The following is a 922,746-nucleotide window of genomic DNA, read 5'->3' on the forward strand; positions in this document are numbered from 1 at the left end:
CGAGCGCAAAGCCGCCGGGTTGCCCACGCCTCCCGCGGGTGGTTACCCGCTTTTTATCGAGCAGTGGTGGCAAAGAGCGGTTATCAATCAGCATGAAGAAGATGGTGTATGGTGGTTGGGGCATGCCACTCTTCTGTTACGTCTGCAGGGGCGTTTTCTGCTGACTGACCCGGTATTTTCCCGTCGGGCTTCTCCCGTTCGTTTTGCTGGTCCGCGGCGGCGTACCCCACTAGCGCTGACGACAGCCGATATCCCACGGCTTGATGCCATTCTCATTTCTCATAATCACTACGATCACCTGGATAAGAGCACGCTACGATTGCTGCTGCGACGTTTTCCGGATGTCCACTTCTTTGTCCCTTTAGGGTTAGGGCAGTGGGTGCGTCGGTTGGGAGCAAGGAATATTTCTGAACTGGACTGGTGGCAGGAATCTCTGTTTGAGGATTTGTCCTTTACCGCCGTCCCTGCACAGCACTGGAGCATGCGCACCTTTTGGGATCGCAATCGCTCTTTATGGTGCGGCTGGGTCATCGCCTCTGATTCACTGCAGTTCTGGTTTCCAGGGGATACGGGATACACTCCAGAGTTACTGCAGATCCCGCAACGCCAGGGGCCGCTGGATGCGGTAGCTTTACCAGCAGGGGCTTACGCGCCGCGCTGGTTTATGTCAAATAACCATATGGATCCTCAAAGCGCTGTGTCGCTATGGCAACAACTGGGTATGCCGCTGGCATTTCCTGTCCACTGGGGTGTATTTGAACTGGCGGATGAATCGCTCGATCAACCGGTTAAAGAGTTGCAGACTTTATTAAGCGAAACGGCAGGGATAAATGATAACTTCAGGATCCTGAAAATTGGTCAGTATTTACCTCTGGCTAATTCTGAAGCTTCGCTTAAAAAAATGTGAGCCATTATAAAATGACATTGTTTTATTTTTGTCGAAACGTTTTCATTGCTTATTTATGAGGCATTGTCATCATAATTTCATTATTTTGGTGCAGGCATAAGCTTATTTGCACAACAACTATGCAGTAGTAAACCCATGGGATAGTTTACCCTCTGATCAATATTGTTTAAGAATCTTCCTGGGTGAGTGGAAGGGCATAACTATGCGAAAAAAGTTCTAACGATATACGCTATATGTCTCGCTTTTTATGCCGCTGCGTGGACGAATGGAACTTATTGAGCTATGGTAAAAAATAGTCGGAATATGCTGCAGATTCCTCGCTTCAAATCGTCTGCTATAACGTTCATTTTTTTGCATAAAAGTGCATCGGTAACGTTAATAACCACAGGATTTGTGCGACGGATCGAGACATGTTTAAAAATGGCTTGCCTTAAATTACGTATTGTGTGATAACACGTTTTGGGTCAAACGAGGTACAGTTCTGTTTATGTGTGGCATTTTCAGTAAAGAAGTCCTGAGTAAACACGTTTCGTTGAATACAGCTTCTCTGCCGAACCTTATATTAGTGCCTCAAGCAGTAATGTCTCAGTTTTCTCAGTCAAAATGCCTGCGGGCGAAGTATATACATTAAGGAATTTTGCAAATGGCAAAGATTAAAGGTCAAGTTAAGTGGTTCAACGAGTCTAAAGGTTTTGGTTTCATTACTCCTGCTGACGGCAGCAAAGATGTGTTCGTACACTTCTCTGCAATCCAAGGTAATGGTTTCAAAACTCTGGCCGAAGGTCAGAACGTTGAGTTTGAAATTCAGGACGGTCAGAAAGGTCCGGCTGCAGTTAACGTAACTGCTATCTGATTTCGACACCTCTGAGCTTGAAGCGCCTTGTGCGCATCAATGTCAGCATAAAGCCTCGCCATCGTGCGGGGCTTTTTACTTTCCCCGGTATAGCAAATAGCGGTACACTTCCGCCTTTTAGAAATCCCCCCCGGAGTTTGTATGCCTTTCAGTTGCCCGCTCTGCCACATGCCCCTCAGTCGTAGCGACAAATCGTTTGGTTGTCTTTCAGGTCATCAGTTTGATATTGCGAAAGAGGGTTATGTGAATCTGTTGCCGGTGCAGCATAAACGTTCCCGCGATCCGGGCGACAGTGCGGAGATGATGCAGGCACGGCGTGCTTTTCTTGATGCCGGGCACTATCAACCGTTGCAAGAGGCTATTGGCAAGCTGTTGAGCAAAACGATAACCACGGGCGCAGAGGCTGTTCTCGACATTGGCTGCGGGGAAGGGTACTACACGCAAGCATTTGCGCAAATTGCCCAAGAGCCAGGCGCGCAGACCTTTGGTCTTGATGTGTCGAAAGCTGCCATACGTGCCGCAGCGAAACGCTATCCGCAGGTCATGTTTTGTGTCGCTTCCAGCCACCGCCTGCCGTTCGACGATAACAGCTTTAATGCGGTGGTGCGTATCTACGCGCCCTGCAAAGCGCAGGAACTGGCTCGGGTGATTAAACCTGGCGGTGTGGTGATAACAGCCGCACCAGGTCCGCGGCATTTATTGGAACTTAAAGGGCTTATTTATGATGACGTTCAGTTGCATGCTGAGAATTCGGGCGAAATCGACGGTTTTACCGTGACTGAGCAGCAATCCATGGCGTATGAAATGATATTAACGGGACCAGAAGCGGTCGCGTTATTGCAGATGACGCCCTTTGCGTGGCGCGCGAAACCCGAAGTATGGGAAAAATTAGCGGCAACCGAACGTTTTCACTGCCAGACGGATTTTAGCATTCACTGCTTAAGGCGGGCAGACTAACCGGCAAAGTGGCTCCACAGGATCTCCGTGCCGATGCCAATCAGCACAATTCCCCCAAGGATTTCGGCGCGCTTGCCAAGCAGCGGGCCGATAAAACGGCCAACCATCATGCCCAGTGTCGACATTATCAGCGTGGTGCAGCCGATGGCCAGCGCAGTCATGAGAATATTGACCTGCAGGAAGGCGAGCCCAACGCCAACCGCCATTGCGTCCAGGCTTGTGGCAATGGCGGTGGTGACTAATAACCAGAAACCGTGGCGGGTTGGAGTTTCGCAGCAATCTTCTTCATTGCCACGCAGCCCTTCCACGATCATTCGCCCGCCGAGGAACACTAATAATACAAATGCGACCCAGTGGTTCCACTCGAGGACAAACTGTGTCGTTAGCATGCCCAAGCTCCAGCCAATCAATGGCGTCAGCGTTTCAATCACACCAAAGATGAGGCCGGTACGCAGGGCTTCGCTGAATTTGGGTTTATGTAGGGTTGCTCCCTTGCCGATAGATGCGGCAAAAGCATCCATAGACATGCCAAAAGCGAGAAGTAGGGTGGCGGATAAGTTCATAAGAGCGTCCTGACCGGGAGTTCCATATAACACACCACTGCCCCCAGTAAACAGCAGTCGGTGTGTCAATGGTCTCGCCTGACTGATCAGATTCAGTCCGTACGCGCCACGTTTTGCAACGAGTATGTTGACACGTACATTTCCGGGTGGTGGAAATCGGCTACTCCCCAACGACGGACGCACATTAACATATTTTGAGAATATAAAACAACAACAGAAAAATATAATCCCGTTTACCAGTTGATAACGATTAGCATTAAGATTTATGCGTGAAAATAACGTTAATAAATATAAGTACTTTTAGTCTGCAATATAGCAAAGGCTATAAATTCGTTTATTTTTTACACGAAAATATAGACAAGGCTAGGTTGTAACTCGTTAATTTTTAACAAGAATTTTATATATTCTTTCAAGATCGTCGATATTCCGTACACGTACCAGTAATCGCCGTTGTTCTAATTGCATAACCAGCACACCATCTTCGGATAAATTCATCTCTTTAATGCGGTTATATTCGATCCATACGTTACCAAAGAAAAACCCCTGCTTTTTAAAGATGATTTTCGGGGCGCGGATCCAGAAAAGATAAATTCCGAGCAGTACCAGCGCAAATAATAACCACAGACTTAATGTCGGACCGGCGTTGACCGCATTGTTATAAATGAGGATGACCAGCAGACCGATAAAGATCGCACCATCGGTGCGGCTTCTGCGTAACAGGGGCACACTCAACAGCGTTTCGCCATTGCGGCGGGGCATAATAAACTCATCATACAAAGCAAAAGCCAGCAGGGCGGCAACAGTCAGCAGCAACACGACGTCCGTCATCGTCATTCTTCCTCCGGTAAATAAAAAGGGGGCAACAAAGCCCCCGGTCACAACAGCAGAAATTACAGACCCAGCAGGCCGATGGCGTAGCCCACGATGCCAATGACAAAGAAGCCAACGATGATCCACAGCGGGTTAACTTTCTTACGCAGCAGCCACATACAGGCAAAGGTCAGCAGCAGCGGCACCAGGCCCGGCATTAACTGGTCAAGGATGGTTTGGACCGTCGTAACAGTGGTTTTACCGGTCTGGTCAGTGATCTCCGACACGACCAGCGGAATGTTCACATGCGTCCACTTATTGACCAGCGCCCCCATGACAAACAAGCCGAGGATAGAGGCTCCCTCTGTTAGTTTCTGCAGGAAACCGCCGCCCATATCTTTAACAATGTCGATACCTTTACGGTAACCGTATGCCACGCCGTAATAGCGTGTGGCCAGGCGAACAATGTTAAACAGGAAGAAGAACAGCAGCGGCCCAAGCAGACTACCGCTCATGGCGATCCCGGCGCCCAGTGCTGCAAATACCGGGCGTACAGTTCCCCAAAAAATCGGATCGCCCACCCCGGCGAGCGGCCCCATCAGACCCACTTTGATGCCGTTAATCGCACCGTCATCGATCTCTGCGCCGTTAGCGCGTTGTTCTTCCATCGCCAGGGTTACGCCCAGTACCGGCGCGGCAACATAAGGATGGGTGTTAAAGAACTCTAGGTGGCGTTTGATTGCCTGCCGGCGCGCTTCGTTGTTCTCCGGATAAAGACGTTTTATCGCCGGTACCATAGAGAAACAAAAACCAAGCGCCTGCATACGTTCAAAGTTCCATGAACCCTGGAACAGGTTAGAACGGAGGAACACACCGCGAATATCGCCTGGAGTGAGTTTTTTCTCAGTCGTTTTAGTCATATCAACCATGTCGCTCACCTGTTAATCCAGTTCGTTGTCGAGATCGTTAGAGGTAGCCGCCGGAGCTGAGCCACCAGCAGAGCGGTTATATTTCGGGCTAAGCTGAATATAGAGGATAGCCATCACCGCACCGATAACACCCAGCGAGACGAGGTTAAAGTTGGTGAAGGCAGCGGTTACAAAGCCGAGGTAGAAGAACGGCATCAAGTAACCTGCACGCATCATATTGATGACCATTGCATACCCGACAACCACAATCATGCCGCCCGCGATATTCAGACCGCTGGTAACCACTTCCGGAATGGCGTTCAGCATGCTTTGTACTTCGCTGGTGCCGACAGAGATAGCCACAATCACCGCCGGAATGGCAATACGCATGGCTTGCAGGAACAGAGAAGAAACGTGGATCCATGACAGCGCGGTCAGGTTACCGCTTTCCGCTGCCTTGTCCGCCGCATGCTGAAAGCCGACGGTGATGGTACGTACGATAATGGTCAGCACCTGGCCTGCCGCCGCCAGTGGAATAGCAAGGGCGATACCCGCGCCAATGCTCTGATGGCCGCCTATAACCAGGATTGTCGAGATAATAGACGCCAGTGCGGCATCCGGAGCAACGGCCGCACCGATGTTCATCCAGCCCAGCGCGATCATTTCCAGAGTACCGCCGATGATGATACCGGTTTTCATATCACCCAGAACGATACCCACCAGCGTACATGCCACCAACGGACGGTGGAACTGGAACTCGTCAAGTATCGACTCCATACCGGCAATACAAGCGACGACGAACACCAGCACAATCTGAAGAGTGGTAATCTCCATTGTACTTCTCCTATAGCTAAATCAGACGTAAGTGTGAAAACTGAGTCAATCAGATCGTCGCGGTTATTTCGCCACTTTGCTGATCAAATCCATCATTTTCAGTTTCGGATCGTTTGAAACTTTACGGACTTCAAGCTCAATACCGCGTTCGTTAAGTTGCTTGAATGCGGCGATATCTTTCTCGTCCACCGAAACGGCATTGTTCACCTGGGTTTTACCCTGCCGGTAGGCCATGCCACCGATGTTAACGGAGGTCAGTTTTACCCCGTCTTCAACAATGCGCAGCACATCGGTGGGATTGGTGAACAACAACATTACGCGCTCACCCGCATATTTCGGGTTGTTGTAGACACGGACCATTTTCGCCACATCAACCACATGCGCGGTTACGCCTGGAGGGGCAACCTGGGTCAATAAGGTTTTACGCACGTTGTCTGCGGCCACTTCATCGCTCACCACAATAATGCGGGTCACGTTCGTCTCTTTGGTCCAGCGGGTCGCCACCTGGCCGTGGATCAGGCGATCGTCGATACGTGCAAGGCCAATAACCATATAATCTTTTGGCCCCATAGGTTTGGCGGGTGCCGCGGGTTTTGCCGCAGCAGGTGCCGGGGCGGGAGCCGGTTTTTCCACGGGTTGTGCTTTCAGAGCTTTCACACCTTCACGGCCTGTTTCCACCGCCAGTGCAACCAGTTCATCGAAGGTTGGGTTGTCATCCCTGGCCATCAGTGTTTCCACCAGCATCGGGATATTAACGCCGGCAATCACCTCGTAATGCTCTTTATCGACGACAATGCGGCTGGCGGCGTTAAACGGGCTGCCACCCCATGTATCAACGAGAAATAGCACGCCTTTGCTGGTTTCCAGTTTTGCCAGCTGTGCGTTGTATTTTTCGATTAACGTTTCCGCATTTTCTCCGGGAACGAAATCAATCCAACCGACGTTTTCCTGCTCGCCCAGCAGCATCTCGGCGGTTTTGAGCAGCTGTTCCGCAGCCCAACCATGTGTGCCTAATACAATAGCAATGGTCACTTGCTACCTCCTTCTTCTTGTCGTAAACACATCGTGCTGGATGTATTGAGAACCTGTCCCGTAGACGGAATCGATTCAGATAAGGGTTAACGAGTACACCTATGACTTCCGTGAATTATTTTAGAGAGCGAAAAAATAATTTATGTGATGAAGATCCTCAATTTAGGTTTACTTTCTGTGAAATTTCGAAGCGCAAAATATCCACACAAACTGCAAAGTCTGGTAAATCTTTGCAAAATGTAAAGTCCCTCTGATATGTTTATCCTCCGTTTAATAAGTCAGGAGTATAGGGCATTAGCCCACAGTATGGACCGTCACCGACGTCAGTTCACCTTCAGGCCTTTCTGTGCCGCGCAATCCGGCGTTTTCCGCCACTTTCCAAATACGTTTGATGTCATCACGCCCGTGCTTAACCGCACGCCGTTTCGCTATTCCTTAAGCAGGAGCTTTGTATGGAATTCCTGATGGATCCCTCTATCTGGGCGGGATTGTTGACACTGGTAGTACTGGAAATCGTTCTTGGTATTGATAACCTGGTTTTTATCGCCATCCTTGCCGACAAACTACCGCCCAAACAGCGTGATAAAGCACGCCTGATTGGCCTGTCGCTGGCGCTGGTGATGCGGCTGGGGCTGTTATCGCTTATCTCATGGATGGTGACGCTCACAAAGCCGCTGTTTTCCATGTGGGATTTCACTTTCTCCGGCCGCGATTTGATCATGCTGTTCGGTGGTGTGTTCCTGCTGTTTAAAGCGACAACAGAACTGCATGAACGGCTGGAAAACCGCGATCATGACAGCGGCCAGGGCAAAGGCTACGCCAGCTTCTGGGTCGTGGTGGTGCAAATCGTTATTCTTGACGCCGTGTTTTCGCTCGATGCGGTGATCACCGCTGTCGGTATGGTAAACCACCTCCCGGTGATGATGGCCGCCGTCGTCATTGCGATGGCGGTGATGTTGCTGGCCTCCAAACCGTTAACGCGCTTCGTCAATCAGCATCCGACGGTAGTTGTGCTCTGTTTGAGCTTCCTGCTGATGATTGGCCTGAGTCTGGTCGCAGAAGGGTTTGGCTTCCATATTCCGAAAGGCTATCTGTACGCGGCTATCGGTTTCTCCATTGTGATTGAGTTCTTTAACCAGGTTGCCCGCCGCAACTTCATTCGCAACCAGTCGCGTCTGCCTCTGCGAGCCCGTACCGCCGATGCCATTCTGCGTTTAATGGGCGGTCGTCGCCAGGCTAATCCGCAAAATGAAGCCGACAGCCAGGCGCCGGTACCGGTACCGGAAGGTGCCTTCGCCGAAGAAGAGCGGTATATGATTAACGGCGTACTGACGCTGGCCTCCCGCTCGCTGCGCAGCATTATGACCCCGCGCGGTGAGATTAGCTGGGTGGATGCGAACCTGAGCGTTGATCAAATTCGCCAGCAACTGCTTTCGTCGCCGCACAGTCTTTTCCCGGTGTGCCGTGGTGAGTTAGATGAAGTGATTGGCATTGTGCGGGCGAAGGAGATCCTGGTTGCGCTGGAAGAGGGGGGCGATGTCGCCGCCATCGCCGCCGCGACCCCGGCAATCGTAGTACCGGAAACGCTGGATCCGATTAAATTGCTGGCGGTACTGCGCCGCGCCCGTGGGAGCTTCGTCATTGTTACGAACGAATTCGGTATGGTGCAGGGGCTGGTTACGCCGCTGGATGTGCTGGAAGCCATCGCCGGTGAGTTCCCGGATGCCGATGAAACCCCGGAAATCGTGGCCGATGGCGATGGCTGGCTGGTAAAAGGCACGACCGATCTGCATGCGCTGCAACACACGCTGGGTCTGGATAATTTGGTGAATGACGACGAAGATATTGCCACCGTAGCCGGCCTGGTGATCTCCGCCAAAGGGCAGATCCCTCAGCCGGGCGAGACGCTGGAGATGGCGCCGCTGCATATCACCGTGCTTGAAGCCAACGACTACCGTGTTGATTTGGTGCGTGTTGTTAAAGAGCGGCCAATCCACGACGAAGAAGAGTAATCCTTACCCTGGCATGAGCGGCACGATCTGGCCGTTAGGCTGCGCTGGCGGGGTGTTATTCCCCGCCAGCCACGTCGGGAAATCGCCTATCGGCATCGGTTTCGCAAATAAAAAGCCCTGTAAATGATGGACTTCCTGCTGGCGCAAATACTGCGCCTGCTGCGGTTGTTCCACGCCTTCCGCCACCAGTTCGATGTGCAGACGTTGCCCAAGGGCGATAATCATATCGGTCACGGTCGAATTCACCGCATCTGTACCAATCGCTGCAGTATAGGATTTATCAATTTTGAGCACGTCGGGGTTCAGCTTCTCCAGCCACGCGAGGGAACTGTTGCCCGTACCAAAATCATCAATCGCAATTTTCGTCCCTTTTCGGTGCAATTCGCGCACCATACGTGAGTCCACATCCTGCAGGGCATCACGCTCGGTTAGCTCAATGACCAGTTGCTGGTGTGGGCTTTTGCTATACCACAGCTGATTCAAATCTTTGAGCAGTTCGCCATGACGCAAATGGCTCGGCGCCACGTTAATACCGATGTGAAAATTCGGGCTGTCCGGGAACAGCACCAGTTGCCGCTGTGTTTCAATAATGACGTAGCGGGTAAGAGGGGCGATAAGGTGATGATCTTCGGCAATGGGGATAAACACTTCCGGAGAAATCCATCCCTGGCGCGGGTTATGCCAGCGTAACAGGATCTCCACACCGGTACACTGCAGGGTTCTGGCATTGACCAGCGGCTGGCAAAACAGTTCGAACTCATGGGCAGCAAGCCCGAGATTGATTTCCCTAGAAAAGCTCATGCGGCTGGCTGTTGCGAACCAGGCAATAAACCCGGTCAATAAGCCGATCATTATCGCCAGTGGCAATTGCGTAGGCAGTTGCCGGAGCGCCAGCTCACTCGCGCCAGGGCCACTAATGTTAACGGCAAACGGAAATATTGCAGACGATTGCTGATAGGTTTTCTCATCCTGCTGTGACGGCAAGGCGACTGTCACGCCAACATCCGGCACCAGATACCGCTCGCCAACGCGCAAAATGACCCGCGTGATGAGCGGTGCCTGCGGTTCAAACATCAGGCTGCTCAGCAGACCGATATTAATCGCTTCCATCACACCGCTTTGCCCGTCGTTGCTGACCGGATACCAGATAATCATTAACGGTGTGCCTTTTAGTAATGACCGGTCGGTCGTTAACATCATCACTGGCTTATCGTGGGGAAGATCGGGCTGAAGCTGATGCACCGGAATACTGCGGTAACCAAAAATACTGGAACAATAAAGAATGCCTTCCTTAACCAGCGCGATGGCGCGCACCGTTTGCAGGCTGGCCGCCTCTTTACGCAGTTTGGGGTGGGCATCTGCACAGGACGTACCCGCCAGCGTGACCAACTGTTCAGCGGTGGTCGTAAGCGGTTGCAGTAATTTCTCAAGGGATTGTACAGCGTGCTGGGTAAACGCAAGCATCTGCTGCTGGTTTGCGTTGCGCTCCGAAATAAAGCGAAACGAGAGGGTGGCTATCAACGCGACAAAGGCAATGACCACGCAGAAAATGGCGCGTTTTCGTCGATAGCCCTGGATGATCCTTTGCGCTGTTTGCATGCCATGATCGCCTGTCGAAACGCTGGCGTAAGTTCCTTGCCAGAACAGACAAAGTGTAGTGGGGAAATCAATAACCGACGAGAATAGCGGAGATATAGAGTGGAATCGTCGGCCCTGAGGCAATAAAAAACGCCGTTCGACTGAACGGCGTTGGGCAAGCCAGTGGTTAATCGCACTGCACTTTGATCGCCAGTCCGCCGCGGGATGTTTCGCGGTATTTGGCGTTCATATCTTTCCCGGTTTCATACATCGTTTCGATAACCTTATCGAGTGACACACGCGGTGCACTGGTGCGACGCATTGCCATGCGCGAGGCATTAATCGCCTTCACCGATGCGATGGCGTTACGCTCAATGCAGGGAACCTGCACCTGGCCGGCAACCGGGTCGCAGGTCAGTCCGAGGTTATGTTCCATACCAATCTCTGCGGCAACGCACACCTGCTCCGGGCTGGCACCCAGTAATTCGGCCAGACCTGCCGCGGCCATAGAGCAGGCTACGCCGACTTCGCCCTGGCAGCCGACTTCAGCACCGGAAATGGACGCATTCATCTTGTACAAGGCCCCAATTGCGCCGGCAGCAAGGAAATAACGGATATAAATATCCGGGCTGACCGATTCAATAAAGTGATCGTAATAGGCCAGTACGGCCGGGACGATGCCACAGGCGCCATTGGTCGGTGCTGTCACTACGCGCCCGCCAGCGGCGTTCTCTTCATTCACGGCAAGCGCGAACATATTAACCCAGTCGATGACGTTCATCGGATCGTTGGACAGCTTATCGCTCGCTACCAGCATCCGACGCAGTGCAGACGCACGTCTCGGCACACGCAGTGGACCCGGCAGAACCCCTTCGGTATTCATCCCGCGATCGATGCAGGCGCGCATGGTCGCCCAGACGTGACCAAAATAGTCTTCAATCTCTTTTTTCGAGTGCAGCGCCAGCTCGTTCTGCATCACCATGCCGGAAAGCGATAGCCCGGTTTCTTTGCAGTAATCCAGCATTTGCGTGGCGGAGTTAAAGGGGTAGGGCACGCTGACCGAATCCAGCGTCGATTTACCGAAATTCTCTTCATCAACGATAAAGCCGCCGCCGATAGAGTAGTAGGTTTTGCTGTACGTCACCTGCTCGCCGCGCCAGGCGGAGATGCGCATCCCATTTTCATGCAGCGACAGGTTATCGCTGTGAAAGCGCATGCCATCATCCTGCGGGAAGTCGACTTCATGGCGGCCCTGCGCCAGCAGTAAACGCCCCCGGGTTTGCACGTCGCGAATAAAACCGGGAATGGAATCAATATCGACCGTGGCCGGTTCGTTACCCGCCAGCCCCATAATAATGGCGATATCGGTATGGTGGCCTTTCCCGGTAAGGGACAGTGAGCCGTAAACATCCACCGCAATACGCGTGGTGTCTTCCAGCAATCCTTTTTCGACCAGATCATCGACGAACTGCTTACCGGCCTTCATCGGGCCAACAGTGTGGGAAGATGAGGGACCAATCCCCACCTTGAACATGTCGAATATACTAATCACATTAACACTCCTGACAGGGTTACCGGGTTTCCAGTAACGATGTAATAACTGCGCATAGTGTAAGAGGGAAGGTTGCCGTCAGCTTAACTATTCACATGAATTAAACTAATGCGTAACCCTGATTAAACTAATAAAGCGAAGTCGCTCGCAATCTGTCAAAAAGGTGCGTTGTGTAAAGTATAGTCTATGGCAGGCGGCCGATCTGTAACGCCAGTGAGCGGATAATACCCGCCGTCATGCCCCAAACAAAATAATGCTGATACCACGATAACCATACCCGATGTGCATTGCCGTGGCGGTGCACATCCAGCGGGTGATAACGCCCCAAGCGCAGCGCTTCTGCCAGCGGCATTTCAAACACGGCCGCCACTTCATCTTCGCTGGCGCGCCACGGCAAATCTGGCGGGATCACCCCAACAACAGGGGTAACCTGAAAACCAGTCACACTGTCCACCGGTGGCAATACGCCGATTACTTCCACCGCGTCTGGCGGAATAGCGACCTCTTCGTGCGCTTCGCGTAGCGCAGCAGCAATGAGCGAGGCATCGGTACTGTCGACCGCACCGCCGGGAAAGGCGACCTGCCCGGCATGTTTGCGCAATAACGGCGAGCGCTGGGTGAGCAGCAGACCAGGCTGCTCGCGGCGCACCACCGGCACCAGTACGGCCGCCTGGCGTGCGTTGAGGGTGGGCGGATTCAGTTGCGGGCGCAAAAGCTGAAAGCGTGATAAAAAATCGTCCAGAGTTAAAGCCGGTTGTTCCACTCGTCATTTCTCCAGTTGCCGCAGGATACGATTAACCTTATCAAAAGTTTCCTGATATTCCGCCTCTTCCTCACTATCGGCGACGATGCCGCCCCCTGCGGAGCAGTATATTTGCCCCTTGCAGGCGGTCAGCGTGCGAATGGTGATACTGGTGTCCATATTGCCGCAAACGCTGAGATAGCCGATGCTGCCGCACCAGGCATTACGCCGCTGCGGCTCCAGAGCGTCAATGATCTCCATGGCCCGCACTTTGGGCGCGCCGGTAATGGAACCGCCAGGAAATGCGGCACGCAGTAAATCCGTGGCGCGGCGACCGGCGGGCAGGGTCGCGGTCACGGTACTGACCAGATGGTGCACCGCCGGAAACGGTTCAACAACAAACAGTTCCGGTACGCGTACCGTTCCGGGTAAGGCTACCCGACCTATGTCATTGCGCATTAAATCGACAATCATGAGATTTTCCGCGCGATCTTTGGGCGACGTGGCCAGTTTCTGCGCCTGCTGCGCATCCGCCTGCGGATCGGCAAGGCGTGGCAGCGTACCTTTAATAGGCCGTGTCTCGATATGTTCCCCATTAAGACGAATAAAGCGTTCCGGCGACAGGCTGAGGATCGCCCCCTCCGGCAACCGCAGGAAGGCGCTAAACGGGGCGCGATTTTCGCGATTCAGCCGGGTAAAAGCCAGCCATTCATCGCCGTGATAACGGGCCTGAAAGCGTTGGGCAAGATTGACCTGGTAGCAGTCACCGCTGTGCAGCCAGGCCTGCACCTGACGAAACTTTTCACCGTACTGCGCCCGGCTCATATTGGCCCGCCAGGGTGATGTTAAGCAAAACGGTTCCCGCTGCGGCGCACATTGCGCTTGTAACCACGCCAGCCGCGCATGTACATCGCCATGGCTGAGAAGCGTCACGCGCTGGCGCTGGTGATCTACAATCAGTGCCCAGTCATAAATCCCCACCGCCATATCGGGTAAGTCAATATCGCGCAGGGCATGATTGGGAAGTTTCTCAAAACGGCGGCCCAGATCGTAGCCAAAGAGCCCAAGCGCGCCGCCCTGAAACGGCAAATCTGCATCAGGCTGCGCCTGCAGACCACACTCATCAAGCGCGTGTTGTACCCATTGTAGCGGATCGTCATACCGTGTGCGGCCGTCATCGCAGCGGGTGGCCTCGCTGTAAGTAGTGAGGGTTTTTAGCGGATCGGCTACCAGAATATCAAAGCGATTATGCGGGTGATCGGCATGGCCCGAATGTAACAGCATGGCCCAGGGTAGCGGGCTGAGCGGGGCAAAATAGTATTCTGCGGCGTCCTGACGCCACGGTAAGGAAATAACGGCGGGGGATAACGTCTTCATGGGCCCTCATGTGCGTCTTCGACTGGCGAATCGCGCAGACGCATGGAATAATTAGCGCCAACAATTTAGCAGGAGTTAATGATGTTTGCAGGTTTACCTTCGCTCAGTCACGAGCAGCAACAAAAAGCGGTCGAGCGTATTCAGGAGCTGATGGCAGGCGGTATGAGTAGCGGACAGGCCATTGCTCAGGTAGCGGAAGAGCTGCGCGCCACGCATACCGGCGAGCGGATCGTGGCGCGCTTTGAAGATGAAGAAGACGAGTAATTACACCGCCGCGATAATTTTGATTTCGACTTTATAACGCGGGTTCATTAACGTCGCCTGCACCGTGCAACGCACGGGTGCATGGCCAGCCACTACCCACTCATCCCAGGCTTTATTCATTGCGGCAAAGTCAGTGCTGTCTGCCAGAAAGAGGGTGGCGTCAAGAATACGTGATTTATCGCTGCCCTGTTTCTCCAGCACTGCGTCGATTTGCGCCAGTGTGTTCACCGTTTGCGCATAGGCATCGGCATCCAGATTTTCAGGTACGCCAGTGTAATAGAGGGTCTGATTATGAATGACCACATCAGACCAGCGTGCTTCCGCATCGATTCGCACAATCGTCATACTCATTTCCTTTTGATTCTTTTCACAGGCTGGCAAGAGTGCCACATAAACCCGGCTGGCGTAAATCCGCTCACCCTGACATAATCACTGGCGATTTAACCAGGGGGTAGTGTGACCGACGATTTTGCAACAGACGGCAAGCTTGCCGAGGCGATACCGGGATTTAAACCGCGCGAACCGCAGCGCCAGATGGCGCACGCCATCACCGAAGCGATTAACGACACCCGGCCGCTGGTGGTCGAAGCGGGGACCGGTACCGGCAAAACCTACGCCTACCTCGCGCCTGCGTTACGTGCCGGAAAGAAAGTGATTATTTCGACCGGCTCCAAAGCCCTGCAGGATCAGCTCTACAGTCGCGATCTGCCTACCGTGGCGAAAGCCCTGGCTTTCACCGGGCGCACTGCGTTATTAAAAGGGCGCTCCAACTATTTATGCATCGAGCGGCTGGAACAACAAGCGCTGGCGGGCGGCGATCTGCCGGTGCAAACGCTGAGCGATGTGATCCTGCTACGCTCCTGGTCCAATCAAACCACCGACGGTGATATCAGTACCTGCGTTAGCGTGGCGGAAGATTCACAGGCCTGGCCGCTGGTCACCAGTACTAATGACAACTGTCTGGGCAGTGATTGCCCGATGTACAAAGATTGTTTCGTGGTGAAAGCGCGTAAAAAAGCGATGGACGCCGATGTGGTGGTCGTTAACCACCATCTGTTTCTTGCGGATATGGTGGTGAAAGAGAGTGGCTTTGGTGAGCTTATCCCGGAAGCCGAAGTGATGATTTTTGACGAAGCCCACCAGCTTCCGGATATTGCCAGCCAGTATTTCGGCCAGTCGCTCTCCAGTCGACAGTTGCAGGATCTGGCGAAAGATTTCACCATCGCCTATCGCACCGAATTGCGCGATACCGCGCAACTGCAAAAATGCGCCGATCGGCTGGCACAAAGCGCACAAGATTTTCGTCTGCAACTCGGCGAACCGGGGTATCGCGGCAACCTGCGCGAACTGCTGGCGGACGCTAACATTCAGCGCGCGTTGCTGCTGCTCGATGATGCACTCGAACTCTGCTACGACGTGGCGAAACTGTCGCTCGGCCGTTCAGCGTTACTGGACGCTGCCTTTGAGCGTGCCACGCTCTATCGTGCCCGGTTAAAGCGCCTGAAAGAAATCAATCAGCCGGGTTACAGTTACTGGTATGAATGCACATCCCGCCACTTCACGCTGGCCCTGACACCGCTGACAGTAGCGGATAAATTCACCGAAGTGATGGCACAAAAAAAAGGCACCTGGATCTTCACCTCGGCGACGCTGTCGGTGAATGACGATCTGCACCACTTCACCGCCCGTCTGGGTATTGATGATGCGCAGTCGCTGCTGCTACCCAGCCCGTTTGATTATCAACGCCAGGCACTGTTATGCGTGCCGCGTAATTTGCCGCAAACCAACCAACCCGGCGCGGCGCGCCAACTGGCGGCGATGCTACGACCAATCATTGAAGCTAACAACGGTCGCTGCTTTATGCTGTGCACCTCCCACGCCATGATGCGCGATCTTGCCGGGGAGTTCCGGGCGACCATGACTTTGCCGGTACTGTTGCAGGGAGAAACCAGCAAAGGGCAACTGTTGCAGCAGTTTGTTAACGCGGGCAATGCGCTACTGGTCGCCACCAGCAGTTTTTGGGAAGGGGTGGATGTGCGCGGCGATGCGCTATCCCTGGTGATCATTGATAAGCTACCTTTTACCTCGCCCGACGATCCACTGCTAAAAGCGCGCATGGAAGACTGCCGTTTACGCGGCGGCGATCCCTTTGATGAAGTGCAACTTCCCGATGCCGTGATCACCCTCAAGCAGGGCGTCGGGCGTCTGATCCGCGACATTGACGATCGTGGCGTGCTGGTCATTTGCGATAACCGTCTGGTCATGCGTCCTTACGGGGCGGTGTTTTTATCCAGCTTACCGCCCGCGCCCCGCACACGGGATATTCGTCGCGCGGTGCAATTCCTCGCCTCACCACCGGCGCAGTAATTTGCTGCAGACTGTGGTAAGATGCGCGCCATTTTGTTGAAAGTGGACTGCTATACCCATGCGAATTCTGGCTATTGATACCGCCACCGAAGCCTGCTCTGTTGCTCTGTGGAATGATGGTACGACCTTCGCTCACTTCGAACTTTGCCCCCGCGAACACACACAACGCATCCTGCCGCTGGTCAAGGATGTCCTTCTTGATGCCGACCTGTCGCTGACGCAGCTGGATGCGCTGGCGTTTGGCCGTGGGCCGGGAAGCTTTACCGGCGTGCGGATTGGTATTGGCATTGCGCAGGGGCTGGCGCTGGGCGCTGAACTGCCGATGATTGGCGTGTCAACGCTGGCCACGATGGCACAGGGCGCATGGCGTAAAACGGGTGCAACCCGTGTGCTGGCGGCCATTGATGCGCGTATGGGCGAAGTCTACTGGGCGGAATACCAGCGCGATGATCAGGGCATCTGGCAGGGCGAAGAAACCGAAGCCGTTTTGAAGCCGGAGGCGGTGATTGCCCGCCTGCAGCAGCTTGACGGGGAGTGGGCGATGGTGGGCACCGGTTGGACTGCCTGGCCGGAGATGAGCCAGACTGCCGCGCCTACGTTAACCAACGGCGAAACTGAACTTCCCGCTGCGGAGGATATGTTACCGATTGCGCAGCAGTTATTTGCACAGCAGCGCACGGTGGCGGTTGAACACGCCGAACCGGTTTATTTGCGTAACGAAGTGGCGTGGAAGAAACTTCCTGGCCGGGAATGAATCTCAGTAGTACAAACTGAGTGAGGATTCGCATCATGGCGGTTCAAAGAAAAAGTATGCACTGGTTGTTTGCTGTTCTGACGACGGCGGTGTTAAGTGGCTGTGTTTCAGTGCCTGACGCGATTAAAGGAACCAGTCCGCAACCGCAAGATGATCTTGTGCGGGTGATGAATGCGCCAGCGCTGTACGTTGGCCAGGAAGCGCGTTTTGGTGGCAAAGTGGTGGATATCCAGAATCAGCAGGGGAAAACCCGTCTGGAGATTGCCGCTGTGCCGCTTGATAGCGGCGCCCGCCCGGTGCTGGGCGAAGCGTCTGTCGGCCGGATTTATGCCGATGTCAACGGTTTCCTCGACCCGGTCGACTTCCGCAACCAATTGGTGACCGTGGTTGGGCCAATTACCGGTACCGTCGACGGGAAAGTAGGGAATGCGCCCTATAAATTTATGACCATGCAGGCGACAGGTTACAAACGCTGGCGTCTTACTCAACAGGTGATGTTGCCGCCGCAACCGATGGATCCCTGGTTTTGGGGACCTGGGCCGCGTCCGCTGCACCCGGGTTTCGGGGGATGGGGATGGTACCCACCGGAGCCGGCCCGTGTTGAGACTGTCGTGACTGAGTAACAGGTATTATCAACGGAAAGAGACAGCGGCCTGGCCGCTGTTTTCGTCTGTAGCAGTTCATAAGAAAAATAATTAGTGACGGGCTTCGCAACCTTCGGTTCGCTTAATTAATAAACTGGTACGCTGAGTTAATATTATGTTAACGGCTTGTTTATTAACTGGGGTTGTGATGACCAAAAATACTCATTTCAGAGGTGATGCATTGAAGAAGGTTTGGCTTAACCGTTATCCTGCAGACGTTCCTGCGGAGATCAACCCTGACCGTTATCAATCCCTGGTTGAATTATTCGAACACTCCACAGCCCGCTATGCCGATCAGCCTGCGTTTATTAACATGGGCGAGGTGATGACCTACCGTAAGCTGGAAGAGCGTAGCCGGGCCTTTGCCGCGTACCTTCAGCAGGGGCTGGGGCTGCAAAAGGGCGACCGTGTTGCGTTAATGATGCCGAACCTGCTGCAATACCCTGTCGCGCTGTTTGGTATTTTGCGAGCCGGGATGATCGTGGTGAATGTGAACCCGCTCTACACTCCTCGCGAACTGGAACATCAACTGAATGACAGCGGTGCTGCGGCTATTGTTATTGTTTCCAACTTCGCTCATACCCTGGAAAAAGTGGTCGAAAAAACCCAGGTGCGCCACGTTATTCTGACGCGCATGGGCGATCAGCTCTCGTCTGCTAAGGGCACACTGGTTAACTTCGTCGTTAAGTATGTAAAACGCCTTGTGCCGAAATACCACCTGCCGGACGCCATTTCCTTCCGTCGTGCACTGCAAAGCGGCTACCGCATGCAGTACGTGAAACCTGAACTGACCCCTGAGGATTTGGCTTTCCTGCAATATACTGGCGGCACCACGGGTGTGGCGAAAGGGGCGATGTTAACCCACCGCAATATGCTGGCGAACCTTGAGCAAGTGAACGCCACATACGGGCCCTTGCTGCACCGGGGCAAAGAGCTGGTGGTTACCGCGCTTCCGCTTTATCACATTTTTGCCCTGACCATGAACTGCCTGCTGTTTATTGAGCTGGGCGGGCAAAACCTGCTGATCACCAACCCGCGCGATATCCCGGGATTGGTGAAAGAGCTGGCAAAATATCCTTTTACCTCGATGACAGGGGTCAACACCCTGTTCAACGCGCTGCTTAATAACGAAGAGTTTCGTCAACTCGATTTCTCTTCGCTACACCTGTCAGCAGGTGGCGGTATGCCTGTTCAACAAGCGGTAGCCGAGCGCTGGGTCAAACTGACGGGCCAGTATCTGCTGGAGGGCTACGGGCTGACGGAGTGTTCGCCGCTGGTCAGCGTTAACCCGCACGATATTGATTATCACAGCGGCAGTATTGGTCTGCCGGTGCCGTCTACAGAAGCGAAGCTGGTGGATGATGAAGGTAACGAAGTTCCCCCAGGTGAGCCGGGCGAATTGTGCGTGAAAGGGCCGCAGGTGATGCTGGGCTACTGGCAGCGCCCGGATGCGACCGATGAGATCCTGCGCGACGGCTGGCTCTATACCGGTGACATCGCGGTAATGGATGATGAAGGTTTTCTGCGCATTGTCGATCGTAAAAAAGACATGATTCTGGTTTCCGGTTTCAACGTTTATCCCAATGAAATTGAAGATGTGGTCATGCAGCATAGCGGCGTGCGCGAAGTGGCCGCCGTTGGCGTGCCATCGGAAAACAGCGGCGAAGCGGTGAAAATTTTCGTGGTGAAAAAGGATGAAAGCCTCACTGAAGAGGCGCTGATCTCCTTCTGCCGCCGCCAGTTGACCGGCTACAAAGTACCGAAACAGGTGGAATTTAGAAGCGAGTTACCAAAATCGAACGTGGGTAAAATTTTACGGCGAGAATTGCGTGACGAAGCCCGTAGCAAAGTGGACAATAAACCCTGAGCTATGCATTAATCGCCCGAACGCCGGTTAATCCGGCGTTTTTTATGGGCGCAAACTAAAGAGATAATGATTTGAATTACCAGATGATCACCACCAACGATGCGTTGGCAGCGTTATGTGAAGCGGCCAGCACGTTTCCGGCCATTGCCCTGGATACCGAATTTGTCCGCACCCGTACCTATTACCCGCAGCTGGGGCTGCTTCAGATGTATGACGGCGAGCGTGTGGCGCTGATCGATCCTTTGTCTGTGACCGACTGGGCACCGTTTCGCGATCTGCTAATTAACCCCCAGGTGACCAAATATCTGCACGCTGGCAGTGAAGATCTGGAAGTGTTTCTCAATGCGTTCGGCGTACAACCCCAGCCGATGATCGATACCCAAATCCTGGCCGCCTTTTGCGGTCGTCCACTTTCCTGGGGGTTTGCCGCGATGGTGGAAGAGTTTACCGGTCTGGTCATCGATAAAAGTGAATCGCGCACTGACTGGCTGGCGCGCCCGCTAACCGAGCGCCAGTGCGATTATGCGGCGGCGGACGTGTGGTATCTGTTGCCGATTGCCAACAAATTACTGGCGGAAACTGAACAGGCAGGCCGGCTGGATGCTGCGCTCGATGAGTGTCGCCTGATGATGCAGCGTCGCCAGGAAGTGCTGGCCCCGCAAGAAGCATGGCGCGAGATCTCTAATGCCTGGCAGTTGCGTACCCGCCAGCTCGCCTGCCTGCAATTGCTTGCCGACTGGCGTTTGCGTAAAGCCCGCGAACGCGACCTGGCGGTGAACTTCGTGGTGCGGGAAGAGAACCTGTGGGCGGTGGCGCGATACATGCCTTCCAGCATGGGTGAACTGGACAGCATTGGTTTGTCGGGAAGCGAGATCCGCTTCCACGGAAAAACGCTGCTGGCGTTGGTTGCTCAGGCGCAGGCGTTGCCGGAAGAGGCTTTGCCAGAACCGCTGCTTAACCTGATGGATATGCCGGGCTATCGGAAGGTATTTAAAGCGATCAAAGCGCTGGTTCAGACTATGGGTGAGAAGCAGAACGTCAGTGTCGAGTTGCTGGCATCGCGTCGGCAAATCAACCAGCTGCTTAACTGGCACTGGAAATTAAAACCGCAGTCGGCTTTACCTGAATTAATAAGCGGCTGGCGCGGCGAAATGATGGCTGATGAACTGAAAAAATTACTGGCGGAATATCCGCGCTAATAACTGTAAATAATTACAGGGGTTAGCGAGGAATAAACAAAAAAGGCAGAACGGAGTCTGCCTTTTTTAATGCCAGCGTCAGAGACGAATTATTTCGTTTCTTCCGCTTCCGGTAAGGTGACGTTAAGTTCCAGAATGGAAATATCATCGCCTTTTTGTTCTAACTGAACCGTCACCATTTCCGGATCGATCTGCACGTATTTACAAATCACCTCCAGAATATCCCGCTTTAACTGCGGCAAATAATGAGGTTCAGCGTCACTGCGGCGGCGTTCTGCAACAATAATTTGCAGACGTTCTTTAGCAATGCTGGCGGTGTTCTTTTTTCTGGAGAGAAAAAAGTCGAGTAATGCCATAACTTATCCTCCGAACAGGCGTTTGAGGAAACCTTTCTTCTCTTCTTCAATGAAGCGGAAAGGACGATCTTCTCCCAGCAGACGTTCCACGGTATCGGCATAGGCTTTGCCTGCATCAGCGTTAGTATCCAGAATCACCGGCTCACCCTGGTTCGATGCGCGCAACACGGATTGGTCTTCCGGGATGACGCCAACCAGTTTGATACGCAGAATTTCCAGCACATCTTCCATGCTCAGCATATCGCCACGGTTAACGCGGCCCGGGTTATAACGGGTGAGCAACAGGTGCTCTTTAATCGGTTCTTCACCCTTTTCTGCGCGACGCGACTTCGACGCCAGAATACCAAGAATGCGGTCAGAGTCACGCACCGACGACACTTCCGGGTTAGTGGTGATAATCGCTTCGTCAGCGAAATAAAGCGCCATCAGCGCGCCGGTTTCAATGCCGGCAGGGGAGTCGCAAACAATAAAATCGAAGTCCATTTTTTTAAGATCTTCGAGCACTTTATCTACCCCTTCACGGGTAAGCGCATCTTTATCGCGGGTCTGCGACGCTGGGAGAATATAGAGGTTTTCAGTGCGTTTATCTTTGATCAACGCCTGGTTAAGCGTCGCATCGCCCTGGATAACGTTGACGAAATCATAAACCACGCGGCGTTCGCAACCCATAATCAGATCCAGGTTGCGTAGCCCAATATCAAAATCGATAACAACGGTTTTTTTGCCCTTTTGGGCTAAACCAGTAGCGATGGCCGCGCTGGAGGTGGTCTTGCCAACGCCCCCTTTACCCGAAGTAACAACAATAATGCGTGCCATAGGAGTTCCTTGTTAAAAGGGCTTAATTTAAGGGTTGAATTGTCAAAGCGTTGTCGGCTAACCGCAAACGTGCCGCTTTGCCATAAAATTCGGCCGGGATTTGATCGCTCAGCCAGTATTCTCCCGCAATGGAGACCAGCTCCGGCGTGAGATGAGTACAGAAAATTTGTGCTTCACGGTCGCCGCTGGCCCCCGCCAGCGCACGGCCACGCATCATGCCGTAGACATGAATATTGCCATCGGCGATAAGCTCTGCGCCAGCGCTGACATGGCTGGTGACGATCAAATCACTGTTTGGCGCATAAATCCGCTGGCCAGAACGAACCGGCGCATCAATTAAACGTGTTTTTATGGCCGGAGCGGCAACGGGAGCGGGTTCAGGATCCGCCGCTTTCCGTGGCAGTTGTTCTTTGCCTTCCATCAGTATGGGCAGACCGGCGCGTTCAATTTCTGCTTTCAGTTCAACATCTTTGCATCCGCTGATGCCGACAACGCGCAACCCGGTTTCGCTAATGGTCTGCTGAAGTCGTGGCCAGTTAACAGAGCCTTCGAGTGCGGAGACGTTGATGACCACTGGAGCGTGCTGCAAAAAAGCAGGAGCCTGAGCAATTTTGTCTTTTAACGCCTGACGAATAACCTCGGGTTTTGCATCATGCAAGTGAACCACTGATAAGGTAAAACTACTGCCTTTTAGCTCGATGGGCGTGTTTGACATCCTGACCTTACTCATTTTGCTATTATCACCCGCATCTGGAGTGATATTCCGAAGACTATCAGGCATGTTATAGTCAGTATTATATTCAGGCAAGTAACCACCCGTTAATTCCGAGTAATTAAGTATGTTTTGTGCGATCTACCGAAGTACCCGACGTGATCAGACTTATCTGTATGTCGAAAAAAGAGACGATTTTTCCCGCGTGCCAGAAGCATTAATGCAAAGTTTCGGTCAGCCGCAGTTAGCGATGCTTTTACCCCTTGATGGGCGTAAAAAACTGGCGGGTGCCGATCTTGATAAAGTGAAAGAAGCATTGTTGAGTCAGGGCTATTATTTACAGTTACCACCGCCGCAGGAAAATTTATTGAAGGAACATCTTGCCGGTCTTGGAAAACAATAAATATGTGCATGATGACGGCGGATTTTCCGCCGTTTTTTTATTATCGTCTGCGTCAACGCCCGTTACATGCTGGTATTTGACAAATCCTCGGGCGGCGCGGATAGTCATTTTTCGCTCATGTTCAATGTGTTACCGGAGGTAAAATACATGTATCAGCATCATAACTGGCAGGGCGCTCTGCTGGATTACCCGGTGAGTAAAGTGGTATGCGTTGGTAGCAACTACGCGAAACATATCAAAGAAATGGGGAGCGCTACCCCGGAAGAGCCGGTTTTGTTTATCAAACCCGAAACAGCGCTTTGCGATATTCGCCAGCCGCTGGCATTGCCGCAAGATTTTGGCTCGGTGCATCATGAAGTTGAACTGGCGGTGCTGATCGGCGCGACCTTACGTCAGGCAACCGAAGAACATGTGAAGAAAGCAATTGCCGGTTACGGCGTGGCACTCGATCTGACGCTGCGCGATCTGCAGGGTAAAATGAAGAAGGCAGGGCAGCCGTGGGAAAAAGCCAAAGGTTTTGATAACTCCTGCCCGATTTCTGGTTTTATCCCGGTCACCGAGTTCAGTCACGATCCGCAAAATACGACGCTGACGCTCAAGGTCAATGGCGAAATCCGTCAGCAGGGCACCACAGCAGACATGATCCATAAAATTGTGCCGTTGATTGCATATATGAGCCGTTACTTCACGCTGAAAGCTGGCGATGTGATCCTCACCGGTACGCCAGAAGGCGTTGGCCCCCTGCATAGCGGCGATGAACTGGACGTGAGCCTTAACGATCACGCGTTGACGACTCGCGTACTCTGACGTTGTTTGCCGCCTGAATCGGGCGGCAAAACTTGCATCCGCATGCCAGACTGGTTATAAGGTGCACCCTGGTTTTCAATGGCGGATTTCTTAATGAACGACACGCCTTTCTGGCAAAGCAAAACTCTCGAGCAAATGACAGACGCGGAGTGGGAATCACTGTGCGATGGCTGCGGCCAGTGCTGCCTGCATAAATTGATGGATGAAGATACCGACGAGATCTACTTCACCAACGTTGCCTGCCGCCAGTTGAATATCAAAACCTGCCAGTGCCGTAATTATGAGCGCCGTTTTGAGTACGAGCCGGACTGCATCAAGCTGACCCGCGAAAACCTTCCCACCTTTGAGTGGCTGCCGCCAAGCTGCGCTTATCGTCTGCTGGCGGAAGGCAAAGCGTTGCCAGTGTGGCATCCTTTGCGCACCGGCTCCAAAGCAGCGATGCACGCCGAACGCATCTCGGTGCGTCATATTGCGGTGAAAGAGTCAGAAGTGCAGGACTGGCAGGCCCATATCCTCAACAAACCCGATTGGGCAGACTAACCGTTACGGGCGCAAAAACAGATTGATGATAACCGTCCCCAGCAACATCCAGCAGGGCACCGAGAAATAGACGGTGCTTTTTTGCTCCCGGCTACTCTTCATAATCAGTAAGGCAATAAACGAACCAATCAGCACAGCAAGGGCGAGAGAGGTCAGCAGAGGGCTGTAGGTAAGACTGCGCAGGGTAGCATAGAGCAGAAGGGCGGAAACCACGCTAAATAAACGGATTTTCCGTGTAAATACCGCCACGCCGGTTAGCCAATAGATCATAGCAACTGTTCCTGTCACGCTTTTCCTCCTTGCAAAGTGTTCATGCCCGCCAACACCCTACCTGTAGCACACGCCTGAATCAACCGATACGCGCCGTCTGGCTTATTGAGGATAAAAAAACGCCCCCGAAGGAGCGTTCTGTTAGCGACCGAAAAGATCGCGCTTTTTCGGTTTGAAGGGCTGGGCTATCAGCACCAGCAGCGCAACGACAAGGTAGGCCACAAAAATGCCCAGCAACCACTGCGGCATTTCCAGTGACAGGAACGCCCACTGGCGCTGTGCGCAATCGCCGGAGGCAACAAACACCTGCGGCAGCCATTTGTCCAGCGGCAGCCAGCCCGGAAAACGAGCGGCAAAATCGCAGGTCATAAACGGAGAAGGGTGTAACTGGATTTGGGTATGCTCCCAGGCCAGTTGGATCCCGCGTACCGCGCTGTAGATCCAGATAGCCAGCGCCACAAAACGCAGCGGTGTTTTTGGCGCAATCGCGCCGACAATGCCCGCGCCCATCACGCCAAACAGCGCGCTGCGTTCGTAAATACAGAGCACGCAAGGTTTCAGCAGCATGACGTGCTGGAACCAGAGCGCAACCATTTCAAGTGCAAACGCCGTAAGCGCCATTAACAACCAGGCGCCGCGTCCACGTGAGCACTGGTTCAGGTATCGCAACATAATCATTTCCCGGGGATATGCGTAGAAAAGGCAGTGTAAACGAAATCAATGTTCTGACCACTAGCCGCTATCAAAATAATACGTAATCGAATGTTTATCATGCGAAAAGTCAAACCAGACCGCGAAACGCTGCAATATCAGACAAAAAATACCGTGCCCGTCCAGAAAGTCACTTTCACTCGAAAGCCTTATAGCTGCTAAGCTTAAGCGTTGCTAAATAGTCAAAATGGTGCACCGATCCCCTTTTTTCTTGTTTTTGTCCGCTATCTGCCCTTAACGGGGTCTGGTATGATGAGTCATCTTTGCAAATGCTGTGTAATGGAAATCTCACTATGGTCATTAAGGCGCAGAGCCCGGCGGGTTTCGCGGAAGAGTACATTATTGAAAGTATCTGGAATAACCGTTTCCCTCCGGGATCGATCCTTCCGGCTGAACGCGAACTCTCTGAACTGATTGGCGTCACTCGTACCACATTGCGTGAAGTTCTACAGCGTCTGGCCCGTGATGGCTGGCTGACGATCCAGCATGGCAAGCCGACCAAAGTGAACAACTTCTGGGAAACCTCCGGTCTGAACATTCTGGAAACCCTGGCGCGTCTGGATCACGAAAGTGTTCCGCAACTGATCGACAACCTGTTGTCCGTGCGCACCAACATTTCCACCATTTTTATTCGCACGGCGTTTCGCCAGCATCCTGATGAAGCGCTGAAAGTGTTAGCCAGTGCGCGCGAAGTGGAAGATCACGCAGACGCCTTTGCCGATCTGGATTACAACATTTTCCGTGGGCTGGCGTTTGCCTCCGGCAACCCGATTTACGGGCTGATCCTGAACGGCATGAAAGGGCTGTATACGCGTATTGGACGGCATTACTTCTCCAGCCCGGAAGCCAGAAGCCTGGCGCTGGGTTTTTACCACAAGCTGGCAGACGTGTGTGAACAGGCGCAGCACGATCAGGTTTATGACGTGGTGCGACACTACGGCCGTGACAGTGGTGAGATTTGGCATCGCATGCAAAAAACGATGCCAGGCGACCTGGCGCTACAAAGCCGATAAGCAAAAACCCCTCTGTGACAGAGGGGTTTTTCGTTACAGCGTGTTGGTGCGCGCTGGGCAGCGTTCCAACAGTTCCACACTTCCATCTTCGTTTTGTTGTTCCAGCAACACATCAAACCCCCACAAACGGTGCACGTGCTTCAGCACTTCCCGGCGGCCTTTGTCCAGCGGCGCACGGTTATGCGGAATGTAACGCAGCGTCAGCGAACGGTCGCCGCGCAGATCCACATTCCACACCTGAATGTTCGGTTCAAGATTGCTCAGATTGTACTGTGAAGACAGTTTGTTGCGGATCTCCCGGTAACCCTCTTCATTATGAATGGCGGCAATTTCCAGGTAGTTATTGCGGTCGTCATCCAGCACGGTAAAGAAGCGGAAATCACGCATGATCTTCGGTGACATAAACTGGCTGATGAAGCTCTCATCTTTGAAGTCGCGCATAGCAAAATGCAGCGTCTCCAGCCAGTCAGAACCGGCAATATCGGGGAACCAGTAGCGGTCTTCATCCGTGGGTGACTGGCAGATACGCTTAATATCCTGAAACATGGCAAAGCCGAGCGCGTAGGGGTTAATACCGCTGTACCATGGGCTGTTATAAGGCGGCTGGAACACCACATTCGTGTGACTGTGCAGGAACTCCAGCATAAAGCGGTCGGTTACTTTCCCTTCGTCATACAGGTGGTTGAGAATGGTGTAATGCCAGAACGTCGCCCAGCCTTCGTTCATCACCTGGGTCTGCTTCTGCGGATAGAAATACTGACTGACCTTGCGCACAATGCGCAGGATCTCGCGCTGCCACGACTCCAGCAACGGGGCATTTTTTTCCATAAAGTAGAGCAGGTTCTCTTGTGGCTCTGCCGGATAGCGACGCGCCTGGGCCACTGCCACTTCTTCATCGCGTTTTGGCAGGGTTCGCCACAGCATATTCACCTGGCTTTGCAGATACTCTTCACGGCTTTTCTGCCGCGCTTTCTCCTCCTGGAGCGAGATTTTCTGCGGGCGTTTGTAGCGATCCACGCCGTAATTCATCAGCGCATGGCAGGAATCGAGCAGTTTTTCCACTTCATCCACGCCGTAGCGCTCTTCACAATCGGTGATGTATTTACGAGCGAAAATCAGATAATCGACAATCGAGCTGGCATCGGTCCAGCTGCGAAACAGGTAGTTATTTTTGAAGAAAGAGTTATGCCCGTAACAGGCATGAGCCATGACCAGCGCTTGCATGGTAATGGTGTTTTCTTCCATTAGATAAGCAATACAAGGATTGGAGTTAATCACTATCTCGTACGCCAGCCCTTGTTGGCCGTGTTTGTACAGGCGCTCGGTTTCGATAAATTTCTTACCAAACGACCAGTGAGGGTAGTTGATAGGCATACCGACGCTGGAGTAGGCATCCATCATCTGCTCTGAGGTGATCACTTCGATTTGATGCGGATAGGTATCCAGCCGATAGAGTTTTGCCACCCGGTCGATTTCCGCCAGGTAGACATCCAGCAGATCAAACGTCCAGTCGGGTCCATCGCTCAGACGAATAGAATCCTTATTCATTGAGTCAATCGTAGCCATTAGCGCGCCCTCGTTGTTAACGACACTCTCTCAATGGAGCGTCTCATTTCAAGCATAGAACACCCAATAAAATCTGTAGCCAGGCCATAAGATTTTCTTCACGATTTTCCGATCTCATCACGGGGTGAAAAGCGCATTAAGCAGATTTTTATTCTGCGGTTAAATGGCGTTCAGCAGGAGATGCTAAATAGTGGCAGCCCTTGTCAGGTGGTAAGGCTGTGAGGCATGTCACCATAAAAAAGGCGTATGTTGAATAATATTTTCATCTGGGTTATCAATTTGTAATCAGATGATTGTGCTTTACTCATGGGAGAGGGATATGCAAGTTGTTGTATTAGGAAGCGGTGTGGTGGGCGTAACCAGCGCCTGGTATTTGCGTCAGGCAGGTCACGACGTGACGGTAATCGATCGGCAGTCCGGCCCGGCGCAAGAAACCAGTGCTGCCAATGCGGGCCAGATCTCGCCCGGCTATGCCGCCCCCTGGGCTGCACCCGGTGTTCCCTTGAAAGCCATCAAATGGATGTTTCAGCGTCACGCTCCGCTTGCTATTCGCCTGGATGGCACCTCATCCCAGCTTAAATGGATGATGCAGATGCTGCGTAACTGCGACACCCGCCATTACATGGAAAACAAAAGCCGCATGGTGCGTCTGGCAGAATACAGCCGTGACTGCCTCAAATTGCTACGTGAAACCACCGGCATCCAGTACGAAGGACGGCAGGGCGGGACGCTACAGTTGTTTCGCACCGCTGAACAATTTGAGAACGCGACCCGTGATATTGCCGTGCTGGAAGATGCCGGTGTGCCGTATCAGTTGCTGGAAGCCGCGCGGCTGGCAGAAGTCGAGCCTGCACTGGGCGAGGTCGCCGGCAAGCTGACCGGCGGGCTGCGTCTGCCGAACGATGAAACCGGTGACTGCCAGCTGTTCACCCAGCATCTGGCGCAGATGGCAGAGCAGGCCGGCGTGGTCTTTCGCTATAACACGCCGGTGGATCGCCTGTTGTATGAAGGTGAAAAAATCTACGGCGTGAAATGTGGCGATGAGGTGATCAAAGCAGATGCTTATGTCATGGCGTTTGGATCCTGGTCAACCGGCCTGCTGAAGGGCATTGTCGATATTCCTGTCTACCCGCTTAAAGGCTACTCGCTGACCATCCCCATCGCTGAGGAAGATGGCGCACCCGTATCGACGATCCTCGACGAGACTTACAAAATCGCCATTACCCGTTTTGACCAGCGCATTCGTGTGGGCGGGATGGCGGAAATTGTTGGCTACAATACTGAGCTGTTACAGCCGCGCCGCGAAACGCTGGAAATGGTGGTGCGTGACTTGTTCCCACGCGGCGGCTTTGTGGAGCAGGCGACATTCTGGACCGGCCTGCGTCCCATGACGCCAGATGGCACACCGGTGGTCGGTCGCACGCCGTTTAAAAACCTGTGGCTTAACACCGGCCATGGCACCCTCGGCTGGACGATGGCCTGCGGTTCCGGGCAGTTACTGAGCGATTTACTGTCAGGCAACACACCGGCCATACCGTCAGATGATTTGAGTGTTGCCCGCTACTTACCCGGTTTTACCCCGGCGCGTGCCCGGCACTTACATGGCGCCCATAACTGATAACCATAAGGAACACTGATGTCTCGTCCTGTTCTGGCGACCCTGGATCTGCAGGCGCTCAGGAATAACCTGCACGTGGTGCGTCGTGCCGCACCTACCTCGAAAGTGTGGTCGGTAGTCAAAGCCAACGCTTACGGTCATGGCATTGACCGTATCTGGCAGGCACTCAGCAGTACCGACGGCTTTGCGATGCTCAATCTGGAAGAAGCGATATTGCTGCGGGAACGCGGCTGGAAAGGGCCGATTCTGATGCTGGAAGGGTTCTTTCATGCCGATGAGTTGCCGCTGTTCGACAAATATCGCCTGACCACCAGCCTGCACAGCAACTGGCAGATTAAGGCGCTGCAAAACGCCCGGTTGCAAGCACCGCTGGATCTGTACCTGAAAATCAACAGTGGCATGAATCGTCTTGGCTTTCTGCCGGAGCGCGTCCACGGCGTATGGCAGCAGTTGCGCAGCCTGGCTAATGTCGGTGAGATTACGCTTATGTCGCATTTCGCCCAGGCAGAACATCCGGAGGGGATCCGCGCACCCATGGCGCGTATTGTGCAGGCGGCAGAAGGCATCGATGCGCCACGTTCACTGTCTAACTCTGCAGCCACCTTGTGGCACCCGGAAGCCCATTATGACTGGGTACGACCTGGCATTGTGTTATATGGCGCGTCGCCTTCGGGCGCGTGGCAGGATGTGGCAACCAGCGGTATCCGTCCGGTGATGACCCTCAGTAGCGAGATCATTGCCGTGCAGACCTTAAAAAGCGGCGACGCGGTGGGGTATGGATCCCGCTACCGTGCAGAGCGGGAACAACGCATTGGGGTGGTGGCCTGCGGCTATGCCGACGGTTATCCCCGTATTGCCCCCTCGGGTACGCCAGTGCTGGTGGACGGTGTACGGACAACGCTTGTCGGCGCAGTCTCGATGGACATGCTGACGGTCGATTTAACCCCCTGCCCACAGGCCGGCATCGGTACGCCGGTCGAGCTGTGGGGCAAAGAGATCAAAATTGATGAAGTGGCTGCCGCAGCCGGTACGGTGGGTTATGAACTGCTTTGCGCCGTGGCACCGCGTGTGCCTGTTGTGACAGTGTAACTTGATTATCGAGGCGGTTATTCCGCCTCGTCTTCTGCGACCCGAACGCCGACTTTAAGGACCGTATTATCGGCTTTCTCTGCCACCGTCCAAATCATACCGGCAAACTCGACCTGGTCGCCCACGACCGGCGCAGCCCCCAGCAGTTGCTGAACGATATCGCCAAGCGTCTGTTGCTTGTCGCGGTATTCCAGCCCCTCTTCCAGGCCGTAAATCAGCGCCACATCTGCAAATTTCGCATCCGCTTCAAGAATAAAATCGCCGAAGAAACGTTGATCCAGCGCCACTGGCGGCGACTGGCTGAACAGCTTGCCCAGTGCAGGGAGATCGCTTTCCCGGCCAATGACACACAGCACGTCGCCTTCTCGCAGGCGTGTGCTGCCGGTCGGGTGCAATAGCACATTATCGCGGAACAGGGCGGCAATTCGCGTCTCTTCCGGCATATGCAGGTCGCGCAGCGCCGCGCCCACGCACCATTTATCGGCGCTCAGCTGGTAAACAAACTGCTCCCAGGGGTTATTGGGATGAATATCCAGCCCAACGCGTGACACCGGCCAGCCGACAGGCGGTACCACCACTTTGGCTTTTTTGGCTGCCCACGACAGCGATGTGCCCTGGAAAAGCAACGAAATCAGCACCACGAAGAAGGCAACGTTGAAGAATAAACGGGCATGATCCAGTCCGGCCATCATCGGAAAAGTGGCGAGGATAATCGGTACCGCGCCGCGCAATCCCACCCAACTGATAAACACACGCTCACGCAGATTAAAACCGCGAAACGGCAGCAGGCTGGCGAACACCGACAGCGGGCGGGCAACAAAAATCATCCATGCCGAGAGAATAAGGGCAGAAATAGCAATCGGCCACAGATCTGACGGCGTCACCAGCAGTCCCAGAACAAGGAACATGGCGATTTGCGCCAGCCAGGCAAGGCCGTCGAAGTTCTGCAAAATACCAAAGCGGTTGCGAATGGGGCGGTTGCCGAGCACAAAACCACACAGGTATACCGCCAGGATCCCGCTACCGTGCAGGGCGGTAGTCAGCGCAAATACCAGGATACCGCCGCTTAATGCCAACAGTGGGTAGAGGCCAGCAGGGAGAGCGATGCGGTTAATCATCTGTTGCAGCAAATAGCCGCCCACGCCACCGAGCAAAATGCCAAGACCGAACTCGCGCACAATATGCACGAGGAACATCAGATCGACATCGGCACGGTGCTTTTGAATCATCTCAATGAGCGTGATGGTCAGGAAGACCGCCATGGGATCATTACTGCCGGATTCAATCTCCAGCGTGGCGCCAACACGCTCATTCAGCCCTTTACCACCAAGCAGGGAGAACACCGCTGCCGCATCGGTTGAGCCGACAATCGCGCCAATCAGCAGCCCTTCCATGATGTTCAGCTTAAACAGCCAGGCGGCCATCATACCGGTCAGGCCGGATGTCACCAGCACGCCGACGGTGGCCAGCGATAAGGCCGGGCCGAGCGCCACACGAAATGAACTGGCGCGGGTGCGCATGCCGCCATCAAGCAAAATGATAGCCAGCGCGAGGTTACTGACCATATAAGCAAAGGGATAATTATCGAACGGAATGCCGCCGATGCCGTCTACGCCGGCCAGCATACCAATCGCCAGGAAGATGACCAGAATCGGAATACCAAGGCGTGATGAAAAGGAACTCAATAAAATACTGCAGGTTACAAGGACTGAACCCAAAATAAACAGACTGATTATCGCCTCAGCGTCCAATGTGTTGCTTCTCCTTATGCCGTCATGACAAATCACCAACCCGACTGCATAACGCAACCTGAGTCATTCAACGCATTTATCATAACGGCAGCAATAGCATTTTAATAAGGGCATAAAGCGCTTTTTTTATACCGACATCACCGGATGACCCGACAGTGTCAATTGAGAGATATCAGCATGTTGCAAAACAGCATGCGCGCCTAATGGCAAGGTGACGGTTTGTTGCTCGTGACCAAACGCCAGCCCGGCGATCACCGGGATGGACAATCGCGCGCGCAGCGAGTCCACCATTGTTGTAAGAGTGTAGCCCGCATCATACTCATTCGGCTGCGAATGGGTAAAACTGCCGAGCACCAGCGCCCGTTGCCGCGCCAGGATCCCGGCGTGCAACAATTGCAGCAGCATGCGCTCCACGCGGTAGGGGTGTTCGTTAATGTCTTCTACCACCAGAATGCCGTTCTCGATGTTTGGCAGCCAGGGGGTGCCAATCAGCGAAGTCAGCATCGCGAGGTTGCCACCCCATAAGGTCCCCTCGACCCGGCAACCCGGGCCTTCACCGTTCCACTCAATGGTGAAGACCTCATTGCGCAGCGCGCGCCAGAAATGTTCAACAGTAAAGGGATCCTGCGGGGTGGCTCCAAAATTTCCCGCCAGCATCGGCCCGCTAAAGGTGATCACCTTCCCGGTAGCCAGCAAGCCCAGTTGAATAACCGTGAAATCGCTGTGACCGCAAATCAACAGTGGCTGGCTGCTCTGACGTGCGGCTATCGCCTGCCAGTTAACGGCATCCAGCAAACGGCTGGCGCCATAGCCACCACGCACTGGCATAACAATCAGGTTCTCTCCTGGCAGTTGCGCCAGGGCATTGAGATCGGCAAGGCGTTCTGCGTCACTGCCAGCAAACCGCTCGCAGCGGCGGGCGATGACCTGCTGATTACGAACGTGGTGCCCCTGCTGTTCAAGCTGTGTAACGGCGTTGGCGGCCGCCTGCTGATTAATGCAATAACCGGAAGGGGCGATCAGGTGGAAGGTGGACATGGCATTTCCTTGCTGACATCTATAACGAAACAGTTATCATGCCGCTTACCTGTGTCGTTGTCATCCGCAGTGATGTACACCTGAATAAGGATGGTTTGCGTGAAATTAAGATGGTTTGCTTTTCTCGTGGTATTGCTGGCCGGCTGTAGCTCAAAACAGGACTACCGTCAGCCGGACTGGAACCCCGAAATACCGGTAAAACGTGCAATGCAGTGGATGCCGATCACTGAAAAAGCCGGAGCGGCATGGGGCGTCAGCCCACGTTTGCTGACGGCGATGATTGCGGTCGAATCCGGCGGAAACCCTAATCTGGTGAGTAAATCAAATGCTGTGGGTCTGATGCAATTAAAAGCCTCGACTGCCGGGCGTGAAGTCTACCGCCATATGGGCTGGAGCGGGCAACCCTCCACCAGCGAATTAAAAAACCCGGAACGCAATATTTCGATGGGTGCGGCTTATCTGAGTATCCTGGAGCATGGGGCTCTGGCGGGGATCCGTGATGAAAAAGTGATGCAGTACGCGCTGGTGATTTCCTACGTGAATGGCGCAGGCGCGCTGTTGCGCACCTTTTCTTCCGACAGGGGAGAAGCCATTGAGGAAATTAATGATTTAAGCGCTGACGCCTTCTTAAAGCATGTGGTGGATAAACACCCCGCACCGCAGGCGCCGCGCTATATCTGGAAAGTACAAAAAGCGATGGATGCGATGTAATTAGCGCACCCGGCTGGCGCGTTCGCGCGCCTCGCGCTCCAGGGCAAAGATAATGCGCTGGAGCTCGCGCTCCACACCTGGGCTAACATTTAAGAAACGAAAACTGAGGCGCGGCGTACTTATTGTTTCGTTTTTGCCGTCCACGACTTTGCGCTCGCCAATCGCAATTAACTGCGCATCAAAATAGAACTGCCCCCACGACGCCATATCCAGCTCAACCTTGGTAAAGCGCATGCCCGGCTCAAGCGAATCCGGCACTTCACCATCCAGCAGCGCACCCATGCCGCCCAGCGACAGATCGTATAAACGGAAACGGATCTCTGATTTATCCGGCATTAACGCCTTGCAGAAGTAAGCCGGATGCAGCGGGGCAATAATACGGAAATATTCACGACGCTGGATAAACCACAACGTCTCAGGCAGCGCGCTAATAAATGCAGGCAAAGCCTGATAATCACCTGCATAAAGTTTGGGAACCGTAAATTCGACTTTAGCACCCTGCGTTTCAGCGGTAATGGTCACTTTCGCCGCACGCTGTACCGCATTGTTCTCGTAATCCTGACTACCAAAATCCATGATCAACTCTTCCGGGCTCGCGTCCAGGATCTTACTGATGAATTGACCACCGCCCCAGGTGATGCAGACGGGAACCTGGTTTTTTTGTAAATCGCGCAATACGCCGAGCACGGCCAGCGGATTTTGTTTCAGGAACTGCTCACTGTAATTGCTCACGCCGAATGGCTCCTTGATGACTGACACACCGTCGTTGATATATCGGCATTTCTGCGGAGAACTTAATACAAACCGACACAATTTTTTTACGGGAAAGTTTGCCTTAAGTCCGTGAGACGGAAATGCTTTTGCCGTTGATAACTATAATGTAGTCAACGCTTCGCTAATTTGGGCGAAGTGGGTAAACAAGACAAGTAAAAGGAGTGAATAAATATGGGCATTCTTGCGTGGATTTTATTTGGCCTGATTGCCGGGGTGATTGCCAAATTCATCATGCCAGGTCGGGATGGCGGCGGTTTTATTCTGACGTGTGTCTTGGGGATTGTCGGCGCAGTCGTCGGCGGCTGGCTTGCCACGCACCTGGGCTATGGTGGAGACATCACCGGGTTCAATGTGCACAGCTTTATCGTTGCCGTTATCGGCGCCATTGTGGTGCTGGCGGTGTTTCGATTGCTTCGCCGATAACGCTGGCATTGGGTAGGGGTGAGGCAGGGAGTCACCTGCCATAAACACCAAAAAGGCCGCAACCTGCGTTGCGGCCTTTTTTATCACTTCGTGGCCGCTGCGGGCTGCTCGCCAGCTTGCGCCGCAGGTTGCGCAGAAGGCGTCGAAGGCGTGGCTTGCTGCACCGTGGGTTTTGCTGACTGCCCCGGTTGTGTTTGCGGTACGCTGTCACACGGTTTCTCTTTCGGGCAAATCAAATCAAGCATCTTCAGCGTAACGCCGTTAGTCCAGCCAAACCCATCTTGCAATGGGTACTCGCCGCCGCCGCCGCCCGTACCGGTCGTGCTGACGTCATATTTCTCGACCAGCTTTTTCTCGCGGTCGTAGGTGTGCTGCACATTGGTCAGGAACCGCCAGCTTACGTCCATCGCCAGCTTCTGATGATCGTAATTTTGCAGACCGGAAGTTGCGATCCACTGTAATGGTGCCCAGCCGTTTGGAGCATCCCACTGCTGGCCGCTGTTAACGGTGGTGGTAGTGATCCCGCCCGGTTTCAGCAATCGGGCCTGGGTTGCCGCTGCCACTTTATCTGCCCGGTCTTTCGCTGCAGCGTTAACGAACAACGGGTAGAGCGCTGCGGCGGTGAGCGGGTTACGGACCTTTTTGGTCTTCAGGTCGTAATCGGCATACCAGCCCTCTTTGTCGTTCCACAGATTGGCTTCGATAGCTTTTTGTCTGGCGTTCGCCAGCGCTTCATACTGGCTGGCTTTGGCCGCGTCGCCAGAAACCTGGTATGCCCGCGCCAGTACTTTTTCCATCTTGAACATCAGCGCATTGAGGTCAACCGGCACAATAGAGGTTGTGCGAATGGTCCCGAGTTGATTCGGGTCGTCCATCCAGCGCGAACTGAAATCCCAGCCAGACGCAGCGGCAGAGCGTAAATCACGATAAATATCGGTAGCAGGGCGGTTCGGGTTGTTTTTCGCCGTGGTGACATCATCAAGCCATGACTCCGGGCGCGGTGTGTCACGGTCATCCCAATAGCGGTTCAGAACCGAGCCGTCGGTCAGCTTAACCACGCGCTTATTGGCCTGGCCAGGCTGTAAGCTCTCCGCGCCATCCATCCAGTAGCGGTACTCTTTTTCCATTTGTGGTAGCCAGGTTTTCAGTGCCTCATCGCCCTCGTGTGTCGCCAGCAATTCCACCATCAGGGCGAAGAAGGGGGGTTGAGAACGGCTGAGGTAGTAACTGCGGTTGCCGTTAGGAATATGCCCCCAGTTATCAATCTCATGCGCGAAATTGGTCACCATATCGTCAATTTTGTCCCAGTGACCGCTTTCCGCCAGCCCCAACATCGTGAAGTAGCTGTCCCAGTAATAGACTTCGCGGAAACGCCCGCCCGGTACAACATACGGTTTCGGTAGTGGCAGCAGCGAATCCCACTTGCCGGCACTGTCGGTGGTGCGGGTCAACACCGGCCACAAACCGTCGATATGTTCACGCAAGTTTTGCCCTTCGGGGGGGACATATTCTTCGCCTGCTTTCGGCAGGGTAAAGTTAACATCCACAAAGTGACGCAAGTCGAAGCTGCGCTGATTACGCTGCATACGGTAATCCGCAAGGATCATCAGTGGGTCGCCTTTCGGAACGGCGTCGGCAAACGTTTTTTGATCCGGAAACAGTTTTGCGTTTTGTACATCGCTAAACAGCGGGCCAAACAGAATATCCGGCGGCTGCGGCGTATTTTGCGCTTGTGCATCTGCGGCTATCGCCTGCGGTACCACCGCAAGAAATGCCCCGGCAAAAGCGAGTTGAAGTGCAAGGAACAACGTGCGCGGTTGGCGCAGTACAGGTCTTGTCATCGATGATTCTCCTTAACGGTACAGCGGTGCCGCTGTAATCAACCTTGTTGAAAACCTTAGTCGAATCTCAGACAGATAGCGTGCTGTGTTTGGCATTTTGCGTGCTTCCAGACGATTTACCCGCCTGGGTACGGGCAAAACGCGGTGAAGTAAATCATGTGCGGCGATATTTCCGGCAATATATGCCGCAATAACGATCTTTCACCACCAAATACGCGGGTAGAATTGTTGCAGGTCAAATGCATTTATTGCGCGACAGTACCGGATATATGTTACAGGTCAATTTGCTGAATGGTTTCGTTTAATGTGCCTGTATTTGGATGTAGTAATACTAAACAATTCGCGCAAAGAAGGGGCAATAGTTGAAATCAAAACTCTTAACAGCGCGGGACAGTAACGGAGGGAACTATCCGCCACAGGTAATATCATTTTTTTTACTTAAAAATATTTCAAAAAATATCCAAATAAAAAGCGTAATATAACCAGAAAGTCGTTTTTCCATGCTGTTAGTCGGGATATTGCACTACCAGATATTGTAGTATTTTCTGCAATAAAGATTCATTTAGGAATAATCCTATCTCGAAATTACAAGGATGTGCTAGCGCAAAATAATCAGTTTTATCTATTAATATTCAAATGGTTACAAAGCAACCCGGCAGGTTTGATGAACCTTTGCTCAGGCAAGATTAATTCTCTTCAACTAAAGTGAAATTGTTTCTTGAGAATAATCCTATTTTTCTATAAAACGAAATAATACTATTTCAAGAGGTCGGATTTCATATTGAATAGAATCATCTGATCTGTAAAATCATGTCACGATAGTCAATGAAACGTAATATTATTGCAGCCTTGTTTGTAACAAGACTCGTGCGGTAGCTATGCCTTTTATTCATTATCAGAGCGCTTTCAGGATAAGGATAAGGGTGATTCGGAGCCATCCGGATATGCCTTTCCTAAACGCTCCTGTTCACCACAGTAATATATTTGCAATGGAAAAAAATCTATGAACATGCGAATGGTATTGGCTCTTGTTTTTGTCTGCAGCGTCTCAGCGTGTAAAGCACCGCCGAAACCGGCGCCAACCGACGACACCATCGTCACCAGCGAAGTTAACGGTGTTACCCTTACTCACCGCTATGCGGTTCACCCGCCAAAAGAGTTTGAACCGGTTAAACAGGATTATCGTGCGCTTTACCCTGCGTCGCTGATGAGTACGCCGGACTTCGGCGGCAAAGTGATCCGTCAGCTGACTGCGGGTAAAACCTACGTTGTGCTGGGACAGGTGGAACACTTCTGGCTGGCGCTGGCCGATGAAGGTCAGGAAGAGCTGATCGGTTATGTACCGATGCGCGCCGTGGTGAAAAGCGAGCTTTACGACGAGACGCTGCGTAAAGACAAAAAACGCCGCATTGTCCCGAAAAAACAAACTTGCGTCTCTGTCGATGGCAGCAGCAAGGCCTGCAAAAACGCGAACTCTGGAACCTGGATCATCGATTAATCCAGCTGTGACGAGCGCCAAGCGATGAATAATAACTCTGTATTTCGCCAGATTTACCTGGTGTTTTTCTTTATGCTGGCCACCCTGGCCAGCGGTTGTGGATCTTCTTCACACAGCGATCCTACCAGCTATAACCTTCAATTCCGGGCTCATCCGCAAATCAATGAGTCCGCTCCTCTTAAAGTCAGGGTGTTGCTGTTGAAATCGGATGCGACCTTTATGTCCGCCGATTTCTGGTCGCTGCAAAACAACGCGGATAGTGTACTTGGCGCCAACCTGCTTAACAGTGATGAATTTTTTCTGATGCCCGGTCAGCTCTCGAAAACGCTGAGCGGTAAAACCTCGCCGGAAGCGCGCTACATCGGCGTGATGGCCGAGTATCAGGCACTGGACGGCAAAAAATGGCGGATGTCCTTACCTCTTCCGGTACCGGGAGAGAGTCGCTTCTACGAATTCTGGAAATCGTCGTCGGATGAGCTGGAAGCCAATATCTTCCTCGACATCAATGGAATCCGTGTCGTTTCCAAATAGCGCCAGCCTTAACAGGAAAACAGTATGAACAAAGCAGAAAAGGTCGTGTGGACCGAAGGTATGTTTCTGCGTCCTCATCACTTTCAGCGTGCGGAAAGCTACTTGCAACACCACATTCGCGAGTGGGGGACACTGCAGCGCCCGTACCTTTGGGGCTACCTTGATATCGAACTGGATGACGCGATGCTGCGTCAGGGCTGTATTGCACTGAGCTACGCCAGCGGTCTGCTGCCGGACGGCACCTTCTTCTCATTCAATGATGCCCGCCAGGCGCCCACACCGCTGGCAATCCCTGACAACGTCAGTAACGAACGCGTGGTGCTTGCCCTGCCGGCTCGCCGTGGCGGACGCGAAGAGGTGATCTTCAGCGAAGAAAGAGATTCGCTGGCGCGTTATGTCACCTGGGAAAGCGAAGTGGATGACGACAACGCCATGTCCGTTGGCCCTGCCGCTGTACAGTTTGGGCGTTTGCGCCTGAAGCTGATGCTGGAAAAAGATCTCAGCGCGGAGTGGACGGCTATCGGTGTGGCGCATGTCCTGGAAAAGCGCAACGACAATCAGGTTCGCCTGGATAGCCGTTACATACCGCCGATGCTGAACGCAGTCAACGACACCGCGTTGTATACGATGGTGAATGACTTACAGAGCCTGTTAACGCAACGCAGCCAGCAAATTGGGCAGCGTCTGCGCCAGCCTGGTCGTTTTAATACCTCCGAAATGGTCGAATTCGCGCTGCTGGCGCTGATTAACCACCATGTGGGGCAAATCGCGCACCTGAAATCATTGCCCTCTATCCACCCGGAAGAGTTGTGGCGAAGCTGGCTGGCATTCGCCACCGAGCTGACGACATGGACAGCGGCCCGTTCGCCGGAGGAGGGGTTGCCCGTCTACGACCATGACGATCTCGCTGGTTGCTTCAATAAATTGCAATTGATGCTGCGTCAGGGATTGTCGCTGGTGATGGAAGAGCATGCTATTCAGTTGCCACTGACCGAACGCACGCACGGCCTGAATATCGCCACGCTGCCGACCACGACCATGGCGCGGGAGTTTGGTTTTGTACTGGCAGTCAAAGCCAGTGTACCGGGCGAAATCCTGCAAACACATTTCCCGGCGCAAATGAAAGTGGCACCCGTAACCAAAATCCGCGATTTGGTTCAGCTTCAACTGCCAGGAATGAAATTACGCACCATGCCGGTTGCACCGCCGCAAATCCCCTGGCATGCCGGTTACAACTATTTCGAGCTGGAAAAAGGCGGCGAGCTCTGGAACGAAATGGAGAAATCAGGGGCTTTCGCACTGCATCTGGCGGGCGAATTCCCGGGTCTTGATATGGAGTTTTGGGCCATCCGTAGCCCGACTGAATAATACAGCGAGCACACAATATGCAGGAACAACAAGCCTCCGGCAGTGATGCCGCCCTGGCAGGAGCAAGCGGTAACAACCCGCTGGTTGCAGCGGCCAATCCGCTGCTCAATGCGATACCGCAAATTCGCCATTCGGTTTCTCATGATGATCAAACGGGTCTGCGTCAACATTTGATTGATGAGATCCGCCGTTTTGAAGTGCGCTGCCAGCAGTCTGGTCTGGCTTACGAGGTGATCGTTGGCGCGCGCTACTGTTTATGCACCGCGCTGGATGAAGCGGCTGCGCTGACTCCCTGGGGAAGTCGCGGCGTGTGGTCCGGCAGCGGTCTTCTGGTGACGTTCCATAACGAAACCTGGGGTGGCGAAAAGTTCTTCCAGCTGCTGGCGCGCTTGTCGCAAAACCCGCGCGAGCACATTGCGCTGCTGGAACTGATCAACTTCTGCCTGTTACTGGGTTTTGAAGGGCGTTACCGGGTAATGGATAACGGCCGTACCCAGTTAGAAACCATTAAACAACGTCTGTGGCAGATGATCCGGGGCGTGCGCGGTAACTATCCGCCGCCGCTGTCGCCGCATCCGGAAGATCAGCCAGTCATGCGTAAACTCTGGCGACCGGTGATCCCATTATGGGCCTGTGCCGGACTGGCAGGCTTCCTGGCCTGCCTGTTCTACATCGTGCTCAACTGGCGTCTGGGTGACAACACCAGCCCTGTGCTGGCAAAAATCTACCAGACGACATTACCGGAATCCTCGGTGACCCAGCCTGTGCAGAGTCTGCCGCCAGTGCTTAACTTGCGTGCTTTCCTGCGGCCTGAGATTCAGGCCGGGCTGGTGTCGGTGCGCGATGAAGCGGATCGCAGCGTAGTGACCCTGAAAGGGGATGGGCTGTTTGCTTCCGCCTCCACGGTTGCCCGCGACAGCTACGAACCGGTCATTGACCGGGTCGCGCAGGCGATGAATAACGTCAGCGGTAAGGTGCTCGTGGTGGGCTATAGCGATAACGTGCCGATCCGCAGCGCGCGATTTGCTTCTAACTATGAGCTCTCGCTGGAGCGTGCCCGCTCGGTACAGTCGCTGCTGCAAAAACATCTTTCGCGCCCGGAAAGGGTCAAAGCCGAAGGGCGAGGGGAGATGGATCCCATCGCGCCGAACAATACGGCGGAAAACCGCGCCCGTAACCGTCGCGTCGAAATTACTTTGCTGGTTTCGCCGGAAAATACGGCGGCCGAGCTGAACGGACTGCCGCAAGGAAACTAAGGATGAATATGTTGCTTTCATTGCTGACCAACCGCATTTTGTGGGGTTTCCTTGGTGTAACCGGGCTGGCAGCCGTTATCTGGATGATTGGCCCGCTGCTGTCGGTAGTGGATTCCCGCCCGCTGGAGTCAGAGCAAAACCGCATGATCACCATTGCGGTGATGTACCTGATCTGGGTCCACAGCCACATTGTGCCGCGCCTGTATAACGCGTGGCTCAACCGCAAGCTGATGGACAACCTGAAAAGCGAAGAGGCGAAAGATCCGACCGAACGTAAACGGCTGACCAGCGATGATCAGGTGTTAAACGATCGCTTCGAAGAAGCGGCGCAGGTGCTGAAAAAAGCCCATTTCAATCAGCCGGGTCAGCGTGGCCAGTGGTCGCAGCGTTTCAGTACCCAGTACCTTTACCAGTTGCCATGGTATGTGATCATTGGTGCGCCGGGCTCTGGTAAAACGACTGCGCTGGTCAACTCCGGTCTGCAATTCCCGCTGGCCGACAGGTTTGGTAAAACGGCGCTGCGTGGCATTGGCGGTACGCGAAACTGTGACTGGTGGTTTACCAACGAAGCCGTGTTACTGGATACCGCAGGCCGTTACACGACGCAAGAGAGTGAACAGGCGCAGGATGCCAGCGAATGGCTGAAGTTTCTGGGTCTGTTGCAAAAATACCGTCGCCGCCAGCCGATCAACGGCGTGATCGTGACGGTGAGCATTGCCGATCTGCTGACCCAGTCCGCAGAAGCGTCTCGCGAGCAGGCGCTTAACTTACGTCAGCGTTTGACCGAACTGCACGAACAACTGGGTATTCGATTCCCGGTGTATGTGCTGGTCACCAAGGCGGACTTGTTAAAAGGCTTCCGTGCATACTTCGCCGGGTTTGACAAAGCGCAGCGTGATCAAATCTGGGGATTCACCTTCCCGTGGGAAAAGGCCAGGCTGGCAGACTTCGATCTGCAGGGCAGCTTCCTGCAGGAATTTGCCCTGCTGCAACAGCGTCTCGATGCGGCGCTGCCAGACACACTGCTGCGTGAAAGTGATGCGCAGGCGCGTGCGGAGTGCTTCCTGTTCCCGCAGGAGTTTGCCGCCATTCGTCCATTGCTGGCCGAGTACCTGAACACCATTTTTGCCCGATCAAACTTCGAAACCGAATTCTCACCGCGTGGCATCTATTTCGCCAGCGGTACGCAGGAAGGCTTGCCGTTTGACCGGGTAATGGGTGAACTCAACCGTGCCCTGTCACTGCCGCAAGGGAAATCCAGTGATAACTGGGACGCCGTCAGCAAAGATGAACCGGTGCCGGGCGGGAAAGGGCAGAGTTTCTTTATTAAGCATCTGCTGCAAAATGTCATTTTCCAGGAAGCGGGCATTGCCGGGCAAAACCGCTGGTGGGAACTGCGCAGCCGGGCGGTGATTTGGTCCGGGTATGCAGCGTTGCTGGCGCTGCTGGTGATCCTCAGCGCATTGTGGTTTACCAGCTACGGCAATAACAAAGCCTATCTGGATGAGGTACAGGCGAAAGTTCCGGCGCTGGATCAGGAGATCAAAGCCCTGCGCAACCGCCAACAGGGCGACCTGTTTGCACTGTTGCCGCTGCTGAATGGCCTGTCGGCGTTACCGCAAAGCGAAGAGTTTGACATCAACCACCCGCCTGTTACCCGCCGGATGGGGCTGTATCGCGGTAATGATGTTGCAGATGCCTCGCAGACCCTGTACCAAAAAGCCTTACAACAGATGTTGTTGCCGGAAGTGGCGATGCGTATTACCACCTGGTTACGTAATGACAATGGCAGCGATGTGGAATACAGCTACGAAGCGCTGAAAGCCTACCAGATGCTCTATCAGCCGAAGCATTATGACGGCAAGTTCCTGCATTCCTGGGTCATGCTGAACCTGGAACGTAATCTGCCGCAGAATGTTACCAAAGCGCAGATTAACCAGCTGGAGTGGCACCTGCGCCAGTTGCTGGAGCCGCAAATTCAGTCTTCGCCGTACGCCAAAGATGAAGCGTTAATTGCCCGTGAACAGGCGCTGATTAACCAACAACCGCTCTCTACCCGGGTATATGGTCGGCTAAAGCGCCTACTGGAGCGGGATGACAACCTCAAACCGGTGTCGCTGGCCTCCCTCGGCGGCCCGCAGAGTGAACTGGTATTCTCCCGTAAAAGTGGCAAACCGGTCGGTGAGGGGCAGCCGGGACTGTATACCCCGGATGGTTACTGGAACGTGTTCAATGCGCAAATCGCGCCGGTCACGGCGTCGCTGCACGAAGATGATGCCTGGGTTCTGGGATCTACCACGCAACCGGAAGACAAACAGCAGACCGATAATGCCGTGCGTCAACTGTATGCACGCGATTTCATCACCCTGTGGGACAGCTTCTTAAGCGATATTCAGCTCAACAACAGTGCGGATCTGAACCAGCGCATTAACACCGCGCGTCTGCTCTCTGGCAACAACTCGCCGCTGCGCCGACTGGTCATGAACTTAAGTCAGCAACTCAAACTGACGCGTGATGAGCCAGCCGACGGCAAAGACGAGGCACAAAAAAGCAGTAATCGCGGCACGCAAATGTTGGAAACATTGTTCAGCAACCGCGACGGCGCTGCCGCCACCACCAATGCGGCCGCAAGCCAGACGCCAGAACAGCGCGTAACAGAACACTTTATGCCCATCATCGAACTGGCGCAGCCGCTGGAAAAAGGCGGCAAGACCATCGTGTTTGATGATTTTCTCAAACAGGTCGATGAGTTGTACCGCTATCTGACCGCGGTGCAGGATGCCGCCAACAGCGGAATGCAACCGCCGGGTGGCGAAGCCATCAGCCGTTTGCAAGCCAGCGCCGGGCGTTTGCCGGGGGGTCTGCAAACCATGTTCAGCAATATGGCGGTCGGCGCAAGCAGTGATACCCAACGCCGGGACCTGGAAAATGTGCGCAAGCGCATTAGCGTCGAAGTCGGCAGTTTCTGCCGACAGGCCATTGCCGGACGTTACCCGCTGGTGCGTTCTGCCAGCACCGAAGTGACACCGGACGATCTGGCCCGTATGTTCGCGCCGGGTACTGGCCTGATGGATGTTTTCTTCCGTGACAATCTGACCAATAAAGTCGATACCACGCAGTCGACCTGGCGCTTTATGCCGGGCATTGATGGCAAAACGTTGCCGGGCAGTGAAGGGCTGTTGGTACCGTTCCAGCAGGCGCAATCAATCCGCGACGCGTTCTTTGCCAACGGCAGCGCGACACCGTCGTTTCGCACAACGGTGCGTACCGTGCGCATGGATAACACTATCCTTAATATGACGCTGGATGTGGATGGGCAGTTATTGCGTTACAGCCACGGCCCGCAGGCGGTGCAGGTGGTGAGCTGGCCAGGAACCGGCGGCACCAACCAGGTGCGTATGCAACTTGGGCTGACCAATGGCACGACGGCTACACTGGTAACCAACGGGGCCTGGGCGTTAAATCGCTTCTTTGATAAAGCGCGTGTCAGTCCTGGCAGCAGCAGTCTGAGCCGCCAGGCGACATTCACGGTTGACGGGCATCAGGTGACGCTGGAGTTTGCGCCGAACAGTATTCGCAACCCGTTCCAGCTCCCCCGTTTCGCATGTCCTTGAACTGCAAAGGAACGCCAATGACTACGACTACTGCAATTAGTTGGTATGGAAAACTGCCCACTGCCGGTGACTTTTTACAGCGTCGCTTTCCGGACGCCCTGCAACGTCAGTGGTCTCACTGGTTTCAGGTGGGGCTGATGAGCTGGCAAACTGAGGATCAGCGTGCCAGTGACAGGCAGTTCAGCAATGCGCCGATCTGGAATTTTGTTGTCCCGCCGATGCTTGGAGGGCAGCAAGTGCAAATGGGCTGCTTATTACCCGGTCGTGACAGCGTCGGACGGCAATATCCGGTCTGCGCGCTGATGGCGATTAACCCGCTGGAGTGGACACCGCGCCATCTGGCGCAGGCGGGCGACTGGTACCAGCATCTTGGCCGCACGCTGTTGCATGCGGTGCGTAATGGCTACTCGCCGGAACAGCTGGACCAGGCACTATTGTCGATCCCGCCGGTGCAACTGCTGGAGCCGGAAACACGTTCAGAAATTCTGGATGTGATTGGTTATGAAGGTGACGGCGAAACGACCATTGGCTGGCGACAGGCCGCCGAGTGTTTTGATCCGCTGCGCCAGATCAGTTTCTGGTGGACCAACCGCAGTGACGGCTACCCGCTTTACACGCATGTGCATAGCGGGAATTTTACCGGTCAGTTATTCACGCTGCTGTTCGACCCGGCAGGCGGCGCAAGACCGGGTCGCCACGGACTTTATCCACCGATGTTTGAAGAGTAAGCAGGTAGCGGATGACGATTGAATCTTTACTGGCTCCGGTCACGGCGGAGCAGCCATGCGGCGAAAACCTGGAATACGATGCTGATTTTCTGGCAATGGAACAGGCGAGCCAGGGAAAAGCCGAACAGCAGTTTGGCAGCACCATTATTCCGGCAGAGCCGGCCGACTGGAACCGCGTAGAAAGCCTGGCGACCAACCTGCTGGAACGCACCAAGGACATTCGCGTAATGCTGGCGTTAACCCACGCGTGGACACGCCGCCGCGGGCTGGAAGGCTATGCAGACGGTCTGTTATTGCTGGGTCAGGCGCTGGCGCTGTACTGGGATCAACTGTGGCCATCGCTGAATGATGGCGGTGAGTTTGATCCGTTTTACCGCATTAACGCGCTGGCGGCGCTGAGTGATAAATCGGCACTCACCACCACGCTGCGCCAGTGCACACTGCTGCGCAGCAACGGTGATGAACTGAACCTCCGCGATGCGCAGGCCTTGCTGGACGGCAGCAAAACCGACTGTGCGGGTTATCCCGGCGGGCGGGTACGCCTGATTGACGAACTGACGCGCGGTGGCCAGCCCGGCATTGCTGCGGTCGGTCAAATTGAAGAGCGGCTGAAGACGATCCGTACATGGCTTCTGGAACAACTTGGCGAAAGCGGGGTACCGGAAATGGAACAGCTCCTGAAAACTGTCGGCACCATTACCGGTGCCAGCCGCGCCAGCCACGCCGACGCACCGCAGGAAACGGCAACGCAACCGCAGCCGACAACCAGCGCGCCCCAGCCAGTGGCCACGCCGCTGCCTGCCAGCGCTGACTGGCGCAGTGCGCAGGTGACGACCCGGGCGGACGCGCAACTGATGCTGGAAAAAGTGAAGCAATATTTCACCCAGCATGAGCCGAGCCATCCCGCACCGCTCATGATTGACCGCGTTCAGCGGCTGATCGAACTGGACTTTATGGAGATTATTCGCGATCTGGCGCCCGATGGCGTAAATCAACTGCAAAACATCTTTGGGCGTCAGGATTGACGCGAACCGAGTTATGACGGCAGGCGTCTTGCCTGGCCTCAAACCTTCACCGCGCATATTCGATGGAGAACATCATGGCAATAAGTAACAGTGGTCAGAAATTTATCGCACGTAACCGTGCGCCGCGCGTACAGATTGAATACGACGTGGAAGTCTATGGCGCGGAGCGCAAAATCCAGCTGCCGTTTGTGATGGGTGTAATGGCAGATCTGGTCGGCAAGCCGGTGGAAAATTTACCTTCTATTGAGGATCGTAAATTCCTTGAGATTGACGTCGACAACTTTGATGAACGCATGAAAGCGCTGAAACCGCGCGTTGCGTTCAACGTCGACAATACCCTGACCGGGGAAGGCCGCCTGAATGTCGATCTTACTTTCGATAGCATGGACGACTTCCTGCCAGATGCCGTGGCCCGCAAAGTTGAACCCCTCAATAAACTGCTGGAAGCGCGCACGCAGCTTTCTAACCTGCTGACCTATATGGACGGCAAAAACGGCGCTGAAGAGCTGATTGCCAAAGTGTTGCAGGATCCAACACTGCTGAAATCGCTCAGCCAGTTACCGAACAGTGAAGACAGTGCGCAAGGTAAAGAGGAGTAAACCATGAGCAATCCTTCTCAACTGCAAGAACAGCAGCAGGGCGCACAGGCCTTTAGCCAGGATGAATTTAGCGCGCTGCTGAGTAAAGAATTCCGCCCAAAAACCGATCAGGCACGTTCTGCGGTGGAAAGCGCGGTCAAAACCCTGGCGCAGCAGGCGCTGGAAAATACCGTCACCTTTTCTAACGACACGTACCGCACTATTCAGAATCTGATTGCCGGTATTGATGAAAAGCTGTCACAGCAGATCAACCAGATTATTCACCATGAAGACTTCCAGAAACTGGAAAGCGCCTGGCGTGGCCTGAGCCACCTGGTGAACAATACTGAAACTGACGAGATGCTGAAAATCCGCTTTATGAGCATCACCAAGCAGGAACTGGGTCGTAACCTGAAACGCTATAAAGGCGTGGGCTGGGATCAAAGTCCGCTGTTCAAGAAAATCTACGAAGAAGAATATGGCCAGTTCGGTGGTGAACCGTTTGGCTGCCTGGTGGGCGATTACTACTTCGACCACAGCCCGCAGGATGTTGAACTGCTGGGTGAAATGGCGCGTATCGGTGCGGCGGCACACTGCCCGTTCATTACCGGTACTGCCCCGAGCGTAATGCAGATGGAGTCCTGGCAAGAGCTGGCCAACCCACGCGACCTGACCAAAATTTTCCAGAACACCGAATACGCGGCATGGCGTTCGCTGCGTGAATCGGAAGATGCCCGCTATCTGGGACTGGTGATGCCACGCTTCCTCTCGCGCTTACCTTACGGCATTCGCACTAACCCGGTTGACAGCTTCGACTTTGAAGAAGAAACCGATGGTGCAAACCACAACAACTATTCGTGGGCAAATGCCGCCTATGCGATGGCGACCAACATCAACCGCTCCTTTAAAGAGTACGGCTGGTGTACGTCGATTCGCGGTGTGGAATCCGGTGGTGCGGTAGAAAACCTGCCGTGTCACACCTTCCCGAGCGATGACGGCGGCGTGGACATGAAATGTCCGACCGAGATTGCCATCAGCGATCGTCGTGAAGCGGAACTGGCGAAAAACGGCTTTATGCCGCTGATCCACCGCAAAAACTCCGACTTTGCCGCCTTTATTGGCGCGCAGTCGCTGCAAAAACCAACGGAATACCATGATGCCGATGCCACTGCTAACGCGCGTCTGGCGTCCCGTCTGCCGTATCTGTTCGCCTGCTGCCGCTTTGCGCATTACCTGAAGTGCATCGTTCGCGACAAAATCGGTTCTTTCCGTGAGCGTGACGAAATGGAACGCTGGCTGAACGACTGGGTCATGAACTATGTCGATGGCGATCCGGCGAACTCCTCCCAGGAAACTAAAGCCCGTAAACCGCTGGCGGCGGCAGAAGTGCAGGTACAGGAGATCGAAGATAATCCGGGTTACTACGCGGCCAAATTCTTCCTGCGTCCGCACTATCAGCTGGAAGGGCTGACCGTGTCACTGCGTCTGGTGTCCAAACTGCCTTCGCTGAAGACCAAAGAGGCGTAATCACGCCAGGTCGCAGACCGTCAACGTCTGCGACCTGCGTTATTTTCAGTAACAAAGGGAAAGGTGATGAAAATAAGCCGTGTGTTAGCGGGCAGTCTGTTGGTGGTATCGACCCTGGTTGCCGGGCAAACAAAAGTTTACGAATATCCGCGCGCAGAGTCGTTGCCCGAAGACGACACAGCCGTGTTCCAGCGCGATCCGGCATTGTTAAGCAGCCAGGATCTGCATATGAGCGGCGAGCGCTTTTTGAATGCCTGGACCTCAAAAACCAACGAACGTGAACGCATCAAAGCCGATCTTTATCTGCAAGGTGTCCTGGATACCACGGAAGGAACGGTGTGGTGTGGCTACAACCGCTTAAAAACCACCAGCATCCATGAAGTGGTGTACAGCTATTTCAGCCATCTTTCGCCGCAGCGCCTGCAACAGACGCGCGCCACGGTATTAATTCTCGAAGCGATGACGCAGCAGGGTACGGGTCATTGCCCGCGCAATAAGCCCTAGCACAGACATAACGATTTTGGCCCGTCAAACTCATCTACCAGAAGGAAAGTGATAATGAGCAACAGACCATCATTTGTCGCCGCTTGGGGCGCCGCTGCACAAATCTACGATCCTCAGGATCCGTTAAGCAAAGTGAAAAATACCATTGGCGGCAAAGTGCGCACCAATTTTGAAATTCCGGAAAGCGAAGGCGGCTGGGTAAACAGTTGCGCAGTACGCATGAGTTATGTGCTCAATTATACCGGGTACCCGGTTCCCCGTATCAATGGGCTGACCGTGTCGGGCGCGGATAAAAAATGGTATTTCTTTCGCGTTCAGGACGTTATTGACTGGCTGACCCGACAGTGGGGAAAACCGGATTTAATTGTTAGTTATCCTTCGCTGCCGGTAGAAAAACTGCAAAATAAAAAAGGTATTATTTTATTTTCGGTGAAGGGATGGAGTGATGCCGCAGGCCACGCCACCTTCTGGAATGGATTAACCTGCTCCGACCATTGCTACTTTAATGCGCCGGACACGAATTACACGACAACCAAAGCCAGTTTTTGGGAGTTACCATGAGACACGTATATTTCGGTGCGCTGCTGATGTGCTGCAGTTCATTAGCCAGTGCGGCGACGGATTCGATGGCTTTTGTCAAAGAGATGCCTTACCGGCAGGTGGTCAAAGATATGGTGCTGGCGCGCTGTATCGCCCAGGTTTCGGAGCCAAATTCCGCCTATTCGCTGGATGCAGCGCGCAGCGCAAATGCGCTCAGGGAATGGGTGCCATTTGATATTGAAAATGGCAATGAAAAAATTAATGCATTAATCAACAAATTCAAGAATATTCCCAATCAGTTCCACACAGAGAGCGCGCAAAATGTGAAGGGCGTAACCCTCAATTGCCTGCGTCTGTATCACAGCGCGGAACTCGATACGTTAGCAAAAGACGTTTTAGTGAAAGATCCTGATCACACCTGGAATCAGGATAATGCGAATCCGTAATTAAGACTGGTAATGACGGAATGAATTCTTTCCCTCATCCGAGGGGATGAGTATTTCTGAATGGATATATTATCTATCCGGAAATAATAGAGGCAGAGGTAAAATATGGACGGTTTTATTCGGCCCCATGCTTACCCGTTTGCCATATAAGCGCTTTTTCGAAAGCAATATTTATCATTAACGAAGAGTAAATATTATGGCTATTGATATGTTTCTGAAGGTCGATGGAGTTACGGGTGAATCTAAAGATTCAAACCACACCGGCTGGACTGATATCACATCTTTTTCCTGGGGTGCTTCTCAACCGGGAAACATGAGCGTTGGCGGTGGCGGCGGTGCCGGTAAAGTCAATTTCAACGACCTGCATGTTAACGCACTCATTGATAAATCCACGACGGCAATCCTGAAACACTGCGCAAGCGGTAAACACCTGACCAAAGTTGAACTGTCCGTGTGCAAAGCAGGCGGCCAGCAGGTTGAATATGCGCGCATCACGCTGGAAGACGTGCTGGTGACTTCTGTTCAGTACACCGGTGCTGACAACGGCGACACCGTAGGCGTGACCTATGCATTCCAGGCTGCGAAAGTGAAACAGCAGTACTGGGAGCAGTCTTCTTCCGGCGGTAAAGGTGCTGAAACCAGCGCTGGCTGGAACATCAAAGAAAACAAAGAAGCGTAAGCACGTATGGCGATCCCGCAAGGGATCGCTACTCTTTTTGGGATCGGCTATGGCTAACTATCTTATTTCTGTAAAACGCCTCTGGGAAACCAATAACTCCACCATTTCGACGTACGAAATCTCTGGCAGCACCATTAAAGGTTATTTTTTGGAGCGTCCCGGACCGGACACCACGGCTTCAGGCCAGCTAAAACGGATACCAGAAGGTTCTTACCGCCTGAAATGGCACAACTCGAACATTTCAACCGTGCAGGCGCACAACCCGGTACCACTGCTCTACAATGCGGATGTACCGCAATCGCGTTATATTCTGATCCACAACGGCAACTACCCTTACAACACAGAGGGATGCCTGCTGATCGGCAGCTCCAAAGGTACCGATTTTGTCGGGGGCAGCGTGCCAAAACTCACTGAGTTAAAAACATTTCTGACCGAGCAAGGGATTGAGAACTTTACGCTGATGATCACCTCCTGCTATGTCACCTGTAACAACCAGAACGGTTAAGGCTATGCTAAAACGAATCATTATGCTGATGCTGTGCGCGGCTTGCGCATTACCGGCGATGGCCGCTCAGACCCTGAAAAATGGCGTATTGCAGGCCTACTGGTTGCCGGTATGGAATAACGAAGGGACGAAAAGCACCGCTGAATTAAAGTACCGCTACTTCGTGCTTACCCCCGCCGGCAAGGTGGATAAAGTCATTAATGTCACCTTTGCCGATAATGACGCCATCGTTAAACGTGCGTTTTCTCAGTTACCGCCTTCCTTTATGAAATATTCGGAAGGGCATGCAGAGCAGGCCGGTCAGCTCACTATCGACGGGTTGAAGGCGCAACCGGAGTGCGATCGCCATCTCTACAGCGCAAAAGCGGTGAAATTTACCCCGACTGCGGGGCAGGCACCGGTAAAAAACCTCGAAACAGCGGCCGGGTGCGAAGCCTATCCATGGGCGGTGACCTATACACTGAAAACGGGCCTTGCCGATCAACATTTCAAGCAACAGCCCGAGGCAACGGCAAAAGATTTACAGCCCGTTTTGCCGGAGCAACCTCTGATTAAAATTGAAACTGTCGACGGTGACTGGATCCGCGCCGCCGTCCTGGATCAAAGCAAAAGTGACCTTATCGGCGAACCGCAGGGTTACCTGCGTTTAGAGACATTACAGCCAGTCAACTGAGTCACGACGTGACATCTGAAGAATTACCGGTCGAGGAAAAACACAAAAAATGCCCGGATGCGCAAACACCTTCACACAGCAAATTACGCCGCTGACCCTGGTCGCGGCACTTTTCACCACCTTGATGACAAACGCCGTTGCCGCGACACCCGCCGAAGGGATTCAGGGGCAGTGGCGTATTGTTAGCGTCAACACCGATCAGCGCGCCACGACCTATCCCGTCATTAAATATAATGATCCACGGTTAGTAGGGCGTGTGCTGAGTTTCAGCCAGGATGCCATTCGTGGCGACACGGGCGAGGACATGGAATGCCTGCAACCCTCATACACTGCGCAGCCAGAAATGACACTGAATGCGGCCATCCAGCAGACCTCCGGCGAACATAATGACGAACCCGTTACTCCAGTGGCTGAAGATTATGAGCTGAAGATCCCTGGTGGACAAAAAATCACGCCACTGCTGGTCAGCTGTAAACAGGGCATGTTCGGAGAGGATGGCGTGGTGATGAAAAACTGGATTGCGTACGTCTCCCCCGACCGGTTGATTACAAATGGGTCAGAAAACGGTTATTTAATGTTGCAACGGGTAAAACCGGGTGAAAAAACCGCGCCGAGTTTTTCATGTAACGCTAAGCTAAGCACCGTTGAAAAAACCATTTGCGACAGTGATGAACTCTCCGCCTGGGATCGCAGCGTGACCGACGCCTGGCAAACCTGGTTGCTTGAGCAAAAAGAGGTCCAGCCGGAAGATAAAACATCCATTGGTGCCATGAAAACGGCGCAGCGCAACTGGCTGGCGAAACGTAATCAGTGCCAGAGCGATACCGACTGCCTGAAGAAAGTGATGCGCGCGCGCGTCTCTGAGATCATGGAAAAGGTTTATTAGCCGGTCGGGAAAGTAAGAACAGGTTTTGACCCGGCGCAAACGTGCCGGGTTACGCCGCCACCGTTAATGCTTGTTGTTGTCAAACGCAGCCGCTTTTGCCAAAACGGCGCCGTTTGAGTGCACATAACTCCAGCAGGAATACGCGATGCGATTCACAATTATTACCAGTAAACCCGGTCATCAGCCGCCGCAAAGCCGCTGCGACTTTTACCCTCCGGGCGGCACCATTGGCCGCGGCACTGATAACAATCTGGTGTTGCCGGATAATGACCGTTCTATTTCACGCCTGCAGGCTATTGTTCATATCGCCGGAAATGGCGAATGCCGTGTCACTAACCGTGGCAATGTCACGCGTGTGGTATTGAACGATATTCCCCTGGAGCGTGGTCGTCAGGTTGAACTCCAGGATGGCGACATTCTGGGCATCGACGAATACCGCATTGAAGTTACCGACCTGATTCAGGATACGCAGCCCGTAAGCCGTATGGCGGCCAGCATGCAGGCGGAGCTGTTCCCGCCGCCGGTACAGCAGGCAAAACCAGCGCCTGCCGCGCCTGCGCAGAACAAAGCGGGTGATAACGCCCCTGCGTCGGTGCCGACCGAAATCTGGGACAGCCTGATGCAGGAGTTTTCCATCTCTGACAGCATCTCCAGCAGCCGTGCGAAGCAGGCCGAGCCGCAGAATCTGAACCCGTTTGCCGCCCCGAAAGAGCCGGAGCGTAATCCGGAAGATCCGCTCGCTCTGCTGAACAACAATGAGCCGCTGGTGAGCCCGAAATCACTGGCGTCCGATCAACTGTTCAATGACGAGCAGTTGTTTAAAAACGACAGCATCTTTAATGACGCTACGCCGTCGACGCTGGTACCGCCCGTGGAGCCCGCAAAGCCATCCTACGCACCTGCGCCGGAGCAGGATGAACTGGATCCACTGGCATTGTTTGGTGGCAGCGGCGGAGCGGTGTCTCAAACACGCAGCGATGATCCGCTGGGCCTGCTGAGTGGTGCGGTACCGCTGGCTAATGCGGATGAAATCGGCCAGGCCAAACAGCCTGCGCAGCCCATTATTACCGATCCGACTACGGTGGAAGCTCCGCAGCCGCCGCAGCAGCCGATCATTACGGAACTGACGACCGAAGCGCTGACCGGAACGCCGTTGTTTGCAGAAGAGGAACCTGTCGCTGCGCCGGAAGAGCCGCAGGATTATGCCGGCATTACCTTGCCGACGCCGCAGGCGGTGCAGCGCAGTGCTGCGCAGACGCCGAAAGGGCGTCTGCGCATTGACCCGGTACAAAGCAACATGGCGCAAAGCCCCAGCAGCGGTGACAGTGGTGATGTGCTGAAAGGTGAATTGCTGGACGCGTTGCTCGAAGGGATGGGGCTGGGCGATATGCAGCCGGTGCCGCAGTTTGATAAAGAGAATATGCGTCAGTTTGGCCAGATGTTGAGCATGTTCTCGCAGGGTACGGTGGCGTTGCTCTCTTCACGCTCGATCCTGAAACGTGGCGTCAAAGCAGACATGACCATGGTGCTGGACGATGCCAACAACCCGTTCAAATTGCTGCCCTCGGGCAAAACCGTGTTGATGCAGATGTTCGGCAACCGTATGCCGGGCTTTATGCCGCCGAAAAAATCCGTCCGCGATGCGCTGATCGACTTGCAGGCGCACCAACTGGGGATGATCTCCGGCATTCGCGCCATTATTGCCGCCATGTTGCAGTCGTTTAACCCCGAGCAACTGGAAGAAGACGCCAGACGCGACGGTGCCATTGCACGGCTTGGCATGCTGTCGAACCGTAAAGCGGCGCTGTGGGATTACTTTGTGCGGACCTATTCGCAAACCGCCGGTGAGATTGATGATGACTTCCATACCCTGTTCGGGGAAGCGTTCCTTCACGCTTATGATATGGAGGTTAACCAGTACAAAGACTCACAAAGCGGATCGGAAGAATGAATATCAGCACCGCCTCCATATCCAGACAAGGTGAGCGTGCCAGCAATCAGGATCAGACCGGTGAAACGATTGGTGAGCGTGCCGCCTGCTTTGTGGTTTGCGACGGCATCGCCGGCTTGCCGGGCGGTGACGTGGCGGCTGCACTGGCGCGTAATGCCATCATCACGCAATTCGATGGCGACGAGCATTTGAATGCGCAGTACATTCGCCGCTACATCAACGAGGCGAACCGCGCCATCCGCGAAGAACAAAAAGCGGTGCAGGATTATCACCGCATGGGCACCACCATGGTCAGCCTGTTTATCGACAGGGATTACAAACTGGCCTACTGGGCGCATGCGGGCGATAGCCGCCTGTACCTGTTCCGTCGCGGCTGGTTGTATCATGTCACCACCGATCACAGCCTGGTTCAGCAGATGAAAGATGCGGGCCACCAGACGGAAGGCATCAACGGCAACTTGCTCTATTTTGCGCTCGGTCTTGGTGAAGATGAGCGTGAGCCAAGCTACAGCGACGTGGTGCCGATCGAAGATGGCGATGCCTTTCTGTTGTGTACCGACGGTTTCTGGCACGGTGTAACCGAAGAGCAGATGCAGCAATCCCTGCATATGGTCAATACGCCAGATGAATGGCTGACCTTAATGAATCAACTCCTGCTGAAAAACGGTGTCGGGGCGCAGACCCAGCAGGATAACTATAGCGCCGTAGCGGTGTGGATGGGCACGCCTCAGGAGACGACGCTATTGCATTCGCTCTCTGAGGCGGCGCAGTTTTTCCCTCTTCGTGATTGATACAGCTTACAAGGACTTTTATGAAACTTTGGCTACCGGGTCTGGCGCTGCTTGCCGTATGTGGCAGCGTCCATGCAGAAAATTTCCGCATCGCGCAATCGCCGTCACAAAAACTGGATGTCTGGATCGACAACATCGCGGATAACACGCCAAAAAGCTGGTGCGCCCGTGAACTGCCGCTGCGTATTGTTGCCAACGGCGACAAAAAACCGTCCGTACTGAACAACTTCTTACCGCGTCTCGGCACGCTGCTGGAAAACCAGTGCGGCACCCTGACGCAGGTGCGCTGGAAGCTGACCGATGCGCAGGGCGCAACGCTGGCGGAAGGGACGGCAGACAAAGCGAAAGAGTGGGCCGTGGTCGTCACGCCTGGCGCAACGTCATCCACGAATACTTCGACGACACTGACTCCGCCGGCCGGCCGTGCTGAAGATCTCTCCCCGCTGGCTAACCGCGCGCCATGGCAAGAGTTCACTTTGCAGGATGGTTGCCATTTACGCACCTTCTGGCAGGGCGACGCCAACGCACCCGCGCTGTTTATTCCGGCCAAAGAAGACGGTAAATGCGAAAAAGGCGGCTGGCTTAACGGGCGCAGCGATGTGACACAACTGAGTAATGGCGTGGAAAAGAAAACCACCATGACCTTTGTGCACGGTTTCCCGGTGAGCGGCCTGAGTGAAAGCGCCGATGCCGACCGTCTGCTGATCACCACCGTGAACAATGAGCGCATGGTCGTCAGCGAAGGCACCCTGGCGCAAAGCTGGATGATCCTGCCTTATGTGCAAAGCTTGAATGGCTGGAAAGCCAACGGTACGGTGGCGGTAGAAATCTCCCGTGATGTTGCCAGTGATGAAACCCGTCTGCGCGCGCGCATTGATGAAGTCCGTAAAGTGTGGGCGCCGTGGTTCGAGCCGGGTACCCGCCTCAATATTCTGCTGATTGATTCGCTGCATCCGCAGCTGCGCGACCCGGCGGTCGGGAAGTACAGAACCCTGAACTAAGGAGCGGCGATGAACACTCTGATGCAACAACTGGCCGGCGAATCGCTGCAGGAGAGTCTGGCGAAGCTGGAAAGCCGTATCCGTAGCCAGCCGGGCGACGCTGACTTACGGGCGGCCTTTGCGCAAATGCTGTGCCTCGACGCTAACTGGTCGCGGGCACTGGCGCAGCTAAAGAGCTGGGCCGCGCTTAAGCCGCAGGCACAGCCGACCGTCACGCTACTTGAGCAGGCGATCAATGGCGAGCGCCAGCGTGAAGAGGTGCTGGCGGGGCGCGCGCGTCCGGTCACGCCGGAGCAGCAGTGGCCGTGGCTGGCAGGAATGATTGCCTCGCTCGATCCGCACGCCAGCGAACCCGGTGCGCAGCGCGACGCCGCGCTGGCAGAGGCGGAAGCAAACCCCGGGCAACTGACCACGCAGGATGGGCAAACGCTGGCTTTTGACTGGCTAATGGATGGCGACAGCCGGTTTGGCCCGGTCTGCGAGGCGATTGTCAACGGCCGCTATTTCTGGCTACCGTTCAGTGCGATTTCCGCTATGCAGTTCCAGCCACCCGCCAGCGTCACTGACCTGGTCTGGCGCCACACGCTGGTGCGTTTGCAGGATGGCAGCGAGCAAGTGTGCCAGATCCCGGCCCGCTATCCGGTGGATCACGGCACGGATGATCGCTTTAAACTCAGTCGCGTCACCGAATGGCAGACCCTGCCGGGCGATCTGCCGCACTACCTCGGTATGGGGCAAAAAGTGTGGCTTAACGACAGTGTTGAGTTCCCGGTGCTGGATCTGGCAACGGTCAGTTTTACTGCGGAAGCCGCGCATGAGTAATTCTGCTCAGGATCAGGATAGCGATCTGCTGCGCAGCGGCTGGCGTTCGCGCCGTGGCAAAGAGACTGTCGGCGCGCGCGATAAGATGCAGCCGTCGCTGTTAGATCGTCTGACGGATGATGCGCCCGATAAAGTGCAGGAGCCGGTGAACAGCAACCTGATTTCGCATTCGGCGTTGCGCCGCCACGTGCTGCGCGATCTGCAATGGCTGTTTAACACCATCAATAATGAAGCACAGCAGGATCTCAGCGGATTCGATGAAGTTCGCCGCTCGGTGGTTAATTTTGGTGTCTCGCCGCTGGCGGGAAAACGGATGTCTGATATCGAGTGGCAGGACATTCAGCGCAAACTTACCGACGCGATTTTGCACTTTGAACCGCGCATTCTGCCGCAGGGGCTGCAGGTGCGCTGTGTTTCCGACACCCAGTCGCTGGATCTGCATAACGTATTGTCCATTGAGATCAAAGGCCGCCTCTGGTGTGTGCCTTATCCGCTGGAGTTCCTGTTTCGTACCGATGTGGATCTGGAAAACGGGCATTTCGAGTTGAAAGACGCGGGGTAACGATGGAAAGCAAATTACTGGAGTACTACAACCGCGAACTGGCCTGGCTGCGCGAAATGGGGCAGGAGTTCGCCGGACGTTACCCGAAAGTGGCGGGTCGTCTTGGCATGCGCGGAATGGATGTTGCCGATCCCTACGTTGAACGGTTGATGGAAGGTTTTGCTTTTCTGACCTCCCGCGTGCAACTGAAAATGGATGCCGAGTTTCCACGCTTCTCTCAGCGTTTGCTGGAAATGGTGGCCCCAAATTACCTGGCCCCCACACCTTCAATGGCGATTGCGGAACTGCAGCCGGACAGCGCAAAAGGGGATTTGAGTAAAGGGTTTGTGGTGCCGCGCGGCACCATGATGGACAGCCAGGTGATGAAAAAGAACGGCGTCACCTGCAGCTACACCACCGCCCACGATGTAACGTTACTGCCGCTGACCATTTCGCAGGTAGAGCTTGGCGGCGTACCCGCCGATCTACCGCTGGCACAGGTAGGAATGAGCCAGCGTGGCGCACAGAGTGCACTGCGTATACGCGTCAGTTGCGATGGCCCAGTGAACCTCAGCCATCTTGATTTTGACCGCCTGGAACTGTTCCTTAGCGGGCCCGATATGCAGGCGCTGAAGTTGCTGGAACTGTTGATGGGTCACCAGGTTGGGATCCTGTGTCAGGCGAACGGGCAAAAAACGCCTCCGCTGGTGCTGGCGGACGATGCGCTGCGCCAGGAAGGTTTCAGCCCGGATCAGGCGTTGTTACCGGATGATTTACGCAACTTTGATGGTTACCGCCTGTTGCAGGAGTACTTTGCTTTCCCGTCGCGTTTTCTCTTTATCAGCCTGCAAGGACTACGCCCGATGCTGGCGCAAAGCGGCGAAGCCAGTGCTTTCGATATTGTCATTTTACTCGACAAAGCGGATGGCCAACTGGAGCGGGTGGTCGATAAAAACCACCTGGCGTTGCACTGCACGCCAGTGGTTAACCTGTTCCCGAAGGTGGCAGAACGGCAGAAACTCAGCGACAACCAGCATGAATATCACCTTGTGGTGGATAACATCCGCCCGTTGGATTATGAAATCTATGCGGTGAACAAAATTCACGCCAGCGTGGATGGTCAGCGTGACGAACAAACCTTTCGCCCGTTCTGGAGCAGCTGGAGCCAGGATAATGGCAACTATGGTGCCTATTTTTCTCTGCGCCGGGAGCAGCGTTCGCTGTCTGAGCGGGCGCAGCGCTACGGTACCCGCACTGGCTACATTGGTTCAGAAGTCTTTGCCTCGCTGGTGGATGAACAGCATGCGCCGTGGCGCGACGACCTACGCTACATCACGGCTGAAGTGCTATGTACCAGCCGCGATCTGCCGCTGATGCTGCAACAGGACATCGGCCATTTTGTGATGCCGGATTCGCTGCCAGTCAAATCGCTGCAGTTGCGTAAAGGTCCGACGCCGCCACGCCCGGCGCTGGCAGAAGGGCTGAGCACCTGGCGGCTGATCAGCCAGTTGCAAATGAACTATCTCAGCCTGATGGATGGTGAAGAGGGCGCGGGTGCTGCGGCTTTACGTCAGTTACTGGGGTTATATACCCGGCTGGCAGAAGCACCTGTCGCGCGGCAGATTGAAGGTGTGCGGCACTGTGTACTGGAGCCGGTACACCGCCGCGTTCCGGAACCGGGGCCGATTGTCTTTGCTCGCGGCATTGGTATTACGCTGACGGTCGATGAACAGGCGTTTTCCGGTTTTAGCCCGTATCTGTTTGGCAGCGTGCTGGAGCGGGTGTTCGCCCGGCTGGTCGGCATGAACAGCTTTACCGAATTTACGCTAAAAAGTCAGCAGCGCGGTGAAGTTGGCTACTGGCCGCCGCGTATGGGCAAAAGGGCGCTGATATGACAGAAACCGTCACCCATTTACCGGCCATCAGCCGGGCGAATGCGCTGCCGGAGGCGTTCTGGCAAAACGTGATGGCGACACCGTGGCGTTACGACCTGTTCACGTTGCTACGCCGGGTCGACGCACAGGGTGGCGAGCGTTATCCGCTCGGGCGCGCGCCGTTACCCCGTTTCGAATCTCTGCGCATTGGTCAGAAACCGTCGCTCGGTTTTGCACCGTCAACGCTGGCGGGGGTCAGCAAACGCCAGGATTCACCGCTGTATGACGTCTCAATCCTCAGTTTTGGTCTGTTTGGCCCGAATGGCCCGCTACCGATCCACCTGACCGAATATGCCAGCGAACGGATCGATCACCACCAGGATAACAGTCTGAGCGCGTTTGCCGACGTGTTTCATCACCGCCTGTCGTTGCTGTTTTATCGCGCCTGGGCCGATGCGCAGCCAACGGTGTCGCTCGACAGGCAGGACAATAAACGCTTTGAGCAGTACATTGCCTCGCTGGTGGGCATGGGGCAGCCCGGGCAGCTGGAAAAAGGCAGCCTCAGCGCCCATGCGCGCTTTGCGGTTGCCGGGCACCTGACCCGAAACGGGCGGGATCCGGAAGGGCTGGAGAAGATCCTGCGCAGCTACTTTAATGTGCCGGTACGTATTGTGGAAAACGTGCCGCAGTGGATGCCGCTCAGCGAACGCGAACGCGCCCGCCTGCAGGGGGGACGCCACGCGCCGCGGCTTGGCCAGTCGGCTTTTCTTGGTGAAGCGGTGCGCGATGTCTGTCATAAATTTCGCATTGAAATTGGCCCGTTGCCGGCAGAAACCTACAGCCGTTTTATGCCAGGGGAAAAGTATGTCACAGCCTTGCGCGACTGGGTTCGCCAGTATCTTGGCATTGAATACCAGTGGGCAGTAAAAGTGATTTTGCGCAGCGAAGATGTCGCGGGCGCAGCGCTGGGCGGCTCAGGTCGCCTGGGGTACAGCGCGTGGCTCGGTACGCAACCGCAGCCGCAAGCGCGTGGAGATTTGGTTTTCAGCCCGGAGGGGTAACCTTCGTCATCTGACTTATGCACAGCTTTCAGCGTGTTGTATTGCCACCCACCCGGCGGCAGCGCGAAGAGCGGCGTGCAAACTAACTATGAATAATGGATGAACTCATGTCAGAAATCAGCCGCGCCGTCCTGTTCGGCAAACTTGATACGTTGTTATTTACCTCGCTGGAAAGCGCCACCGCATTTTGCAAACTGCGTGGCAACCCGTATGTCGAACTGGTTCACTGGCTGCACCAACTGATGCAGCAGTCCGATGGCGACCTGCAACAGGTGATCCGTCACTTTTCACTCGACGAGCAGGCGTTAACCCGCGACATCGTCACCGCACTTGATAAACTGCCGCGTGGCGCCAGTTCCGTGTCTGATTTGTCGGAACATATTGATACCGCCGTAGAACGCGCCTGGGTATACGGCTCGCTGAAATATGGCGTTAACCGCATTCGCGGTGGCCATTTACTGGTCGGGATCCTGAAAACGTACAGTCTGGCAAATGTGCTCAAAGGCATTTCGTCGCAGTTTGAACGCGTTAGCGCCGATGCGCTGCTTGACCATTTCGACGCGATTTTTGCTGACAGCAAAGAGGCGCAGCAGTCCGTTGCCACTCTGGATGCCAACCCAGGTGCCGCACCGCAACAGCAGGGGACGCTGGCCCAGTACGGACAGGATCTCACCGCCCGCGCCCGCGACGGGAAAATTGATCCGGTGGTTGGACGTGACGAAGAGATCCGCCAGATGGTCGATATCCTGATGCGTCGTCGCCAGAACAACCCGTTACTGACCGGTGAGGCGGGGGTGGGTAAAACAGCGGTGGTGGAAGGCCTGGCGCTGCGCATTGCCGCAGTCGATGTGCCAGAGCCACTGGAAAATGTTCAACTTTGGCTGCTGGATATTGGCATGCTGCAGGCAGGCGCGGGCATGAAAGGCGAATTTGAAGCACGCCTGCAAGCCCTCATCAATGAAGTGCAGTCCAGCCCGACGCCGATAATTCTGTTTATCGATGAAATTCACACGCTGATCGGCGCGGGCGGCCAGCAGGGAACGGGTGATGCCGCTAACCTGTTGAAACCGGCGCTGGCGCGTGGTCAACTGCGCACCATTGGTGCCACCACCTGGGCGGAATATAAAAAATACATTGAGAAAGATCCGGCGCTGACCCGCCGCTTCCAGACGGTGCAGGTCATGGAGCCGGATGAAGAGAAAGCTGTATTGATGCTGCGCAGCACGGTGTCGGCGCTTGAAAAACACCATCGCGTACTGTTGCTGGACGAAGCCGTCGTTGCTGCTGTGAAACTGTCGCACCGATATATTCCGGCGCGCCAGTTACCGGACAAAGCCGTGGCACTGCTGGATACTGCCTGTGCGCGTGTGGCGGTCAGCCAGAGTTCGCCACCGCCGCAGCTGGAAGATTGCCTGCACCGTATTGCCGGGCTCGAGGTTGAGATTGAAATCGCCAACCGCGAGGCGAAAATGGCGGCAGGCGACAGCGAGCGCGTCGTGAAGCTGCAGGCGGAACTCACCGCTGTGGGTGTACAGCGTGACGAACTGACTCAACGCTGGGAACAGGAACAGGCGCTGGTGGATGCGATTATCGATCTGCGTGCGCAACTGCACAACGCACCGGAAGAGGCGCTGGCGGGCCTGCGTGAAACGCTGTCACAACAGCAGAGCGCCCTGCGCGCATTGCAGGGCGATGCGCCGTTGCTGTTTACTTCGGTAGATGCCAATGTGGTGGCGGCCGTGGTTTCGGACTGGACGGGCATCCCGCTTGGGCGAATGGTGAAAAACGAGATCGACGCGGTGCTGAAACTGGCCGATACGCTGAACGAACGCGTGATCGGTCAGCGCCATGGCCTGGAGCTGATTGCCAAACGCGTACGTACCTCGCGCGCCCGCCTTGACGATCCGAACAAACCGGTCGGCGTGTTTATGCTGTGCGGCCCATCCGGTGTAGGTAAAACCGAAACCGCGCTGGCGCTGGCGGAGTCGCTCTACGGCGGCGAGCAGAACGTCATCACGATTAACATGAGCGAGTTCCAGGAAGCGCATACCGTGTCGACGCTCAAAGGTGCGCCTCCGGGATACGTAGGTTACGGCGAAGGTGGGGTGTTAACCGAAGCCGTCCGCCGCCGTCCGTACAGCGTGGTGCTGCTCGATGAAATCGAAAAAGCGCACCCGGATGTGCATGAGATTTTCTTCCAGGTCTTTGATAAAGGCTGGATGGAAGATGGTGAAGGCCGCCATATTGATTTCCGCAATACCATTATTATTCTGACGTCAAATGTGGGAACTGAACTTATCACCGCAATGTGCGCCGATCCGGAACTGATGCCAGAGCCCGATGCGTTGCGCGATGCGCTGCGCCCGCCGTTGTTGCAGGTGTTCCCGCCTGCGCTGCTCGGTCGTCTGCTGGTGGTGCCGTACTATCCGCTGAGCGATGAGATGCTGGCGTTGATTGTGCGCCTGCAACTGAAACGTATTCAGCGGCGGCTGCAAGATAACCACGGTATTGTGTCGGAGATTGATGACAGCGTGGTTGAACAGATTGTTCAGCGCTGTACCGAAGTTGAATCGGGCGGCCGTATGGTGGACGCCATCCTTACTAACACTCTGCTGCCGCTGATGAGTCAGCTATTACTCGATGCCAGCGCCCGCGACGAGCAATATAAGCGTTTGCGTGTCACGTTCGAGCAGGGTGAGTTTCACTGTCAGTTTGCGGCGTAAAGCCATTATCAAGAGAGTTTTCCACTATGACGGATCACGATAACAACCGGAGTGTACCGAACGCGCTGCCACCGGGATATCGCTTCAACGAATTTGAAATTAAAGAAGTGATTGGTGGCGGTGGTTTTGGCATCGTCTATCGCGCCTGGGATCACCAGCTTGAGCGAACCATTGCGATTAAAGAGTTTATGCCGTCTTCGCTGGCAGTCCGTAACGATGACATGACGCTGGTGTTACGCAGTGAACGCTTCAGCAAAGCGTTTACCGCCGGGTTAAACAGCTTTATTCAGGAAGCGCGTCTGCTGGCACGTTTTAACCACCCGAATCTGCTGCATGTGCTGCGTTTTTGGGTGCAGAACGACACCGCCTATATGGGCACCGTGTTCTACAGCGGGACGACGTTGTCGCGTTTGCGTGAAAAGAATCCCACGCTGATTAATGAAACCTGGATCCGCCGCATGCTGCCAATGCTGCTTGGGGCAATCAAAACCATCCATGACGAAGGATATCTGCACCGCGATATCTCGCTGGATAATATCCAGATTCAGGACAACGGCTTGCCTGTGCTGCTGGACTTTGGCTCCGCGCGCCGCAGCATTGGCTCGATTTCCGACGAAACGGAAACCATGCTGCGCCCAGGCTATGCGCCTATCGAGCAGTACACCGATGACAACGAAAGCGAGCAGGGTGCATGGACCGACATTTACGCTCTGGGCGCGGTGCTGCATACGCTGATCATTGGCTCACCGCCGCCGGTCAGTGTTGTGCGCAGCATTCAGGATACCTATGTGCCGCTGACCCAGCGTAATTTACCGGGGTATTCGCCGTCATTGTTGCAGGCTGTGGATCGTGCGCTGGCTTTAAAAATGGAAGATCGCCCGCAAACGATTGATGAGTTTGCCGCATTGATTGAGATGCCGGTCGCCGGGCTCGACGATGTGCTGAATGTGAAACAGCCTGGCACCATGTTGGTTCCGGTAGAAGAGACGGAAGAAAAACCAGCGGTACAAGGCTGGCAGCGTTATAAAGTGCCAGGCCTGGTGGCTGCCGGGGTACTGGTTGGGTTAATTGCGGGTGGCGCACTGTTTAGCAGTGGCAAATCAGATGACAACAACCCGGCGCAAACGGCCAGCACCGGTCAGGAGCAGTCGCCTGTACGCCAGCCGGAGCAGCAGCCCCCTCAGGATAACACCGCCAGCAACACATCGGCCTCTACGCCGCCTGCGCAAGCACAGACCCCAGCCCAGGCCACAACGCCGGTTGCCTCGCAGGAAGCGATCGCCCAGGTGTTTGTGCGCATGAATGATGGCGAGAAGATGACGTTGAATGGTGAATCGCAGTCGATCTCACCTGCCACGAATGGTTTTGCCTCGCTTAAGCTGCAACCGGGTCATTATGAACTGGTGTTGCAGGGCAACGGGCAGACCCGCATTCAGAACTTCTCTATCGCCAAAGCGGGTACCTGGCTTATCAACCCGCAACCGAAGTAGTTATTGTCCCCCGGGCATTATCCTGCCCGGTCACCGTAAAGGGGAACGTCGTTCCCCTCTGCGCGCCATCCCGACATTGCTGCAATGCGCAATGGCTTCTTATGCCAATAATAACGATTGCACAGACCGACATATTTAAAAGACAGCGCTATGAATTTATTAACACACAGCAATAATGGTGGCAGTGAATTTACGTTCGTCGTGTCTCGCGCCAGTGCTCACGCCGATGATAAAGTTCACACCATTGCGGCCAGAAAAACCCGCGAACTGGAAATGACATTAACCGATTTTCATCTCGAGTCTTCGCAAATGCTGGAAGTTGATGGCTATCCGGCAGTCGAACTTTTTTATCAGTACAAAAATGATAATCACGTGATATTCCAGCGTCAGACGTTAATTTTGGTAGAAGATCCAGCAACCGGAAAAAAGATGGTGAGTTATGTAGGCACCTGTCCGGGGGAATTCAGCGATTATCATCAGAGGCAATATCAAGAAATTATTCAGAGCATCAAATTCCACCGGGCGAAATAAAGTGTGGGCATGGGTGAAATATTAAATTGATGCTGAACCAGGCTAAATGGAATAAATATCATGCAGAACAGAATAACCGTAAAATTGCCGGTAGACGGCTTACTATTCTGGAAACTGACCGGGCGCGAGGCGCTGTCAGAGTCGTTCGCGCTGTCGCTGACGGTATTAGGCACCGATGCACGCGTCGACCGCAGCAAATTGCTGGGGCAATCCGTTACGGTGGCGATCCCGACGCAAAACATCGGCGGAACACGCTATATCAACGGCAAAGTCACACGTGTTGCGGTCAGCGCCGTCGAACTTTCGGGCACCCGTTATGCGGTGTATCAACTTACGGTAGAACCGGATTTGTGGCCGATGAAACGTGACCGCAACCTGCGTATCTTCCAGGGTCAGACTGTACCGCAGATTGTGAAAACGCTGCTGGGTGAATATCAGGTGAACCTGGAAGACAAGCTGGCGGGCAGTTACCGTGTGTGGGATTACTGCGTGCAGTATCAGGAATCCAGTTTCGATTTTATCAGCCGTTTGATGGAGCTGGAGGGGATCACTTACCACTTCCGTCACGAAGAAGATCGTCACGTAATGGTGCTAACGGACGCGGCAACAGAACTCAAACCGTTTAGCGGTTATGAAAGCATTCCGTACCATCAGACTCCATCCGGAGGCAGCACCAGCGAAGAGGGGATAAGCCAGTGGGCGCTGGAAGACAGCGTAACGCCGGGGATCTACAGCCTCGACGATTATGACTTTCGCAAGCCCAATGCATGGATGTTCCAGGCGCGGCAAAATCCTGCCTCACCGCAGCCGGGCAGCATTGATGTGTACGACTGGCCGGGGCGTTTTGTTGAACACGGCCACGGTGAATCTTATGCCCGCATTCGTCAGGAGCGCTGGCAGGTTGAGCACCAGCAGATTCAGGGAACAGCGACCGCCATTGGCGTGGCGCCGGGCAGCACGTTTGCGCTGTATAACGCACCGTTTTTCAGTGACAACGGCGAATACCTGACCACTGAAGCCAATTACTTCTTCGAGGAAAACCGCTACGCCAGCGGTAGCGACAGTGAAACGGAACACCGCATTGATTTTACGGTGATACCCGCATCGGTGGTGTATCGCCCGGCAGCGGTGACGGCATGGCCAAAAACGTACGGCCCGCAAACAGCGAAGGTGGTGGGGCCGGAAGGCGAAAGCATCTGGACCGATCGCTATGGCCGCATTAAGGTCAAATTCCACTGGGACAGGTTGGCGAAAGGTGACGATACCAGCTCATGCTGGGTACGCGTCTCAAGTGCCTGGGCCGGTCAGGGGTTTGGCGGCGTGCAGATCCCGCGCGTCGGCGATGAAGTGGTGATCGATTTTATCAACGGCGATCCGGACCGCCCGATGGTCACCGGCCGGGTGTATAACGAGTCCAGCATGCCGCCATGGTCACTGCCAGATGATGCCACGCGCATGGGCTTTATGACCCGCAGCAAGGATGGCAGCAAAGATAACGCCAGCTATTTATTCTTTGAAGACAGATTGGGTAGTGAAGCTGTTGAATTGCATTCCGAGAAGGATATGAAAGTCTCGGTGGAGAATGATAAAACCGTTAACGTCGATGGCAATCGCACTACGAAAATTCTGAAAGAACAAAGGGATGATGTTACTGGAGACGGCACGTTTTATTATCGAGCCAAACGCACCACAACGGTCGATCAGGCGGAAACCACGATCTTCAATAATGGCCAGACTGAAACCATCAAGAATGGAAGAACGCTGAATATTACCAGCGGTGGAGATGCTGTCAGCGTTAAAGGTGGTCGTGTCACCGAAATTGAAGGGACGGAATTGCACCATGTTACTGAGCTGATAACCGAAAAATATGACAGTGGTCAGATGACGACGATCGCATCCGGCGGACGAGCAGAAACAATTAATGGTGGTGTCACTATTGATGTAAATAGTGGTGACTGGACACAGAATGTCAAATCTGGCGAAATCACGATTAAATCACCAAAGAAAATTAAATTGATCAGCTCTGAAGCAATAACGCTGGAAGCGCCAGCTGCTAAGTTTGAACCGAAATTCCACAGCTCATCTGTAACCGCATTTAATGAAAGCGCGACGGGTGTGAGCTGTGCATTCACGGGATTATCTCTGGCGTTTGCGACAACCTCTGTCTCCTTCAATCCCGCGTCATTTAATATAACCGGTGTGAAGATGAGTAATAACCCTATTACCATCCTCTACGATAACGGTTTTAAAGCCCGAGTGGCCGGGGTGAAATGGGACAATACGAAAATGACTATTCAAGCTGCTATTGCATTTATGTTCATATGAAAAGGTTAAAAATGAATATATCGTACTTTACAACGTACCCTTTGCTTTTTATTTCCGCGATCGCCCTGATTTTCTTTATTTATGGCATTATTAAAGCCAGCACTAACGGGGTCAGGATCGATCCAGAGGATGCAATCGATACGCAAGGGGAAATAATCAGCATAAGAAGTACAAGCGGCGAAAATTCCGCATTTATCAATGTCGTCATCCAGGTAAAATTCACCACGCGTGATAATAAAACCATAACCAGTGAAGGTACATCTGTTATCGATGTTGTAAAAATCCCGGAATATCAGAAAGGCGCTATCGTTCCCCTGGTGTATTCAAAATCCGATCCAAAAAAGATCAAGTTCAAAATAAAGTCCCCTCTGGAACGACGATAGATTTAATATGCGATGGCTGCAGGAGTGTGACTAAAGTTTCTTTTTTTCTTAGGCGCGGGAAGATTAAACACACTTCCGCGCTGTGTTTACCCCTACTTTCTGCTCAAGAAATTATGTTCTCTAACGGGGGTGCAAAGTTAATTCAGTGGGTGTTGAATACTATTCCGAAAAAAATAGGTATAGTGTGTTGCTTTTTGCATAAACTTGAACATGATTTCTACGGAAGAGAGTTCAGTGAATTTTCCAGGTTGTCATTAATTGCATTACATTAGTAAACCTGTTACATACCCAGCGATTAGGGGTTTATTTCAATTAACTCTTCATAATGCGTGGTTGTTGTGGAAATAATTCACGATGTAATGCCGTTTTTTGGCTTTTTCTTTTTTATTTTCTTTTTTATTATCAGCGTAAGAGGTATCAAGGATAAAGGAGAAACTTTTACCTTGCTCAAAAACTGGGCTGCAATATCACATCCGCAAAAAAAAGGTGAAATGGCAATCGGCACGTTGCTCAACTGGAAGCAAACGTCCACCATGAATAATTTTGATTACTATTTTATTTTCACCTTTGAAGCAGAGATTGAAGGTAAGAAGAAAACCTATGATGCTGCTGCAGTTGTGAAAGTCGCAGACATCAGTAAATTAAAACAAGGCCTGCCTGTGACGTTTAAATACACCGGTAACCCGCCGGACAAGTTAGCGGTGCTCGATGTCGTATATAACCCACAATAAAATGAATACAGACCTGCCTCTTGATTTCAGTAACCAACGTTGACTGGTTACTGGCGGGTAAAGTCGAATTATGATTTCTGAGAAGATAAACTTGAAGAGCTACTGATATGCAATATCTCAAGTATTTGAACTACCTGTTGCCGGTGTTTGTCGCTTACATTTTCCTGTCAATCGCGCTGCGCAATTACAAAAATGGACGTATTGAAAAACAAATACGCAGTAACCCGGTATATGTGAATGCGACGATTACAGAGATTGTTCCCGATACACCATCTAAGCTTGGCGTTGTGAGCATCACACTGGATTATGAATTTAATGCGGAAAATGGGATGAAGTATCAAAATAAGCATGCGCGCACGGTGGTTAAAACCATGGACTTATATAACTATAAGGTCGGTACAACGGTGCCTGTCGTCTATCTGAAAACGGATCCCGCCCTTAACATACTCAATGTACAGAATGAGATGCTAAAATAATGCACTTGCATTTAGTAGGGATGGTTTGATGCAGAAGAACGTCACCAGGCCAGCTTATTCTCTTCGTTGGGCATTATTTATCTGAAATTATTGAGTCGTACTCCAGCTCAGAATATAAACGACAGTGATGTAAGGCAAAGGCATGTCAAACTCAACAATGTGGTCCATCGTGATTACGGCATTCGTTGTGGGATGGATGATTTATAGCATATTCAAAGCAGGGGCCGATGATGATAAATTCAGAGCAAAGGGAACCAAGGCCGAAGCTAAAATAATTAACAAAAAGAATATTGGCGTCTCGGGTACGGGTAATATGAAATTTAAGATGGAACTTGAGTTTCAAACAGAAAATGGCGTAATCAGAACGCATGCACGACGTTTTTTCACTCCGGAAGAGTTAATTAAAATAATGCGAAGAAACACAGTTCTTCTGTATTATTTACCTGAGGATCCCCAAAAAGTCTATTTAGTGCCAGGCGATATGGAATAAATTCTACGGTGCAGTTAAAGACTAACACAAAATCAGTCTGTCTGAATTCAATAAAAAGCCGCGCCTTGCCAGGGGTGAGTGACGGTTCGAAGGGTATTTAACGTGGCAATCGGTGAAAGTATTGGGGCAATCGTCAGCATTGCCGTTCCCTGTGCACTGATCTACTGGGTTTACCACACCGGTAAAGTGTATGACGATTTTAAAGCGAATGGGATTAAAACCGTTGCGGTTATTACCCACATTAAGCAACTTTCCAGTTCCGGGAGCGGCTCGCCAAAATGCGTTTTTACACTGGGCTTCACCACGCAGGATGGGGTTGAAATCACGACAATGCTGACCCAGGTGGTGGAAGTCGTAGCGTTAATGCGACTGGAGCGTGAGCGTAAAGTCGCCCTCTATTATAAAAAAACGGCTCCGCAAAAAGTCTGGCTGATTGTTAATGATGATACGCAGCAAGATTAACACCTGCGAGGAGGGGTAATGGCGCTTGAGGATTACTCGGCATATTTTATGTACGGTGGGATGGTTGTCACCGTGGCAGCAACGGCTATTTTCTGGTGGTTGGAAAAAAGAGAGGATAGTGAGGTCGCCGGTATCAAACACTGTCTGACCAGTGCTGCATGGCCTGGCGAAGTGTTTGATTCGTATATTGCGTCATGGCAGCAGACCAACGCGCGTTATGGCAATGCGTTTTTTTACGATATCTCTTTCTGCCTCGACGGGGAGGGAAAAATGTTTACGGCTAAAGCATTGGTTAACCCCGGCGAGATGCATTTGCTTAAAAAAGGTCTGGGGATCAGGGTCAAGAAAGGGAGCAAAAACCGTATTGCCGTGATAGCAATTATGTTCGCAGATGCGTAAGCCGTATCGCCTGTCGTGTCTGCAGAGATTTTATTTTTTATCGTTCAGGAATAACTGAAATGGAAACAGTGATGCTGAGCATCAGCATTTTCTTCAGTACTTTCATTTTGTTAGGGTTTATCACGCTTATCGTCGTGATACTGCGTAAAGATGCCAAAAAAGAGAAACTTAAAAACGAGATCCGCGAGCACGGGATTTTGACGCTGGCTACCATCAAACGCGCCTTTAGTCGCTCGGGTGGCAACTCAGGGTATATCAATGCCACGCTGGAACTGGTTTTTGAAACTGAAAAAGGCGAAAAAATCGCCTGTAAAGCGGATACGGTGATTGATGCGATCGCGATGCAGAAATATCAGGCGGGTGAGCAGATCCCATTGCGCTATTTACCAGCCGATCCGCATAAAAATATGCTTGATGTCCCCAGTACGTTTGACTTAATGAAGCGGCACTGATGGCGACGATTAATTATCGCCGCTTTGAAAATGCCAGTAGGCTGTTTAATGATGTAAAGGATTGCCCATTATGATGGAATTTATGGTGCTCGTCGTTGTGCTGATCGCTATCTATTTTTTTTGCAATATCTCCGTTAAGCGGCATGAAAAAATTATCCGCGATGGCAGACCGATTATGGCGACGATTAAAAGTATTCGCCCCGCCGGGAGTGACGGCTCAGGATATATGAATGTGGAATATGTCCTCAATGCTGAAGGTCGGATTCTTAAGAGAAAGGAATCGATTAATCCTCTCTATGCCCCGCAGCTTCAGCCGGGTATGACCATAAAAATCATGTATGTGGACGAGAAACATTATGTACTGATGTTTAATGAACAGGCGTGATAATCGCCCGTCCATATCACATCCGATGCCATGAACCGACCGCGCGGTCGGTAGCACGTTGAGTTGAGAAACTATGGAAATCGTTGCGTATGTTCTCGCAGCCCTCTGCCTGTTACTGGCGTATGTGCTGTTTTATTTTCTCCTGCGGAGTGTGAAAAGGCAGGGCGACGACTACCGGATGCAAAAAAACTGGCTGGGACTGGCCAGGTCCGGTGGCGCCACTGAAACGGTGCCGGGAAAATTACTGCACTGGAAAAAAACGGCCGCCATCAAAGGCAACGATCATTATTATATTTTGACCTTTACCGCCACGTTGTCGCGCCGACAAAAGCGTTATCGCGCCGCTGCCGTGCTTTCCACTACGGACGCGGCAACGCTCACTGTGGGGTTGCCTGTTGTCGTGAAATACAGTACACAGTCTCCGAAAAAGATGGCCGTTGTTGCCGTAAACACGTCCGTAGCGCCCGGTGACGATGGCAAACCACCTCAGGATAATCAATAAGCGAACGAGCAATGTCGACAGACCGCTGATCCCCGGTGGTCGGTAAAGTGCCTGCGCGTCCGGGCGCTGATGAGAGGGCATAATGGTTAATATTTCCGGGCTTCTGGTGTTATTGGTTGCGACGCTCCTTATTATCTCCCTGTGGGTGTACCGCAGGCGTACTGTCGCGCCAAAAGGGGAAGCCTTACTGATTGAGGAGTGTATTGCGCAAAGTAGCTGGCACGGACCATTGCGGGAAGCGCAGCTGGAATCGTGGCAGCAAACCGATGCAATGCATCAATCCGATCACTATTTTATTCTCACTTTTACCCTGGAAATTGCCCGACAGAAGCAACAAAAATCGGCGGCATTTATCATCAGAAGCGCCGATGTTGGGCTGTTAAAACGCGGAGTAACAGTGCTGGTGAAATACCAGGGATTACATGCTAAACGAATTGCAGTAGTAGAAGTCCTTTTTAATGAGAAATAACAGACGATGATAATGGAATACCTGCATTACCTTAAATACCTTGTTTATATCTTCCCGCTGGGGATTGTGTTGGCGATAGTCCAGTCCTCAATTCGCAATAAAAAAGAGGGGGCTCTCAAACAGATCATTGATACCGACCCGGTGTATATCGACGCGCGAGTCACCCGCATCGTACCCGGTACACCCACGGCGAATGGTATCGTTTGTGTCCAGATGGACTATGAATTTGTCGATGAAAAGGGGAGAAGCTTCGGCAATAAGAATGTCGAGGCGACGCTGAAAACCATGGAGTTGTATGACTACAACGTGGGTGCCAGTGTGCCAGTAAGCTACTGCCGTCACGATCCGGAAAAAAATAAACTGCTGTTGCCGACCATTCTTTCTGCGTAATGGCTCATGACGTCTTTTTCTGGTTCGCGTAGGTGAGCGTGCCGTTGACGCACCCGTCAAAAATAACTTTTCTGCAGGATGTTTATGTCGGTATGGATTGAGTACCCGTTGGTGATTGGCATTGCGCTGAGCGTACTGGCGCTGGTGCCGATGTGGTTAACGCTGAAGGGAGATAAAAAATCGCTGACCCGGATACGTGACTGGAAATTACGCGATTCATGGCAGGGTGAAACGATCACCACGCTGGCCGAAACATGGCAACGCACTGAGACAAAATTTGGCGACGACTATTTTTATGATTTTTTCTTCAGTGCCAGCCTTAATAATATTCATCAACAGTGGTGCGCCCGTGGAATAGTTGAGCCGGACCAAATCCACAAGCTTAAAAAAGGCATCACGATTACGGTGAAATACAGTACGGACAGGCCTCCCCGACTTGCTGTTACCCATATTCATTTCTCGTGATAATGCCGTGATGTCATATAAACGCGCATTACACTTCGTAAACTGCACACGCATAAGATTAATCTTCCTAAGGACGTAATATGAAGATTATTAAACCGCTGCGACTGAGCGTATTGAATCGACCGTTCCGTCTGCGGGGGCAAAACCATCTGGGCGTTTCGGTACTGGCGCTTGCCGATATGAGCGCTACGCCACAACTCCGACCCGAAATAGAACTGTGGCAACTGGCCGCCAGCGAACTGCAAACCAGCGGTGGTGTACTTGATATGGCCATGCCGAAAGCCCGGGCCGAGTTCCTGGCCACCGGTTACGCCTATACGCATCACCAGCAGGATAAAACCGCCTGTGCGGTACGCGTTGAGGTCGACAACCTGGGCAAGACCCTGGCGGTAACCGGCGATCGGTACTGGGCGGGATCGCGCCCGACGGCCGCGCAGCCCTTTGACGAAATGCGCCTTGACTGGAGCCGGGCTTACGGCGGGGAAGGTTATGAAGAAAACCCGCATGGCATTGGCGCGGTGGTAGAAAACCATAACGGTACGCAATACCGTCGCTTGCCCAATATCGAAGCGCTACAGGATCGCATTCTCTCACCGCGTGCAAAACCTGAGCCGGCCGGTTTCGGGCCGCTGGATCTGACGTGGCCGCGTCGCTTTCGTCGCATGGGCAAAAATTACGACGCGCACTGGTTACAACATGATTTCCCGGGTTTTGCGCCAGACATCGACTGGCGTGTGTTTAACGCAGCCAGCCCCGATCAGTGGTGGGAGGATCGCGATACTCTCCCGCCGCAGGCGGCATGGCGTATCTGGAATATGCACCCGCAAAAACACCTGCAGGAGGGGACACTACCCCCGTGGCAGGCGCGCTGCTTTATACAACGCCAGCGCGGCGATGAGATCCTGTTTGAAGAGATTGGATTGCGCGCCACCACGGTGTGGTTTTTTCCGCACATGGAACAGATGGTGCTGATCTGGCAGGGCAACCAGCGGATCAATGAAGATGATGCTGCCGACGTGTTGCAACTGATGCCGGCACTGGAGAAAACCGGCGCGACGCGTTCCGTTAACCACTACCGAAAAGTCCTGACCCAGCGGCTGGATAAAGAAAAAGGGGCCTTGTTTGCCTTTCGTGAAAAGGATCTGCTGCCGGAAGAGGTGATTGGACCCTGGATCGACAGCGAGGTGCAGGAAACGCCCAGCCCGATGCGGGAAAACCAGTACAACCGCGCCATGCAATTACGTGAACAGCATCGTGCCCGGCTTGAAGCACAGGGCCATGACGTCAGTGAAATGCTGGAGCCTTTCGAAGAACCGGCTATGCCGAAACTTGAAGATCTGCCTGAATTTATTGAGCAGATGGAGCGTAAAGCCGCTGAGATGCAGCAGCAGGCCGAGGTGCGTAAAGCCGAAATGGAGGCTCGCTATCCGGAAATCGCAGCGCAGGATAACCGACCCCGCGGCCCGGAGTCCATGTTGCGTATGCAGGAGTTACTGGCGCGTAATAACAGCCAGCTCAGCGACAAGAAACTGGCACAGAGCCGCGAAGCACTGCACAAACTCTACCTGATGTCGGTAGCGCAACAACCCCCCGCGATTAAACTGACCGGGGATATCGCGCTGATCATTCGCCAGCGGGCAGAACGCACCCTGGCCCAGGGCGGGGACTTCAGCGGCCTGGATCTCACCGGGGCAGACTTCTCTGGCCTGGATCTGCGTGGTGCGAATTTTCGCCATGCGTTGCTGGAGTGCGCCAGTTTGCGCGATTGTCAGCTCGATGGCGCGGACTTCACGCAGGCAATGCTGGCGCGCACGGATTTGACAGGGGCGTCACTACGCGATTGTTGTTTTAACAATGCCAGCCTGGCGCTTGCGCAATGCCATGAAACGGTCTTTTACGGCGCCACGTTTACCGAAACCGACATCACCGGGGCGTTATTTGAGGCTTGTGACTTCAGCCACGCCCATATGGTGGGCTTGTTATTACGTGAAACAGGATTCAGTGACTGCCGGTTCCACCACGCACAGCTTGATAATTGCGTGTTTATGGAGCTGACATTGCCGAAGCCGGACTTTAGCCATGCGCGGATGATAAAAAGCAGCTTTATTAAATGTGAACTGCAGAGCGCCAGCTTCGCGCAGGCGCACCTTGAGAGCTGCTCATGGGTGGAAAGCCAACTGTCGCAGGCAATATTTGCCGGCGCAACGCTGGTGACCTGTGCTGTCGCGTCTGGCGGGACGCTGGCCACTGCCGATTTTACCGGTGCGCACCTGAAGCAAAGTAACCTGCGCCAGGCGGTGCTAACGGGCGCGGCATTTACCCGCGCGCGGCTGGATAACAGCGATCTCAGCGAAGCGCAGTGCGAAGGTGCCGATTTTCGCGGTGCCACCCTGACCGGCAGCCTGTTTATGCGCACGGATTTTCGTCGCGTGCGTTTTAACGATGCCAACCTGATGGGCGCGATGATGCAAAAAAGTCGGCTTGAGGGTGCCGATCTGAGCGGCGTGAATCTGTTTCGCGCCGATCTGTCACAGTCGCTGACGGACACGCATACCCTTTTTCACGATGCCTATACCAAACGGGTAAAAACCCTGCCGAAGCGTGATGGAGAAGTGATATGAGCGCATTAACCGCGGCAGAGCTGCAACAGAAAATCAAAGGCGGCGAAGCGGTAGCAGAGGTCAACCTCGACGGTTGCGACCTGCGGGGCTGCGACCTTTCCGGCGGGATCTTTCAGGAGGTGTCGCTTCAGGGGGCAAATTTGCAGGCCGCAAACCTGACCGAAACTGTGTTCACCGAATGTATGTTAAACCGGGCCACGCTCTGCGAGGCGCAGTTGCAGGAAACGGTGTTTAACCAGTGTGAACTGCCGCAAGCCACGTTGCGCGGCACCACGCTGGTGCGCTGTGTGTTTAATGAATGCACGCTAAGCGGTAGCGACTTTTCGCACTGCACCTTTGATACCACACAATTTATGCGCAGCCCGCTGGGGAAAAGCCAGTTCAGCCACTCCCGCTTCGATCGCACTATGCTGTTTGAAACCCCGCTTGATGAGGCGCAACTCGACAACAGCCATTACTTGCTGACCACATTTTATGGCATCGATCTTCGGCAGACCGACTTGCGCGGTAGTCAGTTTGAACGGGCCGTTTTTTTTAATTGCGATCAGCGTGGGAAAAACTACGCGCAGCAGCAGTTTACCGGCTGCCAGTTTACCGACAGTCAGCTTGATGGTGCCGATTTTACCGGCGCGCAACTGACACAGTGCAATTTCAAAGGCGCATCGCTTAAACAGGCGCTGTTACGCAAGGTTAACGCCACCCAGGCGCTGTTTATGGAAGCCGACCTCAGCGGTGCGAACGCGCAGTCCAGCCTGTTTGATCAGGCGATATTTGTGGGAGCAACACTGCAGCAGGCCTCGTTTAAACAGAGCCGTTTTTTCCAGAGTGTTCTGCAGCGGGTGCGTGCAGAGCGGGCTGATTTCACGCTGTGCGATTTTACCTACGGTGACTTTTCCGGGGCCGATGTACGCGAAGCGGATTTTCGCGGTGCGGCGTTTTCCCGAACCCGTTTTCATCGTGCCCGCCAGGAGGGGGCGCGTTTTGCCGATCGCAAAGGCATCCTTGAGTACGACGAAGAGCTACTGGCGGCAGAAGCCTGGAGCGCAGAACGCCAAAGCCGAATTTATGGAGACAAAGCATGACCAAGATTAATCACCAACTGGCGCTGGCGGCGATGCCTGCTGGTCAATTCTCCGCCCGCGTCACCCACGGTTTTGAAGACGGCAGTCTGATGGTGGAATGTGAAGGGCGCGGCTGGCACTGTCGACGTGCAGTCAGCTGTGTTATCGCCCCACAGGCTGGCGACACCGTACTGATAAGCGGGGTGGATAACCAGATGTGGTTGTTGGCCGTGCTGGAGCGCGCTAACCCACAATGTGCGGAACTGAGCGTGCCGGGCGATCTGCATATTTGCAGCAGCGGAGCTTTAAGTCTGAGCAGTGAAGCGTTGAAAGTCAGCGCCAGCAAAGGCGACTGTCATATCAGCGATATGAATTACAGTGGCGATCGCGTCTCCGCCTGGGTCACGCTCTCGCGCGTGGTGGGTAAGCGGGCCGAGTCGGTCTGGCAGACGGTCACGCAAATCAGCCAGAGCCTGTTCCGCACTACGCGCCAGACTGAACAGGTGCGCGCAGGGCAACTGGATATAAAAGCCGAAGATTATCTGCGCATGCATGCACATAACACGGTGATCACCTCGAAGGCGATCACCAAAGTCGATTCTGAACAGATCCACATGGGGTGAGGGAGCATTATGTTTGCAAATTGTCAGTTAATGGGGGTGGATCTGGCGTTTCCGGATGTCTGCCTGACCCCGATGCCCGCGCCGACGCCGATTCCGTATCCGGACATTGCGCTGGGGCCAACCGCTATACCGAATGCGCTCAATATTCTGTTTATGGGGATGCCCGCGCACAATATGGCGACCGTGACGCCACTGACCAACGGCGATAACCCGGGCGTTGCGACCGGAGTGGCATCCGGTACGGTGATGGGGCCATCACGGCATCTGACCGGAGCGTTTACCGTGCTGCTGAAAGGCACGCCCGCCACCCGTTTAACCAGTGTCAGTCTGCAAAACTCCACCAACGCGATTGGTATGCGGATTGTGCCGAGCCAGTTCAAAGTGCTGATGCTGGCACCCTAGGTGGTTTTCAGAAAATATGATGAAGACCCAAAGCCTACTCACCGCGCTGGCGCTGGCGATGACTTCTGGCTATTGTTCGGCGCAGTCTCAACACCCTGATTCGCAACCGCTCTGGCAGTTTGCTGAACAGATAAAGGGCACTATTGGGGCTGCGCCTGATTCGCTCAATGCCATCATGAAAACGCCCGTCACCCGGATCAATCCCGACTTTGCCGACAGATTAACTGCCCGCGCGCTTACGCTACCGGGCGGGCCAGGCATCAATAATATCATTATTCGTACGGCTTACGGCAATCCGCAGCAGATTGCCATTGTGACGTTTGATGTGGAAAAAACCTGTATTGCGGTGGACGAGGCGAAACGCCAGTTCCCCGGCTTAAAACTGATGTGGGTGCCGCGCGGCGAATCGATCAACGAGACGTTTTCCTGGGTGGCGCCGATCGATAAAAAAGGCAACGCGATTGGCCTGGGTTTTTCGCAATCGGAGCCCTCCTGCCTGAAAAGTATCGCTATCCGCGACTTCTCCGACGAGATGTCTACCACAAATAGTAGCGTCAGGTAACGGCGCGAGTCGGGTACTATGGCAAAAAAATATTATCAAACAACGAGATGGCTAATTTTTCAGCAATCTCGGGTGTCGATAAGACGATAAGGATACAGGCGAATTATGCACGTTACGGGGCAAGGTAAACGGTGGTTACTCTCTGCGCTGGTGGTCAGCATGTTGCTGGGCTGCTGTGGCAGCGCGTCGGCGACGGTAGCGCTGAATCAATACGATAAACCACAAACAGTGGCAGGCATTGCCAACAATCAAGAGGTGCAAGCGCAACTGAAAAGCCTGCTCGGCAATGAATACGATGCCTTTATCCTTAACTATGATGTTTACGGCGAGCCCAAATACACCGCCGACGGCGGGTTAATGGTTGAAGGCTGGTTACAACACTTAGCACAGGAAAACGCCTCGGTTTTTATTCTCTATCCTGATGGTAAGCTTTTTGCAGCATGGATATCACCTGACAGCAACCAGCTTTACTACCGAACCAACAGTGCTGAGCAGGCCATCAATCGCGATATCCAGCAATGGGCCAGCCGCTTCGAGGATAAGATTTTGCTGGCAGCACCACAGCCAGCAGCGTTGGATTTTAGTGGGATGTGGCAAGGCGCAGATCAGGATGCTTCCACCTTCACCCTGAGGTTAACGCAGCAGGGCAACCAGCTCTCCGGCACCGTCTGTTTTATTACCCGGCAGGGCAACCGGATCGATTGCCCGGAGCAGGGCGACACGAATGTGCATGGCGAGATCGCCAATAACCGTGCGATGCTGACCTTTAATTCCACCTTTGGCGGTATGAATGGCAAGGCTGAGGTCGTGATAACAGGCGACAAGATGCAGTGGCGAATGACGCAGCCACCCGTTGGCGGTGAGTATTATGCGCCTGAAAGCTATACGCTGGTCAAAACGCCGGAACATAAAGGCGCATCAACCCGTTTGTTGAGCACCAATAAGTTCACTATTGCTATCCGTAATAACTGCGGTGAGTTTGCCGCGCCTTGCGATAGCGTGGACTATATTGGAACGCGTAACAGCGACCGCAGCCAGATCACGCTGAAAGGGAAAACACTATTGGGTAGCGTCGGTCAGGTCATTGGCGCAGAGTTCAATAATGGTAATGTCACCTACCGGGTAAATTATGCGCCGCCGCAGCTGGTGGTATTGCAGGGCGAGAAAATTCTGGTCAATCAACCGGCAAACTGGCTTAAATAATTCCTTATCTCAGTAACATACTTTCAACGGTGGCAGGTTATGACCAAAGGTTTTCTCGTTTCAGTCTCGCTGTTACTGGCCGTTTCAGGCATCGCGCAAGCGCAAGCTCCCCTGAGCGATCACGATTTTACTGTACAGCTGAATCAACAGACTGTTGCACTGGGCCAGGCGTGGAATGATGCGCTTAGCGCCTCTTTAGGGGAAACCACCTACGACGGTTTTGTTGGTGAAGTTCCGTTTGGCGACGCCAGTTACAAGTTTTACCGTCATAACTTTGATGGCTTCGACATCTATAGCGCCAACCTGTGGTGGGATGATCAGGGTAAAAGCGTCGACAGCTATATTATCGGGCAGATCACCCTGCACAGCCCGACGCTGCGCACCGCGCGCGGTGTAGGTCCTGGCAGCACAAAAGAGGCCATTATCAACAGCTATGGCCCCGGTGAAACCGATAACAGCGACGGAAGTGAATGGATCAGTTATTCGTTTAACAATAAGCATCTCGCTTTCTCGGTGGTGAGCGGGAAGGTCGATAGCATCAATATCAATTTTGATGATGATTAAGCGCTGAACAGCCAGTCATTGTCATCGCCTGGCGCTGTAGTCCGTTTTGATAAGGGATCACGTTATGTTAATGCTCTGCCCATTGCATAAAAAAGCGGAATGGACCCGCGTCTCGTGCAAAGTAAAAGCGCTGGCGCAACAGGGCTGCCCGCCAGGCGACTACCAGTTCTGCTACGTTACGGTGCTCGAAATGGATAATGGAGTGGCGACCCGGCAGCTCAGTTACCTTTTTGAAAAAGAGGATGTGATCGCGCTCGGGCTCACCTTTTCCCCTGAAGTGATCATTGTTGACCGCGACAAGACATTAAAACAACAAAACGACCGACAATTGAGCCTGAAGCTGCGGCAAAAACTGGTTACGCTGTGTGATGACTGCTTTTCACCGGTGCAGTTATATCTTAATGCGCAAGGCATATGTGCGCCGGAAGGGCGTAGCGTGGGCTGAAGATGAACACGCGCAGCTGGCAACAGGATCTCGACTACCTTGAAGCCTGGTTTACGCAGATGATCCGCGATCCGCAAAGCCTTGCGGCCATGCGTGCGCTGTTACAGGGATCGCGGGCGCATCAGACCGTCACCATCCGCGCCATTGACAGGCATTTCATGCACTACCGCCAGACGTTCAGGGACTTCTCAGCGCCTTCTGAATCGGAACAGAAAATGTGGCAGGAGTTTCTTAATTACTGGCAATAAAGTGGAAACCACCGTGCCGGCAGTGACGTACCATGGCGTTCGTCGACGGCATACTGTTAATTATTGGCATAAAAAACGGCGGGTTTCCCCGCCGTTTGTTTTTACTTAGCGCTGGTTACAACCTGCGCACTGTTTGTTCTGAATCTGCTGGAAGAAATCATTGCCTTTATCGTCCACCAGAATAAACGCCGGGAAATCTTCCACCTCAATCTTCCAGATCGCCTCCATTCCCAGTTCCGGGTACGCCACGCATTCAAGGCTCTTAATGCTCTGCTGCGCCAGTACAGCTGCCGGACCACCAATACTTCCCAGATAGAAGCCGCCATGTTTGGCGCAGGCATCGGTCACTTGCTGGCTGCGGTTGCCTTTTGCCAGCATGATCATGCTCGCGCCATGCGATTGCAGCAGATCCACATACGAATCCATGCGACCCGCGGTGGTGGGGCCGAGTGAACCCGAAGCATAGCCTTCCGGCGTTTTCGCCGGGCCTGCGTAGTAAATCGGGTGATCTTTAACGTACTGCGGCAGGGGTTCGCCGTTATCAATCAGCTCTTTCAGTTTCGCATGGGCGATATCGCGCGCCACAATAATGGTGCCATTCAGCGATACACGCGTCGAAACCGGGAAGGCGGAAAGCTGGGCGAGAATATCTTTCATTGGCTGATTGAGATTAATTTTCGCCACATTGCCTTCGCCCTGCTGGCGCAGCGCGTCCGGAATGTACTGCCCCGGATTGTGCTCCATCTTCTCGATCCAGATACCTTCACGGTTGATCTTCGCTTTGATGTTACGGTCGGCAGAGCACGAAACCCCCATGCCGATAGGGCAGGATGCACCGTGGCGTGGCAGGCGGATCACGCGGATATCATGGGCGAAATATTTCCCGCCAAATTGTGCGCCCAGCCCCAGGTTCTGGGCCTCTTGCATCAGTTCCTGTTCCAGCTTCACATCACGGAATGCCTGACCATGCTCGTTCCCTTCCGTCGGCAGACCATCGTAGTAACGGGTTGACGCCAGCTTCACGGTTTTCAGCGTGGATTCCGCTGAGGTGCCGCCGATGACGAAGGCGATGTGGTAAGGCGGGCAGGCTGCCGTACCGAGGGTGCGCATTTTTTCGACCAGGTAGTTTTTCAGTTTTGCCGGCGTGATAAGGGCTTTGGTTTCCTGATACAGATACGTCTTATTGGCGGAACCGCCGCCTTTCGCAATGCACAGGAATTTGTACTCGTCGCCATCCACACTATACAGATCGATCTGTGCGGGCAGATTGGTGCCGGTATTCACTTCTTTATACATATCCAGCGGCGCGTTCTGCGAGTAGCGCAGGTTATCTTCGATATAGGTGTTATACACCCCGCGCGCGAGTGCTGCTTCATCACCGCCGCCGGTCCACACGCGCTGACCTTTTTTCCCCATAATAATTGCGGTGCCGGTATCCTGGCAGGTCGGCAGCACGCCTTTGGCGGCGATTTCGGAGTTACGCAGGAATTGCAGCGCAACGTATTTATCGTTTTCGCTCGCTTCGGGGTCGTGCAGAATAGCGGCTACCTGCTGCTGGTGGGACGGACGCAGCATGAATGACGCATCGTGGAACGCTTGTTGCGCCAGCAGCGTCAGCGCTTCGGGTTCAACTTTCAGGACCGGCTGACCATCAAAATCGGTAAGCGAAACATGTTCGCGACTCAGTAGGTAATATTCCGTATTGTCTTTCGCCAGCGGGAACGGATCCTGATAAACAAAGGGTTTGTTCGACATAGCTCTCTACTCCATAAAATAAAACCGCCGGGAAAGCCCGACGGTTATGAATCAGAACATCATGGAAATCCACGGATAACCAATCAACAGCAGGGCAGCGAGGAAGATCGCGCCGAAGATGGTGCCCAGACGCCAGTAGTCTTTTGTTGGCAGATAGCCGCTACCGTAGTAAATGGGGCTTGGGCCAGTACCGTATGGGGTGATGATACCCATCACGCCGAGCGAGGTGCACAGCACCAGCACCACCACTTCCATATTGATGCCAGGAATGGTGGCGGCAATGGTCAGCATGGCTGGCAGCAGTGCCGTGGTGTGCGCGGTAGTACTGGCAAACAGGTAATGCAGCAGGTAGAACGCCAGCAGCAGAACGATAGTCGCCATCCCCGGAGAGATACCGCCCATCAACACGCCACCTTCTTTACCCAGCCAGGCGATAAAGCCAGTAGACGAGAGGCCATCGGCCAGCGCAACCAGGGTGGCGAACCAGACGAAGGTGTTCCAGGCCGGCTTGTTGCTGGTGATGTCATTCCAGGTCAGTACGCCGGTCCACAGCATCAGCACCACCACTAACAGCGCCGCGAGTGCAGGTTCGATAAAGTCGGCGGCAAAAATCCACATCAGCAGCGCGCAGCAGACAAACACCAGCAGCAGGATTTCGTTACGGGACATTTTGCCCAGTTTTTCCAGCTCACGACTCGCCCACAGCGGCACTTCATCATTCACCTTCACTTCCGGTGGGTAGAACCAGTAGGCCAGCAGCGGCATAGTCAGGATAAGCAGCACCCCCAGCGGCAGGAAGGCGATAAACCACGAACCCCACGAGATACTAATGCCCACCGTGCTTTTCACCAGCGCCAGCGCCAGCAGGTTCGGCGCGAGAGCGGAGAGAAACATGGAGCTGGTGATACAGGCAGCGGTGATCGCCACCCACATCAGATATGAGCCGATGCGGCGCGCGCTTGGATCGTTCGGTTTGGAACCATACAGCGGCGGCAGGTTGGCGATAATCGGGTAGATTGTCCCGCCGCTACGTGCGGTGTTAGACGGGGTGAACGGTGCCAGCAGCAGATCGGCGAAGGTAATCGCGTAGCCGAGCGTAAGGCTGCGGCGACCCAGATATTTCACCAGAATCAATGCCAGACGACGGCCAAACTGCGTTTTGTCGTAACCGGCGGCAAACATAAAGGCGCCAAAGATAAGCCAGACGGTTGAGTTACCGAAACCACTGACCGCCCATTTAAAAGACTGTCCGGCCATTTTGAATTTCGGGTCAGCCAGTTGTTCCGGGCTGAACAGCACCCACTGGCTGCACAGGGCGATGATCACCACCCCGGTCATCCCGATCACCGCGCCGGGTAACGGTTCGAAAATCAGACCCACAATAACGCCAACGAAGATGGCGAAGTAATGCCAGGCGTAAGGGGGCAAACCTTCAGGGACAGGAACAAATAGCAGGAGTACTGCCACCACGATCGGCAGTGCCATCATTAGCAGGCGGTTTTTATTTCCAGCCTTTGCACTGGCTGCGCTGGCAGACGGTGCGGTTGTTGTTTTCTCTTTCATAATGAGCATCTACAAGTAGTTAAAAATTCGTTGTCGTTGAGGAACAGTGGCTTCGGTTAATTTAGTTACAAAAGCTTTTTTTAGTTATTAAACGCCTGCTTTTTTATTCCGGGTGCGATTACTTAACGCCAATCTATACGCGTTAAATTAAAAAATCTTTGTATTTCTATATTGCTCTCACACGCAATAATACCTTTGATTGAGATCAAAAAAATGAAAAGGCGAGCGCTTTTTTTAATGCTTTTGATACCCACATAGAGTTATGGGGTTATCGGGTTAAAAAACCGCTAAATGTTAATTAATTGTACTGATAATAAATCTCATTAAAGTGACTGTTTAATTTATATTGTTGAAATTAATCGTTATTTTTAATAGTGAAAAGACGTTTCATTTATTGGTGTGGTAATCATGATGTTACGGGTAATTAATGGTGTGTGAATGCTTTATTTAAAAATGATAATACGCTGGAGGTAGCTGTGTTATGTGGGGTATTAAATAGTTTATTAACTAACGTAATTAATTTGGTAAGTAAAATTCTCGGTATATTAAATACATGACATAAGGATAAAGAAACATAACCAGAAATAATATCCGTCACCGAATTCTGAATTTTAATTTTAAGACTTTGGAGTTTTATTATGACCCGCAACGAACGCATTCTCAGCCCCTTTACATTACCGAATGGCGCAGAACTGAAAAATCGTTTGTTAATGGCGCCCATGACCACCTGCACCGGATATTTCGACGGTACGGTCACCAGTGAGCTGGTGGAGTATTATCGTGTCCGTGCCGGGAGTATTGGCGCCATTATTGTTGAGTGCTGTTTTGTCGACGATCTTGGTCTGGCATTTCCTGGCGCTATCGGCATTGATAATGATGAAAAAATTGCCGGACTGGCGAAAATTGCCGCGGCCATTAAAGCGGAAGGTTCAAAAGCGCTGCTGCAGATTTACCACGGCGGACGCATGGTAGAGCCGAAGCTGATTGGCGGTCGCACGCCGGTTGCTCCAAGCGCCATTGCCGCGCCACGCGAGGGTGCAGCGACCCCGGTTGCGTTGACCACGGCTGAAGTTGAAGCAATGGTGGTGAAATTCGGTGAGGCGGTTCGCCGCGCCATTCTGGCCGGTTTCGACGGTGTCGAAATTCACGGTGCCAACACCTACCTAATTCAACAATTTTTCTCGCCAAACTCTAACCAGCGTGACGACGAGTGGGGCGGCAGCCGCGACAACCGTGCGAAATTTCCGCTGGCAGTACTGGACATCACCCACAAAATGGCCCGCCAGTATGCCGATGACGCCTTTATTATTGGCTACCGTTTCTCTCCGGAGGAGCTGGAAGTCCCGGGTATCCGCTTTGACGACACCCTGTTCCTGCTGGAAAAACTGGCGGCGCGCGGTGTCGATTATCTGCACTTTTCTGTCGGGTCGGCACTGCGTTCCTCTATTAACGACACCTGCGATCCTACGCCACTGATCGATAAATATTGCGCTCTGCGCTCCGACACGCTGGCGCAGGTGCCGGTAATGGGCGTTGGCGGCGTAGTTAACGCCGAAGATGCTGAGCAGGGACTGGATCACGGCTACGATTTGATGGCCGTCGGGCGTGCCTGCATTGCCTATCCTGACTGGGCTGCGCGTATTGCCAGCGGTGAGAATCTGGAGCTGTTCATCGACAGCACGCAGCGTGAAGCGTTGAACATTCCTGAGCCGTTGTGGCGTTTTTCGCTGGTAGAAGCGATGATCCGCGATATGAGCATGGGCGCGGCGAAATTCAAACCCGGCGTGTACGTTGAAACGGTGCTGGATGATGTGAATGAACTGGTTTTCAACGTCAGCCTGGAAACCGACCGCATTGTCGATATTGAACTGGCCTCCAGCCCGGTGCAAACGGTGGAATTCACCAGCAGTTTTGAAGAGATCCGCGGCCGTATTCTTGACGCCAATACTCCACATGTTGATGCCATCTCCGGCGCGACCAGCCAGAGTGAAGCAGTGAAAAAAGCCGTGTCGAAGGCGATGATCAAATCCAGTAAAGCGCGGGTCGCGGAAGAGGGCGGCGCACCTTCTGGCCCGAAAAGCTATGACGTCGTGGTGGTAGGCAGCGGCGGCGCCGGGCTGGCGGCAGCGATTCAGGCGCATGACGAAGGTGCCAGCGTACTGATTGTGGAAAAAATGCCGACCATCGGCGGTAATACCATTAAAGCGTCTGCCGGGATGAACGCCGCAGAAACGCGCTTCCAGCGCGTGAAAGGGATTCAGGATAACAAGGAACTGTTTTATCAGGAAAGCCTGAAAGGCGGCGGCAACAAAAACAATCCGGCGCTGCTGCAACGCTTTGTTGAAAATGCGCCAGAAGCGATTGAGTGGCTTGCGTGTCGCGGCATTATGCTCAACGACATCACCACCACTGGCGGCATGAGCATTGACCGTACGCACCGCCCGCGTGACGGGTCGGCTGTGGGGGGCTACCTGATCAGCGGTCTGGTGCGCAACGTGACCAAACGCGGCATTGATGTGATGCTGGACACCTCCGTAAACGACATTCTGTTTAGCGAAGGGGAAGTGAGCGGCGTGCAACTGCTGACCGATGAGCAAGAGAGCATCACCGTGCAGACGACAAGTGTTATCGTCGCCACGGGCGGCTTTAGCGCCAACAGTGCGATGGTGGTTAAATATCGTCCTGATCTGGAAGGCTTTGTCACCACCAACCATAAAGGCGCGACCGGCAGCGGCATCGCCTTGCTGGAACGTATTGGTGCAGGCACCGTCGATATGGGGGAAATTCAGATCCACCCGACGGTTGAGCAGAATACCTCTTATCTGATTTCAGAATCGATTCGCGGTGGCGGTGCCATTCTGGTCAGCCAGCAGGGCAACCGTTTCTTCAACGAGATGTCGACCCGCGATAAAGTCTCCGCGGCGATCATCGCACTGCCAGAGCATTACGCCTACATCGTGTTTGATGAGCATGTTCGAGCCAAAAACAAAGCGGCCGACGAGTACATTGCCCGCGGGTTTGTGACCAGCGCCAGCTCACCGCGCGAACTGGCGGACAAACTCGGTATGGATATGCATGCGTTTCTTGCCACGCTGGAGCGTTATAACGGTTTTGTGGAAAAACAGCATGATGACGACTTCGGTCGTACCACCGCGCTACGTGCGCCGATCAACGAAGGCCCGTTCCACGCAATCCAGATTGCGCCTGGCGTGCACCACACCATGGGTGGGGTGACAATCAACACCCAGACCGAAGTGTTGAATACCGCCCGGCAGGTGATCCCCGGTGCCTATGCAGCAGGGGAAGTGGTGGGCGGGATCCATGGCGGTAACCGTATAGGGGGTAACGCCGTGGCCGATATCATCATCTTCGGTACCCTTGCCGGGCATCAGGCTGCGGTTCGCGCAAAACGCAGTTAACATCGTGCTACACTTCAGGCCTGCCATGTGCAGGCCTGAATGTTTACGCGCCGTCAGCCAGTCCGTAAGGAGAAACCGATGTCTGATAATCCTGTCTGGAGTTACTCTGCGGTTCTGATGGGGTCACCTGTCCTGCTAAAACTCTTTTCTCCCAATCCAGCCCTTGCTTCCCGCGTGTTTTCGTTAATCAAAAAATACGAAGATCTTTTTACCGTTAATCGCACACCCTCGCAGGTGATGGACATTAACCTCGCGGCCGGGCGTCATCCGGTTCATGTCAGCCGCCCGGTATATGAACTGATCAAATGTGCCAGGGACGCCAGCGTATGGCCAAATAGCACATTTAATCTGGCGATTGGTCCGCTGGTGAAACTGTGGCGCATCGGTTTTCAGGGTGACCGCGTGCCTGCCGCCAGTGATATTGCTGCACGTTTGCGTATTACCCGCCCACAAGACGTGGTGCTGGATGACGTCGCCGGCACCGTGTTTCTGGCGCAACCGGGAATGGAGATCGATCTTGGCGCGATTGCTAAAGGCTTTATTGCTGATCGCGTACGTAATGACCTTCACCAGCAAGGCGTGAGTGAAGCGTTGATCAATCTTGGCGGTAATGTACAGACACTCGGCACGCCACACGGCGCCTGGACAATCGGCGTGAAAAAACCGTTCGCCGGGGCAGACGCGCTGGTGGGAACGATCGATGTTGTGAACAAATCGGTGGTGACGTCCGGTACGTATGAGCGCTATTTTGAGCAGGACGGCAAACGCTGGCACCATATTCTCGATCCGCGCACCGGCTACCCGCTGGAGAATGAGCTGGACAGCGTGACCGTGATTTCCAGCGACTCGCTTGATGGCGATATCTGGACCACCCTGTTGTTCGGAATGGGCGTGGAGCAGGGGTGCGCTGCGCTTCGCCAGCGTGAGGACATTGACGCGATCTTCGTGACCAAAAACCGCGACATTATCCTCTCTTCGCAGCGGCAATTCCGCTTTACGCAAACGGACGACAGCTACCGGGTTACTGACTGTACTGCTTAAGCAGACTGTATTGCTCGGCAATCAACTGATAGCGATACACCGGGCGCCCCGTTGCACCGTAGTGAATGGTGGTATAAAGAATATTGATTTGCGCCAGCCAGATCAGGTACTTACGGCAGGATACGCGAGAGATATTTACCGCGCTGGCCAGTTCATCGGTAGAAAACTCAATGCCCGGATGGGCATCAATCCACTGACAAATGGTGCGCAGCGTTTGCGCGGTTAACCCTTTCGGCAGCTTACGCGTGTCGGCCACTTCCGGTGCGTTGCCATGCAGCAGGCGATCAACGTCGGATTGCTCGTAATAGGGCTGGGCATCCATCTGCTTGCGTTTCTCGCGCCAGGTGGTCAAGGCTTCTTCAAAGCGCGGGAACTGGAAGGGCTTAATCAGGTAATCAACCACGCCATAATACAGCGAGGTTTGAATGGTGTTGGCGTCGGCGGCTGAAGTGATCATTATCACGTCGATGGCACGCCCCGAGGCGCGAAGGATCGGCAGCAGATCAAGGCCGCTATCCTGTTGCATATAAACGTCCAGCAGGACTAAATCGATGGACAGCCGTGGATCGTTCACCATCTCCCCGGCCTGACGCAGCGTAGATGCCGTGCCGCAGCACTGGAAACCGGGTATCTGTGTCACATACATCCGGTTCAGTTCGGCTACCATGGCATCATCATCAACGATTAATACATTTATCACGCGGTCTTCCTTTCACTATCCCAGGGGAGATGGACAAAAAATTGGGTGAATACGCCGGGTTCTGACTCAACGGATAACGTGCCGCCAAGTTCGCTAAGTTGCTGGCTGGCAAGAAACAGCCCCACACCCCGGTTATCGCCTTTGGTTGAAAATCCTTTACGGAAAATCATCCCGATATGCTCCGGCTCAACGCCCGGCCCGTCATCGCTGACCTCGCCTATCAGCCAGCCATTCTGATAATGCAGTAACAGGCTGACTTCGCCTTCTGCCTGCTGGCTCATGGCATCGAGCGCGTTTTCAATTAAATTCCCCAGCACCGTGACCAGCACAGTCACCTGCCGGGCGTTAGGGTTCTCCGGGACCTGGCTTTCATCGGCCAGGGTCAGCGTAAACCCGCGTTCTTTCGCGCGGTTGATTTTTCCTAACAGGAAACCCGCCACCACCGGCGATTTAATACGGTGCTGGATCGCGCCGATATCAGTTTGGTAATTCTGCGCGGTTTGCAGCACGTAACCCTCGAGCTTGTCGTAGCTTTTCATATTCAGCAGGCCAAGGATCACATGCAATTTATTCATAAATTCATGGGAAGTGGTGCGCAGGGCGTCAACATAATTCACCATCCCGTCCAGACGTTGCAGCAACTGGCTAACTTCGGTTTTATCGCGGAAGGTGCTAATGGCACCAATTACCGCACCCTGACTGCGCACCGGTACGGTATTGCACAGCAGTAGCAAACCATTATGCCCCAGTTCCCGGTCCTGACGTGGCTGGCCCGTTTTCAGCACTTCAAGCAGTTCAGCCATCAACGGGCCGTGCCCGGTTTCACCGGCGGCATTATTGCCGAGCAACATCTGCCGCGCGGCGTGGTTGAGCAGCGTGACGCGACCATCGGCATCAATGGCGATCACCCCCTCTTTTAATGACTGTAACATCGCCTGGCGCTGCTTGAACTGGGCAGAGATTTCATACGGCTCCAGACCGAGTAAAATCCGCTTCAGCACGCGCACCAACTGCCAGGTGCCGAGGGTGCCAATCAGCGCGCTGCACAGCAGGATCCACATACCTGCCCAGCGGCTGCGACTGACTTGCTCGTCCACTTTGCTCAGCGAGATACCAACCGACACCACGCCAATTTGCTGATGGTTGTCATCATACACGGGGGTAAACACGCGTAATGCCGGCGCCAGCACGCCGCGGTTAACCGCCACATTTTCATTGCCTTTTAGCGCGGGCTCCAGATCGTTGCCAATAAAATGCTGACCAATAATCGCGGTATTGGGATGAGAATAACGAATGCCCTGCATATTGGTGACCACCGCAAACAGCAGATCGTTACGCGTTGCCACCGCCTGCGCCAGCGGTTGGATCACATTGCTGTTCGGGGGCAAACGCAGCCCACGCTTGACTTCGGGCGCATCGGCAAGCGTGCGGGCAACGGCCAGCGCCGTCTCTTTTACGCCGTCACGCGTGGCATTGCTGATCTGCCAGAACCACAAAGCAAAGGCCAGCAACAGTACTGAACCGGTGACACTGCAGACCATTAGCGTGACCCGTGTACTGAGTTTCATCGGTCGCTTACGGGGCTTCACGGCGGCGGACGCAAAATCGTTCATAACAAACCCGATTATTAACAACGAGGTATCTATTATCGCCGATAGGGGGCAAATCATAAAGCGATGTAAAAAGATGAAAACTTACAAAAGGTGCCGGGAAGCGTGACCCCATTCTCAGGTCCAACATATAAATAACCTTATAGTGAGTGTGGAACCATTGAGAAGGAGCACTCTATGAGCAGTAAGCCAAACGGTTCGACCCAGGATCGCCGCAACCCTGACACCCGCCATATCGATCGCCTCGCGACCGGGGACATGCTGGCGCTGATGAATCAACAAGATCGGGGCGTCTGCGAGGCCATTGCCGCCTGCCTGCCCGACATCACCCGACTGGTGGACAACGCGAGCGCAACGGCCAACCGTGGCGGGCGAGTGGTCTGTATTGGCGCCGGGGCTTCAGGGCTGGCCGCCGTACGATTTGCCAGCGGATTTGCGCAGGGCGCTACCCACCCGCTGGTCGCGATAATGGCCGGCGGCGACCAAGCGCGTAACGCAGAGCAAAACATGGCCGCGGGCAGTGAAGCGCGCGGTGTTAGCGATCTGCAAGGAATTCGCTTTACTGCGAACGATATGCTGGTGGCGCTCTCGGTCAGTGGAGAAACGCCGTGGATCTGCGGCGCGCTGCGTTATGCCATGTCGCTCGGGGCACGCGTGGCGCTGGTTTGCCGCAACCGTGGCAGCGCGGCCGCACGGCTGGCTGATATTGTGCTGGCCCCCGAGACAGGCGCGGAAGTGATCAGCGGTTTTGCTGAGCCAAAAGCAGAACTGGCACGCCAGCAGATCCTGAATATGCTCGGTACCGGACTGGCGGTGCGCACCGGCCGGGTGTACAGCAACCTGCGGGTCGATATCCAGCCAACAGACACCCATTGGGCTGAACGCCAAATCGCAGTCGTGATGGCCGCTGCGCAGTGCAGCCGCGAGCAGGCGAAACAGGCACTCTCTGCCAGCGACGGCGAGGGTCGCGCGGCGATTTTAATGCTGCTTTCCGGGTTGAGTGCCGGGCAGGCGAAGTTGTTACTGGCAGAAAACCATCACCATCTACGCATTGCGCTGCGCGAAGCCAATGTGCAGGCGGCAGCGTTATAATCTTCCTGCACCGCCCGTTCAGCCGTTGCGCTGACGGGCGGTTACATTCCTTTTCTTTTCCAATATGGCGAAATAAAGGGCGAAATTATTTCCCGCTTCGCAATAACAAGCTGTTTGATATTCTGGCAATTTAAAAGAAATTACAGATTAATTAATTCCACACAAAATAAAGAAGCTCTTTTTTTAATTAAAAAAAGCAACCACACTTTAATCGCAAGAATTGTCAAAATTGTGAATGATATTTTAAAAGAAGGTAAAAGTGCGTTAATATATGCCTTCTCGAATCACAGAATGCTATTTCATTTATCAAAATGCCTGCTATGAAAAAGACAACAACTTCGCTGACCGCGATCGCCATGCTGGTCGTTTCTGCGACCTCTGCGTATGCGGAAGAGACCCAAAAAACCGACTTTCTGCTGATTGGCGGCGGTATCATGAGCGCCTCTCTGGGCACCTGGCTGCAAGCGCTGCAACCAGAGTGGAAGCAGGTGATGGTCGAAAAACTAGACGGTGTCGCGCTGGAATCGTCGAACGGCTGGAATAATGCCGGTACCGGTCACTCAGCCAATATGGAACTGAACTATACGCCGGAACGCCCGGACGGTTCGATTGATGTGAGCAAAGCGCTGGAAATTAACGAACAGTTTATGATTTCCCGCCAGTTCTGGTCAGCCCAGGTGAAACGCGGTATTTTGAATAACCCGCATGCCTTTATTAATTCTACCCCGCATATGAGTTTTGTCTGGGGCGATAATGTGAATTATCTGGCCAAGCGTTATGCCGCATTGCAGCAAACAACCTTATTCCAGGGAATGAAATTCTCCACCGACCATCAGCAAATTAAACAATGGGCACCGCTGGTCATGGAAGGGCGCGATCCGCAGCAAAAAGTGGCCGCAACCTGGACCCCGGTCGGCACCGATGTTAACTACGGCGAAATCACCCGCCAGCTGGTCGGCAGCCTGAAAAAAAGCAACAACTTCTCACTGCAGACCTCTTCAGAAGTCACCGACTTTAAACGCAATGCTGATAACTCCTGGCATGTGACGATCAAAGACGTGAACAATGGCAACGAACACGCTATTGATGCCAAATATGTCTTTATTGGCGCGGGCGGCGGTGCGCTGAAACTGCTGCAAAAAACCGGTATCCCGGAAGCGGATAACTATGCCGGCTTCCCGGTTGGTGGCTCTTTCCTGATGACGGAAAACCCGGCCATCACCAGCCAGCACATGCAGAAAGTCTACGGTCAGGCTTCGGTAGGTGCACCGCCAATGTCCGTGCCGCACATTGATGCCCGTTTTATTGATGGTAAACGCGTGGTGCTGTTTGGGCCATTCGCCACCTTCTCGACGAAATTCCTTAAACAGGGCTCTTTCTTTGATCTGCTGAGCACCACCACCACCAGCAACTTCATGCCGATGACCCACGTTGGCCTGGATAACTTTGACCTGGTGAAATATCTGGTGAGCCAGGTCATGCTGAGTGATGATGACCGCTTCGAGGCGCTGAAAGAGTACTATCCGAATGCGCGTAAAGAGGACTGGAAACTGATTCAGGCCGGCCAGCGCGTGCAGATCATCAAAAAAGATGAAGAGAAGGGCGGCGTGCTGAAACTGGGTACCGAAGTCGTCGTCGATCAGCAGAAAACCATTTCAGCCTTGCTGGGTGCTTCGCCGGGCGCGTCCACCGCTGCACCAATTACGTTAAATGTGATCAAGAAAATGTTCCCTGAACAGTTCAAATCTGCCGAGTGGCAGAACAAGATCCATGAAATCGTACCGAGCTACGGCCAGGAGATGAATGGTAATGTGGCGCTGACGCAGCAGGTGTGGGATGACACCGCCGCCACGCTGCAGTTGACCAAACCGCCGGTCATTCAGATGAACGACCAGAACACCACCCCGCAAGCGAAGCCTGCGCAGGAACAACCTGCCTCCACGCCACAGCATGATATGGCGCTGTAAATAAAAAAAGCCTCTGGAAACAGGGGCTTTTTTATTATTGAGCGCAGTATAGTTTCCTCCGCAATTATTACGTTTTTTATTGTGTGGTTATTATTCAGCACACGCAGAAAATATATCGCTGGCAGAGGATTGCTCCCTGTTAGGAAAGACTCTATATTCAGTGTGGGTGCAATAAGAACTTTCCTGATTTGGCTGATCTAATAAATTGACCTGACAGATTTTTCTGCAAAGAAAATAATAAGCGTGCTTTCTTTCTATCTTCAGTAGCCAGGGTTAATCACGAATTTTTTGCGTTCTGGTGCATTTTGTATCAGGCATTTTTTATGCCTGAGCAGTTTGCCTGTGGGTGAAGAACCAATGCTCCTGCCGTCGTATAAAAAATAAAACTGTTAAACAGTTAATCATACTCTGGAGTAAAAATGATGACTCGCGCCTTTCCTGTCAAACCGCTGATGCTGGCGGTTTCCGCCGCCCTCGCGTCTATGTGTGCCGCTAACGCTTTTGCGACCAGCGGTTCTGTTACTGTCACCGGTACGGTGAGCGATTACACGGTAACTTCGTCGGAAAACTATGACGCCTTTGTGATCAGCAATACCGGTATCATCAATGGCAGCAGTACCGGTCTGAATACTTCGGGTACGCTGGGTACCTTGCAAAACAATAATACCATCACCGCGGGGTACTATGGCGTTCAGAACCAGGGCTCGATAACGATCCTCGACAATATCGGCACCATTAATAGTGACCGTGCGTATGGCATTCTTAATAATGGCACTATCGGCGTAATTAATAATACTGGTTTAATTCATGCCGGTTGGGGTTATTCGCTGGTGAACCAACAAGGCACCATCGGGGCGATAAATAACAGCGGTGTTATCAGTGCCGGAACCATTAACGGCTCGGCGATTATTAATAACGCGACCATGGGGCTGCTGACCAACTCCGGTACGGTGATTGGCAATATTGTTTCCTCTTCAGGTATGTCGATTGCCGGGGGGACTGGCGGGACGATCGGTACGCTGACCGGTTACACGCCTGGCACCACCCTGGCTACCGGGCTGATTAACATCTCCAGTGGCGATCTGAATTTTGTCTCCGGAGACTTGCTGCTCAACGACAACGTGACTTTAGCCTCCGGCACCCTCTACAACAGCGGTGCCGGGCTGTATGTGTCTAACCCCATTACCCTTTCCGGTAATTATGATCAGGCCGCCGCAGCTGCACTGAACATCAATGTGGCCAGCAGCGCGTTAACCACCGGCGATCTTACGTCTGATGCGGGCTATGGGCGCTTAAAAGTCAATGGTGCGGCTAATATCGCCTCGGGATCCTCGGTGAATCTGGTCAGCCAGGGCTATGCTTTCGCCAATGGACAGCGTTATGTGGTGGTTGATGCCACCGACGCGCTGAACACCAATTACAACGCGTCGGCCCTGAATTATTCCGCGACGTCATGGAACGGTGGGATCACCGGCACCAGCCAGACCGATACCACCACCGGCGATAAACTGCTGGTGCTGCAACTGGCACCCGCTGTCGTCAGTACACCGGGCGGCAATGGCACCACCACGCGCAACATCTTCGCCACCCTGCCGAATGCGAACACTGCACTGTTTGGTTTGCAGAATTACACCGGCGTGTCGGATGCGCGCCTGCTGAATCTCTATAACGCCTCGCTGGCGATTGGCTCCACGGCTGAAGCGAACAAAGCGGGCGAGCAGCTCTCGCCAACGCAGAATATCAGCGCCGGGGCAGCCGCCAGCTCCACCACCTTCGATATGTTGAATGTGATCGGCTCACGCATTACCTCGTTGCAGGTTGCGCGAGCGGGCGGGCAGAGCGGCCTCGCAACGGGCGACAATGCGCTGGATACAGCCGCATGGGGCCAGGTATTCAGCGGCTGGGCCAATCAGGGCACGACGTCTGAGATGTCCGGCTACCGCGCCGACTATACCGGTGTGGTGCTGGGTGCGGATCAGGCGATCACCGATGCATGGCGTCTGGGGGCGGCACTCAGCTACACCTCAACCAATGTGAAGGGCAAAAGCAACCTCAACGGCTCCAACTCCTATGTCAACTCATGGGGGCTGACCGCCTATGCCAACTACATTGCCGAGCGCTGGTACACCAGCCTGTATGCCACCGCCGTGACGCAGCAGTTCAACACGCAGCGTAAGATCGACTTTACCGGTTACACCGGAACAGCCAACGGTAAGTTTGATGGTCAGCAATATGCGCTGAAAGCGGAAGTGGGTTATCCGCTGGCGTTGACAGAGAGTGTCTCCCTGACGCCGCTGGCTAACCTGAGCTACAGCTTTATGCATCAGGAAGGCTACAAAGAGACGAACGGTAACGGTGCCGCGCTGGCCATTGACGCTGCTCACAGCGATGCGATCAAATCTGGTCTGGGGGCAAAACTGGATACCGTGGCCGCAACGCCGTGGGGCGATGTTTCGCCATATGTTCAAGTGCTGTGGTATCACCAGTACGATAACAAGCCAATGAACGTCTCGGCGAGCTACGCGGCAGCGGTAGATGAAACCCGCTTTACCAGCCAGGGCAGTACCCCGGAAAAAGACAGCGTGGATGCCAGCATTGGCGCGACGTTGATCCACTCCGATACCACCAGCGTCACAGCGTACTACGACATCACAGCGGCTCAGGATTACACTAACCAGTCAGTGAGCCTGCGCTTTAAGAAACTGTTTTGAGTCATCAAAAAAGGCGCACCACCGTGCGCCCTTTATGCAAAAAAGCCGCTACCTTTGGGTTGCGGCTTTTTTGTTGCCTGCCTGCGGCTCAGCCCGGCTGGCGCTTTTCCAGCCGCCGGTAAAGTGTGCTGCGCGAAATCCCCAGTTTTTTTGCCGCCAGACTCATATTCCCCTCGGCTTCAGCAATGGCGCTTTGTTCATCCATTGCCGGCACCGACACCTGCGCTTGCCGGGTAAGGGTGATTTCGCCAGGCAAATCCGCCAGCGTGATACAGTCGCCATCTTCTGCCAGCGCCATAAGCACACGTAACTGGCTTAACAACTGGCGCACATTGCCCGGCCAGGGGCGGTTCGCCAGCGTCTGGACCACCTCATCGCTCAGCGAAAGGTTGCGCTGTGCCGCCCCCATTTCGCGCCACAGTTGATGAATAAAATTCGCCACCTGCGGCCATTCGCGCAGTGGCGGAATGCGCAAATGATACTCCTGAATGCGGTACAGCAAATCTTCCCGAAAGGCGCCAGAGGCGACCCGCGCATGCAGATCCTGGTGCGTGGCGCAGATGAGGGCAAAATTGACGGGCCAGCTGCTGTTGGCACCAAGCGGCGTGACACTTTTCTCCTGCAATACCCGCAGCAAACGGGTTTGCAACGCCAGCGGCATATCGCCAATTTCATCAAGAAACAGCACACCACCGTCGGCTTCACGGCATTTGCCGATATACCCTTTCTGACTGGCGCCGGTAAAGGCGCCAGCAACATAACCAAACAGTTCAGATTCAATTAATTGTTCCGGCAATGCGGCACAGTTAATGGCGACAAAATTGCCATTTCGCCACTGGCTGCGGGCGTACAGCTCCCGTGCAAGATGCTCTTTCCCACTGCCGGTTTCACCGGTTACGCACAGCGCAATCCCGGCATTTACAATGCGCAACGCTTTCTCTTTTTCCGCCGACAGCGCGTCTTGTGGATGCGGCATGCCGCGCCCGCTGTAGCGTCTTTCTGGCACTGTCCGCCGGGCGTAATAGCGGCGGTTATCATCACCGATCTGCAGCGTGTTGCTGTTGCGCAGGTCAATGCCGGGAAACAGCGCGGCAAGTGTCATGGCACCAAAGTGACCGCAGGTGAGCGAAAAGGCATCCATCGCCAGTTTATTGGCGCCGAGCAGTGTGTTGTCTTCAAAAATCAGCAGCAGTTCCTGAGCGCTGCCGAGCACCGCCGGATCATGATGCAGGCTCAGCAGCCAGCGATCGGCACCGAGTGCACTGCGGGCCCAGGCATGCTCAATCTCACACACTGCCCGGCGGATCACTGCGGCTGCATCGCGGCGGGGGGCCTGCGCCGGGGTCGACATGTCGAGCACACCAGCGATTTGCCCGTCCGGCCGGAACACGGGCGAAGCGGAACAGAACAGCCCGGCATTCCGACTCAGATAGTGTTCGCCGCCGGAAACTTCACAGTGGCGCTGCAGCGCCAGCGCCGTGCCGATAGCGTTAGTGCCGCGTGCATGCTCCCCCCAAAGATTGCCGGGCGACAGCGCGAAACGCTGCGCTTTGTGCATGAAATCACTGTTACCGTGCGTCTCGAGAACCAGCCCGTTGGCGTCCGACATCACCATAATCGACGGATGTCGGGCCAGCTCCGTCCCGAGGCGCGTCAACAGCGGCGCAACCAGATGGCCGACCCAGCCATTCTCCGCCCGCGCATCTTTCAACAGTGAGGTGGCTACCCACGGTTGAGCGTCATCGTCGCGCGTCAGGCCATAGTTGAGGCTGCGTTGCCAGGAGTCTTCAAGTTGACAGGGCAACCCGGTGTGGGGCTGAGCAGGGGCTAAAGACGGTGCACGTTGCGGCATGTCACTCTCCGGCATGGGTGTGTTGCATTTATGTAGCACAATGGTGTCCCACATGTAGCGACATGCGACACATTTCCCATACCGCGTTCGCCGGATTGTGCGACATGGCTGGGCATGCATCTTTTTTACGTTGATTAACTGACTGATCGCTAAGTGTTAATGCTGAATTGTTGCCGGAGTGTTAGAACCTGGCATAAGAACTGCTTATATCCCGTTGTCCGCATCTGAGCGAGACGCCTCACCTATACCGCATAATAACAGAGGAACATCTTATGAAATACGCTCATCCAGGCCTTGATGGCGCTAAAGTCTCTTTCAAACAGCGTTATGGCAACTTTATTGGTGGTGAATTTGTCGATCCGGTAGAAGGGCGCTGGTTTACCAATACCTCGCCGGTGACCGGGCAGGTGATTGCTGAGTTCCCGCGTTCAGATGCGGCGGATATCGAAAAGGCTCTCGATGCAGCGCATGCTGCCGCCGACGCCTGGGGAAAAACAAGTGTGCAGGATCGCGCCAATGTGCTGCTGGCCATTGCCGACCGCATTGAAGCCAACCTGGAAATGTTGGCGTTAACCGAAACATGGGACAACGGTAAACCGATCCGCGAAACCCTGGGGGCCGATCTGCCGCTGGCGGTGGATCACTTCCGCTACTTCGCGGGATGCATTCGTGCGCAGGAGGGGACGGCGGCTGAGATCGACAGCAATACCGTTGCTTACCATATCTATGAACCGCTGGGCGTGGTCGGGCAGATTATTCCGTGGAACTTCCCGTTACTGATGGCGGCGTGGAAGCTCGCACCGGCGCTGGCAGCGGGTAACTGCGTCGTGCTGAAACCCGCAGAGCAGACCCCGCTTGGCATCTGCGTGCTGATGGAGCTGATTGGCGACCTGTTGCCAAAAGGCGTACTCAACGTGGTTCATGGCTTTGGGACCGAAGCGGGTGAGCCACTGGCGCGCAGCAAACGTATTGAAAAAATTGCTTTTACCGGTTCAACGCCAATCGGGCGGCACATTCTGTCGTGCGCAGCGGAGAATATCATCCCCAGCACGGTCGAGCTGGGGGGGAAATCGCCCAACATCTACTTCGAAGATGTGATGAATGGCGACGAGGGGTATATCGATAAAGCGGTAGAAGGCGTGGTGCTGGGCTTCTTCAACCAGGGTGAAGTCTGTACCTGTCCGTCACGCGTACTGGTGCAGGAGTCTATTTATCCGCAGTTTGTCGAGAAAGTCATTGCGCGGATGGCCAATATCCGCAAAGGCGATCCCTTTGATACCGACACGATGATTGGTGCCCAGGCCTCGCAGGAGCAGTACGACAAGATCCTCTCCTATATTGCTATCGCCCGCGATGAAGGCGGGGAAATCATTACCGGCGGATCGCATGTGGAACATGGCGATGGGCTGCAAAATGGTTTTTATATCCAGCCGACGCTGATCAAAGGCCATAACGGTATGCGCTGTTTCCAGGAAGAGATTTTTGGGCCAGTGCTGGGCATTACCACCTTTAAAGACGAAGCCGAAGCGCTGCGCATTGCTAACGATACCGAGTTTGGTCTGGGGGCCGGGTTGTGGACGCTGGACATTAACCGCGCCTGGCGGATGGGGCGCGCGATCAAAGCCGGGCGCGTCTGGACTAACTGTTACCACCTCTATCCGGCACATGCCGCGTTCGGTGGCTACAAAAACTCTGGCGTTGGCCGTGAAACGCACAAACTGGCACTGAGTCACTATCAGCAGATCAAAAACTTACTGGTGAGCTACAGCGGCGCACCGTTGGGTCTGTACTAATAAACCACAGTGGATGAGGTGAAGAAATGCAACTGAAAACCATGAAAGCGGCAGTGGTGAAAGCCTTCGGCGAACCCCTGGTCATTGAAGAAGTGATGGTGCCTGGCGTTGAGCCAGGCAAAATCCTCGTCAAAATCGAAGCCACCGGCGTCTGCCATACCGACTTGCATGCAGCAGAAGGCGACTGGCCGATCAAACCCAACCCGCCCTTTATTCCTGGCCATGAAGGTGTGGGCGTGGTGGTAGCGGTCGGGCAAAGGGTGACGCATGTCAAAGAGGGCGATCGCGTCGGGGTGCCATGGCTTTACTCTGCCTGCGGTCACTGCGAGCACTGCCTGGACGGGTGGGAAACACTCTGTCACGGTCAGCAAAACGCCGGCTACTCTGTGAACGGCACCTTCGCGCAATACTGCCTGGCGGACGCCAATTATGTGGGCATCCTGCCGGATAATGTCGACTTTCACAGCATTGCGCCGATCCTTTGTGCCGGGGTCACGGTCTACAAAGGGCTGAAGATGACCGAAGCCCGCGCCGGAGAATGGGTGGTGATTTCCGGCATTGGTGGACTGGGGCATCTGGCGATCCAGTACGCGGTGGCGATGGGTATGAACGTCGCCGCAGTCGATATCGACGACAGCAAGCTGGAGTTTGCCCGCAAGCTGGGAGCATCGGTGGTGGTCAATGCGCGTAATGAAGATCCCGGGACCCGCTTTCATGCAGAGTTTGGCGGTGCGCACGGCGTGCTGGTGACGGCGGTATCACCGAAGGCATTTGAACAGGCCACTACCATGATGCGTCGTGGTGGCACCATGGTGCTGAACGGGCTGCCACCGGGGAAATTCGACCTCTCAATCTTTGATATGGTTCTGGACGGCATTACCGTGCGCGGCTCGATTGTCGGCACGCGCAAGGATTTGCAGGAAGCGCTGGATTTTGCCGGGCGTAATAAAGTGCATGCAGAGATCGCCGTCGAACCGCTGGAGAATATCAACAGCATCTTTGACCGGATGCGTGCCGGGCAGATCACTGGCAGGATCGTGGTCGACATGTCGAAATAACCGCAACACGGGGCAGCGATGCCCCGTGATGTGTGTTAACGCAGGGAATCCGCAAAATCCGCCAGCTGCTGGTTAAAACGGGCTGGCTCTTCAAGAAACGGGGCGTGCCCCGAATTGGCAAACCACACCGCGCTGATACGAGGATTTACGTTTCTGGCCCGCGCCAGCGAAGCCTGCGGATTAACCAGCTGGTCATGCTTGCCGTAGATAAACTGCACCGGAATTGTTGCTTTTCCTAACCCCTTCTCAAGCGCTACCTGCATTAACGGCACGGCACGCTGCATCTCCCATGAGGCCATAGCGGCGCTGGCTTGCAGGCGGGCAAATGTCACCGCGTCGGGCTGCTGGTAAAAGCAGAGTCGCAGAAAGTCGCGCTCGCCATCAAGATGGGTCGCTAAGTCTGCCGAGGTCATCGCTGCATACACCTGTGCATGCGCCGGGATTTGCGCTGGCGTTAACTCCACCACGGCATCGACATACAGCGCCCCGGACAGGGACTTATCGCCAAAGCGTGCCAGATAGTGGCTGATCACTGCGCCGCCGAGCGACCAGCCCACCAGCAAGGGCTTTTTGGCATGGCTTGCGGTTATCACGGCAGCCACATCCTCCGCCCAGCGGCTTCCCTGGCGATACGCCTCCGTTTGTGTGGGTTTTGCCGACAGCCCATGGCCGCGTAAATCAAAACTGATTAACCGAAAGCGTTGTAAGGCAGGATCCTGGCGCTGTTTTTCCCAGTTCAGGTGGCTGCCTAATAAACCATGAATAAAGATAATCGGCTGGCCCTGTGGCGCACCGGACTCCTGTACGGCCAGGACCACACCGTCCGCTGAGGTCACGGTATACTTCCTGTCGCTGGCAAACAGCGTGGCGGAAAAGCATAACAACAACATGGCAAAACAACGGGCAGGGGATAACCGCATAAAATGTTCCTCCGGATGAATGTACGCCGCTATCCTCAACCCTGACACTGGTGTCAGAGTCAAGCTTTTTACCGGGAGGAAGAAAATGTTATCGATTGGCGAGGTCGCCCGAAAGACGGGCATTAGCGTGCGTTCAATCCGCCATTATGATCGCCAGGGGCTGCTATGCAGCACACGCGCCTGCAACGGGTATCGCTACTTTCCACCGCAGGTGATAGGCCAGGTGCGGCAAATTCAACAGTTAATCGCAACCGGTTTCAGCCTTGCTGAAATAGCTGCATTTCCGGCCTGCATGCGCAATGAAGAAGGGACCGCGTGGTGCCCGCAAACCCGCGCGTTGCAACGTCAACGGCTGGCGACGATTGAGGCGCAAATCGCCACCCTCGAACGCCGTCGCGCACAGCTTCTTGCCGCCCTTGCGGGCACTGAGTAAAAAACGACGCCCGGAGGCGTCGTCGCGTTGCGATGGGCGAGAGGTGTTACAGGCCGCGTCTGGCAATCACATTCGCCAGTTCGACCAGACGGTTGGAGAAACCCCACTCGTTATCGTACCAGGCGAGGATTTTTACCAGATTGCCGCCAATCACCAGTGTCGACAGACCATCGATAATGGACGAGCGCGGATCGCCCTGATAATCGCTGGATACCAGCGGCTCGTCGCTATACCCCAGAATCCCTTTTAATGGGCCAGCTTCTGCCGCTTCGCGGAACGCGGCATTCACTTCATCGACGGTGACATCGCGTTTTAACGTGACGGTGAGGTCAACAATGGACACCACCGGTACCGGTACGCGTAAGGAATAACCGGTGAGACGCCCGTCCAGTTCCGGGATCACTTTGCCGAGCGCTTTGGCCGCGCCGCTGGAATAAGGCACGATAGAGAGCGCCGCGGCACGTGCGCCACGCAGATCTTTTTCCGGCTGGTCGTGCAACGCCTGGCTGTTGGTGTAGGCGTGCGTGGTATTCATTAGCCCGTGCTCAATGCCAAAACGTTGGTGTAACACCTGTGCTGCAGGGGCCAGCCCGTTCGTGGTGCAGCTGCCGTTACTGACGACAAAGTGACGCTGCGGATCGTATTGCTGGTCGTTTACGCCCAGCACGATGGTCAAATCGTCATTTTTACCCGGCGCAGAAATAATGACGCGTTTCGCTCCGCCATGGGTGATGTGCACCGCGGCTTTTTCACGATCGGTAAAGAAGCCGGTCGCTTCAATCACGATCTCTACACCGACGTCGCGCCAGGGAATATTCGCCGGGTCACGCTCGCTAAACACACGCACCGGTTTGCCATCCACCAGAAGCTGACCTTCACCGGCTTCAACCGGCACCGGTAGCGTCCCTAACAGGGAATCGTGTTTGAGCAGGTGAGCAAGGGTTTTACTGTCTGTCAGGTCATTAATTGCCACGATCTGTACGTCGGCATTACCTAATGCTGCACGCAATACGTTACGTCCGATCCTGCCAAAACCATTTATTCCAACCTTCACCATGATTGACTCCTTCTTATGCGGTAACTGCATTCACTGTAGGCCGGAGGGGAAATGGCGTAAATGACAAAAAAGGATCACTTTAGGCCATATTGCGACAGTGGAAGCGCTGACGATATTCGCCGGGTGTCAGATGCAACTGGCGTTCAAAGGTGCGGCGTAAATTGATGCTGCTACCAAAGCCGGTGGCGGTGGCGATCCGTTCCAGTGTCTCGCGGGTCTGCTCAAGACGATGGCGGGCGGCAGCAAGGCGGGCTTCGGCGACATACCTTGCCGGAGAAACGCCGCATTCACGGGTAAAAACGCGGGTAAAGTTGCGCGGGCTCATTGCCACACGTTCCGCCAGTTTTTCCACGGACAACTCTGCCGCCAGGTTTGCCAGGATCCAGCTTTGCAGCTCGCTGATGGGACCCTCGTTTTCAGCCTGTTGCAACTGGTAGCGGCTGAACTGCAGCTGTCCGCCGGGGCGGCGCAGGTACATTACCAGGTCCTGCGCAACATCGCGGGCAAGGGTAAAACCGTAATCCTCTTCCACCAGCGCCAGCGTCAGATCGAACCCCGAACTGACGCCGCCCGAGGTCCAGACTGGCCCATCCTGTATATAGAGCGGGCCGCCTTCAACCTTCACCTGTGGAAATGCGCGTTGCAGGGTTTCCAGCAGCCGCCAGTGGCTGGTTGCCCGGCGGCCATTAAGCAGGCCGCTTTCCGCCAGCAGCATTGCGCCGCCGCAGATGGACGTCACCCGTCGGGCATGCGGCGCGGCAAGCTTCAGCCAGTCCACCACGGCGGTGCCTTCCTCTGCATCAATACCGCGCCCGGTAATCATGATGGTGTCGCGTGGCTCCCGCGGATCCAGATCGGGCAAACGATAGTCAGCCAGTAAATTTAAGCCGGACTGACCATGGATAACCTGGTGCGGTTGAGTGGTGGCGATGCTGATTTTATAGCGCGGCGCGGCACCCGCTTCAGTGTGCAGGCGGTTGGCCTGCATCAGGATGTCGGCAATACCGGCGGCTTCAAACAACATGCCGCCATCAGGAACGATAATCAGGAATGTTTTCATGGCCTGAAAAGTACGCTGATCACATAATAAGTCAACAGCGAGAGGTAATGTTTCGACAAAGACATACGTGACAACGTCACGTAAGAAAGCCTGCGCAGCACAATGAACAGTCACGCGTTGCCAGCCCCATTGCAGGCAAGGTAAAGGTTGCGTCCGTCCTGGCCAGCAACAGCACTTGCCAGAGGACACCGGGAGTGTGATAGATTTGCTCTGCTTTTTGAAAGAAGGGCCATCGTGAGGCCTTTGTCAGTCAGGACAGATCGGCGGCGGAAACAAGTTTGCCGTTGGCGTTGAGGCTCAGCTCATTCTGAAACGCCGTTTTTTTAGCAGCAGGCATGCTCGTTAGTCGCTACTCTATAGAAAGGATATCCATTTCATGTCAGCAGCGTACCGCGTGAGGAATGATCCATGGCTATAGCAAAAGCGTACAATTTAAAACAGGCTTATCAAATGATTAGCTCAGGAAAGCACAAAGAAGTTGAGCTTGCTTTTGATGTTGATGCCGATGCATTTTTTATGTTGTCGACGAATTACGGTATGACCGGGGCAAAAATTGCCCGCCACGACAATCATTTTGTCCTGCGGCTTGAGCAGGAAGCCTCTTCCGCTTCAGGCTAAAAGCAGGGCACCGCTGTGATTGCAGGCGGCACGATAAGAACATGGCCGCCTGACCTCTTTTTTGGCAATCCGTGCGCATGTCATCAGCTTTAAATAATTTTCCCTTTAAATAACCGCGAGCCCTGTCACGGACTCTGCTTCACCCGGCTGACGGCTTCCTGTGTTGTTACCCTTATTTTGGCGGCAGGATCTGCCGTCGTACCTGACTCGTTATCTGTCACTCGCTTCCCGGCACGCGCCGGGATTTTTTTCGCATGATGGCGCAGCGATAATCGCTTTAATGTGCCCTGACGAAAATTTCTGTTAATTAATACTGTAATCAAAGAGAGCCGTAAAAAAAGGAGAAAAATTAAAAAATGTCACCTAAGGTAGCCCATTAACAGGTTTGCGCAGGCAAACCGCTACCGAATATCTGACGTTGATGAGTAACAGGGGAGTGACAATGGTACTACCGCCTTATTCTTCATCTGTGCGCTGGCACGACTTTCGTATTGATACGCCAACATTTGAACTAACCCCGGTCGAAAAACCTGATATGTCGCCCTTTCTTTTTCATATGACCGGACGCAAAGCTATCGAATCTATTTTGTCACCAGAGGATAATTTTCTTTATTGTGAGGGATTTTTACGCGCTTCCATTCCCGAAGCGCAAAGTGAAGATCGTCATTATCAGGCTAAGGTGGTGTGTTTCTCAGAATCGCCTACGTTTGCGCTGGATTTTTTCCGTTATCGTAGTTACAGGCGCTGGAGCAGCGATCAGTTATATGGGATTGGTTTCGATAAAAGTGCTTTAGCGAAGTTAGGTGCCCGACCTTGTATCTATGCTGATGAAAAGCTCAAAAAAGACATCCTGTTTATCAAGCAGAAACTGGACAAGGCAGACATTACTGACGACGAGTTAGCGCAAAGGCTCACGTCGCTGGTGAGTGGCACTTATCCATTAATGATGCCGTTGCTTGAAGATACGGCGAAACAGGGGTTTATGTGGGAACGAGAATGGCGGTATGCAAACGAAGAGATGGGGGGGCTTGTTTTCCCCTATAGCGCTATCCGGGTTATCTGTTGCCCGGAAGATGAGGTTATTAACATCAAACGTATTCTGGGGCAAAGTGCTGAGACAATCGCTTTTATTCATTCCTGGCGCGAATATGATGAAGTGACGACTTATCTCCGGAACCGTAAAAAAGAGATGCATATTCCGCAATCGTGGCATCACAGTAATGAAAAAGAGTTTCTGGAATCCCTTGTCGAACAGTTAAATAACCATGAAAAGGTATTAAATAAAATCAGCGCGTTTAAAGGATTTATTGACACCATTGAAAGCAAAGAGTCGGCCACAAATGCAGCCTTGCAGGAATTACAAGAATCAATCCAGACGATGCAAGCGCAGGTCGATAAATTGAGAGAAAGACTGAAATAACGGCAATCGCCGAAGATAAGAATAAAAGCCCGGCAGAGGGTATTTTTTCTGCCGGGCCATCAAATTACAGCAGGTCGAAGCGGTCCAGATTCATCACTTTCGTCCAGGCTGCAACAAAGTCGTTAACGAATTTCTGACCGCCATCGTCGCTGGCATAGACTTCTGCCAGTGCACGCAGGATCGAGTTGGAGCCAAACACCAGATCGTTACGTGTGGCGGTATATTTCACTGCGCCACTCTTACGATCGCGGCCTTCAAACAGCTCTGCTTTTTCATCAGCCGCGCGCCAGGCGGTGCGCATATCCAGCAGATTAACGAAGAAATCGGTGCTCAATACGCCGGGTTTATCTGTAAAGACGCCGTGCTGGCTGCCATCATAGTTTGCCCCCAGCACCCGCAACCCACCGACCAGCGCCGTCATTTCTGGCGCGGTGAGCGTCAGTTGCTGCGCTTTATCAATCAGCAGTGTTTCGGTGGTAATACCGTCCCACACCCGACGGTAATTACGGAAGCCATCGGCTTGCGGCTCCATCAGACTGAACGACTCCACATCAGTCTGGTCCTGGCGTGCATCGACGCGACCCGGTGTGAACGGTACCGTGACCTGAATCCCGGCAGCAGCAGCGGCTTTCTCGATACCGACAACCCCGGCCAGTACAATGATATCCGCCAGCGACGCTTTGCCTGAAGTTTGCTGAATGCTCTGCAACGCCGGCAGCGCTTTGGCGGCAATAGCGTTCACCGGCCAGTCTTTCTGCGGTGCCAGCGCCAGCCGCGCGCCATTGGCGCCGCCACGTTTGTCACCACCACGGAAGGTCGAAGCAGAAGCCCAGGCAACAGACACCAGTTCACTGACCGACAGACCGGATTCGGCAATGGCGGCTTTCAGGCTGGCGATGTCTGCCCCGTTCGGCTGATGGACTGCCGCTGGCAGCGGATCCTGCCAAATCAGATCTTCTTTCGGCACTTCCGGCCCAATGTAGCGCGCTTTTGGCCCCATATCGCGGTGGGTCAGCTTGAACCATGCGCGGGCAAACGCCTCATTAAAGGCTTGTGGATCGTTCAGGAAACGGCGGGAAATCTTCTCGAAATCCGGGTCGAAACGCAGCGTCAGGTCGGTCACCAGCATGGTGGGTTTGCGTTTCTTCGACGGGTCGAAAGGATCGGGAATGATCTCTGGCGCATCTTCGGCGACAAACTGGATCGCGCCAGCCGGGCTGCGGGTTTGCACCCATTCATATTTGAACAGGTTTTCGAAGAAGTAGTTGCTCCACTGCGTTGGGGTTTGCGTCCAGACTACTTCCAGACCGGAGGTAATGGCATCTGCCCCCACGCCGCTACCGTAGTCGCTTGACCAGCCAAGTCCCTGCGCCTCCAGCGGGGCGGCTTCCGGTTCCGGGCCGACGTGGCTTGCCGGGGCGGCACCGTGCGTTTTACCCAGCGTATGGCCGCCTGCGATCAGCGCGACAATCTCTTCGTCATTCATCCCCATGTTGCCAAAGGTTGCGCGGATGGCATCCCCGGCTGAGGTAGGTTCGCCGCTGGCATTCGGGCCTTCCGGGTTGACATAAATCAGCCCCATTTCCGTTGCGCCAATTGCCGCCTGAGCGAGACTTTCCGGGTGGCGGTGCGCCAGCCACTCTTTTTCGTTACCCCAGTCGATGTCCAGATCCGGCTCCCAGACATCTTCACGGCCTGCGCCGAAACCAAAGGTACGGAATCCGGCATTTTCCAGCGCGACGTTACCGGCCAGAATGAACAGATCGCCCCACGAGATTTTTTGACCGTATTTCTGTTTAACCGGCCACAACAGGCGGCGGGCTTTATCCAGACTGACGTTGTCCGGCCAGGAGTTAAGCGGTGCAAAACGTTGCTGACCACGCCCGGAACCACCGCGGCCGTCTACCGTACGGTAGGTCCCGGCACTGTGCCAGGCCATGCGGATAAACAACCCGATATAGCTGCCCCAGTCCGCCGGCCACCACTCTTGTGAATCGGTTAACAGGGCGCGAATGTCGGCTTTCAGCGCCGGGTAGTCCAGTTTTTTGAACTCTTCGCGATAGTTGAATTTGTCACCGAGGGGATTAGAACGGTTGGAATGTTGGTTCAGCAAGTCCACGCGCAGTTGATTGGGCCACCAGTCCTGATTGGCGGTCACACGTTTAATGTTCTGCTTGTTTTGGTCATGAAAAGGGCATTTCTCTGCGGAGGCAGAGTGGGTTTTATCGTCTGACATGCTCATATCGGGCTCCATTTGCTGTATGTAGGCTCTACGATATACACCGCGACCTGTTAAAGGTATTTGAATGAATCTACAGATTTGATAGTTAATACCTTTCTACCGAAGCGCAATTTTCCCGGCAGAAAGGCGTATTTCAGACTACGCCTTTTTAAACATTAGCTATTCCTGCACGCTTGCCAGGGTTTTTTTCCTCTCTTTTCGCCGTTTTGTTGACGCTGGTATTGAAAATCCCGCTGCCGTAGACTCAGGCCGACATTCACAGGGAGATGACGATGGCAAAACGCACATTTGACTGGCGGGGACTTGAAGCCGCCGCGATAAACAGCATGGTTAACGCGGTACGCCAGGTTCATCAGCAGTATCCGGATGAGCAGATATACGCGGCCATGTTTCATGCCTTTTACGGTGATGGCGAGCAGATGAGCTGGCCTTGTATTGCCACGGGCACGGAAGAGAGCCTGGCGCAGCGCGTGGCGTACTATCAGCGCGAACTCGGCTACACCACGCCCGCAGAAGCGTTGAGTGAAGAGCTGCGCTGGTCCGGCGCGGATCTGCCACACTGCCAGGAGATCGATGAAGAGGGCGAGCGCTGGGCCGATGCCTGCCAGGCCTTCGCGGCGCAGGACGGCACATTTTCCGGCTGGGAAAACGTCTATAACCGCTTTTTGCACATATTCCCCAAAGCGGCCAAAAAAGCGCGTAAGCAATTGCTGGACGAGGGCATTGTCAGCAAGGCGTTTATTGCCATCGCCGCCGACGAGGCTGAAGAGCTTGTCCCGTTAAGCCTGACGAAAACGCAAATCGCGCGCCATTTTCCGCGCTTTGATGCCGAAGCCGTGGAAAGACAACGCATTGCCGGGTTGCCAGTTGACCAGCAGCTGGCGGAGCTGGTGCCGCAGGTGGTTGGCTCGGCGCCACGGGGCATACTGTATGGCGATTATGAAGCGTTGCTTAAACCCCTGGGCGAGGCAGCGGTTCCGCCACTTTGTGCGGTGATCCGTGGAGAGCAGCCGGGTGATAAGTGGAAAGCGAGCATGTTGCTGGCGGAGATCAACGTGTCGACAGACGAAGCCACTGCGGCGCTGTGCCTGTTGCTGGATGACCCGGCAGCGGACGAGAGCGACCGTCGCTGGGCAGCGGCGGCGCTGGCGCGTCTTGACCAGATGGCGTGCATTGCCGCGCGGGTTCCGGCATTGCCCCTGGATATTGCGGCGGGCGGGCTTGCCGGTCCGTATCGGGCATTTCGTGAAGATGGCCACTTCCGGCCGCTGGATTATCGCCCATTAGAACAGGTGCTGGAACAGTTTCCGCAGCTGGAACCGGCGCTGGCGCAAGAACTGGCACCGGGGCGCGGGTATTGCCGGATCACGGCCACGGAAGTTGCCGCGGCGCGTGCAGGGCTTGCATCCCGCTGGCGGGTGATCCGCGAGCATGCCGCTGCGGTGCTGGAGGCGTTTGAAGATAAACTCGGCTGATTTCGCGTGCATCGCGTTTGCCGTGGATGGGCTTTCATGCTAAAGCCCATCGGAGTCCATCAGCATCGCTATGCGCGCCCACCATAATCCGCACTTGTGTCTTTAAAATCATCAGGTTATAAAACGTTCTCACCACAACAAAGGATGCTGTGATGCCTGTTGCACCCTCGCTTTCTGTTGAACGCGCGCTGGCGCTGGTCAACCGCTGGTTTGATGAAGCCACCACCCGCCACGCGCCGGAGGGCGCTGATGATAATCCTCTGCGCGCAGCGGATTACGCCCTGATCCTGAACTGTGAAGCGCAGCGAGTGACGCTGGATAATGAGATCGGCCGTTTCAGAGACGACGACCAGGACGCCGAAGACTGGCTCGGAACGCTGACGCAGACGGAGGTCAACACCGTCTGGCTGCCCGCCATCACCGCGCTTATCCTGCTGCGTCTGCCGAAGGCCTTCAGTTACTACCGCTTCCGGGCGAAGGCGCGCTTCGCCACCGTCGATGGCCTGCTGGAAGCCACGCTGGTGAATGAGATACATCACGCCAAAATCGCGCAGCTTCGCCAGGCGATGGCGCGCTGGCAGAACGCGGTACTGGAGCAGGGGACTGCCGCCACCGATCCCACCTCGACCCTGTTTTATTGCAGCAACGCGCTGAATCCCGATCTCTACCCGCAACCGGATATCGCCATGTTGCTGCGCGGATGCGCGCTTATCGAACAACGCAACCGTGGCACACCGCAACAGGCGGAGCATCGCCACTGGATAGCGTTTCAGCTGAGCGAGTGGGTAGAAAAGCACTTTTTGCCGCACTATTTTACGGTTGAAAAATCTGGCTGGGGCGAGCGCACTTACCACCTGAAACCAGATGCGCCGACGCTTTGCGACAGCGACGACGGTACGCAGCCACTGGATCTGCTGCTCTATGTGGCCGTATTGATCCTGCGCTTTGAACCCAGTTACAGCAAACCGACCGGTTTACAGTATCTGGCGCTGGCGCAGCAATTGGGCAGCAAGAAAGCCGGGCGCTACCTGCGTGAAGGCAGCGGTGCGCTGGCCGAAACGGTGCTGCAGCGCCCGGAGGTCGTGTGCAGTGCGAACGATGTGCTGGCACACGTCACCATTGAAATCCGCGAGGAAAAGGCCGCCGCCTGGCAACATGCACTGGCGTTTATTGTACGTCTGCTGGAGCAGGGCTTCCCGCGTAATTACAAAATCAAACTCAAGTCGACAGCGAAAAACTACCTGCCGCTAAAAGGGCTGGCGCGGTCCGACACGCACCGTTTTTTTGCCAGTGCGCTGCAATATCCGCCGTTGTTTGCGCAACTGGAGGCTTATGCCCGTATCGCCATGCAGCAATATGAGGTGTATGCCGATGCGGAAGCGGAAAAAAGCTGCATGCCGGGCACATACGCCACGTTTGGTCTGGCCCTGAGTTGCGAGCGTTATTTCCCGCTGCTGTGCGACTATATGTCGCTGGTGGATGAGGAACACCAGTCTGTCCAGGATGCATTCTGTAAGGTGTTTATTGAGCGCTACGCCCTTAACGAAAAGACGCTGCCCGTGCTGGTCGCCTGCCTGCGCTGCGCGACAATGTCGCTAAAATTAAAGCTGCCACAGTTAGAGGATGATCAGATGTTACGCCTGCTGGTGGCGCAACTGTCGCCCCTACCGGGTTACACCGTTGAACATATTCTGTTTTTGCTGTGGGGCAGGCGGGAGAAGTTAAACAAACTGGCGGCGAAAGCCCGCGGTGAAAAACAGCAGCTGTACCGCGCATTGTGTGCAGCTGCCGACAAAGAAGAGGCAGCATGAGCTACATCGACAGTTACGATCATGAATGGATTGGCGAGTTAGGTTACCTGCCCATTTACCACCCGTTGCAGAACATTGAGGGGGAAGGGCGGGGCGCTTATGACTTCAGCGCCACGCCGGAGAACCTCGTTCTTGGTGGCGGTAGCGGCGAACATCCGGCCCTGGTCGTCCACCAGTTGCCTTCGCTGGCGGCGATTTTCCTCTACGACCAGTTAAGTGAGGAGGAAGAAGCCGCGCTGGGCGCGGAAGAAAAAGCGTTCGTTGAGGATCTCTGTTTTGCTGCGGAGCCGCTGGAGTTTTGCGGATGGCGTGTTGGCGATTTTGCCCGTTTGCAGGCGATGGCGGAAAGCCCGGCATTTATGCACCCGGTCACGGCGGAGGAAGAGGTCGAAAACTGGATCGAAAAATCCCTTGGCGAGCTGATCTGGTATGCATTGCCGGACCTTAACCCGCACCATCAGGCGTTACAGACTATTTTTCAGCACGTTCAAATCTATCCGTCAATGCGTAATGTCTCGACCGCGCCGCCGGGCTACCCACCCTGTGGCGGGCGTCTTATTGTGGAAGGAAAAGTCCGCTGGGGCCTCGGGCGCTGGGGCAACGTGTAGCAGACATCACCCTTCGTTCTGTTAAGGGGCACATCTGGCGCCAGGGGTTACAGGTCATTGTTGATTTTCATACCCCTGGCAAGCGTGTTCGCGGCAATCAGGTCATAGAATGCAGCGAAATCGGGCGTCAGTTTGTAGAGGTTGCCGCACTCATCTTGCTCCGGTATAGCAAATGCCTGGATGGCATCTTCAGCATGCAGATGGGTTCTGTCCCAGTAATAAACCCCGCGTCTGCCCGCGTCATTGACCAGGATATAGTAGTTTCCGCCAGGATCGTCACCAATGATGAATGCGTTGCGAATAAACGCAATCTCATCGAGAAATTCATCATTATGGTAGTGAAGATCATAATTTTCGTTCAGCGTATGGAGGCCAAATAACGCATCAAACGCAATGATGCCCTCATCAACACCCTGAAAATCTAACGCACAATAATCGGGACTCTTGACGACAAAACCATTTTGTTTTTTGAGAAATTCCTGGTAGTCATCCGGTAACGTGATGGCATATTTTGTTGTCAACGTCTGAACCTCTGTAACGGGCAGAGGTTTCCCACAAGAAACAGGCATGGTAACTCCTTGTTTTAATCGGTGTGAACACGGCCTGGCCCAAAAACCGACGATAAACTGACGGCACATATTATCGTAGTGAATATCGCAAGCCCAACGTTCACTGCACCTTTCACCCTGACAGCACCTTGTTACCTCTCCGCATAGCGCGGAAACTGGCGTGGAAAAAGCGTACGCCACGGCCGGGGCTGAACCTCTGTTTCAGATTAAATCCTTTATTAACAACGAATCGGGTGTTTATTGGCTGCCTGCACATGTTAAAAAACTGACAAAATGTGCGATCTTCTTGACACGTCATTGACAGTTAACTGCCTGGTCAGTAATTTCATTTGTAATTATTGACCAGGCAAATACCATGACCGACGCTACGGATATTTCTCCACCCAAACTGCATCTTGGTTTGCTGATCCACCTGGCCAACCAGTTTAAGGATCAGTTGATTAGCCACTATTTCTCCGCCACGGACATCACCGCTGCGCAGTTCAAGGTGCTGATCAGCATTTATAAAGGCTTTAACAGCCCGGTTGAGGTCAGCAAAAACCTGCTGATGGATGCCGGGGCAATGAGCCGCATGCTCGAGCGCATGGTGAAACGCGATTTGGTTGTGCGTAACACCAATCAGGACGACAAGCGCCAGGTCATCCTAGGACTGACCGACAAAGGGCGAGCGATCTGCGACCGTTTTCAGAATGAGGCGCTGGCCTCGATTCTGGGTTCGCTGACCGAACGCCTGACCGCCGACGAATCACGCCAGCTCGTCGAGCTTCTGATCAAAATGCTGCCGGATGAGGCCACTCGTCCACATCGCTAAGCTGTCCTGAATAAGGTTACGATAAAGATGCAAACTCCTTCTGACCAACCGGAACGTGCGCCGGGCAAACGTAAGCGCAATTTTGCCATTCTGTTTGTGCTGCTGCTGTTGATTGCCGCAGGCTGTGTTGCCTGGTATTTGTTATATGCCCGCTATTATCAAACCACCGATGACGCTTATGTAAACGCCAACCTGGTGACGCTAACACCGCAGATTTCCGGCACGGTTACCCAGGTGGCGGTCGATGAAGGCGACTATGTGCAAAAAGGCCAGCCACTGGTGCTGCTCGATCCCAGCGATACGCAGATCGCCCTGCAACAGGCGGAAGCGAATCTGGCGAGCACGGTGCGCCAGGTGCGTGGTCTCTACAGCACGGTGGATAATTATCGTGCGCAGGTCGCGGCCAAAAAGGTGGCGCTGGAAACCGCGCAAAGCGATTATGCGCGGCGACAGAAAATTGCCGCCAGCGGGGCCATTTCGACCGAAGACCTGGCGCACTACCGTGATGCGGTAACCAGCGCCAAAAGCGATCTGGCGGCGGTGCAGCAGGCATTAAGTACCAACCTGGCGATGGTGGACGATACCGTTATCGACAGCCACCCGGAGATCAAAAATGCGGTGGCCACGCTGCGCCAGCGCTACCTCGACAACGCCCGCAGCACCATCGTTGCGCCGGTGAGCGGTTATGTTGCTAAACGTGCGGTGCAACTGGGCATGCGCGTGGACTCTGGCACCACACTGCTGTCCATTGTACCGTTGGATCAGGTGTGGGTTGACGCCAACTTTAAAGAGAGCCAGATGGACGCCATGCGGCTGGGGCAGAGTGTCACGCTGACGGCGGATCTGTACGGCGATAAAGTCGAATATCAGGGCACGATCACCAGTCTGGGCATTGGCACCGGGAGTGCGTTTTCATTGCTGCCAGCGCAGAACGCCAGCGGTAACTGGATCAAAATCGTCCAGCGCCTGCCGGTCCGTATTACGCTCGATCCCCATGATATGGAGAAACATCCGCTGCGTGTCGGGCTGTCGATGTTCGCCCGCGTGGATATTCGCCATGCTGACGGCCACCTACTGCCGCAACAGAGCGTGCAGACGCCGCGCTTTACCACCGATGTTTACCAGAATGCACTGGCAAATGCGGATCAAGTGGTGGCGAAGATCCTTCATGACAACAGCCAGGTGGTAGCCTCCAGCGCCCGCTAAGAGAGTGGTTATGCAAGATAAGTCGGCGTTCGCGCCACCCAGTCTGCTGCTGGCGACCATTGCGTTGTCGCTGGCGACATTTATGCAGGTGCTGGATACCACTATCGCCAACGTGGCGCTGCCGACGATTGCCGGTAACCTGGGCGTCAGTTCGGATCAGGGCACCTGGGTCATTACCTCATTTGCGGTGTGCAATGCCATTGCGTTGCCGCTCACGGGGTGGTTTACCCGTCGTTTTGGTCAGTTGCGGTTGTTTGTCGGATCGGTGGCGCTGTTCACCCTGACCTCTTTCCTGTGCGGATTCGCCCACAGCATGACTGAGCTTATCATTTTCCGCGCTTTGCAGGGGTTCTTTGCCGGGCCCATGTTTCCGATGTGCCAGACCCTACTACTGGTCATATTCCCGACCAGCAAGCGCAGTATGGCCCTGGCATTGTTATCGATGGTCACCGTGGTGGCACCGATTGTCGGGCCGATTACCGGCGGCTGGATCACCGATAATTACTCCTGGCCGTGGATATTTTATATCAATGTGCCGATCGGTATTTTTGCGGCCATCGTGGTATGGACGCAATTACGCGCCCGCGAAGAAACCACGGTCTCCTCGCCTGTCGACTATGTTGGCATTGCCTTGCTGGTGCTGGGGGTAGGGCTGTTGCAGGTGGTGCTGGATAAAGGCAACGATCTCGACTGGTTTGCCGCCACGGAAATTATCGTCATGTCGGTGATATCCGCGATTGCGCTGGTGTCGTTTGTGATCTGGGAGCTGGGAGAACGCCACCCGATCGTAAACCTGCGGCTGTTTAAAGACCGCAATTTTGCCATCGGTACGCTAACGCTGACGCTCGGGTATGCGGCATTTTTCGCCATCAATATTATTCTGCCGCAGTGGCTGCAAACCCAGATGGGGTATACCGCCATTTGGGCCGGTATGGCCGCCGCCCCGATGGGGTTTTTACCGTTATTACTGACGCCCTTTATTGGTCGTTATGCCCACAAGGTGGATTTGCGTATCCTGGCGACGCTGTCGTTTCTGACGATGGGTGTCTCCTGTCTGATTCGCGCTCAGTTCAATACGAACGTCGACTTCCGTACCATTGCCGAAGTGCAGATGTTTATGGGCATTGGCGTGGCGTTTTTCTTTATGCCAATTACCACCATTGTGCTGTCGAACCTGCACGGGGCTGAGGTGGCGGAGGGATCCGGGCTGGCGACCTTTTTCCGCGTGCTTGGCGGGTCGTTTGCCTCCTCACTCACCACCTGGATCTGGTCACATCGCGAGATCTATCATCATGCGACACTGACGGAGAGCGTTTCGGTGTATAACCCGGCGGCGGTCAATTACCTGAGCCGCATGGGTGGAGCAACGCAGCAGCACCTGGCGGCGGTCGATAAAACCATTGAGCAACAAGCCTATATGATGTCGACCATTGATTATTTCTGGGTGCTGGGTTGGGGATTTATGGCGTTAATGGTGGTGATTTGGTTTGCCCGCCCGCCGTTTGTCCGCTCGGGGGCGCCTGGCGCGCCGTCAGCGGGACATTAATGATAAAGATGAGATAAGTTATGGCAGCAGGATCACCCGCCAGTGATGGCCGTTTATTGCAGCACCGTTCGTTTGTGGCGTTCTGGCTTGCACGCACCAGCTCCAGTTTCGGTTTTCAGATGTTATCGATCATTGTCGGCTGGCAGATTTACGCCCAGACACACAGCGCCTTCTGGCTCGGCATGATCGGTCTGGTACAGTTTATTCCCTCAGTGACGCTGGCATTACCCGCCGGGCATATTGCCGACCAGTTTGATCGCCGTCGCGTGGTGCTACTGGGGCAGATCTGTGAATGGGGGGCCATTGCGTTGCTAGCCTGGCTGACCTGGCAGGGCGATGCCGGCGTCAGCGTGATCCTGCTGCTGATTTTTGTCATCTCCTGCGCCAAAACGCTGGAATCACCGGCCATGGTGTCAATGCTGCCCGCGCTGGTGCCTGCGGCGCTGTTGCCCCGGGCTACGGCTGCCAGCGCCGTTTCGGGGCAGGCGGCGCAAATTGTCGGCCCGGCGCTGGGCGGCTTTCTTTACGCCACCGGCGCGGATGTGGTCTATACCGCTACCGCCGGGTTATATCTGGTTTCGCTGCTGCTGGTGATGACCCTGCGTTATGAACAGGCGCAGCCGAAGCGAACGCCCGCCACGCTCTCTTCACTGTTCGCTGGCGTCAGTTTTATCCGTCGTCGCCCGGATGTGCTGGGGGTCATTTCGCTGGATCTGTTTGCGGTACTGTTGGGCGGTGCGACGGCGCTGTTGCCCATATTTGCTCATGATGTGCTGCACACCGGCCCGCTGGGGTTGGGACTACTGCGCAGCGCGCCAGCGGTGGGGGCCCTGCTGGTGGGCTTCTGGTTAAGCCATCGTGCGCTAAACCGTCACGTTGGCATGATCATGTTTGTCAGTGTGGCAGGGTTTGGCGTGGCGACGCTGATTTTCGCCTTCTCAAGCTGGATGTGGCTGTCGTTGCTGGCGCTGTTCGCCCTCGGCGGTTGCGATATGGTGAGCATGGTGATCCGCGGTTCGCTGGTGCAGCTGGATACCCCAGATGAAATGCGCGGGCGGGTTAACGCCGTCAATTCGATCTTTATCAACACCTCAAACCAGCTGGGTGAGTTCGAGTCCGGAATGCTGGCCGCCTGGCTTGGCGCAGTGCCCGCAGCGGCTATTGGCGGCATCGGCACGCTGGTGGTGGTCGCGTTGTGGATGAAGTGGTTCCCCGGCTTGCGCCACCGTCAGCGGCTGGAAAGCAGTGCAGAGTAGGGGAAAAACAACCGGCGTGATTCAGGGCGCGTCGTGAATGGCGATGGCGAACCCTTGTTCCCGCCAGTGTGTGAGCTGTTGCGACTGGCTGCGCGTCAGGCTTTTGCCAGTCCAGGCAAAAAGATGTTGCCCGGGGAAAAACTCCGGGTGGGGCGCATCCAGCGGCTCTGCCAGCACATCAATGCGCCACCCCTGTTGCGTCAGACGCCAGGCTTCCAGCCACAGCCGGGTACGATCTTCATTATTCCAGGCCAGTAATAATGCCTCTTTTCCGGCGCTGCTTCGCGCCGCGGAACTGCATGAAACGGCGTAATCAATGAGGGCGCCATCCAGCAGGCTTAACATGGTTCGCGCGGTGTTGTGATCGCGATTCAGCCGCAGACGAACAGGCACAATAATATTATCGATCAGCACATTCGCGCGGTGCTTCGTGCCCAGCGCGGCAACAAGGTGACGCAATTTTGCCGGGCGAACCTCGCGCAGCACCGCAAGGATTTCCTCCTGCACGGCCGCCCAGGGATCGGCCGCCGCCTGCGGGTTATCGTCCAGCAACGCTTTCACTTTACTGACGGACACGCCGCTCTCAATCCAGCGTTTTATCGCTTCTATGCGCTGGATGTCCGTGTCATCAAACTGGCGATGGCCGCCGACGCTACGCTGCGGTTTTAACAGACCGTAACGTCGCTGCCAGGCGCGTAGCGTCACCGGGTTGATGCCGCATTTCTCGGCCACCTCGCCAATACTGTAAAGAGCCATGGCTTCCTCGTACTCTTCCTGCTGATAACTGTCTATCTTATAAAAATGGCGAAAGTTGTACAAACGGAGGAATTGTACAACTTGCAGATTGCAGTTTACTCGCGCTCGTCCTGCTTTTCAGGCCAGGCAACCGCTGCGACGCCAAGCGCGAGGGGTTTCGCGAACAGGTAGCCCTGAAACTGCGAAATACCGGCCGACTCCAGCCACATCCACTCTTCCGGCTTCTCGACCCCGACGGCGGATACGGCGATCTCCAGCGAGCGACAGCACTGAATAATGGCGAGGATCACCGCCTGCCGGGAGCCGCTTTTATGCACATCCCCAATAAGCGCCCGGTTAATTTTGATCCGGTCCGGCTGGAACTGCGTCAGCAGTAACAGTCCGGCATGCCCTGCGCCGAAATGATCAATCGCCACGCGAATGCCTGCGCCTTTCAACAGCTTGACCGCTTCGGTAAATTCACTCAAACGCGTGACGATCTCGCTTTCTGTAAATTCCACGATAATTTGCTCTGGCACCAGCCCGTTCGCATGGATCGCCTGCAGGATTACGTCCACCGCGTGGGGAATTTTCACCAGCGTCATCGGTAGCAGGTTGACGGAGAGGGTCTGCTGGCCCAGCGGGAGTGCCCCGGCCAGGGCGAAAGCCACTTTTTTACTGTGCAGATCGGCGGCATAACGCTCGTCATCGTCGCACCCGGCGAAGAACGCCTGCGCGTTACCGCCCTCAGGGGTGCGAAGCAGCGCCTCCAGCGACACAATTTGCCGCGCAAAGGGATCAATGATCGGTTGAAACGCGAAGTGGTATGGCAGGGTATTGGCGGCACTGTTCGCCGGAATGCGCACCGGCTCACCCTCCGGGATAAACGCCCAACTGTCAGCCTGCGGCAGTTCAAAATAGTGCTCTTTCGCCTCGTCCTCAACAAACGCCTGAAAGAACTGTAATGCCCGATCTTCATAAACGAGCTGATACCTGGAGGTGCCACGGTCCAGCACGGTTTGTAACAGCGCTTCCCGGTCGTGCTCCCGGAGATCAAACAGTTCCATACCGGTCTTACCAAACCGCCGCGACGGGGCGTAGTCGCGTAACAATTCGACCAGGTTGTTGTGGCGTAAATCCGCGCAAATGGCCTGATAAATCGCCATCACGCTCTCTTCCGGCCCTTCCAGTAACTGAAAAAAGTGCGTGCCATTAAAAAGCAGAATGCCGGTCACCCCTGCGTTGCCATTCTTTACATTGGCGGCGGCGACCATATCTTCAAGCATGGCATAGGAGATGCTGTCGCACTGATGACTACGATAGATAAGGGTAGTGAGCATACGCGCCCCGATAGTTGAATGAGCGGCCACAGTAGCAAATGTATACCGCCACGTCTTGCCTGATTTTGGGTCGAAAGTTTTACCGTGAATTGTACAGGTAAGGCGTTCCTGTGAAAGATATATCTTTCATGTAACGTATTGATAATAAAGTCTTAAGATAGATAATTTATTAGAGTGCTAATTATTTTGTACAATTTTAGTATGCAAAATTGCTAACTTTGTATAACTTTAATTCTACATTGACTGACCACTGAGCTTACAGGAGTAACAGATGCAACAGAACAGTTTAGTTCCGGGAACAGCAAACGCCATTAATCGCTACTTCAACCGTGCGACGCTGCCAGGTCAGCAAGAAATATTGGGGAAAATTACCGTAGAGATCCTTAAAGAGGGGCGCAATCTGAGCCGCAAAGCAATCTGTTCAAAATTGCTGGCCCGCCTGGAAATGGCCACAAGTCAGGAAGAAGAGAGCCACTATCATGCGCTGATTGGTCTGCTGTTTGATCGTTAATGTAAGCGCAACACTTGCGAGCTTTTAAGTGACCTCTGGTGGGAAACGTTAGCCTGGACGGCTGATACAGCATGAAGCCGGCCCCTCCAGCGGACTGCCAGAATATCTTCTGCGGTTCGGTTAAAAGCGGCAATCTGAGATGCAGTTATGACAAGTAGTGAAAGAGAGCAACTGACAGATGAACTCATAGGCGTGGCCGTGTTGTCGCTCCTCAATGAGAATGCGCCGATCAGCACGCTGGCATTGATAAGAAGGTTACAGGCGATGGAAGCCAGTGAACCGGATAGCCAGCGTCGAGAGACGCTGGGCAACATTATCGCCGAAATCAGCAGCGATAATTTTGCCGGGGCAGGCCATAAGCCTGCGAAACCGTCAACACCATGGGACGATGGGAACCGGGATAATGTCTATCATCTTTTCAGTCACCAACAACCGTCCGGCGGCAGTAAAAAACACTGACTGCAGCACGGGCATCCTTTTGAACAATGGTATCAATACATGAGCCAGATGATGCTTGAACAATATGTAGGGTATGCGGATTTGCCCGATAAGGCACTCGCCGAATATTTTCTTAATGCGGGTGAGTCGCTGGCGGAAGAGTCTGCCATATTAGGCGCTGTTATTCGTAATATCCTCGCTGACAGTAAGCATATTACGAATAAAGCCATCATCATTGGGCTGATAAAAATGTTGGAATCGACTGAGGATGTTGTGAAAAGCGACATCATTCGCAAAACACTGGAAATTGTAGTTCGCCATACCACGGATGACCTTTAACTTCCCGCTTGCTCATCTTCGCCACAGGTTTTCGCCCGTGGCGATTTTTTTGCCCTGAGTCTGCCGCGCTCGCGCAGAGCCGCACGGCTGAAAGGGGCAGGTCACTGGGTTTGCAATCGCGCGTAATTACACCCAGACTCCAGTATTACTGCATACGGCATCGCACAGGGTGGAGAGGTTACGTATTAAGCTGAAGCCACTGGTAAAGAAAATGGTTATTGGCGTGGTTGTGCTGGCAGCGGTGTTCTTCATCGGGCGGGTTTACCAGTCTGAGAAGGGGCCTCCTCTGCACCGCTGGCACACCTGGTCGGCGGATGAAATGCGCGCCAGCGAGATCGATAACGCAACTTTTGCCGATTATCAGGCACGTGAAGCGGCCATTTTCCGCGATATGCAACGCAACATCACAGATGCGCTAAGCAGTGAGGAGAAAACGGGCCTTAACCGCTTCTCGGCGCAAAGCCCGGTTTACCCGCAACGCTTTGACCCCGACTGGAACCGATCATTTATTCTGCTGCCGCAAGGCAAAGTGCGCGGTGCCGTGGTGCTGTTGCATGGCCTGACGGATTCCCCCTACAGCGTGCATTACCTGGCACAGGCGTATCAACAGCGGGGTTATGTCGCTGTGGTGCCGCGCCTGCCCGGGCATGGCACCGCGCCGGGTTCGCTTGCCACGGTCAAACGGCAGGCGTGGGTGGCGGCGACCCGTCTGGCAGTGCGTGAAGCCACGCGACGGGCAGGAGACAAGGTGCCATTGCACCTCGTCGGCTACTCCAATGGCGGGGCGCTGGCCTTAAAATATGCCCTCGATAGTCTGCAGGATCCGCGTCAGCCAAAGCCGCAGCAAATTGTGCTGTTATCGCCGATGATTGGCGTCACCGCCTATGCGCGCTTTGCCGGACTGGCGGGCTGGCCGTCGGCATTCCCGGCATTCGCCCGCACCGCCTGGCTGAATGTGGTGCCAGAGTTTAACCCCTGGAAGTACAACTCCTTTCCGGTGAATGCTGCGCGGCAATCCTGGTTACTGACCCAGGCGCTGCAACAGCAGATTCAGCAGGCGTCACGCAGTGGGCTGCTCGACAAGCTGGCCCCGGTACTCACCTTTCAGTCGGTAATGGATTCGACTGTCAGCACCCGTGCGGTGGTGGAGTCGCTGTATCGCTGGCTGCCAGCCAACGGCAGTGAACTGGTGGTGTTTGATATTAACCAGGCGGCGGATCTCGGCGTGTTGTTCCGCGCCTCGTCCTACTCGGCAGTGAATACGTTGCTGCCTGCGCCGCCGCGCCGGTACCGCACGGTGGTGATTGCAAACATGTCGCCCCATAGCGCGCAAACCGAGGCGCGCATTACCGAAGCCGGGGAGCAGACAGAGACGCGGCAGCCGTTAACTATCGCCTGGCCGCAGGACATGTACTCCCTGTCTCATGTCGCCGTGCCGTTCCCACCGGAGGATTCGTTATATGGCAGTGCGCCAGCGCAGAAAGAACGCTATGGCATCAGTTTGGGGGTTATTTCACCCCGCGGAGAGAGTTCGACGCTGGTTGTCGGGCTGGATACGTTGATGCGTGCAACGTCCAATCCCTTTTATCCGTGGATGATGGCGCAGGTAGAGGCGCGTATCGATAACGCGCACTGAAGCAGCCTGCCAGTTTATGCTGGCAGGCTGGAGCGGATTTTTAACGATTAAAACGTTTCCCATCCGGCATCTGACGGGCCGGATGCAGCCGCCAGGCGCGGTGTTTTCAGCCCGCTGACCCGTGCTGTAGGCGCATGCTGGGCTCCCGGCAGGCGGAACACATTCACCGTTTCCTGCAATTTGGTGGCCTGATCTTCCAGACTGCCTGCAGCAGCTGTCGACTCCTGTACCAGTGCGGCGTTCTGCTGGGTGGTGGTGTCCATTTCGCTCATCGCTTGCGCAATCTGCGAGATGCCACGGTTTTGTTCATCCGAGGCGGCGGCGATTTCCTGCATCAGATCTTTCACCTGCGTCACAGAGTGGACAATGCCGCTCATGGTTTCCCCGGCCAGATCAACCTGGCGGGTACCTTCCGCTACCTGAGAAACCGATTCCTGGATCAGCGTCTCGATCTCTTTTGCTGCCTGCGCACTGCGCTGGGCCAGCGAGCGGACTTCACCGGCGACGACGGCGAAACCACGCCCCTGATCGCCGGCACGGGCGGCTTCAACGGCGGCGTTAAGCGCCAGAATGTTGGTCTGGAAGGCAATGCCGTTAATCACCGAGGTAATATCGGCAATGCGGTGCGAGCTTTCACTGATCTCTTTCATCCGCGCTACTGCCGCGCCAACGACATTGCCACCTTTGCTGGCGCTGTCCGACGCGGCGATGGCCAGCACACTGGCCTGTTGGGCGTTCTGCGCGTTCTGTTTCACCGTCGAACTTAACTCTTCCATGCTGGCGGCGGTTTCAACGACCGCAGCGGACTGCTGCTCAGTACGGGCTGCCAGTTCGTTGTTGCCGACCGCAATCTGATTTGCTGCGGTGCTCACCGAATGGGACGCGGCGCGAACCATCACCAGCGCTTCGGACATCCGGCCTAACAGTGCGTTAAAGGCGTTCACCGCCGTGCCGATCTCATCCGCGCGTCCGGCTTCCAGCGTCTGGTTCAGGTCCAGATTTTCGCTGATATTCACCATGCCATCTTTCATCGCGTTCAGCCGTTTTTTGATGCCCAGCACGGTCAACAGACCAAAAATACCCAGTACAAAGGTGGCCGCAAGGGTAGCAATGGCCGAGATCATGATTGCGTTGCTGATCATGGTGCTGCTGGCCTTATTCGCCTCGTCGACCAGTTTGGTGTTATACGCTACCTGGTCCGCGAAGTCCTTAATCAGGGTATCGACGCTGGCGGCAATGACGCCGCCCGGGCGCATGGCGCCCACAATCGCGTTGCGATCGTTGCTGTCGGAGATAGCAAAATAGTGATCCATTACCGGGCGGAAGCTTTGCAAATCAGCCTGCGTCTTTTTCGACAATTCCAGGTCATGATCGTCAGACACAAGGTCGTTAAGATAATGCTGATGCATGGCCAGCAGTTCATCATAAGATTTCCCAACGTCCTGTTTAATGGTATCCATCTCGTTTTTATCTGTCGCCAGGCCATGCAAAAATAATTTGGCGCGCAGTTGCGTCAGTTTGATGGTTTCCTGATTCATCACATTAAGGCTGGGCAGGATATTTTCCTGAAAATATTCATTATTACTGCCAATTTTCGACAATGAAATCATTGAGATCACATTGGTCACGATCAGGCTAATAATCAACAGTGAAAACGTCAGTAATAAACGCCTGGTAATATTCATAAACACTCCCGGTAAATTCATTGCTATCAATCAAAACGTTAATAAAAAAATGCATGCGGGAGTCCTTCCACAAATACCTTGCCATCTCTGTCTGGCATTACAACGAGCAGAATTAACTCTCAGTGGTGCACCTGCCTGGTCGAAAGCTGTTGCAGAACCGTCAATTGCGCCACGGCTTCCTGCATGGCATCCATGCCGGAGGTCAGGGCGTGCAGGCTGCTTAAATGCTGAGCAATATTTTCACGCTCATGGGTGGTTTTCTGACTCATACTGGCGATAGTGTCGGCAGCGGAAATCGAGTGCTGCGCCATGTTATTCGCCGTTTCAACGGTGTTGTTCGCCACGTCGCGAATGCGCGAAATGGTGCTCACTGCCTGGTTAATATTTTCTGCGGTGGCATCGGCCTGCTCTTTAGACGAATGCGCCAGCCGGCGAACTTCGCTGGCGACGACCGCAAAACCTCGGCCCGCTTCACCGGCGCGCGCCGCTTCAACAGCGGCATTGAGCGCCAGCAGGTTAGTCTGAAACGCAATGTTGCTGATGCCGCTGGTGATTTCATTAATACCAACTGAAATTTTTTCCAGCGCGTCCAGACCTTCCACCAGCCGGCTTTGCGCCTGCTGGCTCTGCAGGGCGATGTCACTGATCGAGCGGATGCTGTTTTCCGCCAGCCCCAGCGTCTCATTCTGCGTTTGTGTAGCGGCTTCCAGCATCGGCAGGGCCGCCATTAACGGTGCCAGCTGTTGCTGGTAAGCCACCACGCGATTGATAACCCCCGTCTGGAAGTCATTTAACGCTTCCCAGCGGCGTAAGCCGCGTTGGGCATAGTGTCCGGCATAACTGGCGTACTCCACCGGGAAGTGGGCCATCGCTTTTACCCGGTGATTGAAAAAGACCAGCGCCGATAACGTTTGGTTGATGGGCACACCGAGAATTTCACCAAAACTGGAAAACCCGGCCGCCGGTAAGCCCTTAAAGAAGTGCGCATTATGCAGCTGCGATTCGCTGCCAAGGCGGCGCAAAATACAGTCATTCATCAGGATCGCGGCAGGTTTGCCAAGCTCAGCAATAAACGCTTTCCAGTCTTGCTGGGTCGCTTGTTTAAAATCGGTTTCTTCCAGCAGATAGAGCCGGTCGCCAAACTCAAGATCGCAGAAAAAGTGCACCCCTTGCGCGTCAATTTTAGCAATCGAGCGAATAAAGTACTCATCGCCGACTTTGACGCCAAAGGTTAAGCCTTTCAGCCCCTCTGTCAGGTGCTGCTCGTCACAACGCAGGTGCTGCGCCAGCGCGGCGGTAAAGGACTGCTGCTGGCCCTGCTCATTAAACACCGACGTTACGGTCCGGGCGACGGGATCGGCCTGCGCAATCAGCCAGCTTTTTTTCAGCGGCTTAAAGTTCTGGCTTTTGAACGGGGCGAATCCTTTTCCGCTGGCCATCTGGCAGAAAATAATCACGGCTTTGCCCTGTAAGACTTTGCCGCCCACGCTAATCCAGGTGCCGTCAAACGCCAGCTTGCCACCTGCCGAGCCGCCGATGGCGAGGCACGGGAAACGGCCGCTGTTATACCAGGCCTGCATCAGAAAGCCTTCGGAGGCAGAAAGACCGTCGCAATAAACCATTGCAAAGGTGCGATCGGATGAAAGGGGCATTCGCACCTGCAGGGCTTCTAACTCGCGCTGAATGGCCCGGATGCGATCGGTTGCCGTATGCGTCGTGTTGACGTGCAGGTCAACCACATGGACTTCATGCTTTGCAATCAGACTCTCGGGCAGCATTAACCAGCTGCCTTGTTGACCGGCACCGTCGCAGTAGGTGGTTTCCCGGCCGCTGCTACTGAGCGCACCGCTGGATGAGAGCGTCAACACGGTTAATTTTGGCGAGTTAAAGCGTTGCCAGGCCTGGCTGACCAGCGCATAGTCGGCATTCGGCGGCACAAACGTCATTAGAATGCCGGAAGCGCGATGACTCAAGCCCGCAGCGGATAATGAAGCGGGCAGTTGCTGGCAATCATAAATGCCATTTGCAGGGTGATGCCGGTTGCGCAGAGAACCGCCCGACAGATTTTTCATCGCCTTCAGTAAGGACATATTTTCACCTTAATTTTTATTAAGTTAACTGCTGGTTTTTGGGCAAAACATCCTGGTGAATTTATGTTACTTTTAAGCCGGTTCCGTGCGCGGGCATTTTTTTATTTAAAGGCGCAGGCTGTTTTTGTTATTCAACACAGGAGTGTTATCGCCCGCCTGCAGAAGAACTTTAATCTGCTAACGCCGGTTATTATTATGCTGCGCAGCGCCATGCCGCTAATTATCAGGTGAAAACGAAGCGGCCGCAGCGAAATAGAATTACAGGGTTAAAAAGAGTTTTAATATTGTGATCTTGTGCTAAGAAAATACTTAAGAAAACTTAAGCAAGGAACGTTATTTTATTTCAATAATAAAAACGGAGAGGGAAAAAGCGGCAGCCCGCGGGCTACCGCTTAACGTCAGGCAGAGATTTTTTTACGCACAAACAGGCTGTAGCTCAGTGCGCCAAGGCACAGCAAGCCTGCGCCCAGTAAAAAGACGTAGGTAAATTTTCCGGTGGCATCAAGGATAATGCCAGTCACAATCGGTGCCAGTGCCGCCCCCAGGAACCCGCCAAAGTTCTGGATAGCGCCCAGCGAGGCGACTTGATCCTTCGGCGCGATATCGCTGGCCAGTGTCCAGAGCGCACCTTGCGGCATTTGTGAAAAGAAATAGCCCATCGCCAGCAACGCAATCGCCAGCGGCGTGCTGTCGACAAAGGGAATCGGGGCCACAAAGCAGGCGGCCAGCGCGGCACCCAGCACAATCGGCACCTTGCGCGAGGTGATGGCGGGCAGGCCGCGACGCACCAGACGGTCAGACAACATGCCGCCCACCAGTACGCCAAGGATCCCGGCAAGGAACGGGATGGAGGCAATCCAGCCGGTCGCTTTGAGACTGAATCCCAACGATTTTTCCAGGTAGCCCGGCAGCCAGGTCAAATAAACCCAGATGGTAAACATAATTGAGAAGTTACCGATCACCATCGCCCAGGTCGCCGGGTAACGGAACAGCGCTCCCCAGCTGGTTTGCGCACTGGCCTGCGCCGGGGAGTTCTGACGCTGACCGGCATGCAGCAGCATCTCTTCACGCGCATCGGGATCGCGATAAAACTTCCACCATGCCACCAACAACGGCAGACCCAGCAGACCAATGGCGATAAACATGCCGCGCCAGCCAAAGGCGAGCAGCAGGATCGTCAGGATCGGCGGCGCGATAGCATTCGCAATTTGTGAGCCGGTATTAATGACGGCGGTAGGTAATCCACGTTCATTGTCGCCAAACCAGCGGTGGGTGATTTTGATACCGGAGGTGAAAAACGGCGACTCAGAAATGCCCAGCATCATACGCAGGCCATAGAAAAAGCTATAGCTGTTCACAAAGGCCGCCAGTACCGTAAAGCCGGACCATAAACAGAGCGCGGCAGAGAATATTCGCTTCGGGCCGAATTTATCGACCAGCCAGCCAGCCGGCAGATTCGCCAGCGCGTAAGGCCAGAGGAAAGCCGAAAGCAGCAGACCCATTTCGGTTTGCGAAAAACCAAACTCTGCGGCGATAGTGGTGTTGGCGATACTCAGGTTAGCGCGATCGAGATAGTTGACAATCGCTGCCAGTAACAGGATCAGGATGATCCCCCAGCGTAAACGCCCGACCACGCCAGTCTGGCCCGGTACGGCGATGTTGCCCGGTATAACGGAATCAGTGGCGCTTTTCATTGTGCGGCTCCTTGCTGAAACAGGCTGCAATGAATTTTGATGACTGCTTTACGCAGCCGCGAGGTGCCGTGCGTGTCGCAGCAAGGGCGGTGGATATCGTGCGGGAAAAAGAGGGCGAACATACCCGGCGTCAGCGAAATCATCGATTCGTTGACCGTGTGCTGGTAAAAGACGATGTCGTGTTCGTGGCGAGCTTCCACCACGCGGTGGCTGGCATGCGGGCGCGCCACGCCGATGGTTTCTTCCCCCGCCAGCAGGTACTGAACATCAACATACTCCCGATGGGATTCTGCCCGGCGCTGCGCTGCGGGTTCGGTCTCCATCTCCTGTAACAGGCAGAACATTTTATTGCCCGGTAAAATGTCATATTTTGCCGGTGCCAGCTGTGAAAAGTCGGTGCTGGCAATCCAACTGATGGCATGATCAATTATCGGATGGAAGGCAGACTTCTCTTTCGCCCAGTCTGAGCGATCGCAAACAATCATGAGTGTTTCCCCGTATCGTTATCGTTGGCGGGTGTAAGGTGCAGAGTGAGAGGGGAACAACCCCTCCCGCGCCGGGGTTAGTCGGCAATACGTTGTTGCCAGATCGCGGTGCCTTCACGGATTTGCTCCAGCAGCACGCTGAGCCCCCAGAATTTTTCCAGGACGTTGTCTTTGTTTACCCGGCAAAATTCGCTGGCGAAGGTGCCGAGATGCTGGTGGTAAATTTTGGCGTTTTTCGGGTAGCCCAGCGTTTCTGTTACCGCGCTCAAGGAGAGGAACAGCGACAGTTCCTGCGCTTTTTCCGGCTGGCTGGCACCATGGTGGTAAAGCCAGTGGTACAGCGCCGGGTGGAAGTTGGTAAAAACACCGCTAAAGCCTTTGGAACCGGCCTGCATTGCGGGCCAGGCAATGGCGGCATTAGCATTAATAACCTGCAGTGGTGTGCCCGCCGCCAGCGCCACGCGGCGTTGCACCGTAGGCAAGTCGCAACTGACATCTTTCAGTACCACAAAGCGCCCGCTGGTGGCGCAAAAACGGAACTCTTCATCGCTTAACAGACGGCGATACGGTGCCGGGCATTCATACAGGCCCAGCGGCAGTGACGGCGGTAGGGTGTCAAGCAGTGCTTGCAGTGTGCGGTAAAAGACCTCGCTGCCCTGCTGCTGCGGGTCAAGATGATTGGTCACCAGCACCAGCGCGTCGATCCCGGTTTGCGCCATGGCCAGTAGTTCTTCTTTTTGTTGCTGCAGATCATCACTGATATGCCCCGAGGCGATAACCGGCACACGGCCCGCCACTTTATTGACCACAAACTTTGCCAGTTCCACGCGTTCGTCGAGGGTCAGATACTGCATTTCACTGGACTGGCAAACGGCAAACAGCGCATCGACACCCTCTGTCAGATACCAGTTAATCAGCTTCTCAAGCCCCGGATAATCAATCTGATTGTCGGCGGTAAACGGGGTCAACATCACAGGCACGATGCCTTCGATCGGTTTCATTTTATTCTCCTGAGTGCGGCAGTCGCCGCGATAAAAGGGGGTTTAACGCTGCGACAAGCGGGCGGCAACCTGTTCACGATTGGGCATGTTCGCCGCACCTTCACGTTCGACGGCCAGCGAGGCGAAGGCGGAAGCATGCGTGGCTGCCTGCACGATGCTGTGGCCTGCCGCCAGGGCCGAGGCAAGCGCACCGTTAAAGGCATCGCCCGCGCCGGTTGTATCAACACTGACGGCAGGAAAGGCCGGAATATGCTGGAATTGCTGCTGGTCATACAGCAGCGCACCCTGCGCGCCCATGGTGATCACCACGCGGCGTGCGCCGAGACGGGCAATTTCTTGCGCGGCCTGCTTCGCGCTGGCAAGATCGACCACTTCAATGCCCGACAGCAGCGAGGCTTCTGTCTGGTTGGGGGTAATCAGGTCGAGGTAATCAAGACAGGCCAGCACATCCATTGAGAAAGGTGCCGGATTCATGATCACGCGCACCCCCATGCGATGGGCCAGCTTGATGGCGTTAAGCGTGGCGGAAAAATTATTCTCCAGTTGCACCAGCAGAACATCCGACTGCGCCAGTTCATCAGCCATTTCGGCGATTTCGCCATCGGTGAGGGTCTGATTTGCACCGGAATAAATGGCAATCATGTTCTCGCCATTCTCTTGCGAGACATAAATGATGGCGCTGCCGGTGGGTTCCGCTTCTGTTTGATAGAGCTTAAAAGAGTGAATGTCGGAGCCAGATAAGTGGTCGAAAGCGAACTGACTGAACTGGTCGGTACCGACTTTGGAAACAAAATGCACATTTGCCCCCGCCCGGCTTGCCGCCAGGGCCTGATTTGCGCCTTTACCGCCGGGGCCGAGCGCGCTGCTTAGCGCCAACAACGACTCGCCGCCTTTGGGAAAACGCGCTACCCTGGCCACGATATCGACATTAAATGATCCGAGAATACAAACCCTACCGCTCATGCTTTTTCCTTCTGCTTCAGTCCGACGCTGTGGGATGGTGTTTTCCAGTTTTCGCAATAACACTTCAAACTCATCCCCGGTTTCGCTGATCAGGCGCGCTTGCAGATTGCGACGAACCATGATGGCACCCCCGTGACAGCGCTGGATCAATCCCTGTTTCGCCAGCGCGTTCAGGTCGCTGCGAATGGTTTCCCGGGTTACCGCAAGCGTTCGCGCCAGTCCGTTCACCGTGACGCGCTCGTGCTGATCCAGCCAGCGAAGGATCTGTTGTCGTCGTTCCTGCAAAAACATAGAAATCTCCTGATTTGTTAAAAGAATACGGGTGTGATTGTTTGTAAGAATGTGACAGAAATCCTCTAAGGCAGGTCAAAACAAAAGGAAACAAAAAGGGACGCGACAAGAAGGGGATGGGAGCAGCGCGAGAGCGTGCCCCTGAGAGTGGGGGTTAACAGGACTTGCGAGTGGAAAAAATGCTGCTGAGAGGAGAAAGGTTTACTGTTCTTTTTTCCGGCGCAGCGTGAGTAACGGCATCACTGAAATACCGTGTAACAGCACGCTGACAGTCACCACAGTGATGGCGGTGTCGGTCAGCAGGTTGGCACCGCTCCCCTGCAGGCCATGCACCCAGGCGTAGGCAATGTAATTCAGACTACCGATACCGCGAATACCGAGCCAGCCAAGGCTAAGCCGGTGCAGTAACGAGGCCTGCGAGCGCCATGTCAGGATAAACACTGCCGCCGGGCGGATGACGATAAATAAAATAAACGCCAGCAGCAGAGCATGAAGATCCCAGTGCTGCGACAGGGTTACGCCAAGCACAATCACCAGCGCGGCCGCAAAAATGCGCTCGACCGTATCGCCGAAGGAGAGGGCATCGCCAATGACCAGCCCGACCGATTTTATGGGGTTATGCTCTTCCAGATCGTGGCGGGTATGGGGGTTGACCTGCATCTCCGCGGGCAGATCCGGATCTTGCTCTTCCCCGGCATGCCGCTTCTGCACGCTGACTTCGGCGCTGCGCAACCCGACCCCTGCGGCAAACGCGGCAAGAAAACCGGAAGCGCTTACCGCCATCGCCAGCGAAAAGCTCAGGCAGATCAGGGCCAGCGCAATAAAATCACTTGGAGCGACTTCGCCCTGGGCGTGGCGTGAACGGGTGGCCACCAGGCCAACTAACCGCCCGAGCAAAAAGCCGATCAGCAGCCCTCCCACCAGGGCCCACACCAGATCGACGCCCAGCCATTTGAGCCACTCTTCATGATGAATTGCACCGCCTGCGTGGTGCCACAGCAGCGCCAGCATCAGAAAGGGCAACGCCGTGCCATCATTCAGCCCCGCCTCGCTGGACAAGGCAATACGCAGTCTGTCGTCATCACGGGCGTCATTGATTGACACCAGGCTGGCCAGCACCGGATCGGTCGGGGCCAGAATCGCGGCAAGCGCCAGTGACAACGGCCACGACAGGTTAAGCAGAAAGTGCGCCGCGACCATCAATCCGGCGATAGTCAAAAGCATGCCGGGTAGCGCGAGTGTGACGCCCATGCGCCAGTATGAAGAGGTGAGCGGCAGGCGAATCTTCAGCCCGGTGATAAACAGCGATGCCGCCATAGCGATTTCGGTAATGCGGCTGGTTAAATGTGCATGAGCAACAAGATCAAGATGAATGATGTTAAACCCCCACGGGCCGCAGGCGATGCCCGTGAGTAAATAGAGGCCAAACACCGGTACCGGAATGCGGCTGATCCAGCCGTAAGAGAGCGACATCAGTAATAACAGGCAGCCCGTTGCCGCCGTCCACGCCAGATAACCCATAGATCTCCATGATTAAATACATGACACCTCAAAGGGTATAGCTGCTGCGCCGGAGATATTCCAGAAAACCAACAAGCGCAACGGTACTTTCTGCGAGAGTATGTGAAAGATATTTAACCTGCGAGCGTGTTTTCATTTTTTACTATTTTACTCTAACCTTTATTTCGCCAGGTAATAATAAATATGTCAGGAGAGGAAGCGTGCATAGCCTAAATAAAGGTGTGTGGAATAAAATTCAGATAACTGCCCAGGCAGAGCACAATAATATACTCCTTGAGTGTGATGTGGCAGCGCGAGAAATTCTTTGGTTCAGGAGGTAATGATGACGAACACATTTACATCTGGGGCGAGTGAGTTAGGCCGCGTATTGGTCGCAAAACAGTTGCAACTGGCGACAGCGGAGTCCTGCACCGGCGGGTTGATTGCTTCGCAACTGTGTGCGGCGGAAGATACACCGTCGTTCTATGGCAGCGGTTTTGTCACCTATACGGATGAGGCAAAAATCAACATGCTGGGTGTTAATGTCCAGACGCTCGCCGCCTGGACGGCCGTCAGCGAGCAGGTTGTTAAAGAGATGGCAGCAGGCGCAGCCGAGCGATCCGGGGCCAGCGTCAGCCTCTCAGTCAGCGGTTATGCCGGCCCTGATGGCGGTGAAGACGGTACGCCTGCCGGGACGGTCTGGTTTGCCTGGCAATTACCCGACGGAAATATTACTACCGAGAAGAAACATTTTTCCGGTGACAGCGAAACGGTTATTAAGCAGGCGGCAAGTTATGCGCTGAATAACCTCATTACGTTATTGGCTGAATAATGTGAATTATTTTCGTAATAAGATGTTTTACGATGAAATAGTTCTCTCAACGAGAGAGTAATCCACCGCGCTATTTTGTGCCGCCTGGTTATTTTTGCGTAAGGCGGACTATAGTGATTTATTTGAATATCAGGAGGTGAACATGTCGTATATCGATAAAGACGACCCACATGAAGCACCGGAATCAGGGGATAAAAAACCGGATCCGGTAAAAAAATAACCGTTTATCAAGGGCCACGTCTGTGGCCTTATTTGCTGCATCCCTGTTTCTGACCGCCAACGTTGCTGCGATGCGCCTTTAGTGCAGCGTGCTGAGGGCGCTGGCGTGGGTGTGGCAGGGCAGAGGAAACGTCATGAACAGACAAAAATGTACCGTTATCTACGACGGGCGGCCCCTCGTTGGCCCGGCGGATATTCCTTTAATCGACTTTCTTGATGCTTACCACATCACCCTGCCGCATGTTTGCTATCACACAGCCCTTTCTCCGCTGCAAACGTGCGACGTTTGCTGGGTCGAGCAGGAGGGGCAACTGGTTCGCGGCTGTGCGTTACGCAGCCGGGATGGCATGACCCTGAATAGCGTTAGCGACGACGCCCGCGCCGCGCGCGAAGAGGGGATGGATCGCCTGCTGGCAAAACATGAGTTGTACTGCACGGTCTGTGAACACAATACCGGGGACTGCACATTGCATAACACCATGGTCGACATGCATTTGCCTTTCCAGCGTTATGCCTTTCAGCGTAAGCCGTATGTAAAAGATGAATCGAACCCGTTCTACACCTACGATCCGGATCAATGCATTCTGTGTGGCCGTTGCGTGGAGGCCTGCCAGAATGTGGAAGTGAACGAGACGCTGAGTATTGATTACAGCCAGCCGCATCCGAGAGTGTTATGGGACGGTGGTGAACGTATTGCTGGCTCCAGTTGTGTCAGCTGTGGACACTGCGTGACGGTCTGCCCTTGCAATGCGCTGCTGGAGAAAACGATGCAGCCGGATGCCGGGCCGTTTACCTCAATGAAACCATCGCTGAAACGCCCACTGATCGAGGTGATAAAAACCCTGGAAAATGCCACGGGCGCGGAGGTGATCTCCGGCATTTCAGTGATCGACACCCATCTGCGCCAGCAGGAGATCCGGCGTACCAAGACGGTGTGCACCTATTGCGGTGTGGGCTGTAGCTTCGAAATGTGGACCCGCGACCGCCATTTGCTCAAGGTTCAGCCAGTAACCGATGCGCCGGTAAATGGCATCTCCACCTGCGTGAAGGGCAAATTTGCCTGGGATTTTATCAACAGCCCCGATCGGCTCACCACGCCATTGATCCGCGAAAATGATTGCTTCCGTCCTGCCAGTTGGGATGAGGCGCTTGAACTGGTTGCGCAGCGGTTACTCGCTATCCGCGATGCGTCGGGCCCCGACAGCATCGGCTTTATTGGCTCCAGCAAAGGCAGTAATGAAGAAGCCTACCTGACGCAAAAAATTGCCCGACTGATCATCGGCACCAACAGCGTGGATAACTCCTCGCGCTACTGCCAGAACCCGGCCACCGAAGGGCTGTTTCGCACGGTTGGCTACGGCGGCGATGCAGGCACCCTGCGTGATTTAGAGCAGGCGGAGCTGGTGGTGATAGTCGGCAGCAACACTGCTGAAAACCACCCGGTGATTGCTTCGCGCCTGAAAGCGGCAAAAAAACACCACGGCCAGAAACTGCTGGTGGTTGACCCTCGTCGTCATGAGATGGCCGGGCGGGCCGATCTGCATTTGCGTATCCATCCCGGTACGGATCTGGTCTGGGCCTCGGCTTTGTCGCGCTATATGTTTGACCACGGCTACGCCGACGAGGCTTTTCTCGCCGCGCGGGTGAACAATGTCGAGGCATATCGTCAATCGCTGGCCCCTTTTAGCCTGGCGTACGCGGCGCAAATGACCGGGCTGTCTGTTGCGGCGTTGCGTGAGTCGGCAGAGTTGATCGGCCAGGCGGGCAGCGTGTGTATCATGTGGGCGATGGGCATAACCCAGCACAGCCACGGTGCTGACACCAGCACCGCGCTCTCCAATCTCTTGTTGGTAACCGGGAATTATGGCCGGCCCGGCACTGGCGGCTACCCGATGCGCGGCCATAACAATGTGCAGGGGGCGAGCGACTTCGGTTGCCTGAAAAATTTCTATCCCGGCTATGAATCGGTCAGCGATCCGCAGATCCGCGAGAAGTGGGCCCGGGCCTGGGGCGTTGCGCCCGAAACGCTGTCGCTGGACGTCGGTGAAGACAATTTTATGATGGTAAAACTGGCCAGCCGCGGGAAGCTGCGCGCGATGTATGTGATTGGTGAAGAGACGGCATTTTCTGATGCCGACACCACCAACGTACATCAGGGCTTTAGCGAACTGGAGTTTCTGGTGGTGCAGGATCTCTTTTTTAGCCGCACCGCGCAGTTCGCCGATGTGATACTCCCTGGGTGCCCGAGCGTGGAAAAAGAGGGTACGTTTGTGAATACCGAACGGCGTATCCAGCGTTTTTACCCGGTGATGACGCCGCATGGCGACAGCCGCCCGGACTGGCTTATTCTCACCCAGCTTGCTGCGCGGATGGGCTATGACTGGGGATACCGCCATCCGGGGGAAATCATGGCCGAAGCGGCGAGCATTGCCGAGAGCTTTGCCGGTGTGAGCTATACCCGGCTGGAGGGGTGGAAGTCACAAATCTGGCCGGTCAAACCAGACGGCAGCAGCACGCCGTTGCTCTATACCGAAAGGTTTAAAAGCGCGGACGGGCGCGCCACCCTCTACCCCCTGCGCTGGCAGCCGCCGAGTGAAGAGGCCGACGCAGAGTATGACCTGTTGCTGAATAATGGCCGTATGCTGGAGCACTTTCAGTCCACTAATCAGAGCGGCAGAGGCGGGCGCACTCACAGCCTCTCGCCCGACTGGTATGTAGAAATCAGTCCTGAACTTGCCGCCGGGCGCAGCCTGAACACGGGCGACTGGGTTCGGCTCCGTTCACGGCGGGGATCCATTGAGATCCCGGTGGTGGTCACTGACCGGGTCGCGGGTAACGTGCTGTTCGTCTCGATTCACCAGGGGAAAGACGGTATTAACCAGCTGACGGGAGAGCACCACGATCCCGCGGTGAATACCCCGGCCTATAAAGAGCTAGCTATCCGGCTGGAGCCGCTCGCCCGGCCTGCACATCCTAATCCGTTACCTGAGCATAACTTCCGTCATGGCAAGCGTACCCCCATTACCCGCGTCCCTGTGGAGGCAAAATGGCATCGCGATGATTACCGTGAACCGCCAGCCCGTGAACCACATCCGGAGAGATTTTGATGGCAAAACCCCTTAATTATCAGCCGGAACCGGCAAAAATCGGGCCGGACGCCCATGAAGAGCTTGAGCGCTTAGTGCAAACCCTGCATCAGCATGGCGTGCTGCGTTTGCTTAACGATGTGGTTGCTGCCAATAACGAGGTGGCGCAAGTGCTGGTCAACGGGCTGCAGCGTCCGGGAACGTTGAACGTATTGCAGAACCTGTCGGTTATGTTGCTGGCACTCTCGTCTGTGCCGCCGGAACGCGTCGCGAAGCTGGCGTTTGGCCTGAGCGAACTGGTGCAGACGTTAACGGCTCCGCGCGTGCAAAGCGAGCAGAAAGCGCCTGGCGTCCATGGCGTGTGGAAAATGTTGCAGGATGACGACTTGTGGCAGGCGCTCCAGCCGCTGCTCGACGGGCTGAAAGCCTTCTCGCGACGGATAGAGGCACCGGACGAGAAACCCATCTCCACGTTTAGCGGTAAACCCAGCGATGCCTGACATCAGCCAGCACACCCTGTTGTGGCTGGCACGCACACAGTTCGCATTCACGATCGGGTTTCATATTGTGCTGGCTGCCTTCACCATTGGCCTGGCGCTATTTTTGCTGGTTCTGGAAGGGATGTGGTTATGGCGTCAACAGCCGGTCTGGCTGCAGCTCTGGCGCTACTGGAGCAAGATATTTGCCCTTAATGTCGCCGTGGGCGTGGTGACAGGCGTGGTGATGGAGTTCGCGTTTGGCACTAACTGGAGCGAGCTGGCGAGCCGGACGGGCGCGGTCCTTGGCCCGCTACTGTACATGGAAGTGCTGGTGGCCTTTTTCCTCGAAGCCGGCTTTATGGGCGTGATGCTCTTCGGCATGGGCAAAGTGCGCCCGTGGGTTCACCTGATGGCAACTGCGATTGTGGCGCTGGGATCGCTGTTCAGCGCCTTCTGGATCCTCGCTGCCAATTCATGGATGCAAACACCGGATGGTTACGCCATTGCCGCCGACGGGCGTTTCCACCCGGTTGACTGGTGGGCTGTTATCTTCAATCCCTCTTTTCCGTGGCGGATGGCGCACATGGTGGCTGCGGCGTTGCTGGGCACCGCGTGCCTGGTCGCGGCCTGCGGGGCGTGGCATCTGCTACGGGATGCCCGGCAGCCCGCCGCGCGGCGCATGTTTTCATTAGCGATGTGGACGCTGTTGATCGTTGCCCCGTTGCAAGGCGTACTCGGCGATCTGCATGGTGAAAATACCCGTGATTATCAGCCGATCAAACTCGCCGCCATAGAGGGGAGCTGGGATCCGCCGCCGCCTGGCGCAGGGGAGCCGTTACGCCTTTTTGCACTCCCGGACATGGAACAGCGTCGCAACCGGCTTGAAGTGGCGATCCCGCATATTAGCTCTCTCTATCTGCGGCATAACTTGCAAGGCACCATTCACAGCCTTAATCAATACCCGGCCGATCACCTGCCCTGGGTGCCGCTGGTATTCTGGTCGTTCCGCGTGATGGTCGGGCTGGGCTTACTGATGATCGCCGCCGGGGTGGCCGGGCTGGTGGCGCGCCTGCGTGGCCGGTTATGGTATGCCCGTGGCTTGCTCTGGCTGATGGTTGCCATGGCGCCCGCCGGGTTTGTCGCCATGCTGGCAGGGTGGCTGGTTACGGAAACCGGCCGTCAGCCGTGGACGGTGTATGGCCTGTTACGCACCGCGCACAGTCTCTCGCCGGTTGCGCCTGGACTGGTACTGGGATCGCTGGTGATGATCGTGGTGGTTTATAGCCTGTTGTTTGGGCTGGGTTTGTGGTTTTTACTGCATCTGTTAGCCCGCCCGCCAGCCGAGGGAGAGACAGGCGCCATGCCGGACGTGGCGGAACGGACCGGCGCAGGCGTTAAGGGGAATGGGATATGAGCGAATTTATGGGTCTGCCCGGGTTAGACGCGCTGTCGGCGGCAGCCCTGGCGTTGAGTCTGTGGATTTATATCATGCTCGATGGCTCGGACCTTGGTACCGGCATACTGTTTGGTTTGCAAGAGGATCAGGAGGCCCGCCACAAAATAACCCTGTCGTTGTTGCCAGTGTGGGATGGGAATGAAACCTGGCTGGTGCTGTCTGCGGGCGGATTGTTCGGGCTGTTCCCGCTGGCGTACGCCATCATACTCAGCGCGTTGTATGTGCCGATTTTTGCCATGCTGCTGGCACTGCTGGCGCGTGGGATGGCCATTGAGTATCGCCACCATGCGCCGCGAATTTTTGATCCGATGCTGGTCGGTGGTTCGTTGCTGGCGAGCCTGTCGCAAGGGGTGATCGTCGGGGCGTTGATTGAGGGGATCCCCAATGACGGGCAGCATTTTACCGGGCAGGGCTGGGAATGCTTCACCCCCTTTACCCTTTACTGCGCAGTGTCGCTGGTGGCCGGTTATTGCCTGTTGGGAGCGGGGTGGCTGAACTGGCGATTTACCGATGCGTTGCAACAGTGGGCACGGCGGATACTGCCGTGGTTACTCTTGCTGACGGTACTCCTTCTTGCCGGTCTGTTGCTCTGGACGGTGCACCAGCAGGACACCTGGCGCCATCATATTAGCGAACCCTGGCTGTGGCTCCCCTTGCTTAGCCTGGCATTGGTCGGGCTGGCCGGTGTGTGGCTGGGGCTGAGCCGACATTACGCCTTTTTGCCGCTGGCGGCGATCCTGCTGCTGGTGAGTTGCGCCTTTGCGGCGCTGGTCTTTACCCTGTTTCCGTTCATCGTGCCGGGCAATATTCTGATCCACCAGGCTGCTGCGCCGCCAGCCACGCAGCGCTTCTTGTTGATCAATTTTGCGCTGCTGGCTCCGATAACGCTGCTGTATAACAGCTGGGGCTTTCGCGTGTTCAGCGGCAAGATCCGCTAGTGCGCCGGACTTAACTGCTGCGCAGACCGGCCATCGACATCAATAATTTGATGGCAAAACTGGCGATAAACAGCGCCACCACACTGCCAGACCATAGCAGGACGAACCACATAATCCGTGGCAGGATCCGTTTTTGCCTCATCAGTGATACCCCTCACCATGCTGAATTTTCCCGCGGAACACGTAATAGCTCCAGAAGGTGTAAACCAGGATAACAGGAATGATCAGTAACGCGCCGACCAGCATAAAACCCTGGCTCTGCGGCGGGGACGCGGCCTGCCAGAGGGAGATATCCGGCGGAATAATGTTCGGCCAGATGCTGATACCCAGCCCGCTAAAGCCGAGGAAGATCAGCCCCAGCGTCAGGACAAACGGCAAAATGTGGTACTGCGGCTGGCGGAGCATGCGCCATAACGCGAGACTCAATACCACCACCAGTAACGGGACCGGCGCAAAGAACCAGATATTAGGCTGGCTAAACCACCGCGTGGCAATAGCGCCGTGGGTCAGCGGCGTCCACAGGCTGACGACCCCCATTGCCAGCAGCAGCGCCAGCAGCAGGGTTCTGGCGGTGACCCGCATTTTCTCTTGCAGCCGGCCTTCGCTTTTCATCACCAGCCAGCTGGCACCGAGCAGGGCATACGTCACCACCAGTCCTATCCCGCAAAAGAGATTAAACGGGGTCAGCCAGTCGAGCGCTCCGCCGCGGAAGGTGCGATCGCTGACCGGGAAACCATTGATCACCGCGCCGACCACCACCCCCTGAGTAAAGGTGGCGAGCAGGGAACCGGCCAGAAAAGCCTTGTCCCAAAATGGCTTGTGGTGCGGTGTGGCTTTAAAGCGAAACTCAAAGGCCACGCCGCGAAAGATGAGGCCTATCAGCATTAGCGTCAGTGGGATGGCCAGCGCATCGGTGATCACCGCATACGCCAGCGGAAAGGCACCAAACAACCCCGCACCACCGAGTACCAGCCAGGTTTCATTCCCATCCCAGACCGGGGCAACGCTATTGACCATAATGTCCCGTTCGTCGCCATCTTTCACCGCCGGGAACAGAATGCCAATGCCGAGATCAAAGCCATCCATCACGATATACATCAGCGTCGAGAAAACGATAATGACAAACCAGATAAGCGATAAATCGATACCCATTATTTGTGCTCCCCATGGGATAAACTTTCGCCTGCGGCTGATAACGGACGCGCGGGGCGACCATCGGTTGGCAGCTCATCCACCGGCTGCGGTCCTTTTTTGATCAGGCGGATCATGTAGCTATAGCCGACGCCAAACACCGAGCTGTACACCACAATGAAGGCCACTAAACTCAGGCTCATCTGCAGCGTGCTGTGATCGGCCACCGCGTCAATGGTGCGCAGCAACCCATAGACGACCCACGGTTGCCGGCCCACTTCGGTCGTGACCCAGCCTGCCAGAATTGCCACCAGCCCCGCCGGACCCATCCAGAGGGCAAAGTGGAGAAAAGGTCGTGAGTGATAAAGCCGGTGACGATACCGCAACCAAAGCGCCGCAATACCGAGCGCGATCATCAATACCCCCAGCCCCACCATCAGGCGGAACGACCAGAAAACAAGCGTTGAATTGGGGCGATCTTCTTTCGGGAAATCTTTCAGCGCCGGGACTTGCTCATGCAGCGAGTGGGTGAGGATCAGACTGCCAAGCGAAGGGATTTCCACGGCGAAACGTGTACGCTCCTGCTCCATATCGGGCAGGCCGAACAGCAACAACGGTGTCGCCTCGCCAGGTGGATTTTCCCAGTGGCCTTCAATCGCCGCGATCTTGGCCGGCTGATGTTTAAGCGTGTTCAGCCCATGCATATCGCCAATAAAGGCCTGAAAGGGCGCGACCACCAATGCCATCCACATTGCCATCGATAACATTTTGCGCACCGCAGGCGTGTCGTTTCCGCGCAACAAGTGCCAGGCGGCGGACGCGCCGACAAACAGGGCACTACTGAGAAAAGCCGCAATTGTCATGTGCAGCAAACGGTAAGGAAAAGAGGGATTAAAGATCACCGCCATCCAGTCGGTGGGCACCACCTGGCCATTAACCACCTCAAAACCTTGTGGCGTGTGCATCCAGCTGTTGGAGGCGAGGATCCAGAAGGTCGACATCAGCGTACCGAGTGCCACCATGCAGGTGGCGAAGAAGTGCAGGCCGGGGCCGACTTTGTGCCAGCCGAACAGCATCACACCCAGGAAACCCGCTTCGAGGAAGAAGGCGGTTAACACCTCGTACGTCAACAACGGCCCGGTAATGCTGCCAGCAAATTGTGAAAACCCACTCCAGTTAGTGCCAAACTGGTAGGCCATGACCAGGCCAGAAACCACGCCCATGCCGAAGTTAACGGCGAAAATCTTTAACCAGAAATGGTACAGCGCACGCCAGTCAGGGTTTTTAGTCTTGAGCCACAACCCTTCGAGCACCACCAGATAACTGGCAAGACCGATGGTAATGGCGGGGAAGATAATATGGAATGAGACCGTAAAGGCGAACTGCAGTCTTGCCAGATGAAAGGCATCTAATGCAAACATGATGGCAACCCTCTAAAAAAAACACCCCTGATCGCAGGGGTGAATAAAGACAGGCAATAATAACGAGGTGTTATTGCTCTTGTGGATCGCCGCTTCCCAGCTCGGCACCCGTCAGCGGGTCGATGGTGGGATCGGATTGCGTGCGTTGCGCCATCGCTTTTAGCAGGGCTTCCTGTTCCACGGTCAGCTTGACGGTCGCCAGACCATCGCCGCCATCAACCGCGGGTTGCGGATTGGCCACATATTCAAAGTGTTCATCGCTGTTCCAGCTACCGCGCGGATCGTCGCCTTCCGACATGTTGTAGTACACGTTAGTGTACTGCTCGACCGGTGGCAGTTTGCCCGGTGGGAAGTTATTGCGAATGGAGTAGAGCGCTTTCTCAAACGACAGTTGGTGTGCAGCTTCACGGGTCATCAGGAAGCTGAGCGCATCTTTCACACCCGGATCGTCCGTCACATTGATAAGACGTTCGTAAATGATTTTCGCTCGCGCTTCCGCTGCAATATTGGAACGTAAATCAGCGGTCACTTCACCAATAGTGTCAATATAAGCGGCAGTCCACGGTACGCCTGCGGAGTTCGTCAAAGCCGGGCCACCACCATACAGCAGCGAGGTGATGTGGCTATCGTTACCGTTTTCCGTTAACGAGCGATAGAGATCGGCTTCTTTTTCCGTCCCTTCCGCGAGGCGGCCTTTGGCCCCTTTGTTCAACATGCCGACCAGCGAGCCAATGATTTCCAGATGACTCAATTCTTCGGTGGCGATGTCCATCAGCATTTCCTTACGCCCGACATCTTCGTCGCCCAGTCCCTGGGTGAAGTAGCGGCACGCGGCCGCCAGTTCTCCTTGCGGACCGCCAAACTGCTCAAGTAACAGGTTGGCCAGCCCCGGATTGGGTTCGCTGACCCGCACCGTGTATTGAAGTTGCTTTACGTGTCGAAACATAAATCCTCCTGAAGTATCGTTATTTTTTTGCTTCGACGCCGTCGGCGGCATCACGGAGCAAGAATTGAACGGTGACATCCGGCAGGTGATTCAGCGCCCAGTCTGCCATTGCACGTTCTTCAGCGAGAATTTGTTTAAAAATATCAATGCTGGCGGTATCGCCTACTTTTTCCGCCGCCGCAATTAATGATGTGTAAGAAGCAATTTCGAATTGCTCAAAGACATAGCTACTAATAGAGCCTTTGACCACTTCGTCAGAGGCAAACATACCGCCGACGGATTGGCCCATCGCCGCCATTTTACTGGTAGTGTCTTTCAACAATGAACGGCTAATACCGTTACGGTCGATAATCTCTTCCAGCAGCTTAATTTGCGTCTGGGTTTCGGTTAAATGCTGTTCGAGTCTTGCGCGCAAATCAGGGTAATTGTCGATACGGCCACTCATTGCATTCAGCATGGATTCCGCTTGTTTTTCCATTGCATGTGCATCGCGTAACCAGTCGTGATAGTTCTCTTGTGGAGTCATACTTTATTCCTCTCATTGCCGCTATGCTTAATCGTTATGAAGTCTCGTATCGTCGTCTTTAAAATAAAATAAATTATTCGACTTCAGCTTTTTGATTAATGTTAGAGGTGGCAATCTTAGTCAGAAGATCGTCAGTGGTTTTTTCTTCTTTCAGCGTTTCAGCTAACAGCTGTTGTGCTTTTTTCAGCCCCAGCTGGCTGGCAAGGGTACACAACGTACCGTAAGAAGCGATTTCATAATGTTCAACTTTTTGCGCCGCCTCGATAAGCCCGGCGTCACGCACGGTGCCTTTTTCCGTGGCTTCAATCAATTCGTTGGCTTCTTCGATCAGGCCTTCCATTGCGTGGCATTTTGTCCGTTTCAGCTTCAGGCCAGATTCGGCTTCCATAATCTGATCGATGCGCTCAATTTGCCCCTGTGTTTCTTCATAGTGCTTTCTGAACGCGTCAGCGAGTTCATTACTTGAGGCTTCACGGGCCATTTTAGTCAGTGCGCGGGTTAATTGCTTCTCAGCACTGTAAATATCGGAAAGAGAATGGATAAATAAGTCGGTAAGGGAATTAATTTGCATAAAATATCACCTGTAAAAAAAGTGAAAATAATAGCGAGCCTCAAAAGGCTCGCCGTAAATACTTATGAGAAAGATGCTCAAAGCAGTATGGTGTTAATTAATCACCTGATTTGCGGCCGCCGCCATGGCTTTGCTGACCGCCTTTTTTACCGGCTTCGGATGCACGCTGCGGATCATTTTTAAAATTACCGCCGCTGTTTTGACCACCTTTACGACCTGCTTCGGATGCTTTCTCACGATCTTCTGCGAAATTACCAGAACCGCCACGATGTTCAGCCATGTTATTTCTCCAGTTTCGTTGTTAAAAGAAAACGACATTATTTGCATCTCATGTCGTCGGTGTTCGTATTAAAAGTTAGTAGGGATAATTTATTAGTCAAAGCGAAGCGGAAAAAATTTACCGGAAAGAAAAATAGCCGCTGGGTTGTGTGGAAAATAGTATCTTGCATTTAGGATATATCTTTTTAAATAAGTAGCTTACGGCGTTTTTAGGTGCAAATCAATTAATCACATATGTGATTACCGGTACCGAATGGGTTGTTTTTAAGCCGCAAACGGCGACGTTTTGAACAGCTTTTTCGAGGTATACCCCCAATGGGGCATAAATTTTGCTTATGATTTTAAGACAAATCTCAACTCAGGGGTTTGGGGGAAAAAGAATGAGCCGGAAAGGCAGGGGAACAGGCAAGAAAAAACCCTCAGGAACAGGAAATCCGTTCTGCTCCTGAGGGTATGCAAGTGCATATTCGTTACGTTCATTAGTCTGCTAATAATGATTAAAAAATCATTAAGAACATTCCTGGATAAACGCTATCTAACTGATTATTCCGGGGCATTGTCCTGTCCCTGTTGCGACGGCCACGCCCAGTTGCGTACTTCGGGCAGATCTTCGCCATATTCCCGCACATAGCGATGATGGGCGGCGATCTTCTCCGCCAGGGCATCCAGCACGCCGTCGGCTTTATTCTGTAACGCCGGGACGCGAAGAATCGCTTCCTGGGCCAGGTGAAAACGATCCAGTTCGTTCATAACCGTCATATCAAAGGGTGTAGTGGTGGTGCCTTCTTCCATAAACCCGCGCACGTGGAAGTTGTGATGGTTATTCCGGGAGTAAGTCAGGCGGTGGACCAGGCTCGGATAACCGTGGAAGGCAAAAATCACCGGCTTATCTGGCGTGAAAAGCGCATCAAACGCCTCGTCGCTAAGGCCATGGGGATGTTGCTGCTGGGTTTGCAGCGCCATCAAGTCCACGACATTTACCACCCTGACACGCAGATCCGGCAAAAAGTCGCGCAGCAGGCTCACGGCGGCGAGTGTTTCCATGGTGGGCACATCGCCCGCGCAGGCCATCACTACATCCGGCGTTTCACCTGGCTGTACCGTCCCGGCCCAGTGCCAAATCCCCATGCCCGCTGCGCAATGTTTTGCGGCCTCGTCGAGCGTCAGCCATTGCGGAGCCGGTTGCTTACCGGCAACCATCACGTTAATACGATCCCAGGTTTTCAGGCAGTGATCGGCCACGCAGAGCAGGGTATTGGCATCGGGCGGCAGATAGATGCGCACAATGTCGGATTTCTTGTTCGCGACATGATCGATAAAACCCGGGTCCTGATGGCTGTAACCGTTATGATCCTGACGCCAGACATGCGAGGAGAGCAGGTAGTTGAGCGAGGAAATCGGTGCGCGCCACGGCAGTTTGCGGGTAACTTTCAGCCATTTTGCATGCTGGTTAAACATCGAGTCGATAATATGAATAAATGCCTCATAACAGTTGAACAGGCCATGGCGCCCGGTCAGCAGATACCCTTCCAGCCAGCCCTCGCACTGATGTTCGCTCAGGATCTCCATAACGCGCCCGTCTGCTGCCAGTTGCTCGTCATAAGGTTTGCGCGGCGCCAGCCAGGTGCGGTTGGTGACTTCAAACACATGGCTCAGCCGGTTAGAGGCGGTTTCGTCCGGTCCAAACAGGCGAAAATTATCGGGGTTGCGCTGGAAGATCCCCGCCAGATACGCACCCAGCGCGGCGGTGGATTCAGACTGCACTTCGCCGGGGGACGTAACCTTGACCGCGTAGTGCTCCAGATCCGGGGTGATTAATGCCCGACGCAGACGCCCGCCGTTTGCCCACGGTGACGCGCCCATGCGTTTATCGCCCTGCGGTGCCAGCGCGCGCAACGCTGGTTTCAGCGTGCCCTGGTCATCAAACAGATCGTCCGGCTGGTAGCTGCGCATCCACTGCTCCAGAATCTGCCGGTGCTGTTCATCTTCCCGGCAGGATGAGACAGGTACCTGGTGCGAGCGCCAGAAACCCTCCACTTTTTTACCGTCGACGGTCTGCGGCCCGGTCCAGCCTTTTGGGCTGCGCAAAATGATCATGGGCCAGCGCGGCAATGTCCCGACCTGATCGCCACGGCGCGCTTGTTGCTGAAAGCGGTGGATGGCGTCGAGCGCTGTATCCAGTACTTCGGCCATCTGGCGATGCATGATTTCCGGCACGTGGCCGCTTATGAGCAGGGGTTCATAACCGTAACCGCGGAACAACTGGCGGAGATCCTCGTCGCTGCTGCGCCCGAGTAGGGTCGGGTTGGCAATTTTATAGCCATTTAAGTGCAGGATCGGCAGCACAGCGCCATCGCGCTGCGGGTTAAGGAACTTAATGCCGTGCCAGCTGGACGCCAGCGGGCCAGTCTCCGCCTCGCCGTCGCCAATGACGCAGGCGGCAATCAGCGTGGGGTTGTCAAACACCGCCCCGAAAGCATGAGACAGCGAATAGCCAAGTTCACCGCCTTCGTTAATGGAACCGGGCGTTTCTGGCGCAGCATGGCTGGGGATGCCGCCAGGAAAAGAGAACTGACGAAACAGCTTTTTCATGCCCTCGGCGTCCTGGCTAATTTGCGGGTAAATCTCGCTATAGCTTCCTTCAAGCCAGGTGTTGGCGACCATGCCAGGGCCGCCGTGGCCCGGCCCGCAGACATAGATCATGTCGAGATCGCGCTGGCGAATCGCCCGGTTGAGATGGGCATAAATAAAATTCAGTCCCGGCGTGGTTCCCCAGTGGCCCAGCAGACGGGGTTTGATATGTTCGGGCCGAAGCGGTTCACGCAGCAAGGGGTTATCCATCAGGTAAATTTGCCCGACGGAAAGATAATTCGCCGCCCGCCAGTAGCGATCGATCAGATGAAGCTCATGGTCAGCATACGTTGATGGTTGTGTCATGTTCTCCTCGCCTTCATAAAGTGCCTTGTCAGGGGAGGGACATTCCCTGACGGATAGGTATGTTTCTCCCTAAGCCTGGCATAGATGTAGCAAGGCTTCCGCGCGGTCATGCAACGGGGCGGCGCGAGCGAATTGGCCATTAAACGTGACAATGTTCACATCTCTGCCAGGATTAAAAGGCACATAAACACTGTCCAAAGGAGAACGTATGATAGAGCGAAGCCAAAAAGACACCTTAGCACCGCAGTATCCCACTCCTCCTTTCGTTTCTCAGCCGCAACCTGCGCCGGGGTTGGCCAGCAAAATGATCCCGGTGCCGGATCATGGCGAAACCAGCTACCGGGGTTCCGGCCGACTGGCTGGCCGCAAGGCGCTTATTACCGGGGGAGACTCGGGGATTGGGCGCGCTGTGGCCATTGCTTATGCCCGTGAAGGGGCGGATGTCGCCATTGGTTACTTACCGGAAGAAGAGTCAGATGCGGCGGAAGTGATCAAACTTATCGAAGCGGAAGGGCGCAAAGCTGTTGCGCTGCCGGGCGATATTCGATCCGAGGCGTTTTGTGAAAAGTTAGTCGAGGAGGCGGTGAGCCAGCTCGGCGGGCTGGATATCCTGGTCAATAACGCCGGGCGGCAGCAATATAACGAGTCGATCCTCACGCTGAGCACCGAAGATTTTGATGCGACGTTTAAAACTAACGTCTATGCCATGTTCTGGATCACCCGTGCGGCGGTGAAACATCTGCCGCCCGGAGCCAGCATTATTAATACCTCTTCGGTACAGGCCTACCAGCCCAGCCCGATCCTGCTGGACTACGCGCAGACCAAAGCCGCAATTGTCGCGTTCACAAAAGCGCTGGCGCAGCAGCTTGGCGAAAAAGGTATTCGCGTCAATGCGATCGCCCCTGGCCCGTTCTGGACGGTATTGCAGCCCAGCGGCGGCCAGCCCGACGAGAAAGTAAAACAGTTTGGGGCAAGTGCGCCACTTGGGCGGCCAGGGCAGCCCGTGGAAATTGCCCCGCTGTATGTCACTATGGCGTCGGCGGAAAACAGCTATGCCTCCGGTCAGGTCTGGTGCTCTGACGGTGGGACCGGTACCGTCTGATCCGGGAACACTGTGTGGCGGTTGTGGCTGAGAGCAACCGCCGTTATCACCGGGGCGCACAACAGTGCGCCCCGGTTTGTTTCATGGCTGCTATTGGTTACGCGCGGGTGTCGTCGGGACGGTATAACGCGGCATTAAACGCCGTGGCTTGCTCAATCATCCACGTGCGGAAGTTGGCAATTTTCGCCACGCTGTCGCAGCCGGGGCGATAAACAAGGTAATAGGCCAACGGACTGGGCAGCGACACGCCAGGACACAAGCGGATCAACCGGCCGCTTTTCAAATCGTCATCAACCATTATGCTGCGCGCCAGCGCAATGCCATGGCCTTCAACGGCAGCCTGCAGCACCGCCGCAGAGTTGTTAATGCGCAGACCGGGTTTACGCGCAATGGCCTGCACGTTAAAGCGGCGTAGCCACTGTTCCCAGGTAATAAAATCGTTATGACGTTCCATGGATAAGTCGTGGATCAGCGTCTGTTCCGTGACGCCGGTCAGGCAATTTATCGCCGGGTTCACGGCGACCAGCGACGGGGCGCAGACCGGGAAAACGTCTTCCGACATCAACAACTCAGCGGTTAAGCCTTCCCATTGCCCCAGACCATACCGGATGCCGACATCCATACCCTGTGCGGTGAAGTCCAGCAGCTTGAGACTGGTTTCGAGCCGGACATCAATATCCGGCCAGCGGTGCTGGAAATCCTCAATTCGGGGTAACAGCCACTTGGCGGCAAACGCCGGGCTGATGGTGACATTTAAAATGCCATTGGTCGCGCCTTCGCGTAGCAGTGTCATACCGACATTGAGGCTTTGAAACCCCATACGAATATCGGGTAATGCACGTTGGGCAGGTTCCGTCAGCACTAATGCGGCGCGGCGGTTATGACTGCGATGAAACAGGGGAAACCCCACCACGTCTTCCAGCGAACGTACCAACTGGCCTACGGCGGCGGGCGTGACGTTCAGCTCTTCCGCGGCCAGGGAAAAGCTTTGATGGCGGGCGCTGGCTTCGAAAGCACGCAGGGCATTGAGATGAATGGGTATCTTCATATCAGATAGAAAACCTTTCCTTAAAGCCAAGATTATCTCATTTGTTCATGAGGCTGAACATTAACATAATTCAGAAATGGCGAAGCACTCAAAACAAATTATTGAAATGCTTACGCCTGATGATGCATTTCAAACAAAAAGATTTTCTTTTTATTTGGGGTGGGGAGCCGCTGTTGATCCGCAGCTCCCGTTATTCACTGAACGCAGGAGTTAACCATGGCTTATTTGCAAATCACTCTGGACATTAGCGAGCAGAATCGTGCAGCAGCGGCAGCGGTATATCAAAAATATAAAGCCCCGTTCCTGGAAACCATTGATGGCGCGGTTTCAAAAGAGCTGCTGGTGCGCGCGCAAGATGTGCAGGTGCTGCACGGTTTTAACAGTGCAAAACAGGCGGAAGCCTACCTCGGTTCTCAGTTGTTCATCGCTGATGTGGTGGAAGCGCTGAAACCGTATCTCAACAGTGCGCCGGATGTGCGTATTTACGACGTCGTCTGATCTCATTCCTGAAAACGGGGGTAGTTGTGTATTTAAACTGGTCTGAATTGCGTAAAGCGTTACGCGCGGCGGTAGGCAGATTTGCTGGCCTGCAACCAGAGGTCATGAAGGGCATTGAGACGATGGAAAACGGCGCCGCTGCGTCCGGCCATCTGGATGCCAAAACCCGTGAACTGATTGCTCTCGCCGTGGCAATCACCACGCGCTGTGATGGTTGCCTGTCGGTGCATGCCGAAGCCGCAGCAAAACACGGCGCAACGCGCGAAGAGATCGCGGAAGCCCTGGGCGTTGCGATCACCCTCAATACCGGCGCGGCACTGGTTTATTCCACCCGTGCGCTGGACGCGTTTGACACCTTGCCGAAGTAAGCGCACCACCGCGGCCTGCTCTGGCGGCCGCGGCTCCTTTTCAGGACTCCTGCATGTTGATTAACCACGATTTTTCCCGGCGCGTTACCGTCACTCCTGAAGATCATGGCTGGGTGCCTTCTCCCCAGCGAGGGGTCGATCGGGTGATGCTTGATCGTATCGGCGGCGAACAGGCGCGGGCGACGAGTATTGTCCGTTATCTTCCCGATACGGCATTCCCTTTACATGCCCATCCTGGCGGTGAGGAGATTCTGGTACTGGCCGGGCAATTCTCCGAAGGAGAACGGCATTACCCCGCCGGATGGTACCTGCGCAACCCGCCGGGTTCCTGCCATCAACCTCACAGCACCAACGGCACACTGTTGTTCGTCAAACTGGGACAAATGCGCCGCCAGGAACGGGTGCAATTGCGTGTGAATACGCGTGACGCGGAAAACTGGTTCACGCGTGAGGGTATGCAAGTTTGCCCCCTGTTTAGCGATGCGCATGAGCGCGTCTGCCTGCTGCGGCTGAGCGTCGGTACGGTATTGGCAGAACCGGGATTACCGGGCGGAGCGGAAGTGCTGATCGTCGAAGGCAGTTTGATTGAAGGCAACAGTATTCACCCACAGGGTAGCTGGCTGCGGATCGCGCCACAGCAGCGGCTGGCTTTGATGGCCGGGTCGGACAACACGGTGCTGTATCTCAAAAAAGGGCATCTCGCCGCTGCGCCGCAGGAACCCTGCCTATGACGCCGCAGGTGACGATTATCGGTGCCGGGTTGAGCGGCTTATATGCTGCCTGTTTGTTAGAGCAGGCGGGTGTCAGTTATCAGGTACTGGAAGGGCGGGAGCGGATCGGCGGGCGGATACTGTCGGCTGGCGATGTGCAGGCCGATCTCGGTGCGACGTGGCTGTGGCCTGCTATCCAGCCCACGCTATTTCAGCTTCTTACCCGGCTGGATATCACCCTGATCGACCAGAATGAGACCGGCGAAATGCTCTACGAGCGCACCCCGGGTGCCGTGTCACGCTATCCGGGGTTTGTTTCGTCGCCTGCTGCGGTACGTGTGCGCGGCGGCATGTCGCACGTGATCAAAAAATTAGCGCAGCACATCCCGGCAACACGCATCGTGACGGGCGTTGAGGTGACGCATGTGGAGCAGCGCAACGGGCGGATCAGGATTGAGGGTAACGGCAACGACCACTCGACAAGCGTCATCGAGAGCGAACAGGTGTTATTGGCTCTGCCGCCCATGCTGGCCGCGAATATGACCTTTGCGCCGTCGCTGCCGTTCCCCCTGTTGCAGGCCTGGCGTAATACCGGCACCTGGATGGCGCCACATGCCAAGTATGTCGCCTGCTATGCCGAAGCTTTCTGGAAACGCAACGGGTTGTCGGGCGAGGCCAGAAGCAACGTCGGCCCAATGGTAGAGATGCATGATGTTTCCCAGCCTGATGGCACGCATGCTCTGTTTGGTTTTATCGGGCTGCCGTTCGATGCCCGTCAGGCGACAGGCGAGGCGCAGTTACTGAGTCTGTGTCGCGCGCAACTGGTTCGCTTATTTGGTGAAGAAGCCGCGACGCCCCGCGCAGAATACCTTAAAGACTGGGCGGCCGATCCCTTTACGGCCACCCGGCGCGATCTGGCGTTACAGGCAGGTCACACCGTGCCGCCGCCATCGCCTGCAGAAGGCGTATGGCGTAACACCATCACCGGGATAGCCAGCGAATGGTCATCCACGTTTCCGGGCTACCTGGCTGGCGCTATCGAAGCGGCTGAGGCGGGTGTCCGGCGGATAGTCAATCAGAGGTAAGCATGAACAACACCTATCAGGCAATGCAGGTTACACGTCCAGGACGGCTGGAACAGGTTGAAAGAACGCTGCCGGAACCGGCACCTGGCGAGGTGCTGATTAAAGTGGAAGCCTGCGGTATTTGCGGGGCGGACAGCGGCGTGATTGAGGGGCGGGAAAAGGGCGTTGACTACCCGCGCGTGCCCGGTCACGAAGTGGTCGGCACGATCTGTAAAATTGCTGACGCGCTGCCAGGCTGGCTGAAACCCGGTCAGCGGGTAGGCGTTGGGCGTTTAGGGGGGCACTGCCACGCCTGCGAGCAGTGCCGTCTGGGGCACTTTAACCTTTGCCAGAACCAGCCTGTGACCGGCAGTTCTCGTGACGGCGGCTACGCCGAATATATGCTGGCGCGCGCGACCGGGCTGGTGACCATTCCCGATGATCTCTCTTCTGTTGAGGCCGCGCCGCTGCTGTGCGCGGGGATCGCCACGTTTAATGCTTTAAAAAAATCCACGGCCCAGGCGGGCGATACCGTGGTTATCCAGGGCGTCGGCGGGCTGGGTCATCTGGCCCTGCAGTACGCCAGAAAGATGGGGTTTCGCGTCATTGCCGTCGGCAGAGGGGAAGACATTGCCGCAGAGGTGATGCGGCTTGGCGCGCATCATTATATTGATACCCATCATCATGATCCCGTTGCGGCCATCAAATCGCTTGGCGGCGCGCAGGTGATCCTTTCGACCCTCACCGACAGTGCTGCGGTTGCTGCGCTGTTACCGGCCCTGGTGCCGCAGGGGCAGTTGATGGTGGTCGGTGTGGGGCAGGAAAGCCTGGCGTTAACGCCGGGGCTGATGGTGGGCAGAGAATTGTCGGTCAGAGGGGCTATCACCGGTACGCCGAGAGAACTGGAAAAAGCGCTGGATTTCAGTTTGCTGGCCGATGTGCGGGCGATGATAGAAACGATGCCGCTCGCAAAGGCACAGGAGGCCTGGCAAAAAATGCGTTCCGGCGAGGCCAAATTCCGCATGGTGCTGACCATGGAAAAGGCATAACAACGCAGTAAGTGCAATAAGTGCAATAAGTGCAGTAAGTGCAGTAAGTGCAGTCAGAAATGCATAACTATAAATCGATAAAGGAAGACGTGATGACAATACGCGAATTATCTGCCCCGGCATTCTCTGCTGAGGTCATACAGGCCAGGGTACCGGTGCTCATTGATTTCTGGGCCCCCTGGTGCCAGCCTTGCCGCGCCGTGGCGCCCGTGATGGAGGCGCTGGCCGAAGAGTACGCCGGAAAACTGGCGGTGTTCAAAGTCAACGTAGACGAGCAGCCAGAGCTGGCCGCGCAGCATGGCATACGTTCGATACCCTTCTTTAAGGTGTTCGTGGAAGGAAAACCGGTGCTCGAGTTTGCCGGGGCCAGGCCGAAACATGATTTCGACGCCCTGCTGAGGAATCTTCTGAACTGAGATAACCCCACTTCGCCTGGCGAGCGTGACTCACAGCGCTCGCGTTTTTACCTATCCGGATATCGCCGTGGCGCTGGCTGCGGCGGTGCTATGGGCGTTACCCGCCAGCGGGTACCCATAACAAGGAGTGCATATGTTTACGTTAGATGCGTTTCATCTGGCAAGGATCCAGTTTGCCTTCACGGTGTCGTTTCACATTATATTCCCGGCGATCACCATCGGTCTGGCCAGCTACCTGGTAGTGCTGGAAGGCCTCTGGCTGAAAAGCCGCCAGACCGTCTATCTCGATCTCTGGCATTTCTGGTCCAAAATTTTTGCCGTCAACTTTGGGATGGGTGTCGTTTCCGGTCTGGTGATGGCCTACCAGTTCGGCACCAACTGGAGTGGTTTTTCGCAGTTTGCCGGGAGTATTACCGGCCCGTTATTGACCTATGAAGTGCTGACCGCCTTTTTCCTCGAAGCGGGGTTTTTAGGGGTCATGCTGTTTGGCCGAAACAAAGTTGGGCCGGGGCTGCACTTCTTTGCGACCTGCATGGTCGCCCTGGGCACATTAATGTCGACTTTCTGGATCCTTGCATCGAACAGCTGGATGCACACGCCGCAGGGTTACACGATAGAGCAGGGCGTGGTGGTTCCGCAGGACTGGCTGAAAATTGTCTTTAACCCCTCGTTCCCGTGGCGGCTGATACATATGACCACGGCGGCGTTCCTTGCCAGCGCGTTTTTTGTTGGTGCCTCTGGGGCGTGGCACCTGCTCAAAGGCAACGACACCCCCGCAATCCGCAAGATGTTTTCCATGGCGTTATGGATGGCATTAGTGGTTGCTCCGTTGCAGGCTTTTTTGGGCGATGGACACGGATTAAACACACTTGAACACCAGCCGGCAAAAATTGCCGCCATTGAGGGGCACTGGGAAAACCGACCCGGAGAAGCATCACCGTTGATCCTGTTTGGCATTCCCGATATGGCGGAAGAACGCACCAAATATGCCCTTGAAGTGCCGTATCTTGGCAGCCTGATCCTGACGCATAGCCTCAGTAAACCGATCCCGGCGCTGAAAAGTTTTGCGCCTGCCGACAGGCCGAATTCGCTTGTGGTGTTCTGGTCGTTTCGCATTATGGTTGCGCTCGGTCTGTTGATGATTGCACTGGGCGTGCTTAGCCTGTGGCTGCGTTACCGCAAGCGCCTTTTTTGCTCACGTTCCTTTCTGTGGTTTGCTCTGCTGATGGGGCCGTCCGGTTTAGTGGCGATCCTCGCTGGCTGGTTTACCACCGAGGTGGGGCGTCAGCCCTGGGTAGTATATGGCGTACAACGCACCCGGGAGGCGGTTTCGGCCCATGGCGATCTGCATATGAGCGTCAGTCTGCTGGCGTTTATCGGTGTTTATAGCGCCGTGTTTGGCGTGGGCTACCTGTATCTGATGCGATTGATTAAAACCGGACCGCTGCCCGGCGAGGGGCAGCATGCAGAGCAGGGCGGGCCAGGGCAGTTGCGCACCCCCGCGCGGCCGCTTTCTGCCGTCGATAATGGACAGGGAGGCGCGCAAAATGATTGATCTTTCGCTGATCTGGTTCGGTATTATCATTTTTTCCACACTGATGTACATCGTGATGGATGGCTTTGATTTGGGGATCGGGTTGCTGTTCCCGTTCAATAAAAATGCGGCGGAGCGCGATGTGATGATCAACACCGTGGCGCCGGTCTGGGACGGGAATGAAACCTGGCTGGTGATGGGCGGTGCCAGCCTGTATGGTGCGTTCCCGTTGGCCTATTCCGTGATAGCCGACGCGCTGGCTGCCCCACTGACCGTGATGCTGCTGGGGTTGATTTTTCGCGGTGTCGCGTTTGAATTCCGCTTTAAAGCCACTCCGGCGCATCGCCCATTCTGGGATAAGGCCTTTATTTTCGGCTCGCTGCTGGCAACGTTTACTCAGGGCGTGGTGGTTGGCGCGTTGATTAACGGGCTGCCGGTCAGTGGTCGGGAATATGCAGGCCCTGCGTTGATCTGGCTGGATCCCTTTGCGCTGTTTTGTGGGGCCGGGTTGCTGGTGGCTTACGCGCTGCTGGGAGCGAGCTGGCTGGTGATGAAAACAGACGGGGCGCTGCAAAAGAAAATGGCCCGGTTGACGATACCACTGGTCACGGTGTTGCTGATAGTGTTAGCGATCATCAGTTTGTGGACGCCGCTGGCGCATCCGGGCATTGCCCGGCGCTGGTTTAGCGCGCCGAACCTGTTCTGGTTCTTGCCCGTACCGGTACTGGTGTTGGCCTGCTACGTTGGCGTGATACGCGCCATTCGACGCAACGCGCACTATTCCCCCTTTATCTTGACGTTAATGCTTATTTTCTTAGGCTTTTCCGGGCTGGGGATCAGCATCTGGCCTTATATCATCCCGCCTTCGGTCACGCTTCATGAAGCGGCATCGGCGCAGATAAGTCAGGCGTTTATGTTGATTGGCTGCCTGCCGATTTTGCCGGTGATCCTCGGTTACACCTTCTGGAGCTATTACGTTTTTCGCGGCAAAGTACAGCCGGGTGAAGGCTATCATTAAGGAGTAAAAAGTATGCGTACGGAGAAGAACAATGCCTCGTTGCTGAAAGGCCTGGTGTGGCTGGTGATCATCTGGACGGCGAGTGTGGTGGCGCTGGGCATCGTCTCAATGTTGTTTCGGTTGTTGATGTCCGCCGCCGGCATGAAAGCCTGATAATAAAAAGCCTGAGCAAACGCTGCCCAGGCTTTTCATGAAAGAAAAACTTGCGCGATCGGGAAGTTTATCTGCTTTGTTGACGCGTGAGTTTCACCACATACTGCCCCTCAAAGATGTTCCTGGCTTGAACCTGCGCTCACCCTGCCGAAAAAACTATGCCAATTCCATTAACTATCAAACAGATCGAAATGCTGGTGAAAATCAGCGAAGGGAAGGGGCTGTCAGAAGCCGCACGCCTGCTTAATCTCTCACCTTCCGCTGTCAGCAAGGCGCTGGCGGTGATGGAGGAAAATCTTGGTGTTCCGCTTATCCAGCGCACCACCCGTACCTTTCAGCTGACCGATGCCGGGGAGTATTTTGTTTCCCGGGCGACGGAGCTGCTGAAAGAATTTGATGATATCGTGAATACCACCTGCGGTTATTTCAACCACCCGCACGGTGCGCTACGGATCACCTGTTCGGTGGCCTTCGGTTACGCCCACCTGGTAGATATCTTCAATGAATACCGTAAAAAGCATCATGACGTTGAATTGATCCTCGATCTGGACGACCACCTGACCAATCTGAATGAAAACAATGTCGATATTGCCCTGCGGATCACCGCCACGCCGCCGCAGAATTACGCGGCCAGAAAATTATCCAAAATCAGTTGGCTGTATTGCGCCGCACCCGGCTACCTGGCCCGCTGTGGAACGCCGACCAGACGCGCAGAACTGGTCAGCCATGACTGCCTGGTTTACCCGGGGTTGACACCGCCGCTGCGTATCACCGACATGACCATTGCGCACCCGCACTGTGATATCAAGCCGCGCACACCCGTACAGGCCAACAGCAGCCTGCTGTTATTAAAAGCGGCACTGTCCGGTCAGGGCATCGCCTGGTTGCCGTCTTATTTGATCAGCCAGCACCTGGAAAGCGGGGAACTGGTGGCATTGAAACTGGATGGGAAGTACGCCTACCCGACACACAGTTTGTACGCGCTGTATTTCCCCAGCAAATTTCGCAACCCCAAAGTGCGATCGTTTATTGATTTTCTGGTGGAGGAAAACCAGCCCTGGCATCGGTGGGAAAAAGCGATTGATGAATTGATTTAAAATATGCGCGCGATCACAGCAAATAAATTAACGCGGCGTCGCCCGATAATAAAAATCTTTTGCACAGATCACATTTAACGATAAATAAAAATTATATTTTGCGGCGCTTGTCATATTAATACCAAATACTTTACTTGTGAGTAAAAGTGGAAACAGTTTTCGCTAATATTCCTTCGCCATTGCCGGGGGGCTGTGTAAAGCTTTCTGCATTCAATCATTAATAACAACGCGGTTATTAGGTTGAATATAGCGGCAGCAACGTTGTCGAAGTATTGCGGTTAAAATAAAACAAGGTTGCAGAGTAGAGTTTCAAATAATACTCGGCCGGGTTGATTCTATTTTGTCGATTGGGGTCTCCTATGACAGTAGGAATAAATAACGAAGCAATAAATAAAAATAATATCCCCTTTACCCTGTACGATTTAGGGTGGGTGGTACTGTGTATCGGCGCAGCAATTGGTTCAGGCATCGTCTTTTTCCCTTTGCAGGTGGGTCTTAAAGGTGTCTGGGTATTTGCCCTGGCGGTACTTCTCGGCTATCCGGCCGTGTATTACATGCAGAAGCTGTTTATCGAAACCATGGCGCGTAGCGATGAACACGACTCCTATTTGAGCATCATCGCCAGCTATGTCGGCAACCGCTGGGGAGTCTTTCTCGGGGCGCTCTATTCCATCACTATGTTGAAATCGATGGTGGAGTACGCACTGGCGATCACCAATGATAGCGCGTCCTATCTGAAGACATTTGGCCTGACCACCCAGACGCTCTCTGAACACTGGTGGTGGCCGCTGTTGTTGATTGGCAGTCTCTCTTTGGTGGCGTCGAAAGGCGAAAAACTGCTGTTTAAAGTCTCTGGCAGCATGATTGCCGTGAAGCTGGTGATCATTGTGGCGATTGGCTTTGTGGTGGTGCCGTTCTGGGATCTGAACAACATCGGCGAATTGCCCTCGGTTGGACACCTGGTGGTGGGGACATTCCCGACACTACCATTTGCTATCTTCTCCATCATGTTCGTCGGGATTCTGAACCCCATGAACATTGCGTATAAAAAGCGTGAAGAGGATAAAGCGGTCGCGAAGTATAAGATTTTACGTGTACATAAAGTCGCGTATCTGATCCTTGTGGCGACAGTACTGCTGTTCGTGGTTTCTATTGTCCTTTCCATCAGCGAAGCCGATGCGCTGCGCGCCTACCAGGACAATATCTCAGCCCTTGCGCTGGCGGCGAAAGTCATTCCTGGCGCGGCAGTAAAATACATGAGCGTTATTCTTAACGTGTTTTCAATCGTGACCGCTTTCCTCGCGCTTTATCTGGCGGTGCATGAATCGTTTGTCGGGTTAATTAAAGTCACGCTCGATAAACTGTCCCCAACACGAGAAAGCAGCCCACGACGGGTTTCTGTCACGGCTTTTTTCATGGTAGTGCTGGTCTTGTGGTTAATCGTACTGACGAACTTCCCTATCCTGAAGGTATTTGTTTTTGGCGGCGTGACCTACGGTATTATTAGCTGTATTGTGCCGGGAGTTATTATTCTCAAAAATGACAAGTTTGTTGACCTTCGGGGGGCGTCAGTTTATTACGTGATATTAATTGGTATGCTGATGTGCATCGGGCCGTTTGTTATGCTGTTTTCCTGATAACGTGTGATGAATAAATGTCTGCGCTGTCTTTAGGTATATTAAGTGCGTTTTAAGGCGGCATTGTTAATTATTTTATGGGTCATCATTAATCAGATTCATGATGACCCATGCGCCACTTTTACGGTGCAGAAAATGATTATCAAAAACCCGGACATGTGATACTAAGACTGAGAGATAACAAACAAGGGTAGTGGAAGATGTCGCAGAATAAAATTGCCAAAAAAGTACAAAATCTCCAGTCATCGGCAATCCGGGAATTATTGAAACACAGCAAAATGGACGGGGTTATTTCGCTTGGCGGCGGAATTCCTAATCCGGACCTTTTCGATCGTGAAGGGTTACAGATAGCGATGGATCAGGTGCTCTCCAGCGCCTGGAAAGAGGCGTTTCAGTACGGTCTGAGCGAAGGCAGCCCTGAACTGCGTGCGGCAATTTGCCAGTTGCTGGCGGAGCGGGCGATCGTCTGTGATGTTGACGATGTGGTGGTGACTTCTGGCTCTCAGCAATCTCTGGATATTCTGGCGCGTGCGCTGATCGATCCGGGCGACATTGTGGTCGTTGAACGGCCAACTTATCTCGCGGCACTGCAGGTGCTGCAGTTAGCAGAAGCAGATTTGCGCTCCGTGGGTACCGATGGCGACGGCATGATCATTGATGAACTGGAGGCGATGGTGAAGACCACCCCGGTGAAAGCCGTTTATATCGTGCCGACTTTCGGTAACCCTGGTGGGGTGACGCTGGCGGAGCATCGGCGTAAGCAACTGGTGGAATTATCGCAGCGCTACGATTTCGTCATTATTGAAGACGATCCGTATGGCGAAATTAACTTCACCGACAAAACGTTCACGCCGCTGAAAGCCTGGGCGGCGGAAAGCGGTAACAGTGACAACGTGATTTATACCTCCACGTTTTCAAAAATTCTCGCACCGGGCGCGAGAGTTGGCTGGTTAGTGGTCCCGGGCTGGTTGAAACGGCAGGTGGTGAATCTTAAGCAGGCAACCGATCTTCATACCAGCTCGTTATCGCAGTCGCTGACTTACCACTATCTGAACAGTGGCCGGCTGGCAGGGCAGATTGCGCTGATCCGCGAGGCGTATAAACACAAATGCCAGACCCTGTGTGAGCAGCTGGAAAGCGCGCTGGGCGACCATCTGACTTTCCATAAGCCGATGGGCGGCATGTTTTTGTGGGCCAGATTTAATTATCCAATGGACACCACACAGTGGCTGAAAAAGACGCTGGCGAACGGCGTGGTGTACGTTCCGGGGGAGTTCTTTTACTGCAACGATCCCGATCATGCCACGCTGCGTATGTCTTACGTCAGCGTTACGGATGAGAACCTGAAAGAGGCGGTTTTGCGGTTGAAGGCCTCACTGAATTAGTTGTTCTCGTTAGCCAGTCGGGGGCGGGGACAAGGGCGAAAATACATAGGTACGCGTTGTAAGAAGAGGAAGTGTAATAATGTCTAATCATAGTTTTGATAACCTGGTGTCCCCGGAAACCTATCTCTGCCATGGTCCTTTTGATCCTGAGGTGTTTGGCGGGGTGGTTAACCCACCGGTTTATCATGCCTCAACGGTGATTTTTAAAAACTGCAAAGAGCTCAGTGAACGCCATCAGGCGCTGTTTGAAGATGCAGAAGATGAGGTCATGTATTATGGCCGTTTCGGTACGCCCATCACATTTGCGGTGCAAAAAGCACTGGCGGAGCTGGAGGGGGGCTATCGCGCGTTATTAGTGCCGACGGGGCTGGCCGCCTGCACCAGTGCGTTGCTGGCGCTGGTGAAAAGTGGTGACCATATTCTGGTCAGCGGCAGCGTTTACGGGCCAACGCGCGGCTTTGTCAACAATGTGCTGGCGAAGATGGGCGTTTCCGCCACCTTTTTTGATCCCAATATTGGCGCGGGCATTGTCGATCTCTTCCAGCCAAATACTACCGTGGTGTTTACTGAATCACCGGGGTCGCAAACCTTCGATATTCAGGACATTCCGGCCATCACTCAGGTTGCCCACGCGCACAATGCAAAAGTGATCCTGGATAATACCTGGGCGACTCCGCTGTTTTTCAAACCCTTCGATCACGGCGTGGATGTCTCTGTCCATGCGGCCACCAAGTACATCGTCGGCCACTCAGATGCGCAGATGGGGCTGATCACGGCGAATGAAGAGACATGGCAGGCGATCCGTCGTTTTGTCTATCTGTTCGGTTTGCATGCCGCGCCAGACGATGTTTACCTGGCGCAACGCGGTCTGCGGACGATGTCACTTCGCCTTGAGCGGCACCAGGCCTCAGCATTGAAAATTGCTCAATGGTTTGCGGAGCGCGATGAGGTAGAACAGGTTCTGCATCCTGCGTTGCCTTCCTGCCCTGGCCATGAGATCTGGAAACGCGACTTTACCGGCTCCAGCGGACTGTTTAGCGTGGTACTGAAGCCCGGTTATTCCAAAGCCTCTGTCGAGAAGTTTATCGATAGCTTGCAGTATTTCGGTATCGGCTTCTCCTGGGGCGGTTTTGAAAGCCTGGCGATCCCGTTTAACCCGCGCAAAGACCGCCCTGAATATCACTGGCCGTATGCCGGGGAAGCGTTCCGTTTGCAGATTGGTCTGGAAGATCCAGTCGATTTGGTCAACGATCTTGCTCAGGCGTTACGCCACCTGCAGGCGTAACGGCATTTTCCAACGCCAGCCCGCGCTGGCGTTGAGCGGTTTTGGTATAATCACGCGATGAATGAATGCCCTGAATAACGGATATCGCAATGGATATACCAATAGACCTCAAACATTTACATACCCTGCTCACATTGCGTAAAACAGGCAGTCTGACCCGCGCAGCCGTTGCGTTACAACTGACGCAGTCGGCGCTGTCGCATCAGATTAAACAGCTGGAAGATCACTACGGCGTGACATTGTTCGTGCGTAAGTCTTCACCGGTGCAGTTCACCCAGGCCGGTGAGCGGTTGTTGCAGCTGGCCGAGTCAGTGCTTGCTGCACTGGTGGACGCCGATCGCGAACTGTATCAATTCGCCAGCGGTAAACAGGGTATCTTGCGGGTCACGCTGGAGTGCCACACCTGTTATAGCTGGTTATTGCCGGTGATGGATGCGTTCCGCAATAAGTGGCAGGAGGTCGAAATAGATATATTGCCCGGCTTTCAGGCTGATCCGCTGGGGTTGCTGCTGCAAAAGCGCGCGGATGTTGCCATCGTCGATGAAACAGAACCGACGGAGTGCGTCAGTTTTAGCCCGCTGTTCAAATATGAAATGGTGGCTGTGTTGCCCAATAATCATCCGTTAACGCACAAGCCTTGGCTGGAGGCGGAAGATTTTCGCGATGAGGTGTTGATTACCTACGCCGTGCCGGAAGAGCGCATTGACCTGTGCCGTAAGGTGCTCAAACCCGCCGGGGTGCCGTTCCGGCGAAAAACCACCGAGCTGACGATGGGCATTGTGCAACAAGTGGCCAGTCAGCGCGGGATTGCGGCACTGCCTGTGTGGGCCGTGGCGGAGTACCTGGATAAAAAATACGTGACGGCAAAATCCATTACCCGGCAGAAATTAATGTCTGAAATCTGGCTCGCATCGCTGACCGATACCAAAGAGAAAGATTACGTGCGTGACTTTACCCATTTTATTAAACAGCGTTGCCTGCGCATGTTGCCAGATATCGAAATATCGTAAGCCAGCATCGGGAATAAAGGAGAGGGGTTTTATGCGAACCCCTTAAGGGGCCGCTTTGTCTGACGCGAGCCGGCACCTGATTATGTTCATGAATTACTGAAAGGAGAAAAAATGAAATCCATTATTAACACTGCCTCCGCCCCGGCGGCCATTGGCCCTTATTCTCAGGGCGTGTCTTATGGCGACCTGGTTTTTACCTCAGGGCAACTGCCGCTGGATCCGGTAACGATGGCCTTCCCGGAAGGGGGCATTAAAGCGCAGACACGCCAGTCGTTGCTGAATGTGAAGGCCGTGCTGGAACAGTCTGGCGCCTCACTGGAGAGCGTACTGAAAACGACCTGTTTCCTGGCAAAGATGGAGGATTTTGCCGCTTTTAACGAAGTCTATGCCGAGTTCTTTGGTGCCGAAGGCGCACCGGCGCGCTCCTGCATTCAGGCCGGTAAATTACCGAAAGAGGCGCTGGTCGAAATCGAAGCCGTGGCGGTAATCAAAAAATAATGCCAGGGGCAGAGCAGAGCTGCAGACAAGACGTTCATGTTGTTTCTGCTGCTGCCCTTTTATTCATACTCACTTGCCGGATTAGGGATGAACACGCTTCGCGACAGGCTAAGAATAATATTGATTCCCCCGGTGTTGCTGGTGGCTTTTTTGCTGGTTGATGTGTTCATTAGCTGGCCTGCCATTGTCGATGTCCGCCATTTACTTAGCGGTGCCCCCTTATCATGGCTGGCCATGGGGATGGGGACGTTGAGTCTTTCTGTGGTAATAGCCAGTCTGCGGCAACTGGTACGCCAGCAGACAACGTTCAATGCACTTCAGTCCGATAAAACACAAACCTTAATTACTGACGGCTGCTACGCCTTATCCCGTAACCCGGTTTACCTCGGTTTTGTGGGTCTACAACTCAGTGCTGCATTGCTGCTCAGCACGCTTTCAGGTGTGCTGATCACCCCGCTTCTGATGGCGCTGCTCACCGTGTTGCATATTCAGGTCGAAGAAGTGCAGATGCAGCGGATCTTCGGGCATGAATGGGCGACGTACTGCAACAAAACCCGGCGCTGGTTATAACGCTTTCATCGCTGCAAGCCGCGCGGCTGGCGCTTCGCTGCCATACGATATTCCTATCGTGATCGGGATCCGTGTACTACGTTCAGTACTGTTGCTGTGACGTGGAGAACCGATGAAACCTTTACTCAGTTTAGTGTTAACCAGCTTCGTTCTGACGGGGTGTGGCGCAAATAACACGCCACCAAAAACGCCGGTACCTGGCGCTCAGACATCAGGTCAACTGCGCACCCTGGAAACGGGCGCGCAAATCATTCAGTCCCGTCCGCCTGTAGAGGCGATAAGTGCCTACCTTGACGGCTTCCATTTTTACAGTGGTGACAAGAATGGCCAGATGGAAGCTCACCATTACGTTACGGTCCTGAATGAGGATGTGATGCAGGCGGTGATCTATGATGGCAACACCCGGGATGCACGTCTGATGGGGGTGGAGTACATCATCAGCGAACGGCTGTTCAAGACCTTGCCACCGGAAGAGAAAAAGCTCTGGCACAGCCATCAGTATGAAGTGAAATCCGGCAGCCTTGTGGCACCCGGTTTACCGGCGCTGGCAGAAAAAGCGCTGATGGGCAAAATAGTCAACACCTACGGTAAAACCTGGCATACCTGGCATACCGATCGCGATAAAACGCTTCCGCTGGGGATCCCGGCGTTAATGATGGGCTTTACCGGGGAGGGGCAGCTTGATCCGGCGCTGCTGGCCGATCGTGACCGTCGGCTCAATATCAATACGCCTGCCATTAAACGTGAACGCGACGATCTGGTGGCGCACCCGGTGATGGCTGGCGCAAATGCCTGGCAGCGCGGTGATGTGATCCAGCTTAAACGCGTTCAGGGTTCTGGCGAGCATGCGCACGGTGACACGACACACTTTGGCACCGCTGAGACAAACGCGTCAGCCAATCCATAACGCCGGAGAAAAGCATGAACGTTCACCATCTTAACTGCGGCTGTATGTGCCCCTTTGGCGGCGCATTATATGACGGGTTCAGTAAAGGGCTGCATGCGCACCTGGCGTGCCACTGCCTGCTGGTTGAAACGGCTCAGGATGGCCTGGTGCTGGTGGATACCGGTTTCGGGCGGGACGATATTGATCACCCGGCGCAGCGGCTGTCTGGGTTTTTTCGGGCGCTGAATAACATCCAGCGGCGTGAAGGTCTGACGGCGCTGGCGCAGATTCAGACACTGGGGTTCAGGGCGGAGGATGTACGGCATATTGTGCTGACGCACCTGGATTTTGACCATGCGGGTGGCCTGACTGACTTCCCTCATGCCCGGATCCATGTGATGCAAAAAGAACTCGATACCGCCCGTACGCGGCAGCGCTGGCTGGACCGGGAACGCTACCGCCCGGCGCAGTGGGGCGGCACTTCCGCCTGGGTGGGGTATCAAACGCAAGGGGAGCGCTGGTTTGGTTTTGATGCGGTGACAGCGCTGCAGGGATTGCCGCCGGAAATCTTGCTGGTGCCGCTGGCAGGCCATACGCTCGGCCATGCGGGTATTGCTATCCAGCAACCACAGGGCTGGCTGCTGCATGGCGGCGATGCCTGGTTTTACCGGGGCGAGATGCAACCGACTGCTCCACGTTGTACCCCAGGGCTGCGTTTTTACCAGTGGATGATGGCGATGGATAATGGCGCGCGGCGGCATAATCAACAGCGGCTGCGGGCGTTGGCACAAACGCATGCGCATGACATCACGCTCTTTTGCAGCCACGATTTGCATCAATTCCAGGCCCTTGCGGGGACGGCCGGGCATAAACACACTACTCAGGCATGAGAAGGGAAAGGTAATGAATGATCTGCCCTCTGCGGCGTGGGCGATTCGCGCCGCGTCAGACGCGGATTTTATGGCGCTGCAGGCTGTGGAACGAGCCGCTTTCGCGACACTGAAAGCCGCAGGGGCGGTGGCGGGGCAACCTGTTGCCAGTTCCAGTGGCGATCTGCTGCGGTATCAACAAGCGGGCCTGTTATTTGCTGCCTTCGATAATACCGGAACCCCGAGGGGTTTTGCCGGGGGCTACATCGCACAGGGCTGGCTGCATATCGCGGAGATGGATGTCCACCCTGACTGGCAGCGGCAGGGTATCGGGCGGCAGTTGCTGGAAACCCTGTTGCACGCCGGGCGCGAGAAGAGATGCTATGGCGCAACGCTGACCACCGATCGGCTGGCCGCGTTTAATGCTCCTTTTTATGCCTCCCTGGGTTTCATGCCCGTGAGCAAATCGGTACGGCCCGGTCATCTTGATGCGATCCTGGCGGCAGAAATAACCGGTGGGCTTGATCCAGCCCGTCGTGTCGCGATGGTCTCCCGTTACGCCTAAAAAATATACTGGATATTTAAACAGGTGATTGTATACTAATGCAGCAAGTTACCTGTATCTGTATTAGTAAGGGGGAGACCCATGTTGATTCCTTTTGACACCCTCAGCGCGCAAATGCCGCAAGCCATGATGAGCAGCCGCGACATTGCGAAAATGACCGGCATTGCGCATACCGAAGTGAAGCGCATTGTAAAAAGCCTCGAAACGGCGCAGCGTCTCTCGCAGCCGGTGACCACGCATCCGTATGAGCGCGAAGGTGAGACGCGGCAGGAGTTTTTACTGAATAAAAGGGACTCTCTGCTTACGGTGTCGCGTCTTTCACCTGGCTTTACCGTAGAAATGCTGGATCGCTGGCAGGAACGTGAGAGAAGCATTAGCTTGCCCGATTTCACCAACCCGGCAGCAGCAGCGCGCGCCTGGGCAGAACAGTATGAAAAACGCCAGCATGCCGAGGAGCAACTGGCGCTGACGGCGCCAAAAGCGGCCTTTTTTGATGACTTTGTCCGGGTGGACGAATCGCTGGGATTTCGTCAGCTCTGTAAAATGTTAAAGGCGAAAGAACCGGAGTTTCGCCAGTTTTTATTAGAGCGCAATATCATGCACCGGGTGAACGGCGCCCTGATGCCACAGCAATATCACATTGATGCTGGCTTATTTACTCTGCATGGCGGGGTGGCAGAAAACAGCCGTAGCTGGTCGCAGGCCCGCTTCACCGCGCGCGGCGTAAAATGGGTGGCCGACCTGTGGGCCAAACATCGTTCTTCACAGCCTGTCGAGATACCGCGTGTCGCCCGCACGGAACCTGCCGCACCGGAGCAGGGCTGGCTTTAAACCGCCCACTGTTATGGCGCGAAGCGGGGAACGTTTGGCGCGCCTGCACCTCACCTGCAAAAGAATCCACGCCGCGGCGTGGATTCTTGTTTTTATCAGCCTGGTGGTTTGCCGGGAAACACAAAAGCCACAGCCGTAATGCAGCGGCTGCCGGATCGATTACACGCGGTCGATTTTTTTATTTATGAGAATGTCCACTCACGTTACGTGTGGATTGCACTGGCAATGCTCTGGCGCAACAGGGATCTGCATTACAGCAAAGGTAAGCCGCTATCTCGTTTGCTGGCGTGATGTCGGCATTGCAGAAGAGCCAATGCTGCGGCGCCATGCGCCGGGTGCTACGCCAAACTGACGCTTGAAGCTGCGATTAAAAGACTGCTGCGAGTCAAAGCCCAGCGCCATCGCTACGTTTAAAATCGGTTCATTGCTGTGTGTCAGTCGCTCGACCGATTTTTGCAGCTTTTGCGCGCGAATATATTCGCCGAGTGTATAGCCAGTCTGTTCTTTGAATATCCGCTGAAGGTGCCATTTTGAATAGCCTGCTCGCCTGGAAACCGTGCCAATGTCGAGACGGCTGTCAAGGTTGTTATCAATCCAGGCGAGTAAATCGTGAATAAATGCGCCGTTGTTCATTTTGTTTCCCCCACGCAGATTAGTAAAAAGCATCTTTGTCTGTTGCATTTAAAAGTGGCGCGTTTTTGCGTTAATTGCAAGTTTTATTGTTGCATTTAAATCCTCACCGGGACGGTCGCTTCGGCCCCGATCAAATAGCACATAAAGTGTATTAATTATTCTTGCACTAAATTTAGCGCCTCCCTACAATCGCCGCGATAGTGTATTCGTAACTGTTACAGTTTTGTGGCGATGAACGACACAAATGGCCTTAAGCCAACCCGGACAAAGGAAGTGGCGCAGCGTCTCCCGCTGCGTCTTGCCCGGCGGCTACTCATCAGCGGAATAAAAATAATGAGCCTGCAAAAACCTTGGGTTAACTTTCATTTGCATGCGTTGGGAGCCATGTTGCTCTCCGTACTGCTTGTCGGGTGCGATAACGGTGTCGCGCAAAACGCCGTGCCACAAGCTCCGGCCGTCAGCGCCGCGGACGTAGTCGTCAAATCCATCAGTCAGTGGGATAGCTTTAACGGGCGGATTGAAGCAGTGGAAAGTGTTCAGTTACGTCCCCGCGTCTCCGGCTACATTGATAAAGTGAATTACACCGACGGGCAGGAAGTGAAAAAGGGCGAGGTGCTGTTCACTATTGATGACAGGACCTATCGCGCCGCGCTGGAACAGGCGCAGGCGACGCTGGCGAGAGCCAAAACGCAAGCCAGCCTGGCGCAAAGTGAGGCTAACCGTACCGATAAATTAATCCATACCAACCTGGTATCTCGTGAAGAATGGGAACAACGCCGTTCCGCTGCCATTCAGGCACAAGCCGACATTCGCGCCGCGCAGGCAGCCGTTGACGCCGCACAACTTAACCTGGATTTCACCAAAGTGACCGCGCCTATTGATGGTCGCGCCAGCCGCGCGTTGATCACCAGCGGTAATCTGGTCACAGCGGGTGACAGCGCCAGCGTGCTGACCACGGTGGTATCGCAGAAGACGGTTTACGTCTACTTTGACGTGGACGAGTCGACCTATCTTCACTATCAAAACCTCGCGCGCAGTGGACATGGGGCGTCCAGTAATCACCTGGCGCTACCGGTTGAGATTGGCCTTGTTGGCGAGGAGGGCTACCCTCATCAGGGCAAAGTGGATTTTCTTGATAATCAGTTAACGCCGAGTACCGGTACGATCCGTATGCGTGCGCTGTTAGATAACGCGCAGCGTCAGTTCACACCTGGGCTCTTTGCCCGCGTTCGTCTGCCGGGTAGCGCTGAATTTAAAGCCACGCTTATCGACGACAAAGCGGTGCTGACCGATCAGGATCGCAAATATGTTTATATCGTTGATAAAGACGGTAAAGCGCAGCGCCGCGATATTACTCCGGGGCGGCTGGCCGCCGGTTTACGCATCGTGCAGCAGGGGCTGAACCCTGGCGATAAAGTCATTGTTGATGGTTTACAAAAAGTGTTTATGCCGGGGATGCCGGTTAACGCGAAAACCGTTGCCATGACGGCCAGCACCGCTCTCAACTGATCCCTTACCTGAGAATCCGACACATGGACTTTTCCCGCTTTTTTATCGACAGGCCGATTTTTGCCGCAGTGCTGTCGATCCTGATTTTTATCACAGGGTTAATCGCCATTCCGCTGTTGCCGGTCAGCGAATACCCTGACGTTGTACCGCCAAGCGTGCAGGTGCGTGCGGAGTATCCTGGCGCCAACCCGAAAGTGATTGCGGAGACAGTGGCGACGCCGCTGGAAGAAGCGATCAACGGCGTTGAAAACATGATGTACATGAAATCCGTCGCCGGATCCGATGGCGTACTGGTGACGACCGTAACGTTCCGTCCGGGTACCGACCCCGATCAGGCGCAGGTTCAAGTGCAAAACCGGGTATCCCAGGCTGAAGCCCGCCTGCCGGAAGATGTGCGGCGTTTGGGCATCACCACCCAGAAACAATCGCCGACGCTGACGCTGGTGGTGCATCTGTTTTCGCCCAATGGTAAGTACGATTCACTGTATATGCGTAACTACGCCACGCTGAAAGTGAAAGACGAGCTGGCGCGATTGCCTGGCGTTGGCCAGATACAGATTTTCGGTTCGGGCGAATACGCGATGCGCGTCTGGCTGGATCCAAACAAGGTAGCGGCTCGCGGGCTGACGGCCTCGGATGTGGTGACGGCGATGCAGGAGCAAAACGTGCAGGTTTCCGCCGGGCAACTTGGCGCAGAGCCGTTGCCAAAAGAGAGCGATTTCCTGATCTCAATTAACGCCCAGGGGCGTCTGCACACGGAAGAAGAGTTTGGCAATATCATTCTGAAAACGGCTCAAGATGGCTCGCTGGTGCGCCTGCGCGACGTGGCGCGTATAGAAATGGGTTCTGGCAGTTATGCGTTGCGTTCCCAGCTTAATAATAAAGACGCGGTCGGGATTGGTATATTCCAGTCCCCAGGGGCGAACGCTATCGATTTGTCTAACGCGGTGCGCGCCAAAATGAACGAGCTCTCCACCCGTTTCCCGGAAGATATGAAGTGGGCAGCACCTTACGATCCGACCGTTTTTGTTCGCGATTCCATTCGTGCGGTCGTGCAAACGCTGCTGGAAGCGGTGGTGCTGGTCGTCCTGGTGGTGATTCTGTTTCTGCAAACCTGGCGCGCGTCGATTATTCCGCTGATCGCGGTGCCGGTGTCGGTCGTGGGAACGTTCAGTATTCTCTATCTGCTGGGCTTTTCGCTTAATACCCTGAGTTTGTTCGGGCTGGTGCTGGCTATCGGCATCGTCGTGGATGACGCCATCGTGGTGGTGGAAAACGTTGAGCGCAATATCGAAGAGGGGCTTGCTCCGCTTCAGGCAGCGCACCAGGCGATGCGTGAGGTTTCCGGGCCGATTATCGCGATTGCGCTGGTACTGTGTGCGGTGTTCGTGCCGATGGCGTTTCTCTCCGGGGTCACCGGTCAGTTTTATAAGCAGTTTGCGGTGACGATCGCGATTTCAACGGTGATCTCCGCCATCAACTCGCTGACGCTCTCTCCGGCGCTGGCAGCCATGCTATTAAAACCGCACGGCGCGCCGAAAGACTTCCCGACCAGGCTTATCGATCGTCTTTTCGGTTGGATCTTCCGTCCGTTTAACCGCTTTTTCCACCGAAGCTCGAACCGCTACCAGGGACTGGTTGGTAAAACGCTCGGCCGGCGTGGCGCGGTATTTGTTGTTTATTTGCTACTGCTGTGTGCCGCTGGCGTCATGTTCAAAGCCGTACCCGGCGGGTTTATTCCCACCCAGGACAAGCTCTACTTAATCGGCGGCGTGAAAATGCCGGAAGGTTCTTCGCTGGCACGCACCGATGCGGTGATCCGCAAAATGAGCGAAATCGGGATGAATACCGAAGGGGTGGATTATGCTGTCGCCTTTCCTGGGCTGAATGCGCTGCAGTTTACCAATACGCCGAATACGGGAACGGTCTTTTTTGGCCTGAAACCGTTCGATCAGCGTAAACATTCGGCGGCGGAAATTAACGCCGAGATCAACGCTAAAATCGCACAAATCCAGCAGGGCTTCGGTTTCTCCATTTTGCCACCGCCGATTTTAGGGCTGGGGCAGGGGTCGGGTTATTCGCTGTACATCCAGGATCGCGGCGGTCTGGGTTATGGCGCGCTGCAAAACGCGGTGAACACGATGTCTGGCGCGATTATGCAGACGCCGGGGATGCATTTCCCCATCTCAACCTACCAGGCTAACGTTCCGCAACTGGATGTGCAGGTCGATCGTGATAAGGCAAAAGCGCAGGGCGTGTCGCTGACCGATCTCTACGCAACGCTGCAAACCTACCTGGGATCGTCTTATGTGAACGATTTTAACCAGTTCGGACGCACCTGGCGGGTGATGGCGCAGGCCGACGGGCCGTTCCGCGACAGTGTGGAAGATATTGCTAATTTGCGCACCCGTAACAGCCAGGGGGAAATGGTGCCGATTGGCAGTATGGTGAATATCACCACCTCGTACGGGCCGGATCCGGTCATTCGTTACAACGGTTACCCGGCGGCGGACCTGATTGGCGATGCCGATCCACGCGTACTCTCTTCCTCTCAGGCGATGACCCAACTGGATGCGATGTCTAAGCAAATATTACCGAATGGGATGAATATTGAATGGACGGATCTGAGCTTCCAGCAAGCCACGCAAGGCAATACGGCGCTGATTGTTTTCCCGGTCGCGGTTCTGCTGGCCTTCCTGGTGCTTGCGGCGCTATATGAAAGCTGGACCCTGCCGCTGGCGGTGATCCTCATTGTTCCGATGACGATGCTGTCCGCTCTGTTTGGTGTTTGGCTCACTGGTGGCGATAACAACGTGTTTGTGCAGGTTGGCCTGGTCGTACTCATGGGGCTGGCCTGTAAAAACGCGATTCTTATTGTTGAGTTTGCCCGCGAGCTGGAAATGCAGGGGAAAGGGATCATGGAAGCGGCGCTGGAAGCGTGCCACCTGCGTTTACGCCCGATTGTTATGACCTCCATTGCCTTTATTGCCGGGACGATTCCATTGATCCTCGGCCACGGCGCGGGTGCAGAAGTGCGCGGCGTCACCGGGATCACGGTGTTTTCCGGTATGCTGGGTGTAACGCTATTTGGTTTGTTCCTGACACCGGTATTTTACGTTACGCTGCGTAAATTCGTTATGCGCGGTAAACCGGCAAGGGAAGTTTTGCCTGCGTAGCAGGTTGCAGATAATAAAAAACCGCCTTCATGTTAAGGCGGTTTTTTTAGCGTAAAAAAATGATTAATCGCTTTTTTTATCCGAAGTATCCATTTCAGGCACCGGATCGCACCCACTGGTATCCGCTTTTTTGACCTTTTCCAGCGCGCTGGCCACCGTATGGCGAGCTAATACCTCTAACGAAGCCTGCTCCGCTTCATCGGCGATAGATTTGAAATACCAGCAGGCGTTGGCGCTGACCACGCAGCGAGCCGGTATGTCGGGGCGCGACGCCCAGAGCTTTTTATCTTCTATCACGGAAACGTAGATATCTCGCAGCGTAATCTCGTCGGCAGGACGACCAAGGTGAATCGATCCGTTACGACCCAGCGTGGAAACGATAATGCCGTCACGCGTGAGCGGAACCATTAATTTGCGGATAAAGCTCGGATTTGCCTCCAGCCCGTAGGCCAGAATTGCACTTGTCGAACGTTCACCCAATTGCTCCGCCATCGCTACGCTGAGAACCATCTGCAAAGCTGTCGGGAAGCGGTAATCTAACATTTTATCGTCCTGGGTTGCGGTGAATCTTGTTCTTTTTGGCACCGCAGAGGTGAATAATCAGTGAGCAACAATATAACAAATACAGTGGTTTTTTTGAAGCCGCCTGCGAATGACCTGACACGTAAACAAGAGTTTCCGGCGAACGGCAGGGCATTGAAAAAGAGTAATCCGCGCTGCGTATTTTGTCCGGTTTAATTCCGTTGTCAGACTCACCGTGGATTGCGCGTTTACGCTGACTGTGAAACATGATGAAAACAAAAATCCACGCAAATGCGTGGATTTTGTAAGGTTTGTTGCACCGCAAGAGATTTAATGCAATCTCATGCGGGAACATGTCAGACGTTGAACAGGAAGTTCATCACATCGCCATCTTTGACGATGTAATCTTTCCCTTCGGCACGCATCTTGCCGGCTTCTTTCGCACCTTGCTCACCTTTGTAGGCAATGAAGTCTTCATAGGCGATTGTCTGGGCGCGGATAAAGCCTTTTTCAAAGTCGGTATGGATTTTGCCTGCTGCCTGCGGTGCAGTCGCCCCGACCGGGATAGTCCAGGCACGTACTTCTTTCACCCCTGCGGTGAAGTAAGTTTGCAGGTTCAGCAACTGATAGCCCGCGCGGATCACCCGGTTCAGCCCTGGCTCTTCCAGACCCAGCTCAGCCATAAACTCATCGCGGTCGGCATCGTCCAGTTCGGCAATATCAGATTCAACTGCGGCGCACACCGCAACCACCACGGAACCCTCTTTGGCGGCGATGTCACGCACGGTGTCCAGGTACGGGTTGTTTTCAAAACCATCTTCATTGACGTTAGCAATGTACATGGTGGGTTTCAGGGTCAGGAAACTCAGGTAGCGGATCGCTGCTTTGTCTTCTTCCGTCAAATTCAGAGAACGCAACATGCCAGCGTTTTCCAGATGCGGCAGACATTTTTCCAGCGCGGTCAGTTCAGCTTTGGCATCTTTATCACCGCCTTTGGCTTTTTTGGCGACACGGTGAATGGCACGCTCGCAGGTATCAAGGTCAGACAACGCCAGCTCGGTATTGATAACGTCAATGTCTTCCGCCGGATCAACTTTGTTGTTCACGTGAATGATGTTGTCATTTTCAAAACAGCGCACAACGTGGCCAATCGCTTCGGTTTCGCGGATGTTGGTCAGGAACTGATTACCCAGACCTTCACCTTTCGACGCGCCTTTTACCAGACCGGCGATGTCCACAAATTCCATGGTGGTCGGCAGAATACGCTGCGGCTTCACGATTTCCGCCAGCTTGTCCAGACGCGGATCGGGCATCGGTACGACACCGGTGTTCGGCTCAATAGTACAGAACGGGAAGTTAGCCGCTTCAATACCGGCTTTGGTGAGCGCATTGAACAGGGTGGATTTACCTACGTTGGGCAAGCCAACGATACCGCATTTGAATCCCATGATGTAATTACCTTAATCTCTTGATATTCAACCCGTTTTTGGAAACGGATTGCAGAAAAGTGAAAAACTTTGCCTATTATACACGTAACCTTCGTTACGCGCGGCAAAAATGCCACAGCCCCGGCTTATTGCGCCTTAAAGGCGTGCAGGCGGTTAGTCGCTTTGGTGAGGCCATCTTTCAACCAAATCTCCGTACAACGTGCCGCTTCGTCAACCGCATCATCGATCAGTTTCTGTTCAGCAGCCTGCGGTTTGCCTAATACAAAACCGACAACTTTATTTTTATCGCCCGGATGACCGATTCCAACGCGTAAACGGTGAAAGTTCGGGTTATTGCCCAGTTTGCTGATGATGTCTTTCAGGCCGTTGTGCCCGCCGTGACCACCGCCCAGTTTAAATTTTGCCACGCCCGGCGGCAGATCCAGCTCATCGTGCGCAACGAGGATTTCGTCCGGATTAATACGATAAAACGTCGCCATGGCCGCGACCGCTTTACCACTCAGGTTCATAAAGGTCGTTGGCACCAGCAGACGCACATCTTCCCCTGCCAGCGTGATACGCGAGGTGTAGCCAAAAAATTTCGGCTCGTCGCGCAGCGGGGCACGCGCGCGCTCCGCCAGTAAATCGACATACCACGCGCCCGCATTGTGACGGGTCGCGGCGTATTCAGCGCCGGGGTTCGCCAGCCCGACAATCAGTTTAATCGTCACTTTTTATTCCTGATCAGATCATTGTCCGGCGCGTAGTTTACGTTGTGCGACGCGCGAAAACAAAATTCTCACAGCGAAACGCGGGGAATGATAATAATTGCGCATCTGAACCATTCGAATTTCAATCAGTTCAGGGGCTTATTTGTAAATTTGTGTTAGTCGACGAGATGTAATTGTGATCCTACGCGCACCCGTTCAAACAGGGGTTGCCTATACTTTAACCACAAGGATTGGGGGGATCCCCATCCAACCCATCGTTCCGGAGGTGACATATGAAACGCAAAAACGCGTCGTTACTCGGTAATGCGCTTATGGGGTTGGGGCTGGTAGTCATGGTTGTCGGAGTGGGATACTCCATTTTAAACCAGTTGCCACAACTTAACCTGCCGCAAATTTTCGCCCATGGCGCGGTGCTGAGTATTTTCCTCGGTGCAGTGCTCTGGCTTGCAGGTGCCCGTGTCAGCGGGCATGAACAGGTGTGTGATAAGTACTGGTGGGTGCGCCACTACGACAAACGCTGCCGTCGCGACAGGCATACTCACAGCTAACCGCGTATGATTTCGATAACGGTTCCTTCGGGAGCCGTTTTTTTTGGCTTTTTTGTTGACCCTCACGTAACGTCAGGCTTCAGAGTCGGGTTCGTGTGAAGGAGAAGGCACCATTATGTTAATTCTGGTGGGTGAACTGGCGCGTCGGGCGGGTATCAGTGTCCGGACGCTGCATCATTATGAACAAATTGGACTGCTGCTGCCTTGCACACGAAGCGCCGCAGGCTACCGGTTATATAACCTTGACGACGTTAAGCGCCTGCAATTAATCCAGGCGCTGGCGAAAGCAGGGATGGGGCTTTCGGCAATTGGGGATTACCTGGCGAAGGAAACACGCCCGCTTGCGGTATTGCTTGATGAGCAAATCACCATGCTGAGCAGACAAATCCAGACCATCGCGACGTTGCGCGAACAATTAGTCGTGCTTCGCGAGTCTCTGGCCTGTGGCGTGGAGCCGGACCTGGAATCCTGGTTACGGACACTGGAGTTAATGCATATGTACGATCGTTGGTTTAGTCGCGAAGAGTTACAGACATTGCCGTTTGCCGCCTATGACGAGGAGCGTAACCGAATCTGGGCGCAGATGGTCAGTGAAGCACAGGCGCTTATGGCGCAGCATTGTCCACCGGATGATCCGCGGGCGATGGATCTGGCAGGGCGCTGGATGGATCGGCTGCAACAGGATACGGCCGGGAAACCGGAATTCCTTACGCGTCTGAATGAAATGCACAGCGTGGAGCCGCAAATGCGTGAACAGACCGGCATCACGACGGAGATGACGGATTTTATCACCCGCAGTTTTGCCGAAAGTAAACTGGCTGTCTGGCAACGTTATCTCTCACCGCAGGAGATGGCATTTACCCGCGCGCATTATTTTGATCGCATGATGGAGTGGCCGGCGCTGGTGGCAAAACTGCACGTTGCGCAGCGGGAGGGGGTGGATCCGCAGTCGGAGGAAGCGCAACGACTGGCAAACCACTGGCTGGAGCTGTTCGAGTCCTATGCCGGTACCGATCCGCAAACGCAGCAGAAATTCCGCAATGCCATGCAGCATGAGCCGCACCTCATGAAGGGAACATGGATGACGCCCGAGGTGCTGCACTGGTTACAACGGGCGATAGACGCGATGATGCGCCGCCGCCACGGCGCAGGGGATTCACAGATCTGCTAATGCCGCATCGCGGTTAGGGAAAAACGCCAGACGGCCAGGGATTGGCTGAATACCGGCGCGTGCCAGCGTGCGTAGCGGCTGGAACTCAAGATTACTGACGCGAAGTTCAGTGCCTTCCGGCAGTCTGCTCACAAAGCGGCGGAAGGCATCCAGCCCGCCAGCATCGAGCACCGGCACGGCATCCCATTTCAGTACCACAATGCGCTTGCCAACAATGCGTGACTCCAGATCGCTAAACACGCCTTCAGCAGCAGCAAAGAACAGCGGGCCAATCACGCGTAGCACCAGCACATCATCCGGCACCTCAACATTGACTACGGCCAGACGCGTCATGCGCGCAATACGTCGCATAAAGAGCAGCGAAGCCAGCACGATGCCGACGCTGATGGCGATCACCATGTCGAACAGCACCGTTAACGACATGCAAATCAGCATCACAATAATGTCGTCTTTTGGGGCGCGGCGCAGCAGGTCAATCACTTTGTGCGCTTCGCTCATGTTCCATGCCACCATTAACAGTAGCGCAGCCATCGCTGACAGCGGGAGCCACGAGAGCAGGGGAGCCAATACCAGCAATGCCATGATCACCAGTAACGCATGGATCACCGCCGAAATGGGCGAGGTGGCCCCTGCGCGCACGTTTGCCGCTGAGCGGGCAATTGCCGCCGTTGCAGTGATCCCGCCAAAGAACGGCGCCACAATGTTGCCCAGCCCCTGACCAATCAGCTCACTATTGGCTTTATGTTTGGTTCCGGTCATACCGTCCAGCACCACGGCGCAGAGCAGGGATTCAATCGCGCCCAGCATGGCCATTGAGAACGCAGCAGGCAACAGCGCGCGCAGCGAATCCCAGCTCAGCGTAAATGCTGAATTCGGCAAATTCCAGGGCAGGACCAGTTGCGGTAATAGCTGTGGAATGCCGTTACCCTGCGAGCCGTCTGCCAGCACATAGTGGAACTGAGAACCGATAGTGGCGACGTGTCCACCCAACACATTGACACATAACATAACTGCGCAACCGGCCAGCAGTGCCGGCAAATGGCCCGGCAGACGCAGCCGCAAACGGGGCCAGAAGATCAGCGTGCCGAGCGTTGTCACGCCAATAGCCGCATCGCCAGGATTGATTGTCGGTAAAGCCATGACCAGCGCGCCGACTTTTTGCAAATAGTGTTCAGGCACGTGCGTCAGTTGCAGACCGAAGAAATCCTTAATTTGCATTGTGCCGATGGTGATGCCAATCCCGGAGGTGAAGCCGAGCGTGACCGAAAGGGGAATGTATTCAATCAGGCGGCCAAAGCGCGCCAGCCCGAACAGGATCAGAAAAACCCCGGACATCAGCGTCGCGACCAGTAATCCGGCGAGCCCAAACTGTTGTGATACCGGGTAAAGGATCACCACAAACGCGGCAGTAGGGCCGGAAACGCTGTAGCGGGAACCGCCGCTCAGGGCGATAACAATCCCGGCAACCGCCGCTGTATAAAGGCCATATTGCGGTGCAACGCCGCTGCCAATGGCCAGGGCCATCGCCAGCGGAATGGCAATAATGCCGACGGTGATGCCGGCGATCAGATCCCGGCTAAAACGGGCAACGGTATATTTTTCTTTCCAGCAGGCATCAATGAGCGCGCGGAAAGGCATGACATGAGAGGAGAGCAGCTTGTTCACAATGGTATGTCATCCGTGAATGCGTCAGTCAGCTATTAATAAATCGTACAAATGAACTTGTGCAATAAAAAAACCCGCCGCAGCGGGTTTTTTTACAGGCATTGATTAATGCTCGAACATGGCGGAAATCGATTCTTCGTTGCTGATACGACGAATCGCTTCTGCCAGCATGCCAGAGAGCGTCAGCGTACGTACGTTCGGCAGCGCTTTGATCTCCTCGCTCAGCGGAATGGTGTCGCAGACAACCACTTCATCAATGACCGAGTTGCGCAGGTTGTTGACCGCATTGCCAGAGAAAATCGGGTGCGTTGCATACGCAAACACGCGTTTTGCACCGCGCTCTTTCAGCGCTTCTGCAGCTTTGCACAGGGTGCCGCCGGTATCGATCATATCGTCAACCAGTACGCAGTCACGGTTAGCCACATCACCGATGATATGCATCACCTGAGAGACGTTAGCGCGCGGACGACGTTTGTCGATGATGGCCATGTCGGTATCGTTCAGCAGCTTGGCGATCGCTCGGGCGCGAACCACGCCGCCGATGTCCGGAGAAACCACAATCGGGTTATCCAGGTTCAGCTGCAGCATATCTTCGAGCAGAATGGGGCTACCAAATACGTTATCAACCGGCACATCGAAGAAGCCCTGAATCTGTTCAGCATGCAGGTCAACGGTCAGTACGCGGTCAACACCGACGCTGGAGAGGAAATCAGCAACGACTTTTGCGGTAATCGGTACACGCGCAGAACGCACGCGGCGGTCCTGACGGGCATAGCCAAAGTAAGGAATGACCGCGGTGATACGACCTGCGGAAGCACGGCGCAGGGCATCAACCATAACAACCAGTTCCATCAGGTTGTCATTGGTGGGGGCACAAGTGGACTGGATGATGAAAATATCACCACCGCGTACATTTTCATTGATTTGTACGCTGACTTCGCCGTCGCTAAAGCGACCTACGGCGGCGTCGCCGAGAGAAGTGTACAGGCGGTTGGCAATACGTTGTGCTAGTTCCGGGGTAGCGTTACCAGCAAAAAGCTTCATATCAGGCACGAGAAGAACCTCAGGCATGCGTCCAGTGGTGGATAGAGTCGGCCAAAATGTGCGGTCAGGGCAGAAATCTATCCATGCGGTGTATTAAAGAGCGCGATGCAACGTCTGGAACAAGAGTGACGTTGTCACCGGAGCTCAGCTTGCCCGGCGATGGCTTGTGCTAGCGGCGAGAGGTTGACGCCTCGCGCGACAAAACCGTTTAGCCATTCCGGGGCTTGCTCAAGCACCTGACGAGCGGCGGATTCGGTGTCAAATTCGGAAAAGACACAGGCTCCTGTGCCAGTCAGGCGCGACGGCGCGTATTCTAACAGCCAGGAAAGCGCGGCATCAACCTCGCGAAAACGTTTTCTTGCGATAACCTCGCAATCGTTGCCAAATTCACATTTTAGTAACGTATCGATTGACCTTTTGGGTGAATTTCTCGGCAACTCAGGATCTTTGAAAATCAATGGCGTGGGAATGCTCACACCCGGATGCGCGACCAGATACCACTTTTCCGGCGGGTTCACTGGGGTTAATACTTCGCCCACGCCCTCGGCGAAAGCAGCATGGCCGCGCACGAACACTGGCACATCGGCACCGAGGGTTAAACCCAGAGCTGCCAGTTCGTCAACGCTGAGGCCACAGCGCCACAAATGGTTCAGTGCCACCAGCACAGTCGCGGCATCGGAAGAGCCACCGCCCAGCCCACCGCCCATTGGCAGGCGCTTATCGATGGCGATATCCGCGCCGCAACCCACCGCTAAACGCCCGGTTTCGCCAGCGCGCTGCATCAGTAGACGGGCGGCGCGAACGATCAGGTTCTCTTCCGCCGGCACGCCATCGACTGGCGTCAACAGATGGATTTCGCCATCGTTGCGCGGTTCGATGTGCAGGGTGTCGCCATAATCAAGAAACTGAAATAGGGTCTGTAAAGTGTGGTAACCGTCCGCACGCTGGCCGGTGATATACAAAAACAGATTGAGTTTCGCCGGAGCAGGCCAGGTGGTCATCATTTAACGATCCAGTTATCCATTTTCAGCTTAATGCGCTGGCTGCCGTCGCTCAGCTCCATATTGGCAGGCAGAGAGGGCTGCGTTTTGCTGTCGTAGCCGCTGTAAACCACTTTCCACTTTTTACCGCCCTGGCTGTAGTTCAGCTCACTCAAACGGTATTGATCGTCGAGTTTGTAGTCTGTTGCCTCGCCTGGCAGACCGAGGATCCACTGGCGCAGGCTATTTAATGGAATCGGCATCCCGGTCAGTTTACCGATCATCTCTTCGGCATCATCCGCTTTGTAATGCTGGCCTTTGTTATCCACCAGTTCGGCGGAGCCTGGCTGGGCATTGAGCTCCAGTTCTGTGCTGCCCAGCGGGTTTGTCAGCAGCAGACGGTAGCGATCCTGGCCGGTTTGCTGCCAGAAAAAGCGGGCATACACTTTTTGCTGATCGGAGAGATACGCAAACGCGCCGCGGGTCTGGTATTGGCTCAGTTCACGCACTTGCTGCTGGTGCTGGCGCCACTGCGGTGCGTCGGGGCTTTTACCCGGCCCTTTCGGGGCGGTGAGGGTACAGGCGGTGAGCACGAGGCTGGCCAGCGGCAGCAGACGGATAAGGCGGGAGGCAGGTAACGTCATAATGATGACAAATCCTTGAGATACGTTGCAGTAATTACCCCTAATGCTAGCGTCGCCGTGAAACAGCGTCTACGTTCAAGTTGTCTTAAATCATTAAATTACCAATTACTCCGAAAGGGGAGTCTCTCTTTTATTGACCACGCGCATCCTGTATGATGCCTGCAGTCTAACCTTATCAACGTTGGTACTATTCCCGCGCCCATGACCCTTTTAGCACTTGGCATCAACCACAAAACGGCTCCCGTTTCGTTGCGAGAACGCATTGCGTTTTCGCCGGAGTCGCTTGACCAGGCTCTGGAGAGCCTGCTGTCACAGCCGATGGTGCAAGGGGGAGTGGTCCTGTCGACATGCAACCGTACTGAACTCTATCTGAGCGTAGAAGAGCGCGATAATCTGCAAGAGGCGCTGGTGCGCTGGCTGTGCGATTATCACCATTTGCGTGAAGAAGAGGTGCGTCAGAGTTTGTACTGGCACCAGGATAATGACGCCGTCAGCCATTTAATGCGCGTGGCGAGTGGGCTTGATTCTCTGGTACTTGGCGAACCGCAAATTCTTGGCCAGGTGAAAAAGGCGTTTGCCGATTCCCAACGTGGGCACCACAACGCCAGCGATCTGGAGCGTATGTTCCAGAAGTCGTTCTCCGTGGCCAAACGCGTGCGTACTGAGACGGACATTGGCGCCAGCGCGGTTTCCGTTGCGTTCGCCGCGTGTACGCTTGCCCGGCAAATCTTTGAGTCTCTGGCTTCCGTCAATGTGCTGTTGGTCGGTGCAGGGGAGACCATCGAACTGGTGGCGCGCCATTTGCGTGAGCATAAAGTTCAGAAAATGATCATCGCCAACCGTACCCGTGAACGCGCACAGGTGCTGGCGGACGAAGTGGGCGCCGAAGTGATTTCGCTCAGCGAGATCGATGAACGCCTGAAAGACGCCGATATTGTCATCAGCTCTACTGCCAGTCCGTTGCCGATTATTGGCAAAGGTATGATGGAGCGGGCGATGAAAGCGCGCCGTAACCAGCCGATGTTATTGGTAGATATCGCCGTCCCGCGAGACGTCGAACCGGAAGTCGGCAAAGTCGCTAACGCCTACCTCTACAGCGTAGACGATTTGCAAAGTATTATTCAGCACAACCTGGCGCAGCGCAAAGCGGCTGCGGTGCAGGCAGAAACCATCGTCGCCCAGGAAACCAGTGAATTTATGGCCTGGCTGCGCGCGCAAAGCGCCAGCGAGACAATCCGTGAATACCGCAGCCAGTCCGAAGATGTTCGCGATGCGCTGACGGCAAAAGCGATCGCCGCGCTCGAGCAGGGCGGCGATCCGCAGGCAATTATGCAGGATCTGGCATGGAAACTGACCAATCGCCTGATCCACGCCCCAACCAAATCTCTTCAGCAGGCCGCCCGTGACGGGGATGATGAGCGCCTGCATATTCTGCGCAACAGCCTCGGGCTGGATTAGCACAACAATCTCTAATTACTAAGGTGCACTTACGCCTATGAAGCCTTCTATCGTTGCCAAACTGGAAGCCCTGCATGAGCGCCATGAAGAAGTTCAGGCGCTACTCGGTGATGCGCAAACCATTGCCGATCAGGATCGTTTCCGTGCGCTGTCGCGTGAGTACGCGCAGCTTAGCGATGTGTCACGCTGTTTTACTGACTGGCAACAGGTTCAGGAAGATATCGAAACCGCGCAGATGATGCTCGACGACCCGGAAATGCGCGATCTGGCGCAGGACGAGTTACTCGAGGCAAAACAGAAAAGCGAACAGCTTGAACAACAGTTGCAATTATTGTTGCTGCCAAAAGATCCGGATGATGAACGCAATGCGTTTGTGGAAGTTCGCGCCGGAACCGGGGGCGATGAAGCCGCGCTGTTTGCCGGTGATTTGTTCCGCATGTACAGCCGTTATGCAGAAGCCCGCCGCTGGCGTGTTGAGATCATGAGCGCTAACGAAGGCGAACATGGCGGTTACAAAGAGGTGATCGCTAAAATTAGCGGTGACGGGGTATATGGACGTCTGAAATTTGAGTCCGGCGGGCATCGCGTACAGCGTGTACCGGCCACCGAATCGCAGGGGCGTATTCATACCTCTGCCTGTACCGTCGCCGTGATGCCGGAGTTGCCAGAAGCGGAGCTGCCGGACATTAACCCGGCAGATTTACGTATTGATACGTTCCGTTCTTCCGGCGCGGGCGGTCAGCACGTTAACACCACCGATTCCGCTATCCGTATTACGCACCTGCCGACCGGGATTGTGGTGGAGTGTCAGGATGAACGTTCGCAACATAAAAACAAAGCGAAAGCCTTGTCGGTGTTGGGGGCACGTATTCACGCCGCAGAAACGGCCAAACGTAATCAGGCGGAAGCGTCTACGCGTCGCAACCTGCTGGGTAGTGGCGATCGCAGCGACCGCAACCGCACCTATAATTTCCCACAGGGTCGCGTGACCGATCACCGTATTAACGTGACACTCTATCGCCTGGATGAGGTGATGGAGGGCAAGCTGGATATGTTGATCGAACCTATTGTGCAGGAATATCAGGCCGACCAGCTGGCGGCGCTCTCTGAGCAGGAATAATGGATTATCAACAGTGGTTGCGTGAGGCGATAAGTCAGTTGCAGGCCAGCGAGAGCCCGCGTCGTGATGCGGAGATCCTGCTGGGTTTTGTGACCGGTAAAGCTCGCACCTATATTCTTGCCTTTGGTGAAACGCAGCTTACCGCCGGGCAGCAGCAACAGCTGAAGACGCTGCTTGCCCGACGCGTTCGTGGTGAGCCGGTCGCGCATTTGGTGGGTGTGCGTGAGTTCTGGTCGCTGCCGCTTTTTGTGTCGCCTGCCACCCTGATCCCCCGTCCGGATACCGAATGCCTCGTCGAACAGGCGTTGAGCCGTTTGCCTGCCGCGCCATGCCGCATTCTTGATCTCGGCACCGGTACAGGGGCCATTGCACTGGCGCTGGCCAGTGAAAGGCCTGACTGTGAGGTTGTTGCTGTTGATGTGGTGCCAGAGGCGGTGGCACTGGCGCAGCGCAATGCCGATAATCTGGGCTCGGGTAATATTACGATCCGCCAGAGCAGCTGGTTTAGCGCGCTATCCGGGGAAACGTTCTCGTTGATTGTCAGTAATCCGCCTTACATTGATGAGCAGGACCCTCATCTGACGCAAGGCGATGTGCGGTTCGAGCCGTTGAGCGCATTGGTGGCGGCTGACCATGGGCTGGCGGATCTGCAATGCATCATTGACGATGCGCCATCTCATTTGTTACCGGGCGGCTGGTTGCTGCTGGAGCATGGCTGGCAGCAAGGTGCTGCGGTGCGCGAGTTGTTTAACCAGCGTGGCTGGCAACAGGTGGAAACCTGCCGTGATTATGGCAACAATGAGCGCCTGACTCTTGGCCAGTGGCTGCGCGCGGAGTAAGCAGCAATGAGTGCCTTTAAGATCCTGATTACGTTACATTTGACGTCGGTGGCATTGACCATTAGCCTGTTTGCTTTACGTTACTGGTGGCGCTGGTCGGCCCATCCCCGGGCCCAGGCCCGCTGGGTGCGCATTGTGCCGCACTGTGTGGATACGGTGTTGCTGTTAAGTGGCGCAGGGTTGATGTGGGTGACGGGCTATTTGCCGTTTACTGCTAAAGGTGCATGGCTGACTGAAAAGCTGTTTGGCGTTATCATCTACATCGTTTTGGGTTTTATTGCGCTGGGGCGACATCGCCCGCGCAGCCAGCAAACGGGCTTTATTGCCTTTTTGCTGGGGCTGGTGGTGCTGTACATCATCATCAAACTCGCCGCCACAAAAGTACCGATACTGGGGTAAGACATGAGGTCGTTAGCCGATTTCGAATTTAATAAAGCGCCGTTATGCGACGGGATGATCCTTGTTTCCGAACTGATCCGCGATGATTTTCCTTCGCAGTATGTGCATGACGAACTGGAGCGTTTGCTCAGTCTGGCACGGGAAGAAATCAGCATGGCGAAGCCTCAGGACTGGCAGCTGGAAAAACTCGTCGAGCTGTTTTATGGCGAATGGGGTTTTAAAGATACACGCGGTGTTTACCGTCTGTCAGACGCGTTATGGCTGGACAAAGTTCTGGAAAATCGCCAGGGCAGCGCTGTCTCACTCGGTGCCATTTTGTTATGGGTCGCCGGGCGTCTCGATATCCCTCTGATGCCGGTGATCTTCCCGACGCAGCTAATCCTGCGGGCAGAGTGGCTCGATGGCGAAATGTGGCTCATTAACCCGTTTAACGGCGATACGCTGGATGAGCACACGCTGGAAGTGTGGCTGAAGGGCAATATCAGCCCGGTTGCCGAGCTGTTCAATGAAGATCTCGACGAAGCGGATAACGCCGAAGTGATCCGCAAGCTGCTGGATACGCTGAAGTCGGCCCTGATGGAAGAGCAGCAGATGGAGCTGGCGCTGCGAGCCAGTGAAGCGCTGTTGCAGTTCAATCCGGAAGATCCGTACGAGATCCGCGACCGTGGGTTGATTTATGCCCAGCTTGATTGCGACCATGTCGCGCTCAATGATTTAAGTTATTTCGTTGAGCAGTGCCCGGAGGATCCCATCAGCGAGATGATCCGCGCGCAAATCAACACAATTTCGCACAAACAAATTACCCTGCATTAAGCATGAGTTCCGATTCACACTCGATAAGGCGATTCTATGAAACAAAAAGTGGTTAGCATTGGCGACATTAAGGTTGCGAACGACCTGCCGTTTGTCCTGTTTGGCGGTATGAACGTGCTGGAATCCCGCGATTTGGCAATGCGCATTTGCGAACACTACGTCACCGTGACCCAGAAACTGGGCATCCCGTATGTGTTCAAAGCCTCTTTTGACAAAGCCAACCGCTCTTCCATCAAGTCCTACCGTGGGCCGGGCCTGGAAGAGGGGATGAAGATTTTTCAGGAGCTGAAACAGACTTTCGGTGTAAAAGTGATCACCGACGTACACGAAGCCTCGCAGGCACAGCCTGTTGCCGATGTGGTTGACGTGATCCAGTTGCCGGCTTTCCTTGCGCGCCAGACCGACCTGGTAGAAGCGATGGCCAAAACCGGGGCTGTCATTAACGTCAAAAAACCGCAATTTGTCAGCCCTGGCCAGATGGGCAACATCGTCGATAAATTCCATGAAGGCGGTAATGACAAAGTCATCCTCTGCGATCGTGGTGCCAACTTCGGTTATGACAACCTGGTCGTGGATATGCTTGGCTTCAGCGTAATGAAGAAAGTTTCCAACAATTCGCCGGTGATATTCGACGTTACGCACGCGCTGCAGTGCCGTGATCCGTTTGGTGCGGCTTCCGGTGGTCGTCGTGGGCAGGTGGCAGAACTGGCCCGCGCCGGAATGGCGACAGGTCTGGCAGGGCTGTTTATTGAAGCGCACCCGGATCCGGATAACGCAAAATGTGACGGTCCGTCCGCGCTGCCGCTGGCGAAACTGGAGCCGTTCCTGAAGCAGATCAAAGCGATTGACGATCTGGTGAAGAGTTTCGACGAACTCGATACAGAGTAAAACGAAAAACCCCGCACTGGCGGGGTTTTTTATTGCCGCCAACAGCCGTCAGGCAAAAATTGTCATCAGGTACGCAGCGAATAACGCCAGGTGCGCGGCGCCGTTAAGCACATTGGTGCGGCCAGTGGAAAAAGAGATCTGGCACAGCAATAGCGAGGTGACCATCACGATCATTTCAGGCGCACCCAGCGCAAAGATCAGATGATTTCCGGTGAACCACGCAATCAATGTAACGACCGGTACCGTTAGCGAGATGGTTGCCAGTACCGAGCCGAAAAAGAGATTCATCGCCCGCTGAACCTGGTTATTCAGCACCGCTTTCAGCGCGCCGAGGCCTTCAGGCGAGAGAATTAACAGCGCGACAAGGAAACCGGTGAAAGCGACCGGGGCATTCAGTTCACCCAGCAACGTTTCAAGAGGCTTTGCATTCATTTTGGTCACCGCAATAACGGCCACCAGGTGGATGATTAACCACACCGTATGCCAAAGATTCCCGTGCGCAGAGGGTTTACCGTGGTGCGGATCGTCGTCGTCGCTCTCATCTTCATGTTCATAAACAAACAAGCTTTGATGCGTTTTGGTCTGGATCAGCAAAAACACACCGTACATCGCTGCCGAAATCAGCGCGACCAGCAACGCCTGACCGGTAGTGAAATTGGCATCCGGCAACGCCATTGGAAAGACCAGCACAATGATAGCCAGCGGGAAGAGGGCAATCAGATACTGTTTAATACCGAACAGGTTCATATACTGGGTGGCAAACTTTCGCCCGCCAAGCAGTAATGAGAAGCCCACCAGGCCGCCGGTGACGATCATAATGATGGAATAGAGGGTATCGCGCATTAACGTCGGTGCCGCATCGCCCGTTGCCATCAGCGCGGAAATCAGGCTCACTTCGAGAATAACGACCGAGAGGCTCAGAATCAGTGAACCATAGGGTTCTCCAAGGCGGTGCGCGAGGACATCGGCATGGCGTACCACGCTAAACGCACTGGATAAAATACCGATAAGCGCCAGAATATTGATTCCGATTACCGCTGGCAGCGAATGCGAACTTCCCCAGAAGAGCAGCACCGCCAGCGCCAGCACCGGAAAAATAAGGGAGGTCTCCTTGTGGCGGGTTTTTACCGCCTCGTGTGTTGTTGTCATTGTGATTCTCCATCCACAGTGCGGGTTTTTGACATTATAGTTAACGCTGTACAGCACATTAAAATAGCAAAAATACGCAATTTCGTGGTGTTTTTTACTTAATTTTACCGCCATTTGTTCTTTTTAAATTAAGGTGTCTGAATTAAGGTGTTTTATTAAAATACTTTATAAATTACATATAGATATATTTTTCATTGCGACACAATTTATGCTGCGTTGGCGAAAACGGCATTCCTCGTTCAGACTTAGGGTTTTATCGCAAAAGGAGCCCTAAAATGCCGTATAAAAGCAAATCTGACCTGCCTGAGAGCGTGCAAAATGTGCTGCCTGCACATGCGCAGGAAATTTATAAAGAGGCGTTTAATAGCGCCTGGGATCAATATAAAGATAAAGAGGATCGTCGTGATGACGCCAGCCGCGAAGAGACTGCGCACCGGGTAGCCTGGGCGGCCGTGAAGCATGAGTACGAAAAAGGGGATGACGATAAGTGGCATAAAAAGAAATAGCCACGATTTGTGCTCTGTTCGATAGATTGTCGCTATTGCAAGCGGCCAGTGAATTGCATATGGTCGTAGTAAGCTGCGTTGAAACCAGCAGCATATGTCGGGAAGGCAGCAGTAAAGCAGTTGCAGGGAAGCATGCAGTGGCGGAGGTAAAAGATGTTAACGCGTGATTTCTTGCTCAAAGCCGATTGTAAAACGGCGTTTGGCGACATTGAGGAATCGCTATTATGGTCGGCAGAACAGCGGGCAGCATCGCTTGCTGCAACCCTTGCCTGTCGGCCTGATGACGGACCGGTATGGATTTTTGGCTACGGTTCGCTGATGTGGAACCCGGCGCTGGAGTTCGATGAATCCTGCACCGGGACGCTGGTAGGCTGGCATCGTGCATTTTGTTTGCGTTTAACCGCAGGGCGCGGTACGGCCTGTCAACCTGGGCGCATGCTGGCGCTGAAAGAGGGCGGACGCACGACCGGTGTGGCCTACCGTTTGCCGGATAACGCCCTGGAGCAGGAGCTCGGCCTGCTGTGGAAGCGTGAGATGATCACCGGCTGCTATATGCCCAGTTGGTGTAAGCTGGCGCTTGATGATGGCCGAATGGTGAATGCGTTGGTGTTTATTATGGATCCCCGTCATCCGTTGTATGAGTCGGATACCCGCGCGCAGGTGATTGCTCCACTGATAGCCGCCGCCAGTGGCCCGCTTGGCACCAACGCACAATATCTTTTTTCGCTGGAACAGGAACTGGTTAAGCTCGGCATGCATGACGACTGCCTGAATGAACTGGTGGGGAAAGTGCGGGGGTTACTGGAAGAAGAAAAACCAGGCCCGGATCTGCAACCTGGTTTCGCCTGCTAAACCACAGCCGTCACGCTGCAACGTAGCTGATTGAGTGCTCCAGCGACTGGCTGTGACTATCAATCAGCACATTCCAGATACCACTGTAAGGCACTGCAAGATAAGCGCTTGCCTTATTTTGTACACTTAAAATATCCGTCTGGGTTTGCGAAGAGCGGCCTTTCTCGCTCATCAGATGGATATGACAATTTTCAGAACAACGAACCACCACCGTATCGCCGCCAAACAGCTTCAAACTTGCCTTCACCAACGCCATTTTCAACCCCGTAGTCGTTAAACAACGCGCTCCATGCTGGAAAATCCCGTGCGTGATTTTGTTCACAATTCACTCATTGCATAACACCAAAGCGAGGGGGCCTGAATGCTGATTTTGATCAAAAAAAGGCGTAACGATTAAACAAAAATTACATTATTCGGCGTGATGATATGTCGGCGCGTTAAATAAAGCACAAAACGCACCGACATAAGATTAAATGCGGAAATGTCCGGCTGTTTCAGCAAGGTCGCCCGCTTGCGAGCGGAGCGCGCCAGCGGCGGCGGCAGACTGGATCACCAGTTCGGCGTTTTGTTGCACCATGCGGTCCAAATCGATTACAGCGTGATTGATCTCCTGAATCCCTTTCATCTGCTCGCTGGTGGCGACGGTGATTTCCCGCATGATCACTGACACGCTATCGATGCTGGATACAATATCAGTCATGCTTTCCCCGGCCAGCCGGACATAGCGTGAACCGGTTGCCACACTGTCGGTGGTGGTATCAATCAGCGTTTTAATCTCCTTCGCCGCCTGTGCGCTACGGCTGGCGAGATTACGTACTTCGCCGGCGACAACTGCGAATCCACGGCCTTGTTCCCCGGCACGTGCTGCTTCCACTGAGGCGTTCAACGCGAGGATATTGGTCTGGAAAGCAATGGCGTCAATCACGCTGGTAATATCACCGATTTTTGTGGAGGCCGCTTCAATTGACTGCATGGTATTGATGGCCTGATTCACCACCTGGCCTCCGCGCGACGCGGCTTGTGATGCAGCATGCGCCTGATCGTTGGCCTGCGATGCGGCGTCGGTCGACTGCGCGACCGAGGCAGTGATCTGCTCGACCGCACTCGCGGTTTCGCGCAGGCTGGAAGCAGCCTGTTCGGTACGCCCGGAGAGATCCTGGTTACCGGCGGCAATCTCCTGCGCCGCCTGTTGTACCGAATTGCTGGAATCGCGCAGCTTCGCCATTACAACAGACAGCTTGTCGCTGAAGGCGTTAAATGCCTGCGCAATTTGCGACACTTCATCGTTACCATTCACTGGCAGACGCTGGGAGAGATCATTTGTGCCGCTGCTAATGGCGTTCATGGCGTCTCGCACGGTCAACAGTCGCTTGAGCAGGGCCGAAACTATCCAGTGCATAAAGGCTCCGGTAATCAACAGCAGTATCACCAGCGTCAGCGCCGAAGCCTTTAACTGCGCGCGTAAGCCGGCGGTAGAGTCTGCACTGTCCAGCGCCACGACTAACAGCCAGTTGGTGCCTTTGACCTGGCTTGCCTGCAACACTTTCTGTTCATCGGCATAATTCCCTGTGACGGGTTTACCGCTACGCAAATCAGCGAAACTGACGCCGCTCACCGCATCGGTAAACGGTTTTTGCGTGAGTTTATCATTCGCCGCGGCAATGATTGTGCCATCGCTGGCCAGCAGCATGCCGCTGCTGTTTGGCGTCGGGCTGATACCTTTAACGTTGGCCACGACGCTGTCCATCGATACATCGCCCGCCACCACACCTTTCAACACCCCGTTCTCTTTCACCGGCACGGCAAACGTTACCACCAGGCTGCCAGTACTGGCGTCAACATAGGGGGCGGTCACGACAGGGGCGTCCGCTTTTACCACTTGCTGATACCAGGGGCGGATTGTCGGATCGTAGTCAGGCGGTACGCCGCCAGGATCGGAGAACTTCGCCGTTTTACTGGCGTAACCGACATAAACATTGATAAAACCGCCAGCGCGCGCGATCTGGGTAAAGACCGGCACCGGGTCGCTGGTCAGGGCCACACTTTGCAAAGAGGCGATCATGGTTGTTTTCGTGGCGATCCAGTCGGCAATGGCAATGCTGTGACTGGCGCTGGTACTGGAAAGGATATCTTGCTGAGTTTGCGTGTTATGTCGGCTGGTTACCTGATAATTAATGATGGTGTTAAGCAGCAAAGCGATAACGAGGCATCCCGCTGTCGCCGCCAGAATACGGGCTTTAATCGATCTGAACATTTTTATAGTACCTGCTGTGTTGTCTTAAAGGGCTATCGGCAACCCAGCAGGCAAACTTGATGACGTAAAGGCACCTATAAGAAAAAAATATTAAACTCGCCGCAATATTAGAAAGTTAATACTTTATCTGCCGCCAGCGTCCATTGGGCCAGTTCGATCAGTGTGCCAATTTCGACCCCTTCGATCAGCGGCAATGCGGTGATGCCTCGCCCATCCGTGCAGGTTTTGCACAACTTCACCGGGATCTGTTGCGCCGTTAAAATCTCCAGCATCTGCTGAATATTGTAACCTTCCGCCGGTTTCTGCCCGCGCAACCCGGCGGTCACGGCATCGGACATCAGAAACAGTTTCAAATCCAGTTCAGCGCTCTGCTCGCGCAGCGCAATGGCCAGCCGCAGGCTGTTAAACAAAGATTCACTACCGTAAGCGGCACCGTTAGCAATAATGACCAGTTTTTGCATTTTCACTCCCTCGACAGGTTTGCGCCGCAGAGTTGCCGCGCAGCAGGGGCTTATGCTACTGCGCCGCCGCCCCAGGGGAAAGGGCGGCGGCGCAAACAGGGAGGATTACTGACCAAAACGGCCAATTAATCCGGCAGCGGCAAGGGTGTGGCCTTTCAGCTTGCTGAAGAGCGCTTCCCGGGTGAGCCCGGCAGGCAGGTCAGGGGGGAGCGAGGTGGCAATCAGGGTGAAGGTATAGTGATGAGCCCCACTGCCTGGTGGCGGGCAGGGGCCATGCCAGCGGACATTACCCGGCGTATTTTTCCCGCCGGTATATCCTTTACCGTCGCGCAGATCATTTTGCGCAAAACCCGCCGCAGCAGGCGAAATATTATACGCGACCAGGTGCGTCACGCCGAGGCCGGAGGCACCTTCGGGATCGTGCACCACCAGGGCAAAACTCTGGGTATTGGCAGGCGGATGACTCCATATCAGCGCCGGCGACATATTCTCTCCGGTGCAGTTGGGATTGCTACTGGCGTTGCCGGCAAATTTTTTCTCCATCAGGGCATTGTCGGCAAACGCAGGGGACTGCAATACAAACAGTTCATTAGCAGTGGCCTGAACAGCGCAACTTAGCAATACACAGCATAACGCGGAACGAATGCTTTTTTTCATCGCGGCTCTCTAAAGACAAACAGTCTATTAACTGTAGTTGCGGCGCAGCGGGCGCGATCAGGATTTTCCTGAAAATGGCCGTATGGCTGCAAAGGGGGGCAAAAAAACGTTACCCTTTAAGAGTGTATAACCCGTGACGGGGGCGATCCTGATTAAAGTTGTTATGCGTAATGTTATCTGTTCCCCGCTTTGTTCCCTCCTTGTCGTTCTGCTGGCGGGAGGTTCTGTCAGTGCCCGACAGAGCAGCTTTGTTCAGCAGGCGGAAAACCCCTTCGACAATAACGGTGACGGTTTGCCGGATCTCGGTATGGCTCCGGAAAATGGCGCGCAGGAAAAACATTTTGCGGAGATGGCGAAAGCCTTTGGTGAAGCCAGTATGACAGATAACGGCCTGACCACGGGCGCGCAGGCGCGTCAGTTTGCCTTTGGCCAGATACGTGATGTCGTTAGCGATGAAGTAAACCAGCAGGTTGAATCCTGGCTCTCCCCGTGGGGAACCGCCAGCGTTGATTTTAAGGTCGATAATGACGGCGGCTTTAACGGCAGCCATGGCGACTGGTTTGTTCCTCTGCAGGATAATAATCGCTATCTCAGTTGGGGAATGCTGGGGCTGACTCAGCAGGATGCCGGGCTGGTCGGCAATGTCGGCGTGGGGCAGCGCTGGATCGCCGGGAACTGGTTACTGGGATATAACACCTTCTACGATAACCTGCTGGAAGATAACCTTGGCCGTGCCGGGCTTGGTGCGGAAGCCTGGGGCGAGTATCTGCGTTTTTCCGCCAACTACTACCAACCTGTTAATAGCTGGGAGTACCAGAGCGCGACGCTGCAGCAGCGAATGGCGCGCGGTTATGATGTGACGGCTCAGGCAAGATTACCGTTCTGGCAACAGCTCAACACCAGCGTCAGCCTTGAACAATATTTTGGCGACAGTGTGGATCTGTTTGACTCCGGTACCGGTTATCACAATCCGATGGCGGTAAAGCTGGGGGTACACTACACCCCGGTACCGCTGGTGACCCTGACGGCCGAGCATAAACAGGGCGAGAGTGGTGTCAGCCAGAATGACCTGGGGCTGAAATTAAATTACCGCTTTGGCGTGCCGCTGTGGAAACAACTCTCCGCCAGTGAAGTGGCGGAAAGCCGCTCGTTGCGGGGGAGTCGCTATGACAGCCCGACCCGCAACACGGTGCCGGTGTATGAGTATCGTCAGCGCAAAACGTTGTCGGTCTTTCTCGCTACGCCGCCGTGGGATCTGCAACCCGGGGAGACAGTGCAGCTTAAATTGCAGGTCAACAGCGTACACGGTATTCGAGCCATTAGCTGGCAAGGGGACACGCAGGCGCTTAGCCTGACGCCGCCTGCTAACGGCCGCAGCGTCGATGGCTGGACGCTGATCATGCCGCGCTGGGACAGCAGCCACGGAGCAAGCAACCGCTGGACGCTCACGGCGCTGGTGGAAGATGAGAAAGGCCAGAAGGTCACGTCCAATACAATTGAACTGAAACTGACGGAGCCGGTGATTGCTCCGACAGCCGACAACACGACGGGCTGGTCACTGCCAGGCCCGTAATGGTCAAAAAATACGTTCCTGATGTACCCAAACCGCCGCTTCGACACGTGATTTGAGCTTCATTTTCTTCAGCATATGTTTGACATGGACCTTGACCGTACTTTCGGTAATGTCCAGACGGCGGGCAATCATCTTGTTCGGTAACCCTTGAGCAATCAGTTTAAGGATGTCGCGCTCGCGCGGTGTTAGCTGGGTGATGTCGCGGTCCGTCGTGGCGCGGTTAGCGCGCAGGCTTGCGGCCAGCACTGGCGTTAATGCCTCGCTTAATACCATCTCACCGGCGGCGGCTTGCTGCAGCGCTTTGAGCAGATCTTCGGGCTCCATATCTTTCAGCAGGTAACCATCTGCGCCACGTTTTAGCGCGGTGACCACGTCTTCTTCATGGTTGGACACGCTGAACACCACAATGCGGCCGGAGAGGGTTTTTTCACGCAGTTTGTCCAGCGTTTCAAGACCGTTCATCCCGGGCATATTGAGATCCAGTAAAATCAGGTCCGGATCCAGTGATTCCGCCAGGTCAATGCCTTGCTCGCCGTTGCTGGCTTCGCCGACGACAGTGATATCGGGTGCCATGCTAATCAACTGTTTCACTCCGGTTCGCAGCATCGGATGGTCGTCGATCAGGAGGATGGTTGCCGGTTCCTGATTACTCATGGGTATCTCCTTGCAGGGATGAGAAAATAGTCTCGGGAATAAACGTCACGACCACCTCAGTACCGCCGGTTGCTATCGGCCGGACCTGACAGTCGCCACGCAGGCTTTGCGCGCGGTCACGCATAATAATCAACCCGTAATGGTTGGTTCGTTCAGCATTGACCGGGATCCCGCAGCCGTTGTCACTGATGCGTAATATTACCCGGTTTTCCTGCTGTTGCACGGCGACGCTGACCGCGGTGGCGCCGGCGTGTTTTAATGCATTGCTTAACGCCTCGCGGGCAATTTGCAGTAAATGAATGGCCTGATGCGAGGGCACCCGTCGCGGCGGTAGCTGATAATCAAGCCGCACCGGGAAACCAAAATGGTTGCTGTACTCCTGGCAACTGGATTCCAGCGCCGGGCGCAGCCCCGGCTCACTGAGCTGCAAGCGGAACGTGGTCAGCAATTCGCGCAGTTGCGCCCACGACGTATTCAGTTCATTACGAATTTGCCCCAACAATTGCTGACTGTTCGGCGGCAATTCGTCGCCCTGCATCTGCAAACAGCTGACCTGCATTTTCATACAGGAGAGCGACTGCGCGATCGAGTCATGAAGCTCGCGGGCAATGGTGGCGCGTTCTTCCATTACCATCAACTGCTGTTGCCGATCCTGGTGCCGGTCCAATGCCAGCGTAGCGGTAATCTGTTCCACCAGGGTATCCACCAGTTGCTGTTGATCGTGGCTCAGGTGGCGTCCCGACGGCAGCGTTGCCAGCAGTAAACCGTACTGCATATGGGCATCGGCCAGTCGCCATTTCAGCGTCGTGCCGCCGCCCGCAGGTGCAGCAGGGGCCCCGCGTGGGCATAAATGGCAGCCTTTGTCGTCGCAACTGGCGTCTGACTGGCAGGTAAATTCCTGATGATTATCCTCATCTTCCATATCATAAACCCGCAGTTCAATGTCATGCAGCAGGGTTAAATTCTGCAAGCCATTGAGCACCGGCGAGAGCCGTTCGCACAGCGGAATGCGTGAATGCAGACGATGGTTGGCTTGCCATAAAAAAGAGAGGATCTGATTTTTTTGCTCCAGCCCGGCGGTCTTTTCCTGTACCCGCTGCTCCAGGACGGCATAACTTTCCGCCAGCTCGGCGGACATGTTATTCAGTGCTTCGCCCAGCGTGGCCATCTCATTGCGCCCGCTAATGCTGGCACGTTGGGTAAAGTCGCGGTGGCTAACCGCCCGCGCCATCTGCAACAGCTGCTGCCACGGACGGAGTAAACGCGCCCGTAACCAGACGACGGCAAACAGCAGCAACAGCCCCATTAACACAGCCATCGCCCGGTGCAGTATCACCACATGTTCAATGCGCTGCTCGGTATTGTGGTCAAAGGCGGTGACCAGTTGATCAATACGACTGACAAAAACAGCAATGGTGCTGGCCACTTCCGCAGGTTGCTGCGCGCCTTTAATGGCCGGGATCACCTCGTTGTGCCAGTAGTTTTGCAACCCCGCGAGTTGCAGCAGTTGGCCGTCACGCGCGGCGGCTTTTGCCAGCTCAGGACTGAAGGCGGTTTGCTCCATTTCATCGATCAGGTAGTGCTCATCTTCGTGCAGCGGAATGGAGGACAGCAGGCGATAACTCTGCATGCGCAGCGAACCGGCTTTGTTGATTGCATGCGCACTGCCCTGAACGCCCTGCACCAGCCAGCCGGAAATAGCCATACCGGCCACGCCAATAGCGGTAGACAGCATCATGATTAACGCCAGTTGGTTAACCAGCGTAAGCGGTGTGAAAAGGCGTTTTAGCATAAGCGAATAAGGCTCCTGAGCCGCTAACGGTGCGGATGGCGTGTATTGTCAGCTATCGCCTGGGGTATACCCATACCCATAAAGAGTTACCCCTTTATTGCCAGTGAGTCGACGTTTGCAACAAGGAACGGAGTAGAGGGGGTCAGAACCGTGAAAAACCACACCTTTTTTATCACTATGCGCTACTCACTAATGAGCATGGCGATTTTTTGCCCGCTGAAAGGGCTGCTTTTCCTTTGATTTATATCAACTTAACTGCCGCTGTAAAAACTAAGGTGGCAGGCATCAAACCGATCAGCAGAGGTGTTTATGCAGCACTCATCCATCCCGGAGAAAAGTACGTCCACGCGAGTGATAACCGACTGGCGTCCTGAAGATCCGGCTTTTTGGCAACAACAGGGGCAGCGGACGGCCAGCCGTAACCTGTGGATTTCCGTACCTTGCCTGCTCCTGGCATTCTGTGTCTGGATGCTCTTTAGCGCGGTAGCCGTCAATCTCCCTAAAGTGGGTTTTCAGTTTACCACCGACCAGCTGTTTTTACTGACAGCCTTGCCATCCGTGTCGGGTGCGCTGTTACGTGTGCCGTACTCATTTATGGTACCGGTATTTGGTGGCCGTCGCTGGACGGCGTTCAGTACCGGGATCATGATTATTCCTTGCGTGTGGCTGGGGATTGCCGTTCAGGATCCCACCACCTCGTACAACACGTTTATTATTATCTCGCTGCTGTGCGGCTTTGCCGGCGCTAATTTTGCGTCCAGTATGGCGAATATCAGCTTCTTCTTCCCGAAACAGAAGCAGGGTGGAGCACTGGGCATTAACGGTGGCCTCGGTAACCTCGGCGTGAGCGTAATGCAACTGATCGCGCCGCTGGCCGTGTCGTTCTCGATTTTCGCCGCCTTTGGTGCGACTGGCACCGTGCAGCCGGATGGTTCAACACTGTACCTCGAAAACGCAGCCTGGATTTGGGTGCCGTTGCTGGTGGTATGCACCCTGGCGGCCTGGTTCGGCATGAATGAACTGGCGACATCTAAGGCCTCCTTGCGTGAGCAACTCCCGGTACTGAAGCGCTCGCACCTGTGGATCATGAGTTTCCTCTACCTGGCGACATTCGGTTCGTTTATCGGTTTTTCTGCTGGTTTTGCCATGTTGTCAAAAACCCAGTTCCCGGAGGTGCAAATTCTGCATTTCGCGTTCTTTGGCCCGCTGGTAGGCGCGCTGGCTCGTTCGGCGGGGGGGGCGATTTCTGACCGCCTTGGCGGTACGCGTGTCACGCTGGTGAACTTTGTGGTCATGGCAATCTTCAGTGCATTGCTGTTCCTGACACTGCCTTCAGGCGGTACCGGGGGGAATTTTACCGCTTTCTTCTGTGTCTTCCTGGTGCTGTTTATGACGGCGGGACTGGGCAGCGGCTCCACCTTCCAGATGATTTCGGTCACTTTCCGTAAAATGACCATGGAGCGCGTTCAACAAGCGGGTGGCACGGAAAAAGACGCCATGCGTGAAGCCGCAACAGAAACAGCTGCGGCACTGGGATTTATCTCGGCCATTGGCGCTATTGGCGGTTTCTTCATCCCGAAAGCTTTCGGCACTTCGCTGGCGTTGACCGGTTCTCCGGCGGGCGCAATGAAAGTGTTTCTCGTGTTCTATGTTGCCTGCGTGGTCATCACCTGGGCGATATACGGGCGTAAAAAACAATAATACGAAGTACTTGTTGATTATCCTTGCGCGGCGATGGCCGCGCTTTTTTAGCACCATTATTAGTTACAACATACTCTTGTTTTTTATACGGCGCACATCGTCGGCACCGGTGCGGTTTTTTATAACCCGTCATCTACCCCTTAATACCTCGCCCACCGGAAATGTGCAGATGGTTTCCTTATGTAATGAATAAAATTCTTATTTATCAATAATATAAAAAATAGAAAAGGCTAACCCTTTGGTAGTACCTCGCTATTTGGGCGCAGAAAGTACGCTGTAGCGGCTTGATCACCATCAATTCTCTTTGTCTTTGTGGGGGTTACCTTCACGGCAAATCCAGCAATGTCGATTTAGCAAGAGAGCCGAGCAGGCTCCAACAGGAGAACACCCGATGAGTAAATTCCTGGACCGGTTTCGCTACTTCAAACAGAAGGGCGAAACCTTTGCCGATGGGCACGGCCAGCTGTTAAACACCAACCGGGACTGGGAGGATGGATACCGCAGCCGCTGGCAGCACGACAAAATCGTACGCTCAACCCACGGCGTGAACTGTACCGGTTCATGTAGCTGGCAGATTTTCGTTAAAAACGGTCTTGTCACCTGGGAAACCCAGCAGACCGACTACCCGCGAACCCGCCCGGATATGCCAAACCATGAGCCACGCGGCTGCCCACGTGGCGCCAGTTACTCCTGGTATCTTTACAGCGCCAACCGCCTGAAATACCCCCTGATGCGCAAGCGCCTGATTAAACTGTGGCGTGAAGCAAAAGCGCAGCACAACGATCCAGTACTGGCCTGGGCTTCAATTATCGAAGACGCCGATAAAGCGAAAAGCTTTAAACAAGCGCGTGGTCGCGGCGGCTTTGTTCGCTCTTCCTGGCAGGAAGTGAATGAGTTGATTGCGGCGTCTAACGTCTACACCGTGAAAACTTACGGACCTGACCGTGTGGCAGGCTTCTCGCCAATTCCGGCCATGTCGATGGTTTCTTACGCCTCTGGCGCACGTTATCTGTCTCTGCTGGGCGGTACCTGTCTGAGCTTCTACGACTGGTATTGCGATTTACCGCCAGCGTCGCCGCAAACCTGGGGCGAACAGACTGACGTACCGGAATCTGCCGACTGGTACAACTCCAGCTATATCATCGCCTGGGGTTCAAACGTCCCGCAAACCCGTACGCCGGATGCGCACTTCTTTACCGAAGTTCGCTATAAAGGGACCAAAACCGTTGCCATTACCCCGGATTATGCCGAAATCGCCAAACTCTGCGACTTGTGGCTGGCACCGAAACAAGGGACCGATGCCGCAATGGGCCTGGCGATGGGCCATGTGATCCTGCGTGAATTCCATCTGGATAAACCGAGCCAGTACTTTACCGATTATGTGCGCCGTTACACCGACATGCCGATGCTGGTGATGCTCGAAGAGCGCGACGGTTATTATGCCGCGGGCCGTATGTTGCGTGCTGCTGATTTGGTCGACAGCCTGGGTCAACAAAACAATCCGGAATGGAAAACGGTGGCGCTCGACAACCAGGGCACTCTGGTTGCGCCGAATGGTTCCATTGGTTTCCGCTGGGGCGAGAAAGGCAAGTGGAACCTTGAGCAGCGCGACGGTGGTAATGGTGCGGACGTTGAGCTGGATCTAAGCCTGTTAGGTAAACACGACGAAGTCGCGCAGGTCGGCTTCCCTTACTTTGGTGGCGATAACACCGAGCATTTTGCCGGGGTCGAACTCGACAATGTCCTGATGCATAAACTGCCGGTAAAACGCCTGCAGCTTGCCGATGGCACAACCGCACTGGTGACCACCGTCTATGACCTGACCATGGCAAACTACGGCCTGGATCGTGGCCTCGGTGATGAAAACTGTGCCACCCGTTATGATGAAGTGAAAGCCTATACCCCGGCCTGGGCCGAGAAAGTTACGGGTGTGGCACAGTCGCAAATCGTCCGTATTGCGCGCGAGTTCGCCGACAACGCCGATAAAACACATGGTCGCTCAATGATCATCGTTGGTGCCGGCATGAACCACTGGTATCACCTCGATATGAACTATCGTGGGATCATCAACATGCTGATCTTCTGCGGCTGTGTTGGTCAGAGCGGTGGCGGCTGGGCGCACTATGTCGGCCAGGAAAAACTGCGTCCGCAGACCGGCTGGCAGCCGTTGGCGTTTGCTCTGGACTGGCAGCGTCCCGCACGGCATATGAACAGTACGTCGTATTTCTACAACCATTCCAGCCAGTGGCGTTACGAGACAGTCACCGCGCAGGAGTTCCTGTCGCCAATGGCGGACAAATCCCGCTACAGCGGCCATTTGATTGACTTTAACGTCCGCGCTGAACGTATGGGTTGGCTGCCGTCGGCGCCGCAGTTAGGCACCAACCCGCTGCGCATTGCCGCCGAAGCAGAAAAAGCAGGCATGACGCCGGTGGATTACACCGTTAAGTCCCTGAAAGAGGGCTCACTGCGCTTTGCGGCGGAGCAACCGGAAAACGGTAAAAACCACCCGCGTAACTTGTTTATCTGGCGTTCGAACTTGTTGGGTTCCTCCGGTAAAGGCCACGAATTCATGCTTAAGTACCTGCTCGGTACAGAACATGGCATTCAGGGGAAAGACCTGGGCAAACAGGGGGGCGTGAAGCCGGAAGAGGTGGAGTGGCATGACAACGGTCTTGACGGCAAGCTGGATCTGGTGGTGACGCTCGATTTCCGTCTCTCCAGTACCTGCCTCTACTCAGATATCGTGCTGCCAACCGCCACCTGGTATGAGAAAGACGACATGAATACCTCGGATATGCATCCGTTTATTCATCCACTTTCTGCCGCAGTCGACCCGGCATGGGAATCCAAAAGTGACTGGGAAATCTACAAAGGTATCGCGAAATCCTTCTCTGAACTGTGCGTTGGGCATTTGGGCAAAGAAACAGATGTGGTGACGCTGCCCATCCAGCACGACTCTGCTGCCGAACTGGCGCAGCCGCTGGATGTAAAAGACTGGAAAAGAGGTGAATGCGAGCTGATCCCAGGGAAAACCGCGCCGCACATTATTCCGGTTGAGCGTGATTATCCGGCCACTTACGAGCGGTTTACCTCTATCGGCCCGTTGATGGAGAAAATCGGCAATGGCGGTAAAGGCATCGCCTGGAATACCCAGAGCGAGATGGATCTGCTACGCAAGCTGAATTACACCAAGGCAGACGGCCCGGCAAAAGGCCAGCCGATGCTGAACAGTGCGATCGACGCGGCGGAAATGATCCTGACTCTGGCCCCGGAAACCAACGGCAATGTAGCGGTAAAAGCCTGGGCAGCACTCAGTGAATTTACAGGCCGTGACCACAGGCACCTGGCCACCAATAAAGAAGAAGAGAAGATCCGCTTCCGCGATATTCAGGCGCAGCCGCGCAAAATCATCTCCAGCCCGACCTGGTCAGGTCTTGAGGATGAACATGTCTCTTACAACGCCGGTTACACCAACGTGCATGAGCTGATCCCGTGGCGTACGCTCTCTGGCCGCCAGCAGTTGTATCAGGATCATCAGTGGATGCGTGATTTCGGTGAAAGCCTGCTGGTTTATCGTCCGCCGATCGATACCCGTTCGGTAAAAGAAGTACTGGGCGTGAAAGCGAATGGTTACCCGGAAAAAGCGCTCAACTTCCTGACGCCGCACCAGAAATGGGGTATTCACTCCACCTACAGCGACAACCTCCTGATGTTAACGCTGGGTCGCGGTGGGCCGGTGGTCTGGCTGAGCGAAGCCGATGCCAAAGAGATGGGTATTGCAGATAACGACTGGATCGAAGTGTTTAACACCAACGGTGCGCTGACAGCCCGTGCGGTGGTGAGCCAGCGTGTACCCTCCGGCATGACCATGATGTACCACGCGCAGGAACGTATTGTGAACCTGCCGGGATCAGAGATCACCGGGCAGCGTGGCGGGATCCATAACTCGGTGACCCGTATTACGCCAAAACCGACGCACATGATCGGTGGCTATGCCCAACTGGCGTATGGCTTTAACTATTACGGTACGGTCGGCTCCAACCGCGATGAGTTTGTGGTGGTACGTAAGATGAAGAACATTAACTGGTTGGATGGCGAAGGCAATGACCAGGTACAGGAGAGCGCAAAATGAAAATTCGTTCACAAGTCGGCATGGTGCTGAATCTCGATAAGTGCATCGGCTGTCATACCTGTTCAGTGACCTGTAAAAACGTCTGGACCAGCCGCGAGGGTATGGAGTACGCCTGGTTTAACAACGTTGAAACCAAACCGGGCACTGGCTTTCCTACCGACTGGGAAAACCAGGAAAAATGGAAAGGCGGCTGGATCCGTAAAATCAACGGCAAACTGCAACCGCGCATGGGTAACCGTGCGCTGCTGCTCGGCAAGATCTTCGCTAACCCGCATATGCCGGAAATTGACGATTACTACGAGCCGTTCGACTTTGATTACCAGAACCTGCATAACGCGCCGGAAAGCAAACATCAGCCGATTGCACGCCCGCGTTCACTGATTACCGGTCAGCGGATGAATAAAATCACCGCGGGCCCGAACTGGGAAGATGATTTAGGCGGCGAGTTTGAGAAGCTGAGCAAAGATCAGAACTTCGAAAACATGCAGAAGGCGATGTACGGCCAGTTTGAAAACACCTTCATGATGTATCTGCCGCGTTTGTGCGAACACTGCCTGAACCCGGCGTGCGTAGCGACCTGCCCGAGCGGGGCTATCTATAAACGTGAAGAAGACGGCATTGTGCTGATCGATCAGGATAAATGCCGTGGCTGGCGAATGTGCGTTACCGGTTGCCCGTACAAAAAAATCTACTTCAACTGGAAAAGCGGCAAATCCGAGAAGTGCATTTTCTGCTATCCGCGCATTGAAGCGGGCATGCCGACGGTCTGCGCAGAAACCTGCGTGGGGCGTATTCGCTACCTTGGCGTTCTGCTGTACGACGCAGATGCAATAGAAAACGCGGCCAGTACGGAAAACGAAAAAGATCTGTATCAGCGTCAACTGGATGTGTTCCTCGATCCAAATGATCCTGGCGTGATTGCCCAGGCGTTGAAAGATGGCGTACCGCAAAGTGTGATTGATGCGGCGCAGAAATCGCCGGTTTATAAAATGGCGATGGACTGGAAACTGGCTCTGCCGTTGCATCCGGAATACCGCACGTTACCGATGGTCTGGTACGTGCCGCCACTGTCCCCGATCCAGTCTGTTGCCGACGCCGGCGAACTGGGCAGCAACGGCATTCTGCCAGATGTAGAAAGTCTGCGTATTCCGGTGCAATACCTGGCGAACCTGCTGACAGCCGGTGACACCGCGCCGGTCCTGCTGGCGCTGAAGCGTATGCTGGCCATGCGTCACTTTAAACGTGCAGAAACCGTCGATGGTGTAGAAGACACGCGCGCACTGGAAGAGGTGGGGCTGACTAAAGCACAGGCGCAGGAAATGTACCGCTACCTGGCGATTGCCAACTACGAAGACCGTTTTGTGGTGCCATCCAGCCATCGTGAACTGGCGCGTGAAGCCTTCCCGGAGAAAAGCGGGTGTGGTTTTAGCTTCGGCGATGGATGCCACGGTTCAGACAACAAATTCAACCTGTTTAACAGCCGTCGTATCGATGCGGTTGATGTGACAGTAAAAACGGAGCCGCACCCATGATTGAACTGGTGGTTATTTCCCGTTTGCTGGAATACCCGGATGCTGCCCTGTGGCAGCATCAACAGGACCTGTTTGATGCCCTGGCCGCTGGCGAGAATCTGGCGAAAGCGGATGCGCAGTTACTGACAGTTTTTTTGCGCGATCTGACTGCGCAGGATCTGTTGGATGCGCAGGCCAGTTACAGCGAACTGTTCGACCGCGGTCGCGCCACCTCGCTGTTGCTGTTTGAGCACGTGCATGGCGAATCCCGCGATCGCGGCCAGGCGATGGTTGACCTGCTGGCGCAGTATGCGCGACACGGTTTACAGCTCGACAGCCGCGAGCTGCCGGATCACCTGCCGCTCTATCTGGAGTATCTGGCACAGTTGCCGCGTGCAGAAGCGATTGGCGGTTTGCAGGACATCGCGCCGATTCTGGCGCTGCTACAGGCGCGCTTGCAGCAGCGTGAAAGCCATTACGCCACGCTGTTCGACGTTCTGTTAACCCTGAGTAAAACCGCAGTTGATAACGCGCAAGTGGCGGAAAAAATTGCCGGGGAAGCGCGCGACGATACGCCGCAAGCGCTGGATGCCGTGTGGGAAGAGGAACAGGTGAAGTTCTTCGCGGAGCAGGGATGTGGTGATTCCGACATTACTGCGCATCAACGGCGATTTGCGGGCGCAGTTGCACCGCAATATCTGAATATCACAACAGGAGGAGAGCGCTAATGCACTTCCTTAATATGTTCTTCTTTGACATCTATCCGTATATTGCCGGGGCGATCTTCCTGGTTGGTAGCTGGCTGCGTTATGACTATGGGCAGTACAGCTGGCGCGCAGGCTCCAGCCAGATGCTGGATCGCAAAGGGATGAACCTCGCCTCCAACCTGTTCCATTTGGGCATCCTGGGCATCTTCGCCGGGCACTTTCTCGGTATGCTGACGCCGCACTGGATGTACGAGTCCTTTTTGCCGATCGAAGTGAAACAGAAGATGGCAATGATCGGTGGCGGGGCCAGCGGCGTGTTGTGCCTGGTCGGCGGCCTGTTGCTGCTGAAACGTCGTCTGTTCAATCCGCGTATCCGTGCGACGTCAACGGCTGCGGATATACTGATCATGGCGTTGCTGATGGTGCAGTGCACGCTCGGTCTGCTGACTATTCCGTTCTCTGCACAGCACATGGACGGCAGCGAAATGATGAAACTGGTTGGCTGGGCGCAATCAGTGGTGACGTTCCACGGCGGGGCGTCTGCGCATCTTGACGGCGTGGCCTTTATCTATCGTATGCACCTGGTGCTGGGCATGACGTTGTTTGTGCTGTTCCCGTTCTCCCGTCTGGTGCATATCTGGAGTGCGCCGGTTGAGTATTTAACTCGAAAATATCAAGTAGTTCGCGCGCGTCGCTAAGCGCGTCGTGAATAAAAATCCGGGAATGCAGACTGTTCCCGGATTTTTTTTATCCGTAAACTGTTCGCCCGAAGAAGAACAACAAGGAACAGTTTCATGGGGACACGTTCTGGGCGCACACCTGTTGCGGCACTCAACATCATTGCGACCGGCAGCGCGTTGCCGGCGACTTGTATCACCTCGGATTCTCTGGACTGCCAGCTGGGTAAACCGGCGGGCTATGTGCGTCAACGTTCCGGTATTGAGCACCGTTTTCATGCCCGGCCTGATGAAAGCCAGGCAGAACTGGCCGCGCAGGCATTGCACAATGCGCTGGCGGCACAGGCTATTTCCCCATCCTCCATTGATCTGCTGATCAGCGCCAGTGCCATTGGCATCCAGGCGTTGCCCTGTAGCGCGGCGCACATTCTTAAAGCCGCGGCGATGCCTGCCGGTACCGCCGGATTTGATGTCAACAGCAGTTGCGTCAGTTTTATTACTGCACTGGACGTAGCGGCGGGACTGCTGGCGACCGGCAGCTACCGACGCATTGCGATTGTTGCGGCTGATTTGGCGTCCAGAGGGATCGACTGGCAGCATGAGGAATCTTCGTTGATCTTTGGCGACGGCGCAGCCTGTGCCATTGTTGAGCGTGGCGATGGACATAGCGGGGTGCTGGCCAGCCTGACGGAAGTCTACCCGGAAGGGAGCGAACTGTGCGAGATCCGCGCCGGTGGAACCCGGCGTAACCCACGATCGGGCATGCATGACAGCGATTTTCTGTTTCATATGCAGGGGAAACCGCTGTTTCGCTTTGCTTCCGCGCGAATTGAAGGCTTTTTCACCCGTCTGCTGAACAAGAGCGGGTTGACGCTGGCTGACATAGCAACAGTGGTGCCGCATCAGGCCAGCCATCTGTCGCTGGAACATATGCGCAAGCGGCTGGCGGTGCCGGACAGGATATTAATTGATATTTATCGCCATCACGGCAACCAGGTCGCGGCGTCGATCCCGACCGCACTGCACCACGCCTTCAGCAGCGGAAAGGTGCGTTCTGGAGAGCCGGTGTTGTTGATAGGAACAGCGGCAGGGTTAACCCTGTCTGGTATGGTGTTGCTGCCGTGAGGGTGCTGGTCACGGGCGCAACCAGTGGGCTTGGCCGCAATGCGGCACAGTGGCTACTGGAGCAGGGGCATCAGGTGATAGCCACCGGGCGCAATCGCGAAGCGGGCGCGGTGTTGACCGCGTTGGGGGCGTCGTTTATGCCGCTGGATCTCGCGACCGCCAGTGTGGCGCAGTGCCTGCCATTAATGAAACACTGCGACGCGGTATGGCACTGCGCGGCCAAATCCTCGCCCTGGGGCAACCGTGCATCATTTTATCAGGCTAATGTGCGGGCAACCCAAACGCTTGCCGGGGCTGCGGGGCAGCTCGCTGTTCCGCGCTTTGTGCATATTTCGACGCCAGCAATCTACTTTGATTTTCGCCATCATTACGATGTGCCTGAAACTTACCTGGCACGCCAGTTTGCCAGCCATTACGCCCGTTCCAAATATGCTGCGGAGCTGGCAATTCAGGCCGCGGTTGCCAGCCACCCGCAAACAACATTTGTGATGCTGCGCCCGCGAGGCTTGTTTGGTCCGCACGATCAGGTCATTGTCCCGCGCCTGTTGCAGCAACTGCAACGAGATGGCGGTGTACTGCGTCTGCCGCGTGGTGGTGAAGCGCTGCTGGACTTAACCTTTGTGCACAATGTGGTGCATGCAATGACACTGGCGACGCAGAACCTCGCCGTGCGATCCGGGGATGTCTTTAATATTACCAATCACCAACCCCAGCGGCTGGCAGCGATGCTTGATGCCCTGTTTCATCAGCAGCTTGGCCTCAATTATCGGATTAAATCGGTGCCGTGGCCGCTGTTATCGCTGGTGGCTCACGGCATGTCGCTGGTCGGCGCTTGTCGCGGTAAAGAGCCACCGATCACCCGCTACAGTGCAGGAACGGTCTGCTTTGATATGACGCTGAGCGCCACCAAAGCAGAGCAGGTTCTCGGTTATCAACCGCAATTTTCGCTGGCAGACGGTATTGCCCTGACTGGAGAGTGGATAAGGACGAATGGCAAAAATCACCGGCTTTGAAGTGGGCTATTGCACGCATTTGGGCTGCATGGCGCTGAAAGGCGCAGGCTTTCGTGTCTGCAAGTTTCCCTCTCGCGCCTGGTTACTGGAAGTCGGCGAACGGTGCTGGCTTTGGGACACGGGGTATGCCTCATGGTTTGAGCAGTACAGCCGGGAAGGGGTGTTTAACGTCTATCGCCAGTTGACGCCGGTTTATTTCGACGAAAAGCAGTCGCTCGCGCAGCAACTGCTCGCGCAAGGGCTGGTGGGCCGCGATATCGACGGCATTATTTTGTCGCATTTTCATGCCGACCATGTCGCCGGGCTGCGGGATTTTCCGGGTGTGGCCAGCATCTGTTCCGGTGAAGGCTGGCAGCAGGTGAGAACGCTGCGTGGCTTTGCGGCGCTGCGTCAGGCTTTTATTCCGGGCTTGATCCCAGAAACATTTGAGTCAACGGTACAGTTTATTGAGCACTTCCCGACCCTGACACTGCCCGCTGCGCTGGCACCTTTCGGGCAGGGATACGCGCTGCCGGGTAGCGACGGGCAAATCATCCTTGTGCCGTTACCGGGTCATGCTGCGGGGCATATCGGCGCGTTTGTGTTGACCGATAATGGCTGGACATTGCTGGCGGCGGATGCGGCCTGGTCTCCCGTCAGTTACCAGACACTGCGCGGGCCTTCGCAGCTGGCAAACCTGGTGCTAAGCGATACGAGGGCGTATTACCACACGCTGACGCAGCTTAACCAGCTCTGGCAGCGGGGTGAGGTAGAGATCCTGTTGTGTCATGAGGGCGATATATGAATCTGGCTGGCTTGTTAGGGCGCTATTTTCTGATTCGCCGCCGCCGTTTTCTCTCCCGTGCCAGCCTGGAAGCCTGGCAGGCAAAAAGAATGGCGGCTTTTCGCCATCGGGTTCTGGTTAATAGCCCCTGGTTTAAACCCTGGCTTGATAAGCCGTTTACCGAATGGCCATTGATGGACAAAGCGCTGATGATGACCCACTTTGATGCGATGAACACAGCGGGGTTGCGGCGTGATGAACTGCTGGCCTGCGCGCTGGAAAGCGAACACAGCCGGGATTTTTCGCCAACCGTCGGCCGTTTCAGTGTCGGATTATCGTCAGGCACCTCGGGTCAGCGCGGTTTATTTGTCGTCAGCCCGCAAGAGCGTCAAATCTGGGCAGCCGGGGTGCTGGCGAAATCCCTCCCGGACGGATTATTCGCCCGCGAGCGGGTGGCACTCTTTTTACGTGCCGATAACCAGCTTTACCAGAGCGTAAATAGCCGCTGGCTGACGCTTGAGTTCTACGATCTGTTGCAGCCTTTCGCACAACAGATTGCCCGCCTGCAGCAGCAATCTCCGACGTTGATCGTGGCGCCGGCGCAGGTGCTGCGTGCCATTGCGCTGGCCGTCAGAGCGGGCGATCTGGCCCTGAAGGTGAAAAAAGTGATTTCTGTTGCCGAGGTCCTCGAACCGCAGGATCGCGCTTTGTTGCGAGACATTTTTTGCGAGGTGGGTGAAATCTATCAGGCGACGGAGGGCTTCCTGGCTGCGACCTGCGCCCATGGCACACTGCATCTCAATGAGGAATTTGTGCACATTGAACCGCAATGGATCGATGAACGCCGCTTTGTGCCGGTGATCACCGACTTCACCCGGCGTACTCAGCCCATCGTGCGATATCGTCTGGATGATGTACTCACTGTTCGGGATACCCCCTGTCCTTGCGGAAGTGTCACGCGGGCGATTGCACACATTGAAGGGCGGCATGATGATCAACTGCTGCTGTCTGATGAACGTGGGCGCTGGCGACCGGTCTTTGCCGATGCCTGTAGTCGCGTTCTGGCGCAGGCATTACCGCTGGAGGCGGATTATCGTCTTGTACAGACCGGAGCGGCACAGATCCACCTCACTGCAACCTGTGATGCCGGCGTGCTGGTTTCCTGCCGGGATGCACTCATCAACTGGATGGCAGGCGAGGGCGTCGCGACAGAAACATTGCGCTGGACGCTATCTGCTGGACCCATAGACGGTCTCTTTACCCATAAGCGGCGGCGCATTATCCGTCAGTGGAACGGGGTATGAAGATCCTTATCACGGGTGCGTCCGGCTTTATCGGCGGTCGGTTACTGTCTTATCTTGCGGATATTCCAAATGTGGCGGTACGCGGTGTGGGTCGCCGACCGCTGCCACACTCCCCGCACTACCGTGCGCTGGCACTGGAGCGGCTCGACGAACTGGATTTTAGCCCGCAGGTGGTTATCCATGCGGCGGGGCGGCCTTCCCCCTGGGGTACGGCGCAGGACTATTACCGCGACAACGTCGAAACCACGCAGCAGGTTATCGCTTTTTGTCGCCGTAAGGGGTTGCCGCGCCTGATTTTACTCTCCAGTGCTGCTGTGTATTATCGCTTTGCGCATCAGTATGCGCTGCGAGAAGACACCCCTGTCGGACCGCCATTCACCAGTGAATATGGACGCAGCAAATATCTGGCCGAGCAGGTGCTGGCGGATTATGTCGGTGAAAAAACGGTACTCCGGCCTTGCGGCATTTTCGGTGCTGGGGACACGCTACTCTTCCCACCGTTAATCGCTGCTGCACGTAAGCGGCAACTGGTGCGTTTGCGCGCTGAAAATATCCCGGCGCGGACGGATTTGCTGCATGTGGATGTGTTATGCGACTACGTGTGGCGTGCTGCTAATCATGCCCCTTTACAACCTTGTTATAACCTTACGGCCAATGCATCCGTAGAGATAGAAACCCTGCTCGATGAGGTATTAACGCAGATGGCGTTACCCTTACCCCAGCGGACAATGGGCGTTGCCACAGCATTGCGTTTTGCCGGAGCGATGGAGCGCTTGTGGCGCTGGCTGCCGCTGCGTGGCGCGCCCCCCATCACCCGTTTTGGCGTGGGTGTTTTTGGCTATTCCGCAACGCTGGATGTAACACGGATGCTGGCCGATTTTGGTCCGCCTGGACGTACGTTTTCTGCGACGCTGTCGGCGTTTCTGCACCAACAGGAGAGACAAAAATGATGCTGATAGCGCTAAGCTGGCTGGCTATCCTGCTGTTTAAACTGGTTTTTGCTCTCCGCGTAATGCGCGAGCAAGCCACTGCTGCACAGGGAGAACTGCGCCGTCTGACGGTGGCGCAACCGATCCTCAGCGGCGATCCGGCACTGGAGTCGGTACTGGAGTCTGCGCTGATGGCACTCAGCGGTGCGCAGTTTATCTGGCTGATTGACGAGGATGATGCCGAAGCTGCCGCCATCACGGCGCGGATTGTGCAACGTCATCCTCAGTGTGCTGTGCGCATTATTGTGACGGCTGCGCCGCCGCAAGGGATAAATCCAAAACTCTTCAAGCTTGAGCGTGCGCGCGCAGTGGCGCAAACGGAGATCTTTCTGGTGCTGGATGATGATGCGCTGCTCAGCGCACGCTCAGCCAGTAAGATGATCGGCGAACTGCGTGACAACAGTCTGGTGACGGCATTGCCCTGGTACCGGCCTGCACATAACCTGCCTTCGCGCCTGCTGGCGCAGTTCGTCAATGACAATTCGCCGCTGACTTACTTGCCGTTGGTGCCTTTCTGCGCACCGCTCACCCTTAATGGTATGTGCTATATGCTGCCGCTGGCCCTGTTGCAACGGATTGGCGGGTTTGCGCCTATCGAGCGCCATCTGACGGATGATCTGGCGCTGGCGACCCATCTTACCCGGCAAGGAGGAGAGATTATTCAGTCTGCGGCGACCGTGCGGGTACAGACCAGTATTATCGATGTTGGCCACTACAACCGGCAAATGCACCGCTGGTTTCTGTTCGCCACCCTGTTGCTCCGCGAGAAAAGCGTGGCGACGAGACTGGCGATTTTCCTGTTGCAGGGGCTGCATCCATTGCTAATGTGGGCAATGGTCATACTGGCACTGACTGGCCTGACGCCTGCGCTGGTGCTGGCGGCGGTCCTGCTAATACGCCACCTCGCTTTGCGTTGGATACAACGACAGGTTGCTGTAGAGATCACACCGCATCCGTTGTTGTCGCTACTTTCGGAATTGTTACAACCGCTTCATCTGTTACATGCCCTGTGCAATCGAACGATTACCTGGCGCACCCGCCGTTACCGGATCTACAGCAATGAGCGTTTCACCTCCCTATGAGCAGAGCGCGTTTACAGTACGTTTTTATTACGGGCAGGAGTCGTTGGGGAAACTGGGCGCTGAGTCCACAACAACAGGCCTTCATGCATGCGATCAGTGATGAGGCGCAGCATTGCGTTGCGCGTAACTTCCCCTGGTTGCCACAGCAGGAATCCTGGCGCCAGACGGGGATCGTGCGGGCCAGCGTCAGTAATATGCTGGAGTACCTGGCATCGCGGCACGCACGCTTTGCCCGCCGTTACCGTGAGGCGGCCTTAGAGATGCTGGCCGGTGCCGATCAGACCATAGTACTGGCGGGAAGTTGCGGACTGGAACTGTTTAATAATCTGCATTTACCTGCTGAAGTGATGCCGCGCATCGCGATTTTTGCATATGGCCCGGTCGCACGGCAGCGACCGGGGTGCCGCCATGTGTTAGTACAAGGGCGCACAGATTATATTTCACGTTGCTGGTTTCCCACGCCAGACAAACAGATAGAGAGTAGCCATATGCATTACCTGACTCAGCCGGAACTACCGGCGTTATGCCGTGCCTTTGTGGCCGATATTCACGTGCGGGGCCGCTAAATGGAACGTTTGCTGGCTTTGATCCCCCCGGGCGTAATCCATATCGATCTGTTGGCGCCGCCGTTTGCCGGACATTTACATCCGGTCCTGGCAATGGGCAGGGCGTTGTCGACACATTATCAGGTGCGCATTATTAGTACCGAAGGGGCCAGAACCCGTATTGAAGCCGCAGGGCTGACAGCGTTGCTGCTCCCCGGCGATTATGACTCTCCTTTGACCGCAGTGGTGAACCCGCGTTATGCCGTGAAGTCAAACCCGCAGCGCCTCTACCGGCAGTTTAAGCGGGTAGTGGGGTTGCTAAAAAACTTCGCCGATGAACTGACGGGCGTCTGGCAGCAACAGGGTAAACCGGATTTAGCGATTGCAGATTTCACCCTGCCGGTGGTGGGTGAAGTATGCCGTCGCCTTGCTGTCCCCTGGTGGACCAGCATGCCATCACCCTGCGTGATGGATACGCCTGATGGTGTACCAGCGTATTGCGGCGGGTTGCTACCGCCGGTCAATGCGTTACAGCGCTTTACGCAGACGTTACATCGTCACAAAGTGCGCGGATTTAAACGACTACTCTTCAGGCTGTTCCGCCAGACCATCCGCCAGACGGGAATTTCTTCCCTCTACCGGCAGGATGGCAGTGAAAATGCCTACTCGGCGGAGTGCATTCTGGCACTGGGGGAGGCGTGGTTCGAATTCCCGCGAAGCTGGCCTGCCGCAGTCAGGTTTATTGGCCCGGCGCTTTATACGCCACCGCTACCGACTGCTGCACCCCCCTTTGTTGCCGGAAAGCGTCATGTACTGGTGACATTAGGCACCCATCTGGACTGGCATAAAGAGGCTGTCGTGCAGGCCGTGCAGCAACTGGCACAGACGATGCCTGACTGGGTGTTCCACTTCACGGATGGCGATATGGCTGCGGGCGGTGTGACCGGGCAGAAAAACGTTGTACGCTTGCCGTGGGTCGATTATGACTGCTGGCTTGCGCATTATGATGCCGTTATCCACCATGGCGGCGCAGGCATTCTGTGGCACTGCCTGCAACGTGCGATCCCCTCGCTGGTTTACCCGGTGGATTATGACCAGTTTGATCATGCTGCACGTCTTCAGCATTGTGGGAAAGGCATCTGGCTACGGGGAGGCGTGCAGTCAATTGCCGGCGCGAAATCAGCATTGCAGAGGGTGGTGGAGCGGAAAGGGAAGTAAACTGGCCCGGAACGGATGGCAACGTTCACTCGCTGTCGCTCGGGTCGAACCTTAATCGAAGCTTCTCATCCTTCCCCGTTGGGTGAAGTCTGAAGATTCTGGGTTGATGAGTCAGTATCGGATTTTATGAAGTGATGGTGGTGGGGGAAGGATTACTCGTCGCTTCGCTCCTCGCCCTTCGGGCCGTTGCCTGCGGCAACGTTCACTCGCTGTCGCTCGGGTCGAACCTTAATCGAAGCTTCTCATCCTTCCCCGGTGGGTGAAGTCTGAAAATTCTGAGTTGATGAGTCAGCATGGGATTTTATGAAGTGATGGTGGTGGGGGAAGGATTACTCGTCGCTTCGCTCCTCGCCCTTCGGGCCGTTGCCTGCGGCAACGTTCACTCGATGTCGCTCGGGTCGAACCTTAATCGAAGCTTCTCATCCTTCCCCGTTGGGTGAAGTCTGAAGATTCTGAGTTGATGAGTCAGCATGGGATTTTATGAAGTGATGGTAGTGGGGGAAGGATTACTCGTCGCTTCGCTCCTCGCCCTTCGGGCCGTTGCCTGCGGCAACGTTCACTCGATGTCGCTCGGGTCGAACCTTAATCGAAGCTTCTCATCCTTCCCCGTTGGGTGAAGTCTGAAAATTCTGAGTTGATGAGTCAGCATGGGATTTTATGAAGTGATGGTGGTGGGGGAAGGATTCGAACCTTCGAAGTCGATGACGGCAGATTTACAGTCTGCTCCCTTTGGCCGCTCGGGAACCCCACCTGGGGCAATACATATTGTGATGAGAATGGTGGTGGGGGAAGGATTCGAACCTTCGAAGTCGATGACGGCAGATTTACAGTCTGCTCCCTTTGGCCGCTCGGGAACCCCACCACGGGGTAAAGCTAATATTACTGGCCTGCTCCCTTCTCGGGAAGCGCGGCGCATAATAACAAATGACGCGCCGCTGTAAAGCACTCAATAAATAAAAACGAATTACTTGTCTGCTTTTTGCACGTAATGCTGCAAAGGCAAGCAATTCAATTTATTACTGATTACAGAATAATCGTCCGGTTACCGTAAACAAATACCCGCTGTGCAAGCACCTGATACAGCGCGCGGCTCAACACGTTTTTCTCCACATCGCGCCCGGCACGCATCATGTCTTCCGCGGTGTAGGTGTGATCCACATGAATAACATCCTGCATAATGATCGGGCCTTCATCCAGATTGTCATTCACATAGTGAGCCGTTGCGCCAATGATCTTCACACCGCGCTCATAGGCCTGATGATAAGGACGCGCACCAATAAAGGCCGGCAGGAACGAATGGTGAATATTGATGATCTTATTCGGGAAGCGGGAGACAAATTCCGGTGTCAGCACTCGCATATATTTGGCCAGTACAACATAATCCGGCTGATGCGCTTCAATAGCCTGTACCATCAAACGATCATGTGCTTCACGCGTCAGGCCTTCATGACTTACCAGTTCAAACGGAATATCGAAACGCTCGACCAGCGAACGCAGCGTGTCGTGGTTGCCAATCACAGCCGCGATTTCGACATCCAGCCCGCCGTAGTTGGCTTTCATCAGCAAATCGCCAAGGCAGTGTGCCTCTTTGGTGACCAGAATAACCACGCGACGACGACCAGCAGGATTCAGCTCGCGAATCGATCCTTCCGGCAGCGCGCTGTCGAGATCCGCCAGCAGTGTGCCATCGTTAAAAATACCTTCCAGTTCGGTGCGCATGAAGAAACGACCGGTACGATGATCAACAAACTCATTGTTTTGCACGATGTTCAATTCATGCTTGTAACAAATGTTGGTGATACGGGCGATAAGCCCTTTTTGGTCAGGGCAGATAGTGCGCAGAACTTTACGTTGTAATGAATGCATTGCCGGGTAAATCCTGTTGATGATGTTTGCTATGCGTTGCTGTTTGCCTTACTGGCCGCAACACTTTTTAAATTTTTTACCTGATCCGCAAGGGCAGAGATCGTTACGACCGAGCTGCGGGCGCGTTCCATCGATATAGTACCACTTGCCGTTCTCCTTTAAGAAACGGGAACGTTCAATAATTGCGCCTGCTTGACCTTGTTCGCTAAACCGTGCCACAAAACTGACATAACCTTCATTACCCTTTTCGCCGTAAGCATGCTCAAATAGGGTCAGGCCGAGCCACGTTGTTTGCGGAAAATTAGCCTCAAGCTGGTGGCGAAAAGCTTCCGCTCCACAAGAAGGGTGCCAGGTGTTGATGAGATAATCTGCCTGATGTAACACGAAAGCGGTGTAGCGCGAACGCATAAGGTGGCTGGGTTCAGGAGGGAGCTGAGCGCCAGACAGATAAGGCTGGCAACATAGGCTATACTCCAGAGCGCTACCGCAAGGACAAGATTGAGACAAAATAGCATTCCTGGAACAAAAATAACGGCGCTGTTGCGCCAGGGTAGCAATATGTTAACTGAGCCGTAGCGCTGTGGCTACAGTAAGCCGGGGGAAGTGAAACACGCGTAATGAGAACAGTAAAGATTGGTCTGGCGCTCGGTTCCGGAGCGGCCAGAGGGTGGTCGCATATCGGCGTGATTAATGCGTTACAACGCGCAGGTATCGAAATTGACATTGTCGCGGGTTGTTCTATTGGCTCACTGGTCGGCGCGGCGTATGCCTGTGACCGATTGCCGGCACTGGAAAAATGGGTGCGTTCTTTTCGATACTGGGACGTGCTGCGTCTGATGGATGTTTCCTGGCAACGCGGTGGGTTATTGCGCGGTGAACGCGTGTTCAACCACTATCGTGCAGTGTTGCCGTATGCTGATTTTAGTCACTGCCAGAAGAAATTTGGCGCGGTCGCCACCAACCTGAGCACTGGGCGGGAGTTGTGGTTCACCGAAGGGGATTTGCACCACGCTGTGCGGGCCTCTTGCAGTATGCCAGGCTTGATGGCACCCGTCGCGCATAATGGGTACTGGCTGGTGGATGGCGCGGTCGTTAATCCTGTCCCTGTCTCGCTCACCCGCGCCCTGGGGGCGGATGTGGTGATTGCAGTCGATTTGCAGCATGATGCGCACCTTATGCAACAAGACCTGCTCTCGGTGAATCTGCCAAAAGGTGAGAGTGATACTGAGGGCCGTGCAGTGTTACGCTGGCATCAGCGCCTGCGTGAACGCCTCGGGCGGACGGCACCTAAACGTCCGGTCACGCCCACGGCTATGGAAATCATGAGTACGTCAATTCAGGTTCTCGAAAACCGCTTAAAACGCAACCGCATGGCAGGCGACCCGCCAGATATTCTGCTGCAGCCTATCTGTCCGCAAATCTCGACACTGGATTTTCATCGTGCCGATGCAGCGATTGCAGCCGGGCATTTGGCAGTCGAAAAAAAATTAGACGAGTTGTTACCACTGGCGCGACCCGTAGTGTGATGACGTATTTTCGTAGAGTTCAGCAAATTCTGACAGGCGAGTATCGACGAAGCATGCCACTATTGATCTATCGTCAGGCAGGGGAGATGACATGACGCAGCCGTTGGCCGGAAAACAGATATTGATAGTCGAAGACGAGCCCGTTTTCCGCTCGCTGCTGGACTCTTGGCTGTTATCACTTGGAGCCAGCACCTTGCTGGCGGAGGATGGTGTTGAAGCTCTGGCCCGTATGGGAGCCGTAACGCCTGATCTCATTATTTGTGATTTGGCCATGCCGCGCATGAACGGCCTGGCGTTAATTGAACATTTGCGCAATCGCGGAAATCAAACGCCGATTCTGGTCATCTCAGCAACCGAAAACATGGCGGATATTGCGAAAGCGTTGCGCCTGGGTGTGCAGGATGTGGTGCTTAAGCCGGTGAAAGATTTTCTCCGCTTAAAGGAAACGGTATTTGCCTGCCTTTATCCCAATATGTTTAATTCCCGTGTTGAAGAAGAAGAGCGCCTGTTCCAGGATTGGGATGCGCTGGTATGTAATCCACAGGCTGCAGCGAAACTCCTGCAGGAATTACAACCACCGGTTCAGCAGGTTATTTCGAATTGTCGGGTAAATTATCGCCAATTAGTCTCGGCTGACAGACCCGGCTTAGTTCTCGATATCGCGCCTATCTCCGGTCAGGATTTGGCTTTTTATTGCCTCGACGTTACCCGGGCGGGCAATAACGGTGTGTTAGCCGCATTGCTGCTACGTGCATTATTTAATGGGTTGTTACAAGAACAGTTAGCTCATCAACGGCAGCGCTTGCCGGAAATGGGCGCGTTGCTTAAGCAGGTCAATCAATTACTGCGTCAGGCCAATTTGCCCGGGCAGTTTCCTTTATTGGTGGGTTATTACCACAGTGAGCTTAAGAATTTGATATTAGTTTCAGCCGGTCTTAACGCAACATTAAACACTGGCGAACATCAAATTCAAATCAGTAATGGTGTTCCTCTCGGCACATTAGGCAATACTTATCTCAATCAATTAAGTCAGCGCTGTGACTCGTGGCAGTGCCAGGTGTGGGGCGCGGGCGGGCGGCTGCGCTTAATGTTGAGTGCGGAATGAGCGATTGAATCAGACTTTGTAGATTGCTTTACCTGTACGATAAAACGAGTGGTACTATCGCCGCAGATTATGCGTATTAATCCTAATTAGTTGTAAGCGCGTCCTTTTCAGACCTGGCCGTTGGGATGGTGCTGATATACTCAGACGCGAGTTAATTCATGAACATGTTCAAAGCATGAACAGTCCAGGAGATTTTCAATGGCTGCAATAAATTCGAAAGTGACTAAAGCAGTAATCCCGGTAGCGGGGTTGGGAACGAGGATGTTACCAGCGACCAAGGCAATTCCTAAAGAAATGTTGCCGCTGGTTGATAAGCCATTAATTCAGTATGTGGTGAATGAATGTATCGCGGCAGGTATCACTGAAATCGTTCTGGTTACCCATTCATCCAAAAACTCTATCGAAAACCATTTCGATACCAGCTTCGAGCTTGAAGCTATGCTGGAAAAACGCGTTAAGCGTCAGTTGCTGGAAGAAGTTCAGTCTATTTGTCCACCGCATGTGACGATCATGCAGGTGCGTCAGGGGCTGGCAAAAGGTCTTGGTCACGCTGTACTGTGTGCACATCCGGTGGTTGGGAATGAACCCGTAGCGGTGATCCTGCCGGACGTCATCCTTGATGAATACGAATCAGACCTGTCACAGGACAACCTGGCAGAGATGATTAAACGCTTCGATGAAACGGGCGCGAGCCAAATCATGGTCGAGCCGGTTGATGATGTGACCGCGTACGGTGTTGTTGACTGCAAAGGCGCTACGCTGAATCCGGGCGATAGCGTACCGATGGTTGGTGTTGTGGAGAAACCCAAGGCCAATGCTGCGCCGTCAAACCTGGCGGTGGTAGGGCGTTATGTCCTGAGTGCTGAAATCTGGCCTCTGCTGGCAAAAACCCCTCCGGGAGCAGGCGATGAAATTCAGCTGACCGATGCGATTGATATGCTGATCGAGAAAGAGACAGTTGAAGCCTACCACATGAAAGGCAAAAGCCATGACTGCGGTAATAAACTCGGCTATATGCGCGCTTTCGTAGAATACGGTATCCGCCACAATACGCTGGGTACAGAATTTAAAGCCTGGCTGGAAGAGACAGTAGGCGTCGGGAAAGCATAATTAATCCCTTTGCAGCAAAGGGAATTAAGCCGGAGAGAATAGCGCTGTTGCGCTGATTATCTCCGGCTTTTTTATTTCTAAACGTTGCGGTAAGAAACATAACACCGTCCCGCATGAACAGGCAGACGCCGCAAAACAATGGCATTTCAGACGAAGGCATAAACAATAAGCGTGACGGATTGAAATAACATTGCTGAATAGCAATATATTGTGAAGATATTGTGGAGTGCGTCAAAAAAAATCCCGCCAGCGGCGGGATTTTTCAAATCGCAGAAGAATTACTCGGCGAGAAGGAAATCTTCCAGTTTCTTGCCTTTTTCTTCGATAGCTTTTTTGATAACAGCCGGCGTGCGACCCTGACCTGTCCAGGTTCTTGATTCGCCGTTTTCATCAACGTAAGCATATTTAGCAGGGCGTGCAGCACGTTTAGCTTTCGTGCCGGTTTTAGCGGCTACCATGCTGTTCAGCAGTTCGTTCGGGTCAATACCGTCAGCAATCAGCATTTCACGATATTGTTGCAGTTTACGCGTACGCTCTTCAACTTCAGCTGCAGCAGCGCTTTCTTCCTCGCGGCGCTCATTTACCACAACTTCTAATTTTTCCAGCATTTCTTCGAGCGTTTCGAGAGTGCATTCTCTTGCCTGCGCACGAAGAGTACGGATGTTGTTCAGAATTTTAAGTGCTTCGCTCATTGTAGTAATCTCAAACTTATATTGGGGTGGTTTGTTGAGCTAATAATAGAGCGTTAATTTTGCCAGTGCAATAGCTGGTAATGTAAGGAATTCAAAAATCCCCCTTAATTAAGCCCGTTAAAAATAACGCTAACTAAAATTTTACTTGAAGAAACGCACAAAAAAGCACTTATAGCACTGGCTTCTATGTTGTTGTCGTCGTTTCTTTAGGTGTGAATTGTGATTAATCTTAACGGGTTTATAGTCGCGATGGATAAATATCGACCTTGTTTATTCCGTATAGTGAATGCACAAAGCAGATCAAATCATTAATAATTTCTGGATGATATGGTTTGTGAAACCCGATTTAAATCCTTGGTAAGATTATGAATTCGCTGGGCTGTTTCTCTGGCAGTAACAATAGCGCGGATTAACAATTGCTATATCTGTGAGCAAAGTAGCAGTAAGGGATTTAGTCTGACAAACGCTCTGCCATCCGGTTTGCCCGATAAAATATGGTACAATCGCCGCAAGTAATATCACACTTTGATTGGGGTTTTGCGCACGATGGCACAACTTTATTTCTACTATTCAGCGATGAATGCAGGGAAATCTACGGCTTTACTACAATCCTCTTACAATTACCAGGAAAGAGGTATGCGCACAGTGGTCTACACGGCGGAAATTGACGATCGTTTCGGCGCCGGAAAAGTAAGTTCCCGTATTGGATTATCCTCACCGGCGCGTTTGTTTAATCAACAATCCGCATTATTCGAGGAAATCAGCGCGGAACATAAGCGCGAAGCTGTCCATTGCGTGCTGGTTGATGAGTGTCAGTTTTTAACGCGTGAACAGGTTTATGCGTTATCAGAAGTTGTCGATCAGTTAGATATTCCGGTGCTGTGTTATGGGTTGCGTACCGATTTTCGCGGAGAATTATTCGTTGGCAGCCAGTATTTACTCGCATGGTCGGACAAACTGGTCGAGCTGAAAACCATTTGCTTCTGTGGACGTAAAGCCAGCATGGTACTGCGCCTGGATCAGAGCGGGCGGCCATATAATGAAGGCGAGCAGGTCGTGATTGGCGGCAATGAGCGTTATGTTTCGGTCTGCCGTAAGCATTATAAAGAAGCGCTTGTAGAGGGCTCTCTCACCGCGATTCAGGCGCGGGTCAGAGGTAAGTAAAAGCAACGCGTTAGTGTGTGTGGAAGGTGTTTTGCTCAAATAAAAAACCCGCCAGAGTCGGCGGGTTTTTTAATCAGGCTGAACAATTAAGCCGTTTTCTTCGCTTTCTTGTCAGCTTTTACTGGCGCTTCCACTTTAACAGCAGCAGCGGCAGGTTCACCTTCTTTGTACTCACGACCATAGAACGTATCCAGCAGGATCTGTTTCAATTCGGAGATCAGCGGATAACGTGGGTTGGCACCGGTACACTGGTCATCAAACGCATCTTCAGACAATTTGTCCACGTTGGCCAGGAAGTCAGCTTCCTGAACGCCCGCTTCACGAATTGACTTCGGAATACCCAGTTCAGCTTTAATGCTTTCCAGCCATGCCAGCAGTTTCTCGATTTTCGCTGCGGTACGGTCACCTGGGGCACTCAGACCGAGATGATCGGCAATTTCTGCGTAACGGCGGCGTGCCTGCGGACGGTCATACTGGCTGAACGCAGTCTGTTTGGTCGGGTTATCATTCGCGTTGTAGCGAATAACGTTACAGATCAGCAGGGCGTTGGCCAGACCGTGCGGAATATGGAACTGTGAACCCAGTTTGTGAGCCATTGAGTGACACACGCCGAGGAAGGCGTTAGCAAACGCAATACCGGCGATAGTAGCGGCACTGTGAACGCGTTCACGGGCAACCGGGTTTTTCGAACCTTCGTTGTAAGAAGCTGGCAGGTTTTCTTTCAACAGTTTCAGCGCCTGCAGCGCCTGACCATCAGAGAACTCAGAGGCCAGGACAGAAACATATGCTTCCAGCGCGTGGGTTACCGCATCCAGACCGCCGAAGGCGCAGAGGGATTTAGGCATATCCATGACCAGGTTGGCGTCAACAATCGCCATATCCGGAGTCAGCGCGTAGTCAGCCAGCGGGTATTTCTGCCCGGTCGCATCGTCAGTTACCACGGCGAACGGGGTAACTTCAGAACCGGTACCAGAGGTGGTGGTGATGGCGACCATTTTCGCTTTCACGCCCATTTTCGGGAACTTATAGATACGTTTACGGATATCCATAAAGCGCAGCGCCAGTTCTTCAAAATGAGTTTCTGGATGTTCGTACATCACCCACATGATTTTGGCTGCATCCATCGGGGAACCGCCACCGAGCGCGATGATCACGTCTGGTTTAAAGGAGTTCGCCAGTTCAGCGCCTTTACGAACGATAGTCAGCGTCGGGTCAGCTTCAACTTCGAAGAATACTTCTGTTTCCACGCCAGCGGCTTTCAGTACAGAGGTGATCTGGTCTGCATAGCCGTTGTTAAACAGGAAACGGTCAGTCACGATAAGCGCGCGTTTGTGACCATCGGTAATCACTTCATCCAGCGCGATTGGCAGTGAGCCACGGCGGAAGTAGATAGATTTCGGAAGTTTGTGCCACAACATGTTTTCAGCTCGCTTAGCAACGGTTTTTTTGTTGATCAGATGTTTCGGACCAACGTTTTCAGAGATGGAGTTACCACCCCAGGAACCACAACCCAGAGTCAGGGAAGGCGCGAGTTTGAAGTTATACAGGTCACCGATACCACCCTGAGATGCTGGGGTGTTAATCAGGATACGTGCCGTTTTCATCTTCTGGCCGAAGTGAGCAACACGTTCCGGTTGGTTATCCTGATCGGTGTACAGGCAGGATGTATGGCCGATACCGCCCATCGCTACCAGTTTTTCTGCTTTTTCTACCGCGTCTTCGAAATCTTTCGCACGGTACATTGCCAGCGTCGGGGAGAGTTTTTCGTGAGCAAAAGGTTCGCTTTCGTCGACGAGTTGCACTTCACCAATCAGGATCTTAGTAGTGACCGGAACAGTGAAGCCCGCCAGTTCAGCGATTTTATACGCCGGTTGACCTACGATAGCGGCATTCAGCGCGCCATTTTTCAGGATAATATCCTGTACGGCTTTCAGCTCTTTACCCTGCAGCAAATAGCCGCCATGGCTGGCAAAGCGTTCGCGTACAGCGTCATAGACGGAGTCAACAACCACAACGGACTGTTCAGATGCACAGATAACGCCGTTATCGAAGGTTTTTGACATCAGAACCGATGCAACGGCACGTTTGATATCGGCGGTTTCGTCGATAACCACAGGCGTGTTACCCGCACCAACACCAATTGCCGGTTTACCTGAGCTGTAAGCCGCTTTAACCATACCTGGACCGCCGGTGGCGAGGATCAGGTTAATATCCGGATGGTGCATCAGCGCGTTAGACAGCTCAACAGACGGTTGGTCAATCCAGCCGATCAGATCTTTCGGTGCGCCAGCAGCAATAGCCGCCTGCAGGACGATATCAGCCGCTTTGTTAGTTGCATCTTTCGCACGAGGATGTGGAGAGAAAATGATGGCGTTACGGGTCTTCAGGCTGATAAGAGATTTGAAGATAGCAGTAGAAGTAGGGTTAGTCGTCGGAACGATACCGCAGATGATGCCGATAGGTTCAGCGATAGTGATAGTACCAAACGTGTCATCTTCCGACAGCACACCGCACGTTTTCTCATCTTTATAGGCGTTGTAGATATACTCAGAAGCAAAATGGTTTTTGATCACTTTATCTTCTACGATACCCATACCGGATTCGGCAACGGCCATTTTAGCGAGGGGGATTCGAGCATCTGCGGCAGCCAGGGCGGCGGCACGGAAGATCTTATCTACTTGCTCTTGAGTAAAGTTGGCATATTCACGCTGGGCTTTCTTCACGCGTTCAACGAGTGCGTTAAGTTCAGCGACATTAGTAACAGCCATAATGCTCTCCTGATAATGTTAAACTCTTTTAGTAAACCAGCTGTCCAATAGGTGAGTATAGACAGACCGGCTGCAGGTTGCGTAAATCTCAGAAAAACAAATAATTAACGCCTGACCACATGCCACTGATTTACTGAAAGAGCCTCAACGCGGCTTCGCTTTTTTTACTTTCTTTAGGTGAACTCAGATTACCTGGTTATGAGTAGTCTTTGCGTGATCTACGTCAAGTTTTAGCGAAGCTGACTCCTTTCAGCAGTGCTATTTTTGGGCGTTTGTAGCATATGTTAATGGCATCTGACTAAACGCTCTCTAAGATTATCACAATTAGTACAATTGAATAACATGTTGTATTGGTGCCATTTTTATCTGGGGAGTGGTGAACAAACACGAGAAAACGCGTATCGTTTGCATGGATTATTTTGTCATCCCTCCTTCAAAGAAAGCAGGGCGGCGTTGCGGAGCATACTGTGGTTCATACAATGTTTGATTTTCCTACTTACTTTAAGTTTTTTATTGGTCTGTTTGCGCTGGTGAATCCGGTGGGTATCATTCCCGTCTTTATTAGTATGACCAGCTATCAAAGTGCGGGTGCGCGAAACAAAACTAACCTGACGGCAAATCTCTCGGTCGCTATCATCCTCTGGACATCGCTGTTTCTTGGCGATGCGATTTTGCAACTCTTCGGCATCTCTATTGATTCTTTCCGTATTGCTGGCGGGATCCTGGTGGTTACAATCGCTATGTCGATGATCAGCGGGAAATTAGGTGAAGACAAACAGAACAAACAGGAGCAGTCAGAAACGGCTATTCGCGAAAGCATTGGCGTCGTTCCTTTAGCCTTACCATTAATGGCCGGGCCAGGGGCGATCAGTTCAACGATTGTGTGGGGGACGCGTTATCACAAAGTGGAATACCTGCTGGGTTTTTCGATCGCGATTGCCCTGTTTGCGTTTTGCTCGTGGGGATTGTTTCGCATCGCTCCCTGGCTGGTGCGTTTGTTAGGCCAAACGGGTATTAACGTCATCACGCGTATTATGGGGTTGCTGTTAATGGCGTTAGGCATTGAGTTTATTGTTGCAGGGGTGAAATCGATCTTCCCCGGCTTGCTGAACTGATTCACCTTCTTTTAATAAGCCTGTTAGAGTAATCGAACTGTATTTATTTATATATCGACTTAATTAAGCCGGGCTAAAATCACTGTTAAACAAACAGCATAATCAGTAAAACATATGATTAATACGCAAAAGGTCATTTAGCATAATAATTTACACTAATTAAAAAAATGATTATTTATCATAGGGCTACATTTTCTCCTTCGTGGGGGTGAATAATTTGTGTTCAGTGCTGCCTGTTATTTTCTTCACATCATACTATTGGGCTTGCCGTAACATAATCGAAATGATATTAGTACTTTCAATCTTCTGGCAGTTGAATGTGCTAAAAAGTAGTCAATTGTTGATTTTTTGTGCAAAACTGCACGGTGTCGACAAAAACGCGTTACATGGTCGTAGTGCGCATCTATCTGATTGAAAATCATAGATAAAAAATTCACAGGGAGGCTGTGCAGACAGTTCTCCGCAGCTCATGCTGCGCTGCAAAAGAGAAATGGTTAACAAATTTGCAAAATGTATTGGCGGCAGCAGAAGGCATTTGTTATTTTCCGCCTTTATCTTAATGAGCCTTATAATTCGCAGAATATACAGTACAAATGAGAATCGTTTTCAAAAGCGGCGGTTCTCTCCAGCATGAAGACATGCCTCGACAGGGGAGGCGTGTAAAAGAATCGACGCAAGATTGCCGTTTGAGCGATCCGTAATAAAAAAGTCGGTGATAGCAGCAGTGAAAAAAGATGTCTGATAGCGCCAAAAGCTCCTGCGCTCTTCAGACCCCCATAGGGGATGAAACAGGCTGGCCTAAACGCCAGTAATTATAATGAGTGGAGTATCAACACAATGTCCATCATCACAAAAAAAAGTCTGGTCGCAGCAGGCGTTCTGGCTGCGCTAATTACCGGTAGCGCAGCAATGGCTGCTGATGTCCCAGCAGGTGTTCAGCTTGCGGAAAAGCAAACGCTGGTTCGCAACAACGGCTCTGAAGTTCAATCTCTTGACCCGCATAAAATCGAAGGTGTGCCGGAATCCAACATCAACCGCGATCTGTTTGAAGGTCTACTGATCTCTGATGTTGAAGGCCATCCGACTGCGGGTGTGGCAGAAAAGTGGGAAAACAAAGATTTCAAAGTCTGGACATTCCATCTGCGTAAAGATGCAAAATGGTCAGACGGCTCTCCGGTGACCGCCCAGGATTTCGTTTACAGCTGGCAGCGTCTTGCGGATCCGAAAACCGCCTCTCCGTATGCAAGTTATCTGCAATATGGGCATATCGCTAATATTGATGATGTTATCGCTGGCAAAAAACCAGTTACCGACCTGGGTGTGAAAGCCATTGATGACAATACTTTCGAAGTAACCCTGAGCGAACCGGTTCCTTATTTCTACAAATTGCTGGTTCACCCGTCCGTTTCTGCTGTACCTAAAGCCACCATCGAAAAATTCGGCGAAAAATGGACGCAGCCAGCAAATATCGTGACCAACGGTGCTTATAAACTGAAAGACTGGGTGGTTAACGAACGCATTGTGCTCGAACGTAATACCAATTATTGGGATAACAAAAAAACCGTTATCGACCAGGTTACTTACCTGCCAATCTCTTCTGAAGTAACAGATGTTAACCGCTACCGCAGCGGCGAAATCGACATGACCTATAACAACATGCCGATCGAACTGTTCCAGAAGCTGAAAAAAGAGATCCCGAAAGAAGTTCACGTTGACCCGTATCTGTGTACTTACTACTACGAAATCAACAACCAAAAAGCCCCGTTCACAGATGTTCGTGTGCGTACCGCACTGAAACTGGCGCTGGATCGTGACATCATCGTTAATAAAGTGAAAAACCAGGGTGACCTGCCGGCATACAGCTATACGCCGCCGTACACTGATGGTGCAAAACTCACTGAACCGGCATGGTTCAAAATGACGCAGGAACAACGTAACGCTGAAGCGAAAAAATTGCTGGCGGAAGCGGGCTACACCGCTGATAAACCGTTGTCCTTCAGCCTGTTGTATAACACGTCAGACCTGCACAAAAAACTGGCTATCGCTGTGGCTTCCATCTGGAAGAAAAACCTCGGCGCAGACGTGAAGCTGGAAAACCAGGAGTGGAAAACCTTCCTCGACACGCGTCATCAAGGCACCTTTGATGTGGCGCGTGCGGGCTGGTGTGCGGACTATAACGAGCCGACATCCTTCCTGAACACCATGCTCTCCGACAGCTCCAACAACACCGCGCATTACAAGAGCCCGGCGTTTGATAAGCTGATTGGCGATACGCTGAAAGTCACGGATGAATCGCAGCGCGCAGACCTTTATTCCAAAGCTGAACAGCAGTTGGATAAAGACTCGGCGATCGTTCCGGTTTACTACTATGTGAACGCCCGTCTGGTGAAACCGTGGGTCGGTGGTTACACCGGTAAAGACCCGATGGATAATATCTACGTTAAAAACTTATATATTATCAAGCATTAATGGCAATGAGTGGGGCCGGGTAATCTGGCCCCACAGTGTCTTATCTTTATCGCACCAGAACACATCGTATTCAGGCATTATGAACGCCGCCTGCAACAGAATGTGTAAAAGGCACAGGCCAGAAGGTACGGGCAATGTTGAAATTTATCCTACGTCGCTGTCTTGAAGCGATTCCAACTCTGTTTATTCTCATCACGATTTCGTTCTTTATGATGCGCCTTGCGCCGGGAAGTCCTTTTACCGGTGAACGCGCATTGTCGCCGGAGGTTATGGCGAATATTGAGGCGAAATACCATTTAAACGATCCGATCCTGACGCAGTATTTCAGCTATCTGAAACAACTCGCGCATTTCGATTTCGGGCCGTCCTTTAAATATAAAGACTACACGGTGAATGATCTGGTTGCTGCCAGCTTCCCTGTTTCCGCAAAGTTAGGCGCTGCCGCGTTCTTGCTGGCGGTGGTATTCGGTGTGGCCGCGGGGGTCATCGCCGCGTTGAAGCAGAATACCAAATGGGATTACACCGTGATGGGGCTGGCAATGACCGGCGTGGTTATACCGAGCTTTGTTGTTGCACCGTTATTGGTGATGATCTTCGCCATTATTCTGAAGTGGCTGCCTGCCGGCGGCTGGAATGGCGGGGCGCTGAAATTTATGATCCTGCCGATGGTGGCGCTGTCGCTGGCGTATATTGCCAGTATCGCCCGTATTACGCGTGGTTCGATGATTGAAGTGCTGCACTCAAACTTTATCCGTACTGCTCGTGCGAAAGGGCTGCCGATGCGCAGAATTATCCTTCGCCATGCGCTGAAACCCGCGTTACTGCCGGTGCTCTCCTATATGGGGCCTGCATTTGTCGGCATCATTACTGGTTCAATGGTTATCGAAACCATTTATGGTCTGCCGGGTATCGGCCAGCTGTTTGTGAACGGCGCCCTGAACCGCGACTATTCGCTGGTACTGAGCCTGACCATTCTGGTTGGCACCCTGACGATTATGTTTAACGCGATTGTTGACGTGCTGTATGCCGTCATCGATCCGAAAATCCGTTATTAACACTGGAGTACGCCATGATGTTAAGTAAGAAAAACAGCGAGGCGCTGGAAAACTTCAGTGAAAAACTGGAAGTCGAAGGTCGTAGCCTTTGGCAGGATGCGCGTCGCCGTTTTATGCATAACCGCGCAGCGGTCGCCAGTCTTTGCGTTCTGCTGTTGATTGCATTATTCGTTACGCTGGCGCCGATGGTGTCGCAGTTTACCTACTTCGACACGGACTGGGGCATGATGTCCAGCCAGCCGGATATGGAATCGGGCCACTACTTCGGTACCGACTCTTCCGGGCGTGACCTGTTGGTGCGTGTGGCGATTGGCGGGCGGATTTCGCTGATGGTTGGCATTGCCGCGGCACTGGTCGCAGTCATCGTCGGTACGCTGTATGGCTCGCTGTCGGGTTATCTTGGCGGGAAAACCGACTCGGTGATGATGCGCCTGCTGGAAATTCTCAACTCCTTCCCGTTTATGTTCTTTGTGATCCTGCTGGTAACCTTCTTTGGGCAAAATATTCTGTTGATTTTTGTGGCCATCGGGATGGTTTCCTGGCTGGATATGGCGCGTATTGTACGTGGCCAGACCCTGAGCCTGAAACGCAAAGAGTTTATTGAGGCGGCGCAGGTTGGCGGTGTCTCCACGGCTAATATTGTGGTGCGTCACATTGTCCCGAACGTTCTGGGCGTTGTGGTCGTGTATGCGTCCCTGTTGGTGCCGAGCATGATCCTGTTCGAATCCTTCCTGAGCTTCCTCGGCCTGGGCACCCAGGAGCCGTTGAGTAGCTGGGGGGCATTGTTGAGCGACGGTGCAAACTCTATGGAGGTTTCACCCTGGCTGCTGCTGTTCCCGGCGGGTTTCCTTGTTGTCACCCTGTTTTGTTTTAATTTTATCGGCGATGGCCTGCGTGATGCCCTCGACCCGAAAGATCGTTAAGGAGTGCTGTCATGAGCATTACTGAAACCGCATCTGCGTCGACGACGCGAATGCAATCGGGCACTCTGCTGGATGTGAAAGATCTGCGGGTGACTTTCCAGACCCCTGACGGTGACGTTACTGCGGTTAATGACCTGAACTTCTCGCTGCGTGCAGGTGAAACGCTGGGGATTGTTGGCGAATCCGGTTCTGGCAAGTCGCAGACTGCTTTTGCGTTGATGGGGCTCCTCGCCTCAAACGGTCGTATTGGCGGCTCCGCCACCTTTAACGGTAAAGAGATCCTCAACTTGCCTGAGCATGCGCTAAACAAATTGCGCGCTGAGCAAATCTCTATGATTTTTCAGGATCCGATGACCTCGCTGAACCCGTATATGCGTGTTGGTGAGCAGTTAATGGAAGTGCTCATGCTGCACAAAGGCATGAGTAAGGGCGAAGCGTTTGAAGAGTCGGTCAAAATGCTTGATGCAGTGAAAATGCCAGAAGCGCGGAAGCGCATGCGCATGTATCCGCACGAGTTTTCCGGCGGTATGCGCCAGCGCGTCATGATTGCGATGGCGCTACTGTGCCGGCCAAAACTGCTGATTGCCGACGAACCCACCACGGCGCTGGACGTGACAGTGCAGGCGCAGATCATGACGTTGTTGAATGAACTGAAACGCGAATTTAACACCGCCATTATTATGATCACCCATGACCTCGGTGTCGTGGCCGGCATCTGCGATAAAGTATTGGTGATGTACGCAGGCCGTACAATGGAATACGGCCATGCCCGCGATGTGTTTTATCAGCCGTCACACCCTTATTCCATTGGTTTGTTGAATGCCGTGCCACGTCTGGATGCGGAAGGCGAGTCTCTGCTGACCATTCCGGGCAACCCGCCGAACCTGCTGCGGCTGCCGAAAGGTTGCCCTTTCCAGCCGCGCTGCCCGCACGCGATGGATATCTGTAACAGTGCTCCACCGCTGGAGGAGTTTGCCCCGGGCCGTTTGCGCGCCTGCTTTAAGCCGGTGGAGGAGTTGGTATGAATGCCGTAACAGAAGAGAAAAGAGTCCTGCTGGAAATTGCCGATTTGAAAGTGCATTTTGACATCAAAGACGGCAAACAGTGGTTCTGGCAGCCGGGTAAAACGCTGAAAGCCGTGGATGGCGTAACATTGCGCCTGTACGAAGGCGAAACCCTTGGCGTGGTGGGAGAGTCTGGCTGCGGTAAATCGACCTTTGCCCGCGCGATCATCGGGCTGGTGAAAGCCACCGATGGGAAAGTCGCATGGCTGGGCAAAGATCTGTTGGGCATGAAACAGGATGAATGGCGTGCCGTGCGTAGCGATATCCAGATGATTTTCCAGGATCCGCTGGCATCGCTGAACCCGCGTATGACCATCGGCGAAATCATTGCTGAGCCATTGCGTACCTATCATCCTAAAATGCCGCGTCAGGAAGTGCGTGACCGCGTTAAAGCCATGATGATGAAAGTGGGCCTGCTGCCCAACCTGATCAACCGCTACCCGCATGAGTTTTCTGGCGGGCAATGCCAGCGCATCGGTATTGCACGTGCGCTGATCCTTGAGCCGAAGCTGATTATCTGTGATGAACCTGTCTCGGCGCTGGATGTTTCTATTCAGGCACAGGTGGTAAACCTGTTGCAAAAATTGCAGCGTGAAATGGGCTTGTCGCTAATCTTTATCGCTCACGATCTGGCTGTGGTAAAACACATTTCTGATCGCGTACTGGTGATGTATCTTGGTCATGCGGTGGAACTTGGCACCTATGATGAGGTGTATCAAAACCCGCTGCATCCCTATACCAAAGCATTGATGTCTGCGGTGCCAGTACCGGATCCGGATCTGGAAAAGAACAAAACCATCCAGTTGTTGGAAGGGGATTTGCCGTCGCCGATTAACCCGCCTTCCGGCTGTGTGTTTCGCACCCGTTGCCCGATTGCCGGGCCGGAATGCGCGCAGACCCGACCGGTGCTGGAAGGCAGTTTCCGTCATGCGGTATCCTGCCTGAAGGTTGACCCGCTTTAATCGCAGGATAAAAAAGGGCTGACAATTGTCAGCCCTTTTTTTACATCTGCCGCTTATTCGCGCCAGAGAATATGGCACAGCTTATGATCTTTCTCGCGACATAACAGAACCCGCGCAAAAATATCGTTAATTTCGCCGCCGTCCGTGTCCGCCAGGCCAATGACCACTTCAGCGAAGAAGTCCGGGTTCAGGTCGTAATCAACATGTTCCTGCCAGTCTTCGGCTGGATCAAACAGCTCCGCGCCGCCACGCTCTTCAAACTGTAAGTTGAACAGAATGACATCAGCCGGATCGAGATTGTCCACAGCCAGCTCGAGGAAGATGTCGTAAGCCTGTTCGAGCGTTTCGTCTTCGGTCAGGCGGTTATTCAGATCCATTTCCATGATTACCTCTTCACTTCAGATGGGCACGTTTTACAGCAACGGACTAAAGAAGTAAAACAGTCGTTCAGCGATCCGGTGCCAGAAAGGGCGTTTTACCCACAACCGCGCATCAAGCAGCCGCGAACGGGATATATAGTCATCCTGCACGGCCGCCAGATCGCCGCCGAAACCGGCATCATCAATAACCAGTGTGATTTCAAAATTCAACCACAGGCTGCGCATATCCAGGTTGACGGTGCCGACCAGGCTTAATTCACCATCAACCAGCACGCTTTTGGTGTGCAGCAAACCGCCTTCAAACTGATAAATCTTTACCCCAGCCGCTAACAGCTCGGTAAAAAAAGCCCGGCTGGCCCAGCCGACTAAAACAGAATCGTTTTTGCGCGGCAGGATAATACTCACGTCGACTCCCCGTTGCGCGGCGGTGCAAATAGCATGCAGCAAGTCATCACTCGGCACGAAATAGGGGGTGGTCATAATCAAATATTCACGCGACGCATAGACCGCAGTGAGCAACGCCTGATGAATCAAGTCTTCCGGGAAACCGGGCCCGGACGCGATGGTATGAATAGTGTGCCCGCTGGCTTCTTCGAAAGGCATCACATTGGCATCGGGCGGCGGCGGGAGAATACGTTTTCCGGTTTCGATTTCCCAGTCGCACGAATAAACAATGCCCATTGCTGTTGCAACGGGGCCTTCCATGCGTGCCATCAGATCGACCCACTGACCGACACCGGCGTCTTGTTTAAAGAAGCGTGGGTCGACCATATTCATGCTGCCGGTATAAGCAATATAGTTATCGATCAGCACGATTTTCCTGTGCTGGCGTAAGTCCATGCGCCGCAGAAATACACGCATGAGATTGACTTTCAGCGCCTCGACCACCTCAATACCGGCATTGCGCATCATCCCGACCCAGGGGCTACGGAAGAAAGCAACGCTGCCGGCAGAGTCCAGCAGCAAACGGCAGTGCACGCCGCGTCGCGCTGCCGCCATTAGGGATTCCGCCACTTGATCGGCCATTCCACCTGGATGCCAGATATAAAACACCATCTCGATATTGTGCCTCGCGAGCTGGATATCGCGAATGAGCGCCTGCATCACATCGTCTGAACTGGTCAGCAATTGCAGCTGGTTGCCTTTCACCCCGGCAATGCCCTGACGTCGCTCACACAGTTTAAATAGCGAAGAGGCGACACTGCTGTTCTCGTCGGCAAATATACGTTTAAAATTTTTCAGATCGTTAAGCCATTTCGCCGTTGAGGGCCACATGGCACGGGCGCGTTCCGCACGCCGTTTGCCGAGATGCAGTTCGCCAAGCGACAAATAGGCAATAATCCCCACCAGCGGCAGGATATAAATGATCAACAGCCATGCCATGGCAGACGTGACGGCGCGGCGTTTCATCAGAATGCGCAGCGTAACACCCGCAATCAGCAGCCAGTAGCCTAAGACAATCAGCCAGCTCATTACGGTGTAAAAGGTGGACATACACAAAATCCTTTTCAAAACGTCATTCAGTGAGTTTACGCATCAGGTTTCATCTGGCAAATAAAAACGCCGGAAAGCGCTGGTCTGGCGGAAGCGGCGGACTATAATGGCGTTTCTGTTTAGCATTGAGTCGTAAAAATGAAGCGTAGTCGTACGGAAGTGGGGCGCTGGCGTATGCTTCGGCAGATGAGCCGCCGAAAAGCACGCTGGCTGGAAGGTCAGTCGCGTCGCAATATGCGCATCCACGCTATCCGAAAATGCGGGTTAAACCGCCATCGTAATGTGTTGTTGTTTGCTATTTACGATATTTGATGACGTTGGGCACCGAATCTGGTGCCCTCTGTTATTTTTGGCGTGCCAGGTTTGCATGCCCGTGCCGCCATGTATACGCAAAGAATATGTTCTATGATGGACAGCCTGTAGCCAGGTCGGTTTTCGGATGCCAACTCTGGCTGGCGAGAAGAAAGTTTTACTCTGCGGATGGAGATAGATGAATAAAGAAGCGCTTATTTTTCTTGGGATTGCCATTGTTGTCGAAGTTATCGCCACTACGGCACTGAAGTCTTCAGACAGTTTTACCCGACTGATCCCAAGTGTGATCAGTATCGCCGGGTATTGTATTGCATTCTGGTGCCTGACCATTCCCATGCGCACCATCCCCACAGGCGTCATTTATGCAATCTGGTCCGGTGCGGGCATTGTGCTGATTGGTGTTGTCGGCTGGCTAGTGCACGGACAAAAACTCGACATACCAGCAATGATGGGGATGGGGCTAATTATTGCCGGAGTGGTGATCATAAATTTATTTTCTAAGACTGTCGGTCATTAAGGGCACCAAAAAGCAGTGGTTTACCGCTGCTTTTTAAATACATCTGTACATAACTATCCTTTATTTCCTCATACTTAAAATAAAAATAAAACTGTCACTATGAGTTATTAATGCACTGCGCATTGTCATGCTGGTAATAAAAAGGAAAGCATTTAAACTTTGCATTTTTATTCGCGATTTTCACTTGTAAAGATACGTCAGTGTGATCTTGATCAATATCCACTGTCAGTAACTCATTGAACATTGTCCTGCTAAATTAACACCTTATAAGTAGATGGGACTATTATGGCACTTAAGGACTATTTTGTAAGAACGGAACCTGCAAGACGTCGCTTTGGCGTGGCTTTTATTGTGGGTGTGGTCGCAGGGATATTATCTGCGTTTGTTAAGTGGGGTGCGGAAGTGCCTTTGCCACCGCGGACATTTTCTGGCGGCCGGGATGAGTTTAATCCACCTTATCTTTTTTTGCGCGATTATTTAGGTATTGATCCAACCCATACGGTTTATACGTTCTCAGAGCATATTATTAACCCGGTCATGGTAACCCATATTATTTTCTCTCTTGTCTTTGCCATCGGGTATTGCCTCGTTGCAGAAGTATTCCCGAAAGTAAAATTATGGCAGGGGATTTGGGCTGGGATCGTGGCAACTATTTGTGTGCACTGGATCTCTTTCCCGTTGTTAGGTCTGACGCCGGGTCTGGCTGATTTGCCCGTTGATGAATACGTTTCTGAACTGGTAGGGCATATTTTCTGGTTCTGGGCCATCGAGCTGATTCGTCGCGATTTGCGTAACCGCATTACCCATGAGCCCGATGCTGAAATTCCGCTGGGATCCACCAGCCGCTTTTGAACAAGGCCGCATAACAAAAGACCCGCACTGGCGGGTCTTTTTGCTTTAAAACACTTTCTTGAACGGTTTCACCGTCACGTTCTGGTAAACGGCCGCAGCAACATACGGATCGTCCTGCGCCCACGCTTGTGCGGCTTCCAGCGATTCAAACTCAGCAATGACCGTGGAGCCAGTAAAACCCGCCGCACCAGGATCGTTGCTGTCAACAGCAGGCATGGGGCCCGCCGTTAGCAGACGTCCTTCATCGTGTAACAGTTGCAGTCGCGCCAGGTGAGCAGGGCGTACAGAGAGGCGTTTTTCGAGCGAATCAGCAACATCTTCAGCAAAAATAACGTAAAGCACGGGCACAGCTCCTTACCAATCGGAAAGCCATAACGTTATGTGAAACACCGAATGACTGCAATGCAAAGATCTCCCCTGCAAATATCCATGTGTGAAATGCGGGTTTTTTATCCTTCCGGCAGACAAACTTACCCGGCGATGCGATGTCTAGTTGAATATGATTGCTATTTGCATTTAAAATCGGGGTCTGGTTTTTTAACTGACACGATTATGACTTCAATGACCCTTGATTTACCTCGCCGCTTTCCCTGGCCGACACTGTTGTCCGTGGGTATTCATGGCGCTGTCGTGGCGGGTCTGCTCTATACCTCGGTACATCAGGTTATTGAATTGCCCGCACCTGCGCAGCCTATTTCTGTGACCATGGTTGCACCGGCGGAACTTGAACCGCCGCAAGCCGCGCCCGCGCCGCAGCCAGAGCCGGTCGCAGAACCCGAGCCAGAACCAGAACCGGTTCCTGAACCGCCGAAAGAAGCGCCGGTAGTGATTGAAAAACCTAAACCAAAGCCGAAGCCCAAACCGAAGCCGGAGAAAAAAGTCAAACAGCCGAAGCGGGAAGCGAAACCCGCAGAGCCGCGTCCGGTATCGCCATTTGAAAATAATGCGCCCGCTCGTCCGGCGGCTACGCCTTCGCCTTCTGTGGCCAGCAAACCGGCCCCCTCTGTTCCTGCGGGGCCGCGTGCGTTGAGTCGTAACCAGCCGCAATACCCGGCGCGAGCTCAGGCGTTGCGCATTGAGGGCCGCGTGCGTGTTAAATTTGATGTGACGGCTGATGGACGCGTTGAAAATGTCGAAGTGCTTTCCGCGCAGCCCGCAAACATGTTTGAGCGAGAAGTAAAAGCGGCAATGCGTAAATGGCGCTACGAATCCGGCAAACCGGGGTCAGGATTGATTGTGAATATTGTCTTCCGTCTGAATGGCGGCGCGACAATGGAATAAAAAAAGCCTCCGTCAGGAGGCTTTTTTTTAAGGCAACTGCGGAAGCGGTCGCGGTTTTCCTTCATTGTCTACAGCGACATAAATAAACAGTGCCTCTGTCGCCTTATAACGCTGGCCAATCGGCTCTGAAGAGACTTTTTTAACCCACACTTCAACATTGATAGTTACGGACGTATTGCCGCGTTTGACACAGCGCGCATAGCAACACACTACATCGCCCACGGCGACCGGGCGCAGGAAAGTCATGCCATCCACCCGCACCGTCACCACGCGCCCATGCGCGATCTCTTTGGCCTGAATGGCACCGCCCATATCCATTTGTGACATTAACCAGCCGCCGAAGATGTCGCCATTGGCGTTGGTGTCTGCTGGCATTGCTAATGTGCGTAAGACAAGTTCTCCCTGCGGAGTGTCCTGAATCGTTGTCATTATTATCTCTTCTGTATTGAGGGATTTATGGCGGGATGCTACTACGAATTGACGGCAGAAAACACAGAAAAAGCCAGGCGCAGGGCCTGGCGTCAGGGGATCAGGATTTATCGTCCTGCGGTGGCATATGGCGGTAGATATAAACACCACTTAACAGCGTGAAAATCAGTGTCATAACCGTCAGGCCGAACACTTTAAAATCCACCCATGTATCGAAAGATAACCAGAAAGCGACATAGATATTGGCGAGGCCACAGGCAATAAAGAACAGCGCCCAGGCAATGTTTAGCCGCGACCAGACGGCATCCGGCAGGGTGAGCTCTTTGCCCAGCATGCGTTGGATCAGCGTCTTTTTCATCATCCACTGGCTGAACAGTAGCGCGCCGGCAAACAGACCGTAAATAACGGTCACTTTCCACTTAATAAACTCCACAGCCTGATATTTAATGGTCAAACCGCCGAATATGGCAACCAGTATAAAAGTGATCAGCGCGACTTTTTCCACTTTACGATAGCGGATCCAGCAGTAAATCAGCACGATGGCTGAGGCAACAATCAGTACTTTGGTGGCAGCAAAAATATCGTAGAGTTTGTACACCACGAAAAAGAGCGCCAGCGGAAGAAAATCAAGAAACTGCTTCATTCAACGATTCCATCATCAGAAATTGCCTGCCTTCGCAGGCAATCGGGGATTCACGCACGCATCAGCATATACAAGCGGAATAAATAAATGAGCAACGCGGCCGAGACGAGATTACTGACCGTGTTGGTGATAACCGCAGCCACTTCAGGGGCAATGCCTGAGGGGGTACGGATAAACACCAGCAGAACAGTGACCATGATCCAACCGATCACGGCAGGCGCGATGAGACGCATATTGGCCCAGCCGAGACGCATACTGTTGCGAACAGATGCAAAAACCCCTGTCTTATCCTGCACCAGCATCACCGGCGCGAACGCCAGTAAAATAGCCAGTACAATACCCGGTACCACGAAAAACACGCTGGCAAATTGCACCATAAATTTCGCCAGCAGGAACAGCAAAAACAATTTTGGCAGTACGGGAGCACTGGCGCCAATCGCGCGCAGGGCGCTAACGCGGTGCCCCGCTGAAACGAGCTGAAGCAGCAGCAATACACCACCGGCCAGAACAGCGTTACCAATCAGGCTCGCCAGTGTGGCAACACCGGAAAAACGCAGCATCACGCGCTGCTGTTCCGGCGTCATGTTTTGTGCCAGCTCCAGTAAATTGACGCTGTTGGCCAGGTTGTCGTCCTGAAATAAAACGGAGAGTTGATCTTCACTGGGCATAAACGCGTGCCCAAGACCAACCGTAATTAACGCAGCCAACAGCGAAATCAGTAAAAAAGTCACAAACTGATTACGTAAAAAATTTCCCGTGTCACGGTAAACGGATTTCGCCGTGATAGACATGCACTCTCCTTGAGTATTGCGGTGTTAAATATCAGGTAATTGTACCCTGAATACACCCTCAGTGGCAGCATCATGGCTTGTATGGAAAAGCATATCTTTGTAAAGAGGCGCTAATCCGTAGCGCGCCCGCGCACGGTCGCACGCTTCATTAGCGGCGCCGTTCTCACCAGACATGGCAAATTCCCGGCACGGGGAAGGACGCCCTTCATAAATGGTGCATCGCGCCGACTCACCAGGTGTTCCTTCCAGCGCGACGCAACGGCTCTGCTTTTGATTCGTTCCGCGCATGCAGCGCAAAAACGGGGTGAGCGGCTCAGTAAACTGTGCCGGGACAGGGCCGCCAGCGTCATCCGCTTCAGCCCAGTAAAAAGAAACACGAAAATACGCACAACAGGCTCCGCACGACATACACGGATTGAGTGAACTCATAACGCACCTGAATTTAATGACGCATCAACATATTGGCAGATGAATAAATTAGCCCCGGATTTACACCGGCACAAGATGGCTCCTCAGGATTTTTTTCATGGCTTCACCAGCGAGAAATTGATTTAAGTACAAAAGTTAAGTGGTGTGTCTGCGGGTAAAAATTATCTCAGATCAATGAATGTTAAATTATGAAGTTAAGTGTGATCTGCGTTGGATCACTTTGTACTCAGTTGTAGGTATATTCACGGCGCGTTAAAAACCTTAATCATGGAGTGGATATGAAGAAGTTAGCCGTGGCCGCATTGATCCTGAGTAGCATTTCCGGAGGCGCATACGCGCATGAAGCAGGCGAGTTTTTCATTCGTGCCGGTTCCGCCACCGTCCGACCGACGGAAGGCTCAGACAATGTGTTAGGAAGTCTTGGCAGTTTTAGTGTGAGCAATAATACTCAGCTTGGGATCACGATGAGCTGGATGGCTACAGACAATATCGGTGTGGAATTGCTGGCAGCTACGCCCTTTCGTCACCGCGTCGGTACCGGGCCGACTGGCGACATTGCAACCGTGCATCACCTGCCGCCGTCGCTGATGGCACAATGGTACTTTGGCGATGCTCAAAGTAAGCTCCGTCCGTACATTGGCGCTGGGATCAACTACACCACCTTTTTCGATGAAAAATTCAATGATAAGGGCAAAGAGGCCGGACTTTCTGACCTCAGTCTGAAGGATTCATGGGGGGTAGCGGGGCAGGCAGGGCTGGATTACTTAATCAACCGCGACTGGCTGATTAATATGTCGGTCTGGTATATGGACATCGACACGGATGTGCGTTTTAAAGCCAACGGTGAACAGCAGAGCGTACACACACGCCTCGATCCGTGGGTGTTTATGTTCTCGGCGGGCTACCGTTTTTAAGCCGGCATTTTACATACAGGGCTGGTCGCGCGGCCAGCCATTCTCCTAACCCTCAACATAGCGGCACGTCATATAAGCCCCCGCGACACACAGCGACAGCGGCACAAAAAAGCTGAAGTCCATACCTGTAAACTCCATCAACAGCACAATCGCGGTGAGCGGCATCTGCATGGATGACGCCAGAAATGCCGCGCCACCGGTCAGTGCAAATTCGCCGATGCTGCTGCCGGGGAAAAATGCGCCAACCAGTAAAAAGAGCAGCGCACCCAGCAACGCGCCGATGGCAAGCCCCGGAGTCAGCAGACCACCTTCCGCGCCACTGCGTAACACCATCCAGATACTGAAGACCTTCAGCCCAATCAGGATCGCGGCCAGCGGCAGTGTCACGTCGCCACCGAAGCTCAGTTGTACCGGCCCTCGGCCGTTACCTGGCAATTGAGGAAACCAGATCGACAGCAAACCGAGGCAGGTAAAAGCAACAAAACAAAACAGCGGCATCTGCCAGTTGCTTTTCACGCTGCCGCGCGCCTGGCGGCTCATACGCCGAAACAGGCTGGCGGCATAGCCGAACACTGGCCCGGCCAGGGCTGCCCAGACGATGAGCGAAACAGGTGCCGCTGGCGCAGAGAAAAGGTACTGTCGCTCGTTGCCCAGCACCAGCGAAGCAATAAAGGCGGCGACCGCTGACGTTATGATCGCGGCGATCACCGCATCCCAACGAAAGGTGACCAGCAGTACTTCAAGGGTAAAGATTGCGCCGGCCAGCGGTACGTTATACACCGCGGCCAGTCCCGCACCAGCACCGCAGGCAATGACCAGCTTGATGTCTGCCTCGCTCAGTCCGCAACGTCGGGCGATGCCGCCAGCAAACAGTGCGCCGACTTCGCGCGGTGCGCTTTCACGGCCGAGTGGGGAACCCATCGCCACTGTTACAACCTGTAGCATGGCATGGCACAGCGTCGTCGCGGCCGGCATAGGCTGACGGATATCGCACACGGCCGCGCTGACACTCAGACGTTTTTTGGCATAGCGCGCCAGCAACCACCATCCCCATCCCGCGATGATTCCGGCAATGGTGAGTGCGGCAACGCGGCGCAGCGCTGTGGCTTCACTCACGCCTTGCAGAAAAGGTGGGCCGCCAATCAGTGATCGCTGGCTGTAGCCGAATGCCAGATGTTGTATTTCATGCAGCATCAGGGCGATCAGCATGCCGGCCGTACCGGCAGCAATACCGGTCAGTAACAGGGCGGTCCAGCGGCTCTGGCAAAATGCACATAAGAGTTTACGCATCTGCTTCGTATCGTTTGTGAAAGGTCGTGGTTAGTATCCCACAGTAAATATGAACCTTTTAACAATACGTTATGCAGGGGGAGGGAAAATAAACAGAGCGCCGCCCGACATTCAGGCGGCGTGAGGATTAGCGCGGCAGAGTCGCGGCTTTCATCTGTTTGGCAAAGGCCTTGAGTTCAGCCAGCATTGCCGTCGGGTTAGCGAGATTCTTCTCGATAATTTTCACCGTTGCCGAGCCGGAAATCGCCCCGGCTGCGCCCGCGTTGATGGCGGCGGTAACCTGATCCGGCGCGGAAATACCAAAACCTTGCAGGGAAGGCGCGGCATGATACTCGGTCAATTTTTCCAGCAAGTGATGTAACGGCAGAGCGGCGCGGTTTTCCGCTCCGGTCACGCCAGCGCGGGAGAGCAGGTATGTGTAGCCGCGACCGTAGGAAGCAATCTGGCGTAGCAGGGCGTCATCGGCGTTCGGCGGGCAGATAAAAATGGGCGCAATATTGTGGCGCATTGCCGCCTGGCGAAATGGCGCTGACTCTTCAATAGGCACATCGGCCACCAGCACCGAATCCACACCCACTTTTGCGCACTGTGCGTAAAATTCATCAATGCCACGGCTGAAAACCAGGTTGGCATACATCAGCAGGCCAACAGGAATGGTGGGATGTTTCTGGCGGATCGCCGCCAGCATTTCAAAACACTGTGTTGGCGTCACGCCGGATGCAAATGCACGCAGGGTCGCACTCTGAATGGTAGGGCCATCTGCGAGCGGGTCGGAGAAGGGGATCCCCAGTTCCAGCGCATCGGCACCCGCTTCAATCAGCGTATCGATAATTTTCAGCGACTGCTCAGGCGACGGATCCCCCAGCGTCACGAAGGGAACAAACGCACCTTCTTTACGGGCATCCAGCTGTTTAAATAAGTTATCGTAGCGTTCCATCACATTTCCCCTCGCGCTTTCAAAATATCATGTACGGTGAAAATGTCTTTATCGCCGCGCCCCGAGAGATTAACCACCAGCAGTTGTTCTTTCTCAGGATTTTCGTGCATCATTTTCAGCGCATGGGCGAGGGCATGCGAGGACTCCAGCGCCGGAATAATCCCTTCATGGCGGCACAACGTTTTAAAGGCGTCCAGAGCTTCGTCATCGGTGATGGAGACGTAGTCTGCGCGGCCTGTGCTGTTGAGATAAGCATGCTGGGGCCCGACAGACGGGAAATCCAGCCCTGCGGAAATGGAGTAAGACTCTTCTATCTGGCCTTCCTCAGTTTGCATCATTGGCGACTTCATACCGAAGTAGATCCCGACGCGACCATGCTTCAGCGGTGCGCCGTGCTCCCCGGTTTCGATACCGTGACCCGCAGGTTCGACGCCGATCAGACCCACCGCGGTTTCATCAATAAAATCGGCAAACATACCAATGGCGTTAGAACCGCCGCCAACGCAGGCGATCACGGCATCGGGCAGACGTCCCTCTTTTTCGAGGATTTGCGCTTTCGTTTCTGCGCCAATCATGCGCTGGAATTCGCGCACGATGGTTGGGAATGGGTGCGGGCCAGCGGCGGTGCCGAGCATATAGTGTGCTGTTTCGTAGCTGCCAGACCAGTCGCGCAACGCCTCGTTACAGGCATCTTTAAGAGTGGCGGAACCGCTGTGTACCGGGATCACCTCGGCACCCATCAGACGCATACGGAAAACGTTTGGCGACTGACGTTCAACATCTTTTGCACCCATGTAGATCCGGCATTTCAGGCCCAGCAAGGCGCTTGCCAGTGCGGAAGCAACACCGTGCTGACCCGCACCGGTTTCGGCGATAATCTCAGTTTTGCCCATCCGTTTTGCCAGCAAGGCCTGTCCCAGCACCTGGTTTGTTTTATGCGCACCGCCGTGCAGCAAGTCTTCGCGTTTCAGGTACAGGGTAGTGCGGGTGCCCGCGGTAATGTTCTGGCATTTCGTCAGCGCCGTCGGGCGCCCGGCATAATTTTTCAGCAGATCGTTAAATTGTTGCTGGAATTCCGCATCGCTTTGCGCGCTGACAAAGGCCTCTTCCAGTTGGCGCAGTGCCGGCATCAGGATTTGCGGAACATACATCCCGCCAAACTCGCCAAAGTACGGGTTCAGTAGTGTTGTCATTGTCTCTTTCCTTAATAAGCGCGCAGTGTGCGGAAAACAGATGCCAGTTTTCTGGCATCTTTAATGCCCGGTTCCGACTCCACGCCTGAATTAAAATCAAGTCCGGCACAGCCGGCCTTCGCCGCCTGTACGCAATTATCTGCACTCAAACCGCCAGCCAGCAGCACATTGTCGAGCGACTCTCCCGCCAGTAATGTCCAGTCAAACTGTTTGCCGCTTCCGCCCTGGCCATTGTCGAAAACATATTTATCGACCTGCTGAAAATGACGCTGTGGCAGACGATCGCCGACGCTAAGCGCCTTCCAAATCTGCGTTTTGGTGGGAAGGGCCGTACGCAGCGCGTCGATATAAGCCTGGTCTTCATCACCGTGTAGCTGTACGGCGCTTAGCGAGAGGGCGCGTGCTTTAGCTGCCACATCACTTATGTCCGCATTGCGGAATACGCCGACATAGTGCAACGGCGCGCCCTGCATGACGGCCTGTGCTTGCGCTTCATCCACTGCGCGCGGCGAACTGGCGACAAAAATCAGCCCGCCGTAGATCGCGCCAGCCTGGTGAGCAGCCTGTGCATCTTCGGCACGCGTCAGTCCGCACACTTTATTTTCACCCAGCAAGACACGCTTCACTGCCGCATCCAGATCCTCATGGGCCATCAGTGCGGAGCCGATCAGGAAACCGTTGGCGAAGTGGCTTAATTCGCGCACCTGCGCGTAAGTATTGATGCCGGACTCACTGATCACCGTGACCCCGGCACCGAGGCGCGGTGCAAGCTCACGGGTACGGTTAAGATCGATTGAGAGGTCGCGCAAATCGCGGTTATTAATGCCAACCACCTTTGCTTCCAGTGCAATAGCGCGTTGCAGTTCCTCCTCGTTACTGACTTCTGTCAGTACGCCCATTTTGAGACTGTGGGCAACGGCGGCAAGCTGGCGATACTGATCATCATCCAGCACTGAGAGCATCAACAGGCAGGCATCTGCCTGGTAATAACGTGCCAGATAGATCTGGTAGGCATCAATAATAAAGTCTTTGCACAGAATCGGTTGCGGCGCGATGCTGCTGACAATCGGCAGGAAATCAAAACTGCCCTGAAAGTACTTCTCATCGGTCAGCACGGAGATCGCCGATGCATGATGTTGATAAACGCCGGCAATACGCGCCGGGTCGAAATCATCGCGGATCACCCCTTTAGACGGTGAGGCCTTTTTGCATTCCAGAATAAAAGCGGTTCGCGTACCCTGCAGCGCGTCGTAAAAACGGCGAGAACTCGGCACTACGTCATTCTGGAAACTGGCCAGTGGTTGCTCTGCTTTACGTGCAGCAACCCACAGGGCTTTGTCGGCGACGATTTTCGCTAAAACGGTTTGCATTTCTTATCCTCGAGCGGCAAGTGCAGTGACTTTGTCGTAGGCTGCTCCACTGTGCAGCACATCCAGTACTTTTTTCGCATTATTCTGCAAATCTTCCTCGCCGTGGAGACGCATTAACATCGCAACGTTCGCGGCCACGGCAGCCTCATGAGCGGCTTCACCTTTACCCTGCAGTAAGCGTGTCAGAATGTCACGGTTTTCTTCCGGCGTGCCGCCGGCCAGCTGATCCTGATGGTATGGCGTGAGGCCAAAATCGGCAGCCGTTAATTGGTAGCTTTTGATTTCGCCGCCGTTGAGTTCGGCAACGAGTGTTGGCGCATGCAATGAAACTTCATCCATCCCGCCACTATGCACCACCGCCGCACGCTGGTAACCGAGTACGCGCAGGGTTTCGGCAATCGGCAGCACCAGTTCCGGGCTGTAGACGCCAATCAGTGCCAGCGGGGGATGCGCCGGGTTAATCAGCGGTCCAAGTACGTTAAACAGCGTGCGGGTTTTTAACTGCTGACGTACGGGCATGGCGTGGCGAAAACCGGTGTGGTATTTCGGAGCGAACAGGAAGCATACACCGAGCTCATCCAACGCAGTCCGTGATTTATCAGCATTCATATCGAGGTTGATACCAAATGCTGCCAGTAAATCCGACGAGCCGGAACGGCTGGAGACGCTGCGATTGCCATGTTTGGCGACTTTGAGGCCGCATGCCGCCGCCACAAAGGCGCTGGCGGTAGAAATATTGATGCTGTTGCTGCCATCGCCGCCGGTACCGACGATATCGGCAAACGGGTATTCCGGACGCGGAAAGGGCGCGGCATTCTCAAGTAACGCCGTCGCGGCACCGGCAATCTCATTAGGGTGTTCACCGCGGATCTTCATACTCACCAGCGCCGCTGCCAGTTGCTCCGGTTTCAGCTCGCCGCGCACCACGGCGGAAAAAAGCTGGTGGCTCTCCTGCTGGCTCAGCGTTTGCGCCTGGTAGAGTTTTTCCAGGATCGGTTGCAGCGTATTGGTTTGCTCAAGTTTTTGCAGCGCCCAGGCCAGCGTCTGTTCCAGCAGACGCGCGCCTTGCGTGGTCAGAATGGATTCTGGATGGAACTGGAAACCGCAGACACGATCGGCGTCATGGCGGACGGCCATCACCATGCCATTGAAATGGGCATTGATGGTTAAACCGGCCGGGATATTGCTGCCCACCAGGGAGTGATAACGGGCCACCGGCAGCGGATTACTTAACCCGGCAAACATCGCCTGGCCATCATGTTCAATGCTGGAGGCTTTGCCGTGCAGGATCTCGCCAGCCTGGCCGACGTAACCGCCGTAGGCTTCGACAATTGCCTGGTGGCCGAGACAGATGCCAATGATGGGCAATTTGCCGCGCATACGCGTCAGCAGTTCTGGCATGCAGCCCGCTTCCGACGGTGCGCCAGGGCCGGGAGACAGCATCAGCACCGGGTTTTTCATGGTAGCCAGCCGGTCAATCAACGTTTGCGCAGGTACATGGTTACGGTAAATCACCACATTATGTCCACTTGCACGCAGCTGATCTGCCAGGTTATAGGTAAATGAGTCGATATTATCGAGCAGCAGAATGTCAGCCATCAGAACGTCTCCTGTGCATGATGAGCAGTGGCAATGGCGCGTAGTACCGCGCGGGCTTTATTACGGGTTTCGTCAGCTTCCGACTGCGGCACGGAATCCAGTACCACACCGGCACCAGCTTGCACGGTGGCAATGCCGTCTTCCACCCAGGCGGAGCGGATCACGATGCACGTGTCCAGATCACCGTGGGCAGTGAAATAACCCACTGCGCCACCATAACTGCCGCGGCGAGCGCCTTCCGCCTGAGCAATCAGCTGCATGGCACGCACTTTCGGCGCGCCGCTGAGGGTGCCCATGTTCATGCAGGCACGATAGGCATGCAGAACGTCCAAATCGTGTCGCAGTTCACCAACCACGCGGGAGACCAGGTGCATGACATACGAGTAGCGATCAACTTTCGTCAGGTCGGCAACGTAACGGCTGCCGGGGGTGCAAATACGCGCAAGATCGTTGCGCGCCAGATCCACCAACATCAGATGTTCAGACAGTTCTTTGTGGTCGGTACGCATATCCAGCTCAATACGGCTGTCGAGATCGCGATCCAGGGAACCATCCGGACGGCGACCGCGTGGACGCGTGCCGGCAATCGGGTAGATCTCAATTTGCCGGTTGCTGGCGTCGTATTTCAGCGAACTCTCCGGCGATGCGCCGAACAGGGTGAAATCATCATCCTGCATAAAAAACATGTACGGGCTGGGGTTGCTCTTTTTCAGCACGTCATACGCGGCAAGGGGTGACGGGCAGGGCAAGGTAAAGCGGCGGGAGGGTACAACCTGAAAAATCTCGCCAGCGCGGATCGCTTTCTGCATCTCGCGCACCACCGCGCCATACTCTTCGTCGCTCTGGTTTGTGTCGCAGCGCATATGTTCAACAGTCTCGACCGGCAAGGGTGGCGCATCCCTTTCCAGTTGCTGATGCAGAGCATCAATACGCTGCGCCAGTCGTGCTTTTTCGGTAGCGGAATCGCTAAACAGGCTGGCCTGAATCCGGGTTTGCTGTTTCTGATGGTCGATCACCAGTAACGTTTCGGCGAGGTAGAAGCAGTAATCCGGGCAGCGGCGATCATGCGTCAGGTCGGGCAGGTCTTCGAATCCGGCAACGAGGTCGTAGGCGAACAGTCCGCCAAAAAACATCGCTTCACGCTCATCTTGCGGAATGACCAGCAAATCCTGCAGCAGGCGGAAGGCATCAAAAACTGAAAGGGAACACAACCGGGCATCTTCATCCAGCAAACTACTGACCGGTGGAAAACGCAGTTCGCGGCTGTCTTCAGACACGGTGTTTTCCACTCCCGATGGCAGTGCATGGTCCAGTAACACCAGCAAGGCTGCACCATTCGTGCTGAGCGCCTTGATGGTGACAGTGTCACCCAGAGCAGTAATGCGCAACGCGCTGTCTACGAGCAACAAACTTTTTAGATCGTTCTTACTGTCAATATCGGCTGACTCCAGCAGCAACGTAGCCGGACGGTTATTACACAGTTGGTGGAAAAGCGCCGTTGGGTTACTTCGATAAACCGCATTGCTGGTCAGAAGTTCGAGTGCTGGTTTTTGCGTTTGCATAATCGCTCTCATTAAATTTGTTCAAAAAAAAGCCCGCTGGGTAAGCGGGCCTGGTATCGGTATGCTGAATGCGCACGTGATCTCACAGCCCGGTCAGGGAGTGCGCCACCAACGTTTTACAGAGAGATGTGCATTCATTATAGGATACCTTTCTGGTGTGAACTTGCGTACTAGTTAACTGGTTCACGCAAAGAAAGTCAACCCTCGAATTCAGAAAAAGTCACTCAGTGGGTATGATAGAGCTTAAACAGATGTTCTGATAAATTAGCGGAGCCGCTTTGAGCGACACGAATTACGCCATTATTTACGACCTTCACAGCCATACCACGGCGTCTGATGGTCTTCTTACCCCGGAAGAACTGGTACACCGCGCGGTTGAAATGCGCGTTGGCACGCTGGCGATCACCGATCACGATACCACCGATGCGATTCCGGCAGCGCAGGCAGAAATAGCGCGCGCCGGGTTGGCGCTGCAATTGATTTCCGGGGTGGAGATTTCCACTGTTTGGGAAAACCACGAAATCCACATTGTCGGATTGAACATTGATATTGCGCATACGCAGATGCGTGAATTTTTGCAGCAGCAGTCTGCGCGCCGTATGCAGCGCGCAGAGCTGATCGCCGGGCGTCTTGAAAAGGCGCATATCCCCGGTGCTTTAGAAGGCGCGCAACGCCTGGCGCAGGGCGCTTCGCTCACCCGCGGTCATTTTGCCCGTTTCCTTGTCGAGCAAGGCAAGGCCAATAATATGGCCGATGTGTTTAAAAAATATCTTGCGCGTGGGAAAACGGGATACGTTCCGCCGCAGTGGTGTACAATAGAACAAGCTATTGAAGTCATTCATCATTCTGGCGGAACGGCGGTGCTGGCCCATCCAGGTCGGTATAACCTGTCCGCTAAATGGCTGAAAAGACTGCTGGCGCATTTTGCTGAACGCGGCGGTGAGGCGATGGAAGTTGCCCAATGCCAGCAGGCTCCCAATGAACGTGCGCAGCTTGCCATTTATGCTCGTCAGTACGGCTTACTGGCGTCGCAAGGATCGGATTTCCATCAGCCCTGTCCGTGGATTGAACTGGGGCGCAAACTCTGGCTTCCGGCCGGGGTTGACGGCGTCTGGCATTGCTGGGAGAAGCCGCAGAACACCAGAGAGAGGGAAGTATGAGTCAGTTTTTTTATATTCATCCGGAAAACCCCCAGCCCCGTCTGATCAATCAGGCAGTGGATATTGTGCGCAAGGGCGGGGTGATCGTGTACCCCACCGACTCCGGTTATGCGCTGGGGTGCAAAATTGAAGACAAAGGGGCGATGGAACGTATTTGCCGCATTCGTCACCTGCCGGATGGTCATAATTTTACGTTAATGTGCCGCGACCTGTCGGAACTGTCGACCTATGCGTTCGTGGATAATGTGGCCTTCCGCTTGATTAAAAATAACACGCCCGGAAATTACACCTTCATTCTTAAAGGTACGAAGGAAGTCCCGCGGCGCTTATTGCAGGAAAAACGTAAAACCATTGGCTTACGTGTGCCCTCCAACCCGATTGCGCTGGCACTGCTGGAAGCCCTGAATGAGCCGATGTTGTCGACCTCGTTAATGTTGCCGGGCAGTGATTTTACCGAGTCCGATCCGGATGAAATTAAAGATCGTCTGGAAAAGCTGGTGGAGTTAATTATTCACGGTGGTTATCTTGGGCAGCAACCGACCACAGTGGTGGACTTAACTGACGATGCGCCGGTAGTGATCCGCGAAGGCGTCGGCGATGTTAAACCTTTCTTATAGCGGCGCAAGCCGTTGCGCTATGCGGTTATTTCGATGGCGACGATGCTGTGCTGCTAAAACCGTCAGACGTCTGAGTAGTCGAGCAGGATAACAAATTATCTACATCAACACGCCCATTCAGTTAATGGCTGTCATCTTAAGGTATGACAGTCATTAACCCATGCCTGATGCTTACCCTGCGTATCTTCTGCTATGTCCTTCGGTTCTGCCTGACTCCAGTCCAATTGATCTGGACTCTTCTGAGCCGTTGATAGATGGATTTTCATATTCCGCCGATGGTATCGGAGCGCGCGAACCATGCCGACGCTGACTACTATAAATCTTTTCGATGTAAGCAATAATATCATTACGGGCTTCTTCCCGCGTTCCGCAGATCTTTTTCTTTAACCGTTCACGCTTCCATCGGCGTGAAGTCATCCATGCAGGCCATGCACTTATCTGCCGGCCACTGGTGAGTGCCTCCGTGACAAAACCCACCGACCAGGTCAAATTCGGTACGCGTAATCGTACAAAACTTGTTGAATCATTTAGCCTAAAGTTAGTGTAGTATGTGCGCCCACGAATCATTGCGTGTAACAGCATGGGGACAAAATGTGTGCCATGCTGTATACCATGAATTATTTACACATCAGCGAGTTACGTTGATTTTTACTAACTCGTTGTTTTTGAAAGTATACCCAGACGCCTGTGAAGGCGACACCTGAAGGATGCTCTATGAGCGAAAAACTACAGAAAGTGCTGGCCCGGGCTGGCCACGGTTCCCGCCGTGAAATCGAAACTATTATCCAGGCCGGTCGCGTTAGCGTAGACGGCAAAATTGCGACGCTGGGCGACCGTGTTGACGTCACGCCAGGGCTGAAAATCCGTATCGATGGTCACCTCATTTCGGTAAAAGAGTCTGTAGAGCAGATTTGCCGTGTACTGGCATATTACAAACCCGAAGGCGAGCTTTGTACGCGTAACGATCCGGAAGGGCGTCCGACGGTGTTTGATCGCCTGCCGAAGCTGCGCGGCGCACGGTGGATAGCCGTTGGTCGTCTCGACGTCAATACTTGCGGTCTGCTGTTGTTCACCACCGATGGTGAACTGGCGAACCGTCTGATGCACCCGAGCCGTGAAGTTGAACGTGAGTATGCGGTGCGCGTGTTTGGCGAAGTGGATGACAATAAAATTCGTGAGCTTTCGCGCGGTGTGCAACTGGAAGATGGCCCTGCTGCTTTTAAAACCATCAAATTCAGCGGTGGTGAAGGCATCAACCAGTGGTACAACGTTACCCTGACCGAAGGGCGTAACCGCGAAGTGCGTCGCCTGTGGGAAGCAGTTGGCGTGCAGGTAAGCCGCCTGATCCGTGTACGCTATGGCGACATCCCGCTGCCGAAGGGGCTGCCCCGTGGTGGATGGACCGAACTGGATCTGGCACAGACGAACTACCTGCGTGAACTGGTCGGGCTTGAGGTTGAAACACAATCCAAAGTCGCGGTGGAAAAAGACCGCCGTCGCATGAAAGCGAACCAGATCCGCCGTGCGGTGAAACGCCACAGCCAGCCGACGGGTAATCGTCGGGCGGGTAGTACGCGCAATAAAAACGATTAATAGCAAAAAGGGGCGAAAGCCCCTTTTTTCATGTCCTGTTGCTATACACGAAGAATCAGTAATCGATACCGATCTGTGCTTTCACGCCAGCCTCAAATGCGTGCTTCACCGGGCGTAGTTCACTGACCGTATCGGCCAGATCCATAATATCCCGGTGGCAACCGCGACCGGTGATGATGACGGTCTGCATTGGCGGGCGATTGTTGAGCGCCGTCAGTACTGCTTCCAGCGGCAGATAATCGTAAGCCACCATGTAGGTCAGCTCATCCAGTACCACCATATCGAGTTGCGGATCGGCCAGCATACGCTCGGCATGTTGCCAAACTGCAAGGCATGCGGCGGTATCGCTTTCCCGGTTTTGCGTATCCCAGGTGAAGCCCGTAGCCATGACCTGAAACTCCACACCCAGCGGTTCAAGTAAGTTACGTTCGCCGTTCGGCCATGTGCCTTTAATAAACTGGATAACGCCGACTTTTTTATTATGCCCAACCGCACGTGTAGCAGTACCAAAGGCGGCGGTCGTTTTCCCTTTACCGTTGCCGGTAAAGACAATCACGATCCCGCGCTCGTCCTGAGCAGCAGCAACCCTGGCATCGACACGCTCTTTTACCCGTTGCTGACGTTGTTGATATCGTTCTTCGCTCATTGTGCGATCCCCGGTTTGCGTCCGGGCTGTGCATCGAAGCTCATGCCCGTTTTGCGGCGGCTGTCATCGCCCATCAGCCACAGATAGAGCGGCATAATATCGGCGGGTGTTTTCAATTTTTGTGGATCTTCGGTCGGGAAAGCACTGGCCCGCATGTTGGTACGCATGCCTCCTGGATTGATACAGTTCACTCGCAGGCTGTTCTGGTACTCATCAGCCAGCACTTGCATCATTCCTTCGGTGGCAAACTTCGATGCGGCATAAGCGCCCCAGTTCGCACGACCTTGTCGCCCAACACTGGAGGAGGTAAAGACCAGCGAACCGCTCTCTGCCCGGAGTAATAAAGGAAGAAGTGCCTGTGTCAGATAAAAAGTTGCATTGACATTTACCTGCATCACGGCATCCCAGGTTGCGGGAACTTGCTCGCTCATCGGGGCGACATCTCCCAACAACCCGGCATTATGCAACACCCCATCGAGGTGGGGGATTTCAGCGGCAATCGCGTCGGCAAGTTGCTGACACTCGTCTGGCGTACATGTCGCCAGGTCGAGGGTGAAACATCGCGCCGGCTTACCACCTTCGTGGTGAATGGTCTGCGCAACCTGCCGCAATTTCTCTTCATTTCTCCCCAGCAAAATCACGCTGGCGCCATAGCGGGCATAGGTTAGCGCCGCCTCTTTACCGATACCATCACTGGCACCGGTAACCAGAATAAATCGGTTGTTTAACAGATCGCGTTGTGGCTGATAGTGCACGCTGTCTCCTCAGGCCCGGGCCTGTTTTCACTTCACATGCTGGCTTTATGCCTTAAACAGAGCACTATTTCAATCGGCCACGCGGAGAGTTAGCCAGGCTTTGTGCCACAGAGTGTTAAAAAATTCAGTAACATGGCGTAAATGTTCCACGGGTGAGGCGAGACGCGCCAGCATCGCTCATGTAAACTGGTCCGATTGTTGAGCGGTGTAATTGAGGTGGGATACGTGGAATTACTCTCTGAATATGGTCTTTTTTTAGCCAAAATCGCAACCGTGGTGATCGCGATTGCGGTCGTCGCGGTGCTGATTGTTAACCTGACACAGCGCAAACGCCAGCGCGGCGAACTGCGCATCACGCGTCTGAGTGAACAATATAAAGAGATGCAGGAGGAGATGGCGGTATCCTTGCTGGATAGCCATCAACAAAAACAGTGGCATAAAGCTCAGAAGAAGAAACAAAAACTCGACGCCAGAGCGGCGAAGGCAAAAGCGAAAGCGGGTGAGCTGGAAGCCAACGGCAAAGCGCGTGTTTTTGTGCTCGATTTTAAAGGCAGTATGGACGCGGGTGAGGTGGGGTCTCTGCGCGAAGAGATCACCGCCGTACTGACTGTCGTGAAGCCACAGGATCAAGTGGTGTTGCGACTGGAGAGCCCAGGCGGCGTGGTGCATGGCTATGGACTGGCGGCGTCGCAATTGCAACGGCTGCGCGACAAACAGATCCCGTTAACCATTGCAGTCGATAAAGTTGCGGCGAGCGGAGGTTATATGATGGCGTGCGTAGCAGACAAAATTGTCGCTGCCCCTTTTGCTATTATCGGCTCGATTGGCGTCGTGGCGCAGATCCCCAACTTTAACCGTTTCCTCAAAAGCAAAGAGATTGATATTGAATTGCACACTGCCGGGCAGTTTAAGCGCACCTTAACGTTGCTGGGTGAGAACACGGAAGAAGGGCGGCAGAAATTCCGCGAGAGCCTCAATGAAACGCATGATCTGTTTAAAGATTTTGTCAGCAAAATGCGCCCGGAACTGGATATCGAGCAGGTGGCAACTGGCGAACACTGGTACGGTTCGCAGGCGCTGGACAAAGGCCTGATTGACGCTATCGGCACCAGCGACGAATTGTTGCTCGGGCTGATTGAAGAACATGAGGTGATTGGTATTCGTTACCAGCAGCGCAAAAAACTGATGGAGCGTTTTACCGGGAGTGCGGCAGAAAGCGTTGATCATTTGTTGATGCGCTGGTGGCAGCGGGGGCAGAAACCCTTGATGTAAGAAAAACGCGAGGCTCAGGCCTCGCGTTTTTTTTAATCAATAAGGTGGTATTTTTCAGAAAGCTCGTGCGCCAGGTATTTGAACATATTGAATACCGCTGTGCTTTTGGCCGTCGGCAAACCTTGCTCATCAAGAAAGTATTCACCGCTAAACACCAGAACGCCGTTACGCTGGGTAACATCAGTCGCTTTAATGCCCGAAAGCGTATCTTCATGTTCGCGGATCAGTTTATTGGCCAGTTCAAGCAGAGCCTGGCGTTCAATGGGCTGAGATGTACCTTGCATTTACTCCTCCTTAAAAATTCCGTAAGTCTACGCCGGGCACTGCTCAGGGGCAAATTTTCCCTGTTTTAGCAATGGGTTTGCTGCGCGGTTGTGCTGGCGCGATTTGATTTTGCATGCTAATAAAGTTGCGTAACAAATTTTATCAGGTACAGTGTGACGCTTTCGTCAATCTGGCAACAGAATTGCTTGACATTCGACCGTAACATCGTCGCGCACTATCGCCTCAAGGCCAAAAGCCTGCTAAGTCAGTAACCTGAACGCACTGTTTAACGCGCCTGGCTTGTAACATGGGGTTGATATCCATTGACGCCGCCGCAATATTTGGGGTTTGTCGCCGTGGAGAGTGAAGCAAAGTGCGACGTATTCCTGGAAGAATTTAATTAGGTAAGGTGAATATGGGTAAAGCTCTCGTTATCGTTGAGTCCCCGGCAAAAGCCAAAACGATCAATAAATATCTGGGTAATGACTACGTGGTGAAGTCCAGCGTAGGTCATATCCGTGATTTGCCGACCAGTGGATCAGCACCGAAAAAGAGCGCAGACTCAGCCTCCGCCAGGACGGCTAAGAAGCCCAAAAAGGATGAACGTGGCGCGCTTGTCAATCGCATGGGGATCGACCCATGGCACAACTGGGAGGCTCAATATGAAGTTCTTCCTGGTAAAGAAAAGGTGGTTTCCGAGCTGAAAGCGCTGGCGGAAAAAGCCGACCATATCTATCTCGCAACCGACCTTGACCGCGAAGGGGAAGCCATTGCCTGGCACCTGCGGGAAGTGATCGGGGGTGATGAAAAACGCTACAGCCGTGTGGTTTTTAACGAAATTACCAAGAATGCGATCCGTCAGGCGTTTGAAACGCCTGGAGAGCTGAATATCGATCGTGTTAATGCTCAGCAAGCGCGCCGGTTTATGGACCGTGTGGTGGGCTATATGGTTTCTCCGCTGCTGTGGAAGAAAATCGCACGTGGCTTGTCTGCCGGTCGTGTGCAGTCCGTGGCGGTGCGGTTGGTGGTCGAACGCGAACGCGAAATCAAAGCGTTTGTGCCGGAAGAGTTCTGGGAAATCGACGCCATTACGGCCACGCCTGGCGGCGACGCCCTGCCTTTGCAGGTCAGCCACGAGGGTGATAAAGCCTTCCGCCCGGTAAACCGCGAACAAACAATGGCCGCAGTGAGCCTGCTGGAAAAAGCACGCTACACCGTTCTGGAAAGAGAAGATAAACCAACCAGCAGTAAACCTGGCGCGCCGTTTATTACCTCCACGCTCCAGCAGGCGGCAAGTACCCGTCTCGGCTTTGGCGTGAAGAAAACCATGATGATGGCGCAGCGCCTGTATGAAGCTGGCTATATCACCTATATGCGTACCGACTCGACTAATCTGAGTCAGGATGCGGTGAGCATGGTGCGCAGCTATATCAGCGACAATTTCGGCAAGAAATATTTGCCGGAAAAAGCAAATCAGTACGCCAGTAAAGAGAACTCGCAGGAAGCGCACGAAGCTATTCGCCCTTCCGATGTGGCCGTATTGTCTGAATCGTTGAAAGACATGGAAAACGATGCGCAGAAGCTGTACCAGCTGATCTGGCGCCAGTTCGTAGCCTGCCAGATGACCCCGGCGCAATACGATTCCACCACACTGACTGTGGGCGCTGGGGATTTCCGTCTGAAAGCGCGTGGACGCATTTTGCGTTTCGACGGCTGGACTAAAGTGATGCCTGCGCTGCGTAAGGGGGACGAAGATCGTACGCTGCCAGCAGTCAATAAAGGTGATGAGCTGTCTCTGACGGAACTGACCCCGGCGCAGCACTTTACCAAACCGCCTGCACGTTTCAGTGAAGCTTCGCTGGTTAAAGAGCTTGAAAAGCGGGGTATTGGTCGCCCGTCTACCTATGCGTCGATCATTTCGACAATTCAGGACAGGGGTTATGTGCGCGTTGAGAACCGTCGGTTCTATGCGGAAAAAATGGGCGAGATCGTTACCGATCGCCTTGAAGAGAATTTCCGTGAACTGATGAATTATGACTTCACCGCGCAGATGGAAGACAGTCTCGACCGCGTGGCGAACCATGAAGCCGAATGGCGCAAAGTGCTGGATAGCTTCTTCGGTGATTTCTCGCGTCAGCTTGAACAGGCCGAGCAAGACCCGGAAACCGGCGGTATGCGTCCGAACCAGATGGTGCTGACCAGCATCGACTGCCCGACTTGCGGCCGCAAAATGGGTATTCGTACCGCCAGCACCGGCGTGTTCCTCGGGTGCTCCGGTTATGCGTTGCCGCCGAAAGAGCGCTGCAAGACCACCATTAACCTGGTGCCGGAAAACGAAGTGCTTAACGTGCTGGAAGGAGATGATGCCGAAACCAACGCGTTGCGCGCCAAACGTCGCTGCCAGAAATGTGGCACTGCGATGGACAGTTACCTGATCGATCCGAAACGTAAGTTGCATGTCTGCGGTAATAACCCGACCTGTGACGGCTACGAAATCGAAGAGGGTGAATTTCGCATTAAAGGTTATGACGGCCCGGTGGTGGAGTGCGAAAAATGTGGTTCTGAAATGCACCTGAAGATGGGGCGTTTCGGCAAGTACATGGCTTGTACTAACGACGAATGCAAAAATACACGCAAGATCCTGCGTAATGGCGAAGTGGCGCCGCCGAAAGAAGATCCGGTACCACTGCCTGAACTGCCGTGTGAAAAATCGGACGCCTATTTCGTGCTGCGCGATGGTGCCGCAGGGGTTTTCCTGGCTGCCAATACGTTCCCGAAATCACGCGAAACACGTGCGCCGCTGGTAGAAGAACTCTTCCGTTTCCGCGATCGCCTGCCAGAAAAATTGCGTTACCTGGCCGATGCACCGCAGCAGGATCCGGAAGGCAACAAGACCATTGTTCGCTTTAGCCGTAAAACGAAGCAGCAATATGTTGCTTCCGAAAAAGACGGGAAAGCCACGGGCTGGTCTGCCTTCTTTATTGACAATAAATGGACTGAAGCGAAAAAGTAAAAACTTCAGTACCTTAGCTTTTCAAGGCCGGTCATCCGGCCTTTTTTATTGCCTCGTTATTATTCTTTGTGCGCTGCTATACACAGAAGCTATAAATGATATAGTGGTTATAGCTTCCTGCTTTTTTATTATGAAATCGTCTTAAGCGATACTTCGTTTGCGTAATCCGGATGGTCTGTTATGAAACTACAGCAGCTTCGTTATATTGTTGAGGTGGTGAATCACAACCTCAATGTCTCTTCAACGGCCGAAGGGCTTTATACTTCTCAGCCTGGTATCAGTAAACAAGTGCGTATGCTGGAAGATGAACTGGGCATACAAATTTTTGCCCGCAGTGGCAAACATCTTACGCAGGTTACCCCCGCCGGGCAGGAAATTATCCGTATCGCGCGGGAAGTATTGTCGAAAGTCGATGCCATAAAATCTGTGGCCGGCGAACACACCTGGCCAGATAAAGGTTCACTGTACGTTGCGACCACCCATACGCAGGCCCGTTACGCGTTACCTAACGTGATAAAAGGCTTCATTGAGCGTTATCCGCGTGTCTCATTGCACATGCATCAGGGATCGCCAACGCAAATCGCCGAGGCGGTTTCCAAAGGAAACGCCGATTTTGCTATCGCCACCGAGGCCCTGCATTTGTACGACGATCTGGTGATGCTGCCATGCTATCACTGGAATCGTTCCATTGTAGTGACCCCCGATCACCCGCTGGCATCGAAGCAATCGGTCAGCATTGATGAACTGGCGCAGTACCCGCTTGTGACTTACACCTTTGGTTTTACCGGGCGCTCAGAGCTGGATACCGCTTTCAATCGTGCCGGTTTAACTCCGCGTATTGTCTTCACTGCGACAGACGCAGACGTCATTAAAACTTATGTAAGACTCGGGCTGGGAGTCGGGGTGATTGCCAGTATGGCGGTCGATCCGGTTTCCGATCCGGACCTGATCAAGCTGGATGCGCATGAGATTTTTAGCCACAGTACAACGAAAATCGGCTTCCGTCGCAGCACCTTCCTGCGTAGCTATATGTATGATTTTATTCAGCGCTTCGCACCACATTTAACCCGCGATGTGGTTGATGCAGCAGTAGCATTACGCTCAAATGAAGATATAGAAGCCATGTTTAAAGATATTAAATTACCTCAGAAATAATGACTAAGGGTATCTTTACGATTGAAAAGATACCCTTAAGTCTGCCTAAACCTAAATTAGAATTATCATCATCTAATTCCTTTCTCATCTCCATCAAGTGATTGAGCTCACATCTTCCCGCAGCCCTGTCGCTAATTTGTGACAAAAATAGAAACTAAATTGCCGTATCGCAAATTTCTCACTTCAATAATTTATTTCGGGTCAAAAGATTAAATATTTCTTTGGAAATGGTGAGTAAATTCACTGGATTTTCCACTAAAGTTCTTTTAGGATTTGTCTCAACCCATGATTAATTTTGCCGATTGTTGGTGTCCAAAATGATAAGTGATGTCGATTGTACGAGGTTAGCAATGCCATCAGGAAGTGAAGAGCCGCAAAGGGATCCTGAGCTCAAGCGTAAAGCCTGGCTGGCGGTATTTCTAGGCTCTGCCGCGTTTTGGGCAGTCGTTGCGTTATTGATCTGGAAATTCTGGGGGTAAAATGGCGATAGCGGGTCGATTTGAACCAGTAAAACCAGTATGTCAGCTTCGTGACACGCCACCGCAAGCGAAAAAACAACCTGTGACCACTATTCCGGCTTCCTGGAAGCTGACGCCGCAGCAACAAGCATTTATAGACGCCTTCACTGAAGACGACGTTAAAAAACAATAACTATTTCATCAGAATAAATGCGGTGAATTTTCGCATTATTCGTAGAAACGATCTTTTGTACTCATTGATTAATACACGGCATAAATGAATTGAGTAGTAACTCAGTTTTAATGAATAGATTTTCTGGTAATAGCGCTATGAATAATCATTGTGTAATGAAATATTGGTCGTGGATGGGGGCGTTTTCTGTTTCTGTCCTTTTCTGGGGACAACTTGTCTGGATGTTGCTTCAGTAATGAATTGAAAAACCTCGCTTCGGCGAGGTTTTTTTATTTCTGCTGTCCGCCAGTTTTCACCTGTTGTAGCAATTCGGGTTGTTATCAAATCGTTACGATATGTTTGTGTTATCTTTAATACAGACCCTGAAGACCATCAGGGTATCGCAATCTCTGTATTAAAAGGAGGAGCATATGTCGTCAACCCTACGCGAAGCCAGTAAGGACACGTTGCAGGCGCAGAACAAAACCTACCACTACTACAGTTTGCCGCTGGCCTCCAGGGAGCTGGGGGATATCGCACGGTTACCTAAGTCGCTCAAAGTCTTGCTGGAAAACCTGCTGCGCTGGCAGGATGGGAACTCCGTTACTGAAGAGGATATCCGTGCCCTTGCCGGTTGGCTGAAGACTGCCCATGCGGATCGTGAAATCGCTTACCGCCCGGCAAGGGTACTGATGCAGGATTTTACCGGTGTTCCCGCCGTAGTCGATTTAGCGGCCATGCGTGAAGCCGTTAAACGCCTTGGGGGGGATACAGCTAAAGTGAACCCTCTGTCGCCCGTCGACCTGGTGATTGACCATTCAGTCACCGTCGACCATTTTGGCGACGATGACGCGTTTGAGGAGAACGTTCGCCTCGAGATGGAGCGTAACCACGAGCGTTACGTCTTTTTGCGCTGGGGGCAGCAAGCTTTTAGCCGCTTCAGCGTTGTGCCACCGGGCACCGGGATTTGTCATCAGGTCAATCTTGAGTACCTTGGTAAAGCGGTGTGGAGTGAATTACAGGACAAAGAATGGGTCGCCTATCCGGATACGCTGGTCGGTACGGATTCCCACACAACCATGATCAATGGACTCGGTGTACTGGGCTGGGGTGTCGGCGGGATTGAGGCAGAAGCCGCTATGCTAGGCCAGCCTGTTTCTATGCTGATCCCTGATGTGGTCGGTTTTAAACTCACCGGCAAATTGCGTGAAGGGATCACGGCCACGGATCTGGTGCTTACCGTTACGCAAATGCTGCGTAAGCATGGCGTGGTGGGTAAGTTTGTCGAATTTTATGGCGATGGGCTGGACTCCTTACCGCTCGCCGATCGTGCCACTATTGCCAATATGGCTCCGGAGTATGGTGCGACCTGCGGCTTTTTCCCGATTGATGGCGTGACGCTTGAGTATATGCGTCTGAGCGGGCGCAGCGAAGAGCAGGTTGAACTGGTCGAGGCGTATGCAAAAGCGCAGGGTATGTGGCGAAACACCGGAGATGAACCGGTCTTCACCAGCACGCTCGAATTGAATATGAATGATGTTGAAGCCAGTCTCGCCGGGCCAAAACGCCCACAGGATCGCGTAGCGCTGAGCGACGTGCCGAAAGCATTTGCTGCCAGTTCAGAATTGGAACTGAACACCGCGCAAAAAGATCGTAAGCCTGTTGATTATGCGCTGAACGGGCACCAATACCAGCTCCCGGATGGCGCAGTGGCAATCGCCGCGATCACGTCATGCACCAACACCTCAAACCCGAGTGTATTAATGGCCGCCGGATTGTTGGCGAAAAAAGCCGTCACGCTCGGGTTGAAACGACAGCCGTGGGTTAAGGCCTCTCTGGCACCCGGCTCGAAAGTCGTTTCTGACTACCTGGCGCAGGCGAGACTGACCCCGTATCTTGATGAGTTAGGTTTCAACCTGGTCGGTTACGGTTGCACAACCTGTATCGGCAACTCAGGCCCGTTGCCGGAACCGATTGAACATGCTATCCGCGAAGGGGACCTCACCGTGGGGGCTGTGCTGTCGGGGAACCGTAACTTCGAGGGGCGCATACACCCGCTGGTGAAAACTAACTGGCTGGCGTCTCCGCCACTGGTGGTTGCCTATGCGCTGGCCGGCAATATGAATATTAACCTCGCGACTGATCCGCTGGGGCATGATCGCAAAGGCGACCCGGTCTATCTGAAAGATATCTGGCCGTCGAGTCAGGAGATTGCCCGCGCGGTTGAGCAGGTGTCGACGGACATGTTCCGTAAAGAGTATGCCGAGGTGTTTGAAGGCACGCCGGAGTGGAAGGCTATCGAGGTCGAACGCTCCGACACCTATGGCTGGCAGAATGATTCCACCTATATCCGCCTGTCACCTTTCTTTGACGATATGGCTGCGGAGCCGAAACCGGTGCAGGATATCCACGGTGCGCGGATCCTCGCTATGCTGGGCGACTCCGTTACTACGGACCATATTTCACCAGCAGGCAGCATAAAGGCAGACAGTCCGGCAGGACGTTATTTACAAAGTCATGGTGTTGAGCGCCGGGATTTTAACTCTTATGGTTCCCGACGCGGCAATCATGAGGTGATGATGCGCGGCACCTTTGCCAATATCCGTATTCGTAATGAAATGGTACCGGGTGTTGAAGGGGGCATGACTCGCCATTTGCCCGGCACTGAAGTCGTGTCGATTTACGATGCGGCGATGCGCTATCAACAGGAAGGAACCCCGCTGGCCGTTATAGCCGGGAAGGAGTATGGTTCTGGCTCCAGCCGTGACTGGGCAGCGAAAGGGCCCCGTTTGCTCGGGATTCGGGTGGTGATTGCCGAATCTTTTGAACGTATTCATCGCTCTAATCTGATTGGTATGGGGATTTTGCCGTTGGAGTTCCCGCAGGGTGTGACGCGCAAAACGTTGGGGTTGACCGGTGAGGAACGACTGGATATTGCAAATTTGCAAAATATCCAACCCGGTGGCGAATTAGCGGTGACCCTGACGCGGGCGGATGGCACACAAGAGGTGCTGAACTGCCGTTGCCGCATTGATACTTCTACGGAACTGACGTACTACCGTAATGACGGTATTTTGCATTACGTTATTCGCAATATGCTCAACTGAATAAAAAGGCCTGCAAACGCAGGCCTTTTTTTGTTCATCTGACCACTATTTCAGCAAATGTCCCATCTTCTCGGCTTTTGTGTCGAGATAGTGCTCATTATTCGGATTACGTCCCACAATCAACGGGACGCGTTCAACAATGTTAATTCCCGCCTCAGTGAGGATCTCAACTTTGCGCGGGTTATTGGTCAGCAGACGCACCTCGTCTACGCCCAACAATTTGAACATATCTGCACAGAGGGTAAAGTCACGCTCATCTGCGGCAAAACCGAGTTGATGGTTCGCTTCAACGGTGTCGTACCCCTGGTCCTGAAGCGCGTAGGCGCGAATTTTATTCAGCAGACCGATATTTCGGCCCTCCTGACGATGGTAAAGCAGCACGCCGCGTCCCTCTTCGGCAATCTGGTTAAGTGCTGCTTCGAGCTGGAAGCCGCAGTCACAACGCAAGCTAAAAAGCGCATCGCCAGTCAGGCATTCCGAGTGTACGCGCGCCAGCACGGGCAGTTGCCCGGAAATATCGCCAAAGACAAGGGCAACATGATCCTGCCCGGTTGCCAGTTCTTCAAAACCCACCATCAGGAAGTCGCCCCATGGGGTAGGCAGTTTGGCTTCTGCCACTCGTTTAAGCTGCATGTGAATCTCCAGATTATATTGGCGCACTGCGCACCTGTAGCCTGTTGGCCTTCTCTATAAACATATTTTGCCACAATGCCCGCAGCATCACCTAATTGAGACCAGCGTGTCATTGAAAAATCGCACAAATCTGTTGCTTTCTGCGGGAATGTTATTTTTCGGTTATGATTGTGCGCACAAAAGAAGGAGAGAACATGCTGTCAATTGCGAAACGAACTACGGCAGGCGCTGCAATTTTATTAATCATGCCGTTAGTTGTCTGGGTCTCTGGCTGGCAATGGGAGCCAGGCCCGTCACGCTGGTGGCTGCATTTTTTGTACTGGATCACAGAAACAGTCACTCAGCCGTGGGGGGTAATCACTCATGTCTTACTGTGCGGGTGGTTTCTTTGGTGCCTGCGTTTTCGCCTCAAACCCGCGGTGATGCTCTTCGCCATTCTGGGATGTGCCATTCTGTTAGGGCAGGGCGTGAAATCCTTTGTGAAAGATCGGGTCCAGGAGCCGCGTCCTTTTGTCATGTGGCTTGAAAAAACACACGATATTCAGGCCAGCGAGTTCTACACGTTAAAACGCAAAGCACGTGGAGATCTGGTAAAAGAGCAACTCTCCAGTCAGCATGATATTCCTCGGTTTTTGCGTAAACATTGGCAAAAAGAAACCGGTTTTGCCTTTCCGTCCGGCCACACCATGTTTGCCGCAAGTTGGGCGCTATTAGGCGTGGGATTGTTATGGCCGCGCAGACGAAACTGGACAATGGTAATTTTACTGGTGTGGGCAACAGGCGTCATGGGCAGCCGGTTATTACTGGGCATGCACTGGCCACGCGATTTGGTGGTCGCCACCCTGATCTCCTGGTTATTAGTGACCTTCGCCACCTGGCTGGCGCAGAAAGTGTGTGGCCCTCTGACTCCGCCCGTCGAGGAGGTGGAGGAAATTGTTGAGCGGGATCAAGAACCTTGATTTCTGCCGTTTTAACCCCAAATCAGAATTTAACGTCATGCATTTCCATTTCGCGCCGGGCGCTAAAATGGTAGCTTATAAGGCTGTGTACAGTCGGTTGCATATAATTTCATCGCTCGGATCCACATAACGGGACGTAATGTGAAATATTTACTCATTTTCTTACTGGTGTTAGCGATTTTTGTCGTGTCGATTACCCTTGGTGCGCAAAACGATCAGCAAGTGACCTTCAATTATCTCCTCGCGCAGGGTGAGTACCGTATCTCTACGCTGTTGGCCGTGCTTTTTGCCGCCGGGTTTGCGATTGGCTGGCTGATATGCGGTCTGTTCTGGTTGCGCGTGCGTGTTTCCCTTGTGCGTGCCGAGCGTAAAATCAAACGCCTTGAAAACCAGCTTGCACCTGTCACGACTGTTCCGGTGACGAGCAGTGCACCGGCGGCAAAGGAATAATCGTTTATGCTGGAGTTGTTGTTTCTGCTGTTACCTGTCGCGGCGGCCTATGGCTGGTATATGGGGCGCAGAAATGCTCAACAAACAAAGCAGGATGAGGCGAACCGGCTTTCACGTGAATACGTTGCCGGGGTTAACCTTTTACTGAGCAACCAGCAGGACAAAGCGGTAGACCTGTTCCTCGACATGCTGAAAGAGGACACCGGCACGGTCGAAGCGCATCTTACGCTCGGGAATCTGTTCCGCTCACGCGGCGAAGTTGACCGTGCGATCCGCATCCATCAAACCCTGATGGAAAGCGCCTCATTATCTTATGATCAGCGACTGCTGGCCGTGCAACAACTGGGTCGCGATTATATGGCGGCTGGCATGTACGACCGTGCCGAAGATATGTTCAATCAATTGGTTGATGAAACGGATTTTCGCGTCAGCGCGCTACAGCAACTGCTGCAAATTTATCAGGCTACCAGTGACTGGCAAAAAGCGATTGATGCTGCCGAGCGGTTGGTCAAACTTGGCAAAGATAAGCAACGCGGTGAAATCGCTCATTTCTACTGCGAACTGGCGCTCCAGCAGATGGGCAACGAAGATATGGACAGAGCCATGGCGCTGCTGAAGAAGGGCGCTGCCGCTGACCGTGACAGCCCGCGCGTCTCCATTATGATGGGGCGCGTGTTTATGGCGAATGGTGATTACTTTAAAGCGGCGGACAGCCTGCTTCGTGTCATCGACCAGGATAAAGAACTGGTTAGCGAAACGCTGGAGATGCTGCAAACCTGCTACCAGCAAATGGGCAAAATTGACCAGTGGGCAGAGTTCCTGCAGCGCTGCGTGGAAGAGAACACCGGCGCAAGCGCGGAATTGATGCTAGCGGAAATTAAAGAACGCCGCGACGGTCCAGATGCCGCCCAACTGTTTGTTACCCAACAACTGCAACGCCATCCGACAATGCGCGTGTTCCACAAACTGATGGATTACCATCTGAACGAAGCAGAAGAGGGGCGCGCCAAAGAAAGCCTGGGTGTTTTGCGTGAAATGGTCGGCGAGCAGATCCGCAGCAAACCGCGCTACCGCTGCCATAAATGCGGTTTTACCGCGTATACCATGTACTGGCACTGCCCATCCTGCCGCGCCTGGTCAACGGTCAAACCGATTCGCGGGCTGGACGGTCAGTGAATTTTTAAAAGCCTCTATTTTAGTTACAACATACTTATATATAAATTTTAAATCTAGCGGCAACCGTGCCAGTACATCGCTTAGCAGGGGAGAAATGGAGCCTGTTATTTCTGCGGATGGGCAGGTAGAATGCTCGCCGTTTATTCATTCTGCGCCTGAGCGGGTGCCTCATTTCAGAAGGTCTGATCATGACGTCTACTTCTTTATCGACTTTCCGCGCTGTTACTGCCTCTCCGGTTGTAGTGGCACTAGATTACGATAACCGAGACAAAGCCCTGGCGTTTGTCGACCGCATCGATCCCCGTGACTGCCGTCTGAAAGTCGGCAAAGAAATGTTCACGCTTTTTGGACCGCAACTGGTACGCGAGCTGCAGCAGCGTGGTTTTGATATTTTTCTCGATCTGAAATTCCACGATATCCCCAACACCACAGCACATGCCGTTAAGGCAGCAGCGGATCTTGGCGTGTGGATGGTTAACGTACATGCCTCTGGCGGTGCAAGGATGATGAGTGCGGCAAAAGAAGCACTGCAGCCGTTCGGTAAAGACGCGCCTCTGTTAATTGCCGTGACCGTGTTAACCAGTATGGAAGCCAGTGACTTACAGGATCTGGGTATTCAGGTTACCCCGGCGGAGCATGCAGAGCGTTTGGCGCGCCTGACGCAGCAATGTGGTCTGGATGGTGTCGTCTGTTCGGCACAGGAAGCGGTTCGCTTTAAGCGTGAGCTGGGGCAGGCGTTCAAACTGATTACGCCAGGTATCCGCCCGCAGGGCAGTGAAGCGGGCGATCAACGCCGTATCATGACACCTGAACAGGCGCTGGCCGCAGGCGTAGACTATATGGTAATTGGGCGCCCGGTCACCCATTCCGCCGATCCGGCGCAAACACTGAAAACGATCAATGCATCGCTTGGCAAGGGGGCATAATGGGTGATAACAACAGCCGGTTAGTTTACTCCACAGAAACCGGGCGCATTGACGAACCGAAAGTCCAGGTCACCCGCCCGCAAGGCGATGGCATTGTACGTATTTCCCGCCAGACCAGCGGACGCAAAGGGAAGGGTGTTTGTCTGATTTCGGGGATTGACGCAGATGATGAAACGCTGGTCAAACTGGCGGCGGAACTCAAGAAAAAATGCGGCTGCGGCGGTGCTGTAAAAGAGGGTGTCATTGAGATCCAGGGCGATAAACGTGATTTGCTTAAATCATTGCTGGAAGCCAAAGGGATGAAAGTGAAACTTGCTGGTGGTTGAAACAGAAAGGTCGTGGTGTTCACCACGGCCTTATCATTACACTGTAAACTCAGACCTGAAAAGAAAGTATATTTATTCTATTGTTGCCGTATTGCCCACCAATTACTTACCAACCTGGTGGCCGATGATCCCACCGACAGCCGCGCCGCCCAGCGTACCCAGCGTGCTACCGTCCGTCAGGACTGCGCCACCAAGTGCGCCCGCACCCGCACCAATGGCGGTGTTACGATCGCGTTTAGACCAGTGACCACAAGCGCTCAGAGACATTGCCAGGGTTACTGCCAGTACTGCAGCGGCCATTTTTTTGCTTGTTAACATCATCATACTTTCTCCTGAATAATCGATTCACGGAAAGATGTTCCCTTTAAGTATAGTCGCTGAGCGCTGTACTAAAGCAGTCCGTGAAACCTTGCTGCGCAGGTGTAATACAATCACGCGGGTGATAGTCACTTCCTGTTATATCGCTAATATTAATTTTACGCCGCGGTCCGTTACAAGACAGGTAAATAATCTTAATCAATGGGTCGGAAAACTCTCAGATGAGAGGGGGTTAGCCCGCAAACGCGGGCGCAGAAGTTAGTGAGGCATACCGGCAGGAACGATATCCACGATTAGCCCGGCTTGCTGCAGCTGCAGCTGCGCTTCTGCCGTGAGATGATTGTCGGTAATAACCCGCTGGAAGCGTTCAGCCGGGCCAAGCGAGTAGGGATGCATTGCGCCGAATTTCGAACTGTCGGTCAGTACAATGGCCTCGCTGCCTTTTTCCAGCACCGCATCTACCACATCGGTTCGCATCATATCCCGCCCTGTAAAGCCGGTTTCAGGCTGCCAGCCGTCAATGCCAATAAAAGCTTTACTGAAATGAACCTGTTGAATGTATTGGCGTGTTAATGGCCCAACCATGCTCTCGCTTTTTTTCTGATAGATACCGCCCAGCAGGATAACTTCCGCAGGAGAATCTTTCAGCAAATGGGCAATGTAGCTGCTTACCGTGATGATTGTGATATCGCGTTGCTCACCGAGTTTGCGCGCCAATAGCGCATTGCAGCTGCCGTTTTCAATAAATACCGTTTCGCCAGCAGAAACCAGGGACGCAGCAAAGTCGGCTAAATCCCGCTTCACGGTATAATTATTCATCATGCGCGTTTCGACATCATCGCTGTCCAACGGCACGGCGAAACCATGCGTACGGCGCAAATAGTTCTGTTTCTCCAGCGTGTTGAGATCCTGGCGAATTGTCACTTCTGAAACGCCGGTCATTCGCGCCAGTTCAGCGACGCTCATGCGGCCTTTATCAATGACCGTTTGCAAAATGAGTTGTTGTCGGGAATTCATAGCCACAAATTTCTAATTGTCGTCGAAAGGAAAATCGCCATGCGGGCGTCGCCGTCCTGACTGCCGTGTGATGGCGAAAAGTGCGCCATTCAAATTTCCCAGGGCGTTTTTGTTGCGCCAGGAGAAGCGGTTTGATTGGGATTGTCGAGATCTAACAGTTCCGCTTTCAGAATCTCCAGGTTACGGATGGCGGATTGGTAATCCCCGGCAACCAGGATATCCAGAACAGTGTCGATCCGGCCGGCAAGCTGTTTCACGTCAATATCTGCCATATCTTCACCTTAAAATCGAAAAATGAATAAATTCAATGATGCAGAAAAGAGTGTAAAAAGAGAAGGGTAAAAAACGAAATCTCAAAAACTTATAAGCACGCATTATATATTCATTAGGTGCTCCACAGTCATGTTTCACGGTGGATTAGGCTTGCTGTGCGCGCAATGCGCTATTTTCTTACCGGAGGATAAAGCAATGACTGTTATCAACCAAGCTACGTGCAAACTGTTTACCGATAATGAACGTTTTACGCAACTTTCTGGCTTTTATGAGGAGGAGCGCCGCACTGTATGGATGATGCTCCGTGCCCGGCCGCGGCCTTGTTTTAACCACGCATTAATTGAAGAGATCATGAATATCTCCTGGCTGGTCAGGCAGTCGGGATTTGCGGTGGATTTTTGGGTAACCGGCTCGTTGGTTCCCGGTATGTATAACACTGGCGGGGATTTGCAGTTCTTTGTCGAGTGTATTAAGAACGGGCGCCGCGAGGCGTTACGAGCGTATGCCCGCGCTTGTGTAGACTGCGTACATGCGGCTTCACGCGGTTTTGACACCGGCGCAATCTCACTAGCGATGGTAGAAGGCAGTGCATTAGGCGGCGGTTTTGAGGCGGCGCTGGCGCACCATTTTGTCCTGGCCCAGTGCGACGCGCGCCTCGGCTTTCCCGAAATTGCCTTTAATCTCTTTCCCGGCATGGGCGGCTACTCGTTGGTCGCCCGTCGTTCAGGCATGAAACTGGCGGAGGAGCTGATTTATAAAGGCGAGTCGCATGCCGCTGAATGGTATGAATCGCACGGTCTGGTGGATGTCTCGTTTGATGCCGGTCAGGGTTACATCGCCACGCGCACATTTATTGATACGCTGCAACCGCGTCTCAATGGTGTGCGCGCCATGCTGCGCGCGCGTCAGCGGGTACTGCAACTGCCGCGGAGCGAATTAATGGACATTACCGAAGACTGGGTGGATGCCGCATTCTGCCTGCAACCGAAAGATATTGCCTATATGGAGCGTCTGGTGCAGTTACAGAACCGGCATGTTGCCAGTACGCTCAGTAAAGCCAGTTAATGGGATCTGCGCGCCTGATAGCGCTTCAACCATCGCTCGAATGCGGCAGCGGGCATGGGTTTAGCAAATAGAAATCCCTGCCGTTCATTGACGCCGTTCTTGGTAAGAAAGGCGTCTTCTTTCGCATTCTCAACCCCTTCGGCAACAACCTGTAAGTTAAGCGCTTGCGCCACGGCAACAATGGCACGCACCAGCGATTGCGAAATGGCCTGTTTATGTACGTTACGGACAAAAGACTGATCAAGTTTAATGGCATCAAGCGGAAACCGTGCCAGCTGAGACAGGGAAGAGTAACCGGTGCCAAAATCATCAAGATGCACCTGCGCACCCAACGCGCTGAACTGCTTAATTACCGACAACGCCAGTTCTTCATTTTCTATCAGGCAGCTCTCTGTTAATTCGACGTCGATAGGGCAGTATTCAAAATGGAGATCGCTGAGCGCCTGCTTCAAATCACTAAAAATTGTCTGATCGGCTAACTGTCGGGCCGATACGTTAACGGCAACGCGCAGGTGAATTCCCTTATCGCGCCACTTCGCCACCTGTTGTACCACATCCAGCATCACCCTTCGTCCGAGCGGCACAATCAACCCGGACTCTTCGGCGTAGGAGATAAAGTCCAGCGGCGGGATCAACCCGCGCTCCGGTGACTGCCAGCGCACCAGCGCTTCCAGGCTGCGCACCTCGCCACGCCAGGTAATTTTCGGTTGGTAGTGAATAATCAGCTGATTTTTCTCAAGCGCTTTACGCAGGTTAGTATCCAGCCACAGGTACTCGAAGACACGCTGGTTCATTTCCGGCGAAAATACGCAGAATTTACCGCGTCCATTCTCTTTGGCCGTGTACATCGCCGTATCTGCATTGCGGATCACGCTTTCGCGATCGTTCCCATGCTGCGGTGCCAGTGAAATACCCAGAGAACAGCCGCTGTAGATCTCAATGAGGCCGATGCGAAAGGGCTGGCGCAATCGCGTCAGAATGCGTGAAGCCATAGCTTCCAGCAGGCTTTGGCTGGTATCGGTGGCCAGCACAATAAACTCGTCGCCGCCGAGTCTCGCCAGCACCTGGCCCTTATCCAGACAACTCAAAATGGCAAGCGACACCGCCTGCAAGAGTTGATCGCCAAACATATGCCCATAGGCATCGTTCACTTTTTTAAAATTATCCAGATCAAGGTAGACAATACCGACCTGAGTCTCTCCCCGTTGAGCAATGGCGTCGCTGATCAGTTCATTGATGGCATTGCGATTAGGCAGTCCGGTAACGGTATCGGTATTGGCCAGTACGCGTAAACGCTCCTGGGCATGGCGCTCATCGGTGATATCCGTACCGGAACAAATCAGGAAAATTTCGTTTTTACCACTGCCACTGTGGACAAATTTATTGCGAAACAGAAACAGCCGCTGCCCTTTGCGGGTTTTGACCCAGCGCTCGACTTCATACGGTGCGCCATTATGAAAAAAACCACTGATATTGCGTTTGGAGGCGACGGCTTCGCTACGGCTCATAAACAATTTAAAGACGTTCTGTCCAATCACGTCCTGCTCTTTCAAGCCGGTATACTCTTCGCTAAGGCGATTAAAACGCTGAATATTGCCGTGGCGATCGAGGATAACGATCACAGAGTTGGCTTCGGAGACGACCTGTTCGGCAAAGGAAAGCCCCTGAACCAGGTCACGGGCAACGGACTGGGTATCATGCCAGGCCGAAGCGCTACCCGCCCAGACTTTGCGGCTGACTTTATGACCGACCAGATGCACCATTACCTCTTCGCCGAACAGGTTCAGCGGCATAGTCAGACTTGATGTAATCACGGTCATTTCACGGATCAACGCCGCCTGCTCGGGACTTAGCGTCATCACCTGACTGATCTCAGAATCTTCGTTTGGAGAAAAGTGCAATGCGTTGCTGTCGGCAGTCAAACGCCAGAACGGGCTGTCGGACCCCAGATAACGAAACAGCAAATTGTTTTCCTGCTCGTCTTTCATGCTATCTCCCAGACCACCAAAACGCACATCGAGTACTCATTAGCGACGGAAAACGCCTGTATTACCGGGGCGTTGTCAGGCATGAACGTATTGTTCTTCTTGAAATAGTCGGCCAGCACGATCGCACTATGCAAAACAGCCGTTGTGCATAAATTGCAGAATTCTGCAGTAAACAACCAGTTGCCTGAATTGTTATTGTGGTCGCTTTTACAGGATTGTGTGAAGAAATGAGAAAAAAATGCGCGGGCTATCGCAATGTGGAAGGGGCTCCCTCCCGGGTGGGAAGGAGCTGACTTTACAAGCCGTTAAAGCGCAGGACGGGCAATCACGCTGCGGGTTTCCATACGGACTTCCGCAATGGTTACATCGATCACGTCGGTGACTTTGAACACCGTCTCGCCTTTGATCTGCACGGTGCCACTCTCCTGGCTGCAAACCAGTTCATCACGCACAGCGTGGATAAAGGGTGCCGGAATAAAAGCCACAGCACCATTATCAACCAGACGAACGCGCATACCACCACGGCTTACATCGATAATTTCCGCAGCAAAACGGGTATCGCTACCGGCTTTATCTTGCAGGAACCGGGCATACAGCCAGTCACCGACATCACGTTCAGCCATACGGTTAAGACGACGGCGCTCTGCCATTTGCACGGTGGTGTCATCCTGTGGGCGTTTCGGTGTTTCACCCTTGATGATCGCTTTCAGCAGACGGTGGTTAACCATGTCGCCATACTTACGGATGGGTGATGTCCAGGTCGCGTAAGCCTCCAGACCCAAACCAAAGTGCGGCCCCGGTTCGATGCTGATTTCAGCAAAAGACTGGAAGCGACGAATGCGGCTATCAAGGAAACCAGAGGGTTGCGCGTCAAGCTCGCGACGCAGCTTGCAGAAGCCTTCCAGCGTCAAGACTTCCTCTGCGTCGACATGCATACCGTGGGTTTTCAGCATTGCGGCCAGTTGTTCGCTGTTTGCAGGATCAAAGCCAAGATGCACGTTATAAATACCAAACCCGAGCTTGTCGCGCAGAACGCGGGCGGCACAAATATTGGCGGCAATCATCGACTCTTCGACAATGCGGTTAGCGATACGGCGCGGCTCGGCCACGATATCCAGCACTTCACCTTTGTCGCCGAGGACAAAGCGGTAATCCGGACGGTCTTTGAACACCAGCGCATGGGTCTGGCGCCACTGTGCGCGCAACTGACTGACACGGTGCAGCAAACGGATTTGCGCCGCGATGGTGTCATTTTCGGGTTGCCATTCGCCGCTGTTTTCCAGCCAGTCGGAGACGTTGTCGTACGCCAGTTTGGCTTTTGACTCGATGGTTGCCGCGAAAAATTCAATGTTGTCTTCAATCGCGCCGTTGTTATCCAGTGTCATGCGGCAAACCAGTGCGGGACGCACTTCGTTGGCACGCAGCGAGCAAAGGTCGTCAGACAATTCGCGCGGCAGCATCGGGATGTTAAAACCCGGCAGGTAGTTGGTGAAGGCGCGGATCCGCGCGGCATCATCAAGCTTGCTGCCTTCGGCGATCCAGGCTGTCGGATCGGCGATCGCTACTGTCAGTTGCAGTTTGCCTTCAGCGGTTTCGGCAACGTAGAGGGCATCGTCCATATCTTCAGTGCTGGCGCTATCGATCGTGACGAACGGCAGCGCTGTCATATCTTCGCGTTGCAGACCGTCATCGAGCATGGCAGTCGCCACGCCGTTCGGGGCTTCTTTTTCCAGATTGTGGCGCGCCAGGGTGACCCACCACGGTACAAAATGGTCGTCGGCGAAAGTAATAAATTGGGTCAGTTCGGCATAAAAACCGCGGTCGCCTTTCAGTGGATGACGACGCATTTCGGCAACAGCCCAGTCGCCTTCTTTGAAATCGTGCTCGACACCACGAGCAGCGCGGCAGGGAATGGCATCTTTCAGCAACGGGTGATCCGGCACGATGGAAAGACGATCGTCTTTCTTCTGCACTTTGCCGACAAAACGCGTCAGGAAAGGCTCGACCAGCTCTTCTGGCTCCGCACTTTCGCGCTCTTTCTCACTGTGGATGACGGCAATAATACGATCGCCATGCATCACTTTTTTCATTTGCGGCGGCGGAATGAAATAGCTTTTTTGCGCGTCGACTTCCAGAAAGCCGAAGCCTTTTTCAGTGCCTTTTACGACACCTTCCGCACGCGGCGTCTGAGAATGAAGTTGCTGTTTTAGCTGCGCAAGCAGCGGGTTGTCCTGGAGCATAGTTATCTATTTTCGTGGCCAAAAGAGCGGCTGACAGTTTTACGCGATTCTGCCTGTTGCAGCAAGCGCTGTTTCTGCAAAATCTGTCTGCGCCTGCAGCACTTCTGGTATGGAAGCTGCACGTTGTCCGTCACGGGTTACGCTTTCTCTACGAGTGCGATTTTCAACCGATTAAGCCACCCATGTAACGCACAACCGGTCAGCAAATTCACCGCCTCGCGTTGGCTAAAGCCCTGCTCAACCAATAACGAAAATTGCAGCGGACTGAACCTGTCCGGTGCACAGGTAAGCATGTACGCGGCCTGAATCAGCGTGCTTTCCGGCGTACTCCCGGCGATGATGCGCTGTGGTTCGCGCCCGCCGTCGACAAAAGCGGTCAAGGGTTCAGAAGGGCCCTGCCAGCGGCGGCACTGCTCAACAAAACAGCATACGCTCCCATTGATCCGCGCGGTATAGAGCGCCGACAGGCGCGCGAGATGCGGTTCCGGGTTGCTCCGGGCAATGCTTTCAACAATCTCGCCCAGTTCATTAAGTTGCAAATGTTCATGTGCCAGCACTGGCGCGAGCAGACGCAGTTCAGGCAAAGGCTGCCAGCGTGCGAGAGAGGCCATCTGCGGCGCATTGGCCGTGCGTAATTCCACACCGTCCATCGCTGGCAACCATTCCCCTTCGGGGTGGGCAAAAAGGTGCGCATCCGCTTCCTGTTGCGTCTCCATTCCCGGGATAAAGCGGACAGGCTGGCCGAGCAGAGCCTGCAACACCGCCACCACCCGCGCCTGGAAGGTGATAAAGCCGATAATTTGATTCATCGTCACGACGTCATACAGTGACAGCCCAACATCTTCGAGTTGCTGGCGCGAACGGGCGTCAATCACAGACGGAGAGGCGGCGAGCTGGCGTGCATACTGGGTGATTTGCGCCAGACGGTAGTTACTCTCCCGCGAGGAATCCGGACCAGGCAGTGGCGCGAGACGCGCAGCATAGTGGTTGCATAAACGCTGGATACCAAACACTTGCGCCACGGTAAGGGCAGTGCTGAGGCGGTCATAGGCGCTAAAGGTGCGCAAGCGATTCACGGCCACACGGGGCGGGAACAGTAACGCGTAAAGTTTACGTGCGGGCGTAACGAGGCTGTCGAGGTCGGCTAGCAGTTCATTGGGCAGGACCAGATCAAGCAGGAAGGGGTCGGTAACACTGGCTGCTTCGGGAACCAGCGGCAAAGCTTGTGTCCGGCTGGCGCTTGACTGGGTCTCATGATACCAGTGATTTTTGCCTTCAATCCGGCGTCGTTCCATGGTCGTTCCTTGGTCTGAATGTGGCGATCCGGATACGACGTCAGGTCTTTTGCGCCGGATCTTTTTTGCTGCTTAATCCTGGCGTAAGGGGCGGGAGGGATGAAAGATTGTTAGGTGATAATAAATATCAGAATGGCATATCAAGGCGAAACGCCCCTTCATGAGAAGGGGCGACGGGAATTATTTGATTTCCAGCTCGTTCATTGCGGCAATGTTGAAACCGCCGTCAACGTGTACCACTTCACCGGAGATACCGGCAGACAGGTCAGAACACAGGAACGCAGCAGAGTTGCCCACATCTTCAATGGTCACGGTACGACGAATCGGGGTAACTGCTTCGCAGTGCGCCAGCATTTTACGGAAATCTTTGATGCCGGAGGCAGCCAGGGTACGAATCGGACCGGCAGAAATACCGTTAACACGTACGCCTTCCGGGCCCATCGCATTCGCCATATAACGGACGTTGGCTTCAAGAGAGGCTTTGGCCAGACCCATAACGTTGTAGTTCGGGATCGCACGCTCAGCGCCGAGGTAGGAAAGGGTCAGCAGCGCAGAACCTGGATTCAGCATTTCGCGGCAGGCTTTTGCCATCGCAACGAAGCTGTAGGAGCTAATGTCGTGGGCGATTTTAAAGCCTTCACGGGTTACGGCGTTGACGTAGTCGCCATCCAACTGATCGCCCGGAGCGAAGCCGATAGAGTGCACGAAGCCGTCGAATTTCGGCCAGACTTTCGCCAGGTCAGTGAACAGGGCATCAATGCTTTCATCTTTAGCGACATCGCATTCCAGAACAATGCTGGAACCCAGCTGGGCGGCAAACTCTTCAACACGGCCTTTCAGCTTGTCGTTCTGGTAGGTGAATGCCAGCTCAGCGCCTTCGCGGTGCATAGCCTGTGCGATGCCGTAAGCGATAGACAGTTTGCTGGCAACGCCAGTTACCAGAATGCGCTTACCGGAAAGAAAACCCATAGCTTTAATCCTTATATTCATTGTTGTGGCGCTCGTCATTCTGTTGGGACGAGCGTCGTTAAAACGCGGCGATTCTATCATGAGTCGCCGGATGAGTTAATCCGACCACTGAAACTATTGAATCAACGGTCTTTTCGCCATGCATCGGCTGTTAATGCTTCACCAAAATGACCGGCAATTAAGCGTTTTGTTAAATCATGCAGCGGGGAAGCAAGCACATCGGCGGTACTGCCACGTTCAACCACGGAACCCTGATGCATGACCAGAACCTGATCGCTGATGTGTTTCATCATGCCAATGTGCTGGGTAACATAAATATAAGAGATACCCTGTTTTTCCTGTAATTCCAGCATCAGATTAATTAACTGCGAACGCATCGACATATCCAGCGACGCCAGCGCTTCATCGGCTATGATCACTTTAGGACGCAGGATCAGCGCCCGCGCCAGTCCGAGACGTTGCTTTTGGCCCGGCGCCATCATATGCGGGTAATAGCTAACGTGATCCGGCAGCAAACCGACCATGTGCAAGGTTTCCAGAATACGTTTGCGGCGTGCCTCCGGTTCCAGATCGGTATTCAGACGCAGCGGAAAATCCAGGATTTGTGAAATACGCTGGCGCGGATTAAGCGACGTCGTCGGATCCTGAAAAATCATGCGGATATGCTGGCTACGAAACGTGTAATCGCCGTAATGCAGCGGCTGATCATCAATCACCAGTTCCCCGGATGTTGGTTCCACCATTCCTGCCAGCATTTTGGCGAGCGTGGACTTACCAGAACCGTTTTCACCAATGATTGCCAGCGTCTGGCGCTCACGCAGGGTAAAACTTAATGGCTTGACGGCTTCCACGGTCTGGCGGCGGAACCAGCCGGTGCGGTAGCGGAATGTTTTACTGAGGTTACGCACCTCGAGCAGGGTTTCAACCATCTCACTCACTCTCCATATTCAGCGGGAAATGGCAGGCGTAAAGATGATTTCGCGCCCCAGCGAGCCGGGGTTTTTCAATGCATTTACGCTGAGCATAAGGGCAGCGCGGCCCCAGGCGACAGCCAATCGGTAACTGTTCAAGCAGCGGGATGGCACCCGGCATGGTATTCAGCCGGCTTTTATGCGGCATCGCACTGCCAAAATCCGGAATGGCGCGGATCAGCGCCTGGGTATACGGGTGGTGAGGCGTTGCAATCAACTCCTCACTGGGGGCGGTTTCGACCGTCTGGCCGCAATACATGACGTTGATACGGTCTGCCCATTTACTCAACATTTGCAGGTCATGACTGATCAACATAATGGTGGTGTTATTGTTCTGATTGAGCCGGGTAAGCAGACGGAAAATCTGCGCCTGGGTAGTCGGTTCCATGGCATTTGTCGGCTCATCAGCAATCAATAACCGCGGCTGGTTGGCCAGTGCAATGGCGATCATCACTTTCTGACACTCGCCTTCCGTCAGTTCGTAAGGGAAGCTGCGCATTGCATCTTTATGATCCTTGATACCCACACGGTGCAGCAACTCAATAGCGCGACGTTTGCGCCAGCCGAAGCGCTGTAGCAGGCTACCTTTCCATGTCCAGCTGGGGATATTTTGCATCAGCTGTTTACCCACGCGTTCGGACGGATCGAGACAGGACTGCGGCTCCTGGAAAATCATAGAGACGTTGTGGCCGAGCAGCTTTCGCCGTTCACGGGACGAGAGTCGCATTAAGTCGATATCGTCAAAGCGCATACGATCGGCGGTGACGCGCCAGTTCTCTTTGCTTACGCCACATATCGCTTTCGCAATCAGGCTTTTACCAGACCCGGATTCACCAACAAGACCGCGAATTTCGCCTTCCGCAAGGGTCAGGCTGACGCGATCGACCGCCTTCACCCAATTTTCACCGGTTTTGACTTCGATGGTGAGGTTACGGATATCAAGAAGTGGCATTATTCCACCCCCGCATTGATTGCGCGGCGAATACCGTCGCCCAGGATGTTAACCAGCAATACGCTTACCATAATAGCCGCACCCGGCAACATCACGGTCCAGGGCGCGACATAAATCAGTTCAAGCGCATCGCCAAGCATCGCTCCCCATTCCGGCGAGGGGAGTTGCGCGCCAAGATCCAAAAAGCCCAGCGCGGCAATATCCAGAATCGCCATTGACAGCGAACGGGTGATTTCCGTGATCATGCCGGAAGTGATATTGGGTAACACGGCAAACCATAGAATATTCATTGTGGAAGCACCATCAAGGCGCGCTGCCACTACGTACTCTTTCTCCAGTTCGTCATGCACCATGCTGTAGACCGAACGCACCATGCGCGGCAGGAGCGCCAGCCAGACGGCAAACATGGCATGCGAAAGGTGTGGGCCAGCAAACGCCACCACAATAATGGCCAGTAGCAGCGTCGGTAACGACAACAATGTATCCAGAATGTGGTTCAACACCGCAGAACGCAGGCCATGTGTCGCGCCGGCGAACACGCCAAGCACCAGCCCGCACAATGTTGCCGCCAGCGTAACAATAAATGCCCCCCCCACGGTGGGTGCGGCCCCGCTCAGTAAGCGACTCAGCACATCGCGCCCAAGATCGTCAGTCCCGAGGAAGAAAGAGACATCGCCATAACGCGACCAGGACGGCGGAAGCAACTGATAACCCAAAAATTGTTGATCGAGGCCGTAAGGCGCGAACCACTTACCGAATATGCACAGCAGCAGCAGGGCACTACAGCCATAAAGGCCGATCATTGCCGTGGTATCGCTGTAAAATTTGCGCCACACGGTGCGCAGCGCGCCAGGCGGGCGCTTTTCGCTGTAGACGCTATCGTAAGGCATACCATTCCTTATGTTTCAATGGGTTCGCCAGCGCACCCAGGATATCGGAAATCACGTTTACAATGATAACCAGCGAGCCAATCACCATCACGCCGGCAGAGATAGCCGCGTAGTCCTGCTGGCGAATGGCGTTAATCAGCCAGCGCCCCAGTCCCGGCCAGCTAAACACCATTTCAGTGATCATCGCCAGCGTCAGCATGGTAGAAAACTGTAAGCCCAATTTGGGGATCACCGGCGGCAGGGCGTTGTGCAGCACATGGCGCCGGAGGATCGTTAGCATGGACTGGCCGCGTGTCGCCGCCGCTTTGATATAGTTTTTTTCAATCACATCCATGGTGCTGATACGCATCAGGCGGATCACTTCCGTGGTTGGCGCGACCGCCAGCGTCACCACCGGCAACACCATATGTCGCAAGGCGCTGACGATCATCTCATCACGCCATGGCGAGTCTGAAAGCCAGGCATCAATAATAGCGAAACCGGTTACCGTTTTGACTTCGTAGAGTAAATCGAAGCGCCCGGAAACCGGCAGCCAGCCGAGGTTAAGCGAGAAAAAGAGCGTTAAGAGCAACGCCAGCCAGAATACCGGAATGGAAAAGCCGAGCAGAGCAATCGCGCTCACCAGCCGGTCCTGCCATTTGCTGCGCATCACGCCCGCCAGCATGCCTACCGGGATCCCCACCAGCAACGCAGAGCCAAAGGCAAGGATGCACAGTTCCATCGTTGCCGGAAACACTTCTTTAAGTTGCTGCGAAATGAGCTGACCATTAATGCTGGAAACACCGAAGTCCCAATGCAGCAAGCCGGTAAACCAGAACACCCAGGCATTCCACATGGTTGCGCCTTGAAGCGGCGCATGCGGTGTGAAGTAGCTAAGACTGAACCCGACAAAGGTCAGGAAAAACAGCGTCACCAACAGCAGCAACAAACGGCGCAGGGTAAAAATAATCATGGCGGCGAAACCTCTTGTTTTTCCCGCGAGACACCGGCGAAAGAGGCGCTGCCAAACGGACTCAGCACCAGCCCTTTAATATCGTACCGATAGGCCTGTAACCGTAACGAAGACGCCAGCGGAAGCACTGGCAATTCACGCGCAAGAATATTTTGTGCCTCGTCATAGGCATCAATGCGCGCCGCGAGTTGCTGTGACGACAGCGCTTTCTGCAGCACCTCGTCAAATTCGCGATGACACCAGTGTGCAAAATTGGTCTGCGAATCGATGGCGGCGCAGCTCAGCATCGGCCTGAAAAAGCTGTCCGGATCGTTACTGTCCGTTGCCCAGCCTGAAAGGGTCAAATCGTGATTCATATCCATCAGACGCGCCTCCTGGAAACGGCCTTCCACCGGCACAATGACCACTTTCACCCCGGCCTGGGCCATATCCGCCTGGATCAATTCAGCGGTTTTCAGCGGGCTGGGGTTCCACGCCTGGGAACTGGTCGGCACCCACAGGTGCAGCGTCATATTCTCCAGCCCCAGCGCTTTCAGGCGTTCACGTGCTTTGGCGGGGTCGTATTCGGTAATTTTGGCTTCATTATCGTAAGCCCACGATGCGCGCGGCAGGATCGACGCTGCCGTTTCCGCCGTTCCGTAATAAATGGACTGCATCAGCCGCTGGTTATTGATTGACAACGCAAGCGCGTGGCGCACTTCAGGATTATTCAAAGGGGGTTTATCAGTATTGAACGCCAGATAAGCAATGTTCATTCCCGGACGTAGCGTCAGACGCAGGCGCGGATCATCACGCAAAATAGTAAGCTGACTGGCAGCAGGCCATGCCAGCACATCACATTCTCCGGTTAACAATTTAGATAACCGCCCGGTGCCACCGGAACCCAGATCAACCACCACCTGTTGCATCAAAGGTTTACCGCGCCAGAATTTTTCGTGACGTTGTAACCGAATATATTGCCCGGCACGATACTCATCTAACTGATACGGGCCGGTGCCCACCGGCTGGCGATCAAGCAGCTCCTGATGATCTTCTTTTGCAAGCTGCGCGGCGTATTCAGCAGACATGACAGAGGCATAGTGGGTCGCCAGGTGCCACAAGAAAGAGGCATCCGGCCTTTTCAGACGGAATTCAACGGTACGGTTATCCAGCTTACGAACACTGTCAATCGCGTCGGCGAACTGCAAACTGTCGAAATAGGGGAAACTGCTACCGTTAACATTATGCCAGGGATTTTCGCGGTCGAAGATGCGCTGGAAAGTGAACACCACATCATCAGCATTTAGCGCACGGTGCGGGGTAAACCATGCTGTTTTCTGAAACGCGACACCGTCGCGCAGGCGAAATCGGTACGTGGCGCCGCTATCCAGCACTTCCCAGCTTTCGGCCAGTTCCGGCACCAGGCGGTAAGTATAGGGATCGACATCCAGCAGGCGATCGTAAAGTTGAGCCGCCAGCGTGTCGACAATCAGGCCGCTGCTCACTTTTTGTGGATTAAAGGTGCTTACCTGACCATTGACGCAATAGACAAAGCCGCTTTCGCGAATATCCGCCCACGGGGCAGATGGCGGCGTTGCCGCTTGCGCAAAGCCTGTTGCGAGGCTTGCGGTCAATAACAGGGAAGAGAAAACCAGACGCATGATTTCTTCACGATTTTAAATTAATGTGCAAAGTGTATCGCACTTACCCTGGCTTCGTAAAAATGTCTGCTGACGACTGCTGTTATTGTCGACGATTTCAGCTTATTTGGTGCTTTTTCAGCAGCGCCCGCAACTGGTGATAGGTCAGCCCGAGCAATTCTGCCGCGCGTTTCTGGTTAAATTTCCCCTGCTGCAGGCTGGTTTCCAGTAAGTTTTTTTCCTGATCGTTTTGGAATTTGCGCAAATCCAGCGGTAACTGAGGTCCGCCAGGCACAATTTCTATTGCCTGCGGCGCGTCTGGCTGCTCGCGGTGAAAGGGATCGATAATAATGCTGTCCAGTGGCGTTTCGCTGCTGCCATGCCGATAGACGGAGCGCTCAACCACGTTTTTCAGTTCGCGGATATTTCCCGGCCAGCGGTAATGCAGCAACGTGTCGCGGGCACGATCGGTAAAACCGGGGAACAGCGGAAGCGATAACTCGCGACACATCTGAATGGCAAAGTGATCCGCCATCAGCATGATATCGCTTTGGCGCTGGCGCAACGGCGGCAACAGCACCACATCGAACGCCAGACGGTCAAGCAGGTCGGCGCGGAATGTGCCTTCATGTACCATTTGCGGCAGGTCGGCGTTGGTTGCACACACCAGCCGGACGTTGACTTGCAGCGGCTGGCTGCCGCCCACGCGCTCCAGCTCGCCATATTCAATGACCCGCAATAACTTTTCCTGGACCAACATCGGGGCGGTGGCCAGCTCATCCAGAAATAAGGTACCGCCATCGGCTCGTTCAAAACGCCCAGGGTGGCGTTTCTGCGCCCCGGTAAATGCCCCGGCTTCATGTCCAAAGAGTTCAGAATCGAGCAGGTTTTCATTTAACGCCGCGCAATTCAGCGAGATAAAAGGCCCCTGCCAGCGGGAGGAGAGAAAATGCAGACGGTTAGCAATCAGCTCCTTACCGGTTCCGCGCTCGCCAATGATGAGTACGGGCTTGTCAATCGGCGCGAGACGCGACACCTGCTCCAGCACCTCGATAAAGCTGTTTGCTTCACCGAGTAAGTTATCCTTGTGTTCAGCCATGATGAAATTCGCCACTTGTTGGTGTTATTAACCACTCTAAACGAAAAGCGCACAGCGGTAAAATTATTCAATTCGTTAATAATCATAAAGATAAAAAGTTGGCACGAAGATTGTAATAGCTCAACAGCGTAACATTGTCAGGTAGCAGGGCTGAGCCCGATTACAGAAATAAAGAGGAACAGATTATGGGTATTTTTTCTCGTTTTGCCGATATCGTGAATGCCAACATCAACTCGCTGCTGGAAAAGGCCGAAGATCCGCAAAAACTGGTGCGTCTGATGATCCAGGAAATGGAAGACACCCTGGTCGAAGTGCGTTCGACGTCGGCGCGCGCGCTGGCGGAGAAAAAACAGCTTACTCGCCGTATTGAGCAGGCCACCGCACAGCAGAGCGAGTGGCAGGAAAAAGCAGAACTGGCGCTGCGTAAAGAGAAAGACGATTTGGCGCGTGCGGCGCTGATCGAGAAACAGAAAGTCACGACGCTTATTGACACGCTGGAGCAAGAAGTGACTCTGGTCGAAGAAAGCCTGACGCGGATGAAAAAAGAAATTGGCGAGCTGGAAAACAAACTCAGTGAAACGCGCGCCCGTCAGCAAGCCTTAACGCTGCGTCATCAGGCCGCCAGCTCTTCCCGTGATGTGCGTCGCCAGCTTGACAGCGGCAAGCTGGATGAAGCGATGGCGCGCTTTGAATCGTTTGAACGCCGTATCGATCAGATGGAAGCAGAAGCTGAAAGCCACGGTTTCGGTAAGCAGAAATCGCTGGATCAGCAGTTTGCTGAACTGCGCGCGGATGACGAAATCAGTGAGCAACTGGCGCAACTGAAAGCCAAAATGAAACAGGATAATCAATAATAAATCGCTGCGGCGTCAGAGGACGCCGCGCGTCATCCCTGTAAGGAGTACACATGAGCACGCTTTTTCTGGCTATACCGTTAACGCTTTTCATTCTGTTCATTTTGCCCGTCTGGTTGTGGCTGCATTACAACAACCGCACCTCGCGCGGGGAACTGAATCAGAACGAGCAGCAGCGGTTACTGCAATTATCAGAAGATGCAACACGGATGCGCGAACGTATTCAGGCACTGGAAGATATTCTGGATGCTGAGCACCCGAACTGGAGAGATCGCTAATGGCAAGCCTCGACCTTAACAAAAAATTATGGCGTATTCCCCAGCGCGGAAAAGTAGCCGGTGTCTGCGCCGGGATTGCACAATATCTTGATATTCAGGTCAAAATTGTGCGCATCCTGACCATTCTGGCTATGTGTTTTGGCCTGTTCTTTATTGTTGTAGCGGCGTATATCGTTTTGTATTTTGTGTTGGATCCGCTGCCGGACAATTACGTCGAAGGAGAAGAAACCCAAAGCACCAACCAGTTACTGGATGCGGTTGATGCGCAACTTTCGGCAGGTGAGGCGCGCCTGCGGCAGATGGAGCGTTACGTTACCTCTGACACCTTCTCACTGCGTAGCCGTTTTCGTCAGCTATAAGGAGTGAACCATGGCATCTCGCTGGCAACAAGCTCGTCGCAACGTCAAACCGGGTCTGAAAATTGCCGGAAAGCTGGTTGTACTTACCGCGTTGCGCTACGGCCCGGCGGGTGTTGCTGGCTGGGCCGTAAAATCGGTGGCCCGACGGCCGGTAAAACTGCTGCTGGCTTTTGCGCTGGAGCCGCTGCTCAAACGCGCAGCAAATAAATTTTCACGTCGTTTTATGCAAAACAGATGATCCTGCGGGATCATCTTGCCCTTCTGACTGGTTGATTAACAACAGCCTGCCCATATCTCATACACTATCAGCAACTGTTTTGACTTCAGGGCGACACACAATGGCGATGGATCGATTTAAAAGCGAACTCAACGCGCTGGTGAACCGTGGAATGGACCGGCATTTACGCCTCGCAGTAACCGGGCTGAGCCGCAGCGGTAAAACAGCGTTTATTACTGCGCTGGTAAACCAGCTGCTTAATCTTCATGCCGGGGCCCGTCTGCCGCTCCTTAGCGCGGTGCGGGAAGAGCGCCTGCTCGGCGTAAAACGTGTTCCGCAGCGCGATTTTGGCATTCCCCGTTTTACCTACGACGAAGGGCTGGCGCAGTTATACGGCACGCCGCCGGTCTGGCCGACACCCACGCGCGGGGTCAGCGAAATCCGTCTGGCACTGCGCTTCCGCTCCAATGATTCACTGCTTCGTCATTTCAAAGACACCTCTACGCTGTATCTGGAAATTGTCGATTATCCCGGCGAATGGCTGTTGGATCTACCGATGCTGGCGCAGGATTATCTGAGCTGGTCGCGACAAATGACCGGGTTACTACAGGGCCAGCGCCAGGCGTGGTCGCAGCAATGGCGTGAATTATGTGCGGGACTGGATCCATTGGCCCCAGCCGATGAAAACCGGCTGGCGGAGATTGCCGCCGCATGGACGGCGTATCTGCAGCAGTGCAAGCGTGAAGGGCTGCATTTTATTCAACCGGGGCGATTTGTGCTGCCCGGCGATATGGCAGGCGCGCCCGCGCTGCAATTCTTCCCGTGGCCGGATGTCGATAACACCGGAGAGGGGAAGCTGGCGCAGGCAGATAAACACACCAACGCCGGTATGTTGCGTGAGCGTTTCAACTACTACTGTGAGCATGTTGTTAAGGGTTTCTATAAACACCATTTTTTGAAGTTTGATCGCCAGATTGTCCTGGTCGATTGCCTGCAACCGCTCAACAGCGGGCCGCAAGCGTTTAACGATATGCGGCTGGCGTTGACGCAACTGATGCAGAGTTTTCATTACGGCCAGCGCACGCTATTTCGCCGCCTGTTTTCACCGGTTATCGACAAGTTGCTTTTTGCCGCCACCAAAGCCGATCACATTACGCTCGATCAGCACGCCAATATGGTGTCATTGCTGCAACAGCTTATTCAGGATGCCTGGCAAAACGCTGCGTTTGAAGGGATCAGTATGGACTGCCTGGGTCTGGCATCTGTGCAGGCAACACAAAGTGGGTTAATCGAGGTCAATGGTGAGAAGATCCCTGCGCTGCGGGGGCACCGATTAAGCGATGGTTCTCCGCTGACGGTTTATCCTGGTGAAGTCCCGGCCAGGTTGCCTGGGCTGGCCTTCTGGGATAAGCAAGGGTTTAACTTCGAAGCCTTTCGCCCGCAGGTAATGGACGTGGATAAACCGCTGCCACATATTCGTCTTGATGCGGCGCTGGAGTTTTTAATAGGAGACAAATTGCGATGAGCGAGCCGTTAAAACCGAGGATCGATTTCGCCGGGCCGCTGGAGGCAGAAAATACAGTACGGTTTAAAAACGCCCAAACCTTCAGCGGTGCACAGGCGGAAAATTTCGCACCGATGATGACCGATATAATGCCAGAGGAGGGACAGGCTGAAGCGTTGATCGAAGCGGCGCTGCGGCCAAAACGTAGCTTGTGGCGCAAAATGGTCAGTGCCGGTCTGGCACTATTCGGTATCACCGTGGTGGGTCAGGGTGTGCAGTGGACAATGAATGCCTGGCAGACCCAGGACTGGGTTGCGCTGGGCGGCTGTGCTGCGGGCGCGCTGATTATTGGTGCCGGAGTGGGTTCGGTCGCCAGTGAATGGCATCGGCTATGGCGCTTGCGCCAGCGTGCTGAGGAGCGGGAGGAAGCACGTGATTTGCTGCACAGCCACGGCGTGGGGAAAGGGCGTGCCTTCTGTGAAAAACTGGCCAGACAGGCGGGGATCGATCAGGCACATCCGGCACTGCAACGCTGGTATGCCGCTATCCACGAAACGCAAAACGATCGCGAAGTGGTGAGCCTGTATGCGCAACTTGTCCAGCCCGTGCTGGATGCTCAGGCGCGACGCGAAATTAACCGCTCGGCGGCGGAGTCGACGCTGATGATCGCCGTCAGCCCGCTGGCAATGGTCGATATGGCGTTTATTGCTTGGCGCAATCTGCGACTGATTAACCGCATCGCCACGCTGTATGGCATTGAGCTGGGGTATTACAGCCGTTTGCGCCTGTTCCGGCTGGTATTGCTGAATATTGCGTTCGCTGGCGCAAGTGAACTGGTGCGTGAAGTGGGTATGGACTGGATGTCGCAGGATCTTGCTGCACGCCTTTCTGCGAGAGCAGCACAAGGCATTGGCGCTGGCTTGCTGACCGCACGCCTGGGTATTAAGGCGATGGAGTTGTGCCGCCCGCTGCCCTGGCTGGAGGATGATAAACCCCGGCTGGGTGATTTTCGTCGTCAGCTTATTGGTCAGGTCAAAGAGACGCTGCAAAAACGCCGTACCGCATCCCCCACTGAGTAACAAACCGGCACTGCGCGCTTACCTTTACAGCGTAGTGCCGCTTTTTCCGCCAGGCTGTCAATATTTGTTGACAGACATCTTCCTGCCAACCACGAAGTGGCTTATTATCCCTTCATTACGTGAATGAATAAGGCTGAGTATTCCCATGCGTCTTGAAGTTTTTTGTGAGGACCGTCTTGGTCTGACGCGCGAACTGCTGGATCTGCTGGTGCTGCGCGGTATCGATTTACGCGGCATTGAAATTGACCCGGTCGGGCGAATCTACCTCAATTTTGCCGCTCTGCAATTTGATGCATTCAGCAGCCTGATGGCTGAAATCCGCCGTATACCCAGCGTCACCGACGTACGTACCGTGTTGTGGATGCCGTCTGAGCGTGAACACCGCGCACTCAGTGCATTGCTGGAAGCATTGCCTGAACCGGTTTTCTCGCTGGATATGAAAAGCAAAGTAGAACTGGCGAACCCGGCCAGTTGCCTGCTCTTTGCGCAGGACACCGATAAATTGCGCAATCATAACGCGGCGCAATTAATTGCCGGGTTCAATTTCCAGCGCTGGCTGGAGGGTAATCCGCAAAACTCGCATAACGAACATGTCGTTATTGGTGGGCAAAACTTCCTGATGGAGATCACGCCTGTTCATCTGGAGGGCGAAACGGGCGAGCCGGTGTTAATCGGCGCCGTTGTCATGCTCCGTTCAACCATCCGTATGGGGCGGCAGCTTCAGAATCTTAGTCAGCAGGATGTTGGCGCATTTAGCCAGATAGTTGCCGTGAGCCAGAAAATGCGTCAGGTTGTGGAACAGGCGCGCAAACTGGCGACCCTGACTGCGCCCTTGCTGATCACCGGCGATACCGGTACTGGTAAAGATTTACTGGCTCATGCCTGCCACCTTGCCAGCCCGCGCGCAAGCAAACCGTACCTGGCATTGAATTGTGCCTCCATTCCCGAAGAGTCGGTCGAAAGTGAGCTTTTTGGGCATGCACCAGAAGGTAAAAAAGGCTTTTTCGAGCAGGCAAACGGCGGTTCGGTACTGCTGGATGAGATTGGCGAAATGTCGCCGCGTATGCAGGTAAAATTGCTGCGTTTTCTTAACGATGGCACCTTCCGCCGCGTGGGTGAGGATCATGAAGTTCACGTCGATGTGCGGGTCATTTGCGCCACACAGCGCAATCTGGTGGAGCTGGTGCAAAAGGGGCTGTTCCGCGAAGATCTTTACTACCGGCTTAATGTGTTGACGTTAAATCTGCCGCCGTTGCGCGAGCGTCCTCAGGATATTATGCCGTTGACCGAACTGTTTGTGGCCCGCTTTGCCGATGAGCAGGGGGTGCCGCGCCCGAAACTCTCTCAGGATCTGTTACCGTTGCTGAGCCGTTACGGATGGCCCGGCAATGTGCGTCAGTTGAAAAACGCTATTTATCGCGCGTTAACCCAGCTGGAAGGTTATGAATTACGTGCGCAGGATATTCTGTTACCCGATTACGATGCCACCACTGCGCCGGTCGGCGAAGAGGCGATGGAAGGGTCGCTGGATGATATTACCAGCCGCTTTGAGCGCTCGGTACTGACCCAACTTTATCGCAGCTATCCCAGCACGCGTAAGCTGGCGAAACGTCTTGGCGTTTCACATACCGCGATTGCCAATAAGCTCCGCGAATATGGGTTGAGCCATAAGAAAAGTGAAGAATAAGAAAAGCCTCCGTATGGAGGCTTTTTCATATCGGCAATGCAATCCGCTGAGCGGCGCACAATTAGCCTTTCAGGGATTCCAGCGCGGCGGCGTAATCCGGTTCGTTGGTGATTTCATTCACGAGGTGGCTGAAAACCACGTTGTCATTCTCATCAATAACGACCACTGCGCGCGCAGCCAGACCTTTCAGCGCGCCTTCCGCAATACCCACGCCGTAATCGGCAAGGAATTCCGGGTTACGCAGCGTGGAGAGGGTGATCACATTGCCCAGGCCTTCAGCGCCGCAGAAGCGGGATTGTGCAAACGGCAGATCGGCAGAGATACACAGCACGACCGTATTGTTCATTTCGGTCGCCAGTTGGTTGAATTTGCGCACGGACGCGGCGCAGACGCCGGTGTCGATGCTCGGGAAAATGTTCAGTACTTTACGTTTGCCAGCAAACTGGGCCAGTGTGACGTCAGACAGATCTTTAGCCACCAGGGTAAAAGCTTTGGCTTTGCTACCAACCTGCGGAATGGCGCCTGCAACGGGAACCGGGTTGCCCTGGAAATGAACGAGTTGTGACATAGATATCTTCCTGTTTACAAATAGTTAACGTCGCCGCTAGTGTATGCCATCCGCAGAGATCACGGCAAACCAATTTTCGTATCTATACTGATTTACAGTGCGGCAGAGGAGTGAAGAATGCGAAACGTCAAAATTTACGAGGAAACCTGGCCGCTACATACGCCATTCGTGATTTCGCGCGGCTCCCGCGATGAAGCGCGGGTGGTGGTGGTTGAACTGGAAGAGGAGGGTATCAAGGCGGTTGGCGAGTGCACGCCCTATCCGCGATATGGCGAGAGCGAAGCCTCGGTGATGGCGCAAATTATGACGATCGTGCCACAGCTGGAAAACCATCTCAGCCGCGAAACGTTGCAAACGCTGCTCCCGCCTGGCGCAGCGCGTAATGCGGTTGATTGCGCCCTGTGGGATCTGGCCGCACGCAAAGCCAACACGTCGCTGACGCGCTATGCGGGTGTGACGTTGCCTGAAACCGTGACCACGGCGCAAACCGTCGTAATTGGCACACCGGAGCAGATGGCCGCCAGTGCGGCAGCGCTGAGTGAAAAAGGAGCGCGGCTGCTGAAAGTGAAACTGGATGACCATTTGATCAGCGAGCGACTGGTGGCGATACGGGCCGCTGCGCCGCACGCGACCCTGATTGTCGATGCCAATGAAGCCTGGCACAGCGAAGGGCTGGCGGCGCGCTGCCAGTTACTGGCGGATCTGGGCGTTGCCATGCTGGAGCAACCGCTGCCTGCAGGCGAGGATGATGCTCTTGCCAATTTTATCCATCCATTGCCGATTTGTGCCGATGAAAGCTGCCATACGCGGGAGAGCCTGAGCGCATTACACGGGCATTATGAAATGGTCAATATCAAACTGGATAAAACCGGCGGGCTTACCGAAGCCCTGGCGTTAGCCCGTGAGGCATCAGCGCAAGGCTTCGGTTTAATGCTGGGGTGTATGATTTGTACGTCTCGCGCCATCGCGTCCGCTTTACCGCTGGCGAATCAGGTTCGTTTTGCCGATCTTGATGGTCCCACCTGGCTGGCAGTGGATGTTGAGCCGGCATTACATTTCACCACCGGCGAGCTTCATCTGTGAGGATCCCAGTGCAGCAGGGAGGTCATTGCGTGCAGATAGCGCTCACTGGCCTCATCAGCGGAGATCGGCGGAAATTCCACGGTAATGCAGGGCAGGTCGATATCCCCACACCAACTGCCAAACGAGCCGGGTGTGTCATAACCCACGCTGGTGACTAGCGGCAGTGAAAATTGCTCCGCCAGCCATTGCCCAAGCGCACTTTCGCGCGGATCTTCCACACACGCCAGCGGATCATGAAAAGTCACCACCCACGCAGGGTGAACGCGATGAATCAGCTGGCATAACGCCTGCGTTTCTGGTTCTGAGCCGGGTTTCTCCCCAGTGAACAACACCACATCACGCGCATCTGCGGCGCTATTCCAGCGATACACCGTTTCACCGGCTTTCCAGTTCGCCGCAGGAAAGTTGCGGTTGAGGTCGACGCCGTTGGCGTTAGCCCGCAGGCCAAGCTGGCATCCATCGGGGTTGACCGCCAGTACGACATGATGGTGGCGCAATTCAGGTGCCAGCGTACGCAGCGCACAGGAGAGGGCGACGACGGAGGCATTCTCATCACCGTGCGTGCCGGCAATGATCAGCCCGCTTTCGCGCGTGGCGATCGGTGCCGGAAACCACAGCAGCGGCGCGCCTAAAAGGGAACGGCCATATTGTTCCTGACCCGCAGGAAAAGCACCGCGTTGCGGACGTGGACGTGTGGCAGGCATAAGCTTCCTTATTCTGTCGTGTGCGTATAACAAGTGTTGAGCATAAAGCGGGGCGGGGCAAATCATGCCATGTGCGTTAAATTATTGTCTATCTTCAATGTTTAGGTCCCCATTATTTGCATTCCACCGTGTTAAAACAAATAATTACCGCATATTCCGCCGGGAATGACACATCACAAGGGGATCTCATGACGCTTCGACTTTCTACGCTAAGCTGCACGCTGTGGCTGTGCGGTTTTTCTTCTGTTTCGCTGGCTGCGGATGTCCCTGCCGGTACGCAACTCGCGGCAAAGCAGGAACTGGTTCGCCATATCAAAGATGAGCCAGCAACACTGGATCCGGCAAAGGCTGTCGGATTGCCGGAAATTCAGGTGATCCGCGATCTGTATGAAGGGCTGGTCAATCAGAACGAGAAGGGTGAAATTGTTCCCGGTGTGGCAACGAAATGGCAAAGTAATGATAACCGGGTCTGGACGTTTACCCTGCGCGAAGAGGCGAAATGGTCCGATGGTACGCCTGTTACAGCACAAGATTTTGTGTATAGCTGGCAGCGTTTAGTTGATCCCAAAACCACGTCCCCTTTTGCCAGCTTTGCGGCGCTGGCCGGTATCAGCAATGCGAAAAACATCAGCGAAGGGAAAGCGGCACCAGACAAATTGGGTGTTAGCGCAGTGGATGCCCATACGCTGCGAGTGCAACTGGATAAACCCGTTCCCTGGTTTCCGAGCTTAGCCGCCAGTTTTGCCTTTTACCCGGTGCAGAAAGCAAATGTTGAAAGCGGCGCAGAGTGGACGCGGCCAGGCAAGCTTGTGGGTAATGGCGCGTATCAACTGGTCGATCGTGTTGTGAACGAAAAACTGGTTTTCGAGCCGAATAAACACTATTGGGATAATGCGAAGACGGTGATTCAGAAGGTCACCTTTGTGCCGATTAATCAGGAGTCGGCGGCGACCAAGCGTTATCTGGCGAACAATGTTGATATTACGGAATCTTTCCCGAAAAACCTCTATCAAAAACTGTTGAAGGATATTCCGGGGCAGGTCTATACCCCGCCACAGCTAGGTACCTATTATTATGCGTTTAACACCCAGAAAGGGCCGACCGCCGATCCACGTGTCCGCCTGGCACTGAGCATGACCATTGATCGGCGGATCATGGCGGAAAAAGTGCTGGGCACCGGTGAAAAACCGGCATGGCGCTTTACCCCGGATGTTACGGCAGGGTTTGAACCCCAGCCTTCGCAGTTAGAGCACATGAGCCAGGCGGAGTTGAACGCGCAGGCAAAAACGTTGTTGCAGGCGGCGGGTTATGGCCCGCAGCGACCGCTGAAACTGACGCTGCTCTATAACACGTCGGAAAACCATCAGAAAATAGCGATTGCGGTGGCCTCAATGTGGAAACAAAACCTGGGGGCCGATGTGAAATTACAGAATCAGGAGTGGAAAACCTATATCGACAGTCGTAACAGTGGCAATTTTGACGTGATCCGGGCGTCATGGGTCGGGGATTATAATGAGCCCTCAACTTTCCTGTCGGTATTAACCTCAACCAGCAGCAGCAATATTGCGCGGTTTAACGATGCGGCATATGACAAGGTGATGAACCAGGCGGCACTGGAAACCAGCGCCAAAGCGCGCAATGCAGATTATAACGAAGCAGAGCACATCATTGCGGAAAAAGCCCCGATAGCGCCGATTTACCAGTACAGTAACGGCCGTTTAATCAAACCCTGGCTGAAGGGGTATCCGATCAATAACCCTGAAGATGTGGCTTACACGCGAACCATGTATTTGCTGAAACATTGATAAAAAAATCCCCTTACATCACGGGAGGTAAGGGGAAACTCATTGATTACGGAATGGTTCCTGTCTTAGCAGGAGTACATTAATTTTACTTAAGGAATGTGAAGGCACAATGGAGGAAATAAGGAGACGAAGCGCGGGAGACGCGCTATCGGCGTGCCCTGGCCGAAAAAAAGCCCGCTTCATGAGCGGGCAAAAAATACTGGAAGCAATGTGAGCAATGTCGTACTGAATACTTGACTGATTCACTCAGGTATTCAGTGTTGAGAAAGATAATCTTTATCATTTAAATCTGCAACCCCTTTTTTATGTGGACGCTTATTTTTGCGGTCACACCCGGTCAAAAGGCGCGTGCTTTACGATTTTGGTCAAAAAACGAGCATTCGGCTGTGATATAATAATGTCGTTTTCATCACAAAAGAGGACGTTATGGAGAGTGAATTGAACCCCACCCAACTGGCGATTGAGTATCTTCGTCGTGACAAAAGTGCACTCACCCCGGCCGAGTATCTTAAAAAACTCAAACAACTCAGGCTGGAGTTCGAAGATTTACTGACGTTGTCGCATATTGAACTGAAAGAAGAGATTGATCTCGCCTGGCGTTTGGGTATCCACTAACGCGCGAAGCACAGAGAAACGATGCGCCCACCAGGGGCGCTTTTTTTTGCCTGCTTTCAGGCGGCCAGCACCTGATTGCGGCCATTATTCTTCGCGCGGTATAACGCTTCATCCACCCGTTTAAACAGTGCATCCAGACTTTCATTCTGCATATGGCGCGCCACGCCAATGCTGACGGTTATGCCTGGCAGGCCCGACATGCTGATGCTGGCAACAGCGAGACGTACACGTTCGGCAATCTCAAGCGCCGCCTCGAGCGTGGTGTGCGGCAACAGCAACAGAAATTCCTCACCACCCCAACGGAACACATAATCGCCACTTCGACTGCCTGACTCCAGCGTGCGAGCAAGTTCAATCAGAACCTCATCGCCGCGTTGATGGCCGAACCGATCGTTGATCTGTTTAAAGTGGTCGGTATCCACCAGCAACAAGCTGAAGTCCAGCGCGGTGGGTAAGATTTGTTCAGTCAGGTGGTAAAATTGTCGACGGTTTAACAAACCGGTGAGTGCATCGCGGTGCGCAGCGTACTCCAGTTCCTGTTCCAGCCGTTTTTGTTCAGTAATATCGTGAATAATGCACAGCATCAGGCGCTCGCCGTAGATTTCAATAGGGCCTGCGTAAGTCTGCACATGTCGTGTCGACCCATCGGCAAGACGATGTACAAAATTAAGTGGCTTATGCCCACCCGGCAGACGGGCAATCTCTGACATCACCGGAAGTATGCTGCGCCCGAGAGTATTAATCTCCCAGGTGTGTTTCTGGCACATCTCTTCACGGTCGTATCCATAAAATTGCAAAGCGGCGAGGTTGGCATCCACAATCTGCCCATCATGTACGGGATCGATGAGCAGCATCGGTGCGGAGGTAGTGTAAAAGAAGCGGGCGTAAAACCCTTGTTTACGCGGCTGATACCCTGCTGCACGCGCCAGTTTGGGCATCGGGGGAACAGTACGGTAGATACCTTCAAAGATCAAAACGTCGCCGACATCATCAAGCCTACGTAGCGAAGCCCGGCAGCTCAGCGGCGTTTCTTCATTCTTCGGGCCGATGCTCCAGACTTCAACCACTTCGTCCTGATTCTCTAAACCCGGAAGATACATCGAAAGGCTTCGTTGCGCATAAGCAGAATACGTACCGTTACGCATGTCGCCAAGACTACGGCCAGCGGATAATTTTTTTGCCTGTTTGTTGGCAAACAGCACGGTTTCGCTCTCGGGGACGATCACCCAGACCGGGGTGTCGAGAATATCCAGCGCCTGCAGGTGAAGTTTCAGCATCGCAACTCCCGTTATCGCACACGTTGCCAGCGCGCTGCTGACAGAAAATCGTGGCAATTGAATGGCTTCATTGCAACATAACCGAAAAGCGTACACTTATGCAGGCTTTTTTTGTGACACATCTGCACATTCGAGCGATAAGGCGAATGCGTTTTGGTGCAGGAGTGCAGAAACTTTTTCCACCGGGAGCGGGCGGGCAAACAGGAACCCCTGCATGAGCGCGCAGCCCATATTTGTTAGCAGTACATGCTGTTCCTGCGTTTCAATCCCTTCTGCGACGACATGCATATTCATGGAGTGGGCGATGTCGATGATAGTAGAGACAATTTTAACGTTACGGCTGTTGTCACGAATATCTTTGACAAAGCTTTTATCGATCTTCAGTTCGGTTGCAGGGAGTTTTTTTAACATCAGCATATTGGAATAACCCGTGCCAAAATCATCAATAGCAACCGTCATCCCCAACGCTGAAAACTGATTTAATAACTGCACGCTGCGATCAAGGTTTTTGAGCGCGGTATTTTCGGTGATCTCAAGCGTTAATTGGCGAGGGTCAATCTGATAACGCGTCAGTGCGTCCGTAATCTGATCGTAGAGATCATGCTGTTCGAACTGCGTCGGGGAGATATTAATGGCCAGTTTCAGATGCGAGAACCCCTGGCTGTTCCACTTGTGCAATTGCCGACAGGCAGCATCAATCACCCAGTGGCCCACCGAAATCATTAACCCTGTTTTTTCCAACAGCGGCAGAAACACGCCAGGTAGAAGGATCCCTTGTTGTGGATGACGCCAGCGCAACAGGGCTTCGAAACCACAAAGTGTGTGGCCGGGCGCTGTATATTGGGGTTGATACCAGAGTTCAAACTGGTCACGGGCCAGGGCCTGCGACAAGTCCTGTAAAAAGAGGGGAGCATGCGTGGTCTTTTGGATCATCAATGCGTGATAGACGGCCCAGCCGTTGCGTCCTTCCTGTTTGACACTGTACATCGCCGTGTCGGCTGCCAGTTTCAGTTCATGCGCCGTATCGCCGTGGAGCGGGAAAGAGCTTACCCCAGCGCTCAGCGAGACGTTAATGACATGGCTAAGCTCATAAAACGGATGCTGGATGGTCTTCACCAGCCGCCGCATCAACACATCGATCTCGGCCTCGTTGGTTTCGGGCACCAGCAACGTAAACTCATCGCCCCCGAGTCGAGCTAGCGTCATCTTTTCACTCAGGCAGGCGGAAAGCCGCCCGGCAACAGCAACCAGCAAACGATCGCCAATATGATGCCCCCAGGCATCGTTCACCAGTTTGAAGCGATCCAAATCCATATATATCAGCGCAAAGGTGGTTTGCTTCTCTTTCGCCTGATTGAGGCAAACGTCCAGGAGATTGTCGAATTGCACCCTGTTGGCCAGCCCGGTGAGCGCATCGTAATGCGCTTGTTTTTCCAGCTGCTGGTTAAGCTGGCGCAGGCTATCGGTCAGACGGGTGGTACGCAGTTGAGAGTCAATCATCGAGATAAACAGCATGATGCCGAAAATAACCAGCGTGGTGGTGGAAACCCACAATGACAGACCCAGTTCACCGACACCGTTGTGCATTAAATGCATGGCATCGCTGCGCACGATAATACCGGAGCCATCGTTGCTGAATTTGGCCGCGCTCATACCGGTGTAGTGCATCGCACAGATAGAAACGCCCATGATAAAGGCGGCAAATACGCGATTGATAAACACGCCATGATGATTTTTTCGCAGACTAAAAGCCAGCCATAACGCCACACCGGCACTGATGAAAGCAATCACAATGGACAGGATAATCCGGTTCAGGTCCCAGTAAATGGTAACAAATCCCATCATCGCCGCCATACCAAGATAATGCATAGAGACAACGCCCGTACTGAGTAGTAGCGTGGCAAGCAGTAGGCGTCGCCAGGGAAGGTGGTTGCCATTGACAGCAAGGTTGATCGATAGCGTGGAAGCCAGCAGCGCAATCATAAAAGCGAGCAGCATTAATTGCAGATCGTAATGCATAATCATCGGCATTTTCATCGCCAGCATACCGACGAAATGCATCGACCAGATCCCCATGCCGAGTGTTGCTCCGCCGGAAATGCGCCAGAAAAGGGCCACTTTTGGTTCAGAAGCGGTAACTTTTCCTGCGCTATCCAAAGCCACAAAAGAAGCAATGAAAGCCACTAAAAAAGAAATACCGATAAGAATTGGGTCCCACGAAACATAGAGCATCATGCAATCCACACAGGCAAAAGTTGTTAACTAATCCTGGCACTAATTTTAGCAGCTAACCTGATGAAATTAATGATTGAGCTGGTTTTATTATTGCAGGTGCGAATTAACTTAATCGGGAAATAACAATAATTATCGGCCGCAAAAACCATAACATTAAATAAAACGTACAAATTTATCTATTAAATTATAGCGTGTGAATAAACCAGAGGTTTTTATTATAATCTATATGATATATTTTATTCTCTGCTGGTGTTGATGTGGTGTTTTGTATTTCTCAACACCAAGATAAATTTATTATCCAGAATTTTATTCTGATATTTTATTTTTTGTTGTTATATAACATCAAAAACTAGGGCTTATCAGTTTAGTCGTGTAAACGTACAATGCTGATGCTATAAGGATCATATCCCTCCGTGGCGTTTTCGTTGGTGTCATTATGTTAAAGAATATTAGCGTTCGAACCTTTATTATTTCTTTCATGTTGGTTACGTTTATTATCATGGAAGGGTTAGTGATCTTTATCTCAAAAAATAGCGCACTTATTATTGCCCATAGCGTGATTTCACTCTCAGCGTTAGGGTTTCTCTGGTTATATATGACGCATTATTTAGTCACGCCGATTAACACTGTGAAAAAAAGTATCGAAGAGGTAACCTCCGGAAATCTCTCAATTACTATTCCGGAATTTGGTAATAACTGCGCCGGTCGCCTGATTCCTGGCATTAACAGCCTGGCTAATAGTATTGCGCATCTGGTTAAAGAAATCCGTTCCTCATCTGACTCTGCACTGGAACTGTCGGCCCAGCTTGCGGCACGAAGTGCCGATCTGTCAGTGAAAACTGAACAGCAGTCCGCGGCACTGGTGCAAACCGCCTCCAGTATGGAACAGATGGCATCGAGCACCAAAAATAACGCCGACAATACCCGGCTCGCCAGTACCCGTGCGAAAGATGCCTCCTCCTGTGCGATGAAGGGCGGGAATTTAATGGGGCAGGTGGCGAAGAATATGCAGTCCATCACTGACTGCGCCGATCAGATGACAGAAATCATCTCAATTATTGATGGCATTGCTTTCCAGACCAATATTCTGGCGCTCAACGCGGCGGTTGAAGCTGCGCGCGCAGGGGATCACGGCAAAGGATTCTCGGTGGTGGCGGGCGAAGTTCGTACACTGGCGCACCGCAGCGCCGAAGCAGCAAAAAACATTAAGACACTGATTGCTGTGACCACTAGTAACGTCACCCAGGGGGCGACGGTGGTCGGCGAGGCAGAGCAAAATATGCATGACATCGTATCCGGCGCGACGGTCGTCAGCAAACTGATGGATGAGATTGCCGTCACAACCCTTGAGCAGGAAAAAGGCATTTCGCAAATCACCCTGGCGCTGGCGGAGCTGGAACAAGTAACGCAGAGCAACGTAACGATGGTGGATGAGCTTGCCGGCTCGTCGGATACGCTGCAGCACCAGGTGGAGGAGTTGCAAAAACGCACCGGAAAATTCCGCATTGCAGGGGATACCGTCGCGAATCGTCCTGCGACGAATGCAGTCGCAGACAAACGCAGCGCACGGCTGGCAACCGCTCCGGCGCTGGGCAGCCAGGAGGGTTACTGGCACTCCTTCTGAATACAGGCCATTTCATACGGCCCGGGAAACCGGGCTTTTTGTTTTGTGCAAAAATTTGTTAATAAATTCAGCGTGATGATTGCTTAACGCCCCGGCATAGCTAGACTGACAACAATGACAGGCTGATTGTGGAGGGGCTGTGGAAGCGCTAACAGGAACGGATGTGAAAGTCCCGGATGCGGTCTTTGCATGGCTGCTGGATGGTAAAGGCGGCGTCAAACCGCTGGAAGACAGTGATGTGATCACGGCGCAAACGCCGTGCTGGGTGCATTTAAACTATACCAATGCGGAAAGTGCCCAGTGGCTGGCGTCGACACCGGTGTTGCCGAACACTGTGCGTAATGCCTTGTCGGGGGAAAGTTTGCGGCCCAGAGTGAGCCGGATGGGTGAGGGCACGCTGATCACGCTGCGCTGTATTAACGGCAGTACCGATGAACGGCCAGATCAACTGGTTGCTGTGCGCCTCTATATGGATGAGCGGATGATCGTTTCCACGCGTCAGCGCAAAGTGCTGGCGCTTGATGATGTGGTGAGCGAACTGGAAGAGGGTACAGGGCCGGTCGATTGTGGTGGCTGGCTGGTCGACGTTTGCGATGCATTGACCGATCACGCTAGTGAGTTTATTGAATCGTTACATGACCGGATTATCGATCTCGAAGATGACCTGCTCGATCAGCAAATTCCGCCGCGCGGAATTCTGGCTTTGCTGCGTAAACAATTGATCGTTATGCGCCGTTATATGGCGCCCCAGCGCGATGTGTTCGCCCGTCTCGCCAGTGAACGGTTACCATGGATGAGCGATGATCAGCGTCGCCGTATGAAAGATATCGCTGAACGGCTGGGACGCGGGCTGGATGAAATCGATGCCTGTATTGCCCGAACGGCAGTCATGACCGACGAGATCACCCAAGTGATGCAGGAATCTCTCGCACGTCGCACTTACACCATGTCGCTAATGGCGATGGTTTTTTTGCCCAGTACCTTTTTAACCGGTTTATTCGGCGTGAATCTGGGCGGGATCCCAGGCGGTGGATGGCACCTTGGCTTCTCGATTTTTTGCCTGATGTTGGTTGTGTTGATCGGTGGTGTTACCTGGTGGTTGCGGCGCAGTAACTGGCTGTAAAATTTAACGTTTTTAACAAAAAATGAACATAAAAACGCCATCTAACTTGCGCCAGGTCAATATATGACATACCTATTCAGGGCAATATTTCTCTCGCAGGTGAATGCAACGTCAAGCGATGGGCGTTGCGCTCCATATTGTCTTACTTCCTTTTTTGAATTACTGCATAGCACAATTGATTCGTACGACGCCGACTTAATGAGTCGGCTTTTTTTTGCCTCTGCGCCGTGAGCTTCTACCTTTAAGGTGTGTCTCATGATTATGGAGGTCAACATGTCCGCTCTCACTTTGTTCATTCCTGTCGATTCTTTACCCCCAGACCCGGTTCCGGTCGACCCGGTGCCTGTGCCCGATCCGATCCCCCGTCCGCAGCCATTGCCGGACCCGCCGCCGGATGAAGAACCGATTAAATTGTCGCGTTAGCCGGGCAGATCTGAGAGGATACGCGCCTGCTGAACGTCAGCCTTTTTATCGCGAGAAAATATTGTGACCGCTTTTACCACCTTGTCCGCTCTGCCCGCAGCCCAGATCGCTAACCTTAACGAACTGGGCTATCTCACCATGACGCCCGTACAGGCTGCCGCGCTGCCCGCTATTCTCGCCGGTAAGGATGTCCGCGTGCAGGCGAAAACCGGGAGCGGTAAAACGGCAGCGTTTGGCCTCGGTTTATTGCAGCACATTGACGCCAGCCGTTTTCAGACTCAGTCGCTGGTACTTTGTCCGACGCGTGAACTGGCCGATCAGGTTGCCAGTGAACTGCGCCGACTGGCCCGTTTTATGCCCAACATTAAGGTGCTGACATTATGTGGCGGGCAACCTTTCGGTGCACAGCGCGATTCGCTGCAACATGCTCCGCACATTATTGTCGCCACGCCGGGGCGTCTGCTGGATCATCTGCAAAAAAGCACGGTATCACTGGAGAACCTGCAAACGCTGGTGATGGATGAAGCCGATCGGATGCTGGACATGGGCTTTAGCGACGCCATTGACGAGGTGATCCGTTTTGCTCCCGCGTCACGGCAGACGCTGCTCTTTTCTGCCACCTGGCCAGAAGCCATTGCCGCTATAAGTGGTCGCGTACAGCGTGATCCGCAAACGATTGAGATCGACACCGTGGATGCGCTGCCTGCCGTCGACCAGCACTTTTTTGAAGTCTCGCGCGGCGGGAAAATCGCGCTGCTGCAAAAATTGCTGAGTGAACATCGTCCGGCTTCCTGCGTGGTGTTTTGCAATACCAAAAAAGATTGTCAGGACGTGTGCGATGCGCTGAACGCCGCCGGGCAGGATGCGCTGGCGCTGCATGGCGATCTGGAACAACGCGATCGCGACCAGACGCTGGTGCGTTTTGCAAATGGGAGTGCACGTGTGCTGGTCGCCACAGACGTTGCTGCGCGTGGGCTGGATATCAAATCGCTGGAGCTTGTTGTGAATTACGAGCTGGCATGGGATCCGGAAGTACACGTGCACCGTATTGGCCGTACAGCGCGCGCCGGCAACAGCGGCCTGGCTATCAGTCTGGTGGCACCAGAAGAAGCACAGCGCGCTAATATCCTGAGCGAAATGCTGCAACTGACGCTGAACTGGCTGTCCGCGCCCGCGAATGTCAAACTCATTGCGCTGGAAGCCGAAATGGCCACGCTGTGCATTGACGGCGGCAAAAAAGCGAAAATGCGACCGGGTGACGTGCTGGGCGCACTGACTGGCGAAATGGGGTTTAACGGCGAAGACATTGGTAAAATCACTGTCCACCCTGCGCATGTTTATGTGGCGGTTCGTCAGAATGTGGCGCGTCAGGTATGGAAGCAGTTACAGAACGGGAAAATTAAAGGCAAAGCTTGCCGCGTGCGTTTACTGAAATAGAAATAAGCCTCTCTGATGCATTATCAGAGAGGCGGGAATTTACTTCACTTCGACAACATTGAGACGCAGAGCATCCAGCGGCGTCTCATCCTCTTCTGGCTGCCAGCCAGCAGGTTGCAGCGGGATCTCTTCGCGATCAAACGCCAAATCACCGCCGTCGACCACTTCAGAGCCATGAGTGATGCCTTTAAAGTCAAACAGGTTAATATCGCTCAGATGCGACGGCACCACATTCTGCATGGCGCTGAACATGGTTTCAATACGGCCCGGATAGCGTTTATCCCAGTCGCGAAGCATGTCGGCAATGACCTGGCGTTGCAGGTTAGGTTGCGAGCCACACAAATTACACGGAATGATCGGGAAGCCTTTCGCTTCAGAAAAGCGCTCAATGTCTTTTTCACGGCAATAGGCCAGCGGGCGAATGACAATGTGCTTGCCATCGTCGCTCATCAGCTTTGGCGGCATGCCTTTCATTTTTCCGCCGTAGAACATATTCAGAAACAGCGTTTGCAGGATATCGTCGCGGTGATGACCGAGCGCGATTTTGGTCGCACCCAGTTCAGTCGCGGTGCGATAAAGGATCCCACGGCGTAAACGAGAGCACAGTGAGCAGGTTGTTTTGCCTTCCGGGATTTTCTCTTTAACGATGCCGTAAGTGTTTTCTTCCACAATCTTATATTCCACACCGAGCGAATCGAGATACTGCGGCAGAATATGTTCCGGGAAACCAGGTTGTTTCTGGTCGAGGTTAACGGCAACCAGCGAAAAATTCACCGGCGCACTCTGTTGCAGATTGCGCAGGATCTCCAGCATGGTATAGCTGTCTTTCCCGCCGGAGAGGCAGACCATAATGCGATCGCCTTCTTCAATCATATTGAAATCGGCAATCGCTTCGCCGACATTACGGCGCAGGCGCTTTTGCAGTTTGTTCAGGTTGTATTGTTCTTTTTTGCTAACTTCTTGATTTTGCGACATGAAAAAGGCTCAATTCAGGTTTTTAGCGCCAACCGGTACGGCACCGCTGGCAGACATACGCTATTAGGGCTGGATTGTAGCAATGATTTGCCCCGGAGGCAGGATTATATCGCGATTGCTGTCTGGCGAAATACCGACGGTTCTGCCCCATAGCGCTTGCTAAACTGTCGGCTGAAGCTGGCGACCGACGTATAACCCACGCGCGCAGCGATGGATTTAATCGGGATCCGTGTTGTCATGAGTAACTGTAACGCATCGGCAATACGCGCATCCGTAATCACGGCGCTGAGGGTGGTATTTTCTGCTGCCAGGCGTCGGCGCAGGGTCGCGCCACTGATATTAAGCCGTTCTTCAATCTCCCCGGTACACCAGTGATGTGCTGGATCGCGGCTCACCATTTTGCGAATGGTCATCGCCATGCCGGGTGGCTGAATGCGTAACAGGCTGTGATGCCCCATTTCGTATAACATGAGCAACACTTCGAGCATGGCATGGAGCGCCAGCGTCCGGTGACCGGCGCGCAGTGCGTCGGACCAGCGCGACAGTGGCGCAATGAACTGGCCGATTGGCTCTGAAACCATTTTTCCGGGATCGGCGGGCGGCAACACGCCAAGCAGCAACCTGGCAGCTTCGAGTTGCTCTTCAGCAAAAAGTACGCTTAACGCCACAAACTCACCGCTGTCGCCATCGGGTTCACATTCGATAGCGATACTGCGGGCGTTAGGCAGCACCAGCATTTCGCCGGGTGAGGCGTAAAATGCCTCACCCGCTTCACGACAGCGAAAATGGCCGCGCAAAGGAAAAGCGAGCGTTGCGCCTTCCACTTCAAATTGATTCACTTGCCAGGTCTGAGTGGCCTGCAGGCAACAACAGGGGAAAGCCTTCCCGGCGCGGATCAGTGACAGCAGTCCATCCAGTATTTCTTCGGTGGTGCTCGCGTTTTCCTGTACAGCAGAAATTGTCATTAATACCTTCTTGCAGGAGGCTTACATCGCGGCGGCTTACATCGCATAGTGCAGCGCATATCCGTTCCCGCGCCGGGTGATGCTGGCCGTTGACGGCAGGTTAAAGTGCATACCGCACACAGAGAGGTTATCAGCGGACACCCGATCGAGCAGAGCGAGACGTGTTTTCGCAGCCTGTGCAGGATCAAAATCGTATGAAACGGAAACCTCAGGATGCGTTATCTGAATATGCGGGAAATGGACGATATCTCCCCAGATAAGTAGAGACGCTCGCTCATTCCCCAGCAAAAAACCGCAATGGCCTGGCGTATGACCAAACAGGGGCACGGCCTGGATCCCCGGCAATATGTCCTCCTGCCGGAAGGTCACCAGTCTGTCGTCCCAGGTATTAAACGCATGGCAAGCAATACGACTTAAGCGTTTGAAGTGCTCTGTACCGCGGGTGTACACATTTTCATCACGCCAGAAGGCGAGTTCTTTTTCATGTACCCACAGTTGCTGCACATTCGCAAAAAGCGACTTTTGCGCGGCATCAGCAACGCCGCCAATATGGTCCGGGTGGGCGTGCGTCAGCAGAAGGGTATCAATTTGCAAGGGATCAATGCCTGCGGCTGCGAGTGCGTCCTGTAACTGACCGCTGGCACCGTCATTCGCACCAGTGCCGCTGTCGATCAAAATGGTGCGACCGGCGTACTCAACCACGCAAACGTTAATATTCATTCGCGGCAGACAAGAGACGCCATTATCTGCCAGCACGCTTTCGGCGCGGTGGGCGTCAATGCCATTCAGGTTCGAGAACGATCCTTCAAGATAGCCGTCACTGATGATGGTAACGCTCAGATTACCCAGTTGCTGGCGTTGAATGGCGGGGACCTGCCAGTGTGTGCTGTGTTTCATCCTGTTCCTTACTCTGTTTTCATAACATCCCATTGATCATGGAGACAGCGTAACGAAAACAGCCGCGCGGCGTTGCTCATCATGGTGCGTTTTGCGCTCATCTGACAGCGATTCAGGCGACTTTTCTTTCCGGGAATTTGTCTTTCACCACGCCATCATAAAAACGGCCTTTGGAGACAACGGTTAAAAAAACGGAAAAAATCCGCTCCGGAACGCCGTGATACTGATAAATGCTTCGGTCGTGAAAACGAATTTCCAGCACGCGGCTCAGCGTGTCGTAACCCACAGAAGCAATACGTGACGATGTAACGGGATGATGAAGCATGATGATCGCTCCTGATAAACGGCCGGAAGGAGGATTATCAGTCAGCTTACCGGCGCTGTCATGCGAAATACGTGCGTTAAAAAAGCCACCGTGGCTGACCGGTGGCTTTTTACGCAAGGCAATTACTCTGCCTGGCTTTTCTCCGCTTTTCCCGCCAGTTGGGCGAGGAAATCGTAGCGTTTTTGCAGATCCGCTGCGGCATCTTTCCACAGCTGTTCGGCCACATCCGGCTGCTGCGCATTCAGTCGGCGGAAGCGTTGCTCATTGAGCAGTGTCTCCGCCAGCGCATCAGACGGCGAACGAGAGTCCAGCGCCAGCGGAATTTTGCCTTCCTCTTCGCGACGCGGGTCGTAGCGGTACAGCGGCCAGAATCCGGTGGCGGTGAGCTGGCGCATCTGATCGTGGCTTAGCGCTAAATCGTAGCCGTGTTCTTCGCAGGGGCTGTAGGCAATGATCAGCGACGGTCCCGGGTACGCTTCCGCTTCCTGGATAGCCTTAACCGTCTGGTTAAGCTGCGCCCCCAGCGAAATTTGCGCCACATAGACATGCCCGTACATCATCATGCTGACGCCGAGATCTTTCCGCGCTTTACGTTTACCGTGCTCCCCAAACTTGGTCACTGCGCCCAGCGGGGTAGCTTTCGATGCCTGGCCGCCGGTATTTGAGTAGCACTGGGTATCGAGCACCAGAATATTGACGTTCTCTGTCAGGCTCATCACATGATCCAGACCGCCAAAACCGATATCGTACGCCCAGCCATCGCCACCAATCAGCCAGATCGATTTCTCGACCAGCGCATCGGCATCGGTCAGCAGTTGCTGCGCACCGTCCACTGTCGCCAGAGCCTGGCGTAACTGCGCAACCTGCTCACGGCGCGCTTCTGGGGTAGCATCCGCATGCAGCGCCTCAAGCAGCGATGCCGGAATGTGTTCAGCAAACGCATCCACCAGTCGCATAACGCGCAGGCGATGCTGATCCACACTGAGACGGAACCCTAAACCAAACTCAGCGTTATCTTCAAACAGTGAGTTCGCCCATGCCGGACCGCGGCCATTGCCATCTGTAGTATAAGGTGTGGAAGGGAGGTTACCGCCGTAGATCGACGAACACCCCGTCGCGTTCGCAATCATCATGCGGTCACCGTACAACTGCGTAAGCAGTTTAATGTAGGGTGTTTCGCCACAGCCGGAGCAAGCCCCGGAGTACTCAAACAAGGGCGTAATCAGTTGCGAGGTACGGATATCAATGCGCTCCAGCGCGCTGCGATCGATTTCCGGCAGCGAGAGGAAGAAATCATAATTCGTTTTCTCCTCCTCGACGTGCTCAAGGCGCGACATCATATTGATCGCCTTAATTTCCGGGTTCTGGCGATCTTTTGCCGGACACACTTCCACGCACAGATTACAGCCGGTGCAATCTTCCGGCGCGACCTGCAACACGTATTTTTGTCCGCGCATATCGCGGGATTTCACATCCAGCGAATGCAGACTGCCCGGCGCGCTTGCCATCGCGTCTGGCGATACCACTTTCGCGCGAATGGCTGAATGCGGGCAGGCAGCAACACAGTGATTACACTGGGTGCATAACGTCTCTTTCCAGATCGGGATTTCTTCGGCGATGTTGCGTTTTTCCCATCGGGTGGTGCCAACGGGCCACGTTCCATCTGGCGGTAGTGCAGAGACGGGCAGCGCATCGCCCAGCCCTGCTAACATGGCGGCCGTTACCGTCTTGACAAAATCCGGGGCGGCGTCGGCAACCACTGGCGGGCGATGCGCGCTGTTGGTATTTACCTCCGCCAGCGGAACGTTGAATAACGACTCTCGCGCGAGCGCGAGCGCCTGCCAGTTGCGCTCAACCAACTCCTGGCCTTTACTGCTGTAACTTTTGGCGATAGCACCTTGCAGCGCTACCAGCGCGCTCTCGCCGGGTAAGACCTGAGTAAGATGGAAGAACGCCATCTGCATTACGGTATTGATACGCGCGCCCAGCCCGCATTCACGGGCGATTTTCGCCGCGTTAATCACGTAGAAGCGGGCTTTTTTCTGGTTCAGCACCGCCTGGACTTCCTGTGGCAGGCGCGACCATACTTCATCGGCACTGTAAGGGGTGTTGAGGAGGAAGACGCCGCCAGGTTTCAGGCGTTCAGCCATTTGGTATTTGTCGATAAACTGCAACTGATGGCAGCCAACGAAATCCGCCTGAGATATCAGATAGGCCGAATTAATCGGCTGCTCGCTAACCCGTAAATGCGATACGGTCAGCCCCCCGGCTTTCTTCGAGTCATAGACAAAATAGCCCTGCGCGTACCACGGGGTTGCATTACCGATGATCTTGATGTTGTTCTTGGTTGCCGAGACGCTACCGTCGCTGCCCAGGCCGTAAAAGAGTGCTTCCAGTTTGGCGCGAGATGGCAGGGTGTTTTCCGGTAGCGGTAGCGAAAGATGGGTTACGTCATCGTAAATACCGACAGTAAAACGGGGCCTGGGTTTTTCAGCGCGTAATTCATTAAAGACCGCCAGCACGCATTCCGGGCCAAATTCTTTGGAAGACAACCCATAACGCCCACCAATCACTCGGGGCAAGGTTTCGCGTTTGCCATGATTAAACGCTTCCGCCAATGCAGTCATCACATCCAGATAGAGCGGTTCTGCCTGAGCGCCCGGCTCTTTGGTGCGATCCAGTACTGCAACAGTACGTGCGCTTTCCGGCAGTACCGAGAGCAGATGCGCCGCACTGAAGGGGCGGTAAAGACGGACTTTCAGCACACCGACTTTTTCGCCTCGCGTGAGTAATTCATCTACCACTTCTTCGCAGGTACCGATGGCGGAACCCATCAATACTATGACGCGATCCGCCTGCGGATGACCGTAATACTCGAACGGGCGGTATTGGCGCCCGGTAGCTGCGGCAAAATCGTTCATCGCCTGTTCAACGTGATCGTAAACGGCGTTGTACCACGGGTTAGTGGCTTCGCGGGACTGGAAGTAAGTATCCGGGTTGGCTGAGGTGCCCCGGATCACCGGGTGTTCCGGGTTAAGAGCCCGGGCGCGATGCGCGTCAATCTCCGGCTGCGGCAGTAGCTCGCGGATCGTGTCATCCGCCAGCGGCACAATTTTATTGATTTCATGTGAAGTGCGGAACCCATCAAAGAAATGAATAAAAGGTACCCGGCTTTTCAACGTCGCAATGTGCGATATCAGCGCAAAGTCCTGTGCTTCCTGCACACTGCTGGCGGCCAGCATGGCACAACCGGTCTGGCGCACCGCCATCACATCCGAATGGTCGCCAAAAATGGATAAGGCGTGCGTGGCCACCGTACGGGCAGCGACATGCAGAACAAACGGGGTCAATTGACCGGCCAGCTTGTACAGCGTTGGGATCATCAGCAGCAAGCCCTGCGATGAGGTAAAAGAAGTGGAGAGGGCGCCGGTCTGCAACGCGCCATGTACAGTAGCGATAGCACCGGCTTCGGACTGCATCTCCACCACGCGGGGAACATCACCCCAGACGTTTTTCAGGCCGTTGCCAGCCCAGGCGTCTGCCTGCTCCGCCATCGTCGAACTTGGGGTAATCGGGTATATGGCGATAACTTCACTGGTACGAAATGCCACTGAGGCAACCGCACCATTACCGTCAATCGTGATCATAGAAAACCCTTACATTGCTCAAAAGTAGAGACCCATAAGACTGCTACGAGCCTTGTAATTATCTCTCTATTTTAGCAAAGCGCCTGCGGAGCAATTTTCGCTTTTGTGTCCTCAGACATAACGGTAATCAATGAATTGCGATTTTCAGAGTGGGACTGGCGTCAGTAAAGCGCAAGAAAATGTTGCTGTGTCGCATAAAGAGGTGTTTCAGCTCTCGACGTATTGCGCTGCGCTGCCTATTATGCATGGGTTTCGCGTTATTTAGCGCTAGTGCCATTTAGGGTGAGGGGAAGAGGAATGCGAGCTGCTTTTTGGGTAGGATGTGCCGCGCTGATGTTATCAGCATGCAGTAATAATGAACCGGTTCAACAGGCCACTGCCGCGCACGTTGCGCCGGGGCTGAAAGCAGCGATGTCCAGCGGTGGACAGGCGAATTGCGCCATGATCGGCGGCTCCCTCTCCGTTGCCCGTCAGCTTGATGGTTCAATGATGGGCATGTGCGCTTTACCCAATGGCAAACGCTGTACCGAACAGTCGCTTGCCACCGGAAGTTGCGGCAGCTATTAAGCTTTTTTCGCGCGTTTGTAAACTAACGTCTGATCGGCGGTCGCCAGCGTCAGCTGATCGTCGGTAAGATCGACCTGCGCGCCGTTGCTCAGCATCGCATTAATGGTGTGATCCAGCGCGTTACGCTGCGGCTCGGCGCACAGCATCATCGTCATTCCCATATGTTTCACGGTCAACGCGCCGCCAGAAAGTTTGCCCTGGCCAGTAAAACCGTTACACATTTTTCCTGCAACGCGCAGGTCGCTATCAAAGCTGATTTCTGGCTGCTGCCCGGTTAACTGCAGTGCCTGTCCATTGACGCTTTCCAGCACAAAACGCTGGTTTTCCAGCTGCTCAGGTTTCAGGGTGTTGCTGCGTGAACTGACGCAACCGGCAAGTACAACGCTCAAGGCAACTAAAGTCACAATCTTTTTCATCTCTTCCTCTAAGGTCGATTCCATTAAAAACGGGGGGAGTTTATCAGGCGAGGCCTGGGTGTCATCGGGGATTATCTGAAACGCATTCCCCTCCGCAGAGGGGAATCAGGCTCAGACCAGCGCGTTCGCGCACGCGTCACCGTCGCGTAACTGACGCAGGTTTTCCAGCGTGGTTTCCGAAATACTGATCAACGCTTCAGCGGTTAAAAACGCCTGGTGACCGGTAAACAGCACGTTATGGCAGGCAGACAGGCGACGGAACACATCATCCTGAATCACATCGTTCGACTTGTCTTCAAAGAACAGATCGCGCTCATTTTCGTACACATCCATGCCCAACGCGCCGATTTTCTGTGTTTTCAACGCTTCAATGGCGGCTTGCGAATCGATCAGGCCGCCACGGCTGGTGTTGATGATCATCACACCATCTTTCATCTGCTCAAACGCGGAACGGTTCAGCAAATGGAAGTTTTCCGGCGTCAACGGGCAGTGCAGGGAGATAACGTCAGATTCTGAGAACAGCGTCTGCAGATCGACATACTCCACGCCCAGCTCCAGAGCCGCGGCACTTGGATAGGGATCGAAGGCCAATAAACGCATTCCGAACCCTTTTAAAATTCGCAGCGCCGCAACGCCAATTTTGCCGGTGCCAATCACCCCAGCGGTTTTACCGAACATAGTAAAGCCAGTCAGACCTTCGAGCGAGAAGTTGGCGTCACGGGTACGCTGATAGGCACGATGGATACGACGATTCAGCGCCATCATCATGCCAATGGCATGTTCGGCGACCGCTTCTGGCGAGTAGGCGGGAACGCGCACTACGCGCAATCCCAGCTCCTTCGCCGCATCCAAATCCACATTGTTAAACCCCGCACAGCGCAGGGCGATAAACTTCACGCCATGCTTTTTCAGCTCTTCGAGTACTGGGCGGCTACCGTCGTCATTAACAAAGATACACACGCCATCACAGCCATTGGCGGTTTTGGCGGTCCTCTCCGTCAGCAGAAAGTCGAAAAATTCAAGCTCGTAGCCATATTCTTTGTTAACATGCTGCAAATACTTCTTATCGTATTGCTTTGTGCTATACACCGCGAGTTTCATAAGACTTTCTCCAATGATTTTCTGCTCATATTATCACGCTTTAAAATTATTATGTAAACCTTCAAAGGTTATTGATAATCATGAACATGATGAATGTTTCCCAATCCAGTATACCTGCTGAACGGGCGTCATTATTAACGGAGATGTTTGAGCGAGCTTCGGGCGCCCCAGCAAATGAAGAATGCGATAAATACACTGATAATCCAGGGGATTTTCGATCCGTAACAGTACTGTTCACCCACATAACTGCCGAGGCTGAAACAGGTAAAAACGGTCGCGCCGACAAACCAGCCGCGGATCAATGAAGCTTTTGTAAACATAGTAAAAATCCATAAATAAGTGATACGCAGGCACTATCTGCCTGCATTACTGAAAATGCAACAATCCATCTATGATTAAGACTATGTGCGGCTTCAAAGGGCAGACTATACGTGCCACAATAACTGCCATAATCGGCTAAATCATAGGCATAATCAGGATATTAACTACCCATGAAGGGTACATACAAAGCCGCCATCGCACTGGTTTTACTGTTTATTTTGCTGCCGCTGACGCTGCTGCTGACCCTGGCGTACTGGGTACCTACCCTGGCAGGGATCTGGCTGCCGGCGGGCACGCGCATTGCGATGGAATCCAGCCCGCGCCTCACGCGGCATGGATTCATCATTCCGGATTTGCGCTATCTGGCGGGTGATTGCCAGCTGGCTGTGATGCAGGATGCGACGCTGACCCATCCCAGCCGCTGGCAGTTGCATATCGGCTCGCTGGACATCGATACCCTCTGCCTGAACAAACTGCCGTCCTCTGATGCCGACACTGCTGCGCCGCGTACACTCACGCAGTGGCAGGCGATGCTGCCTTACACCTGGCTGACGGTAGACCGCCTGACGTTTTCCCCCTGGCAAACCTGGGAGGGGAAATTACAACTGGCGCTTGCACCGCACCAGCAGACGCTGCACTACTCGGGCGATCGTGTGGAACTGACGGCGGGCCTGCAAGGCCAGGCGCTGACGGTCAGCCGTGTGGCATTGCGTCTGTTCGATGACCAGCCGCCGCTGACGCTGGGCGGCGAGTTCATGCTGCCAGAGATACCAGGCAACATACCGCTCAATGGGCATCTGCAAAGTACATTGACCTTGCCGCAGCAACCGGGCCTGGTCGATGTCGATGCCGAATGGCGGGATAACGAAGGGCAATTGGTGGTCATGGCGCGCGACGGCAGTGATCCGTTACTGGATCTGCCCTGGCAACTGACCCGGGGGCAACTCACTATTAGCGATGGTCGCTGGAACTGGCCTTATGAAGGCTTCCCTCTGAGCGGTCGCGTCGGGTTGAAAATCACCGACTGGCAGCAGGGGTTGGAGAACGCCTCGCTCAGTGGCAGGTTAAACGTCCTGACGCAGGGCGACGCGGGTAAAGCGAATGCTGTGCTCACTATTGGCCCAGGACGCCTCAGCATGGACAACAGTGCCATGCCGCTGCAATTGACGGGGGAAGCAAAGCAGGGCGATCTGGTTTTTTACGCGGTATTACCGGCACATCTCAGTGGTAGCCTTAACGATCCGCAACTGGCTTTTACCCCAGGCGCGCTGCTGCGTTCGCGCGGGCGGGTGATCGACTCACTCAATATTGATGAAGTCCGCTGGCCGCTGGCGGGCGTGCGGCTTACCCAGCGCGGTATTGACGGGCGCTTGCAGGCTATTCTTCGTGCCCATCAAAACGCAATGGGCGATTTCAGCCTGCATCTTGATGGTCAGGCGCAGGATTTTTTACCGGATGCGGGCAACTGGCGCTGGCGTTACTGGGGCGATGGTCACTTCACACCCATGAATGCGCGCTGGGACGTTGCCGGGCGAGGCGAATGGCAGGACAACGCCATTACACTGACGGAACTTTCCACCGGTTTCGATCAACTGCAATATGGCAGTATGCGCATGGACTCACCCCGGCTGGTGCTGGATGCGCCGGTACACTGGGTCCGCGACGATGACAGTCCTACTTTTACGGGCGCGCTCACACTGGACGCCGGGCAGACGACCTTTAGCGGCGGCAGCTCGTTACCGCCATCGACCCTCAAATTCAGCGTCAATGGCAGCGACCCAACGGTATTTCAGTTTAAAGGCAGTTTACGCGCCGACATTATAGGCCCGGTTCAGGTCAATGGTCGCTGGGATGGGGAGCGACTGCGGGGGCAGGCGTGGTGGCCGCGCCAGTCGCTTACCGTCTTTCAACCCCTGATCCCGACAGACTGGAAAATGAAGCTGCTTGAGGGGGCACTTAATGCACAGGTGGCGTTTTCAGCAGCAGCCGGGCAGGGGTTCGAGGCGGGCGGCCACGGCGTGCTGAAGGGCGGCAGCGTCTGGACACCGGATAACCAGATCAGCGGCGTCGATTTTGTGCTGCCGTTTCGCTATCGCGATGCAACATGGCAACTTGGCACGCGTCGGCCGGTATCGTTGCGTATCGGCGAAATTGCCAATCAGGTAACGGCCAAAAATATCACCGCAGATTTGCAAGGTGCCTGGCCGTGGAGCGAAGAAAATCCGCTGATTTTAAGCGATGTCAGCGTTGATGTGCTGGGCGGGAAAGTCACGTTGCAGCAATTGCGGATGCCGCAGCACGATCCCGCCCTGTTACGTATTCATCATATTTCCGCCAGCGAACTGATCAGCGCGGTCAACCCGAAGCAATTCGCCCTTTCCGGGCCGTTCGACGGCGCACTGCCGCTGTGGCTGGATAATCCTCAGTGGATTATTAAAGATGGCTGGTTGCATAACCCAGGCCCGATGACGCTGCGCATTGATAAGGATACTGCTGACGCAGTGGTGAAGGACAACATGGCCGCTGGCGCAGCCATTAACTGGCTACGCTATATGGAAATTTCCCGCTCATGGACAACGCTGGATTTGGATAATCTGGGCGTATTAAAAATGCAGGCGGCTATTCGCGGCACCAGTTTTGTGGATGGCAAGAGCAGTACCGTGAATTTGAACTATACCCATGAAGAGAACGTCTTCACGTTGTGGCGTAGTTTACGTTTTGGCGACAATTTGCAGTCATGGCTTGAGCAAAATGCGGCGCTACCGGATGCCCGCTGCGCCAAGGGCGAAGAGTGTGAGGATAATAAATGAAAACCCTGATAGCGGTGCCGGGCATGGTACTGACAACCTTGTTGGTGGGCTGCACGCCGCGCATCGAAGTGGCTGCGCCGAAAGAGCCGATCACCATCAATATGAACGTCAAGATCGAACATGAGATCCATATCAAAGTGGATAAAGACGTTGAAACCCTGCTGAAATCGCGCAGCGATCTGTTCTGAGGCCAACATGAAAAAGAGAGTCGTAATGGCACTGCTGGCGATGAGTCTGCTTAGCGCAACCGCTCAGGCGCTAACACTCGATGAAGCGCGCAGTCAGGGGCGCGTGGGCGAAACGTTAACCGGCTATGTCGCCGCCCTGAGTAAAGATAAAGAGACGCTAGCGCTGGTCGAGAGAATTAACAAAGCCCGTACCGACAGCTATCAGCAACTGGCGGATCGTAACAACATCGCGGTGGATGACGTGGCAAAAATGGCCGGGCAAAAACTGGTTGAACGGGCGAAACCGGGGGAATATGTGCAGGGCATCAACGGTAAATGGCTGAAGAAATAGCGAAGCGGGAAGGGAATATCCCTCCCACCAGACGGTGGGAGAGAAGAACTCAGGCTGCTACCAGGCTGTCGATAGCGGCTTTTGCGTCATTCTGCGCTTTGGTCGCCACTTCCGGACCGTAAGCAATGCCTTCAGCGAAGACGAAATTCACATCCGTGATGCCGATAAAACCGAGGAACAGTTTCAGGTACGGTGCCACCAGGTCAGATGGGGTATCTTTATGGATGCCGCCACGGCTGGACACGATCACCACACGTTTGCCTTTCACCAGACCTTCCGGGCCTGCTTCGGTGTAACGGAACGTGACGCCAGCGCGGGCAACCAGGTCAAAGTAATTCTTCAGTTGAGTGGGGATGTTGAAGTTGTACATCGGCGCGTTAATCACAATCACATCATGGGCTTGCAGTTCAGCGATCAGCGTGTCGGACAATGTCAGCGCTTCCTGTTGACGCGGGGTCAACGGCGCATCGCTCGGACGCAGAGCGCCAACGAGTTCACCATCCAGAACCGGAATTGGATCGGCAGCCAGGTCACGCACGGTGATCTGATCGGCGGGGTGTTTTGCCTGCCATTGTGCAACGAAATAATCTGCCAACTGACCAGATTGTGAATACCCTGCCAAAATACTGGATTTAAGCACTAATACTTTGCTCATTGGGTGGTTCCTTTGTTGTTTTGATGTGGGTCGCCCCGTTTCTTCATGACACTCTATTCACAAACCGCGCCGGTAGATAGCGCAATATATCGAATCCTATGTTCGAATTTCTTGAACAAGAAAAGCCATGTCGCGATGTGGTATTCTATCGCGATTAAGAACTTAAGACGTTTTCCGGCAGTGCGCTGCCCAGTAATGCTATGACAGAACAACATAAAGTAACGCTTACCGATCTCTATCAACAACTCGACACCCTGATGCTGCGTGACAGGCAACGTTTCGCCCGCCGGCTTCAGGGCAGCAAGAAAGTTAAAAATCCTGAATCTCAACAGGCGCTGCTGCTGCAGCTCAGCCAGGAGATCGCCGGGGCGGCTGAAAAAGTTCAGCTGCGTGAAGCGGCGCGTCCGGCCATTGATTACCCTGAAAACCTGCCCGTCAGCCAGAAGAAACAGGCGATACTCGACGCTGTGCGCGATCACCAGGTGGTGATTGTGGCGGGCGAAACGGGCTCCGGTAAAACCACGCAGTTGCCGAAAATCTGTATGGAACTGGGGCGCGGCATAAAAGGTGTGATTGGTCATACACAGCCGCGCCGTCTGGCGGCGCGCACAGTGGCGAATCGCATTGCCGAAGAGTTGAAAACCGAACCCGGCGGCTGCATCGGTTATAAAGTGCGTTTCAGCGACCACGTTAGCGATAACACCATGGTCAAACTGATGACCGACGGGATTTTGCTGGCGGAAATCCAGCAGGATCGGCTGCTGATGCAGTACGACACGATAATTATCGATGAAGCGCACGAACGCAGTCTGAACATTGATTTCCTGCTCGGTTACCTGCGCGAATTGCTGCCCAAACGCCCGGATCTGAAAGTGATCATCACCTCGGCGACTATCGATCCGCAGCGTTTTTCGCGCCATTTTAACAACGCGCCGATTATCGAAGTTTCCGGGCGAACCTATCCGGTTGACGTACGCTACCGCCCGATTGTGGAAGAGGCTGACGATACCGAACGCGATCAACTGCAGGCAATTTTTGATGCGGTTGATGAACTGGGGCGCGAGAGTGCGGGCGACATCCTGATTTTTATGAGCGGTGAGCGCGAAATCCGCGATACCGCCGATGCACTCAGTAAACGCGATTTGCGTCATACGGAAATTTTGCCGCTCTATGCGCGCCTCTCCAACAGCGAGCAGAACCGGGTTTTCCAGCCGCACAGCGGGCGGCGTATTGTGCTGGCAACCAACGTGGCGGAAACGTCGCTCACGGTACCGGGGATCAAATATGTCATCGACCCCGGCACGGCGCGTATCAGTCGGTACAGCTATCGCACCAAAGTGCAGCGTTTACCGATTGAGCCGGTTTCCCAGGCTTCTGCCAACCAGCGCAAGGGGCGCTGCGGCCGTGTATCTGAAGGGATCTGTATTCGCCTCTATTCCGAGGACGATTTCCTGTCGCGCCCCGAGTTCACCGATCCGGAAATTTTACGTACTAACCTCGCGTCGGTCATTTTGCAGATGACAGCACTGGGGCTGGGGGATATTGCTGCCTTCCCGTTTGTCGAAGCGCCGGATAAACGCAATATCCAGGATGGCGTGCGTCTGCTGGAAGAACTGGGTGCGATTACCACCGACGAGCAGCAAACTGCGTATAAACTGACGCCGCTGGGCCGTCAGTTGTCGCAATTACCGGTGGACCCGCGACTTGCGCGCATGGTGCTTGAAGCACAAAAACATGGCTGCGTGCGTGAGGCGATGATCATCACCTCCGCGCTGTCCATCCAGGATCCGCGTGAACGCCCGCTGGACAAAAAGCAGGCGTCAGATGAGAAACATCAGCGTTTCCACGATAAAGAATCGGACTTCCTGGCGTTTGTGAATTTATGGAACTACCTTGGCGAACAGCAAAAAGCGCTCTCATCAAATCAGTTCCGTCGTCAGTGCCGTGTGGATTATTTGAACTATCTGCGTGTGCGCGAATGGCAGGATATCTACACCCAACTGCGTCAGGTGGTGAAAGAGCTGGGTATTCCGGTCAATAGCGAACCTGCGGAATACCGCGAAATCCATATCGCATTGCTGACCGGTTTGCTGTCGCATATTGGCATGAAAGATGCCGATAAACAGGAGTTTACCGGCGCGCGAAATGCCCGTTTCGCCATCTTCCCCGGCTCCGGATTATTTAAAAAACCACCGAAGTGGACAATGGTCGCTGAACTGGTTGAAACCAGCCGCCTGTGGGGGCGGATCGCCGCGCGTATCGATCCTGAATGGGTCGAACCGGTGGCGCAGCACCTGATCAAACGCTCTTACAGTGAACCGCACTGGGAACGTGCGCAGGGTGCCGTTATGGCCACCGAAAAAGTGACCGTCTACGGGCTGCCAGTCGTCGCGGCGCGCAAGGTCAATTACAGTCAGAAAGACCCCGCATTATGCCGTGAGCTGTTTATTCGCCATGCGCTCGTTGAGGGTGACTGGCAGACGCGCCATACCTTTTTCCGCGACAATCTGAAGCTGCGCGCCGAAGTGGAAGAGCTGGAGCATAAATCGCGCCGACGCGACATTCTGGTCGATGACGAAACGCTGTTTGAGTTTTACGATCAGCGCATCAGCCATGAGGTGATCTCCGCACGTCATTTCGACAGCTGGTGGAAAAAAGCCAGTCGCGAAACGCCGGACTTGCTCAATTTTGAGAAGAGCATGCTGATCAAAGAAGGGGCAGAAGGTGTCAGCAAGCTGGACTACCCGAATTTCTGGCATCAGGGCAATCTCAAGCTGCGATTGAGTTATCAGTTCGAACCAGGCGGGGATGCGGACGGCGTTACGGTGCATATACCGCTACCGCTGCTCAACCAGGTTGATGAAAGCGGATTTGAGTGGCAAATCCCCGGGTTGCGCCGTGAGCTGGTTATCGCGCTGATCAAATCGCTTCCGAAGCCGGTTCGTCGCAACTTCGTTCCGGCGCCAAACTATGCCGAAGCCTTCCTTGGCCGGGTCACTCCGCTCGAACTGCCGCTGCTTGATGCTTTAGAGCGCGAACTGCGCCGCATGACAGGGGTAACGGTTGACCGCGATGACTGGCACTGGGATCAGGTACCGGAGCATCTGAAAATCGCCTTCCGCGTGGTTGATGATAAAAATAAAAAACTGCTGGAAGGGCGTTCACTCAGCGAACTGAAAGAGAGCCTGAAAGGCAAAGTGCAGGAAACGCTCTCCGCAGTGGCCGACGACGGAATAGAACAGAGCGGGCTGCATATCTGGAGTTTTGGCACCCTTGCCGAAAGTTATGAGCAAAAACGTGGCAACTATAAAGTTAAAGCCTGGCCGGCACTTGTAGACGAACGCGACAGCGTCGCGATCAAACTGTTTGATAACCCGCAAGAGCAGCAGCAGGCGATGTGGCGTGGGATCCGCCGTTTATTGTTGTTAAATATTCCTTCCCCAATCAAATACCTGCATGAGAAGTTGCCGAACAAAGCCAAGCTGGGGTTGTACTTTAACCCCTACGGCAAAGTGCTGGATCTTATTGATGACTGCATCTCCTGCGGTGTAGATAAACTGATTGACGACGCGGGCGGCCCGGTATGGACGGAAGCGCAGTTTGCGGCTCTTTACGAGAAAGTTCGTGCGGAATTAAACGAAACGGTGGTTGAAATAGCCAAACAGGTCGAGCAGATCCTGACGGCGGTGTTTAACATCAATAAACGGTTAAAAGGCCGCGTCGATATGACTATGGCGCTGGGATTGTCGGATATAAAAGCGCAGATGAACGGGCTGGTGTATCGCGGTTTTGTCACCGGTAATGGTTTCCGCCGCCTCGGGGATACGCTGCGTTATTTACAGGCCATTGAAAAACGTCTGGAAAAACTGGCCGTCGATCCGCACCGTGACAGGGCACAAATGTTAAAAGTGGAGCAGACGCAGCAGGCCTGGCAGCAGTGGCTGAATAAACTGCCACCCGCGCGGCGTGGCGATGAGGACGTCACCGCGATCCGCTGGATGATTGAAGAGTTGCGGGTCAGTTATTTTGCCCAGCAACTGGGTACGCCATACCCCATCTCCGACAAGCGTATTTTACAGGCGATGGAACAAATCAGCGCGTAATGCAACGTGGTCCGGCTGGCGCTCTCCGCACGGAGTGCCTGCCGCAGTGGTTTATATGGCCCGTAACCGGGCCATATAAACCGCTCAGCCATTCACCCAGGCCAGAGTAAAGCCGTCCCAGCCTTTGACACCCACCGTCTGCATAGCAGTGGCGGTCAGGCGCGGATCGGTGCCTGTCATCTCAATAAATTTTCGCACGCCCTGTACGCTGGCATCGGTCGTCGTCGGGTTTGTCACTTCACCGTTACGCACCACGTTATCGCCAATAATCAGGGTACCAGGGTGCGAATAATGCAGCGCCCATTTCAGGTAGTTAGGATTGTTGGGTTTATCCGCATCAATAAAAATCAGATCAAAGGGCGGACGGTCGCCCAGATTTTCCAGAGTTTGTAGCGCCGGGCCTTCTGCCACGGTCACCCGGTTCGCGACGCCAGCAAAGTGGAGGTTTTCACGAGCGATGGCGGCATGCAAAGGCTCTGATTCCAGCGTCAGCAGTTCACCGTCCGGCGGCAGCTCACGCGCCATCCATAGGGTGCTGTAACCGCCCAGCGTGCCAATTTCCAGAATGCGCTTCGCCCGCACCATGCGGACAAACAGCGCCAGCAACTGCCCCTGCGCGGGGGAGACATCAATATTGGGTAACCCCGCGCGCTGGTTGTTTGCCAGCACCTGCGACAGGGTGTCGTCTTCGGGGATCAACTGACTGACTAAGAATTCATCAACTGCAGACCATTTTTGTTGCATAGCACTCTCCTGGTTGAAAGATACATTACTTCAGTCCCGCCCAGCCCCCTCCCAGGGCACGATACAGATCCACTTGCGCAAGGAGCAGGTTATTTTTGACTTGCACTGCGTTCAGCTGCGTTGAGAACAGCGTTCTCTGGGCGTCCAGCACATCAAGATAAGAGGAGTAGCCGTTACGGTAACGGTTCTGCGCAATGCGCAGTGTCTCTTGTGCGACCTGTGTTTGCCCCTCAAGTTCCACCCATTGTTCGCCGAGGCGGGTAATAGCATCAAGACTGTCATTGACCTCTTTAAAACCATTGCGCACGGTTTTTTCATAGCTATACAACGCCTGATTGCGCTGTGACATGGCGACATCGACCTGCGCATTTAACGCCTGGCGATTAAGCAGCGGCGCAAGAATACTGCCGCCCACGCTCCATAACCGCAGGGGATTATCAAGCAGGCCAGAGAGCGTACGATCCTGTTCGCTGCCGGTCGCCGTCAGGTTGAGTGAAGGCAGTAATTTTGCCCGCGAGACAGCAAGCGAGGCATCGGCAGCGAATAACTGCCGCTGTGCCTGCACAATATCCGGACGCCGGTTGAGCAGAGAAGAGGGCAACTGTGCAGGCAGTTGCAGCGGCGTTAACGATGAAAATTCACCGCGCCGGAGAGCCTCAGGATTACTGCCCAGCAACAGGCTCAGCGCGTTCTCCTGCTGGCTGATTTGGTGTTGTAATACCGGGATTTGTGCCCGCGTTGCACGCAGTTCCGAATCCGATTGCATCCACTCCAGCCGTGAACTGTAGCCGCTTTCATACTGGCGACGGGCGAGTTGTAAAGCCTCTTCACGCGCTTTCAGTGTGGCTTGTGTCACCCGTAGTTGTTCATCCAATGACAGCAACGTGAGGTAACCACTGGCAACGTTGGTCGCCACAGTCAAATCGGCAGCCGCAGCGGCAGCTTGCTGTGCTGCCAGCGACGCACTGGCGGCCTCAGAGGCGCTACTGTTGGCTCCCCAAATATCCACATTCCAGTTGGCAGTCAGGCTGCCTTTGTACAGAGTGCTGTGCACTGGCAGGCCGGTCGCCGCAGATTGCGCACGGGCGCGAGTGCCGGAGAAACCGGCGTCCAGTTCGGGAAACAGTGCACTGTCGGTGGCATACACCCGCGCCTGGTACTCGTTAACACGTTCGCGGGCTATCAGCACATCGCTGTTATAACGCAATGCCTGATCAACATAGCGATTAAGCTGATTGTCATGAAAGTTACGCCACCAGGCACTGTCGGTTGCGCTAAGCGGGCCGGCAGCGCTGCGCCAGGCGGCCGGGATCTGTAATGAGGGCACTGCGCGTTGCACATCGGCAGACTGGCACGCTCCCAGCATTAACGGTAGCAGCGCCACCACGGCGCGAAGCCTCATTGCTCTGCCTCCGCCGTATCAATGTGGACCTGCACCGACATACCAGGGCGCAGCCGCGCCAGTTCTTCCGGTTTGCCTTCCACGTCAATACGCACCGGAATACGCTGAGCGATTTTCACAAAGTTGCCAGTAGCGTTATCCGGACTGACCGCGCTGAACTCTACGCCAGTAGCGGGGGAAATACTCTGTACGCGCCCGTTAAAAGCCTGATTATCAAGGGCATCGACGGTAAAACGCACCGGCTGGCCAATATGCACATTGTAGAGTTGTGTCTCTTTCAGGTTGGCGATCACCCAACGTTGCGACGGCACCAGAGAGGTTAAGTGCGTACCGGCGCTGACATACGCCCCCAGTCGAACGCTGATTTGCCCCAGTTGGCCGTCGCGCGGTGCGAGGATACGGGTGTTTTGCAGGTCGATTTGCGCAAGTTCCAACGCCGCACGGGCATTTTCGACATCTGCCTGCAACGAGGCACGGTTGACTATCGTCGTTTGCAGATCCTGGCGCGACATGTCCAGCGTGGCTTGTGCCTGGGCAATATTGGCGCTGTTTTGTGCTGCTGTTGCCAACGCAGCATCGCGCTCGCGCACAGAGAGTGAGCCGTCTGCGGCTAGCTCTTTGGCGCGTTTTAAATCTGCCTGTGATTTCAGGTTCTGCGCTTTGGCGCTGGCGAGCGCCGCCTCATTGCGGGCAATAACCGCCTCAGCGCTTTTACGTTGCTGCAAATTGTTCTCCAGTGCAGCCTGTTTCATGGCCAGCGTGGCCTGAGCCTGGTGGACGCGCTGGCGATAAATACGGTCATCAATTTGCATAATCAGATCGCCTTTTTTGACGCGGGCGAAATCCTGCAACGGCACCTCGGTGATGTAGCCATTCACCTGCGGACTGATAAACGTCGTTTGCCCGCGCACATAGGCATTATCAGTGAACTGGGTATGGCGGGTAAACGGCGGCAGATGCCAGGCGTAAAGGATCACCAGCACACCTACCAGCCCGATAGCAGCAGCGGTGAAAAGAGAGACGACACGCAAATTGCTGCGGGTATTTGCCTGCGCTTTGGCGGCATCCTGCTGACTCATAAACACTCCGGAAGTAATAACGACATTATTTGGTTCCTGTTGCCCGTCTCAATGCCAGACGTGCGGTGATGCGCAGGCGCAACAAGCGCCATGAAATCCAGATCAATGTGCCAGCGGCTACCGATGCCGTCAGCAGATAAGTATCGTTGTAGGCCAGAATATTCGCTTCCAGCGTTGACGCATTTTGCAGTTGGGTAATCGCCTGCGTGCTGAGCAGGGCGCTGTCGCTGATACTGCTCTGGTAAAGCTGGCTATAGAGTTGTAATCGTTCATTGACTAGCGGGTTTAAGGTGGTGAGTTGATCCGCCAGCAGACTGGAGTGGTATTTTTCCCGCCAGGTCTGGAAGGTGCCTAACATCGCCGATCCGAGCAGGCCGCCTATGTTCTGGCTCATGCCAAACAGCACGGAAAAACTGACCAGATTGCGCGGTTCTGCCACCACGCCGCCGATCCCTGCAAGCATGGCTGGCGCAATGAAAAAGGCGCTGGCGAAGCCCAGTAAGAACTGGCTGATCAGTAGCTGGTCCGGGCGGGTCAGGCTTGTAGAGTTGCTGTCCATCAGCGAAGCGACAATCATCAGCGCCAGAGAAGTCATAATCGGCCATGCCAGCCGCTGGGGTTTTATGGTCAGGCAACTGGCGACTATCCCACAAAGGATACCGGCGAGGATCGACCACGCCAAATCGGTCATTTGGTCGTTTTGCAGACCCACGTATTGCAGCCAACCAAAAACGCCGGTGTTCTGCTCCGCCAGCACAATGCGGATTAGCAACATAATCAAACCGAGCCGCACGATACTGCCGCTGGAGAGCCAGCGGGTGTTCAGTAGCGGGTTACTGCGATTGTGCTCAAACACCATCGCGGAGACAATCAGCACCACGGCCAGCGCGAGAGACCAACCAATCCAGGGCGCTTCGAACCACCAGTCCAGCCGCCCGAGCGACAAAACGGCACACAGCAGCGCCATACCGGGGGCGAGTAAAAAGAAGGTAATGAAATCCTTTTTCTCAAACACTTTTTTGCGATCGCCTGGCGGCAATTTCAGCGCCATCACACAGGCCAGCGAGATGAGCGCCAGTCCCAGTTCAAAGAAATAAAGTCCGCGCCATTCATCCAGTTGCAGCAGTTCCGTTGAAAAGAGGCGGGCTAATGGGATGGCAAGCGAAGAGCCAGTAATGCCGATCGTCAGTGCTTTTAAGCGGTGTTTTGCAGGCCAGGCCTGAATTTGGTAATAAATCCCCAGCGAACTGAGTGCGGCCGCGACCATGCCATGTGCGGCCCGCACAATCAGGGCGGAACTGAGATCGTTAATGAACAGGTGAAAGAAGGTCACCAGCACATAAAGCACAAGAAAACCTTCGGTGAAGGCGCGCAACCCATACTGCTGACGAAATTTGACCAACAGCAGGTTGATAGAGACGTTGGTCATCACATACACCGCGGGTAGCCAGGCAATTTCGGTTGACCACGCCGCGAAGGTGCCTTGCAGATTTTGCAGGTTTGCTGTCACCATCGCATTACCCAGCGCGCCGGTCATGCAGACCAACAAGCCGACAATGCCGTAGGCTATGCGTCTTGGCGTGCTGTGAAACGGCGTTGAGGGCGAGCCCAGCAGCATCGGTTTTTCATGCGCTGCCCACTCACGCGGTGCATACGGATCGCTTTTTGGCAGACGCATTACGTTTTCCGGACCCGAGTTAACAAGCGAGCCTGGTAACACAGGGCGAGGGGCGGGCAGACGTTATCAATGGGACAATAAATAAAAGTGCGATTATCCATGCGGGCTTTAATGTTCAAAGAGTGAATAGTTAGGGCGCTAAGGATTCTACTTGTGCCAGTCAACGCATTGCAAGCGCATAAGAAAATTATAGATTACGCACCGTCAGCAATCTGCTTAAGTGATAAGAAATATATTCCAAAAGAGGTGACAACGTCACAATGAACACGATTACTCTCGCCTTAACCGATCCCACCGACGCCGCCTCTCTGCAATTGCAGGATGCACTATCGGACTACTTACAAACCCTGACAGGCAGCAGCGGCAGAGCCTCTTTTGATGCCTGCACTTTGGGACCACGCGATTTCTTTTTACTGGCGCGGGATGCAGGCAACCAGCCTGTGGGCTGCGTGGCCCTGCGCGAGATAGCGTCCGGTATTGGAGAAATTAAACGTATGTATGCCCGCCCGGGAACGCAGGGCGTCGGCGCGCAATTACTTCGCGCACTGGAGGATGAAGCGCAGGTGCGCGGCTTTAAGCAATTGTGGCTGGAAACCCGCAAAATCAACCAACGGGCGGTGGATTTTTATTTGCGTAACGGTTACCAGATTCGTGAAAATTATGGGCGTTATGTGGGCAAGCCCGAAGCCATTTGTTTCGGAAAAATATTGCCGACACCGGTGTTTTCAGGGCGGGCGTTAACACAGTAAAATCAGGCTTCTCATTGGGTTACAAAACCTTACGCGAGCATCGCCAACGGGATTAGGAGTTATCCCCTGGTCATCACGCGTCAGCGCGGTAGGCTGTAAGCAGTCATACGAAGGAGGTACTGCGAATGATGACAACGTTTCCTGTTTTGCCCGAGCAGACCCTGGCGGCAGCAAATACGCTGGGGGAGTGGCTGGCGCAAAACGATTTTGTCGGCAAACCGACGCCGGTTCGTGCTGATGTGGTGATCCTCGCCGGTAACGCCGTGATCCCGACTATTGATGCGGCTTGTGCACTGGCGGCTGCGCAACAGACTCCGCTGTTGATCAGCGGCGGCGTCGGCCATTCCACAACATTCCTCTATTCGGCCATTGCCCGCCATCCGCGCTATAACAAGCTGAGCACCACTGGCAGAAGCGAAGCGGCGATTCTGGCGGATATCGCCCGTCAGTTCTGGCAAATTGATGACCAACAAATCCTGGTTGAAGACAAGTCGACCAACTGCGGAGAGAACGCACGTTTTAGCGTGGATATGCTGTTAACGCAGGGAATGAAACCGAAGACGGCAATGATCGTGCAGGACCCCACCATGCAGCGTCGCACCCTGGCAACCTTTGCCAGGGTAAGTCAGCATTGCGAAGCGGCACCACACTGGCTGAGCTGGCCGGGGTTCACGCCTCAGCTCATCAATACACCGGATGGGGTCACCTTTCAGCCGCGGCAGCGTGGGCTTTGGGCGGTGGAGCGTTATCTTTCGCTGATCCTCGGTGAAGTACCACGCTTACGCGATGACGTAAATGGCTACGGACCCAACGGGCGCGATTTCCTCGTCCATGTTGATTTCCCGGATGCGGTTGAGCAGGCGTGGCAGGTTTTAATGACTGATAACACCCTCACAGAAGCACTGGCCAGCCGTTCATTGTAACCCTGATGCCCGTTTGCGCAGGTGCTGGCGCAAACGGGCATTGCCCGCCCGTCTGATGTAACTTTTTTGTTTATTTTTAGCGTTACTTTTATGAGATCACTCACAAAAGCCGTCTTCGTGCCTGTGAAAGCACCGTTGTAGGGATAGATTTTTAACAGCTAATTCACTTGTTAAAAACAATGTCATTACAGGAGCGCGTCATGACAGCACCGGTACAACACCCTATGTTTATCGATGGTCAATTTGTTAGCTGGCAGGGTCATCAATGGCTTGATGTCGTCAACCCGGCGACGGAAGAGATCCTGGCCCGAATCCCCGACGGCAGCGCAGAAGAGGCACGCCAGGCCATTGAGGCCGCTGAGCGGGCGCAGCCCGCATGGGAAGCGCTTCCAGCCATTGAACGTGCCGGGTGGTTACGTAAAATCGCCGCTGGCATTCGAGAAAACGCGAGTAAAATCAGCGCATTAATCGTTGCCGAAGGCGGTAAAATTCAACAACTGGCAGACGTGGAAGTCGCGTTTACAGCGGATTACATCGACTACATGGCCGAGTGGGCTCGCCGCTACGAAGGCGAGATCCTGCAAAGCGACCGCCCAAATGAAAATATCTTTGTGTTTAAACGTGCGCTGGGCGTTACCACAGGCATTCTGCCGTGGAATTTCCCGTTTTTCCTGATTGCCCGCAAAATGGCTCCTGCCCTTATCACCGGCAACACGATTGTTATCAAGCCCAGTGAATTTACCCCCAGTAATGCCATTGCCTTCGCCAAAATCGTCCATCAGGTTGGGTTACCGAAAGGGGTATTTAACCTCGTTCTGGGCCGCGGCGAAACTGTTGGACAGGAGCTGGCAGGCAACCCGAAAGTGGCGATGGTCAGCATGACTGGCAGCGTCGGCGCAGGTGAAAAAATCATGGCCGCAGCGGCAAAAAACATCACCAAAGTGTGCCTGGAGCTGGGCGGTAAAGCCCCGGCAATTGTACTGGATGATGCCGATCTCGAGCTGGCGGTAAAAGCCATTGTCGACTCCAGAGTGATCAACAGCGGGCAGGTGTGTAACTGCGCCGAGCGTGTATATGTGCAACAAGGAATTTATGACCGCTTTGTTAACCGTCTGGGCGAGGCGATGAAGGCCGTGCAGTTTGGCGATCCGGCGCAGCGAAGTGATATTGCCATGGGGCCACTGATTAATGCCGCCGCGCTGGAGCGTGTGGAACAAAAAGTGTCGCGTGCGGTTGCCGAAGGTGCGCGGGTGGTCGTGGGCGGAAAACCGGTCGGTGGGAAAGGGTATTTTTACCCGCCAACACTGTTACTGGACGTGCGCCAGGAGATGGCGATTATGCACGAAGAAACGTTTGGTCCGGTATTGCCGGTTGTGGCTTTTGAAACCCTGGACGAGGCCCTGGCAATGGCCAATGACAGCGATTATGGCCTGACGTCATCCATTTATACCCGGGACCTGAATGCAGCGATGAAAGCCGTGCGTGGGCTGAAATTTGGCGAAACCTATATCAACCGCGAGAATTTCGAAGCTATGCAGGGGTTCCATGCAGGCTGGCGTAAGTCCGGGATTGGTGGTGCGGACGGGCGTCATGGCCTGAATGAATATCTGCAAACGCAGATGGTGTATTTACAGTCCTGATCACCGTGGCCCCCGCCTTGCGCGGGGGCGCGTGTCACACTTTTGTGGCTATCCACGCCATCATCAGTTCCGGCCAGACTGCTGCGGGCAGACCTAACGCATCGCGGATGCCAAAACCGTGAGCACCCTGTTCAAACAAATGCATTTCAACGGGCACGCCAAGGCGGCGCAGGGCAGAAAACATCACCAGACTGTTTTCGACTTTGACGGCCGGATCGTCCACTGCATGCAGTAAGAATGTTGGTGGGGTTTGTGCGTCAACGCGCTCTTCCGCCGAATAGTGGCGGATCTGTGCCTCGCTGGGAGTGTCGCCAATTAATTGCTGGCGCGACATGGGATGGTCAATCTCTTGGTGCATGGTGATCACCGGGTAAACAAGTGCCATGAATGCCGGGCGTGCGTCATACTCATCAATACTGTCCTGCGGGGAATAAACCGTTTCGTTATAGCGGGTGCCAAGACTGGCCGCCACATGCCCGCCAGCAGAAAATCCCATCACACCGATACGCGCCGGATCAATACGCCATTCCGCCGCGCGGGCGCGAAGCGTGCGCATTGCCCGCTGCACATCCGCCAGCGGCGCGTCGGCCCCTTCAGCGTGGCCATCGCCGGGCAGACGGTAGGTCATCACGAACAGGGTATAACCCTTGGCATTGAAACAGGAGGCCAGCGCACTACCTTCTTTATCCAGCACTACGCGGCGGTAGGAGCCGCCAGGCGTGACCAGCATACCTACCCCGTTGGGGTTTTGCGGGGCGTAAACGGTGATTTCCGGGGCGCGAACGCCTGTCACAGAACGATCAAATTTTGTCGGGCCGGTGTGGTTCTCTTCCAGCTGAAAACGCACCGGGCTAACCTGGGCGCCAGGCGCTTCACCCTGCGGCCAGACAGGGAAGGTGCTGGCGTGCTGAACGGCGACATCCATCAACGTTAGCAAATCTTCCCGACTCATATTTCTCACGCCATTACTCCTTTCATAAAAATTTGAGTTATAGCATAGGCGGATTGCGGGCCCGTTGTGTGACGCGCCGATCAAATCGTGCGCCATTCACGGGTGATCCTACCTGGATTAGTAGGGGGATGTACGAGAAAGTAGACGAGTAAAAGCAGGGCGTTTCCCAAGCCGGAGGCGAAGCGAGAATTCAGCGGATTGTAACGATAAGTGACTGAAAGTTTGAAGGGAAAGTTAATGAATTTTTAAGGAAAGCCAGGTATGTTGAGGGTCGGTCTATCCTGTCGGGGTTTTTACAATGCGTAGTCGCTATTCCGGGTTACAAATAGCCATTCACTGGCTGGTTTTCCTGCTGGTTGTTACGGCCTATTGCGCCATGGAGTTTCGTGGGTTTGCGCCACGAAGCTATCGCCCTTATTTTAATGTTGTCCACGTATCGTGCGGTATTTCTGTGCTGGTATTAATGGTGACACGCCTGCTGGTGCGGCTGAAAAGACCCGCGCCGCCGATTGTACCCAAACCCTCCCCAATGCTGACTGGCCTGTCGCATCTTGGTCATTTGATGATTTATCTGCTGTTTATCGCTTTGCCGATCATTGGTTTATTGATGATGTATAACCGGGGCGGCCCGTGGGTTGCCTTTGGCGTGGTCATGCCTCATGCAGCAGAAGCTAACTTCGACCTTGTCGATACGCTTAAGGGCTATCACGAGTTTCTGGCGAATCTGGGCTATTTCTTAATTGCCCTGCATGCAGCAGCAGCGCTGGCGCATCACTATGTGTTTAAAGACAATACACTGCTGCGCATGATGCCAAAAAAACGCGACCTGCAGTGATCCATTAACGGTATGAGCTGCCTTGTGGCCCCGCGATATCGCGGGGCTTTGTGTTTTCTGCGCGGCTAAAATGTGATCAGGTCTGGTTTTTACGGCGGAAAAGCAGGGCGGAAATCACATTTTACGCCATCTGTGCTGGGCTGAATTCGTACAAGCGGTGTAGATAGTATATCTATTATAGAAACACCAGCGAATGGAGAGGGGAAATGACACAGCCAGTACAGGAATCTCTCGACCGGATGGCAACGCAGGATCAGGCCGCCGGATCGCGTAAGTTACGCAAAGTGCTGCTCGCAACCGGGATCGGCCATTTTGTCGAATGGTTTGACTTTGGTCTGTACGGTACGCTTGCCGCCATTATCGGCCTGCAATTTTTCCAGGCGGGCAACCCCAGCGTGGCGTTGCTGTCGTCGTTTGCTGTTTTTGGCGCAGGCTTTGTGATGCGTCCGTTGGGCGGGCTGTTCTTCGGGTCGCTGGGCGACCGAAAAGGGCGGCAGAAAGTACTGGCGACGGTGATTTTACTGACCTCCGGCGCGACATTTGTGATGGGACTGCTACCGACGTATCACCAGATTGGTATTACCGCCACGGTATTACTGGTCATTACGCGCCTGGTACAAGGTTTTGCCGCCGGAGGGGAAAGCTCCGGGGCGACGACCTATCTGGCGGAATATGCACCTGTGGAGCGACGGGGTTATTTTACCTGCTGGATAGATAACTTTGGTTTTATGGCGTTTGTGGTCGGCTCCGGGCTGGTGTTTTTGCTCACCGCCACGCTCGGTGAGAGCGCCATGAATGACTGGGGCTGGCGTATTCCGTTTTTAATTGCCGGGCCGCTCGGCTGGGTGGGTTTATATCTGCGGCAGCACCTTGAGGATTCCCCGGAATTTATTGATGCCATGAAGAACGGGCAAACCGAAAAGGCGCCGTTACGTAAGGCCGTGACCACCGCCTGGGGCGCGCTATTATTCTGCGTCGGGTTTGTGGTAATCAAAGCGGTCGGGCACTGGATCCTGCAAACCTTTATGCCCAGTTATCTCGCCACTGAACTGCATTTTTCCAAATTAAATGCGTACGCCATTACCACGATCGGGCTGTTTTCGGTCGCGGTACTGGTGCCGTTTATGGGGTTATTATCTGACAAATACGGTCGAAAACCGCTCATGCTGGCCGGATGCGCCGGTTTCATCCTGCTGAGTTACCCGGCGATGATGGTGATGGCCAATGGCGATGTGACCTCTGCCGTACTGGCGATGGTGATGCTTGGCGCGTTTATCGCGGCCTTTGATGGCGCCTGCACCGCAGCAATGGCGGAGCTGTTCCCAACCAGCGTGCGCTATGGCGGGTTGTCGATAGCCTATAACTTCGCCGTGGCATTCTTTGGCGGCATTACCCCCTGGTTTTCGGTGTGGCTTATCACCAACACCGGCGACAAATTCTCTCCGGCGTATTATGTGATGGGGGCTGCACTGATCACCTTCCTGACGGTGTTGCGTGCCCGGGAAACCGCAGGTAAACCTCTCAAACGCTAAACGCAATGAATGGCCCGGTGGCTGGCTACCGGGCTGTGACACAGAGCGTGGCGTGATCCCACCAGGGATTGTGACTGACCTGCTGGTGTTGAATGCAAAACCCGGCATGGGTGATCTCATCACGCAATAACTCCAACGGCATCAGCGTGCGCCAGGGTTGGCCATCACGATAGAGCAGATGCTGTTGCGCGTCGTAATGTTGACGATCCTCTTCCTGTTGCGGCTCGCCGCACATGCTGCTTAACACGAAGCGGCCGCCGGGCTTAAGCAGACGCGCTATTTCGCGCCAGGCTTGCATACGCTGTTCGCCAATCAGGCAGTGCAGGCAACTGCCGTCGAAAATCAGGTCAAAGCCTGCTGCCAGACCCTCCAGCGAGCAAACATTGCCAGGCTGAAAATCCCCGCTCAGCCCCTGGCGGGCAAAATTCTCGCGTGCCCAGTCGATCGCCGTTGGGGAGATATCAACCCCTGTCACCCGGTAACCACGACGGGCAAACCACAGCGCGGCCATTGCCCCGTTACCACAACCCAACTCCAGGATATGACTGCCCGGCGCAGGGAGATGATCCGCGCTCGCCAGCGTGTCGAGAATAACGCTAAGTTTGCTCCAGGCGCGTAAATAGCCGCTGCCGGTCCAGGCCGGTTCGCCGCTGGCGCGTAATTGTTGGTAGATCTGATCGTAGGTTTCCATGGCTTTTCCTTAACCTAAAAACGTCACTTTACTGCAGCTTTTATTTCGTTGCGCGGAAAAAACGGTAATAATATTCGCAGGGTGATATTAACTCATGAAATCATTTTAATGCCGTACGGACACAGCTCAAATACACATTCTGGTTTTTCACAATTTCTTAAAGAAACATTATCATTGCCGGGGCAGGCTGTGCTTTTTTTAATGGTTCGCCACAGCGTCGGGAAATAGGGCAAGGCATGAATAAGGGTAAGCTTCCGCTCTTTTTCATCGATAACATGCCCCTCACGGGTAATGTGGAGTGTATCGTCAGGACGCAGAAAATAATCCCCTTTATACCACAGGATGATCTCCTGCTCAGCCGCGCTCCGCGCGACGGCAAAAGCGGTGCCGGTGGAAGGGGATACTAACATATCGGTTATATTCCAGCGCATACAATCTCCTTGCTCTGCACGCTTTTCCTTGTTTAGAAAAAGCTTAACAAATAAATAAAATTGCGCCTAAGCAAAATAATATAATTTAATTTTCATGGGTTAAGTGGCGATATATTTATAAAAATTTACTCTATAAATTGATATGCAACAAGTATGCGGAGATAATATACAGAGGAAAAAGTTGCCGTGTCGAATATATATCCTACATTCCAACCATATTAAACGCTTTACTGCCCGACAAACACGCCGGGCCTTGGTGACTAAGGGTTCTGACCCGTTTCCAGACGATTTCGGCCATTTCTTTTTGCAGCATATAATGCGCGATCTGCCTGATCAATTAACCGCTGGTAATCCGGATGGTAATCAAATTCTGCCAGACCGATGCTCACAGTGATGGCAAAGTGCTGTTCCGGCGAAGCCTCAATAGTCAATGCGGCAATTTTCTTCCTTAACGCTTCGAGGATTATTGTGGCCTGAACAAGGTCGGACTCGACCAGCAGCACCATAAACTCCTCACCACCATACCGGAACACATAATCGCTGCTGCGAAAATGATCATAAATGACTGCCGCCACGGTCTTGAGCGTACTATCCCCGGCGTGATGACCATAGTGGTCGTTGATTTTCTTAAAATGATCGATGTCCAGCATCGCCAGAATAAACGGCTTACGTACATTCAACGCCAGTGAGATTTCCCGGCGCATAATAGTAGGAATAAAGCGGCGATTAAGCAGTTGGGTCAGCGGATCTTTGCCATTCTCAAGCTGAACCAGCGCGTCAAACATGGAAGCCAGCAGACGATGGATCTGCCCGGCGAGTTGCCGTATGGCTTGCAGCACAGCCATGCGGGACGCCATCTCAGGCTGCGTTTCATTGGCCAGCGCCTGGGTAATATGCTGATCCGCCTGCTGGACCAGCGTATCCATATTGGCCAGCATGTGCGGGTTACCCAACAGATGTTTACCTTTATGCGCAAACCACATACCAAATTCCGATTTCGACAGGAAGATCAGATCGGCGGCCGGCAACCCGGTGGCGATGTTATAGATAAATTGGTTTTCCCAGGTCGTCAGCGCGGTGATTTGCCGTTCCCGCTCCACATTGACGTCATCGTATATCGATAACAGACGATACTGTTCCTGCGTTTGCATTGCGTTTTGATAGGTGGGCGAGTACGAAACAGTCATCGCTTCAATGGCTGTATCCATTGCCAGGCCGCTGAAACAGATGATCTCGCTAAGCAGTGGGGCGGGGAGGTGCTCTTTCCCCTGCAACAACGTATACAGCTCATTTTTTAGTTTCCGCGCGCCGCGTGCGACGAGATCAATTGGCAGGCCAATTCGCGCATGAACGATGCCAATTTCGCGCTGTTTTTCGAGCAACGGTTGCAAATCCTGCTGCGCACTGCCCAGCACACTCCGTAACCAGTGAAACATGCTGTGGCTGAGCCGGGTGTTCACCTGTTCAGTATTGAGGAACAATTCACTTTCGTGATGTGAAAGCATGTAGTCATAAAACGTGCTCACCAGATGGCGGATCTCGTCATCGGTTAGCGCATTGAGCGTCTCATGCGTCTGGGGCGATGTCTGGCGCAACAAGCACTGCCACTCGGCGAGCAGCAAAGCGAGACCACCGGTTCCAACCTGTTCCATGTAAATGCCAACCATTAATTTTGATGATGTTTTGCGACGATAGTACGAGCCGCCGGGGCAAGGTCAAGCAAAACAATACCCCGGCAAAAGATACGGTTTACAACCTATTGTAAGCACCTGTAGTATACCCCCCTATAGTATGCAGGAGGTCAAATGCCACATTCACCTGAAGATAAAAAGCGTGCGTTGACACGGGTACGTCGCATCCGTGGACAGGTCGATGCCCTGGAGCGCGCGTTGGAAAGCGGCGAGCCCTGCATCGCCATTTTGCAGCAAATTGCCGCCATCCGTGGTGCGGCCAATGGCCTGATGGGCGAGATGGTGGAAATCCACCTTAAAGATGAACTGGTCGCTGGCGATACCACTGCCGATCAACGCGCGGTGCGCATGGCGGAAGTCGGTCATCTTTTGCGCTCTTATCTAAAATAAGCATCAAAGTACTCACAAAAAAGGAACAGACTTATGAAATCACGTGCAGCTGTCGCGTTCGGCCCGGGTCAACCGCTTAAAATTGTCGAAATTGATGTCGCACCGCCGAAAAAAGGCGAGGTATTAGTGCGCATTACCCATACCGGTGTCTGCCATACCGACGCCTTTACACTGTCGGGCGACGATCCAGAAGGCGTGTTTCCGGCTGTGCTGGGTCATGAAGGCGGCGGCATTGTTGTGGAAGTGGGCGAGGGTGTCACCAGTTTGAAACCCGGCGACCATGTTATTCCCCTCTATACCGCAGAATGCGGCGAATGTAAGTTCTGTAAATCCGGCAAAACTAACCTTTGCCAGGCGGTACGTGCAACCCAGGGCAAAGGTCTGATGCCGGACGGCACCACCCGTTTCTCGTACAACGGCGAGCCGATTTTCCACTATATGGGCACCAGTACGTTCAGTGAATACACCGTCTGCGCTGAAATCTCTCTGGCAAAAGTGAACGAGAAAGCCCCGCTGGACAAAGTTTGCCTGCTGGGATGCGGCGTCACGACCGGTATCGGTGCGGTTCATAACACGGCAAAAGTTAAAGCGGGCGACACCGTGGCCATCTTCGGTCTTGGTGGCATTGGGCTGGCCGCTATTCAGGGTGCGGTGCAGGCAAAAGCCGGGCGCATTATCGCTATCGATACCAACCCGGATAAATTCACGCTGGCAAAAGAGATGGGCGCGACGGACTTTATTAACCCGAAAGATCATGCCCGCCCGATTCAGGACGTGATTGTCGAAATGACGGACGGCGGTGTGGACTTCAGCTTTGAGTGCATCGGTAACGTGAATGTGATGCGTGCGGCGCTGGAGTGCTGCCATAAAGGATGGGGTGAAAGTGTGATTATCGGTGTTGCGGGCGCAGGCCAGGAGATCAGCACCCGTCCATTCCAGCTGGTTACGGGGCGCGTCTGGCGCGGTTCTGCCTTCGGTGGTGTTAAAGGGCGTAGCCAGTTGCCGGGTATGGTCGAAGAGGCCATGGCGGGCAAAATCCGCCTTGATCCTTTTATCACGCACCGTATGCCGCTTGAGCAGATCAACGAAGCCTTCGATTTGATGCACGAAGGGAAATCTATCCGTACCGTTATCCATTTCGGCGATAACTAATCCTGCCTCACGCCAGCGGTGCAACCGCTGGCGCTACCAATCTCCAAAACTGTGACGGCTGTTGCGCTTTTTGCCATAAGAATAATCCAATTATTGCCGATGCCTATATATCATTCCTGTTGTACGTTTCAGACAAATATGAGAGTCGATAGCCATGGATAACAAAGCAGTGATGCAAAAAACACAAGGCATTGGATTTATGCACAATATTCGCCTGGTTCCCCTCTTTTCTTCTATTCTCGGCGGCATCTTAGTGTTATTTGCATTAAGTTCCGGTCTGGCCGGTTACTTCCTGATGCAAGCCGATCGCGACCAACAGGATGTTACGCAGGAAATCCAGGTGCGCATGGGGCTGTCTAACAGTTCTAACAACTTACGTATTGCCCGACTCAATTTGATCCACGCCGGTGCCGCCAGCCGCATCGCCGAAATGGATGATATGAAAAAGAACGTGGCGGATGCTGAAAAACGTATCAGTCAGTCGCAGGATAGCTTTAAACAATATATGGATCGCCCGGTAAAAACCCCGGCAGATCTGGCGCTGGATGAGGATTTAACCACTCGCTTTAATGCCTACATCGCGGGCATGAAACCCATGTTGAAATATGCCAAAAACGGCATGTTCGAAGCCATTATTAACCACGAGAGCGAGCAGGCACGTGTGCTCGACAATACTTACAACGAAGTGCTGCTGAAAGCGATTCAGATCCGTACTGAACGTGCCCAGCATTTAACCGAAGAAGCGCATAGCCGCACGCAGCTGGGGCTGATGTTTATGGCTGCAGCCTTTGCGTTTGCGCTGGTGCTCACGGTGATCACCTTTACCGTTCTGCGGAGTGTGGTGATTAACCCGCTGCAACGCGCTGCACAGCGTATTGCCCGTATCGCCTCTGGCGATTTAACCGTTCCGGATGAAGTGGCAGGCCGCAGCGAAATTGGTCGTCTGAGCAGCGATTTGCAAGCCATGCAGCACTCGCTGGTGACTACCGTTGCCACCGTTCGTCAGGGGGCGGAAGAGATCTATCGCGGAACCAGCGAAATCTCTGCCGGTAACACCGATCTCTCTTCCCGTACCGAGCAGCAGGCGGCAGCGATTGAAGAAACGGCTGCCAGCATGGAGCAACTGACCGCAACCGTGAAACAGAACGCCGATAACGCGCATCATGCCAGCAGCCTGGCGCGCGATGCGTCCGGTAAAGCCACCAAAGGCGGGCAGATTGTCTCCGGCGTGGTCCAGACCATGGGCAATATCACGTCCAGTTCCCGCAAAATTTCTGAAATCACTGCTGTGATCAACAGTATCGCGTTCCAGACCAACATCCTTGCGCTGAACGCCGCCGTGGAAGCGGCACGTGCCGGCGAGCAGGGGCGCGGCTTTGCCGTAGTGGCCAGTGAAGTGCGTACGCTGGCAAGCCGCAGTGCGCAGGCAGCGAAAGAGATCGAAGCGCTGATCAGCGAATCCGTTAGCCTGATTGAACGTGGTTCCGGCGAAGTGGTTTCCGCCGGTGAAACCATGGATGACATCGTGACCGCCGTGAAACGCGTGACCGATATTATGCTGGAAATTGCCGCTGCGTCTGACGAGCAGAGCAAAGGCATCACACAGGTCAGCCAGGCGATCACCGAAATGGATAACGTTACACAGCAGAACGCCTCCCTGGTGGAAGAAGCCAGCGCGGCAGCAGCATCGCTGGAAGAGCAGGCTGCGCGCCTGACGCAAGCGGTTGGCGCATTCCGCCTGACAGGTGCTACACCGCAACGCCAAAGCGCGTCAACGCCAACGCCAAAAGCCTTTAAACCGCAGCGACCAGCGCTGGCGGATGGCGAAAACTGGGAAACCTTCTGATAAAGAAAAAGGCCTGAATATTCAGGCCTTTTTTATGACACGCGTTAAGCGTAAAGCCGTTAACAACGGTTGTAGTTCAAGGTTTCGATGACGTTTTTATAGTTGTTATATATCTCTCTCACGTCCCATTCGTGCATCATGCGCGAGCCGTTTTTGCGCTGCGCTTCTTTTTCATAGGTACCGTCATTACTGCGTTGCAGCACAGTACGTGCCGCACCCAGATAATTGTTCGCAGCGCTCATGATGGTCGGGCAGCCCGTTTTGTTGAATTCGCGCACTTTGGCGTCATATCCCAGCGCCATGGCATTGAACTGATCGAGTGAGGTTTTAAACGCCTCGGTTTTATCACCCAGTGTGGTGTTCTCATCAATATTGTGTGCGGCTTCAACACTCTGTTTCAGGTAATAGATCATGCCCGCGTGATAATACTCGCGCGTGCCTTTCTCCGCTTTTTCGAAAGCAGCCTTCACGCGTGCGGTGTCCTGCGCTTTGATGCTTTGCAGGAACGCCTCGTGGGCTGTCACCAGGGCTTGCAGGCGAGCCTCAAAATCATTCTGGATCTCACGGCCGTGCGCGCCTTGATCGCTGGTATAGGTTTTGGCGTTGATGTAGCTCACCATATCGGTGTTGACTGCCTGAATTTTTTCGACCGCATCGCGGTAAGCGCGTGCCGGTTCATCCAGAACAGGCATGTCTGGTTTCATGGCGAGCGCTTTATCCAGGCTCTCTTTAACATTGATCAATCCCTGCGGGTTCGGGGCGTTGAAATAAAGGCGATCAATGCTTTTCTTACGAGCAAGCGCCGGTTTAACTTCTTCACGGAACTGCGCAAGTTGATCGGCGTAGGTGGTTGAAGACATATTCGCCGCTGCGATGTACTCATTGTATTTCAGCACTTCGGCCTGTTCAGCCTGTTCGGCAGAAACCTGTGACTCCTGCGCCTGGTCGCTCTTTTTATCATCGCAACCCATCAACGCAAACAAGCACGCCGCCACCGCTAGCGAGCGCACGATATTTTTCGTGAACATCCCATTCTCCTTGTCCAAAACATAACCATTAGCATCGTATTCTCACTGCACGCAGCGAGCGGCTGACAGGGTAGCACCAAAAAAAATCGCTTATGGACAAAGCCACCTGAATTGGTAGGGAGGTGGGGCGAGTGTAATGCAGAGGGAGAGCTAACCCGGCGGCCGCATGCTACCGGGCTGTTTTCAGTGTGTAAGCAGGTCAGATAAAACTGTCGTCATCACTGCCAAAGTCATTGTCATCGTAATTGTCCGTGCCGTTATCGCTCTGGTAGGGATCATCCTGGTCGAGGAAATGGCTGTCAGACACGTCATTAAATCCGCCATTTTGATCTGCGCCATACGGCACACCGCCTGTCGGCACCACGGGCTCCTCAATAATGTTAACGATTTCTTCCGGGCGAGAGTGGTGGAACATGCTGGTCAGCATGTCGGCCATTACCACACCGCCCGCAACACCTGCCGCAGTTTGCAATGCTCCGGCCATAAAACCGCCGCCGCGTGACGGAGCGGGTGCCGATGCCTGGCGTGCATAATCCTGAGGTGGCTGCTGTGCTGTATTCCAGCCATTATCCGTCTGCTGGGCCTGGCTTTTATTACCGCCAAACAGACCGCCCAGGAAGCTGCCGCCGCCGGAGGATTGCTTGTGTTTTTCGGCTGCGAGTTCGTTCTCCAGTTCCTGGACGCGACTCTGCATGCGTTTTAATGCGGCTTCCTGAATCAAAATTGACTGCGCCATATAGTAAGGCGCAGCAGGTTGCTGCTTAACAAATTCCGCAATTTGCCGTTCGGCGTCAGCATCGCGTTGACCGTGCTGCTGCTCAGTCTGTTTCAGGCGCTGAAAAAGCCCGTCGATAAGCTGCTGTTCTTCATATTGCATGGCGATAACCTTCAGGTTGCGCTAAGGAGACACTATGAGTTTATCAGCGCCGTAAGCCAGTGTCTGGCGAGTGAAATGTTTGTTTAAGATTGGTTGCAGCGTAGTGCAAAAAAAACCGACCTGGCGGGCCTGGCGCTAACAGCGGGTGACGGTTTACCCGCTAATCCCCGGGTGAATCTGTCACAGCCTTTCGCGTAATGGTTAAGGGGGAGAGCGCATTCAGTGAGAACGCCCGCAGGGCGCGGGCGCAAAGGTCATGCAATACGCCGGGTGTCGCGGGATTGCGATGGGGTAACTGTTACCGGGATGGATTTGGACGTCGGCGTACCGGTACCGTCACCAAACCGGGTGAGAGGAACCAGCGGGTTGGTTTCGGGGTAATAGGCCGCCAGATTACCGCGCGGAATGTTGTAAGCAACAAGGCGGAAATTCTCGACCCGACGTCGTACCCCATCGTCAGACGGCGTTTCGATATCTACGCGATCGCCGTCTTCTAACCCCAGGGCCTGAATATCGTCAGGGTGCATAAACAGCACATCGCGCTGCCCGTAAACCCCGCGATAACGATCGTCAAGCCCGTAAATCGTGGTGTTGTACTGATCGTGCGAACGCAGAGTCTGCAACACAAACGGTGCGTCTGTTTCCGCGCATACCGCCTGCGGCAGGGGCGCCGCGCTGAATTCCGCCTTTCCGGACGGCGTGTTAAAACGTCCTTCGGCGGCGGCGTTACCAAGCCAGAACCCTCCAGGCTCTTCGCAGCGTTGATTAAAATTCTGAAAACCCGGCAGAGTCGCGGCGATATGATCGCGGATCAGATTATAATCCTCTGCCAGCGCCAGCCAGTCGAGCTGCTTGTTGCCCAGCGTGGCGTGGGCGATACCGGCAACAATCGCCGTTTCTGAACGCTGCGTGACCGCAAGGGGTTTACCAATGCCCTCTGAGGCATGCACCATGCTAAAGGAGTCCTCAACCGTCACGAACTGACGACCGCTGGCCTGGATGTCTTCTTCAGTTCGCCCCAGCGTGGGCAAAATCAGTGACGCTTTGCCTGGCATCAAATGGCTGCGATTCAGTTTGGTACTGATGTAGACCGTTAACCCGCACCGACGTAATGCTTCGCAAGTCAGCGGCGTATCCGGCGCGGCGGCAGCGAGGTTGCCGCCCAGGGCAATCAGGACTTTCACTTCATCGCGCAGCATCGCCTGAATCGCCTGCACGGTATGGTGCCCGGGCTCGCGCGGCGGTTCAAAATTAAAGTGGCGGGCAAGGCTGTCGAGCAGGGATGCCGACGGTTTTTCATCGATCCCCATCGTGCGGTTGCCCTGTACATTACTGTGCCCGCGCACCGGGCATAACCCTGCACCCGGTTTTCCCAGGTGGCCGCCTAAGAGTTGCAGGTTAGTGATTTCACGCACCGTATCCAGCGAATGTTTATGCTGTGTAATGCCCATCGCCCAGGTGCAAATCACCCGTTCAGCCTCTTGCCAGATGGCAGCGGCCTCACGCAGTTGCTGCTGGCTTAAGCCGGACTGTTGTTCAATGATCTTCCAGTCGGTAGCATCAATTTGCGCAAACCATGCCGCAATGCCCTGGGTATGCTGAGCGATAAACGCGTCATCGAAAATTCCTGCCTCACCGGCAGCAAGACGCTGACGCTGGGTTTCCAGTAACGCTTTGGCAATGCCGCGCACGGCGGCCATATCACCGCCAAGGTTAGGTTGGTAATACGAGGAACTGATGGTACCTGCCAGCGGAGTAACTACCTCCAGCGGTTTTTGCGGATCGGCAAAACGTTCCAGTCCGCGTTCGCGCAGGGTATTAAACGTCACGATCCGCGCACCGCGATCTGCGGCATGGCGCAGGCTGTGTAACATACGCGGATGGTTGGTGCCGGGGTTTTGACCAAATACAAAAATGGCATCGGCTTTATCAAAATCGGCCAGGTGGATGGTGCCTTTGCCGACGCCGATGCTGCGTTTTAGCCCCGCGCCGCTGGCCTCATGGCACATATTCGAGCAATCCGGGAAGTTGTTGGTGCCTACCATACGGCCAAATAACTGGTAAAGATAAGAGGCTTCATTGCTGGCACGCCCGGAAGTATAGAGTTCCAGTTGGTTCGGATGGGCCATCGCCTGAATGTGCGCGCCGATCATCGCCAGCGCATCGTCCCAGGAGAGGGGTTCGTAGTGATCGGTTTGTGGGTTATAACGCAACGGCTCTGTCAGACGGCCCTGATACTCCAGAAAGTAGTCGCTCTGGCGGGTGAGCGCGCTGACGCTGTGTTGCGCAAAAAACGAGGCATCAATCTGCCGGCGCGTTGCTTCCCACGTCACGGCTTTTGCGCCGTTTTCGCAAAAACTGAAGGTGCTTTTGTTATCGTCTCCCCAGGCACAGCCCGGGCAATCGAAGCCGCGCGCTTTATTCATGCGCAACAGGTTACGCATATTTTTGAGGGCATTTTTGCTGTCAATGACGAAGCGAGTCGTCGCTTCAAGAGAGCCCAGTCCACCGGCAGCGGCGTGGTAGGGTTTGATCGCGGTTTTGAATTTCATCTGCTGTTCCGGCTGCGGGTTGTTACAGCTTTAGTCTATGTTGCGTAACAACAACCCTTTATCAACAACCTATTTTTATCACACAATTAACCGCGTGTTTACTTGTTGCGCAACAGAAAGCACAGAGCGCCACACCGGGATTAACCCGGCATGGTTTTACGGATCGCGCTGATCAGCGCAAGGGCTGCCGGGGGCAACAGAGAGTCGACACGGGTAATAATGCCGATTGGATCACCAATCCCTTGCTGCGGAACAGGTAACGCCACTAAGGTTCCGACGCGCAAATCGTCTTTCACAGCACCAGAGGGGACAAACCAAACATAGTCGTGATCGACAGTTAACTGGCGTGAAAGCGAGGCGGAAAGGGTTTCGAGACACCCTGACGGTAACCGACAGTTCTGGCTGGCAAGCAACTCTTCCGTGTTTTGGCGCGGGACGGTGCCTTCTGGCAGCACCACCACTGGCCACTCGAGTACCCGGCTCAGGGTCACGGTGCTGTGCAGGAGGGGGTGTCCCGGGCGCACGACCAGCTTTAACGACTCCAGAAACAACAGTTCATAGCTCAGTCCGCTCATCAGTTCCGGATCGGACATGCGTCCAATACCCAGATCCAGCTCGCCCGATTTCAGCCCGGCCAGTAACATCGGGTTATTCGCTGTGGCGACCTGGATGGTGAGGTCCGGCTGCTGTTTATGCAACTGGCCAATTACGCCAGGTAAAATACCCAACGCGGCCGTGGGGAGCGCACCGATGCGAATAATGTCGGTTTTTATCTCAAATTTTTGATTAAGCGACTGACCGGCAATATTCACCGCATCCAGCACGCGCACCGCATGAGTGAGAAATTGCTCGCCAACGACCGTTAACTGCGCGCCCATGCGACCACGCTCAAATAAGCGCTTGCCAGTCAGTTGTTCCAGCTCATTGAGCGTTTTCGACAGGGCAGGCTGGCTCAAATTCAGGGTTTCAGCCGCGCGCCCCAGCGTCCCTTGTTGAGCGACGGCAACGAATGTATGTAAATGGCGCAGACGAATGCGCTGTGAAAACAGACCGTTTTTTTCCATAAGATGATGTTAAAAACTGAGCGGAGCCGGTGACAAGTGAGTTTGTTTAATTTTGATAACTTGATAGCAAACTATTATTAACATCTAATCTCTTTGAGTTACAAACGGATTTTCTTCGCAATGTGACGTAACCAGCAGGTTGGTGTGGTTTTGTGCAAATTGCGTTTCATAATCTTTGGTTATGTTCGCCCCGCGCAAAACGTGCGCGTTTTCAGCCACGATCACACTTTGTAAATTTCCCGTCACGGGCCAGGGTTCTCTCTCTACACTCCAGAGAGAGAACCCTGGAGGAAGAATAATATGGCGTACAGCATCACGGCTGATGATATTCGGGAACAATTTTCACAGGCCATGTCGGCCATGTACCAGCAGGAAGTTCCGCAATACGGCACGTTACTGGAACTGGTCGCAGACGTAAACCTGGCCGTCCTGGAGAACAACCCCCGTTTACATGAACAACTGGCCAACGCCGACGAACTGAGCCGCCTGAATGTTGAGCGCCACGGCGCAATTCGGGTTGGCACTGCGGAAGAGCTGTCTACGTTGCGACGCATGTTCGCCATTATGGGGATGTTTCCGGTCAGCTATTACGATCTCTCGCAGGCGGGGGTTCCGGTACACTCCACGGCCTTCCGCCCGATTGAAGATGCGGCGCTGTCGCGTAATCCGTTTCGCATATTTACCTCGTTATTGCGCCTGGAATTAATAGACGACCCCGCGCTGCGCAACAAAGCGGCCGCGATCCTCGCAAAACGCGATATTTTTACCCCGGCTTGCCGTCAACTGATTGAACTGCATGAGCTTAACGGCGGATTTACGCCCGCGCAGGCGCAGGCGTTTGTTAATGAGGCGCTGGAGACGTTTCGCTGGCACCGCCATGCCACGGTGGATCAACAAACCTATCTGGCACTGCATAATGAGCACCGTCTGATTGCCGATGTGGTCTGTTTCCCTGGCTGCCATATCAACCACTTAACGCCGCGCACGCTGGATATTGACCGCGTGCAGGCGCTGATGCCGGAATACGGTATTGAACCGAAGATCCTGATAGAAGGGCCGCCGCGCCGCGATGTGCCGATCCTGCTACGCCAGACCAGCTTCAAAGCGCTGGATGAACCAGTCCTGTTCAGCGGGGAACAACAGGGTACGCATACCGCGCGTTTCGGTGAAATTGAACAACGAGGTGTGGCGCTGACAGAGAAAGGCCGTGCACTCTATGATCAACTGCTGGCCAATGCCGGAACAGGCAAAGACAATCTGGCGCATCAGTTGCATTTGCAAAATGTATTTAAAAATATGCCGGACAGCGAAATGCTGTTGCGCAAACAGGGGCTGGCATGGTTTCGCTACCGTCTTACCCCTACAGGAGAGGCACACCGCAAGGCGATCCGAGCGGGTGATGATCCGCAACCATTGATTGAACGAGGCTGGGTCGTTGCGCAGCCCATTACCTATGAGGACTTTTTGCCCGTGAGCGCTGCTGGTATTTTCCAGTCGAATCTCGGTAATGAAACCCAGGCGCGTAGCCACGGCAACGCCAGCCGGACAGCCTTTGAGGAGGCGCTCGGCTGCCCGGTGCTGAATGAGTTTACCCTCTACCAGGAAGCGGAAGAGCGCAGTAAACGCCGTTGCGGACTTCTGTAAAACAGGTACTCTGCCAGAAATCATTGTTCTGGATAATATTATGGAAAATCCTGCCGCCCCGTTGGTGCATACCCGTCAGGGAAGCGTGATGGGCAGTACCGAAGCCGACTTTTATGTCTGGCGCGGTATCCCTTTTGCCGCACCGCCTGTTGGTTCGCTGCGCTGGCAAGCGCCGCGCCCGGTCGAACCCTGGCAGGATGTGCGTATGGCGACGCAATTTTCTGCTGCCAGCTGGCAAAACAGCGAATATTGCCAACAAGTGGGCGGCGGCGATCCGGGGCAGTTTTCGGAAGATTGTCTTTATCTGAATGTCTGGGCGCCACGCGTACGTGAAAAAGCGTTGCCGGTGATGGTCTGGTTGCATGGCGGGGGCTTTACGATTGGATCGGGAGGCTTGCCACCTTATGACGGTAAGCAACTGGCGTCGCGCGGTGTGGTGCTGGTGACGGTCAATTATCGTCTCGGGCATCTGGGCTTTTTTGCCCATCCGGCACTGGAAGAAGAATCTGGCGAACGCCTCTATAACTTCGGCTTATTGGATCAAATCGCGGCGCTGCGCTGGGTTCAGCAGAACATTGCGCTGTTTGGCGGCGATGCGGCAAAGGTCACGCTATTTGGTGAGTCAGCGGGAGCACGCAGCGTGATGGCGCTGATGGCCTCACCGTTAGCAAACGGGCTGTTTCATAAAGGCATTATCCAGAGCAGTTACACGTTGCCGGATACGCCACGGGCGAGCGCGTTAGCCCGGGGAGAGGCGATTGCCGCGCACTTTGGTCTGCATAACGCCAGCGCCGCAGAATTACGCAACATTCCAGCAGATGCATTCTGGCCGTTGGCGGCGCCGCTTAAAATTGCCCCCGCGCCGATCGCCGGGGATAAGGTACTACCGGAGACCACGCTGGACGTATTTTTCGCCGGGCGTCAGCATCCGATGCCGGTCATTATTGGCTCCAATAGCGATGAAGCCAGCGTGATGGCGGAATTTGGGGTCGATCTTGCCGGCGAAATTGAAAAAATGCGACGTCAGCAGCGGCTTGGTCTTGGCATTATTCGTCTGCTTTACCCGGGCGTGCGTGGCGATGCCGAGCTGGGCAGGCAGGTGTGCCGCGATATGGCGTTTACGACCCTTGGGTTAGTGGTCATGCAGGCCCAGCAGCGAGTAGGGCAGCCCTGCTGGCGCTACTGGTTCGATTATGTGGCGCAGGCCGCGCACGGTACCTATATCAACGGTGCCTGGCATGGAAATGAGGTGCCGTACGTTTTCGATAATTTGCTGTTGTCGGAGCCCTCTTGCCATTATGTCAACGACGATGATCTCGCGTTTGCCGCACATATTGCCGATTACTGGGTAGCGTTTGCCCGCGCGGAGCCGCTGGTGGCGGTGCTGCCAGGGCCGATGCACTGGCGGGCGGCGGTACGCGGGCGCGATCGTTTATTACGCATTGGTCTGAATAAACATGCAGGATTTCGCCTCGTCAAGCGCTTTATGCGCGCCCGTCTGAGCTTCTTCCGCCGTGTAATGCGTCACCACGTTAAGTTGGATTAACCGCCAGCAGCCCCTGACGAAACGCCGCCAGTCCGGCGGCTTTGTGCCGCGACTCGCGCAGAACGAGACGGTAACTGGCCCCGGTTTTCACGCTTTCGTCGAACGGGCGTTGTAACCGGCCGGCGCGAATGTCTTCCGCCACCAGGGTCTCATCGGCGATCGCCAGTCCCAGCCCCTGAATAGCTGCCGTTATGGCCAAATCCATGGTGTCAAAGTGTTGATTTTTTCGCATGGCAGGCTGAAACGTCTGCTGTTTTGCCAGCCACAGTGACCAGTCCGTTTTATCACGTGTAGGGTGAAGCAGAGTCATATTATCCAGCGCCTGCGGCGGTATCAGCGTCGCACTCATCACCGGGGTTAACGCCTCGTCAAACAGCAGATCGCCCGCGCTTAACTGGGTGCCAAAGACGATAGCTGCATCATAGGGTTCCGTTTTGAAATTAACAGTGTGATCGGTGGTGGTAGTCAGTGCTATTTGCAACTCCGGGTAGTGCTGTTCAAGGTGCAACAGACGGGGAACCAGCCAGCGCATCGCGCAGGTCGGCGCTTTTAACCGCACCACGGTTTGCTGTGCCTGGGCCTGATCGGCCACCATTAACAAGTGCTCAAAAGCGCTATGCAGTTCCGGCAGCAGTGCGCTGCCCTGCGGGGACAGGCGCAACCCTCTTGCATGGCGTTCGAACAGCGGGAAGCCGAACCAGGTTTCCAGCGTGGCGATTTTGCGGCTCACCGCGCCCTGGGTCAGGCATAGCTCTTTGGCTGCGTGAGTCAGGTTCAAATGCCGGGCTGTGACCAGAAAGGCATCAATTGCGTTCAGCGGCAGGGAAAGGCGGGACATGGCAACTCCAGCTATGCAGTTTTGTCATGGCTATTATGACAACAATTCGCTTGTCCCCTCAATGGGGTTTTGGTTTGAATGGTTATGCACTAATAATGAGAAAGGATTAAGCATGACCCTGCACTCCCCGGTGAAAACCCGCTCAAAACTGCCTGATGTCGGCACCACGATTTTTACCGTGATTGGCCAGCTCTCCGGCCAACATAATGCGATCAACCTTTCTCAGGGCGCGCCCAATTTCCCCTGTGATCCGCAACTGGTCGCTGGCGTCACGCGCGCCATGCAGAACAATCATAATCAGTATGCCGCCATGACCGGTCTGTATTCGCTGAAGGAGCGCATCGCACAGAAGATAAGCGACCTCTACCACACTGATTATGACGTGGATAGCGAAATCCTGATCACCGCCAGCGCCAGCGAAGGCCTGTACTCGGCAATAGCGGGGCTGGTACATCCTGGCGATGAGGTCATTTACTTTGAACCGTCATTTGATAGCTATGCGCCGATTGTGCGTCTGCAGGGCGCAGTCCCTGTCGCCATGAAGCTGACGGTGCCGGATTTTGCAGTCAACTGGGATGAGGTGCGTGCGGCCATCACTCCGCGTACGCGGATGATCATCATTAATACCCCGCACAACCCGAGCGGACAGGTTTTTGCAGCCGACGATCTGCAACAACTGGCGGAGATTACGCGTCATACCGATATCGTGATCCTCTCCGACGAAGTGTACGAGCATGTGGTCTTCGATGGCGAACCACACCACGGCATGGCGACACACCCGCAACTGGCGGAGCGCAGTGTCATTATCTCGTCCTTTGGCAAGACCTACCATGTCACTGGCTGGCGCGTCGGCTACTGTGTCGCCCCGGCGGAATTGATGGATGAGATCTGCAAGGTTCACCAGTTCCTGATGTTCTCTGCTGATACCCCGATGCAGTATGCATTTGCCGACCATATGCGTGACCCGCAAAGCTGGTTGTCGCTGTCGGCGTTTTATCAGCGCAAGCGCGATCTGTTGCAATCGCTGTTGGCGGAGTCGCCATTCCGCTTGCTGCCCAGTGCAGGTTCGTTTTTCCTGCTGGCAGATTATCGCCATTTCAGCGATGAACAGGATAGCGAGATGGTGAAACGGCTGATTGTCGATTACGGCGTAGCCACTATTCCGCTGTCGGCTTTTTATACTGATGGTACTGATAACAAATTGATTCGCCTCTCATTTGCAAAAGATGAAGCGACGTTAAGGGCAGGCGCGCAGGCCCTGTGCCGCGTAAAACCACGCTAAAGGAGCATCGACAATGAAATTGAAAGCACTCTGTCTGGGGATGGGTTTGCTCTGCTCACTCTCTTCCTTTGCCGCCTCGGAACTGCGTTACGGCGTAGAAGCGGAATATCCGCCATTTGAGAGTCGCAATGCCGCAGGCGAACTGGAAGGGTTCGATATCGAACTGGGCAATGCCATCTGTAAAGCGGCACAGATTCAATGCAATTGGGTTGAAACCTCCTTCGATGCATTAATCCCAGGCCTGGTGGCGAAGAAATTCGACGCCATTAACTCGGCGATGAACATCACTGAACAGCGGCGTAAAAGCATCGATTTTACGCAACCGATTTACCGTATCCCCTCGCAACTGGTCGGTAAAAACGGTGACGGAATGCAGGCCACGGCAGAAGGGTTAAAAGGAAAAACTATCGGCGTATTGCAAGGATCTATTCAGGAAACTTACGCCAAAGAGCATTGGGAAAAGCACGGTGTCACGGTGGTGTCGTATAAAGATCAGAACATGGCATGGGGTGATTTGCTGAACGGCCGCATCGATGCCACTCTGGTGATGTCAGCGGCGGGGCAGGCAGGTTTCCTGAGTAAGCCGCAGGGTAAAGGGTTTGGTTTTATCGGCAAACCGGTATCGGACGATACCATCCTTGGCAGTGGTATCGGTTTTGGGCTGCGTAAAGGTGATGAAGCCACCAAAAAACAGCTTGATGCCGCCATAGATAAAGTACGCGCTGACGGCACCATCAAAAAACTGGCGGAGAAATACTTCCCCGGTATTGATGTGAGTGTCAGTGCACAATAATGCATCACCTTGCTGGCCCCAGCCGTTTGATGTCCGGCTGGGGCTTTTGTCATTTCGCATGAGTGGGGTTTGCATTACAGATCTTTACCCGCCTTTCAGGCTGCTCTTATCGACAGGAAATATTTCACATTTTGCTCAGATAATCAGCGCCCAACAATTGGATTCTCAATGAATTTTGTCTAGAGTGTGCGTTTATCAAAAACGCATTTGCCGCTGTTTCGCCTCACCGCGAAATGTCAATTTACGACCAGAAGGACGTGTTACCAGGCATGAACCGCAGACGATTTATTCAGGCATCCATGGCACTCGCAGCCACGTACGGTACCACCGGCGTGGCTTCACTCTTCTCCCGCGCGGCATTTGCGGCAGACTCCGACATTGCCGACGGGCAAAGCCGTCGCTTTGATTTCTCGGTGCTGCAATCCATGGCGCACGATCTCTCGGCGCAACCGTGGGGCGGCGCGCCGAAAGCATTGCCTGATACGCTGGCCACGCTGACGCCGCAGGCCTATAACAGCATCCAGTACGATGCCCGGCACTCACTGTGGAATAACGTTGAAGGTCGCCAGCTCGATGTGCAGTTCTTCCATGTCGGCATGGGTTTTCGCCGCCGCGTGCGTATGTTCTCGTTAGATCAGCAAACCCATCAGGCGCGCGAAATTCACTTCCGCCCGGAGCTGTTTAACTACCACGATGCGGGCGTTGACACCAAACAACTGGAAGGGCAGAGCGACCTGGGTTTTGCTGGCTTCCGTGCCTTCAAAGCGCCTGAGCTGGCGCGCCGCGACATAGTCTCCTTCCTCGGTGCGAGCTATTTCCGTGCGGTCGACAGCACCTTTCAGTACGGTCTTTCCGCGCGCGGCGTGGCAATTGACACATTCACAGATACGCCGGAAGAGTTCCCGGATTTCACCGCCTTCTGGTTTGAAACCGCGAAACCGGCAGACACCTCCTTCACGGTCTATGCGCTGCTCGACAGCCCGAGCATCACTGGCGCGTTTAAATTCGTGATCCACTGCGAAGCCAGTCAGGTGATCATGGAAGTCGAAAACAAACTGTACGCGCGCAAAGAGATTAAACAGCTCGGCATTGCGCCAATGACCAGTATGTTCAGCTGCGGCAATAACGAACGCCGCGTCTGTGACACCATCCACCCGCAGATCCATGATTCCGATCGTCTGGCGATGTGGCGCGGAAACGGCGAATGGGTTTGTCGACCGCTAAATAACCCGCAAAAACTGCAATTCAACGCTTTCCAGGATAACAACCCGAAAGGGTTTGGCCTGCTGCAACTCGACCGCGATTTTTCACACTATCAGGATGTCATGGGCTGGTATAACAAACGCCCGAGCCTGTGGGTTGAGCCGCGTAACAAATGGGGCAAAGGCGCAGTCTGCCTGATGGAAATCCCGACGACTGGCGAAACGCTGGATAACATTGTGTGCTTCTGGCAGCCGGAAAAACCGGTAAAAGCGGGGGATGAATTCTCCTTCGAATACCGTCTCTACTGGAGCGCAATGCCACCCGTGCGCTCACCGCTGGCCCGCGTTTACGCCACCCGCACCGGCATGGGGGGGTTCCCGGAAGGCTGGGCGCCAGGTGAACACTATCCGGAAAAATGGGCCCGTCGCTTTGCCATTGATTTCGTTGGCGGCGATTTGAAAGCTGCCGCGCCAAAAGGCATTGAACCGGTGATCACCTTATCCAGTGGCGAAGCGAAGCAGGTCGAAATCCTCTATGTTGAACCGTTCGACGGGTACCGCATTCTGTTCGACTGGTACCCAACCAGTGACGCCACCGATCCGGTCGATATGCGCCTGTTCCTGCGCTGCCAGGGTGATGCCATCAGCGAAACCTGGTTGTACCAGTATTTCCCGCCTGCGCCAGACAAACGTAACTACGTCGACGACCGTGTGATGCGCTAAACTTTTCATCTCCCCCGTATGGGGGAGATGTCTTTTTGGAGGAGCGATGGAAGATACTCAGATTCCCGTTAATGACCATATCGCCCTGCACGCGATTGACGATCGATTTGTGCACGATCTGTATCAACTGATCGTAAAAAACCGCGACTGGTTGCAACAGTTCCTCGACTGGCCACAGCATGTCACTTCTGTCGAAGACACCCGTAAAAGCGCGCAAAGCAATATGATCCTGCACCAGCGTGGCTATGCAAAAATGTTTGTCATTATGGTCGATGGACTGGTGTCTGGCGTGCTGTCGTTTAACGCAATTGAACCGCACAACAAAACGGCTTATATCGGTTACTGGCTGGACAAAGAAGTCTGCGGGCGCGGTATTTTATCGCAAGCGATGCAGGCAATGATGGATTTTTATGCCCGCCGGGGCGACGTGCGGCGGTTTGTGATTAAATGCCGTGTCGGGAATATTGCCAGCAACCGCGTGGCGGAACGCAATGGTTTTACCCTCGAAGGGCGCCTGAAACAGGCGGAATTCCTCAACGGTCACTATGACGATCAACACATCTGGGCGCGTATCGTCGATCACTCACAGTAAACCTACCAATGGCGTACGCGTAATATGCTGTGCGTCGTTAATGACTTTCGGCCCGCGCAACAAGATACATTCGCCGTTTAGCGCTTCAATGACGGCGTTATCGCCGATCTCAATCTGATGTTCGATCAGCACATTCCCAGTAATGCGGGCATGCCCCTGAATCACCACTTTTTCGTCCAGTTGCAGGGGGCCACCGCGCAAGCTGGCGTGCCCGCCCACTAATACATGGTGTTTGAGGATACAGTTTCCTTCGACCACGGCGTGTTCTGCCACTTGCGAACTGTAACGCAGCGTCGGGATCTCATCTTCCTCCGTGCCCGCGAGAATGCGGGCATGCCCGTAGACTTTGGCGCAGTCGCAAATCCAGACGTCATTCAGTGCATTGCCTTCGAGTAGCGCACAATCAAACACTTCTGCACGGTGCTCGATAAAGGCGTAATTAACAATGGCATCGCCGTAGATTTGCGCCTGATGGACAACACGGGAATGACTGACGGTGGCGCGGTCGTAAATTTGCAGAATTTGTTGATTGTCCGGGGTTAATCCTCGCGCGGCAACCAGCGTACTGTCGCTAAGAATACGCGCGTCGCCGCGCAGATGACACAAGCCGCGCACAGTGGAAGATTGTACCGTGACGTTGTCACTTAATTGCGCCGCATGGCTGATGTCACTGCCATCGACCCAGGCATTGTCGCGAATATGCACATCGTGGCAGATAACACACGGGCGGGTGATCCGGGCATTGTCACGCACCGTGCTCCCGGCAAAAACCATGCTGTTTTCATCGTAGATCCAGCAATTTCCTTGCTGACTCAGAACCGCTTCGCTGTCGACCCAACCACCTGCCGTGCCGGCCGTTACGTCGTTAAAATCGCGTTGTGCAAGGAGCTGCCGCAGCGCCACGGTATGTTTTTCCGAACCGATGTGATAACTGAAAACGCGCGGCTCATCACTGAGTCGATACTTATCCATGCTACATTTCCCCCGTCTGCCTGCATTAAACGTAGCACCTTTTAGGGCGCTGGCTATCCGGCGACGAAATCAATAAAATGCATGCCATATGCAACTTATAGCGCGACTGCGTAAAGGATCTCCATGAGTACCCGTTCTGACACTTATTTCACCGAAAAATACAGCATGACCGCCACCCATTCCGAAGTGGTAAACGCAATGAATTTCGTCAAGCCAGGTAAAACACTGGATCTTGGCTGCGGTAATGGTCGCAACAGTCTTTATCTGGCGAACAGAGGCTTTGACGTGACGGCGTGGGATAAAAACCCTAACAGTCTGAGCAATCTGCAAAGCATTCGTCAGGCAGAAGGGCTGGACAATTTGCACATTGACGCCGTCGATCTCAACACCCTGCGCTTTGATGGTGAATACGATTTTATTCTCTCTACCGTGGTGTTGATGTTCCTCGAGGCGCAAACCATTCCCGGCCTGATTGCCAATATGCAGCGTTGCACTAAACCCGGTGGTTATAACCTGATTGTCGCCGCGATGGATACCGCCGATTTCCCCTGTACAGTCGGTTTCCCGTTCGCTTTTAAAGAGGGCGAACTGAGTGAGTATTACGCTGACTGGGAACCACTGAAGTACAACGAAGACGTGGGCGAATTGCACCGTACTGATGCCAGCGGCAACCGCATCAAACTGCGTTTTGCCACCTTGCTGGCACGTAAACCGTTATAACCCTCGCTACCAGTGCGGGAGCTTTCTGCCCGCACACCCATTTTTCTACACTTATCACAATTCCGATTTTCTTTTTTTACTTTGTTTCCTTTGTTAACTATGTTGACCCGGTTCGCTATGGCATAAAAAGGAGACCTTAACGACATGAACACCATAACAAAAAGCATCATACTGGCGATGAGCAGCGCAATGGCGTTCTCAGCGTCCCTGGCTGCCAGCACGGCGACAGAGAGTGCGCAACTTGCAGGTAAGGTGCTGCCCATGCAGGAAAAACCTCGGGTATTTGTGCTGACAGACATCGGCAATGAGCCGGATGATCAGATGTCGCTGACGCGCTTTTTACTCTATTCCAACGAAATGAACGTGGAGGGGCTGGTCGCAACCACGTCCACCTGGCAGCGCGAAAAAGTCCACACCGATATGATTGATCTGGTGGTGGGGCATTATGGCGAGGTTCAGCCCAATTTACGCAAGCATGCCGCAGGCTTCCCTACGGTAAAACAACTGCAGGCAGTGGTTGCACCGGGTGTTGCACGTTATGGCATGGCCGCGACCGGCGCGGGAAAAAACACCGCAGGTTCCGATCTGCTGGTCAATGCCATTGAGAGAAGCACCGATCCCAGCCATCCGCTGTTTATCAATTTGTGGGGGGGAGCAAACACCCTGGCGCAGGCGTTACAGGATTTATCAGCGCGGCGTTCCGCTGCCGATGTGCAGGCATTAACACGCAACCTGGTGGTTTATTCCATTTCCGATCAGGACGATGCGGGTTTCTGGATCCGCGAGCACTACCCGGAGATCACGTATATTGTCGATCCATCGAGTCAGAATGCGCAAGATTACGGGCGTGCGGCCTGGACCGGTATCAGCGGCGATAAATACTACCGTAACGCACCCGGCGCGGATTTTACGACCGTGTCGCAGCACTGGCTGGATGAAAACATTCGCAGCAAAGGGCCGATGGGCAAAGGCTACCTGAAATATCTGTTTATTATGGAAGGGGATACGCCCGCGTTTCTTGGCCTGATCCGCAATGGTCTGAACAGCGAACGTAACCCTGGCTGGGGCGGTTGGGGCGGGCGTTACATTGTGCGCCAGCCGCAGCATGAACCCCATGTTATCTGGACCAGCGGCGGCGACTTCTACCCGGGGAATCCGAACGCGGCCGATACAGTAACCGGCGTCGACGGCAAACAGTACACCTCCAATCAGGCGACCATCTGGCGCTGGCGCGAGGCGTTTCAGCACGATTTCGCAGCACGTATGGAGTGGGGTATCAAAGATTTTGCCGCGGCAAACCACAATCCTCAGGTGGTGGTGAACGGCGAAGCGGGCCAGCAGGTGATTAACGTGACGGCGAAGATCGGCGATGTCATAACACTCGATGCCGCAGGGAGTAAAGATCCGGATGGCGACAAACTCAGCTACAACTGGTTCCTTTACCCGGAGGCTGGTTCCGCCAGTTCTCAGGCCGTAGCGCTGGACGAGGTACAAGGGCGTCGCGGTGAAGACAACCTGACAGTACCCGCAGTGCTGGCGCTGCAGGACGGGAAAAAACAGCGTGTGGAGATCAAGGCGCTGCGCGCGGGGACAGAACATTTGATCCTTGCGGTTACCGATAACGGCAAACCCTCATTAACATCTTATCGTCGCGTGATTGTTTCCGTAAAATAAGGGAGATATTCAGTCAGGCCGGGTGGTGTGTGACCACCCGGTACGGAGGCGAAACGGCGTGGACTACAAAAAGCAGATCCTTAATATCCTGCACAGCGGCATGGCATCGCGGGCAGAGATGACCCGACAACTGGGCGTGACAAAGGCCTGGATCACCAAACTTACCTCCCCGTTACTCGCCGAGCAGTGGATTGAGGAGCGTGAGATCAAAGATGTGTCCTTCGGCCGCCCCCAACAACTGCTGGCAGTGAAAGCGGGTCGCGCTTTTAGCATCAACATCATGCTGCGAAAAGGCAGTTTTCAGGGCACACTCAACGACTACAACACCCTTGTTGAACCACTGGCGATCCACCATACAACGCTGCCGGATATGATGACCCCCGACGTGCTGGTAACGGAACTGGCGCAAGGCATTGCCGTACTGTGTCAGCTTGCGCAACTGACCCCGTCGCAAATAGGGGTTGTGAGCGTGGCACTGCAAGGTGGGATCGAACATTACACGGGCGTAGTCCGTTACTGCCCGTTGTTTGCTGAAAACCAGGTCAACCTGATGGCGTTGATTGAGCAGCAGACCGGCATAACGACCCGCATTTATAACATTGCGCATTGCACAAACTATCTGCTCGCGAAACGCTGGCCAGGGCAGTCATGGGTGGCGTTTATGCCGGGTTTCGGCAGTCTTGGCTTTGGTTACTGTACCAACGGTATTCCGGGCCTGGGTGAAAATGGTTTTTATCCCGAGATTGTGCACCTGCCGTATGAGGGGGGAATTGAACCGGCGTTTAACGTTATCGAAAACGATAAAGCCGCCAGCATACAACGTACCGCACAGGCGCTCTATTTCGCGATTTGCTGTACAGCGCCGATCCACAATATCCGGCTGGTGATCGCCACGGGCGAATTATTTGAAGATTACGGTGACGAGGTATTGCCGCTGGCACAGCAGATGCTGACGAGTAACCCGAATCAGCATATTCGCGAGATTCGCATCCGGCACGACAAGGTCGGACACCACTATGGCGTCAAAGGGCTGGTGCAGCTCAGTTCAGACACCCTCACTGAGCTGCTGGCGTAAATGCATATGAGCGGTAACGGTAAAATTTAACGTAAGAAGGGAAAGGATGCGCGCCAGGGAAAAAATTAAGGTTACGACTTCTCACTCATCGTGATTGATTAAGAATACATGATCTAATACTGGCGACGATGATAGCCCATTCGACCCTTTTCGGGCAGGCCAACCTGAAAAATAGCCCACCGCCGTCTGGCTGATGAAGCGGCAATTTTTTGATCTCGCCATATTTTTTGCCCCTCCGCTTTCCCGCCCGCTTTGCTATAACTTAAAGGCAATTCTGCACTCACAGGGACAAGCCCATGCGTACTCATGCATTAGTTAGCGTTGCCGTTGTTTCCGGCCTGCTGGCGTTATCAGGCTGTGCGTCAAAAGTGACTCAACCGGAAAAATATTCCGGTTTTTTAAAAGACTACTCAGGATTACAGCAAACTACCTCAGCCAGCGGCAAACCAGTGCTGCGTTGGGTCGCGCCAGGGTTTGATCCCGCCAAATACGACAGCATTGTCTACCACCCGGTTACCTACTATCCGGTCGCAAAACCGACCAGCCAGGTGAATCAGCAGGTGCTGGATGGCGTCCTAAATTACACCAACAGTAAACTGAAAGCCGCCGCCGCGTCCCGTAAACCGCTGGTTACTTCGCCCGGGCAACATAGCCTGATCTTCCGCGGCGCGATCACCGGGGTGGATGCCAGCAAACAGGGACTGCAATTCTATGAAGTGGTACCGGTTGCCATGGTGGTAGCCGGTACGCAAATGGCGACCGGCCATCGCACCATGAATACGCACCTCTATTTCGAAGGGGAACTGATTGATGCCCAGACCAACGCGCCCGTGCTAAAAGTGGTGCGTAAAGGACAGGGTAAAGATGTAAACAATGAAAACGCGCCGGTGACCGTCGACTCCCTGAAACAGGTTATCGATGATATGGCCACCGACGCCAGCATGTTCGACATCAACAAGCGCTGACGTTACGTCGCGACCGACGCCCGCTCAGCCAGGTTTCCGGGCGGGCGAACATCACCAGATTGCCGGTGAGGATCAACAGCAACCCGGCAATTGCCTGCGCATGCCAGACATAGCCTTCATAAAAGGTCGAAATGGTGAGCGCAACCAGCGGGAACAGCAAGGTACTGTACGCCGCTTTGCTGGCGCCGATGCGCCCGACCAGCGTGAAATAAGCCCCAAAACCGATAACCGACCCGAAAAGGGCCAGGTAGACCAGTGCGCCGAGGTAGCTGGTTGTCCATTGTGGCGTAAAATCATCGCCACGCAGCAGGCCAATCGTCCCCATAATTGCCGTGCCGTACAGCATGGCCCAGCTATTGGTGGTGATGGTTTCCAGGCCTTTGCGCTGATGACGCAGGCTTATCATATTGCCAAACGAGAAGCCGAGTGTGCCCAGCGCCGACAAACCAATCCCCAACAGCAGGGTGCTGCTCCAGCCGCTGGCGACCAAATCCTGCCAGAACAGTGTGACTATCCCCAGCAGACCCAGCGCCGCCGCCACAAAGAAACGCGTCGGAGGTTTTTGACCAAAAAAAAGGAAGCTATTAATGGCGTTAAATAACACCGCCATGGAAAAGATCACCGACTCCAGCCCGGTATTAATCCAGGCGGCCGCGGTGTAAAAACACCAGAAGTTAAATCCGAACACACAACCGCCTTGCAGCAGGCAAAACAGATGGTCGCGGAGCGGCAGGGCTCGCAGTTTGCGAAGCGCTGTCAGCACCAGCATCATCGTGGCCGTCGCCAGTGCAAAGCGCCAGAAGATCGACACCGGCGCAGGCACCGGGCCTTGTTGCAAGAAAATGGCTATCCAGGTCGTTCCCCAAATCACCACCACCAAAGCGTACAATAATGCGTTCATGTTTATTCCCGACTGAAAACGTAAGCCGGCATCATCACACGACAGTGTCAACGCCGCTTGCACCCGTCTGCGGCGGACTTGCATATTCTTGCGCTTTTATTGCCGTAAGGCTGGCGTCCGCCTCCGGCTATTTATAGACTGTCAGTCTGGTTGATTTATGATAATTCTCGTGAATGTCTGACGGTTACGAAGCCTTCGAAAACCTGCGCAAACACAACGCCGTATTGCACAATTCGGTGTCGCTCAACTCTGGGATCCAGCTGGCCGCATGGTCAAATAAACGCGATCACATCACCCAATACTGCGATCATCACACCCTCAGTTTGTATGTTGCCGACGGCTATGAGAGTTACCATAAAACCGCTTATGGCTGGAAAAACGGCGGTGGCCCGGATCGTTTCTGCCTGATGCCGAAAGAGAGTGAGTCGGTGTGGGATATTCGTGATGACTTATCGTTTGTGCATCTTTACTGCACGGATGAACATCTCCGCGAAGTAGGCGAAAAAGTGTGGGACAGAAGCCCGGCAACGTTCAGTCTGGATGAGAAAACATTCTCGCAGGACGCCCGCATTACCACACTCTATCGTCAGTTTTTACTCGACTGCGACTGGCAACAGAATGCCAATCAACTGACGTTAAGCACCGCCTCAACGTTGTTGTTAACGCACCTGGTGCAGCACTACAGTAATGTGCAGTGGCAATTGCCGACCGTGACCGGCGGGCTGGCACCCGCCGCATTGCGCAATGTGCTGGACTATATCGACGCCCATTTATCTGCGCCATTGCTGTTGTCTGACCTGGCGGCGCAGGTGTCGCTCAGCGAATACCACTTTGCGCGGATGTTTCGCCAGTCCATGGGCTTTGCGCCGCATCAGTTTGTGATGCAGCGGCGGCTGGCGCGGGCCAAAGACTTGCTGATCAACAGCAGTCAGCCGCTAACCACCATTGCGCTGGCCTGTGGGTTTAGTACTGCCAGTCACTTCAGTAATCGCTTTAAAGCCGCCATGGGCCTCACGCCGTCGCAGTTACGTGCGGCGCGCCAGCGCTAATGCGCCGTAGCATACGCCGCCCACCACCAGGCCCCAAAACGCAGACCCAATCCCCCAAACGCTGATGCCGCTGGCCGTAACCAGAAAGGTAACAACAGCCGCATCGCGGTCGTTCGCGTGGTTCAGTGCCTGGTGCAGACTGCCGCTAATCGTACCCAGCAAGGCGAGGCCGGCCAGCATCTGGATCCAACTGACCGGCAGCGCCGCCAGCAAGGCAGTAATTGAGCCGCCAAAGACCCCGGCCAGTAAATAGAACCCACCTGCTGCTGCCGCAGCCAGCCAGCGCTTACTGGCATCCGGGTGTGCATCCGGACTCTGGCAAATGGCCGCGGTGATAGCGGCAATGCAGATCGAATAGACACCAAAGGGCGACAGCAGAAGCGCCAGCAACCCCGTTATAACCATCAGAGGCGAGACAGCCACCCGATACCCTGCAGCTTGCAGGGTGGCAACGCCGGGCGCATTTTGCGAGGCCATCGTGACCAGAAAAAAGGGAATACCGATGCTTACCAGTGTCGTCCAGCGAAATTCCGGGGAGATATAGGCGGGGACAACAGTAGAAAAGGTGAGGTTTGTTGTAACCAACTCACCCCGGAAAAAGGCAACCAGCACGCCAACAAATAATGTTGCAACAATAGCATAGCGCGGTGCCAGGGCTTTACAGACCAGCCAGGCCAGTAGCATACTGCCGCACAATGCGAAATGCCCCTGTAATGTGCTAAAGGCCTGTAAGCCAAAACGGAGTAAAATCCCTGCCAGCATGGCCGACGCCAGCGTAGGGGGGATAATTTTCATTAGCCGGGCAAACAGGCCAGTCAGGCCACACAGCATAATGAGCGCGTTGGCAAAGATAAAAACACCCACCGCCTCGTGCAGGGAAATGCCCTGCAAACTGGTGGCGAGCAGTGCAGCGCCGGGGGTTGACCAGGCGGTCAGTACCGGCATGCGATACCCGATGCTCAGCGCCAGCGTACTTACCCCCATTCCCAGACCTAACGCGGTCATCCAGCCCGCGATTTGCGTAGCGGTTGCGCCAGCCGCAGAGGCTGCCTGCCAGATAATCGCCGCCGAGCTGGCATAACCGACCAGCACGGCAACAAAACCCGCCAGTATGCTGGTCAGCGGGAGCGGGGGATGTAAAGGCAGAGTGGCGAGGCGCATGGGTATTCCTTGTGCGTTATAGCATCCGGATAATTTACCATTGTGCGCTATAGCGCACAAGCAGACAGGAGGAGTCATGGATCTCACGCTTTATCTGGCAACAACGCTCAAACGTTTACGCCAGGAACGCGGCTGGAGTCTTTCCCGGTTGGCAGAAGAGACGGGCGTATCAAAGGCGATGCTTGGGCAGATCGAGCGCAATGAATCCAGCCCGACGGTGGCAACGCTATGGAAAATTGCCACCGGTCTGAATGTGCCGTTTTCAAGCTTTATAGCCCCGCCAGAAGGGCAAAATCCGCAGGCCTACGACCCCGATCAGCAGGCTATGGTGATCACGCCCATTTTCCCGTGGGATGAACAGCTCCATTTCGACCATTTTTCGATCACACTCGCGCCTGGGGCGCTAAGTGAATCAACGCCGCACGAAAAAGGGGTGATTGAGCATGTGGTTGTCATCAGCGGTGCGCTGGACATGTGCATTAATGGCCAGTGGAAAACACTGCCAGCCGGGAGCGGCGCACGTTTTGCTGGCGATGAAGCCCACGCTTACCGCAACAGCACTTCGCAGACTGCGCATTTTCATTCGCTGATCCATTACCCGAAAGAAAAAGCCGCAAACAAAACGCCTGCGGCAAATAACAACGACGATTAACAACGTGACGAGGAATGTCCGTAACATGACTCTACCCCGGTGGCGAACAGAGCGGAAATAGCGATTTCAACATTGCATTTCCAGCAGGCGCAAATTCACGGCTCAGCAGGTGGTGAAACGCCCCGGTTGTGACTACAATAGCCGCCATTTTGCACATAATGGATAACGACGATTGTATGCGCCTGCACCCTCATCATCTTGAACTCTTAAGCCCGGCCCGCGATACCGCTATCGCCCGCGAGGCCATTCTTCACGGCGCTGACGCTGTTTATATTGGGGGCCCTGGCTTCGGCGCACGCCACAACGCCGGAAACAGCCTGCGCGACATCGCCGAACTGGTGCCGTTTGCCCATCGTTATGGCGCAAAAATCTTTATCACCCTGAATACCATTCTCCATGATGACGAACTGGAACCGGCGCAGCAGTTAATTGGTGACTTATATCAGGCCGGGGTAGACGCGCTGATCGTCCAGGATATGGGCGTACTTGAACTGGATATTCCTCCGATAGAGCTGCACGCCAGCACCCAGTGCGATATTCGCAGCGTAGAGAAAGCCAAATTTCTGTCTGACGTCGGCTTTAGCCAGATCGTACTGGCGCGTGAACTGAACCTGGAGCAGATCCGCGCGATCCACAGCGCGACCGATGCCACCATTGAGTTCTTTATTCACGGCGCGTTATGCGTAGCCTACTCAGGACAGTGCAATATTTCACATGCGCAGACCGGGCGCAGCGCCAACCGTGGCGACTGCTCGCAGGCCTGCCGTTTACCTTACACGCTGAAAGACGATCAAGGGCGGGTAGTGGCCTATGAAAAACATCTGCTGTCGATGAAAGATAATGATCAGACCGCCAATCTGGCGGCGCTGATCGACGCGGGTGTGCGCTCCTTCAAAATTGAGGGGCGTTACAAAGATATGAGCTACGTGAAAAACATCACCGCGCACTATCGTCAGATGCTGGATGCCATTATTGAAGATCGCGGCGATCTGGCGCGCGCCTCTGCGGGTCGCACCGAACACTTCTTTATTCCGTCTACGGACAAAACCTTCCACCGTGGCAGCACCGATTACTTCGTGAATGCGCGTAAAATTGATATTGGTGCGTTTGATTCGCCGAAATTTATCGGCCTGCCGGTAGGCGAAGTTCTGAAGGTGGCGAAAGATCACCTTGATGTTGAAGTGACCGAACCGCTGGCTAACGGTGATGGGCTGAATGTGATGATCAAGCGCGAAGTAGTGGGTTTCCGCGTTAATGTTGCTGAGAAAACCGGGGAAAACCGTTATCGCGTTTTCCCTAATGAGATGCCAGAGGCGCTGAAAACCGTGCGTCCGCATCATGCGCTTAACCGCAATCTCGACCACAACTGGCAGCAGGCGTTGCTGAAAACCTCCAGTGAACGCCGTATCGGCATTGATATCGAACTGGGCGGCTGGCAGGAACAACTGGTGTTGACCCTGACCAGTGAAGATGGCGTTAGCGTGACGCATACGCTTGAAGGTCAATTTGACGAAGCGAATAACCCCGAAAAAGCACTGGAAAACTTGAAAGAAGGGCTGAGCAAATTGGGGCAAACCCGTTATTACGCGCAGACCGTGCAGGTGAATTTGCCAGGCGCGCTGTTTGTGCCGAACAGCTTATTGAATCAACTGCGTCGTGAAGCCGTTGAATTGCTGGAAGAAGCCCGACTGGCAAACTACCAGCGCGGCAGCCGCAAAGCGGTGTCAACACCCGCGCCGGTTTACCCCGAAACGCACCTTTCATTCCTCGCCAATGTGTACAACCATAAAGCACGTGAATTTTATCACCGCTATGGTGTGCAATTGATCGACGCAGCGTTCGAAGCGCATGAAGAGAAGGGTGATGTCCCGGTGATGATCACTAAGCACTGTCTGCGTTTTGCTTTTAACCTGTGCCCTAAACAGGCAAAAGGCAATATCAAGAGCTGGCGTGCAACGCCCATGCAGTTGATCCACGGCGACGAAGTGCTGACACTGCGTTTTGACTGCCGTCCGTGCGAAATGCATGTGGTAGGGAAAATTAAACATCACATTCTGAAAATGCCATTATCCGGCAGCGTGGTGGCATCGATAAGCCCCGATGAGTTGCTGAAAACCCTGCCAAAACATAAAAGCGTGTAGAAATATTCGCCTCCCTTTAGCTGGGCTCTCAAACGCGAGAGTCCAGCGCCCGAACCATAAAACTTCTTTGAACAGCGCCTTGCATTGTGAAGCACGATTTTGCCTGCGTTGAAGACTATCGTTTAAGACCCATCGGTTTTTATACGCTCAAACCAGGTTGCTTACAGTGCAGAGATGATAAAGCCCAGGAATGATGCCGTATCGATATTACGTTGTGCATCTTTGCAATTTTACACATATGGATTAGCATATGTGTAATTGAACGCTATCGAGGCTAAAAATGCGACATCCGGTTCAGCTTTTTAAAACGCTCTCCGACGAAACTCGCCTGTCGATTGTAATGCTCCTCCGTGAAGCGGGGGAGCTTTGCGTCTGCGATCTGTGTGCTGCAACAGGAGAGTCACAGCCAAAAATCTCCAGACATATGGCCATCCTGCGCGATCATGCGCTAGTGACTGACCGCCGGGAGGGAAAATGGATCCACTACCGCCTGTCTCCGCATATTCCGGCCTGGGCAGCCAGCATCATCGATACCAGCTGGAACTGCCAACGAAAGGATGTCCGCGAAAAGTTAAACGCGGCGGCGGCAGGTAACTGTTAAAAAACAAAAACACATTCATAAATTCATATGTGATGAGGTAAAAGATGTTACTGGCTGGCGTTATTTTTTTGCTCACGCTGGTGCTGGTTATCTGGCAGCCGAAGGGATTAAGCATCGGCTGGAGCGCCATTATCGGCGCTGCACTGGCAATGACCAGTGGTGTGATCCACATCAGTGATATCCCTGTGGTCTGGAATATTGTGTGGAATGCCACGGCGACCTTTATTGCCGTCATTATTATCAGCCTGCTGCTGGATGAATCCGGCTTTTTTGAATGGGCAGCACTGCATGTTGCGCGCTGGGGTAAGGGCCGCGGTCGTCTTCTTTTTACCTGGATCGTTTTACTGGGCGCAATGGCGGCGGCTCTGTTCGCCAATGATGGCGCTGCACTCATTCTCACACCGATCGTGATAGCCATGTTGCTGGCTCTCGGATTCAGCAAACGCGCCACGCTGGCATTTGTTATGGCGGCAGGATTTATTGCAGATACCGCCAGCCTGCCGCTTATTGTCTCTAATCTGGTTAATATTGTTTCGGCTGATTTTTTCCGGCTTGGATTCACTGAATATGCCGCAGTGATGGTTCCGGTGGACGTCGCAGCAATTGGCGCAACATTGGTTATGCTGCATTTTTTCTTCCGGCAGGATATTCCGCCAGTGTATGACCTTGCGAAGCTGAGGGAGCCCTCGCAGGCTATTAAGGATCTCGCGACATTCCGTACTGGCTGGATTGTCCTGCTGCTGCTTCTGGCCGGCTTTTTCATTCTGGAACCGCTGGGGATTCCGGTCAGTGCGATCGCTGCAACCGGTGCGGTTATTCTTTTTGCGGTAGCAAAAAAGGGCCACGCCATCAATACCGGGAAAGTGCTTCGTGGCGCGCCATGGCAAATAGTCGTTTTCTCGCTGGGAATGTATCTGGTCGTCTATGGATTGCGAAATGCCGGGTTAACTGGTTACCTCACAGGGATCCTGAATATGCTGGCGGGTCAAGGGTTATGGGCGACAACGATGGGAACAGGGTTTATCACCGCTTTTCTCTCTTCCGTGATGAATAATATGCCAACGGTGCTGATTGGCGCGCTCTCTATTGATGGCAGTTCGGCAACCGGTGTAATAAAGGCGGCGATGGTTTACGCCAATGTTATTGGCTGCGATCTTGGGCCAAAAATCACACCTATTGGCAGCCTGGCAACACTGCTCTGGCTGCATGTTCTGTCGCAGAAGAATATGCGTGTCACCTGGGGATATTATTTTCGCACCGGGATCGTCATGACGTTGCCGGTGCTGTTTATCACGCTGGCTGCACTGGCGCTGCGGCTCTCCTTAAGTCAGTAACTGGATACCTTCATGAGCACTATTACGATTTACCACAACCCTTCTTGCGGCACATCGCGCAACACGCTGGCGTTGATTCGCAACAGTGGCATTGAGCCGACAGTGATCCTTTACCTTGAAACACCACCGACACGTGGCGAGCTGGTTACACTCATCGCGGATATGGGTATCACGGTGCGGGAATTGCTGCGCCAGAATGTTGAACCTTATACGCTGCTGGGGCTTGCTGACGACAGATTCACGGACGAGCAACTTATTGATTTTATGCTTCAGCATCCCATCCTGATTAACCGACCGGTCGTGGTCACGCCCCTTGGCACGCGCCTTTGCCGTCCTTCGGAAGTGGTTCTGAATATTCTGCCGGATGCGCAGAAAGGCCCTTTCACAAAAGAGGACGGAGAAAAAGTGATAGATGAAGCAGGGAAACGGATCAAATAACTGTTTTAAAAAGTCGAAGCGGGTAGAGAGAAGAATACGTGCCAGGGGCAAATCAGACACTGTGTAAGGCTGCACAGGTGTTTGTGAATTAACACTCGAGGGTATATCAGGGGATCGGTGCGCCGCTGGCGCTGCGCTTATCGGGCCGACACACAGGTAAGCCCGCTAAGCGCAACACCGTACAACTCAATTAACGATGATCATCCGGCAGTGGCGGTTTTTTCTCGTGGTGCTTAGGTGGTTTTGCCGGTTTGTGTTTCGGCGGCAGCGGTTTTTTCTCAACACGATGATGATCATCTTTCGGCGGCACGGGCGGGTGATCGGCCGCAAAGATCATTGAAGAAAAACTCACCGCCACAACGGCAGACAGCAGGGCAATCTTTTTCATATCACGTCCTTTTTCGCACTATTGCGTGGCGAGAATTTGACGACAAAAAAGTGAAGGGATTATGGAGCCGATGCCGTTCGGGATTATTCCTGGCGGTCGCTGACGGCAGGCGGCAGATAGCGCCAGTAAGGCGGCTGGCCGAAACTGTCGAGTAAGAAATCGATCACCGTGCGGGTATTCAGCGACGGATATTTGCCGCCAGGATAGAGCAAGTAAAGGGATTGCTCAGTTGCAGAATAACTGACGGTGTAGTCCGGCATTAAGGCCACCAGCTCCCCTCGATTGAGTAACTCACCCACCTGCCAGTCGGGATAGAGCAGGATCCCCGCATCATTTTGCGCCGCCTGTAACAACAACTCCGCATTATCCGAGACAATTTTCGCCTGGGGTGAAAACTGATGGTGTTTTTCTCCCTGGCGGAAACGCCAGCGCTGTAACCCGGTTTTACCCCGATACGCCAGCAACTTATGCTGCTGCAATGCGTCTGGCGTGGTGGGTTCCCCGTGGCGTTGCACATACGCTGGCGTCGCCACCAGGTGGCAGCGCTGTGTGGCAATCACTCTGCCGTGCAGTTCCGAATCTTTTAGCGAAGCAATGCGGATCAGCAGATCGGTAGCGTCAGCGAACGGATCGATATAGTCATCATTCAGATTCAGTTCGATATTCAGACGTGGATAACGCTCGCTCAGTTCACTGATCCGCGGCCCGATATGGCGCAAACCAAAGGAGATAGGGGCGTTAATGCGGATCCGCCCGCCTGGTTCATCACGGCGTTCACCGAGCCGTGTTTGCGCATCAGCAAGTTGGGCAAGCATGACGCGGAAGGTTTCGGCGTAGATCTGCCCGGCATCGGTGGCGATCACCGCGCGGGTATTGCGATACAGCAGTTGCGTCTCCAGCGCCTGTTCCAGTTGCTGCACCACGCGAGACAATGAAGAAACGGCCATCCCTTCGTTACGCGCCACTGCAGAGAGGTTTCCTTCACGTACAATTGCCAGAAAGAGATGCATTGAACGGGCGCTAATTTGACTCAGGTTATTCATCTTTGCGTAATCTGCAATAGTCCATAGCGCATTGTAGTGTTTTTCCGGGTAAATCACATCGCTAAGATACGTGAACCTTCACCCAGGAGAGCATTATGAATCACTCAGTTTTGGCCTTTGATGAGACTGTTCGTCAGCGTTTTTCCGCCCGCGCCTTTTTACCAACCCCCCTGACGGATGAGCAAATCCAGGCGGTTTTGCAGGATGCGCAACATTCTCCCTCGAACTGCAACACACAGCCGTGGCATGTGCATGTGGTTTCCGGTGAAACGAAAAACCGGCTGAGCAAGCTAATGACCACAAACGATCTTAACGGCGTGCAGACACCGGATTTCAGCTTCGCTTATGAAGATTTTCATGGCAATTACCTTGAGCGAGCCTACGAACAAGCACGACTGTACTACGACGCCATCGGCATTGCCCGGGACGATAAAGCGCGTCGTCAGGAGGCTTATCTGCGTAATTACCAGTTTTTTAATGCCCCACACGCCGCGTTTCTGTTTATGCCTTCATTTGGCGATAACATTCGCGTTGCGTCAGATATCGGCATGTATGCGCAAAGTTTTTTGCTGTCGCTGACGGCTCGCGGTTTTGCCGGCATTCCGCAAACCCTGCTGGGGTTCCACGCCGATATGATCCGCGCCGAACTGGGGGTTGCCGATGATTACCGTCTGCTGTTTGGTATTTCGTTTGGCTATGCCGATACCCGCGCACCGTCAGCGGCCACGCGTATGCCGCGTATTCCGGTCAGTGAAAGCGTGGTAATGCACAATTGAGTGAATCTGATGCCGGATAAAAACCCCGGCATCGTTTTAATTATGCGACTGCTTGTTGTTTCGCATCCGGGTTGTCGCGCTGTTCGAGCTTTGCAATCAGCCGGTCAGCCACATTGGCAGACCACGCGGCAATTGTCAGACTCGGCGCACCGCCAGGAGAGGCGGGCAGTGCCGCAGAATCGGCAACGTATAAGCCCGGATGATCAAACACTTCGCCATCGGCACCTACCACACCATCCCGGTTTGACGTGCCGAGACAGGCTCCTCCCATCGGATGGACGGTGACCGGATCCCGCGGTGCATAAATTTTCGTGTTGGTGCGGCTTTTAATGTTGGCGAGCTCATCATGAATATCTGCATAAATGCTGTTGTCATGCTGGTTGTAGCTGATGGTAAATTTTCCGTCTTTTGTGGTAACCCTGCCGTTACTGTCATCACCGCCAAAGGCAATAATGACCGACTGTTTGCGTAACCAGCGCTTTAAGAAGGACGGCATTGGCACTGCGTCTATGCCCTGGATACTGGCGCGCAGAACAATGACGCGATCGTTCGTCGAATCCTTCAGGCGAAAAGGTGAGGCGATAGGCATCCCTTGTGAAAGATCGGTGCTGCTGTTTTCTTTCCAGACACCGAAGAAATCGCCATTACCGCTAAATTTATGCCCAAGGCGTGGCATGCCCGCCAGCCCCTGTTCCGTGTCGCGGCTGCGTAGCAGTAATCGCAGGGTATTTAACGCACCCGCCGCCAGGATCACATGCTCCGCGTGTACCGACTCCACACGGCCACTGCGATGATCCCGGTAACGTACTTCATAGCGCATAGCGCTGTTCTGTTGCGGCTCAGTCTGATGGATAGACAGTGCTTCACATAGATCCTCCACGACGAGGCCTTGTTTTATCGCTGGCCATAAGAAGAGAAAATCAAGCGTTGTTTTTGCACCGGAAGGTGACCCCAGGAAGCTGTTATTTTTCATGTCGCACTCCCAACGCTCAACCCCGTTATGGTCGGTTATTTTTGTCGGTTTGCCGGGTTGTTCAGGTACCAGCATGCCAATCGCCGGGTCACCGAGAGGCGTGAGTAAGCCATCGTAATTCGCTTCTTCAAGGCGGTTAGGTGCGCGATCTGCTGCGGTCAACGGGCGGGCATTAAAAGCGCGAATGATCTCGTCGTAGTAGGGGGCCATCGATTGCTGGCTTATCTCCGGGTGGTGATTATCCCAGTAGTCAGCGGCGAGCGGCCGCTCGAGAAAACCGGCGTAAACATGGCTACCGCCGCCCACACTCGAAGAGCAGAGAATGTTAATGCCTTTTCCCGCATAAGCCTCAATGAAGCCCTTTTTATTCACGGTGAAGGTTTTTTTGAACAGGTGTGAGCCCACCGTACGAAGACCGTGGGTAAAAATCTTCGCGCCCTGAGGGAGCGGAACGAGATTTTTCAGGCCGAGAGAACGGTTTGGCACCGTATCGCGCCAGGGACCGCGCTCCAACATCAGAACATCGCGACCCGCAGCAGCCAGGCGTTTTGCAGCAATAGCGCCACCAAAACCGCTGCCAATAATCAGCACTTCAACTTGCTTTGCCATTGACCTACCTTTTGACTGATCCCACGGAAGAACAAATATATTGAAATCCAGATGGGAGGGTGAGAAGGACGGAGCGTCTAACGCAGTCAGCTCCGCTTACAGACGAGCACGGTGTGCGCTAACAACGACATAGTGCAGACGGGGCCTGCTGGTGAAGCTCTTCGAGCAATCGGTCGGCAACATGGGCTGCCCAGACAGCGATTGTCAGACTGGGTGGTCTGCCTGGAGAGGAGGGCAGCGCTGCGGCATCGGCGATATAGATTCCCGGGTTGTCAAAAACCTCGCCATTAGCGCCAATAACACCGTCCAGATTGGACGTTCCCAGACATGCTCCCCCCAAAGGCTGCACGGTAACCGGCGAAGAAGGGGACACTATTCGCGTCCCGGTCCGGGTTTGTATCTCACGGATTTCGTGTTCAATTTCCCGATACACGACGCTATCCGCTTTGTTGTAGGTAATATCGAGCTTTCCTCGTTTCATTGTTATCACGCCGTTATTGTTGTCTTTACCCAGCGCAACGATAAACGAATTCCTGCGAAGCCAATTTTTGAGCCGCGCCGGTAACGGCATCTCATCCATCCCCTGGATCGCGGCACGCAAAACCTGAACAGATCCGCTGTCAGAATTTTCCACCCTGAAGGGGCCGGTAAGCGGCAAGCCTTTTGAGAGATCGTGGGGGCTGTTCTCTTTCCAGAAGCCAAAATAGCCACCATTAGTGCCAAAGCCCAGACCCAGCCGCGGCATGCCTACAAGACCATTGATGGCGTTACGGCTGTTCATCAGCAGACGAACCGTGTTTAAGCAACCTGCCGCTAAAATAAGGTGCCTGGCCTGCACGACTTCATCCGTATTGCGATGATGATTGCGATAGCGAATTTCATAGCGCATATCTTCAGCCTGGTGGGGGCATAATTTATGAATGCCTGTCACTTCGCACATATCACGCACTGCCAGCCCCTTGCGCATCGCCGGCAAGATAACGGAAAAATCAAGCGTCGTTTTCGCACCGGAAGGGGAACCAAGGATACTGTTATTGAGATATTCACACTCCCGGCGTGCCACGCCGTACGCATCCACGACGTTGGCGGCGTGACCGGGGATTTGCGGAAGTAATATGCCGATAAAAGGATTTGCCAGTCCGTGGGTGGATAACACGCCTGCATAGTTCGTATGGTTAATATTATTGGGAATATTATCTTCAACCCTGACAGGCCGGGCCTGCAGAAGATCGATGATTTCGGCGTAATAGGAGTCCATTGACGCTTTACTAATTAAAGGGTGTCGATGTGCCCAATAATCAGGATCGGCAGGTTTTGCCAGCATAGCAGCATAAACATGGCTCCCTCCGCCAACGCTGGATGAGCAAATAACATGAATACCTTTGCCGCTATACGCTTCAATAAAGCCTTTTTTATTCAACCGGATCGGTTTTTTTAATCGATGTGATCCTATCGAGCGAAGCGCACAGGTGAATGCCTTTGTACCCTGTGGCAAAGGGGCCAGATTAGCCATTCCTGCAGAGCGATTGGGAACCGTGTCGCGCCAGGGCCCTCGCTCAAGCATCAGAACATCTCGACCGGCATCAGCCAGCCGTTTTGCGGCTATCGCACCGCCAAAACCACTGCCTATGACGACTGTTTCAACCTGCTTTTTCATAAAAATACCCTGGATATAAAGCATCAGATTTCACACATCTCTGCTGCGAGGCTGCCGCTAAAAAATGGGCGCAAACGTTATGAGGTTATTATTGTGTTAACTAGAAACTTATTATTTGTTGCGCAGCGATTGTCTGGAGTAAAAGCAGATGCAACAAGTTATATAATCTATCTGCAGCGTAAAGAATTTCTTTTTAAAACTTAAATGACCGATTTAATTTGGTTTTTTTAACGAAAAAACATCATGCTGACAATTTTTCACAATATAAGTGAATTCGCTTCATCGCATATTTTGCGAGAGATTCTCTCGGGTGCTGAAAACCAAATAATCATGACGCATGGCGATGATCAGATATCGCCATGCTTAGGAGAAATGAAAGGTAAACCTGCCGTCAGAACACGCGAGAAATATACACCACGATTACAGGCGCTTCATGGCGAAGATGCCCGCAAACATTGCCCCTGTCATGACAATAGCCACTAACAGATACATGACGGCATGAAAATTATGGGTCAGGCTCAATGTAAAGCCTATCATGACAGGGGATAAGGCGCCGAAGCCCACCGCCATTCCATTTAGTGCACCCGCCGCAGAAGAAATAGCTTCACCAGGCACCATGCCCTGTAACAGAGTAAAGACGCACGGGAGCTGCATGGATGATGCACCAATGCCGAACGAAATCATTATCGCGGCGAGGTAATTATTATCAATATTCACCCCACAGAAAATGGCAGTCGCGCATAGCAGGGCGGATATCAGCATTATCATCCCTTTCTTACCCGTGCGATCAACGGCGATTCCCGAAATGATTTTAAATAACAGACCAAAAATAAAAGGCAGTGAGGATACCCACCCGACATTTCCCCATGAGAACCCTCGCTCAGTATTTAAATAGGTAGGTAACCAGGTGACCACCCCCCAGGACAGCATTGAATTAGATGCAAATATAATGACTAACATCCAGAAATACGTATTGGTGAGGTAAATTTTTGTTCGGGCCAGCAGAGATGCTTTTTCTTTTACCTGCGGCGCTTTTCCTTCATCGGAATGATCCTCTTCAATGATTGCCAGTTCGCGTGCATTAATAAATTTGTTTTCCCGGGGAGTGTTGGAGGTAAAGAAATAGATCAATAACAGGGGAAGCAGGCTTAACGCAAAAGAGAAGTAAAAGGTATAACGCCAGGAGTATGCGGCAATGATCCACGTAAATATCGGCATCGCGATCGCCGGAGACAACGACTGGCCCAGAATCCAGGCCGTATTCGCTCTTCCTCGCTCTCTTGGTGGGAACCAGTTTTTAACGAACGTATTCTGCATCGGGTAATACAGCCCTTCGCCCACACCTAATAAAATGCGCGTGCCGATTAAAAAGCCAAAGAAGCTTGATATACCGCCCAGAATCAGCGAAACACTGATAATGAGATACGCGATGAGCATAGCTTTGCGGGGGCCAATAAAATCACCAATAGGGCTTAAAATAACGTTGGAGATGCCGTAAGTTATCAGGAACATGCTCATTAATAACCCGATGTAGACCGGTTTGCCGGCAAGTCCCATTTCGGTCAGAAAATGTGTATTTGCTGCAATTATCGATATGTTAACGCGGTCCAGATAAATCACGGAAAGGCTTAGGAACAGGATCGACAAAACAAAGAATCGCTGTTTTGTCGGCTTTTGTACTGACGAGGAAAAAGAGACGTTATCGGAAAGATCATAGTCATTATTCATGTTATTTTCCTTATTTTTCTGACGCGAAGAAAAAGACTTCTTTCATGTCAGAATGAATATAAAGAACAACCATCATTTTTATTTATTACCAAACCTGGCGTTAACGTTGGGCTTCCGTTAAAAACCAGTTACGCGCGAGCCTGTCCCAAAAAACGGCGCCTAACGCCAGATTGTTATCATTAAAATCATAGGCAGTACTGTGCAGTGCTTTGCCTGAACTTGCCGCATCGCTTTCGCCATTGCCAATCCAGCCGTAGGCACCCGGCACTTCCTGCAACATGAAACCAAAATCCTCTGCCGTCATCGCCGGGAGAACGTTGCTGTCCGCATTTGCATCACCCACCACGTCACGCATGATACGCGCCATAAAGCGGGCTTCTTTTGGGTGGTTAGTGGTGTTGGGATAACCTCCGCTATTGATCAACACTTCCGCCTGGGCGAAATGGGCTTCGGCAATATGGCGTGAAATGCGTTTAACCCCGTCCAGGAGGAACGTTTGCGATGCGCTGGTCAGGGTCCGGCAAGTACCATAAATTTTCGCTTCGGCAGGAATGATATTGGGCGACGTACCCGCTTCGATTTTGCCTATCGTAAGTACCACGGAGTCCAGCGGGTCAATACTGCGCGCCACTAAGCTCTGCAATTGCGAAACGATAGAGCAGGCAATGGGAACGGGATCAATCGTCGAATGTGGCAGGGCCGCATGCCCGCCTTTACCGCGCACGATGATTTCGAAGGTTACGCCGGAAGCCATAATCGGGCCGCTTCTTACACCCATTTTCCCTTGCGGCAGATCTGGCCAATTATGTAAGGCAAAAACAGCCTGGCAAGGGAAGTGCGTGAAAAGCCCCTCATCCATCATGATCCGTGCGCCAGCACCGCCTTCTTCACCCGGTTGAAAAATAAGGTGCACCGTACCGTCAAAATCACGGTCCTGAGAAAGGAGTTCTGCCGCGCCCAGCAGCATCGCAGTATGCCCGTCATGCCCGCAAGCGTGCATGCGCCCGGGGTGTTGACTTGCATAAGCAAGCTGATTCGTTTCTTGCATGGGAAGGGCATCAATGTCCGCCCGGATGCCCAACGCCGGGCCAGGATTTTCAGCGCTACGGTGACGCCCATAAAGTGTGGCCACGATGCCGGTGGTTGCCAGACCACGCTCGTGAGGAATATCTAATGCTGTCAGTCTGGCGGAAATTTTGTCTGCTGTGCGGTGCTCCTCGAATTTTAACTCCGGGTGCATATGAAGATCCCGGCGAAATTCGATGAGTTGTTTTACGTCCAGATTTATCGTTTTTTTATCGAACATAGGGTATGTCTCAATATTTTATTACGTTGTAGAGGTTAGGGTTCTGCCAATGCTTTCTCATTTATGCATTGTCAAATCTTTCAGTATTTCAATAACAAAGAGAGATTTCCCGGCTGTGTACAGAGCTTGAATTCTCTCGGGAGTAATGATAGAAATAGTGTGGTATGCCGTAAAATACCTTTTAAACATCTCACCCATACCGATGAGGTATAGCCATGGAATTGCGTCAGTTTCGCTATTTCACCGCCGTGGCAAAACTTGGCAGTATCAGCCATGCCGCACAGGAACTACACATTGCGCAGCCCGCGTTGACCCGCCAAATTCAACGGCTGGAAGAGGAGTTAGGGGTTTTATTGTTTGAGCGAACGGCTCGGGGAGTAAAACTTACCGATGCAGGCAACCAGTTTATAGTGGATGCAGCCAGGTTGCTTGATGACGCAGCCATGGCCAGAGAACGCGCAATTCGCGCATCGAGAGGGGAATGCGGCAATATTTCGCTCGCGCTTCCCGTTATACAAAACGCCGCGCCGTCTATTACCTCCCTGTTAAAAAAATACAGACAGCAAGCGCCGAATGTCGGCATTACGCTGCATCATCTTATTTCGGAGATACAACTGGCAAAAATAGCGGAAGGGCAACTGGACGCCGGTTTTCTGTTATTCCGCCCACAGGATGACCCTTTATTTGAAGGGATCCCCATATTTAAAGAAAAAATGTTATTAGCCTATCCCGCTGAGTGGACATGGCCGAATAATAAAAAACCACGCTGCCTGAAAGACCTGCAAGATCTGGACTTTATCTGGATACCGCGAACAGCCGCACCCGCATGGCATGACAGGCTAATACATTGTTTTTTTGATGCCGGGTTTACACCACGTTCAGTCATGCACGGCGTGGATGCGGTTTCCATGTTAACGTTAGTTGCCGCCGGCATGGGGTGTACCGTCGTTGCAGAAGGAACCCGCCATTTTGCTCCTCCCAGTGTGGCTTTCACCACACTGTCTGATTTAACAATTGAGCAAGAGTGGGAATTAGTGTGGCGTAAAGATCGCTGTTCTGCGGTATTAAAACGTCTGATCAGCATGATCTGAAACAGGGGCAAATTCATTTACTCGCCAATCCTGCATGAGTTTCGGCAGGTTGCTCTTGCCACTTTCGCCGTAAATCTTTGCTTACCTAAATATTCTTTAATTGGCTTGCAGAAATCATCTGTGCTCGTAATAACTATTGCGCACTCACGCTAACACCACCCAGGCTATCCATCATGCGCAACGTTATTCGTCCTCGTCTGCCACTCCGGTTGTTCACAGCGGCCTTACTGTTTATCTCTTTTGGTGGCCGCGCCGGAGTGGTAGCTGACCCACCGGCGCATCAACAAATCCCCGGGCTGATACGAGAACCACTGTGGCTGGCCGTCACCTTAGACAATGGCCAGCCAGCCTTACTGGACGCTTTTGTTACCCGCCCGGAGAGTGCTAAACCGTTGCCAGTTGCGCTAATCACGAATGGCACGGCGGGTACGGCAGAGTTTGACCGCTGGGAAATCAACCCCAATCGCTATGCAGCTACCGCGATCGCATTCGCCCGCCACGGTTATGCGGCTGTGGTCGTCCTGCGCCAGGGGTATGGTCACTCCAGCGGTGCCGCAGAATACACCGGGGGATCCTGCGCTCAGCCCAGGCATCAGCAAGCCGCAGAGCAGGATACCCGCAACATAGTTGCCGCACTGGACGCCGTACGTCATCAGCCCTGGGCTGCGCCTGATAACGCACTACTGGCGGGCATGTCTTCAGGCGGGTTCGCGGTAATCGCAGCGGGTGCGGTAAATCCGCCAGGCGTTAAAGCCGTCATTAATTTTGATGGCGGAAGAGGCGCCATCGACGGCAAATCACTCTGTGATAAAGCCGGATTATTAAAAACCTTTACCGCATTCGGCAAAACCACACAACTGCCCACGCTATGGCTGTATGCCAGCAACGACCATTCGTTTACGCCGGAGATGGGAAAAGCGATGTACGCCCGCTGGCAACAGGCGGGAGGCCGTGGCGAATTTGTGACCATGCCTGCATTTGGCAATGATGGGCATGTGTTTATGGACTCCGCACCGGAAAATTTCTGGTGGAACCGGGTCGCCCAATTTTTACAGGCGCAACATCTGCCTTACCTGGAGGTCGCCGGGCTTCCCGACCCCCAGCTTGAAGTACCTGCAGCGCTTAACGCTGCCGGGAAAAAGGCTTTTCGGGCTTATGAAAGCACCCAGCGCTATGAAAAAGCGTTTGCTGTTGATCAGCAGGGGGACTGGGGGGCTGCGTATTGGGCGCGAACCAGTCAGGAGGCCGCCTCAACCGCGCTGAATCTGTGCGCACAGCAGCAACCGCAGAGTGTTGCGGCCTGCAGACTGTATGCGGTCAACAATCACCGCGTTTCGCAGACCGAGTAAACCGGGACGGGCAGGCCATAACGGCTTTGCTGCGGGGCAGTTCACCACAGCAAATCAGCCCTCATCGCCTGGCGCGCTTCCTTTACGGGAGGCTAACGAGCCAGGAATGAAACGACGCGACGTTTGCCTTTTGACTGGCTAACGCCGCGCCGCCATCAGTGGGACTTAAACCCGGCTGCGGCCATCAAAAAACGAAACACCATACTCACTGCTGCCAGTGCCAGCACACTGCCGCCCCAAATGATCAACAGCCAGAACAAACGGTTTAATCGCGATTGCTTCATCAGTGATACCCCTCGCCATGTTGCACTTTGCCGCGAAACACGTAATAGCTCCAGAAGGTATAGACCAGAATGACAGGGATAATCAGTAGTGCGCCGACCAGCATAAAACCCTGGCTTTGCGGCGGTGCTGCTGCCTGCCAGAAGGTGATATCCGGCGGGATAATATGGGGCCAGATGCTGATGCCAAGACCGCTAAACCCCAAAAAGACAAGTCCGAGCGTCTGCACAAACGGCAGCGCATGATGCAGTGGATTGCGCAAACTTCGCCATAACCACAGGCTTAACCCCAGCACCAGTAGCGGGACCGGCAAGAAAAAGAACAGGTTCGGCAGCGTGAACCAGCGCGCCGCAATCGCGGGGTGCGCCAGCGGCGTCCACAGGCTGATCGCAGCTATAATCGCTAACAGCGCCAGCAACAATTTCTGCGCGGCTGCGCGCATGTTCCCTTGCAGCGGTTCTTCACTTTTCATCACCAGCCAGCTTGCGCCTAATAACGCATAGGCAATGACCAGCCCGACGCCGCAGAACAGGGTAAAAGGCGTTAGCCAGTCCAGGGGGCCGCCGCTGTAACTGCGACCGGTGACAGAAAACCCGTTAAGCACTGCGCCCACCACCACGCCCTGCGCAAAGGTGGCAAGCAGAGAACCGGCGATAAAGGCTTTATCCCAGAACGGGCGGTGCGCGGGGGTGGCTTTAAAGCGGAACTCAAACGCCACACCACGAAAAATCAGCCCAAGTAACATCAACGTCAGCGGGATCGTCAGGGCATCGACTATCACCGCATAGGCCAGCGGAAATGCGCCGAATAACCCTGCGCCGCCCAGCACCAGCCAGGTCTCATTGCCATCCCATACGGGTGCAACGCTATTGATCATCACATCCCGCGACTCGCCATCCTTTACCAGTGGAAAAAGGATGCCAATCCCCAAATCGAAACCGTCCATCACGATATACATCAAGGTGGCGAAAACGATAATGACAAACCAGATTAATGACAGATCGATACCCATTATTTTGTTTCTCCGTTCCACCGCTGCGGGCCGCGGGTGATAAGCCGCACCATATAGCTGTAGCCCACCCCGAAGACCGAACAGTAGACAACAAAGAACGCCAACAGGCTGATACTCATATGCAAATCACCGTGTGCCGAGACGGCATCAGCGGTGCGCAACAAACCGTGTACCACCCAGGGTTGGCGGCCCACTTCGGTTGTCACCCAGCCGGCAAGGATCGCGATCAGCCCGGCAGGCCCCATCCACAGCGCAAAATGCATTAACGGGCGTGACTGGTACAACCGATGCTTCAGGCGCAGCCACAACGCGGCAATGCCCAGGCCGATCATTAATATGCCAAGCGCCACCATAATGCGGAAAGACCAGAACACCAGCGGCGACCAGGGGCGATCTTCTTTCGCAAACGCTTTTAATGCCGGAACCTGTTTATTCAGGCTGTGGGTGAGAATGAGACTGCCCAGCGCCGGGATCGCCACCGCGTAACGGGTGCGTTCCTGCTGCATATCCGGCAGACCAAACAACAGCAGCGGGGTGGCTTCGCCGGGGTGATTTTCCCAGTGGCCTTCAATGGCGGCAATTTTGGCGGGTTGATGCTCCAGCGTGTTCAGCCCGTGCATATCACCGATCATTGCCTGCAGCGGTGCGACAATCAGCGCCATCCACATGGCCATTGAAAACATTTTGCGCATTGCGGAGGTATCATTGCCACGCAACAAATGCCAGGCGGCAGAGGCACCGACAAATAATGCGCTACTGAGAAAGGCAGCAACGGTCATATGCAGCAGACGGTACGGGAACGAAGGGTTAAAGATCACTGCCAGCCAGTCAACGGGCACCACCTGGCCATTTTCAATAACGAACCCTTGCGGGGTATGCATCCAGCTGTTGGACGCGAGGATCCAAAACGTCGACATCAGCGTGCCCAGCGCCACCATGCAGGTGGCAAAATAGTGCAAACCCGGCCCGACTTTGTTCCAGCCGAAGAGCATCACGCCCAGAAACCCCGCCTCGAGGAAAAACGCGGTCAGCACTTCATATGTCAACAACGGCCCGGTAATACTGCCCGCAAACTGCGAAAAACCGCTCCAGTTGGTGCCGAACTGATAAGCCATCACCAGCCCGGATACCACCCCCATACCAAAGTTAACGGCGAAGATTTTCGCCCAGAAGTGGTAGAGCGTGCGCCAGTCCGGGTTACGGGTTTTCAGCCATAGCCCCTCCAGCACCGCCAGAAAGCTGGCAAGCCCGATGGTGATCGCCGGAAAAATAATATGGAACGATACGGTGAAGGCGAACTGGATCCTCGCCAAATGAAACGCGTCTAAACCAAACATGTACTGCCTCACATCAAACGTTGTGGCGATTATGTTAATGAGTAGGCGCGCGCAGGGGCAGAAACAGATATGGGATATTTTTGCATAACAGATGTTTTTAATGGCCTAAAATACCTATGCTGATATAGCATGTGATGAGATTCTTTCTGCGTGAAAACTTATGAAAAAATACCAGCGCCTGGCGCAGCAAATCAGCGAACAAATTGATCTTGGGGTCTGGCGGCCGGGCGAAAAACTGCCGTCGCTGCGTGAGCAGGTCGCCAGCAGCGGGCTGAGTTTTATGACTGTCGGCCATGCTTATCAGTTGCTGGAGAGCCAGGGGCGTGTGATTGCCCGCCCGCAATCCGGTTACTTTGTGGCTCCCGCGCCGGGTGTATCGCCCGCGCCCGTGGCAAAAGTGACCCGTGACGAAGCCGTGGACATCAATACCTATATCTTTTCGGTGTTGCAGGCCAGTTGCGAAGCCTCCGTGCTGCCGTTTGGCTCGGCGTTCCCCGATCCGAAACTGTTCCCGATGCCGCAACTTAACCGCTCGCTGGCAAAAGTCAGCAAAAGCGCCATGGCAATGAGCGTGATTGAAAATCTGCCTCCGGGGAATAGCCAATTGCGCCATGCCATTGCGCGGCGCTATGCCCGTCAGGGTATGAATATCTCGCCGGACGAAATCGTCATCACGGCAGGCGCGCTGGAAGCACTGAACCTCAGTTTACAGGCGGTGACCGAACCGGGTGACTGGGTGATTATCGAAAGCCCCTGTTTTTATGGCGCGTTACAGGCGCTGGAGCGGCTAAAGTTAAAAGCGCTTTCTGTCCCGACGGATGTCAAAGAGGGGATCGATTTGGCGGCGCTGGCGCAGGCGTTGACGGAGTACCCCGTGAAAGCCTGCTGGCTGATGACCAACAGCCAGAATCCGCTGGGTTTTACCCTTAGCGCAGAGAAAAAAGCGCGGCTGGTTGCTCTGCTTACAGCACATAACGTCACGCTGATTGAAGATGACGTGTATAGCGAGCTCTACTACGGCCGCGAGCAGCCCTTGCCGGCCAAAGCCTGGGATACACAGGATATGACGCTGCACTGCTCATCGTTTTCGAAATGCCTGGTGGCCGGTTTTCGTGTTGGCTGGGTCGCGGCGGGTCGTCATGCCCGGCGCATTCAGCAATTGCAACTCATGAGCACGTTATCCACCAGTTCCCCTTTACAACTCGCGCTTGTCGATTACCTCTCAACCCACCATTACGATGCGCACTTGCGGCGGTTACGTCGCCAGTTGGCCGAACGCAAACACCTGGCGTGGCAGGCGTTACTGCGCCACTTGCCGCCAGAAGTCACCATTTACCGTAATGAAAGCGGGTATTTTTTATGGCTGGAGTTACCCACTCACCTTGATGCGGGCCTCCTGAGCCAGCATGCACTGGCACACCAGATCAGTATTGCACCGGGCAAAATGTTTTCGACCAGCGATAACTGGCGCGCCTTTTTCCGCTTTAATTGCGCGTGGGCGTGGGGCGACAAAGAGGAGCGGGCAGTCATTCGGTTAGGGGAATTGATCCGTGAAATGTTAAAATAGCTCACCTCCGCGGTGTATTATTTCCGGCCATAGCCTTTCTTTTTTTTAAATTAGTGATCACGCAAAGTTGTCGCGCGTGATCATTATTTTTCATATTCCCATTATGGGTATTCATAGGAAATGTGAATAGCAACACATCGGCACGCGCATTTGCTAACCCGTTGTCTATACTGTGGATTAGCGCTATCTCGCTTTTTTATAATTAACGTTATGCGGCGTCAGTCACAACCTGGTGAAATTTCTGCCGGGCGTCATTCTGCCCATCAGGCTGCCGTCTATTTTTAGTGAGGGAGATATATTTACGGCAAGGCTGCCGCACATTTTTCATTGCGACAGGAGCAGAATCAATGAGCAAGAAATTTGCCCGCAGCAGTCTGTGCGCGCTGGGTTTGACGGTGATGACCGTCCATGCCGCTGAGCCAACTGACGTCGGAAAAGGCGAAGGACGGCTGGATATCATTGCCTGGCCGGGGTATATCGAACGCGGCCAGACCGATAAACAGTACGACTGGGTCAGCCAGTTTGAAGCAGACACCGGTTGCGCTGTGAATGTTAAAACCGCGGCCACCTCCGACGAAATGGTCAGCCTGATGGCGAAAGGAGGTTACGATCTGGTCACCGCCTCCGGCGATGCGTCACTGCGTTTAATTATGGGTAAACGCGTCCAGCCGATTAATCCTGGCCTGATCCCTAACTGGAGCACCCTCGATCCGAAACTCGTCAAGGGCGAGTGGTTTAACGTTGATGGTAAAGTGTACGGTACGCCCTGGCAGTGGGGGCCCAATTTACTGATGTACAACACCAAAACCTTTCCCACGCCACCGGAGAGCTGGGGAGTGGTTTTTGTGCAACAAAATCTCCCCGATGGTAAAAGCAACAAAGGCCGCGTGCAGGCTTACGACGGGCCAATTTATATAGCGGATGCAGCCCTGTTCCTGAAGGCGACGCAACCGCAACTTGGCATCAATGATCCTTATCAACTCACAGAACCGCAGTACCAGGCGGTGCTGAAAGTGCTCCGCGATCAGCATTTGTTGATCCACCGTTACTGGCATGACACCACCGTACAGATGAGCGATTTCAAAAACGAAGGTGTTGTTGCCTCCAGCGCCTGGCCCTATCAGGCCAATGCCCTGAAAGGCGAAAATCAGCCGATCGCCACCGTGTTTCCGAAAGAGGGCGTGACCGGGTGGGCGGATACCACCATGTTACATGCGCAGGCTAAACACCCCAATTGCGCCTATAAGTGGATGAACTGGTCGCTGACGCCAAAAGTGCAGGGCGATGTATCGGCGTGGTTTGGTTCACTGCCGGTGGTGCCTCAAGGGTGTAAAGCCAGTCCGCTACTCGGTGAGGCCGGCTGTGAAACCAATGGTTATGGCTTCTTCGACAAAATCGCTTTCTGGAAAACGCCAGTCTCTGAGGGAGGCAAATATGTTCCCTATAGCCGCTGGACGCAGGATTACATCGCCATTATGGGCGGCCGTTAATCTGCCAGGAGCGAAACATGACTTATGCCGTCGAGTTTGACGCGGTTTCCCGTCTGTACGGCGATGTCCGGGCGGTAGATGGCGTCAGTATTGCTGTAAATGACGGGGAATTTTTCTCCATGCTGGGGCCATCCGGCTCCGGCAAAACCACCTGCCTGCGGCTGATTGCCGGTTTTGAGCAACTCAGCGGCGGCACGTTACGTATTTTTGGCCGTGAGGCCAGCGAACTCCCACCCTGGCAGCGCGACGTCAACACGGTCTTTCAGGATTACGCCCTGTTCCCACATATGTCTATTCTCGACAACGTTGCTTACGGCTTGATGGTAAAAGGCATGGACAAAAAGCAGCGCCACGCCAGAGCCCACGAGGCGCTGGAAAAAGTCGCACTGAGATTTGTGCACAGCCGTAAGCCATCGCAGCTTTCTGGCGGTCAACGCCAGCGGGTGGCGATTGCCCGCGCGCTGGTTAATGAACCGAGAGTACTTTTGCTTGATGAACCGCTGGGCGCACTCGATTTGAAACTGCGGGAACAGATGCAACTGGAGTTGAAAAAGCTGCAGCAGGAACTGGGCATCACCTTTATTTTTGTGACCCACGATCAGGGCGAAGCGCTGTCAATGTCCGACCGTGTGGCAGTATTCAACAACGGTAAAATAGAACAAATCGATACCCCACGTGAACTTTACCTGCGCCCGCACACGCCGTTTGTTGCCAGTTTTGTTGGCACATCCAATGTATTTGACGGCGAATTAAGCACGACCCTGTGCGGAATGAACGGTCTTTATTCGTTGCGACCGGAGCATATCCGTCTTAATTCTCCCGGCGAAATTGAAGTCAGCGCGGTAGTGCAAGCCGTGCAATACCAGGGGGCATCGACTCGCTTTGAACTGGCCCTGGCCAACGGTGCAAAATTACTGGTCACCCAGGCCAATCTGTCCGATGCAGTATTGCCCGATAATCTGGCACCAGGGCAACACGTGCGGGCGTGCTGGTCGCGGGATGCAATGGTGCCCTTGCAGGGCGAAGGGTAAAACACCGATGAGCATAAGCCGTATGACCCCGCGCCGCGCCGCACTGAGCGGTCTGTTCTGGCGTAAACCGCTGCTGGGCCTGTTATTGCTGTTGCTTGGCCCGTTGATGTGGTTTGGCATTATTTATCTGGGATCGTTACTGACGCTGTTGTGGCAGGGGTTTTATACCTTCGACGACTTTACCATGTCGGTCACAACGGATTTGACCCTGGCCAACCTGCGGGCGCTGTTTAACCCGGCGAATTACGACATCATTATCCGCACGCTGATGATGGCTATTACGGTTACGCTTGCCAGTGCGCTCCTTGCCTTTCCTATGGCGTGGTATATGGCGCGGTACAGTCGGGGAAAATGGAAAGCCTTCTTTTACATTGCGGTCATGCTACCCATGTGGGCGAGCTACATTGTCAAAGCCTACGCCTGGACATTATTGCTGGCGAAAGATGGGGTGGCACAGTGGTTTTTAAATCATCTTGGGCTTGCGCCGGCGCTTAGCGCTCTGCTGACACTGCCTGCTATTGGCGGGAATACACTCTCGACCTCCGGTTTTGGGCGCTTTCTGGTGTTCGTTTATATCTGGCTGCCGTTTATGATCCTGCCCATTCAGGCTGCTCTGGAACGACTGCCTCCATCGCTGCTGCAGGCTTCCGCCGATCTCGGTGCTCAGCCCCGCCAAACCTTCCGTTACGTGGTGCTGCCACTGGCTGTGCCGGGAGTCGCTGCCGGGTCGATATTTACCTTTTCGCTGACGCTGGGAGACTTCATCGTGCCGCAACTGGTGGGGCCGCCAGGCTATTTCATTGGCAATATGGTCTATTCCCAACAGGGTGCCATTGGCAATATGCCGATGGCGGCGGCATTTACATTAGTGCCGATCGTGTTAATTGCGATTTATCTGGCGTTAGTGAAACGTCTGGGAGCATTCGATGCACTCTGAACGCGCACCGCTGTTGCTCAAAGTGGCCGCCTGGGGCGGGGTTATATTTCTGCATTTCCCGCTTTTGATTATCGCCATCTATGCTTTCAATACTGAAGACGCCGCGTTCAGCTTTCCGCCGCAGGGCTTTACGCTGCGCTGGTTCAGCATCGCTGCGGCGCGTGGCGATATTCTTGATGCTGTGACACTGTCACTACAGATTGCCGCCCTGGCGACCATTATCGCCCTGATCCTTGGCACACTTGCTGCAATGGCTTTATGGCGCAGTGATTTTTTCGGCAAAAATGCGATATCGCTGTTACTGCTGTTGCCGATTGCGCTGCCAGGCATTATTACCGGGCTGGCGTTGCTCTCGGCGTTTAATACCGTTGGGCTGGAGCCCGGTTTTTTCACCATCGTCGTTGGGCATGCCACCTTTTGCGTGGTGGTGGTGTTTAACAACGTGATCGCGCGCTTCCGGCGGACGTCCTGGAGTCTGGTAGAAGCGTCGATGGATTTGGGCGCAGACGGCTGGCAAACCTTCCGCTATGTGGTGTTGCCAAATCTGGGATCTGCGCTACTGGCAGGGGGAATGCTGGCCTTTGCCCTGTCGTTTGACGAAATTATCGTCACCACCTTCACGGCGGGGCATGAGCGTACGCTGCCGCTGTGGTTGTTGAACCAGCTGGGACGCCCGAGAGATGTTCCGGTCACTAATGTGGTTGCACTGCTGGTGATGCTGGTCACCACCGTGCCGATTCTGGGTGCATGGTGGCTCACCCGAGAAACCGAAACTGGCCAATAAATGACAACGCTGAAAGGATAGAACTATGCAACATCAACTGTTTATCAATGGAGAACTGGTTAACGGCGAGGGCGAGAAACAAGCCGTTTACAACCCGGCCACCGGTGACGTGTTGCTGGAGATCGCCGAAGCCTCAACCGCACAGGTCGATGCAGCAGTGCAGGCGGCTGACGCGGCATTTGCCCTTTGGGGGCAAACGACGCCAAAAGCGCGGGCGGAGTGCCTGCTGAAACTGGCGCAGGTGATAGAAGACAATGCGCAAACGCTGGCGCATCTTGAGTCGTTGAACTGCGGTAAGCCGTTGCACTGCGTCATTAATGATGAAATCCCGGCGGTAGCGGATGTCTTTCGCTTCTTTGCCGGGGCGGCACGGTGCCTGAACGGGCTGGCAGCGGGGGAATATCTTGAAGGTCATACGTCGATGATCCGCCGCGATCCGGTGGGCGTAGTGGCCTCCATTGCGCCGTGGAACTACCCGCTCATGATGGCCGCCTGGAAACTGGCCCCAGCCCTGGCTGCCGGGAACTGTGTGGTGATTAAACCGTCCGAAATTACGCCGCTTACCGCCCTTAAACTGGCAGAACTGGCAAAGGACATATTCCCGGCAGGCGTGCTGAATGTGCTGTTTGGGCGCGGTAAAACGGTGGGCGATCCGCTGACCGGGCATCAAAAAGTGCGCATGGTGTCCCTCACCGGATCGATAGCGACCGGCGAGCACATCATTGCGCACACTGCTGCGTCCATCAAACGAACCCATATGGAACTGGGCGGCAAAGCGCCGGTCATTGTTTTCGATGATGCCGATCTGGAGGCGGTAGTAGAAGGTGTGCGCACCTTTGGTTTCTACAATGCGGGGCAGGATTGCACAGCCGCGTGCCGCATCTATGCACAAAAAGGAATTTACGCTGCGCTGGTCGAAAAACTGGGTGCCGCCGTTGCCAGTCTGAAAATGGGCGCACCCGACGACACCGAAACGGAGCTGGGGCCGCTGAGTTCCGCAGCGCACCTTGAGCGGGTCAGTAAAGCGGTGGAGGACGCAAAAGCATTGAGCCATATCCGTGTGGTCACGGGGGGCAACAAACGTGACGGCGCAGGGTATTACTACCAACCGACGTTGCTGGCAGGGGCAAAACAAGACGACGCCATTGTACAACGCGAAGTGTTTGGCCCGGTGGTCAGTGTGACCGAATTTGACGATGAAGAGCAGGTGCTGAACTGGGCGAATGACTCACAGTACGGTCTGGCGTCTTCCGTATGGACAAAAGACGTGGGCCGCGCACACCGACTCAGCGCCCGGTTACACTATGGCTGCACCTGGGTAAATACCCATTTCATGCTGGTCAGCGAAATGCCGCATGGCGGGCAAAAGCTGTCCGGGTATGGCAAAGATATGTCTTTATATGGACTGGAAGACTATACGGTTGTTCGTCATGTCATGATTAAGCATTAATTTCGTGCCGCCAGGGATGGCGACATTGCTCCGGAATATGAGCTATTTCTCATAGTTTATTATGTCGCAGTTGTCATTTCTCCTGAACTGGTTTAATAATAAGCGACCATCAGCGGAGTGGTAAAATATAACTCACTAAAAATACCGCATATAGACATTATCATTGCCCTGTCACAATAGTGTCATTGTTGCTATCGATAATGTCTCGCTTTTAAAAATATCAGGCTGGGGAAATAACATTATGAGTAAAATTGTGGTCGTGCTTGGGCCTGGCGGCGCGTCGGATTTTTTGACCGTCGATGACAGCGAAACCTCTGTGACGTGGGCGGTAGGAGGCGGGGCGTTGGGTAACACCTTGCCTATCGAAACCTACTTTTGTGAAGGTGAAGAGTTTTATTTTGCAAGACTTGAAACCAGGCCGCACGGCGAAATGCTCGCAGCATCTGTTAATTAAAATTAAGGGCTCTGTTGAGCCCTTAATTATTTAATAATTCGCAAACTTATCTTTTCAAAAACACTTCATTTTCTCGCGGCGCCCAGTCTTTTTCTGAAAAGTCATAGGTCGGTAGCGGTTCGTCTTTGATCCCTTGTGAGCGTAAAACAGCACGTACTTCTGCGGGCAGGTTCTCATCGCGGAATAATTCAGCGAGCACGAACATCACATCAAGGAAAGAGAGCTGTTTTATTTCAAAGGGTTTCCAGCCGGTACGTTTATGAATCAAATGATAGAGCGCTTCTTCGCCGGCGAGCGGAACAAAGCTGCTGGCATATTTTTCCCGGTGACGGGCCAACAGCGATTCAAGAATAAATATCTGCGCGGTACGCTGGCGAGCCGCGTGCGCCCGGGGACTGTCTGTCGTCACATCGGTGTGCGTTATGTCATTGTTTTCACGCACCCGAACTTCTATGGCTTGCCACAGATCGTCATATTTCTGCATAACCTTACCTTGTTTGTTCTGAAGAATGCCTTGCTGTTAGACAATAACAGAGATGCACGATCGCCGCCAAATTTCCCGGTGCTATTCTTCAATATTTCTTATATTTAAATCGGAACTTAAGTAAAATTTCCCTATAAAAGCAAAGCACTCTGATTATCTTATTTAAGCGAGAGTAAAAATCCGCAAAATAACGTGCGCGCTATCAAAGCTTATTGAGCAGATGAATAATAATGTGAGCGTTCATACCTTTGATGGATACTTATCATGAAAATGAATTCGTTGTTCTGCGGAATGATAGCTGCGATCAGTTTACTGCTGGCGGCAGAGGGGATGGCCAAAACAGCACCATTAACCGATGCGCAGATTAAAAAGGCCATTATTGCCGAGTCGATTTCTCAGTATCCAGGCACCTGCGCCTGCCCCTATAACCAGGCGCGTAATGGTAGCCATTGCGGTAAACGCAGCGCCTGGAGCAGAGCAGGAGGATATGCGCCGGTTTGTTATGACAACGAGGTCACCAAAGAGATGATGGATGCCTGGCGTGAACGCCAACGTTAACCGATGGGTGATAGAAGCCGGGCGGGTTGTTTTGCCCGGCATGCACTGTTGCGCATCAGTGAGTTAAATCAATAATTCCCAGAAACCCATAAGTTGCTTAAGTAATTAAACTTGATATACATCAACAAAAAGAGCATATTGCGCACGTTTTGTTACTTTTGGGTTCATATTTGCAATGACGCTTTATCAAAAAATGTTGGTATTTTATGGGGTCATGGCCTTGCTCTGCGCTTTGATCACCTGGTTTTTGTCTCACGATCGCAAGCGCATCCGTTTACTCTGCGCGTTTTTAATCGGTTCCACCTGGCCGATGAGCTTCCCGGTGGCGCTGCTGTTTTCCTTGTTCTGAAGCAAAGCGTGACGACGGAAACATAAAAACCACGAAAAAAGTGCAACATATTTAACGGATGTTTTACCTAAGGAAAGGAGACAGACGTTGGACCTCTATATCAAGTTACTGATCTTTTACGCGGTTATGTCCGTCATATCGGGTTTCATTACCTATTTCCTCACACAAGATACCCGCACATTCCGCATCCTCAGCGCCTTTCTGGTTGGCGCGACCTGGCCTGTCAGCTTCCCCGTTGCTTTACTTATTTCTTTGATCTAGCGCTACCCCTTGAGATACTGTATATAATTACAGTATTACGACATGGGAGAGTCACATGAACAGTTTTTATTCGCACCACGCGCAAGGGCAGGTTCGCTGGCAGGATTTACCAGGCAAAGGCGACCCTGTCGTGTTTATTCATGGTCTGGGTTGCGCCTCCTCTTATGAATATCCGCGCGTGGTGGCCGATCCGGCATTTGGCGGTCGACGCGCCATTTTGATTGACTTGCCAGGCTGTGGTTACAGCGAACGGCCCGCCAGTTTTTCTTACCGCACCAGCGATCAGGCCAGCGTGGTCGTTGAGCTGCTGGATCATCTCCAACTTACTGCGTTATGGCTGTATGGCCACAGCATGGGCGGCAGCATTGCTATCGAAGTGGCGGCGATGATCCCGGAGCGTGTTCGCGCGCTGGCAGTGTCAGAGCCGAATTTTTATCGCGGCGGCGGCGCATTCAGCCGCGAGATAGCGGCCCAGGCTGAAGCAGACTTTGTGACCTGCGGCTATGCGGTGATGCTGGCGAAAGAGAAAACGCCGTGGGCAGGTTCGCTACAAAGTGATGCACCATGGGCGGTGTGGCGCGGGGCAAAAAGTCTGGTGGATGGCATTGAACCGTCCTGGATGGCGCTGTTCACGCAGTTTCCACACCCCAGGACGTTAATCTTCGGTGCCTTATCGCTGCCGGATCAAGGCGCGCAGGACGTCTATGATCAGGGCATTGATGTGCGGATAACCCCCCAGGCCGGGCATTCCATGTCATGGGAACAACCCGCCGCATTAGCGCAGGCGCTGGCAGCATTTATTAGCGAACTGGAATGAAAATCCCGGCGCACTGGCGTGGCCGGGACTGTGGCGGCTCAGGGTAGCAGCGTTTTGAGTTTCTTTCGCGCCGCGGCAGGTACATCCAGCGGGTGAACATAACCGATGTTTTCTGTCGCACGGTGGTAAAGCGCTACGAGCCAGTCATAGACATAACGCGTGGCTGCATGCACCGGTTGTTCGCTTAATTTCGTTAACCGTGCGTCGTTAACCCCTGTTGCGCCAGTAGCAAAAATGGTGCTGCCTTTCTGCACACGGCTCGCCGGGCGCTGATCTTCAGGAATATCGGCATAACCCAGCCAGGCGACAAAGTTACCGATAGCCGCATATAGCTGCGCGGCACAGGCGGTATCGCGCTGCATTACTTTTTGCAGTTGTTCCGGCAGGTTAAGGCGGTAACTGCTGATAATGACGATTTCAGCCATCTGGCGTAAGGTGCCAGGAGAAACGCCCAGGCGAGCGGCGTTTTCATCATTGCGGCTCCACTGGCGAACATGGTTAACCCACAGCGCATGCGCCTGTTGCCCTACATCTTTGGCGACAGGCTGCTGTTCGCTACTTTCACTGCTGTCGGCAAACAAATCTATGGCTTCATTAAACAGGCCGCTGACTTTCTCCTCGCGCGGTTGCTGAACTTTCCACAGCGTATCGAACTGCTGCATATCCGGTTGCAGTCCTTCCAGCAATTCACCGTGGCGTGAAGCCTGGCCTTGTAGTTCGCGCACCACGGCTTCTGCCCGGGCGCGCTGAACAGTATTTTCTCTGACCGGTGCGGCAGCCCAGCTTTGCAACAGATCGCGCAACGTTTGCTGATGGCGTTCATGTAAGGCTTTTAACCGACTTTGTCGTAAACCCGGAGCCGTTGCCTGACCCAGCCACTCAAGCAAACGTTGCAGACTGCTCGCATCCAGCGCCTGTAAGGTGCCCCAGTGCTGCCCGGGTTTACCAACAAGTTGCTGAACGGCTTCATCAAGATTTTGCGCCTGGGTAAATCGCGCATCCTGCGGGGTAATGGCCCATACCAGCCCCGGTAATGCCGCTTCCTGTCCGGATTGTGTTTCGTTGACCCAGTTAAGCAATGCCCGCGCAGTAGTGGCAGTGGCGGAGCGTTCTGCGGTGGCGTTACAAATCATCAGCACATCCGGCTGTAAACGCTGGCGATAGCACTCCAGCAACCAGCGGCATTTACTGCGCCATAAGGGTTGCCCCGCTTCAGGACCTGGTGCAGGAATATCGAGAATGTCGACGCCAGCCAGCACGCTGTTTTCCACCGGCAGCACCAGTTCACGGGTAATCAGCGATAAAGTCGCGAGCGGCACACTGACCGCATTCTGCAGCTGATCGTTAAGCCAGGGATGCACCACCACTTCATCCTGAATCTCTTCGCTCCCCGGCCCGGCAGGGGTTAAGAACCCGTCCGTCGGCAGTGCAAAGTTATCCACCAGGACGCTCAGCGGCGCAGCCAGTTCGCTGGCATTGCCAGTCTGATGCAGGGTATGCGCCAGCCCCAGCCACTGCTGGGTCAGCTCCTGCTGTTCGCCCCATAGCAGCGACCAGGCGCTGGCACGGGCGCTGAGATCCAGCGATGGCAGCAGCGTGGCGAACTGATGCCATAACGCATCATCCATCTGCTGCGCCGACGAAGGCACCACCGAACGCCAGAAACGGGCTATTGCGCCGATCTCCTGTGAGGAAATGCCGGGCACGGCGTTGGGTTGACGCAGGCCGCGCCATTTGGCGACACGGCTGTCGATGACGGACTTGTCCACCGCGCGCAGTTCCGGCTGTTGTTGCGCATGGGCAATAAAGATCTGCACCAGTTCGGCTTCGCTGATAATGCGCAAGCGCAGCGGGAAACTCTCGTCCATTGCCGACACCGAATGGCTAAAGCGCAGCGCCATGCTGGTCAGTCCATGGCCCGGATTGACATGTGTAAAGTACTCCAGCGTCTTATCGCCGGGTCGCACATGCAAACGCCCGTTACCACTCCCACACAAGGCATTAAGCAGATGGGCTTTCGCGGCCTGAGAGTGACCGTACAGGCCAACAGTGCAGGGCGCGTCAGCCGCGTCGTTGAGCGCCGTTTCTTCCGCTGCAGCCGTGGTCAGGCGCGCCAGTAACGCATCGGCATCGTCGTCCAGCAGGGGCGATTGCAGGCGGTTTTCAGAGATCCACGCCATCAACGGCTGGGTGTTTTTTACGCTCGCACTCATTTCAGGTACACACTCCCGCTGTCGATCCAGTAATGGCTTCCGCTATGGCGGCGGTCGGCCAGCGTATTTAATTTAAAGGTTAACGCATCGGCGGCCACGGGTGTGCCATCCTGCAACCAGGCTTCACTGAGAGTAAAGGACTCCGGCCCGTGGTGTTTGTTACCGCCACTGAATTGCAGACGTACATTCAGGACACCATCGCCAGCAATCGCTTTGGCCAACTCTTGTGAGTTGATACTCAGCGTATAGAGTGGCGTGGCAGGCCAGCGGGCATTAGCCAGTTGGCGGAATCCCAGCGTCACATTGCCGCGCAGCGGGAAGTGCAGGCGCGCATCCAGTTTCGCGCCCGGTTTATCGAGGTCGATATCGTGATACCAGATATTTTCATCGCGCAGCGTATTAACCACGTTATCCAGCACCCCGAGATAGCGCACGGTGGAGTAAGCGCCAATATCCGCCGCCTTAAAGTTAAAGCGCGGCAGGCGCAGATCCAGCGCCAGGCTGCACAACATTGCCCCCACTGCGGCCGTCGATTTCGGGTTACCGATCTTGCCCTGCTGACTGAAGGGATACCACTCATGCACGCGGTATTTGTCCAGCCACACCATGCGGTTAACAGGCACGGGTTGCAGGTGGCGAATCAGTGCCTGCACGCCTGGCAGGCAGCCAGGCCGACCGGTGATCAGCAGCACATCGCAGCAATAATGGCTGATGGCTTCACACACGGCATGCAGCGGCGCGGTGAGCGTGAACTGCCCGGCCAGCATCGCCGCCTGGAGTTCAGAGAAATTGACCTGCAACGGCACTGCCAGCACATCGAACTCCGCCGAACCTGCCGGAAGCGCATGGTCGATCGCTTGCTTAAGGTAGTTCATCACATTGCGGGTCGGTTGCTGTTTCAGCAAATCGCCAAAGGTGGCATGCAAACCAGCCAGCGGATCGTTGATGTCGCTCTCTTCCCAGGCCGCCAGAATGGCATGCCCCACCGGCATAAACAGCTGCAGCGTGGTTTGTTGACGTAACACCGCCTGAGTATCAATACGCCCGGAATCCCCAAACAGCGACGCCATAATCGACGCCGCATCCGTGATGCCGGATTTCTGCATATGGGTCTGCAAGGCAGGTAACACGCAGCGCTGAATGACATCCAGCAGAATATCATCACCCGCGACTTTGAACCCTTCCCGGAACAGCAACTTAGGGGTGATCTTCACATTACTGCCGGTGCCGTCATCAAGCTGATAGTGCGTAATGGCCATATCGGTGGTGCCGCCGCCAATATCGACGGAGGCCACACGCAGCGAACGCCCTGGCACGACACCCGGAGCTTCGGTGCGGTCCGGGCGGGCGGTAGCGGCGAAGAAGGTTTCGGTTTGCCCGGCAAAACGGGAGATCGCTTCGTTATATAGCCACACCAGCTGGCCGCAGCTGGCTTCGTCCCACTCCATATGGATCTGTGGAACCGGCACTACACTTTTTTCCTGCTGTTTGCGGTTGGCAAAATCTTCATCCTGCGGATGCCAGCCCATCGCTTTCCATACCAGCGCGATGGCCTCGAACATACGACGACGGAAGATTTCGCGCTCCTGTTTCGGCATTGCCGAGGGCAGGGTCAGGATGATGGTGCGCAATTGGCGAGGCGAAGCCGGAAAGCCCAGACGCAGACGTGTGGCTACGCTGTTGATCTGCCCCAGCGCCTGTGCCAGCAATTCACACAGCATATGAGTCATCAGCGTACTGCGGCTGTACTGCGGTGAAAATACCGGCAGACGCTCATCCAGAGGCAGACTGTAAAGCGGCTGGCCTTCGTCATTCATCAGATTCATCAACGGGAAAGCTGTCGCCAGCGGTTCGCGCTGGGTTTTGCTGTTCATCTGGCTGAAGCGCCAGTCTTGCAATACCGGGGTTTCGTCCCACAAATAGCGACGCGGGCTGGAGATCCCGCTGTTACCTTCGGTGCCCAACCGCTGCATTGCCAGTTTGCGGGCTTCATCGCCAACGCGCACGATCGAAGGCCAGACAAAGGCGTCTTCACGGCCACTCTCAACGGAAAAATGCTGCTTACCAAAACGCGCTTCCGAGAACTCAAGACGGCTGGTGAAAAGCGGTTCATTAAGGAACTGCGGTTCGCTCAGAGAACGTACCTGTAACTCTGCCGTCTGACGCAGACCGTCATTAGCATCGCCGTGATCTTCAATGATCACGCCACACGTATGGGTATTACCAACATCAAGGATTAAGTCGACCGGGATCGCTGGCGTACTGAGCGTATGGGTGACGATTTTGACTTCCGGCACCTGCAACTGGGTACCGAGCAGGGTCATCAGGTTCAGCCAGTGCGCCTGGTATTCAAAGCTGCGTAACGCCTGATTGATATCGCGTTCGCTGCGGGTTTCATGCTGCGTTACATGTTGCAAAAAGGCTTCGCGCAACCAGCCGTCCACCCATGTCTGGTCAAGGAAATCTGCCACTTCATCATCGCGCCAGGCGAGCGAGAAACGGGTGCCATTAAGGATGTCGTTCTCCAGCGGGGCGAGTGCGCCCGGGGAGAGATCGTTGATCTGGCTGTCCAGCGCCAGCGCCACGCGGTGCGTGTTACCGGCACTGTCTGGCTCGCTCAGCTTGCGGATCTGCACACGTGCCCAGTTATCAGGGCCTTCAACAAAGGTGCGCGGCGGGTTAAAGCGCAAGAACGGGATCGGCAACCAGACGCCATCGAGCAGGGTCAGCGAATATTGCATGGCGTGCGTGCTTTCTGGCTTCACCACTTCTGGCTGGCTGCCGTCACGCGTGGGCAGGGTAAAACGCCCGTTGACCAGGTCAAAGTCGAGGCGCAGCAGGGGGCCGTTCGCAGTTTTACGCACAAAACGGCCGCTGTTTGCCGTATCCTGCGGCGTCAGGCCAAAATCAAGAAATTGCACGCCGCTGTTGGCAATCAGCGTCACGCTCTGTTTGTAGTCGCAAAGATTAACCAGCATAAACTCAGTCACCTGTTTTTCTGAACGTCACCGGAACGGTGGTTTTGGCGTCAAAACGTGCGTTACATTCCGCGACGTCGTTGCTGCTTGCTTTACAGGAAATTTCCGGCATCGGGTAACGGGAACCATCGCTGCAACGCGCGTTGCTGCGGCTCTTGATCATCAGCTCGCCGGTCTGATGCAAACCGGAATAAAGCTCTGCACGGCAGGTCACGTTTTTACCGTGAACAATACGTGCGGTGCCTTTGTTGTTCTGGATTTGAAAACGGACGGTTGGCGCTTTTCCGGTTTCTGGATCTTTCACATCCATCGCCACGCGCCAGTTGCCGTTGAGGAATTTAGTAGAGCCAATTTTCACTTCCAGCGCATCCATCACCAGCGCATCTTTCGGGATAGCGGCGATCACTACCGGCGCTTTTTCTTCTGGGGCTTCCGGCGCGTTAAGCTCTGCGGCAACCTCCGCCTGATGCAGAGGCAATTGTGCCGCCAGTACTGGCGCAGCCTGCATCGGTTTCGGCGCAATTTCTACAGGTGCAGGGGGCTGGACTGCCGTCACAGGGGCAGGGGTGTCACGTTGTTGGTTAAGCAGTAACGGCGCAGCCACCGCGACAGCCACGGCAGCAGCCACAGGCAACGCCCACAGACCATAGCGGCTGCGTTTTTTCGGTGCCACTGGCGCTGGCGCGGCAGGCGCAGGTTCAGGCGTTACAACAGGCTCAGCGGCCTGAACCGGCGGCACAACGGCAGGCTGCGGCGGCAGATTCACTGCGGGCGGTGGCGTCAGTAACGGTTCATCTGCATGACTGAAAGTGACCGTCGCAGCGGGTTCGACTTCCGGCTCCGGTTCAGGTTCTGGCAGCATCTCAATGATCGGCTCTGCGACTTCCGGCTCTTTTAAGCACTCCAGCACATTGTCACGGGCGTTTTCGTTCAGATTGACGAATCCCCAGAAGGTGATGACCGGTTTGCCATCAACCAGAAAGACGTGGTTTTCACCGGGGAACTGCAGCGCTTTTTCCAGCAACGAGCCAAACAGTTGTTGCGCGGTCTTTGGCGACTGCATGCATTTGCGGCTGAGGGCCGCAGCGCTGTCGAGGGTGTTTTCGAGGTAGCGAAATGCCTTAAAACGGGCCTCTTCGTCGGCGGCTTTCCAGGAAACCGCCCGCCCATCTACCGGCGAGTACCAGTCAACGCGATCGCCTTCATCATTAACCTGGGGAATTGCCAGGCAGTCTACCAGCGCTTGCTGCTTACGCAGACGCAGTGCTTCACGAATTTGCAAGGCCGAATCAAATACGGCCTGACCGCCGCCGCCAACGGCCTGGAAATCGTCCAGATCGCCGCTGCGCAAGAGAGTTTTTGCCACGTTTTCATCCCATAGACTTCTTCACGCGTCTACTGTACGCAATGTCGCAGCAAGTAAACGGCAGAAGAAAGCTCAAAACCATTGAATTCTCGACGCATTGATCGCATCGAATCGACTTGACGGCGCGAAAAACACTTAAGATAAATTTTAATTTTAATGATGGTGGATATTTCAGCAAAATCAACTGCTTTAGCATAACCTGAGCGCGATTCGTTATTTGCCTGTTTGCCCGGGCTGTGCTGAGATTAACGCTCCATATAAAAAAGAAGGTTCCTGATAATGTCTACAGGGAAAACACTGCTCGCCCTCGCGCTGAGCGCTTTGTTACCGGCAAGCGCCGCATGGGCGGCCTCTAACGACACCATCGTCTACTGTTCCGAAGCTTCTCCGGAGTCGTTCAATCCGCAGATAGCCAGCTCTGGCCCGACGTTTGTCGCCAGCTCCCAGGTTCTCTATAACCGCCTGATTAACTTCGACCCGGTGAAAAACACACCCATTCCGTCGCTCGCTACCGCGTGGAGTGTATCTGAGGATGGCAAAACCTGGACCTTTACCCTGCGCCAGGGCGTGAAGTTTAACAGCAACAAATATTTTAAACCGACGCGCGATTTTAATGCCGATGACGTGATCTTTTCTGTGATGCGGCAAAAAGATGCCAAACATCCTTATCATAATGTTTCACAAGGTAATTACGAGTACTTCACCGATGTCGGCCTTGATAAGCTGATCAAAGAAGTGAAAAAAATTGACGATTACCACGTTCAGTTTGTCCTGAATGAACCGAATGCCGCCTTCCTGGCTGATTGGGGAATGGATTTTGCTTCCATCCTTTCTGCGGAATATGCCGATGCAATGCTGAAAAAGGGGACGCCGGAAAATGTCGATACCTGGCCTGTCGGTACCGGGCCGTATGCTTTACAGCAATATAAAACCGATGCGCAAATCCGCTATATTGCTAACCCGAACTATTGGGACGGCGCAGTGCCAACGAAACATTTGATCTTTGCCATTACGCCAGATGTGCAGACCCGCCTGGCGAAACTGCAAACTAACGAGTGCCAAATCATTCCGGCTCCGGCCCCGGTGCAGTTTGCGCAGATCAAAAACAATAAAGATCTGGCGCTGCACTCTGTAGAGGCGTTGAACGTGGGTTATCTGGCATTTAATACGGAGAAAAAACCGTTCAATAATGTTCTCGTGCGTCAGGCGCTGAATTATGCGACCGATAAACAAGCCATAATCAATGCGGTTTTCCAGGGCTCTGGCAGCGTGGCCAGGTCACCGTTGCCGCCGAACATGCTCGGTTTTAATAAGGAATTAAAAGATTACAGCTACGATCCGGAAAAAGCCAAAGCGCTGTTGAAACAGGCCGGGCTTGAGCAAGGCTTTGAAGCAACGCTCTGGTCGATGCCGGTACAGCGCCCCTATAACCCGAACTCGCGCCGCATCGCCGAGATGATCCAGGCTGACTGGGCAAAAGTTGGGGTTAAGGCGAAGATCGTCTCTTACGAGTGGGGTGAATACCTTGCGGGAATGCGCAAGGGCGAGCATGACACGGCACTGTTTGGCTGGATGTCGGATAATGGCGATCCGGATAACTTCGCCGATGTGTTACTAGGCTGCAACAGCATTAAGACCGGTTCTAATGCGGCCCGCTGGTGTGACAAAGGCTATGACAATCTGGTGCAACAAGCAAAACGGAGCGCTGATCCGGCAACACGCGCGAAACTGTACGGTCAGGCACAGGAGATTTACTATCAGCAGGCACCGTGGATTGCGCTGGCGAACGGTAAAACGTTCTATGCCACCCGCAGCAATGTTAGCGGCTATAGCGTGAGCCTGATGGGTAGCGATTTTTCCAAAGCGAAACTGAATTAAAGGAGAAGGTATGTCACATCTGGATGAGGTTATTGCCCGTGTCGATACGGCCATTCAACAGAGTGTTATTGCCGATATGAATGCGCTGCTGGTTGAACTGAGCGACGACGCGGCGTTAAGCCGCGAAGATCGTTATGCCCAGCAACAGCGCCTGCGTCAGGCTATTGCCCATCACGGGCGTCAGCACAAAGAAGATATGGACGTGCGTCGCGAGCACCTGACCAAAGGTGGCGCCATCCTTTAATCAGAACTGGCGTCTGGCCACCAGCCAGGCGCCAACGACCAGCAGCACCGCGCCGCAAACCGGGCCGATAAGCGCTCGCAACGGAATGCCGTGGCTTCTCACCACATCCATGACCAGCCCGCCGATCAACTGGCTTGCCACTAACACTGCGATGGTGGTTGCTGCGCCGACATTCTGATAACCGCTGATGCTGGCAAAGACAAAGAACGAACCCAGCAGGCCGGGGATTAATGTCCACCATTTCACGCTGGCATAGAGCTCCTGAAACCCGCTCAAACCATATTTAATCAATAAGATACTGACAAACAGTACAATTCCGACCAGCGAATTAAGCAGCATGGCAATAAGGATGGTCGACGCCGATTGCGTAATACGGACCATCAGCATATTTTGCACCACCAGGCCAATCCCGGCGGCAATCAGAAAGGTGAGGGTCAGCGACTGATTCATGAGAGGACATCCGGATCGGTACGGTTATCGAGTTGCAGTTGCATAAAAGTCAGATCCAGCCAGCGGCCAAATTTGGTGCCCACCTGCGGCATTTGCCCGGTGATCACAAAACCCAGCTTGCTGTGCAGATGAATGGAACCCTGGTTTTGCGCCTCGATGCCGGCGACCATTACATGTTTGCCAATCTGTTTCGCCTCTGCAATTAGCCGCTGCATTAATGCCAGCCCCAGCCCTTTACCCTGATGTTCCGGGTGTACATAGACTGAGTGCTCAACGGTATGGCGAAAACCGTCGAAGGCGCGCCAGTCACCAAACGAGGCATAACCCGTGACCTGGCCGTTCTCTTCACTGACCAGCACCGGGTAACCGAGCAGCGTGCGGGCTTCGAACCAGGCAATACGGTTATCCACATCCACTGTCTGATCGTTCCAGATTGCCGCCGTGTTTAGCACGGCATGGTTATAAATCGCGGCAATGTCGCCACAATCCGCTTTCGTGGCATAACGAATATTCATGGTTGAACCCCAAATTTGTACACTATAGTATTACGTAATGAATACTATCTCAGACAATATAAATCAACGGATCAGTGCACGAATTCGCGTTGAACGGGAATCTCGCGGCTGGTCGCTCAGTGAACTGGCGGAGCGGGCAGGCGTATCACGAGCGATGATCCATAAAATCGAACGTGCGGAAAGCAGCCCGACAGCAACACTGCTTGCGCGCCTGTCCGGTGCCTTTGGCATCAGTATGTCGACACTGATTGCCCGTGCGGAAATGCAAGAAGGCAAATTGCTGCGTTATGCTGACCAGCCGGTGTGGCGCGATCCGCAAAGCCACTATTTACGTCGCCACGTTTCACCGCGCAGCGATTTGCCGATCGATCTGGTGCAAATTGAATTGCCCGCCGGCAGCGACATTCCGATGCCGGCGTCCTCGTATGCGCTGGCGCGCCAGCTGATTTGGTTGCAGGAAGGTGAACTGGTCTTTCTGGAGGGTGATACGCGCCACGAAATGAAAGCCGGGGATTGCCTGGAGCTGGGCCCGCCAAATGACTGCCGATTTATTAATAAAAGTACCGCCCCTTGCCGTTATTTGGTGGTGCGGCTTAACCATTCCAGCTCGTAATGTAAACGCGATCATGCCCGCCAGCGACTAGTATCAATAGTTAGTCTGATACGCAGAGGAGAGCATGATGAATCAACAATCCAATCGTAATCGTCGTTGGGTGCTGGCTTCCCGACCTCACGGCACGCCGGTCGCAGAAAATTTCCGCCTTGAAGAGAGTGACCTTGCCATCCCCGGAGAAGGCCAGTTGCTGCTGCGCACCGTGTTCCTGTCTTTAGATCCCTATATGCGTGGACGCATGAGCGACGCGCCCTCGTATTCTCCGCCAGTGCAAATTGGCGAAGTAATGTGTGGCGGCACGGTCAGCCGGGTGGTGAAATCGCTGCATCCTGATTTTGCCGAAGGTGACTGGGTACTCGGTTTTAGCGGCTGGCAGGATTACGAGATTTCTGACGGCGCAGGGCTGGTCAAACTGGGTACCGATCCGCAACACCCTTCATGGGCGCTGGGCATTCTTGGCATGCCGGGCTTCACTGCATTTATGGGGCTGCTGGACATTGGTCAACCGAAAGAGGGCGAAACGCTGGTGGTGGCCGCTGCAACCGGGCCGGTTGGCGCAACGGTTGGGCAAATTGGCAAAATCAAAGGTTGTCGCGTGGTCGGTGTCGCCGGTGGCAGCGAGAAATGTCGTCATGCTGTGGATGTGCTGGGCTTCGATGCCTGTATTGATCACCATGCGGACGATTTTGCCGATCAATTGAAGTCCGCCTGCCCACAGGGAATCGATATTTATTTTGAGAATGTGGGTGGCAAAGTATTTGATGCTGTGCTTCCTTTATTAAATACTGCGGCGAGAATTCCGCTTTGCGGCCTGGTGAGTGGTTATAATTCAACCGAACTTCCTGACGGGCCAGATCGTATTCCGCTATTAATGGCTACGCTGCTGAAAAAAAGAATTCGATTGCAAGGGTTTATTATTAACCAGGATTATGGTTATCGCATTAATGAATTCCAGCAGCAGATGGGCGAGTGGCTGTCCGCCGGAAAAATCCACTATCGTGAACAGGTTACTGAAGGACTGGAGAATGCACCAGACGCTTTCTTTGGCCTGTTAGCCGGTAAAAATTTCGGTAAAGTTGTGGTTCAAATCGGGCCCGAAAGCTAAGTAAACGATGGCGGTAAAAAACCGCCATTTTTAATTGTGCAAATTTTTGAAAAACGTCTTTAATTATACAAGCATAAGGAACGATGACCTTGTGAAGGCAGTTCCTGGTAGTTGTGCACAATAAATAACATTTGTTCTACTTTTACGCGACAATCCAATACCAGGCATGTGTTTATATAATATATTCTTTGCGGTTGAGATTACGGACACGCTACCAGGCTGAAAACAAATAAGAATTCATACAGGATACAAACATGCTTGATTTGGAAAAAGCGCAACGGACAAGCCTGACTATGCAAGTCGAGGCCAGTCTGAAAAATGCGCTTATCATTGGTGCGCTGAAACCCGGTGCCCGCCTGATCACCAAAGAAATCGCCGATCAATTAGGCACCAGCATTACCCCAGTACGTGAAGCGTTACTGCGCCTGGTCTCCGCAGGCGCACTTCACGCAACGCCTGCTCAGGCTTTCCTGGTTCCGGAAGTAAGTCTCGAACGTTATAACGAAATTAACCAAATACGCAAAAACCTTGAAGGTATGGCAGCACGCGCCGCCAGCCAGAATATGACCAAGGATAAAATCAGGGAGTTGCGTATTCTGGCCGAATCTTTTCATGAAGCGCTGAAAAGTGGTCATATCGAACAAACGTTGCAGGCCAACCGCGCGTTTCGCTTTAGCATTTATCAGCAGGCCGGTATGCCGACCCTGACGGCGTTAATTGAACAATTATGGGTGCGTATTGGTCCATGTTTTAATTACCTTTACCCCACGTCAGAGGATTTAACCCGCGGACACGATTACAGCGATTTGCTGGCCGCGCTGGAAGAGGGGGATGGTTTCGCCAGCGAAAGGGCGCTCTGGCGCGCCATTGATGAGGGCGCTACCATTATCAATAAACAATTCCACCGCTAAAAAACCATTCAGGCGAGTAATTTTTTAATCGCTAACATATGTGCTCCCCGGCAAAAATTTGCGAATGGGGAGCATCTGCGTCACGTTTTTCACTGATAAGACCCGCTTAACGCTGAAATACCGAATGTCCTTGCCGATAACATTTGTTAGCGCAGTCAGGCGCTAACATTTGGTATTCAGCAAGGAGTCCGGAATGTTTTTTAGCCAGAGGTTAAGCAATATAAAAATCAGTAGAAAGCTGTCCGTGGGGTTTGGTCTGGTCCTGTTTCTTGTCGCCATCGCCACCGTTCTCAGTGTGTTGCGTTTTAAAGAAATCCGCGATGTCTATGAAAAAACCAACCTGATGTACAACATCAATATTGAAGTCTTTCAGGCGAAAATTAACCGCCTGAAATATTTTTATGGTGATGACAAATCCGGTGAGGTGATGTCGAATTATGTCCGTCACGCGTCTGAATTAACCGCCAGCGCAGACAACCTGTCGTGGTCCGCCCAGGAAAAACAGATCATCAGGGATGTTGCCGGCCACCTTGATAACTTCCAAAACAGCATTGGTGAGATGAAGAAAGCCAGCGGTGATATTCGCGCCGTGCGTGATTCGCTCGATAAGCTCGCCGCCAGTGACCTCTCTTCACGCTACACTGCCCTTATTCGTACCCCGGCGGCCGACACAACGCTGATGACGCAGGTCTACGAACAACTTTTTGCCATTAGCGCCGTGCGTGATGCGGCGCTGGTTGTGCGTTACAGCCCGACAAAAGAAGCGCGCGATGCGCTGGATAGTCGTTTCACACAAACGCAAACCAGCGTGCAGGCGCTGGTCACTCAGTTGCCGGGAGAGCTGCAAGCGCCACTGCAAGCTTTATGGGGCGACACGGTCAAGTACCGCGATCTGAGTGTTAATTACTTTACCGCATGGCAGGCGCTGAAAGCCGCCGAAGACAAAGTCAAAGTGGGTGGCGACAATAGCAGCGCGTCGCTTAAACAGATCATTTCGCTGGTAAAAGCGCACAATGATGAGCTGGCGTATACCTCCAGTACCATTGCAGCAATGATTGGCATCATCGCCATTTTGATTGGCATCCTGGTATCGTGGTGGGTCATTCGTCAAATCACCCGGCCAATTGATCGCAACCTGGCGCTGGCTGAGCGGATCGCCAGCGGCGATCTCAGTTCGACAATTCGTGCGCAAAACACCGATGAACTCGGTCAGTTGACCGGGGCAATGGGGCGGATGAACGACACGCTGCGCGATATGATCTATGAAGTACGCAACAGCGTAACGCAGGTATCCCGTGCGGCTACCGAAATCGCCGAAGGCAATACCGATCTCTCTTCACGCACCGAACAGCAAGCCGCGGCTGTGGTAGAAACGGCTGCCAGCATGGAACAGTTAACCGCCACGGTGAAAAACAACGCCGATAACGCCCGCAATGCCCGTAGCCTGGCGGCGCAGGCCTCGAAGACCGCCAGCGAAGGCGGTAGCGTAATGCGAGAAGTTGTCGACACAATGGGTGATATTCACAGCAGTTCTAACAAAATTGCCGATATTACCGCAGTAATTAACAGCATCGCTTTCCAGACCAATATCCTGGCACTGAACGCCGCCGTAGAAGCCGCACGGGCAGGGGAGCAGGGGCGCGGTTTTGCCGTTGTCGCCAGCGAAGTGCGCAGCTTGTCGCAGCGCAGTTCGCAGGCGGCAAAAGATATTGAGCAGTTGATCAGCGAATCTGTCTCTCGCATCAATACTGGCAGTGAGCTGGTGGCGAAAGCCGGGGAAACCATGGATCAGGTGGTGCAGTCGGTCACCCGGGTAAACGACATCATGGGGGAAATCTCCTCTGCCTCGGAAGAGCAGAGCCGGGGTATTGAGCAGATTGCCCGCGCCGTTGGCGAACTGGACAGCACCACGCAGCAAAACGCCTCGCTGGTCAGCGAATCCTCTTCTGCTGCGGGTTCACTGGAAGAGCAGGCCCGCCTGCTAGAAGAACTGGTGGCAACTTTCCGTCTCGAACAAGGCAACGCAAAAGCGAAACCGGCCGCGCCAGCGGGCAAACCGCCGGTTAAACCGATGCCGAAAACGAAAAATGAAACAGCGACTCACGACGAGGGCTGGACGGCATTCTGATTCAGCGGGAAACTCATCAGCCTGGAAGCTTGCTTCCGGGCTTTTTATTCTTCGCAGGCTGCTGGCGTTATTCACACCCCGGCACTAACGGAGAATAAATAACGCGATGTAACCAGGCGGCGAATCATGATTAATTGTGCCTGAATGCTTCCATATATTTCGCAGGCAGGTTAGGATTTATCTGAACAAGCACTTCTTTTAACAGGGATTTTTATGAAAAAGTTTGCCGTTGCAATGGCGTTCGCCTTAATTCTGAGTGGCTGTGATAGCCAGCCCACCATTGATACCTCCAGTGAAGCCAGCATGAAAACCTCCATTCGGAAGGTCAGAGAGTCATTGCCTGAAGCGAAACGCGCAGCCTATGACGATGCGCTGCAAGTGATTGTGCTCAGCCGCCTGAACCTTAAAGATCTGATGCAGGCGGGTGCGAATCAGAATACCGCGCAACTGGAAGAAAAAATGAAAGGCGATCTCACCGGCAAGACAGGAGAAGAGATCATCGCCTATGCAGACAAAATCAGAAAAGAGCGCGCAGCACAGTAGGCTGCATGGCATCACCCGCCTTATGGCGGGTGATCACGACTTGATTACTTGAACTGCCAGGCCACAGAAAGACCCACGCCGTAATTACGCCCAGGGGCGGGTTCGTAGTAGCGCCCATTCGACTCATTCACAATCACCGAACCGACATACTGACGATCAAACACGTTGTCGACTCGCCCAAATACATCGACTAACCAGTTGCCATAACTAAATTTATAGCCTGTGTTCAGCCCGGTCACGGTATAAGAGGGCGCTTTAGCGGTGTTCTCGTCATCCGCCATAATGTCACTCATATAACGCACATCCGCGCCGGCGTACCACCCTTGTTCCGGGATCCAGCCGAGGGAAGCAAAGCCCATATTCCGGGCAATGCCCGGCATACGATTACCCTGGCAGTGGCTGTCGCTACACACCTCGCTGCGGTAGGTCGCATCCAGATATGTCCACGCCACTCTTGCCCGCCAGTTGCCGGCAAATTGCTGATCAAGCGATAACTCCGCGCCCTGCCGACGCGTTTTACCCGCGTTTTTATAAGTCGTGCGCCCCCCGCTGCTGGCATCCGTCACAATTTCATTATCAGTGTCGGTACGGAACAGGGCCGCCGTCAGAAGCCCATTACCTATACGGGTTTTATTGCCGATCTCTACCGTGTCATTGGTAGACGGTTTCAGCGCAAAATTGAGCCCACTTTGCCCGTCGGAACGGTACGACAGTTCATTGATGGTCGGCGTTTCAAAGCCCCGCCCGGCGGCAATATAGACATTCGACGCATCGGTCACGGCATATTTCAATGACCCGGCCGGCAACCATTTGTGGTAATTCGCTTCACCGCTGTCATCACCATTTTGCGCCGTAATATAGTGATCATTGGAATCAAACCATACCGAGCTATAGCGCACGCCCGCATCCAGCGTCAGCTTATCGGTTAACTGCCAGGACGTTTGCAGGTAGGGATCGAGGTTCCACATCAGGTTACGTTCATTGCGGCGCAAATTCCCTTCCTGGCCATACACCGGTGTTGAACCCTTCATCACAAAGTTTTCATACCCTTTGCGCTGCTCACTCATGTTTTCGTAGTTAAGCCCTCCGGTAAACGTCACCGGAATACCCAACTCGCCGCGATGCGTCCAGCGGGTATCAATCCCCTGATAATGGCGTGTCAGGTCGATCACCCCCCCCGCATGTTTGGCATTGAGCTGGGGCCCGCGGCGAATAGACTGATACTGGGTGGTTTCACGCTCTCCGGCGTACATCATTACGCTGAGATCGTCCTGCTCACTGAGCTGTCGCTCATAGCGCACACCCGCCTGCGTTTGTTTAATGGTTTTACGTGTGTCGTACTGTTCCGCACGGGGTGACTGACGCGGATTGTCCTGCCATTCGCTGCGGGTTAACCCTCCGGCATCGTTGGCCTTGATATCAACGCTGTTAAAAATCAGGCTCAGCTTACTGGCGTCATTAATGCGCACGCCCAGTTTAGCGTTGGCAAGGTTCTTGCGCGCACCGCTGCGATCGCGGTAGCCATGGGTGACAAATCGGGTGGTGGAAGCGGTGTAATCCACATCGCCTGCGTGCGTGCCATCCCCCATCGCGCCAGTGGCCTTCAGGCCATAACGCCAGCTGCCAAAACTTCCGTAATAGCTGCTGGCTTCCACTGTGCCAGGTTCGCGCCCGGTTTGCGTGGTGACATTTACCACACCGCCAGATGCATTGCCGTACAGCGCGGAGAAGGGGCCGCGTAACACCTCAATGCTTTCAACACTGTTCAGATCGATATTCGACGTCTGCCCCTGGCCATCCGGCATGGTGGCGGGAATGCCGTCCACATACATGCGGATACCCCGCACGCCATACGTGGAGCGCGAACCGAATCCACGGATCGAGAGCTGCAAATCCTGCGCATAGTTTTGCCGGTTTTGCACCTGTAACCCAGGCACACTCCCCAAAGATTCAGAAAGATTGACACGCGGTGTCGCCTGGCGAATATCGTCACCCTGCACCACGCTGACGGCGGCGGGGGTATCGAGCTCAGAAACTGTCGTCGGCGTCGCCGTCACGATCAGGGTTTGTTCATTGTCTGCGGCAAGCGCCAGTGTCGGTAAAATCACCGGGAGTAGCATCACGGGTAAGGTGAGGCGAGAGACGGAAATAATATTCATGAAGGAACCAGGTTAAAAAACGCACAAAATGGAACATAACGCGGATATGTTAAAGGTTATGTAAAGATATTGAAAACATTAAGGGCACATTACGTTAACACTGAGTGTAGCAAAGCGTGGCGCATCGGCTCCGGCACACATTTAATCCTCCACTTTGCAGTCATTAATGATTATTATTCTCACCATAACAACAAGCGAAGCTGGCGCTTCGTGCACTGGATGCATGTGAAAAATAAACAACGTGTTGAACAAAGGGAGTCGTCATGTCTTTACGTCATTTATGCTCGCCGCGCCTGCGGCATTCTCTGGTCCTCGGTTCACTGCTGCTGGCGGGGTCATTTACCACACATGCTGCCGAAGAGATGCTGCGCAAAGCGGTTGGCAAAGGCGCTTATGAAATGGCTTTCAGCCAGCAGGAAAATGCGCTCTGGCTTGCCACTGCGCAAAGCCGCAAAACCGACAAGGGTGGGGTAGTTTACCGTCTCGACCCGGCAACGCTGAACATCACCCAGGCCATTCATAGCGATCTGAAACCCTATGGCGCCACATTAAACAGCCGTACGCAAACGTTATGGTTCGGTAACACCACGAACGGCGCGATCACCGCCATCGACGCTAAAACGGGTGAGATAAAAGGGCGTGTCGTGCTGGATGCGCGCCAGCGTTCCGAAACAGTCAAACCGCTGAGCCCACGCGAACTGGTGGTTGATGAAAACACCAATACGGTTTACGTCACGGGCGTCGGTAAAGAGAGTGTCGTCTGGGTGGTCGACGGGGCGGCGATGAAGCTGAAAACCACCCTCACCAACACGGGCACTTACAGCACCGGGCTGGCCATCGATAGCGCTGCAAAACGCCTCTACACCACCAACGGTGACGGTGAGCTGATCACCATTGATACCGCGACGAACAACATTATCGATCGTAAAAAACTGCAGGATGACGGCAAAGAACATTTCTACCTTAATCTGAGCCTGGACACTGCGGGTCATCGCGCGTTTGTCACTGATTCAAAAGCAGCAGAAGTGCTGGTGGTCGATACGCGTAATGGTCAGGTTCTGGAAAAAATCAGCGCGCCAGAATCGCTGGCCGTGTTGTTTAACCCGGTCCGTAATGAACTCTACGTAACCCATCGTCAGGCAGGGAAAGTCAGCGTTATTGACGGAAAAACCTACAAGGTTGTGAAAACCTTCGACACGCCTACACACCCGAACAGCCTTGCGCTCTCGGCCGATGGCAAAACATTATTCGTCAGCGTGAAACAGGCCTCCTCACGTGAGAAAGAGGCCACCCAGCCGGATGACGTGATCCGCATTGCGCTGTAAAAACCTGTTCGTTTAAGCTCCCTGCGGGGAGCTTTTTTATTAAGGAATCGATAGCTATGTTGACGACGACGAACGCCTGCTGGCAAACGGGTTGCCCGGTGTTTATCACGTGGAAAATAGCTGGGGAAATGACGGGTTGATTGCCCCGGCAGTTACTGCCGCCTGGCAACGCTGGAAAGCGCAGGCATAAAAAAGGCCTGCGTAAAAGGCAGGCCAGTCACATTAAGCGCCCGTCGGCGCTTTTTTTATGGGCGCGAGGTTTTTTCAACCAGCGGCGCAGGCTGCTGCGCGTTCGGATCGACCGGCGCCGTGCTATGAATGGCCTGTACGCGGTTCCGTACCCCGTACCAGCCAGCAACCAGCAGAATCGCGATCAGCGGGATAGAGCCAATCGTGTAAGTGCCATTCGGGTAGTCGAATGCCATCAGCACCAGCACGCTCAATAAAAACAGCAGCGTCAGCCATGAGGTTACCGGCGCACCCGGCAGTTTGAAACTGACATCCGGCACGCGACCTTCTTTAATGGCTTTACGCAGACGCATCTGGCACACCACGATAAAGCCCCAGGAAGCGATAATCCCCAGTGAAGCCACGTTAAGCACAATCTCAAATACCTGCGACGGCACCAGATAGTTCAGGAACACGCCCACGACATAAACAGCGATAGTCACCAGAATGCCTGCATAAGGCACATGGTGGCGACTCATTCTCGACATGAATTTCGGCGCAGAACCGCCCATCGACATGGAGCGCAGAATACGCCCGGTGCTGTAAAGACCGGAGTTCAGGCTGGAGAGCGCAGCGGTCAGCACCACCATATTCATGATGTCACCAATATACGGCACACCCAGTTTGGAGAAGAACGTCACAAACGGACTTTGCCCCGCCTGGTAGGCGTTCCACGGCAGCAGCAGAACCAGCAGCACCACAGAGCCCACATAAAACAGGCCGATACGCCAGATAACGCTGTTAATCGCCTTGGGCACCATAGTCTGTGGATCTTTACACTCGCCCGCCGCTGTTCCTACCAGTTCGATAGACGCAAAGGCGAATACCACGCCCTGCACCAGAACCAGCGCAGGCAGCAAACCGTGCGGGAAGAAACCGCCATTATCGGTGATCAGATGGAAGCCGGTCGTGCCGCCGTCCAGCGGTTTGCCGGTACCAAGGAAAATGGTACCGACCACCAGGAACACCACGATCGCCAGCACCTTAACCAGTGCAAACCAGAACTCCATTTCGGCAAACCATTTCACACCGATCATGTTCATGGTACCGACAATCGCCAGCGCGCCGAGCGCGAAGACCCACTGAGGTACGTCGCCAAACGCCCCCCAATAATGCATATAAAGGGCTACGGCGGTGATATCGACTATCCCGGTCATGGCCCAGTTAACGAAGTACATCCAGCCTGCGACAAAAGCGGCTTTTTCGCCGAGGAATTCGCGGGCATAGGAGACAAAACTGCCGCTGGACGGACGGTGTAACACCAGTTCACCCAGCGCGCGGAGAATAAAGAAGGAGAAGATACCGCAGACCAGATAGACGATAGCCAGCGACGGCCCCGCCATCTGCAATCGGGCACCTGCGCCCAGGAATAAGCCGGTACCGATGGCGCCGCCAATGGCGATCATCTGTACTTGTCGATTCCCCATCGCCCGGTTGTAACCCTCTTCATGAGAGTTGAGCCAGCGTCGTTTTGCCGCGTGATGATCGGCAGCGTGGTTGTTGTCTGTTTTCATTGTTTACCTGTTCACCTGTCTGAACCTTGCTGAGTTCCTCAACCCACGGATTGGCTAACCAAACGATTGCCCCGTTGGGTAAACGCCCTGTCTTTCCAGTGATTCTTCGTGATGGATAAGACAAAACATGGCGCAGCATCGTAACCGCAATCGATTAATGACGCAAAACATACCCACCAGAAAGGGCGCGACTATTAGTGGAAATTGTGAGGTCACTGCAGTCGGGCAGTGTAACTAATTCAGAACGTCGAAAAATGCAACAGAAATAACCGTGAGCGACAGAACGAATTTTAACAAATCAGAACAGTCGTCCGCTTGATTGATAAGGGTTTGTAATGACCATAACCTCTCTGTGGGCTTACTTTGCAAGTTTTTTGCTTATTAAATGTAAATTAATTGTTTCACAGCAAATTCCTCGCGTCCTAATAATGAACGCCTGTTTACCAACACGGGTGTGCTGCATGTCTTACCGTCTGAGTCTGCTGGATAAAAGTCCCATCGCGGAACACGAAACCGCGCAAGATGCCCTTCACCGCACGCTGCAACTGGCGCAGCGGGCTGAAATCTGGGGTTATCACCGCTTCTGGATAGCCGAACACCACAACACTGCGCAACTGGCCAGCCCGTCGCCGGAACTGGTCATCGCCTGGATCCTTGGCCAAACCCGGCGCATTCGCGTTGGGTCCGGCGGCGTCATGCTGCAACACTACAGCCCCTACAAAGTGGCGGAAAATTTTAATCTGCTGGCGACCATTGCCCCGGGGCGTGTTGATCTCGGCGTTGGTAAAGCGCCTGGCGGTTTACCGCTGTCGACACGAGCATTGCAGCAAGGCCTGCGCAGCGAAGAGAAGGGCAGTTTTGCCGATCAACTCGCGCAACTGGATACCTGGCTAACACCTGGCAAAGATGACAGCGCGGAGGAGACGGTCCTGGCAACCCCATTGCCACCGCAGCCCGCAGAGCGATTTTTGCTCGGAGCCAGCCGCGAGAGCGCGGCGCTGGCGGCAAAACTGGACTGGGAGTTTGTTTTTGCGGCGCATCTGAATGGCGATCAGGCTCTTTTAGGTGACGTTGTCACGCAATGGCGACAACAAAGCCAGCGTGACACCCTGGTCGCAGTGCAGGTGATCGTCGCGGCTACCCAGGCGCAGGCCGACGCACTGGCACAGCAGGTGGAAATCTGGGGTGTGGAACTGGCAAACGGCCAGCGCGTCAGCGTAGCCAGTGAAGCACAGGGGCACGCCTTTGCCCGCCAGGCAGGTAGCCCGGCGGTACGTATTACCCGGCGTGAACCCTCGCTGATTGCCGGTACGCCGGAAAGCGTGCTGGCCGGGCTGGATGCCTTACATCAACGTTTTGCCATTGATGAATTCATTATCGATACGCCCATTGCCGAGGGTGTCGCACGGCTGACTTCGTTACGCCTGTTGGCCGAAGCCGTGACTCAGGCACAGGCCACACAGGAGGTTGCGGGATGAGTTTTGCCGAACAGCTGATCGACTGGCGACGTGAATTGCACCAGTACCCGGAACTCTCGCTGCAGGAGTTCGAAACCACCCGCCGCGTTCGTCACTGGCTGGAAAACGCCGGTTTGCGCCTGTTACCCCTTTCGCTGCCGACAGGCGTTGTGGCCGAAGTGGGTCGCGGCGAAAAAATCATCGCGCTGCGGGCGGATATCGATGCGCTGCCCATTCATGAGGTCACCGATGTGCCTTTCGCCTCGCGTCATCCCGGCGTCATGCATGCCTGCGGTCACGATATACACACCAGCGTCATGCTCGGTGCGGCGCTGTTGCTGAAAGAGAAAGAGCAGCATCTGGCAGGGCGGGTGCGCATCCTGTTCCAGCCCGCGGAGGAGAGCTTCGGCGGCGCGCAGCGTATGATTCAGGCGGGAGCACTGGACGGGGTGAGCGCTATTTTTGGCATGCACAACGAACCCGGATTGCCGGTCGGCGCGTTTGCCACCCGCAGCGGAGCGTTTTATGCCAACGTTGATCGTTTTGCGCTGAAGGTCACTGGAAAAGGCGCTCATGCGGCGCGTCCCCACGAAGGGAGTGACGCGATCCTGCTGGCCAGCCAGTTGGTGGTCGCGCTGCAAAGCATCGCCAGCCGCAATGTCAACACGCTGGAATCGGTGGTGCTTAGCGTCACGCGCATTCAGGGCGGCAATACCTGGAACGTACTGCCGGAACACGTCGAACTGGAAGGGACGCTACGCACGCACCAGCCTGCCGTGCGCGACCAGGTGAAACGCCGCGTAAATGAGATTGCTGCCGGGCTGGCGCAGGCCTTTGCAGCAGACATTGCAGTCACCTGGTATGAGGGGCCGTCAGCGCTGATTAACCCTGCGCGCTGGGCCACTTTTGCCCGCGAAGTCGCCGACGAGCAGGGTTATCGAACTGAAGAGGCCGATCTGCATATGGGCGGTGAGGATTTTGCCGTCTATTTGCAGCAGATCCCCGGCGCTTTTGTCAGTATCGGCAGTGACAGCCAGTACGGCTTGCACCATCCGGCCTTTGACCCTGACGAGAATTTACTTGAAGAGGCGGCGCACTATTTTGCGCGGCTCGCAGAAAAAGCGCTGCTTCAATCCTGATGTGAAATTTTTCTGCCTGGGGCGGTGGCCCCGGGCCACCTGTTGCCTGAAAACGAGGATCGATTATGTCTACCGCACGACAATTACGGCTTGGCACGATATTACATGGCGCCTCGGGAAATATGTCCGCATGGCGTCATCCGGCGGCTGTTGCCGATGCCAGTATTAACTTTGACTTTGTTCAGCAAACCGCGCGAATTGCCGAACAGGGAAAGCTGGACTTCTTATTTGTTGCCGACGGTCTTTATATTAATGAAAAGTCGATCCCGCATTTTTTAAATCGCTTTGAACCCATTACCGTCTTATCGGCACTGGCCAGCGTGACCCGTCATTTGGGACTGGTGGGCACACTGTCCACCTCATACAGCGAACCCTTTACTGTCGCGCGCCAGTTCGCCAGCCTCGATCACCTCAGCCAGGGCCGGGCAGGCTGGAACGTAGTGACATCGCCACTGGAAGGATCGGCCAAGAATTTTTCCCGAGCCCAACACCCGGATCATGCGCTGCGTTATCGCATTGCTGATGAATATCTTGAGGTGGTGAAAGGGTTATGGAATTCATGGGAAGAAGATGCATTTGTGCGTAATAAAGAGAGCGGGCAATTTTTTGACCCGGCAAAATTACACCCCCTTAATCATCACGGTGATTTTTTTCAGGTTGCCGGGCCATTAAATATTGGTCGTACACCGCAGGGTCGCCCCATTATTTTCCAGGCCGGGGCATCGGACGACGGTAAACAGTTGGCGGCACGCCATGCTGATGCCATTTTTACTCACCAGGATACGCTGGAAGAGGCGAAAAACTTTTATCGTGATGTCAAAACCCAACTGGAGAAATATGGCCGTGGCCATGATGAACTGCACATTTTCCAGGGCGTGAACGTCATTGTCGGCGACAGCGAAGAGGACGCAGAGCAGCAGTATCAGACCACTGCCGCGCTGGTGTCGATTAGCGATGCGCTTAACTACCTCGGTCGCTATTTCGAACATCACGACTTCAGCCAGTACCCGCTGGATGCGCCATTTCCGGATCTCGGTGACTTAGGGCAAAACAGTTTCCGTAGTACCACCGATGAAATTAAGCGCAATGCCCGCGAGCGCCGGCTGACATTGCGTCAGGTCGCCCTTGAGAGTGCTTCGCCGCGGCCACGTTTTTCCGGCACACCCCAACATGTCGCCGACGGTTTGCAGCAGTGGTTCGAGAACCATGCGGCGGACGGTTTTATCATCCAGGGCGGCACCCCGGATACCCTCCCACGCTTTGTTGAAAAAGTCGTTCCGCTGTTGCAGGCGCGCGGACTGTTTCGCAAGGAGTACCCCGGCACCACGCTACGCGAGAGCTTAGGTCTGCCGTTACCCGCCAATCCGTACTCCGCCCAATAAAAGAAGAGGGAACACGATGCAGAGAACGCCTTTGTTGCTGGCAGTCATGCTGGCACTGATACCGCAAGTCTGGGCCAACGAGGTCAACATTAATGGCACCGGCGTCAGTCTGGAAGCCAATAAACAGCCGATCACGACGCCGAAAAATGCCGATGCGATCGCGCAGTTGCCGAAGGATTATCATTTTGTGGTGCCCGGAAAGCTCACCGTCGCCGTGGCCGCGCTGAACTCCCCGCCGTTGACGGTTTTTGCCGATGACAACAAAACCCTGCTTGGCAGCGAGGTCGACATTGCCCGACTGGTTGCCAGCAGCCTGGGGCTGGAGCTGAACGTGGTACCCACCTCCTGGGAGGACTGGCCGCTTGGCGTGTCCTCCGGTAAATACGATGCCGCAATCAGCAATATCACCGTCACCAAAGAGCGCAAAGCGAAGTTTGATTTTGCCACTTACCGAAAAGATTCCCTCGGTTTCTACGTTAAGTCTTCAAGTCCGCTAAAAACGATCGACAAAGCGGAAGACATTGCCGGGCTGCGCATTATTGTGGGTTCCGGCACAAATCAGGAGGCGATTTTACTGGCATGGAATGCCGAAAACCTGAAAAAGGGCCTGCAGCCGTTTACTCCGGTCTACACCAAAGATGACGCGGCCCAAACCCTGGCGCTGCAATCTGGCCGCGCCGATGCCTATTTTGGCCCCAATGTGATTGGCGCATGGAAAGCCGCCCTGACTGGCAAAACCCGGCTTGTCGGCAGCGTCGACGGCGGCTGGCCAAAAGCGGCGCACATTGCCGTCACGCTGCGTAAAGGCAGTGGGCTGGCGCAGCCGGTGCAAACGGCACTCAACGGTGCGATCAAAAACGGTGATTACGACAGCGTGCTCAATCGCTGGGGCGAGGGGGTTGAACGTATCCCGACGTCAGAAATCAACCCGCCAGGACTGGGCGATTAAGGAGAAGGCCATGAGCGAAAAATTCCGTGATGTGTCCCCCGACGCGCCCGAATTACAGCCCATCCTCCAGGGCCTGTTCGCGGACTATGCCGCACGCTACGGTGACTATTTTTCTCGGCATGCCGAGGTCGAATTAACCGAGTGGTATTTAGCCCCGCAAGGGCTGTTTATTGTGCTGGAGCGTGACGGCGAAATTATCGCCACCGGCGCGTACAAGCCCTTCGATGACAAAACCGCTGAAATCAAACGTATCTGGACGCACCCCTCACTGCGCCAGCAGGGGCTGGCGGCGCGGATTGTCCGCGAACTTGAACGCCGTGCGCAACGGGCGGGGTACAGCCAGCTTTACCTGACGACCGGTTTTCGTCAGCCGGAAGCTGTGCGGCTCTACCTGAGCCAGGGGTATCAGCCGCAGTTTGATATCCACCGCGATCCGGAAGTGTTCAGCCAGCCGCCGTTTGATGGACGGCTGCGTTTTACCAAAGTGCTGACGGTCGACACCCTGAGTAAAACTGCCTGAGGAGTGAGCATGAAAACGACAGAAACGGTAAAAGTGGTGCCCGCACGCTACCCGCTACGGACGATTGGCGCGGTGGTCGCCCTGTTTGTGCTGGCGGCAATTGTGCAGTCGGTGGCCTTTAATCCGCGCTGGGAATGGGCGGTGTTTGCCCGCTGGTTTTTCGACCCGGTGATCCTCGAAGGACTGGGGCAAACCCTGTTGCTGACGTTGTTAGGCACCGTACTGAGTGTTTTCTTTGGCGGTCTGCTGGCACTGGCAAGGCTGTCATCATCCTGGCTACTCAGCAGCCTGGCCTGGGGGTATATCTGGTTGTTCCGCTCGCTGCCGCTCATTGTGGTGCTGATCATTTTATATAACTTTTCCTATCTGTATGACCGGCTGTCGTTGGGCATTCCGTTTACCGGCATCGAGTGGGCAAGCTATGAAACGATTAATGTGCTGGGGCAGTTTTCAACGGCGACTGTCGGGCTGACGCTGGTGCAAAGCGCCTATACCGCAGAGATCATTCGCGGGGGCTTTCTCGGCGTCGACCACGGTCAGTATGAAGCCGCCGCCGCGCTGGGGCTTCCGGCATGGCGTCGCACATTGCGCATTATTTTGCCCCAGGCGCTGCGCACCATTTTACCGTCCGGCTTTAACGAAATCATCAGTCTCGCCAAGGGCACGGCGATGGTTTACGTGCTGGCGATGCCGGAGCTGTTCTACACCATCCAGATGATCTACAACCGCACGCAGGAAGTGATCCCGCTGCTCATGGTAGGCGCAGTCTGGTACCTGGTGATCACGAGTGTGCTGTCTGCGATCCAGTTTCTGGTTGAGCGCTGGCTGGCGCGCAGCGAACGCCGTTCAGCCATTAACCCTTCGCGGGTGCGCATTTCTTCCCCGTCGCGTGTCACGCAAACTCAGGAGCCTGTGCATGCCAACCTCACTTAATGGTCATATTTCCATTACTGGCGTCAGTAAATACTTTGGCCGCCATAAAGCACTGGATGCGGTATCGCTGGAGATCCCACCGGGGTCAGTCACGGTGATCCTCGGCCCGTCAGGTTCGGGAAAATCCACGTTGCTGCGCACCATTAATCATCTGGACCGTGTCGATGAAGGGTTTATCCGCATTGATGGCGAGTACATCGGCTATCGGTTACAGGGCGACAAGCTGTATGAACTGAAAGAGAAGGAGATCCTGCGCCAGCGGGCCAATGTCGGTTTTGTCTTTCAGAATTTCAATCTCTTTCCGCATTTGACCGTGCTGGAAAACCTGATTGAGGCGCCCATCGCCCATAAAAAAATGCGGCGCAAAGAGGCGATTGAACAGGCCTGGCAACTGCTGGATGTGGTTGGCCTGCGTAATAAAGCCGATGCCTGGTCGCGACATCTCTCCGGGGGGCAACAGCAACGTATCGCCATCGCCCGCGCACTGTCGCTGCGCCCGCGGGTGATGTTATTTGATGAACCCACCTCGGCGCTGGATCCGGAACTGGTCGGCGAAGTACTGGATGTGATTAAAAAGTTGGCGCGGGCCGGCTCAACGCTGGTCGTGGTCACGCATGAGATCGGCTTTGCCCGAGAAGTGGCGGATCAGGTGGTGTTTATGGTCGACGGCAGGATCGTCGAGCAGGGCAGCAGTGACGCGGTTCTGAATAATCCGCAGCATCCGCGCACACGTCAGTTTTTATCTAAGGTCTTGTAAGGAGACATCATGAAACAGGGATTACTGGGGCTACTGCTGCTAAGTACCGGCTGTTTTGCTGCCGGGCAGATTGATTTGAAAGCCAATGAACACCCGCTGGCGGTGCAGCAAGATGCGGCGGCCATTGCCAAAATCCCACCGGGTTACCGTTTCGTAGAGCCGGGAACATTGACTGTGGCGATCTCAGCATTGAATTCCCCGCCGCTGGCGTTACTGGCCAGCGATAATCGCACACGCATTGGCAGCGATCCGGATATCGCTCACCTGTTAGCACAAAGCCTGGGGTTAAAACTGAAACTGGTTCCCACTGCCTGGGAGGACTGGCCGCTCGGCATTACCTCGGGGCGTTACGATGTCGCGCTGGTGAACATTGCGGTCACCGAAGCGCGTAAAGAGAAGTTTGATTTTGCCACTTACCGCGCAGACTCGCTGGCCTTTTCGGTCAAGTCCACCCGTCCTGTCGCAGCCATCCACAGCGCGCAGGATCTGGCGGGGAAAAAAGTGATAGTCGGCTCCGGTACGAATCAGGAACGTATTCTGCTGCGCTGGAATGAGGAGAACCGTGCCGCAGGGCGTCAACCTGCACAGCCGATTTACCTGACTGACGATGCCTCCGGCAACCTGTATATCCAGTCCGGGCGAGCCGATGTGGTGTTTGGCCCGCAATCGGTGGCAGCGTATAAAGCGGCGCTCAACGGGGCCACCAAAGTGGTTGGGTTAGGGCCGAAGAAAGCCTGGGTGGCGACCACCACCAAAAAAGGCAATGGCCTGGTTTATGCCTTACAAGCCGCGCTGAATGGTGCGATTGCCCGCGGCGAGTATCAGCAGGTGCTGGCGCGCTGGGGAGAGCAGGGGGAAGCGGTGACACAGTCGCAGGTGAATCCACCGGGGATCACCTACGACTAAACAAATAATGCGGTTTCGACGGGCGTGGCGTTACGAAACCGCGTTCCGCCTTGCCAGCGCCTGTGTGAGCAAAAAATGCGGGGTTACGGACGCAGGCCAAATTCACAGCTTGCCTGCGTCCAGGCGCGAGCCTGTTCACTCAAGGTGAACCCCAGACCATGGCGATCAGAAACATACATCCGGCCATCACGCAGTTCCAGCTGTTCATTAAACAGCGGGTTCAGCCATTCGAAGTGCTCCAGCCACGGCTCCAATGGATAGGCCGCCGACAAGTGCAAATGCACCTCCATGGCAAAATGTGGGGCCAGTTTACGGCCATGTTTCGCTGCCAGATCCATAATGTTGAGGAAGGGGGTTATGCCCCCTACGCGGGGGGCGTCAGGCTGGACGACGTCGCTTGCATTCCCCAGGATCAACTGTTCATGCTCCCGGAAACTGGTCAACATTTCGCCGGTTGCAATGGGCGTATCCAGCGCCGAGGCCAGTTGCGCATGGCCTTCAACGTCATAGGCATCCAGCGGCTCTTCAATCCAGACCAGGTTAAATTTCTCCATCTGGCGCCCCATGCGTATGGCGGTTTCGCGATCCCATTGCTGGTTTGCATCCACCATAAGCGGGAAGTTATCGCCCAGCGCTTCGCGCACCGCCGTCAGCCGGCGGATATCCTCTTTGGTGTCCGGTTGGCCGACTTTGAGTTTAATCCCGCCGATGCCGTTCTCACGCGAGATCACCACATTTTTGAGCACCTGATCGAGCGGGGTATGCAAGAAACCACCGGAGGTGTTGTAGCACTGAACGGAATCACGGTGTGACCCTAACAGTTTTGCCAGCGGTAACCCGGCGCGTTTGGCTTTCATATCCCACAGGGCAATATCGAAAGGGGAGATGGCCTGTACAGCCATGCCGCTTCGTCCGACGGACGCTCCCGCCCACAGCAGTTTGGTGTAAATCTTGTCGATATCGTTCGGATCTTCACCCAGCAGATTGTCGGCGATTTCTTTGGCATGGGCATAAATTCCCTGGCCCCCGGCACGTTTTGAGTAGCTGAAACCGATACCGTCAAATCCATCGCGGCTGCGGATTTCCGCAATAATAATCGCCACCTCTGTCAGTGGCTTCTGCCGCCCGGTCAGCACTTTTGCATCGCTGACCGGGGTAGCAAGCGGCAGGAAGGCGAGGGAGAGTTTCACCCATGCAATACGGTCACCGGTTTCGGCAGCGGTTTTTACCCCTGCGGTTTTTGCATAACTTACAGCATTGGAATTGGCACTGACACCCATCGTTGGCTCCTGATAGCAGAATAAATGATTGCGCTAACATTTGTAGGATCAGCGACAAATCCTGACCAGAGCTCTGCGCTAATTATGCACAGGCGATCACAAATATTGAGCATGCCGTGGGGTTAATTGTTATTGCTGTCACGTTATTAGCTTCAGGCAGCTAAAACAACAGCATAAATGATATCGCTAACATCAACAGGCAAAATATGGCGCTAACTCACTGATTTAGCGGCCAGAGAGGCAATGTCAGAAGAAAGGGGTATAATACAAACAGAGTGGCTACGAATATGAAAAGCCTGTTCAAACCTTGTGAGTGATCATGTCGAAATCATCCCGTCCTGTTCCGCCGCGTGCGCCAACACTCGAAGATGTCGCCCGGGCGGCGGGGCTCTCTTCAATGACTGTAAGTCGGGCGCTTAACACGCCGCAACAGGTGCGTCCCAAAACCGTGGAAAAGGTGCTCGCCGCCGTCAAAGCCACCGGTTATATCCCGAATGCATTAGCTGGCGGATTGGCCTCCCGCCGCAGCAGACTGATTGCCGTGGTGGTGCCGCAAATCAATAACAATATGTTTGTCGATACCATTCAGGCCATCAGCGATCAGCTGGCAGTTCGCGGTTACCATATGCTGTTATGCGTGGCCGGTTACACACAGCAGACAGAGGCTGAGCTGGTGGCGGCGCTCTTATCACGCCGTCCCGATGGCATTGTGCTGACCGGTATTCACCATTCGACCGACCTGAAAAAGGTGATCCTGAACGCCAGTATCCCGGTGGTAGAGATTTGGGATCTCACCCCCACGCCACTGGATATGCTGGTCGGGTTCTCCCATGAAAAAGTCGGCCAGGCCACAGCGGATTACGTATTGCGTAAAGGCTACCGCCGGCCGGGATTGTTATGGACGGTAGACAGACGTGCCGCGCAGCGTAAACAGGGCCTCTGCGAAACGCTGGCGCGCAACGGTCTTACTGAGCCGCAGACTGTTGATGTCGCACTCCCCGCGCGCTTTACCTCGGGTCGCGAAGGGCTGGCGCAATTACTTGCGCTGGGTGAGTTTGACGTGATTGTCTGCAGTTCAGACACCCTCGCGCAGGGAGCCATTATTGAAGCGCAGTCTCGCGGGTTGCGGGTGCCGCAGGATGTCGCAGTGATTGGTTTTGGCGATCTCGATTTTGCCGCCGGGAATCAACCCGCTATCACCACCGTCAGCGTTGACCGGCAAATTATTGGGCAGCGCGCGGCTACCATGCTGGCAGACCGTATAGAAGGGCTCAGTATCGACGACGAAATTGTCGATATCGGTTTTCATTTTATCGAAAGGGACTCGGCGTGAGAATTAATGTGATTGGCACCAGCGGCAGCGGTAAATCGACACTGGCGAAGCGTCTTGCCAGCCAGTTGAACGTGCCATATATCGAAATGGATCTGCTCTACTGGCGGCCCAACTGGCAGGGCACGCCAGACGACGAGCTGTACGCCCGGCTTGAAGCGCTACTGGCGCAGCCAGGCTGGGTACTGGATGGCAACTATAACCGCAGCCGCGACATTAAATGGCGCCATGTCGATATTGTGGTGTGGGTAGATTACGGGTTCTGGCGCACCTTGCGCCAGGTAACGCTAAGAGCCATTGACCGCGCCCGTAGTCGCCGGGAGCTGTGGCCAAATACCGGTAACCGGGAGAGCCTGCGTCGGGTTTTTTTCAGCCGGGAGTCAATTATCCTGTGGATGCTGAAAACCTGGCGCAAAAACCGCCAGCGCTATGCGCAGGACATGGCCGATCCACGTTATCAGCATCTGCGTTTCGTTCGCATTACCAGTCCGCAGCAGGCAGATGCCTTTCTTGCCTCCCTGACCTAAACTTAGGGTTCATCCTTACCCAGGAGTCCTTATGTTAACGGTTTATGGCGTCCCCGGCTGGGGATCGGCAATCAGTGAAGTAATGCTGACGCTGGCAAACATTCCGTATCGGTTTCGCAACGTCGACGGTTTTGATCAACCCGGCCCTCAGCGGGACGCACTGCTTAAACTCAACCCGCTGGGTCAGGTACCCACCTTGCAACTGGACGATGGCAGTGTCATGACGGAATCTGCAGCGGTGGCGCTGATGATCCTGGACACCCGTCCCGATCTTGCTCCCGCAGCTGGCACGCCGGAGCGCCAGCAGTTCTGGCGATTACTGGTCTGGCTGGTGGCAAACGTCTACCCGACATTTACTTATGCCGACTACCCGGAACGCTGGACGCCAGATGCACCTGACCAGTTACGCGAAAGCTGCATGAGTTATCGCAAGTCGCTGTATCTCTGGCTGGAAAGTCAGCTTCAGGCCGCGCCGTATGCCCTGGGTAAGGAAATCACACTGCTGGATATCTATCTCTGTGTCATGCGTACCTGGGGCCCACGTCACCAGTGGTTTCAGGAGAACACACCAAAGATCAGCGCCATTGCTGATGTGGTTTGCGCCTTGCCGGAACTGCAAAACGTGCTGCGCAGTAACGACATTATTGGATAAGTCGCGCCGGGCGGCTGTGTTACTGTAACGTCTCTTCACACAAGGAGTTGGCTATGCCGCACATTGATATCAAATGTTTTCCCCGCGACTTAAATGACGAACAAAAAACGGCTCTCGCAACGGAGATCACGGACGTGATCATACGCCATTTGAACAGTAAAGAGAGTTCGATCAGTGTCGCGCTCACCCCGGTAGCCCCGGAGGAGTGGCAAACCCAGGTCTGGGATACCGACATCGCTCCGCATATGGCGCAACTGATTAAGAAACCGGGCTACAGTATGTAACCCTCAGCACACGGACGACGCCGTTATGCATGTCATCGTCGCATACTGATATTTTCAATTAAATTGAAACACCGTTTTGTGGCGAAGCTCGATTTTCATTTAACGGGCAAATGATAAACAGGCATTTTCATTCTGGAGATGCCTATGAACCCGTTACCGACGCTTTTCGCCGTTGCCTTACTGTTTGCAAGCCACGCTCACGCCGCCCCGACCAGCTTTCCCGTCTGGCCTGGCGGAGAGGCACCCGGAGCTAAAAATAGCCCGGTCAGTTTTACCCTCCTTGAACGGAGTAAAGATCCTGCGGAACATGATCGCGCCGTAACCGGGATCCGCGCGCCGCAAATTACCGTTTACCGACCGCAACACGCAAATGGCATTGCATTGCTGGTCACGCCGGGTGGCTCTTACAAACGCGTAGTGCTGGATAAAGAGGGGAGCGATCTGGCGAAACCGTTCAACGATCGGGGCTACACACTGTTCGTGATGACTTATCGCATGCCGGAAGATGGCCATACAGAGGGGGCAAATGCGCCGCTGGCAGATGCACAACGCGCGCTGCGTACGCTGCGCGCTCGCGCTGCAGAGTGGCAGGTCAACCCGCGCAAAATCGGTGTAATGGGGTTCTCCGCGGGAGGGCATGTCGCCGCCAGTCTTGAAACGCGCTATGACGAAACTGTTTATCCCGCTCAGGATGCGATTGATCAACAAAGCGCACGGCCCGATTTCGTCATCCTTGGCTACCCGGTGATCTCTATGGACAAAACCATTGCGCATGCCGGATCACGCACTGCGCTGATTGGCGCGGCGCCGACCCCAGAACAGATCAGGCACTATTCACCCGAGCTGAATGTGACGGCACAAACGCCGCCGACCTTTTTATTGCATGCGGTCGACGATCCTTCGGTACCGGTAGAGAATTCGCTGGTGATGTTTAACGCGCTGCACGCGCACCAGGTACAGACCGAACTGCACCTGTTCAGTCAGGGACAGCACGGTTTTGGCATTCGCGGAGTGAAAGACAAGCCAGCCCGGCTCTGGCCGGAACTGGCGATGAACTGGATAGAAGCGCTAGCGGACTAACGCCCACATCTATGGGTTATTCACCTGCGGTCAGACGCCTGCCGCTGGTGACAAAGTTGCCGCCGCCGAGATGGTGCAGGGTGTTCAGGTTGTCATTGTCAAAATGCCAGCGCCCGTTAATAAACGCCCGCTCATCGGCGGCGGCCGACACCACTTCGCCAAACAGCGTATCGTATTTCTCCTGAGCGGCGGTGGGCGGCAACAAGCGACACTCCATCCAGGCAAGACATTTCTCTTCAATGACCGGCAACCCAAGCACCGGCCCGGCAAACGCAGGAATGCCATAACAGTTAAATTTATCTTCATCGCGCCCGGTAATGCTGCCAACCGCATAGCTCCAGTTAGCGGCAGCCACTCCCGGCACCACAATGCCAAACATACCGCTGCGCTCGATCAGTTCGCGCGACCAGGCGCTTTTATCCACAACGATAGCTATGCGGGGCGGGGAAAACTCCACCGGCATCGACCACGCCGCCGCCATCACATTGCGGCGGTCAATCTGATCATCGCGGCTGGTAATGAGCACAGTCGGCCCGTGATTCAGCAGACGACTGGCATGTTCCAATGCAACAGGACGAAAATGACTCATAGCGGCTCCTTCTTGTGAGGGTTATCCGGCGCTACGGGCAACCACAATTTGCCCGCGTCCTTGTTCTTTAGCGAGATAGAGCGCCAGATCCGCTGCCCGCACCAGGTTGTCGGCACGGGCATGACGCGGCCAGGTGGCCAGCCCAATCGAAACGGAAACCGGGCCAATATCATGGGACTCATAGATCATATGATGCCTGAGCACATTATTCAGCAGCCGTTCGGCGATCTCCCGCGCCTGCGCCTCCTGGGTATTTGGCAGCACCAGTAAAAACTCTTCACCACCGTAACGGAAGGCCAGACCTTTATCTTCCACCGTATCGGTGATCAAGCGCGCCAGCTCACGCAACACTTTATCGCCAGCCTCATGACCGTGCAGATCGTTCAGTTTCTTAAAGTAATCGACATCCACCATCAGGCAACTGAGCTGGGTACCGTCGATCATGGCCTGATCGAGCAGATTGCGCAGTGTTTCGTCCAGACTGTGACGGTTACGCAACCCGGTCAGTGAATCATAGGTTGCTTTTTCGGTCAGCGTATCGCGCAGGAACTGGTTAGCCAGCGCCAGCGCCAGCGTCTCCGCCAGCAGTTCCAGGTAGACATACGGCGGCTCTTTGTCCGGCGTGTAATTATCAAAGGTCAGCAGACCGATGCTCTTGTTCTGCGCATTGAGCGGTACGCAAATTGCCCGCGCAGCGATATCGGGCGAAATATGCTCGCAGGGCATATCCACGGGATCCAGCAGGGGGCTGTGCAATTGCCCGCGTTTCAGCGCCCAGCAGTGCTCCGGCGAAAAAGCGGGATCGTCGCCCGGCGGCAAGCCCCAGCGCGCCACACATTTCATGCGCGATTTGCGGCTGTCGAGAATATAAAGGCGGCCACCCATATCGGGAATAATTTTCGGCGCAAACCGACTCACCACTTTGATAATGGCAGTATGCGAGTCGCAACCCTGCAGACGCTGGGTCATTCGTGCCAGCAGAGTACGCGTCCCCCATTCGGCGTCGCGCTCTTGCTCAAGCCGCTGACGTGCCAGCCCGTTCTCGCGGAAAATACGGATGGCCTGCGCCATATCGCCAATCTCATCGACCTGCGCCAGGACCGGCGCCTCGACCGCATAATCCTGCGTCGCCAGCCGGTTAACCACGTCGCTAAGCGTGACCACCGGGCGCAAGATGCGGTGTTTGATAATAAACCCGAGCACGAAAAGAAACAGAATGGCCGTCAGGCCAACCATGATTTCTGACAGCGTACGCAACCGCAATGAGCGTTCGGTGGCATCCTTGATGGCTGCCTGCACCCGTTGATCCGAGAGACTGCGGAAATGGGCAAAGCGATATTCCGTTTCCGATAACCGCTCTTCATAACTGGCGCTGTACATGAGTTCCATAGCATCTGCATATTTGCCGGCTTCCACATCGGCAATGGCGATGCGCTGCTCATCTTCAAGCTGATCCAGCGTGGTAAGCCCGTCGCGCAGGATCAGAAGCTCAGCACTGGATGCGCCATTATCACGCAGCCCCACCAGGTGATTTTCCAGGTCGATGTCTTCCTGCTGGCGTGTTTTCCAGCTCTGAACGATCTCCGGTTGTTTCTTGATCACGGCCTCACGCGCTAACTCACTGAGCGCCCAGGCTTCACGTTCCAGATTGTCCGTCAGTTCATCAACCGTACGGCTATTCGCCACCGCAGCGCGTTCCGCGCGTTCTGCATTCGAGGCCAGAAATAACGCTACGCCGGAGCTGAGCGTTAAGACCACTGTGGCGACATAAGCAAAATTGGTAATTGTCGCAATACGCACGAGATTGCCTTTTTAGGGGGTGGGGGATTAATTGATATGAGTTTAGATTATGCCATATATATCAATGGCAATAATCACGTCATTTCTTCGTCACATTCGCTGCTTATAGTCAGCCGCAATCAAATCCCAAAGAGGATAGCATTATGTTTGCTCCCCTGACTTTTGTGCAGGTGGATGCGTCCTGTGGCCATCGCGTCACGGGTTTATCACGGCTTCCGCTTGCGGGAGGGTGCTAATGGACGCATTCACTGACATCCGCCTCGACGGTGTTTCTTACGCTTTTGGCGCCCATACCGTTCTCAATCATATCGATTTGCATATCCAGGCTGGCTCCATTGTGGCGCTGCTCGGACCATCCGGTTGCGGAAAAAGCACCTTGCTGCGCCTGCTGGCAGGGCTTGCTCAACCGGCTCAAGGGCAGATCTGGTTCGGCGATCGTCTGGTGGCGAAAACGGGCTGGTCACTGCCGCCGGAAGCCCGTGACATCGGCATGGTGTTTCAGGATTACGCCCTGTGGCCGCATATGAATGTGGCGCAAAACGTCGCCTTCCCGCTGAAAATGCGCAATGTACTCCGCCGCGAACGCGAACAGCGGGTGACGCAGGCGCTGGCAAGAGTAGGCCTCGCCGACTTTGCCCAACGGAAACCTGCCGATCTCTCAGGCGGCCAGCAACAGCGTGTTGCGCTGGCACGCGCCATTGTCGCAGAGCCTCGCGTGCTGTTGTTTGATGAGCCGCTTTCCAACCTCGACAGCGCATTACGCGAATCCTTATGTCATGAGATGGCGCAACTGCTGCGGCAAATCGGCACTACGGCAGTTTATGTGACGCACGATCGCCGCGAAGCCGAATGGCTGGCCGACCGTATTGTCCATCTCGCCACAGGCAGCGTCGAATCGGTACTCACAGTGACTTCATCCTCAGGGGAAATTGCATGAAAGCCTTACTGTCCGTCAAAAAAGGAGTCGTTTTAACCATGGTGCTGTCATCCATGATGATGTCCAGCGCGCATGCGCTGACCGTATACACCGCTGGCCCCGGTTCGCTGGCGAAAAGCCTTGCCAGCGGCTTTGAGCAGAAAACGGGCGTAAAGGTCAATATCTTCCAGGCCACCACTGGCAAAGTGATGGCACGTCTTGAGGCGGAGCAAGCCAACCCGCAGGCGGACATTCTGATCTCCGCCTCCTGGGATACCGCAGAAGATCTGCACCAGCGTGGCTGGCTGCTGCCATTTAACAGCGCCAATGCGGAAAACGTCCCGGCAACACTCAAAAGTGCCGACTACGTAGCGCAAGGCATTTCGGCGCTGGGGATCGTCTGGAATACCAAAAGTGGTACGCCGGAACCGAAAGAGTGGCAGGATCTCACCTCTGCCGATTTTAAAGACAAAGTGACCACGCCCGATCCTGCCCTCTCCGGCGCCTCGCTGGACTTACTGATTGGCCTGCAAAACGGCATGGGTGATAACGCCTGGCAGTTATTTGATGCGTTGAAAAAGAACGGCATGGTCGTCAGCGGCCCGAACGCACAAGCCGTAACGCCGGTAATGCAGGGAGCAAAAGCGGCGGTGTTTGGCGCAGTGGATTATGTGACTTACGGCAATATTGCGCAGGGTGAATCCCTGAAAGTGATCTTTCCGGCCAGCGGCACAGTGATTGCACCACGCCCAATGATGATCCTCAAAACGACGCAGCATGCGGCAGATGCCAACGCCTTTATTGACTACGTGCTGTCGCCGGAAGGGCAAAAAATGGTCGCCGACGCATGGCTGATGCCGGCCCGCACCGACGTTGAAGCCAAACGCCCGCTGTTTACCGAGCTGCACGTGCTGCCAACCCAGAGCAGCGGTACCAGCGAACGCGGTGAGGTACTCAAACGCTTCAATACGCTGTTCGCCCACTAATCCTTTCGACACAGGCGGGGGCGACCCCGCATTCAGGACATCCGCCGTGAACCAGAATGTGATTGCGCGGGTAACGATGGTGCTGCTGGTCATCCTGGTGGCGCTACCGTTGCTGTTTATTCTTTTGCAGGCTGTTTTTCCGCACTTTAGCGCTGGCGCGTTCAACGGTGCCTTTGCCTCTGTCGCGACGTTACTGGCAGAGCCGCAATTACCCGCCATGTTTAGCGGCACATTACAGATTGCTTTTGGCGTGGCGCTGCTCAGTGCGGTTATTGGCTTACCGGCTGGCGTCGCACGCGGTTTGTTTGATCTTCCCTGCCCAAAACTGTGGGATCTGCTGTTTTTGATCCCGTTTTTAACACCGCCATATATTGCCGCCTTATCATGGATGCTGGTACTGCAAACGCAGGGCTATTTGATGCAACTGACCGGGGTGAATTTAAACAACCTGCTGTTCAGCAAAAGCGGCATGGTGCTGGTCATGACGCTGAATATCTTTCCGGTGGTCTATTTTGCCGTCTCACGCAGCCTGCTCGCCAGCGGGCAGCGTCTCGCATGGGTAGCGCGCGTGCATGGTGCTACGCCCTGGCGGGCATTCCGTGAGATCACGTTGCCCTTGCTGTCTCCAGCGCTGGCGGCAGGCATGCTACTGGCGTTCACCCTTGCTGTAGAGGAGTACGGCGTGCCCGCAGCGTTGGGTTCACGCGCCGGTGTGATCATGCTCACCGTCGGCATTGAGGAGAAGCTGGCCGACTGGCCGATTGACTTGCCTGGCGCCTCGCTGTTGTCGGTGGTATTGATGGTGATTGCGCTCAGCGGCTGGTGGCTGCAACGCAGACTAACCGGTGAGAAAGACGTGACCAGCGTGTCCGGCAAACCAACAGAGCATATTGGCGCGCGGCTCGGGCTGGCGACGGTGCCGGTGGTGCTCATCATGGCGGCGATCGCTTTTCTCGCAGTGGTGGTGCCCGGTTTATCGATGGCGGTGACCGGTTTTAGTGCCACCTTGTCGGGCGGATTGTCGCTGGATAACCTGACGCTAAAACACATCACCGCACTGTTCGCGCAACGTGGAGACGCACTCCCGGCGCTCGGCACCAGTCTGTCACTGGCGCTGGCGGCAGCGCTGATCACCGGACTATTAGGGCTTTGCGCCGCCTGGCTGGTGGTGTTGCAGAAGATCAAGGGGCGCACGATCATCGATGCGCTGTCGCTGATGCCCGCTGCGTTACCGGGCGTGGTGGTTGGCGTAGGGTTGATCCTGCTGTGGAACCGCGCGTTCTGGCCGATCTCCCCCTACAACAGTTGGGCAATTTTATTACTCTCCTATTGTTGCCTGCTCCTGCCGTGGCCCGTGCGCTATATCGGTAGCGCCATGCGCCAGCTTGGGGGCAATCTTGAGCCTGCGGCGCGCGTTCACGGGGCGACCGCGTTCCAGGCGCTGCGTTTGATTGTGCTGCCGCTGATTTTCCCGGCGATGCTGGCAGCAATGTTAATGGTCTTTGCCATTGCCTCACGCGAGCTGGTTACCTCGCTGTTACTGGCTCCTGCAGGCACACAAACGGTTGCCGTGTTTATCTGGCGGCAGTTTGAACAAGGCTCGGTTGGGCAGGGGATGGCAATGGCAACCCTGACACTGATCACCGGGCTACTTTTAATGCTCACCGCGCTCGGGATTATGCAACGCAGCACGAAGCGATAATTCAGCGGCACAAATTTACCGGTACCGGGTAAAAAATGCGTTATAACCAAGGAACAACATTTGCAAGGAGCCGGTATGACCCCTTTCTTAACCGCTTATCTGGCCCGGATTGGCTGGAACTCGACGCCCGATGTATCGTTGGACACGCTGCGTGCGCTGCATTTGCATCACAATGGTGCCGTTCCGTTTGAAAATCTGGATGTGGTTTTACCTCGCGAGATTGAACTCAGTGAGGAGGCGATTTTCCAAAAACTGGTGGTTGCCCGTCGCGGCGGTTACTGTTTTGAGCAGAACGGCTTGTTTGAGCGAGCATTAAAAGCGATCGGTTTTGAGGTGCGCAGTTTGCTGGGCAGGGTGGTGTTATCAAACCCGTCGCAAATGCCGCCGCGTACCCACCGCCTGTTACTGGTTCAGCTTGACGGCGAACCGTGGATTGCGGATGTCGGGTTTGGCGGTCAGACGCTGACTGCGCCCATCCGTTTGCAAGCCGACAGTGAACAGGCCACGCCCCACGGACTGTACCGTTTGCAACGCGCGGGGGACGACTGGGTGCTGCAATTCCGCCACCACGAACGCTGGCAGTCAATGTATCAGTTTGAGATGGGGCAGCAATACCAGGCTGATTTTGTCATGGGCAATTTCCATTCGGCGCACTGGCCTGCATCGCACTTCCGTCATCATTTACTGATGTGCCGCCATCTGCCGGATGGCGTAAAACTGACGCTGACCAATTTTCACTTTACCCACTGGCGGCAGGGGCAGGTTCTGGAGGAGAAGGTGTTGCCCGACGTGGCGGCCTTGTACGAAACCTTACAAACGCGTTTTGGCCTTGGCGTGAACGATGCCAAGTACGGTTTTAGCCTGCAAGACCTTGAAACGGTGATGTCGAGGTTTGAATTGCACGGCGTGCAGGCTTAGCACAATGCCTGGGTAATCATCACGGCCAGATGCCGATTAAATGCCGCATCATCGACATCTGGCAGTCCCAGCATGCAAATTCCGTCCATCCCGCAAACGAAAGCAATCAGCCGCCAGGCGATCTCCTGAGCCGGGTCCTGCCGGGTAAACTCTCCCGCCGCATGGCCTTTGTCGATCAGTTCCACCACTTTGTCGTGCCACATTTCCAGCGTTATCAGGTAAGCGCCTTTGATTTCCGGATCTTTACTGGCCAGCAACAACGCTTCGCGCCACAGACGAACATAGGGTTCCAGGCCGCCTTCATCACTCCCCAGCATCGCATGTAACTGGTCGCGCCACGGAGCCGTGGCCGGTACCACTTCGACCTCCAGCAGGGCGTCAATCAGCCGGATAAACGCCTGCGCTTTCAGCGCACTGGCCGAGCTAAAGTGATGATGCACCTGGCCTGTCGCCACGCCGGCTTCGGTCGCAACGCGCCGCACCGTCATGGCGGAAAACCCCTCGGCCAGCGCGACCCGCATTGCCGCCAGCAGGATCACCTCCCGGCGATCGTCACGATGTAAATAAGCCATAACAATCTCAAGCCAAACAGAGAGGCAACGAGTGTAACAAAAAGCTGGACACACGTTCAACATTACGTAGGATCGCCATTCTGGACGCGTGTCCAGAATAGTTAAACGATGGAGAGAGTTATGTTTCGTCAGTGGTTAACGCTGGTCATCATTGTGCTGGTGTATATTCCGGTCGCCATCGATGCCACGGTGCTGCATGTCGCGGTCCCCACGCTCAGCGCGGCACTGAACACCAGCGGAAATGAACTGCTTTGGATCATTGATATCTACTCACTGGTCATGGCAGGCATGGTGTTGCCGATGGGCGCCCTGGGCGACAAAATCGGTTTCAAACGTTTGCTGCTGCTTGGTAGCGCGTTGTTTGCCATTGCCTCATTGCTGGCGGCGTTCGCCACCAGCGCCAGCTGGCTGATTGCAACCCGTTCGCTGCTGGCCGTGGGCGCGGCAATGATCGTTCCGGCAACCCTGGCGGGTATCCGCACCACCTTTGCCCACGCCGCGCAACGAAACACCGCGCTGGGCATTTGGGCGGCGGTCGGTTCCGGCGGTGCGGCTTTCGGGCCGCTGGTCGGTGGCATGCTGCTGGCGCATTTTTACTGGGGGTCGGTATTTCTGATCAACGTGCCGATCGTGCTACTGGTCATGGCCTTAACCGCACGCTACGTTCCACGCCAACAAGGCCTGGCGCAACAACCACTGCACCTGACGCAGGCGCTGGGGCTGATTGTCGCCATCCTGTTATTGGTCTGGAGCGCCAAAAGCGCGCTAAAAGGCAGCGTGCCGCTGTGGATCGTCGCCAGCACGTTGCTGACGGGCACGGCACTGCTGGTCAACTTTGTCCGTCTTCAGTTAGCAGCAGCCACGCCCATGATCGACATGCGTTTGTTTACCCATCGGGTCATTTTGAGCGGCGCGCTGATGGCGATCACTGCGATGGTCACCCTGGTCGGGTTTGAACTGCTGATGGCACAAGAGCTGCAATTCGTGCATGGTTTTACGCCCTTTGCCGCGGGTGTGTTTATGCTGCCGGTGATGCTGGCCAGCGGCTTTAGCGGCCCGATTGCCGGGGTGCTGGTGTCGAAAATGGGGTTGCGGATTGTCGCCACCGGCGGCATGGGATTGAGTGCCGTCAGCTTTCTGGGCCTTGCCGCCACGAACTTTGCCACCCAACCCTGGCAGGCCGGGCTATTAATGGCGCTGCTGGGTTTTAGCGCTGCCAGTGCCTTGCTGGCGTCTACCGCCGCGATCATGGCCGCTGCACCAAAAGAGAAAGCGGCTGCGGCGGGGGCGATTGAAGCCATGTCGTACGAACTGGGTGCAGGACTGGGTATTGCCGTTTTTGGTCTGATTTTAAGCCGCAGCTTTGCCGCATCTATCCAGCTTCCGCCGGGGTTAAGCCCGCAGGCGGCCGAACAGGCTTCTTCATCACCTGGCGAAGCCTTCCGGCTGGCGCAGGAGAGCGCACCGGAGCTGGCTCAGGGTATTATTGCGGCCGCTAAAACGGCGTTTATCGGCTCGCACAGCGTGGCGCTGAGCACGGCGGGCATGATACTGCTGATACTGGCGACGGGTATCTGGTTCAGTCTGGCGAAGGTCAAAGGGTGAATGTCGGCGCAGGGCAACCTGCGCCATGGGCTGAGTCACGCCCGCTGGCGGGTTGACCACCAGCAAAGCAGCGAACCGGCACAGACCATCAGCGCCCCTTGCCAGAAAGCAAACGACAGCGGGGCGCTTAACACGAATGCCGCCAGGGCCGAAGAGAGCACCGGCGTAAAATAGGACGCTGCCGCCAGCACCGTTACATTGCCATGCAAAATGCCGACATTCCACGCAGCGTATCCAAAGCCCAGCGCTATCCCGGTCATGCACAGTTTGATCACCACCGGCAGGGTAAATACCATTTCCGGCTGCGGGGTGAAGGCAAATTTAATCCACAGCGTGGCGGCAGTCAGCAATACAAACAGCGTAATGCCATTGGCGCCTTTGGCATATTTCGTCGTCACCGTACAGTAAATAGCCCAGATAAAGGCACCGGCGAAGGCGAGCGCATAACTGAGCGGGTTGGAGAGAATATTTTGTTGTATATCCGCAATGTTTAATCCTTTCTCGCCACCTAATACCCAGCACACACCAAGTAACGCCAGTAATAACCCAGGCACTACCCACAATGACGATTTCTGCCCATTAAATAATATTGCGCAGGCAATGGTCAGACTTGGCCATAAATAATTCACCATGCCGACTTCTATTGCCTGCTGGCGGCTGGCGGCAAACCCCAACGACAGGGCAAGGCACAGCTCATAACTGACAAATAACACACTGCCCGCGAGCAAGTAACCGCGCGGGAAATGGCGCACATTCGGTAAACCCACCGTCACAATGAGCAATAATCCACTAAGGGTATAAATCATTGCCGCGCCGCCGACGGGGCCAAGACCTTCACTCACGGCACGAATAAAGCCGACCATCGTGCTCCATAATAATACCGCCAGTAAACCAATTAGCGTTGCGCGTTTTTTATTCATTGCTGCTCGTATTGGGTTCGTCATAAAGTTGCCCTTATAACACAGTCGGTTACATGCGGGCGAATAAAGCCGCTTTTTGCCTACCTATAAAGGATCAATAAAAGTCGCCAGCCCGGACTATTAGGTATCAGCCCCCCGGCGTTATTGATTTACCGCAATTCATCCCCTCTGTGGAATGTTTAATTTCCCGGCCGAAGTTACTTAATAACGAGGAAAAACATGAACGTCAGTCGCAGACAATTTTTCCGTATCTGCGCGGGCGGTATGGCCGGAACCACCGTTGCCGCATTAGGGTTTGCCCCGAAAATGGCACTGGCTCAGGCGCGAAATTATAAATTACTGCGCGCCAAAGAGACTCGGAACTCCTGCACATACTGCTCCGTGGGCTGCGGACTCTTAATGTACAGCCTGGGCGATGGCGCAAAAAACGCCAAAGCAGCGATTTACCATATCGAAGGGGATGCGGATCATCCGGTCAGCCGCGGCGCGCTGTGCCCGAAAGGCGCGGGCCTGCTCGATTATGTCCACAGTGAAAACCGCCTGCGTTACCCGGAATACCGCGCGCCAGGTTCGGATAAATGGCAGCGCCTTAGCTGGGACGAGGCATTCAGCCGCATCGCCCGCCTGCTGAAGGACGATCGCGATGCGCACTTTGTCGAAACCAATGCGGCAGGGGTTCCCGTTAACCGCTGGCTCTCTACCGGCATGCTTTGCGCGTCGGCGGCCAGTAACGAAACCGGCATGCTGACGCAAAAATTTGTGCGCTCTCTCGGCATGCTGGCGGTGGATAACCAGGCGCGTGTCTGACACGGACCAACGGTAGCAAGTCTTGCTCCAACATTTGGTCGCGGTGCGATGACCAACCACTGGGTTGATATCAAAAACGCCAACGTGGTGATGGTGATGGGCGGCAACGCCGCTGAAGCCCACCCGGTCGGTTTCCGCTGGGCGATGGAAGCCAAAAATAACAATGACGCGACGCTGATTGTCGTCGATCCACGCTTTACGCGTACGGCATCGGTAGCCGATATCTATGCGCCAATACGTTCCGGGACGGATATTACTTTCCTCTCCGGCGTGCTGCGTTACCTGATCGAAAATAACCAGATCAACGCGGAATACGTCAAACACTACACCAACGCCAGCCTGCTGGTGCGGGACGACTTTACCTTTGAAGACGGCTTGTTCAGCGGCTACGATGCCCAAAAGCGCCAGTACGACAAATCGTCCTGGAACTACCAGTTTGATGAGAACGGTTATGCCAAACGTGATGAAACGTTAAGCGACCCGCGCTGTGTGTGGAATTTACTGAAACAGCATGTCGCGCGTTATACGCCACACACGGTGGAAAACATCTGCGGCACACCGCAGGCGGACTTCCTCAAGGTGTGCCAGGTACTGGCCTCGACCAGCGCCGCAGACCGCACAACCACATTCCTGTATGCCCTTGGCTGGACACAACACACCGTGGGTGCGCAGAACATCCGCACCATGGCAATGATCCAGCTGCTCCTTGGCAATATGGGCATGGCAGGTGGCGGGGTGAATGCATTGCGCGGCCACTCCAATATTCAGGGGCTGACCGATCTGGGGCTGCTGTCCACCAGTTTGCCGGGCTACCTGACGCTGCCGTCGGAAAAACAGACCAATCTGCAACAATACCTGGCGGCGAATACGCCGAAAGCGATGCTGCCAGACCAGGTGAACTACTGGAGCAACTATCCGAAGTTCTTTGTCAGCCTGATGAAGTCCTTCTATGGCGATGCCGCGCAGAAAGAGAACGACTGGGGCTTCGACTGGCTGCCGAAATGGGATCAGTCTTACGACGTCATCAAGTACTTCAATATGATGGACAAAGGGGACGTCAACGGTTATCTCTGCCAGGGCTTCAATCCGGTGGCCTCGTTCCCGGATAAGAACCGTGTGGTCAGCACCCTGAGCAAGCTTAAGTTTATGGTGGTGATCGATCCGTTAGTGACTGAAACCTCCACTTTCTGGCAGAACCACGGCGAGATGAATGATGTCGATCCCGCCACTATCGCCACTGAAGTGTTCCGCCTGCCGTCCACGTGTTTTGCCGAAGAAGAGGGATCTATTGCCAACTCCGGGCGCTGGTTGCAGTGGCACTGGAAAGGCCAGGATGCGCCAGGTGAGGCGCTGAACGATGGGGAGATCCTCGCCGGGATTTACCATCGCCTGCGCGAAATGTATCGCCAGGAGGGTGGCAAGGGTGCAGAGCCATTACTGAACATGTCGTGGAATTACAGCCAGCCACATAATCCGCATTCCGAAGAAGTGGCAAAAGAGAACAACGGTTATGCGCTGACCGACCTTTACGATGCAAATGGTCAGCTTCTGGCGAAAAAAGGGCAGCTGCTTAATAGCTTTGCACTGCTGCGCGACGATGGCACGACGGCCTCTTCATGCTGGATCTACAGCGGTAGCTGGACAGAGCAGGGCAATCAAATGGCCAACCGCGATAACGCCGATCCGTCTGGCCTTGGCAACACGCTGGGGTGGGCATGGGCCTGGCCGATGAACCGTCGAGTGCTCTACAACCGCGCCTCTGCCGACCCGCAGGGGAAACCCTGGGACGCCAGACGGATGCTGATCCAGTGGAATGGCACCCGGTGGAGTGGTAACGACATTCCGGACTTCAACACTGCGCCGCCGGGAAGCAATACCGGGCCGTTTATCATGCAGCAGGAGGGGCTGGGGCGTCTGTTTGCGCTCGATAAACTGGCCGAAGGGCCTTTCCCTGAGCACTACGAGCCGATGGAAACCCCGCTCGGCACCAACCCGCTGCACCCAAATGTGGTGTCCAGCCCGGTGGTGCGCCTGTACGCGGAAGATGCCAAACGGATGGGAAAAAAAGATCAGTTCCCGTATGTCGGCACGACCTACCGTCTGACGGAACATTTCCATACCTGGACCAAACACGCCCGTCTGAATGCCATTGCCCAACCGCAGCAATTTGTGGAGATCAGCGAAACGCTGGCGGCGGCCAAAGGTATCGCCAATGGCGATAGCGTGACGGTGAGCAGCAAGCGCGGGTTTATTCGCGCGGTGGCGGTAGTGACACGCCGTTTGCGCCCGTTGCAGGTACACGGTCAGCAGGTCGAAACCATCGGGATCCCGCTGCACTGGGGCTTTGAAGGCGTCGCGCAGAAGGGGTATATCGCCAATACCCTGACACCAAACGTGGGCGATGCGAACTCGCAAACGCCAGAATACAAAGCGTTTTTAGTCAATATAGAGAAGGCGTAAGGAGCGAGTATGGCTATGGAAACGCAGGACATTATTAAACGCTCCGCGACCCATCCGGTGACGCCACCGCCGGGCGTGCGCGATCATAAAGCAGAAGTCGCCAAACTGATCGATGTCTCCACCTGCGTGGGCTGCAAAGCCTGCCAGGTGGCGTGCTCCGAGTGGAACGATATCCGTGATGACGTTGGCCATTGTGTCGGGGTTTATGACAACCCCGCCGATCTGAGCGCCAAATCCTGGACGGTGATGCGTTTTAGCGAAACCGAGCAGAACGGCAGGCTGGAGTGGCTGATCCGCAAAGATGGCTGCATGCACTGCGCGGAGCCGGGCTGCCTGAAAGCATGCCCATCCGCCGGGGCGATTATTCAGTACGCGAACGGCATTGTCGATTTCCAGCAGGAGAACTGCATCGGCTGCGGCTATTGCATTGCCGGGTGCCCGTTTAACGTGCCGCGTCTCAATAAAGAGGACAACCGGGTCTATAAATGCACCCTCTGCGTCGATCGTGTAAGCGTTGGCCAGGAGCCGGCCTGTGTGAAAACCTGCCCGACTGGCGCCATTCACTTTGGCACCAGGGATGAAATGCTGGAACTGGGGCAACAACGGGTGGAAAAATTGAAAGCGCGCGGCTATCCCCATGCCGGGATCTACAACCCGCAGGGGGTGGGCGGTACACATGTGATGTATGTGCTGCACCATGCCGATCAGCCTCAGCTTTACCATAATTTGCCCCAGGATCCGCACATCGATACGGCGGTCGGGTTATGGAAAGGTGTCCTGAAACCGTTATCGGCGGCCGGTTTTATCGCCACCTTTGCCGGGCTGATTTATCACTACATTGGCATCGGGCCGAATAAAGAAGTGGACGATGACGAGGAGGATCATCATGAATAAGTCGAAAATGATTGTGCGCACCCAGTTTATTGACCGCGCCTGTCACTGGACGGTGGTGATCGGCTTTTTTCTCGTCGCACTATCGGGCATTTCATTTTTCTTTCCCACCTTGCAGTGGTTAACAGAAACCTTCGGCACGCCGCAAATGGGGCGTATTTTGCACCCGTTCTTTGGCGTCGCGGTGTTTGTCGCGCTGATGTTTATGTTCGTGCGCTTTGTTCACCACAACATCCCGGACAAAAAAGATCTGCCGTGGCTGAAAAACATTGTTGAAGTCTTGAAAGGCAATGAACATAAAGTTGCGAAAGTCGGTAAATATAACGCCGGTCAGAAGATGATGTTTTGGACCATTATGAGCATGATTTTTGTACTGATGGTGACCGGGGTGATTATCTGGCGTCCTTATTTCGCCGCCTATTTTCCGATTCAGGTCATTCGCTACAGCCTGCTGCTGCACGCGACCTCTGCCATTATCTTGATCCACGCCATTCTTATTCATATGTATATGGCGTTCTGGGTTAAAGGATCAATTAAAGGCATGGTGGAAGGTAAAGTCAGCCGTCGCTGGGCGCAGAAACATCACCCACGCTGGTACCGTGATGTTGAACGTCTGGAAGCCAAAAAAGAGAGCACCGAAGGGATAAAGTAACCTGATACCCGCTCCGAACCCCAGTTCGGAGCGGCTTGCCAAAATAGCCGCTCATAACACCCGGCAGCACCATGCAATGCTACTCCACATCAGATAAGGGGTTTGTTTAACAACGTCAGCCGGTAAACATGCGTTTGTCGCTCAATAAAACCGAATTTATGGTACAGCGCATGGGCCTCTTCACGCTCAGAGCGGGAGGTCAGGTCAATGTGGCGGGCGGCATAAATACAGGCGAAGGAGAGGGCGGAGCGTAACAGCGCGGTGGCAATACCCCGGCGACGGAATTCACGGCCAACAATCACATCTTCAATCATGCATTTTTTGCCCGATAACAAGGTCGCACAAACCAGCGTCAGCATTCCGGCCGGAATGCCTTCATCCCAGGCGACAAAGAGATGTACTGAATCAGCGGCAAAAATACGTTGAAAATCCTCGACCGTCAGCGTCGGCGCGCTGGGTGAAAGTTCGGCCAGCAAGCGGGTTAAATCGGCGGCCAGCGAGTCGGTAACGGATGACAGTCGTTCAACACGAAGCGTATGCATACAGGTCTGCTCAAAAGAGTTGGGAACAGTTTCAGCATAGCCTGGCGGCAGATCGTTGGCAGGGTTTCTTTCACGCTATTGAACGGTGCTGCGCCACGGCAACGTTTCCAATGAAGAATAAGCGCAACCTCTGGCGCACGTATGTAATAGCCGGTCTGAAATCATGGATTAATATGCCAGACGGGCGATTTCATCTGGTCTGCCTGGCGTGAATGGACAATAATGCCTGCCGCAATGTATTAACAAGTGGTCTGTGGTATGAAAAAAACGGTTTTTTCGTTGGCACTTGCGACCTTTGGTCTGGGTATGGCGGAGTTCGGTATTATGGGTGTGCTCACCGAACTCGCCAACAATGTCGGCATCTCTATTCCTTCTGCCGGGCATTTAATCTCCTTTTATGCTTTTGGCGTGGTGATTGGCGCGCCCATTATTGCGATCTTCTCGGGCCGTTTTTCGCTTAAGAAAACGCTGCTGTTTCTGGTGGCGCTCTGCGTAATTGGTAATGCGATGTTCACCTTCTCCACTTCCTACCCGATGCTGCTTGCCGCGCGTTTTATTTCTGGCTTCCCGCATGGGGCCATTTTTGGCGTGGGCGCGATAATTCTGTCTAAAATCGCGACGCCGGGTAAAGTCACCATCGCCGTAGCAGGCATGATCGCCGGAATGACGGTGGCCAACCTGGTGGGCATCCCGGTGGGTACCTGGCTGGGTCACGCTTTCAACTGGCGCTATACGTTCTGTCTCATCTCGCTGTTTGACGTGTTGGTGATGGTGTCGGTGCTGTTCTGGGTGCCCACGTTGTACGACACTGCGCCGACGCACCTTCGTGAACAGTTCCACTTCCTGCAAAAACCCGAACCCTGGCTGATTTTTGCCGCCACGATGTTAGGCAATGCCGGGGTATTCGCCTGGTTCAGCTATATCAAACCCTTTATGGTGAATGTTTCCGGTTTTTCAGAGGCCAGCATGACATGGGTGATGATGCTGATGGGGCTGGGGATGGTGCTGGGTAATATGTTCAGCGGCAAGCTGTCAGTGAACTTCAGCCCGCTGCGCATTGCCATTGTCACGGAAGTGATGGTGGTCCTGGCGATGCTGGCACTGTTTGTCGGCGGCGAACACAAGCTGGCCGCGCTGGGAATGGGCTTCCTCTGCTGCGCAGGCTTATTTGCCGTGTCTGCGCCGCTGCAAATTATGCTGCTGCAAAACGCCAAAGGCGGCGAAATGTTAGGAGCCGCTGGCGGTCAAATGGCCTTTAATCTGGGCAATGCGGTAGGGGCATGGTTCGGTGGGTTGATCATCGCTTTTGGTTTCACGTACAGCTATCTCACCTTACCGGCGGCATTACTGTCATCCGGCGCGATGGTGGCGTTATTGCTCTACGGGCAATCTAAAACAAAACGTCCGTTACAGGCGGTGACTGAATAACAATACCTGGCCGGGTAATGTTGCATTATCCGGCCAGGCGTTTATCGCAACCAGGGCGTGACAGATAAACCGACCAGCAGTCCCTCCGGGCTGAGCAGGCGGGTGATGCTCTGCCCCCATGGCTCAAGACGATTAGCGACCAGTAGCTGATAGCCTTTTTGCAACAGTACCTCGGTGGCGGTGGCAAGGTCGGCTACTTCAAACTCGATCCACCCTTGCGGCACCGGGTGTGTCGCGGGCCATTTTGCTGCGCCAAAGCAGGACTCCGCGGCCTGGTGCAAGGGCCACAGCGCAAAGTGCTTTGCGCCATCCAGCGCATCATGATCGGCGACCAGATAATCGCTGTTGCCTTCCATGGGTTTCAACGGCAGACCCAGCGCCTGCTGATAAAAATTCTGACTCTCATCAACGCTGTGCGGGATCGGCCCAAAGCCCGCAATAAACAGAACGTCAAGACCGGGGATCGTCGTTGCCATATGCTCCTCCATAACCGAAAAAGGGGGCCGCTGGCCCCCGTCCTGAATGCACTATCCGGTAATTAATGACGCAAATCAATCACCATACGGCCACGAATTTGGCCTTGTTCCATCTCTTTAAAAATAGCATTGATGTCTTCCAGCGGGCGCAGCGCCACTTTCGGCACCACTTTGCCCTCGGCGGCAAACTGGAAAGCTTCGGCCAGATCCATACGCGTACCGACCAGCGAGCCCACCACCTGAATACCATCCAGGACCAGGCGCGGAATATCGAGGCTCATGGCTTCTGGCGGCAGACCGACCGCCACCACACGCCCACCGGCACGCACAGCATCAACGGCAGAGTTAAACGCGGCTTTTGCTACCGCCGTTACCACCGCCGCATGCGCACCGCCGGTTTTTTCCTGCACCACTTTTGCCGCATCTTCCGTGCGCGAGTTAATCGTCAGATCCGCCCCCATACTGGCGGCAAGCTTCAGTTGCTCATCGTTCACGTCAATGGCGATCACTTTGGCGTTAAAAACGTTTTTGGCATATTGCAGCGCCAGGTTGCCCAGACCACCAAGACCATAAATAGCCACCCACTGACCCGGCTTTATCTGCGACACTTTCACCGCTTTATAGGTGGTGACGCCTGCACAGGTAATACTGCTGGCGGCTGCGGAATCCAGCCCATCCGGCACTTTCACAGCATAATCAGCGGTCACGATACACGCTTCTGCCATGCCACCATCGGCGGTATACCCGGCATTGATCACCTCGCGGCACAGGGTTTCATTACCGCTGTTACAGTATTCGCAATGGCCGCATCCCTGGAAAAACCACGCCACCGATGCGCGGTCGCCCACTTTTAACGACGTCACGCCGGGGGCAACTTCTGTCACAATGCCAATCCCTTCGTGACCGAGGATCACGCCGGTCTTATCGCCAAAATCACCGTTCTTCACATGCAGGTCGGTATGACAGACCCCGCAGCACTCCATTTTCAGCAGCGCTTCGCCATGTTTCAGCGGGCGTAATGTTCTTTCGGTAACTTCAACCTGGTGATCTTTTGTTACTACAGCAGCCTTCATAGCAATCTCCTTTAATATGAGGCAAAGAACTGAGAACCGGGTGTGGCGTCTGGCTTCATCCGTTATATACCACTTTAGAATTAATACTTTAGGATACTTTTTCAAGCCCAGGGCAACATTATGAAATAGTTTTTGTCTGCGGCTGCTAAATCAGGTAGGGGTAAAAATTGAGTAACCATAATGTTAATGTGGTTATAAACATCTGTACACAATTGTCATACTGTTGTCATCATCCATCGCCAGATTGTGGTTTTATCTCAACAAAAGAGTGATTAACAATGCATCTGGTGAATAAACTCCTCGCCGTCAGTATTCTTCTGTCGGCGTCTGTACAAGCAGACAACATCCTCGAATTTCCGCAGCCCGAAAATAACCCGGAAGAGTTCTACGCCGTCACCGAGATCCCGGCTGGTGGCATTATTAAATATGAAACTGATGCAAAAACCGGCTTTATTATTGCGGATCGTTTCCAGTCGATGCCGGTGGCGTACCCGGCGAACTACGGTTCGCTAACCCAGTCTCTGGCGGGCGATGGCGATCCCCTGGATGTGGTTTTCTACACCCGTGCGCCACTGGCACCGGGCACATTAATCAAACTGCGCCCCATTGGCGTGCTGAAAATGATTGATGGCGGAGAAACCGATGACAAAATTGTTGCCGTTCCGGCCAGTAAAATTGACCCGACATACGACGACATTAAAACCCTTGCCGACTTGCCAAAAATCGAGCAGCAACGCCTGGAAGCCTTCTTCCGTGTTTATAAGCAATTGCCGGATGGGCGTAAGAAAGTAGAATTGAACGGTTTTAATGACGCCGAAGCAGCAAAAAAAGAGATCAAAGCAGCCTGGGAAGCGTGGAAAGCGAAAAACCCACAACCGTAATATTTTGCCCGGCGTTGCCTGGCACCGGGCAATTTACAGAATAGTATTATTTTGCAGGTGGCAACATTTTCGCTTTAATAATATAGCGATGTTGGACACCAAACTTATTGGCATTATCCTGATAAGCATGCCCCTCTGGCAAATATATCAGTGATGAGATCCAAATCCGGTTATACAGTGGAAAAGTGACCTCTTTCTCAGACAAATATAACCCCATTTCAACGCCACGGTGGTCCGTGTCGAGATCAAAGTGCCATAACACCGGCTTCTCTTTTGCATATCCCATTGCAGGATCGGTTGAGGTCGACATAATAATCGGCGATGTGATTTCCTGGTCCACCTGTACACAGGTGACCGTCGTATGGCCGTTAGCGATAAAGCTATCCAGCCACGGATAACTCTCTGCAATAGTCAGCGAATCACCACGAAACAGTTCACTGGCCACGGCACGTTTATAGGTTGGCCACTCCTGTTCCATAACCGCCAGATCACGTTGAATCTCGAGTGCTTTAGCAACATCGATATTTTCTTCAATTACCCCCATATTTATCGCGATGGGGCGCCAGATTTTCACAAATTCTTCCATGTCGTTCACCGCAGCATAATGCGTATATTTGCTTTTTAGCAAGGCGATGCAAAAAGAAGAAAAATACTTATACAGTGGGCCTTGTTGTTTGAGAATAGCCGGATCTTCCTGAATAACCCATTTCTTTTTGACGGTAATTATTTTATTGCTGTCGTTATCTTTACACATAATTAACTCCTGAATGGCAGAGGTGAGATCATTAAATCGCGTTCGCCATAAAATATAACGCCAAAACTTTCAGAGGACAGGCAAAATAAAGGGTAACAAAACACTTTAAGACAAGGCAGAATAAATATCGGATGGACGACCTATGATAAAAGACAGACGCCCGAAAGCGCCTGTCTTTGGTTATTTCCGTATTGGGTTACAACAGTGAGTGAATATGGACAATTTCTTCACGCCACTGCGCCTGTAACCCCGGTTTCTGATGCTTTGGCTTACGTTGCAGGTCTTCCGCTAAACGCGTTTCCAGTTCAATAAGCCGCGCCAGCAGCAGATCGGCATCGTCGGTCACTGTCTCGCAGGTGCTGGCAGGCTGTGTGGCCTGTTGCCCAGCGGCAGGAATGCTCTCCCGCAGCCGTGCATACACGGCTTCAATGTCATGCCACTCCTGCAGTTCCCCGTGTTCAACCAGCCAGAAGCGGTTGCAGCTTTGGTTGATTAACTGCCGATCGTGGCTCACCAGCAACACTGCACCGCTGAACTGTTGCAGCGTTTGCGCCAGCGCCTCTTTGCCCGCCATATCCAGATGGTTGGTCGGTTCATCCAGCATCAGCAGGTTAAAACGCGCCAGCGAGAGGCCAACAAACAGCAGCCGAGAGCGCTCACCGCCGCTAAGGGTCGCTACCCGTTGCCCGTGCCGCGCCCACGCAAAACCGGCACTGATCAACGCCATTTTGCGATCGTCCGGTGCCGGGGCAAACGGCTCCAGCGCGTCGAACAGTGTGGCGTCGTCCGGCAGCTGGTGCAGCGTCTGGTCGTAATAGCCAGCCTGTAAACGCGGATGCAGCCGCAGGGCGTCGTCGCTTTGCTGTTGGCAGGCCTGCCAAATCAGGCGCAGCAATGAAGATTTCCCACACCCGTTTCGCCCGACCACAGCAACCCGATCGCCGCTTTTCAGGCGGGCAAGGGGAACCGTGAACAGGGGAGGCAACCCCACGGCAGGCGCAACGGCCAGTGCGTTCATTTCCAGCAAACGGTCCGCCACCAGTGCTTCACCGTGCAGGGCCAGTTTCCAGCGACTGCCGGCAGTCAGTTCGGTCTGATCCTCCTTCAGTCGCTCAACCTGTTTTTCCATCTGTTTGGCTTTACGCGCCAGGTCCTCGTTGTCGTACACACGCCCCCAGGTCGCCAGCCGTTTGGCACTGGCCGTGACCCGGTCGATCTCTTTTTGCTCAGCTTTATGGCGCAGCGCATCGCTCTCATCCCGCTCGGCCAGCGCATGACGCGCAGCGCTGCAAGGTAAGGCGAAGTGATGCAGGGTATGGTCGCGCAGGATCCAACTGCCGTTGGTGACGGCATCCAGCAGCGAGGCATCGTGCGATACCATCACAAAGCTCCCGGGCCAGCGCTGTAAGAACTGCTCCAGCCACAGCAGTGTGGGGAGATCGAGATGGTTACCCGGTTCATCCAGCAACAGCAGATCCGGTTCACGGATCAATGCCCGCGCCAGTAACAGCCGCGTATGTTGACCGCCGCTCAGCGTCGCCGCCGTCAGGGCAATTTCGTCGTCACGTAATCCCATACTGGCCAGCAACGCCTCGCCGCGCCAGTACTGACTCAGCCGTTCCGATGGCGGGATTTGCGCCATCACCGCCTCCAGCAACGTCATCGACAGCAGTTCAGCGGGCAGGTGTTGTTCAACGCGTGCCAACAAACAGTGGTGCGCCACCGTGACCGTACCGGAGAGTGGAGACAGCGAACCGTCCAGCACTTTTAGTAACGTACTTTTGCCACAGCCATTGTCGCCAATCAGCCCAAGGCGGTCGCCTTTACGCAGCGTGAAATTGAGATCGGAAAATAACGGCCCGAATGCCGTTTCAATACGGAGTGATTGTGCAGAAAGTAATGTGCTCATTGCTTACTCAAGAGTTACAGGCATGTTAATGCCTCGTCAAATCTCGCTGACGATAACCCGGTAAGCCCAAGGGAAGGGATGTATGTCTTCGCTCAAGCCGAAGTTATCGCAGCACGAAACCGATAACGCTTGAGCTGGCACGATCGCCAAAGGCATGTGAATAGTCGAACAATTCACAATACAGCATAGTTAACCTCCTTATATATTCAGTAAGTTTATAGGTGAAAGGAGTTTAGCGAGTAAATGAATGATTTGCCAGTGGAGCAGAACGGCGCACAGCGTAAAAAGTCGAGAAAACAGCCACCCAGGGATGGCTGTTGAAGAAGCCCCGCACGGTCAGACCTGGGTCATTCCGCCATCCACGCAAATCTCGGCGCCTGCAATGTAACTGCTCTCATCGCTCGCCAGAAAGAGTGCGGCGTTGGCAACTTCGTCGGGCTTACCCATTCGGTGCAGCGGAATATCACGGGTGATTGCGTCGCGAACCTCATCTGACACAGCAGCCATCATGTCGGTATCAATGGGGCCGGGAGCGACAACGTTGATACGGATACCGCGACCAGAAAGCTCGCGTGTCCAGGTCCGGGCAAATGAACGCAGCGCGGCTTTACTCGCACCGTACACACCGTATCCTGGCGTACCGATCGTATCCGCTATCGATCCGATAAGCACTACGCTTGCGCCGGGCTGCAACAACGGCAGTGCGGCCTGCAAAGCAAACACGGGCGAACGGACATTCAGGCCGAATGTCTGATCAAAATGCGTTTCGCTGAGGGTTTCTATTGTGGCGTATTCCGACATCCCGGCATTAATAACCAGCACATCAATGTGACCCGATTCTGCTTTGACAGTCGCCATAATACGGGCCAGTTCGCCTGGCTGGCTGACATCGGCGCGCAGTGGCTTTGCCGTGCCGGTAAGGGTGCGACTGGCAGTTTGTAACTCCTCGTCACGGCGAGAGGTAAACCAGGTTGTCGCGCCTTCTCGGGCGAAACGCTGGCTGATCGCCAGCCCAATGCCTTTTGCGCCGCCAAGCACCACGGCCACTTTATTGTCTAATCTGCTCATCTGTTCTCTCCGGTTAGGTGGAAAACAGATGATATAAATTTTATACTTAATATCAATTACGCACTTTGTTTATACCTGATATCGCGGAGTATATCGCTATGGTGAAAAATACCTGTAACAGCCTGATTGATGTGGGAAAAACCCGACCGGTACTGGAACACATCACCAATAAATGGTCGATCATGATCCTGACTGTCCTGTGCAGCGAACCTGCCCGTTTTAATGAAATCCGCCGTCGGCTGGATGGCATTACTCACAAGGCGCTGGCAGATGCGCTAAAGCGGCTGGAGCGCAACGGGCTGGTGCACCGTGAAGTGCTGCCCACGTCGCCGGTGGGCGTGGAGTACCGCATCACTCCCCTGGCACAAACGCTACAACAACCGTTTATGGCGCTGAATGATTGGGCACTGGAATATGGCCCGGCGCTGGAAAGGGCGCAGGCGGCTTACGATCTTGCTCATGCAAATGAGGAAAACGTCACGGATCCGGCTTAGCAAAGGGAAGAGACACGGGGACACCCGGAGCACGGCGGCTCCGGGTGAAAGCGAAAGGTTAGATCGAGGTACGGCGATAGCTGCGGTACTGCGGTTCCCAGAAGTTGTCATTAATGGCTTGTTGCAGCGCTTCGGCAGAGGTTTTTACCGCAATGCCTTGCTCCTGTGCCATTTTGCCTACCGCGAAGGCGATAGCGCGCGACACTTTCTGAATATCTTTCAGTTCCGGTAACACCAGACCTTCGCCATTGAGCAGCAGCGGAGAGTATTCCGCCAGGGTTTCACTGGCGGCCATCAGCATCTCATCAGTAATGCGCGACGCGCCTGCAGAGATGACGCCAAGGCCGATCCCAGGGAAGATATAGGCGTTATTGCACTGCGCAATCGGGTAAGTTTTCTCTTTCCACAATACCGGGGCAAACGGGCTGCCGGTCGCGACCAGCGCCATACCATCGGTCCAACTGATAATGTCCTGCGGCGTCGCTTCCACACGCGAGGTCGGGTTCGACAACGGCATCACAATCGGACGCGGGCAGTGTTTGTGCATCTCGCGGATGATCTCTTCCGTGAACAGACCCGCCTGACCAGAGACACCAATCAAAATGTCTGGTTTCACGTTACGCACGACATCCAGCAGGGAGAGGGCTTCGGTCTGCGTTCCGCTGTCCCAGTTTTGCAGGTTTTCGCGTTTCTGCACCAGTTTGCTCTGGAACGGCAGCAGGTTTGGCATCTCGTCTGTCAGCAGGCCAAAACGGTCAACCATGTAGACTTTCTGCCGCGCATCGGCTTCGCTGAGTCCTTCGCGCTGGGTCTGGGCGATAATCTGTTCGGCAATACCGCAGCCGGCGGAACCCGCCCCGAGGAAGACAATTTTCTGCTGGCTTAACTGGCTGCCTGCCGCACGGCTGGCGGCAATCAGCGTGCCCACCGTCACGGCCGCCGTTCCCTGAATATCATCATTGAACGAGCAGATTTCATTGCGGTAGCGGTTAAGCAGCGGCATGGCGTTTTTCTGCGCAAAATCTTCAAATTGCAGCAGCACGTCTGGCCAGCGCTGTTTCACCGCCTGAATAAATTCGTCAACAAACGCGTAGTAGTCGTCGCCGGTGATACGCGGGTGGCGCGAACCCATATACAACGGATCGTTGATTAACTGCTGGTTGTTGGTGCCGACGTCCAGCACCACGGGCAGCGTGTATGCCGGGCTGATCCCGCCGCAGGAGGTGTAAAGCGAAAGTTTACCGATGGGAATGCCCATCCCACCGATCCCCTGGTCGCCCAGGCCAAGAATGCGCTCGCCGTCTGTCACGACGATGACTTTGATATTGTGATTCGGGACGTTTTGCAGAATGTCGTCCATGCTGCCGCGGTTCTGCCACGAAATAAACACGCCGCGGGCGCGACGGTAAATATCCGAGAAACGTTCACACGCCCAGCCCACGGTGGGGGTGTAGATCACCGGCATCATCTCTTCGAGATGGTTATCCACCAGCCGGTAGAACAGAGTTTCATTGGTATCCTGAATGTTACGCAGGTAGATGTGCTTATCGATATCGGTTTTAAAACCCTGATATTGCAACCATGCCCGCTCTGCCTGCTCCTCAATGGTTTCAACCACTTCTGGCAACAGACCCAGCAGGTTAAAGCTGCTGCGCTCTTCCATGCTGAAGGCGCTGCCTTTGTTCAGCAGGGGGAACTCCAGCAACACGGGTCCGGCATAGGGGATATACAACGATCGGTTTTTATTATGTTTTGCATTCATCTTACAGCTCCTTTATCAACGATCACTCCGCGTGGGGTGGCTTCGCGGGTGGGGTACTGCGGCGGGCGCAAGTATAAAGCATCACTTCAGCAAATACTTCCTATTCGCAGTATTCGTTGATTGAATTTTTATCAAGGAGGGGATGAAACAAAACGCCACTCCGGGTGGAGTGGCGGGGAAGGATACCTTATTCAGCGCGGCGATGACGCCCGGAACGGTGGGCCACAACCGTTTCTTCCTGGTTGCCTTTGGTCACCACTTTGCGGGTATTCGACACTTTGTAATCCAGTCCCAGGATATGACGTGCCTGACGGTTCGATTTCATGCTTACTCCTTAATCCAGTTCAATGTTTCAAGGACAAGCCCGGTTAACTGCGCCGGGCGAAATTCAATCTCATCATTGCGCGGTATAAAAAACATACCGATTCATCATCCTCGGACATTGTGGCGCAAAGCGCAATCCCAACGCCGGCTTTTAAGAACAGTCTCGGTGATCTCGTTTACTTACAACAACAAACACAGGACGCTTCGGTAAAATCCGCCACCACCCAACTGACTCAGGGCGCCACGGCCAGCAAATGCGTAATGTCGCCACCCAGTCGCGTATTACGCAGCGGGCGCAGCGGGGCCAGGCGCTGTTCCACCGCGGCGCTACACGGGTAAAGCTGGCACCACCCCTCCAGCCAGGCCAGATTCGTCGGTTGCTGTAAAAAATTTCTTTCCTGCGCCACACCTGTGTGCTGCGTATAGCGGCTGTCATCGTCCAGCGACGCAAGAAGGGTATCGCCCAGCCGTTGTAAGGCACCGTGGTTTTCATCGATCACGTTTATGCCATTGGCCCGCGCAAAGAGGGCAATCATCACTAGCGGCTGAATAGCATAATTGTGGTACGAAAATGCCCGCTGACGACGGCGTAATTCGTTCGGCAACAATCCCCCGGCATCCACCTGCTGCATAGCGGTGCGATAAATTGCAAGCGACTGGTCAAACAGATCCTGGCGCTGCGTCGCTACCGCCGTCGCCATCAGCGCCCAGGCAGCCCAGTAACTGTGGTTATTGACCTGTTTCAGCGGCAAATCACGCCACTCTGCTGCCGTTAAATCGCCAAGCTGGCTTAACCAGGTGGTAATGGCTTTCTGCTCTGCCGGGTAGGCTGTCAGGGGTTTCGCCGGGGAAAATGCCAGTTGCAGCCAGGCCGAAGAGAAACTGGCCAGCGCCCATTTACGCATTGACTTTCCGGTATGATTTGCCGCTTCGCCGGTTAACGCTCCGGCGGTTGCCCATGTATTCAGCGCCCCGACGGCACAGGCGACATAACGCGGATCGCCACTGCGCGCCCAGGCGGTGACCTGTTTGCTGACGACACTTTCCATTTCAGTGATGGGTTTTGTCTGCTGACGAAAAGCAGCGTCTGCTTCGGGGTTAAGCGTGGCACGGGCGCTATCGGAGCCTTCATATTTGCTGTGAAAATCGAGCGTACCCGTAAACGGCGCAGGTACGGTCAGGCATTTCACTGTAGGGGCTGCCGTAACCGAATGGGCAGGCGGTTGCATAAAACCGGCGGGGGGGTGCAGATTGTCGGCGGCCTGCGCGGCCGTCGACAGAAGAAAGATCAGCACTGCTCTGAGAAAAACCATGCTTAGCCTTACATCCACGGGGAAGGGGAAACGACTATAGCATGGCGTCAGCGAAGATCAGCTACCACCAAAAACATGCACAGCACGATGCAGACGAGCTGCGCGCTCAGAGAGATCTTCCGCCGCGCTGGTCACGTGTTCCACCATCCCGGTGTTGTTATGTGTCATGACGCCAATGCGGGAAACCGACTGATTAATCAGCTCCAGCGCCTGCGTCTGTTCATGCGTCGCGGTGCCAATCTCTTTGATCATGGTCGACATGGTGATCACGCTGTCGATCATTGCCGTCAGGTGCGTTTCGGTCGTTGCGACCATCTCCACACCGTTTTTGACATTCGCGACGTTGTGTTCAATCAGCGACTGAATTTCACGCGCGGCGGAGGCAGAGTGTTGCGCCAGGTTACGCACTTCGGCGGCGACCACCGCAAAACCCCGACCTGATTCACCCGCACGTGCCGCTTCTACGGCGGCATTCAGCGCCAGAATATTGGTCTGAAAGGCGATACTGTCGATAACGCCAATAATGTCGACAATTTTACTGTTATCAGCGGAAACCGCCTGCATCATCGAGATGGTTTTCTTCATCACATCGCCGCTGTCCATCGCGCTGGCGCTGGTTTCATCAGCCCGGGCCATCGCTTCGGTGGCGGTTTCTGCTGTTTGCCGCACCGCACTGGCAATTTCTTCCACGGCGGACGCTGTCTGGTGAAGATCGGCAGACATCTCTTCAGTGCGTTGTCGCAACGCGTCTCCTTCGCTGGAGATCCGTCCGCTAATCGTGCGGATACCGTTAATCTGGGCTGAAACATCATCCACCAGCGAACTGAGATTAAGCCCGGACTGGTTAACCAGACGCATCAATAAACCAATCTCGTCCACACGGTTAAAATGGCGATAATCCGCCTTACGGCCGGACACCACTTTCTGCATTTGCGATAAAATTATTTTCAGCGGTCGCGATATTTGGCTCTGTAAAAAAACAGACAATAGCCCAAGAATAATAACTGAACCTCCGGCACGTTCTGCTGCATTAAAAGGAGCAAATTGCATCGCAACCAGTAAAGCGGCCGCTATTACCGCACCAAACTGGATGCGTTTTGAAACATTAATACGCTGAAAAAGTGATAAAAAAGAAAACAAACCGCGCCGCACTACCAGCCCTTTATAAAAACGATGGCTGTTGAGTTTATTCTCATTCACTCGCTGATAAAGAGCTTCACTGGCATCGATTTCAGCGCGCTGTGGAATATTTCGTACCGAGATATAACCGGTCAGTTGCCCCTGCTGATAAATAGGGGTTACGTTGGCGCGAACCCAGTAATGATCGCCATTCTGCCGGCGGTTTTTCACCATTCCTGTCCAGCTATCGCCTTGCTGGATGGTGAACCACATATCGCCAAATGCCGCAGGCGGCATATCCGGATGACGAATAATATTATGGGCTTCCCCCATTAACTGATCTTCAGCAAATCCGCTGGCATCAATAAAAGCGGTGTTGGCATACGTAATATGACTGTGTGTATTTGTTGTCGACAGTAACGTCATACCGTCGTTAAGCAAAAACTCTTTTTGTGTAACAGGAGTGTTGCACTTCATGAAAAACTCCACGATGGACCGCGTTCAATGAGTTTTGCTGACGCAGTAATAGAATATTATTTACCGGTCAGTTAATTTTTTTGTTTTTACCTGCGTATTCTCCACAAACTTATCGGCCACGGAAAGTAGCTACGTTAAATATTTTTTTAGTCATGCTTACGACTCAATTTTTAAATATTGTTATGATTTTGCGAAAGAAAAAAGAATTGAAATAATCATCCAGGCGATAAGTAAATCCTTAACACAAATTAAAAGGAGGGTGTGCGATAAAGTACAAAAAATACGCTTTCAAAAATAGAAACGTTAACATAGCGGGCTAAGGTATTTACAAAAGTATCGCAATTTTTTGGTACAAAAAAACACCGGTAATACAGCAGAGCTTAACTTTATACCGTTAAGCCGATAAAGTCATTGCAGGTAATGTGGTTATTGTTGGGAGCATGCTGACAGTGCGGCGGGCAGACCGCCGCACGAGGGTTAATGGCTGAGGATTTGATCAAGAAACTGGCGCGTGCGCGGGTGTTCGGGGTGGGTGAAGAACGTTTCCGGCGCAGCCGATTCCACAATGCGCCCGTCGGCCATCAGGATCACTTTATCGGCCACGGTACGGGCAAATCCCATCTCATGCGTAACCACAATCATCGTCATCCCGCTGTCGGCCAGGTCGAGCATCACGTCCAGCACTTCTTTGATCATCTCCGGATCCAGCGCCGAAGTGGGCTCATCAAACAGCATAATCTCTGGCTGCATGCACAGTGCGCGGGCAATTGCCACTCGCTGCTGCTGGCCGCCGGAGAGCTGGAGCGGAAACTTATGCGCCTGGTTAGCTATATGCACTTTCTCCAGGTAATGCATGGCCAGTTCCGTGGCCTGCGAGCGGGTCATCTTGCGCACCAGCGTCGGGCCAATCGTCAGGTTATCCAGCACGCTTAAATGCGGGAAAAGATTAAACTGCTGGAACAACATGCCAATGCTCAGACGAATGCGGCTGATATTGCGCACGTTATCGTTCATTTCGATACCGTTTACCAGAATCTGGCCTTTCTGGTGCGCTTCCAGGCGATTAATACAGCGGATAAGCGTCGATTTACCGGAACCGGACGGGCCGCAAATCACCACGCGCTCCCCTTTGTTCACACTGAGCGACACATCATCCAGCACCTGGAATTTGCCGTACCATTTACTGACCGACTTCATCTCAATAATCGCGTCGGGCGAGGGGGGTGTTACTTGCATCAGGCGACTCCTTCAGGGTTACGGCTGGCATCAATGCGTCCTTCTACCCACACCGCATAACGGGAAAGCATAAAGCCAAACAAAAGATACAGAGCGGAAATAAAGACATAGGATTCAATGTAATAACGACGCCACTGCGGATCCTGCATAACCGCGCTGGTGGCTGTCAGCACATCGAACAAGCCAATGATTATCACAAACGAGGTGTTTTTCATGGCCGCGATAATGTGGTTGGTAACCGCAGGCAGACAGATACGCAACGCCTGCGGCAAAATAATTTTGGTGGTCGTATGCCAGTACCCCAGGTTCAGTACCGCTGCCGCTTCATACTGCCCACGCGGGACCGACTGCAATCCCCCACGGATCACCTCCGCCTGGTAACAGGCAAAAAACAGCGCAATACCAATAACAATGCGCAGCAGTTTGTTCACTTCCATATCGGCCGGTAAAAACAGCGGGAAAACGTTCACCGCCACAAATAAAATGGTAATCAACGGCACGCCGCGCAGCCCCTCAATAAACACCACCGACAAACCGCGCAGGAAAGGCAGTGGCGAACGGCGGCCCAGCGCCAGCAGTACCGAAACGGGCATGCCGATGATCACCGTGCCAGAAAACAGCAGCAGCGTCAGCGGCAAACCGCCCCAGTCTGCGGAAGGAACCGCTTTCAGCCCTAACACGCCGCCGCTCATCAGCACTGACATCATCGCCAGTGACACCAGCCACAACGGCCACAGCAAACGGGAGTGCCAGCAGGCAGGCGCGAGCGAGAGGCCAATAGTGATAAACCACACCAGCATCGCCAGCGCCGGACGCCACTGCTCTTCATAGGGATACAGCCCGAACAGAATAGGGCGATATTTTTCGCCAATCACCGCCCAGCACGCGCCGGTCGCCGCACGGCACTGTTCAGCTGAACCGCTGAAACCCACCGCGTCGATCACGCCCCAGCGCAACAGCGAAGCGCCCACGGAGGCAATGACCATCGCCAGAATGAGCGTCAGCGCCGTCTGAGCAAGGCTGCTAAACAGATTACGCCGTAGCCAGAAAATCACAGTGTGTTGCATACCGGCTCCTTAGCGCTCTTTAATGGCAACATAGCGGTTAAACAGGTTCATTAGCAGCGACGTGGTGCCGCTAATGATCAAATAGACCACCATCATAATGGCAATCGCCTCCAGTGCCTGGCCGGTCTGGTTCATCAACGTATTGCTGATATTGGCCAGTTCCGGGTAGCCAACCACTACCGCGATCGAGCTGTTTTTCGCCAGGCTCACATACTGGCTGGCCAGCGGCGGTACCATGACCCGCATCGCCTGCGGAATAATAACGTGGCGCATCACATGCCAGGGAGAAAATGACAATGCCCGGGCCGCTTCCAGCTGACCTTTTGGTACCGACTGAATACCTGCGCGGACGATCTCAGCAATAAATGCCGACGAGTAAAGGGCAATACCCAGCAGCAGTGCCGTAAATTCCGGGCTGATGGTAAACCCCCCCTGGAAATTAAAACCGCGCAGCACCGGGCGGTTCAGTTCATGCGGCGCGCCTGTTAGCACCCAGACGAGCAGCGGCAGGGCAATCACTAACGCCCACCGCAGGCGGCCCGTCGGCACTTGTTTCCCGTGATGTTCGCGCCAGCGACGCGCAACGCGTGAAAGCAGCATACTCAGCACACAAGCCACCAGCAGGGCAAGCACTGTCCACATCCAGCCGCTGTGCGCCGCCGGCACAGTGAATGTCAGACCACGGTTGGTCAAGAAGCCCATTCCTGGCAGTACAATCGCCTGGCGCGGCGAAGGCAAATTGCGGATCACCACCGCCCAGAAAATAACCTGCAATATTACCGGCACGTTACGCAGCAGTTCCACATAGCCGACGCAGATTTTCATCAGGAGCCAGTTTTTCGATACCCGGCCAATACCAACCATAAAACCGAGCACCGTGGCCAGCAGAATGCCGCACCCGGTGACATACAACGTATTCAGTAATCCCACCGCCAGCGCCCTGGTGTAGCTGTCGCGCGGGGTGTAGTCGATAAGCGTTTCGCCAATGGCAAAGTGCGCGCTCTGCTGCAAAAAGCCAAACCCGGTGGCGATACGCTGGGCGCGCAGGTTCGCCACGACATTGCTATAGAGCCAGTAACTAAAACCGATCAGCAAGGCTGCCAGCAGTAACTGGTAGCACCAACTGCGCACGGTTTTACTGCCAAAAAAGGTGAAAAGGCGAAACGCGGTCGCAGGTCGTGGCGCGTCGGATGCAACGGCCAGCGCACCGGAGTTATCAGTCTGTTTCATCATTAAACATCAAGGTTATGACAGAAGTGGAGAAGGGCGCCCACGGTCATGCATGAGCGCCCCGGCGATTAACGGATCGGCAGGCCGTAAAGCAAACCACCTTTGGTCCACAGATTATTTAAATCGCGATCCAGCGGCTCGGCGCTTTGCGGGCCAAAATGGCGGTTATAGATATCGCCATAATTACCCACCTGTTTAACAATGTTGTACACCCACTTGTCATCCAGACCGAGTTTCTGACCAAAGCCGCCGCTCACGCCAAGCAGCCCCTGGACATCCGGATCGGTGGATTTCAGTTCGCTATCCACATTGCTCTGGTTAACGTTCATCTCTTCGGCATTGAAGGTAGCGTAAACAACCCACTTCACAATATCGAACCACTGGTCATCGCCTTTACGCACCGCCATTGCCAGCGGTTCTTTCGAATAAATCCCCGGCAGAATAATGTGATCTTCCGGTTTTTCCGCATCAAAAGTTTTGATGCCAGGCAGCGCCACTTTGTCACGCGCAATAACATCACAGCGCCCGGCGAGATAGGCCGCAACATACTCTTTGTTGTTCTCGATCACCACCGGGGTGTAGTGCAGGTGGCGTGAACCGAAGATCTGCGCCACGTTTTGCTCGGTACTGCTGCCGGGGGTAATACACACCGTGGCGCCGTCGAGATCTTCAACTTTTTTCACGCCGCTGTTGGCCCGCACCATAAAACCAGTACCCGTGTAAAAATTGGGCGGCGCAAAGTTCAGCCCCAGCGACACATCGCGGGTTAATGATGCCGTGATATTCCGTGACAGCACATCGACTTCGCCCGACTGAATGGCGGCAAAACGCTGCGCCGTCGACAGCGGCGTAAAGCGGACTTTAGACGCATCGCCGAAAACCGCTGCCGCGAGCGCACGGCAGAAATCGACATCCAGACCTTCCCAGTTGCCTTTGCTGTCAATTGAGGCGAAGCCGTGACGGGCAGGGTGCACACCGCAAACCAGTTCGCCGCGCGCTTTAATTTTCTTCAGCGTGTCGCCATTCGTGGCGGGGGCGTTTTCTGCCTGTGCGGGAAAAATAAAACTCCCCAGCGTCAGCAGCAACACTGACGCAGCTAGGTGGGTTTTCTTCAGCATGGCTATTCCTTTTTAAAGGGTTGCTATCAGGTTAATTAACTGTATTTATTGATTTTTCAATAACACGTCCGTTTGTTGAATAATGATCTTCGCCTGCGGTGCTTTTGGCAAAGATCGAATTCAGTAAAGCATATACAACAATGGACTAACGATTTATTTCAACCATCCTTCTATACCCTGCCACAAGAGTTGCGCGCTGAGCAGGATCATCGTTACACGAAACAGCACGCGGAACAGTTTTTCCGGTACGTTGTCCAGCACGCGCGTACCCAGCCATGTTCCCAGCGCACCGCTAATGATCATTGCCGCCAGCACAGGCAACCAGCTGGCCCAGGCAAACCCCATCAACCCGAAGGCGAGGATCTTCAGTCCGTGCTGTAACACCATGCAGGTGGCGTGCGTGGCGATAAGCGGCTGGCGCTTTAGCCCTTGCGAACTGATAAGCCCGGCGACCATCGGGCCGGTGGCGCCCACAATCATGGTGCCGAGACTGCTGAGGCCGCCGCCAATAATGAAGAAAGGGCGGCTTAACGGTTTCTGTTCGCCACGTTTGCGCAGCACTGACCAGAGAATAAAAAGCCCCAGCGCAATGCGGGCAATGCTGTCCGGGATCACCGCCGCCACCGGCGCACCGACTGCAATGCCGACCGCGCTACCGAGCAGGAACCACAGCACTAACGGCCAGACCACATGCACCCGCTGAATCAACGTCCGGCTAAGGTTGGAGCCAAGCTGCACCATCCCATGCACCGGCATCAGGCTGCTGACCGGCATGCCCAGCCCCATGATAGCCAGCAAAGCTGTGCCCCCGCCCAGCCCCATGGCCGCCGTCAGCGCCGAAGTCAGAAAACTGCAAAACACCATGACGCCCGCGAACAGCGGCGAAATTTCAGCAGGTATCCAGGTTATGTTCATGCTGGCATCCGTTAGCGATAATCATCCCGCAACAGACGCTGGTAAAGTGCCTGTGCATCCTCTCGAGACAGTACGCGGCTGGCGCAGTCGAGAAACTTCTGCTCTATCAAATTATCCGGCAACGGGATAGCCGGGCTGGAACCCCGCGCTCCCGCCACTCGCTGAGAAAACTGGCGACCGTCGGTGGTGGTCAGCGTCACGAACGCGCTATGGGTGATCTCTTCGTTGTGCTTTTCCAGCGTCACTTTACGCAGCAACGTCTGGGTTGCCGGATCGTCGAACCGCGCCGTATCAATAAAATCATCCAGTGTTAGCGTACCCGTCACAAAAGCCCGCGCCACGCAGTAATGCAGGCTGAACTTCCCGGCGAGCGGGTTCTGCGGCTGCGGAATATTAATATGTGGGTAACGGATCGGGTGCACTTTGATTTCAATATGTTCGATCTCTTCCGCACGCAGGCCGTGCTCCTCACGCAGCGCCAGAATGCCATCCAGCGGCGATAAAATAGCGTAGCAGCAAGGGAAGTATTTGTAGTTGTTGCTTTTCACGGTGTCGAGAATGAATGGCGTTGCGTCCCAGCGCTCGGTCAGCGGCAGGGGATCAACATTCGCCACGCCGTTGTAGACGTGAAAATAGCCCTGCTGATGTTCAAAAGCCGTTGGCCCGGCGCTGAACCCCTCTTTCGCCAGTTTAGTTGCCATCACCGCGCTGCGTGCCGCCTGACCCACCGCCAGCGCTTTGGTTTCGCTACCAAAATTGGATTTGATCCCTGACGCCAGCGAGGCGGTCATCGCCAGCGCGGTGGCCGTCTGTTCTTCATTCAGATCCAGCGCGACCGCACAGGCAGCAACCCCGGCAAAAACACCGACCGTAGTGGTAGGATGCCAGCCGTGACGATACTGGAACGGGCTAACCGCTTTGCCCATGCGTACTGCGGTTTCGTAGCCGGTAATATAGGCGCGCAGGAGCGCCTCGCCGTTCAGGTCCTGTTCATCGGCCAGCGCCAGTAAAGCGGGCAGAACCGCCACCGAAATATGCCCGTGCAGCCAGGAGTTGGAATCATCAAAATCGAGCAGGTGTGAAGACACGCCATTCAGCAGGGCGGCGTCCAGCGCGTTTAATGTCAGATCCGTACCAAAAACACGACTGTTGCCGCGCGCCGCAGACGGCACGATCACAGTGCGTAATTTGTGGGCACCGTCCTGAACACCGCCAGCCAGCGTAACGCCTAATGTATCAATAATCGCGGTACGCGCATGGCTGTATGCCGCCTGCGCGAACGCCTGCCGGGAGAACGCCAGCAAATTACCGGCGAGTTGTCGGGCAATGGTCATTAACATGTCCTGTAGCAAAAAGAATTAGTGATCGCCGGCAAGAAGCCCGGTAATACGCGCCAGCGAACCTGGGCGTTCGAAGTGGAAAGCGGCATCATAAAGTGCAGCGCTGCGCGCCGCGCCCAGAACTGGAATAGTGAGCGCATCGAATTTGTCGCGCAACTCCTGATCGCTGAGCGGATTTTGCGCATGGCCGCGATAGACGTCAGTCTGGGCGTGCAGCACTTCGCCATCGTCCAGCCAGACATCAATAAAGGCCGAACTGGCGGACTGACCGTCCACGGCCTCGACCTCAAGCAGCGGCAGCAGGGCGCGTGGTTGCGGATCGTCTACCGTCGCCTGGGTAAAATCGGTGTCCGTCAGGGCATAACCGCTTAAGGCGAGGGCGATACAGTGGGGAATGCTGAACTTACTTTCCAGCGGCGTGCGCGGCGAGAGGATCCCGGCATTGACCATGCCCATTGGGTGGACCTTCGCCGTAATGCGGGTAATCTTGCGCCCTTGCAGCAACGGGAAAAGCTTGCGGGCGGTTTCAATAGAGGCGTGCGTACCCCGGCAACTGGCATACAGCTTGTAGCCGTTGGTTAGCAGTTCCCAGCTTTCGCCAAAATCAAGCGGCGGCACTTCTGCACTGCCATCCTGGATGAAGATTTTTACCCAGCCGTCAGTCTCGTAAAAGTGGTGCGCGCCGACGAAGTTTTCCGCCGCCAATTGCGCAGCCATAATGCCGTCCATCGCCGCTTTGCCCGCGTGGAACGGTTTACCATGCGTACCGGAAGATTTTTGCAGGCCGCCCATCATGGTGGCAGCCGCGCCTAACGCGTTGCGAACCTGGGGTTCTGAGAGGCGCAAAACCGCAGCCGCAACTGCCGCTGCGCCCGCGCGTCCTACAACAGAAGTGGGGTGAAAGCCCCTTCTCTGCAGGTTGCGCCCGACGCCTGGCACCCAGCCGCCACCCAGTTTTGCCATCACTTCAAAACCGGTGACAAATGCCCGCAGCACGTGCTCTTCGTCGACCGGGTGTGCCTGCGCCATTGCCAGCGCAGTTGACCAGCACGGGCCGCCAGGATGGCCTGCGCCAGCTGGGTGGGTATCATCATAATCCGCAGCGTGTGCCATGGTGGCGTTAACCAGCGCAGCAAGGGCAGGGGTAGTGGTACCGGAAAGGAAAACCCGCGCATCGCCGCTGGCGTGCCAGGCTTTGGCTACCTGGCGCACGGCCTTAACGGCATCATCATTAACTGCGCCCAGCGCAACGCCGAGGAAGTCGATCAAAGCGCGTTTTGCTTCATGGCGGACGGCGGGGGGGACGTTGAGGTGATGAGCCTGGCTGATAAACTGGCTGAGCTGTTCTCCACGAATGTTATTAACTTCGCTATTTTTTGTCATCGTAAAACAAGCATTCCCTGGTGTTGGCTGACAACGTAAAGCCCTGGTGTTGGCTTATCAATAAAAAGCAAAAACGGTGTTTGTGTTTATATGAATTCATTTGTATACAATGAATATAAAATAAACATAGCAGCCCTGACGGAAACGTCAAAAGATGTTTTTCAGATAAGCTAAGAACAAAAAAAGCAAAGGCGTTACCTTTCCTGTGGCAAGATGGGCGACGGCAGGGTGCCAGCCTTAATAGGGTCATTCCATAGACAAACGGAGCTTAACGTGAAAACGACGGGTCGCGACACAGGCTTAACGCCTTTTGAAATTTTGCTTTCCGCCATTGAGGCCGGTGAACTGCAACCGGGCGAACGCCTGCAGGAAACCCGGCTGGCGGAACAGTTTGGTCTGAGCCGTACGCCGATCCGTGAAGCGCTTCACCGCCTGGAAACCCTCGGTCTTGCCGAACCCGGCCCGCAGCGGGGGCTGATAATTGCGCATATTAGCTATGAACGGCTGCGCCAGCTGTTTGATGTGCGCGAAGGTCTGGAGCGCTTAGCGATGGATCTTGCTGTCACCGCCGCTTCTGATGCAGAGCTTGCGCTGCTGGATGAAATGGTCCGCATGGAAGAAACGCTCACCGACAGTAAAGCGCTGCACGATCATAACCGCCTGTTTCACCGCCAGATTTATCGTGCCACGCACAACCCCTATCTCAATGAAATGTTAGACAATTTGCGTATTCACCTGTCGCTGTTGCGTAACACAACCTACGAGTTACCGGAACGCACCGCAGAAGCAAAACGTGAGCACCGGGCAATAGTCGACGCGCTGTTAAAACGCGATCGCGCAGCGGCGCAGGAGGTGGCGATTGAGCATATTCGCCACGGCTATCGCGCAAGGTTGACGATTTTAAGCCAGCGAGAACGCTAACATAATGACCTCTAATCGGCGGACGGGAATTTCACCCTGTCGCTAGAATAGCGGGATGGCATCATCTATGTAGATTTTGTGTGGGCATTCTGAGGGTAGCATTGCGTGTTAGCGACTTTGATTTACCGTAGCCGACTGAATCGAACACTCGATCCCTCTCAACTGGCTCAACTTGTCGAGCGAGCCAGCCTGCGCAATCAGCGATTGCAGGTGACGGGCATCTTACTGTTCGACGGCGAACATTTTTTGCAGGTTCTTGAAGGGCCGCTCGCTTCGGTTAACGACGTTTTTGAACGTATACATCATGATCACCGCCACGGCAATGTGGTCGAACTGCTTCGCGATTATGCGCCGCGCCGCCGTTTTGGCAACCGCGGGATGATGCTGTTTGATTTACGTGTCATCCAGCCTGCGACGGCACTGCGCGCTATCCTCAGGTTCGGTACGCTCAATTACCAGCTGGCCAGTAACGATCGGGTCTATAAATTTATTCGTAACTTTATTGCCTCGCAAAACAATAACGATCGGGTGCGTAATACCGCGCCAGAGCACTGGACATTCAGCCTCAAAACGCCGCCTTTTGCCAGCATCAACGCGCCCATCCAGGACAATCAACCCTGTCAGTTTGCCTTTCAGCCGATTATTGAGCCGCTGCGCGGCAATATCTCCTCGCTTGAAGCGCTGATCCGCGGCCCGAACGGCGGCAGTCCGCAGGAGTATTTCGCCACCATAGCGCCCGATAAGTTGCACGAGGCAGATCTGGCCTCGAAGGGCTGGGCGCTGGCGATGGCCAGCCGCATGGGGATTGGCAATCATAAAGTTGCGGTCAATCTTCTGCCGATGTCGCTGGTTAAAATTCCCGGCGCAGTGGATATCCTGCTGGGTCATATCACACGCAATAACCTTAGCCCCGGACAGATCATTGTTGAAGTCACAGAAGATGAAGTGATCTCCGGCTATGAGGAGTTCACCTGGGCCATTCGTCAGTTGCGTGCGGCGGGGATCGGCCTGGCGATTGATGACTTTGGTTCCGGCTTTGCCGGGTTATCGCTGCTGGCGAAATTCCAGCCGGATAAACTAAAAATTGACCGCACAATCGTGACCGATATCCACCTGCATGGCCCGAAACAGGCGATCGTCAAAGCCATAATCGACTGCTGCGCAGAGCTGCAAATTACCGTGGTGGCGGAAGGGGTCGAAAAAGTCGAAGAGTGGTGCTGGCTGGAGGCCGTCGGTATTGAGCGCTTCCAGGGCTTCCTGTTTGCCCGCCCTGTACTCAATGGCATTTCACCGATTAACTGGCCGCGCCGCATTACGCCGTGACCGGTTGTGTTCATTCCCCGGCCAGCCGGGGAGTCGCCTTTAAACATTCCTTTCAATCAGTTACCGCCTCAATCAGACCCATTTACAGGTTTATCCGGCCGATAGGTTCCCCATCTTCTATGCTTTACTGAATAACAGCGGATGTGATTCAGGAGAGAGAATGAAATTCAAGAAAAAGCTTGCGCGGGCATTGGCGCTTAACTCGTCTCTTGGGCGCAGTATCACTTTTTTTATGACCGGCCTGCTCATAGCGGGCGTTGTCACCTTTAGCTGGACACTGAGCCGCTCCTGGGAACGGGCAGTCCTGGATGCCGAACGCAGTGCCATTAACTTATCGGTTTCCCAGGCGCGGCAGGCGGAAGATACGATATTGCAGGCCGAACTGGTGCTGCGCGATGTTCGCCGTTCGCTGCCGGCAGAGGGTCTGACCGCGATTGATTTTAAACAGTTCGACCTTTATCTCGCCGAACTGAAAGATCGTCTGCCGCAGTTACACGGGCTGTTTATCTACGATCCGCAGGGCAATATGAAAGCCACTTCGTTTGGCAAAATCCCGGTGATCTCTAACAACAGCGACCGCGAATATTTCATTTATCATCGCCGCAATGGACACGGCGGCATTCATCTCGGGCATGTGATCCGCAGCCGTTCCACGGGCGATCTTATTATTCCGGTGTCGTTACGCATCAGCGACACCTCCGGCGCCTTTGCCGGTGTGCTGCTCGCTACGGTAAAAGTCGAGTATTTCCGCCATTTTTACAGCTTCTTTGAGTTGCAGAACCGCGATTTACTGGCCCTGCTGGACACCGACGGCACGGCGCTCTATGTGCGTCCTTACGGGGATGACATCATCAACCGCAACCTTTCCGCCAGCCCGTTATTCACCCGTGAACTGGCCAAAAAAGATCGCGGCAACGGCACCTGGGTTTCGGCTCTGGATCATGTTGAGCGCATATACGGTTTCGCCCGTCTTGAGCGTTATCCGCTGGTGGTGGCTGCCGGGTACGATAAACCTGCATTGTGGAACAGCTGGCTGCGCGACAGTCTGCCAGACATTGTCTTAAACGTGATGTTGCTGCTCGGTACGCTGCTGATGGGGGCAATAATTTTCCGCCAGGTGCGGCTGAATGTTCGCCATCAGACCGAACTCACTACCCTGCGGGATGAGCTGACCAGCATTAACCACACGCTGCAACTGATGGCGCTGGCCGACGGCCTGACCGGGCTGGCAAACCGCAGACAGTTTGATCTCTACTTATCGCAAAGCCTGAAAGCCTCGGCCCTGACGCAAAAACCTGTTTCGCTTATCATGATCGATATCGATTACTTTAAGCGTTACAACGACTTTTACGGCCATGTCGCCGGAGACAGTTGCCTGCGCATGGTGGGCGAAATCCTGCAACGGCTGAAGCTGCGCACGCATGATTTGATTGCCCGCTACGGTGGTGAGGAGTTCGCCATTATCATGCCGAACAGCAGCGCAGACGAAGCACTGGCGATTGCCCACGAGGCGGTCGCCCTGGTGCGCAATGCCAAAATCCCGCACTCGCAAACAGGTGCGCAGCATGCCATTGTCACCATCAGTGCGGGCTGTTACAGCCTGATCGCCGATGCCGACTTTGATGATGCCATCCGCCTGAAAGAGGGGGCAGATAAGGCGTTGTATCAGGCAAAAATTCAGGGGCGCGACCGTGCGCTGGCCGCAGCCGGGGAGTGATCGCCAAGCGATTTGGTGAGGTAATGGCGCTGCATGCCCATCCGGGGATAACCTTCGAGCGTCATTTGGAGCTGATAGCCCAGTTTTTGATAGAAAGGCAAAGCCTGAAAACTGAAAGTATCGACCAGCGCATGATGGCAGCCAAGCGCTGTTGCCTCGGCGGCGGCACGTTGCATCAGTTCCCGACCCAGCCCGCTGCCGCGCTGATCTTCATGCACCCACAAATAGTGAATGTTAAGCCATTCGCCCTCCTGGCGGGCAATCAGTCCGCCCTGCATGACACCGCAGTCATCATGAAAATAGACCGCCAGGTGCGCCCACTGACTGAGGTCGACAAACTGCTGGTTGTAACGCCGTAAACCCCTGAATAACGCCTGTTGATCCTGCTCCGTCACTTCGTATTTAACCGTTAGTTCCATTCTAATTTTCCTTTAGATAGCGTTTTCCACTCATCTTAGCCCGGATAACGCAGAGCTTCGACTACCTTTAAAGACGGTAATCTACCCGCAAGGAGAAATAACAGTGAGCATGAAAACCAGTGATTTCTTTGTGCAGCGTCTGAAAGAATGGGGCGTGACTCGCATTTATGGTTATCCGGGCGACGGTATCAACGGCGTGCTTGGCGCGCTGCAACGGGCCAGTAAATCTGGCGAGGGTATTGAATTTATTCAGGTGCGCCACGAGGAGATGGCCGCGTTTATGGCGGTAGGGCATGCCAAATTCACCGGCGAGCTGGGCGTCTGTTTATCGACGGGCGGCCCTGGTGCGACGCATCTGCTTACCGGACTGTATGACGCCAAAATGGATCATGTGCCGGTGCTGGCCATCGCCGGACAGGCAGAAACCACCGCGCGCGGCGCCAGTTATCAGCAAGAGATGAACCTTGATCGTGTCTTCGCCGATGTGGCCAATTTTGTGCAGGAGGCCGCCACACCAGCTCAGGTTCGACACCTGGTGGATCGCGGGGTGCGCGTGGCGATTGCGCAAAACGGCGTTGGGGTGGTTATTATCCCGAAAGATGTGCAGGACGAAGCGTGGCAACCGCCGGAGCATGTACACGGGTTTACCCACTCTGGCGTGGGTTATCAGCCTCCGCGCGTGATCCCGCACGATGCCGATCTCGCACGTGCTGCCGCCGTACTCAACGCCGGGAAAAAAGTCGCCATCCTGATAGGTGCAGGGGCACGAAACGCGGCCGTTGAAGTGGTGCAGGCGGCCAATACGCTGGGAGCAGGCGTCGCCAAAGCACTGCTGGGCAAAGATGTGCTGCCGGATGACGCCCCCTTTGTCACCGGCGCGATTGGCTTACTGGGGACCGAGCCGTCATGGAAGTTAATGCAGCAATGCGACACGCTGTTGGTCATCGGCAGTGGTTTCCCATGGACGGAGTTTCTCCCGCCGGAAGGCCAGGCGCGGGCCGTGCAGATTGATATCGATCCGGCGATGCTCGGTTTGCGTTACCCTTGTGAAGTGAATCTGCATGGCGATGCGGCAGAAACCCTGCGTGCTTTGCTGCCGCTGCTGGAGCACAAAACCGACCGTCACTGGCAGGAGGAGATTGCACGCCAGGTGCGCGACTGGTGGAAACAGATGGAACAACGCGCCATGGCACCTGCTAATCCGGTCAATCCGCAGCGCGTGGTGTGGGAAATGTCCCCCTTGTTGCCAGAGAACGCCATCGTCACGTCCGACTCCGGTTCCTGTGCCAACTGGTTTGCCCGTGATTACCGCGTGAAACAGGGGCAGCGGGCATCGCTCTCGGGCGGACTGGCCTGCATGGGGGCGGCGGTGCCTTATGCCATTGCCGCCAAATTTGCCGAGCCGGAGAAACCGGTGATAGCGCTGGTGGGGGATGGCGCCATGCAGATGAATAACATGGCTGAGTTGATCACGATCCAGAAATACTGGCAGCAGTGGCGCGATCCGCGGCTGATCGTCTGCGTCTTTAATAACCAGGATTTAAATCAGGTGACCTGGGAGCAACGCGTCATGGAAGGAGATCCGCGTTTTGAAGCCAGCCAGCAACTGCCGGATGTTCACTACGCCGAATTCGCCCGCTCACTGGGGCTGGAGGGGATTTTTGTAGATACCCCCGACGCGCTGGGGGATGCCTGGCGGCGGGCATTACAGGCCGACAGACCGGTGGTTCTGGAAGTGAAAACCGACCCGGAAGTGGCGCCATTGCCACCGCACATTACCTTCAAGCAGGCGAAGGCGTTTATGGCGGCGATGGCGAAAGGCGATCGCGGTGCCATGCAGGTGATTAGCGATACCGCCAGTCAGCTTTTTCATAAACCGAAGTAAAAAAAACCGGGCGTCTGTCGCCCGGTTCATTTCCCTCTGATGGCAAATCAGCGTTTTTGCAGGAACGCCAGCAGATCGTTGTTGAGCTGATCCTGATGGGTCACTGCAAAGCCGTGCGGGCCATTGTCATACACTTTCAACTCTGCGCCTTTAATCAGCTCTGCCGACAATTTGCCAGTCGCTTCAAACGGCACCACCTGATCGTTACTGCCATGAATGACCAGCGTCGGTACATCCACTTTTGCCACATCCTGGCGGAAGTCGGTTTCGGCAAAAGCAGTGACACAATCCAGCGTACCTTTCAGCGACGCCAGCAGGGCAATGTTTAGCGTTTGCGTCAGCACGCCCTCAGAGACTGTCTGCCCGGCATTGAGGCCGTAAAATGGCGTGGCGAAATCACTGATAAACTGCGCGCGATCTTTAAGCAGCCCGGCTTTAATGCCCTCGAACACACTCTGATCGACACCCTGTGGATGATCAGCCGTTTTGCCAAAAATGGGGGTCACCGCACCCAGCAGCACCAGGCCCGCAACGCGCGCGCTGCCATAGCGACCGATATAGCGGGTGACATCGCCGCCGCCCATAGAGAAGCCCACCAGCGTGACCTCCTGCAAATCCAGCGCGGTAATAAGATCGTTGATGTCAGAGGCAAACGTATCGTAATCATAACCGTTCCACGGCTGGTCAGAACGACCAAAACCACGGCGGTCAAAGGCAATAACGCGGTAGCCGCGCTCAGCCAGAAAATTCAGCTGACTGTCCCACATATCGCCATCCAGCGGCCAGCCATGGCTGAAAAGTACCGGTTTACCCGCACCCCAATCTTTGTAATAAATCTGAGTACCATCCTGCGTTTTAATCGTGCTCATCTGTTTACCTCATTGTGTAGTGGGTTATTGCCATAAACGGACTCAACACCAGGCGCTATCAGATACCGGATCGCCGGCGGCTGCTCGCCCTGGTGGAACGCCAGCACTCGCGTCTGGATTAACCGGTCATTAACCGTGTGACGCTCATGCTGGCGTAAATGCTCAATCCACGATCCCATCAGCCAGGTTTCAACAAACACCCCCGGCTGGCGGATATCTTCGTACACTGCCCAACCCATTGCCCCCGTACGGCGGCGTACACGGCGCATCTCCAGTACGGCCTGCATAAACGGTTGCGCATCCTGCGGCCTGACCTGATATTCACAGGTCACCAGCACCGGTCCGCGCTCATGGGCAATGGCAAACTCGGTGATGCCTTCCGGCGGGCCGACAATATCGAGATTCAGCGCGGCATCTTTTTCCAGCCGCCAACGTAAAACTGTAGCAGCCCCCAGCACCATGCCCAGCGTCGCCGCACAAAGCGACCATGAAATCCCGTAGGCTGATGCCAGTTTTCCCCACACCGCACTGCCGACGGTCATCGAGCCGAAGAACACCGTCAGGTAGACGGCCAGTGCACGGGCTTTCACCCAGCGAGCCGCGCTACGCTGCGCGCCAACGTTCAGGGTCGACAACACCGCAATCCAGGCAAAACCGGTAAAAAATTCAAACAGATTGAGTAACCAGAAGTGGCGAATAAATGCCAGCGCCAGCATGGTCACAGCAAACAGCAGACTGGCGGCCACCATCATCTGGTCGGCATTCAGCCGCTTGCGCAGTTTAGGCAGCATCACCGCGCCGCAAATGGCGCCCAGCCCGATGCAGGCCAGCATGATCCCGTAGCCGCCAGGCCCGAGGCCCAGTTCACGCCGCGCCACCAGCGGCAACATCGCCCAGCCGGCACTGCCGAACAGAAAGAACGCCACGGTACGCGCCAGTACGTTACGCAGCACCGGTGCGGCATGCACATAGCGTAGCCCGCCGCGGATCGCGGTAAAAAAGTGCTCTGGCGGCAGGCGCTGGAGCGTGGCGGGAGGCCGCCAGCGGTGCAGTACATAACCCACGCCCAGCACCGACAGGGCATTAAGCAGAAAAACCATCCACGGGCCGGCAAATGAAAGCAACAACCCGCCGAGCGCCGGGCCAATGGCGCGGCTGATATTAATGCCCAGCGAATTGAGGGCGATGGCCGGGCTGAGCTGCTGTTTATCCACCAGATCCGGCACGATTGCCTGAAAAGCCGGGGAGCTGAGCGCCGCCCCTGTGCTGAGCAGAAAAGTGGCCGTCAGCAATACCTCAGGCGTCACATGGCCGGTAAACGAAAGGAGCGCCAGACCGGCCGCCGCGCAGAAGGTCCAGATTTGCGAAAACAGCAGGATCTTGCGCCGCTCGACAATGTCTGCCAGTACGCCCGCGGGCAGCACAAACAGGAACATCGGCAGGCTACTGGCCGCCTGAACCAGGGCCACAGCCAGCGGATCGGCGCTCAGGGAGAGCATGGTCCAGTTGACACCGATATCGCTCATCCATGAGCCGATATTGGAAACCACCGTTGCTGTCCACAGCATACGAAAAACGCGTTGTTGCAGTGGTTGCCAGGCCGAAGCTGGTGGCGTATCGCCGTGCTGAGGTGACACTGTCACGGCTGCATGCAGTTCATTTTGCTGTGTCATGCCATCGCTCCTTTCGCTTTTGCGGGCAGGCTTACGCGCCAGCGGCCCGCTCCGGTTAACGCCAGGGTGGTGAAGATGATCAAGAGCAGCCAGCCGAATTGGCCGTCAGCTATCGACCAGTCGGCATGCACCACCAGCATGGCAACCAGCAACACCCCGATGATGGGCAGGCAAGCCAGCCGCGTCCCGATCCCGAGGAGAATAAACAGTGGGCAGATCACTTCGGCCAGGATCGCGGGTAGCAGACTCATCCACGGCCCCAGTCCAAAGGGATCTTCAATACGCATAAGCTCGGTGCTGAAGTGCAGCACTTTCGGCAGGCCGTGCACATACAGCAACAACAGACTGCCGCTCAGGCGTAGAAAAAACAGCCCCGCGTCGATACGGGGCGCAAAAGGGGAAGTTGATGTTTTCATGATGTCAGAACGCAAAGCAGCTACAGCCAAGAGCACCCCAGAACGCGTTCTCGTCTGAGACAGGCATTGCAGAACCGCGGGCAATGTCGTGCTGATGAACGTGTACCCCACATGGCCCGGAACAGTGGTGAACGCCTGCCGCCTGACCAACACGCGCAGCCTGCGGGGGAGCGCTGCGATAATGCCCCGGAACGGTGACCACTGGCGACCAATCGGGCAGCACCGGTATGGCAGGCGGTGCCAGCGGACCGAACGCGCCTGCGGCATAGACGATGTCGCCGTTTACCACGGTCAGCACAGACTCAATGCCTTTGATTTCCTCTTCCGGCACACGGAAGTAGTCTTTGCTCAGTACCGCCAGGTCCGCCAGTTGCCCCGCTTTGATCTGGCCTTTTTTCCCTTGTTCGCTGGAGAACCAGGCGCTGCCTTGCGTCCACAACAGCAGGGCGGTGTCGCGATCAAGCCGGGCCCGGTGATCATACATCTGCATGCCGCCCACGGTGCGGCCAGAAACCAGCCAGTAGAGCGCCGTCCACGGGTTATAGCTGGCGACTCGGGTGGCATCCGTTCCGAGACCGACGGGCAATCCGGCTTCCAGCATACGTGCTACTGGCGGTGTCTGTTGGGTCGCCTGCTGGCCGTAGCGTTCCGCGAAATACTCACCCTGGAAGGCCATACGGTGTTGAACTGCAATGCCGCCGCCAAGGGCTTTCACACGGTCAATATTGGCTTCGGTAATCGTCTCCGCATGGTCGAAGAACCAGTGCAGACCATTAAACGGGATGTCGCGGTTGACCTTCTCAAACACATCCAGCATCCGGCTGATGGACTCGTTATAGGTCGCATGGAGACGAAATGGCCAGCGGTGCTCCACCAGATGGCGCACCACACGCTCCAGCTCCGCTTCCATGCCGGGTGCCAGGTCCGGACGCGGCTCCAGAAAATCTTCGAAATCCGCTGCGGAGAAAACCAGCATTTCCCCTGCGCCATTGTGGCGGAAGAAGTCGCTACCCTGACCCGGCGTCAGCATATCGGTCCATTTTTCAAAGTCTTCCAGTTCATGACCGGGGCGTTGGGTAAACAGGTTATAAGCAATGCGGATAGTCATCTGTTTTTTGCCGTGAAGTTCCGCAATCACTTCGTAATCTTCCGGGTAGTTCTGGAAGCCGCCGCCCGCATCGATCGCGCTGGTCAGCCCAAGGCGGTTCAGCTCGCGCATAAACTGGCGGGTTGAGTTAACCTGCTGCTCCAGCGGGAGTTTGGGGCCTTTGGCCAGTGTGGCATACAGGATCATGGCATTCGGTCGGGCGATCAACATACCGGTCGGGTTACCCTTGCTGTCACGCTGGATTTCACCACCGGGCGGGTTTGGCGTATCGCGGGTATAGCCAACGGCTTTCAATGCGGCACGGTTGAGCAGGGCGCGATCGTACAAATGCAGGATGAAGACCGGGGTATCCGGTGCGGCATCGTTGATTTCGTCGAGAGTAGGCATGCGGCGCTCGGCAAACTGAAACTCCGTCCAGCCACCTACCACACGTACCCATTGTGGTGACGGGGTGCGCAGCGCCTGCTCTTTAAGCATACGCAGCGCATCGGCCAGCGAGGGCACGCCTTCCCAGCGCAGCTCGAGATTGTAATTCAGACCACCCCGGATCAGGTGGAGGTGAGAGTCGTTAAGACCCGGGATGGCGGTATGGCCTTGCAGGTCAACAATTTTCGTACGCTCGCCCTGATACGCCATCGCCTCGGCGGCGCTCCCCACTTTAACAAACTTGCCATCGCGAATGGCAACCGCATCCGCAAGGGGGTTTTCCCGGTCGACGGTGTGAAACTGGCCGTTAAGTAATATCAGTTCTGCGTGTGTGAGCGAATCCATAATTCCTCCAGTCTGGCGGCCCGCAATGGCCGGGTAAGCTTCTGGAGTGATTATGGCGAGTGTCGCAAAGCGCCGGATAGTTGTACCAAAGTATAGGTATACGAAAGGATAGTTATACCATCAGATAATAGTTTTGCCGCCGGGGGTTTCCTACGATGCAGACAACGATAGCGATGACCCGTCGTTTGCTGTCTGAACGTAGCGATCTTCACTTTAACCTCTATGGGTACTGATATGACAACCTCGAAGCTTGAAGTCCTGACCCCGGCTAACTGTCAGCTGATTTTTATCGATCATCAGCCGCAAATGGCATTTGGCGTCCAGTCTATTGACCGTCAGGTGCTGAAAAACAACACCGTCGCGCTGGCAAAAGCCGCCAGGGTTTTCTCTATTCCGACAATCATTACGACAGTGGAAACCGAAAGCTTCTCCGGCAACACCTATCCAGAGCTGCTGGATGTGTTCCCCGAGCAGGATATTCTGGAACGCACGTCAATGAACTCCTGGGACGATCAGAAAGTACGCGATGCGCTGGCGGCGAACGGTAAGCGCAAAGTCGTGGTTTCCGGCCTGTGGACAGAAGTGTGCAACAACAGCTTTGCACTCTGCGCCATGCTGGAAGGCGATTACGAAATTTACATGGTCGCGGATGCATCCGGCGGCACCTCAAAAGAGGCTCATGACTATGCCATGCAGCGCATGATCCAGGCGGGCGTGATCCCGGTAACCTGGCAACAGGTAATGCTGGAATGGCAGCGTGACTGGGCGCACCGCGACACCTACGATGCGGTAATGAACATTGTCAAAGAGCATTCCGGCGCTTACGGAATGGGAGTGGATTACGCCTATACCATGGTGCACAAAGCGCCTGCCCGCGCCAAAGCAGGGCATCGGACGCTGGCACCCGTTCCGGCACGTTAACCCGCCAGCCGATCGGTACTGCCGGTCGGCTTCTTTCATTTAATGGCAGGAGAAGACCATGCATACTGGACTGATTTCCCTCGCTGCAGGCATGCTGATTGGCGTGGTTTACGCGCTGCTGAAGGTACGCTCGCCCGCGCCGCCCGCCATTGCACTGGTTGGCCTGCTCGGTATGGTGCTCGGTGAGCAACTTGTCGCCACACTCCTCAGCCACGCCAGTGCAGGGTAACCCTATGAAATCCTGGATTGTCTCACTCCTTGTCGGTGTTCTGGCAGGGGGGATTTATGCTTTACTGGGTGTTCACTCTCCTGCGCCGCCGGGGATTGCGCTGCTGGGGCTGTTTGGCATGCTGCTGGGGGAACAACTCGTTCCGGCGCTCCGCAGGTTGCTTGCCCGCCAGCCGCTCACGCTGGCGTGGTTTCGCCATGAGTGTGTACCGAAAATCAGCGGTGCGCCGCAACCTGAACGCTCAGACACGCCGCCGCACTAGCGCTTCCTGCCGCCAGAGGATAACGAATGACGCTTTCACGGCGTATTGCCATTGTTGATGATGAACCGTCCGTGCGCAGCGGATTAAGCAACCTGCTGCAATCCGATGGCTACGCCACGCTGACGTTTGACTCTGCCGAGGCCTTTCTCAATGACGGTCTGGCACAACAGGAAGCGGTGCTGATCATTGCGGACATCAAACTCAAAGGGATGAGTGGCGCGGCATTGTTTGACGCGCTGCAACACCGACCCTCACCGCCGCCGGTGATCTTTATCTCTGGCCACGATGATGAAACCTGGCAACGGTACGCGGGGAAACCTGGCGCCGTTGCTTTTTTACGCAAACCTCTCGACATTGAGATCCTGCTTGCCCATATTGAGCGCGTACTGACGCAGCGTGAGGAAAAGCCATGAGCGGAACTGAGCAGCATCCGTTGTGGCCTCTTTCCGGCGAAGGTGAGGAGGGGCAGCCGGTTACGCTACAGGCAGATGCCAGCTATACGCCGCTGGCACAGGAAGGGTGCATTGTCTGGATGAATGTACGCCATCCCTGGACGCGCGATGCGTATATTCTGGCGACCGCCGTTAGCGACGATACGGAACCCCGCGCCAGCCAGCTGCTTAAAAACGAGTACGCGCTGCGCCCACATCTGGACAGCACCTGGGCGGTAAAGCCCGTCGCCAGCACGCAGTATCATGGGCGTTACGCGCTGGTTTATCCTGCCTTTCCTTTTCAGCCGCTGACCCGCATTACCGCTCAGCCGATGGCCTGTATTGCCAGTTGGCTTGATCTGGCCATTCACATTTGCGCGCCACTGCGCCAGATGCATCAACAGAATCTGATCCACGGCGACATTAAACCGGGCAATATCTTTCCTGGTGACACGCACTGCCGGCTCGGGGGCTTTGGTTTGTCATCCAGCACCGCTGGCGAGCTGGCGCAGACCTGGCTGCCATTATCCGGCGGCACGCTGGCGTATATGTCGCCTGAGCACACCACCCGCACACACCGTGCGGTAGACAGCCGCAGCGATCTCTATAGCCTCGGTATTGTCTTTTATGAATTGCTGACAGGCGTTCTGCCGTTCGATCTCCGTGAAGGCGGGCAGGCAGAGTGGACGTTGCACCATATCGCTTCGGAGCCATCGCCGCCGCATGCGGTACGGAAAGAGGTGCCGCCGATGTTGTCAGCCATCGTACTGAAGCTGTTGGCTAAATCGCCGGAAAAACGTTACCAGAGTATCGACGGACTGATTGCCGATCTGCGTCGTTGCCAGGCCACACTGACGCCAGAAGGCACGCTCGTTGATTTTACCCCGGGTTTGCAGGATCGCCCGGTAGCACTGCATTTTGCCGATACACTCTACCGCGCCCATCCACAGGCCAGCGAACTGGTCGCCGCGCTGGAAGAGGTCAATCAAAGCGGCAGGCCAATGCTGGTGACACTGAGTGGGCCATCAGGGATTGGCAAGTCATCGCTGATGGCCTCGGCGCTGAAAGTGTTTCAACAGCGATCCACACTGATTGCACTGGGCAAGGTCGAGCAGTCTTCGCAGGTGGTTCCGTTGGGGGTGCTGAGCGCGGCGTTCCGCTCCCTGGCGCTACACCTGCTGGGCTTACCGGCAGAAGAGGTGGCGCGCTGGAAATCACGCCTGAGCAGCGCGCTGGCAGGGTACGAGAATCTGGCCGTCGGCCTCGCACCGGAACTGGGACTGCTGATCGACAGCCAGCCCGCACTGTTTGTTGACACCTTTTCGCTGGATGCCCGTGCACGCTTCAACCATATGGTGCTGTGCCTGGTCAACGTCTTTGCCACGCCTGGCTGCCCGCTGGTGCTATTCATTGATAATCTGCACTGGCTTGATGACGCCAGTATGCAGTTACTGGAATACCTGCTGCGGTACAGCAGTGGACTGCCGCTGTTACTGGTGGTTTCCCACCGCGATTTGCCCTCACTGCAGGATGAGAAGTTTGCGGCCGCGTTAACCCGCCTGCGCGAAGCGGCCCGCCACACGGTAGAGTGCCTGCCGCAGCCGTTATCGACGAAAGCCGTCTCTCGCTGGCTGGCAGCGATCTTTCAGACACGGCCTGCGACGATTGGCGATCTGGCAAAACTGATCCACGAAAAAACCGGCGGTAACCCGCTGTTTGTCCATCAATTCTTCAAGCGCATCGTCGAAGACGGGCTGGTCAGCCACAACCACTATCAGGGGAAATGGCAGTACGATTTGCCGGCCATTCGCGCCCGGCATTACAGCGAGAACGTAATAAGCCTGGTGCTGCAGCAACTGCCGTCTATGCCGTCACAAACGCGAGCGCTACTCGGTACGCTCGCCTGCCTGGGCAATACCGGCGGGCTGGCGCTGATAAGCGAGGTTTCCGGTCTGTCTCCGGCGGCGATCCGCCTGAACCTGCACCCGGCGGTGGCGGTCCAACTGATCACGCTGAACGCAGAAGATTATGCTTTTCCTCATGAACGCATTCAGCAAGCCGCCGTCGCACTGCTGGAACCCGCTGAGCGCAGCCAGTTACACCTTACCACCGCCTGCCTGCTGGCCGGTTCTGCCCGGCAGGCAGCAGGCAATGAAGTGCTGTTCCGCGCCATTCACCATGTCACGGCAGCGAAGGACTGCATTCAGACGCCAGAACAACGGCGCATGTTCAGCGAGCTGAGTCAGGACGCGGCTCGGCGCGCCAAACATACCGGCGATTACCGTTCCGCGCTGGCCTATCTTCAGACAGCACGTCAGCTACGCAACGATGGCGATCCGCTTTTTGTGCTGGAACTGCAACAGGCAGAGTGCGAATTCTTGCTCGGGCATCTCGCGACAGCCCGAAGTCTGTGTGAGACGCTGCTGGCCTCGCCCGGAGGCTTAACCGAAAAGGCGCTGGCGGCGAATTTGCTGGCAGAAGTACATATCCGTCAGTCTCATTATCAACTGGCGCTGGAGACGACGCTCTGCTGGTTGTCTGTCTTCGGTATTCATCTCAATCGCTGGCCGGAGCGCGAAGAGTGCGATGACGCCAGGCAGCACATCCAGGCATTACTGGGCGACCACCCTATCAATCCGTTTATCACGTTGCCGTGTATGAACCACCGTGAAACCGGTGCGTTAATGAATTTGCTGGCCAGTGCCGCGCTTTATGCCAGTTTTATCTGCCCGAGACTGCACTTTTTGCTGATCTGCCAGATGCTGCAGCTGACGCTGGAGCGGGGGCTGACAGGTGCGTCTACCTCTGCGCTGGCCTGGTTTGGCGTGTTGATCGGCGAGCGTTACGGCGAGTACGAGTTGGGTTTTCAGTACGGCACGCTGGCACAGGAGTTGGTGGCGCGACACGGTTTGCACGACTATGCCGCCAAAACACTGATGCCGCTCGGCAGGATCAGCGTCTGGGTGCAACCGCTGTCACGCAGTGTTGAGTATGCGAAAAATTGTTTCACCGCCGCCGTCGCACATGGTGATCTGACCATTGCCTGTTTTGCCGCATTTCGCCAGGTGATCAACAGCCTCAGCCGGGGAGATCATCTTGACAGTGTGCTGGCCCTGATTGAACGCGGGCTGACATTTGTGCGCCAGACCCGATATCAGGACATGGACACGGTGCTTCTGTTACAACGTCACTTCGTTGAGTTCCTGCGCCAGCCATCGGACATCTTCAGCGGTGAATCGGTCCTGCCAGAGACGCTGCTGCCCGCCACGCCGCCCGCCACCATGTTGTTCTGGTACTGGCTGTATCGCGGCATGGCGCATTTTTTTGCCGGAGAATATACCCGCGCCGAACACTGCCTGCTTGAATCCGGCAAACATGCCTGGTCCGCGCCCGGCCATATCAATCTGCTTGATTATCATCTCTACAGTGCGCTGTCGATCGCCATGCAACTGACACCAGATACGTTCTCTGCCGGGCACCGCCAGAGGCTGAACACGCATTACAACAAAATTGCCCACTGGGCACGGGTAAACCCCGGTACCTTCAGTGATAAAGAGGCGCTGGTGTACGCAGAAATTGTGCGCCTCGATGGCATGAACAGCATTGCCCTGGCACAGTACGAGAAGGCGATTAAGCTCTCACGCGAGGGTGGCTTTAACCCCAGCAATGCGCTGTCTCATGAGCTGGCGGGGCGGTTTGCGCTGGCCTGCGGTTACCATACCGCGGCGGATGCCCATTTTCGCGGGGCAATAGCCGCCTGGGGACGCGCCGGTGCGCAGGCGAAAGTACGCCAGCTTGAGCAGGAACATCCGCATTTGTTTACCCCTGCGGAAAGCACGCCCTACGACACCATCGCTTTTGCGCAAAATGAAGAGATCCGCGATCTGCAAAGCATTATTAAAGCGTCGCGGGCATTGTCAGAAGAGATTAACCTGGCGCGGCTGATCCATATTCTGATGACCATGTTACTGGAGCGGGCGGGGGCACAGCGTGGGCTGCTAATCCGCGTTCTTGATGACAATACCCCGGAAATCGAAGCCAGCGCGCACACCAGCAATGAAGGTGTGCGGGTGCGGGTCATGAAAGAGATGCCGATGGCAACCGATCTGCCGTTGTCTGTACTGGCGGCGGTGATCCGCACCGGGCAGGAGATCCGCACCGGCAGGCCGGAAGAGTACAGCCCTTTTAGCCAGGATCCTTATTTGCTGACATCCGGCGCGGCGGTAATGTGCGTGCCCATGTTTAAGCAGGCGCGGCTGGTGGGGGTGCTCTATCTGGAAAACCGTCTAATGCCCGAGGTGTTTACAGCGGAGCATTCTCGCGTAGTGAACCTGCTGGGAGCACATGCCGCCGTCTCGCTGGAAACCGCACGGCTGTATGCGGAACTGCTGGAGGAGAACATCCAGCGCCGACGGGTAGAAAAGGAGCTACGCGCCAGCCAGACATCGCTGATGCTTGGCGAGCAGATCAGCCATACCGGCACCTGGCGTTGGGAAATGGAGCAGGATTTGATGCATGTCTCGGAGGAGTATGCGCGCATTCTCGGCCTGCCGGAGCAACAGAAACTGATTTCGATGGCGGAGTTCCTGACGTTTGTGCACCCGGATGATCACGCCCGTATCAGTGAGGTGATCACCCGCAGTGTGGCGGATGGACTGACGATGCAGGACGAGTTTCGCATTATCCGTACCGATGGCGAATGCCGCTATCTGCTCGGCATTGGCGATCCCGTACGCGTTGGCCAGGAGGTGGATGAGTATTTCGGCACCATTACCGATATTACCGCCCAGCGGCAGAGCGAAGATGCGGTTCGCGTGGCGCAGGCCGAACTGGCCCGGGTATCACGGGCAACAACGGTCGGGCAGTTGACTTCATCCATCGCCCATGAGATCAACCAGCCCCTGATGTCGATCGTCGCCAATGCCGGTGCCAGCCTGCGCTGGCTTAATCGCGAGCCGCTGCCCCTTGAAAATGTGCGTGCCGGGCTGACAGAAATCATCAGCGAAGGGCAACGGGCAGGCGAGGTGATCCGCAGCCTGCAGTCGCTGACGCGCAGGCAGCCCCCGGTGTTTGAAGCGGTCGATTTGCACTTCCTGCTGCGGCATATTCTGACCCTCTCCCGCAGCGAACTGGAGCGCCGGAACGTCACCGTGGAGTATCAACTCCATGCGCACAATAGCGTGGTTCACGGTGACAGCGTGCAGATCCAGCAGGTGTTACTCAATTTGGTGATGAACGCGGTGGAAGCGATGGCCGAGGTGGATTCACGCCCGCGTGTCCTGACCCTTTCCACCCTGAACCCACAGGCAGAAAGGGTAAGCTGCCAGATTGCTGATACCGGTAGCGGCCTGGATGCAGAAGTCCAGGCGCGGCTGTTCGAGTCGTTCTATACCACCAAAGCCCAGGGTATGGGAATGGGGCTGACAATCAGTCATGCGATCATTGAGCGGCATAAAGGCAGGCTCACGGCGCAGGCCAGAGAGCCTTTCGGGAGTGTGTTTGCCTTTGATTTGCCCGTTGCGGGCGTTTAACGACTGCGGGAGCGGCTAATTTGCAGTGTTCCCGCAGCGTGCACCAGATCGGCCAGCGAGCGGGCCTGCATTTTGTCCATTACCCGGCGGCGATGTACTTTGACGGTGATTTCACTCACACCGAGCTCGGCGGCAATTTGCTTGTTCAGCAGACCATTAATCGCCAGTTCAAACACTTCCTGTTCGCGGGGTGTCAGCGACTGGTGGCGCTGCCGGAGCGCAAAGTGTTCCTGCTGCTGCACAAACTCTTCCGCTGCGACAGTGAGCGCATCCGCCACCGCCGCCAGTAAACGCTCCGGCTCCACCGGTTTGGTCAAAAACTCCCGTGCGCCTGCTTTCATGGCCCGGACAGTCAACGGAATGGTGCCATAACCAGTAAGAAAAATGATCGGCAGCGTGCGCCCGCGATCTTTCAGCACGCCGGTGACATCAAAGCCGTCTATGCCCGGCATATTAAGGTCGAGGATCAAACAGGAGGGTGCCGACGGAACAGAGGCCTGCGGGTGCGAAAGAAACGCATCGGCATTGGGGAAATCAACGGACGGGTAACCTTCAGATTCCAGCAACCGGACAATCGATTGTCTGACGGCGTTATCATCATCGACAACATATACGATAGGTTCCATCATCAGCCTCGGAGTAGGTCGGGGTAGCGTGCACGTCCCCGTCAGATATGCGGATAATACTGATAACATAAAAATTAATAGGAAGAAACGTCCTCGATTTCCACATTAACTGTGTGATTTTCATCAAATTGCCACTAACGTGCCCGATGCCGGTTACGCATTTTTGACACGGCTTAACTTTCATATGGAATTTGCGTTAAAAAACCAAATGTTGCGTATATTTTAACCAGAAATTTCATAGTTGTTATATTGTAAACCATTGAAAGAGCATGCTGGTTGACAATATCCCCTAAAAAAATTCAGAACAATTGCAAAACAAAACGGTATGGTTGAGGGGAAAAAACCCCCATCAATAAGGAGCCTCAATGCACATCCGACGGGCCACAACTGAAGAAGCCGAAAGCCTCTGGCAGATCCGCAATGTCGCCATTCGCCACGGTTGCCAGGGGGTTTACGCACCGGAAGTGATTGCCGTATGGACGCCCGATACTATGCCGGAAGGCTATCGCAGCGAGGTGGCGCGTTTTCCGTTTTATGTGGCTGTCGACGCAAATAACCAGCCAGTCGCCAGTGGCTACCTTGATCTCGACGCCCGCAGCATCGAGGCGATTTTTACCCTGCCGCAGTGGGGTGGAAAAGGGCTGGCGACCCAAATCATCGCCGTGCTTAAAGAAGAAGCCCGCCAGCGCGATTTTACCCGTCTGACGCTTTCCGCCACACCCAATGCCTGCACCTTTTATCAAAAACGCGGTTTTACGGTGATTCAAGAGGCGTTTCACCGCTCGGCGATGGCGAAGAGCGATTTACGCTGTTTTGAGATGGTGTGCGAGTTATAAATAGCGTGCCCGCCTGACACATGCCAGGCGGGTTATTTTCAGGAGAATCACAATGTCGGAGATTAAAACGCTCACGACCACGGAAATTTACCGTAATCGATGGATGCGCCTGCGCGAAGATCGCATTTTGCGGGCAGACGGTAACGAAGGGGTCTATTCGGTTGTCGAGAAAGCGGATTTTGTGGTGATTATTGCCCTGCAGGATGGCGGCGTCTTTGTGGTGGAGCAATTCCGCTATCCCTTGCAGTTACGCACCATTGAGTTGCCACAGGGGGCATGGGAGTGCGCGCCAGATGAAGATCCGCGGCGTGTCGCCGCAGGAGAGTTAAAAGAAGAAACCGGGCTGGTGGCCGGGAAAATGACCCAGGTCGGCTATCAAAAACTGGCGCAAGGATACTCCAGCCAGGGTTATCACATTTTCCTTGCCGAAGAGCTGACTCACGAGCAACAGGATCTGGATTTGGAAGAGGTCGGACTGACGGCCCGTAAAATCCCTTGCGCCGAATTTGAAGCACTTATTCGCGACGGTAAAATCAGCGACGCCACCTCAGTCACCGCGTGGTTACTGGCAAAACTGAAGGGAATGATCCCCTGAGGCCTTTGCCAGTTTACCTCCCGGGTTCTGGTTTCGTTTTATGTCGCTCTTTAATAAAGAAGGCAAACGCCGGGGAGTAACCGCGCAGCACCCAGCGCGCCAGCGCTTTATTCTCGGCTTCGCTTTCATAAGGCCAGTAATCAAACACATACCCTTGTTCTTTCAGCAAATAGCGTAACTGAAAGAACGAGGTGATCTTGCGGTAGGGATCGTTTTTTGTCACCCGCACCAGGTTCCACATATCGTCCGGCACCTGCGCGGGCGTGCCATGCGACATAATCAGTTGCGGGATCGTCGGGGCGACCCCGGCTTTACGCAGATAACGCCAGAAATATTCCGACTCGCCGGAGACATCGACCAGCTTGCCGCCTCGCACGCGCGCATGGCCATATTGCTTCATGTAGTCGAGGGTTTTTTCCGTTTCCAGCCACACCAATTGCGACGTGTTGTCGACCATAACAGGCACGGTTTCCAGCACCCGAACAGGGCGATGCAGCCGCGTCCATTCAGCACCTTTTCCTGCCATATGCTGGGCAAAGCGCCTGTCAACAAACGTCGTGGAGCCGACGTAATAACAGCCATCTTCCAGTTCCAGTGCATAGAGGTAATATTTCTTGCGCCCCATTATTGTTCTTTCATAACCTGTATCAATGGCAATAAATGATATATTTTTTAACTTAACGTTTTAATTCAACGATGAAAACCCGACAACACACGAGGTGTATGTGACTCATCCTGCCGCCAGGGCGATCCTCTCGCTGTATCAACGCCACGCGGAGGCGTTTGCCCGCCAGCGTTCGCGTACACTTTTTGAAAAACCCTGGCTGGATAAATTCACCGCAATCATAGGCAACAGGGGCAGTATTCTTGATATCGGCTGCGGCAATGGCCAGCCCATCGCAGAATATTTTATTGCCCAGGGATTCACATTAACCGGTGTGGATGGTGCCAGCGCCATGCTGGCACGCGCTCGCGCCCGTTTTCCTCATCAACGCTGGTTACAACAGGATATGCGGCAACTGGCGTTAAACGACACCTTCGATGGCCTGATTGCCTGGGACAGTTTTTTCCATCTGTCGCAGCAGGATCAACGCGAGATGTTCGACATTTTTGCCCGCCACAGCCATGCCGGGAGCGCCTTGATGTTTACCAGCGGCCCCGCCGATGGCATTGCGATGGGCCAGTTTGAAGGTGAACCTTTGTTTCACGCCAGCCTGGCGCCAGAAGCGTACCGGTCACAGCTGACGGCCGCAGGTTTTGACGTTGTGGAGGCCGTACTGAACGATCCCGCGTGCGCTGGCCATTCCGTCTGGCTGGCTCAACGCACCCACTGAGCGGTGACAACAGGGATTTATTGCCCGCGCGACTGGCGGATACGACTGAGGCTGAAGAGGATCGCCAGCAGGGTGGTGGCCGCCGCCAGCCATAATCCGACGCTGACCGCGTGCGCCTCCTGTGCACGGGTAGCTGATTGCGTCGTCAGCGACAGGATCACGCCAATCAATGCCGTACCCAGCGACTGACCAAAGGTGCGCATAATCGCCAGCACTCCCGAAGCATAGCCGCTTTGTTCACGCGGCACATTGCCCAGCATTTCGCGGTTATTCGGGCTTTGAAAACACCCAAAACCAACGCCACAGAGCAGGCCGCGCAGCGTGATGTCCCACATTTGCGGGTGGTCAGGCATCTGCGCCAGCAAGCAAAGCCCAGCGGCAAACAGGCCTAAACCCACGGTAGAGATAATGGCGGGGGGGTAACGATCGGCCAGACGCCCGGCATGCGGCGCCACGAGAATAATGCCCACCGGCCAGGCCGTGAACAGCAGTGCGGCGGTGAACGCACTGTAACCATAAACGCTTTGGAACAGAAACGGCAGGGCGACAAAGGTCATGCCCTGGCTGACAAAGGAAGCCAGAGAAGTTAACGCCGCCAGCGTAAAACGCGCCGAGGCAAACAGCGTCAGCGGCAGCAGCGGGTGCGGCGCACGTTGTTGGCGACGAATAAAGGCCAGCGCACAGACGGCAGCGATCGCGCCGTACAGGGCCGCATGAAGCAACGGTTCCGGGCGTGCGAAGGCACTGGAAGTCATGATCACTGCTCCCAGCATCATGGCCGACAGCACCGCGCCGGGAATATCAAACTCTCCGCGTACAGCATTCGCCTGCCCCGGGATCACACGCAATGCCAGCAGCAGCGCAACCAGACCAAGCGGAATATTGATGGCAAACAACCACGGCCAGCTCAGCGTCGCCAGCAACGTGCCGGCAAGCACCGGCGAGAGTGCCGTCACCGAGGCAATCAACAACGCGTTGATTCCCAGAATGCGGCCTAATACCCGATGGGGAAATACAGAACGCAGGATCGCCGGCGCAATACTGAGCGTCGCTGCGCCGCCCACGCCTTGTAGCAAACGCATGGTGACCAGCATCGGTAACGAAACAGAGAGCGCGCAGCCCAGCGATGCCAGTGTAAAGAGGGCCAGCCCGGCCGCAAACAACGCGCGGAAACCGGTGCGGGCTGCCAGCGCCGCGAAGATAGCCAGCGTCATTGCCGCAGAGAGTAAGTAACCGTTGGCGACCCATACGGCGTCGCTCGCGCTGACCTGCAACGCATGCGCCATTTGCGGCAGTGCAATGTTAACCATCGAACCATCAAAAGCAGCCATAGTGGTGCTGATCATCACGGTGAGCATGGCCTGGGCGCGTTCGCGTCCGGGTAAGCCTTCATCGCCAGGCTCGTGGGTGAATAACGTCATGGTTTTCTCGCTGAGTGTAGAGAAGTGAAGTGTTGCGATAACTATAATTTCGCGCAAGATAAGGCGGAAGGCGCATCGATTGCATTTATACCCTGCAGCAAACGCCATCTCTCAATCGTCAGGCGAGAAACATAACCTTATGAACGAACCCGATCTTAATTTGCTGTTTGCCCTTGATGTGCTGCTGGCTGAACGCAGCGTTGCCGCCGCCGCTCGCCGGCTTGGCCTGAGCGCCTCGGCGATGAGCCGCACCCTGAGTCGCCTGCGTGAAACCACCGGCGATCCATTGTTAGTGCGGGCAGGGCGCAATATGGTGTTAACGCCCTGGGCCGAAGCGGTTCGTGCCCGCACGCAGAGTGCACTTTTTGAAGCGCGTTCGTTACTGCGCCCGACGCCGCCCAGTCTGGATATCACGACGCTGGAACAGCTGTTTACAATTCGCGCTAACGACGGCTTTGTAGCGGCATTTGGCCCGGCCCTGATTGCTGAAGCGGCCCGCATTGCGCCCGGCGTGCGGCTGTGCTTTTTGCCAAAGCCTGAAAAAACTGACAAACCGCTGCGCGAGGGCATTGTTGATCTTGAAATTGGCGTACTGGGGGAGATGGGGCCAGAGATTCGCCTGCAGGCACTGTTCCGCGATCGGTTTGTCGGCATTGTCAGAAACGGGCATCCACTGGCGCAGATTAAAACGGTCACGCCGCAAGACTATGTCGCTTACGATCATGTCGTGGCGTCGCGGCGTGGCTTGCTCAGCGGCCCGGTGGATGAAGGGCTGGCGGAAATGGGGTTAACACGCCGGATTGTTGCATCCGTGCCAGGATTCCCTGCGGCGCTCTCCGTGGCGCAATCTACAGATCTGGTGGCGTTGATCCCGGCCTCTTTTCTGGTTAACCAGCATGCCGCGAGCGCTTTTCACGTTTTTCAGTTGCCGGTAAAAACCCCCGGCATCACCGTATCGCAATTGTGGCACCCGCGCACCGAAGCCGATGTCGCGCAGCGCTGGTTGCGGCAGTTTGTACGTGATGTCTGCCACCGCCTGATGCCGCAATGAGAGACAGGGTTTAGCGTTTGCGCGTGACGGCGGGGCGGTGCTCTTTACGCCGTTCGGCGTTGATTTGCCTGCGCCAGAGATGGTTATGCAGGCAAAAAGCCATGGTGCGGTAAAACATCGCGGAATTAAGACACAGCACGCTACAGACACTAAAAATAAGCCCCAGTGCGGCAGTAACAAGGTGGGTATAATTAATTCCCGTTGCCGGAAGCCAGGAAATAACCGCCGCGATAAAGTTTACCACCGAGCCCAACGCGGTGAGCGTAGTAATAATGAGAAACACCTTAAACACCCTAATATAGCCTTTGGCCGTGAATAGCGTAGCGGCATAAGTGATAAGGATATACACCAGCGCCGCCGGTAAGATGCCGGTAAAAACTTTGTATTCCGGCCAGCCTTGCCAGGCGAATATCAGCGTCCATAACGGCACCTGCCACATCATATAACTGAACAGTGTAAATAGCGTGCTGCCAGAGAGCGGCAGAGCCATGGTCTGCAATCCTACTGGCCCCCCAGCGCGATCCAGTAACCTATCGCGCAGCGAATCCAGTTTATCGGTGTTGTCTGTCTGTTTTTGTTTGTCGACAATCATGCCGAGCACGAGGCTTTTTTTAATGTTTTTCATCGTCGCGTTCGCCGTTACGTCCTGTAAATAAGCAACAGTGTAATATCACAGACCGATAAAAGGGACCGCCTTCTTCCGATACTACCTGTTATGGGTACCTGAATTTCATTTTTTACCCGCGTTGCCATCTCGTTTTGTGGGCATCTGCAAAACGGGCCTCCGTTATGGGGAATTGCTTAAGAATAATCTGAATAGAAGACTTTTTTATTTTCCCAGACAGATACATTTATCACTGAAATAACGAGTGCGAGTATTATCAGCGCAACGGCTAAGTGAAGGTGTTTGTTACTTTTTTAAGGCATTGCGGAGCAAAAAATGGGACTTCCTGTATCAGGTCTGGCATCAACCTATTCAGACTATTTTGTGAATAAAATGACGGCAAGTGGTGATATTTACACACATGCAGGGTTTACCGCAGCGTTATTACCCCGCGAACGCTGGCGTGATGTGCCGCTGGGAACCAAACTCAAGCTGACCTATCAGGGGCGTGCCGTGATCGTCAAAGTAAACGATCGCGGTGCCGGTGATGGTTCAATGGCGCGTGTCCTTGATTTAAGCCGTGCGGCTTACGCTACGCTGACCGGGCTGCCGCTCAGTGCCATAACGGACAAAACGGCAGGGATCATCAACCTGCAATCCATTGTTATTGTGCCACCTAACTCTGCACTGGGGCCGGTATCAAAATGAATAAAAAGAACATGTTACGTTTAGCGGGCGCGTTAACTAGCCTGATTGTTTTTGCCAGCCCGGCAGCGGAGAAAGCCCCGGATGTGGTCAACCAACTGATGGCTTCACCGGTGCGTAATCTCAGCCAGGCAGACAACGACACCGACGGCGCTCAGCGTTGGGTTGCCTGGGAAGAGGGCACCATTGATGCCCGATCTTCACATCTTGCGCTGTATGAAAAAAACACTAACGGCAACATTCAGCCTGTATGGTCGACTGCATGGCCGGATGCCTGGGCACCGTCGCTGCTGATGTTGCAAGAGTGGCGCTGGCATGATCGCCCGTTGCTTGCCGTGACGTTGCAATTTGGCGCAGCGGCAGAACAGGTGGATATTTACGGTCTGGATGAGAAGCAGCGTCCGCAACGGCTGGCGGAAAAAACCGCCGCCACGATTGGCTGGAAAATTTCCGCTTCCGGGCAGCGTTTACTGGTGCTGTATGAGGCTAAACCGACGGTGTTGAAAGCAACATGTTATGGCTGGCAGGAGAACACACTGGCGGTGCAATCCTGCGATAAGTGAAATAAAGGGGAGGGTGCGTATGCGGCTGGCTTCTTACAATGTTGAGAACTTATTTGATCGTGCAAAAGCAATGAACCAGCAGGACTGGTCTGCCGGTAAGCCGATTCTGGAGAGATTCGCGGCTTTGAATGCCTTGCTCGGGGAGTTGACCTACACCGCCGAAATGAAGCAAAAAATGGTGGTGTTGATGAACGAACTGGGACTGCGTAAGTCCGACACCGGCCCCTTTGTTATTTTACGCCGCAATCGCGGCAAGCTTCTGACCCGTCCGCAAGACGGCAGCGACATCAGGATTATCGCAGACGGTCGCGCGGATTGGGTTGGTTCTCTGGAGCTACGATCCGCACCGGTTGATGAAGTCGCCATGCTATTAACGGCCCAGGTGATGATTGATCTGCAGGCGGATATTCTGGCAGTCGTCGAAGCAGAAAGCCGCCCGGCGCTGCAAGCCTTTAACAATGAAATCCTGCCAGCACGCAACGGAAAACCCTTCGAACATGTGATGGTCATTGATGGCAATGATGAGCGGGGCATTGATGTTGGGTTGATGACCGCCAGGGCATTTCCCATCGATACCATCCGCAGTCATGTGGACGACAAAGATCGGTCGGGCGCACTGATCTTTTCCCGTGACTGTCCGGAATTTGCCATCCCGCTGAAGAGCGGAGAAACCCTTCACATCCTGGTTAACCACCTAAAAAGCAAAGGCTTTGGGACGCAAAGTAGTTCTGATGCAAGGCGCAAAGCGCAAGCGGAACGGGTGAAAGCCATTTATCAGCAACGCAGCAAAGAAGGCGAGGCGCTGATCGCCATTATGGGCGATTTTAATGACACGCCAGACAGCACTACACTGGCTCCCTTGCTGAAAGACACCGATTTACAGGATATTTTTACCCATCCCGCATTTGATAATGGCGGCTACCCTGGAACCTGGGGCAGTTGCACTGCGAACAACAAGATTGACTATATTTTGCTCTCGCCAGCGTTATGGAAAAAGGTGAAGCAAGGCGGCGTCTTTCGTAAAGGGATGTGGCCCGGCGTGCGACCGGCCAAGTGGGAAACTTACCCGGAACTGAAAAAACCGGTTAATGCAGGGTCCGATCATGCCGCGGTGTGGGTGGAACTGGATCTCTGAATCAGCCGTCACCTAAAGATGGAATGTGTATGACGATTCACGTTTGTGTTCCTGATGATTATCAATGCGTTACAGTAAATCTTCCCTGCCTGCAAGACAGCGAAAATTACCATTTTTCGGTGCTGGACGACCTGAATCACGATCCCAGAGCAGCCCACTTACTCCCCACAGCGCAGGCGCTAATATTGATTCGTGAACGCACGCAAGTGAATGCGGCGTTCCTGCAGACCATGCCGCAACTCCGGTTAATCAGCCAGACGGGTAAAGTGGCGCGCAATATTGATATTGACGCCTGTACCCGCGCCGGGGTGGCGGTGGTTGAAGGCGTCGGGTCGCCGGTTGCACCTGCCGAATTAACCTGGTTGTTGATCATGGCGTCCCGCAGGAAGTTCATTGCTGCGGTGGAGGCCATGCGTGCGGGCCAGTGGCAGGCTGAGCTGGGGCGCTGCGTGCATAAACAATCCCTGGGTATTCTCGGTTACGGCAAAATCGGCAAGCTCATTGCTTCTTATGCGAAAGCATTCGGCATGCAGGTGCAGGTTTGGGGCAGTGAACGGGCACAGGAGGAGGCGAGGCAGGATGGTTTTGCCGTGCCCACGAGCCGCGAGTGCTTCTTTGCTACAAGTGACGTTGTCACTATTCATCAGCGTTTGGTCGCCGCCACAGAGGCGAATATTACGTTAGCGGACCTGTCACTGATGAAAACGGACGCGTTATTTGTCAATACCAGCCGGGCGGAACTGGTTGCGCCGGGAGCGCTATATAAAGCATTGCAGAGTGGCAGGCCTGGTTTTGCCGCGCTGGATGTCTTTGAGCAGGAGCCTGTTTACGATCCAGCGCATCCTTTATTACAGCTGCCGAATGTGTTGTGCACGCCACACCTGGGCTATGTGGAGCAGGAAAGCTACACGTTATATTTCGAAACGGCATTCCGCAATATTGAACGATTTTTTGCCGGCGACATGACACAGGTGATCAATCCCGCGGCGATTTGTCAATACCAGCCGGGCGGAACTGGTTGCGCCGGGAGCGCTATATAAAGCATTGCAGAGTGGCAGGCCTGGTTTTGCCGCGCTGGATGTCTTTGAGCAGGAGCCTGTTTACGATCCAGCGCATCCTTTATTACAGCTGCCGAATGTGTTGTGCACGCCACACCTGGGCTATGTGGAGCAGGAAAGCTACACGTTATATTTCGAAACGGCATTCCGCAATATTGAACGATTTTTTGCCGGCGACATGACACAGGTGATCAATCCCGCGGCGATTTGTCAATACCAGCCGGGCGGAACTGGTTGCGCCGGGAGCGCTATATAAAGCATTGCAGAGTGGCAGGCCTGGTTTTGCCGCGCTGGATGTCTTTGAGCAGGAGCCTGTTTACGATCCAGCGCATCCTTTATTACAGCTGCCGAATGTGTTGTGCACGCCACACCTGGGCTATGTGGAGCAGGAAAGCTACACGTTATATTTCGAAACGGCATTCCGCAATATTGAACGATTTTTTGCCGGCGACATGACACAGGTGATCAATCCCGCGGCGATTCATCAACACCAGTGAACCAGGGAGTAAGCGCGTTGAGCACCAGATTAAATTTACGGGATCGGCTGATGCAATGTGAGCAGCAGTTGCACCGGCTGGAAACACGTCGCCGGGACGACATACTCAGTAAAATATTGCACCGCGAGTTTTTTGAAATCGGCCGCTCAGGAAAACGCTATGACAGGCAGCAAGTGATCGACGCGCTCATCGCAGAAGATAATGACCAGTATATTCACAGCACAGATTTCGCATTGTCCGAGCTGAGTGCAACGAGCGTGTTGTTGACGTACCGAAGCTTCCGCGTCGACGAGCGAGGCGACATATTCAGTCAGACATGGCGGACATCCTTATGGGTGAAGAGTGATGACGATGTGTGGCAAATGCGGTTTCATCAAGGAACGCCAGTCGGGGCGTTAATCAACAGATTACTGCACATGGTGACCAGCAGATTGATGGCCACCGAACACCGGATTGTGCGTCAATCCACCTTAGTGCGCATAATGTATATTATGTTAAATGGCATATCTGAATGCGCAGTCTCTCTGTCTTTGCATGGCCTTGCTAGCCGATCCGCAGATTTCCCTGTCTCAGCACCCACCCCGTTCGGGTTAATACTGCCGCTTTCTTTACAGCTTTCTTGTGGGAAAGCCCTGCGATTTTATTGCGGCCCCGCAGCTCCGGGTCTGGCGAAATACGTTTGCAAAGGGTCGCTGTTTCCAGAGCCACGCCTGTTCAGAGAAGCCGGCGCCGTTCGATTGCCCCGACTATTCCGGTGCAAATCCATCTGTGACTCCGTGGCGATTAGCATGCGGCTATCGAGATTGCCAGCAAGAAGAGCCACGACACACTGGCTCGCAATGTTGATTTATCCTTGCACGAACTGACCCGGCCCCCTGCACTTTCACTGGGCATAAAAAAAGCCGACGGCATGAGCTGTCGGCTTTTGAACACCTTCGCGTGAATTACGCGTTCAGTAATTCCTGCGCACAGGCTTCGACGCTTGCCAGCAGGATCTTCACATCTTCAAGGTTTACCGTCGGGTTCAACAGCGTCAGCTTCAGACAGGTCACGCCGTCGGCTTCGGTCACGCCCACGTTCGCCGCGCCAGAAGCCAGCAACGCATCGCCAATCCGCTGGTTCAACAACGCAATTGCTGCAGTGTCTGCATTTCCTGGCTGGAAACGGAACAGCACACTGGCCAGTTGCGGTTGCATCACCAATTCCAGCTGCGGTTGTTGTTCAACAAACTGCGCCACCTGCCGGGCCAGCGTCACGCCATTATCGATGATTTCGGCGTACTGCTTTTTACCCAATGCTTCAAGACCCATCCACAATTTCAGGGCATCAAAACGACGCGTTGTTTGCAGTGACTTCGACACCAGATTTGGCACACCATGCTCTTCGTCAAAGTCAGAGTTCAGGTAGGCAGCCTGGTAACGCATCAGTTGGTAATGACGGGCATCTTTTAACAGGAATGCGCCGCAGCTAATGGTCTGGAAGAACTGCTTGTGGAAGTCCAGCGTCACGGAATCCGCCAGCTCAAGGCCGTTCAGATAGTGGCGATACTTCTCAGAGAGCAGCAGCGCACCGCCCCATGCTGCATCGACGTGCATCCAGATTTGCTGCTCCGCCGCCAGCGCCGCGATCTCCGCCAGGGGATCGATCGCGCCTGCGTCGGTAGTGCCTGCCGTCGCGACAATCGCCATCACGTGTTCGCCGTTGGCTTTCGCCTGCGCCAGTTTCTCACGCAGGTCGTTCAGATCCATACGCGAAACCGCATCGGTTTTCACCAGCGTAACCGACTGGTAGCCCAGCCCCATCAGCGCCATGTTCTTTTGCACTGAGAAATGGGCATTCTCAGAACACAGCACTTTGATTTTGCTGAGATTACCGGTCAGACCGTGCTGCTGAACCGAGTGACCCTGACGGGCAAAAAACGCATCGCGCGCCAGCATCAGGCCCATCAGGTTGCTCTGCGTACCGCCGCTGGTAAAGACACCGGCATCGCCCGCCTGATAACCAACCTGCTCGCGCAGCCATTCGATCAATTTGATCTCAATGATCGTTGCAGACGGACTTTGATCCCACGAATCCATGCTCTGGTTGGTAGCGTTGATCAACACTTCCGCCGCCTGACTGATCACCAGGCTCGGGCAATGCAGGTGAGCCACACATTGTGGATGGTGAACAGAAAGACTGTCTTTCAGGAAATATTCAACGGCACGCTCAATGGCGGCCTGGTTACCCAGGCCCTGCGCGGTGAATTCCAGCTGAATGCGCTCGCGCAGTTGCTCAACGGTCTTGCCCTGATACATTTCAGGTTGCTGCAACCATTGCACAACGGCTTTGGTGCTTTGCGCGATTGCATCCTGGTAGGCGGCAATACTTGGCGCTGATCCTGACAGAATCGGATTTAAATCAGACATGTCTACTCCGATTAAACAGGTTTAACGCCGGCAGCCAGCATCGCGCTTTCGAACTTGTCGAGGAAAATTTCCAGTTCGGCATTGCTGATCAGCAAGGATGGCAGCAGACGCAGCACACAACCGTTGCGACCACCGCGTTCCAGGATCAGACCCGCTTCAAAGCATTTTTTCTGCAACAGCGCAGAGAGTTCGCCATCCGCCGGGAAACAACCCATATGATCCTGCGCTTCATTCGGCTTAACGATTTCAATACCAATCATCAAACCAAGACCGCGTACGTGACCGATAACCGGGTAACGTTTTTGCAGTTCAGCCAGTTTCGCTTTCAGCCACTCGCCCTGTACGGCCACTTTGTCGGCAATACGATCGTCTTTCAGGATCTTCAGCGTGGTCAGGCCCGTCGCCATCGCCAACTGGTTGCCGCGGAAAGTCCCGGTGTGATGACCCGGTGCCCAGGCATCAAACTGCTTCTTAATGCCCAGTACTGCCAGCGGTAAACCACCGCCAACCGCTTTCGACATCACAATAATGTCTGGCTCAATCCCGGCGTGTTCAAAGGCAAACAGCTTACCGGTACGGGCAAAGCCGGCCTGCACTTCGTCGATGATCAGCAGAATGCCATGCTCCTGCGTCACTTTGCGGATGCGTTGCAGCCACTCTGCCGGCGCCGGGTTCACCCCGCCCTCACCCTGCACCGCTTCAAGAATAACAGCAGCCGGTTTACGAACGCCGCTTTCAACGTCGTTGATCAGGTTTTCGAAATAATAGGTTAATGCTTTAACGCCAGCTTCACCGCCAATACCCAGCGGGCAGCGGTACTGATGCGGGTACGGCATAAACTGCACTTCTGGCATCATGCCGTTAACAGCCTCTTTCGGCGACAGGTTGCCGGTCACGGAAAGCGCGCCATGCGTCATACCGTGATAACCGCCAGAGAAGCTGATTACCCCGGAGCGGCCGGTTACTTTTTTCGCCAGTTTCAGCGCGGCTTCAACGGCGTCGGCACCGGAAGGACCGGTAAATTGCAGGCAATACTCTTTGCCTTCACCCGGCAACAGCGACAGCAGATAAGCAGAAAACTCATCTTTTAACGGCGTGGTCAGATCGAGCGTATGTAACGGTAAGCCACTGGTAATGACACTTTGAATGCTTTGAAGCACTTCGGGATGGTTATGACCCAGCGCCAGCGTTCCGGCGCCTGCCAGGCAATCAAGATATTGATTATTTTCAACATCAGTGATCCAAACGCCCTGCGCTTTGGCGATCGCCAGCGGCAATTTGCGCGGATAACTCCTGACATTGGATTCAAACTCGGCTTGTCTTGCTAAGAAGGTTTCATTGCGTTGCGGTAATGAATTAGCGTTCAAAGTATCAATACGGACTTTATCCGTCATCATATCACTCCTACAACCGCGGATAGGTTTAACACCGGGTTGAATAAAGGTTTAAGGGGGTTATAAAAATCGCGGCTAATATATGTTGTTTTAGCAGCGGACTCAATATTTTATTTTTGCAGGCTTTTTTAGGTGTTTTCCCTTTAAAATCAAAAGGAAAAATATATTCCAGGCAATTTTCCGCGTTGCAGGAATTGTAACCATTTCTGTTACGCGCTTTGCAGTGAATGAATTGTAAACAACATCATGATTCGCATCATTTTTTATGTCGATGGTGTTTTAATTATGTGAATTTACAATCGGCTTAAGTCAAACCTAAAGGAATATATCGATCCGGCGGGTTAAATCACTTACTATGCCCGCGGAAAAATTCCCCGTAAGGCGCAACGGGTAAAAAAACGCTGCTCATGAGACAAGGAATCACAAAATTATAAACCACTAACGTGCATCACACCCGGTAACTTGTGAGAGGCAAGACAGGCTACCGACAACAGAAGCCAGCTTCTGGGTTGTAATCAGAAATGTTCGCGGGCGGACATTTCGTAAGGCGCAGGCCGCCGGATACGTGGAGATCCTCTCCCGCCGGGTACCTTCCCTTATGCCGAGAATGAAAATTTTCATGCCATCCCCTGATGGCGCCCTGATATGAGATTGTTATGACACGCATTTATTCCCCTATCGTCGTTGCCAAATTTGGCGGCACCAGTGTTGCTGATTTTGACGCGATGAGCCGTAGCGCCAACCTTATCCTTGCTGATAACGCTGTTCGTCTGGTTGTCCTGTCTGCCTCCGCTGGCGTCACGAATCTGTTAGTAGAACTCGCTTCAGGTCTGGAAAGTCGCGACCGACTGGACAAGATTGAAACCCTGCGCACCATCCAGTACAACATCATCTCTCGCCTGCAACAGCCTGCGGCGATTGGCGAAGAGATCGATCATCTGATCGACAACATCAGCCGCCTTGCAGAAACCGCATTTAATGCCCCGTCGACAGCGCTCAGCGATGCGCTGGTCAGCCACGGCGAACTGATGTCATCCCTGTTGTTTGTAGAAGTGCTGCGAGAACGCGGCGTAGAAACCGAATGGTTCGATGCCCGAAAAGTGATCCGCACTGACGATGGTTACGGTTGCGCACAACCCGAAATTCTCGCCATTGCGCAACTGGCGGAAAAACAGCTGCGCCCGCGCACCGACCATGCGTTGGTGATCACCCAGGGATTTATTGGCAGCGATGCAAAGGGGCATACCACCACGCTCGGTCGTGGCGGCAGCGATTACACCGCCTCCCTGCTCGGCGAAGCATTGCAGGCAGCGCGGGTTGATATCTGGACCGATGTGGCAGGTATTTTTACCACCGACCCACGGATCGTTCCACAGGCGCAGCGTATCGACAGGATCTCATTTTCAGAAGCCAGCGAAATGGCGACCTTTGGTGCCAAAGTGTTGCACCCGGCGACCTTACTGCCTGCCATGCGCCAGAATATCCCGGTGTTCGTCGGCTCCAGCAAAAATCCTGCGGCGGGCGGAACGCTGGTCTGTCGCGACGCCGATAACCCGCCGCTGTACCGCGCGCTGGCCGTTCGCCGTCATCAGACGCTGTTAAAATTACGCAGCCCGCATACCCAGCCTGCGCATGTTTTCCTGGCTGAAATGTTCACCATCCTGTCGCGCCACCATGTGGCGATGGATCTGGTGACCACCTCGGAAACCAGTATTGCCCTGATCCTCAACGCCACCAGCGCCACCTCAGGTGAAGCCGATACCTTAACCACCTCGCTGCTCACCGAATTATCTTCGCACTGCTGTGTCGAGGTAGAAACCGGGCTGGCACTGGTGACGCTGATCGGTAATACGCTCTCGCAGGCCTCCGGCGTGTGTCAGAGTGTCTTCTCTGAACTGGCGCAACACCCGGTGCGGATGATTTGCCATGGTGCATCTCATCACAATCTCTGCGTGCTGCTCCCCGCAGACGCGGCCGACAGCGCCGTCAAAACGTTGCATCACAGCCTGTTCGAATAACGGCGACTTCCGGGCGAGTGGTTTTACTGCTCGCCCGCACGGGCCAGCCGCGCTAAGCTGCCAGCGCAGAACGCATATTATTGGAGCCAACATGGCCGCTCATCACTCAAATGATCCCTTGCACGGCGTGACCCTCGAAATGCAAGTCAACGCGCTGGTTGCCCGTTATGGCTGGCAGGAACTGGGTAAACGCATCAATATCAATTGCTTTAAAAACGATCCAAGCGTTAAATCCAGTCTGAAGTTTTTGCGACGGACGCCCTGGGCGCGCGCCGAAGTCGAAGCGCTGTATCTTGACTCGCTGGCGGACCCGGCGCCGGCAAAAACGGATGACGCCACCTTTAACCCGTGGATCCATAGTCGCGCTATTAAGGACTAATACTCCGATGTCGCTACAAAAGTCAGGCGTGCTGATTGCCACTGCGCTTTTCCTCGCCAGTTGCACCTCCAGACCACCCCACTCGCTTGTGACGCCCCTGCCGCCGGTTGCCAAACAGCCGCTCCCCACGCAGGCGCAAAAAAGCCAGCAACCCGTGCGCGGCGTCTGGCTGACAACGGTTTCCCGTCTGGACTGGCCGCCGCTGGCTTCGGTCAATGGCTGCAGCGCTGCCGTGCGTATTAACCTGCAACAACAAGCACTCAAACAGAAGCTGGATAAACTGCAGGCACTCGGCATTAACACTGTCTTTTTCCAGGTCAAGCCGGACGGTACGGCGCTGTGGTCATCAAAAATTTTGCCGTGGTCAGATATGATGACAGGCAGGATTGGCGAAGATCCAGGCTACGATCCGCTGCAATTTATGCTTGATGAAGCCCACAAACGTGGCATGAAAGTGCATGCCTGGTTTAATCCTTACCGGGTTGCCGTCAACATCAAACCCTCCACGCTTGCGGAACTGAACCAGACATTGTCGCTGCATCCGGCCAGTGTGTATGTCCTGCACCGCGACTGGATCCGCACCGCGGGCGACAGGCTGGTGCTCGACCCGGGCATTCCTGAAGCACGGGATTGGATCACCAGTATCGTTGCTGAGGTGGTGTCGCGCTATCCGGTGGATGGCGTGCAATTCGATGATTACTTCTATACAGAAACGCCGGGATCAAAGCTGAACGACAACGATACGTTCCGCCAATATGGGCAGGGATTTGCCTCAAAAGCAGACTGGCGGCGTAACAATACCCAACAGTTGATTGAACAGGTGTCGCGGACAATTAAACAACTCAATCCGAACGTGGAATTTGGTGTCAGTCCGGCGGGGGTATGGCGTAACCGCTCTTTCGATCCCGCCGGTTCCGATACGCGCGGCGCAGCGGCATATGATGAATCCTATGCCGATACGCGCCGCTGGGTGCAAATGGGGTTGCTGGATTACATTGCGCCCCAATTGTACTGGCCTTTTTCGCGTGATGCCGCCCGTTACGATGTGCTGGCGAAGTGGTGGTCAGAGGTGGTCAAACCGACCAGAACCCGCCTCTATATTGGCGTGGCGTTGTATAAAGTGGGGGAACCCTCGACCAAAGAGCCTGACTGGACAGTACAGGGCGGCGTGCCTGAGCTGAAAAAACAACTCGATCTTAACGAGTCGGTACCGCAAATCAGCGGCACGATTCTGTTCCGTGAGGATTTCCTCAATCAGCCGCAAACACAGCAAGCCGTCAACTACCTCAAAAGCCGCTGGGGCGGTTAACGCGTATTAGCGGCAGTTAACCGCCCTCTTCGGCGGGTATTTCCACCGTTTGCGCCAGTTGTTGCTGCTGGCGCTGTTTTTCCACCGCCCGGGCAATGAGTGGGGCCATTTCATGCAGACCATCAAGCGTGAGCTTATTGCTTTGAAACATTGCCAGCCACTTCCTGCGCTGGCGGATCACGCGTTCGTCGTCACGTAAGTGGAGCCGTGTCAACGTAGCCTCGGCTATCTGCTTGTACTGCTCCGGAATGTTCGCAGGCACGGTCACCAACTGCAATGAAGGAAGCAGGATCTCAAACCAGCCGTCTTCAACAATAAACGGGTCGAGGATTGTCGTCGCTTTGTTTTTACTGCTGTTAATCCAGCCGGAGGAGAACCGATAGTTAGTCCATTCATAGGCCAGTGATTCGTTGTTATCCACCGAATCAAAATGATCGACCGTGCCCGCGGGTTCATACATCGCGCCGTAAGCGCATAAATCTTTCGACGCCGTTGCCAGCGCGCCTTTAAAGGGTGACCAGAAATCTTTCGGCCTGCGATTACCCTTAGGGCGGCTCGCCTTCGGATGATCCAGCAGCCACTGCGCACCTTTCTGGCGACATTTTTCGTCAAAATTGTCGGGTTCATCAAACGCTGAACGATCAATTTTTATCATGATGGGCGGCTCAGGTTCCGGGTACTTGTCTGGTTTCTACCAGCCAGCGGGGCCAAAAATCATCATGCCCGGCCAACACCCGTTTCAATGCCTTATTGATCGCCTCTTTCGAACGCAGACCTTCTGGCAGGGCATCCATGTCGCCACGCATTAAGGCCTCTGCAGCTTCAATCGCTTGCTCTGCTTCCACCGAGCGGGCCTGCTGCAGACCAAATACATCAGAAACCAGCCAGTTCGCCACATCTCCCTGTTTTGCCCATGCCTCTTCGCTGATTTTGGCTTCGTTATTTTCAAGTTTGATGTTGAATACTTTATCCAGACTCTCATCAAAAGTAGGTTCAACCGAAGCCAGCACCAACGGCGAGTGGGTAGCAACAATTAACTGCACCGCCACCTTTTTGCCGGTTAAGGCCTGCATAACTTCCAGTAATGCCGGTACCACGCGACGCTGCCATTGCGGGTGCAGATGGCACTCAATTTCGTCAATCAGGAAGATCACTTCTTTGGCTTTATTACGTCCGGTTCGTTCACTTGCCAGCAAATGCTCTTTCCATGTCCACACCAGCAGATAAGCCAGTGCAGCAATCCGGCGCATGCCGGCTGAGGCATTTAATAAGGCCACATCCTGACCGTAAGGCATACGCAGGGAAGGATACTCTTTAACATCAAACCCAAACCGCACCGGATCGCCCGGCGTTAACTGCTCGGTAGCGGAAGGCGAAAGCACGCTCAACACTTTGATCAGATCATTAAAAGCCGGATCGGAACGACTTTGCCACAGAACCCAGTCGCTGATCAGTCCATTGCAGTATGTCATGCCATCCGGCCCATTAAGCCCCTCCCACACTTGTTTGGGAGAGAAATCAAAAGAGCGGGCACGGGAGCTTGCCTCATCATCCTGCCAATAGTTACGGCTGGGATCCCACACGCTGAAGCTGCCATCAACGCCGGCATAAATCACCACGCCGGGGATCGCCGGTCGTCCCTTCTTAAGGGGCCATTGCCAGCTCTGATCTTCTTTACGGAAACTGATTTTTTCTTCAACGTGACCGGTGGTCGTTTTGCTGTAGCTGTAGGAGATAGTCGATTTTTTCACGCCAGGAAACGGAACAGCCTGGCTATTGCGAGCCCAGGTCCGTGTCAGAGAAGACCATGCAATATCGAGAAGAAAACTTTTACCCAGGCCATTATCGCCAGTGATGAAATTGAGCCGTGGCGAAAATTCCACTGGCCCAAACGTTGTCGCGGGGCCAACCCCGGTAAGCATAAGATGTTTTAACATTGCTCGCCTCCTCACGAAAACAAGATGTTATCACCTAATCGTCACGTTTTCTCATGCAAAACGTGAGACAGAGAGGCTAAGGCAGCCAATTTAAACTGAAATCAGCGGCAGCTTTGAACAGGCGTTTAACCCGCTCCAGTGTTTTTTCCAGCATGATGGCATAGCGCGGGCGGGGCTGCGGCATGGTGCAGGCGATATTTCGTTCCTGCGCAACGCGCCATGCCGCGATCCGCACCTGATAAACAAAATCATGCTGCGCCAGGTAGACCAGAGCCGCGGAACTTCGCGCACTCTCCTCCCCGCGCAACAACGTAACCAGATGCAGCCGTTTGCGATAATCGGTCTTATCTTTCAGTAGTGTGTTGAGATCGTCATCCGTCACCGTCAGGGCACCCTGTTCATTCGTCGGTGAGAGAATCATAAACAGAGCGCAACCGGCTGCGCAAATAGAGCACTGCTTTATGTTTACGTGATAACAGTGTCTGCACACTCACGCCGCTCTCCGCTGACAACGCTTTATAGCTGTACCCTTCCAGTTCCGTTTTCTCGAAAACCTCCCGTTGCTCCGGGGTCAGTTCCTCTAACGCTACGGCGACTTCCTCCCAAAGCAGGATTTTAAGGTACTCGTCCTCCGGGGTTTGCGGCGTACCAAACAGCGTTTCCGCCAGTTCATCCTCCGGGAAATCGCCCTCCTCATCGCTGGCAAATAAACCAGAAAACGGCAGTTCCTTTTTTTTACGCCCGCGATCGACAATTTCATTCCGCGCCGCGCGGAACAGCCAGGCAGCGATATTTTCCACCGGCTGTTCCACTTTCATTAACTGATAGGTCACTTCCTGCAGGATATCGTCGGCATCATCCCGCGCGGTACGCCGACGGATGAACGCATTCAGTCGCGATCGACAGGCGCCGATCGCTGACATCAACAACGACTCTGGCGCACCGGGTTTCGTTGCACTCATGGTTGATCCGTTGTTTTAGGCTCGCGCTCTCCTTCCTGCGGGCGCGGGGCATTCTCTTCCTGCCAGCCGTGCCAGCCACAGTGCCCGCGATGGCCATGCCGCCCAAAGCCTTCGCGGCGCGCGCGAACAAACTCTTCTCGCTGTTCAGGCGTCATTTGCATCCAGCGCTCATGCATCCGGCGGCGCATACCAAACATCCCGGGCCGGAATCCCAGACCGCCAAAAAGGATGCGGCACAGCACCAGTAAACCTAACGCCTGCCAGAAACCGATGCTTTTTACGCCCAGTATGGCCGGAAGCAATGCATTCCACAGCGACATTACCAGCAGGCCAAGTACGACCAGAAATACCAGGCCCATAATCACGGGTTTAACCATCCGGTGACCACCAAAACCGTGGCCGTGACGACCTTCGCGCATGTCAAACTCTCTCATCTTCATTTACCTCATAACAAAAAATGGCTTGTGATGAAGTAGACGAATGAGCAGCAGAAATATTGTCAAAAATGATAAAAAAATAATATGAACGCAGAAAATGCATTCATGAAGCACTTCCCGTCCCGCCCAGATATTTATCCAGCAAGTCGGCAGACCAGGCACTCAGCGTGAGAATATCCATACAACGTTCAGCAAAATCTTCAGCATTATTTATCTCACCACTACAGAGATCGTCGAACTCATCACGCGTGGCGTAAAGTCCATTAAGATATGCCGGATACTCCTCCATGAATACGCGCTCATCAATATCACCATTCACAAAATCTGCAACGTTGTTAATCAGGTCGGTAAACGGATCGGCTTCACGCTTAACAATTTTTGATTTAGCTGCCCGGTATCGTGCCAGCAGTTTATTCCAGAAATCGTGATTAAGACTGTTTTGCTCGGCTATTTTTACCCGCTCGGCATGCGACAACTCACCGGGAAGATAGGTTCTGGCACGGTTCAGGATAGAGGGGTTATTGCGTATTTTTTCACTGAAACGAAGCGGATAAGCCACCACTTTTTTGTCCAGTAATGCAGCCAGCGCTTTCCCGGTGGGTAACCGGCCAAAGGCGCCAAAGCAGGATTCAAGATGAATTTCCCGGATGCCTGCCAGCTTGATAGGCGGTTGTTCCCGTAGCGCCATCCCTTTGATCACTTCCGAAAGCTCATTAGCGTCCATATAGTTGACGTTAGACGCCGCGCCATGAAGTCTTATCGTTAATTTGGGCCCTTCGGCAAAGAAGCTCGCATCACGACCAAGTAGCGACGTCATTCGCAAATCGCTTAATGAAAGCTCGCCTGCCTGCACACCAAATTTGCTAAAGAGATCGTCCGGGAACTGGTTTGCCTTGACCAACGCATTCGTGCTTTTTAGTCGTGGATCCAACAACGTAGGGTTGACCATCATAAAGTTCCCCTCGCCAAGGCTGTACATCAGATGATGGGCGGAGAAGGACGTACTGCCTGGATCGCCGAAGATGACCATTTTGCCCTTTGGCAGGGCTGCGAGGTCTGCACTGTTACCCACATTTTCAGAGGCAATGAAGAATTGATTTACCGAACGCGTTATCTCTCCGCCCGTTTGTTGGGAGCTGAACTTCAAAAGAGGTGTTAAATGGGTTCTTAAGGCAATCATCTGCTCAGGGGCAAACTCACCGGATTTCCACAAAAGTTCAGTCGAGGCGTTTAACGCGCTGAGCGTATCCTCCGTTGATGCCATGGCCTGTTCCGCCAGTTCGAAGAGCGTTGCACTCTCGTCTCTGACAATCCCCCTGGGCTCAGCGGCAATAAGCTGTATATCCGCTGCGGTATCTCCGCCTCTGCGTCGAAAGGCGTTTTCCTTAAACTCGCCTAACTGCTCAGCGGTGATGATTTTCTTGCTGTCCCCCAGCGCGGGATCCAACACACTGTTTTTAACACCGGTAAACCGTCCATTTCCAATCCCCACCATAATATGAAAAGGCTGACTACCAGCGTCGGGAAGATGAGGATCAACGGTATTGAACAACAGCAGATCTCCTTGCCGCACTCGCAACAAGTTTTCACTGTTCTCAATAGGCTGTGTGCGGGAAAATAAACTTTGCATACTCACTCTGGTTGTGCCTGAACTGCGCTCACTAACCATCCTTTTAATACCCTTACGCAACTCTTCAGCGGGCCCACGACTCAGTAATTCAGCATTTTCCAGCACATCGACCGCGTAATCCCAGCTCACATCCGAAACAAATGTGTTGAACATGCCACGCCGGGCAGCAGCCCTAACCGCGTTAGGAAAACCCAGTCCCGGAGAAGAGACCGTTTTGCGCACCCCGGCTGCAGCTTCAGCCATATTGACACCAGGGTAATACCAGTTCGGTCGTAAAAGTACCCAGGCATTCGGGATCAGGGAGTTAGGCCCATAGTAAAAGTAATTGCTGTAGGGACCGAAATCTGTGACTGCAGAAGCCCGATCCTTGTAATCGCCGTATTTAATCAGGCTCCGACTGGTGAGGTTGGCATATTTTTGCGCCCACACTTCTTCCGGCAAAATAATTGGCCCATTAAGCTCGTGATATATACCGCCAAATTGAGCAGCCGTAAGATCGAAAACATAATCAGGTCCTCCTTCAACTTTTCTGGCAACAACAACGTAATGGTTTAACGGAGATTTATCGAAACCATTTATAAAAAACGCCATACCTCGATAGCGTATATTCTTAAATTTCTCTTTTATGAGAAATAATGCAACATAGGAAGAAACATATTCACATTTACCCTTAGGATGAGCGATGGATTGTGCAATTTCTCCTACCTCTTTGAGTTTTTCCAGCATATCATCCGCCTTAAACTCCGTGCCACCACTTAGATTTTCCAGTACCTTTTCTTCCTTCAATCCCCGCCTTATTTGCTGGATTTCCATCACTACATTGCTGTTTTCTTGTATGACTTTACCGCCTCCGCGCAGCCCGCCATACGCCTTGTTGATTTTCCATTCTCCCGTTTCAAAGGCCACCGGCTCACCGTAAGCGAAACGCCCTGGATTTTTGGGATCCATTGTACGCCAGGTATTCGCACTATCATCCCACCTCACTTGATAAACATCGCCATCAGCGGCGATATAATACTCTTTACGGCCCGACTCAAAACTGGAGGGGGAATAAACTTCGCCTCCGTTTAGCATCTGTTTTTGCATATCATCGAGTGAAACATCCGCACGGGCATACTTTTTATTAATCCCCCGAACCTGTGCCGCTGGTGTTGCATCGGGGATAAGCAAGCGAAGATTTTTTGATTTATTAAAATGATGAATGGTGAATGTTGAGATCTCTTTTATCGCCAGCGGATCAATAAGGTCGATCAGCGCCGTTATACTGATTTTTGTTATTTTAAGCGCGCTAAAAGCGGCATCTTTAGCGATTTCTTTTATTACATACAACTGTAATATCTTGCCGCTTAAACCGTTTTTTACCCCCTGTCGTAGTAACTCTGTTATTGACTTCATCCGATGAATTACTGTGGCTATTTGTATACCTGCACTCACCGCTACGAAAACCACCCCTACCACATCAATGAGAATGGAATTCAAATCCACTTCATATTCGGGATTGGTCATGGTGTGATAAATTTCATGATAAAAAGGCACCAATACAAAGGCAATTTTTTGCATCAATGATGGTGTGTAAAGTTCTTTGCGACGAGCCTCCGCAGAATTTTTTAATACATCACCAAGGCTGGTATTCAATAACGAAACCACATCATCATCGGGTTGGGTTGCGTTAAGATTTTCGTGATAGATAATGCCATAATTACTTTTTTCCAGAAACGGCGAGGGATAACTCAAACCACTGTCGGGGCTATAAAGCGTCGGTTTTATCAAATGTTCACTCACTGCTGCCCAACGGGCGTTAAAAATCCCCATCCCCATTCCGGCATGTTGTTTAAGAAAGGTATTTGAGTAAAGGTCAAGATATTCATCGAAGCTGAATTTTGCAGTGGGTTTCAGTTCAGAGATTTCTTTCAAAAAAACGTTACTCTGCATTTCTTTAGCGGTAAATATTTTGCTAAAAATCGCACCAGGAAAGAGCGAGAAAAAAATCCATCTGTCATCCTGAAGTTGAATAAAAAGTAATTCCCCCGGCATCCTGTCAGAATCAGTATCGGTGGTTTTCACTTCAAAACGTAGCCTTTTCTTTGTTCTCTTTAGCATGTCGGTAAGCGATAAACCGGAAAAGAGCAAGACATTCCTGGCAAGTTCACTGGCATCATAGGCACTGTATTTTTCTTTATAGACGGTGAACTGCTTATTGTAATCCGTCTGCTCAGCAAAATAGTCACTGCCTAACATATTCGAGAGCGAGGTATAGCCTTCAGGTATTTTATCCACCTGTGTCAAGGGATTAAGACGATAAACATCAGAATAATAATCATCCATTATTTTCGTGATATCCTGACCATGCAGATCGCTGACTTGTTTTTTATTCTTTAAAAGCCAATACAGAGAGGGAGCAAGAAAAGAAGCAATTTCTGCCCCCTCCTGTAATGAGAGGTTATTTTTATATATTTTATCTGCTTGTTCATTTACCCAAACAATATCAGCGTAATTATTAGCAAGCGTATGCTTCTCAACACCAATAAATGTTAAGCGATTCACCATTGAATGAAAGGCGCTTTGCTGCTCAGACATCCTGATGACCAGATCTCTGGCGATCCGTATCGTTTTCAGATCTTCCAGCTCTTTCTCAGTGTATGCTGCTCGCTCTTTTATAACAATACTCACCTCCTGAAGTGCCAGCGTCATAATTGCCTGTTCTGTCGCCAATGAGGTTTTGCTTTTATCGTCAGCACTGAGCAAATCATGACCTAGTGTTTTTTTTGCAAGCGAAAGGCCTTGATCATATATTTTATATTTTTCATTATGGAATAAAATTTTTTTATTATACTCAGAAATTTTACTATCGATATGCGCTGCAGTTTCATCAAGTTGTACTTTCTTTGATAATAATATTTTAAGTTTTTCCCGTACAGCATTGGCAAGTGATAACGTCACACTTCCGTCTGGGGGAATAAATTCATTATCGATGTCATGCATATGTTTTTTTAATTCATTAGAAGCATCAATAATTTCATTATTTAATGTTGAAATTTTTTTATCTATATTGTAACTGTCCAGGGTTTTCTTCTTATTGGCCACATCCTGCGACACCTGCCGGGAATGCCAGGCTGCGTAGATATCCGTTGCATCAATAAGTCCCGTTGAAAATGCATTATAGTAAGTATCCAGCAATGCATTATTCCACTCATTTTTAGACGTAACTGATGGTAGCGGTTCTACATAGCGCATTTGTTGTTGCATACGTGCTATTTTGCTTTTAAGCAATATCACCTCTTTTAGTTTTTCGTTATCGGGTTGGGTATACAGACGAAAAAACTCCTGGTCGATAATCTGCATAAGCAATTGCAACAACATATTCCAGCTAATAAAATCATGCCCGTCGAGTGCCTGAAAGAGTGCAAGACGTGTTTCTTTACCCAGAGTGGTATTGATCATTAATTTTTCGAGAAAATCGCTGATGGCAAGGGGCGTTTCGACCTGACTTTCCCCGGCATATTCCCAGACACCATTATAATTATGTACCACGACATTGGCTGGCTTGCCATTTTTCTTAACAGCAATCACACCAATATTGCCGCCAGACAAAACAAATGGCCACCAGGATTTATTCAAATAAATATAGAGATCGCCATTCGGCTGTCGGTATATTCCACCACTCCCCTCCAGGGATGGATTAAAATCTTTGCTTGTAATATCAATATCCCAGAGCCGGGCCTCTTCCAGTAACCATGCGGATGCGGTGGTATTCTTAGGGCGTTCCCGGGTTCCTTTTGTTGGAGTTTGATCCAGGTCCTCCCATAGCCCTCTGGCGCGATCTTTAAAAATGAAAATCTTTTTCGCTGTGCTGTCATTAGGCTTTTCATAAATCACCCCACTCCCGGCAGGCCCGGAGGACGAATCTGAGTTCTGGATGACTATCGGCCAAAAGTTGGTGGCAACGTAGATGCAGGTTTCGTTACCGGATGCGGTGTTGTAAATCCCTTTTTCTTTTGACGTTATAAAATCACCGAAGGCGGGCTGCCAGGCTTTGCTGGGGTCGAACTCTTTTTCAACACGCTCCTCGATCGCAGGCGAAACAACGGATGCGCCGGGCATGGGCATGGGTCGAAGCGTCGTCGCCATATCCCATTGTTCCTGGCTACGCCTGACATAAGCCCTACCTGCACCATAATTTATCGCCCCAATGTCGTCGCTGACGAAGGTAAATGGCCAGTATTGCCCGTGCAGGAAAATATACAATTTATCGTCCTGATAAATTTCACCCTCCTGGCCCGGCACCATCTGTGTGTACTGAAAGGCTTTATCCGCCTGCCAGGCTCCTGCCAGTTTTGTTAATTGCATGGAGGCTGAAGTTCGCGTAATTTTTTCTGTCGCCTCTGTCGCCTCTGTCGCCTCTGTCGCCTCTGTCGTCACGTCCGCCGTGGACGATTCACTCTCTGATGAATTCAGGAACCATTTCTGCGCTTCAGGCCTGAAAATAATCGATAGCGAGGCATTGCCTTCATCATATAAAGACGGTGTGGCATATAGCCGCGCAGTGATCCCCCGCGGGCTGTTGATATAAAGGTCAATATAACGGTAACTATCGGCAATAAATACATAACGCAGGCCGTTATATAAATACAATTTTTCATCACCGACTTCGGCTTTGTAATCAGCAACAAAACCCTCTGGCGTGCCTGGCGGTGGAAAGATTTCGCGGACTTTTTGTTCCAGCGCCGCATCAATCGCCGATGAGCGCGGTAACGGTGGCCAGCGTTGTTGTTTTTCCTGTTGAGGGGACAATACAGGCGCCTCATCGGCCAGTAACCTGCGTTGACCGGTTCGCGAAGAGAGTGCTGCCTTATCCGGCACAGGCATGTCGATAACGATCTGATCGTGTCTTTGTGCCAGCATGGTGCGCAGCGCCGTTAAGTCTTCTTCTGTCAGGCTCTCCTGTTCAGGGTTTCGCAATACCCACTGTAAATAAGCGGCGCTGGAAATCGCCCCCAATGCCGTCATACCTAGCGGTACAGCATATTGACGCCCCAGCCTTCCGGCGCGCTGCCAGCGCCCGCCCGTTGCCTCAGTCCGTTGCGGCTCGTCGATATCCAGTACGGTTTCTGCTGTCGTTCGGTTCAGTAACCGTGCGGCTGTTTCATGCGAAGGAGCTTCCGGCTCCGCAGGCGTAACCTCTTGCGGTGCAGCGTGATAAGCGGTGCGTGCGCCCTGGTGGTAACTTCGCCAGAACGCATATAACGTGCCCAGCCACCAGATCCCCAGTCCCACGCCCGTGGCAACTTTCGCCACCCGCTGCGTCTCCTCCGAGGCCAGCCAGTCCATATCATGCTCGCTCAAGCGAACAATACCGCCTGCCATCTCAGCCCCCCACCCCGGACTGCCCCCCGGCAGGCCAGCAGCAGGACGCAGATCAATGCGCCAGCGCCCGTCCTCACGAACAATACGTGGCGATCCCCCACTGGCATGCGTTTCACCGGGTTTTATCAGCCGCAATACACCGGGCACAGTATCAGGCTCCACGCGATACATACGTCCCTCATCGCGGATGAACCGTTCTCCGCCGCTAATATAGACATCACCCTCTACCTGCATGCCTTCATGGGACATCCCTGCACTGCTCCAGCTTTCCGGCAATCTGCGCGAGGTCAGCAACCTTGTCTGCGCTGCGCCAGCTACCCCTTGCAGCAGGGTCTCGCTGATCCATGTCTCAATATTTTGTTCCAGTTGTTGCCGTAACTGACGCAGAGCCGGGTGTTCGCTGGCCGCGAGAATATCGGCGACCGCCCCGCTCCATTCCAGCCACGAATGCCCTGTTGGCAGGGTGCGGTCGCCCAGTTCTTCGCGGATAGCCGGCAACAACGGCAATAATGGCAATAACGCAGAGAGTTGGCCGACACCCGGCCACACCCGCCATTCTGGCTCCGCCAGGCGCGCCTGCAAGTGCGCCACTTCCTGCTGCTGCAGGCGTACATCCGGCGTATCGAGGATTTTTTTCACCGACCAGACCAGCGTTAAATTAAGGTAGTTTTGATACCAGGCTTGCAGCTCGGGGTAGTGCTGCATACCGGAGAGAACCCAGCGCAGCGTGTCATCCGGGGTGGTGAGATCGCGCTGGAGCTGGAAAGCATGGATAGTATGAAGTGTGCGCATCGCTTCTGCTGCTGAGGGCGGCATCACTCCGGTCAGGTGGGCGACCAAATCCATCACCAGTACATTGCCCGATAAATCGTCCTGCACCACCTGCAAAAAATTGTGCAGCGTTTCTGCCCATGTGGGTGCCAGCAGGGTACGCTGATACCAGTGAACGCCCAGCCGCCACAGCGGCGCCAGCACCTGGCCGCCTGGCAACCAGCGCAATCCGGCGCCCAGGCCCTGACTTACCGCTTCTGACAACGCGCCGCGGCGAAAAAGACCACTCACCAGCTTACCTAACCGTTGGGACAGGGACTGTTCCGGATTGATAACCTGCAAAAACAGGGCAAACAGTTCGGCGGAAAGATCGCCGCTCAGCTGCGTGGTCAGGGATTTGAGGTAAGGCTCTAAACCTGCCTGCGCCATCAGTTGCCGCAAATCCGGGTTCTGTACCTGCCTGATCAGCCACTGAAGTTGTTCACCTGTTGCGCCCTGCACCGGAAACGTCCCGGCCTGCTGACTCAAATGCAGTGCGCTGGTCAGTGCCTGCCGATATCCTTCCGGCAAAAGGGGCAACACCGTGTCGTGAAATGCAGGCTGCATCAGTATCTGCTGTAGCCAGTTCAGTACCGCCGCCGGGGATGCCGGTTCGGGCCAGGCAGGAAAATTGCTGTCGTGCATAGGTGCGATCACCGCGCGGATCTGCGTTGCCAGCGCGCGCAAAGGTGCCAGCAATTCCGGGGCAAGTGCATCGCTGAGCGCCAGTGTTTGCGCCAGATACGCCTCAAAGCCCTGCGTACTCTCAGTGGAAAACAGACCATCCAGCGCGCCGACAATCAACCGCCCCTGACGCAATAAACCGTCTATGCTGTCACGCATCACCGCAGGCAAAAGCGCAGATATGGCAGAGGTGTTGACCAGATCGGTCAGCGACTGCATCACCTGACGGGCGCGTATTAACATAGAGATATCACTGTCTCCGGGCTGCGCGAGCAAGTCGGCCACCTGGCGCTGCGTCTGGCTGATAACGTCAATGGCGCTCTGCCATTCCGCGGGTAATAACGCCCGCTGGCGTAAAAGCAGTGCGGCAATGCGCGTCAATTTCTCGGTCACCGGTGCGTTGCTGGCGCTGATCTGCGAGGTGGATTCCCATAGCGTTTCCGCCATTTGCCAGTAGCCGGCTGCGCGAATAATGGTGGCGACATTGGCACGCAGTTGTGACACTAACGGGAGCGACTGCAGCAGGTCATGACCAAGAATGTCATGCAACAGGTGTAATCGTTGCGGTAAGGTGCCCTGACGCAGATGGTCTGCGTTTTGCAAAATGAATAACAAATCTTGCGCGGCTTTGCCTTCCACTTGCGGGAGAATATCGGCATAGCGCGTCAACAGATCCGTCAGCTCACGGCCCCCGAAAAGGGTAACGGCATCCTGATAAAAATCGGCAAAACGCAGAATAAACTGTGCACTTTCTCGCGCAGGCTCACGCACCGCCGCGGGTAACAGTGCATCATGATGCAGAACGCCTTCCGCTGTCTGGCGTAACAATGCATCCCAGGAGAGCGCCTGGGCATCGGTACGTAACAGATGTTGCCAAACCTCAGCCGCATCCGCGTAACCTTCAAACACGTTGCTGAAGGTATGGCTGGCGATATTTGCCGTCATCTGCCATAACATTCCCCGAAAGGCGCCCTGCATGTCCGGCACACTTTGGCGAACATCATGATTATCCGGCTGCCATTGTGTCTCAGCGGTATCATAAAGGTTTTCAGCCACATATTGCGTGGTGGCCGTTGCGGAAGAAATGACATATTCAGGCACAATCCCCCCTGTTTATTTGCATCACAGCGCCCGGCCATTTTTATGTGAGTATGCGCGACGTCACCGTAAATAAAATTGTCGGCAAAGAGGAAATCAGACTTTTCACAGCAGAAAGCTGAGCACCAGCGCAGCCGGCGTTCACAGTGGGTTGTTCAGTGCAAACGTTAATTAACAAAAATTTTTAGCAATATTTCTGCGTATTAAAACCCCGAATTGCCGGCAATATTATCGCTACGCAAAAAAGGATGATTTAATAAACAATCGTGGAAAATCACTTTATGTTAAATATTTATTTTCAAGGAGTTAAATCTTAATACGCTCAATTTTCAACAGTAAAAACCCAAACATGCATTTCACATATCCTATATACTCCAACCCGTTTTAAACGGTGTGTTTACCTTTCTCAGGAGTATGGTGATGAAAAAATCACCCTTAAATTTGCCCGCTGGCTATTTTGGCATTGTGCTTGGGATTATTGGGCTCGGTTTCGCCTGGCGCTTTGCCGCCACCATCTGGCCGGTTGGCGTGGTGCCCGCGACCACGCTTATTCTCCTCGCTATTGTGATTTGGGCAGTACTGATGGCCGCTTTTCTGATCCGTCTGCTGCGCCATCGCCACACCTTGCTGGAGGAGATCACTCACCCGCTCAAAAGCAGTTTTGTCAGTCTCGTCCCCGCCACCTCAATGTTAGTGGCAATCGGTATTGTCCCATGGTCTTATGCGCTGGCATTGGGGCTGTTCCTGGTGTCGGTTTGCGTGCAACTCACCTACGCGGCATGGCAAACGGCCGGGTTGTGGCGCGGCTCCCACCCAAAAGAAGCAACCACACCGGGCCTCTATTTGCCTACCGTTGCGAATAACTTTATTAGCGCCATGGCCTGCGGAGCACTGGGGTTTAATGATGTCGGAATGTTATTTCTCGGGGCCGGGATCTTTTCCTGGCTGAGCCTTGAGCCGACAATTTTGAGCCGGCTGCGCAATCTTGGCGAGATGCCGCCGGCGGTAAGAACCTCGCTCGGCATCCAGATGGCCCCTGCCTTTGTCGCCTGCAGTGCCTGGCTGAGCGTTAACGGCGGCGAGATCGATGTGTTTGCCAAATTGCTGTTTGGCTATGGCCTGCTGCAAATGCTGTTTACGATCAGGCTGATCCCCTGGTACAGCGCCCAACCGTTTAACCCCTCGTTCTGGAGTTTCTCTTTCGGCGTGGCTTCACTGGCATCGACCGCTATTAAGCTGGGACATGGCGCACCGGGCGGCGCGTTATACTGGATGTCATTCCCGCTCTTTATTGCTGCCAATCTGGTGATCGCGCTGTTGATGGTCAAAACCGCGCTGTTGCTGGTACAGGGAAAGTTAATCGTTCGCGCCTGAGGGGTTGAACACCCAGGGCGCAGACTATGCGCTCTGGTACTTTTTCACCAGCGTGGTGATATTGCGATCGCCCTCACGCGCCACACTGAAGCGATCGACGCTCTGCAAAATCAACATCAGCCCTCTGCCACTCTCAAGATCCAGCTCTTCATCGCTGCCGATTTTACGTTGCGCCTTATGCAGACTGGCGGCGGGAAACGCCAGGCCTGCGTCCATCAACTCCACCCGTACCCCCTGCTCCTCGCAATGGAAGTTCACGGTAAATGTTAGGCGGTGTTCAGCAGCCAGTGCATGGTGGATAACATTCGCTGCGGCCTCACACACGGCAAGATCGAGCGCAAAGCACCACGTCTCGTCGACCGGTAACAACGCCATATGATCCTGTAACCACGCCGCCAGCGGGCCAAGCGAGTCGGCAGATGCCGGGAGGGTAATTGAAGAGGGCATCACACTTATTTGCTCAGTTCGGCACGGGCCGCATCGCGGTCGGCGCAAATGCGAAAGACCCGATCCATGCGGGTCAGCGTAAACATATTGCGGATGCCCGGTTTCAACGCACACACAATCATTTCGCCTTTGCCATTCATCATTTTCAGTAGCGATACCAGCGTACCCAGGCAGCTACTGTCGATAAAATCGACCTGGGTAAAATCAATAATCAGCGCTTTGTGCTCGTTGGCCATCTCCTGTGACAAGATCTCCCTGAATGTTCCCGCCACGGAGGCATCGAGCCTTCTGACCACGGGCGTCATAATGTTCGCCTCAGGCAACCGTTCGATATCAATATTCATGCTACTCCCCTCTGCGCTCAATAATTAACAGTGACACATCATCCGTCATAGTGCGTTCCCCTTCACGGCCTTCGTTGCGCCACGCTGTCAGATGCTGACCAAAACGCGGCAGCAGATCTTCTACAGCGCACTCGCGTTGTTGTTGTAACCAGTTTTGCAGCCGGTTATCACCAAACTGCTCATCACCCGGCCCTTCGCACTCGGTAATGCCGTCGCTGAACAGGCACAAGCGCTCGTTTTCACGCAGCACAAACGCAGTATCCTCCCACTGCATATTTGCCAGCAGCCCCACCGGCGCGCCGCCGCTGCCGGTTTCGCGGATCGCGCCCTCGGGCGTAACAATAAACGGTGTCGGGTGTCCGGCCTGGCACAAGGTTCCAGAACCATCACGCGGATCAATAACCCCATACACCATAGTGAAATAGCTGACGATATCCGTTTCTTCATTGCAGAACCGGTCATTCAGTATGCTGACCACCCTGGCGGGCGAGGTGACGTTGCCCTGTTCGTCGAACAGGAAGCGCTCCACCACGCGGCCCTGCAAAAACTGGCGAGCCACAGCCAGCGATAACATGGCTGCGCTCACCCCGTGCCCGGCCACATCGACAAAATAGAAACCCAGATGATCGTCGAGCGGAAAAACATGAAAGATATCGCCGGAAACCCACGCCGACGGGAGAAACATCCAGTCGACAAAGTACCCCTGATAATGCAGCTGATGTGCAGGCAGAACCGACAACTGCAAACGCGCCGCAACCTGCATGTCCTGCTCTATCTGCGTCAGCGCCTCGCTGAGTCGCAAATTGTGCGCCGCCAGGCTGGCTTCCAGCGCCAGGATCCGCGCCCCGGCATGCAAGCGCGCGCGCAGTTCGCTCTGGTTCACTGGTTTACTGAGGAAGTCATCTACCCCGGCATCAAACCCTGCGGTAATGTCGTCAGCGCTTTCTCGCGCCGTCAGCAGGATCAGGTAAACATAGTGACCGTATTCAATGTCGCGGATCGCCCGGCACAGCGCCAGCCCATCCATCACCGGCATTTCCCAGTCGCTGATCACCATGCTGACGGGCGTATGCGTCATGATGGCAAGGGCATCTTCGCCATTCTCCGCTTCGCTCACCCGGTATCCCCACTGCGAAAGCAGGTTCACCAGTAAACGGCGGTAGACCAGCGAATCATCCACGATCAGTACGTGTTTTTGCTCCGGCATGATGGCTCCTAAAGCGGTAAAAACCAGATCACACTGACAGTCCCTTCACGGAATTTGGCGTTTCCGCCCCCGTGCCCCGGATATCGCGTCCCGGCATAGTTGCTGTACTGCACCGAAAACGAACCGGGTTTGTAGGTGGCATAACCAAAACTGTAGCTAAAGTCGCCATTCCACGGTTGCTGCTGACTGCTGTCCGGGAACCAGAATGCCGTAGCCCGGACGAAAAAATGCTGTTTCAGGGTGTAGCCACAGCCACCGAGCATGACATTTTTGTTTTCGCGCACGCTGTCGCTGTGCAGATCGTAATAACGCGGCACCCAGCTGTAGCCCAGCTGACAGGTGAGCGCATCGTCTTTATTGATCAGCAGCTTTTTCTCCAGCGGCGTCGGCAGCGAAAACTTATACGCCAGCGTTACCGCGCCCTGCTCAAAGTAGGTGTGGCGTTTATTACCCGTGGTCCAGATATGGTTATCGCCGTAGTTACCGTAAACCAGGCTAAACGTGTTGGGATGCCAGTCGTCATAGCCAAAGCTGTAACGAAAATCGGTGGTATAGCGGCTGGTGTCCCTCATCGGCAGCCGTGTGATCACATTGGCGAACCAGAAGCTGTACGGGGAGTATTGCAGGCTCAGATTGAGTGTCTGGTTATATTTCTTTTTCTGCGAAGCCGATTCTGAACTGTTCGGAATGGTGACGAGCTGCTGTTTCAGCCCCGAGTTAAAGCTCACTGTGCCGGTAAATTTTTTGTTGTTCCCGGCAAAGAGTCGCCCCCAACGGCTGTTCATCCCTCCTGCCGGGATCTGTTCCGCACTGTCATGCTGTGCAACATCACTGGGCTGATCTTTCCCCCAGGCCGGCGTCAGCAAGAGCACCATCGACGCCAGTAACACTTTTTCCCGCATTGCGTATTCCCTCAATTGGGTATCCAGCGCCCGGCGACATTATATTTTGCCATTAGCCATAACACCCCCAGTGCCGCTGCATGAATCAGGGTGTTGGTCAGCCATGCCTGGCGCCATAAATCGAAGGTGACAAACTGGCTGACGATCAGCACCACGTACACATGCAAAATAAAGGTATAAAGCGAGTGCTGGCCCAGCGGAATAAAGAACCACCCCGCAGCACGGTAAAGGGGCGTCCAGCAGCGGGTCAGCACCAGGTAGACGGTCACCATCAGGCTGATATCGTTCAGCACCCTCACCGGCCCAAGGCCATTTTTTGCCGCCCAGGTGTGATAGAAGGCATTAAAATGTTCCGGGGTGATCACCTGCAGCAAAAATACCGGCGGGATAAACGGGTTCGTGTGATTCTGCGCAACAAAGCCCAGCACCAGCGCCACGATCACCAGTGCCGCCACCAGGCATTTACCCGGCCCGGTGCGCGCCAGCGACAGCAACTCCTCTTTGTACCAGCCACAGCTCATGCCTATTACATAGATAAACTGCCAGGCCATTAACGGGAAGGCGAATTCAAACTCGGAGACCGTAACGCGCAGCGGCCAGATTTGCCACGCGCAATACACCGCCAGCGAGGCGGCAAGTAACCAAATAATTTTGCCCTTCATCAACAGGCCAAGAAACAGCGGGCTGAGCAACAGAAGGAAAATATATAGTCCGAGGATCTGCGTCTGATGTGGGCCAATCTGCAAAAAGAGCACGATATTAAACCATGTCTCACGAATTTGCGGGCTTGTGGGAAATAAAGACCATGCGTTACCAGAATAACGGTCGGTAAAATGCGTAACTTCAAAAGTGTTAATAAAATGGAGGTGTGACAGCAACAAAATTGAAAGTATGATGATGATATTAACCTGATATATTTTCCAGGCGCGTCGCCATAATCCCCATGAAATCGTCAATAACACCGCTTTCTGTAATCGGTTGCGGTTCAGCATGCCGATCATAAACCCGGAAAGAATCACAAAGCCTTCGGCCCCGGTGGTTAAGCCAAAACGCTCCCAGGTAAATATATTCAATACGGACATAATTTCCGTATGTGCGACCACCATCATCACCAGAGCCACCCCACGCATCATATCAATACGCAGATCGCGGCGGTCGACTGAGACATAGTGCCACGTTGTTTTTTCTCGGGTTTCTGGCACAACAGCAGGCGCAGACTGGCTTATCTCCATAGCGTAACGTTGCCCTGAAAAGCGTTGATGAGGTTTATATTTTAATAGCTTAGTTCAGCCCGTTCGGCAAAGAGAAAGGACGCTATAGCACTATAAAAATATATTCTTAAGCCATATGCAGCGTTTTTTCACCTTCACTTAAAGGAAAGTGTAGTCATTCTTGAAAGTTACAAGCGGGGTTCTACAATGACTTTAAAAGGTTTTTTTCGGCTATCAGAACTTCCCTGGCTTTATCTTTACAGCGCCTATTATTCGAATGTGAATAATTAACAGATCAGGATATCTGCCGTTATGGGTTTTTATTTTTCGAAATTTGAAGATCGTCGACCGCCGGAACCACTGACCACGCCACGCTGGGTGAAAATAACGTGGCAAATATTGGCTATTGCCGCGCTGGTACTCGGCGCAAACTATATTCGCTGGCGCTGGACAGAATCGCTGAATATGGATGCGTTATGGTATGCCATTCCGTTGATCGTTGCAGAAACACTGGCCTGGATTGGCACGGTGCTGTTTACCATCAATCTCTGGCAGGATAAAGACCCGCCGCAAAAAGCCCCGCCTGCTGATATTAACGACTGCCACCACGCGGAAGACGCCGTTGAGTCGAGGCCCGTGAAAGTCGACCTGTTTATTGCGACTTACTCCGAAGATGTGGAACTGGTCCGTTTGTCGATCCGCGATGCGCTGAAAATGGCTTATCCCTGCCCGCTGGATTACCGCATTCATGTGCTGGACGATGGACGGCGGCCCGAAATGAAAGCCGTCTGTGAGGAGGAAGGCGTTAACTACATCACCCGGCAAAACAATATGGGTTACAAAGCCGGAAACCTGCGTAATGGCCTGGAACAGACCGACGGCGACTTTGTGGTGATTTGCGATGCCGATACCCGTGTTTTTCCGACGCTGTTAAGCCACACACTGGGCTATTTTCGCGATCCGGATGTTGCCTGGGTGCAAACCCCGCAGTGGTTTTTCGATTTACCGGAAGGCGAACGCCTGCCGCGCTGGCTGGCAAGAAAAACCGGGAAAGCCGGTTTCGGGCTGGGCTGGGTGCTGGAAAAGGTCTGCGGCCCGGTGACCATCGGGCGTGATCCCTTTTTCAACGATCCGCGCATGTTTTACGATGTGATCCTGCGTCGTCGCAACTGGGCGAATGCGGCCTTTTGCTGCGGCGCCGCGTCTATTCATCGCCGCGAAGCCGTGATGCAGGCCGCGTTACGCAGCTATGTGTGGAATGTGGATGCCGAGATCGAACGCCATACCCGTGATATCCGTGACCCCGGCATGCGTGAAGCCCTGCAGGATGCGATGCGCCCACATGTGCTCTACGACACCGAGCTAACGCCGTATAAATTCCACGTATCTGAAGATATCTACACGTCGATTGTGCTGCACGGGGACGATGCGCGCCGCTGGCGTTCAGTGATGCATCCCCGTATTGAGTCCAAGATGTTATCGCCGCAGGATATGCTGACCTGGATGATCCAGCGGTTTAAGTATGCCGCCGGATCGCTGGATATTCTGTTCCATGACAACATCTTTTCCCGTCGCCGTTTTAAACTCTCACTGCCACAGACGCTGATGTATGCCACGACTTTCTGGTCCTATCTCGCCTGTGTCTGGAACACCGTCTTCCTGATCTCGCCAATCATTTACCTGTTTACCGGCATTCCGCCGGTGTCTGCGTGGTCAACGCCGTTTTACCTGCATTTTTTACCGTTTTTTATCGTCTCTGAGCTGGCGTTTATGTTTGGCACCTGGGGAATATCCGCCTGGGATGGACGGGCCTCTTACCTTGCTTTCTTCTCAATGAATTTGCGGGCGCTGGATACGGTGCTGCGTGGCGAGCAGATCAAGTTCCATGTCACGCCCAAGGAGCGGCAAACGGGTCGTTTTCTTTACCTGGTTAAACCGCAAATTGCCATTGTCGCGCTGACGCTGCTCGGCCTGCTGTGGGGCGGCATTCAGGTCGCGCGTGGACAGGTGGATGATCCCTCTGGCTATGTGATCAATATTTTCTGGGGCGGCGTGAACATCGCCGCCATGCTCCCGCTGATCCTCGCGGCCATGTGGACACCGCCTGATGAGGAGTCGCCGCAATGAAAATGCGCGATGCATTACTGAATGCCCGCAGCTATATCACCATCCTGCTCGGTTTTTTACTGGGCTTCGCCATTGTGGTGTGGGTAGAGCGCCAGATGCCGACCCGGGTGGAGAGCAGCACAGGGATGGTGCTGAGCAAAGCGTTTCCGCCGCTGCCCGCGCCACGGGAATTAACATTTAATGAAGCCGTCTGGGCGCGCGTCGCCTGGCAGTATTACGTGAATAACACCCAGCCTAATGGCCTGGCCAATGCGCGTGATGGTGAACCCTGGTTCAGTTTGTGGAGCACCGGCAGTTACCTTTTCGCCGCCATGGCTGCCCGGCAACTGGACATTATCACCGTTGATGAGTTTGACGAACGCGTGACCGCCGCGCTGTTCAGCCTCGGGCGATTACCGCTTAACCCGCAGGGCATCCCGGCCAGTTATTACCACGCAGATACGTTAAAAATCCTCGGGCACGCTGACAGCTCCGCCATCGGCATGGGCAGGTTGTTGATGGCACTGCAAAACCTGTTATGGCGCTACCCGCAGCACAGCGCTGAAATTCGCGATCTGTTCACCCTCTGGAACGCCAGCGCGCTGGTAACAAGCGGAGAAACCACGCGCGCCTCATTGCCGGTGCATCACTGGACGCTTGCCACCGACGAACCGCGAAACAGCTACGGTTACCGACTCTACGCCAGCAATACGCTGCGCCTGATTGGTGGCGAAGCGGGACTGGCGGTCACCAATCCCCCGGAAGGCCAGACGATGATCGATATCGACGGCATTATGGTTCCTGACGAAGGGTTACGCACCCCGTGGGGACGACAGCCGTCGCTCATCAGCCTGCCGTATCTGCTTACCGGGCTGGAGACGGGTTTTGATGCGCAAAGCGGTGAAATTGCCTGGCGCATTATGCAGATCCAGCAGCGTCGCAATAGCCTGCGCGTACGCAAACCGCCGATCAGTACCGATTACGCTGAACCCGCACCGGATTACGTGAACACTCTGCCGGACAGCCAGCCAGAGAACCGCCCCGGCAGCAGTACCGCGCCGCCGGAACAGAGCGCCATCACCTCCACGCGCTCAGCATTTGCCTGGTATGCCCTGTTTCGCAACCCGTGGAGTGAAGCCCTGCGTGAACAGGTGGTCACGCTTCAGGTTCCCGGTAAGGGATGGCAGCGCGGCCTCAACCTCAATAACAGTGTGAATAACGTAATCGATGCGGATACCAACGCCGTCGTTCTGGAGAGTCTTTCGTTTATCGCGCACGGGCAGATGCTGTGCCTTGGCTGTATGACTGGCCCTGTCCGCACAACCCCAGCAGGAGCAACACCATGAAGTTGAAATGTTTGACGCTTTTTCGCCGCTGGGCTGGCATTGTCGCGCTCTGGCTGGTGGTAACCGGCGCACAGGCCGCATCAGGATTGCCAGCATCTGACTATCCGGCTCGTCACGGGGATCTGACGAAACAGGAGATGCAGATCGCGAAAAACGCGTGGCAGTACTTTGTCGCCAACTATCAACCCACTACCGGGCTGGTGAATGCGGTGAACAAATACCCCTCCACTACAATGTGGGACAGCGCCTCTTATCTGGCGGCGCTGACGGCGGCGCGGGAACTGGGTATCATCGATAAAGCCGAATTTGATCGGCGGTTCATTAAGTTTCTTGCCACTCTCAATACCATTCAGTTATTCCGCAATGAGCTGCCAAACAAAGCCTATAACACCATTACGGCACAGAAAGTGGACTACCTGAACAAACCCGGCGAGATTGGCTACTCGGCGCTGGATATTGGCCGTATGCTGATGTGGCTGAAAATCATCAAAGAACGCTACCCGGAATATGGCAACGGCATTGATAACGTGGTGCTGCGCTGGGATTTCAGCCATGTGATTGACGGGTGCGGCACGCTGTATGGTTCCTACCTGGAAAACGGTCAGCCGAAATATGTGCAGGAAGGACGACTGGGTTACGAAGAATATGCCTCGGCAGGGTACCAGTTATGGGGGTTCAACACCTGCCAGGCCAGCCGCCCGCAACCCTATGACCTGGCAGATATTTACTGCGTGCTGGTGCCCTATGACTCACGCGACTCGCGCAAAACCTTCCAGCATAACTATGTAGTGACCGAATCCTACCTGCTGTACGGGCTGGAAATGGGTTTTGACAAAGCCAGCGACCACAGCAATGACAATAACTTCTCGCACCCGTGGATGAAAAACTTCGCCGACAGGGTCTATCAGGCGCAGGAGAACCGCTACACCATTACCGGTGTGCTCACCGCCCGCTCTGAGCATCAGCTCGATAAAGCCCCTTACTTTGTCTATGACACCGTATTCAGCGACGGCTTTAACTGGAACACCATTACCGATAAAGGCCAGTACGTACCGGAAACGTCTGCAGTCTCACTGAAAGCGGCGCTGGGAATGTGGGTGCTGTGGGACTCGCCCTACACCGATCGCCTGCTAAAAGCCATCGAGAACGCCAACGAAGAAGGCAAAGGCTACTACGAGGGGCTGTACGAAAACGGCAGCGGGCCAATTAAAGAGTTCACCGCCAATAATAACGGCATCATGCTGGAAGCCCTGATGTTTAAAAAACAGGGCAAACTGCTGCGCTTTAACACCGAAAACCCGAAAGACACCGCGTTTGCGCCATCGTTATGGGAGAAAAAGCTGGTCGATCTGTTTGAAGAGAACAACACCAAACGCAACCGCCCTTTCCTCGCTGCAACGCCCGGGGTGAAAAGCTGGTGTGAGCAGACCGGCACCGCGCTGCGTACCCCATCAAGTTGCCAGGCATGCCAGTGCGCATCCTGTAAAGAAGATGAGCCTGTGAAATTACCTGCGGTGGCGGCCTCATGCTTAAAACAGTAAGTCGCAAAGGGGGGGTTGCGCTGCTGTGCCTTTTCATCGCAGCGCTGACGCTGTTTGCGCTGTGGCGAAATGATGGCGCGGGCTGGCGCTGGCTAACCAAAGGTGGGTGGAACACCACTGCGCGTATTACGCCCCTGACGCCGCAGGAGCGTGAATGGGCGCAAGTTGCCTGGCGCTATTTCGTTAATAATACCCAGCCGCAAACCGGGCTGGTTAACGGCAGCGACACGCAGCCCCGTGCCACGCTATGGCAAATGGGCGATACGCTGATTGCCCTGCTGGCGGCACGGGAACTGGCGCTTATCGACGAGGAAACGTTCGATCACCGCCTGACGCAGATCCTCGGCACGCTGAACCGGCTGGCGCTCTCCGACACCCGCACGCCAGGCCGCCTCTACTCCACGCAGAATGCCACGCTGGTGGATTTTGCCGGCAATCCACAACGCAACGGCTGGTCAGCACGGGATATGGCGCGACTGCTGTTGGCGTTAAGACTGGTCAGCGAATGGGCGCCGCAGTATCAGGAGTATCTCGACAAGATTGTGCTGCGCTGGAATTTTTGCCCGGTGATCGATACGCACGGCGAACTGTGGTCCTCCTCCCTCCAGAATGGCGCCCCGGTGCTGCGCGAAGAGTTAAGACTGGGCGAAAGTGAATATGCGGCCAGCGCCTTTCGTTTGTGGGGCTTTGCGCCGGAAAAAGCGTTCGCACCGCCCTCGCGCAATGTCATTATTTACCGTCGCGCGCTGGCAGTCGACGCCCGCGACCCGCGCACCACCTGGCAACCTTCCACCCTCTCCACCCTGCCTTACATGCTGCCGGGGCTGGAGTTTGGCTGGCAACTGCCAGGGGTGGAGAGCGAGGTCCGCAATGCGATCCGTGATCGCGCCAGGCTGGTATGGCAAACCCAGCAAACCCGCTGGGAGCAGGAGAAAGTCCTCACTGCGCGCGCCGATTATGCCCTGACACAGGCCCCATGGCATGTTGAAGACACCGTTTGGGGCAACGGTTACGCCTGGAACACACTCGGCGCGGACGGCAAGTACTATCCACGGCTGGCGCAGGTTTCCACCAAAGCGGTGTTTGCTCTGTGGGTGCTGTGGGATGATCCCTTTACCGACGCCCTGATGCGGGTAACACAACGTGCGAACGATCCACAACACGGCTGGTACGAAGGCCGGGTCGAAGCCACTGGCGATGTTAACCGCACAGTGACCCTGTCCACCAACGCGATGATCCTCGAAACGCTGTTCTACAAGGCTCATGGCGGCCCACTGTTTCAACACGGGATTATCGAAAACGACAGCTACTTCACCCTGCGGGCAACCGATGTCTTCAACGCACCGGGACTCTGCTTACCCGGCGAACCCCGGATGGAGAAGAAAAAATGAAATTTTATCGCGATCTCTTTGAGGCCAGCCTGAGCCGGGTTTTCCCTCAGGATGATAAGAAGCCGTTTTTTAACGCCTTTTATCAGGCATTCGTCACCATGTCGCCGGAAACCGAGCGCCATTTCTTACTCGGCAACGCCGAACAGGGTCGCCAGCTCATCTTTAAAAGTTTTTTTGCCATGCTGGCCGTCGATGGCTCGCTATTTGTCCCCGATTTTCTGGAAAAACTGGCACGCGACCAAAGCGACAGCGGCTTGCACCTGCCGCCCCGCTTCTTTGCCCTCTGGCGGCAGGCCATGCTCGACACGGTACGGCAGCGCGACCCACAGTGCGATGAGGAGATCCTTACCGCCTGGGCAATGGCTATCGCCCCCGGGCTGGAGTATCTGCGACGGCAGGCGGAATTGCACTATCAGGCCGGGGCACAATCATGACCTCCGCCTCCCGGATCGACATCAACCTGCTCCCCGTCGCGGTGATGCTGTATGACGCCGACGAAAAACTGGTGGCATGGAATGAGAAAATCGCCGCGTTTTACCCGGCGATAGCGCCACATTTACGCTCCGGCACCACCCTGGAGGCGCTGGCGGGACACTTTATCGATAGCGCGTTCAATACTGAACCGGCGCGACGCCAGGCGCTGAAAGAGACGGTGCTCGGTAACTGCCGGCTCGACAATCACTACGAAGTCCGGGTCACCGGGGAGCAGCGACTGTTTGTTCAGCACCGCCGACTGCCCGATGGCGGCATTATCAGCCTGCACACGGATATTTCACACTTTGATATGGCGCAGCGCTCGCGCCAGGATCTGCACGCCGATTTTTTACTGGCTGCCGAATCCATTCATATTGGTATCTGGGACTGGCAGGTCTCACCGGATCTTTTACAAGTCAGCGACACGCTATTATCGCTGGTGGGCCAGCCACGTGAAAACTGGCAATACAGCGCCAGCAGCATGTTGCAACGGGTGCACCCCGACGATCGCCCCAGGCTAATGAAGGCCGTCCTGCGCTCACGGGCGCACCATTTCCCGGTGTTTGAGTGTGAAATCCGTATTCGCCATCCACAGGATGCGTGGCGCTGGATGCTGTTATCCGGCCAGGTGACGACCCTGAGTCTGAACGGTGCAATGGAACGGGTTATTGGCACCTTGCAGGACATTAACCGCCGCAAAGAAGCCGAACTGATAGCCATTGAAGCCGCGAATGCCGCTCGCCAGGCCAATGAGGCGAAAAGCGCGTTCCTGGCGAATATGAGCCATGAGATCCGCACGCCCATGAACGGCATACTGGGCATGACGCAACTCTGCCTTGAAACGCAACTCAATACCGAACAGCGCGAATACCTGACGCTGGTAATGAGTTCCGCCCAGGCTCTGCTGCACATCATTAATGACATTCTCGACTTTTCAAAAATTGAAGCCGGGAAAATCCTCCTCAATGACGAAGCGCTGGAGATCCGCCCTTTTATTCAGTCATTGATCCGCCCGCATATGCCTGCCGCCAGCGAGAAAGGGGTTGAACTGCTGGTCGATATTGCCCCCACGTTACCGGACGTCGTGCGGGTGGATAGCATCCGTTTGCGCCAGATCCTCACCAACCTGATCAGCAATGCGCTGAAATTTACTCACCAGGGTGAAGTGTTGCTTAGCATCGACCCCACAGACGCAGGCCGGAGCTGGCGTTTTCGGGTACGCGACAGCGGTATTGGTATTCCGCCGGAGAAACAAAAACTGATTTTCGAAGCCTTCAGCCAGGCAGACAGCTCCACCACGCGCCGTTACGGTGGAACCGGGCTGGGGCTGACCATCTCCTCCAGACTGGTGGCGATGATGGGCGGCAACCTGACCGTTAGCAGCACGCCGGGTGCCGGGAGCGAGTTTGCTTTCACTCTGCCGCTGGAAGGCTTACCTGAAAACGAGATGACGGCTACAGAAGCGCTGAAATTTCACGGGGAGCGGGTGTTAGTCGTTGATGACAACGGCACCAATCTGCGTTTGCTGGAGGCCAAGCTGACCAGCATGGGCCTGACGCCCGTTTGTATTAATAAACCGCTGGAAGCGCTGGCGCTGGCGGCGCAAAGCCCGCCTTTCCCGCTCATTCTGCTGGATGCGCAAATGCCGGATATGGATGGCATCTCGTTGGCGCTGGAGCTGTCAGTGCTACCCGAAGCCAGCCATAGCCGCATTATCATGCTCAGTTCGATGAACCGCCACTTCGACAGAAATATGCTCAAGCGTATTGGCATTTCTCACTACCTGCACAAGCCGGTGGATCACAGTGAGTTACACCAGGCCATCGCGTCGTTGCTGCACCCGGTCGTCTCCGTACCTGCTGCCCGCACGGTTATCGACACGCCTGCTTACCCCAGCGTGCCGCATCAGGCGCTGCGCATTTTGCTGGCGGAAGACAACCTGGTAAACCAGAAACTGGCGAACCGGTTGCTGGAACAGCTCGGCCACCATTGTCATATCGTCGATGACGGCAGCGCCGCGCTCGCCTGCTGGCATGAAAGCCACTGGGATATGATCCTGATGGATCTGCAAATGCCAGGCATGGACGGTGAAACCGCCATTCGCCTGCTGCGCGACGAGGAACACCAGCGCGGCTTAACACCGCAACGGGTCGTGGCGATGACCGCCCATGCCATGCAGGGTGACAAAGAGCGCTGCCTGGCGCTGGGTTTTGATGGCTATATCGCAAAACCCGTCACCCGCGACGCGCTGGCCGCCGAATTGAACCGCGTTGCCGGTGAGCCCCCAGCCCCGCCTGCGGATTTGATTGATGGGCTACCGGAGGAGACCGCGCTGTTACAGCAACTGGGCGGCGATCAGCAATTTATGAACGAACTGCTCACCATTTTTGGCAGCGGGCTGTTGAGTCTCTCGCAGTGTATTGAGCAGGCGGTCAGCAGCCGGGATCGCGAAGCCCTGCGCCGCGACGCGCATAAACTGCGGGGCGAAGCGATTGCGCTGGGGTTTACCCGCCTGAGTGAAGTGCTGCAGGAACTGGAAACGCAGGCGCAGAGTCTGGATGAACAGGCACTCGCCACTCTGTTAAGCCAGTTTCTACAGGAGCGCCAGCGTGCAGCCGGCTGGCTGCAACATCGGGAGGATATCTCATGAAAGGTTACGTTGTCACGTTGTTATTCGCCTTTTCGGCCCTTGCCGGGGCGACACCCACGCCGGTGAGCTGGTCACTGGCTGGCAACTGGCGGGTGCATGACGCCAACGATGGCACGTTTAATGGCGACACGGACCGCACCACCGACTGGCGCACGCTTGCCGTTCCGGCCAACTGGTACAGCGCCGGGTATGATCACCAGGGGGCAATGTGGTATCGCCATGAATTCACCCTGCCCGCGCTTGAAGCAGATACGCTGGCAACGCTGGTGTTTGATGGGGTGGATTATTACGCCGACGTTTCCCTGAATGGTCAGCACCTGACACGCCACGAAGGGTATTTCCAGCGCTTCGCGGTCGATGTTACGGACAGCGTGCGTCACCGTAACCATCTGGCTGTGCGCGTCGACAGCCCGTTTGAAGATCCGAAAACCCTCTGGCCTTTGCATAAGGCCCTGATAAAAGGTGTGCTTAACCAGCATGATACCCGGCCGGGCGGCGCATGGTCGCCACAGGGCCAGGATGCGAACTCTGGCGGCATCTGGGCACCGGTGCGCCTGCATCTGAGCCGGGGTGCGGTCATCGATGAAGTGATTTTGCGCCCGGACTGGCAAAACGGGCTGCAAAAACCGGCGTTACGTGCCGAAATCCGCTACCGGACAAAAAGCACCCGTCCCGCCACGCTGCGGCTGAAAGCCGATCCCGCGAATTTCTACGGGCAATCATACCAACTTGAACAGCCCGTGACGCTGGAAGCCAGTAATGGCAAAACCCAGAGCCTCACGGTCACGCTGCCCATGGACGGCGCCAGACTCTGGTGGCCGGCAAGCCTAGGTAAGGCAAATTTATACCAGGTGCGTGCCCGGCTGACCGACAACGAAGGCGTGATGGACAGTGCCACCCGCCGCACCGGGCTGCGCAAAGTGGATGAGCAGCCGGACAACAAGGGCTGGCTAATCAACGATAAGCGGCTGTTTATTAAAGGCACTAATTACATTGGCTCCCCATGGCTCAGCAGCATGACGGCCGAGAAATACCGCCGCGACCTGCGTCTGGTGCTGGCCATGAACGCGAATGCGATCCGCGTTCATGGCCATGTGGCGAACCGTGAACTCTACCAGGTCGCCGATGAGCTGGGACTGATGCTGTGGCAGGATGTGCCATTGCAATGGGGCTATGATGACAGCGCCGCCTTTACCGACAACGCGGTGCGGCAAACCCGCGAAATGGTAGAACAGTTCGGCAATGCGCCCTCCATTATTGTGTGGGGTGGGCATAACGAACCCCCGTGGAACTCACCGTGGATGGAGAAGCGTTTCCCCGACTGGCATAAGGGGTTGAATCGAACGCTGACGGAACGGGTAGCGGATACGCTTGCAGAAGACAATACGCGGATCGTTCATCGTTTTTCTGCGGTGGAAGAGCATTACTGGCAGGGCTGGTATTTTGGCGTCATGCGTGACCTGCTGGCACCGGCGAAAACCGGCATCATTACGGAATTCGGCGCGCAGGCGCTTCCGCAACTCGCCACGCTTGAAAAAATCATTCCACCTGCGTCACGCTGGCCCGCGACCACCGCGGCCGACGATCCCGGCTGGGTTATCTGGAAGTACCATAATTTTCAGCCTTTCCAGACGTTTAAGTTCGCCCATATCCCGCGCGGCAATACAATGGAAGAGTTTATTCACAATACTCAGCACTACCAGGCACAACTGGTGGCAATGGCGGCAGAGAGTTACCGTCGCCAGCGTTACCAGCCGGTCACCGCCTTGTTCCAGTTTATGTTTGTTGAAACCTGGCCTTCCATCAACTGGGGGGTAGTGGATTACCTGCGCCAGCCAAAAGAAGGCTACTACGCCCTGCAAAAGGCCTATCAGCCGTTGCTCCCCTCAATTGAACCTGTGAGCGCTGAGTGGCGAAGCGGGCAACCCGCGACCCTGCGCCTGTGGGCAATTAACGACACCGAAACCCCCTGCACCGACTGCACGCTGAAATGGCAGGTTACGCAGCAGGATCAGACGCTGGTGGCGGAGCAAAAGCAGCTTACCGTGGAGGCTGACAGTGGGGTAACGGTCGCCGAGGTGTCCGCCACGCCCCAGGGGACAGGAGACGTTGAAGTGACCTATCAGATTATCGACGCGCAAGGGAAAGTACGCGGAGAAAATACGTGGCAAACCCCGGTGGTCACCCCGCAACAGTGACAGGCAACGCGCCAGGCCACCAGGCCTGGCGCGCCTCCATTTACGGACGGCGGAACAGCGCGATGCTGCGCCCTTCCAGTTCAAAATCCTTCTCTTTGGTGATAACAATTCCGCGTTTTGCCGTATCGGCGGTGGTTAACTCCAGCACCCAGCCACCTTCGCCAAACTGCGGAATGCGGAAGGGAACGGTGCCTTCGAAGGGGTTAAACAACATCAGCACGTCGTGCCAGATGCCCGGTTCAGTTTGCAGGTCTGGCCGGCCAATATAGACGCCCAGTGTGGTGCCTTCATCCCACTGTTCCGGTAGCTGCTCGCCACCGCCCGCGTTGTACCAGCGGATCACCATGCCATCGCGCCAGTTTTCCCGGCGCAGCAGCGGTTGCGATGCGCGCAACGCAATCAACTGCCGGGTAAACGCCATCAACTGTTCACCCTGCCCTTGCAGCGCATCCCAGTTGATCCACGAGATCTCATTGTCCTGGCAGTAACCGTTGTTATTACCCTGCTGGCTACGGCCGAATTCATCTCCGGCCAGCAGCATCGGGCTACCGTGGGAAAAGAGCAGCGTGGCGAGGAAGTTACGTTTTTGCCGCTCGCGCACCGTATTGATGCCTTCATCGTCGGTGACGCCTTCAGCACCATAGTTGTAAGAGCGGTTGTCATTGTGACCGTCGTTATTGTCCTCGCCGTTGGCGTCGTTGTGTTTCTCGTTGTACGACACCAGGTCATTCAGTGTAAAACCGTCATGCGCGGTGATGAAGTTGACGCTCGCCCACGGGCGACGCCCGCGCTGATCGTATAAATCGCCGGAGCCGAGCAAACGGGCAGCAAAATCGGTCGAGACGTTATCGCCCTTCCAGTATTCCCGCAGCGTGTCACGGTATTTGTCGTTCCACTCCGCCCAGCCAGGCGGAAAACCGCCGACCTGATAACCGCCAGGGCCGATATCCCAGGGTTCACCAATCAGTTTCAGCTTCGACAGTACCGGATCCTGCGTCATTGCATCAAAAAAGCCGCCGCGCTGGTCGAACCCTTCCGGCTCGCGGCCAAGGATCGTACCCAGGTCGAAGCGAAAGCCGTCGACGTGCATGGATTCGGCCCAGTAACGCAGAGAATCCATCACCATTTGCAATACGCGCGGATGGGAGGTGTTGACGGTATTGCCCGTGCCGGTGTCATTGATGTAGTAGCGATGCTGATCCGGCAACGTGCGGTAGTACGAGAAATTATCGATGCCTTTAAACGACAGAGTTGGCCCCAGTTCATTGCCTTCCGCCGTGTGGTTGTAAACCACATCGAGGATCACCTCGATGCCGGCGTCATGATACGCCCGCACCATATCGCGGAAACCCTGAATACCCCGCGGCCCGTAATAACGTGTGGCCGGCGCAAAAAAGCCGAGCGTGTTATACCCCCAGAAATTGCGCAGGCCTTTGTCGAGCAGGTGCTGATCGTCCGGGAACCAGTGCACGGGCAACAGTTCCACCGAAGTGATGCCGAGGCTTTTGATGTAATTTACCGAAGCGGCGTGCCCCATCCCCTCAAATGTGCCGCGCAGTTCTGGCGGCACAGCAGGGTTAAGCTGGGTAAAGCCTTTTACATGGGTTTCGTAGAACACCGCGTGTGGCCAGGCGATGGCGGGCCGCCCTTGATCCTGCCAGTCAAAGGCCTGCGGATCGATGACCCGACACTTAGGGGTAAACGGCGCGCTGTCCTGCTCGTCAAAGGTCAAATCTTTATCTTCGTGCCCCAGATCGTAAGCATAATGCGCAGCATTCCACGCGATATCGCCCACAATCTCACGCGCATACGGGTCGAGCAGCAGTTTGTTTGGGTTAAAACGATGCCCATTTTCCGGATCAAATGGACCGTGCACCCGGTAGCCATAGAGTGCGCCAGGCTGCAGACCAGGCACATAGCCATGCCAGATCTCATGCGTATTTTCCGGCAGATCCAGGCGGGCTATCTCCTCTTTTCCGCTGGGATCGTACAAACAGAGTTCCACACGCTGCGCGTGCGCTGAAAAAAGCGCGAAATTAACACCCTCGCCATCGAAATTAGCGCCGAGTTGCTGCCCTTGCCCTGCCGTAATATAAAAGCGTTTACCGTCAGACATAGATTCCTCTTTATCGCCTGTAATGCTGTACCAGACATAACGATTGCGAATCGCACCCTTTTCTTTTAAGCACTTACCAGTACTGCGAAGGTAAAACCACCGACAGATCGCAGCCGGACGTTATCCGTTAAAAAAATCGTCTCATCGCTTAGTATGTCCCGGTAATGACGATTCGCCAGTTCGGCAGGTAAACCAATGTTTGCCCCCGTCAGGCTGCCCTGCAGTGCGCCGAACAGCAAACGTGGCGCCAGCACAATCAGCGCGTCCTGGTCGTCAACGCGGGCGAAGGCGATAATATTGTCTGACTGCTCGCCCGAGGCATGCAGCGGCACATACGCCCCACGGCGAAACAGCGACGGCAGGCGCTGGCGTAAATGCAGCAGTCGATAGATAAAAAACTGCTTTAGCTGCCCGCTCGACCAGCCTTCCTGCGACTGGGGTTCTGCCTGCTCATCCGCCATCAACAACTGCTCCAACCCGGCGTAATCCGGCATGAGGCGGTTGTCGGGATCAACCAGGCTGAAATTGAGCGCTTCACTCCCCTGGTAAATATCCGGCACGCCAGGCGCCGTTAATTTGATGACCGTTTGCGTCAGGCTGTTGACCAGCCCGGCGAGGATAAACGGCTGCAGGGATGTGACAAAATCCTGCAAAAATGCACTGTTGTCCGGCGACAACAAATGGCGCGTGTAGTCGAGCACCGCCTGCTCGTAGGCATCGTTGGTGTCGATCCAGTCGGTACGCTGTTTCGCTTCGCGCAGCGCTTTTTCTACAAAAGCCACAAAGCGCTCTTCCAGCGCCTGCAAGCCTGCGACATCATCAGCCTGCAACTCAACCGGCCAGACACCTGCCAGTGCCTGATAAATCATCCATGCCACCGCTGGCCGGGGCGCGGGGCCATCATTAAGCAGGACCACTTTCGACTGGTTCATCTGTTGCCAGCGCGCCACGGCCTCTGCCCAGCGTTCAGGTGCTTCGGTGAGCGTATAGAGTCGCGCCCTTGCATCTTCTCCACGCTTGGTGTCGTGGGTCGACGTGCCCGATAGCGCATCCGGCTGGTGTTCAAGCCGCTGTTTCATCTCGGCATGGAAACGGTTAAGCGAAAAGGTACGGGGCAACGGCTCCGCGCCCACCTCGTTAAGCGCCAGATCCATGTTCTGGCGGAAAAACAGCGTATCTTCGACCGATTTGGCCATCAGCGGCCCGGTCAGCTGTTGAAAACGCGTGCGAAAGCACGCCGCCTCACGCACCGCATTGTGTGCTATTTCACCCCGTAAAATGCGGGTAATAAAATCGAGCGCCTGCGCATCAGGGGCGTGCGGGCCGCGTTGAATGCTGGCGACCACCTTGCGCAGCAAGTCGTTGTCGGCGGCGGGCAGTCCCTGTTCAGTTCCATAGGTGCGATACACCGGAAAGGCGATCAGCAGCTCACGTAAGGCCTCATGCACCGCCTCATGCGGCGGCACCGGGATCTCGGTCAGGGCAATCGCCTGTGCCAGCGCCAGTAACGTGGTGAATTCACCGCGAAAATTGCGCTCCACCATCAGCAGCTTTGCCGCACGCAGTTCAGCGTGCATATCCACTTTTCGGCCCAGTTGCGCGTGCCAGGCATCGCGTAAGCGGTCAACGTTCTCATCGTCGACCAGCACATCGGACAGCGCAGCAATAAATTCATACCCGGTGGTGCCGGCCACCGGCCAGTCGGCAGGTATCTGTTCGCCTTTGCCGAGAATTTTTTCCACCGTCAGGTAGCAATCCGGGCCAACCTGCTGGCGCAGCCGCGTGAGATAGCCCTGCGGGTCGGCCAGCCCATCAATATGGTCTATACGTAAGCCATCTACCGCTCCGCTGTGGACCAGTTCAAGGATCAGCGCATGGGTATCTGCAAAAACGCGCTCATCCTCTACCCGTACCCCGACCAGCCCGGTGATTTCAAAAAAACGCCGGTACGAGAGCGCATTTGGGGCATCGCGCCAGCTCATCAGCCGCCAGGGTTGGCGATCGTGTAGGGCAGCCAGTTGCGCCTTGTCGTTCAGCCCCAGAATCGACTGCGCGTCACCCTGCCAGGTTCCTTCCGCCAGCGGATAAAAGTTGTCGTAGTAAGTGAGCGCAGGCTGGCCAGTCACCGGATCGGCCTGTACCGACAGTTCGCCGTTTTCCAGCACGGTAGCAAAATCATCGCCCAGAAACGGCAGAGTCAGACGCTGTGACCAGTCGATGTCGAAGTGGTGGGCATAAGCGCTTTTTTCGCCGTGGGCAATGACGTCGCGCCACCAGGCATTGTCCAGCGATGCAGCCATATGGTTCGGTACAATGTCCAGAATCAGCCCCAGCCCGGCGGCTTTTAAGGCCTGAACCATACGATCAAAACCTTCACGCCCGCCCAGCGTGGGATCGAGTTCATTGGCATCGGTCACATCGTAACCGTGCGTTGATCCGGGTGTCGCGGTGAATACTGGTGAGGCATAAAGATGGCTGATGCCCAACAATTTCAGATAGGGAACCAGCGCCGCCGCGCCATCAAAGGTCATGCCATTACGAAACTGTAAACGGTAAGTCGCGGTTGGCGTTTTCATTGTGCTTCTCCCTTTTCCAGACGTACCACAAACGCATTCGGCAGCAGCTCATGCTGTTTATCAGGCCAGGCCGCCAGCGTCTGGCCCGGCAGATCCGGCAGCGGTTGCGCCGTTTCGCCAATATTGAATGCCAGCGACAACGTGCCCTGCGGGAAGCGCCAGCGGACGGCCACATAGCCCGGCGCAGTCGCCAGCACGTCGCCGCTCTGCCCCTGCGCGCTGGCCAGCAGCGGCACCACATATTGTTGCCTCAGCGCCAGCCACTCACGGGTACGTGTTAGCCAGTCATGCCCTACGGGCTGGTGGAGTTTCTCCCAGTCCAGTTGCGAGCGGGTAAAGGTATCGAGGGCATTGGGATCGGGCACGGCTTCGTCGCTGTGCCCGGCATGCCCCTGAAACTCCTTCGCACGTCCTTCCCGCACTGCGCGGGCCAAATCGCCGTGAAAATCGGTAAAAAACAGGAAGGGGCGCGTCTCGCCATACTCTTCGCCCATAAACAGCAACGGAATGTGCGGCGAAAACAGCAACGCGGCGAGCAGAACGCGGGTCCGTGCCTCGCCCGCCAGCGTGATCAGCCTGTCGCCCTGCGCGCGGTTACCGGTCTGATCGTGGTTCTGGATAAAATCGACAAACGCCACTGGCGGCTGGTTACGGCTGTCGACGCCGCGGGATTTCCCGTTCGACGGGGCGACTTCGCCCTGGAAAGCAAAACCGCCGCTGAGCGCGCGAGCCAGCCAGACCTCGGGTTGATCGGCAAAATCCTGGTAATAGGCGTGGGTTTCGCCGGTTGCCATCACGTGAGCCGCATTATGCACATCATCGTTCCACTCGGCGGTAAACAACGGAACCGATCCGTCTGGCGCTCGCGGATGCAGGTCAATGATATTGCGGCAATCTTCGGTGGTCAGATGGACGGGACGATCGGTAATGTGCTGGCGAATGCGGCGGGCAATTTCCTCCAGCACTGGCGGTTGCGCGCTGTCCTGAATCTGGTCGATAGCGTCAAAGCGCAGGCCGTCAAGGTGGAACTCGGTAAGCCAGTAGAGCGGCGCTTCAACGATATACCGCCGTACCGCATCCACATCATAGGCAATGCCCGCTCCCCAGGGCGTATGCCGTTCGGGGTGGAAAAAGTCCGGTGACAGCGTCGGCAAATAGTTGCCTTCCGGCCCGAAGTGGTTGAGCACAATGTCCAGCACCACTGAAAGCCCGTAACCGTGTGCCGCATCGATAAAGGCTTTAAAATCATCCGGCGTGCCATAGGCCGAATGCGGCGCATAGAGTAAGACGCCGTCATAACCCCAGCCACGGTTGCCGCCAAACTGCGACACAGGCATCACTTCGATCATGGTAATGCCGAGTTCAGCGAGGTACGGCAGTTTCGCAATGGCAGAGCGAAATGTTCCCTGAGGCGTAAATGTGCCGATGTGCAGTTCGTAAATCACCGACGCTTCCCACGGACGGCCCTGCCAGTGGGCGTGTTGCCAGCGGTAATGTTCGGGATCAACCACCACAGAGGGGCCATTGACGTCGGAAGACTGCGCGCGGGACGCCGGATCGGCGATCGTTGTCCCGTCTTCAAGCATAAATTGATATTCCGTGCCTGCAGCGACATTATCGACAGTCAGATCAAACCAACCGTTTTCACTGCGCTGCATGGGATGTGTACCAGACGGTAACACCACGCTGACATGTTGTTGCCCACTGGCCCAGACCCGAAAACGTACGCTACCCCCGGCAACGTACTCCGCACCCCAGCTTTTACTGAATGATTTCGAGCCCATGCAATTACCTCTCCACGATGTCACGAAGAACAATCATAGACGATAATTCGCCAGGCCTAAGGCAAACAGCCCGATGGCATCGCGCACACCGGGCTGGATAAGGGTTATTACTGCTGTTTCTTTTCGGCGGCTTCGACGTCGCGATACCAGCGCGGGTGATGTTTCCTGGCCCAACGACGGCTCACTTTCCCTTCGATCATGCCGGTAATGGAGCCTTTTACCCAGAAGGCCATATACATATGTACCAGGATGGCCAGCATCAGTACGATGGCGGAAGTGGCATGCGCCAGCAGGCTCCAGCGAACGAGCCAGAGGGGGAAATTGTGGGCAAACAACGGCCGCCAGATGATCACCCCTGTCGCCAGCAGCACGGAAATCATGCTCATAATGGTCCAGAACATCATTTTTTGTCCGGCGTTATATTTCCCGACGTCCGCGACTTTATGCTCATTGCCCTTCAGCACCTCGACAATGCCTTTGATCCACGGCAGATCCTGGCGGTCGGGAATGTTGTGATGCACGAAGCGCACAAACATCACCATCAGGATAAGGAAGATCGCCACGCCGAAAAAGGGGTGCAGGATCCGCCCCATCTGCGGCGTGCCGAAGGTTTGCGTCAGCCACTGTAACGACGGGAAAAAGAGCGCCAGACCGGATAACGCCACCAGAAAGAAGCACATCACCACCGTCCAGTGGCATGCGCGATCGATAAATTTGGTGCGCAGGATCTTGCGGTTACTCATGATCGCTCTCCTCGTCGTCATCCGTCTCTTTATTCGGCCCAATGCCGATATAGTGGAACAGCAACCCGGCAAACGTGGCGACAAACCCTGCAGCAGAGAGCGGTTTCAGGATCCCTTTCCACAGGTTTACCGGCACATCTATCTTCGGATCGGCAGGCAGATTGTGGTACAGCGCTGGCTGGTCGGCATGGTGCAGCACATACATCACATGTGTGCCGCCGACGCCCTGCGGGTTGTAGAGTCCTGCCTGGCGGTAGCCACGCGCCTGTAACTGCGCCACGCGGGCTTCACCCCGTTCCAGCATTTCTGCTTTGGTACCAAAATGGATGGCGCCCGTCGGGCAAGTTTTTACACAGGCTGGCTCCTGACCTACGCTGACGCGATCAACGCACAGGGTGCATTTGTACACCCGGTTATCCTGCGGATTAAGACGCGGAATAGTAAACGGGCACCCGGCAATGCAGTAACCGCAGCCAATGCAGTGCTCTGACTGAAAGTCCACAATGCCGTTGGCGTACTGCACAATCGCGCCAGCGGAGGGGCAGGCTTTCAGGCAGCCGGGTTCCGCACAGTGCATACAGCCATCTTTGCGGATCAGCCACTCCAGCTTGTCGTAGTGCGTGGTTTCACTGAAACGCATCACCGTCCAGGATTTGGCACTCAGATCCAGCGGGTTGTCATAAACTCCGGCACAGTGGCCGACGTCATCGCGAATGTCGTTCCATTCGGAACAGGCCACCTGGCAGCCTTTACAGCCAATGCAGGTGGTCACGTCGATCAGTTTGGCGACCTCAGCACGGAAGTCACGCGCCTGCGGTGGCGGGGTCAGCCCGTTGGTGGCCGAGCGCTGGATAATGTCTTGTGATTGCATGGACATAACAGGGTTTCCTTACACCTTCTCGACATTGACTAAAAACGCTTTGTATTCCGGCGTTTGTGAGTTGGCATCGCCAACGGAGGGGGTCAGCGTGTTGGCGAGAAAGCCTTTGCGCGTCGCACCTTCAAACCCCCAGTGGCACGGAATGCCGATGGTATTCACCGGGTGTCCGTCGATGGTCAGCGTTTGCAGACGTTTAGTGACCACCGCTTTGGCTTTGATAAAACCGCGTTTGGACATCACTTTGACGGTATCGCCCGCCACAATGCCCTTCTCCTGCGCCAGGGCTTCGCCGATCTCAATAAACTGATCCGGCTGCGCAATGGCGTTTAAGCGGGCATGCTTTGTCCAGTGGCGGAATAGCTCAGTAATGGAGTACGTGGTCGCCACATAGGGGAAGGCATCCGCTTTGCCCATGTTTGCCATGTCATCAGGGAAAATGCGCGCCACCGGGCTGGAGATCACCGCCGGGTGCAGCGGGTTGGTCCCGATCGGCGACTCGATCGGTTCGTAGTGCTCCGGGAACGGGCCATCGTTCATTTTGTCGATTGAGAACAGACGCGCCACCCCTTCCGGGTTCATGATAAAAGGCCCGACCTGGCTGTCTGGCGCGGCCTGGCTGTAATCGGCGACGTCCATACCCGCCCAGCGCTGACCGTCCCAGTGCAACAGCGCACGTTTGCTGTCCCAGGGTTTACCTGACGGATCGGCAGAGGCGCGGTTGTAGAGGATGCGGCGGTTGGCAGGCCATGACCAGGCCCAGCCGGGCGTACACCCCAGTCCATACGGATCGCTGTTGTCGCGGTTCGCCATCTGATTGCCGCGCTCGGTCCAGCTTCCGCAGTAAACCCAGCAAAAGCTGCTGGTGGAGCCGTCATCGCGCAACTGTGCGAAGCTGCTGAGCTGCTCGCCTTTTTTGGCAATCAGCACGCCTTTGTCGTCGTAAAGATCGCGCAGCGCGCGGCCATTGGCTTCGCGGGCAATTTCTTCCGGGTGCGGATCGCGCGGGTCGTGATAATCCCAGCGCATATTGAGCAGCGGTGCCGGGTTTGCGCCGCCTTCTTGCTGGTATAGCTCACGCAGGCGCATAAACAGGCGACCGAGGATTTTGCCATCGTGTAATGCTTCACCTGGTGGTTCCGCCGCTGCCCAGTGCCACTGCAACCAGCGCCCGGAGTTGGCAATAGAGCCATCTTCTTCCGCAAAGCAGGATGACGGCAAACGGAACACTTCCGTCTGGATCTCCGCCGGGTTGACGTCGTTCATCTCACCGTGGTTCTGCCAGAAGTTGGAAGACTCCGTAACCAGCGGATCGATCACCACCATGTATTTCAGTTTTGCCAGTGCGCGGGAAGATTTGTTCTTATCCGGGAAGGCGGCCAGCGGGTTAAAACCCTGCACAATGTATCCATTGATCTTCCCTTCCAGCATCAGTTCCGCCTGGGTCATCACATCGTACAAACGGTCCCATTTCGGCAGCCAGTCATAGCCCCAATTGTTCTGCGCGGTGGCATTGTCGCCCCAAAAACTCTTCATCAAGCTGACAAAGAATTTCGGCGTATTCTGCCAGTAGTTAACCTCATTCACACCGAGTGAAGGCGGCGTGATTTGCGAGATATAGGTCTGGTAGTCGGGCTGTTTTTCCGACGGCAGCGGCATATAGCCGGGCAGATTGGTGGAGAGTAACCCGAGATCGGTATAGCCCTGAATATTGGAGTGGCCGCGCAAGGCATTGACCCCACCGCCCGCCATGCCGATGTTGCCCAGCAGGAGCTGGAGCATGCCTGCGGCGCGGATGATTTGCGCCCCGGCGGAGTGATGCGTCCAGCCCAGCGCATAGAGAATAGTGGCAGTGCGATCCGGTACACTGGTCGATGCCAGCAGGCGGCAAACATGGGTGAAATCTTTCACGCTGGTGCCGCACAAGCGGCTGACCATTTCTGGCGTGTAACGCGCCACGTGGGCTTTCAGCAGGTTCCACACACAGCGCGGGTGGCTGAGTGTCTCATCACGGAGCGCGTTACCCTGGGCATCCAGTTGGTAGAACCAGCTCGATTTGTCGTACTGACGTTTGGTTTTGTCGTAGCCGCTGAACAGCCCTTCATCAAAGGCGTAATCATCACGGATGATCAGGCTGGCATTGGTATAGTGACGCACATACTGGTGCTGGATTTGGTCATGCTCAATCAGATAGCGGATCGCACCCAGCAGGAATGCCGTGTCGGAGCCGGCACGGATCGGCGCATAGAAATCGGCCACCGCCGCGCTGCGGTTGAAGCGCGGGTCAACCACCACCACCGTGGCGTTATTTTTGGTTTGGGCTTCAACCACCCACTTAAAGCCCACCGGATGCGCTTCAGCCGCATTGCCGCCCATGATCAGCACTACGTTGGCGTTTTTAATATCCACCCAGTTGTTGGTCATCGCCCCGCGACCAAACGTCGGTGCCAGTGCGGAAACCGTCGGACCGTGGCATAACCGCGCCTGACAGTCGATAGCAACCATCCCCAGCGCGCGGGTGAATTTACCATCCAGAATGCCGGTTTCATTACTGGCCGCAGAGGAGCACAGCATCCCGGTGGTGGCCCAACGATTGACCGTTACGCCCTGTGCATTTTTTTCAATAAAATTGGCATCGCGGTCGGCTTTCATTAAGCGAGCAATACGTTCAATAGCATCGTCCCAGCTTATTCGTTGCCATTTATCCGATCCTGGCGCGCGATATTCCGGATACAGCAGACGATTCTCACTGTGAATATAATCGAGAACCCCTGCGCCTTTTGGACACAATGAACCCCGGCTGACAGGATGATCGGCATCGCCTTCAATATGGTAAATACTTTCGCGGACATTTTTGGCATTGTCGCCAAGACTGTACATCAGCATGCCGCAGCCCACTGAGCAGTAAGTACAGTTATTTCGCGTCTCTTTTGCTTTTAAAAGTTTGTATTGACGAGTTTCCGCTTGCGCGGAAAAAGATGATAAAAAACCGAGGGATGCGACAGTTGTTCCTGCCATACCGCCCGCACAGATGCGAAAAAACTGCCTCCGGCTGAGATCCATTTAACCTCCAGCTTAAACTTAAGACATGAAAAGGGACGGAGATTATAGGGATATTTTTATAACTTAACCATTATCCATTTATGGTTATTTTTGCGGGTAATTCTGGGCAGATTGTTATTTAACTAAAGTTAGCGGCAGAGGATCTTCTCTGCCGGTTTATTAATGAGTCGCGTTAAATATGGCGCTGCCAATACGGGCAATGGCGTCATTACTTTCGGCGAGGGTGGCGTGGGTATTCGTTATATAAATACTTACGATACGAGGACTCTTTTTCCCGGGCCAGACAATACTGATAATCGACCGCGAACCGTAATCCCCGGCACCGGTTTTATCGCCTATCACCCAGCCTGCGGGCAGCACTTTGCGCAACAGCGGGTTGGCCACTTTATCTTCACGCATCCATTGCACCAGTTGTGCGCGCGAAAGGGGTGTTAACACGTCTCCCAGCGCCAGTTTTTGCAACGTCTGGCTTACGGCGATCGGCGTGGTGGTATCGCGCATATCCCCTGGAATTGCGCTATTTAAAGTAGGCTCATTGCGGTCCAGCCGCGTGACACTGTCACCCAACTGCGCCATATAGCGGGTGAATGCTGCTGGCCCCCCTACCTTTTTCGCGACAAGATTGGCCGCGGTATTATCGCTTTCGCTAACGGCAGCGCGACATAATTGCTGCCAGCTCATGCTCGCTGGCGCAACATATTTGCTGGTCACCGGCGAGTAGGTCACCAGTTCGCTCTGGGTAAAGTGGGTGGTATCCTGCAGGGTCAGTTCGCCGTGATCGACTTTGCTGAGCAGCATCCCGCACAACAGCGCTTTATGGGTGCTGTTAAGCGGGAAACGCTCATTACCGCGATAACTCACCGTTTCGCCGCTGCCGGTATCTACCACGGCAATGCCAATACGTGCGTCGAGGCGCGCCTCTTGCAGGCGGGCAACCGCCGTCAGCGTCGCCGTATCAATATTGGCGGCACTGACCGGCAAGGTGCTCGCCAGGCACAGAGCACAGAATAATTTCTTCGGGAAAAACATAGGTATAATCCTTTATCAGGCTAACGACATCACAAATGGGCAGCATGGTTAACTCCGCAGTAGTGTACAGACGTTTCGGTGAACCGCTGATGACTTTGCAGTATGAGCATAGCGAACTGGGATCACTGGCAGCGGGCAATATTCGCGTAAAAATGCGGTTTGCTCCGGTCAATGCCTCGGATTTGATCCCGGTAACCGGGGCGTACCGTCACCGCATTACCCTGCCCGCCACCGCTGGTTATGAAGGGGTTGGCGTGGTAACTGAGGCGTCTGGCGACGCGGTAGCGTTATTGGGTCAGCGGGTATTGCCTTTGCGCGGCCAGGGCACCTGGCAGCAGTACGTCGATTGCCCGGCCGCGTTCGCCGTTGCGGTGCCGACGGATATTGATGATAGCCTCGCGGCCAGAGCCTGGATCAACCCGATGGCAGCGCTGCTGATGCTTCAGCACTTTCCGCCTGCGGGCAAACAGGTTGTTGTGACGGCTGCGGGCTCCGACTGTGCTGGTTTTCTGGCCCAGTGGGCCAGGCTTAGCGGCGCAACACGGGTTACCGGAATTTACCGCTCAGCCATACATGCCGACAGGCTGGCTGCCAACGGGATCACACCACTGGCCGATACCGCGACCGATGCCATAGAACAGACCGCCCGCGATGCAGAGGTGGTATATGACGCTACTGGCGGCGCGCTGGCGGCGTTACTGCTTAGCGCCATGCCGCGGCACGGGCAATTTGTCAGTTACGGGTTGCTTTCCGGGCAGCCGTTCATTCTCCGCCAGGGTCAGCCTGCCGTGCACTGGTTTCACATCCGTAATTACCTTGATACCCTGCCTGCCGCCGCCTGGCAGCAGGCATTTGGCACGATCTGGGCGCGCTTACGTCATAGCCCCTGCGCCGGTGTGTCGCTGTTTGGCCTGCCGCAGTGGCAGGATGCCGTGCGGTTCTACCAGACAGCGGGCAGAACCACCCGGCCCGTGTTGGCAATGGATTAAGACCGACAGGCGAAGCAGACCCGCACTTTAATGCGGTGATTCAATAAATTGCCCGGTTCGGAGATCGAGCCTGAAATCGCGCGCATCGTACGGTGGATCCCAGTCGCCCGAACCATAAACGATACCCTCTTTAATCCGGTGTACGCCTACACAATCGTAACCACACTGTGGCGATTTCCAGACGATGCCACGCTGCACGTTGATCAGGAAAACATACTCAAAGGTGGCAACGAGGAAATCATCCGTCAGCGTTTCAAGGTACTCCGGCACCGGGCAAAGTTGTGACACGTAATCCTGCAGAAACCAGGATGTGGTGCGCTGAGAAGCAATATCGAACAGGTGCACATGTTGCCCGCAAATGAAGGCCACCTTTCGGTCATTGCTCAGGGTATGGCTGAAACACTGAACCAACAGGAAACCTAACTCATCCACCCCTACATACACATGCAGTAACGCCTCCACGCGATTGCCGTTGCAGACCACCACCTTGCGCCGCAGTGCGCCACGCTCACCACAGGGGTTAACCTCAAGTACCACGAGTTCGTTGGCAGGCGGCCATTCGAGATCATCCCTGTTGATGTAATCCCCCGACACGTAGTCGGAATGATCGAGGATAAGAAACCAGGCGCGGTATGTCATAACGGCAATCTCCATGAGCAACTCTGCGGCAAGCATAGCGGTGAGTTCTGCCACAGACAATGACTGTCGTTTCAGTGCCACCGCAGACAGGTTTTGCCATACTGACAACATAAAAACGGAGGAACCATGCTGATTGCCCAACTGAGTGATATTCACGCCACAGCCGGTAATGATAACCTGCAGCGTTTGCGTCAGGCCGTTGACTGGCTTATCTCTCTGCAACCCGACATGGTTGTGCTGACGGGCGATCTCACCGATGACGGCTGGCATGAGGGTTACCTGGCGATCGCCACGGAGTTACGGCGCCTATCCTGCCCGACGCGGATCTTGCCGGGCAACGCCGACGACAAACAGGTGATGTGTGCCGCACTGCCTGACTTTGCGCACCGCCGGCCAACCGACGCGCTGCATTTTAGCGAGGTGGTGGCTGGCGTGCCGCTGATTGGCGTAGACGTTACCGTCTCCGGAGAGAGCGGCGGCGATATTCGCCCGCACCTCGCCTGGCTTGAAACCGCGCTCGCGGCTTACCCGCAACCGGCAGTGATCTTTTTGCATCAGCACCTTTTCACGAGCGGTATTACGCCGATCGACAGCGCCATCTGCCTGGGTGCAGAGGCCTTATTCCCCCTCTTCTCGCGGCTGGCGTTTCCGCCGCTGGCGCTGTGTAGTGGACATGTGCACCGCACTGCCAGCGCGGTGGTTGCCGGCGTTCCGGCATTGATTTGCGGATCAATTTGCCCGGCTAACCCGCTGCTGCTCGAGGATCGCCCTGTACCACCCGTGACCGATCCGGTCACCCTGATGATCCATGACGTATGCAACGGGGAACGTGTCAGCCATGTTGTCGCCCTGCAGGCTCAGGCCTCGCCTTCCCAGTAATCTACCCCTGGCCCGCGAAAATCCACCCGGCGAAAATCGTCCTGGCCCTCCGTGCGGGCGCGGGCGAGAAATTTGTTCGCATCCGGGTATTCGCAGATCTCCGGGCTTTCCATGGTACTGATCGAAATGTAACGCAGCGGGTGATCCGACGTATTAATGATCTGATGAGGCCAGTCTGTACCCGGCGGGATGCAAATCACATCCCCCTCCTTAATGGGCCGTTGTTCATCACCAATACGCAGCGTGCCAGTGCCATTGAGCACAATAAACATCTCTTCCTGGGCATGGTGCAAATGAAACGGACACCCGCGTTTGCCAGGCGGCAGCGTATCGACAGAGGCGCCCAGTTTACCGGCGGCCGTGCCTTTGGTGAGCGATCCCCATTGCGTTGTGTACAACGTTGGGCGCTCAAAGGTCTCCAGTGCTATTTCGTTGAAATTATGGATCACAAAGGGAGGCTGAGTTGTGTTGGTCATAAACGGTTCCTGTAAGCGGGTTCACCCTTCAGTATTGAAATGCCCTTATCGGCCTGTCAATTTTCTGCCCATTAGGGGATTGTCTGCGTGCAGCTGGCACCCGTAACGCAAACTATTCTGACGGGCTCGCCGTTATCAAACCTGCCTGGCTGTACATCTTTCGCTTTGCTGTCCTATCCTTGAACAATAAAAGTAAAATATTCTGCTGAGGTCACACGGTTCCGGTAGTCAGAGTGATACTGTTGCTTATATATTTGGAAAACTTATACAAAAGTACACGGGTGTGCGAGGTAGCGAATGTATTCTTTTGTGGCCAGACAGGCGATATTTGATAAGCAATTAAACACCGTCGGTTACGAACTCCTTTTCAGGGACAGTATGGATAACCGTTTTCCGGATGTTTCTGCTGAGCAGGCTACCACCCAGTTAATTGAGGAGCAGTTTCTCAGCGCCCCGGTCGGGCGCAAAAATGATAACAGCACCGTATATGTCAACTTCCCCTACCAATTATTAGTAGAAGGTCTGGCGGAAACGCTGCCGAAAAATCGCGTTGTCATTGAGATCCTTGAAAACGCAGAACCTGACCGCAAGCTGCTGGAAACCGTAAAACGCCTGCATAACCAAGGTTTTCGCGTGGCGCTGGATGATTTTACCCCCGGCAGCGACTGGGAAAAATTCATGCCTTATGTCGACGTGATTAAATTTGATATAAGGCAAACCTCGTCAGAGGAGATTGGGCTTTATATTCGCCAAAACCGCGACGCATTACGTCACACCATTTTTCTGGCGGAAAAAGTCGAAACCTACGAGGAGTTTGAAACCTATAAGAAATTAGGATTCAACCTTTTTCAGGGCTATTTTTTCAGCAAGCCGATTGTCACTAAGCGAAATAAACTGGTGCAAAACCGTGCATTCGCGCTGAAATTGATGCAGGAAGTTAACGTCGAATCGCCTAATTTAAATAAAATTGAAGATCTTTTAAAACGCGACGTTTCCCTTTCCTTCAAAATTATGCGTTACGCGCAGAATATTCTCTATAACACACGCGGTATCACCGGGTTTCGCAACCAGTCGTTGCGCGACATTGTGCTCTATCTCGGCATGGGCGAAATGCGCCGTTTTGTGCTCATGGCCTGTCTGACCTCCTTTGAGGAAGTGTCGAATACTGAAATTTATTATCTGAGCCTTATCCGGGCAAAATTCTGCGAACGCGTGGCGGCGCAAACCCTGAGCAGCAAAGTGGTGAATGACGCCTTTATGGTCGGGCTTTTCTCTCTGCTGGATGTGATCCTCGGCCTGCCGCTGGATGAGCTTCTGGAACAAATCACCGTTGCGCCGGATGTGGAAAAAGCGCTGCAGAGTGAGAGCGGTAAACTTTATCCGATCCTGCAGCTGGCGCGGCTCTATGAACTGCGGATGTGGGACGAGGCGAACAACGTGGCGGAAGGAATCGGTTTACCGCCCGCCGAGATTGGCGAATTGATGAATCAGGCCGCAAGATGGGCCGATGAGTTGCCGATTACCGTTTCTCGTTAATTCCGGTACGGGATATTTCTGGCGCAGGAATCCGCTTTTTCTGCGCCAGGACATTACATATTGAAACAATATTTCAATAGACTTAAATACATTTCCATTACATTCCAGCCTTTCTTTATCCCCTTAATTCAAATTGATTTTCTGCTATGTGCCGTTGCACATAATTCACGTCGTAATGTGATTAAGATCAGATAAAAACATCAATATTTTCCCAATTATTGCCGTTATTAATAATACCTTTCTTTGTATAGCGTAGGACTATGAAAAAAATAGCGCAGGCCACTGTTCTGACCAAATTGCTCGTCGGCTTCTCCATCCTGATTGTGATGATGTTGCTGTTGGGCGTAGTGTCAATTTATCAACTCAACTCCAGCAATCATCGTATTGATCAATTCCGTGAAAACCGCCTTCCCGGCGTGCGATACACCCTCGAAATGCGAGGTGTCTTGTCGGAGATGCGTTTGCAGCAGATCCAGTACATTACTTCCACGACGACCGAATCTCGCGAGCAACATCGCGGCGAATTACTGCAAAACCAGGCTATCTTCCTCAATGCACAGCAGCAGTACGCCAAAACCTCTGCCGATGCCCCCCAGGAGATGCGCGCGCTGTTTGCCACCGTGGTCGATAACTTCAAAAACTTTGTCGACGTGAACGCCAAAGTGATTGATGCCGTTAGCAGCGGAAATACCGACGAGGCTTCTAAAATCAGCGGTGCGGTGTCAGCAAAATACCGTACTCAGTTGATGAAAGATCTGGCAACGCTGGTGGATCTGGAACTGGCTTTAGGTGATAAAGCCAGCGCTGAATCGCAAGCGGACTATAACCAGTCGTTATACATGTTGACAGGTTTACTGCTGTTGGCTCTGATCGCCACCGGTATGATCGCCCTGTTTATTTCGCGTAATCTCTCCCGTCAGTTAGGCGGTGAACCGGCGTATGCCGTGTCGATCATGAAGGAGATTGCCGCCGGAAACCTGAGCGCGAATGTCGATCTCCGCGATAATGATAGCCAGAGCCTGCTGGCAACCATCAAGTTTATGAACAGCCAGCTGGCGGAAATTATCAACGGGATTATCAACGGCAGCGAATCCATTTCCCATGCTGCCAGCGAAATCGCCGAAGGCAACAATGATTTGTCGCAGCGCACAGAGGAGCAAGCGGCTTCGCTGGTGCAAACCTCGTCGAACATGCAGCAAATCACAGAAAATGTGAAGAGCAATGCCGAGAACGCGCGCAAAGCCAGCGACCTGGCTCGCCAGACATCGCAAACGGCAGTGAAAGGTGGCAAAGAAGTCCACGACATGCTGAAGCGTATGCATGAAATCTCGGACAGTTCGCAAAAAATCGTCGACATTATCTCCGTCATTGAAGGCATTGCATTCCAGACCAATATCCTCGCCCTTAACGCCGCAGTGGAAGCCGCGCGCGCCGGGGAACAGGGCAAAGGTTTTGCGGTGGTGGCAGGCGAAGTACGTAACCTTGCGCAGAAAAGTGCAGATGCGGCAAAAGAGATCAAGCAGTTGATTGAAGGGACGGTTGAGAAAATCACCGACGGTTCACGTTTTGCCGACACCGCCAGCCGTGCGATGGAAGACATTGTCACCTCGGTGAATAAGGTGACGGACATCGTGGCGGAAATCTCTGCTGCCTCCACCGAACAGCATCAGGGTATTAAGGAGATTAGCGTCGCTATTGATCAAATGGATCAGGTGACACAGCAGAACGCCACGCTGGTGGAGCAAGCGGCTGTCGCTGCCCAGTCCATGACTGAGCAGAGCGAAATCCTGCGCGATTCTGTGCGCTTCTTCCAGCTGGCGCGTTAACCCGCACGCTGCGCTGTCACACCCGCCCGGCTTGTTATGGGCTGGGTGTGGCAGCACGGCGCAAGCCTTTCACGAGGCCAGGATAACAGCTCGCCTGGCAATCACCGACCTGTTTACCTCGCTTGCGGCAGTGCGTACAGGGCCTGGCGTCGGTTTTTTACGGGCTTTTAGAGTGAAGATGAGTTACGCGCAGGCCGGCTGATGAGTGTGCTGAATGAGTGGACACAACCTTTTAAAGGGTTGTGCCTTTATTATCCGGGACATCGTCACATCCCGGATGTGTTTGCGGGCATTTATCAGCTTTATTCAACAAGCGCGCTGACTATTGCAGTTGGGCGCGTTCCAGACCATAAGCGCTGTCATACGTTCCCGGTGCAGTTTGCTGCAATAACATCACGCGGTTCCAGCTATTGATAATGGCAATCGCGAAGGTCAGTTCAGAGAGTTCAACCTCACTAAAATGTTCACGTACCTCACGGTAAAGCGTGTCTGTCACGCCGTGTTCCGACGGGCGTGTTAACGATTCGGTCAGTGCCAGCGCCGCACGCTCTTTGGCAGTAAACAGGGGGGATTCGCGCCACACGGCAAGATGATACAGGCGTAACTCGCGCTCACCGTGGATCCTGGCCTGTTTCACATGCATATCCAGGCAGAATGTGCAGCCATTAAGCTGTGAGGCGCGGATATCAACCAGATCTTTAATGCTGCTGTCGAGGCTGCTGTCGTGCGATGCCTGGCTGGCGTCGCTCAGGGATTTGATCAGTGCCGGAGCCAGTTGGAAAATATTGATGCGGTTGCTCATAGTTATTTACCTCGTTTATTGATTCGACAGCGGCTATATTACGTTCTTATGGCGTAGTAGAAAGACGCAAAAAGCAGGAATTTAGGTAGGACATGAAGCCGGGATATAAAGCGATTTATGAGCAATATCGCCACAGCATTAGCAGTGGTTTACTGAAACCCGGCGATAAAGTACCTTCGGTGAGGGTGTTAGCCACTGAACTGGGCGTGGCACGCAAAACGGTTGAAACAGCATGGGCGATCCTGGTGGGTGAAGGCTATCTGGTGAGCCAGGGCGCACGCGGTACGCGGGTCAATCCGGATCTGGTTATCGCCCGCGCAGCCCCTGCACCTTTGCCAGCGTCCGTTTCAGGCATAGCGCCAGGCGTAGCCGACAGTTTTGCCGATCGGGAGGGATTTCTCCGCCTCGGCATCCCCTCACTGGATGCTTTCCCCTATAAGAAATGGCTGCTGCTCTGCGGTAAAGCGGTACGCTCTATGTCTCCAGAAGAAATGATCAATCCGCCGCTGATGGGTTACGGCCCGCTGCGGGAAGCCATTGCCCAGTACCTGACGGTTTCACGCGGGGTGAATTGCTCAGCGGAACAGGTGTTTATTACCAGCGGATATAATAATAACCTGCGGCTGATCCTCAACACACTGGGCACAGCAGACGATAAAGTACTGTTTGAAGATCCCGGGTTTTATTTTGGCCAGCAAACACTGAAGCGTATTGCCCGCAACCTTCATTTTGTGCCGGTCGATGATCAGGGTGTGAATGTGGACTTTTTACAGCGCTATCACCGCGATGCACGTTTTCTTTTTGTGACACCGTCACATCAAAGCCCACTTGCCGTTACACTCACTTTGCCACGCAAGCAACAGTTGCTGGCGTGGGCACAGCGCCACCATAGCTGGATTATTGAAGATGATTATGACGGCGAATTTCATTACACCCGTAAAGTGTTACCGGCGCTGAAAAGCCTCGATACGCAGGATCGGGTCATTTATATGGGCACATTCAGCAAAACTGTGATGCCTGCGTTACGCATCAGTTACCTTGTGCTGCCCCGCGCAACGCTGGCGCAGTTTCGTGAAACGGGCGGGTTAACGGAAAGTGGCCAGCCCGTGCTGACGCAAAAAATCCTCACCGCATTTCTCAGTGAAGGCCATTTTTATAAGCATTTGAAAAGGATGCGACCGCTCTACTCTCAGCGCAGAGATATGATGCTGGCCGCGCTGGAGCAAGTTTACCCTCAGCTTTTTAGCATAGAAGTGAGCGATGGCGGGATGCACGTTATTGCTTTTTTGCGCACCAGTACTGAAGACGTGCGGCTGGCGCAAATATGGCAACGCCATCAGTTACAGGTGAGCGCGCTGTCACCCTGGTATAACCAGAATAGTAAGCGCTACGGATTAATTATGGGCTATACCAATGTGCGTTCGCGGGAAGAAGTTGTCGCCCTGTTACAGCGCCCGGCGCAGGAAACGCGGGCGCTGTTGAGCACGTAAATACGTTACGGCAAACTGCTGACCAGGGACAAATCCCACGCAGTAGCGAGAAGAGATAAGCTGACAACCAGGGTCACAACTAACGAAACCGTTTTATCTGACTTTTCCATCGCATGTCCCTCTGTATGGTGGGTATCGCCATTAGACAGGGTAAATCTTAATGATTCCTTACTCTCTCTTTGTCAGTTTAGGTCAGCTGGTAGTTTTTGCCTGGTGTCATTTTGTGCGGAAGGACGTCGGCATCATTCATTTGCAACAAATCAATCTCGATGGCATTGCAAATGGCATCCAGCGGCAGGTCGTTATCCTCCTCACCGAAGGGATCTTCCAGCTCTTCCGCCAGCGTGTCCAGCGAGATAAAGGTGTAGGAGATCAATACCGAGATAAACGGTGTCATGTAGTGCAAATCCACCACCAACGCGAACGGCAGCATAATGCAAAACAGGTAGACCGTGCGGTGCAGGATCAGCGAATACGCGAACGGCAACGGTGTGGTGAAAATGCGCTCACAACCGGAGAGCACCGCCGACATATCATGCAAACGCTGTGTAATGCTGTGAAACAGGATGTCCGACAGCGCGCCCTGCGCACGGCGTTCACCCAACCACTCTGCCATTAACAACAGAATGCGGTTCGCCGGAGAATGGGCATTCACCACGTTGTGAAGATCCTGTGGCGTAAGGTATTTCGCCAGGACGTCACCCTGCGGTTTTCGCCGCAGCGTCATTCTCAGACAGTGTGCAAACGCGATTTGCAGGCGGATAAAATGCGCCAGGCCCGCGTCATTTGGCAACGTTGTTTTTACTTCACGCAGTAATGACCGCGAGGCAATCATCAGCTGGCCCCATAACAAACGCGCTTCGCTGTAACGGGCAAAACAGGCGTTATTGCGAAAACCGAGAAAGATAGCGATTGCCACACCGAGAATACTGAACGGTGCCACCGTCAGTTTGATGCCCAGCGAGGTATACCAGGGCAACATCAGCACGACGGCAATCGACAGCAGAAAATTCATCAACAGTCGGGAAGCGATTTTGGGGAGCACTGAGCCGTGCCAGACGAAGAGACGAGAAAGCCAGTGTTGTTCAGGTCGGACAATCATTTTGCATCATAAGGAAATGGGAAACGGCACTATTAAACGTGATCGCAATCACGGTTGCAAGGTTGCTAATAAATTGTGACGGAAATATGCCCTACTAAACCGAGTACTGGCGCAGAGGTTACTGAAACCTGTTATACAACTATCTATAAGTATGTTGTAACTAACGCGCTACACCTTGTCTCTTAACCCTTTCCTGTTCGTGCTTGTACCCGCGTTCGGGGATAAAAAAACCCGGCCGTAGCCGGGTTTTATCGATGAAACGTATTCAGCTGGCTATCAGCACAGCGGTTTTACCGCCGCGCGCATACCCTGGCGCAGGATAGCATCCAGGTCGAGCGTCACCTGCTCCACCAGTCCGCTGACTTGTGTCAGATCCTGTTCCCAGTGTTCGCTGACCGAAAGCACGGATTTGACCAGTTCGCTGGTGCTGATTTGACGATCGCCATGCTGGCTCCACAGCAGTTGGAAACGTTCGATCCAGTGCGCGTCATCCTGCACCGGATAGGTTTCGCCGTTGCGCTCGCCGCGATAAAAAGCAATCAAGGCGGCCAGAGCAAATGTCAGGCGTGACGGCAGTTTACCGTGGTTCTGCTGGCCTGCCAGCAGTTGCGGCAGGATACGGGTGCGGAACTTGGTCATGCCATTCAGCGCAATAGAGAGCAGCTGGTGTTTGATGTACGGGTTGCGAAAACGCCCGGTTACAGCGCTGGCGAATGACTCCAGTTCATCGCGCGGCAGATCCAGCACCGGAATGATCTCTTCATAGATGGCTTTCTCAACAAACGCGCAAATTTCGCTGTCGTTCATCGCTTCGCCCACGGTGTCCAGCCCCGCCTGCCACGCCACCGGCACCAGCGCGGTGTGCGCACCATTAAGGATGGCAACCTTACGTTCTTTATAAGGCTTGATATCGTCAACAATCAGAACGTTCAGCGCCAGCTTGTCGAGACGCAGTTCAGAAGCCAGTGATTTAGGGCCCTGGATCACAAACAGATAGAAGTGTTCAGCGGTGTCGAGGAAGTTATCTTTATATCCCAGCTCCGCTTCCAGTTTTGCCACTTCATCACGCGGGTAGCCGGTCACGATGCGGTCGACCAGCGTGGAGCAGAAAGCGTTCGCCGTGTCGATCCACTGGATGAAATCATTGCCCAGCGCCCACTCTTGCGCGTAGCGCAGCACCAGTTCACGCAGGGCTTCGCCATTGTAATCAATCAGTTCACAAGGAATGATCACCCAGCCTTTATCGGCTGCGCCAGAGAAGTGGCTGAAGCGTTCATAAAGCAGGCGGGTCAGTTTTGCCGGGTAGCTGACGGCCGGGGCATCGGCAAATTTGTCGCCCGCATGGTAGCTGATACCCGCTTCAGTGGTGTTCGAGAACACAAAGCGGATGTCCGGATTGTGCGCCAGTTTCAGAAACTCATCATATTGCGTGTAAACACTGATTTCGCGGTTCACCGAGCGGATCACGCGGGCATCGCTAACGGCTTCGCCCTGCTCGTTCAGACCACGAATAATGGTGGTGTACAGACCATCCTGGGTACTGAGGGACGGCGGGAAATCACTCTGGATTGGCCTAACCACCACCACACCGGCGTTAAGGTCGGTGTGCTCGTTCAGCAGATCGATTTGCCAGTCGACAAAAGCGCGCAAAAAATTTCCTTCGCCGAACTGAATAATACGTTCAGGGTATTCAGCGCCGGGAAAATTGCGACGGTTTAATGTGTTCACAGTGGGTTCCTTTTTTGATTAGTCATACAACCTTTGAAGATTGGTGTAATAACTTACCAGACTTTTCGACCATGGAACCCTGTTTTGATCAAAATGAGACGTCTTATTGACCGCCGTTATATGAACTTGTAAAAAATTGTCGTAGCCGTCACATTTCCGTCCGGCATCAGGGCGTAACGCGGGATCTCCCCCACCCGTTGCCAGCCACATTGCGCATAGAAGTTTTCAGCCCCGCTACCGGTGGCAGTATCCAGCACCAGTACGCTTTTACCGTGGGCCCGGGCTTCCGTTTCCAGCGCATCCATTAGTTGTCGGGCCAGCCCCTGACGACGGGCTTTTTCATGGACTAAAAGCTTGGAGACATCGGCGCGATGCGGCTGGTTTTCTGGTTGTTCGAGCACCACCTGTACCGTGCCGACGATCCCGCCGGTATCATCTTCTGCCACCAGCACAATTCGCTCGCCACGCGCGACGCTGGCCGCCACGCCGGACCAGAATTGAAGGGATTTTTCACGCGATAAGGGATGCATAAAACTGACAGAAGCGCCGCCGGAAACACAATTTTCCAGCACCTCGCACAAGTTGTTGATGTGCAGAGAGAGACGATTGCCCGAAAGGGCATGGATATGATAAGTGGTCATTTTTCGTCCTTATAAAACAACCACTATCCAATTAACATAACGCTAACACAAGCTGCACGGTGATAGGGTTAACTTATACCCTGCGCGCACGATGACACTGCTGTTTCATGGCGTACATTTTCTCGTCCGCATCTTTCATCCATTCACGCAGTTCGCCCGAGCCATTATGGTCGAACTCGCTGATACCCCAGGAAAACGCCAGTTTCCAGGGCTTGCCGGAGGTCTGGTTCCATGCCGCAACCTGTTCGACCAGATGCTGCATGGCGATCCATGCGCCCTGCTCATCCGTATCGGAAAAGACAATCGCGAACTCGTCGCCGCCATAGCGCACACGCATATCCGCTTCACGCAGACTGGCGGTCATCACCGAGGCCATGGATTTCAGCGCTTCGTCACCTTCCGCATGTCCCCAGGTATCGTTGATCTCTTTAAAGTGATTGAGATCGATCCACGCCAGGGTGAGCGGCTCCGCCCGACGACGGGCGCCGGTGATAGCAAATTTTGCCAGGCTCTCAAAACCACGACGGTTAAATAACCCGGTCAGTTCGTCGGTGGTGGCTGCACTCATCACCGCAAATTCGTCCTCAACAATCAGGGCGAAATCTTTCAGGCTGTCCAGTTCGGTATCGCTAAAATCACGCGGCTGATTATCAATCAGGCAGAACGACCCGACGATCGCCCCGTCCGGTAAGCGCAAGGGATGCCCCGCGTAGAAACGGATGTTCGATTCACCCGTGACCAGCGGATTATCGGCGAATCGTTCATCACGCAGCGTATCCTGAATAATCATTGGCGAGGTGCAAAGGATCACATGACCGCAGAAGGAAATTTTTCGCGGTAGCGTGGTTTTGGGGTATCCGGCGCTGGATTTAAAATGCAGCGTGTCTTCGTCGACGAGCGTAATTAATGCGCCAGGCACATTAAACATGCGTTTTGCCAGGCGGGTTAAGCGGTCTAAACGGTCCGTGGCGCCACTCTCCAGAATTCCGGAATCGTGTAGCGAGGCAAGACGTTTTTCCTCATCGGCGGGAAAAGCAGGTGTATTCATAGGATGCCGTTCTCATCATTAACAGGCAGTGTTATGCAAGTATATGAAAAAATCTGTCATTCATCACTGCATATACAGCATAAAGTCTAGCCTATTCATCATGTTTATCAGTGTGAATAGATCTGGTTTTTCCCCCGCCGTTTAGCCTGATAAAGGGCATCGTCCGCCGCTTTCAACCAATCCGACACAGTCAGCATACCCGGCAACACGCTGGCGATGCCGATGCTAAGCGTACACTGAAAGACGTTTCCCGGTGTGATGCTCATTGCTGACACCGCATTCATGATCTGCATGGCCACAGCGTGGGCCTGTTCTGACGAGGTGTCCGGCATCAAAATAACAAACTCATCGCCGCCAAGCCGCGCAGGGGTGTCGGTTTTTCGGGTGGTGCTATGCAATATCCGCGAAACGGTTTCCAGTAATGCGTCGCCAACCTTATGACCAAAACGATCGTTCACCTCTTTGAAATTATCGATATCGATAAACATCAGCGACGCATAGCGCGGGGTGAGGCGTTGTTTCTCCAGTTCCTGCTGGATACGTTGTTCCAGAAGACGGCGATTGGCGATATCCAGCAACGGATCCATCATGGCTATTCGCCCGAGTTCCTGGCTTTTAAGGCGCAGTTTCGCAGCCATACTGTTGGTTAGCACACTGAGCGCCAGTATATAAATCGCGATCAACGGCAGCGTGGCGTACAGGGTACGTTCACTGACATGGAGATTAACGGGCAACCCGAGCGCCAGCCAGGAGAGCAGGAACATGATCAGCATGGTAAGGCCCGCTTTGCGCATCAGCGTGAAGCCGCCCGCCGACAGGCGATCCGACAGCAGAATCGTGGCGATCACCACCGATGGCAGCGGATTGATCGCCATCGACGCAATCCATACGCCGCCCGCTCCGGCGTCCATCACCAGGTTTTGCAGCTCCGTAATCAAGGGTGCTGGCGCGTGGCGGGCGCGTAAAAAAGCGATACCCGGCCAGAGAAAGGCATTAGCAGCAAGCAACCCCAGCATCCAGCGCGGACGCTGCAGTTCTTGCAGCACAGAAAGAATAGGGAAAAAACAGAGCAGCGTGCCGAGGATACGCATCATGAACATTCGCCGGACAAAACGCCTGCCCGGGATCCGCTCGTTTTCAGGTAAATTATCCGATCCAGTCATGCTGCGTTATCTTCCCGCTACGTACAGCCAGCCATAGTATTGGCCTTAAAAATCAGTAGCAAGCAATTTAATAACCCGGCAATACTGATTGCTTCTATCGTCAGCAGACCAGGTTACAACGCGCGCTTATCCTCCGGCAGAGTGCTGCGAGGCGGCGTCGGCAAAGACAATATTTTTGCTTGAAGTGGTGCAATTACGCCCCATTTTTTTCGAGCGGTAGAGGTTTTCATCGGCCTCGGCCAGCAGCTCGTTGAACATCTCCGTCAACGCCCAGGCTTCCGTTTTTCCGTTACTCAGGCCAATGCTGACTGTCAGGCGCAGCGTCTGGTGCCGCCATTTAAACGCATAACTTTCGACCGATTTGCGTACCGATTCCGCCAGCTTAAAGCCCTCTTCCGGATCGGCAGTGGTCGCCACCACGACGAATTCCTCACCGCCCATACGCGCCACGATGCCCCGTTCGCCCAGCACTTCAAGCACTTTTTGCGCGAAAGAGGTTAGCACTTTATCGCCGCATTCGTGGCCGTAGTTATCATTCACGCTTTTAAAATAATCGATATCCATCAGCATCACCGTGACATGCTTGTCGACAAAACGCTTGTTATCGTGATTCAGCGCTTCATACAAACCGGAACGGGAATAGACGCGGGTCAGAAAATCGAAATCAGCGCGCAGCGACACCTGGCGGATCAACCGGTTTATAGCCTCCACGCTGACAGAAACTATTACCGGGCAAATTGCCATGGTCGCAATGCCCAATCGGGCGGAAAACATATGCGGCATCTCGACCGGCGAGGCGAGGAAAATATTGATAGCCCCTTTGGCCACCAGCATGATTTCTACCCCTCCGGTCAGCATTGTCACCAGGCAGGTCAAGGGTAGTGGATAGCGGACCGCACACCAGATCAGCGCTGGCAATGGGAACGCAAGACTGCCCGCACCGCCAATCCCCACCGAAGCGAGAACCGAAACTCCGACTGCCAGCAGCGGAATGACCTGTTGCACTTTAAATGGCAATGGCGTGTGCAGGCGTGTCATGGTCAGCATAAACGGCAGGATCAACACCCCGGTGGAAAACTGCTCGCTGAACCAGTCCGCCACCAATAAGACGAATCCCTGACCATTAATGCCCACCGAACCCACTGCGCCAAAAAAGGCGCACAGCAGCGCTGCCAAAAAGCAATAACCAAAGAGTTTGAGTGCGTTTACCGGTTCCGGCGTTTTCAGCTTGTGGCTGTGCTCCCAGGTGATCAAATGCACCATGGTGACAATAAACACCATATTGGAAAAGTTGATGATCAGCGAAGCCATACCCCAGTGGGTGGTAATCGCATCGTAGAGCAACATCGCCGCATAGCTAATCAGGTAATAATGCCAGCGATGCAGGAACGCATGCCGGGCGAATACCCCCGCCATAACGGCATTGAGCGGCCAAAAAAGCGAAAGCTCTTCTACCAGACGCATCATGGCGCCCAGTATATAAAACAGCGTGGTCAGGATAAAAATCATCGCCGCATTATTCAACGGCGTGTCTTCCCGAAATGCGCGAAAAGGGGTTGTAAAAAAAGATCGCATTACATTTTAATCCATAGCACTAACACTGTAGTTTGGCCGACAAAACGCATGAATTTGCGTAAAGTTTAGCATGCTTACCCTTCAGGGAGCGGCGATGCGCAACCTGATTCAGCGGGGCGAATTCATTTGTACGACCAGCCAGTGGTAAATCACCTCAACAATATACTGTTGTTGAGTTTGTGTTAATGGATTTCCAGCAGGAATATGGTGCCACTTCGCCAGGCAGCCGCGGCAGCAGGTGGCGGTGGCATGCTGGGCAATAAAAACCGGGTGCCCGCGCATGGGGGTCTGTTTGCCATCGTTGTGCGGCTCGGCTGGCGCCAGACGCTGCGCGACAAAATCGGCAGCGTGGTCAGCAATCACCCCGGCACCTTTGTCCAGGCAGTACTGCCGCTCCTTCGGGCCAAGGCGAAAACGTGAACGAAATGTTGAGCGCGACAGGCGCGCAAACAGCGGCGCAAGATCCGTCATCAGTACACCGATCGCCCCAGTTTTTTCGTTAAGGTTTCCAGCGCCGCCACGCCCGCCAGCGAATTGCCTGCATCATCCAGTTCCGGGCTCCAGACGGCAATCGCCATCTCCTGCGGGACAATGGCTACAATGCCGCCGCCGACGCCAGACTTCGCCGGTAAGCCCACTCGCCAGGCGAACTCCCCGGCGTTCTGGTACATACCACTTGTGGCCATTAAGGCATTGATTTGCCGGGCCTGCATTGGCGAAACCATCGGCGTTTCAACATGCGCCGCATGGCCGCCATGAGCGAGAAAGAGGAAGGTTTGCGCCAGTTCGACGCAGCTCATTTTGAGGGCGCAGTAGTGAAAATAATTCTGCAAAACGGTGGCGACATCGTTATGAAAGTTACCGAAGGATTTCATTAACCAGGCAATCGCGGCATTACGGGCTGAGTGTTCAAATTCAGAGCGGGCGACCACCCCATCATAGGCAATGTCGCTGACGCCAGAAAGTTTACGCACAATCTCCAGCATGCGCTGGCGCGGCGCACTCAGGCGGCTTTGCAACATATCGCACACGACCAGCGCACCGGCGTTAATAAACGGGTTGCGCGGTTTGCCCTGCTCAATTTCCAGCTGTAATAAGGAGTTAAAAGGCTGACCGGAAGGATCCTTGCCGACCCGCTGCCAGATCTCGTCTTCGGCGTAGTGGTTCATGGCGACCACGAGGCTGAGCACTTTCGAGATGGACTGAATAGAGAAACGCTCATTCGCATCACCCGCCTGGAAATGCTCCCCCTTCACCGTACTGATGGCGATGCCAAGCTTGTTACCACTAACCGTCGCCAGCGCGGGAATATAATCGGCGACCTTGCCCTGCCCCAGAAGTGGACGCACCTCTGCCAGTACCGCATCCAGTACTTCATTTTCCATTGCCGTTGCCACACCAACCCCTTTGCCCACAGGCCAAAAATGGCCTGCGAGTATAACAGAGACGGCGATATTGCGTCAGGCAGGAAGGCGAAAACGCGCAACAGCCTGCATCAGTTGATGCGAGTCATGGTGCAGCCGCTCAGAGGCTTCAGTGGCCGTCGAAACCAGCTCGCCCGTCCGGCTGGCCACGCTGTTTAGCGCATGTAAACGGCGGGTCATCTGATGGATGCTTTCCCCCTGGCTGAGGGTAGCGGCAGAGATCTCATTCAGTACCGCGCTTAAGTGCCCTACCAGACCGGTCACGTGTTGCAGGTTATTCTCCAGTCGACTCACCGCCTGCGTACCGTCGTTAATCCCTTGTAATGAATGGTTAATCAGTTGCTGAATGGTTTGGGTGGAGTGGCTACTTTTACGCGCCAGCAGTCCGACCTCTTTCGCCACCACGGCGAAGCCACGGCCATGGTTGCCCGCATGTGCGGCTTCGATCGCCGCATTCAGCGCCAGTATATTGGTCTGGAAGGCCACGCCATCGATCATATCGACAATGTTACGCATCTCCGCCGAACGTTCGACGATTTCACGCATTGACTGGTTAACGGTGTCCATCATGCGATCGCCACCAGCAGCGACTTTCTGCGCTTCATCCGCCTGCTGGCGCGCCTGCTGGGCAAACCCGGTGCTGCCTTCCACGTACGACTCCAGCGTCGCGATATGTTCGGTAACATCGGTCAGCTCCTGCGCCTGTTTAGCCGACTGCTGGTAAAGAAGCTGGTTGCCTTGCGCCAGGTGTCCGATGGTACTGACCATTGAGGATGTCGCATCGCTGACCTCCATGACCAACTGTTGCAGCCCTTGTTGCATAGTGTGAATGCTCAGGCTGAGCTGACCGACTTCGCGATTAAAACGGGATACCGGCGGCAGCGGCGTACCGAGATCGCCCGCCGCAAGAATGTTGATGTGCGCAAGCAAACGGCGCAAAGGGATGATCACCCAACGTGACATGGCGAACCAGACCAGTACCGCAATCACCACCAGCAACAGTGGCACCAGCACAAAGACATGCTGGAGTTGCGCCAAGTTCGCCATCAGCGCCTGGCGTCCCTCTTCAGCCCGGCTTTCACTCGCCTGCTGAAAACGGGCGTAATTCTCGTTGAAGTCCGCCTGGAATGCCTGCGCCGGTACAGCGAAGAAGGCGTCGATCGACTGCGTCGAAGCCAGCCCATCTGCCTGCTCTTTCAGCGCGCCATAAAACAGTTGGTAGCTGTTGATCAGCGCCTCGTCTTTCGCTGGATTAAGCGCCAGCCACGCCAGCCAGGCTTTTTGCGACGCTGCCAGGGCGTTACGCGTCTCGTCCATCAGGCTATGCCAGCTCCCTTCGGAGCCCGTTTCTTTATCCTGCATAAAATAGACCCCTGCCCGGTTGAGCAAATCGCTGGCGGTGAGCAACGCGACGCGGGCTTCATCAACCCGAACCTGCTGCAAGTGCGCTCGCTGGTTAAGCTGTTCATTATATTGTGCGCTGCGTAACGAGGCGGAGAGGACGATCGAGGAGGTAATTTGTAAGGCTGAGAAAAGCCCGATGATGCAGAAGATACCGGCCAACAGACCAAATTGCCGGGGTGAGACGCGCCGAAGCATACGGCGAAAAATTTGCATTAAGTTCATGATATTCTTCTATAACCACAACGTTACCGCGAGTCTACAAAAGGATCATGACAGCCCCATGACAGCAGGGAGCAGCGCGCCCTGTCCGGGCGCGCTCGGGTTTATCGCCTATCTTTCCACACGGTTTGCACGTTACAGAATTCATGCAGCCCAAAGTGCGACAGTTCGCGGCCAAAACCGCTTTTCTTCACCCCACCAAAGGCAACGCGCGCATCGCTGGCGCTATAGCCGTTGATAAATACGCCGCCGCACTCCAGCCGTTGGGCAATATCCTCCGCCAGCGCATAATCGGCGGTGAAAAGGGTGGCAGAGAGGCCGAAATCACTGTCATTGGCTAACTGCAGCGCATGCTCCGCATCGCGCGCGGTGGTAATGGCCGCAACCGGGCCAAACAGCTCCTGGCGGAAGGCTGTCATCTCCGGCGTGACGCCCGTCAGCACCGTGGCCGGGTAGTAATTACCTGCGCCCGGCACTTTTTCGCCGCCCAGCGCCAGTGTCGCGCCCTGTTGAAGCGTGGCCTGCACCTGAGCATGCAGCTCATCGCGTAAATCGAAGCGCGCCATCGGTCCAAGATCGTTGTCTTCGTTGTCCGGCGCGCCCAGCTTCAGCGCAGCAGCCGCTGCAACGAACTTGTCAGTAAAAGCCTGTGCTACGCCGGCTTCCACAATAAAGCGTTTGGCGGCTGCGCAAACCTGCCCGGTGTTCTGGTAACGCCCGGCAACGGCCGCTTTCACTGCCAAATCAAGATCGGCATCGTTCAGCACGATGAACGGATCGGAACCGCCCAGTTCCAGCACGCATTTTTTCAGCGCCGCCCCGGCCTGTGCACCAATAGCAGCGCCAGCGCGCACGCTGCCTGTTACGGTGACGGCTGCAATTCGCGGATCGTTGATCGCCTGGCTAACACCTTCATTGGTGGCGTTCACCCAACCAAACACTCCCTGCGGGAAAGCGGCCTGGGTAAAGATGTCACTGATCAAAGCAGCACATCCGAGTACGTTCGGCGCGTGTTTCAGGAGATAACTGTTACCCGCCAGTAAAATCGGTACCGCGCCACGTAAAACCTGCCACAACGGGAAGTTCCACGGCATCACTGCAAGGATTGGCCCCAGCGGACGGTATTCAATGGTCGCCTGGTTGTTGGGAACGCGTGTCGGTTCGCTGCTCAGCATTGCCGGGCCGTGCTCGGCGTACCAGTCGCATAAATCTGCCGATTTGTTCACTTCCGCGCGGGCCTGCAGAATCGGTTTTCCCATCTCATCACTGATCATGCGGGCCATCTCTTCACCGCGTTCGCGCAGTACTGCCCCCAGATCGCGCAGTTTTTGCGCCCGGGTCGTCACGCTGAGCAAACGCCACTGGCGGTAGCCACGGGCAGCCATCTCCAGCGCCGAATCCACCGTTTCGCGGGTGGCCCACGGTGTCGCGCCGAGGGTTTCGCCGGTGGCCGGGTTGACAGAAATCGCATGGGTTGTCGGGGTCGCAGACATCGTAGTGCTCCTCAAAAGTGTTCAGGACTTGCATCAGAGTGCCGGAATTTGCTATTTCTTAAAACTGAATAATATTAATCTCACCATTCACAATTCGAGAATGAAATGGATTTAACCCAACTTGAAATGTTCAACGCCGTGGCGCAGACCGGCAGTATTACGCAGGCGGCGCAGAAAGTGCATCGCGTGCCGTCGAACCTGACAACCCGTATTCGCCAACTGGAGGCCGATCTCGGCGTCGATCTGTTTATCCGCGAAAATCAGCGCTTACGGCTCTCCCCGGCGGGACACCGCTTTTTGCGTTATAGCCAGCAAATCCTCGCGCTGGTGGATGAAGCGCGCATGGTGGTCGCAGGTGACGAACCGCAAGGGCTGTTTTCCCTTGGCGCGCTGGAGAGCACTGCGGCGGTGCGCATTCCGGCGGCGCTGGCGCGTTACAATCAACGTTACCCACGTATTCAGTTCGATCTCGCCACTGGCCCCTCCGGTACGATGATCGATGGCGTGATTGACGGGCGGCTCAGCGCAGCCTTCGTTGACGGCCCGATTATGCACCCCGGTCTGGAAGGGATCCCGGTGTACCGCGAAGAGATGATGATTGTCGCGCCACACGGGCATGAAGCGATTGAACGTGCCGCACAGGTGAATGGTGCCAGTATTTATGCCTTTCGCGCTAACTGCTCGTATCGCCGCCATTTCGAAAGCTGGTTTCATGCCGATCGCGCAACGCCGGGTAAAATTCATGAGATGGAGTCCTACCACGGCATGCTGGCCTGTGTGATTGCCGGGGCCGGACTGGCACTGATCCCGCGCAGTATGCTGGAAAGTATGCCCGGTCATCATCAGGTTGAAGCCTGGCCGCTGGCAGAGAACTGGCGCTGGCTGACCACCTGGCTGGTGTGGCGACGCGGCGCAAAAACACGCCACCTTGAGGCATTTATCGAACTGCTGGCCTGATGGCGGTTTACTGCATCGCTAAACGCAGATCGGCGACCAGGCTCTTTTCCATAAACAGGCTTAACGGATCGTCCTGGTACGGTGCAAAAGCCGGGCATGTCTGGTAGCCACAACGTTCATACAATTTGATCGCCGACAGTTGCCTGATGCCGGTTTCAAGGCGCAGCGTATGGCAAAAACGGTCATGCGCCGCCCGCTCCAGCGCCGCGATCAGCCTCTCGCCCAGTTGCTGCCCACGGTGAGCAGGGTCGATAAATACCCGTTTCATCTCTCCACTGCCGTCACTGTTCAGTACCACTGCGCCGCAGCCGACAGCCCCGCCGTCGCTGTGCATAATTTTACGCAGGATCAGGCTTGCCGGTGGCAACGCAGCCAGGTCAAGCAGGTGGTTGCTCTCTGCCGGATAAAGCGCGCTCTGGTAGCTGTCCAGCGCGGCAATCAGGGCAATGATCTCGGGTTGGTCAGCCGTGGCCTCAGCAATATGGTACATAGGGGCTCCTTATTGTTATCCTTTTGTTAAAGTAACCATGGGCAACCGTGCGCACGTCATACGATTTACCAATAGATCAGGCTCACCGTTGCGCTTACGTCAGCACAGGCGGTACCTTACGCGCAGAGCTCACCCTGATAACGGAATCTGCATGAATACCAAAGCCCGCAAAGTGATGATTATTGGCACGGGTAACGTGGGGGCCTCCGCCGCCTACGCCCTGCTCAACCAGACCATCTGCGAAGAGCTGATCCTCGTCGACCTCGACAAACAACGGGTTGAGGGTCATGCCCAGGATCTGGCAGATGCGGCTGCATACATGCCAGGCATGATGACTATTTCCACCCGCACTGTAGACAACTGTGCCGATGTCGATATCGCCGTGATCACCGTATCCGGCGGCCCATTGCAGGCGGGGCAGACCCGACTTGATGAGCTGACCAATACCGCACGCATTGTGAAAAATATCGTCCCTACGATGATGGCGAACGGTTTCAATGGGATCTTCCTGGTGGCGACCAACCCTTGCGACATTATCACCTGGCAGGTCTGGAAACTCTCCGGCCTGCCGCGTCAGCAGGTCATTGGTACGGGGGTCTGGCTGGACACCACCCGCTTACGCAGGGCGCTGGCGCAGTCTCTCGACATCGGCGCGCAGAGTATTGATGCGTTTATTCTTGGCGAGCACGGCGACACGCAGTTCCCGGTGTGGTCGCACTCTTCGGTGTACGGCTCACCCATCGCGGACGTTTATCAACGTAAAACCGGCCAGCGGCTGGATGTGGATGCGCTGGCCGATCAGGTGCGTCGCCACGGTTTTGAAATTTATGCCCGAAAAGGCTGTACCGAATATGGCATCGCCGGGACCATTGCCGAGATTTGCCGCAATATTTTTACCGGCAGCCACCGCGCGCTGGCAATCTCCTGCATTCTCGACGGGGAATATGGGGTAAATGAGGTGGCGATCGGGGTGCCAGCCGTGCTGGCACAAAACGGTGTGCAGCAGATTATTGAGTTACAACTGGCCAGTGACGAAGTGGCGAAATTTCACCACTCTGTCGGCGTGATTAAAGCGAATATTGCCCGTCTGCCCTGATTGCGCAGGGTTATGAACGTAAAAACACTCTTCCCATCAGATACAGCGTTGCCTGGCCGCCAATCAGCACGCGATCGCCCTGCCACTCACAGCGCAAATCGCCGCCGCGGGCGGAAACCTGCCGCGCCTGCATGCGCTGTTTACCCAACTTTTCGCCCCAGTACGGGATCAACATACTGTGCGCAGAGCCAGTGACGGGATCTTCAGCAACCGCTTCGCCAGGGCAAAAGAAACGGCTGACAAAGTCAATATCATTACCCGGCGCGGTGACACACACCATCTTGTCCAGCGGGATCATCCCGGTAATATCTGGCTGCAGCGCTTCCACCTGGGCCTGGTTTTCGAGCACCACCAGATAGTCACGCCCGACGCGCACTTCTTTCGCAGCGTCAATGCCCAGCGTGGTAAACAAGAGTTCAGGTGGGTTGCTCACGGCCTCCGTAGACCAGGCCGGGAAATCGAGCGTCAACCAGTCCCCATTACGGCTCACGCGCAATTCACCCACATAACGGGTGGTAAAGCGAATCTCGGTATGCGGGTAATCAAGATACTCAAAAATAATGTGTGCAGCGGCAAGGGTTGCATGACCGCAGAGATTAATTTCATCCAGGGTGGTGAACCAGCGCAATTCGAACCCGCTGTCGTTACGCACAAAAAACGCCGTTTCGGACTGATTGTGTTGCTGCGCCATACGCAGCAGAACCTCATCCGGTAGCCACTCCGTTAACGGGCAGACAGCAGCAGCATTGCCGCCAAAGGTATGGTCGCTGAACGCATCGACCATATAAAAATCAATCACCTCATTTTTCATTTTATTGCTGCCCCTGGTTTTATTGTCATCTTATTGGATAGCATGGCACCGGTGCCAACGTGCCAGCAGGTACGCTTGCTGCCAATCGCGCCGAGCGCCTGGCCTGCCACGTTCCGCTACGGCATTTATCCCGGTTGCTGCATTGTTGTTACATCCTTTCCTTCCGAATGTAACCAAAACGCATTCCGCAAAGCAATTTAAATTAAAGCAATAATTATCAGCATCAATAAGTTAAAACAGAGACAGGCATGTCGTGATCAACCTTGAGTTTTACGGTATTCACACCGCCTCAGCCTGCTGATGGCTTAGCAATAAATTCGATCGAAGGATACGGCCGTCAGCAAAATGGGGTGGTATTTCCTGTACAAATGAATGAAGGAAGAAACTCGCGTTTTCCTGCATTCAAAGTACAAATAAAAAACCCCATAACATCATGATTATAAATTATTTTTTATTTCATTAAAAAGTTACATTTATTGGCAATTTGCCCGTCAAAAATACAGTCCGAGGAATTAATATGGATGGTTATAGCTGCCTTTTATGGGTTCTTGCTGTTTTATGTCTATGGGGACTGTTTGGTTATCTTTGGTGCATATTTGTTGTAAAAGAAACTGATGAAGATGATAAATACGAGGAATGCCCATATGAATAAGCTTTTTGCAAAAACTTTGTTATCTTCGTTTCCAACACCAGCTGTATTTATGGTGTGAAGCAATGAATAGTCTTGGTTGATAGTACTTATGTTTAGCATGGATGCTCAATACCCGGCGAAGACATCCATTATAAATACTTAAAAAGTCTGTTTAACAATCGGTTGCAACCACACAAAGGCTTACTCCGCATCCTAAGAGACGACTATTTCCAATGCGAGACCGCAACACCATACGTACAAACGGCATTAACTTTCATCAAACACAGAATGCGATCCAGATCACAAAATGGTTGTATTTTCGCCAACAAAAGCATTAAGATCATTTCCTCTCCTTTTTCCAACCCATCCAAACACGTTTATGACTACGAATACGGTTTCACGAAAAGTTGCGTGGCTACGGGTAGTAACGCTTGCCGTTGCCGCTTTTATCTTTAACACCACCGAATTCGTGCCTGTCGGTTTACTGTCGGACATTGCTCAGAGTTTCGACATGGATACCCCGCAGGTCGGGATCATGCTGACCATTTACGCGTGGGTCGTCGCCCTGATGTCCCTGCCGTTTATGCTGCTGACCAGCCAGATCGAGCGTCGTAAGTTATTGATTGGGTTGTTCGTGCTCTTTATTGCCAGCCATGTGTTGTCATTTCTCGCCTGGAATTTTAACGTCCTCGTGATCAGCCGTATCGGCATCGCCTTTGCGCACGCCATTTTCTGGTCGATTACCGCCTCACTCGCCATTCGCCTGGCCCCGGCGGGGAAACGCGCACAGGCGCTGAGCCTGTTAGCCACCGGCACCGCCCTGGCGATGGTTTTAGGGCTGCCTATTGGCCGCGTAGTCGGGCAATACTTCGGCTGGCGCACCACTTTCTTTGCCATTGGTATGGGCGCACTGGTCACGCTGGTCTGCCTGGTGAAATTGCTGCCGCCGCTGCCCAGCGAACACTCCGGCTCGCTTAAAAGCCTGCCGCTGCTGATGCGTCGCCCGGCATTACTGTGCATCTATTTACTCACCGTGGTGGTGGTAACCGCCCACTACACCGCTTACAGCTATATTGAACCCTTTGTACAAAACGTCGCCGGTTTCAGCGCCAACTTCGCGACCGTCCTGCTGCTGCTGTTGGGCGGTGCCGGCATTATCGGCAGCGTACTGTTTGGCAAACTGGGCAATAAACATGCTTCCGGGCTGGTCAGTGGTGCCATCGCACTGCTGGTCGCCTCGCTGGTGTTGATGCTGCCCGCGTCCGGCAGCGAGACACATCTGGCGGTGCTGAGCATGTTCTGGGGTATCGCGATCATGGTCATTGGCCTTGGGATGCAGGTGAAAGTACTGGCGCTGGCACCGGATGCAACAGACGTTGCCATGTCACTGTTCTCCGGTATTTTCAATATCGGCATCGGTGCTGGCGCGCTGGTCGGAAACCAGGTCAGCCTGCACTGGTCAATGGATGTGATTGGCTATGCCGGTGCGCTGCCGGCGATGGCCGCGCTGGTATGGTCGGTGGTAATTTTCCGCCGCTGGCCAGTAAAACTGGAAGAGCAGACCAGCGCCGGACATCTGTAAACCCTCATTGTGACGGTGAAATAACCGAATCCATCACCGCGGTTTGCCAGTCAAACCACGGATTCCAGGTCAGGCGGGCGTGAATTTTATCCGCCTCGACCAGCCCCCAGTCGGAATACCACACCGTTTCTCCGGCCAGGCAACGTCTGGCGGCGGCTTCTGGCTGGCCATTCGCGCACAGCATCACACTTCCTTTACGGCCATACAGTGGGTTTTGCGGCGCGAACAGCACCGACATATGAGAAAACTGACTGATGCGTTCGTCCGGCAACGCGTCGGGCCTGACCAGAATGCGTCTGTCACCCTCTGCGCCTGCGGGCGGTTTACCGTACCAGATAACCCGGCTGGCGGGATGGGTAAAATGCCGGGCAAACTGGCCGAGGATCCAGCGGGTGTTCAGCACTGAATCATGCTCCGTCAGCACCATCAACGCCGGTTTGTCCCAGGTTTTCTGCGCCAGCCATTGCCGTGCGCGTGCTGACGTATGCCAGAACTGCGCATAACCGTTAATCGGTACCCGTAGATACCGCGTGGCGATCTGCTGCGGAAAAATGGCACCCGGCGGGCGCAGCCAGTCGCGGAATAACGCCACCGCTGGCGCCAGGAAGTCGTAACGGGTGCGGGATTTAAACGCCGGGGAAAACAGCAATAAGCCCTGCACGTTGTTAGGGTGCGCCATCGCGTAATCCAGCGCCAGATTGCCACCGGTTGAAAACCCACCCAACCACAATGCATCTACCTCTTTGCCGAGTATATCGGCTTGCTCCTGCACCACTTCACGCCACTGTTCCACGCTAACAGTAAGCAGATCAGCGGGCCGTGTACCGTGCCCGGGGAGCAGGACCGTACGCACCAGAAACCCCTGCTTCACCAGTTGCGGCGCAATATCAACAAACGAACCCGGCCCGTCACCCAAACCATGGATCAACAAAATGCCCCGCCGAGTTGGGGTTGCCGGTCGCCACTCTTGCGGTATGTTTAGCGCTAATTCGGCATTTTTATCCAGCGTCTGGAATGCGCGATGCGCGGCTACATACGCCCGCGTCTGCTGTTGATAGCGGGCAAACGTCTTTTGCCCCAGCGGCGGCGTATCCCCCGATCGTTGCTGGCACCCCACCAGCCAGCAGAGCGCCATAATGACAACGGCGAAACGCGTTCCCATCAGGCCCCTGCAGGAAAGGTGGTGATGATTTCCAGCACGCCGTTAATCATAAATTGCACGCCCATGCAGACCAGCAGAAACCCCATCAGCCGGGAGATCGCTTCAATGCCGCCCTTGCCCACCAGCCGCATAATGGCACCGGAACTGCGCAAGCTGGCCCAGAGGATGACGGCAACCGCGGCAAAGACCAGCGGCGGCGCAAGTGTTACTACCCAGTCCGGAAACTCAGCCCCATGACGGATGGTCGAGGCGGAACTGATGATCATGGCAATGGTGCCCGGCCCGGCCGTGCTCGGCATCGCCAACGGCACAAAAGCAATGTTTGCCCCTGGCTCCTCGTCCAGCTCTGCGGATTTGGTCTTCACTTCCGGCGACTCGTGCGGTTTTTGCGGCGGGAACAACATCCGAAAACCAATAAAAGCCACAATCAGCCCACCGGCTATACGCAGGCCAGGAATCGAAATGCCGAAGGTATTCATCACGAGCTGCCCGGCGTACCAGGCAACGATCATAATGGCAAAGACATACACGGCGGCCATTCGCGCTTGCTGATTACGCTGCGCGCTGTTCATGTTCCCCGCCAGCCCTAAAAACAGCGCCACGGTGGTTAACGGGTTCGCCAGCGGCAGCAAAACCACCAGACCGAGACCAATCGCTTTCAACAATTCCAGCATGGTGAACATCACTCCTTGTAAGGGCCAAAACCTCAGCAGTATAGCCGCAACGCAACGTGAAAAGCAGACCCGCGACATCATCACGTTACGGAAAAGTCTGTGCACTCAATTATTTACGCCAGTTATTTTTTAAAAAGATGAACCGTTTTAGCAAATAGTGGCATCGGCCAATTCATCGGGTTGACTTATATTTGCCTGAGCAATAATATCTGCCGTGACTAATCTACTTGCCGGGGCAACCATTGTGAAAAGCACGAATGATCTATTTAACGACATCATTCCTTTAGGCCGCTTGATCCACATGGTTAACCAAAAAAAAGATCGTTTACTGAACGACTATCTGTCGCCGCTGGATATCACCGCCACCCAATTTAAGGTGTTGTGCTCTATCCGCTGCCAGGTCTGCATCACCCCGGTGGAATTGAAGAAAGTACTTTCTGTCGATCTCGGCGCCCTGACTCGCATGCTGGACAGACTGGTATGCAAAGGCTGGATCGAGCGTAACCCGAACCCTAATGACAAGCGCGGCGTGCTGGTGCAGTTAACTGCCGAGGGCGCCGCGCTGTGTGAGCAATGTCATCAACTGCTCGGGCAGAACCTGCATCAGGAATTAACTAAAAACTTAACGGTAGAAGAAGTGGCAACGCTTGAGCATTTGCTTAAGAAGATCTTGCCGTAAAACAAAGAGGTATGACGATGTCCAGACGCAATACTGACGCTATTACTATTCATAGCATTTTGGACTGGATCGAGGATAACCTGGAGTCGCCGCTGTCGCTGGAAAAGGTGTCAGAACGTTCAGGCTATTCTAAGTGGCACCTGCAACGGATGTTTAAAAAAGAGACTGGTCATTCGCTGGGTCAATACATTCGCAGCCGCAAGCTGACGGAAATTGCACAAAAGCTCAAGGAGAGCAACGAACCGATCCTGTATCTGGCGGAACGTTATGGGTTTGAATCGCAACAAACCCTGACCCGCACGTTTAAGAACTATTTTGACGTGCCACCGCATAAGTTCCGGGTGACGGATATGCCTGCAGAATCCCGGTATTTACTGCCACTCAATCACTGTATTTGCTAATCGCCTGTTTTAAGACGTATCGAGGAAAGTATGAAACGTATTGCCTGTGCCGCCGTCACCCTGATGGTGCTGGTATCCGGCCAGAGTTATGCGGAGCAGTTCAGTCATCCGGCGCAACAAAATGCGCGCAATGTGATGATTTTACCCAGCGCCCAGCAAACCTCTCCGTATGACTTTAATCATATGGGCGCGGGAAGCGACAAATCCGACGAATTAGGCGTGCCTTACTACAATCAGCGCGGCTAATCGTGTAGCCCCGCTTCGTGCGGGGCTTTTTTATCCTGCCTGTACCGCCCGGCGCAGACGAAAACCGAAGACATTAATATACAGCCCTGCCATCACTAACACCGCCCCAATCAGTTGCAGCACAGAGAGCGTCTCACCAAGCAGTACCGCTGCACTGGCCATGCCAACCACCGGCACCAGAAGCGACAGCGGCGCGACACGCCAGGTTTCGTAACGCCCCAGCAGTGTGCCCCAAATACCGTAGCCAAGAATGGTGGCAATAAACGCCAGATACACCAGCGACAACAGCGTAGTGCCATCAATACTGACCAGACTTTGCAGGATCACCGCCGGGCCATCGAACACCAGAGAGGCCACCATAAACGGGACAACCGGCACCAGCGCACTCCAGACGACCAGCGACATCACCGCCGGCCGGGAGGTGTGTTGCATAATTTTCTTGTTGAAGATATTGCCGCAGGCCCAGCTAAAGGCGCCCGCCAGGGTGAGCATAAAGCCCAGAAGTGGCACATGCTGACCGCTCAGGCTGGCTTCAATCAGCACCAGCACGCCCACAATTGCCAGCGAAATACCGGCCAGCTGTTTTGCCTGTAAGCGCTCGCCAAACACCCCGGCACCCAGAATGATGGTGAAGAAGGCCTGCGCCTGTAGCACCAGCGATGCCAGCCCGGCAGGCATGCCGAATTTGATGGCGCAGAACAAAAACGCAAACTGCCCGAAACTGATCGTCAGACCGTAACCGAGCAGCAAACGCATCGGCACTTTGGGCCTGGCCACAAATAACAGGGCCGGAAAAGCCACCAGTACAAAGCGTAAACCGGCCAGCAGGAGTGGCGGCATGTTATGCAGACCCACTTTGATCACCACAAAATTGAGTCCCCACGCCACCACGACCAGCATCGCCAGCAGGACATCTTTACGCGACATGCTTCTCCCCTGTGTTGTTTAAAATTTTGTAAAAAATTTACGTTAACGCAAAAAAATGTACAGTGACAGATCATTAAATCAGGTAGGTCAGTTTGTGCATCTGACGACAAATCTGCGGGTGTACTTCGCACTTTATGCATGTTATTGCTGTATACATCACAAAAAACTATAACAACATGCATGTCGGGTACGTCAATGAGTCCAACGCAAACACGCTCCACCGCCGCCTTACTGGCATCATCACTTTTATTGACCATCGGTCGCGGCGCCACGCTGCCGTTTATGACCATTTACCTCAATCGGCAGTATGCGATGGCGGTGGATCAAATCGGCTATGCGATGACGCTCGCCTTAACAATCGGCGTACTGTTCAGCCTCGGCTTTGGCATGCTGGCAGACAAGTTCGATAAAAAGCGCTACATGCTGCTGGCCATCACCGCGTTTATTGCCGGTTTCGCTGCGATTCCGCTGGTGCATCACGCCTGGCTGGTAGTGCTCTTCTTTTCGCTGATCAACTGCGCCTACTCCGTCTTTTCAACCGTGCTGAAAGCCTATTTTGCGGACACCCTCACGCCGACAGCGAAAGCCAAAATCTTCTCGCTGAATTACACCTTTCTTAACATCGGCTGGACGGTGGGTCCGCCGATCGGCACCCTGCTGGTGATGCAGAGCATTAATCTGCCCTTCTGGCTGGCAGCGGTGTGCGCTGCGTTCCCGCTGGTGTTTATACAACTCTTTGTGCGTCGTGTGGCTGTGGGCGACAGCCTGGGCGGCCCGGTGGCGTGGAATCCGTCCGTATTGTTGAAAGACAGAGCCCTGGGCTGGTTTACTCTGTCGGGTTTTCTCGCCTCGTTCGTCGCAGGTTCGTTTGCTTCTTGCCTCTCCCAATATGTCATGGCAGTGGCAGACAGCACTTTTGCCGAGCGCGTGGTCGCCGTAGTGTTACCGGTCAACGCCGCCGTGGTCGTGACGCTGCAGTACGCCGTTGGCCGCAAACTGAATGCGACAAACCTGCGCCCGCTGATGGCTACCGGTACGGTCTGCTTTGTACTCGGTCTGGCCGGTTTTATGTGCTCTGGCAATAACTTATGGCTATGGGGCTTCTCGGCCGCTGTCTTTACGTTGGGTGAAGTTATCTACGCACCAGGCGAATATCTTTTGATCGATAACATCGCCCCGGCGGGGATGAAAGCCACCTACTTCTCGGCGCAGGCACTGGGCTGGCTCGGCGCCGCCATGAACCCCTTGCTGACCGGGATCATTCTGACGACCCTGCCAGCCTGGTCACTGTTTATCATCCTGATGGTCACCATTGTGCTGGCCTGGATGATGATGATCCGTGGCATGCAAATCCGCCCCTGGGGTGTCATGCAGCCGCAATAACAGCGTAACCCGGTAACGCGTGAGCGTACCGGGTTAACGTTACGCGGGGTAAGCCCCCGCAGGTTCGCGATGCCAGGATCGCTTCGCGCTCAGGCTTACCACACTTGTTCCGCAATCGAGGTTACAAGACGGATTTTCTCCCATTGCTGATCAGGTGTCAGGGTGTTGCCCTCTTCGGTTGAGGCAAAGCCACACTGCGGGCTGAGGCAAATCTGGTTGATGTCGACAAATTTTGCCGCTTCCTGAATACGCGCTTTGACCCCTTCCGGGTTTTCAAGCTCGCCGTTTTTAGTCGTGATAAGCCCCAGGACGACCTGCTGTTTACCCGGGCGGACAAAACGCAACGGCGCAAAATCACCGGAACGGTCATTGTCATATTCAAGGAAAAAGGCGTCGACGTTGACGCTGCCGAACAGCACTTCCGCCACCGGCTCGTAACCGCCTTCGGAGATCCAGGTGGAACGGAAGTTCCCGCGACAAACATGCAGACCGATGGTCAAATCCTCGGGTTTCCCTTCCAGCGCTTTGTTGATCACCCGGGCATAAATCCGTGCCAGTTCATCCGGATCGTCGCCACGTTCGCGGATCTGACGGCGCTGATCGTCCGAGCACAGATAAGCCCAGACGGTATCATCCAGTTGCAGGTACCGGCATCCCGCTGCATAAAAGGCGTGGATCGCATCGCGCCAGGTGGTAGCGAGATCGTCAAAGTAGGCATCCAGTTGCGGGTACACCGTGGCATCGATATCTTTACGCCCGCCACGGAAATGCAGCACGCTGGGGCTGGGAATGGTCATTTTCGGCTGCGCATTGCCGCTGATGCTTTTCAGGTAACGGAAATCATCCAGCATTGGGTGATCGCCAAAGGCCAGTTTTGCCGTGACCCGCACGCCGTGCGCCTTGGTTTGAACACCGTTAAACTGGATCCCTTTGTCGGCATCGTAACGTTCCACCCCCTGCAAACCATCGAAGAAGTCGAAATGCCACCATGCACGGCGAAACTCACCGTCGGTGACCACATGCAGACCGCAGGCACATTGCTGTTCAACCACCTGACGAATCGCATCATCCTCCACACGGCGCAGCTGTTGCGCGGTGATCTCCCCCTGCGCAAACTGCGTACGCGCCTGTTTAATAGCGTCCGGACGTAAAAAACTGCCGACTACGTCTGCGCGGAACGGGGCCTGATGTCGCTGCATATTACTCTCCTCGTGCGCCAGGGAAGATGGTTGCCCGGCGTGATAATTCATTATTTGAATATTTAGACTTCTGGATGGCTAAATGTCCAAATAACATGTCACACCGGGCGGGAAGCGGCAAACGAGAAAAATTCACGGGACATGAGGAAAATTCATCTTCCGTAACGGAAGATGAAAGTTCCGCGCTTAAGCAGACTCCATGCTGCTGCCGCGGGCAAAGGTGTAACCCTCATCTTCCCAGCCCGTGATGCCGCCAAGCATAATCTTCACCGGCAGCCCCATACGCGCCAGTTTCAGCGCCGCGCGATCGGCACCGTTGCAATGCGGCCCGGCACAGTAGACCACAAACAGGGTATCCGCCGGCCACTGCGCCATACGCTCCGGGGTCATCTGGCTGTGCGGCAAATGTAGCGCGCCCGGTACATGGCGGCGGGCGAACGCTTCCTCGCTCCCCACGACGTGCAATAACACGAAATCCTGTTCATGGTGCGTCAGGGCGTGGTGCACATCCGCGCAATCTGTCTCCATACTCAGGCGATGCATAAAATGGCTGGCGGCGTCTTCTGGCGAAGCCGCGGGGATCTCAGTTACATAGCTCATATAGTGCTTTCTCCTTGTTTGTGGTACCACTAATCTACCCATAACAGCACAACTTCACTGCCCCTCTTTATGCCAGATAACACCAGGAAAATGACAATTTCACGACAGGAACCGGTACGCCACCGGGTAGTAACGCTCGCCTATGACGGGCTGTGTACATTTGAATTTGGCGTCGCCGTGGAGATTTTTGGTCTGCCGCGTCCGGAGATGGGCGACAACTGGTACAGCTTTGCGGTAGCGGCGGTCGATGAGGGCGAACTGCAGGCCACCGGCGGCGTGCGGGTGGTGGCGGAAGGCGGGCTTGAGTTGCTTGCCGGGGCCGATACGATTGTCGTTCCCGGCTGGCGCGGCGCGCAAACGCCGGTACCGCCGCAATTGTGCGCCGCGCTGCTGGCGGCAAATCAGCGCGGTTGCCGCATTATTTCCATCTGTTCCGGCGTGTTTGTGCTGGCCGCAGCCGGGTTGCTGAACGGGCGAAAAGCCACCACCCACTGGCGCTATACCGCGCTGTTACGCGAACACTACCCGGCAATTGAGGTGCTGGAAGATGCCCTTTATTACGATGAAGGCACAGTGATGACTTCTGCCGGCAGCGCGGCGGGGATTGATCTTTGCCTGCATGTGGTGCGCGAGGATTACGGGATGGAGATAGCCAACCGCGTGGCGCAACGACTGGTAGTGCAGCCACACCGCGATGGTTCACAAACCCAGCAACTGACCCGCCCGGTCGCCCGCACACGCGAGAGCAAACAGCTGGGCCAACTGTTCGACTTTCTTCATCAGCAACTGGCGCAAAACCACACCGTTTCCTCGCTGGCACAGCGTGCCGGCATGAGTCCGCGCACCTTTTTGCGCCGTTTCCAGGATGCCACCGGCACCACGCCGCAGCGCTGGATTTTACAGGAGCGCTTGCAACGTGCGCAGGATCTACTGACCCGCTCACGTATGAGTATTGAACTGGTCGCCGGGCATAGCGGCTTTACCAACGCCGCCTCGTTCCGTCATCACTTTCGCCAGCATCATGGTATTTCCCCGGCGACTTATCGCAAAAAATTTACTGTCCCTGCGAAATAATTAACATTATTCAGCTTTTATTTAACTTCTACGGGTTATTATTGCTCCATCGCGAAATATTAATGTTTGAGAGGTCAGCAGTTAATAAAGATGGAGGTTTAGATATGATCGGAAATATGCATGTATTTATGGCAGTGCTGGGAATTATTTTGTTCTCTGGTTTCCTGGCTGCTTATTTTAGTCACAAATGGGATGACTGATGAACAGCGATACTCCCCCGCCGCGACGGCCTCTTATGCAAACACGTAAGAGGCCGTTTTTTCTTACCGCAACTGAATAAAAAAAACCGCCAGAAATCGGCGGTCAATGCTTGCATGGATAGATTTGTGTTTTGCTTTACGCGCTAACTCATACTGCGGGTTAACGGATCACTGAGCAATTTAGCATCGCCACCATCAACAAACATTAAACGAGCACCTCAACACGAACGCTATTTTTTCCCGCCATGGCCTTGTGTTCAGGGAGATCGTGAGATTTTTAGCGGGCGGGCGAAACGTTTTGCTATTGAAATTCCAGACGATATATCTTTCAGAATGAGCTTATTGTGATAACGTCATGGCTCCACTTAACAGACCGGAGGGGTTATCCCCAATATTAGATTTCAATGCCCGGTTTGCAGCAGCCAAAAGTTTTTATTCACAACGTTCTGCCCGGGTCAACAGCAACCACATGGTGCTATTTGTTCCGTTTGTGGGACGAGACTTACAATAAAATCCTGTATATCCGTGCCACGCAGGAGACGGTGGCCCAAAAAAGTCGTCTAGTGCGGGCCTCTCAGAGAGGCCCTTTTTACGTTTATATTTACGCGTTTTTGGCTTTACCTAAAGAGAAGCCACTGACTTTCGCAATATGCACACGCAATATTGTGCCTTTCACACTTGTCCAGCCCGCATTACCGGTCATCCATGACGGATCTTTAATATGTAAATAATTAAGTGGAATAACGTGGTCGTCTTCGACACGATAATCTTCGGCCAGATCGTCAAAGAAACGGGCAATAGAATTTGTCACTGTTTCATCGCCGGCAACAGACCGGATTGCGCGCGCCGTAAATAACGCATATTCATAACCAGAAACCAGTTCACCGGCCACTACCTGACCGTCGACGACCAGCGTGACCACCATGCCTGCGCCCAAATTCGCGCAGGACACCAGATGAGATAATGCGCTGTCCTGGGTACTGATAGTGGGGGTGACGACTTCTGGCACTTCAGGTTGATATTCCATGTACCTCTCCGCTTCTGGCAGTGAAAGCCGCCCGCAGGCGGCAGTAATCAGTAGAATTGACGAATGGCCTGCTCAGTTTCTTGTTGGGTGACCAGGTCTGAAAACCGGGCGACAAGGAACGTTTCGCCATCCAGTTCCCAGCTTTCAATCGGGATTTCGAGGAATGCACTTTGCTCATTTTTAAACGTGACCGACTTTGCATTGTCTTCCACGGTCACGTTTTCAACCTTACCACCGGCGCGAATTACCACTACATTTTTGCTCATGTCGGTTACCTCAGTTGCTCAAATAGCATTCGACAGTAACACAGTCATTCACTGAATGCCTGTGTCATGCCACGGAATGTTAAGCTCCAAAATTGGGTCTTTTAATTTGGCGTAATGAGGCGGATAACGCTATGGCGTAACTGTGAGGTAGCCCACACTTTAACAACTGAATAAGCTGAAAGAAGGGCTTACCGCAGTAAGGATAGCATGGTTTGCGGTACCTGATTGGCCTGCGCCAGCACTGAGCTACCAGCCTGCTGCAATATTTGCGCCCGCGACATCGTCGACACCTCCGTCCCGTAGTCCGAGTCCAGAATGCGGCTACGCGCCGACGAGAGATTGTTTGCGGCATGGGTTAAATTGCTGATCACCGACTCAAACCGATTCTGGTAAGCACCTAAAGCGCTACGCTGAGTATCGACTGCCTTGATCGCCTCGTCGAGCGCCGCCAGTGGCGTGCCGCTGGTCATACCGCCAGAAGAGACTGCGCCTTTTAACACGTCAAAACCTTCTGCTTTGGTGCTGCGGGCATTGCCGTTGATAAAATCCCCCGACACATCGCGAATATTGCCGGAACTGGCACCTAAGTTGTAACTGTCGCTACTGCCCATGCTGATGGTGATCGCTTCGCCATCATCGGTACCCACATGAAAACCGTAGCTGAAAGTACCGGAAGAGGTATCCAGTATTTTGATGCCGTTGAAATCCGTCTGCGTGGTCACGCGGTTGATCTCTGCCATGCGCTCGTTCACTTCTGCCTGGATAGAGTCAATATCGGAAGCTGAATTGGTGCTGTTTTGTGCCTGTAGCGTCAAATCACGAATACGCTGCAAGTTGTTATTGATTTCACTCAGCGCCCCTTCTGCGGTTTGCGCCAGCGAAATTGCGTCGTTCGCGTTTCGTGCGGCAACGCCCATGCCGTTGATATTTGAGGAGAAGCGGTTAGCGATGGCCTGCCCGGCGGCATCATCTTTCGCACTGTTAACACGCAACCCCGAGGATAAACGCTCAATCGAGGTACCCAACGCCGCTTGCGATTTACTGAGGTTATTCTGGTTTATCAATGAGAGTGTATTGGTATTGATAACAGCCATCGGAGTTCCCTACCCTGAATAATTATTTTCACAGCCAAATGAAATCAAATATTCAGGACTATCGGCGCAGAACAGGTGGCCTTTAAGGATATCCTTAAAACCCATGAATATTGGCAGGTAGGCGATCGTGACGGTAATGCGTGAATGCAGCCAGAGACCAGACCACAGAACAGGTCTCTGGCTGTACAGATTACGGTGATGCCGGGTGCCTCCCGGTGAGTCTGCTCCAGCCCGCAAACCCGCCTTACCCCAAAAAGGTCTGACTGGTAGCCCCTCCGCGCAGGGGGATTCATCACCACGCCTCACGGTATTGCGCCGACATGAAACAGGTCAATATCTCCCCACGTTATGTAACTTTTTAAAGTGTTTTGATACTTGTGCAAGCAGGTACAGGGCCTGTCAACAGGGCATGGCATCAGTTTCCCCACCAAATTCTGCCCTTGATCCGATCTGGCTATTGCATAACCATTCGCCCGCTAAACATTTTGAACGGCCTTTTCTCTTTTTTTATTGCTCACGGGTTATGTATGAACATTGATACGGATAACGATTGTCTGGGTTTTTCACCCGACCATCCGCTGGCGGAAAAATTTGATGTGCTCGCTTACCAGGACGGTCTTTTCAGTACGTTGCCGAAGGGATTTTTTCAAAACTGGCTGGGTGATGCGTCAGAAATCGGCCATATGCAAATCGGTAAATGCTCCGGTTTTGGTGTCGGTTCGATCGCAAAATACGACAGCAATGCGCAGGCATTGCGCGTGGGCCGGTTTGTTTCTGGCGGATTACGACTGCGGTTTATTCTTAACGGGCAGCATGAGACGCGTGCCATGTCCACGTCGATCATCTCTTTCCAGCATCCGGATTTGCAAAGCCCGGTCTTACCGCAATACGGTGATTCCGTCATCAAAAATGATGTCTGGATCGGTGATGAAGTGATGATGCTCGGCGGCGGAACCATTGAAGACGGCTGTATTGTCGGTGCCCGTTCGCTACTGCCACCAAACTTCACTTCCGAACCGTATGGCATTTACGTCGGTAGCCCGGCACGACTGGTGCGTTTTCGTTTTTCGGAAAAAGTGATCGAGGCTTTGCTGGATCTTGCCTGGTGGGATGCACCGAATCTGGTGAACTGGCTGAAAAGGGTCAACCGTTATTTTCTGGTTGATTTCACCCAGGATGAAGGCAAAACGCTGGCGTTACTCGCTGAAGTGAAAGAGATCAAACAAGCCTGGCTGCGTGCAGCCTGAGAGGAATACTACCGGGCACTGTGCCCGGTAGCTCAGGGTGAAATATTATTCGCTCAGGCCCCGATTTTTTAGCATCGGTTCGATCGCCGGATCGTGCCCGCGCCACTGGCGATAAAGATCGGCCAGATCGTCACTGTTACCTCGGGATAAAATCGCCTCGCGGAAACGCTGACCATTGGCTCGGCTTAAACCGCCCTGCTCAACAAACCATTGATAGCCATCGTCTGCCAGCATTTGCGTCCATAAATAGGCGTAATACCCGGCGGCATACCCCCCACCAAAGATGTGCGCGAAATAGCTGCTCCGGTAGCGCGGCGGCACCGCCGCCAGATCGAGTTTCTCTTTGCGAATCGCCTGTTGTTCAAAGCTGTCTACGTCTGTCACCGCCTCGCCATCAGCCAGACTATGCCAGTTCATATCCAGCAAAGCAGCGCTAAGTAACTCCGTCATCTCGTAGCCTTTGTTAAAGCGGGTTGCACGCAGCATTTTTTCGCGGAGCGCTTCCGGCATCGGCTCACCGGTTATGTGGTGTAACGCATAACGCGCAAAGACCTGCGGATGACTGGCCCAGTGCTCATTGATCTGCGAGGGAAACTCGACAAAGTCGCGTGGCGTATTGGTGCCGGAGAGCGAGGCATAACGCTGGCTGGCGAACAGACCATGCAGGGTGTGGCCAAACTCATGGAACAGGGTGATCACCTCATCCCAGGAGAGTAACGCGGCCTGACCGTCGGCAGGTTTCTGGTAATTACAGACGTTATAAATGACGGGCTGTGTCGCCAGCAGCGTGGATTGTTCAATAAAATTGCCCATCCATGCACCACCGCTTTTTGAGTCACGGGCATAAAAATCACCGTAAAACAGTGCCATGCCGCTACCATCTGCGTCTAAAATCTCCCATACGCGCACATCGGGATGATAAACCGGAATATCTTTACGCTCGCGAAAACGGATGCCAAACAACTCGCTGGCTGCCCAAAACACGCCTTCGGTCAGCACCGTATTGAGCGCGAAATAGGGTTTGATTTGCGACTCATCCAGCGCGTATTTCGCCAGCCGGACCTGCTCGGCGTAAAACGCCCAGTCCCATGCCTGTGCAGAGAAACCGCCCTGCTGATCGTTGATGACTTGCTGTATATCCGCCAGTTCGCGCTCGGCGCGGGCACGCGCGGCAGGGGCAATTCCGCGCATAAACGACAGTGCAGCCTGTGGCGTTTCCGCCATTTGGTCGGCAATTTTCCAGCTGGCGAAGTCAGCAAAGCCCAGTAATTTCGCTTGTTGCGCGCGTAACGCCGCCAGCCGTAACACCAGTTCACGGGTGTCGTTGGCGTCACCGCGTTGCGTACGCAGCCAACTGGCCGTGAACAGATTCTCCCGTGTTTGCCTGTCGCGCAGCGAGGCCAGCGCCGGTTGTTGCGTGGTATTGAGTAGCGACAATAACCAGCGGTTTTCCAGCCCTTTCGCCTTTGCTGCCTCCGCCGCGACAGCCAGTTCCTGTGCGCTTAATCCATCCAGTTGATGCGCGTAATCCACCACCAGACCGCCGGCTTTGTCTGCCGCCAGGAGGCGTTGGTTAAACTGGCTGGTCAGTGTTGCGGCTTCGGTATTCAGCGCTTTAAGCGTTGTTTTATCAGCCTCCGTGAGTAACGCGCCTGCCAGCACAAAACGCTGACGGGTCGTTTCGACCAGACGCAGCGACTCGCTATCCAGCCCCAGACTTTGGCGTTGCTGCCACACGGCATCGACCCGGGCAAACAGCGTGTCATCAAGGTAGATATCATTCGCCAGCCCGGCCAGCTCCGCCGAAAACGCCTCATCCAGCTGTTGCAAATAATCATTGGTATGAGCCGAGGTCATGGCAAAAAAGACATTACATACCTGATTGAGCAACTGCCCGCTACGTTCCAGCGCCAGCAGGGTGTTATCAAAACTCGCCGCTGCCGGATCCGCTGTAATCGCCGCAATTTCGCTGCGTTTTTGCTGCATTCCCTGGTCAAACGCCGGGCGATAGTGTTGCTGCTGGATTGCATCGAACTGCGGTGCCTGATAAGGCAGCGGGCTGGGGGTAAAAAATGGATTGGTAACCGACATATTTCGCTCCTGAATGCGGTGAGTTCCTTCAGAGTAGGCATCCCCTGCGCGCATCGCAATCATTAATCCCGTCTGCGCGCATCGCCGCTTTTTTTGCCACACTCTTTTCTGGATAACTTGCGTTACCGCTTATCGGCAGCGCATGCTATGGTACATCACCACAAAAAGCGTTGAGGAACAGTGAGATGATTATTCTGGTTACCGGAGCAACAGCGGGTTTTGGCGAGGGGATCACCCGCCGTTTTATTGAAAACGGCCACAAAGTCATTGCCACAGGACGCCGTCAGGAACGTTTGCAGGAGTTAAAAGACGAACTGGGCGACAACCTGTATACGGCACAACTTGATGTGCGTAACCGCGCGGCAATTGAGGCGTTAATCACTTCTCTGCCGGCTGAGTGGCGCGACATTGATGTACTGGTCAACAACGCCGGGCTGGCGCTGGGCATGGAACCGGCGCATAAGGCCAATATCGACGACTGGGAAACAATGATCGACACCAACAATAAAGGCCTCGTTTATATGACCCGTGCGGTGTTGCCTGGTATGGTCGAGCGTAAACGCGGCCATGTGATCAACATTGGTTCTACCGCCGGGAGCTGGCCGTATGCCGGCGGCAACGTTTACGGTGCCAGTAAAGCGTTTGTGCGCCAGTTCAGCCTGAACCTGCGTACTGATCTGAATGGCACGGGCGTACGCGTGACCAATATTGAGCCGGGCCTGGTGGGCGGCACAGAGTTCTCGAATGTGCGCTTTAAAGGTGACGATAACAAAGCGAGCAAGACTTACGAGAAAACCACCGCACTGACGCCGGAAGACGTTACCGAAGCGGTTTGGTGGGTGGCCACCTTACCGAAGCACGTCAATATCAACACGCTGGAAATGATGCCTGTCAGCCAGACGTATGCGGGGCTGAGCGTGCACCGCGAAGAGTAACCCCCCGCCCGGCCTGCGGGCCGGGGTATGGGATGTCGGTTAAATAAATGGTATGGTAGACAGGTTAACCCTTTAAAAAGTAAGAGCGAATGGCTGCTGAAACGCAACTCAATCCCACACAACCCGTCAATCAACAAATCTACCGCATCCTTCGGCGGGATATTGTGCATTGTCTGATCCCGCCAGGCACGCCGTTATCGGAAAAAGAGGTGTCGGTTCGCTTTGATGTCTCGCGTCAACCGGTCCGCGAAGCCTTTATTAAACTGGCGGAAAACGGCCTGATCCAGATCCGCCCGCAGCGCGGCAGCTACGTGAATAAAATTTCGATGACACAGGTCCGTAACGGGTGTTTTGTGCGCCAGGCGATTGAGTGTGCCGTTGCCCGCCGTGCAGCAACGCTTGTCACAGACAGCACCTGTTATCAGTTAGAGCAAAACCTGAATCAGCAGCGCACGGCTATCGAACGCAAGCAGTTAAACGATTTTTTTGAACTGGACGATAATTTCCACCATAAGCTGGCGCAAATTGCCGATTGTCAGCTCGCCTGGGACACCATCGAAAACATTAAAGCGACCATCGACCGTGTGCGCTATATGAGTCTCGACCATGTGTCACCGCCGGAAATGCTGCTGCGCCAGCACCTGGACATTTTCGCCGCGCTGGAAAAACGCGATGCCGATGCGGTTGATCGTGCCATGACACTGCATTTGCAAGAGATCAGCGAGTCGGTGATCACCATCCGCCAGGAAAATCGCGACTGGTTCACCGAAGAGTAATTCCCCCCTCTCCTTGTCCTGCGCCGCAGACGCATTTTTTTACCGTAAAAAAGTGTGATGTTGATCAAAAGCAAAAACTTCTCGTCTCAGAGGCGTATTGATAAACAGTCCGTCGCGGGGACGTCTTCTGCCCCGGATGATTTTGCGGATGTTAACAAGGAGAAACCACCATGATGACTTATGATCGTAACCGTAACCCTATTACTGTCGGCAGCCGTGTGATGATTAATGGCACAGGCCGGACCGGTAAAATCACTGCCATTCATGCAGAGGGATTAAATGCCGCCAAAGTGCGTCGCAGTAAAACGGTGGAAGTGGAAGGATGTGAAGGCCAGTTCGAACCGGTGGAACTGATCCGCCTGGGCCTGCACTAAATGGTGAGAATGCCGCCGCGGCGGCATTCATAACGATCACAGTGCCGCAGCGTATTGCGCCACCGTTGCTTTTGCCCCTTTCTCGAGCAGCGTCTGATACGCTTTTTGCACCTGAGCCACAAACACCGCATCTTTCGGCAGTTCATTGCCAAAAATCGCTTCGATGCCTAACAGCGCCTGCACGCGCGCTTCACCCTGCGCACTGCTGCTGACCGCAGCGTTGATGGTTGGCAGCAACGGATCGCTGACTTCAATAGCCTGCCCCTTCTCGTCCACGCCGCCCACGTAACGCATCCAGCCGGCGATACCTAACGCCAACAAGGAGAAGTCGTGCTGATGAACCCGATGCCAGCGCACTGAGTCCAGCATGCGCTGCGGCAGTTTCTGGCTACCGTCCATAGCGATTTGCCAGGTACGATGGCGCAGCGCAGTATTGCTGTAGCGGGCAATCAACAAGTCGGCGTAATGCGCCAGGTCGACGCCTTTCACTTGCAGAGTTGGTGCCTGCTCTTTCAGCATTAGCGCGTGGGCAGCGCGACGGTAATTCTCGTCTTCCATGCACTCATTAATGTGCTGATAACCGGCCAGATAGCCGAGATACGCGAGGAATGAGTGGCTGCCATTGAGCATGCGCAGTTTCATCTCTTCAAACGGGATCACATCGGCTACCAGTTCGGCACCCGCTTTTTCCCAGGCCGGACGACCAGCAACAAAATTGTCTTCGATCACCCACTGGCGGAACGGTTCACAGGCCACTCCCGCCGGATCGCGCACGCCCGTCAGTTGCGCGATCTTCTCCAGCGTTTCGGCTGTCACCGCAGGCACAATGCGATCCACCATTGTGGAGGGGAAGGTGACATTCGCTTCGATCCAGTCCGCCAGATCTGCATTCACCGCGCGGGCATAAGCGCAGACAACATTGCGCGTGATATGGCCATTTTCCGGCATGTTATCGCAAGACATCACTGTAAAGGCCGGCAGGCCCGCCGCCTTACGACGCGCCAGGGCTTCAACAATCACTCCCACGGCGGATTTCGGTTGCTGTGGGTTTTGCAAATCGGCAGCAATCAATGGGTTTTCCAGTACCAGTTTCCCCGTCGCCGGAGAGTGGCAGTAGCCCTTCTCGGTGATGGTCAGCGACACAATCGCTACTTGCGGCTCACACATCGCCGCCAGCACCGTCTCCAGACCATCGACCTGGGCATGAAGCGCTCGTTTCACCACACCCACAACGCGGGCAGTCCATGCATCGGCTGACATTTCCGCCACGGTGTAGAGGTTATCCTGCTGCTTCAAATCGGCGATTGGTTGCTCGCCACCGATCAGATTCACTTCACAGTAACCCCAATCACTGCCGTGCTCTGCCGCGAGAATATCGGCATACACGGACTGGTGCGCGCGGTGAAACGCGCCAAAACCCAGGTGCACAATCCGCGTCTGCAATGCGTCGCGGTGATAGTGAGGACGTGTTGCTTTCGCGTGTAGTAACTGATTTTCCATAGTTGCGACTCGTTAATAGATAAAGCGAAAATCCCTGTCCGCAGAAGGCTGGTAGCGGTGAACGCTCCGGCCTCCTGCTGACTACATGAACTAGAATGGTAGTAAGGTGAAAAAAATTATGTCGTTCACCATACCAATTGTTGGAAGCTAAACATTGATTTACGTTAACTTTTACCGAAGTGGTGTAATACAAAAAAAAAGTTATGTGACAGCATTATGGTTTAACGACCAGGTTGTAAACCAGAATACCGCTGCGCATCTGTCACAATCTGCGGCTCGGCCGCATCTTCCAGAATATTCAAATCACGGTCGCGCACTTCCGGCATCAATACGGCAGAGAGGAGACCAATCAGTGAGTAAACGATCAGCATCACCACAATCGGCCACCAGGAACCGGTCATATTACAGAAGATCCCCGCCAGTACTGGGCCAAAACCGACCGCCACCAGACCGCCCGCTTCTTTGGAGATAGCCATACGGGTAAAACGATTCCGTGAGCCAAACATCTCCGCCATGGTGATGTTTTCCAGGGCAAACAGCCCCAGCACAGCAAAGTTATGGATGACAATCATCGACAACATGATGACGCCAGGGCTGTAGCTCTTATCGACGATAATCGACATCATCGGGTACGCGAGAATAATCGCCGAAATGCACAGGCAGATATAAGGTAAACGGCGCCCGACCTTATCAGACAACCACCCCAGCAGCGGTATGGTGAGAAAACCGATGATGGAACTGATCATCAGCGCATCGGTGGGAATACGTTTTTCAAACAGCAGGGTCTGCACCAGGTAGCCCGCCAGAAAGGTCTGGATCAGGCCAGAGTTCCCTGCCTGTCCAAAACGTAACCCGGTCGCCAGCCAGAACGACTTACTGGTAAACATCGCGCCCAGCCCCGTTTCCGCAGGCTGCGTTTTGACCGGAGCGTGATCACCTTCATGCACTTGTTCAAATACAGGGCTTTCTTTCAGGTTCATACGCAGCCAGATTGCAAAGATCATCACGACTACGCTTGCGATAAACGGCACACGCCATCCCCAGGCCAGCAGTTCAGTACGATCCAGCGTGAAGAACATCACAGCCCAAATTGCCGTTGCGCTTAGGGTGCCGCAGTTGGTGCCCATTGCCACCAGTGAAGAGATCACCCCGCGTTTCCCTTTTGGTGCATACTCCGCAAGCATAGTACCCGCGCCGGAGATTTCCGCACCGGCCCCCAGTCCCTGAATAATGCGCAACGTGACCAGTAAAACCGGCGCGAGAATACCAATTTGTGCATAGGTCGGCAGCACCCCGATAAGCGTGGTGCAAATCCCCATCATCGTAATGGTGATAAACAGCACTTTTTTACGCCCAATCCGGTCGCCCATTTTACCGAAGATAAATGCCCCGATGATACGCGCTACATACCCGGCCCCGTAGGTACCCATTGCCAGAATCAGCGCCATTGCCGCCGACTGTTCCGGGAAAAAGATCTCATGAAACACCAGCGCCGCACCGAGTGAGTAGAGCTGGAAATCCATAAATTCCAGCGCCGTCCCCAACCAGCCGGACACCGCCGCTTTTACCAGATCCGAGGTCGTTCTTTCAGCTTTAACTTGTGTCATAATCGCAATCTCGAAAAAAAGGATATGCGTACCGCTTAACCGCATTGTTATTGTATTTAATTGAACGTTAACAAGACCTTACAGCACTTGCGTTGGTCTTTTTCGAACAGTTCAATCGCATCGGTGACATGTTGATAGTGAAATTTATGCGTCACTAACCGGGTGGGATCGATAAGCCCGCGTTCCATCCAGTCGATCACCACCGGGAACTTCCCGGCATTGAGGCGCGATGAAAAAATGGATAGCTCTTTGCCGGTAATGCCCTGCTGGACAATCTGGCTGGGATCGCTGGAGAATCCCATAATCACAATGCGCGCAGCAGGTGATGCCAGCGCAATCGCTTCCTGCAAAATCGACGGATGGCAGGCAGCATCCACAATCAGTGTTGGTTTGATCCCCTTCTCTGCCAGCGCCTCCTGTAAGGATTGCTTGCTATTGTTGATAACCCAGTCCGCACCGCTGTTGCGCGCCATAGCAAGACGTTCGTCAATACGGTCTGCGACAATGACCTGCTTTACCTTGTAAACGCCTTTTAACGCCTGCACAGTGGTCAGCCCCATCGGACCTGCGCCATAAATCAGCGCAATATCCTGTTCCATAGGGTTCACCTGTCCAGTGACGTTGGCCGCAATGGTAAAAGGCTCAATCATCACTGCGTTCTCGTCAGGAATGGTTTCCGGAATGAGCCATGCATTCGCCGCCGGGACAACCGCGTATTCACTGAACCCACCATCACGGTGTACGCCCAACACAACCAATGACGTACATACGTTTGGTTTACCAATCGAACACGGGTAGCAGTGGCCGCAGCTGATCACTGGATCAACCGACACGCGTTCACCCACTCGCTCCGGCGATACCCCCTCACCCACAGCATCAATCAGACCGAAAAATTCATGCCCGATAACGCGCGGATATTTTGCGAAGGGGTTATGCCCACGGTAGATATGGCTGTCAGAACCGCAGATTCCTGCCAGCTTCACATTGACGCGCACTTCTCCCGCTGCCGGTTGTGGTAACGGTCTGTCGGCGAGTACAAGTTGATTGGGTTGTTCTATCACCACACTTTTCATTTCGCGCTCCTCGGTTACCAGTTCCACAGGGTGCCATCTTCCAGTCTGGCGACGGGCAGATAAGCCGGATCGTAGGGGTATTTCGCCGCCTGTTTTTCATCAAACTCAATGCCCAGCCCAGGCTTGTCGCCGGGGTGCATATAGCCGTTGTCAAAACGCCAGTTATGCGGGAAGACTTCCAGCATTTGCCCGGAATAGCCCATATATTCCTGCACGCCAAAGTTTGGCACCCACAGATCGAAGTGCAGCGCGGCAGCATGACAAATTGGCGACAAATCAGACGGACCGTGCGATCCCGTGCGTACCTGGTAGAGTGAGGCAAAATCGGCAATACGGCGCATTCCCGTGATCCCGCCGGCATGGGTAATGGTGGTGCGGATATAGTCGATCAGTTGCTCTTCAATAAGCTGCTTGCAATCCCAGATGCTGTTAAACACCTCACCAACGGCAATTGGGGTGACGGTATGCTGGCGTATCAGACGGAAGCATTCCTGATTTTCCGCCGGGGTAGGATCTTCCATCCAGAACAGGCGGTACGCTTCAATACTTTTGCCAAAGCGCGCTGCTTCAATCGGCGTCAGGCGGTGGTGCATGTCGTGTAGCAGATGCTCATTAAAGCCAAATTTACTGCGCACGGCGTCAAACAGCTTCGGCGTAAAATCGAGGTATTTTTCGGTCGACCAGAGCTGCTCTTCCGGCCACTGGCCTTTGGTGGCTGGCTCGTAGGCCTGGCCTTTGCCCTTTGCCATTCCATAGGTGGTTTTCATCCCCGGCACACCGCACTGGACGCGAATCGCTTTGAAACCCATCTCTTTATGACGGGCGTAATCGTCCAGCACTTCGTCAATGGAATGGCCTGTAGTGTGGCAGTAGACCATTACCCCCTCGCGCGAGGCGCCGCCCAGTAACTGATAGAGCGGCATATTGGCCGCTTTGGCTTTGATATCCCATAACGCCATGTCGATAGCGGAAATTGCCGACATGGTCACCGGGCCGCGACGCCAGTACGCGCCTTTATAGAAAAATTGCCAGATATCCTCGATGCGGTGTGCATCGCGCCCAATCAGCTGCGGGCAGAGGTGATCTTTCAGATAGGACGCGACAGACAGTTCGCGGCCGTTAAGAGTGGCATCGCCCAGCCCGACAATGCCTTCATCCGTGGTGATTTTTAAGGTGACAAAATTGCGCCCAGGACAGGTAACAAAGACTTCAGCCCCTATGATTTTCATTCCGCGATTCCTTACATCGTTTAACGTGATGCCGGGAATTTACTCGCCTGAACTACTACCATACAAGTATATCGATCAAAAAAGCGGCGGGGGATCACAAAAAATCCGCCGCTATACGCGCCCCCATCCGGCAACAATGATTAACATACCGCACAAGGCTACCACCGCGCCGAGCCAGTCATACGCGCTCAACTTGACGCCATCTACCACGCGTAGCCAGAGTAGCGCCGTACAGACATAGACGCCGCCATAAGCAGCATATACCCGGCCGCTGGCAGCGGGGTGCAACGTCAGCAACCAGACAAACATCACCAGCGCCAGCGCTGCGGGTGCCAGCAGTAACGGGCTGGCACCGCGTTTTAGCCATAGCCAGGGGAGGAAGCAACCAAGGATTTCGCACAAGGCAGTGGCAAAGAAAAGAAGGGTCGTTTTGAGCATTTTCGGCACGTTTATTCAATCACGGTTGAACCATCATACATGATAATGCTCTGACTACTGTTCTCCCTGGCTATTCGCCATGGCCGGGATGGCTTAGAATAAACAGGTACGTCTTTTGTTTATCCCATATAAGGAAATCGCAATGACAACTCCACTTAGCAAACGCCTGTGCCTCACCGCAATGCTGACGCTGGGTGCCATCGTGTACACCACTTCTGCACTGGCTGAAACAAACCGTCTGGTGATTGAATCCGGCGATAACGCGCAAAGCCGCCAGAACGCCGCGATGGAAAAAGAGCAATGGAATGACACCCGCAGTCTGCGCCATAAGGTCAACAAACGCGCAGAAAAAGAGTGGGACAAAACCGACGTTGCATTCGATGCGCAAGATAACTGCCAGAAGAGCACTAACGTCAATGCTTACTGGGAACCCAATACCTTACGCTGCCTCGATCGCCGCACCGGTCGCCAAATCCAGTAACCTGTTTGGGCGCCTTCAGCGCCCGCTTCCCTCTTCGCAAAAGGATTGCCTGTGAGTGACAATCATCCTGTCCGCCTGCGCCCGCTTGAGCGCGAGGATCTGCGTTTCGTCCATCAGCTTGATAACAATGCCAGCGTGATGCGCTACTGGTTCGAAGAACCCTACGAAGCCTTCGTTGAGCTGTCGGATCTGTACGATAAACATATTCACGATCAGAGCGAACGCCGTTTTGTCGTTGAGAGTAACGGCGAAAAAGTCGGTTTGGTGGAACTGGTAGAGATCAATCACGTTCACCGCCGGGCAGAGTTTCAGATCATCATTTCACCCGAACATCAGGGGAAAGGGCTGGCGACCAAAGCGGCAAAACTGGCGATGGATTATGGCTTTACCGTGCTCAATCTCTACAAGCTTTATCTCATCGTCGATAAGGAAAATGAGAAAGCGATTCACATCTATCGCAAGCTGGGGTTTGAAGTGGAAGGCGAGTTAATTCACGAGTTCTTTATTAATGGCGAATATCGCAACACTATTCGCATGTGCCTGTTCCAGCACCAGTACCTGGCCGAACATAAAACCGGCGCGACATTGTTAAAACCCACCGCGCAGTAAGCGCGGTGGTTGCAGCATCAATAATATTCGATGGTATTTTTGATGCTGAATTTATGCTCCACAACAGGCGTAACACTCTCGTCACGTGTGACAAGGCTGCAGCTCACCGGGTTGTCGTGGCTGTCGTAGTCGCAGGTCTGTTTCACCTCGCCGAGCGGTTTATCATTCAGCGTGCTGACTGCGGTGTAATCCAGTTTTTTGCGTTTGTCTTTCGACGGCGTAGACGCCACCGTCAGGTGCGCATCTTTTGAGGTGGTGGATTTACCCAGCGGATAGCCTTCCTCGTCGTAGCGGTATTTCACTTCCATCTCTCTGCCGCGCGCCAGCACAATAAAACCGTTATCGTCGGTATCCCAGGTGACGCCAGCCGCCGGAAACTCCGCTAACTGACATTTGCCTTGCAAGCGCAGACGTTTTTCCTGCGATTCCGCATCAATATAATAATTGGCATCCAGCACCAGTGACACGCCGCTGTTATTCTCCACATCGTGCAGTTCCAGCTTATCGAAACAGCCCTCTTTCGACAGCGTGCCGGTGACGCGTTTAGCGACCTCGCCCTTTTCATTTAGCAACGTCTGGCTGAAATCTTTAACCGGGCCGCGCAGCGGATCAAAATCAAATTCATTGGAAAAGCTGGCCATTTCTGGCGTATACGAGACAGGTCCTTTAGCGTCGTCACACCCGGCAATCAGAGCCGCCAGTGCGATAACCAATAGCTGTTTTTTCAACGGGTTCACCACATTTTTCTTTTGTATTGCACTTATAGTAGCAAATCCTTTCTAAGATAGGGCAATCACATCGTGACTTACCGGTTTAATGCGCCCTCAATGCCATAAAGGAGTACCCTGCTCCGGCAATGCCAATCACCAGTAATATCAACGACGATAGCCGGGCAAAGCGGTAGCTTTGCGTGACGGGTAACCAGCGTTTGATGGCGATGATATAGAGCGATAACACGCTAAAATCAAGCAGGATCCACAGTGTCGAAAGAATCGTCACGCTGGCGATAAAATCGCGGGTTATGGCAATAAATTGCGGGAAAAAAGCGATAAAAAAAAGGATATCCTTCGGGTTTGCCATTCCGGTCATAAAACCCTGAAAAAAGCCTCCCTGTGCGTTACCTTTTCGCGGCTCTGCGGCGCCCTGGCGTAACGCCGTTAGCGAACTGGCGGTGATAAATAATGATCCGCCCAGAGCAACCATATTGAGTAAGAACGGTGAGAGCGAAACCGCGCCCGCGAGAACCATGATCGCCAGCGCAATCAGCACCAGCGAAGCAAGGTGCGTCCCCAGCGCGGTCAAAAAGGCACGGGCATAGCTGCCCCGTGCTGCCGTACCGCTAACCAGCAACACCACTGGCCCGGGTGTAAATAGCAGTGTTAAGACAGCGGCGATATACGCCCACAGCAGCAATACGTTGACTGGCGGCATCTTTCTCTCCTGGCGGTTTTGCGTTGAGTATCCGCCAAATTCAGTGGCTTGAAAAACGAGTAAAAGTGCCGTTATATGCGGCTTAAAACTCACAATTGACACCACAACATGAACCAGACCATGCCGCCGCTTTACGCCTTACGTGCATTTTCCGTAGCCGCTCAAATGAACTCCTTTAGTCAGGCCGCACTTTTTCTCAACGTCACGCCAGGCGCGATCAGTCGGCATATTCGCACACTTGAGGCGTGGTTTGAGTGCCGTCTGTTTGAGCGACACGGCCCTAAAATCCGCCTGACAGACGCGGGCCAGCAACTGGCTGCGCGCCTGCAGGAAGGGTTTATGCAGCTGGAAAACGCCTGCCAGACGCTGCGCCGCAACCACCGCCAGCTGCGGCTGAAAGCGCCCTCGACACTGACCATGCGCTGGCTTTTAAATCAGTTAGGCGAGTTTCGCGCTCATCACAGTACGCCAGTCATTGAGATCAGCAGCGTCTGGATGGATATAGACGTGGTGGATTTCCGTACAGAGCCTTTTGATTGCGCTATTTTGCTTGGCGATGGCCGGTTCGGCGAACACACCCAGAGTTTACGCTTGTTTGATGAGTACCTTATCCCGTTCTGCGCCCCGGCTTTGCTGGCCCCGGCGCAAAACAACCTGGCGCAATGCACGCTTATTCACCCATCGCGGGATCGGCGCGACTGGCGACGCTGGCTGGCTGGCACCGGGCAATTCCCCCACCTCAATCTCACGGAGGGCCTGCTCTTTGACACCCTCGAACAGGGGCTTCAGGCCGCGATCGGCGGTCACGGTGTGACCATTGGCGATGTGCTGTTAAGCCAGCAGGCCCTGGCGCAAAATCTGCTGGCGATCCCGTACCCTCAGGCAATCACAACCGGTGACAGCTACTGGCTGGTATGGCCGAAAGATTCGCCCCGCCTCAATAACATTGCTTTGCTTGGTGAGTTTCTGCTCGCGAGAACGCCGTCAACCCTGCCTGAGGGCATTGCCTGCGACGCCGCCTTCATCAGATGATTCAGAGATTTACCTTGTCACGGCGCCAGAGGTGCTAAGCTTAGGGCGGGCATTTAAAAGGAGATGAAGATGCAATATAAACGTTGGTTTTGTGCGTTACTGCTGGTGGGATCGCTTCCTGCTGTTGCTGCACCGGACTCCTGCGAGCGCGTCAAAACGGATATCCAGCAGCGCATCATTAATAACGGTGTCCCGGAATCGGGTTTCAGCCTGACGATTGTGCCGAATGACCAGGCCGATCAGACGGGCGCTCAGGTTGTCGGTCACTGCGCTAATGACAGTTATAAAATTCTTTATACCCGCACCAATGGCGCTGCCCCGCAGGGCGAACAGAGCGCCGGCTCGCAATAACGCTTTCCCCCTGAATATCAGGGGGATCTCCCTCGACTTGATCGTGATTAAGACTTTTCTACCCCCTGCTGGGTAGGATGACCCCATTATTAGCCTGCTTTTAATACCGCAGGTAATTTCTTTTATAAATAATAATGGAGTGAGCTATGTCTGAAAGCGAACACAGCGGCGGCATCAGCCGACGAACGCTGGTGAAGTCGACCGCCCTCGGGTCGCTGGCACTGGCAGCAGGAAGTTTTCATCTCCCTTTTGGTATGCGTTCCGCTGCCGCCGCCGTGCAACAAGCCATGCAGCCCGCAACGGACAAAGTGGTGTGGGGAGCCTGTTCGGTCAACTGTGGAAGCCGCTGCGCACTGCGGTTGCATGTGCGGGATGATGAAGTCTACTGGGTAGAAACCGACAACACCGGCGACGATCACTATGGCAACCACCAGGTGCGCGCCTGCCTGCGCGGGCGTTCTATTCGTCGGCGGATTAATCACCCCGATCGCCTGAATTACCCGATGAAACGCGTCGGTAAGCGCGGTGAAGGCAAGTTCGAGCGCATCAGTTGGGACGAAGCGCTGGACACCATTGCTAACAGCTTAAAAGGCGTGGTGCAGAAATACGGCAATGAGGCCGTGTACATTAATTATTCGTCCGGCATCGTCGGCGGCAACATCACCCGCTCCTCGCCTTCCGCCTCTATTATTGCCCGCCTGATGGCAATGTACGGCGGCTTCCTTGGGCAATATGGCACCTACAGCACGGCGCAGATCGCCTGCGCCATGCCTTACACGTACGGTTCCAACGAAGGCAATAGCACCTCAGATATTGAAAACACCAGGTTGGTGGTGATGTTCGGCAACAACCCGGCTGAAACCCGTATGAGCGGCGGTGGCATCACCTGGTTTCTTGAGCAAGCGCGGGAACGTTCGAATGCACGTATGGTGGTGATTGATCCGCGCTACACCGATACCGCCGCCGGGCGCGAAGATGAGTGGATACCGATCCGTCCCGGCACCGATGCCGCACTGGTGGCGGGAATGGCCTGGGTGTTGATCACGGAAAATCTTGTCGATCAACCGTTTCTTGATACCTATTGCGTCGGTTACGACGAGAAAACCCTGCCGGCAGACGCGCCGGCAAATGGCCATTACAAAGCATACATACTGGGCCAGGGCGATGACGGCGTCGCGAAAACACCGCAGTGGGCATCTCAAATAACCGGTATTCCGGCGGACAAAATCATTAAGCTGGCCCGTGAAATCGGCGCCAGCAAACCGGCTTATATTTGCCAGGGATGGGGGCCGCAACGGCAGGCGAATGGCGAATTGACCTCGCGCGCGATCGCCATGTTGCCTATCCTGACCGGTAACGTCGGAATTAATGGCGGCAACAGTGGCGCACGTGAGTCGACCTACACCATTACCATTGAACGCATGCCGATGCCGGAAAACCCGGTCAAAACGGCAATCTCCTGTTTCAGTTGGACTGACGCCATTGCCCGCGGCCCGGAAATGACCGCTACCCGCGACGGTGTACGCGGTAAAGATAAACTGGATGTGCCGATAAAATTTATCTGGAACTACGCCGGTAACACCCTTACTAATCAGCATGGGGATATCAACAAAACCCACGATATCCTGCAGGATGACAGTAAATGCGAAATGATAGTGGTCATTGAGAACTTTATGACCTCATCAGCTATGTATGCCGATATTCTGCTGCCCGATTTAATGACCGTTGAGCAGGAGGACATTATTCCCAATGATTACGCCGGTAATATGGGCTATCTGATTTTCCTGCAACCCGTCACCCGCGCTAAATTCGAGCGAAAACCCATCTACTGGATCACCAGTGAAATCGCCCGTCGTCTGGGGCCGGATATTTACCAGCGCTTTACTGAAGGCCGCACGCAGGAGGAGTGGCTGAAATATCTGTATGCCAAAATGGTTGCCAAAGATCCGCAGCTTCCCGCTTACGAGGCGCTGAAAGCGATGGGGATTTATAAGCGTAAAGATCCGAACGGTCACTTTGTTGCCTATAAAAAATTCCGCGATGATCCGCAGGCCAACCCATTGAAAACCCCCTCCGGTAAAATCGAGATCTACTCCAGTCGGCTGGCGCAGATTGCCAATACATGGGAGCTGGAAAAAGACGAAGTCATCAGCCCGTTACCGGTTTACGCCTCCACCTTCGAAGGCTGGGACTCCCCGGCGCGCAAACACTACCCGCTGCAACTCTTCGGCTTTCACTACAAAGCCCGCACGCACTCCAGCTACGGCAACATCGATGTTCTCAAAGAAGCCTGCCGCCAGGAGGTGTGGCTCAATCCGATTGATGCGCAACAGCGCGGTATTGCCAATGGCGATCTGGTGCGCGTGTTTAACGAACGCGGCGAAGTGCGTATTGCCGCCAAAGTCACGCCGCGCATTATGCCGGGCGTCAGCGCGATGGGCCAGGGCGCATGGCACCAGGCCAGCATGGACGGCGATCGCATCGACCACGGCGGCTGCGTGAATACGCTGACCACCCATCGCCCTTCGCCGCTGGCAAAAGGCAATCCGCAGCATACCAATCTGGTCGAGATCGAAAAGGTTTAAGGAGTAACCGATGACAACGCAGTATGGTTTTTTTATTGATTCTGCCCGCTGCACCGGTTGCAAAACCTGTGAGCTGGCCTGTAAGGATTACAAAGACTTAACGCCGGATGTCAGCTTTCGCCGGGTGTATGAATATGCGGGTGGTAACTGGCAGGAAGATAACGGAGTCTGGCAGCAAAATGTATTTGCGTATTACCTCTCAATCTCTTGCAACCATTGTGACGATCCCGCCTGTACCAAAGTCTGCCCGAGCGGCGCAATGCACAAACGCGAAGACGGTTTAGTGGTGGTAGATGAAGATGTCTGCATCGGGTGCCGTTATTGCCATATGGCCTGCCCGTATGGCGCACCGCAATATAACGCCGCCAAAGGCCATATGACCAAGTGCGACGGTTGCTACGACCGCGTCGCTAAGGGGCTTAAACCGATATGTGTTGAATCCTGCCCTTTACGTGCGCTCGACTTTGGCCCGATCGATACACTACGCAAACAGCACGGCGAGCTGGCGGCGATCGCGCCGTTCCCGGCTTCGCACTTTACCCGGCCAAATATCGTCATTAAACCCAACGCCAACAGCCGCCCAACCGGGGACACAACCGGTTATCTGGCCAACCCTCAGGAGGTATAAAATGGGAAACGGATGGCATGAATGGCCTCTGGTACTGTTTACCGTACTCGGTCAGTGCGTGGCAGGTGGGCTTATTGTAACCGGTCTTGGCTGGATGGCGGCAAAAGCGGATAACGTTGGGCAGATACGCATTGTCCGCAGCATGTTTTTGCTCTGGTTGTTGATGGGGATCGGTTTTCTTGCCTCAATGATGCACCTTGGCTCGCCGCTGCGGGCCTTTAACTCCCTGAACCGCATTGGCGCATCGGCGCTCAGTAATGAGATTGCCTCCGGATCGTTGTTTTTTGCCGTGGGCGGCATCTGGTGGTTATTGAGCTGGCTGGGAAAAATGCCTGCGCAATTAGGGCGCAGCTGGCTGATTATCAGCATGTTGCTGGGTGTGCTGTTTGTCTGGGCGATGACCCGGGTTTACCAGATTGACACGGTACCGACCTGGCACAACGGCTATACCACCGCCGGGTTCTTTCTGACGATGCTGGTGGGCGGGCCACTCCTGGCCGCGCTGCTGCTGCGCCTGTCGGGGGTGCGTTTTCCTGCCGCACAGTTTGCTGCTGTCAGCGTTGCCGCCCTTGTTGCCAGTTGTGTGCTGGTCATGCTGCAAAGCGGTCAACTCGGCACGATCCACAGTTCGGTGCAGCCGGCCGTTACGCTGGTTCCGGATTACAGCATGTTACAGGTATGGCGTTTTATCCTGCTGACGCTGGGCCTGGGCTGTTGGATCTGCCCGCTGACGCGGCGTAAACAACCGCGTGTACTCAGTCTGCTGGCTGGCATCATGCTGGTGGTTGCAGGAGAAGTTCTCGGCCGCGGCCTTTTTTACGGGCTGCACATGACCGTCGGCGTTGCCGTCGCGGGTTAAACGCAGGAGCCGGAGAAGGGCTTACGCCTTTTCCGGCCTGCAACAACATCAATGGGGATACCATGACAGAGACCTCCCGCGAATCGTTTATTTTCACCGCCCGGGTGCTCGGGGCGCTGTTTTACTATCCGCCGGATAGCGAACCGGCGACGCCGCTGATTGCGGTGTTTACCCAGGGGGCATGGGCGACGCAGTGGCCCCTGCCGTCACACGCACTTGCCCCGCTGATGGCGGGCTTTACCGCACACTTTGAAGAGCCGCTGGCCGCAAGCTGGCAGCGACTGCTGATTGGCCCGCTGGCGCTGCCCGCTCCGCCGTGGGGATCGGTATGGCTGGACAAAGAGAGCGTGCTGTTTGGCGACTCCACACTGGCGTTACGCCAGTGGATGCGGGACAACGATATTGCTTTTCAGCGTCAGCAGGACGAACCGGAAGACCACTTCGGCGCATTGCTACTCATGGCGGCCTGGCTTGCCGAACAAGGCAACACCCCGGCCTGTGACCAGTTACTGGCCTGGCATTTACTCCCGTGGTCAGGCCGCTTTCTTCATGTGTTTAGCGAAGAAGCCCGGCACCCCTTCTGGCACGCGCTTGGCCAGCTTGCGCAGCTGACGTTAGTGGACTGGCAGTCCCGTTTACTGGTCCCGGTCGCGCAAAAACCCCTCTTTCGTTAACGGCAATCCCGGTCAACCTGACCGGAATTGCCCTGCTATGGCGATACATTTGTGACGGCGTCACTTTTAATCTTCTCTTTTAAGACAATTCTTTACTTTATGTATACAGCCTTGACGCCATAAGGGTTGGTTCAAATTCACCGCGCCGCTTCGCTTACCGAAAATCAAACTGTTAACTGGAATCCTTCCCAGGCGCTTGCTATAGCTCAATGCACCCTGCCGAACATGGCATAACAACACGCAACCGTCCGTTGCAATAACGCATGCAAACAGGGAGACACACTGCAATGCAAACGTCCATGCTTACACGCGCCCTGCTCTTTATTGTCGGTATTGCCGTTATCCTGGCGCTACTGACCTGGGGTATCGGTCTGGAAACCATCAAAGCCCGCCAGGTTGATTTGGTCTATCTCGGGCAACAACATTTGATTCTGGTGTTCAGCTCCATGTTTTTTGCTCTGCTGGTCGGTATTCCCAGCGGTATCGCACTCAGCCGCCCCGCCATGCGTGGTGTGGCGGAATATGTGATGCAAATCTTTAACGTCGGTAACACGTTGCCACCGCTAGCAGTCCTGGCGCTGGCGATGGTGGTCATTGGCATTGGCGATACGCCTGCAATTATCGCGCTGTTCCTGGCCTCTCTGCTGCCGATTGTGCGTAACACCTATGCCGGGCTCTGTTCGGTTCCCGCCTCGCTGCTGGAAGCGGCAAATGGCATCGGCATGACCAAATGGCAGCGCCTGCGCCAGGTCGAACTGCCCAATGCATTGCCGGTGATCCTCTCCGGCGTGCGAATCGCGACCGCCATTAATGTGGGTACTGCGCCGCTGGCGTTTCTGATTGGCGCCAGCAGCTATGGTGAACTTATCTTCCCCGGCATTTACCTGAATGATTTCCCGACGCTGATTTTAGGCGCTGCCGCTACGGCCTTGTTTGCGCTGATCCTCGACAGTTTGCTGGCGGCGCTGGGGCGCTTCCTTAGCCCGCACACCGCCTGAGAATAAGAAAAAGGAATCGCTATGAAACGATTAACCCACCTGCTGGGCGCGCTGGCAGCGATGCTGATGTTTAGTGCCAGCGCCTGTGCCGCGCCGCTGATCCTGGCCACCAAAAGTTTTACCGAGCAGCATATTTTGTCGGCACTGACCGTGCAGTACCTGCAGAAAAAAGGCTTTCAGGTTCAGCCACAAACCAATATCGCGACGGTGATTTCCCGTAACGCGATGATCAATAAGCAGGTCGATATGACATGGGAGTACACCGGTACATCGCTGATCATTTTCAACCACATTAACAAACGTATGACGCCGCAGGAGTCTTACGAGACGGTAAAACGCCTGGATGCCAAACACGGTCTGGTGTGGCTGAACCCGGCAGACATGAACAACACTTACGCCTTCGCGATGCAGCGTAAACGCGCCGAGGCAGAGCATATCAACACCATGTCCGAAATGGTGGCGAAGATTGAACAGATCCGCAAAACCGACCCGAAGCACAACTGGCTGCTTGGCCTTGATCTGGAATTTTCCGGTCGCAGCGATGGGATGAAACCACTGCAGCAGGCCTATGCCATGGCGCTGGACCGCCCGCAAATCCGCCAGATGGATCCAGGGCTGGTGTATAACGCTATCCGTGACAGCTTTGTTGACGCCGGGCTGGTTTACACCACCGACGGGCGGGTTAAAGGCTTTGACCTGAAAGTACTGGAAGATGACAAAGGCTTCTTCCCCAGCTATGCGGTGACGCCGGTGGTGCGCCAGGACACGCTGGCGGCACATCCGGGGCTGGCCGATGCGCTTAACACCCTTTCCGGGATGTTAAACAACGAGGTGATTATGACGCTGAACGCCAAAGTCGATATTGATCATCAAACGCCGCAGCAGGTCGCCAGCGACTTCCTGCGTGAAAAAGGGTTGTTGTAAGGAGCGCCTATGGACACGATTCATTACATGATGGACAACGCGGGTTTTCTGGCCACGCTCACCTTTCAGCATCTTTGGCTGGTGTTGCTGGCGGTAGGAATGGCGATTGTTATCGGTGTACCGCTGGGCATTTTAATTGTGCGCCATAAGTGGCTCTCTGCCCCGGTACTGGGTCTGGCGACGCTGGTTTTAACCATTCCGTCGATTGCCCTGTTTGGCCTGATGATCCCTGTCTTTTCACTGATTGGTCAGGGCATTGGTGCCGTACCGGCGATAACTGCAGTATTCCTCTATTCGCTGCTGCCAATTGTGCGCAATACCCACACTGCGCTCACCAGTCTGCCGCCGGGCCTACAGGAAGCCGGTCGCGGTATTGGCATGACATTCTGGCAGCGTTTGCGTTGGGTCGAAATTCCCATGGCGCTGCCCGTGATTTTCGGCGGTATTCGTACCGCTGTGGTGATGAACATTGGAGTGATGGCGATCGCCGCCGTAATTGGCGCCGGTGGTCTTGGCCTGTTGTTACTAAATGGTATTGGCGGCAGTGACATTCGTATGTTGATTGCCGGGGCACTGATGATTTGTATTCTCGCCATTGTGCTCGACTGGTTATTGCACCGCTTACAAATTGTGCTGACGCCGAAGGGGATCCGCTAATGATTAAACTCGAAAATCTGACCAAACAATTTACCCAGAAAAACGGCCAGACGGTGAAGGCTGTTGACAACGTCAACCTGAATGTACCCGAAGGCGAAATGTGTGTTCTGCTGGGCCCTTCCGGCTGCGGTAAGACCACCACGCTTAAAATGATCAACCGCCTGATCGCGCCGAGCAGCGGCACTATTTTAATAAACGGTGAAGACACCAGTGCAATGGACACCGTCACCCTGCGTCGCAACATTGGTTACGTTATTCAGCAAATCGGCCTGTTCCCGAACATGACCATTGAAGAAAATATCACCGTGGTGCCGCGTATGCTGGGTTGGGATAAAGCCCGCTGCAAAAGCCGTGCGGAAGAGTTGATGGAGATGGTGGCGCTGGACGCTAAAAAATTCCTGCATCGCTATCCGCGGGAGATGTCTGGCGGCCAGCAACAGCGTATCGGCGTGATCCGTGCGCTGGCTGCGGATCCGCCGGTACTGCTGATGGATGAGCCCTTCGGCGCTGTCGACCCGATCAACCGCGAGGTGATCCAGAACCAGTTCCTCGATATGCAACGCAAGCTGAAAAAGACCGTTATGCTGGTCAGCCACGACATTGATGAAGCGCTAAAACTGGGCGACAGGATCGCCGTGTTCCGCCAGGGACGCATTATTCAGTGCGCCAGCCCGGACGAGCTGCTGGCAAAACCGGCCAATGAGTTTGTCGGCTCTTTTGTCGGCCAGGATCGTACCCTCAAACGCCTGTTGTTAGTGTCTGCAGGGGACGTTACCGATCAGCAACCGACTATCACGGTGCGTGAATCCACCTCCGCTGCTGAAGCGTTCGCCACCATGGATGATAATGACATTCGCGCTATCACCGTTGTGGATAATGCGGGTAAACCGCTGGGCTTTGTTAAGCGCCGTGAGGCACGTAATGCGGCCGGCCATTGTGCGGATCTGCTGCATCCGTTCCGCATTACCGGTAAGGCGGAAGATAACCTGCGTGTGGTGTTGTCCAAATTGTATGAAAGCAACACCAGCTGGATGCCCATCGTCGATGAAGAAGGCCGCTATAACGGGGAGATTTCGCAGGATTATATTGCGGATTACTTAAGCTCCGGGAAAACGCGCCGGGCGCTTAATATTCACAGCGATGCCTGATAAAAAAACCTCCGCAAGGAGGTTTTTTTTCATGCCAGCACGCGGTCAGCGACCAGCATTCCGGTCGCCATCTGCAGATTGATGTATTGCGCTAAATCACGCTGTTCCGGGCGCGGCAGGTACGGCAGTTCCCCCACCAGCGGCGCGGGCAGCTTTTTGCTCAGTACGCTGATAATTTCTGCATAGTGGGCCAGCCCAGGATTGATTCGGTTTGCAACCCAGCCAATCAGCGGCAACCCGTCGCTGGCTATCGCCTGCGCCGTCAGTAACGCGTGATTAAGACAGCCTTCCTGGATGCCCACTACCATCACCACCGCCATTTGTTCCTGTACCACCCACTCGGAAAGCGGACGCAGATCGTTCATCAGGCTACGCCAGCCGCCCGTCCCTTCCACGACAACATGGTCGACACGGTCGCATAAACTGGCCAGACCGTCAGATAACAAGGTGTAGTTAATGGGGCAACTGTGCGCGACGCTGCTCTCTTCTTCGCTTAAGGCTATCGGGTTCACCGCCTGATACGGTAATTCCAGCGAAGAGACACTTTGCAGCACCAGCGCGTCTTTGTTACGCAGCCCTTCCGGCGTCGCTTTGCTCCCTTTTGCCACGGGTTTATAACCCGCCACTGTTTTACCGCTGGCAGCCAGCGCCTGTAGTAGCGCGCGGGACGCCACTGTCTTGCCGACAGAAGTGTCTGTACCCGTTACAAAGAAACGCTTAAGCATGACGAACCCCACCGTTGTTCAACGAAAATATAAACCAGGAAAATAATTCAGGAGGGAAAGTCTAAGTTAACTGCATCTGGCCCGGCTTGAGATAGCGCAATTTTTACGACGACAGTGTAAAAATGTTACCCCTGCAACAAACGAATCAGCAAAGATCCGTTATACATCGCGTCTTTTACCAGCGCCGCACCGGCCATGGTGCCCTGATTGGTAAACTGGGTACTTTCGACACTGATGTGTTTGCTGTAGGCGGGCAGCGCCTGCTGGCGAATACAATCGGCAATGGCCGGGAAAAGGATCTCTGCCGCACTGCTAAGCGGTGAGCCAATCAATATTTTTTGCGGATTGAACAAATTGACCATGATGGCGAGAATACGACCAATGTTCGCGCCGACCCCGCTAATAATGTCTTTCGCCAGCAGATCCCCCTGCTGCGCCGCCTGGCATAACCATTCAACAGAGAGCGGTTTCTGATGCAGCATCGAACTCATCGACTGGCTCATCCGCCGTTGCGCCATTTCCAGCACGCTTTCTACGCTGGCGATGGTTTCCAGGCAACCGTGGTTGCCGCAGTAGCAACGCTTACCGTAAGGATCGACCTGCGTGTGTCCAATCTCCACCAGGCTGCTGCTCCCCGCATGCAGTAAGCGCCCGTCGGTAATCACCCCGGCGCCAACGTTATGGTCAATCACCACCTGGATAACATCCCGCGCACCGCGAGAAGCGCCAAACAGCGCTTCAGCCATGGTCCATGCGCTTATATCATGCTGAACATATACCGGCACGCCGGTGTGCTTCTCCAGCGCCTCGCCTAGCGGCATATCTTTTACGTCGTCATAAAACGGCATGCGATGAACAATGCCATTTTCAGTATCAATGATACCAGGCAGCGTAATAGCAATCGCTGTCAGCCTCTCCAGCTGGTTCTGATGACGGGTAAAAAAACGGTCGATATGGTCGATAATCCGCTCCAGCAACGGCAGTTCGGCGGCAAGCGGTAATTCCAGACGGTCTTCCACCACCAGTTTGCTGCTGAGATCGCGCAGGGAAAGGAAAATTTCGCCGCGACTGATGCGCAGCGAAAGATAGTGCCAGGCCTCGGTTTCCACCACCAGCCCAACCGCCGGACGCCCGCGGCTGCCTGGCTCCTGAATTTCCGTCTCCTGCACCAGGTGCGCTTCAAGCATTTCGCGAACGATTTTGGTAATACTGGCCGGCGCAAGCTGCGCGAGGCGTGACAGGTCGATGCGCGATACCGGGCCAAGCTGATCAATCAGGCGATATACCGCCCCTGCGTTGGTCTGCTTAATTTGATCAATATGCCCAGGCTGACTATCAGCAACCACCTCTGACTCCCTTATTTTCGCGCTTCGAAATAAACTGTTGGCTATGGTGAAGGAGTTACTGGTTGTCGTCAAATATTTACCCCGGCTTGTGATTTACAGCACATTTTGCAACGACTTATGCGCAAAATTCACTCGCCTGCTGCTGCCAGGAGCTGCGTCCTGAAACGCGCCGCCGCTGTTCCCTGCTCCCGATGTTTTGACCACACCAGCCACATTTCCGATACCGCATCCGGCTCTATGATCGGTACCCAGCGCATTTCGCTAAGCTGCACACGCCGGAAAGAGGCTGGCAAAATCGACACCCCCATGCCCGCAGCCACCAGCCCTATGATGGTCATTGCTTCCCCCACTTCCTGAGCAATGCGCGGCGACAACTGGTAACGCCGCATCAGACCAATAATATCGTCATACAGGCCGGTACCGACGTGTGGATCGAAAAAGACAAATGGCTCCCGCGCCAGTTCCACCAGCGATACCGCAGCCCTGGTGGCCAAAAGGTGATCGCGGGGGATCATCGCCAGCAACGGCTCGCGCAATATTACCTGCCAGGCCAGCGTCTCCGGCAAAGGTGTATTGCGCATTAGACCGAGATCCAGCGTGCCTTCGTTCAGCGGCGCAATCTGGGCGCGGGTATTGATTTCCCGTGTCTGTAAGTGCACATCAGGGTAGCGCTGGCGAAACGACGACAGCGTATCGGAAACGGCTTTGATAAACGGAGCCGAAGAGGTAAAGCCAATGCGCAGCTCGCCGGTTTCCCCCTGATGCAGGCGCGCCGCACGGGCTACGGCGTCATCCACCTGGCTTAATATTTGCCGACTGTCCGCCAGGAACTGGCTGCCCGCAGGGGTGAGCGAGACGCTGCGATTGGTTCGCGCCAGCAGACGCGCGCCCACCTGCTGTTCGAGGATCTGGATCTGCTGGCTCAGCGGCGGCTGCGAAATGTTCAGTCGTGCTGCCGCATGGCCGAAATGCAGCTCTTCAGCCACGGCAATAAAATAGCGCAGATGACGCAGTTCGATATTCATATGTATAAGGTCTTATTTGAGATTATTAATATATTAGACAGAATATTCCTCGTTTCATACCCTTAGCGTGTGGTAAGCCCGTCACCCAAATCACGGGAACAAACGTAAGGATCTCAAGTGAGTCGTACAACAACCGTTGACACCAGCCCGGCAAGTGGCGTCAATGAACCGTCCGTCGCTGCGCCGGGGCAATTTATTAAACGTGGTACTCCCCAATTTATGCGCGTTACGCTGGCCTTGTTCTCTGCCGGGCTGGCGACCTTCGCCCTGCTTTACTGCGTACAACCGATCCTGCCGGTGCTGTCTCAGGAATTCGGCATTTCTCCGGCCAGTAGCAGTATTTCCCTTTCCGTCTCTACTGCCATGCTGGCGGTTGGCCTGCTGTTTACTGGCCCACTGTCAGATGCCATTGGGCGCAAAAAAGTGATGGTGGCCGCCCTTCTGCTGGCGTCCTGCTGCACGTTATTGTCCACGATGATGACCAGTTGGCACGGCATCCTGGTGATGCGCGCGCTGCTGGGGTTGTCGTTGAGCGGCGTGGCGGCGGTCGGCATGACCTATTTAAGCGAAGAGATCCACCCCAGCTTTGTGGCCTTCTCGATGGGGTTGTACATCAGCGGAAACTCGATCGGCGGAATGAGTGGGCGTTTGATCAGCGGTGTTTTTACCGACTTTTTTAACTGGCGGATCGCGCTGGCAGCCATCGGGTGCTTCGCGCTGGCGTCTGCGCTGATGTTCTGGAAAATTTTACCGGAATCACGCCATTTCCGTCCTTCATCGCTGCGCCCCAAAACCTTGTTCATTAACTTCCGGCTACACTGGCGTGACAAAGGCCTGCCGCTGCTGTTTCTTGAAGGTTTTCTGTTGATGGGCTCGTTCGTCACCCTGTTTAACTACATTGGTTACCGGTTGATGCAGTCACCGTGGATGCTGAGCCAGGCGGTAGTCGGTTTGTTATCGATTGCCTACCTGACCGGGACCTGGAGTTCACCTAAAGCGGGCGCGCTGACCAGCCAGTATGGTCGTGGCCCGGTGATGATGGGTGCCAGCAGCGTTATGTTGCTGGGCCTGTTACTGACCCTGTTTGCCTCCTTGTGGTTAATTTTTGCCGGTATGTTGCTTTTTACCGCCGGGTTCTTTGCCGCGCACTCGGTCGCCAGCAGTTGGATTGGCCCGCGCGCACGTCGTGCCAAAGGTCAGGCATCGTCGTTGTATCTGTTCAGCTACTATCTGGGGTCCAGCGTGGCGGGGACGTTAGGCGGTGTGTTCTGGCACAACTATGGCTGGAATGGCGTCGGCGGATTTATTGCCGCCATGCTGGTGCTCGCCGTGTTCGTCGGCAGCCAGCTTCATGCGCGGCTGCGTTAAGGCAATAACCGTTTTACAACCCCGCTCTGGCGGGGTTTTTTATGTGCGCTGTGTCCGCCTGTATTAAAACAGGCTCAGGATCGATGCCGCACCCTGCAATTCCCGCACGGCATCAAGCGCCATCAGAGCAATCATTACCCATACAAACGGATTCATAATCGTGCTGTATATTGGTTATGTCGTTGAGATGTATCTATTATGGTACAAATTCCATGCTTTACGGATTAACTACCACTTTTAGGTGGTTATTCGTCGCAAAACAGAAAAATATGAGGCATAGATGGACAAGCAAAACTACCAGCAACTCACCCGCACCTTCCTGCGCCTGTCGCGCTTTTCGCATCTTGCTGCCATCGCCGGTTGGGACATGTTTGCCATGATGCCACCGGGCGGTAGCGCGGCGCGGGGTGAAGCGCTGGCGGAGTTAAGTGTCCTGCGCCACCAGATCCTGACCGATAAGAACGTGGCACAGTGGCTGCAGGCAGCGCAGCAAGAAAATCTCAACGACATCGAACAAGCCAACCTTCGGGAAATGCATCGTCATTATCAGGAAGCCGCGCTGCTGCCAGAAGCCCTGGTAGAAGCGCAGTCACTGGCCGGTAGTAAGTGCGAACACGCCTGGCGTACGCAACGACCCAATAACGACTGGGTGGGCTTTTCCGCCAATCTAAAAGAGGTTGTCAAACTCAGCCGCGAAGAGGCCCGGTTACGCGCCGACGCTAAAGGCTGCTCACCGTATGATGCCCTGCTTGATAAATACGAACCGGATATGACCAGCGCCCGGCTTGATGAACTGTTTGGCGACGTGAAGTCCTGGCTTCCGGACTTGCTGAACCAGGCGGTGGCAAAGCAGGCGCAACAGGCTCTGATTGCCCCGCAAGGGCCGTTCCCCATCGCCGATCAGCGCGAACTGGGCCTGCAGGCAATGCAGGTACTGGGGTTTGACTTTAACGGCGGGCGTCTGGATGTCAGCGCACACCCTTTCTGCGGCGGCGTACCGGAAGATGTGCGCATTACCACTCGCTACGATGAAAACGAACTGCTCAGCGCCCTGTTTGGCGTGGTGCATGAAACCGGGCACGCACGCTATGAACAGAACCTGCCGCGTAGCTGGCCGGGGCAGCCAATTGCGCTGGCGCGCTCCACGGCGATCCACGAATCGCAAAGCCTGTTTTTCGAGATGCAGCTGGGCCGCAGCGATGCCTTCCTGCGTCGCCTGCAGCCCGCTATTGTCGCGCGTTTCGGTATGCAACCTGCATTCGAAGAAGAGAATTTTATTGCATGGAATCAACGGGTTAAACCCGGTTACATCCGTGTCGATGCGGATGAAGTCAGTTACCCGGCGCATGTGATCCTGCGTTATGAGATTGAACGCGCCCTGATGGATGGCGATATTGAGGTGGAGGATATTCCGGCGCTGTGGAATGAAAAAATGCAGGCATGGCTTGGGCTTTCCACGGAAGGCAACTACCGCAACGGCTGCATGCAGGACATTCACTGGACCGACGGCGGCTTCGGCTACTTCCCGTCCTATACGCTGGGCGCAATGTACGCCGCGCAGCTTTTCCACGCCGCGCGCACCGCGCTTCCGGGTCTTGACGGGGCGATTGCAGCCGGTGATTTCAGCGCCTTGTTCGACTGGTTGCGCCAGAATATCTGGCAACACGGCAGCCGCTTCAGTACCGAACAGCTCATTAAAAATGCCACAGGTGAAGCGCTGAATAGCCACTATTTCCGCCAGCATCTTACCCGCCGTTATCTTTGATAATCCCGCGCCGGGACAGCCTTCCCGGCGCCCTTTTCCTCGTTGTACATTACGTTACACGCCGATACTAATCACTCACGGAACGCCTGATTTTTTAGGGATATAGTTCTTTCAACGGCCCCGCAGTGGGGTTGAATGATGAAACTAATTCGAGGATATCGGAATGAAAAAAGTATTAGCTCTGGTTGTTGCCGCTGCTATGGGTCTGTCTTCCGTTGCGTTCGCCGCTGACACGGCAACCTCTACTCAGGCTCCGGCTGCTGCTCCGGCTGCAACTACCGCTGCACCAACCACCACCACCAAAGCCGCACCAGCGAAAAAAGTGCATAAAAAACACAAAAAAGCCGTAGAGCAGAAAGCACAAGCAGCAAAAGCCAAGAAACATCACAAAAAAGCCGCCAAACCGGCTGTAGAGCAAAAAGCGCAGGCTGCTAAAGCCAAAAAACATCACAAAAAAGCCGCTAAACCTGCTGTAGAACAGAAAGCGCAGGCTGCTAAAAAACATGTTAAACACACTAAACATGTAAAACATACCGCTAAACCAGCTGCTCAACCGGCTGCATAAGACACCGCGTGACTGAGTCCGGCATCCGCTTACAGGGTGCTGTGACAAACCGGCGCTGAACCTTTGGGGGAAGCGCCGCTTTTCTCTGGAGGGCAATATGCTGCGACGTTATCGTTTTGAAGTTATTCTGGCGATGTTGATTATTTGCGCGCTTATCGCCGTCCGCTTTTACCTTTACTGATGTAGTTAGCTGATTTTGCTCCCACTTTGCTTGTGTCCCGTCTATATTTATTAATCTGGGCTTAAAGTTAATAATCATAATTACCCCACCAGAGTGTGATATGCGAAAAACCGTTGTGCTGTTGTTGGGACCGCTGCTGTTGTTTTCCGCTGTTGGACACGCTGACGAAGGCGATGATGACGCCGTAAGCAGCCACGATGTGCAAACGCTTTTTTTTGGTCATGATGATCGTGTGCGTGTCGCCAACCCCACCAAAGCGCCGTGGGATGCCATTGGTCAACTGGAAACCGCCAGCGGCAATTTGTGCACTGCCACCCTTATCTCTCCGCACCTGGCCTTAACCGCCGGGCATTGCCTGTTAACACCGCCGCGCGGAAAAGTCGATAAAGCCATCGCCCTGCGGTTTGTGTCGCAAAAAGGTGTCTGGCGTTATGAAATTCATGATATCGAAGGACGAGTCGATCCCTCTCTCGGTCACCGCCTGAAAGCCGACGGCGACGGCTGGATCGTTCCCTCTTCTGCCGCCTCGTGGGATTTTGGCCTGGTGGTGTTGCGAAATCCCCCCTCCGGTATCACGCCGCTACCGCTCTTTGCGGGCGATAAAGATGCGCTTACGGCGGCGCTAAAAGCCACCGACCGGAAAGTGACCCAGTCGGGTTATCCCGAAGATCATCTCGATTTACTCTACAGTCATCAGGATTGTGTAGTGACCGGCTGGGCGCAAAACAGTGTACTTTCGCACCAGTGCGATACCTTGCCGGGTGACAGTGGTTCCCCGTTAATGCTCAAAACCGACGCAGGCTGGCAGTTGATTGCCGTACAAAGCTCCGCGCCGGCGGCGAAAGATCGCTGGCGCGCCGATAACCGCGCCATTTCAGTGACGGGTTTTCGCGACAAACTGGAAGCGCTGGCAAAAGATGAGGAATAACTCAGCGTTGCCGCAGTAAAGGCAGTTGCAAAATTTCCTGCAGCGGCTTTGGCGCACTGTAATAGTAGCCTTGTAGCTGGTCGCACCCGGCCAGCCGCAGCAACTTCATCTGTTTCTCATTTTCCACCCCTTCGGCCACGACCTGCATTCCCAGCGCACTGGCAATACGGACCGTCCCTCCGACCAGCGCCGAAGCCTGCTCATCCTCTTCTACCAGCCCGGCCAGTGATTTGTCGATTTTGATGGTGTCGAAATTAAAACGCCGCAAATAACCAATGCTCGAATAACCGGTACCAAAATCATCCAGCGCCACCGCCGTCCCTAGCGCTTTCAAATTGGCAATGGCAGAACGTGCGCGCTCCGGGTTTTCCAGTACGTACGTTTCCGTGACTTCCAGTTGCAGCCGCTTAGCCGGAAACCGCGTAGTTTCCAGCACGCTGGCCACTTTATTTTCAAATTCCGGATCGCGAAACTGCGCCGGGGAGATATTGACCGACAGTTTCAGCGTGCTCAGGGGTTCCAGATCCTGGCATGCACGACGCAGCACAAACTGGCCCAGCGCGTAAATAAGACCGCTGGTTTCCGCTACCGGAATAAATTCATCGGGCCGCAACTCACCACCGGGTCGGTGCGGCCAGCGGGCCAGCGCTTCGACACCGATCATCGTCTGGCTGCGAGCATCCACAATCGGCTGATACCAGACATCAAACTCATCGCGCTCCAGCCCCTCGCGGATATCATTTTCAATTAATAGCTGCCGTTCACGGGCGCTGTTCAGTTCCGCGTCGTAATGTGTCATCCGCGCTTTACCGCTACTTTTGGAGTGGTACATCGCAATATCGGCACGCCGGAACAGTTCGGTACTTGAGCACTCCACCAGCGTACCGCTGGCAATACCGATACTGGCACCGATATGGATCGTGCGGCGGCCAATGCGCACCGGCATTTCCAGATAGTGCAATACCGCCTGCGCAAACTCTGCCGCTTTCTCCACCGACCAGGGCCCGCTAATGGTCATGGCGAACTCGTCACCGCCCATCCGCGCCAGCATGCCATCAGTGGGCACTTTCTCCCGCAGCGTCTGGGCGATAGTCGCAATCAATCGATCGCCAACGTCATGGCCATAGATGTCATTAATATCTTTAAAACCATCAAGATCGATAAACACCACGCTGATCAGTTCGCGATCGCCCTGCGCACTCAACTGCTCCAGATGCTCAATCAGCGCACGCCGGTTAGGTAAGCGGCTTAACCAGTCCGTCAGGGCAATTTTGCGGGCGATTTTTTCCCCTTTCGCCAGTTTGTACAATCCGGCGCAGCTCAACACGCTGAACAGCAAAATTAACGCAGAGCTAAAAAGCGCAATCTGGCGGATTTGCCCAGCGGCTGCGCGGGCAGCCTGTGCGCCGGGCAGCGCAGGTGTCCAGCTCAGGTAGCCCAGCAATTCGCCGGCAGAACCACGTAGCGGGATGCTGGCATCCGTTGCCACACCGGGGGAATAACTCAGGTTTTCAATCTTAAAGGTGGCGCCAAGGTCATGCAGGATCGTTGCATTCAGATGGCGGGTGATCACCAGGTAACGGCGCGTGCCATCACTCACATCAAGACGACCGACCGTAGGACGAATAAGCCCGATGCTGATAAATGCCACCCCTTCGCGGGTGCGGGTGATCCCGGCATAAACCTCTTTTCCCGCCTGAAGCGAAAACGCATGATCGCGGATTAACGCCGCCATACCGTCGCCAAAAAAAGCGAGATTACTTTCCGTAAAAGGCGCGCCGAGAAAAGCTCCCCAAATCACGCGGAAATGTTCATCCAGCACAAACGTGCCGTCATAGAGATTATTGACTTTAAAACCTTCGCCCCAGGTCTTATAAAACCACTGACTGTCTGGCTGAGGATGATAGGCTTCGCGCACCGCTTCATCCCAGATAGCATTATCAATCACCAGCGAGCGTGTGCGGTTAACCGCCGTCTGAACGGCTCCCTGCACTGCCAGCGAAGTGCGATGCTTGTCGATTTCATTGGTTTGGGTGCTGATCAGGTGTAACGAAAGATAAAGCAGTGCGACTACAGAAATAATCAGGCCAATCCCTGCCATAAAAATCATGATAAACAGGGTTCGGGCGGTAGGGATATTGCGCCAGCTTAACGGATTAAACATTCGCCGCCTCTCAATGGTGGCCCGCAAAAGCAATTAATAGATGTGATAATTATTTAAGCGTAATACAGCCGGTGAATTTCGCTGCCCATGATAACGAGCAGCGACCCCATCAGGCGAGTTTAATCAGTGTCATACCGACGATTAACAATAGCAAGCCCAGCCAGCCTTTATAATTGAGACGTTGACCAAAAAGAATCCATCCTGCCGCCAGCGTAGCAACAATACCGAAACCGCCCCACAGGGCATACGCCACGGCAAGATCGATCCCTTTAACCGCCTGTGACAAGGCGCTAAATGCTGCCAGGACGGCCGCCAGTGACACGAAACCATACCGTTTGTGGCGGAAACCATCAGAGAATTTTAAGAAAATATTCGCGATAATTTCCAGCGCAATTGCACTGGCCAGCCACAGACCGTGAACCCACTCAAACTGTGACATGTTTTCGCTCCTGCGACCGTGGTGGTTTACGCGTACCTGACTTGATCAAAACAATGCCAAGCACCAGCGTCGTCAGGCCTGCCACTTTCAACGAAGACAAGGGCTCATCGAACAGAAAAACACTGAAAACCGTGATCAGCACTATCCCGATGCCTTCCCATAACGCATAGGCCACGCCAAGGGCGATTTTTTTAACGGCAAATGCCAGCAAAATATAGGACAACGCAATCATCACCAGCATTAAAATAAAGCCGCCGTGTGTATCGCTCATACTCGCCCATTTCATCGACAATGTGCCGGTTATTTCGGCAGCAACCGCCAACGCCAATAAAATCCAATAAAACATTTTCTTTCTCCCGCTGAGAATAGAGTTCCTTGCGGTTTACCTGAAATGGAAAACCGGAAAAAATAACAATATCAGCCGCGCCAGTGCGTCAGCTCAGGAAGAAAGAAAACTATAGCGCCGAGCGCCAGTATTGTTCACCGGCAAGCAGGTAGCCGCAATCAGCAGGAAGGGAAAAAACAGAAGGGAATTTACTGAACAGAATGTCCATATAATTACAATTATCCGCAAATTGCTTCTCATCGTAGCGGATTAAAATTGTCTCCGGTAGTTAAACACCGCTTATTTCTATCACAAGCTAAGGTTTTACTCAAAGCCTTTGCAATTCTTTACGCCTCGTTTAGCGCACCAGATAAAATATCAGCCGGTGCGCCACCGTTTATTTAACCTCTTTTGCAGTACCGCCCTGCGCTTCCGCCAGCAAATTCCATGAGCAAATAAACAGCGCGGCAATCAGCGGACCCAGGACAAAGCCATTGATACCGAAAAATTGCAGCCCGCCGAGCGTCGTCAGCAGGATCAGGTAGTCCGGCATACGGGTATCTTTGCCCACCAGCAATGGCCGCAGGATATTGTCCGCCAGCCCAACCACTATCACAAAGTAGAGGGTCAGCATCGTTGCCGTCACGAGTTCACCGGTGGCATAAAGGAAAATGACTGCCGGGATCCAGACAATCGCGGTTCCCACCGCCGGAATCAGTGACAGGAAGGCCATTAGCGCCGCCCAGAGCAGGCTGCCATGAAAACCGGCAAACCAGAAACCCATGCCGCCGAGCGCCCCCTGAACAATCGCCACCACCAGCGTGCCTTTCACTGTAGCGCGCGCCACACCGGCAAACTTCAGGAACAGGCGACGTTTTACTTTTGCCGATAATGGGGTCGCTTCATAAATTTTGCGCACCAATAGCGCGCCATCTTTCAGCAGGAAAAACAGCAAATAGACCATTAAGCAGAAACTGATGGTGATGCCCAGCGTGCCCTTGCCAATCAACACCGCGCTGCCTGCCAGGTAGCGCCCGACGCTTAACGCCGCGCCGGAGAGTTTTTCGCGAATAGTCACGACAGAATCAAAATCATTTTCCCGCAGATAATTTCTCGCCCACGATGGCAAATGCGCAATGCCATCGCTCAATAATTGCGGCAAATTCGTTGAGTTATTTTGCAGTCGCTGATACAGGCCATTCATTTCAACCGCCAGCGACGATAACACCATCATCATGGGAATAAACACAATTACGCAGATTAACAACACGGTAATCAGTGAGGCGATACCGTTTCGCCCGTTCAGCATTGTCGTTAAACGCGTCCGCAATGGGTAAAAAATCAGCGCCAGAATGACCGCCCAAATAATCGCGGAGTAGTACGGTTGGATCAGGCTGAAAAAGGCCAGGCTGACCAGTAATAACAAAATGATAAAGAAGAAATTATTAATTTTAAGCGTCGTCATTCAGGCCATCCACTGGTTACATTACGTCCCAGTGTAGTGATTTCGTCATGGATTGTAAAAACAATGGCGGCAGCTACCTATTAGACAGAGCTTATGCGGCAGAATAATTTCGTAGCGGCGTCAGCCCCACCGTGGATAAACTGCCGTGTCCATGAATGGCACAGCGCCACATGCACCCCCGCTTTTTTACGGTTCGGCAAAGCAGGCACATGCGAGTCAACTCAGCACCACATTTTGCGACAACACCGTTTCAGGTGCCCGGGCGACGGGTGGGCCAGCAAGCAACATAGGAAAGCACGATCAGCGCGGAACGGGTCGGCGCCACAGCGGTACTGCGTGCCCGATATCGCTCTTCCTGTTGCCTACCCCCATATTGTTATATTGGTTAATCGTGGTATGTAGATTTAAATAAAAATTAACAATATTTAAATAGTTGTGCATCTTTTGTTGATTTTTTTTAGTTTTATTTTTGCTGAAGCGATCCACTCGAACGATTTACCGCTGCGCAGTCGGTTATAACCTCGTCCTGTTATTTGTCATACAAAACCACCAAAGTTTAAACACAGGACTTTATAATGCCCGAATTCCTCCTTTTTGCGCTGGGCCTCCTTCCGCTCATGCTAATGGTCTTTTTAATACTGAAAGTGAAAACCCCTATTCATTACGCCGTGCTGATCACGCTCGCCTTGACGTGCGGCCTGGCGATGGTGTTCTGGCATATGCCAGAGGAAACACTGCGCCCCGCCCTGACGTACGGCGCCCTGAAGGGTTTGTGGCCAATTGTGATTGTAATTTTGGGGGCGATTTACAGTTACAACGTGATGCAGGCGACACGCGCACTCGCTATTTTGCGCGATGTGCTTATTGGCATCAGTGATGATAAGCGGATCCAGGTACTGCTTATTTCCTGGTGTTTCGGCGGTTTTCTGGAAGCGGCAGCCGGTTATGGTACGGCCGTCGCTATACCTATCGGTATTCTGATCACCCTGGGTTTTCCGCCCCTCAAAGCGGCTGTCGCCTCGCTGGTTGCTAACACGGTTCCCACGGCTTTTGGCGCAGTGGGTATTCCCGTCACCATTCTGGCTGAACAGGTGCATTTGTCGGTTAACACGCTTGGCGGCACCATTATCATGCAACTCGCCGTGTTCAACATCCTGCTGCCGTTTGTGATCGTTTGCATCATTGGCGGCGGCTTGCGGGCGATTCGCGGTGTGTTTGGCATTACGCTCCTATGCGGGGTGGCAACCCTTCTCCCCCAGTACCTCGTGGCAGTTCATCTCGGCGCCGAATTGCCTGCCTTTGCCGGTAGTCTGGTGAGCCTGGTCGTGGTGGCGCTGGCTGGCCGTGCGCGCAACGGCAAAACCGATACTGAGTGGCGAGTCGAGAATAAAAACAAAACCGACGCGGCGCCACGTTCTGCGTGCGTGCTCCTACGCACCTGTTCCATTTATATTTTGATGTTTGTATTCATTCTGCTCTGCTCACCGCTTTTCCCTGGCATCAAATCTGCGGTGTCGCAGATTGCCTCCGTGCTGCACTTCCCGCTGGCAAACGGAGACACATTAACGCTGAAGGTGGAATGGCTTGCCACGCCAGGCGTACTGATCATCCTTGCCACCCTGATTGGCGGCTTTATCCAGGGGGCATCACCGCATGGCATGTTGCAGGTGTTTGTCGCGACCGTATACCAGTTGAAAAATTCGATCATCGCGATTATGGCCATCGTCGCGCTGGCAACCGTGATGGACGTCAGCGGGCTGATTTCCACCCTGGCCCAGTCGATGGTGCAACTGACTGGCGGGGCGTTTGTCTTTATCTCGCCCGTCATTGGCGCACTTGGCACGTTTGTCACCGGCAGCGATACCAATTCCAACGTCCTGTTCGGCAAGCTTCAAACCATGGCGGCGGAAAAGCTGCACATCGATCCAAACTGGCTCGCGGCGGCCAATACCGCCGGCGCAACAGGCGGGAAAATGATCTCTCCGCAAAGTATTGCCATTGCCGTTTCTGCCACACGTATGGAGGGGCAAGGCGGCACGATCATGACAGGCACCATGAAGTACTGTGCCGCTTATATCTTCATTCTTGGGCTGAAGGTTGGCCTTTTTTATTACTGGTTTATGGCTTAACGGCACCGCATCGCGGAACCGGGTCTATTTATAAAAGCAATGGAGCTCACAATGAACGTCAATTTCTATGTCACCTGTATTGGTGATGCGTTGAAATCGCGTATGGCGCGCGATTCGGTGTTATTGCTTGAACAGCTCGGCTGTCAGGTCGCTTTCCCTGAAAAACAGGGGTGTTGCGGCCAGCCCGCCATGAACAGCGGGTATATAAAAGAAGCGATTCCAGGCATGAAAAACCTCATCGCAGCGCTGGAGGAAAATGACGACCCGATTATTTCTCCCGCAGGCTCATGTACTTATGCCATTAAAAGCTACCCAGGCTACCTGGCCGAAGAGCCAGAGTGGGCGCGACGGGCCGAGAACGTGGCCGCCAGAATGCACGACCTGACCTCTTTTATTGTGAATAAACTTGGCGTTGTCGATGTGGGGGCCAGTCTGGCTGGCAAAGCCGTTTACCATCCTTCTTGTAGCCTCTCACGCAAATTAGGCGTTAAAGAAGAGCCGCTGACACTCCTCAATCATGTGAAAGGCCTTGAGCTGCTTCCCTTTACGGATCAGGAGACCTGCTGCGGGTTTGGCGGCACCTTCTCGGTAAAAATGGCTGAGATTTCGGGCGAAATGGTGAAAGAAAAAGTCGCCCATTTAATGGATGCGCAGCCGGAATACCTGATTGGCGCAGATGCCAGCTGCCTGCTGAATATTGGCGGACGTCTCCAGCGCGAAGGCCGGAATGTAAAAGTTATGCATATTGCCGAAGTACTGATGAGCCGCTAACCGGGAGAAGAGCATCATGTCTTTAAAAACCAGCAATACGGATTTTAAATCGCGGATCCGCCAGCAGTTAGACGATCCTATTATGCGTAAAGCGGTGGCTAATGCGCAGCAGCGGATTGGTATTAACCGCCAGCGGATGGTGGAGGAACTGGGAAACTGGGACGCATGGCGGGAGCGTGCCAGCCAGATCCGGGAACACGTTCTTGATAACCTCGACGCCTATTTGTATCAACTTTCCGAAAAAGTGACAGAAAATGGCGGCCATGTTTTTTTCGCGAAAACAAAAGAAGAGGCCACGCACTATATCTTATCGGTGGCGCAGTCCAAACAGGCGCGCAAAGTGGTGAAGTCAAAATCGATGGTCACGGAAGAGATTGGCATGAACGCGGTATTACAAGATGCCGGGATTCAGGTGATTGAAACCGATCTGGGCGAGTATATTCTGCAACTGGATCAGGATCCGCCCTCCCATATTGTTGTGCCTGCTATTCATAAAGATCGCCATCAGATCCGCCGCGTCCTGCACGAACACCTGGGTTACGATGGCCCTGAAACACCGGAAGCGATGACCCTGTTTATTCGTCAGAAGATCCGCCAGGAGTTTCTGAGCGCGGAAGTGGGCGTAACCGGTTGTAATTTTGCTGTTGCTGAAACGGGGTCGGTCTGCCTGGTAACCAACGAAGGTAATGCGCGGATGTGCACGACACTGCCGAAAACGCATATCGCCGTAATGGGTATGGAGCGTATTGCACCGACGTTTGAAGACGTCGATGTGCTTATTACCATGCTCGCCCGCAGCGCGGTTGGCGCACGCCTCACCGGTTATAACACATGGCTGACGGGGCCGCGCGAGGCCGATCAGGTGGATGGGCCGCAAGAGTTTCATCTGGTTATTGTTGATAATGGCCGCTCTGCAGTCCTCGGCTCCGATTTTCGCGATGTGTTGCGCTGTATCCGCTGCGGTGCCTGTATGAATACGTGCCCCGCCTACCGACATATCGGCGGACACGGCTACGGCTCTATCTATCCTGGACCCATTGGCGCGGTCATTTCGCCTTTACTCGGCGGGTATAAAGATTTCAAAGACCTGCCCTATGCCTGCTCGCTGTGCACTGCCTGCGACAGTGTCTGCCCGGTACGTATTCCCCTGTCTACATTAATCCTTCGCCATCGTCGTGTCATGGCAGAGGAAGGATTACCCCCTAAAGCAGAACAGCGCGCAATGAAAATGTTCACCTATGCCAACAGCCACCCCGGTTTATGGAAAGTCGGCATGATCGCCGGAGCGCAGGTGGCAAGCTGGTTTATTAAAGGCGGCAAAACACCGCTTCGGATCGGCGCGATCGGCGACTGGACGCAAGCGCGTGACTTGCCAGACGCAGATGGCGAAAGTTTTCGTCGCTGGTTCAAAAAACATCAGGCGCAGGGGAAGAAGAATGGATAATCGAATGGCATTTTTGACCACCATCAGCCAGGCACTGGGACGGGAAATACGTTACACACCGGAACAAGGAACGCCACCCGTGAACAACTTCGCGCAGACGCGTCTCACCGGGCTAAGCCTGCAGCAGCGCTGCGATCAATTTATCGAGGTGGCCTCGACGGTGATGCTGGCGCACTGTGAGTTGACCCGCGAGGAAAACGCAGGCGAAGCGGTGCTGAACTTATGCAAAAAATATGGCAGCCAGCCCGTGGTGGTCAGCGGCGATGAACGGCTGAAAGCATTGGGCATCACGCAGCGTCTTGAGGAAGTTTATGATGCGTTTATTTGGGATCCGGCCAAAGGTGAAGAGAACATCCGCAAGGCGGAACAAGCCAAAGTGGGGGTAGTCTTCGCTGAATATGGTTTAACCGAGTCCGGTGGCGTGGTGCTTTACTCGTCGCCTGAACGTGGTCGATCGCTGAGTCTGTTACCCGCCGCCTCTATTTTTGTCGTGCGAAAAAGCTGCATCCTTCCGCGCGTGGCGCAACTGGCGCAAGCGCTCCATCAAAAAGCACAGGCGGGCGAACGTATGCCTTCTTGTATCAACCTGATCGGCGGCCCCAGTTCAACAGCAGACATTGAACTGATCAAAGTGGTGGGCGTTCATGGTCCGGTAAATGCCGCGTATCTGATCATTGAAGATTGCTGATAGCTCAGGGCTGAGATGTAAACCGCACCCGGCAGCCCTCCTGTATGGAGGGCTTATGGCCTTGCGCGATAACCGGAAAAACCCGGCATATTTAGTGGACGGAAGCACCGGTTACAGGAAAGGGCACCCAGCGTGTAGCGCAAACCCTGGTCGCCGTGATTGCGTTTAGCCCAGCCTCGCCCGGCGGAACAGGTGAGACGCCGTCTGGCCCCGCGCTGATCTGCGCTGATTCGATGAGCCAGCGGGCAGCATTACTAAAATGCACACCGTTTAGCACAATCTGCACAGGGTGAAGTGCATCATAGCCCTTTACGATCAGTTGCCCGGTTTCGCCGGAAACATGACGCAGTGAGATATTGCGGTAGACGGGAATGGCGTGACCCACAGCGTGTGCGTCATATTGCGTATCAAAATCGACAGGCCGGCGATTTCCCCGCAGGCAAATATGTTCATAACGAATATCGCTGACCAGGCCGCCCCGACTGACGTCACTCTTAATGCGAAGCCCGGAAGTCGTGCCATCAAGCGTCAGATCGCGAACATAAATGTCGCTGACGCCGCCTACTGTCTCGCTACCGATAGACATTCCGTGCCCCCAGTAAAAGTGGTTATCCAGTAGCACTACGTGGCGGGTTGCCCCACCCGCGCCTGCTTTTATCGCCACATTGTCATCACCGGTTCTGATGAAGCTATGTGCGATAAGGATATTCTGTGACGAAATGGGATCTATGCCGTCCGTGTTACGGGCATCCGCCGGGGTGTCAATGCGCACACCCCAGAACGTCGCGTCGTTGACGTTTTTCAGGGTGACATGGAATCCGGGCGAATTACGCAGGGAAATCCCGTGAAAAACTATGGCAGAGGCATTATCGGCTTCAATCAGGCGAGGAACATTCTGTGCTCCCCCTTCTTGCTGCGCCCGACGTGCCAGCTGCCACCAGCTTTCGTTCTTCCCTTTCATCGGCTCGCCACCCTGCCCGTCAATTGTCCCTTCTCCGGTTATGCCCGCGCCGGATGTCGCGTTAAAAAGAATAAAGGGCCGGCAGCCATTCCCTTTATGGTCGAGTGTTCCACAGTGCCCGTTTTTGTCATAAACACGCGGGTCCGTATTGGCTGCCAGCACGGCCCCCCGCAACAGCCATAGCGTCACACCAGATTTCATGTTAAGCGGCCCGCTGGCGAAGCGCCCGGCCTGGAGTTGTACCGCCGCACCCTGCGGGCAGTGATCCACCGCCGACTGCAGCCGCTGGGTATCATCCTCTGTTGAGGAAGCAGCAATGGGAGCCAGTTTTGCACAGACACGTGTGGGCAACGCTGGCTCTGGCAGATCCAGACTCTCCCGGGCGGATACTGTCGCGCTGCCCGCAGATACCAGAACGACAATCATGCCGCTAAGAATGCTGTTCATATGAAAACGGCGTAAAAACATAATGCTCCTAATATAAAATGGTGGCGGTTTGGTCCTGATCCTCTGCTAACCCGGGAGGAAATGCATATTCTGCGGCGAATGCAGGTAACGCAACCAGGAGAAGAGAGAAAATGGATCGTCTCCAGTCCCTTTTGCGCATTAATACAGTGTTCCGGGTGGATTCATTTTCGCTGTTTTTTCACTATGGCTGGTGTTTATTTTGTATTAATCCTTTTCGGCTTATGTTTATTCGTTACTCGCTTATGTTGCCCAAAGCCGCCCGGACAATGCATCAAGGGAATTAACGGCGTGCTTAAAATCGTCGAAATCAAAATAAAACTGTTCAGATAATGGGGTATTCCTCAAGCCCGCAAGACAATTATTCAGGGAGTTTAGCCCTTTGTAGATCTGATAAAGGCAAAGCCTGGCATTGCTATCCAGACTGGCTTTGGTTAGCACGCGCAGATCCTGTTTAATGCCTGCCCGTAGAGCGGTCAGTTTGCTGTACAACAGAAGCAAAGCTTCGTACTCCTCGGGTTCAAGCATCAATACGTTCATCACCCCAACGGACGCTTTAAAATTACTCACGATAGAGACAATAAAATGATGCGCTTCAGATGCCATGACCACTCCGAAAATAACAATGACTACCGTTAATGGTTTGCTTTTACGTTATTGTTAACCGGAGGTAGTTAAATAAACAGTATTGAACATCGCAAAAATTAACACTGCGAATCACATCATTCTCGTTATTATCCCGCGAGGACGGATTTTGTTATAACACCTCGCACCTGTAATACCGTTTTAAAGCATCAACGTATTTTGTAGGGTGAATATTCACGTCTGCGCCACAGGCAGGCGGCCCTTGCGCATAACATGTGCGGTAGAGAAAACAGGGATGCGGCACAGACTCCGCCTTCCTTAAAATGAGGAATAACATCTCTGCATCTCCGGCTAACAGACGCCTACCCGGCACGCTGAATAACACGCAGGGTATCAAGAAGGTGGTCTTTTTCGGCTTCAGAAAGGTTGGGTGACGTCGTCATCTCAGCCAACAACACCCGTTCTGAATATGTGAATGCCCCGGACAGCAATCGCTGGCTGAGCGTGGTTAGCAGTTGCCTGTCCAGTTCATTAATACGTTGCCGGATCCCGGCCAGATCCCGGTAAGTGACCGCCTGATTGGCGTGCGGCGGCCAGTCGGCCAGGTAGCGATACTGTATTGTTTTCCCTGCCTCCATTAACGCGCTGATAAAGGGTTCCACCGATTGCGGCACCAGATTGGCCTCCTGCGCCGTCTTTCGCGCCTCCGCCAGTACTTTCTTCTCCCGTTCTAAATCTTCAACGGGTAGGCGATGCTTCGCTTTGTAAGCGGCCACCTCCCGCATTAAGTGCATCCTTTCGCTCAAGATCAATGAAAGCGCATTGATGTATCTGGAAGCCGGAGCCCCCGCAAACATGCTACCGGACATGCAGAGTGTTGAGATGAAAACCGTCATAACCCGCCCTCAATGTAAGGTGAAAAGATAATTTACCTGCGCAAATATAACTAATTTTTACTATATCGTTTCTGAATGTAAGATTCTGGTTATAAGGAGAGCCAGCGTTATGCAGCGCAGGGGTTTAACCCGGGCTGCCTGATGAGTCGCTTTGTCTGCACATACGCGATGCCTGCCGTCCTGGCTAAAAAAGCCGTTCCCGGGGGAGAACGGCAAACCACACATCACGGTCAAAACGACAACCTGTACTGTTCACTTTTCATTAATTACGTGACGTTATTATTTCATCAAAGCGGCTTAGCGTAAGGAAATGTAACCCCCTGATCTCAATACTTTTCATTGGTAGCCCGCGTAGTTGGCAGGATGCGGTCGTTTTTAAGCGCAGAAATAATTAAAAAAACGTAACAGGTCAGACCGGCTGAATGCACAGGTAGCATAAACACGTGGAATTACGCGTATAACGAATAAAAGATGCCTCGGTACCGGTGCGCCCGAAGCAAACAGACGACTTAACGCCAGGCCAGGCACAGCCAGTCAATTGATTGAACCCAATCGTTATTGCATCTTGCCAATAACTTTCACTGAATAAATTTTGTGCTGAACATTGAATCTGCAAGGCCTGAATAAAAAAGCACCACTCTTCATCAACCCGGTAATATATTTATTGCATAGAGGAATTATCTGAACTTTGGGTACGTACAAACTGTAACAATATAATCCAGGCACACTCCAGTAAGATTGCTATACCTATTATCAGGATGATTAAAAACAGAGGTAGTAAGGTACAAAAATGAAAGTAAAACTAACAGCCCGGTTGATGGCCAAATTACATTTATTTCTGGCATTGATCTGGACGGTACTGACAATTCCCACGCTATTATGGTGGAAAAACAGCATCCTCTGGGTATCGTTGATGAGTATATACGCGATTGTCATTTCACATTTGGCTGCATACAGTGCTGCACATGCGGAAAAAGCTGCCAGTAAGGCGCTTAATGAAAGCGGGGAAGCGAATAAGAAAATTGCGGCAACCAATAAAGAAGCGCCGGGTCAGTAACATCTTATCTGTCAGCCTCACCCGCACAACAAGGTGAGGCAAAACAAACCGGACACGTTCGGCCAACCCTTCTGTTTACACGGAGGAGAATGGTTAACGTTGACCACGGTGTTTTGATTACCGCATACCACTCGCTCAATGTTATTATCCGTGCGCTGCAATGCTTTACGAAAATCATCTCCTTTGTATTTGCCTGTCCTCTATTTCATTTTTCGGGCTTACTCTTCATCTGCACGAAGCATTTTGATTTCTTCGGCATGTCTTTGATTAAGATTGATCTGGCACTGGTAAATATACGGCCAGTAATCCCAGGCATCTTCGCCTATTTGCGATCCCACACCTAAACAGAAATTTTTACGATACACTTTCCATGAATTCTGCGACGCCAGGAAAAACTTACTGAAATCATCCCCAATCGTCCGTTGCGGATCATTGCTTCTGAATACGGGGCCCGTATTGTTTTCTTTTATTTGCCTGGCGGTGGCGGTAATCATCGCATCCATTTTTTTATTACTTTTATCACTTAATTCATGCAGGCACTCAGACGCTTTTCCCCTGTCAGAATAATCATGCCAACAGCGATCCCTTTCAGGCCCCGCTGTTATATCTGCTTTATCAGCAGCGTAGGTAACAGAAATGCCTGTCATGAAAATAACAGCACCGACTATATGTTTCATTGTAACAACCTGGTTTTTACGTTTTGAGTATTCATCATACCTGAGCAGCGCATCTTCCGGGATAGCGTTTCTTCATGCTCTTGCTTCAAGACCTGAGCGGGGAGAGTTAGCTCGGCGCTCAACATGCCACCACGCGCTTGCCTGGCGCTGGAAGCGATGAAATACGCGGGAAAACGCGGCGATGAGCGATCGAAGGGGATGTGCTTAGTGCAGGACGAAAATCACGGCTCTCAACCGCACAGGTATCCGTTTCAAGCCTGGTGTTGAAACCCAGTCATGTCTCCCCTCCAACAGGGCGCGTTGTCCGGCTATAATCGCAGATACAGTCCACCCATACGGAGACATCATGAGAACGGAATTACTGTCAATCGGCCTGCTGGCCGCTGCACTGCTCAGCGGTTGCGACGCGAATGCACAGAGCATTGAGTGGTACAAAACGCATGACAAGGAGCGCAACGCGAAAGTCGAAGAGTGTAAGAAAGCATCTAATCCGCGTGGCACCGAAGACTGCCGCAACGCCATTGATGCCAGCGTCCGTAGCGGCGCTTACACCCGGAGTCCCGCGAAAAGTTGGTAACCCTCTGATAAGCCGCCGACAGGCGGTTTTTTTACACCCTGTTGCGGGGATTCGACTCTCTTCGCTTTAGAACGGCACTGAAACGAGCTGACTCGCCGAAACGCCGTTCGCGCGCCGGCGATACCAGGCGAAATGCCCGAGCCGCGAGAACCACAGACCGAACGTTTCTTGCCGTGGCCGACGTTTTACCTGGCGACGAGGGGTTTAAAACGCGTGGCTATCGCAATCAATACGACGACGCCAGCGCTCATGATCAGCCACGCGTGAGTCAGCGAAGCTGCCTGATCGCGCACAATACCGGCAATTAATGGCATCAGCGCGGCGATCAGGTAGCCGCCCCCCTGCACTCTTGACAGTAACTTTCCGGCTTCAGCCGGCGTGCGTGCATGATCCAGCGTCACAATCAGCGATAGTGGGAACAGTGCGCCGATGCCGGTACCAAGCAGCAGCGTTGATAACACAGGTGTCGTTCCCGGCGAAAAGACGAGACACAACAATCCCGCCAGCAACACGAACAGAACGCTAACCAGCGGAACACGGCGGTCAGGAAAGCGCGATATCAACGCTGAGACGGCAAACCCTGCCACCACTTCGGTTAATGTTAACCAGGCCAGCATGTACCCACTGCTGCGGGCGGTCCATCCTGCCTGGATATAGAGAGGCGGCAGCCATGCTAACACCAGCGTGTAGGCTCCGGTTCCTACGCCAAAAAACAACAGCAGTAACCCCGTCCGGGATGAGGATAAATTCACCCCGGCGTACACGGTTTTTTCACGTTGATGATGCCTGGCCCAGGTTAACCAAAATATCAGGGCAAGAAGCGCTAACAGACCGGTGATGGCCAGCGCCGAGGTTAACCCGAACCATGAAAATAGCGGTTCAGCACTGGCGGCCGCCAGCGCAGCGCCAGCCATTATGCCGGTGCTAAACAGCGACATGCAGGTGCTGGCCGATTGCGTATACTCTTTTTTTATCAGGGCGGGCATTAACGCCTGGATCATGCCAATGCTCGCCCCGCCCGCTAACGCCGTGCTCATAAGCCCTGTCAGTGAGGTCGTAAAACCACGACAGACACAGGCGATAAGCAGAATAAAAAGCCCCAGCGTGATCCCCCGAACGGCGCCTGTTCTGGCCAGCAGCCAGGGGCCACCCAGCGCAACGAGCCCCATCATTGCGACAGGCAGTGTGGTTAACAGGCTGAATTCCGTGGCAGATAACCCCACATCACATTGTAAAACAGGGAATAATGGTCCGATGGAAGCCAGAATGGGGCGAAGATTCAGCCCGACCATAAATGCGATAAAGGCAAACATAAAAGGTGAGACTGCGATGCGTTTCAAGACCGGATCCTCTTAGGTGAGTGAGCGCTTGAGCAAAATTGCCGCAAGTATTTATCTTAACGTTAAGATAAATGCTCGCCTTGTGTAAGATGTACCGCACAACTCGATAAATTCCCCTTTTAAGGTGCGAAAATGAATGACCATATCGACTTCGTTGTCAGCCAGTGGGACAGCGCGATGCCCGAACTGGACGTCTCTTCAATGAAAATTTTTGGCCGGATGCTGAGAGTGATGAAACATCTCGGCAAAATGCGCGCTCAGGCTCTGGAGCCGTTCGGCTTTCGTGAGGGTGAATTTGACGTCCTTGCCACGCTGCGCCGTGCAGGTGCCCCTTATTGTCTTTCTCCAACACAGTTGTATAAATCGCTGCTGGTCACTTCCGGGGCAATGACCAATCGCCTTAATCACCTTGAAGAACAAGGGCTGATTGAGCGGATCCGTGATCCTGATGACAAACGCAGCACGCTGGTTGGCCTGACCATTAATGGGCAACAACGTATTGAACAAGCGCTGGTCGTTCACACCGCAACGCAAAATGCCATGCTGGCCGGGTTATCTGCCGGACAACGTGAGGAACTTGAAGTGTTGCTAAAGCATTTGCTGCTGGCACTTCCGGATTAAATGAGCGGGATATGGCGCGTTGCTGGCCGTATTTGCTGATGCGGTGGGACAAAATTGCGGGCTAAAGTATGAATAGCGAAGTGCGATCCGGCCACGAAATACGGGGCGATGCGAATCGTATCGGACACGGCCTCCTTACCTCCTTTTGCTAATGGTTCCCCCTGCCGCTTTCACTGATAACGACATGCCCCAGCACGGCAGATAGAGGAAAATAAAGAGGGCTATACCCGCCTTTTCAGGCAGGCATCCACCTTGCCCGAATTACAGAACCTCAACCACCTCAAACTCTTCAGCGACCAGTTCCATATCTTCAGAAAAACACCCTTCCTGGGTAAAAAATCGCTGATGTTCTCTGCGCCAGTACGCAAGGCTTAAATCTCCCTCACCTTCCTTGCGCGCGAACGCGTCGTTCACGTCACAAAAACGCACCAGCCGCATTGAAACTAATCGGATAACACATACCGGCACATCCTGACCATCAAGGATGATGTTATAACTCCCAATTTTGGGCGGCGATTCATCCTGCTGGTAAGACGTTAATGATCCACATGAGGCCGTTTTAATCCCTTTCAAAATCAGGTCTGCAAGCTCCGAGGCCAATTCGGGGCTGTCCCCTATTTGCCAGACATTCGCACCTGGATACTTCATTTTTAATTCGTCGACCGTACGCATCTTAAGCCCTTGCGAATCGCATTTTTAAAAGAAATCTTATATCTGGTTTGAGTGCAAATTGCCCGAACATTCACATCGCTACGTTCCCATTAATATCTCGCTTCAGGCGTCATAACTGTTATCACGCCGCAGTGAAGCGTAATCCTTGTAAACCGGGAGTAATATTGCCGCCAGAAGGGCAACAGGCGCTAATGAGCCCATCCAGGCTAATAAGCGTTTACGTAAACTCATCCGTTTCAGCGCTTTCAGTCTGGCTCTCGTCAACCGGGTGAAGGGCCTGGGTTATCGATTGTTCAACGCATTGTCGGGCATCTGTGCTGGCGAAAGCTCTGAACTGGGGGCCTCTTTTACGCGGGTTATGCGCCATCTTTCCTCGCTGGAAAATGCCGTGTGAACGGTATTGGCGGGCGCGATATTCATCCGGGAAAACCAGGCCTGCTTGCATTGTAAAGACTTAACGCTCGCGCACAGTTTCGGCCTGATTCACCCTCTTCTGTGCCGCGGCTGGAAAATGGCCGGGGGCAATCAAAGCGTCAGAGATGACGAAAAATGGCCGCGATTTTTTCTACGGCGTCTTCTATCTCCTCTTCGGTGTAGGCTGCAAATCCCATTAAAAACCCGGTGGATGTTGGGCTGTTCACATACAAGTCAGAAAGCCCAAGCATATCAATACCCGCACGACGAGCAGCAACAGCAATTGCTGTCTCTGATATTCCCGGCCTGAGGCGGCAAGCCATCTGCATGCCACCCGCTGGCGTTATACAGGTAACAAAATTTGCAAGGAGCCTGTCTACCAGGCTCGCCAGTTTGTCGCGACGAATAACGTAAACACTGCGCATCATCCGGACATATGAACCAAAATGTCCGTCCTCTAAAAATTTGGCCAGCGTCAGTTGGGTGATCGAGGCGGTATGACCATCCATTAATGTCCTGGCTATCGTCAGCGGTTCAACAAGTTCTTCAGGAACGATCATATAGGCAATACGTAGCCCCGGGAAAAGCGACTTCGTAAACGTCCCGATATAGATCGTCCGGTTGAAGGCATCCAGCCCCTGCAAACAGGCCATAGGTTTTCCTTCATAGTGAAATTCACTGTCATAGTCATCCTCAATGATCCATGCCTGGTGGCGGTTTGCCCAGTCGATGACCGCCAGCCGCCGCTCAAGGGACAGTGTGACGCCGGTAGGATACTGATGGGAAGGTGTAAGGTAGATAGCTTTTGTAGGTTCTGTCACTGCATCAAGAGATGCAATGCAGATGCCTTTATCATCAAGCGGAACCGGAATGTTTTTTAATCCGGCAGCTTTAAACGCTTTGCGCGCTCCTTGATAGGCAGGATCCTCCGTCACAATGCCATCTCCGCTGTCCATCAGAACGCTCGAACAGAGTGCGAGCGCCTGCTGGGAGCTAGTCAAAACGATGATACGTTCTGCCGTGGCATGCGCGCCGCGCTCCAGATTGACATATTCCGCGATCGCCCGCCGTAACCGCGCGATACCCTGTGGGGGACTCTGCTCCAGGGCATGGTGGCGATATTCTTTTAGCACCTGCCGTTGAAGACGGTCCCAGGTTTGAGTCGGAAATAACCGTGTTTCGGGGATCCCCGGGGCCAGGGGGCGAGGCAATGAAAATTCGCGTATACCGCCACTCTTATAAATCACCTGTCCACGCGCGCTGAGCTTTGGCTCGGGAACAACTGCCGCTGACTGACGTCGTCGGGAATGTGATTTTAACAACCGGGTACTGGCGGAAACGAAACTCCCTTTGCCCGTATGTCTTTCAATAAAGCCTTCGCTGTGTAAACGGATGTAGGCGGATTCAATGGTATCACGGGAAACATTGAGGGATTTAGCCAGGGCGCGTGAGGCCGGAAGGGCTTTACCGTTAGAGAGTGTTCCCTCCAGTATCAACGCCCGTATCGCTCTCTGGATCCTCTCATGCAGAGGTAATGATCCGTTAGCAGGATCAATCATCCATGCCTTTACCGTTTCGAGTTGTGCATGCCTGAACATCAGGATCTCCGTCATGACTCGTTTAGGCCCAGTCTATAACAGGAATGGTAAGGCAACAGCATAAATTGGTCTGCTTGATTTGCCAAAATTGGTGGGGCTAAACGTGCCATTCACCCTTTATAGTTTGTTCCGCAAGCATACGCGGCTATCTGAATGACAGAGGGTTTCTGGCTTTGGCAATAAAGGCCAGCTTATCGTTTCGTTTTTCAAAAATCGAAAATTAATAAGGGCATGAAATCCCCTCACGCGAATTCATCGCGAAATTGAATATCAACTCTTGAAGAGGTCATTATTATGAGTGAAGTGATTGTCACAATTGAAGCAGCCAGGGAAACCGACTACGAAGGCTGGTTACCTATGTGGAAAAATTATCAAATATTTTACAATGTGGATATTGCCGAATCGGTTACAAAACGGACCTGGCAGCGATTTTCCAGCCCAATCGAACCCGTCTTCTGTGCAGTAGCCAGAAAAAATGGGAGGCTGGTCGGCTTTGTTCATTACCTTTTTCACCGCTCCACCTGGGCTGAGAGTGATTACTGCTACCTTGAAGATTTGTATGTCTGCGAAGATAATCGGGGAAAACACGTTGGTAAACAACTCATTGAGCATGTTCAAAAAGAAGCCAGGAAACGCCATGCCTGCCATCTTTACTGGCATACCCATGAGGCCAACTATCGGGGACAAAGATTATATGACTGGGTGGCTAAAAAAAGCGGAATGATTGAATATCGGATGCAAGTAAAATAAGTCCCTTTAGCCAGCCTTACCCCCTTAAATATAACCTGGAAATACTTTATTTAAGGGGTTGTTAACCGCTGGCCAGAATAAGGCTACAGTGTGCGCAATCACCGTTCAGCACATGTTGACTGTGCCGACAAGAATGAAAAGTGAGTATGTAAAGACCTTAAACCGGTGTACCCGGCGCGTCAGCGCAGCATTTTCGAACCGGTGTTTCCGGTAAAATTTCTTTACCCGGCATGTCTTCTGCCAGCGTCTTCTTCATATGGGCGTTATCTTTGTTTGCGAAATGCCATACAGCCTCCTCAATAATACTCCCCGCTACAAATGAATTCTTATCAAATGAACAGTGTGCAAGTTTGATATCTTTTAGTAAGCAAATTATTATTGCGTAGCGATGTGAACGATGTAGGTCATTCCGAAAGGAAAGTAAGAATGGTATTTGGCTTACCCGTAAAAGATTATGTACTTTCATCGCGTTGTGAACATTCCTGAAGCTGGCCACAAATCATTAATTAGAAAAACAACAAAACATATTATCCCTTACTGCTGTTTTTATTTTTTTAAATAATCATTAACCATGCCTAACATTTACAGCAACTGCGGGTTTACAACAAACGGCCTCTTTGATGCATATTCATTCGTAAAATCACAGAAAAAGCCGCCTCTCACTCTGTTGCCGCTTTACAAAAAAACATTGTTTTTCAAAATTATAAAAATATCCGTGTCAAATTTAGCTTGTGCTACTTAATAAATTTGAGCAGTTGTATCTCTTTTCGTTAAAAAATTTGAAGAATTAAAACAGCAATTAAACTATCGATCACTTAATAAAGTTATTGATAGCCAAAAACTATCAATAACTTTAGTTTAAAAAGCTTTTAACGATCAATAACTAAGATTTAACGCAAGAATGCCGATATTACTCATTGATCTTCTTTAAACAGAAGATGCTTTTTTTATATATCAAACAAGGAAAGAAAATGGATAACCGCACAAATATTAAAAAGCTTAATGGCGTCAGCATCAGGAATAAGATAATGCTATCATTTGGCATATTGTTAGTATTGCTTATTATCATTACCGGAAACTCTCTTTTTCGGTTGAGTGAAGCCAGAGATAAAATTTCGCAGATCGTTACCGAAGATTACCCAACGACCGCGCTGGGTAACGATCTTATACGTGAAGTCAATAACTCCACGACGTTACTGCTCAGCGCTCTTCTTGAAAAGGATCCTGCAGAAAAAGCCAAACTAATAATAGATATTAACGAAAAATCGCGTCAGATAAGTTCACTTTACACACAACTGAGTAAAGAAGCAGACGATGAAGCCTCTCAGTCATTACTTAAGTCGGTCACTCAGGCACGAAGCGACTATATTAATTCGCGAGCCATTGTGATCAATAACCTGCAATCTGATCCGGATACAGCCAGTAGTGAATATAAACACACTACGCGGGATCAGCAAATGAAGTACATTGAAAAAATAAATCAATTCATTGCACTTCAGCGTAATGAAATGCAGAAGTCCTACACGGGTTTTCTGCATGATTACAGCATGAGTAAGGTGGTGGTGATTATTATTGGGTTGATCAGTCTGGCTTTCGGCTCGATTACGGCATTCCTTATTTCCAGGGCAATCGTTACTCCTATAAAGCACGCGGTAGATGCGGCGACACGGATTGCCGGGGGAGATCTGAGCTCTGAAATTAAGGTAACTTCTAAAGACGAAACCGGTCTGTTGACCAGTGCCATTCATCACATGCAGGAAGAATTAAAGAGAATTGTGATGGAGATACGCAGCGGCGCAGAGAACATTGCGACCGGCGCCTCGCAGATCATGGCCGGAACGCGCGATCTTTCTGCCCGCACGGAGGAGCAGGCAAGTTCAGTTGAGCAGACAGCCGCCTCAATGGAGCAAATCTCTTCGACGGTAAAAAACACCGGCGATAACACGGCAAACGCATCACAACTCTCTGAAAGAGCGAGCCACGTTGCCCGGGACAATGGCAAACTGATGACGTCACTGACGCAGGAAATTCAGAACATCAGCAGCTCGGCAGACAAAATGTCTGACATCATTAATCTTATTGATTCCATTGCGTTCCAGACCAATATCCTTGCGCTTAATGCCGCCGTAGAAGCCGCACGCGCAGGGGAACACGGCAAAGGGTTTGCGGTCGTCGCGCAGGAAGTTCGTAACCTTGCGCAAAAAACCGCTAACTCATCGAAAGATATCCGCACCCTGATTGAAAACTCAACTCAACAGAGCCTGCGTGGTCTGGAAATGGTTCGGCAGGTAAACGGTAAAATGGATGAAATGGTTCTGGATGTGGACAATGTGTCCGGCATTCTGAAGGAAATAGAACGCGCCAGTCTTGAACAAAGCGATGGCGTTCACCAAATTAATATTGCCATCGGTCAGATTGATACCGCCACCCAACAAAACGCAGCACTGGTTGAAGAGTCTGTTGCCGCGTCGGAAATGCTCAACGAGCAGGCAAGGGTAATGAAAGACCTGGTGAGTGTGTTCCGGGTTGCCGGTACAGCCAGCTAACGTCAATCATTAATGTTGATAACGTGATAATGCATGTCCGGTAAGGGTGAGGCTTTACCGGATATGCCAGACCGCGGCTGCAAATCCGCGCTACACTCAAGTCGCAAAAGATAATCACCGCGCGCTTAAGGAGAAAGGCATGTCAGTTAAGGATCTTGCCCGCATGGGCGCAGCCAGCGTAGAACGTCTTATGGACGAAACCGGGCATTCGGTCATCGAGAAAGGCCCTGTGGGTGAGGTGGAGTACGCTTTTTATCAACACGCAGCCCATGAACTTGCTCTGGCTGGCGTTACCGCACCTGAATTGTTGTCTGCCGATCCTCATATACGCAAGCTAAGACTGGAATACATTCCCCACCCGGTTGACCAGACTGCCGCAGCGGGAGATGACATCCTGCTTATGCTGGGGCGCCTGCATGATTATCCCGCCAGGCCAGAATGGCGTTACCATCCCCATTCCTGGTCCGCATGTGCACTTGAAAAATCGCTCGCGCTTCTGGCATTACCCCACCACGCCGCACAACAGCTCCGCCATTTCCAACGCTGTAGCAATGTATTGTTTTTTCAGACATGCCTGATTTCTGGTGACAGTAATGCCGGCAACTGGGGGAGAAGAGATAACGGCGATCTCGTTCTTTTCGACTGGGAAAGGTTCGGTACAGGAAGCCCGGCCATCGATCTCGCGCCCCTGATTAAGGGAATGGGGACGCAGCAGGCATTTATTGACCTCGCAGAGCGTTATCAGCGCCTCTCTTCCCGTTCCCCCTCAAAAACGTTGGCGAGAGACATAGCTATTGCCAAAGCATGGGTTGTTACGGAAGTGGTGATACTTCTTCATGAGCGGCAAAAAGCCGAACTGCCCTTCTATCTCGACTGGTACAGGAATCATCTTCCTGGCTGGTTAGAGAACAGCGTAAACCTGCTTTAAGTGACCGCTCATCTTATTACCCGCTATACCCCATCCTGGCCCGTTCGCCGTGCTCAGTCTGCCCCCGCCTTCATTGCACTCGTGGAGGCGTGCGTAATCAGTACATCCGCATATCGCCACCAGATGAACAGTGCAATAAGCGCAATAACGCTAAGCACCCCGAAGGCCGTGGCAAAAGAGTAATGCCCGGCAATTGCCCCTGTTAAGGCGGGACTCATGGACGCGCCGATGCCTTGCATCAGCATCACCACACTCTGCCCTGCATTGACGTGCCCGCTTCCGCGCAACAATTTCACAATAAAACCCGGCACCGCCACGCCCAATATCGCTGCGGCGAGCCCATCCAGTATTTGTACGGGTACCATCATTAACGGCGCATCTGTAGCTGCGGCCAGCGCTGCTCTCACAGGCATGATCAGCAGGGCCAGCATAATCAATCGCCAGTATCCGTATTTGTCGATTCTCAGCGCAACCCATAACGCGACCGGGATCATCACTGCCTGAGAAATGATCACGGTGGCGGCAGCATACAAACCGGGATTAATGGCTGCTGAGGTGGCAGCAACCCGCATGCTGAGCATGGGTAACAGGGCGGCATTGGCCAGATGAAACAGCAATAATGTGAATCCCGTGATAAGCAGGGGTGTATGTTTGGTAAGGATGGAGAAACCGGGCACCGCTTGAGCGGCCGGAGACTCCAGACCTCGCGCCCTGTTGTTATCGATATCCTTGTGGCGAATGGCCAACAACGCCCCCAGCGTCAGCAGCGTCGTACACCCCATCAATAAGAAAATGCCGCCAATTCCCCCATACCAGGCGATGCCGCCGGCGATCAGCGCCGTCAGGAAATTCCCGGCATGATTGAAGGCTTCATTTTTCCCCATCTGCGCACTAAACCCCTTTTGCCCTGTCAGACCCAGCGTAATCCCCGTGAGCAGCGGGCCGATAAACGCCGCACATATGCCACTTATAATTTGGGAGAACGCAGCTATGCCGCTGCGTTGGTTGAACCAGAGCAAAAGCGTACTCACGGTGATCATCACGCAGAGCAAAGCCAGCAGTCCGCGTTTGTTTTTTGCGGTGTCGGTGATAAAACCCGCCGGGAGTGTGGCCAGTAATCCCGCTACGCCACCGGCTGTCATTAATAGCCCCACTTCATCAGGTTGCCAGTGGCGCTGCGTCAGGAATATCCCCAAAAAAGGCCCCAGTCCGTCACGAACATCAGCAATAAAAAAACTGGTCAGGCATAGCGCACGCAATGAACGAAGAGACATAGTAAAGGCCTTCAACAGGTTAACGGACTCTGATAGCGACAACCTGCGTCCCATCAATTCCCCATACAGAACATCGTGAAGTATATTGATGCTCAATGAAAATGAGATGTCTTCCGAAAGCGCTGGCGCTGAGCACGCGAACGGGTAAGCTGTGTGCTCATTGACCTTACTGATTCCTGTCCTATGATCGTGACCACCACTTCCAGGCTTATTCTCCGCGCATTTAACGAAAAAGATGCGCTTCCACTGCTGGACTATCTCTCTTCACCGCGTACGCCTTGTTTCCAGGATGAGAAGTTAAATTCGTTCGCTGAAGCCAGGGCAGAAGCAATCAAACGATCGGGCGATAGCAGCCAGTTCGCCGTATGTCTTAAAGACAATGATCATTTAATTGGACATCTCTTTGCTGACAACAGGGATGAGCCTGACACAAATACCTGGTCAGTCGGCTGGCATTTTAATTCGCGGTATGAAGGTCAAGGGTTTGCGACAGAATCGGTTTCCGCGCTTTTTCACGTGTTGTTTACGCAGCAGAAAGCCCGGCGTTTGTATGCGTATGTGGAAGATTACAATCTCGCATCGCAAAAACTGTGTGAACGCCTGCATATGCGGCGTGAAGGCTGTTTCAAAGAGTTTGTTTCATTCGTCAACGAAGAGGGCATTGAACGCTTTGACGACACGTTCATTTATGCGTTGCTTCGCAAGGAGTGGAACGCCCGCTCTGGCGTGTGATAATAAGCCCAGCTATTTGTGCATGCACACATAGCTGGGCCACGACGTAGCCCTGACACGTTACCGTTAAGCCTGTTAAACAACAGGTTATTTCACGGTTAGCAGATCGGCATAGCGTGTGGTGTACCGTGGCGACAACATTTCACGCTTCATCTGCCACGGTTGCTGAATCCCCTGGCTGGCGAAATAAAGCGCCCCTCGCCCTTCTTTTGTATTCAGGTGGTCCAATACCGCCATTAACTTCTGGCTGTTTTCCCGCGGTGCGTTGTCGTCAAATAAATTAAGTTGCGCCACCCCCTGGCTGTAAAAGTCGCCAAGCATTACCCCGGCTTTCTGATACCGGTAGCCCTCTTTCCAGATAGCTTCCAGACAGCGCGTCGCCGCCGCGATGATATCCCTGCTGTCCTGGGTTGGCGTCAACAGCGTGACCGATGCACGATTACCATAATAGGGTTCGTTTAACGTGAACGGCGAGGTTTTGACAAATGCGGAAATAAACCGGCAGTACTGGTGCTCGCTGCGCAGCTTTTCCGCCGCCCGGGTAGCATAACTGCAGATAGCCTGACGCATTGCTTCGTAATTGCTGATGCGGTCACCGAAGGAACGAGAACAGATGATCTCCTGTTTGTCCGGCACAAACTCTTCCAGCTCAAAACACGGTTCGCCCCGTAACTCACGGACAGTCCTTTCCATAACGACATTAAAATGTTTTCTGATAAATCGGCTATCCGCCTCGGCCAACTGCAACGCGGTCTTGATACCCAAGCTTTCAAGGCGCTTCGTTATACGCCGACCTACCCCCCACACTTCGCTAACCGGTAGGAAGGCCATTAGTTTTCGCTGACGATCGACATTCGATAAGTCCACCACGCCCCCCGTCTGTTGTGGCCACTGCTTTGCGGCATAGTTTGCCAGTTTGGCCAGCGTCTTGGTTTGCGCAATGCCGACGCCGATCAGCAGGTGGGTACGCTGCAGTACCGCATTTCTAAGTTCGCGCCCGAATCCGGTCAAATCGCGGTAGTTCCGCATGCCTGTCAGATCGCAAAAAAGTTCATCGATAGAGTACAACTCGCAGCGAGGAGACAGCTCCTCAATCGTGGTCATCACCCGGTTGGACATGTCGGCATAGAGTTCATAGTTGCTACTGAAGCACACCACGCCGTAACGCCTGAACACCTCTTTTTGTTTGAAGTACGGCTCGCCCATTTTTACAAAGGGCTTTGCTTCCGCAGACCGCGAAATGACGCAACCGTCGTTATTGGACAACACAACTACCGGTCGCCCCTTCAGATCCGGGCGAAACACGGTTTCGCAGGAGGCATAAAAAGTGTTCACATCGCACAATGCATACATGATCAGCCTGCCGATTTTACGATGAACGTGACCACGCCAAAAATTTCGAGCTTGTCTTCGCTGCCGATCATAATCGGCTTATAGGCGGAATTTTCAGGCTTGAGCATAATACACGGCCGCAGTTGCAGGCGTTTAACGGTGAATTCACCCTCAACGGCAGCAATAACAATGTTGCCATGCTCTGGCTGGCGGGCGCTATCCACCACCAGTAAATCGCCGTCACCGATCCCGGCGTCAATCATTGAGTCACCGCTGGATTTTACGAAATAGGTGGCACTGGGGTGCCGGATCATAAATTCATTCAGGTCGATCCGTCGCTCAACATAGTCCTGAGCGGGGCTAGGGAAACCGCAGGGAACCCGATGACTGAACAGGGGGAGTGCCACTATCTTACGTAGTTCGGCTGGGGTGAAAATCCGCATTATGCTCACCATCAAAATATACTGTGTTTATATACAGTATTGTATATTGATAGCAAAGATCAAGCGGAAACGCACCGGCAATCTCCGTTACGCTTAGGGGTATGAAGGGGGGTTGAATCTGGACGTGCGCGCCGCCGACAATACTGTGCCGCCCCACTATTGTCGTGACGTGTGCGTCTGCATTAAAAATATACCAATAATTCGTAGGAAACTAATTACGGTAAGCTTATCAAAATATAGTTACTCCCCAATTTATGATCCCGATAATATTCTTCGCACCCCGTGTAGCCTGGATATTGTCTGGAAGCAAGGGCCGCATTATAAAAAAGGGGATGTTCGATCGTTTTTTAAGCGACCATGGAGTGCTACTTAATTTATATGGCGAATTTTCTTTGCGCGAAATAACGTGTCATTTATATCGATGCGGAGTTATTTGCGTAAACGGAGCAATACGTTATGCCCCACAGAACCGGGTGCCACACCGGGCGGAGCGATGAAGCGCTCCCGGCTATCTTCGGCCGGGAAAACCGACAGGCATAATATTCCCAGGCCGGGCAGCATTCAGCGGCTGCGCTTGGCGTGCCGTTCCCAGTTATCCAGCCGGGCCTGTTCCGATTTACGCAGCGCAACATAGCAGGCCCCGCTACCGCCGTGGTGCGGCAAGGCAGTGCAAAATGCCTGCACTTCGTCAAACTCAGTCAGCCAGCGCGCTAAATAACTGCGCACAATATTCGGGTGTGAATCATCCTCACGCCCTTTGCCATGAATAATCAATACATTACGCAACCCGTTAAGCCGGGCCTGATGCATAAAACTGAACAGCCGTTGCCGGCATTGCTCCACCGGCTGGCGCAGCAGATTCAGGTTGGCCTGCTGAGGGTATTTACCCTGGCGTAACTTGTCTAACACGCCGTGTTGGAGGCCGTCGCGCTTAAACTCAAGCGGCGTCGACAGCGGGACAATATCGAGATAGCCGGTGGTCAAAAAGTTGTCCAGCTGCAGCGTATCTACACGCTGTACTGCCCGTGTATTGCGACTCGGTTGCCAGTGAACGTCTGTACAACGCTTAAGGGGTTGAACATCTTCCATGGCGTCAAGGAACAGCGATTTTTCATCCGGGTTCATGGTGTTCGGCCTCCGTCGACTTCAGTGTGCTTACTATAGCTGGCGTGGCGTACGCTCACAATGCTCGGGGGCACTTCAGCGGGTGGGACGAAGGGCTTATAAATAGCCACTCCAGTCATATATAAAAACAACAAGGTTAGTAATGGCTTTCCCGGACTTAACTTAAATTAAATTTTTGGGTTATATGGATTTTAGTTAAATTAACGTGAAACCAATCACCAATTAATAGTGGAAATATGGCATCAGCCGTCTATAACTATATTTAATACGCAAGGATGAGACCGCGAGAAAATAACGACAGGAAGCGCTGCTGTGTGTACTGTAGAGCCTGACGGATGTCGGCAGGCTCTATTTTTTTCTTTGCTGAAAATAACCCAATATATCATCTATTCGATCATGCCATTCTGCGGATTATTATTGCAGCAAGGTTCTTATTGTCTTGTTAAAGCACGCCCTTTCGGGGTATGGCGAGCCCCCAACCGTCATGGTAGATTGTCGATCGTTTTTCGTTGAAAAGGATGCCTGATGCTGACGTTGCTCGAAGATAAAATCGCTACCCCGGTGGGCCCGTTGTGGGTGTTGTGCGATGAGAACTTTCGTTTGCGTGCGGTCGAGTGGGAAGAGCACAGCGATCGGATGGTTGAATTGCTGAACATTCATTACCGCAGCGGAGGATATCAGCGCGTCCCGTCGAGCAACCCCGGCGGCTTAAGCCAGAAACTGCGCGACTATTTTGCTGGCGATCTCGCTATTATTGATACCTTGCCTACCGCAACGGCTGGCACACCTTTTCAGCGTGAAGTCTGGCAGATGCTGCGTACCATCCCCTGCGGCCAGGTTATGCATTATGGTCAACTGGCGACTATTCTTGGGCGTGCCGGCGCGGCGCGGGCCGTGGGTGCCGCCAACGGCGCAAATCCGGTCAGTATTGTTGTGCCCTGCCACCGCGTTATTGGCCGCAATGGTACGTTGACAGGCTATGCCGGCGGCATGCAGCGTAAAGAGTGGTTGTTGCGGCATGAAGGCTATTTGTTATTGTGAGAAAAAACGCATATTTAGTGCCCTTTTCTCCGCACTCGTGAAGGAAAACCTTAGCGAAGTGATGGAATTTCAAAGAGATGATGCGAAGTCATCTCTTGCTGCTCGCCCCACCTGTTTCAATATTCGTGAATTGACGTTTTGCCAGGCTTACGTGCTCAATAAAAAGATGTTAAAATTGACCAATATCAATTACGGCGTTGAGCAGACCTATGATCCCGGAAAAGCGAATTATACGACGCATACAGTCTGGTGGATGTGCAATCCATTGTCAGGATTGCAGTATCAGCCAGCTTTGCATCCCGTTTACCCTCAATGAACACGAGCTGGATCAGCTTGATAACATCATTGAGCGTAAGAAGCCCATCCAGAAAGGTCAGACGCTGTTTAAAGCAGGGGATGAGCTGAAATCCCTGTACGCCATTCGCTCGGGTACCATCAAAAGTTACACCATCACCGAGCAGGGCGACGAGCAGATCACCGGTTTCCATCTGGCAGGTGATTTAGTCGGCTTCGACGCTATTGGCACGGGTCATCACCCGAGCTTCGCTCAGGCGCTGGAAACGTCAATGGTATGTGAAATTCCGTTTGAGACACTGGACGATCTCTCTGGCAAAATGCCCAATCTGCGTCAGCAGATGATGCGTCTGATGAGCGGCGAGATCAAAGGCGATCAGGATATGATCCTGCTGTTGTCGAAGAAAAATGCGGAAGAGCGTCTGGCGGCGTTTATCTACAATTTATCCCGCCGGTTCGCGCAGCGTGGTTTCTCTCCGCGTGAGTTCCGTCTGACCATGACCCGTGGCGACATCGGTAACTATCTTGGCCTGACGGTTGAAACCATTAGCCGTCTGCTGGGGCGTTTCCAGAAGAGCGGCATGCTGGCGGTAAAAGGGAAATATATCACCATCGAAAACAGCGAGACGCTGGCGCAACTGGCCGGCCATTCACGTAACGTCGCCTGAGTTTCATCCCCGCCTGACTCCCCTTCGCCGGGTCATTAAATTTTTTGTATTTATTGATCTGGCGGAAGGTTTTCCCTGTTTCATTCAGCACTTATGGGTTATCTTTTACGTTACAGACTGTGGTGACAGATGTAAGGAGACCCTGTATGGCTAAGTATCAGAATATGCTGGTCGCCATCGATCCTAATCAGGACGATCAGCCAGCGCTACGGCGTGCTGTGTATTTGCATCAACGGATTGGTGGCCGAATCAAAGCCTTTCTACCGATCTATGATTTCTCGTATGAGATGACCACCCTTCTGTCCCCGGATGAGCGCACTGCGATGCGTCAGGGCGTCATTAGCCAGCGAACCGCGTGGATCCGCGAGCAGGCAAAATATTACATTGATGCGGGCGTCCCCATCGATATCAAAGTGGTCTGGCACAACCGTCCCTTCGAAGCCATCATTCAGGAAGTCCTGGCGGGCGGCCATGATCTGCTGCTGAAGATGACCCACCAGCACGACAAACTGGAGTCGGTCATTTTTACCCCTACCGACTGGCATTTGCTGCGTAAATGTCCGTGCCCGGTGTGGATGGTCAAAGACCAGCCCTGGCCGGAAGGCGGCAAAGCCGTGGTGGCGGTTAACCTCGCCAGCGAAGAGCTTTACCACAATTCGCTGAACGAAAAACTGGTCAAAGAGACACTGCAACTGGCCGAACAGGTTAACCATACGGAAGTCCATCTGGTGGGCGCTTACCCGGTTACGCCTATCAATATCGCCATCGAGCTGCCTGAATTCGACCCCAGCGTCTACAACGATGCCATTCGGGGTCAGCACCTGCTGGCAATGAAAGCGCTGCGCCAGAAGTTCAGCATTGATGAAAAACACACCCATGTAGAGAAAGGGTTGCCGGAAGAAGTGATCCCGGATCTGGCTGAACACCTGCAGGCCGGGATTGTGGTGCTTGGCACCGTCGGGCGTACCGGTATTTCCGCTGCGTTTCTTGGCAATACCGCCGAACAGGTGATCGATCATTTACGTTGCGATTTGCTGGTGATCAAACCCGATGATTATCAGTCACCTGTCGAACTGGATGACGACGAAGACGACTAAAATGCAAAACCCGCCATCCGGCGGGTTTCTTTTTTCATGCTTCAGCGACTTTTTCATCTCCGGTAATCGCCAGCCCGCCCTGAATAACGACACCTGGCAGCGCCAGTTCGATCCCCTGCTCCGCCAGGCCTTCCATGATCCGGATATTAATCTCCTGCTGAATATCCATGTATTTGTTGTAATCCGCGGTACTGACAATATGCACCACTTCAAAATTCAACCGATCTGTACCAAACCCCTGAAAGTGCGCGCGGTCGAAACGCGTATCGCCCACCTCAGTAATAATGGTGCGGATCATCTCCCCCACCTGGCGCAGTTTCTCCGGCGGCGTGTTTAACGCCAGACCAAAAGTAAAAACAATGCGTCGGGTTTGCATACGTTTGTAGTTATGCAGGGTTTGTTGTAGCAGGATAGCGTTACCGCAGACGATCTGTTCGCCGCTGAGGCTACGAATACGGGTAGTTTTCAGCCCGATATGCTCAATGGTACCGGCGACGTCGTTAAAGACCACAAAATCGCCGATTTCAAAGGGCTTATCAAAGCCAATCGACAACGAAGCGAAGACGTCGCTCAGGATGGTTTGCACTGCCAGTGCAATAGCAATACCGCCCACGCCAAGGCTGGCGACCAGCGCGGTGATATTAACGCCAGCATTGGCGAGGATCGACAACAGCATCACCGTCCAGAGCATCATGCGCAGCAGCAGTCCGGCGATCACCATCGTTACCGGGTTTCTGCTGGCCCCGGGCGTATACATCAAATGACGCATCCATGACACCACCCCCTGATCCAGCCACAGCGCCATCTGGATCGCTAATACCAGAAACCAGGCGTGACCGAGCGTACTGAACAGACGATCGGGGAGCTCGACAAAGCGCAAACTAAACAGTAAAGCGGCAATGAAGAGCAGAAACTTACTGGTGCGGCTGAGCATATCCACCAGCACATGTTGCATTTTACCCACGCCGCGATGCCGTTCTCCCCAGCTTTGCGCGCCTTTCGTCAACATCGACAGTAAACGCTTAAACAGCCAGTAGACAATCAGCGTCACTATCACTACTGTCCCCAGCCCAATCCAGAATGAGGGCAACATCAGTAGTGAGATAAAGTCGAACCGTGGCAAAAACGTCATCCTTCCTCCGCTTTTAAAACATGGAGCAACAAGTATAGACACAACGGTTTGGTCAACGGCGGGCAAAAAAATACCGCTCCGGAGAGCGGTAGGGTCGGCTGTGGTAGTTACAGCGCTTTGAGGATGGCATCGACGCTGGCTTTGGCATCGCCAAACAGCATCTGCGTGTTCTCTTTGAAGAATAGCGGGTTCTGCACCCCGGCGTAACCGGTGTTCATAGAACGTTTGAAAACGATAACGTTCTGCGCTTTCCACACTTCCAGTACAGGCATACCGGCAATCGGGCTTTTCGGATCGTCCTGCGCGGCCGGGTTAACCGTATCGTTCGCACCAATGACCAGCACGGTGTCGGTGTCGGCAAAATCATCATTGATTTCGTCCATTTCCAGCACGATGTCATACGGCACTTTCGCTTCGGCCAGCAACACGTTCATATGCCCAGGCAGACGCCCGGCGACCGGGTGAATGCCGAAACGCACTTTCACGCCGCGCGCACGCAGTTTTTCAGTGATTTCCGCCACCGGATACTGCGCCTGCGCCACTGCCATGCCGTAACCTGGGGTGATGATCACCGAATGCGAATTTTTCAGCATTTCAGCGGTCTCTTCGGCGTTAATTTCACGGTGTTCGCCTACTTCGTCATCGCTGCCGGAAGAGGAACCATCGGTACCAAAACCACCGGCAATCACGCTGATAAAGGAGCGGTTCATCGCCTTACACATAATGTAAGAGAGAATTGCACCGGAAGAACCCACCAGCGCCCCGGTAACGATCAACAGATCGTTGCTGAGCATAAAGCCCGCCGCGGCGGCTGCCCAACCGGAATAGGAGTTCAGCATCGAGACGACAACAGGCATATCCGCCCCGCCGATCGACGCCACCAGGTGCCAGCCGAACACCAGCGCGATAATGGTCATCAGCAACAGCGCCAGCACCTGTACACCGACATGTTCGGTACGGACAAAAGCCAACAACAGCGCGAAAGAGACGACCAGCGCTGCCAGATTCAGCTTGTGACGATGGGGCAGCATCAGCGGTTTGGATGAAATTTTCCCGCGCAGTTTGCCAAACGCTACAATCGACCCGGTAAAGGTGACCGCACCAATAAAGATCCCGAGGAACACTTCCGTCAGGTGAATGTTCTCCAGAACCGGCGCGAGACCTGCCTCGTGATCCAGATAGCTGTTGAAACCTACCAGTACCGCCGCCAGGCCAACAAAGCTATGCAGTACCGCCACCAGCTCCGGCATTTCGGTCATTTCGACTTTTTTCGCCAGACGAATACCGATCGCACCGCCGATGATCATCGCCACCAGAATCCACGCAACGTTGCCGGTATCCGGGCCAAAAATGGTCGCCACCAGCGCAATCGCCATACCGGCGATACCAAAGTTATTACCCTGCTGGGAGGTTTCGTGCTTTGAAAGCCCCGCCAGGCTGAAAATAAACAGGATCGCGGCAACAATGTATGCAGCTGTAACTAATCCTCCAGACATCTGTTACCCCTTAGTTCTTCCGGAACATTTTCAGCATGCGCTGAGTGACGGTGAAACCACCAAAAATATTAATGCTGGCGATCAGCACCGCAATAAAGCTTAAGAAGCTGACCCAGCCGCCATGGCCTATCTGCAGCAGCGCGCCAACCACAATAATGCCGGAAATGGCGTTGGTGACTGACATCAACGGCGTATGCAGCGCATGGGAGACATTCCATACCACGTAATACCCGACAACACAGGCGAGTGCGAAAACAGTAAAGTGACCGAGGAACTCTTTTGGCGCGACATCCGCCAGCCAGCCAAACAGAATTATCGCCAGCGCCATCAGCGCATATTTGCGCCACGGCGAAACCGGTTTGGCTTCTTCTTTTGGCGCAGCCGCCGCTTTCGGCGCAGCCTGCGGTTGGGCAGAAACCTGAATCGGCGGTGCCGGCCAGGTGACTTCACCATCACGCACCACGGTCACGCCGCGCACAACTACGTCGTCAAAGTTGACCACTACGTTGCCATCTTTTTCAATGCAGAGCAGTTTCAGCAGGTTAACCAGGTTGGTGCCATATAGCTGTGAGGATTGGGTCGGCAGGCGTCCCGGCAGATCGGTATAGCCAATAATTTTGACGCCATTAGCCGTGGTGCTGATCTCATTCGGTACTGTGTATTCACAGTTACCGCCGTTTTGCGCAGCCAGATCGACAATCACGCTACCGGGTTTCATGGAATCGACCATTTCGCGAGTGATCAGCTTCGGTGCCGGTTTCCCCGGAATAAGCGCAGTCGTCACAATGATGTCGACATCTTTCGCCTGCGCGGCAAACAGTTCCATTTCCGCTTTGATAAAGGCTTCAGACATCACTTTCGCGTAACCATCGCCGCTGCCCGCCTCTTCCTCAAAATCCAGCTCGAGGAATTCCGCCCCCATACTTTGCACCTGCTCTTTAACCTCAGGACGAGTATCAAAAGCACGTACAATGGCGCCAAGGCTATTGGCGGCACCGATCGCGGCAAGACCTGCTACGCCCGCGCCGATCACCATTACTTTCGCCGGAGGTACTTTCCCGGCGGCAGTGATCTGCCCGGTAAAGAAACGACCAAACTCATGCGCAGCTTCAACAATGGCGCGATAGCCCGCAATGTTAGCCATTGAGCTGAGGGCATCCAGCGCCTGCGCGCGGGAGATACGCGGCACAGAGTCCATTGCCATCACGGTTACGTTACGCGCAGCCAGCTTCTCCATCAACGCCGGGTTCTGCGCAGGCCAGATAAAGCTAATCAGCGTTGTGCCGGGGTTAAGCAGTGCGATCTCATCTTCGTCGGGCGCGTTAACTTTTAGGATAACGTCTGAATGCCAGACATTGCTGCCGTCTACAATCGTCGCCCCGGACTGGGTGAACGCATCGTCATCGAAACTTGCCAGTTTGCCAGCGCCGCTTTCTACTGCGACAGTGAAACCCAATTTAAGCAATTGCTCGACCGTTTTCGGCGTCGCGGCAACGCGGGTTTCATTGGCCAACCGTTCTTTAGGTACACCAATACGCATAGTTTTCCCTTCCATCGGTTTTAGATGATGGTTTGTCAGTCCTCACCGGAACAACGTCGCACCTGTACACCAGTATTGCGGAATGTGTCCCGGAAAATAAAACAGTAACAAACTTTCTATAACCTACTGAAAATGACGCCTGTGATCCACAGCCGGAAAAAAGAATTTATGCTTTTATCCGCGAAAAGTAAGTTCAGGTAGGGGCTGGCAAGGTTATTTGCCTTTAATTCTTTATAACAGGCCGATATTCCGCTCAAGCGAAGCGACAAAACACGATTAATCTCCAGCAGGAATTGCTTTTTAACAATGTATTAACTTTAAAAAGTCATATGCTTTATCGCTTTTGCCGGTCAAGCGGCTTTTTTATCAACATATCACTTAAAGTTATCGTTATTACCCGCCCATAGCACACTCAGTGAAAAATGACGCAGACAGTTGCGCTGTTTAAATGCAATAATCGTCGGCGTTTTCTCAACAACAACACCAGTTTATGGTTTGCGCAAGGCGAAGGACTATTTTTATGAAGCTTAAGAACACCCTCCTGGCGTCAGCACTCCTCTCTGCGACAGCGCTGTCAGCCAACGCAGCGACAGAGTTAACCCCGGAGCAAGCGGCAGCGTTGAAACCCTACGATCGCGTCGTGGTTATTGGCCGTTTTAATGCCATTGGCGATGCCGTGGCTGCCATCTCCAAGCGCGCAGATCAAGAAGGCGCAGCATCGTTCTACGTTGTTGACTCTTCCGATGCCGGTAACAGCGGCAACCAGCGTGTCGTCGCCGATCTCTACAAAGCGAACGCCACCAAGGCGGATGCACCGCAATATCGCGTTATCAATGGCATCACCGAATTACCAAAAGACAAAGCCATTGAATTGCAACCTTACGATACCGTCACCGTGCAGGGTTTCTACCGTTCCCAGCCCGAAGTAAACGATGCCATCACCAAAGCGGCACAAGCGAAAGGCGCGGCCTCGTTCTATATCGTGCGCCAGTTCGACACCAACCAGGGCGGCAACCAGATGATCACCGCATTCATTTATAAAGCAGATGCGAAAAAACGTGTGATCCAGAGCGCCGATGCCATTCCGCGTGATTCCGACGCGGGCCGTGCTGCACTGGCGAAAGGCGGGGAAGAAGCAAAAAAAGTTGAAATCCCGGGCGTCGCCAGCGATGCCACACCAGGCCTGGGCGTAGGCCGTTTCTTCGAAACGCAATCGACCTCCGGCGGTCGTTATTCTGTCACGCTGCCTGACGGCACAAAAATTGAAGAGCTGAATAAAATCACCGCTGCACAGATGGTGCCGTTCGACAGCATCAAGTTCACTGGTAACTACAGCAGCATGACGGAAGTCTCCTACCAGGTTGCCAAACGCGCCGCTAAAAAAGGCGCCAAGTACTATCACATTACGCGTCAGTGGTCAGAGCGCGGCAACAATATGACCATCAGTGCCGATCTCTATAAATAATCTGCACGGATGAATCAGGCGGCTACGGCCGCCTTTTTTTGATCTTTTTTCTGCTTTTTAACAAAATTGTCGTCGCCCTCATTGCATGCCTTAGCGACTCTCCGTAAAATCCCGCGCCTTAGTGATATCCACCATATTTATGCGCCCCGGCAAAATAATTATTCTGGATTTGTTGCATTTTTGACAGGATAACAATGGAAAAGAAACTCGGCCTTAGCGCGTTAACGGCTCTCGTTTTGAGTTCAATGCTCGGCGCTGGCGTCTTCAGCCTGCCGCAAAACATGGCGGAAGTCGCCAGCCCTGCGGCATTGATCATTGGCTGGGCGATCACCGGCGCAGGGATTTTACTGCTGGCGTTCGCCATGCTGATCCTCACCCGTATTCGCCCGGATCTGGACGGCGGAATCTTCACCTATGCCCGCGCCGGTTTTGGCGAACTGGTCGGCTTCTGTTCCGCCTGGGGTTACTGGCTATGTGCCGTGATCGCCAACGTCTCCTACCTGGTGATTGTCTTTTCCGCACTGAGCTTTTTCACTGACACCCCGCAATTACGCCTGTTTGGTGATGGTAATACCTGGCAATCCATTGTCGGGGCCTCAGCGCTCCTGTGGATCGTTCACGCGCTGGTGCTGCGCGGGGTTCAAACGGCCGCGAGCATTAACCTTGCTGCAACGCTGGCAAAACTGGTGCCACTGGGTCTGTTTGTAGTACTGGCCGCGCTGGCGTTCAATATCGACAAATTCAATGTCGATTTTAGCGGTGTTTCGTTGGGCGTTCCGGTGTGGGAGCAAGTAAAAAACACGATGCTGATTACTCTGTGGGTGTTTATCGGTGTCGAAGGCGCGGTAGTCGTTTCTGCGCGCGCGCGCAACAAACGCGATGTGGGTCGCGCAACCATGCTGGCGGTACTGGCCGCGCTAACGGTTTACCTGCTGGTTACGCTATTGTCGATCGGCGTCGTCCCACGGGCGGAACTGGCGGGCATGCGTAACCCGTCGATGGCGGGCCTGCTGGTCAAATTGATGGGCAATTGGGGGGAAGTGATTATCGCAGCCGGTCTGATTGTATCCGTGTGCGGTGCGTACCTGAGCTGGACCATCATGGCAGCAGAAGTGCCTCTGCTGGCAGCAACCCATAAAGCGTTCCCACGCATTTTCGCCCGGCAGAATAAAAATAACGCGCCATCCGCTTCATTATGGCTGACCAACATCAGCGTGCAGGTTTCGCTGGTGTTAATCTGGCTGACGGGATCGGACTACAACACCCTGCTGACCATCGCTTCGGAGATGATCCTCGTCCCCTATTTCCTGGTCGGCGCTTATTTGTTGAAAATCGCCCAGCGCCCGTTGCATCAGGCCGTGGCCGTGGGTGCCTGCCTGTATGGTTTATGGCTGCTTTACGCTTCTGGCCCAATGCATTTGCTGCTGTCAGTGGTGCTATATGCCCCGGGGTTACTGGTATTTATGTATGCGCGTCGCACACATGAGATGCCAGAACTGCTCAAACGCCGGGAAAAGTTACTGATTATGCTGCTACTTATTGCCGCAGTTCCCGCGACGTGGATGTTAGTGAAATAAGATCAGTGCAGACGGCTCCAGCAGTAGATTAACAGCCAGGCGCTGAGGCTCCAGCAGAGCACCGCACAGCCCAGCGCCGGCCACACCCGCAAAAACCCCGTGAAGTACCACAGCGACAAAAGATAGATAAAATAGGGGATGATCGCCCACATGCCGAACACAATGGTAGTACGCAACGCCTCAATCCCTCTTTCGGTCGCCACAATGTAATGGGCTATCAAGGCAAAGGTGGGAAACAGCGGAATTAACCCGGCAATATAGTAATTTTTTGTCTTCGCCAGCAGCCCAATCAGTACCACCACCAGCGCACCGATCGCGGCTTTGATAAACAGTCCCATAATTTTACCTATAATACTTGAACAACAAAGACCTACAGCATAGCGGAACGCCTCTTGTTTAGAAAAGATTAATGGCAGCTTGCAGCAAGGCGGTGTATGTTGACGTTTTTGACCTATCCCGATGGCATATGAATAAAATCGTATTTGTAGAAGATGATCCGGAAGTAGGCGCCCTGATTGCAGCCTATCTGGGTAAACACGATATGGATGTCATTGTTGAACCCCGTGGCGACCGCGCGGAAGAGGTGATCGCCAGGGAGAATCCTGAACTGGTATTGCTGGACATTATGCTGCCAGGCAAAGATGGGATGACACTGTGCCGCGACTTGCGTAAACAGTGGAACGGCCCGATTGTCCTACTCACCTCGCTCGACAGCGATATGAATCATATCTTGTCGCTGGAGATGGGGGCCAATGACTATATTCTGAAGACCACCCCGCCAGCCGTATTGCTGGCGCGATTGCGCCTCCATTTACGTCAGCGCACCAGCACGCCGGCAGAACCCGCTGCTGCGCCGCTGAGACAGCACAATATTATTCGTTTTGGTACTCTTTCCATCGATCCGGTGAACCGCCAGGTGTTGCTGAGCGGCGAAGAAGTGGCGCTCTCGACGGCGGATTTCGATCTCCTGTGGGAACTTGCAACCCATGCCGGTCAAATTATGGATCGGGATGCACTGTTAAAGAATCTGCGCGGCGTCACCTACGATGGACTGGATCGCAGCGTCGATGTGGCGATTTCCCGCCTGCGTAAAAAACTGCTCGACAGCGCCACCGAGCCTTACCGAATCAAAACCGTGCGCAACAAAGGTTATCTGTTCGCCCCGCATGCGTGGGATAACTAAGGCCGCTTAACCAGGTAACATTATGAAAAAGCTGTTCGTCCAGTTTTACCTTCTGCTGTTCGTTTGCTTTATTGTGATGACCATGCTGGTGGGCCTGGTATATAAATTCACCGCTGAGCGGGCGGGCCGTCAGACGCTGGATGACCTGATGAAAAGCTCGCTGTATTTGATGCGCAGCGAGCTGCGCGAGATCCCGCCACACCAGTGGGCAAGCACGCTGAAAGAGCTGGACCTGAATCTGTCGTTTAATTTGCGCATTGAACCGATGAGCAAATTTACTCTCGACCCGCCGCATGCCCAGCGACTGCGCGAAGGCGACATTGTGGCGCTGGATGCCGAGTACACCTTTATCCAGCGGATCCCCCGCAGTCACTACGTTCTGGCCGTAGGTCCGGTGCCATATCTGTTTTTCCTGCATGAGATGCGGTTGCTGGATATGGCGCTGATGGCTTTTATTGCCATATCCCTCGCCTTTCCGGTATTTATCTGGATGCGACCACACTGGCAAGAGATGTTGCGGCTTGAGTCCGCCGCGCAGCGTTTTGGCGAAGGTCATCTTGAGGAGCGTATTCACTTTGATAGCGCCTCCAGCTTCGAACGGCTGGGCATCGCCTTTAACCAAATGGCCGATAATATCAATGCGTTAATCGCCAGCAAGAAGCAGCTTATCGATGGTATTGCGCACGAACTGCGAACCCCATTGGTGCGCTTGCGTTATCGTCTTGAAATGAGCGACAACCTCAGCGCGTCAGAACATGCGGCACTGAACCGTGATATCGGGCAACTGGAAGCCCTGATCGAAGAGTTACTGACCTATGCCCGTCTCGATCGTCCACAAACCGAACTGAAACTGACCAGCCCGGACCTGCCGGTCTGGCTACAAAGTTATATGGACGATGCCCGTAGTATGAATCCACAACATCAGTTGCAACTCACCTGCACGCCCGGTGACGATTATGGCGCGCTGGATATGCGGTTGATGGAGCGCGTCCTGGATAATCTGGTTAATAACGCCCTGCGTTATAGCCAGCAGACGATCAAAGTGACGCTGCAACGACAAGGGGCACAGGCCAGTCTCATGGTTGAAGACGATGGCCCAGGCATCGCACCGGAAGAGCGCGTGCGGGTGTTCGAGCCTTTTGTACGTCTCGATCCCAGCCGCGACCGCGCCACGGGCGGTTGTGGTCTGGGGCTGGCCATTGTTCACTCTATTGCCCAAGCCTTTGGCGGTGAAGTTATCTGTGCGCAGAGCGAAACGCTTGGCGGTGCGCAATTTACCTTCAACTGGCCCATCTACCACAACATTACCCTCCCCTGATAAGCACCTACAGCGCAGTGGCTCAACCCCTGCGCCTGTGCTATAACTTTATGAGTATGTTGTAACTAATGGAGTAAGCATGGCTGCTTTAGACCTGATTGAACGCCTGAACACCACGTTCCGGCAGATGGAACGGGAGTTAGCGGCGTTTAAAGCCCAACTGAGCGAATGTCGCTTAATGGCGGGTCGCGTGTTTACGCTGCCAGAAATCACCAAAGGCGCAGAGCACGCGCCGCTGTCGGTGATCCCGGTCAAACAGCATATTGGTAAAGAAGCTGCCGAGCTGGCGCTGCGCCATTACACCCATCTGTTCATTCAGCAACAATCAGAAAACCGCAGCAGTAAAGCGGCTGTGCGTTTACCGGGCGCAATTTGCTACCAGGCGGCACAATCCGCCATCACGGCACTGGAACAGCGCATCGATACCATTAATGCCCTCAAGCTCGCTTTTGAACGCATTGTTACTGTAGAGTCAGGCCTGCCACCCGCAGCACGTTTCGAGTGGGTACACCGCCATCTACCCGGTTTGATTACACTGAATGCTTACCGGGCGCTTACCGCCATTCGCTCCCCTGATACCCTGCGTTTTGGCTGGGCGAATAAGCACATTATTAAAAATCTCACCCGCGATGAGGTGCTGGCACAGCTGGAAAAGAGCATGAAATCGCCCCGCGCAGTCGCCGCCTGGACGCGCGAACAGTGGCTGGTGAAGATCGAGCAGGAATATAACGACATTGCCGCGTTGCCCCGACAGGCAAAACTGAAGATCAAACGGCCGGTAAAAGTCCAGCCTATTGCGCGGGTCTGGTACGCCGGGGAGCAAAAGCAGGTACAGTACGCCTGCCCGACCCCCCTGATTGTGTTGAATGCCGAAGAGAATGGGGCAGCGGTGCCGGATATTGGCGAACTGCTGGATTATAACGCCGACGCGGTGCAACACCGCTATAAACCGCAGGCACAACCGCTGACGCTGTTGATCCCGCGGTTGCACCTCTATTTAGCAGGTTAAGCAGGTTTCATACTGCCGACCATCGATTCCGGGCGAACCCAGCTGTCGAATTCGGCCTCCGTCAGATAGCCCAACGCCAGTGCCGACGCTTTTAGCGTCAGGCCGTCTTTGTGCGCTTTCTTGGCGATTTCCGCCGCTTTATCGTAGCCGATATGGGTATTCAACGCGGTAACCAACATCAGCGACTCATTAAGCAACTGCGCGATACGCTCCCGGTTTGGCTCAATGCCGACGGCACAATGCTCGTTAAAACTCTCCATACCGTCGGCCAGTAAACGCACCGATTGCAGGAAATTGTGGATCACCATCGGCCGGAATACGTTGAGTTCAAAGTTGCCAGACGCACCGCCAATGTTCACCGCCACATCATTGCCCAGCACCTGAGCACAGAGCATGGTCATCGCCTCACACTGTGTCGGGTTAACTTTACCCGGCATGATAGAACTGCCAGGTTCGTTTTCCGGAATGGCAATTTCGCCGATACCACAGCGCGGGCCGGAAGCCAGCCAGCGAACATCGTTGGCGATCTTCATCAGCGACGATGCCAGACCTTTCAGCGCACCGTGCATATGCACCAGTGCATCGCAGGTCGCCAGCGCTTCAAATTTATTCGGTGCGGTGATAAACGGCTGACCCGTGAAGTGCGCCAGCTCTTCAGCGACTCGCCGGGCATATTCCGGATGCGTATTTAGCCCGGTGCCCACAGCTGTCCCGCCCAGCGCCAGCTCGCCCAGGTGCGGCAGATTCAACTCAATGTGTTTCAGATTGTGCTCCAGCATCGCAACCCAGCCGGAGATCTCCTGGCCAAGGGTCAACGGCGTGGCATCCTGCAGGTGTGTGCGGCCGATTTTGACGATATCGGCAAAAGCGCTGGCTTTCTCACTGAGGGTATTCTTGAGCACCTGAAGTTGCGGGAGCAACTGCTCGCGCACCGCAATCACCGCAGCAACATGCATGGCGGTCGGAAACACATCATTTGAACTCTGGCTTTTGTTAACGTCATCGTTCGGATGGATTTTGCGCTCCATTCCGCGTACGCCGCCGAGGATCTCACTGGCGCGATTCGCCAGTACCTCGTTCATATTCATATTGCTCTGGGTGCCAGAGCCGGTCTGCCAGATAGCCAGCGGAAACTCGTCAGGGTGTTTTCCATCCAGCACTTCGTCCGCCGCGGCAATAATAGCGTTGGCTTTTTCGGCGGGCAGCAGCCCCAGATCCTGATTGACTTTCGCCGCCGCTCGCTTGGTTAGCGCCAGCGCGTGGATCAGCGAGACGGGCATTTTTTCCGTTGAAATACGGAAGTGCTCAAGCGACCGTTGGGTTTGCGCCCCCCACAGTTTATCTGCCGGGACGTCAATCGCGCCCATTGAATCTTTCTCACTGCGATGCGTTGTCATTACTTTCTCCTTGAGTACAAAGTGGTGTTGAGTGCCGACATTGCTCACTTGCAAACAAGTAAAAGTATTGATGCTTTTTATTATGTTGCTTAATGGTTCGTGCTTTAAAAAACCGCCCCGTAGGGCGGTAATGTTATTTCACGCAGCGGGCGCACTGCCCGGACTGGATCTGCTGGAAGAAGTCGTTACCTTTGTCATCCACCAGGATAAACGCCGGGAAATCTTCAACCTCGATTTTCCAGATGGCTTCCATACCCAGTTCCGGGTAGGCCACACACTCCAGACTTTTAATGCTGTTTTGCGCCAGGATCGCCGCCGGGCCGCCGATGCTGCCAAGATAGAAACCGCCATGTTTATGACAGGCGTCTGTTACCTGCTGGCTGCGGTTGCCTTTTGCCAGCATGATCATACTGCCGCCCTGCGACTGTAACTGATCCACGTAGGAGTCCATACGGCCTGCCGTCGTTGGCCCCAGTGAGCCAGAGGCATAGCCTTCAGGCGTTTTAGCCGGTCCGGCATAGTAAATTGGGTGATCTTTAACGTACTGCGGCAGCGGTTCGCCCTTATCCATCAGCTCTTTCAGCCTGGCGTGGGCAATGTCACGCGCCACGATAATGGTTCCGGTCAGCGACAAACGCGTGGAGACGGGATATTGCGTCAGTTGCGCAAGGATATCCGCCATCGGCCGGTTAAGATCCACCTTCACCGCCTCACCCTCGCCTGCCTGGCGCAGTGCCTGCGGAATGTATTTCCCCGGGTTCTGCTCCAGTTTTTCCAGCCAGATCCCCTCGCGGTTGATTTTCGCCTTAATATTGCGATCCGCTGAACAGGACACGCCCATGCCCACCGGGCAAGAAGCTCCGTGGCGCGGCAGGCGGATCACGCGAATATCATGCGCAAAGTATTTACCGCCAAACTGCGCGCCCAGGCCAAGGTTTTGCGCTTCCACCAGCAGTTCCTGCTCCAGTTGCACATCGCGGAAGGCCTGACCATGTTCATTACCTTCCGTTGGCAGCGCATCGTAATATTTGGTAGACGCCAGTTTCACCGTTTTCAGCGTCGCTTCCGCCGAGGTTCCGCCGATGACAAACGCAATATGGTACGGCGGGCAGGCTGCGGTACCGAGCGTGCGCATCTTCTCGACAAGATAGTTTTTCAGCTTCGCCGGGGTGATCAGCGCCTTGGTTTCCTGGTACAGGTAAGTTTTGTTGGCGGAACCGCCGCCTTTAGCGATGCACAGGAATTTATATTCTTCGCCATCGACACTGTAGAGGTCGATCTGCGCTGGCAGGTTGGTGCCAGTATTGACCTCTTTATACATGTCCAGCGCGGCGTTTTGCGAATAGCGCAGGTTGTCTTCGATATAGGTGTTATAGACGCCACGCGCCAGCGCTGCTTCATCGCCGCCACCCGTCCACACACGTTGCCCTTTCTTGCCCATAATGATGGCTGTGCCGGTATCCTGGCAGGTGGGCAAAATACCTTTTGCCGCGATTTCAGAGTTACGCAGGAATTGCAGCGCAACGTATTTGTCGTTTTCGCTGGCTTGTGGGTCATTCAGAATGTCTGCCACCTGCTGCTGGTGCGCCGGGCGCAGTAAAAAAGAGGCGTCATGAAAAGCATGCTGGGCCAGTAAGGTCAGCGCCTGCGGATCAACTTTTAGGATCTCCTGTCCGTCGAATTCCGCCACAGAAACATGGTCACGGCTGAGCAGATAATACTCGGTATCATCCTTTCCTAGCGGGAAAGGATCCTGATAATAAAAGGGTTTGTTCGACATTGTTCTCTCACTTACGGCACGATCTGGTTATTGTTCCGGCAGCGCTTCCTTCTGCCCTGTATCAAAGCGAGTCGACTTATCCTACACAATTTTTTAACAAAAACTGAGACTAATACGACTTTTTATCCCCGCTGGTTACATCGCCCCGCTTTATTGCTTTAATGGCGCGATAGTGTGTTCAATTGAAAGGGCTTGATAATGCAAAAACTCATCAACTCAGTGCAGAACTACGCCTGGGGAAGTAAAACTGCGTTAACGGATCTCTATGGGATCGCCAATCCGAATAACCTGCCGATGGCTGAGTTATGGATGGGCGCCCACCCGAAGAGCAGCTCAAAGGTGCAGGATACCAATGGCGAAACCCGCGCACTGCGCGAGGTGATCGACCAGGATAAGCAGAGCTTGCTGGGCGCGGCTGTGGCAGAACGCTTTGGTGAGCTGCCGTTCCTGTTCAAAGTTCTGTGTGCCGATCAGCCGCTGTCGATCCAGGTGCATCCTAATAAAAAAAACTCAGAGATTGGCTTCGCCAAAGAGAATGACGCGGACATCCCTCTGAACGCCGCAGAACGCAATTACAAGGATCCGAACCACAAACCGGAACTGGTATTCGCCCTGACTCCCTTCCTGGCGATGAATGCGTTTCGTGAATATGCCGACATTGTTTCGCTGTTGCAGCCGGTTGCCGGCGCGCACCCGGCCATTGCCCATTTTTTACAGGCTCCTGGCGCAGAGCGCCTGAGTGAACTGTTCGCCGCGCTACTGAATATGCAGGGCGACGAAAAGTCCCGCGCGCTGGCGGTACTGAAATCGGTGCTTGAGCAGCAACAAGGCGAGCCCTGGCAAACCATCCGTACGATTGCGGCCTTTTACCCGGATGACAGTGGCCTCTTCTCCCCGCTGTTGCTTAACGTAGTGAAACTGAATCCAGGCGAGGCAATGTTCCTGTTTGCCGAAACACCGCACGCTTACCTGCAAGGCGTGGCGCTGGAAGTGATGGCCAACTCTGATAACGTGCTGCGTGCGGGCCTGACGCCAAAATACATTGATATTCCAGAGCTGGTCGCCAACGTCAAATTTACCCCTAAACCGGCTGACACACTGCTGACCCAGCCGACACGTAACGGTGCAGAGCTGGATTTCCCTATCCCGGTGGATGATTTCGCGTTCGCCCTGCATGACCTTTCGGCGAGTGAAACTGCGCTGGCGCAACAGAGCGCAGCGATTGTCTTTTGCGTTGAGGGGGAAGCCGTGCTCAGTAAAGATAGCCAGCGTCTGGTGCTCAAACCTGGCGAATCGGCATTTATTGCCGCCAGCGAGTCACCGGTGGCCGCCAGCGGCACGGGCAGACTGGCGCGAGTGTTTAATAAGTGAGACTAAGTTACTGTATTTTTTAGCAAGGATTGCTAAGCTTGAGGTAACTTATTTCAACAGTCCAGGCGGCGTATACCGCCTGGTTTCATTTTTTATGGATAAACGCTATGAAAAAAACGCTGGTTGCCGCAGGAGTGATTGTTGCGCTGGGGGTCGTCTGGACCGCAGGCGCCTGGTATACAGGGAAACAACTGGAGGGGCGTCTTGCTGAGAGGGTCAGCGAGGCCAACGCGCAAATTAAGCACAACGCGCCGGAAGCCAACATCGAACTTTCCGCGCAGGATTATCATCGCGGCCTCTTTTCCAGCCAGTTTACCTTGCTGATCAAACCGGTTGCAGGTAGCGAGAACACCTGGTTAAAACCTGGTCAGTCCATTGTGTTGCAGGAAGTTGTCGATCACGGCCCCTTTCCGCTGACCCAGGTTAAGTCGTTTAACCTGACCCCGTCAATGGCCTCGGTGCATACGCAACTGGTCAATAACGACGTGACCAAACCGCTGTTCGATATCGCCAAAGGCGAATCTCCATTCATCGCAGATACGCGTATCAGCTATAACGGCGACACCCGTAGCGATATCAGCCTGCGCCCGCTGAATTCAGAAAAAGATGGCGAAAAAGTCTCCTTCAGCGGCGGCGAGTTCCGCCTGAATGTGGACAAAGACGGCAATGCTATTGGGCTGAGCGGTTCAGCTGAAAGCGGCCTTGTCGATGCCGTGAACGAATATGGCCAGAAAGTCCAGCTGTCGTTTAATAACCTGAAAACCGACGGTACCAGCGAAGTCGCCAGTTTCGAAGAGCGTGTTGGCAGCCAGAAACTGAGCGTGGATAAGCTCACTATCGCGATTGAGAATAAAGAGATGGCGGTGCTGGATGGAATGCATTTCACCGCCAAATCCGAGGTGGCGGCAGACAAAAAAACCATTAACAGCCAGCTGGATTACGACCTTAACAGCCTGAAAGTACAGGGGCAGGATCTGGGTAGCGGCAAACTGACACTGAAAGTCGGGCAAATTGATGGCCAGGCGTGGCACCAGTTCAGCCAGCAATATAATGCGCAGACCCGCGCGCTAATGGCGCAGCCGGAGGTGATGCAAAACCCGGAACTTTATCAGCAAAAAGCCACTGAAGCGTTTCTGAATGCCGTGCCGGTGCTGCTGAAAGGCGAGCCGGTGATCACTGTAGCCCCGTTGAGCTGGAAAAATGCCAAAGGGGAGACAACGTTCAACCTTTCGCTGTTCCTGAAAGATCCATCCACTGCGACCGGGACGCCGCAAACTCTGGCAGAGCAAATCGACCGGAATGTGAAGTCACTCGATAGCAAGCTGACCATTCCGGTAGATATGGCCACAGAATTTATGACGCAGGTGGCGAAACTGCAAGGTTATCAGCAAGAAGATGCCACAAAACTGGCCAACCAGCAGGTGAAAGGCCTGGCGGCAATGGGCCAGATGTTCCGTATCACTACGCTGGAAAATAACAACATTCTCACCAGCCTGCAGTATGCCAACGGTCAGGTCACACTGAACGGCGAGAAAATGCCGCTGGAGCAGTTTGTGGGTATGTTTGGTTTGCCGTCTCTGCAACAGCCGGATAGCAACACCCCACCCGTACCTGCCGTGCCGCAGCAATAATCATCCAGCCCCTCTTTGGAGGGGCTTTTTTTGTTTTGCACTCTTGTTGAAATCTTAAAAAGCGACGTGCGCTTAATTACGTGCGTTGCCTCGCAACAAAACCCGATAAAATCCTTACTCTCTGCGGTCCTGACTCTTATTACACATTTAAATTGAGGACGCGTTATGACAGGGAAAACTGCACAAAAGATCACCCTCTGGGCGTTTTTTCAGCAGCTTGGAAAAACATTTATGCTGCCGGTGGCGCTGCTCTCGTTCTGCGGGATCATGCTCGGCATCGGCAGTTCATTAAGCAGTCGCGACGTGATCACCCTGCTGCCGTTACTAGGCCACCCCATATTGCAGGCAGTCTTCATCTGGATGAGCAAAATCGGTTCCTTCGCCTTCAGCTTTTTACCGGTGATGTTTTGCATTGCCATTCCGCTGGGGCTGGCACGGGAAGAGAAAGGTGTCGCCGCGTTTTCAGGGTTCGTTGGCTATGCCGTGATGAATCTGGCGGTCAACTTCTGGCTGACCGCACAAGGCGTTTTGCCCACCAGCGATGCAGCGATCCTGAAAGCGTACAATGTGCAGACTGTGCTGGGTATCCCGTCGATTGATACCGGTATTCTTGGCGCGGTCATTGCCGGCGTGATTATCTGGCGTCTTCATGAACGTTTTCACGCTTTACGTCTGCCGGACGCGCTGGCCTTTTTCGGCGGCACCCGCTCTGTGCCGATCGTTACCAGCGTGGTGATGGGGCTGATTGGTCTGCTGATCCCGCTGGTATGGCCATGGTTTGCGCTGGGTATTAGCGGCCTTGGGCACCTTATCGATCGCGCCGGTGAGCTCGGCCCGATGATCTTTGGCACCGGCGAACGCCTGCTGCTCCCCTTCGGCCTGCAGCATATTCTGGTGGCGCTAATCCGCTTTACCGAAGCAGGCGGCACAATGGACGTGTGCGGACACACCGTTAACGGCGCGCTGACCATTTTCCAGGCTCAGTTAAGCTGCCCCGAAACAGAAGGCTTCTCGGAAACTGCGACACGATTTCTGTCGCAAGGCAAAATGCCAGCCTTCCTGGGAGGTCTACCCGGTGCGGCGCTGGCGATGTATCACTGTGCCAGGCCGGAAAACCGCCATAAGATTAAAGGGTTAATGATTTCAGGTGTTATCGCATGCGTGGTCGGCGGCACCACAGAACCTATTGAGTTTTTGTTTCTTTTTGTGGCTCCGGCGCTCTATTTAATCCATGCACTGCTCACCGGTTTGGGTTTCACCGTGATGGCAATGCTCGGCGTGACGATTGGCAATACCGACGGCAATGTGATCGACTTTATTGTTTTTGGCGTATTGCATGGATTGTCGACCAAATGGTACCTGGTACCGGTCGTCGCGGCACTGTGGTTTGCCGTTTACTACGCCCTGTTCCGTTTCGCCATTACCCGCTTTAATCTGCAGACTCCCGGGCGCGAGAGCGCCGCGGCCGACCCCGCGATAGCGGGAAATGTTGGCGCATCGGGGTATAATGCCCCGGCATTGCTGGCGGCACTCGGCGGTGCAGGGAATATCACCTCGCTGGATAACTGCATCACCCGTTTACGGCTGTCGGTTAATAAGATGGAACAGGTTAGCGCCGACGCCCTGAAGGCTAACGGCGCGATTGGCGTGATTAAGGTTAATCAGCACAACTTACAGGTGGTGATTGGCCCCCAGGTGCAGTCGGTGAAAGATGAAATGGCCTCGCTGATACGCGCATCAACGGCCGGAGGGGAATCCGGGCATGAGTGAAAAAAAATTCGATTTTTCGACAGTCATCGATCGCCATGGCACCTGGTGTACACAGTGGGACTTCGTCGCTGACCGTTTTGGTCGCGCCGATCTCCTGCCGTTTACCATCTCCGATATGGATTTTGCCACAGCGCCCTGCGTTATCACCGCTATGCAGCAACGCCTGGCGCATGGTGTATTAGGTTACAGTCGCTGGAAAAACGACGACTTTCTCGGCGCGATTGAACACTGGCTGGCAAGCCGTTTTCATACCGCCATTGACACCCAGGCCCTTGTTTATGGCCCTTCTGTCATCTGGATGATTGCCGAACTTATTCGCCAGTGGTCACATCCCGGCGATGCGGTAGTGGTGCACACCCCCGCTTACGATGCGTTTTATAAGACCCTTGCCAGCAACCAGCGTGAGTTACTGGCGGTGCCGTTAACGCCAGACGAGACGGGCTGGCAGTGCGATATGGCCCGTCTTGAAGCAGCGCTTGCGCGCCCACAGAGTAAAATCCTGTTGCTGTGTAGTCCGCACAATCCCACCGGTAAAGTCTGGACGGAGCAGGAGTTACACACGATGGCTACGCTGTGCGAGCGCCATAACGTGAAGGTGATCAGCGACGAAATCCATATGGATATGGTCTGGAGCACGCAGCCACACATCCCGTGGGCCAGGGTTGCACGCGGCCCGTGGGCGCTATTCTCTTCGGCATCAAAAAGTTTCAACATTCCAGGGCTGACCGGTGCATGGGGCCTGATTGACGACACGCCCTCCCGCGAGCGCTGGTTGAATGCGCTGAAAGACAGCAATGGCCTCTCTTCACCTGCGGTGCTCTCGATCGTCGCCCATATTGCAGCTTACCGTGAGGGGGCGGACTGGCTGGATGCGTTACGTGGTTATTTGCGGGCTAACCTCGCGTATGTCGCCAGTACCTTGAATGGCGCATTTCCGGCGTTGCGCTGGCAAATCCCGGCGTCGACCTATCTGGCATGGATCGATCTGCGTCCATTGATGATCGACGACACGGCACTCCACGTTGCGCTCATTGAGCAACAGAAGATCGCCATGATGCGCGGCGACACGTATGGCCCGGAAGGCCGGGGGTTTTTGCGGTTAAATGTCGGATGCCCGCGGCTAAAACTGGAACGTGGCGTACATGGATTGATTGCTGCCCTGCAGTCGCTGACCTGAAACCCGGCGTCAGCCATCTGCCTGCTCATGCGTGCATTATTATGAAAGGTGATCGGTAACAGAGGGGGTGTTATGATATGAAAGCAACTAAGATAACTTGCAACGTAATGATAAATTGCACATTTTATGATGGATTTTCATACGCTTCTCATTTCTGTTAAGCACCTGTTTCCTGCGGGCGAACTCATTAAAGCAGTGACCAATGTTAAAATTATTCACTAAATACACATCTGTTGGGGTATTAAACACGCTTCTCCATTGGGCGGTGTTTGCACTGTGCCTCTACGCATTCAATACCAATCAGGCTGTGGCTAATCTGTGTGGCTTTATCGTCGCGGTGAGTTTTAGTTTTTATGCCAATGCCCGGTTTACATTCAAGTCGTCTACAACCTTGCACAGATACGTTTTGTATGTCGGATTTATGGGAGCGTTAAGCTTACTCGTCGGCTACCTTGCCGATCGTCTGCGCCTTCCGCCAGCCGTTACACTGGTCTCTTTCTCAGCCATTAGTCTGATTTGTGGGTTTGTGTATTCAAAAGTGGTTGTATTCAGGGAGGACCAATGAAAATTTCGCTGGTCGTGCCGGTCTACAATGAAGAAGAAGCGATTCCACTGTTCTACCAACAGGTGCGTGAATATGTACCGCTGAGGCAGCACGACATCGAAATCGTCTTTATCAACGACGGAAGCAAAGACGCCACCGAATCAATAATTAATGCACTTGCTGTTGCAGATCCGCTGGTCGTATCGCAATCATTCACGCGCAATTTTGGCAAAGAACCGGCGCTCTTTGCCGGGCTGGAACATGCCACCGGTGATGCCATCATCCCTATTGATGTTGATTTGCAGGATCCTATTGAAGTCATCCCCCGTCTGATTGAGAAATGGCAGACGGGGGCCGATATGGTGCTGGCAAAACGCATCGATCGTTCGACTGACGGGCGGCTGAAACGCAAAACCGCCGAATGGTTTTATATGCTTCACAACCGGATTAGCCGCCCACGTATTGAAGATAATGTGGGAGATTTTCGCCTAATGTCGCGAGACGTTGTTGAAAATATTAAGCAGATGCCGGAACGCAATCTGTTTATGAAAGGTATTCTCTCCTGGGGGGGCGGCGACACGGAGGTGGTGGAGTACATTCGCGCGGAACGCATCGCCGGTCATACCAAGTTCAACGGCTGGAAACTCTGGAACCTTGCACTGGAGGGAATTACCAGCTTCTCGACACTCCCGCTACGTATGTGGACTTACATTGGTCTGTTTGTTGCGGGGTGTGCGTTTCTGTACGGTGCATGGATGATTATCAATACCCTGGCTTTCGGTAACCCGGTTCGGGGGTACCCCTCACTGCTGGTTTCTATTCTGTTTCTTGGCGGAGTGCAGTTAATTGGCATTGGTGTGTTAGGGGAATATATTGGGCGCATTTATACCGAAGTGAAAAAACGACCCCGATATATCTTAAAGAGCAAAAAAAAATAAAATCGCGGCAACGACCCGCCGGGCAGAACACAAACAGGAACAACATGAACAGAGCTCCACAAGCACGCGAAAAGATGATAACCCGACTGTTTTTTTTATTTCTCTTCATATGCGTTGCGCTCTTTTTTACCACTGTTCACCCGGTGACCATTATTTCGGGCGATGAATGGTATAATTTGTCCTTAAGCAGGCAAGCCTATCCGCAATGGCGCAGTTTTAATCCAATCAAAGTCGTTCCGGAGGTCGCCTTTCCCTTATTTTGTAATATGGCCTCTGCGGTGCTGATGCCGTTGGGTTTCTCGTTTCTTGAATCTATTACCTTTTTTACCGCCGTGCTGATTGCCGCGCTGGTAGTAATGTTTCTGTATCATCTGTATGCGCTTTTTCGGGAGAAAATGGACTTCAGCCACTTCATAAGTCTGTCGCTGACGTTTTTCTATTTCCTTTGTCTGTTTGGGCTGTTCAGAAAACTCAGCGATAATAACAGCCCCTATTTGTTGTGGGAGCAAAATTTAACATGTTACTATCATTATATAATGCCGGCACTACTCAATGGTGCGTTAACGTTATATTTACTACGTAAAGGCAGTGCGCTGGCTAATTTCAGAAATGAAAATCCGGCCAATGTCAGCCTGGTAATATTTGCTGCCTACCTGTGTATTTTTTCGAATATTTTCGCCAATATTTTTCTTGCTATTCTCTGTGGGGTAGTGCTGCTTTTTAGCTGCATTAAAAACAGAGGTAATCTTATTCTTTCCGTGCGTAATTATCCTCTTCATGCGCTGATCCTGGTGGCATGGCTGGCGTCGGCGATTTATGAAATGAACGGCGGCAGAGCCGAAATGATGGCCACATCCGGGCTGGATATTCATGGGGCGGCCACCTCATTGTTCTCGCTGTTTAAACTGGTTGAAGCCACGTTTTCCGCCGTTGTGCTGACCGGTTTAGTGACAGGCATCGTGTTATTTACCAAATGGGCGAAACATCCTTCAGCGCAAGAGTGCCGCTATGTTTATGTTGTCGCCTTGCTATGTGGCGCCATAACGCTTGTTGCCCTGCTGCTAATTTGTGCGAAGGCAGGTGCTTTTTACGCGCTTCGCCCCGCCGCCGTATGGGGACTTTTTATGTACCTGATCGTAGCGGCAAGTATTGCTTTTGGTTATTTAGTCAACGTGTATAAAGGGTTGCAATATATTGTTCCTGTCATCTTGTTATGCCTGCTCAATAAGACCACCGATCAGGACAAATCATTACGTGAATCCCACAATGGCAATCTGCCTTACGCGACAGCTAAAGACGTCAGCCAGTTTATGATTGATCAGGTTATCAGTGCAGATAAGGCCGGACGTAAGTCGATGACGCTGATTGTTCCTAAAGGTGATGATATTGATAACTGGCCTTTTCCGCTCACCCGGGGCAAAGAGATCGCGGAAACATTGAAATCTAACGGAGTGATTAAGAACGATATCGATATTACGGTACAGGCGGATCGAGCCGTCAACGAAAAATTCCATTTACCACCTGGGTTTTAATACTTCATGGCCACCGTTACGGTGGCTTTTTTTTGCGCCAGCGAGACGGGTAATTTACCCGCATTGTTTTGCTGGTCGTGAAAATTAACCGTGCTCTTTCCCTCCCCGAAAACGGTTGCGTTGATAATGCATACTGAAAAACAGACGTGAGGCAGCAATATATGTAATCACCCTGGCTGCTGATGTATAATAACGTGCACATTTCAAAAATAAGAGTGCGACCATGATTGATCCTAACCTGCCACTAACTGATATTCATCGTCATCTCGACGGCAACATCCGTGCCCAAACAATTCTGGATCTTGGCCGCCAGTTCAACTTATCTCTGCCAGCTGAGACTCTCGACACCCTGCGGCCGCATGTCCAGGTCACCTCTAACGAACCGGATTTGGTGAGTTTCCTTGCCAAACTTGACTGGGGTGTGAAAGTTCTGGGCTCGCTGGAGGCCTGCCGCCGCGTCGCGTATGAGAATATGCAGGATGCAGCGCAAAACGGTTTGCATTATGTCGAGCTGCGTTTTTCTCCGGGTTATATGGCAATGACCCATAACCTGCCGGTGGCAGGTGTAGTAGAGGCGGTGATTGCTGGCGTGCGCGAAGGCAGCCGCGATTTTGGAGTTGAGGTACGCCTGATTGGCATCATGAGTCGTACTTTTGGCGAAGCTGCCTGCTTGCAGGAGCTGGAAGCCCTGCTGGCTCATCGCGACGGCATCACTGCGCTGGATCTGGCGGGTGATGAGCTGGGTTTCCCCGGAAGTCTCTTCCTGTCGCACTTTAATCGCGCCCGCGATGCCGGCTGGCATATCACTGTCCATGCAGGTGAAGCGGCCGGGCCGGAGAGCATCTGGCAGGCGATCCGCGAGCTGGGTGCCGTGCGCATCGGGCATGGGGTGAAAGCCGTTGAAGATGCCGCGCTGATGGACTTCCTCGCCAGCCAGCGAATTGGCATTGAATCCTGTCTGACATCGAACATCCAAACCAGCACCGTCCCGTCACTGGCGCGTCATCCGCTGAAAACGTTCCTTGAGCATGGCATTCTGGCCAGCATCAATACAGACGATCCCGCCGTTCAGGGCGTGGAGATTGGTCATGAATATCAGGTCGCTGCTCCGGCAGCGGGATTAAGCCGCGAGCAGATCCGCCAGGCGCAGGTTAACGGTCTGGAGATGGCCTTCCTGAGCGCTGCAGAAAAACAGGCGCTGCGGGATAAGGTCGCAAACGCCTGAGAAAAACCGCTCACGTTGCGGCGTGAGCGGTCTGTTTTCAGGTCAGATTCAGCGTAGCGCGGTGTTTAGCCGATTCAATACCCAGCTCGATCAATTCCATAATCTGAATAGCCTGACTGGCCGGAACCGGATTATCACCGACGCCGTTCAGCGCATCGCGGATGGCGGCATAATAAGCCGGATAATTGCCCGGCAGCGTCAGCCAGTTCTCTTCTTTACGTTCTTCGCCATCAATTCGGGTTAATACCCCGTCACGCATATCATAGCCCCAGTCGGCCTGCGGCAGGCGCGCACCATTTTTCAGGCACTCCTCCTGTGGATCCAGACCATATTTCACATAGCTTCCACGCGTGCCATGCACGATATAGCGCGCAGATTCTGCCGCCGCCAGCATGGTACCGTGCAAGACCACGCGACGCTGTGGATAAGCCAGCACAGCATGGAAATAGTCCGTCGCCTGGGCACCCGGGCGCAACTGTGCCAGATCGACCGTCATTGAAACCGGTAAACCAAACAGATTTACTGCCTGATCGAGCAAATGCGGCGCCAAATCATACCAGATGCCGCTACCCGGCCCGCCCTGTTCGCGCCAGCGGTTACGCACCTGCGGGCGAAAACGGTCGAAATGCGATTCAAAGTAGGCCACTTCTCCTAACGCACCGTCGGCCAGTAAAGCTTTAACTGTCAAAAAGTCGCTGTCCCAGCGGCGATTGTGAAACACCGATAATACGCGGCCAAGGCTGCGCGCCAGCGCATCCAGTTCACGCGCCTGTGACAGTGTCACGGTAAAGGGTTTGTCTACCACCACGTGCTTTCCGGCTTCCAGCGCGGCTTTTGCCAGCGGGAAGTGTGTGTCGTTGGGGGTGGGAATGACAATTAAATCGATTTGCGGATCGTTGAACAGGTGTTTTGGTTCTGAAACGACCGGCACCGCCGGCCAGTCTGCTTTCACTTTGGCTTCATCACTGCTGGAAACCGCCGCCAGCTCCATTCCAGCGGTTCCGGCAATCAACGGCGCGTGAAATGTTTTACTGGCATAGCCATAACCAATTAATCCGACACGGATATTATCACTCATAGTGCGCCTCTCCTCTTTTGTCAGGCTATTTCACACTATCTGGCAGGCCAGGACAACCCGTTCGCACGTGGCCAGGTTAAGTGTATAAAGAGATGCCGTTTCGCCCTGGTTTAGCGCTTCGGAATCTGCTTAAATCCTCCATCAATGCCTTGCCGCGAGCGGGCGGCATCAGTAACATGCGTGGGCTAACATCAGGGAGTAGTAGAAGTATGGCCGCAATCGTCAATCGGATCATTGAATTAATGGGCTGGGTAGTGCTCGGGGTATCGACTATTCTGTTGGTTTTTGCCAGTCATATCGATAATTACCAGCCGCCAGAACAAACAGCCATTGCGCAGAAAAAATAATCGGCTTAATGTCGCCGCTGCGTAAAACGGGGCGTGCAGATGTTTATTGCCAGTCGTGGGGAAGATCGTTAATCTTTTACCGGGGCGCTGTTCTGGCGTCTGGTTTTATTCGCAAAGAAAACTCTTAATTTAATGGCAGGGCGTTAAGCAGCTATTTACGTGCTGTTAAGAATGTTTATTATTCGAACGAATTACACATGCGCATAATCCTGCCTCTTTCAATATATGGATAACCCTCAATATGACCGTCCAGGACTATTTATTAAAATTTCGCAAAATCAGTTCGCTTGAAAGTCTGGAAAAATTATTTGATCACCTCAACTACACGCTGAGCGATAACGACGAGATCATTAACATGTACCGCGCTGCAGATCATCGTCGTGCTGAGCTGGTCTCCGGCGGCCGCTTATTTGACATTGGGTGCGTTCCAAAGTCGGTATGGCATTACGTGCAGTAACGCTACTGGCAATCAGCGTGTAATGCTTTATACTCAGCGACCGGCAAAATGACCAGTAGCTGTAACGCCTTCAGTGAGGAAAAAGCATGACAACAACATCCGCAGAACGCATTGGAGGCTGGTTACTTGCGCCTCTGGCCTGGCTGTTGGTCGTGCTCTTCAGTTCCACACTGGCATTATTGATGTATGCCACGGCACTGCTCACGCCGCAAACTTTCACGCTACTCGGCGCACAGCCGCTAAGTACGCAACTGCTGTGGTTCGCCTCATTCGCGTTTGCTATCGCTATCTGGTTTTACACCCTTTGGCTGGCCATAGCCTTTTTTAAACGCCGTCGCAGCGTGCCAAAGCATTATATTATCTGGTTGTTGATCTCCGTTTTGCTTGCAGTCAAAGCGTTCGCTTTTTCACCGGTTTCCGATGAACTGGCCCTGCGCCAGTTGCTGTTTCCGCTGCTTGCCGCTGCCGTAATGGTGCCCTACTTCAAGCGCTCGACCCGCGTTCAGAAGACCTTTATTAACCCGTAATAACCTTACAGTTATCCTGTTGTCGCCCGGTGCTGTTTGGCCGATAATAGGCGGCTTTTTTTATTTCAGGCCACATAATGACAGACTATCTGCTGCTATTTATCGGAACGGTACTGGTCAATAACTTCGTCCTGGTGAAGTTTCTTGGCTTGTGTCCGTTTATGGGCGTTTCCAAAAAACTGGAAAGCGCAATGGGTATGGGACTGGCGACCACGTTTGTGATGACGCTGGCCTCTATCTGCGCCTGGCTCATCGATACCTGGGTACTGATCCCGCTGGATTTGGTCTACCTGCGCACGCTGGCATTTATTCTGATTATCGCGGTAGTGGTGCAGTTCACGGAAATGGTGGTGCGCAAGACCAGTCCGGCGTTGTATCGCCTGCTGGGCATCTTCCTGCCGCTGATCACCACTAACTGTGCGGTGCTGGGTGTGGCCCTGCTCAACATCAATCTTGGGCACAATTTCATGCAATCCGCATTGTATGGCTTTGCCGCCGCAGTTGGCTTCTCTTTGGTGATGGTGCTGTTCGCCGCGATCCGCGAACGTCTGGCTGTTGCCGATGTACCCGCGCCATTTCGCGGTAATGCGATTGCTTTAATTACTGCGGGTTTAATGTCTCTGGCCTTTATGGGCTTTAGTGGTCTGGTGAAACTGTAATGAGCGCAATTTCGATTGCCGTTGCCGCCCTGAGCGTGCTCGGGTTGCTGTTCGGCCTCATTCTCGGTTATGCCTCCCGCCGTTTTGCGGTGGAAGACGATCCGGTTGTTGAAAAAATTGATGAACTTTTACCGCAAAGCCAGTGTGGGCAGTGCGGCTACCCCGGCTGTCGGCCTTACGCTGAAGCGGTAGGCATTCAGGGTGAAAAAATTAACCGCTGCGCGCCGGGCGGAGAAGCCGTAATGCTGAAGATCGCCACCCTGCTCAATGTCGATCCCCAACCGATTGACGGCGATGCCGATGCGCAAGAGCCGGTACGCATGCTGGCGATTATTGATGAAGATAATTGCATCGGCTGCACCAAATGCATCCAGGCCTGCCCGGTCGACGCGATTGTTGGCGCGACGCGCGCCATGCATACCGTAATGAGCGATCTTTGCACCGGCTGTAATCTTTGCGTAGATCCATGCCCGACGCAGTGTATCGAATTGCGCCCGGTGGAAACGACCACCCAAAGCTGGAAATGGGATTTGCAGACCATTCCTGTGCGCATAATTCCTGTGGAACACCATGCTTAAGTTATTTTCCGCTTTCCGAAAAGAGAAACTGTGGGATTTTCACGGTGGCATTCACCCGCCGGAAATGAAGACCCAGTCCAACGGCACGCCGCTGCGGCAGATACCGCTGGCGCACCGCTTTGTTATTCCGCTGAAACAACATATCGGCGCTGAAGGGGAACTGTGCGTTAAAGTTGGCGACAACGTATTGCGCGGTCAGCCGCTGACGCGTGGTCGTGGGCGTATGCTGCCTGTCCATGCGCCGACCTCGGGCCGGGTTGTGGCCATTGCTCCGCACTCAACCGCCCATCCTTCGGCACTGCCGGAAATGAGCGTCATTCTTGAAGCAGACGGCGAAGATCGCTGGATCGACCGTGATGGCTGGCAGGATTACCGCTCGCACAGTCGTGAAGAGTTGATCACACGAATTCACCAGTTTGGCGTCGCCGGGCTGGGCGGCGCCGGTTTCCCTACCGGCAACAAGCTACAGGGCGGCGGTGACAAGATCACCACGCTTATCATCAACGCCGCGGAGTGCGAACCGTACATTACCGCCGACGATCGTTTAATGCAGGATTGCGCCGCACAGATTATGGAGGGGGTGCGGATTCTGGCGCACATTCTTCAGCCGCGTCAGGTCATGATCGGCATTGAGGATAATAAACCTCAAGCGATTTCGATGATGCGGGCGGTGCTGGCAGGCTCACATGATATTCAGCTGAAAGTGATCCCGACTAAATACCCTTCCGGCGGCGCGAAGCAGTTAACGCAGATCCTGACCGGTAAACAGGTGCCGCACGGCGGACGCTCTTCCGACATCGGTATTTTGATGCAAAACGTCGGTACCGCTTATGCCGTTAAGCGTGCAGTGATCGACGGCGAGCCGCTGACTGAACGTGTCGTCACCCTGACCGGCGAAGCCGTGACCCGGCCCGGTAACGTCTGGGCGCGCCTGGGCACACCGGTACGCCACCTGCTCGACAATGCCGGTTTCTCTCCTTCTGCTGAACAATTAGTCATTATGGGCGGCCCGCTGATGGGCTTTACCCTGCCGTGGCTGGATGTTCCTGTCATAAAGATCACCAACTGCCTGCTGGCACCCTCTGCCAGTGAAATGGGAGAGCCGCAGGAAGAGAAAGGCTGTATTCGCTGTAGCGCCTGTGCCGACGCCTGCCCGGCGGATTTGTTACCCCAGCAGTTGTACTGGTTCAGCAAAGGCCAGCAGCACGATAAAGCGACAGCGCATAATCTTTCCGACTGTATTGAGTGTGGTGCCTGCGCCTGGGTATGCCCGAGTAATATTCCCCTGGTGCAATATTTCCGCCAGGAAAAGGCGGAGATTTACGCCATCGCAGAGGAAGAAAAACGGACTGCCGAAGCTAAAGCACGCTTTGAAGCCCGCCAGGCGCGACTCGAGCGTGACAAGCTTGCCCGCCAGGAGCGTCATAAACAAGCGGCGGTGCAACCCGGCGCGAAAGACCAGCAGGCCATAGATGCCGCGCTTGCCCGTGTGAGGGAAAAACAGACCCGTGCCGCGCAGTCCGTCGTCATTCAGGCAGGCGCGCAGCCCGACAACAGCGAAGTGATTGCTGCCCGCGAAGCACGTAAAGCACAGGCACGCGCTCGTCAGGCGGAGAAAGCACAAAACGCAGCACAATCCGACGCAGCCACGACCAGCGACAGCAATGATCCACGCAAAGCCGCCGTTGAGGCTGCCATTGCCCGCGCCAAAGCGCGCAAACTGACACAGACAGATGCCGCCGCGCCGCAGCCGGACGCGGTTGAGCCGGACACCGTCGACGCGCCTGTCGACCCGCGCAAAGCCGCCGTCGAGGCTGCCATTGCCCGCGCCAAAGCGCGCAAACTGGCACAGGCAGATGCTGCCGCGCCGCAGCCGGACGCGGTTGAGCCGGACACCGTCGACGCGCCTGTCGACCCGCGCAAAGCCGCTGTCGAGGCTGCCATTGCCCGCGCCAAAGCGCGCAAACTGGCACAGGCAGATGCTGCCGCGCCGCAGCCGGACGCGGTTGAGCCGGACACCGTCGACACACCTGTCGACCCGCGCAAAGCCGCAGTCGAGGCTGCCATTGCCCGCGCCAAAGCGCGCAAACTGGCACAGGCAGATGCTGCCGCGCCGCGGCCGGACGCGGTTGAGCCGGACACCATCGACACACCTGTCGACCCGCGCAAAGCCGCCGTCGAGGCTGCCATTGTCCGCGCCAAAGCGCGCAAATTAGCACAGGAGCAGGCGCGAGACACATCGCCTGCCCCGGAAGCCGCCAATGACGACCCGCGCAAAGCCGCCGTCGCCGCTGCCATCGCCAGGGTTCAGGCTAAAAAAGCCGCGCAGCAAGCCGTAAACGAGGATTAAATGGTTTTCAGAATCGCAAGCTCCCCTTATACCCATAACCAGCGCCAGACCTCGCGTATTATGTTGTTGGTCACGCTGGCTACATTGCCGGGTATTGCCGCACAGTGTTGGTTTTTTGGCTGGGGTACGCTGGTACAGATCGTCCTCGCCATTGCCAGCGCTCTGGTCGCCGAAGCGCTGGTGCTGAAATTACGTAAGCAACGTGTGCGGCCGATCCTCGCCGATAACGCTGCACTGCTCACCGGGTTGTTGCTGGCGATCAGCATTCCTTCTTTCGCTCCGTGGTGGATGATCATACTCGGGACGGTATTTGCGGTGATCATTGCCAAGCAACTGTATGGCGGTCTGGGCCATAACCCTTTCAACCCGGCAATGATTGGCTATGTGGTGCTGCTGATCTCATTCCCGGTACAGATGACGAGTTGGTTGCCGCCTTATGAGATTGCCCGTACGGTGCCAGGTTTTATTGATGCGTTACAGGTGATTTTCACCGGACATAGCGCAACAGGCGCGACCATGGACACCCTGCGTATGGGGATTGACGGTGTCAGCCAGGCAACGCCACTCGATACCTTTAAAACATCGCTGCATGCCGGTCATTCCGTTGAGCAAATTCTGCAGTCTGCTATTTATCATGGCGCGCTGGCCGGGGTGGGCTGGCAGTGGGTAAACCTGGGTTACCTGGCTGGCGGTCTGTTCCTGCTGTGGCAGAAAACGATCCGCTGGCATATTCCGGTCAGTTTCCTGCTGACGCTGGCGATTTGCGCGACCCTCGGCTGGATCTTTGCCCCGGAATCGCTGGCGGCCCCGCAGTTGCATCTGCTTTCTGGCGCCACCATGCTCGGTGCGTTCTTTATTTTGACCGATCCGGTCACCGCCTCGACCACCAATAAAGGTCGCCTGATTTTCGGCGCGCTGGCAGGCGTGTTGGTATGGCTGATCCGCAGTTTTGGCGGCTACCCGGACGGTGTTGCTTTTGCCGTCCTGCTGGCGAACATTACCGTGCCGCTGATTGATTACTACACACGTCCCCGCGTGTACGGGCATCGTTAAGGAGTGGCCATGTTAAAGACAATGCGTAAACATGGTGTGACGCTGGCCCTGTTCGCTGCGGGCTCCACCGGGCTGACGGCGGCTATCGATCAACTGACCAAAACCACTATTGCCGAACAGGCGGCAATCCAGCAGAAAGCCCTTTTCGACCAGGTTATCCCGGGTGATAGCTATAATAACGCGCTGCAGCGGAGTTGTTTCGTGGTCAGCGATCCGGCGCTGGGTAAAGGCCCGCACCGGGTGTGGATCGCGAAAAAAGATGACCAGCCCGTGGCGGCGATCGTTGAATCCACCGCACCAGACGGCTATTCCGGCGCCATTCAATTGCTGGTCGGTGTGGATTTTAGCGGTACCGTGCTCGGCGTACGCGTAACGGAACATCACGAAACTCCGGGCCTCGGCGATAAAATTGAACTGCGCGTGACTGACTGGATCACCCATTTCACGGGCAAAAAAATTGACGGTGCGAATGACAGTCATTTTGCCGTGAAAAAAGATGGGGGCGATTTTGACCAGTTTACCGGTGCGACTATCACCCCTCGTGCGGTGGTCAATGCAGTCAAACGTACCGGACTGTATGCCACGACGCTGCCCGAGCAGCTATCCCGTTTACCGGTGTGTGGAGAGTAGCCATGAGCGAAGTGAAAGAGGTTATCGTCCAGGGGTTGTGGAAAAATAACTCCGCGCTGGTTCAGCTTTTGGGAATGTGCCCACTGCTGGCGGTTACTTCCACGGCAACCAATGCCCTTGGTCTGGGGCTGGCGACCACGCTGGTATTAACCCTGACCAACCTGTTTATCTCTACATTGCGGCGCTGGACGCCGGATGAAATCCGTATTCCTGTCTACGTGATGATCATCGCCTCGGTGGTCAGCGCGGTCCAGATGCTGATTAACGCCTATGCATTTGGCCTTTATCAGTCGCTGGGGATCTTTATTCCGCTGATCGTAACCAACTGTATTGTTGTCGGGCGCGCAGAGGCGTTTGCCGCTAAAAAAGGTCCGGCGCTGTCGGCACTGGATGGTTTTTCTATTGGTATGGGAGCCACCAGCGCAATGTTTGTGCTGGGTTCGCTGCGTGAAATCCTCGGCAATGGCACGCTGTTTGACGGCGCAGACGGTCTGCTGGGCGGCTGGGCGAAAATCCTGCGTATTGAAGTATTTCATACGGATTCTCCTTTCCTGCTGGCAATGCTGCCTCCTGGTGCGTTTATCGGCCTCGGAATGATGCTGGCGGTTAAATATCTGATTGACCAGCGTATGAAAAAACGACGTGAAGCGGCAACCCTTGCCAGCGAAGGCCCGCAGGCATCCCCAGAGAAGGCATAATGAATAAAGAGAAACGGCTGGAAATTTTATCCCGTTTGCGGGACAACAATCCCCACCCGACCACCGAACTGAATTTTAGCTCGCCGTTTGAACTGCTGATTGCAGTTCTGCTTTCGGCTCAGGCGACTGATGTCAGTGTTAATAAAGCCACCGCATTGCTTTACCCGGTAGCCAATACGCCAAAAGCCATGCTCGAGTTGGGCGTCGAAGGTGTGAAGCAATACATCAAAACCATTGGCCTGTTTAATAGCAAAGCGGAAAATGTCATCAAGACCTGCCGTATTCTGCTGGAACAGCACGGCGGCGAGGTGCCGGAAGATCGGGCAGCGCTGGAAGCATTACCGGGCGTCGGGCGTAAAACGGCAAACGTGGTGCTGAATACCGCTTTTGGCTGGCCCACTATCGCGGTCGATACGCATATTTTTCGCGTCGCCAACCGCACCCGTTTCGCACCGGGGAAAAATGTAGAGCAGGTGGAAGAGAAGCTGCTGAAAGTCGTGCCGGCGGAGTTTAAAGTTGACTGTCACCACTGGCTGATCCTGCACGGGCGATACACCTGCATCGCCCGTAAACCGCGCTGCGGTTCCTGTATTATCGAAGATCTGTGCGAATACGATAGCAAAGTCGATATCTGACACGCTTCAGAAGGGGCGCAGGATCGCCAGTAGGATAATCACCCCCACCGCCACAATGATAAGCGTAGTCGCTTTGCCGACCATAGCGGTGCCTTTCGCCGCTTCACCTGCAACCCTTCGGCGCAGTGTGGCGGAGAGAAAACCATGCAGCCCAGACAACAACACCACCACCAACGCTTTTAACAGCAGCCAGCCATGCGGCCACTGGCCGTGCGCCAGTACCATGATGATGCCCGCCGCCCACAACAGTAACATTGCGGGCGTAGTGATTCTTCGGCTCCAGCGCCGCACCTCCACCAGCAACCCGTCGGTGAGCGAAGGATCTTTCTGCACCGCACTCCAGCCAGCGACCACTGCCATCACAAACATACCGCCAATCCAGATAATCGCCGCAATAATATGCAACGCGTTGAGCCAGGGGTGAAAATTCATCGGTTAACTCCGTAAAAAAGGATTCAGGAAAGTCTGACAGCCGGACCGCCTGATGTCATGAACAATGCGCGGCTTTTCCACAAAAATTATCTCCTTATTGATCTTTTAAAGCATTCCGTTGCGGCAATACCTGCTGAACGCACTGATTTTCTAGAATTTCAGCACGTGACGATTCTCACATCTTTGAAAGTTTCTTTCTGAGGGCGATGATTCGGCTAAACACACCTCACCTGCAGATAATCTGCCGCTTATGCGTAATTAATAAGTTAAAACCTTTTTTTATACGAAAAAAATCCTACTAGCCTGTGAGAATGATGACATTGCTAATGCGTTGTTAAAAAAGTGTGTTTTATACAGCTCTCAACCTCGGCAGTACAAACTTTACCCACCCCTTGTCGAGACATATGACCAGATATCTTTCACAAACCAGCCCAATACACTACTTCATAGGCAAAACAGCAGAACATATACCTTAATAACCCTAATCACTGGGTTTGAGTAGTGAAAAAAACCATGATTATTGCAATGGTGAAATTTAACTCTGAATAACAATTGAATTCACCGAGGAATGTAACGACACGGATCTATGTAACAGAATATTTCAAAGGGCTTGCCTGAACGGCCAGGATAGTGAACATTACCCGCCGTTTCCCCTCCCAATATAACTATAAGCGTGATGAACTCTGGTCATTACGCGCCGAACACCCCCGTTAATATGGGATGTAAAAAAAGAGGTATATGTGTCGACTGCAAACAAACCAACCGAAAGCGTGAGTTTAAACGCTTTTAAACAACCGAAAGCGTTCTATCTCATTTTCTCCATTGAGCTCTGGGAGCGTTTCGGTTACTACGGCCTGCAAGGGATCATGGCCGTTTACCTGGTTAAACAACTGGGTATGTCAGAAGCGGACTCTATCACTCTGTTCTCCTCTTTCAGTGCGCTGGTGTACGGTCTCGTCGCCATCGGCGGCTGGCTGGGCGATAAAGTACTGGGTACCAAACGCGTGATTATGCTGGGCGCAATCGTACTGGCGGTGGGTTATGCGCTGGTTGCCTGGTCCGGTCATGATGCAGGTATCGTATACATGGGTATGGCGGCTATCGCCGTGGGTAATGGCCTGTTTAAAGCCAACCCGTCTTCCCTGCTCTCTACGTGTTACGAGAAAAATGACCCGCGTCTCGATGGCGCATTCACCATGTATTACATGGCTGTTAACGTTGGCTCCTTCTTCTCCATGCTGGCGACACCGTGGCTGGCTGCACGCTTTGGCTGGAGCACCGCTTTCGGTCTGAGCGTTGTTGGTTTGCTGATTACCATCGTTAACTTTGCATTCTGTAAACGTTGGGTTAAAAACTACGGTTCTAAACCGGACTTCGCACCGGTGCGTGTTGGCTACCTGCTGGCGACTATCGTCGGGATCGTTGTCCTGGTCGCGATTGCAACCTGGTTGCTGCATAACCAGGGCATCGCACGTATGGTTCTCGGCGTCGTAGCGTTGTGCATCATCTGCATTTTTGCAAAAGAGACGTTTGCACTTAAAGGCGCGGCACGTCGCAAAATGATTGTTGCCTTTATTCTGATGCTGCAGGCGATTGTCTTCTTCGTACTGTATAGCCAGATGCCGACCTCGCTGAACTTCTTCGCCATTCGCAACGTAGAGCACACGCTGTTCGGTATTGCGTTTGAACCTGAGCAGTATCAGGCGCTGAACCCGTTCTGGATCATTATTGGTAGCCCGATTCTCGCCGCTATCTATAACAAAATGGGCGATACGCTGCCAATGCCGCACAAATTCGCCATCGGTATGGTGCTGTGCTCCGGTGCGTTCCTGATCCTGCCGCTGGGCGCGAAGTTCGCCTCTGAGGCCGGTATTGTTTCCGTTAACTGGCTGATCGCAAGTTATGGTCTGCAGAGTATCGGTGAGCTGATGATTTCGGGGCTGGGGCTGGCCATGGTGGCACAACTGGTGCCGCAGCGCCTGATGGGCTTTATTATGGGTAGCTGGTTCCTGACCACTGCAGGAGCGAACATCATCGCGGGTTATGTGGCAAACCAGATGGCAATCCCGGAAAACGTCACCGATCCGCTGATGTCGCTGAATATTTATGGCAGCGTCTTCCTCCAGATTGGTATCGTCACTGCCGTGATCGCAGTGCTGATGATTCTGGCGGCACCGAAACTTAACCGTATGACGCAGAGCGACGACAGCGCTGCGAAAGCAACGGAAACCGCCGCTGCTTAAGACCTGCGGGGAAGACGACAGAGAAAGCCGATAACGCACGTTATCGGCTTTTTTTTTATGCCTGGGCGTAATAACCTATGCCGGAATTCAGCCATAAGGAAAAAACAATGAAACTGTTTTACAAGCCCGGCGCCTGCTCTCTTGCTTCCCATATCACCCTGCGTGAAGCCGGAAACGAGATCTCCCTGACCAGCGTAGATTTAATGAAAAAACGCCTGGAAAACGGTGAAGACTTTTTTGCTATCAATCCCAAAGGCCAGGTTCCTGCACTGCAACTGGATGACAATACGCTGCTCACCGAGGGTGTGGCGATCATGCAATACGTTGCTGATAACGCACCACAAAGCCAGTTGCTGGCGCCGACAGGCACGCTGCCGCGTTACAAGACGCTGGAGTGGCTGAACTTCATCGCGACTGAACTGCATAAAGGTTTTACGCCGCTGTTCCGCCCGGATACACCGGAAGAGTACAAACCTACCGTACGTGCGCTGCTGGCGAAGAAACTGCAGTATGTCAACGAGGCGTTGGGCAATACAGCGTGGATAAGTGGTGAACATTTCACCATCGCGGATGCCTATCTGTTTACCGTCCTGCGTTGGGCGCGCGCGGTAAAACTGGATATGACCGGCCTTGTGAACATTGATGCGTTTATGGCGCGTGCTGCGGCTCGCCCTGCGGTGGCTGCAGCCATGGCAGCAGAAGGGATTGCCTGAGCAAGGCTCCCGGTTCCCGATATGCATGCCGGTGACACAACGTTACCCGGCATGCAAAGCGGTTTTACGCTATGGCGGGGATCTCCCCGCCATTTTTATAACTGCGTGGCGCTAAACAGATGCTCCGGCTGCGCAATGCGGTCCTGCGCCGCCACCACCTGCAGTTCATATTCCTGCATCGCCTGGGTGGTTTTCATTATTTCGTACACCGCTGCAGTGACATGCTCCAGCGCCTCGCGCACGCTGGCTCCCTGCAACAATTTCACTAACAGTAGCCCGCTGGTCACATCGCCGACCCCAACAGGCTGACGCGCGCCAAAATCCACCAGCGGCCGGCTAATATGCCAGGCCTCGTGCGGCGTTACCAGCAACATTTCAAACCTATCCACGCTCAGCCCGGCACGGGCGAGATGCTTCACAAGCACAATTTGCGGCCCCTGCGCAATTAACTCGCGTGCCGCCTGCACAGCTTCTGCTACGGTATTCACCGCATGCTCGCAGAGGATCTCCAGTTCAATCAGATTTGGCGCGATAATATCGCTGGCGGGTAATGCGTGGCGCACATGAAATTCGGCGACGCCCGGCGCCACGATACAGCCCTTTTCAGGGTGGCCCATTACCGGATCGCAAAAGTATTTCGCCTGCGGATTCGCTGCTTTCACCTGTCGCACAATGCCAAGGATATGCTCGCCCTGCTCCGCCGATCCCAGATATCCGCTCAGCACGGCATCGCAATGCTGAAGCTGGTCGATGGCGGCGATACCCTGCACAATCTCCGTTAAATGGGCTGGCGGCATCACGCTGCCGGTCCACTTGCCATATTGCGTATGATTAGAAAACTGCACGGTATTCAATGGCCAGACATTGGCGCCCAGACGGCGCATCGGAAATTCGGCAGCACTGTTCCCCGCATGTCCGAAAACCACATGCGATTGAATGGCGAGGATATTCTTCATGTTGAGAGCCTTGCAAGATAGGGCAATAAAAGAAGGGAGTGATTTCTCACTCCCCTGGAAAGGCAACAGATTACTTCCAGCAAATCAGGCAGTAATTCTTTTTACCGCGACGCAACAGCGTGTAACGACCAAACAGGCGATCGCTGTCGGCAAAGAAATACTCCGGATCGGACTGTTTTTCACCGTTAATGGTCACCGCATTAGAGGCAATGGTTTTACGTGCCTGGCCACGCGACGGCTGCAGCTCAGAATCTACCAGCGCCTGCATCAGATCCGCGCCTTTTTCCATTTCTACCATCGGCACGCCATCCTGCGCCAGCTGTTCAAAGTCAGCCTCGCTCAGCGCGCTCAGCGTACCGTTAAACAGGCTTTCAGTAATGCGTTTCGCCGCAATCAGCCCCTCTTCGCCATGCACCAGACGAGTGACCTGCTCCGCCAGCACATACTGCGCGCGCGGCGCTTTACCGCTGTTCTTGTCCTCTTCTTCCAGCGCATTAATTTCTGCGATGTCCATAAAGGTAAAGAATTTCAGGAAACGGTAGACATCTGCATCTGCGGTGTTGATCCAGAACTGGTAAAACTTATACGGACTGGTTTTCTTCGGATCCAGCCAGACCGCGCCGCCTTCGGTTTTACCAAATTTAGTGCCATCGGCTTTGGTGATCAGCGGAACCGTCAGACCAAACACCTGATTCTGGTGCAGACGACGGGTCAAATCGATACCGGAGGTAATGTTGCCCCACTGATCAGAACCACCAATCTGCAACGCCACGCCGTGCAGTTCGTTCAGGCAGGCAAAGTCATAACCCTGCAGCAGATTGTAGGAAAACTCAGTGAACGAGATGCCGACATCATCGCGGTTCAGACGCTGTTTCACGGCTTCTTTGTTAATCATCTGGTTAACAGAGAAGTGCTTACCGATATCGCGCAGGAAGGTCAGCACATTCATGTTGCCGAACCAGTCATAGTTGTTTGCAGCAATCGCTGAATTATCGCCACAATCGAAATCAAGGAATGGCGCAACCTGCTTACGGATTTTATCCACCCACTCCTGCACGGTGTCTTCGGTATTCAGTTTACGCTCGGTGGCTTTAAAACTCGGGTCGCCGATCAACCCGGTTGCGCCACCCACCAGCGCGACCGGCTTATGGCCCGCCTGCTGAAAGCGTTTCAGGCATAACAATGGAACAAGATGCCCCAAATGCAAGCTGTCAGCGGTGGGATCGAAGCCGCAATAGAGCGCGATCGGGCCCTGCGCCAGTCGCTCTGCTAACGCTTCCTCATCCGTCACCTGGGCCACAAGGCCCCGCTCTTGCAATTGTTTAATCAAGTTACTGCTAGCCATCAAATTCTCCATGTATAAAACGGACTGCACCTATGCCGGTACACGACTTTTCGCCAGATGCGAAAGGATACTTCATGGGGGGCAGATAGAATAAAGCGCCGGCACACGGAGTGCCAGCGCTTAACGCAACATTTTTCAGTGATTACGGGGCAAGACGGTCAATTTTCCACGCGTCATTTTCGCGCTGGTATAAAAAACGATCATGCAGACGGTTTGCGCCCCCCTGCCAGAACTCCATCTGCTCAATACTGATACGGTAACCGCCCCAGAAACTTGGCAGGGGGATCTCGCCTTGCTGGAATTTTTGCTTCAGTTCGAGAAACTTACTTTCCAGAATGCCGCGCGCAGAAATGCGGCTGGACTGTTTTGACACCCAGGCACCAATCTGGCTGTCGCGCGGGCGGCTGTGGAAGTATTTCATTACCTCCAGCGTCGACAGACGCTCTGCCTTACCGGTGACCATCACCTGGCGCTCAAGAATATGCCACGGGAAGAGCAAACTGACGGACGGATTGTGTTCGATATGGTGCGCCTTACGGCTGCCAAGATTGGTGTAGAACACAAGGCCTTTTTCATCATAATGCTTGAGCAACACAATACGCTGGTAGGGCTGGCCGTGCTCATCCACCGTCGCGACCACCATGGCCGTTGGGTCAACCAGTTTTGCTTCGCAAGCCTGGCCCAGCCAGTGTTCAAAGAGTTTCAGCGGTTCAGCGGGGAGGTCGCCGCGGCGCAGGCCACCTTTGGTGTATTCACGGCGCAGATGCGCGATTTGCTGCAATTGATCGTTATCAGACATGGCGTTAGCGAGTGTAGTCATCAGGTAGGGCTATTATGCGCCCCCCTGTGAAAATCTCAACGCTGCGGATTTTGTAACTGGCAGTTATTCAGCACGATACGGTCACGTTTATAGACCGTCGCGGTATCCCCTTTCGACCAGAAGACATACACGCCGTCAGTGTAACGAGCGCCAGATGCGGATAAGCCTTGCTGGAGGTTGAGTAACTTGTCATCCCAGACAAAGCTGACTTGCTGGCGCGAATTATTGCGTTTCACGGTAAGCGGCTTTTCATCACACTGGTACGCAAGCGTATCGGTTTGCATCCGTTCAACAAACTGATGGTAATAACTGCATCCGGCAAGCAGCGCGGGCAGGCAGACGATCAACAATTTTTTCATGTGGTATTCCCGGGACTGTCCTGGTCATGGAGGGCAAACAGCCCTCCCTAAGCATGGTCAGTCTAACGGTGTGCCAGCAAGGTGAAATTAAGTTAACTCTGATTCTGGCGCGGGTTGGCGGGGAAAATCGCCCCCAGCACCGAGGGGGCAGACGCGCCGGTGACCGAAGGTAGATTTCCCGGTAGCCCTGCCAGCGTGCGCCATGCCAGCCAGGCAAAGGCCAGTGCTTCCATATCATCGCCGCTGATACCCGCATCGTCGGTCGTGCCGACCTCAATCCCCGGTAACAGCCCCGCCAGACGCGCCATTACCAGCGGGTTGCGACTACCGCCACCGCATACCAGTAACCGCTCACAGCCACCACTCAGCAGTACCTGCTCCGAAATGGTGATGGCCGTCAGTTCGGCCAGCGTCGCCTGCACATCGCTTCCGTTCAGTGCCGGGAAGCTTGTCAAATGACGCTCCAGCCAGCCGTAATTAAAATATTCACGGCCTGTGCTCTTGGGCGCGGGGGTTGAAAAATAGGGATCGCTCAGCATATTTTGCAGCAATGGCAACACCACTTTGCCTTCGCTCGCCCACTGGGCATCTTTATCGTACGGCTTACCTTTTTGCCGCCAGATCCAGGCATCCATCAGCATATTACCTGGCCCGGTGTCATATCCGCGCACCGGCTGGCCTGGGATCAGCAATGAAAGATTCGCAATGCCGCCAATATTCAGCACCATGCGGCGTTCGACCGGATGCGCCAGTAGCGCATGATGAAACGCAGGTACTAACGGCGCGCCCTGACCACCAAGCGCCATATCGCGCCGACGAAAATCCCCCACCACGGTCACGCCAGTGCGGGCAGCGATCTGGTTGTTATCGCCAATTTGCAGGGTGTGAGGCGCAATGCCGACAGGTTCATGCCACACGGTCTGCCCGTGGCAGCCGATGGCGACAATGTCTTCCGGGCGCAGGTGTTCTTTGTCCATCAGAGCCAGCACCGCATCGGCAAATAATTTGCCCAGTTGGGTGTCCAGCCTCCCCAGTTGCGAAAGCGTGAGTTGCTGGCCCTGGCAGATGCTGAGGATCGCCTCTTTTAACGGCAGCGGAATAGGAAATGTCAGGCTGGCCTGCTGGGCGACCATCGTTTCGTCAATTGCCGCGAGTACGACATCAATACCGTCCAGACTGGTTCCCGACATCAATCCAATGTAGCGACCCGATTTCATACGCCTTCCTTTAATGCGTGGCAGAGGGTTAACACTCCACCACAAAGTGTAGGTTAACGCCATTACGTACAAACACTTTTTAACAATCCAGTCGCTTTTCGCTAAGTGAAATTCATCTGACCAGCGCTTATAATCGCTTCGTTTAAAACCGGTTAAAGTCCCTTTGATTACTCTTTTTGCTGGGATTTGGCAGAAGATATGACCTGGCCTTGTTAAAATGCCATATAATTTAACCATGACGGATGCTCATACGAGCGTTACATGGTGAACAGGAGATTCATAAATGATGTTACGTGCACTGGCAGTTTCGCTGATTGGTTTTACTTTGGCAGGCTGCGTGAACAACGATACGCTTTCTGGTGATGTTTATTCTGCATCCGAAGCCAAACAAGTGCAAAATGTCACTTACGGCACCATTGTGAACACACGTCCGGTACAGATTCAGGGTGGCGATGAGAATAATGTCATCGGCGCGCTTGGCGGTGCTGTCCTGGGTGGCTTCCTCGGTAACACGGTTGGCGGCGGTACAGGTCGTTCTCTGGCGACGGCAGCCGGTGCTGTGGCAGGTGGCGTAGCGGGTCAGTCGGTACAGGGTTCGCTGAACAAAACACAGGGTGTTGAACTGGAAATCCGTAAAGACGACGGCAACACCATTATGGTGGTACAGAAACAGGGCAATACCCGTTTCGCCGCAGGTCAGCGCGTTGTGCTGGCAAGCAATGGCCGTCAGGTAACCGTTTCCCCGCGCTAAGCCCGGTGGTCACATGGTTTCATTTGTCCTCTCAGGGGCATAAAAAAGCCTTGCGAATGCAAGGCTTTTTACTGTTAATCACGCGACTGTAGCTCATGAATATTTTGCTCCAGCCGGGCAATCATCTTAATTAATAGATCGAGTTCTTCAGCAGAGATCCCGGAGAGAATTTCCCCCCGCGTTTTGCGAATAACCGTTTCCATCTCTTCGATGATAGGTGACGCTTTTTCTGTCAATTTGATCCGCTTAGCCCGGCGGTCGTTGGCACAGGTCTGGCGGGAAATGAGCCCCTTATCTTCCAGTTGGTCCAGCGTACGCACCAGCGAAGGCTGTTCAATGCCAATCGCTTTTGCCAGTTGAATTTGCGACTGATCGGGAGGCAGCTGGTGAATATTGTGCAGCGTTACCCAGTGAGTCTGCGTTAATTCCAGAGGTTTCAGGCGATGGTCAATCAAAGCGCGCCAGACGCGCACTAAGCGTGCCAGATCAGAACCTAATGGCGATTCCAATTTCATCTCCTTATAATTAGCTTGCTAAGTTATTATACTCATTTTAAAATAGTTTGCAGTATTTATATTGCTAAAACAAATGTATTGCAGCACTCGTCAGGGCAATTGCAGCGCGTTACACCGTTATTATGGTGTAATTTTCGCGCTTTTATGACTGTCTCTCCTGTCCCGGCGATGTGCGTGACGGCACAGGACACCTACGCGTGAAGTTAACTTCCAGTTCCCCGGTTCTCCCCCTGCAGGACCTGATTTTCGGCGCATCGGTTTACTTTCCTCCCTTATTTAAAGCGGTGATGCTGGGCTTTTTACTGTGGCTTATTGCCCACCGCGCCCTGCGTGACTGGATCTATGCCGGCGACATCTGGCACCCCATCCTGATGGATCTTTCTCTGTTTGTTATTGCGCTGAGCCTCGCCCTCGGCTTGTTGATTGTGTGGTCATGATGAATCTGAAATCGCTGAAATATTTTTCCACGTTACTGGTGCTGGCAGTGGCAATTGTCGCCGCAGGGTGGATGTGGAACTATTACATGCAATCGCCCTGGACGCGCGACGGCAAAGTCCGCGCCGAGCAGGTCAGTATTACTCCGCAGGTTTCCGGCAGTATCCGCGAGCTTCATATCACCGATAACCAGTGGGTAAAAGCTGGCGACATACTGTTTCGCATTGACGACACCCCCTACCACATTGCTGTCCTTAACGCCGAAGCTCAGTTGGCCAAAACGCAGACCAAACTGGCAAAAGCCAATAACGAAGCCAACCGCCGTCGTCATCTTTCGCAAAACTACATCTCCGCGGAAGATCTCGATACTGCCAATATTAGTGTAAAAGCGGCACAAGCGAGTGTCGCTGCCGCCGGGGCCCAACTGGCACAGGCAAAATGGCAGTTAACACAAACAGACGTCAAAGCGCCTGTCGATGGCTGGGTCACAAACCTCACCGCGCGCAAAGGGAACTACGCAACCGCCGGGCAACCTATTTTTGCACTGGTGGATGGTCATTCGTTTTATGTGATGGGCTATTTCGAAGAGACCAAACTGCGCCATATTCATCCTGGCGCGACGGCGAAAATTGTTCTCTACAGCGGCAACGTAACGTTACAGGGTCACGTTTCCAGTATTGGTCGTGCCATTTATGATCAGAGCATAGAAACAGACAGCGGACTGGTACCGGATATCAAACCTAACGTACCGTGGGTGCGCCTGGCGCAACGCGTGCCCGTGCGGATCCAGCTCGACAGTGTGCCGCAGGATGTCACCCTGGTTTCCGGCACCACCTGCACCGTAGCCATCGGCGGTCGGTGATGATCTCGCCGCTCTCGCTCTGGAACAAACTGCCGTGGGTGAAAGCCAGCGCCGGTCAGTGGCGATATGCATTGCGCAACGGCATCGCCATGTGTCTGGCGCTGACGGTGGCGTATTATCTTGATCTCGACGAGCCTTACTGGGCGCTGACCTCCGCCGCTGTGGTCAGTTTCCCTACTGTGGGTGGCGTCATCAGTAAAAGCCTTGGGCGTATTGCGGGTAGTCTGCTGGGGGCCTGCGCCGCGCTGATCATTGCCGGGCAGACGCTGAACGATCCATGGCTGTTTCTGTTTATGATGTCCGGCTGGATTGCATTGTGTACCTGGGCCTGCGCCCAGTTCAGCAATAATGTCGCCTATGCCTGCCAGCTGGCCGGTTACACTGCGGCGATCATTGCCTTTACAATGGTGAATGTCACCGATATCACCGAATTGTGGGATATTGCCCAGGCGCGGGTATGCGAGGTAATACTTGGCATCGTGTGCGGCGGCATGATGATGATGATCCTGCCCGGCACCGCCGATGGCCCGGCGCTGCTTACCGCGCTGAAAAAGATGCACGCACGCTTGCTGGAACACGCCAGCCTGCTCTGGCAACCCGAAACAACTGATGCTATCCGCAGCGCCCATGAAAGTGTGATTGGCCAGATCCTGACGACAAATTTACTGCGCATTCAGGCTTTCTGGAGTCATTACCGCTTCCGGCGGCAAAATACGCTGTTGACCTGGTTGCTGCATCAGCAATTACGCATGACCAGCGTGATCTCCAGCCTGCGCAGAATGCTGCTGAACTGGCCCGATGCCCCGGCGAATCTGCGCCCGGTTCTTGAGCAGTTACTGGCTGCGCTGGCGCATCCGCATACCGATGCGCTAACTGTGGCGCGGATCATTGCCCCCCTCGCGCCAAAAGAGACTGACGATTACCGCCATCGGGCTTTCTGGCAGCGTTTACGTTATTTTTGTCGTTTGTATCTGGTCAGCAGCCGCTGGCTGTTACGAGTGGAGAATGTCACGCCGATCAGCGCTTATACGGTGCCCCGCAGTCCGGGTTTAATGCGCTATACCGACCACGCTGAGGCGCTCTGGAGCGGGCTGCGCACCTTCTGTGCACTCAGTCTGGTTGGTGCATGGAGCATTACCACGCAGTGGGAAAGCGGCCCGGCGGCACTGACACTGGCGGCAATTAGCTGTGTGCTTTACTCGGTTTCACCAGCGCCATTCAACTCATTGACGCTACTGCTGCGCACCTTAACGCTGCTGTCGCTGTTCAGCTTTGTGGTGAAGTTTGGGCTGATGGTGCAAATCAACGAGCTCGCTTCGTTTTTGCTGTTTCTGTTCCCGTTACTGACCACACTGCAGTTGCTGAAACTGCAAATGCCGAAACTGGCCGGACTGTGGGGGCAGTTGATTGTGTTTATGGGCTCGTTTATCGCTGTAACTAATCCGCCGGTGTATGACTTTGCCGATTTCTTAAATGACAACCTGGCGAAGATCCTCGGTGTGGCACTGGCCTGGCTGGCCTTCGCCGTCCTGCGTCCTGGGTCAGACGCGCGAAAAAGTCGCCGTCATATTCGCGCATTGCGCCGCAGTTTTGTCGATCAACTTAGCCGCATACCGCAACTGAGCGAACATGCGTTTGAATCGGTGGTCTACCATCACATCAGTCAACTCAGTAACAGCAAAGATGCCCTGGCGCGCCGCTGGCTGTTGCGCTGGGGCGTCGTATTATTGAACTGTTCACATGTGGTCTGGCAACTGCGTGAATGGGAGATCCGTTCCGATCCTTTATCAAAAGTGCGTGATATTTGCATCGCCTTACTGCGTGATGTGATGAGTGAACGTGGCGTTCAGCAACGAACGCTTACCGCCACGCTGGCAGAACTGCAGCAGATTTGTACGACGCTGGGTAAACACCATCAACCCGCTGCTCGCGAGCTGGCCTCCGTTGTCTGGCGCCTGTATTGCGCACTGTCGCAACTGGAACAGGCACCACCGGCTGGCACGCTTACTTGATAACGCCACAGGCGTAACGCGCGCCACCGCCGCCCAACGGTTTCGGTTGATCGGACATATTATCGCCGCCAACATGCACCATCAGCGCTTTATCTTTCACGTCGCTAAGTTTTTTCAACCGTGGCGCGACCACCGCTTCCGTAGCTTTACCGTCGTTATTCACCACTAGCACGGGTAAATCGCCCAAATGCCCGTCCCCTTCAGGACCAGCATGTTTACCGCTATGTTGAGGATCAAGATGGCCGCCTGCCGCTTCCGCCGCCGACGCTTTGCCCTCTTTCATTGCTGGTTCGCAACTGCCTTTGGCATGCACGTGAAAACCATGTTCGCCCGGCGGCAGGGCTTTCAAATCGGGAGTGAACTCCAGGCCCTTATCGGTTTCGCTGATTTTTACGCTGCCGATCGATTGCCCTATTCCCTGAGCGGTAACGAGATGCATATCCACTTCTTCACTGGCTGCCTGCGCGCCGGCACAGACTAACAACCCCAGTATTGCCAGACTAAAACGCTTCATATGACCTCCTTAGAATTACTTTTACCCTGTAAGTCTAAACCAGGGTAAAAGATTTCACCGGAAAGTCGCCTGTGCGGCTTTATGGAACGTCATAACCCAGCGCCGCTTTACGAATGCGGAACCACTGCTGGCGGGTCATTTGCAACTGTTCTGCCCCTAATGCTGCCCGTACACGTTCGATTTTACCCGAGCCAATGATCGGCAACGGTTGCGACGGCAGACGCATTACCCAGGCATATACCACCTGCTCGATGTTATCCGCATTCAGTTCCTGCGCCACGGCCCTCAGTTCTTCGCGTAGCGGCTGGTATTCCACGTCATTAAATAAACGGCCACCGCCAAGGCAGGACCAGGCCATCGGGCGCACGCGCAGCTGTTGCAACTGATCGAGCGTACCGTCCAGCAGCAGCGGTTGATACAACGGGGAAATTTCCACCTGGTTAGTGGCAAGTGTAAATGGCAAGCGGGATTGCAGCAGCGCAAATTGCGCCGGGGTGAAATTAGAAACGCCGAAGTGGCGCACCTTACCACTCTGGTGCAGGTTGAGGAATGCCTCAGCCACTTCATCCGCATCCATTAACGGATCCGGGCGGTGGATCAACAACAGGTCCAGATAGTCAGTCGACAGATTGCTGAGCGATTGCTCTGCGCTGTGAATAATATGAGAGCGATCGGTAATGTAATGACCAATGGCATGTTCAGCTTTAGCGGTAGTGGCAATACCGCATTTGCTGACGATCTCCATCTTCGCGCGCAACTGCGGCACCAGCTTCAACGCCTCGCCAAATGCGGCTTCACACTGATATCCGCCATAAATATCGGCATGATCAACAGTTGTCACACCCAGTTCAAGATGAGATTCAATAAACCCGACCAGCTCCCGGGCAGACATTTTCCATTCCAGTAAACGCCAGTAACCCATAACAAAGCGGGAGAACTCCGGACCTTGCGGCGCAAGGGCAATACGTTGAACCATAACGATTTCCTCGAAGGTAATTTCCTTCGATTATACGCAATTACGGCGTCAAAACAGTGAAGGCTGCTGAGGTTCTTCGGGAGGAAGTGATTTCGCGGCGCGCATTTTGCGCAGCCAACGCTGGCGACACAGACGCAGAACCTCCTGCTTTTGCGTGTCGCTCATGTGCTGCCAGTTGAAACGTTCATCCCGGCTCCGCATACAGCCGCGGCAAAAGCCCTTATCATCGGACTGGCAAATTCCCCGGCACGGGCTCTGGATAGGGAAAAACTCCAGTTGTTCTGGCACTGTCCTCTCCTGCAATGCAAGCGTCTACTTCTATTGAAGACTGCCAGGTCATAACGCGCAACCCCTAAAGCGCATTGTTTGCCAATTGCAACAGACCGATTGGTCTAGTACAGTAATCTGATGACCAGACATACCGAACACGACACACGCGAACATTTACTGGCGACCGGCGAGCGGCTTTGCATGCATCGCGGGTTTACCGGTATGGGCCTGAGCGAATTACTGAAAACAGCCGAAGTACCGAAAGGCTCTTTCTATCACTATTTTCGCTCGAAAGAGGCCTTCGGCGTGGCATTGCTTGAGCGTCATTACGCCGGGTATCACCAGCGACTGGCCAATCACTTTGCCAGTGGCGCAGGAAATTACCGTGACAGAGTGTTGGCCTACTACCAGGAAACGCTCAATCAGTTTTGTCAGCAGGGCATCATTAGCGGTTGTCTGACGGTGAAACTCTCTGCTGAAGTGTGCGATTTGTCGGAAGATATGCGTGCAGCAATGGACAAAGGCGCCAGCGGTGTCATCGCCCTCCTCGCAGATGCGATTGAAAAAGGACGGCGCGAGCAAAGTCTGTCTTTCGCTGGCGATGCGTTCACCCAGGCGCAGGTGTTGTATGCGCTGTGGCTCGGAGCTAATTTGCAGGCAAAAATTTCGCGCAGCGCCCTTCCGCTGGAAAGCGCGCTGGCGCATGTGCAATCCATCATTACCACGTCTGAATAATTCAGGCGTTTTTATTTCTTTTACCACTAGTCGACCGGTCTATTCAGGAGTTGTTATGTCGAGTAAATTATTTACGCCGCTGAAAGTGGGCGCAATTACCGTACCAAACCGTGTTCTGATGGCGCCGCTGACGCGCTTGCGCAGTATTGAGCCGGGCGATATCCCGACGCCATTGATGGCGGAGTACTACCGCCAGCGCGCCAGTTCCGGTCTGATTATCAGTGAAGCCACGCAGATTTCCGCGCAGGCAAAAGGTTATGCCGGTGCGCCAGGGCTGCACAGCCCGGAACAAATCGCCGCATGGAAAAAAATCACCGACGCAGTACATGGTGATGACGGTCGTATTGCTGTACAACTGTGGCACACCGGTCGTATCTCTCATAACAGCCTGCAACCCGGTGGCGCAGCGCCAGTAGCCCCTTCCGCCATCAGCGCAGGTACCCGTACCTCACTACGTGATGCCAACGGCAATGCCATTCGTGAAGATACCTCCATGCCACGCGCGCTGGAAACCCACGAAATTCCGGGCATCGTTGACGATTTCCGCCAGGCCGTTGCCAATGCGCGCGAAGCCGGTTTCGATCTGGTCGAACTGCACTCCGCCCACGGCTACCTGCTGCACCAGTTCCTGTCGCCTTCCGCTAACCACCGTACCGATCAGTACGGCGGCAGCGTCGAAAACCGTGCCCGTCTGGTGCTGGAAGTGGTCGATGCCGTGAGCAAAGAGTGGAGCGCCGACCGTATTGGTATTCGTGTTTCTCCGATTGGCTCGTTCCAGAACACCGACAACGGCCCGAATGAAGAAGCTGACGCGTTGTATCTGATTGAAGAGCTGGGCAAACGTGGCATCGCCTATCTGCATATGTCCGAGCCGGATTGGGCAGGCGGCCAGCCTTACACCGAAGCCTTCCGCCAGAAAGTACGTGAACGCTTCCATGGACCGATTATCGGCGCAGGTGCTTATACCCCGGAAAAAGCGGAAGATCTGATTGAAAAAGGCTTAATTGATGCCGTCGCCTTTGGCCGCGCCTATATTGCTAATCCGGATCTGGTAAAACGCCTGCAGTTGAAAGCCGAGCTGAACCCACAATTCCCGGAAACCTTTTACGGTGGTGGCGCCGAGGGCTATACGGACTACCCAACGTTGTGATCCTCTGATTGTTGATTGATAGCGGCGGCTTCCCGCCGCTATACTAAAACAGTGTTTCTGACCGCAAGGTTAAACCATTTATAAAAGAGGACATTATGCGCTTACTTCACACCATGCTGCGCGTTGGCGACCTGCAACGCTCCATCGATTTCTATACCAACGTGCTGGGAATGCAACTGCTGCGCACCAGTGAAAACCCGGAGTATAAGTACTCTCTGGCGTTTGTGGGCTATGGCCCGGAAACCGACGAAGCGGTGATTGAGCTGACCTACAACTGGGGCGTAGAAAGCTATGACCTGGGCACCGCTTACGGTCACATTGCCTTGAGTGTGCCAAATGCGGCAGAAGCCTGCGAAGCGATCCGTAAAAATGGCGGCAACGTTACGCGTGAAGCGGGCCCGGTTAAAGGCGGCACCACCGTTATTGCCTTTGTCGAAGATCCTGACGGCTACAAAATTGAGCTGATTGAAGAGAAAGACGCAGGCCACGGTCTGGGTAACTGATCCTTTCGGGCGCTCTTCGCGCCCGCTGTTTTACATCCCTTCGTAAAATTTGCCATAATGCGCTGCCATTTTTCCGTCTCAAGAGATCCTGATGTCCGATAACGCTCAACTTGCTGGTCTGTGCGACCGTTTTCGCGGTTTTTATCCTGTCGTGATTGATGTCGAAACCGCAGGGTTTAACGCCAAAACCGACGCGCTGCTGGAAGTCGCCGCCATTACCCTGAAAATGGATGAAAACGGCTGGCTGATGCCAGACACTACGCTGCACTTTCACGTTGAGCCATTTGAAGGAGCAAACTTGCAGCCGGAAGCGCTGGCCTTCAACGGTATCGATCCGACCAATCCGCTGCGTGGCGCGGTGAGTGAATACGATGCGCTTCATGCCATATTCAAAATGGTACGCAAGGGCATCAAAGATCAGGGCTGCAATCGTGCCATCATGGTGGCGCATAATGCTACGTTCGATCACAGTTTTATGATGGCCGCCGCAGAACGCGCCTCGCTGAAGCGCAACCCGTTTCACCCCTTTGTCACTTTCGATACCGCGTCACTGAGCGGCCTCGCCCTCGGACAAACGGTGTTATCAAAAGCCTGTACCGCTGCAGGCATTGCTTTCGATGCCACACAGGCACATTCCGCCTTGTACGATACTGAGCAAACCGCCCTGCTTTTCTGCGAAATCGTTAACCGCTGGAAGCGCCTTGGTGGCTGGCCGCTTCCGCCTGCCGAACCACAGGCATAAAAACCCATCTCGCCAGATGACTGGCTTTGATTATCTTGTTTCTGGCAGGCCTCGGTGCCTGCCGGAAGATACGCCCACCCCGACTCCAGCGCACAATACCCCCCGTCGCAGGCTGTTTTGGTTTCTCGCGCTCGTTTGTCTCTTCTCCTGCATTGTAAAAAACATCCTTCATCAGCGCATTTTTTGATTACCGGCGATAACTATTTTTTACCGTGATGGCTGAACGCATCACATATGCTTAACTTTATAAAATATCGTTATAACAACAAAAAACTCATAAACATGCTGAATTGGCTAAGAATACATAAGATGTAATAAAAAGAACTTTTATCTGTAAATTATTATTTTATTAGATTTGAAAACCACAAAATTAAAAATAACACAATTAATATGTATGGAAAATCACAAATGAAAGCTTAATTATCCCATTTACCCTTCCAGCATAAAATTTGCGTCAGTGCAGCCGATGATCCTTTTGCGTACCTGAATGATGTCCTATGCATGGGTTAATGATTAGCAAAGCAAATGCGTTACGCAGCAACATCCTGTTAACACATCTTCACAGAGGTACCCATTTGGAGATTCTTTAAATTAAGGTGAACTGATGCACATGTTAAAAATTTTCGCTTTTGCGATTTGCGCGCCACTGGCTTATTCAGCCATGGCAGAACCTCAACCTCCAATGTTTAACTGGGATCACGTTACTGCGGGTGTGAACCTGGGCTCACTGGGTGGAAAAACCAGCGAAAGGGCATATTCCCCGGCACAAGGGGGACGTAAAGTCAGCCAACTGGACTGGCGTTATAGCAACGCGGCGGTGATTCAGGGCTCGCTGGAATGGAGTGCCATGCCGTGGTTTTCGCTTGGCACCTCAGGCTGGACCACCTTCACCCGCAAAGAAGGGCGGATGGATGACTATGACTGGCAAAGCGCCTCTCAAAATGGCTGGACAGATCATAGCTCACACCCGAATACGCATCTTAATTTTTCCAACCAGTTCGATATTCACGCGACCGGCTGGATTTTCAAATACCCTGAATGGCGCATGGGTGTCATGGCAGGGTACCAGGAGAGCCGCTTTAGCTTTAACAGCCGTGGCGGGAGTTATAGCTACAATAACGGCGCTAATACCGGCACCTTTGCGCCAAATGTGATGAGTATCGGCTATAAACAGCGTTTCAGCGTACCGTATATCGGTGTTACCGGTCAGTACCGTTACCGGGATTTTGAAATCGGCGGCACATTTAAATACAGCGCATGGGCGCGGGTTACAGGAAACGATGAGCATTACCTGAGGACCCTGACCTTTACCGATAAGAGCAGCGGCCAAGATTACTTTTCGCTGGCAGCCAATGTCGGTTATTACGTCTCGGAAAATGTCAAAGTTTATGTCGAAGGGACCTGGAATCGTGCAACCAATAAAAAGACCAACGTTAACGTCAATAACTACCGCAGTGGCGTTTCGACAGACTACAGAGACGCTGGCGGCATAGAAAATTACAACTTTCTCACCACAGCGGGAGTGAAATACACCTTCTGATGTAAAGATGCTGCTATAGGAGTCGGTGTTGATTACATCAAAGAAGATATATCCAGCGCCTTAAAACAGGGTCTGCCCTTCAGTGAGATTTAATTCCGGCACGTTAACTTAGGGTCAAAACCCATCGAGGACCGCGTCCGCAGGCTGTGGTTTTCTTCTGCAGTAAAAAAGGGTTCATGCACAAACATGAACCCTTTGACGTTTATGGAATATCAGGCGAGCCTTATTCCGCTGACGGCTGGTCTTTATGTTTTGCTGCAGTCTCTTGAATCAGGGGAACCAGTTCGCCACGCTGGTACATCTCAATGATGATGTCACAGCCGCCAATCAATTCGCCTTCCACCCACAGTTGCGGGAAGGTCGGCCAGTTAGCATATTTCGGCAGTTCAAAACGGATATCCGGATTTTGCAAAATATCCACATAGGCGAAACGTTCGCCACAGGCAGTAAGCGCCTGTACAGCCTGCGCGGAGAAGCCACAGCTTGGCAGCTTCGGAGAACCTTTCATGTACAGCAGAATCGGGTTTTCAGCGATTTGACGTTCGATTTTTTCAATAGTCGTGCTCATTGTCTTACTTCCTTCAACATCTTCGGCAGATACAAACATTGTAACGGCTCATGCCTCTAACAGAAAATAACAATTTGTTAGCGTTTTACGTACTGCTTTCTAAATGTTTCATCTAAACGATGAATGTGCACAATTCGGATTGCGCCTGTTGCTTAACTCTTACTCACGATCGAAACGTTTTGCCGCTTTTTTTTGCGCTTGTTAACGAAACGAAGCTATAGATGCAAAAACACTATTAACTTTTGGGCTTTTTATGGATTAGAATCGACGGGTTTTGAAAATCATATGCATGCATGTTTAATGCCTGCTCTAACAGGGGATTGCTCAGTGGCGCGGATACCTAAGGCTTCAGTCACGCTCTGTGCTTTGTTGTTCACTACGCTTTCTTTCACGCCATTAGCCAGCGCTTCTGAACAAGCGCGAGCGTCGGCCGTGCAAAAATCGCATCTGGTGAAAGCATCCGAACGTAAGAAAAAAAGCACTTCACAAAAGACCACAAAGAAAAACAGTCGCAATGCAGTAACAAAAACAACCACTAAAAAAACCACGGAGACCAAAAAGTCTTCAGTAAAGAAAGTCACCACCAGCAGCAAAGCCAGCCAACTCTCTTCGCGTCGTAGCAAGCCCAGCCAGGTTAAAACCGCAACCGTCACCTGGACGGAAAAATGTACGCCGCGCAAAGGCCACAAGCCACACTGTATAAAAGTCAAAAGCAGCAAACCGGCAACCATTGCTGATGCGCACAAAGTTCGCATCCAGAAAGCGCAAAAAACGGCGATGTCTAAACTGATGAATCAGATTGGCAAACCGTATCACTGGGGTGGCACCTCACCGAACACCGGGTTTGATTGCAGTGGTCTGGTCTACTACGCCTATAAGGATCTGGTGAAATTCCGTATTCCACGTACCGCCAATGAAATGTATCACCTGCGTGATGCCTCGCCCGTGAACGTGGCTGAACTGGAAAGCGGCGACCTGGTATTCTTCCGCACACAAGGGCGCGGGACTGCCGATCATGTCGGCGTATACGTAGGCAACGGCAAATTCATTCAGTCGCCTCGCAGCGGCCAGGATATTCAGGTGACGTCCCTGAGTGAAGATTACTGGCAGCGTCACTATGTCGGCGCACGTCGCGTTGTCACGCCGAAAACCATCCGCTAATTTCATCACCTGCCGCGCAGGCGGCAGGTAACTCTCTCTTTTGCCAGCGCTTTCTATTTGCTACTCTATCCATACACTCAGTAGGGCTATTGAGTGTATTAAAATAATGAAGGAGAGCAGCAATGTCGTTCGAATTACCTGCATTACCGTATGCAAAAGACGCCCTGGCGCCACATATTTCGGCCGAAACACTCGAATACCACTATGGTAAGCACCATCAGGCCTATGTCACAAACCTTAACAACCTGATCAAAGGCACCGCGTTTGAAGGCCAGACGCTGGAAGCGATCATCAAAAACAGCGAAGGCGGCGTGTTCAATAACGCAGCGCAGGTCTGGAACCATACTTTTTACTGGCACTGCCTGGCCCCTCATGCAGGTGGTGAGCCAACTGGCGAACTGGCCGCTGCCATTGAGACATCCTTCGGCAGCGTGGCCGACTTTAAGGCGCAGTTTACTGAAGCAGCAGTGAAAAACTTTGGCGCAGGCTGGACCTGGCTGGTGAAGAAAGCGGATGGCGGACTGGCGATTGTATCGACCTCGAATGCCGGTACACCGCTCACTACCAATGCCACGCCGCTGTTAACGGTGGATGTCTGGGAACATGCTTATTACATTGACTACCGTAACGCCCGTCCGAACTATCTGGAACACTTCTGGGCGTTGGTAAACTGGGAGTTTGTGGCAAAAAATTTCGCCGCCTGAGATGACAGGAGGGGAAATCTCCCCTCCTGCTTAATCACTCTAGCGCAGTACAGACACGCTCCGCTTGCGAACGACGGGTAAACAGCACCAGCAGCAGTCCCAGCCCGGCGATGATCGCCCCCATCACCGGCACAAAGGCGTAACCCAGACCACCCGAAATCACCGCACCGCCGGCGGCGGCACCCAGCGCATTACCGAGATTAAATGCCCCAATATTGACAGAGGACGATAAGCCAGGTGCCTCATGCGCGACACGCATCACGCGCATCTGCAGCGGTGGCACCACAGCAAAGGTCGCCGCACCCCAGATCACCATACTGATAGCCGCACCTGCCTGACTTTGCGCCAGCAACGGGATCGCCAGCATAATAGCTATCAGTAGCACCAGAAAACCTTTCAGCGTAGCGGTTACAGAACGATCCGCCAGCTTACCGCCCAAATAATTACCAATCGAGAAGCCGACACCGATTAATACCAGCATGGCGGTAACAAAGACCGGCGTTGCGTCAGTGATGGTGTGCAGCACCGGCGCAATATAGGTATAAAGCGTGAACATCGCACCGGCGCCCAACACCGTCGTGAGCAGTGCCGATAAGACTTGCGGACGCAGCAACACGGCCAGCTCTTTACGCACATCGGGGCGCTCGCCCGCGCCACCTTTCGGCAGCGAGAAAAACAGGCTCAGCATCGCTATCACGCCCAGGCCTGCGGTAGCTAAAAACGACATCCGCCAGCCGATGGTTTCGCCCATCCAGGTGGCTGCAGGCACGCCGCCAATATTGGCAATGGTTAGCCCCATAAACATGGTGGCCACGGCGCTGGCCTGTTTCTCTTTCACCACCACACTGGCTGCGACCACCGAGCCAAGACCAAAAAAGGCACCGTGGTTAAGACTGGTAACAATACGCGCCAGCATCAACGTGGCGTAATCCGGTGCGATTGCTGAAAGCACATTACCGAGCGTAAAAATCGCCATTAAAAAGATCAGCGCGTTACGTCTGCCGCGATGTGAAAGTAGCAGTGTCATTAACGGCGCACCGACCATCACACCGACGGCATATGCGCTAATCAACATCCCCGCCGCCGGAATAGAAACATCAACGCCGCGGGCAATCACTGGCAGTAACCCCATCGGGGAGAACTCAGTGGTGCCAATGCCGAAGGCGCCAATCGCCAGGGCAAGCAAAGGAAAATTCACTTTCATAGATAGACTCCGGAAACACCGTGTCGGTGGATGACACTGTTGTAGAAGCCAAAAGTATGACAGTAATCACAAAAAACAGCAGTTAGCAAAATGACAAAAGATTATTGCGGGTTTGATAACAATGGGCAGAAAAGCGGGCAAAACGGAGGGAGAAAAAGCCTCTCCCTCGCGCGGGATCAATGCAGAGCTGCGGTCAGAGCGCCGAAAACAATCAGGCTCAGAACGATAATGGTGGTGAACAGTGAATACTTCAGGTCGGTGCTCATCAATTTTCTCCGTTTTAATTTCCACACAAAAAGTGCGTTAGCGCATTTTTGCACAAATAATCATAAAAATCTTGCAGGAATTCGTGAGACGAATGTTTTATCTCTTCCCCTTTTGCTCAAGATCAGACAAAATTCGACGCTAAATTTATTAGCGTACCGGCCATTGACTCCCCTCCTGACGTCCAGTGTCTTTTTCCCGGCGTACCGCATTCCCTTTCGCGGGTACAGGGTGATTGAAGGCAAACGTTTACCTTATGTATTATCAGGAGCTTAAGATATGGTCTGGAGTGACATCTGATGGCAACGATCAAAGACGTAGCGAAGCGAGCAAACGTTTCCACCACAACTGTATCACACGTAATTAACAAAACCCGTTTCGTCGCCGAAGAGACGCGCAATGCTGTGTGGGCGGCGATCAAAGAGTTGCACTATTCACCCAGCGCCGTCGCGCGCAGCCTGAAGGTGAATCACACCAAATCGATCGGTTTGCTGGCAACCAGTAGCGAAGCGGCGTATTTCGCTGAAATCATTGAAGCTGTCGAGAAAAAGTGTTTTCAGAAAGGGTATACCCTGATTCTCGGCAACGCCTGGAATGACCTTGAAAAACAACGCGCTTATCTGTCCATGATGGCGCAAAAACGCGTCGATGGTTTGTTAGTGATGTGTTCGGAATATCCGGAGTCGCTGCTCAGCATGCTGGAAGAGTACCGCCATATTCCGATGGTGGTGATGGACTGGGGCGAAGCCAAAGCTGACTTTACTGACTCGGTGATTGATAACGCCTTTGAAGGCGGCTATATGGCTGGTCGTTATCTGGTGGAGCGTGGGCATCGTGACATTGGCGTTATTCCCGGGCCGCTGGAGCGCAACACCGGCGCTGGGCGTCTGGCAGGCTTTATGAAAGCCATGACCGAAGCCATGATCACCGTGCCGGAAAGCTGGATTGTGCAGGGTGACTTTGAGCCGGAGTCCGGTTATCGCGCTATGCAGCAGATCCTGTCGCAGGCGCACCGTCCGACAGCCGTCTTCTGTGGGGGCGATATTATGGCCATGGGCGCGCTCTGTGCCGCCGATGAAATGGGCTTGCGCGTACCGCAGGATATTTCGCTCATTGGCTACGACAATGTGCGCAACTCCCGTTTCTTTACGCCGTCACTGACCACTATCCATCAGCCGAAAGACTCGCTGGGAGAAACGGCGTTTACCATGCTGCTGGATCGCATCGTTAACAAACGTGAAGAATCGCAATCCATTGAAGTCCATCCGCGCCTGATTGAGCGCCGTTCGGTTGCTGACGGCCCGTTCCGCGACTACCGTCGTTAATACTTTTCGGTGGGAGCCTTCACTCCGGCTCCCGCAACCATTCCCGGTTCAGTGTTTCACTGTCGCCCAAATAGTCCAGCAACCAGTTTAGCGCTGGCGAGGCTTCGTTTTGTTGCCATGTCAGGCAACAGGCTGCATCCGGGAAGGGATTTTCAAGTTCCAGCGCTACCCAGTCTCCGCTTTCCAGCCATGGCCGGGCAAAATGCGACGGGACCATTCCCACACATACCCCTGCCGACAGACACGCTTCCGACGAGGCCCAATCCGGTACCAGCACCCTCTTCTGGTTATCCAGCAGCCAGGTGATCCGCTTTGGCAGAGAACGGGAAGTATCTTCCTGGATCAATGAAGGCCAGTTGCGCAACGTTTCATCACTCAACGGGCTGTCGAGGCTCGCCAGCGGGTGACGGCTGGAAACAACGCACTTCCAGCTCAACATACCCATATCGCGGAACGCATAGCGCCCGCCCACCGGGATCGCCTGAGTGGCACCAATAGCCAGTTCAACTCGCCCGTCGGCCAGCGCATCCCAGACGCCGTTAAATACTTCCTGGTAGACCTGCAATTCCACATCGTCGAAGTGACGATAAAAATCGACGATCAATTGCCGGGTTCGGGCGGGCCTGACGATATTATCGACGGCAATCGCCAGTTTCCCACGCCAGCCATTGGCAATCTGTTGACACCGCTGACGTGTGACCTGCATTTTTTTGATAACAGAGCGCCCTTCCTTCAAAAACCAGACGCCTGCAGGTGTTAATTCCACGTCACGGTGGCGACGCTCGAAGAGCGGAACCGCCAGCCACTCCTCCAGCTGGCGCACGGTATAGCTCACCGCAGAAGGCACACGATGCAACTCCTGCGCTGCGCCGCTAAAACTGCCATTCCGTGCGACAGCATCAACCACTTCAAGAGAATATTCAGACCACATAATCTGCCTGCAAAAAAATTGAAATCACCACGCAAATATTAGCGTTTCACAAGCAGCAATGCACTCCTTACACTCGACTCCCCTGAACACCTGCACAAGAGATAAAATATCACCATGCAACCTGGCAAAGGATTTTTAGTCTGGCTCGCGGGCTTAAGCGTACTGGGCTTTTTAGCCACCGATATGTACCTGCCCGCTTTCAGCGCGATACAGCAAGATTTACAAACCTCCTCCGCGGTGGTCAGCGCCACGCTCAGTTTGTTTCTCGCTGGCTTCGCTGTCGCGCAGCTGATTTGGGGGCCGTTATCGGATCGGTATGGTCGCAAACCTGTCCTGTTAAGCGGGCTGGCTATTTTCGCCATCGGCTGCCTGGGCACTCTATGGGTGCGGGATGCCACATTATTGCTGGTCCTGCGTTTTGTACAGGCTGTCGGCGTGTGTGCCGCTACGGTAAGCTGGCAGGCTCTGGTAACGGATCACTATCCGTCACATCGCGTGAACCGTATCTTCGCGACCATTATGCCGCTGGTCGGGCTGACACCGGCACTGGCACCGTTGCTGGGTGCCTGGATCCTCGCGCATCTCTCCTGGCAGGCCATTTTCGCCACGCTGCTGATGATTACCTTACTGTTGATGATCCCGGCGTTACGGCTTAAACCCTCAACAAAAGCAGCCGCGCATGACGCGCAGCCGCTGACTTTTATGGATCTGCTCCGCGCCAGAGATTATCGCGGTAACGTGATTATCTATGCTGCCTGCTCGGCCAGCTTCTTCGCCTGGTTGACCGGTTCGCCGTTTATTCTGCACGACATGGGTTATGGCCCCGCGGTGATCGGCCTGAGCTATGTGCCGCAGACGATTGCTTTTCTGATTGGCGGTTACGGCTGCCGCGCCGCCCTGCAAAAATGGCAGGGAGAGCAGTTATTACCGTGGTTGTTGAGCGGGTTCGCGCTGAGTGTAATGGCAACCTGGGCCGTGGGCTTTATGCCTGGCGTGTCACTCACCGCGCTGCTGATCCCCTTCTGTTTCATGGCAATGGCAAACGGCGCTATCTATCCCATTGTTGTGGCCCAGGCGCTACGCCCTTTCCCGCAGGCCACCGGCCGTGCCGCAGCATTGCAAAATACGCTGCAACTGGGGTTATGTTTCCTCGCCAGTCTGATGGTTTCCTGGCTGATTGCGACACCGCTGCTGACCACCACCAGCGTAATGCTATCAATGGTGGTGCTGGCAACGGTTGGTTATCGCCTGCAACGTGCCCAACACCGTGACGCCACTGCAACAGATACCGTCACCACCTCGCGGTAAACATCGCATAGTCGCGCCAGCGACTATGCTTAAGTCACTGATTAGCATGCTAACAGTTTTCTGTTGAATCACCTGATATTGAAGCCTATACTAAATTTCGCTGTTCTATAAATACGATAAATATTATCAATTAACGGGCGTTGGATAGCGCCCGTTGTGCCATGGAAGACCATTCTGGCAAGGGTCGTCTCCCTTCCTCTGTTCTACGTCGGATATCAGCCTCACGGCGAAAACCGTGAGATTTCTCACAAGCCCGAAAAAGCGTCTACGCTGTTTGAAGGTTCTGATCACTGATGAGTGATGGAGAAGTTATGAGTTCATCGTGTATAGAAGAAGTTAGCGTACGGGATGATAATTGGTTCCGTATAGCAAACGAACTACTGAGCCGCGCAGGTATTCAGATTAACGGTCCTGCGGCGTCGGATATTCAGGTGAAAAATCCTGATTTTTTTAAACGCGTATTACAAGAGGGTTCGCTCGGACTCGGCGAAAGTTATATGGACGGCTGGTGGGACTGCGACCGTCTGGATATCTTCTTTACCAAAGTGCTCCGCGCTGGCCTCGAAAAACAACTCCCGCACCACTTAAAAGATACACTCCGCATTGCCGGAGCAAGATTATTTAATCTGCAAAGTAAAAAACGGGCCTGGATTGTCGGTAAAGAGCATTACGATCTTGGTAATGATCTGTTTACCCGCATGCTGGATCCACAGATGCAATACTCTTGCGCCTACTGGAAAGAGGCCAAAACGCTGGACGACGCACAACGGGCTAAGCTGACGCTTTGCTGTGAAAAGCTGCAGTTAAAACCGGGTATGCGCGTGCTGGATATTGGTTGTGGCTGGGGTGGTCTGGCGCAATTTATGGCGCAAAATTATGGTGTCAGCGTGGTGGGCGTGACCATTTCTGCTGAGCAGCAAAAACTGGCGCGGCAGCGTTGCGAAGGGCTGGATGTGGATATTCGCCTGCAGGATTACCGCGATTTGCATGACCAGTTCGACCGCATTGTCTCGGTCGGCATGTTTGAACACGTTGGGCCGAAAAATTACGCCACGTACTTCAGGGTGGTTGACCGTAACCTGAAACCGGAAGGGCTGTTTTTACTGCACTCCATCGGTTCAAATCAGACTGACCATAATGTTGACCCGTGGATCAACCGCTACATTTTCCCTAACGGCTGCCTGCCTTCAGTGCGCCAGATAGCCGAAGCCAGCGAACCCCATTTCGTGCTGGAAGACTGGCATAATTTTGGCGCCGATTATGATCGTACACTGATGGCATGGTATGAGCGTTTTCTTGCCGCCTGGCCGGAAATCGCCGACAACTACTCCGAACGTTTTAAACGTATGTTCAGTTACTACCTGAACGCCTGCGCGGGCGCTTTCCGTGCACGGGATATTCAGCTTTGGCAGGTTGTTTTTAGCCGGGGTGTGGAAAACGGGTTGCGCGTCGCGCGCTAACGCATGTCGCAGAGGACCAGAGGCCGCCCTGTTTCCAGTGCGGCCTCTGTTATTTTGCCCGTCAGGATCACTCTTCGTTGATCACCACAACAGCGGCTTCTTTCGCGGCCAGCACACGTTCTACCGTATCCACGACCGCCTGCGTTTGCGGATCGATCTCAATATTCACGCGATGACCCAGTTTCTTCGCCCCAAGCGTAGTGCGCTGTAATGTTTCCGGAATCAAATGAACGCAGAAACGCGTGGGCGTGACTTCACCCACCGTCAGGCTGATACCGTCAATGCCGATAAAGCCTTTATAAAGAATGTATTTCATCAGTGCAGGATCCTGCACCTTGAACCAAATCTGCCGGTTATTTTCGGAGGTGAGGATTTTGACGATTTCAGCGGTGGTCATAATATGGCCGGACATTAAATGCCCGCCGATTTCGTCGCTAAATTTGGCGGCGCGTTCAACATTGACCGTATCCCCGATCTCTAATTCACCGAGGTTAGTAATCCGCAGTGTTTCTTTCACCAAATCAAAACTGATATGGCTACCGTTGATCGCCGTGACCGTCAGGCAACAGCCATTATTGGCGATCGACGCACCGGTTTCGATGCCCTCCAGCATATACTCAGGGAGTTCAACAACGTGGGTGCGGAAATTGGGTTTATCATCAATAGACACCAGTTTTGCCGTGCCCTGTACAATACCAGTAAACATACCTACCACTCCTGTTACCATTCATACGGCGTGACCGTTTTCTTTACGCACAATAACAGGTGAAAATTGCCCTTGCCAGTCACAATCCCGGGGGCACCCGTTTTCCCTGACAGATGATGATAAGTTGTGCAAATCAGCGCCCGATAAGAAATAATTTTGTTCTATGGTTAACGTGGCAAAAAAAGCACATAGCAGGTACTATTTGAGCACATGCCACATTTATTACGCTGTGGCATCGTTTAGCACAAGGATAAAACTCCTTCCTGATTAGCTGTTCCATTCTCTCTAATAACTACAAAACAATATAAAAGGTGTTCACGTGCAGAAGTATGTTGCAGAAGCGCGTCAATTGCTGGCCCTCGCATTGCCAGTTATTTTCGCGCAGGTAGCCCAGACAGCGATGGGCTTCGTTGATACGGTGATGGCCGGGGGTTACAGCGCCACAGATATGGCGGCTGTGGCCATCGGAACCTCTATCTGGTTTCCCGCGATTCTATTTGGCCATGGGTTGTTGCTGGCCATGACCCCGGTCATTGCCCAACTTAACGGTTCGGGTCGTCGCGATCGCATTGCGCACCAGGTCGGGCAAGGTTTCTGGCTGGCAGGTTTTGTCTCATTACTGATCATGATTGTGCTGTGGAATGCCGGGCATATCATTCATGCGATGCAGAACATTGACCCGTTACTGGCCGAAAAAGCGGTACGTTTTTTACGTGCGCTGATGTGGGGCGCGCCGGGTTACCTCTTTTTCCAGGTCATGCGTAACCAGTGCGAAGGCCTTGCCCGTACCAAACCCGGCATGGTAATGGGATTTCTTGGGTTACTGGTCAATATTCCGGTGAACTATATCTTTATTTATGGCCATTTTGGCATGCCGGAGCTGGGCGGTGTGGGTTGCGGTGTAGCGACCGCCTCCGTCTACTGGGTGATGTTTATTGGTATGCGGTTGTATGTAAAACGCGCCCCTGCAATGCGGGATATTCAAAAAATGCAGCGTTTTGCCAAACCCGATGCCGGGGCGCTGAAGCGCCTGACGCAACTGGGGTTGCCTATCGCACTGGCGCTTTTTTTCGAGGTCACGTTATTTGCCGTTGTGGCCCTGCTGGTTTCGCCACTCGGTATTATTGATGTTGCCGGTCACCAGATTGCGCTCAACTTTAGTTCACTGATGTTTGTACTGCCGATGTCGCTGGCGGCTGCGGTGACAATCCGCGTGGGCTTTCGTCTTGGGCAGGGTTCGACACTCGATGCCAAAACGTCAGCCCATACCGGGTTGATTGTCGGTGTCTGTATGGCAGCGCTCACAGCGATTTTTACCGTGCTGATGCGCGAGCACATTGCCCTGCTCTACAACAAAAATCCGGAGGTGGTCGCGCTGGCATCACATCTGATGTTATTAGCGGCGATTTATCAGATCTCAGATTCTGTTCAGGTGATCGGCAGCGGTATCCTGCGTGGTTATAAAGACACACGCTCAATCTTCTATATCACCTTTATTGCCTACTGGGTGCTGGGATTGCCCGCAGGTTACACGCTGGCATTGACGGATGTGCTGGTCGACAGGATGGGCCCGGCGGGGTTCTGGACAGGCTTTATTATTGGCCTGACATCGGCTGCAATTATGATGATGCTGCGCATGCGTTTCCTGCAACGCCAGCCTTCGGCGACAATTTTGCAGCGCGCTGCGCATTAAAATGGCGGTAGCCGCCCGCTGGCGGCTACTTTCACGACGTTTTGTTCAGTTGTTCCGCAATCGGGTGAATTCAGGAAGAAAATTGCCATTTTCTGCTTGCCACTTCCCTGACCTGCCGCTAATATTCGTCCCCGTTGTCAACCGCAACACTGCGTTCATAGCTCAGTTGGTTAGAGCACCACCTTGACATGGTGGGGGTCGTTGGTTCGAGTCCAATTGAACGCACCATCCTTCTTCAGTGCGTCCGTAGCTCAGTTGGTTAGAGCACCACCTTGACATGGTGGGGGTCGGTGGTTCGAGTCCACTCGGACGCACCATTCTTAGTAAATCTCAGTTTCTTTCCCGGTTTTTCATCTCAGCATAAATACCACTGCCGCACCTTAGCGACAGTAATCATGCAACCTTTCCGTATTCGCTGAAAAAACAGGCATAAAAAAACCGCACCTTTCGGCGCGGCTTTTCGTTTTACAGTCTGGCTATCAGAAACCGACTTTCAGCGTGATTTGACCGCCGTAGCCCCCGGTGCCCGCATCGTTGATGCTCCGGGTATAGCCTGCGCGCACTCCGAGGGTAACGTTGTCGCGGATCTGGCCGTCGATGCCGACATCCAGTGCTGCCGCTGCCCCGTCCTGATCCGGATTAAATGCGACCTCACTGCCTGCTACGCCTGGCGCGTTGACGTTCAGCGTGCCCTTCGAATCAAAGGTCTGGATAAAGGATGGACGCACCCACCAGCTTACCGGTACGGGTTTGCCAGTCTCTTTCAGCGTCGCGTTGTTACCCAGACGCAGACCGGCACGTACTTGCTGGCTGTGACCGTCGCCAAACTGCACGTTTGCTACGTCATCATTACCATCTTTCAGGTTTACTCCGCGATACTGGTACTGCACCTGCGGTTCCAGCATCAGACCGCCGCCAATCTCAAACGGCAGACCGGTTTCGAAGGAGCCAACGTAGCCCCAGCCGTGGGTTTTGAGGCCGTCGCCGTCGCGCGGGTTGGTATCGAAGTTGTGGCGTGTACCCTGGGCCACCACATCCATCCACCAGCCACTCTCATGCACACCGTTGAGATAGAGGCCACCGCTGTAAGCATCGTCGCGTACCGTACCGGCTTTCGACTTGTTGTTACGCTGCACGTCGACGGCAGAAAGTCCCGCCGCACCGTATACGCCAACGCTCCACTCCATGGTAGAAGCCGATCCCTGCCACAGATCGCTCCCGATTTGCAGGAAGGTATAGCCGCCTTTACTGTCTGGTGTGTTGCCGCTGCGCAGATCGTTGCTGCCGTGATCGTGGCTCATCTGGCCGGCCTGGAAACGGGCCCACATGTTGCTACCACTTTCGGCTGCGGTACGTGCCGCATAGCGACGGGCATCCAGTGAACCGAGCAGCGCACTGTCGTAGTCCATGGCCTGAGCATAGACGGAGTTATAGAGATACATCGCCGAACGGTAGTTCTGCGGACCGTTCTCATTGCTGCCGGCGTCAGCAGTCGTCAGATACCAGCTCTGGTCGGCACTGCCCTGTTGCAGGGTGTAGTTATATGCACCTGCCTGCAGGCTGCCGCTAAGACTGAAGGCATCATCGGTAGTGGTCGCGCCGTTGATGGCATTCACCACCTGAATACCGTTTCCGGTAGTACGTGCCCCCAGACCGCCCTGACTACGGATGGCAATCTGTGTATTACCGGTAGCTGTGCCGCCGTCCAGCACCAGGCTGTCACTCACTGCGGTATTGCCGTTAAACAGCGTGTTCAGGGTAATGGTGCCACCATTGCCTACCAGATTGGTGACCGTCAGGGTTTTCGGAACGAAGGTCCCGGTCGGTGCCTGGAAATCAATCGAACCGCCCAGCGTCAGGTTATCGAGCAGGGAATTAGCGGTCATCAGCCAGTTTGATCCGGCATCAATGGTCAGATCTGTCGGGTCAATCATCCCGGTCAGCGAGGTGCCGTTGGTCAGCTGTAGTGAGGTGCCGCTCTGGGCGATGATGTCAGTCACGGCATCCAGCCCGCTGAATACCAGGGTGCCGCTCTGCAGGTAGGTACCGCCAGATTGTTCAAGCACACCGCTCAGGGTCAGGGTGTTATCACCCTCTTTATAGAGCGTACCGTTACCGATAATGGCCGCGTTAACGGTATTGTCGCTGGTATCCGTGGTGATATGCAGTTCGCCGCTGTTGTTAACGTTACCGGCAAGCGTTGCGCCGTCGTTGACCTGGGTTACGCCGGTCAGCATACCGCCCTCGGCAACGCTCAGTGTACCGTTCTCGCTTACCACGGTGTTGTTGGCACTGCCATCTGCAGCAACCAATAGCAGGCCGCCACTTTCCAGCAGTACGTTTTCCGCAACACTATTGGCAATGGAGAAACTGCCAAGCGCGTTGGTGCCGGTGAGCGTGGTGTCAGTGCCCGCCATCAGCGCTGCGCCGCTATTAAGGTTGATATTGGTGACCGTTGCGCCATCTTCCAGCGCCAGTATGCCGCCGCTTTCAATCGCTGTCAGATCCGCCACGCCCCCGGCGCGAACGAACTGGGCGCCGCCTTTGCTAACCGTAGTAGCAATAGCCGTGCCGCCGAAAGTGACGCTTTGGGTGCCATTTTCGCTGACGGTTGACGAGGCAACGGTGCCGCCCTGATTGACCACCTGATCGCCCACTACCCTGTTGTCGATAACGATCGCGCCATCATTAACGTTCTGGATCCCGCCCTCACGGATGAGGGTGGAGATGACCGTCCCGCCACTGCTTACGTTCTGGGTGCCGCCATCGTTAATGGTGGTGCTGATGGAGGTCCCACCGTTAAGCACATTCTGGATCCCGCCGGCCTGGATGACAGCAAGCACCGATGAACCTCCGCTGTAAATATTCTGGATGCCGCGCTCGTAGATCGCGGTGCGAGTTGCGGTCCCGCCCCGGTAGATATTCTGCACACCGTTCGCGGAAAGGTCGGTATCAACCGCACTGCCGCGAACATTCTGCTGGCTGGAGTTGATCATCGAGGTTTTCACTGCCGTTGCACCCGCCGCGATATTCTGCACCGCAAAATTATCCATCAGGGTGTTTTCCGCACGCCCACCGCTGTACAGGTTCTGAATACTGTTGCGGTTACGGGTATCGGTCACTACGGCACCGTCGTAAATCCCCTGCACCGCACCGTCGCTGAGCACGGTAGAGGTCGCTGAACCCCCGTCATAGATACGCTGTTCTGCATTGGTGATTTCCGACCCGGTGGTCGTGCCGAAGACCTCCTGAATGCCACCATCAATCACCACAGAGACTTCAGCATTGGCGTTTTTGTTAATCACCTGACGTCCGCCGTTTTTCACGATGCTGACAATCGACGTTCCATCAACCACTTGCAAGCCGCCATCGACAAAGGTGAAGTCAGTGACGCCGCCGGAGGCAACGTTTTGTCTGCCACCAGTGGAGATGGTCCCACCGTAGGTGTAACCGCCCGAGTTAACGTTCTGCACACCTCCCTTCTCGACGCGTGTTTCATAGGCCTGCCCGCCGCTGCCGATATTCTGCGTACCGCCCAGCAGGCGCGCAGCAAAGGATTTTGCGCCGTTATTGATGTGCTGCTCACCGCCGTTCAACACGGTGGAGATCGCCACTGCGGCGTTGCTGAGGATCTGCGTTCCGCCAGCGTTAATGACGCTCTGGCGTGACCAGCCGTACGGGTCAACGATTTGCAGGCCACCGTTATTAATCACCGCGTCGAACGATTGCCCGTCGACTCGCTGTACGCCACCGCTGTTAATCAGCGTGCCGCTGGCCTGACCGCTCTTGGTTACCAGTTGTACCCCGCCGTCGCTGATGCTGGTGCCAGACGCAGCGCCTTCTACCAGTTGGGTACCACCGCCAAACACCGTGCCGTCAGACGCCGCACCGCCGGCGGAAACGTGCTGCACCCCACCGTTATTCACGATCGAGCCCGCTGCGAGGCCGCCGTAGTTGACGAGTTGCAGACCGCCGTCATTCACCACTGAGGAAATGGCCGTGCCGTCTACGCTCTGTACGCCACCGCTGTTGATATGGGTTTCGGTGGTTTTACCGCTCGCGGTCACCAACTGCATACCACCATTATTCAGACTGGCACCGGAGGCAGTACCTTCTACCACCTGCTTGCCGCCACCGAAGATGGTGCCGTCAGATGCCGCGCCGCCGAGGCTGATGTGCTGCAGACCGCCGCTGTTCACTGTGGTGCCTGCCGCCAGGCCACCTTGATTCACCAGTTGGGTGCCACCGTTGCGCACCACCGCCGACGTCGCGTTGCCATCGACGCTCTGCACACCGCCGCTGTTGATCAGGGTGCCGGTCGCTTTCCCGCTGGTGGTAACGATTTGATAGGCGCCATCATTCAGGCTGGTACCCGCCGCCGTGCCCGCCACCACCTGTTTTCCGCCGCCGAAGATGGTGCCCCCAGCCGCCGCAGCGCCGAGATTGATGTGCTGCAGGCCGCCGCTGTTGACCGTGGTATCTGTCGCCAGGCCACCTTTATTCACTAGTTGGGTGCCGCCGTTGCGTACCACCGATGAGGTGGCATCGCCATCCACGCTCTGAACACCGCCGCTGTTGATGATGGTGTTGGTGGTTTTGCCGGTAGCCTGCACAATCTGCAGACCGCCATCGCTGATGCTGGTTCCGGACGCGGTTCCTGCTACCAGTTGTTTACCGCCACCGAAGATGGTGCCATCAGAGGCCGCGCCGCCAAGGTTGATGTGCTGCAAACCACCGCTGTTGATGATGGAGCCAGCGGCCAGCCCACCGCTGTTCACCAGTTGCACGCCGCCGTTATTCACGACAGCAGAGGTTGCCGAACCATCCACACGCTGCAGACCACCGCTGTTGATAAGCGCCCCTGTAGCAAGACCGCCCACCTGGACGTGCTGAATGCCGCCGTCGCCGATGACCGTGTCGCCCGCCAGCCCGGCTACCAGTTGCGTTCCGCCCAGCAGCGTCGTTTTGGAAGCCGCACCGTTGGCACGCACAATCTGTACGCCATCTTTATCGACGCGAGTGTTGTTCGCATGACCGCCGCTGCGGATCAACTGTTTGCCACCGGTATAGACGACAGTGCCATTAGCCGTGCCGTCAACATCCTGGAAACCGCCGTCATAGATTTTGCTGTCCGTCGTTTTCCCGGTAACGTGAACCTGCTGCACACCGCCTGAGTCCACACGGGTGTTGGAAGCCGTACCCTCAACAATCTGGGTGCCGCCATACAGCAGCGCATCTGAGGCTGCGCCACCTTCGTTGATGTGCTGCAGACCACCGGCGTTAACCAGCGAGCCCGCGGCAAGCGCGCCGGAGTGGATCAGTTGAACACCGCTATCATTGACCACGGCGGAGATCGCCGTGCCGTCTACCGCCTGCGTGCCGCCGCTGTTGATAATAGTATCGGTGGCTTTACCGGTAGCCTGGACAAGCTGGTAAGCGCCGTCGTTGATGCTGGTACCGGAGGCCGTGCCGGCAACAACTTGCCGACCGCCGCCAAACACCGTGGTGTCGGACGCGGCGCCGCCTTCATTGATGTGCTGCAGACCGCCGCTGTTAACGGTAGCGTTATCTGCCAGCCCACCACGGTTCACCAGTTGGGTGCCGCCGTCATAAATAACCGATGAGGTGGCTGTACCGTCCACGCGCTGCAGGCCGCCATCGTTGATCAGCGACCCGGTGGCGCTGCCGCCCACCTGCACGTGTTGTACGCCGCCTGCACCGATAATGGTGTCTGCCGCCACGCCCGCCAGTTGCTGAATACCGCCCAACAGCGTGGTGAAAGCGGTTGACCCGCCTGAGAGCACATTTTGAATACCACCGCTGTTGATCACCGCGCTGGTGGCGGCACCGCCGCTGCGGACTTTTTGCAGACCACCGTCATTCACTTCTGCTGAGAACGAGACGCCATCGACATCTTGTTCGCCGCCAGCGTTAACTACCGCATCACTGCTCATGCCACTGGCGTGAATCTGTTGCAGCCCGCCGTTATTGATGACGGTGCCAGAGGCTGCGCCTTCCACCAGTTGTGTGCCGCCGAGCAAAATGGCATCGGATGCCGCACCGCCTTCGCTAATATGCTGCAGCCCACCGGTGTTCACCACGCCGCCTGTCGCCAGTCCGCCGCGATTAATCTGCTGTGTACCGCCAGTATTGACGATTGAGGAGATGGCCTGGCCGTCTACAGTTTGCGTGCCACGATTGTTGATGATGGTACCGGTCGATTTACCAGTTTGCTGCACCAGCTGCGCACCGCCATCGTTGACGCTGGTGCCGGATGCGGTCCCCGCGACCACCTGGGTGCCGCCGCCAAACACTACGCCGTCGGAGGCTGCCCCGCCCTGATTGATATGCTGAACCCCACCGCTGTTCACGGCGGTGCCCGCCGCCAGCGCGCCGCTATGCACCAGTTGGGTACCGCCGCTGTTGACAACTGCGGAGATAGCGGTGCCGTCTACGGTCTGCGTACCGCGGTTGTTGATGATAGTGCCGGTCGCTTTGCCGGTTTGCTGAACCAGCTGTGCGCCACCGTCGTTGAGGTGAGCACCGGATACCGTGCCGGCCACGACTTGCCTGCCGCCGCCAAAGATGGCGGTGTCGGCAGCGGAACCGCCGACGTTAACGTGCTGGACACCGCCGCTGTTGACCGTTGCGTCCTGAGAAAAACCACCACTGTTGATGAGCTGAATGCCGCCAGCGTTAATGACGCCCTGCGCTGAACTGCCGTTAACGGCTTGCACGCCGCCATTGTTAATAATCGTCTGGCTTGCCACCCCGCTCTGCAGCACCGTTTGCACACCGCCAGCACCGACAACGGTGCCATTAGCCATACCGGCGACCGCCTGCTTGCCGCCGCTGTTAAGCTGCGAACCCGTTGCTGTCCCGTCTACTTCAACAATTTGAGTCCCGTCAGTGACAACGGTCCCGGTCGTCTGGCCGTTCTGACGCACAATCTGCGAGCCGCCATTCTGAACGCGGGTATCCACCGTCTGGCCACCCGCCACTATCTGGATGCCGCGGTTGCCGATAGTGTGGTTGGTAGTTAACCCACCGGTGCGTACGTTCTGTACGCCCTCCTGTACTACCTCATCCCGAGTCGATCCGGTGACATCCTCGGTGAACGCCATCGCCCCGCTGCTAGCAAACATGCCGCCCACCGCCGCTGCGATTAACACCGCGCCGCTTGCACGCTTGCCTTTCGCCCGGGTCAGTTCTGAAACCACCACAAACGCCCGCTGAACGTCATTCCACACCAGCCGGTAACTGCAGTTAAGACTCTTCTTCATTTAAATGTCCTCGAAACCCGTCTCTCATCCGTCAGGCGGCGTGTTGATCGGGGTCTGCCAATGCTGTTGTTTTGATGCCAAAGGGATTGCTTTGCAGGGCAATCAGCCGACGAAGATGGCCGATGACCTGCTTGCCAGTGATAAAACGAGTGCATTCGTACTGGCGTTCCGTGCCTTTGTGGCGCGGACACCAGAAATAGTCCTGATGATCAAAATTAAGCCGCACGTCATCCCAGCAGCCGTTGCAGACATGCGTGTTGATGACGCGCCAGGGTGTATGAAATTCGCTGTTCGGCAGGCTGAATCCACTGATTAGCACCACCGGAATACGACAGCCCCACGCAAGCCAGGAGAGACCACTGCCGAGGCCGATAAAAAATTCGGCGTGCTCCAGCAGCGCTACGCGGTCAGCGAGGGGCAGATCGCCGGTGAAATCTTCGGCGCCGTGGGGGATTTTGTTCCAAATGTAACCGCGGCCTACCACGCGCTCTTTGTCGATACACAACACGCGGTAACCCTGCTCTTTGAGATAGTCGATCACTTCATGCCAGCCGCTGCCGTTGTTCCAGAATTTGGCCTGACTGGTGGACTGAGTCGCAATGCAGACGTAGGGTTCGGCGATACGACGTGGGCTGCGCTGGCGCAGATCCGGAACAATTTCCGTAGGGTCGACGCCGAGAATATGCCCGGCACTGCGGTGCAGACCAACGGCTCGAAAATCAAATGGCTGTTTGTTGAGATCGCCATGAAAAAACAGCCCGACGCGCCAACTGGCATAGGGCGGCTCGCTCACGCCCGGCCCGGCCTGCCAGGCTTCAGGGGTAAAGCAATTGAGCTGCGGATAGACAGGCTTAAAAAGATCGACGATGGGCTGTGCCATGGTGCAATCAACGTTGCACTGGTATGTCTGTCGAAAGCGTTCGGCGTAGGGTAGCCAGCCAATGAGGTCACCCAGCGTACCGCAGGGAAATGAAACCAGTACCTTTTTGCCGCGCATGTCCAGAACGTGATCCAGCACGGGTTCCGACTGAACACCGTCCCAGACCCGCAGACGAAACCGCACGTAATACTTTTTTGTGCTGATCACCCAGCCCTGCGCGACATCGTCGGAAAACAGAATATTTCCCGTTTCTTCATCGCTTATTTCTACCCGCCAGTTGCCGGGCGGCAACAGTAACCGGGCGCCGTCATTAAAATCATACAGGATACCCATTGGCCCCTGCTGAGTAGGAATTTCTGGCGGTGAAATAAAAGCATATCCATGACCAACCACTGCGGAAGTCGTCATCGCCTAACCTTAATCATGAGTAAACGCATTAAATAAGGCTGGTAGTAAATAATAAGCGGGCACCAGCCGACCTCCGGATGCAATAATCCGGAGTGAATGTCTTTATAAATTTATTGAGTCTCGTTAAGAGTCGATTAATGGTAGTAATAAGGAGATTTATTGCAAATTCTTTCTAAAGCTTAAGATCTCTATATATCAATAACTTAGTTTTTGAACATTTTTAAGCCCGATCTCAATAACATCGAAAAAACAACCACTTACCACTCATCAAAAGCAAGAAATTTAGGATTATCCTTAAAGCAAATTTAGTGCGAAAAAGTGACAATCACTGGAAATATGAAATATATCCTCGCCTCTCTGGATGGCATTATGAAGATATATCCGCCTCGCTAAGATCAGAATGTAGAGCAAAACAAAATCGCCTCATCTGTTATTTTACAAGCAAGCCGAAGCGCTCTCTTTTATTTAATTCAGGACTGACAACCTTCATATAAAATAACAAACGGAACAATCCGATTGATTATTTTTAAGTCACCATAAAAGCGAGAATATATAAACCCGGCTGTAGCCGAAAATAACGTTGCCTCAAACGTTGCCTAAAAAGGGGGAAAACTGATATCAACGCAATGGCCAGGCCCTATGCCGTCTCGCTCACGCAACGGTTGCGCAATTTTGTGATAACGGTTACACAACAAAAGGAGGATGACGATAATTTCGTATTTTGAAACAGCGTTTTTAATTCCTTTCTGTCTACGTGGACGCTATAATGCCGCCATCCTAATTTGAATGGATTCAGCTGATTGAACTGTAAAACAAATAACTCACATCAATTTTTCCCCGATCTGGCTGAATCTCAGGCACACATTACTCTGCACGCTTTTTTGATGTCACCTATCCTTAGTCTGTGGCATCGCTCTTTTCGCAACACAGGTTTGACTCCGGAGCCGTGCGCTACCCGGAGCGTGATTTCCATATCCTTCTCAACTCAAACTTAAAGACCAGAACTGTCATGAAAAAGACCAAAATTGTTTGCACCATCGGTCCAAAAACCGAATCCGAAGAGATGCTGGCGAAGATGCTAGACGCGGGCATGAACGTCATGCGTTTGAACTTCTCTCACGGTGATTATGCTGAGCACGGCCAGCGCATCCAGAATCTGCGCAACGTGATGAGCAAAACCGGGAAAAAAGCGGCAATCCTGCTGGACACCAAAGGCCCTGAAATCCGCACCATTAAACTGGAAGGCGGCAATGATGTTTCTCTGAAAGCCGGCCAGACCTTCACCTTCACCACCGACAAATCTGTCGTCGGCAACGCCGATACCGTCGCCGTCACCTATGAAGGCTTCACCAGCGACCTGAGCGTCGGCAACACCGTACTGGTTGACGATGGTCTGATCGGTATGGAAGTGACTGCCATAGAAGGCAACAAAGTTATCTGTAAAGTGCTGAACAACGGCGATCTTGGCGAAAACAAAGGCGTAAACCTGCCTGGCGTTTCCATCGCCCTGCCAGCGCTGGCTGAAAAAGACAAACAAGATTTGATTTTCGGCTGCGAACAAGGCGTTGACTTCGTTGCAGCATCCTTTATTCGTAAACGTTCCGACGTAGTCGAAATTCGCGAACACCTGAAAGCACACGGTGGCGAGCACATTCAGATCATCTCCAAAATTGAAAACCAGGAAGGCCTGAACAACTTCGACGAAATTCTCGAAGCCTCCGACGGCATCATGGTTGCCCGTGGCGATCTGGGTGTTGAAATCCCGGTTGAAGAAGTAATCTTCGCCCAGAAGATGATGATCGAAAAATGTATCCGCGCGCGCAAAGTGGTGATCACTGCTACCCAGATGCTGGACTCAATGATCAAAAACCCGCGTCCGACCCGCGCAGAAGCTGGCGACGTGGCGAACGCCATCCTTGACGGTACCGATGCCGTGATGCTGTCTGGTGAGTCTGCAAAAGGTAAATATCCGCTGGAAGCCGTTTCTATCATGGCGACCATCTGCGAACGCACCGACCGCGTGATGACCAGCCGTCTGGACTTCAACAACGACAGCCGTAAACTGCGCATCACCGAAGCGGTGTGCCGTGGCGCGGTTGAAACGGCTGAAAAACTGGAAGCACCGCTGATTGTCGTTGCAACCCAGGGCGGTAAATCTGCACGTGCCGTGCGCAAATACTTCCCGGATGCCACCATTCTGGCCCTGACCACTAACGAAGTGACCGCACGTCAGTTAGTGCTGAGCAAAGGCGTTGTCGCGCAGCTGGTGAAAGAGATCTCCTCTACCGATGATTTCTACCGTCTGGGTAAAGAGGTAGCGCTGGAAAGCGGTCTGGCAGCCAAAGGCGACGTGGTCGTTATGGTTTCCGGCGCGCTGGTTCCGAGCGGTACCACCAACACGGCGTCTGTCCACGTTCTGTAATAAAACCGGACATTCATCGTTGATAAAAAAAGCGCCCTTGTGGCGCTTTTTTTATATTCTGAATACCGCCATAAATAAAAAAGCAAATAGGCTTTCACTATTTAATCGCGACATTATCTAAGATGAATCCGATGAGATTGTGCTGTTTTAACAGACGTTTTTTAACTTTTTTCTAAAAGTCGGTGCTTCTTTGAGCGAACGATCAAATTTAAGTGGATTCCCATCAAAAAAATATTCTCAACCTAAAAAACTTTGTGTAATACTTGTAACGCTACATGGAGATTAACTCAATCTAGAGGGTATTAATAATGAATCGTACTAAACTGGTACTGGGCGCGGTAATCCTGGGTTCTACTCTGCTGGCTGGTTGCTCCAGCAACGCTAAAATCGATCAGCTGTCTTCTGACGTTCAGACTCTGAACGCTAAAGTTGACCAGCTGAGCAACGACGTGAACGCAATCCGTTCCGACGTTCAGGCTGCTAAAGACGACGCAGCTCGCGCTAACCAGCGTCTGGACAACCAGGCTCATTCTTACCGTAAGTAAGAGTACCTGTGATGAAATGGCGCACATTGTGCGCCATTTTTTTTGCCTGCTATTTACCCGCCCCGTTGTGTCCCCGTCTGCTGATCTGTTGCCGTATCTGTTGCCATTTTATCGTCGCTGTTTTGCGCTGAAACTACGCTCTCCGTCACTGACGCGGATTTCCCTGCCGGAATGGCCACCGGGTAACCGGCACGACGATTCAGCGCTTTAGTAACCCACTGCCTGTCGCCGCCGGACTGATCGATCAATGTCGCCAGCGTGGCGGAAATCGCGATAGGCGAACGTTGCGTGTCCTCTTCAACGGTTTGCGACAACGGACGATGCACTTCAATATAGTGCCGGCCATCCGGTTCGACTGCATATTTCACCGGTTCATTGATAATAGCGACCCGCGTACCCGCTGCAACCTGCGCAAAAAGCGCCTGAATATCTGGTGCGCTCATACGGATACAGCCAGAACTGACGCGCAATCCTACGCTATCCTGCGCATTGGTGCCGTGGATAAGATATTCACCCTGCCCCATCCCCAGGCGCAGCGCAAAGCGCCCCAGCGGGTTATTCGGCCCTGCTGGCACCACGGGCGGGAGTTCAATGCCCCGCTCCAGTGAGCGTGCCCGAATGCCCGCGGTGGGTGTCCAGGTCGGATTGGGGATTTTCTGGCTAATGCGGGTCACCGAAACCGGCGTTTCCAGCCCCTGTTGACCAATACCGATAGGATAGACCTGCACACTGTTTTTACCCGGCGGGAAGTAGTAAAGCCGCAGCTCTGCGAGGTTCACCACAATCCCCTCGCGCGGCGTATCCGGCAACAGCAATTGCGAAGGAATGGTAACGACCGTACCCGGGCGCGGCACGGGCGCGATAGTGTCGTTGGCTTCCAGAATCAACATCGCGGCCGTATCAAAGTGCCGGGCAATGGCCTGTAAATTTTTATCGCTGGCTTGCACGGTGTACGTCTGGTTCTGACCAAGGAGACGGCTGCTATCCGCTGGCAATGAGTACTCCGCCGCACAGGCCAGTTGGGTTGCGCTAACCGCGCCGAAAAAGCACAGAGAAAGAAGAGAGACGCGTTTCATGTGTAGTTCCTGTATTCACTGGCAAGCCACCAGAATGCTGAAAGCCCATGCGAGGTGAATATCACCTCGCATCACAGGATGGAAGCTGTTTTTAGAGTTTAGCTAATGTTTGCAGCTTTGTTGCGGATAGCGCGGATCATGGCTTCAAGCCCTTGCGAGCGGGAGGGGGTGAGATGTTGCGTTAACGACATCTGTTCAAACCATGGGCGTACATCAAACGCGACAATATCCTGCGCAGTCATCTGCTGATACAGCACAAAGACAATCGCAATAAGTCCTTTGACTATCGCGGCATCACTATCACCGGCCAGTTCAATGACCCCGGCCTCGTTGCGATGCATGACAATCCACACCTGGCTCTGGCAACCCTGAATAAGGTTCTGAGAGTTATGATCTTCGTCGCTTAAGGCCGGCAGTCGCTGACCGAGTTCAATAATATAAAGATACTTTCCTTCCCAGTTGGCACAACGGCCAAAATTGCGCAGCAATTTCTCTTTATCCGGTAATACCGCCATGTTCGCCTCTTAAGTTAGCCCAGTAACTGATGAATACGTTTCAGGCCTGCTACCAGACGATCCACCTCTTCTTCCGTATTGTACATAACGAGTGACGCACGGCACATGGCGGGCACATTGTAGAATGCCATCAGCGGCATGGCGCAGTGATGCCCGGTACGCACCGCAATGCCGTAATTATCCAGGAAGCTGCCAACGTCGTAAGCGTGGTGCTTACCCAAATTAAAAGCAATGACTCCCTGGCGTTGTGCCGGGCCATACAGCGTGAGATCCGGCACATCCGCCAGCGATGTTAAGGCATAGTGCATTAACGTTTGCTCATACTCACCAATCGCGTCTAGCCCCAGCGCCGTTACATAATCAAGGGCCGCCCCCAGTCCGATGATCCCGCCAGTATTGGGCGTGCCTGCTTCAAAACGCCATGGTGCTTTTGCCCAGGTCGTGCCTTCGGTCAGGCTAACTGTGGCGATCATGGCGCCGCCGCCTTCCCACGGTGGCATATCATTGAGGATCGCCTCTTTGACATACAGCACACCAATGCCCGTTGGGCCATAGAGCTTATGACCCGAAAAGACATAAAAATCACAATCCAGCGCCTGTACATCGACAGGATGATGCATTACCGCCTGCGCGCCATCCACCAGCACTTTCGCCCCGAACTGATGCGCAGCGGCAATGATCTCCGCCACCGGGTTTTCGGTACCGAGCACGTTAGACACATGCGTAACCGCCAGTAAGCGGGTGCGCTCGTCAAGCAATGTCGGCAGCACTTCCAGTTGTAATGTGCCATCCTGGTTCAGCGGGAGCACGCGTAACTGCGCGCCCACCCGCTCACACAGCATTTGCCATGGCACAATATTGGCGTGGTGCTCCATCGCGGTAATGATGATGTTATCCCCCGCGCGAACCTGGCTGTTCCCCCAGCTGTTCGCTACCAGGTTGATGCCCTCAGTCGTGCCACGCACAAACACCAGTTCTTCCGGCAAGCGGGCATTGAGAAATGCCGCCGCCTGCACACGAATATTCTCCATACGCTGTGTGGCTTCAGCGCTCAGGGTGTGAATGCCGCGGTGGACTGCCGCATAGCCGTGGCGGAAAAACTCCGCTTCCGCGTCAATGACCTGATTCGGTTTTTGCGCGCTGGCGGCACTGTCAAGATACGCCAGCGGCAATCCGTTCACTTCACGCTGCAGCACCGGGAAATCGGCACGCACGTTGTTAACGGGAAAACTCATGCTACGCCCCCTGCAAGGCGCTGGCTGATACGCGCCAGCACCTGTTGTTTCAGCGCTTCGTCGCGGATAGCTTCTGTCAGCTCTGCGGCAAAGGCATGGATAATCATTTGCTGCGCCGCCTGCTGATCAATACCGCGCGAGCGCAGGTAAAACATCTGCTCATCGTCAATTCGGCCAATGGTGGCACCGTGGCTGCATTTCACGTCGTCGGCGTAAATTTCCAGTTGTGGCTTGGTGTCCACTTCCGCCAGACGCCCAAGCAGCAAGTTGTTGTTGGTCATCTGCCCATCGGTTTTAATGGCGTGCTGTGCCACATTTATCAGGCCGTTAAACACTGCCCGGCCTTTATCGCTGACAATGGTTTTATGTAACTGGCGGCTGTTACAGTAGCCTTTGTTGTGCTCCAGCCAGGTGCGGGTGTCGCAGACTTCCGTTTTCACCGGCATTGCCAGGCTATTGATATTGAGTTGCGTGTTTTCGCCATTCAGTTGCGTACTGGTGTTATGGCGCAACACCGCGCCCCCCAGCAGAAAACTGTGGCTCTCTGCAGAACCGTCATCCGTCAGCCAGATATCGTTGTGCGCAAAGTGGTAACTCACCGGGTTTTCAAACGCCAGTTTGACGTGGTGCAAGTGCGCATTGGCCGCAACGTTCATTGTCAGGCGCGAACCGGTAAAATGCGGCTGCGCGTTGAGGCTGACATAGTGCTCATAGATTGTCGCCTCCGCACCCTGCGCCAGTTCCAGATGGTGGCGATAGTGCGCGGTGTTCATCTCCTCACCCGCCACGCCCTGAGTGATATGCATTAAGAGCAACGGCTTAGAAGGCCGTTGATCACGTGCCACCTTAATCCAGGTCACGCCCTGCGCCAGGCTTTCCGTTAAATGCAGGAACACTTCTGGCTGTACCGGTGCAGGCAAATTCTGCCGCGCATCCACAAACGACACGTCGAAACCGGAACCAGCAGTATCATCACTTAAGGCGGCGTTAAACTCACCATCGATAAACACCAGCCGTATGGCCTCCACCGGCAAGGCCAGTGCTGCAAGCTGTTGCGCGTTGACGGGGGCCGTCGTCGCCACAAACTGGCTGTTCAGCAAGCCATCAAGCGGCGTGTATTTCCAGTTTTCCTGTTTGCGCGTCGGTAGCCCCAGTCGCAGCAGCTGTTGCAGGTGTTGCTGCGCGATGTCGGAGCGGGTACCGCCCTGCTTTTCAAACAGGTGATGCCACTGCTGCAGTGCGTTACTGCTGTTCGGTAAGCCAGCCATAGCCCTGCTCCTCCAGTTGCTTAACCAGGGTGAAGTCGCCCGATTTCACAATGCGCCCCTGATACAACACATGCACAAAGTCGGGTTTGATGTAATCAAGGATCCGCTGGTAGTGCGTAACGATAATAAAAGCCCGCTTCTCATCGCGTAGCGCATTTACGCCGTCGGCAACAATTTTCAGCGCATCAATATCCAGCCCCGAGTCGGTTTCATCCAGAATGCACAGATCCGGCTCCAGTACCGCCATTTGCAGAATGTCATTGCGCTTCTTCTCACCGCCAGAGAAACCCACGTTTACCGAGCGGGTTAACAAATCTTCCGGCATTTTCAGCAGCTTAATTTTGTCTTCCATAAGATCCTGAAAGTCAAAACGATCCAGGGCCTCTTCGCCGCGATATTTACGCACCGCATTGAGCGCCGTTTGCAGGAAAAACTGGTTGCTGACGCCGGGGATCTCGACCGGATATTGAAAAGCCATAAACACGCCTTCGCCTGCCCGGTCTTCCGGTGAAAGCGCAAGCAGATCTTTGCCTTTAAACGCCACGCTGCCGCTAACAACTTCATAATCTTCACGCCCGGCCAGCGTTGCCGAAAGCGTGCTCTTGCCGGAGCCATTCGGCCCCATGATGGCATGCACTTCCCCAGGGCGAACCTCCAGACTCAGACCACGCAGGATCTCTTTATCTTCAACACTCACCTGCAAATCTTTAATACTTAACATTTATTGTCCCTTAATCCTTAACCGACGCTGTGTTCAAGGCTGATAGCCAGCAATTTTTGCGCTTCGACGGCAAACTCCAGCGGCAGCTCAGAGAACACGTCTTTACAGAAGCCGTTAACAATCATTGAGATCGCGTCATCTTCGCTGATGCCACGTTGCAGGCAGTAGAACAGTTGATCTTCACCAATACGTGATGTGGTCGCTTCGTGCTCCAGCTGCGCGCTATTATTGCGGCACTCAACATAAGGGAACGTATGTGCGCCGCTGTCGGGGCCAATCAGCATGGAGTCACACTGGGTAAAATTACGGGCATTGGTGGCCGTCGGCATGATTTTCACCAGGCCGCGATAACTGTTCTGGCTGTGTCCGGCCGAGATCCCTTTCGAAATAATCGTCGATTTGGTGTTTTTACCGATGTGGATCATTTTGGTGCCGGTGTCGGCCTGCTGATGTCCACTGGTCAGCGCTACGGAGAAGAACTCGCCAATCGAGTTATCACCACGCAGAATGCAGCTCGGGTATTTCCAGGTAATGGCCGAACCGGTTTCAGACTGCGTCCACGACATCTTGCTGTTGTCGCCCTCACACAGCGCGCGCTTAGTCACAAAGTTGAGGATACCGCCGGTGTTATTGTCACCTGGGAACCAGTTTTGCACCGTTGAGTACTTCACTTCGGCATCTTTGTGGATAATCACTTCCACCACCGCCGCGTGCAGTTGGTAACTGTCGCGCACCGGCGCAGAGCAGCCTTCGATATAACTGACGTAGCTGCCTTCATCGGCCACAAGGATGGTACGTTCGAACTGGCCCGTTTTTTCTGCATTAATGCGAAAATAGGTCGACAGCTCCATTGGGCAGCGCACCCCTTTCGGGATGTAGATAAAGGTACCGTCCGAGGCCACTGCTGCATTCAGCGCCGCGAAGAAGTTGTCGTTTGAGGGCACGACCGTGCCAAGGTATTTCTTTACCAGGTCCGGATGATCGTGGATCGCCTCGCCAAAGGAGCAAAAGATAATCCCCTGTTCCGACAGTTTTTCACGGTAGGTGGTTGCCACCGAAACGGAGTCAAAAATGGCGTCTACCGCCACTTCTTTCCCTTCGCGAACCGGTACACCCAACTGGTTAAACGCTTCTTCCACTTCTTCGGTTAACCAGGCGTTGGCATTCGTCTGCTGAACGGCGCCGGGTTGCGAAGCACAGGTGTCATCGCAGTTGCCACACGACGGGGCCGAGTAGTAGCTGTAATCCTGGTAATCCAGTTTGTCGTAGTGGGCTTTCAGCCAGTGCGGCTCTTCCATCTCCAGCCAGGCGTGGAACGCGTTCAGGCGAAATTCGAGCATCCACTCCGGCTCGTTACGCTTGGCCGAGATCGCCCGCACAACCTCTTCGTTGATGCCTTTGGCCAGCTCATCGGTCGTCAGGCGGGTGAAAAAACCCTCTTTGTAGTTGAGGTTGCCGCCGGTCCAGATTTTGACATCATCTGTTGCTTCAGTATTACGAGACATAGTACCGCCTATACCCCAAAACTTTCGCCGCAGCCGCATTCGTGCTGAGCTTTTGGGTTATGAAATTTGAAGATCTGATTTAAGCCTTCGCGCACGTAGTCCACTTCGGTGCCATCGATAAACGGCATGGCCTGGAGGGGCACATAAAGACGCGCGCCGTCAGATTCATACAGCAAATCATCGGCACTGGGCTCGGTCACTGTATCGAGCACATAGCCAAACCCGGCGCAGCCGGTCTGTTTAATACCAAGCCGCACGCCAAGCACACCCGCCTGTTTCGCAGCCAGAGCACGAATATGTTCTGCAGCAGCAGGCGTCATGGTGAGCCCGCGCCATGCAAAATCTTCCGGATTAAATGATTCCATCGCTTTACCTCACATCAGCAGATCAGAAGGGCATAACGCTATGTTAGTGATAATGATTATCACTTCAACCTCTTTTCCGAAGGGTTATTCCGCCGATGCCCCTTTTTTCGGCACTTGCTATAAGCATAGACCCTGCTGAATGGCTTTACAGACAAGTGAAAAATTGTTTAATAAATTGATAAATAATGACTTTAAACGGCCAGCCATGAGCAAGCGGTTAAAAAAGAAAAGATGTATAGGCAATACCTATTTTTGAGATAGGAGTTGAAAAATTCTTTGAATCAAAAAGTTAGTCAGTAATCAAAAAGTTAGCTGCATCACAAAACCGGGAATCAAGGACATACCTCGCATCCTTACTCCGCCATTCCCGGTGCGTTAATTCAAAAACCTGGCTGGCAGAATGGGATTTTGCCTCCTTCACCGTAGGTGAGCATCTCAGCTATGATGTGGCTGATTAAAATCCGTGCCCACGCGAGGGCTCTATAGCGCAAGGAGAGTATGAGTGAAGACGCAGCTAAAAATGTCGTATTCAGATACAGGTGCAGGATTTCCCGTTTTACTGGGCCACAGCTATCTGTTTGATAAGTCTATGTGGTCGCCGCAGATTGATGCACTGGCGAGCCATTTTCGCGTAATCGCCAGCGATTTATGGGGTCATGGCGAATCACCCGCCCTGCCCGAATCGGTCTCATCGATGGCGGATATCGCCCGCGATCATCTGGCATTAATGGATTCGCTGGGTATTGAGCAGTTCGCGGTGGTCGGCTTATCCGTTGGCGGCATGTGGGGTGCCGAACTGGCAGCCGCGGCACCTGAAAGGGTCAGAGCGTTGATGCTATTCGATACGTTCATCGGCGATGAAACGCAGGCAGCGAGAGATCAATACTTCATGATGCTCAATGCAATCAACGTCACCGGGGCTATACCGGCACCGATGCTGGAGTATGTGGTCGCACAGTTTTACTCCAGATACGCTGCCCAGGAAGATGTTCAGCACCTGCACAGCGCCCTGGCGTCGCTCAGCGCAGAACAGCTGCGTAACAGTATTGTTCCCCTCGGCAAACTCATTTTTGGTCGCCCAAACCGCCTGCCCGTACTGGAAAATATTACCTGTCCTGTTCATGTCGCCACCGGCGCGCTCGACCTTCCACGTCCGGCAACGGAAGGCCGTTTAATGGCCGATAAACTTGGCTGCGACTTTACGCTGATCCCGAATGCTGCGCATATCAGTAACCGCGAAAACCCGGAAAGAGTCACGCAACTGATTGTCGATTTCCTCAAACAGTACGGGTAATACACCACGCGTGATCACGGCCTTAAAGTTTAACCACTTTCAGGCCGTAATCTGCCGGGTTAACAATGTCCTCCAGCGCGCCCATCTGGGTTAATGCCTCTTTCGACACGACGCAATGGATCGTGCTCTCCGGGAAACGCAAATTCTTCACGATGTGCACCACCTCCGGCTTCCCTTTGCTGTCGATATCACTGATCCAGCCAAGAAAACCGCCGGCGTATTTCGCCAGGCTGCCGATCGGGTAAAAACCGTAAATTTGCAGATACTCGACAATCACTTCGCGATCCCAAACGTGATCGGCCTGGTAAATGTTACGGCAGGCGACCAGCGGCGTGAGCGGTGGCTCGCCATTGCGGGCATGCGTCTGTTTATTGATTGCTTTGATAACCGACAAACGCCGTGCCAGCGCGGAAAGTTGCGCCCCGCGTTTACCAGCAGGATAACCTGAGCCATCGAGCCGTTCGTTGGCATTTTCAATCACATCGCGGCAGGTCAGCCCCGGCGTCCACCCCAGCGCACGTAAACGGTTCAGCAATGTAACAACATGGGTTCGCAGAAGCGCTTTCTGCTGCGCATTCATGTTGATTTTCAGGGAAGGCAACGCGGCGCTGACCAGAAGCGGTTTACCCAGTGTATGCATGATGGCACCTAGCGTGGCCTCACGCAGTTGCGGATCGCGCGGGTCACGAAGACGCAGCATATCAGCCAGTCTGGCTGCAACCTGGATGGCATGCCGTACCCATTCTGGCTCGTCGCGCAGGCAGGAAAGTGCATACAGCAGTACCTTGCGATCCTGCTGTTGCAGATAAAGCAACGTATCGACGCAGTCATAAAAGATATCAACCGGTAAACGGTTACGCGTTTTCATGTACATCAGCGCCACCTGCAGGCGGTGCGCCACTTTCATCACGCCTTGCTCCATTGGCGTCTGGCGCGCGCGTTTCTCGCGCTCCTGCATTTCACGCTGCCGGGCTTTACGTTCACCCTGCCCTGGAATAAACAGCGGCGATTCGTAGACCATCATGCCGCGGATCCCTGTCCGGTACGCGGCCTCCCTTTCCGCCTCATTCACATAGCGGAATAACGACTGGGACTGGGATGAGGTCAGGTCGACAAATTGGATCCCGATTGCGGCATAACCGTTATTACCAAACGGGCGGATATGGCGAATAGCGCCCTGCGCGTCAAAACGTTCTCCGTCAGGAAACTCCAGCGTTATGCCTGAAATAGTCTGCCCAACTTCCAGAGCAATACTCTCGAACAGGTCAATCTCGACCATGCAGCCGCCAACGGATAAATTGCGTACCCGGCCGGGAATGGAGAGTTGCTGTGAGTAAACATCAAGGGATGCACGCGCCTGCATTCCAAGAATAAACGGAATACGTATTTCTCCACGGCTCTCTTCAACGAGGGCAGATTCCGGTAATTGGCATTCGAACCGGTAGAATTTGCTGTCTGTTTTTATGAGTCTGGCCGGGATACGGCTCAGGCTATAAGTATCGCGCTCAATATCCTCGCCGGCTTTAACCGCTTCGAGATCGAAGTTCAGACCACCCTCAAAAAGATAATTTTCGATATCCTTACCGGCGTATTCAATGTCGAGCACCATACGATTCGTTTGTTGATCGAGCGCACTGATGCCCGCAGTTAATGCATAAGGCATATCTTGCGCATAAATCGACAGCATATGCGGATGCTGAATTAACGAATGGATAACATTTCCTGGTGGGAGTGAACAGTGTTCCGCCATGCTTTATCCCTTACATGATAAATGATGTCGCCGCGGGTCAGTGGCCGCGGCCGAATCATTGTAATGCGCGCAGCGCAGATGAACCTATACGCTCCGCAACAACAAGTTATGCGGGGCAGAGATGACGCAGAAACGTCACTTTCTCATTTTTTGGCCATTCCTGCCCCGATTCTAATATCCATGATGCCTGTTTAATACTACAAAAAATAGATTAAGATTTTTCTAAATTCGAAATAAACAATTCGTACGTTAATTAGAGATAAAAAAACCAACCGTTTGATTTATGGATTGTTATTTGACGGAGGTTTGCTGGGTATATGCAAAACAAAACGATAGGATAAGCTTTAACTGACGCGCCTCAATGCCCCTCTTGCACTAAAAACAAGTAGATAAGATCCATCTCAAAATCATAACAATCAAAGGTCATCCCAAAATAAAGCTAACGAGTTTGAAATACCAGTTTTATTTATAGATTTAAGCGATCATTTTCTTAACAGTGATAGATAGAGACTATCAAAGTAAGAGTAATCGATCATTCAAAACAATTTTAACGGTTATCATTCGGCATGTAGAATCAAAAAATTATATGTTTTCAATATGCTGTATCATTTTGTGGAGATCCTTATCAGGGATAATGGAAATACAAACCTTAGAATTTACTGGCAAGAAAATGCAGATGACTGCTGAGTTTCAACCGATTATTCAGCTTTCAGGTAATAAAATCCTACGTTATGAAGTGCTTGCCAGATTTTTTAATGCCGAAGGTTTCTTAATCCCTGCGCAACAGATCACGCCTGAGTTAACGCATCCGCAGACGCTTTTTCAGGTTTGTGATTTTATTATCGCGAGTGCATGTAACTTACTTAAACTCAAATCTGCGCTGGTAATTTCCTTTAAGTTACCCGCGCAGTTGATGGGCAACATGGAATACCTGGCAGGCATTTATAAACGCAGTTTGCAGAATAATGTTGCACCTCAGAATCTGGAAATCACAATAAGCGAGAAGATCCTTAAAGCACCACTTATTAATTACGTTACATATTTAAGACAGGCTAAAGAATATGGCTTTTTATTGGCGCTGGACGAGGCCAAGCCCGGCGCAATACCCGCCAGCACTCTGTCACAGTTATCTTTTGATACGATCCACCTTGACCGCGCCATGATTGAGAATATCCATCAGGATGCTGCAACCTTTACTGCGCTACGCCGTTGCATCGGGCCGCTTATCTCTGCAGGTATTACGGTGTTCTGTACCGGCATCGCGAAGTCGGCAGATCTGCACTTTCTGCAGAAACATCCCTCGCCAGGCATTCAGGGCTATGCATTGTCCCGTCCGCTCACCTACAGTCAGTTACGTCTGCTGGAAGGACTCTGAGAACATCGGCGACAAACAGCCTGCCCATAACTGAGCAGGCCGGGAGTCACTACAATCGCAGCAGGTTGAACACCAGTAGCGGGTCTTTTGGGTTAGCCAGTTTCTGCACTTTGCCACTGTAGCGTTCACGTTCGGCAAGCAGTGTAGTTTTGATGCTGAGAATTGCGCTCTGTTCATCTGTCAGCGCTTTTTTACCCTGGTGAGTAGCGTGTTGCGATCCGGCGGAAGGTGTGGTGCTTTGCCCCGCTGAGAGCTGGGTGACGATAGTTTTTAACGTGGTGGGGGTTAACCGGCTAAAGGGCGGCGCCTTCTGCGATTTATCTTCTTTTGCGGCCTGCTTCAGGAGCGTCTGAAACGTGCCGCTTTGCAGCTCAGCCCTCGCCTTCCAGCTCCCCTTGACGACAGCAGAGCCCGTCTGTGAAGCTGGCACCCCTTTTAATGACGTATCCATGATCCTTTCCCTTAATTTGCTTGTTCCTCGCAGTGACAGAGAATACCCCTGCATAAGAAAATCAAATAGAAGGTAACCAATCATTTAGTGTGGCTATTTAGCGTATCGCCCGTTAGGGCTGCTGTACCTCATCTTTGCGGGTACAGATAATCGCCTTCTCATTCGTATGATGATTATCGGAATAGAAAAAAGCTTTTTTGCCACTGGAAAGCTGGGTAATGATATGAATAGAAACCCAGTTGCTATCGCTGTTTTGATCGTTACTGTCGGTGTACGTCAGGGTGCGCCCGCTGTACTGGTCGGAGATTTCATACGGTTTCTCCTGCGGATTGGTGTAGTGGCGGCCATTTACCGTCAATCCACCCGGATCGACAACAGCCGTATACTCATCACACAGCAGGCTGATGCCCGCCGCAGAACTACAAACAGTAAACAGGGCCAAGCAGCCGCCCGCAATCAACCTGATCATATGCATCCCGTAGCCGTTTATTGGCAAAATAATAGTACAACGCCCCAAAACGGGGCGTTCAACGTGCTGATTAATTATAAAGAGAAGGCTCGCCGACAGGTCGTGTTTTGAAGCGGCGATGGATCCATAAATATTGTTCCGGCGCGCGCAGGATTTCACGCTCAATCACCCGGTTCATATAGCTGGCCGCTGCGAATTCGTCCTGTACAGGATAATCACTCAGCGCCTGGCCAATATGCAGCGCGTAGCCTGAATTGTCTTCTTTACGCACCATGGTGACCGTCAGCATTTTCGCCCCGGAAAGGCGCGACAGAACAAAAGTACCATTGGTCGTGGCGGCATTTTGAACTGAGAAGAACGGCGCAAAAATACTGCCTTTACGACCATAATCCTGATCCGGTGCAAACCACACCGCTTCACCCTGCTTCAGTGCATTGACCAGCCCCTTGAGGTTGCGGCGATCGATCATTGACTTATTCGAGCGCATACGACCACGCGTCTGTACCCACTCCATCAGCGGGTTGTTGTGCGGACGGTAGGTTGCCATCATCGGCTGACACAACCCCATCACCCGGCCGCCGAGCTCCAGCGACATGAAGTGTACGCCCACGACCATCACCCCGCGCTGGCTAGCCTGCGCCGACTGCAAATGCTGATAGCCTTCAACGTCAAACCAGCGACGCACGCGTTGATCCGGCCAGAACCAGGCCATACCTGTTTCGATTAGCGCCATGCCGAGCGACTTGAAATTCTTTTCGATCAAAGCGTCGCGCAGTGCGCCATCCATTAGCGGAAAGCACAGCTCAAGATTACGGCGCGCTATGCGCTCGCGGCGTTTGAGAAAGGGGCGAGAAGCAAGCCCAAGGCCCGCGCCAAGGCGGGCAAGGACAGGATACGGAAGTTGCACAAGGAGCCAGAGAAACCCAAGTCCGAACCATGTGATCCAGTAACGTGGGTGTAAAAATGCGGGTTTAAATGTAGCCATCATTGTCACCAAAAAGCCGGTATTCAGTAGCGCTTAAGGAGACAATGAATCGCTTCATCAGGTCATTATGCGTTACAACACTTCACTGCGGTTTCCATGAAAGGGGTCAACCGAAGCGACACATCCAGTGCTGCGCAATATAGCACGAACGGCTAAGAACCTATGTAAAGAATAGTGAATAAAAAATGAATTTTTCTTTCCAATTACACAGGTTTGTGGCTCAGACTATGGCGGTTGTCAGCCGCGATGAACAACAGAGTCGTGACTGTTCATCGAAGATATCAATTTGCCACACCTGGTGCCGCCCGCCCGCATGCAGTGCGCGGCAAACGCCGCGAACACGCCCGCTACGCACGGAATGCAGATGGTTGGCGTTAACCTCCAGCCCTACCACTTTTTTGTCTCCTTCCGTACATAAATACCCGGCCACCGAGCCCAGCGTTTCTGCCAGCACCACAGAGGCACCACCGTGCAATAATCCAAATGGCTGATGGGTGCGATGGTCTACCGGCATCGACGCTTCAAGCGCATCATCACTGATGCGCTCAAAACGAATGTCGAGATACCCCACCATATTGCCGTCACCCATGGCATTCAGCGCTTCCAGGGTCACCGCGCGTTTCCAGATCATGCCAGTATCTCCAGTAAAGCCTGTAACGGATGACGGACGCCATTGCCTTCGATACGTTTCACCTGACTGCGACAGGAGTATCCCGTTGCCAGACAGCGACTGCGCGGCAGACGTTGCATGGCCTGGTGCCAGGAGAGTTCATAAATACCCAGTGAACTGGCATGATTTTTCACTTCATGCCCGTAGGTTCCGGCCATTCCACAACAGCCAACGCTGACGTTTTCCAGCTTCGCGCCAAAACGCGCGAAAATAGACGCCCATTGCGCTGGCGCGCCAGGCAGCGCCGTCACTTCAGTGCAGTGACCAAACAGATACCACGGCTCGCCGCTGATCGCCTGCGCGTCTCTTTCTTCCAGCGCCGCAGGTAGCCATTCATGCACCAGTTGCACATGAAAATTGCCGCGCTCATCGCCCAGAGCCAGCTTGTACTCATCCCGATAACAGAGCACCAGCGCAGGATCGACGCCTACCATCGGCATGCCAAGTTTAGCCACGCGATTGAGGAAATCGGCTGTCTTTTGCGCTGTCTTCGCAAAACGGTTCAGGAAGCCTTTAATATGCTGCGCCTTGCCGTTGGGCGAAAAAGGAAGCACAACAGGCTGGAAACCCAGTTTTTCCACCAGCCGGACAAAGTCCGCGACCACCTGCGCATCGTAATAACTGGTAAAGGGATCCTGGACCACCAGCACCGTTTTTGCTTTTTGCGCTACATCGAGTTGTTCGAGTTGCTCCAGCGTCATGTTGGCCGTTCGGTGGCCCACCATCTGGCGTTGCAGCGACGGCACCGACAGTAACGGCAAATCCACCATGCCGATGTGTTTTGCTGACAACGAACGCACCCAAGGCTGACTCATAAAAAAGTTGAAGGTCTTCGGCGCTCGCGCCATCAGCGGCGCATAGCTTTCTACCGTCGCGACCAGGTGATCGCGCATGGGGCGCAGGTAACGGCTATGGTAAAGCTGCAGAAACCGGGAGCGGAACTCCGGCACATCTATCTTAATGGGGCATTGGGTAGAACAGGCTTTGCAGGCCAGACAGCCCGACATAGCGTCTTTGACTTCATGGGAAAAATCATATTCGCCACGGCGCGCATGCCAGCTGTTGCGGGTCCGTTCAATCAGCGAACGCAGACTGGCGCGTTTTTCCGGCAACTCTTTTTCCAGTTGAACAGGATCGATTCCGCGATCCGCCAGCAGGCGCAGCCACTCCCGCACCAGCGTGGCGCGTCCTTTCGGTGAATGAATACGGTTAGCCGAAATTTTCATCGACGGGCACATCGGACTCTTCGCGTCGAAGTTAAAACACAGACCGTTACCGTTACACTCCATAGCCCCACGCCAGGAGGCACGAACGGCAATCGGGATCTGTCGATCATACGTGCCACGTTTAACATCGTCGACCTGCTTCATCGGCGCATCTATGCCTTCTGGCGGGCAAATTTTCCCAGGGTTAAGACGGTTTTGCGGATCGAACGCTGCTTTGACTTTGCGCAACTCGCCATAGAGTTGCTCGCCAAAAAATGCCGGACTGTATTCTGCCCGGAAACCTTTCCCGTGCTCGCCCCATAACAGGCCGCCATATTTTGCCGTGAGTGCAACCACCTCATCAGAGAGGGTTTTCATCAGTATCTCTTGCTGCGGATCGCACATGTCCAGTGCAGGACGCACGTGCAACACCCCGGCATCAACGTGACCGAACATCCCATAGCTCAGCCCGTGGCTGTCCAGCAGCGAGCGGAACTCAACAATATAATCGGCCAGATGCTCCGGCGGTACGCAAGTATCTTCGGCAAAGGGGATGGGTTTTGCTGCACCTTTGGCATTGCCCAGCAGCCCGACGGCTTTTTTACGCATTGCATAGATACGTTCAATACCGGCCAAATCTTCACAAATTTGCCAGCCAATCACGCCGCCTTCACCGTCCGCCATCAATGTGCTCAGACGCTCGCACAACGATTGCACCTGGCCATCAATCACGGCCTGATCATCGCCGGCAAATTCAACAATATTCAAACCCAACATTGTCTTATCCGGCACATCTGTAATCAGCTCGTTAACCGAATGCCAGACAATGTCTTCCCGCGCCAGGTTCAGTACTTTGGAATCCACCGTTTCCACCGACAACGCCCGCGCTTCCACCATAAATGGCGCATTGCGCAACGCAGAGTCAAAGGAGTCATATTTGACGTTCACCAGCCGGCGTACTTTCGGTAAAGGAGTGATATCCAGACGGGCTTCAGTAATAAAAGCCAGCGTGCCCTCGGACCCGGTCAGCACACGGGTGAGGTCAAACTCCGTCATCTCATCATTAAAGACATGACGTAAATCGTAACCGGTCAGAAAACGGTTAAGCTTCGGAAATTTATCAAGAATTAATTGGCGGTTATCGCGGCAACGTTCCAGCACCGTTTTATAGATGCGGCCAATGGCCGTGTTCGCCGCCCCGAGCGTTTCCGCCAGCGCAACCGGCATCGCCTGTGTATCCAGGATATCGCCGCCCAGCAGAACAGCGCGAACGCCCAGAACGTGGTCGGACGTTTTGCCATACACCAGCGAGCCCTGACCGGAGGCGTCGGTATTGATCATGCCACCGAGTGTCGCACGGTTGCTGGTGGAGAGTTCCGGGGCGAAGAAGAAACCGTAAGGTTTGAGGTACTGATTCAGTTGATCTTTAATGACCCCCGCCTCTACACGCACCCACCCCTCTTCCGGGTTGATCTCCATAATGCGGTTCATATAGCGGGACATATCAACAATGATGCCCTGGTTTAACGCCTGCCCGTTGGTGCCGGTACCACCACCACGCGGGGTAAACACCAGCGTGCGAAACCGCTCTTCGGCGGCAAGGCGGGTAATGAGGACAACGTCTGACGTTGAACGAGGGAAAACGACAGCATCGGGTAATAACTGGTAAATACTGTTATCTGTCGCCATTGTCAGCCTGTCGGCGTAACTGGTGGCGGTATCACCTGTAAAACCTTGTTGCTCCAAAGCCTGCAAAAAATTCAGCACCAGCTGAACGACGCCGGGTGCCTGGGAAATCTGTGGGATCATTATGCTTGACCCTGCCTGACGGTGAGTGTTGTAAAGAGTTAATCGTTTGCTTGTTGCATTCATCGTTGTATCACATTTTTTTCTTATACGCCCATGAGAATTACAGGCAGAATCAGACTGTCCAAAATCGCTGAAATCATTAATCATTATCACTGGTGATTTCCCGATATACCGAATTTTCGGCCACGTAAAAAGGTGAGTAATTCATATGGTTGATCTACGTCAGTCCAGGGATGTACCGCAAGTCATGCTGTCGGTGCTGTTTTTAGCGCTCATGATCATTGCCTGTCTGTGGGTCGTTCAGCCCTTTATCCTCGGCTTCGCCTGGGCGGGTACAGTGGTGATTGCAACCTGGCCGTTGTTGCTGCGTCTGCAACGCGTGCTTTTTGGCCGCCGCTCGCTGGCGGTGCTGGTGATGATGCTGTTGCTGATCCTGCTGTTTATTATTCCGGTTGCTTTGCTGGTTAATAGCTTGGTTGACTCCAGCGGCCCGGTTATTCATGCGGTAACAACCGGCGTAACATCGCCGCCGGATCTGGCCTGGCTGCACAGCATTCCACTGGTTGGCGACAGGCTTTATGCTGGCTGGCATAGTCTGCTGGACATGGGCGGAAGCGGTATTATGGCGAAACTGCGCCCTTACGTAGGCGCCACCACGACCTGGTTTGTCGGTCAGGCTGCGCATATTGGCCGTTTTATGTTGCATTGTACTCTGATGCTGTTATTCAGCGCCCTGTTGTACTGGCGCGGTGAGCAGGTAGCACAGGGTATTCGCCACTTTGCCATCCGGCTGGCTTCCCGCCGCGGAGATGCGGCGGTACTGCTTGCCGGCCAGGCGATACGCGCCGTGGCGCTCGGTGTGGTCGTGACGGCGCTGGTGCAGGCGGTACTTGGTGGTATCGGTCTGGCGATTTCCGGCGTACCTTACGCTACCCTTTTCACCGTGATGATGCTGATGACCTGCCTGGTACAGATTGGTCCTTTGCTGGTATTAGTTCCTGCTATTATCTGGCTCTACTGGAGTGGTGACTCGACCTGGGGCACCGTACTGCTGGTATGGAGTTGTGTGGTGGCAACGCTGGATAACTTTATCCGCCCGGTGCTGATCCGCATGGGGGCTGATTTGCCGCTGATCCTCATTCTGTCCGGGGTAATTGGCGGACTGGTCGCTTTCGGTATGATTGGGCTGTTTATTGGCCCGGTACTGCTCGCCGTTTCGTGGCGACTTTTCTCGGCATGGGTCAGTGAAGCCCCGGCCCCCGAAGACAGTGATAACGCACTTACCGATGTGCAAGATTTAGACAACCCCTCCTGACGCGCCTTAAGGCGGGGAAGCCCGCCTTAAGTAATCATTAAGCATTGCTTATCATTCAGCTGCGCTAATTCTGGCAAGAGACGTCCAAACCCCGCAGAATGCGGTACCTGGCAGGTATATTCTTTACGTATGTTTAACTAATGAGACGAATCTGATCGACTCAAAAATTCAGGATGCCTACTATTAGCTCAAGGTTATAGATCAACATCTTGATTTATAAGCATGGAAATCCCCTGAGTGAAACAATGAATTGCTGTGTGTAGTCTTTGCCCATCTCCCACGATGGGCTTTTTTTTATCCTGCATGTTGAGTACGTGTTGTTTGCACATGATTACCGCCTGTCACCGCGCAGGTTCCGTTATCCAGCACTGCACCGATCGGCAAATAATCAAACGCGAGATGGACCGCGCTCACGTCCTGCCCGTCACAGGCTTTAATATGTTCGTTATATGACGCACAACCTGCGAGGCTGGCGCAGGCCAGTACCGCAATAATCATTGATATTGCTTTCATTTAACTGCTCTCTGGTTTTGTAAGTGTATTTATCTGCCGGTAAACAAAAGGTTCACCGTCGAATAAATAAGGATTTCTGTGCTGCATTTCTTACTGCGAGGAAATACGTAATAACAGACGAATACGTCAGTGATGCATTAACCCATGCTGCTGCATAATATGGTCGACAACGTGTTTTAACCGGCCCTGCAGCCCGCCGTAGCCCCGGCGCTCGCCCGCATAGCTCACCCACATCCCCCCACACGGTTCCACTTCAATAAAACCGGTAAGCCCATTACAAATAAAATGCACATATCGGTGTTCCCCGTATTTCTTTCTCATTTCATCTTCCTTACGCGAATATTCCGCCTCACCAGACATGACGTATGTATTGCTGGCATGGCATAAATCAGTTGATAAGATGAATTATATGCAGGGTAATTATCAGCACAATCAATAAATAACAGGGGCACGCACAAATAGCTTACGATCCCACAAATCGCTTAGGCAGATGTTAGGTAACAGGCCTGTTTGTTATATTAACAGGCCTTATGTTACTCAAATAACTACTGGTTAATATGACACTGGCTCATCATATTCCAGTCTCGCGGGAGCTCCCGGGTTTCGCCAGTGACATTCACGGTAACCGCGCCGCGAATATCGGCCGATGAAGCGCCTATTTGCAGCGTAAACTCTCCCGGCTCGACAATACGTCGGCCATCGCGGCGCGTAAAATTGAGCATATCGACCGGCAGGGTAAAGGTCAGTGTCGCCGTTTCACCTGGTGCCAGGGCCACGCGCTGGAAGGCTTTCAACTCTTTTACCGGGCGCACCAGCGAGGCGATGTGATCGCGAACGTAGAGCTGCACAACCTCACTGCCGCTGCGTTCACCGCTGTTTTTGACGGCGACCTGAACACGGATTTCCCCCTCAATGCTGACCTCTGGCGTCAGCAAAACCGGCTGAGCATAGGTAAAATGCGTCCAGCTTTGACCGTAGCCGAAGGGGTAGCGGGAACCGAAATGGAAGGCAAAGGGCGTGCCGCCGCTTTTCAGTTTATGATTGTAGTAGTACGGCATCGCGCCCGCGCTCTTGGGTACACTCACCACCAGCCGCCCCTGCGGTTCGGCACGCCCTGTCAGCACATCTGCAATGGCCCAGCCGCCCTCCTGCCCCGGCGCCCATGCCATTAGCAAAGCGGCAACGCGCGATTCCAGCCCCTGCAGGTGATAAGGACGCCCGCCGGTCATCACCACAATGACGGGCTTACCGGTATCGACCAGCGCTTCCAATAATTGCTGCTGCACGCCAGGCAGAGCCAGGCTATCCGTGTCTGAGCCTTCGCCTACCGTGCCACTTTGGAACAAACCAGCCAGATCGCCCACACACGCGATTACCACTTCACTCTCCTGGGCTACACGCACTGCTTGCGGGATCAGCGAGGTATCGTTCGATACTGGCGATTGCTGGATCGGCTTGCCAGAGGTATCACCAGGAAATACCGGTGCGCCTGAGGCGCGCTTTTCAATAATGTAGCAGCCCTTAGCATAGCGAACACCTTCCTCGCCCAGCACGTTGCGCAACGCCTGCAGAGGCGTGGTGACCTGCGAAGTCTCTTCCAGCATATCGCTGATAATCAGATGCACCGGGAAGCTATAACCGCTAAGGAGTGCCAACGGATCGTCCGCCGTTGGGCCTATGACTGCCAGCCGCGGCGTGCCATTAAGTGGCAAAATGCCATTATTCTCCAGCAGCGTCAGTGAACGCGTCGCCACCTCGCGCGCGGTCTGTCGCGCATCGTCAGATTGCAAGCGAATAGCGCGCTCATCCGTATAAGGCTGCTCAAACAAACCCAGGCGAAACTTCACCGCCAGTACACGGGCAACGATTTCGTCGATCTTAGCCATCGATATCAGCCCACGTTCTACGGCCTGCGCCAGATGCCGCGCACAATCATCTTTCGGTAATTCGACATCCAGACCGGCATTGAAAGACAACGCGGCCGATTCTGCCGCATCATGACTAATGCCATGATGCTGGTGCAGCAAACTGACGCCGCCATAATCGGCAACGATTATGCCGTCAAAGCCCCACTGCTCACGTAACACGGTAGTCAGCAGAAAGTGGTCGCTATGGCCTGGCTGGTTATCAATGTCATGATAAGCCGGCATCACCGACCCGGCTTTTGCCAGCTTGACCGCCATCTCAAATGGCAACAGGAAGGTGTCGTTCAGTTCGCAAAAACCGAGATGTACCGGTGCATGGTTACGTGCTCCCTCGCTAAATGAGTGACCGACGTAATGCTTAAGCGTCGCCAGTAAATCGCCCTTCTCACCCTGTAAACCCTCTACATACGCGCACGCCATGATCCCCACCAGCCAGGGATCTTCACCGAACGTCTCTTCGGTGCGCCCCCAGCGCACATCGCGGGAAACATCCAGCACGGGTGCAAGGCCCTGCTTACAGCCCGTAGAGCGCGCCTCTTCGCCTATTTGCTGCGCCGCACGCTTGATCAGTTCCGGATCCCAGGTTGAGCCATAATTCAGTGAGGAGGGAAATAGCGTAGCGTCTTTGCACAACAGGCCCACCAGACACTCTTCATGGAACAACGCCGGAATACCAAGGCGCGTCTCTTCCACCAGTCTCTTTTGCAGCGCATTGGCTGCGCGCACGCCGCTGTGTGCGTCAACGATATGGGTGCCCAGCGGGCGTGTTATCTGCCCGACGCCGAGCTTCAACCGTTGATCCAGCGCAGCCTGCGCACTGACACCGGCAAACTCATCGCTCAGGTCCGTACGTTCCCGGTGCTTGCCGTTTTCGTCCAGCACCAGCCACAGCGCATGCATCTGGGCGAATTTCTCTTCCGGCGTCATTCGCGCCAGTAAATCAGCCACGCGCTCTGCAACCGGGCGGCTGGCATCCTGATAAATCGCACTCATCGGGTCACTCCTGTGTTACTGAAATCCGGGGAATCTTGCGGCTCCGTTGTGCTCTGCGGCTCGCCACGTTTCTGAATCAATTGCTGTGCAATGGTGTCGGCAAGCTGGCTGTTGAGTTTGTAACGCGTTAACAGCAGCACCATACAGATAAACAACAGGCAAGGGATAAGGGTAAACAGTGCGTTAATGGTGGTGAGTACGGTCGCATTTTGTAGCGCCTGATTGGGCGCATAGTCGACCGCCGCAAGCACCCAGCCCACCACGGCACCGCCCAGCGCAAGGCCGAATTTAATGGCAAATAGCGCAGTGGAAAATACCAGGCCATCCAGCCGCCGACCACTGCGATGCTCTTCATAATCAACAACGTCAGAGAACATGGTCCATTGCAGCGGCGTGGTCAGGTTTTGAATAAAACTGAACACGATGTTGACGGCAAAAATAAGCCATACCTGGGTAGGAGGAATAATAAAGATCAGCGCGGCAAAGACGACAAAGGTAATAATCGTCCACTGATAGGCACGCACACGGTCAAATTTCCCCAGCAGACGTGCAGATAATAGTGCGCCAGCCAGCGCGGCAAGCATGCCAGAAACAATAAACGTAAAAACCATTTCCGGACGTTGCAGCACATATTTGACGTAATACATGGTTGCAGAACCGCGCGTCACCACCGCCGTTAACAGCAAAATATTGAACACAAATACGATGCGCCACTGGCTATTTGCCGCCAGCAGTTTCAGGTCACTGACCAGGGAACCGGAACTGTCATTACGCGGGGTGAATCGCTCGCGGGTCATAAAGAAGCAGCCAAAAAACAGCGCAATGCCGAGGATCCCCATAAGGCTCATAGCGTAGAAATAGCCTTTTTGATCGTTGCCGCCACCCAACTGCGCCACCAATGGCAAGGCAATGACGGTGACGATCAAACCGCCAATAAAGGACAGGCCAAAGCGCCAGGACTGCAATGAATGACGTTCATGCGGATCCATGGTCAGCGCACCCGGCATGGCGCAGTAAGGGACGTTAATGGCCGAATAGATAAAACTCAGGATCGCATAAGTGACGCAGGCGTAGATAATTTTTGCCGTCGCCCCCGCATCCGGCACGTAAAACGTAATGATGCAACTTACGCCGAAGGGTATGGCAAACCACAGCAGCCATGGGCGAAAACGGCCGTGCCGCGTCTGAGTACGATCGACCAGCGCGCCAATACAGGGATCGACAAAAGCATCAATCGCACGCACCACTAAAAACATGGTGCCCATAATTGCAGCTGGCAAGCCAAACACATCGGTATAGAAATAGGCGAGAAACAGCGTGGCTGTTTGCCAGACCAGCGCACTGGCCATATCGCCCAGGCCGTAGCCTATTTTGTCTGAAGTACGCAGGACAGAGGGAATTGTCATTTTTATTAGCCTTGTGAGGTGAAAAAATATTTCAACCTGACGTGATAATTCGCGTCACGCCACTCACTACCGGCTCAAGTATTGGAAGAAGAAATGCGGGTCACAATTGCAATAATTACCAGGCTTTTTACGTTTTTTGGTAATTGTGATCGAAGACGAATTCGCAGTGAAAGCAGAAAAAATCCCCGACATGATGTCGGGGATTTTGATTTAGCCGTTATTTTTTCAGTTCGGCAAGGCTCAACCAGGTTTGCACGACGGTGTCCGGGTTCAGGGAGAGGCTGTCAATGCCTTCATCCATTAACCAGGCAGCAAAGTCTTCGTGATCCGATGGCCCCTGACCGCAAATACCGACATATTTGCCCTGTTTTTTCGCCGCGCGGATAGCCATAGAAAGCAGAGCTTTCACCGCATCGTTGCGTTCGTCAAACAGTTCTGACACCACACCGGAGTCACGGTCAAGGCCCAGCGTTAACTGAGTCATATCATTCGACCCGATCGAGAAACCATCGAAATACTCGAGGAACTGCTCAGCCAGCAGGGCATTCGACGGGATTTCACACATCATAATGATTTTCAGCCCGTTCTCGCCGCGTTTCAGCCCCTGCCGCGCCAGCTCATCGACAACGGCTTTCGCCTGCTCAACGGTGCGTACGAACGGGATCATAATCTCGACGTTGGTCAACCCCATCTCATTACGCACACGTTTCACGGCTTCGCATTCAAGCGCAAAACAGTCGCGGAAACTGTCGGCCACGTAACGCCCGGCGCCACGGAAGCCGAGCATCGGGTTCTCTTCTTCCGGCTCGTAGCGCTCGCCCCCCACCAGGTTGGCATATTCGTTCGATTTAAAATCGGACAAACGCACAATCACACGTTTTGGCCAGAAGGCTGCCCCAAGCGTTGAAATGCCTTCCGTCAGACGGCCAACGTAAAATTCCACCGGCGAATCGAAACCTTTCATCATTTCGCGGATGTCGTTTTGCAGCTTCGGATCCTGATCATCAAACTCAAGCAGCGCACGCGGATGGACGCCAATCATGCGGTTGATGATAAATTCCAGACGCGCCAGGCCTACACCTTCGTTAGGCAGGCAGGCAAAATCGAAGGCACGATCCGGATTACCCACGTTCATCATGATTTTTAGCGGCAGGTCCGGCATGGTATCGACACTGGAACTTTTCACACTAAAATCCAGCAGATCGGCATACACATACCCGGTGTCACCTTCGGCACAGGAAACGGTCACTTTCTCACCCGTTTTGATGCGCTCGGTCGCGTCGCCACATCCCACTACCGCCGGGATCCCCAGTTCGCGGGCAATGATTGCCGCATGGCAGGTACGACCGCCGCGGTTAGTCACAATGGCCGCCGCTTTTTTCATGATCGGCTCCCAGTCCGGGTCGGTCATGTCTGTCACCAACACATCGCCCGCCTGGATCAGGTTCATTTCGCTGATATCGTGGATCACTTTAACCGTACCCGCACCAATGCGGTGGCCAATGGCCCGGCCTTCAGCGACGATTTTGCCCTGGGCATGCAACGTGTAACGTTCCATTACCTGGCCACGCGAGCGAACAGTTTCCGGGCGCGCCTGCACAATAAACAGTTTGCCGGTATGACCGTCTTTCGCCCATTCAATGTCCATTGGACGGCCATAGTGCTGTTCAATCTGTACAGCCTGCTTCGCCAGCGCCTGCACTTCCTCGTCGGTCAGTGAGAAGCGATCGCGTTCTTCCTGCGGCACGTCTTCGATCTGCACCTGTTTTCCGTGTTCCTGGGTCGGCGCATAAATCATACGGATTTTTTTCGACCCCATTGTGCGACGCACGATCGCCGGGCGATTAGCCGCAAGCGTCGGTTTATGCACGTAAAATTCATCCGGGTTTACCGCACCCTGCACCACCATTTCACCCAGCCCCCAGGCCGCAGTGATAAATACCACCTGGTCAAAGCCGGATTCGGTATCAATGGAGAACATCACGCCGGAAGATCCGATGTCGGAACGCACCATACGTTGCACCCCTGCCGACAACGCAACGCCGCGATGGTCATAACCCTGATGCACACGATAAGAGATGGCGCGATCGTTAAACAGTGAGGCGAAAACATGTTTAATCGCCACCAGCACCGCGTCATAGCCTTGTACGTTAAGGAAGGTTTCCTGCTGCCCGGCAAAGGACGCATCCGGCATATCTTCCGCTGTTGCCGACGATCGAACAGCAAAGGAAGCCTGCGCATCGTCTTCTGACAACCTGGCATACGCATCATGAACGGCTTTTTCCAGCGCTGGCGTAAACGGCGTGTCGACGATCCACTGGCGAATCTGCGACCCGGCTTTCGCCAGTTCGGCAACATCGTCGATGTCCGTTTTATCCAGCAGTTCATAAATACGTTGGTTCAGCCCGCTCTGCTCAAGAAACTGGTTAAACGCATCGGCGGTGGTCGCAAAACCATTCGGTACGGAAACACCCACACCGGACAGGTTAGTAATCATCTCACCAAGGGAGGCATTTTTGCCTCCAACTCTGTCTACATCATTCATGCCGAGTTGGTCATACCAAAGCACCAGCGGAGACGAGTCATTGTTGGACATCGAAACAATCCTTTTGTGATATATGAATGGGTAAAACACCAGACTACGCATTAATCCTGGCATATTTAATTTCATTGAAAAAACGGTGAATCGTGTAAGCAATTACGATTTCTGGTTTTTCGGACAGATTCCCATCAATCAACGCCCTTCAGGAAATAATTTTTTTGAGTAAAACCTTATTTTTCATAGTAGATTAAAAAAACTGAACTGCACTTTTCATTAAAAATAAAAACAGCATTTCATTTTTAAAAATGAGAAAAAGGGTATACGCAAGATCGGGCTTTTAATTTATGCTTTCATAGAATTACGCATGATATTCAGGATGGGTTAAATGGACAGTTCTGTTGATCGCCACGTGTTTTATATTTCTGATGGAACCGCTATCACAGCCGAGGTATTAGGCCATGCGGTGATGTCACAATTCCCTGTCGCCGTTAGCAGCATCACGCTGCCCTTTGTCGAAAACGAAAGCCGCGCCAAAGCTGTCAAAGAACAAATAGATGCGCTCTATCAACAGACCGGTAATCGCCCACTGGTTTTTTATTCCATTGTGATCCCGGAAATTCGCAACATTATTTTGCAAAGCGAAGGATTCTGTCAGGACATCGTCCAGGCGCTGGTTGCGCCTTTACAACAAGAATTAAAACTCGATCCCACCCCGATTGCGCACCGCACGCATGGCCTTAATCCTGGGAATTTAACCAAATATGATGCGCGTATTGCGGCAATTGATTACACGCTTGCCCATGATGATGGTATTTCGTTGCGCAACCTTGATCAGGCGCAGGTGATTTTACTCGGCGTTTCCCGCTGCGGTAAAACGCCAACCAGTCTCTATCTGGCAATGCAATTTGGTATTCGCGCGGCAAATTATCCTTTTATTGCCGATGACATGGATAATCTCATTCTTCCCGCTGCGTTGAAGCCACTGCAACATAAATTATTTGGTCTGACCATTAATCCTGAACGTCTCGCCGCCATTCGTGAAGAGCGTCGCGAGAACAGCCGCTACGCATCGCTGCGCCAGTGCCGTATGGAAGTGCAGGAAGTGGAAGCGCTTTACCGCAAAAATAATATTCCGTGCCTTAACAGCACCAATTACTCCGTCGAAGAGATTGCGACCAAAATGCTCGACATTATGGGCCTGAACCGCCGCATGTACTAACAGGCTAGTACATGAGTTCGCAATGCGCTATGATGTGCCGCAACAACGTGATGGGCGTCACGGCTACACTTGAATTAAGCCAGGATTGGTTTAAGGTGTCGCCCATTACTTCCGGTATTTCTGCCGATGAAGCACACATTTTTGAGATCTCTGATGAATAAAACCGATGAACTTCGCACTGCGCGAATTGACAGCCTGGTCACCCCGGCTGAACTTGCGCAGCAATACCCCGTTAGCGCAACGGTGGCGGAGCATGTAACCGACTCCCGCCGCCGGATAGAAAAAATCCTTAATGGCGAAGACCGCCGCCTGCTGGTGGTTATTGGCCCCTGCTCGATCCACGATCTGGACGCGGCGATGGATTATGCCCGTCGTCTGCGCACCTTACGGGAAAAATATCATGCGCATCTGGAAATTGTGATGCGGACCTATTTTGAAAAACCCCGCACCGTAGTGGGCTGGAAAGGGCTGATCTCCGACCCGGATCTGAACGGCAGCTATCGGGTTAACCACGGTATCGCACTGGCACGTCAGTTACTGCTCCAGGTCAATGAGCTGGGCGTACCGACCGCAACCGAGTTCCTGGATATGGTTACCGGCCAGTTTATTGCCGATTTGATCAGCTGGGGTGCTATCGGCGCGCGGACAACAGAAAGCCAAATCCACCGGGAAATGGCTTCTGCGCTCTCCTGCCCGGTCGGTTTCAAAAATGGTACGGATGGTAATACGCGTATTGCCGTCGATGCGATCCGCGCATCGCGTGCCAGCCATATGTTCCTCTCGCCGGATAAAAGCGGGCAAATGACCATTTACCAGACCAGCGGCAATCCTTATGGTCATATCATCATGCGTGGCGGGAAAAAACCGAATTATCATCATGGCGATATCGTCGCAGCCTGCGAGGCGCTGCGTGAATTCGGTCTGCCAGAACATCTGGTGGTGGATTTCAGCCACGGCAATTGTCAGAAACAGCACCGCCGCCAGCTGGATGTATGTGCAGATGTTTGTGCGCAGATCCGTAATGGCTCTACGGCCATTGCTGGCGTGATGGTGGAAAGTTTTCTCCAGGAAGGCACACAAAAAATCGTTCATGGCCAACCACTGGCGTACGGGCAATCCATTACCGACCCTTGCCTGAACTGGCAAGACAGTGAACGGCTGCTGGATGACCTGGCCGCTGCCATCGCCACGCGTTTTTGACCTTCGCCCGCCGTCCGCGGCGGGTACGCCGAATGCATCCGCCTACGTTTTCCTGGGGGAATACCGATATTCTTCCGTCATGCGCTTGCCTCTCACTCTATAATATTGATAATGATTATCATTGTTAACATTGCATTGTTTGAGTGGATATGTCGCATATGGATAGCACGACGCGCCTCCCTGTCAGCTCGCAGGAAAATACAACCTACGTGACCCCGGCCGATCGCCGCATCAACAGCCAGACGCTGCTGGGCGACGAAGGGCGCATTGTCATTGAGCACAAGGGACAAGAGTACTTGCTGCGCCAGACCCATGCCGGGAAACTGATCCTTACTAAGTAAGATTAGCTTGAGCAGCTTACTTCCAGCCGTTTTCCCCAGTCTGGCGGACGACTGACATAATCATCATTACGATCGATGAAAGGCTGGCGCAATGCCTCATGTAACCGTTCCAGTTCCGTCATATCGCCCTGCTCAGCGGCGGCTATCGCGCGTTGTGCCAGCCAGTTTCGCAACACCATAGCCGGGTTAACGCTCAGCATCTGATGCTGGCGCTGTGCATCATCAATATTTTCGGTCTGTAAACGTGCGCGGTAACGCGCAAACCACGCATCAAACGCGGCACGATCGATAAACTCATCACGCAGCGGCGAGCTGGCGCTGAGCTGTTCCGTCACGCTTAGCATGCGGAAAGTCCGGGTATAATCGCTCCCTTCCCGCGCCATCAGTGAAAACAGCGCATCAAGCAGCGCATTGTCCCCTTGTTGCTGGCTAAAGAAACCCAGCTTCGCGCGCAGCAGCACGCCATATTCATCCATCAGAATGTGCTGGTACTCGTCCAGTGCGGCGTTTAACGCTTCAACCGCAATAAATGGTGAAAGCGACTGCGCCAGACGCTGCAAATTCCACAGGGCAACCGCCGGTTGGTTTTCGAAACTGTAGCGCCCCTGGTAATCCGAATGGTTACAGATAAAACCTGGCTGATAATCATCGAGAAAACCAAATGGGCCGTAATCGATAGTCAGCCCCAGGATCGACATATTGTCGGTGTTCATTACGCCGTGGGCAAAGCCGACCGCCTGCCATTGGGCTATCAACTTTGCCGTGCGCCGCACCACATCCCGAAACCAGGACACGTAGCGATCGCTGTCTTCCTGCAACGCCGGCCAATGGTGACGGATGACAAAGTCTGCCAGTAGCTGCACCTTTTGCGGTTCACGCCGATAGTAAAAATGCTCGAAGTGACCGAACCGCACATGGCTTTCAGCTATGCGCATGAGCATTGCCCCTTGCTCGCGCGTTTCGCGTATGACGGGAGTATCACTGGTGACAATACTCAGCGCACGCGTTGTGGGAATGCCGAGGTGGTGCATCGCTTCTGAGGCCAGGCTCTCACGGATGGTAGAACGCAACACGGCCCGGCCATCGCCCATCCGTGAATACGGTGTCAGACCTGCACCTTTGAGATGCCAGTCGCGGGTTGAGCCATCTGGCAATTGCTGTTCGCCGAGCAAAATACCACGCCCGTCGCCCAGTTGACCGGCCCATACACCAAATTGATGCCCACTGTAGACTTGCGCCAGCGGCGACATACCGGGCAACAAGGTTTCGCCTCCCCAGACGCCAGCGCCGGACGACGGCTGGAAAAGTGAATCGGGCACGCCCAGCACCTGCGCCAGCGCGGTGTTACGCCAGATAAGACGGGCGTTATGCAACGGCGTTGGAAGCAGTGCGGTATAAAATTGTGGCAGCTCATCGCGCCAGTGTGTTGTAAAAGACAGGGTCATAAATCCTCCTGCCTTTAGTGTAGAGCCTGCAACGGTATTTAAACACGGAGGAAAAGCAAGGCTATGAATGTGCCAGTGAGGTTAGCATCGGTACAGTGACTGCCGGCCACATCGCGCCCTGAATGGCGCTGAAAGGGAATGGCGCAATCCGCTTTAGCGCCAGTTCGTCATCAATGCCGGCAATCATTATCGATCGGCAATAGGGTTCAATTTGAGAAACAATCGCCCTTATAAAGGGTTCAAAAGAGCTTGACGATAATCGTTGATGTACAAAATTTTTATCAAACATCACACCTTTAAACAGGCCATCAAAAATGGCTTTCGTCGATGCGGCGCCAGTACCGAAATTGGCTAACACCAACGGATATTGTTTCGCCAATAGAGACAATATCTGATTTTCGTTCCCCTTATTCAGACAGGGAAAATTCTCATTGATCATTAACTCAAGGAACGGAAATTTATTGACGCTGGCCGCAAGTTGTTCGTCGCTGAGCAGAGCTTCAACAATATGGGGTGAGATATTTATCCAGGCGATTAACTGATGTTGTATAAAAAAGAGCTGGCAGGTTTCCAGCAACGCCAGTTGTTCGGTAAACAGTTCCAGCGTTTCGCTTGCCGTAAGACGTGGGGCAACCAGCTCTGTAGGGGCGCGGACATTGCTGTCTAACCCCACAAAGTTGACGATAATTTCCAGCCCCTGAAGCATCCCGTTACGCTTTTTCGCAGGCAGTAATAAAAGCTCGGAGCGGTATGTGTCATCAAGCGATACGATCATTGAGCCAGTCCCGCATTAAGGGTGATTTCCGGCATACACAGACCCAGATATACATAATTCAAATTTCTTAATTTTAATAGGATTAACGTCATTTTTTTCCGTTTTAAATTCGAATTATCCTTAATCCTTTTTAAACCATCCAGGATAAATGCGAATAATCTGCATACCCGGTTCCAAGTGTACGACCAGATTAATTAATATTATAAATATTAATTAGCGGAAATTTCCTGGAATCAAAAAGGTAAACCCTTAAAAACAAAAGAGGCTGCGCTCTGCGTAGCGCGATTCCTCTTTTATCATGTCGCGAACGACGCTAATGACTCAAATGCGCCGCGCCTGCCAGAAATTTTTACGCCAGTACACGTTATCCAGTGAGGATCGCATCACACCACGACTCGTCGATGCGTGGATAAATGCATTGTCCGTGTCGTAAATTCCTACGTGCAGACCATTTTCACCAGAGCCGGTTTTAAAGAAAACCAGATCGCCGGGCAGTAAATCATCTTTGTCGATACGGGTTCCAATTTCTGCCTGCTGACGCGTTTCACGCGGAAGCTGAAGGGCGAATTTGTCCCGAAAGGTCATCATCACAAAACCGGAACAGTCCACACCTGAGCGGCTCATTCCACCATAGCGATAGGGCGTGCCACTCCATTCGCCAAGCTGATCGTTCAGGTTCGCGATAACGGTAATCGAGTCGGACAGCCTCGGGTTAGGTGGCGGCGCGCGATGAGAGCTACATCCTGCAAGGAATAACGCTGCTGCCACGAGAAACCAGATACGCATTCTGGATCAAGCCTCTTTCTTTCTTTTTTCCGGAATAATCTACCGTGGGAATGAGATCCCTGGCAAGTCACGTTTTTGTCACGCCAGCGGGAGCAACATCGCATGCCCTTCAATATCCAGCCGGCGAAACGGCATACCATACGCAGTGGCAAGTATTGATGGCATTAATACTTCGTTTGCAGCCCCGGCAGCAACAAGCTTACCGGCTTTGAGTAACCAGGCCTGATGCGCGTGACGCAGGGTATGGTTAAGGTCGTGGCTGCTCATCACCACTGTGATCCCCGCCGCCGCCAGTTCATCAACCAGCTTGTCCAGCGCGGCCTGTTGGGCAACGTCGAGACTGTTCATGGGTTCATCCAGTAAGAGCAGTCGCCCGGAAGGGTTCCCCTGCGGGTGGATTTGCAAAATCACTGCGGCCAGACGCACACGTTGCCATTCACCACCCGAAAGCTGGTTAACGGAACGGTCAAGCTTGTCCATCAACCCCAGCTTGCCGGCGATCTCTGGCACCAGCGTGCTATGCGCATTATCAGACTGATGCAGCGATAAGTAGTGCCAGACCGGCATCGCAAATGGTGGGGTTTGATGCTGGGCAAGATAAGCACGCTGGTGCGCAAGCTGCGTCGCTGACCAGCTTGCCAGGGGTTTACCCTCAAAAGAGACGACCCCCTGCCCCTCTGACAACCCGGCAAGCCGGGCCATCAGCGTGCTTTTACCCGCGCCGTTCGGCCCGACTAAATGCAGGATAACAGCGCGCCCCACCTGCGCTGTTATCGGCCCCAGCCTGCCCGCTTCGGCCACATCCCGCAGGTTTAACAGCCCTGACATTATTTTGCCAGCGCGTCTTTAACCGCTTCCACCAGCGCAGGATCGTCCGGAGTCATGTCCGGCGAGAAGCGGTGGATCACCTGACCATCACGCCCAATCAGGAATTTTTCGAAGTTCCAGAGGATATCGCCCGGCTCTTTTGGCGCCCGTCCTTTGCTTTCCATTCGTTCATAAAAACCGCTCCCCTGAGGCGCTATCGCCTTTGGCGCAGCGGCAATCAGTTTTTTATACAGTGGATGGCGGGCCTCACCGTTGACCTCGATCTTGCTGAACATCGGGAACGTGATGCCATAGGTAGTGCTGCAAAAGGTTTTGATCTCCTCTTCGGAGCCGGGTTCCTGGCCCAGGAACTGATTGCAGGGGAAGCCCAGCACCTTAAACCCTTCTTTACCCAACGTTTGCTGGATCTGCTCCAGTTGCTCATACTGCGGTGTCAGACCACACTTAGATGCCACGTTAACCACCAGCAAAACATCGCCGCGATATGCCTCAAGCGTAGTGCGTTCGCCATTAATGGTCGTTACTTCAGTGTTCAGAATATCCTGTTGCATAGCGTACCTTTTGTTGATGTTATGGATGCCGGATCTAACGCCCGACCCTCAATAATAGCCAGATAAAGACGGGCGCGCCCAGCGTTGCGGTCACGACACCTATCGGAAGTTCTGCAGCGCTTAACGCCAGACGGGCAACCACATCGGCGAGTAACAGCGCAACCGCGCCCGCCAGCGCACAAGCAGGCAGTAACGCACGATGGTCTGTCAAACCGCACAAGCGGAGAATATGCGGGATCACCAGACCAATAAATCCTATCGCCCCGGCCAGCGCCACGCTGACACCAACCATCCAGCCGGTAGCGCCCACAAGCAGGTTACGCCACAGCCATAAGGGCAAGCCCAGTTGTCGCGCCGAAACTTCGCCCAGCGCCAAGATATTAAGTGGTGTCGATTGCAGGCTTATCCAGATAATGGCTGGCAACAGCGCCAGCATTAACCAGCTCTGCTGCCAGTCAATGCCACCGAAGCCGCCCATCATCCAGTACATTAACTGCCGTAAATCGAATGATGTCGAGAAGTAAACCGCCCAGGTCATTAATGCCGTACAGATGATCCCTAATGCCACCCCGGCCAGTAACAACCGGCTGGTGGAAAGGTGCCGACGCGCGAAACGCAACAAAATCAGGGTGACAATCAGTGCGCCCGCGATCGCATATACCCCTAATGCCCAGCCTGGCAGCATACCACCGCCGAGCAGCACAGCAGCAATCACCCCAACGCCCGCACCACTGGAAACACCGAGCAAACCGGGCTCCGCCAGCGGGTTTTCAAACAGGGTCTGCATCACGGCACCAGAAAGGGCAAGCGCCGCACCCACCAGCATTACAGCCAGCGTGCGCGGCAGGCGAATTTGCCAGACGAAGAGTTGCCCGTTGGGCGTAAACCAGGCAGACGGCGCAATCCATTGTTCACCCGCGCAGAGACTAAAGAAGAGCGCAAACAGTAAGAGCAGCGATAGTCCGCAAAGCCAGCGGCGATTTTTTTGCTGTTGAAGATGTGCGTATGCCAGCATGATTTCCGTTTTCGCGGTCAGTCAGGAGACTGATTTTATGATTGATGCGCAGGGCTGAAAAGAAAAAAGGCCGCATAGCGGCCTTTTTAATTAGTTCATATCACTCAGCTTTCGGCGAAGCGTTTTCAACACGGCTCTTTAACTTCTGGCCGGGTCTGAAGGTCACCACGCGCCGGGCTGTAATGGGAATATCTTCGCCCGTTTTGGGGTTACGACCCGGACGTTGATTTTTGTCGCGCAAATCGAAGTTGCCAAAGCCGGAGAGTTTTACCTGTTCACCGTTTTCCAGAGCACGACGGATCTCTTCGAAAAACAGCTCTACCAGCTCTTTTGCGTCCCGTTTGCTAAGCCCAAGCTTATCAAACAGATATTCTGACATTTCAGCTTTTGTAAGCGCCATAGGTTCAATCCCTCAATGATGCCTGGAATCGCTCTTTTAATGCCTCTACACATCTGGCAACGGTAGCGGCAATCTCCTCTTCTTCGAGTGTACGGCTGGTATCCTGAAGGATCAGGCTAATGGCAAGGCTCTTATACCCTTCCGCTACACCCTTACCGCGGTACACGTCAAATAAGTTTACGCCAACTACCTGATTTACGCCAACTTTCTTACATTCGCCCAAAACATCTGCTGCAGGCACATTTTCGGCAACCACAACAGCGATATCACGGCGGTTCGCCGGGAAGCGAGAAATGTCCTGAGCCTGAGGAACCACGCGGTCTGCAAGCGCATTCCACTCCAATTCAAACACCAGTGTACGGCCGTTTAAATCGAGCTTGCGTTCCAGCTCAGGATGGACAACACCAATGAAACCAATACGTTTATCTTTCAGATAAATCGCCGCCGACTGCCCCGGATGTAATGCCGGATTGGTCTCTGCACGGAATTCGATTGCCGATAATTTGCCCGTCAGTTCCAGGACAGACTCAAGATCACCTTTCAGATCGAAGAAATCGACGCTGCCTTTCACCAAATCCCAATGCTCTTCGGAACGGTTGCCACAGATGGCCCCCGCCAGCATGACATCCTGACGAATACCCAGATTTGCCTGCGTATCCGGCACAAAGCGCAGACCGGTTTCGAAAATGCGTACACGGCTCTGCTGGCGGTTCTGGTTATAGACGATGGTACCAAGCAGGCCGGTCCACAATGACAGACGCATCGCAGACATTTCACTGGAGATCGGGCTTGGCAGAATCAGCGCTTCTTCGCCCGGATGGATCAGCTGTTGCAGTTTCGGATCAACGAAACTGTAGGTGATCACTTCCTGGTAGCCTTTGTCGTTCAGCATCGTTTTCACGCGCTTAAGTGACAGGTTCGCCTCACGGTGCTCACCCATAATCAGGCCAGCCTGCACCGGTTCATCCGGAATATTGTTGTAGCCGTAAATACGCGCGACTTCTTCAACCAGGTCTTCTTCGATTTCCATATCGAAACGCCAGCTCGGCGCAACGGCCAGCCACTCATCCTGACCTTCGGTCACTTCACAGCCCAGGCGCGTCAGAATATCGCTCACCTGCTCATCAGCGATGTGATGACCAATCAAACGATCCAGTTTGCTGCGGCGCAGACGAATAGTGGCACGCTTTGGCAACGTGTCTTCATGGGTCACATCGATAACCGGGCCTGCTTCTCCACCGCAAATGTCGAGCAGCAAACGGGTCGCACGTTCCATGGCTTTATACTGCAACTGCGGATCAACACCACGCTCATAACGATGAGACGCGTCCGTGTGCAGACCATGACGGCGTGCACGGCCGGTAATCGACAGCGGGTTGAAGAACGCACACTCCAGCAGGACATTCTGTGTTTCAGCGTTCACGCCGGAATGCTCGCCGCCAAAAATACCGCCCATCGCCAGCGCTTTGCTGTGATCGGCGATCACCAGGGTGTCGGCATTCAGTTTGGCTTCGCTTCCGTCCAGCAGAACCAGGGTTTCACCCTCTTTCGCCATGCGAACGACAATCCCGCCCTCCAGGCGATCGCGGTCGAACGCATGCATCGGCTGACCGAGTTCCAGCAGTACGAAGTTGGTCACATCGACAACAGCATCGATAGAACGAATTCCGCAGCGACGCAGTTTCTCTTTCATCCACAACGGCGTAGGGGCTTTAACGTTAATCCCTTTTACGACGCGACCGAGGTAGCGTGGGCAGGCGTCTGCCGCTTCAACCACGATCGGCAATGTATCGGTGATGGTCGCGGTAACCGGTGTAATCTCCGGCACAAGCAGCGGAGACTGGTTCAGTACAGCAACATCACGCGCGACGCCGATAATGCCCAGGCAGTCAGCACGGTTTGGGGTTACGCTGATTTCGATAGTGTTGTCATCGAGTTTCAGGTATTCGCGGATATCGGTACCAATCGGCGCGTCTGCCGGCAATTCAATAATGCCGCTGTGATCGTCAGAAATCCCCAGTTCTGAGAAGGAGCACAGCATGCCTTCTGACGGCTCCCCACGCAATTTTGCGGCTTTGATCTTGAAATCGCCCGGCAGCACTGCGCCAACAGTCGCTACAGCCACTTTCAGACCCAGGCGGCAGTTCGGGGCACCACAGACAATATCCAGCAGGCGATCACCGCCCACATTGACTTTTGTTACGCGCAATTTGTCCGCGTTCGGGTGTTGAGCACACTCCATGACTTCGCCAACTACCACGCCATGAAACGCACCGGCAACCGGCTCAACGCCGTCGACTTCAAGACCCGCCATAGTGATTTGGCCAGACAGCGCTTCACTATCGATGGCCGGGTTTACCCATTCGCGTAACCACAGTTCACTGAATTTCATTGTTTTGCCTGCCTTTATTTAAACTGTTTGAGGAAACGCAAATCGTTTTCGAAGAAAGCGCGCAAATCGGTCACGCCATAACGCAGCATGGTGAGACGCTCCATACCCATTCCAAACGCAAAGCCAGAGTAAACTTCCGGATCAATGCCAACATTACGCAGCACGTTTGGATGAACCATACCGCAGCCTAACACCTCCAGCCATTTCCCGTTTTTACCCATTACGTCGACTTCTGCAGAAGGTTCAGTAAACGGGAAGTAAGACGGCCGGAAGCGGATCTGCAGATCCTCTTCAAAGAAATTACGCAGGAAATCGTGCAGCGTGCCTTTCAGGTTGGTAAAGCTGATATTTTTATCAACAATCAGCCCTTCCATTTGATGGAACATCGGCGTGTGTGTCTGATCGTAGTCGTTACGATAAACACGGCCCGGCGCGATGATACGGATTGGCGGCTGCTGATTTTCCATGGTGCGGATCTGCACGCCGGACGTTTGCGTACGCAGCAGACGGGTGGCATCAAACCAGAAAGTGTCGTGGTCAGCGCGTGCCGGGTGATGGCCCGGAATATTCAGGGCGTCGAAGTTATGATAATCATCTTCGATTTCAGGACCTGTCGCCACGGTAAAGCCGAGCTCACCGAAGAAACTTTCAATACGGTCAATGGTGCGGGTTACCGGATGCAAACCACCATTCTCGATACGGCGTCCAGGCAGGGAAACATCGATAGTTTCAGCCGCGAGGCGCGCGTTCAGTGCCGCGTTTTCAAGGTCGGTTTTACGGGTATTCAGCGCTTGCTGTACCTGCTCTTTAGCTTCGTTGATCACCGCCCCGGCAGCCGGGCGCTCTTCTGGCGGCAGCTCACGCAGGGTGGTCATTTGAAGGGTCAGGTGCCCTTTCTTACCCAAATATTCGACGCGAACATTGTCCAGCGCGGCGACATCCTGGGCATCGTTAATGGCTGCCTTGGCACTGGCAACCAGCTCTGCGAGATGTGACATGGTTTTCCTCGTTATATGACGATATTTACATGCGGCAGATACAAAAAAAGCCTCCACAAGGGAGGCTTTCTGGCGCTGTTTTCCGTTTCTTCTTTCACGCGCAAGCCTCCTGGATTCAGGTGCTAAAGTAAAAAAAGAAGCGGAAAATAGCAGCATTCATGCTTGCGTTACCTTAACCGGGTAAGTGAGCTGTGATGGCTTATTGAAAGCGTATCACGGCAAAATGTCAATGGATTGATAATGTTAAAGCAAAAGAGGGAGCCAGGCTCCCTCTCTTAAACTGGCTTACGCCAGAGCTGCTTTCGCTTTTTCAACCAGGGCAGAGAATGCCACTTTGTCGAATACGGCGATGTCAGCCAGGATCTTACGGTCGATTTCAACAGAGGCTTTTTTCAGGCCGTTGATGAATTTGCTGTAAGAAATACCGTTCTGACGTGCTGCTGCGTTGATACGTGCAATCCACAGTTGACGGAACTGACGCTTTTTCTGACGACGGTCACGATAAGCGTACTGACCAGCTTTGATAACAGCCTGGAAGGCAACACGGTAAACGCGTGAACGCGCGCCGTAGTAACCTTTAGCTTGTTTCAAAATTTTCTTATGACGTGCACGTGCAATCACACCACGTTTTACGCGAGCCATATGCTCTCCTGTATATTCTAATTAAAAAGTTAAAAGGTTAACGACTTATGCGTACGGCAGGCACGCGATTACCAGGCCCAGATCGCCTTTGGAAACCATGGCTTTCGGACGCAGGTGACGTTTACGCTTGGTAGCTTTTTTGGTCAGAATATGACGCAGGTTAGCGTGCTTGTGTTTAAAACCACCTTTACCGGTTTTTTTAAAACGCTTAGCAGCACCGCGTACGGTCTTGATTTTTGGCATTTTTTAACTTCCACTTCGCATTGTTAATAAACGAAACATAGGCGAACTAAACCCTGAGCTTGCGGCCCAAGGTTTAGTTACTTGATGGCCTTACTGTTTCTTCTTAGGAGCAAGCACCATAATCATCTGGCGGCCTTCGATCTTCGTAGGGAAGGATTCGACTACTGCCAGTTCATTCAGATCGTCTTTCACGCGATTAAGCACTTCCATACCGATCTGTTGGTGGGCCATCTCACGACCGCGGAAACGCAGTGTGATCTTGGCCTTATCGCCCTCTTCGAGAAAGCGAATCAGGCTGCGGAGTTTTACCTGATAGTCGCCTTCATCTGTACCAGGTCGGAATTTAATTTCCTTAACCTGAATAACTTTTTGCTTCTTCTTCTGTTCCTTAGAAGATTTGCTTTTTTCATAGAGGAACTTGCCGTAATCCATTATACGGCAAACGGGCGGCTCGGCGTTAGGGCTGATTTCAACTAAATCTACCCCGGCTTCTTCAGCTTTTTCCAGAGCTTCTCTCAGACTCACAATACCAAGCTGCTCGCCTTCCAGACCTGTTAAGCGAACTTCCAGGGCGCGAATCTCGCCATTGATACGATTAGGACGCGCCGTTTGAACTCGTTTTCCGCCTTTAATACTTTATTCCTCCAGTTGTTGAAGACTGCGGCTGCGAATCTCTTGTTGCAGCTTCTCGATAACTTCATTTACGTCAAGGCTACCCAGGTCTTTACCACGACGGGTACGCACAGCAACTTTGCCGGCCTCAACCTCTTTGTCCCCACAAACCAGCATATAAGGGACACGACGTAAAGTGTGCTCGCGGATTTTAAAGCCTATCTTCTCGTTTCTCAAGTCTGCTTTTACGCGAATGCCCGCATTTTGCAGTTTCCGGGTCAATTCATTAACGTAATCAGCCTGGGAATCGGTGATATTCATCACGACAACTTGCACCGGTGCAAGCCATGTCGGGAAGAAACCTGCGAATTCTTCAGTCAGGATGCCGATAAAGCGCTCCAGTGAGCCAAGAATTGCGCGGTGGATCATCACCGGCACCTGACGCTCGTTGTTTTCGCCTACATAAGAGGCACTCAGACGAGACGGCAGAGAGAAGTCCAGCTGTACAGTACCGCACTGCCATGCACGATCGAGGCAGTCATACAGTGTAAATTCAATTTTCGGGCCGTAGAAAGCACCTTCACCCAGTTGGAATTCGAACGGGATGTTGTTTTCTTCCAGCGCAACGGCCAGATCTGCTTCCGCACGGTCCCACATTTCGTCACTACCAATGCGTTTTTCAGGACGCGTTGACAGTTTGACGACGATTTTCTCAAAACCAAAAGTGCTGTACATATCATAGACTAAACGGATACAGGCGTTCACTTCATCGCGAACCTGCTCTTCCGTACAGAAGATATGAGCATCATCTTGCGTAAACCCACGTACGCGCATCAGACCATGCAGCGCGCCCGATGGTTCATTACGGTGGCAACTGCCGAACTCTGCCATACGCAGCGGCAAATCACGATAGGATTTCAGCCCCTGGTTGAAGATCTGCACATGACCCGGGCAGTTCATCGGCTTAATGCAGTATTCACGGTTCTCAGAAGAGGTAGTGAACATCGCATCTTTATAGTTGTCCCAATGGCCTGTTTTTTCCCACAGGACACGGTCCATCATGAAGGGACCTTTTACTTCCTGGTACTGGTACTCTTTCAGTTTGGAACGTACAAACGTTTCCAGTTCGCGGAAAATCGTCCAGCCATCGTTATGCCAGAACACCATACCCGGCGCTTCTTCCTGCATATGATACAGGTCGAGCTGTTTACCGATTTTACGGTGATCGCGTTTCGCTGCTTCTTCCAGACGCTGCAGGTACGCATTCAGCGCTTTTTTATCTGCCCATGCAGTACCGTAAATACGCTGCAACATTTTATTGTTGCTGTCACCGCGCCAGTAAGCGCCCGCAATTTTCATCAGTTTAAAATGATGGCAAAAACGCATATTCGGCACGTGCGGACCGCGGCACATGTCGATATATTCCTGGTGATGATACAAGCCCGGCTTGTCATCATGCGCGATGTTTTCATCAAGAATAGAGACCTTGTAGGTTTCACCGCGTTTGACAAACGTCTCACGGGCTTCATGCCAGCTCACTTTTTTCTTAATGACGTCGTAGTTGCTTTCGGCGAGCTCATGCATACGTTTTTCGAGCGCGTCGATATCTTCCTGGGTCAACGTATGGTCAAGATCGATGTCGTAATAGAAACCGTTATCGATGACCGGACCAATCGCCATTTTGGTGTTTGGCCAAAGTTGCTTAATAGCGTGGCCTAACAGGTGCGCGCAGGAGTGACGGATAATTTCCAGGCCTTCATCATCTTTGGCGGTGATGATAGCAAGGTTAGCGTCGCTGTTGATGACATCAGTGGCATCAACCAGTTCGCCATTAACGCGGCCAGCGATACAGGCTTTCGCCAGTCCGGGACCGATATCCAGTGCAACATCCATGGGGCTTACAGCGTGGTCGTAATGGCGTTGGCTGCCATCAGGAAGAGTAATTACAGGCATTTCATTTCCTTATTTGCAGTGGTGCCCCACACGAAAGAGCACATACAAAACTAAACAATGTATTTATATCAGCAAGTTAAAGGTGTTTCTTTGCTTCACTCTGCAAAGTCTGTACAACAGCATTCGGGATGTACCCACCCCCACCGGCTGATAACGCCCCCCAATAGTACACGCCATTGGCTTCACATAAAAGTATGAAAAAAATCGTTATACTGCGCGGCGGATGTCGACATTACGGTACTTCCTACCTCACCGGGCACCCGGGGACACCGCATTAATAAAGAAAGCGTCAGCCAAATTAACTCCCACCCGCTAACTGCACTAAGGTTTGTCGTGTGGACGCCCCTGTTGAAGTGAGTTTTTTCTATTTTGTTTCACCGGGGTGATTACATATTTACAACAATGGTCGTTCCAGGCGAAATTACTGTGTATTGCCTTTTCATTTTGGTAAGCAGAATGAAAAGGCATTTTAAAAATACTAATGCCATCTGACGTTTATCATGTTTTAAGACGCTATTTTGTCCTGTTGCACTGCTTCAGGTTCGAATAGCATTCATCAACGCCTAACCAACTGATAATGAATGGAAATAATCTATCCACTTCTGGTTATCGCGCTGGTCGCGATTATTGTGTTCTCGTTTTATAAGCACTACAGCATGAAGTCGTCCAGGAACCTGCCAGGCCGTCATAAAAAACGGCACTAATAAGGATCCACCTGCTCAAAAAGGCACGCGTTAGGCGTGCCTTTTTCTGTTACTCACCTCAGGCTTCGTAACCTAAGGCGCGAATGACTTCCTCCATCGCATCATGCGTCAGGGGAGAGCGTTTTATGCGGGGGTTTGCCAGCATCGTTCTGACCACACCAGCAATAACAATGTGTTTCGGCTCTTGCCCAAGGTCGCGCATTTCCAGCACCACTTTTCCAACCACCCGGCACATCTCCTCATATAACTCGTTATCTGTTGCCTTTCCCATCATGCCTCCGGTTGCGTGGTGTTACCTAAGAATTTGCGTTAAGCTAACCATATCTAATAAAGAAACATCGCCAGGTGCATCCTGTGCGTTGCAACATTATTAGAGATGTTCTTTGTAACGAATAACTTTTATTGCCCTTCCGATGCGTGCGGATTTCACCCGGAAGGGAGCTTTTTACCGGAGAGGCTTACGATGTGGCAAGTTTTCTCTCCTTCTGCCCTGGCCTGATGCCCCTTTCCCACCGACACCGCTTCGCTCAGACATTTGCACAAAGTTAAATTTTTCCGCCAATTTGGGTTAAAGATCACCCTGCCGCCTGCCGATGATTGAAACATTAGCGGTCTGAATGAATCAATACAGCAATGCCATCGATCAATTACGACAACATGACCGGTCTGAACCTGACGCTCAGGGCGGCGACCGCTTCGACGCTGGAGGAATCTATTCAGCGTCTGTCGTCGGGGTTACGGATCAATAGCGCGAAGGATGATGCAGCAGGTCAGGCCATTGCCAACCGCATGCGCGCAAATGTCAACGCGGATACTGTCGTATCCCGCGGACTGGATGACGCTATCAGTATGGCGCAAACCGCTGATGGCGGGCTGAACACCATCAGTGAATTACTGATCCGCGCCAAAAGTCTGGCGATCCAGTCAGGTAATAGCACCCTTTCCGCCAGCGATCATCAGAGCATTGATAACGAATATCAAAGTATTCTTAAGAGTATTCAGGCCATTTCGGAAGGCACTGAGATTTTTGGCCGCTATCCACTGGCTACCGACAGCCCTGAATTGCCTCCTGAGCTGATAGGCAATGTCCCGCCGCTCAGCGTTAAGTTTCCGGCGCAGGGCACGAACTATACATTCAGTTCTGGCATTGTCTCTCTGGCGTATATCCCTGCCGGCGCCACAAACATTACGCTAACCATGGATTCGCTGGGCCTGGATGATGACATCCAGTTGTTTACTCGCGACGGTAAACATCTGGCCGGTACGCCGCTCACGGGCAGCGATCCGGACTATACATGGAAAAGCCGCGGCATAACGGATTCGACCAAAGCCACGTCAAAAGTACTGACGGCGGCCAATGGTTTTCAAAGCGGCGCCACTTACGATGATTCGCAATTAATTGAGGGGGGGACATCCTGGGCGCTGAACGGCAGCGCTACCCTTAATTATAACGGCATGACCATTCGCTACAGTGGCGACGGCGATCGCTATGAAACGGGCCGGGCCTTTAATGACGGCAGCAATGGAACGAACCGTCTGGAACGTTTAAAAATCGATAAGGCCAGCGAAGATCTGATCGTGATGGTGCTGGGTAGCGGTTCGTTTACCAGTAACCTGACCTGGGGCGATTTGCCCACGCCAACTATCACACCGACCACGCCGCCGAAACAGAGTCGTCCGTGGGAAGTGGTCACCAGCGCCAATTACGGCGACGACGTAAAAGCTGTCACGCTGGCAACCACCCCCTCGGATCTGAAATCGTTAGGGCTGGCGCAGACGGATTTACGATCAACGGGCACCGCCAGTGTGGCGATGGGGCTGCTGGATAAGGCGCTGGATAAAATCAGTGGCTATCGCGCGCAGTATGGCGCGTCGATCAATCGTTTTGAGTCGAATAAATCCGTTCTGGCACAACAAGGCATTGCAACGCAAGCGGCGCAAAGTCGTATTCAGGATGCGGACTATGCGTTAGAGGCAAGTAAAATGGCAAAAGCGCAAATATTGCAACAAGGTCAGGATGCGGTACTGAAAGTCGCCAACCAGTCGGCGCAAAATATTCTTGCCCTGCTACGCAGTTAAATCTTAAAAGCTATTTAAAAGAAGCAATAAATAATTACTTTCAGTTTTTGTCAAAATTGCTAACGATTTATTTTACAGTTGCCCCCTCTTTCGCGTAAATACAAAAACCGGTACGACACAATCCGGTTTTTTAAGAAAAGGAAGGAACGGAAGAGATAATTAGTTCCACTCACCAGCAACCAGTGTGTGAGCATCAAATGCGGCATCGTTGTTACCGTGCGTAGACTGAGCAACGGTAACCATGTTAGAGCCCGCCTCGATATTAGTGATGTTTGAGCTGTTCTGGCTGGCAGGTGCATTAACGGTATCAGCAGCGAAGACACCAAATGAGAGTGCAGAAAGCACTACAACTGCTGCAGTAGTTTTGATTTTTTTCATGATTTCATTCTCTAATTTAAATAACACAGATGACTGTCTGGGTGATTAATTACCCGTGCTCATAGTGTAGATCTGGATCACACTTTTGCACAGTCAATTTATTTATCCATTCGTGTCAAATAAACTGAATGTGTTTCACAACAATTAATTATGGAGAAATTAAGGAGAGGATGAATATACTTAAATGAAATTTATCAAAGGCCGAAGTAAATAGCACAAATTAACAAATAAAGATAATGGGCCGGGTATTTCCGGCCCACTTAATTACATTTTATAGCCTAACGTTACCGTCGTTCTGCGATCGGTGTGTTCCGGCGCGGTGGATGGCGGCTCGGAGTTCCAGGTCAGGTTATACGCAACTTTCAGCGCGAAATGCGCGTTGATAGCGACGTTCAGCGCCGTCTCGGAGTTCACAGTAGTGTCGTCCGCACCAAAGACGGAAACGCCCTGCGTGAATTTCGTATTGTCACTGATCTGCCATGCATAGGTGCCAGAAGCGTACCCCAGCGCAGTGGTTTTCGTGTCGCCATCGGTGTACTTATCATGACGCACACCAGGACCGAATTCAAAACGCAGGCTATGCACCGGACCGTTCAGGATCTGACGACCATAACCTGCCGTCAACACGTCGCGATCGCGATAACCGTTATAGCGGTCCGTCAACCAGCTCGCCTGGCCAAACAGGTAATCATAATCCGTCAGGTTGTAACGGCTACGGCCACCAATAGCATATTTCTCAGACGAACGTTCATCGTTTGATGAGGTGTTACTGGCATTGCCCCACAAAGACCATGCCGTTCTGCTACCGTACCAGGTCAGCGTGGAGTCGGCAGTCAAAGAAGAACTCTTTGTGTTGCCGGACTGGGCGAGATAGCCACCATTCACGCTACCTTCGAACGGTTTCTTCGCAGTTGAAGGATCATCCATGACAGTAAAAACGGTATCATCTGCGGCAGCATTCATCGACGCAAGCACGCCCGCAGCGATAAGCAATGCGGGTACTGTCTTAAAAAGCTTCATTTATTAAGAGTCCGTACAGCAAAAAAAGAGACCAACACGGTCCCGGAATCTTTCATGAGGATCAATGACCAACGGTCCTAAGAAAGGTAACAAATTATAAAAAGCCCCGTTAAACATATCAATGAAATCTTATTTGATTTTTTGAATAAGAGAGATCTCAAAAAGGGGTATTTGGTTATTAATCGTTTTTATGCCTTAACTCAATTTCATGGTGAAAATCATACTGTTATTCCTTTCCCTTCCGGGTGATCGGTGCCAGGCTTAGGGCAACCGGATAAAAAGGAGATCATGATGGTTTCTGTTTATACCCTGACGCTCGCGCCCTCTCTGGATAGCGCGACGCTAACACCACACATCTACCCTGAAGGTAAACTGCGTTGCAGCACACCAGTATTTGAACCCGGCGGCGGCGGCATCAACGTGGCCCGGGCGATTGCGCACCTGGGCGGCAAAGCAACAGCCCTCTTTCCTGCGGGCGGAGCGACCGGTGAACACCTGGTCAATTTACTGGCGGATGAACGCGTGCCGACTATCGCGGTGGCGGCCAAAGACTGGACGCGGCAAAACTTGCACGTACATATCGAGTCGAGCGGCGAACAGTACCGCTTTGTTATGCCGGGGGCAGCGCTCAGCGATGATGAGTTTCGCCAGTTGGAAGAAAAAGTCCTCGCCATTGAAACCGGCGCAATATTGGTGATCAGCGGCAGTCTGCCGCCAGGCATCAAAGTAGATAACCTGACACAGCTTATCAAAGCGGCGCAGCAGCAGGGCATCCGATGCATCGTGGACAGCTCCGGAGAGGCGCTCACCGCCGCGTTATCGATCGGCAATATTGAACTGGTAAAACCCAATCAGAAAGAGTTGAGCGCACTGGTCGGGCGGGAACTGACGCAACCGGATGATGTTCGCCTTGCGGCACAGGAGATTGTCCGCAGCGGTAAAGCGTTGCGGGTGGTGGTATCTTTGGGACCGCAAGGCGCACTGGGCGTTGATGCGGAAGACTGTGTGCAGGTTGTGCCACCCCCAATGAAAAGCCAAAGTACGGTAGGGGCAGGAGACAGCATGGTCGGCGCGATGACGCTCAAGCTCGCACAGAATGCCCCGCTTGCCGATATGGTGCGTTTTGGCGTTGCTGCCGGGAGCGCGGCCACTATTAACCAGGGCACGCGGTTATGCGCCCTGCAAGACACGCAGAAAATTTACGACTATCTGCGTAAAGTCTGAAAAAGTCGCGCTTCGCTGGGCGGGCGGGCGCGCATCAAAGCGATCAGGGTAGTCGACAAATTTTCCTTGCCGACTATGCTAAAAAAACTTTCAGGATTACAACGAGGTGAAATATGGGCAGTGACAGCATCACGCGCTACGTCGTAACGGTCACCTTTCATGAACGAACCCTGACCGAAATCAATGAACTGAATAACCACTTTACACGCGCGGGTTTTCTCCTCACCATGACCGATGAACAAGGCAACGTGCACGATCTCGGCACTAACACCTTCGGTTTTATCAGCGCGCTCAGCGAGCAAGATGTCCACGCGCTGGCGAGTGGACTGGCGGAAAGCGCGATCGACGAAGAGGCCGACATTACCGTTAGCACCTGGGACACCTGGCAACAGCAAGATCATTAAGAACGCTGTTGTGCCCTTCGTTGCTCAGTTGTGCGTTATATCCTGTTTTTTGAAAGCTTTAGTGCGCTAACCTTATGATCTGGCTGATTACATGGGAGAGACATCATGTGGCAAGCGATAAGCCGTCTGTTAAGCGAGCAACTGGGCGAAGGCGAGATTGAGCAGCGTGAGGAGCTGCCAGGCGGCGAAATCCACGCTGCATGGCGCGTGCGTTATGCGGGCCGCGATCTCTTCGTGAAATGCGATGAACGTGAACTGTTACCCATCTTTACCGCCGAAGCCGATCAATTAGCGCTGCTGGCACGGAGCAATACGGTCAAAGTACCCGCAGTATGGGCGCTCGGCAGCGACCGTGATTACAGCTTTTTAGTGATGGAATATCTCCCAGCCCGCCCGCTGGATGCACACAGCGCCTTTCTGCTCGGCCAGCAGCTTGCGCACTTGCATCAGTGGAGCGATCAGCCGCAGTTCGGCCTTGATTTTGATAACGACTTATCCACTACCCCACAACCCAACGCCTGGCAGCGACGCTGGTCTACCTTTTTCGCCGAACAGCGCATTGGCTGGCAACTGGAACTGGCGGCAGAAAAAGGGCTGGAGTTCGGCAACATCGATGCCATTGTGGAACATGTTCAGCAGCGTTTATCGTCGCACCAGCCGCAGGCTTCGCTGCTTCACGGCGACTTATGGTCGGCCAACTGCGCCCTCGGGCCGGATGGACCTTACATTTATGATCCGGCATGTTACTGGGGCGATCGTGAATGTGACCTGGCGATGCTGCCGCTTCATCCGGATCAGCCGCCGCAAATCTACGATGGCTACCAGTCAGTCTCTCCGCTCCCGAATGATTTCCTCGAACGCCAGCCTGTCTACCAGCTCTATACCTTGTTCAACCGCGCGATCCTTTTCGGCGGCGAACACCTGGTGAATGCCCAAAAAGCCCTCGAACGCGTGTTAGCCGTGTAGGATATTTTTCTGCATCGGGCCCGGACAGATGCTGCTACCGGGCCCTTTCACGTTATAAAAACCCCAGCAGCGTAAAGAAGAAGTAGCCTGCGACAATGATCAGCACCGGCAACACATACAGCGGGAAAATCTGGCGGAAAATGGAGTGATTTGGCACCACGATCCTTGCTTCAAGCTGCGCGCGCGATAGACCTTCATCGCCTTTGGCCTTTTCCAGAATGGCCTGATCTTCCACCCCTTCACGCAGGAAACGCACTTGCCGGCTCATCCGCGCGCCTGAAGCCTGCAACGCCAGAGCCACAAAGATCAGCGCAAAGATAATCCAAAACATGATGTTCAGGCTTTGGTGAAAATCCGGCGTTGGCGAGTTGTACCAAAACAGGTTCAGAAACGGCGTATTGAAGCGCATCATTTCGATCATTACATGAGCGAAATCCAGCATCACCGCGTTGATACCGGGCTGCTTGTCGCTGTGGTCGTACATAAATTTCAGAATGGAAATAATGGTCGAAATAATGGCCGGAATAAAAATCACCCAACCCAGAACGCGTTTCAGCACGGCTATGCGTCCAGCTTGTTGATACGTCATGGCTTCCCCTTGGTTGTGACGCACGGTTTGCGCCTAAGTCTACCTGCAGAGAATCATTTTCGCCTGATCTTTAAAGGCGGTATGATGCCCTTTCGCTCATAATCCGAACTTTCTTCCCGACACGAGCCGCTAAAAAGAGAGGTGTTATGTCTGCCCCGCAACAAATTCTTGCTGCCATTTTTGATATGGATGGATTACTTATCGACTCAGAGCCACTCTGGGATCGCGCTGAACTGGACGTCATCGCAGGACTTGGGGTCGATATCACACGACGCAATGAACTGCCGGATACCCTCGGATTGCGCATCGATATGGTGGTTGAACTCTGGTATGCGCAGCAACCCTGGAACGGTCCTGGTCGTCAGGAGGTCACCGATCGGATCATACAGCGCGCGATTTCGCTGGTTGAACAAGAACGCCCGCTGCTCGCAGGTGCCCGCGAGGCTGTCGCACTGTGCAAAGCCAACGGTTTGAAAGTGGGTCTGGCCTCCGCCTCGCCACTGCGTATGCTGGAAAAAGTACTCGCCATGTTTGACCTGCGCGACAACTTCGATGCGCTGGCTTCGGCTGAAGCGCTCCCCTACAGCAAACCCCACCCGCAGGTCTACCTTGATTGCGCTGCGAAACTTGGCGTTGAACCGCTCTGCTGCGTGGCGCTGGAAGATTCTGTCAATGGCATGATCGCCAGCAAAGCGGCCCGCATGCGTTCCATCGTTGTGCCGGATGCCGAACATCGTGCCGATCCGCGTTATGTTCTGGCGAACGTCAAACTTGATTCTCTTCAACAACTGACGCTATCCCATTTATTGGGCTAAGTTACCGGGGTGGCATTTTGTCGCCCCGCTCAAAATAATTGAAACATCATTTCATTTTTATTTGTATTTTCCCCGCCCCCCTTCTATCCTGAAACTCAGGCGCTGACGCCCTCTTTCACAACAATAATATGCCGGAGAACTCATGATACTGGATGCCTTTAAGCTTGCGGGTAAAGTGGCCATTGTGACCGGGTGTGATACCGGCCTTGGCCAGGGAATGACACTGGGGCTGGCGGAAGCGGGCTGCGATATTGTTGGCGTAAACCGTAAAATTCCGCATGAAACCGCCCAAAGAGTAGAAGCATTGGGACGCCGCTTCCTGGCGATTCAGGCAGATTTGCGCCACCAGCAGACGCTTGAGGGAATTGTTGCCGAAACCGTTGCCAGGATGGGACGCGTTGATATCCTGGTGAACAATGCCGGTACTATCCGCCGTTGCGATGCAATCGACTTTAGCGAGCAGGACTGGGATGACGTAATGGATCTCAACCTCAAAACGGTGTTCTTCTTGTCACAAGCCGTTGCCCGGCAATTCATTGCACAAGGCGATGGCGGTAAAATCATTAATATCTCCTCAATGCTCTCCTTTCAGGGTGGCATCCGCGTTCCGTCCTACACGGCCTCGAAAAGTGGTGTGATGGGACTAACACGCCTGCTGGCGAATGAATGGGCCCCTCACCATATCAATGTGAATGCCATAGCGCCGGGCTATATGGCGACTAACAATACGCAGCAATTGCGTGAAAATGCCGAACGCAGTCAGGAGATCCTCGATCGCATTCCTGCCGGGCGCTGGGGAGAACCCGCCGATTTACAGGGCGCTGCAGTGTTTTTAGCGTCCCGGGCCGCGGACTATATCAACGGTTATACCCTTGCCGTCGATGGTGGCTGGCTGGCGCGCTAAATCTGACAGGATTGTGACAAAGAGTTACACCGTCACCTCTTCCGCCTACTGTACAAACATCCTATACTGTATGCATCGACAGTTACGCGAGTTTGATCATGACGGCGGAAGGCCACCTGCTTTTTTCCATTGCCTGCACGGTGTTTGCCAAAAACGCTGAGCTGACGCCCGTGCTTGCTCAGGCCGACTGGTGGCATATTGTGCCATCAGCCATTCTCACCTGCCTGCTACCCGATATTGACCACCCGAAATCATTCCTTGGACAGCGGCTGAAATGGGTTTCCAAACCTGTGGCACGCGCCTTTGGTCACCGGGGATTTACCCACAGTCTGCTCGCGGTATTCCTTGCGCTAACCCTGTTTTATTTGAAGGTTCCGGAAAGCTGGGTTATTCCGGCCGATGCACTGCAAGGCATGGTGGTTGGGTATTTAAGCCATATTTTGGCAGATATGATCACCCCGGCGGGTGTCCCTCTGTTATGGCCTTGTCGCTGGCGATTTCGTCTGCCGCTGCTCTCACCGCAAAAAGGCAATCAACTGGAGCGCGTCTTGTGTATGGCGCTGTTTACTTATGCCGTGTGGATGCCCCCCACGTTGCCCGAAAACGGGGCGGTACGCTGGTCCTCACAAGTGATTAACGCATTGCAAAGCCAGTTTGATCGCTTTATTCATCAACAATCCGGCCAGTAATTAACCCGTTATCGCATTTTTGGCATAACCCATTCCATTTGGATATAAGAGCGTCCTGGGAGTTCTGCTAACCTTGCGCCACGGGATCGGCCGACAGGTTGACCGAATAATGATATCAGGAGAACGGGGATGAATTTTCCATTAATCGCGAACATCGTGGTGTTCGTGGCACTGCTGTTTTTGCTGGCGCAGACTCGCCACAAACAGTGGAGTCTGGCAAAAAAAGTACTGGTCGGTTTAGGCCTTGGTGTGGTCTTTGGACTGGCGCTGCAGGCGATCTATGGCTCCGATAATCCGGTACTGAAAAGCTCTATTCAGTGGTTCAACATCGTCGGTAATGGCTATGTGCAACTGCTGCAAATGATCGTTATGCCGCTGGTTTTCGCTTCGATTCTGAGTGCGGTTGCCCGCCTGCATAATGCCTCTCAACTGGGCAAAATCAGTTTCTTAACCATCGGCACGCTGCTGTTCACGACGCTGATTTCCGCTCTGGTGGGTGTGCTGGTCACTAATCTGTTTGGTCTGACTGCGGAAGGACTGGTGCAGGGCTCGGCGGAAACCGCGCGCCTGAATGCAATTCAGAGCAACTATGTGGGTAAACTGGCGGATTTGACGGTGCCGCAACTGCTGCTGTCGTTTGTGCCGAAAAATCCTTTTGCCGATCTCACCGGCGCAAACCCGACGTCGATTATCAGCGTGGTGATCTTTGCCGCATTCCTCGGCGTCGCGGCACTGAAACTGCTGAAAGACGATGCGCCGAAAGGGCAACGCGTACTGACTGCTATCGACACTCTGCAGAGCTGGGTAATGAAACTGGTTCGTCTGGTCATGCAACTGACGCCGTATGGCGTACTGGCGCTGATGACCAAGGTCGTGGCAGGTTCCAACATTCAGGACATCATCAAGCTGGGTAGCTTCGTCATTGCCTCGTACCTGGGTCTGGCTATTATGTTCATGGTGCACGGCGTGCTGCTGGGCATTAACGGCGTCAGCCCGCTGAAATTTTTCCGTAAGGTATGGCCGGTACTGACGTTTGCCTTTACCAGCCGTTCCAGCGCGGCCTCAATTCCACTGAACGTCGAAGCGCAAACGCGTCGTCTGGGTGTGCCGGAATCCATTGCCAGTTTCTCTGCCTCTTTTGGCGCAACCATTGGCCAGAACGGCTGTGCTGGCCTCTATCCGGCCATGCTGGCGGTGATGGTAGCCCCGACGGTCGGCATTAACCCGCTTGATCCGGTCTGGATTGCCACGCTGGTCGGCATTGTGACGGTCAGTTCCGCCGGGGTAGCGGGCGTCGGCGGCGGCGCAACGTTCGCAGCACTGATCGTGCTACCTGCAATGGGGCTGCCGGTGACGCTGGTCGCACTGCTGATCTCTGTCGAACCGCTGATCGATATGGGCCGTACAGCGCTCAACGTCAATGGTTCAATGACCGCAGGCACGCTGACCAGCCAGTGGCTGAAGCAAACGGATAAAACCGTGCTGGATAGCGAAGAGGACGCCGAACTGGCGCATCGCTAAAAGAACAAGTACCACATTAACCGCCTGCACCGTCAGGCGGTTTTTTTATTCGTTATCGATATCTATCTCACCTTCCTGCCGCATCTGCATCGCCCAGCGCTGGGCTGACTCCGGTACGCTGAACACCGGAGAACGGCGAAAATGCTCGCCCATCAGGACAAAAGCCACATATTTGCCACGTAATAACCAGACATCGCGAAACCCTTCAACTTTCAGGGCGTGATCGGGCGGAGCCGGTTCGACACGGGGTACATAGCTGATAACAGCGCGGTTTTGTTGACGAAAAGGTTTCATAGGCAATGCATTCACTAAAGACAATTTCCACAACCAGTAATCACCTATCATAGCCGAAAGTTGCCCTGCGCGTCGCGCCTGCGGTGACTTTCTCTTATTTTTCGCGGGGTTCAGGCGCCCCTCAAACCGTCGCCGTCAGGACATTGTTCTATAGTTAGAGGGGTTTTAATGTAACAACGACCCTTTTCAGCAATGGAAACAGGAGACGAGTTCAATGTCGCAGAATGAAAAAGAGTCACAACATCACGCGCCGGTTCACGATGCCAGCGAGTCGCGCCCCGGACTGGATTCCCTGGCGCCCGCAGATAACTCACACCGCCCTTCTCCCCAGCCGACCGCGCCGGGCGAGCAACCAACCGCACCGGGCAGCCTGAAAGCCCCGGATACCGCGAACAGCAAACTCACCTCGCTGGCGTCTGTTCGCAAGGGCGGCGAAAACTATCCTCTTACCACCAATCAGGGCGTGCGCATTGCCGATGATCAAAATTCATTACGTGCCGGCACACGCGGTCCAACACTGCTTGAAGATTTTATCCTGCGGGAAAAGATCACCCACTTCGACCATGAACGCATCCCGGAGCGTATCGTGCATGCGCGAGGTTCTGCAGCGCATGGTTACTTCCAGCCTTATCGCAGCCTGAGCGACGTGACAAAAGCCGATTTTCTTTCCGATCCAGAGAAGATCACACCTGTTTTTGTGCGTTTTTCAACTGTTCAGGGTGGCGCAGGTTCAGCCGATACCGTGCGTGATATTCGTGGCTTCGCCACCAAGTTCTACACTGACGAGGGCGTTTTTGATCTTGTTGGCAACAACACGCCGGTGTTTTTTATTCAGGATGCACATAAATTTCCGGATTTCGTTCACGCGGTAAAACCTGAACCGCACTGGGCGATACCGCAAGGCCAAAGCGCTCATGACACCTTCTGGGATTATGTTTCTCTCCAGCCAGAAACGCTGCATAACGTGATGTGGGCGATGTCCGATCGCGGCATCCCCCGTAGCTATCGCACAATGGAAGGTTTTGGCATTCATACCTTCCGGCTGATCAATGCCGAAGGTAAGGCAACGTTCGTGCGTTTCCACTGGAAGCCGCTGGCGGGCAAAGCCTCGCTGGTATGGGACGAGTCGCAAAAACTGACCGGCCGCGATCCCGATTTCCATCGCCGGGAATTGTGGGAGGCGATTGAGGCGGGCGATTACCCGGAATATGAACTGGGTCTGCAACTGATCCCGGAAGAGGATGAGTTCAAGTTCGACTTTGATTTGTTGGATCCCACCAAACTGATCCCCGAAGAATTGGTGCCGGTGCAGCGCGTCGGGAAAATGGTGCTTAACCGCAACCCGGATAATTTCTTTGCCGAAAATGAACAGGCCGCATTTCATCCGGGCCATATTGTCCCCGGTCTGGATTTCACCAACGATCCATTGTTACAAGGGCGTCTGTTTTCTTACACCGACACCCAGATTAGCCGCCTCGGTGGCCCGAACTTCCATGAAATCCCGATCAATCGCCCCACCTGCCCTTATCACAACTTCCAGCGCGACGGCATGCATCGCATGGAGATCGACACCAACCCGGCGAACTATGAGCCGAACTCGATCAACGATAACTGGCCGCGTGAAACGCCTCCTGGCCCCAAACGCGGTGGCTTTGAAACCACTCAGGAGCGGGTCGATGGTGCTAAAATCCGCGAGCGCAGCCCCTCTTTCGGCGAATACTATGCGCACCCACGTCTGTTCTGGCTGAGCCAGACACCGTTTGAGCAACGCCACATTGTGGATGCCTTCAGTTTTGAACTCAGCAAAGTGGCGCGGGCTTATATTCGGGAACGCGTCGTCGATCAACTGGTGCGCATTGACGTCAATCTGGCGACAGCCGTAGCAGAGAACCTCGGTATTACGCTCAGTGATGAACAACTTAACACCGCGCCGCCGCCGGACGTTAACGGGTTGAAGAAAGATCCGGCGCTCAGTTTATATGCGGTGCCGGATGGCACAGTCAAAGGCCGTGTCGTCGCCGTATTGTTGAACGAGAAGGTTCGCGCTGCCGACGTGCTCACGCTGTTACAGCAGTTAAAAGACCACGGTGTGCACGCGAAACTGCTCTATTCCCGTATGGGAGAAGTGATTGCTGATGATGGCTCGCAATTACCGATTGCAGCGACATTTGCCGGCTCGCCTTCCCTGACCGTAGATGCGGTAGTTGTACCTGGCGGTCATCTCAGTGGGCTGTTGCAAAATGGCGATGCGAAATACTACCTGCTGGAGGCGTATAAGCACCTGAAACCGATCGCGCTGCTAGGTGATGCTCGTCAGTTCAAAGCCCTGTTGAATGTCGACGCACAAGGTGAAGAGGGCATTATTGAGGCGGATAGCGCTTCTCCGACCTTTGTCGACGAGGTTCTCACCGCGCTGGCTGCGCACCGGGTGTGGTCACGCATTAGCAAAATAGACGCCATTCCTGCCTGATCCTGAAGCGGATAAAAAAAGCCCCATTATCGACATGGGGCTTTTGTTTGCTCAGGCTAAAAGAGAAAAATTACTGCTTAGCTTGCGGATCCGTGTCGTATTCGGCACAGGACTGGTAGCCAGAATTCATAACGTGACCGGTCTCATCCAGGGCAACGAAGTATGTTTCGGTTTTGCCGTCACGTTGACCCAGAATGTAAGTCTGGCAGGTACCGCGAGCGTGGATCATCGTCACTTCAGATGATGGGCGACCTGCAATCTGCATCACCTGCTGGCGGCTCATGCCTTTTTTGACGTCTTTCACTACCGGCTGGCTGACCTGGTCTTTGGCGCGATCGTAAGCCGTACACCCTGCCAGCATGGTCATCACTGCTGCTGCACCAAGAATTCCTGCGATGTTCTTGTTCATATTCCATCCTCTTGTTTATCCGCTTGTGTATCAGCGTGTTATCTAAGCCTGGAATATAAAATTGCATTTTTCAACTTTACAGCGGCGATGGCATAACTTTCGGAAAGTTCTAATAAAACAGAGATAATTTGCTAAAACGCCGTAAATTGCGACACTCAAAACTGTGATCCTTGTCGTTTCACGGCCAAAGGGTTACTTTGAGCCCATCATTTATTTGCAACCTGCAAAGCAGGATTACATAACGGAGGGGTAAATGACTCTGCAACAAGAGATTATTCAGGCGTTAGGCGTGAAGCCGGTGATCAATGCCGAAGAAGAAGTGCGTCGCAGTGTAGATTTTTTGAAAACCTATCTGAAAACGTTTCCCTTTCTGAAATCGCTGGTGCTTGGCATTAGTGGTGGGCAGGACTCCACCCTTGCCGGCAAAGTGAGTCAGATGGCGATATCAGAGCTGCGCCAGGAAACCGGCGATGAGGCTTATCAATTTATCGCTGTGCGTCTGCCCTACGGCACGCAGGCCGATGAGCAGGATTGCCAGGACGCTATTGCCTTTATTCAGCCGGACCGCGTGCTGACGGTAAATATCAAGAGCGCCGTGCTCGCCAGCGAACAAGCATTACGTGATACCGGTATCGAACTGAGTGATTTTGTACGCGGCAATGAAAAAGCGCGTGAGCGGATGAAAGCGCAATACAGCATTGCTGGCATGAGCAAAGGCGTTGTGGTGGGCACCGACCATGCTGCCGAGGCAGTCACCGGCTTCTTTACCAAATACGGCGATGGCGGTACCGACATCAACCCGCTTTTCCGCCTCAACAAGCGCCAGGGTAAACAACTGCTGGCCTGGCTGGGTTGCCCGGAACACCTTTACAAGAAAGCGCCCACCGCCGATCTGGAAGACGATCGCCCTTCACTGCCGGATGAAGCGGCGCTGGGGGTCACTTACGAAAATATTGACGATTATCTGGAAGGCAAAACGCTGGATGCCGACACAGCGAAGATTATCGAAGGCTGGTATGTGAAAACCGAGCATAAACGTCGCCCACCGATCACCGTGTTCGACGACTTCTGGAAGAAGTAATCATAGAGGCGGTGTAAGCCGCCTCTTTTTTAACCGCCACACGCCTGTTATACTGGATAAGTAAACAGTATCAGGAGTCCGTTGTGGTCAGGCGTCTATCCGCCCCGCGTCCCGAATTCGAAGCGGCGGCAATCTATGCATATCCCGAACATCTTCGCCCCTCGCTGGAAGCGATGCCCAATCTGCCCGGGGTCTATATTTTTCACGGGGAAAGCGAGGTCATGCCGCTCTACATTGGCAAAAGCGTGAATATTCGCAACCGCGTTCTTTCACACCTGCGCACCCCGGACGAAGCCGCCATGCTCCGCCAGTCGCGGCGAATTAGCTGGATCTGTACCGCCGGCGAAATGGGTGCGCTCTTGTTAGAAGCCAGGCTCATTAAGGAGCAGCAACCGTTATTCAATAAACGGTTGCGCCGTAATCGCCAGCTCTGTTCGCTGAGCTTACACGGCGATAAGCCGCAGGTAGTGTATGCAAAAGAGGTGGATTTTTCAGCCTCGCCCGATTTGTATGGATTGTTCGCTAATCGCCGGGCGGCACTGCAGGCACTCCAGAGTATCGCCGATGACGAAAAGCTCTGTTATGGCCTGCTCGGGCTGGAGTCCATAACACGGGGGCGTCCCTGCTTTCGTTCAGCATTGCAACGCTGTGCTGGCGCATGTTGTGGTAAAGAGTCGCTGCAAACGCACCATGAAAGATTTACCGCAGCGATGGCGCGTATGCAGTTGATCTGCTGGCCGTGGCAGGGGCCGATAGCGCTGAAAGAACACGGCAATGCCATGACGCAGTACCATATTATCCATAACTGGCTATGGCTGGGCTCAGTCAGCCGGCTGCGCGATGCCGGGGAACTGCTGCGCACCCCGGCCGGTTTCGATCATGACGGCTACAAAATTCTTTGCAAACCCCTTCTCACAGGCGAGCATGAGATTATCGAACTGAGTTAGTGCCCCGGCAACCAGGTGATTTCACTGAACAGTAACTGCCCTTCCGGTTTTAGCAACCGGAGGGTATGGTGGCCCTCCTGCCAGTACGCACCCTGATCGGCTGTCAGCAGTTTCTCGCCGAGTTGCCACGCACCGCTCAGCACAAAGATCACGCCGCCGCGCGCACCAAAGGTTGTAAAGGTGCGGTCAGCAATACGCACCTTTGCCCGGCAGCGATCACGGCGCGTCAGCACATTAAAATCCATCGACATTTTTCCGTCAGACAATTCGGCCTTTACAGCCTGTTCACCGGCAAAGGTAAAAGGTTGATGGTGTTTCAGGGTGTGGTGAAAGGCAGTGCCGCCGTCCAGCGTGACTTCTCCCCCTTCAATCAGCGTGATCACCCTGTCAACGCCCGGAAACTGCGGAAACTCACCGTTGCTCGCCAGGGAAGCGATACTCACACGCCAGCTAAAATCCCGCGTCGACGGCGGAAAACAACAAATCTCACGCGTCTCACCCGCACCATTACGCCAAAGATTGACCGGCATTTTGCGGATATCAAAATATTCCATCATCACTCCTGAATGGCGCGGCACAAGGCCTGCGCCGCTGCTTCGCAGAACAGCGTACTGACTTGTTATTGTTCAGAATGCCATGCAGGGTTGGCCGCAGCCAGGCGGATTAGCCTCAGACGCATGCCTCACTCTGCAAGTAAAAAACTCTAAATTTCAGATAAGTAACACCCTTAAAGCGGGTGGCATGATGAGAATACCGTGCCGGTGGCGGCTGGCAAGAGGAAGGTAAGAAAAAACCGCCGGATCTGCCCACCACGTAAACGTTAATGGGCAAAACCGGCGGTCTTAAGAGGGGGCTGAATTATTTTATTCAGCAGGTGCAGGAGGCATTTTACCTTCCGGCGCCGGACGTTCTGTCAGACGCTTCTCAAAATTCGCATTGAACTGTTTTTTCTGCTCCGGCGTCAGAATGTTATAAATTTTGTTCTGGGTTTCCATATGTGCCAGCATGTCGGCTTTATGCTGCGCTTCCATTTTCGTCAGTTGCGCTTCGGCTTTGGCTTTATCGAAACTGTCGCTGGCCACAATTTCATGCATGGCACGCATCTCTTCCACCGGCGGGCGTTTCATCTGGTCTCGCTGGCTTTTCATAATGTCGCGGATCTGCTGTTTCTGCGCATCGGTCAGATTCAGATCTTTAAACATCATCATTTCATGCGGCCCTTTTGGACCCTTGTGATGCATCATCGGCTTGCTATCCGCCGGTGCAGCAGGCGCGTCCGCAGCGTGTGCCAGGTTAGCGGCGCCGAAGGCCAGGGTAGAGGCAACAAACAGGGCAGTTAATTTACGCATAATTTTATTCCTTACTTCGGTTTTACTTACGGCGGTTGCCGTGTTGACGCTATTCACTTTACTGCCTTTATCGTCAATTAATCAGAGCGACAGTAAAACAATGAAAGTGTAAATAACCTTTTTACGACAAATAAGGAGGAAATAAGGATAAAGGGTGAAGAGATGAAAATTAAATATACAACTTACTGATTCAGAAGGGATTATGAAGAATTATAAAATAAACCTGATTATAAATAAAGCCACTCACCAGGATAAATCTGTAATTTATTCATGAGGGTGATGAAAATAAGCCCTGCATCAGCAGGGCTTCGGTATTAATCTATTTTTTCCAGCATTAATCCTGCACGCAGACCAATGGCGACGTCAGGGTTTGGAAACAAGACATACTCCCTGTCATGTTGAACGACATAACGCTCCCCGCGATCTTCCGCCAATAAGGTGCCCGCTTCAAACGGCGTGAAATTGAGCGTATCGGCAGAAATATAGAGTTTGAACGCCTCGCTGTTACGGGTCAGTTGCTGCACCACGCGGTACCGCAACGGCATGGTTTCAGTATCTGGCGCGGGCTCTCCGGCAACCAGCGCAGCAAGCGCCCAGGCGGTACGCTGAAACTGGCTCAGATCATTCTCGCCGAAGGGCAAAGCTTTACCCAACTCCAGCGTGCAGGCCAACGCACCGAACTGCTCGCAACTGTAGTGCGTAAAGGTGCCTGCCGGCGCACGATGGAACACCAGCGCCTCAAGCCCGGCGGCGCCAAGCCACTCAAGAAACAGCTCATCCCACGGCTCTGCACGCTGCGGCAATATGCCAAAACGGACATGGTGCGACCCTCGGATCGCCGTATGCAAATCAAGATGCCAGCGCCCCCCCTCGCCTTCATCGAAGAAGTGGGTGACCGCCCGCTCCAGCTGTGCGGCGCGCAGCGTTTCATCACTCGGAGGCAGTGTGCGCCAGCGTCCGCCAAACAGACGATTCAAATCGTTGGTCAAAAAGCGTTTGCCCTGGGTCAGCGCCTGGGGATTGCCAAGGATCACCAGCAGCCGCCAGGTCAATGGTTGCACACCGGAAAATAAATTTTTCAGCAGGATATCCAGCATCTCGACCGGCGCGGTTTCATTGCCGTGAATAGCACAGGAAATCACCAGCGATCGCCCGCAAGGTTGCGGCGGCACTAACTCCAGGATCCCCTGTTCATGCCACAGCCAGTGAATCCCCCCCGACTCTCCAGACATTTTACGCGGAATGTCACCCGATAATGTGGCGGCAAGAAAGTTATCCATACGACCTCCTGTTAACGCTGGAATGGATAAACAGACCCCAGGTTCAGTAGCTGCGTCAAACGATCCAGCGCTTCGCGTCCTTCACGCAACAGCTGTGGATCGGCTAAATCGGCCTGCGTCAGGCGATCGCGATAATAGCGATCAACCCAGTCATTGAGCGTAGTAAACAACCTGTCGTTCATCATGACTGCCGGGTTTACCGCCTGTTGCTCCGTCTCGCTAAGCACGACCCGCAGACGCAAACAGGCTGGGCCTCCCCCATTCGCCATGCTTTCACGCAAATCAAACACCTTCAGCTCGCTAATGGGGTTATCCTGCTCCAGCAGTGTATTCAGATAACGCCAAACGCCGGCGTGCGTCTGCGACTCCTGTGGCAATATCAACATCATGCTGCCATCGTCACGACTCAAAAGCTGACTGTTAAACAGATAGGTTGCTACCGCATCCTCTACCGATACGGCGCTCTGCGGTACCACAATCGCCATAAACCCCGGAACGTGGGCACGCAATTCGGCTAACAAACGCGGCTGATCGACAAAGGCCAGCGCATGGCAAAACAGCACCTGCCGGTTGGAAACGGCAATCACATCATTGTGGAAGACGCCAAGATCGATGACATCCGGGTTTTGGCGGGCAAAAATCACACGCTGCGGATCAACCTGATTCAGCCGCGCCACAGCCTGACTTGCTTCTAATGTTTGTCGTGCCGGGTATCGGGCTGGCCCCGTCTCGCCCCCCTCTTCCCGACCATAAACAAAGAGTTGCATACCGGGTTCGCCATAATCGCCACCGAAGCGGTTATGATTCGCAGCGCCTTCATCGCCCAGCATCGCCACCTGCGGCAGCGCGCCGTGGATAGCAAAGGTGTCCCGATCGGGGAAAATTGCCCGGAGCAACGCTTCCGTGGTCGGTGCTTCTGTTGCCCGGTGGAGCTTGTTATTCAGGTTCGCCACTGTCAGATGCACTTTGCCATCGAGGGCATCCGCCGACGGGCACACTGTTGCAGCATTCGCCACCCACATGGCCGATGCAGAACTGGCCGCTGAGAGCAAATGTGGCGCCTGGGTCGCGGCTTTCGCAACAACGTGTTCGTCACTGCCGCTAAAGCCCAACTGGCGCAGCAGCGCAACATTTGGCCGTTCCTGCGGCGGGATCACTCCCTGCGGGAAACCGGCATCCGCCAGCGCCTTCATTTTTAGTAGCCCTTGTTTCGCCGCCAGCCGTGGATTGGAAAGCTGGAAACGATGTCTGGTCGAGGCCTCATTACCAAACGACAGCCCGGCATAGTGGTGGGTTAACCCCACCAGGCCATCAAAGTTCACTTCACGCGCTTTCATCGCGGCTCCTCATGGGCAAAATCGAGTCCCGGGCTGAGCGTTTGCGGCAGGTGTAATGTCGCCGTTTCGAGGCTTGCCATCGGCCAGGCACAATAATCCGCCGCGTACCAGGCGCTGGCGCGGTGATTGCCTGATGCGCCCACTCCGCCAAATGGCGCGGTGCTGGCCGCACCGGTCAGGGGTTTATTCCAGTTAACGATCCCGGCGCGGGCTTCGAGCAATAACCGGTCAAACTTCTCGCGATCTGACGATATCAGGCCGCAGGCCAGCCCATAGCGGGTAGCGTTAGCCAGAGCGATGGCCTCATCAAAGTCATCGTAACGCCAGACGCCTAACAACGGGCCGAAGACCTCTTCATCTGGCACATCGGCAACGCCCGTTAACGCGATAATGCCTGGCGTCAGCAATGATGTACCTTCCGATAACAGGCGTGGCGCCAGCAAGGTTTTACCCCCGCGTGCTTCATGCGCCTGCCAGGCTTGTATGACGTGGTGAGCCGCCCCGGCTGAAATCAGCCCACCCATAAACGGTTGCGGCTCTGCGTCCCACGCCTGTGGAATTAACCGTGCACTGACCTCCACCAGTCGTTGCAGAAAAGCGTCCCCGGTTGCGGAGCGTTTCACCAACAAACGACGGGCGCAGGTACAACGCTGACCGGCAGTAATAAATGCCGACTGGATCGCCAGATGTACAGCGGCATCAATGTCCTCGGGTTCGTCCACAATTAAGGGGTTATTGCCCCCCATTTCCAGCGCCAGGATCTTTTCCGGCTGCCCGGCAAGCTGGCGATGTAACTGATAGCCTGTCTGCGCACTGCCGGTAAACAGCAGTCCATCCACGCCTGGAAGCGTGCTCAGGGCTTGCCCGGTTTCACGACCGCCCTGCAGCAGGTTAAGCACACCAGCAGGCAAACCCGCCTGCTCCCACAGTTTCACCACGGCTTCCCCGGTCCATGGCGTCAGTTCACTGGGTTTAAACAGCAGAGTATTGCCTGCCAGCAGCGCCGGAATAATGTGCCCGTTAGGTAAATGGCCCGGGAAGTTGTACGGGCCAAATACCGCCAGCACGCCGTGAGGGCGGTGACGCAATGTCGCGGCGCCGTCGGCCATTTCGGTATGTTGCTCACCGGTTCGGGTATGGTATGCCTTCACCGAAATCCCCGCTTTGTTGATCATCGCAGTGATTTCTGTCAGCGCTTCCCAGCGTGGCTTACCGGTTTCGCGCGCAATAATTTCCGCCAGCGTGGTTTTATTCGCCTCCAGCAGCGCCGTGAATTTCTCGACAATGGCCTGGCGAGTGCTAAATGGCTGGCGCGCCCACAGTGGAAAAGCCTTACGTGCCGCCTCACAGGCCTGCTCAACCTGCGCAGCCGTTGCGTCGAAGCCATGCCACAGCGCTTCATGACTCACCGGGTTGGTTTTTACCCGACGCTCTCCTTCGCCGGTGATCCAGTCGCCATTAATCCATAGACTCATTGTGATTTCTCCTCAGCGCAAAGGCGGGCGAGACGAACCGTGTCACCCGGCTGGCATTTCAGGGCATCCAGCTCTGCTGGCGTTAATAACAGGCGCTCGCAGGCCGGATCGGCTGTAATAAGCATGGCCCTAAATTGTTGGTATTGCTCATTCGCGACCATGCAGGCCGGCCATTCGCCGGGCGCGCGATGGCCTTCGCCAACGGTCACCAGACGACTCTTGCGGATGGCTCTGACCCGGTCAATATCGCACTCAAGGGTCGGACCGCCGTCGAAAATGTCGACATAGTTGCGATAACGGAAACCTTCTTTTTCCAGTACCGCACGGGCAGGTGCCGTTTGTGGATGCACCTGCCCGATTACCGCCTGCGCCTCTTCCGACAGAAAATGGGTGTAGATAGGGTGCTTCGGCATCAGTTCAGCAATAAAGGCTTTCTGCCCGGTGCCACACAAATAGTCAGCCCGGCTGAATTCCATCGAGAAAAAACGTTTCCCCAGACTCTCCCAAAAAGGCGAATAGCCATGCTCGTCAATCACGCCGCGCATTTCCGCCACCACTTTTTCGTTAAAGCAATCGCGGAAGGCGGCCATAAACAGAAACCGCGATTTCGACAACAAATAGCCGTTGCCGTCTTTGCGCCAGGCGGGATCGAGAAATAACGTGCACAGTTCACTGCTGCCGGTGTGATCATTACTGAGGAACAGGGTCGGCAACGCGTTATAGACATTCAGCTCTTTTGACGCATGTACTTGTGTGCCCACACGGTAGTTGTACCAGGGATCGTTAAGCCCCACTGCCACTTCGATGGCGCAAATCCCGGCCACTTCGCCACTTTGCGTCTCTTCCAGTACGAAAACATACCCCTGCTCACTCTTCGCCAGTTCCCCCGCCCAGGTGCGACGCGAACGTTCAATTCGTGCCGCAAGTGTGGCTTCATCAACCGGGAGAGAGGTCAGCCCGCCCCCGGTTTTCCCGGCGAGCGCCAGCAGTGCCGCGAGATCGCCCTCAGCGACAGGACGGATCACCATCATGATGAACGCTCCGCAACGAATTCCTTACACGCGCGGGCAAAACGCTCCAGCCCGACGCGGATCTCTTCTTCACTGATATTCAGCGCGGGCGCGAAACGCACCACATTCGCGCCGGCAATCAGTACCATTGCCCCTTCCAACGCCGCCAGCTGCGAAATGAGCTTTGCACTCCCGGCGTATTCTTCCGCAAGCTGGCAGCCAATCAGCAACCCGAGGCCGCGAATGTCACTAAACAGGTGATAGCGTTCGTTCAGGGCCGCCAGTTGCTCGGTTATCCACTGGTGACGCTGTTTCACGCCGTTTAGCATTTCATGGGTATTAACGAGGTCAAGCACCGTTCCGGCAACGGCCCCGGCCAGCGGGTTACCACCGTAAGTTGTGCCGTGTGTACCAACATTCATCACCTTGCCAAACTGTTCACGCGTCAGCATTGCGCCAATCGGGAATCCGCCGCCCAAGGCTTTGGCGGTGGTGAGCACATCTGGCGTCACCCCGTAATGCATATAGGCATACAGCTCGCCGGTGCGGCCAACACCGGTTTGCACTTCATCAAAGATCAGCAGTGCGTTATGGCGGTCGCAGAGCTCGCGCAAACCTTGCAGGAACGCGGTGCTGGCTGGCACCACGCCGCCTTCGCCCTGCACAGGCTCGACAATCACCGCGCAGGTGTCGTCATTGATCAATTCACTGGCGGAAGCCAGATCGTTATACACCGCGTGCTGGATTGCCGGCGGTAGCGGCGCAAAGTCCTGCGAATAGGCAGGCTGGCCGCCCGCACTCACGGTAAACAATGTGCGACCATGAAAGGCATTTTTGAATGCAACAATGCCGCTTTTCTGCGCGCCAGCGTTATCGTGAGCATATTTACGCGCCAGCTTTAACGCGGCCTCATTTGCTTCCGCGCCCGAGTTACAAAAGAAAACACGGTCGGCAAACGTTGCATCCAGTAGCCGCTTCGCCAGTTTCAACACCGGTTCATTCGTGTAGCCATTGCCGGTATGCCAGAATTTAGCCGCCTGCTCACTCAGGGCGTTGCATAATGCCGGGTGCGCATGTCCCAGCGCGTTAACGGCAATCCCCCCCGCGAAATCGATATACTCTTTACCTTGCTGATCCCACAGACGTGAGCCTTCTCCGCGAACCGGAATAAAAGGTGCTGGCGCGTAGACAGGCAACATCCATTGATCAAAATTTTCACGCGTAATTGACAGAGACATAGCGACCTCATCCGGTAAATAAAAAGTTTATAAAATGTTAACGAATGTGAAGACTTTCGCTGTAAATGTAGATTGCATGGTTCGTGCCAGCTAGCGGAGAAAATGCATAAACGGGGTTGTTCAACAATAATTCAACCACTTACAACCTGTCGCCATTCACTTTAATTGCATAAAAAGTGAATAATTCGCGATCGATGTGTGATGGCAGGCGGAATGGCGTGAGACTTTATGCAATAAGAATAATTAATATTGGAACTGTGATCATCAGCGAAATTAATTTTCATCCACCACCCTTTTTAAGCGCATCCTGCACAGAAACAGGGCAGCTGGCGCGTTTTTTGTGCAAAGGGGCAGGCAAAACAAGCGCCGTACCAATAAGTGGCAGTTGCGAAACATAAACTCTGCTAACATCTCTGCATCTTTCACTCTGCTAAGTGGCTGCGACTATGAAATTTGTCTCTTTTAATATCAACGGGCTGCGCGCCCGTCCCCATCAACTTCAGGCCCTTGTAGAACAGCATCAGCCGGATGTGATCGGCCTGCAGGAGACAAAAGTTCATGATGATATGTTCCCCCTCGAAGAGGTGGCACGCCTTGGCTACAACGTGTTCTATCATGGGCAAAAAGGCCACTACGGGGTCGCGCTGCTGACGAAAGCCACGCCTGTCTCGGTACGCCGCGGTTTCCCCAACGATGGCATCGAAGCGCAACGCCGCATCATCATGGCAGAGATCCCCTCTCCGCTTGGCGATATCACCGTTATTAATGGTTACTTTCCCCAGGGCGAAAGCCGCGACCATCCGCTGAAATTCCCGGCGAAGGAGAAGTTCTACCAGGATCTTCAGCAGTTCCTTGATACCGAACTGAAAAAAGAGAACCCGGTGCTGATCATGGGTGACATGAACATCAGCCCGACGGATCTGGATATCGGCATTGGCGAAGAGAACCGCAAACGCTGGCTGCGTACCGGTAAATGCTCATTCCTGCCGGAAGAACGCGAATGGATGGATCGCCTGAAAAGCTGGGGCCTGGTTGACACATTCCGCGAAGCCAACCCGGACACGCAGGATCGTTTTTCCTGGTTTGATTACCGCTCTAAAGGCTTTGATGATAACCGTGGCCTGCGCATAGACCTGCTATTGGCGAGCCAGCCGCTGGCAGAGCGCTGCATCGAAACCGGTATTGATTATGACATCCGCGGTATGGAAAAACCCTCCGACCACGCGCCGGTCTGGGCCACCTTTAAGATCTGAAACTGATGGACTCCGCGCCCGTTTGCAGCCCGTGGGTCAGTGTTGACTGGCTCAACGATTTGCAGCACCAGTGTAATCAGGCCGCTGCGCCAGACCGGGAATGGCGGTTGTTGGAAGTGGGTTACGAGGCCGCGCAAGCCTATCGCGCCGGGCACATTCCCGGCGCAGTGTATATGGATACGCGCGAGGTAGAAGCACCGCCGCTGTGGAATGTTGTTTCCCCCACACGTCTGCGCGCCGTGCTGACCCGCTATGCCCTGCACGTCGACACCCCTGTGATCCTCTACGGTCGCGGTAATTACGCCGCCGAGCGGCTCGCGCAAATTCTGTTATACGCCGGGATCCAGGATGTGCGTTTGCTTGATGGCGGCTGGCAATGCTGGCTGCGCGCAGGACTGAAGGTGGAGGTGGGCCCAGCCCGCCGCCTTCACGCCGAACCTTTTACCGCACCACTACCCATGCAGCCGCAATGGCTGCTGAATCAATCTCAAACCCGCCAGTTACTGGCGCAACCGGATACGGTGCTGGTCAGCGTACGTAGCCGGGCTGAATTCACCGGCGCCACCAGCGGTTATGGTTACATTGCTGCAGCCGGCGAGATCCCGGGAGCCCGTTGGGGGCATGCAGAAGGCGACAGTCAGTATATTGAGAATTACCACTGCCCGGATGGCACACTGCGCGCCCCACAAGAGATTGCCACTTTGTGGCAACAGGAGCAGATCACTGGCGACAAACAGGTGGTATTTTATTGCGGCACGGGCTGGCGCGCATCGCTGGCTTTTCTGATCGCCCGCTCGCTTGGCTGGCAACGTATTGCCGTGTATGACGGCGGCTGGTTTGAATGGAGCCAGTCCTCTTAATGGAAAACAGGCTCGTATGACAACACGCAACAGTATCGATGTGGTCGCCGCTATTATTGAACGCGATGGCAAAATTTTACTCGCCCAACGCCCCGGGCATGCCGATCAGGCCGGGTTGTGGGAATTGGCGGGTGGGAAAGTCGAACCCGGCGAAAGTCAGCCGCAGGCACTGACGCGCGAATTGCGCGAAGAACTGGGCATTGAAGCCCACCCGGCAGGTTACGTCGCCAGCCATCAGCGCGAAGTCTCCGGGCGGTTAATTCATTTACATGCCTGGCATGTGGTGCACTTTCAGGGAGAACCCACGCGGCACTACCACAGCGCCCTGCTATGGTGTACGCCCGCCGATGCGCTGCAACAATCGCTCGCCCCGGCAGACGTCCCGCTGCTGGAGGCGTTTATGGCTTCACGCGGCGCCATACCAGCGGATTAGTGGACAACGCTTTCTCATCACGCTGGCATTGCAGAAGCACGCCCTCGGTTTTGATCACCGCCCCTTCGGTATAATTTTGATTGCCATAAACACAGCACTGCATGCAGGGCTGTGTGGTTTGCGTCTGGCCGCCGGAGCTGAACACCTCAGCGGGAACATTCACTTCAATACCAGGCGACGGCATACGTTCCGCCAGCACACCATAGGAGGCGACCAGTAATGTTGTCGCCACTGCCCACGTGAAACGGGTCATAACTTGTCCTTTCTAATTGACTCCACTAATTACTATAACGGATCTATTTGGCAGGACTTTAATTTCACGGATCATCGGTTTTAGTTATGACAGCACGGGGGTTATTAATTTGCCTGGTGAGCGAATTTTTCCCTTGCCCGCTGCCGCATTGCGGATGTTATAGTCCAAAAGCGCCCATTTTTTGCGCACACAACCACAAGACATTCACACCGATAAGAGAAACTTATATCTATGGATCAGACCCACTCTCTTGCATCATTTCTTGCTTATGTTCAACAACGCGATCCACACCAGCCGGAGTTTTCGCAGGCCGTTCGTGAAGTTATGACTACCCTCTGGCCTTTTCTCGAAGCCAACCCCCGTTACCGCCAGTTTTCACTGCTGGAGCGTCTGGTAGAACCGGAACGCGTGATCCAGTTCCGCGTTGCGTGGGTGGACGACCGCAACCAGGTGCAGGTTAACCGTGCCTGGCGCGTGCAATTCAGTTCGGCCATTGGCCCGTACAAAGGCGGAATGCGCTTTCACCCCTCGGTGAATTTATCCATCCTGAAGTTTCTGGGTTTTGAACAAACCTTTAAAAATGCCCTCACCACTCTACCGATGGGTGGAGGTAAAGGCGGCAGCGATTTCGATCCAAAAGGCAAAAGCGACGGCGAAGTGATGCGTTTCTGCCAGGCGTTGATCAGCGAACTTTATCGTCACCTGGGGGCCGACACCGACGTGCCTGCGGGCGACATTGGCGTTGGTGCGCGTGAAGTCGGTTTTATGGCCGGAATGATGAAAAAACTCTCTAACAACACGGCCTGTGTCTTCACCGGTAAAGGGTTATCATTTGGCGGCAGCCTGATCCGCCCGGAGGCGACGGGTTACGGTCTGGTGTACTTCACTGAAGCCATGTTAAAACGCCACGGGCTGAGTTTTGAAGGCCTGCGCGTCGCCGTGTCGGGTTCCGGCAACGTCGCGCAGTACGCGATTGAGAAAGCCATGGCCTTTGGCGCCCGCGTGGTCACAGCCTCTGATTCGGCCGGAACCGTGGTCGATGAGTCCGGCTTTACCGCAGAAAAACTCGCCCGCCTGTGCGAAATCAAAGCCAGCCGCGATGGTCGTATTGCCGATTATGCGCGCGAATTTGGCCTGACCTATCTCGAAGGTCAGCAACCGTGGTCCGTACCGGTAGATATTGCGCTGCCGTGTGCCACGCAAAACGAGCTTGATACTGACGCTGCCCGCCTGCTAATTGCCAATGGGGTTAAAGCCGTTGCTGAAGGGGCCAATATGCCTACCACCATCGAAGCAACAGAACTGTTCCTTGACGCTGGCGTCCTGTTTGCCCCCGGGAAAGCGGCCAATGCCGGTGGTGTGGCAACGTCAGGTCTGGAGATGGCCCAAAACGCGGCGCGCATGGGCTGGAAAGCGGAGAAAGTGGATGCCCGTCTGCACCATATCATGCTCGACATTCACCAGGCGTGTGTGGAATACGGTGGAGAAGGTAAACAGACGCACTATGTGCGTGGGGCGAATATTGCCGGTTTTGTCAAAGTCGCCGACGCCATGCTGGCGCAGGGCGTCATTTAACCCGGTTCGAACTCGCAAGGCGCAGGCCAACTGGCATAATGCCGGGTGGCGCTGCGCTTAGCGTCAGGTTTCTGACCGGATAAGCAACGCGCCAGCCGCCCCCGCAGTATGGCGACTGGCACGTAGGTCCAGCCTACGACATCTCTGTCGGGGTTTCCGCCGCTGGCGGGCGTTTTTTACCCCGACCTTTCGCAAAGCTCTTTTTCTTTTCCCCGCCCGGTGCAATCAGCCCGCGAAACTGACGTACCGGGGTATTACGCGCCTGGTGGATAAGCTCATGCAACGTGCCGACCAGCGGTTGCATAAAATCCTGGTAACGGCACTCTTTCTCACTGATTTGCGTCAGCACGGATTCCCAGTGCGCGGTCATATCCGGTCGGGCCGCCATTTCCGGCAGCGAATGGATCAGCGCCCGCCCCGCATCGGTTGAATGAATATAGCGCCCTTTTTTCACCAGGAAACCACGTTTAAACAACAGTTCGATAATCCCGGCGCGGGTCGCTTCGGTGCCCAGACCATCGGTGGCACGAAGGATCTTTTTCAGGTCTTTATCCTGCACAAACCGTGCAATTCCGGTCATGGCAGAGAGCAAGGTGGCGTCGGTAAAATGACGCGGCGGTTGAGTCTGACGCTCGACCACTTCGCCTTTTTCGCACAGCAGTTCATCTGCTTTCGCCACGACAGGTAATGGCGTCCCGTCGTTTTCTTCATCACGTTCCTTCGAGCCCAGCAAGGTACGCCACCCTGCCTCAGCAAGGAAACGGGCTTTTGCAACAAACTTGCCGTTGGCAATATCCAGATCGATCTGACATTTGCGAAATACCGCATCCGGGCAGAACTGCATCAAATACTGGCGGGCGATCAGGTTGTAAACCCGGGTTTCGTTCTCGGTAAGATTGACCTTCGCGGCACGAGCGGTCGGGATAATGGCATGGTGCGCATCGACCTTTTTATCGTCCCAGCACCGGTTGCGGGTATCCGGGTTGATCACTGGCTGCGGCAGTAAATCTGCCGCGTGAACGCTGATTGCATTCATCACAGCATGCCGCCCGGCATAATGTTCCTCCGGCAGATAGCGGCAATCAGAACGCGGGTAGGTAATGAGTTTGTGGGTTTCGTACAGTTTCTGGCAGGTATCCAGAACATTTTGCGCGCTTAGTCCGTAACGCTTAGCCGCTTCGATTTGCAGCGCCGACAGCGAAAACGGCAGCGGAGCCAGTTCTGATTCCCGTTTATCGTTATACGCCGTGACGATAGCGGGCTGCCCGGAAATACGGCTGACCACATGATCCGCCAGCGGGCGGTGCAGCAGGCGCCCTTCTTCATCCTGGTAGGGCTCACACGCTTCGCTCGGCTGCCACAATGCGGTAAAGCGTTCACCCGCCGGAGTGAGGATGTGGGCTTTCACGTCAAAAAAATCTTTGGCGATGAAGTTTTCGATCTCTTCATCGCGGCGCACCACCAACCCGAGGACGGGCGTCTGTACACGACCAACAGACAACACGCCCTGATAGCCCGCATTACGGCCAAGTAAGGTATAAGCGCGGGTCATATTAATGCCGTACAGCCAGTCGGCGCGGGCGCGGGCAAGCGCCGACACGCACAGCGGAATAAATTCGCTGTTGGCGCGCAGGCGTTCAATCGCTCTTTCTACCGCCTGTGGGTTAAGGTCGTTGATCAGGCAGCGCTGCACCTGCTGGCGCTTTTGCGGGGCCAGTTGCAAATAGTCGATCACTTCGTCGACCAGCAACTGCCCTTCGCGATCCGGGTCACCCGCGTGTACCACCTGTTCTGCACTGGCGAGCAAACGCTTAATGACGTTAATCTGCTTGAGCACTGAGGGGCGTGGCTGTAACTGCCACTTCTCAGGCACAATCGGCAAATCAGCCAGGTTCCAGCGGGCATAACGGCTGTCGTAAGCATCGGGTTGCGCCTGCTCCAGCAGGTGACCGATACACCAGGTCACCACCTGATCATTACCACACTCAATGTAGCCGTCGCCTTTGCGATGCGGCTTTGGCAGCACATCGGCAATAGCGCGGGCCAGACTGGGCTTTTCGGCAATAAATAACCGCATAAAATTAACGGATCTCGATCATCGGGCGGCCGCCACGGGCACGCACCAGTTCGCCAATGGCGCTCAGTTCAATGCCATATTCTGCCGCCGTGGCTTTCACTGCCGTTTCCGCTTCTGGCAAGACCGCCAGCAGCAGCCCGCCAGAGGTTTGCGGATCGCACAACAGGTCACGCACGTCAGCCGGCATTTCACCCATTAAATGGCCATAGCTTGCAAAGTTGCGTTGCGTACCGCCCGGTACCGCGCCTTGTGCGATATAGGCTTCGACACCGGGTAACTTCGGCACATCCTGCCAGTTGATCTGCGCTTGCACGCCTGCGCCCTGACACATTTCGCTCAAATGCCCGAGCAGGCCAAAACCGGTGACATCCGTCATGGCTTTCACCCCGTCGATAGCGGCAAACGCCGCCCCGGCGATATTCATCCGGCACATCACTTCAGTCGCCAGTCCCTGATGTTCTGCTTTCAGCAGCGACTTTTTCTCAGCGGTTGTGAGAACGCCAATCCCCAGCGGTTTGGTCAGGAATAACCGACACCCCGCCTCGGCGGTGCTGTTTCGCTTCACGCGCTCAGTAGGCACCACGCCCGTTACCGCAAGACCAAAGATGGGCTCTGGCGCATCAATAGAGTGCCCGCCCGCAAGGACAATGCCCGCCTGCTGGCAGGCAAAGCGGCCACCCTCAATCACCTGGCGGGCAATCTCTGGTGCCAGGGTGTTAATCGGCCAGCCCAGAATCGCGATCGCCATGATCGGTTTCCCCCCCATCGCAAAAATATCGCTGATGGCGTTGGTGGCGGCAATGCGGCCAAAATCGAAGGGGTTATCGACAATCGGCATAAAAAAGTCAGTGGTGCTGATAATGCAGGTACCGTTACCCAGATCGTAAACGGCGGCGTCATCGCGCGTTTCGTTGCCGACAAGCAAGTTCGGGTCGAGAAACTTCGCCTGCTCGCTGTGCAGAATAGTATCCAACACTTTGGGGGAAATTTTACAACCGCAACCGGCTCCGTGGCTGTATTGCGTTAAACGTATAACTTGCTCGCTCATGGACATCTCCTGTCAATGCAATCCCGCTATGGTAGCGCCCAAACGGTAAGGTGATAAGTCTGGCAATCTGAAATCGCGCGCTGTTGCTCATTAAGCGAACGAAAGCCGCCCCTGACGCGCCTGTTTTTACGTCACGGCTGTCGCCAGAGAGCATCTCATCTGTCATTTTGCGAGCTAAGCCAATTTAATTTTTTTCTAATTGTGACAGAAATATGACAGAGCCTGAGAGGGCAACGGACATTATCCAACACCAAGGAACTACGGCGAATGAAAAAAAATATTCTCGCATTTTGTCTTGCCAGCCTGCTTTCTACCAGCGCACTGGCGTTGGTGCCTGCGGGCAACGATGCCACCACCAAACCTGACCTTTACTACCTTAAAAATAATCAGGCGATTGACAGCCTGGCGCTGTTGCCGCCTCCGCCAGAAGTGGGCAGCATTGCATTTTTGAACGATCAGGCGATGTATGAACAAGGCCGTTTATTGCGCAACACCGAACGAGGTAAACAGGCGGCTGAAGACGCCAACCTGAGTGCGGGAGGCGTGGCAAATGCCTTCTCGGCCGCATTTGGCTCACCCATTACCGAGAAGGATTCTCCGCAGCTACATAAGCTGCTGACCAACATGATTGAAGACGCTGGCGATCTGGCCACCCGTGGGGCGAAACAGAAATATATGCGTATCCGCCCGTTTGCCTTCTATGGCGTACCGACCTGCAATACCAAAGAGCAGGACACGCTGTCGAAAAATGGCTCTTATCCCTCCGGCCATACGTCCATCGGCTGGGCAACCGCGCTAGTGCTGGCGGAGGTGAATCCGGCGCGCCAGGATCAGATCTTTAAACGTGGTTTCGATCTTGGCCAGAGCCGGGTGATTTGCGGTTACCACTGGCAGAGTGATGTTGATGCTGCGCGTATTGTCGGTTCGGCGGTTGTCGCCACGCTGCACACCAACCCGGCTTTCCTGCAGCAGTTACAAAAAGCCAAAGATGAATTTGCCGCTCAGCGCAAATAAACGTTCAGAATGGCCCGGCAGCGCGATGACGTTGACCGGGCCTGCAAGAGATAGTCTGCTGTTCAGAAACGCGTCACAAACGGCGTGGTGTCCGGTAACGTGACGGTGGTGGATGCTTTCAGTTGCGGGGTGCCGAGGTAGAGGAAGCCGACGATTTTATCCTGCTCGCGGCAGTTAAATGCCTCACGCACGACCGGGCTGTCGGTCAACGGCCCCGTACGCCAGATACCATTAAACCCCTGCGCCAGCGCCGCCATTTGCATGGCCATCACAGCACACCCCGCCGAAAGCAACTGTTCCCATTCCGGGACCTTAGGGTGTGCTTCGCATTTGGCGACCACCGCAATAATCAGCGGTGCGCGAAACGGTGAAGTGCGGGCTTTTTCGATGCCCTTTTCATCCTGGCCGGCCGCCACAGCGCCCTGTTCCAGAATCTGACTGAAACGCTCGCGCCCTTCGCCTTCAACGACGAAAAAATGCCACGGTTGCAGCGTGCCATGATCCGGAGCGCGCATTCCGGCGCGAAGAATGTTGTCCAGTTGTTCACCTGTCGGCGCTGGCTCCGCCAGTCGGGAAGCACTGCGACGGTTGACGAGCAATTCAAGTGCGTCCATTAGTTAACCTCCTGTAGTCAAATTTATTCATAAAATTAACACGGGCGTAGAATTTGTTACAGCGCCGGAGGCGATTCCTGCTGACAAGTGACGGCGGGGTAATTAGGATAACCACACTTTGCCGCTCAGGGCAGCGGTGGGCGTTAACTACCAGGGAGAATACATGCGAACCCTTTGGCGTATTATTGCCGGTTTTTTTAAGTGGGCCTGGCGATTGCTGAACTTTATCCGCAATCTGGTGCTGAATCTGTTCTTTATCTTGTTGGTGCTGGTGGGTGTAGGCATCTGGATGCAGGTCAGCAGCGGTAAAGCCGATCACAGTAGTCGCGGTGCTTTGCTGCTGGATATTTCCGGTGTGGTCGTCGACAAACCGAGCGCCAGCAACCGGCTCGGCGTGCTGGGTCGTCAGTTCTTTGGCGCCAGTTCCGATCGCCTGCAAGAGAACTCCTTGTTCGACATCGTTGAAACCATCCGCCAGGCGCAAAACGATCGCAATATTACCGGCATCGTGATGGATCTGAAAAACTTCGCCGGTGCCGATCAGCCATCGATGCAGTATATCGGTAAAGCGCTACGCGAATTCCGCGACAGCGGTAAACCGGTGTATGCCGTCGGAGATAACTACAGCCAGGGGCAGTACTACCTTGCCAGTTTCGCCAACAAGATTTGGCTCTCGCCGCAGGGTGTGGTTGACCTGCACGGCTTTGCTACCAACGGGCTTTATTACAAATCGCTGCTGGATAAGCTGAAAGTCACCACGCATGTGTTCCGCGTCGGTACATATAAATCAGCCGTCGAGCCGTTTATCCGTGACGATATGTCGCCCGCTGCGCGCGAGGCCGACAGCCGCTGGATCAATGAGCTGTGGCAAAACTACCTTAATACCGTGGCCGCGAACCGCCAGATCACCGCGCAGCAGGTGTTCCCTGGGGCGCAGGCCATGCTGGATGGTTTACGCAAAGCCGATGGCGATACCGCGAAATATGCGCTGGATAACAAACTGGTGGATGAACTGGGCTCCGCTGCCGATGCGGAAAAAGCACTGGTTAAACAGTTTGGCTGGAGCGACCAGGATAAGAACTTCCGTGCCGTCAGTTATTATGACTATTCGCTGAAGAAACCGAGTGATGTCGGCGATACCGTGGCGGTGATTTTCGCCAATGGCGCGATCATGGATGGAGAAGAGACGCCGGGTAACGTGGGCGGTGACACCACCGCCGCGCAGATCCGCGATGCTCGTCTGGATCCGAAAGTAAAAGCCATTGTGCTGCGTGTTAACAGCCCTGGTGGCAGCGTCAGCGCATCAGAAGTGATCCGTTCCGAACTGGCGGCGGTCAGAGCGGCAGGCAAACCGGTGGTGGTTTCGATGGGCGGAATGGCCGCGTCCGGGGGTTACTGGATCTCTACCCCGGCAAACTACATTCTGGCTAATGCCAGCACCCTTACCGGTTCTATCGGTATCTTTGGGGTTATCAACACCGTGGAAAACAGCCTCAGCAGCATTGGCGTGCATACTGACGGTGTGGCGACGTCACCGCTGGCGGATATCAGCATGACCAAAGCCCTGCCGGATGAAGTGCAGCAGATGATGCAGCTCAGCATAGAAAATGGCTATAAACGCTTTATCACGCTGGTGGCGAAATCGCGCAACAGTACGCCGGAGCAGATCGATCAGATTGCGCAAGGCCACGTCTGGACCGGGCAGGATGCGAAAGCTAATGGTCTGGTCGATGGGCTGGGTGACTTTGACGACGCGCTGGCGAAAGCCGCTGAACTGGCGAAGCTTAAACAGTGGCACGTCGATTACTACGAAGAGGAAGCCAGCTTCTTTGACCGGGTAATGGACAGCATGTCCGGCTCTGTTCGCGCCATGTTGCCGCAGGCCTTACAGGCGTATCTGCCCGCCCCGCTGGCGAGTGCCGCGCTGGAAGTCAAAAACGAAACGGATAAACTGGCCGTGTTTAACGATCCACAAAATCGTTACGCGCTCTGTCTCAACTGCGCCAATATCCGCTAAAATCGCCTGTTCACGTCCCCTCCCGCCGGAGGGGATTTTTTTGATGCTAAGAACTTATTATTATGCAAAAAAAATCCATTTACGTAGCCTACACGGGCGGGACCATCGGTATGCAGCGCTCTGAGCACGGCTATGTGCCTGTATCCGGGCACCTGCAACGTCAGCTGGCGCTGATGCCTGAATTCCATCGTCCGGAAATGCCCGACTTTACCATCCACGAATACGATCCGTTGATGGACTCCTCCGATATGACGCCGGAAGACTGGCAACATATCGCCGACGATATCAAAGCGAACTATGACCAGTACGACGGTTTTGTCATCCTTCACGGCACCGACACCATGGCGTACACCGCTTCTGCACTGTCGTTTATGCTGGAAAATCTCGGTAAACCGGTCATTGTGACAGGGTCACAAATTCCGCTGGCGGAACTGCGTTCAGACGGGCAGATCAACCTGCTGAATGCGCTGTATGTGGCGGCGAATTTCCCCATCAACGAAGTGGCACTCTTTTTCAATAACCGTCTGTTCCGGGGGAACCGCACCACCAAAGCGCATGCGGATGGTTTTGATGCTTTTGCCTCGCCCAATCTCGCGCCGCTGCTTGAAGCGGGTATCCATATTCGTCGTCTTAATACGCCGCCTGCGCCTTACACCGTGGGGGAACTGGTAGTGCATCCGATCACTCCGCAACCGATTGGCGTTGTCACTATCTACCCCGGTATTTCTGCCGATGTCGTGCGCAACTTCTTACGCCAGCCGGTAAAAGCGCTGATCCTGCGTTCTTATGGTGTGGGCAACGCACCGCAAAATGGTGAGTTTCTCAAAGAGCTGCAGGAAGCCAGCGCGCGCGGCATTGTGGTAGTGAACCTGACCCAGTGCATGTCCGGCAAAGTGAATATGGGCGGCTATGCCACCGGCAACGCCCTCGCCCATGCCGGTGTGATTGGCGGCGCGGACATGACGGTAGAAGCCACGCTGACTAAACTTCACTATCTGTTAAGCCAGGATTTGGATGCCGATGCAATCCGCAGCGCAATGACCCAAAACCTGCGCGGTGAACTGACGCCGGACGAGTGAGGAGGCAACCATGACGCAACGCGCTTTGCTGCTGGTCGATATCCAGAATGATTTTTGTGCGGGTGGCGCACTGGCTGTCGCAGAAGGCGACAGTACGGTGGACATTGCCAATGCCATGATGGCCTGGTGCCACGCACGCGCAGAAACCATCGTGGCCAGCCTTGACTGGCACCCGGCGGATCACGGCAGCTTCGCCAGCCAGCATCACGCAGCGCCCTTCAGCCAGGGCGAGCTGGATGGCCTGCCGCAAACATTCTGGCCCGATCACTGTGTGCAACACAGTGAAGGTGCTCAGTTGCATCCGCTGCTGGATAAAACAGCGATTGCGGCGGTATTCCATAAAGGGGAAAACCCCTTGCTGGACAGCTACAGCGCGTTTTTTGATAACGGCCACCGGCAGAAAACCGCCCTTGATGGCTGGTTGCGCGAACACGGTATTAACGAACTGGTGGTCCTCGGGCTGGCCACCGACTACTGCGTAAAATTCACCGTGCTGGATGCGTTACAACTCGGTTATCAGGTCAGTGTGATCACCGATGGCTGCCGCGGTGTGAATCTTCATGCTGACGACAGCGCGCAGGCCTTTATGGCAATGGCGGCTGCCGGTGCCACGCTTTACACCCTGGCGGACTGGCAAGAAACGCAGCCGTAATCCCCCTTGCTGGCGGAAGCATTGCGTTTCCGCCACGCACGTAAAATGCACTTTTTATCACATAAATGCATTTATGCCGTAAAAATTATGCATTTCTGTGCATTGCACATTCGCAGATGAAAAAAACGCTCTAATTATAAACTGATACCTCTTGAATATTGCATTTCACCCCCGCAAGCAGTGCTCACCTTGGGCAGTGATGATCGGTTTTTAATCGATTTGACTCACAATTTTATTGCATTTTTCTTGCTAAAAAACCCATTTGATCGAATGTTGTTAACATTATGAAAACAATTAACTGACCTCTGGAGTATTTATGACGCTTTATCACCCCTAAGCCACCACAACCCCCCTGCACAGGCTTAGCCCGTAGCAGACCTCAGGTGGCAGGCTATCAACTTGCACCGCGGGGATGAACAGCCCCGCGAAAACAGACGCGAACTTTCTGACAGTTGGCGCGATCTCTCCGCGCCGGCAGGAGATCCTTATGCTTTCACTTTTAGGTTACGGCATGATTGTTGTTTTTATGGTGCTGATCATGACCCGGAAACTTTCGGCGCTAGTGGCATTAACGCTGATCCCGATTATTTTCGCCATGCTTGCAGGCTTCAGCGCCGACATGGGCGGCATGATGATTGACGGTCTGAAGAAAGTGGCCCCCACCGCGATCATGGTGATTTTCGCCATTCTCTATTTCAGCACCATGTTTGACACGGGCTTGTTTGATCCGATTATTCGCTTCTTTATCCGCGTTATTAAAGGCGACCCCGTTAAAGCGGTGATGTGCACCGCGGTGTTGGCGGCAATGGTGTCGCTGGATGGCGATGGCTCGACCACCTATATGATCTGTGTGACTGCCATGTTACCCCTCTTTAAACGCATCCGCCTCGATCCGCTTGCGCTAACCTGCGTGGTGTTCCTGTCGGGGAGTATCACTAACCTGCTGCCGTGGGGCGGCCCGCTCGCCAGAGTCGCGGCGTCCTTAAAAGTGGAATCCAGCGAGCTCTTTATTCCGTTAATTCCCACAATGATTGTCGGCTTTATTGGTGTACTGGCGCTGGCCTGGTTTATTGGCATGCGGGAGCGCCAGCGCCTGGGAACGCTGTCAATTCACCCCGGTCATCTCGGGCGGAAATTTGCCGCTGAAGAGACAACCGCGGCTTATATTACCCACGCGCCGGATGAAAAAGAGGCCCTGCGTCGCCCTAAGCTGTTCTGGATTAATTCTGCGCTGACTACCGTATTAATGGTTTCACTGGTGCTGGAATTACTGCCGCTGGCCGTCTTATTTATGATTGCCTTTGCGCTGGCGTTGCTGATCAATTATCCGCAGCTTGAAGCGCAACGTCAGCGTATTGCGGCCCATGCGCCTGCGGCCCTTAATCAGACCTCGATATTCCTTGCGGCAGGGATCTTTGCCGGTATTCTCTCCGGCACCGGAATGGTGACCGCCATGTCGGGCACGCTGCTGGATATTTTACCTGACAGCTTTGGTCCATATTTAGCGCCTATCACGGCCTTAATTAGCTTGCCCGGTACTTTTTTTATGTCGAACGATGCCTTTTATTACGGCGTATTACCGGTGATTGCCGAAGCCGCAAAAACCTATGGTATCGCGCCGGTAGAAATTGGCCGGGCATCGCTGGTTGGCCAGCCAGTGCACCTGCTTAGCCCCCTGGTCGCCTCGACCTATTTGCTGGTCGGGCTGGCGGGGGTGGAGTTCAGCGATCATCAGAAATACACCTTTAAATGGGCATTTTTATTGTGCATGTTATTTCTCGCCTGCGGTTTACTGCTGGGGATTTATCCGCTCTATTCCCGGTGATAACGACGCGGGCAGCTTTTCGCGTGCCCGCTTTTTTACATCAGACCTTTTTCTGCGAGCGAAAATATCCCATGAGAGCCAATCACCAGATGATCGAGGACCACAATATTTAGCAAGCGCATTACCTTCTGAATATCTTTGGTTAACTGATAATCGGAACGGCTTAATAATGGATCCCCGGAGGGGTGGTTATGCGCCAGAATAAGGGCTGCGGCGTTAAGCTGTAGTGCGCGTTGCGCGATGACTCGGGGGTGCACTTCCACACGATTGATGGTGCCAAGGAATAATTTCTCGAAGCCGATTAGGGTATTTTTATTGTCGAGAAACATGACGGCAAAGACTTCCCGCTCATCCGGCTCCAGGCTTAAGCGCAAAAACTGCTTCACTGTTTCTGAACCGGTCATTTTCAAACCGGGCTCGCGTAAGCGTCGGTCAAGGATCTCTATTGCCTGCGCAATAATCTGGCGCTCATCATCGGTCATTAGCCGTCTCTTTTGTTCTCAACGCGTTAATACCCTGTTCTGTGCCGGGTTATTCAGCGCGCCATGATTGCATTTAAATTTTTTAAAATGCAATAATATTGGCATTGATCTGCATCCAGATGCACCCTGCACAGGCATAAGGCAGCTTATATGAAGGTTAGCTCACTGACGGAACGTATTTCAGACAAAATTATCAGCATGATCGACGGCGGAATGTTGTCGCCAGGCGCGCATTTAAGCGTGCCAAAGCTGGCGGAGAATTTCGATGTCTCCCGCTCCCCGGTACGTGAAGCGTTACTGTTTCTGGAATTTAAAGGCATTCTTAACCAGCAAAAAAACCGCGGTTTTTTTGTCAACGATGATTACCAGCCACAGGCGCATGTGAGCAACTTACGCAATACCGATGGCGATCTGCCGAAAGAGTATTACAAAATCGCTGAAGATTGGTTGCAGGACAATATCGAAGCTGAAGTCACAGAACAATATTTGCTGCGCACCTATGACTTATCGAAAACCCAGTTGAATATTATTCTGAGCCGCGCCATGAGCGAAGGATGGGTGGAGCGTAAGCAAGGGTATGGCTGGCGTTTCCTGCCCGTCGCCAAAACCAAACAAGCGCTCGAGCAAATCTTCAGCTTTCGTATGGTGATCGAACCGATGGCGATCCTGGAACCGACCTATAAAGCCCCGCAGGATAAGGTGGCGGAACTGAAAAAAGAGCTGCAGATGTTGCTCGACTCCGGCATTGAAAAACTTTCGCCTGCGCTGCTGCAACTGGCGGGTTATCGCTTTCATGAGACATTGATCAGTTTTTCTAACAATCCTTATTTCGAAATCTCCCTGCGTAATGTCAACCGCATGCGCCGCTTGCTGGACTACCGCATTATGGACGATCGCGGCCGCTACTATGCCGAAGTGAAAGATCATTTGCATATTCTTGAACTGATTGAATCCGGTCAATTAATTGAGGCGTCGTACACCATGAAACAGCATCTGGTGAAAGCGCTACACAATAAGAGCCGTATCGACACGCAGGTCTTAGCCAAGGCCTGACATGAAGTGCTTTTGTTGATGTACTGCTGTTATTTCGCTTTTGTTTGATTATTGATTTTATTTTATTTTTATTCTTATCGTGATCCAGATCGCTGCCTAAAATGTGCATTTAAACTTTAATAAATGCACATCAACAAGGAGTCGATCATGCCCTCTTATGCTTACATTGGCTGCCGAACGTCGCAGAGACGCGGCGCACGTGGACGCGGAATTAAGGTTTTTCGGATAGATGCACCAGGCGTCTGGCACCTGGTGCAGACGCTCGCTTCATCACAGGAAAATCCCTCATGGCTTACCCTCAACGCAGCGGCAACGCGACTGTATGCAATCCACGGTGACGGTGATCGGATCAGCGTCTATCAGCGCAACAGCCAGAGCGGAGAACTACGCTGGCTGTCCGATCAAACCACTGGCCCTGCTAACCGTCACCCGGACCTGGATCCTCTTCGGCGGAATAACCCGGTTCACGCTGTGCTGACGCCCGATGAAAAATACGTGCTGATTGCCAACCACGAAGCAGGAAATATTGCCTGCCTGGCCGTAGAAAATGCCGATGCGCTTTCGCCACCGCTGGCGTTTACCCCCATTGCCGGTCGCCCTGCCGCCGTGGGCGCCGCAAAAAACCTCTCGCGTCCTCACGAGATCATCTTCGCCCCGGATCAGCAGCATTTCGCGGTTCCCGTTCAGGGCCGCGATGCAGGAATGGGCCTTGATATGCTGCAAATTTACCGTTTTCAGCAAGGCGAGGTGATAAAAACGGACGAAGTCCGGCTGGCCGACGGCAGTTGGCCGCGACACGTCGACTTTCATCCCTCCGGGCGCTGGCTATACTGCCTCACAGAACTGGGGAACACCCTCTGTGTCTTCGATTATGATGCCTCACGCGGCTCACTCAGCCTGAAACAGACCCTCAGCAGTCTGCCTGATGGCTGGGAAGAGCGCAGCGACGCCAGCGAAGTAGAAGTACACCGGAGCGGGCGCTTTCTTTACGCTGCGAACCGGGGGCATGACAGCATCGGTATTTTCAGCATTGATCAACAACACGGTACGCTGACAGCCACCGAGTGGGTAAACTGTGGCGGCAAAACGCCGCGCTTTACCGCTTTTTCGCCCGAAGGGACCTGCTTCTACAGTGCCAACGAAGACGCCGACACGCTGTGTGAATTCCACGTTGATGCCGGGTCCGGCATGCTGACTGCAAGCGGTATGATTATTCCGGCGGAGAGCCCCACCTGCATCTGCTTTGTGTAATCCCCACCCCGCAGTCGCTATTCACTGCGGGGCACGCTGCCCACCGGTCAGATGATCGATCAGTGATTTAGCGGCCGGAGACGCCTCGTGATAGCGGCGCGTTGCTACCAGCAGTTCGCGCTTTGCCCAGCGCTCCTCCAGCGGAATGCATTTCAGCGCCGGGTGCAAGGTGAAGTGATTGACTTCGTTGACCGGTAACAAGGCGATCCCTAGCCCCTGGCGCGCCAGTTCAGCCATGCAGGTAAAGCTGCTCACCCGTAGGTTAATGTCCAGCGTAATGCCTGATTTTGCCGCTTCCCGCTCGAGCATACGGCTGACCGTGCTGTCGCGGTGCGCGCCAATCATTTTCTCGCCAGCGCACTCACTTAATCTCAGCGCGTCTCGCATTGCCAGTGGATGTTCGATCGCCATCAACACGGCCAGACTGTCTTCACGCCATGGCCAGACCTCAAGCCCCGCGGGGGTGGTCCAGGTAGAGAAAAACCCCACATCGACGCTGCCCTCGAGTAGCCCCTGTACCACGCCCATGCCGGTGCGCTCTTCTATGTCGATATCCGTCTGTGGGAAGGCCGCAAGATACCGATTGAGCGCCAGCGGCAGGTGATGCATTAAAGCCGCCTGGATGGCGCAAATGCGAATATGCCCGCGAACACCGGCGGCATAATCCCCGAGTTCTTCTTCCATTTGCGCAAGATTTTTGCCAATGGTTCTGGCATGAAAGAGCAACGAGTGGCCGGCGGGGGTCAGTTCAATACCGCGCGGCAACCGCAGCAGCAGCGGCGTACCAACCTGCAATTCCAGCTCGCTGATGCGTTTACTGGCCGCCGAAACAGCCATGTGTTTACGCCGGGCCGCGCGGGTCAGGTTTTGTTCTTCAGCCACGGCCACAAACAGCGACAGCGTGGTCAGGTCGTAGCGCATGCTCTCCCTCATTGAGAATGGATAGTCTGGTGAATGACATACGGCAAAATGCCACCGTGCATGAGATAACGCAGCTCCTGTGTGGAGTCGATCGCCGCCTGCAATTGTATGCTGGCTATCGGCGTGCCGTGTCGCGAAATGGTCATACTCACCCCGGTATGGCCGGGACTCAGGCATTCCAGCCCACTAAAATCCAGCTGTTCACTGCCATCCAGAGGCGGGACATTCTTCGCCTCGCCTGGCAGAAAACACAACGGAATGATGCCCATGCCGATGAGGTTGGTACGGTGAATGCGCTCAAAACTGCACGCCACAACGGCCTTAATGCCCAGTAATGCCTGTGCTTTTGCGGCCCAGTCACGACTCGACCCCGCGCCATAACGCTCTCCTGCCAGCACCACCAGCGGGATCTGTCGTTGTAGCCAGCTCTGCGCAGCGGCATAGACCGGCATAATTTGTTGATGATCAGCCGCCCAGGCAAGCCCGCCTCGCGTCTGCGCCGCCATCGGTAACAACCGATTGATAACCGACGAATTGGTAAACGCGCCACGGATCATGACCTCATGATTGCTGCGGCGCGTGGAGTAAAGATTAAGATCGTTCACAGACTCCCCCTGCGCCAGCAGCCACTGACCTGCTGCGCTGTCGGCGGCAATGGCCCCGGCCGGGGAAATATGATCGGTGGTGACATCATCGCCAAGGCGCAAAAAAGCGCGCGCACCGCGTAAACTTAGCGGCGCGGCCGGGTCGCGCCCTTTCCCTTGCAGATAACCGGGGCGGCGAAGATAGGTCGAGGTCGTGTCCCACGGAAAAAACGTACTGCCCTGCGCGGCGATATTCTGCCAGTGCGGCGTGCCTTGCCACACGCTTGCCCGACGCAGTTGGTAATGTTCGCGGGTGACGAATTGCCTCACGATCGCCTGCACCTCTTCGTGGTCTGGCATTAAATCAGCCAGATAACGCGGTTTCCCGTGCGTATCCACACCCAGTGGCGTGGCGGCAATATCGTGCTGAATATTGCCAAGCAGCGACCAGGCGATCACCATCGCTGGCGACGTGAGATAACCGTGCCCTAACGACGGATTAACACGTCTTGGGAAATTACGGTTCCCCGAAAGGACACACACAGCCTTAAGCCCTTCCGCTACCAGCGTTTCCATGGCCGGTTGCAGCGCGCCGGAACTGCCGATGCAGGTCATACATCCGTACCCGGTGATATGAAAGCCGACCTTTTCCATCTCCGTTAACAACCCGGCCTGCGTCAGATAATCGGTCACGGCGCGGGATCCGGGCGAGAACGAGGTTTTTACCCACGGTTTCGGCACCAACCCGGCACGCGCGACATTGCGGGCAAACAGCGCGGCCTGAATGATAAGCCGGGGATTGGCGGTGGTCGTACAACTGGTGATGGCGGCAATAGCGATTGCACCCTGGCGCACCGGTTCGGCATAGCAGGAGTGCTGCCACTGACGCTGGCTTTCGCCAGATGGCAACGTCTGGCTGAAACTGTGCGCCACCTCAGGCAACGTTACCTGCTGGTGCGGGTTGACCGGTCCGGCCATGGCTGGCGAGATAGCCGCCAGATCGATCTCAATCACCGCGTGATAATCCGGTTGCGGCCCATCTGCATCGTATAACAACTGCTGACGCGCCAGATATGCCCATGTCAGATCGCAGTGCGCCTCGCTGCGTCCGGTAAGACGCATATACTCATCGCTGCGGCGATCGTAGGGAAACAGCACTACTGTCGCGCCATATTCCGGGGCCATATTGGCGATAGTCGCCCGCGACTCCACCGACATGTGCGCCAGCGCCGGGCCGGTAAATTCAACAAACTTACCCACGACACCGTGCTCGCGCAGCAAACGGGTGATATGCAGTGCCAGATCGCTGTCCGTCACACCGGCAGGCAAAACGCCGCTCACGCGGATGCCGACAACGTCCGGGAAACGCAGCGTAACCGGTTCACCAACCAGCGCAGCCTGCCCTTCCAGCCCGCCCACGCCCCAGCCAAGAATGCCTAAGGCGTTAATCATTGGCGTGTGGCTGTCGGTCGCGATCATGCAGTCCGGGTGTAGCAGCGGGATTGCCCCGCGCCGATCGGTGCTCACCACGTCGGCGATATTCTCCAGATTCATCAAGTGAATGATGCCGGTACCGGGCGGGATCACGCGAAAGTTATCCAGCGACTGTTCCGCCCAGCGGATAAACCGGTAGCGCTCCTGATTACGGTGAAAATCAATACTCAGGTTTTCTTCTACCGCATCCGGGCTGGCATAACGTTCAACAATCACGGAGTGATCGATAGTCAGCACCGCCGGTATGCGCGGATTCATCTTGCGTGCATCGCCGCCCTGTTCGGCAATGAGATCGCGCATGGCCGCAAAGTCCGCCAACGCAGGCAAACAGGTCGTGTCATGGAACATTAACCTGTCGGGATAGAACAGCACCTCTCCAGGCGGCAACGCACCAGAAAGGTAATGCAAAAACGTGGGCAGGGTTTCCGGTGACCGCCGGGCGACATTTTCCAGCAACAACCGGAGGCACCACGGTAATTTTTGCACTGCGGGAAGCGGTAACAGGCTGTCGAGGGCGACTATCTGAAAGTCTGAACGGTGAAAACGGAACGGGGTCAACGGAACGGTTTTGTGCATTATGCGCGCCTTACGTCTTTATCGGTCTTGTCTTAGGAATTAACCTGTCATAAAGATCGCTGAATGAAAATTGCACATTCGACAAGGCAGCGTTCGCCAATGGCGAACGCTGATACCCGGTTAACGTCAGGTCATATGCGCAGCGATAATCTGCTCAATCACGCCCTCTTGTTGCCACTGCGCGAGCCATTCATGCAGGAAGGCAAATGAAGCCGCATCCTGTCTCGCCACGCAGATAGCCTGCGCGATTTCGGTAAAATTATCCTCCAGCACCCGGCACCCCACCGCTTCCCGCGCTGCTTTTTCCAGCGGCTGGCGAATCCCGGCCGCCATATCGCCTTCGCCCTGCAAAAAGTGATCAATCGCCGCCTGCGAGGACGGCAGACGGTTAAGGGTTGCGTGGTTGAGATGGCGCGAAAGCCAGAGATCATAGGCCGCATTTTCACCGACATTGATCACCACGCCTGGCTTATCCATCTCAGCAACACTGCGCAATGGATCGTCTGCCTTCACCAATAACGTTCCCTGAATAGTGATATAGGGCGCGGTGAAATGCAGTTGCGCTTCACGTTTGGGATCGATAGCCAGAAATGCAATATCCCAACGGCCACTGGCCGCATCTGCCACCACTTTTCCCGCGGCGGGGTAAGTCACCCACTGTGGTAGGCGGTTCATGCGGGCGGCTATTTTTTTGGCTATCTCAACGGTGATCCCGCCCGGTTCGCCCTGCGCGGTGGTGGTCGCAAGTACCGCGTTGCCGAGGTTAATGGCGAAACGTAGCGGTAAATCAGCTTCTGCTGGCATCCGGCTCTCCTGTGATTGTCGTGCTATCGGTGTGTTCTCCCGGAAAGTGTAAGCGCTGGATCTTCCCGGCGATAAAAAGATAGCAACACAAGTTCAGAAACGCGCACACGCCCACGAAAATCAGCGCACCATTGAACGAACCGGTATCTTTGATGATGTAAGCAATGATGATTGGGGTGAAAATACCGGAAATGTTGCCGATCATATTGAACAACCCCCCGCTCAATCCCACTGCCTCTTTAGGTGAGAAGTCGGATACCACACACCAGCCCATCGCACCAAATCCTTTGCCGAAAAAGGCGAGCGACATAATGGCCACCACGATCCAGGCCGAATCGACGTAGTTACAAATCACCATACTTACCGCCAGTAACATACCGATAACGATCGGTGTTTTGCGCGCCGCCGATAAACTGAATCCGGACTTCAACATATAATCGGACAATACGCCGCCCAGCAACGCGCCTGCACAACCGCATAACGCCGGCAGCGAGGCGACAAAACCGGCTTTCAGGATCGTCATGCCGCGATCGTGAACCAGATAAACCGGGAACCAGGTGAGAAAAAAGTACGACAGGACGGTAAAGAAAAATTGCCCCATATAGACGCCCAGCGCCAGGCGGTTGGTGAGCAGCTTGCGGGTGTAGCCTTTGGCGGAATTGTCGTTCTTGTGTGTCACTTTCATATTCGTCAGGCCGCCGCCGCTTTGAATATATTCCAGTTCCGCACTGTTCACTAACGGGTGGACTTTTGGGGTATCCGCCAGCGCCTTATTCATGACCAGCGACACTACAATCCCCAACCCGCCCATAAACCAGAACACCGATTCCCAGCCATAGTGATAAGAGAACCAGCCCATGGTGGGCAAAAATACCACCAGGGCAAAATATTGCGCTGCAGTGGTGAAACCCGATGCTTTACCCCGCTCTTTCGCCGGGAACCAGGCCGCCAGGAAACGGGAGTTGGCCGGTAACGTCGGCGCTTCAATCAGTCCCATCATAAAAATGAAACCAAACATCAGGATGCGCGTTACCCAGACATTATCAAATGCGGAGCTAAAACCGACCAGGAAGACAAAGGCAGACCAGGTGAAAACGCCGGTAACCAGCACCTTTTTCGAGCCAAAGCGATCCAGTAACCACCCGCCCGGATATTGCCCGAGCACATAGGCCCAGGTGAAAGTGGAAATAAGATAACCAAGCGCAACAATATCCAGTCCGGCGGATTTCACCATATCGGTGCCGGCAATAGAAAACGTTGCCCGGTCGCCATGATTGAGGGCAATACTAAAAAACACCATCAGTAAGATCACATACCGATAATGGGAGGGTTTATTTTTCGAGGTCTCAGCGTGTGCTATTTTCATTTATATTGGCCTTATGCAAAGCTAATTAAATCGATAAAATTCTTCAGCATTCGCAACAAATAACCGGTGACGACAATAGGTATTCTGCGCCCATTCGAACAGGCGGTTCAGAATAAGGGCATCATCGGGCATCGGTTTATTGGCTGAAATGAGATTCGGATGTGGCCAGTCGCTGCCATAGAGAACACGTTCAGTTGCTTGTGATATAAACGCCTGGATCACCGCAGACATATCAGCAACATCCGCGACGGCAGACTGGTGATACAGCGCAGAAAGTTTCACCCAACAATTGCCTTTGTCGATTAACTCCCATGCAAATCGCCAGGCTGGATGCACCATCGGCGTCGGTTGCGGTAAACGGAAAAAGTGATCGATTACAATTCGGTTAGGGACTTTCTCAATGAACGGTTTTAATTCGAGCACGGTATCTGCCGGCGCATGAAATTGTATATGCCATCCCCGCTCTGCCACCCGGTGCGCCAGCGGCAAAATCATGTCGGGCGTGGTCACCGCTTTCGCGCCAAAATTGAAGCGAATGCCTGTTACGCCCGCTTCTGCCAATTCATCCAGTTGCGCATCGCTGATGGCAGGCGTGATCACAGCTTCACCGCGCGCCTCACCACCGAAATAGCGTAACGCAGCCAGCAAGCAGCGATTGTCATCGCCATAGGAAGACGGTTGCACAATTACGTTGCGTTGTAATCCAAGCCGCTGCCGAAAATGCTGATAATCCTTTACCGTTGCCGCAGGTAAATTTCGGGTATCACCTGGCGCCCACGGGAAACGAGGATCAAAAATATGATGATGGCAATCGCAGCTTTTTTCCGGCAATACGCAGCCGACAGGATGTGAAATAACGCTGTATTTCACCTCCTTTTCTTTATTTACGCTGTTCACAGTTCGCCCTGTAATAAGAGTCGCGCTCGTGTGTTATTTCAGTAACGACTTGAGTTTATTGACCGCCGCTTGCGGGCTGCTCAATACCGGGCAGGTCACGGCAGCCTGAACCTGGTCAAGGGCAATGGCCATTGAGAAATGTGCCAGTAAAATCACATCGGCATCTTTCACGGTGGCAGCTTTCTCTGCCAGCAGACGATTGTGTAACGCCGGGTTATGGGTTTCCAGCGCGTCACGCGCATCGGCAATCACGAAGGTACGCAGTGTCGCTTGCGGGTTAATGCGCGAGGCCATGTCGGCAAATTCTGCCTCCATACCCGCTACGGCAGGGCCAAAGGTTGCCAGCATCACAATACGGTTTCCGAGGTTAAGCGCCTGCTCAAACATCGCTTCATTCGGTTTCAGCACAGGCACAGCCTGCCCCGCTGCGCTGGCATCGATGGCTTCGCCAAAAGCCGAGCAGGTAAACAGAATTGCCCTTGCCTCTATCGATTGACTATAGGCAACCAAATCCGCAATCCGCTGATATAAATGCGGGGTCAGGTTATCCTCGCGACGGCGATCAACCGACAGGGCATCGTCGAGTAAATTGCTGACGCTGGCTTCTGGCCACAGGCGGGCAAACGCCTCGTTAATCGGTGCCATCGCCAGGGGTGTCGCGTGGACAAGCACAATACGTTGCTGCATCAGGTTATCCTTAAAAGAGCGCCATCCGCAGATGGCGCTATTAACATCAGGCGCGGATTGCCGCTGCCACTCTCTCTGAGAAGGCTTTGGTACCACATTTGCCACCCAGATCTGGTGTGCGGTTTTCCGGGTTTTCCAGCACCTCGTCTACTGCACGGTTGATCTCTTCAGCGGCTTTCAGGAACACCGGCTTATCGTGTTTTTCTGCGTACCATTGCAGCATCATCGCTACCGACAGGATCATCGATACCGGGTTGGCTTTGTCGAGATTCTGAATATCCGGTGCGGAACCATGCTGTGCCTGCGCGCAGCAGTGCGTGTCGCTGGCCATAATGGATCCCGCCAGTCCGAGGCTGCCCGAGAGTTCACTGGCCAGATCGCTAATGATGTCGCCGTAAAAGTTAGTGGCAACCAGCACGTCAAAACGTTCCGGGTTGCGTACCAGGTGCGCAGTGGAGGCGTCCACCAGCAGGTCATCCAGCTCCACTTCGGGGAAGGACCTGGCGACGTTGCGCACGCACTCCAGAAACAGACCGTCGGTCATGTGGAAGCTGTTGGCTTTATGAATGGCGGTCACTTTTTTACGCCGCTGCATAGCCAGTTCAAAAGCTTTGCGCGCGATACGTTCGGAACAATGGCGGGTGATTTTCCGCGTTGACAGCGCCATATCCGGGCTGGGCATCACTTCTCCCCAACCGCGCGTCATGTTGCGATCGGGGTAAAAACCCTCCGTCGCTTCACGCATGATAACCAGATCCATTGTCTTTCCTTCTTTCATGTTTGAGGTCAGGAAAGGACGCGTGCGTGCAGGGCGAACGTTGGCATACAGATCAAGCCCGATACGAAACCCGGCAGAGACATTACGTCCCCCTTTTTCCGGTACGGGGTAATCCGCATGCGACTGCGTGCCCAAAATGATGCCATCGTAGGTTTTTGCTTTTTCGAGCGTCTCATCACGCAGCGTGGTACCGAATTTCTCCAGGCTTTTGAAGCCAACATCATCATAGTCAAAGCTAAAACCCAGGCCGCGTGCTGCATCCAGCGCCTTCAGTACAGTAACCGCAGAAGACGTAATTTCCGGGCCGATCCCATCACAAGGTAAAACCAAAATACGCATACACACTCCAGTTCACTGATTAACTATCGATTGCATTTTTATATCAATAAATGCATTCAATGCAAATTGATGAAGATCACATTTTTAACACAACAAATGCTTTCTTTTTTTAACAACCATCAGGAGACTTGAAACAGGATAGCGCCACAAAAGCCAGAAATCACGCTGCAAGGTGAGGAAAAGTTAGAAAAAAGTTAAATACAACAATCTGCTCGCATACATTTTTGTGATCAAAAACACATTTCACACCCACCCCATATTGCACTTATTAACTAATAAAAGCAGTATCGAGAGTAAATTTCACCACCGGAAAAATGACATGATAAAGCTGGGTGTCATCGCAGATGACTTTACAGGAGCAACGGACATTGCCAGTTTCATGGCGGAAGCGGGATGGCGGGTCATTCTTTTTAATGGCGTGCCGGCAGAAACCGTGCAGCCCGGAGAAGCCGACGCCATTGTGATTGCCTTAAAAAGCCGCTCTGTCGCTGCCGGAGTGGCGGTAGAACAGTCTCTCGGCGCGGGAGAATGGCTGCTGGAGATGGGATGCCAGCAGCTTTTCTTTAAATACTGCTCAACATTTGACTCTACGGCTTATGGCAACATCGGCCCGGTGACGGACGCGTTGATGAAACTCGTTAATGCCTCCATGACGGTGCTCTGCCCCGCCGTGCCGGACAATGGGCGCACCATTGTGCACGGCCATTTGTTTGTCAAAGGGCAATTGCTGAATCACAGCGGGATGCAGCACCACCCGGTCACGCCGATGATGAAGTCTTCCATCAAAGCGTTGATGGAAGAGCAATCCACCGGTTTATGCGGCATCGTGGATCTGAATACCGTTAAAAATGCGCCTGATGACATCGCCCGCCAGCTCGAACAACTGGCATTCAATAAAATTAAGTACGTGGTATTCGATGTGCTCGATAACCAGGATTTGCGCGTGGTAGCAAGTAAAACGCGCCACTTCCGGCTGGTGACTGGCGCGGCAGGCCTGGGCAGCGCGATTGCGCGCCTGGATGTAACGGATAACCCCGTCGCGCAGACAACACTGCCGGTACCCAAAGCGGGCAAAGCGATCATCTTGTCGGGCAGTTGCTCTTCAATGACCAACCAACAAGTGAATTTCTACTCACAGCGAGCGGATGCGCTGGCGCTGGATATTGAAAAAATCGTCAATGATGAAAGTTATTTGCCTGGCGTGCTGCGCTGGGCGATACGCCATGCCGATAGCGCTCTCGCGCCCCTGATTTACGCCACCCAGCCACCCCAACTCATTGAAGCCGTTCAGAAGCATTATGGCGCGGCGCAGGTCAGTGAAAAAATCGAACGTTTCTTTTCGCAGCTGGCCGACAGACTGCGGCAGGACGGTTTTAATAAATTTATTGTCGCGGGCGGCGAAACCTCCGGAGCGGTCACTCAGGGCCTTCATGTCACCGGCATGGTGATTGGTCATACCGTGGCGCCCGGCGTTCCGTGGACACAAAGCCGTGATGGATCTCTGTGGATGATCCTGAAATCCGGCAATTTCGGCGCACCCGATTTCTTCTTAAAAGCGCAGGAGAATTTTCAATGAGTGAGTACCAGTTACGTAATGATCTTGTGCGTTATGCGCGATCGATGTATCAGCGAGGTTACAGCAGTGGTGGCGCAGGAAACATTAGCCTGAAGCTGCCGGACGGCAACATTCTGGCGACGCCGATCAATTCCAGTTTCGGCGATCTTGATGCCGACCAACTGAGCAAGGTGACGATGAGCGGAGAGCTGATTTCCGGGCAAAAAGCCTCCAAAGAGGTGTTAATGCATCTGGCTATTTATCGCCAGCGCCCCACTTGCGGGGGTATTGTTCATTTACATTCACCCTGGCTCACGGCGCTCTCTTGCCTCAGTGATTTGAATGTTGAAAATGCCCTGCCGCCTATCACGCCTTATTATGTTATGCGTGTCGGTAAATTACCGGTGATCCCTTATATTCGCCCCGGCTCGCCAAAAATTGCCGATGAGGTAGAAAAACTGGCGCGCGATCATAACGCCATGCTATTGGCGAATCATGGGCCAATTATCGCCGGGAAAGATATTCGGGAAGCCTGTTTTAATGCCGAAGAGCTGGAAGAGACAGCCAAACTCTATTTTATGCTAAAACCCTATGGCATGCGGACTCTTAGCGAGGAGAATGTCGCCGAGCTGAATACGCTGTTTAATATGAAATAAGCCACCTGAATTAAATCTCTGCGATCGTGTCTGCGTGTTATTCACGCAGACCGCTACTCTACTATTCTAAAAAAACAGGACAACGATATGTCTCTTATGCTTATCGTCGGCATTGTAATGTTCGGCGTTTTAACCTGGTGTTTATTAAAAAACACCTTTCCTCCGGCTGTGCTTTTTATTATTTTGCCAACTATCGCGGCTCTGGTCTGCGGCTTTGATTTTAAGGTACTGAGTGAATATGTTGCCAGCGGCCTGAAATCTGTTGTCGGTACTGCCACGCTGGTCGCTTTCAGCGCTATGTTCTTCACATTAATGAAAGAAGCCGGCGTGTTTGATGTCATTGTGCGGTTTATCCTCCGTTTTGTCTCAGAATCGGTGTTCTCTGTATTGCTGGCGACGCTGATTATCTCTTCTATATGCAGTCTGGATGGTAATGCCTATGCGACCCTGTTAGTAACGGTGCCCGCGTTATTACCGATCTATGAAAAAATGAATATCAGTAAAAAAACCTTGCTGTTGCTCATCACTGTTGGTGTTGGCGTAACCGGTATTACGCCCTGGGGGGGCTCGCTCAACCGCGCTATTGCCGTCACCCATTTAAATATCCTCGATGTATATTACAATTTATTGCCACTGCAAGGTGTATTGTTCGTGTTAGGGGTGATCCTGTGCTGGTATATGGCCAGAGTGGAAATGAAAAATAACGCCGGAATCGATCACAGCGCGTTCCTCGCATTACGACATGATTTTCTGGTCAGTAAGAAAGTGCAAAATAAAGGGTTATTACGTTTCAATTTTGCGCTGGTGATCACCACCATCGTAGTATTAATCAGCGGCCTGGTGGCGGGTAATTACTTGTTTATGATCGCCTTTTCTATTGCCACCGTGATCAATTTCCCTAATCCGAAAGATGCACAACAAAAAATAAAGGATTACGCGCTCACTGTTTTCCCGATTATTGTGATCTTTCTGACCATTGGCGTGTTTGTCGGTATTCTGCAAAATACGGGCATCATCACGACGCTGGTGAATTCGCTGGCCGCGGTGTTGCCTGCCAGTCTGGGACCTTATCTCTATTTGCTGCTGGCAGCGTTTAGCGTACCGATCGTCATTTTAATCGGTTCCGACGCGTTTTACTTTGCACTGCTGCCGCTGGCCGTCGGGCTGGGCGAAACCTTTCATGTTTCGCCAATGCACGTGACCATTGCCATGCTGATTACTGAACAGATTGGCTTACTGCTAAGCCCGGTCATTCCGGCTACGCATCTGGGATTAAACCTGCTCTCGCTGCGTGTGGATGAACACATCAGACATGCCATCTTTAAAGTCTGGACGTTAAGCGTGTTGGCGCTGGTTGCCGCATTAGGGATGGGGATCATTCCGCTGTAATTCGTCGAAAAGCCCCGCCAGCATAATCGAGCGGGGCTTTTTGTTCAGGATTTGAAGGTCGCTATCGGTTTCGGCGAGATGCCAAAATCCTCTTTTAGCTGCTGCTTGCTCTTCATGACCATCTGCCCATTGGTATCGATGGTCATGTGCTGCGCCTCGGTGTTATTGCGCGCCTGCCACAACATCACCAGCTGTAAGCTGTTCTCTTTTTGCTCTGGCGTCAGCGCCACACCGTCTGGCCACTTACCTAATTCGACTGCCGTTGACAGACGCTGGTAGATCTCCGGCGTCATGCTGTTAACGATTTGTTCAAGACTCATCCTGTTTCACTCCGATGGAATAATCGCTGAATCGATTTTTCAACCGCGGGTCTGGTCACCATTTTCCTCATCGGTGAAACTCAGAGAGGCGGAATTCACGCAGTAACGCTCGCCGGTCGGTTGCGGACCGTCCGGGAAAACGTGCCCGAGGTGCGCATCACATTGACCACAACGAATTTCCACGCGCTGCATACCGTGGGAATAATCATTGATATAACGGATGGCCTCTTCGCTTACTGGCTCGAAAAAGCTGGGCCAGCCGCAACCAGAATCGTACTTGGTTTGCGAATGAAACAGCGCCGCGTCACAAACCAGGCAGTGGTATACGCCATCGCGTTTGTTATGCAGTAAGCGACCAGTAAACGGCGGTTCAGTCCCGTGATTCTGCGTCACATAAAACTGCATTTCCGTCAGTTCGTTTTTCAGGTCGTCTTCAGAAGAATTCTTTGTCATTTGCTCACTTCTCTCGGTAAAAAACCCGACAACGTTCACTCCGATTCTAACAAAACATTAACACTGCGGTGCTAACTTTTGTTCTAAACTTAGCAGTTGCGATAAAGCAGCCAGCGAATTGTGAGAATCATCACATTTTTATCCTTGGCGACCTTTAAAATTCCGGGCGGCGTCCCGATATGGGGAGCATGCTCATGGGAAGAGTGAGGCGAGTCAGTCGAACAAAGGTTATGCGGAGGATTGATTTGTCGCAATGATTGACACGATTCCGCTTGACGCTGCGTAAGGTTTTTGTAATTTTACAGCCAACCTTTTATTCACTAACAAATAGCTGGTGGAATATATGACTATCAAAGTAGGTATCAACGGTTTTGGCCGTATCGGTCGCATTGTTTTCCGTGCTGCGCAGGAACGTTCTGACATCGAAATCGTTGGTATCAACGATCTGTTGGACGCTGAATACATGGCGTACATGCTGAAATATGACTCTACTCACGGCCGCTTCAACGGTACCGTAGAAGTCAAAGACGGCCACCTGGTTGTTAACGGCAAAACCATCCGTGTTACTGCTGAGAAAGACCCGGCTAACCTGAAATGGAACGAAATCGGTGTTGACGTTGTTGCTGAAGCAACCGGTATCTTCCTGACCGACGAAACTGCACGTAAACACATCACTGCAGGCGCGAAAAAAGTTGTTCTGACTGGCCCGTCCAAAGACAACACCCCGATGTTCGTGCGTGGCGCTAACTTCGACAAATATGCTGGCCAGGACATCGTTTCCAACGCATCCTGCACCACCAACTGCCTGGCTCCGCTGGCAAAAGTTATCAACGACAACTTCGGTATCATCGAAGGTCTGATGACCACTGTTCACGCAACCACCGCAACTCAGAAAACTGTTGATGGCCCGTCTCACAAAGACTGGCGCGGCGGCCGCGGCGCATCCCAGAACATCATCCCGTCCTCTACCGGTGCTGCTAAAGCAGTAGGTAAAGTACTGCCGGAACTGAATGGCAAACTGACTGGTATGGCGTTCCGCGTTCCTACTCCGAACGTGTCTGTTGTTGACCTGACCGTTCGTCTGGAAAAAGCAGCGTCTTACGAAGAAATCAAGAAAGCCATCAAAGCCGCTTCTGAAGGCCCGATGAAAGGCGTTCTGGGTTACACCGAAGACGACGTTGTTTCTACCGACTTCAACGGCGAAGTTTGCACTTCTGTGTTCGATGCTAAAGCAGGTATCGCACTGAACGACAACTTCGTGAAACTGGTGTCCTGGTACGACAACGAAACTGGTTACTCCAACAAAGTTCTGGACCTGATCGCTCACATCTCCAAATAAGTTGAGATGAGAACATGATCTGAAAGAGCGACTTCGGTCGCTCTTTTTTTGTTTTGAAGACAGAGGATTGCGTTAATGATTAATAAAATTTTTGCACTTCCGGTAGTCGAACAAATTACCCCGACGCTCTCTCGCCGCAAGCTCGACGAGCTGGAGCTGATTGTCGTCGACCACCCGCAGGTCAAAGCGTCATTCGCACTGCAGGGAGCGCATTTGCTCTCCTGGAAACCGCAGAGTGAAGAAGAGGTCCTGTGGCTGAGCGGTAACACCCCCTTTAAAGATGGCGTCGCACTGCGTGGCGGCGTTCCGGTGTGCTGGCCCTGGTTTGGCCCGGCAAAACAGCAGGGCCTGCCTGCGCACGGTTTTGCGCGTAATTTGCCATGGGTTCTGAAAGCGCATAATGAAGATGCCACTGGCGCTGTTCTGACATTTGAATTGCAAAGCAGCGATGCCTCCCGCAAATTCTGGCCGCACGATTTTACGCTCTACGCCCGCTACAAAATTGGCGCAACCTGTGAAATGGAACTGGAAGCGCACGGCGAGTTCGAAACCACTTCCGCGCTACACACCTACTTTAACGTCGGCGACATCGTGGCAGTGAAAGTGAGCGGACTTGGCGATCGTTTCATCGATAAAGTCAACGACGCAAAAGAAGACGTCCTGGCAGACGGGGTACAGACCTTCCCGGATCGTACCGACCGCGTCTATCTCAATGCCGAAGCCTGCAGTCTGATCCATGACAGCGCACTGAATCGCACCATCGAAGTGATCCACAGTCACAACGCCAACGTGGTAGCGTGGAACCCAGGCCCGGCGCTCTCCGTAAGCATGGCAGATATGCCGGACGACGGTTATAAAACGTTCGTGTGTGTGGAGTCGGTCAACGCGACCGCGCCGCAGAAAGCCACCGAAGAGAAACCGTCCCGCCTGGCGCAAACTATCCGCGTGGTGAAACGCTGATCATGCGCATACCCTCTCCCACCGGAGAGGGTAAAAACGCGTTACACAACATCCAGCGGTGTTTTACGGTTCAGCATATCCCGCAGCAACATGCAATCCTGGTAAGCTCTACAAAATGCCCAGCCTTAGTCATATGGGGTTCGACTGGGAGGGGGAAGATGTCGGGTTTGGATAAAAGTTGTGCTTAGGAAATATAAATTTGATCACAGTGCGTATTAGTTAAAGTAGAACTTATTTTTAAGACTTATGCGCCTTAACTTTTCATATATCCCACACGTTGTAATTCCAGTTGTCAAAACATATAGCTTTGGTTGTTTTAACAGTAGACGCAGAGTGCTTTCCCCTGCGTCAATATGGAGTTTAATTAGTCTTAGGAATAGACATTAATTTAATTTCTTCAATGTGCCTTTTTGTTAAATTTATTTCACACTGATCGATAGTAGGTTGGTAATCATATGTTTCCTTTCCAATTTCAGATGCAACCCCGAGACATAATTCCTTTCTGTGTATCTCCCAATTTTTTTGCGACGCAATGAAATGTGTCCTGTAAACATCCCCAATAGTCAAATTTTCGTCATTACTGTTGAAAACAGGGCCATCGTAATGCTTAACTATATCATTACCCGTTGATTTTATAAATTCATCTAGTTTTGAAAGAATTTCTTTCTTTTTTTGTGAGATACAATCATGAGCCATGTGATAGTCATTATTATATTTTTTATAGCACTGTTCGGTCTCCAGTCCCTCACCAAGTCCAGCAAATGCTTTTAAGGGCAAAAAAAGACCAGCCAGAACAATCACAAACATATTTTTTTTCATTTCAGGTATGCTATCCTTTGTCTATTACTTTCGTATCGCATGTACTGCGTGTCATTCGATATATATTTAATTAATTCACTCTTACCTTTTATCGCTGCTTCAATCAAGCCCCGGACATCATGAACACTTTGATAAAAAATATCGACAATGACATCGTTGACTGATACCAGCAACTAACGAAACTTTTATAAGCGGAAGAAAATACATGAGCAATTAATCATACCCTCTCCCACCGGAGAGGGTAAAAACGCGTTACACAACATCCAGCGGTGTTTTACGGTTTGGTGCCGGAAAGGTGTTATCCAGACGTGCAAGCTCATCACTGCTCAGCGTAATGTGCAATGCCGCTGCGTTCTCCTCGACATGCGCCACCGTCGACGCTTTAGGGATCGCAATCACGCCCTGATGGCTGATTACCCACGCAAGCAGAATTTGTGCCGCGCTGGCGCGATGCGCGCTGGCAATCTCACGCACCACACTGTTTTCCAGTAACCCGTCGCGTAAACGCCCGGCCTGTGCCAGTGGGCAATAGGCCATTACCGGCATTGCCTGCTGCTGACACCAGGGCAACAGATCGTACTCAATGCCGCGTGATGCCAGGTGATACAGCACCTGATTGGTAGCACAGGCTTTGCCGCCTCTTACGCGCCACAATTCCTGCATATCGTTGTAATCGAGGTTAGAAACGCCCCAGCGGCGGATTTTGCCTTGTTGGATCAGCGTTTCCATAACCCCGACGGTTTCACTGAGGGAGTAGTTACCGCGCCAGTGCAGTAAATAGAGATCCAGGTAATCGGTTTTCAGACGGCGTAAGCTGGCTTCACAGGCGTCGATAGCTTTTTGGCCGCCTGCATTCCACGGGTAGACCTTAGAAACCAGAAACACCTTGTCCCGCAGACCACCCAGTAAGGCTTCGCCGACCACCTCTTCTGCCCCGCCGTCCGCATACATTTCAGCGGTATCGATAAGGGTCAGTCCTTGCTCAACGCCCGCCCGTAGTGCATGCGCTTCAGATTTGCGCAGCTGCGCATTTTCGCCCATATACCACGTGCCCTGGCCGATGGCGGGAAGCGAAGCCTGGCCGGAAAAAGTGACGTTTTTATCTGCCATATTATCCTCCTGCGATAAATGCACCACCGTAAAGCAAAACAGGGCCAATGGCCCTGTTTTCATGCACAGATTGCCCTGTTCAAGCGCACAATCAGAAACGGTATGTCACGCCTGTGGATAACAGCCCTGCCCAGGACTTGTCCACCATTGGGCTGTCTTTGATCTCATCCGACAGATGAGTATAACGACCGGTACCATAGATGCTCCAACTGTCAGTCAGGCGATAGCTGACGCTCAGTTCCAGGTATGGACTCCAGCTATTGTCCGGATCGTAACTGCTCAGGCCGCTACGACGCGATTCGGCACGTGAAACACCATAATAGTACTGGTTCTGCTTATCGCTCGCCCACTCCACACCGATGCCCGGCGTCAGAGTCAGCCCACCGTTGGTATAACGGTAGAGCCACGCCAGATCCCAGACAAACCCATTACTGTTATCCAGCGTGTCACCGGCAACGGTGGTGCGCAGGAAACCATACGGCGTATTGTGAATATAAGAGAGCCCGGCCATCAGCGTCGCTTTACGCTTGTCCAGCTGACGCAGCTGATTGTTATCGCTGTCTTTCGGCTTGAAATGCCACGGCGAGTAGAACGCCGTGATCGACAGTTTGTCGGCATCGTCATTCCACAGGTAATAGCCGCCGCCTAAACCACGGAACCAGAAATTATCGCTTTCATAGGTGATAACCGGCACCGGCAGCACTTCACGGTCATATTGTTTGTACGGGGATTCTACGACACCTACGCCCGCACCAAGAGAAAAGGTATTTTCTGCGTTCGCCGTAAACGCGGCCGTTGCGGTCAGCACACCCAGTGCCAGGAGTTTGAGTTTGGTCACAGTCCTTCCTTTCCTGTTGTCAAATAATTGGCGCGAGAAGTTTACCCGCCTGTTATGTACACCCCAAATTTTTTTACCTAAAGATTACAAAACTCAACCAGCAATCATGTGGTCATTAAATGACAGGCGGCTTGCAATTATATGACCCGTTGAAGACAGCGTCAGTTGACGCTTATCTCAAAAGCAGTTTTTTTTGGATGAGTTATTGATATGCCATTGAAATTGCTTTTTGGCAGCATGCAAGTTTTGCAAAGCCATCTACGCTTAATTTAAGAAGACGATTTACCTGAGCCGCTTTTTGTTAATGACTTGCAACCTGGCATAAGGGTTGCTCTGTGACTTTCAGCGTCGTTCAGTTAACGCTTCCGGGAGCCTCTACTACTCATATGAACGGCTCTTAACCTGTGCTAAAAAACGAAAGGACGGCATGCCATGAATATATTCGATCACTATCGCCAGCGCTATGAAGCTGCCAAGGACGAAGAGTTCACACTGCAGGAGTTTCTTGCAATCTGTAAGCAAGATCGCAGTGCCTATGCTAACGCGGCAGAAAGGCTATTGATGGCCATAGGTGAGCCAGTGATGGTCGACACTGCCCAGGAGCCACGGCTTTCCCGTCTCTTTTCGAACCGGGTGATTGGACGCTACCCGGCATTTGAAGAGTTCTATGGTATGGAAGAGGCTATCGAGCAAATCGTTTCTTACCTCAAACACGCCGCACAGGGCCTGGAAGAGAAGAAACAGATCCTTTATCTGCTCGGCCCGGTGGGCGGTGGTAAATCGTCCCTCGCGGAGCGCCTGAAATCACTGATGCAGCGGGTCCCTATCTATGTGCTCAGCGCCAATGGCGAACGCAGCCCGGTAAATGACCACCCGTTGTGCCTGTTTAACCCGCAAGAAGACGCGCAAATACTGGAAAAAGAGTACAGCGTACCGCGCCGCTATCTCGGTACCATTATGTCGCCGTGGGCCGCCAAGCGCCTGCATGACTTTGGCGGCGACATCAGTAAATTCCGCGTGGTGAAAGTGTGGCCGTCGATTCTGGAACAAGTCGCCATTGCCAAAACCGAACCGGGTGACGAGAACAACCAGGATATCTCCGCGCTGGTGGGTAAAGTAGACATTCGTAAGCTGGAGAACCATGCGCAAAACGATCCTGATGCCTACGGTTACTCGGGCGCACTGTGCCGCGCGAATCAGGGGATCATGGAGTTCGTGGAAATGTTCAAAGCACCGATTAAGGTGCTCCACCCACTGCTGACCGCCACACAGGAAGGGAACTACAACGGTACCGAGGGCATCTCCGCCCTGCCCTTTAACGGCATTATCCTCGCTCACTCCAACGAATCGGAATGGGTGCAATTCCGTAATAACAAAAACAATGAGGCATTTCTTGACCGTGTCTATATCGTCAAAGTGCCCTATTGCTTACGCATCTCTGAAGAGATCAAAATTTACGAGAAACTGCTCAACCACTCTGAGTTGTCCCACGCGCCCTGCGCGCCGGGAACCCTGGAAACCCTGGCCCGCTTCTCCATTCTTTCGCGTTTGAAAGAGCCGGAAAACTCCAGCGTATACTCGAAAATGCGGGTCTATGATGGCGAAAGCCTTAAAGATACCGATCCAAAAGCCAAGTCGTACCAGGAGTACCGCGATTATGCTGGCGTGGACGAAGGGATGAACGGGTTGTCGACACGTTTCGCCTTTAAGATCCTTTCACGCGTCTTCAACTTTGATCATGTCGAAGTGGCAGCGAACCCGGTACACCTGTTCTACGTACTGGAGCAACAAATCGAACGTGAACAGTTCCCGCAGGAGCAGGCTGAACGTTACCTCGAGTTCCTGAAAGGCTACCTGATCCCGAAATATGCCGAGTTCATCGGCAAAGAGATCCAGACCGCCTACCTTGAATCCTATTCCGAATACGGGCAGAACATTTTCGATCGTTATGTCACCTATGCGGATTTCTGGATCCAGGATCAGGAGTACCGCGACCCGGATACCGGCCAGCTGTTTGACCGTGAATCGCTGAATGCGGAACTGGAAAAAATCGAGAAGCCCGCCGGGATCAGCAACCCGAAAGACTTCCGTAATGAAATCGTCAATTTTGTGTTACGTGCCAGAGCGAATAATAATGGCCGCAATCCGAACTGGACCAGTTACGAAAAACTGCGCACGGTTATCGAGAAAAAAATGTTCTCGAACACCGAAGAGTTGTTGCCGGTGATTTCGTTTAACGCCAAAACCTCAACCGACGAGCAGAAAAAACATGACGACTTTGTCGATCGTATGATGGAAAAAGGCTACACCCGCAAGCAGGTTCGTCTGCTCTGCGAATGGTATCTGCGTGTACGTAAATCATCATAACAAAGCGACCAGGCCGCGCCACGTGCGCGGCCCTGCGACAGAGTTGGCATACGCAGCGGGAGGGAACTATGACCTGGTTCATTGACCGGCGTCTTAACGGCAAAAACAAAAGTACGGTTAACCGTCAGCGTTTTTTACGCCGTTATAAAGCGCAAATAAAACAGTCGATCTCTGAGGCGATCAATAAGCGCTCGGTGACTGACGTGGAGAACGGCGAGTCCGTCTCTATTCCCACGGAAGATATTAGCGAACCGATGTTCCATCAGGGGCGCGGCGGCCTGCGCCATCGCGTGCATCCGGGAAACGATCATTTTGTCCAAAACGACCGTATCGAACGCCCACAGGGCGGCGGCGGTGGTGGCGGTAGCGGTCAGGGCGAAGCCAGCCAGGACGGTGAAGGCCAGGATGAGTTTGTTTTCCAGATCTCCAAAGATGAATATCTCGATTTGCTGTTTGAAGACCTGGCGCTGCCGAATCTGAAGAAAAATCAGCAACGGCAGATGAACGAGTTTAAAACTCACCGAGCGGGCTATACCGCCAACGGCGTACCAGCAAATATCAGCGTCGTGCGATCACTGCAAAACTCGCTTGCCCGTCGTACCGCCATGACTGCGGGCAAACGCCGCGAGTTACGCGAGCTGGAGGAGAGCCTGGAGACGGTCGCCAACAGCGAGCCAGTGCAGTTGCTGGAAGAGGAGCGTTTACGTAAAGAGATTGCGGAGTTGCGAGCTAAAATTGAGCGCGTGCCGTTTATCGACACCTTTGATTTACGTTACAAAAATTACGAAAAACGCCCCGAGCCTTCCAGCCAGGCGGTGATGTTCTGTCTGATGGACGTGTCCGGATCGATGGATCAGGCCACGAAAGATATGGCCAAACGGTTTTATATTCTCCTCTATTTGTTCCTGAGCCGGACGTATAAAAACGTTGAAGTGGTTTATATTCGCCATCATACGCAGGCGAAGGAAGTGGATGAGCACGAGTTCTTTTACTCGCAGGAAACCGGCGGGACGATTGTTTCCAGCGCGCTCAAATTGATGGATGAAGTGGTGAAAGAGCGTTATGACCCGGCGCAATGGAACATTTATGCCGCGCAGGCCTCGGATGGTGATAACTGGGCCGATGACTCACCGCTGTGCCACGAACTGCTGGCGAAGAAAATCCTGCCGGTGGTGCGTTACTACAGCTATATCGAAATCACCCGTCGCGCGCATCAGACACTGTGGCGCGAGTACGAGCACCTGCAAACGATGTTTGATAATTTTGCCATTCAACATATCCGCGATCAGGAAGACATATACCCGGTATTCCGGGAGCTTTTTCACAAGCAAAGCGCCAATTCAGGTGCCTGAATGCACTGCCCCAGCCGGAAACGTGTTTTCCGGCTTTTTCTCTTCAGAATCGCCCTCTTTTGTGACCTTTCCCGCAAAAATGCCGCCATTTTCGGGCTAATGCCTGAAATGCCCTACAAAAGGGCAGCTATTTGTCCCCTTGCGCAAAAATTAATATGGCACATTTTAACCATACCCAGCCGAATGCAGCGTGGCGCGGCAGTTGTTGAACACTAGACAGGATATATGAGCATGCTTGATCTCGAGGACTTGAAGGTCTTCACCCGTGATGCAGAAATGAAGCAGTACATCGATGCCATCTGGGATGATTTAGGAGAAACCTTCGCACAGACGCAATTGATTTTACCTCCAGAAATGGCCATGCCCCGTCGGGAACTCTCGTTCCACGATCATGTCAAGTTGCTGGGCTATCTGTGCTGGTTAATCACTAACTCCGGCGCGGAAGGCGATATTATTGAAATCGGCGTCTGGAAGGGCAAATCCAGCGCCTTTATGAATGAAATTTGCAACCGTCAGCGCCGGATCATCAGTATCGATCCTATGGAACTGACTAACCAGCCTCTGGAGCTGGGTTTCTACCACCAACACATTTTCCCGGAAGTTAATCTGGTGCGTGGCTATTCCGAGCGCAGCATTGACCGCGTTATGCAGCTCTCGCCAAAAACCATTTTGCTGCACATTGACGGTGGTCACCTGAAACAGCACGTGTTGACTGACTTCCTGCTCTATTCACCGACGGTGATCAGCGGTGGATTTATTGTGTTTGATGATTACCGCGATCATCAATACTCTCCGGAAGTCGGCCCGGCTGTCGATCTGCTGCGTGCAGGGGGGTTCTTTAACGGGTTCGATGTTATTGGTAGCGTTCCGGGCTTTGAAAACAGCTACCTGTTGCAAAAGAAATAAACAGTACACACAAAGCGTTGTTTGTAGTGCTTGTATTTTTTGCCGCCTGACCAGGCGGCTTTTTTATTTTCATCGTCTGGTCAGTGGGTTATGCTTAATTTCTTTCACTGCACCGGAGCGATCATGTCAGAAATAGCCAGCCGCAACGTCCACCAGCATCTGCTTACCCTTCTTGAGCAGCTGCACGCGCGTTTTCAGGTCGTCGAGCATGATGCTGTTGGCAAATGCGAAGCCGTGAGCGAAATTCGCGGAACTGCTCTCGGCCAGGGCGCGAAGGCGCTGGTCTGTAAGATCAAAGGCAATGGCGTAAAAAAACATGTGCTGGCCATTCTTGCCGCCGATCTGCAGGCGGATCTCTCCCGTCTGGCGCAACATTTTGGCGGGCTGAAAGCCTCGCTGGCAAGCCCGGCGGAAGTGGAGCAGTTAACCGCCTGCGTCTTTGGCGCCATCCCACCCTTTTCCTTCCACCCGGAACTGCAACTGGTCGCCGATCCCGTGCTGTTTGAGCGTTTCGACGACATTGCCTTCAATGCGGGGTTACTGGAAAAGTCCGTGATCATGAGCACCCGCGACTACCTGCGTATTGCTCAGCCGGAACTGGTGGACTTTCGCCGGCAGTAACGCAGTGACCGGGCCCCCGGTCATTGCCTGCACCACCTCATGAACGAGGATTATTAGCGGTTCTGGCAATTGCCTGAATCTTCACTGCTGGTATGAAAAAGCCTGCCCTGTCACGTGTTTACGCGTAAAGTAAACGGGTTTCATTTTTGGCAAGGAATCCCTGCATGTTTGATACCACCCTGTTTATTTTGCTGGCGCTGGCAGCACTCGGTTTTGTCAGTCACAACACCACCGTCGCCGTGTCGATTATGGTGTTGATCATTGTCCGTATCACCCCGTTGAACACCTTTTTCCCGTGGATCGAAAAACAGGGGCTGACGATTGGCATTATTATTCTGACCATCGGCGTGATGGCACCGATTGCCAGCGGATCGCTTCCGCCGTCCACGCTGTTACACTCGTTTGTAAACTGGAAATCACTGGTTGCCATTGCAGTTGGCGTTTTTGTCTCCTGGTTGGGCGGGCGCGGTGTGACGCTGATGAGTTCGCAGCCCTCACTGGTGGCGGGCTTACTGGTGGGAACCGTTTTAGGGGTGGCCCTGTTCCGGGGTGTACCGGTCGGGCCACTGATTGCGGCGGGGCTGGTGTCGCTGCTAATTGGCCGGCAGTGAATAACGTCGCTGTCTGCGTTTTACCGCAAATTCCAGCGCGCTACACAGCAGGTAATAGACTAACCCGGTAAAAATAAACAGCGCCGCCGGGTAAACCTGCACCCGGTTATTCACCTGCCCGGCAACGGTGGTCAGCTCAGGCACGTTCACAATAAACGCCAGTGACGTGTCTTTTAGCAGCGCGATCAACAACCCGACATATGACGGCAATGCATTACGCAGCGCCTGCGGTAATAATACCCGCCGCAGGATGGCGACGCTGCCGAACCCGCTACTGAGGGCGGCTTCATATTGCCCTTTGGGTAACGCCCCCAGGGCCGCCAGCGTCGAGTACATCACCGCTGCCGAGGTAAACCACGCCAGCGCCAGCGTCACAGTCAGCGCCCCCGGCAGGTCAGCCCCTGTCAGCCAGGGCAGTAAAAACCACAGCCAGAAGATAACGAAAATCAGCGGAATACCGCGGATCAACTCTGCCCAAATAAACAGCAGCTTCCGCGGCCAGCCGTTAAAACGCCAGGCCAGGCAAGCCAGCACAATGCCGCCCGGAAAGGCCAGAACCGCTGCCCCACACGTCATCAATAGCGAGAGCAGCACCCCGCCCACTTCGCCCTGCGCCGCACGGCCCCAAAGCAGATAGTCGAGATTATCGGTAATCACCGTTATGTTAGCGATCACGCTGGGCCTCCGGTGCACGACGCAATGCGCGCCACTGGCGCGGCAGATTGAACAGCAAACTCATTACCAGCCCAAGCGCCAGATAGAGCACACTCCCCACAGCAAAGGCTTCCAGCGCGTGGGCGTTATAACTCTCAATTTGTCGGGTCTGATAGGTCAGTTCGGCAAAACCAATGCCGGTTGCCAGCGACGACAGCTTCATCAGGTTAAGATATTGCCCCACGACCGGCTGCCAGGCGTTGTGCAGCCCCTGCGGCAACAACACCCAGCGAAACAGCGCTAACTGACTGAAGCCCTGTGACTGCGCCGCTTCAATTTGCCCCTTTGGCACCGCCAGCAGTCCGGCCTGGATCTCTTCTACCAAAAATGCAGCGGTAAACAGCCCCAACGCCCACGCAGACGAGAGAAACTCCGGTGTAAACCACCAGACATCGCCCGGCAGGATGCTGAACGCATGATCGTCATTGACATACTGGCGGAAGCTCTGCGGCAACAGATTCCAGGCGGCAAAGTACCAGAACAGCAGTTGTACCAGCAGAGGGGTATTGCGAAACAACGACACCCACACAGCAACTACGCTTCGCCCAACGCTTCCCCCCGCAAGCCGCAGCGCCAGCAGCAACACGGTCAATACGGTGGCCAGTACCATTCCGGCGACCGTCACCCAGACAGTGGTCAGAAAGCCAGACGTGATCCATTGCGCAGGCTGGCCGGTCATCACGCCTGCCCAGTCGAGATGCAGCGCCATTACAACTCCTTGCTCTCTGCATGCAGCGGGTTAAGCACCTTCTGCAGAAAACGTTGCGCACGCGGGTGCTGTGGTGCAGAGAAGAACTGCGCAGGGGCGGCCTGCTCAAGGATTTCGCCGCCATCAATAAAAATAACCCTGTCGGCAATCTCGCGGGCGAATTGCATCTCATGCGTGACAACAATCAGCGTGATACCACTATGGGCGAGCGATTTCATCACCTGCAACACTTCCCCAATCATTTCCGGATCCAGCGCGGAAGTGGGTTCATCAAAGAGAATGATATGCGGGTCCGCCGCCAGCGTGCGGGCAATCGCCACCCGCTGCTGCTGACCGCCAGAGAGTTGAGAGGGGTAATGGTGCGCTTTATCCTGCAAACCGACGCGCGCCAGCAGCGCCAGCGCGATTTCCTGCGCCTGGGCAGCGCTTTTACCGTGAATATGCCGTAGCGCAAGGGTGATATTGTCCAGCGCCGTCAGGTGGGCATACAGGTTGAATTGCTGAAAGACAAACCCGACGTGACGACGCAGTTCACGCAGCCCGCGTCCGGTTAGCTGGCGAGTCGGCTGACCATCAACAAAGATCTCGCCGCCGCTCAGTGTTTCCAGTTGATTTATCAACCGGATCAGTGTTGATTTACCGGACCCGGAAGGCCCGCAAACCGCCAGCACCTCACCGGCTGCGACGTGCAAATCAATATGCTTTAACACGGTATTATCGCCGTAGCGCTTATTCACACCGCGAAACGTGACCGTGCCCTTTTCCAGGGACAACGCCTCCGTGGCATCAGCCACAGAGGCGGAGAACAGACCTGCCAACATATTACTTCGCTTCTATTGTAAAGCTGCGCGGGGCCGGAGTTTTGGTCTGCGGACCAAACCAGGTGTCGTAGATTTTCGCGGCTTCGCCATTTTTCTCAAGGTTTACCAGCTCATCATTCACGGCTTTCAACAGCGCCGGTTCGCCTTTGCTGACACCAACACCAATCTCTTCTTTCGACAGCAGGTCCGGCAGGATTTTGAATTTGGCTTTATCTGGCGCTTCCGCCAGCAGGCCAGCCAGGATGGTACTGTCCTGAGTGATCGCCTGCACATTACCGTTACGCAGTGCAGTCAGTGCCAGTGGGATATCGTCATACGCCAGTACGCGAGCCTGCGGGAAACGCTGATGCAGCGCCTGCTCGCCGGTGGTGCCTTTCACCGCACCAATGCGCGCTTTGCTGAAGGCATCCAGTTTATCTGCCGCCGTAGAAGGCACCAGGAACTGCTGTCCGGTTACAAAATAAGGCGTGGAGAAGTCAATAACCTGTGCGCGTTCCGGCGTGATGGTGATATCCGCAACAATCAGATCTACCTTACCAGATTGCAGCAGAGGAATGCGGTTAGCCGGGTTCGTGGCGACCAGTTGCAGTTTAACGCCCAGGCTTTTAGCCAGCGCTTTGGCGAAATCAACGTCATAGCCGACGATGTCGTGAGATTTAGGATCCACCGCGCCAAAAGGCGGGTTGGCATCAAAGGTGGCGACTTTCACCACGCCTGCGGCTTTGATGTCCGCCAGTTTATCCGCATGGGCGGAGAAAGAGAGTGCAGAAAGCAGCGCCAGCGCACCGACTGTGGTTATTTTTTGAGTATGTAATGAGGTTGCCATGCTGATCCTTAAGCCTTGTTATTGTGTGAATTGCAGCGCTAAATTCACATAACCTTTACCCGCAGACAAATATCAAAAAGTGTATTGATTATCTGAAAAAGTTATTAAAAACCCGCCCCCCATACGAACGTCTTATCTCCAGGCAGCTGTTAGCAGAAAACCGTTTAATCCACAGATAAACAAGGGATTAGGCAGCAGAATATTTTACGCCTCGCCGAGCGTTGCCAGATAGCGCCCCGGCGTTTGCCCGAGCCCCTTTTTAAACATGGTGATAAATGCCGTGGTGGAGTCGTAACCCAGCGTATGGGCTATCTGCTGAACCGGCTTGCCGTCTATCAACAGCCGTAACGCGAGGATCAGTTGCATCTGTTGTCGCCAGCGGCGAAAACTCAGTCCGGTCTCTTTAACCACCAGCCGCGCCAGATTGCGTTCGCTCATGGCGAATGTGTGCGCCCATTGCGCTAACGTCTGCCGCGCGGCGGGATCCCGTTCCATACTGTCGACCATCTGGCGGATTTTGCCGTGTGCCGGAACCGGCAATTGCAACTGCATTTGTGGCTGCCCCGGCAACTCATCGAACAGCACCTGTACCAGTCGCTGCGTGGCGGGCTGACGCCGCTGCGCAGGCGTGCGGGTCGCCAGGGAGACAATCAACTCACGTACCAGCGGGGAAATTTTCAGCGTGCAGCAGTGCTCTGGCATCACCACCGCCCATGGCTCAATAAACAGGAAAAAGAGTTGCGCGTTTGCCGTTGCCCGGTTGCTATGGGGCACGCTTCCGGGGAGCCACATCGCATGATGTGGTGGCACCATCCAACGTGCATGTTCCACTTCGCACGTGATGGCGCCTTTCAGAGCCAGAATGAGCTGCCCTTTACGATGATGATGCGCAGGAATCAATTGTTCATCTTCACTGACAGTAATATTGAAAGCCACCGCCGCTTCTTGCTGGCTATCAGGATCGTATCCCCCCAGGCCGAGTCCGTGCATAAAGTTGTCCGAATTTAGCGATAAAGTGTCATTTTAGCTTGATTCAATCAGTGACAAAAAGCGCTATCGTAGCCGCCTGTTTTATTGCACGAGACTCCCATGACGACTTGTCTTCCAGCCCGAGGCAAACAAGGGATCCTGATGATTGCCGGGATCCTGATGATTGCCACCACCTTGCGCGTGACGTTTACCGGGGCCGCGCCATTACTTGATGCTATCAGCACTGAATACGGGCTTTCTACTGCGCAAACTGGCATGCTCACGACCCTGCCACTGCTGGCATTTGCCCTCATTTCCCCGCTGGCGGCAGGCGTTGCCCGCCGTTTTGGGATGGAGCGCAGCCTGTTCGCCGCTATGTTGCTGATCTGCGCCGGCATTGCCCTTCGCTCCCTGCCCTCTGCCACGCTGCTGTTTATGGGGACTGCCGTTATTGGCTGTGGCATCGCGCTGGGCAACGTTTTGCTGCCTGGCATCCTCAAGCGCGATTTTGCCGGGCATGTGGCTAAACTCACGGGGGCTTATTCCCTGACTATGGGCGGGGCGGCGGCACTCGGTTCGGCGGTCATCGTACCACTGGCGGCGAGTGGCGCAGGCTGGCACGGCGCGCTGCTGATGCTGATGATCTTTCCGTTGCTGGCGCTCGCGCTGTGGCTGCCGTACTTACGGCAGGGAGCCGGTGTCAGCCTGACTTCGTCAGGGGCTATGCACAGCCGTGGTATCTGGCGATCGGCGCTGGCCTGGCAACTGACCCTGTTCCTCGGTATCAACTCGTTGATTTACTACATTGTCATCGGCTGGCTGCCCTCGATTCTGACCACCCTTGGCTTTACCGAGGCACAAGCCGGTTCGCTGCACGGTCTTCTGCAACTGGCCACCGCCGCGCCGGGGTTGTTGGTGCCGCTGATCCTGCACCGGCTGAAAGATCAGCGCGGCATTGCTGCGTTGATGGCGCTGATGTGTACTGTCGGTGCACTGGGATTATGGCTGTTGCCGGAACACGCAATGTTGTGGACCCTCGTTTTTGGTTTCGGATCCGGGGCGACAATGATTCTCGGACTGACCTTTATCGGACTACGCGCCCGCTCAGCCCATCAGGCAGCCGCCCTTTCCGGGATGGCGCAATCGGTCGGTTATCTGCTGGCAGCTTGCGGCCCGCCGTTGATGGGGAAAATCCACGACGCCAGCGGCGACTGGCACATCCCACTGCTGGTATGCGCGCTGTTAGCCGCCGTTATGGCAGCATGTGGAGCGTTGGCAGGTCGCGATAAAGCCGTTACCGCTGAATAATGCAAACTTAAAAAAACAGGCCCGCAGGCCTGTTTTTTTATTCACATGCTGCGCGCAGCATCGCCTGGACCAACGGCACCGGTAGCCCGGCCAACGCCGCACGCTCATGCTGGAACAGGGTGGCGACAAAGAAAGGATGCGTGACCAGTTCCACTGCGCGGATTTCGCCGTCTTCATCCCAGCCGGTCACGCGAAGATTACCGCTTTCCAGTTCGCGGGCAAACTCCGGCGAAACGCCAAAGCTGCAACGGTAGGCCTCTTCGATCATTTCACGTCCATACGCGCGGGCAATCAGCGTATTGGGGCGCAACTCTATCGTGCCGGTCTCATCCACCAGCGCACAGCTTAGCGCGGAGATCACCATCCGCCCTTCGTTGTCGGTTTCGGCATGCGCGGCATCGCCCCAGCCCAACACATTGCGGGCATATTCAATCACTGTATGTTGGAAACCGCCACATGTGCCAAGGAACGGCACCGCATTTTCCCGTGCATACTGAATCGCCAGAAACGCACCGCGAGGGTTGTGATAAGGACTGCCCGGCACCACCCAGATAGCGTCGTAGCCAACCAGATCTTCATAACTGTTTATTTCTCGGGTTGGCAGCCAGTCGTAATCGGCGGTGATTTCCAGCACGGCGGCAGCATCGTCAATGGCGAGCGGGATCGCCTGATGTGCCACGACGTCATGGTTGTAGTCGCCAATCAACGCAATGCGCAGTGTTTTCTTCGGAGGGATGTGCTGCATAGAAGTGTCCTTATGCCGGGGCAGATAATAAGTAACATAAGGAATATCACATTAGTTGTCTTTTAATGGAATCACAACACTTTAAAATCGGGGCTTGTGAAAGCGGCAGACAGCAACAACCAGGTAAACAGGAGTGAATCACCGTGGCGGAACCCGTGCAGCAGACTAAGATCCTTGTCAGCGCCTGCCTGATGGGCTTAAAAGTGCGTTATAACGGCAGTGAAAAAGCGGCATTACAGGCAACTTTGCAACGCTGGCAGCAGGAAAACAGACTGGTTATTCATTGCCCGGAACTCGCCGCAGGGCTTCCGGTGCCACGTCTACCCGCTGAAATTGTTGCGGGTAACGGCGCGGATGTTATGCGTGGCAGGGCGCAAATTATTGAAAATAGCGGTCAGGACGTGACCGCCCATTATCAACTGGCGGCATGGCTGGCTTTGCGGGCGGCGCAACAGGCCGGATGCAGCGCGGCGTTACTGACCGACGGCAGCCCCACTTGCGCAAGCCAGTCTATTTATAACGGTACGTTTAGCGGCACGCGCCAGCCGGGAATGGGCGTTGCCACCGCATTGTTACAACAGCATGGCATCCGCGTCTTTTCCGAACAGCAATTACCGGCGCTGATGGCCTGGGTAAATGAAAGGGAGAAATGTCGATGATCCAATGCAAACGCGTTTATGACACGGCCAAAAAAGAAGATGGTTACCGGGTGCTGGTCGACCGGCTTTGGCCGCGCGGCGTAAAAAAAACCGACCTGCCCTACGATGGCTGGAGCAAAAACCTCGCGCCGTCGACAGAATTGCGGAAAGCATTCCACGGCGAAACGCTTGATTTTCAGGCGTTCAGTGAACAGTATCGGCAGGAGCTGGCCGCGCATAAAGAAGAGGGACAGATACTGGCAGCGCGCAGCAAAAACGGCACCGTCACACTGTTATACGCGGCGAAAGATACACAACATAACCACGCCGAAGTGCTGGCGAAATGGCTGCGCTCGCTGATTTAGTCGAGCACGCGCTCCAGCATATCTTCCGGCAGGCTGTCTGGCATCAGAGGCATCAGGTGTTCCGCACGCACAAAGGCGAAACCTTGCTGACCATCAAAAGCGGTGACATCGCCAGTCACCAGCCATAACGCCCGGGCGGCGTTGCGTGGCATATCGGTCACGACACCGTTAACCGGGTTAAGGAAACGCTCTCCGGGCTGACACAGCGCGAACAGCTCAACGGATTTACCAATATTGCACCGTCCGTTGGCGGTTTGGGCACCGATAATCATCGCCAGGCTGCCCGGTCGTAACTGGAACATACTTCTCTCGTGTGGTCGGTTAAAAATAAGATAATTCTTAAAGAGAAGTGTAACCTGGCAAACCTGCTATTGTCACGATCCTGCTGAAGGATGATCGCGTCGCCATAGCGACCACTCATCGATCACTTCACCACCCGGCAATTTGCACTCCGTCCGGACTCCCTGCGGGCTTTGGACTGGCACACGCTGGCCGCCTTTTTGCATACACCACATCGCTGCAGGGTTCGCTTTACCGATCTGCGGCGGCGTGGGTGCCTCCGGTTTGGCGGAGGAACAGGCAGAGAGGATAACAGGGAGAAGCAACAGATAATAACGCATGATCGGGTCTCTATTCAGTGGGTTGCACGCTTCAGAATAATCATCAGCACCAGACATCTCCATGATTTCTTCATCCTTACTGCACTTTCTTTCCCTATAGTTAGCCCCGTTCTCACCCATGACCAGAGAACATCATTCCGTAATCAATGAGTTTTTGCCCCGCTTCATCAACGGGGCTTTTTTTCGTTTTTCCCCGCCAGAAGTTGTCATCTTTCCGCTTTGATATATAAAATTTTTATGGTTCATGCTTTAATTATTCTTACCAAATGTTTCCGCCTGTGTTGTGTATGGCAATGACAGCCCCATGCACTGGAGTCATAAGATAATGTCAGATTTCATTCTCGCCCGTGTCTCAGAAACGCTTTCGAAAGAACAATCCCTTGAAAGCCTCGTTCGCCAGCTGCTGGAAATGCTGGAAATAGTAACGGAGATGGAATCGACATACTTAACCAAAATTGATGACGACGCCGGCCTGCAACACATCCTTTATTCGCGTAACAGTAAAAAACTGGCGATCCCGGAAGGTTTCTCTGTGCCCTGGGGCGACAGTTTATGCAAACGGGCACTGGACGACGGCTGCCCCTACAGCGATAACGTGGCAGAGATGTGGAGTGACTGCGACGCGGCGAAAGCGCTGGGCATTACCACCTATTTAAGTACCCCGGTGCGTCTGGCTGACGGCTCTTTGTACGGCACGCTGTGCGCTGCCAGTAATGCCAGGCGGTCGCTCAGCGTGCGTGGCGAGCAGGTATTGCACCTGTTTGCCGGGCTGATTGCGCAGTACATTGAAAAAGAGCATCTCGTGCAGCAGTTGCGTGAGGCAAACGCGGCATTGATAGCCCACTCTTACACCGACGTTTTAACCGGGCTGCCCAATCGACGGGCGATTTTTGATAATTTGTCCACGCTGTTTTCCCTCGCCCGCCATCTCGATAATTATGTGATTATCGCCTTTATCGATCTGGATAATTTTAAAGTCATCAACGACCAGCTCGGTCATGAAGCGGGCGATCGTTTCCTGGTGGAGGTCGGACAGCGGTTGCTGCAGGATCGCAGTAAAGACGATATTGCCGGGCGTCTGGGTGGCGATGAGTTTCTGATTGCCTGCCTCGGCGGCCCCTTAGACGAACAGCAGACCCCGGAGCTGGCGTCGCTCAGTCAGAGCCTCAATAAACGCATTACCGGGGAGTATCAGCTCGGCAAAACCCATATTTTTTACCCTGGTGCCAGCGTTGGCGTTGTTCAAATCGACCCTAACCAAACCGATGCTGATGGCGCGTTACGTGCAGCAGACGAAGTCATGTACCAGGTTAAAAATCATAAAGAAAAAAAAGCCTTTCAGCGCCTCGATTAAGCAGATCCAGGCGATTTAGCAGCTTGAGAAAAATCTCATTTTCTTCTATTTCTTATATAATTGATTACTGGCGTTTCTCGCCAGTGAAGGAGTTTTCGTGAGAAAGACAACTATCATTATGCTTATTGTGGCGATCGTTGCCGTTGCCGGAACCCAATTCGGCTGGTGGTAATACTAAGCTAAATTTATTTCGTTTTACCTGCCTGTGCATATGATGGCGTCATCCGAGCAGAACACCGTTGTCTCATTTATTTGGGCAGGAGCTCGCTATGTTCACTGGTCTCAAAAACAGCGAAAGCAAACGGCATGCGGTACTGGAGCTGCTGAGTAAAGAAGATAAACCCCGCGATGCTGCCCTTGCTGAATTTGCAAATCTGGCATGCGAAGTAATGGGCGTCGACGGATGCTTTATTACGACTTTCGACGAAGACTACCAATATATCAAATATGTTAAAAACATTCCGATTGCGCATGTCCAAATTTGTATCGAGCAAACGATGTGCCAATATTGTCTCAAAAGCGGCCAGACCGTTATTTGCTCTGATACCCGTATTGATGAGCGATTTAATTATCAACCGCTGGTAAAAAGCGGCGATATTCTTTTTTACGCCTCCGCGCCAATGATTAATAAAGATGGTGTGATCCTCGGCACATTATGCGTTAGCCACCCGGAAACCTATGTGCCTTCGTCGCGGCAGGTCACCAATTTCCATCGAGTGGCCTCTCTCGCCGCCATCTTTCTTGAATCCTGTTACGCCTCCGGCTTGGTCGATGCGCTGACCGGACTGCCTAACCGGCAGTTTTTAATGAAAGAGATGGAGCGACTGACACACGACAACGTAGGCGGCGACTACGGTCTGGTGATCTTCGACTGTATCGATATGGCGCGCGCGTATGAGCTGTCGCGCTATCTCGGTCAGGAGGCGCTGGAAAAGCTGGTACAAAGCTTCGGGCCGCTGCTGCGTTCACGGCTGAAGCTGAAAGAAAAAGTGATGCTCTATGCCTTTACCACCGGGCGCTACGCTGTACTGGTGGATCTTGCCGATGCGCTGAAGCTGGTGAAACGGGCGGAACGTTTACCCGGCATTCAGGCCAAAGTCGCCGGGGATATCGACATCAATCTGAAGATCCACGCCGGTTATGTGAAATTTTCCCCGCGGGAAGATAACGCTCAGGAACTCGTCCGTCAGGGGATCAGCGCCCTGCATGAAGCGATCCGCCAGGATATCCCCGCACTGCAGTTCAACCCGATCCTCGACCACAAACGCAATAAAGATTTTAAGTTGTTGTACGACCTTAGCGAAGCCATTAAGTCGCCAAATCAACTCTACCTGGTTTACCAGCCAAAAATTTCGTTACGCACCGGCAAAACCGAAGGTGTCGAAGCGTTGTTGCGCTGGAAACACCCGCAACTGGGCAATATCTCTCCGGCGGTGATTGTCGCGCTGGCAGAAAAAACCTCGCTGATGGCGGACATTACCCAATGGGTGATCAAAAAGGTGATCGAACAACTCACCCAATGGAAACAGCGCGGCATTCTGTTACCGATCTCGATTAACGTCACGGTGAGTGACTTTTCACGCCCCGGATTTGCCGAAGAGTTGCACCGCGATGTGCTTGCTGCCGGCTTGTATTCATCCGATGTGCGGATTGAATGCCTGGAAACCGAGAAAGTGCTGGAGAGCGATCCGGCACTGAAAGAGCTGGATAAGCTCAAACTGCTGGGCTTTACCATCCTGCTGGATGACTTTGGCGCAGGTTACAGCAATATCAGCTACTTACGCCGCATTCCTATTGATGTCATCAAACTCGACCGTTCGCTGGTCAGCCAGGTAACCACCGATCCTGGCAGTCGGATCATCGCCCGCAACGTGATTATGATGCTCAAAGAGTTGCAGTATGTGGTGCTGGCCGAAGGGATAGAAGACCTGGAAACAGCGCGCATGCTGGAAGAGTACGGCTGCGATGAAGCCCAGGGGTATTTTTTTTCCCGGCCCCTTTCGCCGGATGAAATCCCCGAGTGGATGGCAGACAGCAAACCCTTTCGTCTGCTGGCCAAAATAGCAGCCAACAGTATCAGCACCATTCGTAGCCGCTAAAAATTAGCCAGACTGTTGTCTTTAGCCGCAGTCTGGCAGTGTCACGAAAATGTCATAAACTCTGAATTATAACCTGCATCAATACGTTATCGCTTTTCTACCCCTTTAGCCGCCATTTCCTCATTAAAGCCACGCTTAAAGATGGTCGATATTGCTGGCATGCGCCTTTCGCGCATCCACAGACTATGGGAAGTATGAAACGATGAAACTCAACCACCTTACTATCGGGCAACGCCTCGGCTGCCTGGCAACCTTGCTGTTGCTGGCAACGCTGTTTATCGGCATACGTGGCTTGTCTATCAACGCCAGCGGATTAGTACAAAACCAGCAGATTATGGCCACGGAGAAGGTGGTTGCGGACAGCATCGACACCGCCCGCAACGCGCAGGTGCAATTTAAAATTCAGGTCCAGGAGTGGAAGAACACCCTGCTACGTGGCACACAAGGCCAGCAGACATTTGATAAATACAAAAACGCGTTTGTAGAACAAAGTCAGAAGACCCAGACATTATTAAAAACCCTCAGTGCGATGCTGCCCGAAATTGGCGTCGATAATAGCGAAGCGATAAAAACGATAAGTTTGCATGCCCGGCTGGAAGAGCAATATCTGGCGGCATTGCAGCAGTACAGCGTACAGGATGCCAGCAGCGCACAGCGCGTTGATCACCTGGTCACCGGGATTGATCGCGAACCCACGCGCATGATCGATGAAATGGTCGCCACCACGCTGAAGCAAGCGACGCTGATCCGTCAGCAGACTGATGCGCGCAACCATGAACACTTTGCGCAGACGCGCCTGATGCTGCTGATCGTGATGGCGATAACCCTGCTGGTGGGGCTGCTTATCACCTGGTGGCTGGTACGCAGCATTACCCATCCTCTGGCGCAGGCCGTCTCAGTCGCCCGCAATGTGGCTTCCGGCGATTTGCAATCTTCGTTTGTGGTTAATGGCCGCGATGAAACCGCCGAGCTGATGCGTGCGTTGCAGGAGATGAACAGTAACCTGACACGCATTGTTACCGGCGTCCGTTCCGGTACCGAAACTATCGCCGGGGCATCGCAGGAGATCGCCACCGGAAGCCGTGAACTCTCTGCGCGCAATGAGGCACAAGCCAGCGCGCTGGAACAAACCGCCGCGTCAATGGAAGAGTTAACCTCGGTAGTTAAAAATAATGCCGAAAACTCGCGTGTCGCCAGCGATATTACCCGTGAAGCTTTCCGCGTCGCCAATCAGGGCGGCGAAGTAGTGGAGCGCGTGGTGAATACCATGAGCGAAATTAACCAGCTTTCTACTGAGATCAGCAGCATTATCGGCGTCATTGACAGTATCGCCTTCCAGACCAATATCCTCGCGCTGAACGCCGCCGTTGAAGCTGCGCGCGCCGGTACAGAAGGACGCGGCTTTGCTGTTGTCGCCTCCGAAGTGCGGGCGCTGGCGCAACGGTCCGCCACAGCGGCGAAAGAGATCGGTGCATTGATTCAGCGTTCCGTTAACCGCATTGATGAAGGCAACTCGCTGGTAAAAAATGCCGGTAATGCCATGGATGAAATCGTGCAAAGCGTGGAACGTGTCAGCCAGCTTGTCGAAACCATTTCCCTGGCCAGCAAAGAGCAGAGCGTCGGTATCGATCAGGTGCATGTTGCGATAACGCATATGGATGCAGCGACACAGCAGAACGCCACGCTGTCGCAAGAGTCGTCTGCTGCTGCACACGCTATGCAGCAGCAGGCTGAGAACTTACTGGAGATAGTGCAGATTTTTAAACTGCGCACACAACACAACGCGGTGTAAAACCGCCGTGCCCTGCTCCGGCGTTTGTTGCCGGAGAGGGCAAACTTGCGACCTGGCGAATTAATACGCTGATCATCAAATTTCTCAATCCATGGGCAGAAAAATTTGCGTTTGATTCAATTCCGACGGCAGGTTATAAAGTACGCAAGTGACGGATATACGATTTAACAAGCCTTAAATTCTTCGCTGGCAGTTTTGGTGTCGAAACTGCCATCTTTTATTTTCTTCTTTGCACTTTGCTGGCTTACAGCCCGATGACTGTGACTGTCGCAGACGGTTTATCCCTTGTTTACACCATTTTTATTAATGCAGCACACCTTCCCCGCTTATGGCACGGCGTAAAAAAGCAAAGCGCTCAGAACAAGCGCTTTGGCATCAGATAATTAATGAGTACGCAGGAGCATGCTAATTGCATCCTGTTCAGACAATCCGTATCCCTTAATGAAAACTTCCATCGATTCATCTTGCGTTTGATTAAATAACGTTTCGCCACCGCTGGACTGCAAATTGCCGGACAGGACATCCCCCATTTCGACATCGTACTTTCCGAGCAGCTCAGCAATAGCAAACTTGCCCTTTTCGTCGCGAATAACAATGAAACCTATGCGGTGTTCGTGATGAACGACAGTACCTTTCATAAGACAATTCCTTTCACTGTTGGGATTTCAGATTAGCTGAATATCGCGGCCACGAAAATGTTCAGCAACGGTTTTAGTGAGCCAGTAAACAATCCACCCGCGACTTTTTGATCATCGCCACAAATATTACCCGCACCCACCACAACGGGCATTCGAGTCACCGCCGTGGAGCTCTCCACAAAAATCTGGCATAAAATTAATTTTTCACCACAGACAATAATAAAAACATCTACATTATATAGAGTTATCTTTGCCTACTATTTTTCGCACTATGGCGAAAGCGCCTGATCGCCCTAATTGAATTCAGGCAAGTTCAACTAAAGTAAAATTTCCAGTTTTTTCCATAATATATTTCTCATCAGCTCAGCAAAGATAACGTACTAAAAATAATGTAGGCAGGGTTAGCGACTCAACAGATATAACCCGTTTAACGCCCTTATCGCTCCTGACTTTTTTGAGAAGACTCACTATGCGTAACAACGAACCCGTCACCCAGCAAGAGTACGTTTTCGATAATGATGCCACTTTGATGTCCACCACGGATCCGGCCAGTTATATCAATTACGCCAACGATGCGTTTATTCAAGTCAGTGGTTTTACCCTGCATGAAGTTAAAGGGCAGCCGCACAATCTGGTCCGCCACCCGGATATGCCGAAAGAGGCCTTCGCCGATATGTGGGCGACGTTAAAACAGGGCGAGCCCTGGAGCGCACTGGTGAAGAATCGCCGCAAAAATGGCGATCATTACTGGGTACGTGCCAACGCGATTCCGGTGATCCGCGCCGGAAACATCAAGGGGTATATGTCGGTACGAACCCGCCCAACGGCCGAAGAAGTGGCGCAAACCGAGGCGTTATACCAACAGTTCCGTGACGGTCAGGCAAAAGGCAGGCGCTTCCATAAGGGCCTGATTATCCGCACCGGCCTGATGCGCTGGCGGTCACTGTTTGTCACCATGCCCTTACGCTGGCGATTACGTTCCGCACTGATTGTGACGTTACTGCTCAGTATGCTCGCTGCCTGGCGCAGTGCAGTCACGCCCGGACACTGGGCGTTATTCTCCGCTGTGATGGCATTACTGTTGCTGGTCTGCGGCGTGTGGCTGGAACACCAGATTGTCCGCCCGGTGGAGCGCCTGTGCCGCCAGGCTTTACAGGTCGCCAGCGGGGAAACTCACCAGGTCGATCAGCCTCATCGCGTGGATGAAGTCGGCGTGACGCTGCGCGCGATTAATCAGCTTGGTTTGATGTTCCGCTGGCTGGTGAATGATGTCAGCGGTCAGGCGCAAACGGTGCTGCAGGCCTCGGAGTCCCTGCGTGCCGGGAATGACTCGCTCAGCCGGCAGACGGAACAGGCCGCTTCCAATGTGCAGCAAACCGCCGCGACGATGAATGAAATGACTGCGACGGTAAAAAGCAATCGTGAAACGGCCGCGGAAGTGACACGCCTCTCTGAAGGCATGCGTGACGCCGCCCAGCAAGGCGGCGAAGTAATGAGCCAGATGATCACCATGATGGCGGCCATAGACGACAGTTCTCAGCAAATCGCCAGTATCACCAGCATTATCGATAGCATTGCTTTTCAGACCAACATTCTGGCACTGAACGCTGCCGTTGAGGCCGCCCGTGCGGGCGAGCAGGGAAAAGGGTTTGCCGTCGTCGCAGGTGAAGTGCGCAGCCTTGCCCAGCGCAGCGCCCGCGCAGCCAGCGAAATTAAAGCGCTAATTGAGAACAGCGTGAATCATGTGAATTCCGGCAACCTGCTCGCCGATGACGCTGGTAAAACGATGCAGCAAATCGTCGACCAGGTCCAGAACGTCACGACGCTAATTGCGCAGATTAGCGCCGCCACCGCCGAACAAGCCACCGCGCTCAGCGAAGTGAGCCTGGCAGTGGAAGATCTGGACAAAATTACGCACCAGAACGCCGAGCGCGTGCTGGAGGGGGCGGAGGCTTCCGGGCGTATGAATCAGCAAGCGATACGTCTGGCAGAAGCCATCTCTGTCTTTCAGTAAATGGAGATGTTGCAATTTTGCCACCGGCAGCACATTTTCCTGGCGTCCGGCGGAGCAAATATAGTCACAACATTTAAGGGGGTATTCCTGTGAAAAAGTTATTGATCTGTTGTCTGTTCGGCAATACCGCCAACGCGCTGGCCAGAAAGATGCAAAAAGCCGCCAGAGCGCAGGGTCATCAGATGTTGATTAGCGCTATTGGCGTTTCTAATTTTGCCAGTGTCGCTCCGGCTTTTGACTGTTATCTGGTCGCACCACATATTCAGTACAAGCTGGACGAACTGAAAGAAGCGATTGATGATTCCGCGCCGATTGCGGTTATTGAGAGTTACCCTTTCGCCGCGATGGATGGCGAGAAGGTTCTGGCGTTTGTCATGGAACGCATGCCGGCGTTAGCGGAGTAATAAGCCAAAAGGTTCCGGCCAGCTTGCGGAACCTTTTTTACGCGGTCAGGATTGCAATGTGGCCAGGCGGGCCGCGAACCCGACAAAAATCAGACCAATCAGAGAATTACCAATACGGGTGATCTTCTTGCGAGTTTTCACCCACTGCGTCACATATGAGCCAGAAATCACCAGAAAGCTGAAATAGCAAACGCTGATGACTTCAAGGGTGCTGGCAAGAATAAAGAAAGCCGTACCCGGACTGGCATAGTTAATGTCGATAAACTGCACAAAAAACGACACATAAAACAGAATCGCTTTCGGGTTAGTGAGACTTAAAACCAGCGCGCGGCGAAAAACATCGCCTTTGTGGATCTCCTGTTCATTCTGCTGCCGGGTCTTATGTACAAAGGTGCTGTAGAGCATTTTGCAACCCAGGTAAAGCAAATAAAACGCGCCAAGATAGCGAACGATATTAAACAGCAGAGGCGTGGTTTTAATCAGCGTCGCAACACCCGCGTAGGCCAGAAACATCAGCACCGCATCGCCAATAAAGACGGCGCTGGCCGCCACATAGCCGTTTTTTAGCCCGCCGGCGATACTGCTCTTCAAGACAAAAAAAGTGTTCGGCCCCGGCACTAAAATGATGAAAATCGCGCCAATAAGATAAGACCAGTAACTGATAACTCCATACTCGGCAAACACACATCCTCCTGAAGGTACAACCAATACAACGAACCGGGCGCTAACATACGCCATATGCTGCTGAATATAAAGCCACTCGTCCCTTACCCCCCCAACCTGCCAGGGCGGTTTCTACAGACCAGGGGGGATTTCTTCCCTTCAGGCTTGAATACTGACTATGCATACAGTATAAACACAGGGAAAATTAACCAGCAAAAAGGAATGCCTTATGTTTGTTGAGCTTATCTATGACAAGCGTAATGTTGAAGGTTTACCGGGCGCCAGAGAGATAATCCTCAACGAGCTGACCAGGCGCGTGCAGCGTCTCTTTCCGGAGGCCGACGTGCGTGTAAAACCGATGCAGGCTAACGGTTTAAACAGCGATGCCAGCAAAAGTGACCGTGAGAAATTAAACCGTATGCTTGAAGAGATGTTCGAGGAAGCGGACATGTGGCTTGTTCAGGAGTGAACCTCTCTGCCCTTCGCATCTGTGCCGATAACATCGCGCCCTCTGTAAAATTCTGACCAGAACGTCAACGGTTCCCATTACCGCAGCCTGGTTTCACGCCAGTGTGCGGTAAGCTGGCGGGGGGCGTTGAAAATGCGGATACCGTGCAGATACTGCCAGCGTTTGGCTGTAATGAAGGCCAGGAATACGCTTTTTTCGGGCGAGCCCGCGAAAAACAACGCCCGTCTGGCGGGCCCTGCGCGAGAAAATAATCACAGGGTCGTTATAAACGAGACAGGTGTATGGGTTACCAGGGCCTGGAACTGCCGCGCTACGTTCTCTGCCGCCATGTTTTTAACGGCGGGTTACAACTTTTATGCCGATACCCGACTGGCCTTACACTCCTTCATGCGTGTTTCACTTTTTCTGCACATTTATGCCGCATTATAACGAAGCCCCCCGGCGAGGAATCAGCCTCAGCGGGAAAGGATGATGAGATGAAACTGATAAACAAACTGGCGATGGCCATCACCTTATTCGCAGCAGGCGCCAGCACCGTGCTTGCTCAGCCTGGTTTCCACCCGCATGGCGGGCCGGGTTATCCCAATGGCGGTCACCGCGACGATATCCCACGCCCAGGTGACAGGTTTAGCATTCTTCCGGATATCGCAACCACAGTGCTACTTGGGGGATTAACCTACTATCTGGTGAACGGGATTTATTATCAGAGACAAGGTACCCAGTATGTGGTGGTGGAAAAACCCTCTGCGTCACCTTCACCTTCCGGCGCACAGGTGCTGGACTTTAACGGGAAGCGGTATTACGTGCGCGATGGCCATTACTATGCGCGCGACATTGACGGCAATTATTTTGAAGTCCCGCGCCCCGACGGGCTCTGAAGAAAGGCTAAGGGTGTCATTACCGGCACCCTTGCCTGTAATAATTGCCGTAAACGCTGAACGTGTACCCTCGTCGCGGTAGTTACGCAGGCGAAGAGAAGACAAGCTCCCATATAAATGGGACGAAATAGCGCATCAGGTCTTTCTGTGACTTATCCCTCCCACACACTCATTCAGCGCGCTTTTTTAGGGATTCGCGTATTCAAGGATTTCTTCGCCCATCAGGGTGCAGTCAGCCAGGAAAATTAACCGCATGCGATATTTTCCTTTGTAGAGATAGCCCCACACTTGTAAAACATCGAAATATTGCGCCTGATTTTGCGGATTTTTCATTTTCATCAGAGGCGTCACCTCGCTATCAATCTCCATTCTGTCATCGTTGTCGCGATAAAAAGCCAGCAATTTCTTCGCCTCGGTAATCGCCTGAGCGTTGCACTTTTCGGCAGATTTTTTGCCAGCTGCGCATGCGTGAAAAGAGAAGCTGAACAATAACAGCGCGGTAAGAACCCCAAAATATCCTGATTTCAAACGATATAGTCCTGACATGGCATCACGCTCCGTGCGTTCAGTCGTAACAACTAAAATGGAGAAGAAAGCGACCATACTGGGAATCAAAAACGAATTCATCCCAGTTCGATGCATACCAGACCGGAGGGGTGGTAATGAGTTCAAATACCCTGAACTTTCCCATCATTTCATTTATTTTGTCGTGAAAGTCAGCCAGCAGATTACTTTTGATATTTTCCGGCAACGTCGTCATGGCGGAATGTTCAAAAAACCAGGCTGCGGCAACACGTTCTGAATGCTGCCAGGTTGTTTCACTAAAGACGGGATGCCAGTACTCGGGTGGATGTTTCTCGGATTGCTGACGATGATACTCCGCCACGGCAGCGCGCAGGGTATCTCCTTCCTCAAGCTTGACCATAAAATAGTGAGATCCACGGTTGATATCACGGTTCATGGTGCCCAACGCATCCATAAATCCGTTCAAATTTTCAACATATTTATCCATAGATTTTCCTGAACAACCGGGGCTGTGCATTACTGGCGGTGCCACATTGCCAGAGAGGGATCGGCATAGCAAATCAATTTCAAGGAGAGGGAATGATGAAAGGCGATGATAAGCTTCGTTATAATTTATGGGCAAGTCATGTACCAGCCAAACGCATTCCTCACTGTCATGGAGACAGAGCGAATTTTGAACGCTGTCTTCTCGAAAGACCACCCGGTGAGACTCGCTAATTATGGCTGGTTTTTATACAGAGCGACTATCCAGAATACGATTCAGGCCAGCCACTTAACCCATTACACCGTGGCAATATGCTGCAATGTAACAAAACAGCAAATTTTGTCGTTAGTTAAGCACATTCCCATTACGCGGATTACCGCAGCCCGTATTTTACTTACATAAAGCCATAAACCGTTTATTTCAGCAAAAGAAGTCGCACACTGCTTTGCCTCTTCAGGGACTTTTATAACGATTTCGTCTTTTTAATGCTTGTAACGCCATACAAGAAATAAAGTAGTATGAAGCTCCGGGGCTTCATGTTGATAATCAGACAGGATCCAGACAATCGTATTGCCTGTATCAGATATTAAATCAGCTTTTTTTTTCGTTAGCCCAATAAATAAACCAACATCTTTCAAGACATATGATTGCCGATTAATTTTCTGTCTTTACGGGCAATGCATCTCAGCTGCAAGGGGACTGTATGAAAGAACAAAAAAAAGCGGTATATTTATTATTTGGGTTTTCTCCCTACGCTGAGCGCGATGGAAATAGAGAGTATGTTGATGAACTGGCTTAGATTCAGAAATGAGATGCCCCACGCGATCAGTCGTTCTTTTTACCTATTGTTCAAGCTTCAACAGGCTGACCAATTTACAACGAGCCCTGGATAAATATCGACGTCTTGTTGGAAGTATTATTCAGCTCGTCCTTAATCCGGAACGGTGCCAATCCATAGCCTCCGTTCGATCAAACCGATGCAATGTTATTCTTGTGCTGCTTTTTCTGCTGCTCGCTTGATTTCGCGACAAAGCGCGCCCTGTTTTACGGGGCATAACTGCGATGCCTGACTTCGGATTTTATCAAGATCTTTAGCATCAAGTGTTGAATCAATATGTCGAAGAACGTAATTCTTTAGCGCAGGATTTTTACTGATCTGGGTTGTTAAATCCGGCAAGGTATCCCAGTGGTCGACCAAAAGCCGCGCAACAGATTCGGAAATACCTTCCGCAATGTCACCCTCATCACAGTGGCCAAATTTTACCCGATATTGGTTAACAGCACTCCAGGTATTTAATGAATCTACCACCACATCAGCGGCTTCAGCATCCGAAGGGGCACATGTTTTTGCCAACGCTATATTGGCGGTCATTAATCCAATCAGCATCAGTACTCTTATTTTTTTCATTGTGAAAATTTCCCTGTAGTGGCGACCATGGCGCGACTGATGTTAATTTTTATAGCCACACAACCAGAATAAAAGCCCGGTGCGGTGTGGCCAGGAACCGAGAAGCGAAGGATATTATACAAACTGTGTGGGCATAAGGATATTAGCAGTAGATACACAGAAATTGCGGGCACCACTCCCGTAGGATGATCGAGATTATTATGATGATCGAGGTATTAATTGGTTCAAAAGGGTTCATTTTCATCATGCTTTTAAGAACGATTTTAAGAGCAGACGTAAAAACGGGAACCATCCGGTTCCCGTTTTTGTTTAACCCGTGAGGCGGATTACATGTTCGCGATAATCGCGTCGCCAAACTCTGAACATTTCAGCAGCTTAGCGCCTTCCATCAGACGTTCGAAATCGTAAGTCACGGTTTTGGCGTTGATCGCGCCACTCATGCCTTTGACGATCAGGTCAGCCGCTTCAACCCAGCCCATGTGACGCAACATCATCTCTGCAGAGAGGATCACGGAACCCGGGTTCACTTTATCCTGGCCTGCATATTTCGGCGCAGTACCGTGGGTCGCTTCAAACAGAGCGCACTCGTCGCCAATGTTTGCACCCGGGGCAATACCAATACCGCCAACCTGTGCCGCCAGGGCGTCAGAAATGTAGTCACCGTTCAGGTTCATACAAGCGATAACGTCATATTCAGCCGGACGCAGCAGGATCTGCTGCAGGAACGCATCGGCGATCACATCTTTAATGATGATTTCTTTGCCGGTTTTCGGGTTTTTGATTTTCTGCCACGGGCCACCGTCGATCAGTTCGCCGCCGAACTCTTCGCGTGCCAGCTGGTAACCCCAGTCTTTGAACGCGCCTTCGGTGAACTTCATGATGTTACCTTTGTGCACCAGCGTAACGGAATCACGGTCGTTGGTGATGGCGTATTCAATCGCTGCACGAACCAGGCGCTTGGTGCCCTCTTCGGAGCACGGCTTAATGCCGATACCGCAATGTTCCGGGAAGCGAATTTTCTTCACGCCCATCTCTTCGCGCAGGAATTTGATCACTTTTTCCGCGTCGGCAGAGTCAGCTTTCCACTCAATGCCAGCGTAAATGTCTTCGGAGTTTTCACGGAAGATGACCATGTCTGTCAGTTCCGGGTGTTTTACCGGGCTTGGCGTACCCTGGTAGTAACGTACCGGACGCAGGCAAATATAGAGATCCAGTTCCTGGCGCAGCGCAACGTTCAGAGAACGGATGCCACCGCCAACCGGCGTGGTCAGAGGGCCTTTGATAGCAACACGGTAATCACGGATCAGATCAAGCGTTTCAGGCGGCAGCCAGACATCCTGGCCATAAACGTGGGTAGATTTTTCACCGGTATAAATTTCCATCCAGGAAATCTTACGCTCGCCCTTATAGGCTTTTTCCACAGCGGCATCGACCACTTTCAGCATCGCCGGCGTAACATCAACACCAATCCCATCCCCTTCAATGAACGGGATAATCGGGTTATTCGGAACGTTGAGTTTGCCATTTTGCAGGGTGATCTTGTTACCTTCCGCCGGAACAACTACTTTGCTTTCCATTCACCTCTCCTTCGAGCGCTTCTGGTTGTTTTGCTCGCTGACTTCATGCCGGGGCGCTCAGACTGCGTCCGCTCACCTGTTACGTGAATCACACAGAGCAAACCGTTTTTTGTTAATGAATTGTAATGATCCCATCAATACTAACCGATAGTTGGGTTCCATGAAAGGCAATCGTGATTCGGTTATAATGCGGCAATTGATAACCAGTGAAAATACCATGAAGAAAAGTTCTTTTAGAAATCACCGGGTTGAGCGATTCAGCTCACAACAAGCTACTCAGTCTGAACGTAAAAGCCAGCCAAAACGTGTGATTTTGTTCAATAAACCCTACGATGTTTTGCCGCAGTTCACTGATGAAGCCGGGCGCAGCACACTGAAGGATTATATTCCTGTTCAGGGGGTGTATGCGGCTGGTCGCCTCGATCGCGACAGCGAAGGGTTGCTGGTGTTAACCAATGATGGGGGTTTGCAGGCACAGTTGACCCAGCCGGGCAAACGCACCGGCAAGATTTACTATGTTCAGGTTGAAGGCGAACCAACCGACGAAGCCATTAACGCCCTGCGTAATGGCATCACCCTGAATGATGGCCCCACGCTGCCCGCAGGTGTCGAGCGGGTCAGCGAGCCAGAGTGGCTATGGCCGCGTAATCCGCCCATTCGTGAACGCAAGTCCATTCCCACCGGTTGGCTGCAAATCACTTTATATGAAGGACGTAACCGCCAGGTGCGGCGCATGACCGCGCATGTTGGCTTCCCTACCCTGCGACTTATCCGTTACGCTATGGGAACTTACACGCTGGATAACCTCGCTAATGGCGAGTGGCGAGACGCTTAATACGCAACGGAGGTACCCATGTTTAAACCCCACGTAACCGTTGCCTGTGTGGTACATGCACAGGGTAAATTCCTGGTGGTCGAAGAAACGATTCGCGGAAAAGCCCTGTGGAACCAACCTGCAGGTCATCTCGAAGCCAACGAAACCCTGGTACAGGCTGCAAAGCGTGAGCTCTGGGAAGAGACTGGCATTGACGTCGCACCGCAGCAGTTTATTCGCATGCATCACTGGATTGCGCCAGATAAAACCCCGTTTTTACGTTTCCTGTTTGCCATTGAGCTTAACGAAATGTGCGCCACTGAGCCGCACGATAGTGATATTGATCGCTGCCTTTGGGTAAGCGCTGAAGAGATTTTGCAGGCATCGAATTTACGCTCGCCACTGGTGGCAGAGAGCATCCGTAGCTGGCAGCGCGGGGAGCGTTATCCGCTGGCGCTGGTGGGCGAGTTTAACTGGCCATTTACAGCGTAAGCCAGAGCATGGCGACGAAAAGCAACGCATCGGCAACCTGAGAGGGGCAACAAAGGATGCCTGCGTCGCCAGCCCGTGCTAGAATACGCCGCCCTGAAGTTCTACGTCGTGAGTATTCTTATGTCAGATAGCCCAAAAAAAGTGATCGTCGGTATGTCCGGCGGTGTTGACTCTTCCGTTTCCGCTTACCTGTTGCAACAACAGGGCTACAAGGTGGAAGGCCTGTTCATGAAGAACTGGGAAGAGGATGACGGCGAAGAATACTGCACAGCGGCCGCGGATTTGGCAGACGCGCAAGCTGTTTGCGACAAGCTCGGCATTGAGCTTCACACCGTCAATTTTGCCGCAGAATACTGGGATAACGTGTTCGAACACTTCCTGGCCGAGTACAAAGCCGGGCGTACGCCGAACCCGGATATTCTGTGCAACAAAGAGATCAAATTTAAAGCGTTCCTTGAGTTTGCCGCCGAAGATCTGGGTGCGGATTTCATCGCCACCGGTCACTATGTGCGCCGTGCAGATGTGGATGGCAAAAGCCGCCTTCTGCGCGGTCTGGATGGCAACAAAGATCAGAGCTATTTCCTTTATACACTGGGCCATGAACAGATTGCGCAAAGCCTGTTCCCGGTTGGCGAGCTGGAAAAACCGCAGGTCCGTAAGATTGCTGAAGACCTGGGGCTGGCCACCGCGAAGAAAAAAGACTCTACTGGCATCTGTTTTATCGGCGAACGTAAATTCCGTGAGTTCCTTGGCCGCTACCTCCCTGCCCAGCCGGGCAAAATCCTCACTGTTGACGGTGAAGAGATCGGCGAGCACCAGGGGCTGATGTACCATACGCTCGGGCAGCGCAAAGGCCTTGGCATTGGCGGTACAAAAGAAGGCAGCGAAGAGCCGTGGTATGTCGTCGACAAAGACGTGGAAAACAACATCCTTATCGTCGCACAAGGCCATGAACACCCGCGCCTGATGTCCGTCGGGCTGATTGCCCAGCAACTACACTGGGTCGATCGTGAGCCGCTGCAGGGCTCATTGCGCTGCACGGTGAAAACCCGTTATCGTCAGGAAGATATTCCCTGCACGGTAACCGTACTGGACGCGGAACGCATTGAAGTGCGTTTTGACGATCCGGTAGCTGCTGTGACACCGGGCCAGTCGGCTGTGTTCTACAGCGGCGAAGTGTGCCTTGGCGGCGGCATTATTGAGCAGCGTTTGCCGCTGCCTCTGTAAACACGATCTCACAAGACCGGACTGACGAAAGCCCGCGCTGTGGCTAAGAGGCGGGCGCAAAAGGAGCGAGAGTGGCGAAGAACTATTACGACATTACCCTGGCGCTGGCAGGCATTTGCCAGTCGGCACGTCTGGTGCAACAACTGGCGCACCAGGGGCATTGTGACAGCGACGCGCTGCATGTTTCACTGAACAGTGTTATCGATCTCAATCCTGACTCAACGCTCAGCGTCTTCGGCGGCAGCGAAACCAACCTGCGCACCGGGCTGGAAACCCTGCTCGGTGTACTCAATGCCAGCAGCCGCCAGGGGCTTAATGCCGAGCTGACCCGCTACACGCTAAGTATGATGGTGCTGGAGCGTAAACTTGCCGGCAACAAAGGAGCCATGGATACGCTTGGCAACCGTATTGCCGGTTTACAGCGCCAGCTGGAGCATTTTGATCTACAGTCAGACACACTGCTGAGCGCGATGGCCGCCATTTATGTTGATGTGATTAGCCCGCTCGGGCCGCGTATCCAGGTAACGGGTTCGCCTGCGGTATTGCAAAGCCCGCAAGTGCAGGCGAAAGTCCGCGCTACCCTGCTAGCCGGGATCCGCGCCGCGGTGCTGTGGCACCAGGTCGGCGGCGGTCGCCTGCAATTAATGTTGTCCCGAAATCGCCTGACGACCCAGGCCAAACAAATTCTTGCTCATTGTTAACCTCCCGGAGTTGTGACTTATGGAATTATCCTCACTGACCGCCGTTTCCCCTGTCGATGGACGCTACGGCGATAAAGTCAGCGCGCTGCGCGGGATCTTCAGCGAATACGGTTTGCTGAAATTTCGCGTTCAGGTAGAAGTGCGCTGGCTGCAAAAACTGGCGGCACACGCGGCGATCAAGGAAGTTCCTGCTTTTGCTGTCCACGCAAACGGTTTCCTCGATAAAATAGTCGAAGACTTCAGTGAAGAAGACGCAGCACGTATTAAAACCATCGAGCGCACCACCAACCACGATGTAAAAGCGGTTGAATACTTTCTGAAAGAGAAAGTGGCGGACATTCCGGAACTGCATGCCGTTTCTGAATTTATCCACTTCGCCTGCACGTCAGAAGATATCAATAACCTGTCGCACGCGCTGATGCTGAAAACCGCCCGCGACGAGGTGATCCTGCCTTACTGGCGCAAGCTTATCGACGGAGTTAAAGAGCTGGCGGTGCAATATCGCGATATTCCCCTGCTCTCCCGCACCCACGGTCAGCCGGCAACGCCGACCACCATCGGTAAAGAGATGGCCAACGTCGCCTACCGCATGGATCGCCAGTTCCGTCAGTTAAATCAGGTCGAAATCCTGGGCAAAATCAACGGTGCGGTGGGTAACTATAACGCTCACATCGCCGCCTATCCGGAAGTCGACTGGCATCAGTTCAGCGAAGAGTTCGTCACCTCTCTGGGCATTCAATGGAATCCGTACACCACGCAGATAGAGCCGCACGATTATATTGCGGAGCTGTTTGACTGCATGGCGCGCTTCAATACCATCCTGATCGATTTCGATCGTGATGTCTGGGGCTATATTGCGCTGAACCACTTTAAGCAGAAAACCATCGCAGGAGAAATTGGCTCCTCTACCATGCCGCACAAGGTCAACCCGATTGATTTTGAGAACTCCGAAGGCAATCTCGGCCTGTCCAACGCGGTGTTGCAGCATCTGGCCAGTAAACTGCCGGTCTCCCGCTGGCAGCGCGATCTTACCGATTCTACGGTGCTGCGTAACCTCGGCGTCGGTGTCGGTTATGCGTTGATTGCTTACCAGTCAACCCTGAAAGGCGTGAGCAAACTCGAAGTGAACCGCGATCGTCTGCTCGACGAGCTGGATCACAACTGGGAAGTGCTGGCCGAACCTATCCAGACGGTTATGCGTCGTTACGGGATTGAAAAGCCGTATGAAAAACTGAAAGAGCTGACGCGCGGCAAACGTGTCGATGCCGAAGGCATGAAACAGTTTATCGATGGTCTGGCGCTGCCGGAAGAAGAGAAAACCCGCCTGAAAGCCATGACGCCAGCCAATTATATTGGTCGTGCCATCACTCTGGTTGACGAACTGAAGTAATTGCCTCATCACACCCTCTTTCGCCATGAAAGAGGGTTTCTCTCCTCTGCGGTTTAATAAATGTTTATCCCTTCTACACCACAATCAGCGTTAGACTAGATGTATCAAATTATTATGGAGAGTTCTGACCATGCGCATACTGGTTGTGGAGGACAATGCTCTGCTGCGTCACCATTTAAAAGTTCAGTTGCAGGAGCTGGGACATCAGGTAGATGCGGCGGAAGATGCAAAGGAAGCCGATTACTTTCTTAACGAACACATCCCGGATGTTGCCATCGTTGATCTCGGCCTGCCAGATGAAGATGGGTTGTCGTTGATCCGCCGCTGGCGCAGTCATGACGTCACGCTGCCGGTGCTGGTGCTGACCGCCCGTGAAGGCTGGCAGGACAAAGTTGAAGTGCTGAGCGCCGGGGCCGACGATTACGTCACCAAGCCGTTCCATATTGAAGAAGTGATGGCCCGTATTCAGGCATTGATGCGCCGCAATAGTGGCCTTGCTTCACAGCTGATCTCTATGCCGCCGTTTCAGGTTGATCTCTCCCGTCGCGAACTCTCCGTGAATGACGATGTGATCAAACTGACCGCCTTCGAATACACCATTATGGAAACGCTGATCCGCAACAGCGGTAAAGTGGTCAGTAAAGATTCACTGATGCTACAGCTTTATCCTGATGCGGAACTGCGCGAAAGCCATACCATTGATGTACTGATGGGGCGTTTACGTAAAAAAATTCAGGCACAATATCCGGGCGATGTGATCACCACAGTGCGTGGCCAGGGCTATTTATTTGAACTGCCTAAATGAGACGCGTGTTACGACATTTTTTTCCGCTCTCGCTGCGGGTACGTTTTTTACTCGCCACCGCAGCCGTGGTGATGGTGCTCTCCCTCGCCTATGGCATGGTCGCGCTGGTGGGTTATAGCGTCAGCTTTGACAAAACTACTTTCCGTTTGCTGCGCGGCGAAAGCAACCTGTTCTACACGCTGGCGAAGTGGGAAAACAACGCGCTGAATGTTGATCTGCCGGAAAATCTCAATCTGCAAAGCCCAACCGTGGCGCTTATTTACGATCAGCAAGGCAAGCTGATCTGGTCACAACGCGATGTACCGTGGCTACAGCAACGCATAGAACCCGACTGGCTGAAAACCAATGGGTTTCATGAAATCGAAGCCGATGTGGGTGCCAGCAGTACGCTGGTCGACGATGATCATTCCGTCGCCCGGCAGTTAAAAGAGATCCGCGAAGACGACAGCAGTTCAGAAATGACCCACTCGGTCGCGGTCAATATTTACCCCGCAACCGCGCGGATGCCACAGCTCACCATTGTAGTGGTCGATACTATTCCTATTGAATTGAAACGTTCTTACATGGTGTGGAGCTGGTTTGTCTACGTGCTGGCCGCCAACCTGCTACTGGTGGTGCCGCTGTTATGGCTGGCCGCATGGTGGAGCCTGCGCCCCATCGAAGCACTGGCGCGGGAAGTTCGTGAACTGGAAGAGCACCACCGCGAGCTGTTAAACCCGGAAACGACCCGCGAGCTGACCAGCCTGGTGAGTAACCTCAACCGTCTGCTAAAAAGCGAACGTGAACGCTACGATAAATACCGCACTACGCTCACGGATCTGACGCACAGTCTGAAAACGCCGCTGGCGGTTTTGCAAAGTACGCTTCGCTCGCTGCGCGGTGAGAAGCTGAGCGTGGGCGAGGCCGAACCTATAATGCTGGAACAAATCAGCCGTATTTCTCAGCAGATTGGCTATTACCTGCATCGAGCCACCATGCGCGGCAGCAGTGGCCTGCTCAGCCGGGAATTGCACCCGGTTGCCCCCCTGCTCGACAGCCTGACCTCCGCGCTGAACAAGGTGTACCAGCGTAAAGGGGTGAACATCACCCTGGATATCTCACCGGAGATCAGTTTCGTTGGCGAAAAAAATGATTTTATGGAAGTTATGGGCAATCTGCTGGATAACGCCTGTAAATATTGCCTTGAATTTGTTGAAATTTCAGCCCAACAAACAGACGATACGCTACATATTATTGTTGAGGATGATGGCCCTGGCATTCCTGCTGCCAAGCGCGAAATGGTGTTCGATCGCGGGCAACGCGCCGACACGTTACGGCCAGGACAGGGCGTTGGGCTTTCGGTGGCGCGCGACATTGTCGATCAGTATGAAGGCCAGATCCTGACGCAAGAAAGCCTGCTCGGCGGTGCAAAAATGGAAGTGGTGTTTGGCCGCCAGCAGAGCGTGGTTGCCGTGGACTGAGTCAATAACACACAGAGACAGACACTCTGGGGCCATCGTGGCCCCTTTTTCTTGCCTGTTCGCGCCGTTACGCAGGACAAAATGCCCTGGCAGCATTACTATGATCCATTACTCAGCCCTGATTAATTGCCGGAAACGCATATGGAATATCACGTAGACATAAACTGGCCAGACTTTATTCAACGCTACTGGCAAAAACGCCCGGTCGTGCTGAAACGCGGAATTAAAAATTTTGTCGATCCTATCAGCCCGGATGAGCTGGCTGGTCTGGCAATGGAAAATGAAGTCGATAGCCGCCTGGTCAGCCACCTTGACGGTAAATGGCAGGTGGGTCACGGCCCTTTTGAGAGCTTTGATCATCTGGGTGAAAGCAACTGGTCGTTGCTGGTGCAGGCCGTTAACCACTGGCATCAGCCAGCCGCCGCGCTGATGCGGCCATTCCGCGCCCTGCCCGACTGGCGTACCGATGATTTGATGATCTCTTTCTCGGTGCCGGGCGGTGGCGTTGGGCCACACCTTGATCAGTACGATGTGTTTATTATTCAGGGCACCGGACGTCGCCGCTGGCGCGTAGGCGAAAAAACGCCGATGAAGCAACATTGTCCGCACCCGGATTTACTGCAAGTGGATCCGTTCGAGGCCATTATCGACGAAGAACTGGAGCCGGGCGATATTCTCTATATTCCGCCAGGGTTCCCGCATGAGGGATATTCGCTGGAAAACTCGCTGAACTATTCCGTCGGTTTCCGTGCACCAAGCGGTCGCGAGCTGATTAGCGGCTTTGCCGATTATATTCTGCAACGTGAACTGGGTAGCCATCGTTACACCGATCCGGACGTCCCACCGCGTGAACACCCGGCAGATATTCTGCCGGAAGAGCAGGATAAATTACGCGAGATGATGCTCGATTTGATCAACCAACCCGCGCAGTTTAGCGAGTGGCTGGGTGAATTTATTTCGCAGACGCGCCATGAACTGGATATCGCGCCGCCGGAGCCGCCTTATCAGCCAGATGAGATCTATGACGCGCTGCAACAGGGCGACAAACTGGTGCGTCTGGGCGGGCTGCGCGTGTTGCGCATCGGGGAAGATGTTTTCGCCAATGGTGAGCGAATCAATTCGCCGCACCGACCGGCGCTGACAGCACTGGCAAGCCATATTGTGCTGACCGGGGAGATGTTTGGCGATGCCCTGGACGATCCGTCGTTCCTGGCCATGCTCGCCGCACTGGTCAATAGCGGCTATTGGTTCTTCGAAGATTAATACCTGATAACCCAGACTGTGCCGGATAGCGGTTTACCCTATCCGGCACAGGCTAAATCGCCGCTCAGTTCAACTGCGCGAAGCGCCACCAGGCATTACAACGACGCTTGCTGCGCGGTCAGCTCGGCGATACGCACAATCACCTGTACGGCTTTTTCCATTCCTTCCAGCGTCACGAATTCATGTTTGCCGTGATAGTTATACCCACCGGTAAACAGGTTCGGGCAGGGCAGTCCCATAAAGGAGAGTTGCGCCCCGTCGGTGCCGCCCCGGATTGGTTTCATGTCCGGTTCAATCTCGCAATCGTGCATCGCCTGTCGGGCAATATCGACAATGTGCGGATGGGCGATCACTTTCTCGCGCATATTGTAATAACTGTCTTCAATCACCAGTTCGATATAACAGTCAGGGTGCAGTCCTTTCCCCACTTTTTTGGCAATTTCCATCATCTTGCGCTTGCGTGCTTCAAACGCTTTGCGGTCAAAATCGCGGATGATGTAATGCATGTCGGCACGTTCAACCGTGCCTTTAATGCTGGTGAGATGATAAAAACCTTCGTAGCCCTCGGTATGTTCCGGGCTCTCTTCTTCCGGCACCAGCGCATGAATACGGCTGGCCAGCGTCAGGGCATTGACCATCACCCCCTTTGCCGTGCCGGGGTGCACATTATTACCCACGATCTTGATGTTGACCGAGGCGGCATTAAAGTTTTCAAACTCCAGTTCACCCACTCCGCCGCCATCAACGGTGTAAGCCCACTGTGCACCAAAGCGTTCCACGTCAAAATGTTTCGCGCCTTTACCCACCTCTTCATCCGGTGTAAACGCGACACAAATATCGCCGTGGGGAATATTCTTTTTCTTCAGCACCGCCAGCGCGGTCATGATTTCGGCCACGCCAGCTTTATCGTCTGCGCCAAGCAGCGTTTTGCCGTCGGTAGTGATGAGTGTCTGACCAAGCAACTGATGCAAAACCGGAAACATCACCGGCGAGAGGATTTCATCGCCAACGCCCAGCGCAATATCGCCGCCGCGGTAATTCTCCAGAATTTGAGGATTGACATTCTTACCGCTGCAATCTGGCGAGGTATCAACATGGGAGATAAACCCAATGGCAGGCACCGGTTTTGACACGTTCGACGGCAGCACCGCCATGACCGTGCCTTTATCGCTCAGCGTGACCTTTTCCAGCCCCATCTCCGTAAGCTGGTTTTGCAGCAGACGCAGGAGTTTCCACTGTCCTTCCGTGCTTGGCACCTGACGGACGCCGGGCTTTGATTGAGTATCCAGAGAAACGTACTGCAAAAAACGCTCTAATAATTTGTCCATAAAGCCACCCCCACAAAATGTCTCAACATTATCAATAAGCGCGAAAAGACAAATATTGCGTCAGGTCACTTTTACCCCGTAAACGAGAATATTTTCAAAATTGCCTCCCGCGTAATAAACGTAGCTGAGAAAAGCCGCACCTGGCAGGCTTACAAAGAACAACGATTGGCGATTTCATGGCTTTGCCGTAGAATGCCAGCCCTTAAATCGTGCACAACCCAAAGGTGGTTAACCACAAACCCCGCATCTGATAAGCCTTTCGATGCGTCGACATGGGACAGAGTAAAAAATTGAACACACAACCGCGTTCGCGTTCACCGCTTGTGCAACTGGCCGGTATTCGCAAAAGCTTTGATGGCAAAAATGTCATTTCTGATTTCAATCTCACCATCAATAACGGCGAATTTCTGACGCTGCTCGGGCCTTCCGGCTGCGGTAAAACCACGGTTCTGCGACTGATTGCCGGGCTGGAAAACGTCGATTCTGGCCATATCCACCTCGATGCTGACGATATCACCCACGTTGCGGCGGAGCATCGTCATGTGAATACCGTCTTTCAAAGCTATGCGCTTTTCCCACATATGACCGTCTTCGATAACGTGGCCTTTGGCCTGCGGATGCAAAAAACACCTTCGCAAGAGATCACACCGCGGGTGATGGACGCGCTGCGCATGGTGCAACTGGAAACGTTCGCACAGCGCAAACCGCATCAACTCTCCGGTGGTCAACAACAACGTGTTGCCATTGCTCGTGCCGTGGTCAATAAACCCCGCTTACTGCTGCTGGATGAGTCGCTTTCCGCACTCGACTATAAACTGCGTAAGCAGATGCAGAATGAACTCAAAGCACTGCAACGTAAGCTCGGTATCACCTTTGTTTTCGTCACCCACGATCAGGAAGAAGCGCTAACCATGTCGGATCGCATTGTAGTGATGCGTGAAGGCCGCATTGAGCAGGACGGCTCCCCACGGGAGATTTACGAAGAGCCGAAAAACCTGTTCGTCGCCAGTTTTATTGGTGAAATCAATATCTTCAGCGCGACAGTGATCGAACGTCTGGACGACAGCCGCGTGCGCGCGAATGTCGAAGGTCGCGAATGCAATATTTACGTCAACTTTGCCGTGGAAAAAGGCCAGCGGCTTAATGTACTGCTGCGTCCGGAAGATTTGCGCGTCGAGGAAATTCACGATGTTGCCGGGGTTGAAGGCCTGATTGGTTATGTGCGCGAGCGCAACTATAAAGGCATGACGCTGGAGTCAATGGTTGAACTGGAAAACGGCAAAATGGTGATGGTCAGCGAATTCTTTAATGAAGATGATCCGGATTTTGACCACTCGCTGGACCAGAAAATGGCCATTAACTGGGTAGAGAGTTGGGAGGTCGTACTGGCTGATGAAGAGGACAAGTAAATTCCAGAATGGGGTGATTGCTACTGTCGTCGGTTGGCTTGTACTGTTCGTTTTCCTGCCCAATTTGATGATTATTGCCACCAGCTTTTTAACCCGTGATGATGCCCATTTCGTCAAACTGGTGTTCACGCTGGATAACTATACCCGCCTGCTGGATCCGCTCTATCTCGACGTGCTGCTGCACTCGTTGAATATGGCGGCGATAGCCACGCTGGCTTGCCTGGTGCTGGGGTATCCCTTCGCCTGGTTTCTGGCAAAGCTGCCTGCCAAAGTGCGCCCGCTGTTGCTGTTTTTGTTGATAGTGCCTTTCTGGACAAACTCTCTAATCCGCATTTACGGACTAAAGATTTTCCTCAGCACCAAAGGCTATCTTAACGAATGCCTGCTGTGGCTCGGCATTATCGACACGCCGCTGCGCATCATGTTTACGCCAGGGGCGGTGATTATTGGGCTGGTTTATATTCTGTTGCCGTTCATGGTCATGCCACTCTATTCGAGTATTGAAAAGCTCGATAAGCCCTTGCTGGAAGCAGCAAAAGATCTGGGTGCCAGTAAGCTACAAACGTTTATTCGCATTATTATTCCGCTGACCATGCCGGGGATTGTTGCCGGTTGCCTGTTGGTAATGCTGCCGGCTATGGGGCTGTTTTACGTCTCCGATTTGATGGGTGGCGCAAAAAATCTGTTGATCGGTAACGTCATCAAAAGCCAGTTCCTGAACATTCGTGACTGGCCGTTTGGATCAGCCACCAGTATCACCCTGACGCTGGTCATGGGGCTGATGCTGCTCGTGTACTGGCGTGCGGCGCGTTTGCTGAATAAGAAGGTGGAGCTGGAATGATCGGTCGACTGCTGCGCGGCGGATTTATGACCGCCATTTATGCTTATCTGTATATTCCGATCATTATCCTGATCGTCAATTCGTTCAACAGCTCGCGCTTTGGCATTAACTGGCAGGGCTTTTCGACTCAGTGGTACAGCCTGCTGGTTAACAACGACAGTTTGCTGCAGGCAGCGCAACACTCGCTGACCATGGCGGTGCTGTCGGCCTCATTCGCCACCTTGATTGGCGCCCTGACAGCGGTGGCGCTTTATCGTTACCGTTTTCGCGGCAAACCGTTTGTCAGCGGCATGTTATTTGTGGTGATGATGTCGCCCGATATCGTGATGGCTATTTCGCTGCTGGTGTTATTTATGCTGCTTGGCGTGCAACTGGGGTTCTGGTCGCTGCTGTTCTCGCATATCACCTTCTGCCTGCCTTTTGTGGTGGTGACGGTTTTTTCGCGTCTGAAAGGCTTCGATGTGCGCATGCTGGAAGCGGCGAAAGATCTGGGCGCCAGCGAGATTACCATCCTGCGCAAAATCATCCTGCCGCTGGCAATGCCTGCCGTTGCCGCAGGCTGGTTGCTCAGTTTTACCCTGTCGATGGACGATGTGGTGGTTTCTTCCTTCGTCACTGGCCCGGGGTATGAAATTCTGCCATTGAAGATCTATTCCATGGTCAAAGTCGGCGTGTCGCCAGAAGTTAACGCGCTGGCCACCATTCTGTTGGTTCTGTCGCTGGTGCTGGTGATTGCCAGCCAGCTTATTGCTCGTGATAAAACAAAAACTCAGGGGACGTAAATGAAAAACTGGTCACGCCACCTGCTCGCAGCAGGTGTTCTCGCCATTGGGATGAGCGTCGCGCATGCGGACGACAACAAAACGATCTATTTCTATAACTGGACCGAGTATGTGCCGCCAGGGCTGCTGGAGCAGTTCACCAAAGAGACCGGAATTAAGGTTATTTATTCGACCTATGAGTCGAATGAAACCATGTACGCCAAGCTAAAAACGTACAAAGACGGTGCCTATGATCTGGTGGTGCCTTCCACCTATTACGTCGATAAGATGCGTAAAGAGGGCATGATCCAGAAGATAGATAAAAGCAGGCTGTCCAACTTTCACAATCTCGACCCGCAAATGCTGAATAAGCCTTTCGATCCCAATAATGATTACTCCATTCCTTATATCTGGGGAGCGACGGCAATCGGCGTGAACAGCGAAGCGATGGATCCGAAAACGGTTACCGGTTGGGCGGATTTATGGAAGCCAGAATATAAAAGCAGCCTGCTCCTGACCGACGATGCCCGCGAAGTGTTCCAGATTGCGCTGCGCAAGCTCGGATATTCCGGCAATACCACCGACCCGAAAGAGATTGAGGCCGCGTATAAAGAGTTGCAAAAACTGATGCCTAACGTCGCGGCCTTCAACTCGGATAACCCGGCTAATCCCTATATGGAAGGCGAAGTGAATCTGGGCATGGTGTGGAACGGCTCAGCGTATGTGGCGCGCCAGGCGGGAACGCCACTGGAAGTTGTGTGGCCGAAAGAAGGCGGTATTTTCTGGATGGACAGCCTGTCCATTCCGGCGAACGCAAAAAACGTGGAGGGTGCTCTGAAGCTGATTAACTTCCTGCTGCGTCCGGAGATTGCCAGACAAGTCGCGGAAACCATCGGCTACCCGACGCCCAACCTCGCCGCGCGTAAGTTACTGAAAGCAGATGTGGCGAACGATAAATCCCTCTACCCGGACGCGGAGACCATTAATAAAGGGGAATGGCAAAACGACGTTGGCAGCACCAGCGCCCTTTACGAAGAGTATTACCAGAAACTAAAAGCAGGACGTTAATCGCAACCGGATGGCGACGGCTTTTCAGGCTGCGCCATCCTGCTGGCAAAACGGTAAACGCCATCCGTGACACAGGCCGGATGGCAACCGAAGGCTAGAGCCCTTTCAGCAGTTTTTCTACATATTCCGGCACCACTGCACTCGCCAGACCGTAATGTTTCTCTTCAAACTCACTGCCTACCTGGCTCGGCTCGAGATTCAGCTCTACGGTATGCGCCCCCTGCAGCTTCGCCTCATGTACAAACCCGGCTGCGGGGTAAACATGGCCAGACGTGCCGATGGCAATAAAGACGTCTGCCATCGCCAGCGCACTGTAGATCTCATCCATCCCCAGCGGCATTTCACCAAACCACACCACATGCGGGCGCAGCGGCGCCGGGAACTGGCAGCAGTGGCATTTGTCGTCCTGGTTAACATCGTGTGCCCAGTTCAGCACCTGACCGCTCTGCGAACAGCGCACTTTCAGCAGTTCGCCATGCATATGGATGATGTTTTGATTACCGGCGCGTTCATGCAGGTTATCGATATTCTGCGTGATCAGCAGAAAACGGTCGCCCAGCGCCTGCTCCAGTTTTGCCAGCGCCAGATGGGCGGCGTTAGGCACGATTTCCGGCTGCTGCAACTGCCGACGGCGATCGTTATAAAAACGTTGCACCAGTTGCGGGTTGCGGGCAAAGCCTTCCGGCGTTGCCACATCTTCCACATGATGCTCTTCCCATAACCCATCTGCCGCACGGAAGGTGCGGATCCCGGACTCGGCGGAAATCCCCGCCCCGGTCAGAACAACGACTCTTGGTTTTTCCATTACTTCAGGCACCATTGCGTCACGGAAAAAAATTCGCTGGCGTAAGCGTTCGCGCAGGCGGCGCTTGTTACGGCGAAAACGGCTGAGACGATGTGAACGTCGCGATTGCATGGCATCCTCTCAGGACGGGTCAGTAAGATGAAGAAACGCAGCGCCGCGCATACCACCCGCGTCGCCGTGGCGTGCACGCTCAATACGCGGCACCTCGCCCGCTGGCAGCAAATGCGGACGGATACGTGCCGGCAGCAGTTGCGTCAACGCGCTGAAATTTGATAACCCACCGCCAATCACCAGCAGATCCGGGTCAATTATCGTCAGGATATTGCCCAGGCAGACCGCCAGCAAATCCACATAGCGCTCGACATGGGATTGTGCTTTTGCCTCACCCTGTTCCCAGCGCGTGATGATTTCCGGTGCGGACAGTGATTGATGGTAGAAGTGTTTATACAACCATGCAAAACCACGACCGGAAAGGTAGTTTTCAATACAACCGATTTTGCCGCAGCCGCAGCGGGTCAGCGGAAAGTCAAACCCCATCAACCCAAGCGCATCAACAGGCAGACGAATATGACCAAATTCGCCGGTAATAAACCGGTGCCCGCTCACGGATTTGCCGTTGATCACCAGCCCACCCCCCACGCCTGTGCCGAGGATCAGCCCCATCACCAGCGGATACTGGCGGAACTCATCATCCCAGGCTTCAGAGAGGGTAAAGCAGTTGGCGTCATTGTCTATGCGAACGTCCCTGCCCAACAGCGCGCAGAGATCGCGGCGCAGCGGCTGCCCGCTGGCAGCAGGGAGATTGGCGGCGTATAACGTACCATCGGCGGTTTCCGGCATCCCCGGAATACCTATACCGACGCTGCCTTTCATGCCAAAGCGTGCATCCGCTTCAGCCACCAGTTGTGCAATGGCACGCAGGAAAGACGTATAGCTGTCGTGGGGCGTGGGCACGCGCGTTTCCCATTGTATACGCCGCCCGGCATCAAAGACGCCTAACGCGATTTTACTGCCGCCAATATCAAACCCGTAATGCATCGCCACTCCTTGGTTGTGGCCTGTCGATGTCGGCGTTATTGCCCGCTCAGGACTCGTGCCGGATCAATATTGCTCGCCCGTCGGGCCGGGTACCAGCTCGCCAGCAGGCTGAGCAACAGTGCGGTTGCCAGCACGTATACCACATCCAGCGGATGCAGTTCCGATGGCAGAAAGTCGATGAAGTAGATATCGCCCGACAAAAACGAATGGCCAATCATCTTCTCAATCACATTGATAATAGCGGTCAGCTGTAATGAAGCCGCCACGCCAATCACCACACCGCACACGCTGCCCAACAGGCCCGCCAGCAAGCCGTACCAGACAAAAACCGCACGGATAAGACCGTCTTTCGCCCCGAGCGTACGCAGTACGGCAATATCGCCGCTTTTGTCTTTTACTGCCATCACCAGCGTCGAAACAATGTTAAAACAGGCTACGCCAATGACCAGGACCATCGCCAGATACATAATGGCGCGGATCATCTGAATGTCGCGGTACATGTATCCGTATTTGCCGATCCAGCTTTTGATATAAACATAGCTGTTGGTCACTTCACCCGCGTCGCGCACCAGTTTATTGGCATTGAACACATCGTTCACTTTAATGTCGATGCCCGTCACGCTACCGCCCATGTCCAGATACTGCTGGGCATCCGGCATGGGGATCATGGCAAAACCGTGGTCAAGCTGCCCGCTCAGTTGCAAAATACCCGTCACATGCAGCCGCACGCGTTTTGGCTGCAGCAGTTTGTGCGCATCGTCAGAGTTAGGGATCATAATTGAAACCCAGTCGCCCTGTTTCACTTTCAGCGCATCGGCAACCCCTTTACCGAGAATGATTTGCTGCTCGCCGGCTTTAAAATTCTGCCAGGCATTCCCCTGCACATACTTCGGTAACGCGCTCAGATCCGTTTCCTGAACCGGATCCACACCTTTGACCTGAATGGCCCGCAGATTGGCGCCACTCTCCACCAGACCGGTAAAATTGATGTATGGCGCAGCGGCGGCGATGCCAGGCACTTTTTTCACTTTTGCCAGCGCGTCGTTCCAGTTATTCCACGGCTGGTTGACCGGCTCGATTTCACCATGCGGCACCACCGCCAGAATGCGATTATTCAGCTCCCGCTCGAAGCCGTTCATCGCACTCAGTCCCACAATCAACACGGCAACGCCCAGCGCAATGCCTACGGTGGAGATCACTGAAATCAGCGACACCATACCGCCCCGCCGACGACCGCGACTAAAGCGCAGGGCAATCAGTAACGAAAGAGGCGATGCCATTACTCGGCCCCCATCAGGGAGAGTTCTGCGTTCAGGCGGCCGTCGCGCATCTCAAGCTGGCGGTTCATTCGCTTCGCCAGTTGCAGATCATGGGTTACGACGAGGAACGCCGTGCCCTGCGAACGATTTAATTCACCCAACAGCTGAAAAATGCTGTCTGCGTTGCGGGCATCAAGGTTGCCGGTGGGCTCGTCCGCCAGTACCAGGCGCGGGTTATTCACCAGCGCACGGGCAATCGCCACACGCTGGCGTTCACCGCCGGAAAGCTCCGAAGGACGATGGCGTGCGCGGTGCTCAAGACCCACAGCTGCCAGCATTTCGCGGGCGCGGGTTTCGATCTCTGCCGGTTTCTTTTTACCAATCAACAGTGGCATCGCCACGTTTTCCAGCGCGGTAAAATCTGGCAGCAGGTGATGAAACTGGTAGATAAAGCCCAGCTCGCGGTTACGCAGCTCTGCCTTGGCCGCAGACGAGAGTTTACTCATCGGCTGATCGCGAAAAATCACGTCGCCAGAGGTCGGAGTATCCAGCCCGCCCAACAGATGCAACAACGTACTTTTACCGGAACCGGAACTGCCGACAATGGCCATCAGTTCCCCTTCCGCCACGCTGAAACTGACATCGTGCAGCACATCAGTTTGCACGGAGCCTTCCTGATAGCGTTTGCACAGGTTGTCGCATTGCAACAGGATCTTATTCATAACGTAAAGCCTCAGCGGGTTGAGTGGCGGCGGCGCGCCAGGAAGGATAAAGCGTAGAAAGCAGCGCAATGGCCATCGCCACCAGCGCAATCGTGATGACCTGCAACGGTTCAATGGCCACCGGCAGCGCCGCACCGTCAAGCAATGCACCGATGATCGGCATCAGGTTATTCAACTGGCTGGCCAGCAACGCCCCGAGCACGGCACCGAGCAACGCACCGATAATACCGGCGCTGGCACCCTGCACCATAAACACCGCCATGATCTGGCGCGGCGTCAGCCCCTGGGTTTGCAGTATGGCCACTTCGCCCTGTTTCTCCATCACCATCAGGCCAAGGGAGGTAATGATGTTAAATGCCGCCACGGCCACAATCAGGCTCAACAGCAGCCCCATCATGTTTTTTTCCATGCGTACCGCCTGGAATAACTCCCCTTTGCGATCGCGCCAGTCCTGCCATTTGGTGCCTGTGGGCAGCGCCTGTTGGCTGAGCACATCGACTTTCAGCGGCTCATTAAGCCACAACCGCCAGCCGGTGATATTGCCCGCCGGGTAACGCATCAGGCGCGAGGCATCGTCAATATTGACCAGCATCTGGTATTCATCGACTTCGCTATTGGCAGCGAAAGTCCCAATGACGGTAAACAGGCGCTGGCTTGGCAAACGCCCCATCGGCGTAAACTGGCTTGCGGAAGGCACCATGACACGGATTTGATCGCCCCGGTTAACGCCCAACTGCCCGGCCAGTTGCTCACCCAGGATAATGTTGTATTGCCCCGCCTGCAGTTCGCTCTGCTTGACGTTAACCAGGTAGCGGGTCAACGGATCGTTCTGCGTCGGGTCAATCCCCATCATTACCCCCACCGCCACACTGCGCGCACTTTGCAGCACGACATCGCCAGTGGTCAGCGGCGCAATACGCGTCACCCCCTGCAGTTTCAGCTGATTCGCGGGTAACTGCTGCGGGTTCAACGAGCCGTTTTGGGTGGTCAGAGTTGCCTGCGGCATTAGCCCCAGGATGTTGTTTTGCAGCTCGCGCTCAAAGCCATTCATCACCGATAACACCGTGACCAGCGCCATAACGCCGAGGGTGATGCCAATGGTCGAGAGCCAGGAGACAAAGCGACCGAAGCGGTCCGCTGCACGCCCACGCATATAGCGCAGACCGATGAAAAGAGTGACAGGCTGGTACATGAAATCCGTCTGATTGCTGATAGCAGATTGAGAAGTATATAAGCGAAAGCGCAGAGCGTAAATGAGTGAAACCGTAAGAATTCGTCATCAAGTTTCAAAAAAATACCGAAAAATCAATTTGCTAATTACGCATCGCCCTGGGTCAACACGCTATTGTTCATCCATTTCGTCATTCCCGTCCGTCGACATAATCCGAAAATGAACAAATACAGACACTTCCTCATTACAGCCCCGACCCTGCTCACCAGGATCAGTAGTCGAAATTTTGGCAATAACAGGCAACGACGCTAATGAAAAAGAAAGCATTATGGATTAATCAGATCAAAGGGTTATGTATTTGCCTGGTGGTAATATATCACTCAGTAATTACTTTTTACCCGCATTTGGATCTTTTCCAACACCAATGGTCACAAACGCTGGCAAAGTGTTGGGTCTATTTTAATCTTTACCTCGCTCCATTCCGTATGCCGGTCTTCTTCTTTATCTCTGGCTATTTGATCCGCCGCTACATTGACGATATGCCGTGGAAAGAGACACTCGATAAACGCATCTGGAGCATTGTTTACGTACTGGCACTCTGGGGCGTGCTGCAATGGGTCGGCTTAAGCCACATTAACGACTGGCTGGCACCGGATCGCGATCTCAGCAATGCCTCCAATGCCGCTTACGCCGACAACTGGCACGAGTTTTTAGCGGGTATGCTCACGGCCAGCACCAGTTTGTGGTACCTCTATGCACTGGTGGTCTATTTCACACTGTGTAAATTGTTGAGCAGATGGAAAGTACCGGTGCTGGGACTGATGGTCCTCGCCAGCCTCGCCATTAATTTCCTGCCGCTGCCGTGGTGGGGAATGAACAGCGTTGTGCGTAATATGATTTTTTACAGTCTGGGGGCCTGGTACGGCAACGCCTTAATGGAGTGGGTTAAAACGGTACCCCTTCGCCGCTACGCCCTGTTGTTCGCCGTTGCCGTGGCGGTCGCATTCGGTTTATGGATGTTCAATATGCCCCTGCCGCTGTGCCTGCTGTCAATTGTCGGGATTATGCGGCTGTTCTGGGCGCTGGAGCAGCGCTTTCCGCCCAGTGAAAATAGCCTGCTGAATGTGGTGGGCTCCAATACGCTGGCGATTTACACCACCCACCGTATTTTGATTGAAGGGTTAAGCCTTGCGTTGCTTAAACCTCTGAATGCCGGTGCCTGGCCGCCAAAAGTCGAGCTGGCGCTGCTGATGGTCTATCCCTTTGCGGCACTGTTGATTTGCACCCTGGTCGGGCTGCTGGTGCGTAAACTCTCCAGCGCGCTGTTTGCCGATCTCTTTTTCACCCCGCCTGCGAAGCTGCGCCCGGCTGCTGCGACGCGCTAATCCTGCGCCTTCGGCTTGGCTAAAACGGCGCAATCGCAGATAATAAAGGGATTGCGTATCAGTGGTATGCCCCCATATGGGGGTATATCCTTCAGAGACCCCGATACTGTCTATGCCTGAACAATACCGTTATTCCCTGCCGACGAAAGCCGGTGACCAGCGCCAGTTGGGTGAACTCACTGGTGCTGCCTGTGCAACTGAAGTGGCTGAGATCATTGAGCGTCATCCCGGCCCGGTGGTGTTGATCGCCCCCGATATGCAGAACGCTCTGCGTTTGCAGGATGAGATCGCGCAGTTTACCGATAACCTGGTCATCAATCTTGCCGACTGGGAAACGCTGCCTTATGACAGCTTCTCACCGCACCAGGAGATTATCTCATCGCGGCTATCGACGTTATATCAATTGCCCTCAATGCAGCGCGGCGTTTTAATTATTCCCGTTAATACGTTGATGCAGCGTGTTTGCCCACATAACTTTCTGAACGGCCACGCGCTGGTGATGAAAAAAGGGCAGCGCCTGTCCCGCGATCAGTTGCGCGAACAGTTAAACAGTGCGGGCTATCGCCATGTTGATCAGGTTATGGAGCACGGCGAATATGCTACCCGCGGTGCATTGCTTGATCTGTATCCCATGGGCAGTGTGCAGCCTTTCCGGCTCGACTTTTTCGATGATGAAATCGACAGCCTGCGTCTTTTTGATGCCGATACCCAGCGCACGCTGGAAGAAGTCGAAGCGATCAATTTGTTACCTGCTCATGAGTTTCCGACGGACAAAACGGCCATTGAACTGTTTCGCAGCCAATGGCGCGATAAATTTGATGTCAAACGCGATGCCGAACACATCTATCAGCAGGTAAGTAAAGGTACGCTGCCTGCGGGCATTGAGTACTGGCAACCGCTGTTTTTCAACGAACCGTTGCCGCCCCTGTTCAGCTACTTCCCGGCCAATACGTTGCTGGTCAACACGGGCGATCTTGAGGCCAGCGCCGAGCGTTTTCAGCAAGAGACGCAAGCACGTTTCGAGAACCGCGGCGTGGATCCCATGCGGCCCTTATTGCCACCGGAAGCGCTGTGGCTGCGTGTCGATGCCCTCTTCAGCGAGCTGAAGAAATGGCCTCGCATTCAACTCAAAAGCGAGCATGTGCCCGAGAAGGCCGGGCACAGCAATCTGGGTTACCAGTCGCTGCCGGATCTGGCCGTGCAGGCGCAGCAAAAATCACCGCTGGATAACCTGCGAAAATTCCTTGAAGCCTTCAACGGCCCGGTGGTGTTTTCCGTTGAGAGTGAAGGCCGTCGTGAAGCGTTGATTGAGCTGCTGGCACGCATTAAAGTCGCGCCGAAACGTATCCGTCGTCTTGACGAGGCCACCTCTGCGGGCAGCTGGTTGATAACAGGCGCGGCGGAGCACGGTTTTATCGATACCCTGCGTAACCGCGCGCTGATTTGTGAAAGCGACTTGCTGGGCGAACGTGTTGCCCGCCGCCGCCAGGATAGCCGTCGGACAATCAATCCGGACACCTTGATCCGTAACCTCGCCGAATTGCATGATGGCCAGCCCGTTGTGCATCTTGAGCATGGGGTTGGGCGTTATGCCGGGATGACCACGCTTGAAACCGGCGGGATCAAAAATGAGTACCTGATGCTGACCTATGCTAACGATGCCAAATTGTATGTTCCGGTGTCGTCACTGCATCTGATCAGCCGCTATGCAGGCGGTGCGGAAGACAATGCCCCGCTGCATAAACTGGGCAGCGATGCCTGGACGCGTGCGCGGCAGAAAGCCGCAGAGAAAGTACGCGACGTGGCAGCTGAATTACTGGATATCTATGCCCAGCGCGCAGCAAAAGCAGGCTTCGCCTTTAAACACGACCGTGAGCAGTATCAGCTGTTTTGCGATGGCTTCCCTTTTGAAACCACGCCGGACCAGGCGCAGGCCATTAACGCCGTGCTCAGCGATATGTGTCAGCCACTGGCGATGGACCGACTGGTATGCGGCGATGTTGGCTTTGGTAAGACCGAAGTGGCAATGCGCGCCGCTTTCCTTGCGGTCGAAAACAATAAGCAGGTCGCCGTGCTGGTGCCCACGACGTTGCTCGCACAGCAGCACTTTGACAATTTCCGCGATCGATTTGCCAACTGGCCGGTTCGTATTGAGCTGCTTTCGCGCTTCCGCAGCGCAAAGGAGCAGGCACAGGTGCTGGAACAGACGGCAGAAGGCAAAGTCGATATCCTGATTGGCACCCATAAGCTGCTGCAAAACGACGTAAAGGTGAAAGATCTCGGTCTGCTGATCGTTGACGAAGAACACCGTTTTGGCGTGCGCCATAAAGAGCGGATTAAAGCCATGCGCGCCGATGTCGACATTCTGACCCTGACAGCGACGCCTATCCCGCGCACGCTGAATATGGCGATGAGCGGCATGCGCGATCTGTCGATTATCGCCACTCCCCCCGCTCGCCGTCTGGCAGTGAAAACCTTTGTACGGGAATACGATAATCTGGTGGTACGTGAAGCCATCCTGCGTGAAGTGTTGCGCGGCGGCCAGGTCTATTATCTGTATAACGATGTGGAAAATATTCAGAAAGCGGCAGACAGGCTGGCGGAACTGGTGCCGGAGGCGCGTATTGCTATCGGTCACGGCCAGATGCGCGAACGCGAACTGGAACGAGTGATGAATGATTTCCATCATCAACGGTTTAATGTGCTGGTCTGCACGACCATTATCGAAACCGGGATTGATATTCCTACCGCGAACACAATCATCATTGAGCGCGCCGACCATTTCGGCCTTGCCCAGCTCCATCAGTTGCGTGGTCGCGTCGGGCGTTCGCACCATCAGGCCTATGCGTGGCTGCTCACGCCACATCCCAAAGCCATGACCACCGATGCGCAGAAGCGTCTGGAAGCCATTGCCTCGCTGGAAGATTTGGGCGCAGGCTTCGCGCTGGCAACCCATGATCTGGAGATCCGTGGCGCTGGCGAACTGCTTGGCGAAGATCAAAGCGGGCAAATGGAAACCATTGGTTTCTCACTCTATATGGAACTGCTGGAGAACGCGGTCGAGGCGTTAAAGGCGGGTCGCGAGCCCTCGCTGGAAGATCTCACCAGCCAGCAAACGGAGGTGGAATTGCGCATGCCATCGCTATTGCCGGATGACTTTATTCCGGATGTAAACACGCGCCTGTCATTCTATAAGCGCATTGCCAGTGCGAAGGATGAAAATGCGCTGGACGAGATTAAAGTTGAGCTGATTGACCGCTTCGGATTGCTGCCGGATGCCGCCCGCACATTGCTGGATATCGCCCTGCTCCGCCAGCAGGCACAGAAACTCGGTATTCGTAAGCTAGAAGGCAATGAAAAAGGTGGCGTGATTGAATTCAACGAGAAAAATAACGTCAACCCGGGCTGGCTGATCGGTTTGTTGCAAAAACAACCGCAGCATTTCCGCCTTGATGGCCCGACCAGGCTTAAATTCACACAAGATCTGGCGGAACGAAAAACCCGCATGGACTGGGTGCGTAATTTTATGCGCCAGCTTGCCGACAACGCTATCGCCTGATGTCGTCCCAGAGGCCAGCTCATCAGACCTGGCCTTTTCATTTGCGCTAAACATTTACAACATTTTGCATTCGGCCAGGACTTCCCGACATGCTGGCACACCATAATCCCATCACACAGTCCTATAAAAATAACCTTATGATTAACATGGATTATGATCATGATTAAAACGCTCCGCTTCTCCCTCTGGCTTGCGCTTGTAACCGTTGCAATGACGGCGGTGCTTTCATTCCCTACCCGCGCCAATAACTGGCCATTGCCCCCGACGGGAAGCCGCGTGGTCGGTGAAAATCGCTTTCACGTGGTACAAAATGACGGCGGCTCGCTGGAAGCGATCGCCAAAAAATACAATGTCGGTTTTCTGGCATTGCTTCAGGCTAACCCCGGCGTTGACCCCTATGTTCCCAGGGCAGGCAGCGTGTTAACCATTCCCTTGCAAACCCTGCTGCCGGATGCGCCGCGTAAAGGGATTGTCATTAATCTCGCCGAGTTACGTCTTTACTATTATCCCCCCGGAAAAAGTGAAGTGATTGTCTACCCGATCGGCATTGGCCAGCTGGGCGGCGATACTCTCACGCCGACAATGGTAACAACGGTTTCGGATAAACGCGCCAATCCAACCTGGACACCGACAGCAAACATTCGCGCGCGTTATAAAGCCCAGGGTATTGATTTACCTGCCGTGGTTCCGGCCGGGCCGGATAACCCGATGGGGCACCACGCGATCCGCCTGGCGGCTTTTGGCGGGGTTTATTTGTTACACGGCACCAATGCCGATTTTGGGATAGGCATGCGTGTCAGTTCCGGCTGTATTCGCCTGCGCGACGGGGATATTTCCGCGCTCTATGCCGCGGTCTCACCCGGTACGCCGGTGAACATTATTAATACGCCGATCAAAGCGTCGGTCGAACCGGACGGCACCCGCCTGGTGGAAGTGCATCAGCCCTTATCCAAAGCGATTGATGACGATCCGAAAACGCTGCCGATCATACTCAACGCCGCCATGCAGGCGTTTAAAGACGATGCGCGCAGTGATGCAGAGGTGATGACACATGCTATGGAGGTCCGCTCCGGCATGCCGGTGGACGTGACCCGTTATCACGACGAAAACGCGCAGATGCTCTGACAATATCGCGCGCACAAAAAAGGCCTGCATCAATGCAGGCCTTTTTTATGGCAGAGGCATAAGGGTCAATGAGGGGGTTGACCTTATTTATAAAGAACCGCAGTACCATGCAGTTTATCAGTACCTGTCACAGACGTAATGCGATAGGACTTTGCGCCCATCTGTTCCGCTTTCTGCGCCAGTTTGTTCTCTACAGAACTCAGGTTAGTACTGGCGGAAACACCCACCGTTGCGAGTTCTTGCTGGCCTGCAGGAGCAGACTGAACTTCAACCGCAGCGAAGCTTGCGAAAGAGAGAGAACTGAGCACAGCAGCAGCAAAAAAAGGTTTTACGTTAGTCATGATGTTATTACCTGTAATGCAGATGAAGGGTATCGTTATCGAATATGTTAACGATCGATAGGTAAATGATAAGTGTGATTTTCATCACGCGTCAACTTATTTTTATAACGATCGTTATTTAAAAATGTAATTGCTTAAAATTCATAAACATAAGATTTAATTATTTGTGCTATTTGTCGCTGGTCACGCTGACGGAATGTTTTTATAATGTACGTTCAACAAACCAACAAAGGTAAGCGGCCCTATGACGACTGAAATGACCAGTTGCACCAAAAAAAGCCGTGGCCGACCGAAAGTGTTCGACAGGGAAGCGGCGCTCGACAAAGCCATGGCGCTGTTCTGGCAGCATGGCTACGAAGCCACATCATTATCCGATCTCGTTGAGGCGACCGGGGCGAAAGCACCGACGCTGTATGCCGAGTTCACCAACAAAGAGGGGCTCTTTCGTGCGGTACTGGATCGCTATATCGCGCGATTTGCCAACCAGCACGAAGCGCCTTTGCACCAGGACGACACCCCCGTAGAGCAGGCATTGCTGGCGTACTTCACCGCTGTCGCCAGGTGTTTTACCAGTGCCGATACCCCTGCTGGCTGTTTTATGATTAATACTTCGGCGACCCTCGCGGCCTCTTCACATGCCATCGCGGAAACCATTAAATCCCGCCACGCGCAGCAGGAAGAGACGCTGCTACAGTTTATTACCCGTCGCCAGCAGCGGGGAGAGATCCCGGCAAGTGCCGATCCACAAGTGCTGTCGCAGTTCCTTGGTTGTGTTCTGCAGGGCATGTCGGTGAGCGCGCGTGAAGGCGCAAGTTGCGAGAAACTGCTGCAAATCACCCGCACGACACTGCGGCTATGGCCTACCCTTCTTCAGGTGTGACCCCCGTTAACCCGACGGCACGGTGCCGTTCGGGTTCTCTTTTGTTCGCCGCAGCCTATCTTAATAATAGGTAAAATCTATCAGCTATTTTTGCCGCCTTTCCTATGCTTAATTGTGATTATTGCCTTGCTAATGATTAGCTCGAGTGATACGTGAATAATAAGCGTCATGAAGATGCGATAAGCTATGACTTTCCTTTACTCTCGCTCTACAAGCCGTACTGAATTTGTACCGTGAATAAAAGGCATTTCACTGACTTAACACATGCAGAAGGAATATGGAGATGATTTTGCTATTACCATTCATTAAAGTGTTAATAGTAATAACATTGTTATTGGGTCTGTGGATTTTGTGTGGGGGTTCGGTACTTTTTGCTTTTATTTCTGTTCTCATCACCGGTGTACTGGTGGTTCGCCAACACGACTTCATATGACCCATTAAAGCCTTGCAGCAATGTAAGGCTTTTTTAATGAAAAAAGGCTCCCCAGCCTGAGCAATTGGGGAGCCAACATGCAGAGTACATCTGTTTTATGCTTTGTTATTCAAAATAAGCTGACCATTGCTATCCAGCGGAATTTGCGTTCCTGGATCTCTGTCCATACGGATTTTTCCCTGTTGGTCGCCAATTTTGTACGTCACGTCATAACCGATCATTTTTTCTGATTTGTCATACACGGTTTTACAACGTTGCTGGGTCGTGGTGTAAGTATCCCGTTCTTGCAACCCGCCCTGAATCTGATTACCCGCATAGCCGCCACCTAACGCGCCAACAACGGTGGCCACGTCCCGACCGCGTCCGCCGCCGAACTGATGCCCCAGTACGCCGCCGGCCACCGCGCCGAGAACAGAACCGGTGATACGGTTTTCGTCCTGCACGGGGCGACGGTGCGTCATGGTCACATTACGGCACTCTTCACGGGGGGTTTTAATACTCTCTTTGATTGGCGTGGCAGAGACTACCTGCGCATATTGAGGTCCACGGTCGAACACATTCAGGCTGGCAACCGCGGCAACGCCCAGTGCAGCGGCCACGCCAATACCGATACCCGCTAACATTGATTTATTCACAGGATTTCCTCCCTCGTTTGTATTAGTAACAATTTTGCAACTCGGGCAAGCATTAAGCCAATCGGAAAGAGTGGAAAAAATGGGATATATACGGGGTAAACGGGGATATTCAGAGTTCTCCGAACGCTATAACGCTCATCGACAGGAGGAAATAGCGCTCCCGCGACACAACGTCACGAGAGCGCAAAGGCAGACAATGATTAGTGCAGTTTCAAACGTGGACGGATCACGCGGTTAATACTGCCTACCAGCATCATCAGACCGGTTTTGAAATAGCCGTGCAGGGCAATCTGGTGCATGCGGTACAGCGAAATATAGACGAAACGCGCGATACGGCCTTCAATCATCATTGAGCCGCGCATCAGGTTACCCATCAGGCTGCCAACCGTAGAGAAGTTCGACAACGACACCAGCGAACCGTGATCTTTATAGACATAGGCTTTCAGTGGCTTGTCTTTTCTCTGTGCCAGAATGTTGTGCAGCGCGAGGCTGGCCATCTGGTGAGCGGCCTGTGCGCGCGGCGGCACGAAGCCCCCTTCCGGACGAGCGCAGGAAGCACAATCGCCAATGGCATAAATATCGGCGTCGCGTGTGGTTTGCAGCGTCGGTTCGACCACCAGTTGATTTATGCGGTTCGTTTCCAGGCCGCCGATCTCTTTCATAAAGTCCGGCGCTTTGATCCCTGCAGCCCAGACCATCAGGTCGGCCTGGATGTATTCACCTTCTTTGGTATGCAGACCGCCTTCATCCGCGCTGGTGACCATGGTCTGGGTCAATACGCGGACGCCCATTTTGGTCAGTTCGTTGTGTGCCGCGCCGGAAATACGCGGCGGCAACGCAGGCAGAATACGCTCACCAGCTTCTACCAGCGTCACGTTCAGTGCATCGTTGGTAAGACCTTTGTAGCCATAGCTGTGCAGCTGTTTCACTGCGTTATGCAGTTCCGCAGACAACTCGACCCCCGTCGCCCCGCCGCCGACAATCGCGATATTCACTTTGCCGTTTGCGCCAAGGTTGGCGGAATACTTCAGGAACAGGTTTAACATTTCCTGGTGGAAGCGACGCGCCTGGTGCGGGTTATCAAGGAAAATGCAGTGCTCTTTAACACCTGGCGTGTTGAAGTCGTTGGAGGTGCTTCCCAACGCCATTACCAGCGTGTCGTAAGCCAGCTTGCGCTCAGGCACCAGCAGTTCACCTTTCTCATCACGCAGTTCAGCCAGCGTAATGGTTTTGCTCTCGCGATTGATGTCTACTACAGAACCGAGCTGGAACTGGAAATGGTGGTTACGCGCATGGGCCAGATAGCTCAGAGCATCGACGCCTTCATCCAGCGATCCTGTCGCCACTTCGTGCAGCAGCGGTTTCCATAAATGACTATGGTTGCGATCCACCAGCGTGATTTTGGCTTTTTTACCACGGCCGAGCTTTTTGCCCAGCTGCGTTGCCAGTTCCAGACCGCCAGCACCACCACCAACAATCACAATCTTTTTCAATGGTGTAGTCAAAGTGACCCCCTAAAATATTAACCAATTGTTAACTAAAAGTTATATAAATAGCCTTTAGTTAACAAAGGGTTACAGGCTTGCAAACCAACATTGCTACTGAGAATATCACGTCAGGTTCATTGGTCATACCAAAATTGATGTACATCAAGTTTTGATGCCTAAAAGATGAACAAGTGTAGACGTCTCACCAAAAAATGAGCGAGGGAATGCGTAAAATCAGCGGTAACAGAAGAAAAGAGAGGGTTTGCCGGCAGAGCGACCCTGCCGGGAGAGACTTAACCGAGGGTTTTAAACGCTTTGATACGCTGAAGATGCGGCGAGATATTTTTAAACTTATGCGACTGCTCTTCGTCCCAGACTATTTCGTAATAGTGATGCAACTCCTCCGACGCCCGCTGATTGTCGAGCGCTTCATCGTTGCGCGATAAAATTACAAGGCAACGATCGCGGTTTTTTTCGCGGAAGTTAGACACGCATTTGGTGGCGATATCAAGATACTCTTCCGGACGATCGATTTTCCCTTCCATGTTCTCGTAGGGGAACAGGTTAGGGTTAAAGATCACCTGGCGGATATCGCACAAAAAGCCGATACGTTCCGCCCAGTAGCCGCCAAGACCGACACCGCAAATAAGCGGACGCTCGTCGACATTAAGTTGCAGCATCTTGTCGACTTCTTTCAGCAGATGCTGCATGTCATGTTTCGGGTGCCGGGTACTGTAACTGATCAGTCGCACATCCGGGTCGATAAACTGCAACTGCAACACTTTTTCATGGTTGCCGGGGCTGTTTGAGTCAAAACCGTGTAAATAGATAATCATGGTATCCTCACCACTTCGACATCGCGTCCGCAGGCATTAATGAGCCGCTTTCTGTTCCTGCCAGCGCTCCTGTAACCGCTCGAGCTGCTGACTGACAGATTTCCAGCGCGCAGAACTCATCAACTCCTGACGAGAATATGAACCTTTATGATACAATTGCGTAACACGTTCTGCATTGATCGGCGACAGGTTATCTAACACACTGACGGCACCTTTACGATTATTGCAGACCAGGATCATATCGCAACCGGCGTCCAGCGATGTCTGACCGCGCTCCGCATAGCTGCCCATAATGGCCGCACCTTCCATCGACAAATCGTCAGAAAAAATCACACCGTCAAAACCCAGTTCCCCACGGAGCACGGTTTTGAGCCAGTAGGGGGAACCGCTGGCAGGACGTGGATCGGCATCAGCATAGATCACGTGGGCGGGCATGATGGCGTCCAGCTTGTTCTGTTCAATCAACTGACGGAACACAGACATGTCTTTCGCCCGGATCTCCGCTTGCGGGCGCGGGTCGCGCGGTGTCTCTTTATGCGAGTCCGCCGTCACTGCTCCGTGGCCGGGGAAGTGTTTGCCCGTCGTTTTCATGCCTGCACTGTGCATACCGTCGATAAAGTGTGTCGCCATCGCCAGCGCCTTCTCCGGATCGGCATGGTATGAGCGCTCTCCGATGGCCGCGCTGATATGCCCCACATCGAGCACTGGAGCGAAACTGATATCAATATCCATGGCGATCATCTCGCTGGCCATCAACCAGCCCGCATCCTGCGCCAGTCGCCCACCCTCTTCCAGCCCATGCAGCGCCGCGAAGGCCTGAGCCGCAGGCAGACGGGTAAACCCGTCACGAAAACGCTGCACGCGACCGCCTTCCTGATCGACAGCCACCACCAGGCGATGATGCGACGCACTGCGGATCTGGCGCACCAGTTCCCGCAGTTGCGCCGGATCGTGATAATTACGGGTAAAGAGGATCAAGCCGCCCACCAGCGGATGCGCCAAAATTTCGCGCTCTTCCGCATCCAGTTCGTACCCTTCCACATCCAACATGACCGGACCCACACTCACCTCTCTCTTCCTTCAGTTTGTAGCTGGCGCCAGATTTCGTTCGCCAGTGCAATAAATTGTTGTTCGCCTGTCTGCTGCCAGCGGCACTCATACCAGCCCGCCATCAACATCAAAACCCAGGGCCGCCAGCGCAAGACCTGCCGCCACAGTAAATTCGGGGCGATCGCGGCCCGTTGCGCGTAATCCTGCACAAGGTGATGGCGTTGCGTTTCGCTTGTCATCCATACAGACGCCAGTTCAAGCGCCACATCGCCATCACCGGCATATTCCCAATCGATAAGCCTCAAGCCTTGAGGCCCGTGCACCAGATTACCGGCATGCACATCCATATGTAACGGCCCCAGCCGCAAGGGTCGCGGTTCTCCCTGTCGACGCAGCCGTTTTAACTGACGCAACCACATAAGCGTGCGGCGAGTGGCTGATGACTGTTGCCAGTAGCCCTCCAGCAACGGCAGCAACGAGATCGGCCAGCCAAAGCAGGGCTGGCTGTGCAACGTATATAGCAACGCTGCCAGCTCGTCACCAGGCGGCAGCTCGCTTCGTGTTTCTCCGGGCAGGTAGTCAATCACCATCCACTCACGGGTATAAAGCCAGCCGCGTGGCGCAATGGCGTGGGGCAGATGTTTAAAGACACGATACTGACGGGAAAATGGCGAAGACGTTGCCTGATGCCGATGGCGCAGCACAAGGTAATGCTGCCCGTCGCTAATAAGACAGCTCCCGCCGCTCAGCCCGGTATTCTGGCTGGCGACGGGAGCGTACTGCGGGAAATAGCGTGACAGAAAGGCGTCACGCGTAAGCTTACTGTTGCTGAACCGCACCTTTACCCGACCAGATGATTTCGCCGGTCTGCACCAGCATCAATTGCATTTGCAGACCTGGGGCATTGGCGTTGCCGGTTGCATTGGAATAGAGCACATACTGCGCCCCGACATTTCGCGCGATACCAATAGCTTTGCTGCGCGTTCCCAGGCTGTCCTGCGGTGACAAGCCCAGTTGCTGCTTCGCCACGCCAAGCTGCTGCGCGGTAATCAGCGTAAATTTGCCATTGTTCGCCAGCGCATTGCGCACGACTTCGGTCGCTTCACCAGTATTAATGGAACCGTTGGTGCGGTTGTTTACGCTGTCCACCAGCAGCACACTGCCGGCAGTGGCGCCGCTGGCCTGCAGCATTTTGCCGACCATCGGTTGCACCGCGCCATTCCAGTCATAGTGACGTTCACGTGGTACAGGCTGGCCATTTTGCTCCTGATGTTCAATCGGTCCTGGCTGCTGCGTAGGAATCGACGGCACAGACGGTACCGTTGGCACCGGTTGCTGCGGCTGTTGTGGCGTGGGTTGCTGTGTTCCCGCGCCCGCCTGATCGACCGGCGCCGGTTGCTGTTCGCCGCGAATAATACACCCCGAGAGCAACATGGCGAAGCTCGTCAAAAGGGCATAGCGTCCAATAGTTTTAATCAAGTGTCACCCCTTACAGGTAGAGATAAAGTCTGACGTTATGTGCACCCAGATAGTTCGCGCTGCCGTACAACGTCACGGCGGAATTTGCCGGGATAGTCACGCTGCGTGGCGCTTCCAGGGGATGCATTTCCAGACCTCTGGCGTCATACCAGTAAAAACGATAATGCACAGTTACAGGCTGTTTTCTTTCGTTAAACAGCCGGGAGGACGCGGAGGGCTGGAGTTCCTGCGTGTTTAATGTCGGCGGTTCTGCAGTGATGCCAGCCGCCAGGATACTGGACTCCATTACCAGGGATTGATCGCTGGCCACCGGGATCGCGGGATGCGAAGTGCACCCTGTCAGCGTCAATGCCGCCAGTAATAACGCAACACGCCCTCTTGTCATGTCAGAGACCTTTCTGCGCCAGCATCGGCCCAAGCGCGCGTCCACCCAGCAAGTGCATATGGATATGATATACCTCCTGCCCGCCATGGCGATTACAGTTCATGATCAAACGGTAACCATCTTCATCAATGCCTTCTGCACGCGCGATCTTCGCCGCCACGGTCAGCATACGGCCAAGCGCTTGTTCATGCGCCTCGGTCACATCATTTACCGTCGGGATCAGGATATTAGGTACGATCAGCACATGCGTTGGAGCCTGCGGAGAGATGTCCCGGAACGCGGTGACAAGTTCATCCTGATACACAATGTCGGAGGGGATTTCACGACGAATAATCTTACTGAAAATGGTTTCTTCGGCCATGACGTTTTCCTTTTATGAGCGCGGGGGAATGTGCCCGCGGCCGTCGTCAATTATAGCTCTCAAGTATGATCGAGATACTCTTATCGTTTCAACCATAACGCACTTTTTCTTTCTGGTTTCAGGTACCTCTGGCGCAGGAATAGCCAACAACCTATTTTCAGCATGCTGAAACGGCATTTCATCATTACTGCTTACATCTGTTTACATCATTGTAGTGAATGCGTATATTTCGCATTTGCATTTCCATGCGCGATTACTATCCAACAAATTAAAACCAACGTCCCCCGCGACAACGTATCGCCGCCGGACACTCCCTTAAACACACCATGAAGGGTTTATTCATGTCTTTCACTCAACACGCCAGGGACGACGCGCGTCCGCTCGCTGCCACACCTTCCCTGCTTGCCGTGTGCATTGCCATGGCGCTTGCGCCGGCTGGCGCATTAGCTGACACCACCACATCTGAAGAGACTGTCGTGGTAGAAGGTACTGCGACAAATAGCGGCGACATTACCGCCAGCCAGGATCAGGATTACAGTGTCAAAACCACCACCACTGGCACAAAACTGCTACTGGTGCCACGCGACATTCCACAGTCCGTTAGCGTCGTCAGCCAGCAGCGTATGCAGGATCAGAATCTGCAATCCATTGGTCAGGTGCTGACCAATACCACCGGCGTAACGGCGCAGGTACAGGATAGCGACCGGACGGTGTTCTACTCCCGCGGCTTCTTCGTAAGCAACTACGCCTACGATGATCTGCCGACCTCGATCAGTGAAGTATGGAACTTTGGCGACACCGCTGCCGATACGGCAATTTATGATCGTATTGAAGTGGTACGTGGTGCCACGGGGTTGATGTCTGGTACCGGGAACCCGTCGGCCTATGTCAACATGGTGCGTAAACATGCCGACAGTAACACCTTTAAAGGTTCTGCCTCAGCAAGCTATGGCAGTTGGGACAAACAGCGCTATGTCCTGGACTTACAAGCCCCGTTGGTTGAATCGGGTAAAGTGCGTGGCCGCCTGATTACCGGCTATCAGGACAATGACAGTTGGGTGGATAACTACCACTATCGCAAAAAATTCCTTTACGGTGTCGTTGATGCCGACGTCACCGACAGCACCACGCTTTCAGTGGGCTATGAATACCAGGAAAGCAACACCGACAGCCCAACATGGGGCGGATTGCCAACCTGGTACAGCGACGGCGCAAAAGCAAAATACGATCGCAGCACCACGGTTGCGCCCGACTGGGCCTACTCCAACAAAGACAACACCAGGCTCTTCGCCAATTTGACCCAGCGCTTTGGCGATGGCTGGGAAGCACACATCAATGGTATGCATGCGAAAACCAATTTCGACAGCAAATTGATGTATATGTACGGCTATGCCGACAGAGATACCGGCGATGGTCTGGTCGGCTATGGCGGCTGGAACCGTGGCGAGCGTAAACAAGATGCCGTTGACGCCTTCCTGCGGGGCGGGTTTGATCTCTTTGGCCGTCAGCATGAAGTGATGTTTGGCGGCAGCTACAGCCGCCAGCGTAACCATTACGACAACTCCCTGCCGCTCCCCGACAGCACGGTTAACGTGGGCAGTTTCACCAATGGCTGGAACAGCAATATCGCCGATCCAACCTGGAGCGCCTGGGCACTCTACAGCAAAGATGATATCCGTCAGTCTTCTGCTTATGCGTCCGCCCGCTTCTCGCTGGCCGATCCGCTACACCTGATCGTCGGCGCACGTTATACCGATTACGATATTCGCTATAACCCGGCCGGTTCGCCGGATACGCGTCTGCACAGCACCAAAGATGATGTGACGCCGTACGCCGGGCTAGTTTATGACATCAATGAAGACTGGTCGACTTACGTCAGCTACACCGAGATTTTCCAGCCGCAGGACAAGCGTAATGCCAGCGGTCGTTATCTCGACCCAACCACCGGCAAGAGTTATGAAGCCGGCGTCAAAGCAGACTGGTTCAATACCCGTCTGACCACTTCCATCGCGGTGTTCCGCATTGAGCAGGACGGCGTCGCGAATAACACCTATACCTATATGCCAAGCGGTGAATCGATCTACGAATCGCTGGATGGCGTAGTCAGCAAAGGGATTGAGTTTGAGCTGAACGGTGCGCTGACAGATAACTGGCAATTAACTTTCGGTGCCACCCGTTTTGTGGCAGAAGATAAAGACGGCAAGACGGTCAGTTCCGATCAGCCGCGTACCACCATGAAATTGTTCACCCGTTACCAGTTGCCGATGCTGCCAGACTTGACCATCGGCGGCGGCGTTAACTGGCAGAACAAGACATGGAATGACGCAACTGGCCCTTCCGGCTCAACCGACCGTGCGGTACAAGGCAGCTATGCGCTGGTAAACCTCTTCAGCCGCTACCAGGTCACGAAGAACCTCTCTGTTCAGGCAAACCTCAACAACCTGTTCGACCGGGAATATTACGATTACGTCGGCAGCTACACGGTGTATGGCGCGCCGCGTAACTTCTCGGTGAGTGCGAATTACGATTTCTGATCATCGCTATTCCTGCCCGGGGAGCCTTTTGGCTCCCCTTTTTTATTACCGCATAAGAGGGTGTTGTGTCTGTACAGGGACAGCTAAGCCTCCACACAACTGATTCTTGTGCAGCCGGTATTATTTAACAGCAATAAAAAAGGGAGCCATCAGGCTCCCTCAGTCTCCCCAGACTATGGCTTAGTTATTACGGATGTATTCATCCATTTCGGTTTTCAGGTTATCGGATTTGGTACCGAAAATCGCCTGTACACCGGAACCGGCCACAACCACACCCGCAGCGCCCAGTTTCTTCAGGCCAGCCTGATCCACTTTCGCTACGTCAGCTACGCTGACACGCAGACGCGTGATGCACGCATCCAGGTTGGTGATGTTCTCTTTACCGCCAAATGCTGTCACCAGGGCCGGAGCCATTTCGCTGGTCGCGCCCACTTTATTCTCTTCAGTGGTTTCTTCACGACCTGGCGTTTTCAGATCCAGTGCCTTGATCAGCACGCGGAAGATTGTGTAGTACACCACCGCGTAGCAAAGGCCGATAACCGGGAACAGCCACAGTTTGCTGCTGTTGCCGCTCAGCACGATGAAGTCGATCAGACCGTGCGAGAACGACGTACCGTCACGCATACCCAGCAGGATACAGATCGGGAATGCCAGGCCTGCCAGAATCGCGTGGATGACATACAGGATCGGCGCAACGAACATGAAGGAGAACTCGATCGGCTCGGTAATACCGGTCAGGAACGAGGTCAGCGCGGCGGAGATCATGATACCGCCCACTTTGGCGCGGTTTTCCGGTTTAGCGGAATGCCAGATTGCGATAGCCGCAGCCGGCAGACCGTACATTTTGAACAGGAAGCCACCAGACAGTTTGCCCGCAGTCGGGTCACCGGCCATGTAACGCGGAATATCGCCGTGGAACACCTGACCTGCCGCGTTGGTGAATTCACCAATCTGCATCTGGAAAGGTACGTTCCAGATATGGTGCAGACCAAACGGTACCAGGCAGCGCTCAATGAAGCCGTAGATACCGAACGCCACAACCGGGTTCTGGTAAGCAGCCCACTGAGAGAAGGTCTGGATAGCAGTACCGATCGGCGGCCAAATGAAGGACAGGATCACACCGGTGAAAATCGCGGCCAGACCTGAAATGATAGGAACAAAACGCTTACCGGCAAAGAAGCCCAGGTACTCAGGCAGCTTAATGCGGTAGAAACGGTTGAACATGTACGCTGCGATCGCACCGGAGATGATCCCGCCCAGAACACCGGTATCAGCCAGGTGTTTTGCGGCGATTTCGTCAGCAGGTAAATGCAGGACCAGCGGTGCAACAACAGCCATGGTTTTCACCATGATGCCGTAGGCAACAACTGCAGCCAGAGCCGAAACACCGTCGTTATTGGTGAAGCCCAGCGCAACACCGATAGCGAAGATCAGTGGCATGTTGGCAAAAACGGAACCGCCCGCTTCGGCCATAACATGGGAAACCACTTCTGGCAGCCAGCTGAAGTTTGCAGAACCGACGCCCAGCAGGATACCTGCGATAGGCAGTACGGATACTGGCAGCATCAGCGATTTACCGACCTTCTGCAGGTTAGCAAATGCATTCTTAAACATAATTGAGAGTGCTCCTGAGTATTAGTGCTTTTTTACGCTTTTCGCGCATTGGCGCGGGGGGAGAGCCGCGCCGTGGGAAGGGCATCTAAGCGCCCTTTATTTATTACACAGAGTAAAATAAATCGATTTCGGTTTGTTTGATGGCTATCACGTTTCAGCTAGCACACGCTGCAAAACTCACATTAATTTACAAAAGGCGGGTACCTTCGAATGAAAAGCGAGCGTCACCGCCTTTTTTACGGCGGTGAACTTTACTCTGATCGGTTATTAATTACGAGTACTAAAATAAGCTGCGAGATCAGGCGGATTGCAGGCGGGAGAGGTCAACGTGAAACAAACTGGCAAAGTTTTGCGTGGTCTGTTGCGCCAGTTGTTCAAGGGAAACCCCCTTTAAGACAGCCATATATTCCGCCACATCACGGGTCATCGCAGGCTGGTTCTCTTTACCACGGTGCGGTACCGGCGCAAGGTACGGTGAGTCCGTTTCGACCAGCAAGCGATCGAGGGGCACATAGCGCGCGGCATCACGCAGTTGTTCAGCATTGCGGAAGGTAACAATGCCGGAGAATGAGATAAAAAAGCCCATATCCAACAACTTGCCAGCGGTTTCGCGATCCTCTGTAAAACAGTGTAGAACACCGCCGCAATCTGTCACCTTCTCTTCTTCCAGGATCGCCAGCGTATCAGCGCGGGCATCGCGCGTATGAACAATCACGGGCTTATTCAGCTCGCGGCCAATACGGATATGGTTACGAAAAGATGCCTGCTGGCGGGCTTTCGTCTCCGGCGTATAAAAATAGTCGAGGCCTGTTTCGCCCATGGCGACCACCCCCTCTTCCGCGGCCAGTTGACGCAGCATCTCAACATCATAACTTTCATCCTGATTGAGAGGATGCACACCGCAGGAGAAGACGACATTATCACGCTCCCCCACCAGCTCGCGCATACTGAGGTAGCCCGGCAAGGTTGTCGCAACGGCAAGGCAAAATTTCACATCACGCGCGGCGGCTTTCGCCAGCACATCGTCTACGTCTTTATGCAAAGCCTGGTAATCAAGGCCATCAAGATGGCAGTGCGAGTCGACTAAAAACATAATGTCTCTCTTAAAGATGGGATACAGGAAGCGCAGTACCGGGTTGCAGGTAGCGTTCCAGATTTAACAGCAGATCGGTCAACAGCAACTCGCGGTTCACACCCACGACGCTGAGAAGTTGTTCACGGCAGATAAATGCCGAATGCAGCAATGCATGCAAGGTTTCACTTCGTAACTGACGAGCAAGATCATGAACCAGGCCGGCACAATCCACATTACTCAGTAAGGTCGCGCCTTGTTGAACTTTTAGCGCATCCAGCCACAACGAAGCCAGCCACTGCAAACGTTCGGCAACCCGCTCATGATTGAGCACGGGCAACATCGCCAGCCAGTCACCGCTTTGTAGGGCCGTCTCCGTGGCCTGGCACAGTTGCTTGCGCTGCGCCCACTGTTCTTCCTGTAACAGCATTTCCGCCGCCCCCGGCGAACCTGCGCTCAGACGTAGCGCAGTCAGGATGGCATCAGGGGATGCTGACACTTCACGCCCCAGCCAGGCACTCGCATAATTCTCGGCCGGTGGTGCCAGATGGTGCAGGCGGCAGCGGCTGCGTAGCGTGGCGAGCAGACGGGCCGGTTCCCGACAGGCAAGGAAAAACCAGGTCTGCGCTGGCGGCTCTTCCAGGGTCTTAAGCAGCGCATTGGCCGCCGCATCGGTCAGCACGGCGGCGTCCTGGATCCAGACTACTTTTGCGCCGCCAAGACGGGCATGTTCATACAATTTTTCACTGACGTCCCGCACGGCATCAATGCCGAGCGTGGTTTTGCCTTTCTCCGGTGCCAACGGGTAATAGTCCGGGTGCGTCCCCGCCTGCATAAGCTGGCAACCGCGGCAGTGGCCGCAGCTTTTGTGCGCCTGCGGCGTCTGGCACAGCAGAAAGCGGCTGATGGCATAGATCAGCGCATCTTCGCCCATTCCCGGCAAGGCATGGATCAGTAACGCGTGGTGCCCACGCCCGGCCTGATAACTGGCGACCAGTTGCTCAAAGTCCGGTCGCAGCCACGGATACCATTTCATGCGCCCTGCTCCTGCACCCACGCGGTCACGGCCTGGCGAATATCGCGGATAACCGCCTCCAATGGCTGCGTCGCATCGACGGTGCGGATCGTTTTATCCTGCGCTGCCAGCTCGAGATAGCGGGCCCGTGTGCGATTAAAGAAATCCAGCGATTCCTGTTCAATGCGATCCAGGTCGCCGCGTGCGCGTGCGCGCTTCAGCCCCACTTCCGGGGTTACATCCAGATAGAGGGTCAAATCCGGGCGAAAGTCCCCGAGGACCGCATCACGCAGTGTCGCCAGCATCGACTGATCGATACCCCGTCCCCCACCCTGATACGCCTGGGTAGAGAGATCGTGCCGATCGCCAATCACCCATTTGCCCTCTGCCAGCGCAGGTTTAATGACGGTTTCGACTAGCTGTACGCGGGCAGCGTAGAACATCAGGACTTCGGCTTTATCGCAAATAACTTCGTCGCCAACGGAACGAATATCCAACACCAGACTGCGCAGCTTCTCTGCGAGCAGCGTTCCACCCGGCTCACGCGTGAAGACCATTTCGCCGACATCCAGCGTTTTTAACGTTTCGACGATGACATCACGCGCGGTGGTTTTACCTGCGCCTTCCAGTCCTTCAATGACGATGTATTTACTGCCCATTTTTTTCCTTAAGTACTTTCAGGTATTCCTGCACTGACCGGTTATGGCTGGCGAGATTGGTATTAAAAGTGTGGCCGCCTTTACCATCCGCCACAAAATAGAGATACGGCGTCTTTGCCGGATGCGCTGCTGCTTTCAGCGAGGCTTCGCCCGGCGTCGCAATCGGCCCCGGCGGCATGCCGCTTATCACATAGGTGTTGTAGTCTGTAGGCGCTTCGAGATCCGCGCGCGACAGCTTACCATTATAACGCGCGCCCATCCCGTAGATCACCGTTGGATCGGTCTGCAGCTTCATGCCAACGCGCAAACGGTTAATAAACACCGAGGCCACTTTATCGCGTTCACTGGCCACGGCAGTCTCTTTTTCGATGATGGAGGCCATGGTCACCAGTTGATTCTGGTCTTTATAGGGCAGCCCCTCCATACGCCCTTCCCAGGTTTGCTCAACCACACGCACCATCTTTTGATGTGCGCGTTTCAGTAACGCCACATCGGTCGTGTTCGCGGTGTACATCCAGGTGTCGGGCCAGAACCAACCTTCAACCCACTCCGGATGCTCTAACTTCAGGGCCTGTGCCACGGTGGCATAATCGTCATCTTTCAGCGTATGTTTGATCCACGGCGCCTCACGCAGTTGTTTCAGGTAATCGCTCAGGCGCATGCCTTCTACCAGCCGCAGTGGGAATTGTGCCTCTTTACCGCTTTCAAGCAATTGCAGCATTTCACGTACCGTCATTCCCGGCGTAAAGCGATAGGTACCGGCTTTAAAATGGGAGAGGTCCGGTTCCAGCCGTAACAGCCATTGAAACACGCGCGGGCGATTAATCACCTTTTCGTTATATAACTGTTCGCCCAGCGCCAGACGGCCAGTGCCGGCCTGCAGGGCAAAAATGGTCTCTTCTTTTATGAGGATCTTACTGTCCGCCAGTTGGCGAACTTTCCACATACCTGCGCCCGCAGCGATAACCAATACCGCCAGCAGGAGGATAACGAAACGTAACATTTTCTTCATGACTGATTTATCTGCTCACAAAGGGGGGCTAAAAAGTGGAACAAATCACGCGCTGCCCAGTGGCAATCTTCCCACTGACGTACCGGGATCACCGGCATCAACGCGTTACAAATAAGGACTTCATCTGCGTTTGTTAAGGCATCATGATACGCATTCACTTCGACAACGTTAAAATCGGAAGATGCCAGTTGCCGTATGCAATATTGCCGCATAATGCCATTCACACCGGCCTGATCGAGTCGTGGGGTAAACACATCGCCTCCGCAGCGCCAGAAAAGATTGGCCGCGCTGCACTCAGTCAACCAGCCATCGCTATCCAGCACCAGAGCTTCCTCTGCCCCGGTCTTTTCGAGGTTCGCACGAATTAAAACCTGTTCAAGGCGATTAAGATGTTTGATGCCGGCAAGCAGGGGGTTCCGCCCAAGACGCACCGGGCTGAGCGCGAGCGTAATGCCTTTCTGCCGCCAGTGCGCATAATGCGCGGGGCGCGGAGAATGAGACAAGATACGCGTCGGTGTCGTGCAGTTCGCTGCACTGTAACCCCGGCCGCCTGAGCCACGGCTAATGATGACTTTTACTACACCATCGGCATGTGCCGCCGCCAGCGTTTTCATCTCCTGCTCCAGTAAAGACATGTCAGTAAAGGAAATCAGCAGGCGTTCGCATGCCTGCTGTAAGCGCTGGAGATGTGCAGACAAAAATTGGATCTGCCCGTCAATTATCCGTGCCGTGGTAAAGCAACCGTCACCAAATTGTGTTGCCCGGTCAGTGGCGGGAAGCGTGTGCTGCCAGGTGCCATTAATCAAGAACATAGAGGATCCTTATTGCTGTGACGGGACAGTTTGGCAGGATGGACAGTGCAGAACAAGCGGAGAAAACCGAATAGAAAAGGCCCGACAGGCGGGCCTTTACGCAGGCTGAAATAATCAGACTTTTTTGAAGATCAGTGAACCATTGGTACCACCAAAGCCGAAGGAGTTACACAGGGTGTACTCCATACCGCTAACCTGGCGAGCTTCGTGCGGCACGAAGTCGAGATCGCAACCTTCATCCGGGTTATCCAGGTTGATGGTTGGCGGTACAGCCTGATCGCGCAGCGCCAGGATCGAGTAGATAGATTCTACTGCACCTGCTGCACCTAACAGGTGGCCGGTCATAGATTTGGTGGAGCTAACCAGCACGCGGCTCGCTGCTTCACCAAATACGGATTTCACAGCCTGAGCTTCTGCTTTGTCGCCCGCAGGCGTTGAAGTGCCGTGTGCGTTGACATAACCAATCTGACCCGGCTCAATGCCTGCATCACGCAGTGCGTTGACCATCGCCAGGGCGGCGCCAGCGCCGTTTTCCGGAGGAGACGTCATGTGGTAAGCGTCGCTGCTCATGCCAAAACCCACGATCTCAGCATAAATCTTCGCGCCGCGTTTTTTCGCGTGCTCGTACTCTTCAAGCACAATGATGCCGGCGCCATCGCCAAGCACAAAGCCGTCACGGTCTTTGTCCCACGGGCGACTTGCTGCCTGCGGATTGTCATTACGGTTGGAGAGTGCGCGCGCTGCGCCGAAACCACCAACGCCCAGCGGAGTACTGGCTTTCTCTGCACCGCCTGCCAGCATTGCGTCTGCATCGCCGTAAGCGATGATGCGCGCGGCATGGCCGATGTTGTGCACGCCTGACGTACAAGCCGTTGCGATTGAAATACTTGGACCACGCAGACCAAACATAATCGTCAGATGGCCTGCAACCATGTTCACGATCGTGGAAGGCACGAAGAACGGACTGATTTTACGCGGACCGCCGTTGACAAGGGAGCTGTGGTTTTCTTCAATCAGACCGAGACCACCAATGCCGGAGCCAATCGCGGCGCCAATGCGGGTTGCGTTCTCTTCGGTGACCTCGAAACCCGAATCCAGCATGGCCTGTACGCCAGCCACAATTCCATATTGAATGAAATCATCCATCTTGCGCTGTTCTTTACGCGAGATGATGTCTTCACAGTTAAAATCCTTTACTAAGCCAGCAAATTTCGTTGCATAGGCGCTAGTATCGAAATGGTCGATCAGGCTGATGCCACTCTGACCGGCAAGGAGAGCTTTCCAGGTAGACTCTACGGTATTGCCGACAGGAGACAACATGCCCAGTCCGGTCACAACTACACGACGCTTAGACACGTTTGTCCTCCAGGGAGGGATAAATAAAGAGATTCGTGGGATTAAATTAGATAAAACTCAGGCGGTCGAGTGACCGCCTGGAGATGTTCACTTACGCCTGGTGACCGTTGATGTAATCAATGGCTGCCTGAACGGTGGTGATCTTCTCAGCTTCTTCGTCCGGAATCTCAGTATCAAACTCTTCTTCCAGAGCCATTACCAGCTCAACGGTGTCAAGAGAATCAGCGCCCAGGTCTTCAACGAAGGAAGCATTGTTGGTAACTTCTTCCTGCTTAACGCCCAGCTGTTCGCCGATAATTTTCTTAACGCGTTCTTCGATAGTGCTCATACTCTTAAATTTCCTATCAAAACTCGCTTTCGCGATGGTTTTCGTAGTGTATAAAATGTTGAAAAATTTGCAACTAAATCCCGGCAGTTCTTACCACGATTTTACGCTATTTTGAGGCCTTTCGCCCTAATAACGCAAATATATTTCATCGTGGTTAAACCATATACATTCCGCCGTTAACGTGCAGGGTCTCACCAGTGATGTACCCCGCCTCGTCAGAGGCTAAAAATGCAACCGCACTGGCGATTTCCTGAGCGCCGCCAAGACGACCCGCAGGAACCTGCGCCAGAATACCCGCACGCTGATCATCAGACAGCGCACGCGTCATGTCCGTTTCAATAAAACCCGGAGCAACAACGTTCACCGTAATACCGCGGGACGCAACTTCACGCGCCAGCGATTTACTGAAACCGATCAAACCCGCTTTCGCCGCAGCGTAGTTGGCCTGACCAGCATTTCCCATGGTACCAACCACAGAACCGATAGTGATAATACGCCCATGACGCTTTTTCATCATAGCCCGCATTACCGCTTTTGACAGACGGAAAACAGATGAAAGATTGGTATTGAGGATATCGTTCCACTCATCATCTTTCATGCGCATCAACAGGTTGTCACGAGTGATACCGGCATTATTAACCAGAATATCGACCTCGCCAAACTCAGCGCGAATATTTTCCAGAACGGATTCGATAGATGCAGCATCGGTCACATTCAACAGCAAACCTTTACCATTAGCACCCAAATAATCGCTGATCGCCTGAGCACCATTTTCACTGGTGGCAGTGCCGATAACTTTCGCGCCGCGCGCAACCAGGGTCTCTGCAATAGCGCGGCCAATACCGCGGCTTGCACCGGTGACCAGCGCGACTTTTCCTTCAAAACTCATAGGCTTCCTCTTTTATTGCGCAAGTGCCTCTGACATCGCGGTCGGCTCATTGAGCGCAGACGCTGTCAGGGTGTCAACAATACGTTTTGTCAGGCCAGTGAGGACTTTACCTGGACCCACTTCATACAGGTGTTCAACACCCTGTGCTGCCATAAATTCGACGCTCTTCGTCCACTGCACCGGGCTATAAAGCTGGCGAACCAGGGCATCGCGAATCGCTTCAGGCGTTGTCTCGCACTTCACATCCACATTATTGACAACCGGGATCTGCGGCGCGTTAAAAGTAATTGTGCCCAGCTCAGCAGCCAGCTTATCTGCCGCTGGTTTCATCAGCGCACAGTGAGACGGCACACTGACTGGCAGCGGCAGCGCGCGTTTAGCTCCTGCCGCTTTACAAGCGGCGCCTGCACGTTCAACGGCATCTTTATGACCCGCAATCACAACCTGGCCCGGAGAATTGTAGTTCACCGGAGAAACAACCTGCCCTTCGGCAGACTCTTCGCAGGCTTTGGCGATTGAGGCATCATCAAGCCCGATGATTGCAGACATCGCACCCGTACCTTCCGGCACAGCTTCTTGCATAAATTTACCGCGCAGTTCAACCAGGCGCACAGCGTCAGCGAAAGCGATAACACCCGCGCATACTAATGCAGAATATTCGCCAAGGCTGTGACCCGCCATTAGCGCAGGGGTTTTGCCACCCTGCTGCTGCCATACACGCCACAGCGCGACGGAGGCGGTCAGCAGTGCCGGTTGGGTCTGCCAGGTTTTGTTCAGTTCTTCTGCTGGGCCTTGCTGCACCAGCGCCCAGAGATCATAGCCCAGCGCCGCGGAGGCTTCAGCAAAAGTCTCGGTAATAACCGGGTAAGTCGCCGCCATATCAGCCAGCATACCAACGGTTTGAGAGCCCTGCCCGGGGAACACAAATGCGAATTGCGTCATGTTTTTATCCTTGTACTCAGAAACGAACCAGCGCGGAGCCCCAGGTAAACCCGCCGCCGAATGCTTCAAGCAGAACAAGCTGGCCCGGTTTGATACGCCCATCACGGACGGCTTCATCAAGTGCGCTGGGAACGGAAGCCGCAGACGTATTGCCGTGGCGATCCAACGTCACCACCACATTGTCCATCGACATACCGAGTTTTTTCGCCGTTGCGCTAATGATACGCAAGTTAGCCTGGTGCGGCACCAGCCAGTCCAGCTCACTGCGTTCAAGATTATTGGCCGCTAATGTTTCATCAACAATACGCGCCAGTTCGGTAACGGCGACTTTAAAGACTTCATTACCTGCCATTGTCAGATAAGTTGAATTAACCGGCGTCACGCGATCGAGGTTCGGCAGCGTCAGCAACTCACCATAGCTGCCATCGGCATGCAGGTGGGTTGAAATAATACCCGGCTCATCAGAAGCGCTCAGCACCACAGCCCCAGCACCGTCGCCGAACAGAATAATGGTCCCGCGATCTTCTGGATCCAGCGTGCGGGCCAGAACGTCGGAACCAATTACCAGCGCATTTTTCACTGCACCCGACTTGACGTATTGATCGGCAATACTCAGCGCATAGGTAAAACCGGCGCAGGCCGCGGCGACATCAAATGCCGGGCAGCCTTTAATCTCCAGCATATTCTGAATCTGGCAAGCCGCACTCGGAAAGGCATGTGTCGCAGAGGTTGTCGCCACAATGATTAAGCCAATCTGATCTTTATCGATGCCGGCCATTTCCAGCGCGCGTTGCGCAGCTGCATAGCCCATGGTCGAAACAGTTTCGTTTGCAGCGGCGATGCGACGCTCACGGATCCCTGTACGGCTGACAATCCATTCGTCAGAGGTTTCCACCATTTTTTCTAAATCGGCGTTTGTTCGAACCTGCTCGGGCAGAAAGCTGCCGGTACCAATAATCTTCGTATACATGTACGCTCAGTCACTCTTGGGTAATATACGCGCGCTCTGGTGTTCACCTTCTTGCTCTGGCGAAACAGCGCGTGCGTACACAGATTCCAGGCGAGCGGCTATTCGTTGTGGAACCTGCCGCTGCACCGCCTGCACTGCCTGTTCAATCGCTACGCTAAAAGCGCGCTGATTGGCTGCACCATGACTCTTAATCACCGTGCCGCGCAATCCTAACAGACAGGCACCATTATACTGGTCGGGGTTGAGGTGACTGAATCGCCTTGTCAGGCTTTTTTGTAACCAACGCTTTAATAAAATCAGCCACCACGACCTTTTTTGCCCCTCGCCCTGCGATTTCAGCAGCGAAAGGAACATCCTGACAACCCCTTCCATTGTTTTTAATGTGACATTTCCTGTAAAGCCATCACAAACCAGCACATCCGTTTTACCGGTCAGTAATTCGTTCGCTTCCAGGTAACCAATGTAGTTCATTGCAGGAAGCGATTTTAATAATGCCGCTGCATCGCGGATACTGTCATGGCCTTTGGTTTCTTCTTCACCAATATTGAGTAGAGCCACACGCGGATTTGCAATGCCAAGGATCTCTTCCGCCATAACTGCGCCCATCACTGCAAATTGCGCCAGCATCGTGCTATCGCAATCCACATTAGCGCCTAAATCCAGCACGACGGTTTTGCCCTTTTGCTGGTGTGGCAGCACCGTCACCAACGCCGGGCGCTCAATCCCTTCAATTGGTTTGAGCAACATTTTCGCCAGTCCCATCAGCGCACCGGTATTACCTGCGCTGACGCAAGCCTGTGCACGCCCTTCTTTTACCAGCTCAAGCGCAATGCGCATTGAACTACCGCGACTATTACGGATCGCCTGTGCGGCGCGCACATCACTGGCAATAACTGACTGTGCAGGAACAATAAGCAAGCGCGAGCGTTGCTCAAAATCAGCTTTGGTAAGTAATGGCGTGATAGCGTCGGGATCGCCGACTAAAAGAAGGTTGAGTTGCAAATTAGAGTTCAGTGCCTGCAAAGCTGCAGGCACTGTCACGGCCGGGCCTGAATCGCCCCCCATGACATCTAACGCCAGGGTTAGACGTGTCAAGGTATCGTCGCAGCCTGGTTCGGTTTATCCCCGCTTACGCGGGGAAATCCTCACTAAGCTTAATCACGCTTGCGCGTGATTACTTAGCGATGACCTTACGGCCACGGTAGAAACCGTCGGCGGTAATGTGGTGACGCAGGTGGGTTTCACCAGAAGTTTTGTCTACAGACAGGCTGGTGACTGCGGTCAGCGCGTCATGGGAACGACGCATGCCACGTTTGGAACGGGTTGGTTTATTCTGTTGTACGGCCATGGACCTTACTCCTCAATTACTTACGCTTTAAGCTGGCTAATACGGCAAATGGGTTTGGTTTTTGCGCTTCATCAGGCAATTCGCCAAAGACCATGTCCGCCTCGGACACTTCACAGTGTTCAGAATCATGCACCGGAACTACCGGCAAGGAGAGGATGATTTCATCCTCGACCAGCGCCAGCAGATCGATTTCGCCGAATTCGTTAACCTCAATCGGCTCATACGCTTCCGGCAGTGCTTCAGCCTGTTCGTCAGAACGTACAGGACTAAAACAATACGTTGTGTGAACATGATGGGTGAACGGTTTCCCGCAGCGCTGGCACTCGAGCGATACCGTGACCGTTGCTTCGCCGGTTAAGACCGCGAGACGCTGGTTATCGATAGCGAACGACATGGAGCACTCCACATCACTGTCCACGCTGACCACAGACTCGGCGACGCGCTCGGCCTGTTCGGGAGTATAGATACCCTCGTAATCAAGGCGTTTTTGAGCCGTACGAACCGGATCAAGAGTCAGGGGTAATTTTACCTTTTGCATAGGGCGCGCATATTAACTTTGTAACGTCATAGAGTCAAAGAAAAAGGCAGCCTACGGTTGCCTTTTGCCAATAATTCGCACACATTGCGGCCTACAGTTTAAAATGCCTGTCCTTGTTAAGCCATATTTGGTGAAAAAAATATGTCTACTATTATTCTTGCCTCTACTTCTCCTTATCGTCGCGCCCTGTTGGAAAAGCTGGGGGTAACGTTTGAATGCGCAGCGCCAAATACCGATGAAACCCCTCAACCGGGTGAGTCTCCGCGACACCTCGTGCTTCGCCTGGCGCAGGATAAAGCCCAGTCGCTGGCGCAGGCTTACCCCCATCATCTTATTATTGGTTCTGACCAGGTGTGCGTGCTGGACGGTGAGATCACCGGCAAGCCCCATAGCGAAGAAAATGCCCGCCAGCAACTCATGAAAGCCAGCGGTAATATTGTTACTTTTTATACCGGCCTTGCGCTTTTTAATTCCGCCACTGGTCATTTACAAACCGAATGTGAGCCTTTCGATGTGCATTTCCGGCATTTAAGTGAACAGGAAATTGACGATTATGTTCGCAAAGAGCGCCCCTTAAACTGCGCGGGAAGCTTCAAAAGCGAAGGTCTCGGTATTGCCTTGTTTGAGCGCCTGGAAGGGCGGGATCCCAATACACTGGTTGGGTTACCGCTTATTGCCCTGTGCCAGATGCTTCGTCGCGAGCAGTGTAATCCTCTATTAAGTTAATGCCTTAGCGATCACAGATTCTTTTTTAAACAGCCAGTACATTCACCTCAATTATTAAAACAGTGTTTTAATTTAAGGAAAGGTGATGAAAAGTACCCGACAAGTGACATTGATGCTGACGCTGTTGGCTTCTTTCTGCGCGAGCGCGCAAGATTCCTGGCAAACGCAAGGAGTGGTGGAAGGTAATCTTCCTGCAAGCTGGCAGGCCTTAAAAGCGCAAATGCGCTACCCGGACTCCTGGTTATCCGGGAACTTTCACAACTTCTCGCAGTGGCAAAAACAGAGCCGCCAGCATTTTCGCTCTGCCCTGCTTACGCCAGACGCCACTAAACCCTTTGCCCCACAATCGATAACCAAAGAGGATCGTGGCACTTATTTTGCCGAAAAACTGGCGCTTAACATTACGGATGATAACCGTGTATCGGCACTGCTGCTGATGCCTAAATCACCCGGCCCACATCCTGCTATCGTGCTGTTACACGATCACGGTTCAAAATTTGACATCGGCAAAGAGAAGCTGATTCGCCCCTGGGGTGACAACGAAAAACTGGCCAGTGCTCAGGCGTGGGCAGACAAATTTTTTAGCGGTAAGTTTATTGGCGATGAACTGGCCAGCCGTGGCTACGCTGTGATCGCAATCGACAGCCCAGGCTGGGGCGATCGTGGGCCGATGGTGTACGAACAACAGCAAGCGCTGGCAAGTAATTACTTTAATCTTGGCCGCTCACTGGCCGGCGAAGTGGCTTATGAAGATATGCGCACGGTGGATTTCATTGCCGCCCATGCGGGCGTGGACAAACAGCGTATCGGCGTCGTGGGATTCTCTATGGGGGGATTTCGCGCCTGGCAACTGGCAGCGTTAAGCGACAAAGTCGCGGCGACGGCCGTGATTTCGTGGTTTGGTACTTATAACGGCCTGATGCAACCCGGTAACAATGTGCTGAGAGGCCAGTCCGCTTTTTACATGCTGCATCCCGGCATGCCTGCCAGAATGGATATTCCCGATATTGCCAGTATCGCCGCGCCGAAACCCATGCTGATTTTCAGCGGTGGCAAAGACAAACTTTTCCCGCCGGAAGCGGTACAGGAGGCGTTTGATAAAGTGCATAAGGTCTGGTCATCGCAACATGCCGACGACAAACTGCTCACTAAAAGCTGGCCAGCGCTGGGCCATGTTTTTTATCAGGAACAACAGGCTGAGGTCTTTCCCTGGCTGGATAAATGGCTGAAGCCTTAAGGAGAGAGCCTTTCCCCTCCCATAATGGGAGGGGAAAAGGTTATTTGGCGTTGCGCAGCACTTGCAGGCAATGTTTCAGCGCATTATCAAGCGGGGCTTCAATGCGCAGTGTCTCGCCAGTATGCGGATGGGTGAACTTAAGCGCAGCCGCATGCAGGAACAGGCGCGAAAGCCCCGTGGACGCCAGTTGTTTGTCGAACTCGCGATCGCCATAGCGATCGTCAAACGCAATCGGGTGGCCGGCATGTTGTGTATGAACACGAATCTGGTGCGTGCGACCGGTGACCGGGCTGCAACGAACCAGCGTAGAGAATTCATAACGTTCTTCCACTTTAAAGCGGGTTTCGGAAGGTTTGCCTTCGCTGTTCACGCGCACAATGCGCTCACCGCTTTGCAGAATATTTTTTAGCAGAGGCGCCTGTACAACCTTCACGTGGGACTGCCACTGGCCACGCACCAGTGCCAGATAATCTTTCTGCATATCTTTGCCGCGCAGTTGCTCATGCAGCGAACGCAGCGCAGAACGTTTTTTTGCCACCAGCAACACGCCGGAGGTATCGCGATCGAGACGATGAACCAGTTCAAGGAAACGCGCTTCCGGGCGTAACGCGCGTAAGCCTTCGATCACGCCAAAGCTCAAACCGCTGCCGCCATGGACCGCCGTACCTGAAGGTTTATTCAGTACCAGAATATGGTCGTCTTCATAAAGAATGACGTCGGTTAACTGGGCGACTTTTTGCAGATGTGGCGATACCGCTTCTTCTTCTCTTTCCGCAACGCGCACAGGCGGAATACGGACTTCATCGCCGGCTTCCAGCTTATATTCCGGTTTAATTCGTTTTTTGTTCACCCGTACTTCGCCTTTACGCAAAATACGGTAGATCATGCTTTTCGGCACACCTTTCAGCTGGGTGCGCAAAAAGTTATCGATGCGTTGCCCTGCTTCGTCAGCAGAAATAGCAACAAATTTTACGGATGGTGTCTCAGTTTTCATGGGAGGCGATTCTAAATAGGCTGCATGATTAGCGCCACTCATTTTTATATGCTTATATTTACTTCTGAGCCTGGCTTGCCGCTTTTTGCACAGTTGATTCGACGGTTATTAAACCGATCTCGGGTCAAAGGTGAAAAAACTGTGAGTAACCGGGTGATAAATGGTAAAAGTCAGCTTGCTATAACAGGGTTCGCAAGGAATAATGTTGCCGTTTTCCGTGTTGAATTTTGCTAAAACAAGTAAATGAGCGGAATGACCAGTTTTGCCTGTCCGATCATACACGCAGCAATGGCGTAAGACGTATTGAACTTTCAGGCAGTTAGCGGGCTGCGGGTTGCAGTCCTTACCGGTAGATGGAATCTTCTCTGGAGAGTTTTTCCCAGGCTGTTCCCCTGATAATTGCGCTGTTTTTTCCACAGGAAATACAGGCAGCCGACACACTGCGCCTCTTAAGCGACCGACAACCGTGAGGTTGGCGACGTGAATAGTCACGAGGCCATCGGTTCTCCCCCGGAAAGGCGTCATCATGCCCGCAGCTTAGTCGTCAATGTAAGAATAATGAGTAAGTTACGATGAAAAGAATGTTAATCAACGCAACTCAGCAGGAAGAGTTGCGCGTCGCCCTTGTTGATGGGCAGCGCCTGTACGACCTGGATATCGAAAGCCCGGGCCACGAACAGAAAAAAGCGAACATCTACAAAGGTAAAATCACCCGTATCGAACCGAGCCTTGAAGCCGCATTTGTTGATTACGGCGCTGAACGTCACGGTTTCCTCCCCCTCAAAGAAATCGCCCGCGAATACTTCCCTGCCAATTACAACGCGCACGGCCGCCCGAACATCAAGGATGTGCTGCGTGAAGGTCAGGAAGTGATTGTCCAAATTGATAAAGAAGAACGTGGCAACAAAGGTGCCGCGCTGACGACTTTTATCAGCCTCGCAGGCAGTTACCTGGTATTGATGCCAAATAATCCGCGCGCGGGCGGCATCTCTCGTCGCATCGAAGGCGACGACCGCACCGAGTTAAAAGAAGCCCTGTCCAGCCTGGAACTTCCGGACGGGATGGGACTGATCGTGCGCACCGCCGGCGTGGGTAAATCCGCCGAAGCGTTGCAATGGGATTTAAGCTTCCGCCTGAAACACTGGGAAGCGATCCAAAAAGCGGCCGACAGCCGTCCTGCACCTTTCCTGATCCATCAGGAAAGCAACGTTATTGTGCGTGCGTTCCGCGATTACCTGCGTCAGGATATTGGCGAAATTCTGATTGATAACCCTAAAGTGCTTGAGCTGGCCCGCCAGCATATCTCTGCGCTGGGTCGTCCAGATTTCAGCAGCAAAATCAAACTGTACACCGGTGAAATTCCGCTGTTCAGCCACTACCAAATCGAGTCGCAGATTGAATCTGCCTTCCAGCGTGAAGTGCGCCTGCCGTCCGGCGGCTCTATCGTCATTGACTCTACCGAAGCGCTGACCGCCATCGATATCAACTCCGCCCGTGCAACCCGTGGTGGCGACATTGAAGAAACGGCGTTCAACACCAACCTTGAAGCGGCGGATGAAATCGCCCGTCAGTTGCGCCTTCGCGACCTTGGCGGCCTGATTGTTATCGACTTTATCGATATGACCCCGGTACGCCATCAGCGCGCGGTTGAAAATCGTCTACGCGAAGCGGTACGCCAGGATCGTGCGCGTATCCAGATTAGCCATATTTCCCGCTTCGGCCTGCTCGAAATGTCGCGCCAGCGTCTGAGTCCGTCGCTTGGCGAGTCCAGCCATCACGTGTGCCCGCGCTGTAGCGGTACCGGTACTATCCGTGATAACGAATCGCTCTCTCTCTCTATCCTGCGTTTGATCGAAGAAGAAGCGCTGAAAGAGAACACGCAGGAAGTCCACGCGATTGTTCCGGTACAGGTCGCTTCTTACCTGTTGAACGAAAAACGCGCCGCCGTTAGCGCCATCGAAGCTCGTCAGGGCGGTGTTCGCTGTGTGATCGTCCCGAACGATCAGATGGAAACCCCGCACTACTCCGTGCTGCGTGTCCGTAAAGGCGAAGAGACGCCAACCCTGAGCTATTTGCTGCCGAAACTGCATGAAGAAGCGATGGCCCTGCCATCCGAAGAAGACGTTGCCGAACGTAAACGTCCGGAGCAGCCCGCTCTCGCCACCTTCGTGATGCCGGATGTCCCACCGGTTCCGCAAGCTCCGGCAACGGCCCCCGCAGCAAAAGCCCAGCCAGAAGTCGCCGCGACTGCCCCTGCTGCACCGGGTCTGGTAAGCCGTTTCTTCTCTGCACTGAAAGGCCTGTTTGCCGGTGAAGCAACGCCTGCCCCGGTTGAAGTGAAAGAAGAAGAGAAGAAAGCTGAAAGACAAGATCGTCAGCAAGACCGTCGGAAATCACGCCAGGGCAACCGTCGCGATCGTAATGAGCGCCGTGATAGCCGCAGTGAAGGCAACGAAGCGCGCGAAGGCCGTGAAAACCGCGAGGGTCGCGAAGAGAATCGCCGCAACCGTCGTGAAAAACCACAGCAGAATGCGGAAACCCGTGAAATTCGTCAGCCGGTAGCGGCAGAAGAGTCCGATAAAGCTAAAACCCGTGACGATCAGCAGCCGCGTCGCGAGCGCACTCGCCGCCGCAATGACGATAAGCGTCAGGCACAGCAGGAAGTGAAGGAACTGAACCGTGAAGAACTGCCTGCTCAGGAAACGGAACAGGAAGAGCGTGTACAGGTTATGCCACGCCGTAAGCAGCGCCAATTGAGCCAGAAAGTTCGTATCGGTGAAGCGCCTGCAGAGCAGGTCGAAGAAACCGCAGTACCGGAAGCATCAGCGCCGCGTACAGAAGTGGCGAAGGTTGATCTGCCTGCCGTTGTGGATAATGCCCCTCAGCAGGAGCAGGATGATAACGGTGAAGCACGCGACAACACCATGCCGCGTCGCTCACGTCGTTCTCCGCGTCACTTGCGTGTGAGCGGCCAGCGTCGTCGTCGCTATCGTGATGAGCGTTATCCGCTGCAGTCTGCCATGCCGCTGACCGTGGCCTGTGCTTCACCAGAAATGGCGTCAGGTAAAGTGTGGATTACTTATCCGGTTGTGCGCCCACAGGACGAGCAACAGGTTCAGGATAGCGACATCGAGCAAAACGCCGTTGCCAGTCAGGATGTTGCGCCAGCCATTGCCGAAGCACAATTGCTTGCCAGCCAGCCGGCAGAAGTCGTTGAAGCCCCTGCAGAGACCGCTGACCCTGCCGAACCGGTAGTAGTTGAACCGCACACTCCGGTTGCTGCGCCAGAACCGGTTGCTGTTGAAACCACGCATCCGGAAGTGATTGAAGCGTCTGTTGATCAACAGCCGCAATTGATCGCGGAAGAAGATCGCACCGTTGCGGAAAACGCGAAAGACGTGGCTGAAGAAGTCCAGCCAGCCGCGGAGCCCGAGGCAGTTATTGCACCGGTAACGGCAGGTGAAAACTCAGCCGTACAAGAAACTCAGGAAGAAGAAGCGCAGGAAAATGTTTCCACGCAGGTTAGCGCCGAACCGATGGCTCGTAAAATCGCCACCGCGCCAATGACCAAAGCACCGGCACCTGCCTATGTACCGGAAGCACCGCGTCATAGCGACTGGGTTCGCCCGGACTTCTCCTTCAGCGGTAAAGGCGCTGCGGGCGGCCATAGCGCCACTCACGCCGCAACTGCACCGGCGACAAAACCACACCCTGTAGAGTGATCTGACCGAGTGTAAAAGCCGACCTCCGGGTCGGCTTTTTTATGCCTGCCGCACCGGCTGGCGCATACCGCCAAGGCCGGGCATTACTTCGCGCATCAGTTGTAAAAACTTACGCAACCGTGCGGGATAATAACGCGCCCACGGGTAGACAAGATGAACCGGTAACGGCGCGATCTGCCACTCTGGCAGCAACTCCACCAGCTTACCTTCTCTGATCGCATCTTCTACCGCCCAACTGGATATAACCGCCAGGCCAAGGCCACTCAGTGCCGTGTTGCGCGCCGCATAAAGGCTGTCGGTATACAGCCGCGGCGAAATCGCCACCTGCTCTACCTCACCGTTCTGAGGATGGGTGAGCTGAATTTCATGCTGGTAAAAAGTGCTTAATGCAATCCATGGCAGAACGGAAAGTTGCTGGGGGGTATGAATTGCGGGGAAGCGCGCCAGCAACGCAGGCGAGGCAACCAGACTGCGAGGAACTTCTGCCAGTAGCACGGAAACCGTTGCCGGATCGACCTCCGCTCCAACGCGGATTGCGCAGTCGATATTCGCACTGAGAAAATCGACATTCTTATCGTTCAGCATCCATTCGACAGAAAGTTGCGGATGACGCTCAAGAAAATCGGTTAGCGGCCCCAGTAATTGCTCCTGACCGAAGGCATGCGGTGCACGCACCCGCAATGTGCCCACTGGTTCATCATCCGACTGGCTTAATTCATCCTCCAGCGCAACCCAGGCGTCGGCCACGCGTTTCGCATGCTGATAACAACGCTCGCCATCATCGGTCAGCTTCATTGCATGGGTACTGCGCAACAGCAGTTTTACGCCGAGCAGTGTCTCTAGCGACTGCAAACGGCGACTTACCGTGGCCTGCGTAGTGTCAAGTTGCCGTGCTGCAGCAGATAACGACCCCGCTTCAACGATACGGATCAATGTCCGCATCAGATCTACCCTGTCTATACGCTCCTGGCGCTTCATAACATTAATACCTATACGTTACACGTATAACCGTTTTACCACTCCGCTGGCTACCGCGCTATGCCGGCTTAAGCAAAAATGTCTCCACACCGTAGTTGAACTACGTAACAGTTAACTCAAAACCTTTCGGGGACACCGCGTATGAACCGTCATTCTTTATCAGCAGATGTTGTTGGCTGGGTCATTTTTGCCCTCGCGCTCGGCGCTGGAACCAGCGTCGCCGCTATTTATTATTCGCAGCCGCTGTTGCCCCTGATGGGCAGTGACCTGCACCTTACTGTTAACGGCATGGGGCTGGTGCCCACACTGACTCAGGCAGGCTACGCGCTGGGGATTTTATTCCTGCTGCCGCTTGGCGACCGCCACGATCGTCGTAAATTGATCCTGCTGAAAAGCGCCGCTCTGGCATTGCTCCTGCTGGCGTGCAGCCTTGCCAGCCACCTTCCCTCTCTACTGGTGATCAGCCTGTTGCTGGGCATGGCCGCGACGATGGCGCAGGATATTGTTCCGGCTGCCGCCATCCTGGCGCCGGAGGGTAAACAGGGGAAAATGGTCGGCACAGTGATGACCGGTCTGCTGTTAGGCATTCTTCTTTCGCGCACCGTCAGTGGCTTTGTGGGTGCGGCATTCGGCTGGCGGGTAATGTATCAAATGGCTGCGATCAGTATTGCTCTGGTCGGCGTGCTGCTGTGGTCGGTGTTACCGCGTTTTGCCACTCACTCTACGTTGAGCTACCCGGCGCTGATGAAGTCAATGGCGCACCTGTGGCAGCGTTACCCGGCATTACGTCGCGCCGCGATGGCACAGGGCTTCTTATCCGTCGCGTTTAGTGCGTTCTGGTCTACGCTGGCATTGATGTTGTTGGAAAAATATCACCTGGGCAGCGCCGTTGCAGGGACATTTGGCATCGCAGGTGCGACCGGTGCACTTGCCGCGCCGCTGGCGGGAGGACTGGCAGACAAAGTCGGCGCAGAGAAAGTTACACAACTTGGCGCCGGCCTGGTAGCCGTCTCTTTTGCGCTGATGTTCCTGCTGCCGGTATTAACGCCGCACGGCCAGTTGGCGCTGATCGCGCTCTCTGCGGTGGGTTTCGATCTTGGGTTGCAATCCAGCCTGGTGGCACATCAGAACCTGGTATACGGCCTGGAGCCACAAGCACGTGGTCGCCTGAATGCACTGCTGTTTACCGGGGTGTTTATAGGTATGGCCGCCGGTTCGGCGCTTGGCAGTAAAATCTACTCTGTTGCCTCATGGCAAGGTGTGGTGGTGCTGGCAACCGTTACCGGGGTAATTGCACTGCTGATCCGTCTGTTTGATGCGCGTGAGACAGCGCAAGCCGTACAAAAAGCGTGAGATAAAAAAAAGCCCGCTCCGGGGTGATGGAGCGGGCATACCGAACATGCCCCAGTTTCAAGACATGCTCAAAATGAAAACATTACTTATTCATCTGGAACAACGACATGCCTTGCATATCACTGAACGCTTTGTACGACGCCTGCAGCGCAGCCTGTTGCATAGTGTAAGACGAAATCACTGAGTTCCAGTCCACGTTAATCAAATCGCTTTTCTGCTGATCCAACGCAACAGCACGGTCATCACCCAGCGCATCCAGTGTGTCCAGCTCATTCAACTGCGTACCTAATTCTGCACGCACGGTCGAGACGTTATTCAGCGAGTTCCCCAAACCACGGCTGGTCTTATCAACCACGGCCTGCGCCGCCGCTTTCGCTGTCTCATCACCCGCAACCGGCGTTTTCAGTGCCGTGATCGCAGTGTCGAGCATCTTAAACAGGTCGGTCTCAGATGTGCCCGGCACGCCCGTCACCGGGTCGTTCGGTTCCGGAGTGGCATTACTGGTAATGTGATTAAAGATCTCATTACCCGTGTGGGCAATGACCATAGTACGGGACGCATCAACCTGCTGAGAGATGGCTTGCGAACCGCCGCTATAGGTGCCAGTGGAATCATACGGTGCCGTTGCTGTTTTATAACCGCCAAAAATATAGCGACCGTTACCATCGGTACTGTTCGCCAGGTTCAGCAATTGATCGCGATACCCTTGCAGTTCTGTTGCCAGCGAGGCACGGTCATCATCACTCAGCGCGCCGCTGCCCGCTTTCACGATGGTGGACTGCGCACCCTGAACGGCGAGCGTCACTTGCGACAGTACGCTCTCTTCCAGCGACACTTTCTGTACGGCAAAAGTACGGGCTGTGGCGTACTGGCTGTTTTGCGCCTCCGCCTGCGAAATAACGACCGCTTGTGAAGCGGCAACCGGATCGTCAGATGGGCGATTCACTTTCTGCCCGGTGGCCATTTGCTCACCATAATCAAGCCATTTACTCTGCGCGTTAGTCACACCGCGCATGTTTTGCTCGTACATCATTTGAGTACTGATACGCATCACTCACCCCTTACTTAGCGAATTTCCAGCAGCGCATTAAAGAGCGTGCTTGCGGTCTGCAGAACCTGGGCGTTCGCCAGATAATATTGCTGATAACGCTGCAGGTTGCCGTACTCTTCATCGAGGTTAACCCCGGAGATCGACTGCTGCTGCTTGGTCAGCTGCGTTACCACGTTCGTCTGCGTGGTGCTGCTGGTTTTGAGCGTAGAGGTTCTGTTACCCACATCGCTCACCAGGGTGGCATACGCATCGTTAAAGGTCTTGTTGCCGCCGACTTTCTTGGCGCTTTGCAGATCCAATAGCGCCTGACCGTTACGGTTGTCGCTTGCGCCATCGCCGGAAACAGAGGCCAGCGCAATTTTCGACTCATCCGTCACTGCAACGCTCATGTTCACAATCGCGTTGCTGACAGGCTTCACGGTAAAGCTGTCGTTGGCGTTTGCTGTTCCGCCTACGGCCACTTTCAGACCGTCAAAATTCAGCGAACCATCCGTTGAATCCGGTGTGACGGTGAACGACGTATTGTTAGACAAACGCGTCACGTTCCAGTTAGTGCCGTCGTAAGCCACTTTGTAGTCTGTCGCCTGTACAGCGGTGCTGTCAGTGACGCTTGGGTTTAACGTGGCGTTACCAGTGTTTTTTGAATTACTTAACGCAGACGGGCTACCAATGTTAAAGAAGTCTGTGCCCTGTACGCCATCAGCGTCAAAACCCTGGGTGTGCTGTTTGTTAAACGCATCCGCAAAGGACAACGCCAGCTGCCCCAGAGTGTTGCGCGTCTGATCCAGATCCTGTGAACGGAACGTCAACAGTCCACCCAGCGAGCCGGTGGTGATCATTTTTTCCGGGATTTCAATATTCCCGGCGGTGTTATCGACATACGCCACCGTGGTGCGGGACGGGTCAGCGCTGGACGAGACAGCTGCCAGCTGACGCGAAGTACTGCCCTGCACGAGGGTGTAGCCGTTCGCCACAGTCACGTTATAGGTGTTACCGTCCTGAACGCTGACTTCAACACCAACAATTTTGTTGAGTTCGCTGACCAACTGGTCACGCTGATCGAGCAGATCGTTCGGCGACGCGCCTGCACCCACACCGGTCAGACGAGAAATCTGATCGTTAAGGCTGGCAATCTGTTTGGTGTAGTTGTTAATTTGATCAACGCTGGAACTGATAGACAGGTTCACCTGTTTATCCTGGTCGCGCAGATACTGGTCAGCGACTTTAAACTGGTTTACCAGCCCATCGGCTTTACCCAACAATGCCTGACGGGAGGCCGGATCAGACGCGTTGCTCACCAGAGTTTGCATGCTGGAGAAGAAACCCTGCAGGCTACTGGAAAGCGAGTTAGTGGTATCCGACAGCACATCGTCAATTTTCGACATCTGCTGGTAACGCGTGGTCAAACCGCTGTTCTGGTTTTCTGCCGCACGCAGCTGGTTGGTAATAAAGGCATCGTACTCACGCTGAACGCCGGCGACATAGACACCATTTCCAACCCAGCCGCCAGCACCTAATGTGCTGTTCGCGGAAGAAAGCACCGTCGTCTGACGGGTATATCCAGCCACGTTGTAGCTGGAAATGTTGTTACTCGCGGTATTAAGCGCAGCCTGGGCTGCGGCGAGCCCACTCATGGCGCTATTAATCAAACTGGACATGGAGGTTCCTTATACACTTTCAGACATGAGTCCTGTTGATAATTATCGGCAACCCAGGGTGAAACTTGAGAAATTTCAGAATAGATTTTCGATGTCACTGTTGTAGGCTTTGCTCACCTTCTCACCCATCGATTTCAGCTGCTGGATCATGCTTGTCAGCTTACGTGCGTAGTTAGGATCGGTTGCATAACCCGCGTTTTGCAGCGCTTGTGCGCCCTGCTCTGCCGTCGCTGCTGTGGTGACTGCCGCATAACGTTTGTTGCGCGTCAGCATACCGACATAGTCGGACAAGGCCTCCAGATACGAGCTGTAAACACGGAATTTGGCTTTCACTTTTACTGCCTCGCCATTTTCATATTCCGTGGTGGTGATTTCCGTGGTCGGGCCTTTCCACCCGGAAGTGGCCTTAACGCCGAAAATGTTATAGCTCGGCTGGCCGTTTTCGCGCGGGATCTGTCGCTGGCCCCAGCCCGATTCCAGTGCCGCTTGCGCCAGAATCAAGTGATGTGGAACACCACTTTGCTGGCTGGCAAGACGCGCTGGCAGCGAAAGCTGAGCCAGGAAGTCTTTGCTGTCGCCGCTTAACGGTTCGTCGTTATCTTCCGGCGCTTTCGGCATCGCTTTACGCACCAGTTGCGTCAGCGCCTGATTCTGATAAGAGGTGACCGTTTCCAGCGGGAACTTCATTGGCACCTGCTGCATTTGATCGGCAGGCTCCACCGGCGCCTGATCGCCAGCCATTTGTTTAACCATCATATCCGCCAGCCCCAGCCCCTTGCCTGCGGTCATCTGCTGGGCAATTTGCTGGTCATACATGCTGGTGTACAGCCGGGTTGAATCGCTACTGAAAATACCGTCTTTCGGCAGGGCTTCACGCATGCTTTTCAGCATCATTTGCACGAACATGCCTTCCACCTGGCGGGCAACAGGGCGCAGGTTTGCCTGCGGATCCTGTCCTGCCTTCGATTTCAGTTCATTCAGTGATTGCGCGTCCCATGCCGCGCTGCTCATCAATCGGCTGTCGGTCAACATTAGATGATCTCCAGTTTCGCACGCAGGCAACCTGCGGTTTGCATGGACTGCAGAATGGACATCAGTTCCATCGGCGAGGCGCCCAGCGCATTAAGTGCGCGAACCACGCTGTTCAGGTTGGCACTGGAGCGTACGCTTTGCAGCGAACCGCCACTCTGGCGCAAATCGATTTGAGTCTGCGGAGTAACCACCGTCTGGCCGCCGCCGAAGGGGGTATTCGGCTGGCTGACGTTAGCCTGCTGATTAACCGTTACCGAGAGATTACCCTGCGCAACGGCACAGTTATCCAGCGCCACTTCGCGGTTCATGACCACTGAGCCGGTACGCGAGTTGATGATTACTTTCGCATCCTGCTGCGTGGTGCCGACTTCCATATTCTGAATATCGGCCAGCAGACGCACCTGCGATGTTCCGCCGCTGGACGTGCGAATTTGTACAGTACGGGCGTCCAGCGCGGTTGCGCTACCGTAACCGCGGCTGCGGTTGATGGTATCGGCAATCTGCTGCGCCATGGTGAAGTCTTCCTGGTTCAGTTGCAGGTTAATGGTGTTGCTATTGCCAAACTGTGTTGGCAGTTCACGTTCAATCACCGCGCCACCGGTGATACGACCACCGTTCAGCTGGTTCACCTGCACACTGCTACCACCGGCAGAAGCCCCTGCGCCCCCGACCAGGATGTTACCCTGTGCCAGGGCATAAACCTGACTGTCCACGCCCTTCAGCGGGGTCATCAGCAGCGTCCCGCCGCGCAGACTTTTGGCGTTACCCATGGAAGAGACCACCACATCGATGGTCTGACCCTGACGGGCAAAGGCCGGGAACTGCGCCGTTACCATTACCGCTGCCACGTTTTTCAGCTGCATGTTGGTGCCAGTGGGGACGGTGATCCCCATCTGCGACAGCATGTTATTCAGCGTCTGCGTGGTAAACGGCGTTTGGGTAGTCTGGTCACCCGTGCCGTCGAGGCCGACGACAAGACCATAGCCAATTAAAGAGTTCTCTCGTACGCCCTGTACGCTGGTGAGGTCCCGGATGCGGTCAGCCTGGGCGACAGTCGCCACCAGTACCAACGCAATTCCAGCCAGATATCTAAACATAATTCACCCCGGTTACATCGGCGATAAGTTGAGGAAGAAACGTTGCAGCCAGCCCATGGTCTGCGCTTCGTTAATGTAGCCATTGCCAACATATTCAATGCGCGCATCAGCCACTTGCGTAGACTGAACCGTGTTGCTGCCGCTGATGGTGCGTGGGTTCACGACACCGGAGAAGCGGATGAATTCAGTGCCCTGGTTAATGGCGATCTGTTTTTCACCCACTACATGTAAGTTGCCATTGATCAGCACCTGATCGACCGTAACGGTCAGCGTGCCGCTAAAGGTGTTGCTGGCGTTTGCGCCACCTTTGCCTTCAAACGAATTGCTGCCGGAAGTGCTCAGGTCAGCACGTGCATTGCCAAACAGGCCTTCGAGATAGCGCGGCGTGGTATCAATACCAAAGCTGGATTTCCCATCGCGGCTGGCATTCGCCGACGAGCTTTTACTGGCGCTGACGTTTTCCTGCAGCGTAATGGTCAGCATATCGCCAACGTTACGCGGACGGCGGTCTTCAAACAGTGGCTGATAGCCATAGTTGATCGGCTGCGCGGTCTGATAAATCGAGCCATTCACTACAGGCACCGGACCCGGAATCGGCTGAGCGGAGGTCGCCCCTTCTACTAACGGCTTGGACGGAACCCAGGCACACCCACTGAGGGTTAATGCCAGTAAAGCCATAATCGGATAGCTGCGCGCGGCGTATTTTTGCATTGCATTCATCTTCGAAATCAGGGTTCCGGTGCGGCGGATACCGCACCGGATAACGCCTTAGAGTTGCGTCAGTTTTTGCAGCATCTGGTCGGTCGTCGATACTGCTTTACTGTTAATTTCGTAAGCGCGCTGAACCTGGATCATGTTTACCAGTTCTTCGGCAACGTTTACGTTTGAGGTTTCCACATACCCCTGGTACAGCAGACCCGCACCATTCAGTCCCGGCGTGGTGGAGTTTGGCGCGCCAGACGACTGGGTTTCGGTGTACAGGTTCTCACCGATACTTTCCAGACCGGTGTCATTCATAAAGGTGGTCAGGTTTAACTGGCCAACCTGCACCGGCGCGGCCGATCCTTGCTGGGTCACGCTAACCACACCGTCGCGGCCAATCGTGATGCTCAGGGTGTTCGCCGGAATGGTGATAGCAGGCTGAACCTGAAAACCACCCGCCGTGACTAACTGGCCATTCTGGTCAACCTGGAAGGAACCATCGCGGGTATACGCGGCGGTGCCGTCGGGCAGCTGAACTTCAAAGAAGCCCTGGCCTTTAATCGCAACATCTTTACTGTTGTTGGTCTGAGACAGGTTACCCTGGCTGTGCAGGCGTTCGGTCGCAACCGGACGAACACCGGTACCGATCTGCAAGCCGGAAGGCAGCACAGTCTGTTCAGAAGATTGTGCACCCGGTTGACGAATCGTCTGGTACATCAAATCTTCAAATACCGCACGCTGACGCTTAAAACCATTGGTACTGACGTTCGCCAGGTTGTTGGCGATAACGTCCATATTGGTTTGCTGGGCGTCGAGGCCGGTTTTCGCGATCCATAATGAACTGATCATAAGTAGTCCTGTTTATTAACCCAGTGACAGCAACTGATTAGCGCGCTGCGCGTTCTCATCGACGCTGCTGATAACTTTCATCTGCATTTCGAAACGACGCGAGCTGGCAATCATGTCGGTCATGGACTGAACGGGCTTAACGTTACTGCCCTCCAGAACGCCCGACATCACACGGATTGACGGATCGGCCTGCAATGCCGTGCCGCGCGTTGCCTGTGCCGCCTGGCTAAGACGGAACAAACCGTCATCGCCACGCACCACTTCTTTACCATCTGCTTTCACCAGTTTCAGCTTGCCAACAGGCGAAATGGTGTTAGCCGCATCGCCTGGGTTGAGTGCAGAAATGGTCCCGTCGGCAGCGATGGTGATTTGCGAGCCTTCTGGTACAGAAATCGGACCCGCTTCACCAATCACCGGATGGCCCTGAATGGTCAACTGCCCGGTGGGGCTGACCTGGATACTCCCGTTACGGGTGTACCCTTCGGAACCGTCTGCCGTTTGTACTGCCAGCCAACCGTCCTGCTGCAACGCCACATCCAGCGGGCGTGAGGTGTAATCCAGCTGACCTGGCGTCATATCAGCGCCTGGCGTGGAGTCCACCACCAGCGTACGCGTTGGCAGTGAAAGTCCTTCGACCGGCACCGCGCGCATCGCGTTAAGCTGCGCACGGAAGCCCGGTGTTGATGCGTTCGCGAGGTTGCTGGCAGTGACAGCCTGCTGATTCAGCGTCTGGCTGGCGGCGCCCATCGCGGTGTATATTGCGTGATCCATTAAGCCATCCCGTCAGATGATTAACGCAGGTTAACCAGCGTGTTAAGGATCTGATCCTGGGTTTTGATCGTCTGCGCGTTCGACTGGTAGTTACGCTGCGCAACGATCATGTTGACCAGTTCTTTACTCAGATCCACGTTAGAAGCTTCGAGTGCACCGTTGGTCAGTGAACCAAAGTTCCCTGTACCCGCAGTACCTAACAGCGCAACACCGGAAGAAGACGTGGCAGACCACACGTTGTCCCCTTCAGATTGCAGACCTTCTGAGTTGGCGAAGTTCGCCAGCACGATCTGGCCCAGCACCTGCTTCTGTTCGTTGGAGTAGTTACCAACAACCGTACCGTCGTCGTTAATCTGGTAGCTTACCAGGTCGCCCGGCTTGTAACCGTTCTGCGTGGTCGCCACGATGTTGTTGGAACCGGTGTTCTGCTGCATGGAGTTCAGGAAACTCAGCGAGAAGGTCGCCGGGGTCGCGCCATTGATAGTACCGGTAGTGATATTCGCGCTGGTGCCACCGGTCAGTTTACCGTTGGTATCAAACGTCATGGTGGTCGCCAGCGTTGCGGTGCTGCCAGATACGCTGCTGTCCTGGGTGTAAACGTCCCAGGTGTTGGCCGTTGAGCTTTTCACAAAGTAAACGTTCATGTCATGGGCATTACCCTGACTGTCGTATACGGTGACAGAGCCCTTTTTGTTGTAGCTGTCGGCGTTGGTCGGGTCGAACGTGGCGATGCTCGGCGTCTTGTCTGTGGAGTTCAGGTTGATCTGCATCGTTGCTGTGGTGGTGGTTTTCGCCGCCATCAGCGTGTTCGGAATGGTGATCGCCGTTGGGTTAGCACCGGTCTGAATAGTCGGCGGCGTGCCGGTCGCCGGGTAACCGGTAACCTGCATACCCTGCATGTTCACCAGGTTGCGATCCTCATCCAGTTTAAACTGGCCGTTACGGCTGTAAAACACAGAACCGTTGCTGTCGACCACGCGGAAGAAACCATTCCCGCTGAGTGCCACGTCGAGACCACGACCGGTGTTGGTCGTTGTACCGTCGCTAAAGTCCTGGGTAATACCCGCAACCTTAACACCCAGGCCCACTTTAGAACCGGCGAACATATCAGCGAAGGACGCAGTTCCGGATTTAAAGCCATAAGTGGCGGAGTTGGCAATGTTGTTACCAATGACATCGAGGTTGGTGGCCGCAGCATTCAGGCCGCTGACCGCTTGTGAAAAGGCCATGACTTACTCCTGATAAGTGTTAAGGCTTTAAATAATCTGTCGTACTTCGTCGAGGGTGGTCGTACCGTAGGTACCCAAATCTAACGTGTTCCCGTTGCTATTACGGGTCACACCTTGCACCAGCGCAAACTGCAGCGGTTGAGCAACCAACTGTGTCGAGCCAGTGCTGGCAGCGATAGAGACTTTATAAGAGCCATCCGGCGCTGTTGTTCCATCAGAAAGCTTGCCGTCCCAACTGAAGGTGTGGACGCCCGCTTTCAGCGCGCCGATATCAATGGTGCGCACTACGGTGCCGTCAGAACTGGTCACGGTAGCGGTTACCTTTTCGGCGGCCTGAGTCAGTTCAACGCCAAACGGCGTCGAGGTTTCTTTACCCACCAGAATGGTCTGCCCCGGGATCATCACGCCATGGCCGATCAGGTTGGTTGCCTGCAACGACTGGCTGTTGTCGATCTGGCCGGAAATAGAGCCCAGCGTGGTGTTCAGTTTTTCAATCCCGCTTACGGTACTGATCTGCGCAAGCTGCGTGGTCAGTTCGTTGTTCTGCAACGGGTTGGTCGGATCCTGGTTTTTCAACTGCGCGACCAGCAGCGTCAAAAAGCTGCTTTGCAGGTCAGACGCGCTATTTGTCCCGGTGGTGGTTGTCCCCGTTGTGGATGTGACGCCAGTGTTGGTCGGGTCATTCACTTTTACGGCGATAGTCATCTTGCGCGTCTCCTTTACTGGCCGAGGGTGAGCGTTTTGAGCATCATGCTCTTAACGGTATTGAGAACTTCAACGTTTGCCTGGTAGCTACGTGAGGCCGACATGGTGTTAACCATCTCACCCACCACATCCACGTTCGGCATTTTGACGTAGCCACTGGCATCGGCCAGCGGGTTACCCGGTTCGTAAACCAGTTTGTCCGGCGCCTTGCTCTCAACCACATCGGCCACTTTCACGCCGCCGGTTGCCTGACCTGGCGCGGCATCAACCTGGAAAACAACCTGCTTAGCACGGTAGGGTTGACCGTCCGGGCCGGTGACGCTATCGGCGTTCGCCAGGTTACTGGCTGCGACGTTCAGACGCTTGGACTGTGCGGTCAGCGCTGAGCCAGCGACATCAAAGATACTCAGTAAAGCCATGGATTAGTTCCCCCCTTGCAGAACGCTCATCATGCTTTTGATCTGCCCGCCCAGCACCGTTAACCCGGTCTGGTATTTCACGCTATTGTCAGCGAACTGAGTGCGTTCACGATCCATATCCACGGTGTTGCCATCCAACGAGGGCTGGTCCGGGATGCGGTACATCAGATCCATAGACGGCTGGGTCATTGCCTGCGCAGGAATGTGACGTGAAGAAGTCAGCGCCAACGAGACACCGCTTTCTTCAGCACGACCGCGCTCCATGACCTTTTTCAGTTCACTGGCAAAATCGACATCACGCGCCTGATACCCGGGGGTATCGGCGTTGGCAATGTTTGCCGCCAGAATTTCCTGGCGCTGGGCGCTCAGGTTCAGCGCTTCTTGCTGAAAACGTAGTGCGGCATCAAGTTTATCGAGCATGGCTCCCCCACTGATGACAGTTATTTAGCCAACAGCTTAAATCTCCTTACGCGCGCCTTATCGACGGAATAAGCGCAAAATGCGTCGCTATTTATTGCGTTGATAGATTTGCCCTGCGGTTAAAATCGCTCCATCACATCAACAGGCAGGAGTCTGCGATGAACACGTTTAAAAGCGGTTTGGCCGCGCTCTTACTGTTATTGAGCCCGCTTACGCAGGCCACCGACTTGCAGGCGCAGCTGACGTCTCTCTTTGCTCAACGTCTTGCTGGCTTTAGTGACGAGGTAGTGGTAAATATACGCACCCCACAGAATTTGTTGCCCACCTGTGATCGGCCAGAGCTGAGCGTGGTGGGAAATGCTAAACTGTGGGGGAATCTGAATGTCCTGGCGAATTGCGCGGGCGCAAAGCGCTATTTGCAGGTGGAAGTCCAGGCGACGGGTAACTATGTGGCGGCTGCGCAGGCCGTTGCGCGTGGCAGCACACTGCAGCCCGGCAGCGTCTCACTCGTACGCGGGCGACTCGACCAGTTACCGCCGAGAACCATGCTGGATATTACCCAGGCGCAGGATGCAGTAAGTTTGCGCGATCTCGCCCCCGGGCAACCGATACAGCTGTCGATGCTACGCCAGGCCTGGCGTATTAAAGCGGGTCAGCGGGTACAGGTTGTGGCCACAGGCGACGGCTTTAGTGTGAACGGCGAAGGGCAGGCGATGAACAATGCTGCGGTGGCGCAAAACGCCCGCGTACGCATGTCTTCGGGCCAGATTGTCAGCGGTGTGGTGAACGCTGATGGGAATATTCTGATTAACCTATAATCTTTTTAAAGAATTTACGTCGGCTGCCGATATATAAGCAACGACTAAAGATAGCGGGCCCCAAACGCCGGGGAACCTCAATGAGGACAACACTATGAGCATTGATCGGACATCGCCTCTCAAACCGGTAAGCACTGTACAACAGCGTGAAACCAGTGAAACCCAGACGCAAAAAACACGTCAGGAAAAAGCAGCGGCGACGAACAGCACCAATGTCACCATCAGCGGCGCACAAGCGAAACTGATGCAGGCTGATGCGAAAGACATCAATATGGAACGCGTTGAACAACTGAAAGCGCAGATCCGTAACGGTGAACTGAAGATGGACACCGGCAAAATCGCCGATGCCCTGATTGATGAAGCGAAGAGTTACTTGCAGGGTAAATAAACCGTATGAACCGACTGTCAGACATCCTTGATCAAATGACAGTTATCCTGAGCGCTCTGAAAGACGTGATGGATGCTGAGCAAAAACAGCTTTCCGTTGGCCATATTAATGGCAGCGCGTTGCAGCGTATCACGGAAGAAAAAAGCTCCCTGCTCGCAACCCTGGATTATCTTGAGCAACAACGCCGTTCGACGCAGAAAGCGCAACATAGCGCAAACGACGACATCGCCGATCGCTGGCAAATCATTACGCAGAAAACGCAGCATTTGCGCGATCTCAACCAGCACAATGGATGGCTGCTGGAAGGGCAAATTGAGCGCAATCAACAGGCGCTGGACGTGTTAAGGCCGCATCAGGAGCCTGGTCTTTACGGCGCGAATGGTTACACTTCGACCGCAAGCCGCGGCGGCAAGAAAATCTCCATCTGATCTTTTCTTCTTTTTTTAGCCAGGGGATCCGTCCCCTGGCTGACTTCCTGTTTACGCTGTCCGCCGAGTGAACTCTTTCACTTTGAAACCCAACGCAGCCAGCGTGGCGAAATACGCAATGATGCCCACCAGCACAACCGCCATCAGCCGCAGCAGACGATATAGCATCGTGCCTTGTGACCACTCAGGCATAACATGCAACATGCCGAGCAACGCAGCTGCCATTACCACCACCGCTATGACCAGTCGGATCAGGAAACGTGACCAGCCCGGTTGAGGGGTAAAAATTTTCTGTTTGCGCAGTTGCCAGTAGAGCAACCCGGCATTAAGACAAGCCGCAAGCCCAATCGACAGTGACAAACCTGCATGTTTTAGCGGACCAATAAACGCCAGGTTCATGACTTGCGTCAGTAACAAGGTGACGATGGCAATTTTTACCGGCGTTTTAATATCCTGACGCGAGTAGAAACCCGGCGCGAGCACTTTGACCACAATCAGCCCCATCAACCCTACGGAATAGGCGATCAAGGCCCGCTGCGTCATCAACGCATCATAGGCGGTGAATTTACCGTATTGAAACAGCGACACTGTCAGCGGTTTTGCCAACACGCCCAAGGCCACCGCGCTGGGCAACGCCAGTAGAAAACAGAGACGCAGCCCCCAGTCCATCAGGCGGCAGTACTCATCATGATTGCCGCTGGCAAAACTTTTCGACAGCGAAGGCAGCAGAATCGTCCCCAGTGCCACGCCAAGCACACCAGAAGGAAACTCCATCAGACGGTCGGCGTAGTACATCCACGATACGGATCCAGAAACCAGAAAAGAAGCGAAAATAGTATTGATGATCAAGGAAATCTGGCTGACAGAAACCCCTAAAATGGCTGGTCCCATCTGCTTAACCACCCGCATTGAGCCTGCGTCTTTGAAACTGATACGCGGTAGCACCAGCATGCCAATCTTTTTCAGGTGCGGCAGTTGGTAAACCAGTTGCAACACTCCACCCACAGTCACTGCCCACGCCAGCGCCAGCACCGGCGGATGGAAATAAGGCGCACCGAACAGGGCAAAACCAATCATGCTGATATTCAGAAATGTGGGCGCAAAGGCTGGAACCGAAAAACGGTTCCAGGTATTGAGGATTGCACCGGCCAGCGACGCCAGCGAGATCAGCAGAATATAAGGAAAGGTAATGCGCAGCAGCTGCGACGTCAGTGCGAATTTATCTGCGGTATCGGCAAACCCTGGAGCGGTGACAAGAATAACCCAGGGGGCCGCCAGCATCCCGGCAACGGTGACTACCGCCAGCGCCAGTGTCAACAAACCGGAAACATATGCAACAAAGACCTGCGTCGCGTCTTCACCTTGTTTACTTTTATATTCCGCAAGAATGGGAACAAATGCCTGCGAGAAGGCCCCTTCAGCGAAAATACGGCGTAACAGGTTTGGTAGTTTAAACGCCACAAAAAAGGCATCGGTTGCCATACCTGCGCCGAAAACCCGCGCCACAATGGCATCGCGCGCAAAACCCAGCACGCGGGAAAACATGGTCATGGAGCTGACAGCCGCCAGCGATTTTAATAGGTTCATTCTGGTTTCCATAAGACACAACGCCTGCATTGCAGGCGTTGGTGTACAGCGAAGCGCTTAGTCTACAGAGAAAAAGGCGAATTACTATCGTCAGATGTTACAGGCCGTTATTCACTCATCGCCTCGCGCCACAGCTTGTCGACTATACGCTGCGCCAGGATTGCCTGTTCACCGGATGTTTGCGGAACTGTCTGATTTTGCACGCATTCAATAAAGTGATGCGCGCAGCCGACGAAACCGCGCTGTTCCAGTGTGCTTTGCCAGCCCGCCACTGGACGTGCAATGACGCCCTGCCCGCGCTCTTCCCGCCATTCGCGCATATCCGTGATATCAAATAACCCACCGTCAGTGACCGACTGTACCCATTCCCTCTGGCTGCCTGCGCGGCGATGCATGCTGGTGGTGATCTGCAAATGGTCAATGCTGAAATGGTGCTCGGCATAGATCATGGCCCCTTCATCGTTGGTCAGTAGCGTGCCGCTTTTCAACAATGCCGGGCCGCCTGCCAGCCACAAGGCGGTGTCCACAACATGCAGATAATCATCCAGCAGGGTGAAGCGTAAATCATGCGGGCCAACGCTGTCCGCCCGGTGTTTATCCATGCGTAGCGAGGTGGCCTGCGGAATATGCTGTTTCAGTTCCTGGTACAAGGGTGAAAAACGGCGGTTAAAACCGACCATTAAAGTCAGTTTCTTACGTGCGGCAAGTTCAATTAAACGCTCTGCATCTTGCAGATTTTCAGCCAGTGGTTTATCGACGCAGACATGCATGCCAAGGTTAAGTAACTCACTGACTACCGCATAATGCGACGCCGTTGACGTATGAACGAAGACCGCATCGCACTGCGCCGCCAGGCTTGCCAGCGAGTCAGCATAAGGAATGCGCCAGGTTGCACACACACGCTCTGCCTTTTCCCGGGTCGGCGACCAGGCGGCCGCCAGCGTCCACGACGTTGCCGCGCCTAATACGGGTAACCATGCTTTTTGCGCGATACCGCCAAGCCCCACCACACCAATACGTAATATCGCCACGCTTAATCCCCCAAATGGGCCAGTAGCGCCTCAAGACGCTGTTTCAGGTCCGCCACTTCCTGTTCGAGCGCTTCCACACGCGTCGTCAGTGCATCCGCCGGACTGACCGCTTCCACAACATTCACCAGCGTTTGCACGTTGCCGCTAAACAGATGCATAAACCGGCTTTCACGTTTTCCCGGTTCACGGGGCAAGCGCACCAGATAAGGGCCATCTTCACGGCTGGCCAGGTGCTCAAGCGCATTTTCAACTTCGGTCACATCGCGGAAGGCGTGCATGCGCTCCGCGCGCCCACGCAATTCGCCCGGCGTTTGCGGCCCGCGCAACAGCAACGTCGTGACCAGCGCCACCTCTGCGGAGGTCAGCTTTAAATCACCAAATTCGGAATTGCAAAAACGCTGTTCATATTTGGTCACCCGATTGCCAAAACCGCTGACCGTGCGCAAATAGTGACGTTTTACCAGTTCATCCAACACATCCTGCACCTCGGACTCGCTAAGGTTCATTACTGGTTCACGGTTGGTTTTCTGATTACAGGCCGTGACGACGGCATTAATAGAGAGCGGGTATTGCTCCGGGGTGGTGACCTGTTTTTCCAGCAAACAGCCAATAACCCGTGCTTCCACGGCGCTTAACTGATACTTCATCTTTGCTCCTTAACGACCCGGGGTCCAGTCCTGTGCAGTTAATGCGGTTAAGACGTGATCGCGCCATTGCCCGTCGATTAACAGATACGATTTGGCATAGCCCTCTTTTTCAAAGCCGAGCCGCGCCAAAAGATCACCGCTGCGTTTATTGTGCGGCATGTAATTAGCCATTATGCGGTGCATATGTTGCGTGCGTTGCATATAACGGATCGCCGTCGTCAGGGCTTCAAACATTAACCCCTGCCCCTGCCATTTCTGCCCGATGGAGTAGCCCAGGTAACAGGCATGAAACGATCCACGCACCACATTGGAGAAATTGGCTACGCCAATGATTTCTTTCTCTTCAGGATCGAGCAGCGCAAAATAAAATGCCGTCCCCTGTTTATGGAACTCATTGATCATGCCAAGCCGGGCTTGCCAGCCGGAAGGGTAACAATGGCTTTCATCGCGCACGGGTTCCCAGGGTTTTAAAAACTGGCGATTTTCAGCGTAATAATCCGCCAGGCGCCAGGCATCGCGGTCATGGACAAGGCGCACCACCAATCTGTCCGTTACTAAGCGTACTTTCGGCACGTTACTGCGATAGCCAAACATGCATTACCACTCCTTCCGTTTTACAACTTTTTTAACCCCTTCCCTTTACTATACATTTGCATAGCCACTTCAGGAAAACAGCAACAGGGCATTTTCTGCGTCAGGTGCCATTTTCGATGAAAACTCTCAATCAAAGACTGATTTTGATAAAAAAATATTGTCACCATCAATATGGGAAAAGGCCTGGCGAACCCGCAGAATAAGATTGTCTTATCTTTCTTAATTTCCCGGAGGGGAAATGGCGCGCATATCGCAGGCAAGGAGCCTGGGTAAATACTTCCTGCTTGTCGATAATATGCTGGTTGTCCTCGGCTTTTTCGTTGTCTTTCCCCTGATTTCTATTCGCTTTGTTGATCAATTGGGCTGGGCCGCCTTAATGGTGGGGATTGCGCTCGGTTTGCGGCAGTTTATTCAACAAGGGTTGGGCATTTTTGGCGGCGCGATTGCCGATCGTTTTGGCGCGAAACCGCTGATTGTCACCGGCATGTTGATGCGCGCAGGCGGTTTTGTGGCGATGGGCGTGGCCACCGAGCCCTGGCTGTTGTGGCTCTCCTGCCTGCTTTCCGGGCTTGGCGGTACTCTGTTCGATCCGCCCCGTTCGGCGCTGGTGGTCAAACTGGTGCGCCCTCGCCAACGTAGCCGCTTCTTCTCGCTCCTGATGATGCAGGACAGCGCGGGGGCCGTGGTGGGAGCGCTGCTCGGCAGTTGGCTGTTGCAATACGATTTTCGTCTTGTTTGCGTGGTGGGCGCGTTGATGTTTGTGCTCTGTGCGGCATTTAACGCCTGGTTGCTACCCGCATGGAAACTCTCCACCGTGAAAGCGCCGGTGCGGGAAGGCCTGGGTCGCGTACTGAGCGACAAGCGTTTCGTCACCTATGTTCTGACGCTGACGGGCTACTATATGCTGGCGGTACAAGTGATGCTGATGCTGCCGATTATGGTCAATGATATTGCCGGATCGCCAGCGGCGGTCAAATGGATGTATGCCATCGAAGCATGTCTGTCGCTGACACTGCTCTATCCGATTGCACGCTGGAGCGAAAAACGCTTCCGTCTTGAGCACCGTCTGATGTTTGGCCTGTTGATGATGTCTTTCAGCTTGTTGCCGGTGGGCATGGTCGGCACGCTTCAGCAGTTGTTCACGCTGATTTGCACCTTCTATATCGGTTCGATTATTGCGGAACCGGCGCGAGAAACCCTCGGCGCGCAACTGGCGGATGCCCGCGCACGTGGGAGTTATATGGGTTTCAGCAGGCTTGGTCTTGCCTTTGGCGGCGCGCTGGGTTACGCCGGAGGCGGCTGGCTGTTTGATGCGGGTAAGGCCTTAAATCAGCCGGAGCTGCCTTGGATGATGCTGGCGCTGATTGGTCTTCTCACCTTTTTTGCCCTGCTGTGGCAGTTTGGTCTTAAACGTTTGCACCCCCGCATACTGGAGCCGGGCGCCTGATTTGCGCCTCTCTTTGCTCTCCACCATACTGGTAGCTGATGGATAAGCCAGTATGGAGGAGAAACGTGAAACTCTACATTTATGATCACTGCCCTTTCTGTGTTAAAGCCCGCATGATTTTCGGCCTCAAGAATATCCCCGTCGAACTCAATGTTCTGCTCAACGATGACGAAGCTACACCCACCCGGATGATCGGCCAAAAAATGGCGCCGATTCTGCAAAAAGATGACAGCCGCTATCTGCCTGAAAGCATGGATATCGTCCATTATGTCGATAATCTCGACGGTAAACCGCTACTGACCGGTAAACAGAGCCCGCAACTGGAAGAGTGGTTGCGTAAAGTCAACGGCTATGTCAATAAGCTGCTGATCCCGCGCTTTGCCAAATCCGCGTTTGATGAGTTTTCTACCCCGCAGGCGCGCGCATACTTTGTGGCGAAAAAAGAGGCTGCCATCGGCAATTTTGCCGACCATCTCGCCCATTCTGCCGGGCTGATCAAAAACATCAGCGACGATCTCCGCGCGCTGGATAAATTGATTGCGAAACCAAACGCGGTCAACGGCGAACTCTCCGATGATGATATTCATCTGTTCCCGCTGCTGCGCAACCTCACCCTCGTGGCGGGGATCAACTGGCCGACACGCGTCGCGGATTATCGCGATAACATGGCCAAGCAAACACAAATCAATCTGCTCTCTTCGATGGCCATTTAAGCGGCGAGTGGCGGAAGCCCGCTTCCGCCACTGCATTCGGCTTTTTCCGCTGGTCTTTATGCTTCAGGTACCGCATGCTACGCCCCAGGATTGAAGCATCTGGATCACGTTGAGGAACACATGAAGAGACTCTTTTTTGCCGCGGCCTTACTGTTAAGTGGCGTGCTGGTCGGGTGTAACCAACTCACCCAATATTCCATCAGCGAGCAGGAAATTAACCAGGCGCTGCAAAAACGCAATAATTTTGCCAAAGATATCGGTGTACCCGGGCTTGCCGATGCGCACATTGTGCTGAGCAATCTTTCCAGTGCCATTGGTCGTGAAGAACCCAACAAAGTCACGCTAACGGGCGATGCCAACCTGGATATGACCTCGCTCTTTGGCAACCAGAAAGCGAACATTAAGCTTAAAATGAAAGCCCTGCCAGTGTTCGATAAAGAGAAAGGCGCGATCTATCTCCAGGAGATGGAAGTTGTCGATGCCACGGTAACGCCGGAGAAGATGCAAACCGTCTTGCAGACGCTTATGCCTTATCTTAACCAGTCGCTGCGCAGCTATTTCAATCAGCGACCGGCTTATGTGCTGAAAGATGACAGCAGCAAAGGCGAGGCGCTGGCGAAAAAATTCGCCAAAGGTATTGAGGTGAAACCGGGCGAGATCGTCATTCCCTTTACCGACTGAGTCACCGGGGCGCAAATGCGCCCTTTTTTTTAGGAAAAGAGTGCAAACGAAAACGTTTCCGCATATCCTTTGTGTCCGGCAAAAAACAACTGATCCTCACCAGCCGGAGCACTCCAATGACACAATCCCAGGTTTTGAAAATCCGCCGCCCTGACGACTGGCATGTCCACTTACGCGATGGTGATATGCTGAAAACTGTCGTGCCGTGGACCAGCGAGACTTACGCTCGTGCGATTGTTATGCCTAACCTGGTTCCGCCTGTCACTACTGTCGACGCTGCACGTGCCTATCGCCAGCGTATTCTCGACGCCGTTCCCGCCGGGCATGATTTCACCCCGCTGATGACCTGTTATTTAACCGACACGCTGGACGCAGACGAAGTGGAGCGGGGTTTTAAGGAAAACGTCTTCACTGCAGCAAAACTCTATCCGGCGAATGCCACCACCAACTCCAGCCACGGTGTAACCAGCATCGATGCGATTATGCCGGTACTGGAGCGCATGGAGAAATTAGGCATGCCGCTGCTTGTACACGGTGAAGTGACCCATGCCGACATAGATATCTTTGATCGTGAAGCACGGTTCATTGAAACGGTTATGGAGCCGCTGCGCCAGCGCTTACCGGGGCTGAAAGTGGTGTTTGAGCATATCACTACCAAGGATGCCGCCGACTATGTACGTGACGGTAATGAGTTTCTGGCGGCCACAATTACACCGCAGCATTTGATGTTTAACCGCAATCATATGCTGGTTGGCGGTGTGCGCCCTCACCTCTATTGCCTTCCGATCCTCAAACGTAATATCCACCAGCAGGCCTTGCGCGAACTGGTAGCCAGTGGCTTTGAGCGCGCATTTCTTGGCACCGACTCCGCTCCACATGCCCGGCATCGTAAAGAAGCCAGTTGCGGTTGCGCGGGCTGTTTCAACGCGCCAACGGCCCTGGGCAGTTACGCGACGGTGTTTGAGGAGATGGAGGCGCTCCAGCATTTCGAAGCGTTTACCTCGCTGAATGGCCCGCGTTTCTACGGTTTGCCAGTCAATGAAAGCTTTATTGAACTGGTGCGCGAAGAACAGCTCGTGCCGCAGACCCTTCCTCTGCAGGACGATGCACTGGTGCCATTCCTCGCGGGTGAAACGGTACGCTGGCGCGTTAAGCGTTAAAATAATTACATCCCCTGTTGTAAAGGCCTGATATAAACTGTATATATATACAGTAAATTACACAGGGGGCTATTATGCGCATTGAAGTGACTATCGCCAAAACAACACCCTTACCGCCGGGCGCTATTGATGCACTGGCGGGCGAATTATCCCGTCGACTGAACAACTCCTATCCCGATCGTGAAAATCGCATTACGGTTCGCTATGCCGCAGCAAATAATCTGTCGGTGCTCGGCGGCGCAAAAGAAGATAAAGATCGCATAAGCGAAATTTTGCAGGAAACCTGGGAAAGCGCTGACGACTGGTTTATCACCGATTAATTTTTCCCTGTGATGGGCTTTTTTTGCCGGGTCGCCCCGGCTTTTTTTGTTTCTTTTTTAAGCACGTTACGTTTATTTTCCGTTTGTCATAAAATTCATGCTCAAGATTGCGCTTTCTCCTTCAAAAAAGTGAAAGGAGTGCAAAAAATATGTTGCAGAGTGTTTATTTGTTCGCTCTGAAGGGAAAGTTGTTGGTATACTGAAAAGGCTTCAAAAAAAACACGCATTGAACCTCGAAAGTCGTTGTCTAATTAAACACGCCAAAATGGGGGTTATGATGGTAAAGAATAATGAAGTCATCCAGACCCATCCGCTGGTCGGATGGGACATCAGCACCGTTGATAGCTATGATGCACTGATGCTCCGGTTGCACTACCAGACCCCAAACAGAGCCGCTCAGGAAGAGACTGAAGTTGGCCAGACGTTATGGTTAACCACTGATGTCGCCCGTCAGTTTATATCGATTCTCGAAGCGGGCATTGCCAAGATAGAATCAGGCGATTACCAGGAAGACGAGTACCGCAGGCATTAGAAATTAATGCTTTCATGCACTCAAAAGGCACCCTCGCGGTGCCTTCTCTATTTCTGCCCTTGTATAACACCCCCAGGTTATTTACCCTCCTGAAAAAAGCATTCGCCTGGAGAACAACATGAACTACGATCTGATTATTATCGGCAGCGGCTCCGTCGGCGCTGCCGCCGGTTATTACGCCACTCGCGCCGGGTTAAACGTGCTGATGACCGATGCGCATTTACCGCCCCATAAAGAAGGCAGTCACCATGGTGATACACGCTTAATTCGCCACGCTTACGGCGAAGGCGAAAAATATGTTCCGTTAGTACTGCGCGCACAGCAACTGTGGGAGCAACTGGCGGTTGAGAGTGGTGAAGCGGTATTTGAACGTACCGGTGTTGTCAATCTTGGCCCGGCTAATTCCGCGTTCCTCACTAACGTTGCACAGAGCGCCGCACAATGGCAACTGGCGGTAGAAAAGCTCGATGCGCCGTCGCTAATGGCGCGCTGGCCCGAGATCCGGGTGCCCGAGGATTACATAGGCCTGTTTGAAGCTGACTCAGGCGTCCTGCGCAGCGAACTGGCCGTCAAAACCTGGATCCGCCTTGCGGAACAAGCGGGCTGTGCCCAATTATTCAACTGCCCCGTAAATGCACTACACCATCACGAGGGCGGGATCAGTATCGACACGCCTGAAGGCACCTTCACCGGCAAGAAAGTGCTGGTCAGCGCCGGGACATGGGTTAAACAACTGGTTCCGGCGCTGCCAGTACAGCCAGTCCGTAAAGTCTTTGCCTGGTTCCAGGCCGACGGGCGCTATAGCACTAAAAATCGTTTTCCGGCGTTTACCGGTGAAATGCCGGATGGCTCGCAATATTATGGTTTCCCGGCCGAAGAGAATGAGCTGAAAATAGGTCGCCATAATGGCGGTCAGCCAATCGACAGCGCCGAACAGCGCACACCATTTGGTGAAGTCGCCAGCGATGGTTCTGAGTGTTTCCCATTTCTGCGCCAGTTTCTGCCTGGGATCGGCGGCTGTCTGTACGGCGCAGCCTGCACCTATGATAATTCGCCGGATGAAGACTTCATTATTGATACGCTTGCGGAACACCCGGACACCCTGATCATCACAGGCCTTAGTGGCCACGGATTTAAATTTGCTCCTGTGCTGGGCGAAATTGCCGTTGCCTTTGCGCAAGGTGAAAAAACCGCATTTGATTTAACGCCTTTTTCGCTTTCACGTTTTGCGTGATTTTCTTTTCGCGGCCTTATTATAAGGCCGCTTTATTTTGCAATTACGGAGCGCGTATGCGCCGTCTTTTTCATCACGTAGTTAATAACGTCCGTGAACATTTAATGGCATATATTGTATTGTGGTTATTGATTGCAGCCATCGATATTATCTACATTGTCATCTCATTGCAGTAAAAATTGACAAAACTTGACATCGCCTTCAACAGAGTCAGTTTCAGGACAGTATATTTGAACCTCTTAAAATTAAGAAAATCCTTATTTCATTTGGATTTTTCGCTATCACCCCTCTAATAACCTGAACATAGAATGTTCTTATCATTCAAAAATTATGATATAGAAAAAATAGCATTCTAATTTGCTAATTTTGAGTTGCAATCTTATTTATCTCACGCCATTTTAAATTAACTCGCTATTAACTTCGGTTAACCACTATGCAATTGCGTAATACCCCATTTCGCTATGGTGCTATTTCTGTTGCCCTCCACTGGCTGGTTGCTGTGGTTGTTTACGGCATGTTTGCTCTGGGTTTATGGATGGTGACATTAAGCTATTACGACGGCTGGTATCACCAGGCGCCGGAGTTACATAAAAGCATTGGCGTTCTGCTAATGCTGGGCCTGGTTATCCGCATCCTGTGGCGTTTTCTTTCTCCGCCACCACCGCCGCTCTCGACCTATTCACGCCTGACGCGCATGGGCGCAGTGATGGCGCATATTGCGCTCTATCTGTTGCTGCTCGGCATCATTTTCAGCGGCTATCTCATCTCGACAGCCGACGGTAAGCCTATCAGCGTGTTTGGTCTGTTTGAGGTACCGGCAACTTTTGCCGATGCCGGCTCACAGGCCGATCTGGCCGGTACTGTTCACCTGTGGCTGGCCTGGAGTGTCGTTGTGCTCTCTGTGCTGCATGGCCTTGCCGCTTTTAAACACCATTTCATCGATAAAGACGCCACTCTCAAGCGCATGCTGGGAAAATCGTCGCCTGACTCTGGAGCATAATATGAAGAAGATCCTGCCGGGACTCGCTCTCGCATCGCTGTTTTTTGCCACCGGTTCTGCCGTGGCAGCAGATTATAAAATTGATAAGGAAGGGCAGCACGCCTTCGTGAATTTCCGCATCCAGCATCTGGGCTACAGCTGGCTGTACGGTACGTTTAAAGATTTTGATGGCACGTTTAGCTTCGATGAAGCCAACCCGACGGCGGATAAAGTGAATGTGGCCATCAATACCAACAGCGTCGATACCAATCACGCTGAGCGTGACAAGCATTTGCGCAGTGCGGAATTCCTCAATGTGGCAAAATTCCCGCAAGCCACATTCACGTCCAGCGAGGTGAAAAAGAACGGTGATGGGCTGGATATTACCGGCAACCTGACACTGAATGGCGTCACTAAACCGGTTACGCTTAATGCAAAACTGATTGGTCAGGGCAACGATCCATGGGGCGGTGTGCGCGCTGGTTTTGAAGCGGCGGGGAAAATCAAACTTAAAGACTTTAACATCACGACCGATCTTGGACCGGCATCGCAGGATGTTGAATTAATTATTTCGGTGGAAGGTGTACGTCAGAAATAATAGCACCAGGAGAGGGTTTGCCCTCTCCTGTTTGACTTATTCCGGGTCGGGTATGCCCAATTTTGTGTTCAGGCGGCCACGGGATTTGTTAAAAATTTTATTGCCATTCTCACGCCCGGCACGGCGTTTACGCTGCTCTTCTTCCGGCAATTCGCGCTCTTCTTTGCACAGCTCACTGCAGCAACCGTGAAACTTCTCGGCACACGCCGGACACTGAATAAACAGCAGATGGCAGCCATCATTCAGACAATTGGTATGGGAATCACAGGGGGTGCCACACTGGTGGCAATGTGCGATCACATCCTGTGAAATACGCTCACCCATCCGCTCGTCAAAGACAAAGTTTTTACCAATAAAGCGTACCGGCAACCCTTGTTCACGGGCACGGCGTGCGTATTCAATGATCCCGCCTTCAATGTGCCACACTTTATTGAAACCGTTGTGCTTCATCCAGGCGCTGGCTTTTTCACAGCGGATGCCGCCAGTACAGTACATCACAATCTTCTTATCTTTATGCTCCTGCATCATCTCTACCGCTTTCGGCAGTTGCTCGCGGAAAGTATCGGCGGGGATCTCCAGCGCACCATCAAAATGCCCCACTTCGTATTCGTAGTGGTTACGCATATCGATAAAAATCGCTTCGGGATCGTCCAGCATCGCATTCACTTCCGCTGCTTTCAGATAGTCACCGACATCGCTGGCATCGAAACTCGCGTCTTCGATACCGTCCGCTACGATCCTATCGCGCACTTTCATGCGCAATACCCAGAATGATTTACCGTCGTCATCAATGGCGATGTTCAGGCGTAAGCCGTCCAGTGCCGGGTCGAAGCCATACAAAAAATCGCGGAACGCGGCAAAACGACTCTCCGGCACGCTGATTTGCGCATTAATCCCTTCGTGCGCCAGGTAGACGCGGCCAAACACACTCAGCCGGTTAAATGCCTGATACAGTGCATCGCGGGTGGTTTGCGGGTTAACAATGGAGAAATACTTATAAAACGAGACGGTGATGCGCGGCTCAGTCTCCGCAAGCATGCGGGCTTTTAATTCATCATTAGAGATGCGGTTGTGTAACACTGGCATGGTGTACGTATCCTGCAAGAGTAGAAAAACGGCGGCATCATAAAGCAAATACGGATAATTTACATCCTTACATTTTGCGCTACATTTTCCCTCATTCTTATCACGTCATTTCAACAGTTACCCGCAAAACAGGCGTAATGTGCGCTCTGATTTTGGTTAATTTCAAAAAAATGAGATAATACAGGTAATTGTTGCTTAAAAAAGGACAACTATGACGCATTTACCCAAGTTTTCCGCAGCACTCGTGCATCCGCGCCACTGGCTCACCTGGCTGGGGATCGGTGTGCTGTGGCTGGTCGTTCAGCTTCCCTATCCGGTGATTTATCGCCTTGGTTGCGGTCTGGGCCGTCTGGCTAAACTGGTGATGAAGCGCCGCGTAGAGATCGCACGGCGCAATCTGGAACTCTGCTTCCCGCAGATGAACGACACAGAACGCGAGAAGATGGTGGCGGATAATTTCGAGTCCGTTGGTATGGGCGTGATGGAGACGGGCATCGCCTGGTTTTGGTCCGATCGCCGCATGAATAAGTGGATGGAGGTTTCCGGCTTCGAGCATGTGCGTAATGTACAGGCGCAGGGCCGCGGCATTTTATTGATTGGCGTGCACTTTTTGACGCTGGAAATCGGTGCCCGCATGTTTGGCCTGAATGAGCCAGGCATTGGAGTATATCGGCCAAATGACAATCCACTTATTGACTGGCTGCAAACTCGCGGGCGTATGCGCTCCAACAAAAGCATGATCGATCGTAAAGACCTGAAAGGGATGATCCGTGCATTGAAGGGTGGCGAAGTCGTCTGGTATGCGCCAGACCATGATTACGGCCCGCGTGCCAGTGTGTTTGCGCCTTTTTTTGCCGTTAAGCAGGCAGCTTC

General features: G+C 53.9%; 857 protein-coding genes, 4 tRNA genes, 4 other RNA genes, 4 pseudogenes, 1 riboswitch and 2 other annotated features (2 of these 872 only partly in view). Of the genes and pseudogenes, 472 read left to right on the plus strand and 397 right to left on the minus strand.

Features of this window, described 5'->3' with window-relative positions:
• The 4 genes and pseudogenes from ACUY4S_RS10170 to rlmA form a co-directional block, all read left to right on the plus strand.
• Nucleotides 1–907 carry the 3' portion of an MBL fold metallo-hydrolase gene (locus ACUY4S_RS10170; protein WP_458021985.1) on the plus strand. Its footprint begins 113 nt before the window's first position, so 907 of the gene's 1,020 nt are visible here — the last part of the coding sequence; the start codon falls outside the window, past its left edge; the stop codon is at nucleotides 905–907.
• Between the two features lie 487 nt (nucleotides 908–1,394).
• Nucleotides 1,395–1,538, plus strand: a pseudogene (locus tag ACUY4S_RS10175) (DUF2627 domain-containing protein).
• Between the two features lie 12 nt (nucleotides 1,539–1,550).
• Nucleotides 1,551–1,760, plus strand: coding sequence for a transcription antiterminator/RNA stability regulator CspE (gene cspE / locus ACUY4S_RS10180; RefSeq protein ID WP_001062678.1), 210 nt, complete (start codon nucleotides 1,551–1,553; stop codon nucleotides 1,758–1,760).
• A gap of 141 nt (nucleotides 1,761–1,901) precedes the next feature.
• On the plus strand, nucleotides 1,902–2,717 hold the full coding sequence (rlmA, locus tag ACUY4S_RS10185) for a 23S rRNA (guanine(745)-N(1))-methyltransferase (protein WP_458021970.1): 816 nt from the start codon (nucleotides 1,902–1,904) through the stop codon (nucleotides 2,715–2,717).
• Here the strand turns inward: rlmA and mntP are convergent.
• The 5 genes from mntP to manX form a co-directional block, all read right to left on the minus strand.
• Nucleotides 2,714–3,280 carry a manganese efflux pump MntP gene (mntP, locus tag ACUY4S_RS10190; RefSeq protein ID WP_312689175.1) on the minus strand — a complete coding sequence of 189 codons (567 nt, stop codon included), beginning with the start codon at nucleotides 3,278–3,280 and terminating at the stop codon, nucleotides 2,714–2,716. The genes rlmA and mntP overlap by 4 nt on opposite strands.
• Before the next feature lie 6 nt (nucleotides 3,281–3,286).
• A riboswitch (yybP-ykoY riboswitch) is annotated at nucleotides 3,287–3,461 on the minus strand.
• Between the two features lie 197 nt (nucleotides 3,462–3,658).
• Nucleotides 3,659–4,114 (minus strand): DUF986 family protein, encoded by a 456-nt coding sequence (locus ACUY4S_RS10195; protein WP_458021968.1) that lies wholly within the window; start codon nucleotides 4,112–4,114, stop codon nucleotides 3,659–3,661.
• Nucleotides 4,115–4,170: 56 nt separating this feature from the next.
• Entirely contained in the window at nucleotides 4,171–5,019 is an 849-nt protein-coding gene (locus tag ACUY4S_RS10200; RefSeq protein ID WP_312689177.1) for a PTS mannose transporter subunit IID, read from the minus strand.
• A 12-nt stretch (nucleotides 5,020–5,031) separates the two neighbouring features.
• The gene (locus ACUY4S_RS10205; RefSeq protein WP_312689178.1) at nucleotides 5,032–5,832 is read right to left on the minus strand and encodes a PTS mannose/fructose/sorbose transporter subunit IIC; all 801 of its coding nucleotides are present in this window, start codon (nucleotides 5,830–5,832) and stop codon (nucleotides 5,032–5,034) included.
• A gap of 63 nt (nucleotides 5,833–5,895) precedes the next feature.
• Entirely contained in the window at nucleotides 5,896–6,864 is a 969-nt protein-coding gene (manX, locus tag ACUY4S_RS10210; RefSeq protein ID WP_458021966.1) for a PTS mannose transporter subunit IIAB, read from the minus strand.
• A 306-nt stretch (nucleotides 6,865–7,170) separates the two neighbouring features.
• Between manX and ACUY4S_RS10215 the strand changes: the two genes are divergently transcribed.
• Together ACUY4S_RS10215 and yoaE are read left to right on the plus strand one after the other, a co-directional pair.
• Nucleotides 7,171–7,329, plus strand: a complete 159-nt coding sequence (locus ACUY4S_RS10215; protein ID WP_409429812.1) for a protein YoaL — start codon at nucleotides 7,171–7,173, stop codon at nucleotides 7,327–7,329.
• Entirely contained in the window at nucleotides 7,317–8,876 is a 1,560-nt protein-coding gene (gene yoaE, locus ACUY4S_RS10220; RefSeq protein ID WP_458021962.1) for a CNNM family cation transport protein YoaE, read from the plus strand. The genes ACUY4S_RS10215 and yoaE overlap by 13 nt, the downstream gene beginning before the upstream one ends.
• A gap of 3 nt (nucleotides 8,877–8,879) precedes the next feature.
• On the opposite strand, the gene pdeD is transcribed toward yoaE, so the two are convergent.
• The 4 genes from pdeD to pabB all read right to left on the minus strand — a co-directional run bounded on the left by pdeD (nucleotide 8,880) and on the right by pabB (nucleotide 14,125).
• Complete coding sequence (gene pdeD, locus ACUY4S_RS10225) at nucleotides 8,880–10,475, minus strand: cyclic di-3',5'-guanosine monophosphate phosphodiesterase PdeD (protein ID WP_458021960.1); 1,596 nt, start codon at nucleotides 10,473–10,475, stop codon at nucleotides 8,880–8,882.
• A 166-nt stretch (nucleotides 10,476–10,641) separates the two neighbouring features.
• Nucleotides 10,642–12,006 carry an L-serine ammonia-lyase gene (gene sdaA, locus ACUY4S_RS10230; RefSeq protein WP_312689186.1) on the minus strand — a complete coding sequence of 455 codons (1,365 nt, stop codon included), beginning with the start codon at nucleotides 12,004–12,006 and terminating at the stop codon, nucleotides 10,642–10,644.
• Nucleotides 12,007–12,190: 184 nt separating this feature from the next.
• The gene (locus tag ACUY4S_RS10235; RefSeq protein ID WP_312689188.1) at nucleotides 12,191–12,769 is read right to left on the minus strand and encodes a CoA pyrophosphatase; all 579 of its coding nucleotides are present in this window, start codon (nucleotides 12,767–12,769) and stop codon (nucleotides 12,191–12,193) included.
• Between the two features lie 3 nt (nucleotides 12,770–12,772).
• Nucleotides 12,773–14,125, minus strand: coding sequence for an aminodeoxychorismate synthase component 1 (gene pabB, locus ACUY4S_RS10240; RefSeq protein ID WP_312689190.1), 1,353 nt, complete (start codon nucleotides 14,123–14,125; stop codon nucleotides 12,773–12,775).
• Nucleotides 14,126–14,206: 81 nt separating this feature from the next.
• Between pabB and ACUY4S_RS10245 the strand changes: the two genes are divergently transcribed.
• Complete coding sequence (locus ACUY4S_RS10245) at nucleotides 14,207–14,389, plus strand: YoaH family protein (protein WP_458021997.1); 183 nt, start codon at nucleotides 14,207–14,209, stop codon at nucleotides 14,387–14,389.
• On the opposite strand, the gene ACUY4S_RS10250 is transcribed toward ACUY4S_RS10245, so the two are convergent.
• Entirely contained in the window at nucleotides 14,390–14,734 is a 345-nt protein-coding gene (locus tag ACUY4S_RS10250) for a RidA family protein (RefSeq protein ID WP_312689192.1), read from the minus strand.
• 111 nt (nucleotides 14,735–14,845) lie between these two features.
• On the opposite strand from ACUY4S_RS10250, the gene yoaA reads away from it, so the two are divergent.
• From yoaA to rnd, 5 genes are all read left to right on the plus strand, one after another.
• The gene (gene yoaA / locus ACUY4S_RS10255; protein ID WP_312689194.1) at nucleotides 14,846–16,756 is read left to right on the plus strand and encodes a DNA repair helicase YoaA; all 1,911 of its coding nucleotides are present in this window, start codon (nucleotides 14,846–14,848) and stop codon (nucleotides 16,754–16,756) included.
• A gap of 58 nt (nucleotides 16,757–16,814) precedes the next feature.
• Nucleotides 16,815–17,510 carry a tRNA (adenosine(37)-N6)-threonylcarbamoyltransferase complex dimerization subunit type 1 TsaB gene (tsaB, locus tag ACUY4S_RS10260; protein WP_458021957.1) on the plus strand — a complete coding sequence of 232 codons (696 nt, stop codon included), beginning with the start codon at nucleotides 16,815–16,817 and terminating at the stop codon, nucleotides 17,508–17,510.
• Between the two features lie 35 nt (nucleotides 17,511–17,545).
• Nucleotides 17,546–18,133 (plus strand): Slp/YeaY family lipoprotein, encoded by a 588-nt coding sequence (locus ACUY4S_RS10265; RefSeq protein ID WP_458021955.1) that lies wholly within the window; start codon nucleotides 17,546–17,548, stop codon nucleotides 18,131–18,133.
• Between the two features lie 202 nt (nucleotides 18,134–18,335).
• Complete coding sequence (gene fadD / locus ACUY4S_RS10270; RefSeq protein WP_312689200.1) at nucleotides 18,336–20,021, plus strand: long-chain-fatty-acid--CoA ligase FadD; 1,686 nt, start codon at nucleotides 18,336–18,338, stop codon at nucleotides 20,019–20,021.
• Between the two features lie 71 nt (nucleotides 20,022–20,092).
• Nucleotides 20,093–21,220: a ribonuclease D gene (rnd, locus tag ACUY4S_RS10275; protein WP_458021953.1), complete on the plus strand. Its 1,128-nt coding sequence runs from the start codon at nucleotides 20,093–20,095 to the stop codon at nucleotides 21,218–21,220.
• A gap of 89 nt (nucleotides 21,221–21,309) precedes the next feature.
• On the opposite strand, the gene minE is transcribed toward rnd, so the two are convergent.
• From minE to minC, 3 genes are read right to left on the minus strand one after another with little or no spacing between them, the layout of a single operon-like run.
• Nucleotides 21,310–21,576 (minus strand): cell division topological specificity factor MinE, encoded by a 267-nt coding sequence (gene minE, locus ACUY4S_RS10280; RefSeq protein ID WP_004384978.1) that lies wholly within the window; start codon nucleotides 21,574–21,576, stop codon nucleotides 21,310–21,312.
• A gap of 3 nt (nucleotides 21,577–21,579) precedes the next feature.
• Nucleotides 21,580–22,392 (minus strand): septum site-determining protein MinD, encoded by an 813-nt coding sequence (minD, locus tag ACUY4S_RS10285; protein WP_312689204.1) that lies wholly within the window; start codon nucleotides 22,390–22,392, stop codon nucleotides 21,580–21,582.
• Nucleotides 22,393–22,414: 22 nt separating this feature from the next.
• Complete coding sequence (gene minC, locus ACUY4S_RS10290) at nucleotides 22,415–23,107, minus strand: septum site-determining protein MinC (RefSeq protein WP_312689206.1); 693 nt, start codon at nucleotides 23,105–23,107, stop codon at nucleotides 22,415–22,417.
• A gap of 124 nt (nucleotides 23,108–23,231) precedes the next feature.
• Between minC and ACUY4S_RS10295 the strand changes: the two genes are divergently transcribed.
• The 3 genes from ACUY4S_RS10295 to ycgN all read left to right on the plus strand — a co-directional run bounded on the left by ACUY4S_RS10295 (nucleotide 23,232) and on the right by ycgN (nucleotide 24,854).
• Complete coding sequence (locus tag ACUY4S_RS10295; protein ID WP_312689208.1) at nucleotides 23,232–23,507, plus strand: YcgL domain-containing protein; 276 nt, start codon at nucleotides 23,232–23,234, stop codon at nucleotides 23,505–23,507.
• Nucleotides 23,508–23,654: 147 nt separating this feature from the next.
• Nucleotides 23,655–24,314, plus strand: coding sequence for a fumarylacetoacetate hydrolase family protein (locus ACUY4S_RS10300; protein ID WP_312689210.1), 660 nt, complete (start codon nucleotides 23,655–23,657; stop codon nucleotides 24,312–24,314).
• Between the two features lie 93 nt (nucleotides 24,315–24,407).
• On the plus strand, nucleotides 24,408–24,854 hold the full coding sequence (ycgN, locus tag ACUY4S_RS10305; protein WP_312689212.1) for a cysteine cluster protein YcgN: 447 nt from the start codon (nucleotides 24,408–24,410) through the stop codon (nucleotides 24,852–24,854).
• Between the two features lie 3 nt (nucleotides 24,855–24,857).
• On the opposite strand, the gene ACUY4S_RS10310 is transcribed toward ycgN, so the two are convergent.
• Together ACUY4S_RS10310 and dsbB are read right to left on the minus strand one after the other, a co-directional pair.
• Nucleotides 24,858–25,124 carry a hypothetical protein gene (locus ACUY4S_RS10310; RefSeq protein WP_458021949.1) on the minus strand — a complete coding sequence of 89 codons (267 nt, stop codon included), beginning with the start codon at nucleotides 25,122–25,124 and terminating at the stop codon, nucleotides 24,858–24,860.
• Between the two features lie 141 nt (nucleotides 25,125–25,265).
• Nucleotides 25,266–25,796 (minus strand): disulfide bond formation protein DsbB, encoded by a 531-nt coding sequence (dsbB, locus tag ACUY4S_RS10315; RefSeq protein ID WP_312689216.1) that lies wholly within the window; start codon nucleotides 25,794–25,796, stop codon nucleotides 25,266–25,268.
• Nucleotides 25,797–26,128: 332 nt separating this feature from the next.
• Between dsbB and fadR the strand changes: the two genes are divergently transcribed.
• The gene (gene fadR, locus ACUY4S_RS10320) at nucleotides 26,129–26,848 is read left to right on the plus strand and encodes a fatty acid metabolism transcriptional regulator FadR (protein WP_312689218.1); all 720 of its coding nucleotides are present in this window, start codon (nucleotides 26,129–26,131) and stop codon (nucleotides 26,846–26,848) included.
• A 33-nt stretch (nucleotides 26,849–26,881) separates the two neighbouring features.
• Here the strand turns inward: fadR and ACUY4S_RS10325 are convergent, their stop codons facing one another.
• The gene (locus ACUY4S_RS10325) at nucleotides 26,882–28,414 is read right to left on the minus strand and encodes a SpoVR family protein (RefSeq protein ID WP_312689220.1); all 1,533 of its coding nucleotides are present in this window, start codon (nucleotides 28,412–28,414) and stop codon (nucleotides 26,882–26,884) included.
• Between the two features lie 319 nt (nucleotides 28,415–28,733).
• Between ACUY4S_RS10325 and ACUY4S_RS10330 the strand changes: the two genes are divergently transcribed.
• Together ACUY4S_RS10330 and dadX are read left to right on the plus strand one after the other, a co-directional pair.
• On the plus strand, nucleotides 28,734–30,032 hold the full coding sequence (locus ACUY4S_RS10330; RefSeq protein ID WP_458021947.1) for a D-amino acid dehydrogenase: 1,299 nt from the start codon (nucleotides 28,734–28,736) through the stop codon (nucleotides 30,030–30,032).
• A gap of 18 nt (nucleotides 30,033–30,050) precedes the next feature.
• Entirely contained in the window at nucleotides 30,051–31,121 is a 1,071-nt protein-coding gene (gene dadX, locus ACUY4S_RS10335) for a catabolic alanine racemase DadX (protein ID WP_458021945.1), read from the plus strand.
• Between the two features lie 83 nt (nucleotides 31,122–31,204).
• Here dadX and ACUY4S_RS10340 read toward each other — a convergent pair.
• Nucleotides 31,205–32,908: pseudogene (locus tag ACUY4S_RS10340) on the minus strand (potassium/proton antiporter); the annotation flags it as partial.
• A gap of 90 nt (nucleotides 32,909–32,998) precedes the next feature.
• Nucleotides 32,999–33,910 (minus strand): muramoyltetrapeptide carboxypeptidase, encoded by a 912-nt coding sequence (gene ldcA / locus ACUY4S_RS10345; RefSeq protein WP_458021943.1) that lies wholly within the window; start codon nucleotides 33,908–33,910, stop codon nucleotides 32,999–33,001.
• Between the two features lie 99 nt (nucleotides 33,911–34,009).
• Here ldcA and emtA point away from each other — a divergent pair, with 99 nt between their 5' ends.
• On the plus strand, nucleotides 34,010–34,621 hold the full coding sequence (gene emtA, locus ACUY4S_RS10350; RefSeq protein WP_312689230.1) for a membrane-bound lytic murein transglycosylase EmtA: 612 nt from the start codon (nucleotides 34,010–34,012) through the stop codon (nucleotides 34,619–34,621).
• Here the strand turns inward: emtA and ycgR are convergent, their stop codons facing one another.
• The gene (gene ycgR / locus ACUY4S_RS10355) at nucleotides 34,622–35,353 is read right to left on the minus strand and encodes a flagellar brake protein YcgR (RefSeq protein ID WP_312689232.1); all 732 of its coding nucleotides are present in this window, start codon (nucleotides 35,351–35,353) and stop codon (nucleotides 34,622–34,624) included.
• Nucleotides 35,354–35,566: 213 nt separating this feature from the next.
• Here ycgR and ACUY4S_RS10360 point away from each other — a divergent pair, with 213 nt between their 5' ends.
• On the plus strand, nucleotides 35,567–35,818 hold the full coding sequence (locus ACUY4S_RS10360; RefSeq protein ID WP_312689234.1) for a GlsB/YeaQ/YmgE family stress response membrane protein: 252 nt from the start codon (nucleotides 35,567–35,569) through the stop codon (nucleotides 35,816–35,818).
• A gap of 83 nt (nucleotides 35,819–35,901) precedes the next feature.
• Here the strand turns inward: ACUY4S_RS10360 and ACUY4S_RS10365 are convergent, their stop codons facing one another.
• The gene (locus ACUY4S_RS10365; RefSeq protein ID WP_458021941.1) at nucleotides 35,902–37,659 is read right to left on the minus strand and encodes an alpha,alpha-trehalase; all 1,758 of its coding nucleotides are present in this window, start codon (nucleotides 37,657–37,659) and stop codon (nucleotides 35,902–35,904) included.
• A gap of 1,003 nt (nucleotides 37,660–38,662) precedes the next feature.
• On the opposite strand from ACUY4S_RS10365, the gene ACUY4S_RS10370 reads away from it, so the two are divergent.
• The 48 genes from ACUY4S_RS10370 (at nucleotide 38,663) to ACUY4S_RS10605 (ending at nucleotide 82,460) form a co-directional block, all read left to right on the plus strand.
• Nucleotides 38,663–39,157, plus strand: coding sequence for an SH3 domain-containing protein (locus tag ACUY4S_RS10370; protein ID WP_312689237.1), 495 nt, complete (start codon nucleotides 38,663–38,665; stop codon nucleotides 39,155–39,157).
• Nucleotides 39,158–39,181: 24 nt separating this feature from the next.
• Nucleotides 39,182–39,688: a type VI secretion system lipoprotein TssJ gene (gene tssJ, locus ACUY4S_RS10375; RefSeq protein ID WP_312689238.1), complete on the plus strand. Its 507-nt coding sequence runs from the start codon at nucleotides 39,182–39,184 to the stop codon at nucleotides 39,686–39,688.
• Nucleotides 39,689–39,712: 24 nt separating this feature from the next.
• Nucleotides 39,713–41,056 (plus strand): type VI secretion system baseplate subunit TssK, encoded by a 1,344-nt coding sequence (tssK, locus tag ACUY4S_RS10380; protein ID WP_312689240.1) that lies wholly within the window; start codon nucleotides 39,713–39,715, stop codon nucleotides 41,054–41,056.
• 17 nt (nucleotides 41,057–41,073) lie between these two features.
• A complete protein-coding gene (locus tag ACUY4S_RS10385) occupies nucleotides 41,074–42,312 on the plus strand; it encodes a DotU family type VI secretion system protein (RefSeq protein ID WP_312689242.1) in 1,239 nt (412 codons plus the stop codon).
• A gap of 2 nt (nucleotides 42,313–42,314) precedes the next feature.
• Nucleotides 42,315–45,926 carry a type VI secretion system membrane subunit TssM gene (tssM, locus tag ACUY4S_RS10390; RefSeq protein ID WP_458021938.1) on the plus strand — a complete coding sequence of 1,204 codons (3,612 nt, stop codon included), beginning with the start codon at nucleotides 42,315–42,317 and terminating at the stop codon, nucleotides 45,924–45,926.
• A gap of 17 nt (nucleotides 45,927–45,943) precedes the next feature.
• Complete coding sequence (gene tagF, locus ACUY4S_RS10395) at nucleotides 45,944–46,654, plus strand: type VI secretion system-associated protein TagF (protein ID WP_312689246.1); 711 nt, start codon at nucleotides 45,944–45,946, stop codon at nucleotides 46,652–46,654.
• A gap of 11 nt (nucleotides 46,655–46,665) precedes the next feature.
• Complete coding sequence (gene tssA, locus ACUY4S_RS10400) at nucleotides 46,666–47,679, plus strand: type VI secretion system protein TssA (RefSeq protein ID WP_458021936.1); 1,014 nt, start codon at nucleotides 46,666–46,668, stop codon at nucleotides 47,677–47,679.
• Nucleotides 47,680–47,753: 74 nt separating this feature from the next.
• A complete protein-coding gene (gene tssB, locus ACUY4S_RS10405) occupies nucleotides 47,754–48,278 on the plus strand; it encodes a type VI secretion system contractile sheath small subunit (protein ID WP_016495653.1) in 525 nt (174 codons plus the stop codon).
• Between the two features lie 3 nt (nucleotides 48,279–48,281).
• The gene (tssC, locus tag ACUY4S_RS10410) at nucleotides 48,282–49,784 is read left to right on the plus strand and encodes a type VI secretion system contractile sheath large subunit (protein ID WP_312689250.1); all 1,503 of its coding nucleotides are present in this window, start codon (nucleotides 48,282–48,284) and stop codon (nucleotides 49,782–49,784) included.
• A 66-nt stretch (nucleotides 49,785–49,850) separates the two neighbouring features.
• On the plus strand, nucleotides 49,851–50,288 hold the full coding sequence (locus ACUY4S_RS10415) for a Rap1a/Tai family immunity protein (RefSeq protein WP_458021934.1): 438 nt from the start codon (nucleotides 49,851–49,853) through the stop codon (nucleotides 50,286–50,288).
• 54 nt (nucleotides 50,289–50,342) lie between these two features.
• Entirely contained in the window at nucleotides 50,343–50,849 is a 507-nt protein-coding gene (locus tag ACUY4S_RS10420; RefSeq protein ID WP_312689254.1) for a type VI secretion system amidase effector protein Tae4, read from the plus strand.
• Nucleotides 50,846–51,274, plus strand: a complete 429-nt coding sequence (locus tag ACUY4S_RS10425) for a T6SS amidase immunity protein Tai4 family protein (protein ID WP_312689503.1) — start codon at nucleotides 50,846–50,848, stop codon at nucleotides 51,272–51,274. The genes ACUY4S_RS10420 and ACUY4S_RS10425 overlap by 4 nt, the downstream gene beginning before the upstream one ends.
• 196 nt (nucleotides 51,275–51,470) lie before the next feature.
• Entirely contained in the window at nucleotides 51,471–51,953 is a 483-nt protein-coding gene (locus tag ACUY4S_RS10430) for an Hcp family type VI secretion system effector (protein WP_017457017.1), read from the plus strand.
• A 49-nt stretch (nucleotides 51,954–52,002) separates the two neighbouring features.
• On the plus strand, nucleotides 52,003–52,458 hold the full coding sequence (locus ACUY4S_RS10435; RefSeq protein ID WP_312689261.1) for a DUF5675 family protein: 456 nt from the start codon (nucleotides 52,003–52,005) through the stop codon (nucleotides 52,456–52,458).
• A gap of 4 nt (nucleotides 52,459–52,462) precedes the next feature.
• Nucleotides 52,463–53,131, plus strand: coding sequence for a hypothetical protein (locus ACUY4S_RS10440; RefSeq protein WP_458021931.1), 669 nt, complete (start codon nucleotides 52,463–52,465; stop codon nucleotides 53,129–53,131).
• 49 nt (nucleotides 53,132–53,180) lie between these two features.
• A complete protein-coding gene (locus ACUY4S_RS10445; protein ID WP_458021929.1) occupies nucleotides 53,181–54,017 on the plus strand; it encodes a lysozyme inhibitor LprI family protein in 837 nt (278 codons plus the stop codon).
• Between the two features lie 145 nt (nucleotides 54,018–54,162).
• Nucleotides 54,163–55,968, plus strand: coding sequence for a type VI secretion system-associated FHA domain protein TagH (tagH, locus tag ACUY4S_RS10450; protein ID WP_312689267.1), 1,806 nt, complete (start codon nucleotides 54,163–54,165; stop codon nucleotides 55,966–55,968).
• The gene (locus tag ACUY4S_RS10455; protein WP_312689269.1) at nucleotides 55,965–56,759 is read left to right on the plus strand and encodes a PP2C family protein-serine/threonine phosphatase; all 795 of its coding nucleotides are present in this window, start codon (nucleotides 55,965–55,967) and stop codon (nucleotides 56,757–56,759) included. The genes tagH and ACUY4S_RS10455 overlap by 4 nt, the downstream gene beginning before the upstream one ends.
• 20 nt (nucleotides 56,760–56,779) lie before the next feature.
• Entirely contained in the window at nucleotides 56,780–57,760 is a 981-nt protein-coding gene (locus ACUY4S_RS10460; protein WP_458021927.1) for a hypothetical protein, read from the plus strand.
• 9 nt (nucleotides 57,761–57,769) lie between these two features.
• Nucleotides 57,770–58,582, plus strand: coding sequence for a type VI secretion system accessory protein TagJ (locus ACUY4S_RS10465; protein WP_458021925.1), 813 nt, complete (start codon nucleotides 57,770–57,772; stop codon nucleotides 58,580–58,582).
• A complete protein-coding gene (tssE, locus tag ACUY4S_RS10470) occupies nucleotides 58,575–59,144 on the plus strand; it encodes a type VI secretion system baseplate subunit TssE (protein ID WP_312689273.1) in 570 nt (189 codons plus the stop codon). The genes ACUY4S_RS10465 and tssE overlap by 8 nt, the downstream gene beginning before the upstream one ends.
• Nucleotides 59,145–59,146: 2 nt before the next feature.
• The gene (tssF, locus tag ACUY4S_RS10475; protein ID WP_312689275.1) at nucleotides 59,147–61,018 is read left to right on the plus strand and encodes a type VI secretion system baseplate subunit TssF; all 1,872 of its coding nucleotides are present in this window, start codon (nucleotides 59,147–59,149) and stop codon (nucleotides 61,016–61,018) included.
• Complete coding sequence (tssG, locus tag ACUY4S_RS10480) at nucleotides 61,015–62,058, plus strand: type VI secretion system baseplate subunit TssG (protein WP_312689277.1); 1,044 nt, start codon at nucleotides 61,015–61,017, stop codon at nucleotides 62,056–62,058. Before tssF ends, tssG begins: the two co-directional genes overlap by 4 nt.
• Nucleotides 62,059–62,165: 107 nt before the next feature.
• A complete protein-coding gene (tssH, locus tag ACUY4S_RS10485) occupies nucleotides 62,166–64,781 on the plus strand; it encodes a type VI secretion system ATPase TssH (protein ID WP_458021923.1) in 2,616 nt (871 codons plus the stop codon).
• 26 nt (nucleotides 64,782–64,807) lie between these two features.
• A complete protein-coding gene (locus ACUY4S_RS10490) occupies nucleotides 64,808–66,271 on the plus strand; it encodes a serine/threonine protein kinase (RefSeq protein WP_312689281.1) in 1,464 nt (487 codons plus the stop codon).
• A gap of 150 nt (nucleotides 66,272–66,421) precedes the next feature.
• Nucleotides 66,422–66,802 (plus strand): DcrB-related protein, encoded by a 381-nt coding sequence (locus ACUY4S_RS10495; protein ID WP_312689283.1) that lies wholly within the window; start codon nucleotides 66,422–66,424, stop codon nucleotides 66,800–66,802.
• Between the two features lie 60 nt (nucleotides 66,803–66,862).
• Nucleotides 66,863–69,127, plus strand: a complete 2,265-nt coding sequence (locus ACUY4S_RS10500; protein WP_312689284.1) for a type VI secretion system Vgr family protein — start codon at nucleotides 66,863–66,865, stop codon at nucleotides 69,125–69,127.
• 11 nt (nucleotides 69,128–69,138) lie between these two features.
• A complete protein-coding gene (locus ACUY4S_RS10505; RefSeq protein WP_312689286.1) occupies nucleotides 69,139–69,510 on the plus strand; it encodes a DUF3592 domain-containing protein in 372 nt (123 codons plus the stop codon).
• A gap of 338 nt (nucleotides 69,511–69,848) precedes the next feature.
• Nucleotides 69,849–70,241, plus strand: a complete 393-nt coding sequence (locus ACUY4S_RS10510) for a hypothetical protein (RefSeq protein ID WP_458021921.1) — start codon at nucleotides 69,849–69,851, stop codon at nucleotides 70,239–70,241.
• 107 nt (nucleotides 70,242–70,348) lie between these two features.
• Complete coding sequence (locus ACUY4S_RS10515; RefSeq protein WP_312689291.1) at nucleotides 70,349–70,717, plus strand: hypothetical protein; 369 nt, start codon at nucleotides 70,349–70,351, stop codon at nucleotides 70,715–70,717.
• Between the two features lie 142 nt (nucleotides 70,718–70,859).
• A complete protein-coding gene (locus ACUY4S_RS10520; protein WP_312689293.1) occupies nucleotides 70,860–71,207 on the plus strand; it encodes a hypothetical protein in 348 nt (115 codons plus the stop codon).
• 102 nt (nucleotides 71,208–71,309) lie between these two features.
• The gene (locus ACUY4S_RS10525) at nucleotides 71,310–71,669 is read left to right on the plus strand and encodes a hypothetical protein (RefSeq protein WP_312689294.1); all 360 of its coding nucleotides are present in this window, start codon (nucleotides 71,310–71,312) and stop codon (nucleotides 71,667–71,669) included.
• Between the two features lie 18 nt (nucleotides 71,670–71,687).
• The gene (locus ACUY4S_RS10530; protein ID WP_312689295.1) at nucleotides 71,688–72,068 is read left to right on the plus strand and encodes a hypothetical protein; all 381 of its coding nucleotides are present in this window, start codon (nucleotides 71,688–71,690) and stop codon (nucleotides 72,066–72,068) included.
• A gap of 59 nt (nucleotides 72,069–72,127) precedes the next feature.
• On the plus strand, nucleotides 72,128–72,520 hold the full coding sequence (locus tag ACUY4S_RS10535) for a DUF3592 domain-containing protein (RefSeq protein WP_458021917.1): 393 nt from the start codon (nucleotides 72,128–72,130) through the stop codon (nucleotides 72,518–72,520).
• A 70-nt stretch (nucleotides 72,521–72,590) separates the two neighbouring features.
• The gene (locus tag ACUY4S_RS10540) at nucleotides 72,591–72,905 is read left to right on the plus strand and encodes a hypothetical protein (RefSeq protein ID WP_312689298.1); all 315 of its coding nucleotides are present in this window, start codon (nucleotides 72,591–72,593) and stop codon (nucleotides 72,903–72,905) included.
• A 73-nt stretch (nucleotides 72,906–72,978) separates the two neighbouring features.
• The gene (locus ACUY4S_RS10545) at nucleotides 72,979–73,407 is read left to right on the plus strand and encodes a hypothetical protein (RefSeq protein WP_312689299.1); all 429 of its coding nucleotides are present in this window, start codon (nucleotides 72,979–72,981) and stop codon (nucleotides 73,405–73,407) included.
• Between the two features lie 82 nt (nucleotides 73,408–73,489).
• A complete protein-coding gene (locus ACUY4S_RS10550) occupies nucleotides 73,490–73,876 on the plus strand; it encodes a hypothetical protein (protein ID WP_312689300.1) in 387 nt (128 codons plus the stop codon).
• 12 nt (nucleotides 73,877–73,888) lie between these two features.
• Nucleotides 73,889–74,266, plus strand: a complete 378-nt coding sequence (locus tag ACUY4S_RS10555) for a hypothetical protein (RefSeq protein ID WP_458021915.1) — start codon at nucleotides 73,889–73,891, stop codon at nucleotides 74,264–74,266.
• An 84-nt stretch (nucleotides 74,267–74,350) separates the two neighbouring features.
• Nucleotides 74,351–74,731 carry a hypothetical protein gene (locus ACUY4S_RS10560; protein WP_458021913.1) on the plus strand — a complete coding sequence of 127 codons (381 nt, stop codon included), beginning with the start codon at nucleotides 74,351–74,353 and terminating at the stop codon, nucleotides 74,729–74,731.
• Nucleotides 74,732–74,811: 80 nt separating this feature from the next.
• Nucleotides 74,812–77,352 carry a DUF2169 family type VI secretion system accessory protein gene (locus tag ACUY4S_RS10565; RefSeq protein WP_458021912.1) on the plus strand — a complete coding sequence of 847 codons (2,541 nt, stop codon included), beginning with the start codon at nucleotides 74,812–74,814 and terminating at the stop codon, nucleotides 77,350–77,352.
• Complete coding sequence (locus tag ACUY4S_RS10570; RefSeq protein WP_458021910.1) at nucleotides 77,349–78,434, plus strand: pentapeptide repeat-containing protein; 1,086 nt, start codon at nucleotides 77,349–77,351, stop codon at nucleotides 78,432–78,434. Before ACUY4S_RS10565 ends, ACUY4S_RS10570 begins: the two co-directional genes overlap by 4 nt.
• Nucleotides 78,431–79,036: a DUF3540 domain-containing protein gene (locus ACUY4S_RS10575; protein WP_312689307.1), complete on the plus strand. Its 606-nt coding sequence runs from the start codon at nucleotides 78,431–78,433 to the stop codon at nucleotides 79,034–79,036. Before ACUY4S_RS10570 ends, ACUY4S_RS10575 begins: the two co-directional genes overlap by 4 nt.
• A 9-nt stretch (nucleotides 79,037–79,045) precedes the next feature.
• Nucleotides 79,046–79,438, plus strand: a complete 393-nt coding sequence (locus tag ACUY4S_RS10580; protein WP_007371701.1) for a DUF4150 domain-containing protein — start codon at nucleotides 79,046–79,048, stop codon at nucleotides 79,436–79,438.
• A gap of 16 nt (nucleotides 79,439–79,454) precedes the next feature.
• The gene (locus ACUY4S_RS10585) at nucleotides 79,455–80,000 is read left to right on the plus strand and encodes a hypothetical protein (protein WP_458021908.1); all 546 of its coding nucleotides are present in this window, start codon (nucleotides 79,455–79,457) and stop codon (nucleotides 79,998–80,000) included.
• A 105-nt stretch (nucleotides 80,001–80,105) separates the two neighbouring features.
• Nucleotides 80,106–81,203 carry an Ivy family c-type lysozyme inhibitor gene (locus ACUY4S_RS10590; RefSeq protein ID WP_458021907.1) on the plus strand — a complete coding sequence of 366 codons (1,098 nt, stop codon included), beginning with the start codon at nucleotides 80,106–80,108 and terminating at the stop codon, nucleotides 81,201–81,203.
• A 39-nt stretch (nucleotides 81,204–81,242) separates the two neighbouring features.
• Nucleotides 81,243–81,767 carry a hypothetical protein gene (locus ACUY4S_RS10595; protein ID WP_312689312.1) on the plus strand — a complete coding sequence of 175 codons (525 nt, stop codon included), beginning with the start codon at nucleotides 81,243–81,245 and terminating at the stop codon, nucleotides 81,765–81,767.
• Between the two features lie 64 nt (nucleotides 81,768–81,831).
• Entirely contained in the window at nucleotides 81,832–82,212 is a 381-nt protein-coding gene (locus ACUY4S_RS10600) for a hypothetical protein (RefSeq protein ID WP_312689313.1), read from the plus strand.
• Between the two features lie 2 nt (nucleotides 82,213–82,214).
• On the plus strand, nucleotides 82,215–82,460 hold the full coding sequence (locus ACUY4S_RS10605) for a hypothetical protein (protein WP_458021906.1): 246 nt from the start codon (nucleotides 82,215–82,217) through the stop codon (nucleotides 82,458–82,460).
• 105 nt (nucleotides 82,461–82,565) lie between these two features.
• On the opposite strand, the gene fumA (ACUY4S_RS10610) is transcribed toward ACUY4S_RS10605, so the two are convergent.
• The gene (gene fumA / locus ACUY4S_RS10610; RefSeq protein ID WP_458021905.1) at nucleotides 82,566–84,215 is read right to left on the minus strand and encodes a class I fumarate hydratase FumA; all 1,650 of its coding nucleotides are present in this window, start codon (nucleotides 84,213–84,215) and stop codon (nucleotides 82,566–82,568) included.
• A gap of 51 nt (nucleotides 84,216–84,266) precedes the next feature.
• Nucleotides 84,267–85,778, minus strand: a complete 1,512-nt coding sequence (locus ACUY4S_RS10615; RefSeq protein ID WP_312689316.1) for an anion permease — start codon at nucleotides 85,776–85,778, stop codon at nucleotides 84,267–84,269.
• A gap of 638 nt (nucleotides 85,779–86,416) precedes the next feature.
• Between ACUY4S_RS10615 and ACUY4S_RS10620 the strand changes: the two genes are divergently transcribed.
• Together ACUY4S_RS10620 and ACUY4S_RS10625 are read left to right on the plus strand one after the other, a co-directional pair.
• Nucleotides 86,417–89,197, plus strand: coding sequence for a flavocytochrome c (locus ACUY4S_RS10620; RefSeq protein ID WP_458021903.1), 2,781 nt, complete (start codon nucleotides 86,417–86,419; stop codon nucleotides 89,195–89,197).
• A gap of 78 nt (nucleotides 89,198–89,275) precedes the next feature.
• On the plus strand, nucleotides 89,276–90,238 hold the full coding sequence (locus ACUY4S_RS10625) for an FAD:protein FMN transferase (protein WP_458021901.1): 963 nt from the start codon (nucleotides 89,276–89,278) through the stop codon (nucleotides 90,236–90,238).
• Here the strand turns inward: ACUY4S_RS10625 and dcuR are convergent.
• Both dcuR and ACUY4S_RS10635 read right to left on the minus strand, forming a co-directional pair.
• On the minus strand, nucleotides 90,219–90,938 hold the full coding sequence (gene dcuR, locus ACUY4S_RS10630; protein WP_458021899.1) for a two-component system response regulator DcuR: 720 nt from the start codon (nucleotides 90,936–90,938) through the stop codon (nucleotides 90,219–90,221). The two genes, ACUY4S_RS10625 and dcuR, sit on opposite strands and share 20 nt — an antisense overlap.
• Nucleotides 90,935–92,551 carry a sensor histidine kinase gene (locus tag ACUY4S_RS10635; RefSeq protein WP_458021898.1) on the minus strand — a complete coding sequence of 539 codons (1,617 nt, stop codon included), beginning with the start codon at nucleotides 92,549–92,551 and terminating at the stop codon, nucleotides 90,935–90,937. The genes dcuR and ACUY4S_RS10635 overlap by 4 nt, the downstream gene beginning before the upstream one ends.
• A 174-nt stretch (nucleotides 92,552–92,725) precedes the next feature.
• Here ACUY4S_RS10635 and ACUY4S_RS10640 point away from each other — a divergent pair, with 174 nt between their 5' ends.
• From ACUY4S_RS10640 to ACUY4S_RS10650, 3 genes are all read left to right on the plus strand, one after another.
• Nucleotides 92,726–93,640 (plus strand): N-acetylmuramic acid 6-phosphate etherase, encoded by a 915-nt coding sequence (locus tag ACUY4S_RS10640; RefSeq protein ID WP_458021897.1) that lies wholly within the window; start codon nucleotides 92,726–92,728, stop codon nucleotides 93,638–93,640.
• Nucleotides 93,641–93,951: 311 nt separating this feature from the next.
• Nucleotides 93,952–95,607 carry a malate dehydrogenase (quinone) gene (gene mqo, locus ACUY4S_RS10645; protein ID WP_458021896.1) on the plus strand — a complete coding sequence of 552 codons (1,656 nt, stop codon included), beginning with the start codon at nucleotides 93,952–93,954 and terminating at the stop codon, nucleotides 95,605–95,607.
• A 419-nt stretch (nucleotides 95,608–96,026) separates the two neighbouring features.
• Nucleotides 96,027–98,318, plus strand: a complete 2,292-nt coding sequence (locus ACUY4S_RS10650) for an autotransporter family protein (protein ID WP_312689330.1) — start codon at nucleotides 96,027–96,029, stop codon at nucleotides 98,316–98,318.
• 88 nt (nucleotides 98,319–98,406) lie between these two features.
• On the opposite strand, the gene ACUY4S_RS10655 is transcribed toward ACUY4S_RS10650, so the two are convergent.
• Complete coding sequence (locus ACUY4S_RS10655; RefSeq protein ID WP_458021895.1) at nucleotides 98,407–100,170, minus strand: sigma-54-dependent Fis family transcriptional regulator; 1,764 nt, start codon at nucleotides 100,168–100,170, stop codon at nucleotides 98,407–98,409.
• 272 nt (nucleotides 100,171–100,442) lie between these two features.
• Between ACUY4S_RS10655 and exaC the strand changes: the two genes are divergently transcribed.
• Entirely contained in the window at nucleotides 100,443–101,963 is a 1,521-nt protein-coding gene (exaC, locus tag ACUY4S_RS10660) for an acetaldehyde dehydrogenase ExaC (RefSeq protein WP_312689333.1), read from the plus strand.
• Nucleotides 101,964–101,989: 26 nt separating this feature from the next.
• On the plus strand, nucleotides 101,990–103,021 hold the full coding sequence (adhP, locus tag ACUY4S_RS10665) for an alcohol dehydrogenase AdhP (protein ID WP_458021894.1): 1,032 nt from the start codon (nucleotides 101,990–101,992) through the stop codon (nucleotides 103,019–103,021).
• 35 nt (nucleotides 103,022–103,056) lie between these two features.
• Here adhP (ACUY4S_RS10665) and ACUY4S_RS10670 read toward each other — a convergent pair whose 3' ends face one another.
• Entirely contained in the window at nucleotides 103,057–103,941 is an 885-nt protein-coding gene (locus ACUY4S_RS10670) for an alpha/beta fold hydrolase (protein WP_458021893.1), read from the minus strand.
• A gap of 85 nt (nucleotides 103,942–104,026) precedes the next feature.
• Between ACUY4S_RS10670 and ACUY4S_RS10675 the strand changes: the two genes are divergently transcribed.
• A complete protein-coding gene (locus tag ACUY4S_RS10675) occupies nucleotides 104,027–104,374 on the plus strand; it encodes a MerR family transcriptional regulator (protein WP_458021892.1) in 348 nt (115 codons plus the stop codon).
• Between the two features lie 46 nt (nucleotides 104,375–104,420).
• Here the strand turns inward: ACUY4S_RS10675 and gap are convergent, their stop codons facing one another.
• On the minus strand, nucleotides 104,421–105,431 hold the full coding sequence (gene gap / locus ACUY4S_RS10680; protein WP_312689338.1) for a type I glyceraldehyde-3-phosphate dehydrogenase: 1,011 nt from the start codon (nucleotides 105,429–105,431) through the stop codon (nucleotides 104,421–104,423).
• A gap of 79 nt (nucleotides 105,432–105,510) precedes the next feature.
• On the minus strand, nucleotides 105,511–106,491 hold the full coding sequence (locus ACUY4S_RS10685; RefSeq protein WP_312689505.1) for a GlxA family transcriptional regulator: 981 nt from the start codon (nucleotides 106,489–106,491) through the stop codon (nucleotides 105,511–105,513).
• Nucleotides 106,492–106,899: 408 nt separating this feature from the next.
• Between ACUY4S_RS10685 and ACUY4S_RS10690 the strand changes: the two genes are divergently transcribed.
• Both ACUY4S_RS10690 and ACUY4S_RS10695 read left to right on the plus strand, forming a co-directional pair.
• Nucleotides 106,900–107,109 (plus strand): hypothetical protein, encoded by a 210-nt coding sequence (locus ACUY4S_RS10690; RefSeq protein ID WP_312689340.1) that lies wholly within the window; start codon nucleotides 106,900–106,902, stop codon nucleotides 107,107–107,109.
• A gap of 442 nt (nucleotides 107,110–107,551) precedes the next feature.
• Entirely contained in the window at nucleotides 107,552–108,529 is a 978-nt protein-coding gene (locus tag ACUY4S_RS10695; protein ID WP_312689342.1) for a hypothetical protein, read from the plus strand.
• A 64-nt stretch (nucleotides 108,530–108,593) separates the two neighbouring features.
• Here the strand turns inward: ACUY4S_RS10695 and katG are convergent, their stop codons facing one another.
• Nucleotides 108,594–110,771 carry a catalase/peroxidase HPI gene (gene katG, locus ACUY4S_RS10700; RefSeq protein WP_458021891.1) on the minus strand — a complete coding sequence of 726 codons (2,178 nt, stop codon included), beginning with the start codon at nucleotides 110,769–110,771 and terminating at the stop codon, nucleotides 108,594–108,596.
• 272 nt (nucleotides 110,772–111,043) lie between these two features.
• Between katG and ACUY4S_RS10705 the strand changes: the two genes are divergently transcribed.
• The 3 genes from ACUY4S_RS10705 to ACUY4S_RS10715 all read left to right on the plus strand — a co-directional run bounded on the left by ACUY4S_RS10705 (nucleotide 111,044) and on the right by ACUY4S_RS10715 (nucleotide 114,665).
• A complete protein-coding gene (locus ACUY4S_RS10705; RefSeq protein ID WP_458021890.1) occupies nucleotides 111,044–112,246 on the plus strand; it encodes a DUF4303 domain-containing protein in 1,203 nt (400 codons plus the stop codon).
• A gap of 152 nt (nucleotides 112,247–112,398) precedes the next feature.
• Nucleotides 112,399–114,057, plus strand: a complete 1,659-nt coding sequence (locus tag ACUY4S_RS10710) for a DUF6138 family protein (protein ID WP_458021889.1) — start codon at nucleotides 112,399–112,401, stop codon at nucleotides 114,055–114,057.
• Entirely contained in the window at nucleotides 114,054–114,665 is a 612-nt protein-coding gene (locus ACUY4S_RS10715; RefSeq protein WP_312689349.1) for a hypothetical protein, read from the plus strand. Before ACUY4S_RS10710 ends, ACUY4S_RS10715 begins: the two co-directional genes overlap by 4 nt.
• Before the next feature lie 47 nt (nucleotides 114,666–114,712).
• Here the strand turns inward: ACUY4S_RS10715 and ACUY4S_RS10720 are convergent, their stop codons facing one another.
• Nucleotides 114,713–115,234 (minus strand): SMI1/KNR4 family protein, encoded by a 522-nt coding sequence (locus ACUY4S_RS10720; protein ID WP_458021888.1) that lies wholly within the window; start codon nucleotides 115,232–115,234, stop codon nucleotides 114,713–114,715.
• Nucleotides 115,235–115,589: 355 nt separating this feature from the next.
• Here ACUY4S_RS10720 and ACUY4S_RS10725 point away from each other — a divergent pair, with 355 nt between their 5' ends.
• From ACUY4S_RS10725 to ACUY4S_RS10740, 4 genes are read left to right on the plus strand one after another with little or no spacing between them, the layout of a single operon-like run.
• The gene (locus ACUY4S_RS10725) at nucleotides 115,590–116,045 is read left to right on the plus strand and encodes a transcriptional regulator, SarA/Rot family (protein ID WP_312689351.1); all 456 of its coding nucleotides are present in this window, start codon (nucleotides 115,590–115,592) and stop codon (nucleotides 116,043–116,045) included.
• Nucleotides 116,046–116,072: 27 nt separating this feature from the next.
• Nucleotides 116,073–117,251 carry an HlyD family secretion protein gene (locus ACUY4S_RS10730; RefSeq protein ID WP_458021887.1) on the plus strand — a complete coding sequence of 393 codons (1,179 nt, stop codon included), beginning with the start codon at nucleotides 116,073–116,075 and terminating at the stop codon, nucleotides 117,249–117,251.
• Between the two features lie 10 nt (nucleotides 117,252–117,261).
• Entirely contained in the window at nucleotides 117,262–118,797 is a 1,536-nt protein-coding gene (locus ACUY4S_RS10735; RefSeq protein ID WP_312689353.1) for a DHA2 family efflux MFS transporter permease subunit, read from the plus strand.
• A gap of 20 nt (nucleotides 118,798–118,817) precedes the next feature.
• Nucleotides 118,818–120,053 carry an MFS transporter gene (locus tag ACUY4S_RS10740; protein ID WP_312689355.1) on the plus strand — a complete coding sequence of 412 codons (1,236 nt, stop codon included), beginning with the start codon at nucleotides 118,818–118,820 and terminating at the stop codon, nucleotides 120,051–120,053.
• Between the two features lie 21 nt (nucleotides 120,054–120,074).
• On the opposite strand, the gene ACUY4S_RS10745 is transcribed toward ACUY4S_RS10740, so the two are convergent.
• Both ACUY4S_RS10745 and ACUY4S_RS10750 read right to left on the minus strand, forming a co-directional pair.
• Nucleotides 120,075–120,809 carry a MerR family transcriptional regulator gene (locus ACUY4S_RS10745; RefSeq protein ID WP_458021886.1) on the minus strand — a complete coding sequence of 245 codons (735 nt, stop codon included), beginning with the start codon at nucleotides 120,807–120,809 and terminating at the stop codon, nucleotides 120,075–120,077.
• Between the two features lie 95 nt (nucleotides 120,810–120,904).
• Nucleotides 120,905–122,128, minus strand: a complete 1,224-nt coding sequence (locus tag ACUY4S_RS10750) for a diguanylate phosphodiesterase (RefSeq protein WP_312689359.1) — start codon at nucleotides 122,126–122,128, stop codon at nucleotides 120,905–120,907.
• A gap of 271 nt (nucleotides 122,129–122,399) precedes the next feature.
• Between ACUY4S_RS10750 and ycgZ the strand changes: the two genes are divergently transcribed.
• The 4 genes from ycgZ (at nucleotide 122,400) to ACUY4S_RS10770 (ending at nucleotide 125,052) form a co-directional block, all read left to right on the plus strand.
• A complete protein-coding gene (ycgZ, locus tag ACUY4S_RS10755; protein ID WP_312689361.1) occupies nucleotides 122,400–122,639 on the plus strand; it encodes a regulatory protein YcgZ in 240 nt (79 codons plus the stop codon).
• A gap of 147 nt (nucleotides 122,640–122,786) precedes the next feature.
• The gene (locus ACUY4S_RS10760; protein WP_458021885.1) at nucleotides 122,787–123,098 is read left to right on the plus strand and encodes a hypothetical protein; all 312 of its coding nucleotides are present in this window, start codon (nucleotides 122,787–122,789) and stop codon (nucleotides 123,096–123,098) included.
• 39 nt (nucleotides 123,099–123,137) lie between these two features.
• Nucleotides 123,138–123,416 (plus strand): biofilm development regulator YmgB/AriR family protein, encoded by a 279-nt coding sequence (locus ACUY4S_RS10765; RefSeq protein ID WP_312689365.1) that lies wholly within the window; start codon nucleotides 123,138–123,140, stop codon nucleotides 123,414–123,416.
• Between the two features lie 211 nt (nucleotides 123,417–123,627).
• A complete protein-coding gene (locus ACUY4S_RS10770) occupies nucleotides 123,628–125,052 on the plus strand; it encodes an alpha/beta hydrolase (protein WP_458021884.1) in 1,425 nt (474 codons plus the stop codon).
• 47 nt (nucleotides 125,053–125,099) lie between these two features.
• Here the strand turns inward: ACUY4S_RS10770 and ACUY4S_RS10775 are convergent, their stop codons facing one another.
• The 7 genes from ACUY4S_RS10775 to ACUY4S_RS10805 form a co-directional block, all read right to left on the minus strand.
• Nucleotides 125,100–126,737 carry a methyl-accepting chemotaxis protein gene (locus tag ACUY4S_RS10775; RefSeq protein ID WP_312689369.1) on the minus strand — a complete coding sequence of 546 codons (1,638 nt, stop codon included), beginning with the start codon at nucleotides 126,735–126,737 and terminating at the stop codon, nucleotides 125,100–125,102.
• A 119-nt stretch (nucleotides 126,738–126,856) separates the two neighbouring features.
• Complete coding sequence (locus tag ACUY4S_RS10780) at nucleotides 126,857–128,827, minus strand: methyl-accepting chemotaxis protein (protein WP_458021883.1); 1,971 nt, start codon at nucleotides 128,825–128,827, stop codon at nucleotides 126,857–126,859.
• 398 nt (nucleotides 128,828–129,225) lie between these two features.
• Entirely contained in the window at nucleotides 129,226–130,521 is a 1,296-nt protein-coding gene (locus ACUY4S_RS10785; protein WP_312689373.1) for an MFS transporter, read from the minus strand.
• Nucleotides 130,518–131,006, minus strand: coding sequence for a NanQ anomerase/TabA/YiaL family protein (locus ACUY4S_RS10790; RefSeq protein ID WP_312689374.1), 489 nt, complete (start codon nucleotides 131,004–131,006; stop codon nucleotides 130,518–130,520). Before ACUY4S_RS10790 ends, ACUY4S_RS10785 begins: the two co-directional genes overlap by 4 nt.
• A 77-nt stretch (nucleotides 131,007–131,083) precedes the next feature.
• Nucleotides 131,084–132,007, minus strand: coding sequence for a dihydrodipicolinate synthase family protein (locus ACUY4S_RS10795; RefSeq protein ID WP_312689376.1), 924 nt, complete (start codon nucleotides 132,005–132,007; stop codon nucleotides 131,084–131,086).
• 42 nt (nucleotides 132,008–132,049) lie between these two features.
• Nucleotides 132,050–133,261 (minus strand): ribokinase, encoded by a 1,212-nt coding sequence (rbsK, locus tag ACUY4S_RS10800; protein ID WP_312689377.1) that lies wholly within the window; start codon nucleotides 133,259–133,261, stop codon nucleotides 132,050–132,052.
• Between the two features lie 201 nt (nucleotides 133,262–133,462).
• Entirely contained in the window at nucleotides 133,463–134,782 is a 1,320-nt protein-coding gene (locus tag ACUY4S_RS10805; RefSeq protein WP_458021882.1) for a cation:proton antiporter, read from the minus strand.
• 322 nt (nucleotides 134,783–135,104) lie between these two features.
• On the opposite strand from ACUY4S_RS10805, the gene ACUY4S_RS10810 reads away from it, so the two are divergent.
• From ACUY4S_RS10810 to ACUY4S_RS10830, 5 genes are all read left to right on the plus strand, one after another.
• Nucleotides 135,105–135,593 carry a 2-oxo-tetronate isomerase gene (locus ACUY4S_RS10810; RefSeq protein WP_458021995.1) on the plus strand — a complete coding sequence of 163 codons (489 nt, stop codon included), beginning with the start codon at nucleotides 135,105–135,107 and terminating at the stop codon, nucleotides 135,591–135,593.
• 353 nt (nucleotides 135,594–135,946) lie between these two features.
• A complete protein-coding gene (gene fdhF / locus ACUY4S_RS10815; protein ID WP_458021881.1) occupies nucleotides 135,947–138,919 on the plus strand; it encodes a formate dehydrogenase subunit alpha in 2,973 nt (990 codons plus the stop codon).
• Nucleotides 138,919–139,398: a helical membrane plugin domain-containing protein gene (locus tag ACUY4S_RS10820; RefSeq protein ID WP_458021880.1), complete on the plus strand. Its 480-nt coding sequence runs from the start codon at nucleotides 138,919–138,921 to the stop codon at nucleotides 139,396–139,398. The genes fdhF and ACUY4S_RS10820 overlap by 1 nt, the downstream gene beginning before the upstream one ends.
• Nucleotides 139,391–140,791, plus strand: a complete 1,401-nt coding sequence (locus ACUY4S_RS10825; RefSeq protein WP_458021879.1) for a cytochrome ubiquinol oxidase subunit I — start codon at nucleotides 139,391–139,393, stop codon at nucleotides 140,789–140,791. Before ACUY4S_RS10820 ends, ACUY4S_RS10825 begins: the two co-directional genes overlap by 8 nt.
• Nucleotides 140,788–141,771: a cytochrome d ubiquinol oxidase subunit II gene (locus ACUY4S_RS10830; RefSeq protein ID WP_458021878.1), complete on the plus strand. Its 984-nt coding sequence runs from the start codon at nucleotides 140,788–140,790 to the stop codon at nucleotides 141,769–141,771. The genes ACUY4S_RS10825 and ACUY4S_RS10830 overlap by 4 nt, the downstream gene beginning before the upstream one ends.
• 10 nt (nucleotides 141,772–141,781) lie before the next feature.
• On the opposite strand, the gene ACUY4S_RS10835 is transcribed toward ACUY4S_RS10830, so the two are convergent.
• From ACUY4S_RS10835 to ACUY4S_RS10870, 8 genes are all read right to left on the minus strand, one after another.
• Complete coding sequence (locus ACUY4S_RS10835) at nucleotides 141,782–141,913, minus strand: DUF2474 domain-containing protein (RefSeq protein WP_312689389.1); 132 nt, start codon at nucleotides 141,911–141,913, stop codon at nucleotides 141,782–141,784.
• The gene (gene cydB / locus ACUY4S_RS10840; protein WP_458021877.1) at nucleotides 141,913–142,923 is read right to left on the minus strand and encodes a cytochrome d ubiquinol oxidase subunit II; all 1,011 of its coding nucleotides are present in this window, start codon (nucleotides 142,921–142,923) and stop codon (nucleotides 141,913–141,915) included. Before cydB (ACUY4S_RS10840) ends, ACUY4S_RS10835 begins: the two co-directional genes overlap by 1 nt.
• Nucleotides 142,923–144,323, minus strand: a complete 1,401-nt coding sequence (locus tag ACUY4S_RS10845) for a cytochrome ubiquinol oxidase subunit I (RefSeq protein WP_458021876.1) — start codon at nucleotides 144,321–144,323, stop codon at nucleotides 142,923–142,925. Before ACUY4S_RS10845 ends, cydB (ACUY4S_RS10840) begins: the two co-directional genes overlap by 1 nt.
• 70 nt (nucleotides 144,324–144,393) lie before the next feature.
• Nucleotides 144,394–145,269 (minus strand): manganese catalase family protein, encoded by an 876-nt coding sequence (locus tag ACUY4S_RS10850; protein ID WP_312689393.1) that lies wholly within the window; start codon nucleotides 145,267–145,269, stop codon nucleotides 144,394–144,396.
• 19 nt (nucleotides 145,270–145,288) lie between these two features.
• Nucleotides 145,289–145,795, minus strand: a complete 507-nt coding sequence (locus tag ACUY4S_RS10855) for a ferritin-like domain-containing protein (protein WP_312689395.1) — start codon at nucleotides 145,793–145,795, stop codon at nucleotides 145,289–145,291.
• Between the two features lie 73 nt (nucleotides 145,796–145,868).
• On the minus strand, nucleotides 145,869–146,366 hold the full coding sequence (locus ACUY4S_RS10860) for a YciE/YciF ferroxidase family protein (RefSeq protein ID WP_312689396.1): 498 nt from the start codon (nucleotides 146,364–146,366) through the stop codon (nucleotides 145,869–145,871).
• A gap of 97 nt (nucleotides 146,367–146,463) precedes the next feature.
• Nucleotides 146,464–146,646: a con-10 family general stress protein gene (locus ACUY4S_RS10865; protein WP_312689397.1), complete on the minus strand. Its 183-nt coding sequence runs from the start codon at nucleotides 146,644–146,646 to the stop codon at nucleotides 146,464–146,466.
• A gap of 542 nt (nucleotides 146,647–147,188) precedes the next feature.
• On the minus strand, nucleotides 147,189–149,582 hold the full coding sequence (locus ACUY4S_RS10870; RefSeq protein WP_458021875.1) for a phosphoketolase family protein: 2,394 nt from the start codon (nucleotides 149,580–149,582) through the stop codon (nucleotides 147,189–147,191).
• Between the two features lie 208 nt (nucleotides 149,583–149,790).
• Here ACUY4S_RS10870 and ACUY4S_RS10875 point away from each other — a divergent pair, with 208 nt between their 5' ends.
• The gene (locus ACUY4S_RS10875; RefSeq protein WP_458021874.1) at nucleotides 149,791–150,684 is read left to right on the plus strand and encodes an SDR family oxidoreductase; all 894 of its coding nucleotides are present in this window, start codon (nucleotides 149,791–149,793) and stop codon (nucleotides 150,682–150,684) included.
• A gap of 97 nt (nucleotides 150,685–150,781) precedes the next feature.
• On the opposite strand, the gene gcvA is transcribed toward ACUY4S_RS10875, so the two are convergent.
• Complete coding sequence (gene gcvA, locus ACUY4S_RS10880; protein ID WP_312689403.1) at nucleotides 150,782–151,732, minus strand: transcriptional regulator GcvA; 951 nt, start codon at nucleotides 151,730–151,732, stop codon at nucleotides 150,782–150,784.
• Between the two features lie 216 nt (nucleotides 151,733–151,948).
• On the opposite strand from gcvA, the gene ACUY4S_RS10885 reads away from it, so the two are divergent.
• From ACUY4S_RS10885 to ACUY4S_RS10980, 20 genes are all read left to right on the plus strand, one after another.
• Complete coding sequence (locus tag ACUY4S_RS10885; RefSeq protein WP_458021873.1) at nucleotides 151,949–152,230, plus strand: hypothetical protein; 282 nt, start codon at nucleotides 151,949–151,951, stop codon at nucleotides 152,228–152,230.
• A gap of 26 nt (nucleotides 152,231–152,256) precedes the next feature.
• Entirely contained in the window at nucleotides 152,257–152,598 is a 342-nt protein-coding gene (locus tag ACUY4S_RS10890; protein WP_312689406.1) for a carboxymuconolactone decarboxylase family protein, read from the plus strand.
• A gap of 53 nt (nucleotides 152,599–152,651) precedes the next feature.
• Nucleotides 152,652–153,329, plus strand: coding sequence for a cupin domain-containing protein (locus ACUY4S_RS10895; protein ID WP_458021872.1), 678 nt, complete (start codon nucleotides 152,652–152,654; stop codon nucleotides 153,327–153,329).
• Entirely contained in the window at nucleotides 153,326–154,393 is a 1,068-nt protein-coding gene (locus ACUY4S_RS10900; RefSeq protein WP_458021871.1) for a flavin monoamine oxidase family protein, read from the plus strand. The genes ACUY4S_RS10895 and ACUY4S_RS10900 overlap by 4 nt, the downstream gene beginning before the upstream one ends.
• 2 nt (nucleotides 154,394–154,395) lie before the next feature.
• A complete protein-coding gene (locus tag ACUY4S_RS10905; protein ID WP_312689412.1) occupies nucleotides 154,396–155,421 on the plus strand; it encodes an alcohol dehydrogenase catalytic domain-containing protein in 1,026 nt (341 codons plus the stop codon).
• Nucleotides 155,422–155,513: 92 nt separating this feature from the next.
• Entirely contained in the window at nucleotides 155,514–155,837 is a 324-nt protein-coding gene (gene trxA, locus ACUY4S_RS10910; protein WP_458021870.1) for a thioredoxin, read from the plus strand.
• A gap of 133 nt (nucleotides 155,838–155,970) precedes the next feature.
• Nucleotides 155,971–157,392, plus strand: a complete 1,422-nt coding sequence (locus tag ACUY4S_RS10915) for a cytochrome ubiquinol oxidase subunit I (protein WP_458021869.1) — start codon at nucleotides 155,971–155,973, stop codon at nucleotides 157,390–157,392.
• The gene (gene cydB, locus ACUY4S_RS10920) at nucleotides 157,385–158,389 is read left to right on the plus strand and encodes a cytochrome d ubiquinol oxidase subunit II (RefSeq protein WP_312689417.1); all 1,005 of its coding nucleotides are present in this window, start codon (nucleotides 157,385–157,387) and stop codon (nucleotides 158,387–158,389) included. Before ACUY4S_RS10915 ends, cydB (ACUY4S_RS10920) begins: the two co-directional genes overlap by 8 nt.
• Nucleotides 158,390–158,401: 12 nt before the next feature.
• Entirely contained in the window at nucleotides 158,402–158,542 is a 141-nt protein-coding gene (locus ACUY4S_RS10925; RefSeq protein ID WP_312689418.1) for a DUF2474 domain-containing protein, read from the plus strand.
• Between the two features lie 158 nt (nucleotides 158,543–158,700).
• Nucleotides 158,701–159,639 (plus strand): LysR family transcriptional regulator, encoded by a 939-nt coding sequence (locus ACUY4S_RS10930; RefSeq protein WP_458021868.1) that lies wholly within the window; start codon nucleotides 158,701–158,703, stop codon nucleotides 159,637–159,639.
• A gap of 359 nt (nucleotides 159,640–159,998) precedes the next feature.
• On the plus strand, nucleotides 159,999–161,276 hold the full coding sequence (locus tag ACUY4S_RS10935; RefSeq protein ID WP_312689421.1) for an amino acid permease: 1,278 nt from the start codon (nucleotides 159,999–160,001) through the stop codon (nucleotides 161,274–161,276).
• A 200-nt stretch (nucleotides 161,277–161,476) separates the two neighbouring features.
• The gene (locus ACUY4S_RS10940) at nucleotides 161,477–162,661 is read left to right on the plus strand and encodes an aminotransferase-like domain-containing protein (RefSeq protein WP_458021867.1); all 1,185 of its coding nucleotides are present in this window, start codon (nucleotides 161,477–161,479) and stop codon (nucleotides 162,659–162,661) included.
• Nucleotides 162,662–162,740: 79 nt separating this feature from the next.
• A complete protein-coding gene (gene metC, locus ACUY4S_RS10945; protein ID WP_312689424.1) occupies nucleotides 162,741–163,946 on the plus strand; it encodes a cystathionine beta-lyase in 1,206 nt (401 codons plus the stop codon).
• 89 nt (nucleotides 163,947–164,035) lie between these two features.
• Nucleotides 164,036–164,956, plus strand: a complete 921-nt coding sequence (locus ACUY4S_RS10950) for a LysR family transcriptional regulator (protein WP_458021866.1) — start codon at nucleotides 164,036–164,038, stop codon at nucleotides 164,954–164,956.
• A gap of 111 nt (nucleotides 164,957–165,067) precedes the next feature.
• Nucleotides 165,068–165,454, plus strand: a complete 387-nt coding sequence (locus ACUY4S_RS10955; RefSeq protein WP_312689426.1) for a RidA family protein — start codon at nucleotides 165,068–165,070, stop codon at nucleotides 165,452–165,454.
• 87 nt (nucleotides 165,455–165,541) lie between these two features.
• Nucleotides 165,542–166,024, plus strand: coding sequence for a methyltransferase family protein (locus tag ACUY4S_RS10960; protein ID WP_458021865.1), 483 nt, complete (start codon nucleotides 165,542–165,544; stop codon nucleotides 166,022–166,024).
• 112 nt (nucleotides 166,025–166,136) lie between these two features.
• Entirely contained in the window at nucleotides 166,137–166,931 is a 795-nt protein-coding gene (locus tag ACUY4S_RS10965; RefSeq protein ID WP_312689429.1) for an OBAP family protein, read from the plus strand.
• A gap of 14 nt (nucleotides 166,932–166,945) precedes the next feature.
• Nucleotides 166,946–167,800, plus strand: a complete 855-nt coding sequence (locus ACUY4S_RS10970; RefSeq protein ID WP_312689431.1) for an MBL fold metallo-hydrolase — start codon at nucleotides 166,946–166,948, stop codon at nucleotides 167,798–167,800.
• A gap of 13 nt (nucleotides 167,801–167,813) precedes the next feature.
• Nucleotides 167,814–168,344 (plus strand): GNAT family N-acetyltransferase, encoded by a 531-nt coding sequence (locus tag ACUY4S_RS10975; RefSeq protein WP_458021864.1) that lies wholly within the window; start codon nucleotides 167,814–167,816, stop codon nucleotides 168,342–168,344.
• Nucleotides 168,345–168,425: 81 nt separating this feature from the next.
• On the plus strand, nucleotides 168,426–169,175 hold the full coding sequence (locus ACUY4S_RS10980) for a phage antirepressor KilAC domain-containing protein (RefSeq protein WP_458021863.1): 750 nt from the start codon (nucleotides 168,426–168,428) through the stop codon (nucleotides 169,173–169,175).
• Nucleotides 169,176–169,445: 270 nt separating this feature from the next.
• On the opposite strand, the gene ACUY4S_RS10985 is transcribed toward ACUY4S_RS10980, so the two are convergent.
• On the minus strand, nucleotides 169,446–169,808 hold the full coding sequence (locus ACUY4S_RS10985) for a helix-turn-helix domain-containing protein (RefSeq protein WP_312689437.1): 363 nt from the start codon (nucleotides 169,806–169,808) through the stop codon (nucleotides 169,446–169,448).
• Between the two features lie 333 nt (nucleotides 169,809–170,141).
• On the opposite strand from ACUY4S_RS10985, the gene oqxA reads away from it, so the two are divergent.
• Nucleotides 170,142–171,317, plus strand: coding sequence for a multidrug efflux RND transporter periplasmic adaptor subunit OqxA (gene oqxA, locus ACUY4S_RS10990; protein WP_312689438.1), 1,176 nt, complete (start codon nucleotides 170,142–170,144; stop codon nucleotides 171,315–171,317).
• Between the two features lie 23 nt (nucleotides 171,318–171,340).
• On the plus strand, nucleotides 171,341–174,493 hold the full coding sequence (gene oqxB / locus ACUY4S_RS10995; RefSeq protein ID WP_458021862.1) for a multidrug efflux RND transporter permease subunit OqxB: 3,153 nt from the start codon (nucleotides 171,341–171,343) through the stop codon (nucleotides 174,491–174,493).
• A 63-nt stretch (nucleotides 174,494–174,556) separates the two neighbouring features.
• Here the strand turns inward: oqxB and oqxR are convergent, their stop codons facing one another.
• From oqxR to pth, 3 genes are all read right to left on the minus strand, one after another.
• Nucleotides 174,557–175,036 carry an efflux pump transcriptional repressor OqxR gene (oqxR, locus tag ACUY4S_RS11000; protein WP_312689441.1) on the minus strand — a complete coding sequence of 160 codons (480 nt, stop codon included), beginning with the start codon at nucleotides 175,034–175,036 and terminating at the stop codon, nucleotides 174,557–174,559.
• A 335-nt stretch (nucleotides 175,037–175,371) separates the two neighbouring features.
• Nucleotides 175,372–176,463, minus strand: coding sequence for a redox-regulated ATPase YchF (ychF, locus tag ACUY4S_RS11005; protein WP_312689442.1), 1,092 nt, complete (start codon nucleotides 176,461–176,463; stop codon nucleotides 175,372–175,374).
• A gap of 125 nt (nucleotides 176,464–176,588) precedes the next feature.
• Complete coding sequence (pth, locus tag ACUY4S_RS11010) at nucleotides 176,589–177,173, minus strand: aminoacyl-tRNA hydrolase (protein WP_312689443.1); 585 nt, start codon at nucleotides 177,171–177,173, stop codon at nucleotides 176,589–176,591.
• A gap of 272 nt (nucleotides 177,174–177,445) precedes the next feature.
• Between pth and ychH the strand changes: the two genes are divergently transcribed.
• Nucleotides 177,446–177,721: a stress-induced protein YchH gene (gene ychH, locus ACUY4S_RS11015; RefSeq protein WP_312689444.1), complete on the plus strand. Its 276-nt coding sequence runs from the start codon at nucleotides 177,446–177,448 to the stop codon at nucleotides 177,719–177,721.
• A 115-nt stretch (nucleotides 177,722–177,836) separates the two neighbouring features.
• A complete protein-coding gene (locus ACUY4S_RS11020) occupies nucleotides 177,837–178,892 on the plus strand; it encodes a MerR family transcriptional regulator (RefSeq protein ID WP_458021861.1) in 1,056 nt (351 codons plus the stop codon).
• On the opposite strand, the gene dauA is transcribed toward ACUY4S_RS11020, so the two are convergent.
• The 4 genes from dauA to lolB all read right to left on the minus strand — a co-directional run bounded on the left by dauA (nucleotide 178,878) and on the right by lolB (nucleotide 183,225).
• A complete protein-coding gene (gene dauA / locus ACUY4S_RS11025) occupies nucleotides 178,878–180,530 on the minus strand; it encodes a C4-dicarboxylic acid transporter DauA (RefSeq protein ID WP_312689509.1) in 1,653 nt (550 codons plus the stop codon). The genes ACUY4S_RS11020 and dauA overlap by 15 nt on opposite strands.
• A gap of 132 nt (nucleotides 180,531–180,662) precedes the next feature.
• The gene (gene prs / locus ACUY4S_RS11030; RefSeq protein ID WP_007371855.1) at nucleotides 180,663–181,610 is read right to left on the minus strand and encodes a ribose-phosphate diphosphokinase; all 948 of its coding nucleotides are present in this window, start codon (nucleotides 181,608–181,610) and stop codon (nucleotides 180,663–180,665) included.
• 125 nt (nucleotides 181,611–181,735) lie between these two features.
• Nucleotides 181,736–182,605 (minus strand): 4-(cytidine 5'-diphospho)-2-C-methyl-D-erythritol kinase, encoded by an 870-nt coding sequence (ispE, locus tag ACUY4S_RS11035; RefSeq protein WP_312689448.1) that lies wholly within the window; start codon nucleotides 182,603–182,605, stop codon nucleotides 181,736–181,738.
• Nucleotides 182,602–183,225, minus strand: a complete 624-nt coding sequence (lolB, locus tag ACUY4S_RS11040; RefSeq protein WP_312689450.1) for a lipoprotein insertase outer membrane protein LolB — start codon at nucleotides 183,223–183,225, stop codon at nucleotides 182,602–182,604. Before lolB ends, ispE begins: the two co-directional genes overlap by 4 nt.
• Before the next feature lie 201 nt (nucleotides 183,226–183,426).
• On the opposite strand from lolB, the gene hemA reads away from it, so the two are divergent.
• Genes hemA through kdsA form a run of 6 tightly spaced genes read left to right on the plus strand, consistent with a single transcriptional unit; the run spans nucleotide 183,427 to nucleotide 188,742 of the window.
• On the plus strand, nucleotides 183,427–184,683 hold the full coding sequence (gene hemA, locus ACUY4S_RS11045; protein WP_312689452.1) for a glutamyl-tRNA reductase: 1,257 nt from the start codon (nucleotides 183,427–183,429) through the stop codon (nucleotides 184,681–184,683).
• A gap of 37 nt (nucleotides 184,684–184,720) precedes the next feature.
• Entirely contained in the window at nucleotides 184,721–185,803 is a 1,083-nt protein-coding gene (gene prfA, locus ACUY4S_RS11050) for a peptide chain release factor 1 (protein ID WP_312689454.1), read from the plus strand.
• A complete protein-coding gene (prmC, locus tag ACUY4S_RS11055) occupies nucleotides 185,803–186,642 on the plus strand; it encodes a peptide chain release factor N(5)-glutamine methyltransferase (protein WP_312689455.1) in 840 nt (279 codons plus the stop codon). Before prfA ends, prmC begins: the two co-directional genes overlap by 1 nt.
• A gap of 6 nt (nucleotides 186,643–186,648) precedes the next feature.
• Complete coding sequence (gene sirB2, locus ACUY4S_RS11060; RefSeq protein WP_312689457.1) at nucleotides 186,649–187,041, plus strand: invasion regulator SirB2; 393 nt, start codon at nucleotides 186,649–186,651, stop codon at nucleotides 187,039–187,041.
• A 3-nt stretch (nucleotides 187,042–187,044) separates the two neighbouring features.
• Nucleotides 187,045–187,854 carry an invasion regulator SirB1 gene (gene sirB1 / locus ACUY4S_RS11065; protein WP_312689459.1) on the plus strand — a complete coding sequence of 270 codons (810 nt, stop codon included), beginning with the start codon at nucleotides 187,045–187,047 and terminating at the stop codon, nucleotides 187,852–187,854.
• 36 nt (nucleotides 187,855–187,890) lie between these two features.
• The gene (kdsA, locus tag ACUY4S_RS11070) at nucleotides 187,891–188,742 is read left to right on the plus strand and encodes a 3-deoxy-8-phosphooctulonate synthase (RefSeq protein ID WP_458021860.1); all 852 of its coding nucleotides are present in this window, start codon (nucleotides 187,891–187,893) and stop codon (nucleotides 188,740–188,742) included.
• Between the two features lie 48 nt (nucleotides 188,743–188,790).
• Here kdsA and chaA read toward each other — a convergent pair whose 3' ends face one another.
• Nucleotides 188,791–189,891, minus strand: coding sequence for a sodium-potassium/proton antiporter ChaA (gene chaA, locus ACUY4S_RS11075; RefSeq protein ID WP_458021859.1), 1,101 nt, complete (start codon nucleotides 189,889–189,891; stop codon nucleotides 188,791–188,793).
• 275 nt (nucleotides 189,892–190,166) lie between these two features.
• Between chaA and chaB the strand changes: the two genes are divergently transcribed.
• Both chaB and ACUY4S_RS11085 read left to right on the plus strand, forming a co-directional pair.
• A complete protein-coding gene (gene chaB / locus ACUY4S_RS11080) occupies nucleotides 190,167–190,397 on the plus strand; it encodes a putative cation transport regulator ChaB (protein WP_312689463.1) in 231 nt (76 codons plus the stop codon).
• Nucleotides 190,398–190,550: 153 nt separating this feature from the next.
• Nucleotides 190,551–191,249 (plus strand): gamma-glutamylcyclotransferase, encoded by a 699-nt coding sequence (locus ACUY4S_RS11085; protein ID WP_312689465.1) that lies wholly within the window; start codon nucleotides 190,551–190,553, stop codon nucleotides 191,247–191,249.
• Nucleotides 191,250–191,259: 10 nt separating this feature from the next.
• Here the strand turns inward: ACUY4S_RS11085 and ACUY4S_RS11090 are convergent, their stop codons facing one another.
• From ACUY4S_RS11090 to ACUY4S_RS11105, 4 genes are all read right to left on the minus strand, one after another.
• Nucleotides 191,260–191,505: a DUF1883 domain-containing protein gene (locus ACUY4S_RS11090; protein ID WP_312689512.1), complete on the minus strand. Its 246-nt coding sequence runs from the start codon at nucleotides 191,503–191,505 to the stop codon at nucleotides 191,260–191,262.
• A 213-nt stretch (nucleotides 191,506–191,718) separates the two neighbouring features.
• Complete coding sequence (locus tag ACUY4S_RS11095) at nucleotides 191,719–193,503, minus strand: methyl-accepting chemotaxis protein (protein WP_458021858.1); 1,785 nt, start codon at nucleotides 193,501–193,503, stop codon at nucleotides 191,719–191,721.
• Nucleotides 193,504–193,610: 107 nt separating this feature from the next.
• Entirely contained in the window at nucleotides 193,611–193,964 is a 354-nt protein-coding gene (locus ACUY4S_RS11100) for a DsrE/DsrF/TusD sulfur relay family protein (RefSeq protein ID WP_312689469.1), read from the minus strand.
• 105 nt (nucleotides 193,965–194,069) lie between these two features.
• A complete protein-coding gene (locus ACUY4S_RS11105) occupies nucleotides 194,070–194,621 on the minus strand; it encodes a YbhB/YbcL family Raf kinase inhibitor-like protein (RefSeq protein WP_312689470.1) in 552 nt (183 codons plus the stop codon).
• 163 nt (nucleotides 194,622–194,784) lie between these two features.
• On the opposite strand from ACUY4S_RS11105, the gene ACUY4S_RS11110 reads away from it, so the two are divergent.
• Complete coding sequence (locus ACUY4S_RS11110; protein WP_458021857.1) at nucleotides 194,785–196,194, plus strand: YchO/YchP family invasin; 1,410 nt, start codon at nucleotides 194,785–194,787, stop codon at nucleotides 196,192–196,194.
• A 3-nt stretch (nucleotides 196,195–196,197) separates the two neighbouring features.
• Here ACUY4S_RS11110 and narL read toward each other — a convergent pair whose 3' ends face one another.
• Together narL and narX are read right to left on the minus strand one after the other, a co-directional pair.
• Entirely contained in the window at nucleotides 196,198–196,848 is a 651-nt protein-coding gene (narL, locus tag ACUY4S_RS11115) for a two-component system response regulator NarL (protein ID WP_312689473.1), read from the minus strand.
• Entirely contained in the window at nucleotides 196,841–198,640 is a 1,800-nt protein-coding gene (narX, locus tag ACUY4S_RS11120; protein ID WP_458021856.1) for a nitrate/nitrite two-component system sensor histidine kinase NarX, read from the minus strand. Before narX ends, narL begins: the two co-directional genes overlap by 8 nt.
• 309 nt (nucleotides 198,641–198,949) lie before the next feature.
• On the opposite strand from narX, the gene ACUY4S_RS11125 reads away from it, so the two are divergent.
• The 13 genes from ACUY4S_RS11125 (at nucleotide 198,950) to ACUY4S_RS11185 (ending at nucleotide 215,410) form a co-directional block, all read left to right on the plus strand.
• On the plus strand, nucleotides 198,950–200,341 hold the full coding sequence (locus ACUY4S_RS11125; RefSeq protein WP_458021855.1) for a NarK family nitrate/nitrite MFS transporter: 1,392 nt from the start codon (nucleotides 198,950–198,952) through the stop codon (nucleotides 200,339–200,341).
• Nucleotides 200,342–200,732: 391 nt separating this feature from the next.
• On the plus strand, nucleotides 200,733–204,476 hold the full coding sequence (locus ACUY4S_RS11130; protein WP_312689479.1) for a nitrate reductase subunit alpha: 3,744 nt from the start codon (nucleotides 200,733–200,735) through the stop codon (nucleotides 204,474–204,476).
• Nucleotides 204,473–206,008: a nitrate reductase subunit beta gene (gene narH, locus ACUY4S_RS11135; RefSeq protein ID WP_458021854.1), complete on the plus strand. Its 1,536-nt coding sequence runs from the start codon at nucleotides 204,473–204,475 to the stop codon at nucleotides 206,006–206,008. Before ACUY4S_RS11130 ends, narH begins: the two co-directional genes overlap by 4 nt.
• Nucleotides 206,005–206,715 carry a nitrate reductase molybdenum cofactor assembly chaperone gene (gene narJ / locus ACUY4S_RS11140; RefSeq protein WP_312689483.1) on the plus strand — a complete coding sequence of 237 codons (711 nt, stop codon included), beginning with the start codon at nucleotides 206,005–206,007 and terminating at the stop codon, nucleotides 206,713–206,715. The genes narH and narJ overlap by 4 nt, the downstream gene beginning before the upstream one ends.
• Entirely contained in the window at nucleotides 206,715–207,392 is a 678-nt protein-coding gene (gene narI, locus ACUY4S_RS11145) for a respiratory nitrate reductase subunit gamma (protein WP_458021853.1), read from the plus strand. The genes narJ and narI overlap by 1 nt, the downstream gene beginning before the upstream one ends.
• 96 nt (nucleotides 207,393–207,488) lie before the next feature.
• Entirely contained in the window at nucleotides 207,489–208,496 is a 1,008-nt protein-coding gene (locus ACUY4S_RS11150; protein ID WP_458021852.1) for a 3-oxoacyl-[acyl-carrier-protein] synthase III C-terminal domain-containing protein, read from the plus strand.
• The gene (locus ACUY4S_RS11155; protein ID WP_458021851.1) at nucleotides 208,493–209,509 is read left to right on the plus strand and encodes an NAD-dependent epimerase/dehydratase family protein; all 1,017 of its coding nucleotides are present in this window, start codon (nucleotides 208,493–208,495) and stop codon (nucleotides 209,507–209,509) included. Before ACUY4S_RS11150 ends, ACUY4S_RS11155 begins: the two co-directional genes overlap by 4 nt.
• Nucleotides 209,487–210,293: an MBL fold metallo-hydrolase gene (locus ACUY4S_RS11160; protein WP_458021850.1), complete on the plus strand. Its 807-nt coding sequence runs from the start codon at nucleotides 209,487–209,489 to the stop codon at nucleotides 210,291–210,293. The genes ACUY4S_RS11155 and ACUY4S_RS11160 overlap by 23 nt, the downstream gene beginning before the upstream one ends.
• The gene (locus ACUY4S_RS11165) at nucleotides 210,290–211,576 is read left to right on the plus strand and encodes a F390 synthetase-related protein (RefSeq protein ID WP_458021849.1); all 1,287 of its coding nucleotides are present in this window, start codon (nucleotides 210,290–210,292) and stop codon (nucleotides 211,574–211,576) included. The genes ACUY4S_RS11160 and ACUY4S_RS11165 overlap by 4 nt, the downstream gene beginning before the upstream one ends.
• Entirely contained in the window at nucleotides 211,573–212,526 is a 954-nt protein-coding gene (locus ACUY4S_RS11170) for an NAD-dependent epimerase/dehydratase family protein (protein WP_458021848.1), read from the plus strand. The genes ACUY4S_RS11165 and ACUY4S_RS11170 overlap by 4 nt, the downstream gene beginning before the upstream one ends.
• Nucleotides 212,523–213,647: a glycosyltransferase family 2 protein gene (locus ACUY4S_RS11175; RefSeq protein ID WP_458021847.1), complete on the plus strand. Its 1,125-nt coding sequence runs from the start codon at nucleotides 212,523–212,525 to the stop codon at nucleotides 213,645–213,647. Before ACUY4S_RS11170 ends, ACUY4S_RS11175 begins: the two co-directional genes overlap by 4 nt.
• Nucleotides 213,648–213,730: 83 nt before the next feature.
• On the plus strand, nucleotides 213,731–214,213 hold the full coding sequence (locus ACUY4S_RS11180; RefSeq protein ID WP_312689497.1) for a hypothetical protein: 483 nt from the start codon (nucleotides 213,731–213,733) through the stop codon (nucleotides 214,211–214,213).
• The gene (locus tag ACUY4S_RS11185; protein ID WP_312689499.1) at nucleotides 214,214–215,410 is read left to right on the plus strand and encodes a nucleotide disphospho-sugar-binding domain-containing protein; all 1,197 of its coding nucleotides are present in this window, start codon (nucleotides 214,214–214,216) and stop codon (nucleotides 215,408–215,410) included. It begins immediately after the preceding gene.
• A gap of 135 nt (nucleotides 215,411–215,545) precedes the next feature.
• On the opposite strand, the gene ACUY4S_RS11190 is transcribed toward ACUY4S_RS11185, so the two are convergent.
• The 7 genes from ACUY4S_RS11190 to ACUY4S_RS11220 form a co-directional block, all read right to left on the minus strand.
• Nucleotides 215,546–215,677: non-coding RNA, RtT sRNA (locus ACUY4S_RS11190), on the minus strand.
• Nucleotides 215,678–215,722: 45 nt separating this feature from the next.
• Nucleotides 215,723–215,854, minus strand: a non-coding RNA gene (locus ACUY4S_RS11195) — RtT sRNA.
• Nucleotides 215,855–215,899: 45 nt separating this feature from the next.
• A non-coding RNA gene (locus ACUY4S_RS11200) (RtT sRNA) lies at nucleotides 215,900–216,031 on the minus strand.
• A gap of 45 nt (nucleotides 216,032–216,076) precedes the next feature.
• Nucleotides 216,077–216,161 (minus strand) — tRNA-Tyr (locus tag ACUY4S_RS11205).
• A 26-nt stretch (nucleotides 216,162–216,187) separates the two neighbouring features.
• A tRNA-Tyr gene (locus ACUY4S_RS11210) sits at nucleotides 216,188–216,272 on the minus strand.
• Nucleotides 216,273–216,433: 161 nt separating this feature from the next.
• Nucleotides 216,434–217,276: a formyltetrahydrofolate deformylase gene (gene purU, locus ACUY4S_RS11215; protein ID WP_312686777.1), complete on the minus strand. Its 843-nt coding sequence runs from the start codon at nucleotides 217,274–217,276 to the stop codon at nucleotides 216,434–216,436.
• Nucleotides 217,277–217,324: 48 nt separating this feature from the next.
• Complete coding sequence (locus ACUY4S_RS11220; RefSeq protein WP_458023137.1) at nucleotides 217,325–217,783, minus strand: YchJ family protein; 459 nt, start codon at nucleotides 217,781–217,783, stop codon at nucleotides 217,325–217,327.
• A 110-nt stretch (nucleotides 217,784–217,893) separates the two neighbouring features.
• Here ACUY4S_RS11220 and rssA point away from each other — a divergent pair, with 110 nt between their 5' ends.
• The 3 genes from rssA (at nucleotide 217,894) to galU (ending at nucleotide 221,017) form a co-directional block, all read left to right on the plus strand.
• A complete protein-coding gene (rssA, locus tag ACUY4S_RS11225) occupies nucleotides 217,894–218,802 on the plus strand; it encodes a patatin-like phospholipase RssA (RefSeq protein WP_458023136.1) in 909 nt (302 codons plus the stop codon).
• A gap of 91 nt (nucleotides 218,803–218,893) precedes the next feature.
• Nucleotides 218,894–219,907: a two-component system response regulator RssB gene (gene rssB / locus ACUY4S_RS11230; RefSeq protein WP_312686772.1), complete on the plus strand. Its 1,014-nt coding sequence runs from the start codon at nucleotides 218,894–218,896 to the stop codon at nucleotides 219,905–219,907.
• Nucleotides 219,908–220,105: 198 nt separating this feature from the next.
• On the plus strand, nucleotides 220,106–221,017 hold the full coding sequence (galU, locus tag ACUY4S_RS11235) for a UTP--glucose-1-phosphate uridylyltransferase GalU (protein ID WP_458023135.1): 912 nt from the start codon (nucleotides 220,106–220,108) through the stop codon (nucleotides 221,015–221,017).
• A gap of 278 nt (nucleotides 221,018–221,295) precedes the next feature.
• Here the strand turns inward: galU and hns are convergent, their stop codons facing one another.
• The gene (gene hns, locus ACUY4S_RS11240; RefSeq protein ID WP_312686767.1) at nucleotides 221,296–221,709 is read right to left on the minus strand and encodes a histone-like nucleoid-structuring protein H-NS; all 414 of its coding nucleotides are present in this window, start codon (nucleotides 221,707–221,709) and stop codon (nucleotides 221,296–221,298) included.
• A 546-nt stretch (nucleotides 221,710–222,255) separates the two neighbouring features.
• On the opposite strand from hns, the gene tdk reads away from it, so the two are divergent.
• The gene (gene tdk / locus ACUY4S_RS11245) at nucleotides 222,256–222,873 is read left to right on the plus strand and encodes a thymidine kinase (RefSeq protein ID WP_312686765.1); all 618 of its coding nucleotides are present in this window, start codon (nucleotides 222,256–222,258) and stop codon (nucleotides 222,871–222,873) included.
• A gap of 86 nt (nucleotides 222,874–222,959) precedes the next feature.
• On the opposite strand, the gene adhE is transcribed toward tdk, so the two are convergent.
• On the minus strand, nucleotides 222,960–225,641 hold the full coding sequence (gene adhE, locus ACUY4S_RS11250; RefSeq protein WP_312686763.1) for a bifunctional acetaldehyde-CoA/alcohol dehydrogenase: 2,682 nt from the start codon (nucleotides 225,639–225,641) through the stop codon (nucleotides 222,960–222,962).
• A 467-nt stretch (nucleotides 225,642–226,108) separates the two neighbouring features.
• Between adhE and ACUY4S_RS11255 the strand changes: the two genes are divergently transcribed.
• From ACUY4S_RS11255 to oppF, 6 genes are all read left to right on the plus strand, one after another.
• Nucleotides 226,109–226,756, plus strand: a complete 648-nt coding sequence (locus tag ACUY4S_RS11255) for a YchE family NAAT transporter (RefSeq protein WP_312686761.1) — start codon at nucleotides 226,109–226,111, stop codon at nucleotides 226,754–226,756.
• A gap of 837 nt (nucleotides 226,757–227,593) precedes the next feature.
• Nucleotides 227,594–229,225, plus strand: coding sequence for an oligopeptide ABC transporter substrate-binding protein OppA (gene oppA, locus ACUY4S_RS11260; RefSeq protein WP_312686759.1), 1,632 nt, complete (start codon nucleotides 227,594–227,596; stop codon nucleotides 229,223–229,225).
• 134 nt (nucleotides 229,226–229,359) lie between these two features.
• Nucleotides 229,360–230,280 (plus strand): oligopeptide ABC transporter permease OppB, encoded by a 921-nt coding sequence (gene oppB / locus ACUY4S_RS11265; protein WP_312686756.1) that lies wholly within the window; start codon nucleotides 229,360–229,362, stop codon nucleotides 230,278–230,280.
• Nucleotides 230,281–230,294: 14 nt separating this feature from the next.
• Entirely contained in the window at nucleotides 230,295–231,203 is a 909-nt protein-coding gene (gene oppC / locus ACUY4S_RS11270; RefSeq protein ID WP_312686755.1) for an oligopeptide ABC transporter permease OppC, read from the plus strand.
• A gap of 11 nt (nucleotides 231,204–231,214) precedes the next feature.
• The gene (locus ACUY4S_RS11275) at nucleotides 231,215–232,228 is read left to right on the plus strand and encodes an ABC transporter ATP-binding protein (RefSeq protein ID WP_458023134.1); all 1,014 of its coding nucleotides are present in this window, start codon (nucleotides 231,215–231,217) and stop codon (nucleotides 232,226–232,228) included.
• Entirely contained in the window at nucleotides 232,225–233,229 is a 1,005-nt protein-coding gene (gene oppF, locus ACUY4S_RS11280) for a murein tripeptide/oligopeptide ABC transporter ATP-binding protein OppF (protein WP_312686752.1), read from the plus strand. The genes ACUY4S_RS11275 and oppF overlap by 4 nt, the downstream gene beginning before the upstream one ends.
• A 53-nt stretch (nucleotides 233,230–233,282) precedes the next feature.
• On the opposite strand, the gene ACUY4S_RS11285 is transcribed toward oppF, so the two are convergent.
• Together ACUY4S_RS11285 and cls are read right to left on the minus strand one after the other, a co-directional pair.
• Nucleotides 233,283–233,612, minus strand: coding sequence for an HI1450 family dsDNA-mimic protein (locus ACUY4S_RS11285; RefSeq protein WP_312686750.1), 330 nt, complete (start codon nucleotides 233,610–233,612; stop codon nucleotides 233,283–233,285).
• 30 nt (nucleotides 233,613–233,642) lie between these two features.
• Nucleotides 233,643–235,103, minus strand: coding sequence for a cardiolipin synthase (gene cls / locus ACUY4S_RS11290; RefSeq protein WP_312686749.1), 1,461 nt, complete (start codon nucleotides 235,101–235,103; stop codon nucleotides 233,643–233,645).
• Between the two features lie 138 nt (nucleotides 235,104–235,241).
• Here cls and ACUY4S_RS11295 point away from each other — a divergent pair, with 138 nt between their 5' ends.
• The 3 genes from ACUY4S_RS11295 (at nucleotide 235,242) to ACUY4S_RS11305 (ending at nucleotide 236,784) form a co-directional block, all read left to right on the plus strand.
• On the plus strand, nucleotides 235,242–235,415 hold the full coding sequence (locus ACUY4S_RS11295; RefSeq protein ID WP_312686747.1) for a YciY family protein: 174 nt from the start codon (nucleotides 235,242–235,244) through the stop codon (nucleotides 235,413–235,415).
• Between the two features lie 178 nt (nucleotides 235,416–235,593).
• A complete protein-coding gene (locus ACUY4S_RS11300; RefSeq protein WP_312686745.1) occupies nucleotides 235,594–235,932 on the plus strand; it encodes an SMR family transporter in 339 nt (112 codons plus the stop codon).
• Between the two features lie 285 nt (nucleotides 235,933–236,217).
• Nucleotides 236,218–236,784 (plus strand): YagU family protein, encoded by a 567-nt coding sequence (locus ACUY4S_RS11305; RefSeq protein WP_312686744.1) that lies wholly within the window; start codon nucleotides 236,218–236,220, stop codon nucleotides 236,782–236,784.
• A gap of 45 nt (nucleotides 236,785–236,829) precedes the next feature.
• Here the strand turns inward: ACUY4S_RS11305 and ACUY4S_RS11310 are convergent, their stop codons facing one another.
• Nucleotides 236,830–237,126, minus strand: a complete 297-nt coding sequence (locus tag ACUY4S_RS11310) for a YciI family protein (RefSeq protein ID WP_312686743.1) — start codon at nucleotides 237,124–237,126, stop codon at nucleotides 236,830–236,832.
• A 219-nt stretch (nucleotides 237,127–237,345) separates the two neighbouring features.
• Here ACUY4S_RS11310 and tonB point away from each other — a divergent pair, with 219 nt between their 5' ends.
• Complete coding sequence (gene tonB / locus ACUY4S_RS11315) at nucleotides 237,346–238,065, plus strand: TonB system transport protein TonB (RefSeq protein ID WP_458023140.1); 720 nt, start codon at nucleotides 237,346–237,348, stop codon at nucleotides 238,063–238,065.
• Nucleotides 238,066–238,092: 27 nt separating this feature from the next.
• Here tonB and yciA read toward each other — a convergent pair whose 3' ends face one another.
• The 4 genes from yciA to ACUY4S_RS11335 form a co-directional block, all read right to left on the minus strand.
• Nucleotides 238,093–238,494 carry an acyl-CoA thioester hydrolase YciA gene (gene yciA, locus ACUY4S_RS11320; RefSeq protein WP_312686742.1) on the minus strand — a complete coding sequence of 134 codons (402 nt, stop codon included), beginning with the start codon at nucleotides 238,492–238,494 and terminating at the stop codon, nucleotides 238,093–238,095.
• Between the two features lie 100 nt (nucleotides 238,495–238,594).
• Complete coding sequence (locus tag ACUY4S_RS11325; protein WP_458023133.1) at nucleotides 238,595–239,137, minus strand: septation protein A; 543 nt, start codon at nucleotides 239,135–239,137, stop codon at nucleotides 238,595–238,597.
• A 50-nt stretch (nucleotides 239,138–239,187) separates the two neighbouring features.
• Entirely contained in the window at nucleotides 239,188–239,928 is a 741-nt protein-coding gene (locus tag ACUY4S_RS11330) for a YciC family protein (RefSeq protein ID WP_312686740.1), read from the minus strand.
• A 24-nt stretch (nucleotides 239,929–239,952) separates the two neighbouring features.
• Complete coding sequence (locus tag ACUY4S_RS11335) at nucleotides 239,953–240,357, minus strand: YkgJ family cysteine cluster protein (RefSeq protein ID WP_312686739.1); 405 nt, start codon at nucleotides 240,355–240,357, stop codon at nucleotides 239,953–239,955.
• Between the two features lie 278 nt (nucleotides 240,358–240,635).
• On the opposite strand from ACUY4S_RS11335, the gene ompW reads away from it, so the two are divergent.
• On the plus strand, nucleotides 240,636–241,271 hold the full coding sequence (ompW, locus tag ACUY4S_RS11340; RefSeq protein ID WP_312686738.1) for an outer membrane protein OmpW: 636 nt from the start codon (nucleotides 240,636–240,638) through the stop codon (nucleotides 241,269–241,271).
• 45 nt (nucleotides 241,272–241,316) lie between these two features.
• Here ompW and ACUY4S_RS11345 read toward each other — a convergent pair whose 3' ends face one another.
• From ACUY4S_RS11345 to ACUY4S_RS11370, 6 genes are all read right to left on the minus strand, one after another.
• On the minus strand, nucleotides 241,317–242,561 hold the full coding sequence (locus ACUY4S_RS11345; protein ID WP_458023132.1) for a chloride channel protein: 1,245 nt from the start codon (nucleotides 242,559–242,561) through the stop codon (nucleotides 241,317–241,319).
• A gap of 127 nt (nucleotides 242,562–242,688) precedes the next feature.
• Nucleotides 242,689–243,498 (minus strand): tryptophan synthase subunit alpha, encoded by an 810-nt coding sequence (gene trpA, locus ACUY4S_RS11350; protein ID WP_312686734.1) that lies wholly within the window; start codon nucleotides 243,496–243,498, stop codon nucleotides 242,689–242,691.
• Nucleotides 243,498–244,691, minus strand: coding sequence for a tryptophan synthase subunit beta (trpB, locus tag ACUY4S_RS11355; protein WP_458023131.1), 1,194 nt, complete (start codon nucleotides 244,689–244,691; stop codon nucleotides 243,498–243,500). The genes trpA and trpB overlap by 1 nt, the downstream gene beginning before the upstream one ends.
• Nucleotides 244,692–244,702: 11 nt before the next feature.
• Nucleotides 244,703–246,061, minus strand: coding sequence for a bifunctional indole-3-glycerol-phosphate synthase TrpC/phosphoribosylanthranilate isomerase TrpF (trpCF, locus tag ACUY4S_RS11360; RefSeq protein WP_458023130.1), 1,359 nt, complete (start codon nucleotides 246,059–246,061; stop codon nucleotides 244,703–244,705).
• Between the two features lie 3 nt (nucleotides 246,062–246,064).
• Nucleotides 246,065–247,660, minus strand: a complete 1,596-nt coding sequence (trpD, locus tag ACUY4S_RS11365; protein ID WP_312686731.1) for a bifunctional anthranilate synthase glutamate amidotransferase component TrpG/anthranilate phosphoribosyltransferase TrpD — start codon at nucleotides 247,658–247,660, stop codon at nucleotides 246,065–246,067.
• Nucleotides 247,660–249,222, minus strand: a complete 1,563-nt coding sequence (locus ACUY4S_RS11370; protein ID WP_458023129.1) for an anthranilate synthase component 1 — start codon at nucleotides 249,220–249,222, stop codon at nucleotides 247,660–247,662. The genes trpD and ACUY4S_RS11370 overlap by 1 nt, the downstream gene beginning before the upstream one ends.
• Nucleotides 249,223–249,245: 23 nt before the next feature.
• Nucleotides 249,246–249,339, minus strand: a sequence feature (Trp leader region).
• 161 nt (nucleotides 249,340–249,500) lie between these two features.
• Here ACUY4S_RS11370 and rnm point away from each other — a divergent pair.
• Nucleotides 249,501–250,382 (plus strand): RNase RNM, encoded by an 882-nt coding sequence (gene rnm / locus ACUY4S_RS11375; protein ID WP_312686727.1) that lies wholly within the window; start codon nucleotides 249,501–249,503, stop codon nucleotides 250,380–250,382.
• Nucleotides 250,379–250,999 carry an L-threonylcarbamoyladenylate synthase gene (locus tag ACUY4S_RS11380; RefSeq protein ID WP_312686725.1) on the plus strand — a complete coding sequence of 207 codons (621 nt, stop codon included), beginning with the start codon at nucleotides 250,379–250,381 and terminating at the stop codon, nucleotides 250,997–250,999. Before rnm ends, ACUY4S_RS11380 begins: the two co-directional genes overlap by 4 nt.
• 190 nt (nucleotides 251,000–251,189) lie before the next feature.
• On the opposite strand, the pseudogene ACUY4S_RS11385 reads toward ACUY4S_RS11380, so the two are convergent.
• Nucleotides 251,190–251,398, minus strand: a pseudogene (locus ACUY4S_RS11385) (hypothetical protein); the annotation flags it as partial.
• Between the two features lie 315 nt (nucleotides 251,399–251,713).
• On the opposite strand from ACUY4S_RS11385, the gene rluB reads away from it, so the two are divergent.
• On the plus strand, nucleotides 251,714–252,592 hold the full coding sequence (gene rluB / locus ACUY4S_RS11390) for a 23S rRNA pseudouridine(2605) synthase RluB (RefSeq protein ID WP_312686723.1): 879 nt from the start codon (nucleotides 251,714–251,716) through the stop codon (nucleotides 252,590–252,592).
• A gap of 55 nt (nucleotides 252,593–252,647) precedes the next feature.
• Here the strand turns inward: rluB and cobO are convergent, their stop codons facing one another.
• Together cobO and ACUY4S_RS11400 are read right to left on the minus strand one after the other, a co-directional pair.
• Complete coding sequence (cobO, locus tag ACUY4S_RS11395) at nucleotides 252,648–253,238, minus strand: cob(I)yrinic acid a,c-diamide adenosyltransferase (protein ID WP_312686722.1); 591 nt, start codon at nucleotides 253,236–253,238, stop codon at nucleotides 252,648–252,650.
• Nucleotides 253,235–253,993 (minus strand): YciK family oxidoreductase, encoded by a 759-nt coding sequence (locus ACUY4S_RS11400; protein WP_458023128.1) that lies wholly within the window; start codon nucleotides 253,991–253,993, stop codon nucleotides 253,235–253,237. Before ACUY4S_RS11400 ends, cobO begins: the two co-directional genes overlap by 4 nt.
• Nucleotides 253,994–254,218: 225 nt before the next feature.
• Here ACUY4S_RS11400 and sohB point away from each other — a divergent pair, with 225 nt between their 5' ends.
• On the plus strand, nucleotides 254,219–255,265 hold the full coding sequence (gene sohB, locus ACUY4S_RS11405) for a protease SohB (RefSeq protein ID WP_312686719.1): 1,047 nt from the start codon (nucleotides 254,219–254,221) through the stop codon (nucleotides 255,263–255,265).
• A gap of 32 nt (nucleotides 255,266–255,297) precedes the next feature.
• Here the strand turns inward: sohB and ACUY4S_RS11410 are convergent, their stop codons facing one another.
• The gene (locus ACUY4S_RS11410) at nucleotides 255,298–255,549 is read right to left on the minus strand and encodes a YciN family protein (RefSeq protein ID WP_312686717.1); all 252 of its coding nucleotides are present in this window, start codon (nucleotides 255,547–255,549) and stop codon (nucleotides 255,298–255,300) included.
• A 395-nt stretch (nucleotides 255,550–255,944) separates the two neighbouring features.
• Here ACUY4S_RS11410 and topA point away from each other — a divergent pair, with 395 nt between their 5' ends.
• The 6 genes from topA (at nucleotide 255,945) to acnA (ending at nucleotide 263,434) form a co-directional block, all read left to right on the plus strand.
• On the plus strand, nucleotides 255,945–258,542 hold the full coding sequence (topA, locus tag ACUY4S_RS11415; protein WP_312686716.1) for a type I DNA topoisomerase: 2,598 nt from the start codon (nucleotides 255,945–255,947) through the stop codon (nucleotides 258,540–258,542).
• Between the two features lie 180 nt (nucleotides 258,543–258,722).
• On the plus strand, nucleotides 258,723–259,697 hold the full coding sequence (cysB, locus tag ACUY4S_RS11420; protein WP_312686714.1) for an HTH-type transcriptional regulator CysB: 975 nt from the start codon (nucleotides 258,723–258,725) through the stop codon (nucleotides 259,695–259,697).
• A gap of 317 nt (nucleotides 259,698–260,014) precedes the next feature.
• Entirely contained in the window at nucleotides 260,015–260,176 is a 162-nt protein-coding gene (locus tag ACUY4S_RS11425; protein ID WP_082794169.1) for a YmiA family putative membrane protein, read from the plus strand.
• Nucleotide 260,177: 1 nt separating this feature from the next.
• Nucleotides 260,178–260,348: a YciX family protein gene (locus ACUY4S_RS11430; protein WP_312686707.1), complete on the plus strand. Its 171-nt coding sequence runs from the start codon at nucleotides 260,178–260,180 to the stop codon at nucleotides 260,346–260,348.
• A gap of 137 nt (nucleotides 260,349–260,485) precedes the next feature.
• Nucleotides 260,486–260,584, plus strand: coding sequence for a small membrane protein YmiC (gene ymiC, locus ACUY4S_RS11435; RefSeq protein WP_312686706.1), 99 nt, complete (start codon nucleotides 260,486–260,488; stop codon nucleotides 260,582–260,584).
• A 174-nt stretch (nucleotides 260,585–260,758) separates the two neighbouring features.
• Nucleotides 260,759–263,434, plus strand: coding sequence for an aconitate hydratase AcnA (acnA, locus tag ACUY4S_RS11440; RefSeq protein WP_458023127.1), 2,676 nt, complete (start codon nucleotides 260,759–260,761; stop codon nucleotides 263,432–263,434).
• Nucleotides 263,435–263,479: 45 nt separating this feature from the next.
• Here the strand turns inward: acnA and ribA are convergent, their stop codons facing one another.
• Nucleotides 263,480–264,067, minus strand: coding sequence for a GTP cyclohydrolase II (gene ribA / locus ACUY4S_RS11445; RefSeq protein ID WP_312686701.1), 588 nt, complete (start codon nucleotides 264,065–264,067; stop codon nucleotides 263,480–263,482).
• A 194-nt stretch (nucleotides 264,068–264,261) separates the two neighbouring features.
• On the opposite strand from ribA, the gene pgpB reads away from it, so the two are divergent.
• The 5 genes from pgpB (at nucleotide 264,262) to yciH (ending at nucleotide 267,904) form a co-directional block, all read left to right on the plus strand.
• Nucleotides 264,262–265,026, plus strand: a complete 765-nt coding sequence (gene pgpB / locus ACUY4S_RS11450; protein ID WP_458023126.1) for a phosphatidylglycerophosphatase B — start codon at nucleotides 264,262–264,264, stop codon at nucleotides 265,024–265,026.
• A 141-nt stretch (nucleotides 265,027–265,167) separates the two neighbouring features.
• Nucleotides 265,168–265,476 carry a LapA family protein gene (locus tag ACUY4S_RS11455; RefSeq protein ID WP_458023125.1) on the plus strand — a complete coding sequence of 103 codons (309 nt, stop codon included), beginning with the start codon at nucleotides 265,168–265,170 and terminating at the stop codon, nucleotides 265,474–265,476.
• A 6-nt stretch (nucleotides 265,477–265,482) separates the two neighbouring features.
• On the plus strand, nucleotides 265,483–266,652 hold the full coding sequence (gene lapB / locus ACUY4S_RS11460; RefSeq protein ID WP_312686696.1) for a lipopolysaccharide assembly protein LapB: 1,170 nt from the start codon (nucleotides 265,483–265,485) through the stop codon (nucleotides 266,650–266,652).
• 188 nt (nucleotides 266,653–266,840) lie between these two features.
• A complete protein-coding gene (gene pyrF / locus ACUY4S_RS11465; protein WP_458023124.1) occupies nucleotides 266,841–267,578 on the plus strand; it encodes an orotidine-5'-phosphate decarboxylase in 738 nt (245 codons plus the stop codon).
• A complete protein-coding gene (gene yciH / locus ACUY4S_RS11470) occupies nucleotides 267,578–267,904 on the plus strand; it encodes a stress response translation initiation inhibitor YciH (protein WP_312686692.1) in 327 nt (108 codons plus the stop codon). Before pyrF ends, yciH begins: the two co-directional genes overlap by 1 nt.
• A 102-nt stretch (nucleotides 267,905–268,006) precedes the next feature.
• Here the strand turns inward: yciH and osmB are convergent, their stop codons facing one another.
• From osmB to yciZ, 3 genes are all read right to left on the minus strand, one after another.
• Nucleotides 268,007–268,225 (minus strand): osmotically-inducible lipoprotein OsmB, encoded by a 219-nt coding sequence (gene osmB, locus ACUY4S_RS11475; RefSeq protein ID WP_025263597.1) that lies wholly within the window; start codon nucleotides 268,223–268,225, stop codon nucleotides 268,007–268,009.
• 255 nt (nucleotides 268,226–268,480) lie between these two features.
• A complete protein-coding gene (gene yciT, locus ACUY4S_RS11480) occupies nucleotides 268,481–269,239 on the minus strand; it encodes a DNA-binding transcriptional regulator YciT (RefSeq protein WP_312686691.1) in 759 nt (252 codons plus the stop codon).
• Nucleotides 269,240–269,328: 89 nt separating this feature from the next.
• Nucleotides 269,329–269,511: a protein YciZ/DeoL gene (gene yciZ / locus ACUY4S_RS11485; RefSeq protein WP_312686689.1), complete on the minus strand. Its 183-nt coding sequence runs from the start codon at nucleotides 269,509–269,511 to the stop codon at nucleotides 269,329–269,331.
• Nucleotides 269,512–269,707: 196 nt separating this feature from the next.
• Here yciZ and ACUY4S_RS11490 point away from each other — a divergent pair, with 196 nt between their 5' ends.
• Nucleotides 269,708–270,577 carry a crotonase/enoyl-CoA hydratase family protein gene (locus ACUY4S_RS11490; RefSeq protein WP_312686687.1) on the plus strand — a complete coding sequence of 290 codons (870 nt, stop codon included), beginning with the start codon at nucleotides 269,708–269,710 and terminating at the stop codon, nucleotides 270,575–270,577.
• Here the strand turns inward: ACUY4S_RS11490 and pdeR are convergent.
• The 10 genes from pdeR to pspF all read right to left on the minus strand — a co-directional run bounded on the left by pdeR (nucleotide 270,574) and on the right by pspF (nucleotide 283,552).
• Complete coding sequence (gene pdeR, locus ACUY4S_RS11495) at nucleotides 270,574–272,565, minus strand: cyclic di-GMP phosphodiesterase (RefSeq protein ID WP_458023123.1); 1,992 nt, start codon at nucleotides 272,563–272,565, stop codon at nucleotides 270,574–270,576. The two genes, ACUY4S_RS11490 and pdeR, sit on opposite strands and share 4 nt — an antisense overlap.
• Nucleotides 272,566–272,870: 305 nt before the next feature.
• Complete coding sequence (locus ACUY4S_RS11500) at nucleotides 272,871–274,805, minus strand: exoribonuclease II (protein ID WP_458023122.1); 1,935 nt, start codon at nucleotides 274,803–274,805, stop codon at nucleotides 272,871–272,873.
• A gap of 137 nt (nucleotides 274,806–274,942) precedes the next feature.
• Nucleotides 274,943–276,100 carry a CMD domain-containing protein gene (locus ACUY4S_RS11505; RefSeq protein WP_458023121.1) on the minus strand — a complete coding sequence of 386 codons (1,158 nt, stop codon included), beginning with the start codon at nucleotides 276,098–276,100 and terminating at the stop codon, nucleotides 274,943–274,945.
• Between the two features lie 180 nt (nucleotides 276,101–276,280).
• Nucleotides 276,281–277,069: an enoyl-ACP reductase FabI gene (fabI, locus tag ACUY4S_RS11510; RefSeq protein WP_061496169.1), complete on the minus strand. Its 789-nt coding sequence runs from the start codon at nucleotides 277,067–277,069 to the stop codon at nucleotides 276,281–276,283.
• Between the two features lie 122 nt (nucleotides 277,070–277,191).
• The gene (gene sapF / locus ACUY4S_RS11515) at nucleotides 277,192–277,998 is read right to left on the minus strand and encodes a peptide ABC transporter ATP-binding protein SapF (RefSeq protein ID WP_312686677.1); all 807 of its coding nucleotides are present in this window, start codon (nucleotides 277,996–277,998) and stop codon (nucleotides 277,192–277,194) included.
• A gap of 1 nt (nucleotide 277,999) precedes the next feature.
• On the minus strand, nucleotides 278,000–278,992 hold the full coding sequence (gene sapD / locus ACUY4S_RS11520; RefSeq protein ID WP_312686675.1) for a putrescine export ABC transporter ATP-binding protein SapD: 993 nt from the start codon (nucleotides 278,990–278,992) through the stop codon (nucleotides 278,000–278,002).
• Nucleotides 278,992–279,882 carry a putrescine export ABC transporter permease SapC gene (sapC, locus tag ACUY4S_RS11525; RefSeq protein WP_312686674.1) on the minus strand — a complete coding sequence of 297 codons (891 nt, stop codon included), beginning with the start codon at nucleotides 279,880–279,882 and terminating at the stop codon, nucleotides 278,992–278,994. The genes sapD and sapC overlap by 1 nt, the downstream gene beginning before the upstream one ends.
• Complete coding sequence (gene sapB / locus ACUY4S_RS11530; protein ID WP_312686673.1) at nucleotides 279,869–280,834, minus strand: putrescine export ABC transporter permease SapB; 966 nt, start codon at nucleotides 280,832–280,834, stop codon at nucleotides 279,869–279,871. The genes sapC and sapB overlap by 14 nt, the downstream gene beginning before the upstream one ends.
• Complete coding sequence (gene sapA, locus ACUY4S_RS11535; RefSeq protein ID WP_312686672.1) at nucleotides 280,831–282,474, minus strand: ABC transporter substrate-binding protein SapA; 1,644 nt, start codon at nucleotides 282,472–282,474, stop codon at nucleotides 280,831–280,833. Before sapA ends, sapB begins: the two co-directional genes overlap by 4 nt.
• Nucleotides 282,475–282,571: 97 nt before the next feature.
• Nucleotides 282,572–283,552 (minus strand): phage shock protein operon transcriptional activator, encoded by a 981-nt coding sequence (pspF, locus tag ACUY4S_RS11540; RefSeq protein ID WP_458023120.1) that lies wholly within the window; start codon nucleotides 283,550–283,552, stop codon nucleotides 282,572–282,574.
• Between the two features lie 185 nt (nucleotides 283,553–283,737).
• On the opposite strand from pspF, the gene pspA reads away from it, so the two are divergent.
• The 7 genes from pspA (at nucleotide 283,738) to tyrR (ending at nucleotide 289,530) form a co-directional block, all read left to right on the plus strand.
• Nucleotides 283,738–284,406 (plus strand): phage shock protein PspA, encoded by a 669-nt coding sequence (pspA, locus tag ACUY4S_RS11545; RefSeq protein ID WP_312686668.1) that lies wholly within the window; start codon nucleotides 283,738–283,740, stop codon nucleotides 284,404–284,406.
• Nucleotides 284,407–284,459: 53 nt separating this feature from the next.
• Nucleotides 284,460–284,684 (plus strand): envelope stress response membrane protein PspB, encoded by a 225-nt coding sequence (gene pspB / locus ACUY4S_RS11550; RefSeq protein WP_312686665.1) that lies wholly within the window; start codon nucleotides 284,460–284,462, stop codon nucleotides 284,682–284,684.
• Nucleotides 284,684–285,043 (plus strand): envelope stress response membrane protein PspC, encoded by a 360-nt coding sequence (pspC, locus tag ACUY4S_RS11555; RefSeq protein WP_312686664.1) that lies wholly within the window; start codon nucleotides 284,684–284,686, stop codon nucleotides 285,041–285,043. Before pspB ends, pspC begins: the two co-directional genes overlap by 1 nt.
• A gap of 10 nt (nucleotides 285,044–285,053) precedes the next feature.
• Nucleotides 285,054–285,281: a phage shock protein PspD gene (gene pspD / locus ACUY4S_RS11560; protein ID WP_312686661.1), complete on the plus strand. Its 228-nt coding sequence runs from the start codon at nucleotides 285,054–285,056 to the stop codon at nucleotides 285,279–285,281.
• Between the two features lie 106 nt (nucleotides 285,282–285,387).
• Nucleotides 285,388–286,785, plus strand: coding sequence for a YcjX family GTP-binding protein (locus ACUY4S_RS11565; RefSeq protein ID WP_458023139.1), 1,398 nt, complete (start codon nucleotides 285,388–285,390; stop codon nucleotides 286,783–286,785).
• Entirely contained in the window at nucleotides 286,782–287,843 is a 1,062-nt protein-coding gene (locus ACUY4S_RS11570) for a TIGR01620 family protein (protein WP_458023119.1), read from the plus strand. The genes ACUY4S_RS11565 and ACUY4S_RS11570 overlap by 4 nt, the downstream gene beginning before the upstream one ends.
• Before the next feature lie 145 nt (nucleotides 287,844–287,988).
• Entirely contained in the window at nucleotides 287,989–289,530 is a 1,542-nt protein-coding gene (gene tyrR, locus ACUY4S_RS11575; protein WP_458023118.1) for a transcriptional regulator TyrR, read from the plus strand.
• Between the two features lie 61 nt (nucleotides 289,531–289,591).
• Here the strand turns inward: tyrR and tpx are convergent, their stop codons facing one another.
• Nucleotides 289,592–290,098 carry a thiol peroxidase gene (gene tpx / locus ACUY4S_RS11580; protein ID WP_312686655.1) on the minus strand — a complete coding sequence of 169 codons (507 nt, stop codon included), beginning with the start codon at nucleotides 290,096–290,098 and terminating at the stop codon, nucleotides 289,592–289,594.
• 117 nt (nucleotides 290,099–290,215) lie between these two features.
• Between tpx and ycjG the strand changes: the two genes are divergently transcribed.
• Nucleotides 290,216–291,181, plus strand: a complete 966-nt coding sequence (gene ycjG / locus ACUY4S_RS11585) for an L-Ala-D/L-Glu epimerase (protein ID WP_458023117.1) — start codon at nucleotides 290,216–290,218, stop codon at nucleotides 291,179–291,181.
• On the opposite strand, the gene mpaA is transcribed toward ycjG, so the two are convergent.
• Nucleotides 291,172–291,885 (minus strand): murein tripeptide amidase MpaA, encoded by a 714-nt coding sequence (mpaA, locus tag ACUY4S_RS11590; protein WP_458023116.1) that lies wholly within the window; start codon nucleotides 291,883–291,885, stop codon nucleotides 291,172–291,174. The two genes, ycjG and mpaA, sit on opposite strands and share 10 nt — an antisense overlap.
• A gap of 188 nt (nucleotides 291,886–292,073) precedes the next feature.
• On the opposite strand from mpaA, the gene ACUY4S_RS11595 reads away from it, so the two are divergent.
• Together ACUY4S_RS11595 and ACUY4S_RS11600 are read left to right on the plus strand one after the other, a co-directional pair.
• Entirely contained in the window at nucleotides 292,074–293,690 is a 1,617-nt protein-coding gene (locus tag ACUY4S_RS11595; protein ID WP_312686651.1) for a peptide ABC transporter substrate-binding protein, read from the plus strand.
• Between the two features lie 426 nt (nucleotides 293,691–294,116).
• Nucleotides 294,117–294,305, plus strand: coding sequence for a YdiH family protein (locus tag ACUY4S_RS11600; RefSeq protein WP_312686649.1), 189 nt, complete (start codon nucleotides 294,117–294,119; stop codon nucleotides 294,303–294,305).
• A 56-nt stretch (nucleotides 294,306–294,361) separates the two neighbouring features.
• On the opposite strand, the gene ACUY4S_RS11605 is transcribed toward ACUY4S_RS11600, so the two are convergent.
• Both ACUY4S_RS11605 and ACUY4S_RS11610 read right to left on the minus strand, forming a co-directional pair.
• Nucleotides 294,362–295,582, minus strand: coding sequence for a GGDEF domain-containing protein (locus ACUY4S_RS11605; protein WP_458023115.1), 1,221 nt, complete (start codon nucleotides 295,580–295,582; stop codon nucleotides 294,362–294,364).
• 96 nt (nucleotides 295,583–295,678) lie between these two features.
• Nucleotides 295,679–297,814, minus strand: a complete 2,136-nt coding sequence (locus tag ACUY4S_RS11610) for a putative bifunctional diguanylate cyclase/phosphodiesterase (protein WP_458023138.1) — start codon at nucleotides 297,812–297,814, stop codon at nucleotides 295,679–295,681.
• Between the two features lie 439 nt (nucleotides 297,815–298,253).
• Between ACUY4S_RS11610 and ACUY4S_RS11615 the strand changes: the two genes are divergently transcribed.
• From ACUY4S_RS11615 to dbpA, 4 genes are all read left to right on the plus strand, one after another.
• Nucleotides 298,254–299,441: a methyl-accepting chemotaxis protein gene (locus ACUY4S_RS11615; RefSeq protein ID WP_458023114.1), complete on the plus strand. Its 1,188-nt coding sequence runs from the start codon at nucleotides 298,254–298,256 to the stop codon at nucleotides 299,439–299,441.
• A gap of 139 nt (nucleotides 299,442–299,580) precedes the next feature.
• A complete protein-coding gene (gene zntB, locus ACUY4S_RS11620; protein ID WP_312686643.1) occupies nucleotides 299,581–300,564 on the plus strand; it encodes a zinc transporter ZntB in 984 nt (327 codons plus the stop codon).
• 273 nt (nucleotides 300,565–300,837) lie between these two features.
• A complete protein-coding gene (gene ynaL, locus ACUY4S_RS11625; protein WP_458023113.1) occupies nucleotides 300,838–300,987 on the plus strand; it encodes a proline-rich small protein YnaL in 150 nt (49 codons plus the stop codon).
• A 63-nt stretch (nucleotides 300,988–301,050) separates the two neighbouring features.
• Entirely contained in the window at nucleotides 301,051–302,424 is a 1,374-nt protein-coding gene (dbpA, locus tag ACUY4S_RS11630; RefSeq protein WP_458024263.1) for an ATP-dependent RNA helicase DbpA, read from the plus strand.
• A gap of 39 nt (nucleotides 302,425–302,463) precedes the next feature.
• Here the strand turns inward: dbpA and ttcA are convergent, their stop codons facing one another.
• The 5 genes from ttcA to nifJ all read right to left on the minus strand — a co-directional run bounded on the left by ttcA (nucleotide 302,464) and on the right by nifJ (nucleotide 309,233).
• The gene (ttcA, locus tag ACUY4S_RS11635) at nucleotides 302,464–303,399 is read right to left on the minus strand and encodes a tRNA 2-thiocytidine(32) synthetase TtcA (protein ID WP_312686638.1); all 936 of its coding nucleotides are present in this window, start codon (nucleotides 303,397–303,399) and stop codon (nucleotides 302,464–302,466) included.
• A 104-nt stretch (nucleotides 303,400–303,503) separates the two neighbouring features.
• Nucleotides 303,504–304,364, minus strand: coding sequence for a helix-turn-helix transcriptional regulator (locus ACUY4S_RS11640; protein WP_458023580.1), 861 nt, complete (start codon nucleotides 304,362–304,364; stop codon nucleotides 303,504–303,506).
• A gap of 36 nt (nucleotides 304,365–304,400) precedes the next feature.
• Nucleotides 304,401–305,261 (minus strand): MBL fold metallo-hydrolase, encoded by an 861-nt coding sequence (locus ACUY4S_RS11645; RefSeq protein WP_458023581.1) that lies wholly within the window; start codon nucleotides 305,259–305,261, stop codon nucleotides 304,401–304,403.
• Between the two features lie 112 nt (nucleotides 305,262–305,373).
• Entirely contained in the window at nucleotides 305,374–305,586 is a 213-nt protein-coding gene (locus tag ACUY4S_RS11650) for a KTSC domain-containing protein (protein ID WP_312686630.1), read from the minus strand.
• Between the two features lie 122 nt (nucleotides 305,587–305,708).
• Complete coding sequence (gene nifJ, locus ACUY4S_RS11655; RefSeq protein ID WP_458023582.1) at nucleotides 305,709–309,233, minus strand: pyruvate:ferredoxin (flavodoxin) oxidoreductase; 3,525 nt, start codon at nucleotides 309,231–309,233, stop codon at nucleotides 305,709–305,711.
• 297 nt (nucleotides 309,234–309,530) lie between these two features.
• On the opposite strand from nifJ, the gene ACUY4S_RS11660 reads away from it, so the two are divergent.
• On the plus strand, nucleotides 309,531–309,800 hold the full coding sequence (locus ACUY4S_RS11660) for a putative hemolysin (RefSeq protein ID WP_312686626.1): 270 nt from the start codon (nucleotides 309,531–309,533) through the stop codon (nucleotides 309,798–309,800).
• Here ACUY4S_RS11660 and hslJ read toward each other — a convergent pair.
• From hslJ to ACUY4S_RS11675, 3 genes are all read right to left on the minus strand, one after another.
• Nucleotides 309,797–310,216, minus strand: a complete 420-nt coding sequence (hslJ, locus tag ACUY4S_RS11665; RefSeq protein WP_458023583.1) for a heat shock protein HslJ — start codon at nucleotides 310,214–310,216, stop codon at nucleotides 309,797–309,799. The two genes, ACUY4S_RS11660 and hslJ, sit on opposite strands and share 4 nt — an antisense overlap.
• Nucleotides 310,217–310,327: 111 nt before the next feature.
• The gene (locus tag ACUY4S_RS11670) at nucleotides 310,328–311,317 is read right to left on the minus strand and encodes a 2-hydroxyacid dehydrogenase (protein WP_458023584.1); all 990 of its coding nucleotides are present in this window, start codon (nucleotides 311,315–311,317) and stop codon (nucleotides 310,328–310,330) included.
• A gap of 134 nt (nucleotides 311,318–311,451) precedes the next feature.
• Complete coding sequence (locus ACUY4S_RS11675; protein ID WP_312686620.1) at nucleotides 311,452–311,637, minus strand: hypothetical protein; 186 nt, start codon at nucleotides 311,635–311,637, stop codon at nucleotides 311,452–311,454.
• Between the two features lie 171 nt (nucleotides 311,638–311,808).
• On the opposite strand from ACUY4S_RS11675, the gene ACUY4S_RS11680 reads away from it, so the two are divergent.
• Genes ACUY4S_RS11680 through ACUY4S_RS11690 form a run of 3 tightly spaced genes read left to right on the plus strand, consistent with a single transcriptional unit; the run spans nucleotide 311,809 to nucleotide 314,967 of the window.
• Nucleotides 311,809–314,448 (plus strand): YdbH family protein, encoded by a 2,640-nt coding sequence (locus tag ACUY4S_RS11680; RefSeq protein WP_458023586.1) that lies wholly within the window; start codon nucleotides 311,809–311,811, stop codon nucleotides 314,446–314,448.
• Complete coding sequence (locus tag ACUY4S_RS11685) at nucleotides 314,445–314,636, plus strand: YnbE family lipoprotein (protein ID WP_312686616.1); 192 nt, start codon at nucleotides 314,445–314,447, stop codon at nucleotides 314,634–314,636. The genes ACUY4S_RS11680 and ACUY4S_RS11685 overlap by 4 nt, the downstream gene beginning before the upstream one ends.
• 7 nt (nucleotides 314,637–314,643) lie before the next feature.
• Nucleotides 314,644–314,967, plus strand: coding sequence for a YdbL family probable chaperone protein (locus ACUY4S_RS11690; RefSeq protein ID WP_312686614.1), 324 nt, complete (start codon nucleotides 314,644–314,646; stop codon nucleotides 314,965–314,967).
• Nucleotides 314,968–315,016: 49 nt separating this feature from the next.
• Here ACUY4S_RS11690 and azoR read toward each other — a convergent pair whose 3' ends face one another.
• Nucleotides 315,017–315,622 (minus strand): FMN-dependent NADH-azoreductase, encoded by a 606-nt coding sequence (gene azoR, locus ACUY4S_RS11695; protein ID WP_312686613.1) that lies wholly within the window; start codon nucleotides 315,620–315,622, stop codon nucleotides 315,017–315,019.
• A 200-nt stretch (nucleotides 315,623–315,822) separates the two neighbouring features.
• Here azoR and hrpA point away from each other — a divergent pair, with 200 nt between their 5' ends.
• Nucleotides 315,823–319,725, plus strand: a complete 3,903-nt coding sequence (gene hrpA, locus ACUY4S_RS11700; protein ID WP_458024264.1) for an ATP-dependent RNA helicase HrpA — start codon at nucleotides 315,823–315,825, stop codon at nucleotides 319,723–319,725.
• 84 nt (nucleotides 319,726–319,809) lie between these two features.
• On the opposite strand, the gene ACUY4S_RS11705 is transcribed toward hrpA, so the two are convergent.
• The 4 genes from ACUY4S_RS11705 to ACUY4S_RS11720 are packed head-to-tail and all read right to left on the minus strand — an operon-like array spanning nucleotide 319,810 to nucleotide 324,628.
• The gene (locus ACUY4S_RS11705; protein ID WP_312686610.1) at nucleotides 319,810–320,469 is read right to left on the minus strand and encodes an O-methyltransferase; all 660 of its coding nucleotides are present in this window, start codon (nucleotides 320,467–320,469) and stop codon (nucleotides 319,810–319,812) included.
• 25 nt (nucleotides 320,470–320,494) lie between these two features.
• Entirely contained in the window at nucleotides 320,495–321,871 is a 1,377-nt protein-coding gene (locus ACUY4S_RS11710) for an efflux transporter outer membrane subunit (RefSeq protein ID WP_458023467.1), read from the minus strand.
• Entirely contained in the window at nucleotides 321,868–322,950 is a 1,083-nt protein-coding gene (locus tag ACUY4S_RS11715; protein ID WP_312686607.1) for an HlyD family secretion protein, read from the minus strand. Before ACUY4S_RS11715 ends, ACUY4S_RS11710 begins: the two co-directional genes overlap by 4 nt.
• A gap of 25 nt (nucleotides 322,951–322,975) precedes the next feature.
• Nucleotides 322,976–324,628, minus strand: coding sequence for an MFS transporter (locus tag ACUY4S_RS11720; protein WP_458023468.1), 1,653 nt, complete (start codon nucleotides 324,626–324,628; stop codon nucleotides 322,976–322,978).
• A gap of 260 nt (nucleotides 324,629–324,888) precedes the next feature.
• On the opposite strand from ACUY4S_RS11720, the gene ACUY4S_RS11725 reads away from it, so the two are divergent.
• From ACUY4S_RS11725 to aldA, 3 genes are all read left to right on the plus strand, one after another.
• On the plus strand, nucleotides 324,889–325,377 hold the full coding sequence (locus ACUY4S_RS11725; protein WP_458023469.1) for a GNAT family N-acetyltransferase: 489 nt from the start codon (nucleotides 324,889–324,891) through the stop codon (nucleotides 325,375–325,377).
• 128 nt (nucleotides 325,378–325,505) lie between these two features.
• Complete coding sequence (locus ACUY4S_RS11730; RefSeq protein WP_458023482.1) at nucleotides 325,506–326,300, plus strand: YdcF family protein; 795 nt, start codon at nucleotides 325,506–325,508, stop codon at nucleotides 326,298–326,300.
• A 200-nt stretch (nucleotides 326,301–326,500) separates the two neighbouring features.
• On the plus strand, nucleotides 326,501–327,940 hold the full coding sequence (gene aldA, locus ACUY4S_RS11735) for an aldehyde dehydrogenase (RefSeq protein WP_458023470.1): 1,440 nt from the start codon (nucleotides 326,501–326,503) through the stop codon (nucleotides 327,938–327,940).
• Between the two features lie 34 nt (nucleotides 327,941–327,974).
• On the opposite strand, the gene ACUY4S_RS11740 is transcribed toward aldA, so the two are convergent.
• Complete coding sequence (locus tag ACUY4S_RS11740) at nucleotides 327,975–328,901, minus strand: alpha/beta hydrolase (RefSeq protein WP_312686599.1); 927 nt, start codon at nucleotides 328,899–328,901, stop codon at nucleotides 327,975–327,977.
• Between the two features lie 289 nt (nucleotides 328,902–329,190).
• On the opposite strand from ACUY4S_RS11740, the gene cybB reads away from it, so the two are divergent.
• The gene (gene cybB / locus ACUY4S_RS11745) at nucleotides 329,191–329,727 is read left to right on the plus strand and encodes a cytochrome b561 (RefSeq protein ID WP_312686597.1); all 537 of its coding nucleotides are present in this window, start codon (nucleotides 329,191–329,193) and stop codon (nucleotides 329,725–329,727) included.
• 206 nt (nucleotides 329,728–329,933) lie between these two features.
• Entirely contained in the window at nucleotides 329,934–331,259 is a 1,326-nt protein-coding gene (locus tag ACUY4S_RS11750) for an MFS transporter (protein ID WP_409429789.1), read from the plus strand.
• 25 nt (nucleotides 331,260–331,284) lie between these two features.
• Here the strand turns inward: ACUY4S_RS11750 and ACUY4S_RS11755 are convergent, their stop codons facing one another.
• The 3 genes from ACUY4S_RS11755 to ACUY4S_RS11765 form a co-directional block, all read right to left on the minus strand.
• Entirely contained in the window at nucleotides 331,285–331,950 is a 666-nt protein-coding gene (locus tag ACUY4S_RS11755) for a class I SAM-dependent methyltransferase (protein ID WP_312686595.1), read from the minus strand.
• 92 nt (nucleotides 331,951–332,042) lie between these two features.
• A complete protein-coding gene (locus ACUY4S_RS11760; protein WP_312686589.1) occupies nucleotides 332,043–332,381 on the minus strand; it encodes an anti-adapter protein iraM in 339 nt (112 codons plus the stop codon).
• A gap of 260 nt (nucleotides 332,382–332,641) precedes the next feature.
• Complete coding sequence (locus tag ACUY4S_RS11765; RefSeq protein WP_458023471.1) at nucleotides 332,642–334,033, minus strand: diguanylate cyclase; 1,392 nt, start codon at nucleotides 334,031–334,033, stop codon at nucleotides 332,642–332,644.
• Nucleotides 334,034–334,186: 153 nt separating this feature from the next.
• Here ACUY4S_RS11765 and ACUY4S_RS11770 point away from each other — a divergent pair, with 153 nt between their 5' ends.
• The 3 genes from ACUY4S_RS11770 (at nucleotide 334,187) to ACUY4S_RS11780 (ending at nucleotide 337,460) form a co-directional block, all read left to right on the plus strand.
• On the plus strand, nucleotides 334,187–334,462 hold the full coding sequence (locus tag ACUY4S_RS11770; protein ID WP_061496064.1) for a metal/formaldehyde-sensitive transcriptional repressor: 276 nt from the start codon (nucleotides 334,187–334,189) through the stop codon (nucleotides 334,460–334,462).
• A 33-nt stretch (nucleotides 334,463–334,495) separates the two neighbouring features.
• Complete coding sequence (locus ACUY4S_RS11775; protein ID WP_312686573.1) at nucleotides 334,496–335,614, plus strand: S-(hydroxymethyl)glutathione dehydrogenase/class III alcohol dehydrogenase; 1,119 nt, start codon at nucleotides 334,496–334,498, stop codon at nucleotides 335,612–335,614.
• A 154-nt stretch (nucleotides 335,615–335,768) separates the two neighbouring features.
• On the plus strand, nucleotides 335,769–337,460 hold the full coding sequence (locus ACUY4S_RS11780) for a methyl-accepting chemotaxis protein (RefSeq protein ID WP_458023472.1): 1,692 nt from the start codon (nucleotides 335,769–335,771) through the stop codon (nucleotides 337,458–337,460).
• A gap of 59 nt (nucleotides 337,461–337,519) precedes the next feature.
• On the opposite strand, the gene ACUY4S_RS11785 is transcribed toward ACUY4S_RS11780, so the two are convergent.
• The 4 genes from ACUY4S_RS11785 to ACUY4S_RS11800 all read right to left on the minus strand — a co-directional run bounded on the left by ACUY4S_RS11785 (nucleotide 337,520) and on the right by ACUY4S_RS11800 (nucleotide 342,981).
• Nucleotides 337,520–338,488: a DUF3829 domain-containing protein gene (locus ACUY4S_RS11785; RefSeq protein WP_312686570.1), complete on the minus strand. Its 969-nt coding sequence runs from the start codon at nucleotides 338,486–338,488 to the stop codon at nucleotides 337,520–337,522.
• 199 nt (nucleotides 338,489–338,687) lie between these two features.
• Entirely contained in the window at nucleotides 338,688–339,365 is a 678-nt protein-coding gene (locus ACUY4S_RS11790) for a DUF2076 domain-containing protein (RefSeq protein ID WP_458023473.1), read from the minus strand.
• A 254-nt stretch (nucleotides 339,366–339,619) separates the two neighbouring features.
• Entirely contained in the window at nucleotides 339,620–341,917 is a 2,298-nt protein-coding gene (locus tag ACUY4S_RS11795; RefSeq protein WP_312686566.1) for an FdhF/YdeP family oxidoreductase, read from the minus strand.
• 140 nt (nucleotides 341,918–342,057) lie between these two features.
• The gene (locus ACUY4S_RS11800) at nucleotides 342,058–342,981 is read right to left on the minus strand and encodes a LysR substrate-binding domain-containing protein (protein ID WP_312686564.1); all 924 of its coding nucleotides are present in this window, start codon (nucleotides 342,979–342,981) and stop codon (nucleotides 342,058–342,060) included.
• A 300-nt stretch (nucleotides 342,982–343,281) separates the two neighbouring features.
• Here ACUY4S_RS11800 and hglS point away from each other — a divergent pair, with 300 nt between their 5' ends.
• Together hglS and ACUY4S_RS11810 are read left to right on the plus strand one after the other, a co-directional pair.
• Complete coding sequence (hglS, locus tag ACUY4S_RS11805) at nucleotides 343,282–344,625, plus strand: 2-oxoadipate dioxygenase/decarboxylase HglS (protein WP_312686563.1); 1,344 nt, start codon at nucleotides 343,282–343,284, stop codon at nucleotides 344,623–344,625.
• Between the two features lie 40 nt (nucleotides 344,626–344,665).
• Nucleotides 344,666–346,171, plus strand: coding sequence for a carboxylesterase/lipase family protein (locus tag ACUY4S_RS11810; RefSeq protein ID WP_458023474.1), 1,506 nt, complete (start codon nucleotides 344,666–344,668; stop codon nucleotides 346,169–346,171).
• Here the strand turns inward: ACUY4S_RS11810 and ACUY4S_RS11815 are convergent.
• Nucleotides 346,158–347,009: a LysR substrate-binding domain-containing protein gene (locus tag ACUY4S_RS11815; RefSeq protein WP_458023475.1), complete on the minus strand. Its 852-nt coding sequence runs from the start codon at nucleotides 347,007–347,009 to the stop codon at nucleotides 346,158–346,160. The genes ACUY4S_RS11810 and ACUY4S_RS11815 overlap by 14 nt on opposite strands.
• A 112-nt stretch (nucleotides 347,010–347,121) precedes the next feature.
• On the opposite strand from ACUY4S_RS11815, the gene ACUY4S_RS11820 reads away from it, so the two are divergent.
• The 4 genes from ACUY4S_RS11820 (at nucleotide 347,122) to rimL (ending at nucleotide 351,601) form a co-directional block, all read left to right on the plus strand.
• Nucleotides 347,122–348,291 (plus strand): pyridoxal phosphate-dependent aminotransferase, encoded by a 1,170-nt coding sequence (locus ACUY4S_RS11820; protein WP_312686556.1) that lies wholly within the window; start codon nucleotides 347,122–347,124, stop codon nucleotides 348,289–348,291.
• 13 nt (nucleotides 348,292–348,304) lie between these two features.
• Nucleotides 348,305–349,084, plus strand: a complete 780-nt coding sequence (locus tag ACUY4S_RS11825; protein ID WP_458023476.1) for a transporter substrate-binding domain-containing protein — start codon at nucleotides 348,305–348,307, stop codon at nucleotides 349,082–349,084.
• 269 nt (nucleotides 349,085–349,353) lie between these two features.
• Nucleotides 349,354–351,009 carry a glucan biosynthesis protein D gene (locus tag ACUY4S_RS11830; protein ID WP_458023477.1) on the plus strand — a complete coding sequence of 552 codons (1,656 nt, stop codon included), beginning with the start codon at nucleotides 349,354–349,356 and terminating at the stop codon, nucleotides 351,007–351,009.
• Nucleotides 351,010–351,055: 46 nt separating this feature from the next.
• Nucleotides 351,056–351,601, plus strand: coding sequence for a 50S ribosomal protein L7/L12-serine acetyltransferase (rimL, locus tag ACUY4S_RS11835; protein ID WP_312686549.1), 546 nt, complete (start codon nucleotides 351,056–351,058; stop codon nucleotides 351,599–351,601).
• On the opposite strand, the gene ydcK is transcribed toward rimL, so the two are convergent.
• Nucleotides 351,593–352,573: a YdcK family protein gene (ydcK, locus tag ACUY4S_RS11840; RefSeq protein ID WP_458023478.1), complete on the minus strand. Its 981-nt coding sequence runs from the start codon at nucleotides 352,571–352,573 to the stop codon at nucleotides 351,593–351,595. The genes rimL and ydcK overlap by 9 nt on opposite strands.
• Nucleotides 352,574–352,696: 123 nt before the next feature.
• Here ydcK and tehB point away from each other — a divergent pair, with 123 nt between their 5' ends.
• From tehB to ACUY4S_RS11860, 4 genes are all read left to right on the plus strand, one after another.
• Nucleotides 352,697–353,293 carry a tellurite resistance methyltransferase TehB gene (gene tehB, locus ACUY4S_RS11845; RefSeq protein WP_312686544.1) on the plus strand — a complete coding sequence of 199 codons (597 nt, stop codon included), beginning with the start codon at nucleotides 352,697–352,699 and terminating at the stop codon, nucleotides 353,291–353,293.
• A gap of 144 nt (nucleotides 353,294–353,437) precedes the next feature.
• On the plus strand, nucleotides 353,438–354,967 hold the full coding sequence (locus tag ACUY4S_RS11850) for a nucleoside hydrolase-like domain-containing protein (protein ID WP_458023479.1): 1,530 nt from the start codon (nucleotides 353,438–353,440) through the stop codon (nucleotides 354,965–354,967).
• A gap of 58 nt (nucleotides 354,968–355,025) precedes the next feature.
• On the plus strand, nucleotides 355,026–356,042 hold the full coding sequence (locus ACUY4S_RS11855) for an ROK family protein (RefSeq protein WP_312686540.1): 1,017 nt from the start codon (nucleotides 355,026–355,028) through the stop codon (nucleotides 356,040–356,042).
• A 296-nt stretch (nucleotides 356,043–356,338) separates the two neighbouring features.
• Nucleotides 356,339–357,007: a DUF3313 domain-containing protein gene (locus tag ACUY4S_RS11860; RefSeq protein ID WP_312686538.1), complete on the plus strand. Its 669-nt coding sequence runs from the start codon at nucleotides 356,339–356,341 to the stop codon at nucleotides 357,005–357,007.
• Here ACUY4S_RS11860 and ACUY4S_RS11865 read toward each other — a convergent pair.
• Nucleotides 356,994–357,908 carry a DMT family transporter gene (locus ACUY4S_RS11865; RefSeq protein ID WP_458023480.1) on the minus strand — a complete coding sequence of 305 codons (915 nt, stop codon included), beginning with the start codon at nucleotides 357,906–357,908 and terminating at the stop codon, nucleotides 356,994–356,996. The genes ACUY4S_RS11860 and ACUY4S_RS11865 overlap by 14 nt on opposite strands.
• A 173-nt stretch (nucleotides 357,909–358,081) precedes the next feature.
• Here ACUY4S_RS11865 and ACUY4S_RS11870 point away from each other — a divergent pair, with 173 nt between their 5' ends.
• Nucleotides 358,082–358,957, plus strand: coding sequence for a helix-turn-helix domain-containing protein (locus tag ACUY4S_RS11870; RefSeq protein WP_312686535.1), 876 nt, complete (start codon nucleotides 358,082–358,084; stop codon nucleotides 358,955–358,957).
• On the opposite strand, the gene ACUY4S_RS11875 is transcribed toward ACUY4S_RS11870, so the two are convergent.
• Nucleotides 358,934–360,118 carry a benzoate/H(+) symporter BenE family transporter gene (locus ACUY4S_RS11875; protein WP_312686533.1) on the minus strand — a complete coding sequence of 395 codons (1,185 nt, stop codon included), beginning with the start codon at nucleotides 360,116–360,118 and terminating at the stop codon, nucleotides 358,934–358,936. The two genes, ACUY4S_RS11870 and ACUY4S_RS11875, sit on opposite strands and share 24 nt — an antisense overlap.
• A 76-nt stretch (nucleotides 360,119–360,194) precedes the next feature.
• Between ACUY4S_RS11875 and ACUY4S_RS11880 the strand changes: the two genes are divergently transcribed.
• The 5 genes from ACUY4S_RS11880 (at nucleotide 360,195) to arsC (ending at nucleotide 365,284) form a co-directional block, all read left to right on the plus strand.
• Nucleotides 360,195–360,770 (plus strand): helix-turn-helix domain-containing protein, encoded by a 576-nt coding sequence (locus tag ACUY4S_RS11880; RefSeq protein ID WP_312686531.1) that lies wholly within the window; start codon nucleotides 360,195–360,197, stop codon nucleotides 360,768–360,770.
• A 176-nt stretch (nucleotides 360,771–360,946) separates the two neighbouring features.
• Nucleotides 360,947–362,911, plus strand: coding sequence for a peptidase U32 family protein (locus ACUY4S_RS11885; protein ID WP_312686529.1), 1,965 nt, complete (start codon nucleotides 360,947–360,949; stop codon nucleotides 362,909–362,911).
• A gap of 280 nt (nucleotides 362,912–363,191) precedes the next feature.
• Nucleotides 363,192–363,512, plus strand: a complete 321-nt coding sequence (locus ACUY4S_RS11890) for a metalloregulator ArsR/SmtB family transcription factor (RefSeq protein ID WP_312686527.1) — start codon at nucleotides 363,192–363,194, stop codon at nucleotides 363,510–363,512.
• Between the two features lie 44 nt (nucleotides 363,513–363,556).
• Nucleotides 363,557–364,846, plus strand: a complete 1,290-nt coding sequence (locus ACUY4S_RS11895) for an arsenic transporter (protein WP_458022762.1) — start codon at nucleotides 363,557–363,559, stop codon at nucleotides 364,844–364,846.
• Between the two features lie 12 nt (nucleotides 364,847–364,858).
• Nucleotides 364,859–365,284: a glutaredoxin-dependent arsenate reductase gene (gene arsC, locus ACUY4S_RS11900; RefSeq protein WP_312686522.1), complete on the plus strand. Its 426-nt coding sequence runs from the start codon at nucleotides 364,859–364,861 to the stop codon at nucleotides 365,282–365,284.
• Between the two features lie 190 nt (nucleotides 365,285–365,474).
• Here arsC and ACUY4S_RS11905 read toward each other — a convergent pair whose 3' ends face one another.
• Together ACUY4S_RS11905 and ACUY4S_RS11910 are read right to left on the minus strand one after the other, a co-directional pair.
• On the minus strand, nucleotides 365,475–365,672 hold the full coding sequence (locus ACUY4S_RS11905) for a hypothetical protein (RefSeq protein ID WP_458022761.1): 198 nt from the start codon (nucleotides 365,670–365,672) through the stop codon (nucleotides 365,475–365,477).
• Between the two features lie 83 nt (nucleotides 365,673–365,755).
• Nucleotides 365,756–366,715 carry a LysR family transcriptional regulator gene (locus tag ACUY4S_RS11910; RefSeq protein ID WP_458022760.1) on the minus strand — a complete coding sequence of 320 codons (960 nt, stop codon included), beginning with the start codon at nucleotides 366,713–366,715 and terminating at the stop codon, nucleotides 365,756–365,758.
• A 95-nt stretch (nucleotides 366,716–366,810) separates the two neighbouring features.
• On the opposite strand from ACUY4S_RS11910, the gene ACUY4S_RS11915 reads away from it, so the two are divergent.
• The gene (locus ACUY4S_RS11915; RefSeq protein ID WP_312686517.1) at nucleotides 366,811–367,491 is read left to right on the plus strand and encodes a nitroreductase; all 681 of its coding nucleotides are present in this window, start codon (nucleotides 366,811–366,813) and stop codon (nucleotides 367,489–367,491) included.
• Between the two features lie 40 nt (nucleotides 367,492–367,531).
• Here ACUY4S_RS11915 and ACUY4S_RS11920 read toward each other — a convergent pair whose 3' ends face one another.
• From ACUY4S_RS11920 to ACUY4S_RS11935, 4 genes are all read right to left on the minus strand, one after another.
• On the minus strand, nucleotides 367,532–369,073 hold the full coding sequence (locus tag ACUY4S_RS11920; RefSeq protein ID WP_458022759.1) for a GMC oxidoreductase: 1,542 nt from the start codon (nucleotides 369,071–369,073) through the stop codon (nucleotides 367,532–367,534).
• 118 nt (nucleotides 369,074–369,191) lie between these two features.
• Complete coding sequence (locus tag ACUY4S_RS11925; protein WP_312686514.1) at nucleotides 369,192–370,730, minus strand: GMC oxidoreductase; 1,539 nt, start codon at nucleotides 370,728–370,730, stop codon at nucleotides 369,192–369,194.
• 420 nt (nucleotides 370,731–371,150) lie between these two features.
• Nucleotides 371,151–372,458 carry an MFS transporter gene (locus ACUY4S_RS11930; RefSeq protein WP_458022758.1) on the minus strand — a complete coding sequence of 436 codons (1,308 nt, stop codon included), beginning with the start codon at nucleotides 372,456–372,458 and terminating at the stop codon, nucleotides 371,151–371,153.
• A 100-nt stretch (nucleotides 372,459–372,558) separates the two neighbouring features.
• Nucleotides 372,559–373,764, minus strand: a complete 1,206-nt coding sequence (locus ACUY4S_RS11935; RefSeq protein WP_312686511.1) for a M20 aminoacylase family protein — start codon at nucleotides 373,762–373,764, stop codon at nucleotides 372,559–372,561.
• Nucleotides 373,765–373,979: 215 nt separating this feature from the next.
• Between ACUY4S_RS11935 and ACUY4S_RS11940 the strand changes: the two genes are divergently transcribed.
• Both ACUY4S_RS11940 and ACUY4S_RS11945 read left to right on the plus strand, forming a co-directional pair.
• On the plus strand, nucleotides 373,980–374,855 hold the full coding sequence (locus ACUY4S_RS11940) for a LysR family transcriptional regulator (RefSeq protein ID WP_458022756.1): 876 nt from the start codon (nucleotides 373,980–373,982) through the stop codon (nucleotides 374,853–374,855).
• Nucleotides 374,856–375,028: 173 nt separating this feature from the next.
• The gene (locus tag ACUY4S_RS11945) at nucleotides 375,029–376,204 is read left to right on the plus strand and encodes a dienelactone hydrolase family protein (protein ID WP_458022755.1); all 1,176 of its coding nucleotides are present in this window, start codon (nucleotides 375,029–375,031) and stop codon (nucleotides 376,202–376,204) included.
• Nucleotides 376,205–376,359: 155 nt separating this feature from the next.
• On the opposite strand, the gene ACUY4S_RS11950 is transcribed toward ACUY4S_RS11945, so the two are convergent.
• Genes ACUY4S_RS11950 through ACUY4S_RS11960 form a run of 3 tightly spaced genes read right to left on the minus strand, consistent with a single transcriptional unit; the run spans nucleotide 376,360 to nucleotide 378,835 of the window.
• Complete coding sequence (locus ACUY4S_RS11950; protein ID WP_312686506.1) at nucleotides 376,360–376,488, minus strand: DUF2474 domain-containing protein; 129 nt, start codon at nucleotides 376,486–376,488, stop codon at nucleotides 376,360–376,362.
• Nucleotides 376,488–377,498, minus strand: a complete 1,011-nt coding sequence (cydB, locus tag ACUY4S_RS11955; RefSeq protein ID WP_312686504.1) for a cytochrome d ubiquinol oxidase subunit II — start codon at nucleotides 377,496–377,498, stop codon at nucleotides 376,488–376,490. Before cydB (ACUY4S_RS11955) ends, ACUY4S_RS11950 begins: the two co-directional genes overlap by 1 nt.
• On the minus strand, nucleotides 377,498–378,835 hold the full coding sequence (locus ACUY4S_RS11960; protein ID WP_458022754.1) for a cytochrome ubiquinol oxidase subunit I: 1,338 nt from the start codon (nucleotides 378,833–378,835) through the stop codon (nucleotides 377,498–377,500). Before ACUY4S_RS11960 ends, cydB (ACUY4S_RS11955) begins: the two co-directional genes overlap by 1 nt.
• A 160-nt stretch (nucleotides 378,836–378,995) precedes the next feature.
• Between ACUY4S_RS11960 and ACUY4S_RS11965 the strand changes: the two genes are divergently transcribed.
• From ACUY4S_RS11965 to ACUY4S_RS11995, 7 genes are all read left to right on the plus strand, one after another.
• Nucleotides 378,996–380,402: an aminotransferase-like domain-containing protein gene (locus ACUY4S_RS11965; protein ID WP_458022752.1), complete on the plus strand. Its 1,407-nt coding sequence runs from the start codon at nucleotides 378,996–378,998 to the stop codon at nucleotides 380,400–380,402.
• A 347-nt stretch (nucleotides 380,403–380,749) separates the two neighbouring features.
• On the plus strand, nucleotides 380,750–381,892 hold the full coding sequence (gene ydcS, locus ACUY4S_RS11970) for a putative ABC transporter substrate-binding protein YdcS (RefSeq protein ID WP_458022751.1): 1,143 nt from the start codon (nucleotides 380,750–380,752) through the stop codon (nucleotides 381,890–381,892).
• 17 nt (nucleotides 381,893–381,909) lie between these two features.
• Nucleotides 381,910–382,923, plus strand: a complete 1,014-nt coding sequence (locus ACUY4S_RS11975; RefSeq protein WP_458022750.1) for an ABC transporter ATP-binding protein — start codon at nucleotides 381,910–381,912, stop codon at nucleotides 382,921–382,923.
• A 7-nt stretch (nucleotides 382,924–382,930) separates the two neighbouring features.
• Nucleotides 382,931–383,860, plus strand: coding sequence for an ABC transporter permease (locus tag ACUY4S_RS11980; protein WP_312686496.1), 930 nt, complete (start codon nucleotides 382,931–382,933; stop codon nucleotides 383,858–383,860).
• Entirely contained in the window at nucleotides 383,850–384,644 is a 795-nt protein-coding gene (locus ACUY4S_RS11985) for an ABC transporter permease (protein WP_312686494.1), read from the plus strand. The genes ACUY4S_RS11980 and ACUY4S_RS11985 overlap by 11 nt, the downstream gene beginning before the upstream one ends.
• A 25-nt stretch (nucleotides 384,645–384,669) precedes the next feature.
• Nucleotides 384,670–386,094: an aminobutyraldehyde dehydrogenase gene (gene patD, locus ACUY4S_RS11990; protein ID WP_458022748.1), complete on the plus strand. Its 1,425-nt coding sequence runs from the start codon at nucleotides 384,670–384,672 to the stop codon at nucleotides 386,092–386,094.
• 241 nt (nucleotides 386,095–386,335) lie between these two features.
• A complete protein-coding gene (locus ACUY4S_RS11995) occupies nucleotides 386,336–386,548 on the plus strand; it encodes a hypothetical protein (protein WP_458022747.1) in 213 nt (70 codons plus the stop codon).
• 46 nt (nucleotides 386,549–386,594) lie between these two features.
• Here ACUY4S_RS11995 and ACUY4S_RS12000 read toward each other — a convergent pair whose 3' ends face one another.
• On the minus strand, nucleotides 386,595–387,032 hold the full coding sequence (locus ACUY4S_RS12000) for an ECs1072 family phage-associated protein (protein ID WP_312686488.1): 438 nt from the start codon (nucleotides 387,030–387,032) through the stop codon (nucleotides 386,595–386,597).
• Between the two features lie 264 nt (nucleotides 387,033–387,296).
• Between ACUY4S_RS12000 and ACUY4S_RS12005 the strand changes: the two genes are divergently transcribed.
• From ACUY4S_RS12005 to ACUY4S_RS12020, 4 genes are all read left to right on the plus strand, one after another.
• Complete coding sequence (locus ACUY4S_RS12005; RefSeq protein ID WP_409429788.1) at nucleotides 387,297–387,590, plus strand: hypothetical protein; 294 nt, start codon at nucleotides 387,297–387,299, stop codon at nucleotides 387,588–387,590.
• A gap of 175 nt (nucleotides 387,591–387,765) precedes the next feature.
• On the plus strand, nucleotides 387,766–387,939 hold the full coding sequence (locus tag ACUY4S_RS12010) for a GhoT/OrtT family toxin (RefSeq protein ID WP_312686486.1): 174 nt from the start codon (nucleotides 387,766–387,768) through the stop codon (nucleotides 387,937–387,939).
• A gap of 87 nt (nucleotides 387,940–388,026) precedes the next feature.
• Nucleotides 388,027–388,200, plus strand: coding sequence for a GhoT/OrtT family toxin (locus ACUY4S_RS12015; protein WP_312686484.1), 174 nt, complete (start codon nucleotides 388,027–388,029; stop codon nucleotides 388,198–388,200).
• Nucleotides 388,201–388,255: 55 nt separating this feature from the next.
• Nucleotides 388,256–389,017, plus strand: a complete 762-nt coding sequence (locus ACUY4S_RS12020; RefSeq protein ID WP_458022746.1) for an alpha/beta fold hydrolase — start codon at nucleotides 388,256–388,258, stop codon at nucleotides 389,015–389,017.
• Between the two features lie 38 nt (nucleotides 389,018–389,055).
• On the opposite strand, the gene ACUY4S_RS12025 is transcribed toward ACUY4S_RS12020, so the two are convergent.
• From ACUY4S_RS12025 to ACUY4S_RS12035, 3 genes are read right to left on the minus strand one after another with little or no spacing between them, the layout of a single operon-like run.
• Nucleotides 389,056–391,230 carry a virulence factor SrfC family protein gene (locus tag ACUY4S_RS12025; protein WP_312686481.1) on the minus strand — a complete coding sequence of 725 codons (2,175 nt, stop codon included), beginning with the start codon at nucleotides 391,228–391,230 and terminating at the stop codon, nucleotides 389,056–389,058.
• Nucleotides 391,227–394,208: a virulence factor SrfB gene (locus ACUY4S_RS12030; protein WP_458022745.1), complete on the minus strand. Its 2,982-nt coding sequence runs from the start codon at nucleotides 394,206–394,208 to the stop codon at nucleotides 391,227–391,229. Before ACUY4S_RS12030 ends, ACUY4S_RS12025 begins: the two co-directional genes overlap by 4 nt.
• 4 nt (nucleotides 394,209–394,212) lie before the next feature.
• Entirely contained in the window at nucleotides 394,213–395,574 is a 1,362-nt protein-coding gene (locus ACUY4S_RS12035) for an SrfA family protein (protein WP_458022744.1), read from the minus strand.
• A 279-nt stretch (nucleotides 395,575–395,853) separates the two neighbouring features.
• Here ACUY4S_RS12035 and ACUY4S_RS12040 point away from each other — a divergent pair, with 279 nt between their 5' ends.
• Nucleotides 395,854–397,452 carry an ABC transporter substrate-binding protein gene (locus ACUY4S_RS12040; RefSeq protein ID WP_458022743.1) on the plus strand — a complete coding sequence of 533 codons (1,599 nt, stop codon included), beginning with the start codon at nucleotides 395,854–395,856 and terminating at the stop codon, nucleotides 397,450–397,452.
• A gap of 10 nt (nucleotides 397,453–397,462) precedes the next feature.
• On the plus strand, nucleotides 397,463–397,696 hold the full coding sequence (locus ACUY4S_RS12045; protein WP_312686472.1) for a DUF2526 family protein: 234 nt from the start codon (nucleotides 397,463–397,465) through the stop codon (nucleotides 397,694–397,696).
• Here the strand turns inward: ACUY4S_RS12045 and ACUY4S_RS12050 are convergent, their stop codons facing one another.
• Both ACUY4S_RS12050 and ACUY4S_RS12055 read right to left on the minus strand, forming a co-directional pair.
• The gene (locus ACUY4S_RS12050; RefSeq protein ID WP_312686470.1) at nucleotides 397,697–398,146 is read right to left on the minus strand and encodes a DMT family transporter; all 450 of its coding nucleotides are present in this window, start codon (nucleotides 398,144–398,146) and stop codon (nucleotides 397,697–397,699) included.
• Entirely contained in the window at nucleotides 398,143–398,661 is a 519-nt protein-coding gene (locus ACUY4S_RS12055) for a GNAT family N-acetyltransferase (RefSeq protein ID WP_312686468.1), read from the minus strand. The genes ACUY4S_RS12050 and ACUY4S_RS12055 overlap by 4 nt, the downstream gene beginning before the upstream one ends.
• Nucleotides 398,662–398,698: 37 nt before the next feature.
• Here ACUY4S_RS12055 and ACUY4S_RS12060 point away from each other — a divergent pair, with 37 nt between their 5' ends.
• The 5 genes from ACUY4S_RS12060 (at nucleotide 398,699) to ACUY4S_RS12080 (ending at nucleotide 403,961) form a co-directional block, all read left to right on the plus strand.
• Nucleotides 398,699–399,274 (plus strand): helix-turn-helix domain-containing protein, encoded by a 576-nt coding sequence (locus tag ACUY4S_RS12060; protein ID WP_312686466.1) that lies wholly within the window; start codon nucleotides 398,699–398,701, stop codon nucleotides 399,272–399,274.
• Nucleotides 399,275–399,341: 67 nt separating this feature from the next.
• Nucleotides 399,342–400,379, plus strand: coding sequence for an NADPH-dependent curcumin/dihydrocurcumin reductase (gene curA, locus ACUY4S_RS12065; RefSeq protein ID WP_458022767.1), 1,038 nt, complete (start codon nucleotides 399,342–399,344; stop codon nucleotides 400,377–400,379).
• Between the two features lie 254 nt (nucleotides 400,380–400,633).
• Complete coding sequence (locus ACUY4S_RS12070) at nucleotides 400,634–401,290, plus strand: GntR family transcriptional regulator (RefSeq protein WP_458022742.1); 657 nt, start codon at nucleotides 400,634–400,636, stop codon at nucleotides 401,288–401,290.
• Between the two features lie 193 nt (nucleotides 401,291–401,483).
• Entirely contained in the window at nucleotides 401,484–403,418 is a 1,935-nt protein-coding gene (locus ACUY4S_RS12075) for a methyl-accepting chemotaxis protein (protein WP_458022741.1), read from the plus strand.
• Nucleotides 403,419–403,631: 213 nt separating this feature from the next.
• Nucleotides 403,632–403,961 (plus strand): DUF6694 family lipoprotein, encoded by a 330-nt coding sequence (locus tag ACUY4S_RS12080; RefSeq protein ID WP_458022740.1) that lies wholly within the window; start codon nucleotides 403,632–403,634, stop codon nucleotides 403,959–403,961.
• 44 nt (nucleotides 403,962–404,005) lie between these two features.
• Here the strand turns inward: ACUY4S_RS12080 and pqqU are convergent, their stop codons facing one another.
• Nucleotides 404,006–406,120, minus strand: a complete 2,115-nt coding sequence (gene pqqU / locus ACUY4S_RS12085; RefSeq protein WP_458022739.1) for a TonB-dependent receptor PqqU — start codon at nucleotides 406,118–406,120, stop codon at nucleotides 404,006–404,008.
• Nucleotides 406,121–406,383: 263 nt separating this feature from the next.
• Between pqqU and yncE the strand changes: the two genes are divergently transcribed.
• Complete coding sequence (gene yncE / locus ACUY4S_RS12090) at nucleotides 406,384–407,445, plus strand: 7-bladed beta-propeller protein YncE (protein ID WP_312686457.1); 1,062 nt, start codon at nucleotides 406,384–406,386, stop codon at nucleotides 407,443–407,445.
• Between the two features lie 245 nt (nucleotides 407,446–407,690).
• On the opposite strand, the gene ansP is transcribed toward yncE, so the two are convergent.
• On the minus strand, nucleotides 407,691–409,187 hold the full coding sequence (gene ansP, locus ACUY4S_RS12095; protein ID WP_312686455.1) for an L-asparagine permease: 1,497 nt from the start codon (nucleotides 409,185–409,187) through the stop codon (nucleotides 407,691–407,693).
• A 461-nt stretch (nucleotides 409,188–409,648) separates the two neighbouring features.
• Here ansP and ACUY4S_RS12100 point away from each other — a divergent pair, with 461 nt between their 5' ends.
• The 8 genes from ACUY4S_RS12100 (at nucleotide 409,649) to ACUY4S_RS12130 (ending at nucleotide 417,230) form a co-directional block, all read left to right on the plus strand.
• On the plus strand, nucleotides 409,649–410,665 hold the full coding sequence (locus ACUY4S_RS12100; RefSeq protein WP_312686452.1) for an MsnO8 family LLM class oxidoreductase: 1,017 nt from the start codon (nucleotides 409,649–409,651) through the stop codon (nucleotides 410,663–410,665).
• Complete coding sequence (locus ACUY4S_RS12105; RefSeq protein ID WP_458022738.1) at nucleotides 410,662–411,783, plus strand: amidohydrolase; 1,122 nt, start codon at nucleotides 410,662–410,664, stop codon at nucleotides 411,781–411,783. The genes ACUY4S_RS12100 and ACUY4S_RS12105 overlap by 4 nt, the downstream gene beginning before the upstream one ends.
• Before the next feature lie 65 nt (nucleotides 411,784–411,848).
• Nucleotides 411,849–413,165 carry an LLM class flavin-dependent oxidoreductase gene (locus ACUY4S_RS23265; RefSeq protein ID WP_505311337.1) on the plus strand — a complete coding sequence of 439 codons (1,317 nt, stop codon included), beginning with the start codon at nucleotides 411,849–411,851 and terminating at the stop codon, nucleotides 413,163–413,165.
• A 16-nt stretch (nucleotides 413,166–413,181) separates the two neighbouring features.
• Nucleotides 413,182–414,114, plus strand: coding sequence for an ABC transporter substrate-binding protein (locus ACUY4S_RS23270; RefSeq protein ID WP_505311338.1), 933 nt, complete (start codon nucleotides 413,182–413,184; stop codon nucleotides 414,112–414,114).
• Between the two features lie 10 nt (nucleotides 414,115–414,124).
• Complete coding sequence (locus ACUY4S_RS12115; RefSeq protein ID WP_312686449.1) at nucleotides 414,125–414,634, plus strand: GNAT family N-acetyltransferase; 510 nt, start codon at nucleotides 414,125–414,127, stop codon at nucleotides 414,632–414,634.
• A gap of 9 nt (nucleotides 414,635–414,643) precedes the next feature.
• A complete protein-coding gene (locus ACUY4S_RS12120) occupies nucleotides 414,644–415,567 on the plus strand; it encodes an amino acid ABC transporter permease (protein WP_458022737.1) in 924 nt (307 codons plus the stop codon).
• The gene (locus ACUY4S_RS12125; protein WP_458022736.1) at nucleotides 415,551–416,324 is read left to right on the plus strand and encodes an amino acid ABC transporter ATP-binding protein; all 774 of its coding nucleotides are present in this window, start codon (nucleotides 415,551–415,553) and stop codon (nucleotides 416,322–416,324) included. The genes ACUY4S_RS12120 and ACUY4S_RS12125 overlap by 17 nt, the downstream gene beginning before the upstream one ends.
• 9 nt (nucleotides 416,325–416,333) lie before the next feature.
• Nucleotides 416,334–417,230 (plus strand): transporter substrate-binding domain-containing protein, encoded by an 897-nt coding sequence (locus tag ACUY4S_RS12130; RefSeq protein ID WP_312686444.1) that lies wholly within the window; start codon nucleotides 416,334–416,336, stop codon nucleotides 417,228–417,230.
• Between the two features lie 83 nt (nucleotides 417,231–417,313).
• Here the strand turns inward: ACUY4S_RS12130 and ACUY4S_RS12135 are convergent, their stop codons facing one another.
• Nucleotides 417,314–418,510: an L-talarate/galactarate dehydratase gene (locus ACUY4S_RS12135; protein WP_312686441.1), complete on the minus strand. Its 1,197-nt coding sequence runs from the start codon at nucleotides 418,508–418,510 to the stop codon at nucleotides 417,314–417,316.
• Between the two features lie 319 nt (nucleotides 418,511–418,829).
• On the opposite strand from ACUY4S_RS12135, the gene ACUY4S_RS12140 reads away from it, so the two are divergent.
• The 5 genes from ACUY4S_RS12140 (at nucleotide 418,830) to ACUY4S_RS12160 (ending at nucleotide 422,383) form a co-directional block, all read left to right on the plus strand.
• Complete coding sequence (locus ACUY4S_RS12140; protein WP_312686438.1) at nucleotides 418,830–419,843, plus strand: LacI family DNA-binding transcriptional regulator; 1,014 nt, start codon at nucleotides 418,830–418,832, stop codon at nucleotides 419,841–419,843.
• Nucleotides 419,840–420,367, plus strand: coding sequence for an AAA family ATPase (locus tag ACUY4S_RS12145; protein WP_312686436.1), 528 nt, complete (start codon nucleotides 419,840–419,842; stop codon nucleotides 420,365–420,367). Before ACUY4S_RS12140 ends, ACUY4S_RS12145 begins: the two co-directional genes overlap by 4 nt.
• 31 nt (nucleotides 420,368–420,398) lie before the next feature.
• Complete coding sequence (locus tag ACUY4S_RS12150; protein WP_458022735.1) at nucleotides 420,399–421,019, plus strand: glutathione S-transferase family protein; 621 nt, start codon at nucleotides 420,399–420,401, stop codon at nucleotides 421,017–421,019.
• Between the two features lie 53 nt (nucleotides 421,020–421,072).
• Nucleotides 421,073–421,303 (plus strand): tautomerase PptA, encoded by a 231-nt coding sequence (gene pptA, locus ACUY4S_RS12155; protein ID WP_312686431.1) that lies wholly within the window; start codon nucleotides 421,073–421,075, stop codon nucleotides 421,301–421,303.
• Between the two features lie 144 nt (nucleotides 421,304–421,447).
• The gene (locus tag ACUY4S_RS12160) at nucleotides 421,448–422,383 is read left to right on the plus strand and encodes an alpha/beta hydrolase (protein ID WP_458022734.1); all 936 of its coding nucleotides are present in this window, start codon (nucleotides 421,448–421,450) and stop codon (nucleotides 422,381–422,383) included.
• 16 nt (nucleotides 422,384–422,399) lie between these two features.
• Here the strand turns inward: ACUY4S_RS12160 and ACUY4S_RS12165 are convergent, their stop codons facing one another.
• Nucleotides 422,400–422,972, minus strand: coding sequence for a flavin reductase family protein (locus tag ACUY4S_RS12165; RefSeq protein WP_312686427.1), 573 nt, complete (start codon nucleotides 422,970–422,972; stop codon nucleotides 422,400–422,402).
• Nucleotides 422,973–422,993: 21 nt separating this feature from the next.
• Entirely contained in the window at nucleotides 422,994–424,772 is a 1,779-nt protein-coding gene (locus tag ACUY4S_RS12170) for a diguanylate cyclase (protein ID WP_312686425.1), read from the minus strand.
• Between the two features lie 235 nt (nucleotides 424,773–425,007).
• On the opposite strand from ACUY4S_RS12170, the gene ACUY4S_RS12175 reads away from it, so the two are divergent.
• The 4 genes from ACUY4S_RS12175 (at nucleotide 425,008) to nhoA (ending at nucleotide 429,294) form a co-directional block, all read left to right on the plus strand.
• The gene (locus ACUY4S_RS12175; protein ID WP_458022733.1) at nucleotides 425,008–425,709 is read left to right on the plus strand and encodes an ABC transporter ATP-binding protein; all 702 of its coding nucleotides are present in this window, start codon (nucleotides 425,008–425,010) and stop codon (nucleotides 425,707–425,709) included.
• Nucleotides 425,706–426,674, plus strand: coding sequence for an ABC transporter substrate-binding protein (locus tag ACUY4S_RS12180; RefSeq protein ID WP_458022732.1), 969 nt, complete (start codon nucleotides 425,706–425,708; stop codon nucleotides 426,672–426,674). Before ACUY4S_RS12175 ends, ACUY4S_RS12180 begins: the two co-directional genes overlap by 4 nt.
• A gap of 76 nt (nucleotides 426,675–426,750) precedes the next feature.
• Entirely contained in the window at nucleotides 426,751–428,376 is a 1,626-nt protein-coding gene (locus ACUY4S_RS12185; protein WP_458022766.1) for an ABC transporter permease, read from the plus strand.
• A 75-nt stretch (nucleotides 428,377–428,451) separates the two neighbouring features.
• A complete protein-coding gene (gene nhoA, locus ACUY4S_RS12190) occupies nucleotides 428,452–429,294 on the plus strand; it encodes an N-hydroxyarylamine O-acetyltransferase (protein WP_458022731.1) in 843 nt (280 codons plus the stop codon).
• On the opposite strand, the gene ACUY4S_RS12195 is transcribed toward nhoA, so the two are convergent.
• The gene (locus tag ACUY4S_RS12195) at nucleotides 429,291–429,866 is read right to left on the minus strand and encodes a TetR family transcriptional regulator (RefSeq protein ID WP_458022730.1); all 576 of its coding nucleotides are present in this window, start codon (nucleotides 429,864–429,866) and stop codon (nucleotides 429,291–429,293) included. The genes nhoA and ACUY4S_RS12195 overlap by 4 nt on opposite strands.
• A gap of 120 nt (nucleotides 429,867–429,986) precedes the next feature.
• Here ACUY4S_RS12195 and ACUY4S_RS12200 point away from each other — a divergent pair, with 120 nt between their 5' ends.
• Nucleotides 429,987–431,471, plus strand: a complete 1,485-nt coding sequence (locus tag ACUY4S_RS12200) for a SmvA family efflux MFS transporter (RefSeq protein WP_458022729.1) — start codon at nucleotides 429,987–429,989, stop codon at nucleotides 431,469–431,471.
• 35 nt (nucleotides 431,472–431,506) lie between these two features.
• Here the strand turns inward: ACUY4S_RS12200 and yddG are convergent, their stop codons facing one another.
• A complete protein-coding gene (gene yddG / locus ACUY4S_RS12205; RefSeq protein WP_312686817.1) occupies nucleotides 431,507–432,391 on the minus strand; it encodes an aromatic amino acid DMT transporter YddG in 885 nt (294 codons plus the stop codon).
• A 219-nt stretch (nucleotides 432,392–432,610) separates the two neighbouring features.
• Here yddG and fdnG (ACUY4S_RS12210) point away from each other — a divergent pair, with 219 nt between their 5' ends.
• From fdnG (ACUY4S_RS12210) to fdnI (ACUY4S_RS12220), 3 genes are read left to right on the plus strand one after another with little or no spacing between them, the layout of a single operon-like run.
• Complete coding sequence (gene fdnG, locus ACUY4S_RS12210) at nucleotides 432,611–435,658, plus strand: formate dehydrogenase-N subunit alpha (RefSeq protein ID WP_458022728.1); 3,048 nt, start codon at nucleotides 432,611–432,613, stop codon at nucleotides 435,656–435,658.
• 9 nt (nucleotides 435,659–435,667) lie between these two features.
• Nucleotides 435,668–436,552 carry a formate dehydrogenase subunit beta gene (fdxH, locus tag ACUY4S_RS12215; RefSeq protein WP_458022727.1) on the plus strand — a complete coding sequence of 295 codons (885 nt, stop codon included), beginning with the start codon at nucleotides 435,668–435,670 and terminating at the stop codon, nucleotides 436,550–436,552.
• Nucleotides 436,545–437,201, plus strand: a complete 657-nt coding sequence (gene fdnI / locus ACUY4S_RS12220) for a formate dehydrogenase-N subunit gamma (RefSeq protein WP_312686410.1) — start codon at nucleotides 436,545–436,547, stop codon at nucleotides 437,199–437,201. The genes fdxH (ACUY4S_RS12215) and fdnI (ACUY4S_RS12220) overlap by 8 nt, the downstream gene beginning before the upstream one ends.
• An 89-nt stretch (nucleotides 437,202–437,290) precedes the next feature.
• Here the strand turns inward: fdnI (ACUY4S_RS12220) and ACUY4S_RS12225 are convergent, their stop codons facing one another.
• The gene (locus ACUY4S_RS12225; protein WP_312686407.1) at nucleotides 437,291–437,743 is read right to left on the minus strand and encodes a GNAT family N-acetyltransferase; all 453 of its coding nucleotides are present in this window, start codon (nucleotides 437,741–437,743) and stop codon (nucleotides 437,291–437,293) included.
• A gap of 258 nt (nucleotides 437,744–438,001) precedes the next feature.
• Between ACUY4S_RS12225 and araJ the strand changes: the two genes are divergently transcribed.
• Nucleotides 438,002–439,171, plus strand: a complete 1,170-nt coding sequence (gene araJ, locus ACUY4S_RS12230; protein ID WP_458022726.1) for an MFS transporter AraJ — start codon at nucleotides 438,002–438,004, stop codon at nucleotides 439,169–439,171.
• A 41-nt stretch (nucleotides 439,172–439,212) separates the two neighbouring features.
• Here araJ and ACUY4S_RS12235 read toward each other — a convergent pair whose 3' ends face one another.
• Both ACUY4S_RS12235 and adhP (ACUY4S_RS12240) read right to left on the minus strand, forming a co-directional pair.
• On the minus strand, nucleotides 439,213–439,647 hold the full coding sequence (locus tag ACUY4S_RS12235; protein WP_458022725.1) for a VOC family protein: 435 nt from the start codon (nucleotides 439,645–439,647) through the stop codon (nucleotides 439,213–439,215).
• A gap of 62 nt (nucleotides 439,648–439,709) precedes the next feature.
• Nucleotides 439,710–440,720 (minus strand): alcohol dehydrogenase AdhP, encoded by a 1,011-nt coding sequence (adhP, locus tag ACUY4S_RS12240; RefSeq protein ID WP_312686400.1) that lies wholly within the window; start codon nucleotides 440,718–440,720, stop codon nucleotides 439,710–439,712.
• Nucleotides 440,721–440,998: 278 nt separating this feature from the next.
• On the opposite strand from adhP (ACUY4S_RS12240), the gene ACUY4S_RS12245 reads away from it, so the two are divergent.
• Nucleotides 440,999–441,601, plus strand: coding sequence for an inorganic diphosphatase (locus tag ACUY4S_RS12245; protein ID WP_312686398.1), 603 nt, complete (start codon nucleotides 440,999–441,001; stop codon nucleotides 441,599–441,601).
• Between the two features lie 46 nt (nucleotides 441,602–441,647).
• On the opposite strand, the gene ACUY4S_RS12250 is transcribed toward ACUY4S_RS12245, so the two are convergent.
• The 3 genes from ACUY4S_RS12250 to ACUY4S_RS12260 form a co-directional block, all read right to left on the minus strand.
• Nucleotides 441,648–442,355: a hypothetical protein gene (locus ACUY4S_RS12250; RefSeq protein WP_312686396.1), complete on the minus strand. Its 708-nt coding sequence runs from the start codon at nucleotides 442,353–442,355 to the stop codon at nucleotides 441,648–441,650.
• A 196-nt stretch (nucleotides 442,356–442,551) separates the two neighbouring features.
• Nucleotides 442,552–444,264, minus strand: coding sequence for an ABC-F family ATP-binding cassette domain-containing protein (locus ACUY4S_RS12255; RefSeq protein ID WP_312686394.1), 1,713 nt, complete (start codon nucleotides 444,262–444,264; stop codon nucleotides 442,552–442,554).
• A gap of 336 nt (nucleotides 444,265–444,600) precedes the next feature.
• On the minus strand, nucleotides 444,601–445,332 hold the full coding sequence (locus tag ACUY4S_RS12260; protein WP_458022723.1) for an SDR family NAD(P)-dependent oxidoreductase: 732 nt from the start codon (nucleotides 445,330–445,332) through the stop codon (nucleotides 444,601–444,603).
• A 98-nt stretch (nucleotides 445,333–445,430) separates the two neighbouring features.
• On the opposite strand from ACUY4S_RS12260, the gene ACUY4S_RS12265 reads away from it, so the two are divergent.
• Nucleotides 445,431–445,826 (plus strand): winged helix-turn-helix transcriptional regulator, encoded by a 396-nt coding sequence (locus ACUY4S_RS12265; protein ID WP_312686391.1) that lies wholly within the window; start codon nucleotides 445,431–445,433, stop codon nucleotides 445,824–445,826.
• Nucleotides 445,827–445,884: 58 nt separating this feature from the next.
• On the opposite strand, the gene ACUY4S_RS12270 is transcribed toward ACUY4S_RS12265, so the two are convergent.
• The 11 genes from ACUY4S_RS12270 to ACUY4S_RS12320 all read right to left on the minus strand — a co-directional run bounded on the left by ACUY4S_RS12270 (nucleotide 445,885) and on the right by ACUY4S_RS12320 (nucleotide 459,110).
• Complete coding sequence (locus tag ACUY4S_RS12270; RefSeq protein WP_312686390.1) at nucleotides 445,885–447,588, minus strand: NAD-dependent malic enzyme; 1,704 nt, start codon at nucleotides 447,586–447,588, stop codon at nucleotides 445,885–445,887.
• Nucleotides 447,589–447,775: 187 nt separating this feature from the next.
• Complete coding sequence (gene sra, locus ACUY4S_RS12275; RefSeq protein ID WP_458022722.1) at nucleotides 447,776–447,913, minus strand: stationary-phase-induced ribosome-associated protein; 138 nt, start codon at nucleotides 447,911–447,913, stop codon at nucleotides 447,776–447,778.
• A 232-nt stretch (nucleotides 447,914–448,145) separates the two neighbouring features.
• Nucleotides 448,146–449,225, minus strand: a complete 1,080-nt coding sequence (locus ACUY4S_RS12280) for a mannuronate-specific alginate lyase (protein WP_312686387.1) — start codon at nucleotides 449,223–449,225, stop codon at nucleotides 448,146–448,148.
• A 57-nt stretch (nucleotides 449,226–449,282) separates the two neighbouring features.
• Nucleotides 449,283–450,821 carry a methyl-accepting chemotaxis protein gene (locus tag ACUY4S_RS12285; protein WP_458022721.1) on the minus strand — a complete coding sequence of 513 codons (1,539 nt, stop codon included), beginning with the start codon at nucleotides 450,819–450,821 and terminating at the stop codon, nucleotides 449,283–449,285.
• Nucleotides 450,822–451,298: 477 nt separating this feature from the next.
• Complete coding sequence (locus ACUY4S_RS12290; protein WP_312686815.1) at nucleotides 451,299–452,060, minus strand: amino acid ABC transporter ATP-binding protein; 762 nt, start codon at nucleotides 452,058–452,060, stop codon at nucleotides 451,299–451,301.
• On the minus strand, nucleotides 452,057–453,124 hold the full coding sequence (locus ACUY4S_RS12295; RefSeq protein WP_312686384.1) for an amino acid ABC transporter permease: 1,068 nt from the start codon (nucleotides 453,122–453,124) through the stop codon (nucleotides 452,057–452,059). Before ACUY4S_RS12295 ends, ACUY4S_RS12290 begins: the two co-directional genes overlap by 4 nt.
• Before the next feature lie 9 nt (nucleotides 453,125–453,133).
• Nucleotides 453,134–454,357 carry an amino acid ABC transporter permease gene (locus tag ACUY4S_RS12300; protein WP_458022719.1) on the minus strand — a complete coding sequence of 408 codons (1,224 nt, stop codon included), beginning with the start codon at nucleotides 454,355–454,357 and terminating at the stop codon, nucleotides 453,134–453,136.
• Between the two features lie 65 nt (nucleotides 454,358–454,422).
• Entirely contained in the window at nucleotides 454,423–455,472 is a 1,050-nt protein-coding gene (locus ACUY4S_RS12305) for an amino acid ABC transporter substrate-binding protein (RefSeq protein ID WP_312686380.1), read from the minus strand.
• Nucleotides 455,473–455,625: 153 nt separating this feature from the next.
• Nucleotides 455,626–456,387, minus strand: a complete 762-nt coding sequence (locus ACUY4S_RS12310) for a sulfite exporter TauE/SafE family protein (protein ID WP_458022718.1) — start codon at nucleotides 456,385–456,387, stop codon at nucleotides 455,626–455,628.
• A gap of 11 nt (nucleotides 456,388–456,398) precedes the next feature.
• Nucleotides 456,399–457,721: an MmgE/PrpD family protein gene (locus tag ACUY4S_RS12315; RefSeq protein WP_312686378.1), complete on the minus strand. Its 1,323-nt coding sequence runs from the start codon at nucleotides 457,719–457,721 to the stop codon at nucleotides 456,399–456,401.
• A 24-nt stretch (nucleotides 457,722–457,745) separates the two neighbouring features.
• Nucleotides 457,746–459,110, minus strand: coding sequence for an MmgE/PrpD family protein (locus ACUY4S_RS12320; protein ID WP_458022717.1), 1,365 nt, complete (start codon nucleotides 459,108–459,110; stop codon nucleotides 457,746–457,748).
• 273 nt (nucleotides 459,111–459,383) lie between these two features.
• Here ACUY4S_RS12320 and ACUY4S_RS12325 point away from each other — a divergent pair, with 273 nt between their 5' ends.
• The 3 genes from ACUY4S_RS12325 (at nucleotide 459,384) to ACUY4S_RS12335 (ending at nucleotide 463,071) form a co-directional block, all read left to right on the plus strand.
• On the plus strand, nucleotides 459,384–460,031 hold the full coding sequence (locus tag ACUY4S_RS12325; RefSeq protein WP_312686375.1) for a GntR family transcriptional regulator: 648 nt from the start codon (nucleotides 459,384–459,386) through the stop codon (nucleotides 460,029–460,031).
• A gap of 105 nt (nucleotides 460,032–460,136) precedes the next feature.
• The gene (locus tag ACUY4S_RS12330; RefSeq protein WP_312686374.1) at nucleotides 460,137–461,354 is read left to right on the plus strand and encodes a diguanylate phosphodiesterase; all 1,218 of its coding nucleotides are present in this window, start codon (nucleotides 460,137–460,139) and stop codon (nucleotides 461,352–461,354) included.
• 160 nt (nucleotides 461,355–461,514) lie between these two features.
• Nucleotides 461,515–463,071, plus strand: a complete 1,557-nt coding sequence (locus ACUY4S_RS12335; RefSeq protein ID WP_312686373.1) for a diguanylate cyclase — start codon at nucleotides 461,515–461,517, stop codon at nucleotides 463,069–463,071.
• On the opposite strand, the gene ACUY4S_RS12340 is transcribed toward ACUY4S_RS12335, so the two are convergent.
• Complete coding sequence (locus ACUY4S_RS12340; protein ID WP_458022716.1) at nucleotides 463,032–463,490, minus strand: GNAT family N-acetyltransferase; 459 nt, start codon at nucleotides 463,488–463,490, stop codon at nucleotides 463,032–463,034. The genes ACUY4S_RS12335 and ACUY4S_RS12340 overlap by 40 nt on opposite strands.
• 103 nt (nucleotides 463,491–463,593) lie before the next feature.
• Here ACUY4S_RS12340 and ACUY4S_RS12345 point away from each other — a divergent pair, with 103 nt between their 5' ends.
• Entirely contained in the window at nucleotides 463,594–465,375 is a 1,782-nt protein-coding gene (locus ACUY4S_RS12345) for a thiamine pyrophosphate-requiring protein (protein ID WP_312686369.1), read from the plus strand.
• A 47-nt stretch (nucleotides 465,376–465,422) separates the two neighbouring features.
• On the opposite strand, the gene ACUY4S_RS12350 is transcribed toward ACUY4S_RS12345, so the two are convergent.
• The 4 genes from ACUY4S_RS12350 to ACUY4S_RS12365 are packed head-to-tail and all read right to left on the minus strand — an operon-like array spanning nucleotide 465,423 to nucleotide 470,212.
• Nucleotides 465,423–466,244 carry an alpha/beta fold hydrolase gene (locus ACUY4S_RS12350; RefSeq protein WP_458022715.1) on the minus strand — a complete coding sequence of 274 codons (822 nt, stop codon included), beginning with the start codon at nucleotides 466,242–466,244 and terminating at the stop codon, nucleotides 465,423–465,425.
• The gene (locus ACUY4S_RS12355) at nucleotides 466,241–467,917 is read right to left on the minus strand and encodes an MFS transporter (RefSeq protein ID WP_458022714.1); all 1,677 of its coding nucleotides are present in this window, start codon (nucleotides 467,915–467,917) and stop codon (nucleotides 466,241–466,243) included. Before ACUY4S_RS12355 ends, ACUY4S_RS12350 begins: the two co-directional genes overlap by 4 nt.
• On the minus strand, nucleotides 467,914–468,333 hold the full coding sequence (locus ACUY4S_RS12360; RefSeq protein WP_312686364.1) for a DoxX family protein: 420 nt from the start codon (nucleotides 468,331–468,333) through the stop codon (nucleotides 467,914–467,916). Before ACUY4S_RS12360 ends, ACUY4S_RS12355 begins: the two co-directional genes overlap by 4 nt.
• Before the next feature lie 4 nt (nucleotides 468,334–468,337).
• Nucleotides 468,338–470,212: an amidohydrolase gene (locus ACUY4S_RS12365; RefSeq protein WP_458022713.1), complete on the minus strand. Its 1,875-nt coding sequence runs from the start codon at nucleotides 470,210–470,212 to the stop codon at nucleotides 468,338–468,340.
• Nucleotides 470,213–470,446: 234 nt separating this feature from the next.
• On the opposite strand from ACUY4S_RS12365, the gene ACUY4S_RS12370 reads away from it, so the two are divergent.
• Genes ACUY4S_RS12370 through ACUY4S_RS12390 form a run of 5 tightly spaced genes read left to right on the plus strand, consistent with a single transcriptional unit; the run spans nucleotide 470,447 to nucleotide 477,586 of the window.
• Nucleotides 470,447–471,133: a hydrolase gene (locus ACUY4S_RS12370; protein WP_312686360.1), complete on the plus strand. Its 687-nt coding sequence runs from the start codon at nucleotides 470,447–470,449 to the stop codon at nucleotides 471,131–471,133.
• Nucleotides 471,134–471,191: 58 nt separating this feature from the next.
• The gene (locus ACUY4S_RS12375) at nucleotides 471,192–471,362 is read left to right on the plus strand and encodes a DUF1427 family protein (protein WP_458022712.1); all 171 of its coding nucleotides are present in this window, start codon (nucleotides 471,192–471,194) and stop codon (nucleotides 471,360–471,362) included.
• A gap of 4 nt (nucleotides 471,363–471,366) precedes the next feature.
• Entirely contained in the window at nucleotides 471,367–471,624 is a 258-nt protein-coding gene (locus tag ACUY4S_RS12380) for a DUF1427 family protein (RefSeq protein ID WP_458022711.1), read from the plus strand.
• A 26-nt stretch (nucleotides 471,625–471,650) separates the two neighbouring features.
• Nucleotides 471,651–472,037 (plus strand): response regulator transcription factor, encoded by a 387-nt coding sequence (locus tag ACUY4S_RS12385; RefSeq protein WP_312686355.1) that lies wholly within the window; start codon nucleotides 471,651–471,653, stop codon nucleotides 472,035–472,037.
• Nucleotides 472,034–477,586: an AAA family ATPase gene (locus ACUY4S_RS12390; protein ID WP_458022710.1), complete on the plus strand. Its 5,553-nt coding sequence runs from the start codon at nucleotides 472,034–472,036 to the stop codon at nucleotides 477,584–477,586. The genes ACUY4S_RS12385 and ACUY4S_RS12390 overlap by 4 nt, the downstream gene beginning before the upstream one ends.
• Here ACUY4S_RS12390 and ACUY4S_RS12395 read toward each other — a convergent pair.
• Complete coding sequence (locus ACUY4S_RS12395; RefSeq protein ID WP_458022765.1) at nucleotides 477,583–478,212, minus strand: response regulator transcription factor; 630 nt, start codon at nucleotides 478,210–478,212, stop codon at nucleotides 477,583–477,585. The two genes, ACUY4S_RS12390 and ACUY4S_RS12395, sit on opposite strands and share 4 nt — an antisense overlap.
• A gap of 365 nt (nucleotides 478,213–478,577) precedes the next feature.
• Here ACUY4S_RS12395 and ACUY4S_RS12400 point away from each other — a divergent pair, with 365 nt between their 5' ends.
• Both ACUY4S_RS12400 and ACUY4S_RS12405 read left to right on the plus strand, forming a co-directional pair.
• Entirely contained in the window at nucleotides 478,578–479,048 is a 471-nt protein-coding gene (locus tag ACUY4S_RS12400) for a GNAT family N-acetyltransferase (protein ID WP_458022709.1), read from the plus strand.
• A gap of 52 nt (nucleotides 479,049–479,100) precedes the next feature.
• Nucleotides 479,101–479,643: an NUDIX domain-containing protein gene (locus ACUY4S_RS12405; protein WP_458022708.1), complete on the plus strand. Its 543-nt coding sequence runs from the start codon at nucleotides 479,101–479,103 to the stop codon at nucleotides 479,641–479,643.
• 13 nt (nucleotides 479,644–479,656) lie between these two features.
• Here ACUY4S_RS12405 and ACUY4S_RS12410 read toward each other — a convergent pair whose 3' ends face one another.
• Nucleotides 479,657–480,268 carry a GIY-YIG nuclease family protein gene (locus tag ACUY4S_RS12410; RefSeq protein ID WP_458022707.1) on the minus strand — a complete coding sequence of 204 codons (612 nt, stop codon included), beginning with the start codon at nucleotides 480,266–480,268 and terminating at the stop codon, nucleotides 479,657–479,659.
• A 100-nt stretch (nucleotides 480,269–480,368) separates the two neighbouring features.
• Here ACUY4S_RS12410 and ACUY4S_RS12415 point away from each other — a divergent pair, with 100 nt between their 5' ends.
• Entirely contained in the window at nucleotides 480,369–480,977 is a 609-nt protein-coding gene (locus ACUY4S_RS12415) for a class I SAM-dependent DNA methyltransferase (RefSeq protein ID WP_458022706.1), read from the plus strand.
• 17 nt (nucleotides 480,978–480,994) lie between these two features.
• On the opposite strand, the gene ACUY4S_RS12420 is transcribed toward ACUY4S_RS12415, so the two are convergent.
• A complete protein-coding gene (locus ACUY4S_RS12420; protein WP_458022705.1) occupies nucleotides 480,995–482,398 on the minus strand; it encodes an MFS transporter in 1,404 nt (467 codons plus the stop codon).
• Between the two features lie 139 nt (nucleotides 482,399–482,537).
• On the opposite strand from ACUY4S_RS12420, the gene ACUY4S_RS12425 reads away from it, so the two are divergent.
• On the plus strand, nucleotides 482,538–483,449 hold the full coding sequence (locus ACUY4S_RS12425; protein ID WP_458022704.1) for a LysR family transcriptional regulator: 912 nt from the start codon (nucleotides 482,538–482,540) through the stop codon (nucleotides 483,447–483,449).
• Nucleotides 483,450–483,459: 10 nt separating this feature from the next.
• On the opposite strand, the gene ACUY4S_RS12430 is transcribed toward ACUY4S_RS12425, so the two are convergent.
• On the minus strand, nucleotides 483,460–484,074 hold the full coding sequence (locus ACUY4S_RS12430; protein WP_458022703.1) for a hypothetical protein: 615 nt from the start codon (nucleotides 484,072–484,074) through the stop codon (nucleotides 483,460–483,462).
• A gap of 315 nt (nucleotides 484,075–484,389) precedes the next feature.
• Here ACUY4S_RS12430 and ACUY4S_RS12435 point away from each other — a divergent pair, with 315 nt between their 5' ends.
• The 7 genes and pseudogenes from ACUY4S_RS12435 to ACUY4S_RS12465 all read left to right on the plus strand — a co-directional run bounded on the left by ACUY4S_RS12435 (nucleotide 484,390) and on the right by ACUY4S_RS12465 (nucleotide 488,877).
• The gene (locus ACUY4S_RS12435) at nucleotides 484,390–484,761 is read left to right on the plus strand and encodes an RlpA-like double-psi beta-barrel domain-containing protein (RefSeq protein ID WP_458022702.1); all 372 of its coding nucleotides are present in this window, start codon (nucleotides 484,390–484,392) and stop codon (nucleotides 484,759–484,761) included.
• 11 nt (nucleotides 484,762–484,772) lie between these two features.
• Entirely contained in the window at nucleotides 484,773–485,321 is a 549-nt protein-coding gene (locus ACUY4S_RS12440) for a hypothetical protein (protein ID WP_458024216.1), read from the plus strand.
• Between the two features lie 19 nt (nucleotides 485,322–485,340).
• Nucleotides 485,341–486,456 (plus strand): endonuclease/exonuclease/phosphatase family protein, encoded by a 1,116-nt coding sequence (locus ACUY4S_RS12445; protein WP_458022700.1) that lies wholly within the window; start codon nucleotides 485,341–485,343, stop codon nucleotides 486,454–486,456.
• 29 nt (nucleotides 486,457–486,485) lie between these two features.
• Nucleotides 486,486–487,496: a D-2-hydroxyacid dehydrogenase family protein gene (locus ACUY4S_RS12450; RefSeq protein ID WP_458024217.1), complete on the plus strand. Its 1,011-nt coding sequence runs from the start codon at nucleotides 486,486–486,488 to the stop codon at nucleotides 487,494–487,496.
• Nucleotides 487,447–487,770: pseudogene (locus tag ACUY4S_RS12455) on the plus strand (NAD(P)-dependent oxidoreductase); the annotation flags it as partial. The gene ACUY4S_RS12450 and the pseudogene ACUY4S_RS12455, both read left to right, overlap by 50 nt.
• 4 nt (nucleotides 487,771–487,774) lie before the next feature.
• Nucleotides 487,775–488,011, plus strand: a complete 237-nt coding sequence (locus tag ACUY4S_RS12460; protein ID WP_458024218.1) for an NAD(P)-dependent oxidoreductase — start codon at nucleotides 487,775–487,777, stop codon at nucleotides 488,009–488,011.
• 50 nt (nucleotides 488,012–488,061) lie between these two features.
• Nucleotides 488,062–488,877 (plus strand): nuclear transport factor 2 family protein, encoded by an 816-nt coding sequence (locus ACUY4S_RS12465; protein WP_458024219.1) that lies wholly within the window; start codon nucleotides 488,062–488,064, stop codon nucleotides 488,875–488,877.
• 78 nt (nucleotides 488,878–488,955) lie between these two features.
• Here ACUY4S_RS12465 and ACUY4S_RS12470 read toward each other — a convergent pair whose 3' ends face one another.
• Nucleotides 488,956–490,419, minus strand: a complete 1,464-nt coding sequence (locus tag ACUY4S_RS12470) for a pyridoxal phosphate-dependent decarboxylase family protein (protein ID WP_312686329.1) — start codon at nucleotides 490,417–490,419, stop codon at nucleotides 488,956–488,958.
• A gap of 11 nt (nucleotides 490,420–490,430) precedes the next feature.
• Nucleotides 490,431–491,816 carry a diaminobutyrate--2-oxoglutarate transaminase gene (locus ACUY4S_RS12475; RefSeq protein ID WP_312686327.1) on the minus strand — a complete coding sequence of 462 codons (1,386 nt, stop codon included), beginning with the start codon at nucleotides 491,814–491,816 and terminating at the stop codon, nucleotides 490,431–490,433.
• Nucleotides 491,817–492,469: 653 nt separating this feature from the next.
• Between ACUY4S_RS12475 and lysC the strand changes: the two genes are divergently transcribed.
• The 3 genes from lysC (at nucleotide 492,470) to ACUY4S_RS12490 (ending at nucleotide 495,519) form a co-directional block, all read left to right on the plus strand.
• Nucleotides 492,470–493,831, plus strand: coding sequence for a lysine-sensitive aspartokinase 3 (lysC, locus tag ACUY4S_RS12480; RefSeq protein ID WP_312686325.1), 1,362 nt, complete (start codon nucleotides 492,470–492,472; stop codon nucleotides 493,829–493,831).
• A 91-nt stretch (nucleotides 493,832–493,922) separates the two neighbouring features.
• Complete coding sequence (locus ACUY4S_RS12485) at nucleotides 493,923–494,210, plus strand: VF530 family protein (RefSeq protein ID WP_312686323.1); 288 nt, start codon at nucleotides 493,923–493,925, stop codon at nucleotides 494,208–494,210.
• 7 nt (nucleotides 494,211–494,217) lie between these two features.
• On the plus strand, nucleotides 494,218–495,519 hold the full coding sequence (locus tag ACUY4S_RS12490) for a glycoside hydrolase family 10-like protein (RefSeq protein WP_458022349.1): 1,302 nt from the start codon (nucleotides 494,218–494,220) through the stop codon (nucleotides 495,517–495,519).
• A 16-nt stretch (nucleotides 495,520–495,535) separates the two neighbouring features.
• On the opposite strand, the gene ACUY4S_RS12495 is transcribed toward ACUY4S_RS12490, so the two are convergent.
• The 6 genes from ACUY4S_RS12495 to ACUY4S_RS12520 all read right to left on the minus strand — a co-directional run bounded on the left by ACUY4S_RS12495 (nucleotide 495,536) and on the right by ACUY4S_RS12520 (nucleotide 508,444).
• Nucleotides 495,536–496,174, minus strand: coding sequence for a hypothetical protein (locus tag ACUY4S_RS12495; RefSeq protein WP_312686319.1), 639 nt, complete (start codon nucleotides 496,172–496,174; stop codon nucleotides 495,536–495,538).
• Between the two features lie 10 nt (nucleotides 496,175–496,184).
• On the minus strand, nucleotides 496,185–497,456 hold the full coding sequence (locus ACUY4S_RS12500) for an AAA family ATPase (RefSeq protein ID WP_312686318.1): 1,272 nt from the start codon (nucleotides 497,454–497,456) through the stop codon (nucleotides 496,185–496,187).
• A 76-nt stretch (nucleotides 497,457–497,532) separates the two neighbouring features.
• Nucleotides 497,533–497,877 (minus strand): hypothetical protein, encoded by a 345-nt coding sequence (locus ACUY4S_RS12505; RefSeq protein WP_312686316.1) that lies wholly within the window; start codon nucleotides 497,875–497,877, stop codon nucleotides 497,533–497,535.
• A complete protein-coding gene (locus ACUY4S_RS12510) occupies nucleotides 497,855–498,418 on the minus strand; it encodes an RNA polymerase sigma factor (RefSeq protein WP_312686315.1) in 564 nt (187 codons plus the stop codon). The genes ACUY4S_RS12505 and ACUY4S_RS12510 overlap by 23 nt, the downstream gene beginning before the upstream one ends.
• The gene (locus tag ACUY4S_RS12515) at nucleotides 498,415–498,852 is read right to left on the minus strand and encodes a hypothetical protein (RefSeq protein ID WP_458022350.1); all 438 of its coding nucleotides are present in this window, start codon (nucleotides 498,850–498,852) and stop codon (nucleotides 498,415–498,417) included. Before ACUY4S_RS12515 ends, ACUY4S_RS12510 begins: the two co-directional genes overlap by 4 nt.
• A gap of 106 nt (nucleotides 498,853–498,958) precedes the next feature.
• The gene (locus ACUY4S_RS12520) at nucleotides 498,959–508,444 is read right to left on the minus strand and encodes a hypothetical protein (RefSeq protein WP_458022351.1); all 9,486 of its coding nucleotides are present in this window, start codon (nucleotides 508,442–508,444) and stop codon (nucleotides 498,959–498,961) included.
• A 417-nt stretch (nucleotides 508,445–508,861) separates the two neighbouring features.
• Between ACUY4S_RS12520 and tehA the strand changes: the two genes are divergently transcribed.
• Nucleotides 508,862–509,815: a dicarboxylate transporter/tellurite-resistance protein TehA gene (gene tehA / locus ACUY4S_RS12525; RefSeq protein WP_458022352.1), complete on the plus strand. Its 954-nt coding sequence runs from the start codon at nucleotides 508,862–508,864 to the stop codon at nucleotides 509,813–509,815.
• A gap of 24 nt (nucleotides 509,816–509,839) precedes the next feature.
• Here tehA and ACUY4S_RS12530 read toward each other — a convergent pair whose 3' ends face one another.
• The 5 genes from ACUY4S_RS12530 to opgC are packed head-to-tail and all read right to left on the minus strand — an operon-like array spanning nucleotide 509,840 to nucleotide 513,941.
• Complete coding sequence (locus ACUY4S_RS12530) at nucleotides 509,840–510,262, minus strand: ATP-binding protein (RefSeq protein WP_458022418.1); 423 nt, start codon at nucleotides 510,260–510,262, stop codon at nucleotides 509,840–509,842.
• Nucleotides 510,263–510,267: 5 nt separating this feature from the next.
• Nucleotides 510,268–510,606: an STAS domain-containing protein gene (locus tag ACUY4S_RS12535; RefSeq protein ID WP_312686310.1), complete on the minus strand. Its 339-nt coding sequence runs from the start codon at nucleotides 510,604–510,606 to the stop codon at nucleotides 510,268–510,270.
• Nucleotide 510,607: 1 nt separating this feature from the next.
• Nucleotides 510,608–511,813 carry a PP2C family protein-serine/threonine phosphatase gene (locus tag ACUY4S_RS12540; RefSeq protein ID WP_458022353.1) on the minus strand — a complete coding sequence of 402 codons (1,206 nt, stop codon included), beginning with the start codon at nucleotides 511,811–511,813 and terminating at the stop codon, nucleotides 510,608–510,610.
• A gap of 8 nt (nucleotides 511,814–511,821) precedes the next feature.
• Complete coding sequence (locus ACUY4S_RS12545; protein ID WP_458022354.1) at nucleotides 511,822–512,715, minus strand: hypothetical protein; 894 nt, start codon at nucleotides 512,713–512,715, stop codon at nucleotides 511,822–511,824.
• A gap of 11 nt (nucleotides 512,716–512,726) precedes the next feature.
• Nucleotides 512,727–513,941: an OpgC domain-containing protein gene (gene opgC / locus ACUY4S_RS12550; RefSeq protein WP_458022419.1), complete on the minus strand. Its 1,215-nt coding sequence runs from the start codon at nucleotides 513,939–513,941 to the stop codon at nucleotides 512,727–512,729.
• Nucleotides 513,942–514,238: 297 nt separating this feature from the next.
• Here opgC and ACUY4S_RS12555 point away from each other — a divergent pair, with 297 nt between their 5' ends.
• The 7 genes from ACUY4S_RS12555 to ACUY4S_RS12585 are packed head-to-tail and all read left to right on the plus strand — an operon-like array spanning nucleotide 514,239 to nucleotide 525,632.
• Entirely contained in the window at nucleotides 514,239–516,053 is a 1,815-nt protein-coding gene (locus tag ACUY4S_RS12555; RefSeq protein ID WP_312686302.1) for a glycosyltransferase family 2 protein, read from the plus strand.
• Nucleotides 516,050–517,378, plus strand: a complete 1,329-nt coding sequence (locus tag ACUY4S_RS12560) for a DUF3131 domain-containing protein (RefSeq protein ID WP_312686300.1) — start codon at nucleotides 516,050–516,052, stop codon at nucleotides 517,376–517,378. Before ACUY4S_RS12555 ends, ACUY4S_RS12560 begins: the two co-directional genes overlap by 4 nt.
• Nucleotides 517,375–518,919, plus strand: a complete 1,545-nt coding sequence (locus tag ACUY4S_RS12565; protein WP_458022355.1) for a DUF3131 domain-containing protein — start codon at nucleotides 517,375–517,377, stop codon at nucleotides 518,917–518,919. Before ACUY4S_RS12560 ends, ACUY4S_RS12565 begins: the two co-directional genes overlap by 4 nt.
• The gene (locus ACUY4S_RS12570; protein WP_458022356.1) at nucleotides 518,904–520,310 is read left to right on the plus strand and encodes a DUF3131 domain-containing protein; all 1,407 of its coding nucleotides are present in this window, start codon (nucleotides 518,904–518,906) and stop codon (nucleotides 520,308–520,310) included. The genes ACUY4S_RS12565 and ACUY4S_RS12570 overlap by 16 nt, the downstream gene beginning before the upstream one ends.
• A complete protein-coding gene (locus ACUY4S_RS12575) occupies nucleotides 520,307–520,744 on the plus strand; it encodes a globin family protein (protein WP_312686296.1) in 438 nt (145 codons plus the stop codon). The genes ACUY4S_RS12570 and ACUY4S_RS12575 overlap by 4 nt, the downstream gene beginning before the upstream one ends.
• A complete protein-coding gene (locus ACUY4S_RS12580) occupies nucleotides 520,741–523,434 on the plus strand; it encodes a response regulator (RefSeq protein WP_458022357.1) in 2,694 nt (897 codons plus the stop codon). The genes ACUY4S_RS12575 and ACUY4S_RS12580 overlap by 4 nt, the downstream gene beginning before the upstream one ends.
• Nucleotides 523,431–525,632 (plus strand): glycoside hydrolase family 2 protein, encoded by a 2,202-nt coding sequence (locus ACUY4S_RS12585; protein ID WP_458022358.1) that lies wholly within the window; start codon nucleotides 523,431–523,433, stop codon nucleotides 525,630–525,632. Before ACUY4S_RS12580 ends, ACUY4S_RS12585 begins: the two co-directional genes overlap by 4 nt.
• A 40-nt stretch (nucleotides 525,633–525,672) precedes the next feature.
• Here the strand turns inward: ACUY4S_RS12585 and glgX are convergent, their stop codons facing one another.
• From glgX to bla, 7 genes are all read right to left on the minus strand, one after another.
• Nucleotides 525,673–527,748, minus strand: coding sequence for a glycogen debranching protein GlgX (gene glgX / locus ACUY4S_RS12590; protein WP_458022359.1), 2,076 nt, complete (start codon nucleotides 527,746–527,748; stop codon nucleotides 525,673–525,675).
• A gap of 65 nt (nucleotides 527,749–527,813) precedes the next feature.
• Nucleotides 527,814–530,324 carry a malto-oligosyltrehalose synthase gene (treY, locus tag ACUY4S_RS12595; RefSeq protein WP_458022360.1) on the minus strand — a complete coding sequence of 837 codons (2,511 nt, stop codon included), beginning with the start codon at nucleotides 530,322–530,324 and terminating at the stop codon, nucleotides 527,814–527,816.
• Nucleotides 530,321–532,108 carry a malto-oligosyltrehalose trehalohydrolase gene (gene treZ, locus ACUY4S_RS12600; RefSeq protein WP_458022361.1) on the minus strand — a complete coding sequence of 596 codons (1,788 nt, stop codon included), beginning with the start codon at nucleotides 532,106–532,108 and terminating at the stop codon, nucleotides 530,321–530,323. The genes treY and treZ overlap by 4 nt, the downstream gene beginning before the upstream one ends.
• 107 nt (nucleotides 532,109–532,215) lie before the next feature.
• Nucleotides 532,216–532,851, minus strand: coding sequence for a formate dehydrogenase-N subunit gamma (gene fdnI / locus ACUY4S_RS12605; protein WP_409429787.1), 636 nt, complete (start codon nucleotides 532,849–532,851; stop codon nucleotides 532,216–532,218).
• Nucleotides 532,844–533,728, minus strand: coding sequence for a formate dehydrogenase subunit beta (fdxH, locus tag ACUY4S_RS12610; protein ID WP_312686288.1), 885 nt, complete (start codon nucleotides 533,726–533,728; stop codon nucleotides 532,844–532,846). The genes fdnI (ACUY4S_RS12605) and fdxH (ACUY4S_RS12610) overlap by 8 nt, the downstream gene beginning before the upstream one ends.
• A 12-nt stretch (nucleotides 533,729–533,740) precedes the next feature.
• The gene (gene fdnG, locus ACUY4S_RS12615; RefSeq protein WP_458022362.1) at nucleotides 533,741–536,791 is read right to left on the minus strand and encodes a formate dehydrogenase-N subunit alpha; all 3,051 of its coding nucleotides are present in this window, start codon (nucleotides 536,789–536,791) and stop codon (nucleotides 533,741–533,743) included.
• Nucleotides 536,792–536,950: 159 nt separating this feature from the next.
• Nucleotides 536,951–537,820, minus strand: coding sequence for a class A beta-lactamase (bla, locus tag ACUY4S_RS12620; protein ID WP_458022363.1), 870 nt, complete (start codon nucleotides 537,818–537,820; stop codon nucleotides 536,951–536,953).
• 44 nt (nucleotides 537,821–537,864) lie between these two features.
• Here bla and ACUY4S_RS12625 point away from each other — a divergent pair, with 44 nt between their 5' ends.
• Entirely contained in the window at nucleotides 537,865–538,809 is a 945-nt protein-coding gene (locus ACUY4S_RS12625) for a zinc-dependent alcohol dehydrogenase family protein (RefSeq protein ID WP_458022364.1), read from the plus strand.
• Nucleotides 538,810–538,836: 27 nt separating this feature from the next.
• On the opposite strand, the gene ACUY4S_RS12630 is transcribed toward ACUY4S_RS12625, so the two are convergent.
• A complete protein-coding gene (locus tag ACUY4S_RS12630) occupies nucleotides 538,837–539,559 on the minus strand; it encodes a hypothetical protein (protein WP_458022365.1) in 723 nt (240 codons plus the stop codon).
• A gap of 15 nt (nucleotides 539,560–539,574) precedes the next feature.
• Between ACUY4S_RS12630 and ACUY4S_RS12635 the strand changes: the two genes are divergently transcribed.
• Entirely contained in the window at nucleotides 539,575–540,327 is a 753-nt protein-coding gene (locus tag ACUY4S_RS12635) for a metallophosphoesterase (RefSeq protein WP_458022366.1), read from the plus strand.
• On the opposite strand, the gene ACUY4S_RS12640 is transcribed toward ACUY4S_RS12635, so the two are convergent.
• Nucleotides 540,306–540,803 (minus strand): cupin domain-containing protein, encoded by a 498-nt coding sequence (locus ACUY4S_RS12640; RefSeq protein WP_458022367.1) that lies wholly within the window; start codon nucleotides 540,801–540,803, stop codon nucleotides 540,306–540,308. The genes ACUY4S_RS12635 and ACUY4S_RS12640 overlap by 22 nt on opposite strands.
• A 378-nt stretch (nucleotides 540,804–541,181) precedes the next feature.
• On the opposite strand from ACUY4S_RS12640, the gene ACUY4S_RS12645 reads away from it, so the two are divergent.
• Both ACUY4S_RS12645 and ACUY4S_RS12650 read left to right on the plus strand, forming a co-directional pair.
• Nucleotides 541,182–542,339, plus strand: coding sequence for an EAL and HDOD domain-containing protein (locus tag ACUY4S_RS12645; RefSeq protein WP_312686278.1), 1,158 nt, complete (start codon nucleotides 541,182–541,184; stop codon nucleotides 542,337–542,339).
• 260 nt (nucleotides 542,340–542,599) lie between these two features.
• Complete coding sequence (locus tag ACUY4S_RS12650; RefSeq protein WP_458022368.1) at nucleotides 542,600–544,165, plus strand: methyl-accepting chemotaxis protein; 1,566 nt, start codon at nucleotides 542,600–542,602, stop codon at nucleotides 544,163–544,165.
• 322 nt (nucleotides 544,166–544,487) lie between these two features.
• Here the strand turns inward: ACUY4S_RS12650 and ACUY4S_RS12655 are convergent, their stop codons facing one another.
• The gene (locus ACUY4S_RS12655) at nucleotides 544,488–544,967 is read right to left on the minus strand and encodes a carboxymuconolactone decarboxylase family protein (RefSeq protein WP_458022369.1); all 480 of its coding nucleotides are present in this window, start codon (nucleotides 544,965–544,967) and stop codon (nucleotides 544,488–544,490) included.
• A 92-nt stretch (nucleotides 544,968–545,059) separates the two neighbouring features.
• Between ACUY4S_RS12655 and pdxR (ACUY4S_RS12660) the strand changes: the two genes are divergently transcribed.
• Nucleotides 545,060–546,457, plus strand: a complete 1,398-nt coding sequence (gene pdxR / locus ACUY4S_RS12660) for a MocR-like pyridoxine biosynthesis transcription factor PdxR (protein WP_312686272.1) — start codon at nucleotides 545,060–545,062, stop codon at nucleotides 546,455–546,457.
• Nucleotides 546,458–546,644: 187 nt separating this feature from the next.
• Here pdxR (ACUY4S_RS12660) and ACUY4S_RS12665 read toward each other — a convergent pair whose 3' ends face one another.
• The 10 genes from ACUY4S_RS12665 to sad all read right to left on the minus strand — a co-directional run bounded on the left by ACUY4S_RS12665 (nucleotide 546,645) and on the right by sad (nucleotide 558,254).
• Nucleotides 546,645–547,559, minus strand: coding sequence for a bestrophin family protein (locus ACUY4S_RS12665; RefSeq protein WP_312686269.1), 915 nt, complete (start codon nucleotides 547,557–547,559; stop codon nucleotides 546,645–546,647).
• Nucleotides 547,560–547,835: 276 nt separating this feature from the next.
• The gene (locus tag ACUY4S_RS12670; RefSeq protein WP_458022370.1) at nucleotides 547,836–549,287 is read right to left on the minus strand and encodes a tagaturonate reductase; all 1,452 of its coding nucleotides are present in this window, start codon (nucleotides 549,285–549,287) and stop codon (nucleotides 547,836–547,838) included.
• 116 nt (nucleotides 549,288–549,403) lie between these two features.
• Nucleotides 549,404–549,928 carry a GNAT family N-acetyltransferase gene (locus ACUY4S_RS12675; protein ID WP_312686265.1) on the minus strand — a complete coding sequence of 175 codons (525 nt, stop codon included), beginning with the start codon at nucleotides 549,926–549,928 and terminating at the stop codon, nucleotides 549,404–549,406.
• Nucleotides 549,929–550,001: 73 nt separating this feature from the next.
• Nucleotides 550,002–550,976: a sensor domain-containing diguanylate cyclase gene (locus ACUY4S_RS12680; RefSeq protein ID WP_312686263.1), complete on the minus strand. Its 975-nt coding sequence runs from the start codon at nucleotides 550,974–550,976 to the stop codon at nucleotides 550,002–550,004.
• Nucleotides 550,977–551,083: 107 nt separating this feature from the next.
• The gene (locus ACUY4S_RS12685; protein WP_458022420.1) at nucleotides 551,084–552,076 is read right to left on the minus strand and encodes a sensor domain-containing diguanylate cyclase; all 993 of its coding nucleotides are present in this window, start codon (nucleotides 552,074–552,076) and stop codon (nucleotides 551,084–551,086) included.
• A 189-nt stretch (nucleotides 552,077–552,265) separates the two neighbouring features.
• Nucleotides 552,266–553,714, minus strand: coding sequence for a GGDEF domain-containing protein (locus ACUY4S_RS12690; RefSeq protein ID WP_312686262.1), 1,449 nt, complete (start codon nucleotides 553,712–553,714; stop codon nucleotides 552,266–552,268).
• A gap of 108 nt (nucleotides 553,715–553,822) precedes the next feature.
• Nucleotides 553,823–554,185, minus strand: coding sequence for a DUF4186 domain-containing protein (locus ACUY4S_RS12695; RefSeq protein WP_312686260.1), 363 nt, complete (start codon nucleotides 554,183–554,185; stop codon nucleotides 553,823–553,825).
• On the minus strand, nucleotides 554,185–555,111 hold the full coding sequence (glsB, locus tag ACUY4S_RS12700; protein ID WP_458022371.1) for a glutaminase B: 927 nt from the start codon (nucleotides 555,109–555,111) through the stop codon (nucleotides 554,185–554,187). Before glsB ends, ACUY4S_RS12695 begins: the two co-directional genes overlap by 1 nt.
• A 63-nt stretch (nucleotides 555,112–555,174) precedes the next feature.
• A complete protein-coding gene (locus tag ACUY4S_RS12705) occupies nucleotides 555,175–556,764 on the minus strand; it encodes a methyl-accepting chemotaxis protein (protein ID WP_312686257.1) in 1,590 nt (529 codons plus the stop codon).
• Between the two features lie 101 nt (nucleotides 556,765–556,865).
• Nucleotides 556,866–558,254, minus strand: a complete 1,389-nt coding sequence (gene sad, locus ACUY4S_RS12710; RefSeq protein ID WP_458022372.1) for a succinate-semialdehyde dehydrogenase — start codon at nucleotides 558,252–558,254, stop codon at nucleotides 556,866–556,868.
• Nucleotides 558,255–558,359: 105 nt separating this feature from the next.
• Between sad and ptrR the strand changes: the two genes are divergently transcribed.
• Nucleotides 558,360–559,211: a putrescine utilization regulator PtrR gene (gene ptrR, locus ACUY4S_RS12715; RefSeq protein ID WP_312686253.1), complete on the plus strand. Its 852-nt coding sequence runs from the start codon at nucleotides 558,360–558,362 to the stop codon at nucleotides 559,209–559,211.
• 7 nt (nucleotides 559,212–559,218) lie between these two features.
• Here the strand turns inward: ptrR and ACUY4S_RS12720 are convergent, their stop codons facing one another.
• On the minus strand, nucleotides 559,219–559,701 hold the full coding sequence (locus ACUY4S_RS12720; RefSeq protein ID WP_458022373.1) for a GNAT family N-acetyltransferase: 483 nt from the start codon (nucleotides 559,699–559,701) through the stop codon (nucleotides 559,219–559,221).
• Nucleotides 559,702–559,852: 151 nt separating this feature from the next.
• Between ACUY4S_RS12720 and ACUY4S_RS12725 the strand changes: the two genes are divergently transcribed.
• Nucleotides 559,853–560,797 (plus strand): L-lactate dehydrogenase, encoded by a 945-nt coding sequence (locus tag ACUY4S_RS12725; protein WP_312686248.1) that lies wholly within the window; start codon nucleotides 559,853–559,855, stop codon nucleotides 560,795–560,797.
• 10 nt (nucleotides 560,798–560,807) lie between these two features.
• Here the strand turns inward: ACUY4S_RS12725 and ACUY4S_RS12730 are convergent, their stop codons facing one another.
• Nucleotides 560,808–561,608, minus strand: coding sequence for a PhzF family phenazine biosynthesis protein (locus ACUY4S_RS12730; protein WP_458022374.1), 801 nt, complete (start codon nucleotides 561,606–561,608; stop codon nucleotides 560,808–560,810).
• Between the two features lie 1,010 nt (nucleotides 561,609–562,618).
• On the opposite strand from ACUY4S_RS12730, the gene ACUY4S_RS12735 reads away from it, so the two are divergent.
• A complete protein-coding gene (locus ACUY4S_RS12735; protein ID WP_458022375.1) occupies nucleotides 562,619–563,821 on the plus strand; it encodes a sugar transporter in 1,203 nt (400 codons plus the stop codon).
• A gap of 4 nt (nucleotides 563,822–563,825) precedes the next feature.
• Here ACUY4S_RS12735 and ACUY4S_RS12740 read toward each other — a convergent pair whose 3' ends face one another.
• Both ACUY4S_RS12740 and ACUY4S_RS12745 read right to left on the minus strand, forming a co-directional pair.
• Nucleotides 563,826–564,983 carry an alpha/beta hydrolase gene (locus ACUY4S_RS12740; protein WP_312686245.1) on the minus strand — a complete coding sequence of 386 codons (1,158 nt, stop codon included), beginning with the start codon at nucleotides 564,981–564,983 and terminating at the stop codon, nucleotides 563,826–563,828.
• Nucleotides 564,983–565,657 carry a MarC family NAAT transporter gene (locus tag ACUY4S_RS12745; RefSeq protein ID WP_458022376.1) on the minus strand — a complete coding sequence of 225 codons (675 nt, stop codon included), beginning with the start codon at nucleotides 565,655–565,657 and terminating at the stop codon, nucleotides 564,983–564,985. The genes ACUY4S_RS12740 and ACUY4S_RS12745 overlap by 1 nt, the downstream gene beginning before the upstream one ends.
• Before the next feature lie 244 nt (nucleotides 565,658–565,901).
• Between ACUY4S_RS12745 and marR the strand changes: the two genes are divergently transcribed.
• The 3 genes from marR to marB are packed head-to-tail and all read left to right on the plus strand — an operon-like array spanning nucleotide 565,902 to nucleotide 566,983.
• Entirely contained in the window at nucleotides 565,902–566,336 is a 435-nt protein-coding gene (gene marR, locus ACUY4S_RS12750) for a multiple antibiotic resistance transcriptional regulator MarR (RefSeq protein ID WP_312686241.1), read from the plus strand.
• Between the two features lie 17 nt (nucleotides 566,337–566,353).
• A complete protein-coding gene (gene marA, locus ACUY4S_RS12755) occupies nucleotides 566,354–566,737 on the plus strand; it encodes an MDR efflux pump AcrAB transcriptional activator MarA (RefSeq protein ID WP_312686240.1) in 384 nt (127 codons plus the stop codon).
• Between the two features lie 30 nt (nucleotides 566,738–566,767).
• Complete coding sequence (marB, locus tag ACUY4S_RS12760; protein WP_312686239.1) at nucleotides 566,768–566,983, plus strand: multiple antibiotic resistance protein MarB; 216 nt, start codon at nucleotides 566,768–566,770, stop codon at nucleotides 566,981–566,983.
• A 30-nt stretch (nucleotides 566,984–567,013) separates the two neighbouring features.
• Here the strand turns inward: marB and eamA are convergent, their stop codons facing one another.
• Complete coding sequence (eamA, locus tag ACUY4S_RS12765; protein WP_312686237.1) at nucleotides 567,014–567,910, minus strand: O-acetylserine/cysteine exporter; 897 nt, start codon at nucleotides 567,908–567,910, stop codon at nucleotides 567,014–567,016.
• Between the two features lie 195 nt (nucleotides 567,911–568,105).
• Here eamA and ydeE point away from each other — a divergent pair, with 195 nt between their 5' ends.
• Nucleotides 568,106–569,293 (plus strand): efflux MFS transporter YdeE, encoded by a 1,188-nt coding sequence (ydeE, locus tag ACUY4S_RS12770; protein ID WP_458022377.1) that lies wholly within the window; start codon nucleotides 568,106–568,108, stop codon nucleotides 569,291–569,293.
• A 95-nt stretch (nucleotides 569,294–569,388) separates the two neighbouring features.
• Here ydeE and ACUY4S_RS12775 read toward each other — a convergent pair whose 3' ends face one another.
• Both ACUY4S_RS12775 and ACUY4S_RS12780 read right to left on the minus strand, forming a co-directional pair.
• Nucleotides 569,389–570,492: a cobalamin-independent methionine synthase II family protein gene (locus tag ACUY4S_RS12775; RefSeq protein ID WP_458022378.1), complete on the minus strand. Its 1,104-nt coding sequence runs from the start codon at nucleotides 570,490–570,492 to the stop codon at nucleotides 569,389–569,391.
• Between the two features lie 186 nt (nucleotides 570,493–570,678).
• Nucleotides 570,679–571,092 carry a rhodanese-like domain-containing protein gene (locus tag ACUY4S_RS12780; protein ID WP_458022379.1) on the minus strand — a complete coding sequence of 138 codons (414 nt, stop codon included), beginning with the start codon at nucleotides 571,090–571,092 and terminating at the stop codon, nucleotides 570,679–570,681.
• Nucleotides 571,093–571,161: 69 nt separating this feature from the next.
• On the opposite strand from ACUY4S_RS12780, the gene ftrA reads away from it, so the two are divergent.
• On the plus strand, nucleotides 571,162–572,166 hold the full coding sequence (gene ftrA / locus ACUY4S_RS12785) for a transcriptional regulator FtrA (RefSeq protein ID WP_312686229.1): 1,005 nt from the start codon (nucleotides 571,162–571,164) through the stop codon (nucleotides 572,164–572,166).
• 104 nt (nucleotides 572,167–572,270) lie between these two features.
• On the plus strand, nucleotides 572,271–572,366 hold the full coding sequence (gene mgtS / locus ACUY4S_RS12790) for a protein MgtS (protein WP_312686227.1): 96 nt from the start codon (nucleotides 572,271–572,273) through the stop codon (nucleotides 572,364–572,366).
• Between the two features lie 601 nt (nucleotides 572,367–572,967).
• Here mgtS and ACUY4S_RS12795 read toward each other — a convergent pair.
• From ACUY4S_RS12795 to ACUY4S_RS12805, 3 genes are all read right to left on the minus strand, one after another.
• Nucleotides 572,968–573,393 carry a GvpU-like protein gene (locus ACUY4S_RS12795; RefSeq protein WP_312686224.1) on the minus strand — a complete coding sequence of 142 codons (426 nt, stop codon included), beginning with the start codon at nucleotides 573,391–573,393 and terminating at the stop codon, nucleotides 572,968–572,970.
• A 47-nt stretch (nucleotides 573,394–573,440) separates the two neighbouring features.
• Nucleotides 573,441–573,659 (minus strand): hypothetical protein, encoded by a 219-nt coding sequence (locus ACUY4S_RS12800; RefSeq protein WP_312686221.1) that lies wholly within the window; start codon nucleotides 573,657–573,659, stop codon nucleotides 573,441–573,443.
• 188 nt (nucleotides 573,660–573,847) lie between these two features.
• Nucleotides 573,848–574,753, minus strand: a complete 906-nt coding sequence (locus ACUY4S_RS12805) for a flagellin N-terminal helical domain-containing protein (protein ID WP_312686220.1) — start codon at nucleotides 574,751–574,753, stop codon at nucleotides 573,848–573,850.
• Nucleotides 574,754–575,280: 527 nt separating this feature from the next.
• Here ACUY4S_RS12805 and ACUY4S_RS12810 point away from each other — a divergent pair.
• On the plus strand, nucleotides 575,281–576,000 hold the full coding sequence (locus tag ACUY4S_RS12810; protein ID WP_312686218.1) for an LbetaH domain-containing protein: 720 nt from the start codon (nucleotides 575,281–575,283) through the stop codon (nucleotides 575,998–576,000).
• Nucleotides 576,001–576,045: 45 nt separating this feature from the next.
• Here the strand turns inward: ACUY4S_RS12810 and dcp are convergent, their stop codons facing one another.
• Nucleotides 576,046–578,091: a peptidyl-dipeptidase Dcp gene (gene dcp, locus ACUY4S_RS12815; RefSeq protein WP_312686217.1), complete on the minus strand. Its 2,046-nt coding sequence runs from the start codon at nucleotides 578,089–578,091 to the stop codon at nucleotides 576,046–576,048.
• Nucleotides 578,092–578,276: 185 nt separating this feature from the next.
• On the opposite strand from dcp, the gene ydfG reads away from it, so the two are divergent.
• The 3 genes from ydfG to ydfZ all read left to right on the plus strand — a co-directional run bounded on the left by ydfG (nucleotide 578,277) and on the right by ydfZ (nucleotide 580,176).
• Nucleotides 578,277–579,026 (plus strand): bifunctional NADP-dependent 3-hydroxy acid dehydrogenase/3-hydroxypropionate dehydrogenase YdfG, encoded by a 750-nt coding sequence (gene ydfG / locus ACUY4S_RS12820; protein WP_312686215.1) that lies wholly within the window; start codon nucleotides 578,277–578,279, stop codon nucleotides 579,024–579,026.
• 89 nt (nucleotides 579,027–579,115) lie between these two features.
• Nucleotides 579,116–579,802, plus strand: coding sequence for a GntR family transcriptional regulator (locus tag ACUY4S_RS12825; protein ID WP_458022380.1), 687 nt, complete (start codon nucleotides 579,116–579,118; stop codon nucleotides 579,800–579,802).
• A gap of 170 nt (nucleotides 579,803–579,972) precedes the next feature.
• Nucleotides 579,973–580,176 (plus strand): putative selenium delivery protein YdfZ, encoded by a 204-nt coding sequence (gene ydfZ, locus ACUY4S_RS12830; protein ID WP_312686211.1) that lies wholly within the window; start codon nucleotides 579,973–579,975, stop codon nucleotides 580,174–580,176.
• Between the two features lie 36 nt (nucleotides 580,177–580,212).
• Here the strand turns inward: ydfZ and ACUY4S_RS12835 are convergent, their stop codons facing one another.
• From ACUY4S_RS12835 to ACUY4S_RS12855, 5 genes are all read right to left on the minus strand, one after another.
• Nucleotides 580,213–581,676, minus strand: coding sequence for a mannitol dehydrogenase family protein (locus tag ACUY4S_RS12835; protein ID WP_458022381.1), 1,464 nt, complete (start codon nucleotides 581,674–581,676; stop codon nucleotides 580,213–580,215).
• 221 nt (nucleotides 581,677–581,897) lie between these two features.
• Nucleotides 581,898–583,283 carry an MFS transporter gene (locus ACUY4S_RS12840; RefSeq protein ID WP_312686205.1) on the minus strand — a complete coding sequence of 462 codons (1,386 nt, stop codon included), beginning with the start codon at nucleotides 583,281–583,283 and terminating at the stop codon, nucleotides 581,898–581,900.
• Nucleotides 583,284–583,339: 56 nt separating this feature from the next.
• Nucleotides 583,340–584,356: a Zn-dependent oxidoreductase gene (locus tag ACUY4S_RS12845; protein ID WP_458022382.1), complete on the minus strand. Its 1,017-nt coding sequence runs from the start codon at nucleotides 584,354–584,356 to the stop codon at nucleotides 583,340–583,342.
• A gap of 14 nt (nucleotides 584,357–584,370) precedes the next feature.
• Entirely contained in the window at nucleotides 584,371–585,585 is a 1,215-nt protein-coding gene (gene rspA / locus ACUY4S_RS12850; protein ID WP_312686201.1) for a starvation-sensing protein RspA, read from the minus strand.
• Nucleotides 585,586–585,696: 111 nt separating this feature from the next.
• Nucleotides 585,697–586,023 carry a YnfA family protein gene (locus ACUY4S_RS12855; RefSeq protein ID WP_312686199.1) on the minus strand — a complete coding sequence of 109 codons (327 nt, stop codon included), beginning with the start codon at nucleotides 586,021–586,023 and terminating at the stop codon, nucleotides 585,697–585,699.
• Between the two features lie 142 nt (nucleotides 586,024–586,165).
• Between ACUY4S_RS12855 and ACUY4S_RS12860 the strand changes: the two genes are divergently transcribed.
• Together ACUY4S_RS12860 and speG are read left to right on the plus strand one after the other, a co-directional pair.
• Nucleotides 586,166–586,504, plus strand: coding sequence for a DUF1283 family protein (locus ACUY4S_RS12860; RefSeq protein ID WP_312686197.1), 339 nt, complete (start codon nucleotides 586,166–586,168; stop codon nucleotides 586,502–586,504).
• A 51-nt stretch (nucleotides 586,505–586,555) separates the two neighbouring features.
• Nucleotides 586,556–587,113, plus strand: a complete 558-nt coding sequence (speG, locus tag ACUY4S_RS12865) for a spermidine N1-acetyltransferase (RefSeq protein WP_458022383.1) — start codon at nucleotides 586,556–586,558, stop codon at nucleotides 587,111–587,113.
• Between the two features lie 17 nt (nucleotides 587,114–587,130).
• Here speG and ACUY4S_RS12870 read toward each other — a convergent pair whose 3' ends face one another.
• Both ACUY4S_RS12870 and ACUY4S_RS12875 read right to left on the minus strand, forming a co-directional pair.
• On the minus strand, nucleotides 587,131–587,841 hold the full coding sequence (locus tag ACUY4S_RS12870) for a YnfC family lipoprotein (RefSeq protein WP_458022421.1): 711 nt from the start codon (nucleotides 587,839–587,841) through the stop codon (nucleotides 587,131–587,133).
• Nucleotides 587,842–587,926: 85 nt separating this feature from the next.
• Nucleotides 587,927–588,544 carry a LysE family translocator gene (locus ACUY4S_RS12875; protein ID WP_458022384.1) on the minus strand — a complete coding sequence of 206 codons (618 nt, stop codon included), beginning with the start codon at nucleotides 588,542–588,544 and terminating at the stop codon, nucleotides 587,927–587,929.
• 108 nt (nucleotides 588,545–588,652) lie between these two features.
• Between ACUY4S_RS12875 and ACUY4S_RS12880 the strand changes: the two genes are divergently transcribed.
• The 10 genes from ACUY4S_RS12880 (at nucleotide 588,653) to osmV (ending at nucleotide 598,400) form a co-directional block, all read left to right on the plus strand.
• Entirely contained in the window at nucleotides 588,653–589,576 is a 924-nt protein-coding gene (locus ACUY4S_RS12880) for a LysR substrate-binding domain-containing protein (RefSeq protein ID WP_458022385.1), read from the plus strand.
• Between the two features lie 69 nt (nucleotides 589,577–589,645).
• Nucleotides 589,646–589,927 carry a DUF1161 domain-containing protein gene (locus ACUY4S_RS12885; RefSeq protein ID WP_312686189.1) on the plus strand — a complete coding sequence of 94 codons (282 nt, stop codon included), beginning with the start codon at nucleotides 589,646–589,648 and terminating at the stop codon, nucleotides 589,925–589,927.
• Nucleotides 589,928–590,073: 146 nt separating this feature from the next.
• Nucleotides 590,074–592,512 carry a selenate/tellurate reductase subunit YnfE gene (gene ynfE, locus ACUY4S_RS12890; RefSeq protein ID WP_458022386.1) on the plus strand — a complete coding sequence of 813 codons (2,439 nt, stop codon included), beginning with the start codon at nucleotides 590,074–590,076 and terminating at the stop codon, nucleotides 592,510–592,512.
• Nucleotides 592,513–592,522: 10 nt separating this feature from the next.
• On the plus strand, nucleotides 592,523–593,140 hold the full coding sequence (locus ACUY4S_RS12895; protein WP_458022387.1) for a DMSO/selenate family reductase complex B subunit: 618 nt from the start codon (nucleotides 592,523–592,525) through the stop codon (nucleotides 593,138–593,140).
• 1 nt (nucleotide 593,141) lies between these two features.
• Nucleotides 593,142–593,999, plus strand: coding sequence for a dimethyl sulfoxide reductase anchor subunit family protein (locus ACUY4S_RS12900; protein WP_458022388.1), 858 nt, complete (start codon nucleotides 593,142–593,144; stop codon nucleotides 593,997–593,999).
• Nucleotides 594,000–594,061: 62 nt separating this feature from the next.
• Nucleotides 594,062–594,673, plus strand: a complete 612-nt coding sequence (gene dmsD / locus ACUY4S_RS12905; RefSeq protein ID WP_458022389.1) for a Tat proofreading chaperone DmsD — start codon at nucleotides 594,062–594,064, stop codon at nucleotides 594,671–594,673.
• 287 nt (nucleotides 594,674–594,960) lie between these two features.
• Nucleotides 594,961–595,671, plus strand: coding sequence for an osmoprotectant ABC transporter permease OsmY (gene osmY, locus ACUY4S_RS12910; protein ID WP_312686178.1), 711 nt, complete (start codon nucleotides 594,961–594,963; stop codon nucleotides 595,669–595,671).
• A gap of 21 nt (nucleotides 595,672–595,692) precedes the next feature.
• Nucleotides 595,693–596,595, plus strand: coding sequence for an osmoprotectant ABC transporter substrate-binding protein OsmX (gene osmX / locus ACUY4S_RS12915; protein ID WP_458022390.1), 903 nt, complete (start codon nucleotides 595,693–595,695; stop codon nucleotides 596,593–596,595).
• 9 nt (nucleotides 596,596–596,604) lie between these two features.
• On the plus strand, nucleotides 596,605–597,252 hold the full coding sequence (osmW, locus tag ACUY4S_RS12920; RefSeq protein ID WP_312686174.1) for an osmoprotectant ABC transporter permease OsmW: 648 nt from the start codon (nucleotides 596,605–596,607) through the stop codon (nucleotides 597,250–597,252).
• Complete coding sequence (osmV, locus tag ACUY4S_RS12925; RefSeq protein ID WP_312686172.1) at nucleotides 597,252–598,400, plus strand: osmoprotectant ABC transporter ATP-binding protein OsmV; 1,149 nt, start codon at nucleotides 597,252–597,254, stop codon at nucleotides 598,398–598,400. Before osmW ends, osmV begins: the two co-directional genes overlap by 1 nt.
• Before the next feature lie 29 nt (nucleotides 598,401–598,429).
• On the opposite strand, the gene bioD is transcribed toward osmV, so the two are convergent.
• The 3 genes from bioD to ynfL form a co-directional block, all read right to left on the minus strand.
• Nucleotides 598,430–599,125, minus strand: coding sequence for a dethiobiotin synthase (gene bioD, locus ACUY4S_RS12930; RefSeq protein ID WP_312686170.1), 696 nt, complete (start codon nucleotides 599,123–599,125; stop codon nucleotides 598,430–598,432).
• A gap of 125 nt (nucleotides 599,126–599,250) precedes the next feature.
• The gene (mlc, locus tag ACUY4S_RS12935) at nucleotides 599,251–600,471 is read right to left on the minus strand and encodes a sugar metabolism global transcriptional regulator Mlc (protein WP_312686168.1); all 1,221 of its coding nucleotides are present in this window, start codon (nucleotides 600,469–600,471) and stop codon (nucleotides 599,251–599,253) included.
• 128 nt (nucleotides 600,472–600,599) lie between these two features.
• Complete coding sequence (gene ynfL / locus ACUY4S_RS12940; protein ID WP_458022391.1) at nucleotides 600,600–601,496, minus strand: multidrug efflux transcriptional activator YnfL/SxtR(Kp); 897 nt, start codon at nucleotides 601,494–601,496, stop codon at nucleotides 600,600–600,602.
• A 117-nt stretch (nucleotides 601,497–601,613) separates the two neighbouring features.
• Here ynfL and ynfM point away from each other — a divergent pair, with 117 nt between their 5' ends.
• Entirely contained in the window at nucleotides 601,614–602,864 is a 1,251-nt protein-coding gene (gene ynfM / locus ACUY4S_RS12945) for a multidrug efflux MFS transporter YnfM/SxtP(Kp) (RefSeq protein WP_312686165.1), read from the plus strand.
• A gap of 63 nt (nucleotides 602,865–602,927) precedes the next feature.
• Here ynfM and ACUY4S_RS12950 read toward each other — a convergent pair whose 3' ends face one another.
• Nucleotides 602,928–603,020, minus strand: a complete 93-nt coding sequence (locus tag ACUY4S_RS12950) for a KPN_01571 family protein (RefSeq protein WP_312686162.1) — start codon at nucleotides 603,018–603,020, stop codon at nucleotides 602,928–602,930.
• Nucleotides 603,021–603,144: 124 nt separating this feature from the next.
• Here ACUY4S_RS12950 and ACUY4S_RS12955 point away from each other — a divergent pair, with 124 nt between their 5' ends.
• The 4 genes from ACUY4S_RS12955 to ACUY4S_RS12970 all read left to right on the plus strand — a co-directional run bounded on the left by ACUY4S_RS12955 (nucleotide 603,145) and on the right by ACUY4S_RS12970 (nucleotide 606,303).
• Nucleotides 603,145–604,629: a carboxypeptidase M32 gene (locus ACUY4S_RS12955; protein WP_458022392.1), complete on the plus strand. Its 1,485-nt coding sequence runs from the start codon at nucleotides 603,145–603,147 to the stop codon at nucleotides 604,627–604,629.
• Nucleotides 604,630–604,792: 163 nt separating this feature from the next.
• Nucleotides 604,793–605,194 carry an acid resistance repetitive basic protein Asr gene (gene asr / locus ACUY4S_RS12960; RefSeq protein ID WP_312686158.1) on the plus strand — a complete coding sequence of 134 codons (402 nt, stop codon included), beginning with the start codon at nucleotides 604,793–604,795 and terminating at the stop codon, nucleotides 605,192–605,194.
• A 133-nt stretch (nucleotides 605,195–605,327) separates the two neighbouring features.
• A complete protein-coding gene (gene ydgU / locus ACUY4S_RS12965) occupies nucleotides 605,328–605,375 on the plus strand; it encodes a small membrane protein YdgU (RefSeq protein ID WP_456073067.1) in 48 nt (15 codons plus the stop codon).
• Nucleotides 605,376–605,475: 100 nt separating this feature from the next.
• Nucleotides 605,476–606,303, plus strand: coding sequence for a trypsin-like serine peptidase (locus ACUY4S_RS12970; RefSeq protein WP_312686156.1), 828 nt, complete (start codon nucleotides 605,476–605,478; stop codon nucleotides 606,301–606,303).
• 1 nt (nucleotide 606,304) lies between these two features.
• Here ACUY4S_RS12970 and ACUY4S_RS12975 read toward each other — a convergent pair whose 3' ends face one another.
• From ACUY4S_RS12975 to ACUY4S_RS12990, 4 genes are all read right to left on the minus strand, one after another.
• Nucleotides 606,305–608,467, minus strand: a complete 2,163-nt coding sequence (locus tag ACUY4S_RS12975) for a putative bifunctional diguanylate cyclase/phosphodiesterase (RefSeq protein ID WP_458022393.1) — start codon at nucleotides 608,465–608,467, stop codon at nucleotides 606,305–606,307.
• Nucleotides 608,468–608,576: 109 nt separating this feature from the next.
• Nucleotides 608,577–608,906 (minus strand): multidrug/spermidine efflux SMR transporter subunit MdtI, encoded by a 330-nt coding sequence (mdtI, locus tag ACUY4S_RS12980; RefSeq protein WP_312686154.1) that lies wholly within the window; start codon nucleotides 608,904–608,906, stop codon nucleotides 608,577–608,579.
• Nucleotides 608,893–609,252, minus strand: a complete 360-nt coding sequence (mdtJ, locus tag ACUY4S_RS12985) for a multidrug/spermidine efflux SMR transporter subunit MdtJ (protein WP_312686804.1) — start codon at nucleotides 609,250–609,252, stop codon at nucleotides 608,893–608,895. The genes mdtI and mdtJ overlap by 14 nt, the downstream gene beginning before the upstream one ends.
• Nucleotides 609,253–609,628: 376 nt before the next feature.
• The gene (locus ACUY4S_RS12990; RefSeq protein WP_312686153.1) at nucleotides 609,629–610,696 is read right to left on the minus strand and encodes an AI-2E family transporter; all 1,068 of its coding nucleotides are present in this window, start codon (nucleotides 610,694–610,696) and stop codon (nucleotides 609,629–609,631) included.
• A gap of 575 nt (nucleotides 610,697–611,271) precedes the next feature.
• Here ACUY4S_RS12990 and ACUY4S_RS12995 point away from each other — a divergent pair.
• Genes ACUY4S_RS12995 through ACUY4S_RS13010 form a run of 4 tightly spaced genes read left to right on the plus strand, consistent with a single transcriptional unit; the run spans nucleotide 611,272 to nucleotide 615,728 of the window.
• On the plus strand, nucleotides 611,272–612,825 hold the full coding sequence (locus tag ACUY4S_RS12995) for an L-lactate permease (protein ID WP_458022394.1): 1,554 nt from the start codon (nucleotides 611,272–611,274) through the stop codon (nucleotides 612,823–612,825).
• Nucleotides 612,826–612,876: 51 nt separating this feature from the next.
• Complete coding sequence (locus tag ACUY4S_RS13000) at nucleotides 612,877–613,596, plus strand: (Fe-S)-binding protein (RefSeq protein ID WP_458022395.1); 720 nt, start codon at nucleotides 612,877–612,879, stop codon at nucleotides 613,594–613,596.
• 16 nt (nucleotides 613,597–613,612) lie between these two features.
• Nucleotides 613,613–615,040, plus strand: coding sequence for a LutB/LldF family L-lactate oxidation iron-sulfur protein (locus tag ACUY4S_RS13005; RefSeq protein ID WP_458022396.1), 1,428 nt, complete (start codon nucleotides 613,613–613,615; stop codon nucleotides 615,038–615,040).
• Nucleotides 615,033–615,728 carry a LutC/YkgG family protein gene (locus ACUY4S_RS13010; protein WP_312686148.1) on the plus strand — a complete coding sequence of 232 codons (696 nt, stop codon included), beginning with the start codon at nucleotides 615,033–615,035 and terminating at the stop codon, nucleotides 615,726–615,728. The genes ACUY4S_RS13005 and ACUY4S_RS13010 overlap by 8 nt, the downstream gene beginning before the upstream one ends.
• A 91-nt stretch (nucleotides 615,729–615,819) precedes the next feature.
• On the opposite strand, the gene ACUY4S_RS13015 is transcribed toward ACUY4S_RS13010, so the two are convergent.
• From ACUY4S_RS13015 to ACUY4S_RS13025, 3 genes are all read right to left on the minus strand, one after another.
• Nucleotides 615,820–617,157, minus strand: a complete 1,338-nt coding sequence (locus ACUY4S_RS13015; RefSeq protein WP_458022397.1) for a glycoside hydrolase family 28 protein — start codon at nucleotides 617,155–617,157, stop codon at nucleotides 615,820–615,822.
• A gap of 240 nt (nucleotides 617,158–617,397) precedes the next feature.
• On the minus strand, nucleotides 617,398–617,760 hold the full coding sequence (locus tag ACUY4S_RS13020) for a hypothetical protein (RefSeq protein ID WP_458022398.1): 363 nt from the start codon (nucleotides 617,758–617,760) through the stop codon (nucleotides 617,398–617,400).
• A gap of 341 nt (nucleotides 617,761–618,101) precedes the next feature.
• Nucleotides 618,102–618,635, minus strand: coding sequence for a chorismate mutase (locus tag ACUY4S_RS13025; RefSeq protein WP_458022399.1), 534 nt, complete (start codon nucleotides 618,633–618,635; stop codon nucleotides 618,102–618,104).
• A gap of 790 nt (nucleotides 618,636–619,425) precedes the next feature.
• On the opposite strand from ACUY4S_RS13025, the gene ACUY4S_RS13030 reads away from it, so the two are divergent.
• Nucleotides 619,426–619,692, plus strand: a complete 267-nt coding sequence (locus ACUY4S_RS13030; protein WP_312686138.1) for a monooxygenase — start codon at nucleotides 619,426–619,428, stop codon at nucleotides 619,690–619,692.
• Nucleotides 619,693–619,910: 218 nt separating this feature from the next.
• Here the strand turns inward: ACUY4S_RS13030 and ACUY4S_RS13035 are convergent, their stop codons facing one another.
• Nucleotides 619,911–620,369 (minus strand): DUF1311 domain-containing protein, encoded by a 459-nt coding sequence (locus ACUY4S_RS13035; protein ID WP_458022400.1) that lies wholly within the window; start codon nucleotides 620,367–620,369, stop codon nucleotides 619,911–619,913.
• 346 nt (nucleotides 620,370–620,715) lie between these two features.
• Between ACUY4S_RS13035 and ACUY4S_RS13040 the strand changes: the two genes are divergently transcribed.
• Nucleotides 620,716–620,946, plus strand: a complete 231-nt coding sequence (locus ACUY4S_RS13040; RefSeq protein ID WP_312686134.1) for an EexN family lipoprotein — start codon at nucleotides 620,716–620,718, stop codon at nucleotides 620,944–620,946.
• Between the two features lie 185 nt (nucleotides 620,947–621,131).
• Here ACUY4S_RS13040 and ACUY4S_RS13045 read toward each other — a convergent pair whose 3' ends face one another.
• Complete coding sequence (locus ACUY4S_RS13045; RefSeq protein ID WP_458022422.1) at nucleotides 621,132–622,259, minus strand: MFS transporter; 1,128 nt, start codon at nucleotides 622,257–622,259, stop codon at nucleotides 621,132–621,134.
• 159 nt (nucleotides 622,260–622,418) lie between these two features.
• Here ACUY4S_RS13045 and ACUY4S_RS13050 point away from each other — a divergent pair, with 159 nt between their 5' ends.
• A complete protein-coding gene (locus ACUY4S_RS13050; protein ID WP_312686130.1) occupies nucleotides 622,419–622,907 on the plus strand; it encodes a MarR family winged helix-turn-helix transcriptional regulator in 489 nt (162 codons plus the stop codon).
• A gap of 261 nt (nucleotides 622,908–623,168) precedes the next feature.
• Here the strand turns inward: ACUY4S_RS13050 and ACUY4S_RS13055 are convergent, their stop codons facing one another.
• Both ACUY4S_RS13055 and pdxR (ACUY4S_RS13060) read right to left on the minus strand, forming a co-directional pair.
• Nucleotides 623,169–623,579 carry an ASCH domain-containing protein gene (locus tag ACUY4S_RS13055; protein ID WP_458022401.1) on the minus strand — a complete coding sequence of 137 codons (411 nt, stop codon included), beginning with the start codon at nucleotides 623,577–623,579 and terminating at the stop codon, nucleotides 623,169–623,171.
• A 533-nt stretch (nucleotides 623,580–624,112) separates the two neighbouring features.
• A complete protein-coding gene (pdxR, locus tag ACUY4S_RS13060; protein WP_312686803.1) occupies nucleotides 624,113–625,591 on the minus strand; it encodes a MocR-like pyridoxine biosynthesis transcription factor PdxR in 1,479 nt (492 codons plus the stop codon).
• 294 nt (nucleotides 625,592–625,885) lie between these two features.
• Here pdxR (ACUY4S_RS13060) and ACUY4S_RS13065 point away from each other — a divergent pair, with 294 nt between their 5' ends.
• The 3 genes from ACUY4S_RS13065 to ACUY4S_RS13075 all read left to right on the plus strand — a co-directional run bounded on the left by ACUY4S_RS13065 (nucleotide 625,886) and on the right by ACUY4S_RS13075 (nucleotide 629,815).
• On the plus strand, nucleotides 625,886–626,341 hold the full coding sequence (locus ACUY4S_RS13065) for a GNAT family N-acetyltransferase (RefSeq protein ID WP_458022402.1): 456 nt from the start codon (nucleotides 625,886–625,888) through the stop codon (nucleotides 626,339–626,341).
• A gap of 1,028 nt (nucleotides 626,342–627,369) precedes the next feature.
• Nucleotides 627,370–628,887, plus strand: coding sequence for a methyl-accepting chemotaxis protein (locus tag ACUY4S_RS13070; RefSeq protein ID WP_458024269.1), 1,518 nt, complete (start codon nucleotides 627,370–627,372; stop codon nucleotides 628,885–628,887).
• Between the two features lie 139 nt (nucleotides 628,888–629,026).
• Nucleotides 629,027–629,815, plus strand: coding sequence for a phosphotransferase family protein (locus ACUY4S_RS13075; protein ID WP_458022403.1), 789 nt, complete (start codon nucleotides 629,027–629,029; stop codon nucleotides 629,813–629,815).
• Nucleotides 629,816–629,868: 53 nt separating this feature from the next.
• On the opposite strand, the gene ACUY4S_RS13080 is transcribed toward ACUY4S_RS13075, so the two are convergent.
• Nucleotides 629,869–631,089, minus strand: a complete 1,221-nt coding sequence (locus ACUY4S_RS13080; RefSeq protein WP_458022404.1) for an MFS transporter — start codon at nucleotides 631,087–631,089, stop codon at nucleotides 629,869–629,871.
• Between the two features lie 183 nt (nucleotides 631,090–631,272).
• On the opposite strand from ACUY4S_RS13080, the gene ACUY4S_RS13085 reads away from it, so the two are divergent.
• Nucleotides 631,273–631,821, plus strand: coding sequence for a GNAT family N-acetyltransferase (locus tag ACUY4S_RS13085; protein WP_458022405.1), 549 nt, complete (start codon nucleotides 631,273–631,275; stop codon nucleotides 631,819–631,821).
• An 87-nt stretch (nucleotides 631,822–631,908) separates the two neighbouring features.
• Here the strand turns inward: ACUY4S_RS13085 and ACUY4S_RS13090 are convergent, their stop codons facing one another.
• The 3 genes from ACUY4S_RS13090 to smrA all read right to left on the minus strand — a co-directional run bounded on the left by ACUY4S_RS13090 (nucleotide 631,909) and on the right by smrA (nucleotide 634,721).
• The gene (locus ACUY4S_RS13090; protein ID WP_458022406.1) at nucleotides 631,909–633,174 is read right to left on the minus strand and encodes a Y-family DNA polymerase; all 1,266 of its coding nucleotides are present in this window, start codon (nucleotides 633,172–633,174) and stop codon (nucleotides 631,909–631,911) included.
• 2 nt (nucleotides 633,175–633,176) lie between these two features.
• The gene (locus ACUY4S_RS13095) at nucleotides 633,177–633,596 is read right to left on the minus strand and encodes a translesion error-prone DNA polymerase V autoproteolytic subunit (RefSeq protein ID WP_312686113.1); all 420 of its coding nucleotides are present in this window, start codon (nucleotides 633,594–633,596) and stop codon (nucleotides 633,177–633,179) included.
• Between the two features lie 561 nt (nucleotides 633,597–634,157).
• Nucleotides 634,158–634,721, minus strand: coding sequence for a DNA endonuclease SmrA (gene smrA, locus ACUY4S_RS13100; protein ID WP_312686111.1), 564 nt, complete (start codon nucleotides 634,719–634,721; stop codon nucleotides 634,158–634,160).
• Nucleotides 634,722–635,246: 525 nt separating this feature from the next.
• On the opposite strand from smrA, the gene ogt reads away from it, so the two are divergent.
• The 3 genes from ogt (at nucleotide 635,247) to uspE (ending at nucleotide 637,821) form a co-directional block, all read left to right on the plus strand.
• Nucleotides 635,247–635,762 carry a methylated-DNA--[protein]-cysteine S-methyltransferase gene (gene ogt, locus ACUY4S_RS13105; RefSeq protein ID WP_458022407.1) on the plus strand — a complete coding sequence of 172 codons (516 nt, stop codon included), beginning with the start codon at nucleotides 635,247–635,249 and terminating at the stop codon, nucleotides 635,760–635,762.
• Nucleotides 635,763–635,971: 209 nt separating this feature from the next.
• Nucleotides 635,972–636,724, plus strand: coding sequence for a fumarate/nitrate reduction transcriptional regulator Fnr (gene fnr, locus ACUY4S_RS13110; RefSeq protein ID WP_312686107.1), 753 nt, complete (start codon nucleotides 635,972–635,974; stop codon nucleotides 636,722–636,724).
• A 146-nt stretch (nucleotides 636,725–636,870) separates the two neighbouring features.
• The gene (gene uspE / locus ACUY4S_RS13115) at nucleotides 636,871–637,821 is read left to right on the plus strand and encodes a universal stress protein UspE (RefSeq protein ID WP_312686105.1); all 951 of its coding nucleotides are present in this window, start codon (nucleotides 636,871–636,873) and stop codon (nucleotides 637,819–637,821) included.
• Between the two features lie 34 nt (nucleotides 637,822–637,855).
• Here uspE and ACUY4S_RS13120 read toward each other — a convergent pair whose 3' ends face one another.
• The 3 genes from ACUY4S_RS13120 to pntA form a co-directional block, all read right to left on the minus strand.
• Entirely contained in the window at nucleotides 637,856–638,953 is a 1,098-nt protein-coding gene (locus ACUY4S_RS13120) for a mechanosensitive ion channel family protein (protein WP_312686104.1), read from the minus strand.
• A 107-nt stretch (nucleotides 638,954–639,060) separates the two neighbouring features.
• On the minus strand, nucleotides 639,061–640,449 hold the full coding sequence (pntB, locus tag ACUY4S_RS13125; RefSeq protein ID WP_312686103.1) for a Re/Si-specific NAD(P)(+) transhydrogenase subunit beta: 1,389 nt from the start codon (nucleotides 640,447–640,449) through the stop codon (nucleotides 639,061–639,063).
• Nucleotides 640,450–640,459: 10 nt separating this feature from the next.
• A complete protein-coding gene (pntA, locus tag ACUY4S_RS13130; RefSeq protein ID WP_312686101.1) occupies nucleotides 640,460–641,989 on the minus strand; it encodes a Re/Si-specific NAD(P)(+) transhydrogenase subunit alpha in 1,530 nt (509 codons plus the stop codon).
• A gap of 520 nt (nucleotides 641,990–642,509) precedes the next feature.
• Here pntA and ydgH point away from each other — a divergent pair.
• Nucleotides 642,510–643,454, plus strand: coding sequence for a DUF1471 family protein YdgH (ydgH, locus tag ACUY4S_RS13135; RefSeq protein ID WP_312686099.1), 945 nt, complete (start codon nucleotides 642,510–642,512; stop codon nucleotides 643,452–643,454).
• 194 nt (nucleotides 643,455–643,648) lie between these two features.
• Complete coding sequence (locus ACUY4S_RS13140; protein WP_312686097.1) at nucleotides 643,649–645,031, plus strand: amino acid permease; 1,383 nt, start codon at nucleotides 643,649–643,651, stop codon at nucleotides 645,029–645,031.
• Between the two features lie 2 nt (nucleotides 645,032–645,033).
• Here the strand turns inward: ACUY4S_RS13140 and ACUY4S_RS13145 are convergent, their stop codons facing one another.
• The gene (locus ACUY4S_RS13145) at nucleotides 645,034–645,369 is read right to left on the minus strand and encodes a GlpM family protein (RefSeq protein WP_312686095.1); all 336 of its coding nucleotides are present in this window, start codon (nucleotides 645,367–645,369) and stop codon (nucleotides 645,034–645,036) included.
• Nucleotides 645,370–645,497: 128 nt separating this feature from the next.
• On the opposite strand from ACUY4S_RS13145, the gene rstA reads away from it, so the two are divergent.
• The 3 genes from rstA (at nucleotide 645,498) to tus (ending at nucleotide 648,541) form a co-directional block, all read left to right on the plus strand.
• On the plus strand, nucleotides 645,498–646,214 hold the full coding sequence (rstA, locus tag ACUY4S_RS13150) for a two-component system response regulator RstA (RefSeq protein WP_458022408.1): 717 nt from the start codon (nucleotides 645,498–645,500) through the stop codon (nucleotides 646,212–646,214).
• A gap of 22 nt (nucleotides 646,215–646,236) precedes the next feature.
• Entirely contained in the window at nucleotides 646,237–647,532 is a 1,296-nt protein-coding gene (rstB, locus tag ACUY4S_RS13155) for a two-component system sensor histidine kinase RstB (protein ID WP_458022409.1), read from the plus strand.
• 79 nt (nucleotides 647,533–647,611) lie between these two features.
• Nucleotides 647,612–648,541: a DNA replication terminus site-binding protein gene (gene tus / locus ACUY4S_RS13160; RefSeq protein WP_312686089.1), complete on the plus strand. Its 930-nt coding sequence runs from the start codon at nucleotides 647,612–647,614 to the stop codon at nucleotides 648,539–648,541.
• Here tus and fumC read toward each other — a convergent pair.
• Both fumC and fumA (ACUY4S_RS13170) read right to left on the minus strand, forming a co-directional pair.
• Entirely contained in the window at nucleotides 648,538–649,938 is a 1,401-nt protein-coding gene (gene fumC / locus ACUY4S_RS13165) for a class II fumarate hydratase (protein WP_312686087.1), read from the minus strand. The genes tus and fumC overlap by 4 nt on opposite strands.
• 133 nt (nucleotides 649,939–650,071) lie before the next feature.
• Nucleotides 650,072–651,718, minus strand: coding sequence for a class I fumarate hydratase FumA (fumA, locus tag ACUY4S_RS13170; RefSeq protein ID WP_312686085.1), 1,647 nt, complete (start codon nucleotides 651,716–651,718; stop codon nucleotides 650,072–650,074).
• 198 nt (nucleotides 651,719–651,916) lie between these two features.
• Here fumA (ACUY4S_RS13170) and manA point away from each other — a divergent pair, with 198 nt between their 5' ends.
• The 8 genes from manA (at nucleotide 651,917) to add (ending at nucleotide 661,906) form a co-directional block, all read left to right on the plus strand.
• Complete coding sequence (gene manA / locus ACUY4S_RS13175) at nucleotides 651,917–653,089, plus strand: mannose-6-phosphate isomerase (RefSeq protein ID WP_312686083.1); 1,173 nt, start codon at nucleotides 651,917–651,919, stop codon at nucleotides 653,087–653,089.
• A 107-nt stretch (nucleotides 653,090–653,196) separates the two neighbouring features.
• Complete coding sequence (locus tag ACUY4S_RS13180) at nucleotides 653,197–654,720, plus strand: YdgA family protein (protein WP_458022410.1); 1,524 nt, start codon at nucleotides 653,197–653,199, stop codon at nucleotides 654,718–654,720.
• Between the two features lie 165 nt (nucleotides 654,721–654,885).
• Complete coding sequence (gene malX, locus ACUY4S_RS13185) at nucleotides 654,886–656,490, plus strand: maltose/glucose-specific PTS transporter subunit IIBC (protein ID WP_458022411.1); 1,605 nt, start codon at nucleotides 654,886–654,888, stop codon at nucleotides 656,488–656,490.
• Nucleotides 656,483–657,667 (plus strand): MalY/PatB family protein, encoded by a 1,185-nt coding sequence (locus ACUY4S_RS13190; protein WP_312686077.1) that lies wholly within the window; start codon nucleotides 656,483–656,485, stop codon nucleotides 657,665–657,667. Before malX ends, ACUY4S_RS13190 begins: the two co-directional genes overlap by 8 nt.
• Nucleotides 657,668–657,869: 202 nt before the next feature.
• Nucleotides 657,870–658,232 (plus strand): GtrA family protein, encoded by a 363-nt coding sequence (locus ACUY4S_RS13195; RefSeq protein ID WP_458022412.1) that lies wholly within the window; start codon nucleotides 657,870–657,872, stop codon nucleotides 658,230–658,232.
• Nucleotides 658,229–659,149 carry a glycosyltransferase family 2 protein gene (locus ACUY4S_RS13200; RefSeq protein ID WP_458022413.1) on the plus strand — a complete coding sequence of 307 codons (921 nt, stop codon included), beginning with the start codon at nucleotides 658,229–658,231 and terminating at the stop codon, nucleotides 659,147–659,149. Before ACUY4S_RS13195 ends, ACUY4S_RS13200 begins: the two co-directional genes overlap by 4 nt.
• Nucleotides 659,150–659,193: 44 nt before the next feature.
• The gene (locus tag ACUY4S_RS13205; protein WP_458022414.1) at nucleotides 659,194–660,681 is read left to right on the plus strand and encodes a hypothetical protein; all 1,488 of its coding nucleotides are present in this window, start codon (nucleotides 659,194–659,196) and stop codon (nucleotides 660,679–660,681) included.
• A 223-nt stretch (nucleotides 660,682–660,904) separates the two neighbouring features.
• A complete protein-coding gene (gene add / locus ACUY4S_RS13210; protein ID WP_458022415.1) occupies nucleotides 660,905–661,906 on the plus strand; it encodes an adenosine deaminase in 1,002 nt (333 codons plus the stop codon).
• 37 nt (nucleotides 661,907–661,943) lie between these two features.
• Here the strand turns inward: add and ACUY4S_RS13215 are convergent, their stop codons facing one another.
• Nucleotides 661,944–662,984 carry an oxidoreductase gene (locus tag ACUY4S_RS13215; RefSeq protein ID WP_458022416.1) on the minus strand — a complete coding sequence of 347 codons (1,041 nt, stop codon included), beginning with the start codon at nucleotides 662,982–662,984 and terminating at the stop codon, nucleotides 661,944–661,946.
• A 209-nt stretch (nucleotides 662,985–663,193) separates the two neighbouring features.
• On the opposite strand from ACUY4S_RS13215, the gene blr reads away from it, so the two are divergent.
• From blr to nth, 10 genes are all read left to right on the plus strand, one after another.
• Nucleotides 663,194–663,331: a division septum protein Blr gene (gene blr, locus ACUY4S_RS13220; RefSeq protein WP_312686067.1), complete on the plus strand. Its 138-nt coding sequence runs from the start codon at nucleotides 663,194–663,196 to the stop codon at nucleotides 663,329–663,331.
• Between the two features lie 241 nt (nucleotides 663,332–663,572).
• Nucleotides 663,573–663,788: a transcription modulator YdgT gene (gene ydgT, locus ACUY4S_RS13225; protein WP_312686065.1), complete on the plus strand. Its 216-nt coding sequence runs from the start codon at nucleotides 663,573–663,575 to the stop codon at nucleotides 663,786–663,788.
• An 86-nt stretch (nucleotides 663,789–663,874) separates the two neighbouring features.
• A complete protein-coding gene (locus ACUY4S_RS13230) occupies nucleotides 663,875–664,315 on the plus strand; it encodes a DUF2569 domain-containing protein (protein WP_312686064.1) in 441 nt (146 codons plus the stop codon).
• Between the two features lie 77 nt (nucleotides 664,316–664,392).
• The gene (gene rsxA / locus ACUY4S_RS13235) at nucleotides 664,393–664,974 is read left to right on the plus strand and encodes an electron transport complex subunit RsxA (RefSeq protein WP_017456621.1); all 582 of its coding nucleotides are present in this window, start codon (nucleotides 664,393–664,395) and stop codon (nucleotides 664,972–664,974) included.
• Nucleotides 664,974–665,552, plus strand: a complete 579-nt coding sequence (rsxB, locus tag ACUY4S_RS13240) for an electron transport complex subunit RsxB (protein WP_312686058.1) — start codon at nucleotides 664,974–664,976, stop codon at nucleotides 665,550–665,552. Before rsxA ends, rsxB begins: the two co-directional genes overlap by 1 nt.
• Nucleotides 665,545–667,902, plus strand: coding sequence for an electron transport complex subunit RsxC (gene rsxC / locus ACUY4S_RS13245; protein WP_458024220.1), 2,358 nt, complete (start codon nucleotides 665,545–665,547; stop codon nucleotides 667,900–667,902). Before rsxB ends, rsxC begins: the two co-directional genes overlap by 8 nt.
• Complete coding sequence (rsxD, locus tag ACUY4S_RS13250) at nucleotides 667,903–668,955, plus strand: electron transport complex subunit RsxD (RefSeq protein ID WP_312686054.1); 1,053 nt, start codon at nucleotides 667,903–667,905, stop codon at nucleotides 668,953–668,955.
• Nucleotides 668,956–668,964: 9 nt separating this feature from the next.
• The gene (gene rsxG / locus ACUY4S_RS13255) at nucleotides 668,965–669,585 is read left to right on the plus strand and encodes an electron transport complex subunit RsxG (protein WP_312686053.1); all 621 of its coding nucleotides are present in this window, start codon (nucleotides 668,965–668,967) and stop codon (nucleotides 669,583–669,585) included.
• 2 nt (nucleotides 669,586–669,587) lie between these two features.
• A complete protein-coding gene (locus ACUY4S_RS13260; RefSeq protein ID WP_312686050.1) occupies nucleotides 669,588–670,283 on the plus strand; it encodes an electron transport complex subunit E in 696 nt (231 codons plus the stop codon).
• Nucleotides 670,283–670,918, plus strand: coding sequence for an endonuclease III (gene nth / locus ACUY4S_RS13265; protein ID WP_312686048.1), 636 nt, complete (start codon nucleotides 670,283–670,285; stop codon nucleotides 670,916–670,918). The genes ACUY4S_RS13260 and nth overlap by 1 nt, the downstream gene beginning before the upstream one ends.
• A 6-nt stretch (nucleotides 670,919–670,924) precedes the next feature.
• On the opposite strand, the gene ACUY4S_RS13270 is transcribed toward nth, so the two are convergent.
• A complete protein-coding gene (locus ACUY4S_RS13270; RefSeq protein ID WP_312686046.1) occupies nucleotides 670,925–671,350 on the minus strand; it encodes a CopD family protein in 426 nt (141 codons plus the stop codon).
• Nucleotides 671,351–672,090: 740 nt separating this feature from the next.
• Here ACUY4S_RS13270 and dtpA point away from each other — a divergent pair.
• A complete protein-coding gene (dtpA, locus tag ACUY4S_RS13275) occupies nucleotides 672,091–673,593 on the plus strand; it encodes a dipeptide/tripeptide permease DtpA (protein WP_312686044.1) in 1,503 nt (500 codons plus the stop codon).
• A 107-nt stretch (nucleotides 673,594–673,700) separates the two neighbouring features.
• Nucleotides 673,701–674,306, plus strand: coding sequence for a glutathione transferase GstA (gene gstA / locus ACUY4S_RS13280; protein WP_458023329.1), 606 nt, complete (start codon nucleotides 673,701–673,703; stop codon nucleotides 674,304–674,306).
• A gap of 95 nt (nucleotides 674,307–674,401) precedes the next feature.
• Here the strand turns inward: gstA and pdxY are convergent, their stop codons facing one another.
• The 5 genes from pdxY to anmK all read right to left on the minus strand — a co-directional run bounded on the left by pdxY (nucleotide 674,402) and on the right by anmK (nucleotide 679,003).
• Nucleotides 674,402–675,262: a pyridoxal kinase PdxY gene (gene pdxY, locus ACUY4S_RS13285; protein WP_312686040.1), complete on the minus strand. Its 861-nt coding sequence runs from the start codon at nucleotides 675,260–675,262 to the stop codon at nucleotides 674,402–674,404.
• A gap of 70 nt (nucleotides 675,263–675,332) precedes the next feature.
• Entirely contained in the window at nucleotides 675,333–676,607 is a 1,275-nt protein-coding gene (tyrS, locus tag ACUY4S_RS13290; protein WP_312686037.1) for a tyrosine--tRNA ligase, read from the minus strand.
• A 142-nt stretch (nucleotides 676,608–676,749) separates the two neighbouring features.
• A complete protein-coding gene (gene pdxH / locus ACUY4S_RS13295; protein WP_312686800.1) occupies nucleotides 676,750–677,406 on the minus strand; it encodes a pyridoxamine 5'-phosphate oxidase in 657 nt (218 codons plus the stop codon).
• A gap of 56 nt (nucleotides 677,407–677,462) precedes the next feature.
• The gene (gene mliC / locus ACUY4S_RS13300) at nucleotides 677,463–677,786 is read right to left on the minus strand and encodes a C-type lysozyme inhibitor (RefSeq protein WP_312686035.1); all 324 of its coding nucleotides are present in this window, start codon (nucleotides 677,784–677,786) and stop codon (nucleotides 677,463–677,465) included.
• Nucleotides 677,787–677,878: 92 nt separating this feature from the next.
• Nucleotides 677,879–679,003, minus strand: a complete 1,125-nt coding sequence (gene anmK, locus ACUY4S_RS13305; protein ID WP_312686032.1) for an anhydro-N-acetylmuramic acid kinase — start codon at nucleotides 679,001–679,003, stop codon at nucleotides 677,879–677,881.
• A 283-nt stretch (nucleotides 679,004–679,286) separates the two neighbouring features.
• Between anmK and slyB the strand changes: the two genes are divergently transcribed.
• Nucleotides 679,287–679,754 carry an outer membrane lipoprotein SlyB gene (gene slyB, locus ACUY4S_RS13310; protein ID WP_312686030.1) on the plus strand — a complete coding sequence of 156 codons (468 nt, stop codon included), beginning with the start codon at nucleotides 679,287–679,289 and terminating at the stop codon, nucleotides 679,752–679,754.
• Nucleotides 679,755–679,828: 74 nt separating this feature from the next.
• On the opposite strand, the gene slyA is transcribed toward slyB, so the two are convergent.
• The gene (gene slyA, locus ACUY4S_RS13315) at nucleotides 679,829–680,269 is read right to left on the minus strand and encodes a transcriptional regulator SlyA (protein ID WP_312686028.1); all 441 of its coding nucleotides are present in this window, start codon (nucleotides 680,267–680,269) and stop codon (nucleotides 679,829–679,831) included.
• A gap of 197 nt (nucleotides 680,270–680,466) precedes the next feature.
• Between slyA and ACUY4S_RS13320 the strand changes: the two genes are divergently transcribed.
• Genes ACUY4S_RS13320 through ACUY4S_RS13330 form a run of 3 tightly spaced genes read left to right on the plus strand, consistent with a single transcriptional unit; the run spans nucleotide 680,467 to nucleotide 683,578 of the window.
• Nucleotides 680,467–680,706 carry a DUF1656 domain-containing protein gene (locus ACUY4S_RS13320; protein WP_312686026.1) on the plus strand — a complete coding sequence of 80 codons (240 nt, stop codon included), beginning with the start codon at nucleotides 680,467–680,469 and terminating at the stop codon, nucleotides 680,704–680,706.
• Nucleotides 680,706–681,566, plus strand: a complete 861-nt coding sequence (locus ACUY4S_RS13325) for an efflux RND transporter periplasmic adaptor subunit (RefSeq protein WP_458023331.1) — start codon at nucleotides 680,706–680,708, stop codon at nucleotides 681,564–681,566. Before ACUY4S_RS13320 ends, ACUY4S_RS13325 begins: the two co-directional genes overlap by 1 nt.
• The gene (locus tag ACUY4S_RS13330) at nucleotides 681,566–683,578 is read left to right on the plus strand and encodes an FUSC family protein (protein ID WP_458023328.1); all 2,013 of its coding nucleotides are present in this window, start codon (nucleotides 681,566–681,568) and stop codon (nucleotides 683,576–683,578) included. The genes ACUY4S_RS13325 and ACUY4S_RS13330 overlap by 1 nt, the downstream gene beginning before the upstream one ends.
• Here the strand turns inward: ACUY4S_RS13330 and sodC are convergent.
• The 3 genes from sodC to ACUY4S_RS13345 form a co-directional block, all read right to left on the minus strand.
• Nucleotides 683,571–684,092 (minus strand): superoxide dismutase [Cu-Zn] SodC, encoded by a 522-nt coding sequence (gene sodC / locus ACUY4S_RS13335; protein ID WP_312686024.1) that lies wholly within the window; start codon nucleotides 684,090–684,092, stop codon nucleotides 683,571–683,573. The genes ACUY4S_RS13330 and sodC overlap by 8 nt on opposite strands.
• A gap of 79 nt (nucleotides 684,093–684,171) precedes the next feature.
• Nucleotides 684,172–685,068, minus strand: a complete 897-nt coding sequence (locus ACUY4S_RS13340; protein ID WP_312686023.1) for an aldo/keto reductase — start codon at nucleotides 685,066–685,068, stop codon at nucleotides 684,172–684,174.
• A gap of 48 nt (nucleotides 685,069–685,116) precedes the next feature.
• Entirely contained in the window at nucleotides 685,117–685,356 is a 240-nt protein-coding gene (locus ACUY4S_RS13345) for a DUF1289 domain-containing protein (protein WP_312686022.1), read from the minus strand.
• 120 nt (nucleotides 685,357–685,476) lie between these two features.
• Between ACUY4S_RS13345 and ACUY4S_RS13350 the strand changes: the two genes are divergently transcribed.
• The 5 genes from ACUY4S_RS13350 to ACUY4S_RS13370 all read left to right on the plus strand — a co-directional run bounded on the left by ACUY4S_RS13350 (nucleotide 685,477) and on the right by ACUY4S_RS13370 (nucleotide 690,008).
• Complete coding sequence (locus ACUY4S_RS13350; protein ID WP_312686020.1) at nucleotides 685,477–686,073, plus strand: TetR/AcrR family transcriptional regulator; 597 nt, start codon at nucleotides 685,477–685,479, stop codon at nucleotides 686,071–686,073.
• Between the two features lie 55 nt (nucleotides 686,074–686,128).
• Nucleotides 686,129–687,223, plus strand: coding sequence for an alkene reductase (locus tag ACUY4S_RS13355; RefSeq protein WP_312686018.1), 1,095 nt, complete (start codon nucleotides 686,129–686,131; stop codon nucleotides 687,221–687,223).
• 95 nt (nucleotides 687,224–687,318) lie between these two features.
• Nucleotides 687,319–687,726 carry a lactoylglutathione lyase gene (gene gloA / locus ACUY4S_RS13360; RefSeq protein ID WP_312686016.1) on the plus strand — a complete coding sequence of 136 codons (408 nt, stop codon included), beginning with the start codon at nucleotides 687,319–687,321 and terminating at the stop codon, nucleotides 687,724–687,726.
• Between the two features lie 91 nt (nucleotides 687,727–687,817).
• Nucleotides 687,818–688,468: a ribonuclease T gene (rnt, locus tag ACUY4S_RS13365; RefSeq protein ID WP_312686014.1), complete on the plus strand. Its 651-nt coding sequence runs from the start codon at nucleotides 687,818–687,820 to the stop codon at nucleotides 688,466–688,468.
• Nucleotides 688,469–689,072: 604 nt separating this feature from the next.
• Nucleotides 689,073–690,008 carry an omptin family outer membrane protease gene (locus tag ACUY4S_RS13370; protein WP_312686012.1) on the plus strand — a complete coding sequence of 312 codons (936 nt, stop codon included), beginning with the start codon at nucleotides 689,073–689,075 and terminating at the stop codon, nucleotides 690,006–690,008.
• 223 nt (nucleotides 690,009–690,231) lie between these two features.
• Here ACUY4S_RS13370 and ACUY4S_RS13375 read toward each other — a convergent pair whose 3' ends face one another.
• A complete protein-coding gene (locus ACUY4S_RS13375) occupies nucleotides 690,232–690,576 on the minus strand; it encodes a Grx4 family monothiol glutaredoxin (RefSeq protein ID WP_312686009.1) in 345 nt (114 codons plus the stop codon).
• Nucleotides 690,577–690,903: 327 nt separating this feature from the next.
• Between ACUY4S_RS13375 and ACUY4S_RS13380 the strand changes: the two genes are divergently transcribed.
• Nucleotides 690,904–691,737 (plus strand): C40 family peptidase, encoded by an 834-nt coding sequence (locus ACUY4S_RS13380; protein ID WP_312686007.1) that lies wholly within the window; start codon nucleotides 690,904–690,906, stop codon nucleotides 691,735–691,737.
• Between the two features lie 122 nt (nucleotides 691,738–691,859).
• The gene (gene sodB / locus ACUY4S_RS13385; protein ID WP_458023327.1) at nucleotides 691,860–692,441 is read left to right on the plus strand and encodes a superoxide dismutase [Fe]; all 582 of its coding nucleotides are present in this window, start codon (nucleotides 691,860–691,862) and stop codon (nucleotides 692,439–692,441) included.
• A 34-nt stretch (nucleotides 692,442–692,475) separates the two neighbouring features.
• On the opposite strand, the gene ACUY4S_RS13390 is transcribed toward sodB, so the two are convergent.
• Together ACUY4S_RS13390 and cydH are read right to left on the minus strand one after the other, a co-directional pair.
• On the minus strand, nucleotides 692,476–693,645 hold the full coding sequence (locus ACUY4S_RS13390) for an MFS transporter (protein ID WP_458023326.1): 1,170 nt from the start codon (nucleotides 693,643–693,645) through the stop codon (nucleotides 692,476–692,478).
• Between the two features lie 176 nt (nucleotides 693,646–693,821).
• Nucleotides 693,822–693,911, minus strand: a complete 90-nt coding sequence (gene cydH / locus ACUY4S_RS13395; protein ID WP_312686002.1) for a cytochrome bd-I oxidase subunit CydH — start codon at nucleotides 693,909–693,911, stop codon at nucleotides 693,822–693,824.
• Between the two features lie 297 nt (nucleotides 693,912–694,208).
• Between cydH and purR the strand changes: the two genes are divergently transcribed.
• Nucleotides 694,209–695,234, plus strand: a complete 1,026-nt coding sequence (gene purR, locus ACUY4S_RS13400; RefSeq protein ID WP_312686000.1) for an HTH-type transcriptional repressor PurR — start codon at nucleotides 694,209–694,211, stop codon at nucleotides 695,232–695,234.
• A 19-nt stretch (nucleotides 695,235–695,253) separates the two neighbouring features.
• Here the strand turns inward: purR and punR are convergent, their stop codons facing one another.
• Nucleotides 695,254–696,165, minus strand: a complete 912-nt coding sequence (gene punR / locus ACUY4S_RS13405) for a DNA-binding transcriptional activator PunR (RefSeq protein ID WP_312685998.1) — start codon at nucleotides 696,163–696,165, stop codon at nucleotides 695,254–695,256.
• A 114-nt stretch (nucleotides 696,166–696,279) separates the two neighbouring features.
• Between punR and punC the strand changes: the two genes are divergently transcribed.
• Together punC and cfa are read left to right on the plus strand one after the other, a co-directional pair.
• Nucleotides 696,280–697,473: a purine nucleoside transporter PunC gene (gene punC / locus ACUY4S_RS13410; protein WP_458023325.1), complete on the plus strand. Its 1,194-nt coding sequence runs from the start codon at nucleotides 696,280–696,282 to the stop codon at nucleotides 697,471–697,473.
• Between the two features lie 311 nt (nucleotides 697,474–697,784).
• Nucleotides 697,785–698,933, plus strand: a complete 1,149-nt coding sequence (gene cfa / locus ACUY4S_RS13415; RefSeq protein ID WP_458023324.1) for a cyclopropane fatty acyl phospholipid synthase — start codon at nucleotides 697,785–697,787, stop codon at nucleotides 698,931–698,933.
• A 67-nt stretch (nucleotides 698,934–699,000) separates the two neighbouring features.
• Here the strand turns inward: cfa and ACUY4S_RS13420 are convergent, their stop codons facing one another.
• Entirely contained in the window at nucleotides 699,001–699,639 is a 639-nt protein-coding gene (locus ACUY4S_RS13420; protein WP_312685992.1) for a riboflavin synthase subunit alpha, read from the minus strand.
• A 319-nt stretch (nucleotides 699,640–699,958) separates the two neighbouring features.
• Here ACUY4S_RS13420 and mdtK point away from each other — a divergent pair, with 319 nt between their 5' ends.
• The 3 genes from mdtK to ACUY4S_RS13435 all read left to right on the plus strand — a co-directional run bounded on the left by mdtK (nucleotide 699,959) and on the right by ACUY4S_RS13435 (nucleotide 701,649).
• Nucleotides 699,959–701,332, plus strand: a complete 1,374-nt coding sequence (gene mdtK / locus ACUY4S_RS13425) for an MdtK family multidrug efflux MATE transporter (protein ID WP_312685990.1) — start codon at nucleotides 699,959–699,961, stop codon at nucleotides 701,330–701,332.
• Nucleotides 701,333–701,483: 151 nt separating this feature from the next.
• Nucleotides 701,484–701,560 (plus strand) — tRNA-Val (locus ACUY4S_RS13430).
• Nucleotides 701,561–701,572: 12 nt separating this feature from the next.
• Nucleotides 701,573–701,649, plus strand: a tRNA-Val gene (locus ACUY4S_RS13435).
• 162 nt (nucleotides 701,650–701,811) lie between these two features.
• On the opposite strand, the gene ACUY4S_RS13440 is transcribed toward ACUY4S_RS13435, so the two are convergent.
• On the minus strand, nucleotides 701,812–708,615 hold the full coding sequence (locus tag ACUY4S_RS13440; protein ID WP_458023322.1) for an AIDA repeat-containing protein: 6,804 nt from the start codon (nucleotides 708,613–708,615) through the stop codon (nucleotides 701,812–701,814).
• Nucleotides 708,616–708,646: 31 nt separating this feature from the next.
• On the minus strand, nucleotides 708,647–709,903 hold the full coding sequence (locus ACUY4S_RS13445; protein ID WP_312685986.1) for an autotransporter strand-loop-strand O-heptosyltransferase: 1,257 nt from the start codon (nucleotides 709,901–709,903) through the stop codon (nucleotides 708,647–708,649).
• Between the two features lie 800 nt (nucleotides 709,904–710,703).
• On the opposite strand from ACUY4S_RS13445, the gene ynhH reads away from it, so the two are divergent.
• The 3 genes from ynhH to ACUY4S_RS13460 all read left to right on the plus strand — a co-directional run bounded on the left by ynhH (nucleotide 710,704) and on the right by ACUY4S_RS13460 (nucleotide 712,870).
• The gene (gene ynhH / locus ACUY4S_RS13450) at nucleotides 710,704–710,898 is read left to right on the plus strand and encodes a protein YnhH (protein WP_458023321.1); all 195 of its coding nucleotides are present in this window, start codon (nucleotides 710,704–710,706) and stop codon (nucleotides 710,896–710,898) included.
• A 14-nt stretch (nucleotides 710,899–710,912) separates the two neighbouring features.
• A complete protein-coding gene (pykF, locus tag ACUY4S_RS13455; protein WP_312685985.1) occupies nucleotides 710,913–712,325 on the plus strand; it encodes a pyruvate kinase PykF in 1,413 nt (470 codons plus the stop codon).
• Between the two features lie 308 nt (nucleotides 712,326–712,633).
• Entirely contained in the window at nucleotides 712,634–712,870 is a 237-nt protein-coding gene (locus ACUY4S_RS13460; protein WP_007374746.1) for a major outer membrane lipoprotein, read from the plus strand.
• A 53-nt stretch (nucleotides 712,871–712,923) separates the two neighbouring features.
• Here ACUY4S_RS13460 and ldtE read toward each other — a convergent pair whose 3' ends face one another.
• The 7 genes from ldtE to sufA all read right to left on the minus strand — a co-directional run bounded on the left by ldtE (nucleotide 712,924) and on the right by sufA (nucleotide 719,555).
• Nucleotides 712,924–713,946: a L,D-transpeptidase LdtE gene (gene ldtE, locus ACUY4S_RS13465; RefSeq protein WP_312685983.1), complete on the minus strand. Its 1,023-nt coding sequence runs from the start codon at nucleotides 713,944–713,946 to the stop codon at nucleotides 712,924–712,926.
• Between the two features lie 98 nt (nucleotides 713,947–714,044).
• Complete coding sequence (gene sufE / locus ACUY4S_RS13470) at nucleotides 714,045–714,461, minus strand: cysteine desulfuration protein SufE (RefSeq protein WP_458023317.1); 417 nt, start codon at nucleotides 714,459–714,461, stop codon at nucleotides 714,045–714,047.
• 14 nt (nucleotides 714,462–714,475) lie between these two features.
• On the minus strand, nucleotides 714,476–715,696 hold the full coding sequence (sufS, locus tag ACUY4S_RS13475) for a cysteine desulfurase SufS (RefSeq protein WP_458023316.1): 1,221 nt from the start codon (nucleotides 715,694–715,696) through the stop codon (nucleotides 714,476–714,478).
• Nucleotides 715,693–716,964: a Fe-S cluster assembly protein SufD gene (gene sufD / locus ACUY4S_RS13480; RefSeq protein WP_458023314.1), complete on the minus strand. Its 1,272-nt coding sequence runs from the start codon at nucleotides 716,962–716,964 to the stop codon at nucleotides 715,693–715,695. Before sufD ends, sufS begins: the two co-directional genes overlap by 4 nt.
• Nucleotides 716,939–717,685, minus strand: coding sequence for a Fe-S cluster assembly ATPase SufC (sufC, locus tag ACUY4S_RS13485; RefSeq protein ID WP_312685977.1), 747 nt, complete (start codon nucleotides 717,683–717,685; stop codon nucleotides 716,939–716,941). The genes sufD and sufC overlap by 26 nt, the downstream gene beginning before the upstream one ends.
• Before the next feature lie 17 nt (nucleotides 717,686–717,702).
• Nucleotides 717,703–719,190 (minus strand): Fe-S cluster assembly protein SufB, encoded by a 1,488-nt coding sequence (gene sufB, locus ACUY4S_RS13490; RefSeq protein ID WP_312685975.1) that lies wholly within the window; start codon nucleotides 719,188–719,190, stop codon nucleotides 717,703–717,705.
• Nucleotides 719,191–719,198: 8 nt separating this feature from the next.
• On the minus strand, nucleotides 719,199–719,555 hold the full coding sequence (gene sufA, locus ACUY4S_RS13495; protein ID WP_312685973.1) for a Fe-S cluster assembly scaffold SufA: 357 nt from the start codon (nucleotides 719,553–719,555) through the stop codon (nucleotides 719,199–719,201).
• A 520-nt stretch (nucleotides 719,556–720,075) separates the two neighbouring features.
• Here sufA and ACUY4S_RS13500 point away from each other — a divergent pair.
• Nucleotides 720,076–720,849: an alpha/beta fold hydrolase gene (locus tag ACUY4S_RS13500; protein WP_458023330.1), complete on the plus strand. Its 774-nt coding sequence runs from the start codon at nucleotides 720,076–720,078 to the stop codon at nucleotides 720,847–720,849.
• Nucleotides 720,850–720,871: 22 nt separating this feature from the next.
• Here ACUY4S_RS13500 and ACUY4S_RS13505 read toward each other — a convergent pair whose 3' ends face one another.
• The gene (locus tag ACUY4S_RS13505; RefSeq protein WP_458023312.1) at nucleotides 720,872–722,599 is read right to left on the minus strand and encodes a PilZ domain-containing protein; all 1,728 of its coding nucleotides are present in this window, start codon (nucleotides 722,597–722,599) and stop codon (nucleotides 720,872–720,874) included.
• Nucleotides 722,600–723,233: 634 nt separating this feature from the next.
• On the opposite strand from ACUY4S_RS13505, the gene ACUY4S_RS13510 reads away from it, so the two are divergent.
• Nucleotides 723,234–723,974, plus strand: coding sequence for an EAL domain-containing protein (locus ACUY4S_RS13510; RefSeq protein WP_458023310.1), 741 nt, complete (start codon nucleotides 723,234–723,236; stop codon nucleotides 723,972–723,974).
• A gap of 49 nt (nucleotides 723,975–724,023) precedes the next feature.
• On the opposite strand, the gene ACUY4S_RS13515 is transcribed toward ACUY4S_RS13510, so the two are convergent.
• The 5 genes from ACUY4S_RS13515 to ydiJ all read right to left on the minus strand — a co-directional run bounded on the left by ACUY4S_RS13515 (nucleotide 724,024) and on the right by ydiJ (nucleotide 729,563).
• Nucleotides 724,024–724,425, minus strand: a complete 402-nt coding sequence (locus ACUY4S_RS13515) for a hypothetical protein (RefSeq protein WP_458023308.1) — start codon at nucleotides 724,423–724,425, stop codon at nucleotides 724,024–724,026.
• A 112-nt stretch (nucleotides 724,426–724,537) separates the two neighbouring features.
• Entirely contained in the window at nucleotides 724,538–724,894 is a 357-nt protein-coding gene (locus ACUY4S_RS13520; RefSeq protein ID WP_458023306.1) for a hypothetical protein, read from the minus strand.
• Between the two features lie 70 nt (nucleotides 724,895–724,964).
• Entirely contained in the window at nucleotides 724,965–725,882 is a 918-nt protein-coding gene (gene lpxP / locus ACUY4S_RS13525; RefSeq protein ID WP_312685963.1) for a kdo(2)-lipid IV(A) palmitoleoyltransferase, read from the minus strand.
• Between the two features lie 217 nt (nucleotides 725,883–726,099).
• The gene (menI, locus tag ACUY4S_RS13530) at nucleotides 726,100–726,510 is read right to left on the minus strand and encodes a 1,4-dihydroxy-2-naphthoyl-CoA hydrolase (RefSeq protein WP_312685962.1); all 411 of its coding nucleotides are present in this window, start codon (nucleotides 726,508–726,510) and stop codon (nucleotides 726,100–726,102) included.
• Complete coding sequence (gene ydiJ / locus ACUY4S_RS13535) at nucleotides 726,507–729,563, minus strand: D-2-hydroxyglutarate dehydrogenase YdiJ (RefSeq protein ID WP_458023304.1); 3,057 nt, start codon at nucleotides 729,561–729,563, stop codon at nucleotides 726,507–726,509. Before ydiJ ends, menI begins: the two co-directional genes overlap by 4 nt.
• 208 nt (nucleotides 729,564–729,771) lie before the next feature.
• Between ydiJ and ydiK the strand changes: the two genes are divergently transcribed.
• Complete coding sequence (gene ydiK / locus ACUY4S_RS13540; RefSeq protein ID WP_312685959.1) at nucleotides 729,772–730,878, plus strand: AI-2E family transporter YdiK; 1,107 nt, start codon at nucleotides 729,772–729,774, stop codon at nucleotides 730,876–730,878.
• A gap of 190 nt (nucleotides 730,879–731,068) precedes the next feature.
• Nucleotides 731,069–731,176: antisense sRNA RprA (gene rprA, locus ACUY4S_RS13545), an RNA gene on the plus strand.
• Here the strand turns inward: rprA and ACUY4S_RS13550 are convergent.
• The 5 genes from ACUY4S_RS13550 to ppsA form a co-directional block, all read right to left on the minus strand.
• Entirely contained in the window at nucleotides 731,173–731,391 is a 219-nt protein-coding gene (locus ACUY4S_RS13550) for a hypothetical protein (protein ID WP_312685957.1), read from the minus strand. The genes rprA and ACUY4S_RS13550 overlap by 4 nt on opposite strands.
• A 126-nt stretch (nucleotides 731,392–731,517) precedes the next feature.
• Nucleotides 731,518–731,712 carry a hypothetical protein gene (locus ACUY4S_RS13555; protein WP_312685956.1) on the minus strand — a complete coding sequence of 65 codons (195 nt, stop codon included), beginning with the start codon at nucleotides 731,710–731,712 and terminating at the stop codon, nucleotides 731,518–731,520.
• 224 nt (nucleotides 731,713–731,936) lie between these two features.
• Nucleotides 731,937–734,309 (minus strand): glycoside hydrolase family 3 N-terminal domain-containing protein, encoded by a 2,373-nt coding sequence (locus ACUY4S_RS13560; RefSeq protein WP_458023301.1) that lies wholly within the window; start codon nucleotides 734,307–734,309, stop codon nucleotides 731,937–731,939.
• Nucleotides 734,306–735,715 (minus strand): MFS transporter, encoded by a 1,410-nt coding sequence (locus ACUY4S_RS13565; protein ID WP_458023299.1) that lies wholly within the window; start codon nucleotides 735,713–735,715, stop codon nucleotides 734,306–734,308. The genes ACUY4S_RS13560 and ACUY4S_RS13565 overlap by 4 nt, the downstream gene beginning before the upstream one ends.
• A 217-nt stretch (nucleotides 735,716–735,932) precedes the next feature.
• A complete protein-coding gene (ppsA, locus tag ACUY4S_RS13570; protein WP_312685951.1) occupies nucleotides 735,933–738,311 on the minus strand; it encodes a phosphoenolpyruvate synthase in 2,379 nt (792 codons plus the stop codon).
• A gap of 331 nt (nucleotides 738,312–738,642) precedes the next feature.
• On the opposite strand from ppsA, the gene ppsR reads away from it, so the two are divergent.
• From ppsR to hemP, 4 genes are all read left to right on the plus strand, one after another.
• Nucleotides 738,643–739,476 (plus strand): posphoenolpyruvate synthetase regulatory kinase/phosphorylase PpsR, encoded by an 834-nt coding sequence (gene ppsR / locus ACUY4S_RS13575; protein WP_312685949.1) that lies wholly within the window; start codon nucleotides 738,643–738,645, stop codon nucleotides 739,474–739,476.
• Between the two features lie 11 nt (nucleotides 739,477–739,487).
• Nucleotides 739,488–739,637 (plus strand): hypothetical protein, encoded by a 150-nt coding sequence (locus tag ACUY4S_RS13580; protein ID WP_458023297.1) that lies wholly within the window; start codon nucleotides 739,488–739,490, stop codon nucleotides 739,635–739,637.
• On the plus strand, nucleotides 739,630–740,676 hold the full coding sequence (aroH, locus tag ACUY4S_RS13585) for a 3-deoxy-7-phosphoheptulonate synthase AroH (RefSeq protein ID WP_312685946.1): 1,047 nt from the start codon (nucleotides 739,630–739,632) through the stop codon (nucleotides 740,674–740,676). The genes ACUY4S_RS13580 and aroH overlap by 8 nt, the downstream gene beginning before the upstream one ends.
• Before the next feature lie 149 nt (nucleotides 740,677–740,825).
• Nucleotides 740,826–741,017: a hemin uptake protein HemP gene (hemP, locus tag ACUY4S_RS13590; protein WP_312685945.1), complete on the plus strand. Its 192-nt coding sequence runs from the start codon at nucleotides 740,826–740,828 to the stop codon at nucleotides 741,015–741,017.
• Nucleotides 741,018–741,019: 2 nt separating this feature from the next.
• Here the strand turns inward: hemP and selO are convergent, their stop codons facing one another.
• From selO to fumD, 15 genes are all read right to left on the minus strand, one after another.
• Nucleotides 741,020–742,462, minus strand: a complete 1,443-nt coding sequence (selO, locus tag ACUY4S_RS13595) for a protein adenylyltransferase SelO (protein ID WP_458024221.1) — start codon at nucleotides 742,460–742,462, stop codon at nucleotides 741,020–741,022.
• 61 nt (nucleotides 742,463–742,523) lie between these two features.
• The gene (locus tag ACUY4S_RS13600) at nucleotides 742,524–743,237 is read right to left on the minus strand and encodes an EAL domain-containing protein (RefSeq protein WP_312685940.1); all 714 of its coding nucleotides are present in this window, start codon (nucleotides 743,235–743,237) and stop codon (nucleotides 742,524–742,526) included.
• Between the two features lie 321 nt (nucleotides 743,238–743,558).
• A complete protein-coding gene (locus tag ACUY4S_RS13605) occupies nucleotides 743,559–744,023 on the minus strand; it encodes an NlpC/P60 family protein (RefSeq protein WP_312685937.1) in 465 nt (154 codons plus the stop codon).
• A 78-nt stretch (nucleotides 744,024–744,101) separates the two neighbouring features.
• The gene (gene btuD / locus ACUY4S_RS13610) at nucleotides 744,102–744,851 is read right to left on the minus strand and encodes a vitamin B12 ABC transporter ATP-binding protein BtuD (RefSeq protein ID WP_458022254.1); all 750 of its coding nucleotides are present in this window, start codon (nucleotides 744,849–744,851) and stop codon (nucleotides 744,102–744,104) included.
• Nucleotides 744,851–745,402, minus strand: coding sequence for a glutathione peroxidase (locus ACUY4S_RS13615; RefSeq protein WP_458022255.1), 552 nt, complete (start codon nucleotides 745,400–745,402; stop codon nucleotides 744,851–744,853). The genes btuD and ACUY4S_RS13615 overlap by 1 nt, the downstream gene beginning before the upstream one ends.
• A gap of 34 nt (nucleotides 745,403–745,436) precedes the next feature.
• Entirely contained in the window at nucleotides 745,437–746,417 is a 981-nt protein-coding gene (gene btuC, locus ACUY4S_RS13620; RefSeq protein WP_458022256.1) for a vitamin B12 ABC transporter permease BtuC, read from the minus strand.
• A 100-nt stretch (nucleotides 746,418–746,517) separates the two neighbouring features.
• Entirely contained in the window at nucleotides 746,518–746,817 is a 300-nt protein-coding gene (gene ihfA / locus ACUY4S_RS13625; protein WP_006820203.1) for an integration host factor subunit alpha, read from the minus strand.
• 4 nt (nucleotides 746,818–746,821) lie between these two features.
• Nucleotides 746,822–749,209, minus strand: coding sequence for a phenylalanine--tRNA ligase subunit beta (gene pheT, locus ACUY4S_RS13630; protein WP_312685926.1), 2,388 nt, complete (start codon nucleotides 749,207–749,209; stop codon nucleotides 746,822–746,824).
• 14 nt (nucleotides 749,210–749,223) lie between these two features.
• On the minus strand, nucleotides 749,224–750,207 hold the full coding sequence (pheS, locus tag ACUY4S_RS13635; protein WP_312685923.1) for a phenylalanine--tRNA ligase subunit alpha: 984 nt from the start codon (nucleotides 750,205–750,207) through the stop codon (nucleotides 749,224–749,226).
• A 40-nt stretch (nucleotides 750,208–750,247) separates the two neighbouring features.
• Nucleotides 750,248–750,372: a sequence feature (Phe leader region), on the minus strand.
• Nucleotides 750,323–750,367, minus strand: a complete 45-nt coding sequence (gene pheM, locus ACUY4S_RS13640) for a pheST operon leader peptide PheM (protein WP_001386830.1) — start codon at nucleotides 750,365–750,367, stop codon at nucleotides 750,323–750,325. It overlaps the preceding feature by 45 nt.
• A gap of 120 nt (nucleotides 750,373–750,492) precedes the next feature.
• The gene (gene rplT, locus ACUY4S_RS13645; RefSeq protein WP_007374646.1) at nucleotides 750,493–750,849 is read right to left on the minus strand and encodes a 50S ribosomal protein L20; all 357 of its coding nucleotides are present in this window, start codon (nucleotides 750,847–750,849) and stop codon (nucleotides 750,493–750,495) included.
• Between the two features lie 45 nt (nucleotides 750,850–750,894).
• The gene (rpmI, locus tag ACUY4S_RS13650; RefSeq protein WP_001124225.1) at nucleotides 750,895–751,092 is read right to left on the minus strand and encodes a 50S ribosomal protein L35; all 198 of its coding nucleotides are present in this window, start codon (nucleotides 751,090–751,092) and stop codon (nucleotides 750,895–750,897) included.
• Nucleotides 751,093–751,182: 90 nt separating this feature from the next.
• The gene (infC, locus tag ACUY4S_RS13655) at nucleotides 751,183–751,725 is read right to left on the minus strand and encodes a translation initiation factor IF-3 (RefSeq protein ID WP_071532057.1); all 543 of its coding nucleotides are present in this window, start codon (nucleotides 751,723–751,725) and stop codon (nucleotides 751,183–751,185) included.
• 3 nt (nucleotides 751,726–751,728) lie between these two features.
• Entirely contained in the window at nucleotides 751,729–753,657 is a 1,929-nt protein-coding gene (gene thrS, locus ACUY4S_RS13660; RefSeq protein WP_458022257.1) for a threonine--tRNA ligase, read from the minus strand.
• A 762-nt stretch (nucleotides 753,658–754,419) separates the two neighbouring features.
• Nucleotides 754,420–754,635 (minus strand): fumarate hydratase FumD, encoded by a 216-nt coding sequence (gene fumD, locus ACUY4S_RS13665; protein ID WP_312685915.1) that lies wholly within the window; start codon nucleotides 754,633–754,635, stop codon nucleotides 754,420–754,422.
• 359 nt (nucleotides 754,636–754,994) lie between these two features.
• On the opposite strand from fumD, the gene ACUY4S_RS13670 reads away from it, so the two are divergent.
• Nucleotides 754,995–756,440 (plus strand): flagellin N-terminal helical domain-containing protein, encoded by a 1,446-nt coding sequence (locus ACUY4S_RS13670; RefSeq protein WP_458022258.1) that lies wholly within the window; start codon nucleotides 754,995–754,997, stop codon nucleotides 756,438–756,440.
• A 159-nt stretch (nucleotides 756,441–756,599) separates the two neighbouring features.
• Here the strand turns inward: ACUY4S_RS13670 and ACUY4S_RS13675 are convergent, their stop codons facing one another.
• Together ACUY4S_RS13675 and ACUY4S_RS13680 are read right to left on the minus strand one after the other, a co-directional pair.
• Nucleotides 756,600–756,818 carry a YdgH/BhsA/McbA family protein gene (locus tag ACUY4S_RS13675; RefSeq protein WP_312685909.1) on the minus strand — a complete coding sequence of 73 codons (219 nt, stop codon included), beginning with the start codon at nucleotides 756,816–756,818 and terminating at the stop codon, nucleotides 756,600–756,602.
• Nucleotides 756,819–757,082: 264 nt separating this feature from the next.
• Complete coding sequence (locus ACUY4S_RS13680; protein ID WP_458022259.1) at nucleotides 757,083–757,838, minus strand: DUF481 domain-containing protein; 756 nt, start codon at nucleotides 757,836–757,838, stop codon at nucleotides 757,083–757,085.
• Between the two features lie 291 nt (nucleotides 757,839–758,129).
• Here ACUY4S_RS13680 and pfkB point away from each other — a divergent pair, with 291 nt between their 5' ends.
• From pfkB to ACUY4S_RS13695, 3 genes are all read left to right on the plus strand, one after another.
• Nucleotides 758,130–759,062 carry a 6-phosphofructokinase II gene (gene pfkB / locus ACUY4S_RS13685; protein ID WP_312686796.1) on the plus strand — a complete coding sequence of 311 codons (933 nt, stop codon included), beginning with the start codon at nucleotides 758,130–758,132 and terminating at the stop codon, nucleotides 759,060–759,062.
• Between the two features lie 113 nt (nucleotides 759,063–759,175).
• Nucleotides 759,176–759,466 carry a type V toxin-antitoxin system endoribonuclease antitoxin GhoS gene (gene ghoS / locus ACUY4S_RS13690; RefSeq protein ID WP_312685903.1) on the plus strand — a complete coding sequence of 97 codons (291 nt, stop codon included), beginning with the start codon at nucleotides 759,176–759,178 and terminating at the stop codon, nucleotides 759,464–759,466.
• A 105-nt stretch (nucleotides 759,467–759,571) separates the two neighbouring features.
• On the plus strand, nucleotides 759,572–760,432 hold the full coding sequence (locus tag ACUY4S_RS13695) for a fructosamine kinase family protein (protein ID WP_458022260.1): 861 nt from the start codon (nucleotides 759,572–759,574) through the stop codon (nucleotides 760,430–760,432).
• A gap of 52 nt (nucleotides 760,433–760,484) precedes the next feature.
• Here the strand turns inward: ACUY4S_RS13695 and ACUY4S_RS13700 are convergent, their stop codons facing one another.
• Complete coding sequence (locus ACUY4S_RS13700) at nucleotides 760,485–761,021, minus strand: YniB family protein (protein WP_312685897.1); 537 nt, start codon at nucleotides 761,019–761,021, stop codon at nucleotides 760,485–760,487.
• 146 nt (nucleotides 761,022–761,167) lie between these two features.
• Here ACUY4S_RS13700 and hxpB point away from each other — a divergent pair, with 146 nt between their 5' ends.
• The 4 genes from hxpB to ACUY4S_RS13720 all read left to right on the plus strand — a co-directional run bounded on the left by hxpB (nucleotide 761,168) and on the right by ACUY4S_RS13720 (nucleotide 764,950).
• A complete protein-coding gene (hxpB, locus tag ACUY4S_RS13705; protein ID WP_312685894.1) occupies nucleotides 761,168–761,836 on the plus strand; it encodes a hexitol phosphatase HxpB in 669 nt (222 codons plus the stop codon).
• Nucleotides 761,837–761,978: 142 nt separating this feature from the next.
• Nucleotides 761,979–762,740, plus strand: a complete 762-nt coding sequence (gene kduD, locus ACUY4S_RS13710) for a 2-dehydro-3-deoxy-D-gluconate 5-dehydrogenase KduD (protein ID WP_458022261.1) — start codon at nucleotides 761,979–761,981, stop codon at nucleotides 762,738–762,740.
• A gap of 98 nt (nucleotides 762,741–762,838) precedes the next feature.
• Entirely contained in the window at nucleotides 762,839–763,429 is a 591-nt protein-coding gene (locus ACUY4S_RS13715; RefSeq protein ID WP_458022262.1) for a metal-dependent hydrolase, read from the plus strand.
• Between the two features lie 129 nt (nucleotides 763,430–763,558).
• A complete protein-coding gene (locus ACUY4S_RS13720; protein ID WP_312685885.1) occupies nucleotides 763,559–764,950 on the plus strand; it encodes an L-cystine transporter in 1,392 nt (463 codons plus the stop codon).
• A 45-nt stretch (nucleotides 764,951–764,995) separates the two neighbouring features.
• Here ACUY4S_RS13720 and cedA read toward each other — a convergent pair whose 3' ends face one another.
• Entirely contained in the window at nucleotides 764,996–765,244 is a 249-nt protein-coding gene (gene cedA / locus ACUY4S_RS13725) for a cell division activator CedA (protein ID WP_458024222.1), read from the minus strand.
• 214 nt (nucleotides 765,245–765,458) lie between these two features.
• Here cedA and katE point away from each other — a divergent pair, with 214 nt between their 5' ends.
• Nucleotides 765,459–767,714 (plus strand): catalase HPII, encoded by a 2,256-nt coding sequence (katE, locus tag ACUY4S_RS13730; protein WP_458022263.1) that lies wholly within the window; start codon nucleotides 765,459–765,461, stop codon nucleotides 767,712–767,714.
• 70 nt (nucleotides 767,715–767,784) lie between these two features.
• On the opposite strand, the gene osmE is transcribed toward katE, so the two are convergent.
• On the minus strand, nucleotides 767,785–768,123 hold the full coding sequence (gene osmE, locus ACUY4S_RS13735; protein WP_312685878.1) for an osmotically-inducible lipoprotein OsmE: 339 nt from the start codon (nucleotides 768,121–768,123) through the stop codon (nucleotides 767,785–767,787).
• Nucleotides 768,124–768,376: 253 nt separating this feature from the next.
• Between osmE and nadE the strand changes: the two genes are divergently transcribed.
• Both nadE and cho read left to right on the plus strand, forming a co-directional pair.
• Nucleotides 768,377–769,204 (plus strand): NAD(+) synthase, encoded by an 828-nt coding sequence (nadE, locus tag ACUY4S_RS13740; RefSeq protein WP_458022264.1) that lies wholly within the window; start codon nucleotides 768,377–768,379, stop codon nucleotides 769,202–769,204.
• A gap of 83 nt (nucleotides 769,205–769,287) precedes the next feature.
• Nucleotides 769,288–770,151 carry an excinuclease Cho gene (gene cho / locus ACUY4S_RS13745; RefSeq protein WP_458022265.1) on the plus strand — a complete coding sequence of 288 codons (864 nt, stop codon included), beginning with the start codon at nucleotides 769,288–769,290 and terminating at the stop codon, nucleotides 770,149–770,151.
• Here cho and ves read toward each other — a convergent pair.
• From ves to astC, 7 genes are all read right to left on the minus strand, one after another.
• Nucleotides 770,148–770,705, minus strand: a complete 558-nt coding sequence (gene ves, locus ACUY4S_RS13750; RefSeq protein ID WP_458022344.1) for an environmental stress-induced protein Ves — start codon at nucleotides 770,703–770,705, stop codon at nucleotides 770,148–770,150. The genes cho and ves overlap by 4 nt on opposite strands.
• A gap of 309 nt (nucleotides 770,706–771,014) precedes the next feature.
• Nucleotides 771,015–771,500 carry an ATP-independent periplasmic protein-refolding chaperone Spy gene (gene spy / locus ACUY4S_RS13755; RefSeq protein ID WP_312685873.1) on the minus strand — a complete coding sequence of 162 codons (486 nt, stop codon included), beginning with the start codon at nucleotides 771,498–771,500 and terminating at the stop codon, nucleotides 771,015–771,017.
• 314 nt (nucleotides 771,501–771,814) lie between these two features.
• On the minus strand, nucleotides 771,815–772,780 hold the full coding sequence (gene astE / locus ACUY4S_RS13760; RefSeq protein ID WP_312685872.1) for a succinylglutamate desuccinylase: 966 nt from the start codon (nucleotides 772,778–772,780) through the stop codon (nucleotides 771,815–771,817).
• 11 nt (nucleotides 772,781–772,791) lie between these two features.
• The gene (gene astB, locus ACUY4S_RS13765) at nucleotides 772,792–774,117 is read right to left on the minus strand and encodes an N-succinylarginine dihydrolase (RefSeq protein WP_312685871.1); all 1,326 of its coding nucleotides are present in this window, start codon (nucleotides 774,115–774,117) and stop codon (nucleotides 772,792–772,794) included.
• Nucleotides 774,114–775,592, minus strand: coding sequence for a succinylglutamate-semialdehyde dehydrogenase (gene astD, locus ACUY4S_RS13770; RefSeq protein ID WP_458022266.1), 1,479 nt, complete (start codon nucleotides 775,590–775,592; stop codon nucleotides 774,114–774,116). The genes astB and astD overlap by 4 nt, the downstream gene beginning before the upstream one ends.
• The gene (astA, locus tag ACUY4S_RS13775; protein ID WP_312685867.1) at nucleotides 775,589–776,623 is read right to left on the minus strand and encodes an arginine N-succinyltransferase; all 1,035 of its coding nucleotides are present in this window, start codon (nucleotides 776,621–776,623) and stop codon (nucleotides 775,589–775,591) included. The genes astD and astA overlap by 4 nt, the downstream gene beginning before the upstream one ends.
• Nucleotides 776,620–777,840 carry a succinylornithine/acetylornithine transaminase gene (gene astC / locus ACUY4S_RS13780; RefSeq protein ID WP_312685866.1) on the minus strand — a complete coding sequence of 407 codons (1,221 nt, stop codon included), beginning with the start codon at nucleotides 777,838–777,840 and terminating at the stop codon, nucleotides 776,620–776,622. The genes astA and astC overlap by 4 nt, the downstream gene beginning before the upstream one ends.
• A gap of 446 nt (nucleotides 777,841–778,286) precedes the next feature.
• On the opposite strand from astC, the gene xthA reads away from it, so the two are divergent.
• Genes xthA through ACUY4S_RS13795 form a run of 3 tightly spaced genes read left to right on the plus strand, consistent with a single transcriptional unit; the run spans nucleotide 778,287 to nucleotide 780,386 of the window.
• Nucleotides 778,287–779,093, plus strand: a complete 807-nt coding sequence (gene xthA / locus ACUY4S_RS13785) for an exodeoxyribonuclease III (protein ID WP_458022267.1) — start codon at nucleotides 778,287–778,289, stop codon at nucleotides 779,091–779,093.
• A 5-nt stretch (nucleotides 779,094–779,098) separates the two neighbouring features.
• Nucleotides 779,099–779,953, plus strand: a complete 855-nt coding sequence (locus ACUY4S_RS13790; RefSeq protein WP_312685864.1) for a sulfurtransferase — start codon at nucleotides 779,099–779,101, stop codon at nucleotides 779,951–779,953.
• Nucleotides 779,954–779,969: 16 nt separating this feature from the next.
• Nucleotides 779,970–780,386 carry a pyrimidine (deoxy)nucleoside triphosphate diphosphatase gene (locus ACUY4S_RS13795; RefSeq protein ID WP_312685862.1) on the plus strand — a complete coding sequence of 139 codons (417 nt, stop codon included), beginning with the start codon at nucleotides 779,970–779,972 and terminating at the stop codon, nucleotides 780,384–780,386.
• Here ACUY4S_RS13795 and ACUY4S_RS13800 read toward each other — a convergent pair.
• A complete protein-coding gene (locus tag ACUY4S_RS13800; protein ID WP_312686792.1) occupies nucleotides 780,352–780,570 on the minus strand; it encodes a DUF1496 domain-containing protein in 219 nt (72 codons plus the stop codon). The two genes, ACUY4S_RS13795 and ACUY4S_RS13800, sit on opposite strands and share 35 nt — an antisense overlap.
• A gap of 300 nt (nucleotides 780,571–780,870) precedes the next feature.
• Here ACUY4S_RS13800 and gdhA point away from each other — a divergent pair, with 300 nt between their 5' ends.
• Entirely contained in the window at nucleotides 780,871–782,214 is a 1,344-nt protein-coding gene (gene gdhA, locus ACUY4S_RS13805) for an NADP-specific glutamate dehydrogenase (RefSeq protein ID WP_312685859.1), read from the plus strand.
• Nucleotides 782,215–782,347: 133 nt separating this feature from the next.
• Here the strand turns inward: gdhA and ACUY4S_RS13810 are convergent, their stop codons facing one another.
• Nucleotides 782,348–784,291, minus strand: a complete 1,944-nt coding sequence (locus ACUY4S_RS13810) for a DNA topoisomerase III (RefSeq protein ID WP_312685856.1) — start codon at nucleotides 784,289–784,291, stop codon at nucleotides 782,348–782,350.
• A 4-nt stretch (nucleotides 784,292–784,295) separates the two neighbouring features.
• Nucleotides 784,296–785,339 carry a selenide, water dikinase SelD gene (gene selD / locus ACUY4S_RS13815; protein WP_312685853.1) on the minus strand — a complete coding sequence of 348 codons (1,044 nt, stop codon included), beginning with the start codon at nucleotides 785,337–785,339 and terminating at the stop codon, nucleotides 784,296–784,298.
• A gap of 267 nt (nucleotides 785,340–785,606) precedes the next feature.
• Here selD and phoC point away from each other — a divergent pair, with 267 nt between their 5' ends.
• A complete protein-coding gene (phoC, locus tag ACUY4S_RS13820) occupies nucleotides 785,607–786,353 on the plus strand; it encodes an acid phosphatase PhoC (RefSeq protein ID WP_458022268.1) in 747 nt (248 codons plus the stop codon).
• A 62-nt stretch (nucleotides 786,354–786,415) separates the two neighbouring features.
• Here the strand turns inward: phoC and ACUY4S_RS13825 are convergent, their stop codons facing one another.
• The gene (locus tag ACUY4S_RS13825; RefSeq protein WP_312685848.1) at nucleotides 786,416–786,967 is read right to left on the minus strand and encodes an NAD(P)H nitroreductase; all 552 of its coding nucleotides are present in this window, start codon (nucleotides 786,965–786,967) and stop codon (nucleotides 786,416–786,418) included.
• A 163-nt stretch (nucleotides 786,968–787,130) separates the two neighbouring features.
• Between ACUY4S_RS13825 and sppA the strand changes: the two genes are divergently transcribed.
• The 4 genes from sppA to ACUY4S_RS13845 all read left to right on the plus strand — a co-directional run bounded on the left by sppA (nucleotide 787,131) and on the right by ACUY4S_RS13845 (nucleotide 792,540).
• Nucleotides 787,131–788,984 carry a signal peptide peptidase SppA gene (gene sppA, locus ACUY4S_RS13830; protein ID WP_458022269.1) on the plus strand — a complete coding sequence of 618 codons (1,854 nt, stop codon included), beginning with the start codon at nucleotides 787,131–787,133 and terminating at the stop codon, nucleotides 788,982–788,984.
• 62 nt (nucleotides 788,985–789,046) lie between these two features.
• The gene (ansA, locus tag ACUY4S_RS13835) at nucleotides 789,047–790,063 is read left to right on the plus strand and encodes an asparaginase (RefSeq protein WP_312685844.1); all 1,017 of its coding nucleotides are present in this window, start codon (nucleotides 789,047–789,049) and stop codon (nucleotides 790,061–790,063) included.
• Between the two features lie 10 nt (nucleotides 790,064–790,073).
• Entirely contained in the window at nucleotides 790,074–790,715 is a 642-nt protein-coding gene (gene pncA / locus ACUY4S_RS13840; RefSeq protein ID WP_458022270.1) for a bifunctional nicotinamidase/pyrazinamidase, read from the plus strand.
• Nucleotides 790,716–791,202: 487 nt separating this feature from the next.
• Nucleotides 791,203–792,540: a CitMHS family transporter gene (locus ACUY4S_RS13845; RefSeq protein WP_458022271.1), complete on the plus strand. Its 1,338-nt coding sequence runs from the start codon at nucleotides 791,203–791,205 to the stop codon at nucleotides 792,538–792,540.
• Nucleotides 792,541–792,575: 35 nt separating this feature from the next.
• On the opposite strand, the gene ACUY4S_RS13850 is transcribed toward ACUY4S_RS13845, so the two are convergent.
• The gene (locus tag ACUY4S_RS13850) at nucleotides 792,576–793,022 is read right to left on the minus strand and encodes a JAB domain-containing protein (RefSeq protein WP_312685838.1); all 447 of its coding nucleotides are present in this window, start codon (nucleotides 793,020–793,022) and stop codon (nucleotides 792,576–792,578) included.
• A gap of 150 nt (nucleotides 793,023–793,172) precedes the next feature.
• On the opposite strand from ACUY4S_RS13850, the gene ACUY4S_RS13855 reads away from it, so the two are divergent.
• Both ACUY4S_RS13855 and ACUY4S_RS13860 read left to right on the plus strand, forming a co-directional pair.
• Entirely contained in the window at nucleotides 793,173–794,075 is a 903-nt protein-coding gene (locus ACUY4S_RS13855; protein WP_312685836.1) for a GntR family transcriptional regulator, read from the plus strand.
• A gap of 147 nt (nucleotides 794,076–794,222) precedes the next feature.
• The gene (locus ACUY4S_RS13860) at nucleotides 794,223–795,326 is read left to right on the plus strand and encodes a lactonase family protein (RefSeq protein ID WP_458022272.1); all 1,104 of its coding nucleotides are present in this window, start codon (nucleotides 794,223–794,225) and stop codon (nucleotides 795,324–795,326) included.
• 21 nt (nucleotides 795,327–795,347) lie between these two features.
• Here ACUY4S_RS13860 and ACUY4S_RS13865 read toward each other — a convergent pair whose 3' ends face one another.
• The 7 genes from ACUY4S_RS13865 to ACUY4S_RS13895 form a co-directional block, all read right to left on the minus strand.
• Nucleotides 795,348–796,247, minus strand: a complete 900-nt coding sequence (locus ACUY4S_RS13865; RefSeq protein ID WP_458022273.1) for a LysR family transcriptional regulator — start codon at nucleotides 796,245–796,247, stop codon at nucleotides 795,348–795,350.
• Between the two features lie 8 nt (nucleotides 796,248–796,255).
• Nucleotides 796,256–798,901 (minus strand): aconitate hydratase, encoded by a 2,646-nt coding sequence (locus ACUY4S_RS13870; protein WP_458022274.1) that lies wholly within the window; start codon nucleotides 798,899–798,901, stop codon nucleotides 796,256–796,258.
• Nucleotides 798,902–799,027: 126 nt separating this feature from the next.
• Nucleotides 799,028–799,705, minus strand: coding sequence for a transporter substrate-binding domain-containing protein (locus tag ACUY4S_RS13875; protein ID WP_458022275.1), 678 nt, complete (start codon nucleotides 799,703–799,705; stop codon nucleotides 799,028–799,030).
• Nucleotides 799,689–801,071, minus strand: a complete 1,383-nt coding sequence (locus tag ACUY4S_RS13880) for an MFS transporter (RefSeq protein ID WP_458022276.1) — start codon at nucleotides 801,069–801,071, stop codon at nucleotides 799,689–799,691. Before ACUY4S_RS13880 ends, ACUY4S_RS13875 begins: the two co-directional genes overlap by 17 nt.
• A 21-nt stretch (nucleotides 801,072–801,092) precedes the next feature.
• On the minus strand, nucleotides 801,093–801,941 hold the full coding sequence (locus ACUY4S_RS13885) for an amidohydrolase family protein (RefSeq protein WP_458022277.1): 849 nt from the start codon (nucleotides 801,939–801,941) through the stop codon (nucleotides 801,093–801,095).
• 60 nt (nucleotides 801,942–802,001) lie between these two features.
• Nucleotides 802,002–802,655, minus strand: a complete 654-nt coding sequence (locus ACUY4S_RS13890) for an arylsulfatase (RefSeq protein ID WP_458022278.1) — start codon at nucleotides 802,653–802,655, stop codon at nucleotides 802,002–802,004.
• A 46-nt stretch (nucleotides 802,656–802,701) separates the two neighbouring features.
• Nucleotides 802,702–803,772, minus strand: coding sequence for an isocitrate/isopropylmalate dehydrogenase family protein (locus ACUY4S_RS13895; RefSeq protein ID WP_312685812.1), 1,071 nt, complete (start codon nucleotides 803,770–803,772; stop codon nucleotides 802,702–802,704).
• A gap of 319 nt (nucleotides 803,773–804,091) precedes the next feature.
• On the opposite strand from ACUY4S_RS13895, the gene otnK reads away from it, so the two are divergent.
• The 3 genes from otnK to ACUY4S_RS13910 all read left to right on the plus strand — a co-directional run bounded on the left by otnK (nucleotide 804,092) and on the right by ACUY4S_RS13910 (nucleotide 807,372).
• Entirely contained in the window at nucleotides 804,092–805,348 is a 1,257-nt protein-coding gene (otnK, locus tag ACUY4S_RS13900; RefSeq protein WP_458022279.1) for a 3-oxo-tetronate kinase, read from the plus strand.
• Nucleotides 805,345–805,983, plus strand: coding sequence for a 3-oxo-tetronate 4-phosphate decarboxylase (gene otnC, locus ACUY4S_RS13905; RefSeq protein ID WP_458022280.1), 639 nt, complete (start codon nucleotides 805,345–805,347; stop codon nucleotides 805,981–805,983). The genes otnK and otnC overlap by 4 nt, the downstream gene beginning before the upstream one ends.
• Nucleotides 805,984–806,070: 87 nt before the next feature.
• Nucleotides 806,071–807,372 (plus strand): SLC13 family permease, encoded by a 1,302-nt coding sequence (locus tag ACUY4S_RS13910; RefSeq protein ID WP_458022281.1) that lies wholly within the window; start codon nucleotides 806,071–806,073, stop codon nucleotides 807,370–807,372.
• Nucleotides 807,373–807,416: 44 nt separating this feature from the next.
• Here ACUY4S_RS13910 and ACUY4S_RS13915 read toward each other — a convergent pair whose 3' ends face one another.
• Nucleotides 807,417–807,692 (minus strand): YeaC family protein, encoded by a 276-nt coding sequence (locus ACUY4S_RS13915; protein ID WP_312685803.1) that lies wholly within the window; start codon nucleotides 807,690–807,692, stop codon nucleotides 807,417–807,419.
• 39 nt (nucleotides 807,693–807,731) lie between these two features.
• The gene (gene msrB, locus ACUY4S_RS13920) at nucleotides 807,732–808,145 is read right to left on the minus strand and encodes a peptide-methionine (R)-S-oxide reductase MsrB (protein WP_312685802.1); all 414 of its coding nucleotides are present in this window, start codon (nucleotides 808,143–808,145) and stop codon (nucleotides 807,732–807,734) included.
• A gap of 343 nt (nucleotides 808,146–808,488) precedes the next feature.
• Here msrB and gapA point away from each other — a divergent pair, with 343 nt between their 5' ends.
• Nucleotides 808,489–809,484 (plus strand): glyceraldehyde-3-phosphate dehydrogenase, encoded by a 996-nt coding sequence (gapA, locus tag ACUY4S_RS13925; RefSeq protein WP_017456513.1) that lies wholly within the window; start codon nucleotides 808,489–808,491, stop codon nucleotides 809,482–809,484.
• Between the two features lie 75 nt (nucleotides 809,485–809,559).
• On the plus strand, nucleotides 809,560–810,444 hold the full coding sequence (locus ACUY4S_RS13930) for a D-hexose-6-phosphate mutarotase (RefSeq protein WP_458022282.1): 885 nt from the start codon (nucleotides 809,560–809,562) through the stop codon (nucleotides 810,442–810,444).
• A gap of 360 nt (nucleotides 810,445–810,804) precedes the next feature.
• On the opposite strand, the gene ACUY4S_RS13935 is transcribed toward ACUY4S_RS13930, so the two are convergent.
• The 3 genes from ACUY4S_RS13935 to ACUY4S_RS13945 form a co-directional block, all read right to left on the minus strand.
• Nucleotides 810,805–811,263 (minus strand): DUF1311 domain-containing protein, encoded by a 459-nt coding sequence (locus ACUY4S_RS13935; protein WP_458022283.1) that lies wholly within the window; start codon nucleotides 811,261–811,263, stop codon nucleotides 810,805–810,807.
• A gap of 252 nt (nucleotides 811,264–811,515) precedes the next feature.
• Nucleotides 811,516–812,373, minus strand: a complete 858-nt coding sequence (locus ACUY4S_RS13940; RefSeq protein WP_312685789.1) for an aldo/keto reductase — start codon at nucleotides 812,371–812,373, stop codon at nucleotides 811,516–811,518.
• Between the two features lie 91 nt (nucleotides 812,374–812,464).
• A complete protein-coding gene (locus ACUY4S_RS13945) occupies nucleotides 812,465–813,211 on the minus strand; it encodes a MipA/OmpV family protein (protein WP_312685788.1) in 747 nt (248 codons plus the stop codon).
• A gap of 432 nt (nucleotides 813,212–813,643) precedes the next feature.
• Between ACUY4S_RS13945 and yeaG the strand changes: the two genes are divergently transcribed.
• The 5 genes from yeaG (at nucleotide 813,644) to ACUY4S_RS13970 (ending at nucleotide 819,068) form a co-directional block, all read left to right on the plus strand.
• Entirely contained in the window at nucleotides 813,644–815,578 is a 1,935-nt protein-coding gene (gene yeaG, locus ACUY4S_RS13950) for a protein kinase YeaG (RefSeq protein WP_312685786.1), read from the plus strand.
• 68 nt (nucleotides 815,579–815,646) lie between these two features.
• Complete coding sequence (locus tag ACUY4S_RS13955) at nucleotides 815,647–816,930, plus strand: YeaH/YhbH family protein (RefSeq protein WP_312685785.1); 1,284 nt, start codon at nucleotides 815,647–815,649, stop codon at nucleotides 816,928–816,930.
• Nucleotides 816,931–817,161: 231 nt separating this feature from the next.
• Complete coding sequence (locus tag ACUY4S_RS13960; RefSeq protein ID WP_312685783.1) at nucleotides 817,162–817,836, plus strand: class I SAM-dependent methyltransferase; 675 nt, start codon at nucleotides 817,162–817,164, stop codon at nucleotides 817,834–817,836.
• A gap of 123 nt (nucleotides 817,837–817,959) precedes the next feature.
• A complete protein-coding gene (locus ACUY4S_RS13965; protein ID WP_458022284.1) occupies nucleotides 817,960–818,457 on the plus strand; it encodes a YbaK/prolyl-tRNA synthetase associated domain-containing protein in 498 nt (165 codons plus the stop codon).
• 164 nt (nucleotides 818,458–818,621) lie between these two features.
• Complete coding sequence (locus ACUY4S_RS13970; protein WP_458022285.1) at nucleotides 818,622–819,068, plus strand: DUF441 domain-containing protein; 447 nt, start codon at nucleotides 818,622–818,624, stop codon at nucleotides 819,066–819,068.
• On the opposite strand, the gene ACUY4S_RS13975 is transcribed toward ACUY4S_RS13970, so the two are convergent.
• The 5 genes from ACUY4S_RS13975 to ACUY4S_RS13995 all read right to left on the minus strand — a co-directional run bounded on the left by ACUY4S_RS13975 (nucleotide 819,051) and on the right by ACUY4S_RS13995 (nucleotide 823,128).
• The gene (locus ACUY4S_RS13975; RefSeq protein WP_458022286.1) at nucleotides 819,051–819,743 is read right to left on the minus strand and encodes an amino acid ABC transporter permease; all 693 of its coding nucleotides are present in this window, start codon (nucleotides 819,741–819,743) and stop codon (nucleotides 819,051–819,053) included. The two genes, ACUY4S_RS13970 and ACUY4S_RS13975, sit on opposite strands and share 18 nt — an antisense overlap.
• Entirely contained in the window at nucleotides 819,733–820,491 is a 759-nt protein-coding gene (locus ACUY4S_RS13980) for an amino acid ABC transporter permease (RefSeq protein ID WP_458022287.1), read from the minus strand. Before ACUY4S_RS13980 ends, ACUY4S_RS13975 begins: the two co-directional genes overlap by 11 nt.
• Complete coding sequence (locus ACUY4S_RS13985) at nucleotides 820,491–821,312, minus strand: amino acid ABC transporter ATP-binding protein (RefSeq protein WP_458022288.1); 822 nt, start codon at nucleotides 821,310–821,312, stop codon at nucleotides 820,491–820,493. Before ACUY4S_RS13985 ends, ACUY4S_RS13980 begins: the two co-directional genes overlap by 1 nt.
• Nucleotide 821,313: 1 nt before the next feature.
• On the minus strand, nucleotides 821,314–822,138 hold the full coding sequence (locus ACUY4S_RS13990) for an ABC transporter substrate-binding protein (protein ID WP_458022289.1): 825 nt from the start codon (nucleotides 822,136–822,138) through the stop codon (nucleotides 821,314–821,316).
• 204 nt (nucleotides 822,139–822,342) lie between these two features.
• Nucleotides 822,343–823,128, minus strand: a complete 786-nt coding sequence (locus ACUY4S_RS13995) for an AraC family transcriptional regulator (protein WP_312685774.1) — start codon at nucleotides 823,126–823,128, stop codon at nucleotides 822,343–822,345.
• A 99-nt stretch (nucleotides 823,129–823,227) separates the two neighbouring features.
• Here ACUY4S_RS13995 and ACUY4S_RS14000 point away from each other — a divergent pair, with 99 nt between their 5' ends.
• Nucleotides 823,228–824,415, plus strand: coding sequence for a CynX/NimT family MFS transporter (locus ACUY4S_RS14000; RefSeq protein ID WP_458022290.1), 1,188 nt, complete (start codon nucleotides 823,228–823,230; stop codon nucleotides 824,413–824,415).
• A gap of 37 nt (nucleotides 824,416–824,452) precedes the next feature.
• Here the strand turns inward: ACUY4S_RS14000 and ACUY4S_RS14005 are convergent, their stop codons facing one another.
• Entirely contained in the window at nucleotides 824,453–825,160 is a 708-nt protein-coding gene (locus ACUY4S_RS14005) for a CTP synthase C-terminal region-related (seleno)protein (RefSeq protein WP_312685772.1), read from the minus strand.
• Nucleotides 825,161–825,351: 191 nt separating this feature from the next.
• Here ACUY4S_RS14005 and ACUY4S_RS14010 point away from each other — a divergent pair, with 191 nt between their 5' ends.
• Complete coding sequence (locus tag ACUY4S_RS14010; protein ID WP_458024270.1) at nucleotides 825,352–825,819, plus strand: 2-thiouracil desulfurase family protein; 468 nt, start codon at nucleotides 825,352–825,354, stop codon at nucleotides 825,817–825,819.
• On the plus strand, nucleotides 825,816–826,163 hold the full coding sequence (locus ACUY4S_RS14015; RefSeq protein ID WP_312685769.1) for a DUF488 domain-containing protein: 348 nt from the start codon (nucleotides 825,816–825,818) through the stop codon (nucleotides 826,161–826,163). The genes ACUY4S_RS14010 and ACUY4S_RS14015 overlap by 4 nt, the downstream gene beginning before the upstream one ends.
• Here ACUY4S_RS14015 and ACUY4S_RS14020 read toward each other — a convergent pair.
• Entirely contained in the window at nucleotides 826,160–826,465 is a 306-nt protein-coding gene (locus ACUY4S_RS14020) for a hypothetical protein (RefSeq protein WP_312685767.1), read from the minus strand. The two genes, ACUY4S_RS14015 and ACUY4S_RS14020, sit on opposite strands and share 4 nt — an antisense overlap.
• 72 nt (nucleotides 826,466–826,537) lie before the next feature.
• Nucleotides 826,538–826,783, minus strand: coding sequence for a putative hemolysin (locus ACUY4S_RS14025; RefSeq protein WP_458022346.1), 246 nt, complete (start codon nucleotides 826,781–826,783; stop codon nucleotides 826,538–826,540).
• A 325-nt stretch (nucleotides 826,784–827,108) separates the two neighbouring features.
• On the opposite strand from ACUY4S_RS14025, the gene ACUY4S_RS14030 reads away from it, so the two are divergent.
• The 4 genes from ACUY4S_RS14030 (at nucleotide 827,109) to ACUY4S_RS14045 (ending at nucleotide 832,028) form a co-directional block, all read left to right on the plus strand.
• Nucleotides 827,109–828,137 (plus strand): sensor domain-containing diguanylate cyclase, encoded by a 1,029-nt coding sequence (locus ACUY4S_RS14030; RefSeq protein WP_458022291.1) that lies wholly within the window; start codon nucleotides 827,109–827,111, stop codon nucleotides 828,135–828,137.
• 118 nt (nucleotides 828,138–828,255) lie between these two features.
• Entirely contained in the window at nucleotides 828,256–828,309 is a 54-nt protein-coding gene (locus tag ACUY4S_RS14035; RefSeq protein ID WP_071890698.1) for a hypothetical protein, read from the plus strand.
• Between the two features lie 97 nt (nucleotides 828,310–828,406).
• A complete protein-coding gene (locus ACUY4S_RS14040; protein WP_312685762.1) occupies nucleotides 828,407–830,236 on the plus strand; it encodes a sensor domain-containing diguanylate cyclase in 1,830 nt (609 codons plus the stop codon).
• A 202-nt stretch (nucleotides 830,237–830,438) separates the two neighbouring features.
• Nucleotides 830,439–832,028 carry a methyl-accepting chemotaxis protein gene (locus ACUY4S_RS14045; RefSeq protein WP_458022292.1) on the plus strand — a complete coding sequence of 530 codons (1,590 nt, stop codon included), beginning with the start codon at nucleotides 830,439–830,441 and terminating at the stop codon, nucleotides 832,026–832,028.
• A 383-nt stretch (nucleotides 832,029–832,411) separates the two neighbouring features.
• Here ACUY4S_RS14045 and ACUY4S_RS14050 read toward each other — a convergent pair whose 3' ends face one another.
• Entirely contained in the window at nucleotides 832,412–832,666 is a 255-nt protein-coding gene (locus ACUY4S_RS14050) for a hypothetical protein (RefSeq protein WP_458022293.1), read from the minus strand.
• Between the two features lie 469 nt (nucleotides 832,667–833,135).
• On the opposite strand from ACUY4S_RS14050, the gene ACUY4S_RS14055 reads away from it, so the two are divergent.
• Together ACUY4S_RS14055 and ACUY4S_RS14060 are read left to right on the plus strand one after the other, a co-directional pair.
• Nucleotides 833,136–834,680: a methyl-accepting chemotaxis protein gene (locus ACUY4S_RS14055; RefSeq protein ID WP_312685758.1), complete on the plus strand. Its 1,545-nt coding sequence runs from the start codon at nucleotides 833,136–833,138 to the stop codon at nucleotides 834,678–834,680.
• An 89-nt stretch (nucleotides 834,681–834,769) separates the two neighbouring features.
• The gene (locus ACUY4S_RS14060; RefSeq protein WP_312685757.1) at nucleotides 834,770–835,084 is read left to right on the plus strand and encodes a PTS sugar transporter subunit IIB; all 315 of its coding nucleotides are present in this window, start codon (nucleotides 834,770–834,772) and stop codon (nucleotides 835,082–835,084) included.
• Between the two features lie 45 nt (nucleotides 835,085–835,129).
• Here ACUY4S_RS14060 and leuE read toward each other — a convergent pair whose 3' ends face one another.
• Nucleotides 835,130–835,768 carry a leucine efflux protein LeuE gene (leuE, locus tag ACUY4S_RS14065; RefSeq protein WP_458022294.1) on the minus strand — a complete coding sequence of 213 codons (639 nt, stop codon included), beginning with the start codon at nucleotides 835,766–835,768 and terminating at the stop codon, nucleotides 835,130–835,132.
• 208 nt (nucleotides 835,769–835,976) lie between these two features.
• Between leuE and ACUY4S_RS14070 the strand changes: the two genes are divergently transcribed.
• Nucleotides 835,977–836,216 (plus strand): DinI family protein, encoded by a 240-nt coding sequence (locus tag ACUY4S_RS14070; protein ID WP_312685753.1) that lies wholly within the window; start codon nucleotides 835,977–835,979, stop codon nucleotides 836,214–836,216.
• Between the two features lie 476 nt (nucleotides 836,217–836,692).
• Complete coding sequence (locus ACUY4S_RS14075; protein ID WP_458022295.1) at nucleotides 836,693–837,094, plus strand: DUF6515 family protein; 402 nt, start codon at nucleotides 836,693–836,695, stop codon at nucleotides 837,092–837,094.
• Nucleotides 837,095–837,280: 186 nt separating this feature from the next.
• Here ACUY4S_RS14075 and ACUY4S_RS14080 read toward each other — a convergent pair whose 3' ends face one another.
• The 4 genes from ACUY4S_RS14080 to icd all read right to left on the minus strand — a co-directional run bounded on the left by ACUY4S_RS14080 (nucleotide 837,281) and on the right by icd (nucleotide 841,088).
• On the minus strand, nucleotides 837,281–837,640 hold the full coding sequence (locus ACUY4S_RS14080; RefSeq protein WP_458024223.1) for a hypothetical protein: 360 nt from the start codon (nucleotides 837,638–837,640) through the stop codon (nucleotides 837,281–837,283).
• Between the two features lie 19 nt (nucleotides 837,641–837,659).
• On the minus strand, nucleotides 837,660–838,106 hold the full coding sequence (locus ACUY4S_RS14085; RefSeq protein WP_312685747.1) for a hypothetical protein: 447 nt from the start codon (nucleotides 838,104–838,106) through the stop codon (nucleotides 837,660–837,662).
• A 982-nt stretch (nucleotides 838,107–839,088) separates the two neighbouring features.
• The gene (locus ACUY4S_RS14090) at nucleotides 839,089–839,511 is read right to left on the minus strand and encodes a hypothetical protein (protein ID WP_458022297.1); all 423 of its coding nucleotides are present in this window, start codon (nucleotides 839,509–839,511) and stop codon (nucleotides 839,089–839,091) included.
• A gap of 326 nt (nucleotides 839,512–839,837) precedes the next feature.
• Nucleotides 839,838–841,088 (minus strand): NADP-dependent isocitrate dehydrogenase, encoded by a 1,251-nt coding sequence (gene icd / locus ACUY4S_RS14095; RefSeq protein ID WP_458022298.1) that lies wholly within the window; start codon nucleotides 841,086–841,088, stop codon nucleotides 839,838–839,840.
• A 187-nt stretch (nucleotides 841,089–841,275) separates the two neighbouring features.
• Between icd and rluE the strand changes: the two genes are divergently transcribed.
• The 8 genes from rluE to ACUY4S_RS14135 all read left to right on the plus strand — a co-directional run bounded on the left by rluE (nucleotide 841,276) and on the right by ACUY4S_RS14135 (nucleotide 849,240).
• A complete protein-coding gene (gene rluE / locus ACUY4S_RS14100) occupies nucleotides 841,276–841,923 on the plus strand; it encodes a 23S rRNA pseudouridine(2457) synthase RluE (RefSeq protein ID WP_312685741.1) in 648 nt (215 codons plus the stop codon).
• Between the two features lie 18 nt (nucleotides 841,924–841,941).
• Nucleotides 841,942–842,394, plus strand: coding sequence for an NUDIX hydrolase (locus ACUY4S_RS14105; protein WP_458022299.1), 453 nt, complete (start codon nucleotides 841,942–841,944; stop codon nucleotides 842,392–842,394).
• A 120-nt stretch (nucleotides 842,395–842,514) separates the two neighbouring features.
• Nucleotides 842,515–843,621 (plus strand): tRNA 2-thiouridine(34) synthase MnmA, encoded by a 1,107-nt coding sequence (gene mnmA, locus ACUY4S_RS14110; protein ID WP_458024224.1) that lies wholly within the window; start codon nucleotides 842,515–842,517, stop codon nucleotides 843,619–843,621.
• Between the two features lie 71 nt (nucleotides 843,622–843,692).
• Complete coding sequence (gene hflD / locus ACUY4S_RS14115) at nucleotides 843,693–844,322, plus strand: high frequency lysogenization protein HflD (protein ID WP_312685738.1); 630 nt, start codon at nucleotides 843,693–843,695, stop codon at nucleotides 844,320–844,322.
• 19 nt (nucleotides 844,323–844,341) lie between these two features.
• On the plus strand, nucleotides 844,342–845,712 hold the full coding sequence (gene purB / locus ACUY4S_RS14120) for an adenylosuccinate lyase (RefSeq protein ID WP_458022300.1): 1,371 nt from the start codon (nucleotides 844,342–844,344) through the stop codon (nucleotides 845,710–845,712).
• A 130-nt stretch (nucleotides 845,713–845,842) separates the two neighbouring features.
• Nucleotides 845,843–846,517, plus strand: a complete 675-nt coding sequence (phoP, locus tag ACUY4S_RS14125; RefSeq protein WP_312685734.1) for a two-component system response regulator PhoP — start codon at nucleotides 845,843–845,845, stop codon at nucleotides 846,515–846,517.
• Nucleotides 846,514–847,977, plus strand: a complete 1,464-nt coding sequence (gene phoQ / locus ACUY4S_RS14130; protein WP_458022301.1) for a two-component system sensor histidine kinase PhoQ — start codon at nucleotides 846,514–846,516, stop codon at nucleotides 847,975–847,977. Before phoP ends, phoQ begins: the two co-directional genes overlap by 4 nt.
• Before the next feature lie 141 nt (nucleotides 847,978–848,118).
• Nucleotides 848,119–849,240, plus strand: a complete 1,122-nt coding sequence (locus tag ACUY4S_RS14135; RefSeq protein WP_312685730.1) for a ribosomal protein uL16 3-hydroxylase — start codon at nucleotides 848,119–848,121, stop codon at nucleotides 849,238–849,240.
• A gap of 95 nt (nucleotides 849,241–849,335) precedes the next feature.
• Here ACUY4S_RS14135 and pepT read toward each other — a convergent pair whose 3' ends face one another.
• Nucleotides 849,336–850,568 carry a peptidase T gene (gene pepT / locus ACUY4S_RS14140; RefSeq protein WP_312685728.1) on the minus strand — a complete coding sequence of 411 codons (1,233 nt, stop codon included), beginning with the start codon at nucleotides 850,566–850,568 and terminating at the stop codon, nucleotides 849,336–849,338.
• A gap of 272 nt (nucleotides 850,569–850,840) precedes the next feature.
• Between pepT and potA the strand changes: the two genes are divergently transcribed.
• From potA to potD, 4 genes are read left to right on the plus strand one after another with little or no spacing between them, the layout of a single operon-like run.
• The gene (gene potA / locus ACUY4S_RS14145) at nucleotides 850,841–851,977 is read left to right on the plus strand and encodes a spermidine/putrescine ABC transporter ATP-binding protein PotA (protein ID WP_312685726.1); all 1,137 of its coding nucleotides are present in this window, start codon (nucleotides 850,841–850,843) and stop codon (nucleotides 851,975–851,977) included.
• A complete protein-coding gene (gene potB, locus ACUY4S_RS14150) occupies nucleotides 851,961–852,818 on the plus strand; it encodes a spermidine/putrescine ABC transporter permease PotB (protein ID WP_458022302.1) in 858 nt (285 codons plus the stop codon). Before potA ends, potB begins: the two co-directional genes overlap by 17 nt.
• Nucleotides 852,815–853,600 carry a spermidine/putrescine ABC transporter permease PotC gene (potC, locus tag ACUY4S_RS14155; protein WP_312685723.1) on the plus strand — a complete coding sequence of 262 codons (786 nt, stop codon included), beginning with the start codon at nucleotides 852,815–852,817 and terminating at the stop codon, nucleotides 853,598–853,600. The genes potB and potC overlap by 4 nt, the downstream gene beginning before the upstream one ends.
• Nucleotides 853,601–854,647: a spermidine/putrescine ABC transporter substrate-binding protein PotD gene (gene potD, locus ACUY4S_RS14160; protein WP_458022303.1), complete on the plus strand. Its 1,047-nt coding sequence runs from the start codon at nucleotides 853,601–853,603 to the stop codon at nucleotides 854,645–854,647. It abuts the gene before it with no gap.
• A 94-nt stretch (nucleotides 854,648–854,741) separates the two neighbouring features.
• Here the strand turns inward: potD and cobB are convergent, their stop codons facing one another.
• Genes cobB through lolC form a run of 5 tightly spaced genes read right to left on the minus strand, consistent with a single transcriptional unit; the run spans nucleotide 854,742 to nucleotide 859,663 of the window.
• The gene (gene cobB, locus ACUY4S_RS14165) at nucleotides 854,742–855,563 is read right to left on the minus strand and encodes a Sir2 family NAD+-dependent deacetylase (protein ID WP_458022304.1); all 822 of its coding nucleotides are present in this window, start codon (nucleotides 855,561–855,563) and stop codon (nucleotides 854,742–854,744) included.
• 9 nt (nucleotides 855,564–855,572) lie between these two features.
• Nucleotides 855,573–856,490 carry an N-acetylglucosamine kinase gene (gene nagK, locus ACUY4S_RS14170; protein ID WP_458022305.1) on the minus strand — a complete coding sequence of 306 codons (918 nt, stop codon included), beginning with the start codon at nucleotides 856,488–856,490 and terminating at the stop codon, nucleotides 855,573–855,575.
• Nucleotides 856,491–856,525: 35 nt separating this feature from the next.
• A complete protein-coding gene (gene lolE, locus ACUY4S_RS14175; RefSeq protein ID WP_458022306.1) occupies nucleotides 856,526–857,770 on the minus strand; it encodes a lipoprotein-releasing ABC transporter permease subunit LolE in 1,245 nt (414 codons plus the stop codon).
• Nucleotides 857,770–858,471 (minus strand): lipoprotein-releasing ABC transporter ATP-binding protein LolD, encoded by a 702-nt coding sequence (gene lolD / locus ACUY4S_RS14180; RefSeq protein ID WP_312685716.1) that lies wholly within the window; start codon nucleotides 858,469–858,471, stop codon nucleotides 857,770–857,772. The genes lolE and lolD overlap by 1 nt, the downstream gene beginning before the upstream one ends.
• Nucleotides 858,464–859,663 carry a lipoprotein-releasing ABC transporter permease subunit LolC gene (gene lolC, locus ACUY4S_RS14185; RefSeq protein ID WP_312685715.1) on the minus strand — a complete coding sequence of 400 codons (1,200 nt, stop codon included), beginning with the start codon at nucleotides 859,661–859,663 and terminating at the stop codon, nucleotides 858,464–858,466. Before lolC ends, lolD begins: the two co-directional genes overlap by 8 nt.
• Nucleotides 859,664–859,953: 290 nt before the next feature.
• Between lolC and ACUY4S_RS14190 the strand changes: the two genes are divergently transcribed.
• The 3 genes from ACUY4S_RS14190 (at nucleotide 859,954) to ldtC (ending at nucleotide 865,711) form a co-directional block, all read left to right on the plus strand.
• A complete protein-coding gene (locus ACUY4S_RS14190; protein ID WP_458022307.1) occupies nucleotides 859,954–861,027 on the plus strand; it encodes an acyltransferase family protein in 1,074 nt (357 codons plus the stop codon).
• Between the two features lie 112 nt (nucleotides 861,028–861,139).
• Complete coding sequence (mfd, locus tag ACUY4S_RS14195) at nucleotides 861,140–864,586, plus strand: transcription-repair coupling factor (protein ID WP_458022308.1); 3,447 nt, start codon at nucleotides 861,140–861,142, stop codon at nucleotides 864,584–864,586.
• A gap of 159 nt (nucleotides 864,587–864,745) precedes the next feature.
• On the plus strand, nucleotides 864,746–865,711 hold the full coding sequence (ldtC, locus tag ACUY4S_RS14200; RefSeq protein WP_458022309.1) for a L,D-transpeptidase LdtC: 966 nt from the start codon (nucleotides 864,746–864,748) through the stop codon (nucleotides 865,709–865,711).
• A gap of 83 nt (nucleotides 865,712–865,794) precedes the next feature.
• On the opposite strand, the gene bhsA is transcribed toward ldtC, so the two are convergent.
• Nucleotides 865,795–866,052 (minus strand): multiple stress resistance protein BhsA, encoded by a 258-nt coding sequence (gene bhsA, locus ACUY4S_RS14205; protein ID WP_458022310.1) that lies wholly within the window; start codon nucleotides 866,050–866,052, stop codon nucleotides 865,795–865,797.
• 244 nt (nucleotides 866,053–866,296) lie between these two features.
• On the opposite strand from bhsA, the gene ACUY4S_RS14210 reads away from it, so the two are divergent.
• On the plus strand, nucleotides 866,297–866,932 hold the full coding sequence (locus ACUY4S_RS14210) for a TetR/AcrR family transcriptional regulator (RefSeq protein ID WP_458022311.1): 636 nt from the start codon (nucleotides 866,297–866,299) through the stop codon (nucleotides 866,930–866,932).
• Between the two features lie 528 nt (nucleotides 866,933–867,460).
• Here the strand turns inward: ACUY4S_RS14210 and ACUY4S_RS14215 are convergent.
• The 8 genes from ACUY4S_RS14215 to hinT all read right to left on the minus strand — a co-directional run bounded on the left by ACUY4S_RS14215 (nucleotide 867,461) and on the right by hinT (nucleotide 873,598).
• Nucleotides 867,461–868,000 carry a glycine zipper 2TM domain-containing protein gene (locus ACUY4S_RS14215; RefSeq protein WP_312685704.1) on the minus strand — a complete coding sequence of 180 codons (540 nt, stop codon included), beginning with the start codon at nucleotides 867,998–868,000 and terminating at the stop codon, nucleotides 867,461–867,463.
• Nucleotides 868,001–868,200: 200 nt separating this feature from the next.
• The gene (locus ACUY4S_RS14220) at nucleotides 868,201–869,505 is read right to left on the minus strand and encodes an NAD(P)/FAD-dependent oxidoreductase (RefSeq protein WP_312685702.1); all 1,305 of its coding nucleotides are present in this window, start codon (nucleotides 869,503–869,505) and stop codon (nucleotides 868,201–868,203) included.
• A 275-nt stretch (nucleotides 869,506–869,780) separates the two neighbouring features.
• Complete coding sequence (gene ycfP / locus ACUY4S_RS14225) at nucleotides 869,781–870,323, minus strand: alpha/beta hydrolase YcfP (RefSeq protein ID WP_312685701.1); 543 nt, start codon at nucleotides 870,321–870,323, stop codon at nucleotides 869,781–869,783.
• 36 nt (nucleotides 870,324–870,359) lie between these two features.
• The gene (gene nagZ, locus ACUY4S_RS14230; RefSeq protein WP_458022347.1) at nucleotides 870,360–871,385 is read right to left on the minus strand and encodes a beta-N-acetylhexosaminidase; all 1,026 of its coding nucleotides are present in this window, start codon (nucleotides 871,383–871,385) and stop codon (nucleotides 870,360–870,362) included.
• A 2-nt stretch (nucleotides 871,386–871,387) separates the two neighbouring features.
• Nucleotides 871,388–872,212, minus strand: coding sequence for a thiamine kinase (gene thiK, locus ACUY4S_RS14235; protein ID WP_458022312.1), 825 nt, complete (start codon nucleotides 872,210–872,212; stop codon nucleotides 871,388–871,390).
• Nucleotides 872,193–872,852, minus strand: a complete 660-nt coding sequence (gene lpoB / locus ACUY4S_RS14240; protein ID WP_312685698.1) for a penicillin-binding protein activator LpoB — start codon at nucleotides 872,850–872,852, stop codon at nucleotides 872,193–872,195. Before lpoB ends, thiK begins: the two co-directional genes overlap by 20 nt.
• A gap of 10 nt (nucleotides 872,853–872,862) precedes the next feature.
• Entirely contained in the window at nucleotides 872,863–873,237 is a 375-nt protein-coding gene (locus ACUY4S_RS14245; RefSeq protein ID WP_458022313.1) for a YcfL family putative periplasmic lipoprotein, read from the minus strand.
• A 1-nt stretch (nucleotide 873,238) separates the two neighbouring features.
• Nucleotides 873,239–873,598, minus strand: coding sequence for a purine nucleoside phosphoramidase (hinT, locus tag ACUY4S_RS14250; RefSeq protein ID WP_312685695.1), 360 nt, complete (start codon nucleotides 873,596–873,598; stop codon nucleotides 873,239–873,241).
• A 341-nt stretch (nucleotides 873,599–873,939) separates the two neighbouring features.
• On the opposite strand from hinT, the gene fhuE reads away from it, so the two are divergent.
• Nucleotides 873,940–876,132 (plus strand): ferric-rhodotorulic acid/ferric-coprogen receptor FhuE, encoded by a 2,193-nt coding sequence (gene fhuE / locus ACUY4S_RS14255; protein WP_458022314.1) that lies wholly within the window; start codon nucleotides 873,940–873,942, stop codon nucleotides 876,130–876,132.
• A gap of 180 nt (nucleotides 876,133–876,312) precedes the next feature.
• Here the strand turns inward: fhuE and ptsG are convergent, their stop codons facing one another.
• From ptsG to yceD, 14 genes are all read right to left on the minus strand, one after another.
• Nucleotides 876,313–877,746 (minus strand): PTS glucose transporter subunit IIBC, encoded by a 1,434-nt coding sequence (gene ptsG / locus ACUY4S_RS14260; RefSeq protein ID WP_312685691.1) that lies wholly within the window; start codon nucleotides 877,744–877,746, stop codon nucleotides 876,313–876,315.
• A 298-nt stretch (nucleotides 877,747–878,044) separates the two neighbouring features.
• Nucleotides 878,045–878,839: a metal-dependent hydrolase gene (locus ACUY4S_RS14265; RefSeq protein ID WP_312685689.1), complete on the minus strand. Its 795-nt coding sequence runs from the start codon at nucleotides 878,837–878,839 to the stop codon at nucleotides 878,045–878,047.
• Nucleotides 878,840–878,849: 10 nt separating this feature from the next.
• Nucleotides 878,850–879,854, minus strand: coding sequence for a DNA polymerase III subunit delta' (gene holB / locus ACUY4S_RS14270; protein ID WP_312685687.1), 1,005 nt, complete (start codon nucleotides 879,852–879,854; stop codon nucleotides 878,850–878,852).
• The gene (tmk, locus tag ACUY4S_RS14275) at nucleotides 879,851–880,492 is read right to left on the minus strand and encodes a dTMP kinase (protein ID WP_458022315.1); all 642 of its coding nucleotides are present in this window, start codon (nucleotides 880,490–880,492) and stop codon (nucleotides 879,851–879,853) included. The genes holB and tmk overlap by 4 nt, the downstream gene beginning before the upstream one ends.
• Nucleotides 880,482–881,504 (minus strand): cell division protein YceG, encoded by a 1,023-nt coding sequence (gene yceG / locus ACUY4S_RS14280; RefSeq protein ID WP_458022316.1) that lies wholly within the window; start codon nucleotides 881,502–881,504, stop codon nucleotides 880,482–880,484. The genes tmk and yceG overlap by 11 nt, the downstream gene beginning before the upstream one ends.
• Nucleotides 881,501–882,316, minus strand: a complete 816-nt coding sequence (gene pabC / locus ACUY4S_RS14285) for an aminodeoxychorismate lyase (protein WP_458022317.1) — start codon at nucleotides 882,314–882,316, stop codon at nucleotides 881,501–881,503. Before pabC ends, yceG begins: the two co-directional genes overlap by 4 nt.
• Before the next feature lie 114 nt (nucleotides 882,317–882,430).
• On the minus strand, nucleotides 882,431–883,672 hold the full coding sequence (gene fabF, locus ACUY4S_RS14290) for a beta-ketoacyl-ACP synthase II (RefSeq protein WP_458022318.1): 1,242 nt from the start codon (nucleotides 883,670–883,672) through the stop codon (nucleotides 882,431–882,433).
• A gap of 91 nt (nucleotides 883,673–883,763) precedes the next feature.
• Nucleotides 883,764–884,000: an acyl carrier protein gene (acpP, locus tag ACUY4S_RS14295; RefSeq protein WP_000103754.1), complete on the minus strand. Its 237-nt coding sequence runs from the start codon at nucleotides 883,998–884,000 to the stop codon at nucleotides 883,764–883,766.
• Between the two features lie 154 nt (nucleotides 884,001–884,154).
• Entirely contained in the window at nucleotides 884,155–884,889 is a 735-nt protein-coding gene (gene fabG, locus ACUY4S_RS14300; RefSeq protein ID WP_312685677.1) for a 3-oxoacyl-ACP reductase FabG, read from the minus strand.
• Nucleotides 884,890–884,901: 12 nt separating this feature from the next.
• The gene (fabD, locus tag ACUY4S_RS14305) at nucleotides 884,902–885,831 is read right to left on the minus strand and encodes an ACP S-malonyltransferase (RefSeq protein WP_312685675.1); all 930 of its coding nucleotides are present in this window, start codon (nucleotides 885,829–885,831) and stop codon (nucleotides 884,902–884,904) included.
• Nucleotides 885,832–885,847: 16 nt separating this feature from the next.
• Nucleotides 885,848–886,801 carry a beta-ketoacyl-ACP synthase III gene (locus ACUY4S_RS14310; RefSeq protein ID WP_458022319.1) on the minus strand — a complete coding sequence of 318 codons (954 nt, stop codon included), beginning with the start codon at nucleotides 886,799–886,801 and terminating at the stop codon, nucleotides 885,848–885,850.
• A gap of 6 nt (nucleotides 886,802–886,807) precedes the next feature.
• Nucleotides 886,808–887,896, minus strand: a complete 1,089-nt coding sequence (gene plsX / locus ACUY4S_RS14315) for a phosphate acyltransferase PlsX (protein WP_458022320.1) — start codon at nucleotides 887,894–887,896, stop codon at nucleotides 886,808–886,810.
• A 79-nt stretch (nucleotides 887,897–887,975) separates the two neighbouring features.
• Entirely contained in the window at nucleotides 887,976–888,149 is a 174-nt protein-coding gene (gene rpmF / locus ACUY4S_RS14320) for a 50S ribosomal protein L32 (protein WP_013366685.1), read from the minus strand.
• A gap of 16 nt (nucleotides 888,150–888,165) precedes the next feature.
• The gene (gene yceD, locus ACUY4S_RS14325) at nucleotides 888,166–888,687 is read right to left on the minus strand and encodes a 23S rRNA accumulation protein YceD (protein ID WP_312685667.1); all 522 of its coding nucleotides are present in this window, start codon (nucleotides 888,685–888,687) and stop codon (nucleotides 888,166–888,168) included.
• 141 nt (nucleotides 888,688–888,828) lie between these two features.
• On the opposite strand from yceD, the gene ACUY4S_RS14330 reads away from it, so the two are divergent.
• Nucleotides 888,829–889,413, plus strand: coding sequence for a Maf family protein (locus tag ACUY4S_RS14330; RefSeq protein WP_312685665.1), 585 nt, complete (start codon nucleotides 888,829–888,831; stop codon nucleotides 889,411–889,413).
• An 85-nt stretch (nucleotides 889,414–889,498) separates the two neighbouring features.
• Nucleotides 889,499–890,650 (plus strand): dienelactone hydrolase family protein, encoded by a 1,152-nt coding sequence (locus tag ACUY4S_RS14335; RefSeq protein ID WP_458022321.1) that lies wholly within the window; start codon nucleotides 889,499–889,501, stop codon nucleotides 890,648–890,650.
• Between the two features lie 40 nt (nucleotides 890,651–890,690).
• Here the strand turns inward: ACUY4S_RS14335 and rluC are convergent, their stop codons facing one another.
• A complete protein-coding gene (rluC, locus tag ACUY4S_RS14340; RefSeq protein WP_312685661.1) occupies nucleotides 890,691–891,644 on the minus strand; it encodes a 23S rRNA pseudouridine(955/2504/2580) synthase RluC in 954 nt (317 codons plus the stop codon).
• Nucleotides 891,645–892,216: 572 nt separating this feature from the next.
• Between rluC and rne the strand changes: the two genes are divergently transcribed.
• Complete coding sequence (rne, locus tag ACUY4S_RS14345; protein WP_458022322.1) at nucleotides 892,217–895,366, plus strand: ribonuclease E; 3,150 nt, start codon at nucleotides 892,217–892,219, stop codon at nucleotides 895,364–895,366.
• 39 nt (nucleotides 895,367–895,405) lie between these two features.
• Here the strand turns inward: rne and ACUY4S_RS14350 are convergent, their stop codons facing one another.
• Nucleotides 895,406–896,344: a LysR family transcriptional regulator gene (locus tag ACUY4S_RS14350; protein WP_458022323.1), complete on the minus strand. Its 939-nt coding sequence runs from the start codon at nucleotides 896,342–896,344 to the stop codon at nucleotides 895,406–895,408.
• Nucleotides 896,345–896,485: 141 nt separating this feature from the next.
• Between ACUY4S_RS14350 and ACUY4S_RS14355 the strand changes: the two genes are divergently transcribed.
• Nucleotides 896,486–897,697 (plus strand): MFS transporter, encoded by a 1,212-nt coding sequence (locus ACUY4S_RS14355; RefSeq protein ID WP_458022324.1) that lies wholly within the window; start codon nucleotides 896,486–896,488, stop codon nucleotides 897,695–897,697.
• Between the two features lie 82 nt (nucleotides 897,698–897,779).
• Here the strand turns inward: ACUY4S_RS14355 and flgL are convergent, their stop codons facing one another.
• From flgL to flgB, 11 genes are all read right to left on the minus strand, one after another.
• On the minus strand, nucleotides 897,780–898,748 hold the full coding sequence (gene flgL, locus ACUY4S_RS14360) for a flagellar hook-associated protein FlgL (RefSeq protein WP_458022325.1): 969 nt from the start codon (nucleotides 898,746–898,748) through the stop codon (nucleotides 897,780–897,782).
• A gap of 14 nt (nucleotides 898,749–898,762) precedes the next feature.
• On the minus strand, nucleotides 898,763–900,406 hold the full coding sequence (flgK, locus tag ACUY4S_RS14365; RefSeq protein ID WP_458022326.1) for a flagellar hook-associated protein FlgK: 1,644 nt from the start codon (nucleotides 900,404–900,406) through the stop codon (nucleotides 898,763–898,765).
• A 75-nt stretch (nucleotides 900,407–900,481) separates the two neighbouring features.
• Nucleotides 900,482–901,438: a flagellar assembly peptidoglycan hydrolase FlgJ gene (gene flgJ, locus ACUY4S_RS14370; protein WP_312685653.1), complete on the minus strand. Its 957-nt coding sequence runs from the start codon at nucleotides 901,436–901,438 to the stop codon at nucleotides 900,482–900,484.
• Nucleotides 901,438–902,535 (minus strand): flagellar basal body P-ring protein FlgI, encoded by a 1,098-nt coding sequence (locus ACUY4S_RS14375; RefSeq protein ID WP_312685651.1) that lies wholly within the window; start codon nucleotides 902,533–902,535, stop codon nucleotides 901,438–901,440. Before ACUY4S_RS14375 ends, flgJ begins: the two co-directional genes overlap by 1 nt.
• 12 nt (nucleotides 902,536–902,547) lie before the next feature.
• Nucleotides 902,548–903,246, minus strand: a complete 699-nt coding sequence (locus tag ACUY4S_RS14380; RefSeq protein WP_312685649.1) for a flagellar basal body L-ring protein FlgH — start codon at nucleotides 903,244–903,246, stop codon at nucleotides 902,548–902,550.
• 57 nt (nucleotides 903,247–903,303) lie between these two features.
• Nucleotides 903,304–904,086: a flagellar basal-body rod protein FlgG gene (flgG, locus tag ACUY4S_RS14385; RefSeq protein ID WP_312685647.1), complete on the minus strand. Its 783-nt coding sequence runs from the start codon at nucleotides 904,084–904,086 to the stop codon at nucleotides 903,304–903,306.
• 15 nt (nucleotides 904,087–904,101) lie between these two features.
• Nucleotides 904,102–904,857, minus strand: a complete 756-nt coding sequence (locus ACUY4S_RS14390; RefSeq protein WP_312685645.1) for a flagellar basal body rod protein FlgF — start codon at nucleotides 904,855–904,857, stop codon at nucleotides 904,102–904,104.
• Between the two features lie 20 nt (nucleotides 904,858–904,877).
• Nucleotides 904,878–906,086: a flagellar hook protein FlgE gene (gene flgE / locus ACUY4S_RS14395; RefSeq protein WP_458022327.1), complete on the minus strand. Its 1,209-nt coding sequence runs from the start codon at nucleotides 906,084–906,086 to the stop codon at nucleotides 904,878–904,880.
• A 27-nt stretch (nucleotides 906,087–906,113) separates the two neighbouring features.
• Nucleotides 906,114–906,791: a flagellar hook assembly protein FlgD gene (flgD, locus tag ACUY4S_RS14400; RefSeq protein ID WP_312685641.1), complete on the minus strand. Its 678-nt coding sequence runs from the start codon at nucleotides 906,789–906,791 to the stop codon at nucleotides 906,114–906,116.
• 14 nt (nucleotides 906,792–906,805) lie between these two features.
• A complete protein-coding gene (flgC, locus tag ACUY4S_RS14405; protein WP_312685639.1) occupies nucleotides 906,806–907,210 on the minus strand; it encodes a flagellar basal body rod protein FlgC in 405 nt (134 codons plus the stop codon).
• Nucleotides 907,211–907,213: 3 nt separating this feature from the next.
• Entirely contained in the window at nucleotides 907,214–907,630 is a 417-nt protein-coding gene (flgB, locus tag ACUY4S_RS14410; RefSeq protein WP_312685637.1) for a flagellar basal body rod protein FlgB, read from the minus strand.
• 158 nt (nucleotides 907,631–907,788) lie between these two features.
• Between flgB and flgA the strand changes: the two genes are divergently transcribed.
• From flgA to flgN, 3 genes are all read left to right on the plus strand, one after another.
• Nucleotides 907,789–908,448, plus strand: a complete 660-nt coding sequence (gene flgA / locus ACUY4S_RS14415; RefSeq protein WP_312685635.1) for a flagellar basal body P-ring formation chaperone FlgA — start codon at nucleotides 907,789–907,791, stop codon at nucleotides 908,446–908,448.
• Between the two features lie 94 nt (nucleotides 908,449–908,542).
• On the plus strand, nucleotides 908,543–908,836 hold the full coding sequence (gene flgM / locus ACUY4S_RS14420; protein ID WP_312685632.1) for a flagellar biosynthesis anti-sigma factor FlgM: 294 nt from the start codon (nucleotides 908,543–908,545) through the stop codon (nucleotides 908,834–908,836).
• Nucleotides 908,837–908,841: 5 nt separating this feature from the next.
• Complete coding sequence (gene flgN, locus ACUY4S_RS14425; RefSeq protein ID WP_312685631.1) at nucleotides 908,842–909,264, plus strand: flagella biosynthesis chaperone FlgN; 423 nt, start codon at nucleotides 908,842–908,844, stop codon at nucleotides 909,262–909,264.
• Between the two features lie 51 nt (nucleotides 909,265–909,315).
• Here flgN and murJ read toward each other — a convergent pair whose 3' ends face one another.
• From murJ to rimJ, 4 genes are all read right to left on the minus strand, one after another.
• Nucleotides 909,316–910,851, minus strand: coding sequence for a murein biosynthesis integral membrane protein MurJ (murJ, locus tag ACUY4S_RS14430; RefSeq protein ID WP_458022328.1), 1,536 nt, complete (start codon nucleotides 910,849–910,851; stop codon nucleotides 909,316–909,318).
• A gap of 107 nt (nucleotides 910,852–910,958) precedes the next feature.
• Entirely contained in the window at nucleotides 910,959–911,882 is a 924-nt protein-coding gene (locus ACUY4S_RS14435) for a Gfo/Idh/MocA family protein (protein ID WP_458022329.1), read from the minus strand.
• Between the two features lie 2 nt (nucleotides 911,883–911,884).
• Nucleotides 911,885–912,529 carry a YceH family protein gene (locus ACUY4S_RS14440; RefSeq protein ID WP_312685625.1) on the minus strand — a complete coding sequence of 215 codons (645 nt, stop codon included), beginning with the start codon at nucleotides 912,527–912,529 and terminating at the stop codon, nucleotides 911,885–911,887.
• Nucleotides 912,530–912,538: 9 nt separating this feature from the next.
• A complete protein-coding gene (gene rimJ / locus ACUY4S_RS14445) occupies nucleotides 912,539–913,123 on the minus strand; it encodes a ribosomal protein S5-alanine N-acetyltransferase (protein ID WP_458022330.1) in 585 nt (194 codons plus the stop codon).
• Nucleotides 913,124–913,361: 238 nt separating this feature from the next.
• On the opposite strand from rimJ, the gene mdtH reads away from it, so the two are divergent.
• The 10 genes from mdtH (at nucleotide 913,362) to ACUY4S_RS14495 (ending at nucleotide 920,787) form a co-directional block, all read left to right on the plus strand.
• Nucleotides 913,362–914,570, plus strand: a complete 1,209-nt coding sequence (gene mdtH / locus ACUY4S_RS14450; RefSeq protein WP_458022331.1) for a multidrug efflux MFS transporter MdtH — start codon at nucleotides 913,362–913,364, stop codon at nucleotides 914,568–914,570.
• 65 nt (nucleotides 914,571–914,635) lie between these two features.
• On the plus strand, nucleotides 914,636–915,283 hold the full coding sequence (grxB, locus tag ACUY4S_RS14455; RefSeq protein ID WP_312685622.1) for a glutaredoxin 2: 648 nt from the start codon (nucleotides 914,636–914,638) through the stop codon (nucleotides 915,281–915,283).
• A gap of 120 nt (nucleotides 915,284–915,403) precedes the next feature.
• On the plus strand, nucleotides 915,404–915,964 hold the full coding sequence (locus ACUY4S_RS14460) for a lipoprotein (protein WP_312685620.1): 561 nt from the start codon (nucleotides 915,404–915,406) through the stop codon (nucleotides 915,962–915,964).
• Nucleotides 915,965–916,080: 116 nt separating this feature from the next.
• A complete protein-coding gene (gene pyrC, locus ACUY4S_RS14465) occupies nucleotides 916,081–917,124 on the plus strand; it encodes a dihydroorotase (protein WP_458022332.1) in 1,044 nt (347 codons plus the stop codon).
• Between the two features lie 74 nt (nucleotides 917,125–917,198).
• Entirely contained in the window at nucleotides 917,199–917,444 is a 246-nt protein-coding gene (dinI, locus tag ACUY4S_RS14470; protein WP_312685617.1) for a DNA damage-inducible protein I, read from the plus strand.
• A gap of 277 nt (nucleotides 917,445–917,721) precedes the next feature.
• On the plus strand, nucleotides 917,722–917,976 hold the full coding sequence (bssS, locus tag ACUY4S_RS14475) for a biofilm formation regulator BssS (RefSeq protein ID WP_017456389.1): 255 nt from the start codon (nucleotides 917,722–917,724) through the stop codon (nucleotides 917,974–917,976).
• 118 nt (nucleotides 917,977–918,094) lie between these two features.
• Nucleotides 918,095–919,210 (plus strand): N-methyl-L-tryptophan oxidase, encoded by a 1,116-nt coding sequence (gene solA / locus ACUY4S_RS14480; RefSeq protein ID WP_458022333.1) that lies wholly within the window; start codon nucleotides 918,095–918,097, stop codon nucleotides 919,208–919,210.
• A 104-nt stretch (nucleotides 919,211–919,314) separates the two neighbouring features.
• The gene (locus ACUY4S_RS14485; RefSeq protein ID WP_458024271.1) at nucleotides 919,315–919,386 is read left to right on the plus strand and encodes a hypothetical protein; all 72 of its coding nucleotides are present in this window, start codon (nucleotides 919,315–919,317) and stop codon (nucleotides 919,384–919,386) included.
• Between the two features lie 257 nt (nucleotides 919,387–919,643).
• Entirely contained in the window at nucleotides 919,644–920,210 is a 567-nt protein-coding gene (locus tag ACUY4S_RS14490) for a cytochrome b (protein ID WP_312685612.1), read from the plus strand.
• A 1-nt stretch (nucleotide 920,211) separates the two neighbouring features.
• Nucleotides 920,212–920,787, plus strand: a complete 576-nt coding sequence (locus ACUY4S_RS14495) for a YceI family protein (RefSeq protein WP_458022335.1) — start codon at nucleotides 920,212–920,214, stop codon at nucleotides 920,785–920,787.
• A gap of 36 nt (nucleotides 920,788–920,823) precedes the next feature.
• Here ACUY4S_RS14495 and trhO read toward each other — a convergent pair whose 3' ends face one another.
• Nucleotides 920,824–921,873, minus strand: a complete 1,050-nt coding sequence (gene trhO / locus ACUY4S_RS14500) for an oxygen-dependent tRNA uridine(34) hydroxylase TrhO (protein WP_312685608.1) — start codon at nucleotides 921,871–921,873, stop codon at nucleotides 920,824–920,826.
• A gap of 211 nt (nucleotides 921,874–922,084) precedes the next feature.
• On the opposite strand from trhO, the gene ACUY4S_RS14505 reads away from it, so the two are divergent.
• Nucleotides 922,085–922,746: the 5' portion of a Kdo(2)-lipid IV(A) acyltransferase gene (locus ACUY4S_RS14505; protein WP_458022336.1), read on the plus strand. 259 nt of this gene lie beyond the right edge of the window; 662 of the gene's 921 nt are visible here — the first part of the coding sequence; its start codon is at nucleotides 922,085–922,087; the stop codon falls past the right edge of the window.

The sequence above is a fragment of the Kosakonia beeri genome, from assembly GCF_054165705.1.

Coding starts and splice junctions, on each gene's coding strand:
- cspE (WP_001062678.1), top strand. CDS start 1,551: ATGGCAAAGATTAAAGGTCAAGTTAAGTGGTTCAACGAGTCTAAAGGT.
- rlmA (WP_458021970.1), top strand. CDS start 1,902: ATGCCTTTCAGTTGCCCGCTCTGCCACATGCCCCTCAGTCGTAGCGAC.
- mntP (WP_312689175.1), bottom strand. CDS start 3,280: ATGAACTTATCCGCCACCCTACTTCTCGCTTTTGGCATGTCTATGGAT.
- ACUY4S_RS10195 (WP_458021968.1), bottom strand. CDS start 4,114: ATGACGATGACGGACGTCGTGTTGCTGCTGACTGTTGCCGCCCTGCTG.
- ACUY4S_RS10200 (WP_312689177.1), bottom strand. CDS start 5,019: ATGGTTGATATGACTAAAACGACTGAGAAAAAACTCACTCCAGGCGAT.
- ACUY4S_RS10205 (WP_312689178.1), bottom strand. CDS start 5,832: ATGGAGATTACCACTCTTCAGATTGTGCTGGTGTTCGTCGTCGCTTGT.
- ACUY4S_RS10215 (WP_409429812.1), top strand. CDS start 7,171: ATGGACCGTCACCGACGTCAGTTCACCTTCAGGCCTTTCTGTGCCGCG.
- yoaE (WP_458021962.1), top strand. CDS start 7,317: ATGGAATTCCTGATGGATCCCTCTATCTGGGCGGGATTGTTGACACTG.
- pdeD (WP_458021960.1), bottom strand. CDS start 10,475: ATGCAAACAGCGCAAAGGATCATCCAGGGCTATCGACGAAAACGCGCC.
- pabB (WP_312689190.1), bottom strand. CDS start 14,125: ATGAAGACGTTATCCCCCGCCGTTATTTCCTTACCGTGGCGTCAGGAC.
- ACUY4S_RS10245 (WP_458021997.1), top strand. CDS start 14,207: ATGTTTGCAGGTTTACCTTCGCTCAGTCACGAGCAGCAACAAAAAGCG.
- ACUY4S_RS10250 (WP_312689192.1), bottom strand. CDS start 14,734: ATGACGATTGTGCGAATCGATGCGGAAGCACGCTGGTCTGATGTGGTC.
- tsaB (WP_458021957.1), top strand. CDS start 16,815: ATGCGAATTCTGGCTATTGATACCGCCACCGAAGCCTGCTCTGTTGCT.
- ACUY4S_RS10265 (WP_458021955.1), top strand. CDS start 17,546: ATGGCGGTTCAAAGAAAAAGTATGCACTGGTTGTTTGCTGTTCTGACG.
- minE (WP_004384978.1), bottom strand. CDS start 21,576: ATGGCATTACTCGACTTTTTTCTCTCCAGAAAAAAGAACACCGCCAGC.
- minD (WP_312689204.1), bottom strand. CDS start 22,392: ATGGCACGCATTATTGTTGTTACTTCGGGTAAAGGGGGCGTTGGCAAG.
- minC (WP_312689206.1), bottom strand. CDS start 23,107: ATGTCAAACACGCCCATCGAGCTAAAAGGCAGTAGTTTTACCTTATCA.
- ACUY4S_RS10295 (WP_312689208.1), top strand. CDS start 23,232: ATGTTTTGTGCGATCTACCGAAGTACCCGACGTGATCAGACTTATCTG.
- ACUY4S_RS10300 (WP_312689210.1), top strand. CDS start 23,655: ATGTATCAGCATCATAACTGGCAGGGCGCTCTGCTGGATTACCCGGTG.
- ycgN (WP_312689212.1), top strand. CDS start 24,408: ATGAACGACACGCCTTTCTGGCAAAGCAAAACTCTCGAGCAAATGACA.
- ACUY4S_RS10310 (WP_458021949.1), bottom strand. CDS start 25,124: ATGATCTATTGGCTAACCGGCGTGGCGGTATTTACACGGAAAATCCGT.
- dsbB (WP_312689216.1), bottom strand. CDS start 25,796: ATGTTGCGATACCTGAACCAGTGCTCACGTGGACGCGGCGCCTGGTTG.
- fadR (WP_312689218.1), top strand. CDS start 26,129: ATGGTCATTAAGGCGCAGAGCCCGGCGGGTTTCGCGGAAGAGTACATT.
- ACUY4S_RS10325 (WP_312689220.1), bottom strand. CDS start 28,414: ATGGCTACGATTGACTCAATGAATAAGGATTCTATTCGTCTGAGCGAT.
- ACUY4S_RS10330 (WP_458021947.1), top strand. CDS start 28,734: ATGCAAGTTGTTGTATTAGGAAGCGGTGTGGTGGGCGTAACCAGCGCC.
- dadX (WP_458021945.1), top strand. CDS start 30,051: ATGTCTCGTCCTGTTCTGGCGACCCTGGATCTGCAGGCGCTCAGGAAT.
- ldcA (WP_458021943.1), bottom strand. CDS start 33,910: ATGTCCACCTTCCACCTGATCGCCCCTTCCGGTTATTGCATTAATCAG.
- ACUY4S_RS10360 (WP_312689234.1), top strand. CDS start 35,567: ATGGGCATTCTTGCGTGGATTTTATTTGGCCTGATTGCCGGGGTGATT.
- ACUY4S_RS10365 (WP_458021941.1), bottom strand. CDS start 37,659: ATGACAAGACCTGTACTGCGCCAACCGCGCACGTTGTTCCTTGCACTT.
- ACUY4S_RS10370 (WP_312689237.1), top strand. CDS start 38,663: ATGAACATGCGAATGGTATTGGCTCTTGTTTTTGTCTGCAGCGTCTCA.
- tssJ (WP_312689238.1), top strand. CDS start 39,182: ATGAATAATAACTCTGTATTTCGCCAGATTTACCTGGTGTTTTTCTTT.
- tssK (WP_312689240.1), top strand. CDS start 39,713: ATGAACAAAGCAGAAAAGGTCGTGTGGACCGAAGGTATGTTTCTGCGT.
- ACUY4S_RS10385 (WP_312689242.1), top strand. CDS start 41,074: ATGCAGGAACAACAAGCCTCCGGCAGTGATGCCGCCCTGGCAGGAGCA.
- tssM (WP_458021938.1), top strand. CDS start 42,315: ATGAATATGTTGCTTTCATTGCTGACCAACCGCATTTTGTGGGGTTTC.
- tagF (WP_312689246.1), top strand. CDS start 45,944: ATGACTACGACTACTGCAATTAGTTGGTATGGAAAACTGCCCACTGCC.
- tssA (WP_458021936.1), top strand. CDS start 46,666: ATGACGATTGAATCTTTACTGGCTCCGGTCACGGCGGAGCAGCCATGC.
- tssB (WP_016495653.1), top strand. CDS start 47,754: ATGGCAATAAGTAACAGTGGTCAGAAATTTATCGCACGTAACCGTGCG.
- tssC (WP_312689250.1), top strand. CDS start 48,282: ATGAGCAATCCTTCTCAACTGCAAGAACAGCAGCAGGGCGCACAGGCC.
- ACUY4S_RS10415 (WP_458021934.1), top strand. CDS start 49,851: ATGAAAATAAGCCGTGTGTTAGCGGGCAGTCTGTTGGTGGTATCGACC.
- ACUY4S_RS10420 (WP_312689254.1), top strand. CDS start 50,343: ATGAGCAACAGACCATCATTTGTCGCCGCTTGGGGCGCCGCTGCACAA.
- ACUY4S_RS10425 (WP_312689503.1), top strand. CDS start 50,846: ATGAGACACGTATATTTCGGTGCGCTGCTGATGTGCTGCAGTTCATTA.
- ACUY4S_RS10430 (WP_017457017.1), top strand. CDS start 51,471: ATGGCTATTGATATGTTTCTGAAGGTCGATGGAGTTACGGGTGAATCT.
- ACUY4S_RS10435 (WP_312689261.1), top strand. CDS start 52,003: ATGGCTAACTATCTTATTTCTGTAAAACGCCTCTGGGAAACCAATAAC.
- ACUY4S_RS10440 (WP_458021931.1), top strand. CDS start 52,463: ATGCTAAAACGAATCATTATGCTGATGCTGTGCGCGGCTTGCGCATTA.
- ACUY4S_RS10445 (WP_458021929.1), top strand. CDS start 53,181: ATGCCCGGATGCGCAAACACCTTCACACAGCAAATTACGCCGCTGACC.
- tagH (WP_312689267.1), top strand. CDS start 54,163: ATGCGATTCACAATTATTACCAGTAAACCCGGTCATCAGCCGCCGCAA.
- ACUY4S_RS10455 (WP_312689269.1), top strand. CDS start 55,965: ATGAATATCAGCACCGCCTCCATATCCAGACAAGGTGAGCGTGCCAGC.
- ACUY4S_RS10460 (WP_458021927.1), top strand. CDS start 56,780: ATGAAACTTTGGCTACCGGGTCTGGCGCTGCTTGCCGTATGTGGCAGC.
- ACUY4S_RS10465 (WP_458021925.1), top strand. CDS start 57,770: ATGAACACTCTGATGCAACAACTGGCCGGCGAATCGCTGCAGGAGAGT.
- tssE (WP_312689273.1), top strand. CDS start 58,575: ATGAGTAATTCTGCTCAGGATCAGGATAGCGATCTGCTGCGCAGCGGC.
- tssF (WP_312689275.1), top strand. CDS start 59,147: ATGGAAAGCAAATTACTGGAGTACTACAACCGCGAACTGGCCTGGCTG.
- tssG (WP_312689277.1), top strand. CDS start 61,015: ATGACAGAAACCGTCACCCATTTACCGGCCATCAGCCGGGCGAATGCG.
- tssH (WP_458021923.1), top strand. CDS start 62,166: ATGTCAGAAATCAGCCGCGCCGTCCTGTTCGGCAAACTTGATACGTTG.
- ACUY4S_RS10490 (WP_312689281.1), top strand. CDS start 64,808: ATGACGGATCACGATAACAACCGGAGTGTACCGAACGCGCTGCCACCG.
- ACUY4S_RS10495 (WP_312689283.1), top strand. CDS start 66,422: ATGAATTTATTAACACACAGCAATAATGGTGGCAGTGAATTTACGTTC.
- ACUY4S_RS10500 (WP_312689284.1), top strand. CDS start 66,863: ATGCAGAACAGAATAACCGTAAAATTGCCGGTAGACGGCTTACTATTC.
- ACUY4S_RS10505 (WP_312689286.1), top strand. CDS start 69,139: ATGAATATATCGTACTTTACAACGTACCCTTTGCTTTTTATTTCCGCG.
- ACUY4S_RS10515 (WP_312689291.1), top strand. CDS start 70,349: ATGCAATATCTCAAGTATTTGAACTACCTGTTGCCGGTGTTTGTCGCT.
- ACUY4S_RS10520 (WP_312689293.1), top strand. CDS start 70,860: ATGTCAAACTCAACAATGTGGTCCATCGTGATTACGGCATTCGTTGTG.
- ACUY4S_RS10530 (WP_312689295.1), top strand. CDS start 71,688: ATGGCGCTTGAGGATTACTCGGCATATTTTATGTACGGTGGGATGGTT.
- ACUY4S_RS10535 (WP_458021917.1), top strand. CDS start 72,128: ATGGAAACAGTGATGCTGAGCATCAGCATTTTCTTCAGTACTTTCATT.
- ACUY4S_RS10540 (WP_312689298.1), top strand. CDS start 72,591: ATGATGGAATTTATGGTGCTCGTCGTTGTGCTGATCGCTATCTATTTT.
- ACUY4S_RS10545 (WP_312689299.1), top strand. CDS start 72,979: ATGGAAATCGTTGCGTATGTTCTCGCAGCCCTCTGCCTGTTACTGGCG.
- ACUY4S_RS10550 (WP_312689300.1), top strand. CDS start 73,490: ATGGTTAATATTTCCGGGCTTCTGGTGTTATTGGTTGCGACGCTCCTT.
- ACUY4S_RS10555 (WP_458021915.1), top strand. CDS start 73,889: ATGGAATACCTGCATTACCTTAAATACCTTGTTTATATCTTCCCGCTG.
- ACUY4S_RS10560 (WP_458021913.1), top strand. CDS start 74,351: ATGTCGGTATGGATTGAGTACCCGTTGGTGATTGGCATTGCGCTGAGC.
- ACUY4S_RS10565 (WP_458021912.1), top strand. CDS start 74,812: ATGAAGATTATTAAACCGCTGCGACTGAGCGTATTGAATCGACCGTTC.
- ACUY4S_RS10570 (WP_458021910.1), top strand. CDS start 77,349: ATGAGCGCATTAACCGCGGCAGAGCTGCAACAGAAAATCAAAGGCGGC.
- ACUY4S_RS10575 (WP_312689307.1), top strand. CDS start 78,431: ATGACCAAGATTAATCACCAACTGGCGCTGGCGGCGATGCCTGCTGGT.
- ACUY4S_RS10580 (WP_007371701.1), top strand. CDS start 79,046: ATGTTTGCAAATTGTCAGTTAATGGGGGTGGATCTGGCGTTTCCGGAT.
- ACUY4S_RS10585 (WP_458021908.1), top strand. CDS start 79,455: ATGATGAAGACCCAAAGCCTACTCACCGCGCTGGCGCTGGCGATGACT.
- ACUY4S_RS10590 (WP_458021907.1), top strand. CDS start 80,106: ATGCACGTTACGGGGCAAGGTAAACGGTGGTTACTCTCTGCGCTGGTG.
- ACUY4S_RS10595 (WP_312689312.1), top strand. CDS start 81,243: ATGACCAAAGGTTTTCTCGTTTCAGTCTCGCTGTTACTGGCCGTTTCA.
- ACUY4S_RS10600 (WP_312689313.1), top strand. CDS start 81,832: ATGTTAATGCTCTGCCCATTGCATAAAAAAGCGGAATGGACCCGCGTC.
- ACUY4S_RS10605 (WP_458021906.1), top strand. CDS start 82,215: ATGAACACGCGCAGCTGGCAACAGGATCTCGACTACCTTGAAGCCTGG.
- fumA (WP_458021905.1), bottom strand. CDS start 84,215: ATGTCGAACAAACCCTTTGTTTATCAGGATCCGTTCCCGCTGGCGAAA.
- ACUY4S_RS10615 (WP_312689316.1), bottom strand. CDS start 85,778: ATGAAAGAGAAAACAACAACCGCACCGTCTGCCAGCGCAGCCAGTGCA.
- ACUY4S_RS10620 (WP_458021903.1), top strand. CDS start 86,417: ATGACCCGCAACGAACGCATTCTCAGCCCCTTTACATTACCGAATGGC.
- ACUY4S_RS10625 (WP_458021901.1), top strand. CDS start 89,276: ATGTCTGATAATCCTGTCTGGAGTTACTCTGCGGTTCTGATGGGGTCA.
- ACUY4S_RS10635 (WP_458021898.1), bottom strand. CDS start 92,551: ATGAACGATTTTGCGTCCGCCGCCGTGAAGCCCCGTAAGCGACCGATG.
- ACUY4S_RS10640 (WP_458021897.1), top strand. CDS start 92,726: ATGAGCAGTAAGCCAAACGGTTCGACCCAGGATCGCCGCAACCCTGAC.
- mqo (WP_458021896.1), top strand. CDS start 93,952: ATGCCTGCTATGAAAAAGACAACAACTTCGCTGACCGCGATCGCCATG.
- ACUY4S_RS10650 (WP_312689330.1), top strand. CDS start 96,027: ATGATGACTCGCGCCTTTCCTGTCAAACCGCTGATGCTGGCGGTTTCC.
- ACUY4S_RS10655 (WP_458021895.1), bottom strand. CDS start 100,170: ATGCCGCAACGTGCACCGTCTTTAGCCCCTGCTCAGCCCCACACCGGG.
- exaC (WP_312689333.1), top strand. CDS start 100,443: ATGAAATACGCTCATCCAGGCCTTGATGGCGCTAAAGTCTCTTTCAAA.
- adhP (WP_458021894.1), top strand. CDS start 101,990: ATGCAACTGAAAACCATGAAAGCGGCAGTGGTGAAAGCCTTCGGCGAA.
- ACUY4S_RS10670 (WP_458021893.1), bottom strand. CDS start 103,941: ATGCGGTTATCCCCTGCCCGTTGTTTTGCCATGTTGTTGTTATGCTTT.
- ACUY4S_RS10675 (WP_458021892.1), top strand. CDS start 104,027: ATGTTATCGATTGGCGAGGTCGCCCGAAAGACGGGCATTAGCGTGCGT.
- gap (WP_312689338.1), bottom strand. CDS start 105,431: ATGGTGAAGGTTGGAATAAATGGTTTTGGCAGGATCGGACGTAACGTA.
- ACUY4S_RS10685 (WP_312689505.1), bottom strand. CDS start 106,491: ATGAAAACATTCCTGATTATCGTTCCTGATGGCGGCATGTTGTTTGAA.
- ACUY4S_RS10690 (WP_312689340.1), top strand. CDS start 106,900: ATGGCTATAGCAAAAGCGTACAATTTAAAACAGGCTTATCAAATGATT.
- ACUY4S_RS10695 (WP_312689342.1), top strand. CDS start 107,552: ATGGTACTACCGCCTTATTCTTCATCTGTGCGCTGGCACGACTTTCGT.
- katG (WP_458021891.1), bottom strand. CDS start 110,771: ATGAGCATGTCAGACGATAAAACCCACTCTGCCTCCGCAGAGAAATGC.
- ACUY4S_RS10705 (WP_458021890.1), top strand. CDS start 111,044: ATGGCAAAACGCACATTTGACTGGCGGGGACTTGAAGCCGCCGCGATA.
- ACUY4S_RS10710 (WP_458021889.1), top strand. CDS start 112,399: ATGCCTGTTGCACCCTCGCTTTCTGTTGAACGCGCGCTGGCGCTGGTC.
- ACUY4S_RS10715 (WP_312689349.1), top strand. CDS start 114,054: ATGAGCTACATCGACAGTTACGATCATGAATGGATTGGCGAGTTAGGT.
- ACUY4S_RS10720 (WP_458021888.1), bottom strand. CDS start 115,234: ATGCCTGTTTCTTGTGGGAAACCTCTGCCCGTTACAGAGGTTCAGACG.
- ACUY4S_RS10725 (WP_312689351.1), top strand. CDS start 115,590: ATGACCGACGCTACGGATATTTCTCCACCCAAACTGCATCTTGGTTTG.
- ACUY4S_RS10730 (WP_458021887.1), top strand. CDS start 116,073: ATGCAAACTCCTTCTGACCAACCGGAACGTGCGCCGGGCAAACGTAAG.
- ACUY4S_RS10735 (WP_312689353.1), top strand. CDS start 117,262: ATGCAAGATAAGTCGGCGTTCGCGCCACCCAGTCTGCTGCTGGCGACC.
- ACUY4S_RS10740 (WP_312689355.1), top strand. CDS start 118,818: ATGGCAGCAGGATCACCCGCCAGTGATGGCCGTTTATTGCAGCACCGT.
- ACUY4S_RS10745 (WP_458021886.1), bottom strand. CDS start 120,809: ATGGCTCTTTACAGTATTGGCGAGGTGGCCGAGAAATGCGGCATCAAC.
- ACUY4S_RS10750 (WP_312689359.1), bottom strand. CDS start 122,128: ATGCTCACTACCCTTATCTATCGTAGTCATCAGTGCGACAGCATCTCC.
- ycgZ (WP_312689361.1), top strand. CDS start 122,400: ATGCAACAGAACAGTTTAGTTCCGGGAACAGCAAACGCCATTAATCGC.
- ACUY4S_RS10760 (WP_458021885.1), top strand. CDS start 122,787: ATGACAAGTAGTGAAAGAGAGCAACTGACAGATGAACTCATAGGCGTG.
- ACUY4S_RS10765 (WP_312689365.1), top strand. CDS start 123,138: ATGAGCCAGATGATGCTTGAACAATATGTAGGGTATGCGGATTTGCCC.
- ACUY4S_RS10770 (WP_458021884.1), top strand. CDS start 123,628: ATGGTTATTGGCGTGGTTGTGCTGGCAGCGGTGTTCTTCATCGGGCGG.
- ACUY4S_RS10775 (WP_312689369.1), bottom strand. CDS start 126,737: ATGAATATTACCAGGCGTTTATTACTGACGTTTTCACTGTTGATTATT.
- ACUY4S_RS10780 (WP_458021883.1), bottom strand. CDS start 128,827: ATGTCCTTACTGAAGGCGATGAAAAATCTGTCGGGCGGTTCTCTGCGC.
- ACUY4S_RS10785 (WP_312689373.1), bottom strand. CDS start 130,521: ATGAAAAGCGCCACTGATTCCGTTATACCGGGCAACATCGCCGTACCG.
- ACUY4S_RS10790 (WP_312689374.1), bottom strand. CDS start 131,006: ATGATTGTTTGCGATCGCTCAGACTGGGCGAAAGAGAAGTCTGCCTTC.
- ACUY4S_RS10795 (WP_312689376.1), bottom strand. CDS start 132,007: ATGAAACCGATCGAAGGCATCGTGCCTGTGATGTTGACCCCGTTTACC.
- rbsK (WP_312689377.1), bottom strand. CDS start 133,261: ATGTTTTTGCAGGAACGACGACAACAGATCCTTCGCTGGCTGGATCAG.
- ACUY4S_RS10805 (WP_458021882.1), bottom strand. CDS start 134,782: ATGGGTTATCTGGCGTGGACGGCGGCAACGGGCTGCCTGTTATTACTG.
- ACUY4S_RS10810 (WP_458021995.1), top strand. CDS start 135,105: ATGACGAACACATTTACATCTGGGGCGAGTGAGTTAGGCCGCGTATTG.
- fdhF (WP_458021881.1), top strand. CDS start 135,947: ATGAACAGACAAAAATGTACCGTTATCTACGACGGGCGGCCCCTCGTT.
- ACUY4S_RS10820 (WP_458021880.1), top strand. CDS start 138,919: ATGGCAAAACCCCTTAATTATCAGCCGGAACCGGCAAAAATCGGGCCG.
- ACUY4S_RS10825 (WP_458021879.1), top strand. CDS start 139,391: ATGCCTGACATCAGCCAGCACACCCTGTTGTGGCTGGCACGCACACAG.
- ACUY4S_RS10830 (WP_458021878.1), top strand. CDS start 140,788: ATGAGCGAATTTATGGGTCTGCCCGGGTTAGACGCGCTGTCGGCGGCA.
- ACUY4S_RS10835 (WP_312689389.1), bottom strand. CDS start 141,913: ATGAGGCAAAAACGGATCCTGCCACGGATTATGTGGTTCGTCCTGCTA.
- cydB (WP_458021877.1), bottom strand. CDS start 142,923: ATGGGTATCGATTTATCGCTTATCTGGTTTGTCATTATCGTTTTCTCG.
- ACUY4S_RS10845 (WP_458021876.1), bottom strand. CDS start 144,323: ATGTTTGCATTAGATGCCTTTCATCTGGCAAGACTGCAGTTCGCCTTT.
- ACUY4S_RS10850 (WP_312689393.1), bottom strand. CDS start 145,269: ATGTTTCGACACGTAAAGCAACTTCAATACACGGTGCGGGTCAGCGAA.
- ACUY4S_RS10855 (WP_312689395.1), bottom strand. CDS start 145,795: ATGACTCCACAAGAGAACTATCACGACTGGTTACGCGATGCACATGCA.
- ACUY4S_RS10860 (WP_312689396.1), bottom strand. CDS start 146,366: ATGCAAATTAATTCCCTTACCGACTTATTTATCCATTCTCTTTCCGAT.
- ACUY4S_RS10865 (WP_312689397.1), bottom strand. CDS start 146,646: ATGGCTGAACATCGTGGCGGTTCTGGTAATTTCGCAGAAGATCGTGAG.
- ACUY4S_RS10870 (WP_458021875.1), bottom strand. CDS start 149,582: ATGACACAACCATCAACGTATGCTGACCATGAGCTTCATCTGATCGAT.
- ACUY4S_RS10875 (WP_458021874.1), top strand. CDS start 149,791: ATGATAGAGCGAAGCCAAAAAGACACCTTAGCACCGCAGTATCCCACT.
- gcvA (WP_312689403.1), bottom strand. CDS start 151,732: ATGAAGATACCCATTCATCTCAATGCCCTGCGTGCTTTCGAAGCCAGC.
- ACUY4S_RS10885 (WP_458021873.1), top strand. CDS start 151,949: ATGGCTTATTTGCAAATCACTCTGGACATTAGCGAGCAGAATCGTGCA.
- ACUY4S_RS10895 (WP_458021872.1), top strand. CDS start 152,652: ATGTTGATTAACCACGATTTTTCCCGGCGCGTTACCGTCACTCCTGAA.
- ACUY4S_RS10900 (WP_458021871.1), top strand. CDS start 153,326: ATGACGCCGCAGGTGACGATTATCGGTGCCGGGTTGAGCGGCTTATAT.
- ACUY4S_RS10905 (WP_312689412.1), top strand. CDS start 154,396: ATGAACAACACCTATCAGGCAATGCAGGTTACACGTCCAGGACGGCTG.
- trxA (WP_458021870.1), top strand. CDS start 155,514: ATGACAATACGCGAATTATCTGCCCCGGCATTCTCTGCTGAGGTCATA.
- ACUY4S_RS10915 (WP_458021869.1), top strand. CDS start 155,971: ATGTTTACGTTAGATGCGTTTCATCTGGCAAGGATCCAGTTTGCCTTC.
- cydB (WP_312689417.1), top strand. CDS start 157,385: ATGATTGATCTTTCGCTGATCTGGTTCGGTATTATCATTTTTTCCACA.
- ACUY4S_RS10925 (WP_312689418.1), top strand. CDS start 158,402: ATGCGTACGGAGAAGAACAATGCCTCGTTGCTGAAAGGCCTGGTGTGG.
- ACUY4S_RS10930 (WP_458021868.1), top strand. CDS start 158,701: ATGCCAATTCCATTAACTATCAAACAGATCGAAATGCTGGTGAAAATC.
- ACUY4S_RS10935 (WP_312689421.1), top strand. CDS start 159,999: ATGACAGTAGGAATAAATAACGAAGCAATAAATAAAAATAATATCCCC.
- ACUY4S_RS10940 (WP_458021867.1), top strand. CDS start 161,477: ATGTCGCAGAATAAAATTGCCAAAAAAGTACAAAATCTCCAGTCATCG.
- metC (WP_312689424.1), top strand. CDS start 162,741: ATGTCTAATCATAGTTTTGATAACCTGGTGTCCCCGGAAACCTATCTC.
- ACUY4S_RS10950 (WP_458021866.1), top strand. CDS start 164,036: ATGGATATACCAATAGACCTCAAACATTTACATACCCTGCTCACATTG.
- ACUY4S_RS10955 (WP_312689426.1), top strand. CDS start 165,068: ATGAAATCCATTATTAACACTGCCTCCGCCCCGGCGGCCATTGGCCCT.
- ACUY4S_RS10960 (WP_458021865.1), top strand. CDS start 165,542: ATGAACACGCTTCGCGACAGGCTAAGAATAATATTGATTCCCCCGGTG.
- ACUY4S_RS10965 (WP_312689429.1), top strand. CDS start 166,137: ATGAAACCTTTACTCAGTTTAGTGTTAACCAGCTTCGTTCTGACGGGG.
- ACUY4S_RS10970 (WP_312689431.1), top strand. CDS start 166,946: ATGAACGTTCACCATCTTAACTGCGGCTGTATGTGCCCCTTTGGCGGC.
- ACUY4S_RS10975 (WP_458021864.1), top strand. CDS start 167,814: ATGAATGATCTGCCCTCTGCGGCGTGGGCGATTCGCGCCGCGTCAGAC.
- ACUY4S_RS10980 (WP_458021863.1), top strand. CDS start 168,426: ATGTTGATTCCTTTTGACACCCTCAGCGCGCAAATGCCGCAAGCCATG.
- ACUY4S_RS10985 (WP_312689437.1), bottom strand. CDS start 169,808: ATGAACAACGGCGCATTTATTCACGATTTACTCGCCTGGATTGATAAC.
- oqxA (WP_312689438.1), top strand. CDS start 170,142: ATGAGCCTGCAAAAACCTTGGGTTAACTTTCATTTGCATGCGTTGGGA.
- oqxB (WP_458021862.1), top strand. CDS start 171,341: ATGGACTTTTCCCGCTTTTTTATCGACAGGCCGATTTTTGCCGCAGTG.
- oqxR (WP_312689441.1), bottom strand. CDS start 175,036: ATGTTAGATTACCGCTTCCCGACAGCTTTGCAGATGGTTCTCAGCGTA.
- ychF (WP_312689442.1), bottom strand. CDS start 176,463: ATGGGATTCAAATGCGGTATCGTTGGCTTGCCCAACGTAGGTAAATCC.
- ychH (WP_312689444.1), top strand. CDS start 177,446: ATGAAACGCAAAAACGCGTCGTTACTCGGTAATGCGCTTATGGGGTTG.
- ACUY4S_RS11020 (WP_458021861.1), top strand. CDS start 177,837: ATGTTAATTCTGGTGGGTGAACTGGCGCGTCGGGCGGGTATCAGTGTC.
- dauA (WP_312689509.1), bottom strand. CDS start 180,530: ATGCCTTTCCGCGCGCTCATTGATGCCTGCTGGAAAGAAAAATATACC.
- ispE (WP_312689448.1), bottom strand. CDS start 182,605: ATGATGACCACCTGGCCTGCTCCGGCGAAACTCAATCTGTTTTTGTAT.
- lolB (WP_312689450.1), bottom strand. CDS start 183,225: ATGACGTTACCTGCCTCCCGCCTTATCCGTCTGCTGCCGCTGGCCAGC.
- hemA (WP_312689452.1), top strand. CDS start 183,427: ATGACCCTTTTAGCACTTGGCATCAACCACAAAACGGCTCCCGTTTCG.
- prfA (WP_312689454.1), top strand. CDS start 184,721: ATGAAGCCTTCTATCGTTGCCAAACTGGAAGCCCTGCATGAGCGCCAT.
- prmC (WP_312689455.1), top strand. CDS start 185,803: ATGGATTATCAACAGTGGTTGCGTGAGGCGATAAGTCAGTTGCAGGCC.
- sirB2 (WP_312689457.1), top strand. CDS start 186,649: ATGAGTGCCTTTAAGATCCTGATTACGTTACATTTGACGTCGGTGGCA.
- sirB1 (WP_312689459.1), top strand. CDS start 187,045: ATGAGGTCGTTAGCCGATTTCGAATTTAATAAAGCGCCGTTATGCGAC.
- kdsA (WP_458021860.1), top strand. CDS start 187,891: ATGAAACAAAAAGTGGTTAGCATTGGCGACATTAAGGTTGCGAACGAC.
- chaA (WP_458021859.1), bottom strand. CDS start 189,891: ATGACAACAACACACGAGGCGGTAAAAACCCGCCACAAGGAGACCTCC.
- chaB (WP_312689463.1), top strand. CDS start 190,167: ATGCCGTATAAAAGCAAATCTGACCTGCCTGAGAGCGTGCAAAATGTG.
- ACUY4S_RS11085 (WP_312689465.1), top strand. CDS start 190,551: ATGTTAACGCGTGATTTCTTGCTCAAAGCCGATTGTAAAACGGCGTTT.
- ACUY4S_RS11090 (WP_312689512.1), bottom strand. CDS start 191,505: ATGGCGTTGGTGAAGGCAAGTTTGAAGCTGTTTGGCGGCGATACGGTG.
- ACUY4S_RS11095 (WP_458021858.1), bottom strand. CDS start 193,503: ATGTTCAGATCGATTAAAGCCCGTATTCTGGCGGCGACAGCGGGATGC.
- ACUY4S_RS11100 (WP_312689469.1), bottom strand. CDS start 193,964: ATGCAAAAACTGGTCATTATTGCTAACGGTGCCGCTTACGGTAGTGAA.
- ACUY4S_RS11105 (WP_312689470.1), bottom strand. CDS start 194,621: ATGAAAAAAAGCATTCGTTCCGCGTTATGCTGTGTATTGCTAAGTTGC.
- ACUY4S_RS11110 (WP_458021857.1), top strand. CDS start 194,785: ATGCGTAATGTTATCTGTTCCCCGCTTTGTTCCCTCCTTGTCGTTCTG.
- narL (WP_312689473.1), bottom strand. CDS start 196,848: ATGAGTAATCAGGAACCGGCAACCATCCTCCTGATCGACGACCATCCG.
- narX (WP_458021856.1), bottom strand. CDS start 198,640: ATGCTAAAACGCCTTTTCACACCGCTTACGCTGGTTAACCAACTGGCG.
- ACUY4S_RS11125 (WP_458021855.1), top strand. CDS start 198,950: ATGCAGCACTCATCCATCCCGGAGAAAAGTACGTCCACGCGAGTGATA.
- ACUY4S_RS11130 (WP_312689479.1), top strand. CDS start 200,733: ATGAGTAAATTCCTGGACCGGTTTCGCTACTTCAAACAGAAGGGCGAA.
- narH (WP_458021854.1), top strand. CDS start 204,473: ATGAAAATTCGTTCACAAGTCGGCATGGTGCTGAATCTCGATAAGTGC.
- narJ (WP_312689483.1), top strand. CDS start 206,005: ATGATTGAACTGGTGGTTATTTCCCGTTTGCTGGAATACCCGGATGCT.
- narI (WP_458021853.1), top strand. CDS start 206,715: ATGCACTTCCTTAATATGTTCTTCTTTGACATCTATCCGTATATTGCC.
- ACUY4S_RS11150 (WP_458021852.1), top strand. CDS start 207,489: ATGGGGACACGTTCTGGGCGCACACCTGTTGCGGCACTCAACATCATT.
- ACUY4S_RS11160 (WP_458021850.1), top strand. CDS start 209,487: ATGGCAAAAATCACCGGCTTTGAAGTGGGCTATTGCACGCATTTGGGC.
- ACUY4S_RS11165 (WP_458021849.1), top strand. CDS start 210,290: ATGAATCTGGCTGGCTTGTTAGGGCGCTATTTTCTGATTCGCCGCCGC.
- ACUY4S_RS11170 (WP_458021848.1), top strand. CDS start 211,573: ATGAAGATCCTTATCACGGGTGCGTCCGGCTTTATCGGCGGTCGGTTA.
- ACUY4S_RS11175 (WP_458021847.1), top strand. CDS start 212,523: ATGATGCTGATAGCGCTAAGCTGGCTGGCTATCCTGCTGTTTAAACTG.
- ACUY4S_RS11180 (WP_312689497.1), top strand. CDS start 213,731: ATGCATGCGATCAGTGATGAGGCGCAGCATTGCGTTGCGCGTAACTTC.
- ACUY4S_RS11185 (WP_312689499.1), top strand. CDS start 214,214: ATGGAACGTTTGCTGGCTTTGATCCCCCCGGGCGTAATCCATATCGAT.
- purU (WP_312686777.1), bottom strand. CDS start 217,276: ATGCATTCATTACAACGTAAAGTTCTGCGCACTATCTGCCCTGACCAA.
- rssA (WP_458023136.1), top strand. CDS start 217,894: ATGAGAACAGTAAAGATTGGTCTGGCGCTCGGTTCCGGAGCGGCCAGA.
- rssB (WP_312686772.1), top strand. CDS start 218,894: ATGACGCAGCCGTTGGCCGGAAAACAGATATTGATAGTCGAAGACGAG.
- galU (WP_458023135.1), top strand. CDS start 220,106: ATGGCTGCAATAAATTCGAAAGTGACTAAAGCAGTAATCCCGGTAGCG.
- hns (WP_312686767.1), bottom strand. CDS start 221,709: ATGAGCGAAGCACTTAAAATTCTGAACAACATCCGTACTCTTCGTGCG.
- tdk (WP_312686765.1), top strand. CDS start 222,256: ATGGCACAACTTTATTTCTACTATTCAGCGATGAATGCAGGGAAATCT.
- adhE (WP_312686763.1), bottom strand. CDS start 225,641: ATGGCTGTTACTAATGTCGCTGAACTTAACGCACTCGTTGAACGCGTG.
- oppA (WP_312686759.1), top strand. CDS start 227,594: ATGTCCATCATCACAAAAAAAAGTCTGGTCGCAGCAGGCGTTCTGGCT.
- oppB (WP_312686756.1), top strand. CDS start 229,360: ATGTTGAAATTTATCCTACGTCGCTGTCTTGAAGCGATTCCAACTCTG.
- oppC (WP_312686755.1), top strand. CDS start 230,295: ATGATGTTAAGTAAGAAAAACAGCGAGGCGCTGGAAAACTTCAGTGAA.
- ACUY4S_RS11275 (WP_458023134.1), top strand. CDS start 231,215: ATGAGCATTACTGAAACCGCATCTGCGTCGACGACGCGAATGCAATCG.
- oppF (WP_312686752.1), top strand. CDS start 232,225: ATGAATGCCGTAACAGAAGAGAAAAGAGTCCTGCTGGAAATTGCCGAT.
- ACUY4S_RS11285 (WP_312686750.1), bottom strand. CDS start 233,612: ATGGAAATGGATCTGAATAACCGCCTGACCGAAGACGAAACGCTCGAA.
- cls (WP_312686749.1), bottom strand. CDS start 235,103: ATGTCCACCTTTTACACCGTAATGAGCTGGCTGATTGTCTTAGGCTAC.
- ACUY4S_RS11295 (WP_312686747.1), top strand. CDS start 235,242: ATGAAGCGTAGTCGTACGGAAGTGGGGCGCTGGCGTATGCTTCGGCAG.
- ACUY4S_RS11300 (WP_312686745.1), top strand. CDS start 235,594: ATGAATAAAGAAGCGCTTATTTTTCTTGGGATTGCCATTGTTGTCGAA.
- ACUY4S_RS11305 (WP_312686744.1), top strand. CDS start 236,218: ATGGCACTTAAGGACTATTTTGTAAGAACGGAACCTGCAAGACGTCGC.
- tonB (WP_458023140.1), top strand. CDS start 237,346: ATGACCCTTGATTTACCTCGCCGCTTTCCCTGGCCGACACTGTTGTCC.
- yciA (WP_312686742.1), bottom strand. CDS start 238,494: ATGACAACGATTCAGGACACTCCGCAGGGAGAACTTGTCTTACGCACA.
- ACUY4S_RS11325 (WP_458023133.1), bottom strand. CDS start 239,137: ATGAAGCAGTTTCTTGATTTTCTTCCGCTGGCGCTCTTTTTCGTGGTG.
- ACUY4S_RS11330 (WP_312686740.1), bottom strand. CDS start 239,928: ATGTCTATCACGGCGAAATCCGTTTACCGTGACACGGGAAATTTTTTA.
- ACUY4S_RS11335 (WP_312686739.1), bottom strand. CDS start 240,357: ATGAGTTCACTCAATCCGTGTATGTCGTGCGGAGCCTGTTGTGCGTAT.
- ompW (WP_312686738.1), top strand. CDS start 240,636: ATGAAGAAGTTAGCCGTGGCCGCATTGATCCTGAGTAGCATTTCCGGA.
- ACUY4S_RS11345 (WP_458023132.1), bottom strand. CDS start 242,561: ATGCGTAAACTCTTATGTGCATTTTGCCAGAGCCGCTGGACCGCCCTG.
- trpA (WP_312686734.1), bottom strand. CDS start 243,498: ATGGAACGCTACGATAACTTATTTAAACAGCTGGATGCCCGTAAAGAA.
- trpB (WP_458023131.1), bottom strand. CDS start 244,691: ATGACAACACTACTGAACCCGTACTTTGGCGAGTTTGGCGGGATGTAT.
- trpCF (WP_458023130.1), bottom strand. CDS start 246,061: ATGCAAACCGTTTTAGCGAAAATCGTCGCCGACAAAGCCCTGTGGGTT.
- trpD (WP_312686731.1), bottom strand. CDS start 247,660: ATGGCTGACATTCTGCTGCTCGATAATATCGACTCATTTACCTATAAC.
- ACUY4S_RS11370 (WP_458023129.1), bottom strand. CDS start 249,222: ATGCAAACGCAAAAACCAGCACTCGAACTTCTGACCAGCAATGCGGTT.
- ACUY4S_RS11380 (WP_312686725.1), top strand. CDS start 250,379: ATGAGTCAGTTTTTTTATATTCATCCGGAAAACCCCCAGCCCCGTCTG.
- rluB (WP_312686723.1), top strand. CDS start 251,714: ATGAGCGAAAAACTACAGAAAGTGCTGGCCCGGGCTGGCCACGGTTCC.
- cobO (WP_312686722.1), bottom strand. CDS start 253,238: ATGAGCGAAGAACGATATCAACAACGTCAGCAACGGGTAAAAGAGCGT.
- ACUY4S_RS11410 (WP_312686717.1), bottom strand. CDS start 255,549: ATGCAAGGTACATCTCAGCCCATTGAACGCCAGGCTCTGCTTGAACTG.
- topA (WP_312686716.1), top strand. CDS start 255,945: ATGGGTAAAGCTCTCGTTATCGTTGAGTCCCCGGCAAAAGCCAAAACG.
- cysB (WP_312686714.1), top strand. CDS start 258,723: ATGAAACTACAGCAGCTTCGTTATATTGTTGAGGTGGTGAATCACAAC.
- ACUY4S_RS11425 (WP_082794169.1), top strand. CDS start 260,015: ATGATAAGTGATGTCGATTGTACGAGGTTAGCAATGCCATCAGGAAGT.
- ACUY4S_RS11430 (WP_312686707.1), top strand. CDS start 260,178: ATGGCGATAGCGGGTCGATTTGAACCAGTAAAACCAGTATGTCAGCTT.
- ymiC (WP_312686706.1), top strand. CDS start 260,486: ATGAATAATCATTGTGTAATGAAATATTGGTCGTGGATGGGGGCGTTT.
- acnA (WP_458023127.1), top strand. CDS start 260,759: ATGTCGTCAACCCTACGCGAAGCCAGTAAGGACACGTTGCAGGCGCAG.
- ribA (WP_312686701.1), bottom strand. CDS start 264,067: ATGCAGCTTAAACGAGTGGCAGAAGCCAAACTGCCTACCCCATGGGGC.
- pgpB (WP_458023126.1), top strand. CDS start 264,262: ATGCTGTCAATTGCGAAACGAACTACGGCAGGCGCTGCAATTTTATTA.
- lapB (WP_312686696.1), top strand. CDS start 265,483: ATGCTGGAGTTGTTGTTTCTGCTGTTACCTGTCGCGGCGGCCTATGGC.
- pyrF (WP_458023124.1), top strand. CDS start 266,841: ATGACGTCTACTTCTTTATCGACTTTCCGCGCTGTTACTGCCTCTCCG.
- yciH (WP_312686692.1), top strand. CDS start 267,578: ATGGGTGATAACAACAGCCGGTTAGTTTACTCCACAGAAACCGGGCGC.
- osmB (WP_025263597.1), bottom strand. CDS start 268,225: ATGATGTTAACAAGCAAAAAAATGGCCGCTGCAGTACTGGCAGTAACC.
- yciT (WP_312686691.1), bottom strand. CDS start 269,239: ATGAATTCCCGACAACAACTCATTTTGCAAACGGTCATTGATAAAGGC.
- yciZ (WP_312686689.1), bottom strand. CDS start 269,511: ATGGCAGATATTGACGTGAAACAGCTTGCCGGCCGGATCGACACTGTT.
- ACUY4S_RS11490 (WP_312686687.1), top strand. CDS start 269,708: ATGACTGTTATCAACCAAGCTACGTGCAAACTGTTTACCGATAATGAA.
- pdeR (WP_458023123.1), bottom strand. CDS start 272,565: ATGAAAGACGAGCAGGAAAACAATTTGCTGTTTCGTTATCTGGGGTCC.
- ACUY4S_RS11500 (WP_458023122.1), bottom strand. CDS start 274,805: ATGCTCCAGGACAACCCGCTGCTTGCGCAGCTAAAACAGCAACTTCAT.
- ACUY4S_RS11505 (WP_458023121.1), bottom strand. CDS start 276,100: ATGGAACGACGCCGGATTGAAGGCAAAAATCACTGGTATCATGAGACC.
- fabI (WP_061496169.1), bottom strand. CDS start 277,069: ATGGGTTTTCTTTCCGGTAAGCGCATTCTGGTAACTGGCGTTGCCAGC.
- sapF (WP_312686677.1), bottom strand. CDS start 277,998: ATGGTTGAAACCCTGCTCGAGGTGCGTAACCTCAGTAAAACATTCCGC.
- sapD (WP_312686675.1), bottom strand. CDS start 278,992: ATGCCACTTCTTGATATCCGTAACCTCACCATCGAAGTCAAAACCGGT.
- sapC (WP_312686674.1), bottom strand. CDS start 279,882: ATGCCTTACGATAGCGTCTACAGCGAAAAGCGCCCGCCTGGCGCGCTG.
- sapB (WP_312686673.1), bottom strand. CDS start 280,834: ATGATTATTTTTACCCTGCGCCGTTTGTTGCTGCTGTTGGTGACGCTG.
- sapA (WP_312686672.1), bottom strand. CDS start 282,474: ATGCGTCTGGTTTTCTCTTCCCTGTTATTGACCGCAAGCCTCGCAACA.
- pspF (WP_458023120.1), bottom strand. CDS start 283,552: ATGGCTGAACACAAGGATAACTTACTCGGTGAAGCAAACAGCTTTATC.
- pspA (WP_312686668.1), top strand. CDS start 283,738: ATGGGTATTTTTTCTCGTTTTGCCGATATCGTGAATGCCAACATCAAC.
- pspB (WP_312686665.1), top strand. CDS start 284,460: ATGAGCACGCTTTTTCTGGCTATACCGTTAACGCTTTTCATTCTGTTC.
- pspC (WP_312686664.1), top strand. CDS start 284,684: ATGGCAAGCCTCGACCTTAACAAAAAATTATGGCGTATTCCCCAGCGC.
- pspD (WP_312686661.1), top strand. CDS start 285,054: ATGGCATCTCGCTGGCAACAAGCTCGTCGCAACGTCAAACCGGGTCTG.
- ACUY4S_RS11565 (WP_458023139.1), top strand. CDS start 285,388: ATGGATCGATTTAAAAGCGAACTCAACGCGCTGGTGAACCGTGGAATG.
- ACUY4S_RS11570 (WP_458023119.1), top strand. CDS start 286,782: ATGAGCGAGCCGTTAAAACCGAGGATCGATTTCGCCGGGCCGCTGGAG.
- tyrR (WP_458023118.1), top strand. CDS start 287,989: ATGCGTCTTGAAGTTTTTTGTGAGGACCGTCTTGGTCTGACGCGCGAA.
- tpx (WP_312686655.1), bottom strand. CDS start 290,098: ATGTCACAACTCGTTCATTTCCAGGGCAACCCGGTTCCCGTTGCAGGC.
- ycjG (WP_458023117.1), top strand. CDS start 290,216: ATGCGAAACGTCAAAATTTACGAGGAAACCTGGCCGCTACATACGCCA.
- mpaA (WP_458023116.1), bottom strand. CDS start 291,885: ATGCCTGCCACACGTCCACGTCCGCAACGCGGTGCTTTTCCTGCGGGT.
- ACUY4S_RS11595 (WP_312686651.1), top strand. CDS start 292,074: ATGACGCTTCGACTTTCTACGCTAAGCTGCACGCTGTGGCTGTGCGGT.
- ACUY4S_RS11600 (WP_312686649.1), top strand. CDS start 294,117: ATGGAGAGTGAATTGAACCCCACCCAACTGGCGATTGAGTATCTTCGT.
- ACUY4S_RS11605 (WP_458023115.1), bottom strand. CDS start 295,582: ATGCTGAAACTTCACCTGCAGGCGCTGGATATTCTCGACACCCCGGTC.
- ACUY4S_RS11610 (WP_458023138.1), bottom strand. CDS start 297,814: ATGCTCTATGTTTCGTGGGACCCAATTCTTATCGGTATTTCTTTTTTA.
- ACUY4S_RS11615 (WP_458023114.1), top strand. CDS start 298,254: ATGTTAAAGAATATTAGCGTTCGAACCTTTATTATTTCTTTCATGTTG.
- ynaL (WP_458023113.1), top strand. CDS start 300,838: ATGTCCGCTCTCACTTTGTTCATTCCTGTCGATTCTTTACCCCCAGAC.
- ttcA (WP_312686638.1), bottom strand. CDS start 303,399: ATGTCGCAAAATCAAGAAGTTAGCAAAAAAGAACAATACAACCTGAAC.
- ACUY4S_RS11640 (WP_458023580.1), bottom strand. CDS start 304,364: ATGACAATTTCTGCTGTACAGGAAAACGCGAGCACCACCGAAGAAATA.
- ACUY4S_RS11645 (WP_458023581.1), bottom strand. CDS start 305,261: ATGAAACACAGCACACACTGGCAGGTCCCCGCCATTCAACGCCAGCAA.
- ACUY4S_RS11650 (WP_312686630.1), bottom strand. CDS start 305,586: ATGCTTCATCATCCCGTTACATCGTCACGTATTGCTTCTGTGGGTTAC.
- nifJ (WP_458023582.1), bottom strand. CDS start 309,233: ATGATCACGATTGACGGTAATGGTGCGGTTGCCTCAGTGGCATTTCGT.
- ACUY4S_RS11660 (WP_312686626.1), top strand. CDS start 309,531: ATGCGAGCTGCTTTTTGGGTAGGATGTGCCGCGCTGATGTTATCAGCA.
- hslJ (WP_458023583.1), bottom strand. CDS start 310,216: ATGAAAAAGATTGTGACTTTAGTTGCCTTGAGCGTTGTACTTGCCGGT.
- ACUY4S_RS11670 (WP_458023584.1), bottom strand. CDS start 311,317: ATGAAACTCGCGGTGTATAGCACAAAGCAATACGATAAGAAGTATTTG.
- ACUY4S_RS11675 (WP_312686620.1), bottom strand. CDS start 311,637: ATGTTTACAAAAGCTTCATTGATCCGCGGCTGGTTTGTCGGCGCGACC.
- ACUY4S_RS11680 (WP_458023586.1), top strand. CDS start 311,809: ATGAAGGGTACATACAAAGCCGCCATCGCACTGGTTTTACTGTTTATT.
- ACUY4S_RS11685 (WP_312686616.1), top strand. CDS start 314,445: ATGAAAACCCTGATAGCGGTGCCGGGCATGGTACTGACAACCTTGTTG.
- ACUY4S_RS11690 (WP_312686614.1), top strand. CDS start 314,644: ATGAAAAAGAGAGTCGTAATGGCACTGCTGGCGATGAGTCTGCTTAGC.
- azoR (WP_312686613.1), bottom strand. CDS start 315,622: ATGAGCAAAGTATTAGTGCTTAAATCCAGTATTTTGGCAGGGTATTCA.
- hrpA (WP_458024264.1), top strand. CDS start 315,823: ATGACAGAACAACATAAAGTAACGCTTACCGATCTCTATCAACAACTC.
- ACUY4S_RS11705 (WP_312686610.1), bottom strand. CDS start 320,469: ATGCAACAAAAATGGTCTGCAGTTGATGAATTCTTAGTCAGTCAGTTG.
- ACUY4S_RS11710 (WP_458023467.1), bottom strand. CDS start 321,871: ATGAGGCTTCGCGCCGTGGTGGCGCTGCTACCGTTAATGCTGGGAGCG.
- ACUY4S_RS11715 (WP_312686607.1), bottom strand. CDS start 322,950: ATGAGTCAGCAGGATGCCGCCAAAGCGCAGGCAAATACCCGCAGCAAT.
- ACUY4S_RS11720 (WP_458023468.1), bottom strand. CDS start 324,628: ATGCGTCTGCCAAAAAGCGATCCGTATGCACCGCGTGAGTGGGCAGCG.
- ACUY4S_RS11725 (WP_458023469.1), top strand. CDS start 324,889: ATGAACACGATTACTCTCGCCTTAACCGATCCCACCGACGCCGCCTCT.
- ACUY4S_RS11730 (WP_458023482.1), top strand. CDS start 325,506: ATGACAACGTTTCCTGTTTTGCCCGAGCAGACCCTGGCGGCAGCAAAT.
- aldA (WP_458023470.1), top strand. CDS start 326,501: ATGACAGCACCGGTACAACACCCTATGTTTATCGATGGTCAATTTGTT.
- cybB (WP_312686597.1), top strand. CDS start 329,191: ATGCGTAGTCGCTATTCCGGGTTACAAATAGCCATTCACTGGCTGGTT.
- ACUY4S_RS11750 (WP_409429789.1), top strand. CDS start 329,934: ATGACACAGCCAGTACAGGAATCTCTCGACCGGATGGCAACGCAGGAT.
- ACUY4S_RS11755 (WP_312686595.1), bottom strand. CDS start 331,950: ATGGAAACCTACGATCAGATCTACCAACAATTACGCGCCAGCGGCGAA.
- ACUY4S_RS11760 (WP_312686589.1), bottom strand. CDS start 332,381: ATGCGCTGGAATATAACCGATATGTTAGTATCCCCTTCCACCGGCACC.
- ACUY4S_RS11765 (WP_458023471.1), bottom strand. CDS start 334,033: ATGGAACAGGTTGGAACCGGTGGTCTCGCTTTGCTGCTCGCCGAGTGG.
- ACUY4S_RS11770 (WP_061496064.1), top strand. CDS start 334,187: ATGCCACATTCACCTGAAGATAAAAAGCGTGCGTTGACACGGGTACGT.
- ACUY4S_RS11775 (WP_312686573.1), top strand. CDS start 334,496: ATGAAATCACGTGCAGCTGTCGCGTTCGGCCCGGGTCAACCGCTTAAA.
- ACUY4S_RS11780 (WP_458023472.1), top strand. CDS start 335,769: ATGGATAACAAAGCAGTGATGCAAAAAACACAAGGCATTGGATTTATG.
- ACUY4S_RS11785 (WP_312686570.1), bottom strand. CDS start 338,488: ATGTTCACGAAAAATATCGTGCGCTCGCTAGCGGTGGCGGCGTGCTTG.
- ACUY4S_RS11790 (WP_458023473.1), bottom strand. CDS start 339,365: ATGCAATATGAAGAACAGCAGCTTATCGACGGGCTTTTTCAGCGCCTG.
- ACUY4S_RS11795 (WP_312686566.1), bottom strand. CDS start 341,917: ATGAAATTCAAAACCGCGATCAAACCCTACCACGCCGCTGCCGGTGGA.
- ACUY4S_RS11800 (WP_312686564.1), bottom strand. CDS start 342,981: ATGGAAAAAAACGGTCTGTTTTCACAGCGCATTCGTCTGCGCCATTTA.
- hglS (WP_312686563.1), top strand. CDS start 343,282: ATGGCGTACAGCATCACGGCTGATGATATTCGGGAACAATTTTCACAG.
- ACUY4S_RS11810 (WP_458023474.1), top strand. CDS start 344,666: ATGGAAAATCCTGCCGCCCCGTTGGTGCATACCCGTCAGGGAAGCGTG.
- ACUY4S_RS11815 (WP_458023475.1), bottom strand. CDS start 347,009: ATGTCCCGCCTTTCCCTGCCGCTGAACGCAATTGATGCCTTTCTGGTC.
- ACUY4S_RS11820 (WP_312686556.1), top strand. CDS start 347,122: ATGACCCTGCACTCCCCGGTGAAAACCCGCTCAAAACTGCCTGATGTC.
- ACUY4S_RS11825 (WP_458023476.1), top strand. CDS start 348,305: ATGAAATTGAAAGCACTCTGTCTGGGGATGGGTTTGCTCTGCTCACTC.
- ACUY4S_RS11830 (WP_458023477.1), top strand. CDS start 349,354: ATGAACCGCAGACGATTTATTCAGGCATCCATGGCACTCGCAGCCACG.
- rimL (WP_312686549.1), top strand. CDS start 351,056: ATGGAAGATACTCAGATTCCCGTTAATGACCATATCGCCCTGCACGCG.
- ydcK (WP_458023478.1), bottom strand. CDS start 352,573: ATGGATAAGTATCGACTCAGTGATGAGCCGCGCGTTTTCAGTTATCAC.
- tehB (WP_312686544.1), top strand. CDS start 352,697: ATGAGTACCCGTTCTGACACTTATTTCACCGAAAAATACAGCATGACC.
- ACUY4S_RS11850 (WP_458023479.1), top strand. CDS start 353,438: ATGAACACCATAACAAAAAGCATCATACTGGCGATGAGCAGCGCAATG.
- ACUY4S_RS11860 (WP_312686538.1), top strand. CDS start 356,339: ATGCGTACTCATGCATTAGTTAGCGTTGCCGTTGTTTCCGGCCTGCTG.
- ACUY4S_RS11865 (WP_458023480.1), bottom strand. CDS start 357,908: ATGAACGCATTATTGTACGCTTTGGTGGTGGTGATTTGGGGAACGACC.
- ACUY4S_RS11870 (WP_312686535.1), top strand. CDS start 358,082: ATGTCTGACGGTTACGAAGCCTTCGAAAACCTGCGCAAACACAACGCC.
- ACUY4S_RS11875 (WP_312686533.1), bottom strand. CDS start 360,118: ATGCGCCTCGCCACTCTGCCTTTACATCCCCCGCTCCCGCTGACCAGC.
- ACUY4S_RS11880 (WP_312686531.1), top strand. CDS start 360,195: ATGGATCTCACGCTTTATCTGGCAACAACGCTCAAACGTTTACGCCAG.
- ACUY4S_RS11885 (WP_312686529.1), top strand. CDS start 360,947: ATGCGCCTGCACCCTCATCATCTTGAACTCTTAAGCCCGGCCCGCGAT.
- ACUY4S_RS11890 (WP_312686527.1), top strand. CDS start 363,192: ATGCGACATCCGGTTCAGCTTTTTAAAACGCTCTCCGACGAAACTCGC.
- ACUY4S_RS11895 (WP_458022762.1), top strand. CDS start 363,557: ATGTTACTGGCTGGCGTTATTTTTTTGCTCACGCTGGTGCTGGTTATC.
- arsC (WP_312686522.1), top strand. CDS start 364,859: ATGAGCACTATTACGATTTACCACAACCCTTCTTGCGGCACATCGCGC.
- ACUY4S_RS11905 (WP_458022761.1), bottom strand. CDS start 365,672: ATGAAAAAGATTGCCCTGCTGTCTGCCGTTGTGGCGGTGAGTTTTTCT.
- ACUY4S_RS11910 (WP_458022760.1), bottom strand. CDS start 366,715: ATGAATAACCTGAGTCAAATTAGCGCCCGTTCAATGCATCTCTTTCTG.
- ACUY4S_RS11915 (WP_312686517.1), top strand. CDS start 366,811: ATGAATCACTCAGTTTTGGCCTTTGATGAGACTGTTCGTCAGCGTTTT.
- ACUY4S_RS11920 (WP_458022759.1), bottom strand. CDS start 369,073: ATGGCAAAGCAAGTTGAAGTGCTGATTATTGGCAGCGGTTTTGGTGGC.
- ACUY4S_RS11925 (WP_312686514.1), bottom strand. CDS start 370,730: ATGAAAAAGCAGGTTGAAACAGTCGTCATAGGCAGTGGTTTTGGCGGT.
- ACUY4S_RS11930 (WP_458022758.1), bottom strand. CDS start 372,458: ATGAATAATGACTATGATCTTTCCGATAACGTCTCTTTTTCCTCGTCA.
- ACUY4S_RS11935 (WP_312686511.1), bottom strand. CDS start 373,764: ATGTTCGATAAAAAAACGATAAATCTGGACGTAAAACAACTCATCGAA.
- ACUY4S_RS11940 (WP_458022756.1), top strand. CDS start 373,980: ATGGAATTGCGTCAGTTTCGCTATTTCACCGCCGTGGCAAAACTTGGC.
- ACUY4S_RS11945 (WP_458022755.1), top strand. CDS start 375,029: ATGCGCAACGTTATTCGTCCTCGTCTGCCACTCCGGTTGTTCACAGCG.
- ACUY4S_RS11950 (WP_312686506.1), bottom strand. CDS start 376,488: ATGAAGCAATCGCGATTAAACCGTTTGTTCTGGCTGTTGATCATTTGG.
- cydB (WP_312686504.1), bottom strand. CDS start 377,498: ATGGGTATCGATCTGTCATTAATCTGGTTTGTCATTATCGTTTTCGCC.
- ACUY4S_RS11960 (WP_458022754.1), bottom strand. CDS start 378,835: ATGTTTGGTTTAGACGCGTTTCATTTGGCGAGGATCCAGTTCGCCTTC.
- ACUY4S_RS11965 (WP_458022752.1), top strand. CDS start 378,996: ATGAAAAAATACCAGCGCCTGGCGCAGCAAATCAGCGAACAAATTGAT.
- ydcS (WP_458022751.1), top strand. CDS start 380,750: ATGAGCAAGAAATTTGCCCGCAGCAGTCTGTGCGCGCTGGGTTTGACG.
- ACUY4S_RS11975 (WP_458022750.1), top strand. CDS start 381,910: ATGACTTATGCCGTCGAGTTTGACGCGGTTTCCCGTCTGTACGGCGAT.
- ACUY4S_RS11980 (WP_312686496.1), top strand. CDS start 382,931: ATGAGCATAAGCCGTATGACCCCGCGCCGCGCCGCACTGAGCGGTCTG.
- ACUY4S_RS11985 (WP_312686494.1), top strand. CDS start 383,850: ATGCACTCTGAACGCGCACCGCTGTTGCTCAAAGTGGCCGCCTGGGGC.
- patD (WP_458022748.1), top strand. CDS start 384,670: ATGCAACATCAACTGTTTATCAATGGAGAACTGGTTAACGGCGAGGGC.
- ACUY4S_RS11995 (WP_458022747.1), top strand. CDS start 386,336: ATGAGTAAAATTGTGGTCGTGCTTGGGCCTGGCGGCGCGTCGGATTTT.
- ACUY4S_RS12000 (WP_312686488.1), bottom strand. CDS start 387,032: ATGCAGAAATATGACGATCTGTGGCAAGCCATAGAAGTTCGGGTGCGT.
- ACUY4S_RS12005 (WP_409429788.1), top strand. CDS start 387,297: ATGAAAATGAATTCGTTGTTCTGCGGAATGATAGCTGCGATCAGTTTA.
- ACUY4S_RS12010 (WP_312686486.1), top strand. CDS start 387,766: ATGACGCTTTATCAAAAAATGTTGGTATTTTATGGGGTCATGGCCTTG.
- ACUY4S_RS12020 (WP_458022746.1), top strand. CDS start 388,256: ATGAACAGTTTTTATTCGCACCACGCGCAAGGGCAGGTTCGCTGGCAG.
- ACUY4S_RS12025 (WP_312686481.1), bottom strand. CDS start 391,230: ATGAGTGCGAGCGTAAAAAACACCCAGCCGTTGATGGCGTGGATCTCT.
- ACUY4S_RS12030 (WP_458022745.1), bottom strand. CDS start 394,208: ATGCTGGTTAATCTTTGCGACTACAAACAGAGCGTGACGCTGATTGCC.
- ACUY4S_RS12040 (WP_458022743.1), top strand. CDS start 395,854: ATGTCTACAGGGAAAACACTGCTCGCCCTCGCGCTGAGCGCTTTGTTA.
- ACUY4S_RS12045 (WP_312686472.1), top strand. CDS start 397,463: ATGTCACATCTGGATGAGGTTATTGCCCGTGTCGATACGGCCATTCAA.
- ACUY4S_RS12050 (WP_312686470.1), bottom strand. CDS start 398,146: ATGAATCAGTCGCTGACCCTCACCTTTCTGATTGCCGCCGGGATTGGC.
- ACUY4S_RS12055 (WP_312686468.1), bottom strand. CDS start 398,661: ATGAATATTCGTTATGCCACGAAAGCGGATTGTGGCGACATTGCCGCG.
- ACUY4S_RS12060 (WP_312686466.1), top strand. CDS start 398,699: ATGAATACTATCTCAGACAATATAAATCAACGGATCAGTGCACGAATT.
- curA (WP_458022767.1), top strand. CDS start 399,342: ATGAATCAACAATCCAATCGTAATCGTCGTTGGGTGCTGGCTTCCCGA.
- ACUY4S_RS12070 (WP_458022742.1), top strand. CDS start 400,634: ATGCTTGATTTGGAAAAAGCGCAACGGACAAGCCTGACTATGCAAGTC.
- ACUY4S_RS12075 (WP_458022741.1), top strand. CDS start 401,484: ATGTTTTTTAGCCAGAGGTTAAGCAATATAAAAATCAGTAGAAAGCTG.
- ACUY4S_RS12080 (WP_458022740.1), top strand. CDS start 403,632: ATGAAAAAGTTTGCCGTTGCAATGGCGTTCGCCTTAATTCTGAGTGGC.
- pqqU (WP_458022739.1), bottom strand. CDS start 406,120: ATGAATATTATTTCCGTCTCTCGCCTCACCTTACCCGTGATGCTACTC.
- yncE (WP_312686457.1), top strand. CDS start 406,384: ATGTCTTTACGTCATTTATGCTCGCCGCGCCTGCGGCATTCTCTGGTC.
- ansP (WP_312686455.1), bottom strand. CDS start 409,187: ATGAAAACAGACAACAACCACGCTGCCGATCATCACGCGGCAAAACGA.
- ACUY4S_RS12100 (WP_312686452.1), top strand. CDS start 409,649: ATGTCTTACCGTCTGAGTCTGCTGGATAAAAGTCCCATCGCGGAACAC.
- ACUY4S_RS12105 (WP_458022738.1), top strand. CDS start 410,662: ATGAGTTTTGCCGAACAGCTGATCGACTGGCGACGTGAATTGCACCAG.
- ACUY4S_RS23265 (WP_505311337.1), top strand. CDS start 411,849: ATGTCTACCGCACGACAATTACGGCTTGGCACGATATTACATGGCGCC.
- ACUY4S_RS23270 (WP_505311338.1), top strand. CDS start 413,182: ATGCAGAGAACGCCTTTGTTGCTGGCAGTCATGCTGGCACTGATACCG.
- ACUY4S_RS12115 (WP_312686449.1), top strand. CDS start 414,125: ATGAGCGAAAAATTCCGTGATGTGTCCCCCGACGCGCCCGAATTACAG.
- ACUY4S_RS12120 (WP_458022737.1), top strand. CDS start 414,644: ATGAAAACGACAGAAACGGTAAAAGTGGTGCCCGCACGCTACCCGCTA.
- ACUY4S_RS12125 (WP_458022736.1), top strand. CDS start 415,551: ATGCCAACCTCACTTAATGGTCATATTTCCATTACTGGCGTCAGTAAA.
- ACUY4S_RS12130 (WP_312686444.1), top strand. CDS start 416,334: ATGAAACAGGGATTACTGGGGCTACTGCTGCTAAGTACCGGCTGTTTT.
- ACUY4S_RS12135 (WP_312686441.1), bottom strand. CDS start 418,510: ATGGGTGTCAGTGCCAATTCCAATGCTGTAAGTTATGCAAAAACCGCA.
- ACUY4S_RS12140 (WP_312686438.1), top strand. CDS start 418,830: ATGTCGAAATCATCCCGTCCTGTTCCGCCGCGTGCGCCAACACTCGAA.
- ACUY4S_RS12150 (WP_458022735.1), top strand. CDS start 420,399: ATGTTAACGGTTTATGGCGTCCCCGGCTGGGGATCGGCAATCAGTGAA.
- pptA (WP_312686431.1), top strand. CDS start 421,073: ATGCCGCACATTGATATCAAATGTTTTCCCCGCGACTTAAATGACGAA.
- ACUY4S_RS12160 (WP_458022734.1), top strand. CDS start 421,448: ATGAACCCGTTACCGACGCTTTTCGCCGTTGCCTTACTGTTTGCAAGC.
- ACUY4S_RS12165 (WP_312686427.1), bottom strand. CDS start 422,972: ATGAGTCATTTTCGTCCTGTTGCATTGGAACATGCCAGTCGTCTGCTG.
- ACUY4S_RS12175 (WP_458022733.1), top strand. CDS start 425,008: ATGGACGCATTCACTGACATCCGCCTCGACGGTGTTTCTTACGCTTTT.
- ACUY4S_RS12180 (WP_458022732.1), top strand. CDS start 425,706: ATGAAAGCCTTACTGTCCGTCAAAAAAGGAGTCGTTTTAACCATGGTG.
- ACUY4S_RS12185 (WP_458022766.1), top strand. CDS start 426,751: ATGGTGCTGCTGGTCATCCTGGTGGCGCTACCGTTGCTGTTTATTCTT.
- nhoA (WP_458022731.1), top strand. CDS start 428,452: ATGACCCCTTTCTTAACCGCTTATCTGGCCCGGATTGGCTGGAACTCG.
- ACUY4S_RS12195 (WP_458022730.1), bottom strand. CDS start 429,866: ATGGCTTATTTACATCGTGACGATCGCCGGGAGGTGATCCTGCTGGCG.
- ACUY4S_RS12200 (WP_458022729.1), top strand. CDS start 429,987: ATGTTTCGTCAGTGGTTAACGCTGGTCATCATTGTGCTGGTGTATATT.
- yddG (WP_312686817.1), bottom strand. CDS start 432,391: ATGAATAAAAAACGCGCAACGCTAATTGGTTTACTGGCGGTATTATTA.
- fdxH (WP_458022727.1), top strand. CDS start 435,668: ATGGCTATGGAAACGCAGGACATTATTAAACGCTCCGCGACCCATCCG.
- fdnI (WP_312686410.1), top strand. CDS start 436,545: ATGAATAAGTCGAAAATGATTGTGCGCACCCAGTTTATTGACCGCGCC.
- ACUY4S_RS12225 (WP_312686407.1), bottom strand. CDS start 437,743: ATGCATACGCTTCGTGTTGAACGACTGTCATCCGTTACCGACTCGCTG.
- araJ (WP_458022726.1), top strand. CDS start 438,002: ATGAAAAAAACGGTTTTTTCGTTGGCACTTGCGACCTTTGGTCTGGGT.
- ACUY4S_RS12235 (WP_458022725.1), bottom strand. CDS start 439,647: ATGGCAACGACGATCCCCGGTCTTGACGTTCTGTTTATTGCGGGCTTT.
- adhP (WP_312686400.1), bottom strand. CDS start 440,720: ATGAAGGCTGCTGTAGTAACAAAAGATCACCAGGTTGAAGTTACCGAA.
- ACUY4S_RS12245 (WP_312686398.1), top strand. CDS start 440,999: ATGCATCTGGTGAATAAACTCCTCGCCGTCAGTATTCTTCTGTCGGCG.
- ACUY4S_RS12250 (WP_312686396.1), bottom strand. CDS start 442,355: ATGTGTAAAGATAACGACAGCAATAAAATAATTACCGTCAAAAAGAAA.
- ACUY4S_RS12255 (WP_312686394.1), bottom strand. CDS start 444,264: ATGAGCACATTACTTTCTGCACAATCACTCCGTATTGAAACGGCATTC.
- ACUY4S_RS12260 (WP_458022723.1), bottom strand. CDS start 445,332: ATGAGCAGATTAGACAATAAAGTGGCCGTGGTGCTTGGCGGCGCAAAA.
- ACUY4S_RS12265 (WP_312686391.1), top strand. CDS start 445,431: ATGGTGAAAAATACCTGTAACAGCCTGATTGATGTGGGAAAAACCCGA.
- ACUY4S_RS12270 (WP_312686390.1), bottom strand. CDS start 447,588: ATGAATGCAAAACATAATAAAAACCGATCGTTGTATATCCCCTATGCC.
- sra (WP_458022722.1), bottom strand. CDS start 447,913: ATGAAATCGAACCGTCAGGCACGTCATATCCTGGGACTGGATTACAAA.
- ACUY4S_RS12280 (WP_312686387.1), bottom strand. CDS start 449,225: ATGGTTTTTCTCAGAGCAGTGCTGATCTTTCTTCTGTCGACGGCCGCG.
- ACUY4S_RS12285 (WP_458022721.1), bottom strand. CDS start 450,821: ATGAAGTGCAACACTCCTGTTACACAAAAAGAGTTTTTGCTTAACGAC.
- ACUY4S_RS12295 (WP_312686384.1), bottom strand. CDS start 453,124: ATGCAACACACTGTGATTTTCTGGCTACGGCGTAATCTGTTTAGCAGC.
- ACUY4S_RS12300 (WP_458022719.1), bottom strand. CDS start 454,357: ATGATGAAACAGACTGATAACTCCGGTGCGCTGGCCGTTGCATCCGAC.
- ACUY4S_RS12305 (WP_312686380.1), bottom strand. CDS start 455,472: ATGCTGAAGAAAACCCACCTAGCTGCGTCAGTGTTGCTGCTGACGCTG.
- ACUY4S_RS12310 (WP_458022718.1), bottom strand. CDS start 456,387: ATGAACATAACCTGGATACCTGCTGAAATTTCGCCGCTGTTCGCGGGC.
- ACUY4S_RS12315 (WP_312686378.1), bottom strand. CDS start 457,721: ATGACCATTGCCCGACAACTCGCCGGTAATTTGCTGGCGTTCTCCCGG.
- ACUY4S_RS12320 (WP_458022717.1), bottom strand. CDS start 459,110: ATGACAAAAAATAGCGAAGTTAATAACATTCGTGGAGAACAGCTCAGC.
- ACUY4S_RS12335 (WP_312686373.1), top strand. CDS start 461,515: ATGAAATTCAAGAAAAAGCTTGCGCGGGCATTGGCGCTTAACTCGTCT.
- ACUY4S_RS12340 (WP_458022716.1), bottom strand. CDS start 463,490: ATGGAACTAACGGTTAAATACGAAGTGACGGAGCAGGATCAACAGGCG.
- ACUY4S_RS12350 (WP_458022715.1), bottom strand. CDS start 466,244: ATGAGCACGATTAAAACGCAGGATGGTACTCAGATTTATTACAAAGAT.
- ACUY4S_RS12355 (WP_458022714.1), bottom strand. CDS start 467,917: ATGACACAGCAAAATGAACTGCATGCAGCCGTGACAGTGTCACCTCAG.
- ACUY4S_RS12360 (WP_312686364.1), bottom strand. CDS start 468,333: ATGAAAACATCAACTTCCCCTTTTGCGCCCCGTATCGACGCGGGGCTG.
- ACUY4S_RS12365 (WP_458022713.1), bottom strand. CDS start 470,212: ATGGATTCGCTCACACACGCAGAACTGATATTACTTAACGGCCAGTTT.
- ACUY4S_RS12370 (WP_312686360.1), top strand. CDS start 470,447: ATGACAACCTCGAAGCTTGAAGTCCTGACCCCGGCTAACTGTCAGCTG.
- ACUY4S_RS12375 (WP_458022712.1), top strand. CDS start 471,192: ATGCATACTGGACTGATTTCCCTCGCTGCAGGCATGCTGATTGGCGTG.
- ACUY4S_RS12380 (WP_458022711.1), top strand. CDS start 471,367: ATGAAATCCTGGATTGTCTCACTCCTTGTCGGTGTTCTGGCAGGGGGG.
- ACUY4S_RS12385 (WP_312686355.1), top strand. CDS start 471,651: ATGACGCTTTCACGGCGTATTGCCATTGTTGATGATGAACCGTCCGTG.
- ACUY4S_RS12390 (WP_458022710.1), top strand. CDS start 472,034: ATGAGCGGAACTGAGCAGCATCCGTTGTGGCCTCTTTCCGGCGAAGGT.
- ACUY4S_RS12395 (WP_458022765.1), bottom strand. CDS start 478,212: ATGGAACCTATCGTATATGTTGTCGATGATGATAACGCCGTCAGACAA.
- ACUY4S_RS12400 (WP_458022709.1), top strand. CDS start 478,578: ATGCACATCCGACGGGCCACAACTGAAGAAGCCGAAAGCCTCTGGCAG.
- ACUY4S_RS12405 (WP_458022708.1), top strand. CDS start 479,101: ATGTCGGAGATTAAAACGCTCACGACCACGGAAATTTACCGTAATCGA.
- ACUY4S_RS12410 (WP_458022707.1), bottom strand. CDS start 480,268: ATGGGGCGCAAGAAATATTACCTCTATGCACTGGAACTGGAAGATGGC.
- ACUY4S_RS12420 (WP_458022705.1), bottom strand. CDS start 482,398: ATGACGTTATTCACCCACGAGCCTGGCGATGAAGGCTTACCCGGACGC.
- ACUY4S_RS12425 (WP_458022704.1), top strand. CDS start 482,538: ATGAACGAACCCGATCTTAATTTGCTGTTTGCCCTTGATGTGCTGCTG.
- ACUY4S_RS12430 (WP_458022703.1), bottom strand. CDS start 484,074: ATGAAAAACATTAAAAAAAGCCTCGTGCTCGGCATGATTGTCGACAAA.
- ACUY4S_RS12435 (WP_458022702.1), top strand. CDS start 484,390: ATGGGACTTCCTGTATCAGGTCTGGCATCAACCTATTCAGACTATTTT.
- ACUY4S_RS12440 (WP_458024216.1), top strand. CDS start 484,773: ATGTTACGTTTAGCGGGCGCGTTAACTAGCCTGATTGTTTTTGCCAGC.
- ACUY4S_RS12445 (WP_458022700.1), top strand. CDS start 485,341: ATGCGGCTGGCTTCTTACAATGTTGAGAACTTATTTGATCGTGCAAAA.
- ACUY4S_RS12450 (WP_458024217.1), top strand. CDS start 486,486: ATGACGATTCACGTTTGTGTTCCTGATGATTATCAATGCGTTACAGTA.
- ACUY4S_RS12465 (WP_458024219.1), top strand. CDS start 488,062: ATGCAATGTGAGCAGCAGTTGCACCGGCTGGAAACACGTCGCCGGGAC.
- ACUY4S_RS12470 (WP_312686329.1), bottom strand. CDS start 490,419: ATGTCTGATTTAAATCCGATTCTGTCAGGATCAGCGCCAAGTATTGCC.
- ACUY4S_RS12475 (WP_312686327.1), bottom strand. CDS start 491,816: ATGATGACGGATAAAGTCCGTATTGATACTTTGAACGCTAATTCATTA.
- lysC (WP_312686325.1), top strand. CDS start 492,470: ATGACACGCATTTATTCCCCTATCGTCGTTGCCAAATTTGGCGGCACC.
- ACUY4S_RS12485 (WP_312686323.1), top strand. CDS start 493,923: ATGGCCGCTCATCACTCAAATGATCCCTTGCACGGCGTGACCCTCGAA.
- ACUY4S_RS12490 (WP_458022349.1), top strand. CDS start 494,218: ATGTCGCTACAAAAGTCAGGCGTGCTGATTGCCACTGCGCTTTTCCTC.
- ACUY4S_RS12495 (WP_312686319.1), bottom strand. CDS start 496,174: ATGATAAAAATTGATCGTTCAGCGTTTGATGAACCCGACAATTTTGAC.
- ACUY4S_RS12500 (WP_312686318.1), bottom strand. CDS start 497,456: ATGTTAAAACATCTTATGCTTACCGGGGTTGGCCCCGCGACAACGTTT.
- ACUY4S_RS12505 (WP_312686316.1), bottom strand. CDS start 497,877: ATGATTCTCTCACCGACGAATGAACAGGGTGCCCTGACGGTGACGGAT.
- ACUY4S_RS12510 (WP_312686315.1), bottom strand. CDS start 498,418: ATGAGTGCAACGAAACCCGGTGCGCCAGAGTCGTTGTTGATGTCAGCG.
- ACUY4S_RS12515 (WP_458022350.1), bottom strand. CDS start 498,852: ATGAGAGAGTTTGACATGCGCGAAGGTCGTCACGGCCACGGTTTTGGT.
- tehA (WP_458022352.1), top strand. CDS start 508,862: ATGAAAAAATCACCCTTAAATTTGCCCGCTGGCTATTTTGGCATTGTG.
- ACUY4S_RS12530 (WP_458022418.1), bottom strand. CDS start 510,262: ATGCCCTCTTCAATTACCCTCCCGGCATCTGCCGACTCGCTTGGCCCG.
- ACUY4S_RS12535 (WP_312686310.1), bottom strand. CDS start 510,606: ATGAATATTGATATCGAACGGTTGCCTGAGGCGAACATTATGACGCCC.
- ACUY4S_RS12540 (WP_458022353.1), bottom strand. CDS start 511,813: ATGCCGGAGCAAAAACACGTACTGATCGTGGATGATTCGCTGGTCTAC.
- ACUY4S_RS12545 (WP_458022354.1), bottom strand. CDS start 512,715: ATGCGGGAAAAAGTGTTACTGGCGTCGATGGTGCTCTTGCTGACGCCG.
- ACUY4S_RS12555 (WP_312686302.1), top strand. CDS start 514,239: ATGGGTTTTTATTTTTCGAAATTTGAAGATCGTCGACCGCCGGAACCA.
- ACUY4S_RS12560 (WP_312686300.1), top strand. CDS start 516,050: ATGAAAATGCGCGATGCATTACTGAATGCCCGCAGCTATATCACCATC.
- ACUY4S_RS12565 (WP_458022355.1), top strand. CDS start 517,375: ATGAAGTTGAAATGTTTGACGCTTTTTCGCCGCTGGGCTGGCATTGTC.
- ACUY4S_RS12570 (WP_458022356.1), top strand. CDS start 518,904: ATGCTTAAAACAGTAAGTCGCAAAGGGGGGGTTGCGCTGCTGTGCCTT.
- ACUY4S_RS12575 (WP_312686296.1), top strand. CDS start 520,307: ATGAAATTTTATCGCGATCTCTTTGAGGCCAGCCTGAGCCGGGTTTTC.
- ACUY4S_RS12580 (WP_458022357.1), top strand. CDS start 520,741: ATGACCTCCGCCTCCCGGATCGACATCAACCTGCTCCCCGTCGCGGTG.
- ACUY4S_RS12585 (WP_458022358.1), top strand. CDS start 523,431: ATGAAAGGTTACGTTGTCACGTTGTTATTCGCCTTTTCGGCCCTTGCC.
- glgX (WP_458022359.1), bottom strand. CDS start 527,748: ATGTCTGACGGTAAACGCTTTTATATTACGGCAGGGCAAGGGCAGCAA.
- treY (WP_458022360.1), bottom strand. CDS start 530,324: ATGAAAACGCCAACCGCGACTTACCGTTTACAGTTTCGTAATGGCATG.
- treZ (WP_458022361.1), bottom strand. CDS start 532,108: ATGGGCTCGAAATCATTCAGTAAAAGCTGGGGTGCGGAGTACGTTGCC.
- fdnI (WP_409429787.1), bottom strand. CDS start 532,851: ATGAGTAACCGCAAGATCCTGCGCACCAAATTTATCGATCGCGCATGC.
- fdxH (WP_312686288.1), bottom strand. CDS start 533,728: ATGTCCATGCAATCACAAGACATTATCCAGCGCTCGGCCACCAACGGG.
- fdnG (WP_458022362.1), bottom strand. CDS start 536,791: ATGGATCTCAGCCGGAGGCAGTTTTTTCGCATCTGTGCGGGCGGTATG.
- bla (WP_458022363.1), bottom strand. CDS start 537,820: ATGTTTTTCCCGAAGAAATTATTCTGTGCTCTGTGCCTGGCGAGCACC.
- ACUY4S_RS12625 (WP_458022364.1), top strand. CDS start 537,865: ATGGTTAACTCCGCAGTAGTGTACAGACGTTTCGGTGAACCGCTGATG.
- ACUY4S_RS12630 (WP_458022365.1), bottom strand. CDS start 539,559: ATGTTGTCAGTATGGCAAAACCTGTCTGCGGTGGCACTGAAACGACAG.
- ACUY4S_RS12635 (WP_458022366.1), top strand. CDS start 539,575: ATGCTGATTGCCCAACTGAGTGATATTCACGCCACAGCCGGTAATGAT.
- ACUY4S_RS12640 (WP_458022367.1), bottom strand. CDS start 540,803: ATGACCAACACAACTCAGCCTCCCTTTGTGATCCATAATTTCAACGAA.
- ACUY4S_RS12645 (WP_312686278.1), top strand. CDS start 541,182: ATGGATAACCGTTTTCCGGATGTTTCTGCTGAGCAGGCTACCACCCAG.
- ACUY4S_RS12650 (WP_458022368.1), top strand. CDS start 542,600: ATGAAAAAAATAGCGCAGGCCACTGTTCTGACCAAATTGCTCGTCGGC.
- ACUY4S_RS12655 (WP_458022369.1), bottom strand. CDS start 544,967: ATGAGCAACCGCATCAATATTTTCCAACTGGCTCCGGCACTGATCAAA.
- pdxR (WP_312686272.1), top strand. CDS start 545,060: ATGAAGCCGGGATATAAAGCGATTTATGAGCAATATCGCCACAGCATT.
- ACUY4S_RS12665 (WP_312686269.1), bottom strand. CDS start 547,559: ATGATTGTCCGACCTGAACAACACTGGCTTTCTCGTCTCTTCGTCTGG.
- ACUY4S_RS12675 (WP_312686265.1), bottom strand. CDS start 549,928: ATGACCACTTATCATATCCATGCCCTTTCGGGCAATCGTCTCTCTCTG.
- ACUY4S_RS12680 (WP_312686263.1), bottom strand. CDS start 550,976: ATGAATACACCTGCTTTTCCCGCCGATGAGGAAAAACGTCTTGCCTCG.
- ACUY4S_RS12685 (WP_458022420.1), bottom strand. CDS start 552,076: ATGTTCATGATGCGTATCCTCGGCACGCTGCTCTGTTTTTTCCCTATT.
- ACUY4S_RS12690 (WP_312686262.1), bottom strand. CDS start 553,714: ATGCGATCTTTTTTTACAACCCCTTTTCGCGCATTTCGGGAAGACACG.
- ACUY4S_RS12695 (WP_312686260.1), bottom strand. CDS start 554,185: ATGACGGATCTTGCGCCGCTGTTTGCGCGCCTGTCGCGCTCAACATTT.
- ACUY4S_RS12705 (WP_312686257.1), bottom strand. CDS start 556,764: ATGAACTTAATGCAAATTTTTCGCCGTATGCTTCGGCGCGTCTCACCC.
- sad (WP_458022372.1), bottom strand. CDS start 558,254: ATGTCTGCGACCCCGACAACCCATGCGATTTCTGTCAACCCGGCCACC.
- ptrR (WP_312686253.1), top strand. CDS start 558,360: ATGGATTTAACCCAACTTGAAATGTTCAACGCCGTGGCGCAGACCGGC.
- ACUY4S_RS12720 (WP_458022373.1), bottom strand. CDS start 559,701: ATGTACCATATTGCTGAGGCCACGGCTGACCAACCCGAGATCATTGCC.
- ACUY4S_RS12725 (WP_312686248.1), top strand. CDS start 559,853: ATGAATACCAAAGCCCGCAAAGTGATGATTATTGGCACGGGTAACGTG.
- ACUY4S_RS12730 (WP_458022374.1), bottom strand. CDS start 561,608: ATGAAAAATGAGGTGATTGATTTTTATATGGTCGATGCGTTCAGCGAC.
- ACUY4S_RS12735 (WP_458022375.1), top strand. CDS start 562,619: ATGACTACGAATACGGTTTCACGAAAAGTTGCGTGGCTACGGGTAGTA.
- ACUY4S_RS12740 (WP_312686245.1), bottom strand. CDS start 564,983: ATGGGAACGCGTTTCGCCGTTGTCATTATGGCGCTCTGCTGGCTGGTG.
- ACUY4S_RS12745 (WP_458022376.1), bottom strand. CDS start 565,657: ATGCTGGAATTGTTGAAAGCGATTGGTCTCGGTCTGGTGGTTTTGCTG.
- marA (WP_312686240.1), top strand. CDS start 566,354: ATGTCCAGACGCAATACTGACGCTATTACTATTCATAGCATTTTGGAC.
- marB (WP_312686239.1), top strand. CDS start 566,768: ATGAAACGTATTGCCTGTGCCGCCGTCACCCTGATGGTGCTGGTATCC.
- eamA (WP_312686237.1), bottom strand. CDS start 567,910: ATGTCGCGTAAAGATGTCCTGCTGGCGATGCTGGTCGTGGTGGCGTGG.
- ydeE (WP_458022377.1), top strand. CDS start 568,106: ATGAGTCCAACGCAAACACGCTCCACCGCCGCCTTACTGGCATCATCA.
- ACUY4S_RS12775 (WP_458022378.1), bottom strand. CDS start 570,492: ATGCAGCGACATCAGGCCCCGTTCCGCGCAGACGTAGTCGGCAGTTTT.
- ACUY4S_RS12780 (WP_458022379.1), bottom strand. CDS start 571,092: ATGAGCTATGTAACTGAGATCCCCGCGGCTTCGCCAGAAGACGCCGCC.
- ftrA (WP_312686229.1), top strand. CDS start 571,162: ATGCCAGATAACACCAGGAAAATGACAATTTCACGACAGGAACCGGTA.
- mgtS (WP_312686227.1), top strand. CDS start 572,271: ATGATCGGAAATATGCATGTATTTATGGCAGTGCTGGGAATTATTTTG.
- ACUY4S_RS12795 (WP_312686224.1), bottom strand. CDS start 573,393: ATGGAATATCAACCTGAAGTGCCAGAAGTCGTCACCCCCACTATCAGT.
- ACUY4S_RS12800 (WP_312686221.1), bottom strand. CDS start 573,659: ATGAGCAAAAATGTAGTGGTAATTCGCGCCGGTGGTAAGGTTGAAAAC.
- ACUY4S_RS12805 (WP_312686220.1), bottom strand. CDS start 574,753: ATGGCTGTTATCAATACCAATACACTCTCATTGATAAACCAGAATAAC.
- ACUY4S_RS12810 (WP_312686218.1), top strand. CDS start 575,281: ATGAACATTGATACGGATAACGATTGTCTGGGTTTTTCACCCGACCAT.
- dcp (WP_312686217.1), bottom strand. CDS start 578,091: ATGTCGGTTACCAATCCATTTTTTACCCCCAGCCCGCTGCCTTATCAG.
- ydfG (WP_312686215.1), top strand. CDS start 578,277: ATGATTATTCTGGTTACCGGAGCAACAGCGGGTTTTGGCGAGGGGATC.
- ACUY4S_RS12825 (WP_458022380.1), top strand. CDS start 579,116: ATGGCTGCTGAAACGCAACTCAATCCCACACAACCCGTCAATCAACAA.
- ydfZ (WP_312686211.1), top strand. CDS start 579,973: ATGATGACTTATGATCGTAACCGTAACCCTATTACTGTCGGCAGCCGT.
- ACUY4S_RS12835 (WP_458022381.1), bottom strand. CDS start 581,676: ATGGAAAATCAGTTACTACACGCGAAAGCAACACGTCCTCACTATCAC.
- ACUY4S_RS12840 (WP_312686205.1), bottom strand. CDS start 583,283: ATGACACAAGTTAAAGCTGAAAGAACGACCTCGGATCTGGTAAAAGCG.
- ACUY4S_RS12845 (WP_458022382.1), bottom strand. CDS start 584,356: ATGAAAAGTGTGGTGATAGAACAACCCAATCAACTTGTACTCGCCGAC.
- rspA (WP_312686201.1), bottom strand. CDS start 585,585: ATGAAAATCATAGGGGCTGAAGTCTTTGTTACCTGTCCTGGGCGCAAT.
- ACUY4S_RS12855 (WP_312686199.1), bottom strand. CDS start 586,023: ATGCTCAAAACGACCCTTCTTTTCTTTGCCACTGCCTTGTGCGAAATC.
- ACUY4S_RS12860 (WP_312686197.1), top strand. CDS start 586,166: ATGACAACTCCACTTAGCAAACGCCTGTGCCTCACCGCAATGCTGACG.
- ACUY4S_RS12875 (WP_458022384.1), bottom strand. CDS start 588,544: ATGCCGCCAGTCAACGTATTGCTGCTGTGGGCGTATATCGCCGCTGTC.
- ACUY4S_RS12880 (WP_458022385.1), top strand. CDS start 588,653: ATGAACCAGACCATGCCGCCGCTTTACGCCTTACGTGCATTTTCCGTA.
- ACUY4S_RS12885 (WP_312686189.1), top strand. CDS start 589,646: ATGCAATATAAACGTTGGTTTTGTGCGTTACTGCTGGTGGGATCGCTT.
- ynfE (WP_458022386.1), top strand. CDS start 590,074: ATGTCTGAAAGCGAACACAGCGGCGGCATCAGCCGACGAACGCTGGTG.
- ACUY4S_RS12895 (WP_458022387.1), top strand. CDS start 592,523: ATGACAACGCAGTATGGTTTTTTTATTGATTCTGCCCGCTGCACCGGT.
- ACUY4S_RS12900 (WP_458022388.1), top strand. CDS start 593,142: ATGGGAAACGGATGGCATGAATGGCCTCTGGTACTGTTTACCGTACTC.
- dmsD (WP_458022389.1), top strand. CDS start 594,062: ATGACAGAGACCTCCCGCGAATCGTTTATTTTCACCGCCCGGGTGCTC.
- osmY (WP_312686178.1), top strand. CDS start 594,961: ATGCAAACGTCCATGCTTACACGCGCCCTGCTCTTTATTGTCGGTATT.
- osmX (WP_458022390.1), top strand. CDS start 595,693: ATGAAACGATTAACCCACCTGCTGGGCGCGCTGGCAGCGATGCTGATG.
- osmW (WP_312686174.1), top strand. CDS start 596,605: ATGGACACGATTCATTACATGATGGACAACGCGGGTTTTCTGGCCACG.
- osmV (WP_312686172.1), top strand. CDS start 597,252: ATGATTAAACTCGAAAATCTGACCAAACAATTTACCCAGAAAAACGGC.
- bioD (WP_312686170.1), bottom strand. CDS start 599,125: ATGCTTAAGCGTTTCTTTGTAACGGGTACAGACACTTCTGTCGGCAAG.
- ynfL (WP_458022391.1), bottom strand. CDS start 601,496: ATGAATATCGAACTGCGTCATCTGCGCTATTTTATTGCCGTGGCTGAA.
- ACUY4S_RS12950 (WP_312686162.1), bottom strand. CDS start 603,020: ATGAATCCGTTTGTATGGGTAATGATTGCTCTGATGGCGCTTGATGCC.
- ACUY4S_RS12955 (WP_458022392.1), top strand. CDS start 603,145: ATGGACAAGCAAAACTACCAGCAACTCACCCGCACCTTCCTGCGCCTG.
- asr (WP_312686158.1), top strand. CDS start 604,793: ATGAAAAAAGTATTAGCTCTGGTTGTTGCCGCTGCTATGGGTCTGTCT.
- ACUY4S_RS12970 (WP_312686156.1), top strand. CDS start 605,476: ATGCGAAAAACCGTTGTGCTGTTGTTGGGACCGCTGCTGTTGTTTTCC.
- ACUY4S_RS12975 (WP_458022393.1), bottom strand. CDS start 608,467: ATGTTTAATCCGTTAAGCTGGCGCAATATCCCTACCGCCCGAACCCTG.
- mdtI (WP_312686154.1), bottom strand. CDS start 608,906: ATGTCACAGTTTGAGTGGGTTCACGGTCTGTGGCTGGCCAGTGCAATT.
- mdtJ (WP_312686804.1), bottom strand. CDS start 609,252: ATGTTTTATTGGATTTTATTGGCGTTGGCGGTTGCTGCCGAAATAACC.
- ACUY4S_RS12990 (WP_312686153.1), bottom strand. CDS start 610,696: ATGACGACGCTTAAAATTAATAATTTCTTCTTTATCATTTTGTTATTA.
- ACUY4S_RS12995 (WP_458022394.1), top strand. CDS start 611,272: ATGCCCGAATTCCTCCTTTTTGCGCTGGGCCTCCTTCCGCTCATGCTA.
- ACUY4S_RS13000 (WP_458022395.1), top strand. CDS start 612,877: ATGAACGTCAATTTCTATGTCACCTGTATTGGTGATGCGTTGAAATCG.
- ACUY4S_RS13005 (WP_458022396.1), top strand. CDS start 613,613: ATGTCTTTAAAAACCAGCAATACGGATTTTAAATCGCGGATCCGCCAG.
- ACUY4S_RS13010 (WP_312686148.1), top strand. CDS start 615,033: ATGGATAATCGAATGGCATTTTTGACCACCATCAGCCAGGCACTGGGA.
- ACUY4S_RS13015 (WP_458022397.1), bottom strand. CDS start 617,157: ATGTTTTTACGCCGTTTTCATATGAACAGCATTCTTAGCGGCATGATT.
- ACUY4S_RS13020 (WP_458022398.1), bottom strand. CDS start 617,760: ATGGCATCTGAAGCGCATCATTTTATTGTCTCTATCGTGAGTAATTTT.
- ACUY4S_RS13025 (WP_458022399.1), bottom strand. CDS start 618,635: ATGACGGTTTTCATCTCAACACTCTGCATGTCCGGTAGCATGTTTGCG.
- ACUY4S_RS13030 (WP_312686138.1), top strand. CDS start 619,426: ATGAAAGTAAAACTAACAGCCCGGTTGATGGCCAAATTACATTTATTT.
- ACUY4S_RS13035 (WP_458022400.1), bottom strand. CDS start 620,369: ATGAAACATATAGTCGGTGCTGTTATTTTCATGACAGGCATTTCTGTT.
- ACUY4S_RS13040 (WP_312686134.1), top strand. CDS start 620,716: ATGAGAACGGAATTACTGTCAATCGGCCTGCTGGCCGCTGCACTGCTC.
- ACUY4S_RS13045 (WP_458022422.1), bottom strand. CDS start 622,259: ATGTTTGCCTTTATCGCATTTATGGTCGGGCTGAATCTTCGCCCCATT.
- ACUY4S_RS13050 (WP_312686130.1), top strand. CDS start 622,419: ATGAATGACCATATCGACTTCGTTGTCAGCCAGTGGGACAGCGCGATG.
- ACUY4S_RS13055 (WP_458022401.1), bottom strand. CDS start 623,579: ATGCGTACGGTCGACGAATTAAAAATGAAGTATCCAGGTGCGAATGTC.
- pdxR (WP_312686803.1), bottom strand. CDS start 625,591: ATGTTCAGGCATGCACAACTCGAAACGGTAAAGGCATGGATGATTGAT.
- ACUY4S_RS13065 (WP_458022402.1), top strand. CDS start 625,886: ATGAGTGAAGTGATTGTCACAATTGAAGCAGCCAGGGAAACCGACTAC.
- ACUY4S_RS13070 (WP_458024269.1), top strand. CDS start 627,370: ATGCTATCATTTGGCATATTGTTAGTATTGCTTATTATCATTACCGGA.
- ACUY4S_RS13075 (WP_458022403.1), top strand. CDS start 629,027: ATGTCAGTTAAGGATCTTGCCCGCATGGGCGCAGCCAGCGTAGAACGT.
- ACUY4S_RS13080 (WP_458022404.1), bottom strand. CDS start 631,089: ATGTCTCTTCGTTCATTGCGTGCGCTATGCCTGACCAGTTTTTTTATT.
- ACUY4S_RS13085 (WP_458022405.1), top strand. CDS start 631,273: ATGATCGTGACCACCACTTCCAGGCTTATTCTCCGCGCATTTAACGAA.
- ACUY4S_RS13090 (WP_458022406.1), bottom strand. CDS start 633,174: ATGTATGCATTGTGCGATGTGAACACTTTTTATGCCTCCTGCGAAACC.
- ACUY4S_RS13095 (WP_312686113.1), bottom strand. CDS start 633,596: ATGCGGATTTTCACCCCAGCCGAACTACGTAAGATAGTGGCACTCCCC.
- smrA (WP_312686111.1), bottom strand. CDS start 634,721: ATGAACCCGGATGAAAAATCGCTGTTCCTTGACGCCATGGAAGATGTT.
- ogt (WP_458022407.1), top strand. CDS start 635,247: ATGCTGACGTTGCTCGAAGATAAAATCGCTACCCCGGTGGGCCCGTTG.
- fnr (WP_312686107.1), top strand. CDS start 635,972: ATGATCCCGGAAAAGCGAATTATACGACGCATACAGTCTGGTGGATGT.
- uspE (WP_312686105.1), top strand. CDS start 636,871: ATGGCTAAGTATCAGAATATGCTGGTCGCCATCGATCCTAATCAGGAC.
- ACUY4S_RS13120 (WP_312686104.1), bottom strand. CDS start 638,953: ATGACGTTTTTGCCACGGTTCGACTTTATCTCACTACTGATGTTGCCC.
- pntB (WP_312686103.1), bottom strand. CDS start 640,449: ATGTCTGGAGGATTAGTTACAGCTGCATACATTGTTGCCGCGATCCTG.
- pntA (WP_312686101.1), bottom strand. CDS start 641,989: ATGCGTATTGGTGTACCTAAAGAACGGTTGGCCAATGAAACCCGCGTT.
- ydgH (WP_312686099.1), top strand. CDS start 642,510: ATGAAGCTTAAGAACACCCTCCTGGCGTCAGCACTCCTCTCTGCGACA.
- ACUY4S_RS13140 (WP_312686097.1), top strand. CDS start 643,649: ATGGAAAAGAAACTCGGCCTTAGCGCGTTAACGGCTCTCGTTTTGAGT.
- ACUY4S_RS13145 (WP_312686095.1), bottom strand. CDS start 645,369: ATGGGACTGTTTATCAAAGCCGCGATCGGTGCGCTGGTGGTGGTACTG.
- rstA (WP_458022408.1), top strand. CDS start 645,498: ATGAATAAAATCGTATTTGTAGAAGATGATCCGGAAGTAGGCGCCCTG.
- rstB (WP_458022409.1), top strand. CDS start 646,237: ATGAAAAAGCTGTTCGTCCAGTTTTACCTTCTGCTGTTCGTTTGCTTT.
- tus (WP_312686089.1), top strand. CDS start 647,612: ATGGCTGCTTTAGACCTGATTGAACGCCTGAACACCACGTTCCGGCAG.
- fumC (WP_312686087.1), bottom strand. CDS start 649,938: ATGACAACGCATCGCAGTGAGAAAGATTCAATGGGCGCGATTGACGTC.
- fumA (WP_312686085.1), bottom strand. CDS start 651,718: ATGTCGAACAAACCCTTTTATTATCAGGATCCTTTCCCGCTAGGAAAG.
- manA (WP_312686083.1), top strand. CDS start 651,917: ATGCAAAAACTCATCAACTCAGTGCAGAACTACGCCTGGGGAAGTAAA.
- ACUY4S_RS13180 (WP_458022410.1), top strand. CDS start 653,197: ATGAAAAAAACGCTGGTTGCCGCAGGAGTGATTGTTGCGCTGGGGGTC.
- malX (WP_458022411.1), top strand. CDS start 654,886: ATGACAGGGAAAACTGCACAAAAGATCACCCTCTGGGCGTTTTTTCAG.
- ACUY4S_RS13190 (WP_312686077.1), top strand. CDS start 656,483: ATGAGTGAAAAAAAATTCGATTTTTCGACAGTCATCGATCGCCATGGC.
- ACUY4S_RS13195 (WP_458022412.1), top strand. CDS start 657,870: ATGTTAAAATTATTCACTAAATACACATCTGTTGGGGTATTAAACACG.
- ACUY4S_RS13200 (WP_458022413.1), top strand. CDS start 658,229: ATGAAAATTTCGCTGGTCGTGCCGGTCTACAATGAAGAAGAAGCGATT.
- ACUY4S_RS13205 (WP_458022414.1), top strand. CDS start 659,194: ATGAACAGAGCTCCACAAGCACGCGAAAAGATGATAACCCGACTGTTT.
- add (WP_458022415.1), top strand. CDS start 660,905: ATGATTGATCCTAACCTGCCACTAACTGATATTCATCGTCATCTCGAC.
- ACUY4S_RS13215 (WP_458022416.1), bottom strand. CDS start 662,984: ATGAGTGATAATATCCGTGTCGGATTAATTGGTTATGGCTATGCCAGT.
- blr (WP_312686067.1), top strand. CDS start 663,194: ATGGCCGCAATCGTCAATCGGATCATTGAATTAATGGGCTGGGTAGTG.
- ydgT (WP_312686065.1), top strand. CDS start 663,573: ATGACCGTCCAGGACTATTTATTAAAATTTCGCAAAATCAGTTCGCTT.
- ACUY4S_RS13230 (WP_312686064.1), top strand. CDS start 663,875: ATGACAACAACATCCGCAGAACGCATTGGAGGCTGGTTACTTGCGCCT.
- rsxA (WP_017456621.1), top strand. CDS start 664,393: ATGACAGACTATCTGCTGCTATTTATCGGAACGGTACTGGTCAATAAC.
- rsxB (WP_312686058.1), top strand. CDS start 664,974: ATGAGCGCAATTTCGATTGCCGTTGCCGCCCTGAGCGTGCTCGGGTTG.
- rsxC (WP_458024220.1), top strand. CDS start 665,545: ATGCTTAAGTTATTTTCCGCTTTCCGAAAAGAGAAACTGTGGGATTTT.
- rsxD (WP_312686054.1), top strand. CDS start 667,903: ATGGTTTTCAGAATCGCAAGCTCCCCTTATACCCATAACCAGCGCCAG.
- rsxG (WP_312686053.1), top strand. CDS start 668,965: ATGTTAAAGACAATGCGTAAACATGGTGTGACGCTGGCCCTGTTCGCT.
- ACUY4S_RS13260 (WP_312686050.1), top strand. CDS start 669,588: ATGAGCGAAGTGAAAGAGGTTATCGTCCAGGGGTTGTGGAAAAATAAC.
- nth (WP_312686048.1), top strand. CDS start 670,283: ATGAATAAAGAGAAACGGCTGGAAATTTTATCCCGTTTGCGGGACAAC.
- ACUY4S_RS13270 (WP_312686046.1), bottom strand. CDS start 671,350: ATGAATTTTCACCCCTGGCTCAACGCGTTGCATATTATTGCGGCGATT.
- gstA (WP_458023329.1), top strand. CDS start 673,701: ATGAAACTGTTTTACAAGCCCGGCGCCTGCTCTCTTGCTTCCCATATC.
- pdxY (WP_312686040.1), bottom strand. CDS start 675,262: ATGAAGAATATCCTCGCCATTCAATCGCATGTGGTTTTCGGACATGCG.
- tyrS (WP_312686037.1), bottom strand. CDS start 676,607: ATGGCTAGCAGTAACTTGATTAAACAATTGCAAGAGCGGGGCCTTGTG.
- pdxH (WP_312686800.1), bottom strand. CDS start 677,406: ATGTCTGATAACGATCAATTGCAGCAAATCGCGCATCTGCGCCGTGAA.
- mliC (WP_312686035.1), bottom strand. CDS start 677,786: ATGAAAAAATTGTTGATCGTCTGCCTGCCCGCGCTGCTTGCCGGATGC.
- anmK (WP_312686032.1), bottom strand. CDS start 679,003: ATGAAATCGGGTCGCTACATTGGATTGATGTCGGGAACCAGTCTGGAC.
- slyB (WP_312686030.1), top strand. CDS start 679,287: ATGATGTTACGTGCACTGGCAGTTTCGCTGATTGGTTTTACTTTGGCA.
- slyA (WP_312686028.1), bottom strand. CDS start 680,269: ATGAAATTGGAATCGCCATTAGGTTCTGATCTGGCACGCTTAGTGCGC.
- ACUY4S_RS13325 (WP_458023331.1), top strand. CDS start 680,706: ATGAATCTGAAATCGCTGAAATATTTTTCCACGTTACTGGTGCTGGCA.
- ACUY4S_RS13330 (WP_458023328.1), top strand. CDS start 681,566: ATGATCTCGCCGCTCTCGCTCTGGAACAAACTGCCGTGGGTGAAAGCC.
- sodC (WP_312686024.1), bottom strand. CDS start 684,092: ATGAAGCGTTTTAGTCTGGCAATACTGGGGTTGTTAGTCTGTGCCGGC.
- ACUY4S_RS13340 (WP_312686023.1), bottom strand. CDS start 685,068: ATGGTTCAACGTATTGCCCTTGCGCCGCAAGGTCCGGAGTTCTCCCGC.
- ACUY4S_RS13350 (WP_312686020.1), top strand. CDS start 685,477: ATGACCAGACATACCGAACACGACACACGCGAACATTTACTGGCGACC.
- ACUY4S_RS13355 (WP_312686018.1), top strand. CDS start 686,129: ATGTCGAGTAAATTATTTACGCCGCTGAAAGTGGGCGCAATTACCGTA.
- gloA (WP_312686016.1), top strand. CDS start 687,319: ATGCGCTTACTTCACACCATGCTGCGCGTTGGCGACCTGCAACGCTCC.
- rnt (WP_312686014.1), top strand. CDS start 687,818: ATGTCCGATAACGCTCAACTTGCTGGTCTGTGCGACCGTTTTCGCGGT.
- ACUY4S_RS13370 (WP_312686012.1), top strand. CDS start 689,073: ATGCACATGTTAAAAATTTTCGCTTTTGCGATTTGCGCGCCACTGGCT.
- ACUY4S_RS13375 (WP_312686009.1), bottom strand. CDS start 690,576: ATGAGCACGACTATTGAAAAAATCGAACGTCAAATCGCTGAAAACCCG.
- sodB (WP_458023327.1), top strand. CDS start 691,860: ATGTCGTTCGAATTACCTGCATTACCGTATGCAAAAGACGCCCTGGCG.
- ACUY4S_RS13390 (WP_458023326.1), bottom strand. CDS start 693,645: ATGAAAGTGAATTTTCCTTTGCTTGCCCTGGCGATTGGCGCCTTCGGC.
- cydH (WP_312686002.1), bottom strand. CDS start 693,911: ATGAGCACCGACCTGAAGTATTCACTGTTCACCACCATTATCGTTCTG.
- purR (WP_312686000.1), top strand. CDS start 694,209: ATGGCAACGATCAAAGACGTAGCGAAGCGAGCAAACGTTTCCACCACA.
- punR (WP_312685998.1), bottom strand. CDS start 696,165: ATGTGGTCTGAATATTCTCTTGAAGTGGTTGATGCTGTCGCACGGAAT.
- punC (WP_458023325.1), top strand. CDS start 696,280: ATGCAACCTGGCAAAGGATTTTTAGTCTGGCTCGCGGGCTTAAGCGTA.
- cfa (WP_458023324.1), top strand. CDS start 697,785: ATGAGTTCATCGTGTATAGAAGAAGTTAGCGTACGGGATGATAATTGG.
- ACUY4S_RS13420 (WP_312685992.1), bottom strand. CDS start 699,639: ATGTTTACTGGTATTGTACAGGGCACGGCAAAACTGGTGTCTATTGAT.
- ACUY4S_RS13440 (WP_458023322.1), bottom strand. CDS start 708,615: ATGAAGAAGAGTCTTAACTGCAGTTACCGGCTGGTGTGGAATGACGTT.
- ACUY4S_RS13445 (WP_312685986.1), bottom strand. CDS start 709,903: ATGACGACTTCCGCAGTGGTTGGTCATGGATATGCTTTTATTTCACCG.
- pykF (WP_312685985.1), top strand. CDS start 710,913: ATGAAAAAGACCAAAATTGTTTGCACCATCGGTCCAAAAACCGAATCC.
- ACUY4S_RS13460 (WP_007374746.1), top strand. CDS start 712,634: ATGAATCGTACTAAACTGGTACTGGGCGCGGTAATCCTGGGTTCTACT.
- ldtE (WP_312685983.1), bottom strand. CDS start 713,946: ATGAAACGCGTCTCTCTTCTTTCTCTGTGCTTTTTCGGCGCGGTTAGC.
- sufE (WP_458023317.1), bottom strand. CDS start 714,461: ATGGCGGTATTACCGGATAAAGAGAAATTGCTGCGCAATTTTGGCCGT.
- sufS (WP_458023316.1), bottom strand. CDS start 715,696: ATGAGTTTTCCCGTTAACAACGTGCGTGCCGATTTCCCGGTGCTGCAG.
- sufD (WP_458023314.1), bottom strand. CDS start 716,964: ATGGCTGGCTTACCGAACAGCAGTAACGCACTGCAGCAGTGGCATCAC.
- sufC (WP_312685977.1), bottom strand. CDS start 717,685: ATGTTAAGTATTAAAGATTTGCAGGTGAGTGTTGAAGATAAAGAGATC.
- sufB (WP_312685975.1), bottom strand. CDS start 719,190: ATGTCTCGTAATACTGAAGCAACAGATGATGTCAAAATCTGGACCGGC.
- sufA (WP_312685973.1), bottom strand. CDS start 719,555: ATGGAATCATTTAATCCGGAAGATTTTGCATGGCGCGGGCTCACCATG.
- ACUY4S_RS13500 (WP_458023330.1), top strand. CDS start 720,076: ATGTCGTATTCAGATACAGGTGCAGGATTTCCCGTTTTACTGGGCCAC.
- ACUY4S_RS13505 (WP_458023312.1), bottom strand. CDS start 722,599: ATGGCGGAACACTGTTCACTCCCACCAGGAAATGTTATCCATTCGTTA.
- ACUY4S_RS13510 (WP_458023310.1), top strand. CDS start 723,234: ATGGAAATACAAACCTTAGAATTTACTGGCAAGAAAATGCAGATGACT.
- ACUY4S_RS13515 (WP_458023308.1), bottom strand. CDS start 724,425: ATGGATACGTCATTAAAAGGGGTGCCAGCTTCACAGACGGGCTCTGCT.
- ACUY4S_RS13520 (WP_458023306.1), bottom strand. CDS start 724,894: ATGATCAGGTTGATTGCGGGCGGCTGCTTGGCCCTGTTTACTGTTTGT.
- lpxP (WP_312685963.1), bottom strand. CDS start 725,882: ATGATGGCTACATTTAAACCCGCATTTTTACACCCACGTTACTGGATC.
- menI (WP_312685962.1), bottom strand. CDS start 726,510: ATGATCTGGAAACGCGCGGTGACCCTGGAAGCGCTGAATGCCATGGGT.
- ydiJ (WP_458023304.1), bottom strand. CDS start 729,563: ATGATCCCACAGATTTCCCAGGCACCCGGCGTCGTTCAGCTGGTGCTG.
- ydiK (WP_312685959.1), top strand. CDS start 729,772: ATGGTTGATCTACGTCAGTCCAGGGATGTACCGCAAGTCATGCTGTCG.
- ACUY4S_RS13550 (WP_312685957.1), bottom strand. CDS start 731,391: ATGAAAGCAATATCAATGATTATTGCGGTACTGGCCTGCGCCAGCCTC.
- ACUY4S_RS13555 (WP_312685956.1), bottom strand. CDS start 731,712: ATGAGAAAGAAATACGGGGAACACCGATATGTGCATTTTATTTGTAAT.
- ACUY4S_RS13560 (WP_458023301.1), bottom strand. CDS start 734,309: ATGAGTGCGATTTATCAGGATGCCAGCCGCCCGGTTGCAGAGCGCGTG.
- ACUY4S_RS13565 (WP_458023299.1), bottom strand. CDS start 735,715: ATGACAATTCCCTCTGTCCTGCGTACTTCAGACAAAATAGGCTACGGC.
- ppsA (WP_312685951.1), bottom strand. CDS start 738,311: ATGTCCAACAATGACTCGTCTCCGCTGGTGCTTTGGTATGACCAACTC.
- ppsR (WP_312685949.1), top strand. CDS start 738,643: ATGGACAGTTCTGTTGATCGCCACGTGTTTTATATTTCTGATGGAACC.
- ACUY4S_RS13580 (WP_458023297.1), top strand. CDS start 739,488: ATGAGTTCGCAATGCGCTATGATGTGCCGCAACAACGTGATGGGCGTC.
- aroH (WP_312685946.1), top strand. CDS start 739,630: ATGAATAAAACCGATGAACTTCGCACTGCGCGAATTGACAGCCTGGTC.
- hemP (WP_312685945.1), top strand. CDS start 740,826: ATGTCGCATATGGATAGCACGACGCGCCTCCCTGTCAGCTCGCAGGAA.
- selO (WP_458024221.1), bottom strand. CDS start 742,462: ATGACCCTGTCTTTTACAACACACTGGCGCGATGAGCTGCCACAATTT.
- ACUY4S_RS13600 (WP_312685940.1), bottom strand. CDS start 743,237: ATGATCGTATCGCTTGATGACACATACCGCTCCGAGCTTTTATTACTG.
- ACUY4S_RS13605 (WP_312685937.1), bottom strand. CDS start 744,023: ATGCGTATCTGGTTTCTCGTGGCAGCAGCGTTATTCCTTGCAGGATGT.
- btuD (WP_458022254.1), bottom strand. CDS start 744,851: ATGTCAGGGCTGTTAAACCTGCGGGATGTGGCCGAAGCGGGCAGGCTG.
- ACUY4S_RS13615 (WP_458022255.1), bottom strand. CDS start 745,402: ATGCAACAGGATATTCTGAACACTGAAGTAACGACCATTAATGGCGAA.
- btuC (WP_458022256.1), bottom strand. CDS start 746,417: ATGCTGGCATACGCACATCTTCAACAGCAAAAAAATCGCCGCTGGCTT.
- ihfA (WP_006820203.1), bottom strand. CDS start 746,817: ATGGCGCTTACAAAAGCTGAAATGTCAGAATATCTGTTTGATAAGCTT.
- pheT (WP_312685926.1), bottom strand. CDS start 749,209: ATGAAATTCAGTGAACTGTGGTTACGCGAATGGGTAAACCCGGCCATC.
- pheS (WP_312685923.1), bottom strand. CDS start 750,207: ATGTCACATCTCGCAGAGCTGGTTGCCAGTGCCAAGGCAGCCATTAAC.
- rplT (WP_007374646.1), bottom strand. CDS start 750,849: ATGGCTCGCGTAAAACGTGGTGTGATTGCACGTGCACGTCATAAGAAA.
- rpmI (WP_001124225.1), bottom strand. CDS start 751,092: ATGCCAAAAATCAAGACCGTACGCGGTGCTGCTAAGCGTTTTAAAAAA.
- thrS (WP_458022257.1), bottom strand. CDS start 753,657: ATGCCTGTAATTACTCTTCCTGATGGCAGCCAACGCCATTACGACCAC.
- fumD (WP_312685915.1), bottom strand. CDS start 754,635: ATGATGGGAAAGGCAACAGATAACGAGTTATATGAGGAGATGTGCCGG.
- ACUY4S_RS13670 (WP_458022258.1), top strand. CDS start 754,995: ATGCCATCGATCAATTACGACAACATGACCGGTCTGAACCTGACGCTC.
- ACUY4S_RS13675 (WP_312685909.1), bottom strand. CDS start 756,818: ATGAAAAAAATCAAAACTACTGCAGCAGTTGTAGTGCTTTCTGCACTC.
- ACUY4S_RS13680 (WP_458022259.1), bottom strand. CDS start 757,838: ATGAAGCTTTTTAAGACAGTACCCGCATTGCTTATCGCTGCGGGCGTG.
- pfkB (WP_312686796.1), top strand. CDS start 758,130: ATGGTTTCTGTTTATACCCTGACGCTCGCGCCCTCTCTGGATAGCGCG.
- ghoS (WP_312685903.1), top strand. CDS start 759,176: ATGGGCAGTGACAGCATCACGCGCTACGTCGTAACGGTCACCTTTCAT.
- ACUY4S_RS13695 (WP_458022260.1), top strand. CDS start 759,572: ATGTGGCAAGCGATAAGCCGTCTGTTAAGCGAGCAACTGGGCGAAGGC.
- ACUY4S_RS13700 (WP_312685897.1), bottom strand. CDS start 761,021: ATGACGTATCAACAAGCTGGACGCATAGCCGTGCTGAAACGCGTTCTG.
- hxpB (WP_312685894.1), top strand. CDS start 761,168: ATGTCTGCCCCGCAACAAATTCTTGCTGCCATTTTTGATATGGATGGA.
- kduD (WP_458022261.1), top strand. CDS start 761,979: ATGATACTGGATGCCTTTAAGCTTGCGGGTAAAGTGGCCATTGTGACC.
- ACUY4S_RS13715 (WP_458022262.1), top strand. CDS start 762,839: ATGACGGCGGAAGGCCACCTGCTTTTTTCCATTGCCTGCACGGTGTTT.
- ACUY4S_RS13720 (WP_312685885.1), top strand. CDS start 763,559: ATGAATTTTCCATTAATCGCGAACATCGTGGTGTTCGTGGCACTGCTG.
- cedA (WP_458024222.1), bottom strand. CDS start 765,244: ATGAAACCTTTTCGTCAACAAAACCGCGCTGTTATCAGCTATGTACCC.
- katE (WP_458022263.1), top strand. CDS start 765,459: ATGTCGCAGAATGAAAAAGAGTCACAACATCACGCGCCGGTTCACGAT.
- osmE (WP_312685878.1), bottom strand. CDS start 768,123: ATGAACAAGAACATCGCAGGAATTCTTGGTGCAGCAGCAGTGATGACC.
- nadE (WP_458022264.1), top strand. CDS start 768,377: ATGACTCTGCAACAAGAGATTATTCAGGCGTTAGGCGTGAAGCCGGTG.
- ves (WP_458022344.1), bottom strand. CDS start 770,705: ATGGAATATTTTGATATCCGCAAAATGCCGGTCAATCTTTGGCGTAAT.
- spy (WP_312685873.1), bottom strand. CDS start 771,500: ATGCGTAAATTAACTGCCCTGTTTGTTGCCTCTACCCTGGCCTTCGGC.
- astE (WP_312685872.1), bottom strand. CDS start 772,780: ATGGATAACTTTCTTGCCGCCACATTATCGGGTGACATTCCGCGTAAA.
- astB (WP_312685871.1), bottom strand. CDS start 774,117: ATGAAAGCGCGTGAAGTGAACTTTGATGGCCTGGTGGGGTTAACCCAC.
- astD (WP_458022266.1), bottom strand. CDS start 775,592: ATGAGTCTATGGATTAATGGCGACTGGATCACCGGCGAAGGAGAGCGT.
- astA (WP_312685867.1), bottom strand. CDS start 776,623: ATGATGGTGATCCGTCCTGTCGCTGAGGGCGATCTCGCGGCACTGCTG.
- astC (WP_312685866.1), bottom strand. CDS start 777,840: ATGTCTCTGTCAATTACGCGTGAAAATTTTGATCAATGGATGTTGCCT.
- xthA (WP_458022267.1), top strand. CDS start 778,287: ATGAAATTTGTCTCTTTTAATATCAACGGGCTGCGCGCCCGTCCCCAT.
- ACUY4S_RS13790 (WP_312685864.1), top strand. CDS start 779,099: ATGGACTCCGCGCCCGTTTGCAGCCCGTGGGTCAGTGTTGACTGGCTC.
- ACUY4S_RS13795 (WP_312685862.1), top strand. CDS start 779,970: ATGACAACACGCAACAGTATCGATGTGGTCGCCGCTATTATTGAACGC.
- ACUY4S_RS13800 (WP_312686792.1), bottom strand. CDS start 780,570: ATGCCGTCGCCTGGTATTGAAGTGAATGTTCCCGCTGAGGTGTTCAGC.
- gdhA (WP_312685859.1), top strand. CDS start 780,871: ATGGATCAGACCCACTCTCTTGCATCATTTCTTGCTTATGTTCAACAA.
- ACUY4S_RS13810 (WP_312685856.1), bottom strand. CDS start 784,291: ATGCGGTTATTTATTGCCGAAAAGCCCAGTCTGGCCCGCGCTATTGCC.
- selD (WP_312685853.1), bottom strand. CDS start 785,339: ATGAGCGAGCAAGTTATACGTTTAACGCAATACAGCCACGGAGCCGGT.
- phoC (WP_458022268.1), top strand. CDS start 785,607: ATGAAAAAAAATATTCTCGCATTTTGTCTTGCCAGCCTGCTTTCTACC.
- ACUY4S_RS13825 (WP_312685848.1), bottom strand. CDS start 786,967: ATGGACGCACTTGAATTGCTCGTCAACCGTCGCAGTGCTTCCCGACTG.
- sppA (WP_458022269.1), top strand. CDS start 787,131: ATGCGAACCCTTTGGCGTATTATTGCCGGTTTTTTTAAGTGGGCCTGG.
- ansA (WP_312685844.1), top strand. CDS start 789,047: ATGCAAAAAAAATCCATTTACGTAGCCTACACGGGCGGGACCATCGGT.
- pncA (WP_458022270.1), top strand. CDS start 790,074: ATGACGCAACGCGCTTTGCTGCTGGTCGATATCCAGAATGATTTTTGT.
- ACUY4S_RS13845 (WP_458022271.1), top strand. CDS start 791,203: ATGCTTTCACTTTTAGGTTACGGCATGATTGTTGTTTTTATGGTGCTG.
- ACUY4S_RS13850 (WP_312685838.1), bottom strand. CDS start 793,022: ATGACCGATGATGAGCGCCAGATTATTGCGCAGGCAATAGAGATCCTT.
- ACUY4S_RS13855 (WP_312685836.1), top strand. CDS start 793,173: ATGAAGGTTAGCTCACTGACGGAACGTATTTCAGACAAAATTATCAGC.
- ACUY4S_RS13860 (WP_458022272.1), top strand. CDS start 794,223: ATGCCCTCTTATGCTTACATTGGCTGCCGAACGTCGCAGAGACGCGGC.
- ACUY4S_RS13865 (WP_458022273.1), bottom strand. CDS start 796,247: ATGCGCTACGACCTGACCACGCTGTCGCTGTTTGTGGCCGTGGCTGAA.
- ACUY4S_RS13870 (WP_458022274.1), bottom strand. CDS start 798,901: ATGCACAAAACCGTTCCGTTGACCCCGTTCCGTTTTCACCGTTCAGAC.
- ACUY4S_RS13875 (WP_458022275.1), bottom strand. CDS start 799,705: ATGCCAGCAGAAGCTGATTTACCGCTACGTTTCGCCATTAACCTCGGC.
- ACUY4S_RS13880 (WP_458022276.1), bottom strand. CDS start 801,071: ATGAAAATAGCACACGCTGAGACCTCGAAAAATAAACCCTCCCATTAT.
- ACUY4S_RS13890 (WP_458022278.1), bottom strand. CDS start 802,655: ATGCAGCAACGTATTGTGCTTGTCCACGCGACACCCCTGGCGATGGCA.
- ACUY4S_RS13895 (WP_312685812.1), bottom strand. CDS start 803,772: ATGCGTATTTTGGTTTTACCTTGTGATGGGATCGGCCCGGAAATTACG.
- otnK (WP_458022279.1), top strand. CDS start 804,092: ATGATAAAGCTGGGTGTCATCGCAGATGACTTTACAGGAGCAACGGAC.
- otnC (WP_458022280.1), top strand. CDS start 805,345: ATGAGTGAGTACCAGTTACGTAATGATCTTGTGCGTTATGCGCGATCG.
- ACUY4S_RS13910 (WP_458022281.1), top strand. CDS start 806,071: ATGTCTCTTATGCTTATCGTCGGCATTGTAATGTTCGGCGTTTTAACC.
- ACUY4S_RS13915 (WP_312685803.1), bottom strand. CDS start 807,692: ATGAGTCTTGAACAAATCGTTAACAGCATGACGCCGGAGATCTACCAG.
- msrB (WP_312685802.1), bottom strand. CDS start 808,145: ATGACAAAGAATTCTTCTGAAGACGACCTGAAAAACGAACTGACGGAA.
- gapA (WP_017456513.1), top strand. CDS start 808,489: ATGACTATCAAAGTAGGTATCAACGGTTTTGGCCGTATCGGTCGCATT.
- ACUY4S_RS13930 (WP_458022282.1), top strand. CDS start 809,560: ATGATTAATAAAATTTTTGCACTTCCGGTAGTCGAACAAATTACCCCG.
- ACUY4S_RS13935 (WP_458022283.1), bottom strand. CDS start 811,263: ATGAAAAAAAATATGTTTGTGATTGTTCTGGCTGGTCTTTTTTTGCCC.
- ACUY4S_RS13940 (WP_312685789.1), bottom strand. CDS start 812,373: ATGGCAGATAAAAACGTCACTTTTTCCGGCCAGGCTTCGCTTCCCGCC.
- yeaG (WP_312685786.1), top strand. CDS start 813,644: ATGAATATATTCGATCACTATCGCCAGCGCTATGAAGCTGCCAAGGAC.
- ACUY4S_RS13955 (WP_312685785.1), top strand. CDS start 815,647: ATGACCTGGTTCATTGACCGGCGTCTTAACGGCAAAAACAAAAGTACG.
- ACUY4S_RS13960 (WP_312685783.1), top strand. CDS start 817,162: ATGCTTGATCTCGAGGACTTGAAGGTCTTCACCCGTGATGCAGAAATG.
- ACUY4S_RS13965 (WP_458022284.1), top strand. CDS start 817,960: ATGTCAGAAATAGCCAGCCGCAACGTCCACCAGCATCTGCTTACCCTT.
- ACUY4S_RS13970 (WP_458022285.1), top strand. CDS start 818,622: ATGTTTGATACCACCCTGTTTATTTTGCTGGCGCTGGCAGCACTCGGT.
- ACUY4S_RS13980 (WP_458022287.1), bottom strand. CDS start 820,491: ATGGCGCTGCATCTCGACTGGGCAGGCGTGATGACCGGCCAGCCTGCG.
- ACUY4S_RS13985 (WP_458022288.1), bottom strand. CDS start 821,312: ATGTTGGCAGGTCTGTTCTCCGCCTCTGTGGCTGATGCCACGGAGGCG.
- ACUY4S_RS13990 (WP_458022289.1), bottom strand. CDS start 822,138: ATGGCAACCTCATTACATACTCAAAAAATAACCACAGTCGGTGCGCTG.
- ACUY4S_RS13995 (WP_312685774.1), bottom strand. CDS start 823,128: ATGCACGGACTCGGCCTGGGGGGATACGATCCTGATAGCCAGCAAGAA.
- ACUY4S_RS14000 (WP_458022290.1), top strand. CDS start 823,228: ATGACGACTTGTCTTCCAGCCCGAGGCAAACAAGGGATCCTGATGATT.
- ACUY4S_RS14005 (WP_312685772.1), bottom strand. CDS start 825,160: ATGCAGCACATCCCTCCGAAGAAAACACTGCGCATTGCGTTGATTGGC.
- ACUY4S_RS14010 (WP_458024270.1), top strand. CDS start 825,352: ATGGGCTTAAAAGTGCGTTATAACGGCAGTGAAAAAGCGGCATTACAG.
- ACUY4S_RS14015 (WP_312685769.1), top strand. CDS start 825,816: ATGATCCAATGCAAACGCGTTTATGACACGGCCAAAAAAGAAGATGGT.
- ACUY4S_RS14020 (WP_312685767.1), bottom strand. CDS start 826,465: ATGTTCCAGTTACGACCGGGCAGCCTGGCGATGATTATCGGTGCCCAA.
- ACUY4S_RS14025 (WP_458022346.1), bottom strand. CDS start 826,783: ATGCGTTATTATCTGTTGCTTCTCCCTGTTATCCTCTCTGCCTGTTCC.
- ACUY4S_RS14030 (WP_458022291.1), top strand. CDS start 827,109: ATGTCAGATTTCATTCTCGCCCGTGTCTCAGAAACGCTTTCGAAAGAA.
- ACUY4S_RS14040 (WP_312685762.1), top strand. CDS start 828,407: ATGTTCACTGGTCTCAAAAACAGCGAAAGCAAACGGCATGCGGTACTG.
- ACUY4S_RS14045 (WP_458022292.1), top strand. CDS start 830,439: ATGAAACTCAACCACCTTACTATCGGGCAACGCCTCGGCTGCCTGGCA.
- ACUY4S_RS14050 (WP_458022293.1), bottom strand. CDS start 832,666: ATGAAAGGTACTGTCGTTCATCACGAACACCGCATAGGTTTCATTGTT.
- ACUY4S_RS14055 (WP_312685758.1), top strand. CDS start 833,136: ATGCGTAACAACGAACCCGTCACCCAGCAAGAGTACGTTTTCGATAAT.
- ACUY4S_RS14070 (WP_312685753.1), top strand. CDS start 835,977: ATGTTTGTTGAGCTTATCTATGACAAGCGTAATGTTGAAGGTTTACCG.
- ACUY4S_RS14075 (WP_458022295.1), top strand. CDS start 836,693: ATGAAACTGATAAACAAACTGGCGATGGCCATCACCTTATTCGCAGCA.
- ACUY4S_RS14080 (WP_458024223.1), bottom strand. CDS start 837,640: ATGTCAGGACTATATCGTTTGAAATCAGGATATTTTGGGGTTCTTACC.
- ACUY4S_RS14085 (WP_312685747.1), bottom strand. CDS start 838,106: ATGGATAAATATGTTGAAAATTTGAACGGATTTATGGATGCGTTGGGC.
- ACUY4S_RS14090 (WP_458022297.1), bottom strand. CDS start 839,511: ATGAAAAAAATAAGAGTACTGATGCTGATTGGATTAATGACCGCCAAT.
- icd (WP_458022298.1), bottom strand. CDS start 841,088: ATGGAAAGCAAAGTAGTTGTTCCGGCGGAAGGTAACAAGATCACCCTG.
- rluE (WP_312685741.1), top strand. CDS start 841,276: ATGCGGCAATTGATAACCAGTGAAAATACCATGAAGAAAAGTTCTTTT.
- ACUY4S_RS14105 (WP_458022299.1), top strand. CDS start 841,942: ATGTTTAAACCCCACGTAACCGTTGCCTGTGTGGTACATGCACAGGGT.
- mnmA (WP_458024224.1), top strand. CDS start 842,515: ATGTCAGATAGCCCAAAAAAAGTGATCGTCGGTATGTCCGGCGGTGTT.
- purB (WP_458022300.1), top strand. CDS start 844,342: ATGGAATTATCCTCACTGACCGCCGTTTCCCCTGTCGATGGACGCTAC.
- phoP (WP_312685734.1), top strand. CDS start 845,843: ATGCGCATACTGGTTGTGGAGGACAATGCTCTGCTGCGTCACCATTTA.
- phoQ (WP_458022301.1), top strand. CDS start 846,514: ATGAGACGCGTGTTACGACATTTTTTTCCGCTCTCGCTGCGGGTACGT.
- ACUY4S_RS14135 (WP_312685730.1), top strand. CDS start 848,119: ATGGAATATCACGTAGACATAAACTGGCCAGACTTTATTCAACGCTAC.
- pepT (WP_312685728.1), bottom strand. CDS start 850,568: ATGGACAAATTATTAGAGCGTTTTTTGCAGTACGTTTCTCTGGATACT.
- potA (WP_312685726.1), top strand. CDS start 850,841: ATGGGACAGAGTAAAAAATTGAACACACAACCGCGTTCGCGTTCACCG.
- potB (WP_458022302.1), top strand. CDS start 851,961: ATGAAGAGGACAAGTAAATTCCAGAATGGGGTGATTGCTACTGTCGTC.
- potC (WP_312685723.1), top strand. CDS start 852,815: ATGATCGGTCGACTGCTGCGCGGCGGATTTATGACCGCCATTTATGCT.
- potD (WP_458022303.1), top strand. CDS start 853,601: ATGAAAAACTGGTCACGCCACCTGCTCGCAGCAGGTGTTCTCGCCATT.
- cobB (WP_458022304.1), bottom strand. CDS start 855,563: ATGCAATCGCGACGTTCACATCGTCTCAGCCGTTTTCGCCGTAACAAG.
- nagK (WP_458022305.1), bottom strand. CDS start 856,490: ATGCATTACGGGTTTGATATTGGCGGCAGTAAAATCGCGTTAGGCGTC.
- lolE (WP_458022306.1), bottom strand. CDS start 857,770: ATGGCATCGCCTCTTTCGTTACTGATTGCCCTGCGCTTTAGTCGCGGT.
- lolD (WP_312685716.1), bottom strand. CDS start 858,471: ATGAATAAGATCCTGTTGCAATGCGACAACCTGTGCAAACGCTATCAG.
- lolC (WP_312685715.1), bottom strand. CDS start 859,663: ATGTACCAGCCTGTCACTCTTTTCATCGGTCTGCGCTATATGCGTGGG.
- ACUY4S_RS14190 (WP_458022307.1), top strand. CDS start 859,954: ATGAAAAAGAAAGCATTATGGATTAATCAGATCAAAGGGTTATGTATT.
- mfd (WP_458022308.1), top strand. CDS start 861,140: ATGCCTGAACAATACCGTTATTCCCTGCCGACGAAAGCCGGTGACCAG.
- ldtC (WP_458022309.1), top strand. CDS start 864,746: ATGATTAAAACGCTCCGCTTCTCCCTCTGGCTTGCGCTTGTAACCGTT.
- bhsA (WP_458022310.1), bottom strand. CDS start 866,052: ATGACTAACGTAAAACCTTTTTTTGCTGCTGCTGTGCTCAGTTCTCTC.
- ACUY4S_RS14210 (WP_458022311.1), top strand. CDS start 866,297: ATGACGACTGAAATGACCAGTTGCACCAAAAAAAGCCGTGGCCGACCG.
- ycfP (WP_312685701.1), bottom strand. CDS start 870,323: ATGATTATCTATTTACACGGTTTTGACTCAAACAGCCCCGGCAACCAT.
- ACUY4S_RS14245 (WP_458022313.1), bottom strand. CDS start 873,237: ATGACAAGAGGGCGTGTTGCGTTATTACTGGCGGCATTGACGCTGACA.
- hinT (WP_312685695.1), bottom strand. CDS start 873,598: ATGGCCGAAGAAACCATTTTCAGTAAGATTATTCGTCGTGAAATCCCC.
- fhuE (WP_458022314.1), top strand. CDS start 873,940: ATGTCTTTCACTCAACACGCCAGGGACGACGCGCGTCCGCTCGCTGCC.
- ptsG (WP_312685691.1), bottom strand. CDS start 877,746: ATGTTTAAGAATGCATTTGCTAACCTGCAGAAGGTCGGTAAATCGCTG.
- ACUY4S_RS14265 (WP_312685689.1), bottom strand. CDS start 878,839: ATGTTTTTAGTCGACTCGCACTGCCATCTTGATGGCCTTGATTACCAG.
- holB (WP_312685687.1), bottom strand. CDS start 879,854: ATGAAATGGTATCCGTGGCTGCGACCGGACTTTGAGCAACTGGTCGCC.
- tmk (WP_458022315.1), bottom strand. CDS start 880,492: ATGGGCAGTAAATACATCGTCATTGAAGGACTGGAAGGCGCAGGTAAA.
- yceG (WP_458022316.1), bottom strand. CDS start 881,504: ATGAAGAAAATGTTACGTTTCGTTATCCTCCTGCTGGCGGTATTGGTT.
- pabC (WP_458022317.1), bottom strand. CDS start 882,316: ATGTTCTTGATTAATGGCACCTGGCAGCACACGCTTCCCGCCACTGAC.
- acpP (WP_000103754.1), bottom strand. CDS start 884,000: ATGAGCACTATCGAAGAACGCGTTAAGAAAATTATCGGCGAACAGCTG.
- fabG (WP_312685677.1), bottom strand. CDS start 884,889: ATGAGTTTTGAAGGAAAAGTCGCGCTGGTCACCGGTGCAAGCCGCGGT.
- fabD (WP_312685675.1), bottom strand. CDS start 885,831: ATGACGCAATTCGCATTTGTGTTCCCCGGGCAGGGCTCTCAAACCGTT.
- ACUY4S_RS14310 (WP_458022319.1), bottom strand. CDS start 886,801: ATGTATACGAAGATTATTGGTACCGGCAGCTTTCTGCCCGAGCAGGTT.
- rpmF (WP_013366685.1), bottom strand. CDS start 888,149: ATGGCCGTACAACAGAATAAACCAACCCGTTCCAAACGTGGCATGCGT.
- yceD (WP_312685667.1), bottom strand. CDS start 888,687: ATGCAAAAGGTAAAATTACCCCTGACTCTTGATCCGGTTCGTACGGCT.
- ACUY4S_RS14330 (WP_312685665.1), top strand. CDS start 888,829: ATGTCTACTATTATTCTTGCCTCTACTTCTCCTTATCGTCGCGCCCTG.
- ACUY4S_RS14335 (WP_458022321.1), top strand. CDS start 889,499: ATGAAAAGTACCCGACAAGTGACATTGATGCTGACGCTGTTGGCTTCT.
- rluC (WP_312685661.1), bottom strand. CDS start 891,644: ATGAAAACTGAGACACCATCCGTAAAATTTGTTGCTATTTCTGCTGAC.
- rne (WP_458022322.1), top strand. CDS start 892,217: ATGAAAAGAATGTTAATCAACGCAACTCAGCAGGAAGAGTTGCGCGTC.
- ACUY4S_RS14350 (WP_458022323.1), bottom strand. CDS start 896,344: ATGAAGCGCCAGGAGCGTATAGACAGGGTAGATCTGATGCGGACATTG.
- ACUY4S_RS14355 (WP_458022324.1), top strand. CDS start 896,486: ATGAACCGTCATTCTTTATCAGCAGATGTTGTTGGCTGGGTCATTTTT.
- flgL (WP_458022325.1), bottom strand. CDS start 898,748: ATGCGTATCAGTACTCAAATGATGTACGAGCAAAACATGCGCGGTGTG.
- flgK (WP_458022326.1), bottom strand. CDS start 900,406: ATGTCCAGTTTGATTAATAGCGCCATGAGTGGGCTCGCCGCAGCCCAG.
- flgJ (WP_312685653.1), bottom strand. CDS start 901,438: ATGTTGACCGACAGCCGATTGATGAGCAGCGCGGCATGGGACGCGCAA.
- ACUY4S_RS14375 (WP_312685651.1), bottom strand. CDS start 902,535: ATGTTTAGATATCTGGCTGGAATTGCGTTGGTACTGGTGGCGACTGTC.
- ACUY4S_RS14380 (WP_312685649.1), bottom strand. CDS start 903,246: ATGCAAAAATACGCCGCGCGCAGCTATCCGATTATGGCTTTACTGGCA.
- flgG (WP_312685647.1), bottom strand. CDS start 904,086: ATGATCAGTTCATTATGGATCGCGAAAACCGGCCTCGACGCCCAGCAA.
- ACUY4S_RS14390 (WP_312685645.1), bottom strand. CDS start 904,857: ATGGATCACGCAATATACACCGCGATGGGCGCCGCCAGCCAGACGCTG.
- flgE (WP_458022327.1), bottom strand. CDS start 906,086: ATGGCCTTTTCACAAGCGGTCAGCGGCCTGAATGCTGCGGCCACCAAC.
- flgD (WP_312685641.1), bottom strand. CDS start 906,791: ATGACTATCGCCGTAAAAGTGAATGACCCGACCAACACTGGCGTCACA.
- flgC (WP_312685639.1), bottom strand. CDS start 907,210: ATGGCTTTACTGAGTATCTTTGATGTCGCTGGCTCAGCGCTGACCGCA.
- flgB (WP_312685637.1), bottom strand. CDS start 907,630: ATGCTCGATAAACTTGATGCCGCACTACGTTTTCAGCAAGAAGCGCTG.
- flgA (WP_312685635.1), top strand. CDS start 907,789: ATGAACACGTTTAAAAGCGGTTTGGCCGCGCTCTTACTGTTATTGAGC.
- flgM (WP_312685632.1), top strand. CDS start 908,543: ATGAGCATTGATCGGACATCGCCTCTCAAACCGGTAAGCACTGTACAA.
- flgN (WP_312685631.1), top strand. CDS start 908,842: ATGAACCGACTGTCAGACATCCTTGATCAAATGACAGTTATCCTGAGC.
- murJ (WP_458022328.1), bottom strand. CDS start 910,851: ATGAACCTATTAAAATCGCTGGCGGCTGTCAGCTCCATGACCATGTTT.
- ACUY4S_RS14440 (WP_312685625.1), bottom strand. CDS start 912,529: ATGAAGTATCAGTTAAGCGCCGTGGAAGCACGGGTTATTGGCTGTTTG.
- rimJ (WP_458022330.1), bottom strand. CDS start 913,123: ATGTTTGGCTATCGCAGTAACGTGCCGAAAGTACGCTTAGTAACGGAC.
- mdtH (WP_458022331.1), top strand. CDS start 913,362: ATGGCGCGCATATCGCAGGCAAGGAGCCTGGGTAAATACTTCCTGCTT.
- ACUY4S_RS14460 (WP_312685620.1), top strand. CDS start 915,404: ATGAAGAGACTCTTTTTTGCCGCGGCCTTACTGTTAAGTGGCGTGCTG.
- pyrC (WP_458022332.1), top strand. CDS start 916,081: ATGACACAATCCCAGGTTTTGAAAATCCGCCGCCCTGACGACTGGCAT.
- dinI (WP_312685617.1), top strand. CDS start 917,199: ATGCGCATTGAAGTGACTATCGCCAAAACAACACCCTTACCGCCGGGC.
- bssS (WP_017456389.1), top strand. CDS start 917,722: ATGGTAAAGAATAATGAAGTCATCCAGACCCATCCGCTGGTCGGATGG.
- solA (WP_458022333.1), top strand. CDS start 918,095: ATGAACTACGATCTGATTATTATCGGCAGCGGCTCCGTCGGCGCTGCC.
- ACUY4S_RS14490 (WP_312685612.1), top strand. CDS start 919,644: ATGCAATTGCGTAATACCCCATTTCGCTATGGTGCTATTTCTGTTGCC.
- ACUY4S_RS14495 (WP_458022335.1), top strand. CDS start 920,212: ATGAAGAAGATCCTGCCGGGACTCGCTCTCGCATCGCTGTTTTTTGCC.
- trhO (WP_312685608.1), bottom strand. CDS start 921,873: ATGCCAGTGTTACACAACCGCATCTCTAATGATGAATTAAAAGCCCGC.